This is a genomic window from Brevibacillus sp. WF146, assembly GCF_001673705.2.
Lineage (GTDB): Bacteria > Bacillota > Bacilli > Brevibacillales > Brevibacillaceae > Brevibacillus > Brevibacillus thermoruber.
This window is the reverse complement of the sequence record NZ_CP109943.1, coordinates 3,082,501-3,917,500: the sequence shown is the minus strand read 5'-3', so window position 1 is coordinate 3,917,500 and position 835,000 is coordinate 3,082,501. Positions and strand designations below refer to the sequence as shown.

Annotated in this window: 774 protein-coding genes, 16 tRNA genes, 1 other RNA gene, 12 pseudogenes, 6 riboswitches and 7 other annotated features (1 of these 816 cut by a window edge); of the genes and pseudogenes, 613 read left to right on the top strand and 190 right to left on the bottom strand. The window is 59.3% G+C overall.

The window, feature by feature from the left end:
- Positions 1–109 precede the first annotated feature (109 nt).
- From A6764_RS19380 to A6764_RS19315, 14 genes are all read left to right on the top strand, one after another.
- Positions 110–185 (top strand) — tRNA-Asn (locus A6764_RS19380).
- A 7-nt stretch (positions 186–192) separates the two neighbouring features.
- A tRNA-Ser gene (locus A6764_RS19375) sits at positions 193–285 on the top strand.
- A gap of 4 nt (positions 286–289) precedes the next feature.
- Positions 290–366 (top strand) — tRNA-Glu (locus A6764_RS19370).
- A 73-nt stretch (positions 367–439) separates the two neighbouring features.
- Positions 440–515 (top strand) — tRNA-Val (locus tag A6764_RS19365).
- A gap of 21 nt (positions 516–536) precedes the next feature.
- Positions 537–613, top strand: a tRNA-Met gene (locus A6764_RS19360).
- Between the two features lie 5 nt (positions 614–618).
- Positions 619–695, top strand: a tRNA-Asp gene (locus A6764_RS19355).
- 29 nt (positions 696–724) lie between these two features.
- Positions 725–800, top strand: a tRNA-Phe gene (locus tag A6764_RS19350).
- Between the two features lie 5 nt (positions 801–805).
- Positions 806–879 (top strand) — tRNA-Trp (locus A6764_RS19345).
- Between the two features lie 8 nt (positions 880–887).
- Positions 888–963, top strand: a tRNA-His gene (locus A6764_RS19340).
- A 14-nt stretch (positions 964–977) separates the two neighbouring features.
- Positions 978–1,052 (top strand) — tRNA-Gln (locus tag A6764_RS19335).
- A 5-nt stretch (positions 1,053–1,057) separates the two neighbouring features.
- Positions 1,058–1,133 (top strand) — tRNA-Gly (locus A6764_RS19330).
- Between the two features lie 63 nt (positions 1,134–1,196).
- Positions 1,197–1,271 (top strand) — tRNA-Cys (locus tag A6764_RS19325).
- 7 nt (positions 1,272–1,278) lie between these two features.
- Positions 1,279–1,361: transfer RNA gene (locus tag A6764_RS19320), tRNA-Leu, on the top strand.
- A gap of 257 nt (positions 1,362–1,618) precedes the next feature.
- The gene (locus A6764_RS19315) at positions 1,619–2,962 is read left to right on the top strand and encodes a purine/pyrimidine permease (RefSeq protein WP_065067810.1); all 1,344 of its coding nucleotides are present in this window, start codon (positions 1,619–1,621) and stop codon (positions 2,960–2,962) included.
- A 40-nt stretch (positions 2,963–3,002) separates the two neighbouring features.
- Here the strand turns inward: A6764_RS19315 and A6764_RS19310 are convergent, their stop codons facing one another.
- Positions 3,003–3,674, bottom strand: a complete 672-nt coding sequence (locus A6764_RS19310) for a B3/B4 domain-containing protein (RefSeq protein ID WP_065067811.1) — start codon at positions 3,672–3,674, stop codon at positions 3,003–3,005.
- Between the two features lie 214 nt (positions 3,675–3,888).
- Here A6764_RS19310 and rnhA point away from each other — a divergent pair, with 214 nt between their 5' ends.
- The 4 genes from rnhA (at position 3,889) to A6764_RS19290 (ending at position 7,369) form a co-directional block, all read left to right on the top strand.
- The gene (gene rnhA, locus A6764_RS19305; protein WP_029097943.1) at positions 3,889–4,323 is read left to right on the top strand and encodes a ribonuclease HI; all 435 of its coding nucleotides are present in this window, start codon (positions 3,889–3,891) and stop codon (positions 4,321–4,323) included.
- Positions 4,320–5,525: a tRNA epoxyqueuosine(34) reductase QueG gene (queG, locus tag A6764_RS19300; protein WP_065067812.1), complete on the top strand. Its 1,206-nt coding sequence runs from the start codon at positions 4,320–4,322 to the stop codon at positions 5,523–5,525. The genes rnhA and queG overlap by 4 nt, the downstream gene beginning before the upstream one ends.
- 39 nt (positions 5,526–5,564) lie before the next feature.
- Positions 5,565–6,116: a methylated-DNA--[protein]-cysteine S-methyltransferase gene (locus A6764_RS19295; protein WP_065067813.1), complete on the top strand. Its 552-nt coding sequence runs from the start codon at positions 5,565–5,567 to the stop codon at positions 6,114–6,116.
- Between the two features lie 284 nt (positions 6,117–6,400).
- On the top strand, positions 6,401–7,369 hold the full coding sequence (locus A6764_RS19290) for an amidase domain-containing protein (protein ID WP_065067814.1): 969 nt from the start codon (positions 6,401–6,403) through the stop codon (positions 7,367–7,369).
- A gap of 47 nt (positions 7,370–7,416) precedes the next feature.
- Here the strand turns inward: A6764_RS19290 and A6764_RS19285 are convergent, their stop codons facing one another.
- Positions 7,417–8,103, bottom strand: coding sequence for a ferric reductase-like transmembrane domain-containing protein (locus A6764_RS19285; protein ID WP_065067815.1), 687 nt, complete (start codon positions 8,101–8,103; stop codon positions 7,417–7,419).
- 210 nt (positions 8,104–8,313) lie between these two features.
- On the opposite strand from A6764_RS19285, the gene trmL reads away from it, so the two are divergent.
- The 5 genes and pseudogenes from trmL to ltrA (A6764_RS19260) all read left to right on the top strand — a co-directional run bounded on the left by trmL (position 8,314) and on the right by ltrA (A6764_RS19260) (position 15,193).
- Positions 8,314–8,784, top strand: coding sequence for a tRNA (uridine(34)/cytosine(34)/5-carboxymethylaminomethyluridine(34)-2'-O)-methyltransferase TrmL (trmL, locus tag A6764_RS19280; protein ID WP_029097939.1), 471 nt, complete (start codon positions 8,314–8,316; stop codon positions 8,782–8,784).
- A gap of 122 nt (positions 8,785–8,906) precedes the next feature.
- Positions 8,907–9,632 (top strand): HAD family hydrolase, encoded by a 726-nt coding sequence (locus A6764_RS19275; protein WP_065067816.1) that lies wholly within the window; start codon positions 8,907–8,909, stop codon positions 9,630–9,632.
- 594 nt (positions 9,633–10,226) lie between these two features.
- Positions 10,227–12,125: a PrkA family serine protein kinase gene (locus A6764_RS19270; RefSeq protein WP_065067817.1), complete on the top strand. Its 1,899-nt coding sequence runs from the start codon at positions 10,227–10,229 to the stop codon at positions 12,123–12,125.
- 80 nt (positions 12,126–12,205) lie between these two features.
- Positions 12,206–13,366, top strand: coding sequence for a sporulation protein YhbH (gene yhbH, locus A6764_RS19265; protein WP_029097936.1), 1,161 nt, complete (start codon positions 12,206–12,208; stop codon positions 13,364–13,366).
- Between the two features lie 595 nt (positions 13,367–13,961).
- Positions 13,962–15,193 (top strand): annotated as a pseudogene (gene ltrA / locus A6764_RS19260) (group II intron reverse transcriptase/maturase).
- Between the two features lie 1,421 nt (positions 15,194–16,614).
- On the opposite strand, the gene A6764_RS19255 reads toward ltrA (A6764_RS19260), so the two are convergent.
- Together A6764_RS19255 and A6764_RS19250 are read right to left on the bottom strand one after the other, a co-directional pair.
- Positions 16,615–17,352: a DUF3050 domain-containing protein gene (locus A6764_RS19255; RefSeq protein WP_065067818.1), complete on the bottom strand. Its 738-nt coding sequence runs from the start codon at positions 17,350–17,352 to the stop codon at positions 16,615–16,617.
- A 458-nt stretch (positions 17,353–17,810) separates the two neighbouring features.
- Complete coding sequence (locus tag A6764_RS19250) at positions 17,811–18,089, bottom strand: DUF2573 family protein (protein ID WP_065067819.1); 279 nt, start codon at positions 18,087–18,089, stop codon at positions 17,811–17,813.
- A gap of 767 nt (positions 18,090–18,856) precedes the next feature.
- Here A6764_RS19250 and A6764_RS19245 point away from each other — a divergent pair.
- The 3 genes from A6764_RS19245 (at position 18,857) to A6764_RS19235 (ending at position 21,829) form a co-directional block, all read left to right on the top strand.
- The gene (locus A6764_RS19245; RefSeq protein ID WP_141669749.1) at positions 18,857–19,675 is read left to right on the top strand and encodes a hypothetical protein; all 819 of its coding nucleotides are present in this window, start codon (positions 18,857–18,859) and stop codon (positions 19,673–19,675) included.
- Between the two features lie 479 nt (positions 19,676–20,154).
- Positions 20,155–21,381 (top strand): IS256 family transposase, encoded by a 1,227-nt coding sequence (locus A6764_RS19240; RefSeq protein WP_065068428.1) that lies wholly within the window; start codon positions 20,155–20,157, stop codon positions 21,379–21,381.
- The gene (locus tag A6764_RS19235) at positions 21,374–21,829 is read left to right on the top strand and encodes a hypothetical protein (RefSeq protein ID WP_264622338.1); all 456 of its coding nucleotides are present in this window, start codon (positions 21,374–21,376) and stop codon (positions 21,827–21,829) included. The genes A6764_RS19240 and A6764_RS19235 overlap by 8 nt, the downstream gene beginning before the upstream one ends.
- A gap of 22 nt (positions 21,830–21,851) precedes the next feature.
- Here A6764_RS19235 and A6764_RS19230 read toward each other — a convergent pair whose 3' ends face one another.
- Both A6764_RS19230 and A6764_RS19225 read right to left on the bottom strand, forming a co-directional pair.
- Positions 21,852–22,985 (bottom strand): hypothetical protein, encoded by a 1,134-nt coding sequence (locus tag A6764_RS19230; RefSeq protein WP_065067820.1) that lies wholly within the window; start codon positions 22,983–22,985, stop codon positions 21,852–21,854.
- Positions 22,986–23,001: 16 nt separating this feature from the next.
- Positions 23,002–23,625 carry a TetR/AcrR family transcriptional regulator gene (locus tag A6764_RS19225; RefSeq protein WP_065067821.1) on the bottom strand — a complete coding sequence of 208 codons (624 nt, stop codon included), beginning with the start codon at positions 23,623–23,625 and terminating at the stop codon, positions 23,002–23,004.
- A gap of 519 nt (positions 23,626–24,144) precedes the next feature.
- Between A6764_RS19225 and A6764_RS19220 the strand changes: the two genes are divergently transcribed.
- The 6 genes from A6764_RS19220 (at position 24,145) to A6764_RS19195 (ending at position 30,587) form a co-directional block, all read left to right on the top strand.
- Positions 24,145–25,188 (top strand): nucleotidyltransferase family protein, encoded by a 1,044-nt coding sequence (locus A6764_RS19220; protein WP_065067822.1) that lies wholly within the window; start codon positions 24,145–24,147, stop codon positions 25,186–25,188.
- On the top strand, positions 25,185–26,381 hold the full coding sequence (locus A6764_RS19215) for a glycosyltransferase family 4 protein (RefSeq protein WP_065067823.1): 1,197 nt from the start codon (positions 25,185–25,187) through the stop codon (positions 26,379–26,381). The genes A6764_RS19220 and A6764_RS19215 overlap by 4 nt, the downstream gene beginning before the upstream one ends.
- A gap of 19 nt (positions 26,382–26,400) precedes the next feature.
- Entirely contained in the window at positions 26,401–27,429 is a 1,029-nt protein-coding gene (locus A6764_RS19210) for a glycoside hydrolase family protein (protein WP_264622337.1), read from the top strand.
- Positions 27,430–27,434: 5 nt separating this feature from the next.
- The gene (locus A6764_RS19205; RefSeq protein ID WP_065067824.1) at positions 27,435–28,856 is read left to right on the top strand and encodes a phosphomannomutase/phosphoglucomutase; all 1,422 of its coding nucleotides are present in this window, start codon (positions 27,435–27,437) and stop codon (positions 28,854–28,856) included.
- A 99-nt stretch (positions 28,857–28,955) separates the two neighbouring features.
- Entirely contained in the window at positions 28,956–29,939 is a 984-nt protein-coding gene (gene manA / locus A6764_RS19200; protein WP_029097927.1) for a mannose-6-phosphate isomerase, class I, read from the top strand.
- Positions 29,940–30,104: 165 nt separating this feature from the next.
- Entirely contained in the window at positions 30,105–30,587 is a 483-nt protein-coding gene (locus tag A6764_RS19195; protein ID WP_051188088.1) for a hypothetical protein, read from the top strand.
- 99 nt (positions 30,588–30,686) lie between these two features.
- On the opposite strand, the gene A6764_RS19190 is transcribed toward A6764_RS19195, so the two are convergent.
- Complete coding sequence (locus A6764_RS19190; RefSeq protein WP_413541997.1) at positions 30,687–31,244, bottom strand: polyphosphate kinase; 558 nt, start codon at positions 31,242–31,244, stop codon at positions 30,687–30,689.
- A 344-nt stretch (positions 31,245–31,588) separates the two neighbouring features.
- Here A6764_RS19190 and A6764_RS19185 point away from each other — a divergent pair, with 344 nt between their 5' ends.
- Both A6764_RS19185 and A6764_RS19180 read left to right on the top strand, forming a co-directional pair.
- Complete coding sequence (locus A6764_RS19185; protein WP_231558803.1) at positions 31,589–32,707, top strand: response regulator; 1,119 nt, start codon at positions 31,589–31,591, stop codon at positions 32,705–32,707.
- A gap of 135 nt (positions 32,708–32,842) precedes the next feature.
- Positions 32,843–33,211: a response regulator gene (locus A6764_RS19180; RefSeq protein WP_065067826.1), complete on the top strand. Its 369-nt coding sequence runs from the start codon at positions 32,843–32,845 to the stop codon at positions 33,209–33,211.
- Positions 33,212–33,252: 41 nt separating this feature from the next.
- Here A6764_RS19180 and A6764_RS19175 read toward each other — a convergent pair whose 3' ends face one another.
- The gene (locus tag A6764_RS19175; RefSeq protein WP_065067827.1) at positions 33,253–34,287 is read right to left on the bottom strand and encodes a hypothetical protein; all 1,035 of its coding nucleotides are present in this window, start codon (positions 34,285–34,287) and stop codon (positions 33,253–33,255) included.
- A 202-nt stretch (positions 34,288–34,489) separates the two neighbouring features.
- Between A6764_RS19175 and A6764_RS19170 the strand changes: the two genes are divergently transcribed.
- The 10 genes from A6764_RS19170 to A6764_RS19125 all read left to right on the top strand — a co-directional run bounded on the left by A6764_RS19170 (position 34,490) and on the right by A6764_RS19125 (position 47,577).
- A complete protein-coding gene (locus A6764_RS19170) occupies positions 34,490–36,664 on the top strand; it encodes an NAD-dependent epimerase/dehydratase family protein (protein WP_065067828.1) in 2,175 nt (724 codons plus the stop codon).
- Entirely contained in the window at positions 36,657–37,547 is an 891-nt protein-coding gene (locus tag A6764_RS19165) for a hypothetical protein (RefSeq protein ID WP_264622336.1), read from the top strand. Before A6764_RS19170 ends, A6764_RS19165 begins: the two co-directional genes overlap by 8 nt.
- The gene (locus A6764_RS19160; protein WP_065067831.1) at positions 37,547–39,379 is read left to right on the top strand and encodes a DUF2194 domain-containing protein; all 1,833 of its coding nucleotides are present in this window, start codon (positions 37,547–37,549) and stop codon (positions 39,377–39,379) included. The genes A6764_RS19165 and A6764_RS19160 overlap by 1 nt, the downstream gene beginning before the upstream one ends.
- The gene (pelF, locus tag A6764_RS19155) at positions 39,376–40,827 is read left to right on the top strand and encodes a GT4 family glycosyltransferase PelF (RefSeq protein WP_264622335.1); all 1,452 of its coding nucleotides are present in this window, start codon (positions 39,376–39,378) and stop codon (positions 40,825–40,827) included. Before A6764_RS19160 ends, pelF begins: the two co-directional genes overlap by 4 nt.
- The gene (gene pelG, locus A6764_RS19150; protein ID WP_065067833.1) at positions 40,803–42,212 is read left to right on the top strand and encodes an exopolysaccharide Pel transporter PelG; all 1,410 of its coding nucleotides are present in this window, start codon (positions 40,803–40,805) and stop codon (positions 42,210–42,212) included. Before pelF ends, pelG begins: the two co-directional genes overlap by 25 nt.
- A gap of 21 nt (positions 42,213–42,233) precedes the next feature.
- Positions 42,234–43,958, top strand: coding sequence for a CotH kinase family protein (locus A6764_RS19145; RefSeq protein WP_264622334.1), 1,725 nt, complete (start codon positions 42,234–42,236; stop codon positions 43,956–43,958).
- Between the two features lie 19 nt (positions 43,959–43,977).
- Entirely contained in the window at positions 43,978–44,685 is a 708-nt protein-coding gene (locus tag A6764_RS19140; RefSeq protein ID WP_238550902.1) for a polyphosphate polymerase domain-containing protein, read from the top strand.
- Positions 44,686–44,735: 50 nt separating this feature from the next.
- On the top strand, positions 44,736–45,416 hold the full coding sequence (locus A6764_RS19135) for a DUF4956 domain-containing protein (RefSeq protein WP_029097918.1): 681 nt from the start codon (positions 44,736–44,738) through the stop codon (positions 45,414–45,416).
- A gap of 138 nt (positions 45,417–45,554) precedes the next feature.
- Positions 45,555–45,798, top strand: a binding site (T-box leader).
- A 103-nt stretch (positions 45,799–45,901) separates the two neighbouring features.
- Positions 45,902–46,402 (top strand): Lrp/AsnC family transcriptional regulator, encoded by a 501-nt coding sequence (locus A6764_RS19130; RefSeq protein WP_029097917.1) that lies wholly within the window; start codon positions 45,902–45,904, stop codon positions 46,400–46,402.
- Entirely contained in the window at positions 46,399–47,577 is a 1,179-nt protein-coding gene (locus tag A6764_RS19125) for an aminotransferase (protein WP_065067835.1), read from the top strand. Before A6764_RS19130 ends, A6764_RS19125 begins: the two co-directional genes overlap by 4 nt.
- 41 nt (positions 47,578–47,618) lie before the next feature.
- Here A6764_RS19125 and A6764_RS19120 read toward each other — a convergent pair whose 3' ends face one another.
- Positions 47,619–49,073, bottom strand: coding sequence for an amino acid permease (locus A6764_RS19120; RefSeq protein ID WP_035301030.1), 1,455 nt, complete (start codon positions 49,071–49,073; stop codon positions 47,619–47,621).
- Between the two features lie 106 nt (positions 49,074–49,179).
- Positions 49,180–49,368: riboswitch (Lysine riboswitch) on the bottom strand.
- A 368-nt stretch (positions 49,369–49,736) separates the two neighbouring features.
- Between A6764_RS19120 and A6764_RS19115 the strand changes: the two genes are divergently transcribed.
- The 10 genes and pseudogenes from A6764_RS19115 to A6764_RS19070 all read left to right on the top strand — a co-directional run.
- Positions 49,737–50,807 (top strand): extracellular solute-binding protein, encoded by a 1,071-nt coding sequence (locus tag A6764_RS19115; RefSeq protein WP_065067837.1) that lies wholly within the window; start codon positions 49,737–49,739, stop codon positions 50,805–50,807.
- 12 nt (positions 50,808–50,819) lie between these two features.
- Entirely contained in the window at positions 50,820–51,950 is a 1,131-nt protein-coding gene (locus A6764_RS19110; RefSeq protein ID WP_065067838.1) for an ABC transporter ATP-binding protein, read from the top strand.
- Positions 51,947–53,653 (top strand): ABC transporter permease, encoded by a 1,707-nt coding sequence (locus tag A6764_RS19105; protein ID WP_029097912.1) that lies wholly within the window; start codon positions 51,947–51,949, stop codon positions 53,651–53,653. Before A6764_RS19110 ends, A6764_RS19105 begins: the two co-directional genes overlap by 4 nt.
- A 12-nt stretch (positions 53,654–53,665) precedes the next feature.
- Positions 53,666–54,436 (top strand): HAD-IIA family hydrolase, encoded by a 771-nt coding sequence (locus A6764_RS19100; protein WP_065067839.1) that lies wholly within the window; start codon positions 53,666–53,668, stop codon positions 54,434–54,436.
- Between the two features lie 48 nt (positions 54,437–54,484).
- Positions 54,485–55,042: a glycerol-3-phosphate responsive antiterminator gene (locus A6764_RS19095; RefSeq protein ID WP_065067840.1), complete on the top strand. Its 558-nt coding sequence runs from the start codon at positions 54,485–54,487 to the stop codon at positions 55,040–55,042.
- A gap of 219 nt (positions 55,043–55,261) precedes the next feature.
- Positions 55,262–56,962 carry a glycerol-3-phosphate dehydrogenase/oxidase gene (locus tag A6764_RS19090; RefSeq protein ID WP_083989879.1) on the top strand — a complete coding sequence of 567 codons (1,701 nt, stop codon included), beginning with the start codon at positions 55,262–55,264 and terminating at the stop codon, positions 56,960–56,962.
- Between the two features lie 67 nt (positions 56,963–57,029).
- Positions 57,030–57,338 (top strand): annotated as a pseudogene (locus tag A6764_RS19085) (IS3 family transposase); the annotation flags it as partial.
- 424 nt (positions 57,339–57,762) lie between these two features.
- Positions 57,763–59,853, top strand: a complete 2,091-nt coding sequence (locus A6764_RS19080) for an esterase/lipase family protein (RefSeq protein WP_065067842.1) — start codon at positions 57,763–57,765, stop codon at positions 59,851–59,853.
- Positions 59,854–59,962: 109 nt separating this feature from the next.
- Positions 59,963–60,244 carry a hypothetical protein gene (locus A6764_RS19075; protein ID WP_029097907.1) on the top strand — a complete coding sequence of 94 codons (282 nt, stop codon included), beginning with the start codon at positions 59,963–59,965 and terminating at the stop codon, positions 60,242–60,244.
- A gap of 95 nt (positions 60,245–60,339) precedes the next feature.
- A pseudogene (locus A6764_RS19070) lies at positions 60,340–60,414 on the top strand (CGNR zinc finger domain-containing protein); the annotation flags it as partial.
- A 53-nt stretch (positions 60,415–60,467) separates the two neighbouring features.
- On the opposite strand, the gene gucD reads toward A6764_RS19070, so the two are convergent.
- The 3 genes from gucD to A6764_RS19055 are packed head-to-tail and all read right to left on the bottom strand — an operon-like array spanning position 60,468 to position 63,444.
- Complete coding sequence (gene gucD, locus A6764_RS19065; protein ID WP_044897912.1) at positions 60,468–61,934, bottom strand: alpha-ketoglutaric semialdehyde dehydrogenase GucD; 1,467 nt, start codon at positions 61,932–61,934, stop codon at positions 60,468–60,470.
- 45 nt (positions 61,935–61,979) lie between these two features.
- On the bottom strand, positions 61,980–63,149 hold the full coding sequence (locus A6764_RS19060) for a UxaA family hydrolase (RefSeq protein WP_065067843.1): 1,170 nt from the start codon (positions 63,147–63,149) through the stop codon (positions 61,980–61,982).
- The gene (locus tag A6764_RS19055; RefSeq protein WP_035300834.1) at positions 63,139–63,444 is read right to left on the bottom strand and encodes a UxaA family hydrolase; all 306 of its coding nucleotides are present in this window, start codon (positions 63,442–63,444) and stop codon (positions 63,139–63,141) included. Before A6764_RS19055 ends, A6764_RS19060 begins: the two co-directional genes overlap by 11 nt.
- A 331-nt stretch (positions 63,445–63,775) precedes the next feature.
- On the opposite strand from A6764_RS19055, the gene A6764_RS19050 reads away from it, so the two are divergent.
- From A6764_RS19050 to A6764_RS19040, 3 genes are read left to right on the top strand one after another with little or no spacing between them, the layout of a single operon-like run.
- Positions 63,776–64,546 carry an IclR family transcriptional regulator gene (locus A6764_RS19050; RefSeq protein WP_035301024.1) on the top strand — a complete coding sequence of 257 codons (771 nt, stop codon included), beginning with the start codon at positions 63,776–63,778 and terminating at the stop codon, positions 64,544–64,546.
- 25 nt (positions 64,547–64,571) lie between these two features.
- Positions 64,572–65,345 (top strand): SDR family NAD(P)-dependent oxidoreductase, encoded by a 774-nt coding sequence (locus A6764_RS19045; protein ID WP_065067844.1) that lies wholly within the window; start codon positions 64,572–64,574, stop codon positions 65,343–65,345.
- A 20-nt stretch (positions 65,346–65,365) separates the two neighbouring features.
- Entirely contained in the window at positions 65,366–66,265 is a 900-nt protein-coding gene (locus tag A6764_RS19040; RefSeq protein ID WP_065067845.1) for a fumarylacetoacetate hydrolase family protein, read from the top strand.
- A 68-nt stretch (positions 66,266–66,333) separates the two neighbouring features.
- On the opposite strand, the gene A6764_RS19035 is transcribed toward A6764_RS19040, so the two are convergent.
- From A6764_RS19035 to A6764_RS19000, 8 genes are all read right to left on the bottom strand, one after another.
- Positions 66,334–67,350 (bottom strand): copper amine oxidase N-terminal domain-containing protein, encoded by a 1,017-nt coding sequence (locus tag A6764_RS19035; RefSeq protein WP_065067846.1) that lies wholly within the window; start codon positions 67,348–67,350, stop codon positions 66,334–66,336.
- A gap of 452 nt (positions 67,351–67,802) precedes the next feature.
- On the bottom strand, positions 67,803–68,783 hold the full coding sequence (locus A6764_RS19030; protein WP_319800793.1) for a 2-hydroxyacid dehydrogenase: 981 nt from the start codon (positions 68,781–68,783) through the stop codon (positions 67,803–67,805).
- A 14-nt stretch (positions 68,784–68,797) separates the two neighbouring features.
- Positions 68,798–69,436, bottom strand: a complete 639-nt coding sequence (locus A6764_RS19025) for a bifunctional 4-hydroxy-2-oxoglutarate aldolase/2-dehydro-3-deoxy-phosphogluconate aldolase (protein ID WP_065067847.1) — start codon at positions 69,434–69,436, stop codon at positions 68,798–68,800.
- A 19-nt stretch (positions 69,437–69,455) separates the two neighbouring features.
- Complete coding sequence (locus tag A6764_RS19020) at positions 69,456–70,406, bottom strand: sugar kinase (RefSeq protein ID WP_065067848.1); 951 nt, start codon at positions 70,404–70,406, stop codon at positions 69,456–69,458.
- A 22-nt stretch (positions 70,407–70,428) separates the two neighbouring features.
- Positions 70,429–71,922: a tripartite tricarboxylate transporter permease gene (locus tag A6764_RS19015; RefSeq protein ID WP_264622333.1), complete on the bottom strand. Its 1,494-nt coding sequence runs from the start codon at positions 71,920–71,922 to the stop codon at positions 70,429–70,431.
- Between the two features lie 12 nt (positions 71,923–71,934).
- Positions 71,935–72,384 carry a tripartite tricarboxylate transporter TctB family protein gene (locus tag A6764_RS19010; RefSeq protein ID WP_029097888.1) on the bottom strand — a complete coding sequence of 150 codons (450 nt, stop codon included), beginning with the start codon at positions 72,382–72,384 and terminating at the stop codon, positions 71,935–71,937.
- Between the two features lie 89 nt (positions 72,385–72,473).
- Entirely contained in the window at positions 72,474–73,478 is a 1,005-nt protein-coding gene (locus tag A6764_RS19005) for a tripartite tricarboxylate transporter substrate binding protein (protein WP_264622332.1), read from the bottom strand.
- Between the two features lie 66 nt (positions 73,479–73,544).
- On the bottom strand, positions 73,545–74,324 hold the full coding sequence (locus A6764_RS19000; protein ID WP_065067854.1) for an IclR family transcriptional regulator: 780 nt from the start codon (positions 74,322–74,324) through the stop codon (positions 73,545–73,547).
- Between the two features lie 198 nt (positions 74,325–74,522).
- Here A6764_RS19000 and A6764_RS18995 point away from each other — a divergent pair, with 198 nt between their 5' ends.
- Positions 74,523–75,248, top strand: coding sequence for an alpha/beta fold hydrolase (locus A6764_RS18995; protein WP_065067855.1), 726 nt, complete (start codon positions 74,523–74,525; stop codon positions 75,246–75,248).
- Here the strand turns inward: A6764_RS18995 and A6764_RS18990 are convergent, their stop codons facing one another.
- The 3 genes from A6764_RS18990 to A6764_RS18980 form a co-directional block, all read right to left on the bottom strand.
- A complete protein-coding gene (locus A6764_RS18990) occupies positions 75,249–75,686 on the bottom strand; it encodes a hypothetical protein (RefSeq protein ID WP_065067856.1) in 438 nt (145 codons plus the stop codon).
- A 17-nt stretch (positions 75,687–75,703) separates the two neighbouring features.
- Entirely contained in the window at positions 75,704–76,225 is a 522-nt protein-coding gene (locus tag A6764_RS18985; protein ID WP_264622331.1) for an ImmA/IrrE family metallo-endopeptidase, read from the bottom strand.
- A 64-nt stretch (positions 76,226–76,289) separates the two neighbouring features.
- A complete protein-coding gene (locus tag A6764_RS18980; RefSeq protein WP_065067852.1) occupies positions 76,290–76,736 on the bottom strand; it encodes a helix-turn-helix domain-containing protein in 447 nt (148 codons plus the stop codon).
- Positions 76,737–76,968: 232 nt separating this feature from the next.
- Here A6764_RS18980 and A6764_RS18975 point away from each other — a divergent pair, with 232 nt between their 5' ends.
- Together A6764_RS18975 and A6764_RS18970 are read left to right on the top strand one after the other, a co-directional pair.
- Positions 76,969–77,307, top strand: coding sequence for a hypothetical protein (locus A6764_RS18975; protein ID WP_083989881.1), 339 nt, complete (start codon positions 76,969–76,971; stop codon positions 77,305–77,307).
- Positions 77,259–77,468, top strand: coding sequence for a helix-turn-helix domain-containing protein (locus A6764_RS18970; RefSeq protein WP_264622330.1), 210 nt, complete (start codon positions 77,259–77,261; stop codon positions 77,466–77,468). Before A6764_RS18975 ends, A6764_RS18970 begins: the two co-directional genes overlap by 49 nt.
- A gap of 188 nt (positions 77,469–77,656) precedes the next feature.
- Here the strand turns inward: A6764_RS18970 and A6764_RS18965 are convergent, their stop codons facing one another.
- A complete protein-coding gene (locus A6764_RS18965; RefSeq protein WP_264622263.1) occupies positions 77,657–78,538 on the bottom strand; it encodes an IS3 family transposase in 882 nt (293 codons plus the stop codon).
- Positions 78,535–78,843 (bottom strand): transposase, encoded by a 309-nt coding sequence (locus A6764_RS18960; protein WP_264622329.1) that lies wholly within the window; start codon positions 78,841–78,843, stop codon positions 78,535–78,537. Before A6764_RS18960 ends, A6764_RS18965 begins: the two co-directional genes overlap by 4 nt.
- A 243-nt stretch (positions 78,844–79,086) precedes the next feature.
- On the opposite strand from A6764_RS18960, the gene A6764_RS18955 reads away from it, so the two are divergent.
- Positions 79,087–79,743 (top strand): transglycosylase SLT domain-containing protein, encoded by a 657-nt coding sequence (locus tag A6764_RS18955; protein ID WP_029097881.1) that lies wholly within the window; start codon positions 79,087–79,089, stop codon positions 79,741–79,743.
- 152 nt (positions 79,744–79,895) lie between these two features.
- On the opposite strand, the gene A6764_RS18950 is transcribed toward A6764_RS18955, so the two are convergent.
- A complete protein-coding gene (locus A6764_RS18950) occupies positions 79,896–80,423 on the bottom strand; it encodes a hypothetical protein (RefSeq protein ID WP_141669752.1) in 528 nt (175 codons plus the stop codon).
- 173 nt (positions 80,424–80,596) lie between these two features.
- Between A6764_RS18950 and A6764_RS18945 the strand changes: the two genes are divergently transcribed.
- From A6764_RS18945 to A6764_RS18935, 3 genes are all read left to right on the top strand, one after another.
- A complete protein-coding gene (locus A6764_RS18945; protein WP_029097879.1) occupies positions 80,597–80,791 on the top strand; it encodes a BhlA/UviB family holin-like peptide in 195 nt (64 codons plus the stop codon).
- Position 80,792: 1 nt separating this feature from the next.
- On the top strand, positions 80,793–81,512 hold the full coding sequence (locus A6764_RS18940; RefSeq protein WP_065067858.1) for an N-acetylmuramoyl-L-alanine amidase: 720 nt from the start codon (positions 80,793–80,795) through the stop codon (positions 81,510–81,512).
- 96 nt (positions 81,513–81,608) lie between these two features.
- On the top strand, positions 81,609–82,070 hold the full coding sequence (locus A6764_RS18935) for a Rok-like winged helix domain-containing protein (RefSeq protein WP_029097878.1): 462 nt from the start codon (positions 81,609–81,611) through the stop codon (positions 82,068–82,070).
- Between the two features lie 104 nt (positions 82,071–82,174).
- On the opposite strand, the gene A6764_RS18930 is transcribed toward A6764_RS18935, so the two are convergent.
- Both A6764_RS18930 and A6764_RS18925 read right to left on the bottom strand, forming a co-directional pair.
- Entirely contained in the window at positions 82,175–82,612 is a 438-nt protein-coding gene (locus A6764_RS18930) for a Dps family protein (protein WP_065067859.1), read from the bottom strand.
- Between the two features lie 710 nt (positions 82,613–83,322).
- Entirely contained in the window at positions 83,323–85,023 is a 1,701-nt protein-coding gene (locus A6764_RS18925) for a methyl-accepting chemotaxis protein (RefSeq protein ID WP_083989883.1), read from the bottom strand.
- 128 nt (positions 85,024–85,151) lie between these two features.
- Between A6764_RS18925 and A6764_RS18920 the strand changes: the two genes are divergently transcribed.
- Positions 85,152–85,781 carry a molybdenum cofactor guanylyltransferase gene (locus A6764_RS18920; RefSeq protein WP_065067861.1) on the top strand — a complete coding sequence of 210 codons (630 nt, stop codon included), beginning with the start codon at positions 85,152–85,154 and terminating at the stop codon, positions 85,779–85,781.
- A gap of 33 nt (positions 85,782–85,814) precedes the next feature.
- On the opposite strand, the gene fdhD is transcribed toward A6764_RS18920, so the two are convergent.
- Entirely contained in the window at positions 85,815–86,618 is an 804-nt protein-coding gene (fdhD, locus tag A6764_RS18915) for a formate dehydrogenase accessory sulfurtransferase FdhD (RefSeq protein ID WP_065067862.1), read from the bottom strand.
- A gap of 388 nt (positions 86,619–87,006) precedes the next feature.
- On the opposite strand from fdhD, the gene A6764_RS18910 reads away from it, so the two are divergent.
- The 4 genes from A6764_RS18910 to mobB all read left to right on the top strand — a co-directional run bounded on the left by A6764_RS18910 (position 87,007) and on the right by mobB (position 90,808).
- Positions 87,007–88,278: an L-lactate MFS transporter gene (locus tag A6764_RS18910; RefSeq protein ID WP_044899721.1), complete on the top strand. Its 1,272-nt coding sequence runs from the start codon at positions 87,007–87,009 to the stop codon at positions 88,276–88,278.
- A 48-nt stretch (positions 88,279–88,326) separates the two neighbouring features.
- Positions 88,327–88,692 carry a Na-translocating system protein MpsC family protein gene (locus tag A6764_RS18905; protein WP_029097871.1) on the top strand — a complete coding sequence of 122 codons (366 nt, stop codon included), beginning with the start codon at positions 88,327–88,329 and terminating at the stop codon, positions 88,690–88,692.
- 343 nt (positions 88,693–89,035) lie between these two features.
- Positions 89,036–90,295 (top strand): molybdopterin molybdotransferase MoeA, encoded by a 1,260-nt coding sequence (gene glp / locus A6764_RS18900; protein ID WP_143862450.1) that lies wholly within the window; start codon positions 89,036–89,038, stop codon positions 90,293–90,295.
- Between the two features lie 3 nt (positions 90,296–90,298).
- Positions 90,299–90,808: a molybdopterin-guanine dinucleotide biosynthesis protein B gene (gene mobB / locus A6764_RS18895; RefSeq protein WP_264622328.1), complete on the top strand. Its 510-nt coding sequence runs from the start codon at positions 90,299–90,301 to the stop codon at positions 90,806–90,808.
- Between the two features lie 148 nt (positions 90,809–90,956).
- Here the strand turns inward: mobB and A6764_RS18890 are convergent, their stop codons facing one another.
- Entirely contained in the window at positions 90,957–91,130 is a 174-nt protein-coding gene (locus A6764_RS18890) for a hypothetical protein (protein WP_176703341.1), read from the bottom strand.
- A gap of 312 nt (positions 91,131–91,442) precedes the next feature.
- Between A6764_RS18890 and A6764_RS18885 the strand changes: the two genes are divergently transcribed.
- The 6 genes and pseudogenes from A6764_RS18885 (at position 91,443) to A6764_RS18860 (ending at position 97,850) form a co-directional block, all read left to right on the top strand.
- Positions 91,443–92,591, top strand: coding sequence for a hypothetical protein (locus A6764_RS18885; protein ID WP_141669754.1), 1,149 nt, complete (start codon positions 91,443–91,445; stop codon positions 92,589–92,591).
- A 141-nt stretch (positions 92,592–92,732) separates the two neighbouring features.
- Positions 92,733–93,356 carry a hypothetical protein gene (locus A6764_RS18880; protein WP_065067868.1) on the top strand — a complete coding sequence of 208 codons (624 nt, stop codon included), beginning with the start codon at positions 92,733–92,735 and terminating at the stop codon, positions 93,354–93,356.
- A 578-nt stretch (positions 93,357–93,934) separates the two neighbouring features.
- Entirely contained in the window at positions 93,935–95,719 is a 1,785-nt protein-coding gene (locus A6764_RS18875) for a M3 family oligoendopeptidase (protein ID WP_065067869.1), read from the top strand.
- A 303-nt stretch (positions 95,720–96,022) separates the two neighbouring features.
- A pseudogene (locus A6764_RS22470) lies at positions 96,023–96,154 on the top strand (MFS transporter); the annotation flags it as partial.
- A gap of 311 nt (positions 96,155–96,465) precedes the next feature.
- The gene (locus A6764_RS18865; protein ID WP_029097866.1) at positions 96,466–97,296 is read left to right on the top strand and encodes an undecaprenyl-diphosphate phosphatase; all 831 of its coding nucleotides are present in this window, start codon (positions 96,466–96,468) and stop codon (positions 97,294–97,296) included.
- A gap of 173 nt (positions 97,297–97,469) precedes the next feature.
- Positions 97,470–97,850: a DoxX family protein gene (locus tag A6764_RS18860; RefSeq protein WP_065067871.1), complete on the top strand. Its 381-nt coding sequence runs from the start codon at positions 97,470–97,472 to the stop codon at positions 97,848–97,850.
- Between the two features lie 45 nt (positions 97,851–97,895).
- Here A6764_RS18860 and A6764_RS18855 read toward each other — a convergent pair whose 3' ends face one another.
- From A6764_RS18855 to A6764_RS18845, 3 genes are all read right to left on the bottom strand, one after another.
- Positions 97,896–98,516 (bottom strand): DUF6143 family protein, encoded by a 621-nt coding sequence (locus A6764_RS18855; RefSeq protein ID WP_065067872.1) that lies wholly within the window; start codon positions 98,514–98,516, stop codon positions 97,896–97,898.
- Between the two features lie 63 nt (positions 98,517–98,579).
- Positions 98,580–99,425, bottom strand: a complete 846-nt coding sequence (locus A6764_RS18850) for an arylamine N-acetyltransferase (RefSeq protein ID WP_264622327.1) — start codon at positions 99,423–99,425, stop codon at positions 98,580–98,582.
- A gap of 11 nt (positions 99,426–99,436) precedes the next feature.
- On the bottom strand, positions 99,437–99,811 hold the full coding sequence (locus A6764_RS18845) for a DUF423 domain-containing protein (RefSeq protein ID WP_065067873.1): 375 nt from the start codon (positions 99,809–99,811) through the stop codon (positions 99,437–99,439).
- 191 nt (positions 99,812–100,002) lie between these two features.
- Between A6764_RS18845 and A6764_RS18840 the strand changes: the two genes are divergently transcribed.
- The 11 genes from A6764_RS18840 (at position 100,003) to A6764_RS18790 (ending at position 110,302) form a co-directional block, all read left to right on the top strand.
- Positions 100,003–100,185, top strand: coding sequence for a hypothetical protein (locus A6764_RS18840; protein ID WP_065067874.1), 183 nt, complete (start codon positions 100,003–100,005; stop codon positions 100,183–100,185).
- Between the two features lie 152 nt (positions 100,186–100,337).
- A complete protein-coding gene (locus A6764_RS18835; protein ID WP_065067879.1) occupies positions 100,338–101,762 on the top strand; it encodes a SpoVR family protein in 1,425 nt (474 codons plus the stop codon).
- A gap of 237 nt (positions 101,763–101,999) precedes the next feature.
- The gene (locus tag A6764_RS18830; RefSeq protein ID WP_231558799.1) at positions 102,000–102,212 is read left to right on the top strand and encodes a hypothetical protein; all 213 of its coding nucleotides are present in this window, start codon (positions 102,000–102,002) and stop codon (positions 102,210–102,212) included.
- Positions 102,213–102,641: 429 nt separating this feature from the next.
- Entirely contained in the window at positions 102,642–103,667 is a 1,026-nt protein-coding gene (gene coxB, locus A6764_RS18825) for a cytochrome c oxidase subunit II (RefSeq protein ID WP_083989885.1), read from the top strand.
- A gap of 31 nt (positions 103,668–103,698) precedes the next feature.
- Entirely contained in the window at positions 103,699–105,669 is a 1,971-nt protein-coding gene (locus A6764_RS18820) for a cbb3-type cytochrome c oxidase subunit I (protein WP_065067875.1), read from the top strand.
- The gene (gene cyoC, locus A6764_RS18815) at positions 105,669–106,271 is read left to right on the top strand and encodes a cytochrome o ubiquinol oxidase subunit III (RefSeq protein ID WP_029097857.1); all 603 of its coding nucleotides are present in this window, start codon (positions 105,669–105,671) and stop codon (positions 106,269–106,271) included. The genes A6764_RS18820 and cyoC overlap by 1 nt, the downstream gene beginning before the upstream one ends.
- Position 106,272: 1 nt before the next feature.
- Complete coding sequence (cyoD, locus tag A6764_RS18810; protein WP_029097856.1) at positions 106,273–106,596, top strand: cytochrome o ubiquinol oxidase subunit IV; 324 nt, start codon at positions 106,273–106,275, stop codon at positions 106,594–106,596.
- Between the two features lie 252 nt (positions 106,597–106,848).
- Entirely contained in the window at positions 106,849–107,415 is a 567-nt protein-coding gene (locus tag A6764_RS18805) for an FAD-dependent oxidoreductase (protein WP_029097855.1), read from the top strand.
- Between the two features lie 119 nt (positions 107,416–107,534).
- Positions 107,535–109,073: an MDR family MFS transporter gene (locus A6764_RS18800; protein WP_035301009.1), complete on the top strand. Its 1,539-nt coding sequence runs from the start codon at positions 107,535–107,537 to the stop codon at positions 109,071–109,073.
- 239 nt (positions 109,074–109,312) lie between these two features.
- A complete protein-coding gene (locus A6764_RS18795; protein WP_044898271.1) occupies positions 109,313–109,603 on the top strand; it encodes a DUF3817 domain-containing protein in 291 nt (96 codons plus the stop codon).
- 180 nt (positions 109,604–109,783) lie between these two features.
- Entirely contained in the window at positions 109,784–110,302 is a 519-nt protein-coding gene (locus A6764_RS18790) for a DUF2179 domain-containing protein (RefSeq protein ID WP_029097852.1), read from the top strand.
- Between the two features lie 140 nt (positions 110,303–110,442).
- Here A6764_RS18790 and A6764_RS18785 read toward each other — a convergent pair whose 3' ends face one another.
- A complete protein-coding gene (locus tag A6764_RS18785; protein WP_065067876.1) occupies positions 110,443–111,153 on the bottom strand; it encodes a M15 family metallopeptidase in 711 nt (236 codons plus the stop codon).
- Positions 111,154–111,519: 366 nt separating this feature from the next.
- Here A6764_RS18785 and A6764_RS18780 point away from each other — a divergent pair, with 366 nt between their 5' ends.
- The 44 genes from A6764_RS18780 to A6764_RS18565 all read left to right on the top strand — a co-directional run bounded on the left by A6764_RS18780 (position 111,520) and on the right by A6764_RS18565 (position 155,310).
- Positions 111,520–112,050, top strand: a complete 531-nt coding sequence (locus A6764_RS18780; RefSeq protein WP_044898273.1) for a M23 family metallopeptidase — start codon at positions 111,520–111,522, stop codon at positions 112,048–112,050.
- An 84-nt stretch (positions 112,051–112,134) separates the two neighbouring features.
- Positions 112,135–112,656, top strand: coding sequence for a hypothetical protein (locus A6764_RS18775; RefSeq protein WP_065067877.1), 522 nt, complete (start codon positions 112,135–112,137; stop codon positions 112,654–112,656).
- Positions 112,657–112,747: 91 nt separating this feature from the next.
- Positions 112,748–112,962, top strand: a riboswitch (cobalamin riboswitch).
- Between the two features lie 202 nt (positions 112,963–113,164).
- A complete protein-coding gene (gene cobO / locus A6764_RS18770) occupies positions 113,165–113,713 on the top strand; it encodes a cob(I)yrinic acid a,c-diamide adenosyltransferase (RefSeq protein WP_029097848.1) in 549 nt (182 codons plus the stop codon).
- Complete coding sequence (gene cobD / locus A6764_RS18765; protein WP_065067878.1) at positions 113,713–114,822, top strand: threonine-phosphate decarboxylase CobD; 1,110 nt, start codon at positions 113,713–113,715, stop codon at positions 114,820–114,822. Before cobO ends, cobD begins: the two co-directional genes overlap by 1 nt.
- Positions 114,795–115,358, top strand: a complete 564-nt coding sequence (gene cobU / locus A6764_RS18760) for a bifunctional adenosylcobinamide kinase/adenosylcobinamide-phosphate guanylyltransferase (RefSeq protein WP_255309749.1) — start codon at positions 114,795–114,797, stop codon at positions 115,356–115,358. The genes cobD and cobU overlap by 28 nt, the downstream gene beginning before the upstream one ends.
- On the top strand, positions 115,355–116,095 hold the full coding sequence (gene cobS / locus A6764_RS18755) for an adenosylcobinamide-GDP ribazoletransferase (protein WP_264622326.1): 741 nt from the start codon (positions 115,355–115,357) through the stop codon (positions 116,093–116,095). Before cobU ends, cobS begins: the two co-directional genes overlap by 4 nt.
- A gap of 5 nt (positions 116,096–116,100) precedes the next feature.
- Positions 116,101–116,733 (top strand): histidine phosphatase family protein, encoded by a 633-nt coding sequence (locus A6764_RS18750; protein WP_264622509.1) that lies wholly within the window; start codon positions 116,101–116,103, stop codon positions 116,731–116,733.
- 316 nt (positions 116,734–117,049) lie between these two features.
- Positions 117,050–118,018, top strand: a complete 969-nt coding sequence (gene cbiB / locus A6764_RS18745; protein ID WP_065067880.1) for an adenosylcobinamide-phosphate synthase CbiB — start codon at positions 117,050–117,052, stop codon at positions 118,016–118,018.
- Between the two features lie 27 nt (positions 118,019–118,045).
- Positions 118,046–119,737, top strand: a complete 1,692-nt coding sequence (cobJ, locus tag A6764_RS18740; protein WP_035300782.1) for a precorrin-3B C(17)-methyltransferase — start codon at positions 118,046–118,048, stop codon at positions 119,735–119,737.
- A gap of 51 nt (positions 119,738–119,788) precedes the next feature.
- The gene (locus tag A6764_RS18735) at positions 119,789–120,757 is read left to right on the top strand and encodes a sirohydrochlorin chelatase (RefSeq protein ID WP_065067882.1); all 969 of its coding nucleotides are present in this window, start codon (positions 119,789–119,791) and stop codon (positions 120,755–120,757) included.
- A gap of 12 nt (positions 120,758–120,769) precedes the next feature.
- Complete coding sequence (gene cobK, locus A6764_RS18730; RefSeq protein ID WP_065067883.1) at positions 120,770–121,549, top strand: precorrin-6A reductase; 780 nt, start codon at positions 120,770–120,772, stop codon at positions 121,547–121,549.
- Between the two features lie 82 nt (positions 121,550–121,631).
- Positions 121,632–122,282 carry a precorrin-8X methylmutase gene (locus A6764_RS18725; RefSeq protein ID WP_029097839.1) on the top strand — a complete coding sequence of 217 codons (651 nt, stop codon included), beginning with the start codon at positions 121,632–121,634 and terminating at the stop codon, positions 122,280–122,282.
- Positions 122,283–122,285: 3 nt separating this feature from the next.
- Positions 122,286–123,401: a cobalt-precorrin-5B (C(1))-methyltransferase gene (locus tag A6764_RS18720; RefSeq protein ID WP_065067884.1), complete on the top strand. Its 1,116-nt coding sequence runs from the start codon at positions 122,286–122,288 to the stop codon at positions 123,399–123,401.
- The gene (locus A6764_RS18715; protein WP_065067885.1) at positions 123,385–124,617 is read left to right on the top strand and encodes a bifunctional cobalt-precorrin-7 (C(5))-methyltransferase/cobalt-precorrin-6B (C(15))-methyltransferase; all 1,233 of its coding nucleotides are present in this window, start codon (positions 123,385–123,387) and stop codon (positions 124,615–124,617) included. The genes A6764_RS18720 and A6764_RS18715 overlap by 17 nt, the downstream gene beginning before the upstream one ends.
- Positions 124,614–125,330, top strand: coding sequence for a precorrin-2 C(20)-methyltransferase (gene cobI / locus A6764_RS18710; RefSeq protein ID WP_065067886.1), 717 nt, complete (start codon positions 124,614–124,616; stop codon positions 125,328–125,330). The genes A6764_RS18715 and cobI overlap by 4 nt, the downstream gene beginning before the upstream one ends.
- Positions 125,327–126,109, top strand: coding sequence for a precorrin-4 C(11)-methyltransferase (cobM, locus tag A6764_RS18705; RefSeq protein WP_035300771.1), 783 nt, complete (start codon positions 125,327–125,329; stop codon positions 126,107–126,109). The genes cobI and cobM overlap by 4 nt, the downstream gene beginning before the upstream one ends.
- Positions 126,106–127,248, top strand: coding sequence for a cobalt-precorrin 5A hydrolase (locus tag A6764_RS18700; RefSeq protein WP_264622325.1), 1,143 nt, complete (start codon positions 126,106–126,108; stop codon positions 127,246–127,248). Before cobM ends, A6764_RS18700 begins: the two co-directional genes overlap by 4 nt.
- Positions 127,245–128,633: a cobyrinic acid a,c-diamide synthase CobB gene (locus tag A6764_RS18695; protein WP_065067887.1), complete on the top strand. Its 1,389-nt coding sequence runs from the start codon at positions 127,245–127,247 to the stop codon at positions 128,631–128,633. The genes A6764_RS18700 and A6764_RS18695 overlap by 4 nt, the downstream gene beginning before the upstream one ends.
- On the top strand, positions 128,626–130,143 hold the full coding sequence (locus A6764_RS18690) for a cobyric acid synthase (RefSeq protein WP_065067888.1): 1,518 nt from the start codon (positions 128,626–128,628) through the stop codon (positions 130,141–130,143). The genes A6764_RS18695 and A6764_RS18690 overlap by 8 nt, the downstream gene beginning before the upstream one ends.
- Positions 130,140–131,192, top strand: a complete 1,053-nt coding sequence (gene cobT, locus A6764_RS18685; RefSeq protein ID WP_264622324.1) for a nicotinate-nucleotide--dimethylbenzimidazole phosphoribosyltransferase — start codon at positions 130,140–130,142, stop codon at positions 131,190–131,192. Before A6764_RS18690 ends, cobT begins: the two co-directional genes overlap by 4 nt.
- Complete coding sequence (gene cobA, locus A6764_RS18680; protein ID WP_065067889.1) at positions 131,189–131,947, top strand: uroporphyrinogen-III C-methyltransferase; 759 nt, start codon at positions 131,189–131,191, stop codon at positions 131,945–131,947. Before cobT ends, cobA begins: the two co-directional genes overlap by 4 nt.
- A gap of 6 nt (positions 131,948–131,953) precedes the next feature.
- Positions 131,954–132,592 (top strand): precorrin-2 dehydrogenase/sirohydrochlorin ferrochelatase family protein, encoded by a 639-nt coding sequence (locus A6764_RS18675; RefSeq protein ID WP_065067890.1) that lies wholly within the window; start codon positions 131,954–131,956, stop codon positions 132,590–132,592.
- A gap of 121 nt (positions 132,593–132,713) precedes the next feature.
- Complete coding sequence (locus tag A6764_RS18670) at positions 132,714–134,522, top strand: PrpR N-terminal domain-containing protein (protein ID WP_065067891.1); 1,809 nt, start codon at positions 132,714–132,716, stop codon at positions 134,520–134,522.
- Between the two features lie 112 nt (positions 134,523–134,634).
- The gene (locus tag A6764_RS18665; RefSeq protein WP_065067892.1) at positions 134,635–135,600 is read left to right on the top strand and encodes a 2-keto-3-deoxygluconate permease; all 966 of its coding nucleotides are present in this window, start codon (positions 134,635–134,637) and stop codon (positions 135,598–135,600) included.
- A gap of 182 nt (positions 135,601–135,782) precedes the next feature.
- Positions 135,783–137,093 (top strand): four-carbon acid sugar kinase family protein, encoded by a 1,311-nt coding sequence (locus tag A6764_RS18660; protein ID WP_255309751.1) that lies wholly within the window; start codon positions 135,783–135,785, stop codon positions 137,091–137,093.
- Complete coding sequence (gene pdxA, locus A6764_RS18655; RefSeq protein WP_029097825.1) at positions 137,086–138,081, top strand: 4-hydroxythreonine-4-phosphate dehydrogenase PdxA; 996 nt, start codon at positions 137,086–137,088, stop codon at positions 138,079–138,081. The genes A6764_RS18660 and pdxA overlap by 8 nt, the downstream gene beginning before the upstream one ends.
- Before the next feature lie 211 nt (positions 138,082–138,292).
- On the top strand, positions 138,293–139,762 hold the full coding sequence (locus tag A6764_RS18650) for an SLC13 family permease (RefSeq protein ID WP_065067894.1): 1,470 nt from the start codon (positions 138,293–138,295) through the stop codon (positions 139,760–139,762).
- A 115-nt stretch (positions 139,763–139,877) separates the two neighbouring features.
- Positions 139,878–140,405, top strand: coding sequence for a MaoC family dehydratase (locus tag A6764_RS18645; RefSeq protein WP_065067895.1), 528 nt, complete (start codon positions 139,878–139,880; stop codon positions 140,403–140,405).
- A 142-nt stretch (positions 140,406–140,547) separates the two neighbouring features.
- The gene (locus A6764_RS18640; protein ID WP_065067896.1) at positions 140,548–141,570 is read left to right on the top strand and encodes a TRAP transporter substrate-binding protein; all 1,023 of its coding nucleotides are present in this window, start codon (positions 140,548–140,550) and stop codon (positions 141,568–141,570) included.
- A 96-nt stretch (positions 141,571–141,666) separates the two neighbouring features.
- On the top strand, positions 141,667–142,158 hold the full coding sequence (locus tag A6764_RS18635; protein WP_065067897.1) for a TRAP transporter small permease: 492 nt from the start codon (positions 141,667–141,669) through the stop codon (positions 142,156–142,158).
- Positions 142,146–143,420: a TRAP transporter large permease gene (locus tag A6764_RS18630; protein ID WP_065067898.1), complete on the top strand. Its 1,275-nt coding sequence runs from the start codon at positions 142,146–142,148 to the stop codon at positions 143,418–143,420. Before A6764_RS18635 ends, A6764_RS18630 begins: the two co-directional genes overlap by 13 nt.
- Positions 143,421–143,516: 96 nt before the next feature.
- Positions 143,517–144,182 (top strand): GntR family transcriptional regulator, encoded by a 666-nt coding sequence (locus A6764_RS18625; protein ID WP_065067899.1) that lies wholly within the window; start codon positions 143,517–143,519, stop codon positions 144,180–144,182.
- Between the two features lie 106 nt (positions 144,183–144,288).
- Positions 144,289–145,509, top strand: a complete 1,221-nt coding sequence (locus tag A6764_RS18620; protein ID WP_065067900.1) for a succinate--CoA ligase subunit beta — start codon at positions 144,289–144,291, stop codon at positions 145,507–145,509.
- Between the two features lie 25 nt (positions 145,510–145,534).
- The gene (locus tag A6764_RS18615; protein ID WP_065067901.1) at positions 145,535–146,446 is read left to right on the top strand and encodes a succinate--CoA ligase subunit alpha; all 912 of its coding nucleotides are present in this window, start codon (positions 145,535–145,537) and stop codon (positions 146,444–146,446) included.
- Positions 146,447–147,799: an MmgE/PrpD family protein gene (locus A6764_RS18610; RefSeq protein WP_065067902.1), complete on the top strand. Its 1,353-nt coding sequence runs from the start codon at positions 146,447–146,449 to the stop codon at positions 147,797–147,799. It begins immediately after the preceding gene.
- A complete protein-coding gene (locus tag A6764_RS18605; protein WP_083989887.1) occupies positions 147,796–148,413 on the top strand; it encodes a succinate dehydrogenase cytochrome b558 subunit in 618 nt (205 codons plus the stop codon). Before A6764_RS18610 ends, A6764_RS18605 begins: the two co-directional genes overlap by 4 nt.
- Before the next feature lie 16 nt (positions 148,414–148,429).
- On the top strand, positions 148,430–150,226 hold the full coding sequence (sdhA, locus tag A6764_RS18600; protein WP_065067903.1) for a succinate dehydrogenase flavoprotein subunit: 1,797 nt from the start codon (positions 148,430–148,432) through the stop codon (positions 150,224–150,226).
- 16 nt (positions 150,227–150,242) lie between these two features.
- Positions 150,243–150,986 (top strand): succinate dehydrogenase iron-sulfur subunit, encoded by a 744-nt coding sequence (gene sdhB / locus A6764_RS18595; protein WP_065067904.1) that lies wholly within the window; start codon positions 150,243–150,245, stop codon positions 150,984–150,986.
- Positions 150,983–151,825: a fumarate hydratase gene (locus A6764_RS18590; protein WP_065067905.1), complete on the top strand. Its 843-nt coding sequence runs from the start codon at positions 150,983–150,985 to the stop codon at positions 151,823–151,825. Before sdhB (A6764_RS18595) ends, A6764_RS18590 begins: the two co-directional genes overlap by 4 nt.
- A gap of 45 nt (positions 151,826–151,870) precedes the next feature.
- Positions 151,871–152,449, top strand: coding sequence for a Fe-S-containing hydro-lyase (locus A6764_RS18585; RefSeq protein WP_065067906.1), 579 nt, complete (start codon positions 151,871–151,873; stop codon positions 152,447–152,449).
- A complete protein-coding gene (locus A6764_RS18580) occupies positions 152,446–153,321 on the top strand; it encodes an HpcH/HpaI aldolase/citrate lyase family protein (protein WP_065067907.1) in 876 nt (291 codons plus the stop codon). Before A6764_RS18585 ends, A6764_RS18580 begins: the two co-directional genes overlap by 4 nt.
- Before the next feature lie 41 nt (positions 153,322–153,362).
- Positions 153,363–153,462: riboswitch (guanidine-I (ykkC/yxkD leader) on the top strand.
- Between the two features lie 71 nt (positions 153,463–153,533).
- Positions 153,534–153,902: a DMT family transporter gene (locus tag A6764_RS18575; protein ID WP_065067908.1), complete on the top strand. Its 369-nt coding sequence runs from the start codon at positions 153,534–153,536 to the stop codon at positions 153,900–153,902.
- Positions 153,884–154,198 (top strand): DMT family transporter, encoded by a 315-nt coding sequence (locus A6764_RS18570; RefSeq protein WP_065067909.1) that lies wholly within the window; start codon positions 153,884–153,886, stop codon positions 154,196–154,198. Before A6764_RS18575 ends, A6764_RS18570 begins: the two co-directional genes overlap by 19 nt.
- A 125-nt stretch (positions 154,199–154,323) precedes the next feature.
- Complete coding sequence (locus A6764_RS18565) at positions 154,324–155,310, top strand: lipoate--protein ligase (protein ID WP_065067910.1); 987 nt, start codon at positions 154,324–154,326, stop codon at positions 155,308–155,310.
- Positions 155,311–155,439: 129 nt separating this feature from the next.
- Here the strand turns inward: A6764_RS18565 and A6764_RS18560 are convergent, their stop codons facing one another.
- The 3 genes from A6764_RS18560 to A6764_RS18550 form a co-directional block, all read right to left on the bottom strand.
- Positions 155,440–157,020 carry a PTS sugar transporter gene (locus A6764_RS18560; RefSeq protein WP_065067911.1) on the bottom strand — a complete coding sequence of 527 codons (1,581 nt, stop codon included), beginning with the start codon at positions 157,018–157,020 and terminating at the stop codon, positions 155,440–155,442.
- Positions 157,021–157,252: 232 nt separating this feature from the next.
- Positions 157,253–158,512: a dicarboxylate/amino acid:cation symporter gene (locus A6764_RS18555; RefSeq protein ID WP_035300725.1), complete on the bottom strand. Its 1,260-nt coding sequence runs from the start codon at positions 158,510–158,512 to the stop codon at positions 157,253–157,255.
- Between the two features lie 217 nt (positions 158,513–158,729).
- Entirely contained in the window at positions 158,730–159,827 is a 1,098-nt protein-coding gene (locus tag A6764_RS18550) for an anthranilate phosphoribosyltransferase (protein ID WP_264622323.1), read from the bottom strand.
- 429 nt (positions 159,828–160,256) lie between these two features.
- Between A6764_RS18550 and A6764_RS18545 the strand changes: the two genes are divergently transcribed.
- The 4 genes from A6764_RS18545 (at position 160,257) to A6764_RS18530 (ending at position 162,477) form a co-directional block, all read left to right on the top strand.
- Positions 160,257–160,904, top strand: coding sequence for a DUF4879 domain-containing protein (locus A6764_RS18545; protein ID WP_141669759.1), 648 nt, complete (start codon positions 160,257–160,259; stop codon positions 160,902–160,904).
- Positions 160,905–160,966: 62 nt separating this feature from the next.
- Complete coding sequence (locus A6764_RS18540) at positions 160,967–161,314, top strand: hypothetical protein (protein ID WP_065067915.1); 348 nt, start codon at positions 160,967–160,969, stop codon at positions 161,312–161,314.
- Between the two features lie 355 nt (positions 161,315–161,669).
- The gene (locus A6764_RS18535; protein ID WP_065067916.1) at positions 161,670–162,095 is read left to right on the top strand and encodes an SRPBCC family protein; all 426 of its coding nucleotides are present in this window, start codon (positions 161,670–161,672) and stop codon (positions 162,093–162,095) included.
- A gap of 1 nt (position 162,096) precedes the next feature.
- Positions 162,097–162,477 carry an ArsR/SmtB family transcription factor gene (locus A6764_RS18530; RefSeq protein ID WP_035288605.1) on the top strand — a complete coding sequence of 127 codons (381 nt, stop codon included), beginning with the start codon at positions 162,097–162,099 and terminating at the stop codon, positions 162,475–162,477.
- Positions 162,478–162,606: 129 nt separating this feature from the next.
- Here the strand turns inward: A6764_RS18530 and A6764_RS18525 are convergent, their stop codons facing one another.
- Complete coding sequence (locus A6764_RS18525) at positions 162,607–163,656, bottom strand: DctP family TRAP transporter solute-binding subunit (protein ID WP_044898302.1); 1,050 nt, start codon at positions 163,654–163,656, stop codon at positions 162,607–162,609.
- Positions 163,657–163,791: 135 nt separating this feature from the next.
- On the opposite strand from A6764_RS18525, the gene A6764_RS18520 reads away from it, so the two are divergent.
- From A6764_RS18520 to A6764_RS18500, 5 genes are all read left to right on the top strand, one after another.
- Positions 163,792–165,351 (top strand): ATP-binding protein, encoded by a 1,560-nt coding sequence (locus A6764_RS18520; RefSeq protein ID WP_044898303.1) that lies wholly within the window; start codon positions 163,792–163,794, stop codon positions 165,349–165,351.
- The gene (locus tag A6764_RS18515) at positions 165,352–166,038 is read left to right on the top strand and encodes a response regulator (RefSeq protein ID WP_035300717.1); all 687 of its coding nucleotides are present in this window, start codon (positions 165,352–165,354) and stop codon (positions 166,036–166,038) included.
- A gap of 292 nt (positions 166,039–166,330) precedes the next feature.
- On the top strand, positions 166,331–167,977 hold the full coding sequence (locus tag A6764_RS18510; protein WP_065067917.1) for a peptide ABC transporter substrate-binding protein: 1,647 nt from the start codon (positions 166,331–166,333) through the stop codon (positions 167,975–167,977).
- Between the two features lie 21 nt (positions 167,978–167,998).
- Positions 167,999–168,931, top strand: a complete 933-nt coding sequence (locus A6764_RS18505; protein ID WP_065067918.1) for a S66 peptidase family protein — start codon at positions 167,999–168,001, stop codon at positions 168,929–168,931.
- 230 nt (positions 168,932–169,161) lie between these two features.
- On the top strand, positions 169,162–169,647 hold the full coding sequence (locus tag A6764_RS18500; protein WP_231558797.1) for a Dps family protein: 486 nt from the start codon (positions 169,162–169,164) through the stop codon (positions 169,645–169,647).
- Between the two features lie 49 nt (positions 169,648–169,696).
- On the opposite strand, the gene A6764_RS18495 is transcribed toward A6764_RS18500, so the two are convergent.
- Entirely contained in the window at positions 169,697–172,249 is a 2,553-nt protein-coding gene (locus A6764_RS18495) for a CoA-disulfide reductase (protein WP_264622322.1), read from the bottom strand.
- A 227-nt stretch (positions 172,250–172,476) separates the two neighbouring features.
- Between A6764_RS18495 and coaA the strand changes: the two genes are divergently transcribed.
- Together coaA and A6764_RS18485 are read left to right on the top strand one after the other, a co-directional pair.
- The gene (coaA, locus tag A6764_RS18490; protein WP_029097805.1) at positions 172,477–173,412 is read left to right on the top strand and encodes a type I pantothenate kinase; all 936 of its coding nucleotides are present in this window, start codon (positions 172,477–172,479) and stop codon (positions 173,410–173,412) included.
- Positions 173,413–173,517: 105 nt separating this feature from the next.
- Positions 173,518–173,961, top strand: a complete 444-nt coding sequence (locus A6764_RS18485) for a 2-thiouracil desulfurase family protein (protein ID WP_044898310.1) — start codon at positions 173,518–173,520, stop codon at positions 173,959–173,961.
- Positions 173,962–174,131: 170 nt separating this feature from the next.
- On the opposite strand, the gene gnd is transcribed toward A6764_RS18485, so the two are convergent.
- On the bottom strand, positions 174,132–175,028 hold the full coding sequence (gnd, locus tag A6764_RS18480) for a phosphogluconate dehydrogenase (NAD(+)-dependent, decarboxylating) (RefSeq protein ID WP_065067921.1): 897 nt from the start codon (positions 175,026–175,028) through the stop codon (positions 174,132–174,134).
- Between the two features lie 197 nt (positions 175,029–175,225).
- On the opposite strand from gnd, the gene A6764_RS18475 reads away from it, so the two are divergent.
- The 4 genes from A6764_RS18475 (at position 175,226) to A6764_RS18460 (ending at position 179,410) form a co-directional block, all read left to right on the top strand.
- On the top strand, positions 175,226–176,095 hold the full coding sequence (locus tag A6764_RS18475; RefSeq protein ID WP_065067922.1) for a MurR/RpiR family transcriptional regulator: 870 nt from the start codon (positions 175,226–175,228) through the stop codon (positions 176,093–176,095).
- A 162-nt stretch (positions 176,096–176,257) separates the two neighbouring features.
- Positions 176,258–177,814, top strand: coding sequence for a gluconokinase (gntK, locus tag A6764_RS18470; RefSeq protein ID WP_065067923.1), 1,557 nt, complete (start codon positions 176,258–176,260; stop codon positions 177,812–177,814).
- A gap of 15 nt (positions 177,815–177,829) precedes the next feature.
- Entirely contained in the window at positions 177,830–179,158 is a 1,329-nt protein-coding gene (locus tag A6764_RS18465) for a GntP family permease (RefSeq protein ID WP_065067924.1), read from the top strand.
- A 24-nt stretch (positions 179,159–179,182) separates the two neighbouring features.
- Entirely contained in the window at positions 179,183–179,410 is a 228-nt protein-coding gene (locus A6764_RS18460) for a hypothetical protein (protein WP_141669762.1), read from the top strand.
- Between the two features lie 10 nt (positions 179,411–179,420).
- Here A6764_RS18460 and A6764_RS18455 read toward each other — a convergent pair whose 3' ends face one another.
- Complete coding sequence (locus A6764_RS18455) at positions 179,421–180,305, bottom strand: LysR family transcriptional regulator (protein ID WP_035300698.1); 885 nt, start codon at positions 180,303–180,305, stop codon at positions 179,421–179,423.
- A 138-nt stretch (positions 180,306–180,443) separates the two neighbouring features.
- On the opposite strand from A6764_RS18455, the gene A6764_RS18450 reads away from it, so the two are divergent.
- Positions 180,444–181,742, top strand: a complete 1,299-nt coding sequence (locus A6764_RS18450; protein ID WP_065067925.1) for an NCS2 family permease — start codon at positions 180,444–180,446, stop codon at positions 181,740–181,742.
- 197 nt (positions 181,743–181,939) lie between these two features.
- On the top strand, positions 181,940–183,364 hold the full coding sequence (locus tag A6764_RS18445; protein ID WP_065067926.1) for a competence protein CoiA: 1,425 nt from the start codon (positions 181,940–181,942) through the stop codon (positions 183,362–183,364).
- A 32-nt stretch (positions 183,365–183,396) separates the two neighbouring features.
- Here A6764_RS18445 and A6764_RS18440 read toward each other — a convergent pair whose 3' ends face one another.
- Entirely contained in the window at positions 183,397–183,615 is a 219-nt protein-coding gene (locus A6764_RS18440) for a hypothetical protein (protein WP_065067927.1), read from the bottom strand.
- 323 nt (positions 183,616–183,938) lie between these two features.
- On the opposite strand from A6764_RS18440, the gene A6764_RS18435 reads away from it, so the two are divergent.
- The 4 genes from A6764_RS18435 to A6764_RS18420 all read left to right on the top strand — a co-directional run bounded on the left by A6764_RS18435 (position 183,939) and on the right by A6764_RS18420 (position 189,425).
- Positions 183,939–184,427, top strand: coding sequence for a ferritin-like domain-containing protein (locus A6764_RS18435; protein ID WP_065067928.1), 489 nt, complete (start codon positions 183,939–183,941; stop codon positions 184,425–184,427).
- Positions 184,428–184,737: 310 nt separating this feature from the next.
- A complete protein-coding gene (locus A6764_RS18430; protein ID WP_051968097.1) occupies positions 184,738–185,556 on the top strand; it encodes a (2Fe-2S)-binding protein in 819 nt (272 codons plus the stop codon).
- 155 nt (positions 185,557–185,711) lie between these two features.
- Entirely contained in the window at positions 185,712–186,209 is a 498-nt protein-coding gene (locus tag A6764_RS18425; protein ID WP_029097795.1) for a Gmad2 immunoglobulin-like domain-containing protein, read from the top strand.
- Positions 186,210–186,428: 219 nt separating this feature from the next.
- A complete protein-coding gene (locus tag A6764_RS18420; RefSeq protein WP_264622321.1) occupies positions 186,429–189,425 on the top strand; it encodes a chitobiase/beta-hexosaminidase C-terminal domain-containing protein in 2,997 nt (998 codons plus the stop codon).
- 144 nt (positions 189,426–189,569) lie between these two features.
- Here A6764_RS18420 and A6764_RS18415 read toward each other — a convergent pair whose 3' ends face one another.
- From A6764_RS18415 to trpS, 4 genes are all read right to left on the bottom strand, one after another.
- Positions 189,570–190,451 carry an IS3 family transposase gene (locus A6764_RS18415; protein WP_264622264.1) on the bottom strand — a complete coding sequence of 294 codons (882 nt, stop codon included), beginning with the start codon at positions 190,449–190,451 and terminating at the stop codon, positions 189,570–189,572.
- Positions 190,448–190,756, bottom strand: coding sequence for a transposase (locus A6764_RS18410; RefSeq protein ID WP_065068439.1), 309 nt, complete (start codon positions 190,754–190,756; stop codon positions 190,448–190,450). The genes A6764_RS18415 and A6764_RS18410 overlap by 4 nt, the downstream gene beginning before the upstream one ends.
- A 107-nt stretch (positions 190,757–190,863) precedes the next feature.
- Positions 190,864–192,555 (bottom strand): hypothetical protein, encoded by a 1,692-nt coding sequence (locus tag A6764_RS18405; RefSeq protein ID WP_065067929.1) that lies wholly within the window; start codon positions 192,553–192,555, stop codon positions 190,864–190,866.
- Positions 192,556–192,779: 224 nt separating this feature from the next.
- Complete coding sequence (gene trpS / locus A6764_RS18400) at positions 192,780–193,766, bottom strand: tryptophan--tRNA ligase (protein ID WP_029097793.1); 987 nt, start codon at positions 193,764–193,766, stop codon at positions 192,780–192,782.
- 69 nt (positions 193,767–193,835) lie between these two features.
- Positions 193,836–194,095: a binding site (T-box leader), on the bottom strand.
- Between the two features lie 182 nt (positions 194,096–194,277).
- Between trpS and A6764_RS18395 the strand changes: the two genes are divergently transcribed.
- From A6764_RS18395 to A6764_RS18375, 5 genes are all read left to right on the top strand, one after another.
- Positions 194,278–195,576 carry a helix-turn-helix domain-containing protein gene (locus tag A6764_RS18395; protein WP_065067930.1) on the top strand — a complete coding sequence of 433 codons (1,299 nt, stop codon included), beginning with the start codon at positions 194,278–194,280 and terminating at the stop codon, positions 195,574–195,576.
- Positions 195,577–195,762: 186 nt separating this feature from the next.
- Complete coding sequence (locus tag A6764_RS18390; RefSeq protein ID WP_044898321.1) at positions 195,763–196,992, top strand: Zn-dependent hydrolase; 1,230 nt, start codon at positions 195,763–195,765, stop codon at positions 196,990–196,992.
- 89 nt (positions 196,993–197,081) lie between these two features.
- Positions 197,082–198,260: a M20 family metallopeptidase gene (locus A6764_RS18385; protein WP_065067931.1), complete on the top strand. Its 1,179-nt coding sequence runs from the start codon at positions 197,082–197,084 to the stop codon at positions 198,258–198,260.
- A 130-nt stretch (positions 198,261–198,390) separates the two neighbouring features.
- On the top strand, positions 198,391–198,591 hold the full coding sequence (locus A6764_RS18380; RefSeq protein ID WP_035300684.1) for a DUF3311 domain-containing protein: 201 nt from the start codon (positions 198,391–198,393) through the stop codon (positions 198,589–198,591).
- Positions 198,588–200,063, top strand: a complete 1,476-nt coding sequence (locus A6764_RS18375) for a sodium:solute symporter family protein (protein WP_065067932.1) — start codon at positions 198,588–198,590, stop codon at positions 200,061–200,063. Before A6764_RS18380 ends, A6764_RS18375 begins: the two co-directional genes overlap by 4 nt.
- A gap of 174 nt (positions 200,064–200,237) precedes the next feature.
- Here the strand turns inward: A6764_RS18375 and A6764_RS18370 are convergent, their stop codons facing one another.
- The gene (locus A6764_RS18370; RefSeq protein WP_065067933.1) at positions 200,238–200,816 is read right to left on the bottom strand and encodes a substrate-binding domain-containing protein; all 579 of its coding nucleotides are present in this window, start codon (positions 200,814–200,816) and stop codon (positions 200,238–200,240) included.
- A 147-nt stretch (positions 200,817–200,963) separates the two neighbouring features.
- On the opposite strand from A6764_RS18370, the pseudogene A6764_RS18365 reads away from it, so the two are divergent.
- The 4 genes and pseudogenes from A6764_RS18365 to A6764_RS18350 form a co-directional block, all read left to right on the top strand.
- Positions 200,964–201,260, top strand: a pseudogene (locus A6764_RS18365) (MFS transporter); the annotation flags it as partial.
- Between the two features lie 86 nt (positions 201,261–201,346).
- Positions 201,347–202,039, top strand: a complete 693-nt coding sequence (locus A6764_RS18360) for a metal-dependent hydrolase (protein WP_065067934.1) — start codon at positions 201,347–201,349, stop codon at positions 202,037–202,039.
- A 200-nt stretch (positions 202,040–202,239) separates the two neighbouring features.
- Entirely contained in the window at positions 202,240–203,082 is an 843-nt protein-coding gene (locus tag A6764_RS18355; RefSeq protein WP_029097785.1) for an SPFH domain-containing protein, read from the top strand.
- A 22-nt stretch (positions 203,083–203,104) separates the two neighbouring features.
- Positions 203,105–203,305, top strand: a complete 201-nt coding sequence (locus A6764_RS18350; protein ID WP_065067935.1) for a type II toxin-antitoxin system antitoxin — start codon at positions 203,105–203,107, stop codon at positions 203,303–203,305.
- 127 nt (positions 203,306–203,432) lie between these two features.
- Here the strand turns inward: A6764_RS18350 and A6764_RS18345 are convergent, their stop codons facing one another.
- From A6764_RS18345 to A6764_RS18330, 5 genes are all read right to left on the bottom strand, one after another.
- A complete protein-coding gene (locus tag A6764_RS18345; protein ID WP_065067936.1) occupies positions 203,433–204,725 on the bottom strand; it encodes an amidohydrolase in 1,293 nt (430 codons plus the stop codon).
- A 910-nt stretch (positions 204,726–205,635) separates the two neighbouring features.
- Complete coding sequence (locus A6764_RS18340; RefSeq protein WP_264622320.1) at positions 205,636–206,130, bottom strand: IS3 family transposase; 495 nt, start codon at positions 206,128–206,130, stop codon at positions 205,636–205,638.
- Positions 206,045–206,440, bottom strand: coding sequence for an IS3 family transposase (locus A6764_RS22465; protein WP_413541959.1), 396 nt, complete (start codon positions 206,438–206,440; stop codon positions 206,045–206,047). The genes A6764_RS18340 and A6764_RS22465 overlap by 86 nt, the downstream gene beginning before the upstream one ends.
- Positions 206,441–206,490: 50 nt before the next feature.
- Complete coding sequence (locus tag A6764_RS18335) at positions 206,491–206,781, bottom strand: transposase (RefSeq protein WP_264622319.1); 291 nt, start codon at positions 206,779–206,781, stop codon at positions 206,491–206,493.
- A 396-nt stretch (positions 206,782–207,177) separates the two neighbouring features.
- Complete coding sequence (locus tag A6764_RS18330; protein ID WP_065067941.1) at positions 207,178–207,558, bottom strand: DUF5412 family protein; 381 nt, start codon at positions 207,556–207,558, stop codon at positions 207,178–207,180.
- 235 nt (positions 207,559–207,793) lie between these two features.
- Between A6764_RS18330 and A6764_RS18325 the strand changes: the two genes are divergently transcribed.
- The 9 genes from A6764_RS18325 to A6764_RS18285 all read left to right on the top strand — a co-directional run bounded on the left by A6764_RS18325 (position 207,794) and on the right by A6764_RS18285 (position 216,951).
- Positions 207,794–208,645, top strand: a complete 852-nt coding sequence (locus A6764_RS18325) for a MurR/RpiR family transcriptional regulator (RefSeq protein WP_065067937.1) — start codon at positions 207,794–207,796, stop codon at positions 208,643–208,645.
- A gap of 14 nt (positions 208,646–208,659) precedes the next feature.
- Positions 208,660–209,703 carry a serine hydrolase domain-containing protein gene (locus A6764_RS18320; protein ID WP_065067938.1) on the top strand — a complete coding sequence of 348 codons (1,044 nt, stop codon included), beginning with the start codon at positions 208,660–208,662 and terminating at the stop codon, positions 209,701–209,703.
- A 42-nt stretch (positions 209,704–209,745) separates the two neighbouring features.
- Entirely contained in the window at positions 209,746–211,050 is a 1,305-nt protein-coding gene (locus A6764_RS18315) for an ABC transporter substrate-binding protein (RefSeq protein ID WP_065067939.1), read from the top strand.
- A gap of 76 nt (positions 211,051–211,126) precedes the next feature.
- Positions 211,127–212,068 (top strand): carbohydrate ABC transporter permease, encoded by a 942-nt coding sequence (locus A6764_RS18310; protein WP_029097774.1) that lies wholly within the window; start codon positions 211,127–211,129, stop codon positions 212,066–212,068.
- 24 nt (positions 212,069–212,092) lie between these two features.
- The gene (locus tag A6764_RS18305) at positions 212,093–212,917 is read left to right on the top strand and encodes a carbohydrate ABC transporter permease (protein ID WP_065067940.1); all 825 of its coding nucleotides are present in this window, start codon (positions 212,093–212,095) and stop codon (positions 212,915–212,917) included.
- Positions 212,904–213,893: an N-acetylglucosamine kinase gene (locus tag A6764_RS18300; RefSeq protein ID WP_029097772.1), complete on the top strand. Its 990-nt coding sequence runs from the start codon at positions 212,904–212,906 to the stop codon at positions 213,891–213,893. Before A6764_RS18305 ends, A6764_RS18300 begins: the two co-directional genes overlap by 14 nt.
- Entirely contained in the window at positions 213,874–214,782 is a 909-nt protein-coding gene (murQ, locus tag A6764_RS18295) for an N-acetylmuramic acid 6-phosphate etherase (protein ID WP_029097771.1), read from the top strand. The genes A6764_RS18300 and murQ (A6764_RS18295) overlap by 20 nt, the downstream gene beginning before the upstream one ends.
- A 565-nt stretch (positions 214,783–215,347) precedes the next feature.
- Positions 215,348–215,674 carry a DUF3870 domain-containing protein gene (locus A6764_RS18290; protein ID WP_029097770.1) on the top strand — a complete coding sequence of 109 codons (327 nt, stop codon included), beginning with the start codon at positions 215,348–215,350 and terminating at the stop codon, positions 215,672–215,674.
- A gap of 65 nt (positions 215,675–215,739) precedes the next feature.
- Positions 215,740–216,951 carry a sensor domain-containing diguanylate cyclase gene (locus A6764_RS18285; RefSeq protein WP_029097769.1) on the top strand — a complete coding sequence of 404 codons (1,212 nt, stop codon included), beginning with the start codon at positions 215,740–215,742 and terminating at the stop codon, positions 216,949–216,951.
- A 3-nt stretch (positions 216,952–216,954) separates the two neighbouring features.
- On the opposite strand, the gene nhaC is transcribed toward A6764_RS18285, so the two are convergent.
- Positions 216,955–218,301, bottom strand: a complete 1,347-nt coding sequence (gene nhaC / locus A6764_RS18280; protein ID WP_065067942.1) for a Na+/H+ antiporter NhaC — start codon at positions 218,299–218,301, stop codon at positions 216,955–216,957.
- Positions 218,302–218,610: 309 nt separating this feature from the next.
- Between nhaC and A6764_RS18275 the strand changes: the two genes are divergently transcribed.
- From A6764_RS18275 to A6764_RS18230, 10 genes are all read left to right on the top strand, one after another.
- Entirely contained in the window at positions 218,611–219,627 is a 1,017-nt protein-coding gene (locus A6764_RS18275) for an NAD-dependent epimerase/dehydratase family protein (protein WP_065067943.1), read from the top strand.
- Position 219,628: 1 nt separating this feature from the next.
- Positions 219,629–220,690, top strand: coding sequence for a dihydrodipicolinate synthase family protein (locus tag A6764_RS18270; protein ID WP_065067944.1), 1,062 nt, complete (start codon positions 219,629–219,631; stop codon positions 220,688–220,690).
- 32 nt (positions 220,691–220,722) lie between these two features.
- The gene (locus tag A6764_RS18265) at positions 220,723–222,072 is read left to right on the top strand and encodes a DUF3656 domain-containing protein (protein WP_264622318.1); all 1,350 of its coding nucleotides are present in this window, start codon (positions 220,723–220,725) and stop codon (positions 222,070–222,072) included.
- Positions 222,073–222,271: 199 nt separating this feature from the next.
- Positions 222,272–223,606, top strand: a complete 1,335-nt coding sequence (locus A6764_RS18260) for an ABC transporter substrate-binding protein (protein WP_065067946.1) — start codon at positions 222,272–222,274, stop codon at positions 223,604–223,606.
- A 12-nt stretch (positions 223,607–223,618) separates the two neighbouring features.
- The gene (locus A6764_RS18255; RefSeq protein WP_065067947.1) at positions 223,619–224,539 is read left to right on the top strand and encodes a carbohydrate ABC transporter permease; all 921 of its coding nucleotides are present in this window, start codon (positions 223,619–223,621) and stop codon (positions 224,537–224,539) included.
- Positions 224,540–224,571: 32 nt separating this feature from the next.
- Entirely contained in the window at positions 224,572–225,396 is an 825-nt protein-coding gene (locus tag A6764_RS18250) for a carbohydrate ABC transporter permease (protein ID WP_065067948.1), read from the top strand.
- Between the two features lie 56 nt (positions 225,397–225,452).
- Positions 225,453–226,445: a Gfo/Idh/MocA family protein gene (locus tag A6764_RS18245; RefSeq protein WP_264622317.1), complete on the top strand. Its 993-nt coding sequence runs from the start codon at positions 225,453–225,455 to the stop codon at positions 226,443–226,445.
- Complete coding sequence (locus A6764_RS18240; RefSeq protein ID WP_264622316.1) at positions 226,442–227,233, top strand: sugar phosphate isomerase/epimerase family protein; 792 nt, start codon at positions 226,442–226,444, stop codon at positions 227,231–227,233. Before A6764_RS18245 ends, A6764_RS18240 begins: the two co-directional genes overlap by 4 nt.
- Before the next feature lie 57 nt (positions 227,234–227,290).
- Complete coding sequence (locus A6764_RS18235; protein WP_065067950.1) at positions 227,291–229,339, top strand: alginate lyase family protein; 2,049 nt, start codon at positions 227,291–227,293, stop codon at positions 229,337–229,339.
- Between the two features lie 32 nt (positions 229,340–229,371).
- Complete coding sequence (locus tag A6764_RS18230) at positions 229,372–231,276, top strand: beta-N-acetylhexosaminidase (protein ID WP_264622315.1); 1,905 nt, start codon at positions 229,372–229,374, stop codon at positions 231,274–231,276.
- 62 nt (positions 231,277–231,338) lie between these two features.
- On the opposite strand, the gene A6764_RS18225 is transcribed toward A6764_RS18230, so the two are convergent.
- Together A6764_RS18225 and A6764_RS18220 are read right to left on the bottom strand one after the other, a co-directional pair.
- Positions 231,339–231,734, bottom strand: coding sequence for a hypothetical protein (locus A6764_RS18225; RefSeq protein ID WP_083989892.1), 396 nt, complete (start codon positions 231,732–231,734; stop codon positions 231,339–231,341).
- A 14-nt stretch (positions 231,735–231,748) separates the two neighbouring features.
- The gene (locus A6764_RS18220) at positions 231,749–231,937 is read right to left on the bottom strand and encodes a helix-turn-helix transcriptional regulator (protein ID WP_029097756.1); all 189 of its coding nucleotides are present in this window, start codon (positions 231,935–231,937) and stop codon (positions 231,749–231,751) included.
- A gap of 209 nt (positions 231,938–232,146) precedes the next feature.
- Here A6764_RS18220 and A6764_RS18215 point away from each other — a divergent pair, with 209 nt between their 5' ends.
- The 4 genes from A6764_RS18215 (at position 232,147) to A6764_RS18200 (ending at position 234,883) form a co-directional block, all read left to right on the top strand.
- On the top strand, positions 232,147–233,070 hold the full coding sequence (locus A6764_RS18215; protein WP_264622314.1) for an NAD(P)/FAD-dependent oxidoreductase: 924 nt from the start codon (positions 232,147–232,149) through the stop codon (positions 233,068–233,070).
- 30 nt (positions 233,071–233,100) lie between these two features.
- Entirely contained in the window at positions 233,101–233,349 is a 249-nt protein-coding gene (locus A6764_RS18210; RefSeq protein ID WP_029097754.1) for a glutaredoxin family protein, read from the top strand.
- A 35-nt stretch (positions 233,350–233,384) separates the two neighbouring features.
- Complete coding sequence (locus A6764_RS18205; protein ID WP_029097753.1) at positions 233,385–233,948, top strand: peroxiredoxin; 564 nt, start codon at positions 233,385–233,387, stop codon at positions 233,946–233,948.
- Between the two features lie 386 nt (positions 233,949–234,334).
- Positions 234,335–234,883 (top strand): hypothetical protein, encoded by a 549-nt coding sequence (locus tag A6764_RS18200; RefSeq protein WP_029097752.1) that lies wholly within the window; start codon positions 234,335–234,337, stop codon positions 234,881–234,883.
- 110 nt (positions 234,884–234,993) lie between these two features.
- On the opposite strand, the gene A6764_RS18195 is transcribed toward A6764_RS18200, so the two are convergent.
- From A6764_RS18195 to A6764_RS18170, 6 genes are all read right to left on the bottom strand, one after another.
- Complete coding sequence (locus tag A6764_RS18195; protein WP_264622313.1) at positions 234,994–235,749, bottom strand: hypothetical protein; 756 nt, start codon at positions 235,747–235,749, stop codon at positions 234,994–234,996.
- A gap of 193 nt (positions 235,750–235,942) precedes the next feature.
- The gene (locus tag A6764_RS18190) at positions 235,943–236,413 is read right to left on the bottom strand and encodes a GNAT family N-acetyltransferase (protein WP_065067956.1); all 471 of its coding nucleotides are present in this window, start codon (positions 236,411–236,413) and stop codon (positions 235,943–235,945) included.
- A gap of 5 nt (positions 236,414–236,418) precedes the next feature.
- Positions 236,419–237,729 carry a YheC/YheD family endospore coat-associated protein gene (locus tag A6764_RS18185; RefSeq protein WP_065067957.1) on the bottom strand — a complete coding sequence of 437 codons (1,311 nt, stop codon included), beginning with the start codon at positions 237,727–237,729 and terminating at the stop codon, positions 236,419–236,421.
- Between the two features lie 40 nt (positions 237,730–237,769).
- Complete coding sequence (locus A6764_RS18180; protein WP_065067958.1) at positions 237,770–239,146, bottom strand: YheC/YheD family endospore coat-associated protein; 1,377 nt, start codon at positions 239,144–239,146, stop codon at positions 237,770–237,772.
- A gap of 14 nt (positions 239,147–239,160) precedes the next feature.
- A complete protein-coding gene (locus A6764_RS18175) occupies positions 239,161–240,240 on the bottom strand; it encodes a YheC/YheD family endospore coat-associated protein (protein WP_035300644.1) in 1,080 nt (359 codons plus the stop codon).
- Between the two features lie 6 nt (positions 240,241–240,246).
- On the bottom strand, positions 240,247–241,656 hold the full coding sequence (locus A6764_RS18170; protein WP_065067959.1) for a YheC/YheD family endospore coat-associated protein: 1,410 nt from the start codon (positions 241,654–241,656) through the stop codon (positions 240,247–240,249).
- 95 nt (positions 241,657–241,751) lie between these two features.
- Here A6764_RS18170 and A6764_RS18165 point away from each other — a divergent pair, with 95 nt between their 5' ends.
- Both A6764_RS18165 and A6764_RS18160 read left to right on the top strand, forming a co-directional pair.
- Positions 241,752–242,909 (top strand): DUF445 domain-containing protein, encoded by a 1,158-nt coding sequence (locus A6764_RS18165; protein WP_065067960.1) that lies wholly within the window; start codon positions 241,752–241,754, stop codon positions 242,907–242,909.
- Positions 242,910–243,197: 288 nt separating this feature from the next.
- Positions 243,198–244,508, top strand: a complete 1,311-nt coding sequence (locus A6764_RS18160; RefSeq protein ID WP_029097744.1) for a DRTGG domain-containing protein — start codon at positions 243,198–243,200, stop codon at positions 244,506–244,508.
- 88 nt (positions 244,509–244,596) lie between these two features.
- On the opposite strand, the gene A6764_RS18155 is transcribed toward A6764_RS18160, so the two are convergent.
- Positions 244,597–245,280, bottom strand: a complete 684-nt coding sequence (locus A6764_RS18155; RefSeq protein ID WP_065067961.1) for a DUF1361 domain-containing protein — start codon at positions 245,278–245,280, stop codon at positions 244,597–244,599.
- 320 nt (positions 245,281–245,600) lie between these two features.
- Complete coding sequence (locus tag A6764_RS18150; protein ID WP_156110532.1) at positions 245,601–245,768, bottom strand: hypothetical protein; 168 nt, start codon at positions 245,766–245,768, stop codon at positions 245,601–245,603.
- 172 nt (positions 245,769–245,940) lie between these two features.
- Between A6764_RS18150 and A6764_RS18145 the strand changes: the two genes are divergently transcribed.
- The gene (locus A6764_RS18145; RefSeq protein ID WP_065067962.1) at positions 245,941–246,552 is read left to right on the top strand and encodes a DUF2087 domain-containing protein; all 612 of its coding nucleotides are present in this window, start codon (positions 245,941–245,943) and stop codon (positions 246,550–246,552) included.
- A 182-nt stretch (positions 246,553–246,734) separates the two neighbouring features.
- On the opposite strand, the gene A6764_RS18140 is transcribed toward A6764_RS18145, so the two are convergent.
- The gene (locus tag A6764_RS18140; RefSeq protein WP_029097742.1) at positions 246,735–247,046 is read right to left on the bottom strand and encodes a YtpI family protein; all 312 of its coding nucleotides are present in this window, start codon (positions 247,044–247,046) and stop codon (positions 246,735–246,737) included.
- 179 nt (positions 247,047–247,225) lie between these two features.
- On the opposite strand from A6764_RS18140, the gene A6764_RS18135 reads away from it, so the two are divergent.
- From A6764_RS18135 to A6764_RS18080, 12 genes are all read left to right on the top strand, one after another.
- Positions 247,226–247,306 carry a putative holin-like toxin gene (locus A6764_RS18135; protein ID WP_255309754.1) on the top strand — a complete coding sequence of 27 codons (81 nt, stop codon included), beginning with the start codon at positions 247,226–247,228 and terminating at the stop codon, positions 247,304–247,306.
- A gap of 275 nt (positions 247,307–247,581) precedes the next feature.
- Entirely contained in the window at positions 247,582–251,010 is a 3,429-nt protein-coding gene (locus A6764_RS18130; RefSeq protein WP_065067963.1) for a DNA polymerase III subunit alpha, read from the top strand.
- 164 nt (positions 251,011–251,174) lie between these two features.
- Positions 251,175–252,419 (top strand): NADP-dependent malic enzyme, encoded by a 1,245-nt coding sequence (locus tag A6764_RS18125; protein WP_065067964.1) that lies wholly within the window; start codon positions 251,175–251,177, stop codon positions 252,417–252,419.
- A gap of 96 nt (positions 252,420–252,515) precedes the next feature.
- On the top strand, positions 252,516–253,187 hold the full coding sequence (locus A6764_RS18120) for a FadR/GntR family transcriptional regulator (RefSeq protein WP_029097739.1): 672 nt from the start codon (positions 252,516–252,518) through the stop codon (positions 253,185–253,187).
- A 104-nt stretch (positions 253,188–253,291) separates the two neighbouring features.
- Positions 253,292–253,474: a hypothetical protein gene (locus A6764_RS18115; protein WP_029097738.1), complete on the top strand. Its 183-nt coding sequence runs from the start codon at positions 253,292–253,294 to the stop codon at positions 253,472–253,474.
- Between the two features lie 21 nt (positions 253,475–253,495).
- On the top strand, positions 253,496–254,404 hold the full coding sequence (gene accD / locus A6764_RS18110) for an acetyl-CoA carboxylase, carboxyltransferase subunit beta (protein ID WP_029097737.1): 909 nt from the start codon (positions 253,496–253,498) through the stop codon (positions 254,402–254,404).
- A gap of 2 nt (positions 254,405–254,406) precedes the next feature.
- Positions 254,407–255,363, top strand: a complete 957-nt coding sequence (accA, locus tag A6764_RS18105; RefSeq protein ID WP_044898727.1) for an acetyl-CoA carboxylase carboxyl transferase subunit alpha — start codon at positions 254,407–254,409, stop codon at positions 255,361–255,363.
- Positions 255,364–255,610: 247 nt separating this feature from the next.
- Positions 255,611–256,570, top strand: coding sequence for a 6-phosphofructokinase (pfkA, locus tag A6764_RS18100; RefSeq protein ID WP_029097735.1), 960 nt, complete (start codon positions 255,611–255,613; stop codon positions 256,568–256,570).
- A 41-nt stretch (positions 256,571–256,611) separates the two neighbouring features.
- Complete coding sequence (gene pyk / locus A6764_RS18095) at positions 256,612–258,366, top strand: pyruvate kinase (protein WP_065067965.1); 1,755 nt, start codon at positions 256,612–256,614, stop codon at positions 258,364–258,366.
- 371 nt (positions 258,367–258,737) lie between these two features.
- Positions 258,738–260,993, top strand: a complete 2,256-nt coding sequence (nrdJ, locus tag A6764_RS18090; protein ID WP_029097733.1) for a ribonucleoside-triphosphate reductase, adenosylcobalamin-dependent — start codon at positions 258,738–258,740, stop codon at positions 260,991–260,993.
- A gap of 200 nt (positions 260,994–261,193) precedes the next feature.
- Complete coding sequence (locus A6764_RS18085; RefSeq protein ID WP_029097732.1) at positions 261,194–261,625, top strand: acyl-CoA thioesterase; 432 nt, start codon at positions 261,194–261,196, stop codon at positions 261,623–261,625.
- A 2-nt stretch (positions 261,626–261,627) separates the two neighbouring features.
- The gene (locus A6764_RS18080) at positions 261,628–262,026 is read left to right on the top strand and encodes an FxsA family protein (RefSeq protein ID WP_065067966.1); all 399 of its coding nucleotides are present in this window, start codon (positions 261,628–261,630) and stop codon (positions 262,024–262,026) included.
- A 45-nt stretch (positions 262,027–262,071) separates the two neighbouring features.
- Here the strand turns inward: A6764_RS18080 and ytvI are convergent, their stop codons facing one another.
- Positions 262,072–263,196, bottom strand: coding sequence for a sporulation integral membrane protein YtvI (gene ytvI / locus A6764_RS18075; RefSeq protein WP_029097730.1), 1,125 nt, complete (start codon positions 263,194–263,196; stop codon positions 262,072–262,074).
- Positions 263,197–263,557: 361 nt separating this feature from the next.
- Between ytvI and citZ the strand changes: the two genes are divergently transcribed.
- The 3 genes from citZ (at position 263,558) to mdh (ending at position 267,105) form a co-directional block, all read left to right on the top strand.
- On the top strand, positions 263,558–264,670 hold the full coding sequence (citZ, locus tag A6764_RS18070) for a citrate synthase (protein WP_065067967.1): 1,113 nt from the start codon (positions 263,558–263,560) through the stop codon (positions 264,668–264,670).
- A 147-nt stretch (positions 264,671–264,817) separates the two neighbouring features.
- The gene (icd, locus tag A6764_RS18065; RefSeq protein WP_029097728.1) at positions 264,818–266,101 is read left to right on the top strand and encodes an NADP-dependent isocitrate dehydrogenase; all 1,284 of its coding nucleotides are present in this window, start codon (positions 264,818–264,820) and stop codon (positions 266,099–266,101) included.
- Positions 266,102–266,166: 65 nt separating this feature from the next.
- On the top strand, positions 266,167–267,105 hold the full coding sequence (gene mdh / locus A6764_RS18060) for a malate dehydrogenase (protein WP_029097727.1): 939 nt from the start codon (positions 266,167–266,169) through the stop codon (positions 267,103–267,105).
- A 101-nt stretch (positions 267,106–267,206) separates the two neighbouring features.
- Here the strand turns inward: mdh and A6764_RS18055 are convergent, their stop codons facing one another.
- Entirely contained in the window at positions 267,207–267,560 is a 354-nt protein-coding gene (locus A6764_RS18055; RefSeq protein WP_264622312.1) for a DUF4830 domain-containing protein, read from the bottom strand.
- A gap of 199 nt (positions 267,561–267,759) precedes the next feature.
- Here A6764_RS18055 and A6764_RS18050 point away from each other — a divergent pair, with 199 nt between their 5' ends.
- The 9 genes from A6764_RS18050 (at position 267,760) to A6764_RS18010 (ending at position 277,485) form a co-directional block, all read left to right on the top strand.
- Positions 267,760–268,455, top strand: coding sequence for a response regulator transcription factor (locus tag A6764_RS18050; RefSeq protein WP_035300619.1), 696 nt, complete (start codon positions 267,760–267,762; stop codon positions 268,453–268,455).
- Between the two features lie 15 nt (positions 268,456–268,470).
- Positions 268,471–270,246 carry a two-component system histidine kinase PnpS gene (pnpS, locus tag A6764_RS18045; RefSeq protein WP_065067969.1) on the top strand — a complete coding sequence of 592 codons (1,776 nt, stop codon included), beginning with the start codon at positions 268,471–268,473 and terminating at the stop codon, positions 270,244–270,246.
- 176 nt (positions 270,247–270,422) lie between these two features.
- Positions 270,423–271,079, top strand: a complete 657-nt coding sequence (gene phoU, locus A6764_RS18040) for a phosphate signaling complex protein PhoU (RefSeq protein ID WP_029097723.1) — start codon at positions 270,423–270,425, stop codon at positions 271,077–271,079.
- A gap of 229 nt (positions 271,080–271,308) precedes the next feature.
- Positions 271,309–272,400 (top strand): PRK06851 family protein, encoded by a 1,092-nt coding sequence (locus A6764_RS18035; RefSeq protein WP_065067970.1) that lies wholly within the window; start codon positions 271,309–271,311, stop codon positions 272,398–272,400.
- 72 nt (positions 272,401–272,472) lie between these two features.
- Entirely contained in the window at positions 272,473–273,396 is a 924-nt protein-coding gene (locus A6764_RS18030; protein WP_044898737.1) for a VanW family protein, read from the top strand.
- Between the two features lie 172 nt (positions 273,397–273,568).
- Positions 273,569–273,994, top strand: a complete 426-nt coding sequence (locus A6764_RS18025) for a MarR family winged helix-turn-helix transcriptional regulator (RefSeq protein WP_029097720.1) — start codon at positions 273,569–273,571, stop codon at positions 273,992–273,994.
- A gap of 9 nt (positions 273,995–274,003) precedes the next feature.
- Positions 274,004–274,663, top strand: coding sequence for an HlyD family secretion protein (locus A6764_RS18020; protein WP_029097719.1), 660 nt, complete (start codon positions 274,004–274,006; stop codon positions 274,661–274,663).
- Between the two features lie 3 nt (positions 274,664–274,666).
- Positions 274,667–275,893 carry an efflux RND transporter periplasmic adaptor subunit gene (locus A6764_RS18015; RefSeq protein WP_065067971.1) on the top strand — a complete coding sequence of 409 codons (1,227 nt, stop codon included), beginning with the start codon at positions 274,667–274,669 and terminating at the stop codon, positions 275,891–275,893.
- Positions 275,894–275,907: 14 nt separating this feature from the next.
- The gene (locus A6764_RS18010; RefSeq protein WP_065067972.1) at positions 275,908–277,485 is read left to right on the top strand and encodes a DHA2 family efflux MFS transporter permease subunit; all 1,578 of its coding nucleotides are present in this window, start codon (positions 275,908–275,910) and stop codon (positions 277,483–277,485) included.
- 31 nt (positions 277,486–277,516) lie between these two features.
- On the opposite strand, the gene A6764_RS18005 is transcribed toward A6764_RS18010, so the two are convergent.
- From A6764_RS18005 to A6764_RS17995, 3 genes are all read right to left on the bottom strand, one after another.
- Entirely contained in the window at positions 277,517–277,654 is a 138-nt protein-coding gene (locus tag A6764_RS18005; RefSeq protein ID WP_164553230.1) for a hypothetical protein, read from the bottom strand.
- On the bottom strand, positions 277,617–278,558 hold the full coding sequence (locus A6764_RS18000) for a DMT family transporter (protein WP_065067973.1): 942 nt from the start codon (positions 278,556–278,558) through the stop codon (positions 277,617–277,619). The genes A6764_RS18005 and A6764_RS18000 overlap by 38 nt, the downstream gene beginning before the upstream one ends.
- A gap of 256 nt (positions 278,559–278,814) precedes the next feature.
- Entirely contained in the window at positions 278,815–279,600 is a 786-nt protein-coding gene (locus tag A6764_RS17995) for a divergent polysaccharide deacetylase family protein (RefSeq protein ID WP_065067974.1), read from the bottom strand.
- Between the two features lie 151 nt (positions 279,601–279,751).
- Between A6764_RS17995 and polA the strand changes: the two genes are divergently transcribed.
- The 4 genes from polA to A6764_RS17975 are packed head-to-tail and all read left to right on the top strand — an operon-like array spanning position 279,752 to position 284,471.
- Complete coding sequence (gene polA / locus A6764_RS17990; RefSeq protein ID WP_035300985.1) at positions 279,752–282,403, top strand: DNA polymerase I; 2,652 nt, start codon at positions 279,752–279,754, stop codon at positions 282,401–282,403.
- 48 nt (positions 282,404–282,451) lie between these two features.
- The gene (gene mutM / locus A6764_RS17985) at positions 282,452–283,312 is read left to right on the top strand and encodes a DNA-formamidopyrimidine glycosylase (protein WP_065067975.1); all 861 of its coding nucleotides are present in this window, start codon (positions 282,452–282,454) and stop codon (positions 283,310–283,312) included.
- On the top strand, positions 283,309–283,911 hold the full coding sequence (gene coaE, locus A6764_RS17980; protein ID WP_065067976.1) for a dephospho-CoA kinase: 603 nt from the start codon (positions 283,309–283,311) through the stop codon (positions 283,909–283,911). The genes mutM and coaE overlap by 4 nt, the downstream gene beginning before the upstream one ends.
- On the top strand, positions 283,908–284,471 hold the full coding sequence (locus tag A6764_RS17975) for a lytic transglycosylase domain-containing protein (RefSeq protein WP_035300606.1): 564 nt from the start codon (positions 283,908–283,910) through the stop codon (positions 284,469–284,471). Before coaE ends, A6764_RS17975 begins: the two co-directional genes overlap by 4 nt.
- A gap of 31 nt (positions 284,472–284,502) precedes the next feature.
- Here A6764_RS17975 and A6764_RS17970 read toward each other — a convergent pair whose 3' ends face one another.
- Entirely contained in the window at positions 284,503–285,048 is a 546-nt protein-coding gene (locus tag A6764_RS17970; RefSeq protein ID WP_141669768.1) for a hypothetical protein, read from the bottom strand.
- 451 nt (positions 285,049–285,499) lie between these two features.
- Here A6764_RS17970 and A6764_RS17965 point away from each other — a divergent pair, with 451 nt between their 5' ends.
- From A6764_RS17965 to A6764_RS17950, 4 genes and pseudogenes are all read left to right on the top strand, one after another.
- On the top strand, positions 285,500–286,546 hold the full coding sequence (locus tag A6764_RS17965) for a glyceraldehyde-3-phosphate dehydrogenase (RefSeq protein WP_065067978.1): 1,047 nt from the start codon (positions 285,500–285,502) through the stop codon (positions 286,544–286,546).
- A 110-nt stretch (positions 286,547–286,656) separates the two neighbouring features.
- Positions 286,657–286,795 (top strand): annotated as a pseudogene (locus A6764_RS17960) (IS21 family transposase); the annotation flags it as partial.
- 339 nt (positions 286,796–287,134) lie between these two features.
- Positions 287,135–287,620: a hypothetical protein gene (locus A6764_RS17955; protein WP_141669769.1), complete on the top strand. Its 486-nt coding sequence runs from the start codon at positions 287,135–287,137 to the stop codon at positions 287,618–287,620.
- 30 nt (positions 287,621–287,650) lie between these two features.
- Positions 287,651–288,559 carry a sigma-E factor regulatory protein RseB domain-containing protein gene (locus A6764_RS17950; protein WP_065067979.1) on the top strand — a complete coding sequence of 303 codons (909 nt, stop codon included), beginning with the start codon at positions 287,651–287,653 and terminating at the stop codon, positions 288,557–288,559.
- Positions 288,560–288,711: 152 nt separating this feature from the next.
- Here A6764_RS17950 and A6764_RS17945 read toward each other — a convergent pair whose 3' ends face one another.
- Positions 288,712–289,842 carry an HD-GYP domain-containing protein gene (locus tag A6764_RS17945; protein WP_065067980.1) on the bottom strand — a complete coding sequence of 377 codons (1,131 nt, stop codon included), beginning with the start codon at positions 289,840–289,842 and terminating at the stop codon, positions 288,712–288,714.
- Between the two features lie 138 nt (positions 289,843–289,980).
- Here A6764_RS17945 and nrdR point away from each other — a divergent pair, with 138 nt between their 5' ends.
- The 3 genes from nrdR to dnaI all read left to right on the top strand — a co-directional run bounded on the left by nrdR (position 289,981) and on the right by dnaI (position 293,320).
- Entirely contained in the window at positions 289,981–290,457 is a 477-nt protein-coding gene (gene nrdR, locus A6764_RS17940; RefSeq protein WP_029097707.1) for a transcriptional regulator NrdR, read from the top strand.
- Between the two features lie 466 nt (positions 290,458–290,923).
- Entirely contained in the window at positions 290,924–292,375 is a 1,452-nt protein-coding gene (locus A6764_RS17935) for a replication initiation and membrane attachment family protein (protein ID WP_264622311.1), read from the top strand.
- A gap of 6 nt (positions 292,376–292,381) precedes the next feature.
- Complete coding sequence (gene dnaI, locus A6764_RS17930; RefSeq protein ID WP_029097705.1) at positions 292,382–293,320, top strand: primosomal protein DnaI; 939 nt, start codon at positions 292,382–292,384, stop codon at positions 293,318–293,320.
- On the opposite strand, the gene A6764_RS17925 is transcribed toward dnaI, so the two are convergent.
- Entirely contained in the window at positions 293,302–293,934 is a 633-nt protein-coding gene (locus A6764_RS17925) for a YdcF family protein (protein ID WP_065067981.1), read from the bottom strand. The two genes, dnaI and A6764_RS17925, sit on opposite strands and share 19 nt — an antisense overlap.
- A 436-nt stretch (positions 293,935–294,370) precedes the next feature.
- On the opposite strand from A6764_RS17925, the gene A6764_RS17920 reads away from it, so the two are divergent.
- A tRNA-Ala gene (locus A6764_RS17920) sits at positions 294,371–294,446 on the top strand.
- A gap of 347 nt (positions 294,447–294,793) precedes the next feature.
- On the opposite strand, the gene A6764_RS17915 is transcribed toward A6764_RS17920, so the two are convergent.
- From A6764_RS17915 to A6764_RS17905, 3 genes are read right to left on the bottom strand one after another with little or no spacing between them, the layout of a single operon-like run.
- Positions 294,794–295,615, bottom strand: a complete 822-nt coding sequence (locus A6764_RS17915; protein ID WP_264622310.1) for a hypothetical protein — start codon at positions 295,613–295,615, stop codon at positions 294,794–294,796.
- A gap of 47 nt (positions 295,616–295,662) precedes the next feature.
- Positions 295,663–296,049: a hypothetical protein gene (locus A6764_RS17910; protein WP_264622309.1), complete on the bottom strand. Its 387-nt coding sequence runs from the start codon at positions 296,047–296,049 to the stop codon at positions 295,663–295,665.
- An 18-nt stretch (positions 296,050–296,067) separates the two neighbouring features.
- Positions 296,068–297,465 carry a hypothetical protein gene (locus tag A6764_RS17905; protein WP_065067983.1) on the bottom strand — a complete coding sequence of 466 codons (1,398 nt, stop codon included), beginning with the start codon at positions 297,463–297,465 and terminating at the stop codon, positions 296,068–296,070.
- 500 nt (positions 297,466–297,965) lie between these two features.
- On the opposite strand from A6764_RS17905, the gene A6764_RS17900 reads away from it, so the two are divergent.
- Complete coding sequence (locus A6764_RS17900; RefSeq protein ID WP_065067984.1) at positions 297,966–298,406, top strand: hypothetical protein; 441 nt, start codon at positions 297,966–297,968, stop codon at positions 298,404–298,406.
- 241 nt (positions 298,407–298,647) lie between these two features.
- Here the strand turns inward: A6764_RS17900 and A6764_RS17895 are convergent, their stop codons facing one another.
- Positions 298,648–299,079, bottom strand: a complete 432-nt coding sequence (locus tag A6764_RS17895) for a hypothetical protein (protein ID WP_065067985.1) — start codon at positions 299,077–299,079, stop codon at positions 298,648–298,650.
- Positions 299,080–299,386: 307 nt separating this feature from the next.
- On the opposite strand from A6764_RS17895, the gene A6764_RS17890 reads away from it, so the two are divergent.
- Positions 299,387–300,040, top strand: coding sequence for a glycoside hydrolase domain-containing protein (locus A6764_RS17890; RefSeq protein ID WP_176703348.1), 654 nt, complete (start codon positions 299,387–299,389; stop codon positions 300,038–300,040).
- Here A6764_RS17890 and A6764_RS17885 read toward each other — a convergent pair.
- Positions 300,025–300,513: a hypothetical protein gene (locus tag A6764_RS17885; protein WP_065067986.1), complete on the bottom strand. Its 489-nt coding sequence runs from the start codon at positions 300,511–300,513 to the stop codon at positions 300,025–300,027. The two genes, A6764_RS17890 and A6764_RS17885, sit on opposite strands and share 16 nt — an antisense overlap.
- Before the next feature lie 672 nt (positions 300,514–301,185).
- Here A6764_RS17885 and helD point away from each other — a divergent pair.
- Positions 301,186–303,537: an RNA polymerase recycling motor HelD gene (gene helD / locus A6764_RS17880; protein WP_065067987.1), complete on the top strand. Its 2,352-nt coding sequence runs from the start codon at positions 301,186–301,188 to the stop codon at positions 303,535–303,537.
- A gap of 128 nt (positions 303,538–303,665) precedes the next feature.
- Positions 303,666–306,179, top strand: coding sequence for an ATP-dependent helicase HrpB (hrpB, locus tag A6764_RS17875; RefSeq protein WP_264622308.1), 2,514 nt, complete (start codon positions 303,666–303,668; stop codon positions 306,177–306,179).
- 183 nt (positions 306,180–306,362) lie between these two features.
- On the opposite strand, the gene bluB is transcribed toward hrpB, so the two are convergent.
- Positions 306,363–307,049, bottom strand: a complete 687-nt coding sequence (bluB, locus tag A6764_RS17870; protein ID WP_065067990.1) for a 5,6-dimethylbenzimidazole synthase — start codon at positions 307,047–307,049, stop codon at positions 306,363–306,365.
- A 407-nt stretch (positions 307,050–307,456) separates the two neighbouring features.
- Here bluB and A6764_RS17865 point away from each other — a divergent pair, with 407 nt between their 5' ends.
- On the top strand, positions 307,457–307,654 hold the full coding sequence (locus tag A6764_RS17865; RefSeq protein WP_065067991.1) for a hypothetical protein: 198 nt from the start codon (positions 307,457–307,459) through the stop codon (positions 307,652–307,654).
- A 262-nt stretch (positions 307,655–307,916) separates the two neighbouring features.
- Here the strand turns inward: A6764_RS17865 and A6764_RS17860 are convergent, their stop codons facing one another.
- On the bottom strand, positions 307,917–308,273 hold the full coding sequence (locus A6764_RS17860) for a hypothetical protein (protein WP_035288586.1): 357 nt from the start codon (positions 308,271–308,273) through the stop codon (positions 307,917–307,919).
- A 273-nt stretch (positions 308,274–308,546) separates the two neighbouring features.
- Between A6764_RS17860 and A6764_RS17855 the strand changes: the two genes are divergently transcribed.
- The 3 genes and pseudogenes from A6764_RS17855 (at position 308,547) to A6764_RS17845 (ending at position 311,161) form a co-directional block, all read left to right on the top strand.
- Positions 308,547–309,419, top strand: coding sequence for a nucleoside hydrolase (locus A6764_RS17855; RefSeq protein ID WP_264622307.1), 873 nt, complete (start codon positions 308,547–308,549; stop codon positions 309,417–309,419).
- Positions 309,416–310,360: a nucleoside hydrolase gene (locus A6764_RS17850; protein WP_029097698.1), complete on the top strand. Its 945-nt coding sequence runs from the start codon at positions 309,416–309,418 to the stop codon at positions 310,358–310,360. The genes A6764_RS17855 and A6764_RS17850 overlap by 4 nt, the downstream gene beginning before the upstream one ends.
- Before the next feature lie 125 nt (positions 310,361–310,485).
- A pseudogene (locus tag A6764_RS17845) lies at positions 310,486–311,161 on the top strand (alpha/beta hydrolase).
- A 65-nt stretch (positions 311,162–311,226) separates the two neighbouring features.
- On the opposite strand, the gene A6764_RS17840 reads toward A6764_RS17845, so the two are convergent.
- The gene (locus A6764_RS17840) at positions 311,227–312,231 is read right to left on the bottom strand and encodes an iron-hydroxamate ABC transporter substrate-binding protein (protein WP_255309756.1); all 1,005 of its coding nucleotides are present in this window, start codon (positions 312,229–312,231) and stop codon (positions 311,227–311,229) included.
- Between the two features lie 356 nt (positions 312,232–312,587).
- On the opposite strand from A6764_RS17840, the gene A6764_RS17835 reads away from it, so the two are divergent.
- From A6764_RS17835 to A6764_RS17780, 12 genes are all read left to right on the top strand, one after another.
- Positions 312,588–313,805, top strand: coding sequence for an anhydro-N-acetylmuramic acid kinase (locus A6764_RS17835; protein WP_264622306.1), 1,218 nt, complete (start codon positions 312,588–312,590; stop codon positions 313,803–313,805).
- A 22-nt stretch (positions 313,806–313,827) separates the two neighbouring features.
- Positions 313,828–315,375 (top strand): ABC transporter substrate-binding protein, encoded by a 1,548-nt coding sequence (locus A6764_RS17830; protein WP_065067995.1) that lies wholly within the window; start codon positions 313,828–313,830, stop codon positions 315,373–315,375.
- A gap of 70 nt (positions 315,376–315,445) precedes the next feature.
- Positions 315,446–316,387 carry an ABC transporter permease gene (locus A6764_RS17825; RefSeq protein ID WP_065067996.1) on the top strand — a complete coding sequence of 314 codons (942 nt, stop codon included), beginning with the start codon at positions 315,446–315,448 and terminating at the stop codon, positions 316,385–316,387.
- A 16-nt stretch (positions 316,388–316,403) separates the two neighbouring features.
- Positions 316,404–317,237 carry an ABC transporter permease gene (locus tag A6764_RS17820; RefSeq protein WP_035300571.1) on the top strand — a complete coding sequence of 278 codons (834 nt, stop codon included), beginning with the start codon at positions 316,404–316,406 and terminating at the stop codon, positions 317,235–317,237.
- Positions 317,238–317,250: 13 nt separating this feature from the next.
- A complete protein-coding gene (locus tag A6764_RS17815) occupies positions 317,251–318,468 on the top strand; it encodes a serine hydrolase domain-containing protein (RefSeq protein ID WP_029097689.1) in 1,218 nt (405 codons plus the stop codon).
- Between the two features lie 18 nt (positions 318,469–318,486).
- Entirely contained in the window at positions 318,487–319,461 is a 975-nt protein-coding gene (locus A6764_RS17810; RefSeq protein ID WP_264622305.1) for an ABC transporter ATP-binding protein, read from the top strand.
- Positions 319,458–320,420 carry an ABC transporter ATP-binding protein gene (locus tag A6764_RS17805; protein ID WP_065067998.1) on the top strand — a complete coding sequence of 321 codons (963 nt, stop codon included), beginning with the start codon at positions 319,458–319,460 and terminating at the stop codon, positions 320,418–320,420. Before A6764_RS17810 ends, A6764_RS17805 begins: the two co-directional genes overlap by 4 nt.
- Positions 320,421–320,464: 44 nt before the next feature.
- A complete protein-coding gene (murQ, locus tag A6764_RS17800; RefSeq protein ID WP_065067999.1) occupies positions 320,465–321,370 on the top strand; it encodes an N-acetylmuramic acid 6-phosphate etherase in 906 nt (301 codons plus the stop codon).
- A 60-nt stretch (positions 321,371–321,430) separates the two neighbouring features.
- Complete coding sequence (glcD, locus tag A6764_RS17795) at positions 321,431–322,852, top strand: glycolate oxidase subunit GlcD (RefSeq protein ID WP_065068000.1); 1,422 nt, start codon at positions 321,431–321,433, stop codon at positions 322,850–322,852.
- A complete protein-coding gene (locus A6764_RS17790) occupies positions 322,839–324,179 on the top strand; it encodes a (Fe-S)-binding protein (RefSeq protein ID WP_065068001.1) in 1,341 nt (446 codons plus the stop codon). Before glcD ends, A6764_RS17790 begins: the two co-directional genes overlap by 14 nt.
- A gap of 403 nt (positions 324,180–324,582) precedes the next feature.
- Positions 324,583–325,851 (top strand): cation:dicarboxylate symporter family transporter, encoded by a 1,269-nt coding sequence (locus tag A6764_RS17785; RefSeq protein ID WP_065068002.1) that lies wholly within the window; start codon positions 324,583–324,585, stop codon positions 325,849–325,851.
- A gap of 241 nt (positions 325,852–326,092) precedes the next feature.
- The gene (locus A6764_RS17780) at positions 326,093–327,049 is read left to right on the top strand and encodes a Gfo/Idh/MocA family protein (protein ID WP_065068003.1); all 957 of its coding nucleotides are present in this window, start codon (positions 326,093–326,095) and stop codon (positions 327,047–327,049) included.
- 92 nt (positions 327,050–327,141) lie between these two features.
- Here the strand turns inward: A6764_RS17780 and A6764_RS17775 are convergent, their stop codons facing one another.
- The gene (locus tag A6764_RS17775) at positions 327,142–327,588 is read right to left on the bottom strand and encodes a hypothetical protein (RefSeq protein WP_029097681.1); all 447 of its coding nucleotides are present in this window, start codon (positions 327,586–327,588) and stop codon (positions 327,142–327,144) included.
- 292 nt (positions 327,589–327,880) lie between these two features.
- Here A6764_RS17775 and A6764_RS17770 point away from each other — a divergent pair, with 292 nt between their 5' ends.
- From A6764_RS17770 to A6764_RS17755, 4 genes are all read left to right on the top strand, one after another.
- On the top strand, positions 327,881–328,522 hold the full coding sequence (locus tag A6764_RS17770; RefSeq protein WP_065068004.1) for a LysE family translocator: 642 nt from the start codon (positions 327,881–327,883) through the stop codon (positions 328,520–328,522).
- A 69-nt stretch (positions 328,523–328,591) separates the two neighbouring features.
- Complete coding sequence (locus A6764_RS22280) at positions 328,592–328,987, top strand: NUDIX hydrolase (protein WP_319800814.1); 396 nt, start codon at positions 328,592–328,594, stop codon at positions 328,985–328,987.
- Between the two features lie 121 nt (positions 328,988–329,108).
- Positions 329,109–329,279: a hypothetical protein gene (locus A6764_RS17760; protein ID WP_176703351.1), complete on the top strand. Its 171-nt coding sequence runs from the start codon at positions 329,109–329,111 to the stop codon at positions 329,277–329,279.
- 92 nt (positions 329,280–329,371) lie between these two features.
- Positions 329,372–329,836, top strand: a complete 465-nt coding sequence (locus A6764_RS17755) for a PilZ domain-containing protein (protein ID WP_029097678.1) — start codon at positions 329,372–329,374, stop codon at positions 329,834–329,836.
- A 56-nt stretch (positions 329,837–329,892) separates the two neighbouring features.
- Here the strand turns inward: A6764_RS17755 and gerQ are convergent, their stop codons facing one another.
- The 3 genes from gerQ to A6764_RS17740 all read right to left on the bottom strand — a co-directional run bounded on the left by gerQ (position 329,893) and on the right by A6764_RS17740 (position 331,488).
- Positions 329,893–330,321, bottom strand: a complete 429-nt coding sequence (gerQ, locus tag A6764_RS17750; protein WP_035300554.1) for a spore coat protein GerQ — start codon at positions 330,319–330,321, stop codon at positions 329,893–329,895.
- Positions 330,322–330,336: 15 nt separating this feature from the next.
- A complete protein-coding gene (locus A6764_RS17745; RefSeq protein WP_044898364.1) occupies positions 330,337–330,759 on the bottom strand; it encodes a cell wall hydrolase in 423 nt (140 codons plus the stop codon).
- Between the two features lie 165 nt (positions 330,760–330,924).
- Positions 330,925–331,488: a YqaA family protein gene (locus tag A6764_RS17740; protein ID WP_029097675.1), complete on the bottom strand. Its 564-nt coding sequence runs from the start codon at positions 331,486–331,488 to the stop codon at positions 330,925–330,927.
- 316 nt (positions 331,489–331,804) lie between these two features.
- Here A6764_RS17740 and A6764_RS17735 point away from each other — a divergent pair, with 316 nt between their 5' ends.
- From A6764_RS17735 to A6764_RS22455, 7 genes and pseudogenes are all read left to right on the top strand, one after another.
- Positions 331,805–332,761 carry a spore coat protein gene (locus A6764_RS17735; RefSeq protein ID WP_051188066.1) on the top strand — a complete coding sequence of 319 codons (957 nt, stop codon included), beginning with the start codon at positions 331,805–331,807 and terminating at the stop codon, positions 332,759–332,761.
- 76 nt (positions 332,762–332,837) lie between these two features.
- On the top strand, positions 332,838–333,056 hold the full coding sequence (locus tag A6764_RS17730; protein WP_029097674.1) for a hypothetical protein: 219 nt from the start codon (positions 332,838–332,840) through the stop codon (positions 333,054–333,056).
- 151 nt (positions 333,057–333,207) lie between these two features.
- Positions 333,208–333,333, top strand: a complete 126-nt coding sequence (locus A6764_RS17725; protein ID WP_255309762.1) for a hypothetical protein — start codon at positions 333,208–333,210, stop codon at positions 333,331–333,333.
- Positions 333,281–333,505 carry a helix-turn-helix domain-containing protein gene (locus A6764_RS17720; protein ID WP_255309757.1) on the top strand — a complete coding sequence of 75 codons (225 nt, stop codon included), beginning with the start codon at positions 333,281–333,283 and terminating at the stop codon, positions 333,503–333,505. The genes A6764_RS17725 and A6764_RS17720 overlap by 53 nt, the downstream gene beginning before the upstream one ends.
- 151 nt (positions 333,506–333,656) lie before the next feature.
- Positions 333,657–333,740, top strand: a pseudogene (locus A6764_RS22460) (IS3 family transposase); the annotation flags it as partial.
- An 18-nt stretch (positions 333,741–333,758) separates the two neighbouring features.
- Positions 333,759–333,935 (top strand): hypothetical protein, encoded by a 177-nt coding sequence (locus A6764_RS17715; protein ID WP_255309758.1) that lies wholly within the window; start codon positions 333,759–333,761, stop codon positions 333,933–333,935.
- A gap of 18 nt (positions 333,936–333,953) precedes the next feature.
- On the top strand, positions 333,954–334,334 hold the full coding sequence (locus A6764_RS22455) for a DDE-type integrase/transposase/recombinase (RefSeq protein ID WP_255309761.1): 381 nt from the start codon (positions 333,954–333,956) through the stop codon (positions 334,332–334,334).
- Between the two features lie 94 nt (positions 334,335–334,428).
- On the opposite strand, the gene A6764_RS17710 is transcribed toward A6764_RS22455, so the two are convergent.
- The 6 genes from A6764_RS17710 to A6764_RS17685 form a co-directional block, all read right to left on the bottom strand.
- The gene (locus A6764_RS17710) at positions 334,429–335,310 is read right to left on the bottom strand and encodes an agmatinase family protein (protein WP_255309759.1); all 882 of its coding nucleotides are present in this window, start codon (positions 335,308–335,310) and stop codon (positions 334,429–334,431) included.
- Between the two features lie 142 nt (positions 335,311–335,452).
- Complete coding sequence (locus A6764_RS17705; RefSeq protein WP_065068006.1) at positions 335,453–336,217, bottom strand: amino acid ABC transporter ATP-binding protein; 765 nt, start codon at positions 336,215–336,217, stop codon at positions 335,453–335,455.
- Positions 336,214–336,891 carry an amino acid ABC transporter permease gene (locus A6764_RS17700; RefSeq protein ID WP_065068007.1) on the bottom strand — a complete coding sequence of 226 codons (678 nt, stop codon included), beginning with the start codon at positions 336,889–336,891 and terminating at the stop codon, positions 336,214–336,216. The genes A6764_RS17705 and A6764_RS17700 overlap by 4 nt, the downstream gene beginning before the upstream one ends.
- Before the next feature lie 67 nt (positions 336,892–336,958).
- Complete coding sequence (locus A6764_RS17695; RefSeq protein ID WP_065068008.1) at positions 336,959–337,774, bottom strand: transporter substrate-binding domain-containing protein; 816 nt, start codon at positions 337,772–337,774, stop codon at positions 336,959–336,961.
- A 180-nt stretch (positions 337,775–337,954) separates the two neighbouring features.
- Positions 337,955–339,322: a sigma-54-dependent transcriptional regulator gene (locus A6764_RS17690; protein ID WP_255309760.1), complete on the bottom strand. Its 1,368-nt coding sequence runs from the start codon at positions 339,320–339,322 to the stop codon at positions 337,955–337,957.
- Positions 339,319–340,842, bottom strand: a complete 1,524-nt coding sequence (locus A6764_RS17685; RefSeq protein ID WP_065068009.1) for a transporter substrate-binding domain-containing protein — start codon at positions 340,840–340,842, stop codon at positions 339,319–339,321. The genes A6764_RS17690 and A6764_RS17685 overlap by 4 nt, the downstream gene beginning before the upstream one ends.
- Positions 340,843–341,157: 315 nt before the next feature.
- On the opposite strand from A6764_RS17685, the gene mqnC reads away from it, so the two are divergent.
- The 5 genes from mqnC to selB all read left to right on the top strand — a co-directional run bounded on the left by mqnC (position 341,158) and on the right by selB (position 349,623).
- Complete coding sequence (gene mqnC / locus A6764_RS17680) at positions 341,158–342,264, top strand: cyclic dehypoxanthinyl futalosine synthase (RefSeq protein WP_065068010.1); 1,107 nt, start codon at positions 341,158–341,160, stop codon at positions 342,262–342,264.
- A 602-nt stretch (positions 342,265–342,866) separates the two neighbouring features.
- The gene (ltrA, locus tag A6764_RS17675; protein ID WP_264622304.1) at positions 342,867–344,129 is read left to right on the top strand and encodes a group II intron reverse transcriptase/maturase; all 1,263 of its coding nucleotides are present in this window, start codon (positions 342,867–342,869) and stop codon (positions 344,127–344,129) included.
- 166 nt (positions 344,130–344,295) lie between these two features.
- Positions 344,296–345,216, top strand: a complete 921-nt coding sequence (gene ytxC, locus A6764_RS17670) for a putative sporulation protein YtxC (protein ID WP_065068012.1) — start codon at positions 344,296–344,298, stop codon at positions 345,214–345,216.
- A gap of 368 nt (positions 345,217–345,584) precedes the next feature.
- Complete coding sequence (gene thrS, locus A6764_RS17665; RefSeq protein ID WP_035300975.1) at positions 345,585–347,498, top strand: threonine--tRNA ligase; 1,914 nt, start codon at positions 345,585–345,587, stop codon at positions 347,496–347,498.
- A 187-nt stretch (positions 347,499–347,685) separates the two neighbouring features.
- The gene (selB, locus tag A6764_RS17660; protein WP_176703353.1) at positions 347,686–349,623 is read left to right on the top strand and encodes a selenocysteine-specific translation elongation factor; all 1,938 of its coding nucleotides are present in this window, start codon (positions 347,686–347,688) and stop codon (positions 349,621–349,623) included.
- 39 nt (positions 349,624–349,662) lie between these two features.
- Here the strand turns inward: selB and A6764_RS17655 are convergent, their stop codons facing one another.
- Positions 349,663–350,730, bottom strand: coding sequence for a permease (locus A6764_RS17655; RefSeq protein WP_065068013.1), 1,068 nt, complete (start codon positions 350,728–350,730; stop codon positions 349,663–349,665).
- Positions 350,731–350,932: 202 nt separating this feature from the next.
- On the opposite strand from A6764_RS17655, the gene A6764_RS17650 reads away from it, so the two are divergent.
- Positions 350,933–351,820 carry a selenium metabolism-associated LysR family transcriptional regulator gene (locus A6764_RS17650; RefSeq protein WP_065068014.1) on the top strand — a complete coding sequence of 296 codons (888 nt, stop codon included), beginning with the start codon at positions 350,933–350,935 and terminating at the stop codon, positions 351,818–351,820.
- Positions 351,820–353,205, top strand: a complete 1,386-nt coding sequence (gene selA, locus A6764_RS17645; protein WP_065068015.1) for an L-seryl-tRNA(Sec) selenium transferase — start codon at positions 351,820–351,822, stop codon at positions 353,203–353,205. Before A6764_RS17650 ends, selA begins: the two co-directional genes overlap by 1 nt.
- 130 nt (positions 353,206–353,335) lie before the next feature.
- On the opposite strand, the gene A6764_RS17640 is transcribed toward selA, so the two are convergent.
- The gene (locus tag A6764_RS17640; RefSeq protein WP_065068016.1) at positions 353,336–355,042 is read right to left on the bottom strand and encodes a high affinity choline transporter 1; all 1,707 of its coding nucleotides are present in this window, start codon (positions 355,040–355,042) and stop codon (positions 353,336–353,338) included.
- Between the two features lie 281 nt (positions 355,043–355,323).
- The gene (gene cudC / locus A6764_RS17635) at positions 355,324–355,926 is read right to left on the bottom strand and encodes a choline uptake/conversion transcriptional regulator CudC (RefSeq protein ID WP_065068017.1); all 603 of its coding nucleotides are present in this window, start codon (positions 355,924–355,926) and stop codon (positions 355,324–355,326) included.
- A 246-nt stretch (positions 355,927–356,172) separates the two neighbouring features.
- Between cudC and betB the strand changes: the two genes are divergently transcribed.
- Entirely contained in the window at positions 356,173–357,660 is a 1,488-nt protein-coding gene (gene betB / locus A6764_RS17630) for a betaine-aldehyde dehydrogenase (protein WP_413541996.1), read from the top strand.
- A 45-nt stretch (positions 357,661–357,705) separates the two neighbouring features.
- Positions 357,706–358,950 carry a choline dehydrogenase gene (locus tag A6764_RS17625; protein ID WP_065068018.1) on the top strand — a complete coding sequence of 415 codons (1,245 nt, stop codon included), beginning with the start codon at positions 357,706–357,708 and terminating at the stop codon, positions 358,948–358,950.
- 108 nt (positions 358,951–359,058) lie between these two features.
- On the opposite strand, the gene A6764_RS17620 is transcribed toward A6764_RS17625, so the two are convergent.
- Positions 359,059–359,155: transfer RNA gene (locus A6764_RS17620), tRNA-Sec, on the bottom strand.
- 83 nt (positions 359,156–359,238) lie between these two features.
- Here A6764_RS17620 and A6764_RS17615 point away from each other — a divergent pair.
- The 9 genes from A6764_RS17615 to selD all read left to right on the top strand — a co-directional run bounded on the left by A6764_RS17615 (position 359,239) and on the right by selD (position 368,102).
- Positions 359,239–359,739, top strand: coding sequence for a DUF2179 domain-containing protein (locus A6764_RS17615; protein ID WP_065068019.1), 501 nt, complete (start codon positions 359,239–359,241; stop codon positions 359,737–359,739).
- A gap of 201 nt (positions 359,740–359,940) precedes the next feature.
- Positions 359,941–361,248 (top strand): glycine/sarcosine/betaine reductase component B subunit, encoded by a 1,308-nt coding sequence (locus A6764_RS17610; RefSeq protein ID WP_065068020.1) that lies wholly within the window; start codon positions 359,941–359,943, stop codon positions 361,246–361,248.
- Between the two features lie 12 nt (positions 361,249–361,260).
- Entirely contained in the window at positions 361,261–362,577 is a 1,317-nt protein-coding gene (locus A6764_RS17605; protein ID WP_083989900.1) for a glycine/betaine/sarcosine/D-proline family reductase selenoprotein B, read from the top strand.
- A 29-nt stretch (positions 362,578–362,606) separates the two neighbouring features.
- Positions 362,607–363,068 (top strand): glycine/sarcosine/betaine reductase complex selenoprotein A, encoded by a 462-nt coding sequence (gene grdA / locus A6764_RS17600; RefSeq protein WP_083989901.1) that lies wholly within the window; start codon positions 362,607–362,609, stop codon positions 363,066–363,068.
- A gap of 49 nt (positions 363,069–363,117) precedes the next feature.
- Positions 363,118–364,083 carry a thioredoxin-disulfide reductase gene (gene trxB, locus A6764_RS17595; protein ID WP_065068024.1) on the top strand — a complete coding sequence of 322 codons (966 nt, stop codon included), beginning with the start codon at positions 363,118–363,120 and terminating at the stop codon, positions 364,081–364,083.
- Positions 364,080–365,516, top strand: coding sequence for a glycine/sarcosine/betaine reductase complex component C subunit beta (gene grdC / locus A6764_RS17590; RefSeq protein ID WP_065068025.1), 1,437 nt, complete (start codon positions 364,080–364,082; stop codon positions 365,514–365,516). The genes trxB and grdC overlap by 4 nt, the downstream gene beginning before the upstream one ends.
- 5 nt (positions 365,517–365,521) lie before the next feature.
- A complete protein-coding gene (locus tag A6764_RS17585; RefSeq protein WP_065068026.1) occupies positions 365,522–365,839 on the top strand; it encodes a thioredoxin family protein in 318 nt (105 codons plus the stop codon).
- A 23-nt stretch (positions 365,840–365,862) separates the two neighbouring features.
- Positions 365,863–367,053, top strand: a complete 1,191-nt coding sequence (locus A6764_RS17580; protein ID WP_065068027.1) for an NAD(P)/FAD-dependent oxidoreductase — start codon at positions 365,863–365,865, stop codon at positions 367,051–367,053.
- A gap of 5 nt (positions 367,054–367,058) precedes the next feature.
- Entirely contained in the window at positions 367,059–368,102 is a 1,044-nt protein-coding gene (gene selD / locus A6764_RS17575; protein ID WP_065068028.1) for a selenide, water dikinase SelD, read from the top strand.
- A gap of 151 nt (positions 368,103–368,253) precedes the next feature.
- Here selD and A6764_RS17570 read toward each other — a convergent pair whose 3' ends face one another.
- The 5 genes from A6764_RS17570 to A6764_RS17550 are packed head-to-tail and all read right to left on the bottom strand — an operon-like array spanning position 368,254 to position 372,577.
- Positions 368,254–369,288: a ThiF family adenylyltransferase gene (locus A6764_RS17570; RefSeq protein WP_065068029.1), complete on the bottom strand. Its 1,035-nt coding sequence runs from the start codon at positions 369,286–369,288 to the stop codon at positions 368,254–368,256.
- Positions 369,289–369,309: 21 nt separating this feature from the next.
- Entirely contained in the window at positions 369,310–370,050 is a 741-nt protein-coding gene (locus A6764_RS17565) for an ABC transporter ATP-binding protein (RefSeq protein WP_065068030.1), read from the bottom strand.
- Positions 370,051–370,054: 4 nt separating this feature from the next.
- Positions 370,055–370,717: an ABC transporter permease gene (locus tag A6764_RS17560; protein ID WP_065068031.1), complete on the bottom strand. Its 663-nt coding sequence runs from the start codon at positions 370,715–370,717 to the stop codon at positions 370,055–370,057.
- 11 nt (positions 370,718–370,728) lie between these two features.
- Positions 370,729–371,613, bottom strand: coding sequence for an ABC transporter substrate-binding protein (locus A6764_RS17555; RefSeq protein WP_065068032.1), 885 nt, complete (start codon positions 371,611–371,613; stop codon positions 370,729–370,731).
- 31 nt (positions 371,614–371,644) lie between these two features.
- The gene (locus A6764_RS17550) at positions 371,645–372,577 is read right to left on the bottom strand and encodes a substrate-binding domain-containing protein (protein ID WP_029097666.1); all 933 of its coding nucleotides are present in this window, start codon (positions 372,575–372,577) and stop codon (positions 371,645–371,647) included.
- Positions 372,578–372,808: 231 nt separating this feature from the next.
- Between A6764_RS17550 and A6764_RS17545 the strand changes: the two genes are divergently transcribed.
- The gene (locus A6764_RS17545) at positions 372,809–374,617 is read left to right on the top strand and encodes an aldehyde ferredoxin oxidoreductase family protein (RefSeq protein WP_029097665.1); all 1,809 of its coding nucleotides are present in this window, start codon (positions 372,809–372,811) and stop codon (positions 374,615–374,617) included.
- A 196-nt stretch (positions 374,618–374,813) separates the two neighbouring features.
- Here the strand turns inward: A6764_RS17545 and A6764_RS17540 are convergent, their stop codons facing one another.
- Both A6764_RS17540 and A6764_RS17535 read right to left on the bottom strand, forming a co-directional pair.
- On the bottom strand, positions 374,814–375,095 hold the full coding sequence (locus A6764_RS17540) for a MoaD-like domain-containing protein (RefSeq protein ID WP_065068033.1): 282 nt from the start codon (positions 375,093–375,095) through the stop codon (positions 374,814–374,816).
- A 1-nt stretch (position 375,096) separates the two neighbouring features.
- A complete protein-coding gene (locus tag A6764_RS17535) occupies positions 375,097–375,372 on the bottom strand; it encodes a ubiquitin-like small modifier protein 1 (protein WP_065068034.1) in 276 nt (91 codons plus the stop codon).
- An 84-nt stretch (positions 375,373–375,456) separates the two neighbouring features.
- On the opposite strand from A6764_RS17535, the gene glp (A6764_RS17530) reads away from it, so the two are divergent.
- From glp (A6764_RS17530) to moaA, 3 genes are read left to right on the top strand one after another with little or no spacing between them, the layout of a single operon-like run.
- Positions 375,457–376,689 carry a molybdopterin molybdotransferase MoeA gene (gene glp / locus A6764_RS17530; RefSeq protein WP_065068035.1) on the top strand — a complete coding sequence of 411 codons (1,233 nt, stop codon included), beginning with the start codon at positions 375,457–375,459 and terminating at the stop codon, positions 376,687–376,689.
- A 45-nt stretch (positions 376,690–376,734) separates the two neighbouring features.
- Complete coding sequence (locus A6764_RS17525; protein WP_065068036.1) at positions 376,735–378,657, top strand: molybdopterin biosynthesis protein; 1,923 nt, start codon at positions 376,735–376,737, stop codon at positions 378,655–378,657.
- Positions 378,658–378,705: 48 nt separating this feature from the next.
- Positions 378,706–379,725, top strand: a complete 1,020-nt coding sequence (gene moaA / locus A6764_RS17520; protein WP_035300535.1) for a GTP 3',8-cyclase MoaA — start codon at positions 378,706–378,708, stop codon at positions 379,723–379,725.
- A 77-nt stretch (positions 379,726–379,802) separates the two neighbouring features.
- Here the strand turns inward: moaA and A6764_RS17515 are convergent, their stop codons facing one another.
- Entirely contained in the window at positions 379,803–380,498 is a 696-nt protein-coding gene (locus A6764_RS17515; protein ID WP_065068037.1) for a molybdenum cofactor biosynthesis protein, read from the bottom strand.
- A gap of 162 nt (positions 380,499–380,660) precedes the next feature.
- Positions 380,661–380,811, top strand: a sequence feature (ribosomal protein L20 leader region).
- A gap of 17 nt (positions 380,812–380,828) precedes the next feature.
- Here A6764_RS17515 and infC point away from each other — a divergent pair.
- The 5 genes from infC (at position 380,829) to A6764_RS17490 (ending at position 383,330) form a co-directional block, all read left to right on the top strand.
- On the top strand, positions 380,829–381,356 hold the full coding sequence (gene infC, locus A6764_RS17510; protein ID WP_081656421.1) for a translation initiation factor IF-3: 528 nt from the start codon (positions 380,829–380,831) through the stop codon (positions 381,354–381,356).
- 29 nt (positions 381,357–381,385) lie between these two features.
- A complete protein-coding gene (gene rpmI, locus A6764_RS17505) occupies positions 381,386–381,583 on the top strand; it encodes a 50S ribosomal protein L35 (RefSeq protein ID WP_029097657.1) in 198 nt (65 codons plus the stop codon).
- A gap of 97 nt (positions 381,584–381,680) precedes the next feature.
- Entirely contained in the window at positions 381,681–382,040 is a 360-nt protein-coding gene (rplT, locus tag A6764_RS17500; RefSeq protein ID WP_029097656.1) for a 50S ribosomal protein L20, read from the top strand.
- A gap of 103 nt (positions 382,041–382,143) precedes the next feature.
- Entirely contained in the window at positions 382,144–382,452 is a 309-nt protein-coding gene (locus tag A6764_RS17495; protein ID WP_065068441.1) for a transposase, read from the top strand.
- Entirely contained in the window at positions 382,449–383,330 is an 882-nt protein-coding gene (locus A6764_RS17490) for an IS3 family transposase (protein WP_264622263.1), read from the top strand. The genes A6764_RS17495 and A6764_RS17490 overlap by 4 nt, the downstream gene beginning before the upstream one ends.
- A gap of 122 nt (positions 383,331–383,452) precedes the next feature.
- Here A6764_RS17490 and A6764_RS17485 read toward each other — a convergent pair whose 3' ends face one another.
- Positions 383,453–383,647 carry a putative holin-like toxin gene (locus tag A6764_RS17485; RefSeq protein ID WP_238550895.1) on the bottom strand — a complete coding sequence of 65 codons (195 nt, stop codon included), beginning with the start codon at positions 383,645–383,647 and terminating at the stop codon, positions 383,453–383,455.
- Positions 383,648–383,687: 40 nt separating this feature from the next.
- Here A6764_RS17485 and A6764_RS17480 point away from each other — a divergent pair, with 40 nt between their 5' ends.
- From A6764_RS17480 to A6764_RS17435, 10 genes are all read left to right on the top strand, one after another.
- The gene (locus A6764_RS17480) at positions 383,688–384,389 is read left to right on the top strand and encodes a phosphoadenylyl-sulfate reductase (protein WP_264622303.1); all 702 of its coding nucleotides are present in this window, start codon (positions 383,688–383,690) and stop codon (positions 384,387–384,389) included.
- Positions 384,390–384,409: 20 nt separating this feature from the next.
- Complete coding sequence (gene sat, locus A6764_RS17475; protein ID WP_065068047.1) at positions 384,410–385,576, top strand: sulfate adenylyltransferase; 1,167 nt, start codon at positions 384,410–384,412, stop codon at positions 385,574–385,576.
- Positions 385,577–386,287: 711 nt separating this feature from the next.
- The gene (gene ilvB, locus A6764_RS17470) at positions 386,288–388,024 is read left to right on the top strand and encodes a biosynthetic-type acetolactate synthase large subunit (RefSeq protein ID WP_065068041.1); all 1,737 of its coding nucleotides are present in this window, start codon (positions 386,288–386,290) and stop codon (positions 388,022–388,024) included.
- On the top strand, positions 388,025–388,525 hold the full coding sequence (gene ilvN, locus A6764_RS17465) for an acetolactate synthase small subunit (protein WP_029097650.1): 501 nt from the start codon (positions 388,025–388,027) through the stop codon (positions 388,523–388,525).
- A gap of 62 nt (positions 388,526–388,587) precedes the next feature.
- Positions 388,588–389,610, top strand: a complete 1,023-nt coding sequence (gene ilvC, locus A6764_RS17460; protein WP_065068042.1) for a ketol-acid reductoisomerase — start codon at positions 388,588–388,590, stop codon at positions 389,608–389,610.
- A 62-nt stretch (positions 389,611–389,672) separates the two neighbouring features.
- Entirely contained in the window at positions 389,673–391,205 is a 1,533-nt protein-coding gene (locus tag A6764_RS17455; RefSeq protein ID WP_065068043.1) for a 2-isopropylmalate synthase, read from the top strand.
- A 108-nt stretch (positions 391,206–391,313) separates the two neighbouring features.
- A complete protein-coding gene (leuB, locus tag A6764_RS17450; RefSeq protein ID WP_035300965.1) occupies positions 391,314–392,408 on the top strand; it encodes a 3-isopropylmalate dehydrogenase in 1,095 nt (364 codons plus the stop codon).
- Positions 392,409–392,609: 201 nt separating this feature from the next.
- Positions 392,610–394,004 (top strand): sodium:solute symporter family protein, encoded by a 1,395-nt coding sequence (locus A6764_RS17445; RefSeq protein ID WP_029097646.1) that lies wholly within the window; start codon positions 392,610–392,612, stop codon positions 394,002–394,004.
- A gap of 225 nt (positions 394,005–394,229) precedes the next feature.
- Positions 394,230–395,213: a peptidyl-prolyl cis-trans isomerase gene (locus A6764_RS17440; protein ID WP_065068044.1), complete on the top strand. Its 984-nt coding sequence runs from the start codon at positions 394,230–394,232 to the stop codon at positions 395,211–395,213.
- A 58-nt stretch (positions 395,214–395,271) separates the two neighbouring features.
- The gene (locus A6764_RS17435) at positions 395,272–396,003 is read left to right on the top strand and encodes an N-acetylmuramoyl-L-alanine amidase family protein (protein WP_065068045.1); all 732 of its coding nucleotides are present in this window, start codon (positions 395,272–395,274) and stop codon (positions 396,001–396,003) included.
- 56 nt (positions 396,004–396,059) lie between these two features.
- Here the strand turns inward: A6764_RS17435 and A6764_RS17430 are convergent, their stop codons facing one another.
- Both A6764_RS17430 and A6764_RS17425 read right to left on the bottom strand, forming a co-directional pair.
- The gene (locus tag A6764_RS17430; protein ID WP_065068046.1) at positions 396,060–397,406 is read right to left on the bottom strand and encodes a TrkH family potassium uptake protein; all 1,347 of its coding nucleotides are present in this window, start codon (positions 397,404–397,406) and stop codon (positions 396,060–396,062) included.
- A gap of 130 nt (positions 397,407–397,536) precedes the next feature.
- The gene (locus A6764_RS17425) at positions 397,537–398,979 is read right to left on the bottom strand and encodes an aminotransferase-like domain-containing protein (protein WP_264622302.1); all 1,443 of its coding nucleotides are present in this window, start codon (positions 398,977–398,979) and stop codon (positions 397,537–397,539) included.
- A gap of 223 nt (positions 398,980–399,202) precedes the next feature.
- Here A6764_RS17425 and A6764_RS17420 point away from each other — a divergent pair, with 223 nt between their 5' ends.
- The 4 genes from A6764_RS17420 (at position 399,203) to A6764_RS17405 (ending at position 402,830) form a co-directional block, all read left to right on the top strand.
- Positions 399,203–399,709, top strand: a complete 507-nt coding sequence (locus A6764_RS17420) for a MogA/MoaB family molybdenum cofactor biosynthesis protein (protein WP_044898419.1) — start codon at positions 399,203–399,205, stop codon at positions 399,707–399,709.
- Positions 399,710–399,815: 106 nt separating this feature from the next.
- Positions 399,816–401,600, top strand: a complete 1,785-nt coding sequence (locus tag A6764_RS17415) for a B12-binding domain-containing radical SAM protein (RefSeq protein ID WP_065068048.1) — start codon at positions 399,816–399,818, stop codon at positions 401,598–401,600.
- Between the two features lie 245 nt (positions 401,601–401,845).
- The gene (locus A6764_RS17410; RefSeq protein ID WP_029097639.1) at positions 401,846–402,463 is read left to right on the top strand and encodes a DedA family protein; all 618 of its coding nucleotides are present in this window, start codon (positions 401,846–401,848) and stop codon (positions 402,461–402,463) included.
- Positions 402,464–402,467: 4 nt separating this feature from the next.
- Positions 402,468–402,830, top strand: a complete 363-nt coding sequence (locus tag A6764_RS17405; RefSeq protein ID WP_065068049.1) for a DUF1294 domain-containing protein — start codon at positions 402,468–402,470, stop codon at positions 402,828–402,830.
- Positions 402,831–403,001: 171 nt separating this feature from the next.
- Here A6764_RS17405 and sspI read toward each other — a convergent pair whose 3' ends face one another.
- The gene (gene sspI / locus A6764_RS17400; protein ID WP_029097637.1) at positions 403,002–403,238 is read right to left on the bottom strand and encodes a small acid-soluble spore protein SspI; all 237 of its coding nucleotides are present in this window, start codon (positions 403,236–403,238) and stop codon (positions 403,002–403,004) included.
- Positions 403,239–403,440: 202 nt separating this feature from the next.
- Here sspI and A6764_RS17395 point away from each other — a divergent pair, with 202 nt between their 5' ends.
- Entirely contained in the window at positions 403,441–404,094 is a 654-nt protein-coding gene (locus A6764_RS17395; protein WP_029097636.1) for a potassium channel family protein, read from the top strand.
- 3 nt (positions 404,095–404,097) lie between these two features.
- Entirely contained in the window at positions 404,098–404,916 is an 819-nt protein-coding gene (locus tag A6764_RS17390) for a TrmH family RNA methyltransferase (protein ID WP_029097635.1), read from the top strand.
- Here A6764_RS17390 and A6764_RS17385 read toward each other — a convergent pair.
- On the bottom strand, positions 404,913–405,641 hold the full coding sequence (locus A6764_RS17385; protein WP_065068051.1) for a DUF2225 domain-containing protein: 729 nt from the start codon (positions 405,639–405,641) through the stop codon (positions 404,913–404,915). The two genes, A6764_RS17390 and A6764_RS17385, sit on opposite strands and share 4 nt — an antisense overlap.
- Before the next feature lie 477 nt (positions 405,642–406,118).
- Here A6764_RS17385 and pheS point away from each other — a divergent pair, with 477 nt between their 5' ends.
- The 5 genes from pheS to larB all read left to right on the top strand — a co-directional run bounded on the left by pheS (position 406,119) and on the right by larB (position 411,676).
- Positions 406,119–407,153 (top strand): phenylalanine--tRNA ligase subunit alpha, encoded by a 1,035-nt coding sequence (pheS, locus tag A6764_RS17380; protein WP_065068052.1) that lies wholly within the window; start codon positions 406,119–406,121, stop codon positions 407,151–407,153.
- 20 nt (positions 407,154–407,173) lie between these two features.
- A complete protein-coding gene (pheT, locus tag A6764_RS17375; RefSeq protein WP_264622301.1) occupies positions 407,174–409,597 on the top strand; it encodes a phenylalanine--tRNA ligase subunit beta in 2,424 nt (807 codons plus the stop codon).
- A 91-nt stretch (positions 409,598–409,688) separates the two neighbouring features.
- A complete protein-coding gene (gene zapA / locus A6764_RS17370) occupies positions 409,689–409,958 on the top strand; it encodes a cell division protein ZapA (RefSeq protein ID WP_035300478.1) in 270 nt (89 codons plus the stop codon).
- Between the two features lie 88 nt (positions 409,959–410,046).
- On the top strand, positions 410,047–410,922 hold the full coding sequence (larE, locus tag A6764_RS17365) for an ATP-dependent sacrificial sulfur transferase LarE (RefSeq protein ID WP_065068054.1): 876 nt from the start codon (positions 410,047–410,049) through the stop codon (positions 410,920–410,922).
- Entirely contained in the window at positions 410,915–411,676 is a 762-nt protein-coding gene (gene larB, locus A6764_RS17360; protein WP_264622300.1) for a nickel pincer cofactor biosynthesis protein LarB, read from the top strand. The genes larE and larB overlap by 8 nt, the downstream gene beginning before the upstream one ends.
- 51 nt (positions 411,677–411,727) lie before the next feature.
- Here larB and A6764_RS17355 read toward each other — a convergent pair whose 3' ends face one another.
- Positions 411,728–412,102, bottom strand: coding sequence for a phage holin family protein (locus A6764_RS17355; RefSeq protein WP_029097628.1), 375 nt, complete (start codon positions 412,100–412,102; stop codon positions 411,728–411,730).
- A 150-nt stretch (positions 412,103–412,252) separates the two neighbouring features.
- Between A6764_RS17355 and A6764_RS17350 the strand changes: the two genes are divergently transcribed.
- From A6764_RS17350 to A6764_RS17315, 8 genes and pseudogenes are all read left to right on the top strand, one after another.
- Complete coding sequence (locus A6764_RS17350; protein WP_264622299.1) at positions 412,253–414,610, top strand: endonuclease MutS2; 2,358 nt, start codon at positions 412,253–412,255, stop codon at positions 414,608–414,610.
- A gap of 18 nt (positions 414,611–414,628) precedes the next feature.
- Positions 414,629–415,039, top strand: a complete 411-nt coding sequence (locus tag A6764_RS17345; RefSeq protein ID WP_029097626.1) for a DUF350 domain-containing protein — start codon at positions 414,629–414,631, stop codon at positions 415,037–415,039.
- Between the two features lie 133 nt (positions 415,040–415,172).
- Positions 415,173–415,493, top strand: a complete 321-nt coding sequence (locus A6764_RS17340; protein WP_029097625.1) for a 2Fe-2S iron-sulfur cluster-binding protein — start codon at positions 415,173–415,175, stop codon at positions 415,491–415,493.
- A 225-nt stretch (positions 415,494–415,718) separates the two neighbouring features.
- On the top strand, positions 415,719–417,023 hold the full coding sequence (locus tag A6764_RS17335; protein ID WP_029097624.1) for a nucleotide sugar dehydrogenase: 1,305 nt from the start codon (positions 415,719–415,721) through the stop codon (positions 417,021–417,023).
- A 281-nt stretch (positions 417,024–417,304) separates the two neighbouring features.
- Positions 417,305–418,606 carry a CitMHS family transporter gene (locus A6764_RS17330; RefSeq protein ID WP_029097623.1) on the top strand — a complete coding sequence of 434 codons (1,302 nt, stop codon included), beginning with the start codon at positions 417,305–417,307 and terminating at the stop codon, positions 418,604–418,606.
- A 121-nt stretch (positions 418,607–418,727) separates the two neighbouring features.
- A complete protein-coding gene (locus A6764_RS17325; protein WP_065068056.1) occupies positions 418,728–420,350 on the top strand; it encodes an ATP-binding protein in 1,623 nt (540 codons plus the stop codon).
- Positions 420,351–420,357: 7 nt separating this feature from the next.
- A complete protein-coding gene (locus A6764_RS17320; RefSeq protein ID WP_065068057.1) occupies positions 420,358–421,068 on the top strand; it encodes a DUF977 family protein in 711 nt (236 codons plus the stop codon).
- Positions 421,065–422,093, top strand: a pseudogene (locus A6764_RS17315) (AbrB family transcriptional regulator); the annotation flags it as partial. The gene A6764_RS17320 and the pseudogene A6764_RS17315, both read left to right, overlap by 4 nt.
- A 99-nt stretch (positions 422,094–422,192) precedes the next feature.
- Here the strand turns inward: A6764_RS17315 and A6764_RS17310 are convergent.
- The 3 genes from A6764_RS17310 to A6764_RS17300 form a co-directional block, all read right to left on the bottom strand.
- The gene (locus tag A6764_RS17310; protein WP_083989902.1) at positions 422,193–423,020 is read right to left on the bottom strand and encodes a M55 family metallopeptidase; all 828 of its coding nucleotides are present in this window, start codon (positions 423,018–423,020) and stop codon (positions 422,193–422,195) included.
- A gap of 181 nt (positions 423,021–423,201) precedes the next feature.
- Positions 423,202–424,352, bottom strand: a protein-coding gene (locus A6764_RS17305; protein WP_085974924.1) for an IS3 family transposase whose coding sequence is annotated in 2 segments (ribosomal slippage) — positions 423,202–424,091 and positions 424,091–424,352 — 1,152 coding nt in all. Because the reading frame shifts where the segments join, the coding sequence is not laid out codon by codon here.
- A gap of 131 nt (positions 424,353–424,483) precedes the next feature.
- Positions 424,484–425,617, bottom strand: a complete 1,134-nt coding sequence (locus A6764_RS17300) for a glycosyltransferase (RefSeq protein ID WP_065068059.1) — start codon at positions 425,615–425,617, stop codon at positions 424,484–424,486.
- Positions 425,618–426,126: 509 nt separating this feature from the next.
- Between A6764_RS17300 and A6764_RS17295 the strand changes: the two genes are divergently transcribed.
- The 4 genes from A6764_RS17295 to A6764_RS17280 all read left to right on the top strand — a co-directional run bounded on the left by A6764_RS17295 (position 426,127) and on the right by A6764_RS17280 (position 430,182).
- Positions 426,127–427,473, top strand: coding sequence for a glycosyltransferase family 4 protein (locus tag A6764_RS17295; RefSeq protein WP_065068060.1), 1,347 nt, complete (start codon positions 426,127–426,129; stop codon positions 427,471–427,473).
- Positions 427,474–427,636: 163 nt separating this feature from the next.
- Complete coding sequence (locus A6764_RS17290) at positions 427,637–428,509, top strand: ankyrin repeat domain-containing protein (RefSeq protein ID WP_264622298.1); 873 nt, start codon at positions 427,637–427,639, stop codon at positions 428,507–428,509.
- Positions 428,510–428,531: 22 nt separating this feature from the next.
- A complete protein-coding gene (locus tag A6764_RS17285; protein ID WP_264622297.1) occupies positions 428,532–429,029 on the top strand; it encodes an ankyrin repeat domain-containing protein in 498 nt (165 codons plus the stop codon).
- The gene (locus A6764_RS17280; protein ID WP_255309766.1) at positions 428,983–430,182 is read left to right on the top strand and encodes an MFS transporter; all 1,200 of its coding nucleotides are present in this window, start codon (positions 428,983–428,985) and stop codon (positions 430,180–430,182) included. The genes A6764_RS17285 and A6764_RS17280 overlap by 47 nt, the downstream gene beginning before the upstream one ends.
- A gap of 100 nt (positions 430,183–430,282) precedes the next feature.
- On the opposite strand, the gene A6764_RS17275 is transcribed toward A6764_RS17280, so the two are convergent.
- The 3 genes from A6764_RS17275 to A6764_RS17265 are packed head-to-tail and all read right to left on the bottom strand — an operon-like array spanning position 430,283 to position 433,989.
- Complete coding sequence (locus A6764_RS17275) at positions 430,283–431,098, bottom strand: hypothetical protein (RefSeq protein ID WP_029097615.1); 816 nt, start codon at positions 431,096–431,098, stop codon at positions 430,283–430,285.
- Positions 431,091–432,722, bottom strand: coding sequence for a hypothetical protein (locus A6764_RS17270; protein ID WP_065068062.1), 1,632 nt, complete (start codon positions 432,720–432,722; stop codon positions 431,091–431,093). The genes A6764_RS17275 and A6764_RS17270 overlap by 8 nt, the downstream gene beginning before the upstream one ends.
- 4 nt (positions 432,723–432,726) lie before the next feature.
- Positions 432,727–433,989, bottom strand: a complete 1,263-nt coding sequence (locus A6764_RS17265; RefSeq protein ID WP_065068063.1) for an O-antigen ligase family protein — start codon at positions 433,987–433,989, stop codon at positions 432,727–432,729.
- Between the two features lie 172 nt (positions 433,990–434,161).
- Here A6764_RS17265 and murJ point away from each other — a divergent pair, with 172 nt between their 5' ends.
- A complete protein-coding gene (gene murJ, locus A6764_RS17260) occupies positions 434,162–435,685 on the top strand; it encodes a murein biosynthesis integral membrane protein MurJ (RefSeq protein WP_264622296.1) in 1,524 nt (507 codons plus the stop codon).
- Here murJ and A6764_RS17255 read toward each other — a convergent pair.
- Entirely contained in the window at positions 435,663–437,036 is a 1,374-nt protein-coding gene (locus A6764_RS17255) for a phenylacetate--CoA ligase family protein (protein WP_264622295.1), read from the bottom strand. The two genes, murJ and A6764_RS17255, sit on opposite strands and share 23 nt — an antisense overlap.
- Before the next feature lie 279 nt (positions 437,037–437,315).
- On the opposite strand from A6764_RS17255, the gene A6764_RS17250 reads away from it, so the two are divergent.
- On the top strand, positions 437,316–438,947 hold the full coding sequence (locus tag A6764_RS17250) for a putative polysaccharide biosynthesis protein (RefSeq protein WP_065068065.1): 1,632 nt from the start codon (positions 437,316–437,318) through the stop codon (positions 438,945–438,947).
- A 160-nt stretch (positions 438,948–439,107) separates the two neighbouring features.
- Here the strand turns inward: A6764_RS17250 and A6764_RS17245 are convergent, their stop codons facing one another.
- Positions 439,108–439,989, bottom strand: a complete 882-nt coding sequence (locus tag A6764_RS17245; protein WP_319800813.1) for a class I SAM-dependent methyltransferase — start codon at positions 439,987–439,989, stop codon at positions 439,108–439,110.
- A 39-nt stretch (positions 439,990–440,028) separates the two neighbouring features.
- Positions 440,029–441,132, bottom strand: a complete 1,104-nt coding sequence (gene csaB, locus A6764_RS17240; protein ID WP_029097608.1) for a polysaccharide pyruvyl transferase CsaB — start codon at positions 441,130–441,132, stop codon at positions 440,029–440,031.
- Positions 441,133–441,441: 309 nt separating this feature from the next.
- Between csaB and A6764_RS17235 the strand changes: the two genes are divergently transcribed.
- The 12 genes from A6764_RS17235 to A6764_RS17180 all read left to right on the top strand — a co-directional run bounded on the left by A6764_RS17235 (position 441,442) and on the right by A6764_RS17180 (position 455,140).
- The gene (locus A6764_RS17235; protein WP_065068069.1) at positions 441,442–442,368 is read left to right on the top strand and encodes a 50S ribosomal protein L11 methyltransferase; all 927 of its coding nucleotides are present in this window, start codon (positions 441,442–441,444) and stop codon (positions 442,366–442,368) included.
- Between the two features lie 77 nt (positions 442,369–442,445).
- Positions 442,446–443,621, top strand: coding sequence for a thiolase family protein (locus tag A6764_RS17230; RefSeq protein WP_065068071.1), 1,176 nt, complete (start codon positions 442,446–442,448; stop codon positions 443,619–443,621).
- A 108-nt stretch (positions 443,622–443,729) separates the two neighbouring features.
- Entirely contained in the window at positions 443,730–444,719 is a 990-nt protein-coding gene (locus tag A6764_RS17225; protein WP_065068070.1) for an LCP family protein, read from the top strand.
- A gap of 514 nt (positions 444,720–445,233) precedes the next feature.
- Positions 445,234–446,934: a long-chain-fatty-acid--CoA ligase gene (locus A6764_RS17220; RefSeq protein WP_044897489.1), complete on the top strand. Its 1,701-nt coding sequence runs from the start codon at positions 445,234–445,236 to the stop codon at positions 446,932–446,934.
- Positions 446,935–447,235: 301 nt separating this feature from the next.
- On the top strand, positions 447,236–447,823 hold the full coding sequence (locus A6764_RS17215) for a fatty acid metabolism transcriptional regulator FadR (RefSeq protein WP_065068072.1): 588 nt from the start codon (positions 447,236–447,238) through the stop codon (positions 447,821–447,823).
- A gap of 114 nt (positions 447,824–447,937) precedes the next feature.
- The gene (locus A6764_RS17210) at positions 447,938–448,711 is read left to right on the top strand and encodes an enoyl-CoA hydratase (protein WP_065068073.1); all 774 of its coding nucleotides are present in this window, start codon (positions 447,938–447,940) and stop codon (positions 448,709–448,711) included.
- Between the two features lie 39 nt (positions 448,712–448,750).
- Positions 448,751–449,518: an electron transfer flavoprotein subunit beta/FixA family protein gene (locus A6764_RS17205; protein ID WP_029097600.1), complete on the top strand. Its 768-nt coding sequence runs from the start codon at positions 448,751–448,753 to the stop codon at positions 449,516–449,518.
- Positions 449,519–449,538: 20 nt separating this feature from the next.
- A complete protein-coding gene (locus tag A6764_RS17200; protein WP_044897491.1) occupies positions 449,539–450,498 on the top strand; it encodes an electron transfer flavoprotein subunit alpha/FixB family protein in 960 nt (319 codons plus the stop codon).
- A 169-nt stretch (positions 450,499–450,667) separates the two neighbouring features.
- Positions 450,668–450,955 carry a hypothetical protein gene (locus A6764_RS17195; RefSeq protein WP_035300958.1) on the top strand — a complete coding sequence of 96 codons (288 nt, stop codon included), beginning with the start codon at positions 450,668–450,670 and terminating at the stop codon, positions 450,953–450,955.
- 137 nt (positions 450,956–451,092) lie between these two features.
- Positions 451,093–451,410, top strand: a complete 318-nt coding sequence (gene trxA, locus A6764_RS17190) for a thioredoxin (protein WP_029097597.1) — start codon at positions 451,093–451,095, stop codon at positions 451,408–451,410.
- A 204-nt stretch (positions 451,411–451,614) separates the two neighbouring features.
- Entirely contained in the window at positions 451,615–453,396 is a 1,782-nt protein-coding gene (uvrC, locus tag A6764_RS17185; RefSeq protein ID WP_065068074.1) for an excinuclease ABC subunit UvrC, read from the top strand.
- A gap of 81 nt (positions 453,397–453,477) precedes the next feature.
- Positions 453,478–453,664, top strand: a riboswitch (Lysine riboswitch).
- Between the two features lie 234 nt (positions 453,665–453,898).
- Positions 453,899–455,140: an aspartate kinase gene (locus A6764_RS17180; protein ID WP_065068075.1), complete on the top strand. Its 1,242-nt coding sequence runs from the start codon at positions 453,899–453,901 to the stop codon at positions 455,138–455,140.
- A gap of 175 nt (positions 455,141–455,315) precedes the next feature.
- On the opposite strand, the gene A6764_RS17175 is transcribed toward A6764_RS17180, so the two are convergent.
- Positions 455,316–455,762, bottom strand: a complete 447-nt coding sequence (locus A6764_RS17175) for a DUF2507 domain-containing protein (RefSeq protein ID WP_065068076.1) — start codon at positions 455,760–455,762, stop codon at positions 455,316–455,318.
- 410 nt (positions 455,763–456,172) lie between these two features.
- Between A6764_RS17175 and A6764_RS17170 the strand changes: the two genes are divergently transcribed.
- From A6764_RS17170 to sdhB (A6764_RS17160), 3 genes are read left to right on the top strand one after another with little or no spacing between them, the layout of a single operon-like run.
- Positions 456,173–456,784 carry a succinate dehydrogenase cytochrome b558 subunit gene (locus A6764_RS17170; RefSeq protein ID WP_065068077.1) on the top strand — a complete coding sequence of 204 codons (612 nt, stop codon included), beginning with the start codon at positions 456,173–456,175 and terminating at the stop codon, positions 456,782–456,784.
- 18 nt (positions 456,785–456,802) lie between these two features.
- Positions 456,803–458,563, top strand: a complete 1,761-nt coding sequence (gene sdhA, locus A6764_RS17165) for a succinate dehydrogenase flavoprotein subunit (RefSeq protein ID WP_029097592.1) — start codon at positions 456,803–456,805, stop codon at positions 458,561–458,563.
- A gap of 18 nt (positions 458,564–458,581) precedes the next feature.
- A complete protein-coding gene (gene sdhB, locus A6764_RS17160) occupies positions 458,582–459,331 on the top strand; it encodes a succinate dehydrogenase iron-sulfur subunit (RefSeq protein ID WP_044897495.1) in 750 nt (249 codons plus the stop codon).
- A 131-nt stretch (positions 459,332–459,462) separates the two neighbouring features.
- Here sdhB (A6764_RS17160) and A6764_RS17155 read toward each other — a convergent pair whose 3' ends face one another.
- Together A6764_RS17155 and A6764_RS17150 are read right to left on the bottom strand one after the other, a co-directional pair.
- Positions 459,463–461,046, bottom strand: a complete 1,584-nt coding sequence (locus tag A6764_RS17155; protein WP_065068078.1) for an MDR family MFS transporter — start codon at positions 461,044–461,046, stop codon at positions 459,463–459,465.
- Positions 461,047–461,052: 6 nt separating this feature from the next.
- Complete coding sequence (locus A6764_RS17150; protein ID WP_035300435.1) at positions 461,053–461,496, bottom strand: MarR family winged helix-turn-helix transcriptional regulator; 444 nt, start codon at positions 461,494–461,496, stop codon at positions 461,053–461,055.
- A 191-nt stretch (positions 461,497–461,687) separates the two neighbouring features.
- Here A6764_RS17150 and A6764_RS22275 point away from each other — a divergent pair, with 191 nt between their 5' ends.
- From A6764_RS22275 to A6764_RS17090, 11 genes are all read left to right on the top strand, one after another.
- Positions 461,688–465,446: a S8 family serine peptidase gene (locus tag A6764_RS22275; protein WP_065068089.1), complete on the top strand. Its 3,759-nt coding sequence runs from the start codon at positions 461,688–461,690 to the stop codon at positions 465,444–465,446.
- 109 nt (positions 465,447–465,555) lie between these two features.
- The gene (locus A6764_RS17135) at positions 465,556–465,936 is read left to right on the top strand and encodes a hypothetical protein (protein ID WP_029097587.1); all 381 of its coding nucleotides are present in this window, start codon (positions 465,556–465,558) and stop codon (positions 465,934–465,936) included.
- A gap of 100 nt (positions 465,937–466,036) precedes the next feature.
- On the top strand, positions 466,037–466,495 hold the full coding sequence (locus A6764_RS17130; RefSeq protein WP_029097586.1) for a chemotaxis protein CheX: 459 nt from the start codon (positions 466,037–466,039) through the stop codon (positions 466,493–466,495).
- A 158-nt stretch (positions 466,496–466,653) separates the two neighbouring features.
- A complete protein-coding gene (locus tag A6764_RS17125) occupies positions 466,654–467,517 on the top strand; it encodes an ABC transporter permease subunit (RefSeq protein ID WP_065068079.1) in 864 nt (287 codons plus the stop codon).
- A 31-nt stretch (positions 467,518–467,548) separates the two neighbouring features.
- Entirely contained in the window at positions 467,549–468,475 is a 927-nt protein-coding gene (locus A6764_RS17120) for an ABC transporter permease (RefSeq protein WP_065068080.1), read from the top strand.
- 383 nt (positions 468,476–468,858) lie between these two features.
- The gene (locus A6764_RS17115; RefSeq protein WP_141669781.1) at positions 468,859–469,179 is read left to right on the top strand and encodes a hypothetical protein; all 321 of its coding nucleotides are present in this window, start codon (positions 468,859–468,861) and stop codon (positions 469,177–469,179) included.
- A 71-nt stretch (positions 469,180–469,250) separates the two neighbouring features.
- The gene (locus tag A6764_RS17110; protein ID WP_141669782.1) at positions 469,251–470,138 is read left to right on the top strand and encodes a hypothetical protein; all 888 of its coding nucleotides are present in this window, start codon (positions 469,251–469,253) and stop codon (positions 470,136–470,138) included.
- Between the two features lie 289 nt (positions 470,139–470,427).
- Positions 470,428–470,649: a helix-turn-helix domain-containing protein gene (locus A6764_RS17105; RefSeq protein WP_003387736.1), complete on the top strand. Its 222-nt coding sequence runs from the start codon at positions 470,428–470,430 to the stop codon at positions 470,647–470,649.
- A 209-nt stretch (positions 470,650–470,858) separates the two neighbouring features.
- The gene (locus A6764_RS17100; protein WP_255309771.1) at positions 470,859–472,607 is read left to right on the top strand and encodes a sigma-54 interaction domain-containing protein; all 1,749 of its coding nucleotides are present in this window, start codon (positions 470,859–470,861) and stop codon (positions 472,605–472,607) included.
- Positions 472,608–472,838: 231 nt separating this feature from the next.
- Positions 472,839–474,188, top strand: a complete 1,350-nt coding sequence (gabT, locus tag A6764_RS17095; RefSeq protein ID WP_065068083.1) for a 4-aminobutyrate--2-oxoglutarate transaminase — start codon at positions 472,839–472,841, stop codon at positions 474,186–474,188.
- 25 nt (positions 474,189–474,213) lie between these two features.
- Positions 474,214–475,635 carry an aldehyde dehydrogenase family protein gene (locus A6764_RS17090; RefSeq protein ID WP_065068084.1) on the top strand — a complete coding sequence of 474 codons (1,422 nt, stop codon included), beginning with the start codon at positions 474,214–474,216 and terminating at the stop codon, positions 475,633–475,635.
- Between the two features lie 160 nt (positions 475,636–475,795).
- On the opposite strand, the gene A6764_RS17085 is transcribed toward A6764_RS17090, so the two are convergent.
- Positions 475,796–477,211 carry an amino acid permease gene (locus tag A6764_RS17085; protein WP_065068085.1) on the bottom strand — a complete coding sequence of 472 codons (1,416 nt, stop codon included), beginning with the start codon at positions 477,209–477,211 and terminating at the stop codon, positions 475,796–475,798.
- A gap of 345 nt (positions 477,212–477,556) precedes the next feature.
- On the opposite strand from A6764_RS17085, the gene cysK reads away from it, so the two are divergent.
- The 13 genes from cysK to A6764_RS17020 all read left to right on the top strand — a co-directional run bounded on the left by cysK (position 477,557) and on the right by A6764_RS17020 (position 487,738).
- The gene (cysK, locus tag A6764_RS17080; protein ID WP_065068086.1) at positions 477,557–478,474 is read left to right on the top strand and encodes a cysteine synthase A; all 918 of its coding nucleotides are present in this window, start codon (positions 477,557–477,559) and stop codon (positions 478,472–478,474) included.
- Between the two features lie 255 nt (positions 478,475–478,729).
- Positions 478,730–480,703, top strand: a complete 1,974-nt coding sequence (locus tag A6764_RS17075; RefSeq protein ID WP_255309769.1) for a BglG family transcription antiterminator — start codon at positions 478,730–478,732, stop codon at positions 480,701–480,703.
- A complete protein-coding gene (locus A6764_RS17070) occupies positions 480,663–481,799 on the top strand; it encodes an amidohydrolase/deacetylase family metallohydrolase (protein ID WP_065068088.1) in 1,137 nt (378 codons plus the stop codon). The genes A6764_RS17075 and A6764_RS17070 overlap by 41 nt, the downstream gene beginning before the upstream one ends.
- Positions 481,790–482,161, top strand: a complete 372-nt coding sequence (locus tag A6764_RS17065; RefSeq protein ID WP_029097574.1) for a hypothetical protein — start codon at positions 481,790–481,792, stop codon at positions 482,159–482,161. Before A6764_RS17070 ends, A6764_RS17065 begins: the two co-directional genes overlap by 10 nt.
- A 21-nt stretch (positions 482,162–482,182) precedes the next feature.
- Positions 482,183–482,545, top strand: coding sequence for a glycine-rich SFCGS family protein (locus A6764_RS17060; protein WP_029097573.1), 363 nt, complete (start codon positions 482,183–482,185; stop codon positions 482,543–482,545).
- Positions 482,546–482,548: 3 nt separating this feature from the next.
- Positions 482,549–482,887, top strand: a complete 339-nt coding sequence (locus tag A6764_RS17055; protein WP_029097572.1) for a DUF4312 family protein — start codon at positions 482,549–482,551, stop codon at positions 482,885–482,887.
- A gap of 21 nt (positions 482,888–482,908) precedes the next feature.
- Positions 482,909–483,697 (top strand): DUF4311 domain-containing protein, encoded by a 789-nt coding sequence (locus A6764_RS17050; RefSeq protein ID WP_029097571.1) that lies wholly within the window; start codon positions 482,909–482,911, stop codon positions 483,695–483,697.
- Entirely contained in the window at positions 483,697–484,347 is a 651-nt protein-coding gene (locus A6764_RS17045) for a DUF4310 family protein (RefSeq protein ID WP_029097570.1), read from the top strand. The genes A6764_RS17050 and A6764_RS17045 overlap by 1 nt, the downstream gene beginning before the upstream one ends.
- Positions 484,348–484,390: 43 nt before the next feature.
- Positions 484,391–485,497 (top strand): DgaE family pyridoxal phosphate-dependent ammonia lyase, encoded by a 1,107-nt coding sequence (locus tag A6764_RS17040; RefSeq protein ID WP_029097569.1) that lies wholly within the window; start codon positions 484,391–484,393, stop codon positions 485,495–485,497.
- A gap of 10 nt (positions 485,498–485,507) precedes the next feature.
- Positions 485,508–486,236: a KDGP aldolase gene (locus A6764_RS17035; RefSeq protein WP_044897514.1), complete on the top strand. Its 729-nt coding sequence runs from the start codon at positions 485,508–485,510 to the stop codon at positions 486,234–486,236.
- 33 nt (positions 486,237–486,269) lie between these two features.
- Positions 486,270–486,530, top strand: a complete 261-nt coding sequence (locus tag A6764_RS17030) for an HPr family phosphocarrier protein (RefSeq protein WP_035300376.1) — start codon at positions 486,270–486,272, stop codon at positions 486,528–486,530.
- A 177-nt stretch (positions 486,531–486,707) separates the two neighbouring features.
- Positions 486,708–487,274, top strand: coding sequence for a bifunctional transcriptional activator/DNA repair enzyme AdaA (locus A6764_RS17025; protein ID WP_065068091.1), 567 nt, complete (start codon positions 486,708–486,710; stop codon positions 487,272–487,274).
- Positions 487,265–487,738, top strand: coding sequence for a methylated-DNA--[protein]-cysteine S-methyltransferase (locus A6764_RS17020; RefSeq protein ID WP_065068092.1), 474 nt, complete (start codon positions 487,265–487,267; stop codon positions 487,736–487,738). The genes A6764_RS17025 and A6764_RS17020 overlap by 10 nt, the downstream gene beginning before the upstream one ends.
- A 31-nt stretch (positions 487,739–487,769) precedes the next feature.
- On the opposite strand, the gene A6764_RS17015 is transcribed toward A6764_RS17020, so the two are convergent.
- The gene (locus A6764_RS17015) at positions 487,770–489,134 is read right to left on the bottom strand and encodes an alanine/glycine:cation symporter family protein (protein ID WP_264622294.1); all 1,365 of its coding nucleotides are present in this window, start codon (positions 489,132–489,134) and stop codon (positions 487,770–487,772) included.
- A gap of 150 nt (positions 489,135–489,284) precedes the next feature.
- Positions 489,285–489,403: riboswitch (glycine riboswitch) on the bottom strand.
- A 321-nt stretch (positions 489,404–489,724) separates the two neighbouring features.
- Between A6764_RS17015 and A6764_RS17010 the strand changes: the two genes are divergently transcribed.
- From A6764_RS17010 to A6764_RS16990, 5 genes are read left to right on the top strand one after another with little or no spacing between them, the layout of a single operon-like run.
- Positions 489,725–490,555: an electron transfer flavoprotein subunit beta/FixA family protein gene (locus A6764_RS17010; protein WP_065068093.1), complete on the top strand. Its 831-nt coding sequence runs from the start codon at positions 489,725–489,727 to the stop codon at positions 490,553–490,555.
- Entirely contained in the window at positions 490,552–491,583 is a 1,032-nt protein-coding gene (locus A6764_RS17005; protein ID WP_065068094.1) for an electron transfer flavoprotein subunit alpha/FixB family protein, read from the top strand. The genes A6764_RS17010 and A6764_RS17005 overlap by 4 nt, the downstream gene beginning before the upstream one ends.
- A complete protein-coding gene (locus tag A6764_RS17000; protein ID WP_029097561.1) occupies positions 491,567–492,862 on the top strand; it encodes an FAD-dependent oxidoreductase in 1,296 nt (431 codons plus the stop codon). Before A6764_RS17005 ends, A6764_RS17000 begins: the two co-directional genes overlap by 17 nt.
- Positions 492,862–493,158: a ferredoxin family protein gene (locus A6764_RS16995; protein ID WP_029097560.1), complete on the top strand. Its 297-nt coding sequence runs from the start codon at positions 492,862–492,864 to the stop codon at positions 493,156–493,158. The genes A6764_RS17000 and A6764_RS16995 overlap by 1 nt, the downstream gene beginning before the upstream one ends.
- Positions 493,159–493,171: 13 nt before the next feature.
- Positions 493,172–493,327 carry a hypothetical protein gene (locus tag A6764_RS16990; RefSeq protein ID WP_162836711.1) on the top strand — a complete coding sequence of 52 codons (156 nt, stop codon included), beginning with the start codon at positions 493,172–493,174 and terminating at the stop codon, positions 493,325–493,327.
- Positions 493,328–493,432: 105 nt separating this feature from the next.
- Here the strand turns inward: A6764_RS16990 and A6764_RS16985 are convergent, their stop codons facing one another.
- From A6764_RS16985 to A6764_RS16970, 4 genes are all read right to left on the bottom strand, one after another.
- Positions 493,433–493,819, bottom strand: a complete 387-nt coding sequence (locus tag A6764_RS16985; protein ID WP_083989905.1) for a M67 family metallopeptidase — start codon at positions 493,817–493,819, stop codon at positions 493,433–493,435.
- A gap of 335 nt (positions 493,820–494,154) precedes the next feature.
- On the bottom strand, positions 494,155–495,771 hold the full coding sequence (locus A6764_RS16980; RefSeq protein ID WP_065068096.1) for a hypothetical protein: 1,617 nt from the start codon (positions 495,769–495,771) through the stop codon (positions 494,155–494,157).
- Positions 495,772–495,961: 190 nt separating this feature from the next.
- Positions 495,962–497,266: a BMQ_0737 family morphogenetic spore coat protein gene (locus tag A6764_RS16975; protein ID WP_238550893.1), complete on the bottom strand. Its 1,305-nt coding sequence runs from the start codon at positions 497,264–497,266 to the stop codon at positions 495,962–495,964.
- 104 nt (positions 497,267–497,370) lie between these two features.
- Positions 497,371–498,255, bottom strand: a complete 885-nt coding sequence (locus A6764_RS16970; RefSeq protein WP_029097557.1) for a glycosyltransferase — start codon at positions 498,253–498,255, stop codon at positions 497,371–497,373.
- A 151-nt stretch (positions 498,256–498,406) separates the two neighbouring features.
- Between A6764_RS16970 and A6764_RS16965 the strand changes: the two genes are divergently transcribed.
- On the top strand, positions 498,407–499,783 hold the full coding sequence (locus A6764_RS16965; RefSeq protein ID WP_065068097.1) for a hypothetical protein: 1,377 nt from the start codon (positions 498,407–498,409) through the stop codon (positions 499,781–499,783).
- 142 nt (positions 499,784–499,925) lie between these two features.
- Positions 499,926–500,273: a DUF1360 domain-containing protein gene (locus A6764_RS16960; RefSeq protein WP_065068098.1), complete on the top strand. Its 348-nt coding sequence runs from the start codon at positions 499,926–499,928 to the stop codon at positions 500,271–500,273.
- A 9-nt stretch (positions 500,274–500,282) separates the two neighbouring features.
- Here A6764_RS16960 and A6764_RS16955 read toward each other — a convergent pair whose 3' ends face one another.
- Both A6764_RS16955 and A6764_RS16950 read right to left on the bottom strand, forming a co-directional pair.
- Positions 500,283–501,497: a glycosyltransferase family 2 protein gene (locus tag A6764_RS16955; protein ID WP_065068117.1), complete on the bottom strand. Its 1,215-nt coding sequence runs from the start codon at positions 501,495–501,497 to the stop codon at positions 500,283–500,285.
- Between the two features lie 231 nt (positions 501,498–501,728).
- A complete protein-coding gene (locus A6764_RS16950; protein WP_065068099.1) occupies positions 501,729–502,520 on the bottom strand; it encodes an FkbM family methyltransferase in 792 nt (263 codons plus the stop codon).
- 244 nt (positions 502,521–502,764) lie between these two features.
- On the opposite strand from A6764_RS16950, the gene A6764_RS16945 reads away from it, so the two are divergent.
- Genes A6764_RS16945 through A6764_RS16935 form a run of 3 tightly spaced genes read left to right on the top strand, consistent with a single transcriptional unit; the run spans position 502,765 to position 506,271 of the window.
- Positions 502,765–504,162, top strand: a complete 1,398-nt coding sequence (locus tag A6764_RS16945) for a sugar phosphate nucleotidyltransferase (protein WP_065068100.1) — start codon at positions 502,765–502,767, stop codon at positions 504,160–504,162.
- A complete protein-coding gene (locus A6764_RS16940; RefSeq protein WP_065068101.1) occupies positions 504,159–505,106 on the top strand; it encodes a GDP-L-fucose synthase family protein in 948 nt (315 codons plus the stop codon). The genes A6764_RS16945 and A6764_RS16940 overlap by 4 nt, the downstream gene beginning before the upstream one ends.
- A 37-nt stretch (positions 505,107–505,143) precedes the next feature.
- Positions 505,144–506,271 (top strand): glycosyltransferase family 61 protein, encoded by a 1,128-nt coding sequence (locus A6764_RS16935; protein WP_065068102.1) that lies wholly within the window; start codon positions 505,144–505,146, stop codon positions 506,269–506,271.
- A gap of 122 nt (positions 506,272–506,393) precedes the next feature.
- Here the strand turns inward: A6764_RS16935 and A6764_RS16930 are convergent, their stop codons facing one another.
- Genes A6764_RS16930 through A6764_RS16920 form a run of 3 tightly spaced genes read right to left on the bottom strand, consistent with a single transcriptional unit; the run spans position 506,394 to position 509,205 of the window.
- Positions 506,394–507,635, bottom strand: a complete 1,242-nt coding sequence (locus A6764_RS16930; RefSeq protein WP_065068103.1) for a glycosyltransferase family 2 protein — start codon at positions 507,633–507,635, stop codon at positions 506,394–506,396.
- Positions 507,636–507,648: 13 nt separating this feature from the next.
- Positions 507,649–508,482 carry an FkbM family methyltransferase gene (locus tag A6764_RS16925; protein WP_065068104.1) on the bottom strand — a complete coding sequence of 278 codons (834 nt, stop codon included), beginning with the start codon at positions 508,480–508,482 and terminating at the stop codon, positions 507,649–507,651.
- 6 nt (positions 508,483–508,488) lie between these two features.
- The gene (locus A6764_RS16920) at positions 508,489–509,205 is read right to left on the bottom strand and encodes an FkbM family methyltransferase (RefSeq protein WP_065068105.1); all 717 of its coding nucleotides are present in this window, start codon (positions 509,203–509,205) and stop codon (positions 508,489–508,491) included.
- Positions 509,206–509,488: 283 nt separating this feature from the next.
- Between A6764_RS16920 and A6764_RS16915 the strand changes: the two genes are divergently transcribed.
- The 3 genes from A6764_RS16915 to A6764_RS16905 all read left to right on the top strand — a co-directional run bounded on the left by A6764_RS16915 (position 509,489) and on the right by A6764_RS16905 (position 512,274).
- On the top strand, positions 509,489–510,751 hold the full coding sequence (locus tag A6764_RS16915) for a glycosyltransferase family 2 protein (RefSeq protein ID WP_065068106.1): 1,263 nt from the start codon (positions 509,489–509,491) through the stop codon (positions 510,749–510,751).
- Between the two features lie 127 nt (positions 510,752–510,878).
- Positions 510,879–511,526 (top strand): class I SAM-dependent methyltransferase, encoded by a 648-nt coding sequence (locus A6764_RS16910; protein WP_065068107.1) that lies wholly within the window; start codon positions 510,879–510,881, stop codon positions 511,524–511,526.
- 34 nt (positions 511,527–511,560) lie between these two features.
- Positions 511,561–512,274 (top strand): class I SAM-dependent methyltransferase, encoded by a 714-nt coding sequence (locus A6764_RS16905; RefSeq protein WP_065068108.1) that lies wholly within the window; start codon positions 511,561–511,563, stop codon positions 512,272–512,274.
- Between the two features lie 92 nt (positions 512,275–512,366).
- On the opposite strand, the gene A6764_RS16900 is transcribed toward A6764_RS16905, so the two are convergent.
- The gene (locus A6764_RS16900) at positions 512,367–514,103 is read right to left on the bottom strand and encodes a phospho-sugar mutase (RefSeq protein WP_065068109.1); all 1,737 of its coding nucleotides are present in this window, start codon (positions 514,101–514,103) and stop codon (positions 512,367–512,369) included.
- Between the two features lie 158 nt (positions 514,104–514,261).
- Between A6764_RS16900 and A6764_RS16895 the strand changes: the two genes are divergently transcribed.
- The 11 genes from A6764_RS16895 (at position 514,262) to A6764_RS16845 (ending at position 527,823) form a co-directional block, all read left to right on the top strand.
- The gene (locus tag A6764_RS16895) at positions 514,262–515,365 is read left to right on the top strand and encodes a glycosyltransferase (RefSeq protein WP_264622293.1); all 1,104 of its coding nucleotides are present in this window, start codon (positions 514,262–514,264) and stop codon (positions 515,363–515,365) included.
- Between the two features lie 7 nt (positions 515,366–515,372).
- Entirely contained in the window at positions 515,373–516,344 is a 972-nt protein-coding gene (gmd, locus tag A6764_RS16890; protein ID WP_065068111.1) for a GDP-mannose 4,6-dehydratase, read from the top strand.
- Positions 516,345–516,467: 123 nt separating this feature from the next.
- Positions 516,468–517,283 carry a hypothetical protein gene (locus A6764_RS16885; protein WP_065068112.1) on the top strand — a complete coding sequence of 272 codons (816 nt, stop codon included), beginning with the start codon at positions 516,468–516,470 and terminating at the stop codon, positions 517,281–517,283.
- Between the two features lie 306 nt (positions 517,284–517,589).
- Positions 517,590–518,615 carry an asparaginase gene (locus A6764_RS16880; protein ID WP_029097539.1) on the top strand — a complete coding sequence of 342 codons (1,026 nt, stop codon included), beginning with the start codon at positions 517,590–517,592 and terminating at the stop codon, positions 518,613–518,615.
- A gap of 71 nt (positions 518,616–518,686) precedes the next feature.
- Positions 518,687–520,342 carry a peptide ABC transporter substrate-binding protein gene (locus tag A6764_RS16875; RefSeq protein ID WP_029097538.1) on the top strand — a complete coding sequence of 552 codons (1,656 nt, stop codon included), beginning with the start codon at positions 518,687–518,689 and terminating at the stop codon, positions 520,340–520,342.
- Between the two features lie 66 nt (positions 520,343–520,408).
- On the top strand, positions 520,409–522,478 hold the full coding sequence (locus A6764_RS16870) for a sigma-54 interaction domain-containing protein (protein ID WP_065068113.1): 2,070 nt from the start codon (positions 520,409–520,411) through the stop codon (positions 522,476–522,478).
- Positions 522,479–522,490: 12 nt separating this feature from the next.
- The gene (pepV, locus tag A6764_RS16865) at positions 522,491–523,933 is read left to right on the top strand and encodes a dipeptidase PepV (protein ID WP_065068114.1); all 1,443 of its coding nucleotides are present in this window, start codon (positions 522,491–522,493) and stop codon (positions 523,931–523,933) included.
- Between the two features lie 18 nt (positions 523,934–523,951).
- Positions 523,952–524,884, top strand: a complete 933-nt coding sequence (locus tag A6764_RS16860) for an ABC transporter permease (protein WP_029097535.1) — start codon at positions 523,952–523,954, stop codon at positions 524,882–524,884.
- A gap of 9 nt (positions 524,885–524,893) precedes the next feature.
- A complete protein-coding gene (locus tag A6764_RS16855) occupies positions 524,894–525,832 on the top strand; it encodes an ABC transporter permease (protein WP_238550906.1) in 939 nt (312 codons plus the stop codon).
- A 21-nt stretch (positions 525,833–525,853) separates the two neighbouring features.
- Positions 525,854–526,876: an ABC transporter ATP-binding protein gene (locus A6764_RS16850; RefSeq protein WP_029097533.1), complete on the top strand. Its 1,023-nt coding sequence runs from the start codon at positions 525,854–525,856 to the stop codon at positions 526,874–526,876.
- Positions 526,873–527,823 carry an ABC transporter ATP-binding protein gene (locus tag A6764_RS16845; RefSeq protein ID WP_065068115.1) on the top strand — a complete coding sequence of 317 codons (951 nt, stop codon included), beginning with the start codon at positions 526,873–526,875 and terminating at the stop codon, positions 527,821–527,823. Before A6764_RS16850 ends, A6764_RS16845 begins: the two co-directional genes overlap by 4 nt.
- Here the strand turns inward: A6764_RS16845 and A6764_RS16840 are convergent.
- The gene (locus A6764_RS16840) at positions 527,820–528,197 is read right to left on the bottom strand and encodes a DUF3899 domain-containing protein (protein ID WP_029097531.1); all 378 of its coding nucleotides are present in this window, start codon (positions 528,195–528,197) and stop codon (positions 527,820–527,822) included. The two genes, A6764_RS16845 and A6764_RS16840, sit on opposite strands and share 4 nt — an antisense overlap.
- A 195-nt stretch (positions 528,198–528,392) precedes the next feature.
- Positions 528,393–529,346: a superoxide dismutase gene (locus A6764_RS16835; RefSeq protein ID WP_065068116.1), complete on the bottom strand. Its 954-nt coding sequence runs from the start codon at positions 529,344–529,346 to the stop codon at positions 528,393–528,395.
- A gap of 166 nt (positions 529,347–529,512) precedes the next feature.
- Between A6764_RS16835 and racE the strand changes: the two genes are divergently transcribed.
- Both racE and A6764_RS16825 read left to right on the top strand, forming a co-directional pair.
- On the top strand, positions 529,513–530,325 hold the full coding sequence (gene racE / locus A6764_RS16830) for a glutamate racemase (RefSeq protein ID WP_029097529.1): 813 nt from the start codon (positions 529,513–529,515) through the stop codon (positions 530,323–530,325).
- 136 nt (positions 530,326–530,461) lie between these two features.
- Positions 530,462–531,526 (top strand): GerMN domain-containing protein, encoded by a 1,065-nt coding sequence (locus A6764_RS16825; RefSeq protein WP_029097528.1) that lies wholly within the window; start codon positions 530,462–530,464, stop codon positions 531,524–531,526.
- A 60-nt stretch (positions 531,527–531,586) separates the two neighbouring features.
- Here the strand turns inward: A6764_RS16825 and A6764_RS16820 are convergent, their stop codons facing one another.
- Positions 531,587–532,828, bottom strand: coding sequence for an MFS transporter (locus A6764_RS16820; protein WP_065068118.1), 1,242 nt, complete (start codon positions 532,826–532,828; stop codon positions 531,587–531,589).
- 244 nt (positions 532,829–533,072) lie between these two features.
- Between A6764_RS16820 and rph the strand changes: the two genes are divergently transcribed.
- The 10 genes from rph (at position 533,073) to A6764_RS16770 (ending at position 545,055) form a co-directional block, all read left to right on the top strand.
- The gene (gene rph, locus A6764_RS16815) at positions 533,073–533,855 is read left to right on the top strand and encodes a ribonuclease PH (protein ID WP_029097526.1); all 783 of its coding nucleotides are present in this window, start codon (positions 533,073–533,075) and stop codon (positions 533,853–533,855) included.
- A complete protein-coding gene (locus tag A6764_RS16810; RefSeq protein WP_029097525.1) occupies positions 533,848–534,450 on the top strand; it encodes an XTP/dITP diphosphatase in 603 nt (200 codons plus the stop codon). The genes rph and A6764_RS16810 overlap by 8 nt, the downstream gene beginning before the upstream one ends.
- 41 nt (positions 534,451–534,491) lie before the next feature.
- Entirely contained in the window at positions 534,492–535,016 is a 525-nt protein-coding gene (locus A6764_RS16805; RefSeq protein WP_065068119.1) for a metallophosphoesterase family protein, read from the top strand.
- A gap of 131 nt (positions 535,017–535,147) precedes the next feature.
- Positions 535,148–536,440, top strand: a complete 1,293-nt coding sequence (tig, locus tag A6764_RS16800; protein ID WP_029097523.1) for a trigger factor — start codon at positions 535,148–535,150, stop codon at positions 536,438–536,440.
- A gap of 172 nt (positions 536,441–536,612) precedes the next feature.
- On the top strand, positions 536,613–537,200 hold the full coding sequence (gene clpP / locus A6764_RS16795; protein WP_255309773.1) for an ATP-dependent Clp endopeptidase proteolytic subunit ClpP: 588 nt from the start codon (positions 536,613–536,615) through the stop codon (positions 537,198–537,200).
- Positions 537,201–537,220: 20 nt separating this feature from the next.
- A complete protein-coding gene (gene clpX / locus A6764_RS16790) occupies positions 537,221–538,486 on the top strand; it encodes an ATP-dependent protease ATP-binding subunit ClpX (protein WP_029097521.1) in 1,266 nt (421 codons plus the stop codon).
- Between the two features lie 338 nt (positions 538,487–538,824).
- On the top strand, positions 538,825–540,516 hold the full coding sequence (lonB, locus tag A6764_RS16785) for an ATP-dependent protease LonB (protein ID WP_029097520.1): 1,692 nt from the start codon (positions 538,825–538,827) through the stop codon (positions 540,514–540,516).
- Positions 540,517–540,672: 156 nt separating this feature from the next.
- Positions 540,673–543,012 (top strand): endopeptidase La, encoded by a 2,340-nt coding sequence (gene lon, locus A6764_RS16780; protein WP_029097519.1) that lies wholly within the window; start codon positions 540,673–540,675, stop codon positions 543,010–543,012.
- Positions 543,009–543,677 (top strand): ribosome biogenesis GTP-binding protein YihA/YsxC, encoded by a 669-nt coding sequence (gene yihA / locus A6764_RS16775; RefSeq protein ID WP_029097518.1) that lies wholly within the window; start codon positions 543,009–543,011, stop codon positions 543,675–543,677. The genes lon and yihA overlap by 4 nt, the downstream gene beginning before the upstream one ends.
- Positions 543,678–543,702: 25 nt before the next feature.
- Positions 543,703–545,055 carry a protein O-GlcNAcase gene (locus A6764_RS16770; RefSeq protein ID WP_035288696.1) on the top strand — a complete coding sequence of 451 codons (1,353 nt, stop codon included), beginning with the start codon at positions 543,703–543,705 and terminating at the stop codon, positions 545,053–545,055.
- A 157-nt stretch (positions 545,056–545,212) separates the two neighbouring features.
- Here the strand turns inward: A6764_RS16770 and A6764_RS16765 are convergent, their stop codons facing one another.
- Entirely contained in the window at positions 545,213–546,154 is a 942-nt protein-coding gene (locus A6764_RS16765) for a DMT family transporter (RefSeq protein WP_319800789.1), read from the bottom strand.
- A gap of 166 nt (positions 546,155–546,320) precedes the next feature.
- On the opposite strand from A6764_RS16765, the gene A6764_RS16760 reads away from it, so the two are divergent.
- The 7 genes from A6764_RS16760 to hemL all read left to right on the top strand — a co-directional run bounded on the left by A6764_RS16760 (position 546,321) and on the right by hemL (position 554,313).
- Positions 546,321–547,940, top strand: a complete 1,620-nt coding sequence (locus tag A6764_RS16760) for a methyl-accepting chemotaxis protein (RefSeq protein ID WP_264622292.1) — start codon at positions 546,321–546,323, stop codon at positions 547,938–547,940.
- Positions 547,941–548,066: 126 nt separating this feature from the next.
- Positions 548,067–549,428, top strand: coding sequence for a glutamyl-tRNA reductase (gene hemA / locus A6764_RS16755; RefSeq protein WP_029097514.1), 1,362 nt, complete (start codon positions 548,067–548,069; stop codon positions 549,426–549,428).
- Positions 549,429–549,458: 30 nt separating this feature from the next.
- The gene (locus A6764_RS16750; protein ID WP_029097513.1) at positions 549,459–550,277 is read left to right on the top strand and encodes a cytochrome C assembly family protein; all 819 of its coding nucleotides are present in this window, start codon (positions 549,459–549,461) and stop codon (positions 550,275–550,277) included.
- A gap of 21 nt (positions 550,278–550,298) precedes the next feature.
- Complete coding sequence (gene hemC / locus A6764_RS16745; protein WP_029097512.1) at positions 550,299–551,243, top strand: hydroxymethylbilane synthase; 945 nt, start codon at positions 550,299–550,301, stop codon at positions 551,241–551,243.
- Entirely contained in the window at positions 551,240–552,064 is an 825-nt protein-coding gene (locus A6764_RS16740; protein WP_264622291.1) for a uroporphyrinogen-III synthase, read from the top strand. The genes hemC and A6764_RS16740 overlap by 4 nt, the downstream gene beginning before the upstream one ends.
- Positions 552,048–553,022, top strand: coding sequence for a porphobilinogen synthase (gene hemB / locus A6764_RS16735; RefSeq protein WP_029097510.1), 975 nt, complete (start codon positions 552,048–552,050; stop codon positions 553,020–553,022). Before A6764_RS16740 ends, hemB begins: the two co-directional genes overlap by 17 nt.
- A gap of 7 nt (positions 553,023–553,029) precedes the next feature.
- Positions 553,030–554,313, top strand: a complete 1,284-nt coding sequence (hemL, locus tag A6764_RS16730) for a glutamate-1-semialdehyde 2,1-aminomutase (protein ID WP_029097509.1) — start codon at positions 553,030–553,032, stop codon at positions 554,311–554,313.
- Between the two features lie 103 nt (positions 554,314–554,416).
- On the opposite strand, the gene A6764_RS16725 is transcribed toward hemL, so the two are convergent.
- Complete coding sequence (locus A6764_RS16725) at positions 554,417–555,340, bottom strand: hypothetical protein (protein WP_051188059.1); 924 nt, start codon at positions 555,338–555,340, stop codon at positions 554,417–554,419.
- A 289-nt stretch (positions 555,341–555,629) separates the two neighbouring features.
- The gene (locus tag A6764_RS16720) at positions 555,630–556,319 is read right to left on the bottom strand and encodes a hypothetical protein (protein WP_029097508.1); all 690 of its coding nucleotides are present in this window, start codon (positions 556,317–556,319) and stop codon (positions 555,630–555,632) included.
- A 187-nt stretch (positions 556,320–556,506) separates the two neighbouring features.
- On the opposite strand from A6764_RS16720, the gene A6764_RS16715 reads away from it, so the two are divergent.
- Positions 556,507–557,298 carry an alpha/beta fold hydrolase gene (locus tag A6764_RS16715; RefSeq protein ID WP_264622290.1) on the top strand — a complete coding sequence of 264 codons (792 nt, stop codon included), beginning with the start codon at positions 556,507–556,509 and terminating at the stop codon, positions 557,296–557,298.
- Positions 557,299–557,386: 88 nt separating this feature from the next.
- Entirely contained in the window at positions 557,387–559,264 is a 1,878-nt protein-coding gene (locus tag A6764_RS16710; protein ID WP_044899581.1) for a bifunctional metallophosphatase/5'-nucleotidase, read from the top strand.
- 99 nt (positions 559,265–559,363) lie between these two features.
- Here A6764_RS16710 and A6764_RS16705 read toward each other — a convergent pair whose 3' ends face one another.
- The gene (locus A6764_RS16705) at positions 559,364–561,001 is read right to left on the bottom strand and encodes an esterase/lipase family protein (RefSeq protein WP_065068122.1); all 1,638 of its coding nucleotides are present in this window, start codon (positions 560,999–561,001) and stop codon (positions 559,364–559,366) included.
- A 737-nt stretch (positions 561,002–561,738) separates the two neighbouring features.
- Here A6764_RS16705 and A6764_RS16700 point away from each other — a divergent pair.
- The 9 genes from A6764_RS16700 (at position 561,739) to A6764_RS16660 (ending at position 571,486) form a co-directional block, all read left to right on the top strand.
- Positions 561,739–562,290, top strand: a complete 552-nt coding sequence (locus A6764_RS16700; protein WP_065068123.1) for an HAAS signaling domain-containing protein — start codon at positions 561,739–561,741, stop codon at positions 562,288–562,290.
- Position 562,291: 1 nt separating this feature from the next.
- Positions 562,292–563,131 (top strand): DUF4097 family beta strand repeat-containing protein, encoded by an 840-nt coding sequence (locus A6764_RS16695; RefSeq protein WP_029097503.1) that lies wholly within the window; start codon positions 562,292–562,294, stop codon positions 563,129–563,131.
- Positions 563,132–563,249: 118 nt separating this feature from the next.
- Positions 563,250–564,287 carry a uroporphyrinogen decarboxylase gene (hemE, locus tag A6764_RS16690; RefSeq protein WP_029097502.1) on the top strand — a complete coding sequence of 346 codons (1,038 nt, stop codon included), beginning with the start codon at positions 563,250–563,252 and terminating at the stop codon, positions 564,285–564,287.
- A gap of 16 nt (positions 564,288–564,303) precedes the next feature.
- Positions 564,304–565,245: a ferrochelatase gene (hemH, locus tag A6764_RS16685; RefSeq protein ID WP_029097501.1), complete on the top strand. Its 942-nt coding sequence runs from the start codon at positions 564,304–564,306 to the stop codon at positions 565,243–565,245.
- A gap of 3 nt (positions 565,246–565,248) precedes the next feature.
- A complete protein-coding gene (hemY, locus tag A6764_RS16680; protein WP_065068124.1) occupies positions 565,249–566,667 on the top strand; it encodes a protoporphyrinogen oxidase in 1,419 nt (472 codons plus the stop codon).
- Between the two features lie 132 nt (positions 566,668–566,799).
- Positions 566,800–567,567 carry a GNAT family N-acetyltransferase gene (locus A6764_RS16675; RefSeq protein WP_065068125.1) on the top strand — a complete coding sequence of 256 codons (768 nt, stop codon included), beginning with the start codon at positions 566,800–566,802 and terminating at the stop codon, positions 567,565–567,567.
- Positions 567,568–567,698: 131 nt separating this feature from the next.
- Positions 567,699–569,492, top strand: a complete 1,794-nt coding sequence (locus A6764_RS16670; RefSeq protein ID WP_065068126.1) for a LysM peptidoglycan-binding domain-containing protein — start codon at positions 567,699–567,701, stop codon at positions 569,490–569,492.
- Positions 569,493–569,505: 13 nt separating this feature from the next.
- Positions 569,506–570,504 carry an aminoglycoside phosphotransferase family protein gene (locus A6764_RS16665; RefSeq protein WP_065068127.1) on the top strand — a complete coding sequence of 333 codons (999 nt, stop codon included), beginning with the start codon at positions 569,506–569,508 and terminating at the stop codon, positions 570,502–570,504.
- Entirely contained in the window at positions 570,491–571,486 is a 996-nt protein-coding gene (locus tag A6764_RS16660; RefSeq protein ID WP_065068128.1) for a hypothetical protein, read from the top strand. The genes A6764_RS16665 and A6764_RS16660 overlap by 14 nt, the downstream gene beginning before the upstream one ends.
- A gap of 57 nt (positions 571,487–571,543) precedes the next feature.
- Here the strand turns inward: A6764_RS16660 and A6764_RS16655 are convergent, their stop codons facing one another.
- Entirely contained in the window at positions 571,544–571,726 is a 183-nt protein-coding gene (locus A6764_RS16655; protein WP_029097496.1) for a hypothetical protein, read from the bottom strand.
- A 156-nt stretch (positions 571,727–571,882) separates the two neighbouring features.
- Between A6764_RS16655 and A6764_RS16650 the strand changes: the two genes are divergently transcribed.
- The 7 genes from A6764_RS16650 (at position 571,883) to A6764_RS16620 (ending at position 582,599) form a co-directional block, all read left to right on the top strand.
- The gene (locus tag A6764_RS16650; RefSeq protein ID WP_255309775.1) at positions 571,883–573,988 is read left to right on the top strand and encodes a PP2C family protein-serine/threonine phosphatase; all 2,106 of its coding nucleotides are present in this window, start codon (positions 571,883–571,885) and stop codon (positions 573,986–573,988) included.
- The gene (locus A6764_RS16645; RefSeq protein ID WP_264622289.1) at positions 573,985–575,223 is read left to right on the top strand and encodes an ATP-binding protein; all 1,239 of its coding nucleotides are present in this window, start codon (positions 573,985–573,987) and stop codon (positions 575,221–575,223) included. Before A6764_RS16650 ends, A6764_RS16645 begins: the two co-directional genes overlap by 4 nt.
- Positions 575,224–575,316: 93 nt before the next feature.
- A complete protein-coding gene (locus tag A6764_RS16640) occupies positions 575,317–575,628 on the top strand; it encodes an STAS domain-containing protein (protein ID WP_029097493.1) in 312 nt (103 codons plus the stop codon).
- Between the two features lie 65 nt (positions 575,629–575,693).
- Positions 575,694–575,941, top strand: a binding site (T-box leader).
- Between the two features lie 38 nt (positions 575,942–575,979).
- Positions 575,980–578,652 carry a valine--tRNA ligase gene (locus tag A6764_RS16635; RefSeq protein ID WP_065068130.1) on the top strand — a complete coding sequence of 891 codons (2,673 nt, stop codon included), beginning with the start codon at positions 575,980–575,982 and terminating at the stop codon, positions 578,650–578,652.
- Between the two features lie 43 nt (positions 578,653–578,695).
- Positions 578,696–580,066 (top strand): bifunctional folylpolyglutamate synthase/dihydrofolate synthase, encoded by a 1,371-nt coding sequence (locus A6764_RS16630; protein ID WP_029097491.1) that lies wholly within the window; start codon positions 578,696–578,698, stop codon positions 580,064–580,066.
- A 1-nt stretch (position 580,067) separates the two neighbouring features.
- Complete coding sequence (murC, locus tag A6764_RS16625; RefSeq protein WP_029097490.1) at positions 580,068–581,450, top strand: UDP-N-acetylmuramate--L-alanine ligase; 1,383 nt, start codon at positions 580,068–580,070, stop codon at positions 581,448–581,450.
- A gap of 156 nt (positions 581,451–581,606) precedes the next feature.
- On the top strand, positions 581,607–582,599 hold the full coding sequence (locus A6764_RS16620; protein WP_029097489.1) for a ketoacyl-ACP synthase III: 993 nt from the start codon (positions 581,607–581,609) through the stop codon (positions 582,597–582,599).
- Between the two features lie 64 nt (positions 582,600–582,663).
- On the opposite strand, the gene A6764_RS16615 is transcribed toward A6764_RS16620, so the two are convergent.
- A complete protein-coding gene (locus A6764_RS16615; RefSeq protein WP_029097488.1) occupies positions 582,664–583,893 on the bottom strand; it encodes a cation:proton antiporter in 1,230 nt (409 codons plus the stop codon).
- Positions 583,894–583,895: 2 nt separating this feature from the next.
- Positions 583,896–584,393 (bottom strand): cation:proton antiporter regulatory subunit, encoded by a 498-nt coding sequence (locus tag A6764_RS16610; protein WP_035300265.1) that lies wholly within the window; start codon positions 584,391–584,393, stop codon positions 583,896–583,898.
- Positions 584,394–584,611: 218 nt separating this feature from the next.
- Here A6764_RS16610 and A6764_RS16605 point away from each other — a divergent pair, with 218 nt between their 5' ends.
- The 24 genes and pseudogenes from A6764_RS16605 (at position 584,612) to A6764_RS16490 (ending at position 606,582) form a co-directional block, all read left to right on the top strand.
- Entirely contained in the window at positions 584,612–584,866 is a 255-nt protein-coding gene (locus A6764_RS16605; protein WP_035300264.1) for a hypothetical protein, read from the top strand.
- A gap of 89 nt (positions 584,867–584,955) precedes the next feature.
- Positions 584,956–585,564: a prepilin peptidase gene (locus A6764_RS16600; RefSeq protein WP_255309776.1), complete on the top strand. Its 609-nt coding sequence runs from the start codon at positions 584,956–584,958 to the stop codon at positions 585,562–585,564.
- A 59-nt stretch (positions 585,565–585,623) separates the two neighbouring features.
- Positions 585,624–586,868 (top strand): hypothetical protein, encoded by a 1,245-nt coding sequence (locus tag A6764_RS16595; protein ID WP_264622288.1) that lies wholly within the window; start codon positions 585,624–585,626, stop codon positions 586,866–586,868.
- A 280-nt stretch (positions 586,869–587,148) separates the two neighbouring features.
- A complete protein-coding gene (locus tag A6764_RS16590) occupies positions 587,149–587,391 on the top strand; it encodes a DUF4321 domain-containing protein (protein ID WP_029097483.1) in 243 nt (80 codons plus the stop codon).
- Positions 587,392–587,403: 12 nt separating this feature from the next.
- Entirely contained in the window at positions 587,404–587,988 is a 585-nt protein-coding gene (locus tag A6764_RS16585; protein WP_029097482.1) for a Maf family protein, read from the top strand.
- Between the two features lie 105 nt (positions 587,989–588,093).
- Positions 588,094–588,792, top strand: a complete 699-nt coding sequence (gene radC, locus A6764_RS16580; RefSeq protein ID WP_029097481.1) for a RadC family protein — start codon at positions 588,094–588,096, stop codon at positions 588,790–588,792.
- A 110-nt stretch (positions 588,793–588,902) separates the two neighbouring features.
- Positions 588,903–589,946, top strand: a complete 1,044-nt coding sequence (locus A6764_RS16575) for a rod shape-determining protein (RefSeq protein ID WP_029097480.1) — start codon at positions 588,903–588,905, stop codon at positions 589,944–589,946.
- Positions 589,947–589,960: 14 nt separating this feature from the next.
- Positions 589,961–591,028, top strand: coding sequence for a rod shape-determining protein MreC (mreC, locus tag A6764_RS16570; RefSeq protein WP_065068133.1), 1,068 nt, complete (start codon positions 589,961–589,963; stop codon positions 591,026–591,028).
- Positions 591,028–591,552 (top strand): rod shape-determining protein MreD, encoded by a 525-nt coding sequence (gene mreD, locus A6764_RS16565; protein WP_035300256.1) that lies wholly within the window; start codon positions 591,028–591,030, stop codon positions 591,550–591,552. The genes mreC and mreD overlap by 1 nt, the downstream gene beginning before the upstream one ends.
- Positions 591,553–591,606: 54 nt before the next feature.
- A complete protein-coding gene (locus tag A6764_RS16560; RefSeq protein WP_065068134.1) occupies positions 591,607–594,060 on the top strand; it encodes a peptidoglycan D,D-transpeptidase FtsI family protein in 2,454 nt (817 codons plus the stop codon).
- 89 nt (positions 594,061–594,149) lie between these two features.
- A complete protein-coding gene (gene minC, locus A6764_RS16555) occupies positions 594,150–594,818 on the top strand; it encodes a septum site-determining protein MinC (RefSeq protein ID WP_029097477.1) in 669 nt (222 codons plus the stop codon).
- A gap of 28 nt (positions 594,819–594,846) precedes the next feature.
- Positions 594,847–595,641, top strand: coding sequence for a septum site-determining protein MinD (gene minD / locus A6764_RS16550; RefSeq protein WP_029097476.1), 795 nt, complete (start codon positions 594,847–594,849; stop codon positions 595,639–595,641).
- A gap of 130 nt (positions 595,642–595,771) precedes the next feature.
- Positions 595,772–596,908 carry a rod shape-determining protein RodA gene (rodA, locus tag A6764_RS16545; protein ID WP_029097475.1) on the top strand — a complete coding sequence of 379 codons (1,137 nt, stop codon included), beginning with the start codon at positions 595,772–595,774 and terminating at the stop codon, positions 596,906–596,908.
- Between the two features lie 233 nt (positions 596,909–597,141).
- Positions 597,142–597,342 carry a cold-shock protein gene (locus tag A6764_RS16540; protein ID WP_029097474.1) on the top strand — a complete coding sequence of 67 codons (201 nt, stop codon included), beginning with the start codon at positions 597,142–597,144 and terminating at the stop codon, positions 597,340–597,342.
- A 604-nt stretch (positions 597,343–597,946) separates the two neighbouring features.
- A pseudogene (gene ltrA / locus A6764_RS16535) lies at positions 597,947–599,209 on the top strand (group II intron reverse transcriptase/maturase).
- 204 nt (positions 599,210–599,413) lie between these two features.
- Positions 599,414–600,193, top strand: coding sequence for a M23 family metallopeptidase (locus tag A6764_RS16530; protein ID WP_065068136.1), 780 nt, complete (start codon positions 599,414–599,416; stop codon positions 600,191–600,193).
- Positions 600,186–601,022, top strand: coding sequence for a M50 family metallopeptidase (locus A6764_RS16525; protein ID WP_029097472.1), 837 nt, complete (start codon positions 600,186–600,188; stop codon positions 601,020–601,022). Before A6764_RS16530 ends, A6764_RS16525 begins: the two co-directional genes overlap by 8 nt.
- Before the next feature lie 213 nt (positions 601,023–601,235).
- Positions 601,236–602,783: a ribonuclease E/G gene (locus A6764_RS16520; RefSeq protein WP_264622287.1), complete on the top strand. Its 1,548-nt coding sequence runs from the start codon at positions 601,236–601,238 to the stop codon at positions 602,781–602,783.
- A gap of 52 nt (positions 602,784–602,835) precedes the next feature.
- Positions 602,836–602,914, top strand: a sequence feature (ribosomal protein L21 leader region).
- A gap of 10 nt (positions 602,915–602,924) precedes the next feature.
- Positions 602,925–603,236, top strand: a complete 312-nt coding sequence (rplU, locus tag A6764_RS16515) for a 50S ribosomal protein L21 (RefSeq protein ID WP_029097470.1) — start codon at positions 602,925–602,927, stop codon at positions 603,234–603,236.
- A gap of 18 nt (positions 603,237–603,254) precedes the next feature.
- A complete protein-coding gene (locus A6764_RS16510; RefSeq protein ID WP_029097469.1) occupies positions 603,255–603,608 on the top strand; it encodes a ribosomal-processing cysteine protease Prp in 354 nt (117 codons plus the stop codon).
- 1 nt (position 603,609) lies between these two features.
- Positions 603,610–603,909, top strand: a complete 300-nt coding sequence (gene rpmA / locus A6764_RS16505; protein WP_029097468.1) for a 50S ribosomal protein L27 — start codon at positions 603,610–603,612, stop codon at positions 603,907–603,909.
- Between the two features lie 133 nt (positions 603,910–604,042).
- Positions 604,043–604,627, top strand: coding sequence for a Spo0B C-terminal domain-containing protein (locus tag A6764_RS16500; RefSeq protein ID WP_029097467.1), 585 nt, complete (start codon positions 604,043–604,045; stop codon positions 604,625–604,627).
- Between the two features lie 13 nt (positions 604,628–604,640).
- Positions 604,641–605,918 (top strand): GTPase ObgE, encoded by a 1,278-nt coding sequence (gene obgE / locus A6764_RS16495; protein WP_029097466.1) that lies wholly within the window; start codon positions 604,641–604,643, stop codon positions 605,916–605,918.
- Positions 605,919–605,925: 7 nt separating this feature from the next.
- Positions 605,926–606,582, top strand: a complete 657-nt coding sequence (locus A6764_RS16490) for a hypothetical protein (RefSeq protein ID WP_065068138.1) — start codon at positions 605,926–605,928, stop codon at positions 606,580–606,582.
- A 278-nt stretch (positions 606,583–606,860) separates the two neighbouring features.
- On the opposite strand, the gene A6764_RS16485 is transcribed toward A6764_RS16490, so the two are convergent.
- Positions 606,861–607,013 carry a hypothetical protein gene (locus A6764_RS16485; RefSeq protein WP_162836745.1) on the bottom strand — a complete coding sequence of 51 codons (153 nt, stop codon included), beginning with the start codon at positions 607,011–607,013 and terminating at the stop codon, positions 606,861–606,863.
- A 178-nt stretch (positions 607,014–607,191) separates the two neighbouring features.
- Between A6764_RS16485 and A6764_RS16480 the strand changes: the two genes are divergently transcribed.
- The 8 genes from A6764_RS16480 to A6764_RS16445 all read left to right on the top strand — a co-directional run bounded on the left by A6764_RS16480 (position 607,192) and on the right by A6764_RS16445 (position 615,400).
- Positions 607,192–607,635: an ACT domain-containing protein gene (locus A6764_RS16480; RefSeq protein ID WP_029097464.1), complete on the top strand. Its 444-nt coding sequence runs from the start codon at positions 607,192–607,194 to the stop codon at positions 607,633–607,635.
- A 26-nt stretch (positions 607,636–607,661) separates the two neighbouring features.
- A complete protein-coding gene (locus A6764_RS16475) occupies positions 607,662–608,966 on the top strand; it encodes a homoserine dehydrogenase (protein ID WP_029097463.1) in 1,305 nt (434 codons plus the stop codon).
- The gene (thrC, locus tag A6764_RS16470) at positions 608,963–610,063 is read left to right on the top strand and encodes a threonine synthase (RefSeq protein ID WP_264622286.1); all 1,101 of its coding nucleotides are present in this window, start codon (positions 608,963–608,965) and stop codon (positions 610,061–610,063) included. Before A6764_RS16475 ends, thrC begins: the two co-directional genes overlap by 4 nt.
- The gene (gene thrB / locus A6764_RS16465; RefSeq protein WP_264622507.1) at positions 610,063–610,992 is read left to right on the top strand and encodes a homoserine kinase; all 930 of its coding nucleotides are present in this window, start codon (positions 610,063–610,065) and stop codon (positions 610,990–610,992) included. Before thrC ends, thrB begins: the two co-directional genes overlap by 1 nt.
- A 23-nt stretch (positions 610,993–611,015) precedes the next feature.
- Positions 611,016–611,876 (top strand): prephenate dehydratase, encoded by an 861-nt coding sequence (gene pheA / locus A6764_RS16460; protein ID WP_044899553.1) that lies wholly within the window; start codon positions 611,016–611,018, stop codon positions 611,874–611,876.
- A 143-nt stretch (positions 611,877–612,019) separates the two neighbouring features.
- Positions 612,020–612,328, top strand: coding sequence for a helix-turn-helix domain-containing protein (locus A6764_RS16455; protein WP_065068140.1), 309 nt, complete (start codon positions 612,020–612,022; stop codon positions 612,326–612,328).
- 305 nt (positions 612,329–612,633) lie between these two features.
- Positions 612,634–614,361: a SafA/ExsA family spore coat assembly protein gene (safA, locus tag A6764_RS16450; protein ID WP_264622285.1), complete on the top strand. Its 1,728-nt coding sequence runs from the start codon at positions 612,634–612,636 to the stop codon at positions 614,359–614,361.
- A 10-nt stretch (positions 614,362–614,371) separates the two neighbouring features.
- Complete coding sequence (locus tag A6764_RS16445; RefSeq protein ID WP_065068144.1) at positions 614,372–615,400, top strand: phosphotransferase; 1,029 nt, start codon at positions 614,372–614,374, stop codon at positions 615,398–615,400.
- Positions 615,401–615,444: 44 nt separating this feature from the next.
- Here A6764_RS16445 and A6764_RS16440 read toward each other — a convergent pair whose 3' ends face one another.
- Complete coding sequence (locus tag A6764_RS16440; protein WP_065068141.1) at positions 615,445–617,433, bottom strand: bifunctional 2',3'-cyclic-nucleotide 2'-phosphodiesterase/3'-nucleotidase; 1,989 nt, start codon at positions 617,431–617,433, stop codon at positions 615,445–615,447.
- A gap of 191 nt (positions 617,434–617,624) precedes the next feature.
- Between A6764_RS16440 and A6764_RS16435 the strand changes: the two genes are divergently transcribed.
- On the top strand, positions 617,625–618,203 hold the full coding sequence (locus tag A6764_RS16435; protein ID WP_035300238.1) for a BofC C-terminal domain-containing protein: 579 nt from the start codon (positions 617,625–617,627) through the stop codon (positions 618,201–618,203).
- 30 nt (positions 618,204–618,233) lie between these two features.
- Here A6764_RS16435 and A6764_RS16430 read toward each other — a convergent pair whose 3' ends face one another.
- A complete protein-coding gene (locus tag A6764_RS16430; protein ID WP_065068142.1) occupies positions 618,234–619,319 on the bottom strand; it encodes a hypothetical protein in 1,086 nt (361 codons plus the stop codon).
- A 134-nt stretch (positions 619,320–619,453) separates the two neighbouring features.
- On the opposite strand from A6764_RS16430, the gene A6764_RS16425 reads away from it, so the two are divergent.
- The 10 genes from A6764_RS16425 (at position 619,454) to yajC (ending at position 628,377) form a co-directional block, all read left to right on the top strand.
- Entirely contained in the window at positions 619,454–619,645 is a 192-nt protein-coding gene (locus A6764_RS16425; protein WP_029097454.1) for a hypothetical protein, read from the top strand.
- Between the two features lie 129 nt (positions 619,646–619,774).
- Entirely contained in the window at positions 619,775–620,275 is a 501-nt protein-coding gene (gene ruvC, locus A6764_RS16420; protein ID WP_029097453.1) for a crossover junction endodeoxyribonuclease RuvC, read from the top strand.
- Positions 620,272–620,889, top strand: coding sequence for a Holliday junction branch migration protein RuvA (gene ruvA, locus A6764_RS16415; RefSeq protein ID WP_029097452.1), 618 nt, complete (start codon positions 620,272–620,274; stop codon positions 620,887–620,889). The genes ruvC and ruvA overlap by 4 nt, the downstream gene beginning before the upstream one ends.
- A gap of 4 nt (positions 620,890–620,893) precedes the next feature.
- Positions 620,894–621,892 (top strand): Holliday junction branch migration DNA helicase RuvB, encoded by a 999-nt coding sequence (gene ruvB / locus A6764_RS16410; protein ID WP_029097451.1) that lies wholly within the window; start codon positions 620,894–620,896, stop codon positions 621,890–621,892.
- A complete protein-coding gene (locus A6764_RS16405) occupies positions 621,889–622,107 on the top strand; it encodes a DUF2905 domain-containing protein (protein WP_029097450.1) in 219 nt (72 codons plus the stop codon). The genes ruvB and A6764_RS16405 overlap by 4 nt, the downstream gene beginning before the upstream one ends.
- A gap of 162 nt (positions 622,108–622,269) precedes the next feature.
- A complete protein-coding gene (locus A6764_RS16400) occupies positions 622,270–623,496 on the top strand; it encodes a helix-turn-helix domain-containing protein (RefSeq protein WP_065068143.1) in 1,227 nt (408 codons plus the stop codon).
- Positions 623,497–623,681: 185 nt separating this feature from the next.
- Positions 623,682–625,763 (top strand): SpoIID/LytB domain-containing protein, encoded by a 2,082-nt coding sequence (locus A6764_RS16395; RefSeq protein WP_029097449.1) that lies wholly within the window; start codon positions 623,682–623,684, stop codon positions 625,761–625,763.
- A 43-nt stretch (positions 625,764–625,806) separates the two neighbouring features.
- The gene (queA, locus tag A6764_RS16390) at positions 625,807–626,835 is read left to right on the top strand and encodes a tRNA preQ1(34) S-adenosylmethionine ribosyltransferase-isomerase QueA (protein WP_029097448.1); all 1,029 of its coding nucleotides are present in this window, start codon (positions 625,807–625,809) and stop codon (positions 626,833–626,835) included.
- Between the two features lie 96 nt (positions 626,836–626,931).
- Positions 626,932–628,062 (top strand): tRNA guanosine(34) transglycosylase Tgt, encoded by a 1,131-nt coding sequence (gene tgt, locus A6764_RS16385; RefSeq protein ID WP_029097447.1) that lies wholly within the window; start codon positions 626,932–626,934, stop codon positions 628,060–628,062.
- An 18-nt stretch (positions 628,063–628,080) separates the two neighbouring features.
- Positions 628,081–628,377, top strand: a complete 297-nt coding sequence (yajC, locus tag A6764_RS16380) for a preprotein translocase subunit YajC (RefSeq protein ID WP_029097446.1) — start codon at positions 628,081–628,083, stop codon at positions 628,375–628,377.
- A 137-nt stretch (positions 628,378–628,514) separates the two neighbouring features.
- Here the strand turns inward: yajC and A6764_RS16375 are convergent, their stop codons facing one another.
- Positions 628,515–628,889, bottom strand: coding sequence for a TIGR04086 family membrane protein (locus A6764_RS16375; RefSeq protein WP_029097445.1), 375 nt, complete (start codon positions 628,887–628,889; stop codon positions 628,515–628,517).
- A 131-nt stretch (positions 628,890–629,020) separates the two neighbouring features.
- Here A6764_RS16375 and corA point away from each other — a divergent pair, with 131 nt between their 5' ends.
- Together corA and A6764_RS16365 are read left to right on the top strand one after the other, a co-directional pair.
- Entirely contained in the window at positions 629,021–629,998 is a 978-nt protein-coding gene (gene corA / locus A6764_RS16370) for a magnesium/cobalt transporter CorA (RefSeq protein WP_029097444.1), read from the top strand.
- Positions 629,999–630,093: 95 nt separating this feature from the next.
- A complete protein-coding gene (locus A6764_RS16365) occupies positions 630,094–630,807 on the top strand; it encodes a DUF421 domain-containing protein (protein ID WP_065068146.1) in 714 nt (237 codons plus the stop codon).
- A gap of 11 nt (positions 630,808–630,818) precedes the next feature.
- On the opposite strand, the gene spoVB is transcribed toward A6764_RS16365, so the two are convergent.
- Positions 630,819–632,399, bottom strand: a complete 1,581-nt coding sequence (gene spoVB / locus A6764_RS16360; protein WP_065068147.1) for a stage V sporulation protein B — start codon at positions 632,397–632,399, stop codon at positions 630,819–630,821.
- A 96-nt stretch (positions 632,400–632,495) separates the two neighbouring features.
- Between spoVB and A6764_RS16355 the strand changes: the two genes are divergently transcribed.
- The 9 genes from A6764_RS16355 to A6764_RS16315 all read left to right on the top strand — a co-directional run bounded on the left by A6764_RS16355 (position 632,496) and on the right by A6764_RS16315 (position 642,567).
- A complete protein-coding gene (locus A6764_RS16355; protein ID WP_029097441.1) occupies positions 632,496–632,735 on the top strand; it encodes a post-transcriptional regulator in 240 nt (79 codons plus the stop codon).
- 171 nt (positions 632,736–632,906) lie between these two features.
- Complete coding sequence (secD, locus tag A6764_RS16350; protein ID WP_035288555.1) at positions 632,907–634,145, top strand: protein translocase subunit SecD; 1,239 nt, start codon at positions 632,907–632,909, stop codon at positions 634,143–634,145.
- Positions 634,135–635,067 carry a protein translocase subunit SecF gene (gene secF / locus A6764_RS16345; protein WP_083989917.1) on the top strand — a complete coding sequence of 311 codons (933 nt, stop codon included), beginning with the start codon at positions 634,135–634,137 and terminating at the stop codon, positions 635,065–635,067. The genes secD and secF overlap by 11 nt, the downstream gene beginning before the upstream one ends.
- A gap of 69 nt (positions 635,068–635,136) precedes the next feature.
- Positions 635,137–636,081 carry a cation diffusion facilitator family transporter gene (locus A6764_RS16340; RefSeq protein ID WP_051188091.1) on the top strand — a complete coding sequence of 315 codons (945 nt, stop codon included), beginning with the start codon at positions 635,137–635,139 and terminating at the stop codon, positions 636,079–636,081.
- A 65-nt stretch (positions 636,082–636,146) separates the two neighbouring features.
- Complete coding sequence (gene recJ, locus A6764_RS16335) at positions 636,147–638,504, top strand: single-stranded-DNA-specific exonuclease RecJ (RefSeq protein ID WP_029097439.1); 2,358 nt, start codon at positions 636,147–636,149, stop codon at positions 638,502–638,504.
- Positions 638,505–638,517: 13 nt separating this feature from the next.
- Positions 638,518–639,030 (top strand): adenine phosphoribosyltransferase, encoded by a 513-nt coding sequence (locus A6764_RS16330; RefSeq protein ID WP_029097438.1) that lies wholly within the window; start codon positions 638,518–638,520, stop codon positions 639,028–639,030.
- A 265-nt stretch (positions 639,031–639,295) separates the two neighbouring features.
- Positions 639,296–641,467, top strand: a complete 2,172-nt coding sequence (locus tag A6764_RS16325; protein WP_029097437.1) for a RelA/SpoT family protein — start codon at positions 639,296–639,298, stop codon at positions 641,465–641,467.
- A 49-nt stretch (positions 641,468–641,516) separates the two neighbouring features.
- Positions 641,517–641,954 carry a D-aminoacyl-tRNA deacylase gene (dtd, locus tag A6764_RS16320; protein ID WP_029097436.1) on the top strand — a complete coding sequence of 146 codons (438 nt, stop codon included), beginning with the start codon at positions 641,517–641,519 and terminating at the stop codon, positions 641,952–641,954.
- Between the two features lie 58 nt (positions 641,955–642,012).
- The gene (locus tag A6764_RS16315) at positions 642,013–642,567 is read left to right on the top strand and encodes a short-chain dehydrogenase (RefSeq protein WP_264622284.1); all 555 of its coding nucleotides are present in this window, start codon (positions 642,013–642,015) and stop codon (positions 642,565–642,567) included.
- Between the two features lie 19 nt (positions 642,568–642,586).
- Here the strand turns inward: A6764_RS16315 and A6764_RS16310 are convergent, their stop codons facing one another.
- The 3 genes from A6764_RS16310 to A6764_RS16300 all read right to left on the bottom strand — a co-directional run bounded on the left by A6764_RS16310 (position 642,587) and on the right by A6764_RS16300 (position 646,508).
- The gene (locus A6764_RS16310) at positions 642,587–643,549 is read right to left on the bottom strand and encodes an alpha/beta fold hydrolase (RefSeq protein ID WP_176703366.1); all 963 of its coding nucleotides are present in this window, start codon (positions 643,547–643,549) and stop codon (positions 642,587–642,589) included.
- A gap of 95 nt (positions 643,550–643,644) precedes the next feature.
- Positions 643,645–644,445, bottom strand: a complete 801-nt coding sequence (locus tag A6764_RS16305; protein WP_065068150.1) for a TetR/AcrR family transcriptional regulator — start codon at positions 644,443–644,445, stop codon at positions 643,645–643,647.
- Positions 644,446–644,606: 161 nt separating this feature from the next.
- The gene (locus tag A6764_RS16300) at positions 644,607–646,508 is read right to left on the bottom strand and encodes an N-acetylmuramoyl-L-alanine amidase family protein (protein WP_238550888.1); all 1,902 of its coding nucleotides are present in this window, start codon (positions 646,506–646,508) and stop codon (positions 644,607–644,609) included.
- 216 nt (positions 646,509–646,724) lie between these two features.
- Between A6764_RS16300 and A6764_RS16295 the strand changes: the two genes are divergently transcribed.
- The 6 genes from A6764_RS16295 (at position 646,725) to A6764_RS16270 (ending at position 653,153) form a co-directional block, all read left to right on the top strand.
- On the top strand, positions 646,725–646,898 hold the full coding sequence (locus A6764_RS16295; RefSeq protein WP_176703368.1) for a hypothetical protein: 174 nt from the start codon (positions 646,725–646,727) through the stop codon (positions 646,896–646,898).
- A 90-nt stretch (positions 646,899–646,988) separates the two neighbouring features.
- The gene (locus tag A6764_RS16290) at positions 646,989–648,512 is read left to right on the top strand and encodes a coproporphyrinogen III oxidase (protein ID WP_065068153.1); all 1,524 of its coding nucleotides are present in this window, start codon (positions 646,989–646,991) and stop codon (positions 648,510–648,512) included.
- Positions 648,513–648,600: 88 nt separating this feature from the next.
- Positions 648,601–648,857, top strand: a binding site (T-box leader).
- 88 nt (positions 648,858–648,945) lie between these two features.
- The gene (hisS, locus tag A6764_RS16285; protein WP_143862893.1) at positions 648,946–650,226 is read left to right on the top strand and encodes a histidine--tRNA ligase; all 1,281 of its coding nucleotides are present in this window, start codon (positions 648,946–648,948) and stop codon (positions 650,224–650,226) included.
- Between the two features lie 51 nt (positions 650,227–650,277).
- Positions 650,278–652,065 carry an aspartate--tRNA ligase gene (gene aspS / locus A6764_RS16280; RefSeq protein ID WP_065068155.1) on the top strand — a complete coding sequence of 596 codons (1,788 nt, stop codon included), beginning with the start codon at positions 650,278–650,280 and terminating at the stop codon, positions 652,063–652,065.
- Positions 652,066–652,115: 50 nt separating this feature from the next.
- Positions 652,116–652,299, top strand: a non-coding RNA gene (gene ssrS, locus A6764_RS16275) — 6S RNA.
- Between the two features lie 101 nt (positions 652,300–652,400).
- Positions 652,401–653,153: a tRNA threonylcarbamoyladenosine dehydratase gene (locus A6764_RS16270; protein WP_065068156.1), complete on the top strand. Its 753-nt coding sequence runs from the start codon at positions 652,401–652,403 to the stop codon at positions 653,151–653,153.
- A gap of 102 nt (positions 653,154–653,255) precedes the next feature.
- Here the strand turns inward: A6764_RS16270 and A6764_RS16265 are convergent, their stop codons facing one another.
- Positions 653,256–653,822 (bottom strand): thioredoxin family protein, encoded by a 567-nt coding sequence (locus A6764_RS16265; protein WP_029097428.1) that lies wholly within the window; start codon positions 653,820–653,822, stop codon positions 653,256–653,258.
- Between the two features lie 176 nt (positions 653,823–653,998).
- Here A6764_RS16265 and A6764_RS16260 point away from each other — a divergent pair, with 176 nt between their 5' ends.
- From A6764_RS16260 to A6764_RS16250, 3 genes are all read left to right on the top strand, one after another.
- Positions 653,999–654,784, top strand: a complete 786-nt coding sequence (locus tag A6764_RS16260; protein ID WP_065068157.1) for a DeoR/GlpR family DNA-binding transcription regulator — start codon at positions 653,999–654,001, stop codon at positions 654,782–654,784.
- A complete protein-coding gene (locus tag A6764_RS16255; RefSeq protein WP_035288551.1) occupies positions 654,781–655,824 on the top strand; it encodes an oxidoreductase in 1,044 nt (347 codons plus the stop codon). Before A6764_RS16260 ends, A6764_RS16255 begins: the two co-directional genes overlap by 4 nt.
- Positions 655,825–655,979: 155 nt before the next feature.
- On the top strand, positions 655,980–657,308 hold the full coding sequence (locus A6764_RS16250) for an AAA family ATPase (protein ID WP_029097425.1): 1,329 nt from the start codon (positions 655,980–655,982) through the stop codon (positions 657,306–657,308).
- 31 nt (positions 657,309–657,339) lie between these two features.
- Here A6764_RS16250 and A6764_RS16245 read toward each other — a convergent pair whose 3' ends face one another.
- Positions 657,340–657,513 carry a hypothetical protein gene (locus A6764_RS16245; RefSeq protein WP_162836713.1) on the bottom strand — a complete coding sequence of 58 codons (174 nt, stop codon included), beginning with the start codon at positions 657,511–657,513 and terminating at the stop codon, positions 657,340–657,342.
- 110 nt (positions 657,514–657,623) lie between these two features.
- On the opposite strand from A6764_RS16245, the gene cymR reads away from it, so the two are divergent.
- From cymR to A6764_RS16215, 6 genes are all read left to right on the top strand, one after another.
- Positions 657,624–658,043, top strand: coding sequence for a cysteine metabolism transcriptional regulator CymR (gene cymR, locus A6764_RS16240; RefSeq protein WP_029097424.1), 420 nt, complete (start codon positions 657,624–657,626; stop codon positions 658,041–658,043).
- A gap of 33 nt (positions 658,044–658,076) precedes the next feature.
- Complete coding sequence (locus tag A6764_RS16235; protein WP_029097423.1) at positions 658,077–659,210, top strand: cysteine desulfurase family protein; 1,134 nt, start codon at positions 658,077–658,079, stop codon at positions 659,208–659,210.
- Positions 659,211–659,452: 242 nt separating this feature from the next.
- Positions 659,453–661,711, top strand: coding sequence for an SF1B family DNA helicase RecD2 (locus A6764_RS16230; protein ID WP_029097422.1), 2,259 nt, complete (start codon positions 659,453–659,455; stop codon positions 661,709–661,711).
- Positions 661,712–661,787: 76 nt separating this feature from the next.
- Entirely contained in the window at positions 661,788–662,285 is a 498-nt protein-coding gene (locus A6764_RS16225) for a PRC-barrel domain-containing protein (protein WP_029097421.1), read from the top strand.
- Positions 662,286–662,304: 19 nt separating this feature from the next.
- A complete protein-coding gene (locus A6764_RS16220; RefSeq protein WP_029097420.1) occupies positions 662,305–662,511 on the top strand; it encodes a hypothetical protein in 207 nt (68 codons plus the stop codon).
- 35 nt (positions 662,512–662,546) lie between these two features.
- Positions 662,547–662,735 carry a hypothetical protein gene (locus A6764_RS16215; RefSeq protein ID WP_029097419.1) on the top strand — a complete coding sequence of 63 codons (189 nt, stop codon included), beginning with the start codon at positions 662,547–662,549 and terminating at the stop codon, positions 662,733–662,735.
- Between the two features lie 78 nt (positions 662,736–662,813).
- On the opposite strand, the gene A6764_RS16210 is transcribed toward A6764_RS16215, so the two are convergent.
- Positions 662,814–663,500, bottom strand: a complete 687-nt coding sequence (locus tag A6764_RS16210; RefSeq protein WP_029097418.1) for a TerC family protein — start codon at positions 663,498–663,500, stop codon at positions 662,814–662,816.
- Positions 663,501–663,874: 374 nt separating this feature from the next.
- Between A6764_RS16210 and A6764_RS16205 the strand changes: the two genes are divergently transcribed.
- The 5 genes from A6764_RS16205 to A6764_RS16185 all read left to right on the top strand — a co-directional run bounded on the left by A6764_RS16205 (position 663,875) and on the right by A6764_RS16185 (position 669,092).
- Positions 663,875–664,939: an AI-2E family transporter gene (locus A6764_RS16205; RefSeq protein ID WP_065068158.1), complete on the top strand. Its 1,065-nt coding sequence runs from the start codon at positions 663,875–663,877 to the stop codon at positions 664,937–664,939.
- Positions 664,940–665,317: 378 nt separating this feature from the next.
- The gene (gene alaS / locus A6764_RS16200; protein WP_029097416.1) at positions 665,318–667,966 is read left to right on the top strand and encodes an alanine--tRNA ligase; all 2,649 of its coding nucleotides are present in this window, start codon (positions 665,318–665,320) and stop codon (positions 667,964–667,966) included.
- Between the two features lie 136 nt (positions 667,967–668,102).
- Positions 668,103–668,366: an IreB family regulatory phosphoprotein gene (locus tag A6764_RS16195; protein WP_083989921.1), complete on the top strand. Its 264-nt coding sequence runs from the start codon at positions 668,103–668,105 to the stop codon at positions 668,364–668,366.
- A gap of 13 nt (positions 668,367–668,379) precedes the next feature.
- Positions 668,380–668,796 carry a Holliday junction resolvase RuvX gene (gene ruvX / locus A6764_RS16190; protein WP_029097414.1) on the top strand — a complete coding sequence of 139 codons (417 nt, stop codon included), beginning with the start codon at positions 668,380–668,382 and terminating at the stop codon, positions 668,794–668,796.
- A gap of 5 nt (positions 668,797–668,801) precedes the next feature.
- Positions 668,802–669,092: a DUF1292 domain-containing protein gene (locus A6764_RS16185; RefSeq protein ID WP_029097413.1), complete on the top strand. Its 291-nt coding sequence runs from the start codon at positions 668,802–668,804 to the stop codon at positions 669,090–669,092.
- 159 nt (positions 669,093–669,251) lie between these two features.
- Here A6764_RS16185 and A6764_RS16180 read toward each other — a convergent pair whose 3' ends face one another.
- Positions 669,252–669,416, bottom strand: coding sequence for a hypothetical protein (locus tag A6764_RS16180; RefSeq protein WP_176703369.1), 165 nt, complete (start codon positions 669,414–669,416; stop codon positions 669,252–669,254).
- 209 nt (positions 669,417–669,625) lie between these two features.
- Between A6764_RS16180 and mltG the strand changes: the two genes are divergently transcribed.
- From mltG to A6764_RS16160, 4 genes are all read left to right on the top strand, one after another.
- A complete protein-coding gene (mltG, locus tag A6764_RS16175) occupies positions 669,626–670,720 on the top strand; it encodes an endolytic transglycosylase MltG (protein WP_065068160.1) in 1,095 nt (364 codons plus the stop codon).
- Between the two features lie 72 nt (positions 670,721–670,792).
- Positions 670,793–671,434 carry an O-methyltransferase gene (locus tag A6764_RS16170; RefSeq protein WP_044897562.1) on the top strand — a complete coding sequence of 214 codons (642 nt, stop codon included), beginning with the start codon at positions 670,793–670,795 and terminating at the stop codon, positions 671,432–671,434.
- 6 nt (positions 671,435–671,440) lie between these two features.
- Positions 671,441–672,142, top strand: coding sequence for a uridine kinase (gene udk, locus A6764_RS16165; RefSeq protein ID WP_255309783.1), 702 nt, complete (start codon positions 671,441–671,443; stop codon positions 672,140–672,142).
- A gap of 236 nt (positions 672,143–672,378) precedes the next feature.
- A complete protein-coding gene (locus A6764_RS16160) occupies positions 672,379–674,205 on the top strand; it encodes a peptidoglycan D,D-transpeptidase FtsI family protein (RefSeq protein WP_029097408.1) in 1,827 nt (608 codons plus the stop codon).
- On the opposite strand, the gene A6764_RS16155 is transcribed toward A6764_RS16160, so the two are convergent.
- Positions 674,117–674,608 (bottom strand): Mov34/MPN/PAD-1 family protein, encoded by a 492-nt coding sequence (locus A6764_RS16155; RefSeq protein ID WP_029097407.1) that lies wholly within the window; start codon positions 674,606–674,608, stop codon positions 674,117–674,119. The two genes, A6764_RS16160 and A6764_RS16155, sit on opposite strands and share 89 nt — an antisense overlap.
- Before the next feature lie 178 nt (positions 674,609–674,786).
- Between A6764_RS16155 and A6764_RS16150 the strand changes: the two genes are divergently transcribed.
- The 9 genes from A6764_RS16150 (at position 674,787) to A6764_RS16110 (ending at position 685,006) form a co-directional block, all read left to right on the top strand.
- Positions 674,787–675,851: an HD-GYP domain-containing protein gene (locus A6764_RS16150; protein WP_065068161.1), complete on the top strand. Its 1,065-nt coding sequence runs from the start codon at positions 674,787–674,789 to the stop codon at positions 675,849–675,851.
- Between the two features lie 167 nt (positions 675,852–676,018).
- Positions 676,019–676,585, top strand: a complete 567-nt coding sequence (locus A6764_RS16145; protein ID WP_065068162.1) for a GNAT family N-acetyltransferase — start codon at positions 676,019–676,021, stop codon at positions 676,583–676,585.
- 234 nt (positions 676,586–676,819) lie between these two features.
- Entirely contained in the window at positions 676,820–677,584 is a 765-nt protein-coding gene (locus A6764_RS16140; protein ID WP_029097404.1) for a DeoR/GlpR family DNA-binding transcription regulator, read from the top strand.
- 175 nt (positions 677,585–677,759) lie between these two features.
- The gene (locus A6764_RS16135) at positions 677,760–679,433 is read left to right on the top strand and encodes a ribulokinase (RefSeq protein ID WP_065068163.1); all 1,674 of its coding nucleotides are present in this window, start codon (positions 677,760–677,762) and stop codon (positions 679,431–679,433) included.
- 1 nt (position 679,434) lies between these two features.
- Positions 679,435–680,388 (top strand): ribokinase, encoded by a 954-nt coding sequence (gene rbsK / locus A6764_RS16130; RefSeq protein ID WP_044897566.1) that lies wholly within the window; start codon positions 679,435–679,437, stop codon positions 680,386–680,388.
- 14 nt (positions 680,389–680,402) lie between these two features.
- A complete protein-coding gene (locus A6764_RS16125) occupies positions 680,403–681,932 on the top strand; it encodes a sugar ABC transporter ATP-binding protein (protein ID WP_065068164.1) in 1,530 nt (509 codons plus the stop codon).
- Complete coding sequence (locus A6764_RS16120; protein WP_044897568.1) at positions 681,929–682,912, top strand: ABC transporter permease; 984 nt, start codon at positions 681,929–681,931, stop codon at positions 682,910–682,912. Before A6764_RS16125 ends, A6764_RS16120 begins: the two co-directional genes overlap by 4 nt.
- A 15-nt stretch (positions 682,913–682,927) precedes the next feature.
- Positions 682,928–683,869, top strand: coding sequence for an ABC transporter permease (locus tag A6764_RS16115; RefSeq protein WP_065068165.1), 942 nt, complete (start codon positions 682,928–682,930; stop codon positions 683,867–683,869).
- Between the two features lie 93 nt (positions 683,870–683,962).
- Positions 683,963–685,006, top strand: coding sequence for an autoinducer 2 ABC transporter substrate-binding protein (locus A6764_RS16110; protein WP_051188051.1), 1,044 nt, complete (start codon positions 683,963–683,965; stop codon positions 685,004–685,006).
- Between the two features lie 493 nt (positions 685,007–685,499).
- Here the strand turns inward: A6764_RS16110 and A6764_RS16105 are convergent, their stop codons facing one another.
- The 9 genes and pseudogenes from A6764_RS16105 to A6764_RS16065 form a co-directional block, all read right to left on the bottom strand.
- Complete coding sequence (locus A6764_RS16105) at positions 685,500–686,555, bottom strand: hypothetical protein (RefSeq protein WP_065068166.1); 1,056 nt, start codon at positions 686,553–686,555, stop codon at positions 685,500–685,502.
- Positions 686,556–687,397: 842 nt separating this feature from the next.
- Positions 687,398–687,772: pseudogene (locus A6764_RS16100) on the bottom strand (sigma-70 family RNA polymerase sigma factor); the annotation flags it as partial.
- Between the two features lie 137 nt (positions 687,773–687,909).
- The gene (locus A6764_RS16095; protein ID WP_141669798.1) at positions 687,910–688,098 is read right to left on the bottom strand and encodes a hypothetical protein; all 189 of its coding nucleotides are present in this window, start codon (positions 688,096–688,098) and stop codon (positions 687,910–687,912) included.
- 317 nt (positions 688,099–688,415) lie between these two features.
- Positions 688,416–689,393: a bile acid:sodium symporter family protein gene (locus tag A6764_RS16090; protein ID WP_029097391.1), complete on the bottom strand. Its 978-nt coding sequence runs from the start codon at positions 689,391–689,393 to the stop codon at positions 688,416–688,418.
- A 41-nt stretch (positions 689,394–689,434) separates the two neighbouring features.
- Positions 689,435–690,082: a pyroglutamyl-peptidase I gene (gene pcp / locus A6764_RS16085; protein ID WP_029097390.1), complete on the bottom strand. Its 648-nt coding sequence runs from the start codon at positions 690,080–690,082 to the stop codon at positions 689,435–689,437.
- 16 nt (positions 690,083–690,098) lie between these two features.
- Positions 690,099–690,872 (bottom strand): IclR family transcriptional regulator, encoded by a 774-nt coding sequence (locus A6764_RS16080; protein WP_176703371.1) that lies wholly within the window; start codon positions 690,870–690,872, stop codon positions 690,099–690,101.
- Between the two features lie 103 nt (positions 690,873–690,975).
- Positions 690,976–691,929, bottom strand: coding sequence for a DUF979 domain-containing protein (locus A6764_RS16075; protein WP_029097388.1), 954 nt, complete (start codon positions 691,927–691,929; stop codon positions 690,976–690,978).
- Between the two features lie 3 nt (positions 691,930–691,932).
- Positions 691,933–692,631 carry a DUF969 domain-containing protein gene (locus tag A6764_RS16070; RefSeq protein ID WP_029097387.1) on the bottom strand — a complete coding sequence of 233 codons (699 nt, stop codon included), beginning with the start codon at positions 692,629–692,631 and terminating at the stop codon, positions 691,933–691,935.
- Between the two features lie 19 nt (positions 692,632–692,650).
- Positions 692,651–695,992: a M14 family metallopeptidase gene (locus tag A6764_RS16065; RefSeq protein ID WP_255309786.1), complete on the bottom strand. Its 3,342-nt coding sequence runs from the start codon at positions 695,990–695,992 to the stop codon at positions 692,651–692,653.
- Positions 695,993–696,587: 595 nt separating this feature from the next.
- Between A6764_RS16065 and A6764_RS16060 the strand changes: the two genes are divergently transcribed.
- Entirely contained in the window at positions 696,588–698,087 is a 1,500-nt protein-coding gene (locus A6764_RS16060) for a recombinase family protein (protein WP_065068168.1), read from the top strand.
- Between the two features lie 8 nt (positions 698,088–698,095).
- On the opposite strand, the pseudogene A6764_RS16055 reads toward A6764_RS16060, so the two are convergent.
- The 3 genes and pseudogenes from A6764_RS16055 to A6764_RS16045 form a co-directional block, all read right to left on the bottom strand.
- Positions 698,096–698,449: pseudogene (locus A6764_RS16055) on the bottom strand (sigma-70 family RNA polymerase sigma factor); the annotation flags it as partial.
- Positions 698,450–698,642: 193 nt separating this feature from the next.
- Entirely contained in the window at positions 698,643–698,825 is a 183-nt protein-coding gene (locus A6764_RS16050) for a hypothetical protein (RefSeq protein ID WP_029097384.1), read from the bottom strand.
- A gap of 204 nt (positions 698,826–699,029) precedes the next feature.
- Positions 699,030–699,611 carry an LOG family protein gene (locus A6764_RS16045; protein ID WP_029097383.1) on the bottom strand — a complete coding sequence of 194 codons (582 nt, stop codon included), beginning with the start codon at positions 699,609–699,611 and terminating at the stop codon, positions 699,030–699,032.
- Between the two features lie 221 nt (positions 699,612–699,832).
- Here A6764_RS16045 and A6764_RS16040 point away from each other — a divergent pair, with 221 nt between their 5' ends.
- Entirely contained in the window at positions 699,833–700,465 is a 633-nt protein-coding gene (locus A6764_RS16040; RefSeq protein WP_029097382.1) for an NUDIX hydrolase, read from the top strand.
- A 95-nt stretch (positions 700,466–700,560) separates the two neighbouring features.
- Here the strand turns inward: A6764_RS16040 and A6764_RS16035 are convergent, their stop codons facing one another.
- The gene (locus A6764_RS16035; protein ID WP_029097381.1) at positions 700,561–702,051 is read right to left on the bottom strand and encodes a potassium/proton antiporter; all 1,491 of its coding nucleotides are present in this window, start codon (positions 702,049–702,051) and stop codon (positions 700,561–700,563) included.
- A 301-nt stretch (positions 702,052–702,352) separates the two neighbouring features.
- On the opposite strand from A6764_RS16035, the gene A6764_RS16030 reads away from it, so the two are divergent.
- The gene (locus A6764_RS16030; protein ID WP_264622281.1) at positions 702,353–703,975 is read left to right on the top strand and encodes an alkaline phosphatase family protein; all 1,623 of its coding nucleotides are present in this window, start codon (positions 702,353–702,355) and stop codon (positions 703,973–703,975) included.
- 115 nt (positions 703,976–704,090) lie between these two features.
- Here the strand turns inward: A6764_RS16030 and A6764_RS16025 are convergent, their stop codons facing one another.
- The 5 genes from A6764_RS16025 to A6764_RS16005 all read right to left on the bottom strand — a co-directional run bounded on the left by A6764_RS16025 (position 704,091) and on the right by A6764_RS16005 (position 707,494).
- A complete protein-coding gene (locus A6764_RS16025; protein WP_065068418.1) occupies positions 704,091–704,528 on the bottom strand; it encodes a GreA/GreB family elongation factor in 438 nt (145 codons plus the stop codon).
- A gap of 340 nt (positions 704,529–704,868) precedes the next feature.
- The gene (locus A6764_RS16020; RefSeq protein ID WP_231558780.1) at positions 704,869–705,504 is read right to left on the bottom strand and encodes a glycosyl hydrolase family 18 protein; all 636 of its coding nucleotides are present in this window, start codon (positions 705,502–705,504) and stop codon (positions 704,869–704,871) included.
- Positions 705,505–705,548: 44 nt separating this feature from the next.
- Positions 705,549–706,352, bottom strand: a complete 804-nt coding sequence (locus A6764_RS16015; RefSeq protein WP_264622279.1) for a FixH family protein — start codon at positions 706,350–706,352, stop codon at positions 705,549–705,551.
- Positions 706,353–706,594: 242 nt separating this feature from the next.
- Entirely contained in the window at positions 706,595–707,062 is a 468-nt protein-coding gene (locus tag A6764_RS16010; RefSeq protein ID WP_029097377.1) for a thioredoxin family protein, read from the bottom strand.
- A gap of 3 nt (positions 707,063–707,065) precedes the next feature.
- Complete coding sequence (locus tag A6764_RS16005) at positions 707,066–707,494, bottom strand: disulfide oxidoreductase (protein WP_029097376.1); 429 nt, start codon at positions 707,492–707,494, stop codon at positions 707,066–707,068.
- Between the two features lie 159 nt (positions 707,495–707,653).
- On the opposite strand from A6764_RS16005, the gene A6764_RS16000 reads away from it, so the two are divergent.
- A complete protein-coding gene (locus tag A6764_RS16000) occupies positions 707,654–708,838 on the top strand; it encodes a NupC/NupG family nucleoside CNT transporter (protein ID WP_029097375.1) in 1,185 nt (394 codons plus the stop codon).
- A 380-nt stretch (positions 708,839–709,218) separates the two neighbouring features.
- On the opposite strand, the gene A6764_RS15995 is transcribed toward A6764_RS16000, so the two are convergent.
- On the bottom strand, positions 709,219–710,007 hold the full coding sequence (locus A6764_RS15995) for a metallophosphoesterase family protein (protein WP_065068169.1): 789 nt from the start codon (positions 710,005–710,007) through the stop codon (positions 709,219–709,221).
- 86 nt (positions 710,008–710,093) lie between these two features.
- On the opposite strand from A6764_RS15995, the gene A6764_RS15990 reads away from it, so the two are divergent.
- On the top strand, positions 710,094–710,822 hold the full coding sequence (locus tag A6764_RS15990; protein WP_065068170.1) for an NAD-dependent deacylase: 729 nt from the start codon (positions 710,094–710,096) through the stop codon (positions 710,820–710,822).
- Positions 710,823–710,950: 128 nt separating this feature from the next.
- Positions 710,951–711,025: transfer RNA gene (locus tag A6764_RS15985), tRNA-Thr, on the top strand.
- Positions 711,026–711,107: 82 nt separating this feature from the next.
- On the opposite strand, the gene A6764_RS15980 is transcribed toward A6764_RS15985, so the two are convergent.
- The gene (locus A6764_RS15980) at positions 711,108–711,920 is read right to left on the bottom strand and encodes an alpha/beta fold hydrolase (RefSeq protein ID WP_029097372.1); all 813 of its coding nucleotides are present in this window, start codon (positions 711,918–711,920) and stop codon (positions 711,108–711,110) included.
- Positions 711,921–712,264: 344 nt separating this feature from the next.
- Between A6764_RS15980 and A6764_RS15975 the strand changes: the two genes are divergently transcribed.
- The 4 genes from A6764_RS15975 (at position 712,265) to A6764_RS15960 (ending at position 717,331) form a co-directional block, all read left to right on the top strand.
- Positions 712,265–713,017 (top strand): arginase family protein, encoded by a 753-nt coding sequence (locus A6764_RS15975; RefSeq protein ID WP_319800788.1) that lies wholly within the window; start codon positions 712,265–712,267, stop codon positions 713,015–713,017.
- 279 nt (positions 713,018–713,296) lie between these two features.
- The gene (locus tag A6764_RS15970; RefSeq protein ID WP_065068172.1) at positions 713,297–713,779 is read left to right on the top strand and encodes a Rok-like winged helix domain-containing protein; all 483 of its coding nucleotides are present in this window, start codon (positions 713,297–713,299) and stop codon (positions 713,777–713,779) included.
- A 306-nt stretch (positions 713,780–714,085) separates the two neighbouring features.
- Entirely contained in the window at positions 714,086–716,023 is a 1,938-nt protein-coding gene (locus A6764_RS15965) for an ABC-F family ATP-binding cassette domain-containing protein (protein ID WP_029097369.1), read from the top strand.
- A 237-nt stretch (positions 716,024–716,260) separates the two neighbouring features.
- A complete protein-coding gene (locus A6764_RS15960) occupies positions 716,261–717,331 on the top strand; it encodes a branched-chain amino acid aminotransferase (protein ID WP_065068173.1) in 1,071 nt (356 codons plus the stop codon).
- A gap of 158 nt (positions 717,332–717,489) precedes the next feature.
- On the opposite strand, the gene A6764_RS15955 is transcribed toward A6764_RS15960, so the two are convergent.
- The 3 genes from A6764_RS15955 to A6764_RS15945 form a co-directional block, all read right to left on the bottom strand.
- The gene (locus A6764_RS15955) at positions 717,490–718,476 is read right to left on the bottom strand and encodes a P1 family peptidase (protein ID WP_264622278.1); all 987 of its coding nucleotides are present in this window, start codon (positions 718,474–718,476) and stop codon (positions 717,490–717,492) included.
- A gap of 304 nt (positions 718,477–718,780) precedes the next feature.
- Positions 718,781–719,005: a hypothetical protein gene (locus A6764_RS15950; RefSeq protein ID WP_029097366.1), complete on the bottom strand. Its 225-nt coding sequence runs from the start codon at positions 719,003–719,005 to the stop codon at positions 718,781–718,783.
- A 135-nt stretch (positions 719,006–719,140) separates the two neighbouring features.
- Positions 719,141–719,842: a pirin family protein gene (locus A6764_RS15945; protein WP_065068175.1), complete on the bottom strand. Its 702-nt coding sequence runs from the start codon at positions 719,840–719,842 to the stop codon at positions 719,141–719,143.
- A gap of 168 nt (positions 719,843–720,010) precedes the next feature.
- Here A6764_RS15945 and A6764_RS15940 point away from each other — a divergent pair, with 168 nt between their 5' ends.
- From A6764_RS15940 to A6764_RS15920, 5 genes are all read left to right on the top strand, one after another.
- A complete protein-coding gene (locus tag A6764_RS15940) occupies positions 720,011–720,772 on the top strand; it encodes a DUF4931 domain-containing protein (RefSeq protein WP_029097364.1) in 762 nt (253 codons plus the stop codon).
- A gap of 63 nt (positions 720,773–720,835) precedes the next feature.
- Positions 720,836–720,970 carry an N-acetyltransferase gene (locus A6764_RS15935; protein ID WP_413541958.1) on the top strand — a complete coding sequence of 45 codons (135 nt, stop codon included), beginning with the start codon at positions 720,836–720,838 and terminating at the stop codon, positions 720,968–720,970.
- Between the two features lie 302 nt (positions 720,971–721,272).
- A complete protein-coding gene (locus tag A6764_RS15930; RefSeq protein ID WP_029097362.1) occupies positions 721,273–722,418 on the top strand; it encodes a virulence factor in 1,146 nt (381 codons plus the stop codon).
- A gap of 24 nt (positions 722,419–722,442) precedes the next feature.
- The gene (locus A6764_RS15925) at positions 722,443–722,823 is read left to right on the top strand and encodes a hypothetical protein (protein WP_141669800.1); all 381 of its coding nucleotides are present in this window, start codon (positions 722,443–722,445) and stop codon (positions 722,821–722,823) included.
- A 329-nt stretch (positions 722,824–723,152) separates the two neighbouring features.
- Positions 723,153–724,445, top strand: coding sequence for a phytoene desaturase family protein (locus A6764_RS15920; RefSeq protein ID WP_035300137.1), 1,293 nt, complete (start codon positions 723,153–723,155; stop codon positions 724,443–724,445).
- 175 nt (positions 724,446–724,620) lie between these two features.
- On the opposite strand, the gene A6764_RS15915 is transcribed toward A6764_RS15920, so the two are convergent.
- Positions 724,621–725,442, bottom strand: coding sequence for a serine hydrolase (locus tag A6764_RS15915; protein ID WP_264622277.1), 822 nt, complete (start codon positions 725,440–725,442; stop codon positions 724,621–724,623).
- A 103-nt stretch (positions 725,443–725,545) separates the two neighbouring features.
- On the opposite strand from A6764_RS15915, the gene A6764_RS15910 reads away from it, so the two are divergent.
- From A6764_RS15910 to leuS, 12 genes are all read left to right on the top strand, one after another.
- Positions 725,546–727,180: a peptide ABC transporter substrate-binding protein gene (locus tag A6764_RS15910; protein ID WP_029097358.1), complete on the top strand. Its 1,635-nt coding sequence runs from the start codon at positions 725,546–725,548 to the stop codon at positions 727,178–727,180.
- 16 nt (positions 727,181–727,196) lie between these two features.
- Positions 727,197–727,931, top strand: a complete 735-nt coding sequence (locus tag A6764_RS15905) for a gamma-glutamyl-gamma-aminobutyrate hydrolase family protein (RefSeq protein WP_029097357.1) — start codon at positions 727,197–727,199, stop codon at positions 727,929–727,931.
- 212 nt (positions 727,932–728,143) lie between these two features.
- Positions 728,144–729,238 carry a DNA polymerase IV gene (locus A6764_RS15900; protein ID WP_044897606.1) on the top strand — a complete coding sequence of 365 codons (1,095 nt, stop codon included), beginning with the start codon at positions 728,144–728,146 and terminating at the stop codon, positions 729,236–729,238.
- A 121-nt stretch (positions 729,239–729,359) separates the two neighbouring features.
- Positions 729,360–729,884, top strand: a complete 525-nt coding sequence (locus A6764_RS15895) for a YqeG family HAD IIIA-type phosphatase (protein ID WP_029097356.1) — start codon at positions 729,360–729,362, stop codon at positions 729,882–729,884.
- Positions 729,881–730,999: a ribosome biogenesis GTPase YqeH gene (yqeH, locus tag A6764_RS15890; protein ID WP_029097355.1), complete on the top strand. Its 1,119-nt coding sequence runs from the start codon at positions 729,881–729,883 to the stop codon at positions 730,997–730,999. The genes A6764_RS15895 and yqeH overlap by 4 nt, the downstream gene beginning before the upstream one ends.
- A 76-nt stretch (positions 731,000–731,075) precedes the next feature.
- The gene (locus A6764_RS15885; protein ID WP_029097354.1) at positions 731,076–731,930 is read left to right on the top strand and encodes a shikimate dehydrogenase; all 855 of its coding nucleotides are present in this window, start codon (positions 731,076–731,078) and stop codon (positions 731,928–731,930) included.
- 29 nt (positions 731,931–731,959) lie between these two features.
- Positions 731,960–732,250, top strand: a complete 291-nt coding sequence (yhbY, locus tag A6764_RS15880; RefSeq protein ID WP_029097353.1) for a ribosome assembly RNA-binding protein YhbY — start codon at positions 731,960–731,962, stop codon at positions 732,248–732,250.
- 3 nt (positions 732,251–732,253) lie between these two features.
- Positions 732,254–732,850 carry a nicotinate-nucleotide adenylyltransferase gene (locus tag A6764_RS15875; protein WP_065068178.1) on the top strand — a complete coding sequence of 199 codons (597 nt, stop codon included), beginning with the start codon at positions 732,254–732,256 and terminating at the stop codon, positions 732,848–732,850.
- Entirely contained in the window at positions 732,834–733,424 is a 591-nt protein-coding gene (gene yqeK / locus A6764_RS15870; protein ID WP_083989926.1) for a bis(5'-nucleosyl)-tetraphosphatase (symmetrical) YqeK, read from the top strand. Before A6764_RS15875 ends, yqeK begins: the two co-directional genes overlap by 17 nt.
- Positions 733,424–733,780 (top strand): ribosome silencing factor, encoded by a 357-nt coding sequence (gene rsfS / locus A6764_RS15865; RefSeq protein ID WP_029097350.1) that lies wholly within the window; start codon positions 733,424–733,426, stop codon positions 733,778–733,780. Before yqeK ends, rsfS begins: the two co-directional genes overlap by 1 nt.
- 5 nt (positions 733,781–733,785) lie before the next feature.
- On the top strand, positions 733,786–734,529 hold the full coding sequence (locus tag A6764_RS15860) for a class I SAM-dependent DNA methyltransferase (RefSeq protein WP_029097349.1): 744 nt from the start codon (positions 733,786–733,788) through the stop codon (positions 734,527–734,529).
- Between the two features lie 46 nt (positions 734,530–734,575).
- Positions 734,576–734,816: a binding site (T-box leader), on the top strand.
- A 66-nt stretch (positions 734,817–734,882) separates the two neighbouring features.
- Complete coding sequence (gene leuS / locus A6764_RS15855; protein ID WP_029097348.1) at positions 734,883–737,300, top strand: leucine--tRNA ligase; 2,418 nt, start codon at positions 734,883–734,885, stop codon at positions 737,298–737,300.
- A gap of 136 nt (positions 737,301–737,436) precedes the next feature.
- Here leuS and comER read toward each other — a convergent pair whose 3' ends face one another.
- From comER to A6764_RS15830, 5 genes are all read right to left on the bottom strand, one after another.
- Positions 737,437–738,270 (bottom strand): late competence protein ComER, encoded by an 834-nt coding sequence (gene comER, locus A6764_RS15850; protein WP_065068179.1) that lies wholly within the window; start codon positions 738,268–738,270, stop codon positions 737,437–737,439.
- Between the two features lie 65 nt (positions 738,271–738,335).
- A complete protein-coding gene (locus A6764_RS15845) occupies positions 738,336–739,133 on the bottom strand; it encodes a helix-hairpin-helix domain-containing protein (RefSeq protein WP_044897613.1) in 798 nt (265 codons plus the stop codon).
- A gap of 307 nt (positions 739,134–739,440) precedes the next feature.
- Positions 739,441–740,295, bottom strand: a complete 855-nt coding sequence (locus tag A6764_RS15840; protein WP_029097345.1) for an AraC family transcriptional regulator — start codon at positions 740,293–740,295, stop codon at positions 739,441–739,443.
- Between the two features lie 422 nt (positions 740,296–740,717).
- Positions 740,718–742,643, bottom strand: a complete 1,926-nt coding sequence (gene asnB, locus A6764_RS15835) for an asparagine synthase (glutamine-hydrolyzing) (RefSeq protein ID WP_065068182.1) — start codon at positions 742,641–742,643, stop codon at positions 740,718–740,720.
- Between the two features lie 207 nt (positions 742,644–742,850).
- Positions 742,851–743,282, bottom strand: coding sequence for a deoxycytidylate deaminase (locus A6764_RS15830; protein ID WP_029097343.1), 432 nt, complete (start codon positions 743,280–743,282; stop codon positions 742,851–742,853).
- 129 nt (positions 743,283–743,411) lie between these two features.
- Here A6764_RS15830 and A6764_RS15825 point away from each other — a divergent pair, with 129 nt between their 5' ends.
- The 4 genes from A6764_RS15825 (at position 743,412) to holA (ending at position 748,664) form a co-directional block, all read left to right on the top strand.
- On the top strand, positions 743,412–745,796 hold the full coding sequence (locus A6764_RS15825) for a DNA internalization-related competence protein ComEC/Rec2 (RefSeq protein ID WP_264622276.1): 2,385 nt from the start codon (positions 743,412–743,414) through the stop codon (positions 745,794–745,796).
- Between the two features lie 52 nt (positions 745,797–745,848).
- On the top strand, positions 745,849–746,394 hold the full coding sequence (locus tag A6764_RS15820) for an RNA polymerase sigma factor (protein ID WP_029097341.1): 546 nt from the start codon (positions 745,849–745,851) through the stop codon (positions 746,392–746,394).
- Positions 746,394–747,266: an anti-sigma factor family protein gene (locus A6764_RS15815; RefSeq protein ID WP_065068184.1), complete on the top strand. Its 873-nt coding sequence runs from the start codon at positions 746,394–746,396 to the stop codon at positions 747,264–747,266. Before A6764_RS15820 ends, A6764_RS15815 begins: the two co-directional genes overlap by 1 nt.
- A 351-nt stretch (positions 747,267–747,617) precedes the next feature.
- On the top strand, positions 747,618–748,664 hold the full coding sequence (gene holA / locus A6764_RS15810) for a DNA polymerase III subunit delta (RefSeq protein WP_029097339.1): 1,047 nt from the start codon (positions 747,618–747,620) through the stop codon (positions 748,662–748,664).
- Between the two features lie 42 nt (positions 748,665–748,706).
- On the opposite strand, the gene rpsT is transcribed toward holA, so the two are convergent.
- Complete coding sequence (gene rpsT, locus A6764_RS15805; RefSeq protein WP_029097338.1) at positions 748,707–748,982, bottom strand: 30S ribosomal protein S20; 276 nt, start codon at positions 748,980–748,982, stop codon at positions 748,707–748,709.
- A 157-nt stretch (positions 748,983–749,139) separates the two neighbouring features.
- Here rpsT and gpr point away from each other — a divergent pair, with 157 nt between their 5' ends.
- The 12 genes from gpr to A6764_RS15745 all read left to right on the top strand — a co-directional run bounded on the left by gpr (position 749,140) and on the right by A6764_RS15745 (position 761,038).
- The gene (gpr, locus tag A6764_RS15800; protein WP_035300119.1) at positions 749,140–750,246 is read left to right on the top strand and encodes a GPR endopeptidase; all 1,107 of its coding nucleotides are present in this window, start codon (positions 749,140–749,142) and stop codon (positions 750,244–750,246) included.
- A 188-nt stretch (positions 750,247–750,434) separates the two neighbouring features.
- The gene (spoIIP, locus tag A6764_RS15795; RefSeq protein ID WP_065068185.1) at positions 750,435–751,616 is read left to right on the top strand and encodes a stage II sporulation protein P; all 1,182 of its coding nucleotides are present in this window, start codon (positions 750,435–750,437) and stop codon (positions 751,614–751,616) included.
- A 6-nt stretch (positions 751,617–751,622) separates the two neighbouring features.
- Positions 751,623–751,931: a DUF3679 domain-containing protein gene (locus A6764_RS15790; protein ID WP_029097335.1), complete on the top strand. Its 309-nt coding sequence runs from the start codon at positions 751,623–751,625 to the stop codon at positions 751,929–751,931.
- Between the two features lie 227 nt (positions 751,932–752,158).
- Positions 752,159–753,127 carry an ABC transporter ATP-binding protein gene (locus A6764_RS15785; protein WP_065068186.1) on the top strand — a complete coding sequence of 323 codons (969 nt, stop codon included), beginning with the start codon at positions 752,159–752,161 and terminating at the stop codon, positions 753,125–753,127.
- 18 nt (positions 753,128–753,145) lie between these two features.
- Positions 753,146–754,117: an ABC transporter ATP-binding protein gene (locus A6764_RS15780; protein ID WP_065068187.1), complete on the top strand. Its 972-nt coding sequence runs from the start codon at positions 753,146–753,148 to the stop codon at positions 754,115–754,117.
- Between the two features lie 155 nt (positions 754,118–754,272).
- Positions 754,273–755,925, top strand: coding sequence for an ABC transporter substrate-binding protein (locus A6764_RS15775; RefSeq protein ID WP_035300109.1), 1,653 nt, complete (start codon positions 754,273–754,275; stop codon positions 755,923–755,925).
- Positions 755,926–756,004: 79 nt separating this feature from the next.
- Positions 756,005–757,015, top strand: coding sequence for an ABC transporter permease (locus tag A6764_RS15770; protein WP_035288531.1), 1,011 nt, complete (start codon positions 756,005–756,007; stop codon positions 757,013–757,015).
- Positions 757,016–757,027: 12 nt separating this feature from the next.
- Entirely contained in the window at positions 757,028–757,921 is an 894-nt protein-coding gene (nikC, locus tag A6764_RS15765; protein WP_029097330.1) for a nickel transporter permease, read from the top strand.
- 254 nt (positions 757,922–758,175) lie between these two features.
- Positions 758,176–758,643, top strand: a complete 468-nt coding sequence (locus A6764_RS15760) for a PTS sugar transporter subunit IIA (protein WP_065068188.1) — start codon at positions 758,176–758,178, stop codon at positions 758,641–758,643.
- Between the two features lie 25 nt (positions 758,644–758,668).
- Positions 758,669–758,950: a PTS sugar transporter subunit IIB gene (locus tag A6764_RS15755; RefSeq protein ID WP_065068189.1), complete on the top strand. Its 282-nt coding sequence runs from the start codon at positions 758,669–758,671 to the stop codon at positions 758,948–758,950.
- A 52-nt stretch (positions 758,951–759,002) separates the two neighbouring features.
- Positions 759,003–760,358, top strand: coding sequence for a PTS galactitol transporter subunit IIC (locus tag A6764_RS15750; RefSeq protein ID WP_083989929.1), 1,356 nt, complete (start codon positions 759,003–759,005; stop codon positions 760,356–760,358).
- A gap of 26 nt (positions 760,359–760,384) precedes the next feature.
- A complete protein-coding gene (locus tag A6764_RS15745) occupies positions 760,385–761,038 on the top strand; it encodes an L-ribulose-5-phosphate 4-epimerase (RefSeq protein WP_065068190.1) in 654 nt (217 codons plus the stop codon).
- Between the two features lie 6 nt (positions 761,039–761,044).
- On the opposite strand, the gene A6764_RS15740 is transcribed toward A6764_RS15745, so the two are convergent.
- Positions 761,045–761,872, bottom strand: a complete 828-nt coding sequence (locus A6764_RS15740) for a phosphoenolpyruvate-utilizing N-terminal domain-containing protein (RefSeq protein ID WP_065068191.1) — start codon at positions 761,870–761,872, stop codon at positions 761,045–761,047.
- A gap of 321 nt (positions 761,873–762,193) precedes the next feature.
- On the opposite strand from A6764_RS15740, the gene A6764_RS15735 reads away from it, so the two are divergent.
- From A6764_RS15735 to A6764_RS15670, 14 genes are all read left to right on the top strand, one after another.
- Positions 762,194–765,106: a sigma 54-interacting transcriptional regulator gene (locus tag A6764_RS15735; RefSeq protein WP_065068192.1), complete on the top strand. Its 2,913-nt coding sequence runs from the start codon at positions 762,194–762,196 to the stop codon at positions 765,104–765,106.
- A complete protein-coding gene (locus A6764_RS15730) occupies positions 765,091–765,354 on the top strand; it encodes an HPr family phosphocarrier protein (protein ID WP_065068193.1) in 264 nt (87 codons plus the stop codon). The genes A6764_RS15735 and A6764_RS15730 overlap by 16 nt, the downstream gene beginning before the upstream one ends.
- A gap of 93 nt (positions 765,355–765,447) precedes the next feature.
- Positions 765,448–765,612, top strand: a complete 165-nt coding sequence (locus tag A6764_RS15725; protein ID WP_176703378.1) for a hypothetical protein — start codon at positions 765,448–765,450, stop codon at positions 765,610–765,612.
- Between the two features lie 91 nt (positions 765,613–765,703).
- On the top strand, positions 765,704–766,690 hold the full coding sequence (locus A6764_RS15720; RefSeq protein WP_083989932.1) for a thiamine pyrophosphate-dependent dehydrogenase E1 component subunit alpha: 987 nt from the start codon (positions 765,704–765,706) through the stop codon (positions 766,688–766,690).
- A gap of 27 nt (positions 766,691–766,717) precedes the next feature.
- Complete coding sequence (locus A6764_RS15715; RefSeq protein WP_065068194.1) at positions 766,718–767,701, top strand: alpha-ketoacid dehydrogenase subunit beta; 984 nt, start codon at positions 766,718–766,720, stop codon at positions 767,699–767,701.
- Between the two features lie 17 nt (positions 767,702–767,718).
- Positions 767,719–769,083 (top strand): dihydrolipoamide acetyltransferase family protein, encoded by a 1,365-nt coding sequence (locus tag A6764_RS15710; protein WP_065068195.1) that lies wholly within the window; start codon positions 767,719–767,721, stop codon positions 769,081–769,083.
- Positions 769,084–769,103: 20 nt separating this feature from the next.
- Positions 769,104–770,486, top strand: a complete 1,383-nt coding sequence (lpdA, locus tag A6764_RS15705) for a dihydrolipoyl dehydrogenase (RefSeq protein WP_065068196.1) — start codon at positions 769,104–769,106, stop codon at positions 770,484–770,486.
- A 97-nt stretch (positions 770,487–770,583) separates the two neighbouring features.
- Positions 770,584–770,997, top strand: coding sequence for a transcriptional regulator GutM (locus tag A6764_RS15700; protein WP_255309789.1), 414 nt, complete (start codon positions 770,584–770,586; stop codon positions 770,995–770,997).
- Positions 770,998–771,066: 69 nt separating this feature from the next.
- Complete coding sequence (locus A6764_RS15695; protein WP_065068197.1) at positions 771,067–771,600, top strand: PTS glucitol/sorbitol transporter subunit IIC; 534 nt, start codon at positions 771,067–771,069, stop codon at positions 771,598–771,600.
- 22 nt (positions 771,601–771,622) lie between these two features.
- Positions 771,623–772,642: a PTS glucitol/sorbitol transporter subunit IIB gene (locus tag A6764_RS15690; protein ID WP_065068198.1), complete on the top strand. Its 1,020-nt coding sequence runs from the start codon at positions 771,623–771,625 to the stop codon at positions 772,640–772,642.
- A 37-nt stretch (positions 772,643–772,679) separates the two neighbouring features.
- Positions 772,680–773,066, top strand: a complete 387-nt coding sequence (locus A6764_RS15685) for a PTS glucitol/sorbitol transporter subunit IIA (protein ID WP_065068199.1) — start codon at positions 772,680–772,682, stop codon at positions 773,064–773,066.
- Between the two features lie 18 nt (positions 773,067–773,084).
- Entirely contained in the window at positions 773,085–774,392 is a 1,308-nt protein-coding gene (locus A6764_RS15680; protein WP_065068200.1) for an NAD(P)H-dependent oxidoreductase, read from the top strand.
- 109 nt (positions 774,393–774,501) lie between these two features.
- Positions 774,502–775,467 carry a sugar-binding transcriptional regulator gene (locus A6764_RS15675; protein ID WP_065068201.1) on the top strand — a complete coding sequence of 322 codons (966 nt, stop codon included), beginning with the start codon at positions 774,502–774,504 and terminating at the stop codon, positions 775,465–775,467.
- Complete coding sequence (locus tag A6764_RS15670; RefSeq protein ID WP_065068202.1) at positions 775,464–775,796, top strand: hypothetical protein; 333 nt, start codon at positions 775,464–775,466, stop codon at positions 775,794–775,796. Before A6764_RS15675 ends, A6764_RS15670 begins: the two co-directional genes overlap by 4 nt.
- Before the next feature lie 97 nt (positions 775,797–775,893).
- On the opposite strand, the gene A6764_RS15665 is transcribed toward A6764_RS15670, so the two are convergent.
- Entirely contained in the window at positions 775,894–776,085 is a 192-nt protein-coding gene (locus A6764_RS15665; protein ID WP_141669803.1) for an alpha/beta fold hydrolase, read from the bottom strand.
- 159 nt (positions 776,086–776,244) lie between these two features.
- Here A6764_RS15665 and A6764_RS15660 point away from each other — a divergent pair, with 159 nt between their 5' ends.
- From A6764_RS15660 to A6764_RS15570, 19 genes are all read left to right on the top strand, one after another.
- Positions 776,245–777,339, top strand: coding sequence for a M24 family metallopeptidase (locus A6764_RS15660; protein ID WP_255309793.1), 1,095 nt, complete (start codon positions 776,245–776,247; stop codon positions 777,337–777,339).
- A 16-nt stretch (positions 777,340–777,355) separates the two neighbouring features.
- A riboswitch (cobalamin riboswitch) is annotated at positions 777,356–777,560 on the top strand.
- A 237-nt stretch (positions 777,561–777,797) separates the two neighbouring features.
- Entirely contained in the window at positions 777,798–778,808 is a 1,011-nt protein-coding gene (locus A6764_RS15655; RefSeq protein WP_065068204.1) for an ABC transporter substrate-binding protein, read from the top strand.
- Between the two features lie 132 nt (positions 778,809–778,940).
- Positions 778,941–779,957, top strand: a complete 1,017-nt coding sequence (locus A6764_RS15650; RefSeq protein ID WP_035288645.1) for a FecCD family ABC transporter permease — start codon at positions 778,941–778,943, stop codon at positions 779,955–779,957.
- The gene (locus tag A6764_RS15645) at positions 779,954–780,754 is read left to right on the top strand and encodes a heme ABC transporter ATP-binding protein (protein WP_065068205.1); all 801 of its coding nucleotides are present in this window, start codon (positions 779,954–779,956) and stop codon (positions 780,752–780,754) included. Before A6764_RS15650 ends, A6764_RS15645 begins: the two co-directional genes overlap by 4 nt.
- 111 nt (positions 780,755–780,865) lie before the next feature.
- Complete coding sequence (locus A6764_RS15640; protein ID WP_065068206.1) at positions 780,866–781,414, top strand: sigma-70 family RNA polymerase sigma factor; 549 nt, start codon at positions 780,866–780,868, stop codon at positions 781,412–781,414.
- Positions 781,384–782,397, top strand: coding sequence for a hypothetical protein (locus A6764_RS15635; RefSeq protein WP_065068207.1), 1,014 nt, complete (start codon positions 781,384–781,386; stop codon positions 782,395–782,397). The genes A6764_RS15640 and A6764_RS15635 overlap by 31 nt, the downstream gene beginning before the upstream one ends.
- A 275-nt stretch (positions 782,398–782,672) precedes the next feature.
- Positions 782,673–784,490, top strand: coding sequence for a translation elongation factor 4 (gene lepA, locus A6764_RS15630; RefSeq protein WP_029097323.1), 1,818 nt, complete (start codon positions 782,673–782,675; stop codon positions 784,488–784,490).
- A gap of 58 nt (positions 784,491–784,548) precedes the next feature.
- A complete protein-coding gene (hemW, locus tag A6764_RS15625; protein ID WP_029097322.1) occupies positions 784,549–785,691 on the top strand; it encodes a radical SAM family heme chaperone HemW in 1,143 nt (380 codons plus the stop codon).
- 122 nt (positions 785,692–785,813) lie between these two features.
- Entirely contained in the window at positions 785,814–786,842 is a 1,029-nt protein-coding gene (gene hrcA, locus A6764_RS15620; RefSeq protein WP_029097321.1) for a heat-inducible transcriptional repressor HrcA, read from the top strand.
- A 61-nt stretch (positions 786,843–786,903) separates the two neighbouring features.
- Positions 786,904–787,482, top strand: coding sequence for a nucleotide exchange factor GrpE (grpE, locus tag A6764_RS15615; RefSeq protein WP_176703379.1), 579 nt, complete (start codon positions 786,904–786,906; stop codon positions 787,480–787,482).
- Between the two features lie 50 nt (positions 787,483–787,532).
- Positions 787,533–789,371, top strand: coding sequence for a molecular chaperone DnaK (gene dnaK / locus A6764_RS15610; protein WP_065068208.1), 1,839 nt, complete (start codon positions 787,533–787,535; stop codon positions 789,369–789,371).
- A 109-nt stretch (positions 789,372–789,480) separates the two neighbouring features.
- The gene (gene dnaJ, locus A6764_RS15605) at positions 789,481–790,611 is read left to right on the top strand and encodes a molecular chaperone DnaJ (RefSeq protein WP_065068209.1); all 1,131 of its coding nucleotides are present in this window, start codon (positions 789,481–789,483) and stop codon (positions 790,609–790,611) included.
- A gap of 64 nt (positions 790,612–790,675) precedes the next feature.
- The gene (prmA, locus tag A6764_RS15600) at positions 790,676–791,617 is read left to right on the top strand and encodes a 50S ribosomal protein L11 methyltransferase (RefSeq protein ID WP_029097317.1); all 942 of its coding nucleotides are present in this window, start codon (positions 790,676–790,678) and stop codon (positions 791,615–791,617) included.
- A gap of 18 nt (positions 791,618–791,635) precedes the next feature.
- Positions 791,636–792,379 carry a 16S rRNA (uracil(1498)-N(3))-methyltransferase gene (locus A6764_RS15595; protein ID WP_065068210.1) on the top strand — a complete coding sequence of 248 codons (744 nt, stop codon included), beginning with the start codon at positions 791,636–791,638 and terminating at the stop codon, positions 792,377–792,379.
- Positions 792,380–792,427: 48 nt separating this feature from the next.
- Complete coding sequence (gene mtaB, locus A6764_RS15590; protein ID WP_065068211.1) at positions 792,428–793,786, top strand: tRNA (N(6)-L-threonylcarbamoyladenosine(37)-C(2))-methylthiotransferase MtaB; 1,359 nt, start codon at positions 792,428–792,430, stop codon at positions 793,784–793,786.
- Complete coding sequence (locus A6764_RS15585; RefSeq protein ID WP_029097314.1) at positions 793,783–794,211, top strand: NUDIX hydrolase; 429 nt, start codon at positions 793,783–793,785, stop codon at positions 794,209–794,211. The genes mtaB and A6764_RS15585 overlap by 4 nt, the downstream gene beginning before the upstream one ends.
- A 5-nt stretch (positions 794,212–794,216) precedes the next feature.
- Positions 794,217–794,882 carry a deoxyribose-phosphate aldolase gene (deoC, locus tag A6764_RS15580; RefSeq protein WP_029097313.1) on the top strand — a complete coding sequence of 222 codons (666 nt, stop codon included), beginning with the start codon at positions 794,217–794,219 and terminating at the stop codon, positions 794,880–794,882.
- 176 nt (positions 794,883–795,058) lie between these two features.
- Positions 795,059–795,451, top strand: coding sequence for a CidA/LrgA family protein (locus A6764_RS15575; RefSeq protein ID WP_035300085.1), 393 nt, complete (start codon positions 795,059–795,061; stop codon positions 795,449–795,451).
- Complete coding sequence (locus A6764_RS15570) at positions 795,444–796,109, top strand: LrgB family protein (RefSeq protein ID WP_264622275.1); 666 nt, start codon at positions 795,444–795,446, stop codon at positions 796,107–796,109. The genes A6764_RS15575 and A6764_RS15570 overlap by 8 nt, the downstream gene beginning before the upstream one ends.
- Positions 796,110–796,115: 6 nt before the next feature.
- Here A6764_RS15570 and A6764_RS15565 read toward each other — a convergent pair whose 3' ends face one another.
- Positions 796,116–797,054 (bottom strand): Na/Pi cotransporter family protein, encoded by a 939-nt coding sequence (locus tag A6764_RS15565; RefSeq protein WP_083989934.1) that lies wholly within the window; start codon positions 797,052–797,054, stop codon positions 796,116–796,118.
- A 153-nt stretch (positions 797,055–797,207) separates the two neighbouring features.
- Between A6764_RS15565 and A6764_RS15560 the strand changes: the two genes are divergently transcribed.
- Both A6764_RS15560 and A6764_RS15555 read left to right on the top strand, forming a co-directional pair.
- Entirely contained in the window at positions 797,208–798,503 is a 1,296-nt protein-coding gene (locus tag A6764_RS15560; RefSeq protein ID WP_065068217.1) for a class I SAM-dependent rRNA methyltransferase, read from the top strand.
- A gap of 236 nt (positions 798,504–798,739) precedes the next feature.
- Positions 798,740–800,233, top strand: coding sequence for an alpha/beta hydrolase (locus A6764_RS15555; protein WP_413541995.1), 1,494 nt, complete (start codon positions 798,740–798,742; stop codon positions 800,231–800,233).
- Positions 800,234–800,318: 85 nt separating this feature from the next.
- On the opposite strand, the gene A6764_RS15550 is transcribed toward A6764_RS15555, so the two are convergent.
- A complete protein-coding gene (locus A6764_RS15550; RefSeq protein WP_029097307.1) occupies positions 800,319–800,810 on the bottom strand; it encodes a hypothetical protein in 492 nt (163 codons plus the stop codon).
- A gap of 231 nt (positions 800,811–801,041) precedes the next feature.
- Between A6764_RS15550 and A6764_RS15545 the strand changes: the two genes are divergently transcribed.
- The 3 genes from A6764_RS15545 to A6764_RS15535 all read left to right on the top strand — a co-directional run bounded on the left by A6764_RS15545 (position 801,042) and on the right by A6764_RS15535 (position 805,135).
- A complete protein-coding gene (locus A6764_RS15545; RefSeq protein ID WP_035300080.1) occupies positions 801,042–802,160 on the top strand; it encodes a D-alanine--D-alanine ligase in 1,119 nt (372 codons plus the stop codon).
- Positions 802,161–802,414: 254 nt separating this feature from the next.
- A complete protein-coding gene (locus A6764_RS15540) occupies positions 802,415–803,614 on the top strand; it encodes an NAD(P)/FAD-dependent oxidoreductase (RefSeq protein WP_065068218.1) in 1,200 nt (399 codons plus the stop codon).
- A gap of 99 nt (positions 803,615–803,713) precedes the next feature.
- Positions 803,714–805,135, top strand: coding sequence for an MBL fold metallo-hydrolase (locus A6764_RS15535; RefSeq protein ID WP_065068219.1), 1,422 nt, complete (start codon positions 803,714–803,716; stop codon positions 805,133–805,135).
- Positions 805,136–805,199: 64 nt separating this feature from the next.
- On the opposite strand, the gene A6764_RS15530 is transcribed toward A6764_RS15535, so the two are convergent.
- On the bottom strand, positions 805,200–806,579 hold the full coding sequence (locus A6764_RS15530; protein WP_065068220.1) for a UDP-N-acetylmuramoyl-tripeptide--D-alanyl-D-alanine ligase: 1,380 nt from the start codon (positions 806,577–806,579) through the stop codon (positions 805,200–805,202).
- Positions 806,580–806,821: 242 nt separating this feature from the next.
- Here A6764_RS15530 and A6764_RS15525 point away from each other — a divergent pair, with 242 nt between their 5' ends.
- The 30 genes from A6764_RS15525 to A6764_RS15380 form a co-directional block, all read left to right on the top strand.
- On the top strand, positions 806,822–807,145 hold the full coding sequence (locus A6764_RS15525; protein WP_029097303.1) for a histidine triad nucleotide-binding protein: 324 nt from the start codon (positions 806,822–806,824) through the stop codon (positions 807,143–807,145).
- Positions 807,146–807,250: 105 nt separating this feature from the next.
- The gene (rpsU, locus tag A6764_RS15520; RefSeq protein WP_029097302.1) at positions 807,251–807,424 is read left to right on the top strand and encodes a 30S ribosomal protein S21; all 174 of its coding nucleotides are present in this window, start codon (positions 807,251–807,253) and stop codon (positions 807,422–807,424) included.
- Between the two features lie 17 nt (positions 807,425–807,441).
- Positions 807,442–807,888: a GatB/YqeY domain-containing protein gene (locus tag A6764_RS15515; RefSeq protein WP_029097301.1), complete on the top strand. Its 447-nt coding sequence runs from the start codon at positions 807,442–807,444 to the stop codon at positions 807,886–807,888.
- A 163-nt stretch (positions 807,889–808,051) separates the two neighbouring features.
- Positions 808,052–809,395, top strand: a complete 1,344-nt coding sequence (locus A6764_RS15510) for an NfeD family protein (RefSeq protein ID WP_065068221.1) — start codon at positions 808,052–808,054, stop codon at positions 809,393–809,395.
- A 7-nt stretch (positions 809,396–809,402) separates the two neighbouring features.
- The gene (gene floA, locus A6764_RS15505; protein ID WP_029097299.1) at positions 809,403–810,410 is read left to right on the top strand and encodes a flotillin-like protein FloA; all 1,008 of its coding nucleotides are present in this window, start codon (positions 809,403–809,405) and stop codon (positions 810,408–810,410) included.
- A 13-nt stretch (positions 810,411–810,423) separates the two neighbouring features.
- On the top strand, positions 810,424–811,083 hold the full coding sequence (locus A6764_RS15500) for a hypothetical protein (RefSeq protein ID WP_065068222.1): 660 nt from the start codon (positions 810,424–810,426) through the stop codon (positions 811,081–811,083).
- A 56-nt stretch (positions 811,084–811,139) separates the two neighbouring features.
- Complete coding sequence (locus tag A6764_RS15495) at positions 811,140–811,337, top strand: sigma-70 RNA polymerase sigma factor region 4 domain-containing protein (protein WP_035288527.1); 198 nt, start codon at positions 811,140–811,142, stop codon at positions 811,335–811,337.
- Between the two features lie 166 nt (positions 811,338–811,503).
- Positions 811,504–811,791: a sporulation protein YqfC gene (gene yqfC, locus A6764_RS15490; protein ID WP_029097297.1), complete on the top strand. Its 288-nt coding sequence runs from the start codon at positions 811,504–811,506 to the stop codon at positions 811,789–811,791.
- A gap of 40 nt (positions 811,792–811,831) precedes the next feature.
- On the top strand, positions 811,832–813,046 hold the full coding sequence (gene yqfD / locus A6764_RS15485; protein WP_264622274.1) for a sporulation protein YqfD: 1,215 nt from the start codon (positions 811,832–811,834) through the stop codon (positions 813,044–813,046).
- Between the two features lie 38 nt (positions 813,047–813,084).
- Positions 813,085–814,059, top strand: coding sequence for a PhoH family protein (locus A6764_RS15480; RefSeq protein WP_029097295.1), 975 nt, complete (start codon positions 813,085–813,087; stop codon positions 814,057–814,059).
- A gap of 16 nt (positions 814,060–814,075) precedes the next feature.
- Positions 814,076–814,555, top strand: coding sequence for an rRNA maturation RNase YbeY (ybeY, locus tag A6764_RS15475; protein WP_035300066.1), 480 nt, complete (start codon positions 814,076–814,078; stop codon positions 814,553–814,555).
- Positions 814,556–814,565: 10 nt separating this feature from the next.
- Entirely contained in the window at positions 814,566–814,949 is a 384-nt protein-coding gene (locus A6764_RS15470) for a diacylglycerol kinase (RefSeq protein WP_029097293.1), read from the top strand.
- 116 nt (positions 814,950–815,065) lie between these two features.
- Positions 815,066–815,464, top strand: coding sequence for a cytidine deaminase (locus A6764_RS15465; RefSeq protein ID WP_029097292.1), 399 nt, complete (start codon positions 815,066–815,068; stop codon positions 815,462–815,464).
- Positions 815,457–816,371 carry a GTPase Era gene (gene era, locus A6764_RS15460; protein ID WP_065068226.1) on the top strand — a complete coding sequence of 305 codons (915 nt, stop codon included), beginning with the start codon at positions 815,457–815,459 and terminating at the stop codon, positions 816,369–816,371. Before A6764_RS15465 ends, era begins: the two co-directional genes overlap by 8 nt.
- 91 nt (positions 816,372–816,462) lie before the next feature.
- Positions 816,463–816,615: a YqzL family protein gene (locus tag A6764_RS15455; protein ID WP_081656408.1), complete on the top strand. Its 153-nt coding sequence runs from the start codon at positions 816,463–816,465 to the stop codon at positions 816,613–816,615.
- The gene (recO, locus tag A6764_RS15450) at positions 816,606–817,358 is read left to right on the top strand and encodes a DNA repair protein RecO (protein WP_029097290.1); all 753 of its coding nucleotides are present in this window, start codon (positions 816,606–816,608) and stop codon (positions 817,356–817,358) included. The genes A6764_RS15455 and recO overlap by 10 nt, the downstream gene beginning before the upstream one ends.
- A gap of 788 nt (positions 817,359–818,146) precedes the next feature.
- Positions 818,147–819,094: a glycine--tRNA ligase subunit alpha gene (gene glyQ, locus A6764_RS15445; RefSeq protein WP_065068227.1), complete on the top strand. Its 948-nt coding sequence runs from the start codon at positions 818,147–818,149 to the stop codon at positions 819,092–819,094.
- Complete coding sequence (gene glyS / locus A6764_RS15440) at positions 819,087–821,159, top strand: glycine--tRNA ligase subunit beta (RefSeq protein WP_065068228.1); 2,073 nt, start codon at positions 819,087–819,089, stop codon at positions 821,157–821,159. Before glyQ ends, glyS begins: the two co-directional genes overlap by 8 nt.
- Before the next feature lie 120 nt (positions 821,160–821,279).
- Positions 821,280–821,927, top strand: coding sequence for a transcriptional regulator CcpN (locus tag A6764_RS15435; protein ID WP_035300064.1), 648 nt, complete (start codon positions 821,280–821,282; stop codon positions 821,925–821,927).
- Between the two features lie 17 nt (positions 821,928–821,944).
- Positions 821,945–822,775, top strand: coding sequence for a pyruvate, water dikinase regulatory protein (locus A6764_RS15430; RefSeq protein WP_029097287.1), 831 nt, complete (start codon positions 821,945–821,947; stop codon positions 822,773–822,775).
- 194 nt (positions 822,776–822,969) lie between these two features.
- Positions 822,970–824,850, top strand: a complete 1,881-nt coding sequence (gene dnaG, locus A6764_RS15425) for a DNA primase (protein WP_035300062.1) — start codon at positions 822,970–822,972, stop codon at positions 824,848–824,850.
- Between the two features lie 34 nt (positions 824,851–824,884).
- A complete protein-coding gene (rpoD, locus tag A6764_RS15420) occupies positions 824,885–826,009 on the top strand; it encodes an RNA polymerase sigma factor RpoD (RefSeq protein ID WP_029097285.1) in 1,125 nt (374 codons plus the stop codon).
- 132 nt (positions 826,010–826,141) lie between these two features.
- Positions 826,142–827,047: a hypothetical protein gene (locus tag A6764_RS15415; protein WP_065068229.1), complete on the top strand. Its 906-nt coding sequence runs from the start codon at positions 826,142–826,144 to the stop codon at positions 827,045–827,047.
- Between the two features lie 67 nt (positions 827,048–827,114).
- Positions 827,115–827,279 (top strand): hypothetical protein, encoded by a 165-nt coding sequence (locus tag A6764_RS15410; RefSeq protein WP_162836746.1) that lies wholly within the window; start codon positions 827,115–827,117, stop codon positions 827,277–827,279.
- A 170-nt stretch (positions 827,280–827,449) separates the two neighbouring features.
- On the top strand, positions 827,450–828,589 hold the full coding sequence (locus A6764_RS15405) for an acyl-CoA dehydrogenase (RefSeq protein WP_029097283.1): 1,140 nt from the start codon (positions 827,450–827,452) through the stop codon (positions 828,587–828,589).
- Positions 828,590–828,705: 116 nt separating this feature from the next.
- Entirely contained in the window at positions 828,706–829,443 is a 738-nt protein-coding gene (locus A6764_RS15400; RefSeq protein WP_035300061.1) for a tRNA (adenine(22)-N(1))-methyltransferase, read from the top strand.
- Positions 829,419–830,534 (top strand): Nif3-like dinuclear metal center hexameric protein, encoded by a 1,116-nt coding sequence (locus A6764_RS15395; RefSeq protein WP_065068230.1) that lies wholly within the window; start codon positions 829,419–829,421, stop codon positions 830,532–830,534. The genes A6764_RS15400 and A6764_RS15395 overlap by 25 nt, the downstream gene beginning before the upstream one ends.
- A gap of 110 nt (positions 830,535–830,644) precedes the next feature.
- On the top strand, positions 830,645–832,645 hold the full coding sequence (locus tag A6764_RS15390; protein ID WP_065068231.1) for an S-layer homology domain-containing protein: 2,001 nt from the start codon (positions 830,645–830,647) through the stop codon (positions 832,643–832,645).
- Complete coding sequence (locus A6764_RS15385; protein ID WP_065068232.1) at positions 832,642–834,153, top strand: S41 family peptidase; 1,512 nt, start codon at positions 832,642–832,644, stop codon at positions 834,151–834,153. Before A6764_RS15390 ends, A6764_RS15385 begins: the two co-directional genes overlap by 4 nt.
- Positions 834,154–834,261: 108 nt before the next feature.
- Positions 834,262–835,000, top strand: the beginning of a protein-coding gene (locus A6764_RS15380) for an alkaline phosphatase family protein (RefSeq protein WP_065068233.1). The gene runs 743 nt beyond the window's last position; only the first 739 of its 1,482 coding nucleotides appear in the window; it begins with the start codon at positions 834,262–834,264; its stop codon lies off the right edge, out of view.

Below are 835,000 nucleotides of genomic sequence, written 5' to 3'. Positions count from 1 at the left end.
TCCTTTGCCAACCATGCGTATCCAGTTTTGAAGGCGCGAAGCACGGTGCGTGCAAGTGCCGGTGCTGCCTCAGAACGAGGCGGTTGTAGTCGACCGAAGTCTTCATCGTTCCTCGGTAGCTCAGTCGGTAGAGCAATCGGCTGTTAACCGATCGGTCGGGGGTTCGAGTCCCTCCCGAGGAGCCATTATTACGGATGGATGTCCGAGAGGCCGAAGGAGCACGATTGGAAATCGTGTAGGCGGGGATAACTCGTCTCGTGGGTTCAAATCCCACTCCATCCGCCATCATGGCCCGTTGGTGAAGCGGTTTAACACAGCAGCCTTTCACGCTGTCATTCAGGGGTTCGAATCCCCTACGGGTCACCATGTAAAGAGATGGGATCCCCACAACGTAATCGGAATTCGCTTCAAAGCAATCCGTCACTTTGTGGGGTGTTGTGGAGGCTTAGCTCAGCTGGGAGAGCATCTGCCTTACAAGCAGAGGGTCGGCGGTTCGATCCCGTCAGCCTCCACCATTACTGTAGAATTTCAATCGTCGCGGGATGGAGCAGTCTGGTAGCTCGTCGGGCTCATAACCCGAAGGTCGCAGGTTCAAATCCTGCTCCCGCAACCAAACCTGGAGCTGTGGTGAAGTTGGAGTTCACGCCGGTCTGTCACACCGGAGGTCGCGGGTTCGAGTCCCGTCAGCTCCGCCATTCTCGTTTCCCTTTGCTTCATCAGCGATGGCTCGGTAGCTCAGTCGGTAGAGCAGAGGACTGAAAATCCTCGTGTCGGCGGTTCGATTCCGTCCCGAGCCACCATATACAGGGGCATAGTTTAACGGTAGAACGAAGGTCTCCAAAACCTTTGGTGTGGGTTCGATTCCTACTGCCCCTGCCAATTGCGTGGCGGTCGTGGCGAAGTGGCTAACGCATCGGATTGTGGCTCCGACATTCGTGGGTTCGATTCCCATCGATCGCCCCATCTTAATCTCATATTGGGGCATAGCCAAGCGGTAAGGCAACGGACTTTGACTCCGTCATTCCTAGGTTCGAATCCTAGTGCCCCAGCCATTTATGCGGACGTAGCTCAATTGGTAGAGCGTCGCCTTGCCAAGGCGAAGGTCGCGGGTTCGAGACCCGTCGTCCGCTCCATTTGTGTCTCGGCAGGGTTTGGGCGGAACATGGTCAGCCCATGCCGAATATAATGTCAAACATGGAGGCATAGCCAAGTGGTAAGGCACGGGTCTGCAAAACCCTTATCCCCCGGTTCGAATCCGGGTGCCTCCTCCATAAACGTGCCGGTATGGCGGAATTGGCAGACGCGCGCGACTCAAAATCGTGAGGGAAACCGTGGGGGTTCAAGTCCCTCTACCGGCACCATACCTGAAGGTTTCAACGAGGAATCTGTTCGATTCCTCGTTTTTGCGTGTTCGTACAGAGCCGGTTTGGATTACCAAACGAACCGGTCTTATGGTAAGATGAAAAGGCCACAGGCAAGGCATGATCGACTGTATGTTCTCTCAATGTTATTCCTACGAGATCGGACTTTGCACGCTGGAATCGGCGTGCTTTCTGTTTTCCTGCACAGAATAGGCCAGTACGCCAGTGGCAGATTGACAGCGAACGGGGTGTTGGGGATGAGTTACGGATTGCATGAAAGGCCGCCTGCGGGCACAACCGTTTTGGCCGCCCTGCAATGGCTGATCGTTACGGTTTCCAGCAGTGTTGCCGTTCCGTTGGCGATCGGGGACGTGTACGGTTTGCGGCCTGACGAGATCAGTCACCTGATGCAGCAGACCATGTTCTTCATCGGCTTGGCCTCTTTCCTGCAGGCGTGGCTGGGACACCGCTATCCGATGATGGATGGGCCCGCAGGATTGTGGTGGGGCATCTTTATCATTTTGGCGCAGATTGGATCCAGCGTGGGAATGGGGCCGCGGCTGATCGGCCAATCGTTCCAGGTGGGGTTGATCCTGGCGGGCGGCTTGTTCCTGCTGTTTGGGATGCTGGGCTGGATCGGCAAAATCCAGCGCTGGTTTACGCCGCTTGTGTCCGGCATCTACATGGTGCTGTTGGCGGTCTCCTTGTGCAGCAGCATTGTGACCGGCATGCTGGGGATCGGCTACCGGCACGCAAAGGAAGTTCATCCGGGCATTGCCCTGGTGTCGGTCTTGATCGTCGCGCTGGTTCTCGTCTTTCTGCGCAGCAGGCGGTTGGCCAGCTACGCCGTGCTGTTGGGAATGTCGATCGGATGGGGACTGTACGCCGTTTTGGGCTGGACGGAACCGATCCGGCCCAGTGACGAGTGGATGGTGCTGCCCACCCTGTTTTTTTGGGGAGAGCCCAAGTGGGATGGGGGAGTCATCCTGACCAGTCTGCTGACCGGGTTTGTCCTGCTTACCAATTTGGTCACCAGTTTGTCCGTCGTGGGCAAGGCGACCCGGTCGGAGCCGACCGTCCAGCAATACAACCGGGGCGGCGTGTTTACCGGGGTGTCTCACATCCTGTCCGGGTTGGCCGGGGTTGTCGGCATGATTCCGCTGTCGTTGGCGGCGGCCGTGATCCAGACGACGGGGATGGCGGCCCGTTTGCCGTTCATGGCAGCGATGGCGGGGATGATGGTGATCGGCATGCTGCCGTCCGTATCCCAGTTCCTGGCCGCCCTGCCGACGCCGGTGGCGTACGCCGGGATGTTTATCGCCTATACGCAGCTGCTTGGATTTGGAATAAAAGACCTGGCGTCGATCCGGTTGGATGACCGGGCCATCACGATCGGCGGCAGTTCGCTCTTGGTGGGGATCGGGGTCATGTTTGTGCCGGCGACGGCGTGGCAGCACCTTCCCTCGCTGGCGAGCTTTCTGTTCGGCAACGGGCTGCTGCTCGGCGTCATGGTGTGCCTGCTGCTGGAACACGTGGTGTTTCCCCGGCCGACGGAATCGGAGCCGAAAACGGAGATGCAAAAAGACGGCCGCTCTGCGTGACGGACCGTCTTTTTGTTTGGCAATTGCCCCAGGGGAGCGGTTACGCGGTGACGAGATAGGAGAGCGTCACTTCGCCGCCGTTGATTTCCGTGAACATGCGGGCCGTCGCGCCGAGAATTTCGTCTCGCTGATTCGGAGACACGTGCTCGTGGAAAAAAATCACCTGCATCAGGTTGCGGCTGTTCTCCGTGACGGACGTCCGCACCGAGTCGACGATCGGGCTGCCGAACGCGCCCTGGTCATCGGCGAGAAGCAGTTTTCCCTCCATCTGCACTTCACGGCCGTTTAGTCCCTGGTAAGCGTCGGAGGCTTGTCCCAGCCGGCAGACCACAGGGCCGCGCAGTTGATCTTCGTCGTAAATGCCGTACGGCAGGGCATGCAGCACGGAGAAGAAGTTGTTGACGTCGACCGCGCCGTTGATCCAGAAAAACGGATGACCCTGCAGCAGCCGGCGAATCAGGGCCTCCGAGGAAGGACGGTAACGGGAGGGATCGATCCCCAGCCGCTTGAAGCAGGCGCGCCATTCACGCACGCCTTCGATCTCGGCCAGATTGGCGAGCTCCCGCTCCAAACGCAGCGATTCCACGAACAGATTGATGCGCCCCTGCAGCATTTTGGGAGACGGGCTTACGGTCACGCCGGCGTAGTGAATGACGCCCAGAGAAAAACGCGGCAGGCGTTCAACCACCGTGGAGTCCAAGCGTACCTTCATCTGTGTCACTCCTTGTCACTCAACCGTTTTTTGGTAGTATAACAAAAACGTCGATGGAAGTCATATCGAAGACGTTTCTTCGTCAGCGGAGGTTTGTTTTTCTGCCTGGCAGGCTGTGCCGCGACACATATCCTTTCAGAGACAGCAGCAAAAAATTTTGTGGAAGCGGCTGTCCTTCGATACAATAAAGATAAACAGGAGGGATTCCCCGACAATGCGTGAAGTGACCATTTATACCGACGGTGCCTGCTCCGGCAATCCGGGACCGGGCGGCTGGGGCGCCGTGCTGATGTACGGCGAGCACAAAAAGGAAATGTCCGGTGCAGAAGCCAATACCACCAACAACCGGATGGAGCTCAAGGCGGCGATCGAGGCGCTGTCCGCGCTGAAGGAGCCGTGCAAGGTCACCTTGTACAGCGACAGCGCCTACCTGGTGAACTGCTTTCAGCAGGGATGGTACAAAGGCTGGCAGCGCAACGGCTGGAAGAACAGCAAGAACCAGCCGGTGGAAAACCAGGACCTGTGGAAGGAACTGCTGCGCTTGATGGAAATACACCAGGTTCAGTACGTCAAGGTAAAAGGTCACGCGGACAACGTGTGGAACAACCGCTGCGACGAACTGGCCACGGGGGCGATCAAACAACTGTGAGCGACCGGCAGTACTGGGAACAGACGAAGCAGGCGATTATCGCGTATGCCAACGAGATTGGAATCGACAAGATCGGGTTTGCCAGTGCCGATCCGTTTCTGACGCTGAAAGAGCGTTTGGTGGAGCATCGGGAAAAAGGGTACGAATCCGGGTTTGAGGAGCCTGATCTGGACAAACGGACCGATCCCAGCCTCAGTCTGGAAGGGGCGCGGTCGCTGATTGCCATCGCGCTGGCATATCCCTCCAAGATGGAAAACCCGCCCAAATCCGAACCGGGCGCGTATCGCGGCATCCTCTGCCGCGCGGCGTGGGGGATGGACTATCATCACGTCCTGCGCGAGAAGTTGGACAAGCTGGCCCGGTTTATCTGCCGTCTGGAGCCCGGCGCCCGGGTGGAATCGATGGTGGATACGGGTGCCTTGTCCGACCGTGCCGTAGCGGAGCGGGCCGGCTTGGGATGGGTAGGCAAAAACTGCGCGCTGATTACGCCGGAGTTTGGCTCGTGGGTCTATCTGGGTGAGCTGATCACCAACCTGCCGCTGCCGCCGGACATGCCGGTGGAGGAAGGGTGCGGCGACTGCAATCTGTGTGTGGAAGCCTGTCCGACAGGGGCGCTGGTTCAGGGAGGGCAGCTCAACGCACAGAAGTGTGTGGCATTTTTAACACAGGTAAAAGATTTCATTCCCGACCAGTACAGGGCGAAGATCGGCAACCGGCTGTACGGCTGCGACACCTGTCAGACGGTCTGTCCCAAAAACCGCGGCAAGCACTTTGCCCATCACGCGGAATTCAGGCCCGATCCGGAAGTGGCCAAGCCGCTCTTGCGTCCGCTGCTTCACATGAGCAACAAGGAATTCAAGCAGACGTTCGGCACTTCCTCCGCTGCCTGGCGCGGGAAAAAGCCGATTCAGCGAAACGCCATACTGGCGCTGGCCCATTTCCGCGACCGCACCGCTGTTCCCGATTTGATCCGGCTGCTGGAAGAGGATCCCCGCCCCGTCATTCGGGGAACGGCCGCCTGGGCGTTGGGCAGGATCGGCGGCGCTGAGGCGGAAGCGGCGCTGCAGACGGCCCGGGAACGGGAGACGTCGCCGGACGTGCTGGCCGAAGTGGAGAAGGGAATCGCCCTTTTGCACCAGCCTGGTTCGTCCAGAGCAGCCCAAACGGACAACGAGAGGGGCAGCAAGGGGGCAAACGTGTAGATCCATTCACATGAAAAAACGGGTAGGGAGGAACGATGGATGCCACAAGTATTGGGGTACACCACCATGGACTCGCCGATTGGACCGCTGCTCATTGCTTCTACGGAAAACGGACTCTGCTTCATCGAGTTTGGCTCCGAGGAGCAGGCGCTGCCTAGTTTGCAGCGCTGGTGCCGCAAGACCTTCATGGGCGTCTCCATCAGCCGGGACGATCAGGGAAACCAGCCTGTCCGCGAGCAGTTGGACGAGTATTTTGCCGGTCGGCGGAAGACGTTTGACATCCCGCTGGAATTGTACGGCACGCCGTTTCAAAAAGCGGTCTGGACCGAACTGACCCGCATTCCCTATGGCGAGACGCGTTCCTACAAGGAGATTGCGATATCCATCGGTGCAGCAAAAGCGGTCCGGGCCATCGGCGGGGCGAACAACCGCAATCCCATCCCCATCGTCGTCCCCTGCCATCGCGTCATCGGTTCCAACGGAGCGCTCGTCGGATACGGCGGCGGGCTCTCAATCAAAGAACACCTGCTGGCATTGGAAGGCGCACACGCAGTGTCTGTCCAAGGCCGCTCGCCAAAAGCTGTCCGGTAAACCGGGCAGCTTTTTTGTTGTTCCCAGTCCTTCTGAACGGCCGCAAACTGTCATAAGCATCAGGGAGAGGCCAGCGCGAGCGCATGAACCCCGACGTGAGGGGAAAAAACGCAGCGGGACATACGGAAGCGGTGATGTGAAGCGGGAACCACCCAGACAGCGGGATGAAAGCGGAAATCACCGCTGCCGCGAACTGTGTGCGAAACACATCGAAGCAGCAGGACGAAAACGGAAAAAACCGAACAGGAAAACGGGCGCGGGCCAACGGGGAAAGGAGGAGGCGGATGGAAGATTGGCTGAACTTCCTGCAGGACTATTGTAACGCCGTACAACAAAGCTGGGTCGACGGCCGATGGGAGCGGCTGCAGCCGTTGGGAGCGGTCCCCGGTGCGGGGGCGGAGCAGCGGGAGCTGTGGCTGCGGGAACAGGAACAGTATCGGGACAGGGGAGCGGAGATTACCGCGGTGCAGGGTAACGTGGTGCCGCTGTATTGGCTGGAGTCCAACGGGCGCGTACAAGTGGAATTTGCCTGGCACGTCCGGCGAACGTACCGGCAGCACGGCGCTGAACTTGTGGAAGAAACACGCCGGCAGCAGCGGATGGCCGTAATCAGGCAGGGAACGGGATGGGCGCTGGATTGGATCGGGCCGTGCCCGGACGGGGAGACGGACGCGGCCGTGTTGAAAAAGCCGGAAGCATGGATGGAGATGGTCGGGACCGGGGAAGGGATGCAGCCGACATTAACCGTTCACGGGGCGAAGGGGTACCAAGCGGATCAGGCGGTCGCCTATGCGGAGCGGTACTGGAACTCCGCCAATCCGGCCTACCCCCATTTTACCGACGACTGCACCAATTTCATCTCGCAATGTCTCTACGCGGGCGGCATCCCGATGCTGTTTTCCGGGGAAAAAGGGCGCGGCTGGTGGATGCGGTCGGGCAAATCGGCCAGTTGGAGCTACAGTTGGGCGGTGGCGCACAGCTTGTACCTGCTGCTGAAATCGGGCGGGCCGCCGATGCGTGCCGTGCAGAAGAACTCGCCGGAACAGTTGATGCCGGGGGATGTGATCTGTTACGACTTTGACGGAGACGGACGGTTCCAGCACACCACCATCGTCGTGGCCAAGGACGCCAACCACCTGCCATTGGTCAACGCCCATACGACCAACAGCCGGATGCGCTACTGGAACTATCGGGACTCGACGGCCTACACTCCAAACATTCGCTACGCGTTTTTTCACATACAGGGCATGTGAGACAAAAGAGGCGGCCTCCTCGGGAGGAACCGCCTCTTTTTGTCGGGCTACGGCCGTCGTCTGAGCGCCGTGCGGACGAAGCTGATCGAGCGGAGCAGCCAGACGAGGGCGGCCCACCCGAGCAGGTCGCCAAGCGTGTGCGGCTCGCCTTTGATCGACTCCACATAGATGATGCCGTGAAACAGCACCAGCACGTACAGCAGCGGGGCGTTCAGATGCAGCCGTTTCCAGCCCGCTCCGCCCAGAAGCTGTTCCGCGCGCCGGGAGGAGGTGAGCCAGAGGGAGAGCAGCACGAAAAAGGCGGTCAGGCCCAGGTAGTTGGCTGCGCCGGTGACGGTCAGGTTGGGATAAAGCGTCCCGGCCCCGCTCCCGTCATGCAGGAAAAAGAGTCCCAGCCAGCCGTCTGCCTGGAGTTCACGCTGCGGAAACATCAATTCCGGCCCCCGTTCGAACAGGTACAGCACCAGCGCGATGTGCAGGAAACCGGCCGCGCCCGCAAGAATGCCCAGGTCGCGGCGCAGAAGCAGGCAATACGGAACGAAGCGGGGCGGCAGCCACAGTTTGATGGGCCCCACCAGGAGGGTAAGGCCGATCAGGACAAAGGCGAAGTACCCCAGCATCATGCTCCAGGCCTCCAGTGAAGGAAAAAAGTTGAAGTCCGGCCGCATCCATCCCGCCCAGAGCGCCAGCAGCGCCAGGCTGGCCGTGTAGGTTGCAGCGCGAAATAACCGCATGGGCGACAGCTCCTTTCTTCCCGTGTGCGGGGCTTTTTTTCTTTTGATGCGGCAGCCGGTCTGTTTGTTACAGCAGCCACGAGGATTGGGCGAGTCAAGCATGCGGCGGGAGAGCGGGGGATACCGGCAACTCGGAAGGTGGTCATCTCCATGGGAGATTCGGTATAATAGAGGATGTTTGAAAGTTCGGTTGACAAGGAGTTTGTTGACATGCCGCTGCACATTGTCCTGCACGAGCCGCTCATTCCCGCCAACACGGGCAATATCGCCCGCTCCTGCGCGGCGACGGGGGCTCATCTGCACCTGATTCATCCGCTGGGGTTTTCCACGGACGACCGCTACCTGAAACGGGCCGGCCTTGATTACTGGCATGCGGTAAAGGTTCATCACTACGACAGCTTTGAGCACTTTGCCCAGGCGCAGGGAGAGAACGCCGGCACGTTTTACTTCGTGGAAACGTGGGGAGAAAAGCTGTACACGGAGGTTTCGTTCCGCGACGGCGATTACATCATCCTCGGCAAAGAGACCACCGGCCTGCCTACCGAGCTGACCGACCGGTACCGGGAACAGACGATCCGCATCCCGATGAGCGGCGCCACCCGCTCCATCAATTTGTCCAACTGCGCCGCCATCGTCCTGTTTGAAGGGCTCAGGCAGTTGGGCTTCCCCGGGCTCTCGTAACGGACAGCCCCTATCACAACAATCTTGCTCGATGCGGTGACGAAAAGGGAGGCGGACCGGGCAGCAGGAAGCGCTTCATCGCGCCGCCCAGCCGTTCGACAAGGAAAAAGGAGAACGATACGATGACGGTGACCACCATTTTGTTTGACCTGGACGGCACGCTGTTGGAGATGCAGACGGAGCCGTTTGTCAAAGGCTATCTGAAGGAGCTGGGCCGCTACGTCGGCGACCGCTATGACGCCGAGAAAATGCTCGCCCTGATCTGGGACGCCACCAAGGCGATGATCGCCAACCAGGAGCCGGACAAGACCAACGAGCAGGTGTTTGTCGAGTACTTCAACAAACACGGCCTGTGGGACAAGGACGAGCTGTGGCCGGTGTTTGACGCGTTTTACCGGGATGTTTTTCCCCAGCTTTCCCACATGACCTACCCGTCGCCGTGGGCGAAACAGATCGTGGAGGAAGCCAAACGGCAAGGATTCCGCGTGGCCGTCGCCACCAATCCGGTCTTCCCCCGCGCCGCCATCCATCACCGGCTGGCCTGGATCGAGCTGGCGCCGCATGACTTTGAGCTGGTCACGGTGTACGAGGAATCCCACTTCACCAAGCCCAATCCCGCCTATTTCGCCGAGATTTGCCAAAAGCTGGGGGTGCAGCCGACGGAATGCGTAATGGTCGGCAACCACATGCAGGAGGACATGGTGGCCGGCAAGCTGGGGATGAAGACGTTTCTCGTCACCAACTGGCTGGAAGACCGCGGCGAACCGCAGTATCCGGTCGATCAGCGCGGCACCTTGGAAGAACTCTACGCCGCCATTTCTCAGCGGACGGGTGTGTTCGCCCGCTGAGAAGGGGGGACACGCGTTATCGGCCGACCGTCACCGTGATGCGGTGACGTCTTTTTTTTGTGCAGAAAACAAGCAGACATCCGCGAGTGATCCGCAAAAAAAAGCAGGTTGCCCAATTCAGGCAGCCTGCTTTTTTCCTGGGAGCGATGTCAAAAAGGAAAGCCGGCGATCCGGCTCGGCCTTACAGATTCCAGGTCTTGTCCTCGTTGTATCCCGCCGTGAGAATGAAGAACAGGAAAGCGGCAAAGACCAACCCTACGATAAACGTACCCATGTTGGACTGCTCCTTTCGTATTACCAAACTACTCCCATTATAGCGTAGCTTGCCCTGTTTGCAAGGGAGTTACGCTTTGCCGTTTCTGTCATTTTCATGAATGTTTCGCGGCTGACGGTGAACCGGAAGGCGCCAGATTTGTCGCGGGAGGGCTGAAACATGTGTTGTCATTGTGCATACACATATGAAAAGGATTGCGCATCCTGTTGCCGCTCCGATGGAACGGGTTCACGCGCATGCGTGGCCGCAGTCGGACATATACATGAAAGTACATTGTTGTTCGCGAAGAGAGAGGGGCTTATGAAGGAGGAGAGACGAGCATGGACATTTTAAAACGCATCGCCGAGTACAGGGCCCGTGAAGAAAAACTGATGTGGAAAGGCACATTTGCCGAATATTTGGAGATGGTACGCAAAAATCCGCGGATCGTCCAAACCGCACATTCGCGGGTCTACAACATGATCAAGGCTGCAGGCGTCGAAGAAAACGAAGACGGAAGCCGCTCGTACAAGTTTTTCAGCCGGGAGATCTTCGGACTGGATCGGGCGATCGAGCGGCTGGTGGAAGAGTATTTTCACTCCGCCGCCCGCCGCCTGGATGTACGCAAACGGATTCTGCTCCTGATGGGACCCGTCAGCGGGGGGAAATCGACAATCGTGACGATGCTGAAACGCGGATTGGAGGAGTACTCCCGCACCGATGAGGGGGCTGTGTACGCGCTGGACGGCTGCCCGATGCAAGAGGAGCCGCTTCACCTGATCCCCCGTGAACTGCGGCCGGAGATCGAGGAAGAACTGGGGATCAAAATCGAAGGGGACCTGACCCCGTACAACCGCATGCGGCTGGAGACGGAATACGGCGGGCGCATTGAAGATTTTCCCGTTCGCCGTATCCTCTTTTCCGAAGCCGACCGCGTCGGGATCGGCACGTTCAGCCCGTCCGACCCGAAATCCCAGGACATCGCCGACCTGACCGGGAGCATCGACTTTTCCACGATCACCAAATACGGCTCCGAGTCGGATCCGCGGGCATACCGCTTTGACGGGGAACTGAACAAGGCGAACCGCGGCTTGATGGAATTCCAGGAGATGCTGAAATGCGACGAAAAGTTTCTCTGGCACCTGCTCTCGCTCACCCAGGAGGGCAATTTCAAGGCCGGCCGCTTCGCGCTGATTTCCGCCGACGAATTGATTGTCGCCCACACCAACGAGGCGGAGTACAAGGCGTTTATCGCCAACAAGAAAAACGAGGCGCTGCAGTCGCGGATCATCGTCATGCCGATCCCGTACAACCTGCGCGTGAGCGACGAGGAAAAGATCTACGCCAAGCTGATCAAGCAGTCCGATCTCGGCCACGTCCATATCGCGCCGCACGCGCTTCGGGCAGCCGCCATCTTTTCCATCCTCACGCGGTTGAAGGAGTCGAAAAAGCAGGGGGCCGATCTGCTGAAAAAGATGCGCCTGTACGATGGGGAGTCGGTGGAAGGCTTCAAAGGCTCCGATCTGGACGAACTCCGGAACGAGCATGCGGATGAAGGGATGTCCGGCATCGACCCGCGCTACGTGATCAACCGGATCTCCAGCGCGCTGATCCGGCGGGACACCGAATGCATCAACGCGCTCGACATCCTGCGTGCGCTGAAGGAAGGGTTTGACCAGCACCCCTCCATCACCAAGGAGCAGCGGGAGCGGTATCTCAACTTCATTTCCATGGCCCGCAAGGAGTACGACGAACTGGCCAAGAAGGAAGTGCAGAAAGCGTTTGTCTACAGCTACGAAGAATCGGCGAAAACGCTCATGGACAACTACCTGGACAATGTGGAAGCGTATTGCAATATGAATAAGATAAGGGACCCCGTTACCGGCGAAGAGATGGATCCGGATGAGCGGCTGATGCGCTCCATCGAGGAGCAGATCGGCATCTCCGAAAACGCCAAGCGGGCGTTCCGCGAAGAAATCCTGATTCGCATTTCGGCGTACGCGCGCAAAGGGAAACGCTTTGACTACAGCACGCACGACCGTCTGCGGGAAGCGATTGAGAAGAAGCTGTTCGCCGATTTGAAAGACGTGGTGAAAATCACCACTTCCAACAAAACACCGGACGAACACCAGTTGAAAAAAATCAACGAGGTGACCAGACGGCTGATCGAGGAACACCGCTACTGCCCTGTGTGCGCCAATGAGCTTCTCCGGTATGTCGGCAGTCTGCTGAACAGATAAAGTACCCTAGGGGCACCCGGATCTGGCTTGCCAGGGAAGCCCATACGCCGAAGATGCGCCAGCAGGAGGGGGGAGTCTATATGGAAGATTCGTCACCGTTCGTCGTCTCCCGGGAAGACTGGTCCCTGCACCGCAAAGGGTACCAGGATCAGAACCGGCATCAGGAAAAAGTGAAAGAAGCGATCAAGAAAAACCTGCCCGATCTGGTCAGTGAGGAAAACATCGTCATGTCCAACGGGCGGGAAGTGATCAAAATCCCGATCCGTTCCCTGGATGAGTACCGGCTCCGCTTCAATTTTCAGAAGGGGCAGCACGGCGGTCAGGGAAAAGGAGACAGCAAAGTGGGCGACGTCATCGCCAAAGACGGGGACGCCGCCCAGGGCCCCGGCAAGGGACAGGGAGCGGGCGACCAGCCGGGTGTCGACTATTTCGAGGCGGAGATCACTGTCGAAGAGCTGGAGGAGATGCTGTTTGCCGAGCTGGAGCTGCCCAACCTCCAGCAAAAGGACGAGGACAGGATCATCGTGGAAGAGACGCGTTTCAACGACGTCCGCAAAAAAGGGCTGATGGGCAACATCGACAAAAGACGGACGCTGATCGCCGCCATCCGCCGCAACGCGCTGGCCGGCTACAACGACCTGGAGCTGGGCATCAGCGACGATGACCTGCGCTTCAAGACGTGGGAGGAGATCGTCAAGCCCCACTCCAACGCCGTCATCATCGCCATGATGGACACCTCCGGCTCGATGGGTGTGTTTGAGAAGTACATCGCCCGCAGCTTTTTCTTCTGGATGCTGCGCTTTCTTCGAACCAAGTACGAAAAGGTGGAAATCGTCTTTATCGCTCATCATACCGACGCCAAGGAAGTGCCGGAGGAGGTCTTTTTCTCCAAGGGCGAGAGCGGCGGCACGATCTGCTCCTCCGCCTACAAGAAGGCGCTGGAGATCATCGACAGCCGCTATCCTTCGTCCCAGTACAACATCTATCCGTTCCACTTCTCCGACGGCGACAACCTGACGTCCGACAACGAACGATGCGTCAAGCTGGTCAAGGAATTGATGGATCGCTGCAACATGTTTGGATACGGAGAGGTGAATCAGTACAACCGGCACTCCACCCTGATGTCCGCCTACCGGCACATCAAGGAGCCGAAGTTCATGCACTGCGTCATCCGGGAAAAGGGAGAAGTGTACAAGGCGTTGAAGACGTTTTTCGGGAAGAAGGAAGTCAGTTTGGGATGAGAGCAGAGGGAACCGGACGGTTATCGTCCGGTTTTTTTTGTGGTGCGCCCGGCATGGGCGGTAGCTATAGGGTGAAAGTCCCGAACGGGGGTTGGCTGTACCAACCGTTAGCCTAAGGCAAGGGTGTCCGCCGCGAGGCGGAATCTGAAGGAAGCCGGCGGCAAAGTCCCGACCTGAGGTACACGAACCCGATTTGAGGCTGTTGTACTTGGGCGAGCCTGCCGCACAAGGTGAAGCCCCATACAGCCAAAGAGTACAACAGTAAATTGGGCAGGTACATGGGACGAAGGCTACCGCTCTTACCCGGGGAGGTCTGCATGGTACGCCTACTATCGTTGGCAACCGCCTCCGTGAGGGGGCGTTGAACATGCAGAAGTCAGCAGAGGCCATAGTACCCCAATCGGGGACGCCTGAGGGGGAAGGGCCGAACATCAAGTCAGCATATGTCCCAACCTCTTTCGATACGGTGTGTCGAAGCAGAATTCAGAACTGGAACTTCCTCTGGAGAGTAGGGGTGAAGCCCCGAGGGTACAGAGAAGGGCTGAGCATCGTACGGCAAGCTTGGCGACATGTGCGCGGAGGAAGGAGTATCGTTATGGATCTGCTGGAGAAGGTTCTGTCTCGGGACAACCTCACGGCCGCCCTCAAACGAGTGGAAGCCAACAAAGGCGCTGCGGGAGTCGACGGTGTTTCAACTGAACAACTGCGCGACTACCTTCGCCTGCACTGGGCGACCATCCGGTCGCAAATCGAGACGGAAACCTACAAACCGACTCCTGTTCGCAGGGTCGAAATCCCGAAACCTGACGGGGGAATACGGTTGCTAGGCATCCCTACCGTGGTAGATCGCTTCATCCAGCAGGCCATCCTGCAGGTATTGACTCCCATCTTTGACCCAGAATTCTCCGATTCAAGCCTCGGATTCCGCCCGGGTCGCCGCGCTCACAATGCTGTGCAGAGAGCGCAACAGTACATCAAGGAAGGATTCCGGTATGTGGTCGACATCGACCTGGAGAAGTTCTTCGACCGGGTCAACCATGACATCCTGATGAGCCGGGTAGCCCGCAAGGTGAAGGACAAGCGTCTCCTTAAACTAATCCGCGCTTACCTGCAATCCGGAGTTATGGTCAACGGAGTGTGCGTCTCAACGGAAGAGGGTACACCGCAAGGTGGCCCCCTGAGTCCGTTGTTGGCCAACATTCTGCTGGACGACTTGGACAAGGAACTGGAAAGGAGGGGACACCGTTTCTGCCGCTATGCGGACGACTGCAACATCTATGTCCGCACCAAACGCGCGGGGGAACGGGTAAAGGCGAGCGTGGAGCGATACTTGACCAGGGTGCTCAAACTCAAGATAAACCAACAGAAAAGTGCGGCTTTAGCTTTGCTCCGGGAAAAGAGGCACGGATACGCCTGCATCCCAAATCGATCATCCGGTTAAAAGAACGAATTCGCCAACTGACCAACCCGCATTGGAGCATCCCTATACAGGAGCGAATTCAAAAACTCAACCAATACCTCATGGGATGGATCGGATATTTTGCGTTGGCTGAGGCGAAAACCCACCTCCTGCGGATTGAGGAATGGATTCGCCGAAGGCTCCGTCTCTGCCTGTGGACGCAATGGAAACGAATCCGTACGCGATACCGCGAACTTCGTTCCCTCGGTCTTCCCCACAGCAAAGCACTGGAGATTGCAAATACCCGCAAGGGTGCATGGCGAACAACCAAATCTCCGCACATTCACAAAGCCCTTGGTATTACCTACTGGCAACAACAAGGGCTCATGAGTTTGGTGCAGCGATATTTCGCACTTCGTCAAGCTTGATGAACCGCCGTATACCGGACGGTATGTACGGTGGTGTGAGAGGACGGGGGTTAGTCGCCCCCTCCTACTCGATTGGTGAGCGCGGCAGGGGCGTTGAAAAAGTGAAGGTCTCGCACGAAGCGAGCGATAGAACGGCTCAGGGCGAGCAAAACTTAAAGTGACTGGTAGTGGCACACAACATACATTTGATAACGTTAATGAAAATTTTTGGGTAATCTTTTGCGTTGAAATATTGTTGGCGGTAGCGTTGATGGTACTTTCTTTTTTTATCAAGAAAGAGCCTAAATAAACACCGATTTGGGGTGGCAGTTCATAAAGCCGTCTGCAGTCGGTGCAGTAATCGGTTCGCCCGAGAAGAATCGGGAGGATGGCAGAAAAAAGAACCACAAGACTCATATACAGTGAAAGGCACTTAATACGGAGTCCCTTTAATCAATGTTGTCGTTCACAAGGAAGAGCACGTTTATCGTGTGGATGCGAGGCACCTCTATCGTGTACGATGCCAACCCCTCGGAAATTCCTCGGAACGTCTTTTTGCTGGTCCGATCCAGCGTGTAGCGCGGCCTGGCGCTGCGGTTGATCTCCGCCAAGTCCGAATGTTGTGAGGGAACAGGTCGGGTTAGGCCGTTGCTTATGGAGGCAACGGCTTTTTCGCATAGAAGCAGCGGAACCCGTCTGGAACGCGTGATTGGGGAGTTACTGCACGATGTTGGGCAGAGCAGATGGGGCGTTAGTTGGGCTCGTCTTTTCCCACTACCCATTATCAAAATTGATTTTTTTCGTTCTGCAGCAGTTTACATTTTAGGGAAGACATATGATTTTGGGAATAAAACGTGTGGGGCCTCATCTGTTTGGGTATGGCTTTCAACTTGCTGAAATGGAAGCCAAACCGAACATAATGTATTGTATGACGAGTACAAGACCAACCGTAATGACATACTCCATTACCAGGTGAGTGATTTTCAGTGATTGATCCCGCTTGGTGAACCCGTATTTCATCACCATAAAAAGAGCGATCGCTACCATCATCGATACACTATCATTCACTGTACGCGTTCCTTTCAATGAAAAGGGATGCGGGGGTGTGTCCCTCAGAGTGCAGACAACGTGACGGCATGGGGAGTAGCACGTTGTCCGGCATCCGCTCCGTCTTTTCCCGCCGAACACAAGCAAACGCTCGGCAGGGAAGCACGGACTGCACGCTCCGCAGCGAGTTGCGGGGGATCGCCAAAACCGATCGTGACTCGTGGAGCGGCCCCATCAAAGGCGGCGCTCCTTGATCCTGCAAAACGCTGCGCGGCCCGGTCGGGTCCAATAGCGGCTCTGTCTGAAAACCATGCTTCTCCATCAATCCAATCGCCTGTCTTCAGTCTGACCGGACGGCCATCGTCCGGTTTTTTGCGTCTGTTCCTCTGTCGCGGCTACAGCACGGCCAGCACTCCGTTCCACAGATCGATGCGGGCACGAAGCGACTGCACGGCCGTTCGTTCTGCCTCCGCCTGTTTTTCCGGGGAGTCTTCACACAAGGCGGTCAGCAGCTTTTCCGCCAGCGGGCCGTGTTCGTCCCCGTCCAGTTCGATGTGCCGCTGCAGGTAGTAGTTCAGCCGTTTGGTCGATTGGCCATTTCGGTTCAGTTCGTCGACCAGCACCTGAAACATGTCCGGGATGATGTCCTCCCGTCCGAAGAAGAAGGCGGCGCATACTTCATGAGTCCCGCCGTTTTTCGCCAGTTCCAGGGTATGGCGGACAAAGCGAAAGACGGATTCCGGAACTTCCGCGGCCTGCAGCGCTGCAAGCGGGTCTTGTCCGGCCTGCAGTTCGGCCAGAAAGCGATTGATGGGACCCGTATCCGCTCCGCATTCGTTCATCGCTTCCACGTATAGTTCGAAATGGCTGGCATAGCCACCTTGACCGTCTTCATCGGTCTCCTCGCCCAGCACGATCTCGTTGATGAAACGGGCGTACTGGCTGTGTCGGGACGGAATCCAGGGCACCTCCGTGCAGGTCAGGTCCCACTGCAGCCGTTTCAACAGGCTCATAAAGTCCCATACGGCAAAAACGTGGTGCTGCATGAAGATACGGACACGCTCGGGCGTGTTGATCTCCCGGTACACGGGGTGCTGCAGCAGTTCTTCGCGAATCGTACGGATGTTGTTCATCAGGTTCAGTTCCTTTCCTTGAGGGATGGCCCCGCGAAGTGTCGTTTCTATTATGGCACAGACAGTCGAGCGGCGTCCATGACGGCGACCTGTACATGTTCGGGCGTCCCGGGGGCTGGAAAAAACCTGTCTGTCCGTCGTTTGTGGTTAGTCCGGAAAAATCTGTCTGTCCGTCCGGTCGTAGTCAATCTGGAAAAACCTAGCTTTCTGTCGGTAGAGGTCAGGCTGGTTGCTTTCCCGTACAGAACATTCAGGCATGAAAAAGAGCCGGCCTCCCATGAAATGGCGGGAGATCAGCTCGAGTGAAAATGGCCAGGCGTGACGTGAATCCGGCAAAGATTCCGCCCCGCCGGAATGCTGCGAGGGAACGGGGCGTAGCAGGCCGCTGCGCATGAAGGCAGCGGCTTGTTTGGCAGGGAAGCGCAGCGAAACCCGCTTGTAACACGTGAGCAGGGGCGTTACTGCACAATGTTGGGCGGCGTGTTTTTGGCGTTCTTTTCCTGGTTCCACTGCTTGATCTGTTCAAAAATCCGCTTGATTTCCGCCTTGGCTTGCTGGTGATCCGGTTCGCTGCCCCAGTGTTGGACGAGCGGCGGCATTACTTTTGCCATATGAGAATAGAGACACCAGATGGTTACCATCTGGACGCGTTCAGGTGTGGCTTCACCGGTAAGCAGTTCCGTGAACTTTTGTAGCAGTGCTTCAAATTCGGGGGAGAAGTTTTGATGGTCCGGCATCGAAATCTTCCTTTCTGACTCCATCGATCGATGAGTTTGGGATGGTTCCCCCTTAGTATACCGGATCAATTCGGAAATTTTCAGGGGTAGATGAAGGGGTCACACGTTTTGGATTGAAGGCCATTTTGTAATGCCGCGTTGTGCGTTGCGGTGTTGTTCTCTGCAGTGCTGTGCACTGGGCGGGGTAGACATGTGCACTATGAATACGCCATGCTGCTCTTCGCGAACCTGGAGGATGTTCAGCACATGCCACTTCGGCATCTTGACTTCCCAATTGAGTAGGACTATTTTTGTGTTATTTGGGATTGTTTTGCAACGTTTGTCCCCATATTGTTCCCATTATTCATGTTTAGACTTCAAAAACGTTGATAGCGAAGGAATTTTGGCAGTCATTGAATACTTAATGGTGAATTTCGTCTATCCCTATCTGCCACGTCCATCCGAAGAGCAATGGGTCGGGATTACCAGGAAGTCCTGGCGGGACTCAGACGCCACTTTCCACATTTTGTACTTTCAAAGCGTCAAGGGAGAGGAACGGAAAAAATATGTTTTGACTACTTGTGCCAACGGACTGTTTAAGCTTTCTGATTTACAGGAGTTGTCGCGAAATTTTGGAACAACGGAGCGAGGTTACAGCTTGTTGAAAAATATAGGATGAAAATCGAGCAAATCTCGCAAGATGGATGCACAACAGTGTCCCTTTTTCTCCTTGGGGTAAAGTCCTTTTTTTATGCTTTTCTGATGATTGATTCTAAAGGACACGAAAAATGGCAAAAGCTAAATTGAAAAATATCACTCCTGTTGTACTCACTCTGTCTTTGCTGTCTGCTCCAAGTTTAGTTTCTGCAGAAAAAACAAAAGCACTTACAAAACAAGAAAAACGCGAGATACTAAATAAAAAGTTAGATTTCTTGCGAGAGCAAGTAAGAAAATCAAAGGATTTTGAAAAAGCATTGAAAGCAACTACAGAAAAATACAAAAGCCTCAAAGTGGTAGATTCAGATCCAGAACCCCTAAAAAGCAAGAATGAAATATCAGCTCTGTCGTCTTACAACGAACCAGGTTGGCTTGATCTAACTGATCGGGTTGTATACGACGACGAGATTGAAGAATATGTTTTCGTTGGATATTGGGAGTGGGATGAAGACGAGGGGTTTGTTGGAGATCAGCCTTATGATCTTATTGGGGTATTTACAGACAGTACTAGCATAATGCCAATTGATCCTGACGGAGTAGTATTACAAGGATGGAATGGATTAGGAGATGAAGAAGCTTTTTTTGATACAGGTACTGATAAGAAGTCCGGAAAAGTTGCCTTGGCAAAACGAGCCAACAGTGGAGGTGCAGCATTTTGGATTAACGACAGGTACGTTACAAATGGTATGATTACAGCCATTTTAGATGGTGTTTCAACAAGTAGCAAATATAGAGCATACATTCAATACGATCATTCGTGGACAGACACTTCAATTACTGGAATTGGTGGAAGCGTATCAGGAGGTGCCGGTGGTTTTAATATCTCATGGCAATCGAAGGTAGAGTATTTCCCATCTCTTTATTCTAATGGTGATTATTTTAGAGATTAATACTGTTGTATAATAATGGTGTCCCATTTCAGGGGGCACCATTTGCACTTGTCTGATTATGTATGATTGTGTTAAAAACAATGTAATTTCTGAGTTATTTAGAAAGATGGGGAGGAAAAAATAATGTACAAATTTTTTTATGCAGTTATTATCCTTGCACTGTTAATAGGATGTAGTAAAGTAGAACCAATATTAACAGAAAAAGATATTCAGGGGATAACATATTCTTACTCAGAACACGTATTCATAAATGCAATGTTTATAACATATGTTATTAGTACATTGTCCGAGGACGCACATAAACCAACATCAGTCGAATCATTGCGAATGTATATTGAGGGATTTGAAAGAGCAAATAAGAGTTGAGTCCATATAATTGTGTAAAAACGGAGTCTCTTTAAAATAAGAGAGCCATTTCAAAAAACCCTCGGTTAGAATGAAGTTGTCCAGACAACATTCCAGGAGAGGGGATTTTGAAAATGGCTCATTACCAGATTACTGTAGATTCGCAGCTTTTGCAGCAACTATTTCTCGGAAATTCGCAGGATTCGGGGGTGGCCAAGCTGCTGGAATCGGTATTGAATCAGGTATTGCAGGCCCAGGCTACGGAACAGCTTTCTGCGGAACCGTACGAACGTACAGATGAACGTCAAGGTTATCGAAACGGTACATATCCTCATCAATTGACCACGCGTGTGGGAACGGTCACCCTTCGGGTGCCACGAATTCGAAACGGAAAGTTCTCGACAGAAATGTTTGCCCGCTATCAGCGAAGTGAACAAGCCTTGGTTTTAGCTCTCATGGAAATGGTGGTGAATGGGGTATCAACTCGAAAAGTTGCCCAAATCACGGAGGAACTGTGTGGAACCGAATTCTCTAAGTCTACTGTTTCCGACCTGTGTAAACGCCTGGATCCGATTGTAACGGCTTGGAACAACCGAAATCTACGAGAGAGCTTCTATCCATTTCTCATTGTAGATGCCCTCGTTTTAAAGGTGCGTGAAGAGGGGCGTGTACGCTCTCGTGGCGTGATGTTGGCCTACGGGGTGAATAAGGAAGGCTACCGAGAAGTCCTTGGACTGATGCTTGGAGATAGTGAATCAGAGGCCAGTTGGAGTGAGTTTTTTAGCTGGCTGAAAGATCGAGGCTTGCGAGGCGTAGAACTGATTGTGTCCGATCAACATGGTGGGCTCGTACGAGCCATTCGTACTCATTTTCAAGGGGTGACGTGGCAACGGTGTCAGACTCATTTTATGCGAAATATTCTTGACGCCACCCCCAAGCAGCTGCAGGAGGAGTTGTATCCCCGTGTTCGTGCGATTTTGGATGCCCCTGATCTTGAAACGGCACGGTTGTTGTTGCAACAAACGGTGGAAATATACGAGGCCAAAGCTACAAAGGCGATTTCGGTTTTGGAGAATGGTTTTGATGATGCCACAGCCATTCTTCTGCTGCCCGAAAAGTACCGTAAACGACTTCGGACAACAAATGGCATGGAGCGACTCAACGAAGAAATTCGACGACGAGAACGTGTCATTCGCATTTTTCCTAACCGTGAATCGGTTATTCGCCTAATCGGAGCTTTGCTTATGGAGATAGACGAAAAATGGGCAAGTGGCAAAAAGTATCTCGATATGGCAGAGTATTTGGAATGGCGAGAAACTCAGGCAACAAAAGCGGTGTCTAAAGTGACTCGCATTGGCTAATTTATTTCTCTACCGAGGGGAATTTACACACAAATACGGACTTGATCCAAATAAGAGAAGAGACATTTATAAGAGCGTTGAAAAAATAGTATATAATAGTTTATCGAATAAGTATAACGATCAAATAGTGAAAGAAATTGATGAAGCATACAAAAAATTAAACGTAATATCAAATTACCTTTCAGAATATATGATGAAGAATAATACATACAGTTCGGAATTTATGAAGAATATAACAAATTTGGGAGAGAATATTAAGAATCTACTGCCAAAAATTTATCCTCAAAATGATAATAAAGACATAACCCTATATAATTTGATAGCTCATCCAGAAGATGTAGTTGAAGAATATAGTAAGGAACAGATAGAACAATTTCTGACAACACTAAATTCTTCTATGGACCATCTTTTAAATATTCAAGAAAAATACAAAACAGAAAAAAAGTAACTATGATAGGCATGGAGTATTATTATGTCTGTATCCAACAATACAATGCTGATGAAATGTGATTGTATCCAGTTCCAAATCTAATTGGGTACCCCAAGAACGTTGTGGTGGGAAAGGGCGGCAGCGCTTTATACGTGGTGAAGGTCTTTTTCCTGGCAGGGATATGCTTGACGGCGGAATCATCTCCGGAGAGCAGATGGAGAACTTCATCGAGGTAGAGGAAAAACAGATCATCTCCTAATCCCGTAAGCTCTCCTGCCCGAAGCGCAAACGCGCGGTTGACCCTGTACACCCGTACAAACTCGGAGCGGGCGGCTTCCCTGAGATGGGCGTGTTCGGATGCTGTTGCGAGCTGCTTTTTCAGCCATGTTACCTTGGCAGGGAAGCGTTTCTGAAACCTCTGCCAGGCCTCTTCGTATTGGGCATGCTGCTTCTGGAGAAGCCCTTCCACGTCCGTATGTGACTTTTTGTACTCCTCGATCTGTCGATCCAGCCAGTGTGCATCCTCCTGGGGATGAGGGATGGACAACTCAAATTCATGGGGACCGCGATGTCTATACTGTCTCAAGTAGTCCTCCCGGCTGATTTCCCCCTTGATCACCCGGGATATGCCGACGACGAGTCCCAGACTGGCAAGCCCGGAGCTTCCTCGCAGGTTGGAGAACAGCGCATTCGCATCTTCAGTTCCGACAAGCTTCGTCAGCACCTTGTTTAAACGGAAAGCCGTATCGCCAAATTTGCGGCCACCGGCCAGCAGAGCCCACCAGGCCTTGGCGGTATAGGGCTGAAGCTCATCCTTCCACAACGCCAGCAGTTCTTCCTTGGTCTGCGCGTTTCTGATAAGTGCCGTCATCCGTCTGCACCAATCCGGTGTATGGGCCAGATGCTCCTGCATATGCCGGGAAGCTTCTGCAACCTTCTTTTTGAAACGGATGACGTTTGGCAGGGCTTCCTTGATGAGATGCAAACGGGAAAACGGGTAGACAGGAATGCTCATTCCCTCGGGGATCTGCCCCAGCGCCTCGCGCATTTTTTTCAAGGCAAACGTCATGGGTAGGCCAAACGCCGGAAATATGGACAACGCCACGCTGATATTGGTGTATGCTCTGCCGCAGATATTGCCGGACGTTTCGCCGCATGTCTCATCGCAATCCATTCCTTCCTCCACTGGGTCAGCGGTAAAAGCAGGTTGTAAACAGATCCAGATACTTTTCCGTTTCCGCCAACACCTCGTCGTAGTAATCGGGGCGTAACGAAAGCGACTTGACCTTTTGCTGTTCCTGCGCCGAGAAACCTTCCAGCGTCCAAATCATCATCTGGATGGCTCGTTGGATATCGATGCCTTCCTTGAAGCGGGAAGTGTCAATATCCTCGAAAAGTACAGCGTAACCTTTCGCGATGATGTCTTTGTTTTTTCGCTCCAGCTCGTGCTTCACCTCAGGTGCCTCCTCGCGTTGCGCGGCCAAAATGAACTGGAACATGTCCGGATGTTTTTTGATCAGGTCCATTTTGAGCTGTGCCCATTGGCGGAGTCTGTTGACCAGATCTTTTTCCGTGACATCCATTTTTTCCACCAATTCATTCATCAGCAGCTCCAAGACGTAGTCGTACAAGAATAAAAACAAGTCCTTCTTGTTGCGGAAGTAGTGAAAGAGCAGCCCCTTGGAAATATTGGCTTCCTTCACAATCTCGTTCGTAGACGCATGGGCAAACCCTTTTTCCGCGAATTCTTTCATGGCGGCGTTTAACATGCGTTCCCGCTTTTCCGTTTCCAGCGAGAGAAATTTTGAAATCATCGTGGATGTCTCCTTTGCATAGGAAATCGCTGCTCTGTTGACCACATCGGTCAATGCTATTGTAATGCTGTTGACCAATGTGGTCAATGGGAGATGATCCCTTGAAATGCAATGTGAGAACGAGATTTATGGAAAAACAAGGAGAAAATGAAGCGTCATGTGGAAAATGTCCTCATTTTTCGAGAAAACAGGGAAAAATCGACGATATCTGTGTTTGCCAGAAAAAAATCATAATTTTACCATATAAACTGTTAGCACTCGCATTTGATGAGTGCTAACAACGATGGTGCAAAAGAGCTTGAAGAACACAGGCTTCAGCCGGTTCGACGCCGCACGTTACCGTTGTCTTTCCATAACCCATACGGCACATCGCTGTTAGTCCTTGAGCGCTGTGTGACAAAAAAGAAGATTGTTCATAAATGGAAATTTTTTATTGCTCATTTTTTCAAATGAAGGTAAAAGATTTCGTTTATGTGCAAGCTTCTTTTTTATTTTCTCAAAAAGGGAGGATGATGACTCGTGAAGGCATTGCTGTTGGCGGGTGGTTTGGGCACCCGGCTGAGACCGCTGACGGAGAATCTGGCAAAACCGATGGCGTTGGTGGGAAACCGCCCGTGGCTGGAGCATCTCATCGTTCACCTCAAACAGCAGGGAATCGTTGATTTTGTGATTGCCGTCAAGCATTATCCGGAAATGATTCAACGGTACTTCGGCGACGGACAGGCGTGGGGCGTCAACATCGAATACGCAGTGGAAAAAAACCTGTTGGGCACGGCAGGGGCGATCAAAAACGCGGAAAAACTGCTGAGCGACCGTTTTCTGGCGGTCAATGCGGACATCGTTCACCAGGTCTCGCTGCTGCCGCTGCTGGACTTCCACGTGCAGCACAAGGGGGGCGTCACGATCGGGCTGACCGAGGTGGATGACCCGTCGCAGTACGGCGTGGTGGAACAGCGAGCCACAGGGGAAATTATCCGCTTCGTGGAAAAGCCGGACAAGGAGACGGCGCCGTCGAACCGGATCAACGCGGGCATCTACGTGATGGAAAAAGAGGTGCTGAAGTGGATTCCGCAGGGACGGGAAGTATCGATCGAACGGGAGACGTTCCCGCTTCTGATCGAACGGAACGTGGGGGTCTACGGCAAGCTGATCGACGGCTACTGGATGGATCTGGGGACGAAAAACCGTTACCGGCAGGTGCACTGGGACCTCTTGGATCGCAAGCTGTCCCTGCCGTTTCGAGAGAAAGAACACGGCACGGGCATCCTGATCGGGGAGGAGAGCGAGATCGCCCAAGGCGTGCTGATCGTGCCGCCGGTGCTGATCGGCCGGCGGGTAAAAATCGGCGAGCGGAGCGTGATCGGACCGTATGCGGTGATCGGCGACGGCTGCGAACTGGGCAAGGGCGTCCGCTGCTCGGAAACGATCATGTGGAACGGCTGCAAGGTGCGCGACGCGGCCCAGTTGAAGAACTGCATCTTTGGGTACGGATTGGAGCTGGAAGCCAGCCACATTTTGCATGAAGCGGTGATGAACCGGACGGCGGGAGGAGGACAAGGATGATCCAGGTGGCTTACATGAGCACGTACGTTCCGAAAAAGTGCGGACTGGCGACGTATACCCATCACCTGCGGCATCACGTGAAACAGGCGAAACTGTGGAACGCAGAGGACCCGGTGATCGTGATGGCCGACGAGAACGAACAGGGGTACGGGAACAATCAGGCGCTGTGGCCGCTTGCCAAACACGACAGGGAGGCGTATCGGGCGATGGCGCAGAGAGTGAACGAGAGCGGCGTGTCGGTCGTCTCCCTGCAGCATGAGTTCGGCATTTTTGGCGGGGAAGCAGGGGCGTATGTGCTGGACTTTGTACGCGAGCTGAAAAAACCGCTGGTCACGACCTTCCACACCGTGTTTGCCTCGCCCCAGGAACCGTACCGGTCGATTCAGCGGGAGATCGCCGAACGGAGCGATCGGATCGTCGTAATGAATCGCCGGGCAGTCGGCTATCTGCGGCAGTCGTTCGGGATTCCGGAAGAGAACATCGTGTTTATCCCGCACGGCACCCCCGTTCCCAACCCGCAGCAGCGGGAGGCCGTTCGGCAGCGGCTGAACTGGGCGGATAAAAAGGTCATGATGACGTTTGGCCTGCTCAGCCGCGGAAAGGGTTTGGAACTGATTTTGGAGGCGCTGCCGCAAGCGGTGAAGGAGGTCCCCAACCTGCTCTACGCGGTGGTCGGCCAAACCCATCCGGAAGTGAAGAAACGGGAAGGGGAAGCGTACCGGGAGGAGCTGATGGAGCTGATCCGGCGAAACCGCCTGGAACGCCATGTGGTGATGATCGACCGGTACGTGGACGAAGAGGAGCTGGTCCAATTCCTGACGGCGTGCGACCTGTACGTCACCCCTTACCCGGGAATGGAGCAGATCACCAGCGGCACGCTGGCCTATGCGGTCGGGCTGGGACGTCCGGTGTTGAGCACGCCGTACAGCTATGCCCAGGATTTGCTGGAGGGCTGCGACGAGCTGCTGATTCCGTATGGCGAACGCGAGCGGTGGGCGGAAAAAATCGCGGCGCTCTTGCGTGACGACAGCCTGAGGCGGGACTGGGAGGCAAAAATCGGCCGCATCGGCTCCGCCATGCACTGGCCGCAGATCGGCAAACGCTGCGCTTCCCTGTTTGTCAAGCTTTCCAAACAGTCCGGCAGCACGTTTGAGCAGACGGAGGGAACACCCGTTGCGGCCCTTTCCCGTTAGCTTTCGACACCTGGAGAGAATGACCGATGACACCGGACTGTTGGAGCACTGTCTCGGAAACATCCCGCGCCGCCGGGAGGGCTATACGACCGATGACAACGCCAGAGCGCTGTGGGCGTGTGCCGTTTGGCGGCAGCATGCGGACCAGGCGGGAGACCGCGATCTGCAGGCGACCCTTGACCGCCTGATCGACCGCTATCTCGGGTTTCTTCTGTGGGTTCAGCAGGAGGACGGCAGCTTCCACAACAACATCGGCTACGACCGCAGGCCGGAACCGGAGAAGCCGTCTGACGACTGTCTCGGCCGTGCGCTGTGGGCGTGCGCGGTCGCATCGGCGGTGCTTCCCGACAGCGGCCGGCGATTTGTCGCCTCCCAACTGTTTGCCAAAGGGCTGCCGCGGACGACGGCGATGAAGTTTCCGCGCGGGTGGGCCTTCGCGCTGGCAGCGTGCAGCTTGTTGGCCAGGAACGGCAGCGGCTCTGCCGATTCTGCCGCCTGCATGGAGCTGATCGAGCTGTTTGAAGAACGGCTGATCCGGCTGTACCGGGAGGCGTCCGCCGACGGTTGGCATTGGTTCGAGCCGGTGATGACCTACGGAAACGGCGTGCTGCCGTGGGCGCTGTTTTCCGCCTACCGCGTGACGAAGCGGGAGGAGACGCTGGCCATCGCCAAAGAGAGTCTCGATTTTCTGATCGCCAAGATGACCGGACAAAACGGCGTGATTCGCCCCATCGGCAACCGGGGCTGGTGCACGCCGCAGTCCCGCAGCGACTGGGATCAGCAGCCGTTGGAAGTAATGAAACTGGCGCTCGCTTCGGCGGAAGCCCATGCGGTGCTGGCTGATCCTGTGTACAGGCAAACGGTGGACAAATGCCGGGCGTGGTTTTACGGAGACAACGATGGAGCCGTGCCGATGGCAGACGCGGCGGAAGGTAGCTGCTGCGACGGACTGACTCCAAGCGGAGCCAATCTGAATCAGGGAGCGGAATCGACCCTGTCCTACTTGCTGACGGAAGCGATTTATCACAATGCGGTAACTGGAGGTTGATGCACATGCACGTTACGGCTGCACACGACATTCACATCCCGTCCCACGTTTTCCGGGAGTACGACATCAGGGGCAGAGCCGGGGAAGAGATTCATCCGGCGTTTGCCTGGCTCCTGGGGAGAGCGTTCGGCCAAAAGCTGAAGGCGGCCGGGCTGGACAAGGCGGTCGTGGGGCGGGATAACCGGAAGTCCTCGCCGGAGCTGCAAACCGCTCTGATGGCCGGGCTTCTCCGCTCGGACATCCGCGTCGTCGATATCGGTGAGGTGACGACGCCGATGTTTTACTACAGCCTGGAGCATCTGGACATTCCTTCCGGGCTGATCGTGACGGCAAGCCACAACCCCGGTGACGAGAACGGCTTCAAAATTGCCATGGACAAGACCACCATCTACGGCGAGGCGATCCAGGATCTGCACAACACCATGCGCGCGCTGCTCGCCGAGGAAGGCGTGCCGCACGAACGTTTTGCCCTTCCGGAAGGCGTGGAGCGGGTGGACATCGAACAGCCCTATCTCGCGATGCTGCGGGAAAAAATTGTCCTGGGACCGCGCAAAGTGAAGGTGGTGGCGGACTGCGGCAACGGCACCCCCTCGCCGTTCGTGCCGAAAGCGCTGGCCCAGTGGGGCTGCGAAGTGGTTCCGCTCTACTGTGAATCCGATCCGAATTTCCCCCATCATCACCCCGATCCGGTTGACCCGAAAAACCTGCAGGACTTGATCCGCAAGGTGCGCGAGGAGAAAGCCGACCTCGGGGTGGCCTTCGACGGCGATGGCGACCGCCTGGGCGTCGTCGACGAGCAGGGCAATATCCTGTGGGGCGATCAACTGATGATTCTGTTCTGGCGGGAGATCCTGCCGAAACATCCCGGATGCCAGGCGCTGGTGGAAGTAAAATGCTCGCGGGCACTGGTGGAAGAAATCGAGAAGCTGGGCGGAAAGCCCGTGTTCCACCGCACCGGCCATTCCCATATCAAAGCCTCGATGAAACGGCTGAACGTGCCGTTTACCGGTGAAATGTCCGGCCACATCTTCTTCAAGGACGAGTATTTCGGCTTTGACGACGCGCTCTACGCGGCGGGGCGGCTGCTTCGCATTTTGACCAACAGCGACAAGCCGCTGTCCGCGCTGTTTGCCGACATTCCCCGGTACCACGCCACGCCGGAGACGAGAGTCCCCTGCGAGGAAAGCAAAAAGCGGACCATCCTGGACAAGGTCAAACAGTATTTCCGGCCCGAGCGCGAGATTATCGACGTGGACGGCGCGAGGGTGATCTTCCCGAACGGCTGGGGACTGATCCGCGCCTCCAACACGCAGCCGATTTTGGTCCTTCGGGCGGAGGCGGATTCGGAGGAAGGGCTGGCCGAGATCAAACGGGAGATCGAGAAGGCCCTTGCGTTTGCCGATTCCGCGCTGACGGTGGGCTGGTAACCTTCGAAACAGCGGACTGACGTGTACCCGTACCATCCTGTCGTGATTCGATGGTAGTGCCTTCTTGCATACTGAGATCAACCGGGGTGAGTGAGGAAAATGAACGCGTATCCGTTACTGTTTTCACCGACGTATCATCAACGGATTTGGGGCGGCAATCGCCTGCGTACATTATTCGGCTATCCCATTCCCAGTGAGCAGACGGGTGAGGCGTGGGTCATATCCGATCACCCGAATGGCAGAACCACGATCAGAAACGGCGTCTATCGCGGAAAGACGATCAGCGAGCTGCTGGCGGAACAGCCCGATTGGTTTGCGCCGAAGCGTCTGGAACGCTTTCCGCTGTTGGTGAAACTGCTGGACGCCAACGACACGTTGTCCGTACAGGTACATCCGGACGACCGCTTTGCCGCTGTCCATGAGAACGGTGAACTGGGGAAGGCGGAGTGCTGGTACGTCGTGCACGCCGAACCCGGAGCGGAAATCGTGTACGGCCATACCGCCAGGACGCGGGAGGAGCTGGCGGAGATGATGAAGGCCAACCGCTGGGACGAACTGTTGGTGCGGGTCCCGGTACGGACCGGTGACTTCTTCTATATTCCGCACGGCACGCTCCACGCGCTGGGCAAAGGCATTGTCGTCCTCGAAATCCAGCAAAACTCCGACGCCACATACCGCGCCTACGACTACGACCGCGTCGACCAGTCCGGACGGAAGCGCGAACTGCACATCGACAAGGTGCTGCAGGTGACCAACGTGCCGAACAAGCCGGCCCAGATCCGGGCAAAGACAGCGGGCAGCCGCTTCCTGCAGGTGAACCACTACCTGGACAGCCCGTTTTTCACGGTAGAAAAATGGACGCTGCGCGGCTCGCGCGACGAAGAGTCCGGGGACCGGTTCTCCCTCGTGTCCGTTCTCGCCGGATCGGCCCGGCTGGAATGGAGCGGCGGTGATCTCACGGTGGAAAAAGGGGATCACCTGCTGATACCGAGAACGTTGGGCAGGTACAGACTGGCGGGCGACATGGAAGCAATTGTCTCCTTCCCGCCGGGACAGGCGGCCACGCTGCGAAAAGCGGGCTGAACGCGTCAGATGGTGCAAGCGATACAAAGACCCTGGCAAAGGGTCTTTTTCATTTTTATGGGAGCCCACGATCTTCTTTGCGCGTCTGGGCTCACCACCTCATGGGCGCAGCCATAAGCTGGGATATACACCTATACACCTATACACATTTGGAGGAGTTTTTCCATGCATGGATATCCGATAGCGTTTCCCCACTACTGGCCCAGGCTCGTGCGGGAGCCGGGATTGGGCGAACCGCGCGATCGGGGGCTGGCCGCCGATATCTTGCGAGCCATCCACCGGGAAGAGCGGGCCGCCAATTATTTCAGCACGCTGATGGAGCTGGCCCCGAACGACAACATCCGGACTGTTTTGGACATCGTCCGCGACGAGCGGATCAAGCATGCCCAGCGGTTCTCGGAAATCTACAGGCAGTTGACCGGACGGGAGCCGCAGATGAGGCGGGAAGAGGTGCCCGCGCCGGAATCGTTTGCCCGGGGACTGGAATTTGCCATCCGGGACGAACTGGCCGCCGCCGATCTGTACCGGGACATCGCCGATCGAGCGGTGACGCTCACGATCAGAAGGGGGTTCACCCGAGCAGCGGAAGACGAACTGCGCCAATCCAACGTGCTGATGAACATGCTGGCACAGCTGGGAGTATCGTAGATGGCTGGCGGGTGCCAAGCGAAAACGGGCGGCCTGTCCATTCGGGCCGCCCGCCGCTTTTGAAAAAAGGACAGCGGGCGCCGGGGGGTTACACGAGTGTCAGCGCTCCGGCGCCGTCGTGATCGGTTTCAGGCGCAGGGCGGCAGGGTCCGCTCCCCGGCTGCGCACGGCCTGAAACGCTTCTTCCCAAAAGTAGTGTTGGCTGTTGAGCGGATGCGGGCCTTGTGCCGCAACGGGCCGGTATTGGCCGTCCGGCTGCAGCACACGAGCTTTGGCGTCGTCCCGCAGCATGATGTCCAGGATGTGCAGGATCCGCTCCTTCAGGTCTTCCTGGAGGACGGGGAAGAGAATCTCCACGCGAGCGATCATGCTGCGCGTCATCCAGTCCGCGCTGGAGAGGAAGACGTCGGCCTCCCCGCCGTTGTGGAAGCAGTAGATGCGGCTGTGCTCGAGAAACCGGCCGACGATGCTGATGACGCGGATGTTTTCGCTGACCCCTTCGATGCCGGGCCGCAGGCAGCAGATGCCGCGCACGATCAGATCGATCTTGACGCCGGCGCAGGACGCCTTGTACAAGGCTTCGATAATCTCCTTGTCGGTCAGGGCGTTCATCTTGGCGATGATGCGGGCCGGTTTTCCCGCCTGACTGTGGGCGATTTCCCGCTCGATCAGGCCGAGGAACGAGCCCCTGATCGTCCCGCCTGTACACGACGAGTCTCGCCGTGTTGGAGCCCAGATCGATGACGCCGATCCCCACTTTATGGTGCTTCCTTGTTTTTACCATTATGCCACAGGTGCCGCCGTTCCATGGAAACGTCTTGGGGAAATGTCCGGCGGGTTCGTGATGGTATTTCGTGTGCCGCCGAATTGCGGAGGTATGCGACAATGAATCGGCGTGGAGCTTGTTCAGAAATTGTTGAGAACAAAAACCTATGATAGAAGGTGCGGCTTGTGTCGGATTCGGGGTTGAAAAAGCGAGGTGTGATACTCTGAAAGCCATATTGGTTGACGATGAACGTCTGGCTTTGCACTACCTGGAAAAACTGCTGCGGGAATGCGGAGGGCTGGAGATCGTCGGGCGATATCAAAATCCCCGCCGCGCTTTGGACGAACTGCCGCAGGTAAAGCCCGACGTCATCTTTCTCGATGTCGAGATGCCCGAGTTGAACGGCATCGAAACGGCGGAAGAGGTGCTCAGACTCTCGCCTGAAACGGATCTTGTCTTTGTGACGGCCTATGATGAGTACGCGGTCAAGGCGTTTGAACTCAACGCGCTGGACTACGTGCTGAAACCGGTTCAGCGCGACCGTCTGATCAAAACGGTGCAGCGGCTGATCGACAGGCGGCATGAGACGGCCGTCGTTCCGCTCGCCCGGCAAACCGGCATGATCCGCTGCTTTCAGTCTTTGCAGATCGAGGTTCCGCCGCGTGGACCGGAAACCATTCGCTGGCGGACGGCAAAAGCGCAGGAACTGTTTGCATACCTGGTTCATCGGCGGGGGCAGCCCGTTCGCAAAGACGCGCTGCTCGACTTGTTCTGGCCGGACACGGACCGGAAAAGGGGATTTGCCCGGCTTTACACAACCATCTACCAGATCAGAAAAACCTTGAAAGAGCTCGGCATCGGCATCCACATCGCCAACTGCGACGACGGCTATCTGCTGGACATGAACCACGTCAGGCTGGATGTGGACGAATGGGAACGCGGCGTGAGGGAATTGTCCCCCGTGACGGGGGAGACGCTGTCCGAGCACTTGAACCTGCTGGAATTGTACCGCGGCGATTACCTGGACGACTACGACTACCTGTGGGCGGAAAGCGAGCGGCAGCGGCTGCGGACGCACTGGTTTTACCACGCGACCCATGTGGCCGGCTATCTGGAGTCCGTTGGCGAATACGCCCGGGCGCTGGCGGTCTATCACCGCATCCAGCGCTTTCACCCGCATGTGGAAGAGACGTACGTGACTCTGATGAAGCTGTATGACAGGCTGGGCGACCGCGATGCCGTGGAGAGGGAGTACATGAAGCTGACCAGGATGCTGAGCGAGGAGTATGGCGTCGCGCCCCAGCAGACCGTTCGGGAATGGTATCTGCGTTGGAAGAAAAAACAAAGCCGGTAGCGTCTGTTCCGGTCCCGGAACGGAACGGCACGGTATGACACGCGCGTCATGTCATACTGTTTTTTGTGGAGAAATATGGTAGAGAAGGGGAACATACCCGATGCGGCAGCATGACAAAAGAAATGGGGAGTACCAGTGAGAACGACCATGATTGTCGACGATACGGCGTTTACCAGGCTGATGCTTCGCGGCATGCTCGAATCGCTCGGACTGGAGGTGGTGGTGGAGGCGAAGTCGGGAGAGGAGGCCGTCAAACAGTTTATGTTGTACCGTCCCGACCTGGTCACCCTGGATATTTCCACGCCCGGCATGGACGAATTGGCGGCGGTGAAAAAGATCAGGGAAATCGACGGAAAGGCCAAGATCATCGTCTGTTCGGCCGTGGTGCAGCGGGACGCCATCATGCGGGCGATTGCCGCGGGCGCGTCCGACTTTCTGGCCAAACCGCTTCAGAAAGACCGCGTGGAATGGTCCATCCAACACCTCAAGGCAGAAAATGGATGAAGATGGGAGGAAAGGATCAGAATAGCCGGCGGAAAAGCCGGCTAGTAGCGAACCGTTTCGGGGAACAGGTAGTAGTGATCGCCCGGCAACGAGTGGATGCGAAAGCCCCCGCGCGAAAAATCGCGGTTATGATACTTGGCAATATAGGTGATGTTCGTAGTATAATAGTCCCAATAATTGGTGATGTATGGAAAAAATCGCACCTCGTCCCGGCCGCGCTCGTCTGCCGAATAGTGAAGCGGGGCAATGCCGTACGCGTCCAGCGAAAAGACGCCGGCCGTCACTTCGTTCAGGCGGAAAAACTTGCGGAGCGCAAGGGGGGTGTACCGGGTGTAGTCGATGCTGCTGACCGACATCAGCTTGACGCCCAACTGCGTGCGATACCGCAGCGATGCGTCCATCTTTTCGCGAAACGACGGATGAAACGCGCTGGGGCTGTTGCCCGCATTGATGTCCGTCGGCAGCAGGAAATCTTCCAGGAGGTAGATGTCGCGGCGGTCGAGCGCTGTCGCCGCGCCGTTCGGATTGTAGAGGGGATGTACCGCACTGCCCATCACGTCGTCGGGGTCCCACGCGTTGACGAAGGCGGACAAGCCCAGTTCGTGTACGTAGCGGACCGTCTCGTTCAGACGGGCGCGGGAGACACCGTAGTCAAACCCCGCGTCATCGAGGAAGATCCCGTCTGCGCCCAGTGCCTTCCACTTTCGCACCTTGTCCTTCAACGCGGCCATGGAGTGATTGACGGTCGTCACCCCGAGATCGACGTAGCCGTAGACGCGGATGTGCGGCTTGATCCTGCGCGCGAAGCTGAGAACGTGTTGGGTCGAATGGTGATGGGGGTGGGTGGGTTCCTCCAGATTTTCGCCGAACACCAGCACGTCGTACTGGGCAAAAATCTCAGCCGCCCTGTTTTCATCCCATACGTGATTGACGGCTTTCGGGATGCCGTAGTAGATCAGCAGCCGGTAGCCGGGGGGCGCGTCGTCTGCGGCAGCGGTCGGGGACAGGCCGGTTGCGGCCGACGTGAACAGGCACGAGAAAACGAGCAGGAAAGCGGCGAATGGACCGGTTTTCATGGTCAACCTCCTGGGGCGGGTTCTCCCTGGAAACAGGGGCGGCATGATTCGACTTCGGGTGTCGATTTCATTATAGCATAGTGCGAATGGACCAAAAGTGCTGGTCGAAACCGCTGGTGCAGGGACTTATGTCTCAAAATGAATGGGAATTCCGAATAGAACGAACGTGCTTGTCGATTGGCAATGGATGGAGGTGTCCGGCATGAACGTTCTCGTAACGGGAGGATATGGCTTTATCGGGTCCTCGGTGGTTGAACGTTTTCACAAAGAGGGCCATCGGGTGTACATTATCGACAACCTGTCTACGGGCAGGCGGGAACGCGTGACCGTCCCCCACAAGGCGTATGCCTACAATGTGGAAGATCGGGCCTGCGAGGAAGTGTTCCGCAGCGTGGGATTTGACGTCGTGGTTCACCTGGCGGCACAGACGAGCGTCATGGACTCTCTGGAACGCCCCTGCCAGGATGCGGAGGCGAACGTCCTCGGGCTGGTCAACATGCTGAACTGCGCGCGGCTGCACGGCGTCAAAAAATTTATCTTCGCCTCATCCGCGGCCGTCTACGGCGATACCGACCAGCTTCCCGCCCGCGAAGAGACGGCCTGCCATCCGCTGTCGCCGTACGGGATGAACAAGCGGCTGGGGGAGATGTACTGCGAAAAATGGCAGGAGCTGTACAAGCTCGATACCTTGTGCCTGCGCTTTTCCAATGTCTACGGTCCCCGCCAGAGCAGCTCGGGGGAAGGGGGCGTCATTTCCGTCTTTCTGAATCAGGCGCGGGAAGGCAAACCGCTGTATGTCTTCGGAGACGGAACGCAGACACGCGATTTCGTCTACGTCGACGATGTGACCGATGCCATTTACCGTGGCGCCACGAGCGATGTGACGGGAATCTACAACGTGTCGATGGGCCGGGAAACCAGTGTGAACGAGCTGATCGAGACGATCCGAACGCTGGTCCCGGTGAAGGATGTCCAGTACCTCGACAGCAGGCCGGGCGAGATCGCCCGCTCCTGCCTGGACAACAGCCGGCTGAAGCGCGACCTGGACTGGGTGCCGCTCTATTCGCTGCAGGAGGGGATTGCTAAAACCTGGGAATGGATGCTGCGGCAGGAGGCTGCTGCGGCCCGGGAAGAGGCAGCCCCCGCGCGGGAGACGCCCGGATGGTGGCGGATCATCCGGCCGTTTGTGGAAAACGGGCTGGCCTTTGCCGCGGTTGCCCTGCTTTCCCGCGACCAGAGCGGCTTTTTGTACGAATACGGCTTTGATTTTCGGTTGGTGTACATTCTGCTGATCGGGCTCATGTACGGATCGCGCCAGTCGTTCCTCTCCGCTTCGGCGGTGATCAGCCTGTATGTCGCCGACAGCCTGGCCAACGGGCGCGACTGGGGCTCGCTGCTGTTTGACCCGGAAACGTTGTTTGTCGCCGCGGTCTACCTGTTTTTCGGCTTGTCGGTCGGGTTTGTGACGGACAAGTACAAAAAAGAGCTGGCGTTTGCCAAAAACGAGCTGGCGGTGGAAGCGCAGCGGTACAAGCTGCTGATGGACGTGTACAAGGACACGCGCAGCGTCAAGGAAGCCCTGCAGCGGCAGGTGCTGACCAACAGGGACAGCCTGGGCCGCATCCATGCGCTCGTGACCGAACTGGAGAGCCTGGAGCCGGAACAGGTGGTCGGCGCGGCGGTGAACGTGATGGAGGACCTGATGGAGTCCAGGAAAATCTCGATCTATGCCGTATCGGCAACCGGCTATTTGCGGCTGCTGCTTCAGTCCAACGACGCCGATCTGCGCGCCCCCCGTTCGCTGCACCTGAAAGACGTACCGGAGCTGTCCGAGGTCGTCACGTCGCAGCGCTTGTGGGTGAACAAAAAACTGGTGCCGGGGCTGCCGATGCTGGCTGCGCCGGTGGTTCACCAGGGGGAGACGATCGCGCTGGTCTGCGTGCACGAGCAGGGGTTTGAACGGTTTACCCTGTACCACGAAAACCTGTTTCGGATTGCCGTTGACATGATTTCCCGCTCGCTCTCCCGCGCCTTTACCTACGTGGCCGCCACGCGCAGCGAACGCTTCGTGGAGGAGACGCCGATTTTGCAGGAAGGAGCCTTTTTGGAAGTGCTGCGCAGCAAACAGGCGGCCAAGGAACGGTACCAGGCCGCGTACACCTTGCTGCACGTGGAGGCGTCCGAAAACGGCCTCAAGGAAGCGGCCGAGCGTCTTTCCCGCCTGCTGCGCGACACGGACTACATCGGGCTGTGGCGGGGCCGGCTGGTGCTGCTGTTGTCCAACTCCGGGCCGGAGGAAGCCAGGGCGGCGATGGAGCGGCTGCAAAAATACGGCGTGGCAACGCGCCTTGTGAGCGAGGATGCGGTCTATGCTTAGAGGCTCGATTGCGGTCTACTACGTGCTGACGGCGGTGTATCTGGTGCTCCTGTTCCGCCGCCGGGAACCGATGAGCGGCGGCAGGGCGGCGCTGGCCTGCCTGATTCCGTTTGCCGGGCTGCCGCTGGCGTTCATCGCCGGGAGAGCGGCGGCGAAAAGCGCGTCCGCCGATCCGGACCGGTTCGCCGACGTGGTGGGACTGAAGGCGGATCCGGCAGGCATCCTGGTCAAAGTGGACCTGGAGAAGGAGACGTCGATCGTCCCGATTGAAGAGGCGCTTGTGCTCAATGACCACGCCACCCGCCGCCGAATCGTGATGGACGCGCTGAAGGAGGAATCGCTGGACCTCGTGGGCTTTCTCGCCAAGGCTGCCCGCAACGAAGACAGCGAAACCGCCCACTACGCCGTCACCGCCATTCTGGAAATGAAGCGGGGGATGATGGCCGAACTGCAGCGGTGGTCGGTCGAACGGGAGCGCCACCCCGATGATCCGTCCGTTCTGGCCGGGTACGCCGAAGCGTTGAAGCGGTATCTCGGCAGCGGACTGATGGATGCCGAGATGGAGCGCACCTACCGCTTGCTGCAGGCGGACGTGCTGGAGCGCTTGATCCGGGAGAAGGACTGCGGGGAAGAGGCGTTCGCCGACAAGGTGGAGTGCGAACTCGTCCTGCGCCGCTACGACAGGGCGGAAGCGGCCAGCGAACGGTTTCTCCAGGCCTATCCGCAATCGGAGACGGCCTATTACACGGCGCTGAAACTGTATTACACGCTGCGGGCCGGGCGGAAGTTTCACGAGACGCTGAACAGGCTGAAACACTCGTCCGTCACCGTGTCGTATCCGACCCTGCAGATCATTCGGTACTGGAGCAGGGGTTCTCTATGATGATCAAGACAAAATCGCTCAGGCGCATGATCGTGCTGCTTGTCTTTGTCCTCCTGCTGACGCTGTTGATGCAGATGTCCCGTTCGGAGCTGGTGATGCGCTGGAACGGGGACAACGACGGGACCGGACCGCAGGCCGCCGCCCGCAACGCGCTGGCGCCTGCAGAGCTGGCCCGCATCCATCAGGAACGGCTGGTCGTTCTGGTTGACCCGGATGACGCGACGAGCCAAAAGGTGGCGTATCAGGCGGAACAAGTCCTGACCGGGATGAAAAAGCGGTTTGAGCGGGTACCCGTGGGAAGCGTCATGCCCGATCCCGCCCCCGACGGCGTGATTGTGACCGTGTCCGATTTGACGCGGCTCGCGGGAACGGAATGGCTGGACGGCTACGTGGCGCGGGGCGGCCGCGTGCTGCTGGCGATCGAGCCGGAGAACAACGAGGCGTTTTCCGCCATGTACCGCAGGCTGGACATCCTCGAGATCGGCACGTACGTGGAGACCAGCGACATTCGCCTCCATACCAACGTGCTGCTCGGGTTTGCCGGCGGCGAGTTTCGCGATCCCGGCCTGCACATTTCCGTGCTGCGCGTCAAGCTGGGACAGCACAGCCGCGTTCACGTCTCGGCGGGGGAACACGTGCCGCTGTTGTGGGAAGCGCCGTACGGAAAGGGAGCCTACATTGTGTTCAACGGCGCGCTGCTGCAGGAGAAGATCAACCGCGGGCTTTTCGCGGGCGCCATCGGCGTGCTGCTGCCCGACCTGATCTACCCGGTGCTCAACGCCAAACTGATGTACATCGACGACTTTCCCGCGCCGTTTCCCCAGGGAACCCATCCCCTCATCGACCGGGACTACCGGATGGATCTGCCGCATTTTTTCAAGAAAGTGTGGTGGCCGGACATGATCCGGCTGGCGCGCAAGCACGATCTGAAGTACACAGGGGCGCTGATCGTCACCTACGGCAACCGGGTCACCCCGCCGTTTGACTGGGAGAGCGACGCGGACGTCTCCAGCCTGGTGCTGTACGGGCGCGAGCTGTTGAAAGAAGGGGGCGAAATCGGCGTCCACGGCTACAACCATCAGACGCTGTCTACCGTTCCGCGGGTGTCGCGGGCGTTCGGCTACAACATGTGGCCGAGCCAGCGGGAGATGACGGACTCGCTTCGCTCCTTGCGGCAGTACGTCGAGTCCGTCTTTCCGCACTACCCGCTGCGCACCTACGTTCCGCCGTCCAACGCCCTGGACGAGGCGGGCCGGCAGGTGCTGAAACAGGCGCTGCCCGACCTCGTCAACATCTCGTCCCTGTACATCGAGGACATCCGAAACCTTTCCTATGTCCAGGAATACAGCGTGGCTCCCGACGGCGTGGTGGAAATGCCGCGCGTGACCTACGGGTACCGGATCGGGGAGTACGACCGCTGGATGATGGCCAACGCGGTCACCGCCTACGGCATCTTTTCCCACTTTGTTCACCCGGACGACGTGATTGACGAGGTGCGGGGCGGCAATGGTAGCTGGCGCGATCTGTACACGAGTCTGGAGGAGTACCTGGAACTGGTACAGGACCGCTACGGCTGGCTGCGCCCCATGACCGCCGCGGAGGCGAGCGGCGAGGCAAGGCAGTGGCTCGAGAGCCAGCCCGTCTTTGAGCGGCGTCCCGGCGGCTTAAACGGCTACATCAACGGCTTTACCGGCCCGCAGTACTTTCTGCTGCGGACCGACCGGAACATCGTGCGCACGAAGCGGTGCGAGGTGCGGCGCATCGAGCAGGGCGCCTATCTGGTGCGCGCGGATCATGAAATCTTTTCGATCGATTGGACGGAGAAACCATGAAGATTTGCATTGTCGCGGAAGGTTCCTATCCGTATGTGACCGGCGGCGTGTCCAGTTGGATTCATGACGTGATCAGCTCCATGCCCCGGCACGAGTTCGTCATTTTCGCGATCGGAGCGGAGGAGCGAAACAGGGCGAGATTCACCTACCGGCTGCCGGCCAATGTGAGCGAGGTGCGGGAGGTGTTTCTCGACGCTTTTTTGCAGGAAGAGGGCCGCTGGGGCCGACGATATAAGCTGAGCGGCGAGGAGCGGGACGCCCTGCAGGGGCTGATTGTCGGCGAGCGGGACACCGATTGGGAGGCGCTGTTTCGGCTGCTGCGCAGCGGGCGCTGGAACGCGTCCACGGAATTTTTAATGAGCCGGGATTACTTTGATCTGTTGAGCGATGTGGCCAGACAGCGGTACGAGCAGCTTCCGTTTCGGGAGCTGTTCTGGACCGTCCGTTCCATGCTGCTGCCGCTGATGCAGCTTCTCCGCCACCCGCTGCCCGAGGCGGACCTCTACCACGCGGTCTCGACCGGGTACGCCGGCGTCATCGCCAGTCTGGGCAAGCACCTCTACGGCAGGCCGATGCTTTTGACCGAGCACGGCATCTACTCCCGCGAGCGGGAGGAGGAGATCATCAAGGCGGACTGGGTCAAAGGCTACTTCAAAGACTTGTGGATTCGCTACTTTTACGGCCTGGCCCGCTGCGCCTACCAGTACGCCGACCAGGTGGTGACGCTGTTCAACCGCAACCGGGAGATCGAGATCGAGCTGGGATGTCCCGCGTCGAAAATCGCGATCATCCCCAACGGCATCAAGGCGGACGCGTACGCCGACCTGCCGCGGAAAACGGCGGACGATCCGGCCGTTCACATCGGCGCCATCGTGCGGGTGGTGCCGATCAAGGACATCAAGACGATGATCCAGAGCTTCGCCGCGGTCAAGCGGGAGGTGCCGGAAGCGACGTTTACCATCATGGGGCCGTACGACGAAGACCCGGACTACTACCGCGAATGCGTGGAGCTGGCGGAGACGCTGGACGTGCGGGACCTGACCTTCACGGGCAGCGTCGACGTCAAGGCCCGCATCGGCAAGCTGGACGTGGTCGTTCTCACCAGCATCAGCGAAGGGCAGCCGCTGGCCGTCCTGGAGGCGATGGCGGCGGCCAAGCCGGTCGTGGCGACCGACGTCGGAAGCTGCCGGGAACTGCTCTACGGCAGCGCGGCGGACGGGGTGGAAGGCCGCGCCGGGCTGGTCGTGCCGGTGCTGGACGACAAAGAGATCGCCCGCGCCATCATCACCCTGTGCAAAAGCGAGTCGCTGCGCCGGGAAATGGGAGAAAACGGCCGGCGCCGCGTCCTGTCGGCGTATACCCACGATCAGTTCATTTCCCGTTACGAATCGCTGTACGCCTCGCTCGGAAAGGGGGAGAAGACATGGCGGGAATCGGCTTTCAACTGAAACGGCTGTTTGACCGCGAAGGCTTGTTCGGCCGCGTGCAGGCCATCTCGTACGCCTCCCTGGTGACGGTGGGGCCGATCCTGAGCTGCATGGCGGCGGTCGCGGTCGTCCACTGGCTGCTCGTCGCCGAAATGGCGCCGTATCGGGCCCGCGAGCTGTTTCAGGCGGGAACGGCGTACGCCTTCGCCTTTTCGTTTATCGTCGCGGCTCCGTTCTCCATGCTGTTTACCCGGCTCGCGTCCGACCAGCTCTACGAACAGCGCTGCGACGAACTGCTGCCGACGTTTTACGGAAGCCTGCAGGTGGCGCTGGGCTGCGCGTCTGTACCCGCCGCGGCCTTTCTCCTGCTGGCGCCGCTGGAGCTGGCGGAGAAGCTGGCGCTGGTTGTGCTGTACATGGAGTTGACCGTCATCTGGATGGGCGTGGTGTACGTGTCGGCGATGAAGGCGTACCGGCGGATTGCCGGGGCGTTTTTCGCAGGCATGCTGCTCGCGATGGTAGCGGTCTGGCTGTACGTTCGTCTGGAAGGGGAGCGGTTGGCGGCGTTGTTTGCCGGATTTGCCGGCGGATTTTTTGTCACGGCGGCGGTGCTGCTGTGGGAGGTCGAGCGTTTTTTCCGCACGCCGCGGCCGGCGTCGCCGTACGGATTTGTTCGGGATATGCGCCGGTATCCCTCCCTGTTGGCGATCGGCCTGTTCACTGCCGTCTCGATGTATGCGCATCAGTTTGCCCAGTGGGCGTTTCACGGCGAATGGCTGGAGGGGACGTTTCGCCTGACTCCGGAATACGATGTGGCCGTCTACTATGCCGTCCTCTCCGTGCTGCCGACGCTGGTCTGGTTCGTGGTGTCGGTGGAGACGGCGTTTTACCCGAAGTATCGCCAGTATTACGACGCGATTCTCGGACAGGGGACCATTCTCGAGATCGACCGCGCCCGCCGCGAGATGGAACAGGTGCTGATCGGGGAGCTGGCCAAGCTGATGGGGATTCAGCTCGTCTTTTCGCTGGTGGCCGTCGCCTGCGGCATCCGATACCTGCCCTACATCGGTTTTACCGCCGAACAGGTGGATACGTTCAACATCCTGGTCATGGCCTTTTACGTGTACATCATGAACAGCGTCTCGCTATTGCTGCTGCTCTACTTTGACGATCGAAAGGGAGCGCTGGCGCTCTCGGCGATCTTTTTGGCGGCCAACGTGGCGGCCTCCTGGGCCCTGCGCGACGTCGAATACCAGGGGCTGTCCCTGTTTGCCGCCTCGTTTCCCGTCCTCGCCGCCACCCTGGGCAGGCTGATATACCGGCTGCGCCGGCTGCACTATGCGACGTTCAGCGCGCAGCCGCTGGTTTTGCGGGAGCATGCCCGGATGCGCGGCAGGGCAGGATGACAGCGGAGGAGGAGAAATGGGATGAAACAGACAAGGAGAAGCGGGTGGCTGGCCGTCTTGCTGGCGTTGAGCGTCGCGGCGGCGGGCGGCTGTACGCCGGACGCAGAGGTCAGCCAGCCGCAGGAGCAGGGTGCCCGGTCGGCCGTGCCGCCTGCCGGGGAGTACGCGCCCAAGCTGCAGGAAAACCGGCTGGTCTACGAAAAGGATCAGCCGGGAAGCGTCGTACATCTGTACATCACCGTGACGGAAGACAATCTCACCGCCGAGCGGCCGATGACCTGGGCGGAGCTGAACCGGATCGCCAACGAGGCCGACAGCACGGCCGAGCGGAAGCTGAACGTCATCGTGCAGGAAGGGACGGATCAGGGGCCGCAGAAAGGGATGTTCGGCTACGGAACCTCAGAGCCCAACGCCTCCATCACCCTCCGGGGCAAGTCGTCGATCCGGGCGCCGCAGAAGTCGTACAAGATCAAGCTCTTTGACAATGCCGGCTACTGGCGGGACCAGCGGACCATCAACCTGAACAAGCACGCTTCCGATTTCACCCGGCTGCGCAACAAACTGAGCTTTGACTACTTCAAGCAGCTTCCGGACATCACCAGCCTGCGCACGCAGTTCGTCCACCTGCACGTCAGGGATCTCACCAGCAGCCGTGCGCAGGCCCCGTTTGAGGATTACGGCCTGTACACCCAGATCGAACAGCCCAACAAGTCTTTTCTCCGGACGCACGGGCTGGATCCCTACGGCCATCTGTACAAGGCATCCAACTTTGAGTTTTTCCGCTATCCCGACAAGTTGAAAACGGCGGACGATCCCGCGTACGACAAACAGGCCTTCGAGTCCGTCCTGGAAATCAACGGCTCCAACGACCATGCCAAGCTGCTGCGCATGTTGGATGACGTGAACGACATGAGCCAGGATTTCGATGACGTCTTTGACCGCCATTTCGACCGCGACAACTTCCTGACCTGGATGGCGGCCAACATCCTGATGGACGACGTGGACACGTCCACACAAAACTTTTTCCTCTATTCGCCGCTGAACGCGGAGAAGTGGTATTTTCTGCCGTGGGATTACGACGGGGCGTTTGGCTACTACGGCGGTCCGGGCGGCGACCCCCGGGAGCGTTCCTTGTGGCAGCGGGGGATTCAGAACTACTGGGGCAGCGTGGTGGCCAACCGGTTTTTTAAAAATCCGCAAAACGTCGAGCAGCTCGTGGCCAAAGTGCGCGAACTGCGCGCCATCATCAATCCGGAAAACACGCGCCGCATGATCGAGACGTACAAACCGGTCGTTTCCGCTTACGTCAGACGGGAACCGGACATCCGCTACCTGCCGGGACGGGTAGACTTGTACGAGCAGGAGCTGGAGCGGATCATCCATCTGCCCGTGGAGAACGAGCAGGCATTCATCGCCAGCCTGCAGGCGCCGATGCCGTATTTTCTGGGGGATGTGGAGCAGGCGAACGGAGCGCTGACGTTTCGCTGGGGGATGTCGTACGACCTGCAGGGAGACGAGCTGACCTACCGCTTCCAACTGGCGAAAGAGCCGTCGTTTGCCCGCCCGCTGGTGGATCGCGACGGTTTGAAGGGAACTTCGCTCGTGCTGAACGGCATCGGCAAGGGCCATTACTTCTGGAGAGTCACGGTGAAGGACGCGAAGGGGCACATCATGACGGCGTTTGACAACTTCTTCGATGAGAACGGCAGCGTCTATCACGGCGTCCGCGACTTTTACGTGAACTGACGGGAGGGGGAGCCTGCGCGTGCATGGAAACGGGAACATGCTGCGTCACGAACTGAAGTACTACATTCATCCGCACGAATACGTCGGGCTGCGCAGCCGGATGCGGGCGCTCCTTCCCCTGGACCGCCATTCCGTGAGCGACGAGGGCTACCACATCCGCAGCCTGTATTTTGACGACGCCCGGGAGAGCGCGCTGTACGACAAGCTCAACGGCTACTTCCAGCGGAAGAAGTACCGCATCCGCATCTACAACGTCAGCGACCGGTTCATCCGGCTGGAGCGGAAAAGCAAGTGGAACGAGTACGTGCTCAAGGAATCGGCCGCCTTGACCCGCGGCCAGGTGTACCGGCTGCTGGAGGGTGACATCGACTGGCTGGCGGACGAGAGGCAGCGTCTGTTGGCGGATTTTTACCGCGATCTCAAAGAGGGGGCGATGAAGCCGTCCGTGATCGTCGATTACATCCGGGAGGCGTATGTGGACGAGCCGACCAACACCCGGATCACCTTTGACAAACAACTGGCGGCCGGGCTTCATTCGTTTGACCTGTTTGACCCCAACCTGGCGACCTGGGAGGCGATCCAGGGGCCGCGGATGATCATGGAGGTAAAATTCCACCGCTTTTTGCCCGGGACGATTCGCTCGCTGTCGCAGGTGTCGGCTCACCAGCGCTCGACGATCTCCAAGTACGTCCTGTGCAAGGAGAGGCAAAAAGTGTACGGCCGCTGAGGCGGATGCGCGGCGGGGATGCACTGTATGGATGGGAAAGGAAGTGCGTTATGGACGAGCTGATCACGTTTCGGGACATCATCAAAAAAAGCGTGCTCAACCTCGAGGCGTTTGCAAACGTATCGTGGGTGGACATGTGCTGGGGGCTCTTGGTCGCGTTCGCGGTCGGCATGTTCATCTACTACGTGTACCGCGCCTGCTACCGGGGAGTGGTCTACAGCCACAATTACAACGTCACGTTCGTGCTGATGACGATCATTACCGCGCTGATCATCATGACCATCAGCACCAACATCGTGCTCTCGCTCGGCATGGTCGGCGCGCTCAGCATCGTCCGGTTCCGGACGGCGGTCAAGGATCCGATGGACATCGTCTACATGTTTTGGGCCGTCTCGGCGGGCATCGCCGCGGGGGCGAAGATTTATCCGGTCGCCATCTTCGGTTCGCTGGTGGTGGGCGGGACGATCTGGTGGCTGTCGCGGCGCAAGGAGGCCACCTCCCCCTATCTCCTGATCCTGCACTACGAAGCGATCGCCGAAGAGGAGGTCAAGCGGCGGATCCGGAAAATGAACGCCGTGCTGAAATCAAAGACGGTGCGCAAGGAGCTGACCGAGCTGACGGTGGAACTGCGGATCCGCGACGACAACACCGCGTTTGTCAACGATTTCTCCGCGTTGGAAGGGGTCAAGGACGTGGTGCTGGTCAGCTACAACGGCGAGTACGCCCAGTGACGGCTCCTCCGCCCTTGTCCAGAACCGGCCGGGGGGAGGGAGGATGGGCGTATTGACAAACGCGGCCATCTGTTTTTATAATCTCTCATGCTTACCTCCTTCACCGTACCGGAGAAGGAGCGGACAGACGCATAGGAAACCACGGCCTTGAAGAGGAAGAGTAAGAGAGGGCGCTGACGTCCAGAGAGCCGGCCCGCAAGCTGAGAGGGCGGCCGTCATCTCTCTTTGAAGCCGCCTTGGAGCTCCTGCTTTTGAAACCGCGAGTAGAAAGCAGCGGATCAGCCCCCGTTATCGGGTGAAAGTCCGTACAGGACTTTCCGAGTCTGCTTTTCGCGAGGAGAGCAGAAAAGCTGAGTGGTACCGCGATTCCGTCGCCTCAGCAATCGAATCATCGGGACGATGCCCCGGGTTCGGTTGCGAGGCGATTTTTTGTTGGGGAACGCGGGTTGGCCACACGCATTTTTCACAGGAATGGAGTGAGGGAAATGGATCGTCAAAAGCAGCGTGAACTGCTGCGGCTGCTGGAACAGGACAGCCGCCTGACCCCGGAACAGATCGCCAGCCTGTTGGCGGAACCGGTGGAAACCGTGAGAGAGACGATTGCCCGGTTGGAAGCGGACAAAGTGATTGTCAAGTATCCCGCGCTTATCAACTGGGAGCTGGTGGAGGACCATCCGTACGTGACGGCCATGATCGACGTCAAGGTGACGCCGAAGCGGGACGTGGGCTTTGACGAGGTGGCGGAGCGGATCTGCCGTTTCCCGGAAGTGAAGGCCGTCTACCTGATGTCCGGCGCCAGCTACGATCTGTCCGTCGTGCTGGAAGGAAAAACGATGCGGGAAGTGGCGGCGTTTGTGTCGCAAAAGCTGGCCACGCTGGACTCCGTCGTCTCGACCGCGACCCACTTTATCCTGAAGCGGTACAAACACGACGGCATTCAGTTTGAAGACAGGGACGAAGACCACAGGATGGTGGTCACCCCATGAGTCAGCAAACCGGCGTTCGCAATCGCCTGTCCGCCACAGTCGCATCGCTCAAGCCGTCGGGCATCCGCCGTTTCTTTGACCTGGCCGCCTCGATGGAAGGGGTCATTTCGCTCGGGGTAGGGGAACCGGATTTCGTCACCCCGTGGCGCGTGCGGGAAGCCTGCATCGCCTCGCTGGAACGGGGCTACACGTCGTATACCTCCAACGCCGGTCTCATCGAGCTGCGCAGGGAGATTCACAAGTACCTGGAGGAGCGCTTCGCCGTCTCGTACCATCCGGAAACCGAGATGCTGATCACGGTCGGCGCCAGCGAAGCGATTGACATCGCGCTGCGGGCCATCGTCGATCCCGGCGACGAGGTATTGGTCGTCGAGCCCTGCTACGTCTCCTACGAACCGGTCATCCGTCTGGCCGGCGGGGTGCCGGTGTTTTTGCACACGCGCGCGGAGCAGTCGTTCAAGCTGACGCCGGAGGAGCTGGAGGCGCACATCACGCCGCGCACCAAGGCGATCATCTTCTGCTACCCGAACAATCCGACCGGCAGCACGATGTCGGCGGAGGAGTGGAAGCGGCTGCTGCCGATACTCGTAAAGCACGATCTGCTGGTCATCTCCGACGAGATTTACGCGGAGCTGAGCTATGGCCGCAGGCATGAGAGCATCGCCGCCCTGCCCGGGATGAAGGACCGGACGATCCTGATCTCCGGTTTTTCCAAAGCGTTCGCGATGACGGGCTGGCGCCTCGGCTACGTCTGCGCGCCGGCGGACCTGCTCGGCGGCATGCTGAAAATTCACCAGTACACCATGCTCTGCGCGCCGGTGATGGCGCAGATGGCCGCCCTGGAGGCGCTGCGGCATGGTCAGGCGGACATGGAGCAGATGGTGGAAAGCTACCGGCAGCGGCGCAATTTCGTCGTGCAGGGATTCCAGGAGATCGGCCTGGCCTGCCACGAGCCGGAAGGGGCGTTTTACGCGTTTCCCTCGCTGGCGTCCACCGGGCTGGACGCCAGCGAGTTTGCCGAGCGGCTGCTGATGGAGGAAAAGGTGGCCGTGGTGCCGGGCGACGTGTTTGGCGACAGCGGCAGAGGGCACATCCGCTGCTCCTACGCCACCTCCCTGGATCAGCTCCGAAAGGCGCTGGAGCGGATGGGGCGCTTTGTGCAGAGATTGTCGTGAAAAAGGAAAGGCCGGGGAATCCCCGGCCTTTGCCTCACGTATTAGTTGGATACAGTTGTCTCGTCAGTGGAGAAATCCACTTCCCGCAGCGGCACCACTTTCGTCTTTTTCACGGCCTTGTAGCCGAGCCAGACGATCAGAAACAGCGGCAGGCCGATGTACGACACGAGAATGCCGTTCCAGTCGATCGTCTCCCCGGTGAAGGCGGTGTAGTTTTGGCCGAGGATGACGAAGCAGCAGACGACAAATGCGAAGATCGGGCCGAACGGGAACCACTTCGCCCGGTATGGCAGTTGGTTCAGGTCGCGGCCTTGGGCTGCGTACGCCTTGCGGAAGCGGTAGTGGCTGATCGCGATGCCCAGCCAGGCGATAAACCCGGACATCCCGGAGGCGTTGAGCAGCCACATGTAGACGGCGCCGTCGCCAAACAGGGAGGCGAGAAACGCGAGCATCCCGATGCTGGCGGTCAGCAGCAGCGCATTGACCGGAACGCCCCGCTTGTTTACCTTGCTGAACAGCTTGGGCGCCTTGCCTTCTTTGGCCAGCATCCACAGCATGCGGGTGGAGGCGTACATGCCGGAGTTGCCCGCCGACAGGACGGAGGTCAGGATGACGGCGTTCATCACCGACGCGGCGAAGGCGAGACCGGCCTTTTGAAACACCAGCGTAAACGGGCTGATCGCGATGTTCTCGATGTCGCCGTTGACCAGGTTGGGGTTGTCGTACGGGATCAAGAGCCCGATCACGATGATCGCCAGAATGTAGAACAGCAGGATGCGCCAAAACACCTGCTTGATCGCTTTCGGCACGTTTTTGGCGGGATTTTCGCTTTCTCCCGCGGCAATCCCGACCAGTTCCGTCCCCTGGAAGGAGAAGCCGGCGATCATGAAGACGCCGAGCATCGCCATGAAGCCGCCGTTGAACGGCGCTTCGCCGACGGTAAAGTTGCGGAAGCCGACCGCTTCGCCGCCCATGATGCCGAGGATCATCAACAGGCCGATGATGATGAAGAGGATGACGGTCGCCACCTTGATCAGGGAAAACCAGTATTCCGATTCTCCGTATCCTTTTACGGACAAATAATTAAGACCAAACATGAGAGCGAGGAACAGGGCGCTCCACAGGATGGACGGCGTGTCGGGGAACCAGTACTTCATGATCAAGGCCCCGGCCGACAGCTCGACGGCGATGGTGATGGCCCAGTTGTACCAGTAGTTCCACCCCAGCGCAAAACCGAGGGACGGATCGACGAACTTCGTCGCGTACGTGGAAAACGAACCGGAGACGGGAAGAAAAGCCGCCATCTCGCCCAAGCTGGTCATCAGGAAGTAGACCATCAGGCTGATGGCCGCGTAGGCGGCCAGCGCGCCGCCCGGACCGGCGGAGTGGATGGAGCCGCCGCTCGCCAAAAACAGCCCCGTGCCGATGGAGCCGCCGATGGCGATCATGGTCAGGTGTCGGGCCTTGAGGCCCCGCTGCAGTTGATTGGATTCCATGCGTGCATGCACGACCTTTCTGATGAAATAGTCGGAAGGAAGGTCGGACATAAAAAATACCGCCACAACGAACAGGGCGGTATTGTTACATCCCCACCAAGCCTTCGTTGAAGATAGCACACCACGTTTGCCCGGCTCGCAAACGTGACAGTTCTGCCCCTTTCGGGTACAGCCCCAGCCCGTGTGCCCAGAGAATGCACAGCGGACTTCGGCGGCTTTTCCCTCCTCTGGAGTCATCGATCTTCTCTGGATCTCGTGCCAGAATCATATAAAAGCCGCGACCTCTATCCTCATCGTATTTGATGAGGATAATCTATGCAGTTATGTTATGGTTCAAGTATATAGAAAAACGGGGCAAAATCAAGGGCAAAATTTGTAAGATGCCCGTGCGTCTCGTGACCGTGACCGGAGACTCCAGCAGTCCGACTTGTCTGAAAAATTTGAGCGTTTTCATTGACAGAAAGAAATGGATCTGGTTATACTTGAAGAAACGTTGATCGGATAGCATATTTTCCCATACGGTTAGGCGGAGAAACGGAGAAAACCCTTACCCGTAAACACACTCCCAAGGGGATGTGTTTATCTACGTGAGGGTTTTTCTTTTTCTCCTGCCAAACTGTTTGACTATTCGATCAACAATAAATAGAAAGAGGGGTCTGACGCATGTTGAAAAAATGGATGAACGTCGCAGCCACGGCCGTTCTGCTCTCCACTGTCGCCCTGGCGGGGTGCTCCTCCGGCGAAGAGGCTTCGCCCGGCGGCACACCGGCAGGGAACGGATCGGCGGGAGCGAAGGAACTGGGACCAATCGCGCTCTATTCGCCGGAGACGCCGGATATGACCAAAGAGATCGGGCTCAATTTTGAAAAGGCTTACAAAGGGTCCTCCATCAACGTGCAGTACGCCGGGACCAACGTGCTGGTCAACCGCATGATCGCGGAAAAAGATAACCCGCAGGGCGACGTCTGGTACGGCGGCGGCGGATTCCTGCCGTTCGAGGCGGCCAAGGACAAGGACATCATCACATCGTATACGCCGGAAGCGATCAAGGATTGGCCGGAAGTGCGGGACGGCATCAAACTCCGCGACAAGGACTGGAAGTGGATCGGCGCGGAGGTGTTCGTGCTCGGGTTCGCCTACAACAGCGACCTGGTGAAGCCGGAAGAGGCGCCGAAAACCTGGGATGACCTGCTCGATCCCAAATGGAAAGGCAAAATCCAGATGCCCAACCCGGCCGCGTCCGGCACCGCGACCCTCACTGTGCTGAGCCAACTGATGGCCCGCGGCGAAGAGCAGGGCTGGGATTACTTCAAAAAGCTGGTGGAACAGATGAGCGCCATGCCCGACTCCGGCTCCGCTCCTTCCAAAGCGGTCGCCAAAGGGGAGGCACACATTGCGATCGCCTTTGACTTCATGGCGTACGAGATGAAGGCCAAGGGGGAGAAAATCGATTTCATCGTGCCGGACAAGACGCCGGTCATCGTCAACCCGGTGTCGCTGGTGAAGGACGGCCCGAACCCCGACGGCGGCAAGGCGCTGATTGACTACCTGCTGTCCAAGGAAGGGCAGCAGACGCTGGCCAACTGGTACCACATCCCGATCTCCAAAGAAGTGGAGTCGAAAACGCCGCTTACCCTGGAAAAAGTCATCCCGCACGCGCAGGAGCTGGACGTCGACTGGGTCGTGAACAACTACGACCGGGTGCGCAGCGAGTGGCGGCAAAAATTCCAGTAAGGAGGCTCTTGGATGGGGTCGGTTCGAATCGAACACTTGCATAAACAATTCAACGGAATCACTGCTTTGGAAGACGTCAATCTGGAGATTCGCGAGGGCGAATTCTTCGCCCTTCTGGGCCCTTCCGGCTGCGGAAAAACGACGACCATGCGCTGTGTGGCCGGTTTTGAAAGCCCCACCGCGGGAAAGATTTTCATCGGGGAGCGGGATGTGAGCCATGTGCCCGCCAACCAGCGGAACTGCGGCATGGTGTTTCAGAGCTACGCGCTGTTCCCCCATCTCAGCGTGTTTGAAAACGTCGCCTACAGCCTGCAGGTGCGCCGCTTTTACCAGGGCGGCCTGGGCACGAAGCTGTCCGTGCTGGCCCACATGCTCAACCGCAAGCTGGGGAAAGTGGACAAGGACACCGAAAAAAAGGTGCGCGACGCCCTTGATTTCGTCGAACTGGGCCACCTCGCCGACCGCCTGCCCGGACAGTTGTCCGGCGGCCAGCAGCAGCGCGTGGCGCTGGCCCGGGCGCTGATCATGGAGCCGGCCGTCCTGCTGATGGACGAGCCGCTGTCCAACCTGGACAAGAAGCTGCGCAACAGCATGCGCGTCACCATTCGGCGCATCCAGCAGAAAGTGGGGATCACGACGATCTTTGTGACCCACGACCAGGAAGAAGCGATGAGCATGGCCGACCGCGTGGCCGTGATGCAGGGCGGCAGGCTGGTGCAGGTGGACACGCCCACGGCCCTGTACAGCCAACCGGCCTCCACGTTTGTCGCCGATTTCGTCGGCGCGTCCAACATCTTCAAAGCGACGGTGAAGGAGTCCGGCGAGGCGGGCACCGTGCTGCAGCTCGTCGGCGACGGGGTGATTCGCTCCGCGTTTCCGACCAACCGCAGCGAAGTGGACGTGATCATCCGGCCGGAAAGCATCCGACTGTTTGCGGACGGGGCGCAGGTGGATACGGGAGACAACCTGCTGGAAGGCACGATCTCCATGTCCACCTATCTGGGTTCGACCATCCGCTACGACGTGCAGGTCGGCGAGCTGCAGGTGGAAGTGGACAAAACCTTCGAAGCGGGCAGCCCGCTGCTGCCGGCGGGGACGAACGTGAAGCTGGCAATCGATCCGAATGTCGTGGTGATCCTATGAAACAGCGGCACTCCTTTACCTTCAACGGCTTTACCGTGCTGAAATGGTTGATTTATCTCTTTTTCCTTGTGTTTTTGCTGGTCCCGCTGTTTTCCATCCTGCTCGTCAGCCTGACGGGAGAGCCGGTCAACCTGTTTGGCAGCCTGACCAGTCAGAAAATTTTGTCGTCCACGCTGAAGAAGCTCTCTCACCTGTCGCTGGACGCGTACTCGTCGCTGTTTGAAGGCACGGGGTACTTCGCCGCGCTGGTCAACAGCCTGAAGCTGAGCACGGGGGTGGCGCTGCTGGTGACGGTGTTGGTGCTGCCGATCGCCTACGCCTTCGCCCGCACCACCATGCCGTGGAAGCCGTTCTTCGCCGCGCTCTGCACCATCCCGCTGGTGGTGCCGACGTTCATCTCGTCCTACGCGTTTACCCTGATGTTCGGCAAGACCGGGTGGGTCAACCACATCTACCGGTCGCTGGGCGGCGAAGGCGTGCTGTTTGACGTGCAGTCGATGTTGGGAATCGTGCTGGTACAGGTCTTTTTCTTCTTTCCCTACGCGCTTTGGCCGATGGTGGCGGCGTTCAAGATCAGCGACCTGACGCTGGAGGAAGCGTCGCAAAACCTGGGGGCGCAAGGCTGGTACACCTTTTTGCGGGTGACGCTGCCGCTGGCCGTGCCGGGGATCGTCTCCAGCATGCTGCTGATTTTTACCGTCAGCTTTTCCGATTTCGGCACGCCGATCATTCTGGCGCCCAAAGACCTGAACCTGATCGTGGTCGAGGCGTACCGCGAGATCGCCGGCTTCTACAACTGGGCGGGCTCGGCCGTCCTGACCGTGATCATGCTGCTGGTGGCCGCCTTCTTTTTCTGGCTGCAGCGGTTGGTGGTCAAAGGGAAGGAGTACGGCACCATCTCGGGCAAGCCGACGCGGCAGAAGCTGAACGACCACAAAGGGGTCGTCGCCGTGCTCACTATCTACACCTTCCTGGTGATGCTGGTGCCGCTTTTGGCCGTTGGTTCCGTCTTTCTCTCGTCGCTGGCGACCACCTGGGGGCATCACGCCCTGCCCGACGGCTACACGCTGAAGCACTACCTGACCATCTTCAGCACGTCGCATAAAAATATCGTGAACAGCCTGGTGCTGGCGGCCGGAGCGCTGGTGCTGAGCGTCGTGATCGCCACGTTTGTCTCGTACTTCGTGGTGCGGCGCGGCTCCGGCGGGCTTGACTTCGTCTCGTCGATCCCGCTGATCGTGCCGGGGATTTCCCTGGGGATTGCGCTGATCCAGACGTTTAATACGGCGCCGCTGAAATTGACCGGCACCGCCCTCTTGCTGATCGTCGCCTACACGATTCGGCGGATGCCGTACATGATTCGCTCGACGATGAGTTCGATGATGGCGATCCGCAAAGACATCGAAGAAGCGGCCGTCAACCTGGGCGCCTCCAACCTGTTGGCGGCGGTTACGGTCATCGGCCCGCTGATGCTGCCGGGCATCGCGGCGGGCGCCATCCTGGTGTTCGTGACGGTGATCAAGGAGACCAGCATCTCGCTCCTGCTCGCTCCGACGGATTGGGCGCCGATGAGCCTGGCCGTGTTTCAGAACCTGCTGCGCGGCGAGTACTACACCGCTTCGGCGATGGCGATCCTGATCATCGCCATTGTCATCGCGCTGCAGTCCCTGGCGAAAAAACTGACCAAAGACCAACTGTACTAAGGAGAACGGACAATGAGAGGGTTTATCTTTGACCTCGACGGTACGGTCTATCTGGGGGACCGTTTGATTGAGGGGGCGGCGGAGGCGATCCGGACGCTGCGGGCGCGCGGCGACAAGGTGGTGTTCCTCTCCAACAAGCCGATCGCCACCCGCCAGTCCTACGCGGAGAAGCTGACGAAAATGGGCATCCCTACAACGGTGGACGACGTGCTCAACTCTTCGCTGATCACGGCCCGGTACCTGCAGCGGGTGATGCAGCCGGGCGAGCGGGTGCTGGTCATCGGGGAGCAGCCGATCCGTGACGAGCTGGCGGCGCACGGCATTGTCATGAGCGACGACCCGCACGATGTGCAGTACGTCGTCCTGTCGTGGGACCGGCAGTTCAGCTACGGGATGCTGAACGCTTTGTACCAGGCGGCGGTGCGGGGAGCCAAGGTGATCGCGTCCAACCCGGACCGGACGTGCCCGCTGGAAGACGGACAAATCCCGGACACCGGCGCGTTTATCGGGGCTTTGGAAGGGGCGACGGGCAGGCCGATCGACCTCGTGGTGGGCAAACCCTCCCCGATCGCGGCGGAAGCGGCCGTCCGCCATCTGGGGCTGGACTACGCTTCCTGCTACATGGTGGGCGACCGGCTGGAAACGGACATCAAGATGGGCAATGACACCGGGATGAATTCCGTCCTCGTGCTGACCGGCATCTCCACCAGGGAGATGGCTGAGCGGAGCGAATACCGTCCGCGCTATATTTTAAACAGTATTAAAGAAATTGTGAACATTTAGAAAGTAGTGGTATAATAGGAGCAACCAACCTGACCTGGAGGGTAACGGATGTATCCTATTGTCGATCTTGTCGAACACCAGACCATCGCCGCGGTTCAATCGGAAGCCGATGTGGACGACGCGATCAAAAGCGACGTGAATATCGTCTTTCTGTTGACCGGCTCGATTTTCAACATCAAGGAACTGGTGGACCGGATCAAGCAGGCCGGCAAATGCGTCTTTTTGCACATGGAGTTCATCGAGGGCATCGCCCCTGACAAAAGCGGCGTGGCGTACGTGGCCCAATACATCGCGCCGACCGGCATCATCTCCACCCGCAGCAACCTGATTCGGGTCGCCAAGGAGATGGGGCTGATGGCGATTCAGCGCATCTTTCTGATCGACCGCAACGCCGTGATCAAAGGCATCAAGGTCGTGGAGCAGAGCATGCCGGACGCGGTCGAAGTGATGCCCGGCGTGATGCCGAGGGTGATCCAGGAGATGACCGGCCTGACGCCGCTGCCCATCATCGCCGGCGGACTGGTCGGCACCAAGCAGGAAATTGACGACGCGCTTGCCGCAGGGGCGCTGGCCGTGTCGGTCGGCACCAAAGACCTGTGGTTTTAGTGGACGTAGTTTTCGTGTAAGTCTTCTTGTGAATAGGAAAAAGGGAAGAGAACAGGAGAACCCCCTTGAAAGGACGGCTTGTCTGATGACGGCAGGCCGCACTTTTCACGGGGGGTTTTTTTCGGCATGAAACATGGAGCGCGTGAGAAGAACCGGCGCGGGCGAAGCGGCTGCAACAGGGAGGCTTCGTCCTGCCGGAGAGGAGGCTTTTGTGTGAAAATGAATTTTTCAGCGAGCAGCCGGCTGGCTGTACTTCAGGAGATGGCGGGGGAGACGCTTGACCTGCTCGTGATCGGCGGCGGGATTACCGGTGCGGGCATCGCGCTGGACGCCAGCGTCCGCGGCATGAAGGTGGGCGTGGTGGAAAAGGCGGACTTCGGTTCGGGGACGAGCAGCCGCTCCACCAAACTGATTCACGGCGGGCTCCGGTATCTGAAGCAGGGGGAAGTGAAGCTGGTGCGGGAAGTAGGGAGAGAACGGGCCATCCTGTACAAAAACGCCCCCCATCTGGTCATTCCCGCCCCGATGCTGCTGCCGATCTACCAAGGGGGAACCTACGGCTACCTGGCCTCGTCGGTCGGCCTCTACCTGTACGACCTGCTGGCCGGCGTGGAGCGCACGGAACGGCGGAAAATGCTCAGCCGCGACGAGACGATCCGGCAGGAGCCGCTGCTCAAGCGGGACCGGCTCAAAGGAAGCGGACTCTACGTGGAATACCGCACGGACGACGCCCGCCTGACGCTCGACATCATGAAGACGGCTGTGGCACACGGGGCACGGGCGGTCAATTACGCGGAAGCGCGCCAGTTTCTCTACGACAACGGCCGGTTGACGGGGGTGCGCGTGGCGGATGGCGTGTCGGGCCGGACGTTTGATCTGTACGCCACATGCGTCGTCAACGCCGCCGGCCCCTGGGTGGACGAATTGCGCCGCTTGGACGGCTCGCTTGCCGGCAAGCGCCTCTATCTGACGAAAGGCGTCCATCTGGTGGTCGCCTACGACCGCCTGCCGGTGGCGCAATCGGCGTACTTTGACACCCCGGACGGGCGCATGGTGTTCGTCATTCCGCGCGGCACGATCACCTACATCGGCACGACCGACACGCCCTACCGACACGACATCGACCAGCCCCGCACCACCGTGGAAGACCGCGACTACCTGCTGCGCGCGGTCAACGCGATGTTCCCCGATGTCAGGCTGAAGCCGCGGGACGTGCTCTCCCATTGGGCCGGACTGCGCCCGCTGATTTACGAGGAGGGCAAAGGCCCGTCGGAACTGTCGCGGAAAGACGAGGTGTTTCATTCCCCTTCCGGACTGATCACCATCGCCGGAGGCAAGCTGACGGGCTTCCGCAAGATGGCGGAGAAGGTGGTCGATCTGGTGGCGCAGACGCTTCGGGAGCGGGAAGGACGATCCTTTCCCGGCTGCACGACCGACCGGATTGTGATCAGCGGCGGAGAGCGGAACGGGCGTGAGCGGTATGAAGACTGGAAGCGAGAAATGCTGCGGCTGGGGGTGGAGAAAGGCGTCGACCGGGAGACGGCGCAGGAGTGGCTCGACACGTACGGCACCAACACGCTGCGGATCTACGACCGGCTGCCGGAACCGCCGCTTACCCCCGAACAGCTTCTGCGGGCGCAGATTCAATACGCCGTGGAGGAGGAGATGACGGTGCACGCCGTCGACTTCCTGCGGCTGCGCACCGGCTGGACCTATTTTCAACTGCACAAGGCGGAAGAACAGGCGGAGCGCGTCGTCAGGCTGATGGCCGACGAACGGCAGTGGGACGACGCGGAGACGGCACGCCAGCGGGAGATGATCGCGCGCTTGATCGCGTCGATCCGCCAGCTTCCGGAAAGCGACGAGGCGCTGGAGGAAGGAACGCGTTGTCCGCTTGACAGGGAGTCTCGTTGCAATTGATTTTTGACAAGCCGTTGACAAAGAAGGTCAACGGCTATTTGACTTCAGTTATGTACCCGAAAGTGAAGACGAGCTGCTTATTCACTCAGATCAAGGCTGGCATTACCAAATGAGCAAGTACCAACATGCATTGAAAGAGAAGAACGTCACGCAGAGTATGTCGCGGAAAGGAAACTGTTATGACAATGCTGTCATGGAGAACTTCTTTGGTATCCTGAAATCGGAATTATTATATATGCAAGAGTTTGAAAGCATTGAGCATTTTAAACAAGAGTTGGCAAAATACATCGACTACTATAACAACAAACGTATCAAGGCAAAATTAAAAGGCTTGAGTCCAGTGCAATACCGAACTCAAACCTTACTTGCGGCTTAACTAAAATTACTGTCTAACTTTTTGGGATCACTTCAGTGCTGGTGGTTTATTTTTTTGCTTGCTTTGCTTTTGGGGTTACCGAAAGATTTATTGAAGGATATCACGCTGAGCAATGCTTGGCTATTGGGAAAGCTACTTAGATGAAATTAGGGCGTCTAGTAGAAAGGGAGGAATATGTATATGAACAAAGGGTGCATCAGGGACTCATAGAATTGCAGGCGACGTACCAGTTTGGGCTGCGCACCTTTTGGGACTGTAGAGATTCGTAAACAAGCCATATAAAAAACGAAAACTACGATAGAAAAATTTCAAGCACGATTAAAGATGAAACCCAAAATATGACATATAAAGTGTTGATATGTAAAAATTATAAGAATATAATACCAATGTAAAGGTAAAAAATTGAAAAATAGGAGGTTTAATAATGTTAATGAAGAAAATGCATATTCTAACGTTATCAGCATCACTTGTTACATTATTTTTCTTCCAAGGGGTGATGACACCTGAAGCTTATGCAAAATCGAAGCAAAAAACTATTGACAGTATAGAGTTTAAACAGGATAGCGATAATGATGGATTAACAGACTTTAATGAATTGTTCATTACCAGCACAATAAACAATGATACTAATGGTAATGGGATATTAGATGGTGATGAAGATTATGACGGTGACGGACTTACAAATCTTGAAGAACAGGAATTGGGAACAAAATTAGATGCTAAAGATAGTGATGGCGATGGTTTAGATGATAAAGTTGAAATAGTTAAATACCAAACAAAACCATCAGTTGCAGATACTGATGGAGACGGTCTTAAAGATGGTATTGAAATTTCGTATTTAGGATCGGATCCATTAAATTCTGATGAAAACAACAACAAAAAGTTGGATGGGGATGAGAAACATAAATACACATTTCCAAAAAATGAATTTGGCATAAAAGGCGAAATGATCGGAATTTCAAACGTTCCTCAGAAAGTAATTGTCCGTCAGACACCAGTTCTGTTAGCCCAAGAAATAAGGAGTGCGCTAACTTTCAATATTGTAAGTTTGGATCCAAATATAGAATTTAATCTGTCGATACCAGTTAATGAGAAAGAAAAAAATGAAGATTATGTTTTATATAAATACAATGAAAAGAAAGTTCAGTTAGAACCTATTAAGGAACAAAAGTATTCCAAAAGGACAAATTCAATAGAGGTTGAGTTTCTAGGAGGAGGGACTTTTGTTTTACTATCCAGCAAAGATTTTACAGAATATGTACCAACAAAAGAAGCTAAAAAAGGAAAATTCAAGAAGAAAAAGGGGAAAGTAAAACTTAACAATTTACCACTAGAAATCGACGCTGAGAGCATTAGTGATGATGGGACATTTAAAATTTCAAAGACTGTAAAATATGATGATGATATCAGTCTGGATGGCGAAGCGGATGATGTTGATAACACCCATTTATTGGAGTCTACTTATAAAATAGAAGATGTGTATGAACAGGGGGATGAGACAATAGCTACTGCTACTGCTGTCACCACCCAGTCTGGAAAGACACCCGTTATCTTAGTTCATGGCTTATTGGGAGGGGCTGACACTTGGGGATTCGAAGATAGATGGTATCATATTGGATACGATGAACCTTGGGCCTCTGAACCCATTCGTTCTTATGAAACGATAACTGGAGAAAGCTATAGCACTCATGAAGAAACTACATATTCAAATATTGATGTTCATTCAATAACTGGAATTGTTGATGATGAAGAGCTTGGTCCAAAGTTAATTATTGATTACGGGTATACCCCTAATGAAGATATTTTTACATTTATATATAACGCTGATGGTACTTCAGGTTGTGTTAGAACAGCAGCTAACCATCTAAATTCAGTTATTCGTGAGTTGAAGAATAGTGTATTCAGTAGTTCAACGCAGGATGTAAATCTGGTTGGGCATAGCATGGGAGGCTTGGTTTCTCGGTATTTAGTTGAGAATATCAGAAGCGCAGATGTTGAAAGGGTGGTTACCCTGGGGACTCCGCATTTTGGAAGCGATCAGGCACCTTTTGGAGATTTAGATAGAGATGATAGTGAATTGTGGAATGGTTCCAGGAAGTTTGAAAATGATTTCAGCAAACCACTTATTGGTTTTGCTGGATGGAACCCGAGCTATAATACACTGGTTGGGGATTTTGGCGATATAAGAAACATATATCAGACTGGACTAGGGGTTGGACCGACAAAAACTTATTCGAGTTGGAATGAATATGTAAATGAAAAGTATTATGATAAAACGGGAGATTATCCTTTGTACGGAGATATTGAAGATGGTCCAGTAAATATTGATTCAGCTCTTGGCTCGGATTATGACCCAGAGGAAGACTTCGGTGATTCTCCAGTAGAAATGAATACTAGATTCCTGATTTGGGATGATGAGTTTGGAGGACATAGTACGATGCGTAAACACCCAAGAACACCATTCTATGTAGAAAAAGCATTAACAGGAACATATGACGATCGCTCTAAAAATTAAATAAGCTTGGGAAATAAAAAAGAGGGAGGAAAATAGCTTGGCAGTTCATTTCCTCCCTTTACTTTAGTAAAAATGTGGATTTGTTGAAAACAATAACAAGGAGTAATACATGGACAAAATCATGTCAAAAATAATTGCAATATATGCAATCATATGGCTAACAGTTCTAGCTATTATTATAGCAACCCAAGAAGAAATAACATTATACTACGCATCAATAGGTACATTTGTTATCGGGTTGATCGTTTTGATCGGCTTGTTCGCTTTAAAAAAAATACTCCATATTCGCTCTGCCGATAATAAAAAACAAGAAGTTTTATGGGGCATTATTTTTGCCTTATTATTTGTTGCGTTAATTCTTTTTGTAGTCGTTATGACAGCACTGTTTTAGGCGAATGGATCGGATTAAAGGCTCGAAATCACTAAAATTTTGCTTGGCGATTCCAGTTTATTATCCCCTCGCTATTAAATCGCAATATATACCCCATGCATAGCCGCAACCGGGCCCGCCGCTGGTGTGGAGACAAGATCTGCGGCAACCTGATGAAGGTCCGCCAGTTGCGCAAACGGCAGAAAAAAAGGGAAGCTGAAAGAGGCTTCCCCTTGGCTTGTTTCTATCCTTTCACAAACACCGTCTTGATCGCGGTGAAAAACTCGATGGCGGCCTGCCCCTGCTCGCGGGAGTGGGAGCTGGACTGCTTCATGCCGCCAAACGGGGCCTGCAGCTCCACACCCGCGCTCTCGGCGTTGATGCGCACCATGCCGGCGTCCATGTCGCGGATAAAGGCCAGCATGTTCCCGATGTCCCGGGTGAAGATGGAGGCGCTGAGTCCGAAGCGGGAATCATTGGCCACCTGCAGCGCTTCCTGCAGGGTGTCCACTTTCATCAGCGCCAGCACCGGGCCGAAAATCTCCTCCCGGGCGATGGTCATGTCCGGCGTGACGTTTTCAAACACAGTCGGCTCCACGTAAAATCCGTGTTCGAGGCCGGGCGCGGTCACGCGTTTTCCGCCGCACAGCAGTACGGCTCCTTCTTCGAGCCCTTTTTGGATGTAGCCGAGCACAGTCTGCATCTGCCGTTCGCTGGCGCACGGTCCCATCCAGGTGTCGGGAGCGAGGCCGTCGCCCACTTTCAGCGCGGCCACCCGTTCCAGCAGCTTTTGCTTGAACGCGTCGTAAACGGCGCTCTGGACGATGACGCGGCTGGTGGCCGTGCACTTCTGGCCGGTGGAGCGAAGACCGCCGCTCACGGTCGCCTCCACGGCCAGATCGAGGTCGGCGTCGGCCGCGACGATGACCGGGTTTTTGCCGCCCATCTCCAGTTGGTACTTGGCTCCCCGGGCGAGCGCTCCCAGGCCCACCTGCTTGCCCACCTGATCGGAGCCGGTGAACGTAACGGCGGCGATGCCGGGATGATCGACGATTCCCTGGCCGATGACCGAGCCCGCGCCGGTCACCATGTTGACGACCCCCGGGGGCAGCCCCGCTTCGTCCACGCATTCCATCAGCTTGGCGGCGGTGACGGCGGTTTCCTGCGCCGGCTTGAAGACGACCGTGTTGCCGTAGACGATGGCCGGCGCGATTTTCCAGATGGGGATGGCGACGGGGAAGTTCCAGGGCGTGATCACGCCCACGACGCCCAGCGGCACACGGCTGGTGAACATCAGCCCTTCGCTGTCGGTGGAGGGGATGACGTCGCCGATTTTGCGCATGCCTTCCCCCGCGTAATAGCGCAGGATGGCCACGCCGCGGGCCGTTTCGCCTTTCGCTTCGGGCAGCGTTTTGCCCATCTCCCGCGTCATGGTCGCGGCGATGTCGTCAAGATGCCGCTCCAGCACGTCGGCCAGGCGGTACAGGTATTCGCCGCGGGCGGGACCGGAGAGCTTCCGCCAGGCGGTTTGCGCCGACCGGGCCGCTTCCACCGCGTGGTTCAGGTCCTCGGCGGACGATTTTTGCACGTATCCGACCACCTCGTGCCGGTTGGCCGGATTGATGCTCGCCTCCACCTGGTTGGACGCGGACGGGCGCCACTCGCCGCCGATGTAGTTCTGGTAGGTTTGCGCTTGTGTATGAACGCTCACGATGATTCCTCCTCTCAATAAATGGCTGAAAAAGGGAAACGGCCGCTAGAACGTGGGGCCGATCCGCCAGATGCCGAAGTCGTGCTGCTTCAGGATTTCCGCTTTGGTCAGCTTGCCGGAGCACACGCGGACCAACTCGTCAAAAATCCGCTGCCCTACGGATTGGAGCGTTTCCTTTCCTTCGATGATCGTGCCCGCGTTCAGGTCGATGTTGTCCCCCATTTTCTCGAAAATGGGCGTGTTGGTGGCGATTTTGATCACAGGGGCAATCGGCGAACCGGTAGGCGTGCCGCGTCCGGTCGTGAACAGCACCACCTGCGCTCCTCCGGCCACCATGCCGGTCAACTGCTCGATGTCGTGTCCGGGCGTATCCATCCAGACCAGGCCTTTCTTGGTCGGCCGCTGGGCGTAATCGATCAGCTCCTGCAGCGGCCGGGTGCCGGCCTTGTTGGCCGCGCCCAGGGACTTTTCCTCCAGCGAACTGAGGCCGCCCTTGATATTGCCGGGACTGGGGTTGCCGGTGCGGATGTCCACGCCCATCAGGATGGAGCGCTGTTCCATGGCGTGGATCACTTCGTAGACGCGCTTGGCCACCTTGTCGTCGACGGCGCGGTTGGCCAGCAGATGTTCCGCGCCGATCAGCTCCGTCGTCTCCGCCAGGATCGAGGTGCCGCCGAGGTCGACGATCATGTCGCTGACCACGCCTACGGCCGGGTTGGCGGACAGACCGGAACAGGCGTCCGAACCGCCGCATTCCGTTCCGACGATCAGTTCGCTGAAATCGCACGGCTCCCGCCGCAGGACGGACGCGTCCTGCACCATCTTGGCGGCTATTTTTGCACCCTGCGCGATCGCCATCAGCGTTCCGCCGTGATCCTGGATGGAGACCAGTTCCACCGGCTTGCCCGTCTTGGCGATTTCCCCGGCTACGCTCCGCGCCTGATGCGTTTCACAGCCGAGTCCGAGGACGACGACGCCGTAGACGTTTGGATTGGCTCCCATGCCGACGTAGGTGCGAAACGTCTGCTCGTAGTCGACGCCCACCTGGGCACAGCCGTGCTGGTGGATAAACGAGACGGTCCCCTGCACCAGTTCGGTGATCTGCCTGGCCGCCTGCGTGGCGCATGTGATCGTAGGCAGAATCAGGACGTGGTTGCGCACGCCGACGCGGCCGTCCGGACGGCGGTAGCCCCAAAAGGTCGTGTCATGCTTCATGGGCGATCTTGTCTCCTCTCCCGCGTTTTCCTTCCAAATTGTGCACATGGACGTGTTCGCCGGGGGCGATGTCACGGGTGGCGACCCCGATGACCTCCCCGTATTTCACGATGTCCTCTCCCTTTCCGATCGGGCGGACGGCAAACTTGTGCCCGAATTCAATCGCATGCGGCAGCGTCACCGTATGCTGCACGTCCAGACAGGCGACGGTGACGCGGCTGTCTGCCGGAATGGGTTCGAGGGCCGTAGCCACGTTGTCATGCGGCTGCATCATGATGGCGCGATAGGCGGACATGGACAAGCCTCCTTTCCGTATGCAAAGCGCAGGGGGATGGGGGATACCGGGATGTCGGGGCGCAAGAAGTCGACGGGATGGCATGTTCAGCAGAACGTCCCGTTTGTTTGATGATGTAAAACAACATCCGACAATATCGGATTGGAGTTGGCAATTTTTATGATAGGGCAAGAGGAAAAGGTATTGCAACCGTTTTCTGAATAAAAAAATTTTTCAAAAGAAGATGATTGTTTGGGGAGAAAATCGTGTGCTATGATGAGGGTAATCATTTTACAAAACCTGGTTTATTATACAAAACCGATGGGCACGACAGGAAAGGCGCTGGTTGTTCATGGACAAGAAGTACTGGGTACCCGCGCTGGAGAGGGCCAACGACATTCTGCACCTGCTGGCCGCGGAACCGTCGCGGCTGCGGCTGATGGATCTGGCCAACCGCTTGAAGATCAACAAAAGCTCGATGTTTTCCCTGCTGCACACGCTGGAGACGCTGGGGTGGGTGGTGAAGGAAAAGGGGGGGACCTACGCGCTGGGGCCGACGCTGGGGGCGCTGTCCGCCTCGTACTTTCGCCAGTTCCACATCCTGCAGGCGTTTTACGCCGAAGCGGGCGCATCCGTCCGGCGGGTAAACGAAACGGTGCAGCTCTCCGTGCTGAACGGCCGGGACATTATGTACCTGGCCAAGGAGGAGTGTTCCGGCCCGCTCCGGGTGGCGACGGATCCGGGCATGAAGCTGCCCGCCTACGCCACCGCCATGGGGAAGGTGCAGCTTTCCCGACTGGATTACGCCGAATTGAAAGCGCTCTATCCCGAGTACCGGCTGGAGCCGAGGACCCCGCACACGGTCCGCGACGTCGATCAGTTGTGGGCCCAGCTTGCGCAAATCAGGGCGTCGGGTTACGGCAGCGACGAGCAGGAAGCGATGACCGGCTTTTTCTGCGTGGCTGCCCCGGTGTTTAACCACGACGGACAGATCATCGCCGCCGTGAGTTTTACCATGCTGGAGAACAGTTGGATGGAAAAGGCGGACGCGGCCCGGGACGAAATCATCGATCTCGGCAGGCGGCTTTCCGTGCGCGCCGGTCATGTCTTTTCTCCAGGATAAAGGATTGCCGGAAAGGGGCGATTGCATGAGGCTGAAGGGAAAAGTGGCACTGATCACGGGCGGCGGCTCGGGGATCGGGAAGAGCACTGCGCTGTTGTTCGCGCAGGAAGGGGCGGCCGTGGCGGTCAACGACGTCTCCGCACAGAGCGGAGAGGAAACGGCCCGCGAGATTCGGCAAGCCGGCGGTGAAGCCGTGTTCCTGCAGGCGGACGTCACTGACGACGGGCAGGTGGCGGCGATGGTGGAACAGGCGCTCAAGGCGTTCGGTGCCATCGACGTGCTGTTCAACAACGCCGGGATCTCCGGAGTGGGTGCCGTCCACGAGACCAGCGAGGAGCTGTGGGACCGGGTGGTGGCCGTCAACCTGAAGGGCGTCTTTCTGCCCAGCAGGCACGTCCTGCCCCACATGATGGAGCGGCGGGCAGGCTCGATCATCAACATGTCCTCCTGCATCGCCGAAATCGGGCTGATGCGGCGGGCTGCCTACGCCGCCACCAAGGGCGCGGTCCTGGCCCTGACCAAATCGATGCAGGTGGATTACGCCCCGTACAACATCCGGGTAAATGCGCTGCTGCCCGGCACGATTCTCACTCCGTTCGTGGAACAGTACCTGCAGACGTCCTACGACAACCCCGACGAGGCGCTGGCTGTCATCAGGAAACGGCAGCTTACCGGCGAACTCGGTCGGCCCGAAGACGTAGCGAAGGCCGCCCTTTTTCTGGCGTCGGATGAGTCCCGCCTGATGATGGGATCGCCCTTGTACATCGACAGCGGGGTCGTGTTTGGAAAAATGGCATAAGACAGACGGAGGGAACCACGATGAAGCTTTTGACCTTTTATGCGGAGCGCGGCCTGGCGCTCGGCGTCAAGACGGACCGCGGCGTACTGGACGTAACCGCGTCGGTGGAGCGGCACGGAGGAGCGGAGGCTGTCCCGCAGACCATCCGCCGGTTTCTCGAGGGAGGGGAGGAGGCGTTTCAGGCGCTGGCGGCCCACGTCCGCCGCATGGAGTCGTCGGGGGAGCCGCAGTTGTTCCTGGACGAATCGTCCCTGCGCTTCGGGCCGTGCGTTCCGGAGCCGGGCAAGATCATCTGCGTCGGACTGAACTACCGGAAGCACGCGGAAGAGTCCAACATGGCCGTGCCCGAATATCCGGTGCTGTTCAACAAGTTCAGCAACACGCTGGCTGCCCACAACGACGAGATCACGCTGCCCGCGGAATCGCAGCAGGTGGATTACGAGGCGGAACTGGCCATCGTGATCGGCAGGCGGGCGAAGCGGGTGAAGCGGGAGGAGGCCCTCTCGTACGTGGCCGGGTACTGCAACGCAAACGACCTGTCCGCCCGCGACCTGCAGATGCGCACCAGCCAGTGGCTGCTGGGCAAGAGCTGTGACGGCTTCAGTCCGCTCGGCCCCTACCTGGTCACCTCCGATGAGGTGGGCAATCCGAACGATCTGGAGATCACGTCCATCGTCAACGGCGAAGTGCGGCAGCACTCCAACACCTCGGACATGATTTTCCCCTGCGACGAAATCGTCCACTACATCTCCCGGTACATGACCCTGGAGCCGGGCGACGTCATCCTGACCGGTACGCCGGAGGGCGTGATTCTCGGCTATCCCAAAGAGCGGCAGGTGTGGCTGAAGGACGGGGACGAGGTGACGATCGAGATCGAAAAGCTGGGCCGTCTCACCAACCGGATGAAGCAGGAGGCGTAATCCTGGGGAAAAGCCTGTGCAGCAGCGACAGAAAACCGGACCTGTCAGAGGTCCGGTTTTTACCTGCGCTAATTGGTATCCGCCGCATCGTCCGAATCATCCGAGCCCGAAGTACCGCTGCCCGTGGAATTGTCCGTACCCGACGTGCCCCCGCCCGTCTGGTTCGTTGCGTCCGGCGCGGTCGAGCCCGCAGTCTGCGATTCGTCCACCTGATTGTCGTCGATGATGATGATCTGTCCGTCTTTTTGCCAGTCGACCGTGGCCTCCAACTGCTCGCTGATGAACCGAATCGGCAGGTAGAGGCTGCCGTTTTTCACCACGGGAATGGCGTCGGTCGTGATCTTGTTCCCGTTCGTTTCGGCTTCGTTTTTGTTCACATACAGCGTGATCGTGCGGTCCCCGCGGGTTACGGTGACGGCGCCAGCGGCCTCATCCCAGCGCACATCCGCATCCAAAGCCTCGCGGATGACCCGCTCCGTCACGAGAGCTCGTCCGCCCACGATAAACGGCGCCTGATCCATCGTGAGTTCCTCGCCGTTGACGAACGTTTTGACATCCGTCACGTTCGCCTTGGCGTACAGTTGGCCCAACTTTTGAAACGGCTCGGTATCTCCGGGCTGGTAGGTTCGCTCCAGCAGTTCTTTTTGCACCTCGATCGCCTGCGGCAGATCGGCGATGTCGACGAGTGCGTTGACCAGCTCCTCGTACGTGGCTGCCACCTGCTCCGTCACCTCGGGCGCGTCTTTCAACTGCTGGCGGAGTTCGTTCAGTTTTTCCGCGGACTGCACCGCTTCCTGGACGCTCAGGGTGGTGGGGGACTGATCGGACGTGGTTGCGGGGGAGGTTGTTGTATCGCTTTCGGTTTGAGAGTGTGTGTCCGCTGTCGATTGGTCATCTGTGCTCGCCGATGTGTCAGAGCCGGCTTCATCCGCCGTCCCGGCTGCACCGCCGGCGGCATTCTCGCCCTGCACATCGCCATGGGCCGCCGTATTCCGGTCCGCAAGTCCTTCCGTTTGCGCCAGCGCTGCGGGTACGGCGCCCAACATCAAGGCAGCCGTGAGAGAGGCCGTTACGATCTTTTTCATCACTGATCCTCCTCCTTCTTGCAAATGATGTCGACGTATCGCGACAGTGTCATTCTACCAAATGCTGCTAGACGGAAAATGATCGAATAGACCAAAAATTTTATACAGCCATGGTCCTTCGCATGCCGGCTCAAACCGGGGCAGGCGCAGGCACATCTTCACCCGAACGCGTCGGTTCAGTCCCATGTTCGTGATCGGTTGGTACGATGCAAAGCTGCACGCGGTCGCCTAAAAATGGAAGGATGGCGCTGTTCGTTAGAGGTGGAGACGGCGGAGGAAGGGCGGAAAAAACGGTCGAAGGGTCCGCCCGTCGATGTTCCGACAAATCTAGGCCAAATCTCGTGCAGGCCCGGACCATTTTGAGGCGAAGCAACAAATTTGTTTCAAAAGCAGTCTTTTTCTGGGAAAAAAGCAACCGCACCGATGTCGACAATCGGTGCGGTTTGGCGTGTTTAGGAGAAAACGGACGGATTCAACAGATTCTCGGGCCGCTCCCCAAACAGGCCGGCCAGCATGTTGCGCGCCGCTTTCAGCGCCATGTTTTCGCGCGTTTCGCGGGTGGCGCTGCCGATGTGGGGCAGGGTCACCACATTGGGCATGCTCAGCAGCGGATTGTCTCTGGACACCGGCTCAACCGCGTACACATCCAGTCCGGCGCCGGCGATGCGCCGCTCGGAAAGGGCGTGGATCAGCGCCTGTTCGTCGACGACGCGTCCGCGGGAAGTGTTGATCAAAATCGCATCCGGCTTCATGAATGCCAGTTCCCGTTCGCCGATCAGCCCGGTTGTCTCCGGAGTCAGCGGGGTCATCACCACGACGTAGTCGGAGCGGCGAAGGAGATCGTCCAATCCGGCGTATTCCGCGCCCAGTGATCGTTCCGCCTCCTCTTTGCGGGTACGGTTGTGGTAGAGAATGCGCATGCCGAAGCCTTTTGCCCGACGCGCCACTGCTTCGCCGATCCTTCCCATGCCGACGATGCCGATGACCGCGCCGTGCACGTCCTTGCCCAGCATCAGGCTGGGGAGCCACTCGTTCCACCGTCCGTCCTTGACATACCGATCCGCTTCCGGGATGCGGCGGGCAGCCGCCATCATCAGCGCAAACGTCAGGTCGGCGGTCGTCTCGGTCAGCACGTCCGGCGTATTGGTCGCCATAATGCCGCGGGTGGTCAGTTCGTTCAGATCGAGGTTGTCGTACCCGACGGCTATATTGCTGACGATTCGCAGGCGGGGAGCGCGGTCCAGCACGTCCGCGCTGATTTTATGGCGAGAGTAGATCATCAGTCCATCCGCCAGTTCCAGACCGGCGAAAAACGCGGCGTCGTCCAGCTTCTCCTCGATGTCGCGGTAGTCCAGCGTACAGCGCTCGCCGAGCAGGGCTAACGCGCTCTCCGCAATCCGGTGGGGGATAAAGATGCGCGGTTTTGTCACCACATACCACTCGCTTCCTAGGATCTCGCCTGTTTGACGGCCTCTGTGAACTTACGGGCGGTTTCCGTCAGTTGGGACAGGTAGGCGTCGTTTACTTCTTCCTTGAAGCTGACCAGGGAACCGCCGACGCCGACAGCGACGGCTCCGGCGCGGATGTATTCGGCGACGTTGGACAGGTCGATGCCGCCTGTCGGCATCAGCGGAATGTGCGGCAGGGGCCCGTGAATGTCCTGCAGGTAGCGAGGGCCGACCACGTTGGCCGGAAATACTTTGACCACGTCGGCACCGTGCTCGTACGCCGTGAGGATTTCCGTCGGAGTGAGCGCCCCCGGAATGCTGATGACGCCATACCGCTTGGTCAGGCGGATCGTCTCGGGGTGGACGGTCGGTGAAAAGATGAAGGATGCGCCCGCCATGATCGCGGCGCGGGCCGTCTCCGGATCGAGCACGGTACCGGCGCCGACCACCACCTTGTCGCCGAATGCGTCCTTCACCTGCTCGATCAGCGTGAGCACTTTCGGCGTCTCCACGGTGATTTCCAGCGTGGTGACGCCCCCCTCGTAGAGCGCTTTGACGACCGGCATGATTTTTTCCGGGGTAGCCCCGCGAATTACGGAGACGATGCCGCTGTCGATGATTTTGTCCAAAAGCGTCATGGCTGTTCTCCTCCCATTATTAGCGTATCACTTCTTCATTCGGCTCCTCGGTGAACCGCTTCAGGTCGGCCCGTTCCGGCAGCCCTTCCACGTCGCCGTTCACCAGCGTGACGATCGCGCCGACGGCATTGGCCCGTCTGACCGCGTCGGCCAGCGGCAGGCCGTCCAGAAGACCGGAGACAAACCCGGCGGCAAAGCCGTCGCCCGCGCCCACGGGGTCGACGACGCGCTCCACGCGGTAGCCGGGGATGTATTCGTTCGTTTCCCGAGTAAAATAGTGGGCCCCTTTTTCCCCCAGCTTCAGCACCACCGTCTGCGCACCGTGGTCGAGAAAACGCCGTCCCAGCTTCAGCGGATCGCTTTCGCCGAACAAAAACTCCCCTTCCGACAGGCCGGGCAGGACGATGTCCGCTTGAGCCGCGAGCGCCAGCAGCGTCTCGCGGGCCTGTTCCTCCGGCCACAGCTTTTTGCGCAGGTTGGGGTCAAACACCACGGTCAATCCGTGCTTTTTCGCCAGCGTGATCGCTTCCTGTGTCATCTCCCGGCAGGTGTCACTGAGCGCGGGCGTAATGCCCGAGACGAACAGATACTTGGCCTGGGCCAGGTAGTCTTCGTCCAGATCGGCTGACGTCATGCGGCTGGCGGCCGATCCTTTGCGGTAGTAATAGACGTTGACGTCGTTGGCGCTGCGGATTTCCTTGAAGTAAATCCCGGTGGGGGCGTCCGGGTCCAGCCGGACGCGGCTCACGTCTACGCCTTCGCCGCGGATGAACGCAAGCAGCGCTTTGCCCAACTCGTCGTCGCCCACCCGGCTGATCCAGCCGACGCGGTGCCCCAGCCGGGCGAGCCCGATGGCAAAGTTGGTCTCCGAGCCGCCGAATTTGCGCGAGTACATGTGGGCATAGCGCATGAAACCCGTGGTTTCCGGGGTGAAAAGCACCATCGTTTCTCCAAAAGTTACTACGTCCATCTTGGTTTCCTCCAAAGCTGCGTTATTGATGAGCGCGTTTCCTCTGCTGCCATACGCCTTTCACGATCGGAGTGAGGAGAGTAATGGCAGAGAGCAGCAGGAGAACCAACGGGATCGGGCGCGTGTAAAATATGTCGTAGCTGCCGTTGGAAAGCGCCAGCGCCCGGCGGAACTGGCTTTCCGCCATCGGGCCGAGAATCAGTGCCAGCACGATCGGGGAAGCGGGGAAGTCGTACTTTTGCATGAAGTACCCGATCACACCGGCGACGGCCATGATGATGACATCGAAAAAGCTGTTGTTGATCGCGTACGAACCGACGATGCAGAGCACCAGAATGATCGGTGTCAAGATCTCCTTGGGGATTTCCACCACTCTGGCGAAATAGCGGGCGGCGAACAATCCCATCAGGAGCATGATGACATAGCAGATGATCATCCCGATGAACAGGGTGTAGACCAGGTCGCCGTTGTTCTTAAACAGCAGCGGACCGGGCTGCAGTCCTTGCACCATCAGCGCGCCCAGCATGACGGCGGTTACCGCGTCGCCGGGAATCCCCAGCGTAAGCAGCGGCACCAGCGCGCCGCCCGTGCAGGCGTTGGCGCCCGATTCGCACGCGGACACGCCTTCGATCTTCCCTTTGCCAAACCCGTCCTTGTCTTTGCTGAACCGCTTCGCTTCGTTGTACGAGACAAACGCGGCGATATCCGCTCCCGCGCCCGGGATAATCCCGATAAACGTGCCCAGGCCGGTGGAGCGGAGCATGGTCGGGATCAGGCGGCGAAACTCGGCCCAAGTCGGGAGAATCTTCCCGATTTTCACCTTCACTTTCTCTTTTACGTTCATCTCCGAAAGCGACTTGAACGCTTCTGATGCGGCGAACAAGCCGATCATGATCGGAATGAAGGGGACGCCGTTGATCATCTGCTCAATCCCGCCCGTGAAGCGGGGGAAGCCGAGAATCGGGTCAAGCCCTACCATGGCCAACAGCAGCCCGACCATCCCGGTGATCAAGCCTTTGACCAGAGATTTGCCGGAGATGCTGGCGATGATGCTGAGACCGAAAACAGCCAGCGCAAACGTTTCGGGCGCGCTGAATTCCAGCGCGATGTTGGCCAGGATGGGAGAGAGGAACATCAAAATGACGATGCTGAGCGTTCCTCCGGTAAACGAGGAGAGTGTGGCGACGCCAAGCGCCTTGCCGGCCATTCCCTTTTGCGCGAGGGCGTAACCGTCCAGAGCGGTGGCGGCTGCCGCCGGCGTACCCGGCGTCTTGAGCAGGATGGCCGTAATCGAACCGCCGTACACCCCGCCGAAGTAAACGCCCGACAGCAGCAGCAGTCCGGCCACCGGCTCCATGCCGAACGTGAGCGGCAGCACCAGCGCCACCCCCATCGTCGCCGTCAGCCCAGGAAGCGCTCCGACGATGATGCCGACCGCCACCCCGACAATGGACATCACCAGCGCGAAAGGGTCTGTGAAAATGTTGCTCATCCCGTTGAGAAACATGTCCAACATGCGGTTCCCTCCTTACTCGAAGAATAGGCCTGCAGGAAGGGGAACCTGCAGCACTTTTTCAAAGACGAGATAGATAAACAGCGTCACCAGTACGGCCACAGCGACGGTCGGCACCGGCTTGCGGTAGCCGAGCAGCCACATGAACCCCAAGAGAAACACGGGCGTGGAGAGAAAAAAGCCGCATAGGCAGATGAGTGCAAGAAACGCAAAGGTACAGACAAAACCGAGCAGCGTTTGCTTCCAGGACGTCTGTCCCGTTTCCTCGTCTCCACCGCCCCGACGGCGATATCCGGAAGCGATCAGGATGAGTGACAGTACGAGCAGGATGGAGGCGATCAGCCGGGGGAAGAAGCCCGCACCCACATCCGTGTCGCCGACAGACGGGAAATTTCCTGCGGTGATCCACGTGGCAACGGACAGGACGATCAGAAGCAAACCGACAAAGATATCAACCTTCTTCACGATTGACCCTCCTAGGCAAGGGCGGGTTATGGGAAACACCGCGCAATCTACGGGACACGGGCGTAGCGGTTACCCGTGTCCGAATTCTCTTACTTTTTCAAGCCAAGATCGGCAACAAGTTTGGTAAACAGTTCGCTGTCCCTTTGAATCGCCTCTTTGAAGGCAGCATCATCAGCGTAGGACACGCCCAGGTTCATGTTGTCGAGGACATCGGTAAAGGTCTTGTCTTCCGTCACTTTTTTGGCTGCCTCTTTCAGTACGGCCACCACGTTGTCCGGCGTATCTTTCGGCACGGCGAGGCCTCTCCAGGTGCCGATCGACAGATCCACGCCTTTTTCTTTCAAGGTCGGCACGTCCTTAAACTTCGGCAAGCGTTCGTCGGCCATCACTCCCAGCATTTTCAACTTGCCGGCCTGTACATGCGCCGCTACCTCCGCCGGGCTTACGGATACCGCTTCGATGTGACCGCCAAGCAGGGCGGTTACGGCCGGATTGGCGCCGTCAAACGGGATGTGGCTAAACTTGGCGCCGGTTTTTTGCTCCAGAGCCGAGGCAGCCAGATGCCAGATGGCACCCGTACCGGAGTTGCCGATGCGCACTTTGCCCGGATTTTGTTTCGCGTAGTCGAGGAATTCTTCGATGGTGTTCCACGGTGCGTCGGCGCGCACAGTGATGGCCGCCGGGTCGGCGTTCAGCCGGGCGACTGGTTTGAAATCGTCAGGGGTAAAGGCAGCCAGTCCCAGCGGCGGAAGCGTTGTCATTTCCACGGTAACCAAGGTGACCTTGTAGCCGTCCGGCTTTGCTTTGCTCCCTTCGCTCATGCCGACGGCCCCGCCGCCACCGGGCTTGTTCACGACCCCGATCGGCTGCGGCAGCACCTGTTTGGCTGAATCGGCAAATGCGCGGGCGACCGCATCCGTGCCGCCGCCGGCCGCATAGGGAACGATGAGTTCGATTGGCTTTTTCGGGTAGTCTCCCTCGCCTGGGGAGCCATTGCCGCCGGACGGCGATGCCGCGTTGTTGGAGCCGCAGCCGACGAGGGCGGCGATGAGGGCGGTAGCAGTCAAACCTGACAGTATGCGTTTCCATTTCATGGTGTCATCCTCCATTTCGTTTTGTTCCTCATTAAGGAACAACGTTCCGTATATATGGTGAAAAAATTACCCTCGGTATCCAAGGTGTTTGGAGATTTCCCGAGCGTAAAAAACAACACGGTCCTTGCAAAACGTTAGTTTCTCTTCGTTCATCCGCATCGTCGGGCCGGCGACGCTCACCCCTGCCACGGCTTCCCCGTTGTGATTGAGAATAGGGGCGGCAACACAGCAGATGCCCGGCTCATGCTCTTCTCTGTCGAGGGAGTAGCCGTTGGCCCTGATCACTTGCAGATGGAGGAGCAGGTCATCCAGGGACGTGATTGTATTCTCCGTGAACTTTTTCAATCCGCGTTGGACGACGATGCGCCGCACCTGCTCCTCCGGGAGGTAGGCGATGATCGCCTTGCCGACACCGGTGCAGTGAACCGGTGCCCGTTTGCCGATCAACGAGTACATGCGGATGGTGTAAGGGCTTTCAATTTTCTCAATATAGACGACTTCTCCGTCCTCCAGGATCACCAGATGGGAGGTTTCTCCCGTTTCCTGCACCAACTGATTCAAGATTGGCTTGGCAATCTTGCGGATTTCCAGGGATTGCGTCACGATCGAACCCAACTCGATCAGCTTCAATCCCAGCAGATATCGCTCCGTGAGCGGATCCTGCCTGACGTATCCCTGGTTTTTCAGAGAGGTCAGCAGGCGGTGAACCGTACTTTTCGCCACATCCATGCGGTTGGCCAGTTCCGTAATGCCCAAGCCGTCGTTATGCTCTTTCAACAATTCCAAGATGTACAGAGCCCTGTCAACGGACTGAACCGAAGAGGCATCGCGTACATTTTTTTTCATTTTACACCTCCTTGTCGGCGTTGTTCTTCATTGCGGAACATTGTTCCTTTTTTCTATTATCTGAATTCATCATAATTTTTTTCGGGTAAGTTGTCAATGAAAAAAAGGTGCTGCGATGCAGACGGACGCGGTGATTGCACATACTACCTGACAAGGAAAACTCATACAGCGAAACGAGGGACATGTGTGAACAGGAGGATGAAGCGTTGGGGATTGGTTCTCGCCGCGGCGGTTGTGCTGCCGGCAGCGGCAGCCGCGTGGTATTTTCAGCCGTACGAGGCGGACAGCGCCGCGATTCGCGCCATGCGGGACGGGGAAGGCGTGTCGGTTGCGAAGAAGCACGGTTTGATCGTGTTTGAAGGGAGCGAGGTGAGGCCGCCCGTCATCATCTTGTACCCCGGCGGGTTGATCGCGCCGGAAAGCTACGCGCCGCTGGCGAGGGCGTTGGCCGCGTCCGGACGGCGGACCGTCATCGTCAAGATGCCGTTTTATCTGGCCGGCGCCGGTGTCGACCGGGCGGATCGGGTGTTGGCCGCCTATCCCGGCGAAGCGTTTGTCATCGGCGGCCATTCGCTTGGCGGCACAATGGCTGCGCGTTATGCAGCCAGCCATCCCGGCCAGGTGAGCGGTCTCTTTCTGCTCGCGGCGTACCCCGACAAGCAGGGAAACGTGCGCCATGCCAATCTGCCCGTGCTGTCGCTCATCGGTTCGCGCGACGGCATCGTGGACAGGGAGAAATGGGAGCAGGCCGCTCCATTTCTGCCGGCCGACACGGCCTACATCACCATCGAGGGGGGAAACCACACCCAGTTTGGCAGCTACGGTCCGCAGAGAGGGGACTCCCCTGCCGCCATCCTGCCGCATGATCAGTGGCAGCAGACAGCCTCCATCCTGGATGGCTGGCTCAGAAGGCTGCCGCGTTGATCAAAACAGCGCCTCCCCCGCATCCCCGTCCCCATTCCGCCCTGTCTCGTACGGCGGAGAGATGATGCCGGAGACGACGCCGACGATGCGGATGTTTTCCGACGGCAGGACGAGCGGCGCGACTCCCTCCTTGGCGGCGGCAAACACGCACTCCACCGGATTGACGTCGGCGGCAATCCGGACGATGTACTGCCCCTCCTGCCTCACCAGGACAGGCCTGCCCCGCACCGGCTCCAGAGAAAAGTCGGCGATCAGCAGGGCGTCCCCCGCCCGGATCCCGATGTTTGCAAGCCCGCCGTCCCGCATGATCAAGGCGAAACGGGCCACGTGGTAGCTGGCCGCATGCAGATACGGCATCAGGGAAAGCTCCTCATCCTCCAGCGGCAGCTCAAAGAAACGGGTGCTGTAGGCATCGCCGGCGATAAACACACGCTTCATTCCACATCCTCCTCTCGTCACCACGCAGCGGGATACCCTTTGGCGTACAGTCTGTTGAGAAAACGGTCAAACCGCTTTTGGGCAAAGTCGAGCGGCACGCGGAACGTCCGGGCCAGGTAGAAGGGCGCTTCAAACCGGGTGCAATGCCCGATCAGCGCGGTGAACATGTAGTACGGCATCAGCAGGTGTTCGGCGAAGTGATTGGCCTGGGCCTCCTGCCAGTCAATCATGAGGTCGCTGCCCAGCGGCTGGACGCCCTCGTGCAGCAGCAGATGACCCAGCTCGTGGGCGATTTTGACCCGCCGCGCGGGCTCGTCCAGCCGCTCGTCGACGGCGATTACGAAGCGGCCGGCTTCCGCCGGATGCCGGTGAGCGCGGCTCCGCCCGCGGATGCTGCGCAGCTCGATGCCGTAGCTGGCGCACAGATCGGTCAGGTGGATCTGCTCGGGACGCTGGATTCCGTGGTGCCGCAGCAGCAGGTAGACACGTGATTCCAGCCACGTCTGCGGCTGGCAGATATCGGATACGAGGAAGTGCATGGGAACCTCCTTGATACGGAACGTATGTTCGTTTTTCAGGCGGAAAGAATGCCCCGTCACGGGGCTACTTTTCCTTTTTGATCTCCTCCGTGATGGCATACAGGGAAGGAGAACGGCTTTCTTTCACATGATGGGGCTTCATTTGCTTTTTCAAATCGTACCAGTATCGGCGAATCTCTTTTTTCTCTTCTTCGGACGCTTCCAAATACCCGTCGAGAAAATAGTAGTCGTCAGGATCGTCGATTTTTTCCTGAAGCAGCTCGTCCAGTGTCCGCTCGCGCCTCCGGTCGTCTGCGGCGGAAGGGGGAAGCGGCTCGTCCACTCGCCCGAGCAGCCAGTCCGTCGAAACGTTCAGAATGTCCGCCAACTGGGTCAGCATGTCATTGGGCGGCGAGCTGTGATTGTTTTCGTAGTTGCTGATCGTTCCCTTGGTCGTCCGGACCTTTTCCGCCAGTTCTTCCTGCGTCAGTCCTTTAGCCCTGCGGGCCGTTCGCAAGCGCTGGGACAGCATGGACCATCCATTCCTTCCTGTAAGGTAGGTACAAATATATTGTACACAACTGGAGATAAATAGGAAATATGATATAAAATTTTTGTACTTTTACGTTGACATACAAGATTCTTGTACTATATGATGTGAATATCTTCTAAATATAGGAACATATGTTCTATCTTGGTTGTTGCAGGTATCCATATTTTTTCCTACTTGAGTGAGAGGATGGCTGAAAAGGGGGAGGATTTCGTTGAAACAGTGGCCGTTGACGGAGGAAGAATGCCGCAAGGAGCTGCGACGAATCGCTTGGCGCATCCAATATCACGCCAAGAAGTACAGAAAGAGAGAATGCCTGGGCGCCGAACGCGTTGTGGCCTTGGCTTCCGTGGAACATGACGTGTCCGCGTTGTACGTCCGGGAGATGTTGGCCGCAATTTCGTCGGACAAAGGAAGGTGGGTCGTTCAGCGCGTGATCCTGCACGGGTATACCGAAAAGGAAACGGCTCGCGAGTTGGCCATGACGCAACAGGGGGTGCACAAATGCAAAACGAAAGCGCTGCACCAGCTTCGCACGCATTTGAGCGGATGATGGACGAGGCCCGGAAGGGAAACAACGAGGCGCTGCTCCAGCTGTTGGAATGGTTTGAACCGGAGATTCACGCGCTCGCCCGGTTTATCAAAATGCCGAAAGAAGACAGCATCCAGGAGATCAAGGCGCAGTTTATCGCGTTTATCCGCGAGGGAGACTGACCGTACGGATGCTCGGACAGCTCGGTTTTGATCTTCCGGTATACGTCATAAGTCTGACCGATCCGAGTATGGACGGCGGACAAGCCTATCGGAAAAAGGCTGCTTAAAAAGCCCATTTTCCAAGAAAGAACCGGCTGCAGGAGTGGTATTACCCCTGTCAAGTAGACAGACTTTAAACAAGCCCTAGTTCAAGATGCCTGAGCTCGGTATTGTACCGGGCTCAGGTTATGTAACCGGGATTGAAAACGTTTGTGATTGTAAAAACGAATATAGCGATCAACAGCGTGATGTACTTCTTCATCCGTCTTGAAGTTGTGCAAATACATGCATTCTGATTTCAGATGGCTGAAAAAACTCTCCATACAAGCGTTGTCCAGACAATTTCCCTTTCTGGACATACTTGCGGTAATGTTATATTGTTTGAGTAGGTTATGATATTGTCGGGATGTGTACTGGAATCCTTGGTCGCTATGCAACAGGACTCCACTCACATCTCCTTTTTTTATGGCTGCCTTTACCGTGTCCATGACAAGCCGTATGTCATTCCGTTTACTTATCCTGTAGGCGACGACTTCGTTGTTGAAAAGGTCGTAAATGACGGAGAGATAGAGTCGACGTCCATTGAAGATCAGATAGGTAATATCTGTAACCCATTTTTCGTTAGGACGGGAAGCGATAAAATCACGGTTCAGTTTGTTTTCGGAAATGACAACTTGCTCTTTGCGGCCAAAGAATTTCCGTTTCCTGCGAATACGTGCCTGGATCCCCATTTCCTTCATGAGTCGATACACACGCTTACGATTTACGTGTATACCATATCTTTGAGTTAGCCAAACCGTTACTCGCGGGTACCCGTAAATGCCGTTTACTTCTTGATGGCATTCCCTAATCATTTCTTTCAATTTCTCGTCTTCCACCATTTTTCGAGACGGATTCTGCTGCTGTTTTACCCACTTGTAAAAGCCACTCCGTGATACACCGGATACCGAGCACAGCAAGGAAACGGAGTATGTTCCCATCATTTCATGGATGATGGAGTAAGATTTTGATTGTTCTTTTTGCTTCTTCACCGCCTTTCGAGTCCGAGCCACTTTTTTAGATATTCATTCTCAGCTCGCAATCTCAAGTTTTCCTCATCTAGGGTGAAAAGACATTTTCTCGGCCTTCCTTTCCTCGGTCCAACCGCTTTCCCTCGTTTTTCTTCGAGTCCCTTCATCCCTTCATTCTCAAAATGCTTGACCCATCTCATCACAATGTTTTTATCTGAGATGCCAAGTTCCTTTGCGATGGTTTTATAACTTTTGTCGCCATCAAGGTATAAATGTACCGCTTTTCTCTTTATTTCAATTGGATACGTCTTGCGTATTTTCCCCATAGAAAATCCCCTCCGAGTTAACAGTAAGGGACTTGCTTTTTACTGTCTACTCAAAGGGGATAATACCAGAGAGTCGGTTCTTTCTTTTTTCGGTTGCATGGCGGTTGTTGGTTTGTACGTGTTTTTTCCTTCCAGAGTGAAGGGGAAAACAAAACAGGCAGAGAGGCTGGGGATAGGCCTCGTCTACCCTGTATCCCTTTTGTTTTCTCCTCCATCCATCTGAACTGAATGGGGGATCTGGAAATGGGAAGTTTGCAATCATGCGGACCGTTCGACTGCGCGAAATACGGTTCCCGCACCTTATACAACATCACGTCGTCCGCCATCCAAAAATGGCTGCCGCAGGCGAATGCGGCGGGGAAAGCTTACGGCATGAACCCGGCCACTCTTTTAGCGCTCGCCTCTGTCGAAACCAACGGTAACCCGACAGCCATTGATCCGACCGGTTCGACGTATGGCATTGTGCAAATCGGCAGCGATCACTTGAACGCGTATAATTGCGCCCACGGCACATCGTATACGTTGAACGACCTTATTGGCAAGGGGAACATCGTGAAGGATACGACCACCGCCGTACAGGTATCGTTCAACATTCTCGCCCAATACCTGAAAGCCATGACGACCAAAACGAGCAGTTTCAAACTGAGCGCGACGGGATGGAACGGGGCCATGTGCGGATACTCGGGCTCCATTGCACCGTACGGCAGCGGCTGCGGCAACTGGCCCGTTCCCACCAAGGCGTCCGGCTATGGTGAAGCGGCTTACAAGCTCGCTTCCGCCTACAGCCCGTGGTGGATCAATCCCAATACGGGTCAGGCCAGTTCGTTTTACTTCGGTGATTTGCAAGAAGCACCGAGCGGGGCTCTACCCGTGTACACGACGGTTTGTTTTGGGCCGTAAGGAAAACGCAAGGCCGGGAACTGATGTTTCCCGGCTTTTCTCCTCACGAAATGGAGGGGGGAAGATGAGAAGCCTGCGTTCAATGGTACGCCGTTGACCCGCAGGGTTTCCCTCTGCCGCTTTTCTGGCGGAATGTGTTTCATTGCACGCAGCTAGTCGGAGGCTGTTTGTTTTTGGATGACAACAGTCACTGTTTTGGTTGGCGCATGCGGATATGTCAATTCCAGCGTATAGTGATCCGGTTTGGCATTCGGAAAGGGGACCAACCTTCCCACGGGAAAATGGACGGTAAAGGTACCGTCAGGATTGACAGGATAGTCAAACGCGTACATCATATGCTGCTTGTAATTCTCCTGACCGCCATACAATCCGATTTGAAGCGATTTACCCGGTTGCACGTAACCGTCGATTTTACCCGCAACGGTGATTTGGTTTTCGGGAATCGGCAGTTTGAATACGCTCCGTTCTTGAGGGGACAGAATGACGATTTCGGAAGCGGCCTTTTCTTGGGAGGCAGCCGGTTCGTCCGCTCCTGTTTCCGGAGACTCGGGGGAATAGAGACCACTTACCACTACACATAGCGCAGCGACAATCTGTACGAGCACTTTGGTTTTCGCACCTCGATCCATATATGGTAGACGACGCTTGCAATCCTTTCCAAAAAAGAGACGTTCCTGCATCCGGTAATGTTTCTGCTTCGCGCAAAAAACATGCATCGAAAGAGCCCTCGAAAGGCTCTTTTCTGTTTGGAAGAAAAAGGGAAGTCCCCGGTTGTTATTGGGCCGTGATGTTTTCCTATAGAAGTGAAGCGCGAACGTGCAGGCGCAACCTGTCAAGGAAGGAGGAGAGCGCCATGGAACAAACCGTCTTTGACTCGCTGATCCAGCAGGGGCCGTTTGCGGCTCTTTTTGTTTGGCTGTTGTTCTACGTGATGAAAGCCAACCGCGAGCGGGAAACCCGGCTGCAGGACCTGCTGGACAAGTTCAGCGACAAGTACGATCTGATCATCTGCGAACTGCGGGAAATCAAGGACAAGGTGGGGGAGTGAGATGGAGATACGCGAGATGCTGCTCACCAACAAGCGGGCCGCCCCCGGCGTCAGGATCACGCCCAAAGGGCTGGTAATCCACTGGACGGCCAACGAGGGAAAGGGGGCGGACGCCACCGCCAACCGCCAATACTTCAACAGGCCCACCACCCAGGCCAGCGCTCATTACATCGTGGACGACACTCAAATCGTCCGCTGCATCCCCGAAGACGAGATGGCCTATCACGTCGCCAAGGCCGTGGCTGTGCTGGGATCCTCTCCCAACAACGCGACGCTCGGCATTGAGATGTGCGTCAACGCGGACGGCGATTTTCGCAAGACGTACCGCCGGACCGTGGAACTGGCCGCCGATGTCCTGAAACGACACGGCTGGGGAGTGGACAGGCTGTGGCGCCACTACGACATCACCGGGAAAAACTGCCCGGCTTTTTTTGTTTCCGACGAAAAGGCCAGGCAGTATCTCGGCATGTCGGCCGCGCAAGCCTGGGCGAAGTTCAAGGATGACGTTCAAAAAACAGTCGTCACCGAACATCCACACCTCGAACAAAAACCTGTGGACACGGTTTCCATTGAGATAAACGGAAAGCGCCTCAGCGTGCAGGGCTGCCTCCGCAGCGGCGTATCCTGGCTGCCGGTTCGGGCCGTGGCCGAGGCCGTCTGCGGCAAGGTGGAGTGGTGCGGGCAAACGAAAACGGTGAAGCTGAGTAAGGGAGGGGAATGACAAGAAAGGGAAATCTCCAATTTTCAAGTAGTCAAATTTCCATTATGATAATGAATAGAGAGACTAATATGAAAAAGGGGAACGGGGATGGCGTCTATTTTTGATGAACGCAAAGCCTTGCACATGACGCTGCAGGGGTTGTTGGAACAGCGTGCCGCACTGCGGCGACAGTACGTGGATCAGGACAAGCAATTGGGATTGGACATCAAGGAACTGTTGGCCCGGATCAGGGAGCTGGACGAGCGTGAAGGCGCCCGCCAGAACGCAGACGTGGAGGCGTCCGCGGCCGAGGAGATGCCGACGGAAGTGCTGGAGCATTTGCGGAGCAGAAAGACGCATACCCGTCACGATTACGCGGCCGTGGCCGAACAGGTGGAAGCCATCTTGCGGGAGGCGTCGGCGCCGCTGACGCTGATGGATCTGTGCAGCGAGCTGAAAAAGCGGCACGGCGTGGAGTTCGCCAGTCCGTATATCGGCATCCAAAAAGCGTTGAAGCACCTGCCGCAGGTGAAAGTGGACAAGGACGGACGCAAACTGATCTTTTCCCTGAACCGGTAAAAAAAAAGCCGCAAAAAGGGCGTCGTGCGGCAAGCACGGACGCCCTTTTGTGCATGGACGGTGTCGGGGAGCAGCGGTTCGGGAAGCGGCCGGATGGCTGGAGGTTAGCGCAGAAAGGCTTTCAGCATCCAGACGTGTTTTTCCAGACTGCTGCGGATGGAGAGCAGCATGTCGACGGTCGCTTCATCGTCCGCTTGTTCGGCCGTTTTGATGCCGTCCTTCAGTTCGTCGACCAGCGTCTGGAAATCGTCGATCAGGGTCTCGACCATCTGTTCGGTCGTTTCGATGCCGGATGCCTCCTCGACGCTGGCGTCCCGCAGACATTCACCCAGCGTGGCGATCGGTTGGCCGTTCAGCGACAGGACGCGTTCGGCCAGTTCGTCGATGCGGGCGGCCGCTTCGTTGTAGAGCTCGTCAAATTTGGCGTGCAGCGTGAAAAAATGGGGGCCTTTCACGTTCCAGTGGTAGTTGTGCAGTTTCATGTGCAGGACGGTCCAGTTGGCAATTTGTTTGTTCAACACGCTGTGAACCTGATTCGTCATGGTTTATCCGCTCCTTAATTAGAATTATTATTGTTTAATACTTATTATAAACAAGAGTCCTATTTTGTCAATGCCCACGCGAACCCATTTCTTCACTCGATGCTCCCCGCAGCGGGCGGGAGCGAAGCCAACTCCGGCAAACAAGCGACCAGGGGCGGTCAGCTTGCCATCAACGGCAGCTGGGGATGATTCTTCCCCAGGCTGCTCTTCCTGTTGGCAAATGCGGACCCAAAACGGAAGCCCGGGCTGTCCACCCGAGCTTCTTTTTTTGCGTGACACGATTGTGGCCAGCTTTTCACGTCCGACCGGACCCGGTCGTACAGCTTGATCGCGCGGCCGATGTCCGTGATGCCTGCCGTGTGCTTCGTCGTACGTGCCGGTACCGGCGATGACCGTCATCCTGTCGCCGACGATCTTCGTTTCGATCTGCAGCGCCGCCGCCGAGATGGCCTCTGCCACCTGCTGGGCGATGGCAGGGAACTTGCGCCAAACGCTTACGCCTCTCCCCTCCCGCGCGCGGCCCAACCGGCTGAAGCGACATTTCCGGACAGCTGTAACACCCGTTTGCATCCGAACAGTTCAACGTCTCCACGTGGAAAAATTGCGCAGCAGTGTACCTGTACCCATTCGGTTGAGCGGGGGACAACCCCTCTCCATTTTGGGAATATTCCAAAATAATCGCCGGACATTGGCCGGGGGCGAGAGGAGGGTCAGGTCCGAAAGCGGTCGGTCAGGCTTTGCAGCTCTTCGGCCATCTTCGCCAGTGTCTGGGCGGACCGGGCGATTTCCTGGATGGACGCGAGCTGTTCTTCCGACGAGGCGGAGACGTTTTGCGCCTTGGCCGCCGATTCCGACGCGATCGACGCGATGCCGGACACCGCCTGCGCCACCTGTTCCGAGGAAGACGACATCTGTTGAGCGGCTGCGGTTACCTGCTGGATGTCGGCCGTCAGGGTGCGGATTGACTGCTGGATCTGTTCAAACGAGACGCCTGCTTCGTGCATCACGCGGATGCCTTCCGAGACTTCCGCGCTGCCGACCGCCATCGCGTCCACGGCTGCTTCGGATTCCCGCCGGATGCTGTCGATAAGCGCGGCGATCTGCTGTGTGGCTTCCGCCGACTGTTCCGCCAGTTTTCGCACCTCGTCCGCCACCACGGCAAAGCCGCGTCCGTGTTCGCCCGCCCGCGCCGCTTCGATGGCGGCGTTCAAGGCGAGCAGATTGGTCTGCTCGGCCAGGGCGGTGATGACCTCGGTAATCTGGCCGATGGAGCGTGAGCGCTGCCCCAGTTCCTGGATCGCCAGCGCCAGGCGGTTCATCGTCTCGTAGATGCTGTTCATCTGGTCGACGGCCTGCCGGATCGCCCTGTCTCCCTCCCGTGTCTGCTCGGCGGTCGCGTCGGCCACACGCGAGACGTCCTGGACGTGGGAGGCGATGCTGCGGGCGTTGGCGGCGATTTCCTCCATCGTCTGCAGGCTGCTCTCCACCTGGTGAAGCTGGTGGTCCGCCCCGGCGGCTACCTCGGTGACATTTTCGGCAATGTGCTGGGTCGCCTGGGTGATCTGTTCCGCGCTGGAAGAGAGGTTGTCCGCGGCCGAAGAGACGTGGAGCGCGGTGCGGGAGAGCTGATCGGCCAGTTCTTTCAGGCTGCTGCACATCGCGTTGCAGGAGGCGGCGATGCGGCCCACCTCGTCAAGGGAGTCGTCGGAGACGGTCCGGGAAAAATCGCCGCGGCCGGCGTGTTCCAACGCGTCGCCGATCCGGACCAGCCGTTTTTTCAGATGGCGGACGAACAGGAAAACAGCGAGCAGCGCGACGGCAAATCCGGCCAGGAGCGTGCCGGAAAAGTAGGTCATAAAGCGGCTCTGGACGGCATCGATCAGCGATTGGGACGCCCCCACGTACCAGATGCCGATGATCTGGCCGCGGCCGTCCTTGATCGGCTGGTAAGCAGCCTGGTACTGCCGGCCGACCACGTTGGCTTCGCCGAGGAAAATCTGCCCCTGCTTCAAGACCGTCTGGGCCACCGCGTCCGACACTTTGGTGCCGATGGCGCGCTGGCCGTCTTTGATCACGTTGGTCGCCACCCGGGTGTCGCCGAGAAAAATGGTGACCGTGTCACCGCCGGTCAACCGGCCGATTTCATCCACAAGTGCGTCGTTTCCGTTGATTTTCGTCTCCCCTTTGTACAGCACGCCGTCGCGGACCGACCATTCTCCGGGGTGCTTCGCCTCCAGGTAGGCGTACCCCAGGGCCAGGTCGCCTTTGGCCTTTTCCAGGGCAGCCGACTTGATGCCCGATTCCAACTGCCGCTGTGCCACGACGAGGATCGTACAGGACAAGAGCAAAAGAACGGTGAGAAACAGCAGGTTTAATTTGCTTCCGAGCGAAAGTTTCCTGACGATGTTCACGGTGAACGATTTCCCCTCTCTTTTGCAAGGCTACTGGTATTATCGAACAAAAAAGTCAGAAATTTAGAGTTTTTTTTACTCGCGGTTCATATTAGAATATAACTTTTAAGGTGAGGGGAGTGGTGGATATGGGTGTGTTGACAATCGGCGGGGTGGTGCTGGCGGGAGGCCGCAGCAGCCGGATGGGGCGGCCCAAAGAACTGCTGGGCTGGAAAGGGGGCACGCTGATCGGACACGTGGTCAGCGAAGTGACGGCGCTGAACCTGCCCTGTCTGATCGTCTCCAACGCCCCCGACCGGCTGCCGGGGGAAGTGACCGGGCTTTCAGGGGTAAGCGTGACCGGTGACCTGGTGCCGTCCGCCGGTCCGATCAGCGGAATCGTGACGGCGTTTCGCGTGCGCCGGGAAGAAGCGCTGCTCGTCCTCTCCTGCGACCTGCCCTTTGCCGACCGGGAGCAGATCGGCCGCCTGCTCGCCCATGCGCAGCGAACGGAGGAGTGGGATGTCGTGGCGGTGCGAACGGACGGCCGTCTTCATCCGCTGTTTGCGCTGTATCACAGAAGGACGCAGCCGATGTGGGAAGAAGCGCTGCGGGCAGGCCGTCATCGGCTGATGGAGGTGCTGGAGCGGCTGCGGATCGCGGAGACGCCGGCCGGTCTGCTGGACGACTGGGCCACCTACAACGCCAATACGCCGGAAGAATACCGGAAGGCACTCGCGGAACAGCACGCGCGGGAAGTGGGGCGGAAGCCGACGTGACACGTGAAAACCCCGGCAAGGCCGGGGTTTTCTTCATTCATCGCCAGCAGCGATCCGCTCCGCATGCGTGTACACGTTCATCTTGTCGTGGCGGACAAATCCGACGGCGGTGATGTTCAGCTCCTCCGCCAACTGCAGCGCCAGGTCGGTGGGCGCCGATTTGGAGAGGATGATGCCGGCGCCGATCTTGGCCGCCTTGAGCAGCACCTCGGAGGAGATGCGGCCGCTGAACACGAGGATTTTGTCCTCCGTCGGCAGGTTTTCCCGCAGACAGTATCCGTAGATTTTGTCCAGCGCGTTGTGCCGGCCGATGTCGGAGTACCGGAGCAGCGTCCGCTCCGGCGTGCACAGCGCGGCGTTGTGCACGCCGCCCGTGCTGCGGTGGATGTCGGACGACGCCTGCAGCTCGTCCATCAAGCGGAACACCTGCTCCGGCGTGACGGTGACTTTGCCCGCCACCGGTTTCGCGGTTCGCGCATCGCTGAAAAAGTAGAACGACTGCCGGCTTTTCCCGCAGCAGGACGTGATCCGCCGCTTCGAGTAAAAGCTTTGCGACAGCCCGGTTTGCTGATGCAGATCCACGTAGGCGAAGCCGCGGCTTTCGTCAATGGACATCTGCTTGATGTCCGCGTATTGCCGGATCGCCCCCTCGGCGGCGAGAAAGCCGACGACCATTTCCTCCAGGTCGGCGGGGGTGCAGACGATCGTGGCAAACTCTTCGTCGTTGAGAAAAATCGTCAGCGGGTATTCCGTAACGATCTCGTCGTCTTCCCAGGCGAGCCGGTCCTGCCCGATCTTCAGCACCGGCCGTCTGATCGTGCGCATCAGGTTTGACATAGAAGCCTCCTTGCCGTTTCATACGGGGTGTAAAAAAATTTTGAAAGTAATGTATTGTCGAGTAAGCGCTCACATGATAGTATACTATGTGAGGTTTTAGTTGTCACAAAAAATTCACCTTTACTTGCAACAGTTCACAAATAGACACGGGATAGCGCACCTGTCGCCGGTTTATTTGTGACACTGCCGGAAGTGAATAGCAAACACTTGCTGTTGATGCTGAAGTAGCGACCCTGCTGATGATTAACTGCCGTGTTTCATCTGTTCCCTCCTCGGGGCCAAAGCGTGGACGACGAGGAGAACCGGATGGATGCGGCAGTTTTTCTTTATGCAAGAGCCTGTTCGCGTTTGCGGACGCTCTTTAAACCCTTCAAAGGAGATGAATCACATGCAGGAAAAAGTGAAGAACCGCTGGCTGATCGCTGCGGCTGCGGTGGGGATCCACCTCTCCATCGGTTCAGTGTACGCCTGGAGCGTATTCACCAAGCCGATCATCAACCAATTTGGCTGGGAGCTGTCCGAGGTGCAGTTCACGTTCAGCATCGCGATCCTGTTCCTGGGGCTGTCGGCAGCGTTCCTCGGCCACTACGTGGAAAAACACGGTCCCCGCAAATCGGGCACTCTTTCGTCCATCTTTTTCGGTCTGGGGATCGCCGGGTCCGGTCTGGCCATCCACTTGGAAAGCCTCCCGCTGCTGTACCTCTGCTACGGCGTGTTGGGCGGCATCGGTCTCGGGGTCGGCTACATCACTCCCGTTTCCACGCTGGTGAAATGGTTCCCGGACCGCCGCGGGCTGGCCACCGGTTTGGCCATCATGGGCTTTGGCTTCGCCTCGCTGATCGCAAGTCCGATCATGCAGGCGCTGATCGTGAGCGTAGGTCTCGCCAATACCTTCTTCATCCTGGGAGCCGTCTATTTTGTCGTCATGTTTGCGTCCGCTCAATACCTCTCCCCGCCGCCGCAGGGATGGGTGCCGGAGGGCTACTCGGCTGAAGAGGGAAGCGGCAAGAAAATCAAGAAGGACCTGTGCCAGTTGACGGCCAACGAAGCGGTGAAAACCCGCCGTTTCTACCTGCTGTGGCTGATGCTGTTCATCAACGTGACCTGCGGCATCGCGGTCATTTCCGTCGCGTCGCCGATGGCGCAGGAGATCGTGGGCATGTCCGCGGCGGCAGCCGCGACGATGGTCGGCCTGAACGGCCTGTTCAACGGAGCTGGCCGGATCGGCTGGGCGTCCCTGTCCGACTACATCGGCCGTCCGAACACCTATACGGCGTTTTTCCTGATTCAGCTCGTCCTGTTCTTCCTGCTGCCCAACCTGACAGTGCCGGCGCTGTTCATGGGCGCGATGTTCATCATCATGACCTGTTACGGCGGCGGATTCGCGTCCATTCCGGCCTATATCGCCGACCTGTTCGGCACCAAGCAGATGGGCGCGATTCACGGATACATCCTGACGGCATGGGCAGCGGCCGGTCTGGCCGGGCCGATCTTCGCCGCCTGGGTGCGCGACAGCACGGGCAGCTACACCGGCACGATGACCGTCTTCGCCGCCATGTTTGCCGTCGCCCTGGTCATCTCGCTGATCATCCGCCTGGATATCAAGAAATTGCGGGAGCAGGCGAAACAGAACGAAAACTCTGTTGAATTGGCAAGCTGATCAGTGGTAAAGTTTTAGTAAGAGAATTTTGTAAAGGTGACACCCTCGATGAATAAATACGAAGCTGAGTTCAGCAATTTGGTCAGAGCTTTCCGCAAGCGTCACATGGGCAAAGGCCCCAGCAAGATCGTGACCACGTTTTGCAAAAACTGGGCGATTTGCGAAATGGAGGGGAATCTTTCCCCGGTGGAAAAGTTCATTGCGACGGCTGATGAAGGCAAACAGATGCTCCGCGCGGCCCGTACGGAAATGGTAAAGGACATGTACCGCAAAAACCGGCCGGTCGAGATGGAGTCATTTCTGGGCGCGAACTTCGTCGATTTATTCGTCGATATTGACATTGAACGCGATTTTGGCATGTCCATTTTCGTCTTTGATCAAGACATCGAGAAAAAGTTTAAAAACGAGTCGTGAGTCTGCAGGAAGCAGCGACCCTGTTTGCCGGGCAGACAAGACGGCATTCGAAACACGCGCGTAGTTGGGACTTGGTAGCGACCCTGCCTGAGACAACCACCGTGGACATTCTCTGTCCGATGAGAAGGGACTGGTTCATGGGGGGTTGTCTTTTTTTCGTCCTGCGCTGCGCGCCGGAAAACGGGACGGAAACGGGGGATCAACGAGCCGTCAAGGGAAAAGGCGGGGGGCACGTGAAAAAGCGTGGACATGCGCGAAGAGACGCAGCAAGAATCGGGCGTAAACGCCGGCTGACCGGCGCGACATCAGGGAACGGGTTTCGAAGCAGAAGGAGGAACAGACGATGCACTTTCAGCGACAAACCATCAGCGTGGAGGAAGCGCTGCGCAGGCTGTTGGCGGGCCTTACGCCGCTTCAGGAAGAACAGGTAGGCATTGGCGAAGCGCACGGGCGGACGTTGGCCCGGGATCTCGCCGCCACGTGCGACATGCCGCCGTTTGACCGCTCGCCGCTGGACGGGTTTGCCGTGAGAGCGGCGGATACGGCCGGGGCCACACCGGACCGGCCGGTTCGCTTGCGGGTGCTGGAAACGGTCGGGGCCGGCCAGATCCCCCGGCAGACGGTAACGGCCGGAACAGCCGTCCGGATCATGACTGGCGCGATGATGCCGCCGGGAGCCGATGCCGTGATCATGTTCGAACAGACGGAGCAGCCCGGCGAGCTGCTGGAGTGGGTCGGGGTAAAACGGGCGCTTCACCCCGGGGAAAACATCTCCCGCCGGGGAGAAGAAATCGCCGCCGGCACGTGCGTGGCCCAAGCGGGAACGCGGATCAACGCGGGAACCCTGGCGGTGTTGGCGACGTTTGGCTACGCGCAGGTTCCGGTCGTCCGCAGACCGCGCGTCGGGTTGATTTCCACCGGCACGGAACTGCTGGACGTGGACCAGCCGCTCGAGCCGGGGAAAATTCGCAACAGCAACGCGGTGATGCTGTCCGCCTTGATCGCCGAGGCGGGCGGCATCCCTGTTTTGTACGGACGTTTGCCGGACGACCTGGACCTGGCCAAGCGGCACATGGCCCAATGTCTGGAGGAGGTTGACCTGCTGGTGACGAGCGGCGGGGTGTCAGTCGGCGATTTCGACGTGATGGCCGCGTTGGCGGACGATCCGGACGTCACCCTGCTGTTCAACCGGGTCGCGATGCGGCCGGGCGGACCGACAACCGCCCTCCTGTACCGCGACAAACTGGTCTGTGCGCTGTCGGGCAATCCGGGGGCCTGTTTTCTCGGCGCCGAGCTGTTCGTCCGTCCCGTGCTGCGTCGGCTGCAGGGAGACCGGGAGGCGGGCCTGCGCCGCATCCGGGCCACGCTGGCGGAGACCTACGACAAACCGTGTCCCTACCCGCGCTATTTGCGCGGCCGGTTGACGGAGCGGGAGGGAAAGCTGTACGTCGTCCCCGACCACAACGACAAGGCGGGCAACCTGGCGACGCTGGGCAAAAGCGAATGCTTCCTGATCATCCCGGCAGGCGGCAGGGGCAAACAGGCGGGAGAGACCGTCGACGTGATTCCCCACGCCGCGCCGGACTGGAGAGATGAGGCGTAGCGCATGGCGAACAAACCGATGGTGCTGCAGGTGGTAGGCTATTCCGATTCGGGCAAGACGACGCTGTTGACCCGACTGATTCCGCTGCTGGAGCAGACGGGCCTGCGCGTCGGCGTGATCAAGCACGACGGCGGTCACGATTTTGAGTGGGACCGGCCGGGCAAGGACACGTGGCGCTACCGGGAGGCGGGAGCGTCGCTGGTGGCGATCGCCTCGCGGACCAAGACGGCGATGCTGGAGCTGAACCCCGTGCCGCTGCCTGTCCTGGTGGAGCGGATGGCGGACGCCGGCGCCGATCTTGTGCTGGTCGAGGGATTCAAGCGGGAGGACTACGAGAAACTGGTCGTGCTCCGCGAACCGGCGCACCGCGAGCTGCTGGAGGCGGTCACCCGGCCTGTGGCTGTGGCCAGCTGGGAGCCGTTTGAGCACCCGGCGCTGCCGGTGTACGCCATTGACGACGCGGCGGGTGTGGCCAGGTTCATACTGAACAAATATATAATGAAAGAACGATAGAGGGAGCGGACAAATTGTGGCGGGAAACCAGCTTCTCCCCTCTATAGTCTTCATACCGAGGTCAGCCAATGGCTGGCCTTTTTCACACAGATAAGATCATGTGCAGTATGGGCAATTGGATATGAACAGGTTGGTGCTTTTTTGCCTCTCACATTTTATTCTGATTTTTTTTTAATTCCTCGATTTCATTTTTGAGTTTAGTTATTTCAGAATGCAGATCTGCTATGGGCTTTTTCATATTTCTTCCAAGTATTGAAAATGAACCAATAATGAAGATAAATATGCTTGCTACGAAAATCCCAAAAAACAGTAAAATTTCCATGATTTAAATCTCCTCATTCTCAACAGAATTACTTGATCTTCGTGACTGATCAACTGTAGAAGACGTATGATACTCCTGCATCCATGATGATGCTGTACTTCTACAGAAATAATTACATCAGTCGAACTGTCCGCGACTGCTTCCTCGATTCATTCAGACTTAGAACCCTCGGAAAATTCTGGGCCAGTCACCGACGGGGTATAATTTCTATAATATACCATATATTCATATCTTAAACAAGACTTGATGTGTAAATAAATAACATGTATTTTTTGGCATGTAAGTTAATTACAGTATTTGGAGGGGTATATCTTGAAAAGTTCAAAACTATTACCAAGTATTCTTGGGATGGCCTTGCTGGGAAGTTTGTTTATTTCTCCAGTTTACGCTGGAAGTACAAGTGATGGAGACAAAGATAAAAGGAGTAGAACTGTAGGCACTGCTACTGCTACATACATTAATGATACAGTTTACACGGCTTCCAAATGTGGTATGTCCGCAAAAGCGGTTTATTCTGCCTATGCAAATAAGACTATGGACGGAATTGGTATCAGTTATGAAGTTTATAGTCTTTTTGACGAAGAAGATGCGTTTGATAGTGATTCAGCAAGTGATTCAAATACCTCCAGGGTTAGCATGGTATCAAAAGAAACGCATGGTTATTATAAATCTGAAGCAGATTTTGATTTTGCAAGATCTGGATCTACATGGTCTCCATTTTCCAGAGTTTACAATTGTGCAGAGAATCCCTCTTCGAGGGCGTATCGATATGATTCTTTGAAACAGGATAGCGTTGATTACCTTATTCAAAAGATTGACCAATATGAATTAAATCAAGAGTCTATAACCAGATATAATCAACGATCTGTTTCTGACAAAAAAGAAGATATTTTATTGGAGATTGCCGAACTACTTTTTAAGGATCAAGAAACGAAACTTAAAAAATACGGTGTAGACCTTTCTGATCTAAAGATTGTGGAAACTCCATATGAGTTAAAGAACGTAGATAAATTTGTTGATGAGTTCACAGGAATTGAAATTGAGAATAATGAAGAATCAGAATTAATTAAAGTAGTTCATTTTAAGCCAATATTAACAAAAGAAGGAAATCAAAGCTATGTTGTATTGCCGTATGCTTTTGTAGACCAGACTAATAAACGAGTAGATACGGGTATCATTGCTGAAGAACTTGAAACTTCGAAACAAGTCAAAGCAGCGAGTAGTGATTTAAACTTATCTAAAATCCCATCAAAAATGAGGAACGGCGAGTATATCCGGTTCGATATGTTTGAGGATAGCCCAAAAAACGGCAAATACTATTACAGTAAAAATAATGATTGGTGGTACGAAAGAGATTATGGAGGTCATGGTGGAACATATTGGAAATTGAAGCATCGTGGCTCAAATGAATACTGGTCGTTAACTTCTGCTGGAAAAATAATCAGATATAAGAAACCCTAGAAAATCGGAAAGTCTCCTTACATAATAAGGAGACTTCACTTTTTACTTTCCAGAGTACCTGTATATTGGGCGGCAAACATTTCAGAGATATGTAATGTAAGCAAAACCCCTATAATTGTATGCATTCGGGAGGTTTCAATCATGGAATCAAAATTTTGTATTCCTACAAAACAGGAAGTTGATTTCTTGGAAAAGCATTTTCATTCCCTTGACGTTCTTGAGTTTTATTCGAAAGGGAAATATATATCGCTGATTGATAGATTTCCACGTAGTTTAACTGAAGATGAGATAGAACGTGAACCTCTATCTTATTCAAGAGATTGGGAGCCTTCTGCTAAAGAAAAGCAGAAGTACCTTTTGGACGAAAAGAAATTTTTGCGATTTTTTTCATCAATTTACCATTTTCACAAAAAAAATAATGTGTTTGTTTATTGTCGGGATTTTGCTGACATCAACATCAATGACTTTAGGTATTTAGAGGATACAAACACACAAAACATGGCGGTTGAGGGATTGTCTTATCTGAAAGAGTCTAGCCAAGGAGTACTTAAGACATCCGATCTTGCCACCCTAGAGGTTTTCGTAAAATTAACGTTGCGAGAAGCTATCTACTGTAACTTCTTTTTTATAGACTCCTTGTCTGTACTAATTGGGTATTACGAGATGAGTTTCTTACTCTACTGTAACGATCCTGAGACATTAAAGAAATACGAAGATTTTGCCATTGAATCAAACCTATTTTCCAGGAAACCGAATATAGGATGAGTTTACGACAGCATGGTCAGGCAATATTGATAATTTGGATTTTGTTTTGAGTGAATGAAAAACGAACTTACTGGGGATAATAACATTCTTAGCAACCTGACACTTTGCAGGTTGCTTTTTTCCTTAGAGAATGCTGTTCTATTTGTTATGCTAGTAAGATAGTGCCTTACCTTGTAAGTGAGGCTTGAGGTGAATGCAGTGAAATTTGATACCATTGCAACTGTAGCAACTCCGATGGGAGAGGCGAGCATTGCTGTGTAAGTGGGCCAGAAGCGATAGAAGGTGTGGATAAAATATACAGGGCCACTATTGTCGTCTAATATAGTTCCGTTTTTTAATTGCAAAGAACGGAATAGAGTGCTACAGGTAGTCTCGTTCTCCATGAGCGAGCCAGCATCCTAATGAACAAAGTCTCTCAGCGTCAGCATCCGGCATCTGCTTCGGTGAAAGTATCCGCTAAGAAGAACCTGCTTCATCGAACAGGATTAAATACAAATTTTCTTATTGGGAAAGAGGTTTTTGCTGAGTGCTGTGAAAGAGAGTAAACGTAGAGTTTACATGATTAGGGAGGGATATATATGAAAACACAATTGCCGCAGCGCTGGAATCTGGAGGTGCTGTTTTCCGGCGGAAGCGAGTCAGAGTCATTTCGCGCGTTTCTCAGCATGTTGGAAGGAGATATTGCCGCTCTGCAGGCGCAGGTGAGCGTGGACCGCGTGCGGATGGACGACAAGGACGCGTTTGTCTCCATGCTGGCCCAGGTGCAGAGCATTGCCGTCCGGCTGAAGGAGGCGGGGGCGTTCGTCTCCTGCCTGACCGCCCAAGATGTAAAGGACGAACAGGCCACACTCCTGGGCGGACGGGTGAAAACCGTTGCCGCCTCATTTGCCGCGGCGCTGGCCAAATGGGAGGAACACCTGCTCGCGATCGACGAACCGGTCTGGAACAAGCTGCTCGCCGCCCCGGAGGTGAAGCCGGTCGCGTTCAATCTCAATGAACGGCGCAGACGGGCGAAGGAAAAGCTGCCGCCCGAGCAGGAAGTACTGGCCAACGACCTGGCCGTGGACGGATACCACGCCTGGCAGGATCTCTACAATACCGTCGTCGGCCGCATGACAATCGAAGTGGAGGTGGATGGCGAAACGAAGCGTCTCTCCGTCGGCCAGGCCGCCAACCTGATGCACCACCCGGACCGCAGCGTCCGCGCCCGCGTGTTCGCCAAATGGCAGGAGGCCTGGGCGCAGGAAGCGGAACTGTGCGCACAGGCGCTCAATCACCTGGGCGGCTTTCGCCTGGCGCTGTACCGGCATCGGGGATGGGACTCCGTGCTGCGCGAGCCGCTGGACATCGGGCGGATGCAGGAAAAGACGCTGGACGCGATGTGGCAGGCGATCGACAACCGCAAGGACCGGCTCGTCGCGTACCTGGAGCGCAAGGCCAAGCTGCTGGGCGTGGACAAATTGAGCTGGTACGACGTGTCCGCTCCGGTCGGTCGCCAGCACAAGAAGATGTCCTATGAGGAAGGCGCTGCGTTTATCCTCGAACAGTTTGGCCGGTTCAGCCCGAAGCTGGCCGCCTTTGCCCAAAACGCCTTCGAGAACGGGTGGATCGAGGCGGAGGACCGGCCGGGCAAACGGCCGGGCGGCTTCTGCACCAGCTTTCCGGCGAGAGGCGAGTCCCGCGTGTTTATGACCTACGCGGGCAGCCTGCAAAACGTGTCCACCCTGGCTCATGAACTGGGGCACGCCTATCACCAGCACGTCATGAACGATCTGCCGCCGCTTACGCAAAACTACGCGATGAACGTGGCGGAGACGGCTTCCACGTTTGCGGAAATGATCGTGGCGGACGCGGCGGTGAAGAACGCGGCCAGTGCGGAGGAGCGGGTGGCTCTCCTGGAAGACAAAGTGCAGCAGACCGTCTCCTTTTTCATGAACATCCAGGCCCGCTTCCTGTTTGAGAAACGCTTTTACGAAAAGCGGAAATACGGGCTGGTCAGCGTAGAGGAGCTGAACCGGCTGATGCTGGAAGCCCAGCGAAAGGCGTACCGCGACGCGCTGGCCGAATACGAGCCGCTTTTCTGGGCGTCCAAGCTGCATTTTTACATCACGACCTATCCGTTCTACAACTTCCCGTACACCTTCGGCTATCTGTTCAGCCTGAGCGTGTACGCGCGCGCCCTGCAGGAAGGGCCGGCCTTTGCCGACAAGTACGACGCCCTTCTGCGCGATACGGGACGGATGACCGTGGAAGAGCTGGCGATGCGCCATCTGGGCGAGGACATCACCGACATCCGGTTTTGGCAGAAGGCGGTGGATCTGGCCGTAGCCGACATCGACGAGTTTCTCAGCCTGACGAAATAAAGCGGGGCATTTCAGCGCGAGCGGACGGCTTCCCGACGACCGAAAGGAAACCGGTCCGCGCCGCGTGCATCCGCCAGGCCGACTGCCGGCCGCGGACGGGGAACCCTCGCCGGCGCTGCGATCTGCAGCCCCGGCGGGGGTCTTTTGTTGAAAAACCGTAAAGGGAACCGGCGGAATCTTTGGCAATCCTTAACCTGCCGTTTAACCACGGACGATCGTTTTGTCGTACAGTCATGGTAGGGGGAAATGGCGTCACGAACAGAAGGAGGTCGGCGGATGGCAAACGCGGCGAACGGGATGGTGATTGCGGCAATGATCGTGTTTACACTGGGAGAAATCCTAATCATCCCGGCCGAATACGCCCAGATCGACCAGATTGCGCCGCCCCGGATGCGGGGAACGTACTACGGGGCGCAAAGCGTCAGCGAACTGGGCCGCCGCCTGTATGAAAAGAGGCGCGAGCGATCAACCGATCATCCGGTTTCGGCACATTCATCATGCGGTTGACGATATCCCATCCGGCTCATCCCATCCAGCGGTCGCCGGGTGGGTTTTTTGCAGGATGACGGCGGACACCCATGCCGCCGGCGTCTCGCTGGGACGAACGGAGCAGAAAAAATTTAGGCTTGGGGCGCACGAGAAAGTAAGTTAAAATGAAGGGCGTGGCGCAAGCGTTCATGCGAGACAAGAGAGGAGGAAAACGGCGGCATCGCCAAGCTGCCTCTTTTTCCAGAAAGGTGAGTACAATGGATCTGTGGTCAATGTTCGTAGCATTCGTATTAGGGCTTGTGGAAGGACTTACGGAATTCGCGCCCGTTTCCTCGACCGGGCACATGATTATCGTTGACGATATGTGGCTGAAATCCAAGGAGATGTTTTCGCCCGAGGTGGCCAACACCTTCAAGGTGGTGATTCAGCTCGGATCGATCCTGGCCGTGGTGATCGTCTTTAAAGAGCGCTTTTTCGATCTGCTCGGGCTGCGGAAGCGCACGGCAGGCGGACAAGCCCCCGGTCCCAAACTGAAACTGGCCCAGGTGATTGTCGGGCTGCTGCCGGCTGCCGTATTGGGGTTCCTGTTCGAGGACTACATCGACAAATACCTGTTTTCGGTGAACACCGTGCTGATCGGGTTGGTGGCGGGCGCTTTCCTGATGCTGGCCGCTGATTGGTTCCGCCCGGGCAGGCCGAAAGTGGAGACGGTTGACCAGCTTACGTACAAGCAGGCCTTCTTTATCGGCTTGTTTCAGTGCATCGCGCTGTGGCCGGGCTTCTCCCGTTCCGGTTCGACGATTTCGGGCGGGGTGCTGCTGGGATTGAGCCACCGCGCCGCGTCCGATTTTACCTTTATCATGGCCGTCCCTGTCATGCTGGGGGCAAGCTGCCTTTCGCTCATGAAGCACTGGCAGTCCATCACCCTCGATGTCCTGCCGTTTTTTGCGGTCGGCTTTATCAGCGCGTTCGTCTTTGCGCTGCTCTTCATCCGCTTCTTTTTGAAGCTGATCGACCGGATCAAACTGGTTCCGTTTGCCCTCTACCGCATCGTGCTGGCGGCGGTGCTTTACATGGCCCTGATGTAAGAAAAAACCGGCCCCGGAGGTTCGCGTCGAAACCGCCCGGGGCCGCCGCCGGACAAAAGCAAAAGCAGTCGGAAATGATGGGGCGTTCCGACTGCTTTTTTGTTGGCTGAGAAGGAAATCACGCGGCTGTTTGTCCGGGCGTCGGCATATGCTGGTGGTGAGGAGGGAGTCGGATGCGGGAGAAAACGGCTTTCGCCGTGCTGCGGATGGTGACGGGCATGATTTTTTTCGCCCACGGCCTGTACAAGCTGCAAAGAGGAATGGGAGCGGTGGCGGAGTGGTTCGGGAGCGTCGGCCTCCCGACGTGGTTGGCCTATCTGGTGATGCTGGCGGAAGTGCTGGGGGGGATGGCGCTGCTGATCGGGGTGGCGGTACGGCCTGCGTCGCTGCTCCTGGCCGTGATCATGGCAGGCGCCATCGTCACCGTCAAATGGCCAAACGGCCTGATAGGCGCGGGCGGCGCAAGCGGGTACGAGCTGGATCTGGTGCTGCTGGCGGTGACCCTGTATCTGGCCGTAAAGAGGGGAGAGGTTGGCGGCAGGAAGGTCCGCTAAGCTCCGACCAACCCAAAAAACCGCTGGGGCAGCGGTTTTTTTCGTTCATCCGTATACCGGCTGCTCCCACCAGCCGAAAGAGACGGTCAGTTCCGAGGACGGGACTTCGGCGGGGATGTGGAACAGCAGGGCCGTTCCGGGGCCGAGGATCCAGCGGCCGCTCTTTTCGGCGGCGGTGGTGCTGCTCGGCGGGAGGATCCGGGTGGAGGCGATGACCCCGTCCCGGGGCATCTCGGACGTGGCGGACGCGTACAAGATTTGCCCTTTCGGGGCGGGGCAGGGGGGCAGTTGGATGCTGCCCGGGGATACCTGCCGGGAAGCGGTCGCCCCGCCAAGCTGGTTGGCCTTGCCGAGCCAGATGTGCACTTCCACGGGATGGTCAGCCCGGTTAGTGAGAAACCAATCGTTTACGTACACCTGGACGCCTGAACGGTAGGGATTGACCAGTGCCCCCCAGGCCTGGACGCCGTCGCCCGCAGTCAGCTTTTCCGTTTGCCCCAGGTAGTATTTGCCCTGCATCGCCATCGCCGTCGCCAGAGGAATGTCGACGCGCATGTCCGTTTGCTCTCCGGCGGTCTGGCCGGAATACGGAAAGTATCCCATCTGCAGGAACATGTCGGGGATGCCGTAGTAGTACGACGGCTGCGTATACGGGGGCTTTTCCATACGTTCAGCTCCTTTGGGATGGAGTAGACGCTACAGCATATGGCAGCAGCCCGCGAGACGTGTTTACGTTTCCGGGGCAAACGGATCGATGCCCCGCGCCCGCAGCGCCTCCACCGCCTCCCTGACCGGCAAGAGGGGCAGGCGGAACTCGTCCGCTACCGCCTCTTCCAGCTCCCGGACGGAACCGAGCGTCACCTGGCGCTCGCTGCCGTCGGCGTGCGTGATCAGCAGGGTGTTGTTTTTCAGGGAGACGCTGCGTTCGTTGTCCCATTGATACACATGGATGCGCAGGCAGTTGAGAAAGGTGGCGCCGGGGAGGAACGAGCGGGCGATCGCGTCGGCGAAATCGTCCGGTTCCCGCCGCTCCTCCGGGTCAAAGTGCCAGTGATCGCTCACCAGCTTCTCCCGCCGGTAACGCAGGTATCGGTAACGACCCGGCCGCTCCGTATCCGGCGCGATCCGCACCGCCTCCGGGCCGAACCGGGTGCTGTTGTCGGGATCGCGGCGAAAACGGACCGGCTGATACAGGGGAGCGGCGGAGCCGAGATCGACGTAGACCGGCTCTCCGCCCCATTCCGGCAGCCGGACGATGACCGCCGTATGGGCGTCCCCCACCGGCACGAGATGGGCGGAAAAGTCCAGCGCGCGCAGCAGCGCGAGGAAATTGGCGTGGATGGAGTAGCAGGTGCCGCCGAACCCGCAGCGGGCGGCGTCGGCGACAAACTGTTCGGGCGAGGGGAGGCCGCTGTGCCCCGGACGCCGGGCCTGCAGCAGTTTGCCGACGTTTTCAAACGGAAACGCCTGCAGATGGGCGCGGCACAGCTCGCTGAGATAGGCGTAACCGGCCGGGCGCGGTTCCAGTCCCAGCCGGTGGAGATAGGCATATGCCCAAGCGGGTAACCGCGACATGGGAAACCTCCTCAGGAGACGGATTTCCAGGCGTGCACGGCGAGAAGCGCCCAGCCGGCCAGGAACAGGAGGCCGCCAAACGGGGTAATCGCCCCGAGCGCTTTGATGTTGGTGAAGCTGAGGGCGTACAGGCTGCCGGAAAAGAGCAGGGTGCCGACAGCGAAGCACCAGCCCGCCCAGGTCAGGGCAGACGAATCGGGGAACCATTTGCATAACAGGGCGACCAGCACCAGCGCCATCGCATGCGTCGTCTGGTAGGTAACCCCGGTGTGGAAGACGCCGAGCAGGTAGTCGTTCAGCCTGCCTTTCAGCACATGGGAACCAAACGCGCCCAGGGCGACGGAGAGAAAGCCGCTGATACTGCCGAGCAGAAGAAAGATACGCACGAAACATTCGCTCCTTTGTGTGACAATATGCATACACAGCGTTATTGTACCGCAACCGGTGCGTCCATGCCCAATTGCAAATTGTTGAACGCGCTTTCTGGCCTCCTGTCCAGACCGCGTGACAACCTCCGGCATAGTATACAGTACGTGGCGGCAGCGCTTGCATGCCGCCGCCGCAGGAGGTGAACAGCATGGGCAAATGGACGGCGCTTGTGGGCGGCCTCGTAGGCGGTTGGTCCTTTTTGAAAATCCCGCTGGAAGGCTCGTTCCTCTCCGCAATCGATCCTGTCGTCGATGGCATTGGCACCGTGGCGATGGTGGTATTCTCGGGCGCACTCATCTATTTTGGCGTACGCGACTGGCTCCAGAAGTAACAACCGAATCGGTGCCGACAGAGGCAAAGGCGTCCCTGCAGAAAGGGGCGTCTTTGTTTTGGTCCGGATTCACTTCGTCGTTTTGTCGGGTGCTCTCATGCCGGATGCCCCCATATACATAGAGGAGGGAGAAGAAAATGGGGGGAAGCGACATGACCAACGACGAACGCAAGGAACTGGAGCGCTCGATTGAAGAAATCACGGAAATCGCCAAAGGCTTCGGCCTTGACTTTTACCCGATGCGCTACGAGATTTGCCCGGCGGACATCATCTACACGTTTGGCGCGTACGGCATGCCGACGCGCTTCTCGCACTGGAGCTTTGGAAAGTCCTTTTACAGGATGAAACTGCAGTACGACCTCAATCTGAGCAAAATCTACGAGCTGGTGATCAACTCCAACCCGTGCTACGCCTTTCTGTTGGACGGCAACACGCTGATCCAGAACAAGCTGATCGTCGCCCACGTCTTGGCCCACTGCGACTTTTTCAAAAACAACGTGCGGTTCTCCAACACCAACCGCGACATGGTGGAGAGCATGGCGGCCAGCTCGGAGCGCATCCGGCAGTACGAGATCGAGCACGGCAAGGAGGCAGTGGAGTCGTTTTTGGACGCCTGCCTGGCCATTCAGGAGCACATCGATCCCAGCCTGCTGCGGCCGAAACTGCGCTGGAAGCGGGAGGTGGAGGAGACGACCGGCAAACCGGGCAAAACGGAGCGGTCCACGCCGTACGACGATCTGTGGCGGCTGGAACGCACAGAAGAAAAGCCAGCCGATCCGGGCAAGCCGATCCGCAAGTTCCCGCCCGAACCGGAGAAAGACCTGCTGTTGTTCATCATGGAGTACAGCACCATTCTGGAGGACTGGCAGCGGGACGTCATAACGATCATCCGCGACGAGATGCTCTACTTCTGGCCGCAGTTGGAGACGAAGATCATGAACGAAGGCTGGGCCACCTACTGGCACATGCGCATCCTGCGGGAACTGGACCTGACGGAAGCGGAGACGATCGACTTTGCCAAGCTGCACGCCTCGGTGATCCAGCCGTCGCCGACCAGCATCAACCCGTACCATCTCGGGCTGAAAATCTTTGAGGATATCGAGGCGCGCTGGGACAATCCGACCAAGGAAGAGCAGGAGCGTTTCGGGCGCACGCCGGGCCAGGGGCGGGCGAAGATTTTCGAGGTGCGCGAGATGGAGTCGGACATCAGCTTTCTGCGCAATTATTTGACCAAGGAACTGGTCGACAAGCTGGATTTGTACCTGTTCGGCAAGCAGGGCAGCGACTGGGTGGTGACGGAAAAATCCTGGGAGCAGGTGCGGGACGGCCTGGCCGCGACGCGCGTCAACGGCGGCTTCCCGTACGTCATGGTCCACGACGGCGACTACCTGCGGGCAGGCGAGCTGTACCTGAAGCACTACTACGAAGGACTGGAGCTGGACGTCAAGTACGTGGAAAAGACGCTCCCGTACGTGTACCAGCTCTGGGGCAAAAACGTCCACCTGGAGACGGTGATCGAGGAGCGGGCGGTGCAGTTTACCTACGACGGGAAAAAGGTGCATCGGAGGTTTTTGTAAGGGAAACGTGATGGGATGGCAGAAGCTGTTCCTTTGAAGAAGAGGAACAGCTTTTGTATTGCATGGATCCTGGCCTGAGAATAAACCCAGCGCGCCCGCGGAACTGGAAAGCGACCCCATCCTTCCGGAAAAAACGACAATTTTTTGAGAAAAAATTGAACAAAACGTGAACAAAATGTGAAAAATGTGTTACAATAGAGCCATGAACCAATCGATAACGGACAGGGGTTGGGTGCCATGAACCAAATGAACAATGGTATCAAAGCAGCGGCAACCTTGAAGTGGCTTGCGTGGGCGGCAACGATCATCGGTGCTGTTCTGCTGGTGATCAATGTAAGCGATTTCCGCGCGGAGAATTTTGGACTGATGGCGGCGATTGGATTTTTGATCGGAGGCATGAACATCTTTTTGCTGAGCACGGTGTTCCGGCTGCTTCACACCGAATCGTAGGACAGATGGCGACATTCCATGATCAGACACATAATAAGATGAAGAAACTGGGTGGATGACCTCTCAAGACGAGCGATCTTGAGAGGTCTTTTTTTTGTGCATGCGGCCTGACCGTGCCGTTTCGCGCGCGACGCGCCGGGGCTTCCCGCCGATGGCTGCCGGGAGAGAGGGCAGGCAGTCTGCTTGAAAAAACCACCTGTATTGGCTGCTAATTAGAAAAACAGGGGATCGGTAACAAAGTTTTGATCAAATCGTGAAGTATTAGTGAACACTTTGTCACGAAAAAAGGGCAAATTCTTGAACGGTGTGTAAACAAAGGTACAAAACAAATGCGCTTTTGATACGATATGAGAGCAAAAAACATGTTTACTAAGACTGAATGTGAACGGTTGTTTCCTTTCTGTTGGAACGGAGGAGGGGTAGGAAGAAATGGGAGCTAGAAAGTGGCTCGGACGGGTCCAGTTTTGGATCATGGCGGTATTGGCCAGCGTCCTGTTGAGCGGATGCGGGAGCGAATACATGGTCCTCAATCCGAAGGGGCCCGTTGCTGAAACGCAGTACAATCTGATCATTATCTCCGTGATTTTGGTCTCGATCGTGATCCTGCCGGTGTTGGCGATTACGTTCTACATCGTGTGGCGCTATCGGGACAAACCGGGGAACAAGGCGCCGTACCAACCGGAATGGGCGCACAACACCACCCTGGAGGTCATCTGGTGGGGGATTCCCGTCGTCATTATTGCCATTCTTGGCTATTTTACGGTGCGCGACACCTACGCGCTGGTCGAGCCTCCCAATAAAGAAGTGAAGCCGATCACGGTACAGGTGACGTCGCTCGATTGGAAATGGATGTTTACTTATCCTGAACAAAACATCGCAACAGTCAACTATGTGCATATTCCGGTGGGCGTTCCCGTTCAATTTGAGCTGACCGCCGAGGCGCCGATGAACTCGTTCTGGGTACCGCAGTTGGCCGGCCAGACCTATACGATGCCGGGCATGGCGATGGGATTGTGGCTGCAGGCGGATGAGCCGGGCGAGTACTTCGGTACAGGGGCCAACTTTACGGGGAAAGGCTTCGCCCACATGCAGTTCAAGGTGATTGCCGAACCGCAGGAGGAGTTTGACAAGTGGGTGCAGCAGGTGAAAAACACTGCGCCGGGCATGACCAGACAGGACTACGAAAACCTGGTGAAGCCGGGTCTGTCCGACCGCTTGACGTATTCGTCTTTCCCGCCGGGGCTGTTTGAGGAAATCGTGAAGAAATACGGCCATGCGCACGGCAATCATCCGGGCGGCATGAACCACTACAAGAACAATCTGAAAAACAACGACGACCAACACGACGAAGGACATCAAGGCGGTGGACAGCAGGATGCCGGACAGCACGGCAGCCACGGCGGAAATGACGCCCAAGCTTCCCACCAGCACGACATGTCCGGAACGAACCATTAACGCATAAACGGAAAGGGAGGAGGATCACCGTATGTGGGAGGACATCAAGTCTTTTGCATCCACGTTTTTTGTCACCGGTGACCCGTTGATTTACGGGGCGGATGTGGCTATTGTGCTGACCATGCTGGCCATCGTGTTTGTCCTGACCAAGTACAAAAAATGGGGCTGGCTGTGGCGCGAATGGCTGACGACCGTCGACCACAAGAAGATCGGGATCATGTACCTGATCTGCTCGCTCTTGATGCTGTTCCGCGGCGGCGTGGACGCGCTGCTGATGCGTCTGCAGCTGGCGCTGCCCAATGTGGAGTTTCTGCACTCCGAGCACTACAACGCGATCTTTACGACACACGGCACGATCATGATTTTGTTCATGGCGATGCCGATGATGTTCGCGCTGTTCAACATCGTCGTGCCGCTGCAGATCGGCGCGCGCGACGTCGCGTATCCGTTTTTGAACGCACTCAGCTTCTGGCTGTTCTTCTTCGGTGCGATGCTGTTCAACCTGTCCTTTGTGATCGGGGGTTCCGCGGAGTCCGGCTGGCTCGCGTATCCGCCGCTGTCGGAAAAAATGTTCAGTCCGGGCGTCGGACAGGACTTCTACATCTGGGGGATTCAGATCTCCGGTATCGGTAGTTTGGCCACCGGGATCAACTTCCTGGTGACCATCCTGAAAATGCGTGCACCGGGCATGTCGCTGATGAAGATGCCGCTGTTCTCCTGGTCGGTTCTGTCCAGCTGCATCACGATCATCTACGCGTTCCCGATCCTGACCGTGACGCTGGCGCTGCTCTTCATCGACCGTTACCTCGGCGCCCATATCTTTACGATGGACGGCGGCGGGAACCCGATGATGTACGTCAACCTGATCTGGATGTGGGGCCACCCGGAAGTGTATATCGTGGTGCTGCCGGCCTTCGGTATCTTCTCTGAGATCGTGGCTACGTTCTCCAAGAAACAGATTTTCGGTTACAAGTCGATGGTCTTTGCGATGATCATCATCAGTGTGCTGTCCTTCTTTACCTGGGCGCACCACTTCTTCACCATGGGCGCGGGGGCGGACGTCAACTCGTTCTTCGCGATCAGTACGATGGCCATCGCCATTCCGACCGGGGTGAAGGTGTTCAACTGGCTGTTCACGATGTTCCGCGGACGGATTCAGTTGAAACAGCCGATGCTTTGGACGATCGCGTTCATTCCGTGCTTCGTGATCGGGGGGGCGACCGGCGTGATGCTGGCTGTCGCTCCGGCGGACTACCAGTACCACAACAGCTACTTCCTGATCGCGCACTTCCACCAAGTGCTGATCGGCGGGGTCGTATTCGGATACCTCGCAGGGATTTACTACTGGTGGCCGAAAATGTTCGGCTTCAAGCTGGATGAGCGCCTGGGCAAATGGGGCTTCTGGCTCTGGAACATCGGCTTCTACGTCTGCTTCATGCCGCAGTACGCGCTCGGCTTCATGGGCATGACCCGACGCCTCTACACGTACGGATGGGACCTGGGCTGGGCACCGCTCAACCTGGTTTCCACTGTCGGCGCGTTCATGATGGGGCTCGGCTTCGTCTTCCAGGTATGGCAGATCGCCTACAGCATCAAACACGGCGAGCGCGACACCACGGGCGACCCGTGGAACGGACGCACGCTGGAGTGGTCGATTCCGTCTCCGGCTCCGGTGTACAACTTCGCCGTCATTCCGCAGGTAAAAGAGGCGGACGACTGGTGGGCGACCAAGCAGGCGAGGGCAAACGGCACGGCAAACGAAGCGCCGGCCAAGCTGGAGCCGATTCACATGCCGAAAAACTCGGGCATTCCGTTTATCATGTCTTTCTTCTGGTTCATTGCCGGATTTGGGTTCGTGTGGGGCTGGACCTGGTGGATCGTGATCGGTCTGGCAGGCGTCGGCATCTCGATGCTGGTGCGTTCGTTCCAGTATGACACGGACTACTACATCCCTGTGGACGAAGTGAGACGGACGGAGGCCTCTCTGGGGAGGGCTGTATAATGCAACAAACGATGGCACATCATGACCACGATCACGGACACGAGGACCACGAATCTCTCAAGGTCCTCGGGTTCTGGATCTTCCTGGTTACGGACTGCATTCTGTTCGGCACGCTGTTTGCCACCTATGCCGTATTGATGCACAGCTACGCGGGAGGGCCGACCGGTAAAGAGATGTTCCAACTGCCGGGCGTGATCGCCTCCACGTTCATCCTGCTGACCAGCAGCTTCACCAGCGGGTTGGCGATGCTGGCCATGCACAAGGGAAAAGTGAAACAGGTGATCGGCTGGCTGGCGATAACCGCCGTCCTGGGTCTGGCGTTTGTCGTGCTGGAAGTGACCGAGTTTTCCCATCTGGTCGCGGAAGGCGCCGCCATTTACACCAGCGCGTACTGGTCCGCGTTCTACGTGCTGGTGGGAACGCACGGTCTGCACGTGACGCTCGGCCTGTTCTGGATGGCCGCGCTGATGATCCAGTTGGGCAAACACGGCATCACGGCGGTCACCAAGCGCAAAATCACCAATCTGGGCCTGTACTGGCACTTCCTCGACGTCGTCTGGATCTTCCTCTTCACGGTCGTCTATCTCATGGGGGTGATGTAAGATGATGCAACACGACAGTCATGGTCACGGGGAGGGGCACGGCTCCCTCAAGTCGTACGTCATCGGGTTTGTCCTGTCGATCGTGCTGACCATCATCCCGCTGGTGCTGGTCATGAACAAGGTGCTGAGCGGCACTGCGCTGGTTGTCGCGATCATGGCGATGGCCGTTCTGCAGTTGTTCGTGCAGTTGTTCTTCTTCATGCACATCCGCGAAGGGGAGAAACCCCGCTACAATGTGCAGGCGCTGATCCTGGGCGCGGTGATCCTTTTGACGATCGTCGCCGGCTCCATTTGGGTCATGAGCTTCAACTCCATGGTGCAGTAAGGCGGACAGACAAAGCAAAGCAAGGCAAAAACCTCTTGGGCCAATCGGGCTCAAGAGGTTTTTTTGTACGGGCGGCCGGAACAGCGCCCCCTCACAGCCGGACAATACCGGCAGCGGAAGGCAGGCCGTGCATGGAAGCACGGGGAGTGTAGGGGGATGGTGCCGCCAATGTGCCCCGGTGGTTTTTCTTTTTTCAAAACTTAGTTTATAATTAAGTTGACAATCATAAAAACTGGAAAGGGGCTTGTCTGAATGTACGAGATCGCGATTATCGGTGCAGGACCGGCAGGGGCCAGCGCGGCGCTGTTTACGGCGAAGGCGGGCAAAAAAACGCTGCTGATCGACAATGACAAGAGCATCACCAAACGGGCCTGGGTGGAAAATCACTACGGCGTGATGGAGATCACCGGCCCTGACCTGGTGGAGACGGGGAAAAAGCAGGCGGAAAAATTTGGCGCCGAGCTGGTGGCTGGCCAGGTGACCAACATCGTCAAAACGGAGCAGGGCTTTACCGTGGAGACGGACGGCGCAGGCACGTTTGAAGCCAGACACGTGATCCTCGCTACCGGCGTCTTGGTCGATCTGGCGGAAAAGATCGGCGTGGCGACCAAGCCCGGCACCGAGCCGCGGATCAAGACGGTGATCGACGTCGACCGGGACGGCAAAACCAGTGTGGAGGGCATCTGGGCGGCCGGAACGTGCGCCGGTGTCAGCGTTCATACGATCATCACCGCCGGCGACGGGGCCAGGGTGGCGATCAACGTCATCAGCGAGCTGAACGGCGAGCGCTACGTCGACCACGACGTGCTGAAAAGCTGAAACAGGATGAAATTCTTGTGCCCTTCTCTCCGTATAGTTGGGAGGGAAGGGTTTTTTCTTTGCAGCCCGAATTGGCTATAATCATGTTCATAGTGAAAACGAACGAGGAGGAGATCGGCGTGATCGCCAAGGAAAGTAACGTGAATGTTGTGGTGGCCGGGCTCCTGCTCGGTCTCTTGATGGCGTCCATGGACAACACCATCGTCGCCACTGCGATGGGAACGATCGTCGGCCAGTTGGGCGGTCTGGACAAGTTTGTCTGGGTCACCTCGGCGTACATGGTGGCCACGATGGCGGGGATGCCGATCTTCGGCAAACTGTCCGACATGTACGGCCGCAAACGCTTTTACGTGTTCGGGCTGGTACTGTTTTTGCTCGGGTCCATCCTCTGCGGGACGGCCGGCAGCATCGTCGAGCTGAGCATCTATCGGGCCATCCAGGGGATTGGCGGCGGGGCGCTGATGCCGATTGCCTTCACGATCATTTTTGACGTCTTTCCGCCGGAGAAGCGGGGGAAAATGACCGGCCTGTTCGGGGCGGTGTTCGGCACGTCCAGCGTCGTCGGTCCCCTGCTCGGCGCCTACATCACCGAGTACTTCGGCTGGCACTGGGTCTTTTACATCAACGTGCCGATCGGTCTCCTGTCGCTCTGGTTCATCTCCGCGTACTACAAGGAGTCGCTGGAACACCGCAAGCAGAGCATTGACTGGTGGGGCGCGATCACGCTGGTAGGGGCCGTGGTCAGCCTGATGTTCGCACTGGAGCTGGGCGGCAATCAGTTCGCCTGGGACTCCGCGGTGATTCTCGGCCTGTTTGCTGCCTTTGCCGCGCTGTTCGCCGTGTTTTTGTACGTGGAAAAACGGGCGGCCGAGCCGATCATTTCGTTTTCCATGTTTAAGCAGCGGCTGTTTGCCGCGAGCAATGTGGTGTCCCTCCTGTACGGGGCGTCCTTCATCATCACGACCGTCTACATCCCGATTTTTATCCAGGGGGTGTTTGGCGGCTCGGCGTCCAACTCGGGTCTTCTGCTCACCCCGATGATGCTCGGGTCGGTTCTCGGCAGCCAAACGGGCGGGATGCTGACAACGAAGACCAGCTTCCGCAACATCATGCTGCTGTCCGCCGCCTTTTTCCTGCCCGGCATGTTTTTGTTGGGGACGCTGACGCCCGAGGTCTCGCGCGGTCTGGTGACCGTCTACATGGTCCTCACCGGTTTTGGCGTCGGCTTTTCCTTCTCGGTGCTGGGCATGGCTGCGATCCACAACTTCGACATGCGTCAGCGGGGCTCAGCCAGTTCGACCAACTCGTTTTTCCGCTCGCTGGGCATGACGCTGGGCGTGAGCGTGTTTGGGATCGTGCAGCGCAACCTGTTCCAGAGCGGCATGGAAGAGGTGTTCGCCGGGGAAGGCAGCGGCGTTCCGGCAGGGGCGCTGGTCGATCCGCGGGCGGTGCTGACTCCGGAAACCCGGGCGTCCATTCCGGCACCTGTCCTGGAGCAGATTACCGCGGTCCTCTCCTCGTCGATTGCCCAGACGTTCATGTGGGCGCTGATCCCGGCCTGTCTGGCGGTCGTGGGAATCCTCCTGATGGGCGGCGAACGGGTGAAAATTCCCGCTGCACAGGTGCGTCCAAAAACAGCGGAGCGGGAACGGGTGTAGCCGAAAGCGGCGGTCATACGCGTGGGGCTGATCATTCATCGGTCTGCTGACGGACGGGAAGAAGCCCCCTGACATGCGGCAGTTGATGCAGGAGCGGGGGCATCGGCTGCTGACGGGGCTTTCGTTCGCCTGCCGGGCAAGTATGAACGTATGTGGAACGAATCTGGATGTTCAACGTTTTCCAACGGTTTCGTTTATCATTCTGCTAGTGATTGGTTTTCAGCAATGGAGGTGGTCACGTGTTTCATACGCCTATCGGGCGCCTGCGCGCCGTCGGGTATGCGGAAGGCATCTCGTTTCTCGTGCTGCTCGGGATTGCCATGCCGCTGAAGTACTTCTTTCATTATCCGTTGGCCGTCACGATCGTGGGCGCGCTTCACGGCCTGTTTTTTGTGCTGTATCTGATCGCCGTTGTACACGCCGCGAGTGTGCACCGCTGGTCGTTCCTGCGGGTGCTGGGCGCGTTTGTCGCGTCGCTTTTGCCGTTCGGCCCGTTCGTGTTTGACGCGAGGCTGCGCCGGGAGCAGTAGGAGCCGGGCGGCAGGGTCGGGAACTGTACCGTGGAACCCGTTCAATCATCCCGAATAGTCGGGGGGTGGACGTGGTTCTTTTTATTGGGGCCGGCGAGGGCAATTTACACCCGGTCCCGGACGTATTATAATCGAAGCCGTTTAGAGAAGACGCCCGAAAACGGGCTGGAGGGCTAACCAGTGGGATACGAGATCATTCTCATCATTGTCGGCATCAACATCCTCTACGTGTCGTTTTTTACGCTGCGCATGATCCTGGTGATCAAAGGGTACCGGCTGTTGGCCTCCCTGCTGTCGATGGTGGAGGTATTCGTCTACTTGAAAGGGTTGGCGATCGTCCTGGACAATCTGGACAACCCGCTCAATCTGGCCGCGTACTGCATCGGATGGGGAATGGGGGTCTATCTGGGATGCCGGATCGAGGAGTACCTGGCACTGGGGTATGTCACCCTGCAGGTGGTCGTCGATTCGCCGGAGCTTGACCTGCCGGCAAAGATGAGAGAACACGGCTTTGGCGTCACCTCCTGGGTGGCGGATGGCAGAGACGGCAAACGGCTGGTCATGCAGGTGCTGACCAAGCGAAGCAACGAGCAAAAGCTGTGGATGCTGATCAACAACCTGGCGCCGAAAGCGTTTGTCATCTCGTTTGAGCCGAAGCACCTGAAAGGCGGTTTCTGGGTAAACCGGCTGAGAGGCTGAGGGAAGCGGCAGAGACGAACAGCGAATGCAAGCAAAAAACAGCCCGCGTGCACCGGATGGAACACCGGCGGCACAAAGGGCTGTTTTTTGCGTGTGGGAAGCATCTCGCCCGGCTCAAATTCGGCCAGGAGACATTCGCATCATTGAACTTTTCGTTGGAACAAGTCCACAAGTCCGCCGTAGATGGCTTGTCCGTTCGTCTGTCTCGCCCAGTTCAGGGTGCCGTACTCGTAGTGCCACCACTCCTGGGGATAGTTGACGAACCCTGCTTCCGTCATCAGATGGTACAAGAGGCGGCGGTTGTCGCGGATGCGCCGCTCGGTCTCGTCCGGGTCGCGCATGCGTTCAAAGTAGCGGGTCGCTGCCCGCTCGCTGAAGTCGTCAAACGCCGTGCCCATGTCCAACCAGCCGTCCGGCCCCGCAATCGTCAGGTCGACGGCTCCGCCGGACAGGTGAGGGGCGGGCTTGTGCACGTCGACGGTGGGAGAGGCGACGTACTTGTCCAATTCGCGGGCCAGCGCCTCCCCTTCCTGCCAGCCCTGGTCGATCAGCGACTGCTTGAACCGCTCGTACAGCGAAGCCTGCACCCGATGGGAACGCCATCCGTCCAGCACCACCAGCCGATAGCCGTCGGGAAGCCGCCCGGCCGCTTGGGCCAACCGCAGCGCCGCCCCTTCGCGCAGGTACGCTTCCGGGAGGGCACCCTGATAGCCTTGATGGTAGTAGGCGGGGTAGACGGAGATCCTGGGCGAGAGCGTCGAGAGGGGAACCAAGGGATCGCCGCATTCCCGCAGAGGCGGAAGCGGTGCGGAATCGCTGCGCGGCTCGTGCGGAATCGGGGGGTATGTCATACGGGTCACCTCCGTGCTGTGTGTTTGAATGGTTTTGCAGCTATCGTAACGAATCATAGAGATACAGTAAACGGATTCTTTCAGCAAGGATCAATGGGCACACATCCTGCTGCGGCACAAATCCTCACGATTTTTCTTCCCGGAATGATGGCAGCAGGGGTTGGGCTAGCTGCATCGTTATCATACTTGTCATTACCGAGTACTGTTCCAGCGCTTGTGAAAGTGTTTATCTTCTCACAATAAAACACTAGATAATTCCAATATTTTAAGATGGTAGTTAACAAATCTTAATATATATTATATAGTAAATATTGGTATTTGAACAAAGTTGTTATGGGGAGGGAAAACTGATGCTGAAAAAGATGTATGGATTGGTATGTTCAACCGATCAAACACAATGATATTGATCCGGATACCGGAAAAAACCTAATTACAAGATACTTGCATTTGGAGCCCGGAACGTTAAAGTTTACAACTAATAAAACAGTAAGCAAAGGTACAACAATTGCTACCTCTGGTAAAAGTGGAGCCACTGGTTACCATTTACACTTCGATGTAAATGCAAAAGGAATGACTTATCCGGGTGATTACGATACGTTTTCTCCCTGGGTTTTTTGGCCCGAAAAGAGACCTTCACTATTAAATATAGATCTTGGGGGAGATACACAAGGACAACACGAGGAAAAGTTCGACGATCCGGAATACTTCTTCGACTTTTTACTTATCGATTACGTTGGTAAGGACGAATTTTTTAGATGGATGGACTCTATTGAGGAGTCAGAGCGTACAATGACAAACTTTAAAAAATATTTCAAATTAACAGAAAAAGATATCAATAAGATTATGAAGACTTCATTGTCGCCTGAAAGAGAAAAGAAAATTTTGGGTAAATCCTAGATTAACTCCACTTAAAAACACTCTCATGACTTAAAGCGTGAGAGTGTTACATTTTCTATTCAATAACGAAGGAGGACAACCATTTTGCAAAGAAAAACGTACCTATACCTAACTCTTCCCGTAGCCATTGCCGCGATCTTGGTCACCTTTTATACCATTGATTCGTTTGACAGAATCTTCGTATCCTCACCAGAAAGGCAGACCGTTCGTGAAGAAGATGTGCTGCAAACCGTTGCCAGGATAAAAGACAACGTAAAAATCGGCTCATCCAAACAAGAAGTCGCCGCACTGTTCGGAGACCGTTACGTTCTCGTGGATGACCAGGGGGATCTCGAAAACGGCTGTGAAGAATTCTGGCTGTACCGCTTTTTCACAGAGGAGGATTACCAGCCTTCGGTGCCCGACCATGTCATTGATGAAGAAGGAATTCGCAGTGGAAAAGTAGGAGCCGCTTTCTTCATCGGCTGGAAAGATGAACGGGTGTACCTGTACACCATCGCTTACCTTCAAGGCCCGAATCACGATCTACATTTTTACTCCAATGTGAATGGAACCATCGAGGATGAAATCATGAATCCAGACGGCACGACGACTCGCAGCGAATAAGACAGCCCATTGAACCCCCGCTTTTTCCTTCCTATCCACGGCCACTTTTGTTATGATGGAGACAAGTGCCAGTCATGTGCGGCACAGACAGCTTCATACGGAGCAAACAGGTCTTCACCTGCGCGGACGCTTCCGGGTGGGTGAAGTTAAAAGGGAAGTTTGGTGAAAATCCAACGCGGTCCCGCCACTGTAAGAGGGGAGTTTTCCTTCACGGCGACAGCCATCCACTGCTCCAGCGGGAGTGGGAAGGAGAAGGAAAGCGGCGATCCTCAAGCCAGGAGACCTGCCTGTTTTGCGTGTGCACTGATTTCCTTCGGGTCAAAGGAAAAGGTGAGGATTGTCGTGGACGTCGTGTCGACGCTTTGCTTCCTTTGGTTTCCAGGGAAAGCAAGGCGTTTTTTGTTGTTTCTGGAAAGAAAATGTGAACGGTGTTTGCGATGGCCTACAGGGAGCGGACCGTTTGGCGTCGCGTCCCTGGTTGGCCGGCGAGAGGGGAGGAAACGGGCCGATGAACAAACCGGACAACAAGCGGGGACTGGTCCTGGTGTACACCGGGGACGGCAAAGGGAAGACGACGGCGGCACTCGGGCTGGCCGTACGGGCGACCGGGCGCGGCAAGCGCGTCTTGGTGGTTCAGTTTATCAAGTCGCCGGAGCGCACCTACGGGGAAAAGATCGTGTTTGACCGGCTGGGAATCGAGATGGTGCAGAAAGGCGTCGGCTTTACCTGGACCAAAACGCCCGAGGAGCACCGCGCCGCCCTGCGGGAAGCGTGGCGCTACGCCAAGGAGCAGGTAATGGGCGGCCAGTACGACGTGGTGATTCTCGACGAGCTGAACAACGCGCTGGCGATTGAGCGTTTTCCCGTGGCGGACGTGCTGCCGCTGGACGATGTGCTGGACACGATCAAGAACAGGCCGCGCCACGTGCATCTGGTGATTACGGGACGAGACGCGCGGCCGGAAATCACGGCGATCGCCGATCTGGTGACGGAGATGAAAGCGGTCAAGCACTACTATGACGAGGGCATCCCCGCCGTCCTGGGGGTGGAGTATTGATGACGGACGTGCTGGAGGTGTTCGGCCACGGCGGCGATCTGGTCACGGCGGCGGAGCGCTTCGGCGTGGAAGCCGGGCGATTTGTGGATTTCAGCGCCAACATCAACCCGCTGGGCCCCCCAGCCCGCGTGCTGGAAGGACTGCGGGAGGCGCTGCCCCAGGTGGTTCACTATCCCGATCCGGGGCACCGGTCGTTTCGCAGCGCCTTGGCGGCGAAGCTGAACCTGCCGGCGTCGTGGCTTCTGCCGACCAACGGGGCGGCCGAGGCGATGGCCTTGGTGATCTTCGCGCTGCAGCCAAAGACGGTCGGCATCGTCACGCCCTGCTTTTCCGAATATGCCCAACTTTCCAAGCAGTTCGGCGCCCGCGTGCTGGCGTGCCCGGGCCGGGAAGAACGCGGCTTCAAACCGGACGAGGCGGAACTGTACCGGCTGTTTGAACGGGCGGACCTCGTCTTTGTCGGTTCTCCCAACAACCCGACCGGCCTCTTGTATGAACCGGACGAACTGCTGCAGATGGCCGGCTGGACGGCCGAGACGGACACGCATCTGGTGGTCGACGAGGCGTTTCTCGACTTTGTCGCGGAAGAGCGGCAGTTTACGCTGGCCGACAGGCTTTCCCGGTTTCCGCGCGTGCTCGTGATGCGCTCGCTGACGAAGATGTTCGCCATCCCCGGGCTGCGCCTCGGCTACGCCGTCGCCGTTCCCGCGCTGATCGAACGGCTGCGGGGAAAGCAGGTGAGCTGGAGCGTCAACAGTCTGGCGCTTGCGGCCGGGGAGCTCTGTCTGGAGGAATCCGCCTACGCAGCGGATACCAGGCGGCTGATCGCCGAGGAGCGCTCCTATCTGTCCGGCGTCATCGGGAAGGAGTTGGGCTGGCGCGTCTGGCCGGGCGAGGCCAACTTTCTACTCGTGCGCTGTCCGGCTGGACTGACGGCGGCGGAACTGCAGGAGATGCTGGGCAGACGGGGCATCCTGATTCGCAGCTGCGCCATGTACCCCGGCTTGACGCCCGGCGATTTTCGCATCGCGGTCCGCACCCGGCAGGAAAACGACCGCCTGCTGGCGGCCTTGCGGGACGTGTGGAGCGAAAGGAGGGAGCGGCGCTGAGCCTGATCGTGGTGACCGGGGGCGTCCGCTCGGGAAAGAGCCGCTTCGCCGAAGAACTGGCCGCACAGACGGGAAGCCCCGTCTTGTACGTGGCCACCGGCCAGGTATGGGACGAGGAAATGAAGCAAAGGATTGAGCGGCACCGGGCGCGGCGACCCCGAGATTGGGGACTGGCCGAAACGAACGGCACCCTGTCCGCTGCCCTTCCCCAAATGGAGAGGTATCCGGTGGTGCTGCTGGACTGCCTGTCGACGTGGATCAGCACGCGGCTGATGAGCGTGCCGGAAGCGTCCTGGCGGGACGAAGCGATCTCGCGGGCGCTCATGGACGAGGCGGAGCAGTGGCTGGATGCCGCCTGCAGCGGCGGCCGGACCGTCATCGCCGTGACCAGCGAGGTGGGTCTGGGCGGCGTCGCGATGACCAAGCTGGGCCGTTGGTTTGCCGACGTGCTGGGCGACGTCAACCAGTTGGCCGCCAGACGGGCCGATACCGTCTACGCCGTCTTGGCCGGCATTCCCTGGAGGATTAAAGGATGAACGCGTTTTTTCATGCCCTGTCGTTTTTTACCCGCATCCCTGTTCCCTGGCTGCGCCCGTCAGAAGAAGCCTGGAAGAAGAGCGTCGCCTGGTACCCGGCTGTCGGGCTGGTGATCGGCTTCGTGCTGTGGGGGGCGCATCAGGCGGCCTTGTGGGCGTTTGCGCCGCTGACCGCTGCCGTATTGACGATGGCCTGCTGGGTCTACATCACCGGCGGGCTGCATCTGGACGGCTGGATGGATCTGGCGGACGGTCTGGGCAGCAGCCGGCCGCGGGAACAGATGCTGGCGATCATGAAAGACAGCCGGACCGGCGCGATGGGGGTGCTGGCGGCGATCGTGCTGCTTCTGGTCAAGACGGCGGCGCTGGCCGAGCTTGACCGGCCGGGTCTCAGCGCCTGTCTGTTCCTGGTGCCCGCCGCCGCCCGCACGCATGTGCTGCTGGCGATCCGCTGCTGGCCGTACGTCACCGGGGAAAAGGGCATCGGCAAAAGCGTCGGCGAGGCGCTCCGCCCCTGGCACATCGGTATCGGCTATCTGCTGGTGCTGGCGTTGGGCTGGTGGATCGCCGACGTCCGGGCGGTGACTGCCGTCGTGCTGTCGCTCGCGGCCAGCCTGCTGTTTGCCCGCTCCGTCGCCCGCAAGCTGGGCGGCTTGACCGGCGACTGCTACGGCGCCCTGATCGAGAGCGCCGAAGCCGTGATGCTGCTCATCCTGATTGGGAGCTGGTGGCCGTGAGATGGATGTGGGTGAGGCACGGACAGACGGAGGAGAACCGCGCCGGCCGCTACCTGGGACACAGCGATGTGCCGCTGAACGAGCACGGCTGCGCGCAGGCGGAGCAGGTGGCCCGGCTGCTCGCTTCGGAACGTCCGTCGGCGCTGTACACCAGCGATTTGCTCCGCTGCCGGCAAACGGCGGAACGGCTGGCAGCGGTCTGGGGACTGGAGCCCAGGGCCGTTCCCGCTCTGCGCGAGCTGTCGTTTGGCGCGTGGGAGCGGCTTACCTATGACGAGCTGATGGCCCGGGACGGCGAGCACGCCCGCCGCTGGTACGACAATCCGTTCGACTGCGCTCCGCCCGGCGGGGAGACCTTGGCCCAGTTGGGGGAGCGGGTGGATCGCTGGCTGATGCGGCTGACGAAGTCCGTCTCCATGGACGATACGGTCTGCCTGGTGACCCACGGCGGCGTCATCCGCTGGTTTCAGGCGGCCTGGGTGGAAAACGATCCCCGCCGCTACTGGCAGGTGGACGGCGTGGGCCACGGCGCCGTCCTCGTCGCCGAGTGGGACGGACGCCGCTGGACGGCGTCGCAGATTGAAGACAACCCTATTGAATCGAAGGAGAAGCATGTTTCCAGGCAGAGCGACTTGTGAGCCCTACCGAGCGGAGCAGCGATTTGCGGGAAAAAGGAGCGCCACCTTTGCATGGACTGCGCAGCGATACGGCTTTGGCGATCCCCCGCAAATCGATGCGGAGCGTGCAGCCAGTGCTTCCTTGCTGGGCGAGTACGGAGCGGATGCCGGAAACGTGCTTCTCCCCCCAGCAGTCACGTTGTCTACACTGGGACGCCGCTGGACGACGTCGGTGCGGCGCTAGGCAGGCGGGAGATGCGGGAGATTGGAGCTTGCCTGCCTCCCGTCCGGGAAAAAGAACGGAACTTCCGTGAGTGGAAACAAAGAGAGGGACGAGATGAACGAGGCATTGATATTGCTCGCGGCGTACTGGATAGACCGGGTGGTGGGCGATCCGCGCGGCCTGCCGCATCCGGTGGTCGGAATGGGCTGGTGCATCTTGCGGCTGGAGCGGCTGCTGCGCGCGCTGGTCAAGCGGGAAGAGCACCTGAAAGCGGCCGGCCTGCTGTTCCCGCTGTTGATCGCAGGCGGCAGCCTTGTTGTCACCTGGGCACTGCTGTACGCGGCGGGAAGGGTCCATCCCTGGCTGGCCGCCGCCCTGGAAGTCTGGCTGATTTCCGCCACGATTGCCACCAAAGGCTTGGCCGACGCCGGCATGGAAGTTTTTCATCACCTCCGGGCAGGTGATCGGGAGGCGGCGCGCCGGTCGCTCTCCATGGTCGTCGGCCGGGACACGGAGCGGCTGGACGAACCGGAGATTTGCCGGGGGGCGGTGGAGACGGTGGCGGAGAACATCGTCGACGCGATCATCTCTCCGCTGGTGTACGCAGCGCTGGGCGGCGCGCCGCTGGCGATGGCCTACCGGGCGGCCAATACCCTGGACTCGATGGTCGGCTACAAGAACGAGAAGTACCGCAATCTCGGCTGGGCGTCGGCGCGGTTTGACGACCTGCTCAACTTCCTGCCCGCCCGCCTGACCGCCCTGTTGCTCGTCGCCGCAAGCTGGCTGATGCGGCTGGACTGGCGCCAGTGCTGGGCGGTGATCCGGCGCGACGCCCGGCTGCACATGAGCCCCAACAGCGGACTGCCGGAAGCGGGCGTGGCGGGTGCGCTCGGCGTGCAGCTTGGCGGACTCAACTACTACCAGGGCGTGCCGTCCAACCGGGCCAAACTGGGCAATCCCCTCCGGCCGCTCCGCCCGGACGACATCGGCGCGGCGGTCCGGCTGATGAAGCTGGTGTCGGTCCTGGGGCTTGTCGTCTGCATGGCGGCGGCCTTCGGGATATCCGTGAGTACGGGCGAATAGGGACGCGTTATGGAAAGGAGGCTCCTCATGAGCGGAAAATTGTTTGTCATCGGCTTTGGGCCGGGCAGTTTCGACCACATCACCAAGCGGGCCCGGGAAGCGATCGAGGAAAGTGACGTGATCATCGGGTACACCACCTACGTGGACTTGATCCGCGGCCTCTTGACCGGTCAGGAGATCGTCAGCACCGGCATGACCGAAGAGGTGAGCCGGGCGCGGGAAGCCGTCCGGCAGGCGGAAGCGGGCAAAAAGGTGGCGGTGATCTCCAGCGGCGACGCGGGCGTGTACGGCATGGCCGGGCTGGTCTACGAAGTGCTGGTGGAACAGGGCTGGACGCGAGCGAACGGCGTGGAGGTGGAGGTGATCCCCGGCATCTCCGCGATCAACTCCTGCGGGGCCCTGCTGGGGGCGCCGATCATGCACGACGCCTGCACCATCAGCCTGAGTGACCACCTGACGCCGTGGGAACTGATCGCCAAGCGGATCGACGCGGCGGGGCAGGCCGATTTCGTCATCGCCCTGTACAACCCGCGCAGCGGACGGCGGACGCGTCAAATCGTGGAGGCGCAGCGTATCCTGCTCCAGTACCGCTCGCCCGACACCCCGGTCGGCATCGTCAAAAGCGCCTATCGGGAGCGGGAGCGGATCGAGCTGACCACGCTGGCCAACATGCTGGAGCACGACATCGGCATGCTGACGACGGTGATCATCGGCAACTCCTCCACCTTTGTCTACGACGGCCTGATGATTACACCGCGCGGCTATCAGCGCAAGTATACGCTGACGACAGACGAACAGGCGCTGAAGCCCCACCAGCGCCTGCGGGTGGAAAACGAGCCGTGGTCGCTGGAAGCGCAGGCGGGAAGCGGCGGCGTTCATGCAGCGCCATCCCCTGCCTCGGAGGAGTCCGCCGCGGCTGTCCTGGACGCGTCGACCGGACAGCGGGAGCAGCCTGACGCCGACAGGACGCCGTACGAGTGGGCGATGCAGGCGCTCGCCGCGCTTCATGCGGACAAAGGACCAGAGACGGCTGCTCTGCAGGCTGGCAGTCCCCCCAGCGGATTTGTGCCCGAATGGATTTTCGAGTGCGCGGTCAGCCCGGGAGTGGCAAACAAGAAGTTTACCCCCCAACAGATGCTCGCGCTGGCCGAGTTGGCGGGCGAAAAAGGGGAAATCGAATACACGCCGCATCACCAGATCATCTTGCGCGTCCCGACCGCCGATCCCGGCGCGGTGACCGAACGCCTGCGCCAACTGGGGTTGGTGCTGATGCCGACCGGTGACGTGGTGCAGGTGAAAGCGTGCGACTTCTGCGACGGGGAGAAAAAGGACGGGATCGCCTACGCGGAGGAGATTCACCAAAAGCTGGGCGGCCAGGAGATGCCCAAGGAGCTGAAGATCGGGTTCAACGGCTGCGGCATGGCCTGCTACGGCGCGGTCAAGGAAGACATCGGCATCGTCTTCCGCAAAGGAAAGTTTGACCTCTTCCTTGGAGCCAAAACGGTGGGGCGCAACGCCCATGCCGGCATACCGGTGGCGGAGGGCATCGCGCCGGAGGAAATCGTGCCGCTGATCGAGCGGATCGTGGCTCGTTACAAGCGGGACGCCTTCCCGAACGAACGGTTCCACAAGTTTTTCCAGCGCGTCGGCGAGATCGAGGGATTTGTCTGGCGGGAGCCGGCCGCGCCCAAGATTGAAAACGCCGTCTGCGGGGATTGAGCGCACCCGCCGGGCCGGAGCGGGCCCGCAAGCGAAAAAGGAGGACGAGACATGGACGCGGTGTTGTTTGTCGGCCACGGGAGCAAGGATCCCGAGGGCAACGAAGAGGTCAGGCAGTTTGTGGCCTCGCTGGCCCCGGAACTGGACGTTCCCATTATCGAGACGTGTTTTCTGGAGTTTGAACGGCCGGACGTGCTGCAGGGATTGGACGCCTGCGTGAAGCGAGGGGCGACCCGGGTGGCGGTCATCCCGATCATCCTGTTCTCCGCCGGCCACGCCAAGATTCACATTCCGGCGGCCATCGACGAGGCGAAGGAAAAGCATCCGCACGTGCAGTTTATCTACGGGCGGCCGATCGGCGTCCACGAACAGGTGCTGGACATTCTGGCGGCGCGCATGGCGGAAGCCGGCTTCGCCTCCGGTGCGGATGACGAAGACCTGGCCGTGCTGATCATCGGCCGGGGCAGCAGCGACCCGGACGCCAACAGCGACATCTACAAGATGTCCCGCCTGTTCTGGGAGCGGTGGAGGGCGAAATGGGTGGAGACGGCCTTCATGGGCGTCACCTTTCCCCTGTACGAAGAAGGGGTGGAGCGCTGTCTCAAGCTGGGGGCGCGCCATGTGGTGGTGCTGCCGTACTTTTTGTTTACCGGCGTGCTGATCAAACGGATGGCCGACCAACTGGAGCGGTTCCGCGCGCGTTACCCTGAAGCGCGCTTCACGCTGGCGGAATATTTCGGCTATCACCCGCTGCTGAAGGCCGTGCTGAAAGAGCGGGTGGAAGAGGCGCTGCACGGCGAAGTAAAGCTGAACTGCGACACCTGTCAGTACAGGCTGGCGGCGATGGAGCACATCGGCCATCACCACCATCATCACGACCACGATCATGGCCACGGGCATCATCACCACGGGCATCACCACGCACACGATCACAGCCACGATCACAGTCACGGCCACGATCACAGTCACGATCACAACCACGACCACCATCACGACCGCGTACGGCACGCGACGAAGTAGGAGGGACGAGCAATGATTCTCGTATTGGCCGGAACCAGCGACGCGCGGGAGTTGGCCCTGCGGATCAAGGCGGCGGGGTACGACCTTTTGACCACCGTCGTGACAGAGAACGCCGCCAAAAGCATGGAGGAAGCCGGTTTGCCGGTGCAGGTGGGCCGCCTGACCGCGGAGGACATCCGTCGATTGATCGAAGCCAAAGGCGTGCAGGCCGTGGTGGACGCAAGCCACCCCTACGCCGAGGAAGCGTCGAAAAACGCCATGGCCGGAGCCAGGGAAGCGGGCGTCCCCTACATCCGCTACGAGCGGGAAAGCATCGCTTCGCCCGGGCATGACAAGATCACCGTGGTGGAGGATTACGTCCAGGCGGCAGAAGTGGCGGCGCAAAAACGCGGGGTGATCATGCTGACGACCGGCAGCAAGACGCTGAAGATTTTCACCGACCGGCTGCTCGGCCTGCCGGACACGACGCTGGTCGCCCGGATGCTGCCGCGCGTGGACAACATGCAGAAGTGCGAGGAGCTGGGCATCGAGCAAAAAAACATCGTCGCCATGCAGGGGCCGTTTTCCAAGGAACTGAACAAGGCGCTCTACAGCCATTACGGCGTGACGCTGATGATTACCAAGGAGAGCGGCAGGGCGGGCGCGTTTGACGAAAAAGTGGAAGCGGCCCTGGAGATGGGCATCGAGACGATTGTGATCGCCCGGCCGCAGATCGAGTACGGCACCGCGTTTTCCGATTTTGACGGCGTCATCGGGCAGCTCCGGGAGTTGGCTGCCCCTGCCGTGGGGTGAACAGCCCCCGGGACCGCTCCCGCCGGGACGGACCCGCCGAGACGGGAACGAGAGCTGCCGCAAAGAAAGGGAGGAGCGCGACATGGACTTTCGCACGGAGTTTAAACCGCTGACGGTGCAGCCGCAGGAAATCGAGGACAAGAGCTTTCAGATCATCACGGAAGAACTGGGAGAGCATCCGTTTACCGAGGAGCAGTTCCCGGTGGTGCAGCGCGTGATTCACGCCTCGGCCGACTTTGAGCTGGGGCGCAGCCTGGTCTTTCACCCGGACGCCGTCCGCGCGGGCATCGAAGCCATCCGCAGCGGCAAAATCGTCGTGGCCGACGTGCAGATGGTGCAGGTGGGCATCAGCAAGAACCGGATCGAAAAGTTCGGCGGCGAGGTGAAAGTGTACATCTCCGACAAGGACGTCATGGAAGAGGCGAAGCGGCTCAACACGACGCGGGCGATCATCTCCATGCGCAAGGCGGTCAAGGAGGCGGAGGGCGGCATTTTCGCCATCGGCAACGCGCCGACCGCGCTGTTGGAGCTGATCCGCCTGGTGAAGGAAGGAGAGGCCAAACCGGGCTTGATCATCGGCATGCCGGTCGGTTTCGTCTCCGCCGCCGAGTCCAAGGAAGAGCTGGCCAAGCTGGACGTGCCGTTCATCACCAACATCGGGCGCAAGGGCGGCAGTCCGGTCACCGTGGCGGCCGTCAACGCACTCTCGCTGATGGCGGAACGGCTGGGATAGGTCATGGCGGCAAAAGCGGCAACGGACGAAAAGGAAGCGAAACCGCTCCGCCACGGCTACACCACGGGTGCGTGCGCCGCGGCGGCGACCAAGGCGGCCCTCACCGCCCTGATCACCCAGGAGCGGCAGACGCAGTCCACCATTCCCCTGCCGGCCGGCATGGACGTGACGTTTCAACTGGAGCGATGCGAGTGGACGGCCGACGAGGCGACGGCGGGCATCATCAAGGACGGCGGAGACGACCCCGATGCCACCCACGGCGCCTTGATCCTCAGCACGGTCACCTGGCGGGACGAGCCGGGCATGGAGCTGGACGGCGGTGTTGGCGTGGGCCGGGTGACCAAACCGGGCCTGCCGGTGCCGATCGGCGAGGCGGCGATCAACCCCGTCCCCCGGAAAATGATCCGGGAGGCGGTCCAGTCCGTGCTGGAGCAGTACGGCGTGGAACGGGGCGTGCGCGTGGTCATTTCCGTGCCCGACGGAGAGGAGATCGCGAAAAAGACGCTGAACGGGCGGCTCGGCATCATCGGCGGCATTTCCATTCTCGGCACGCGCGGCATCGTCGTCCCCTTTTCCACCGCCGCCTACAAGGCCAGCATCGCCCAGGCGATCAATGTGGCCCGCGAGGCGGGATGCGAGCACATCGTGCTGTCCACCGGCGGAAAAAGCGAGCAGTTCGGCATGCAGCTGTACCCCGAACTGCCGGAGGAAGCGTTCGTCGAGATGGGGGATTTCGTCGGGTTTTCCCTGCAGCAGTGCAAGCGAAAGCAGATGAAAAAGGTGACCCTGGTCGGGATGATGGGCAAGTTTTCCAAAGTGGCCCAAGGCGTGATGATGGTTCACTCCAAAAGCGCGCCGGTCGATTTCGGCTTTCTCGCCGGGCTCGCGGCCGAGGCGGGGGCGCCCGACGAGCTGGTGCAGCAGGCGAAGGAAGCCAACACCGCGGCCCAGGTGGGCGACATGATGGCGGACTACCCCGCCTTTTTTGCCAAGCTGTGCGAAAGCTGCTGCCGCGCCGGCCTGAAGGAAGCGGGCGGCGGCATGGAAATCGAGACCGTGCTGATTACGATGAAAGGGTCCCTGTTGGGAAGGGTGACAGTGAATGACACAGGCGATTAAGGTGATCGGAATCGGGGACGACGGGCAGCAGAGCCTGCTGCCGTTGTACCGCACATGGATCATGGAGAGCGAACTGCTGGTCGGCGGAGAGCGGCACCTCTCCTTTTTTCCCGAGTACGCGGGCGAAAAGCTGGTGCTGAAGGGAGGCCTTTCGGCGCTGGCGGACCGGCTGCGCGAGGAGAAGCGGAAAACGGTGATCCTCGCCTCGGGCGATCCGCTGTTTTACGGCGTCGGCAGCCTGCTGGCAAAAAAGCTGAACGTGGAAATATACCCGCACCTCAGCTCGATTCAGCTCGCCTTTGCCAAGACGGGCGAGTCGTGGCAGGACGCCTACTTCGCCAGCGTGCACGGGCGCAGCATGAAGGGGCTGGCGCAGCGGATCGACGGCCGGGAAAAAGTGGCCCTTTTGACCGATCGCGAGAACAATCCCGCCGCCATCGCCCGCTACCTGCTCGCGTTCGGCATGACCGAGTACGACGCGTTTGTGGGCGAAAACCTGGGCAGTCCGGAAGAGCGGACCGGCTGGTACACGCTGGAGGAGATGGCGGACGGCGCCTTTTCCGACCTGAACGTGGTGATCCTGCGCAAGCGGCGGGAGAGCCCCGTCTGGCCGCTCGGCATCGCCGACGAGGAGTTTTCCCAGCGCAAGCCGGACAAAGGGCTGATCACGAAAAAGGAAGTGCGCGTTCTCAGCCTGGCCCAGATGCAGCTTCACGCCAAAAGCGTCGTCTGGGACATCGGCACCTGCACCGGTTCGGTGGCGATTGAAGCGGCGCGCATCGCCCGGGAAGGCGAGGTGTACGCGGTGGAAAAGAACGCGGACGATCTGGAAAACTGCCGCCGGAACATGGCCAAGTTCCGCACCGACTTCACCGTCGTGCACGCCAGGGCGCCGGAGGGACTGGACCAGTTTCCCGACCCGGACGCGGTCTTTATCGGCGGCAGCGGCGGCGAACTGCGGGAGCTTTTGCACGTCTGCTGCAGCCGCTTGAAGCCAAACGGCCGGATCGTCGTCAACGCGGCCACGATCGAGACGCTGTACGCGGCGACGCAGGCGTTTGCGGAGGAACGCTTTGAGACCTCGGTGACGCTGGCGCAGCTGTCGCGCAGCAAGCCGATCCTGAACATGACCCGGTTTGAAGGGCTTAACCCCGTCTACATCATCACCGCCTGGGCCAAGCAGGAGGAGAAAGAGAGAGGAGGAGACAGCGCGTGAGCAGGATTGGAACCCTGTACGGCATCGGCGTCGGCCCCGGCGATCCGGAGCTGATCACGGTCAAGGCATTTCGCCTGCTGCAGCAGTCGCCGGTGGTCGCCTACCCGAAAAAGCGGATGGGCAGCAAAAGCTACGCCCACCAGATCGCCGAGCTGTACGTCAAGCCTTCGGAAGGCAAGGAGATGCTCGGACTGGTCTTTCCCATGACCAAGGACAAGGAAGTGCTGGAGCAGGAGTGGGCCAACACGGTGGAGCTCGTCTGGGAGCGTCTGCGCCAAGGCAAGGACGTCGCCTTTGTCACCGAGGGCGATCCGCTGTTTTACAGCACCTTTATTCACATGATGCGGGTGATGCAGGCGGCGCATCCCGAGGTGCCGATTGTCTCCGTGCCGGGCGTCTCTTCGTTTCTCGGCGCCGCCTCCCGCCTCGGCCTGCCGCTTGCGGACGGCGACGAGCAGATCGGCATCATTCCGGCCACGGACGACCGGGAGGCGATGAGACAGGCGCTGCTTTCGCACGACTGCGTCGTCTTTTTGAAGGTGGCCAAGGTGCTGCCGATGATCATCGGGCTATTGCGCGAGCTGGACCTCGTCGACAAGGCGGCCGTCGCCACGAAAGTAACCTCCGCCGAAGAGTTGGTGTGGACAGACGTCCGGGAGCTGGAGCGGGCGGAGCTCGGCTACCTCACGCTGATGGTGGTGAAAAAGAGATGAAACTGTACATCGTGGGAGCGGGTCCGGGCGACCCGGATCTGATTACGGTGAAAGGGCTGAAACTGCTGCAGCAGGCGGACGTCGTCCTCTACACCGACTCGCTCGTCAGCGACGAACTGGCGGCCAAGGCCAAGCCGGGCGCGGAAGTCCTGCAAAGTTCCGGCATGGCGCTGGAAGAGATGGTGGAGCTGATGGTCGACCGCGTCCGCCAGGGGAAGACAGTGGTCCGGCTGCACACCGGCGACCCGTCCGTCTACGGGGCGACGATGGAGCAGATCGCCCTCTTGAAACGAGCGGGCATAGACGTGGAGATCGTGCCGGGCGTCAGCTCCGTCTTTGCCGCGGCGGCGGCGCTGGGGGCGGAATTGACCATCCCCGAGCTGACGCAGACGCTGATCCTCACCCGGGCGGAGGGGCGCACCCCGGTGCCGGAGCGGGAAAAGCTGCGCGCGCTGGCGGAGCATCACTGCACGATCGCCCTCTTTTTGAGCGCCACCCTGACGAAAAAAGTGGTCCGCGAGCTGACGGAAGCGGGATGGAGCGAAGATACGCCGGTGGCGGTGGTGCAGCGGGCGAGCTGGCCGGATCAGGTGATCGTCCGCACCACGCTGAAACATCTGGACGAAGAGATGGGCAAGCACGGCATCCGCTCGCACGCGATGATTCTGGCCGGCTGGGCGCTTGACCCGGCCATTCACGAAAAGAGCGGGCAGCACCGCTCCAAGCTGTACGACAAAACCTTTACCCACGGGTACAGAAAAGGTGTGACAGAGGGATGATCATCGAACTGACGGAAGGGGAGATTCCCGTCATCGAGCAGCGGGGCGACTACGCGATCATCGCCATCACCAAGCACGGTGTGGAGATGGCGCGCCGGCTGCACGAGTCGTTTCCGGGGACCGATCTTTACTACATGAGCAAGTTTGCCAGGGGCGACGAGGGGGCAAAGGGCATCCAGCTCTTTTCCGGCAGCGTCCGCCTGCTGTTTCCCGCGCTCTGGCCGGCCTACAAGGGACTGATCGTGATCATCTCGCTCGGCGCCGTCGTGCGGATGATCGCGCCGCTGTTGGAGGACAAAAAGACCGATCCCGGCGTGGTGGTGATCGACGACAAGGGGGAACATGTGATCAGCGTGCTGTCCGGCCACCTCGGCGGCGCCAACGAACTGGCGCGGGAAGTGGCAGCGGTGATGGGGGCACGGCCGGTGATCACGACCGCCTCCGACGTGCAGAAGACGATTCCCGTCGACCTGTTTGGCCGCCGTTTCGGCTGGGAGTGGGAGTCGGCGGACAAACTGACCCCGGTCAGCGCCTCCGTGGTCAATGAGGAACGCGTCGCCGTGGTGCAGGAGTCGGGGGAGCGCCACTGGTGGATGCACGACACGCCGATACCCCCCAACATTCGGGTGTACGCGTCCATTCCGGCCGCTTTGGCCGACCGGCCGCAGGCGGCGCTGGTGGTGACGCACCGCCTGCTGACCCGCGAGGAAGAAGCGATTTTGGACAACGGGGTCCTGTACCGGCCCAAGGTGATCGTGCTCGGCATCGGCTGCAACCGCGGCACGTCGGCGGAAGAGATCGAAGCGGTGATCCAGGAAACGCTGGAGGAGCTGCAATTCTCTATCAAGAGCGTCAAGGCGGTGGCCACGATCGATTTGAAAAAGGATGAAGTCGGTCTGATCGCCGTGTGTGAAAAATACGGATGGCCGTTTGTCTGGTATGCCCCGGATGAGCTGAACCGCGTGCCAATGGAGGAGCCGTCGGACACGGTGTTCAAGTACACCGGCGCGTACGGGGTGAGCGAACCGGCGGCCAAGCTGTACGCGGGCGTCGACAAGCTGGTGCTGACCAAGAAAAAATCGGGCAACGTCACCATCTCCGTGGGACTGATGCCGTACGGCGGGGAGGGACGCCCATGAGCGCGAACGACCGCCGGATCGTGATCGCCGGAACGGGCAGCGGCGCCGGCAAGACGACCGTCACCATCGGCCTGATGGCGGCCCTGAAGCGAAAAGGGTACGCCGTCCAGGGGTTCAAGTGCGGCCCGGATTACATCGACCCGACCTACCACACGGCGGTGACGGGACGGGTGTCGCGCAACCTGGACAGTTGGATGCTGCCGCACGACACCGTCCGGGAGATCTTTGCCCGGGGCTCGGAGGGGGCGGACATCGCCGTGATCGAGGGCGTGATGGGCATGTACGACGGCAAGGAGCCGACCAGCGACCGGGGCAGCACGGCGGAGATCAGCCTGCTGACGGCTTCGCCCGTGCTGCTGGTGGTCAACTGCCAGAGCATGGCCCGCAGCGCGGCGGCCATCGTCAAGGGCTTTCAAATGCTCAACCCGCAGGTGAAGATCGTCGGAGTGGTCGCCAACAAAGCGGGCAGCGAGGGGCACTACCAAATCGTCAAGGCTGCCGTCGAGCAGGAGTGCGGAGTGCCGGTGGTGGGCTACCTCAAGCGGGAGGCCGACCTGGAAATTCCGGAGCGCCATCTCGGCCTGGTGCCGTCGGTGGAGCGGGGGGAACTGCAGCCGCTGTTTGACCGCCTGGCCGAACGGGTGGCGGAGACGGTGGATGTGGACCGGGTCTGGGAGCTGGCGCAGGCGGAGCCGTTTCATGTGGAGCGGAAGCTGTTTGCTCCCGTCTCCGCCGTCCCCGGGGAGAAACGGGTGAAGATCGCCGTCGCCAAGGACGCGGCGTTCCACTTCTACTATCCGGAAAACCTGGAGCTGTTGGAGGCAAACGGGGCGGAACTGCTCTTTTTCTCCCCGCTGGCCGGCGAGCCCGTTCCGCAGGAGGCGGACGGCCTTTACATCGGCGGCGGGTTTCCCGAGGAGTTCGCTGCCGAGCTGTCGCGCAACCGGACGGTGCTGGAGTCGTTCCGCCGGGCGGTGCGGGCCGGACTGCCGACGCTGGCGGAGTGCGGCGGATTCATGTACCTGACCGACGCGATCGTGACGACGGACGGACGCACCTACCCGATGGCCGGTATCATCCCCGGCACGGTGACGATGCAGAAGCGGCTGGCCGCGCTCGGCTACCGGGAGGTGCGGGGGACGGCGGAAAACTTCCTGATCGGCCCGGACGAACAGGCCCACGGGCACGAGTTTCACTACTCCACGTTTGCGGCTGACCTCAAGCTGCCGCACGCGTACGAGACAAAGGGGCTGCGCGGCACGAAACCGGAGGGGTACGCCCGCGACAATCTGGTAGCCGGCTACACCCATCTGCACTTCGCTTCCAACCCCGCCCTGCCCAAGCGCTGGGTGGAGCAGTGCCTGGAGGTGAAGGCGCGTGGCTAAGGCGCTGCCGCTGATGATTCAGGGAACCAGCTCCGACGCGGGCAAAAGCGTGCTGGCGACGGCCTTTTGCCGCATCTTTGCCCAGGACGGCTACAAGACGGCTCCCTTCAAATCGCAAAACATGGCGCTCAACTCCTACGTCACCCTGGACGGCAAGGAAATCGGACGGGCGCAGGGCGTGCAGGCGGAGGCGGCCGGCGTCATCGCCACCACCGACATGAACCCGATCCTGATCAAGCCGACGCGGGACGCGGAGTCGCAGATCGTGGTAAACGGCGAACCGTACGCCAACATGAAGGCGCTCGCCTACCGCAGCGATTTTTTCGAGGAGGGACTGCGCGTGATCCGGGAAGCGTACGGCCGGCTGGCCGCTGCGTACGAGCGGATCGTGATCGAAGGGGCGGGGAGTCCGGCCGAGGTCAACCTGAACGATCGGGAATTGGTCAACATGCGGGTGGCTCGCCTCGCCAACGCGCCGGTCATCCTGGTGGCCGACATCGAACGGGGCGGCGTCTTCGCCAGCCTGGTGGGCACGCTGCAATTGCTGGAGCCGCAGGACCGGGAGCGGGTGATCGGCGTGATCATCAACCGGTTCCGCGGCGATTTGTCCCTGCTCAAGCCGGGGCTGGACTGGTTTGAACAGTACACGGGCAAACCGGTGCTGGGCGTCGTTCCGTTCATTCCCGACCTGTGGATCGACGCGGAGGATTCGCTCATCCTGCACCGCTACCAGGGGCAAACGGAAACGGCACGGGAGATCGATGTCGCGGTGATCCGCTATCCGCGCATTTCCAACTTTACCGACGCCGATCCGTTTTTCGTCGAGCCGGACTGCACCGTTCGCTATGTCACCCGGCCGGAAGAGCTGGGGCAGCCCGATCTGATTCTGCTCCCCGGCAGCAAAAACACGCTGGAAGACCTCTTGTTCCTGCGGGAGACGGGGCTGGAACGGGAGATTCTCTCGCTGCACGCGGCGGGCCGCTCGTTTCTGGTCGGCCTGTGCGGCGGCTATCAGATGCTGGGGCGGACGGTCAGCGACCCGGACGGTGTGGAGTCGCCCCGCCAATCGGTGGCGGGCATGGGATTGATCCCGATGACGACCACGCTGGAGCGGCGCAAAACCACCGTCCTGTGCAGCGGCGAGGCGTCGTTCGCGGGCAGGCGGATTCGGCTGGAGGGGTACGAGATCCACATGGGCCGTTCCGTATTTGCCGACGGGGTCTCCCCGTTCATCCGGCTCGCCGATCGCGTGGACGGCTTCTGCGATCCCGAGCGGCGGGTGCTCGGCACGTATGTTCACGGGCTGTTTCACAACGATGAATTCCGCTGGCTGCTGCTCGACGAGCTGCGCGCACGGAAGGGGCTGGCGCCGCTTGGCGAACGGCCGTCGTTTGTCGCGCTGCGGGAGCGGGGATTTGACCTGCTGGCCGACTGCGTCAGGCGCCACGTGCGGCTGGATCTGATCGAGGAGCGGATGAGAGCGTTTCAGGAAAATGGGGTGGGAAGATGAAAACCGAATGGACACAACCGTATGTAAAGATTGAGCCGCTGAACGAAGCGGCGGCGGCTGAGGCCAGACGCCGCGTGGATCAGCTGACCAAGCCGCTGGGCAGCCTGGGCCGGCTGGAGGAGCTGGCTGTCCGGCTGGCGGCGATGACGGGCAGCGCGCTTCCTTCCGTAACGCCGCCCGGCGTGCTTGTCTTTGCCGCCGACCACGGCGTGACGGCCGAGGGGGTCTCCGCCTACCCGCAGGAAGTGACCGCCCAGATGGTGGCCAACTTCGCGGCCGGGGGCGCGGCGATCAACGTCTTTTCCCGCCAGATCGGAGCCCTGCTGCACGTGGTGGACGTGGGCGTGGCCGTCGAGGTGGAGGCGCCCGGCGTGTGGCGGAAAAAAATCAGGCCGGGCACCGGCAACCTGCTGCGGGAGGAGGCCATGACGCCGGAAGAGGCGGAGCGCGCCGTACAGGTCGGCCTGGAGTGCGCCGGGGCGATCGCCGACGAGGGCGCGAAGCTTTTGATCATCGGCGAGATGGGCATCGGCAACACGACGGCCAGCAGCGCCCTGCTGGCGGCGCTGACCGGGGCGGAGCCGGATGAGCTGGTCGGCCGCGGGACGGGCGTCGGCGACGCGGCGTGGGAGCGGAAAAAAGCGGTCGTCAAACAGGCGCTCGCCCGGCATCGTCCGGACCCGGCCCGGCCGTTGGAGGCGCTGGCCAAAGTGGGCGGCCTGGAAATCGGCGCGATGGCGGGAGCCGTGCTCGGTGCCGCGGCGCGGCGCATCCCCGTGCTGGTGGACGGCTTCATCTCCACGGTGGCGGCACTGCTGGCCGTCCGCCTCTGTCCGGGAGCGGCCGACTACCTGATCGCCGGCCACCGCTCCCAGGAGCCGGGCCATCTCCATGCGCTTCGGGCGCTGGGCAAAGAGCCGCTGATCGATCTCGGCCTCAGGCTCGGCGAAGGCAGCGGGGCGGCGGTGGCGTTTCCGATCGTGGAGGCGGCCACCCGGATGATTCGGGAGATGGCGACATTTGAGTCGGCAGGGGTGAGCAGCCGATGACGCAGCGCGGCAAGGTATACCTTGTCGGGGCGGGGCCGGGCGATCCCAAGCTGATCACCGTCAAAGGGCTGGAGTGCCTGCGCGAGGCGGACGTCGTCATCTACGACCGCCTGGCCAATCCGACGCTGCTGGAGCACGTCCGGGATGACGCGGAGCGCATCTACTGCGGCAAACTGCCGGACAACCACACGATGCGGCAGGAGGCGATCAACGCGCTTCTGGCGGAAAAAGCGCTGGAGGGCAAAACGGTCGTCCGGCTCAAGGGCGGAGACCCGTGCGTGTTTGGCCGGGCCGGTGAAGAAGCCGAGCATCTGGCCCAAAGAGGCGTCCCGTTTGAGATCGTTCCCGGCGTCACGGCCGGCATCGCCGCTCCTGCCTATGCCGGCATCCCCGTCACGCATCGGGAGCACGGCTCTTCCTTTGCCGTGGTGACCGGGCACTTGAGCGGCGGCAAATCGGGAGAGGACGCGGAAAAGTGGCGGGGGCTGGCACGCGGCGTGGACACGGTCGCCTTTTACATGGGGATCGCCAATCTGCCGCTGATTTGTGCCCGGCTCCTGGAACATGGCCGCCGGCCGGATACGCCCGTCGCCGTGATCGCCAGGGGAACGCTGCCGGAGCAGGCGACGGTGACCGGGACGCTGGCCACCATCGAGGAAACGGTCCAGCGCCACCCCGGCATCTCCAACCCCGCGATCATTCTGGTCGGCGACGTGGTACAATTGCGGGAGAAGATCAAGTGGTTCGAGGAGTGAGGCAGGGTGCGGCTCTACCCGATGATGGCCAATCTGCGGGACAAACGGTGTCTCGTCGTCGGCGGCGGACACGTGGCGGAACGGAAGATCGGCGGCCTGCTGAACACGGGAGCCGTCGTCACGGTCGTCAGTCCCGCCTGCACGCCGGCGGTCGATTCGTGGGCGGAAGCGGGACGCATTACGCTGCACCGCCGCCCGTTTGTCCCTGACGACGTGCGGGACGCGGTCGTGGTGATCGCAGCCACGGACGATCCCCGCGTCAATCTGGCTGTCCACCGGGCGTGCGGCCCGCACCAGTGGGTCAATGTCGTCGACCGCCCCGACCTGTGCACGTTTACCGTTCCGTCCGTGGTGGAGCGGGGCGATATGCAGATCGCCATTTCCACGGGCGGACACAACCCCGGTCTGGCGAAAAAACTGCGCCGGCAGTTGGAGGAGCGGTTCGGGCCGGAGTACGGAGATTACACGGCCTTTTTGGGAGCGATGCGGGACAGGGTGCTCGCGCTCGGACTGGACGAAACACAGCGCCGGGCCGTTCTGGCCGAACTGCTGGACGACCGCTTCCTGCAGTGGACCGCGGCGGGAGAAACAGAGCGGCGCGATCAGGAAGCGGAGCAGGTGATCCGAAACCTGGGGAAACCCTGAGCGAAATCTAGTGAACCGGCAGCCCGGACAACGGGTGTTCCGGTTCTTTTGCTTTTTCCGGCCAAAGTTGTATAATTTTAGCGATACCTGTTTCATTTCGCAACATATTGGAGGCAAGAACATGGCGAAGATCAAGGTAAAAGGCATCGCGCCGTACCCGGGCTTGCGGGATCTGCTGCTGGACATCGCAAAAGAAGACGACCGGATCGAGATGGATGTGGAAATCGCCGATCTGGAAGAGGCCCTGCCCATTGTGCTGCAGGCCGAGAAGCAAAAGTACGACGTGATTGTCAGCCGCGGCGGAACGGCCCTGCTCATCCGCAAGCACGTGTCCATTCCGGTCGTGGACATCCCCGTCTCCGGCTACGACATCCTGCGCGTTCTCACATTGATCAAGGATTCCAACAGCAAGCCGGCCATCATCGGCTTCCCGGGAATCTGTCAGGGGGCGGCGACCGTCTCCAGCCTGCTCAACCTGGAAATACCCGTTTACCCCGTTCACCATGAGTCGGAAGTAAGAGGCGCGCTGGAGCAGGCGACCAATCAGGGCGCGCAAATCGTACTGGGCGATGTCGTCACGGTGAGGACCGCACAGGAAATGGGCTATCACGGCATCCTCATCACATCCGGCCGCGAGTCCGTCCAGGAGATGTTGACGGAGCTGGTGTACGTCCACGATATCTACATGAAGGGGCAGGAAAAGGCGCGTTTTTACGAGGAACTCCTGCAGCACGACACGACAGGCGTGCTGGCGGTGCGTGCGAACGGCGACATCCTGTACGCGAATCCTGCGGCGCAGGCGTGGCTGGGCAATGCCGACGCGATTCCGCCCGCAGTTGCGTCCCTGCTTTCCGCCGACCAGCCGGACGGCACAACGGTCACAGCGGAACACGTGGCGATACAAGACCGTTTGTGCGATATCCGGATTGCCGCCCGCACAAAGGAGGAACCGGCCGCTTTCGTTCTCTACCTGCAGGAAAGCAAGGGCGTGCCGCCTCGGCCATTTCGGGAGATACAGACGCCGGAGCGCCTGGCCGCGTTTGCGCAGGTGATCGGGTCCAGCCGGGAGATCGCGAAAACGGTAAAGCGGGCCCAGACGTACGCGCAGACGAACAAAAGCGTCTGGCTCACCGGGGAGATGGGCAGCGGCCGCATGCATTTTGCCCAGGCGATCCACGTGGCGAGCAGACAAGGCCGGCACCGATTCTATTCCGTCTGCTGTTCAACCGCAGAGGAAGAGAGGCTGGCGGAAGAACTGTTCGGAACGGAAGGAAAACCAGGTTTGCTTACAACCGCATCTGGAGGAACCCTGTACCTGGAGGAAGCGGACAAGCTGTCTGTTCGCCTGCAGGATCAGTTGGCGGCCGAGCTGCAAAAAGGGGGACGGCTGCGGCTGATTGCCTCCTCCACCCTGTCGCCCGGACAGGTCGCGAAACGAGGCGGCTTTTCCTCTCTTCTGCTCCACCAGCTCGCCGAGTGCCAACTGCGCATTCCTCCGCTGCGGGAACGCGTAGAGGACATAGGGGAATTGGCGCGTGTGCTCATCGCCCATCACAATTCGGCGTACGGCAAGCACATCGTCGGCATCAGGGAAGAGGTAATCGAACGGCTCGCCGAATACGACTGGCCCGGCAACCTGAAAGAATTCGAAAACGTCGTGGAAGAAATGCTGCTGCTGACGGAGGGCCACTATGTGGGCCTGGAGGAATGGCAGGAAGCGTGGCAGCGGTACAGTGCGGAAACACGTGCCGGAAACGGGGGGCTGCCCCTGGCCGGATTGAATCTGGAGGGAAGTTGGGAAGAGATTGAACGGCAAATTTTGCTGCACGTGCTGAAAGAAGAAGGCATGAATCAATCACGTGCGGCCAAACGATTGGGCATCAATCGAACAACGCTGTGGCGAAAATTGGGAGGAGTGTTGAAAAAATAAACAGTTTGAATATTGAATCCCCCTTTGACCCGTCTTATAATGACTATTGAAAGCGATATCAAATAGCTATTGTTTCAATTTTAAACAATAGTACCAAAGGGGGCACTTGCGCATGAAAATTAAAGCATCCATTGAACGGATTCCGGGCGGCATGATGATCATTCCGCTGCTGCTCGGTGCGGTGATCAATACCGTGTTTCCCGGGGCGGCGAAGACGTTTGGTTCGTTTACAGGTGCGCTTTTGACCGGAGCACTCCCGATTCTGGCTGTCTTCTATGTGTGCATGGGCGCGACCATCGACTTCAAGGCGACGCCGTATATCGCGAAAAAGGGCGGTGCCCTGCTGGCTGCCAAGGTGGGGACGGCTGTCGTGCTTGGCTTTATCGCTGCGAAATTTCTCGGCGAAGGCATGGTTGAAAGCGGATTCTTTGCCGGATTGTCCGTATTGGCGATCGTTGCCGCGATGAACGATACGAACGGCGGCATGTACATGGCGTTGATGGGACAGTTCGGGAAGAAAGAAGACGTAGGGGCGTACTCGATCATGAGCCTGGAGTCGGGGCCGTTCCTGACGATGGTGACGCTGGGTGTGGCAGGTCTTTCCGCCTTTCCCTGGGAAACGCTGGTCGGCGCCATTTTGCCGCTCGTCGTCGGCATGATTCTCGGCAACCTCGACAAAGACATGCGCGACTATCTGGGCAAGGCCGTGCCGGTACTGGTGCCGTTCTTCGCCTTTGCGCTCGGCGCCGGTCTGAACCTTCAGAATGTGTGGAAAGCCGGACTGCTGGGGGTATTGTTGGGAGTGGCGGTGGTCGCCATTACCGGCATCGTGCTCTTTACTGCAGACAAATTGACTGGCGGCAACGGGATCGCCGGTTTGGCCGCAGCCACCACCGCGGGTAACGCCGTGGGTGTGCCGGCCGCTGTAGCTGCCGCCAATCCCGTGTACGAACCATTGGTGCCGTCGGCAACAGCGCTGATCGCTTCCTGCGTGATCGTGACCGCCATTCTGGCACCGATCGTAACGGCTTGGTGGGCGAAGCGGATCGGCGTCAACAGCAACACGGCTCAATCATGAGCCATCGAGAAGGAGGGAGTGTCCCGAGGCAGCGGCTCGGGACGCTTCGCTTCGATCGTCAGAGGAAAGAGGCTCCCGGCTGGCTGTTCTGCCTTCCCGCTGCGGCTCGGCGGATGATGTGCGGACGGTGGGGGTAGACAGCCGGGATGGGAGAAACATGGACAGAAGGCGAGGCAACAGTCATGAGAAAAATAGGCATCATCGCAGACGACCTGACAGGCGCCTCGGATTCAGGCGTTCAGTTTGCGCGGATGGGCTTGGAGACACGCGTTCTTTTTGATTGGAAAAACGCGGCCGCGGAGTGCGTCGACACGGACGTCGCGGTCATGGATACGGACAGCCGCTCCCTCCCGATGTCGGACGCGTACGCCAGGGTGAGGGAAGCGGCGCAGTATTTGCGTGAACTGGAGTTCCAACACGTGTATAAAAAACTGGATTCGACGCTGCGCGGCAATCTCGGGGCGGAAATCGACGCGGTGATGGACACGATTGCGTTTGATTTCGCCGTCGTCGCCCCGGCCTATCCCAAAATCGGCCGTGTGACGAGAGGCGGGAGACACTTTCTCAACGGGACGCCCATCGACCAGACGGAGATGGCCCGCGATCCCAAATGCCCGGTGAGCGAATCGGACATCCCCAAGCTGCTCGCCTCTCAATCCAAACGGAAAACGGGACTGGTCCCGCTGGCTGTGCTGCGGGAGGGGGAGGAAGCCGTTCGGGCACAGGTGGACAGACTGCGGCAGGACGGCGTGGAAGTGATGGTCTTCGACGCCGAGTCGGACGACGACATGCAGCGGATTGCGTCAATCATGACGGGGTACCGGGCACGGATCTTGTGGACCGGCTCCGCGGGACTGGCCGATGTTCTTCCCGAGACGCTGGGACTTGCGGGACGCCCCCGGCCGAGGGTGGCGATCGCCCCGGGCGGAAAACCGGTGCTGCTGGTTGCGGGAAGCATCTCGCAAACGACACAGGAGCAGGTGAGGCGCGTTTGCGAAGCGCCGCACGTGGCTCGCGTGGAGCTGAATCCCCTCGCCCTGCTGGCAGGGGAGGACGAGCAGCAGCGGGAACTGGAGCGGTGCGTCCGGGAACTGGAGGAAGCGGTCCAGAGCGGACGGGATGCGGCGTTCTATTCCCTCGCCACCTCCGCCCATGTAAAAGGGGCCAAGGAGTTGGGGGAGGCCCGGGGGATGACGGACACGGACATCTCCAACCGGATCGCGGATGCGCTGGGCACGGCCGCCGCGGCCATTGCCGCCCGGCATGACCTGCAGGGGATGATTCTCACCGGAGGAGACACGGCGAAAGCCGTATGCCGCCACTTGGGTGTCAGCGGCATTCAGCTCCTGGACGAAATTGAGCCGGGGATTCCGCTCAGCCGCCTCGTTGGCGCACACCCGCTGTTTGTCGTCACGAAGGCGGGAGCTTTTGGCACCAATCACACGCTGCTTCATGCGTTACACGTTTTGAAAGGGGATCGGGAACATGAGTAAACCGATTGTAGGCATTACGATGGGCGATGCCGCCGGGATCGGCCCGGAAATTATTGTAAAGGCGCTGGCAGATCCGGCTGTCTATCAGATGTGCCGGCCGCTTGTCATCGGCGACGCGAAAATGTTGGAGCGCGCCAACCGCATCACGGGAGCCGGATTGTCCGTGAGCCGGGTCAGTGATGCGGGCACGGCGAAGTACGAACACGGCGTGATCGACTGCCTCGACCTTGACCTGCTGCCGGAAGACCTGCCGTTTGGACAGGTATCCGCCCAGGCCGGGGACGCCGCGTTCCGCTTCCTGGAAAAGGCGATCGAACTGGCGAAATCCGGGGAGATCGACGCCATCTGCACGGCGCCGCTCAACAAGGAAGCGCTGCACAAGGGCGGGCACATCTACCCGGGTCATACGGAAATTCTGGCGGAACTGACCAATACCAAGGATGTTTCCATGATGCTGTCCGCTCCCAAACTGAGAGTGATCCATGTGACGACCCACGTGGGGCTCATCGATGCGGTGAAAATGATCACGCCGGAGCGGGTCTACAAAGTCATCGTCCTGGCTCATGAGACCTTGAAGAAGGCGGGGATTTCCTCCCCGAAGATAGCCGTTTGCGGAATCAACCCGCACGCGGGCGAAAACGGGCTGTTCGGATACGGCGAAGAAGAGGAAAAAGTGGTGCCCGCGGTTCGGCAGGCGCAGCAGGAGGGCATTGACGTGGTGGGACCGCTCCCGGCTGACACCCTCTTTTTCCGCGCGACGCGGGGAGACTTCGACATTGTCGTCGCGATGTATCACGATCAGGGACACGGTCCTGTCAAGGTGCTCGGCTTGGAAGCCGGTGTGAACATTACCGTGGGGCTTCCGATTATCCGCACCAGCGTCGATCACGGCACAGCGTTCGATATTGCCGGAAAAGGCGTGGCTGACGAGCTGAGCATGAAAGAGGCGATCCGTCAGGCGGTCGAACTGGCGCCGAAACGGGCGTAACGCGCGTTCGCGGTGTCGGCTTTACTGTAAAGCATGGTCTGGCCTGAACCGAGGCAACACTCGCAGACTGTCATAAGGCTACGGCACGGAGGGAAAAGTCCGGGAGATTTGATATCTCTCGGACTTTTTCAAAAATAATCAAAATCGATAGACAATTAAAAATGGATACAATATCCTTAGAGAAGAATCCTTTTCGTACGGGGGAAAACCTATGTCTACCAGCCAACCGCAAACAGGGAAGGAACGTGCCGCGGTTCAGCCGGAGCGAAAAGGGATGCGGCTCGCGCTGAAAAAGCCGCTTTGGTTCGCGCTCTCGGCACTGGCCTTCCTCCTCGTTTACTTCGGCCTGCAGGACTACATGGAGTACGCGCCGCGGGTGACGCTGGCGATTACGCTCGCGGTCATCGTCTTGTGGGTGCTGGAGCCGATTCCGTTTTCCATGACGGCCGTGATCGTCTTGTTTGCGCTGCCCATGTCGGGGGCGGTCTCGACCGATTTGATTCTGTCCGGCTTCGCGTCGCCGGCCATTTTTCTCATCGTGGCGGGCATGATGATCGCCAGCGCGGTGGAGCAGACCTCGCTGGGCAAGCGGTTGGCGTACCAACTGCTGTATTGGTTCGGGGAAAAGAAGGGCGGCGTCCTTGCCGGCATCCTCCTCATCCCGCAGGTGATGGCCTTCTTCATCCCGGCGGCTGCGGTCCGCACCGCCATGCTGCTGCCGATCGTGTTTTCCATCGCCTCCATCCTGGGCGTGCAGGCGGGCGATGCGAGGGGGAAAACATGGATGATGGGCGTGGTGGTCGGCTGCGGCATCAGCGGAACCGCCGTGCTGCCGGCGGCGATCGGCAACGTCATCACCGTCGATTTGATCAACACCTACCTGCAGCAGCGCGTCACCTACGCGGACTGGCTGCTGCTGGCGCTGCCGATGTGGCTGATCCTGGTTCCCGTCTCCTGGTGGGTGCTGTACCGCTGTTTTCCCGAGAAAGACGGAATCCCCACAGGGCTCACGGCAAAAATGAAGGCGATGATCGCGGAGCTCGGGCCGATGACTTCGCGGGAGAAACGGCTCCTGGCCATCCTCTGCGCCGTCTGCGTGATGTGGGCGCTGGAAGGCATCCACGGCTGGCCTCCTGTCATTCCGGCGCTGATCGGTGCCGTGCTGATGGCCTGGCCCGGCATCAAGGTGGCCGACTGGGACAAAATCCTCGACATCCAATTTGCCCCCCTGATCATGCTGGGCGTGACGCTGTCTCTGGGCAGGGCGCTCTACGAGACGGGGGTGACGGACTACCTGTCCAGATGGATGGAGAACGACCTCACGCTGTACCTCTTTTCCAATCCGGCATTGGCGGTCCTGACGGTGACGATTCTGACCCAACTGATTCACAAGGTGACGTCCAACGTGTCCACGGCCGTCATCGCCACGGTTCCGGTGGTGATGGCGCTGTCCGCCCACGCGCAGAATGCACCCGCTCTGCTGCTGGCGTTTGTCGCGGGATTGACGTGTCTGTTCGGCTTCATCCTGGTGGTGGAGACGATCCCGGGCGTGATGGTGCACGGGACCGGCTGGGTGACGCAGCAGGATTTCTTCAAGCCCGGTTTCTGGTTGACGCTGGCGACGACGGGTATCACCTATCTGATGGCCGTAACCTGGTGGTCCTGGCTTGGATACATGTAGCCGTTTTTCAAATGAAAGCGCTTTTATAAAAGGATTGACAAGGGTTTGATGAGAATACTATCATGATCATAAGAATTGGATCCAATATCCATAACGTCTGGAGAGAGGAGGAGCCATGAGCATACAGGAAGGATGGAAGGGACGGTTTTACGAGGATTTCGAGGTGGGGGACGTGTATCCCCATCCGCTCGGCCGGACCGTGACGCAGACGGACAACATCTGGTTCACCCTGCTGACGCAGAACACCAATCCCATCCACTTTGACGCCGAGTACGCGTCCAATACGGATTTTGGCCGGCCACTGGTGGACTCCACGTTTACGCTGGCGCTGGTCACTGGCCAATCGGTGGCGGACGTCTCGCAAAACGTGATGGCCAATCTCGGCTGGGACGACGTGCGGCTTCCCGCCCCCGTCTTTGAAGGTGACACCATCTACTCGTACAGCGAGGTGTTGGAGAAGCGGGAGTCCAAGTCCCGTCCCCACGTCGGCATCGTCAAGGTGAAAACGGTTGGCTACAATCAGCGCGACGAGGTGGTCATCCAGTTTACCCGCACCTTCATGGTGTACAAGCGCGGCCATGGCCCCGAAGCGGTCAGCGATCGGGTCCGGCGCGTGCGGAATCAGGCGTTGAAGCAGGAGTAGCCTTGGCGCAAATCGCAATGGATCGCAGGAGACAGCGGAAACATCGGGGAAAGGAGGTCGTCCGCGAAAATTTTTTGCAATTTTCAGTATTAATGAACGTCAGGTCGGGAAACGATCCATACCAGAAAAAGGGGGTCTTCGCATGAAAAAAGGTTGGAACGCATGGATGGCAGGCTGTCTCGCTGCACTGCTGCTGACGGCGGCGGGATGCGGCGGTTCCAAGCCGCAGGGCAGCGCCGCCTACACGAAAGAGAATCCGCTGATCGTCAAGTTCTCTCACGTCACTACGGCTGAGAGTCCAAAGGGCAAGGCCGCGACCAGGTTCGCCGAGCTGCTGGCGGAAAAGACCGGCGGCAAGGTGAAGGTGGAAGTGTATCCGTCTTCCCAGCTGTACGGCGACAAGGACGAACTGGAAGCGCTGCAGGCGGGGAACGTCCATGTCATCGCCCCTTCGGCGACGAAGCTGGTCGGCTTCAACCCGTCCTTCCAGATTGTCGACATGCCGTTCCTTTTTAAAAACCACGATGCGGTCATCAAATTCTGGGACGGGGAGCTGGGCAAAAAGCTGATGAATTCCCTGGAAAGCAAAAATTTGCTGGGGCTGGCCATGTGGGAAAACGGGTTTAAAGTGTTCACCTCCAGCAAGCCGATCGCCAAGCCGGAAGATTTCAACGGGCAAAAATTCCGCACGCAGGCGGGCAAGGTGCTGGAAGCGCAGTTCAAGGCGCTGGGGGCGGGGGCCGCAACCATTCCGTTCGGGGAAACCTACACCGCCCTGCAGCAGGGAACGGTGGACGGCCAGGAAAACACCTGGAACAACATCGACACGCAGAAGTACGAGGAAGTGCAGAAGCACCTGCTGGTGTCCAACCACGGACGGATCGACTACATCGTCCTGACCAACAAGAAGTGGTACAGCGCCCTGCCCGAAGACATCCGCAAGGCCTTCGACGAATCGATGGCGGAAGCGACCGCATACGAGCGGGAGCTGGCCGTTCAGTTGGACAAAGGCTCCGAAGAGAAGCTGCGCGGCTCCGGCAAGATGCAGGTGGTCGATCTCAGCGAAGCGGAACGGGAAAACTTCGTCAAAGCAATGGAAGCGGTCTACAGCGAGTTTGAAAAGACGATCGGCAAGGAGTTTATTGACGGCGCCCGTCAGTTGTAACGGCTGCGGGCGGCCTGAGAGAAACAGACGAGGCACCGTTTCCGCCGGGGACCGGTGCCTTGGGGCGAACCAACCAAACCGGGGAGGTTGAAAGCGATGTCCAAATGGCGGGAAAGGTATGCCGCTTTTGAAGATTTTCTCGCCGGCTCGCTGATCGTGATCGGCGTTGCCTTGATTTTTTACGGAGTGGTGTGCCGCTACGTCTTCAACAGCCCGAAAGCGTGGGTCGACGAAATTTCCACCTACTTCGTCGTCTGGGGAACGCTGATCGGCTCAGCGGTTGCCTTGAGGGAAGGGCATCACATCCAGGTGGACGTCCTGTACGATCGCCTGCCTGCCTCCCTCCAGAAGGTGTGCAACGTGTTTGCCAATGCGCTCGGCGTCCTGTTCTGTTTCTGTTTCATCTTTTTCGGCGGCAAACTGCTGGCGCTCTACATGGAGACGCAGCAGCAGTCCACCGATGTGGGGATTTTCCTCTGGATCGTCTATCTGGTGATCCCGCTCAGCGGACTGATGCTGGGCTACCGCTTCCTTGACAACCTGCTGGCCAGCCTGAAAAAAGAGGTGAAGATCGAGTGGAATGGATAGTGTTTCTCGTCTTTTTTCTGCTGCTGCTCCTGCGGGTTCCGGTGGCGGTCTCGCTGGTGGTGTCGGCCGCGCTCGCGCTCATGGACAGCGGGTTTAACCTGGACGTGCTGCCGCAAAAAATCTTTTCGTCGCTCAACGTCACCACGCTGATGGCCATCCCCGGCTTTATTCTCGCCGGCGTCCTGATGGCGCGCGGCGGCATCTCCAAAGCGCTGATCGACGCGCTCAGGGCGTGGGTGGGCCATTTTTCCGGCGGGCTGTCCGTCGTCACCGTCCTCGCCTGCGCGGTGTTTGCCGCCATCTCCGGTTCCAGCCCGGCGACCGCCGCCGCCATCGGAGCGATCATGATCCCGGGGATGGTGGAGGCCGGGTACAGCAAGCGATACGCGATGGGCCTCGTGGCCGCTTCCGGCACGCTGGGGATTCTCATCCCGCCGTCCATTCCGCTGATCGTGTACGGAACGGTGGCCGAGGAATCGATCGGCAAGCTGTTTATGGCCGGGTTTTTGCCGGGCCTGTTTTTGACCGCCGTCCTCGTGGTCGTGGCTATCGTGTACGCCCGCTGGAAAAACTTCGGCCGCCTGCCGAAAGCGAGCTGGCACGACCGCTTCGTCTTGAGCGTCAGGGCGCTGCCCGCCGCACTGCTGCCGCTCTTGATCCTCGGCTCCATCTACAAGGGGATCGCGACGCCGACGGAAGCCTCCGTGGTCGCCTGCGTCTACTCCCTGCTTGTCGCCGTGTTCGTCTACCGCCAGATCACGTGGAAGGACGCGCGGACGATCCTGCGGGAGACGGTCAACACCAGTTCGATGGTGTTCTTCATCATCGCCGGCGCCACCGTCTTCGGCCTGTACCTGACCAATGAGCAGGTTCCCCAAAACATTGCCGCCTGGATCATGGAAGGCGACATCAACAAATGGACGTTTTTGATCGCGTGCAACATCCTGTTCTTCGTCATGGGCATGTTTTTGGAGCCGACCTCCATCATCCTGATCACCCTGCCGATCTTCCTGCCGATTTTGAAGCTGCTGGGGATTGACGTCATTCACTTTGCGATCATCATGACCGTAAACATGGAATTGGGGATGGTGACGCCTCCTGTCGGTCTGAACCTGTTCGTGGTCAGCGGCATCGCCAGGGCCAAGCTGGAAGAGGTGGTCAGGGGAGTCATGCCGTTTATCGCCCTGATGATCCTCGTTCTGGTCGTCATCGTCGTCTGGCCGCAGCTCTCGCTCTGGCTGCCGGTGCAGATGGCCAACTGAGCGGGAATTGACTGGAAGCGGCCGATTCTGTAAAAATGGGAGATAGCTGCCAACAGGCGTACGGGAAATGCATACGATTGTCAGGAGGATACACCCATGAAGCGAAGCCACTTGCGATTACATGACCGTTCCACACTGCTTGAGCGGGTCGTCTCCCGTCTGCGGGAAGCGATTCTCAGGCGGGAGTTTCAGCCGGGGGAACGGCTCGTGCAGGAGGAGCTGGCCGAAGCCATGGGCGTCAGCCGGATGCCGATCCGGGAGGCGCTGCGCCAACTGGAAAAAGAAGGGCTGGTCACGCTGGAGCCGCACAAGGGAGCCATCGTGACGCCGGTGACATCCGATGACATCGAAGAGATTTACTATCTGCGCTCGGTGCTGGAAGCGATCGCGGCGGAACGCTCCCTGCCCCATCTGACCGATGACGACAAGCGGATGCTGGGGCAGTTGGCCGAAGAGATGGAAGAGGCCGTCCAACGGGGAGACGCGGAGCAGTTCATTGCGAAAAACGCTGAATTTCACCGCATGATCCGCAAGGGATGCCGCTGGCGCCGGGCGCACATGATCCTGGAGATGCTGTGGCACGGATTTCCGCCGCACACGCCCGGCATGCTGCCGGGGCAGATGGAGCGGTCGCAGGCCGAGCACAAGGAGATGCTGGAGCTGATCGAATCAGGTGATGCCAAGCGGCTGTCCGAAGTGATCCGCAAACACATCTTGCGGACGGGGGAAGCGTTTAAGGAACACCTGGCGCAGGGCGAGTAACCGAGCGATACATGTGTGGGGATTGTTTTTTTCAATCCTTCACAATTTTTCTTTGTATTGGATCCAATATCCGATATCCAAAGTGGGGCCAGAGGAGGAGCTTGTAATGGGAAAGGTTTTGGAACATCACAGCAAACGGTTGATTCGTCAGGTTGGCGTCCCGACGCCGGAACACTGGGTGGCGGACACCGCCGAGGAGGCGGAAGCGATCGCCAAACGATTCGGCAAGCCGGTGGTGCTGAAGGCGCTGGTCCCGGTCGGGAAGCGGGGCAAGGCGGGGGCCGTCACCTTTGCAAAGACGCCGGAAGAAGCGAGAGAGCGGGCCCGGGAACTCTTGGGCATGACGGTCAGCCACTTTCCGGTCGACAAGATCCTGGTCGAGGAAATGCTGGAGATTGCCAAGGAACTGTACGTCTCCATCACCATTGACAAGCAGAAACAACTGCCGGTGATCATCGCCTCGACCGAAGGGGGCGTGGAGGTGGAAGAGCTGGTGGCCGAGCATCCCGACAAGGTGGTGATCGAGCACGTCGATCCGCTGACGGGGCTGGCCGACTACAAGACGAAAGAGGTGTGGAGCCGCCTCGGCTTAAACGGCAGGGAACTGCTGCAGGCGAGCGACGTCCTCGCCAAGCTGTACGCCGCTTTTCTCCACTACGACTGCCAACTGCTGGAGATCAATCCGCTCGCCGTCACCGCACAGGGCTCGCTGGTGGCCGCCGCGTCGGTGATGGCCGTCGACGACGCCGCGATGTTTCGACAGAAGGGGCTGGAGGGGATGGTCGAAGTGGGCGGCGAACGGGCGTGGCGTCCGCTGACGGAGCTGGAAAAGCGGATGATCACCGTGAATGACGCCGATTACCGGGGTACCGCCCGCTACACAGAGATGGACGGCGGGGATATCGGCTTCATGTGCGGCGGCGGCGGGGGCAGCCTGCTCAGCTTTGACGCGCTGGTCGACCTGGGCGGCCGGCCGGCCAACTACTCGGAAACGGGTGGAAATCCCCCGGAAGAAAAAGTGTACGGCCTGACCAGAGGAATCCTCTCCAAGCCCGGCGTCAAAGGGCTGTTTGTCGCCCACAACATCACCAACAACACGCAGATCGACGTGATGGCCCGGGGGATCGTCCGGGCGCTGGCGGACACGGGCATCGATCCCCGGACGTTTCCCGTCGTCGTGCGGGAAGCGGGCGTCAACGACGAGGTGGGCAGACGGATATTTACCGAGGCGGGCGTGGAGTACTACGGCGAAGAGGTGACGATTTGCGAAGCGGCGGCGGCGATGATCGCGCGGATGCGGTCCGCCTATCCGGACTTGTATACGTAAAACGGGAAAACGAGGAGGAGAGAGCATGGCCATTTTGATTGACAAGCGCTCGCGCATCGTCATCCAGGGAATTACCGGACGGGAAGCGACGATGGTGACCCGTCACACGCTGGACTACGGTACCAACGTGGTGGCCGGGGTGACGCCGGGGAAAAAGGGGCAGCACGTACACGGGGTTCCCGTGTACAACACGGTGCGGGAAGCGGTTGACGCCCATCAGGCGGACACCAGCCTGGTCGTCGTGCCGCCCGCCTTTGCGCTGGATGCCGTGCGGGAAGCAATCGACAACGGCATCAAGGTGATCGTGGTGACGACGGAGAACATTCCCCAGATGGATACGGTCAAGATGCTTCACCTCGCCAGGCAGAACGGCGTCCGGATCATCGGCCCCAACACGGTGGGCATGATCAACCCGAAGGACCGGGTGAAGCTGGGCTCGATCGGCGGCGACAACCCCGACCGCTGCTTCGTGCCGGGGCATGTCGGCGTGATCTCCCGCAGCGGCGGGATGACGGCGGAAACGTCGTGGATGGTAAAGCGGGCCGGATTTGGCGTCAGCACCAGCGTGGGCATCGGCGGCGACGCGCTGATCGGCACGACGATCCGCGACCTGCTGGAATTGTTCGAACGAGACCCGGATACGCATGCGGTCGTGACGTTTTCCGAACCGGGCACGACGTTTGAAGAAGAGGCAGCCGCGTTTGTCAAAAGCGGCGGCTTTCGCAAACCGCTGATCTCCTTCATCGCCGGGCGGTTTACAGAGCGGATGCCGGAGGGAACGGTGTTCGGCCATGCCGGGGCGCTGATCCTGGGCAATGTGGGACGCCCGTCCGGCAAGGCGCAAAAGCTGCGGGAGGCGGGGGCCCACGTGGTGGAGCGGTACGATGATTTGATCGAGGTCCTGCAATCCGTATTGGCGGCAAAGGAGGCGAAGTAAATGTCACTGAGCAGACAACTGGCCGGTTTTATCGCCCGGACCCGCTATGAAGACCTGCCGGCGGAGACGGTGGCGTTCACCAAACTGTGCATCCTAGACTGGCTCGGCTCCGCGCTGGCCGGCGCGGCCAAACAGCCGGTGCGGATAATTCACGAGCTGGCGAGGGAGTTGGGGGGGAGCGGACAGGCGACGCTGGTCACCGGCGGCAGGTCGTCGGTCGCCAACGCGGCGCTGGTCAACGGAGCCGCCTCTCACGTCGTTGAACTGGACGACATCCACAAGCAGTCGATCATTCACGCCGCCACCGTCGTCATCCCGACGGCGCTGGCCGCTGCCGAGTGGCTGAACAGAAGCGGCAAAGAACTGATCGCGGCGGTCGCGGTCGGCTACGACGTCTGTTTCCGCGTCGGCGAGGCGGTCAGCCCGTCCCACTACCGCTTCTGGCACAACACCGCCACCTGCGGAACGTTTGGCGCAGCAGCGGCAGCGGCCTCCTTGCTTCGACTGGACGAGGAGCAAATTGTCCACGCGCTGGGCAATGCGGGGACGCAGGCGGCGGGACTGTGGGAGTTTATCGTCGACGGCGCGATGTCCAAACAGCTTCACACCGGCAAAGCGGCGATGAACGGGCTCTTGGCCGCCCTGCTGGCGCAAAAAGGGTTTACCGGCCCCTCCCGCATCCTCGAAGGGGAGCGCGGCTTTTTCCGGGCGATGGCGGAAACCGTTGACGAGTCGCGGATTACCGACCGGCTGGGGGAGCATTTCAAAATTGCGGAAAATTCATTCAAGATTCACGCTTCCTGCCGCCACACCCATCCCGCCGTCGATCTCGCCCTCAAGCTGCGCCAACAGTCCTGCATCCGTACGGAGGAGTTGCGCCGAATCCGGGTGGGCGGCTATCGGTCGGTGCTGGCGATCACCGACAATCCCGACCCGCAGACCGTGTACGCGGCCAAGTTCAGCCTGCAGTTCTGCGTCGCGCTCGCCCTCGTCAAGGGCAGGGCGGGACTGGCCGACTTCAGCGAGGAGACGCTGCACGATCCGGCAGTCCGCTCACTGATGGAGCGGGTGGAGCTGACGCTTGACCCCGACGTGGATGCCGCTTATCCGGAGCGGTGGGGATCCAGCATGGAAGCGGAGACAGTGGCGGGAGAAGTGCTGCGCCTCGTGGCCGATTACCCGAAAGGGGACCCGGAAAACCCGGTGACGGCAGCGGAATTGACGGAAAAGTTCCACGACCTGGCCGCCCATTTGCCCGAGGACACAAGGCGAAGCTACCTGGAGACGATCCTGCACCTGGAAACGATCGCGGACGTCGGCCGATTTTGGGACGAAAGGAGCCGCGTGTCGTGAACGAACTGTCCACCCGCCGCTTCCTTCTCGCCCGGCTGCACTCCTTGGCCGGACTGGTGCCGCTCGGCCTGTTTTTGCTGGAACACCTCTACTCCAACGCCATCGCCTTGATGGGACAGGAGGCGTACGACCGGCACGTCCAGACGTTGTCGGGCATCCCCTTTCTGCCGGTCGTCGAGGTGCTGTTCATCGCCCTGCCGCTCTTGTATCACGCGGTGTACGGCATCTACATCGGGATGATGGCGAAAGTCAATCCGTACCGCTATGCCTACCGGCAGAACTGGCTGTTCGTCGCGCAGCGGGTGAGCGGGGGGATCACGCTGGTGTTTGTGCTCTACCACATCTGGGCGTTTCGCCTCTCCAGCCTGTTGTTTGATGCGCCCGTCAATTACGAGGCGGTCCAGGCCCATCTGCAAAACCCGTTCATTTTTGCCTTTTACGTGCTGGGTGTGATCGCCACCACGTTTCACTTTTCCAACGGATTGTGGACCGGTTTGATTACCTGGGGAATCACCGTCGGCCCGCGGGGGCAGCGGATTTCCTCGGTTCTGCGGACGCTCTTGTTCGCCGCCCTGTGCGGCGTCGGGGTGGGGGCGCTGATCGCATTTTGGTAAGAAGGGAGGATGTGTCATGAACGAAAGCATCATCGTCGTCGGCGGCGGACTGGCCGGCCTTATGAGCGTGATCAAGATTGCGGAAGCGGGAGGAATGGTCAAGCTCTTTTCTGTCGTGCCGGTCCGCCGCTCCCACTCCGTCTGCGCGCAGGGGGGCATCAACGGCGCGGTGAATACGAAAGGGGAAGGCGACTCCGCCTGGGAACACTTTGACGACACGATTTACGGGGGAGACTTTTTGGCCCATCAGCCGCCGGTTAAAGCGATGTGCGAGGCGGCGCCGGAGATCATCTACCTCTTGGACCGGATGGGTGTGCCATTCAACCGCACGCCGGAAGGGCTGATCGACTTCCGCCGGCTCGGCGGGGCCAAGTATTCCCGCACCGCCTTTGCCGGCGCCACCACCGGCCAGCAGATTCTCTACGCCCTGGATGAGCAGGTGCGCCGCTTCGAGTCGGAAGGGCGGGTGGAAAAGTTTGAATATTGGGAAATGCTTTCCCTCATCCTCGATGACGAAGGGGTCTGTCGAGGCATCGTTGCTCAGGATCTCAAGTCGATGGAGATCAAGGAGTTCCCCGCCGATGCGGTGATCCTGGCGACCGGCGGCATCGGGATGATTTTCCGGAAGAGCACCAACTCGCTGATCAACACCGGCAGTGCCCACAGCATCGCCTACCAGCAGGGGGTGCATTACGCCAACGGCGAGTTCATCCAGATTCATCCGACCGCCATCCCCGGCGACGACAAGCTGCGGCTGATGTCGGAATCGGCGCGCGGGGAGGGAGGGCGCATCTGGGTCTACAAGGACGGCAAGCCGTGGTACTTTCTGGAGGAAAAGTACCCGGCATACGGCAACCTGGTGCCGCGGGACATCGCCACGCGGGAAATTTTCCACGTCTGCGTCGACCTGAAACTGGGCATCAACGGAGAGAACATGGTCTACCTCGACGTGTCCCACCTGCCGAAGCGGCAGTTGGAGCAGAAGCTGGGCGGCATTCTCAGCATCTACGAGAAGTTCGTCGGCGACGATCCGCGCAAGGTGCCGATGAAGATTTTCCCCGCGATGCACTACTCCATGGGCGGTCTGTGGGTGGATTACAACCAGATGACCAACATCCCCGGCCTGTTCGCCTGCGGCGAGTGCGAATTTCAATACCACGGCGCCAACCGGCTGGGGGCCAATTCGCTGGTGTCGGCCATCTACGGCGGGATGGTGGCGGGGCCGAAAGCGGTCGAGTACGTCCGCGGCCTGAAGAAGTCGGCCCAGGACCTGTCGCCCAACCTGTTCGCCGCCGAGCGCAGGCGGCAGGAAGCGTACATGGAACGCATCTGCCGGATGGACGGCTACGAGAACCCGTACCGGCTCCATGTGGAGATGAGCGACTGGATGGTGGACAACGTAACCGTGGTCCGCTACAACGACCGCCTGCAAAAGACGGACGAGAAGCTGCAGGAGCTGCTGGAGCGCTGGCAGAAGATCGGCGTGGACGACACCTCCGACTGGTACAACCGGACGGTGACGTTTGTCCGCCAGTTGTGGAACATGCTGCAGTTGGCCCGGGTGATCACGCTGGGGGCGCTCCACCGCAACGAGAGCAGGGGCGCTCACTACAAGCCGGAGTTTCCCGAGCGCGACGACGCCAACTGGCTGAAGACAACGCTCGCCATCTACACGCCGGAGGGGCCGCTTTTCCGCTACGAACCGGTCGATCTTGCCTACATCCAGCCGCGCCCCCGGCGCTATGACGTCGTGAAGGAAGCGGCGGACCGGGCATCCGACCGGGGCTCTGTGGCCGCCCGTCAACAGGCATAGAGAGGAGGGTGTCGGGATGAACACGGTGCAGATGAAGGTAAAGCGGCAGGACCAGCCGGACGGCGAGCCGTACTGGGAGGAGTTTGTCGTCCCGTACCGGCCGAACATGAACGTGATCGCCGCGCTGATGGAGATTCAAAAGAACCCGGTGAATGCGGCGGGCCGACAAGTGAGGGCCGTCGCCTGGGAGTCCAACTGTCTGGAAGAGGTGTGCGGGGCGTGCAGCATGGTGATCAACGGCAGGGTCAGGCAGGCGTGCTCCGCTTTGGTCGACAAGCTGGAACAGCCGATCTGCCTGGAGCCGATGGCCACGTTTCCCGTCGAAAAAGACCTGGCGGTGAACCGCAAGCGAATGTTTGACGCGCTGCAGAGCATCAAGGGCTGGATCGCCATCGACGGCACCTACGCCTTGGGGCCGGGACCGCGTGTCTCGCAGGAGCAGCAGCAGGAGCTGTACGCGTATGCCACCTGCATGACCTGCGGCTGCTGTCTGGAAGCTTGTCCGAACGTCAACGACCGCTCCCCCTATCTCGGGCCGCAGGCGATGGCGCAGATCCGCTATTTCAACGCCCATCCCACCGGGGCGATGATGAAGGAACAGCGCCTGGACGCGGCGATCAGCGACGGGGGGATCGCCAACTGCGGCCAATCGCAAAACTGCGTCCAGGTCTGCCCCAAAGGAATTCCGCTGACCACGGCCCTGGCTGAAGTAAATCGGGATGCCAACCGGCATGCCTGGAAGAGGTGGTTTTTCTCATGAGAGAAATCAAGTATGACGCCATTGTGGAGGCAGTGGCCGACATGTGCCAGCGGGCCAACTACGACCTCGGCGCGGATGTCGTCCAGGCGTTCCGGCAGGCGATTCGTTCGGAAGTGTCGGAGACAGGCCGGGACGTGCTGTCACAGTTGATGGAAAACGCACAGATCGCCGCCCGGGAACGGGTGCCGATGTGCCAGGATACCGGCGTTGCCGTCTTTCTCGTGGAAGTGGGGCAGGACTGCCGGATCGTCGGCGGCAGCCTGTACGACGCGATCAACGACGGGGTGCGCAAGGGATACAGCGAGGGGTATCTGCGCAGTTCCATCGTCGGTCACCCGCTGGAACGGGTCAATACAGGAGACAACGCTCCCGCCGTCACGCACGTGGAGCTGGTGCCGGGCGACAAACTGACCATCCACTTCTCCGCCAAGGGCGGCGGCAGCGAAAACATGAGTGCGCTCAACATGCTGAAGCCGTCCGACGGGGTGGAGGGGGTCAAAGCGTTTGTACTGGAGACGGCGCGGAACGCGGGTCCCAACGCCTGCCCGCCGATGGTCGTCGGCGTGGGCATCGGCGGAACATTTGAAAAGGCGGCCTACCTGGCGAAGAAGTCGCTGTTTCGGCCCATCGGCGAGCGCAGCCCCCGGCCGGAAATCGCCGTACTGGAGGAGGAACTGGTGGAGCTGTGCAACAAACTGGGAATCGGCCCGCAGGGAATGGGCGGCCGGACGACGGTTCTGGACGTCAAGATCGAGATTTACCCCTGTCACATCGCCTCCCTGCCCGTTGCCGTCAACATCAACTGCCACGCCAGCCGGCACAAGGAAGCCGTGTTGTGACACGGAGCCGGGTGAAGGAAGCCAAACGGAAGGAGGATGGACACGATGGCAGTCAAACACATTACCGCTCCGTTGACGGATGAGGCGGTGGCCAGCCTGCGGGCAGGCGACCGGGTGCTGATCAGCGGCGTGGTCTACGCGGCGCGGGACGCCGCCCACAAGCGCATGATCGAAGCGTTGGATCGCGGGGAGCCGCTCCCGTTTGACGTCAGCGGGCAGGTGATCTACTACGTCGGTCCGACTCCGGCCAAACCGGGGCAGGTGATCGGCTCGGCCGGCCCGACGACGAGCGGCCGCATGGACACATACGCGCCCCGGCTGCTCGCGCTGGGGTTAAAAGGGATGATCGGCAAAGGCTATCGCAATCAGGAAGTCAAAGAGGCGATGGCGAAACACAAGGCGGTCTACTTTGCGGCGGTGGGCGGCGCGGGCGCGCTGCTGGCGAAAACAATCAAGGTGCAGGAGCCGGTGGCCTACGAAGACCTCGGCCCGGAAGCGGTGCGCAAGCTGGTGATCGAGCAGTTTCCGGCCGTGGTGATCAACGACATGTACGGCAATGACCTGTACCGGCAGGGCGTGGAACAGTACCGGGAAGAGTGGGGAGGGGGCGGAGGCGGAAGATGACGCTGGTTCGTTCGTGGATGTTCGTGCCGGGCAACAACCGGCGGCGGCTGGAAAAGGTGAGGGAGCTGGCGGCTGACGTGATCATTTACGATTTGGAAGACGCCGTGCCGCTTCAGGAAAAAGCGAGCGCGCGGGACATGGTGCGCCAGGCGGTACAAGAAAACGGCAGCCGTCCCCAATACGTGCGGGTGAATGACCCGACCACGCCGTTTTACCTGGACGACCTCAACGGCACGATCGGGCGCGGACTGACGGGCATCGTTCTGCCAAAAGCGGCAAACCGTCAGCAGATTCTGGCTGCGGACGCCCACCTGACGCAGCTTGAGCATCACGGGAATCTGCCGTGCGGCTCGATGGAGATCGTCCCCCTGATTGAAACGGCGTCCGGTCTCTACCACGCCTATGACATCGCCTCGGCAAGCGCCAGGGTGAAGCGGCTGGCGTTCGGTTCGGTCGACTTTGCCCTCGATATCGGCGCCCGGCTGACGCGGGAAGGAACGGAACTTTTGTTTGCCCGCTCCCAGTTGGTGGTGATCTCTCGGGCAGCCGGCATCGAACCGCCGATTGACGCCGTTTTCGTGGACGTCAAAGATGCGGAGGGACTGCGAAATGATGCCCGCCTTGCGAGACAGCTCGGTTTTCAGGGCAAGCTGGTGATCCATCCCGACCAGATCCCGATTGTCCATGACGCGTTTTCCCCGACGGCGGAGGAAATCGCGGAGGCGAAAGCGGTCTCCGCCGCCTTTGACGAAGCGCTCGCTTCCGGCAGCGCCGCCATTTCTGTCAACGGAAAACTGGTCGACTACCCCGTGGCGGAGCGGGCCAAGCGGATCCTCCGGCAGGCGGAAGCGCTGCAGCACCTCCGCACTTGACCCCGCGGCCTCGATGTGATACAGTACGGCCAAATGGAAGAGCACTTGTTTTCTAGGGTTCCGCAGCGTTGGCTGGCCTGGTTCGAGAGAAAACACACAGCCGCATTGGCTGTGACACGGAGGGATAAAAGCCCGGGAGATATCGTTGTGCTGGCGATACCCCCGGGTTTTTTGCTGCGCTGGAAAAAACGAGAGGATAGGAGGAGAGAGACGTGAACAGAGAATGGGCAATGGTGTTCCTCGCGGCTGTGTTTGAAGTGCTGTGGGTGATCGGGTTGAAACACGCGTACGATCTTTGGACGTGGCTGGGAACAGCAGTGGCCATTGGCGTCAGCTTTTTCCTGATGATCAGGGCCGGCCGGACACTGCCGGTGGGCACCGTCTACGCCGTCTTTGTCGGCATGGGCACGGCCGGCACGGTGTTGGCCGACATCGTCTTTTTCGGCGAGCCGTTTCAGTGGTTGAAAGTGCTCCTGATCCTGCTGCTGCTGGGGGGCGTCGTCGGCTTGAAGCTGGTGACCCATGAGAAACCGGCAGAGAACAGGGAAGGAGGGGAGACGCAATGGCGTGGCTGTATCTGATCGCCGCCGGACTTTTCGAGATGACGGGTGTGGCGATGATCAACAAATGGCACCGCGATCGGACCTGGCTGACGCTGACCCTGCTGCTCGCCAGTTTCGGTGCCAGCTTTCTGTGCCTTTCCCTCGCGATGAAAACCCTGCCGATGGGGACGGCCTATGCGGTCTGGACCGGCATCGGCACGGCAGGCGGCGCCATTCTGGGCATGGTTCTGTACGACGAGTCAACCGATTGGCGCCGTGTGCTGTGTATCGGCGTCATCCTTGCCGCTGCGGTCGGATTGAAGCTGATCTCCTGACCGCCCCCGTCTGTCTGTTGACATTCAACATGGCGCCGGTGATCATGGCGTCCGACACACCGGACGCTTGCACACCGCTGCTCGGACAAGCTGACAGTCATCAGATCCGCAAAGGAGGAAAGCGCATGAAATTCATTGACAATCGAGGAATCACCGATCCCCGCATCAACCTGGCGATCGAGGAATACGCCTTAAAGCACCTGCCCGCCAACGAAGACTACCTGCTGTTTTACATCAACGAACCGTCCATCATCATTGGGAAAAACCAGAATACGATCGAAGAGATCAATGTCGACTACGTCAACGAACACCGGATTCACGTGGTGCGCCGGCTGTCGGGAGGCGGCGCCGTCTACCACGACCTTGGCAACCTCAACTTCAGTTTTATTACCAATGACGACGGGGAGTCCTTTCACAACTTCCGCAAGTTTACCGATCCGGTCGTTCGCGCCCTGCGCCAGATGGGCGTCGACGCGGAGCTGACGGGCCGCAACGACATCCAGGTGGGCGAGCGGAAAATTTCCGGCAACGCCCAGTACGCCGCCAAAGGACGCATGTTCAGCCACGGCACGCTGCTGTTTGACTCCGACCTGGAGCGCGTCGTCTCCGCGCTGAACGTGAATCCACAGAAAATCCAGTCGAAAGGGATCAAGTCGATTCGCAGCCGGGTCGCCAACATTTCGGAATTTCTGCCCCGCCCGATGACGATCGAGGAGTTCAAGCAGGCGCTGCTCGCCTTCATCTTCGACGGCAAACCGGTGGAGGAATATCCGCTCACCGACGAGGATTGGGCGAACATCCACGAGTTGTCCCGCTCCCGCTACCAAAGCTGGGAGTGGAATTACGGCAAATCGCCGAAAAGCAATTTTCGGCAGTCCCGCCGGTTTGACATCGGGACGGTGGAGGTGCGGTTGGAGATCGAGAAGGGGCGCATCAAGGAAGCCAAAATCTACGGGGACTTCTTCGGAATGAGGGACGTGTCCGAAATCGAGGCCATGCTTCGCGGTGTGCCGTACGACAAGCAGGCGGTGGCGGATGTGCTCGCTCGCATCGACATCGAGCCGTTTTTCGGAAAATGGTCGCGCGAGGAGTTGCTGTCCCTGTTTTTCTAGCAAAACCATACGAAAGGTTACAAAACAAAGAAACCCTCTCCTCCCTCGTGAAAAGGGGGACGAGAGGGTTTGTGCTGCGGCGGGTTTGGGGAAAGGCCGCGACACGGGAGGCCAGGGGGCCGGCGGGAATCACGCCGACGCCTGCTCGTTTGTTTTTCCCATCGATCGTTTCGCGATCTTGTTTGCCACCAGCGTAACCAGGAACGAACTGACGAGCCCGCCGGCCATGGCAATGGCAAACCCGGCGATGTTGTTGGACAGCAAAGGGGCCACGACGGAGGGGACATACGCCGTTCCCCTGACGCCGAACATGCCCGCCAGCATGCCGGCCAACCCGGCGGAGCCGATGGCCCCGGCAAAGACGATGCGGTTGGCAAACATGAACGGGTAGGCGGCCTCCACAAACGTGCCGAAGCCCATGTTGATCAAAAAGCCGGGGGCGGCCACCGCCGCTTCGCTCTTTTCCCTCGGCGAGACGATATTGGCCAGCGTGATTCCCGCGGACACCATGACCAGCCCGACCATGTCGACGGCGCCCAGGAAGCTGTTCCCCGTTTTCTCCATTTCCAAAAGGACGATCGGCAGGATGGCGGCATGGTAGACGCCGCCGAGGATCGCCGGCCAGATCAGGAGACCGGCAATCAGTCCGGCGAGAACGGGACTGTAGCCCACCGCGCTTTCGATCAGCACCTTGATCAGTTCCCCCGCCTGCAGGGCGACGGGGGCGAACAGGAAGTGGACGGCCAGGCCGGCCGCCAGCCCCGACACGCCGCCGGCGATAATGTTGACCGTCGTCGCCGGGAAGCGCCATTCGACGCACGTGCGAAACAGCAGTTGGACGAGAACCCCGGCGCCGATGCCGCCGATCATGCCGCCGATGATCCCGCCGTCCACGGACAGAACGCCCGCCAGGACACCGGCGACGACGGAGACTTCCTCCATCTCGGCCACCTGCTTGGCGGCCACCGCCGCGACGACGACGGGAAGCGCCTTGATCAGCAGGTCGAAGACACCCTGCAGCGCCTCCAGGCCGGGAACCTTGCCCAGCGCGAGAATGACCGCCATGGCGATAAAGCCGGGAAGCGACGCCATCATGATCCCTCTGACGTTGATCCGCTTCCACGGCTGTCCGTCCGGGACGGCGCCGCTCTTTCCGGCGGTTCCGATCACCGGGCGGTAGTTGATCCCCCAGTGGTTGCTCAAAGCGGCGACGAAGCTGACCGCCCTCGTCCGGTTGGTGGTTCCCGTCGTGCCGGAGGAGGCGATCACGTTGGCCCCTTTCGCGCTGACCAGGGCCATTGACGTGCCGCCTGTACCCGCGATCGGAACGCCCCGTTCAACGGCCGCCTCAATCGCCAGCCGGTTCGCCCCGTCCGGGTCCGCGCTCATCAGGATCAGGCCGTCAATCTCACCCCGCCGGATGTCAGCGGCGATCTGTTCATCCAGTTCCCGCACATGCCGGTTGCACGCCTCCAGCGTGCCGGCGAAAAGCACGGCGGGCGCCTCGCCGTCCCATCCGAATACTGAGGCGCCGGTGTCGCTGCCCGCCATGTCCATGGACCCTTGGGCGGCGATGAACTGCACCGCCCGAATGCGCAGGCCGGCCGCTGCCGCCTGTACGGCGATTTCTTCCAGCAGCTTCTCCGGCTCTTTTCCGCCCAGATTGTACAAGTTTCCCCCGCTGCTCCCGAGGATCGCGATCGTTTTCATCCCAAGATGTCCTCCCGTTTTTCCTTCGCTGCTGCTTTCCATTGGTAAAGTGATATAGGATTACTTTATAAAAGAATGCCGGAAGATTCAACCGATTTTCGCGCGTTTCATGCATGAAAAAGAACCTCCCGGTAAGGGGAGGTTCAGCGCCGGATGGAACTTCGCGGTTCACATCCGGGAAAACGCAATGATGCTGTCCAGACCCGTCAAAAGAGGTGTGGTGTGGCCGCCGTTACGCCGAGATGGCCGGCGATTTCCCGTCCGACGGGGCAGGCGGATGAAACTCGTTTTCGTGCTTGGCGATGACTACCGCAGCCACGCCGTTGCCGATCAGGTTGGTGATGGCGCGCGCTTCCGACATGAAGCGGTCGACGCCGAGCAGGAGCGCGATGCCCTCGACCGGGATCATCGGGAACGCGGCCAGCGTTGCCGCCAGGGTGATGAAGCCGGAGCCGGTGACGCCGGCCGCCCCTTTGGACGTGAGCATCAAGACGCCGAGCAGGGTCAACTGCTGCCAGATGGACAGGTCGACGCCGTACGCCTGCGCGATGAACAGGGCCGCCATGGAGAGATAAATGGACGTGCCGTCCAGGTTGAACGAGTAGCCGGTCGGCACGACCAGACCGACGACCGATTTGGAACAGCCGTATTTTTCCAGGCGCTCCATCATGCGGGGCAGCGCCGATTCGGACGACGAGGTGCCCAGCACCAGCAGGATTTCTTCGCGAATGTATTTGATGAACGAGAAGATGCTGAAGTTGTAGAAGCGGGCAATCAGCCCCAGCACCACGACGATGAACAGGAACATCGTGATGTAGACCGATCCCATCAGCAGGCCCAGTCTCTTCAGGGAGTCGATGCCGAAGGTGCCGATGGTGTAGGCCATCGCCCCGAATGCCGCGAGCGGGGAGACTTTCATGATCATGTTGACGACGCCGAAGAACCCGTGCGCCAGCTTGTCAAACAGGTTGATCACCGGCTGGGCGGCGGAGCCCATGGCCGCGAGAGACAGGCCGAACAGGACGGCGAAGAACAGGATGGGCAGCAGTTCGCCTTTGGCCATGGCGTTGACGACGTTGTCCGGAATGATTCCGACGAAGAAGTCGATAAAGCCGTGGCTGGTTTCCTCGGCCGCCTTTGTGTACTTGGAGATGTCGGCGCCGCTGAGGCCGGTCTTGTCGAAACCGACGCCCGGCTTGATGATGTTGACCACCAGGAGGCCGATGGCGAGCGCGATCGTGGTAACGATTTCAAAATAAATCAGCGCCTTGCCGCCGATTTTCCCCACCTTCTTCATGTCGCCCATGCCGGCGATGCCGTTGACGACGGTAAAGAAGACGATCGGCGGGATCACCATCTTGATCAACTTGACGAACACGTCGGCCAACACTTTCAGATCAGACCCGAACTTGGGCGCATAATGGCCGACGATAATCCCGAGGATAATGGCGATCACGACCTGCACGGTCAGGTTTTTAAAATTGATCCGCATAAGTCCCCTTCCTTTCCGTATGATGAAAGCGCTTTACATTCTCTGTATTTGCATTCTAAAGAATTGAGGGAATATTGGAAACGATACGGTCATATTGGTTGTTTTGGTCTTTTTGGTCACGGACAACACGGAGCGCGGATCGGGGGCCAGCAAAAGGCCCTTGGCCTGCCGGTCCGGCAAGCCAAGGGCTGTATGGGTTTCGGTGTCTGTCCGGTCGTCAGCGGCCGGCACTGCCCGCTGCCGCATCGCGTGCGGAAGAGGAGGGTGCCGCGGCTTCCTCCAGCCACTGTCTGTACCGGTTCCAAGCCTCTTGGGAATCAAGCGCCTGGCGGGCCGCCGTCACGCCGTCATCCAACGTCGGGACGCGTCCGGTGATCCACAGCCGCAGGGCGCTGTTTACGAGCACCGTGTTGCGGTAGGCAGGTTCGGCCGTTCCGTTCAGCACCGCTTCCGCCGTCTGCCATTGCAGCTCCGGCGTCCAGTCGGTTTCCGGCGCTTCCGCCTGCAAGCCGAGCGAGGACGGATCGACGACAAAGGGACGGCAGCTGCCGTTTTCCACTATCAAGGTGCGGGTCGGTTTGGCGGCGGACACGTCTTCGGAGCCTTCCATGCCCTGCACGACGATTCCCCGTTCCACTCCGAGGCGGAGCAGCAGTTCCGCCACCTTTTCAAATACCGTGCCGTGGAAGATGCCGATGGCCATGTACGGAGAGTCGGCTACCCTCAGCAGTTTTTCCACCGTGTTGAACAGGGTGCGGACGCCGAGTTCCAGCCGCAGGGGACGCAGATTGTGCAGGGCGGGACACCACGCTTCCGTGGGGACGAACAAGACGCCGCTGCGCTCGGCTGCCGAAAAAAGCGCCTGCCTGTCGGCGGCATCCGCGGACACGCCTGCGGCCTTCAGCACATCCGTCAGCGTGATGCCCCACTTGGGCGGCAGGGAAGGACTGCCGTGCAGGGTGACCCGCTGTCCGCAAGCGGCCAGCACAAAGGCGGCAGGGAACGTGGCCATGAACGATTTTCGCCGCCCGTCGTAGGGGCCGGCACAATCGAGACTGCCCGGAAACGAGACGGGCGAAACAGTCCGCCGAAACACCTCCACAAACGCCGCCAATTCGTCCAGCGACTCCATTTTGATCCGCTCGGCCATCAGAAACGCGCCCATCTGCGCGGGCGTCGCGCTGCCGTTGAGAAACATCTCCGCCGCTGCTGCAGCCTGCTCGTACGTCAAGTCTTTTGCGCCGCGTTTGCCGCGTCCCACTTCCTTTAACAGCTCAAACATCGTGTCCGTCACCTCTCCCGAATCAGTCGGCATCTGCGGACCACCATGGATCGTGCCGCATCCGCCCTTGTTTGCGTTCGTTCATCGAATGTCTGCGCAGCACATGCGCATAACTTCCGGCATGTTTTTTGGCGTGCGCAAGACAGAATGCCGCCACTCCCCGTTCCGTCCAAGGTCCGCGGCCGAGGCTGTCGTTTGTCCTGCATCCGCATCAGCGGGGGAAAGAGGAACGACAGACACGGTATCGCTGCGACAAGACGGGAATCGAGACGGCGAAGACGATGGCGTTATACATGATTAGTATACTGGAAAGCCCTTCCTTTTGAGAAGCCGCACGACGGACTGAACGGGTTGCCGCCACCAGTTTTTTTCGCTAACATCAGAATTGACAATAATATACAAAAATTGCTAAGATATTCATGCGGTCATCAAAAATACCGTTCTTAGGAAGGGGTTGGTCCTATGGTTTCAAAGAAACCTATTGCGGTAATGCTTCCTCTTGCTTTGGCTTTTTCAATTGTTGGTGTCGTTCATGCCACTGAAGAGCAAAAGGAAAAAAAGAAAGATGCAGTTGAATTATTAACTCATCTGACTCAAGAGAAGTTTCCTAATGCAAAGGTAGAAAAAATATCATTAAAAGAATACTTAGAAATTGAGAAAAAATTCGATGAGGCAGACAAAGGGGGGAGTGTTAAGCAAAGCGATTCAGTCCAACCATTTGCTGGTTCTGCTCCCCCATACTCGACGTGGGAAATTGCCATTGTAGATTCTGAAGCTGATGAGGGACCAGATGGTTACCAAGATGTTGTGGGACTTGATGAAGCTCCAATTCCCGTACGTGGTAATACTGCTGTATATACGTATACAATTGGACATGGATATAAATGGGCATGGTTGGATGGAGAAGCGGCAAATACGACAAATGGATATGTAACAAATTTGTATTCAATAGACACGAATAGAGATGGTGTAGTTGACGGATATTGGTATGAAGTAGCCTTTAATTCCGACGATAAAATTTCAAGTTGGGCCGAATTCAAATCAAGAGGAGTATCGTATAACTTTCCTAATAACACGATGGAAGATTCAATAACTATCTATCACGAATAGTTTTCATATTGCCCAAACTAAATGACACGATTTTATACTTTGTAAGAGTTGGAGGGTACTCAATGAATTCAATTGCAAGGATGAGCAGACTGGAACTGTTCAGTATGCGAAGCGCCTTGACGGTGTTTCATGGATACAGAGGCAAGGAGACGCTTGATGAATTTATCGAGATGATGGCAAACGCGAAAGAGCCGGTAAATCCTCAACATGCACGTACGATCAGCGCAAAAGACATTACGGACAGAATGGGGATAACCGACCCCAACATGATTCGGTTGCATCAAAGAGCTGCTGAACTTGGATTATTAACCGATTTGGACGCGCCAAGCACATTCGCGATTCAGCTTTCAAAAAAACATGGACTGCAAACGGTCGCTTCCTTATACGACAGTCAAGTATTGACAGGATGATGATAAAGTGACCTTTCCCAACAGTAGATGCGTGCTTGAGGGTCAGACATTCTCGGTACATGTGGACGTTCTGCTTCTTGCGGAACGTCCTTTTTCCCATTCAAAGCAGGAGGAGTTCTTTCTGATTCGTGGCGGATACGGTATCGAACAGGGAACTGTAAAAACGAGGGAACAAGCAAGACAAAAAACGAAGCGGGCGGAACAACCAACGGGAACCCCGGTCCCGCATTTGACATGAAACCAAAAGGTGTCATAAAATCAAAAAGGAAACCATTTGGGTTCCAATCGCGAACATGAACCTCGATCGGGTTCGCCCTCAGGAAAAAGAGAAGCACAACTACCAGGAGGTACGACAATGGAGAACAAGACCCCGCAAACCCTTCCGGACATTCGACACACCCAGGTGTTCCATGCTCCGATCCAGAAAGTGTGGGAAGCCGTTGCCACGGCGGAAGGTCTCGCCGCATGGTTCATGCCGAACGACTTTCAGCCTGTGGTCGGCCACGCGTTTCACTTGAATGCCGGTCCGTTCGGCATGTCCCCCTGCAAGGTGACGGAAGTGGATCCCCCCAACCGTCTTTCGTTTCGCTGGGGGAAAGACTGGATCATTACGTTTGAACTGAAAGACCTTGGCGGGAAAACGGAGTTTACGCTGATCCACTCCGGCTGGAATCCCGACACCGTTACGGAATTCGGCGAACCGCATACAATCGTGCGCGACCGCATGAATCAGGGCTGGACCGGGCTTATCCAAAAACTGGGCGCGCATGTCAAGGGCTGACATGGCTGCTTCGCCGTCCAGACATGACGTCTTTCAGGCCATCGCTGATCCTACGCGCCGCCAACTGCTGAGATTGCTGGGGGATCAGGAAATGTCTGTCACCGTCATCAGCGGACACTTTCCGATGAGCCGGACGGCCGTTTCCAAACATCTGCGCATTTTGGCCGAAGCCGGCCTGGTCAAAGGGAGGAAAGTCGGCCGGGAGACGCGCTACCGGCTTGATCCGGAACCGCTGCTCGAATTGAAGCAGTGGCTCGCGTATTACGAGCGGTTTTGGGAGAACAAGATGGCGATGCTCAAACACTACGTGGAGTCCGGCAAATTGGACGGCGCCGAGCCCGCAGCCTCGCTGAAAGCGGTCCAGCCGACGAAAAAGGAATAACCGCGCAGCCATTTGGCGCTGCGCCTGCCGCTGTGAAGACAGTCTAAGACGGTTCCTTCCCCGTTTTAGCCTGTCTTTTTTCGTTGGGAAAACGGCGCCTTTCCCTGGGGCCAAACGGGTGGGACGTGTTCATCGCTGCTCGTGCAGCTTGCTGATCTCGTCCATCAGCGCCGGACCGATCACCGGGGCGAACGTCTCGTACACCGGCTGCAGCGCCTGCCGCCAGACGGCCTGCTCCTGCGGCGTCAGCACGTGTATCTCCATGCTGCTCTCTTTGGTCAACTGCTTCCACTGCTGCTCGTTCATGGAGACGGCTATTTGGTAGCTGTAGGCCGTCGCCTCCTCCAACGCCTCGGCGATCACGCGCTGTACGTCGGCGGGAAGCTCCTCCCAGAACGATTTGTTGATGATCACGGCGTAGCCCAGATAGCCGTGGTTGCTGACGGTCATGTACTTCTGCACCTGGTAGAGACGCTTGCTGTAGATGTTGGAAATGGTGTTTTCCTGGCCGTCCACTTCGCCGTTCGCCAGCTTGCGGTAGACGTCGTTGAACGGAGCCCCCTGGGCTGTCGCCCCCAGCGCGCGAAACTGCGCTTCCAGCACGGGGCTTTGAATGATGCGGAAACGCTGGCCGGCGAAGTCCTGCGGCGTGCGGATCGGCTTGTGGCTGGTCATCTGCTTGAAGCCGTTGCTCCAAAAGGCCATCCCCTTCATGTTCAGCGGCTCCAGCGTCTCAAACAGCATCCGGCCGATCTTCCCGTGAAACGCCTGCTCCACGTCCTGCTGGTCGCGAAACACGTAGGGCAGATCCAGCACCGACCACGCCGGAATCCGGTTGGCCAGATTGGAAAAGGCGGGGGCGATCATCTGGATGTCGCCGCGCTGCAGCGCCTCCATCTCCGTCTTGTCGGAGTGGAGGATGCCGTTGGGAAACACCTGCACTTCCACCCGGCCGTTCGTCTTTTCCTTGACCAGTTGGGAAAAGCGTTCCACGGCCAGGCCCTTGGGCGTATTTTCCGCCACCACATGGCTGAACTTGATGATGATTCGCTCGTTCAGCCCTTCCTGCTCCTCGTCGTACCCCAGCGCCGCAAACGGCAGGTCGCTGCGAAAGCCGATGATCACGGCGCTGAGCAGGCCGAGCAGGACGAACACGACAATGCTTGCGAACGATCTCATGGGCCGACACCTGCTCTATGATCATATGATCAGTTGATTTGCTCCACGTACTGTACCAAAATATATGGTAGCAGGCAAACCCCCCGGAAAGGAAGAACACACCTGTTCAAACGTCTGAAAATTAAGTGGAAGATCATGCTGCTGTCGGTCGGCATCGTGCTCTTTTCCCTCTTGATCGGCGGCATCATCATCATGGGCAGCATCATTCGCCTGACCGAGGCGGAGTTGGGACAGCGGCTGATGACCACGGCGCGGACGGTGGCGGAAATCCCGCTGATCCAGAAAAGCATCCAGGAGCCGGACGGCTGGCGGATCATCGCTCCGACGGCGCGGCGGATCCGCATCGTCAATGACGTGACTTACGTGGTGGTCATGGACATGAACCGGGTCCGCTATTCCGATCCGCTGGACGAGCGCATCGGCACCGTCTTTCTCGGCAAAGACGCGGAGGAGGCGTTTGCCGAGCACACCTACATCCGCAAGGTGCGGGGAGAGCTGGGAACGGCGCTCAGGGCCTACGTGCCGATCATGAACGCCGAGCACCAGCAGGTGGGCGTGGTCATGGTGGGCCATCTGCTGCCGAGCATCCCGCAGATCCTCTACGACCAGCGGGAAAACATCGCGATCACGTTTTTTCTCTCCCTGCTGTTCGGCATCTGGGGGTCGTATCGGCTCGCCCGCCACATGAAACGGCAGATGCTCAACCTGGAGCCGGAGGAACTCGCCCGCATGCTGGTAGAGCGCACCGCCACGTTTCACGCCATGCGGGAGGGCGTCATCGCGATCGACACGCATGAGCGGATCACCATTTTCAACGACAAGGCCAAGCAGATTTTCAACATCGAAGGCGATGTGCTGGGGAGGCCGATCCGCGAGGTGATTCCCGACACCGCGCTGCCGGAAGTGCTGGAGAAGCAGCAAAACTTTTACGACCACGAACTGCACGTCGGAGGCGCGCTGATCTGGTCTAACCGCTTCCTGATCAAGACGGACGGGAAAGTGGTCGGGGCCCTCGCCATCTTCCAGGACCGGACCGAAGTGGCGCGGATGGCGGAAGAGCTGACCGGCGTCAAGGCGTTCGTCGACGCGCTTCGCGTGCAAAACCACGAGTACATGAACAAGCTGCACACGATCGCAGGACTCCTGCAGTTGAATCAGAAGGAAAAGGCGCTGCAGTACCTGTTTGAAATCAGTGAACAGCAGGAAGAACTGACTGCGTTTCTGTCGGCCAAGATCGCGGATGAAAGCGTTTCCGGCCTGCTCTTGGGTAAGGTGAGCCGAGGCAAGGAACTGGGCATCCGCGTCGTCATCGACCGGCGCAGCAACCTGGAGCGCTTTCCGCCGTACATGGACCACCACAACTTCGTGCTGATCCTCGGCAATCTGATCGAAAACGCGTTTGACGCCCTGGAGCAGGCGGACCGGGATGACAAGGAGGTCTACATCAGCATCGAGCAGGACGACGACATCTGCTCCATCCTGGTGGAAGACAACGGCATCGGCATGGATGACGAGACCCGGCGGCAAATGCTGGAGCGCGGCTTCTCCACCAAGGCGGGGAAGAACCGCGGCCTGGGCCTCTACCTGGTGCAGCAGTTGGTGGCGAAGGGGCGGGGCGAGCTGAGCTGCCAGTCGCAGCCCGGCGAAGGCACCAGCTTTTTGATTACCTTTCCGATGAAGGAGGCGGAAGCGTAGATGGCCAACCCATTTCGCGTGGTCGTCATCGAGGACGACCCGATGGTGCAGGAAGTCAACCGGCAGTTTATCGAGCGGGTGCCGTCCTTCCGCGTGGTCGGCGCGGCCTCCAACGGAGCGGAGGGGCTGGCTCTGGTGGAACAATTGAAGCCCGATCTGGTGATCATGGACATTTTCATGCCCGTGCTGGACGGCGTGCGCACCCTGCAGAAACTGCGCACCGCCAACCAGGCGGTGGACGTGATCGTGATCACGGCGGCGAAGGACAAGCCCACGATCCAGGCGATGCTCCGCAACGGCGCGATGGATTACATCATCAAGCCGTTCAAGTTCGAGCGCATCCAGCAGGCGTTGGAAAACTACCGGGCGTTTCGCCAGCAGTTGGAGCAGGAGGGCACCGTCTCCCAGGCGGAGGTGGATCAGCTCTTGTTCCGCAATGCGGCGAAAAGCGCCCGGGAGGAGGAGCCGCTGCCCAAAGGGCTGCACATGCATACGCTGGAGCAGATTGTCCGCCATCTGCGCGAGGAAAAGCAGCCGCTGTCGGCGGAAGAGGTGGCGGAGCGGGTCGGCATCGCCCGGGTGACGGCGCGCCGCTACCTCGAATACCTGGAAAAGAGCGGACGGGTAAAACGGGACGTGGCTTACGGCGGCGTCGGCCGGCCGACCAACCGGTACGTGCTGGTGTGACGGACCCGGGAAGCGCAGCGCGACAGCCGAAGGGGAGCGGCAGACGGATGATCGACGGAGCCCCCTGTTTCTGGATGGAATCGACGAGCTTCCCTTCCGCCTGCAGGTGAAGCTCCTGACCGTGCTCCCGGTCATGCAGGAAATGTTTGAGGAAGCGGAGAAACAGTTTCTGGAGGTTCCGCACCGAAAGGGGTTCGCCGGTGAATCGGGATGAGGATGAAACCCTCGCTTCCCCATCGGTGTAATTTTTGTAATATTCAAAATAAAATGATACTCAAGGGGAGTTCATACAATGAAACGACGATGTTCCATCCTCATCGCTGTCTCGTTCGTGCTGGGGAGCATGCTCAGCGGGTGTTTCGCGGGCGGAAGCGGCACTCCGGCCGGCACCGGGGCGGCACAAGAGCCCGGGAAAACAGGCACGGCGGGCACCACCGCTTCCGGCGAGCCGCAAGTGCTGCGCATGAACCTGGAGGAGCCGGCCACACTTGATCCGACCTTTGCCGAAGACACCGTTTCCGGTGCCGTCATCCGCGCCGTTTTTGACGGGTTGACCCGTCTGGACAAGGACGGCCAGCCAATTTACTCCATCGCTTCCGACATGAAGGTGTCCGAGGACAAGACGGTCTATACGTTTACCCTGCGTGACGCCAAGTGGAGCAACGGCGATCCGGTGACGGCCCACGACTTCGAATTTGCCTGGAAGCATGCGCTCGATCCCAAGACCGGTTCACAGGCCGCGTACCAGTTTTACAGCATCAAAAACGCGCAGGCGTTTGCCGCTGGCAGGGCCAAGCGGGATGACGTCGGCGTCCGGGCGCTGGACGACAAGACGCTGCAGGTGACGCTGGAACATCCCACGCCGTATTTCCCGACGCTTGCTGCCTTCCTCATGCCGATCAACAAAAAGGTGGCGGAAGCCAACGAGCATTGGGCGAAAGACCCGAAAACGCTGGTGGGGAACGGACCGTTCAAGCTGGAGAGGTGGGAGCACAAAAACAAACTCGTCCTGGTGAAAAACGACACCTACTGGGATCACGAGGCGGTAAAATTGGATCGCATCGAGTTCTCGATGATTTCCGACGCCAATACGGAGCTGGCGCTGTTCCAAAACGGCGATCTCGACTGGGCGGGTGGGCCGATCAGCAGCTTGCCGGTGGATGCCGTCAAGCCGTTGAAGGAGGAAGGCAAGTTGAAGACCAAGCCGAAAGCCACCTCCTACTACATCCGCTTCAACGCCGAGCGGGTGCCGTTTACCAATGCCAAAGTACGCAAGGCGTTCGCCTACGCGATCAACCGGAAGGAGATTGCCGACAACATCGGCCAGGCCGGGCAGACGCCGCTGATGGGCATCACGCCGATCACCGCCTCGCTAAAACCGGAAGGATTCTTTGCCGATAACCAACCTGAAGAAGCGCGCAGGCTGCTGGCGGAGGGCATGAAGGAACTGGGCATCACCAAGCTGCCGGAAATCAGCTACCTCTACAACACGTCGGACCGCAACAAGGCGATCGCCGAAGCGCTCCAGGCCACCTGGAAACAGGTGCTGGGCGTCGACGTCAAGCTGGTGAACAAGGAGACAAAGGTGTACCTGGACGACCAGGAGCAGGGCAAATTCGAGATCACCCGCTCCAGTTGGACGGCTGATTACAACGACCCGGTCAACTTCCTGGAGAAGTTTATCGAAAAGTACAGTTCCAGCAACATTACCCGCTGGCACAACCCGACATACACGGAGCTGATTCACAAGTCGTACGCGGAAACGGATGAGGCCAAGCGAAGGCAGCTTCTGCTGGAAGCCGAGACGCTTTTAATGGATGAGATGCCGCTGACGGGAATTTTCAGCGACGTCAACGCCTGGGTGCAAAACGACAAGGTCAAAGGTGTGCAGATCGATCCGCTCAGCAAAATCGATTTCAAATGGGCGTACAAGGAGTAAAAACAGCGAGGAGAATGCCGGATGAACAAGGGAAAAGCACTGAAACCAGGGGATACGATCGGGATCATCGCCCCGTCAAGTCCTCCGAAAGAAATCGACAGCGTATATCAGGCCAAGGAAGATCTGGAAGCGTTGGGATTCCGGGTGGTACTGGGAGAAACCTGCTATGAAAGCTGCGGCGGCTATCTGGCGGGAACACCCGAACACAGGGCGGCCGAGCTGAACGACATGTTTGCCGCCCCCGACATCGACGCCGTGATGGCTTTACGCGGGGGGTACGGCTCGCCGCAAATCCTGCATCTTCTCGACTACGACATGATCGCGCAAAACCCGAAACTGTTCATCGGGTACAGCGACATTACCGCACTGCACACGGCGCTCCGGCAGCAGGCGGGATTGGCAACCCTGCACGGTCCCAACGCATCTCCCGGACTGCTCAGCGGGACCAACGCGTATACGCGGGAATGCCTGCTGCGCGCCATGACCAGCCCCGAGCCGCTGGGCGAGATCGTCAACCCGCCGGGGGAGGAGATCGTCTGTCTGGTGGAAGGAGAGGCGTGCGGCGAGATCGTCGGCGGCAATCTCTCGCTGGTGGCGGCGCTGGCGGGCACGCCCTTCCAGGTGGAGGCGAAAGGCAAGCTGCTCTTCCTGGAGGATGTGGACGAGGAGCCGTACCGGGTGGACCGCATGCTGACCCAGTTGGCGCTGGCCGGCACGTTTGCGGAGTGTGCCGGGGTCATCCTCGGCACGTGGACCAACTGCAAGCCGAAAAAGCGGGAAGGCTTTACCGTCCTCGACGTCTTTTCCAACATCGTCGCGCCGTATCAAAAGCCGATGATCTGGAATCTGCAGGCAGGCCACGGCGACAACAACGCCGCCCTGCCGTTCGGCGTGCAGGCCTATCTTGACGCGACAGGCTGCCGGCTGATCGTCGAGGAGGCGGTCGTCCGGTGAAACCGGACAAGGAGGCGGTCTGGCGGCGGGCCGGATCGCCGTCAGGGACGGACAGATGATCGCGGGGTCCGCCCCCCTTTACATCTCCGCACGCGGGGAAAACGGCCACGGCGCTTTGGAGGAAAAAGCGCCGCGGTGAAAGGGAACGGCCGCAGCGTCTGCGAGGGAATAAACAGCGGCTCACAGCGAAATACTAACATCGTTCTGTTCCATCACCATGCGAGGAAAGGATGAAGCGACGACGGATGAGCCCTGCTGTGACAGAAGTGAAAAGCCGTTCCCTGACAGACGTGTTGAACAAGCAGATTGCCAACTGGAGCGTCCTGTACATAAAACTGCACCACTACCACTGGTATGTGACAGGACCCCACTTTTTCACGCTTCACGAAAAGTTTGAGGAGCTGTACAACGAGGCGGCCGGCTACGTGGACGAACTGGCGGAGCGGCTGCTGGCCATTGGCGGACAGCCGGCCTCGACGATGAAAGCCTGTCTGGAGCAGTCGACCCTGCGCGAAGCGGCGGGCGGGGAGACTGCGGAACAAATGGTCCAGGCGGTGGCCGCCGACTTCCAGCAGGTGATCCGCGAGCTGGAGGAGGGCATGTCCATCGCCGAACAGGCAAACGACCAGGCGACCAGCGACATGTTTCTGGAGATCAGCACCAGCCTGCAAAAGCACGTCTGGATGCTGCAGGCGTTTCTCGGCCGGCAGCCGTGAAAAAAAATCCCCCCTGGGCCCGAACGAAAAGGCCCCGGGGGGATTTTGTTTAGACAAACAGGTTGATGCCGGCGTCTTCGGCGTCGCCCAGGTAGCTGGCGACACCGGCGAATTCGACGCCGTCGATCAGCTCTTCCGGCTTGATGCCCATGATCTCCATGCTCATCGTGCAGGCCACCAGCTTGACGCCGGCCGCCTGCGCGTTGCGCATCAGTGTCTCCAGGGAGTCGACGTTTTTCTGTTCCATGACGTAGCGGATCATCTTCGCCCCGAGACCGCCCATGTTCATTTTGGACAAGGGCAGATCGTGCGGTCCTTTGGGCATCATCGCCCCCAGCATTTTCTCCAACGGCTGTTTGCCGGACGCGGACGCGCCCTGCTTCCGCAAGATGTTCAGGCCCCAGAAGGTAAAGAACATGGTCACGCGTTTCCCCATCGCTGCGGCCCCCGAGGCAATGATAAACGAAGCGATCGCCTTGTCCAGGTCGCCGCTGAACACGATCAGGGTGGCGCCGTTTTTGGACGGGACGGCCGAGACGGCAGCGGGAGACGCGTCTGACACGCCGGGGTTCGCCTCCTTCGCCGAAGCTGCCTGCAGAGCGGCCGCTTCTTTTGCGGCGCCGCCTTTGCGGATGTAGGCGGTGCAGACGTTTTTGTCCAGCTCGGAATGGAGCAGGACGTGGCCGGTCTTTTCGCACCAGGCGGCGATGTCTTTGCCAAAGCCCGGATCGGTGGCGGAGACGGCCAGCACTTCACCCGGATTCATCTGCTGTATCGCCTGAAACACCTGCATGATCGGCCCGGGGCACTGCAGTCCGCAGGTGTCGATGGTGACGTGGGCGGATGGGTGCGCTTCCGCGGAATGACCCCCTGCGGGACGATCCGCCGGCCGTGTGTCGGCCTGCCGGTCCCCGGCCGCCCCTGTGCCGTCAGGGTCGCGCGGCGGCCGCGATTTTTCCCGGGCGGCATACGAATAGGTCTTGTAGCCCCCGTCCAGGTTTTTCACCCGGTACCCGTGCTGGGCCAGGATCCGGGCGGCCAGGTAGCCTCTCAGCCCCACCTGGCAGGAGACGTACACCGGCCGATCGCGCGGGATGTCCGCCAGCCGATCCCGCAGTTGATCCAGCGGAATGTTGATCGAGCCCGGCACAAAGCCCGCCTCCCGCTCGATCGGTTCGCGCACGTCGATCAGCAGGCCGCCGTCCGCCACAATTTGGTCGATTTCGTGCCATTGAACGGTTTCGGCCAGCCCGTCGACGATGTTGGAGGCGACGTACCCGGCCAGGTTGACGGGATCTTTGGCCGACGAGTACGGCGGGGCGTAGCAGAGCTCCAGATCGGGCAGGTCCCGCACGGTAAGACCGGCCTTCATCGCCGTGGCGATTACGTCGATGCGCTTGTCGACGCCGTCCGCCCCGACCGCCTGGGCGCCGAGGATGCGGCCCGTGCTGCGGTCAAACAGCAGCTTGAGCGACAATTGGGCTGCGCCCGGGTAGTACCCGGCGTGGGAATTGGGGTGGATGTGGACCGTCTCGTAGGGGATGCCCCATTTTTTCAGCGTCTTTTCGTTGTTGCCGACGACGGCGGCCGTCAGGGAAAAGACTTTGACGATGGCCGTTCCCAGCGCGCCCCGGTAGGAGACGTCCATGCCGTTGATGCGGTCGGCCACCAGCCGCCCCTGCCGGTTGGCTCCCCAGGCGAGCGGCACCACCGTCGGCTGTCCGTTCACCAGGTCGTGCACCTCGATGGCGTCACCGATGGCGTAGATGCTGGGATCGCTCGTCTGCAGCGTGGGGGACACCTTGATCGCGCCGCGCACGCCCAGCTCCAGTCCCGCCTCTTTGGCCAGCTCGCTTTCCGGCTGCACGCCGATGGCCAGCACGATCATGTCGGCGGTCAGCTCGCGGCCGCTTTGCAGCAGGATGCGCCGCCCCTTGTCCGCCAGGGCTTGGACGGCATCTCCCAGGACGAGTTCCACGCCGTTCGCCCGCATGTGCTCCTGCACGATGGCAGCCATTTCGAAGTCAAGCGGCGCCAGCACCTGATTGCCCATCTCCACCAGCGTCACGGCGACACCGCGCTCCCGCAGGTTTTCCGCCATTTCCACGCCGATGAATCCGCCGCCGATCACGACCGCATGCTGCGGGCGGGCATTGTCCACGTATGCCTTGATTCTGTCTGTGTCGGGGATGTTCCGCAGCGTAAACAGGGCTTCCGCCTCCTGGATGCCGGGCCAGTCGGGGACGATCGGCTTGGCGCCGGGTGCCAGCACCAGGATGTCGTAGTCCTCCTCGTACGTCTCGCCCGTCTGCAGGTTGCGGATCGTCACCGTTTTGGCCGCCCGGTTGATCCGCGTCACTTCGCTCTGGGTGCGGATGTCGAGGGCAAACCGCCGGCTCATTCTCTCCGCCGTCTGGACAAACAGCTTGCCTCGCTCGCGGATCGCTCCGCCGATGTAGTATGGCAGGCCGCAGTTGGCGAACGAAATGTGTTCGCCGCGCTCCACCATCACAATCCGATCCGTTTCGTTCAGACGGCGCAGGCGGGCGGCTGCGGTCGCGCCGCCGGCCACGCCGCCGACAATCACGATTTTTCTCTCCATATGCAGTCCCTCCGGTTCGTTTTCGCACGGCAAACGCCGGGCGTTCGATCTGGATCAGGCAACGTTTCATTATACCTACGGGGGTATATACCTATGTGGGTATTATGAATCGTCTGCACCTTTCTTGTCAAGAGACGCACCTCACGTGTTCCCAAGAAGCGGCCGCAGGTGGTACACTATTGTGGAACATTTTACAGGACATGAACGAGAAAGGATGTACGGTTCCCATGGCATCTCCTTACATGACTTTCAGTCGCGAGCAGTGGAGAGGACTGCGGGCTTCCACGCCGCTTACCATATCAGACGAAGAGTTGGCCTGTCTGCAGGGGTTGAACGAAAAGCTCTCCCTGTCGGAAGTGGCGGACATCTACCTGCCGCTCTCCCGGCTGTTGAACCTGTATGTGGGGGCCACCCAGGAACTGTATCATGCCACGCATACATTCCTCGGCAAGCAGGACAAGAAGGTGCCGTTCATCATCGGCATCGCCGGCAGCGTAGCGGTCGGCAAGAGCACAACCGCCCGCATTTTGCAAACGCTTTTATCCCGCTGGCCCAACCATCCCAAAGTGGACCTGGTGACCACGGACGGCTTTCTCTACCCCAACCGCGTCCTCGAAGAGCGCGGCCTGATGAAGCGCAAAGGGTTTCCCGAAAGCTACAACACCAAACGGCTGGTGTCGTTTCTGTCCGACGTCAAGTCCGGCGTGCCGGAAGTGGCCGCCCCCGTCTACTCCCATCTGGTGTACGACATCGTGCCCGGCGAGTGGCAGGTGGTGCGCGAACCGGACATCTTGATCGTGGAGGGGCTGAACGTCCTGCAGACGCCGGTGGACGAAAAACAGCGCCGCGTGACGGAAGTCTTCGTCTCCGACTTTTTCGATTTCTCCATTTACGTCGACGCGCGCGAAGAGGACATCATGAAGTGGTACGTGGAGCGGTTCAAGCTGCTGCGCGAGACGGCCTTCTCCAACCCGGCCTCCTACTTCCGCCGCTACGCCAACCTCACTGACGAAGAGGCGACGGCGGTGGCCACGAGCATCTGGACGGAGATCAACGGCATCAACCTGCGGAAAAACATCCTGCCGACGCGGGGACGCGCCCAACTGATTTTGGAAAAGGGGCCGGATCACATGGTCCAGAGCGTAAAGCTCCGCAGGCTGTAACCCCGGTGAATCCCCGAACGCAAAGAGGACAGTCCGGCTGGCGGACGTTTGCGGTCGGTGCGGACAGCCCTGGTTCGAAATCCTCGAGGAAAGGATCTGGTAAGAGTGAAAATCGTCAGTGCCTGTCTGATCGGCTGCCAGTGCCGGTATGACCAGCGCGCCTGTCTGGACGCGGAAACCGAGGCGCTGCTCAAGGAAGGAAAGGCGATTCCCGTCTGTCCCGAGCAGTTGGGCGGTCTGCCGACGCCGCGCCCGCCGGCGGAGATCGTCGGCGGCGACGGCTTTGACGTCCTGGACGGCCGGGCCCGGGTGATCGACCGGACCGGCCGCGACGTGACGGCCGAGTTTCTCGCCGGGGCCCGGCAGGCGCTCAGGCTGGCGCAGGCGGTGGGGGCCACCTCCGCCGTGCTGAAGGAGAACAGTCCCTCCTGCGGCAGCTCGTTCGTCTACGACGGAACGTTCTCCGGCAACAAAACGGCCGGAGTGGGCGTGACCGCCGCGCTGCTGATCCGCAGCGGAATCGCGGTCCAATCGGAGCAGACGAAATAAAAGGAGATAGCGGCGGGCTCTCTCCCGCCATCCCTGAAACGCCGGCGGCTCTGGTCCTGCCGCCCGATGCGCGGACGGAGCCATTGAAAGGAGCGGGGGAAAGGGGGAGGCGGCGAACCCGCGAAGCCATGCAAACAGGCCCGAGGCATTGCCTCGGGCCTGGCGGTTTTCTATTTCGTTTCCACGGCGTGCCCGCCAAATTCATTTCGCAGGGCAGCCACCACTTTGCCGTGGAAGGTGTCTTCCTCCAGCGAGCGGTAGCGCATCAAGAGGGACATCGCGATCACCGGCGTCGCCACCTGCAGGTCCAGCGCCGTCTCCAGCGTCCATTTGCCTTCGCCGGAGGAGTGCATGACGCCGCGAATGCTGTCCAGCTTCGCGTCTTTGCGGAAGGCCCGTTCGGTCAAATCCATCAGCCACCCGCGGATGACGGAGCCGTTGGCCCAGACGCGCGCCACTTCGGCGAAGTCAAACGTGTAGCTGCTCTTCTCCAGCACTTCAAAGCCCTCGCCGATCGCCTGCATCATGCCGTACTCGATGCCGTTGTGCACCATTTTCAGGAAGTGTCCGCTGCCTGCTTCCCCCGCGTACAGGTAGCCGTTGTCAACGGTAATATCCTTTACCAGCGGTTCGATGTGGGCAAACGCCTCCTTGTCCCCGCCAATCATCATGCAGGCACCGTTCCGTGCCCCTTCCATTCCGCCGCTTGTGCCGACATCGAGGAAATGGATGCCCTTTTGCTTGAGCGTGTGATACCGCTCAACCGACTGCTTGTAGTGGGAATTTCCGCCGTCGATCACAATGTCGCCGGGGGACAGAAGGCCGGACAGCTGTTCAATCAGCTTGTCCACGATGTTCCCCGCCGGCACCATCAGCCACACGATACGCGGCGCAGACAGTTTCGCGACCGCCTCTTCGACCGAAGCGGCCGGAATCGCTCCGTGCCTGCCCAGTTCAGCGGCAGGGGCAGGGTTGACGTCATAGGCGACGACCTCGTGCCGGTGGGAGAGCAAGTTCAGGGTGAGATTGTATCCCATTTTGCCTAATCCAATCATCGCTAATCGCATTGCTATCGAAACACTCCTTAGTATCCAGGTTGTCAAACTCGCGGGATCTGACTTAGCTGTATTATATGACAAAAATATTCGTGTTTCATCACAAATGAAGAAAATTTTTTTCAAAATGACTTCGTCCCGGAAATTGCCTATAATGTGTACCAGAATAAATGTGAACCAGAAAGACATGATTGAGAGGTGCATGTCGTTTGCCCGAATCCACACCGCGTGTTTCCGAAAGCGTTCTCGCCAAACTGCGCGCCGTTTATTCGCAGCTCAGCAGCAAAGAGCAGCAGGTGGCCGGCTACATCCTGGAGCATGCGAGCGACATTGTCCATTTGTCCATTACCGAGCTGTCCGAGTTATGCGAATGCGCTGATGCGACCGTCTTTCGCCTCTGTCGGCGGTTGGGCTTTCGGGGGTATCAGGCGTTCAAGATTGCGCTGGCAAGCGAAGTGACGAACCCCAAGCAGGCGATTTACCAGGAAATCAACCTGGAGGATGACGACGTTCTTTCCATAGCCGGCAACATTTTCGCCGCAAACATGGAAACGCTGCGCGATACGCTGCATATTCTCAACCGCGACGAATTGTCCACCATCATCGATTGGCTGGCGGGCGCCAAACGCATTGAATTCTACGGGTCCGGCGGATCGGCCGCCATCGCCCAGGACGCCTATCACAAGTTCATGCGTACCGGGATCCCCTGTATTCATCACGCCGATGCCCACTATCAGGTGATGTCGGCCTCCCTCTTGCAGAAAGGGGACGTGGTTGTGGGGATTTCCCACTCCGGTTCGAACAAGGACATCCTGGAAGCGCTGCGCGTGGCGAAGGACGCCGGAGCGAAAACGATCGGCATCACCAGCTACGGCAAATCGCCGCTGGTAAAACTGGCGGACTGCTGCCTGTATACGACCTCGCGCGAGACGGTTTTCCGCACGGAAGCGCTCTCTTCCCGCCTGGCCCAGCTTTTCCTGATCGACCTCCTGTACGTGGCGGTTTCCCTCCGCCGGGAAGCGCAAACGGTCGAGAACATCCAGCATATCCGGGAAGCCATTTCCTTAAAACGCCTCTGACCACGGGCGTTTTTTTTTCTTGGAGATACGATTGGTGGCGGAAAGCGTGGAGATGCACTTTTTGAAACAAATTTTTTTCTCATGTATTAACAAAAGAAAAAAATTTCGATATAATCACCTTGACCATCTTGAAAGCGGATACACATGAAGGGTGAGACCATAATGAACGAAACGTATTTTATCGGACTGGACATCGGCACAACCAGCACAAAGGCGATTGTGTTCACGCGCTCCGGTTCGATCAAGGGAACGGGGAATGTCGATTATCCGCTGCTCGTTCCGCAGCCTTCGTGGGCGGAACAGGAGCCGGACGCGATTTTTGCCGCGGTCATACAAGCGCTCCGCCAGGCGATTGCCCAGGCCGGGGCGCAGCGGTCGGAAATCGCCGGCATCGGGTTCAGCACGGCCATGCACAGCCTGATCGCCGTGGACGCCAGCGGCAATCCGCTGACCAACGTCATCATCTGGGCGGACAACCGCAGCGTGGAGCAGACGGAGCGCTTGAAACGGGACGGCACCGGCCACCGGATCTACCTGGCCACCGGGACGCCGATCCATCCGATGTCTCCTCTGACCAAACTGATCTGGATGAGGGAGAAGGACCCCGACACGTTCCGCAGGGCGGCCAAGTTTCTCTCGATCAAGGAGTACGTGATTTATCGGCTCTTTGGTCAATTCGTGGTCGATTATTCCATCGCGTCGGCCACGGGGCTGTTCAATCTGAAGCGGCTTGATTGGGACGAGGAGGCGCTGCGCGTCGCCGGCATCTCCGCGCAGCAGTTGAGCGAGCCCGTCCCGACCACACACGTGCTGCGCGGCCTGGACAAGCGCTATGCGGACGAGATCGGCATCGAGCCCGATACGCCTTTTGTCGTGGGGGCAAGTGACGGGGTGCTGGCCAACCTGGGCGTCGGCGCCATCGAGCCGGGGCAGGTGGCGATCACCATCGGCACGAGCGGCGCTGTGCGGACCGTTGTACCGGAACCGATCACGGATCAGAAGGGACGAACGTTTTGTTACGTCTTGACCGACAAGCACTGGGTGATCGGCGGGCCGACCAACAACGGGGGATTGATGCTGCGCTGGTTCCGCGATGAGTTTAGCTGGCCCGAGGTGGAAAAGGCCAAGGAATTGGGCGTAGATCCGTACGACGTGATGATTCAGGCGGCCCAGGACGTGCCGGCCGGGGCGGAAGGCCTGCTGTTCCTGCCGTTTTTGTCCGGGGAGCGGGCCCCCTACTGGAACCCGCAGGCGCGCGGGTCGTTTTTCGGAATCGGCCTGCACCACAAGCGGCAGCACTTTATCCGCGCCGTGCTGGAAGGGATTTTGTTCAGCGTGTACAGCGTGGGGATCGCCCTTCGCGACTTGGCCGGAGGGGCCCGGGAGATTCGCGCGTCCGGCGGCTTTGCCCGCTCCAGGGAGTGGCGGCAAATCATGGCGGACATGTTTGGGTATGAGGTATTGATCCCGGAAACCCACGAAAGCTCCAGTCTGGGAGCGGCCGTGCTGGCGATGCATGCCGTCGGCGCCATCCGCGACCTGTCCGAGGTGAACGGCCTCCTGCGCATTGCTCACCGCCACGAGCCGGACCTGGAGCGTTCCGGCACCTATTTGGAGTTGTTTTACATCTACGAGCGGGTCTATCTCAACCTGCTTGAGGAGTACAAGCTCATCGCCGACTTTCAACAACGGTCGAGAACATCGCAGCACACGCGATAAAAAGGAGGGGTCACCATGCCGTTAGTCATCACCTTGCTGGCTATTATCATCCTGCTCATTCTGATCACCCGATTCAAGGTAAACCCGTTCATTACCCTGTTGATCGTTTCCGGTTTTGTCGGGATTGCCTCGGGGATGCCGCTCGACAAAATCGTCGATTCCATCAAGGAGGGGATGGGCGGTACGCTTGGATTCATCGCCATCGTGCTCGCGCTGGGCACCATGCTGGGGAAAATGATGGCGGAGTCCGGCGGCGCGGAGCGGATTGCCCGCACGCTGATCAACCTGTTCGGCGAAAAGAACGTCCACTGGGCGATGATGTTCGTGGCGTTTATCGTCGGGGTTCCCGTTTTCTTTCAGGTAGGCTTTGTGCTGCTGATTCCGCTGGTCTTCACCATCGCCCGTCAAACGGGAATGTCCCTGTTGAAGATTGGCATCCCGCTGATTGCGGGGCTGTCCATTGTGCACGGGATTGTTCCGCCCCATCCGGCGGCGATGGCGGCCGTCGATATTTTTCATGCGGACGTGGGCAAAACGATTTTTTACTCCATCCTGGTCTCCCTCCCGTCCGCCATCGTCGCCGGTCCCCTCTACGGAAGCTGGATCGGCAAACGGATCAAGACCAGCATCTCCTCGGAGCTGGCGGCGCAGTTGGCGGAACCGAAGCAGGACCGCGAACTGCCCGGTTTTGGCGTCACCGTGTTTACGATTTTGCTGCCGGTCATCCTGATGCTGGGGGCGACCATCGCGGACATCACGCTGCCGAAGGAACACGCGGTTCGCGTGTGGGCTGACTTCATCGGCAGCCCGATCACGTCCCTGCTGATTGCCACCGTGATCTCGTTCTGGACGCTGGGCTTTGCCCGCGGATTCACCAAGGACGACATTCTGAAGTTCACCAACGACTGCCTGGCGCCGACGGCCACCATTCTGCTGGTGATCGGGGCAGGCGGCGCGTTCAACAAGGTGCTGCTCAACAGCGGGGTGGGCGATTACATTGCCGATCTGGCCACAGCGTCGGCCATCTCCCCGATCTTCCTCGGTTGGCTCATCGCGGCGCTGATCCGCGTCGCCACCGGTTCGGCGACGGTATCGATGATGACCGCCGCGGGCATTGTCGCCCCGATTGCGCAGCAAATGCCCGGAACCAGTCCGGAGCTGTTGGTGCTGGCCACCGGCGCGGGATCGCTCATCCTGTCCCACGTAAACGATTCCGGTTTTTGGCTGATCAAGGAATATTTCAACATGAGCGTTCAGGATACGTTGAAGTCCTGGACGGTCATGGAAACCATCCTGTCCGTCACGGCCATTATCCTGATCATGGGCTTGTCCCTGTTCGTCTGAGAAAACAGGCGGCGCTTCCCCGAAGTGAGGAAGCACCGTGCGCCATCCCCTCACCGCGCGTGGGGGGATGTTTTTTTGTCATCGCTGTGCAGGGACCGTGTCTTCGCGTTTCACCGGAACACCAGCGACCAGGATTGCCGGTCGAACATCGAGCACCTGGAGGCCGGCGGCGAACAGGAGCGGCAGGTCGCGGAGGCGATGCGCATCGTCCGGGCCAACGGCGCCAACCGGGTCTACACCGCCGGCCGCTGACGGCCGCGCCCTACACGTCGGCCGAGGGCGCAAACATCCGGATGAACCGGCGGGCCGCCTTGGACAGATGGCGGCCGGTCTGCCAGACGACGGCGGCGGAGGAGGAGACGGAGGTGCCGGTTATCTCCAGGCAGCGGATCGTCTCGCCGGCCTGGGTCTCCCAGGCGGAGCGGGGGACGATTGACGCCGCCACGCCGGCCCCCACCATGCTGACGATCAGCGAGATGTCGGGACATTCACAGATGACGTGAGGGCTCACGCCCAGCCGGGAAAACTCCCGGACCAGCATCTCGTAGATGCCCAGCCCCGGCGCGCTGGGCATGATCAGCGGATGATCGGCGATGTCCCGCATGTGGATCCGGCTGGCGCCGGCCAGAGGGGAGGAGGCCGGAACGATCAGCACGAACGGCTCCTCTTCCAGCGGGATGGTGGTGCAGCCGGACAGCGAATGGGGCAGGCGGACGATGGCGACTTCGATCGTCCGCCGCTCCAGCCACTGGCTCAACAACTGCGTATCCCCTTTCCACACCTTGTAGCTGATCAGCGGATACTGCTGCTGAAACCGGCGGATTTGTTCCGGCAGCCCGTAGGAGGAGAGGGCGCTTACGCCGATTGACAGCGTGCCGCGGATGCCGGCTCCGGTTTCCTGCACTTCCGCGATCGCTTCCTCCATCTGGTGCACGATGTTGAGCGCCTGCCGGTAGAGCGTGACGCCCGCCTCCGTCAGCTCGATTCGTTTCCCCGCACGTTCCACCAGCGCCACGCCCAGTTCTTCTTCCATTTGCTTCAACTGCTGGCTGAGGGGCGGCTGGGCCATGCGCAGGCGCTTGGCGGCCCCGGTAATCTGCCCTTCTTCGGCAATGGCGATAAAATAGCGCAACTGACGGATGTCCACCGCACGATCCTCCCTTGCTTTCATATCGATTTCATATGAATCCTAGATGGAATCAATATTTTTCATATCATACAGGCTATGATAGCATATGTGTCGGTAACAAGCATGAGAAGCAAGCGAGAAAGAAGGGACAGATGCATGCGTACATGGTTGGATCACATCTTTCGTCTGCGTGCTTCCGACACGACCGTTCAACGGGAAATTACGGCCGGATGTATCGGCTTTGTCACGATCGTCTATATTGTCGCCGTCAACGCTTCGATTTTGCAGGACGCCGGGATTCCCCTGGAAGCGGGCATCCTGGCGACGGTGCTGACCGCGTTTGTCGGCTCGCTCCTGATGGCGTTCTGGGCCAACGCGCCGATTATACTGGTGCCGGGGATGGGCATCAACGCGCTGTTTACCTTTACCCTGTGCCAGACGATGGGGCTTCCCTGGCAGCAGGCGCTGGCCGCCGTCTTCCTCGCCGGGCTGCTGTTTTCCGCCATCGCCTTTACCCGGGCGGCGACGCTGCTGTCGGAGGCGATCCCCGTCTCCCTCAAAGAGGCGATCACGGTGGGAATCGGCTTGTTTCTCACCTTTATCGGGCTGCAGAAAGGGGGCTTGATCGTCACCAATCCCTCCACGTTTGTCGCCCTGGGCGATTTGGCCAGCCCGCAGGTGATCGTCACGCTGGCGACGCTTGTCCTGACGCTGATTTTGTTCATCCGCAGCGTGCCGGGAAACTTTCTGATCGGGATTGCCGCCGGGACGGTGATGGGGATGCTGGCGGGATTGGTACGGCCGGGAACGGGCAGCTTGGCCGCCTTGTCGCTGCACGAGTACGGCCGGGTGTTCGCCGGCTTGTCCTTCTCCGGGATGTGGACGCTGCCGTTCTGGGCCGCCGTGTTCTCGATGGCGATGGTGATCGTCTTTGAAAACATCGGCCTGCTGCACGGCCATACCGGCATGCTGGGCCAGCCGCAGAAGTTTCGCCGCTCCCTGCAGGCGACCGCCGTGTCCACCGCCCTGAGCGGCGTGCTGGGCACCAGCCCCACGGTGGCTTCGGTGGAATCGGCCGCGGGCATTGCCGCCGGAGGGAGAACCGGCCTGGCCTCGCTGGTCACCGGCGTGCTCTTCCTGCTGACGCTGGTGTTCCTGCCGCTGGTCAAGCTGATTCCCGACAGCGCGATCGCGCCGGTGTTGATCATCATCGGCGGGCTGATGCTGCAAAACGTGCAGAACATCAACCTGCGCGATTTCACCGAGGGCTTCCCCGCCTTCTTGATCATCGCCCTGATTCCGCTGTCCTACAGCATCGTGGACGGGATCGCCTTTGGCTTTGTCGCCTATCCGCTGCTGAAACTCGCCCTCGGCAAGCGCCGGGACGTGCCGGCGCTGCTCTACGTGATCGCCGGGCTGTTCCTGCTGAACATGGTGCTGCCCATCGTGGCGTAGGAAAGCTGCCAGCCGCGGCGAATGGGAGCCGTAGGCCGATCCGCACCTCGGCACGTCGACAGCTGTCTTATGCGCAAGTTGCGCACGGGACGGCTGTTTTTATTATGTTCGGCTTCTTTCGGGAGTGGACGACCTGCTTTCTCCGTTTTTTTGTCCGTCCGGCAGGAGGTACAAGGGGAAAGAGGGGGGATGATCATTTGGAGAAATGCCAGCACACCGACGGATTTTTCGTTGGGGCGAACGAGTATGACGAATCGTTGCTGCGGAGATGGTCGACGAAAAGTTTGCGCTGCTTGTTGTGTCACGGTCCGGTCAAATACCGGCACGGTCCAAAGATAAAGCCCCATTTTGCTCATGTAGCGAGGGCAGTTTGTGAGTACCGGGAGCCGGAGACCCATGAGCATGTCTGCGGCAAAGAGGTGATCAAGCAGTGGGTGAGCAGTCTGTTTCCCGCTAACAACACTACTGTGGAAGCGTGTGTATCAAACGGCAATCAGCGAGCGGACGTTCTCACCGTATTTCCGGACGGACAGCAATTGTGCATCGAGTTTCAATGTTCGCCCGTGCCTTTGGAAGTATTGCGAAAAAGAATGAAGGGTTACGAAGAAAACGGAATCGCTCAACTATGGATCATCGGGTATTCACGTTTCCGAGGAAAGCCGTTAAACCGGTTCCGGCTGCATGCTTGGGAGGATGTGATTCGCCAACGGCACAAGCAGATGCTCTGTGTACTGGACACCATGGACCAGACGATGTATGTGTTCGAAGGGGTTACCCCTCTGAAAGGTTACAAAACCTTGTTTACCAGTAAAAAAACATTCATGAAGAACCTACAAGAGGTTTCTGTTGCTCCCGATGGCACCGTCTCCGTCAAACAACCTTACGAAACGGCCAGTCCCATGCCAAAACACAAGCCGCAAAAGAAAAGGCCAATAACACAACTCTCTCAAATGGGGTCAACAAACCGGGGGGTGAAACAAACATTTGCGCAGCTTCAAACCATGCGGGAGAACGATTTTTTCACGAATCCTCTGCGCGCGTTTGCCATATCCGTGTTAGGGGATGAGAAGCATCTGAATCATCCCTTTTTCAATCAGCAGATCGCAGGTGATGACGTTTTTTGGATCGATCATCGTCTCTGGCAAAGTTATCTGTTTTTGACCGAAGTCCACAAGGTTTATCAGAGAAGGGCCAAGTATGCCACCGGATTTCATACCCCTGTGCTTTTTATCAAGCACCTGTTGGTTCATGATGGCCGGTTTCCCGAGCGTCCTTTCCAAACCGTGGTTCAACGATATGGTAATTTTCGATTGCTTCAGGCACGTCGTTCAGAGGACTGCGGGTATGCCGGGGTAAAAACGGTGCATGAACTGGTGTACGAATATTTTTGCCGATTGGAACAATTGGGCCTGCTGCGCAATGTGACGCCGAGACGGGAATCCCTTACAGCCGCAGGGCAATTATTTGGCAAATTTGAGGTGCTGTTTGATCGCTTTTGTCCCCGTCTCCACGGTGAAACGGAAGACGAGATCAAAGCGTTTTTTCGGCAGCATCGCCTGCGATATTGTAACGGCAGATGGCTGGAGGGCAGCGGAAAAACACTAAAACCGCTCCACATCTGAACGTGAAGCGGCGTTCTCAGATGGTGTCCGCACTAGCGTTTCACCAGAGCGAACGCGTGCCTCATTTGTTCCAGGGGCGGGCTCATGGTGTTGAACAGGTTACCTCCTGTTGTATCGATGGCAAACGGGTTGGACTGCGGTAGGGTAGCCACGTAGTCGGTGCGGGCCGCGACGATGGTCATGATTGCATCGCCAACCGGCAGTTTGTCCGGATTGTTCAACTTGTTCCACGCATCATGGTCGAACGCCATGATTTCCAGGACGGAGAAGTGGTTGGTCCACTTCCATGTGGACGTAAGAGATCCTTGTAATCATCTGTCTGCCGTTCCGTGCCTTTAGAATCAGTCCGTTGCTGTACAGATTGACCGGGTTTCAGTTCGACGAAGACGCCGCCGACGCTCCCGTCTTTGTCGTTGTCCAGACCCGGCATCCGCCCGGTGGGTTACAGAATCGTACCAGCTTGCTTGCATATCGGTGACAACCGGCTATTATGCCGTTCCCGCCGTTGCCATGCTCCTTTTGCCGGGCATGCGCATATCCTGTAGGTGAATCACGACAAAGGAGACAGGACGAGATGAGTGGATACTGGTACGGACCTTATCGGTACACATCTTACATGCCCTTGCGGCACGCCGCGCTGGAGGGGTACGATGACCGGATGAAGGTCGTCCTCCGGATGATACAGGAAGGCATCGCAGGAGAGCGGCAGGATGAGCTGTTTTACGACTACCTGATCGGGAAAGCGCCGACCGAGCAGGAAAAACAGGTGATTGCCGGCATTCGCGATGACGAGCGGAAACACCGCCGGCTGTTTCTCCAGCTCTACGGCCAGTTGACCGGACAGCGTCCTGTGACGCATGACGAGAACGAGGCGTTCCAGCCTCCGGAGAGCTATCTGGCCGGGATTGAACAGGCCCTGTTTGGCGAACTGAAAGCGTTCGAACGTTACCGCACCATCTATAAATACATTCCGCTGCAGTATCGGGATACCTTGTTTGAAATCATGACCGACGAGCTGAAGCACGCCAGCTATTACAACTGGCTGTACGCCAAGAACAGGTGACGCTCAAGCGACGGCCGCCGCTCCTGTGGGGGAGCGGTTGAAAATTGACCGATACCGGCAGGCAGACCGAAACCGCCCGAAATCGGAGCGGTTTTTTACCGCTCCCTGAAACGGCACGACGTACGCGCTGCGCAGCAAGACCGGCTTCCCCGAAAGGGCTTCGCCGAAGCGTGTCTGCCTGGCCCGAAGGCGCGCATCCGGCTGTTGTAGGGCCCATGACATTGTAGTACAATGATACAAACACACGTGAAAACAATAATCACTATCAATAAATGAGCCGCAAACATTGCCTGAACCGGAGATGATGACCATGCAGCAAGCAGACTTTGACAAACTGGAGCGGCACTTTTTTACCAGCAGGCGGGAGATGGCGAACGTCGTCTGGTCCGGCCCCGCGTCCGAGCTGTTGGAAACAGCGCAGATGTCCAGCCTGATCGGTGTGTACGCCCGACTGATCAAAGCGCCGGACCCGGCTCCGGCCGCCACCTATTTCAGCGGGTGGCTGTGCGGACCGGCCCTGGCTGTGCAGTACGCGATGTCCGTCTGGAACAAGGCGTTTGACCTGTCGCTGAACAACCTCACCGTGCAGTTGTACGCCCAGGACGGCTACCACCGGTTCTCGTTCATGCTCAACCGCTGGGCGGAGCAGGACGGGCCGGCCGACGAGGCGGCGAGAGCAGAGTGGCGCGGCAGGGTGCTTCAGGATGTGTACGGGAACACGGTCAGGCCGCTCTTGGAGGCCGTTTCGGCAGCGGCCGGGGTAAACGTCGGCCAGTTATGGGGACAGCTTCCGGCCCGCTTTCAATACGAACGGGACGGATGGCTCAAGGAGACGGAGCAGGAGCTGTTGCGCCGCCGGATCGCCGACGACTTCCGCTTTCTGACCGAGCAGCTTGACCCGCAGGTATTCGGCCGAACGAAAAATCCGTTGGGGGTGAAACTGCGGCTGATCGAAGACCCGTTCGATCCCGACCGGCAAGTCAGCATGAAAAGCGCCTGCTGTCTCTACTACCGCACGGAAGGAGGCCGTTACTGCTACACCTGTCCTCGCCTGAAGGAAGCGGAACGGGCGGACATGAGAGCCAGACTCAGAGCGGAGGCGGCTCTGGCGAAGGCCAAAAGCGAATGACATGCGGCCGCCATCCGCGGCAGGGCCGCCTCTGCATCGGTCGTCCCGCCTCCGCTGCTGCGGAAACGGGTTTTTTTTCCTGCAACAAAGCGCTGCGGACGCCGTCTTACTTAGTAAGAATAAAGAAACATCCCAACATGAATCGGGGGGATACCATGCGCAGGTTTCTTGTGCTCTGCCTGCTGGCCGGGCTGCTGCAGGGCTGCGCGGCGTCGGAAGAGAAGCCGAACGACCAGGCCCAACCCGGCACGGCGCCCGCTACGGCTCCATCGGATCAACCGCCCGCCACGGCTCCGTCAGAACCGCCGAACGATGCCGCTCCGGCACAGCCGGATGCCGGACAATCGCAACCCCGGTACGAGAACGACCGGTTTCAAGACGTGACCGTGAAAAAGACAAAAGAAGATACGTTTGAAGTAAAAGGGAAAGCCCGCGTATTTGAAGGCGTCGTTCACTACGTCGTCGAGGACGGTCATAATGAACTGGCAGCGGGGGTCACCCAGGCGTCCGCCGGGGGGCCCGAGTGGGGAGCGTTTCACTTTACGCTTTCCGTGAAAAAGGAGAATCCCAATACGTCGCTCACGCTGATCTTGTTTGAAGAAAGCGCAAAAGACGGCAGCAGAACGATGGAACTTCCCGTCCCGCTGCCCTGACGTCCGTCCGGACAGACGACCCGCGCACTCCGCTCGGGTCTTTTTTTGTGTTGTACGGATCTTGTCCCCGGGCCGGCAGGTGCGTAAATAGGGCGGCGGTCCGAGCCATCCCCCGCGTTTTTCATACCAAAGCTCCATTCAATCTTTGTGATTTATTTACATACAATTTAGACAACTTGTGTAGAATCAGGAATGAATTTCCATACAGGAAGGAAAGGGATGGGGACGATGGACAAGGAACGCAAGGTACAGGGGCGCTGGCGAAAACGATTGCTGGCGGCGGTGCTGGCCGGCTGCGTCATGCCCGCCGGACCGCTGCCCCAAGCGGGAGCGGAAACGGCCGGCCACGTGGTCATCAGCGAGGTGTTTGGCGGCGGCGGCAGCAGCGGCGCGGCGTATCGGCACGACTATGTCGAGCTGTACAATCCGACCGAAAAGGCCGTGACGCTGGACAACTGGTCGGTTCAGTACGCCTCCGCCACAGGCACAACGTGGCAGAAGACGGAGCTGTCCGGCAGCATTCCGCCGCACGGCTACTTCCTGATTCGGGAAGGGGGCGGCAGCGACGGGGCCAGCCTGCCCGCACCGGACGCCTCGGGCGGCATCGCCATGAAAGCGACGCAGGGGAAGGTGGCGCTGGTCAGCCACAGCCAACTGCTGTCGGGTGCCGATCCCGCCGGACAGCCGGGGGTCATCGACTTTGTCGGATACGGCAGCACAAACGCTGCCGAGGGAGGCAGCCCCGCCCCCGCACCGTCCGTCGTGACCAGTGTGTCCCGCAAAAGCAGCGCGTCCGCGGTGGTGCCGGGGGAGGGGAACGGCTGGGACACCGACCAAAACGGCAGCGATTTTGTCGCCGGCGAGCCGACGCCGAAACACAGCCGCAGTCCGGCGGAGCCGCCGCTCGACAATGGAAGCGATCCGGGCAAAGTGCCGGCCGTGACGGCCCAGCCGCCGGGTCCTGCCGTGTCCGCCGGAACGCTGGTGAAGCTGACGACCCCGCTGGAAGGGGCGGTCATACACTACACCCTGGACGGCACGGAACCGACCACGGCCAGTCCGGTTTATCAGCAGCCGATCGCGGTGGCCGAACCGCTGACGATCAAGGCGTTAGCCGTCAAGGACGGATGGACGGCGAGCGACGTCGCCGTCTACTCCTATACGATACAGGCCGACGTCGTCCGCATCCACGACATCCAGGGGGCGTCCCACGCGTCGCCCTACACAGGCGTGACGGTGGCAAACGTGGAAGGGATCGTCACGGCAGTCGCTGCGGGAGGGAGCGGCACGACCGGCTTTTACATGCAGGACCCTGAACCAGACAGCGATCCGCGCACGTCGGAAGGCCTCTACGTCTACGAGCCGAACGCCCGGGTAAAGGCGGGAGACCGCGTCCAGGTGAGCGGGATCGTCAAGGAGTACGTGAGCAAAAGCCGGCAGGAAACCGACCTGACGCTGACGGAGATCGACGCGACGTCCGTCCGGGTGCTGGCGAGCGATCAGCCGCTGCCCGCCCCGGTTGTGCTGGGAGAGGGGGCGTATTCCTTCCCGCACCGCGTGATCGACAATGACAGCTTTGCCCGCTTCGATCCCGAGGAGGACGGCATCGATTTCTGGGAGAGCGTGGAAGGGATGCTCGTCCAGGTGAATCATCCCCGTGTCGTGGGGGCGACGGAGACGTTTGCCAACCCGCCGAGCGCGGAGTTCGTCATCGTCGCCGACGGGGCCAATCCGGACGAGGTGCGCACCCCCGCGGGCGGCGTCGCGATCGCCGAGGACAGCTACAACCCGGAGCGGATCACGGTGGCCGACAAACTGGTCGCAGGGGCGCCCGCCGCAAAAGTGGGCGATACCTTTGCGGGGCCGATCGTCGGGGTGATCGACTACAGCTTTGCCAACTACAAACTGTACAACACCGAGCCGCTGCCGGCGCTGGCGAACAGCGGCCACGAACGGGAAGTCACGGCGCTCGAACCGCAGGCGGATCGCGTGACGATCGCCTCCTTCAACATCGAGAACTTCTCCGCCCGCGCGGATGCGGAAAAAGTGAGGCGCATTGCCGACTCGATTGTCGGCAATCTGAAGCGGCCGGACATCCTCGGCCTGATCGAGATGCAGGACAACAGCGGCCCGCAGGACGACGGCGTGACCGATGCCAGTCAGTCGGCGCAGGTGCTGATTGACGCCGTGGCGAAGCGGGGCGGCCCCGCCTACCGGTACGTGGACATCGCGCCCGAAGACAAGCGGGACGGCGGACAGCCGGGCGGCAACATCCGCGTCGGGTTCCTGTACAACCCCGAGCGCGTCCGGTTGGCCGAGCGGCCGGCGGGGGATGCCGTCACCGCCGTTCGCGTGGAAACGGAGCAGGGCATGGCCCGCTTGTCCCACAACCCGGGCCGTATCGACCCGGCCAACCCGGCGTTTGCCAACAGCCGCAAACCGCTTGCCGCCGAATTTTGGTTCGGCGACAAACCGCTGATCGTGATCGCCAACCACTTCAACTCCAAAGGAGGGGACACCCCCTTGTTCGGCGTCCGGCAGCCTCCCGTACTCGCGAGCGAAGCCCAGCGGGTGGAGATCGCCAAGGCGGTCAACGGGTTCGTCCGCGACATCCACGCCGCCGATCCGCAGGCCAACGTGGTCGTGCTCGGCGATCTGAACGACTTCCCGTTCTCCCGTCCACTGCGGACGCTGGAAGGGGACGTGCTCCGCAACATGGTGGAAACGCTGCCGGCCGGCGAGCGGTACACCTACGTGTACCAGGGCAACTCCCAGGCGCTCGACCACATCCTCGTCAGCCGCCACCTGGCGGAGCGCACAACCGTTGACATCGTCCACATCAACGCCGATTTCACCGGCGAACAGGGGCGGGCCAGCGACCACGACCCGGTGCTGGTGCAGATCGACCTGTCCGAGCGGAACGGGGGGCAGTCCCCTGACGTGCGGGCGCTCATCGTCCGGGAACGTCACGTCAAGCTGCGGCCCGGAAGCGAAGTGCGGCTTCAGGTGGCGGCCGTTTTGGGGAAAGGCGGGCGGCGGGACGTGACCACGGAATGCGTCTACACGTCCAGTGAGCCTGACCTCGTCGCCGTGAGCCCGGAAGGCGTCATTCGCGCGGCGGATCACGCCAAAAACAACGACCGGGCGGTCCTCACCGTCTCGTACGGCGGCCAAACGGCCAAGGTGCAGGTGACGGTCACCGGCGAAGCGGAGTGAAAACCGGCCCGGCATGTCCATTCGAAGGCCCGTTCGCAGCGGAATGGGCCTTCAGGGAAGGGCCTCTCCATCCGGAAATGGCAAACCCACCGGGATGTGGTCTTACCCCTGTCAAGTAGACAGACTTTAACAAGCCCTATAGTTTTAAACTGCCTGAGCTCGGTATTGTACCGGGCTCAGGTTGTTTAAACGGGACTGAAAACGTTTGTGATTGTAAAAACGAATGTAGCTACGAATGGCGTTTTGTACTTCTTCATCCGTTTGGAAGTTGTGCAAATACAGACACTCTGATTTCAGATGGCTGAAAAAACTCTCGATACAAGCGTTGTCCAGACAATTTCCTTTTCTGGACATACTCACTGTGATGTTATATTGTTGGAGTAGGTGATTATATTGTCGGGATGTGTATTGGAATCCTTGATCGCTATGCAACAGGACCCCACTCACATCTCCTTTTTTTATGGCTGCCTTTACTGTGTCTATCACTAGTTTCAGATCGTTCCTCTTACTCATTTTGTAGGCAACAACTTCGTTGTTGAATAAATCGTAAATCACGGATAGATACAGTCGGCGTCCATTGAAGATTACGTAAGTAATATCCGTTACCCATTTTTCGTTCGGACGTGAAGCAGTAAATTCACGGTTCAGTTTGTTTTCGGAAATCACGACCTTCTCTTTGCGGCCGAAATGTTTTCGCTTCTTCCGAATGCAAGCCTGGATGCCTAGTTCCCTCATGAGTCGATACACCCGCTTATGATTCACATGAATCCCATACTTTTGGCGAAGCCACACCTTTACTCGAAGATAACCGTATATTTTGTTTACCTCTTGATGACACTCCAAAATCTTTGCCTTCAAATCCTCATTCTCCACCATCTTGCGAGACAGATCCTGTTGCCGGGCTACCCACTTGTAATAACCACTTCGCGAAACACCTGCGAGGGAACACAGCAAAAGAATCGGATATCTTTCAGACAGTTCCTTTATGATGGCGTAGGCTTTGGTTTGTCCTCTTTGATTCTTCACCGCCTTTCGAGTCCAAGCCACTTTTTTAGATATTCATTCTCCGCTCGTAACCTCATATTTTCCTCTTCTAAGCTTAAGGGACGTTTCCTTGGTCTTCCTGTATACGGGCCTATGCTTTTACCGCGTTTTTCCTCAAGTCCGGAAAAACCCTCGTTTTGGTAATGCTTCACCCATCTCAGGACAATTTTGTGGCAAGTGAGCCCAAGTTCTTTTGCGATAGCTTTCGATCCCATTCCATCCTCTTCGTATAGTTGTATGGCTCTTAGTTTCACTTCCAGTGGGAATGTCTGCCTTACTTTCCCCATAAAGAAATCCCCTCCAAGTAAACTGTAAAGGGGCTTATCCTTTACTGTCTACTTAAAGGGGATAATATCAATGTTCCGGTGGGTTTGCCTGTGGTGCGCCCGGCCGCTTATTCCTTGGCCGTCTTCCAGTATTCGTATGCGTGGACGGCGTTCCCCTTGTACGACGGGTGCTCCGACAAAAGCCTGGGCAGCTTGGCGAGCTGCCGCATCATTTCCGCTTTCCCTTCCTCGAAAAAGGTAATGTGCTCTCCTTCTCCGCTTTCCTTCATTTCCACGGCGATGATCAGCTTCTTGTCCAACTCGTCGGCAAACATCATTTCGTCCTTGGCCACGGCGGCGATGCCTCCCGGTCCTTCGGCGTAGTCGCGAAAGGCCATCAGCGTCACGTGGTCCAGCCGGTCGATCACCCACTTGCTGAAAGAGGTTCCGGGTTCGTCCGGGACGTCAAACTGGTCCAGCCAGACGGCCAGGTCGCAGCTTGTCTCCAGGTTGCTCTCCCGTTTCGTCTCTTCCACGAACGCGTCGAGATTGCCCATCCACTGCCGCAGCACATCGTTCGTGTCCTGCCGCCAGACGGGCATGACGTAGGGCTCGATGTCCAGATGGATGCCGCGGAACTGCTGATTGGGGGCGACATTCCGATTGTAGTCTTTCACGTAGCGGACCAGCTTCAGCATCCGCTCCCGGTACTGCTCCAGGGCCCAGATCGGGTGTCCGCCCATCGCGTGTACTTCGATTCCGGCAGCCGTCGCCTTTTCCACAAAATCGGCGTACGCCTCGTAGGGCTGCTGCAGGTCCAGCCGCACGTACAGCAGATTGATCCCCTGCTCTTTGGCAAAGGCGAGAATCTCGTCCCCTTCGGTGATGGCGTGCTCGGCGTGCCACACGTACGTGCCGAGAACCGGCTTCGCCGTCGTGTCTGTAGGCTTCCGCAGGTTTTGCCAATGGCGGTAATCGTGAACCGCGACGCCGCCGAAAGACGAATGGCCACCCAGCCGCGACGTCACCTCGGCGAGCTGCGCGTCCATCGCTTCCGCTCCCTCCTCAAAAAACGAGGTGTGCGGATCGTGCGGCATCTCTTTTGTGTTGACCGCGATGATCACCTGTTTGCCGAGGGCGTCCGCCGCCTCCAGCTCGTCTTTGACCAACGCTTCGATGCCATTGGGGCCGTCCACCGTGTCGCGGTACGCCATCAGGGTGACGTGGTCAAACGTGTCGATCATCCATGTGCTGAACGGCGTACCGGCTTGTCCCGGCACAGGCGTATGATCAAACCAGACGGCCAGGTCGGTGCCCACTTCCAGACCGTCCTCCTCTCTGGCTGCGGCCACAAACGCCTCGATGTTGCCCATCCACTGTTTCAGCACGGCGGGCTGATCGTCGTACCACTCGTCAAGCAGGTACGGCTCGATGTCCAGGTGCACCCCCCGTATGCGTTCCTCCTGGTCCACCGAGCGGTTGTACCGTTTTACCCAGTCCACGAGGCCGAGCATTCGCTCCCGGTCGACGGCAAGGGCCCAGCGCGGATGGCCGCCCAAGGCGTGCACGTCGATGCCGGCCAATCGGGCCTCCCGGATGAACGGACGGTAGTAGTCAAAGGGCTTTTCCCTGTCGATGCGCAGATAGATCAGATTGATCCCTTGGCTTTTGGCAAAGTCGAGAATCTCGTGGCGTTGGGTGTCGATCAGCTCTGCCTGCCAGATCCAGGTTGCTTTTTTCCCCTTGTCGGGCGACGAAAAGCCGACCAGCAAACCGGCAGCCAGACAGAGCAGCAGGTAGAGAAAACGGGCTGGTTGCATGGCATGATCCTCCGTCGGGAAAGTTGGCGCGAACGGGCCGCTTGTCAAGCGGGAGAACCGCTTTCGCTCGGGGGGGCATTTACACTTTTCCCATCTTATTACAAGAGGAAAACCATCCACAAGTGAACATTAGCCTACTTTCGGGTATGAAAAAACGGACATAGAAAACGGGCTGCCCCGAAAGGCAGCCTTTTGGCAGGGAGCGTTCCCCGCGTCCGATTCGTTTACAGCCGGGCCATGCCCATGGCCTTTTCCACTTTGTACAGCATCTGGTTGGCGGCACGGTTCGCCTTCTCGGCGCCGGCGGTGAGAATGTCGTCCAGATCCGGCGAGTTGATCAACTGATGGTAGCGTTCCTGGATCGGTCTCAGCGTCTCGATGACCACTTCGGCCAGATCGGTTTTAAAGGCGCCGTAGCCTTTGCCTGCGTACATCTCTTCCAGCTCCTCCAGGGATTTGCCGGAGCAGAGGGAGTAGATGGTCAGCAGGTTGGAGATGGCCGGCTTGTTCTCCTTGTCGTAGCGGACGGCGTTGTCGGAGTCGGTCTGCGCCCGCTTGATTTTTTTCGCGATCGTGTCCGGGTCGTCCAGCATGGAGATGTAGGCGCCCTGGTTGGGATCGGACTTGCTCATTTTCTTGGTACCGTCCTGCAGCGACATGATCCGCGCGCCCACTTCCGCCACGCGGATTTCCGGGATGGTGAAAATCTCGCCGTAGCGGTTGTTGAAGCGGATGGCCAGGTCGCGGGTCAGCTCCAGGTGCTGTTTCTGGTCCTCGCCGACCGGGACGTAGTGCGTGCCGTACAGGAGAATGTCGGCCGCCATCAGCGGCGGATAGGCCAGGAGACCTCCCGGGATGGACTCGCCGCGCCCTTGGGATTTGTCCTTGTACTGGGTCATCCGCTCCAGTTCGCCCACGTAGGAGGTGCAGAGCATGATCCAGCCGAGCTTGGCGTGGGCCGGCACTTCCGACTGGATAAACAGGGTCACTTTCTCGGGATCCAGGCCGACAGCCAGATAGAGGGCGGCCAGGCGGCGGATGTTCTCGCGGAGCGCGGCCGGGTCCTGCGGAACGGTGATGGCATGCTGGTCGACGATACAGAAGTAGCAGTTGAATTCATCCTGCAGCGGGACGAAGTGCTTCATCGCGCCCAGGTAGTTGCCCAGGGTGAGGATGCCGCTGGGCTGAATGCCGGAAAAAATGGTTTTCATGGGTTGGTTCGCTCCTTTCCAAAATTGACGGTGAAGATGAAGATCAATAAAAAAGGTCCATCCGCCCACAACAGGGACGGATGAACCGCGGTGCCACCCTTCTTATTTCAATCCACGGCTGTGTGCCCGTGGTTGAAATCGCTTTGTTCCGTACGGTGATACGGTGTCCGTTGTAACGTGCGGACGCTCACGCCGAAGCCTACTGCCGCCGGGCGGGTTCGGTTCGGAGCTCGGAAGCCCATTCAACATCCAGTTGACGCTGATTCGCACCAGCCATCAGCTCTCTTGAGTCTCCTGTGATGCCTACTCTTCTTCCTCATCGCCATGTACATCCTCTTTGAGCAAACATTTTACCGATTGCCCGGCAAAAAATCAAGGGAGATTCCCACTGGATCGGCCAAAGGGCGGTTCGGTCGGCAGGGCAATGATCGCGGGCCGCGTTTCCTCGCCGGGCCAAATTTGCTAAGGTAAAAGAGTGGGCAAGACAGACTGCGCGAAAGAGGGACGTGTGTTGAAACTCAGACTCGGCGTATTGGGCGCGGACGATTCGCTGGAGATTATCCGATCCGTCGTCCAGGAATTTGGAGAGATTGAATGCCTGCCGATCGTGTACTGGTCGGAGGAGGAGATTTTTGACTTGCTGGAGCCTCACATCGGGGAGGCGGACATGTGGCTGTTTTCCGGCCAGGTGCCGTACGCGATGGTGAAGGAATGGGGCAGGATTCACGCGCCGATGGCCTACGTGCCGCATATCGGCGCCAGCCTGTACCGGACGCTGCTGTACCTCTCGCACGAGGCGGGGATGCGCGTCAACGAGCTCAGCTTTGACACGTTTTCACCCGAGGAGCTCGCCCGTTTCCTGGAGGAAGCGGGCATCGTCCACACGCATCTTTGGCTGAAGCACTACGACGGGGCGATTCATTTCCGCGAACTGGCCGACTACCACGAGCGGCTGTGGCGCGACGGCAGGACGAAGGGAGCCGTCACCTGTCTGCGGACGGCCCAACTGGAGCTGCGGCGGCGCGGTGTCCCCGTCTACCGGGTGCTGCCCACGCGGACGGGCGTCCACTCGGTGATCAGCATGCTTCTGCGCACCCGCGAAATGCTCCAGTTCAAAGACACCCAGATCACCGTGCAGATGATGGAGATCGATTCGTTCCAGGGACTTGCAAGCGGCGCGTTTTCCACCGACGAGCTGCACAATCTGGAGATCAAGACCACGGAGAAGCTGCTCCGCTACGCCAAACAACTGCAGGGATCGCTGAAGACGGCCGGTCCGGGCCGCTACGTCATCTTTACCACCCGCGGCATGCTGCGCGATGTCACGGCCAATTACACGTCCGTCCCCAATCTGGAGGAGCTGTTCGGCATTCGCGGCGAGCTGGTGACGTGCGGGATCGGCGTCGGCAAAACGGCCTACGAGGCGGAAATTCACGCCGGCACGGCGCTGCTGCACGCCAAAGAGCGCGGCCCCGGCACCTGGATGGTCTATTTTGACGACAAACGCATCGTCGGTCCGCTGGGACGGCAGGAGCAGATCACGTACAGCGCCGCCTCCGGCCAGCTCCAGGAAATCAGTCGGCAGACCTCGCTCAGTGTGCAGACGTTGAGCAAGCTGCACTCCATCCTGAAAAAGCGGGGATCGTCGGAGATCAGCGCCCATGAGCTGGCGATGTACCTGCAGATCATGCCGCGCAGCGCCCGCCGCATCCTGATGGAGCTGGAGGCGAAGGGCTTCGCCCAGGTGATCGGCGAAGAGAGTCCGCATCCGCGCGGCCGGCCGCGAAAAGTGTACCGGATTCACCTGTAAGACAGAGGGGGGGGGCGAAGCGGGCTGCAGCGGCCCGAACTCCCACGCAAAGACTCTTTGCCTGCAACAAGCAAAGAGTCTTTCGTTTGTTTGTTCTTTTCAAAATTACGCGACTATTATAGAATTATGGACATATCCGTAAATCAACCGTTAATCGTTGATTCCATATTGAGGAGGTAGCAGCGAATGATTCATGCGGAACGGCTGTGGGATCGGTTGATGCGGCTCAGCGCCGTCGGCAGGCAGGAATCCGGCGGGGTCACCCGGCTTTCCTTCACGCCGGAAGAGCGGGCCGCCAAGGATCTGGTTCGCGGCTTCATGGAGGAAGCGGGCCTCAGCGTGCGGGAGGATGAAGCGGGCAACCTGATCGGGCGGAAAGAAGGACGCAACCCGCAGGCGCCGGTGGTGCTGGTCGGTTCCCATCTCGACTCCGTCTTCAACGGCGGCAACTTCGACGGTCCGCTCGGCGTGCTGGCGGGCGTGGAAGTGCTGCAGACCATGAACGAACAGGGCGTTACGACGGAACATCCGATCGAGGTGATTGCGTTCACCGACGAGGAAGGGGCCCGTTTCAGCTACGGGATGATCGGCAGCCGCGCCATCGCCGGTCTGCTGAAACGAGAGGAGCTGGAGCACCGGGACAAGGACGGTATCTCCATCGCCGAGGCGATGCGCGCAAGCGGCCTCGACCCCGACGCCGTCGGCAGGGCCGCCCGCCCCAAAGGGAGCGTGAAGGCGTACGTGGAGCTGCACATCGAGCAGGGAAAGGTGCTGGAAAGCCGGGGCCTGTCCGTCGGCGTGGTCAGCGGGGTGGCCGGACCGCTCTGGCTGAAGTTCGTGCTGGAAGGTGAAGCGGGCCACGCCGGCGCCACGCCGATGGCGCTGCGCCGCGATCCGCTGGCAGCGGCGGCCGAGATCATGCTGGTGATCGAGCGCGAAGTACGCCAAACCGGCACCGCGGTTGGCACCGTGGGGCAGGTGACGGTGTCGCCCGGCGGCGTAAACATCATCCCCGGCCGGGTGGAGTTTTCGCTCGACCTGCGCGACGTGGACAAAGCGGTGCGCGACCGCGTGGAGCAGGAGATCGTCCGGCAGGCGGAAGCGATCTGCCGCGAACGGGGCGTGCGGCTCGGCGTGGAGCTGCTGCAGCGCATTCCGCCCGTCGTCTGTTCGGCGGAAATACAGGCGGCCGCCCTGGCAGCCTGCGAAGCGCTGGGGCTGGAGACCATCACCCTGCCGAGCGGCGCCGGACACGACTGCATGCAGTTGACGGAGCTGTGCCCGGTCGGGATGATTTTCGTCCGTTCCCGGGACGGCATCAGCCACAATCCGGCGGAATACACCAGCAAAGAGGACTGCGCGGACGGCGCCAACGTGCTGTACCGAACCGTACTGTCCCTGGCCGAATCGGCTTAATTGTTGAAAAATACAGAATGCGGGACCCCTGGACCGGCGCAAGCTCCGCCGTTTGCAGGGAGGCCGCACATCACAAGGAGGCATGAAAGATGACGACGACAGCGACGCTGAACGAAGCGGTGGAACAGATCAAGGAGCAGGTGATTGCGTGGAGGCGCCATCTGCACCAGCATCCGGAGCTGTCCTTCCACGAGGAACAGACTGCCCAGTTCGTCTACGATACACTCCTTTCGTTCGGCAGCCTGGAGGTGCACCGGCCGACCAAGACCAGCGTCATGGCCCGGCTGATCGGCTCCCAGCCGGGGCGTGTCCTGGCGATGCGGGCGGACATGGACGCCCTGCCGATTACCGAGGAGAACACGTTTGATTTTGCCTCGAAAAATCCAGGCGTGATGCACGCCTGCGGACACGACGGCCACACGGCGATGCTGCTCGGGACGGCCAAGATTCTCTCGGGGATGAAAGACCGGATCAAAGGCGAGGTGCGCTTCCTGTTCCAGCACGCGGAGGAACTGTACCCCGGCGGAGCGGAAGAGATGGTGCAGGCGGGCGTGATGGACGGCGTCGACGTGGTGATCGGCACGCACTTGTGGTCGCCGCTGGAGTACGGCAAGGTCGGCATTTGCTCCGGGCCGATGATGGCTGCTCCGGACACGTTCTGGATCACGGTCCTGGGCAAAGGCGGCCACGCCGCCCTGCCGCACCAGACCGTCGACAGCATCGCCATCGCCGCCCAGGTGGTGACCAACCTGCAGCACATCGTCTCCCGCAACACCGATCCGCTGGACAACCTGGTCGTTTCCGTCACCCAGTTTGTCGGCGGCACGACGCACAACGTGATTCCGGGATCGGTCAGCATCTGCGGCACGGTGCGCAGCTTTGACCAACAACTGCGCGAGAGGGTTCCGGCCCTGATGGAGCGGGTGGTCAAAGGGATTACGGAAGCGCACGGCGCCGCGTATGAGTTCAAGTACGAGTTCGGCTACCGGCCGGTCATCAACGACGCCGAAGTGACCAGGCTGATGGAGGAAGTGGTGGTGGAGACGCTGGGGCCCGAATGGGTGGACCACATCAAGCCGAACATGGGCGGCGAGGACTTCTCCGCCTTCCAGCAAAAAGCGCCGGGCTGCTTCTTCTACGTGGGCGCCGGCAACAAGGAGAAAGGCATCGTCTACCCGCACCACCATCCGCGCTTTACCGTGGACGAAGATGCGCTGCAGGTGGGCGTGAAGTTGTTCGTCAACGCCGCCCGCAAAATCGTGATGTGACCGTCCCCCGGCGATGTCTGCCCGCCGCCCCACGCAGGCGCGGCAGCATCTCTTGACGGGAACAAACCAATCGCGGTCGGACACAGACCGGATCGAACAGGTTCGTACAGAAAAAGAAGGGAGGGTTCCCATGAAGGCGATTCATCTCTTGGCGCTGCTGCCGTTCATCGGCATCCTCGCCTGCATCCCGCTGGTTAACAGCGTCACCCCATACGTGTTCGGCCTGCCGTTTCTCCTCTTTTGGATCGTCATGTGGGTCGTCCTCACATCGGTGATCATGGCAGTCGTGTACAAACTGGACCCGGCGAACAAGGAGGAGGATGCAAAATGAACGCCGCGTTGCTGATCATTTTCGGATTTCTGGCGCTCTCCCTCTACCTCGGCATCCGGGCGCGCAAAGGCAAGGACATGAATCTCGAGCAGTGGACGGTGGGGGGACGCGGCTTCGGCACCATTTTCGTCTTTCTCCTGATGGCGGGGGAAATCTACACCACGTTTACGTTCCTCGGCGGCAGCGGATGGGCCTACAGCAAGGGCGGCCCGACGTTCTACATCATCGCGTACGGCGCGCTGGCCTACGTTCTTTCGTACTGGCTGCTCCCCGCCATCTGGCGCTATGCCAAGGAGCACAAGCTGGTCTCCCAGTCTGACTTTTTCGTCAGCAAGTACAACAGCCCGTATCTGGGCATCCTGGTTTCACTCGTCGGCGTGGCGGCGCTGATTCCCTATCTGGTGCTGCAGCTCCAGGGCCTGGGGATCATCGTGTCGGAAGCGTCGTACGGCAGCATCTCCCGCCAGGCGGCCATCTGGATCGGGACCATCGCCGTCACCGTCTACGTCATGGTCTCGGGCATTCACGGCTCCGCCTGGACGGCGATGCTCAAGGACATCATGATTCTGTTTGTCGTCGTCTTTCTCGGCCTCTACCTGCCGTACCACTACTATGGCGGCATCCAGCCGATGTTTGAAGCGGTGGAAGCGGCGAAGCCCGGATTTCTCGCTCTGCCGGAGAGCGGCATGAGCCCCTCCTGGTTCATCTCCACGGTGCTCTTGACAGTGCTGGGCTTCTACATGTGGCCGCACACGTTCGGCTCCGCCTACTCGGCGGAAAACGAGCGGGTGTTCCGAAAAAACGCCATGATCATGCCGCTGTACTCGCTGGTGCTGCTGTTTGTGTTCTTTGTGGGCTTCGCCGCCATTCTGCAGGTGCCCGGCCTGAAGGGAGCGGACGGCGACCTGTCGCTCCTGCGCCTGTCCATCCAGACGTTTGACCCGTGGTTTGTCGGCGTGATCGGGGCGGCGGGCCTGCTGACCGCCATCGTGCCGGGGTCGATGATCCTGATGGCCGCCGCCACGCTGCTGGCGAAAAACGTGTACAAGGTGTTCGCCCCGCAGGCGAGCGACGCGCAGATTTCCAAACTGGCCAAATACCTGGTGCCGGTGGTGGCGCTCATCTCCCTTTACTTTACGTTTGCGGGCGGCAGTGCGATTGTCGCGCTGCTCTTGATGGGGTACAGCCTGGTGACGCAGTTGTTTCCGGCTCTCTTGTTCAGTCTGATGAAGCGCAATGTGGTGACCAAGCACGGAGCAGCGGCCGGCATTGTCGCCGGGGTGGCCACGGTGGCCTACATCACGCTGAGCAAGACCACGGTCGGCAGCCTGTTCCCCTTTTTGCCGCAGGCGATTCAGGATCTGAACGTCGGCATCGTCGCGCTGATCGTCAACGTCGTGGTGATGATGGCCGTCAGCCTGGTGATGCGGAACAGGACCGCGGTCCGCGACAAAAACGCGCACGCCGCGTGACAACATCAAACAGATTGGAAAGAGAAGGAAGATACAATGGGGCTGTTGAAGAGATGGTCAACAGCCCGTTTTTTCTGCAGGAAAAAAAGCCGGCGAGGCGCAGCGGAACCAGGCCGTTCCAACCGCATCCCGGCAGACCGACAACCGCACCGGGCACGCACGGCAAACGGCCCGTCAGGTGATGCGAAACAATTTGTGACAGATGGTGGTTTTGCGCTTCTCGTCCTGCATCCGGGCGATTTGCGCCTTCGTTTCCAGGATGTCGCGCATTGCCTTGGTCAGGCGGCGGTCCCGCTCCTTCAGGCTGCTGCGGATGTAGGCCTCCTGCTTCTCCAGCCGTTCCAGCAGGGCCATCTGCGCGTCCTCCTGCCGCTGCACGTGCCGGGCCAGCATGTGAATCTGCTCCTCCAGCCGTTCGAACGGGGCGGGAGAGCGGGGGACGAGCGGAGCGGCCGCTTCTGTTCGTGCCGGGACCGACGCGGGAGCGGGAGCGGTTCTCGTCACCACCTTGCGGGCCGCTTCCTCCAGCGGAACCAACTGCTCTTTGGTCATTTGGTAAAACGAACGCAGGGCCGCCACATCCGCCTGCCAGTATTCCCGGCGGTTTTGGCTGTCCCGCAAAAACCAGTATCCGTGCTGTTCCAACAGCATGCTCCACTTGCGCAGTGTACTGGCGCCAATCCCGAGCGTCGCGGCCACTTCCCGGCCGGAGTAGGTTTTTTCCCTGGCGACCAGTTCAATCACGTTTCCCATACCGATCCCTCCCGTCTTGTCCATGTGGCGGTGGCCCACCAGCCAGTTCGCCATGCCGGCTCTGGCTGAAGCGATTCCTTATTCTGTAAAAGCCTTTCTGTGTGGGCGGGAAAACTCCTGTTGCCAACCGTGCGACAAATTCCTGCACTGTTCGGCCTGGTGGATTTTGCGACGGTTGCTCCCACCCAGATGCTAATCACGCAGTACTTCCGCGGACACTCTGTCGGTCAGATCCTCGGCTGGCTGTTCTTCAGCCATCAGGTCGGATCGGCTCTGGGGGCGTATGTACCGGGCCTCTTGCATCATCACACGGGCGGATATGCCTTGTCGTTTGTCGCCTCCATCGTTTTGCTGGTCGCGGCATCCGCTGTCAATCTGATACTGCCCGAGCCGGATCGGGATGTGAAAGAAAACGTGTGCGCCGAAATCAAAGCCTCCGGATGACGGGAAAGCGATTTGACATGAATTTCATTCCCTTCTATGATCAGAGGGAAAGCACGATCATTGTAGAGGGAAGGAAGGGAGATCACATGTTGGAAGTCCGGTATCACGGCCATTCCTGCGTACAGTTGACGAGCGGGGAGCATTCGATCATCGTGGACCCGTTCATCTCCGGCAACCCGCTGGCGGCGACCAAGCTGTCCGACATCCGCGTGCAGTACATCCTGCTGACGCACGGCCACCAGGATCACATTCTCGACGCCGTGGAACTGGCCAAGCAGAACGATGCGACCATTATCGCCACGTTTGAACTGGCCAACTACCTGGCCTGGCAGGGAGCGAAGACGACAGCGCTCAACCTGGGCGGGTCGGCAGCGTTTCCGTTTGGCCGTGTGAAAATGACGCAGGCGTTCCACAGCTCCGGCATGGTGTACGACGAGGAGAAGCGGATCGTCTACCTGGGCATGCCCGGCGGGTTCATCGTGAACATGGGCGGCAAGACCGTGTATCACGCCGGAGATACCGGCCTGTTCGGCGACATGAAGCTGCTCGGGGAGCGCCACGACATCGATGTTGCCTTCCTGCCGATCGGGGATGTCTTCACGATGGGACCGGAAGACGCGGAAACGGCCGCCGAGTGGCTCAAGGCCAAGTTTGTCGTGCCGATTCACTACAACACGTTCCCGCCGATCCAACAGGACGGAGAGGCGTTCGCTGCCCGTCTGAAGGAGAAACGGATCGATGGACAAGCGCTGAAGCCGGGAGAAGTCATTCGTCTGTAAAAGGTTTGCGAAAAAACAAGAAGCGTGCAGTGCGAACTGTATGGGCAGTCAAACAGGCAGACACAGCCGTTCCTCCCTTTCAAACCGGGAGGGCGGCTTTTTGTTTGCCGGGGAGACGTTCCTTTACTCCGTACCTATCTGAATGATATAATGATGATATCACTTTAAAATGATTATAAAGAAGGAAGGGACGTGCGGAAATGACGGAAAAACAGACGTGGGCGCTGAATGGATTTTTCGGTTTGCTGCTGGTTGCGGTGCTTTTTGGATTGGGACTGTATTTCCTCAGCGAGGGCAGTTTGATCGGCATCCTCTTTCTGCTGCTTTTCGCTGCGGGAATCACGGGGTTCTTCATCGTTCATCCCAATGAAGCAAAGGTGCTGATCTTCTTCGGCCAATACCTGGGCAGCGTACGCAGGAGCGGCTTCTGGTGGGGAACGCCGTTTACGATCCGAAAAAAGGTGTCGCTGCGCGTTCGCAATTTCAACAGCGCAAAGCTGAAGGTCAACGATGTGGAAGGAAATCCGATTGAGATCGCGGCTGTCGTCGTGTTTCGCGTGGTCGATTCCGCCAAAGCCTTGTTTGACGTAGACAATTACGAGAAGTTTGTGGAAATTCAAAGCGAAACGGCACTCAGACACATTGCCAGCAAATATCCCTACGATACATTCGAAGACATGAATGCCAGCTCGCTGCGCGGCAATGCGGATGAAGTCGCTTCGGAGCTGGCCCGTGAACTGCAGCAGCGGCTGCTTGTTGCCGGCGTCGAGGTGTTGGAGGCGCGCCTGACACATCTGGCCTATGCGACGGAGATTGCGGGAGCGATGCTGCAGCGCCAGCAGGCGGCCGCGATCATTGCCGCCCGGAAGAAGATCGTGGAAGGAGCTGTCGGCATGGTTCAGATGGCCGTCAACAAGCTGAAAGAAGACGGCGTGATCGAGCTGGACGACGAGCGAAAGGCGGCCATGGTCAACAACCTGATGGTGGCCATTGTATCCGAACGGGAAGCTCATCCGGTTATCAATACGGGCTCGATCTATTAAGAGCAGATGCTGGTACAGGGATATGGCCAAAAAGAAGCAGTTTCCCTTGCGAATTGACATGAATTTGTACGAGGTGCTGGAACGGTGGGCGGCCGATGAATTCCGAAGCGTCAATGCCCACATTGAATTCCTGCTTCGGGAATCCGCCAGACGAGCCGGCCGCCTGCCGGCTGGCGGCAAGGAAAAGAAAAATCCGGATGAGAACGAACAGGAACATGACTGATGCCCCTGCGCACACAATCGCAGCGGGTTCGCCGGCACCGCTCCGGGGCCAAAAGGAGCGGAAGAAAGAACAAGCCGTGTTTCCCATGGGGAGCACGGCTTGTTTTTTTCCGCGACCGCGTGTTCCGTCACAACCCCTGAACCAGTCTCGCCGCCCGCTTTGCCGCCTCTCTCTTTACGTCTTCCCAGGAGAGGGTCAGCAGTTCACGCCGGCGCATCAGCATGCGGCCGTTGACGAACACGGTGTCGACGTCCCCTCCCTCGGCGCTGTAGGCGATCAGCGAGGCGATGTTGTGGACGGGCTGCAGGTGGGGCTTGTCGAGGTCGATCAGAATGAGGTCCGCCTTTTTGCCCGCTTCCAGCGTCCCCACCTCGTGGTCGATGCCCAGCAGTTTGGAGCTTTCGATCGTCGCCATGCGCAGCGCCTGCTCCGCCGGCAGTCGGGTCGGGTCGCCGTGATCCAGCTTCTGCAGCCAGGTGGCCGCCTTGATTTCCGCAAACATGTCCAGCGTGGTGGCGCTGCCGGCGCCGTCCGTGCCCAGGCCGACGGTGACGCCCTGCGCGAGCATCTCCGCCACCGGCGCGATGCCGCAGCCCAGCTTCAGGTTGCTGACGGGATTGTGGGCGACACCGCCGCGCATCCCGCGCAGGAAGCCGATGTCCCGGCGCGTCAGGTGAACGGCGTGGGCCAAGAGGACGTGATGGTGTTCGAACAGGCCGAGCTGGTACAGGTATTCGGTCGGGGTCTGTCCGTACTTGTCGCGGATTTTGACCGTCTCCTCGACGGTTTCGGCCAGGTGGATGTGGATGGGAACGCGCCGCTCCCGGGCCAGCGCGATCACCTCCCGCAGCGGCTCGGGCGGGCAGGTATAGGGGGCGTGCGGGCCAAACATCGTGGTGATGCGCCCGCCGCCCGCGCCTGACCACTTTTCCACCAGGTCGATCCCTTCCTGCATTCGCCTGCCGCCGTCATCCTGGAGAAAGACCAGCCCCCGGGTGAGCGAGGCCCGCATCCCGCTGTCCAGCACCGCCTGTCCCACCGCGTCCATGCAGACGTACATGTCGGCAAACGCGGTCGTGCCGGAGCGGATCATTTCCGCTGCGGCGAGCAGCGTGCCCCAGTAGATGTCCTCTTCGGTCATCCGCGCTTCGGCGGGGAGCATCTTTTTCTCCAGCCAGTCCATCAGCTTCAGGTCGTCGGAAAAGCCGCGCAGCAGGGACATGGCGGCGTGGTTGTGGGCGTTGATCAGGCCGGGCATCGCCGCCATCCCCCTGGCGTCGATCACCTCGTCCGCCTCCCGCTCAATGACGGGGGCGACGCCGGCGATCCGCTCGCCCTCGATCAGAATGTCCCCCGCAAACGGCTGATCGCCCTCCCGCATCGTCAGGATTGTGCACCCTTTGAGCAATGTCGTGTTCATCTGGATTCTCCTCCGCTATGATGGTGATGATGGTGTCGCTTCCAGCGTAAAGGCTGCCGCTGCGGAAAGGTCAAGAGGCGGGAAACCCCCTCGTCTGATATCCCTTTCGTTACTGTTCCGAAAATTTTCATGGAGGGTTGTCTATGTCTGATGCACCCTGCTCAAAATACGGATACACGGAATGATTTCCCAAGGTTTTGCAAACATGTTCGATGCGAATACGCGAGATAGGCATTCAGTGCTGGGGATGGTATAAAAGCATATGTGGTGAAGCGTTTGCTTGCAGCGGATATGCTCACACTGGAGGCAGGATTGGAAATGATGCAACGCATAGGGGACTTGAGGAACGGTAGATTCACGGAATCACGGGCCATATATACGTTTATCCTGAACATATTTTTTACACTATTAGCTCATTTGACGGATTTCAATTGTAACAGGTTGTCGAGAATTTCTCGACAACCATGATTTTTGTAACGAGTTTTAGTGATAGTTTCAATATTAGGTTTATTTTAATTTGAATGAAAGAATATAGATAATCATAAAAATAACGAGACTCACGATGGAAACTATTCTTCGTTTATTAAATTCCTTCTCATTTTTCTCTACAATCCATTTAATTGCTTCTAAAAAATTGTATATAGCAAGAATGAATAGGATAATCAGTATTCCTAAGTAATAAAATTCCACATTAATACCTCCCTTAGTGTTTTGAAAAATATAACACAAGCCAAAATCCCCCATCAAGGGATTTTGGCTTACCTTAATTAGTAACTAAAAGTTATGCCATAATCAATAAGGTCACTTACTGAATTTGGTTCTATAGATAAACCTGCTGGATAAATTCCAAAAGATACAGAACCAGATGGACTTTCCCTAATTTACTTGACACGAAGTTAAGACCAATCTGTTATGAATGTTGTTTTTCATATTCCACTGGGCTCATATAACCCAATGCGGAATGCATTCTTTTCGTATTATAAAACATTTCGATGTACTCAAAGACTGCATTTCGTGCTTCCTTTTCATTGGTGAACTTTCTTGTTTCCGGCATCAGTTCGCGTTTTAACGTTTTGTAAAAGCTCTCCATCACGGCATTGTCATATGGATCTCCCAAGCGGGACATGCTGAGGATGGCTCCATGTGCTGCCAAGGTGCTTTGGTAACGTCGGCTTGTATATTGCGAACCTCGATCCGTATGTACAATCAGTCCTGCTGACGGGCGTTCCCTTCCAACGGCTTGCAAAAAGGCGTCTATCACCAACTGTTCGGTCATTCGGGTGTTCATTGCCCAACCGACAACTTTCCTTGGAAATACATCAAGATAAGTGGCCAGATAGAGAAATCCGAAGGGGAAGGTAAGTGATATCTCCAACCCAGAGCGTGTTTTTCGTTTGGGCTTCAAACGCACGTTTCACTAAATTGTCCATGATTCCCGATCCTTTTGGTTTTCGTCCGATCCGACTTCGTTTTCGATAAGAAACGGCAGCCAGTCCCATCCGCTGCATAAGGCGAGCGACACGGTTCTTGCTGGTAAACAAGCCGCGTTTGCACAACGCTAAAGCGATCCGGGGACTGCCATATCGACCCTTGAATTCTTTGTACACTTGCAAAATGGCTTCCTCGAGAATTTCCTGGTCGATGGTTCGTTGACTTTTTCTGCGTTTCTTCCAGTCATAATACCCTTGGGGGCTGATTCCAAGCACTTTACACATGAGCCGGACGGGATAGATTTTTACGTGGCTTTGAATAAACCGATACTTGGCTACTCGGGCTCCTTCAAGAATGCCTGAAACTTTTTTAAAATCTCATTCTCCCTTTCGAGTTCTTCCAAGCGCTTTTGTAGCCGTCTGATTTCGAGATCCTTGTTGGCGATTGGCTTCCCGTTACCTGTAAATGCTTCATCACCGTGTGTTTGATATTCATACACCCATCGGCTCAGCATCGTAGGAAGAATGCCTAAAGCCTTCGCAACATGGGAGACCTTCTTTCCTTCATCCATGATCTGCATCACGGCAACTATCTTGAAGGCTTTGTCATACTTTTTACGCACCATAGAAAAACAACCCCTTTACACAAAGTTATCCTTAGTCTTAACTCCGTGTAAAGAGGATTGATGAAAGTCCAACCGTATTGGAATTTTACGTTTGTGGTACCACTTTCAGAACTAACTACATAAACATATTGAGCGATGTAGCCTTTATGAGCGTTGTTACTCGGCATTGCTACTAGGTCAATTTCATTACCTACACCTACACCTGGATCCCATTTTACAGGGGTGGTAGATTTCGAGCAAGACCAAGGCGCAGTAGGATTATTATCTGGTCTATAACAATATTGGGTTTCGTGTTGCTGTACTTTTCCGTTATTCATTGGTAGATACCATTTAGTTGTCACTGGGTAACCGATGCTAAGTCCATCTGTGAGTTCCCACGCAGGGCTTTTAGACCAATCATAACTCATCCGGTACATCGAGTTCCACATCGTTAATCACAACCGTATCATGATCAACCCAATGGATCTCCGCAGTATGCTGCTTATATTGAAAATAAATATGTTTTGTTTTATTATGCTCCTTGTTGAAAATCAATTCCCCTACAACGGAATCAGACGTCGTCGCCCCCATATCGGACAAGTATCCACGTATGGTATACGTGCCGTCAGGGGATACCTGTTCCGCAAGCACAGTTCCTTTCGGCAGGTGTTCCATGTCAAAGAAAGCCCAATGGATGCCGTATCCGATCAGGTTTAGTATAAACAAACCGATAACCGATAAGAAGATTCCTACCTTTCTTTTCACTTTTTTGATCTCATGTGCAGCATCATCATCCATGCCATGCAAAGGCTTTTCCTCCTCTCCAAACACAGTTTCATTATACCAAAATATACCAAGAAAGACCCAGCTTGATCAAAGATGTGTAATCCTGCCTAAACGGTGGTGTTTGGGACCAGAAAAGACGCCAGACATTTTTTTGCTGCCGCTGTAATATTGTTTAATAACTGGTGATTGACGTTAGAAATAAAATTTCATAAAATAAAGGGAAGATTTGGTAGAAAGTGGTGTCGGGATGCTGAGCGGAGGTCTTGTCAGTCTGCAAGCGATATTGGAAGAGTTGAAGCCGTCCGAGCGCAAGGTGGCCGATTTCATTCTGGCCCATCCGCAGGAAGTGGTCAAGCTGTCGGTCCAGAAGTTGGCGGAGTTGAGCGGCGTCTCGGAAGCGACGATTATCCGCCTGGCGCGGACGCTGAACATGAAGGGGTACCAGGAGTTGAAGCTGAGGATCGCCGGGGATCTGAACAAGCAGTCGGTGTCGGGCAGCTACCAGGAGATCATGATGGAGGGCAGTGTGGACTCGATCATGCAGGCGATCAGTTGGAACAACATCCAATCAATCAAGGACACGCTCTCCGTTCTCTCCAGCGAAGAGGTGGCACGGGCGGCCGAGGCGCTGTCCCGGGCCCGCAAGATCGACGTGTACGGCGTAGGCGCCTCCGCCGTGATCGCGGAGGACATCAAGCAAAAGTTTTCCCGCATCAACCTCTGGTGTGAAGCGTATTCCGACTTTCACGCCCAGCTCACGTCGGCCGTTAACCTGACGGAGCAGGACGTGGCGATTGGCATCTCCTACTCGGGGCAGACGGAAGACATCATCCAGTCGCTGACGGAGGCGAAACAGCAGGGGGCCGCCATCATCACCCTGACCAAGTTCGGGCCGTCTCCCGTTGCCGATCTGGCCGACATCCGGCTGTTTACCAGTTCGGTCGAAAAAAGCATCCGCAGCGGCGCGATGGCGTCCCGGATCGCCCAGTTGAACGTCATCGACATTTTGTTTATCGCCATGGTCTCCAGAAGGCAGCAGGAAGTGATCCCGCTGCTGGAAAAAACGCGCCTGGCCGTGAGCCGGACCAAGCGGTCGTAGAGGGGGAAGCGGAGATGGAGAGCGTCAAGCGTCTGCTTGCGGATTGGGTGGAGCAGGGGTTGATTCCGGGGGCGGCCTTGCGGGTCGTAAACAGGGACGGCCTCCTCTTCGCCTGTGACGCGGGCCGGACCAGCCTGCCGGACGGACAGCCGGTGACGCCGGATACGCTGTTCGACCTCGCTTCGCTGACAAAAGTGACCGCCACCCTGCCCGCCGTCCTGCTGCTGATGCAGGAGGGGCGGCTTGCCCTGGACGATTCCGTAGGCCGCTTCTTTCCCGACTGTCCGGCCGACAAGCGGAGCATCACCATCGAGCAGTTGCTCACGCATACGTCGGGATTGGCCGCCGACGCGGCGGAACGGCGCAGGGACGGGCGCATCCGGCTGCCGGAGCTTTTGTACGGGCGGCCGCTCCTGCATCCGCCCGGCGAGCGCGTGGTGTACAGCGACCTGGGAATGATCTGGCTGGGGCTGCTCGTGGAGAAGCTGACCGGCGAGCCGCTGGACCGCTATGTCAAGCGGCGCGTGTTTGACCCGCTGGGCATGCGGCACACCTGCTTCCGTCCGGATCGACTTATTTTTCGGAATATTGCGTCTACTGAATTTTGCCGTTTGACCAACCGCTTCCTCACCGGTGAGGTGCACGACGAAAAAGCGTACGCGATGGGAGGGGTCGCCGGCCATGCCGGCTTGTTCGCCACCGCCGACGACTTGTGCCGCTACGCCGCGATGTGGCTGGGCGGCGAACCGTCGCCGATCGCCCCCGAATGGAGAGAGCGGGCCGTACGCTGCCGCACGGAGGGAAGGGGAGGGGCGAGAGGCTTGGGCTGGGAGATGAACAGCGCCGGCGAGGGGCTGAGCTGCGGCGGCGGATTCAGCCGGAACAGCTTCGGCCACACCGGCTTTACCGGGACCAGCATGTGGATTGATCCGGAGCGAGGCTGGGCCGTCATTTTCCTCACCAATGCCGTCCATCTCGGTCGCGATCACGCGCTCAGGCGCTTGCGGCCGGTCCTGCACGACGCCGTCACGGCCCGGCTATTGCCGGACCTGACATAAATTGCAGTCCAAACAGGTGTACGAAAAGGGGGAAGTTGGACCATGAAGAGGTACTGTTTGCACACAGCCGCTTCGGTCGTGCTGGCCGCCGCGATGGCCCTGGCCGGATGCAGCGGCGGAGGAGAGACGGCCAAGCCGTCAGGCGAGCAGGGGGGCAGCCAGGGGGGACAGGGCGGCTCCGGGCAGGTGACGCTCACCATGAACAGTTGGCGCGTCGAGGACACGGAGGGGTACAAGAAGATCATCCAGGCGTTTGAAGCGGAGAACCCCGGCATCAAGATTGACTTCAAGCCGCTCAAGGCCACGGAGTACGACACGATCCTGAACACGGCCCTGCAGAGCGACAGCGGCCCCGACATCCTGCAGCTACGGCCCTACGCGCCCGGCGTTTCGCTGGCGGAGGCGGGTCATTTGGAGCCGCTTGACAATCTGCCCGGCATTCGCGAGTTTCCCCAGGACGTCCTGGCGGCTGCCACCGGCAAGGACGGCAAGGTGTACGGCGTCCCGCTCTCGCTCAACTCGACGCAGATTTACTACAACAAAAAGATCTTCGACCAGTACGGCCTGAAGGAGCCGAAGAGCTGGGACGAACTGATCGCCACAGCCAAAACGCTGAAGGAAAAAGGCGTGGTACCGTTCGCGTTTGGCGCCAAGGAAGGCTGGCTGCTCTCGCTCAGCCACGGCGTGATCGCGCCGGGAACCTACAACGGCAACGCGTTTGTCGACAAGCTGCTGAAAGGGGAGAGTACCTTCACCAGCCCTGAGTTCGTCAAATCGCTTCAGCGGATGCAGGAGCTGGCCCCTTATTTCCCGGAAAATTTCGTCGGCCTGGAGCTGAACGACATCCGCACGATGTTTTTCACGGAAAAGGCGGCCATGTTCATCAACGGCAGCTTTGAGCTGGAAGGGCTGAAAAAGATGAACCCGGACCTGCCGATCGATTTCTTCCCGATGCCGACGGATGACGGCAGCACCGTCCTGACCACCTGGGTGGACGGCTCGTACGCGGTCAACGCCAAGTCCAAGCACAAGCAGGAGGCGCTGAAGTTTCTGGCGTTCATGACGACGAAAACATTCGGCGAGCTGTTTGCGGGCGAGTTCAAACGGATCAGCGCCGTGCCCGGGGTGAGCACCGACGACCCGCTGGTCAACAAGATGGCGGAGATGTCGCAGAGCATCGCCACGCCGTATCTGATGGTGGTCCATTTTGCGGAAGGCAATCCGTCGACGAAGAAGACCCTGGAGAACGCCCTGCAGGGCATGTACCTCGGCAAATTGACGCCGGAACAGGTGGCGCAAGAGGTGCAGAAGTCGGCGGAAAAATGGTTCCCTGCTTTCAAGAAATAAACAATTCCGGCAAATGGCGGCGGGGTGAGAGTGTGCTTGTTTCCGCTCCGCCGTCCCCATCAGGGGGTGGGTGAACATGGGCATATCCAAGACACAGGCTGCCCGTCCAAAGGGAAAGGCGCGGTGGCTCGTCCACCTGTTTCCCCTTCCGGCTCTCGTGATCTACACGCTGTTTGTCGTCTATCCGATCGTTTCCGCCTTCACCTACAGCTTGTACGAGTGGGAGGGCATTGCCAGAGGCGCCTACGTCGGCCTGAAAAACTTCATCACGCTGTTTCGGGTGGAGCCGTTTCACGAAATGTTCTGGAACGCGTTTGGCCACAACGTCATCTACTTTGTGGTCGAGATGATCGTGCAAAACGGCATCGCCTTTGTGCTCGCCTTTCTCATCTACCGCAAGATCAGGGGAGCCGGCTTCCTCAAGGTGGCGTACTTCCTGCCCCGGCTCTTGTCCGTCATCGTGGTCGGCTTTTTGTGGAAGCTGATCCTCAACCCCAACTACGGGGCGCTCAACACCCTATTGCACAAGCTGGGGCTTTCGGAGTGGGCCAGGCCCTGGCTGGGAGACCCGGATACCGCCCTGTTGGCGATCATTCTCGTCAACTGCTGGTTTGGCATCGGGTTTGCGGTGCTGATTTTTCTCGCCGGGCTGCAGTCGATTCCCGAGGAGCTGATCGAGGCGGCCCGCCTGGACGGGGCGAGCGGCCCCCGGATGCTGGTGAGGATCATCCTGCCGCTCTGTATGCCGTCGATCACGATCATGACGATCTTTACCTTCATCCAGGCGTTCGAAGCGTTTGAACTGGTGTACGCCATGCAGGGGTCGATGGGCGAACCGTTTCATTCCACCGACACGCTGGCCGTCTACTTTTACCGGTTGGCGTTCAGCGGGGCGGGAGGCGCGGGTGACGTCTCCATCGGTCTGGGCTCGGCGCTTGCCGTTGTCATCTTTTTCATCGTCGCGTCCGTTTCGGCGCTTTCCCTCTACCTGATGCGGAAACGGGAAGTGCGGCACTGACGGAGCGGAAAGGAGGAGCAGCCCGTGAAAACTGGCGTGGGCGTCCGGTCGCTGCAGTATGTGTTCGCCTATCTGTTCGTGCTGGTGGCGACCTACCCGATTGTGCTGATGATCGTCTCGTCGTTTAAAACCAATGCGGAGATTTTTTCCGATCCGCTTTCCTTGCCCCGGTCGTTCAGCCTGGAGACGTACCGCAAGCTGTGGGAGGCGGTGCCGTTTGCCCACTTTTTCTGGAACAGCGTCATTGTCAGCGTCGCGTCGGTCGTGCTGATCGCCCTCTTTTCGGCGATGGCCGCGTTTTACCTGGCCCGGTTTTCGTTCCGCTGGACAGGGGTGCTGTACTTTTTCTTTCTGATCGGCTTGATGATCCCGATCAAGCTGGGGATTGTCCCGCTGTTCATGCTGATGAAGAAGCTGGGGCTGTTAAACTCCCTTTGGTCGCTGATTGTGATTTACACGGCGAGCGGCATCCCGATCTCCGTGTTTATCCTCACCGGCTTTTTCCGCACGCTGCCGGTGGAGCTGGAGGAGGCGGCCCGAATCGACGGCTGCAGCCACTTTCAAGTGCTGTGGCGGGTGCTGCTGCCGCTGATTCGGCCCGCGCTGGGGACCGTGGTGATCATCAATTTTATTGGCGCCTGGAACGACTTCTTTTTTCCGCTGATCTTCATCCAGGAGGAGACGCTGAAGACGATCCCCGTGGGGATGATGGTGCTGTTCGGCGAATACGAGACGGACTGGAGCCTGCTGTTTGCCGGCTTGACGCTCTCTGCCCTGCCGATGATCGGCGTGTTTCTCCTGGCGTCCAGGCAGTTCATGGAGGGGCTGACAGCCGGTGCGGTCAAGTGAAAAGCGGCGCTGGTTTCTCGGCATCGACGGCGGCGGGAGCAAGACCACGGCGGCCGTCTGCGGCGCGGACGGGCGGATCGTCGCCCTGGCTATGGGAGAGGGGAGCAATCCGCTGTCGCGCCCCTGGCCGGAGGTGGAGGAGACGCTGCGCGCGTTAATCCGCGACTGTCTCAGGCAGGCGGGAGCGGCGGCACACGAGGTGGAAGGGCTGTTTTTCGGATTGGCCGGAGCCGATCGGCCGCAGGTACAGACGATGATCGTCAACGCGTTTCAAGCGGAGTGGGGGGAGCGGCTGCAGATCGACAACGACGCCGTGGCCGCGCTCTACTCCGGCACCTGGGGCGGACCGGGCATCGTGCTGATTGCCGGTACCGGCTCCATCGCCTGCGCGCTGACGGCGGACGGCAGCCGGCATCGCGTCGGGGGCTGGGGGTATCTGGTCGGCGACGAGGGCAGCGGTTTTGACCTGGGCCGGCAGGCGGTTGCCGCCGCGCTCCGGGCGTTTGACGGCCGCGGCGAAGCGACGGCGCTGACCGGGATGCTGGTGTCGCACTACGGGGTGGACACTCCCGACCAACTGATCGCCCGGCTGTACGGATCGCCCAACCCGCGCAGGGAATTGGCCGGGGCGGCCATCCTGGTGGACCGGGCGGCGGCCGCGGGCGACGCTGTGGCCGGACGGCTGGTGCGGCAGGCGGCGGCTTCGCTGCTGGAGCTTGCGGAGACGTGTCTGGCCAAGGCGGGGGAGCGGCTGCCCGTGGTGCTGGCGGGCGGGCTGATGGCGGCCGATACGATGCTGCGCCGCGCCGTGCTGGAGCTGGCCCGGTTTGAGGCGGTCGTGCCGGCCGCGCCGCCGGTGACGGGCTGTCTGGCCGCGGCGCTGATGCGGGCGGGCCGGCCGCTCGATGCGGCAGTCAGGAAGAATCTGTGCCGATACCATCCAGAGGGGGAAGCCAATGGGGGAGAACTTGTTTGAGCTCACAACGGAGATGCGCAACCAGGCGAGCGAGTCGCTGGATCAGATGTCCAGCCTGGAAATCGTGACGCTGATGAACGAAGAGGACAAAAAGGTGGCGCACGCCGTACAGCGCGTCCTGCCCGAAGTGGCACGGGCCGTGGACATGATCGCTGCCGCCCTGGAAACAGGGGGGCGCCTCTTTTACTTCGGCGCCGGCACGAGCGGGCGGCTGGGGGTGCTGGATGCGGCGGAGTGTCCGCCCACCTTTGGCACCGATCCGCAGTTGGTGCAGGGGATCATCGCCGGAGGGGAAGCCGCTCTGAAGGAAGCGATTGAAGGGGCGGAAGACTCGCCGGAGCTGGGACAGGAGGACGTCCAGCGGTGCGGCGTGCGCGCCGGGGACGTGGTGGTGGGCATAGCCGCCAGCGGGCGGACGCCGTACGTGATCGGCGCGCTGGAGGAAGCCAAGGCGCGGGGGGCGGCCACCGTCTCCCTCTCCTGCAACCCCGATCCCGACATCAGCCAGGGCGTGGACGTCTCGATCAACATCGTCGTCGGCCCGGAAGTGGTGACCGGGTCGACGCGGCTGAAGGCGGGGAGCGCCACCAAGATGGTGCTGAACATGCTGACGACGGCCAGCATGGTCCACCTGGGCAAAGTGTACGGCAACCTGATGGTCAACGTGCAGGCGACCAACCACAAGCTGCGGGAGCGGGCCAAGCACATCGTCATGCAGGCAGCCGGCGTCGGCTACGCCGAGGCGGAGCAGTTGATCGCCGACGCGGCCGGAGACGCCCGCGTGGCGATTGTGATGAAGCTGGCCGGCCTGTCGGCGGCGGAAGCGGCGGAGCGGCTGCGCCGGGCCGGCGGCAAAGTGCGGAACGCCATCCATCAGGCGAAGGAATAGGCGGAAAAAGACAGCGGCGCAGGCGGGTCCGGCGAAACGGATCGCCTGCGCCTCGTGTCGTTTGCGGGAGGCGTCGGCACGCGGGAGAGTTGGCGAAAAAGACTGGATGATTTCGGCCGGTTTGCGTATGAGGGGCAGCGTGGTTGACATCCTGAAAGGCGCAAGGAAGTGGTGCTCGTTGCCTTCGCTGGTTTTGCCCGACCGGCGGCTGTCCGTCTTTTTCGACGTGCTGATCCGCGGGCTCTTTCTCCTCTGTCTGTTCTGCAGACGATTTCGAACGTTATGCCGCGAACAGGGGATGGAAACAACAGAGGGAATAGGGTAATATTGGTTGTACATAGCAGAAAAAAACGGTACAGGCTATTGCCGTGAAGGGGTAGCCGTTTTCTCGTCCGCCAAAAAAGGGAGCGGATCGGGCGAACTTTCTTTTCCATCGTGGATGGCCTGCATGGCCTCGGCGCTGGCCCGCACCGGACGGATCGTCAGCCCGCATCGGTGCCGGCCAAGCCGCGTGCGGCGGCCATTGCAAAACGGAAACGGACGGTGAGCGAGGAGGATGAATCGGATGGCGGACTGGGCGGACAAGCGGACCGTGCTGACGGCGGGCTTTGCCCAAATTCCCAAGGGGACGACCTTGTACGAATTGTCCACGATGGTGGGATGCGTGCTCATCATCGACGTGGAAGACGAAGTCATCTGCGACGCCAGCTTTACGTTTGTCATGGAGAAAACCAGCGACTTTCTCGCCTCGCTGTTGAGGGGCAAATCGGTCGCAAACGGGATGGCGGAGATTGTGCAGGAGGTACAGGAGCGTTTCCTGGCGCCCGGACAGGGAGCGGTGCTGCAGGCGATTCGCGCCGCCGTCGACCGTTATCACGAGAGAAAACGATAGGAAAAGCGCAGCCAGTTGCAGGATGCCAACGGAATCAACCGCCCGAAGGTGCTGGAGGGTTGTACATGCGAGAAGAAACATCGACAAGGGAAGAGTACACGCAACACCTGCTGAAACGGTACAGCCAGTGGCTGCACCGGATCGAACAGGTGGACCGCGGGGAAGTGGATGCGCTCTCCCGCGAACTGGCCGGGGTGCTGCCGGAGCGGGAACGCATCGGTCACAAACAACTGCTGGAGGAAATTGTCAAACTAAACGAAAAAGTGACACACCTGCTGTGGCTGTCAGAACATTTGAAAATTCTCCATGATCTCAGCCACATCTTCGCCAAGACCTTCGAGGAAGAAGAGATTCTGTGGAAGGCCTTTGAACTGGTCTCCCGGGTGATGCCGACCGACGCCTTCTTCATCGCCTTTTACGATGAAGGGGACAGCGAGATCCGCATTCCGATCAGCATCGACAACGGGGTCAACTACGGACCGATCACCCTCCCGTACGGAAAAGGGCTGATTTCCAAAGTGCTCGCCACCCGGCAAACCGTCCATCTGCAGACGTCGGGGGACGAGACGGAAGGCGCGTCCGTGCGGTGGGGCAACCCCGACAGCGACACCAACGCCTGCATTTTTGTGCCGCTGATGCTGGACAACCAGATCAAAGGGGTGATCTCCGCCCAGTCGTACCGCGAGTTCGCCTACAAAAAGGAGCACGAGGAACTGCTCGCCATCATCGGCTTTCAGGTGGCCAGCGCGATCGAGACCGCCAGGCTGTACGACCGGATGTACCAGATGTCGTTTCGGGACGAGCTGAGCGGCATTCTGAACTACCGCGCCTTTCACCGCGACCTGGAGCAGATCCTGCAGAGCGAGCCGCCCTCCGTCGCGCTGGTCATGCTCGACTCCGACCATCTGAAAGCGGTGAACGACCAGTACGGCCATCACCTGGGCGACGCGCTGATCCGGCGCATCGCCGAGGCTCTGAAGCAGAGCGCCTCTCCAGGAGATAGCGTCTACCGCTACGCCGGAGACGAGTTCATGCTGCTTTCCCCGCGAGCGACGCTGGACGAAGCGATGGCCAAAGTGCGGGCCATCCGGGAGTACCTGCGCCTGCACCCGCTGGTTTACGAAGGGCGGGTCATCCCGGTGACGGTCAGCGTGGGAATCGCTTGTTATCCCGAGCACGCCGCTACGGCGGACGGGTTGAAGCGGGCGGCGGACGAAGCGCTCTACCGCTCCAAGCACAACGGGAAAAACTGCGCCACGGTGTACGGCACGGCGTAGCGCTCAGCGGCGGAACCAGGCGTAGAGAAACGTAAACAGCGGCGACAGCCACAGGTACAGGGCGTACGGCAGGTAGTCAACCGTCGACACGTGCAGGGTGGTGGTGAAAAACGCGCCGCTCACCCCCCAGGGAATGAGCGGATTGACCAGCGTGCCGCAGTCCTCCAGGGTGCGGGAGAGACGCTTGAGCGCCATCCCCCTGCGGGAAAAGGCGTCCCGAAACATCTGGCCGGGCAGCAGGATAGAGAGGTACTGCTCGCCGGTCAAGGCGTTGACCAGAATGGAGGAGGTTCCGGCCAGCCCGACCAGGTCGCCGTCCCGCTTGATCCGCTGCATCAGCGCGCGGAACAGGCCGTCAAACACGCCGCCGTGCTGCAGCAGACCGCCCAGGGAGAGCGCGATCAGGATCAGGGAGAGCGACCAGGTCATCGACATCAGGCCGCCCCGGTTGACGATCGAGGCGACGGTGTCGTTGGCGAACTCGGCGTGAAAGCCGTTTTGCATCACGTTCAGCCATTCGGCCGGCGAGGTCGCCCCCTGCAGCAGCGCGGCGGTCGCGATCCCGCTGGCAATGCCCAGGATCAGCGTCGGCATGAGCGGCATGCGCATGGCGGAGCAGACGAGCACGGCCAGCGCCGGCAGCAGCGTCAGGGCCGAGAGCGTAAAGTGCTGCTCCAGTTCCTGCCGGATGGCGGAAATCCCCTGCAGGTCGACAGGGGATGTCTGTCCCTGCAGGCCAAAGAAGAGCACGGTAATCGCAAACGCGGGCACTGTAGTCCGCGTCATGAAGCGGATATGCGTCATCAACGGCACACCCGCCACCCCGGCGGCAATGTTGGTCGTGTCGGACAGCGGCGACATTTTGTCCCCAAAGCAAGCACCGCAGATGACGGCGCCCGCCGTCACGAGCGGGTCAAGCCCCAGGGCGGCGGAGACCCCCATCATCGCGACGCCGACCGTGCTGATCGTGGTGAACGAACTGGTGGTCACGGTCGAGACGACGATCGTCAGGAACAGGGCGCTCAGCGTAAAGTACTGCGGCTGGATGGTGGCGATCCCGTAGTACAGGATGGTCGGAATCGTCCCGCTTATCATCCACACCCCGATCAGGATGCCGATCAGCGCGAGGAGCAGCATCGGCCCGACGGCTGACTGCACCCCTTTCACCACCCCTTCCTCCATCTGCCTCCACGTGATTCCGTACAGGCGCAGCAGGATCGCAGCGGCCACGGTCGCGGCCAGGAGCGGCATGTGCGGCTCCGCTTTTCCCCAGAACAGGGCGGGAAACAGCACGGCGAAGACGGCGACCAGCACCGACGCGCTTTGTGCAAACGACAACGATTTGTTCATCAATAGTCATACTCCTTGTACAAAGTGGGATGCATGCACGTTCCCGCTTTTTGGCTTTACGGCTTTTGTGCTTTTGTGCGTTTAAGCGAGATAGAGGTACTGTAGCCCGATTTGCTTGATTCGTCAACGAATTTGACCGAATTCGGAATGGCAAAAAAATACCGAGTAGTAGGGGAATTTCCGGCCTCTGTCTGCCGATTTTCAGACGCGTTTTCGTCCTTGTCTGTTCAACGTCCCCCTTCATACAATAAACCTACAGCGTCGTGCTGCAGCATCTCGCGGGAAGAACACGTAAATCGGGAGGAACGCATGAAGACAGTGGAAGAGCTGGAACGAAAAATGACAGAACCTTCAGTCGATTTAATCCGAGCAGTATCCCAATTGGACGGGGACCTGATCATCCTCGGCGTCGGCGGCAAGATGGGACCCAGTTTGGCCATGCTGGCGAAAAACGCGATCAGGGCGGCGGGGGGAAACCAACGGGTGATCGGCGTTTCCCGTTTTTCCTCCGGGACGCTCCGATCCAGGCTGGAAGCGGCCGGGATTGAAACGATCGCCGCCGATTTGCTGGACGACCAACAGCTTCAGCGGCTGCCCAAGGCGAAAAATGTAATCTTCATGGCCGGCCAAAAGTTTGGCACGACCGGCAGAGAGCCGTATACCTGGGCGATGAATGCCTACCTGCCCGGGCGGGTGGCGGAAGCGTTTCGCCACGCGCGGATCGTCTCCTATTCGACGGGGAACGTCTATCCGCTGATGCCGCTGAACCGGGGAGGAGCCACCGAGGAGACGCCGGTGTCGCCGGTGGGCGAATACGCGCAGTCGTGCCTGGGCCGGGAGCGGATTTTTTCCTACTTTTCCGCTGCCTACAACATCCCCATGCTGCATTTTCGCTTGAATTACGCGATAGACATGAGGTACGGGGTCCTGCTCGAAGTGGCAAAAGCCGTCCGCGACCGGCAGCCGATCGATTTGGGCATGGGGCATGTCAACGTCATCTGGCAGGGGGACGCCAACGACATGGCCATCCGCTCCCTCGCCCTGTGCGAGACGCCTCCGCGCGTCCTGAACGTAACCGGTCCGGAAACCGTTTCCGTACGCTGGCTGGCCGAACAGTTCGCCAAGCGGTTTGCGGTCGATCCCGTCTTCGTGAATCAGGAGCAGGAGACCGCCCTCTTGAGCAATGCGGCCGAAGCCCATCGGCTGTTCGGGTACCCGCGGGTCTCGCTTCGGCAGATGATCGACTGGACGGCGGAGTGGATCGAAGCGGGCGGCGAGATATTGAATAAAGCGACGCGCTTCCAGGAGCGAAAGGGGGAATTTTGAGGTGGTTCAAGAGCTTCGTCCGGCCGTTGCCGCACACCTTCGCGACGGAGTGGTGATTCCCGCCCACCCGCTCGCTCTCGACGCCTCCCGCAAGCTGGACGAACGGCGGCAGCGCGGACTGACGCGATACTATCTGGCTGCCGGAGCCGGTGGAGTGGCCGTGGGGGTCCACACGACCCAGTTTGCGATCAGGGACCGGGAGATCAATCTGCTGGAACCGGTGCTGCGCCTCGCCGTCGAGGAGGTGGAGCGGGCGGGAAAAACCGACTCGTTCATCAAGGTGGCCGGCATTTGCGGCCCCACCCCACAGGCGCTGCACGAAGCGGAATTGGCGGCGCGTCTGGGCTACGATCTGGGGCTGGTCAGCATGGGGGGGCTACACAACTGGAGTGAGGCGGACCTGCTCCGGCGAACCGAGGAGATCGCCAAGGTGATCCCGGTGTTTGGCTTTTACCTGCAGCCCGCTGTCGGGGGACGGGAGCTGAGCGGCGCGTTTTGGCGGGAGTTTGCCGAGATACCTGGCGTCATGGCGGTGAAGCTGGCCCCGTTCAACCGGTACCAGACGCTCGATGTGGTGCGGGCGGTCTGCCGCTCCAGCCGCCGCGACGACATCGCCCTGTACACGGGCAACGACGACAACATCGTCGCCGATCTGCTGACGACCTATCGGGTTTGGGTGGATGGAAGACCGGTGGAAAAACGGATCGTCGGGGGGCTGCTCGGCCACTGGGCGGTCTGGACGCATGCGGCGGTGCGGCTGCTCGACGAGATCAAGCGGGTGAGGGCGAGCGGGGTGATCCCGGCGGAACTGCTGGCCCGCGGGATCGCCGTCACGGACGCCAATGCCGCCTTTTTCGACCCCGCTCATCAGTTTGCCGGGTGCATCCCCGGCATCCACGAAGTGCTGCGGCGGCAGGGGCTCCTCGCCGGGCGATTGTGCCTTCGGCCGGATGAAGAGCTGTCGGACGGCCAGCGGGAGGAAATCGACCGCGTGTACCGGGAGTACCCGGAGCTGAACGACGATTCGTTTGTCCGGAAACATCTGGACGAGTGGCTGTCGTAAGTCCCGACAGGCGCAGGGAGGAGGGCGTGGCGATGCAGGTCAAAATCAAGATCGGGGTCATCGGCCCTGTCGCGATCGTGGAAAGCATCCGGGAGGCGATCAAATCGTTTCCCAATTTCATCCCGGTATTTCGCGCTTCCGATCAGATCGCGGACGCGCCCGTCTTTGCCCGCGAGCTGATGGACGAAGTGGAGGTGCTTTTGTTCTCCGGCTACTATCCGTACAAAATCGCCAAGGAATCCGTGTCCTTTACCGTCCCGGTCCACTACGTGCCGCTGACGGGAACGGGACTGTACCGCGCGCTGTTTCGCCTGTATCCGTACAAGCGGCGGGGCTGCTTCTCGATTGACACGATTGCCCGGCAGGCGGTGGAAAAAGTGCTGAACGAACTGGGAGAGCCGTTTGCCGAGATGCACTACTACAGCGGGGGCTCCTATCAAGTGGAGGAGATGATCCGCTTCCACCGGGAAGCGTTTGAGCAGGGGATAAGCGACGGGGCGCTGACGGGCGTGAAGGCCGTGTCCGACGCGCTGACCAGTCTTGGCATTCCCAACGAGTGGGTGACGCCCACCATCCAGGACATCACCGTATCCCTGGAGCGGGCCCTGCTCTCCACGGAGAAGCGGCGCAACAAGGAGTCGCAGATCGTCTTCGGACTGATTCAGATCGACGGCTACACGCAGTGGGTGGAGCGAAGCTCGTCCGAGTACGACGTGCAAAAGCGGAAACTGGAGATTCACCGGATGTTTCTCGATTACGTGGGCTGCCTGGACGGCTATTTGACCAGCCTGGGCGGAGGCGAGTACCAGTTTGTCACCACCCGGGGGATTTTCGAACGGGAGACGAGAGGGTACAAATTCATTCCGCTCTTGACGGACGCGAAAACCGCCCTGGGCGTCTCGCTCAGCATCGGCGTCGGCTTTGGCAAGTCGGCCAACGAAGCGGGAACCCACGCCCGGCTGGCGCTCCGCCAGTCCAAAGAGTTCGGAGGGGATATCTGCTTCATCGTGCTGGAAGACAGAAGCGTCATCGGTCCGGTCGAGATGGCTCATCCGATGGTCTACGGGCTGTCCATCACCGACAAGGATCTGCTGCAAAAGGCGGAAAAGGCGGGCATGACCGCCGCCTACATGAGCAAGCTGATGGCACAGGTGACGCGCCTGGGGAAAACGGAGTACACCGCGCAGGAGCTGGCTTCGATCCTCGGGGTGACCGTCCGCAGCGCCCACCGTATCATGCTGCAGTGGCTCGACGCCGGGCTGGTGGAAATCGTCGGGGTGGAAAAAATCACGTCGCGGGGCAGGCCGCGGCAGGTGTACCGCCTCTCCTTTGCCGCCTCCCCGGTCTGCCGCGGCGAGCAGGAGCGGGCCTCGGCCGAGTGAGCGGGCGGGAATTCCAGACGGGTTTTCGACATTGACCCATTATCCGGGGATTGCGTACAGTTGAAGTACGGCTGTTTTTATCTGAATGTTTTTAACCTTTGAACAAATTAGGGCTTCGACGCGGATGAGCGGCCCACCGTCCTGACGGCAGTCCCGGCTCATCCGGTTTGAAACGGAGAAGAAAAACGGGGGGATTTGCATGCGAAAACACCGCATCGTCACGTGGCTGGCAGCCGTTGGCCTGAGCGGAGCGCTGCTCGTCTCCGGCTGTTCGGGCAGCCGGGACGCCGCCGGGAACACCGGCGAAAAAGTGTCATTGAAGCTCGGCTACTACTCGTCCGGCAGTTCGGACGCGAAAATGCAGGAGCTGGTGAAACGGTTCATGGATAAGCACCCCGGCATCGAAGTCACGACCGAATCGGCGCCGTACGGCAAGTTCTTTCAAAAGCTGGACACCCAGATAGCCGCCGGCAGCGCACCGGACGTCTGGCTCTCCGACGGCGTCTACGTGGCCAAGTTTGCCGAGCGGGGGGCTGCCAAGGACTTGACCGATTGGGTCAGCAAAGACTTGAACACGGACGACTACTACGGCCTGGAGTTCAACAAGGACGCCAACGGACGCTATTGGGGAGTGCCGCAGGGGGTTCAGATCGCGGTGCTGTTTTACAACAAGGAGATGTTTGACAAAGCAGGCCAGCCGTACCCGAACGAGAACTGGACCTGGGACGATCTGAAACAAGCGGCGGAAGTGCTTACGCTTGACAGCAGCGGACGCAATGCCCGCGACCCGGCCTTCGACGGCAAGGCCGTCAATCAATTCGGCCTGGCCTTTTTCAGCATCACCGAGGGCTGGATGAGCGTGCTCAAGTCCTACGGCGGCGGCGTGCTGGACGAGACGATGCAGAAGTCGGTCATCCAATCGCCGGAAAACAAGCGGGCGCTGGAGTGGATCGTGGACGGGATGAAGCGGAACCTGTTTACCGATCCCAGCGATCTGAAGAGCTTCAAGAGCCCGGTCGCCCCGTTCCCCAGCAGGCAGGCGGCGATGCGGATCGGCATTTACGCCAGGGTGCTGGCGGCCAACGAAGCAGGCCTGAACTACGACGTTACCCTGCTGCCCAAAGGGCCGGACGGCAAGCGGTTCGCCCCGATCATCGCCAATTCCTGGGTGATCAACAGCAAGACGAGCGACGCGAAGGCGCAGGCGGCCTGGGAGTGGATCAAGTACTGGGTGACGGACGACGAGGTGCAGAAGGAATGGGCCCGTCTGGGCGAAGCCGTGCCGGTGAAAAAATCGGTGGCAAACTCCCCGCTGTTCCTCGAGACCGGCACTCCGCCGCAAAACAGGCAGGCGTTTTTGGACAGCTTCGCCTTCGCCGGCCGGCTGGACGACAACGCGGTGTGGGAAGAGTGGCTGAGCAAGTTCAACGACAGCATCAACCGCGCCTTTCTGGGCGAGATGCCGGTGGAGGAAGCGCTGTCCAAGGCGGATCGGGACGTACAGCAGGTGCTGGACGCATTTTACCAAAAGTGAGGGCGCGTCGCGATGGAAACGGTGAAGAAACATGCCCAAAAGAAGAGCGAGGGGAGATGGGGGCTGTTGATGGTCTCCCCTTACATCGTCCACTTCGTCGTGTTTGTGGCGGTGACGTTTCTCGCCTCGCTCTACTTCAGCTTTTCGGACTACGACATCCTGAATCCGCCGCAGTGGGTGGGTCTGGCCAATTACGAGAAGCTGGTCCACGACCCGGTGTTTTGGAAGGCGCTGTGGAACACCGTCTATTTCGCCGTCTTGTTCGTGCCGGCCCAAACCTTTCTGGCGCTGGTCCTGGCGGTCGCGCTGAACCAGAAGCTGAGGGGGCTGAAGCTGATCCGGCTGGCTCACTTTCTGCCGGTCATCTCCTCCTGGACGGTGATCTACTACGTGGCCGACGCGATCTTCAACCCGCGCTTCGGCATGGCGAACTCCCTCCTCATGCGGCTGGGGCTGGAGCCGCAGAAATGGCTGCAGGACGAGTGGCTGGTCATCCCCATCCTGGTGCTGGTGGCCGTCTGGAAGGGCGTCGGCTACATCATGGTGATCTTTCTGGCGGGGCTGCAAAACGTTCCGCAGGAGCTGTACGAGGCGGCGGACATGGACGGCGCGGGAGTGGTCAGGAAGTTTTGCCACATCACCATGCCGATGATCTCCGGGACGACCTTTCTGGTCCTCATCCTGAGCACCATCTCCACGTTTCAGGCGTTTGAGCAAATCTACGTGATGACCGGCGGATCGGTGGACGCCACGGCGGCCGGCGGCCCCAACAACGCCAGCCTGCTGCTCATGGTGTACCTGTATCGCGAAGGCTTTTCCTTCCTCCATATGGGCTATGCCTCGGCGATCGCCTGGGTGCTGTTCATCATGTTGTTCGCGTTCACGCTGATCCAGGTGAAACTGCAGAAGCGCTGGGTGTATTACGAGAAATGAAGGGTAGGTCCCGGAGCGAAAGGAGACGTTCCATGAACTACTTCCGGTTGAAAAAAGCGGCCGGCTACGCCGTGATTCTGGTCAGTTCGCTCGTGATGCTGCTGCCCTTTGCCACCGCCGTGTTCAACTCGCTGAAGACGTATCAGCAGTACACGGCCGTGCCGTCCACGTGGCTGCCCGATCCCGCGCAGTGGAGCAACTACGCCGAAGTCTGGAACATGGCCGACTTTGGCACCTACACGCTAAACAGCCTGATCGTCGCGATCCTGTCGGTCGTCGGGGCCATCCTGTCCAACTCCATGATCGCCTACGCGTTTGCCCGTCTGGAGTTTCCCTTGAAAAACACGCTGTTCCTGATCGTGCTGGGAACGATGATGATCCCCGCCGTCGTGACGATGATTCCGCAGTTTATCATCTTCAAGGAGCTGAACATGCTGGATACCCTGATGCCGCTGTGGATCATCGAGTGGCTCGGGCAGCCGTTCGGGATCTTTCTTTTGCGGCAGGCGTTTTTAAGCGTCCCGACGGCGTATGAGGACGCGGCCAAGCTGGACGGCTGCAATCCGTTTCAAATCTACTGGCGGGTGTTTCTGCCCATGTGCAAGCCGGCTCTCGCCACGCTGGCTATCTTTACCTTCATGACCAAGTGGAACGAGATTCTGCTGCCGGTGCTGTACCTGACGTCCAAGGAAAAGTACACGCTGCCGATCGGCATTCTGGCGCTGCAGGGGCAGTGGACGGGGAACGAACAGTACCTGGTGGCGGCCGCGCTGATGAGTCTCCTGCCGATTCTCATTGTCTTTCTCCTGGGAGAAAAGTACTTTGTCCACGGAGCAGGCAGTTCCGGTTTGAAGTAAACGGCGCGCAGGGGGCGAACGGCTCCGTGCGGAAGCGGAAAGGGTGAGGGACTTACATGTACCGGGTCGTCGTCATCGGGGCGGGCGAAATCGCCAACAGCCATTTGGAAGCGATCGGCGCGAGCGGCGAGCTGCAGGCGGTCGCGGTCGCCGACATCGACGCCGATCGGGCGCGAGCGGCGGGCAGACGCTTCGGCATCACTCCCTACGCGTCCTACAGGGAGATGGTGGAGCGGGAACAGCCCGACATCGCGGTTGTGGCGCTGCCGCACCACCTGCACCGGGAGGCGGCCGTCTTCGCCGCGGAACACGGCTGCCACATCCTGCTGGAAAAGCCCATGGCGCGGAACGAAGCGGAGTGCGATGCGATCATCCGGGCGGCGCAGCAGCACGGCGTGACGCTGATGGTGGGTCATACCCAGCATTTCAAGCCAGAAAACCAAAGGGCCAAAGAACTGACGAAAACAGGGACATTGGGCCGGCTGGTGATGGTCAATGACACGCGCCACCTCCACTACTTCCGCGACGAGCGGCCCGCCTGGTTTTTGGAGAGGGCCAAGGCGGGCGGCGGCATCCTGATGAATCTGGGCGTCCATTCCGTCGACAAGCTGCAGTGGCTGACGGACAGCAGGGTAGTCCGGGTGAAGGCGTCCGTCAGTCATTTTGGCCCGAGGGGAGATGTCGAGGGAAGCGGGCTGGCCTACCTGGAGACGGACAGCGGCGTGGCGGCGACGATTTCGCAGTCGGGGTACAAGGGAGCGGCGAAAGACGAAACCGAGCTGATCTTTACCGGCGGGATGCTGAAGCTGGTCAGCGGGAAAGGGCTGTGGATGAGCGACGGCGGGGAATACCGGCGCGTCGCCGTGGAGGAGGAAGTCGATCCGTTCGCGCTGCAGTTTGCGGAGCTGCTGCAGGCGATCCGCTCCGGCTCCGAACCGGAGTGCTCCGGAGCGTATGGGAAAAGCGTCGTCTGCGTGGTGGAGGCCATGTACCGCTCCCATCGTCTCGGCGCGGAAGTCGAAGTCGCACAGGGGGGGACAGCGCGGTGAAATGGAGCATGTGCACGACGGGATGGAAGGAAAACACGCTGGAAGAGGCAGCCGCTGCTGCCGGCCGGTTGGGGTTGGACGGGATCGAAATCTGGACGGGACATCTGGATGGAGGGAACGGGCGTGACGGGACGCTGGCGCAGGCGCGCGAGCTGCTGCGCCGCTTGGGGATGTCCGTGCCCGTGATCAGCACGTACGCCCGTTTTTCCGCCGGCGGGGAAGCGGAGAGTCTGGCGGAGACGGAGGCGGCGATGCGGCAGGCGGTCGCGTTGGACTGTCCGGCCGTCCGCGTCTTTGCCGGCGGCAAGCCGTTTGCGCAGTCGACGGCGGAAGAGCGGGAGCGGATGGCGGCCGCCCTGGAGCAGGCGGCGAAACGAGGGGAGCGGTACGGCGTAACCGTCGCCGTGGAGCTGCACAACAACACCTTGGCCGACAGCGTCGAGGGGGTGGAAACGCTTCTGGCCGCGGCGAATCATCCGCGCCTTCGCCTGATTTTTGACGGCTTCAACCTGTACGTGGACGGACGGGACCAGTTGGACGCGCTGGATCGCTTGTACCGCTGGGTCGACCACGTCCATCTCAAAAACTACCGCTGGCAGCCGCAGCGGTGGGCCGACAGCGTTCCCGTGTCCGTCTTTGCGGGAGACGTGGACAACCGGAAGCTATTGGCCGAACTGGGCAGGCGCGGCTATCGGGGCTTCGTGTCGTTCGAATACTTCGGCGAGCAGGCGGAGTCGTGCGTCAGGCAATCGCTTGACGAGGTGAAGTCGATCGCGTCGACAGAATGAACGGAGCGGGGACGAGTCACGCGTAAAGGACTTCCCGCTTCCCGAGGAGGAGGAACCATGGCTGAACACAGGTCAACGCCTGCGTTTTTTTGGTCCGAACAGGACCGGGAGTATCTGGCTGCCGCCTGCCGGTCCCATTGGCCGCAGGAAGTCGCCGAGGTGCTGAAACGGGCGGACCTCGCCTGCGAAAACACCTTTGTCTTTACCCACCGCTGGGACATGGAACGCTGCGACACGCCGGTTTCCTTTCCCGGCCGCATCGATTGGACGTACCGGCTCAACGGGGATTTCGAGTGGACGGTCATGCTCAATCGGGCGCGGTACATGGCGGAACTGGGGCAGGCGTACTGGCTGACCGGCGACGAGAAGTACGCGGCCGGGTTTGTTCGGCTGATGACGGACTGGCTGGCGCAAAACCCGCTGACGGAAGAAGAGGTGCACGCCAGCCGGGAGCGTTTTTACAACGTAAAGGATACGTGGCGCAAGCTGGACAGCGGCATCCGGATCGTCAACTGGATCAAGGGCTATCACTGTGTCCGCACCTCTCCCGCCTGGGGAACGGACGAAGAGCGCCTGTTTTGGGATGCGCTCCGGCTGCACGGGATGTACCTGCACATCGCCTACGTGCCGCACGACCGGCAGAGTAACTGGGGATTTCTGGAAACCAACGGACTGTTTCAAATCGGGCTGCTGTTTCCCGCCCTGGCCGAGGCGCAGACCTGGCTGAGCGCGGCCGTCGAGCGGCTGGCCGCGATGGTCCGCCTGCAGGTGTTTGAAGACGGCATGCACAACGAGCAGTCCCCGATGTACCACCACGAAGTGCTGCAGTGTCTGTTCGAATGCGTCTGGCTGGCGGAGAAAAACGGACTGGCGTATCCCGACGAGTTGAAGCGGACGCTCTATAGCATGTACACGGCCTCCCTCGCGCTGTTGAAACCCAACGGTCACCAGCCGATGGCCAGCGACAGCGACGATACCGACATCCGCGACATTCTCTGCCAGGGCGCCGTGCTGTTTGGACGGGGAGACTTGAAATCGCAGGCCTATCCCGTGCTGGACTATCAGGGCATCTGGTACTTCGGCCGCGAGGGGGTGGACGCGTACGAGCGGCTCCCGGCCGAACCGCCTGTGTTTGCCTCGGTACATCTCGAACAGGCCGGGTATGTCGCGATGCGCAGCGGGTGGTCGCCGGACGCCCATTACCTGCTGTTTGACGCCGGACACATGGCCCTGACGGGAAAAGCGCACGGCCACGACGATCTGCTGCACATCGAGTTGTCGGCCCACGGCCGCGAGTTTCTCGTCGATGCCGGCCGCTATACCTACATGGAAAACGACGAGCGCAAATATTTTAAGGAAGCGTTTCAGCACAACGTCGTCACCGTGGACGGCCTGCCGGTGTCGGCCTACATCGACTCGTGGCAGTGGGGCAGGACGGCGCTGCCCCTTGACAGGTACTGCCGCATTCACGAGGCGTATGCGTACGCGCAGGCAGGGCACGACGGGTACCTGTCGCTCAGCCGGCCGGTGCAGGTCCTGCGGCGGATTTTGTACGTCCCGCCGGACTGCTGGATCGTGGTGGATACCTTCCGCTCCGACGGCGCGCACGGATACGCGCAGCACTTTCACTTTGCCGAGGACGTCCCGCTGCAGATCGATCGGGAGACAAATACGGCCCGTACCGCCTTTTCCGAGGGCGGCAACCTGACCCTGATGCAGCTCGGCCGGGGCCGGGGCGAGTGGACGATGCAGCCCTGCTGGATTTCCCGCCACTACAACCAGAAGCGGAAGGCGACGAAGCTGGTCTATCGGCAGGTGGCACACGGGTTTCACGCGTTCGTGACCATCCTCACCACCCATCTGGGGCGGGAGGAAGCCGGCCTTGCCGTGCGGGAGCTGGAGGTCAGGGATACGCGGGACAGCCTGCTGGATGCGGAACAGGTGACGGCGCTGGAGATCCGGCGGGAGGGGCGGTCGGCGGTGGCGCTCTTTTCCCATCAAGGGCCGGACAGCTATCAATTCGCGGGAACGCACATGAGCGGCGAGGTGATGCTGATTCGCCGGGAAGCGGGTCAGGGCGAACATGCGTATGTCGTGAAGGTGTGACCGCTTGTGCGAAGGAGGAGGGAGAGAAACCGATGGGCAAACGGCTTGGGATTCGCTTGGACGGAGAGCTGGCGGAGTTGGCGGCGGGCGTGGAGGCGCTGAGCGGGGAACTGGGCGTGTTTCATGCGCCGGACGGCATTCCCGTGCGCGCGATCCGCACGCCGGGCGACATGACGGTATCGTGGGAAAACGGACGGGGCGAGATTCGTTACGGCCAACCGATTCACTTCTTCCGCGGCCTGGGCCTGCTCGTGGAGGCCCTGCGGGAGGCGCCTGAGAGGCCGGTCCGGCTACGGGAGGAACCCCAGTTTGCGATGAACGGCGTGATGGTGGATGCGTCGCGCAATGCCGTGCCGACCGTGGACAGCGTGAAAAACCTGCTGCGGCACATGGCGGTCATGGGCCTGAATGTGCTGATGCTGTACACGGAAGACACGTACACCGTCGACAGCCAACCCTACTTCGGCTACATGCGCGGCAGGTACACGCCCCGGGAACTGCGGGAGATCGACGATTACGCCCATCAGTTCGGCATCGAGGTCATCCCGTGCATCCAGACGCTGGCCCACCTGGAGACGTTTTTGAAGTGGAGGGCGGCCGACGGTCTGCGGGACACGCCGGACGTGCTGCTGGCGGGGGACGAGCGGACCTATCGGTTTGTCGAAGAGATGATCACGGCCGCCGCCAGGCCGTTTCGCAGCAAAAACATTCACATCGGGATGGACGAAGCGCACGGGCTGGGGAGAGGGAGGTATCTCGATCTGCACGGGTACCGGTCCCGGTTTGAAATCATGACGCAGCACTTAAACAGCGTGCTGGCAATTACGCGCAGACTGGGGCTTACCCCGATGATCTGGAGCGACATGTACATCCGGATCGGGTCAAAGACGGGTGACTACTACGACGAGGCCGCCGTCATCCCTCCGGACGTGATCGCCGGCATGCCGCGGGACGTCCGGTTTGTCTACTGGGACTACTACCACACCGACCCGGCCTTTTACGAGAAGTACATTCGCCTGCACAAGCAGTTCGGCTCCCCGCCCGTCTTTGCCGGAGGAATCTGGACGTTCTCGGGGATCGGGACCCATTACGAGAAGACGTTCCTCGCCACCAACGCTGCGCTGGAGGCGTGCAAGCGGGAGGGGATCACGGACGTGTTTGCCGCGATCTGGATGGATGACGGAGGGGAGAATCACCTGTTTTCCAGCCTGCTCGGCCTGCAGTTGTTTGCCGAACACGGCTACGCCCGGCAGTTGGACGAGGGCAAGCTGAACAGGCGGTTTCGCTTTTGCGCAGGCGCCGATCCCGAAGCGTTCAGGCTGCTCGGCTCGATCGACACGCCGCCCGGTGCCGAGTGGCGGCAGACGCTGGAGCCGGACAATCCCGGCCGGTACCTGCTCTGGCAGGACGTCCTGCTCGGCCTGTTTGACCGGCACGTGGAGGGGCGGGACGTCGCCTCCCATTACCGGCGGCTGGCCGGTGCGCTGGCAGAGGCGGCGAGGCAGAACGAGGCGTGGCGGCACGTTTTCGAGGTGCCGGTCAGGCTGTGTGAAGTCTTGAGCGTGAAAAGCGAGATCGGCATCAGGCTGAAGCGCGGGTACGAGGAAAACAGGCGGGACGAACTGGAGCGGCTGTGCGCCCGCGATCTGCCCGAGCTGCACCGGCGCGTCGACGAACTGCGGCGGGCGCATCGCGACCAGTGGCATCGCATCTACAAGCCGTTCGGCTGGGAGGTGCTGGATATCCGCTACGGCGGACTGCTCGCCCGGATCGACACCGCGATCCGGCGCGTCACGGACTATCTGCAGGGAACGATCGGGAACATCGAGGAACTGGAGGCGGAGCGATTGTACTTTGACGGCCCGCAGAGAGCGCACAGGGAGGGGATGGGCCGCTGCAATCGCTACCGGCACATCTGCACAGCCAACGTGTTATAGGCGGGGAAAAACACAAGCCCGTGCAGACAGCTCGGGCTTGTGTTCGTTGGGGCGGCTCCCTTTCAGCGGTACTGCCTGGACACGATCCACTCCGTGAGCGGCAGAACGATCATCGAGAAGCAGGTGACCACGATCAGCGCCATGTTTTCCCGGCCGAACGCCCATTTTTCCACAACGAGGGCAGCGAGCAGCAGGCCGGTGAGGATAAAGTAGCTGATCTTGGCGCTTTTCATCGTGATATGCCGACCCAGTTCTTCATCTTGGGCCGGGCCGTCGCCCTCTTCACGCGATCCCCAGGTGATTGCGGAGAGAAACGAACCGAGCAGAATCGCCGTGGACGTCAATTCGCTGAAGCCGACGGACTGGCCCGTCAGCCACTTGTACACGGTAAACCCTGCGGCGATGGCAGTGCCCGCTCCGAACAAGGCAGCTCCCCATTTCCGTGTCGTCATCTTCATCTCACATCTCCTCCTTACGCGTGAAACAGTTCGTCGACCGTCACCCCAAGCGCGCGGGCAAGCTGAAACGCCAACTTGAGGCTGGGATCGTACTTGTTGTTTTCAATGGCGTTGATGGTCTGCCGGGAGACGCCGCACACCCTGGCCAGTTCTTCCTGGGAGATGCCTTTCAGCTTGCGCAGTTGCTTGATCTTGTTTTCCATTGGCGGTCTCTTCCTTGTGAAAATGTAAAAGATGTTTTACATATACAGCGTACCAATCTTCCGAAAAAATGTCAAAAGTGTTTTACATATACGTTTTAATTAAAATAATTATAAATAGATATTGACTTTTACTTTGGATCTAGTAAAATGATAACTGTTCCCAGTTGATAATCATTTTAATTTGATCATGGAAAGAGGGGGGAGCTGGCATGTACGATGTGATTGTGATCGGCAGCGGTCCGGCGGGCACATCCGCTGCCATCTACACGGCGAGGGGCAACCTGAAGACGCTGGTGATCGACAAAGCGCCCGGCTCCGGCGCGCTTGCCCTGACCCATAAAATCGCCAACTACCCCGGCGTGGAAGGCGAGCTGACGGGTAAAGAACTGCTGGACAGAATGAAGCGGCAGGCCCAGAGCTTTGGCGCCGAGTTCCTGCAGACGACGATTACGGCGGTGGATGTGGAGGACGAGGTGAAACGCATCTACACCGCGCACGGCACGTTTGAAGCCAAAGCGGTGATCGTCGCCACCGGATCCAAGGGACGCAACCGCATGCTGCCCGGCGAGGAACGCCTGCTGGGCAGAGGCGTCAGCACCTGCGCCACCTGCGACGGCGCGTTTTACCAAGGCGGGCACGTCGCGGTGATCGGCGACACGGAGGAGGCGCTGGAGGAAGCCATGGCGCTGACCAAGTTCGCCAGCAGGATCACCTTCATCATCCCGCGCGGCGACCTGCAGGGCGTAAACGAGATGCCGGAGCTGCCCAATACGGAGGTGCTGTTCCGCACGCGTCCGCTGGAGATCGTCGGCGAACAGAAGGTGGAAGGCGTCCGCATCCGGCGGCCGGACGGCGCAGAGGAACTGCTTCCCGTCGACGGCGTGTTCATCTTCCTGTCGGGCAGCAAACCGGGCACCGACTTTCTCGAGGATCAGGTCCCGCTGGATGAGGAAGGGTACATGATTCTCGACGAGTACATGCAGTCTGCCGTACCGGGCGTGTTCGGCGCCGGCGAAGTGCGGAGAACGCCGGTCAAGCAGGCGGTCGTCGCAGCCGCCGACGGCGCCATCGCGGCGATGGCCGTCGACAAGTACATCAACAAGCGGTCCAAAATCGTACCGCAGTACAAATAAGAATTCCGAGAGAAAAGGAGCGACCGTTTCATGGCACAAGCAATCGTTTATTCCAGCACCAATTGCGGCTTCTGCAAGCAGTTGAAAACCTATCTGGAGGAGCAAAACATCTCCTACGAAGAGCGCAACATCGACGAAAACGAGACGTATCGCGAGGAACTGGCACGATTGGGCGTGATGTCCGTGCCGCTGACGCTGATCGGCGACAAGCAGATTCTCGGCTTCAACCCGACCCGCATCAAGAAGGCGCTGGCCAGCCTGGAAGCGAGCAGCCAGTAACCCGACACCCATACCCGGAGAGGAGAGAAACCAACATGACAACGAACGCGACCGCACCGCGAGTGGAACTGAAAGTGGGCAAACCCGCCCCCGATTTTTCCATGCTGACGACGAAAAACCTGGAGACGCTGGAAGAGCGCGTCACCCTGGCCGACTACAAGGGGAAGTGGCTCGTCCTGTTCTTCTGGCCGTTTGACTTCACCTTCGTCTGCCCGACGGAAGTGACGGCGTTCAGCGACCACCTGGACGAATTCCACGACCTGGATTGCGAGGTCCTGGGCGTGTCGACGGACAGCGTCTATACGCACCGCGCCTGGATCCAAACCCCGCGCGAACAGAACGGCATCGGACCGGTGAAGTTCCCGCTGGCCAGCGACTTCAACAAGGAAACGGCCCGGGCATACGGCGTGCTTGACGAAGAAACCGGCGCGGCCCACCGCGGCCTGTTCATCATCGACCCGGAAGGCGTGCTGCGCTACCAGGTCGTGACCGACATGAACGTCGGCCGCAGCGTCGACGAAACGCTCCGCGTCCTGCAGGCGCTGCAGGCGGGCGGCCTCTGCCCGGCCAACTGGAAGCCCGGCATGAAAACGTTGTAATCAGGGGGATGGGACTGCTGTCCGATTCGCCCCCAATACGCAGCAAAGCAAAAAAGCTTGGCAAGAACGCCAGGCTTTTTTGCTATTCGTCGTGCCGATGGTTGGATGGACGGTAGGCAAGCAGCCAGCAATCCCGCCATTCCCCCTCATGCCTTTCGTGTCTGGGCAGAAACCTCGTATTTGCATGTTCACGGGCGTTCCGGCGGTGGCGGCGGCGAAACGCGTCCGCCCTCCGGCAGCGTTCGCTGTCAGCCGGACCATTCTCCAGGAGGAACCGCGGCGGCATGGACGGAGAGCGTGCAAAATCCAGCGGTTTTCGTGCGCGTTTTTGCCGGTTCTGCGGTACAATGAAAGAAAGAGAAACCACAGGAAGAGGCGACGTGACGATGCGGGATGTCAAACATCGCTATCGGGGGCTGCCGCCCCGCACGCCGGAGATGCTGTACAACATCGTGCGCAAGTTTTACCGGGGAGCGGTCAGCCACTACGACGTGATCCAGGAGAAAAAGGCGGACGTCAGGGAAGCATGGCTGCGGCGACGGGAGTGCGGCAGCGACCAGGAACTGCGGCAGGCGATGACCACGCTGTTTTTGGAGTTTCACTTGTACGTCACCTGCTGGCTGCAGATTGAGATGGCCCTCTATCGGCTGGCGCGGCAGGACGAGCGTCAGGCGGAGGTGATGGAGCGCTTCCGCGAGACGTTGGAAAAGCACGTGAAGGTGCGGGAGCTGCTGGATGAGACCGAGGCCTGCGTCCAGGCGCAGTGGCAGCATGACGGCCCCGGTCTGGCGTGCGTCGAGAGGGACGGATACCGGTTCGGAGACGTGACGTTTACCGTGGACGAGCAGAGCCTTCAAGACCTGCACGCCTTGTATGCGGCGATCATGGCCGCGAGAGAAGCCAATCCCCCCGCCGCGCCGACCGTCTCCGGCTGAGGCTGTCCGGCCCGGCGCCGGGGACGGGTATGCTCACGATCAACACGAAAAAAACGTGACCGCCAGTTTCGTGACGGTCACGTTTTTCGTTTGTGCCGGTTGTGCCGGAATCAGTAGCTGCCCGGGAAAATGGAGCCGATTTGCTGCGGAGCGTACTGGCCCGCGTTGAGGGCGCGGACTTCCTGCACGTTGGTGCCTGCAAAGCCGGGCTGAAACACGGCTTGCGCGCCGCCGCCAAACAACTGGCCGAACGACTGCTGGGGCTGAGCCTGCTGCGCGTACCCGCCGCCCAGGGATGCGGAATAGCCGCCCTGGTTCTGCTGGCGCACTTCCTGTACGTTGGTCCCGGCGAATCCGGGCTGGAACACGGCTTGGGCGCTGCCGAACGACTGGCCGAACGACTGCTGGGGCTGAGCCTGCTGCGCGTACCCGCCGCCCAGGGATGCGGAATAGCCGCCCTGGTTCAGTTGGCGCACTTCCTGCACGTTGGTGCCGGCAAATCCGGGTTGAAACACGGCCTGCGCGCCGCCCCCGAACGACTGCTGGGGCTGAGCCTGCTGCGCGTACCCGCCGCTCAGGGATGCGGAATAGCCGCCCTGGTTCTGCTGGCGCACTTCCTGTACGTTGGTCCCGGCGAATCCGGGCTGGAACACGGCTTGGGCGCTGCCGAACGACTGGCCGAACGACTGCTGGGGCTGAGCCTGCTGCACGTACCCGCCGCCCAGGGATGCGGAATAGCCGCCTTGGTTCAGTTGGCGCACTTCCTGCACGTTGGTCCCGGCAAAACCAGGTTGAAACACGACGTTTGCAGGGGCGCCGACAGATGGAAACTGCTGGTACTGCTGTCCTTGTGTGAAGTGAGTCATGTGTGTTTACACCTCCTGCCATTATCATTTCCAAGGATTAGAAGCTAATGCACGTGACTCCAATTCAAGAGAATTCTCATTTGGAAGAAAACGGGCGCTCCGGCCTGCGCCCGCAAGCGCACTGCCTCCTGATTCTGGCATCATGCCAAGCGAACCGGACAAGGATGGACGGCAAAAAAGCATGCCGGCCCCATCATCCGGCATGCTGTTCCAAATCCTCCGCGCTCCAGCCTCCGAACGCCAGCCACAAGGTGGGCTTTTCGGTAGGGGCGATTCTCGCCTTCACCGGTTGGAACCCGAGCCTGTGAAACAGGGCGAGACTGGGCTCGTTGTCGACGGCCACCCGTACGTACAGCTTGGGCAGCAGACGGCACATGCGCGCCGCGAGCGCCCGACCGATTCCCCGCCCGCGGTATCGCCTGTCGACGACGAGAAGGGAGTGGGTCAGCCCGCAGCGGGCGACGGCAAACACGCCCGCCAGCCGCTTGCCGTCCAAAGCGACCACCAGCGCCGTCTCCTCATCGGCCAGCGTCGCCGGGGTCAAATTGTCCAACCAGTTCACGTCCTGCTTGTCGATGCGCCGATCCCCCTGCTGACGCACGAACCGAACCAAGATTGGCTGAACCTGCTGCAGAGAGCGGGGAGACAGGACGACCAGGTTCATCCCCGCTACCCCGCCGCCATTCCCTGGCCGCCGGGAAGGCGGGAGACGTACTGTGCGTAATGGATCAGGTTGGACAGAGAGGAGCGGCGGATGGACGGTTCGTCAAACTTTTCCGGTTTGGCGTTGGCTTCGAAAAACCAGAGCTGTCCCTCCGCGGTCAGTCCCAGGTCCATCGACATTTCCGCCAAGGCTTTGATCTCTTCGTTCAGGGCGCGGGCGATGGTCAGCGAGGTCTCGTTGATCTTCGTTTCAACGGCCGGGGCTTCTTCATGGAACAGGGCGTTCAGCACGGTGGACAGCGGGTGAATCGAACCGCCGCGCGGCACGTGGGTGGTGATGTGCTGCGATCCGGCGCGGCGGATGCCGATCCCGGCGACACACCACTCACCCGTGCCGTTTTTCTGCACCAGGACGCGCACGTCGAACGGCTTTCCCTGAAACAGCGCCCGATTGATCCCCTGCTGCATGATGTATCCCTGTTTCCGCATGTGCCATCTGACGTGTTTCCAGACGGCGTACAGCGAGGAGAAGTGGCGGGTAACCGCTCGTTTTTCCTTCAGCCGCTGCAGGAGCCAGCCGTTCTTTTTCAGTTCCACCCGCATGATGCCCTGCCCGGCTCTGCCCCGTACGGGCTTCAGGTAGACAAACCGGTGCTGGTTGCAGAAGGTTCGGAAGCGGGTGAACGTATCCAGCTTCTTCGTCTCCGGCAAAAAGGGGGCTACCTCGGCGTGGCTGCTGAGCATGCGAAACAGCGCGTGCTTGTCAAAAAAGCAGCGGTTGAACAGCGTGACGTTCTGCAAGTCTTCGATCTGGTCCAGGGCTTTCTTCACGTCGGAGCGCCTTTCCGCCTGACGCGACGGGATGCGGTTGTAGACGACGTGCGGGAACGGCAGCACGGTTTCCAGCCACAGATTCTGCTGTTCGTCGTACAGATAGCCGCGGACGTTTTTCTTCTCCCAGTTGATCCCCTGAGGAGTGAACACGTAGACCAGCGCGCCCAACTTTTTGCCGGAGAGGGAGAGGTCCCTGAAATGATCACGATTGCCGAGAAAGGTCGGTCCGGCGCCGACAGTCAGGATGCCGATCAGCGGTCCGATCTTCAGGGAGTTGTTGACGGTCTTGTAGTTGATGCGGGTGCGGATGCGGCCCGGCTGCGGCTTTGGATTGCCCAGGTGAAGCCGTTTTTTGCAGTCAAACGGCCCAAGGCTGGCGATCAACTGCCGGTGACTGCTCGGCGTGAGCGCTTGTCGTGGGACGTGCAAAAACCATCGGCCGCTGGGGAGGATGGTCAGCCACCCGGAGCGCTGTTGGGGCATGGGTGTTTCCTCCTTCCTGTACGGTGGTTCGCCTCACCACTCAAAAGTTGGCCAGGTAGCAGCTGTAGTCGACAAGCAGGCGGCGGGATTCCTGGTCCGCCTGTTTCAGCCGGGCGTGTTTGAAGATGGACCGCCCCGGCTTGGAATTGGCTTCAAACATCCAGACGTGGCCGTGGGTGTCGATCCCCATGTCCAGTCCCAGTTCGCCCATGTCCGTCCCTCTCGCCTGTTCGAGCGCGGTGGCGATGAGGATGGCGGCCCGGGTGATGCGTTCCACCATCAAGTCTTTCTGTTTGCCGAACAGGTGGGTCAGCAGTTCGTCTCCCGGAATGACGGTTCCGCCGGTGCGGACGTGGGTGGTGACGCTGCCGGAGCCGGCTACTTTGGCCGCCATGCAGGAGACGACCCAGTTGTTCTGTTGGTTCTTGTGCAGGTGGACGCGGAAGTCAAACGGCCGGCCGTCAAACGTCAGGAGCGAGATGCCCTGTTGGGCCAGGTAGGAGCCGACGCGGCGGGTGCGGAAAACGTGCTGGTACAGCGAGGAGAGCTTGGCAAAGCGCCGCTTGACGTTTCTGCTGCCGGTGTGGTAGGAGACGTCATATCCGCGCCCCGGTTGGCGGACGATCTTGACGATGCCGTACCCCAGACTGCCGTTTTTCGGCTTCAGATAGACGATCGGGTACTTCCGCAAAAGCGTTCGGATCGTCTGCAGCGACGGCGAGGAATAGGTTTCCGGGATGTGCTCGTTCACTTCGGGATTGGGGTAGAGGATCTGATGCACGGTCCACTTGTTGAAAAACCCCTGGTTAAACATCGGCAGGTTGGCGGAGTGGGCCAGCTTGTATTTGAATTCCTGAACGGCTTCGTGGCGCTCCATCGTCCGGGAAGGAATGCGGTCGTAGACGACGTCGGGCAGGGCGGTGTTCATTTTCCGCCAGACGTACCCGCCCTGCTTGGTTGGGCGCAAGAACCAGGCGTCCACGCGGTGATGGTCCCAGTTTACATCGTGCGGGGAGAAGATAAAGTAAAAGACGCCTTTCCCCTCTTGAGCCTGCAGCAGGTTGTAAAAGAACGAGGTGCGCCCTCCGATCGGCTGGCGGGAATTGCTGCGCAGCCCGGTGGTGACGATGCCGATGGAGGGGCCGATGCGCAGGGTGTCATCTTCCCATTTGAGGTGGATCAGCCCGCCGTGCGGAATGCCCAGCTCGGCTTTCAACAGGCTCGTGATCTTGACCACATTGCTGTCCGGGTTTCGCCGGTCCTGAAAGACGGTGGCGACCACTTCCCGTTTCCCCAGCGAGATCTTGATCTTTTGACGGGGACGTAGCTGCAGCTTTTGGAAGAGGTGGGGCGGCAGGATAATGCCCGAGACATGCGGGTAGGACAGGAAGCGGAGCCGCACTCTGATCGATTCCATGCGTTGTTTACCTCCTACATGCTTTTCATGAGATAGCGGGCGTAGCGAACCGGATGCGTGATGGAGTGGAGCCGGGCCTTCGGATCGTCAATCATGCGGAACACGGTCCGTCCCGGCCTGCTGTTTACCTCGATGATCCAGACGCTGCCCGCTGTGTCGATGCCGACGTCGATCCCCAGCTCCACCAGCCGGCCGTGCACCCGCTCCAGAAAGGGAGGGAGCTCAGCCGCCAGGCGGTCGATCTGCTGTTTGATGCGGGCCTGCGTCTTCGGTTGGTAATGCCGGGCGAGAAAAGGACCCAGCGGCACAGCCTTGCCGCCTCCGTGGAGATTGGACGTGATGCTGCGCTTATCGCCCAGCCGTACGGCTTTTCCGGTTGTTTCCCACGTACCGAGGCCGTTCTTTTGCACCAAAACGCGCACGTCAAACGGCGTCCCGTCCGGCGTGTGCAGCGACAGATACGGCTGGACCAGAAACGTCCGCCCCGCGGTAAAGCCGGTGACGAAGGTCTTCAGCCCTTCTACCGTGCGGATCGTGCGGGAAAACGGCTCGTTTTTCCGGTCCCGCCCGGCAATCTCGTAGCCGTTGGGGGTGGGAACGATCCGCACCACGCCGGAACCGTGCGTGCCGGCGATCGGTTTGATCACGGCCGAGCCGTGCGTTTCCAGCATCTCCCGCAGCGCGGACATGGTCAGGATCTCGGTCGGAGGAAGCCACGCGGCCAACTCCGGCGACTTGCTCAGCATCTGGTGGACCTGCCACTTGCCGGAGAGACCGTGGCCCAGGAACGTGATCTGCGGATCGTTTTGCAACTTTTCCACGAATGGTTTATAGTGGCGGTATGACGGACCGACAAAACAGCGGTCGTAGATGACGGCCGGCAGCGGAAAGGTGCCGCTGCGCCAGGCGCCGTCACGATATTCAAACCCGGCGACGGTACGGGATGCAAAATCGACCTGGCGCGGAGAAAAGACAAAGACGTGGATGCCTGCCTTGCGTCCGATCAGCGTCAGTTTTTTGTAATACGCTTTTTCCTGAAAATGGGAGCCGTGGCATCGGGTCATAATGCCCAGGCTTTTTTGGTTTGACGTCATGGAGGGTCACCTTCGTCTGATTTTCTTGCCTTTACTTTTTTTGGCTGTCCGGGGAAACCCGCACAAATAGGCGGCGTAATCCAGCATTCGCAGGACGGATGGACGCACGCGCCGGGGAGGGGCTTCCTCCCTGGCCGCCAGCGGTACCGTGTTGGCTGATTTGGAGGGCTTGCTGTTTATTTCCAGGAGCCAGACACGGCCGCGGATATCGACGCCGAGATCCACGCCGAATTCCGCGTACCGGCCGGAGAGCGACTGCTCCAGCAGCCGGGAGAGCTTCAGCGCGACGCTGCGGAGCGTCGCGACGGTCGGACGCGTACCCGCTGCCCAGGGGCCGCAGATGCGCAGAGCCTGGGCGGGACCGATCATCGCTCCGCCGCGCGAGACGTTGGAGACGACGCTGTTTTGGCCCAATCGTGCGACCATCGACGTGACGACCCATTCGCCTCTGCGGTCTTTTTGCACCAGCACGCGAAAGTCGGTGGGGCGCTGCTGGATGCCGATCAACGGCAGCCCCTGCTGCAGCAGGTACGGCTTTCCGTTTGTCCGGCTCAGCAGGTATTGATGCAGGCCGGAAATGCTCGAAAATGCTCTGGCCGCGCCGCCGGGCCGGGTCGTCTGATACCCGCCGCCCGTGCGCCGCAGGCGGATGATGCCGCGTCCCATGCTGCCGTTTGTCGGCTTGGCGTAGACGGTCCTGTGTCTTTCCAGCATCTGTTTCAGATCCGTCAGACCGTAATAGCGGACCGTCCGGGGCAGATGTTCGGCGGCGGCCGGCTCGTTTTCCAGAGCCGTGTGGACGTGCCACTTATTGAGAAATTGTTCGTTGAAAAACGGGATGTTGAATTCCTTGCACCGCTGGATCCATTCGCCCATGGCCTCGCTTTGCTCCCGCTTCCGGGAGACGAGCCGGTTGTAGATGCATTGAGGCAGCGGCAGCACCGTTTGCCTCCATTCTCCGCTGCGGCGGATCATGCCGCGGACGATCTGCTGATCCCAGTTGACGTCCTGCATGCGAAACGCGCAGACGATCCCGCCGCGGCGGCTGCAGACGTCCGCCATTTCGTTGAAGAACGAGGTGAACGAACCAAACGGGGCGGCCGGGGACTGGGTGTCGTAGCGGGAGACCAGAACGCCCAGATAGGGGCCAAAAACAAGACGCTGCTGGCTCGCGTAAAAACGTGCCAGCAGGGGAACTCCCGTAGGCAAATGCAGCGTGTGGGCCAGTGAGGGGCGAATCAGGGTGAGGCCGCTTCGTTCCATGCCCTTTACGCGGGCGCAAGCCGTCTTGCAGCCAAACTGGACGGTGAGCGTCGACGGAGCGAGCTTCCACTTGCGCAGGCACGCTTGGGGCAGATACAAATCGATGTCCGTCTTGGGATCGTACGATTGCAGAACCGTCGGAACGTAAGACATGGCAATCCCCTTCCCATCAGACATGAAGTTAGTCTATTTTATGAGCAGGCATATACTTTGGTTCCATGGAGGAAAAAGAGAGGGCGTTTGCATAGATGAATGCGTGGATAGTGTTGCTGATGAACGTGGCGGTCGGTTCCGCCATTGGCGGCGTGACAAACGAGTTGGCGATCCGCATGCTGTTTCGCCCGCACAAGCCGTGGAAGATCGGCGGGTGGCGGGTACCGTTTACGCCCGGATTAATTCCCCGCCGGCGGGATGAGATCGCCGTCCATATGGGGCGGCTGGTGGAAGAGTACCTGCTGACCACCGAGGGCATCAAACGGGCGCTGGCCCGAAGCGGGATGGAGAACACCTTGAACACCTGGCTGACTGGCGTGGCCGACAGATGGTGCGCGGACGGCCGCACCCTGCGTGAGTTTCTGCACGCTGCCGCTCCCGGGCTGTTGGCCGAAGACGGCGGCGTAAGCGAAAGCGTGCGCCGTCCGCTTCACCTGCGGTGGCAGGCGTTTGTCGACGAGCTGATTCATCATTATGAACAGAAGCGGCTGCGCGAGCTGATCCCCGCGGAGGGGATGGCCCGGATCGACACGGCGCTGGAGGATGTCAGCCGCCTCCTGCTGGAGCGTTTCCGCGCCTATCTGCATTCACCCGACGGTCAGCAGACGGTACAGCAGATGCTGCGCGGACTGCTCGGCGGAGGGGGCATGTTTGGCGGATTGGTCGGCATGTTTCTGACGGACGAGAAAATCGCCGGCAAGCTGCTGCCCTACCTGGACGACCTGCTGGCCCATCCGGAACTGGCGGATCGCCTCAACCGCTTTTTGCGCCAGGAAGCGGACAAATGGCTGGACAAAAGCGTGCGGGAAGTGCTTGACTGGATCGGAGCGGAGCAGGTGGAAGCGTGGTCGTCTGCCCTTTTTGCCAAACTGGAGGAGCAAGGCGTCCGGCTTCTGGACAAGCCGCTGGGCCATCTGCTGTCCCCGCTGAGGGAGACGGTGGCGGGCCAGGTGATTCCCCGGCTGGCACGCTGGATGGTGGAGACGGTGGAGCACAACGTGGAGCGGCTGCTTCACAAACTCTCCATCCGCGACATCGTCACCAGGCAGGTGGAGGGCTTCCCGATCGAGCGGATTGAGGAGATGATCGTGGGGATTTCCGGACGGGAGTTTCGCATGATCACCATTCTCGGGTTTATCCTCGGAGGCGTCATCGGACTGGTGCAGGGGCTGTTGGCCGCCTTGTGGGGATAGCGATGCGTCCTGCTCTCCGGCCATGACCATCTGAAACGAAACTGTAAAGCCGCTGTAATCTTTCTGTAATATTCCCGGGGTAAGATAAAGACACGATGAAAACCCCCTTAATGATATACTTTCTGCCGGAGTAGCCGCAAAGCTACTCTTTTTTTTTACCCGGCCATCAGGTATAGTGAACCCAGGAGAGTACCTGAACATCCCGGGTTGGCCGGTCCCGGCGGCAGCGCGTGCCGGGGCCATCCGTACCGCCGTGGAAGCAAAGGATGGAGGGTGGGTACAAAACGAATGGCAACCAAACACGAGCAGATTCTTCAATATATCGACCGTCTTCCGATCGGTACGAAGATCTCCGTGCGCCAGATCGCCAAGGATCTGGACGTGAGCGAAGGCACCGCCTACCGGGCGATCAAGGAAGCGGAAACACAGGGCTACGTCAGCACCATCGAGCGCGTCGGAACGGTGCGGATCGAGAAAAAGCAAAAGGAGAACATTGAACGGCTGACGTTTGCCGAAGTGGTCAACATCGTCGACGGCCACGTCGTGGGCGGCCGCGAGGGGCTGCACAAAACGCTGAACAAGTTCGTCATCGGCGCCATGCAGTTGGAGGCGATGATGCGCTACATCGACGCGGGCAGCCTGCTGATCGTGGGGAACCGCTACCAGGCGCACAAAATCGCCCTGCAGCAGGGGGCGGCCGTCCTGATTACCGGCGGCTTCGACACCAGCGAAGAAGTAAAGCAGTTGGCCGACCGGCTGGCCCTGCCGATCATCTCGTCCAGCTATGACACGTTTACCGTCGCCTCGATGATCAACCGGGCCATTTACGATCGGCTGATCAAAAAAGAGATCGTCATGGTGGAAGACATCCTGAAACCGCTGGCGGAGACGCCCGTGCTGCTCCCGACGGACACGGTCGCCAAGTGGCACCAGTACACGGAGCTGTATCAGGACACCCGCTTTCCCGTCGTGGACGAGCAGATGCGGCTGATCGGGATCGTCACGTCGAAAGACATCATCGGCCACGAGGAGACAGCGACGATCGACAAGGTGATGACAAAAAATCCGATCACCACTTCGCCGCGCGTCTCCGTGGCCTCCTCCGCGCATCTGATGGTGTGGGAGGGCATCGAACTGCTGCCGGTCGTGGACAACTACCGCAAGCTGGTCGGCGTGCTCAGCCGCAACGACGTGCTGAAGGCCCTGCAGTACACGGCCAAGCAGCCGCAGATGAGCGAGACGTTTCCCAACCTGATCATGTCTCACTTCCGCGAGGAGCGGCAGGGAGAGCAGCTCGTCTACCAAGGGGAAGTGACGCCCCAGATGACCAACCACCTGGGGACGATCGCCAGCGGCATCATGACCACCGTCATGGTGGAAGCGGCGTGCAACCTGCTGCGCCTGCACCGGCGCGGGGACATGGTGCCGGAGAACATCACCGTCTACTTTTTGAAGCCGGTGCAGATGGAGAGCCAGATCGAGGTGCGGCCGCGCCTCATGGACATCAGCCGCCGCTTCGGCAAGGTGGAAGTCTCCGTGTACCACGGCGACCAGCAGGTGGGCCAGGCGATGGTGACGGCGCAGATCATCGATCGGTAATCAATCGGAATCACGAAAAAAAGGTCGTCCGGACGGCAGTGCCGCGGACGGCCTTTTTGGCTTGCAGGCGGAGGGTGTCCGAGGAAGGCTAACGGCTGGCCGGGTCCGGCCGGGACATGTGGAAACAGCAGGCAAACACCCAGTACGAACACGTCACAAACAGCATGAACACCCCGATGAAGTGGACGGCAACGGGCTCTGCCAGCGCCTGCAGGGAATCGCGGAGGATCGCTCCCGGATGGGACAAGAGGTCCCAACTGTTCCAGCGCAAGAAACGTCCCAGGTAGACGCCGATGCTGCTCAACAGCAGGACGACCAGCGAGAACAGCCAGCCGAGGACGGGGCGGGTCAAGGAGCGGACCACATCCTGCAGGAGAGACAGGGAAACGAAACCGGCGATCAGGGCGGTGAACGCGGCGAAAGCGTTGAGCAGCGGATCGAAGTAGAGCGGCATCCCCTCCTTGATCACCGCCAGATGCGCGAGATCGGTCACCATGTACGGCGCGTTCGGGAGGAACAGCAGCCACAGACAGCCAAGGGGCAGCATCGTCCAGGTCAGCCGCCGCCGAACCGTCCAGATCAGGCGGATGGCCGTCGCCGCCAGCAGCGGGACCCAGGCCAGGGCCAGGTTGGGTTTGATCAGCCACAGATAGCTGGTGCTCGACATCGTCTGCATGCGGTGCCACAGCAGCAGGGCGCAGGCCGCCGAAGCCGCGCCCAGCGCGAAAAGCAGGACAAACAGACGCTTGTTGTGATGGATGAGCGTACGCAACGGTTTTCGCCTCCTACTGTCCCGGACTGGTGTGTTCCTTACGCGGCCGCCTGTTTGGCCGCATTCACCCGTGGGCCGAACAGGCGGACAGTCGGCCGCATATACGTTTGTTCACCGGGACCTGTACAATGTCAATTGGTGAGGTTATCTGTACGAAGACAGAAAAAAGTTGAGCAGTCCGACTGCGACGAAAAAACCGAGCAGCCCAATCAGGAAATAACCTATATACAGAATGATTCGGTAGGGGGATTGATTGCGCATGGTTGTCCACCTTCCCTTGCGTATTGCGGCAGCCGCTTGGCTGTCACCGCCCGTTTTGCTTACGGGCACGGGCTGTGCCAATTTCCGTGGGTTGCTCCATACAGCATCGCTTCCTCCTGGTAGTGCTTCGCGGAACACTGATCCCGATCGGGCAGAATGCCGGAGCGGCGGAACTTCCAGGCACAGGCGATGAGGCCGAGCGCCAGGGAGCCGAGGACGTACATCATGATCCCGTCACCATCCTTTTTCCAGTTCTTACTGGTATATACGTGCAGACCGGCCCGGACGTTTCGCGGTCCGCATTGACAGCGGAGAAAAAGCGGCTTATGTTTAGGATTAGACAATCATCTAATGTAATGGACACGATATACACGATAGAAACGGAAGGAGGGGGTTCCCGTGCAGCTGGAAAAGCTGGTCACCTTTTACAAAGCGCTGGGAGACCCGACCCGGCTGCGCATCGTCGCGCTCCTGGCGAACGGTCCGCTGCACGGCCAAGCGCTGGCCGGCAAGCTGGGCGTCACCCCGCCCACCATCACGCACCACATGGCAAAGCTGCGCGAGGCCGGGATCGTCTACGAGCGGCGGGATAAAAACACGATTTACTTTACCCTGCACGAGACCAATCTGACGCGCAAATCGCAGGCGCTTCTGACCCTGCTGGACAAGGCGAAAGGAACGGAAGGAGCGGCAGAGATGGAGGAAACGGACGAGAAGCTGGCGGCGGAGAAAATGCAGGTGATCCGCCATTTCTTCACGGCGGACGGCAGGCTGAAGCACATCCCGACGCAGCGGAAGAAAAAGCTGATCGTCTTCGAACACATGGTGCGGGGACTGGAGCGGGGACGAAAGTACGAGGAGCGGGAAATCAACGAGTACATCCGCCGCTTCCACGACGATTACGCCACGATCCGGCGCGAATTTGTGATGAATCACTATATGTACCGGGAGAACGGCATCTACGAGTTGAATCCCCCGGAGATGTGGGCCAAGGCGGAAGACCTGCGCTGAAGAGCGGAGCGGCTGCGAAAGCGGCGCAAACAAAAAAGGACAACCGTCGGCACCTGGCACTCCGGTTGTCTGAAGCAAGAATGTCACACATGCTCATTATACGCAGGAACAACGATTTTGGCCAGAAAAAACGAATGGGAACGGAGGAAAAACGTTCCTATGGCAGGCTCGGCCGCAGACGGCTACGAGCCTTTTTTCAGTTCCGCCTGCCACGCGGCGCGGTAGTGGAGGAAGTTGCGCGTGCCGAGAAACAGGTTGACGCCGCCGACAAACAGGAGCAAGAGGGCGATCACGACGCGGATCGTGTCCAGCGGTTCAAACGTCAACTGGTTCAGTCCCAGCAGGGTGACCAGCACGCCGAGCGACATGTTCATCTTGCCCAGGGTCATGCGCGACGCCAGCGGGTGCATCCCGCGCTGACGAGCGGTAATGCTGTAGTACACGCTGGCCACCAGGGAAGCCAGCACTCCGGTTACATAGGTCGCAAACCACATGCATGGATTCATCCTCTCCTGCGATCTGGTACTATCCTACCAAAGTTTGCGAAAGCGGGCAAACTGGACAGGGGAATGTTTGTTCCCGTCCGGTTTTGTGGTATAATTTTCTTGTACAATAGTACACCGGTTCGCAAAGGGCGGCTCCCCCCCATCCCTGCGAGAAAGGGGGTGACGCGATGACGGTATACCAAGCGTTGAGTCTGATGCTGACGTTCGGTACCCTGGTTGTCTTGCTCCTGACGAACAAAAAGAAGTAGGCCGCGCGTGAGTCCGACAGCTCCGCAACCTACTCCTCTTCCAACGGGCCGTTCCCTTTGCGGAAACGTCTATTGTGCGATGACCGGAGCGCGGCAACGCTTCGGTCTCTTTCGTTTGATTCCCGTTCCACGACCCTTGCCGGCAAGGGAACCCCTTTCTTTCACTATACCCCTGCGGGAAGGGATTGTAAAGCCCGCGCCTGCCGCGACGGGGCCGGGATGGAGTATAATGAAAGAAAACGACAACGGGACGGAACAAGAGAGGAAGGAACGCGATGACCCCCTTTGTCCATCTGCACGTGCACACGGAATACAGCTTGCTTGACGGCGCGGCTCGCATCGAGGAACTGGTGCGCCGGGCGGCGGAGCTGGGCATGCCGGCCCTGGCGATGACCGACCACGCCAACCTGTACGGCGCCGTGCCGTTTTACAAGGCCTGCCGGGACGCCGGCATCAAGCCGATCATCGGCATGGAGGCGTACGTCATCGAAGGAAACCTGCAGGATCGCGTGCGCAATGCCCCCGCACCGTACCATCTCGTGCTGCTGGCGGAGAACGACCGCGGCTACCGCAACCTGCTCAAGCTGGCTACGCTGGCCAACACGGAGGGCCACTTCATCCTCCCCCGGCTGAACAAGGAGGCGCTGGCCCGCTACAGCGAAGGGCTGATTGCGCTGAGCGCCTGCCGGGAGGGGGAGGTGGCCCGGCTGCTGCTCGCAGGCGATATCGAGGGGGCCCGCCAGGCGGCGCTCTGGTATCGGCAGGTGTTCGGCGCCGACCGGTTTTACCTGGAGCTGCAGGACCACGGGCTGGAGATCGAGCGCAGGCTGAATCAGCGGCTGCTCCGTCTGGGGCAGGAGACGGGCATTCCGCTCGTCGCCACCAACAACGTGCACTACGTCTACCGGGAACAGCACCGGCAGCATGACATTTTGCTGGCGATCGGCGAGGGCAAGACGGTGGACGAGGAGAACCGGTTTCGCTACGAGACCGACGAGTACTACCTGAAAAGCGGTGACGAGATGGCCCGCCTGTTCGCCTACGCGCCGCAAGCGCTGGCCAACACGGCCGCCATCGCCGAGCGCTGCCAGTGGCACCTGTCGTTTGGCCAGCACATTTTGCCGAAATTTCCCCTGCCCGCCGGACAGGAACCGACGGCTTTCCTGCGGGATCTGTGCGAACGGGGCTGCCGCGAGCGCTACGGGGAAATCACGCCCGAGGTGCGCGAGCGGCTGGAACACGAGCTGGCGATCATCACGCGGACCGGTTTTACCGATTACTTTCTGATCGTCTGGGATTTCATGCGCCACGCCCATGAGCAGGGCATTCCGACCGGGCCGGGACGCGGTTCGGCGGCGGGCAGCCTGGTGGCCTATGCGCTGAAGATCACCAATGTCGATCCGCTCCGCTTCAGCCTGCTGTTTGAACGGTTTCTCAACCCGGAGCGGGTGACGATGCCGGACATCGACATCGATTTTTCCGTGGAGCGGCGGGACGAGGTGATCCGCTACGTGGCCGACAAGTACGGGCATGACCGGGTGGCCCAAATCATCACGTTCGGCACGATGGCGGCCCGGGCGGCCGTTCGCGACGCGGGGCGGGCGCTGGGTCTGTCGCTTGGCCTGGTGGACCGGGTGGCCAAAATGATCCCGCAGTCTCCCGGCATGACCATCGACAAGGCGTTTCAGCTCAATCCCGAGCTGGGCAAGCTGTGCGAGACGAACAGCCAGGCGAAGCAGTTGATCGAGGCGGCCAAGGGCGTCGAGGGGCTGCCCCGCCACGCTTCCACTCACGCGGCCGGCGTGGTGATCGCGCCGGAGCCGCTGACCGAGTACGTGCCGCTGCAGACCGGCAGCGAAGGATTGGCCTTGACCCAGTACCCGATGGAAGCGCTGGAAGAGATCGGGCTGTTGAAGATGGATTTTCTCGGCCTGCGCAACCTGACGATTATTCAGGAAACGCTGCGCCACCTGCGGGAACAGGGGATCGACCTCGACCTGGAGCGGATTCCCCCCGACGACGCCAAGACCTTCCGGATGCTCAGCCGCGGCGAGACGACGGGGATCTTTCAACTGGAATCGGCGGGGTTCCGCAGCGTGCTGCGCGAGCTGAAGCCGACCAGCCTGGCCGACATCGTCGCCGTGCTCGCCCTCTACCGGCCGGGGCCGATGGAGATTATCCCGCAGTACATCCAGGCCAAGCACGGCGAAACCCAGGTGCACTACGCCCACCCCGACCTGGAGCCGATCCTGAAAGAAACGCACGGCTTCATGATCTACCAGGAGCAGATCATGCAGATCTCCTCCAAGCTGGCCGGGTTCAGCCTGGGAGAAGCGGACATTTTGCGGCGGGCGGTGGGCAAAAAGAAACGGGAGCTGCTGGCCGAGCAGCGGGAGAAGTTCGTCGCCGGCTGCGTCAAGCAGGGCTACGGGGAGCGGCTCGGCAACGAAATCTACGACCTGATCGTACGCTTCGCCGACTACGGCTTCAACAAGGCGCATTCGGTCGCCTACGCGATCATCGCCTACCAGATGGCCTACCTGAAGGCCAACTATCCGCTCGCCTTCATGGCCGCGCTGCTGTCGCTGTCCATCGGCAGCCAGACGCGCATCGCCGAGTACACCGAAGAAGCGCGCCGACTGCGGCTGACCGTGCTGCCCCCGGACGTCAACGAGAGCCAGGCCTTCTTTACCGTGGAGCAGGAGGCCATCCGCTTCGGACTGGCCGCGGTCAAAAACGTCGGCTACGGCGCCATCGACTCGATCGTGCGGGAGCGGGCCAAACGGCCGTACCGCGACCTGTTTGACTTCTGCGCCCGGGTGGACGGCAGGCTGGTCAACCGGCGGGTGGTCGAATCGCTGATCCTCTGCGGCGCGCTGGATTCGCTGCCCGGCCACCGCAGCCAGCTCATGGTGCTGCTGGACGAGGCGATGGGCAAAGCGACGGGCAGGCGGCAGGAGCGGGACGCCGACCAGCTCAACCTGTTTGCCGGAGAGGACGGAACAGAGCCGGCGCGTCCGCCGTCCGAGTACCCCGACGTGCCCCCGTTCTCCCGCAGCCAGCGGTTGAAAGAGGAGCGGGAACTGCTCGGCGTCTACCTGTCCGGCCATCCGCTGGACCAGTTCGCCCACCTGGTCAACCGGCCGGAGGTGCACGCCGTCTCTTCGCTGGCCGAGTGCGCCCGGGACCAGACGGTAAAAGTGGTGGGCATGATCGTCGAAGAGCGGCGGATTCAGACCAAAAAAGGGGAACCGATGGCTTTCGTCACGCTGGAGGACAAAACCGCCCAGGTGGAGATGGTCGTCTTTCCGAAGGTGTACGCCAAATACGCCGGCCTGTTGGCGCGGGAGCGGATCGTCGTCGTGGAAGCGCGGGTGGATCATCAGGACGACGCGGTGAAGCTGCTGGCCTCCCGCATGTGGGATGCCGAAGCGCTGCCCAGGCCGTCGACGGAACCGGTGCTGTTTGTCAAAATTGCGCCGGAACAGGAGCGCGATTCGACGCTGCACCGGCTGCAGCGGCTGTTTGTCGAAAAAAAAGGAACGATTCCCGTCGTGCTGTACTACGAAGGAAAAAAGCAGACGATTCGCCTGCCGGACGCGATCCGCGTTGAGGTTGATGAGTCCTTTTTGGAGCAAGCGCGAGCAATTGTGGGAAGTGACAGCGTAATCCAGAAAGAATTGCCTGTAAACTGGGGAGGATGAACCAAGTCCTCCCTTTTTCGCCGTTTTCGGCAGCTTTACAGGAGAATGGGTTTTGTTATAATGGGGACATACGCAGAAAAGTGGTCTGACCACTTAGGTTCGATATAGATAAGTGAAACAGATAACCAAGCGATACCAGACATACATGAAATGGAGTGGTACTTGTGTCCAATTTGCGAGAGGATGCGCTGGAACTTCACCGGAAGCACAGGGGGAAACTGGAGGCGGTCACCAAGGTGCCCGTACGCAACGCCCGCGATCTGAGCCTGGCGTATTCGCCGGGGGTGGCAGAGCCGTGCAAGGAGATCTTTGACGACGTGTCCAAGGTGTACGACTACACGATGAAAGGCAACCTGGTGGCCGTGGTCAGCGACGGCACCGCCGTGCTCGGACTGGGCAACATCGGCCCGGAAGCGGCCATGCCGGTCATGGAAGGCAAGGCGGTCCTGTTCAAGTCGTTTGCCGGCGTCGACGCCTTCCCGATCTGCCTGAACACCACCGACGTGGACAAGATCGTGGAGACGGTGAAGCTGCTGGAGCCCACGTTTGGCGGCGTCAACCTGGAAGACATCGCCGCACCCGCCTGCTTTGAAATCGAGGAGCGCCTGAAAAAGGAAACCAACATCCCGATTTTCCACGACGACCAGCACGGCACGGCCATCGTAACCGCAGCCGGTCTGATCAACGCGCTGCGCGTGGTGAACAAAAAGCTGGAGGACATCCGCGTGGTGACCAACGGGGCCGGAGCGGCCGGCATCGCCATCATCAAGCTGCTCCTGTCCATGGGCGTCAAAGACGTGATCATGTGCGACACCAAGGGAATCGTGTACGAAGGACGTCCCTTCGGCATGAACCCGGTCAAGGAAGAAATGGCGAAAATCACCAACCGCAGCAAAAAGCAGGGTGATCTGGCCGAGGCGATGAAGGGCGCCGACGTATTCATCGGCGTATCCGTGGCCGGCGCCGTCACCCAGGAGATGGTCCGGTCGATGAACCGCGATCCGATCATCTTTGCGATGGCCAACCCGGTTCCGGAAATCATGCCGGAGGAAGCAAAAGCGGCGGGTGCTGCCGTCGTCGGCACGGGCCGTTCCGACTTCCCCAACCAGGTGAACAACGTCCTGGCGTTCCCGGGCATCTTCCGCGGCGCGCTGGATACCCGCGCCACCAACATCAACGAAGAGATGAAACGAGCGGCGGTTTACGCCATCGCCGATCTGATCTCGCCGGAAGAGCTGTCTGCCGACAAGGTGATTCCGGCGCCGTTTGACCCGCGCGTCGCTCCCCACGTGGCGGCCGCGGTGGCGAAGGCGGCGATGGAGAGCGGCGTGGCCCGCATTTCCGTCGATCCCGAAGAGATCAAGGAAAGAACGGCGAAACTGGCCGCCATCTCGCTGCAAGAGGCGTAATCCCGGCCGTACGGGAACAACGATGAACACCCTCCCAACCGTGTGAGCGGTCGGGAGGGTGCTTCGCCGTAGACAGTCAATAAGGAGGGTGGAAAGGTGCTCGATTCTGCGCAAGAGCGAAAAGTGTACGAGGGCATTCTGCTGCAGATCCATGAAATCGTTCGGGAAAAAAACTTGCGCCCCGGCGACAAGCTGCCGTCCGAACGGGAGCTGTCCGAACAGTTGGGAGCGGGCCGTTCCTCCGTTCGGGAGGCGCTTCGGGCCCTGGAACTGCTGGGACTGATTGAAACCCGCCGGGGAGAAGGCACCTTTTTGAAGCACTACCGTCACAACCGCCTGATTGACATTCTCGGCTACTTTATCCTGCGGGACTACAAGACGAAAAAAGACCTGATCGAGATGCGCCGGATTCTGGAGCTGGAAGCGGTGCGGCTGGCCTGCCGGCGCGCCACAGACAAGCACTTTGAAGAGATGGAGCGGATCCTGAAAGCGGCGGAGGAGCGCGTGGAGCGCGGCGAGGTTCCCACCGAGGAAGACTACCAGTTTCACCGCGTCATCTGCCGCTCCAGCCGCAACTCCATCCTGCATCGCATCTGGGCGCCGCTCGTCGAGTACAGCGACAGCGTCCGCAGCGAATCGCTGGGACGCGAAGGCCGGGCCCGCACCGCGCTGGCGGAGCACCGTCGGATCATGGAAGCCATCCGCGAGGGAGACGAAGCACTGGCGGTGGAGAGGATGAGGGAGCACCTGGAAAACAGCAAGCTCTAGGCGCGCGCCCCGCCTTGTCCGCGCCCTCCCCCGATTTGCGACGAGCGCTGGCGCTGTGATATGATGATGCAGACCTGTTTTGGACGATGAAGGAGGTTGCCAGCATGTGGACGGTCATCTACATCGCTCCTAGCGCAAAAATCGCGGAACGGATACAGCAACGTTTGACAGATGAAGGATTCCTGGTCAAGGTTCGCGAGGCGAAGGTTTCGAAGCAGTACGAGATTCTCGTGCCCGAAAGCGAAGTTCACGAAGTCCAGGAAGTACTCGGCACGATCCTTCACTGACCAGAAAGGTGAGGTGTAACTGTGCTTAAAGACCTGTTCGGGAAGAAGCGAAAGTTCGCGACTGTCCCCGCGGAGACGTTTGCGCGCGTTCCCGCCGGCGCTGACGGCGCCAAAGTGACGGGACCCAAGGAAAAGGAAGTTCCCGAGGGACTGATGAATAAATGCCCGCACTGCGGGACCATACACTACTCCAAGGACCTGGAGAAAAACCTGCGCGTCTGCAAAGGCTGCCAGTACCATTTCCCCATGTCCGCTCCCGAGCGCATCCAGTCGCTCCTGGATGACGGGAAGCTGACCGAGGAGTTCGACGCGGACCTGATCACCGCCAATCCGCTCGGCTTTCCCGGTTATCTGGAGAAGCTGGAACAAGACATGAAAAACACCAATCTCAACGAGGCGGTCATCACCGGCGAGGGCGTGCTCGGAGGCAACCGCATCATCATCGGCGTGATGGACTCCCGCTTTCGGATGGCCAGCATGGGATCGGTCGTCGGCGAGAAGATCACCCGGGCGATCGAGCGGGCCGTGGAGCGGCGTCTGCCGTTTCTCCTCTTCTCCGCGTCCGGCGGGGCGCGGATGCAGGAAGGCGTGCTCAGCCTGATGCAGATGGCCAAGACGAGCGCGGCGCTGGCCCGGCTGGACCGGGAGCGGCTCTTGTTCATCTCCGTGCTCACCAACCCGACATACGGCGGGGTGACCGCCAGCTTCGCCTCGCTCGGCGACTACAACATCGCCGAACCGGGCGCGATGATCGGGTTTGCCGGCCGCCGCGTGATTGAGCAGACGGTTCGCCAGGAGCTGCCAAAAGATTTTCAGACGGCGGAATTCCTGCTGAAGCACGGACAGCTCGACATGGTGGTGCATCGCAAGGACATGCGGACCACGCTGGCCAAACTCGTCGAGCTGCACACGATTCGGGAGGGAGTGTAGAGATGGCAGGCGAACTTCCCTTTGAAAAGCCGCTGGTGGAACTGCAGGAAAAGATCAAGGAACTGCGCAGGTTTACCGAGGAAAAAGGCATCGATTTTTCGGATGAGGTCGTTCGTTTGGAGAAAAAGGCCAAGGATCTGGCCGAGCAGATTTACGGCAATCTGACGCCCTGGCAGCGCGTGCAGATCGCCCGCCACCCCGAGCGGCCCACGACGCTGGACTACATTCATCATATCTTTACGGATTTTCTGGAAGTGCACGGCGACCGCTGTTTCGGCGATGATCTGGCGATTGTCGGCGGAATCGCCAAACTGGACGGCCGTCCGGTCACGGTGGTCGGCCACCAGAAAGGAAAAGACACCAAGGAAAACATCAGCCGCAACTTCGGCATGGCCCATCCGGAAGGCTACCGCAAGGCGCTGCGGATCATGCAGCAGGCGGACAAGTTCGGCCGCCCGATCATCTGCTTCATCAACACGTCGGGGGCGTATCCCGGCAAGGCGGCGGAGGAGCGCGGCCAGAGTGAAGCGATTGCCCGCAACCTGCGGGAGATGGCGGGCTTCCGCGTTCCGATCATCTGCGTGGTGATCGGCGAAGGCGGCAGCGGCGGCGCCTTGGCCATCGGCGTCGGCAACCGCGTCTACATGCTGGAGAACTCCACCTACTCGGTCATTTCGCCGGAGGGGGCGGCGGCCATTCTCTGGAAGGACGCCAGCCTGGCGATGCGCGCGGCGGAAACGATGAAGATCACCGCGCCCGATCTTTTGGAACTGGGCGTGATCGACGGGATTATCGAGGAGCCGTTCGGTGGTGCCCACCGCGATGTGGTCCAGCAGGCCGGCCATGTCAAGGCGAAGCTGCTGGAAGGATTGGAACAGCTCGACCGTTTGAGCCCGGAACAACTGATACAGGATCGTTACGAAAAGTTCAAACAGATCGGCGCCTACGCCTCCCTCTGATCCAGAGGAGGCGTTTTTGGCTTTTTTCTGCGCGGGAAATCTGCTACAATCGTATTCGGATGCGGGATTTGTCAGATCTTTCAAAAAGTATGGCACATATTCCGCAATGAGTGTAACAGATATAAATGCGGAACTGATACAGCATGTTTCAAACGCGTTTTGACACATACTGTTTCCGTTTCAAGACATGCTAATGACGATAAGAAGGGTCGTTGAGCCTTTGTTTACGACAGGAGAGGTGGTTTCCATGCAGAAAATCGCAGTTTTGACCAGCGGCGGGGATTCTCCGGGGATGAACGCGGCCGTTCGCGCCGCCGTGCGCCGCGCCGCCTATCACGGCGTGCAGATGTACGGGGTGTACCACGGATACGAAGGGCTGATGCGCGGCCATATCCAGGAGATGACGCTGGGATCCGTCGGGGACATCATCCATCGGGGCGGAACCATCCTCTATTCGGCCCGCAGTGAAGAGTTCAAGACGGAGGCAGGCCAGGAGAAGGCGGTTCGCCAACTGCACAACCACGGCATCGAAGGATTGATCGTGATCGGTGGCGACGGCTCCTTCCGCGGAGCGCAGAAGCTGACGGAAAAGGGCATCCCCACCATCGGCGTGCCCGGTACCATCGACAACGACATTCCGTGCACCGATTTCACCATCGGGTTTGACACCGCGCTCAATACGATTGTGGAAGCGATCGACAAAATCCGCGACACCGCCACTTCGCACGAGCGCACCTACATCATCGAGGTGATGGGGCGCGACGCCGGCGACCTGGCGCTGTGGGCCGGTCTGGCCGCAGGCGCGGAGTCGATCATCATTCCGGAAGCGGAACAGGACATGGACGACATCATCGAACGGCTGCACGCCGGACACCGCCGCGGCAAGAAGCACTCGATCATCATCGTGGCGGAAGGCGTCGGCAGCGCCGCCACCTACGCGGAGGAAATCAAGCAGCGGACCGGCTGGGAGACCCGCGTGACCGTGCTCGGCCACATCCAGCGGGGCGGTTCACCGACCGCGTTTGACCGCATGCTGGCCAGCCGCATGGGCGCGGCGGCCGTGGACCTGCTCCTGGAAGGAAAGCGGGACCGAATGGTCGGCATCCGCAACAACCAGATCGTCGACGTCGACTTCAAGGAAGCGTTGTCGCAAAAGCACCAGCTGGACTTGTCCGTCTATCAGTTGGCGCGTACGCTGTCCATTTAGAGCGGCGGGAATGACAGCTTGTTTCATAGGAGGGACGCACAGTGCTGCGTAAGGCGAAAATCGTATGTACCATCGGACCGGCGAGCGAGTCGGTCGAGACGCTGAAAAAACTGATTCACGCCGGCATGAACGTGGCCCGGCTCAACTTTTCCCACGGTTCGCACGAGGAGCATGCCGCCCGGATCGCCAACATCCGGCAGGCGGCCGAAGAGACGGGCAAACAGGTGGCCATCCTGCTGGATACCAAGGGACCGGAAATCCGCACCGGCATGTTGGCCGTGGATGCGGTGGAGCTGCAGGAGGGCGGAACGATCGTGCTGACCACGGAGGACGTGCCCGGAACGGCGGAACGCGTATCGATCACGTATGCCGATCTGCCGCGCGACGTGAAGAAGGGCGACACGATCCTGATCGACGACGGGCTCATCGGCCTGACCGTGGAAGCAGTGGAGGGGCATGAGATCGTCTGCCGCATCAAGAACGGCGGCACGCTGAAAAGCAAAAAGGGCGTCAACGTGCCGGGCGTCAAGATCAACCTGCCGGGGATTACGGAAAAGGACGCGCAGGACATCGAATTCGGCATCCGGCAGGGCGTCGACTTTATCGCCGCCTCGTTTGTGCGCAAGGCGTCCGACATCCTGGAGATTCGCGAAATCCTGGAACGCCACGGCGTCCGTATCGACATCATCGCCAAGATTGAAAACCAGGAAGGCGTGGACAACGTGGACGAGATCCTCGCCGTTTCCGACGGCCTGATGGTGGCCCGCGGCGACCTGGGCGTGGAAATTCCGGCGGAGGAAGTGCCGCTGGTGCAGAAAAAGCTGATCAAGAAGTGCAACGAGCTGGGCAAACCGGTCATCACCGCAACGCAGATGCTCGACTCGATGCAGCGCAATCCCCGTCCCACCCGGGCGGAGGCGAGCGACGTGGCCAACGCCATCTTTGACGGCACGGACGCGATCATGCTCTCCGGCGAAACGGCGGCCGGCAAGTATCCGGTGGAGTCGGTGGAGACGATGAACCGGATTGCGCTCAGAGCGGAGCAGGAGCTGAACTACCGGGAGATCCTGTACAACCAGGCGCTGCAAAAGCAGGTGACGATTACGGACGCGATCAGCCAGGCCGTGGCCAACGCCGCGCTCGACCTGGACGCCGCGGCCGTCATCACGGCGACGGAGAGCGGCCATACCGCGCGCATGGTCTCCAAATACCGGCCCAAAGCGCCGATCGTCGCCGTCACGCCGCACGCCGACGTGGTGCGCCGCCTCGCGCTCGTCAACGGGGTCTACCCCGTGCTCGGGCCGATGGCCAACACGACCGACGAAATGCTGGAGATGTCCGTGCAGCAGGCGCTGGAGGCGGGGTATGTCCGCCACGGAGACCTCGTGGTCATCACCGCAGGCGTGCCGGTGCGTGAAGTGGGCACCACCAACCTGATGAAGATTCACGTCATCGGCGATATTGTGGCGAAGGGACAAGGCATCGGCCGCAAAGTGGTGACCGGCCGGGTCGCGGTCGCCCGTTCGGCGGAGGAAGCGCTGGAGAAGATGCAGGAGGGCACCATCCTCGTGACGATTGGCACGGATTCGGACATGATCGGCGCATTTGAAAAGGCGGGGGCGGTCATTACCGAGGAGGGCGGACTCACCTCTCACGCCGCCATTGTCGGGCTCAACCTCAACGTCCCGGTGATCGTCGGCGTCGCGCGCGCCACGGAACTGTTGAAAGACGGCCAAATCGTCACCGTCGACTCCGAACGCGGCCACATTTACACCGGACATGCCCGAGTGCTGTAAAAAAGTGCCGGAAACACCCTGAATCTGGGAGGGGGTGATGGACAGCGTCACCCTCTCTTTCCCATACCGTTTTTTCGGAAAAAAGCCTCCTTCCTGCCCTGTCCGCACTGCTTTCGCGGACAGGGCCGTTTCCATTTCGGGCACCATAAGTGCAGGAGGGGGCTGAAAAACGACAGAAAATCTGCTACAATGAGGACTTCCCGAACGTGTTTTCTCCCGGCAGGCGAACAGCCTTGTCAAGTCCCTTTTTTCACAAAAACACTACATATTGTGTTGTCGAAAAATATTGCACACAACATATAGAAAAAACTATTGAGTTTTTGCTGGAAAAAGAGTTAACTAGAGATGATAGCATTGAAGGAGGAACCGACATGTTGGCAACAGAGACGAGAACCCGTTTTTTGCGGGATGAATTTCTTGACCGTTACCCCGATTTCCCGCCGCACATGAATGCGCTGGGGCAATTTGTCTACTATCGGACGTATTCCCGTTTTCTCCCGGAAAAAGGCAGGCGGGAGACCTGGAAAGAGACCTGCCGCCGCTCGGTGGATTACAATATCAAGCTGGCCTACCAGCATCTGCAAAAGATCGGGCTGACCCCCGACCTGCGGGAACTGGAGAAGGAAGCGGAGGGACTGTTTGACAACATGTTCAACCTCAGGCAGTTCCTGTCCGGCCGCACCCTCTGGGTGGGCGGAGCGGAAAACGGCGTGGCCGATCTGTACCCGCTGGCCAATTTCAACTGCTCCTTCCTGAACATCAAGTCGTGGGAGGACCTGTGCGACCTGTTCTACCTGCTGCTGGTGGGGACGGGCGTCGGCTTCAAGTGCACGAAGCAGATGGCGGAAGGACTCGCGCCGATCCGCACCAATGTCACCCTGCTCTCCTCGGAGTACAAGCCCCTGCCGAAACACCAGCGGCTGGAGCGCTCCGAACTGAAGGTGCTGGAAAACGGCTACGCCAAAATCTACGTCGGCGACAGCAAGGAAGGCTGGGTGGAGTCGCTGCGCCTCTACCTGGACATCCTGACGAAAAAGGAATACGAGCACATCCATACCGTGAAGATCTCCTACAACAGCGTCCGCCCCAAAGGGGAGCGGCTGAAGCGCTTCGGCGGCACGGCCAGCGGCCACGAGCCGCTCCGCGAGATGTTCGAGGGCATCGACAAGGTGCTGAAAAACCAGATCGATCCTCATCTGGCGCCGATTGAAAGCGACGAGAAGGGCTACGGCAAGGTTCGTCCGATCCACATTCTCGACATCGGCAACCTGATCGGGGCCAACGTCGTGGTGGGCGGCGTGCGCCGCACGGCGGAGATCTTCCTGTTTGACCACGACGACTACGAGTGCCTGTTTGCCAAATACGGCATCAACGGATTCTGGACGGAAGAGCAGCTCGACCATCACCGCAAAGTGGGCGAACTGTTGGGCGACCGGAAACCGTCCTGGTTTGACACGATTCAAAAGGTGGGAGACGGCCGCTTTGGACTGGATCACCGCCGCATGTCCAACAACTCCATCGCCTTCACGCAAAAGCCGAGTCGGGAGTTTTTGCACCTCGTCTTCACGATGATGCAGTTGGAAGGCGAACCGGGCTTCATCAACCTGGAAGAGGCGAACCGGCGCCGTCCCAACGCGGAGGGGCTCAACCCGTGTGCGGAAATCCTGCTCGACTCCTACGGCGTCTGCAACCTGACCACCGTCAACCTGGTGCAGTTCGTCAAGGAAAGCCCGGACGGCTCCAAATACCTGGACCTGGACGGCCTCCTGGACGCGCAGCGCAGATCGGCCCGCGCCGGACTGCGCATGACGCTGGTCACCCTGGAACTGCCCCACTGGGACAGGGTGCAGCAGCGTGACCGTCTGCTCGGCACGTCGCTGACCGGGGTAAAGGACGCCATCGCCTCGCTCGGATACACCGAGGAGCAGGAAGTGGAACTGCTACGCCTGCTCGGCAAAACCGCGCGCGAGGAAGCGAACCGCTACGCCTACGAGCTGCGCGTCAACGCGCCGCTCCTGGTGACCACGGTGAAACCGGAGGGCACGCTCTCCCAGGTGGCCGGCGGGGTGTCCAGCGGTCTGCACTGGTCCCATTCGCCGTACTACATCCGCCGTATCCGCATCAACGCCGAAGACCCGCTGGCGAAGGCGGTTCAGGCGTTGGGCTGGAGGGTCCATCCGGAAGTGGGCACGCCGGGCGAAACCCACGAGGAGCGCATGGCCAACGCCCGCACGCTGGTGATCGACTTCCCGGTGGCTTCCGGAGCCAAGGAAACGAAGGACCAGGTCAGCGCCAGACGGCAGTTTGAGACGTATTTCCGCTTCCAGAAGGAGTATACGGAGCACAACTCCTCCAACACGATTACCGTTCGGCCGGAAGAGTGGGGCGAGGTGGAAGAGATCGTCTACTCCAATTGGGACAATTTCGTCGGCGTGTCGTTCCTGCAGCTCGACGGCGGCACGTACCAACTGGCTCCGTACGAAGCCTGCACCAAAGAGGAGTACGAAGCGCTGAAAGCGTCGATGAAGCCGTTTGACCCGGCCATCCTGCAGCAGTTCGAGACCGGCGGCGATGCCGACCTGTCGACGGCGGAATCGTGCGAATCCGGCGCGTGCCCGATCCGCTAACACCGCCCGTTTTCACAGAACAAAACCGGAGAAGAAACGAACCCCTTCGTTCTTCCCCGGTTTTTTGTTTGTCCGCGAGGGGGAACGGCATGCGGACAGGCGGCGAAGCCGAGGAACGGACCGACAGACGGCCCATCCCGCCGGGAGAAGCGTTTTTCCGCCGGACTGTGGTACAATAACAGGAGAAAGGGGCGGTTGCATTGAGTGCGGTTGTTCATACTCACCGGATACAGGTGCGGTACGGCGAAACCGACCAGATGGGCGTGGTCTACCACGCCAACTACCTGACCTGGTTTGAAGTGGGGCGGACGGAGTTTCTTCGCCGATCGGGGCTGACCTATCGCGACCTGGAGGAAAAAGGCGTGCTGCTGCCCGTCACGGAGGCGACGCTTCGGTACAGGCTGCCGGCGCGGTACGACGACTGGGTGGAGATTCGCACGCGGATCGAGGAGCTGACGCCGGTGCGGCTGACGTTTGCCTACGAGCTGTACCGCATCCCGGACGAGGCGCTGCTGGTGACCGGCAAAACGCTGCACGCCTTCACGACACCGGCGATGAAACCGATCCGTCTCTCCCGCGCGGAACCGGACGTCTACGCCTGGCTTCAGGCCCAGTACGAAGGAGGAGAGTAAGCATGCTGGTTCGCATCCTCGTGGTCTTGTTTATCGTCGTGCCGGCGATTGAACTGTGGGGGCTGATCGCGGTAGGCAAGGTGATCGGCGGCTGGAACACGGTGGCGCTGGTGATCCTGACCGGGCTGGTCGGCGCCTGGCTGGCCAAGCAGCAGGGCATGCAGGTGCTTCGGCTGCTGCAGTTCCAGCTCTCGCGCGGCCAGATGCCGACGGAGGCGCTGATCGACGGCGCGCTCATCCTCGCGGGCGGAGTGCTGCTCTTGACGCCGGGCTTTTTCACCGATCTGTTCGGGCTCGTGTTTCTCATTCCCTACACGCGGATGATTGTGCGCCATCTCTTGAAGCGCTGGCTCTGGTCGCTCATCTCCAGCGGCCGCGTGCACATCCTTTTCCGCAGGTAAATCGGCATCGGGACATGAAAAAAAGGAGGGATGACGCCTCCTTTTTTACGTGCCCTTGATGTATCGCCAGATGTCGGAAAAGACGTCCGCCTTCACCAGCGCATTGATCAGCACGAGCGAGACGGGACCGATGATCAGGCCGAGAAAGCCGAACAGATTCAGCCCCACGAACAGGGCGACCAGCGTCAGCAGCGGGTCGAGACCGACGTTTTCCGCCACCACCTTGGGCTCGATGATCTGGCGGAAAATCAACACGATGGCGTACAGGATCGACAAGCCGATCACCAGGCTGTAGTTGCCTTTGAAAAAGAGATAGACAATCCACGGGATAAAGACCGTGCCTGTCCCCAGATACGGCAGCAGGTCCACCAGACCGGTAATCAGCCCGATCGTGATGGCGTATTCGACGCGCAGGATCAACAGGCCGACAATCACGATCGCGGCGGTGAGCGAAATCAGCGTCAACTGCGCCTTGGCAAAGCCGAACAGCGCGGCTTTCAGGTCTTTGAAAATCTGATCCAGCCGGTTGTTCACGCCGTTTGGCAAAAGGCGGCGGAAGCGCGCTTCCCAGAGGAAAAAGTCCTTGGCGATGAAGAAGGCGCCCAGGATCGAGATCACCAGCACGGTCGCCAGGTTCGGCAGCGAGACGAGCAGGTTTTTCAGCCCGTCCAGGAACTGCACGATCAGGATCTGACCGGCCTGGGTGATCGAGCTGATCCCCTTGCCTACGGTGTTGTCGATCTCTTCCTTGTAACTGGAATCAAGCTGCTCGTAGAACCACTGCACCTGGTTGTACAGCCCCATCAGGAAGTCTTGGGAGATCGTCCGCTGCAGGTACGTTCCCAGCTCGTTGGCAAACCCGGGCAGCCGCTTGGCCAGTTCCCCGATTTCGACGACCGTCTCGGTGACGACCAGGGTGACGACGCCGGCGGTGAGCACCATCAGCAGGAGCAGGGCGATGGTCACCGACAGCCAGCGGGGGATCCTGGCCTTTTTCGTCAGATAGGTGACCGGCCGGTGAATGATCAGCGCGATGACTAACGAGATGAGAAATGGGTAAAGTAAGGGTAATGCGAATTGGATCAGCTTGAAGCCCGCGTACACGAGCAGACAGACCCACAACAAGCGAATCAGTTGAAAGAGGCGTTCCACCCAGTTTTCCCGATTCAAATGCGTTCTCCTTTCTGACCCCAAGGGGACGGCGAACTCACTTGTACCTATTATGCCGCATGCTTTCCGCGGCTGACAAGTTTTGGCTGGGTTGTAGGCTTTTCCTGGCAAGTTGTACTTTTTTCATTCACAAAATCGCTATAATCTTTTATAATTGTGTCGAATTACGGTTGGATTCTTTTTATTGCCATGCAGTCGCAAGGCCATCCGGTCTCTCCTCCTCTTTTCGGCGCGTCGAGAAAGCGAATGATGATCCTCAGCACTTCTCAATCATTCACAGCGGAGGGGGGTAGTAAAAAGAACCGCCCCTACTTCTTCCTGACAATTTCATATAGCTTAGAGTGGAAAAGGAGAGAGTTACATGACAGTTACTCGCGGACTGGAAGGCGTTGTTGCCGCTCAATCTTCGATCTGTTCCATCGTCGACGGTGTGCTCAGCTACGGAGGCATCAACATTGACGAACTCGCTGAAAACGCTACCTTTGAAGAAGTTGTGTACCTGCTCTGGCATGGAGCCCTACCGAAGCGCGATCAGCTGGAGGCTTTGAAAAAGCAGTTGGGTGAAAATGCTGCGGTGCCGAAAGAGGTTATCGACAGCATCCGCACCTATCCGAAAGGCGTACACCCCATGGCGGCGTTGCGCACAGCTGTCTCTTCGCTAGCGCTCTACGACACAGAGGCGCAGGACATGTCTCCGGAAGCCAACTACCGCAAATCGATCCGCCTGGTGGCACAAACCCCTACCCTGGTGGCAGCGTTTGCCCGAATCCGCAAAGGGCTGGAGCCGGTTGCCCCCAATCCGTCCTACAGCGTTGCGAAAAACTTCCTGTACATGCTGACGGGGGAAGAACCGTCGGAAACGGCCGTGAAGGCGTTTGACATCGCGCTGATTCTGCACGCGGATCACGAGTTCAATGCGTCCACGTTCGCTGCGCGCGTCACTGTCGCGACTCTGACCGACATCTACTCCGGCATCGTCTCCGCCATCGGCACGCTGAAAGGTCCGCTCCACGGCGGCGCCAACGAAGCGGTGGCAGCCATGCTGGCGGAAATCGGTTCCATCGACAACGTGGAATCCTACATCCGCAAAAAACTGGACAACAAGGAAAAGATCATGGGCTTCGGACACCGCGTGTACAAGGACGGCGATCCGCGCGCCAAGTGGCTGAAACAGATGTCCAAGGAGCTGACTGCTCAGGTGGGCCGTCCCGAGCTCTACGAGATGTCCGTCAAAATCGAAGAAATGGTAACCGGCGAAAAAGGCCTGAAGCCGAACGTCGATTTCTACTCCGCGTCCGTTTACACCTCGCTCGGACTGGAAAGCGACCTGTTCACGCCGATCTTTGCCATCAGCCGCATGTCCGGTTGGACCGCGCACATCATGGAGCAGTATGAGAACAACCGCCTGATCCGTCCGCGCGCGGACTACACCGGCCCGGTCAACCAGCACTACGTGCCGATTGACCAGCGCTAAGACCTTTGCTTTTCCGAGCGTGGAGGAGGCGGCCGCCGCAGCGGCACGACACTCCTGAGCGCAAGCTTGAGAACTACCACGTCGCGTGGTAGTTCTCCTACGTCTGGAAATATTCTTTCAATACTTTTTCACACTGGAGGGATTCTTGTGTTTAAAACCCTGTCGCAGCCTGCTGCCGGTGAGAAAATCACGGTAGACAACGGAAAACTGGTGGTTCCCAACAACCCGATCATCCCGTTCATCGAAGGTGACGGTACCGGTCCCGACATCTGGAATGCGGCTGTCCGCGTGCTGGATGCGGCCGTGGAAAAGGCGTACAAGGGCGAGAAGAAAATCGCCTGGTTTGAAGTATATGCAGGAGAAAAGGCGTACAACAAGTTCGGCGAGTGGCTGCCGGAGGATACCCTGACCGCCGTTCGCGAATACCTGATCGCGATCAAGGGTCCGCTCACCACGCCGGTCGGCGGCGGCATCCGCTCCATCAACGTCGCGCTGCGCCAGGAACTGGACCTGTACGCGTGCGTGCGTCCGGTTCGCTACTTCGAGGGCGTTCCGTCTCCGGTGAAACATCCTGAATTGACTGATATGGTCATTTTCCGCGAAAACACCGAGGATATCTACGCCGGCGTCGAGTGGGCGGAAGGCACCCCGGAAGTGAAAAAGGTCATCGAGTTCCTGCAAAAGGAAATGGGTGTGAAAAAAATCCGCTTCCCGGAAACGTCCGGTATCGGCATCAAGCCGGTTTCCAAAGAGGGGACCGAGCGTCTGGTGCGCGCAGCGATCAACTACGCGCTTGCCAACAAGCGCAAATCCGTCACGCTGGTGCACAAAGGCAACATCATGAAGTTCACCGAAGGCGCGTTCAAGAACTGGGGCTACGCACTGGCTGAGCGCGAATTTGGCGACAAAGTGTTCACGTGGGCACAGTACGACCGCATCAAAGCGGAGGGCGGCGACGCTGACAAGGCGCAAAAAGAAGCGGAAGCAGCCGGCAAGATCATCGTGAAAGACGTCATCGCCGATGCGTTCCTGCAGCAAATTCTGACCCGTCCGGCCGAGTATGACGTCGTGGCTACCCTCAACCTGAACGGCGACTACATCTCCGACGCACTGGCTGCGCAGGTGGGCGGCATCGGCATCGCGCCTGGCGCCAACATCAACTACCTGACCGGCCATGCCGTATTCGAGGCGACGCACGGCACCGCTCCGAAATACGCGGGTCTGGACAAGGTAAACCCGTCTTCCGTCATCCTGTCCGGCGAAATGATGCTGCGTCACCTGGGCTGGAACGAAGCGGCTGACCTGATCATTTCCTCCATGGAAAAAACCATCTCCGCGAAGACCGTGACCTACGACTTCGCTCGTCTGATGGAAGGTGCAACCGAGCTGAAATGCTCCGAGTTTGCCGACGCCCTGATCAAAAACATGTAACATGTAAGACGTAAGCGAGACGATCACCGGCTTTTGCACTTCAAAACAATTGGAGGCGAACCAAAATGGCATTCCAACGCAAAAAAATCGCTGTCATCGGCAGCGGCTTCACCGGTGCTACCACGGCATTCATCCTGGCGCAAAAAGAACTGGGAGACATCGTGCTGGTTGACATTCCGCAATTGGAAAACCCGACCAAAGGGAAAGCGCTGGACATGATGGAATCCTCGCCGGTGCTGGGGTTTGACGCCAACATCACCGGTACGGCCGACTACGCCGACATCAAAGACGCCGACCTCGTAATCATCACCGCGGGCATCGCGCGCAAACCGGGCATGTCCCGCGACGACCTGGTGAACACCAACGCGGGCATCATGCGCTCCGTGGCCGAACAGGTGAAAACCTACGCGCCCAACTCCATCGTGATCGTGCTGTCCAACCCGGTGGACGCGATGACCTACACCTTCTTCAAAACGTCCGGTTTCCCGAAAGAGCGTGTCATCGGCCAATCCGGCGTGCTGGACACCGCCCGTTTCCGCACCTTCGTGGCGATGGAACTGAACGTCTCCGTGGAAGACGTAACCGGCTTCGTGCTGGGCGGTCACGGTGATGACATGGTGCCGCTGGTGCGCTACTCTTACGCAGGCGGCATTCCGTTGGAAAAACTGATCCCGAAAGATCGTCTGGATGCCATCGTGGAACGCACCCGCAAAGGCGGCGGCGAGATCGTCAACCTGCTGGGCAACGGCTCCGCTTACTATGCGCCGGCCGCTTCCCTGGTGCAAATGGCGGAAGCGATCCTGAAAGACAAGAAGCGCATTCTGCCGGCCATCGCCTACCTGGAAGGCGAATACGGATACAGCGACCTCTACCTGGGCGTACCGACCCTGTTGGGCGGAAACGGCCTGGAAAAAGTGATCGAGCTGGATCTGACGCCGGAAGAAAAAGCGGCACTCGACAAATCTGCCGAATCGGTTCGCAACGTGCTGAAAGTTCTCGCCTAATAGTAAAAAACGCTGCTCGTCGCACCTTTGAGGAAGGCGGCGCCGACTCTCGGCGAGCAGCAAAAAAACGTCCTGCACACGCGGGACGTTTTTTGTTGGGGTTACTCACGTTTTCGCAGCTTCACCAACCCGGGTGAATATCCTTCGTACGCCAAATGAGCCCCGATGATCTTCCCATCAACCTCATCGATGTGAAAGGAAATGCTTCCGTGTTCTTGCTGTTCCTGCCGTTCCTGCAGCAGGTAGATCGATTCCTGGATTTCTTTATCGGCATAAGGAGATACATCGATGTCCATGCTTTTCAGCATGTCGAGTTTCTCCCCGGTGTAGAAACCTTTCGGGTGCAGGATACGGGCGATCCCTTTCTCAACATGCCAGCCAAACGAAGTGATATAGTCCTCATGAGCTTTTGGTATCTCAAGATCGCCGCCTGAATGACACCCGACATGTGCCACCTCCTCAGTGGATCGTACCGTTATGGCCGCAACCACATATTACCACACGGCAGAAAACGGAAACAGATCCGGGCAGGGTATTCTTTACTGAAAATTAACTTGTAAAGCTGTCTGGGCATCTGGCAGACTAAAATTGAGTTTTTTGTTGTTTTGGTAAAGCTAGCGAAAAGGACTGCAAAAACCTGGGAGGTACTGGCTTGTGACCAAAATTTTGGTTGTGGACGACGAAGTGTCGATTGTGAAGCTGTTGCAATTCAATCTGGAAAAAGCGGGGTTTCAGGTGGTGACCGCGTTCGACGGCAAACAGGCGTTGGACGTGGTCCGGAGCGAACAGCCCGATTTTATCATACTGGACTTGATGCTGCCGAAAATGGACGGCATGGATGTGTGCAAGACGCTGAGACAGGAGCGGAACAACACGCCGATCCTGATGCTGACCGCCAAGGACGACGAACTGGACAAAATTCTCGGTCTGGAGCTGGGAGCGGACGATTACCTGACCAAGCCGTTCAGCCCGCGGGAAGTGATCGCCCGCGTCAAGGCGATTCTGCGCCGCGTCCAGACGGGCCCCGAATCGACGGCGGCGCCGGACGAAGTGGTGCTGCAGTTTGGCGAGATCCGCATCTATCCGGAAAAATACGAGGTCTACCGGCGGGACGACAAGGTGGAGCTGACGCCCAAGGAGTTTGAACTGCTCCACTACCTGGCCAGCCATCCCGGCCGGGTGCTGACCCGCGACCAACTGCTGAACGCGGTTTGGAACTACGATTTCATCGGGGACTCGCGCATCGTCGACGTCCACGTCAGCCATCTGCGCGAGAAGCTGGAGGACGACACGAAAAATCCCCGCTACATCAAAACGGTGCGCGGGTTGGGATACAAACTGGAAGGATAACGGGAGGACATTTCCTTGACGCGCTTTCGCATCAAACTGACCATGACCATCCTCGGCCTCATCTCGCTGGTCCTCCTGCTGATGGGAACGTATTTTGCGAAGGTGTTGGAGCGTTCTTACCTGCAGACGCTGCATGAGCTGCTCTCCCGGGAGTCCAAGCTGGTGTCGCAGGTGGTTCGCTTTCCCGAGGTCTTTTCCGACGAGAAGACGCTGGCCGACCGCGTGCGCCAGGTAGCCCCGGAAGAGGTGCGCCTCACGATCATTGACCGGACGGGGCAGGTGCTCTATGACAACAGCACCCACAAGGAGCGGATGGAGAACCACGCCGACCGGCCGGAATTTATCGCGGCGCTGCACGGGGATATCGGCATTTCCCGCCGCTACAGCGAAACGATGGGCTACGACATGATGTACGTGGCCGTGCCTGTCGAGCAGGGGAACAAGATCATCGGGGCCGTCCGCTCCTCCATGTCGATGAAAGACATCACCGACACCGTCCACAACATGTGGTACAGCCTGCTCACGGGACTCCTGGTGACGCTGGTGGTCGGGTCGATCGTCGTCTCTCGCATTTCCTACAGCATCATTCGCCCGATCGAGGAAATTACCCGGGTGGCCCGCAATATCACCCAGCGCCACTACGAAAGCCGGGTGCGGATCAAGGCCAAGGACGAGATCGGCCAACTGGCGGGAGCCATCAACTTCATGGCCTCCAGCCTGGAACAGCAGATGTACGAAATCTCCGAAAATCAGCAGCGCCTTACCGGCGTGCTTACCAACATGACCAGCGGGGTGATCTTTATCTCCGAACAGCGCCGGATCATGCTGGTCAACCCCGCCGTCGAAAAGCTGCTCGGCACGTCCGGACACGAACTCGTCGGCCGGCTGCACATCGAGGCGAGCAAAAACTTCGGGTTGAGCCAGTACATCGACCGCTGCCTCGACACGGGGGAAAAGTTCCGCCAGGAGGTGCACATCTATTATCCGCAGGAACGCATCCTGGACGTGAGCTTCGCGCCGTACATCAACTTCAAGGGAGAGGCGAAAGGGGTGGTGGTCGTCCTGCACGACATCACCGAGATCCGCCGCCTGGAGAAGATGCGCAGCGAATTTGTCGCCAACGTCTCCCACGAGCTCAGAACGCCGATCACCTCGATCAAGGGATTTACGGAGACGCTCCTGGACGGCGCGATGCAGGACGAGGAAACCTGCCGCAACTTCCTGCAAATCATCTACGACGAGAGCGAACGGCTGTACCGCATGATTCGCGATATTCTCGACCTCTCCAAGATCGAGCAGAAGCGCATCCACCTGCAGATGGCCCCGGTCCATGTGCAGGAGCTGATCGCCTCGACGGCCGCGATCGTGCAGGAGCAGGTGAACCGCAAGCAGTTGTCGCTCACCCTGCCGGACCCGGAGCCGGCGGTCTGGCTGACGACGGACAAGGACTGCCTGCAGCAGATCGTGCTCAACCTCCTGGCCAACGCCGTGGCCTATACCCCGGAGGGCGGCTCCATCGCGCTGCGGGTGAAACAGGATGGGGCGCAGGTGCAGATTCAGGTGGAGGACACCGGCATCGGCATCCCGGAGCAGGACATCCCGCGCATCTTCGAACGGTTTTACCGCGTGGACAAGGCGCGCAGCCGCGATTCCGGCGGCACCGGCCTGGGGCTTGCCATCGTCAAGCACCTGGTGGAAAATCTGCACGGCCAGATCGGCGTGGAAAGCGTGGAGGGAGAGGGAACCACGTTTACGGTGACGCTGTCGTCAGGGGAACACGTCACGTCGTGAAGCGAGAGCTAAAGGGCTCTCGCTTTTTTGTTCTGGCCGCATGCCCTCCCCTGTTTGGCCGCCATGCCGCTTGCCGGGAGGTTCACAACCTTTACACAACGCTAACATTCTCTTCACTCCCCGTATACAATCCCCCTGTAGCATTGGGGGTACAGACAAATGGAGGGGAAAAGGGTATGACGCGGCACGCATTCGAAGAACAACTGGATGTTCTGCACCGCAGCCTGATGTCCATGGGCACGCTGGTGGAGGAAGCCATCCACAAGGCCATCAAAAGTCTGGTCGAACGGGACGTGGAATTGGCCCAACAGGTCATTGAGCACGATACGATGATTAACGAACTGGAGCACGACATCGAAAGCGGCTGCTTCCGCCTGATCGCGCTGCAGCAGCCGGTGGGAAGCGACCTGCGCCGTTTGGGCACGATGCTGAAGCTGGTGACGGATCTGGAGCGGATGGGCGACCACGCCGTTGCCATCGCCAAGACGACGCGCCGGCTGATGGCGGAACCGTACGTCAAGCCGCTGATCGACATTCCGCTGATGGCGGACCATGTCAAGGCGATGGTGCGGGACTGCCTGAACGCCTACATCGCCCGCGACAAGGAAGCGGCCGAAGAGATCGCCCTGCGCGACGACGCCGTCGACAAGCTGTTCTCCACGATTTTCCGCGACCTGATCGACGTAATGAGCAGCAACAAGCAGTCCATCAACCAGGGCACCCACCTGCTCCTGGTGGCGCAGTACCTGGAGCGGATCGCCGACCACGTCACCAACATCTGCGAGTGGATCATTTACCTCAACACCGGCAAAATGACCGATCTGAACAAGTAACGCGCCCAACAAACCGGGCAGTCCGCGGGGCTGTCCGGTTTTTTTACGGCGGCTGATCGGGAGGCTGATCGGCCCCGGCGGGCGGCGCCGGCTTTCACGACGGGTGGGCCATGCAGCGGGGGCCAAGGCGGCAGCACATTTTCTTGCCGTGGGCAGAAGCCTATCGCTTCATGAACGCATAGGATAAAACCGATCCGGATTGACACACAACATCCAGGAGGGGTTGCCAATGAATGCAACGGTGCGCCACATTTACGCGGGTGGCAATACGGCCAGAGGATACCGCTGTTTTTTTGATTCCGTTTTGGCGGAGGTGGACCGCCTGTTCGTCCTGACCGGAGGAGTGGAGGGGCTGGCTACGACGCTGATTCAGCGGATCGGAGACGAGCTGGCCCCCCGCGCCGGCAGCGTGGAGTGGATTCACTCCCCCTTTGTCAGCGGCGCGTTTGACGGGGTGATCTTCCCCGAACTGCGGGCCGCCGTGGTGGACGGGAGCTATCCGCGTTCGCTGCAGCCGAGGGCACCGGGTCTGATCGAGACCTATGTCGACCTGCAGGCCGCGATTGACGTGGACCGTCTGTCTCCCCGCAGGAATCTGATTGCGACCTGGTACGAAGCGCTGTACCAGAAGACGCAGGAAGCGTACGAGGCGTTCGCCCAGGCGCTGGGCATCCACGACGAGTGGGAGGAAATCTACATCGCCCGCCTGAATCGGGAAGAAGCCAACCGCGTGGCGGAAGAAGTGACGGCGCTGTTCTTTGGAGAGGAAACCCTGCCAAAGAACGCCCGCATCCGGCACATGTATCTGGGCGCGGCCACACCGGCCGGACCGGTCGACCACATTCCCAATCTGACCGCCGGCATCGGCAAACGCTATTTCATCAAAGGGCGTCCCGGTTCCGGCAAGTCGACGATGCTGAAAAAACTGGTGGCGGAAGCGAAGCGGCGCGGCTTCGACGCGGACGTGTACCACTGCGGACTGGACCCGCACAGCCTGGACATGGTGATCCTGCCCGAAAAAAGCCTCGCCATCTTTGACAGCACGGCGCCGCACGAGTACTTCCCCGATCGGAGCAGTGACGAAGTGATCGACATGTACGCCCGGGCCATTGAGCCGGGCACCGACGAGGCGTTTGCCGACCGGCTGGCGGAGATCAGGGAGCGCTACGCCGCCGTGATGAAAAAGGGAACGGCCAGCCTGGCCGAAGCGCAGGCGTGCCGCCATCGCCTGGCCGACATCTACGGACAGGCGGCCGACCGCGAAAAAGTGGACGCCATTCACCAGGCCATTATCCGCGAGCTGACCGCCCGGCTGGCCTGACGTTCGGCTGCCGCCCATGCGCATGAAACCCGTTCGGCTGCTCATACTATGCGGAGGAGGTGAGCAGTCCGGATGGGTTTTCCTGTTGTGTTGGCCTTGCTGTTTCTGGCCAATCCCTTGGACGCGACCGATTTTTTGCGGATCGAATGGGGAGAAGAGACGATTGCCATACTCGACCGCGCCGATTACACCCTGCCGTTCTCCGGCGTTCCCCTGGTGGACGAAGCAAAGCTGGAGCAGGTCATCAAAAGCGTGGCGGAACAGGTGTACCAGGCACCGGTGAACGCCACGATCGACGGAGCGGGCAGGATCGTTCCCGAGAAGCGGGGGCGGGCGCTGCATGAAAAAGCGTTTGCCGAACAGGTCTACGACTACTTTTACGCAAGCGGTTCCGAAAGCATTACGCCCGCCATCCGCGAGGTGATGCCCAAGGTAGACCGCGAATTGCTGAACCAGGTGCGGCAGAAGTTCATCGGCGGCTACGCCACTTATTACAATCCCCGAAACAAAAACCGCTCTCATAACATCATGTTGGCTGCCAAGGCTATCAACAATTACGTCGTCCTGCCCGGCGAAATCTTTTCGTTCAACAAGGTGGTCGGCCAGCGCACCCGGCAAAAGGGCTATCTGGAAGCGCCGATCATCGTCAGGGGAGAACTGTCGGAGGGGATTGGCGGAGGCATCTGCCAGGTGTCGTCCACCCTGTACAACGCCGTCGACCGCGCCGGCATGCACATTTTGCAGCGGTATTCGCACAGCCGCCACGTCGCGTACGTTCCACCCGGACGGGACGCCACGGTGAGCTGGAACGGACCTGATTTCGTGTTTCAGAACAAGTACGCGTATCCCATCCTGATCCGCGCCTTCTCCGGAAACGGACAGATGTCTGTCACGATTCATTCGTTCCCGGAAATCGAACACGAACCCCGGCATGTGCCCAGCGTGCGCAACCACGTACCGGAAGAAACGCCGGCCGATCCGCGGCTGCCGGACTAGACAGCACCCGTTGCGAGGTGCTGTTTTTGTTTGGGCGGCTCCGTCAGGGGGGGTCCGTGCATGTGCTGGGCGAACGAAAAACATATTGCCAGGGATTTGAAAAAGGCGTAATATATATTTCGTGTTAAAAAATTTCGGGTACGAAATAATTGCGGAGGAAAGGAGGCGCATGATGAGCAAGCCGATCTTGGTGAGGGATCTGTTAAAGCGGCTGAACAAAACGATTACCACCATGGCGACCAGAGAATTGGGGAAATTCGGATTGACTGTGCCGCAATTGATGGTACTCAGGCAAATCAAATGCGAACCCAAGACGATTGGCCAGATCAGCAAGGCCGTCGACCTGTCCTACAGCACGGTCTCGGGCATCATCGACCGGCTGGAGCGGGAGCAACTGGTCGAACGCGTCCGCGACGAAAAGGACCGGCGGGTGGTCTGGATTCGCGGCACGGGCAAGGTGAAGGAAAAGGTCGAGCAGGTCCCGATCTTTTCCGAAGAGTTTTACAACAAGTTGTTCGCAGACATTTCCGACGCGGAGATGGATCAAATCGTCAACGCGCTGGAAACGCTGATCGAAAAACTAGAAAGAGAAAGTTGAGGAGAAACCATGAAGCGAAAACTTGTCTTGTACATCATCCTGCTCCTGATGGTGGCGGGAGGGGGCGGCATCGGGTACTACTACTGGTATCAGGGGAGCCACTACGTCACCACGGAGGACGCCCGCGTCGCCGGTGACATTTACCGCGTCATGCCGCGGATTGCCGGCAAGCTGACGATGCTGAAGATTCACGAGGGCGATGTCGTCGTGGCGGATCAGATCGTCGGACAGCAGGATACGACCAATCTGACGACCAGCCTGCTGGAAAACGCGGTGCTGCGCGCGCCCATCACCGGCACGGTGATCAAGACGCTGGCCAAGGAAGGAGAGGTTGTCTCTCCCGGCCAGGCGGTGGCCATGGTGGTGGACGAGAAAAACCTCTACATTTCCGCCAACGTGGAAGAGACGGAGCTTGGCCGCCTCAAGCTGGGGCAGAAGGTGGACATCGCGCTTGACGCCTACCCGGGCAAACTGCTGACCGGTCACCTGATCGAGATCGGCCAGGCCACCAACTCCACCTTTGCGCTGCTGCCGGCCGTCAACACCAGCGGCAACTTTACCAAAGTGACGCAGCGGATTCCGATCAAGGTGGCGATTGACAGCACCGCCGGAATCCATCTGACCCCTGGTCTGAACGCGGAAATCAAAGTGCACGTGAAGGGGATGTAAGCGATGAACAAGACAACGAAATGGAAACGATTGGGAACTGTCGTGGCGGCCCTTTCCCTGTTCGCCGCAGGCTGCAGCGAAACGACCGCCGGACCGGAAGAGAACCAGCCGGTCGTGAAAGTGTGGAAGCTGGAATCGACCCAGACCGGTTTGATCGCAAACGGGAAAATCGCACCGGCGGAAGAAATCCAGGTGGTCTCCAAACTGCCGGGGAAAGTGGAGCAGGTCCACGTGAAGGAAGGCTCGGTCGTGAAGAAGGGCGACGTGCTCGTCTCGCTGGAAGCGACCGATTACCTGGAGCAGATCAGACAGGCGGAAGCCGCCATCGACAGCGCCCAGGCGCGTCTGCGCGACACCCAGGCCGGCGTGCGCAGCCAGGAGCTGCAGCGTCTGGCGAGCGGCGTGGAGCAGGCAAAAGCCGCGCTGCAGGTGGCCGAGAGCAGCTACAATCGGATGAAGGCGCTGTATGATTCCGGCGCGATCTCCCAGGCCGATCTGGAAAAGGTGTCGCTGGAACTGGAAAAAGCGCGGACGGGATTCGATCAGGCCCAGGCCCAATACGACCTGGCCAAGGCGGGGCCGACAGCCAATTCCGTGGCCGCGCTGCAGGCGGAAGTGAAACGCCTGCAGGCCGGTTTGGACCTGGCCAGAAGCACCTATGAAAACACGAAGATTCTCGCGCCGATCTCCGGCATCGTGGCTCGACGCAGCATCGACCCCGGCGAGATGGCCCAGCCGGGCGTCCCGCTTCTGGTGCTGGTCCAAATGAATCAGGTCAAAGTGGAGGCGAGCGTGCCCCAGGAGCAGATCAACCAGGTGAAAGTCGGCGCGGCCGTCGACGTGAAAGTGGACAGCCTGGGCGGAAAGACGCTCAAGGGAACGGTGGAGTTCGTCAGCCCGATCTCCGACCCCAACAGCAGTTCCTTCCCGATCAAGGTGCGCGTGGACAACAAGGACGGCGCGCTGCGGGCTGGGATGCTGGCGGAGGTGTACCTGCCGAACCTGGCGTCCCAAAACGAATTGAAAGTCCCCGCCTCGGCCGTGGTGACCAAGGACAACAAGCACTTCGTGTACAAAGTGGATCACGACATCGTGCACCAGGTAGAGGTGACCGTCGGCGAAACCAAGGGCGATTGGATTGCTGTGACCAAAGGGGTAGCCGCTGGCGACCAGCTCGTGCTGAACCCTGGTGACGGGTTGGCCGAGGGCAGCAAAGTGATCGTCAACTGACGGGAGGGAGAACCATGGCGGAAGCAGCGGCACAGCGCCATGAGAGCAGCGGAGGCGAGATGTGGATTTCGCTTCTGGCCATCCTCATGGGTACCTTCGTCGCCATCTTGAACAACAGTTTGATCAACGTCGCCCTGCCTACCCTGGTAAACGTGTTCGGCTCCACGACGGACACGATCCAGTGGGTGTTGACCGGTTACATGCTGGCAAACGCCGTGATGATCCCGATGAGCGGCCTGCTGGGCGAAAAGTACGGGTACAAGCGGATCTTTTTGCTCTCGCTCTCCGCATTTACGGCTTCGTCCGTCCTCTGCGCGCTGGCTTGGAACGACAGCAGCCTGATCGCCTTCCGCGTCGTCCAGGGGCTGAGCGGCGGGATGATCATGCCGATCGGGATGTCGATGATCTACATGATTGTCCCGCGGGAAAAGATGGGGCTGGCTCTGGGGCTGTTTGGCATCGCCGCGATGGTGGCGCCGGCGGTCGGGCCGACGCTGGGCGGGTACATTGTCGAATACCTGAACTGGCAGTTCCTTTTCCTGCTGGGCGTTCCCATTGGCGTGTTTGCCGTGGTGATGAGCAGCGCCCTGTTGAAGGAAACGCCGAAAAAGCCGGAGTTGAAGTTTGACTACCCGGGAGCGATTCTTTCCGTCATCGGCTTCGGGACGCTGCTGCTCGCGCTCAGCAAGGGACAGACGGAAGGGTGGGACTCATTTTACATCGTCAGCCTGCTGTTTGTCTCATTGATCAGCCTGGCGCTGTTCGTTTGGGTGGAGACGGGCAAGGAACAGCCTCTGCTTGACTTCAGCCTGTTTAAAATTCCCGTGTTTACCCTCAGCGTCATCAGCTCCAGCTTTGTCATGATGGGGATGATGGGCGGGATTTTCATGATGCCGATCTTCCTGCAAAACATTCAGGGCATGTCGGCGATGGACTCCGGGCTTCTCTTGATGCCGCAGTCGATCGCCATGGCGCTGATGATGCCGATCAGCGGCAAGCTGTTTGACAAGTACGGGATCGGTCCCGTCGGATTGGCGGGCATGCTGGTCATGGGGGTGACCACCTACGAACTGCACAACCTGACCGCGGATACGCCGCACAGTTGGTTGAATACGGTGCTGACGATTCGCGGGCTCGGCATCGGGCTGTGCATGCAGACGCTGGCCACGGCGGGGATGAACGTCATCCCCCGCGCCAGCGTCGGGAGGGCATCTTCCCTCTCCAACGTGATCCGGCAGGTGATGAGTTCGTTTGGGATCGCCATCCTGACGACGATCATGAGCTCGCGCCAATCCTTTCACACCGCGGCGATTTCGGACAGCGTGTCCGTGACGTCCACCACGGCGATCGAGGCGCTCCAGGGTCTCGCCGGACTGTTTGCGCAGGCGGGCGTGGACGCCGCGACCGCCCAGGGAGGAGCCGGATCCGTTCTGGCCGGGATGATCGCCAAAGAGGCGGTCGTTCGGGGCATTGCCGATGCCATGCTCGTGTCGGCCATCCCGATCTTTTTGTCCATCCCCTTCATTTTCTTCATGCACAAAAAGCCGGCCAAGAAAGGGGCGGCACAAGAGCAGCAAAAAACAGCAGCCTAAGCGGCTGCTGTTTTGCTTGATGAGACGGATTTCAGATCAGTTTGCTGAGCCAGTAGATGATCCGGCCGACGATGTAGCCGAGCAGGACGGTCCAGCCGATTTTGGCCCAGATACTGAGACCGCTCACGAACTCACGCAAGCTTTTCCGGCGGTACGGCGGTTGCTTCACGAGACTCCACTCCTTTGGCTGTATTGCAGCGGATAAACAGGTAGATGCCGGCGAGAATGATCAGGCCGCCGACCCATTGCGGAAGCGTAATCACTTCGCCCAGGATGATGTACGCCAGAATCGCCGTTCCGACCGGTTCCCCCAGAATCCCCATGGAGATCGTCGTGGTGTTCAGCCATTTGATCACCCAGTTGAAAATCGAGTGGCCGAGCAGCGTCGGAAACAGGGCGAGGCAGAAAAACCAGCCCCAGTCCTCGGTCCGGTAACCGGCCAGCGGGTACCCCAGCGCCAGATCGTACGCCACCAGCAGCACGCTGGTGATCGTGTAGACGACGAGCGTGTAGGAAAACGAGGAAAGGTGCTGCCGCACGTACTGGCCGACCAGCCAGTAGCCGGTGACGGTGGCGGCGCCCATCAGCGCCAGAATGTCTCCCCACAGCGCCATGCCGCCGACGCGAAAGTCCCCCCAGCCGATGACGAAGCTGCCGGCGATGGCCAGCAGGCCTCCCGTCAGCGCCAGCGGGCGGATCCGCTCGCCAAAGAAGAAATACCCGCCGACAAAGGCAAACAGCGGCTGCAGCGTGACCAGCACGGTGGAGCTGGCGACGGACGTGAAGTTGAGCGATTCGAACCAGAGCAGGAAGTGGCTGGCCAAAAAGGCTCCCGACAGGAGACAGAGCAGCCACTGCCTGCCCGGCATCCGCATCATTTCGCCGATGGCCCCGCGGTTCCAGAACAGCAGCGGCAGCGTCAGCAGCACGGAAAAAACCAGCCGGTACGTGGCGATAATCGGCGCCGGCGCGCTGGACAGCTTGACGAAGATGGCCGAAGTGGAGACGGCCGCCACGCCGAGAAACAGGGCGAGATAAGGCGGTACCCAGGGCTTTTCGTTGGGATTGTTCATGCCTACACCTTCTTGCAATAGGGAAATCGCATGCTCTCTATTTTACAGGTCCATGGAAAAATTCACAATCGCCACACATTGGCAGCCGCACGGACAAAGGGGGCGGGACCTGCCGCCCGCCCTGCCGTTCCAAAAAAAAATCGCCCAGGCGATTACAAACGCCGTGAGCGATGAAGACCGGACGCTCACCGGCGAGATGCGGGGCGATGAGCGCACGCCTTCAGCCGGAACCGACGAGAACAGCCGGTTCAAACGGCTAGGGCGCGAAGCTGTTCAAAAGCGTGGAGACGGTGACAAGCGTCGCCTCCTTCTGTATGCGCGGGATGTACTGGCGCAGAACGGAGGCCGTTTTCTTGCCGGGCGGCCCCACGTGGCCGATGGCAATGCAGACGGGGTGGTCTTTCATTCGCCTGCACAGCGTTTCCATTTGGCGGGTAATGTGCGAGACGGTGTAGACGTCGTCCAGAAACAGTTCGTTTTCCAGAAACGGCACACCCAGCTCCCGGGCAATTCTGGACGCGGTGCTGCGGGGCGTCGTCCTGCTGTCCAGGTAGATCAGCCCCCGTTCCTTGCACACGCCCATCACGGCCCGCATCACGCGCTCGTCTGCGGTCGCCTTGGAGCCCATGTGGTTGTTCAAGCCGATCGCGTGCGGAACATCGTCGATCGCTTTGCGGACGCGGTCGCGGATCTCCTCGTCGCTCAGGTCAGTGGTGATGGCCCCGGGCCCCAGCCAGGAACGCTTTCCCTTTACCGGCTCCATCGGCAGGTGGACAAACACGTCGTGTCCCTTCCGATGGGCCTGCTCCGCGTCCCGTTTGGTGCTGGGCAAAAACGGCATCACCGCGACCGTCAGGGAAACGGGCAGGTTGAGAATGTCGTCCGTACCCGCCATGTTGTTCCCAAAGTCGTCGATGACAACCGCCACCTTCTTGCCGGCCGCTTTCGCCGGGGAAGCACCGGGAGCGATGGCGTGCGCCCCTGCCGTGAAGGAGAACAGACAGGCGGCGAGCAGGGCTGCCCCCCATGTTCGTTTGCGCATGTGATCGCCTTCTTTCCGTTTGTTTTTCCTAGTTTGTTCAAGCAGAGGGATGCTTACCCGCCGGATCCGCCGCAGAGAGACTTGTTTTGCCAGGGTTGTGGCCCTGTGGTAAACTGAAGGAATAGTGATGGAACGAGAGGAGTCGTACGAGTTGAGCCACTTTGTGTTGATTGACGGGAACAGCATCGCCAACCGGGCGTTTTACGCGCTCCCGCTGCTGTCCACGTCGGCGGGACTGCACACCAACGCGGTGCTTGGCTTCACAACCATGCTGCTCAAGGTTCTGGAAGAGATGAAGCCGACGCACATGCTGGTCGCGTTTGACGCGGGCAAAGTCGTGTTTCGCCACAGCGAGTTTGCCGAGTACAAGGGCGGCAGGGCCAAGACGCCGCCGGAGCTGTCGGAGCAGTTTCCGCTGATTCGCGAGCTGCTGGACGCGTTTTCCATCCAGCGCTTTGAACTGGAAGGATACGAAGCGGATGACATCATCGGGACGCTCACCCGGCGGGCGGACGAATCGGGCTGGAAGACGACGGTGATCACCGGGGACAAGGACATGCTCCAGTTGGTCTCCGACAACGTGTCCGTGGCGTTGACGCGCAAGGGCGTCAGCGAGATGGAGCTGTATTCGCCCAAGGAGATCGCGGACAAGTACGGGTTGAAGCCGCTCCAGATCATCGACCTGAAAGGGCTGATGGGCGACGCCTCGGACAACATCCCGGGCGTGCCCGGCGTGGGGGAAAAGACCGCGCTGAAGCTCCTGCACGAATACGGATCGGTGGAAGCGGTGCTGGAGAACATCGACCGGATCTCCGGCAAAAAGCTGCAGGAAAACCTGCGCGAAAACGTGGAGCAGGCCAGGATGAGCAAGGCGCTGGCGACCATCATGCGGGACGCCCCCGTCGATCTGGACGTGGAACAGACGGTGTATCCCGGCTACGACGCGGCGGCTGTCACCGAGTTTTTTAAAAAAATGGAATTCAAATCGCTCCTGCCCAAGGTGAAGGCTGCCGCGCCGGAGGAAGCGGGCGCGTCGGGACAAGAGCGCGCTCCGTTTTCCTTCGAGGTGGTGGAGAGCGGCAGGACGGACCGCTACACCGAAAAGCTGACGTCGCCCATGGCGCTGTACGTGGAGATGGACGGCGACAACTACCACCACGCGCCGATCCTCGGCTTCGGGCTGGCCGCAGAAGGCGTCTCGCTCTACGTGCCCTACGACGCGGCCGTGGAGTGGCAGGCGTTCCGCGACTGGCTGGCGGACGATACCCGGGAAAAATGGGTGTTTGACGGCAAACGGGATACGGTAGGACTGGCCTGGCACGGTCTGGAGACAGCCGGCATCGGCTTTGACGTCTACCTGGCCTCCTACCTGCTGAACGCGACGGAGAGCAATCCGACACTGGACGGCGTCGCCGCCCAGTACGCCGAGGTGGGCGTGCTGCCGGACGATGAGGTGTACGGCAAAGGAGCCAAGCGGCTGGTGCCGGAGACAGACGTCCTCAGCGAACACGTGGCCCGCAAAGCGGCTGCGATCTGGCAGAGCGTGCCGAAACTTCGGGACGAGCTGGCCCGGCACAAGCTGGACGAGCTGCTCACCGACCTGGAAGCGCCGCTCAGTCTGGTCCTGGCCGCAATGGAAAAGCAGGGCGTCAAAATCAACCGCGAGCGGCTGCTGGAGATGGGCGAAGAGCTGGACAGCCAGTTGGAGAAGCTGACGGCGAAGATTTACGAGCTGGCCGGCACGCCGTTCAACATCAATTCGCCGAAGCAGTTGGGGGAGATCCTGTACGACAAACTGGACCTGCCCGTTCTGAAGAAGACGAAGACCGGCCCGTCCACCAGCGCCGACGTGCTGGAAAAGCTGGCGCCGTACCATCCGATCATCGGTGAGATTCTGCACTTCCGCCAGTTGGGCAAGCTGCGCTCCACGTACATCGAGGGGCTGACCAAGGAGATTCACGCCAAGACGGGCAAGATTCACACGCGGTTCAATCAGGCCACCACGGCGACCGGCCGCCTGTCCAGCACCGAGCCCAACCTGCAAAACATCCCGATCCGCCTGGAGGAAGGCCGGAAAATCCGCGAGGCGTTCATTCCTTCCGAAGAGGGCTGGTACATGCTGGCCGCCGACTATTCGCAGATCGAACTTCGCGTCCTGGCCCACATCTCTGGGGACGAAAACCTGATTGACGCCTTCCGCAAGGGGATGGACATCCACACGCGAACGGCGATGGACGTGTTTGGAGTGAGCGAGGCGGAGGTCACTCCGCTGATGCGCCGCCAGGCCAAGGCGGTCAACTTCGGCATCGTCTACGGGATCAGCGACTACGGCTTGTCGCAAAACCTGAACATCACCCGCAAGGAGGCGGCCGACTTCATCGAACGCTACTTCGCCGTCTTTTCCGGCGTGAAGCGGTACATGGAAGAGATCGTCAAGCAGGCGAAGCAGGACGGCTACGTCACCACGCTCCTGCACCGACGCCGCTACCTGCCGGACATCAAGAGCAGCAACTTCAACCTGCGCTCGTTTGCGGAGCGTACGGCGATGAACACCCCGATCCAGGGAACGGCCGCCGACATCATCAAGCTGGCGATGATCCGGATGCAGGAGAGCATCAGGGAAAAAGGGCTCGAGAGCCGGATGCTCCTGCAGGTGCACGACGAACTGGTCTTCGAAGTGCCGGAAGCGGAACTGGCCGTCATGCAGAAGCTGGTGCCGGATGTGATGGAAAACGCGCTCAAGCTGGACGTGCCGCTGAAAGTGGACGTGCATTACGGACGCACCTGGTACGACGCGAAGTAACCGGGACGATCCCCACAGCATCGAGAGACAAACGAGAGGAGGAGACCCATGCCGGAACTGCCTGAGGTGGAAACGATCGTCCGCACCCTGCGCACCCTCGTGCTGGGCAAGACGATCGAACGCGTCAGTGTGACGCTGCCGCGGATTGTGCGCCGGCCGGACGACGTGGAAGCGTTCAAGGCGCAGCTGGCCGGCCAGACCATTCGTGAGATCAAGCGGCGGGCCAAGTTTATCCAGTTCATTCTGGACAAGGACGTGCTCGTCTCCCATCTGCGCATGGAGGGACGCTACGGCCTGTACCAGGCCGCGGACCCGGTGGAGAAGCACACGCACGTCATTTTCCACTTTGCCGACGGCACCGAACTGCGCTACCGGGACGTTCGCCAGTTCGGGACGATGGACCTGTTCCCGATCGGGTTGGAAACGAGCGAGGGGCCGCTGGCCAAACTGGGCGTCGAACCGCTGGAGGACAGCTTTACCCCGGACGTGCTGCGCCGTCTGCTCAAAGGGCGGACGACCAAGATCAAGCCGCTTCTGTTGAATCAGGAATGTATTGTCGGGTTGGGGAATATTTATGTGGACGAATCCCTCTTTCGGGCGGGCATTCACCCGGAACAGCCGGCAGGCAGCCTGACCGCCAAACAGGTGGCCAAGCTGCACGAAAGCATCGTCGCCACGCTGACAGAGGCGGTGACACAAGGCGGCAGTTCGATCAAGTCGTACGTCAACGGCCAGGGCGAGATGGGCATGTTTCAGCAGTCGCTGTTGGTATACGGTCGCAAAGGGGAGCCGTGTACCCGCTGCGGAACCGAGATCGTCCGGTTCGTGGTCGGCGGCAGGGGGACGCACATCTGTCCCGCCTGTCAAAAAGTTGGCAAGCCCATCAAACGAGGAGGAAAACGGGCATGATTCTAGGATTGACAGGAGGCATCGCCACGGGAAAAAGTACGGTGACGGCCATGCTGCGGGAGCGCGGCATTCCTGTCATTGACGCCGACCAGATCGCCCGCGAGGTTGTGGAGCCGGGCAAACCTGCCTACGAGGCGATCGTTCGTCACTTCGGCAGGGACATCCTGCTTGCCGACGGCCAGATCAACCGCAAGAAGCTGGGGGAAATCGTCTTTTCCAACGAGGCGGAGCGGCAGAAGCTGAACGCCATCGTCCACCCGGAAGTCCGCCGGGTGATGCGGGAAGAGGCGGAAACCGCGGAGCGGAACGGGGCCGCCATCGTGTTTATGGATATTCCCTTGTTGTTTGAGAGCAAGCTGCAGCATATGGTGGATAAAATCGTCGTGGTGTACGCGCCGGCCTCCGTCCAGTTGGCGCGGATGTTAGAGCGGGACGAGCTGGATGAGGAACAGGCGCACAAGCGGCTTAGGGCGCAGTGGCCGATTGAGCAGAAAAAACAGCTCGCCGATTTTCTGATTGACAACACCGGGACGCGTGAAGAGACGGAACGGCAGGTGGAGCGCCTGCTGGCAGAATTGAAAGCGGAGCTGTCGGGATGAAGCGAGGCAGGCGAGCGACAGTCGTCCTGATCGTGCTGATGGGCGTCTTTTTGCTGATCAACTCCCCCTTGGTCTGGAAGTGGATGTATCCGATCAAGTATCAGAGCGAGATCTTGGAGGCGTCCCGCCGCTATCAGGTAGACCCCTACCTGATTTTGGCCATCATCCGTTCGGAGAGCGGCTTCAAACCGGACAACGTCTCGAAGAAGGGAGCGATCGGGCTGATGCAGATCATGCCCGACACGGCAGAATGGATTGTGGAGCAGGCGGGCTTTCAGCCGAAGCAAAAGGACTACCTGTACGATCCGGAGATGAACATCAACATCGGGACCTGGTACCTGTCGTTCTTGCAGCAGAGGTTTCAGGGCGACGTGGTCAAAACCATTGCCGCCTACAACGCCGGCCCCGGCAAGGTGAACGGATGGCTGACGCGCGAGCAGTGGAACGGAGAGCGAGACACCCTCGAGGACATCCCGTTCGGCGAGACCCGCCTGTACGTCCAGCGGGTGCTCTACTACCACGACCGATACCGGAACATCTATTCCGAAGAACTGCAGTAATGCCGCTTTCTCCCCTGGGGGAAAGCGGCTTTTATAGTTCCTCTGGCTTTGATTTTGACTTTGACGTAACAGCCGCTTTCGCCCCTTTCTGTATGTGTTCCAGTATCTCTTCTGGAGCGTACGGCGTGGAGGGAGACACATTCAAAATCGTTGCCGCCCGTCTATCCAGCCACACACTTTCTTGTCCTTTTTGGTCAACAGCGACAAAAATAAACCCGCCCGCGTAAAAAACGTACGTGAGGTTAACGTCTTCGCCCAGCTCCGCCTTTATTTTCTCGTGCAGTTCAAACAATTCAGACCCTGATTCACCGGCCATGATTGGCCTCGTATCCGTTGCGAGCGTAAACCCTTTCACCTGATTGCCATCCAGGATAAATGAGAGCTTCTCATCCGAAGGCAGCAGCAGGTCTATCATGGTTGAACCTTCGTAGGAGAGGATTTCCTCCACATCCGGCAATTCGGCACCCTGAATGGAAAAGTCGGACAGGCGGTAATTGGCACTTTCATTGCGTAGCGATTTGTTATGGCGGCCTCGAGCTTCCTCCATCTGCTTGAATGCGTTAACCGCCTGTATCATACAAATTCTACCATGGGTAGTCGTCACTTGCAGCCAATCAACCTCTAATGTCAGCATCTTACTCCACAGACGCTGTTTTCCCGCTGCACTTGCTGCATATGTCGTCGTACGGCAGGGGCCCTTTTGTGCCCTGGGCTGATTGGTAGCTCTCAGGCATTCGTCCACAATTGTCCCTGATTCTTCGACGGGCCTCCTTCCCGAACAGAAGGGGGGCTTTTCATGCTTTACGCGTTCGCTCCCTGCCACCTCGATCGCCTGGTCGCAGTCTCATGCCCTTCCCGCTTGTCCTGTCCTTTGCCTGATCACCCCGCCCCTTCCGACCGAACGGAAAACAGGATGGCAAATCGTCCAAATATTTATTTTTTCAGTAAAACACATTGATAATTGTGTCATACTTATTATAATAAAAGTAAGGATTAGTGTAACTCAATGTAGGAAGGGGTTTCTAATTATGACAATCAAAATCGGTATTAATGGTTTCGGACGCATCGGACGTATGGTTTTTCGCCGCGCTGTTCAGGACCCCAACATCGAGATCGTTGCCATCAATGCCAGCTATCCCCCTGAAACACTCGCTCATCTGTTGAAATACGATACCATTCACGGGCGTTTTCCCCATAAAGTGGACGTGCAGGACAACCAGATCATCGTAAACGGCAGGCCGACTGTCGTGCTGTCCGACCGCGACCCGCTCAATCTGCCGTGGGGCGAACTGGGCGTGGAGATCGTCGTGGAGGCCACCGGCAAGTTCAAGGACCGCGAAGGCGCCGGCAAGCACCTGAAAAGCGGCGCGAAAAAGGTGGTCATCACCGCGCCGGCCAAGGAAGAAGACGTGACTATTGTCATGGGCGTAAACGAGGAGATTTACGACCACGAGAAGCATCACATCATCTCCAACGCCTCCTGCACCACCAACTGCCTGGCGCCGGTGGCCAAGGTTCTGCACGACGCGTTCGGCATCGAGCAGGGCCTGATGACGACGGTTCACTCCATCACCAACGATCAGGTGAACATCGACAACCCGCACAAGGACCTGCGCCGCGCACGCGCTGCCGGCGAATCGATCATTCCGACCACGACCGGCGCCGCTCGTGCCGTGGGCAAGGTGCTGCCGGAGCTGAACGGCAAGCTGAACGGCTTCGCCCTGCGCGTCCCGACGCCGAACGTCTCCGTCGTCGACCTGGTCGTCAACACCAAGAAGCCGGTGACCGTGGAAGAGGTGAACCGCGTGCTGCGCGAAGCGAGCGAAGGCAGCATGAAGGGCTACATCGAATTCTGCGACGAACCGCTGGTCTCCAGCGACTTCAACGGCAACGATCACTCCTCCATCATCGACGGACTCTCCACGATGGTGATGGGCTCCAACCAGGTGAAAGTGATCGCCTGGTACGACAACGAGTGGGGCTACTCCTGCCGCGTGGTCGATCTGGTGCGCCACGTGTCCGAGGATCGCAACCGCACCCGGACAAAAGAGGCGGCAGCCGTAGCCGCGAACTAACCTGCCCGTAAACAGACAGCGAACCCCCTGGGACCCTTGCGGAGTCCAGGGGGTTTTTGCGAACGTGCAAGACAAGGGGTAAATCATCTTGAATGATGATAGGGGGACTTCGTCTTCCGAAACAGGTTCCCGCTGTTCTTCGCTACGAGACGAAACTTGGTGAATACGCCCAGATTGACTGGGGGTTATCATGTAGCTCTGGATGGTTCAGTCCGAAAAGTGCCGGTATTTGTCATGGTTTTAGGATACCTCGTGCCACTCATATCCTCTAACCAACAAAAATTCGCAGGTTAGATGTAAACCGTCGATGGTGGACAAAGATCACGCATCAAGACGATTCGTTCAATCCTGTCAAAGAATAAAACAAGGGCCCGCTGAACAGATTCAAACTTCATTGACCACAAGGGATTTGCCTCGTTTTCATCGAAATCATGTACAAGGAAATCAATGTTCGAAATTCCTTGCGCTGGAACAGATATGGCTTTATCCATACGCCTCTGTGCTTGATAACCAATTACTAATCCTGTGTGTCACCCTAAATATTTGAAATTTTTGGTATTAATGCTATAATTGCTAGGTTAAAAAATTATGAGCGGTGTTACAATCTTAGCCATGCTTTCTGTATTGTTGGCACCGGGAGCCTCTGCGAAAACGTATACTTGCGACAATGATCCTGTTTCTGGTTCCGGTTGTAGCGATTACAATGGAAGTACTTTTGTTTACAAAAGTAATCAAAGCAGTAGTTATAACGACGATCATAGATTAAGTACGGCACAAGATGAAGATGATTATTATATCTGGTACTTCGATGAAGCTACAGCCGGGACTCCTGAAGTGTATGTTTATTTAAATAGCGCCTCTTTTACTAACAGAGAAGCTCATTATTACCTTGGAACTACAGATCCATACACGTCTGAATATGTGGGCGCTGTCAATCAATATACCGCGGATGAAGGGTGGAATTTTGTTGGGGATGACGTTACTGTTACCGGGGATGTTGAGTTGATGGTCATAGCGTATGATTATGATCGAAGCGGGGATACTGGAGCGGATGCTGCACGATTGGTTTATTAATGAATGTAAAACAAGTAAGGAGGGCATATAATGTCAAAAAAAATGATGATTGCCGGTTGCACAGGTATATGTTTACTACTCACTTCAGTCGCCTATGGCTCTAGTGGAGATACAGGAAATGCTCCGTCTCCCGCTTCAAATGAAACCACGGTTCAGCAAAAATCAGAAATACATTCCGCACGTCAAGATATTACCGCTGCAGAAATCCGGGAAAAAATGTTCAACGCCATTGATTATTATACCACCATTCAAGGAGCTTATCGAATCATTCAAAAGCCAATTGGCGTCGATGAGGTTGTGGAATTTGACGTATCCATAGGCGATACACCCGGGAGCTACGTAAAAGTGAAAAGCAACGTGACAGGGAAGCAGAGTGAGCACATATCAAATGGGGAGACCATGATCCATTTATACGAACAGGAAAAAGCATTTGTCAAACAGCAGAAAATAAAAAAGGTGACGAAGGAAAGCAAAATCCAGAAGGGCCCCCGCTACTATAAAGATGAAGAGGGAATCCCTGTATATAAATACAGAAAAGACCCATCGTATGCAGAAAGGGCTCACGATGTCATCTTTCCGCAGGCTTATGGTTTTTGGCTCTATCGGTACCCGCACGAAATTGTGGGAACGGAACAATATCTGGATCGAACGGCAGTCGTACTTGAAGGAACTCTATCCGGGACACTGGCAGAAAAACACCGGGCGAACACATTCAAGCTATGGGTTGATCAGGAAACGGGAGTGTTGTTAAAACTGGTTGAGACAGATGATGAGGGAACCGTAATGAATCAGATGGAAGTGCTTCGCCTGTCAATTGACAAAGGCGCTGACACTTCCAAGTTTCAGATTATAGAACCGAAGGGATGGAAGGATATAAGTCCTGTTTTGAACAAGGAAAGGGAGGTACGAGTGGGTCCAAACGGCAAGGAAGCTGAGTAGCGTTGAGAGACCTGCCTCCGAAGTCGGGGGCAGGTTAGTTTTCGATAGAGGCTTTTCTGTAAAACGAAGAAGTCATGGAAGAAAGTTGGGGGCCCCCGCCCGGCTCAGCGTTAGGTATAGCCGGGTGGGGTTTATTATGGGAAGGAGACGTTTCAATTTGCACTGTTTTGCGCAAGCCCTTCCAGCGAGAACAATTCTTCGTCTTCAAAGCCGACGATGAACAGGTTGATCTGCGACTTCAGATCCAGTTCGTACGGCACGCGCACGTCGTTGCCGCGGCCGTCCTTCAAGACACGGACGGTGGGGCGGTGGCAGTAGTCCGGGTCGACCCGGCAGACGACGCCCACCTCGCCGGTGTTCAGCACGACGCTGCTGCCGATCGGGAAGACGGCGATGTGTTTGCTGAAGGCTTTGATCAGATGGTGCTCAAACAGGTGTCCGCCCGCCCCGAACAGGTATTCCAGCGCGTCCTGCGGCATGTACCGCTTTCGCCAGGGGCGGGGAGACGTGAGCGAATCGTAGACGTCGCAGATGCCGACGATCTGCGCGTACTCGTGAATGTTCTTTCCTTTCAACCCCTGCGGGTAACCGCTGCCGTCCAGCCGCTCGTGGTGCTGCAGGCAGACGTGGGCGGACAACAGCGAGATGTCGTGCTGCTTGCGCAGGAGGTTGAAGCCCAGCATCGTGTGCTGCTTGGCGATCTCCTGCTCTTCCTCGTTCCAGCGCTCCTGCTTTTGCAACAGCTCCGGCGGAAGCTGCACCTTGCCGATGTCGTGCAGCATCGCCCCGATGCTCAACTCCATCAGTTGGCTGCGGCTGTAGCCGAGCGACATGCCGACCGCGGCCGCCAGTACCGCCACGTTGACCGAGTGATGGTAGAGCGAGGGCGAATGGGTGGAGATGCTGGTCAGATGGAGCAAGAGCTGCTGGTTGCCCATCATGTCGTCCAAGATGGAATTACAGGCCTGCTGAAAGAGAAGCCCCATTTCGTTGAGCGAAACCTTCCGGGCCAGCTTGTTCGAGTTGGTGATCTGCTTGACTGTTTTGACAATCGCTTCGACGGCTGTCTGGCGGGTTTCCGGCCGGATGACGTCCTCCACGACGATGTCTTCCGTACGCTCGTCTTCAATGTAGAGCGAGTCGATGCCGGAGCGGGTCAACCCCTGAATCAGCCGTTCGGTAAGGGTGACGCCTACCCCCAGTAACGTTTTCCCGTCTTCGGTAAAGATTGTACGGCCCACCTTCATCCCGGGGCGGGCATGTTTTATTGAAACTAACCGCATAGGAATCCCTCCAACCTGTACCCAAATTGTACTCCATTTGACTTAGACGTGAAATAGGTACAAGGATTGACTTGACTTCCGGCGGGAAATTGAGGGACACTGAATGAAAGTACCGTCATAATTGGAGTTGATTCCGCGATGCGCTGTCCGTTTTGCGATTACAATGGGACCAGGGTACTAGATTCCCGCCCCTTTAACAATAACAAGTCGATTCGCCGCCGGCGCGAATGTGAAAAATGCGAACGTCGCTTTACCACGTTTGAGGTGGTGGAGGAGACGCCGCTCTTGATCATTAAAAAAGACGGAACCCGCGAAGAATTCAGCCGGGAAAAGGTGCTCCGCGGCCTGGTGCGGGCCTGTGAAAAGCGGCCGGTGCCGCTGGAGGTGCTGGAGAACGTCGTCAACGAGATTGAGAAGGAACTGCGCAGCAGCGGTCAGTCGGAAATCCCCAGCAAGGACGTCGGGGAAAAAGTCATGGAGCGGCTGTACCACGTCGACGAAGTGGCCTATGTCCGGTTCGCTTCCGTCTACCGCCAGTTCAAGGACATCAACGTGTTCATGAAGGAACTGGAAGAACTGCTGGCCCAGGCGCGCGGCTCGGGTCAGGCGGAGTAAGGCAGCGGGGAAGGGAAGGACAAGCCTTTCCTGCAAATCGCTGCGTCGCTTGGTAGGGATTCGCCAGTCGCTCTGTCTGGAAACATGCTTCTCCTTCTATAACAATTGGGTTGTCATCAGGCCAAGACGCCCTTGCGATGTGCAAGAGCGTCTTTCCTGCTGTCTTCAAACCCCATTCGTTCGGGTTTCAGAGAGCCCCTTTCCCGATAGCCGCGAGCACGTCCTGCTTTCATCCGCGGTGGGCCGGACGGCGGAGGAGGCGATCTTTTTTGGCTCCGCGTTGGCGAGCCGGAGGTCGTCGTATCCGGCCAACGCGCTCCGTTCTTCTGGAGCGGGGACCCCCCTACGCGCGTCCCGCCGTTTCGGACACGGCGGCGGCGCGTGCTCTTCCAGCCACTGTCGTATCTATCGCCGACCGGACATGATATAATAGGGAAACCAGACTAGTCAGGAAGGAAAAGGATCAATGCCTCGTCTCGTGTGGAACGAATTACTGCCGAAAGATCGATATCTGGTGCGGCTGGCGCGTCCGCTCAGCTTTGCCGAAATGGGCTTCGTCACCCAGCTCTACCTGCCGATCATCGGTGTGGAGTCGTTTTCCCTCTACCAACTGCTGGTGCACGAGGTGCAGGAGGCGAACGGAGCGGCGGTGGAAAGCACGCACCGCAGCCTGATGCTGATGACCGATCTCTCGCTGGACCGCCTGCTGGCGGCGCGGGAGCGGCTGGAGGCACTGGGCCTTTTGGCCGTCCGCAGACGGGAGAATCGGCAGCGGGACTACTTTTACGAATACCTGGTAAAACCGCCGCTGACGCCAAACGAGTTTTTTGCCGACTACGTGCTGTCCGTGATGCTGCTGAACAAAATCGAAAACGTCCGCTATCAGCAGTTGCGGCAGCGGTACGCCGACCCGCTGGGGGCCGCTCTGGAACAGGAGTACCCGGTGTCGGAGACGGTGACCAAGGATTTTTACGAAGTGTTCCAATCGTTGAAACCGTCCGAGTTGGAAGTGCACAAAGGATCGGAGCGGGAACAGTTTCTCGCGCAGATGGAAACCCGCTATCCGGCGTCTCCGATGCAGTCGGGTTTTGAAGCGGCGGTCCATCACCCGCTCGGGGCTTCGTCCCTGCGCCACTACCTGCCGGACAACGCCTCCCCGGACAAGGTCTTCTCCGGGGAAAGCGTGGAGTTTTTGTACAAGCTGCACCACTTCTACCAACTGGACAGTTGGGGATTGGGGCAGGAGCTGCGCGACTGGACCCTGTACAAGCCGGACGGCAGCCTGGACATGGACGTCCTGCGCAAGCGGCTGGTGCAGCGCTACACGGACGACAAGCTGCACCGCACGCCGGCGGCCCCTGCCCCAGGCGACGACGAGTGGGGGCCGGGCCGCCTGCCGGAACCGGGCAGCGAAGCGTTTGCCCGCGCCTGCCGGCAGCTCTCGCCCCTCTCCCTGCTGGAGCGGGTGGTTGGCGGCCGGGTGAGCCGGGTCTTTTTGGAACGGGCGGAAAACCTGGTGTTTGGCGACGGCCTGACCGTCGAGGTGGCCAATGCGCTGCTGCTTCACACGCTGCAGAGCATGCAGATGGAACTGCCCAAAGCCTACATGGAGACGATCCGCGACAGTTGGAAGGCGAAGCGGATCACGACCGTGGACGAAGCCGTGCGGCAGATCCTGGAGCGCGCCGACCAGCGGGCGCAGCACGCGGAGAAGGCGAAGCGGCCGAAGCGGGAAACGGACACCGCCGTTCGCCGTGGCGGCCGCCCCATCCTGCAGGACAAGCTGCCTGCTTCGGTGGAATGGCAGCTTTCGCAGGAGCGCGAGCCCCAGGAGACGGTCAAAGGACAGTCCATCCAGGACGATCCCGAGTTGAAAACCATGTTGGAATCGCTGCGCAGACGGCAGAGAGGAGTGTGATGAGGGATGGAATCGATCAGCCAATTCATGCAGGAACTGGCCAAGCGGACGCCGCGCCACCTGCTGACGCCGGATCAGCAGTTGGACAAGATGTTTCGCTCCTCCGCCTATTTGCAGTCGTTTCAGCAGGAACACCCGGACCTGTCCCGCGACGACTACCTGCGGGCCCTGTCCAGCGTCTACACGGCGGTAAAGGAGCAGTACTGGTGTGAGCACTGTCCCGGGCTGGAGCAGTGTCCCAACCTGGTCAAGGGCCACCGCAGCCAGCTCAGCGTGAGAAACGGCGCCATCGTCAGCGCCATCTCTCCCTGCGACAAGCAGCAGGCGTACGAGGAAGACCTGCGCCGCCGCCGCTTGATGCGCAGCTACTACGTCTCCGAGGAGACGATGGCCGCCAGCTTTGACCGGCTGGAGCTGGACCAGGCGAATAGGGCGGCCGTGGCGGCGGCCATCCGGTTTTGCCAGACGGTCGGCAGCGGCGAGCGGGTAAAAGGACTGTACCTGCACGGGCCGTTTGGCGTGGGCAAAAGCTACATCATGGGGGCGATCGCCCGCGAGCTGTCGGAGCGCAATATCGCTTCGCTCATGGTGTACGTGCCCGATTTTGTCCGCGAGATGAAGGACTCGCTGTCCGACCAGTCGTACGCCGGCAAACTGGAGATGCTGAAGGAAGTGCCCGTTCTGATCCTGGACGACATCGGCGCGGAAAACCTCACGCCCTGGGTGCGCGACGAAGTGCTGGGCGTCATCCTCAACCAGCGCGTCAACAACCACCTGCCGACGCTGTTCACCTCCAACTACTCGCTGGAGGAGCTGGAGGAGCATCTCTCCATCTCCAACGGCAACCGGATCGAACGAACAAAGGCGGCCCGCATCATGGAGCGGATCCGCCATTACGTGGACGTGTATCTGATCATGCGCAAGAATCAGCGCATCGAAAGCTGACTTCCCAGATACGAGAGGCGCCATTTGGTGTACGCCAGCACCTCTCGCGCCAAGTGATACGGCCTGTACAGCACGTTGGACTTCACCCCGACGGGATGGGCGGATATGCCCAGCGCTTGCGCCATGTCCATCGCCCGGGCGAGGTGATAGTCGTGGCTGACAACAAGCGCGCTGTGCAGGCCGTTTTGCTGCATGACCTGCCGGCTGAATAGCAGGTTTTCGTACGTGTTGGTCGCCTCGGACTCCATCAGGATGCGGTCTGCCGGCACGCCCTGCTCCACCAGGTAGCTGCGCATGACCAGCGCCTCTGTCACGCCTTTTCCGTCGCCCAGTCCCCCTGTGACGATCAGGGTGGGCACGTATCCTTCCTTGTACAACCGCAGCGCCAAATCCAGCCGCTCCCGCAGCCCCGGACTGGGCTGGTCTCCCCACACGGCCGCCCCCAGCACGATGGCCGCGTCCGCTTTTTGCGGAGCGGCGTTGCGGCTCGTCTGATCGATCCGCCACAGAACGTACCCGGACCACAGTGCGGCCGCCGCCAGGCAGACGGCCGACCAGGTGAGCAGGCGTTTTTTCCAGGGGTGTACGGTTGGGATGGTTGATGTCGGTATCATGGGTTTCCTCCGGTTGTCAGGGGGTTTGAGCGTTTATTGATGTTGCTCGGTGTTCGCGATCCGCTTGCCCATCGTTTTTTCGGGCGGTGTGCTTATGCTCGTGCTGCAGTCCGCCGCGCTATGGATGGATGATGGCGAGTTGATTTCAGGGCAGCGGTGTTCCTATGTACATATACGGATAAGCGGGCCGGTCCGTTACGCTTGGTGGGCACATGCAGGGAGTTGGTGGATGGCGGGGGAGAGGTGACGGTCAGGTATTTATAGCAGCGAAGGAGGAGGCGTATCGGAAGGTCGTTCAACGGGTTTCGGGCAGAACATTTTCCGTTTCGTCAGGGTGAAAATTTTTTTTAAAATCCTATTGATCTTTGAAGAAGGCATGTGCTATAATCAATCTCGTGGTAAGGAACGAGATGTTCCGAAGAAGATAACGAGATACGGGGCATTAGCTCAGCTGGGAGAGCGCTACACTGGCAGTGTAGAGGTCAGCGGTTCGAACCCGCTATGCTCCACCAACATATTAAATCAAAACGGCAGAGATGCCGTTTTTTTGATGGCTTTTATTGAACAAGCTAGAAAGAACCTTCCAATCAGACCATTGCTTATGAATAGTAACATTATACGTGTAGGATTTATAAAAAGAAAAGTCCTGAAGAACGAATATGAAGGATTACTTTCCACTCCTTCCTTGGCAACACTAATCACCTTTAGCGTGACAGCGGTTCAATCCCAATAGGGTCCACTACATAACAAAACGAAACCATATCAGAGGACATGGTTTCTTGTTACTAGAAGATTGACAACCCCTAGTTAAGCGGTCTGTGTTATTTTCAAGGTGAAATTACCTTGTAGTGAAGTATAATTATAACTTAGCCAACATGCCGTCAATGATCGTCTGAGTTGCCTTATCTTTGAGGTAGATGTCAAAGCGTACAAGTTCATCTATTTTACAGGTCCATAAAACCTTGCTTTCCCGTATTAATCGACGTCTCAGTTTGGCTTTGCTACTTTTAGGTAGATTTTCACATATTTGTTCAAACGTTTTTTCATCTTGTTCTGTCCATTGATAAATTCCTTTTCTTTCTCTAATAAAATCGGTCATCACGTCTACTAAGGCATTATATAGTTCGTCCTTACGACACTGCTTTCGGGGAAATATTGATCTGACTTGTATGATTTGTAAACACTTCATTACTTCTTTTAGGGTACGCACTTTTTTGCTGTACCTGATCTCTTTTACAAATGATTCTTGTAGTTCTGGCTTTAATAACCAATGCGAAAAGAAGTGGGGCCATCGTAATTCGGATAGGATATAGTTAAATAGTAAACAAGTTTGAGTTTTTTCGTCCAATTGCAGCAATAAATCATTGATTCTATTTAGTTCCACTTCTATTTTCTTGAAAAGTTCATTCTGTATGCTAGACTCTTTCTTGCCAATTTTGTACTGCTCCAATCTAGCTAATTCCTCTATGTATCTCTTAAGTTTTTCTGTTAATAGGTAGAAACCGATGTTTTGATGAATTTCATATTGATGATTCCTCATCAAATCCAACAACCAACTGTCGGAGACTTCGACAGTTAAGTGGTGAGAACATAAATTTAATAACAACAATTTTGACTGGTCTTCCATTAACAATGCTCTAAATTTTTCTTTATCCTCATTATAGATTATTTTGGCAGCCATGAAGAATTCGATGAATTCCCAATAATAAAAGTCTCCAGCAAATCTCCTCAAAATTCATATTTATTTTGAAAAGAATTGTAAGACCAAGTGATGTTTAGAGCAAATTTTTGGCTGGTCCCTTTAGTTAATATGGACAACCCACCATACAATAAAGAAACAAGATTATATTTCTTGATATACTTTCGAACTTGCTCGCCTTCATCAAGATTGCGTTTCAATAGTGCCATAACAAATATTGCCGTATAGATTGGTTTATTCTTTTTTTCTTCCTCTGGCAAAGTGTCGAGAAAGGCGGCAAATTCCTTTGTCCAGTTTGAAATCGATTTTCTTCCTAGAGTTCGTTTTAGGCGGTCTTTAACTTCGTTATATCCTTTTATTTGATTCCAACTGTCCATCATAATGGAAGAGAGTTCATTTAATATTTTCCGCTCCAAATCAACCTCTCTCCTTTCTCATATACTAGCTTTTTCTTCTATGTTAGGAAACTCCACAAATTTCCTTAGCTCCTCGAAAATATTTTTCGCAGTTCTATTATGCAATTTTTGGATACAAAAATAATTGCTATCTAATGAATTTAAGGATGTTCCAATAGTTATTCCTGTTACGAACTGATCTTTATCTAGGATAAAGAGGAATCGATCATGTATATATTGTTTTATCTGAAAAAATTGAATTCCCAATTGTACATCTTTTCCTTTTTTAGTTCGAATAAAAGAGTCTTCTCTAGTTAAGTTGGAAAATTCTGTTGCGGTGATGGGATTGCGTTCCGATTTCATAGGATTGTTAAAAAATACAATGTTTTTTTCCTCAGCATGGCAAAATGCAAAAATTCTGATCCAATCTATCGCGTAATTAATGCCATTCCGGTCTGAGAAGTATGAGTCGAAAAGCCATACTTGTTTACTTTTCTTTTTTAGTTCCTCTTGGATAAAATCCATTGCTTTTTGTACTTCGTTTGGTTTGATAAATACTGAGGTATGATCAGATTCTTCATCTTTCAGCCTACGTCGAATATCACTATTGGAGCGTTCAAGTTTTTCTATAACTATAGGCTTTTTTTCACCAATAATGGTTGTCTTTGTAACACCCTCGGACTCTACTTTGAAATCTTTTCCTAATTTTTTCAAGGGAACACTTTGAACTCTTTGCGTAGCAGTCATATTCATAACAATACTTCTCATATAGGCTACGTCTCTATCATAGTAGATTAGTCTACCGTCAGAATACATTTCGATATCATGACAGTTCCAAGGTTCATCAGACACAATTTCGATATCTTGTCCGATATGAAATTGTGCAGTGTCAACGATCTTTGTAGAAACAACTAAATCATTCTGTTTAAAATGCACGATTATATGGTCAGTTTTAATGTTGCCGCTTACGATAATTCCATCATCTTTTAGCGCATGATATTCCCTTTTGGAGCAGCTAAAAATAAAGACGTTTCCAAAGCTCATTGGGTTCTCTGAAAAATCAATTCCTGTATATCTTTTAGCAAATCTGCATATATTTTGAAAGGTTGGCACATCAACTTTTAACGTATATTGGTTGCCATCAGAAAAAAGACTTTGGGGCTTATCGATACATACGAGTTGTTCAATAAAAGCGCATGCCCCTTCACCGTATGGATTCAGGGCAGCCCTTTTCCCCAACAGCCCTTTCAATCTCCAACCGTTGTATGAGATCTGTTCAATTTCTTCATCAGGAACGACATATTCTTCAAATTTGAGATTTAAACGTCCCAGTTTTTCTACAACACGTTTATTTCTTTTACCAACATCATCATCGAACCCTTTATGGTAAATGGTAACGATGGTTTCACCACCGTAGGTTAAAATATTTTTAAGCATTGTATTTCCTCCAAGTTCTACATTCTCAATAAGTATAGAAAATTTTAAAATAGTTTGTCTACCATGTCTATTTTGAAGTTTTATACATAGCTAGACCAAACGATGGAATAGTAGCGTAAGGTAATTTACACAGAAATAGATGCTACAAATATCTATAGGTGGAATATTTATCTTTGCTTTGCATAATCATTTTCTTTATTGGTAGTGAGTTCGACCACTACGGGAGAGCGCTACACTGGCAGTGTAGAGGTCAGCGGTTCGGATCAGCTATGTTCCACCATACAATGAACTTCAGAACCCTTGAGAAATCAAGGGTTTTTTCAAGAGGAGCGTTATTAGCTTGATAGGCATCGATATTTAACATGGCCTTCTATAATCTCACTTATCGGTACAAATTTTATTTGAACTTAGGTTGTTTTTTCTTGTGATACCCCTCCTTATATAGTGACAAGTTCTTTTCCGGAAAAAACTTGGAATAAAAAATATGAGGAGGATAAAACATGCGATCAAGAGAATATGCTGATACTATCATTGTAAATTTGGACCAGATTCGAAAAATTGAACGAGCACAACGAGAGATGTACGATTCTGGTTTGGTAAGACTTGACAGTAACCGTTTGATGAGTGTGTTAGGTACCGTCTCTTCAGTTTTGGGACTTGCTTTTGTTACAAGTACTCCAGCTGGCATTGTTGCGGGTATCACAGGTATTTTGGCTTCAATTACACCGAGTGCAAAAGATATTCTTGAGCAAATGGTTTATAAAGGTTACTGGGAACTTGGCTATATGGAAGATTTCCTTGTGGACAACCCGCAATACGATCGTATGGAAATTGAATTACCGTTTATTGAATTTGATGTAAATGGTAAAGTTATTCGATTTATTTCTGGTAAAGGTATCATTAAACGGGTTCACTCAAAAAGTGGATGGATCGTAGTATAAAAAAGCCCGGTTATCATCCGGGTTTAGTTGAAGACAAACTCCCTCGTTGCTATTGCAGTCGAGGGAGTTTTTTTCCTGTATACATTAATGAAGCGAAGATGAAAGGTATTATGGGCATCCGGCATCTCCTGAAGGGGCTGACAAACAACTCCTGTAAGGCTGTCACGGACAATAGGCACATGGGCTCTCTCAACCTTTCGGACTGTACGAATATTGAAGGGAAGGAGTTTAGATAAAATCTTTATTGAAACTCAAGCTTAGTTAATTCAAGTACTTTTGATAGATCGACATCGTTGACAATTTTGTAAACATTAATGCGCTTGTCATGACTGATCCGTATGTAGTTGTGATTATCAAGAAGTTCCATACCAAACCGATATGACCCGTTCACATATAACCTTATGGCATAAGCCCCAGAAGACCTGAAGTCGTTAGCATTTTGCAACCTCATGGTTGAGAGTTCTGCAAGTATGTTTCTGACCTTGTCTTGATCAACGATCTTTGTGGTTGTGTCGTCCGAATATCTCTCCATTCTGATTGTAACCTCGTCATTTGGCTGTATCTGATCCTTTACGATGTCTGTAAACGAAGTGTATGACATTCTCTCCACGATCAAATAAACGCCGCATACAACAAGAATGAACAGAAAGGATAGTAGAATCGGTTTTCGCAAGATTTCTCTCCCCCTTGCATGATGTTGGTTCAGTAAAGACCGCACTCCTATAGGCGGGAAAACCAGGCAGTCTGTTACATATATTGTAAACTGCTCGAGGGGAAAGTCAGTAATATTTTTTCAGTGTGCAGACAAAGTCAGTGGTGTCATGGGCTGCTCGCTCTGTTTAACGACCAGCAAAGAAGCGGATCGCGTCCGCTCAAAACGCGACGCGGGCAGGGGGCCTGCGGGATGATGACAGGGCTGGCGTTTCTCCTGCTGTCTCCATATACATGAAGGTAACAACGTGTGAGGGAGGACAGCACACATGCCGGAACCAATGCTGTGGGGAGTAGATTCAGCTTCCCGAGTGGGAAATGAGTTGTATCAATGTGTGGTGCGCAACTTCGGCAAACCTGCCTACTGGGGGAGGTATTTGGCAACCGTACCCAATGCAGCGGACGGACTTACGAGAGCGGAAGCGTCTTTTCTTCATCGCAACGGCGTGAAGATCCTGCCGATTTACAGTAAATTCACCCGAGCGGTCGGCTATGGCCAGGGGCGAATCGCTGCAAGAAACAGCATGTATTATGCTCAACTGCTCGGTATTCCCAAGGGAACCATGCTGTTTGCCAACATCGAGAAACGGTTTCAGGTCGATGAGGCGTGGATCCGCGGGTGGGTGGATGCCGTCGATCAGGGAGGATATCGTCCGGGGATTTACTGTGATCCGAGTCAACCCGCCTTTTCCAGAGCGTATTGTCTCGCACAGGAAAAGAGTGAAAGGGTGAGAACGCGAACCGTGCTGTGGAGCCAGGAGCCTACGCCGGGCCCATCGTCCCCGCGTCAAGCACCGGCGTATTCACCCGTACGTCCCCCCTGTCCGGCACAGGTGTGGGCATGGCAGTATGGCGAAAACGCGAGAGAATGTCCGGTCGACACCAATCTGATGGACCGCAGGCTGTTTCAATGGCTCTGGTAAGTGTCCTTTCGGGGCCATCCCAACATGAGTGTACAGGAGAGAGCAGCAGTTCCCGCGACGAGCAATGCAATGTCGAGACCAAGGGCAGCCATGAATACATCATCACCGGGATATCTGGGTTTTAATGTAAGTCTTCTGCAGAGAACATAACAAGATACCAGCCAGTAGAAACTGCTTCCGATCGCCGCCAATATGAAACGCTCTTTTTGTGTTCCTCGCCAGAGTCTGCCAATGAACAGCCAAACGGTGATGCTTAGAACCACTGCATAAGGAACAAATGTAAACAGAGTACGTGTCATGTTGAAATATATTAGTAGGACAGCACCAAAAAGTGCAGCATTGAACAGCAAAACCATGATGCCAACCAACCACGGGTTCGCTTTCCACCTCCAATGCACCTTCGCAAGCAATCCCCCTATGGCCAAAAAGGTCAGCAAACCTGCAAGTACACTTGTTTGCAGCACGGTACTCAACCGAATCCCCCTTCCCCGTTTACCTGCTTCGTGATGCTTTGAAGACCGCAAGTGATGGGAACTCTGCGCGGCTCCACAACCACAAGGGTGTATGCACGTCAATGGGTACCAACCCACTGCCGAGCGGGGCTGCTTCCCATGCGTCAGCCACCGCCTGCCGGTCGTCGGCAGTCCCCCGTAAAACCTCTGGCGAACAAAGTCCCAATGTGACGGTCGCTTTCAAGATGTGCGTATCAGGAGCAACTGTGATGCGTTCACGGGTTCGTCATGATCCTCCTCCATGATCGGCGTGGATTCGAATTTTTCTTGATCTTGCATGGAAATCTATGGTATTAGTATAGAAGATTTACAGCCGTTCCGAAAGAATTGCGGGAAAAAAGGCCGGAACGCCATCATTGGCAGCATCCACGAAAAAACGGAGACGAATCGCGCGTCTCCGTTTGGTCTATCTCTATTCCGTTCGTTATTCCGTTCGTTTTTCGCTGCGAGTGGAACCGGACGTGTTCTTCCGGCGCCGACCGCATTGTGTTTTGCACCCGTCTGTGTTAGAATGAGGAGTGGTCACTACCAATTACAAAAACTGAATAATATATCCCAATATAATCATACCACAAATGATCCGGATTGTCAAACACTGTGGTCCCAAAAAATTGGCTGAAGAGGAGCGATACGATGAGCGTAACGGAGAGAGAATGGCGGGAAGAAGAAGAGCGCGTTGAACGTGTCATCGGCGAGATTGACCGGAAAATCGGCAGTCTGCAGGAGCATGTCAGCGACGTGCGGGCGGACATCGTGGAGATCCGCAAAAACTTCTGGGACGACGTGACGGTCAACGTTGACGATGCGACGGAAGCGGTGGAGACGTACGCGAGCATCAAGCAGCAGGCAGAGGTGCTGTCGGAGCGGGAACGCAGCCACCGCCATGCGAGCAGGCAGCTTGACACGTTGAGGAAGCTGAGACAGTCACCCTATTTCGGGCGGATCGATTTTGTCGAAGACGGGGAGCGGGAAGCGGAGCGCATCTACCTGGGAATCGCCTCCCTGCTCGACGAACGGGACGAACAGTTTCTCGTCTACGATTGGCGGGCGCCGGTGTCCAGCCTGTACTACGACTACCCGCCCGGACCGGCGCAGTACGAGACCCCCGGCGGCACGATTGCCGGCACGATGGAGCTGAAGCGGCAGTACATCATCCGTGACGGCCGGATCCGCAGCATGTTTGACACGGGGGTCACCATCGGCGACGAACTGCTGCAGGAAGTGCTCGGCAGACAGGCGGACGGGCAGATGAAAAGCATCGTGGCCACGATTCAAAAAGAACAAAACCGCATCATCCGCAACGAGCGAAGCCGGCTGCTCGTCGTCCAGGGGGCGGCGGGAAGCGGCAAGACGTCGGCCGCCCTGCAGCGGGTGGCCTATCTCCTCTACCGGTACCGGGAAACGCTGCGGGCGGAGCAGATCGTGCTGTTTTCCCCCAATCCGCTGTTTAACAGCTACGTGTCGACCGTCCTTCCCGAACTGGGGGAGGAGAACATGCAGCAGACGACGTTTCAGGCGTATGTGGAGCACAGGCTGGGGGAGACGTTTCTCATCGAAGATCCGTTCGCGCAGATGGAATACGCCTACACCGCCATGGACGAACCGGGGTATGACGCCCGCATGGAGGGAATCCGCTTCAAGGCGTCCGCCGCGTTCATGCAGGTGATCGAGCGCTACGTGGAATCGCTCGGGCAGGCGGGGATGATCTTTGCGGATGTGACGTTCCGCGGCAGGACCCTGATTGACGCCGAGCGAATCCGGGAGCAGTTTTACTCGCTCGATCCCTCGCTGCGCCTTCCCAACCGGATGAGGCTGACGGCGGAGTGGCTGCTGGAGGAGCTGCGGAAGCGGGAGCGCCAGGAGCGAACCCAACCGTGGGTGGAAGACGAAATCGACCTGCTTGATCGGGAGGCGTATTACCGCGCCTATCAAAAGCTCCGGCAGCAAAAGCGCTTCACCGAAGAGACGTTTGACGACTTTGAGCGTGAACGGGAGCTGCTTGCCGCCACGGTCGTCAACGAGCACTTCGATCCGCTGCGCCGGTGGGTAAAGCAGTTGGGATTTGTCAACATGCCGGCCGTCTACCGGCAGTTGTTCGCCGATCCGCGGTACGCGTCTCGTTTTGCGAACGACGTCCCCTTGCCGCAGCAGTGGGAGGAGATCTGCGCCCGGACCGTGGAGATGCTGGACCGGTCCGAGCTGTTCTGGGAGGACGCCACGCCGTATTTGTACCTTAAAGAGCGGATTGAAGGGTTTCAGACCAACACGTCGGTCCGGCACGTGTTTATCGACGAGGCGCAGGACTACTCGCCGTTTCAGTTCGCCTTTATCCGGCGGCTGTTCCCGCACAGCAGAATGACCGTGCTCGGCGACTTGAACCAGGCGATATACGCCCATGTCGATGCCCAAACGGACTTTTCCCCGCTCGCTTCGCTGTACGAAGACGGGCAGACCGAGACGATCGTGCTGACGCGGAGCTACCGGTCCACGCGGCCGATCGTCGAGTTTACCCGAGGGCTGATCGCCGGGGGCGAAGTGATTCAGCCGTTTAACCGGGACGGGGTGAAGCCGACCTTGACGCAAGCCGCCGACACGACCGACCTGACCGTCAAGATCGCCGCCCGCATCCGCGCGCTTCAAGATGCGGGACACCGGACGATTGCGGTCATCTGTAAAACCGCCCGGGAAAGCCGGGACGCGCACGCGGCGCTCAGCGACAGGCTGCCGGTGCGCCTGATCGGCAAGGAGACGGTCTCCTTCGAACCGGGCGTGCTCGTCATCCCGTCCTATCTGGCCAAAGGCGTCGAATTCGACGCGGTGCTCATCTACGACGCGTCTCGGGCGAAGTATGGGCGGGAGACGGAACGCAGGCTGTTTTACACCGCTTGTACACGGGCGATGCATGAACTGCACCTGTATGCCGTCGGCGAGGTGAGCCCGTTTGTGACCGCGCTTTCCCCCGATACCTACGTCGTGGAGAGCTGACAGCTGCAGGCCGCCGGGCCCCCGCACCCGCCGTGTGCGTCAAAACGCGTGCCGGCCGCTTGCGAAGCGGCTATAATAGCAGAGGAAGAACAGGATGTTCGCGGCTGGAACAAACATGAGGTGATCGCATGAACACATTGCCCGTCGATTCGATCATCCCGGAGTTGAAAGAGGCGCTTCGCACCCGCAGCGGCGCGGTGCTGGTGGCTGCGCCCGGGGCGGGGAAGACGACCCGGGTGCCGCTTGCGCTTCTCGACGAGCCGTGGCTGGCCGGACGCCGCATTCTGATGCTGGAGCCGCGCCGTCTGGCTGCGCGGGCGGCGGCCCGCTACATGGCCGCCTCACTGGGGGAACAGGTGGGAGACACCGTGGGGTACCGAGTGCGCCTGGATTCCCGGGTCGGGACTGCCACGCGCATCGAAGTGATTACCGAGGGCGTGCTGACGCGGATGCTGCAGGCCGACCCGGCTCTGGAGGGCACGGGACTGGTCATTTTTGACGAATTTCACGAGCGCAGCCTTCACGCCGACCTGGGATTGGCCCTGTGCCTGGAGGCCCAGTCCGTGCTGCGCGACGATCTGCGCATCCTGGTCATGTCCGCCACGCTGGACGCCGAGCCGGTTGCCGCGCTGTTGGGCGATGCGCCGGTCCTGACGAGCGAGGGGCGGGCCTATCCGGTGGAGACGCGCTATCTGGAGCGCCGGGTGGAGGGACCGGTCGAACCGGTCGTCGTCCGGCAGATTCAGGAAGCGCTCGCGTCCGAATCGGGAGACATCCTCGTCTTTTTGCCGGGCGCGGGCGAGATCCGCAGGGTGGAAGAAAGGCTCGCCGAACTGGATTTGGGCGCCTCCGTCCGGGTGGCCCCCCTCTACGGGAATCTGCCGCAGGAGGCGCAGGACCGGGCGATCGCGCCGGGACGGCCGGGCGAGCGCAAAATTGTCCTCGCGACCTCCATCGCCGAGACCAGCCTGACGGTGGAAGGGGTCCGGGTGGTGATTGACAGCGGCCTGGCGCGGGTGCCGCGCTTTTCGCCGCGAACCGGCATGACGCGGCTGGAAACCGTCCGGGTGTCGCAGGCGTCGGCCGAGCAGCGGCGGGGCCGGGCAGGCCGTCTCGGCCCCGGCGTATGCCGCCGCCTGTGGACTGAACAGGAGCACCGGCACCTGGCTGTGCGAAACACGCCCGAGATTCTGGAATCGGACCTGGCTCCGCTGGCGCTCGAACTGGCTGCCTGGGGCGTCGTGGACCCGGCGGAGCTGCGCTGGCTCGATCCGCCGCCGGCCGCCGCGCTTGCGCAGGCGCGCGACCTGCTCGTCCAGCTCGGCGCGCTGGAGAAAAGCGGGACGATTACCCCGCACGGACGGCGGATGGCGGAGCTCGGTCTACATCCCCGCCTCGCGCACATGATCCTGCGGGCCATTCCGCTCGGTTTGGGCGGATTGGCGTGCGAACTGGCGGCAATTCTGAGTGAACGGGACGTTTTGCGCAGCGGTCATGCTCCGGCCGACGCCGATCTGCGCCTGCGGGTGGAGACGCTGCGACAGGCAGCGGCGGGAGGGCGGCCCGGCGATGCCGCACCGCCCGGTTACACGGTGGACGCGGCTGCGTGCCGGCGGATTCTTGCCGAGGCGAACCACTGGAAGCGGGAGGCGGGGATTGCCGACGACAGCGGCGGCGACGTGGACGCGTGCGGGCTTTTGCTCGCGTTCGCCTACCCCGACCGGATCGCGCGGAGGCGCGACAGCGGACGGTTTCTTCTGCGCAACGGCCGCGGGGCGGCGCTGGCGGGGCCGCAGCCGCTGGCCAAAGCTCCCTGGCTGGTGGCAGCCGAACTGGACGATCTGGGGGCGGAAGGACGCGTGCATCTCGCTGCTCCGGTGGACGTGTCCGATCTGGAGCGGCACTTCGCCGACCAGATCGAGGCGGAGACGACCGTCTACTGGGATCGCGAGGCGCAGGCCGTGCGGGCGAGACAACGGGAGCGGCTGGGGGCCCTGGTGCTGAAAGACGTCCCCCTGGCCGATCCCGATCCGGAAGAGACCGCGGCTGCGCTGCTTCGCGGGATCACCGAAGAAGGGCTGGAGATCCTGCCGTGGACCAAGCAGGCCCGCCAGTTTTGGCAGCGGCTGTTGTTCATGAGCCGGCACGAGGAGGGCTGGCCGGACGTGTCGGAGGAGGCGCTGGCGGCTTCGCTGCCTGACTGGCTCGGGCCGCACCTGTACGGATTGAAAAGCCGCGACGACCTGCAGCGTCTCTCCTTGACCGACATCCTCGCCGGGATGCTCTCCTGGGAGCGGCGGCGCAAGCTGGACGAGTACGCCCCGACGCATATCGTCGTGCCCAGCGGCTCGCGCATCCCGGTCGACTACAGCGATCCAGAAGCTCCGGTGCTGGCTGTGCGGCTGCAGGAGATGTTCGGGCTGAAGGAAACGCCCCGGATTGCCAGGGGGAGGGTGCCGCTGACGCTCCACCTGCTGTCGCCGGCACACCGCCCCGTGCAGGTGACGCGCGATCTGGCCAGCTTTTGGCGCAGCGCCTATTTTGAAGTGAAGAAGGATTTGAAAGGGCGTTACCCCAAACACTACTGGCCGGACAATCCGCTGGAGGCGCTCCCGACGAACCGGACCCGCCCCCGTTCGTGAAGCCAACGCATCACGTACCCAAAAAATGAGGACCTGACGATAACAGGGCTGTATCCGCCAGCGGCGAATGCCGCATGACGGGACAGCCCTGTTTTTTGTTTACGTGCGCCGCTCACGTGCTTGAAACGGCTTGTTCCCTGGAGGAGAAACTCCTTGCGTATGACTGGCCCGCCAGCGCGTCTTTTACGGACGGACGGGCTGGCCGGCTTTCACGGAGTCCGGAAGGCGGCCCCATTTTTCTTCGAAGATGAGCCGCTCCAGGTCAAGCCTGCGCTCCCATTGGAAGATTTCCAGCAGCGGCTGTTCCGGGTAGTGGTCCGTGTAGCCGATGGACAGCAGGGCAACCGGTTCCACATGCGGCGGGATGCCGAGAATGCGGCGCACATCCGGCTTTTTGTAGAAGCTGACCCAGCCCATGGCCAAGCCTTCCGCATAGGCGGCCAGCCACATGTTTTGGATGGCGCAGCTTACGGACATGATGTCCGTTTCCGGTATGGAGTTGCGCCCGAGCACGTGGTCCCCGCCTCTGGTGGGATCGCAGGTGACGCAGAGGGTTATCGGCGCTTCCTTGATCCCTTCGATTTTCAGATCCAAAAAGGCGAGTTCCCTGTCCGTCCCCTCGTAGTGAATGGCCAGCGCCCGCCGCTCCTTTTGCACGATCTCCGCCAACTGCTGTTTCGTCGCCGGGTCGCGGATGATGACAAAATTCCACGGCTGCATGAAGCCGACAGACGGAGCGTGGTGGCCGGCCTGCAGGATGGCGAGCAGCTTCTCGTCCGGAACGGGCTTGTCCAGAAACGTGCGGATGTCCCTGCGGTTTACGATGGCCTTGTACACGCCCCGTTTTTCTTCCTCCGACAAACGATTCACGAATGCCTTCCTCCTTGCGATTGTAGTGGACATGCTGCGCTGTGAACATTGTACCATTTGCGTAGGTCCGGACTCGCAAAAACGCGAATATCGGCAACCTTTTTGCCGTCCTGCCGTCTGTAAGGTACACGCTTCACGTATTACCCCTCCCTTTATGAGCTGCTTGTACGATACAGGTGGCTTTTTTTTATATTGCAGATGGCGGGTAGGGCAGCCTTCGCGAAAGAAACGGCGAAGCTCCCGATGTGGGGGCTTCCTGGCGTCTGTTCACAGCAGGGATGTATCGCGCCATCTCCGTCCATGGTATCTCTGCCATGCGACGGTTTTCACGATGAAGCCTTTGCTGGTTCCTCCGTTCGTAACTTTTCCTGAACTGGGGAATACTAGCTCCTGAGGTGTTGACCCGGATGGAGCAAAATATTTCCTTTACCGTATCGTGGAGCGACGCGACCCGCTTGGCCAAAATGCTGCAAGCCAGAAACCTGCGCTACGCCGTCAAACAACTGCCGGGAAAAACCACCCTGGCATTCGTCTTTCCCAAGCTGAGTCTCAGTCAGTACGTCTACCTGTACATCCTGTTCGGGGCAAAGCGGCAGGAAGGATGAAGGGAGGATGAACGGCGGCACCGAACGAACCGCCCCGGGACAGACGGGAGCACGCACCTGTAAATCGCGTCCCGCCATGGTGCAGATTTGACAAATTATGAAGAAAACAAAAGACGACACTTTTCGATAAGCGAAAAGCATAGTACAATTCCTAGTATGTACGAACTTGGGGAGTTCGTGACGGCGGTCCAAAACTGTGCAGGAGGGACCGCCTCTTTTTTATGTGTCCAAAAGGTTCCCTCCTGAAGCTGACAACAGGTGTCTAGCCGAAGGAGGGCGGTTTGTGTGCGGGAAAGGTTTCGACCGGCGCAAAGCTGCCGTTGATCAGCGCGTCGATCAACTGCTCGGCGGTCAGCGAGATGGTGATGCCGGGGTCGGGGATGTCGACCTGGAACTTGTCGTTATGATAGCGGTACAGAAGCGTTCCGAGCGGCTGGATCGGGTAGATGGGGATGTCTTGGGCAAGCCGCTGTCCGGTTTTGGCGATCTCCCGGAGCGCCCAGAACAGTTCACCCCAGACGGGCAGGTACGGTTTGCGCTTGTGCCGCCTGAGCACTTTCACGAGATGGACACGCAGGCTGTCCAGCAGCTCCCGGCTCTGGTCTTCCACGGTTTGCATGACGGGCTGCCACTCCTTTGTCGGTGCGCTTGGGGACAGGCTTGCGCGTCGTCCCCGGCGGGCAATGTCCTGCTGTCGGAATTGCCGGCCAATCACTTCTACGCATCAGTGTAAGCCACGCATGGAAGGGACGCAAGAGTGTGAACGCAGAGCCCGTCCCGCAGGTCTGCTGTCCGTCGGCTCATCGTCTCAGACAATTTGACCGATTCAGACCAATTGGGATAGCATAGGGGCAAACGGACTGCCTGAAGCAGAGAAAGAGGGGAAAGCCTGGTGGAGAAACGACAACTTCTCGTCGACATGGGCGCGCGGCGGGACGATGCGATCGCTCTCTGGTGCGCGCTGCGGTGGCCGGATGCGGAAGTGTGCGCCGTTACCTGCGTCGGCCCGGATCAGGAGGAGGCGGCGGCACGTGCGCTGGAGGTGGCGGCCCTCGCCGGGGCAAAGCAGATGCCGGTTGCCAGAGGGGCCGTCCAACCGCTCCTGCGCCGGGGAACGGCCGCGGGGACGGCTCGTCAGGAAAAACGTCTGCCGCTGCCGGACGCCGGCCGGATGCCCGCAGCCGCATCGGCGGCGGAACTGATCGTGCAGACGGCGGAGCAGGCGGAGGGCGGCTTGACGATCGTGACGCTGGGGCCGCTCACCAACCTGGCGCTGGCGGCGGCCCGGGACCCGGAGCTTGGCCGCAAGCTGAAGCGCGTGGTCGCGCTGGGCGGGGCGATTCGCGTGCCGGGCGATGTGACCCCCGTGGCCGAAGCCAATGTTTACGCGGACCCGGAAGCGGCCCGATTTGTCCTGGAAGCGGGGTTGCCGCTGACGCTGGTGCCGCTTGACGCCACCCGGTCCCTGTCCTTGCCTGCGGCTGCGGAAGCCTGGCCAACGCCGCTTGGGCCCGTGACGGACGGGGCAGCCCGCCTCGACGCCTTGGCGGCGATGCTGGTCGCACTGTGCCCGGAAGCGGCCCGGACGGAACGGATGAAACTGGCGGTGGAATGCCAAAGTGCGCTGTCCGCCGGAGCGGTGCTGGCCGATCTGCGGGCCGTTCCCCGCGTCGGAACGGACGTCGACGTCTGCGTCGCCGTGGACGCCGCGCAGGCGTATCCAAGCCTGCAGGCAATCGTTCAGGGAGAGGAGGGCAGCCGATGAGAGAAAAAGTGATCCTGGACGTGGACACCGGCATTGACGATGCGCTGGCGATCTCCTACGCCGTGCACGCGACCGAACTGGACGTGCTCGGCGTGACCACCACGTTCGGCAATATCGCGGTGGAAGAGGCGACGCGCAACACGCTGCAGCTGCTGGAGCTGCTGGATGCGGCGCACATTCCGGTCTTTCAGGGGGCGGCCAAGCCGCTGTTTCGGGAGCTGAAGGAAAAGGCCAAGCTGTTCCACGGCGAAAACGGCCTGGGGAACGTCCAACTGCCTCCCCCGAGGACGGCGGCCCGGCAGGCGAGTGCCGCCCACTTCCTCATCTCGGCGATCAAGGCCCACCCGCATGAGGTTACGGTGGTGACGGTGGGGAGCCTGACCAACCTGGCACTGGCGATCATGGCCGCGCCGGAGATCGTCCCGCTGGTCAAACGGGCGGTCGTGATGGGCGGAGCGGTTACCGTACCGGGCAACCGCACGCCGGTGGCGGAGGCCAACATCTGCGCCGACCCGGAGGCGGCCGCGTACGTCTTCCAATCGGGCCTGCCGATTACGCTGGTGGGGCTGGACGTGACGATGCAGACGCTGCTCACCCGCGACCACCTGCAGGAGTGGAGAAGGCGCGACACGCCGGTCAGCCGCTTTTTTGCCGACATCTGCAGCTTTTACATGGAGGCCTACGCCCGGGCGGGCCATGTGCGCGGCTGCGCGCTGCACGATCCGCTGGCGGTCGGGGCGGTTATCGACCCGACGTTTGTCACGAGCGTCCCGATGCATGTGCAGGTAGACACGTCGGGCGGCCTGTCCGACGGGCGGACGATTGGCGACAGGCGCCCGCAGCCGGCAGCCCCGCCCAACGTCGACGTCTGCCTGGAGGTCGACGCCGGCCGTTTTGTGGAACATTTTTTGCAAAACGTCATGTTCCGTTGTGATGGATGACGAATGGGGCGGGGAACGGTTTCCAAGCGATGCTTGGAAGGATGAAGGGTTGCATGCAAACGAAACGGTCAATCGGGGAGGGATTCGACACGGTGGCTCGCAAAATCATTGAACCATCTGTCACGATGGCCAACGGTCCGGTCAGCCGCGAGGTCACAATCCCGCTGACAACCCAGTGGGTGATGCAGTCGCGCGCTGCGAACCGGGACTATCGAATTGTTGTGGCAGCACCTGAGGAAGAGCCGCCTTCCGAAGGCTATCCGGTGATGTACTTGCTGGACGCCAATGCCGTGTTTGGCACGATGGTGGAGACGCTTTGAGCGCAGGCAGGACGACCCGAGAAGACGGGAGTTGTTCCGGCGGTTGTCGTCGGCATCGGTTATCCGACGGACGATCCGTTCCCACCCGCGCGCCATTGCGATTTTACGCTGCCGGTGCCTGTAACGGAGCTGCCCGTGAAACCCGACGGGACAGCATGGCCGGAACAGGGCGGGGCGGACGTATGTCGCAGGCAGCCCATCCATTCATTGGAACAAGCGCGTCATTCGCGAAGAGGAGCAGCAATTCGTGGCCCGCGTAAAACAAGAAAAGATCGACGTCCGCATCCTGCTCGCGGTGGGGGAATGGGAGAGCAGCCATCCAAGCCGCGTAAACGACAACACGATGGAACTGGCGGAACGCCTGCGGACCCTGGCAGGCCGCGGAGTGCACGTGGAGTTCAAGGAGTTTGAGGAGGAGGGCCATCTATCGCTGCTGCCGGCCTTGATCAGCCGTGCCGAACGGTTTGCATCAAGCGGCTGAAAGGCGGTGTCCCCAACGAAGAAAAGCCGGATACCCAAAGGCGGGTGTCCGGCTTTTTGCGGCCCTTATTTGTTTGCCAGGATTTTCGACACGTCTTCCATCACCTGTTGGCCTGCGAGCAGTCCGCTGTACAACCAACTGCTGTCGGAGCTCATTTCATACACGTGTCCTTTCTTGACGGCAGGGAGGTTCTTCCAGATCGGATTGTTGAAGATTTCCGATGTCTGCTCGGTGTCGCTCTTGACCAGGAAGATGTGATCGGCGTCCAGCTGCGCCAGCTTTTCCAGCGAAACCGGGCTCCATGTCGCTTGCGAGCTGCTGGGCAGATCGGACAGGTACTGCGGGACTTTGATTCCCAGGTCCCCGTACAGAACGGAGCCGCTGGAACGCGTTTTGTCCACCACGTAGAATTGTTTTTGCGTCAACCAGAGAATCGCGACGGATTGGTCGCCGATGGTTTGGTGCAGTTTCGCCTTCAATGCTTCCGCTTTTTGATCGTATTGATTCAGCAGTTGTTCGGCCTCGTTCTTCTTGTCAAGAAGTTCCCCCATCTTCAGAAGCGTTTTCCGCCAATCGCTGTTGATTTCGTCTCCCAGCACATAGGTCGGCGCAATTTTGGAATACGCTTCGTACAGACCGTTTTGTACGGACGAGGGCGAGCCGATGACAATCAGGTCCGGATTAAAACTCGCCACTTCTTCGGGGGGAAGATTGTAACTGATCGTCGGCACTCCCTTCAGTTCCGACTGCAGGTAACCCTGAACCGTTTTGCCGTCTGCCACCGACCATTGGGCGACTGGTTTGACGCCCAAGGCCACCAGCGGATCCTCCAGATACGAGGCAATGATCCGCTGCGGATTGTCCGGAATCGTTACATGATGGCCCATGGCGTCTTGGATGACTCGATCAGATGCCGACTGTTCGCCGGGCTGGCTTGAACCGGCAGAAGCGTTCGGCGAGTGATCGCCCGAATGACTTCCGGAACTTCCGCAAGCTGCAAGCAGTACGCTTACAACCATAATCGCGAGGAAAACCAAGCCCATTTTCATTTGTTTTCGTCCGAAGCGCACGACAAGTTCCTCCTATGTTGATAATGTATGGATGCACGGTGAGGTTTCTCACATCGAAAAAGATAATGATTATTATTATCATTGTCAATATAAAAATGACATCCATCGCAAAAACGTGCGTCTTCTCAAACGTCTCTGTCTTACAAGTGAGCGCGGATCATCGCGAAAAAGAGAGAACGCAGCTAGCTGCGGCGGACTTGCCTGGCAGGTCTGCCGCTTTTGTTTTCTTTCTTGAAATAAAATTTAGTTACTATTAATTGACTCAGGAAATTTTGTTACATATAATGATGATAGCGCTTTAAAGTCTGTATTTTTTCAACATTCTGTTTGTGAAATGCTCGCAAGGAGGTGGCCCAATGGACGGTCAAGCGCAGCGGTGCTACCGGGAGAAACGGGAGCATTTGGTCATCGGATTGATGTCGGGAACCTCGCTCGACGGAGTGGATGCCGCGCTGGTGGCGATCGAAACGGACCAGGCGGGTGCCATCGCCGCGGTCCGTCTCCGAAAATTTCACTACCTGCCGTACTCGGATGAGCTGCGGGAGTGGCTGGCCGAGCTGTGCAGTCCGCAGACGGCCCGAATCGACCGGCTGACCCTGGCCCATTTCGGACTGGCGGAGTGGTACGCCCACGCGGTCAGCGAACTGCTGGAAGCGGCCGATGTCGCTCCCGGCGAAGTGGATGCGATCTGCACGCACGGGCAGACTGTTTGGCACGTCGCCGGCCGGGCGCCGTTTCCCGGTCCGGCGGGCACGACGGACATCCGGGCCTCCCTGCAGATCGGCGAGCTGTCGACGCTGGCGGAGCGGACCGGGATTCCCGTCGTCGGCAATTTCCGGGCGCGCGACCTGGCGGCGGACGGCGAAGGGGCGCCGCTCGTTCCGTACGCCGATTACGTCCTGTTTCGGCACGGCGAAAAGGGGCGGCTGCTGCAAAACATCGGCGGGATTGCCAACGTGACCGTGCTGCCGGCGGGTGCTTCCATCGACGATCTGGTTGCCTTTGACACCGGACCGGGCAACATGGTGATCGACGAGATCGTGCTGATGGCGACAAACGGCCGGCAGCGCTTCGACGAGGGCGGCCGGATGGCAGCCGAAGGGACGGTCTGCGCCGAACTGCTGCAGGAGCTGCTGGCTGATCCGTACTACCGGCTGGAGCCGCCGAAAAGCACGGGGCGGGAGACGTACGGTCGGGCGTTTGCCGAGAAGCTGTGGGCCGAGAAAGACGCGCGCGGCCTCTCCGCCGCCGATCTGGTGGCCACGGCGACGGCGCTGACGGCGGCCACGATTGCAGCGGCGTACGAATCGTTTGTGCTGCCGGCCACGCCGGTGCACGAAGTGATCGTCTCCGGCGGCGGCGCCCGCAACGAGACGCTGCTCCGGATGCTCCGGGATCGCCTGCCGGCGGGCATCCGGCTGACGACGACGGACGCGTACGGCGTCCCGGACGACGCCAAAGAGGCGATGGCCTTTGCCATTTTGGGCCACGAAACGCTGATGGGCCGGCCGAGCAGCGTGCCGTCCGTCACCGGGGCCAAACGGGCGGTCGTCTTGGGAAACATTTGTTATTGAACCAAAACAGGGGGGAATCAACGTGAAAAAACGGGCATGGGCAGGTATTTTCCTGTCATTTTCCTTGCTGCTTTCCGCCTGCAGCGGCGGAGGCGGCTCTGCGAGCGATACGGCTAATCCGCAGGCGGGGCAGCAGGGCGGAAGCGGCAAGACCGAGCTGGTCGTCGCGGCGGATCAGGACCCTGTCGGCTTTGATCCGCACAAGGTGCCGGCCGCGTCCAGCGTCCGCGTCTACGCACTGGTTTACGACGGCTTGACCCGGCTGGACGAAAACCTGAACGTCACCCCCAGCCTGGCCGAGAAGTGGGAGATTTCCCCGGACGGCAAAACGGTTACCTTCACCCTGCGCAAGGGCGTGACGTTTCACAACGGGCGGGAGATGACGGCGGAAGACGTCAAGTACAGCTTTGAGCGGATTCTCAATCCCGAGACCGGCTCCATCGCCAAGTCGTACTTCGCCAGCGTGGACGCGATCGAAGCAAAAGATCCGGTCACGGTCGTGTTCAAGCTGAAACACCCGGACGCCGCCTTGCTGACCAACATGGCCAGCTCGTTTGCCGCGGTCGTGCCGAAAGAAGTGGCTGACCTCAACAAGGAAGCGGTGGGAACGGGACCGTTCATGCTGGAGAAAAACGAGCCGGGGCAGTACGTGCTGTTGAAGAAAAATCCCGACTATTTCCAAAAGGGTCTGCCGAAAGTGGACGCGATCAAGTTCCAGATCATGAAGGATGAAGCGGAGCGGCTGGCCGCGATCCGCTCCGGCAAGGTGGACATCACCAGCGTCTCCGCCGACTCGGCCACGCTCCTGGATGGCAAGCCGGGCGTGCAGGTGAAAAGCTACCAGTCGCTGGAGTACAGCTACCTCGGCATCAACGTGAAGAAAAAGCCGTTTGACGACCCGCGCGTGCGCCAGGCGATCAGCTATGCGGTGGACCGCAACCAGATCGTGCAGACGGTGTGGAAGGGACAGGCGTCGCTGACCGGGCCGATCTCTCCGGCTGCGGCTAACTGGGCGCTCGATCCCAATACCTACGACAGCTACAAGCAAAACCTGGACAAAGCGAAGCAGCTTCTGGCGGAGGCCGGCTACCCCAACGGCTTTGACACGGTGATCGAGACGGCTTCCACCTATCCGGACATGGTGGAGACGGCGCAGGTGCTGCAGCAGCAGTTGAAAGCCGTCGGCATCAACGCCAAGATCAACCAACTGGAGTGGGGCAACTACATCCAGACCTGGAAGTCCAAGGACATGTCGCTTCTGGTCGGCCGCAACACGTCCGGGACGGACTCCGACCGCTCGCTGCGCTTCTTTTTCCACACGGACGGCTCCGCCAACGTCTGGAACTACTCCAACCCGCGCTTTGACGAACTGGTCGTCAAAGCGCTGCAGACCGTCGACCAGACCGAGCGGAAGAAGCTGTACGACGAGGCGCAGAAGCTGCTGGTGGAGGACGCGCCCAACCTGTTCCTCGCTTCCCCGAAGAGCTTTTACGCGGTCCGCGACAACGTGTCGTTCCATCCGACGGCGGCGGGCGAATCCACCGCGCTGCTCCAGGCGTCCGTCAAATAGCGCAGGAAGCGCCAAGGAAGCCGGGGAGCCGCCGTCTCCCCGCTTCTTCTTTTCCGAGGAGGGGTAATACGTGGGAAGCTATGTCATCAAACGCATCGTCGGCCTTGTCCCCATCCTGTTCGGGATCTCCGTGCTCGTCTTTACCATCCTGCATCTCGTGCCGGGCGACCCCGCTTCCATCATGCTGGGGACCAACGCCACGCCGGAAGCGATCGCCGCCCTCCGCACACGCATGGGGCTGGATGAGCCGCTGATCACCCAGTACCTGTCCTGGCTGGGCGGTTTGGTGAAAGGGGACTTTGGCGTTTCCGTCCACACCGGCGAGGAGATTCTGCCGCAGATTCTGAAGCGTTTTTCGATCACGCTGCAGCTCACCCTGTTCGCCGTGCTGATCGGCTGGACGATCGCCATCCCGCTGGGCATCCTGTCAGCGATCCGCGTCCACTCGAAAACGGACATCGTCGTGCGCATCGCCACCCTGCTCGGCATCTCCGTTCCCAACTTCGCCGTCGGGACGCTTTTGTTGCTCGTGCTGTCGCTGTATTTCGGCTGGTTCCCGCCGATTGACGTGGTCAGCTTTTGGGAAGATCCGGGGGAGGCGCTGCAGGTGTTTCTGCTGCCGGCGGTCACGATGGGCATCGTCATTGCCGCCGGGGTGCTCAGGATGACGCGCTCGGCGTTTCTGGAGACGATGGAAAAGGACTTCATCCGCACCGCGTGGGCCAAGGGAAACAGCATGTGGACGGTCGTGTTCGGCCACGCCCTGCGCAACTCGTCCATTCCGATCGTGACCATCGCCGGCATGCAGATCGGGTACCTGCTGGGCGGCTCGGTGATCGTGGAGCAGTTGTTCTCCATACCCGGTCTGGGTCAGTACGTGCTGGAGGGCATCTACCAGCGCGACTACCCGGTGGTGCAGGGAGGCGTGCTGTTTGTGGCGCTGGTGTTCGTTCTGGTCAACCTGCTGATCGACATCATCTACACCTGGATTGACCCGCGCATCAAGTACTAGCGAGGAGAAATCGTTCATGAGCACATTTCGCCGACGCTTTCGGGAAAACAAAACCGCCGTCGTCTGTCTCGCCGTTCTCGCCGTTCTGGCTGCCGCTGCGGCGCTGGCGCCCGTCATCGCCCCGCACGATCCGACGCAGATGTTTCCGGACCACCGCATGGAGGGCAGCTCCGGCCAGTTTTGGCTGGGGACGGACCAGTTCGGCCGCGACCTGTTCAGCCGGATTATCTACGGCGCGCGGGTATCGCTGACCGTGGGCCTTTCGTCCGTGCTGCTCAGCGCCGCGTTCGGCACCTTGTTCGGGCTGATCGCGGGGTATTTCGGCCGCTGGATGGACAGTTTGATCATGCGGGTGATGGACGTGTTGTTCGCCTTTCCGGAAATCCTGCTGGCGCTTGCCATCGTGGCGGCGCTGGGACCGGGCACGAGCAATACGATTTTGGCGATCGGAATCGTCAACATTCCGGTGTTTACCCGGACGGTGCGCAGCGCCGTCCTGTCCGTGAAAAACCTGGAGTTTGTGGAAAGCGCCCGGGCAATCGGCGCGGGAACGCCGCGCATCCTGTTTCTGGAGATATTTCCAAACGTGACGGCGCCGCTCCTGGTGCAGGCGACCCTGGCCATTTCCGGCGCCATCCTGACAGAATCGGCTCTCAGCTTTCTCGGATTGGGCATTCAGCCGCCCGACCCGTCATGGGGCGGGATGATTTCCGAAGCGCGCCGCTACATGGAGCTGGCGCCGGGGATGATCGTTTGGCCGTGCGTCGCCATGACGGTCACGATTCTCGCCTTCAACATGTTCGGCGACGCGGTGCGCGACATTCTCGATCCGAAGCATCGGAAGAGATAAGGGGGGAGAGCGGATGGACAAGGAACGAATCCGGCGTCAGCTGGCGGAAAGTCTGGACGAAGGCATCGCCCGGGGGATTTTTCCCGGAGGCGTCGCCAGCCTGACCATCGGCGACGAGCCGCCGATGGTGGTCGTCCGCGGAAGCCTCGGGAGGGGAGAACAAACGGCTCTCCCGTCAGCGGAAACCGTCTACGATCTGGCTTCGCTGACCAAGGTGATCGTCACCCTGCCGCTCGTGCTGTTGAGCGTGCAGACGGGGAAGCTGTCGCTCAGCGATCCCCTGGAGATTCACCTGCCGGAGTGGGAACGGGCGGAGGACCCGCGCAAGCGGCGGATTACCCTCCTGCACCTGCTGACCCACACCTCCGGCCTGCCGGCATGGCGTCCGTACTATCTGCTGGCGCGCGGGAGGGACGACTACCTCTCCCTGATCGCCGCCGAACCGCTGGCGGGCGAGCCGGGCAAACAGGTGATCTACAGCGATCTGGGCTTCATGCTGCTCGGCTTTCTCCTGGAGCGCATTTGGGACGAACCGCTGGATCGGTTGGCCGAGCGGCTGATCTTTCAGCCGATGGGCATGACGGCGACCGGGTACCGTCCGCTGGCGCGCGGCGTCGACAGCCGGCTGATCGCCCCGACGGAGGACGGCAACGCGTACGAACAGGACCTGTCCCGCCAGCAGGCGGAGCAGATGACGGCGGTCGGACATCCGTACGCCGGGCGGCTGCGGGAGCGCCTGGACCGCTTCGCCTGGCGGGAGGGGATCATCCGCGGCACGGCGCATGACGGCAACTGCCATTACGGCCTGGACGGGGTGAGCGGCCACGCCGGCCTCTTTTCCACCGCGCAGGACGTGGAGCGCTACATGCGGATCTGGACGTCCGCCGACGCCCAGGTGCGCCTGGACCCGGTTCTGCTCTCGTTTGCGGCGGGCTGCCGGACCGGCCGGCTGGCTCCGGCGCGCGCGTTGGGCTGGGAGGCGTCCGCCCAGGCGGGACCGCTGGAGGCGGCGGCCGCCGGCTGCACGGGAGGGGATCTGCTGTCTCCCGGCGCCTTTGGTCACACCGGGTTTACCGGCACGTCGATCTGGTGCGATCCGGTCCGGGGGGCCACGCTGATCGCGCTCACCAACCGCGTCCATCCCGCTGTCAGCCCGCTGATGCCGCGCTGGCGAAAAGCGTTTCACAACCGGGTCTTGTCGCTCGTCAGCGGGTCAACCCGAACATCCTGAGGAGAAGGGGGAAACGCCATGGCACCCATGTTGGAAGTGGAGCACCTGAGCACCACGTTTGCCGAAGCCGGCCGAACGCTGACGGTCGTCGAGGATGTCAGCTTTTCCGTCGAAGCGGGGGAGACGCTGGGCGTCGTCGGCGAATCCGGCTGCGGCAAAAGCGTCACCAGTCTGTCCATCATGCGCCTGTTGGGCAGCAGCGCCAAGCTCGACGGCAGTATCCGGTTTGCCGGCACGGACGTGCTGCGGCTGTCGGAAAAGAAGATGCAGTCGATTCGCGGCAACCGGATCGCGATGATTTTTCAGGAGCCGATGACCGCGCTCAATCCGCTGCATCCGATCGGCAGGCAAATCGCCGAGCCGCTGCGCCGCCACCTCGGATTGTCGCGGCGGGAGGCGGCGGAGCGGGCCGTCCATCTGTTGAAGGAAGTGGGCATCCCGCGGGCGGAGGAGATCGCCGCGGAGTATCCGCACCAGCTCTCCGGCGGCATGCGGCAGCGGGTGATGATCGCGATGGCGATGGCCTGTCAGCCCCAACTGCTGATCGCCGACGAGCCGACCACGGCGCTGGACGTGACGATTCAGGCGCAGATTTTGGAGCTGATGAAAAAGGTGCGCCAAGAGCACGGCACCGCCATTTTGCTGATTACCCACGACCTGGGCGTGGTTGCGGAGATGTGCCACCGCGTCATCGTCATGTACGCCGGCCAGATCGTGGAGGAAGCGGACGTGCAGAGCCTGTTCGCCGACCCCAGGCACCCCTACACGGTCGGCCTGCTGCGCTCCATGCCGAGCATCAGCGGCGAACAGGAACGGCTGCAGGCGATACCGGGAGCGGTGCCGCTCCCGCACGAAATGCCCGCCGGCTGCCGGTTTGCGCCGCGCTGCTCCAAGGCGATGGCGATCTGCCGCGAGCAGATGCCGGAACTGTTCGTCGTCTCCGCGACGCAGAAGTGCCGCTGCTGGCTGTACCGGGAGGAGGGAGAAGCGTGAGTCAGCCGCTGCTGGAAGTTAGGGGCTTGAAAAAATATTTTCCGGTCAAAACGGGCTTCTGGGGCAGGGAAAAGGTGGTGCGTGCCGTGGACGGCGTTCACCTGACCGTCTATCCGGGAGAGACGCTCAGCATCGTCGGCGAGTCCGGCTGCGGCAAGTCGACGACCGGCCGCTGCATTCTGCGCCTGATTGAGCCGACGGAAGGGGAGATCCTGTTTCAGGGTCGGGACATCCGCGCGCTGAACGCCGCCGAGCTGCGCGCGGCTCGCCGTGACATGCAGCTCGTCTTTCAGGACCCGTTCGCCTCGCTCAATCCGCGCAAGACCGTTGGCCAAATCCTGCAGGACCCGTTGATCGTTCACGGCATCGGCACGCCGGCCGAGCGGCGGAAGCGGGCGGAGGAGATGATCGAGATCGTCGGACTGACCAGACAGCATCTGGACCGCTTTCCGCACGAGTTTTCCGGCGGACAGCGGCAGCGGATCGGCATCGCCCGGGCGCTGATTCTGCGGCCCAAGCTGGTCGTCGCCGACGAGCCCGTCTCCGCGCTGGACGTTTCCATCCAGGCGCAGATTCTCAATCTGCTGAAAGACCTGCAGCGGGAGTTTCAGTTGACCTATCTGTTCATCTCCCACGACTTGAGCGTGGTGCGCCACATCTCCGACCGGGTGGCGGTCATGTACCTGGGCAAAGTGGTGGAAGTGGCGGACAAGACGGCGCTGTACGAACGGCCGGCCCATCCTTACACGCAGGCGCTGCTCTCCGCCGTTCCCGTTCCCGATCCCACCCGGGAGGTGAACCGGATCATCCTGGAAGGGGATTTGCCCAGTCCGGCCAATCCCCCGTCGGGCTGCCAGTTTCATCCGCGCTGCCGTCACTGCATGGAGGTGTGCCGGACGACCGTGCCGCCGCTCAAGGAAGCCAAGCCCGGCCATCTGGTCGCCTGCCATCTGGCGTAAATATCCGCGGCGGAGGAAGCAGATTGAGGAGGTTGGGAGAGAAGATGATGGAAAAACTGGAGGAATTGACCACCGAATTGCCGAATGAAGAAACGCAGCAGTTGGATCGGCTCTCCGTGCGGGAAATCCTGCGCCTGATGAACGAGGAGGACAAAAAAGTGCCGTTCGCCGTGGAACGGGTGCTGGACCAGGTGGCGGACGCGGTGGAACGGATCGCGGCGTCGCTGGAAAACGGCGGGCGGCTGTTCTACTTCGGCGCCGGCACGAGCGGCCGGCTGGGTATCCTGGACGCGTCCGAATGCCCGCCGACGTTCGGCACTGACCCGGAGCTGGTGCAGGGCGTGATCGCCGGCGGCCCCGCCGCGATGGTCCGGGCGATCGAAGGAGCGGAAGACAGCCCTGAGCTGGGACGGCAGGACGTTCACACGTACGGGGTAAAGGCGGGAGACGTCGTGGTGGGCATCGCCGCCAGCGGCCGCACGCCGTACGTGATCGGCGCCCTCCGGGAAGCACGCAGACTGAATGCGGCGACGATCGCCCTCTCCTGCAACGAACACGCCGTGATCGATGCGTTTGCCGACGTGGCGATCAACGTGGTCGTCGGGCCGGAAGTGCTGACCGGTTCCACCCGGCTGAAGGCGGGGACGGCGCAAAAGCTGGTGCTGAACATGCTGACCACGGCAACGATGATCAAGCTGGGCAAGGTGTACGGCAACCTGATGGTAAGCGTGCAGGCGACCAACGTCAAATTGCGGGAGCGGGTGAAGCGGATCGTGATGGAAGTGACCGGAGCCAGCTATGCGGAGGCGGAGCGCCTGGCCGAGCTGGCGAACGGGGACGCCAAGACAGCGATCGTGATGAAGCTGACCGGACGGGGAGCGGAAGAAGCAAGACGGCTGCTGGACGAAGCCGGCGGCAGAATCAGGGACGTGCTGGATGGGCTGGGCTAACCACCCGGCGGATCGGCACAACGATTCCATGATGGTGAAAAAGCGGGAGGGAGGATGGCCATGCTGCCCCAACATGTGCGAGACCGGCTGCGGGCGATCGTCGGAGAGGCCCACTGCCTCGACAGACCGGAAGCGCTCGTCGCCTATTCCTATGACGCCACGCCGATGCACCAGGCGCTGCCGGACGCGGTCGTGATGCCCAAAGACACGGCGGAAGTACAGCAGGTGATCAAGACGGCGGCGGAAGCGCGCATCCCCGTCGTCACGCGGGGAGCCGGTTCCAATTTGTGCGCGGGAACGGTTCCGGTCGGCGGGGGAATCGTCCTCGTGCTCAACCGGATGAACCGCATTCTGGAGATTGACGAACAAAATCTGACGATTACCGTGCAGCCGGGCGTGCGCACGGCCGACATCCATCAGGCGGTGGAAGCACGCGGCCTGTTTTACCCTCCGGACCCGGGCAGCATGGTCGTCTCCACCATCGGGGGGAACATCGCGCTCAACTCCGGAGGCTTGCGAGGACTCAAGTACGGGACGACCAAGGATTACGTGCTCGGCCTGGAGGCGGTTCTGCCCAACGGCGAGGTGATCCGTACCGGCGGGAAGCTGATGAAAGACGTGGCCGGATACGACCTGACCAAGCTGCTGGTCGGCAGCGAAGGCACGCTGGCGGTGATCACCGAAGCGATTCTCAAGCTGATTCCCAAACCGGCCGTGCAGCGCGTCATGCTGGCGACGTTTGCCAACCTGACGGAGGCAGCCCGGACGGTCTCCGACATCATCGCCAGCCGGATCATTCCGGCGACGCTGGAGTTCATGGACCAGGGGACGCTCCGGGTGGTGGAGGATTTCAAGCGGATTGGCTTGCCGACGGACGCAGCCGCCATGCTGCTGATCGGACAGGACGGAGATCCGGAAACGGTGGACCGTGACGTGGAGCGGATCGCCGCCATCTGCCGGCAAAACCGGGCGGTCCAGGTAAAAGTGGCGACGAATGCCGAGGAGGCGGACGAGGTGATGACGGCGCGGCGCAGCGCGCTGGCCGCGCTCTCCCGGCTCAGGCCGACGACGATTCTCGAAGACGCCACCGTACCCCGCGCCGCGATCACGCCGATGGTGGAAGCGATTCAGCGGATCGCCGCCGCATACAACGTGCAGATCTGCACGTTTGGCCACGCCGGGGACGGCAACCTGCATCCCACCTGCATGACGGACGCCCGCAACCCCGACGAGATCGAACGGGTGGAACGGGCGTTTGAAGAGATATTCGCCGCCGCCATCGAACTGGGCGGCACCATCACCGGAGAGCACGGCGTGGGCATCGTCAAGGCTCCTTATCTGGAGTGGAAGCTGGGGGCCGCCGGCGTCGAGGTGATGAAGGCGATCAAACGGGCGTTTGATCCGAACAATCTGCTGAATCCGGGCAAAATGTTCGCCCGGGAGAGCCGGAACAGAGTGGTGGTCAACCATGCACAGCGCTGACTGGAAAGCGGCGCTCGATTATGAGGAACTGTCCAACTGCATGCGCTGCGGCTTCTGCCAGCCGGCCTGCCCCACCTTTCGGGAGACCGGCTACGAGGCGGCCTCGCCGCGCGGCCGCATCGCCTTGATGAAGGCGGTGGCCGACGGCATCCTGGAGCCGGATCAGGACGTCGTCGACCAGATGAGTCTCTGCCTGGGCTGCCGCGCCTGTGAGCCGGTCTGTCCGGCCGGGGTGAAGTACGGAAAGCTGATCGAGCAGGCGCGGGAAGCAATCGAACGGAAGCGCGTCCATCCGTGGCCGGTGCGGCTGCTGCGCTGGCTGGCGTTTCGCCAGCTCCTTCCGCGACAGGACCGCCTTTACCTCGCCGGCAGGCTGCTCCGCTTCTACCAGCGCTCCGGCCTGCAGCGGCTGGCTCGCAGGCTGGGCCTGCTTCGCCTCCTGCCCGCGCAGATGCGGACGATGGAAGCGGTTCTCCCCGAAGCGGCGGGAAAGGGATTGACAGAGGCGGTGGGAACCGTCGTACCCGCCAAAGGGGAGAAGAAGCTGCGGGTCGGCATGTTTCGCGGCTGCATCATGGACGTCCTGTTTCAGAAGACCAATGTGAACACGGTCACACTGCTGGCGGATGCCGGATGTGAAGTGGTGATTCCGCCTGGCCAGGCGTGCTGCGGAGCGCTCCACGCCCACAGCGGGGAGCGGGAGCAGGCGCGTCAGCTCGCCAGGCAAAACATCGCCGCCTTCAAACAGGCGGACGTGGAGCTGATCGTCTCCAACGCGGGCGGCTGCGGAGCCATGCTGCAGGAGTACCACCATTTGCTGGAGCACGATCCCGCATGGGAGGCAGACGCGGATTGGTTTGTCCGACACGTGCGGGACATCAGCGAAGTGCTGGCCGGGCTGACGGGGACGCCCCCTCTGCAGCCGCTGCCCAAGCGCATCACCTACCAGTCCTCCTGTCATTTGCGCAATGGCATGAAGGTGACCAAAGAGCCGGTGAAGTTGCTGCAATCCATACCGGAGGCGACGTTTGTCCCGCTGTTCGAAGCGGACCGCTGCTGCGGCTCGGCCGGCATCTACAACCTGGTGCAGCCGGACATGGCGGGACGGATTCTGGACGGAAAAATGGGCCACGTGGCTGCGACGCGTGCGGACATTCTGGTCACGTCCAACCCCGGCTGCCTCCTGCAGATGAAAGCGGGCATCGAGCAGGCGGGACTGGGAGACCGGATGGAGGCGGTGCACCTCGTCGATCTCCTGGCGCGTGTGCGGCGCGACGCGGAAACAGAAGGGGAGCGTCCTTCCATCGACGCCGTGACGCAAATCTGATTCACAGCCGGATGCGGCAGAAAACCTGAACAAAGCGGTCTGGATCGGCATGTTCCGATCAGACCGCTTTTGCATGTTCAGCAAGGCGGCGGGAAACGACAGAAACGGCCAGTCCATACGTTATCGTTCGACAATGTTCTGCCCGACATATGGAAATCAAAAATAGTAACAAAATATAAAAGAATACAAAATCGGTGACTTTGAAAAATTCATGTTACTATAAAATCCACGGCTTCATTTCGACTGCAGGCCTACGTAACCGCTTTAAAGAAGGAATCTTTTCACATTGAGCCGGTCGAGACGTGTCTGGTAAGATGGGTGTGGATAATCGACAAAATTCGACAATTATTTGTCGATTTTTTGTGCGATATAGATTATAAAGAAAGGATAGCGAGGTGTCAGGATGAAACGTTATGGACTGGCCATTCAAATTGTCATTGGTCTCTTACTCGGTATTCTTGTGGGCGCCCTGTTCTACGGGAATCCTGCAGTAGAAACCTACCTGCAGCCGATTGGCGATGTGTTTATCCGCCTGATCAAAATGATCGTCGTGCCAATCGTCATCGCCACCCTGATCGTGGGGGTAGCCGGCGTGGGCGACGTGAAGAAGCTGGGGAAAATCGGCGGGAAGACGATTCTGTATTTTGAAATCGTTACCACGATTGCCATTATTGTCGGTCTGCTGGCAGCCAACCTGTTCCAGCCGGGTGTCGGGGTGGACATGTCCCAATTGACCAAGACCGATATCCACAAGTACGTGGAAACGGCCGAAACCTCCCAGAGCCACGGCTTTATTGAGACTTTTGTCAACATCGTACCGAAAAACGTCTTCGAGGCAATCGTCAAAGGGGACATGCTGGCCATCATCTTCTTCTCCGTCCTGTTTGGGCTCGGGGTAGCGGCGGCCGGAGAGAGAGGAAAGCCGGTGCTGAATTTCTTCCAGGGCGTGGCCGACGCCATGTTCTGGGTGGTAAACGCGATCATGAAATTTGCGCCGTTCGGCGTATTCGCCCTGATCGGCGTAACCGTTTCCAAGTTTGGTCTCTCGTCGCTGGTCCCGCTGGGGAAACTGATGATTCTCGTGCACGCCACGATGCTCTTCTTCGTGGTTGCGGTGCTGGGTGTGATCGCCCGCATGAGCAGCATCTCCATCTTCACCCTGATCAAAATCCTGAAGGACGAACTGCTGCTGGCATACTCCACGGCCAGCTCCGAGACGGTTCTCCCGAAGATCATGGAAAAGATGGAACGCCTCGGCTGTCCGAAGGCGATCACCTCTTTCGTGATCCCGACGGGGTATTCGTTCAACCTGGACGGCTCCACGCTGTACCAGGCACTGGCGGCCCTGTTCATCGCCCAGATGTACGGGATCGACATGCCGCTCAGCACGCAGATTACCCTGGTGCTGGTCTTGATGGTCACCTCCAAAGGGATCGCCGGCGTTCCCGGTGTCTCCTTTGTGGTACTGCTCGCCACCCTTGGTTCGGTGGGCATCCCGCTTGAAGGACTGGCCTTTATCGCCGGGATTGACCGTCTGCTGGACATGGCCCGCACGGTGGTCAACGTCATCGGCAACTCGCTGGCTGCTGTCGTCATCTCCCGCTGGGAAGGGCAGTTTGACCAGAACAAAGCAAAAGAGTATATCCGTGAAACCACGTCACAAGTGGCGTAACGCGTTACACGCCCCCTGCAGAATGCCTTCTGCGGGGGGCTTTTTTGTTGTGTCGGCACCCCCGGGAAACCTGCCCGAAGGCGGAGAATGTTGCAGCGGATGCTCTTCGTTCGGGCCTGCCGCTCGGAAAACGTTTCGCGGCCGGCGATGCTCCAGCAGGAATGCAGCCGTCATCTGCCGAAGGGATAGGGACGAATGGGTTGGCAGTCTGCAGCAGACCCAGCATGCGAGGAGGAAGAACATGAAAACAGACAAGTACAGCGTCGGCGTGATCGGCGCCGGCGTCATGGGAGAGCGCATGATGAACGCCCTCTGTTCACACGAGCGGTTTTGCGTGACAGCCGTCGCGGACGTCTCCCTCGACCGGGCAAAAGAGGCGGCACGACACGCGGGAGGAGCCTCGTGGCACACCGATCACCGCGAACTGCTGGCCCGGGAAGGGCTGGATCTGGTGTATCTCGCCGTTCCCCCCAAGTTCCATCATCCGATCGCGCTGGACGTGCTGGCGTCGGGCCGGCATCTCCTGTGCGAAAAGCCGCTCGCCAACACGACAAAGGAGGCGGAGGAGATGCTGCGGGCGGCAAGGGCGGCCGGGGTGATCCACGCCATGCACTTTCCGCTCTACTACCGCCCCGTCTATGCCGAGCTGAAACGGCGGCTTGAGGCGCTGGGCACCATCAGGCGGATCGACATCGTCACCCATTTTCACCAGTGGCCCCGTCCGTGGCAGCAGACGGCGTGGCTCTCCGGCCGCGAACAGGGCGGATTCATCCGGGAAGTCCTGCCGCACTTTCTCCATCTCACGCAATCGCTGTTTGGGCGGCTGCGGGTCGTCCGTTCCGACGTGGAATACCCCGCCGACCCGCTGGCCTGCGAGGTGGGCGTGAGCGCCCTGCTGCAGGTGGAAGACGGGACGCCGGTGACGATCAACGGGTTGAGCGGGATTGCCCGCCAGGAGCATTTGTCGTACACCGTCTACGGGACGGAAGGCACCCTCTCCGTGGTCAACTGGGGCACGCTCCTGGCAGGCGGTCGAGGCGAGCCCCTTGCCGAAGTGCCGCTCCCTGATGAAAATCGGCTGCATCAACTGCTGGACGAGCTGGCCGCCGCCCTGGATGGCCGCGAAGCCAGACTAATCGGATTTGAGACGGGGGTGGAGGTGCAAAACGTGCTGGACGCCCTGCTGGATTTGTCATAAGACGCCGCACCCGAATGTCCGGGCGGGCCCCCGGCTGCAGGAAAAGAGCACTTCCGTTCCGGAAGTGCTCGCTTTATTTCGACGCGGAGGCGTCACGGCCGGGCCAAAGCGATGGTGATCGCCACCTCGTCCGTGTCCGGCCGCCGTTCCGTTTCGATGATTTGCCAATTGGGGGAGATCGTCGAGCGGAGCCACTCGACGTCCGCCTGTTTCAGCCTGATTCGCTCCAGATAATCTTCATGAACCGCGTAGTCGCGCTCTGCCTGCTGCTGAAACTTCAGGGAGAGCAGGGTTTTGATTCCGTTGAACGTGGAAAATTTGATCTGATAGCCGTCGCGGACAGCCCGCTCAAACAGGTCCCATTGGCTTTGGGACAGATCGAGAAGATGCGCGAAATCAAAGCGGCCGTCTTCGATTTGTTGGAACGGGCGGATATCTCCGCTTTTGAACCGGTCAATGATCTCCTGATCCTCAGTCCCGTGCGCGCGCAGTACCTCAAGCAAAATCGCTTCCCACTGTGACAGTTTGACGTGTGCCATGATAACAGCCTCCTTTTGTGCGGCGTGTCCGATGCCTCTCTTCTCCTTGTTCACCAATCGGCCCGATCATTCCTGCCTGATGACGAACGGATCGGCGGGGCGCAAAAAGAGCGGCGCGTCAAAGAGCGGAGCGGCGACTACCGCTTCCGGCCGGCGCGGCCCTTGGGCTGGATGCGGACCTGGACGCTGCCGGGGACGTTGTCGGGATGGCCGAACAGACTCGACACCCTTTTCATTTTATGTCAGAATATTGTCAGTTTAGCTGACTTGAAAGGGGGAGAGGGATCTTTCGATGAGTTGGTTTGTATCCGGGTTTTTCCTGTCGCTTTCCCTCTGCCTGGATCTGGGGATTGTCAACGTCGCAATTTTGCGGGCCGGTGTTCAGCGGGGAATGCTTCCGTCCTTTCTGATCGGAGCCGGTTCCAGCTTCGGCGATCTCTTCTACGCCCTGCTGTCCATGGCAGGCATGTCGCTGTTGATGAACAATCTCTATGTCCGCTGGGGGTTGTGGCTCGGCGGGACGGTTATCCTCCTCTCGATGGCCTGGAGCATGATCAGGGAGTTTCGCCGTCCGAAAATGATTGATCTGGACGAGCGGAGCGGACAAGAACCGGAACACCGCCAAGGCTGGAAGGATTTCACCTGGGGATTGGGGCTTGCGCTCGCTTCGCCCTCGGCCATTCTCTGGTTCGCCACGGTCGGCGGAAGCGTGATCGCGGCCTCCCAGGGCCATTCAGCCAGTTCGCTGTTGTTGTTCTTTTCCGGATTTTTCACGGCTTCCGTCCTCTGGTCGCTGTTTATGGCAGGGGTGTCCAGTCAGGGAGGAAAATGGCTGGGACCGCGCCTGGTTCGCGGGTTCTCCCTCTTGTCCGCGCTGCTCTTCCTGTTTTTTGCGGGCAAGGTGTTCCTGGACGGCTGCCGTACGCTGTTGTAAGGGCGAGACAAGTCTGAGCGAAAACGGGTGAGAAAACGTGAACGACGAAATGCTTGACATCTATGACGAATCGGGCCAGCACACCGGAGCGGCCCCGCGCGGCGAGGTCCACCGCTGCGGACACTGGCACAGGACGTTTCACTGCTGGATTTATCGCCGGGACGGCATCCGGCAAAGGACACCTCGCCCGACAAGCTGGACATTACTTCCGCCGGCCACCTGCTCGCCGGTGAAGAGCCGCGGGACGGGGTCCGTGAACTGGAAGAAGAACTGGGCCTGTCTGTGCCGTACGAGCGGCTAAATCCCATCGGCGCGGTCAGGGACGTATCCGTCGAGCCGGGAATTGTCGACAAGGAACTGTGCCACGTCTACGCGTACGAGTGCAATCAGCCGCTGGAGCGCTACCGGATTCAACAGGAGCCGGGGCCGGTTCGGCACCGGCTGGGAAGGCCCAACAAGGCTTGATTTTTCCCTGCGTATGACCTATAACGAATCATGTAGGAAATGGTGCCAAACAGGATCGCTTCCGGGCATCATCTGTGCTGCCCTCCCATATAGTGGTACTAAATGGGAGGAGGAATGCAGCGTGTGGGCTTCGTTATACGTCTTCTTCTTTTTCATGCTCATTGTGTGGGGCGTGGTGGAACTCCTCTTGCGGTTGATCCGTCGCGATTCGATCATACACGACAAGAGCCAGTTGTGGGAAAAGTTTCCGCTTACGCTGCAGGACATGCACTACCCGACAAAGAAAAAGTAAAGAAGCGCCGGCTCATCGGCGCTCTTTTCCTGTACGTCGGCAGAGGATGTCTGACATGATCGCTTTCATACCGCCAAGCAGGGGTGAACGTCGTGGATCGCTGCGTCACTATGCAACAACGGGAATATTTCCGTCTGAAACTGGACCCGCCTCTGTGCGCGGACATGACCATCGTCATGATCAAAGGAAAGACGCTGGAAGTCGGCAGCACCAAAGTGCTGATTGAAGACATCAGCGGCGGCGGGCTTCGCTTTCTGACCCACCTGAAGCTGCCCGTCCACGATCAGCTCGTCCTGCAGTTTGACACGGAAGTGTTTTCGCAGTGCCTGCAGATGTACGGACACATCGTGCGCAGCGCACAGTGGGACGTCGGGATCAACGAGTACGCGGTCAAATTGACGATGGAAGAAGCGGTGCACCGGGAAATCAACCGGGTGGTCAATCGCTTGGCCATCCGCCTGAGGCAGAAAGGGGCGCTGCCCGACGGTTCGTTTTTGCAGGGGGACAGAAGGGAGTACCTGACCGCGATCCGCTTGATGGAGGAGCAGTGGATGTGAACACGCCAAAACCTCATCCCAGGCGGATGAGGTTTTTGGTCGGACGGTCGACCTATTTACCGAGCGGTGGGCGGCAGCGCCGGCGGCACGTAGTTCAGCTCTTCGTCCGTTGTGATGTAGTCCGTGTTGACCATCAGCAGCAGATAGCGTCTGCCCGTTTGCGGATCGCTGAGGATGATGTGATCGCGTCCCGCGGCTTCCAGGCGGCCCCGGAAGATTTTGGCGTTCCATTGGGTGTTGTTCTCGAACGTTTGGTAGACGGTGATTACTTTGCCCAGATTCAAGCGGAGGATGTTCTCGATGTAGGACTCCTCTACGAACTGCCCCGGCGCCAACGGCGTTCCGGGGATGAAGGACCCGCTGGGCGGCATCGGCATCGGCATCACCTGCTGCTGCTGCTGTGCCGTCGGATACGGATAAGACGGCGACGCATACGGATCGACATACGGATTCGCATAAGGCGGGTAAGGAAATTGCTGGCTCATGATGACCTCTCTCCTTTAGTAAACTCGTGGACAATCTTGCGGGGTAGGTACAAAGAAGCAGTGCGCTTTGAAGCGTCCTGCATTTCGTTGATTATACCACTGGGGCGGACAGTTTCCGGCCGGCCGGAAGAACCACAGCGCGTTTGAGGCAGGGTGCTGCCGTTCGCCGTTGATGTTGCGTCTGGCCAATCGCCTTTCCTTGTCCCGGGCGCGCTGGTAAAAGTACGGCTTTTGCACCGCTTCGAAGCCGCCAGGCGATTGGAACACCATCTGGCTCATCGTGCGGATGCCGCGAAAGTCAAGGCAGTTGGCGAGGATGCGGTTGACGCCGACGTTGCCGACCATCAGCATGCCCAGGACCCCTTCGCCTTCTGCTTCGGCGCGCATCAGTCTTGCCAGCATGTCTACATCCCTGCTGTTCGCTTTAATTACGGCCATTGCTTCACCTCCTCCGAAAACTCACACTTACAATATACGGACGGCGCGCCGGTAGGTGAATGTCCCGCCATTTTTTTGTCGGCGCTGCCATGCCCCGTAGCAAAAAGACGCGCCTCGCAGCAGCTCTGCGAGGCGCGTCTTGCTTTTCACGCCGGGTAGCGGCGGTTACGCCGATTTTTTTCGCTTTTTCCAAATTAGCCAGACAATGGCCACCAGGGCGCCGATTCCGAGCACGGTCACCTCCAGGTAGTTGTCCAGCAGCACCTTGGCATGTTTGCCGTAGAGGTGGAACAACAACCCGATGAGGAAAAACTTGATGCCGCGTCCCAGGATGGCAAACAGCATCAGCTTCGTCAGCGAGTAGTTGAACACGCCGCTCAAAATGGTAAAGACTTTGAACGGAATGGGCGTAAACGAACCGATTAATACGGCGGCATCGCCATTCTTGGCAAATTGCTCCGTCGCCATCGCCGTCCACTTCTCGGGAAGCAGCTTTTGCAAGAGCGGTTTGCCCAGCCATTTGCCCAGCATGTAGCCCACCGGCGCCCCGAGGATGGAACCGGTAAACGCAACGGTGGCGTACCGCATGGCGGAAGCGGGATCGATCAGGCTCATCCCGATTTGCAGAAAAAAGGGCGGGACAGGCACGATAAACGAGTCCAGAAAGGCGAGGCCAAACAATCCCCATATGCCGTACTGCATAAAGATGTGCGTAATTTGTTCGAGCATGAGCGTCTCCTTCAGGAGGTTTTCCTCGTCTGTCGCTTTGAGAAGAACCAGCTTCTGCGAAAGGACTTCATCCGGCGTTTTTCTTCATTATACAGGAAACAGAAGGGTTTCTGTAGTTATATCCTATGACAGGCTCTCTCCAGACAGAATGATTTTTGGTGCGGTGCAGCCATGCTTTTCCGACAAGGTATTACGTGGCTGAAGCCGAAAGGTTACCCTCCATTTTCCAGATACCTTTGTGTTTTTCTCGTGCGCTTCTATCCGCTGGCCGTTTCGGACATACTGTTAGGGATTTGGAAAAAAGGAGGAAACCGTCATGATGCAACCTCATCCGTACGGAGCACATGAAGTGATGGAACTGCATGAGGCGCTCACCTGCGCGATCGACGCGCTGAACACGATGCAGTTGTACACTCCCTATATCCGCGACCCGGAACTGGCCCAGCTTGTCAGCTACCAGATGCAGTTCATGCAAAACGAATACAACAGCATGGTACATACGGTACACGGGCTGGGAGCGGGCGACAGCCTGCCGTACCGGCCCAGCACGCAGGCGTGGCGGACGCAGGCCCCGCCATCGTCCGCCGCGGCCCAACCGCCAGCGGCTCCACAGCAGGCCGCTTCTCACCAGCCCAATGCCCACCCGGATCAGATGGACGATCACGATGTGGCGTCAGCCGTGCTCGGCCTGCACAAGGCGGGGGCCAAAGCGAAAATGGCCGCGGCGCTGGAGGCGGCCCATCCGCACCTGCGCGGCATGCTCTTGCAAGGGGCGGTCAACTGCGCCCAGCAGGCCTACGACGTGTGGCGGTACATGCAGCGGAAGGGCTACTATCCGCTGGCGACGCTGCGGGAGGAGACGAGCGCCCAACTGCTGCGCGGCTATCAGCCGGCAGCCGTGGACGGACAGATGGCGATGTCCGAGCAGGTTCCGCCCTTCGCGTCCGTCCAGCCGCAGACACGGCCGGCCGTCGACAGCGTGCTGACGAATGCGGTCGATCCCGGAGTGGCCGCCGTGCAGCAGACGCCGCCGCCGTCGTCCCTGCATGCCGGCGGAGCGGCGGGCCAGCCGGTCAATGCCAGCCAGATATTTTCCTCCTCCGCCTATCGTCAGGAGCATGCCGGCGTACCGGCAGGCGAAACGGCGATGATCGCCGGACAGGACGCCGCGATGACGGCGGATCTGACGGGAGAAATGTCCCGTGAAACGGAGGAGCGGCAGGCAAAAAGGCGCAAAAAGGATACGCCTCCCGATTCGTCGGTTGGTCAATAAGTTCCAGATCGGACGTTGACGATGGGAAAGATTGTCTACTACTATAGAGGTACAGTCCATACAACGGGAGGTACCGATGAAAACGCTGGGATCGGGGAAAGTCATCTACTATGCACCGGATGGGACAACCCTGGAGCTGAAAGGGGAAATAGACGTCCGCGGGGACCGTGTGGCCGTCACGGAGATTATCTATTTTAATGGAAAGCCAAACGGCGCGCGGGAGATGAATCTGCCGCTCGCCCAGTCGGTCATTTACTGGGAACCGGAAGTGTACGAGGAAATCGGCTTCGAATAGAGTTGACGCAACCTTGCCAATAGGCAGGGTTGCTTTTCTCTGTTGCGCAATGAAAAAAACCACCAGAAAGCTTGTAGAGTGCACCCCTTAAAGTAGACATTGGAAAAACCCCCTGGGAAATCCGATGTAACATTAGGGAGGTGCATTTTTCATGGCAATCAAAGGACAAAAGTTCAAGTATTATCCATTGGCGGTGAAAAAAAGAGGCAATCCGATTACATATTGTGGAGAAGTGGACGTACCGACAGATCACAGAGCATTTGGGAATCCAGGATAAAGATCGAGTGAAAAAGTGGATGCGGAAATACAAGCAACTCGGGGAGTTTGAGCTTCTGGATCAGCGCGGGCGACGCGAGGAGTACATCGATCAAGATCGATATGTCCAGAAATTGAAACGGGAGAATGACATGCTAAAAAAGTGTTTGGAAATTTGGATGCGGGAGGCGTGAGAGGAAAGTATCGTGCGATTGAAGCAGCGGCAGCCTTATACCCGATTACCGAACTCTGAAAGCTTCTTGGGGTATCCAGAAGTGGCTACTATCGGTATCTGGCTCAGAAGGAGGTGAATCGAAGCAGTGAGATCAAACACAATTTCAGGCCATCTATACCGAGCGTAAAGGAACATATGGGTATCGAAGAATTCAGGCAGAACTCCTTCACCAATACGGCAATCTTGTGAACCATAAGAAGGTGTTACGGCTCATGCAATTGCTTGGACTGAAAGCCATCATTCGTCGCAAGCGAGCATACCGGAGTACGTATCAAGCGGCTGAATCAGAGGGGCGTGTTGCCGAAAATCTGTTGAAGCGTGACTTCACAGCCGAGAAACCAAACCAGAAGTGGGTGAACGATGTGACGCAGTTTCGTGTAGGAGATTGACGTATTTTTTTGTCGGCGATGAAAGACTTGTGTCATAACGAGATCGTGGCGTACCATGTGAGCTTACGCAATGACAATGCACTTGTCCTAGAGGCGTTCCGGAAAGCATTTGAAAAACATAAGGACGTGTCTGGACTGATCGTTCATAGCGACCAGGGGAGCCAGTACACGTCCCATGCTTACCAAGACATGCTGCTGAAGGTTGGAGCCCGAATCAGCATGTCCCGTCGAGGCAATTCTCGACAATGCCTCCATGGAGAGCTTCTTCTCGCATCTCAAAACGAAACGCTCTACCCTTATGATATACGAAGTCTCGACGAAGCACAAAGACGAATGGAAGAATATATTCAATTTTATAACGAAGAACGAATTCAGCTGAAGCTGAACAAGCTGCCCTAGGTCGAATACCGGAGGCAGCATGCAGCCTAGGGTGTTTTTCGATGTCTACAAAATGGGGTCTTGACCACTTGAATGATGACGGTGGTTTTGACATTCATTCACGACGAGCGGGTCTGTGCGATTCCCCCTGTTTTCGCTTGTACAGGCCGGCCATGAAATGAAGGAAAACGTGCAGGCTGACTCTGGATGTACGGTCGCGGGTGTCTTTGCTCGGGTCTACGCAGACCATGTCCATCGCAAGTGTTTTATCCCATTCACCGAGTCTCCTCGCGGCATCGAACAGATCGTACGGCGAAAGCCCGCCGGGACCGATTGCCGGAACGCCGGGGACATCGCTTTGATCCAGTACATCAATGTCAAACGTGACGTATACCGCATCTACTTTTGATCCGAGGTAGGAAATGGCTTGATGTAGGATATCGTCCATTCCTTGACGATGAACGTGGCGGGAGGTGTACAACGTAATGCCTTGACGTTCCGCGTATTTTCTGTACTCCCGCGAGTTGGCAAAACTCCTTAGGCCGATCGTCACAATGTCTTCTCCTCTGACAACCGCTTCCTCCACCAGGCTGCGAATCGGGGTGCCGTTGGAACGACCGCCGTATTGCGTGTCACGGACATCAAGGTGCGCATCGAACTGGATCACACCGATCCGCTTTCCGAGTGACCTGCTCAGTCCGGTCAACGCCGGAAAGGTGATGGAATGATCTCCTCCGACCAGACACGGGAAGACGGAAGGCAAACGGCGGGTTACTTCCGCGAAGGCCTGTTCGATATGGCGATGGCATTGCACAATATCGGTTACGTGCATGACCACATCGCCGAGATCTCGCACTCGAAGCGGCTGCAGGTCCAGATCTTCGTCCATATCGTATGTGGTAAAAGATGGGAACAACTGTCGGAATGATGACGGATGCAGATGGGCCCCTGAAAAACTGATGGAGCTTTTCGACAAAGGTGCCCCGATCAGGGCCACGTCAAATTCTTCTTCCCCGTCCCACTCGGTAATCCAGTCGCACAGTCGCGTGACGTACGGGTCTCCTTTTCCCGGTGAAAACAGTACGCTGGGACGCTGCAAGTGATGAAAGGTGTACATACAGATCGATCCTCCCGTTTGTTTATTCTGCTCGTTCCAGTACCTGATGCAAAAATATTTTCGTCCGTGGATGGGACGGCTCGCGAAATATTGTCTCCGGAGTCCCTTCCTCGATGATGACCCCTTTGTCCATGACGACGATGCGATCCGCCACATCGCGGGCAAAGCCCATTTCGTGGGTAACCACTACCATGGTCATCCCCTCTTTGGCCAATTGGCGCATTACCTGCAGCACTTCGCCGACTGTTTCCGGATCGAGTGCTGATGTCGGTTCATCGAACAGCATCACTTTGGGTTTCATCGCCAGCGCGCGGGCGATCGCCACACGCTGTTTTTGCCCGCCCGACAAGTTGGAAGGACGGGCGTACGCCTTTTCCGCCAGTCCCACTTTTTGCAGCAGGTCCATCGCCAGGTGATTGGCTTCCTCACGAGTCATCCCACGCAGCGTGATGGGGGCCATCGTGATATTTTCGATCACCGTCTTGTGCGGAAACAGGTTGAATGACTGAAACACCATTCCTACGTCCTGCCGCATGCGGTTCAGTTCCTTTTGCGGCATTTCCACACTCCTGCCGTTCACTGAAGTCCGCCCGATCGGCCTGCCCTCGATCCGGATTTCCCCCCGCTCAAACGTCTCCAAATAGTTGATGCAGCGAAGCAGCGTACTTTTGCCGGAGCCGGACGGCCCGAGAATGACCACGACTTCCCCTTGACGTACCTCTAGATTGATGCCCTGCAATACATGATTGTCACCAAACGATTTGTGTAATCCGTTGATTCTGATCATCGCAAGTCATCTCCCGTGTGAAAGCGTTTTTCCAGCATAAGGCCGAGATAGCCGATTACATTGTTCAACAGGTAATACAAAATGGCTACCGCGAACAGGAACTCCATGGTTTTGTAGGTGTCGGCAATCATGATGTTAGCTTGCCGGAACAGTTCCACGACCGTAATCGTTGACAAGAGAGACGAGTTTTTGGTCAGCGAAATAAATTCATTCGTCAACGGTGCCAGCATGCGAATAACGGCTTGTGGAACAATGATCTTGCGCATGGTTTGGGCGTAGGAGAAGCCCAGCGAACGCCCCGCTTCCATTTGTCCTTTGTCGATCGACTGAATGGCGCCGCGGATCACTTGCGAGGTGTATGAGCCGCTGTACATCCCCAATGCGATCACGCCGGAGATCCAGGCGACCGTGTCAACTTTGAAAATGATCGGGAGGCCGTAATAGAGTAAAAACAGCTGAACCAGAAGCGGTGTCCCGCGAAACCACGACAAATACGCAAGCGATATGAACCGGATCGCTTTCACCTTGGACATTTGACCGAACGCAATCAACAAACCGATGAAGAGGCTCAAAATAAATCCGGCACAAGTGTACAGCACCGTGTAAACCAGTGCTTGCAGTAACAGGCGTATGTTTTCCCATTCGGCCAGGACGGAAAAATCTAACGATTCCATGTGTGTCACCTCGAATGTTCTGATTTACGGAGAAAGGGTGTGAATAGACGTTCACACCCGTTTCGTTTTATTCAAACCACTTTTTCACGATTTGGTCATACACGCCGCTTTCTTTTACTTTTTTCAACGCCTCGTTGACCGCTTTTGTAAATGCGGAGTTCTCTTTACGGATACCGTATCCGTAAAACTCTTCCGTCAGTGTTTTATCCAGCACCTTAACGATTCCGTTTTCCTTGGCATACGCTTTTGCCGCCGGGAAACCGGTGACGACCGCATCTACTTTGCCGGTCTCCAGTTCCAGGAACATTTCCGTGTTTTTCTCCACTTTTACCAATTCAATATCTTTATAGTTTTCTTCCAGGTACTTCACCGACTTGGTGCCAATTTGAACGGACACTTTTTTCCCTTTCAGATCCTCGATTCCCTTGATCGAGTCGTTGTCTTTTTTCACCATAATGGCGAGGCCGCCGGGAAAATACGAATCGGAGAAATCAATCGTTTTTTTGCGTTCATCCGTGATGTACATAGCGGATACGATCATGTCGAACTTCTTGGCCTGAAGCCCGGGAATTAATCCTTTAAATTCGGTGTCGACAAACTCGACCTTGTCCGCACCCAATTCTTTGGCGACGGCCTGAATTAAATCGATGTCAAACCCCTCGTATTTATCGCCGGTTTTGTATTCAAACGGTTTAAACGTAGCGTCGGTTCCTACCGTAAGCGTTTTCGTTTGGGCGATTTTCTGCAGAACCTCGTCCTGGGCGGCACTTCCGTTAGCTTCGCCGCCTCCTGCTGTTTGCGTTGCGCTCCCACAAGCTGCCGTCATCACGGCGAGCGCACCGAGCGCCAGTGTCACCATCCACTGTTTGACTGCTTTCATCATACTTGATCCCCCCATGTTCTTATTTGGTGTTCGCTAAGTTGTAGATAGCAACAACCGTGCCAAGTCCTTTATGGAGAAAAACAAGGGGGAAAGCGACTCGCATGGCGGCGAATTCTGCCTATGCGGCGGAATCTGCCGATAGTTGTCGAAAAAAAGCACACGGGCTTACCCCCATGTGCTTTACTCTTTCCTGTACTTTTTCAGTTTGTCACGCAGGGTTCGTTCGCCGATGCCGAGCACATCGGCTGTCCTGCGGCGGTTCCCATCCATCGCCTGAAGCGTCGCCATAATCACTTTTCGTTCCACTTGTTCCATGGTTTCGCCGACGAACACCGGGATCAGTTTGTTGTCGTCAACCGCGTAAGACGTCTCCTCGCGCAAATCGCTGGGTAAATCCTTTACCGTTATGGTATCGGAGTCGGACAGGGCAATCGACCGTTCGATAATGTTCTGCAATTCCCGGACGTTTCCCGGATACGAATAACTCAGCAACAATTCCAATGCGTCCGGTGCGATTTCCTTGATTTGCTTGGACATTTTTTTGTTGAACTTTTGGATTAAGTGGCGGACGAGCAGCGGAATGTCTTCCCTTCGCTCCCGAAGAGGCGGCATCGTGATCTGGATGACGTTCAGCCTGTAGTACAAATCTTCGCGAAAGGATCCGTTTTGCACCTCTTTTTTCAGGTCTTTGTTGGTAGCGCAAATAATTCGTACATCCACAGACTTTTCCTGCTGTCCACCCACTGGAGTCACTTTTTTCTCCTGAATCACCCTCAGAAGCTTGCTTTGCAGCGCCAGGTCAAGTTCGCCAATCTCGTCCAAAAACAGCGTCCCCCCCTCAGCCAGTTCGATGATTCCCGGTTTACGCGAGGTGGCGCCGGTAAACGCCCCCTTTTCATAGCCGAACAATTCGGACTCCATCAAATGGGCGGGGATGGCGGCACAGTTGATGGCGTAAAAGCCTTTTTCCCGGCGCGTTCCGGAAAAATGGATCGCACGGGCAACCAGTTCTTTTCCTGTGCCGCTTTCTCCCGTAATTAACACATTGGAATCGATGTTTTTTACTTTCTCGATAAGGGAAAACACCTGCCGCATCGGCACGCTCTGCCCGATCAATCCGTGAACGTCGTATACCTTTTGAATTTCTTCGTTTAGCCACTCTACCCGGTGTTGCAGCTGGTACTGTTCCAGTGCTTTGGCTGCGAGCACTTTCAGCTCTTCCATGTCGATCGGTTTGCTGATGTAAGTAAACGCGCCGCTTCTCATCGCCTGTAAGGCTGACGGAATGCTGCCGTAAGCGGTCATGATCATCACGACGGTTTTCGGCGATAGTTGTTTCACTCTCTTCAAAACGTCGATCCCATCGTGAATCCCCAGCCGAAGATCGATCAGGGCGAAGGCAAATGTTACCCGCGTTACCAGTACATACGCCTCTTCCGGATCTGTGGCTGTGTACACCTGGTAGTCGTCTTCGAGAACAAATGACAGAGATTTGCAGATTGTGCTTTCATCGTCAAGGATCAGGACGTTCGGTTTGTTCGTCATCATGATGTGTTCTCACCCGCCGAAGGTATTTTGAGCAGAACAGAGGTGCCCTCACCTTTTTTGCTTTGTATATTGATGGATCCGGAGTTCTCCTCGATCAACTGATAACAAATCGACAGACCCAGCCCGACGCCGCCGGGTTTTCTGGAAAAAAACGGTTCAAACACCTTGCTCAAGTCATCCGAATTGATACCTTCGCCGGAATCTGCGATGGTAACCTCGACGAATTCTCCATTCCGCTTGGCGGAAATGGCAAGTGACCCTCCGCCGTTCATGGCGTCTATCGCGTTTTTGAATACATTGATCATGACTTGTTTGATCTGCTGTGGATCGGCCCACAGGTAGAGCGACGGCGGAACATCCAGATGAACCCGTATCGCTTTCTCTTTGATCAAAGGATGGAAATACAAATGAACCGCTTGCACCAGATCGAGCAGATTGAACGCGGTGCGCTCAGGCGGTCTTTGGCGAGCAAAATCCAACAAGTCGTTGATAAGCCGGTTAAGTCGCCGCACTTCTTCCGCAACGTGTTCAGAGAAGAACTCGCGATACTCGCGGTTATCATACTTTTGCGGAAGCATTTGTGAATAGGACAGGATGGTCGTAATGGGATTGCGGATTTCGTGGGCGATGCCGGCCACCAACTGACCCAGTGACTGCAGCCTGTCCTTTCGGGCCAACTCGTCCATCGTTTTTTGGTAATCGTCGATGCGCTTTCGCAATTCTCTCTTCAGTGCGAAGTTCCACCACAATATCATGAGCAAGATGCCAAACAGGATAACGGCCCCGGTGAGGATGTACGTCAGCATTTCCTCAAGCAGAAAATAGTGCGGATAAATGTATTCGCCAAACCACTTTCTCTCGATTTTTTTATAGGTGCCGTTGCGCTTGATCTGGCGAATTCCCTCGTTGATCGTCTCCAGCAGTTCTTTGTTTTTCTTCAGCACCGCCAAGCCGTAATCGGTCGGGTCAATGGGGTCGCCGACGATTTTGATCTCATCGTATCTGTCGCTGTGCTGCAAAACGTATTGACCGGTTATTTGATTGCCAACGAACGCGTCAACTTCACCATCCAGAAGCAGCCGTAACGCTTCTGCCTGGTTCTCCACCTTGATCATGTGTGCCTTGTTCACGTGTCGAAGCACTTCTCCACTTATGTCGCCGCGCTGCACGGATACCTTGTGGCCAGCCAAATCGCGCGGGGAGAAGATGGTGTAGTTCTGTTTGCGGACAAAAATCCCCTGGGCACTGGTGAAATACGGTTCGGAGAATTCATAGAGCTTTGCTCGTTCGCGGCTGTACTTCATCCCTTGAATCGCGTCCACCTGTCCGTTTTCCAAAGCTTTCAGTGCCTCTTCCCACGGCATGGGATGAAATTCGAAGGTAACTCCCGTTTCAATAGAGACACTGTTTAAAATGTCGACGTTAAACCCTTGATAAGTGCCGTTTTGCAAAAACTCGAAAGGGGGAAAGTTGTTGTCTCCCGCAACTTTTATGACCTTCGTGCCGTTTTTTTCCTCCACATTCCCAATCGCCTGGAACGGAGAAATGAAAACAGCGCACAAAAGAAGGAACGTGAGCACAGTTTTTTTTCGTATGGATGCCACCCCACTTTCCATACGGCATATGTGTAATACAATTATAATATAAAATTGACAATTCGCCATTTTGCCAATTGCCTGTAACGAGGCAGGGGTTGTTCCGCGTTCCATTTTTTCATGGGGCTACAATAACGGCCCACATTGACTTGATACTGACCGGCAACACCTTGCCAATAGGCAGGGTTGCTTTTTTGTGTTACCATGAATCGTGGACGCAGTGTAGAAGGAGTGATCCTTTTGATCGATAAGATTTTGGAGCGGGCGCTCGCCGGCGAACGCCTCGGCCTGGAAGACGGCCTCGCCCTGTTTGCGAGCGACGAGATTGAAAAAATGGGCCACTACGCCGACCTGGTCATGAAGAAGTGGCATCCGGAGCCGATCACCACGTTTGTCATCGGGCGCAATATCAACTACACCAACGTGTGCGACACCTACTGCCGGTTCTGTGCCTTTTACCGGCCGCCGGGTTCCAAGGAAGGGTACGTGCTGCCCAACGAAGTGATCTACCAAAAAATTCAGGAGACGGTGGACGTGGGCGGCACGGAAATCCTGATGCAGGGCGGCACCAACCCGGACCTGCCGTTTGAGTACTACCTGGATCTGCTGCGAAACATCAAAAAGCGCTTCCCGCAGATCACGATGCACTCGTTTTCCACCGCGGAAGTGCAAAAAATGGCGCAGGTGTCCGGCCTGCCTGTGGAAGAAGTGCTGAGGCAGTTGAAGGAAGCCGGCCTCGACTCGCTGCCGGGAGCGGGCGGCGAGATCCTGGACGACCGCACGCGGCGCAAGATTTCCCGCCTGAAGGGTTCCTGGAAAGAGTGGATCGAGACGCAAAAGGCGGCCCACCGTGTCGGCCTGCCGGGTACGGCGACGATGGTGATCGGCTTTGGCGAGGAGATGGAAGAACGCGTGCTCTCGCTGATGCGCATCCGCGAGGCGCAGGACGAAACCAAGGGCTTCACGGCCTTTATCGTCTGGACGTTCCAGCCGGAAAACACCAACATGAAGGCGGTCAACAACACCCCGGAGGAATACCTGAAGACGCTGGCGATCAGCCGCCTGATGCTGGACAACATCGCGAACTTCCAGTCGTCCTGGGTGACGATGGGACCGGAGATCGGCAAGCTGACGCTCTCTTACGGCTGCAACGACTTCGGCTCGACCATGATGGAGGAGAACGTCGTTTCCGCCGCCGCATGCACCTACAAGGTGAACACCAACCTGATCCTGCAGCTCATCCGCGAGGCGGGCAAGATCCCCGCGCAGCGCAATACGCGCTACGAAATCCTGCGCGTCTTCCGCGAAGGGGAGATGGCGGAGCGCGACTTTGTCATGCAGAATTGACCGATCGGACAAAAAACACGGAGCCGCAACGGCTTCGTGTTTTTTTGCGGTGCGCCCGGCATGGGCGGTAGCTATAGGGTGAAAGTCCCGAACGGGGGTTGGCTGTACCAACCGTTAGCCTAAGGCAAGGGTGTCCGCCGCGAGGCGGAATCTGAAGGAAGCCGGCGGCAAAGTCCCGACCTGAGGTACACGAACCCGATTTGAGGCTGTTGTACTTGGGCGAGCCTGCCGCACAAGGTGAAGCCCCATACAGCCAAAGGGTACAACAGTAAATTGGGCAGGTACATGGGACGAAGGCTACCGCTCTTACCCGGGGAGGTCTGCATGGTACGCCTACTATCGTTGGCAACCGCCTCCGTGAGGGGGCGTTGAACATGCAGAAGTCAGCAGAGGCCATAGTACCCCAATCGGGGACGCCTGAGGGGGAAGGGCCGAACATCAAGTCAGCATATGTCCCAACCTCTTTCGATACGGTGTGTCGAAGCAGAATTCAGAACTGGAACTTCCTCTGGAGAGTAGGGGTGAAGCCCCGAGGGTACAGAGAAGGGCTGAGCATCGTACGGCAAGCTTGGCGACATGTGCGCGGAGGAAGGAGTATCGTTATGGATCTGCTGGAGAAGGTTCTGTCTCGGGACAACCTCACGGCCGCCCTCAAACGAGTGGAAGCCAACAAAGGCGCTGCGGGAGTCGACGGTGTTTCAACTGAACAACTGCGCGACTACCTTCGCCTGCACTGGGCGACCATCCGGTCGCAAATCGAGACGGGAACCTACAAACCGACTCCTGTTCGCAGGGTCGAAATCCCGAAACCTGACGGGGGAATACGGTTGCTAGGCATCCCTACCGTGGTAGATCGCTTCATCCAGCAGGCCATCCTGCAGGTATTGACTCCCATCTTTGACCCAGAATTCTCCGATTCAAGCCTCGGATTCCGCCCGGGTCGCCGCGCTCACAATGCTGTGCAGAGAGCGCAACAGTACATCAAGGAAGGATTCCGGTATGTGGTCGACATCGACCTGGAGAAGTTCTTCGACCGGGTCAACCATGACATCCTGATGAGCCGGGTAGCCCGCAAGGTGAAGGACAAGCGTCTCCTTAAACTAATCCGCGCTTACCTGCAATCCGGAGTTATGGTCAACGGAGTGTGCGTCTCAACGGAAGAGGGTACACCGCAAGGTGGCCCCCTGAGTCCGTTGTTGGCCAACATTCTGCTGGACGACTTGGACAAGGAACTGGAAAGGAGGGGACACCGTTTCTGCCGCTATGCGGACGACTGCAACATCTATGTCCGCACCAAACGCGCGGGGGAACGGGTAAAGGCGAGCGTGGAGCGATACTTGACCAGGGTGCTCAAACTCAAGATAAACCAACAGAAAAGTGCGGTAGATCGGCCGTGCAATCGAAAGTTCCTCGGCTTTAGCTTTGCTCCGGGAAAAGAGGCACGGATACGCCTGCATCCCAAATCGATCATCCGGTTAAAAGAACGAATTCGCCAACTGACCAACCCGCATTGGAGCATCCCTATACAGGAGCGAATTCAAAAACTCAACCAATACCTCATGGGATGGATCGGATATTTTGCGTTGGCTGAGGCGAAAACCCACCTCCTGCGGATTGAGGAATGGATTCGCCGAAGGCTCCGTCTCTGCCTGTGGACGCAATGGAAACGAATCCGTACGCGATACCGCGAACTTCGTTCCCTCGGTCTTCCCCACAGCAAAGCACTGGAGATTGCAAATACCCGCAAGGGTGCATGGCGAACAACCAAATCTCCGCACATTCACAAAGCCCTTGGTATTACCTACTGGCAACAACAAGGGCTCATGAGTTTGGTGCAGCGATATTTCGCACTTCGTCAAGCTTGATGAACCGCCGTATACCGGACGGTATGTACGGTGGTGTGAGAGGACGGAGGTTAGTCGCCCCCTCCTACTCGATCAAGCGAGCCTTCCCCCTGTTTCCATCCGTTTAAAAGTATATCGCCCCAGGCGGGACATATACTGTAACTACACTGCGGATGGGGGGATGGATATGCAGAGTTTTGCCGTGTGGCTGGAAAATGTCCCTGCGCATTGTGACGCCTTTCGCTCCATCGTGACCGAGCTGAAGGAGCGGGTCAACACGGAGCCGGTGCGCATTACATACAGGGAACGGGAGCAGGGCGAGTACCGCTTGTTCCACTTTCGAAGCTGGTCCGCCGAGGAGTACAACGCGGAGACGATCGAGTGGGCCCGGGCGTTTGTTTCCCTGGCGGTGGCCGAATGGGTCCTCCGGGTCAAGGAGCCGGAAGTGCTGGAGGAGATCGCCGCCGACCTGCTGGAAGCGGAAGCGCTGGAAGAGGAGTGGCCATTCATCCTTCCCTATGTGCAGCGGATCTGTCAAGACCAGGAAGAAGGCGGCACGGATCTGCTCCAGGCTACTGCCCGCAAGGCGGCCGTCTACCGCAAAGTGTTCGCCTTTCTGGAAGAGGAGCGGGAGCTGAATGTGCTCGGCTTCGTCCGCTTCCGTCTGCAGGAGCATTGGAACGAACTGTTTGAAATGGTGGAAACTGGTCTGGACGATTATCTGGAAGACAAGCAGTACCAGGAATTTGTCGATCTGCTGCGGTACTTTATCGCCGCGCAGGAGACCAAACAGGAAGTGGTTCACGTCGTTCCTAGTGTGGACAAACCGTTCCTCCTCTATGACAAGCACGGCCAACGGCTGCGGCTGGAACAGCTCGATGCCGTCTTCAGCATCGGCGAGCAGAACAGCCGCGAAGAGGACTACCTGGTGAGCGCGCTGGTGACGCTCGCTCCGGAGCGCGTCGTGCTGCATCTGGTACAGGACAGGCCCGCCTTGATCCAGACGATCCACAGCATCTTTGACGGCAAGGTGATGACGTGCCATTCCTGTCCGCTTTGCCTGGCGGGCAGACGCGCACTTGACGGACACAAGCCAACTCCACTATAATGACAGACAACAACTACAGATGTGTTGAAATACGATGAGAAGGACATGGACGATATCCACGTCGCTCCAGAGAGGCGGGCCGCTGGCTGGAAGCCCGCTGCGGACGCGTATCGCTCCACCCCCTTCGAGTAGCGGCCGGGAACGAAGCCACGTGCTTCCAGTATCGGCTCGCCGGGCATACCGTTATGGCAAGGAAGGATTCGGCTTTCGTTCGCATGGAGGATGGGTCGGGAGGACGTCCCGACGGCAATTGCTCCGGCCGAATCAAATGAGGGTGGTACCACGGGTAAGAAACACTCGTCCCTTTGGGGATGGGTGTTTTTATTTTTTCCAATCCCATTATTTTATGCAGAAAGGACGTATGGATCGTGGCACAAGTCAACATTACGTTCCCGGATGGGGCCGTACGCCAATACGAATCCGGCATCACCATCGAGGACATCGCGGGCTCCATCAGCGCGAGCCTGAAGAAAAAGGCCGTCGCCGGCAAGCTGAACGGCAAGGTGGTGGATTTGTACACGCCGGTGCAGGAAGACGCAGCGATCGAGATCGTGACGCTGGACAGCCCGGAAGGCTTGGAAGTGTACCGCCACAGCACCGCCCACCTGCTGGCGCAGGCCGTCAAGCGCCTCTACGGGAAAGAGGTGAAGCTGGGGATCGGTCCCGTCATTGAAGACGGCTTTTATTACGACATGGACATCCCGGTAACGCTCACCCCCGACGATCTGGGCAAAATTGAAGCCGAGATGGAAAAGATCATCAAGGAAGACCTGCCGATTCGCCGCAAGGTGGTCAGCCGCGAAGAAGCGATTCACATCTTTCAGGGAATCAACGACCATCTGAAACTGGAACTGATTCGCGACCTGCCGGAAGACGCTGTGATCACCATCTACGAGCAGGGCGAGTTCTTTGACCTGTGCCGCGGGCCGCACCTGCCGTCCACCGGCTACATCAAGGCGTTCAAGCTGATGAGCGTGGCCGGCGCGTACTGGCGCGGCAAAGCGGAAAACCAGGTGCTGCAGCGCGTCTACGGCACCGCGTGGCCGAAAAAGGCGGAGCTGGACGAATACCTGCACTTCATCGAAGAGGCGAAAAAGCGCGATCACCGCAAGCTGGGCAAAGAGTTGGAGCTGTTCATGTTCTCCGAAGAGGCGCCGGGCATGCCGTTCTACCTGCCGAAGGGCTTTACCGTCCGCAACGAGCTGGAGCAGTTCTCCCGCCGCCTGCAGCAGTTGGCCCACTACACCGAGGTGCGTACGCCGTTCATCATGAACCAGCGCCTCTGGCTGCAATCCGGCCACTGGGACCACTACCACGAGAACATGTACTTCTCCGAGGTGGACAACACCACCTACGCGCTGAAGCCGATGAACTGTCCGGGCCACATGCTGATTTACAAAAACAAGATCCACTCCTACCGCGACCTGCCGATCCGCTACTCCGAGTTCGGCCAGGTGCACCGCCACGAGTTTTCCGGTGCGCTGAACGGGATGCTGCGGGTGCGGACGTTCTGCCAGGACGACGCGCACGTCTTCGTTCGTCCGGATCAGATCGAGAGCGAGATCAAAAGCATGATTCAGTTGATCGACCGCATCTACAAGGTGTTCGGCTTCGAGTACAGCGTGGCGCTCTCCACCCGTCCGGAGGATTCGATGGGCTCCGACGAACTGTGGGAGATCGCGGAAAGCTCGCTGAAAAAAGTGCTGGAGGAATCCGGCATGCCGTATGAGATCAAGGAAGGGGACGGCGCGTTCTACGGACCGAAGATCGACTTCCAGATCACGGACGCGCTGAAACGGCGCCATCAGTGCGGCACCATCCAGCTTGACTTCCAGATGCCGGAGAAGTTTGACCTGTCCTACATCGGCCAGGACAACGAGAAGCACCGTCCGGTCGTGCTGCACCGCGCCATGTACGGTTCCATGGAGCGCTTCATCGGCATCCTGATCGAGCACTACGCGGGCGCATTCCCGACCTGGCTGTCGCCGGTTCAGGTGCGTCTGATGACGATCAGCGACGCGCACGTGCCGTACGCCGAAGAGGTAAAAGCGAAAATGGAACAGGCCGGCATCCGTGTGGAACTGGACGCCCGCAACGAAAAAATCGGCTACAAAATCCGCGAGGCCCAGGTGCAAAAGATCCCGTACATGCTGGTCATCGGGGAAAAAGAAGTGGCGGAGGGCACCCTGTCCGTCCGCAAACGCGGCGTAGGCGACGAAGGTGCGCTTCCGGTGGATGCGTTCATTGCCAAAATCAAACAGGAAATCAGCGACATGAAATAAGCTTGTTAAAGCTCAAAGGGCCGATTCCATCCGGGATCGGCCCAAGCTTGTTGGACTGAGAAAAACCAAGAGTGTCCTTAATTATAAGGGAATTCCTTTCTATATTTAAAATATTCTATATATTTAGTAATATTGAAATGAAGTTATATAGTTGATGCAGCTCTGCGAAGGGAGGAGATGTTTCACCATGGATCGGAAGGAAGTCATGTATCCTTATACAATCGGTGTTGCCGGTCATATTGACCACGGGAAAACAACGCTGACAAAAAAACTGACCGGGGTGGATACAGACCGGTTGAAAGAAGAAAAAGAACGCGGAATCTCCATCGAACTGGGCTTTGCCCCCTTGGTTCTACCAAACGGAGCAGTAATCGGTGTGGTTGATGTTCCCGGCCATGAGCGTTTTATTCGGCAGATGATCGCTGGAAGCGTAGGAATTGACCTTGTTCTTTTGGTGATTGCCGCGGATGAGGGGATTATGCCGCAAACTAGGGAACACGTCGATATCCTTCGCTTTCTAGGCATTGGCAAAGGTGTCATAGCCCTAACCAAAATTGATACGGTGGATAAAGAGTGGCTTGAGATGGTACGGGAAGAGGTTGCAGAATGGGCACAAGATTCTTTTCTTGCTGAAGCACCGGTTGTTGCTGTAAGCGCCAGGACAGGGGAAGGAATCGAGCGGCTGCGGTCCACCATCGAACAGCAGCTCTCAGCCGTAGAGCCGCGCAAGTATGATGCTCCGGCTCGGCTGCCGATCGACCGCGTGTTCAAGATCAAAGGGGCCGGCACAGTCGTCACCGGTACTTTGTATGAAGGGACGATTTCGGAAGGAGACATTCTCGAGCTGCTTCCCGGCGGGGCCAAAACGCGCGTCCGGAGGCTGCATGTTCACGGCAAGCAGGTGGACAAAGCGTTCGCAGGGCAACGAGTCGCGGTAAACATTACAGGTGAGAATACCGATTACGTTTACAGGGGAATGGCATTGATCACACCGAAAGCGTTTCGGGAGAGCCAACGGATTGACATTCGACTGTCCATGTTGAAAAACGCTCCCGGTTCCATCAAACAGCGGTCCAGCGTTCGTTTGCACATAGGAACGTCCGAGGTGATCGGAAAGATCGTGTTTTTTGACCGCAATGTATTGGAACCGGGAGAGGAAGCTTTCTGTCAGCTCCAATTGGAGGAACCGATCATCGCCAAAAAAGGGGAGCCGTTTGTGCTGCGACGACTTTCTCCAATGACCACCATAGGTGGAGGACAGGTGATAGATTCTTATGCCGACCGTCACCGTTTTGGCATCGAGACGGTTCAGCGGCTTGCACGTAAGGCAGAAGGCAGCATGACGGAACAGCTGATGCAATTTTTGGATCAGGCGGAATTCGCCACGGCAAGCGAGATATTGCACCACTTCGCTATCAGCCATAAAGAACTGCGGACCCTCCTGCAAGATGCCATCAAGGAAGTAATGGCAATTGGGCGAGAGCTTCAAGCAGACAAGGAAAGCGGCTTCTTTTTGATCTTGCACTCCACGTTGGAAAAATGGATGCAGGTGATCATCAATCAACTTGCCGCCTATCATCAGCGTTATCCACTTCGGATCGGGATGGACAAGGCACTGTTGAAAAGTACCTATTTTAAACGGGTTCCGGACAGATTGTGGCGAGAGATCGTTGAGCAGGTAAAACAACGCGGACACTTGCAGGAGGAAAACAACTTCCTCTATCTTACGGGATTTTCCCCTTCTTTTCCGAATAACCAGGCAGAAACCATCAAGAAAGCTCTCTCGGAACTGCTGCTAAGCGGCTTCACGCCACCTTCCTGGAGCGCACTCATGAAGAAACATGCAATCTCCGAGGAGCTTTCCGGAGATATCAAAGCTTTCCTGTTGTACCGAGAGGAAATCGTTTACCTGGAGGAAGATCTCTACATCGACCGAAGAGAATGGTCCAAAGGAGTGGAAAAATTACGCGGTGAATGTGGACCAGGAGAAATTTTTACGCCCGCCCACGCCAAAGATATTCTGGGGCTTTCTCGAAAATACCTGATTCCGTTTTTGGAATCTCTGGATCGGCAAAACCTGACGAAACGAGTGGAGGAAGGACGGGTTTGGCAGTTGACCACGTAAAAAGAGGATGGAGTTCTTCCATCCTCCTACTTCTTTCGTTTACAGAAGTGTCCCGATCAATCCTGAAACAATGCCAAGAACGACGACACTTCCTACAAGGAACGCCAATACTTTCCGGGGAAAGGCTTTTCTGACGATCAGGATCGACGGTAGGCTGATCACCGGTAATGTAATCATCAAAGCGGCAGCCGGACCGTTCCCAAGTCCCATGGCGATCATCGCCTGCATGATGGGAATCTCCGCTGCCGTTGGGATAACAAACAGTGTGCCGGCAATCGCCATCCCTACGATCAACCAGAAGCTGTTTGCCATCTCCACTCCAACAGCAGGGAATAACCAGGCGCGGACCGCGCCCAGCAGCAATACGGTCACAATATACAATGGTGAAATGCTGAACAGCAGTTTGCCAAATGTGTGCAGCCATTTGGTAAAAAAACTCTGTCCTACCACGGGATTCGCCGATTGTGCCCCGGCAAAAAACTCCTCATCTACCGTGACTGTTTCATTGTGAGCCAAACGATTCGCCAAGTAACTCACACCGAACACCAGGACGAGAGCCAGAACGAAGCGCAGCAATGTAAACTCCCAGCCCAGCACGAAAAACATAAAGATAAGAACCGCCGGATTCAGGGCCGTATTGCCAAACCAAAAAGCAGCGGCAGCGCCGACGGAACTGGAGCACTTCCGCAAACCGACGACGATCGGGGCAGCACAGCAGGTACACATCATTCCAGGCAATGAGAGTAGACCACCTCTAAAAGTGCTGACGAATCCGGACTTCCCGAGCACGCGTTGAATCCAATCGCGGGGGATGAGCACCTGCACGAGAGAAGCCAAGACGGTGGCCACCAGCATGGCTTTCCAAATGGCGAGAAAGTAGGAGACGGAATACCCCCAGGCCGCTTGCCAAGAAGGAGCGGGGATAATGGCCGCTGAGCCGGTCAAAATGGATTTTCCGATGGAGTGACTTTCCGCGACAACAAACACTTTTTGAAAATATGGTTGCCATTTGGCCCAAAACAGACCAGCCGCCGTCACGATAAGAAAAAGGATAATACCTGTCCACTTGCGATTGATGGACGATGATTGCACAACACTTGGTTGCATAGAAATAGTCCCTCCTTAAATATTGGCTTGACTTAAATTATTATACAGAATCTTGCAAATAATCGGAATCGTTTCGTGAAAATAATTAAGAAAATTTTTAAAATTATTTACATTTAGAACAAACTTGCTTATAATAAAAATATAAGTTTTCATTATGACGTGTGGTAGGTTCTCTTATGTACGCCATAAAGGAGGCGGCTGAGTGAATTTAAACCATCTGCGGGCGTTTGTAAAAGTAGTACAAACGAGGAGCTACAAAGAAGCGGCTACACTGCTTAAGGTGTCCCAGCCGGCGATCACGCAGCGGATCCAAGCCCTTGAAGAGCACTTCAAGATGCGGTTGATCGTCAGAAGTGCGGATGGAGTGCAGGTTACCACGCAAGGGGAGAACGTGTACACGCAAGCCCAAGTAATCTTGCACGCATGGGATGAACTGGAACGGAGGATGCTGGGTCACAAACTGGAAGGAAAAATGATCGTGGGAGCAAGTACGATTCCCTCCCAATATCTTTTGCCAAAACTGATTCGAAGCTTCCGAATCGCATACCCCGATATTTTGATTGAAACGTGCATCTCTGGAAGCCATGAAGTGACGAGATGGCTGCAGGAGCGGAAAGTGGATCTATGCATCACGGGAGAACCAGAAAACCGATCTGATTTTGTCTCTTTTCCCGTTTTTGCGGATCAGCTCGTGGTTATTGTACCGGCCGATTACGATGGGAACGCAAGAATCACAACCTTTTCTGACCTGTTTCAGCTGGAGTGGGTAGTAAGAGAACCGCAATCCGATACGCGCAAAGCGTGGGAACGAGAAGTGAGCAAATGGGGATATGACGTCAGCCGGTTCAAGGTCGTCGGGCAAATGGGAAGTACGGATGCCGTGATTGCTGCGGTCGAAGCAGGAATGGGTGCCTCCGTGATTTCGTCGTTAGCCGTTGATCGTGCCCTCCAACAGAATCGGGTACAAGTGGTGCAGATTGACGGGCTCGTGATCCATCGCGTTTTTTACGTGTCATGTTTACGAGAGAATAGTCATTCACCGCTACATTCAGCGTTCATCTCTTATCTGAACGGAAGGGAGGATATATGATGAGTACGTTAGAACTACGGACTATTCCGGCTACCCACCGGTTGAGCAATCATCCTTCTTTGCTTCATTGGATTGCCAATGAAAACATTTCCCTGTCGGAACTGACCAAAGAAATCCAATCCTATTTGCACGAATTGCGTCAGCGCATAAGTGCAGGGGAGCGGATGGAGTACAACCTGGAGGAAATGGTGGAGGAAATCAAGGGGCGTCTTATCCGTCAGCAAAAACGAAATCTCAGGACAGTCATTAATGCCACAGGGATTATTTTACATACCAACCTGGGACGGGCGGTTTTGGCCAAAAGCGCGGTTGAGCACATCGTTACAGTCGCCTCCCGCTACTCGAACCTGGAGTACCACATTGAGAACGGTAGCCGTGGTTCCCGACACGATCACATCGAGCAGCTGATCAAGGAAATAACAGGTGCAGAGGCGGCTATGGTGGTCAATAACAATGCGGCTGCCGTATTTTTGATTCTGCGCGAATTGGCCATGGGAAAAGAAGTGGTGGTATCCCGCGGGCAGCTGGTGGAGATTGGCGGTTCTTTTCGCATTTCAGAGATAATGGAGGAAAGCGGTTGCATCTTGCGTGAAGTGGGAACGACCAATAAAACGCACCTGAAGGATTATGAAAAAGCAATCAATGAGCGGACAGGATTACTATTGAAAGTGCATACCAGCAACTTTCGCACGATCGGCTTTACCAAGTCTGTTACCCTGTCAGAACTGGTTGCGCTTGGGAAAAAGCACCGGATTCCCGTTTACGAAGATCTGGGCAGCGGTGTTCTGTACGATTTAAGGAGATACGGGATCGGCGACGAACCGCTGATTCAGGAAGTGATTGCTCAGGGAGCGGATCTGGTCTCTTTTAGCGGAGACAAACTCCTAGGCGGTCCTCAAGCGGGCATTATCGCTGGTAGGAAAGAGTGGGTTGAACGGCTAAAGAAAAACCAATTGGCCCGGATTCTGCGAGTCGATAAGCTGACGCTCTCAGCCCTGGAGTCAACGCTTCACCTGTATAAAAATGAAAAGCTATTGCTGACAGAATTGCCTACGATGAGAGACATTTGCTCCCCGCTCCATATAATCAAAGAAAGAGCCATTCAATTGCAAACCATGATAGACAGTCACAAGTGGAAGGTTACGGTCAGAGAAGATGTCACGGAAGTCGGGGGTGGAACACTGCCCGAAGTCAAACTTCCGACTTGGACGGTCGCGATTCAGTCTGACCACCTTCCCGCACACGTAGCCGAACGGAAGATGCGAATGGGTGACCCTGCCATTATAGCCCGCATCTCAAAAGACGAGTTGATTTTTGATCTGCGCACCATTCAGGAAGACGAACTTTCCTGTGTGGCGGAAGCAATAAACCGGCTGTTCACATAAAAAGAGAGGCGATTCTGTAGATCGCCTCTTCCGTTCGTCGATAGGAAATATATAAATTTTATCCTATTGACGTAATTGCAATTACGGCTTTGCCATCGCCATAGGCTCGGCGTAACCGAGTTTTCTAGTCTTACGCAACGGTGGTATGAACGCTTTCCGCTTGTTCTTTATGAAGATTTCGAAGCGCTTGGGGAGGGCAGATTTTTTGGGTTAGGTATGAGACAACGAAAATCGTGACAAAACCTGCTGCAGCAGCAAACGTACGGAACGGGAACAGTACGGTGTTATCCTGAATCATCGGGTAAGGGATGATTGGCGGCAACCCAAGAAGCGGTTCTCCTCCGCCGATTCGCAAGGCAAAAGCCACAATAAAACCGGCTAGGGATCCATACCAGTTTGCCTTTTTGAAGAACAGGGCGCACGTCAGCTGCGGGAACAATATGACGTAGACCAAATCACTGCACAAGTACCAGAGAGCGTAGACGCTTTTGGCGTTTAAGGCGATCAGGGTAGCTCCAACCCCGATGATTATGATACAGCGCTTGATAATCTCTTGAAGTTGGCGAGGAGTCGCTTGCGGTTTTACCAAGGGCCGATATACGTTCCAGGCAGCCATCCCAGAGGCGGACAGCATGGAAGCAGCGACGGCGGCCATGACTGCCGCTGCCAATCCGCCCAGTGCAAGGGCACCTACCAATTCGGGAGTCATGTACTTAAATACATATGTCAGAATCATCGAACTATTTTCCGGAGCAGTTGTTCCTAACGATGTCCAATCTGCACTGTACCCGGCGATACCAATCAGGGTGGGCGGGATGGCCGCTACGGCGCAGAGCAGTCCGGCAGTAACGGATAGCCACATCGCGACGTTTTCATTTTTCGCTGAAAGCACGCGCTGAAAATAACTTTGCCAGGGGATACCGCCAAATATCAGCAGTAGAGCGTAGTCCCACCAGTTCCAGTAATAATCGCCCCAAGCAGGGTCCGTCCAGCCCATCAGTGGCGGAAATAGGCCGATTGAGCCTTGCATCCCAGCCTGATACGTGGCAAAAGCAGTTTCAAAACCGCCTACATGGGAGAAAGCAAACGGCAGCACCAATATCAATCCGAAGAACATAATTGACAGCTGCAGGACGTCTGTGTGGGCGACAGCCCATAGCCCACCGACAACGGTGTAGGCGACAGCCACGAGAGCTGAGAAAATTATCGATACGGAAAAACTTAAGCCCAAAATTACACCAAATGTGGTGCCCAGTGCCGTTAAAATGGCAGCGCTCCAGAACAATTCACCTAGCAATGCCGGAATGTACAGGAGGCCCGCCATCTTTTTGCCGAAGCGCGCTTCCAAAGGGTCCAGCATGGTCATAAATTCCATTCTGCGCATTTTGGGGGCATAGAAAATACCGCCGATGATCAAGCTGACCGAGTAGCACCAGGGGGCTTGAGTCCAGACGAAACCGGATTTGTATACGCTTTCTGCCGTTCCGGTGATATAACCTCCGCCAACCCAGGTAGCGGTCATGGTGAACATGGAAATCCAAAGAGGCATGGCCCTTCCCGCCACAAGCATATCGTCAGTTTTCCCTTTTCGTTTGGTGATCGCTTTAGCGCCAATGTAGTAAAACACGCAATACAACAGAAGCATCATCAACAATCCGGGCCAGTAAATTTCGTTCTTTGCATAATAGGAGTACCCTATGGTGATCGCTGAAAACAAGATGAAGCCGGCTACGGACGTTTTTAGTGGTGTCCAAAAAGGCTTTTTTTCGTTGTTCTGACCACTCGTTTCTTCAACGGCCACATTTCGGGTTGATTCCGCAGTATTCACATCCCTCATCATCTTCACTTCCTTCTGAAAAAATAGCAGATGTTCGTGGCGCACTAATGAAAGCGCTTACAATAACGAAAAAGGTTGCCTTTTTTCAGATAGGTCCAAAGATTTCCAGTTTTAGGGATCCTGCCAGATGTATTATGCTACTGTGTTATGGTATAGTAGTGATAGATGCGTCTTTCAATTGGACCATCTAAGAGGGTGAACGCGATATGGAGGCCAACCATACGATCGCGTTCACCTGTTTTCTTTTCTTACGATCTCCTCCTTTCAAAATGCAGTAACCTTCAGGGTGTCTCTTGTTGCTCAGGTGCGTAGCTTTCCAGCAATGTGAAAATCTCCTTACTTTTGAAAGCGTGCACCAATTTCTTGAGCCACTGGTAATACTGTATGGACTCTTCAAGCTGCTGAAGGTTTTTACGGGCTTTTTGTTGGATGGGAACTGGCACGTCAGGAAAATTCAGTAACACTTGCAGTTTTTCCATCGATTTGTCAATAGCAGCCAGATTTACAGTGATTTCTCGCTCCCATTTCTTGCAGAAAAACGAGATAAAGGAAGAAAAGAAGTCTTTTTCTGCTTCATACAGATCTTTTCTTTCCCCTTTTTTCCATACCTTTTGGATCATGTAGATCTCCAGAAGCTGGTGAACTCCTGTACTCATCCTGGGCTTGCTCATTCCTAATTTCTTGCTCATCTCGTCCAATGTCATTGGCTCTTCGCTGAAATACATAACTCCGTAAAGCCGGCCTATCGAAGGCGTGACGCCATAAAGGTCCATCGTTTCCGCTATCGCATCAATGACGACTTGCTCCGCTTCTTCAAGCAGTTGTTCGTATGGTTTAAGCTGTGCAGCGTCTTCTTTACCGGATAAGTGGTCGATTTCCAGCATGTTTTTCGCTCCTTTGCAGTCAGGATAACCACGGTCAAACCGACCGGATGGAAAAGCCCAATGTTAAAAATGTTAAATATATAATTAATATATCAAACAAATCCAAAATGTCAATTGCAAAAATTCTGAAGATTAAGTCATTGACTGTTGATCACTTGTGATGTTATGATTTCGTTAGTTCTGAATGTTAATAATAAAATTAACAAAACGCAAATCATGGAGGTGGAATTCTTGGTCAAGAACAAAATGTACATCAATGGGCAATGGGTGGATGCCCGATTGGGGGAGACCAAAAACATTATCAATCCCTTTAACCAGGAAGTGATTTGCACCGTTCCTCGAGGGAACCGGGCGGATGCCAATGATGCGATTGTTGCTGCGAGAAAGGCTTTTGACCATGGAGAATGGAGGAACGTCAACGCAATCGAGCGAGGAGACTTGCTCTACCGAGTGGCACAAAAAATAAAAGAGCACAAACAAGAGTTGGCCGAGCTGGAAACGCTCAATACCGGCAAAACACTTTTGGAAAGCCTTGCAGACATGGATGGGATCGCAGGCGTGTTCCAATATTATGCCGGACTAGCTGACAAAGACGGAGGCATGATGATTGAATCACCCAATCCTAACTCCGTAAGCAGAGTCGTTCGTGAACCTGTGGGTGTGTGCAGTCTGATCGCTCCCTGGAACTACCCGCTGCTGCAAGCCTCGTGGAAGCTTGCCCCGGCGCTGGCAGCAGGGAATACGGTTGTCCTGAAACCGGCAGAAATTACGCCTTTAACCTCGATCAAAATATTCGAAATATTCGATGAAATAGGTTTTCCGCCTGGGGTTGTCAATCTCGTACTGGGACCTGGCTCCACTGTGGGGGCAGAGCTGGCTGAAAGTCTCCTCGTTGACCTGGTATCCTTTACCGGCGGGGGAGAAGCAGGAAGAAGCATCATGATCGGGGCTGCCAACAACTTTAAGAAAATCTCCATGGAATTGGGCGGAAAGAATCCGAACATTGTGTTTGCCGACGCTGACTTCACGACCGCTGTCGATTATGCTGTAAACGCTGTCTTTTTCCACGCCGGTCAGGTTTGTTCGGCAGGGGCACGCCTTCTCGTTGAATCGTCGATCCACGACCGATTTGTGGAAGCGGTGGTGGAAAAGGTAAAACACATAAAAATGGGGAACGGTTTTGATCCAGATACGCAAATGGGACCGGTTATTTCTGCCGAACATTTGGCGAACGTGGAACGATACATCAAACTTGGAGTGGAAGAAGGGGCGACGCTGGTACTCGGCGGGAAGAGGCCGACCGATCCGGCCCTGCAAAAAGGGTTCTTTATTGAACCAACGATCTTCATCAACTGCCATACCAGTATGCGAATCGTACAGGAAGAGTCTTTTGGTCCAGTGCTTACGGTAGAAACCTTTGATACGGAAGAAGAAGCCATCCACCTGGCCAACGACAGCGTGTACGGATTGGCGGGAGCGGTTTGGACAAGAGATATCAATCGCGCCGAACGTGTGGTAAAACAGCTTCGCATGGGAACAACATGGATCAACGACTACCATCCGTACTTCCCGCAAGCGCCGTGGGGCGGGTACAAACAATCCGGAATCGGACGCGAGCTAAGCCACGTCGGTTTAGAGGAATATACGGAGATTAAACACATTTACATGAATACCAAACCGGAGCCGATGAATTGGTTTGGGCAGGTGCAGCCCAAGGCAAACGAAGTCGTGTAACCGTGTTCCAAATTCTTTTAAAAATAGAAAAGGAGTTGAAATGTTATGTTCATGCGTTTTGAAAGAATGGGAAGATTGAAGAGTTTTGAAATGCCGACCGTAGTGAAACACGGGATTGGCGTAATCAAGGAGACCGGAGAAGAAGTGAAAAAGCTCGGTGTGAGGAAAGTTTTGTTGGTGACCGATCCAGGTGTAAGAAAAGCAGGTCTGGTGAATCCTGTCGTCGAGAGCCTGGAAGCTGCTAAAGTGGATTACGTCATTTTCGATAAAGTGGAGCCCAATCCGTCCATTTACGTTGTGGCTGCGGGAACAGACATTTACAAGTCGGAAAAATGCGACGGGCTGGTAGCCGTAGGTGGCGGAAGTTCCATGGATACGGCGAAAGCGATTGGAGTGGAAGTGGTTCATGGTGAACCCGTTCTCAATTACGAAGCGTGCGAAGGCAAAAAGCCGCTGGAAAAACGAATCCCTCCGCTCACCACGATTCCCACTACAGCCGGAACGGGAAGTGAGGTAACCCAGTGGGCCGTTATTACCGATCCGCATCGGAAATTTAAGTTTAACGTCGGTGGTCCGTTGATTGCTGCCCATCTAACGATCATCGATCCAGAACTCCATCTATCAATGCCTCCTCATATCACAGCGGCAACAGGTATCGATGCATTGTCCCACGCTATCGAGTGCTATACATGTCACTATGCGCAGCCGATGACCGATGCGGTGGCATTGCTTGCGATCGAGTATGTGGCAAAGTATTTGCGCCGAGCTTTTTCCAACGGTAAAGATATCGAAGCCCGTTACGGCATGGCAAAAGCGGCGATGCTTGCCGGATTATCGTACGGCAGTGAGTCGGCGGGAGCGGCGCATGCGATGGCTCAGACGCTTGGCGGGATCATTCCTGTTGCCCATGGACAATGTGTGGCTGCCATGCTTGGACCTGTCATGGAGTACAACTGGATGGGTGAACCGGAAAAATTTGCCCGTATCGCACAGGCGATGGGAGTGAACATTCACGGGCTGAGTGTGGAGGAAGCAGCAAAAGCAGCTGTGAAAGCGGTTTATCAACTGGTGAAGGACGTCGAGATCCCAACACTGGAAGAGCAAGGGGTACCTGCAGACATGATTCCTCTCTTGGCCAAAGAGGCGTTTAACGATCCGCAAACGATCGGTAATCCGCGTGATATTAACGTGAAGGGCTATGAATGGATCTACCGCCGCTGCTTTAATCTGGAGCCGTCCACCATTATTGATGAGCCTCGGCAGAATCCGGCTGCTGTTTCCGTAGGCTGAAAAATCCAACTGCCGTTACCTGATCCAAACGAAAAAGAGGAGTACGTTTGTCCACCGTTTAGAGGGATACATGTACTCCTCCTTTATTCTATTGTCGTTTTATGTAAGTGGCGGGAGAGAGTGGGAATCGAACCCACCAGACGCCTCACGGACGTCCCGCTCGGTTTTGAAGACCGGGAAGAGCACCAGCATCTCATCCTCCCCCTCGCTTGTAAGAATTATAATAATGACAATTTTCAGAAAAAGCAAGAGTCTTCTCCAGCCTGCACACGAAAGAGGGAAAACCGCATGGTGTACGTGACAATGGCATGCATCCAGATTCTGTACGTGGCGCTCAATTCTTTGCGGATGGTATTGATGATCAAAGGCAAAAAGTACGTGGCTTCTTTTTTAAGCATGATTGAAATTTTTGTTTATATTATGGGATTGGCTATCGTGTTAAATAATCTGGAGTCAATTCTCGGGGTCATTGTCTACAGCGCCTCCTATGGCATCGGGATTCTTATCGGGATGTATGTGGAGCAAAAAATTGCCTTGGGCTACATTGCCTTGCAAGTGATCTCGGATCACGACCAGGAGTTGTATAATCAGCTGAGGGAAAAAGGGTATGGAGTGACCACCTGGATGGGACAGGGAGTCGCCGGCTCAAGAACTGTGTCCATCATTTTAGCCAGACGGAAACAGTACGACGACTTAACCTCAACGATTCAAAGCATTGATCCTCGTGCTTTCATGATCTCCTACGAACCGTCTGCTTTCGTGGGAGGTTTTTGGAAAAAACGGCGGTAGCTTGTATGCAACCTGATAAGGATTTCTTATCGTTTCCTTTATATATGCTTTTCGATGCTTTTTGGAAACAGCCATTCGAGTCGTCAGGGCATCACTTTTGTTAAAAAAATTCTAAACGTTATTTACAAAACAAACGCGATTTTATATAATCGTGACATAAAGGTCTAAATTTTTAGAAAATTTAGGTAAGGAGGGGCGGGGTTGCGATTAGAAATCGGCAATTTTCATGTGAAAGACATCGTCTTCGGGGAAACCACTTCCTACCAGCATGGGGTTTTGACCATCAACAAGGAAGAAGCGTTGCAAGTCGTTTATGAAGATGACCACATTACCGAAGCGGATTTGGTGATTGCGAAGCCAGGCGATCCGATACGCATCACACCCGTAAAGGAGGCAATTGAACCTCGATGCAAAGTTTCCGGCGGCGTGATGTTCCCCGGCGTCACTAATAAACTGGTGGCGGCTGGAAACGGACGTACACACGCACTGAAAGGAAGTTGCGTGTTGGCCGTGGGGAAGCATTGGGGGGGGTTCCAGGACGGGCTGATTGACATGAGCGGTCCCGCAGCAAACCAGACGATGTTTTCGCAGCTCTTGCATATCTGTCTGGTTGCCGACACGGATGAGGAGTTCGAGCGTCATGAACAGCAGAAGAAAAACAAAGCCTTGCGGTGGGCGGGAATGAGGCTGGCTGAATACATCGGTGAATGCGTCCGCAGCCAGGAACCAGAGGAGCTGGAAGTTTACGAGCTGCCCCCTCTGAACAAGCGGGATTCGAAAGTGAATGCCCTCCCCAGGGTCGTCTACGTCATGCAGCTTCAATCCCAAATGCTTGAAAGCGGCTACAATGCACTTGTCTACGGTTGGGACGCCAATCACATGGTCCCTACCCTTATGCATCCCAACGAACTGCTGGACGGTGCCATTATCTCAGGAAGCTTCATGCCCTGTTCATCCAAGATTTCCACCTATCAGCACGTGAACAATGCTACCATCAAGCGGCTGATGAAAGAACATGGGAGGACGATCAATTTCCTGGGGGTGATCGTCTCCAATCTCAATGTGCAGCTGGAGCAAAAAGTTCGTTCGGCACTGTTTGTCAGGCAACTGGCAACCTCTTTGGGAGCGGAAGGAGCCATTGTATGTGAGGAAGGTTACGGCAACCCTGACGCTGACTTCATCCTGGTGATCAACGAATTGGTGGATGCAGGCATTAAAGTGGTGGGCATCACCAATGAGTGCACGGGACGGGACGGGCGTTCGCAATCATTGGTTGACCTTTCGGAAAAAGCGGATGCGATTGTTTCCACTGGTAACGTTTCACAGCTGCTTTCACTACCGCCGATGAAGATCGTCATCGGGGAACTGGCATCTCTGGCCCGTGACGGCAATTCCGGTGGGTGGGAAGGATGTGTGAAAGAGGACGGCTCGATCATCATGGAAAACAACGGCATGTTCTGCTCAGATGCAAACACAGGAGAGCACTACAAGACCGTCGTCGAGTACTAGGAGGTGAATCTGGTGAAAAAAGCGATCCATTACATCAACCAATTCTTTGGACAGGTCGGCGGCGAAGAACTGGCTGATCACGAGCCGGAGATTCGCGAAGGTTTTGTAGGTCCTGGAATGCTGGTTAACAAGCTGTTGGCTCCCGAAGCGGAAATCACGCATACCATCATTTGCGGCGACAATTTCTTCGGCTCCCGAAAAGAGGAAGCGATTGAACGGATCCTTGGTTTTTTAAAGGACAAGGAATTTGATGTATTCATTGCCGGGCCGGCGTTCATGGCGGGACGTTACGGATTTGCCTGCGGCCAGATATGCAAAGCTGTTCAGGAAGCATTCGGTGTACCTGCGGTGACCAGCATGTTTCGGGAAAATCCAGCCGTCGAGATGTTCCATAAGGACATCTACATCTTTTCAGGGGGAGACAGTGCAGGGGCGATGCGCAAAGATGTACCTGCCATGACAGCGTTTGTGAAAAAGCTGGTGACAGGTGCCGAACTTCTTCCTGCCAAAGAAGAAGGGTATTTCCCTCGCGGCATTCGTCTGGAGTCCTTTACAAATCCGCCTGTTTCCGGAGCGGATCGAGTTGTCGACATGCTCCTGAGGAAATTGCGTAATGAACCATATGAAACGGAAATGCCCATGCCCAAAATTAATCGCGTCCCCATCGCGCCTGCTGTCACCAATCTAGCGGAAGCCAAAATCGCCTTGGTCACATCAGGGGGAGTCGTTCCGATCGGAAACCCCGACCGAATTCAATCTGCCTCCGCCACCCAATGGGGAAAATACGACATCTCCAAATTGGAACGCTTACATGCCGGAGAGTACGTGACCATTCACGCCGGGTTTGACCCGACGGTGGGCAACGAAAATCCCAACGTGATTGTGCCGTTGGATGCCTTGCGCGAATACGAGAGGGAAGGAAAAATCGGGGGTATTCACGATTACATGTACTGCACGGTGGGGACAGGAACCACGCAGGCGGAGGCGAGCCGGATGGGAGCGGAAATCGCACAGCAGCTGCTCGATGCCCAGGTGTCGGCCGTCATTCTCACTTCCACCTGAGGGACTTGTACTCGTTGCGGTGCAACGATTACCAAAGAAATTGAACGGGTGGGAATTCCGATTGTGCAAATGGCCAATCTGGTCTCCATCGCCATGACGGTGGGAGCCAACCGGATTGTACCCACAGTAGCCATTCCCTATCCGTTGGGCAACCCCCATCTTTCTCCAGAAGATCAGTGGAAACTGCGGAAGCATCGTGTTGGGGTAGCCCTCGATGCTCTAGCCACTTCGGTCGATGAGCCTACAATTTTTGAAGTGAAATTCTAACATTACAACCGATAAAGGGGAGATTTCTTATGCTGAAAAACAAAAAAGTATTTGTCATTGGCGAACGTGACGGTGTTCCAGCGCCCGCCGTTGCGGAGTGTGTGAAAGCAGCCGGCGGCCACGTCATCTTCATGGATACCCAGTGCTTTGTTTGAACTGCCGCAGGCGCAATGGACCTGGAGGTCCAAGGAGCATTATTGAAAGCTGTGGACGAACACGGCAAAGAAAATGTCGTTGTCATTCTCGGCTCGCCTGACGTGGACAGCTGCGATATTTACGCGGAAACGGTAACAGTAGGTGACCCCACCTATGCCGGACCGTTGGCGGGTGTAGAGTTGAAACTGAACGTTTATCACATTTTGGAAGATGAAGTCAAAGAACTGATCCCTGAAGAGGTCTATCAAGAACAGGTCGGTATCATGGAGCTGTCGCTGGACAAAGAGGGGATAACGGAAGCCATGAAAAACGCCAGGAAGAACTATTTGGGGTAAGGTGTCCACAGTGCTTACAAGAAGAAGGACGAGTAAGGAGGCTGCAGGATTGAGTGGAGATAAAGTGTACGATGTCGTAATTGCAGGGGCAGGTCCTGCCGGATTAACTGCAGCCGTGTACACATCCAGGGCCAACATGGACACCTTGCTGATCGAAAAAGGAAGTCCCGGCGGCCAAATGGTGAACACGGAAGATATCGAAAATTACCCTGGATTTGCAAGTATTTTAGGACCTGATCTTTCCCAAAAAATGTTTGAACATGCGAAGAAGTTTGGTACCCAGTACATGCGGGGCCACATCAGCGAGATACAAGACGGGTTTCCCTATAAAACAGTGATCGTGGACGGTAAGGCAGTAAAAGCGAAATCGGTGATCATCTCAACCGGAGCGGAGCATCGGAAATTGGGTGTGCCAGGAGAAAGTGAATTGTCCGGCCGGGGAGTCTCCTACTGCGCAGTATGCGACGGAGCCTTTTTCGCAGACATGGAATTGGCCGTGATCGGCGGGGGCGACTCTGCCGTGGAAGAAGCCATCTTTTTAACTCGCTTTGCCACGAAAGTAACGATTATTCATCGGAGGGACGAACTTCGTGCACAGAAAATCATTCAACAACGAGCATTTGAAAATGAAAAAATTCAGTTTATCTGGAACCACACGGTCGAGAAAATTTGCGGGGACGACATGGTGACAGGGTTGGTACTTAGACATACGGTGACTGGTGAAATCAGCGAGTTTCCATGCGATGGCGTCTTTGTCTACGTGGGGATGGATCCTATTTCAGATTGTGCAAAGGACCTGGGGATTACCAACGAGAGCGGATACATTTTGACGGATGACCAGATGCGAACGAAAATCCCAGGAATCTGTGCCGCAGGTGATGTCAGGGAGAAACAATTGCGCCAAGTGGTAACCGCCACCGGTGATGGCAGTATTGCAGCGTTATCCGTGCAGCATTACGTTGAAAATCTGGAAGAACGGATAAAGGAAGCTCAGGGTAGGAGGATTCCGATATGATAACCCCGGTAGTAAAAGGCGCGTCGTTTGTACTCGTTCATACTCCCGATCTGGTTCCCCATGGATCAAAACCGGCGCGGGAAATCAAGAAAGATCCAAGCCTACTTGCCACCCTTTTGAAGCATCTCAGAAGCTATGAGGAAGCCATTGCCTATCCGCCGAACCAGGTATTTATCGGAAACATGCGGCCGGATCAACTTCGTGAATTCGAAGGCCCGTGGTACAAAACTCACTTGCCTGATGCCAAGCGGTTTAGTCCAAGCGGTGAAATCATGCCGCAGGACGAGTTTTACGGCTGGTTGAAGCTGTCGGATGAATACGGACTGGTGATGCTCGAGGAAAGCTTTTTGTCGGGAGTGAAGCAAAAACTGGAGCAGCATCCGTTAATCACCGAACATGACATCAGCAAGATCGGAAACGGCGTCATGCTGGAAGCGATTGAAGAGAAACTAGTCGCTCGAACGGCCATCCCCCTTCATCACAACAATCAGCTCATCGGCTGCGTGCTGACCGGGCACGAAGAAGATGATAATTTAACCGCTGAAATCATTTTGGAGAATTTGTGCAATAAAGCGTCAGGTGTTGTAGCGATGCGCCATGTACTCCACTCGTTTGATGTGACGCCTGAACGCATCGATTACGTAATCGGTTGCGATGAAGAGGCGGTCGGCGATCGATACCAGCGCGGAGGCGGCAATATGGCCAAATCCATCGCCGAGCTTGCCGGGTGTGTAAATGCCAGCGGTTCGGATATCAAATCCTTCTGCTGTGCACCAGCGCACGCCGTCGTTGTGGCATCCAGTCTGGTTCAATCAGGATTGTATGAGGAAGTGCTTGTCATTGGTGGAGGATGCCTCGCCAAACTGGGAATGAAGTACGCTGGACACTTGAAGAATCAAATGCCCATCCTCGAAGACGAGATGGGCGCAATCGCCATCCTCATCGGCAAAGATGACGGCGTGAGTCCCGTCGTACGCCTGGATGCGGTGGGCAAGCACAACATTTCCTCCGGCTCTTCAGCGCAAAACATCTATCAGTCGCTGGTTGTCGACCCGTTAAAGAGGATAGACAAGCGCATTTTGGACGTGAATAAATTTGCGGTCGAAATGCACAACCCGGAAGTTACCGAACCAAACGGAAACGGTAATGTGCCCAGAACCAACTACCGCACCATCGCCAGCATGGCTGTACTAAACGGAGAGATGGATAAATCAAAAATTGGCGAGTATGAAGTAACATACGGTATGCCAGGTTTCTCCCCGACGCAAGGTCACATTGCTGCCGCTATCCCATTTTTGGGGCATGCCAGGGAGATGATCATGAACGGTGAGATTGAAAATGCCATGTTTGTCGCCAAGGGAAGCCTGTTTTTGGGGAAAATGACAAAATTGTCTGATGGCATGTCTTTCTTGATCGAAAAAAACAGGGGGTGAGTAGAATGATCGACGTTAACAAAGAAAATTTTTCGCATGAAGTGCTGCAGTCCGACAAACCGGTGCTCGTCGATGTGTGGGGGCCGAACTGCCAACCCTGCCTCGCATTGATGCCAGAGGTGGAGAAGCTGTCCGAGCAGTACCAGGGGAAGGTAAAAGTGGTCAAGATGAACAGTGCGGAGAATCGAAGGCTTTGTATTGATTTAAAAGTGATCGGATTGCCTTCTTTCCTCCTCTACAAAGATGGTCAAGTAGTAGCCAGACTGAGCGGCAAGGATATCCATATCGAAGAGATCAAGAGTTTCGTAGACAATCACTTATAACTAAAGAGAGTGGTAGCGAAAACATGAACACAGCGAAAATTGTGATCCTGGGAGCCGGGTATGGCGGGCTGATGACAGCGGTTCGTCTGCAAAAACTCCTTGCCTGGGACGAAGCCGAGGTCACGCTGGTTAACAAACACTCCTATCACCACTTCACCACCTGGCTGCACGAACTAGCTGCAGGGGCTATTCCACCCCATAAATGCCGCATCTCCATAGATGAGGTCATTGACACATCCAGAATCAGGTTTGTTAAAGGAGTGGTTTGCGACATTCACAGGGGAGAACAACTCGTAGTTCTGGAATCCGGTCAAACGATCTCGTACGATTACCTGGTGTTGGCGCTCGGCAGTGAACCGGAAACGTTCGGAATACAGGGCTTGGCGGAGAATGCCCTCAATATCCGCAGCATTAACAGCGCAAGGCATATCCGCGAGCATATTGAATACCAATTCTCCCAATATCAGATCGACAAGCGGCCGGAACGGCTGACCGTTGTTGTCGGCGGAGCAGGTTTTACCGGTATTGAATTTGTCGGAGAATTGGTCAATCGGTTGCCGGAACTGTGCCAAAAGTTTGACGTGCACCCTGATGACGTAAAGATCTATAACATAGAGGCTGCGCCGTCCGTTTTGCCCGGATTTGATCCCGATCTGGTTCAGTATGCGACGGATCTGCTGGTGGAAAAGGGAGTTCGTTTAAAGATAAACACCCCGATCAAAGAGTGTACGGCAAATCGAGTGTTCCTTGCGAACGGGGAGGAAATCAAAACCAATACAGTCATTTGGACAGGAGGTGTGAGAGGAAACTCTCTGATCGAACGGGCCGGTTTCGAAACCGTACGCGGACGCGTGAAAGTGGATCCTTTCCTTCGGGCACCTCATCATGAAAACGTGTTTGTGGTAGGAGATTGTGCACTAGTGATAAACGAGGAAGCGAGACGTCCCTATCCTCCGACGGCACAAATTGCCCTGCAACAGGGGAAGCAGTTGGGGAATAACCTTGTCGCACTGATCCGAGGAGAACCGTTGCAGCCTTTTATCCCCAAGCTGAAAGGGACGGTTGCCTCTCTTGGGCCCAACCAAGCGATTGGCTTGATAGGCAGTAAAAAGGTGTACGGCAACTCTGCTGCACTGTTAAAAAAGATTATCGACAATCGATCTCTCTTTTTGCTCGGAGGTATGTCGCTTGTCGCCAAAAAAGCAAAGTGGTGATGTGAATGAAAACGGATGTCAAACTTACCTCACTTTCCAGCAAAGGGGGATGTGGCTGCAAGATTAGCCCGGGCTTCTTGTCTTCCATCATTCATGAACTGCCACGGGCGGATGATTCGCGTTTGTTGGTAGGGGTGGAAACGTCGGATGACGCAGGTGTTTATCAGCTGACGGATGATCTGGCGCTTGTTCAAACTGTCGATTTTTTCACTCCGATCGTTGATTCACCTTACGCGTTTGGGCAAATTGCAGCCGCCAATGCATTAAGCGACGTATATGCGATGGGGGGGACGCCACTCACGGCGCTGAACATCGTCGGGTTCCCTATCACGAAGCTGGAACCATCCATTCTAAGAGAGATCCTGCGAGGTGCCTACGACAAAATGCAAGAAGCTGGTGCCGTACTGGTAGGTGGTCATTCCATCGACGATCCTGAGCCAAAATTCGGCTTATCCGTCACCGGAACGGTCCATCCAAAGAAGATCTTGACCAACAAAGGCGCCAAACCGGGCGACGTCTTGGTTCTTACCAAACCGATCGGGATTGGAATTCAGACGACGGCAATCAAACGTGGGGCCCTGTCGCAGGAAAAAACGGAAATCGTGATACAAGTCATGTCCACACTTAACAAATATGCAGCTGAAGTCATGGCTTCTTTTCCCGTCCATGCCTGCACGGACGTAACAGGATTTGGCTTGTTGGGTCACGCGCTTGAAATGGCGGAAGGAAGCCATGTGGGCATTCGGATTCGCGCTAGCGAAGTACCTGTGTTACCGGGCACTCGGGAGCTGGCAGAGCAAGGAATCGTACCGGGGGGGACCAAAGCAAATGCCGAATGGGTCTCAAACCGTGTCAGTTATTCTCAGGCGATGGAATCGACAGACCGGCTTCTATTATGCGATGCCACAACGTCCGGCGGCCTGCTGATCAGTTTGCCTGCCGCGTACGCGGAACCTCTGCTGAAAGCGCTGCATGAGAGGGGAATCGCATGCGCGAGAATCATCGGAGAGGTCAGGGACGAGCATCACAAGAAGATTGAGGTTGTGTAAATCTGCTGGTAACAAAACGGAAAAGACCGTCTCGCTTGGTTCATGAGCGATGGACGGTCTTTTTATCGTGTAGGATTGTTTCATGTTTCTACGGCGACAATTCATCAGTCTATCAAACATGCGAAGACTGATTTTGTCTCCAAGTGCGATTCTAATGTCCCACATATTTGGCATACAACGTGCGGGCGGTCGTAATCTCCGAGGTCCCCTGTACGAGCACACGGCCGTCGCGGAAGAAGACGAGTGTGCAGCCGTCGACGTGGAAGCGCAGGAGAAACGGATTTTGTTCCACCCGGCCCAATGGCTGGAACCGCTTCGCGAGCAGCGCAAAATCAACGGGGCGGGGGTGCAGGGGGCTGATCTGTACCGCATCCCTGCCGCAGAGGGTGGTAAACGCTTCCGTTTCTCCGCCGATCTGCAGATAGTCGAAACGGTTCATGACGCAGGCGGGGCAGGCGGGATTCCTGCCGCCCGCCACGTTCATCTGCAGGTGTTCGTTCTGCCAGATATCCCACTGCTCCAGATGCGGGTTCAAGTCGTCCGTGGCGTCGAGCAGCAGTTTCAGCGCTTCCGCGGCCTGGTACGAGGCGACGATGTGCACGATCGGGCCGATCACGCCGACCGTGTCGCAGGTTTCGCCCCGGCCTTCCGGAGCGTGGGGAAAGAGACAGCGAAAACAGGGCGTGATCCCGGGACGAACGACCGCGAACATCCCGCGCGAACTGACCGCTCCGCCGTACACCCAGGGGATGCGGTGCTTCACCGCCACGTCGTTGATCAGATAGCGGACGTGAAAGTTGTCCGACCCGTCCAGAATCACGTCGGCGTCCGCGAGGTAGGTTTCCGCATTACCGGCGTGCAGGTCGGCCACGATTCCCTCGATCGCAACACCGGAGTTGATCCGCCGCAGCTTGTGTTCCGCCGCCACCGCTTTCGGCAGATGCTGCCGCGCATCCTCCTCGTCGTACAGCATCTGCCGCTGCAGATTGCTTTCCTCGACGAAATCCCGGTCAATCAGCCGCACGTGACCGACGCCTGCCCGCACCAGGTGGTTGGCCAGGACCGTCCCCAGCGCGCCCATCCCGACGATCGCCGCCTTTTTCTGCAGCAGCCGCTCCTGTCCCGTTTCGCCGATCGGCGCGAACAGCACTTGTCTGGAATAACGCTGTCGGTGCTCGTGTTTCATGGGAAGCTCCTTTCTCATCACTCAGCAGATCATCCGCCCGGAAATGAAGTCCTGCAGTTCCCGACACGCCGCTCCGGAAAATACGGCCGCCGTTTCGCCGCACTCGACGATCCGCCCCTGGTGGATGAACAGGCACGCGTGCGTCAGGCGCCTGGCCTGCGCCAGATTGTGGGTGACGATCAGGATCGTCGTTCGCCTGGTCTGGTGAATCGTTTGAATGACGCGTTCAAAAATGGCAATGTTGTGCGGATCGAGGCTGGCCGTCGGCTCGTCCAAAAGCAGCAGCGGCGGTTCGTACACCAGCGCTCGGGCGAGGGCAATCCGCTGCGCTTCCCCGCCGGAAAGCGTGTCAGCCCGCTGGCCGGCCGCGTGCTCCAGGTCTACCAGCTTCAGCGCTGCGAGGACACGCGGGCGGATCGCCGCCCGATCCACGCCGCGGTAGCGCAGCCCCATCGCCACGTTGTCGAACACGGATGCGTGGAACATGGCCGGTTTCTGCGCCACGAAGCCCATTTGCCGCTGAATCGGCAGCCCTTTGGCATGGGTGAGGGCGGCCAGGTCGACATCCGTGCCGAACACGTGCATGCTGCCCTGGGCTGGCCGCTCCAGCAGGTTGATCACCCTGAGCAGGGTGCTTTTCCCGGCCCCGCTCGGCCCGATAATCCCGTAGATATTCCCCTGCTCGAACCGGACGCTGTCCACGCGCAGAATCGTTTTTCCCTCATGGCGGACCACCAGATCCCGCAGTTCCAGTATGTTCATGCTCTCATCTCCGCTTGGCTTTCCATTGGTTCAGCGCTCCCACCATCAGGAAGCTGTTAAACAGGAAGCTGACCGCCAACAGGACCAGCCCCAACTGCAGCGCGGCCGGGAAGTTGCCCATCCGCGTCTCCAGTATGATCGCCGTGGTCATCACGCGGGTGTGGTGTTCAATGTTGCCGCCGACCAGCATCACCGCGCCCACTTCGGAAATCGCCCTGCCGTAGGCCGCCGCTGCGCCCGACCAGATGCCTGTGCGCGCTTCCCTGACGATCGTCGCGATCAACTGGATGGGACTGGCGCCCAGACTTTTGGCGGTTTCTCGGTAGGCACGCTCCTTTTCCTGTACGGCCGACATGGTCAGTCCGGCCAGAATCGGCGTTACCAGGGCCACCTGCGCGATAACCATCGCCTGCGGCGTGAACAGCAGGCTGAGCGATCCGAGAGGGCCGTACCGGGAGAGCAGCAGGTAGACGATCACGCCGACCAGCACCGGGGGAAGTCCCATGCAGGTGTAGACGAGCACGACGATCAGCCGTTTCCCCGGAAAGGAATAGAGCCCCAGGAAGGCGCCGAAGGGGATGCCGATCAGCATCCCGATGGCGATTGCCGTCGTCGTCACTTTCAGGGAGAGCCAGATGATCTCCCATACGTCCGGCGAGAACAGCATGGCATGTGCTCCTATCGCTTTTTCGCGGCCGGAACGAACAGACTCTTGCCGTACGTGTCCTTGCCGAACTGGCCGATCAGTTTCTGCCCGTCATCGCCGACGAAAAATTGGATGAGCTGCATGGCTGCATCCGGTTTGGCCGTCGCTTTTACCTGGATGATGCCGTACGGGTTCAGCAGGGATTTGTCCCCCTGCATCAAGACCTGCAGGTTCAGCTTGCGGGACAGAAATGTCGCCTCGTCCGTCAGAGTGTACGCCTGTTTTTCGTCGGCCATCTGCAGGGTGGCGCCCATCCCCTGTCCGGACGAGAGGTACCAGGCGCCGTCGGGGTTGATCCCGGCTTCCTTCCAGATGCTTTTCTCCTTCTTGTCGGTGCCGGAATCGTCGCCGCGCGAGATGAACAGCGCCTGTTTTTCGGCGATGCGGGCGAACGCGTCCGCTGCCGTTTTCGCTGACGTGACGCCGGCGGGATCGCCAGCCGGCCCGACGATGAGGAACTGGTTGTACATTACGTCGTAGGCGTTGACGCCGAATCCTTTGGAGACGAATTCGTCTTCCGCACTCCGCGAGTGGACCAGGAGCACGTCGGCGTTGCCGTCTTCCCCCAGTTTGATCGCCTGGCCGGTTCCCACCGCGACCACTTTTACCTTGATGCCCGATTTGGCCTCGAAAGCGGGGATGAGCACGTCAAGCAGGCCGGAATCCTGGGTGCTGGTCGTGGTCGCCAGGACGATCTCGTTGTCCGCCGGAGCGGACTGCGGCTGTTTCGCCGCCGTCTCTGTCGAAGACGTTTGCTGCGGCGCTGCGGCCGGCTGGACGGGAGCGGCAGAACAGGCGGCGAGGAAAAGGATGAGCATGGACATGAGCAGGGGGGTAATGATGCGAATGGGCTTCATGATTTCCAACTCCTTTGCGATCAGGGAATCGTCAGAACAATCGGTCAATGGTTTGGCCGGTCCGGGAAACATCGCAGCCGCCCTGGGCCGCCACCGCTTGTTTGAAGGGGGGGTCCCGCAGAACCTCCAGCAGGATTTGAAAGCGTTCCTGTCGGAGGAGCGGAGCGGGAATCACCAGATCGTACCGTTCCTCCTGCACGGGGAAGAAATCAAGCGGAAGACCCCGGACAACGCTCTCGATCCCCAAGGCGACGTCCGCCTCTCCGCGCAAAACGGCGGATGCGGCCGCACAGTGGGTCGTCACTTCATGATCGTATCCGGGAACGCTGGCGGGAGAGACGCCCAACTGCTGCAGGTGGAAGTCGAGCAGTACACGCGTTCCGGACCCGCGCTGCCGGTTGACGATCCGATGCCGGCCGGAGAAGAATTCCTCCCAGCAGGTGATCATCCGCGGGTTGTGTTTGGGCACGATGAATCCCTGCCAGCGTCCGGCCAGGTTGATCACCGCCACCCCTTCATGGGGCATGAGACAGCGGATGTACGACAGATTGTACGCTCCCGTCGACCTGTCCAAGAGGTGGCATCCGGCCATGTCGACGCGTCCTTTGTACAGTTCGATCAATCCGTCCAAACTCCCGGAAAACGCCGGCAAGAGGGTAATCCCCCGATTGGCCAGCATCCGGGTCAAGAGATCGATGGCGGGATCGTGGCTGCCGGCGAAGTAAATGTCATTCGTCCGCGGACTGTTCCGGCGATCGGCGGCGGGAGCGAACGGCGGCGCCGCCTGCGCATCCCGCGGGCTGTGCCCGTGCAGGAAAGCGTCCAGGTCGGGGCGCGAGATTCTCAGTGCCCGTCCGATTTTGTAGGCGGGCAAATCGCCGCGTTTGATCATTTCATAGACCGTATACCTGGAGAGCTTCAGTTCTTCTGCCACCTCTTCCGGGGTCAGATACGCGTGTCTCATACCATCCCCTCTTGCGTTTTGGTTTGGTTGGTTCCCGTTTGTTTTCGTTTGGTTGGTTTGGATTGGTATAAAATTACCATACTGCACGGATCGGTGCTTGGCAACAGGAAGTGTCGAAAAATTATCAATCTTGCAGTTTTTCAGAGGAGTGCGGGAGGGAAAATCGGCATACAGGTCGAACTAGGAGCATATTGTATGAGATCCTTGTGGAAGAAAAGGGGGAAGCAACCAATGGCCTTGGGTGGGTTCAAAAACCGGGAAATGCTGGTCGACCTTTCTTCGGGCACTGTCGATTATCGGGAAATCAATGAAGAGCTGGCGAAGAAGTACGTCGGCGGACGCGGGCTGGGGGTCAAGTACGTGTTCGACAACGGTCCGGACGTAGAACCGTTTTCGGAAGAGAACATCCTTTGCCTGATGACGGGCCCGGTCACCGGTTCCCGTTCGGCGATGAGCGGCCGCTTGTGCATGGTGACCAAGTCTCCGCTGACCGGGACCGTCACGGATTCGCACATGGGCGGCTGGTCGGCTGCGCGGCTGAAATGGGCCGGCATCGACAACGTGATCTTCAGGGGCAAAAGCGACAAACCGGTCTATCTGTACGTGGAAAACGGCCAGGGAGAACTGCGCGACGCCAGCGATCTGTGGGGCAAGGGCACCCGCGCGACGGTAAAAGCGATGCAGGAGCGCTACGGCAAGGAGAACCTGAGCGTCATCTGCATCGGGCAGGCGGGCGAAAATCTGGTGCGTTTCGCCGGGTTCATCAATGAGAACGACCGCGCGGCCGGACGCGGAGGCACGGGGGCGGTCGCCGGTTACAAAAAATTGAAGGCGATCGTCATCAAGGCTGCGCAAAAAGGGAACATGCCGCAACCGGCACGGGATGAGGAGTACAAAGAGGCCAACCAGAAGGCGCTGAAGGCGATCATGGAAGGCGGCTTGACGGCGCCGAAAAAAGGCGGCCTCTCCGTCTACGGAACCAACGTGCTGACGAGCATCATCAACGAGGTGGGCGCGCTGCCGACGATGAACTCCAAGTACACGCATTGGGACGGGGCGGAAGGGCACAGCGGCGAAACGGTCAACGCCACGCTGCTGGTCGCGGACAACACCTGTCACGCCTGTCCGGTCGCCTGCAAAAAGGAAGTGGAAGTAAAGGACGGAAAGTACAAGACCCGCGTGGAAAGCTTCGAGTATGAGTCGGGCTGGGCGCTTGGCGCGAACTGCGGGCTGAGCGACGCCGCTCCGATCTCCTATCTGATCAACCTCTGCAACGAATACGGCATGGACACCATCGAGCTGGGCAACACGCTTTCCTGTATGATGGAAGCGGCGGAGCGCGGCTTGATCGAAGAAAAGGCGGACTGGGGCGACGCCGACCGCATGATCGAACTGACCGAGATGCTCGTCTTCCGCAGAGGAATCGGCGATGTGCTGGCCGAGGGGACGGCCCGGGCCGCGAAACAATTCGGCGACGAAAATCTGGCGATGTGCGTCAAAGGCCAGGCGATTCCCGCGTACGACCCGCGCGGCATCCAGGGGATTGGCCTCGGCTACGCAACCAGCAACCGCGGCGCCTGCCACCTGCGCGGCTACACGGTGGCGAGTGAAATCGCCGGCATTCCGATGCCGACCGACCGTCTGAAACCGGAAGGAAAAGGGGAACTGCTGAAAGTGTTCCAGGACCTGCTCGCCTTCTCCGACTCGATGAACATCTGCAAATTCTCCTCCTTCTCGGAAAACGCCGAGCACTATGCGGAGCAGTATTCCGCGATGACCGGCATTCCGGTGACGGCGGACGACGTCATGAAGATCGGGGAGCGAATTTACAACCTGGAGCGCTATTACAACAACCTGGCCGGCTTCAACAAGCGCGAGGACGACTACCTGCCGAAGCGTTTCACCGAAGAGCCCGCCACCGGCAACAGCGCAGGCCATGTCAGCCGCATGGACGTGATGCTGGATGAGTATTACCGGGTGCGCGGCTGGGTGGACGGTGTTGTGCCGGAAAGCAAGCTGAAGGAACTGGAGATTGTGTGAATCCATGCGCAGGACAACATGATCCATGCCGATCCCCCCAAAAAAGGTGGAAGTTGTCTTCCATCTTCAAGGCTAGGGGCCCAGCCGATTCCGGTTAGGGCCCCGCTTGGCACTGCGTTCGCTATCGCCGATCAGGTGAGGCTTTCGCCCGTCGGCTGGGTTGTGTTACCCATCGCGCGGGGGATCGTTTTCCGGCCTACCCGCCTACCCGCATGACCTTGATGCGGAAGCGGTCCATCAGGCGGTTCAGCGTGTGATCGTCGTCGGCATGGAAGCGGATGAACACGGCGTTGACGTGAAAGCGGGAGGTGATCCGAACGGATTCCTCCCGCAGCACCTCCGCCTGCCAGCCTTGCCCCCGAACGGTGATCGGCAGCGTTTCATCCGGCGGCGGGTCGCCTCCGCATTCGACCAGATAGGCAACCAGATGGGACAGAGGGATGCCGCGCAGCTCGAGTTCGAGAACGTGTTCGGCCATCTCAGCCTCCTGCCACCGGCGGGAACAGCGCAAACTGGTCTTCTTCCCGCACGCGGGTCTCCAGTCCGTCCGCATGGATGATGTTGCACCCGTTGATGAAGACGTGGACAAACGGTTTGAGTGTTCGCTCCGGTGTGAACACTTCCTCTTCCAGCGCAGGATACATCCGAATCAGGCTTTCCAGAATATCGATCACCCGGCTGCCGTTGTCCGCAGGCACTTCCACCGTTTTGGCCTGGCAAATCTCGCGGAAATTGGCGAATACCTTTACTTTCATCCAGGACATTTCTCCCTTTTCGTTTTACCCTTTATTATAATGAATTTTTCGACGAATCCAAACAACCATCCTATGGAGGCGCTGATGAAGTTCTTCAACGTGAAAACCGTGACCGAGACATTGGCCGTGATTGCAGAAGAGTTCCGCCCTGTCCGGCTTCCGGTGGAGGTGCCGCTGGCTGAGGCGCTGGGGATGGTGCTGGCGGAAGACGTGATTTCCGGCGAACAGGTGCCCCACTTTGCCCGTTCGACGGTGGACGGATACGCCGTCAGGGCCAAGGATACGTTTGGCGCTTCCGATTCGCTTCCCGCGTTTCTTACGATTACCGGACAGATTGACATGGGCCGGGCCGCAGACCTGTACCTGCACGAAGGACAGGCCCAGGCCATCCCGACCGGCGGGATGCTTCCCGACGGGGCGGACAGCGTGGTCATGATGGAGCACGTGGAGGAAGTGGGGGATTTGCTCAACGTGTACCGGCAGGTGGCTCCGGGCGAAAATGTCGTTCGCGCCGGCGACGACGTGGAGATCGGGGAGACGGTCATGGCGGCGGGGCACCGCTTGCGCCCGCAGGATCTGGGCGTGCTAGCTGCCATCGGCAGAACCAGCGTCAGGGTGTACCCGCGTCCGATCGTCGGCATCCTATCCACCGGTGACGAGGTGGTTCCCGCCGACAAACGGGAACTCGCTCCCGGCGAGGTACGCGACATCAACAGCGTCACCGTCGGCGCGGCAGCCAGACAGCACGGAGCGGACGTGATCTTTGGTGGCATTGTCAAGGACGACTGCGACGCGTTCCTGGCAAAAGCCGAGAAATTGTACCGGCAGGTGGATTTCCTTATCCTGTCCGGCGGCAGTTCCGTCGGGACGCGCGACTTTACCGTGCAGGTGATGCAGTCGCTGGGAGAGCCGGGGGTGTTGGTGCACGGGGTCTCCATCAAGCCGGGGAAGCCGACGATTCTGGCCAGGGCCGGGGAGAAGCCGCTGCTCGGGCTGCCCGGCCACCCGGTGTCCGCGCTGATCATTTTCCATCTGTTCGCGGTGCCGATCCTTCACCGCCTGCAGGGGATGCGACCGTCAGCGTCTGACAAGCGGCTGCCCGCCCGCATCTCCCGCAACATCCCCTCTGCCGTGGGGCGTTCCGATTACGTCCGGGTCAAACTGGAAGAGCGCAGCGACGGGTTGTGGGCCGTGCCGGTGTTTGGCAAATCGGGCCTGATTTCCACGCTGGCAAAAAGCGACGGCATAGTGGAGATCGCGGCGAACAAAGAAGGGATCCTGGAAGGCGAAGTCGTCAGCGTTTACGTGTTTCCCTAACCGCGGGTCGATGGAAAACCCACGAGTGATGACAGGAGGAGAACCATGCGCAAGATCTACTTGGAAGATACGCCGCTCCAGGAAGCGCAAGAGCAGCTAGTGAAACGAGTCCGCTTTTCGCCGGAAGTGGAGGTCATCCCGACGCCGCAGGCGCTGGGCCGTGTCACCGCGCAGCCGATCTACGCGAACGTGTCGATGCCGAACTACCATGCCTCGGCCATGGACGGCATCGCGGTGAAGGCGGAAAAAACGTATGGCGCCGACGAGCAGCATCCCGTCAGATTGAAGCGGGGAGAGGATTATGTCGTGGTGGACACCGGCGATCCCATCCCGGACGGGTATGACGCCGTCATCATGATTGAGAATATCCACCAGATCGACGAAGAGACCGTCGAGATTCTGGAACCGGCCGCTCCTTGGCAGCACATCCGGCCGATCGGCGAAGATGTCGTCGTCGGGGAGGTGATTGTTCCCGACCGGTACAAGCTGCGCCCGGTTGACCTGGGAGCGCTCCTGGCCGGCGGCAACGTGACCGTACCCGTGCTGCGCAAACCGCGGGTGGCGATCATCCCGACCGGAACCGAGCTGATACCGCCCGCCGAGCATGTGACCGAAGGGGAAATCATCGAGTTCAACGGAACGGTTTTTGCCGCGTATCTGCAGGAATGGGGGGCGGAACCGGTGTATTGCGGCATTGTTCCGGACGACTACGGCTTGATCAAGGAAGCCGTGCAGGCGGCCGTGCGGGATGCAGACATCGTGCTGGTGAACGCCGGCTCCTCGGCCGGACGGGAGGACTTCACCGTCCATGTGCTGGAAGAACTGGGCGAAGTGCTGACGCATGGCGTGGCGACCCGCCCCGGAAAGCCGGTGGTGGTCGGCATCGTCGAGGGAAAACCGGTCATCGGGCTGCCCGGCTACCCGGTGTCCGCCTACTTGAATCTGGAATGGTTTGCCCGGCTGCTGGTCCATCATTACTATGGCCTGACCGAACCGCAGCGTCAGCGGATCAAGGCGACGGTTGGGCGGCGGATCGTCTCCGTCATGGGGGCGGAGGATTTCATTCGCGTGACGATCGGCTGCATCGACGGGCAGTACATCGCCAATCCGCTGACCCGCTCCGCAGGCGTCACCATGTCGATGGTGCGCGCCGACGGTCTTTTGCGCATCCCGCCCGGTCACCTCGGGTACGAGCAGGGCGAGATCGCGGAAGTGGAGCTGTACCGCCCGCTGGAGCAGATTCACAACACGATCGTGGCGACCGGCAGTCACGACCTGTCGATGGACGTACTCCATTCTCTCGTGCGCAAAGCCAATCCCCGCCGCTTCCTCGTCTCGTCCCATGTGGGCAGCATGGGCGGCATTCTCGCCATCCAGAAAGGGGAGGCGCACATCGCGGGGGTCCACCTGTTTGACGAAGCGACCGGCAGTTACAATCTGCCCTTTGTAGAAAAATTTTTGCGCGGCCGCGACATTGTCCTGGTACAATTGGTGTACCGCCAACAAGGATGGATCGTGAAACAGGGTAATCCGCTCGGGATCGGGACCGTACGCGATCTGGCCCGTCCTGGCATAACCTATATCAACCGCCAGCGGGGCGCCGGAACGCGGCTTTTGTTCGATTACCTGCTGAAACAGGAAGGGATCGACCGGGAGCAGATCTACGGCTACTCGCGGGAAGCGGTCTCCCATTTGAGCGTGGCCGCTGCCGTTGCCGGAGGGACGGCCGATGTCGGCCTCGGCATCTATTCGGCGGCGACGGCGATGGGCCTTGATTTTATTCCGGTGGCGGAGGAGCGCTACGACCTGTTGATGAGCGGGGCGTTTTACTGGAGCAGCGAAGGGCAGGAACTGCTGGAATGCATCCGGTCCCCGGAGTTTGCCCGCCAGGTGGAAGCGCTGGGCGGGTACAGCTGCCGCGATGCGGGAAGGATCGTGTATGCACCCCGTTCATCGTCCCGCGCTTGATCTTTGGCAGGCCGCAGGTCTAGTATGGAAGCAGGAGAGTGATCAGAAATGCCTGAACAAGTGTTGGATTCACGAAAACGTCCTCTCCGAGATTTGCGTATTTCCGTGACGGACAAGTGCAATTTTCGCTGTCGATACTGCATGCCTGCCGAAATTTTCGGCCCGGATTACCCGTTTTTGCCGCAGCACAAGCTGCTGACGTTCGAAGAGATCACGCGTCTGATCGGCATCTTCACGTCGCTCGGGGTGGAAAAAATCCGCATCACCGGCGGTGAGCCGCTGATGCGAAACAACCTGCCCGATCTGATCAGGATGATTCGCCAGGTGGAAGGCGTGCGCGACATCGCGATGACCACCAACGGTTCGCTCCTGGCCAAACACGCCAAGGCGCTGAAGGAGGCGGGATTGGACAGGGTGACCGTCAGCCTGGACAGCCTGGATGACGAGCGGTTCGGCTGGATCAACGGCAGAGGATATCGGGTGCAGGACATCCTGCGCGGCATCGATGCGGCGGCAGAAGCGGGTCTTCTGGTCAAAATCAACATGGTGGTGCAGCGCGGCGTCAACGACCAGGACATCCTTCCGATGGCCCGTTATTTCCGCGAAAAAGGGCACATCCTGCGCTTTATCGAGTTCATGGATGTGGGCAACAGCAACGGCTGGAAACTGGATCAGGTGGTACCCTCCAGCGAGATTGTGCGGATGATCCACGCGGAGATGCCGCTTGTGCCGATCGAGCCCAATTACTTCGGAGAGGTGGCTTCGCGCTACCGGTATGCGGGTACGAATCAAGAGATCGGCTTGATCTCCTCCGTAACGCAGGCCTTCTGTTCCACCTGTACGCGCGCCCGGCTGTCGGCGGAAGGGAAAATGTACAACTGTCTGTTCGCTTCGTCCGGGGAAGATTTGCGCGGCCCGCTGCGGGAGGGAAAAAGCGACGAGGAGATTCGGGACATCATCCAATCGATCTGGGCCCGCCGCGACGACCGCTACTCGGAGGAGCGGTTGAAGCACACGCCGGGCCTGCCCAAACGGCCCAAAGTGGAGATGTCGCACATCGGCGGGTAAGCATGACAAAACGAGCGGTCCCCACTTCCGCATGCGCGGAGGGCGACCGCTTTTGCATTCGTCAGCTTTTGCATTCGTCAGTCTTCGGGGCGGGAGAGCGGGTTCCACGGCCCCTGCTGGTGGCCTTTCCACTCGCTGCCGTCTTCCCAGATTTCCTTTTTCCAGATCGGCACGATTTGTTTCAGCCTCTCGATCGCATAGCGTCCCGCTTCGAACGATTCGCTGCGGTGCGGCGTGGCGACCGCGATGATCACGGCGATGTCCTCAATGGCGAGATCGCCGATGCGGTGGTGCATGGCCACTTCCGCCTGCGGCCAGCGCTGCTTGATTTCGTCGGCGATCTGCTTCATTTTTTGGATCGCCATCGGCACGTACGCTTCGTAGGTGAGCGAGACCGTTCGCTGGCCGTGTGTAAATTCTCGTACTGTTCCGACAAATGTGAGCACGGCGCCTGCCCGGGGGTTGGAGACCAGCCGGATGACGGCATCTGCTGACAAGGGCTGATCGGTGATGCGAAACCGTCCGTCTTCGCCGCCGCTGACCGGGGGCAGGATCGCGATTTCGTCGCCAGGGCCGATCGGCGTCTCGGCGTTCGCATACTCCTGGTTGACGGAAATGAAGCAGCGGGGAAGCAGGTCGGCCAACTCGGGATGAAGCCTGCCGACTTCCGCAAGCAGGGTTTGTACGGTGGCCGGTTCGGGGAGAGGGACGAGCGCTTCGTGCCGGTTGGCCCGTTCCGCAAGCGCGGCGAACAAGAGAACCTTTACATGCATCTGCATTCTCCTTTGCGTATGGGGGTATACCATGACAATATCACAAGAATGCTGTCCGGGACAGGGGGCGGCCTGTCAACTGCTGCGCTACCTGTCATGAAATCCTTGACAAGATCGAATCTGCACGGTATGATTGATCCAGTGTAAAAACTTCATTCTTCGAGAAACAAGCAGAAGCGCCCAGCTTCTCACCTGGTTCGACGTCTTCACGACTGTTGACAGGTCACTCTTACGCAAAAGCAAACTGTGGATCTGTTGAATTTGCTAGGTGAGATATGTGCGGGCGCGTCAGCGTTCGCACATTTTTGTTCCTTCTCGAAATTGACGGAGGTGGCAAGTATTAGCAAGGATCAACTGTTAGTCAACGAAGCGATTCGTGCCCGTGAAGTCCGCTTGATCGGACCGGACGGAAACCAGTTGGGTGTCGTGCCCCTCAGGGAAGCGCTGCGCATTGCGCAGGAAGCCGATTTGGATCTGGTGAACGTCGCTCCTACAGCCAAGCCGCCTGTTTGCCGTATCATGGACTACGGCAAGTTCAAGTACGAGCAGGCGAAAAAGGAAAAGGAAGCGCGCCGCAACCAGAAGATCATCGAGCTGAAGGAAGTGCGCTTTTCTTCCAACATTGAGGAACACGATTTTCAAACGAAGCTTCGCAACGTCCGCAAGTTTTTGGAGGATCATCACAAGGTGAAGTGCTCCATCCGTTTCCGCGGACGTGAAATCACCCACTCCGAAATCGGTCAACAGGTCCTGGAGCGTGTCGCATCCCTTTGCGAGGACATCGCCGTCGCAGAGCGTAAGCCGAAGATCGAAGGGCGCAGCATGATCATGATTCTGGCGCCGAAATCGGATAAGTAAACAGCGTTTAGGACAGGAGGATTTCTACCATGCCGAAAATGAAAACCCATAAAGGCGCAGCGAAGCGCTTCAAAAAAACCGGTAGCGGAAAGCTGAAGCGTGACCACGCCTACACCAGCCACTTGTTCGCCAACAAATCCACCAAGGCGAAACGCCATCTGCGCAAAGGCGCTCTGGTGTCCAAAGGCGACCAAAAACGTATCGAACAGCTCGTTACGTACCTGTAAGATTGTTTCGCACTACCACACACTATTACGCAGCATGCGCTCCCTAAGCGCCTCGTAAGCGGGGCCGCCATGCTGGAATGACCAGGAGGAATTACGTATGCCAAGAGTAAAAGGTGGCATTGTTACACGCCGTCGTCACAAGAAAATCCTGAAACTGGCGAAAGGATACTTCGGTTCCAAACACCGCCTGTTTAAATCCGCAAATGCGCAGGTAATGAAATCCCTGCTGTACGCATACCGTGACCGCCGTCAGAAAAAGCGCGACTTCCGCAAACTGTGGATCACCCGTATCAACGCGCAAGCTCGCCTGAACGGCCTGTCCTACAGCCGTCTCATGCACGGCCTGAAGGTAGCCGGCGTGGAAGTAAACCGCAAAATGCTGGCTGACCTGGCGGTAAACGACAAGGCTGCGTTCAACGATCTGGCAGCTCTGGCAAAAAGCAAACTGAACGCGTAAGCTTTCCGCTGCGCACAAAAAAGCATCCGAGCATTTGGTATTATCCCCTTTGAGTAGACAGTAAAAAGCAAGTCCCTTACTGTTAACTCGGAGGGGATTTTCTATGGGGAAAATACGCAAGACGTATCCAATTGAAATAAAGAGAAAAGCGGTACATTTATACCTTGATGGCGACAAAAGTTATAAAACCATCGCAAAGGAACTTGGCATCTCAGATAAAAACATTGTGATGAGATGGGTCAAGCATTTTGAGAATGAAGGGATGAAGGGACTCGAAGAAAAACGAGGGAAAGCGGTTGGACCGAGGAAAGGAAGGCCGAGAAAATGTCTTTTCACCCTAGAAGAGGAAAACTTGAGATTGCGAGCTGAGAATGAATATCTAAAAAAGTGGCTCGGACTCGAAAGGCGGTGAAGAAGCAAAAAGAACAATCAAAATCTTACTCCATCATCCATGAAATGATGGGAACATACTCCGTTTCCTTGCTGTGCTCGGTATCCGGTGTATCACGGAGTGGCTTTTACAAGTGGGTAAAACAGCAGCAGAATCCGTCTCGAAAAATGGTGGAAGACGAGAAATTGAAAGAAATGATTAGGGAATGCCATCAAGAAGTAAACGGCATTTACGGGTACCCGCGAGTAACGGTTTGGCTAACTCAAAGATATGGTATACACGTAAATCGTAAGCGTGTGTATCGACTCATGAAGGAAATGGGGATCCAGGCACGTATTCGCAGGAAACGGAAATTCTTTGGCCGCAAAGAGCAAGTTGTCATTTCCGAAAACAAACTGAACCGTGATTTTATCGCTTCCCGTCCTAACGAAAAATGGGTTACAGATATTACCTATCTGATCTTCAATGGACGTCGACTCTATCTCTCCGTCATTTACGACCTTTTCAACAACGAAGTCGTCGCCTACAGGATAAGTAAACGGAATGACATACGGCTTGTCATGGACACGGTAAAGGCAGCCATAAAAAAAGGAGATGTGAGTGGAGTCCTGTTGCATAGCGACCAAGGATTCCAGTACACATCCCGACAATATCATAACCTACTCAAACAATATAACATTACCGCAAGTATGTCCAGAAAGGGAAATTGTCTGGACAACGCTTGTATGGAGAGTTTTTTCAGCCATCTGAAATCAGAATGCATGTATTTGCACAACTTCAAGACGGATGAAGAAGTACATCACGCTGTTGATCGCTATATTCGTTTTTACAATCACAAACGTTTTCAATCCCGGTTACATAACCTGAGCCCGGTACAATACCGAGCTCAGGCATCTTGAACTAGGGCTTGTTTAAAGTCTGTCTACTTGACAGGGGTAATACCAATTCGGGTGCTTTTTTTTATGCCCTGCTCGCCGCTGATACGACCTGAGACCTGGAAAAGTGCTGGCCGTGATTGGGTCTATATTCCCAAAACCATACAAACGATTTTTTCAGCCTTTTTTTGCGTCAAAGCAACGACAATCGCCACGACGAGACTCAGCAGGCCGATGATGAAACCGCCGAACTGAATCACAAGTCCGGCAGCGTTTTCACCTCGCTCATGGGTTCGGCGCTTCTTGGCGTGGACGACTCTCCACTTGCCTCGGCGGCTCATATGATGATGGGGTAACGCCTAGCAAGAAGGGAGAATCAGCATGAATCATCGCCGCAGGATTACGGATGATGAGTTGAACCTGACGGCCAGCCGATTGGAGAACGGGCGGCCCGAGGACGCTCTCGCATGGGCGGTCGAACAGTTTGGCGGCCGCGTGGCGCTGGCTTCCAGCTTCGGCGCGGAGGACGTGGTGCTGATCGACATGCTGCACAAGCTGGCGCCCGCCACCCCCGTGTTTTATCTCGATACCGGCCTTCACTTTCCGGAAACCTACGCCGTCCGCGACCGTCTCCGGGAGCGGTACGGGATCGAGTTTATCCGCGTGCTGCCGAAGCTGACGCTGGCCCAACAGGCGGAACAATACGGCGACAATCTGTGGGAGAGGGAGCCCAACCTCTGCTGCGGACTGCGCAAGGTGGAGCCGCTGGGCGGGTTTCTCGCCGGGTATGACGCCTGGATCACCGGGATTCGCCGGGAACAGGCGCCGACACGGGCCCGCGCGAAAAAGGCGGAATGGGACGAAAAGTTTCAGTTGGTCAAGGTCAATCCCCTCGCCGATTGGAGCCGCGAGCAGGTCTGGCAGTACATCCGCGAGCACGGCGTGCCGTACAACCCGCTGCACGACCGGGGTTATCCCAGCATCGGCTGCCGCGTCTGCACGCGGCCCGTCCGCCCGGGAGAGGACCCGCGTGCCGGCCGCTGGTCGGGTTTTGACAAGACGGAGTGCGGTTTGCACAAATGAATGCCAAGGGAGGAAAGACCATGACCCATACGATCCTGCCGCACGGGGGCACGCTGGTCAACCGGCTTGCGGAGAATGCCGGTCCGGCAGGCGGCGGCGAGCGGCTGCGAAGCGTCACGGTGGATCGCTGGACCTTGTCCGATCTCGATTGTTTGGCGATCGGTGCGTTTTCTCCGCTCACCGGTTTTCTCGGGGAGCGCGATTACGACGCCGTCGTGGAGACCATGCGGCTGGCCGACGGGACGGTTTGGCCGCTGCCGGTCACGCTTGCCGTGGACGAGACGGAATATGCGGATGTCCGGGAGGGAGAGCGCCTGCTCTTGCGCGGAGAAGACGGGAAGGCGTATGCCGTACTCACCGTGGAAAGCCGGTACCGGCCGGACAAACGGCGGGAGGCGGTGCGCGTCTTTGGCACCGAAGACCCGTCCCATCCCGGCGTGAACAAGCTCTTTGCAAAGCCCGCCCTCTATCTGGGCGGCCCGATCGAGCTCCTGCAGCGGCCGATCCCCCAGCGGTTTGCCGCCTATTACTGCACGCCGGCCGAGACGAGGGCCGCGTTCAAGGAAAAGGGCTGGAAGACGGTCGTCGGTTTCCAGACGCGCAACCCGGTGCACCGGGCGCATGAGTACATTCAGAAAACGGCGCTGGAAATCGTGGACGGGTTGTTCCTCCACCCGCTGATGGGGGAAACGAAGGCGGACGACGTGCCGGCCGCCGTGCGCATGGAGAGCTATCTGGTGCTGCTCCGCCATTACTATCCCCGGGAGCGCGTCTTCCTCGCCGCCTTTCCCGCCGCGATGCGCTACGCCGGTCCGCGGGAAGCGGTGTTCCACGCGCTCGTGCGCAAAAATTACGGCTGCACCCATTTCATCGTCGGCCGCGATCACGCCGGCGTGGGCAGCTTTTACGGAACTTACGACGCCCAGCACATTTTCTCCGCGTTTTCGCCGGGCGAGCTGGGCATCCAGCCGCTCTTTTTCGAGCACAGCTTTTACTGCACGGCCTGCCAGGGGATGGCCACGGCCAAGACCTGTCCGCACGGGGCGGAACGGCACGTGGCGCTGTCCGGGACCAACGTGCGGCAGATGCTGAAAAGCGGGCAGACGCCGCCGCCCGAGATTACCCGGCCCGAGGTGGCCCAAGTGCTGATCACCGGGCTGGCCGAATCGGGCCGCACCGAATCGTAAGGGCGCGGGGGCAGCCCAATCATCGAGGAAGCGGGTCCGGGGATTCCCCCCGGGCTTTTTTTGCTGATCCCGCAATCGCTCCCGTACAGCCGGGCCGCGTAAAAAGGAAACCGCACCGTGCTCATATCGGGGCTGCGTCAGAGGCAGGGTCCAGGTCGGCAAAGCGGAGACAAGGAACGGGTCCCCATGTATCCGCTTACACGAAAAAACCGCGCCGCTGCGCTGTTTTTGACTGAACATTCGTTCGGACAAAAGTCTGGCAAAATGTTTTTTATTTCGTTGACACCCCTTGGGCACGTGGCTATAATCAGACGTAACACTTTATTTTCTGATAACTTCAAAATTAGCAATATTGGCATAAACACAGGCTGTGACGAGGAAGGTGCCCGCCTCTTCTTTTACAGAGAGCCCAGGGAGCTGAGAATGGGTAAAGAAAGCGACCGCACTGCTCGCCTCCGAGCCGTCTTGCTGAACGTCGCTCCTCCGCGAGGATCAGTAGGCAGGGCCGTTTGACACCCGTTAGCGTGTTGCAGTCGATGAATGTGACTGGCTGAGATCGGCCGACCGTGAGGCGCCGATGAAGTTGGGTGGTACCGCGAACCCTTTCGCCCCAAGCAGACATGGAACCAAAACCGTGTCGGGGCGAAAGGGTTTTTCTATTAGCCAATAGGTTTTTTCAATATGGGCAGAGACATGGGAGGAGGAGAGAAAATGAGTGTTCAAATCGCCGAATTGCAGGGGAAAAGCGGCATGCCGCCGGTCCGGTTCGGTGAGGAGGTGACGGGGGCGGAGACGCTTCTGCGCTGTCTCATCCTGGAGCAGGTGGAGTACATCTTTGGCTATCCGGGCGGTGCGGTGCTGCCGATTTACGACTCCCTGTACGGCAGCTACTTCAAGCACATCCTGACCCGTCACGAGCAGGGCGCGATTCACGCGGCCGACGGGTATGCGCGGGCGACCGGAAAGCCGGGCGTCGTCATCGCCACCTCGGGCCCGGGCGCGACCAACCTGGTGACCGGCATCGCCACCGCCCAGATGGATTCCGTGCCGCTGGTCTGTATCACCGGCAACGTGCCCCAGCACCTGATCGGCACCGATGCCTTCCAGGAGGCCAACATCACGGGGATCACGATTCCGATCACCAAGCACAGCTACTTCGTTCGCGACGTCCGCGACCTGCCGCGCATCGTCAAGGAGGCGTTCTACATTGCCACGACGGGGCGGCCGGGACCGGTCCTGATCGACATCCCCAAGGATGTGAGCAACGCCAGGGCGCCGTTCACCTATCCGGAAACGGTGGAGATTCGCGGCTACCGCGCGTCCCTGGTGCCGAGCGATGAAGACGTGCACGCGTTCGTCGCGGCGATTCGGGAAGCGAAGCGCCCGGTCATTCTGGCCGGCGGCGGGATCATCTCGGCGGGAGCCGACCGGGAACTGCTCGCCTTCGCGGAAAAGACGCGGATCCCGGTGATCAACACCTTCATGGGACTGGGCGGCTTCCCGGGCGTCCACGAATTGGCGCTCGGCATGCCGGGCATGCACGGCAGCTACACCGCCAACCAGGCGCTGCTCAACGCCGACTGTGTGATCGGCCTCGGCGCACGCTTCGACGACCGGATCACGATGGGGCGCACCAAGGAGTTTGCCCCCAAGGCACGGATCGTCCACGTCGACATCGACCCGGCGGAATTGGGCAAAAACGTGGCCACGGCGGTCATGGTGGCAGGCGACGTGAAGAGCACGCTGCAAAAGGCGCTGCCGCTCGTCACCGCGTGCGACTCGGAAGCGTGGATCGCCCAGTTGAAACAGTGGCAGGAGCAGCATCCGTACCGCTACAAACACGACGATCAGGTGCTGAAGCCGCAGGCGGTCATCGAACTCTTGTACCGCTCCACCAACGGGGAAGCGATCGTCACCACCGACGTCGGCCAGCACCAGATGTGGGTGGCGCAGTACTACAAGTTCAAGCACGCCCGCTCGCTCATCTCCTCCGGCGGCCTCGGCACGATGGGCTTCGGCTTCCCGGCGGCGATCGGGGCGCAAATCGCCCATCCGGACCGCACCGTCATCGCGGTGGTGGGGGACGGCGGGTTCCAGATGACCAACCAGGAGCTGGCGATTCTCGCCCAGTACAACACGCCGGTCAAGGTGGCGATCATCAACAACCAGTGCCTCGGCATGGTGCGCCAATGGCAGGAACTGTTCTACGACAACCGCTACAGCCAGATCGACCTGACCTGCAGCCCCGACTTCGTCAAGCTGGCGGAAGCGTACGGCGTCAAAGGGCTGCGAGCTTCCACGCCGCAAGAGGCGGAAGCCGTCTGGGCGGAAGCGCTCCGGCATGACGGTCCGGTGGTCGTGGACTTCCGGGTGGCCCAGGAGGAAAACGTCTACCCGATGGTGGCGGCGGGCAGCACATTAGATCAAATGGTATTGGGGGACGAATAGATGCAGCGACATACGATTGCGGTACTCGTCAACGACTACCCCGGCGTGTTGACGCGCGTCGCCAATCTGTTTGGTCAGCGCGGCTTCAACATCGACAGCATCACGGTGGGCGCCAGCGAAGAGCCGGGCCTCTCCCGGATGATCATCACCACCGGGGGAGACGAACAGAAGATCGACCAGTTGATGAAGCAGTTGTCCAAACTGATCGACGTGATCTCCGTGACCAACCTGAGCGAGAATCCGTTCGTGTCGCGGGAGCTGGCGCTGATCAAGGTGAGCGCCACGCCGAGCCAGCTTGCGGAACTGAACGGCATCGTCGAACCGTTCCGGGCGGCGATCGTCGACGTCGGCCCCACCTCGCTGATCGTGCAGGTGACCGGCGATACGGAGAAAATCGATGCCCTGCTGGTGCTCCTGCAGAGCTACGGCGTCCTCGAACTGACGCGAACCGGCACGCTCGCGATGGCGCGCAGCGTGGTACCGTCGCCGGTGACCGTGTAAGCGGCAACGGTCAAATTCAGAATAGTGATTCCATCTAAACAATTTTTAAGGAGGCTATACACATGGTGAACATGTACTACGAAGCAGACGTAAACAAAGAGGCACTGCGAGGCAAGACCATCGCCATCATCGGCTACGGCAGCCAAGGGCACGCGCAGGCGCAGAACCTGCGCGACAGCGGCCATCAGGTGATCGTCGGCCTGCGTCCGGGCAAATCCTGGGACCAGGCGGTAAAGGACGGCTTCCAGGTGGTAACCGTGGCCGAAGCGGCCAGCCGCGCCGACGTGGTGCAAATCCTCATGCCGGATGAACGCCAGGCCCAGGTGTACCGCGACGAGATCGCACCCAACCTGAAAGCGGGGGCTACGCTCTGTTTCTCCCACGGCTTCAACATCCACTTCGGCCAGATCGTGCCGCCGGCCGACGTCGACGTGATCATGGTGGCGCCGAAGAGCCCGGGTCACCTCGTGCGCCGCGTCTTCCAGGAAGGCTTTGGCGTGCCGGGCCTGATCGCAGTCCACCAGGATGCGTCGGGCAAGGCGAAAGAGACGGCGCTGGCCTACGCGAGCGGCATCGGCTGCACCAAGGCGGGCGTGATCGAAACGACCTTCCGCGAAGAGACGGAAACCGACCTGTTCGGGGAACAGGCAGTACTCTGCGGCGGTGTCAGTGAACTGGTGAAAGCGGGCTTCGACACCCTGGTGGAAGCGGGCTACAAGCCGGAGATCGCCTACTTCGAATGTCTGCACGAGCTGAAGCTGATCGTCGACCTGATGTACGAAGGCGGCCTCGCCCGCATGCGCTACTCCATCAGCGACACCGCGGAATACGGCGACTACAGCACCGGACGCCGCATCATCACGGAAGAGACGCGAAAGGAAATGAAAAAAGTGCTCGCCGAAATCCAGGACGGCACCTTTGCCCGCAACTGGATCCTGGAGAACCAGGCAAACCGTCCGGCCTTCAACGCACGCCGCCGCCTGGAAGCGGAACACGGCATCGAACAGGTGGGCGCGAAGCTGCGCAGCATGATGTCCTGGCTGAACAACGAGACAAAAAAAGAAGAAGCGAAGGTCGGTCAGTAACAGCCTGTTGATCCGGCCGACAAATGCCCGACAACGGGGAAACCAGTGGAGGTGGAGAGTTCATGCGGACCATTGAGATTTTTGATACGACATTGCGCGACGGGGAGCAGTCTCCGGGCGTCAACATCAGCACGAACGAAAAGGTGGAGATCGCGCTTCAACTGGAGAAGCTGGGCGTAACGAGAATCGAGGCGGGCTTTGCCGCTGCCTCCCCGGGCGATCAAAAGTCCGTGGCCGAAGTGGCAAAGCGGGTGAAGCATTCCACCATCGTCAGCCTCGCCCGTGCCGTCAAGGACGACATGGATAAGGCGTACGAGGCGCTGCGCCACGCGCAGGACGCCTGCCTCCACGTCTTTATCGCGACCTCGCCGATCCATCGCCAGTACAAACTGCGGATGAGCAAGGAGCAGGTGCTGGCGCGGGCGGTGGAGGCGGTCACCTACGCGAAGAAGTACTTTGCGCAGGTCCAGTTCTCCGCGGAGGACGCGGCCCGCACGGAGATCGACTTTTTGGCGGAAGTGGTGGAAGCGGTCATCAAGGCGGGCGCCACCACCGTCAACATCCCCGACACGGTCGGCTACATGACGCCGTACGAGTACGGCAACATCTTCCGCGAACTGCGCCAGCGCGTCCCCGGCATTGACCGGATCCGCCTGAGCTGTCACTGTCATGACGATCTCGGCATGGCCGTAGCCAACAGCCTGGCGGCGATTGAAGCGGGGGCGACCCAGGTGGAAGGCACGATCAACGGCATCGGCGAGCGGGCGGGCAACGCCGCACTGGAAGAAGTGGCGCTGGCGTTGGAGACCCGCAAGGACTTTTACCAGGCCACGACCAAGCTCAACCTGAAAGAGATTGCCCGCACCAGCCAACTGGTCAGCCGTCTGACCGGGATGATCGTACCGGGCAACAAGGCGGTGGTAGGGGCCAACGCGTTTGCCCACGAGTCCGGCATTCACCAGGACGGCGTCCTGAAAGAGGCGTCCACCTACGAAATCATCCGTCCGGAGACGGTCGGCTTCAAGTCGAACAAACTGGTGCTGGGCAAACACTCCGGCCGCCACGCCTTCAAGGAGAAGCTGGTGGAACTGGGCTACCATCTGGAACAGGACGAAATCGACGCCGCGTTTGCCGCCTTCAAGGAATTGTGCGACAAGAAAAAAGAGGTCAGCGACGACGACATCCTCGCGCTGGTTGACGCCAAGATGGTTCGCGGAACGGAGATGTACCGGCTGGAGTCGGTGCAGCTCTCCTACGGCAACATCTCCCTGCCGACGGCCAGCGTCAGACTGGTGCGGGCCGACGGTACGGTGTGCGAGGAAGCGGCGTGCGGCAACGGCTCCGTCGACTCGATCTACAAGGCGATCGACCGGGCGACAGGCGAAGAGGTCACCCTGACGGACTACAAGATCCTCTCCGTCACGCACGGCAAGGACGCGCTCGGGGAAGTATTCGTCCGCCTGCAGCAGGGCGACCTAACCGTCACCGGCCGCGGTGTCAGCACCGACGTGCTGGAGGCGAGCGCCATCGCGTATGTGCGGGCCGTCAACAAGATCCTGGAGCGCAAAGAGATGCTGACGGTGGCCGCCAACTGACGGGGGCGGCAGGATAGGATGGAAGAGAAACCAAACAGGTTCGGAAAAAAGGATGTACAGAAGCACTATATAATAGAAACAACTATACACGGAAAAGCGGGATGAACGATGAAGAAAACCTATCGCATCGCCGTTCTGCCCGGGGATGGAATCGGACCGGAGATCATGGAAGAAGCGGTCAAGGTCCTCTCCCTGGTAGCGGAACGGGAAGGAGTTACGTTTGAATTCAAGCACGGCCGGATCGGCGGAATCGCCATCGACACGGACGGCACGCCGCTGCCGGAAGAGACATTGACGATCGCCAAGGAGGCGGACGCGGTGATGCTCGGCGCCGTGGGCGGTCCCAAGTGGGATCAGAATCCCGGCCATCTCCGTCCGGAGGCGGGGCTGCTCGGCATCCGCAAGGCGTTGGGGCTGTTCGCCAACATCCGGCCGGCGACGATGCATCCTTCGCTGGTGGAGGCCTCCTCGCTGAAACCGGAAGTGGTCTCCGGTGTCGATCTGATCGTCGTCCGGGAGCTGACCGGCGGCATTTACTTCGGCGAGAAAAAGCGCTATGACGGGCCGAACGGCGAAGTGGCGGAAGACCAGTGCATCTACCACGAAGCGGAGATCGAGCGCATCGTGCGTGTGGCCTTTGACATTGCCCGCAAGCGGCAGAAGCGCCTCGTCTCGGTCGACAAGGCCAACGTCCTGGAAAGCTCCCGCCTGTGGCGCAAGGTGACCGAACGCGTGGCGGCCGACTACCCCGATGTGGAGCTGTCCCACATGCTGGTGGACGCGTGCGCGATGCAGCTCGTTCGCGCGCCCAAGCAGTTTGACGTGATCGTCACGGAAAACATGTTCGGTGACATCCTGAGCGACCAGGCCGCGATGCTGACCGGCTCGATCGGCATGCTGGCGTCGGCCAGCCTGGCGGAAGGCAGCTTCGGGCTGTACGAACCGGTTCACGGTTCGGCGCCGGACATCGCCGGCCAGGGCATAGCCAATCCGCTGGCGACGATTCTCTCCGCGGCGATGATGCTGCGCCTCTCGTTCGGGATGGACGCGGCGGCGGACGCGGTGGAGCGGGCGGTCTGGTCGGTGCTGGAGGCGGGACATCGCACCGGCGACATCGCCGCCGACCGCAGCCGGGCGATCGGCACGGCAGAGATGGGCCGCCTGGTCCGCGAAGCGCTCCAAAGCCAAGCCATTTCCCGATAAGAACACAGAACCCAAAAAAGACCCTGTTTCTCCGTCCGACGGATTGGACGGAGGGCAGGGTCTTTCCTTACCACGATTGGCGGTTTGTTCTGTCCTCAGGCCGGACGGTTTCCGCTTGTCACTGTACCCGTTCTCGTCATATACTACAATCATTCATAGAATGAGTCGCAATTTCGTGACTTGTGCAAAAGAGGTGGCATCGTGTCTTCGCTTGGCTTTCTTCTCAGTTTTGTCGCCATTCTGGCGTGTACGATCGCTGCCGGCCTGATCGCCAAACGATCCGTTCGCCGCAGCAGCGACTTCAGCAACGCCGGCGGTTCCCTGTCGGCGGGGATGGTGGCCGGGGCGCTCGTCGGCGGATTTGTCGGCGGCACGTCGATTGTCGGCACGGGCGAGCTTGCTTTCCGGCACGGACTGGCCGCCGTGTGGTTTACGCTGGGGGGCGGGGTGGCGGTCATCCTGCTCGGATTGTGTGCCGGCCGCTTTCTCCGGCTGCAGGTGGAAACGCTGCCCGAACTGATCGGCACCCAGTATGGCGGACGGGCCCAGCTTGGGGCCAGCCTGTTTCTCTCGCTGGGGATGTTTATCCAGGTGATCGCGCAGTTGTTGGCCGCCCTGCCGTTTGTCTCCGTCTTCTGGAAGGCTCCGCTGCCGCTGCTGGCGCTGATTCCCGCCGCGCTGATCTTCGCCTACGTGCTGGCCGGGGGATTTATGGGGGCGAGTATCGTCGGCACGCTGAAAACGGTTATGCTGATCCTCCTCCTGCTGGGAACGGGTGCCTGGCTGTGGGGGCAGTTGGGCGGAGAGACGATCGTCCGCTGGTGGCAGCAGGGGCGCCTTTCCCTGGTGGTTCCCGAGGCCGGGCTGGGATGGGTGCAGGGAGCGTCGATGATCGTGGGGATTTTTTCCACGCAGGCCTATCTGCAGCCCATCTTTGCGAGCCGCAGTGAACGAGAGGCGCGCAGCGGTTCTGTCGCGGCCGGTCTGGTCATCATCCTCATCGGCCTGGTCAGCGCCTGGATCGGCCTGTACATGCACGACACCCACCCCGAGCTGGCGCCGCGCGAGGCCGTTCCGATGTTTTTCCTGACCCATGCGCCGTCCTGGCTGGCGGGTGCCGCTTATGCTGTTATTCTCCTGTCCGTCGTGATGACCGGGGCGGCGCTTGCGCTGAGCATCGCCACGATCCTCAACCGGGACGTGATCCAGCGCTACACCGCCCGGTTCCGTTCGGAGGAGAGCAGGCTGCGCCTGTCCCGGGCGCTGATCCTGGGCGTCATCGCGGTCGCCTACGCGCTGGTCTGCCTGGACGAAAACGCGCTGATCTTGCACTGGGCGTTTTTGGCCATGACGCTCCGAGGCGTGACGATCTTCTTTCCGGTGCTGTTCTACCTCTTTCACATTTCGCCGGTGGAGCGGCGTTGGGCGGTCCTGGCGGTCTGGGGAGCGCCGCTGCTCGCGCTCGCCTGGGCGTGGTGGCTGTTGCCCGCCACCGGCATCGATCCGCTGTACGTGAGCGGTCTGTGGAGCGCGGCCGCGCTGCTGGCCGGCCGCATGACTGCGCGAAAAACCCCGTCTCTTCGGCCGATGGGCTGAGGAGGAGGGCCACACCCGTTACAGGAACATGCAGCCTCTTCACGAGAAGAAGGCTGCATGTTCTGCTTTCGGAGGTGCGTCACCCTTTTCCACCCCAAAAAGAGAAAGAAAATAAACAATATTCTAAAATATGTATTCCTAAAATTGGAAGCTTCTGTTACTATGGAATTAGGTATATTTTTACTGATTGCTTAATTTTATCCATGTCAGGGTGCAGGTGATCGGATGAAACCGCGCAAGAAATGGCTTCCTCTGTACGCGGCATTCCTGTCGCTGACAGCGATGCTGATCTACGCGATGGCGGTGTACCAGCCTCTTCTCTTCATTGCCGGCGATCAAATCTTCCGCAAAGACGATTGGGAAAGGATCAAACCCCTCTATTTTCAAGGGAGGCCGCACACGCCGGAAGAGGAGGAAAGGCTGCTGGAACAGCGCAGTTTGGAAGAATTGGTTCTCTACAAGGGGAGACAAATGGGCGTCCAGATTGACCAGCGTTTCATCGACGAACACATGAAGCAGTTGGGGAGCACGAAAGAGGAGCGCGAACAAGCACTGCGGCAGATGAACATGACGGAAGCGGACAGCGTCACGAACATTCGGCGGGCTCTGATCGGGTTTGAAGTGAAGCGGAGGGTAACCGGGGAGATCACGGTGACCGAGGAAGAAGTGAACAGCTACTACCGGGACCACCTCGAGTCGTTTCACATTCCCGAACTGCGCACCATCTATTACGTCCGGGCTGGACAAGATGACAAGCCGTGGATAGACAAGCTGAAAACCATCACCACAGAACGTTTTCCCTCCCTATTAAAAGATTCCGGCAGCGACCTGGAGGGACGGGCCGGATTCTATGAATGGGTTTCGCAATCCGAGCTGTCCGCGAATGTCGGTGAAGCTGCTGCTGATGCCGTGTTTCGCTCGCCCGTGAAGCAGGTCGTCGGTCCGGTCGTCTACGAACAGTGGACGTATTGGTTTTTGCCGGTTGAGACGATGCCGGCCAAGACGCAAAGCCTTGCGGAAGTGAGGGGGAAGATCTACCGGGCCCTCTATCTGGAGAAAGAATCGGCGGTGTACGGGAAATGGCTGGAGGAGCAGAAAAGGGCAAATCCGTACCGGTTATTTCCGGAAAATTTGAAAAAGAATCGGTTTTGGGCGTTCTGGAGCGATCTGCCTGTACGGCTGCAGCTGTTTTTCCAACCGCATGCGTAGTCTATCCGAGACGAAAAGTCGTTTCGTATAGAAAAAACCAGTAAAGGAGAGATTGGGTATGAAATGGTCAAAACTGCTGGTCTCCACACTCGTTGTGAGCAGTTTGGCGGCTGCCGCTCCCGTGTTTGCCGAAAGGGAAATCGCCGACGAACCCGCGTGGGACAGCGAGCCCGCCCCGCACAACTACGACCCGCAAAAGCGGGAGGAAGCGGACAAGCGCGTCTTTGACAAGGAATCATTCCAACTGGCCGCCAATCCTGTCATCGTCATCGACCCCGGGCATGGCGGGGACGACCCGGGCGCGGTGGGCAACGGGTTGAAAGAGAAGGACTTGACGCTGGACATCGGTCTTCGGGCCAAGAACTACATTGTGGCCAATTATCCGGCCACGGTGTACATGACGAGAAGCTCCGACACAACCGTTTCCCTGTCCAGCCGGACGTCATTTGCCAACGCCCAGAATGCCGACTTCTTCGTCTCCATGCACATCAATGCCGCGACAGACGCTTCGGCCAACGGAGTCGAAACGTACGCGTACCCCGGATCGGTAAACGGCAAGCGATTGGCTACGGAAACGTACAACCAATTGAAAAGTTCCTTTGCCAATCCCAGAGGGGTGAAAGAATATGCGTACTACGTGCTGACCTATACCAACATGCCGGCGACACTGGGCGAGACCGGTTTCATCTCCAACGCATCCGACGCGTCCAAACTGGCGCAGAGCTCGTTCCGCCAAACGCTTGCCACCCAATACGCCAGCGGGATGCACCGTTACTGGTGGGGCTTCTAGAAAAAAGCAGGGCACCGTACCACTTCGCTGGTTGGACGGTGCCTTTCTTGCTGCGTTTACCCGATCATGATCTTGCCTTTCGGATAGCGGTAGTATTCCTTTTGTTTCCGCTGGGCCAGGGCAAAGGCGATGGTCAGCGGCCCCACCCGTCCGGCAAACATGGTCAGCACGATCAGGATTTTGCCGATGGGTGACAGCATCGGCGTCAATCCCATCGACAGTCCCGTGGTGGCAAAAGCGGACGTCACCTCAAAGAGAATCATCTGAAACTCCGCCCCCGCTTCGGTGATGGAGAGGGCCATGGTTACGGCCATCACGACGAACAGCCCGCTGATGGTGACCGTCAGCGATTTGTAAATCATGTGCGGCAAAATGCGCTGGCGGTAGAAGATGACATCCTCTTTCCCCCTGATCTGCGCGATTACGGCCCCGATCAGGGTGGCAAACGTGGTCGTCTTGATCCCGCCGCCCGTCGACCCGGGAGATGCCCCGATGAACATCAGCACGATGATGAGAAACAGCGACGACTGCCGCATGTCGCCGATGTTCAGCGTATTGGAGCCGGCCGTGCGAGGCGTGATCGACTGGTACAGCGAGGCCAGCACCTTGCCCAGCGGGGAGAGCGGCTGCAGGGTTTTCGGGTTGGTGTACTCCAGCAGGAAAATCAGCACGGCCCCGACCACAATCAGCGCGGCGGTCGTGGACAGCACCACTTTCGTGTGCAGCGACAGCCGATGGGTGCGGCGGTACTCGTACACTTCGCTGACGACGATAAATCCGATCCCCCCCAATACGATCAGCGAACAGACGACCAGGTTTACGACCGGATCTTCCACGTAGCGGGTGAGGCTGGAGAAGTCGCCCATCAGGTCAAAACCCGCGTTGTTGAAGTTGGAGATGGCGTGAAAGATTCCGAAATAAAAGGCTTTGCCGAGCGGCATGTCAAACGAGAACCGGAGGCCCAGGATCAGACCGCCGATGGCTTCGGTCAAGGCGGAAAAGATGATGATCATTTTGGCCAGCCGGACGATGCCTTCAATCGAGACCAGATTGAGCGACTCCTGCAGCAGCAGACGTTCGCGCAGCGAAATCCGCTTGCGAATCAGCAGGGCAAAAAAGGTGGCAACCGTCATGAAGCCGAGCCCGCCGACCTGGATCAGGGCGAGGATGACGAGCTGGCCGAACAGCGTAAAGGTCGTGCCGGTGTCCACCACCACCAGCCCGGTTACGCAGGTGGCCGACGTGGCTGTGAACAGCGCGTCCAGCCAGGGAAGCCCCTGTCCGTTGACGGTGGCGGCGGGCAGCGTCAGCAGCGTGGTGCCCAGGAGAATGATCAGGGCAAAGCCAAGCACCAGCGTCTTGGGAGGGTCAAGGTGCAGTTTTTCCATGAAGTTCTGAATCATGCGCAATCATTCCTCAATTTTGTCCGATTTTGGCGGGCCGCACAGGAGATTCTTTCCGTACTAGTATGGCGTCAGATGCTGCAAGTATAATGGAGACCGCTGGAAAAGAAAACAGGAATTTTCGCACCGATCAGCGGAGCATCGCTGCTCCCAGCCGGTGCAGCCAGTGTTTCAGTTCCCGCTCATCCAGCGGAGAAAGCGGAAACCGAACGGCGGGGCGGCGGACGATGCCGACCGGTTCGTCCGGCAGGCGAAAGGCTTGGCCCGGCATCAGCTCCAGTCCTTCCTCGCGCAGCAGGGAGACGATTCGCGCCTCCTGGCTGGCGGCGAGCGGACTGGCCGTCCCCCATTCGATCCAGGTGTTCAGCCCGCCGCTGATCGGCAGGATGCGGGCATGCTTGGGCAGCGCCTGCCGCTGTTCCTGCAGGAGACACTGCCAGCGGGATGAAAACAAGGCCCGCCGTTCCGGCAGATACACCTCGGCAAACCACGGATCGGCCAGCAGCCGGGCGGCCGCCTCCAGCACCACCAGGGGAGGCTCGGCGCCCATGAGGGTAACGAACTGGCGAAGCCGCTCCCGCTCTTCGCCGGCCGTGACCCAGGGAAGAGCGAGCACGCCCAACTGCACGTCGGGAGCCAGGGTCTTGGAAAAGGAATGGAGGTAGTAGACCGGAACCGGACTGCCCGCCTCCGCCGCCATCCGGTACAGCGTCCGGCCGGGGCGGCGAAACCAGAGGTCGCCGTGATGATCGTTTTCCAGCAGGCGGACGCCGTGCCGTTCCGCCCATTCCAGCAAATACCGCTTCCGTCGCGGCGAGTAGCTGATGCCGGTCGGAAAGTGGTGGTGCGGGTTGACCATCAGCCAGTCGGCCGGCCGTTCCCGCTGCGCCGCTTCCAGCGCCTCGGGACAGATTCCTTCGTCGTCCAGCCGGATCGCCCGGACCTCGATGCCGCTGTGCCGCAGCATGGCCATAAACACGGGATAGCTGTACGATTCGACGTACACGACGTCTGTCCGTTTCATCACCTGCTGGACCAGAAAAGAAAAGCCGCTGACGCTGCGGTTGAACAGCAGCAGCCGTTCCGGTACGTGCGGGATGCCGCGCCGGGCCAAATGGCCGGCGAACACCTCCGCCGCTTGCGAGCGGCGCGCTTTTTTTTCGTCGGGCCGATCCAGCAGCACGCCCACGCTCTCGTAGAACGCGACGCGCAGCCGCCGCATCAGCTCCGCTCCCGGCTGGGGCGTCGAGTCGATCAGCGAAGCGAGCGGAATGTCGGTCAGCGGCAGTCGTGTGCAGTCCCGCGCCTGTCTCGCCTTCGCCGTCAAGAAGTACCCTTTGCCGTGCACCGCCTCCAGCCATCCGTCCGCCACGAGGTGATCGTACGCTTTTTTGACCGTTTCCAGCGAACAGCCGCTGACCGCTTTCATTTCCCGAAGCGAGATCAACTGCTCCCCGCCGACGAGAAAAGCGCCCCGCAGGAGAGCCGTCCGCAGTTGTTCGGCCAACTGGACGTAGAGCGGTGTGTTCGACCGCTTGTGAAAGTGAAACGCAAAAAAAGGACGATTCGCCATCGTTCTCGTGCTCCCTTGTCCGTTTCGTCCGTCTCTCGATTTCCTCATTATAGCGGATGCGGCCGGGGAACGGGTATAGGGTCTCCCGCTCCTGACTGGATAGGCTTCCCGGTACATGGTATCATGGCTTCAGACGAGACCGGGCCGTTCCGGTCAAGCGGCGACCGTTCTGTTCCCAACCGGGAGAACAACAGCCTGCCAAGACAGGAGAGGGAGAGTGGCGATGAGCACACAGGAACATAAAGCGGAAGCCCCCAAACGGGTGGGCTGCATGGTGATCACCGTTTCCGACACGCGCACCGAGGAGACGGACAAAAGCGGAAAGCTGATGAAGGAGCTCTTGGAGGAGGCCGGCCATGCCGCGATCTTGTACCGGATCGTCAAGGACGAGCCGGCGGAGGTGGAGGCGGCGATCGAAGCCGGGATCGCCCATCCGGAGGTGCAGGTGATCCTCTTGAACGGCGGCACCGGCATCTCTCCGCGCGACAACACGTTTGAGGCCGTCTCCAGGCTGCTGGAAAAGGAAATGCCCGGGTTTGGCGAACTGTTTCGCATGCTCAGCTTCACCGAGGACATCGGTTCGGCGGCGATATTGAGCCGGGCCATTGCCGGCACCCGAAAGGGAAAGGCGATTTTTTCCACGCCCGGCTCCACCGGCGCGGTGCGGCTGGCGATGACCCGGCTGATCGTGCCCGAGCTGGGGCACGTCGTCCGGGAACTGAACAAGTAGGCGGGAGGGGCCGCCGGGGCCCAGGATCTTCATTTGCCGCTGCCGGCGGCTTGTGTTACGGTTACGGATAGAAGAAGCACGTATTTCAAGGAGAGTCGACAGACACATGAAGATTTTACTGTCTACGCTGAACGCCAAGTACATTCACTCCTCCCTGGCGCTGCGTTACTTGCGAAGCTACGCCCAGCCGTCGTTTCCCGACATCGAGCTGGTCGAATACACCATCAACGACGTGACGCTCAACATCGTCGCCGACATCTACAAGCGGCAGCCCGACGTTGCCGCCTTTTCCTGTTACATCTGGAACATCCGCGAGACGATCGACGTGATCCGCAACCTGAAAAAGGTGCGGCCCGACCTGCCGGTGGTGCTGGGCGGGCCGGAGGTGACCTACGACGCCGACGAGTGGTTGAAAAAGCATCCGGAGTTTGACGTGATCGTCATCGGTGAGGGAGAACAGACGTTTTTGGAACTGCTGCAGGTCTACGCCGAATCCCGCCGGACCGGGGAGCCGCCCCGCCTGCGGGACGTGGCCGGGATTGCCTACCGCGAAGGGGAGCACGTGCGCTTTACCGCCCCCCGGGCGCAGATCGAAAACCTGGACTCGATCCCGTCGCCGTACGCGGACAACCTGGACGAACTGAACAACCGCGTCGTCTACTTTGAAGCGTCCCGCGGCTGTCCGTTCAAATGCCAGTACTGCCTGTCGTCGATTGAAGACGGCGTGCGCTATTTCGGTCTGGAGCGGGTGAAGGCTGACCTGCTGCGGCTGATCCGGCACGGCGTCAAGACGATCAAGTTCGTCGACCGCACGTTTAACATCAACAAAAAGTACGCGCTGGAAATCTTTCAGTTTTTGATCGACAATCACAACGGCACGATCTTTCAGTTTGAAATCACCGCCGACATCCTGCGCGCCGACGTGCTCGACTTTTTGACCGAAAACGCGCCGCCGGGCATTTTCCGCTTTGAAATCGGCGTCCAGTCCACCAACGACGAGACCAACCGGCTGGTCCAGCGGATTCAGCGCTTCGACCGTCTGGCCCACACCGTCACCCGGATCAAGCAGTCGGGCAAAATCGCCCAGCACCTGGATCTGATCGCCGGTCTGCCGGAGGAGGATTACCAGTCGTTCCGCAAGACCTTCAACGATGTCTTTGCGCTGCGCCCCGAGGAACTGCAGCTCGGCTTTTTGAAAATGCTGCGCGGCACCGGCGTCCGCGCGCGGGCGGCCAACCACGGCTACATTTTCATGGACGAGGCGCCGTACGAGATTCTCGGCAACAACGTCCTGTCGTTTGCCGACATCCAGCGGATCAAGCGGGTGGAGGACGTGCTGGAAAAATACTGGAACGCCCACCGCATGGATACCACGCTGGAATGGCTGGTGACCCGCTGCTTTGAGACGCCGTTTGATTTCTTCCAGGCGTTTGGCGATTTTTGGGAAGAGCAGGGCTGGAGCCGGATCGGCCACCAGTTGGAAGACCTGTTTGTGCGGCTGCGCCGCTTCCTGGAGACGCGGGAGGTGGAGCGGCTCGACCACGTGATCAGCCTGATGAAGTTTGACTACCTGCGCAAGCAGAAGCACCGTCCGCGCAAGCTGTGGTGGGACGACGTGCTGGACAAACGGGAGATGCAGGCAGCCTTTGAGGCGGTGCACGAGCGGCTGGAGGATCTCCGCCCAGACTTTTCCCGGCGTGCGGCGCAGCAAAAGGACTTCTTCAAGCACACGCTGTCGGCCGGCGTCAGCTTTGACATTGAGACGTGGATCAAGTCGGGTGAACTGGTGGAAGGCGACTTCGTGCTGGTGGTGTATTTTCCGTACGAAGACGGACGGGAGAACGACTTTGTCGTGGTCAGACGGGCGGCCGCTGTGAGCGGATTGGCGTAAGCGGGCAAAAACGGGGCAGAATACAAAAAGTTGGCGAAAAAACAACAGGATTGCGGTAGTGCTTCAGCATATAAACTGCTAGAATAAGGAAAGCTCATCCGCGGCAGCCTGCGGACGGGATGGCGGTGCGCGCGTAACTTTTTTCGCGCCAATCCGTATTCAAAAAAGGTTGCGTGAATGGAAACGTTGCCGGCAATGGCCAGACAAGAAAGCCGCCGAGTGGCGAGGATAGGGGATTTTGCGTCATGGAAATCAACATGCTGATGTCGATCATCGAGCAATACGGATATGCGGCCATCTTCTTTTTGCTCTGGCTGGGCATTGTCGGTTTGCCGATCCCCGACGAGCTGGTCGTGGCTACCGGCGGGTTTCTGGCGTCCATGGCGCTGCTGGACCCTGTCTATGGGTTTCTTGCCGGCTACCTGGGCGTGGCGTCCGGATTGACGATTGGGTTCCTGCTGGGGAAGTTTTTCGGCCGGCCGATCCTGCAGTGGCTGTCAAAGAGCGAGAAGATGAGGCATACGGTGGAGCGCTCCACCGCTCTCGTGGAAAAGTACGGGACGTTTGCCCTCTGCTTCAGCTATCTGTTTCCCGTCGTTCGCCACGTGGTTCCCTACATCGTCGCCATGGGCGGGATGACCTATCGCCGCTATGCGTTCCTGTCCTATCCGATCGGGCTGTTGTGGACGACCGTTTTTTATCTGATTGGCTACGTGTTCGGGAAAAACGTGGATGTTGTCGTGGCGATGATCCGCTCCTACGGGTTCTGCGCCCTGTTCGTCGTGATCGCGCTGCTCGTCGCGGGGTGGGCCGTTCGCCGCTTTTTTCTAGCTGGCCGCTCCTTTCGGGCAAAAGGGGAATAAACGCATGCATCATCAATGGTTGAAAGCGCACAGGCAGCGCCGCAACGGGGTATGGGCGGCGGGCTGGCTGCTCGTTCTGTGCGGCTGGTGGCTGACGCGTCTGCCGCTTGCCGCAGCGGGGCTGCTGGTGCTGAACGTGTACGCCGCGGGCCTGATGGCCGCGGACAAGCGCTCCGCGCGGCGGGGCGGACCGCGCGTCCCGGAAGCGAGCCTGCTGCTGACCGCGTTGTTGGGCGGCGGAGCGGGCGCGCTGTTGGGCATGCTGGCGTGGCGCCACAAGACCCGGCATGCCTTGTTCATGACGGTGGTGCCGCTCTGCTGCGCATTTCAGATCGTTCTGATTGTTTTCTGGCTGTTCAACCGATAGGCAACAGGGTTGTCGAAGCCGCTCCTGCCAAACAGGGGCGGCTTTTTTGCATGCCAACACGTGGACTGCAGCATCAAGCTGCGCCGACTCGGCATAGACATGCAGGAGATCGCAAACAGAGGGAGAGACGGCAGCGTCTCTCCCTCTGGCCCGGCACCGGTCCAGACGGCCCTACACCGGCGGGTTTGCCTGTTTCGGCAGATGGTCGGCGATTGTTTGCACCATGCTCTGCCGGGCCGCTTGATCGCTGTTTTGCCACAGCACTTCAAACAGCACGCCCAGACCGGGCAGGGTTTTTTCCTGGCCGCTTGCGATCGCGTCGGTGATCGTTTCCTGCACGTCGTTGGCATCGGAGCCCTGCATTTTGTACATGATCGCTTGGCGCAGATTGAGTGCGGCAATGTTCATGGCGGACATACACCCCTCTTGTCGTGATGGCTGCGCCTATAGTATTCGTCCCGCATCGGCCGCTCATACCCGTTTTGTAGCCGATGGAAGCGTTGTGGTATAATGCTTGGTATTGAAAACGACGCTGCGGGTGCCCCGGATGGGGGCTGCCCGGACAGGACGTTTGCGGTCGAGTGGCCACAACATAAGGAGTGGAAGAAGCATGTCAAAGCAGTTTGCCGTCATCGGGATGGGCCGGTTTGGTTCCAGCGTGGCCCGGACCCTGTATGAGATGGATTATGAAGTGATGGGAATCGACGAAAACGAGGAGCGCATCAACGAGAACATCCAGTACGTCACCCACGCCGTCGCCGCCGATTCGACCGACGAGCGGGCGCTGAAGGAAATCGGCATCCGCAACTTCGACGTGGTCGTCGTCGCCATCGGGGCCGATATTCAGGCCAGCATTTTGACCGTGCTGATCCTCAAGGAACTGGGCGTGAAAAAGATTGTCGCCAAAGCGCAGAACGAGCGGCACGGGCAGGTGCTGTACAAAGTGGGAGCGGACCGGGTGGTGTTCCCCGAACGGGACATGGGAGTGCGCGTCGCACACAATCTGATTTCCGCCAACGTGCTTGACTTTATCGAGCTGGCGGAGGATTACAGCGTGGCCGAAGTGGTGGTCTCGTCCAGGATGGTGGGCAAGACGCTGCGCCAACTGGACATCCGCGCCCGCTACGAAGTGAACGTCATCGCCATCAAGAGCGGCGAGAAGTTCAACATCGCCCCCAGTCCGGACGAGGTGATCCAGTACGGAGACGTGCTTGTCGTCATCGGCAACAACAAACATCTGAAAGCGTTCGAGGAGCAGGCGTAAACGATGCGGCACGACGTGATTCAATCGGTGCACAACCCCCTGGTAAAGCGGCTGTACCACCTGCTGGAGCGAAAAGGGCGGGACGAGCAGGGGCGCTTTCTCGTCGAAGGGGCCCATCTGGTGGAGGAGGCCCTGAACAGCGGCGCGGAGGTGATCACCGTCCTGTACGACAGCAGCCGGGAGATGGACCCGGCCTGCCGGCGGGCGATTAACAAGCGCGCAGGGGAGGTCCAGGTGATTCCCGCTTCCGCGGCCGTATTGGCCAAGCTGTCGGAGACGAAGACGCCGCAGGGAATCGTCGCCGAGGTGAAAAAGACGGGGCACGACTGGCATGCATGGCTGCAGGCGGCGGCAAACCGCGATTACCTGCTGCTGATGCTGGACGAGATTCAGGACCCGGGCAACCTCGGCACCATGCTGCGCACGGCGGAAGCGGCCGGCGTCGACGCGGTGATTCTCGGCAAAGGCAGCGTCGATCTGTACAACGGCAAAGTGGTGCGGGCCACGATGGGGGCGCTGTACCGTCTGCCCGTCTTTTCCCGGCTGCTGCCGGAGGCCGCCGCCGAATTGAAGCGGCAGGGCGCGCAGGTTCTCGTCTCCTCCCTGCAAGAAAACAGCCTCGCGTACGACGAGGCTGACTACGCCGGCAAAACGGCAATCGTGATCGGCAACGAGGGGCGGGGCGTCTCCCGCGCCATGAGCGAAGCGGCCGACCGGTTTGTGCACATTCCGCTGTACGGCCGGGCGGAATCGCTCAATGCGGCGGTCGCCGCCGGCATCCTCGTCTACGAGGCGCAGCGCAGACGGCGCAGGCAGAGTTAGTCGACCGCCGTCGGCTGCTCGCGCTTCTGCTGCTGCCGCTTGTGTTCGTCGCGGGCCTGGGCCCATTGATCCTGGGCCATCTGCAGCATCCCGGTTTCGATGGTCCGGCCGCGAAATCCCAGGACTTTGGAAAAATAGTGGATCGCCTTGTCGTACTTCCCGACGCGGCGCATCAGCTCGCCGATCAGGTAGAGCAGGCGCACTTCCGACATGTCCTTGTCGCCCAGGGCGTAGTCGGAGTGGATGTACGACTGCTCGTATTCGTCCACGGCTTGCTGCAAGCAGCGCTGCTCCTCCGCATCGCCCTCAAAGCGGTACAGCCAGGCCAGCCGCAGATACAGCCCGGCCTTGACGGAATGCGCCTGGCCGGTCAGCTCGGCGGCGTAAATGGCCAGCTTGTAGGCGGCGATCGCTTCGGCGGGGCTGCGCTCGGCGCCAAGGTCTTTGCGGGTCCACTTGGCGGCGATCCGTTCCGCCACCAGCTTCTTGTGGGCGGGGGAGAGACGGGGAGCGAACTGGTCGGTAAAGGCGAAGCCGCACTGCGGGCAGACCGCGACCGTGTAGCGAATCGGGTTGAGCGACTGTTCCTTGTAGTAGGTGCAAAAATCGCTGTCCCGCTTGAGCATGGCCAGCGCGCCGCTGCGCACCCGCTTGGTGGTAAAGGCGGTGCCGCAGTGAAGGCAGGAGCATTTCTTGTCGTACAGGGCGGATGCGTGGTCCATCATCGACATATCCCCTTGTAAAACCTGGCAGAAACGCATGCAGGATTTGCATCATTGAAAGTTCGCCAGGGTTGCGCTATAATTTTCCTACATGTGTGTATTATAACGGAAAGCGATGACAGAGAGTAGTACGCAGGCCCCATGCGTTTGCAGGGAGGAGATGCCGCAGACTGAAAGCATCCCAACGCCATGTCTGCCGAATTCACTCTGGAGCCGCACTCTGAACCGCTCGATCCGAGCCCAGTAGGAGCAGCCGGGACATTCCCGTTATCATGGCCAAAGTGAGGCGGAAGTCTGGTTTCCCCAGGCATCGTTTGGGAAAGTAGCCTTCTGCTTAACAAGGGTGGTACCGCGAGTAACAGCTCGTCCCTTTTCGGGGCGGGTTTTTCTTTTTTCGGGGCCCTCCCGGCTTAAGCGGCAGCCGCAGCCGGACGGGGCCGCAGGAAGGTTGCAAATCTTGAGCAAAAGGAGCGATACAACGTGCAAACGCGGTTACAGGAGATGAAACAGGCGGCGCTGGCCCAGATCGGCCAGGCCGCGGACGCGGGCCAACTGCAGGACCTGCGCGTCAAATATCTGGGGAAAAAAGGAGAGCTGACCGAGCTTCTGCGCGGAATGGGCAGCCTTTCTCCGGAAGAGAGGCCTGTCGTCGGCCAGCTCGTCAACGAGGTGCGCGCGGCGCTGGAAGCGGCGTTTGCCGACAAGCAGGCCGCACTGGAACAAGCAGCGCTGGCGGCCAAACTGGCGTCGCAAACGCTGGACGTGACGCTGCCCGGCCGTCCGGTTCCGACCGGGACGATGCACCCGCTTTCCCGCATTATCGAAGAGATCGAGGACATTTTCATCGGACTGGGCTTTGAAATTGCCGAAGGGCCCGAGGTGGAGACGGATCACTTCAACTTCGAGATGCTCAACCTGCCCAAGGATCATCCCGCGCGCGACATGCAGGATTCGTTCTATCTGACGGAGGACATTTTGCTGCGCACCCAGACTTCTCCGGTACAGGCGCGCACCATGCTGAAAAAAGCCGGCAAGACGCCGGTGAAAATCATTTCCCCGGGCAAGGTGTACCGGCGCGACGACGACGACGCCACCCACTCCCACCAGTTTACGCAGATCGAAGGGCTGGTCGTCGACAAAGGCATCGGCATGAGCGACTTGAAAGGGATTCTGCTCACCTTTGCCCGCCAGATGTTCGGGGCCAACCAGCAGATCCGCCTGCGCCCCAGCTTCTTCCCGTTCACCGAGCCGAGCGCGGAGGTGGACCTGCAGTGCTTCAGCTGCGGCGGAGACGGCTGCCGCGTCTGCAAGCAGACGGGCTGGATCGAAATCCTTGGCTCCGGCATGGTGCACCCGCGCGTCCTGGAGATGGCCGGCTACGATCCGCAGGAAGTGAGCGGCTTTGCCTTCGGGATGGGCGTGGAGCGCATCGCCATGCTGAAGTACGGGGTAGAGGACATTCGCCACTTTTACACCAATGACGTGCGCTTCCTGCGGCAGTTCAACCGAGGCTAGAAAGGAGAGTCGTATCAGAGATGAAGGTATCGTACAAATGGTTGTCGGAATACGTGGATTTAAGCGATATCACCCCGTACGAGCTGGCGGAAAAGCTGACCAGAAGCGGGATTGAAGTGGAAACCGTGGAGCCGCGCAACGCCGGCGTCTCCAACGTGGTGGTCGGGTACGTCAAGGAGCGCAGCAAGCACCCGGACGCCGACCGCCTGAGCGTCTGCATCGTGGATGCGGGGCAGGGCGAGGACCTGCAGATCGTCTGCGGCGCGCCCAACGTGGCGCAGGGTCAGAAAGTGCCGGTGGCCCTGATCGGGGCGAAGCTGCCGGGCGGCCTGCACATCAAGAAGTCCAAGCTGCGCGGCGTGGAGTCGCAGGGCATGATCTGCTCGGCCAAGGAGCTGGGCCTCAATGACAAGCTGCTGGCCAAAGACCAGCAGGAAGGGATTCTGGTCCTGCCCGAGGACGCCGAAGTGGGCATGGATGCCGTCTCCTACCTGGGGCTGGACGACTACGTACTGGAGCTGGGCCTGACCCCCAACCGTTCCGACTGCCTCAGCATGATCGGCGTCGCTTACGAAGTGGCGGCGATCCTCGGCCGGGACGTGATGCTGCCGGAGATCGCCGTCACGGAAAACGGAGGCGACAACCCGGTGAGCGTGCGCATCGAAGCGGAGGATCACTGCTACCGCTACGTGGGACGCCACTTTACCGGTGCGAAAATCACCAGTTCACCGCAGTGGATGAAAAACCGCCTGATGGCGGCGGGGATTCGGCCGATCAACAACGTCGTGGACGTGACCAACTACGTGATGCTGGAATACGGCCAACCGCTGCATGCGTTTGACGCGACCAAGGTCAAAGACCGCTCCATCGTCGTACGCCTGGCGCAGGACGGGGAAAAGCTGGTCACGCTGGACGATCAGGAGCGCACGCTGGACAGCCAGACCCTGTTGATCGCCGACGAGGAAAAAGGGCTGGCCATCGCCGGCGTGATGGGCGGCGCCAACTCGGAGATCACCGACGAGACGACGGAAATCATTTTGGAAGCGGCCTGGTTCACGCCGCAGACGGTTCGCCGCACGGCTCGGACCCTGGGCATGCGCACGGAAGGATGCGTCCGCTGGGAAAAAGGTGTCGACCAGGCGCGCGTCCAGGAAGCGGGCGAGCGGGCGGCGGCGCTGATCCAGCAGTTGTCCGGCGCGGCCGTGTCCAAGGGGGTGGCTTCGGCCGTCGTCCGCGAAGCGAAGCCGGCCGTCGTGACGATTACGCTGGAAAAAATCAACCAGCATCTGGGCACGTCGCTGACCGCGGCGGACGTCTCCGCGATTTTCGACCGCCTGCGCTTTTCGTATGAGCAGAACGGCAGCACCTGGACGGTCACCGTGCCGACCCGCCGCGGCGACATTACCCTGCCGGAGGATCTGGTGGAGGAAGTGGCCCGACTGTACGGCTACGACAACATTCCGACCAGCCTGCCGAGCGGCCAGACCACGCAGGGGCAGCTTACCCGCGACCAGCGGCTGCGCCGGACGATCCGCCACCATCTGATCGGCGCGGGACTGCACGAGGCGATTACCTACTCCCTGGTTCACGCGGAGCGGGTAGGGGACGTAGCCGGTCTGCACCGCATCGACGCCAAGCCGATTTCGCTGGCCATGCCGATGAGCGAGGAGCACAGCGTGCTGCGCACCAGCCTGATCCCCGGTCTCCTGCAGACGATCGCCTACAACAAAAACCGGCAAAACCACGATGTGGCGGTGTTCGAATTGGGCAGCGTCTTTCTGACCACGGAGGAAAAGCTGACGCAGCTCCCCGAGGAACGCCTCTACGTGGCGGCGGCCTTGACCGGGCAGTGGCTGCCGCAGAATTGGATGGGCGCAAACCAGCCGGTCGACTTTTACCTCGTCAAGGGACTGGCCGACTCGCTCCTGACCCGGTTGGGAATTGTCGGCGCGACCTACAAGCCGGTTTCCGACCTGGCCGGCATGCACCCCGGCCGCACGGCGGAGGTATGGGTCGGCGAACGGCGTCTCGGCTATCTCGGACAGATTCACCCGGCGATGGAAAGAGCCTACGACGTGTCGGAAACGTACGTGTTCCAGTTCGACCTGGCGGAGCTGGCGGAAGCGGCGGAGGATGCGGGCTACTACAAGCCGCTGCCGAAGTTCCCGGCGGTGACCCGCGACCTCGCGCTGGTGGTGGACCGGGACGTGCCGGCGGCCGCTCTCGAAGCGGCGATTCGCCAGGCGGCAGGGGAGCTCTTGGAATCGCTCACGCTGTTTGACGTCTACACCGGGGAGCGCATCGCCGCCGACAAGAAGAGCGTCGCCTTCTCGCTCGTCTTCCGCCATCCGGAGCGGACGCTGCAGGACGACGAGATCCAGCAGGTGACCGCCGCCGTCGTGGACGCGCTGAAAGCGCAGACCGGCGCGGAACTGCGCATGTAAGGAGACCTTGACGGATTCTGTCATTTTCAGTAACCTAAAAAAGATACAGGAGTACAAAAGTCGCAGAGTAGTGTTGAAGGAGGAAGCCTTCGTGCAAGGTGATGGGAAAAATCGGTTGACGGTTGATATATTTGGCCAGCAATACCGGCTGAGCGGCAAGGCAAGCGTAAACCACATCCGCATGGTGGCCGGTTTCGTCGATGACAAGATGAATGAAATCGCCAAGGGCAACCATCGCCTGGACACGGCCAAAATCGCCGTGCTGACCGCGGTCAACATTGCGGACGAGTACTTCCGCCTGCGACAGGAGTACGAGGCACTGTTGAAGATCCTGCATGACGACGCAAACGACAAAGCATAGACGAATCACATAAAAAGAGGGGCAGCATATGCCTCTCTTTTCCCATTGTCGGTAAAAAGCTTGTCAAAAAGAGGGGCGTGGGCAAAAGATGGGTCAGGAGATGGACAAGGAAGCGCTGCGGGAGGCGGCCCGCCGGCTGTCTCTCGCGGAAAAAGAGGAAAAACTGCGCAGGCTGCTGCGTGACATGGGGCGCGTGCTGATCGCGTTTTCCGGCGGCGTCGACAGCACCTTTTTGCTGGCGTGCGCCGTCCAGGAACTGGGCGATGAGGCGATCGCCGTGACCGCGGCGTCAGAGACGTTCCCGACGCGGGAGTTTGAAGCAGCCAAGCAGTTGGCCAAACGTCTGGGCGCCCGGTTTGTGACCACCGAGATCCGCGAAATGGAAAACCCGCAGTTCGTCGCCAATCCGGTCAACCGCTGTTTTTACTGCAAGGACGGATTGTATGAACATCTCGGCCGGATGGCGGAAGAAAATCAATGGAATGCCGTCATCTGCGACGGGGCCAACATGGATGACCTGGGCGACTATCGTCCCGGACGGGTGGCCGCCGTCCAGCGCGGTGTCCGCAGTCCGCTGCAGGAAGCCGGCTTTTTCAAGGCTGAGATTCGCGAGCTGTCCCGGGCCATGGGACTGCCCACCTGGAACAAGCCGTCGTTTGCCTGCCTGTCGTCGCGCATCCCGTACGGCTCGCCGATCACCCTAGAAAAAATCGACCAGATTGACAGAGCGGAGGGGTATCTGATGAGCCTCGGCTTCCATCAGGTGCGCGTGCGCCATCACGATGCGATCGCCCGCATCGAGGTAGACCCGGCCGACTTTCCGCGCCTGCTGGAACTCCGCGACGACGTCTCCCGCACGCTGCGCGAGATCGGCTTTCAGTACGTCACCTTGGATTTGTCCGGCTATCAGACGGGCAGCATGAACGCCGTTCTGGGCACGGATGTGAAAGCGGCGCATGGTTGAGGTAACCGCGATTTTGCGTGAGGTGCAGGCAGGGAGAATGAGCGTGGAGGAGGCGGAAGAGCTGCTGCGGGGCACGAGCCGTCTGGAGTACGCCACGCTCGATCTGGACCGGATGCGGCGAACCGGTTTTCCCGAAGTGGTGTACGCGGCCGGCAAAACAGCGGAACAGGTGGTCGGGATTTTCGGCAGGCTGCGGGAGCATCAGGAGATCGTGCTCGCCACGCGGGTGACGGCAGAGCAGGCGGAGGCCGTGCTGGCCCGCTGGCCCGACGTGCAGTACGTGAGAGAAGCGGGACTGTTGATCGGCACCAGCCGCCCGCTCACGCCCGTGCGGGACGGATACGTGGCGGTGGTAGCCGCCGGCACGTCCGACTGGCCGGTCGCCCAGGAGGCAGCCTGGACGGTGCGCTGTTTCGGCAGCGAAGCGAGAGTGATCGCCGATGTGGGCGTGGCCGGCATTCACCGGCTGTTCCAGCGCTTGGAGGAGATCAGGGAGGCGGCGGTGATCATCTGCATCGCCGGCATGGAAGGGGCGCTTGCCAGCGTTCTCGCCGGACTGGTTGACAAGCCGGTCATCGCCGTTCCCACCAGCGTCGGGTACGGTGCCCACTTCAACGGCCTGGCCTCGCTGCTGTCGATGCTCAACTCCTGTGCCAACGGCGTGGCCGTGGTCAACATCGACAACGGATTCGGCGCCGGCTACCTGGCCGGCATGATTCACCGGCAGATCGCCGCTGCCCGGCAGCAGCCGTAACAAAAAGAGCCAACCCCCTGTCGGGTTGGCTCTTCGCTCACGGGCCTGGATTCAGGTTTCCTGTTTGTTGCCGGCGTCGCCGTTGCGCAGGTCCATGTGCGTCTTGACCGGGATGAACAGGTCGATGATCCCGATGACCAGCGCGGCGAGCAGCGCACCCAGAATGGTGACCCGGAATCCGGAGACGATAAACTGGGTCAGCCAGATCACCACGGCGCTCACCAGAAAACCGACGATGCCGCGATTGTACGGGGAAATCCGGTCGCCGAACATCAATTCGACAAGCCAACCGATAACGGCAATGACCACTGCGGCCATAAGTGCGGGCCAAAAACCGTTTACAGAGAAGCCGGGAACGAGAAACCCGACGAACATCAGCACGACTGCAGCGACCACGAAACGGATGACATGGCGCAAGATCGTCATGAAGAACCCTCCTTTGGAGTTTGTCTCACTACTCATTCTGGCTGTTTTTCCGACAAATTATGCCGCACCGGATGTGTAAATTTATGCTTGCGGCGGACTGCATGTTATAATGGGGAATGTTAGCGTTGACCACGTTAAGGAGGCACCATTTTGGAACAACGGGTGTTGAAAACCTTGGAATACGACAAGATCGTCGCCCTCCTGATGGAGAAAGCGACATCCGCATACGGCAAAGAAAAAGCATCCGCCTTGACGCCCTTTGTCCGCTTGGACGAAGTGCGGGTGGCCCAGCAGGGAACGGCTGAAGCGGCAACCGTGCTGCGGCTGAAGGGAAGCGTGCCGCTGGGCGGCATCCGCGACATCCGCGCCGCCGTGCAGCGTGCCCGGCTGAACGCGATGCTGGCGCCGATGGAGCTGCTGGACATCGCCGACACGGTAGCGGCGGGGCGCCGGCTGCGCAACTTTTTGCTCGACCTGTGCGAGGAGCAGGACCTGCCGCTTCTGCGCTTTCAGGCGGAGCGGATCGAGGGCCTGCGCGAACTGGAGGCGGACATTCGCCGCTGCGTGGACGAGAACGGCGACATCCTGGACAGCGCCAGCGCGGAACTGCGGCAGGTGCGGCAGGAGATTCGCCAACTGGAGGCGCGCATCCGGGAAAAGCTGGATCAGATGACGCGGTCTTCCTCGTACCAGAAAATGCTGATGGACAACATCGTGACGATTCGCGGCGATCGTTTCGTCATTCCCGTCAAGCAGGAGTACCGCCACGTCTTCGGCGGGATCGTTCACGACCAGTCGGCGTCGGGGGCGACGCTGTTCATCGAGCCGGAAGTGGTCGTGTCGATGAACAACAAGCTGCGTGAACTGCGCCTGCGCGAAGAGCGGGAAGTGGAGCGGATTCTCTACGTCCTGACGGAACAGGTATCCGGCGCGGTGGAGGCGCTGAAGGAAAACGTCGACGCGCTGGCGGAGCTCGATTTCATGTTCGCCAAGGCACAGTTGGCCGCCAGCATGAAGGCGGTCTGTCCGCGGCTGAACGACCGGGGCTACCTGCGTCTGAAAAAGGCGCGGCATCCGCTGATTCCGCATGATAAGGTCGTGCCGGTGGACGTGGAACTGGGGGGCAGCTACCGGGCGATCGTGGTGACGGGCCCCAACACCGGGGGAAAAACCGTCTCGCTGAAGACGATCGGTCTGCTTTCGCTGATGGCGATGGCCGGTCTGCACATCCCGGCGGAGGAAGAGAGCGAAGCAGCCGTCTTCTCGTCGGTGTTTGCCGACATCGGCGACGAACAGTCCATCGAGCAGAACCTGTCCACCTTCTCCAGCCACCTCACCAATATCATTCACATCCTCGGCGCGATGGATGAGAAGAGCCTCGTGCTGTTTGACGAATTGGGAGCAGGAACCGACCCCACGGAAGGGGCGGCGCTGGCGATGGCGATCATCGACGACGTGATCAGGCGCGGGGCCCGGCTGGTTGCCACGACCCACTACAGCGAGCTGAAGGCCTACGCCTACGACCGACCGGAGGTAATCAATGCCAGCGTGGAGTTTGACGTGGAAACGCTCCGCCCGACGTACCGCCTGCTGATTGGCGTGCCCGGCCGCTCCAATGCGTTCGCCATCGCCAAGCGGCTGGGACTGCCCGAGGAGATTATCGAAAAGGCGCGCGCTTCCATCAGCGAGGAAGACAATCAGGTGGAGAGCATGATCGCCTCGCTGGAGCGAAACCGCAGGACGGCGGAAGAGGAGCGGCAGACGGCCGAAGCGCTGCGGCGCGAAGCGGAAGCGCTGCGTGCGCAGCTTGAAGAAGAGCGGGCCCGCTTCGCCGAAGAGAAAAACAAACTGCTGGAACGGGCGGAAGAAGAAGCGCGGATCGCCGTGCAGCTTGCCAAGGAAGAGGCGGATGCGGTCATTCGCGAGCTCAGGCGCATGATGGCGGAAGGCGTGGAAATCAAGGAACACCGGCTGATCGAGGCCAAGAAGCGCCTGGGCGATGCCGTGCTGGAGCTGGAGAAGGAAAAGGTGAAAAAACCGGCCAAGGCCGTGCGCGCCACCCAGGTCAAGCCGGGTGACGAAGTGATGGTGACCAGCTTCGGCCAAAAGGGAACCGTCCTGGAAAAAGTGAGCAGCGACGAATTCCTGGTCCAGATCGGCATCATGAAGATGAAGGTAAAGCGGGACGACATGCACGTGGTGAAGCCTTCCAAGCAGGAACAGACCGCCGCCGCGTACACGTCGGTCAAACGCGCCCGGAACACGGTCAAAATGGAACTGGACCTGCGCGGCTACAACGTGGAGGACGGCATCCGGGAGATCGACCGGTACCTGGACGAGGCGCTGTTGGCCGGCCTGCATTCCGTCTCGATCATCCATGGCCACGGCACCGGCGTGCTGCGCAAAGGCGTTCACGAGTACCTGCGCCAGCACCGGAACGTCAAGTCGTTTCGGCTCGGCGGCCAGGGCGAAGGCGGCGTGGGCGCCACCATCGTCGAGCTCAAGTAGGAGATCGGGAGGTGCCGCATGGAACACTTGCTTCACAACAAATACTTCGCCGCCGTTGCTTACTTCACCGTCACCGGGCTGGCGATGATCGTGTTTTTGTCCGTGTTTGAACTGGTCACGCGCTACCGCGTGTGGCAGGAGCTGAAGCGGGGAAACGTCTCCGTCGCGATGGCGACGGGCGGAAAAATCTTTGGCATCGCCAACATTTTCCGCTACTCCATCCAGCATCACGACTCGATCGGACAGGCGTTGATCTGGGGGACGCTGGGCTTTTTCCTGCTGCTGACCAGCTACTTCATTTTTGAGTTCATGACGCCCAGCTACAAGATTGATGAGGAAATCGCCAAGGACAACCGGGCGATCGGCTTTACCGCCATGGTGCTGTCGATCGGGTTTTCCTACGTGATCGGGGCCAGCCTGACCAGGTGACCAGAGCAGGGCCCATGCCGGACGCAGCCGGCGGGCAGCGAAGGGCGGCACGCTCATCCTCGCCTGGGGGCATGTGCATGGGACCGGTGGTGCGCCAGCGTTCGTGAAGCGAAGAGGAAACGGGGGATGCAAGATGAGCCGGACGGATGATGTCGTCGTGACGGTGCTGCACGATGGGGAACGAAAGCCACTTTCCCTGAAGCGGGGAGAGAACCTGCTGATGGCGCTGGTTCAGGCCGGACTGCCGATTGACTTTTTCTGCACGACGGGAAAATGCACCACCTGCCGCCTCCGCATGGACATTCCGGCTGGTTCGGCTGCTCTCCCGTCGCCCACGGAGCGGTACCGCCTGGGAGAGGCGGCGGTGGCGGCGGGTATGCGGTTGAGCTGTCAGGTGTACGTGACCGGTCCGTTGACCGTTCATCTGGACGCGTCCGCTCCTGCCCGGCCGTGAACCTTCCGTTGAACCATTTTCGATTGGGGAGTATAATTAGGCTTTGGCAGACGGTGCCGAGCCGTCTGCATGAGGAGGCGTCACCTTGGAAACCTTGTACAAGGTCCTCATCGTCTTATGTGTGTTGTTTCTTGCGGCAGGGGTATGGTACCTGTCGGATTGATGTGAAAAGGCCACGCTGACCGCGCGGACCTTTACCAGATAATGGGAAAGAGGAGATCTGCAATGACTCAGCCTGTACGCGTAGCTGTTGTCGGATTAGGATTCGTCGGATTGCCGCTGGCGCTCACGTACGCCATGAAAGGAGCCCGCGTGGTCGGCGTGGACGTCATGCCGAACGTCGTCGAAGAAATCAACGCCGGCAAATCCCACCATCTCGAATCCTATCAAGGCAAGACGCTGCCGGAAATCCTCCGCGAGCAAATCGCCGCCGGCCGCTTCCGGGCGACGACGTCCTACGAAGAAGCGGCAGCGGAAGTGAACAACTACATCGTGACGGTCGGTCTGCCCGTGCACAACGGGGACCCGGACCTGGGACCGCTGAAAAGCTGTGCCCAAACCTTGGGGCGCGTGCTGAAAAAGGGAGACATGGTGATGATTCGCAGCACCGTGGTTCCCGGCACGACGGAAGAAGTGATTCTGCCGATTCTGGAAGAAGCCAGCGGGTTGAAGGCGGGCAGCGACTTTTACCTGACCTACTGCTCCGAGCGGATTGCCGAGGGGCGGGCGTTTGAAGAGTTCATCCACATGCCGCTCGTGCTCGGCGGAATCAACGCGGAGAGCGCCGCGAAAGGCAAGGAGCTGCTTTCCTTCATCAGCGAAACGGAGATCACCATCTCTGACATTCGCGTGATCGAGACCGCGAAAGTGATCGAAAACATCCAGCGCGACGTGAACATCGCGATGGTGCAGGAATTTGCCCGCTTCGCCGAGGCGTTCGGGATCGATACCTTTGAGCTGATCAAGGTGGCCAACACCCACAAGCGCGTCAACCTGTTGACCCCGGGGCCGGGCGTAGGCGGCTTCTGCCTGCCCAACGCGCTGTACTACCTGCAGCCCAAGGCCAAAGAGCTGGGCGTCTCCCTGCCCCTGCTGCAGTTGGCCCGCACCACCAATGACGGCGTGCCGGCCGTCCTGGTCGGGATGCTGGAACAGGCCCTGCGGCAAAAAGGCAGGACGCTGGCGGGCAGCCGCGTCGCTGTGCTGGGTCTGGCGATGAAGGACTTCTCCAACGACGACCGGGTGAGCCCGGTGCACGACCTGATCGCGCTGCTGCAGGCCAAAGGCGTGGAGGTACGCTCCTACGACCCGGCGGTGCCCAGCCGCTACGAGCACAAGACGGACAGCCTGGAAGAGGCGCTGCGCGGCGCCGACGCGCTGTTCCTGACCGCCGTACAGAAGGAGTTTGCCGAATTGGATTGGCAGCGCGCCGCCGAGCTGATGGCGCCGTCGCCGATCCTGTTTGACACGAAAAACCGTATTCCGCGCACGCTGGACACCGACAGCCGGATGACCGTGGTGCGCATCTGACGAAAGACAAACGGCAAAAGTCAAAAGTCCCCAGGCCGGGGACTTTTGGTTTTGGGGTGGCGATCCCTATCGAAGAAGGCTCCCGTGACGTGTTCGGTCCGGGAGCCTTTTTGCCGTTGTGAACCGCATGATCACGCGTTTTTCGCATCGGTTACTTTAATGAACAAAATGGGAGTTATGCGGTTTATATCGTTTATTTTCGTTTTCTATTCTCGTCAAAATATTGTTGTTATAATGAAAACACTTTCTTGAAAGCGTATTCTTTCTGGGGGGAAACGAACATGCTGTCTTTGCTCGGCTTCCTGATGATGGCCGTCTTTCTGTACCTGATCATGACAAAGCGGTTGTCCGCGCTCGTTGCCCTGATCGTCGTGCCCATTTTCTTTGCCCTGATCGGAGGGTTCGGGGCGGAGATGGGATCGATGATGCTGGAGGGAATCACCAAGATCGCTCCCACGGGGATCATGCTGCTGTTTGCCATTTTGTACTTCGGGATCATGATGGATGCGGGCCTGTTTGATCCGCTGATCGCGAAAATTCTGAAACTGGCCAAAGGAGACCCGCTGAAGATTGTGGTGGGGACCGCCGTCCTGTCGATGTTGGTGGCACTGGACGGAGACGGGACCACGACCTACATGATTACGGTATCCGCGATGCTGCCGCTGTACAAACGGTTGGGCATGAACCCGCTGATTCTGGCGGTCACGCCGATGCTCTCGATGGGGGTCATGAACATGACGCCGTGGGGCGGACCGACGGCACGGGCGATGAGCGTGCTGCACCTGGATGCGTCGGAAATGTTTACGCCGCTCATTCCCACGATGGTCGGCGGGCTGATCTGGGTGATCGCGGTGGCCTGTATACTGGGCATGCGGGAACGGAAGCGGCTGGGCGTGGCGGAGATTCAATACGCCGCTGACGAACGGATGGCGATGGCCGAACAGGCGGCGGCCGCCGACCAGCTCAAGCGTCCGAAACGGCTGTGGATCAACCTGCTGCTGACCTGTGCCCTGATGACCGGCCTGGTGATGAATTGGCTGCCTCTTCCGGTCCTGTTCATGATCGCGTGCGCAGCCGCTCTTGTGATCAACTACCCCAACCTGCAGGAGCAGAAGGAACGGATCACCGCTCACGCCGGAAATGCGCTGACCGTCGTTTCCATGGTCTTTGCCGCCGGGATTTTTACCGGCATCCTGACCGGCACCAAGATGGTGGATGCGATGTCCAACACGCTGGTTTCCCTGATTCCCGAGTCGCTGGGAACGCACATGCCGATTTTGGTGGCAATTACCAGCCTGCCCTTTACCTATTTCATGTCAAACGATGCCTACTACTTCGGCGTGGTGCCGATCCTGGCCGAAGCGGCAGCCAGCTATGGCATCGATCCGGCGGAGATCGGCAGGGCCTCCATCCTGGGCCAGCCGCTGCACGTCTTGAGCCCGCTCTATGCGGCCCAGTATCTGCTCCTCGGAATGGTGGGGGTCGATTACGGGGAAAATCACCGGTTTATCCTGAAGTGGGCCTGCGGCACATCGCTGGTGATGATGGTGCTCGCCATTCTCACGGGAGTGATGTCGTTCTAGCTCATCCCTGAGGAAAACAGAATCGCACGAGCAGATAGAGGCCCCCTTCGGCCTCTATTTTCACTGTTTTTGCGGCTGAGATTGCGCCGGAATCTGCTACACTGAGGGGAGAGGTGGTTTCGTGCGGTTTCAAAGCAAACTGATCCTGGTGATCTGCACGCTGCTGTTGTGCGTGATCGCCATCCTGGGATGTTCCTTTGAGTACATGCTGGCGAACGCGCTGAAAAAGGAGATCGGCACACGCGCCCTCCATGTCGCGGAAACCGTCGCAGCGATGCCGGAAATCAAACGGGCTTTTTCCGACTCCGATCCGTCCAGGACGATCGCCCCGTTGGCGGAGAAAATTCGCCGGGAAACCCATGCGGATTTTGTGACAGTGGGAAACCGGGAAGGAATCCGCTACTCTCACCCCATCCCGGAGCGGATCGGAAAGAAAATGCAGGGCGGCGACAATCAGCCCGTCTTTGCAGGCCAGTCGATCGTCTCGGAGACGACCGGTTCCCTGGGGCCCGCTCTGCGAGGCAAGGCGCCCATTTTCAACGAGGCGGGACAGGTCATCGGGGTGGTGTCCGTCGGGTTTTTGCTGGAAGATGTCCAAAAAACCATCCATTCCTATCGGGATAAGATCTTCGCGATCGGGTTGATCGCCCTCGCGTTGGGCGTGATCGGCACCTTGTGGATCGCCCGCAGCGTGAAACAGGCGATTTTCGGCCTGGAGCCGTCCCAGATCGGTCAGCTCTACCAGGAGAAGCAGGCCATCCTGGAATCCATCCGGGAAGGGATCGTGGCTGTCAACGCAAGCGGGACGATTACCATGGCGAACCAGACGGCGCTGCAGCTGTTGGGATTGGACAGCTCGAAGGAAATCACGGGCAAACCCGCGGACGAGATTCTGGACAGCTTCCGGCTGCTGGAGGTCCTGAAGGCGGGCAGGGCGATCGTCGACCAGGAGACCTGGATGGCCGGTCATGTGCTGGTCGTCAACTGCGTGCCCATTCTGGACGCGCACAACCAGATTGTCGGCGCCGTGGCCAGCTTCCGCGACAAATCGGAGCTGTACCGGGTCATCGAAGAGCTGTCCCGCGTCAAGGAATACGCGGAAGCGCTCCGTGCGCAAACCCATGAGTATTCCAACAAGCTGTACCTGATTTCCGGCCTGATCCAGTTGGAGTCGTACCGGGAAGCGATCGAGTTTATTACCCGGGAAACGGATGTCCATGTGAATCACACCCGGTTTATCATGCGGGAGATCCCGGATCCGATCATCGGCGGACTGCTGCTCGGCAAGCTGAATCGGGCCAGCGAACTGAAGGTGAAGCTGGAAATCGACCGGGAAAGCAGCTTCCGCGACATTCCGGCGTGGATTGACCGCCACCATCTGATTACCATCATGGGAAACCTTGTCGATAACGCCCTGGAGGCGGTTTTGGCGCCGGGGGCTTTCGCCAGGGAAGTGAACGTCTTTCTGACCGACATCGGGGAAGTGCTGCTGTTCGAGGTGGAAGACCGGGGGCCGGGCATTCCCGACGAACACGCGGACCGCTTGTTCGAATTGGGGTTTTCCACGAAAGCGCAGAAAAATCACGGCTTTGGCCTCGCCCTGGTCAAACAGGCTGTCGAGCAGTTGAACGGACACGTCAGTCACACGCCCAATCCGGACGGGGGAACGATTTTTACCGTCGTCATTCCAAAAGAAGCCGATGCAGCAAGGAGGGGAAGGGAACGCCATGAAAGCGAGGAGTGATGAGCCCATGATACAGGTGTTGATCATCGAGGACGACGTGCGGATCGCCGAAGTGAACCGGCGCTTCGTGGAAAAGGTGAGCGGGTATCAGGTCATTGGCATCGCCACGAACCAGCAGGAGGCCGTGGACCAACTGGACATTCTCCAGCCCGATCTGGTGCTGTTGGACATTTACTTTCCCGACATGAACGGTTTGGACTTTTTGTCGGTCATCAAGGAGCGGCGTTCGGAGACGGATGTGATCATGCTGACCGCCTCCAAGGAAGTGGATACGGTGGTGGAGGCGATCCGCTGCGGCGTGTTTGATTTCATCACCAAGCCGCTGATCTTCGAGCGCTTGCAGCAAACGCTTGCCAACTACCGGGAGTTCCGGCAGAGGGTGCGCGCCTTGCAAACAGAGCGGGGGCACATCAATCAGGAAGAAATTGACGAGCTCATACGCGCGGCGGGACCCAACGGCGGAAGGGATAGCGGTCTGGTCAAGGGAATCGACAGGATCACGCTGGAGAAAGTGGCTGCCTGTCTCAGCGAGGCGGGGGAAGTCACCACCGAACAGGTGCGAAGGGCAACGGGGACGAGCCGTTCGACGGCACGCCGCTACCTGGAATACCTGGTTGTCACAGGAGAGGCGGTCGCGGACCTCTCCTACGGGGCGGTGGGACGGCCGGAGAGGGTCTACAAAAGCGTGAAAAAGGCGAAAGGAACGGCGGAACGATGATGGCGCTGCGGCCGTTTTTCACCATCCTGATCGCGGCGGCAGGGGGCGCCGTTTTCTCCCTGCTTCGTCTGCCGCTGCCCTGGCTGCTGGGACCGCTGGCAGCAATCGTCGGTTCGGTCATGCTGGGGTGTGACAGACTGTGGCTGCCTTCCTGGTTTCGCCGGATCGGCCTCGTGATCGTCGGCGTCGCGCTGGGCATGCGGATTACCCGGGACATTTGGGGGGCCATGGCGGATCACATCGGGATGATGCTGGCAGCCACGATCGTGACCATCCTGTTCGGCCTGATGCAGGCCTGGGCGATCCACAAGCTGTACCAGGTGGACGTGATCACGTCCATTTTCAGCAACATCCCCGGCGGACTCTCGGAGATGGCCACGATCGGCAGGGAGCAGGGCGGGAATCTGCAGATTATTTCCCTGTTTCACTCCATTCGCATCGTGACGGTTGTGTTCGTGACGCCGTTCGTCGTGATGACGCTGTCCCACAAGGCCAACCTGCTGCCGGTACAACCCGCGAGTCAGACGGTCGGCTGGATGCAGGCGGCGGTGTATTTGGCCGCCGGGGCGCTGGGAGCGGTGGCAGCCGCCCGTTTGAAGATCCCGGCGCCGTATTTCCTGGGGCCGCTTTTGACGGCGTCTCTGGTGTCCTTTGCGCTTTCGTTGACAGGCGGCACTGCCGGTACGGGCACGCCGGCCCTGTCCGGCCTCGTCGTGAAAGGCGCTCAGCTTTTGATCGGGGCGGGGATCGGCATTGAATTCAGGCGGGAGGAGATTCGCACCTACCGCAGGCTGCTGGTGCCTTCGCTGGCCGCGTCTCTGCTGCTGACCACCCTGACGTTCGCGCTTGCCCTCCTGCTGTCGTATGCCACGGGCATCGACCTGCTTACCGGCATGCTGGCGACGGCGGCCGGCGGCGCCGCAGAAATGAGCCTGACTGCCCTGGCGATCGGTGCCGACCCGCTTCTGGTGACCGCCTTTCAGCTCTTTCGCGTGATGTTCATCGTCACCGTCTTCTCGTTTTCCGTCCGCTGGCTTCTCAAGCGGCGCGGATTGAACGGCAAACAGGCAGGCGCGCTGAGGAAGCGTGCCTGCCTTGCTGTTGGGGGAAATGGGGCAGCGGCCTTAGAAAAATTCGACCGTTCCCGCCAGGTTGATCATCGCCCGCATCGTTTTGTACAGGTCGTGCTGATCGGCGGCGGTGTAGTGTACCGTGCAGCTTTCCCTCTCGTACCGGGTGCCGGGAACGATGGCGGCCATCTCCGCCTGACCGGCATGGGAGAACTCGATGGCCAGTTCCAGCGGGGTCGTGGCCCGCAGCGGCGCCATCTGTGCGGCCCGGGACAGCGCCAGCTTGGTCTGCCGCTTCAGTTCGGCGGTCGCCTCCTCGCGGGACAGACAAAGGGCGGCTGTGCGGGATACCGCCTGTTTGACCACGGCGGTACAAATGTCAGGGATGAGTGCTTTCGCCTCTTCCGCGATCAGGTTGTCCCCCGACACGAGGCAGACGGGCACGCCGTACAAACCGGCGTAGACGGCATTGAAGCCGAATTCCCCCACCACCTGGCCGTTGATGTACATGTTGCGGACACAGCCTGACATCGTGTGGCTGAGGACGCCGGGCACCCCCTGCCGCGTGTGGTAGCCGATGAAGAGGGCGGCGTCAAAGCTTTCGTCCAACCCCTGCATCATCGAGAAGTCGCGGGGGGAGCCGGCCACCAGTTTCGCCTGGGGATGCAGCGACTCCCACAGGATGTTGTTCATGGTATTGTGGCTGTCCGCCACCACGATTTCCGTTGCGCCCCACTCCAGGGCGGCTTCGATGACGGCGTTGGCGTCGTCCGTCATGAACTGGCGGCCGCGCTGGTAGTTACCCCCGGCGTTCGGATTGATGTAGCTGGTGTCGACAATGCCGGAGATTCCTTCCATGTCGACGGAGAGAAACAGTTTCATCGGGCCCATCCTTTCTCGTACGATTCTGAATCATTCCTCTTCTATGAAAGCAGATTGTCCGGCCGGAGGCAACACCCTGTACGCCGGCGGACCGCTTCACAGAGGCAGAAAAAAACACGGCTGCCGGGAAGGCGGCATGGTCATAGCCCCGTCAAGTAGACAGTAAAAAAAGAGGAATCACCTAAGCGGCGATCGCTTCTCGATATTCAACCGGGGAGAGGTCGCCGAGTTTTTTCTGGAAGCGTTCATTGTTATAGTAGTCGATATATTCAGCAACACATTTACGTGCCGCAGCTTCACTATCTGGCTTCGCCAGGTAAAGCTTTTCCGTTTTCAGATGGGAAAAGAACGACTCGATACATGCGTTGTCAAAGCAATTCCCGCGTCTTGAATGGCTTCCCATAAGTTCTTTCTCCTCGAGTAGATCCCTGTACGATTTGGTTGTGTATTGAAATCCTTGGTCGGAATGGAGAATAGCGTTTTTGGCGTTCAGTTGCTTTACGGTGTCCAATACGAGCTGGAGATCGTTACGCGCGGATAGCTCCCATGCTACGACTTCCTTGTTACAAAGGTCTAAAATAACCGACAAATAGACAAAATCATGACCAATTCGAATATAGGTAATGTCAGTCACAAATTTCTTCAAAATGGTTTCTGCTGTAAATTCACGGTTGAGGACATTCGGAAAGACTACGGATGGTTTGCGACCTGCAAATGGCCGTTTCTTGCGGATAACTGAACGAATTCCCAGCTCACGCATCAGCCTACGCACCTTTTTGTGGTTAACCAAAACCCCTTCTTTGTGTAAAGCCGTACGCATACGTTTGTAGCCGAAATAAGGTCGCAGTCGATGAATAGCAAGGATGTGCTCTTTTACATTCGTATCCTGCTCGATACGGGTTTTACGAGATTCCCGGGCAGCTTTCCATTTGTAATAACCCGACCGCGATACTTCGGCAATCTTGCACAGCATGATGATGGGATACTTGTGATTCATTTTTTCGATGGTCCTAAACCGGGCTTGCTGATCCAACTTCCCTCCCCATGCAGATTCGGATTGAGCTTTTTTAGGTATTCGACCTGCGCTTTCAAATAGGCGTTTTCCTCTTCAAGGCTACTGAAGTGTTTCTTATTCCAACGCCCACGATAATCCTCAAACGATTCTCCGCTCTGGTGCTTACGTACCCAACTGATGATCTGTGCATCACTTTTAATTCCCAGCTTTTCTCTTATCTCCTGATAGCTCCACTGCTCTTCCAAACGCAAGCGAACAGCCTCTTTCTTCGTATCCTCGCTATAACGAGTAAAGACCTGTCCCTTCTTTGGTGGCATGAAAAATCCCCTCCGGTCAACAGTAATGAGTCCATGATATCATGAACTCTTTTTTTACTGTCTACCTTGAGGGGATAATACCAGCAGGCCGTGTGTTCTTTGATCTTTTCATCTCGGGACAAACGGGCAGCTTACAACAGACGGCGGTACAGCGCCAGGGTGCGTTCCGCCATGCGCTCGATGGTGAAGGTGTCTTCCACCGTCCGCAGGGCGTTGCGGACGAGTGTTTCGCGCAGGTCGGGCGATTGGCGCAGCTCCTGCATGGCCCGCGTCAGCCGCTCGACGTCGCCCGGTTCCACCGTCAGGCCGGTTTCCCTGTCCTTGACGAACTCCTTGACGCCCCCGACGTTGCTGGCGATGACCGGCACTTCCGAGGCCATCGCTTCGAGCAGCGTGTAACCCAGTCCCTCGTAGAGGGAGGAGTGGACAAACGCGTCACAGGCATGCAGGCAGGCGGGGATGTCCTGGCGGAAACCGGCGAACCGGACCCTGTCCTCCAGGCGGTGTTCGCGCACCTTCGTTTCCAGCAGCGCGCGCTCGGGACCGTCTCCCACCATGACGAGGCGGACGTCCTCTGCGCCGTGGTCCCGCGCCAGGCGGGCAAACGCGTCGACCAGGAGCGGCAGCCCTTTCACCGGGACGAACCGGGCGACCGTGGAGAACAAAAACGCCTCGTCGGGAATGTTCCACTCCGCCCGCAGCCGCTTCCGGTCCTCGTCACGCCGATGCGTCTGCCGGTAGGGGGCCAGGTCCATGCCGTTGTAGATGACGCTGATGCGGTCGTCGGGCACACCCTCCTGCCGCAAAATGTCCGCAAGTGCGCCGCTGATCGCCACAAAGTGACGGTTCCATCGGCGGGTGGACCGTTCCATCAGCGTGACGGCGGCGTACGCCAGCGGATGGACGTAGTCGTAGCGGAGGTGGCTGTGCACGGTGGTGACCAGTACGGGGCCGGTTCCCTGTACGGCCAACCGGGAAAAAAAGTTCGCTTTTACGCCGTGGGTATGTACAATGTCCGGTTGAAAGCGGCGAAACGTCTCGCGCAGCGCCTTCAGCAGGCGCACGTCAAAGCGGCCGAACCTGTCCAGCGGGATGACGGAGACGTCGGCCTTGCGCAGCTCGTCGGCGAACAGGGAGTTGTAAAAGCAGACGACCGCCACGTCCACCGCTTCCTGCGGGAGGGAGGTGACCAGGTTGAGAATATGCTGTTCCGCTCCGCCAAATTCCCCCCCGCCGATGACGTGGAGGACTCGTAATTTGCTCATGACAATCCACCCAAACCTTTATGACAAACCCTCTATCGAAGTCATTTCACATCAGCCCGTTCTTCGGTAGAGGTAGTTTTCTGCCGGGATCAAAAAGCAGGACCGGGAAGCGCATCCATTCTGATCCTGTCCGGAAACCCTCTGATTGAAGCCATTTCGCAGACGCTGGTTCTTCGTTAGAGGTGGTTTTTCCCGCAGGATCAGGAAGTAGGACCGGGAAGCGCAACCATTCTGATCCTGTAAGAAAACCCACCCGGCCATAGCATACGCTCAACCCACTCGGCGATGGCTGACGCTGTGCCGAGCGGGGTCCCTTGCTTCGCCGGGCGGGGCCCCTCAACCAATCTTGCAAACTGCCGTCGCGATGAGACACATCATCTCTTCCTGATTCGAAAAACAAAGCCATTCTCACTATAGCAGATGACCGGTGGATTCGCAATAACGCTGGACATGTGGTATCTTGGTGAAGGAGCATTACGAGAATGGACAAAAACGAGGAAGGTATCCCGATGAAGACCCGCAGTGTGTTGATCATCTGTTACATATTCCCGCCGATCGGCGGAGGAGGCGTGCCGCGGCCGTTAAAGATGGCCAAATACCTGGGAGAGTTTGGGTGGAACGTGCACGTGCTGACCGTTGACCCTGTCTACCACGCCACATTGGACCCGTCCCTGCTGGCGCAGGTGCCGGCGGACGTCACGATACACCGCGCCAAGGAGTGGCCCTTGCTGCCGCGACGGGGCGGGGCTGTTGCCCCGGCTGCTGCGGCGGAGGCGGCTCCGGCCCGACGTTCGCTGGCAGCGTCGCTCAAGCAGCAGGCGGTCGGTTTGTTGAAAAAAGTGAAACCGTACCTGTTGATTCCCGACGACCAGATCCTTTGGCTGCCCAACGCGCTGAAGCTGGGGCGGGAGATCATGCGCCGGGAAAAGATCGACGCGATCTTTTCCACCTCCGGCCCGGTGACCAATCACCTCGTCGCCCGCCGTCTCGCTCGCGAGTTCGGGGTGAAATGGGTGGCCGATTTCCGCGATCCGTGGACGCAGAACATGCACTCGTCGGGGATCGCCTGGCGGGAGCGGCTGGAGGAGCGCATGGAAGCCGGCGTGATGGCGGAGGCTGACGCCGTTACCACGGTGACGGCCACGTTTGCCGAGAACTTCCGCAAAAAACACGGCAGCCGCATTCGCCGTCTGGAGCTGATCTACAACGGCTTTGACCAGGCGGATTTCGTCGGCCTCACGCCGGAGCATGCCGCGCCCGGCAAGTTTCACGCCGTCTACGCCGGCATTTTGTACCAGAAGCGCAACCCGCGCCTGCTGCTTCGGGCGATCCGCGAGCTGATCGACGCGGGAGACGTGGAGCGCGAGGACCTGCTGCTCAGTTTTGCCGGCGTGTTTGACTATCCGGGTTATTCGGAAAACCGGGACTGCGTGGAGGCGTTGGGATTGGGCGACGTCGTCCGCGTGCTCGGCAACCTGCCGCACAAACAGGCGCTCGGCCTGATGAAAGGAGCGGACGCGCTCCTCCTGATCGGGGACGTTTCGCCGGACGCCGGAGCGTACATCCCCGGCAAGCTGTACGAGTACATGGGCATCGGCAAGCCGATCCTCGCCCTGAACAAGCCAGGGGAGGCGACGCAGATCATCCAGACGTTCCGCCTGGGCCAAGTGGCCGACCCGGAAGACAAGGAAGCCATCAAGCAGGCGTTCCTGAAGCTGTACCGGGAGTGGAAGGCGCAGGGAGCGGCCGGCGCGGCGGAACGTGACGACGACTTTGCCGAACGGGTCAAGCCGTACGAACGGCGCGAGCAGGCCCGCCAACTGGCGGAATTGATGAACGAATTGGTCGGACCATGACCGAAAGCAGACTCCGCACCCAGTGGGTGCGGAGTTTTTTCTTGCGAAGAGACGCTGTTCGGCGAAATTATTTTCTGGATTGACAATATCAGGAAATGGATTGTAATGTAATCATGTAATTGCAGTTACATTGTGGTCCCAACGCGGCAAGGGAGGATGGAGCGTGAGCAGACACTCTGCCAAACGGGCAAGGAGCCATGTGATCTCTGTCCGCCTGGATGACGAGATGCTGCAGGCGGTCGACCTCCTGGTCCGGGCCGGGCTGTTCCAAAGCCGCTCGGAAGCGGCCAGCCAGCTGATCAAGGCGGGCGTGCAGGCGTCGGGCGAGTGGCTCCGCCAGGCGCAGGAGATAGCGGACAGCGTGCAAAAGATGAAGCAGGCGTTCATGGAGGCGGTCAAGCAGAAAGACGTGCAGACGGTCTCGCGGCTGCTGGAACAGGACGGGCGTCTGGCGGAGGAGCACGCAAAACAGCCGGGGGATACGCCGCTGCTGCTGGCGGTTTATTACGGCGCGGAGGAAGTGAAGGAACTGCTGCTCGACAGAGGCGTCCGGCTCAACCTGTTTGAAGCGGCGGCGGTCGGCGACGTCAAGGCGCTGGAGAAGCTGCTTGCGGATGCGCCTCGGCAGGTGAACGCCTACAGCCACGACGGATGGACGCCGCTGCATCTCGCGTCGTTTTTCGGCAGGGAAGACGCGGCCCGGCTGCTGCTCGACCGCGGGGCGGACGTGCGCGCCGTCTCCCGCAACCGGATGGAAAACACGCCGCTGCACGCCGCCTTGGCCGGCGGACACGGCGGGATCGCGCTGATGCTCCTGGACAGCGGAGCGGATGCCGAGGCGGCCGATTCGGCGGGCTGGACGCCCTGGCATCACGCGGCGGCCCACGGCCTGCCACACGTGGCGGAGCGGCTGCTGAAGAGCGGAGCGGACGTAAACAGCCGCAACCGCCAGGGAGTCACGCCGCTTGGGCTCGCCCTGCAGAAGAGGCAGACGGAAATGGCTGCGCTGCTGCGGGCGCACGGCGGAACGGAATAACGAAAAAACGGGGGGAACGTGGATGAGCAAACGGGAGGACATCATGCAGGCGGCAATGAACGGCGACGCGAAAAGCGTGCAGGCCTGTCTGGCTGCGGACGGAAGTCTGGCTGGGGCGTACAGCGAGGACGGCTGGACAGCGCTCCACCTGGCCGCTTACTTTGGCCATCTGGAGGCAGCGCTGGTCCTGCTGGATCACGGCGCCGATCCGGAGGTGCGCTCCCGCAACCGGATGGAAAACACGCCGCTGCACGCGGCCGTCGCCAATCGGCAGGTGGCTGCGGCGAGACTGCTGCTGGAGCGGGGGGCCGATGTAAACGCCGTCCAGAGCGGCGGCTGGACGGCCCTGCACGAAGCGGCCATGCTGGGCGATGCGGGGATGGTCACCCTGCTGCTGGAACGGGGAGCCGATCGTGCGGCGCAAAAAGAAGACGGCCTGACGCCGCTTGATCTGGCGCGGGAAAACGGACACGATGCGGTCATCGCGCTCCTCGCCGGACAAGCGGACGGAAACGGGTGAGGGACGAACGATGCTGGCGGTTCAGTTTCTGCGGGCGTACAACTTTTTCTACTTTTCGCTGCTTGCCGTCTTTATCTCGTTTTTACCCGTGTACCTGACGTTTCGCGGCGTGTCGCCGGCACAGATCGGGGTCCTGATCGGAATGGGCTCGTTTGTCGGCATCCTGTCCCAACCCTTGTGGGGCATGGTGAGCGACCGGTACAAGACGATCAAGAAGATCGTGCTGCTTACGCTCGGTATTTCCGTAGCAGTCGGTTTCGCCCTGTTTCAGTCGGTCCATCCGGCGGCGTTCTTTCTCCTGGTGGGGGCGATGTACCTGTTCATGCTGCCGACCGATCCGCTGACGGAGAGCCTCAACTACCGCGTCGCCGAGCAGCACGGACTCTCGTTCGGGGCGATCCGGACGTTCGGCGCGATCGGGTACGCGTCCGCATCGCTGATCGTCGGGTTTGCCGTAGACCGGCTGGGGATGGAGCGGCTCTCCTGGGTGTATGGAGTGTACGGCCTGCTCGCGTTCGCCTTCTGTCTGGCCGTGCCCGACGCGCCGGCGAGCGGCAAGCGGCTTTCCTTTGCTGACTTGCGCCGGTTTTTTGCGTACCCGGCGACGCTGCGCTTTTTCCTGCTCGTCCTGGTGGCGGCGATTCCGCACCGCACCAATGACAGCTTTTTGGGCGTCTTCGTGCAAAGTCTGGGCGGAACCTCGGGAATGGTCGGCCAGGCCTGGTTCGTCGCCGCCATCAGCGAGGTGGCGTTTTTCGCGCTCAGCGCCTGGCTGCTGCGAACCGGCAGCGAAATCAAGTGGATCACCCTGACGGCCGGCCTGTACGCCGTCCGCTACGCGCTGTGCGCGGTGGCGGCTGATCCAATCTGGGTGGTGTTTCTGCAGGTGATGCAGGGGATCACCTTTGCTATGTTTTATACGGCCACGATTCAGTATCTGTACCGGATCATTCCCGAGGAGTGGAAGGCGACGGGGCAGACCGTGCTGGCCATTCTGTTCTTCGGCGTCTCGGGGATTGTCGGGTCGATAGCCGGGGGATGGCTGTTTCAGCACCTGGGAGGCTCCGCGCTCTACCTGGGGATGGCGGGGGTCTCCCTGGCCGGCTGCTTGTACAGTCTGACGCTGTGGCCGCGGGGAACCGCGTCAACGTGACGGGACGGCGCGGAATCCAATGAGGCATAAAAAAAAAAGAGGCGATGGGTGTCGCCTCTTTTTTGTTCGCCGGAAACACCGGCGGCTGCTTTGCGATTGTTCAATACAGCAGATACTTTTCCACTTCCTCCGGGTCCTTGATCTCGATCCCCGGGTCGTTGTACTTGTAAAACTGGAAGAACACCTGCTGGTCCATCGTGCCCCCCTCCGGCATCGGCAGGATGATCCAGGTCTCGTATTGATGGATCAGCCGGTCGTCCTTGCCGAACCAGAAGGTGGTCTTGATCGTGGAATCCCGCAACACGGCCGCCATGTCCGGGCGGTCGGCCAACTGCTTGCGCAGCGGCTCAAACAGCGGGCTCTTGCTGGCCGCCAGCCAGTCTGCGCCGGTCATTTTCACTTCGAACGGGACGCAGACCGTGCCGTACACCTTCTCTTCGTTTAACTGCACCGCCTGATCCATAAACGGCAGCCAGTCGTCAAAACCGGCCAGCACGTCAAACGGCAGCGGGGTTTCCCGAGCGGTCATCCAGGCATCGCCGACCCGGATGTACCGCTTGTCTCCGATTCGGTAATACTGATAGTCCTGGCGGGCGATCCGCGCATCCACATTGTACCCGTTCGGCTGCACGACGGCGCCGTTAAACATGCTGGTCGTGGTGCGGCTCATGATGGAATTTTTGACATAGCCCTTGTACCAGAACTTCTGTGCATCCTTGTCCGTTTTCGCTTTTTCCAGCGCCGTCTTCAGCCACTCGCTCGCCGACTCCGTCTGCTGCGGGGCCGTCTTTTCCGACGGCGTGCCGTAATTGGTGGTGGCGAAAGACTTGGGCCCCGACTCATAGGTGCAGCCGGTCAAAAGCAGGGCGGAAGCGAGAGCGGACAGGGCGAGCAGTCCCACGGTTCGTTTACGCATGGCGAACCCTCCTTGCGATCCCGTAGCCGATCAATCCGACAAACACGAGGATGACGAGCGGCACGACGGGCACGTTGTGTTGCTTGAACACGATGAGGCGGTGCTTGTCGTAGATGGTGGCGACGATTTCGTTCTCCTTGTCGCCGTCGATGTCGCCCACCTGCACGTTCAAGAGCGGCAGGTAGATGCGCCAGGTCTGCTCCAGTCCTTCCGGCGTGTAGCGGTACCCGGCCAGGTAGCGGGTGTCGGTGGTGCTCACCCAGCTTTTCGCCATGGCGACGATCTCCGGTTCTCCGCTCGATCCGACCGGGGCGTAGTTGGTGAAGCGGAAGCTGCGGTCGCCTTCCTCGCTCGCCCAGAGGATCTCCCAGGTGCCGTTCGGCTTCGCCTTCAGAATGTAGGACGGACTGTTGGCCACCAGCAGTTCGTCGGCCCCGTCCTTGTCCAGGTCGGCCGGGATGAATTCTGCGGTCGCCAGCGGCATCTCCTTGCGCGTCAGGGAGTACGCCTCCACGGCGGTGCCGTCCGGTTCCACGGCCATGACGCTGAGGTGTTCGCCCATGGTGATGAGCCCCTCCCGACCGTCCGGCAGCTTCATCGTGCCGACCAGCTTGGTCGCCTTGGTGGTGGCGGCGAACGGCTTTCCTTCATACGTTCCGCTCAGAAGCCCTTCTTTGATGGAGACGTCGCGGTACTTCTCGCCCATCGCGCTGCGGGTGTCCATGCTGCCGCCGTTTTCCGCCAGCCTGTCCCCGATGTTCTGCATGTCCAAAAGCAGGGCGCGGTACGGCGCAGTTCCCACCTGCAGCATCGCTTCCGCGTAGGATTGGCGCTGCACGTTCGGCACCAGTTGGCCGTCCTTCATCGTGTAGTACGGGAAGCCCGGGTAGTCCGACGGCATTTGTTCCTTGATTTTTGCCATCGTCTCCGGCGCGATCTGGTCATTGGGCATGCGCACCAGCTTTCCGTCCTTCCAGGTGAGCACGTACAGGGAGACGGGCTCGGCCTGCAGGTGCAGGAGCTTGTCGGCCAGCGCCTTCCGCTCTGCTTCCGTCTCCGGCTTCTTCGGCTTCTCTTCCGGCAGGGGCATCTCCTCGGCGTTGCCGTACGTGATGATCTCCTGCTTGCCGTCCCCGTCCACGTCGTAGAGGGTGACGGGGAAGTAGTCCACCCAGGCTCCGTTGTAGAGGCGTTCCGATTCATATTTCAGCGTGAAGTGACTGAGCGCGGCCAGGTTGTCCCGGTGGAAGCTGACATTGGCCAGCACGGCGACCAGCACCAGCGCGCCGACGGCCGACCAGTTCAGGCGGCCGTACCATTTGGCAATCAGGGCCACGACTCCGATCGCCACCGCTCCGCCGATCACCACGGCGACGAGCGATTTGACGTCCACGTGAGCGAGGGCGCGGTCCAACAGCAAAAAGCCGAGCGTAAAGACGACCACCTGCCGCCGCTCGTCCGGATGCACCAGGACATAGCAGAATCCGAGCAGCGGCAAAAAGACGATCAGGGCGATCCAGGAGAGGTCCAGGAACGCCGGTTTGACCAGGATGTGATAGATGAGGAACAGGGCGATCGCGTACAGTGCCCAGTTCACGGCAGACAATACACCATTGCGGCGCATGGACTCACCACCTTTTCTCTTTCGCTTGGTCGGCGTACAGTGCACACAGGAAGCCGCCAAACAGCCAGAAGTAGAGGGACATGAACGGCACCTCGAAAATGTTTTCCACCAGGTTGTGCATGGCGACGGCAAACAGGCCGCCAAACAGCCCCAGCAGCAGGAAGAACGGCGGCTTTCCGGCCTGTGCCCGGATGAGCCGGACCGCGTAGCGGAACGTCGTGGCAATCAGCGCGATGAGCATGATGACGCCGATGATGCCCAGCTCCGCGATGCTTTTAAACAGGTAGCTGTCGGTGTAAATCGTGCCGAAGTGGCGGGAACCGACGGCGCCGCCGTGATGGCCGAGCCCCACCCCGAACAGCGGTTCCAGCCGCATCTTGTCGTACGCCTCTCCCCAGCGGTCCAGACGTCCGGCCTGCATGCTGGATTCGAGGTACTCGGGGGTAAACAGGGTGAAGATGCGATTGGAAATCTTCCCGATCAGGGGAGTCGACTCCGGCACGAAGTACAGGCCGATCAGGCCGACGATGCCGGCGAGCATGAGATAGCCGGCCAGCCGCTTGTTCCACAGATAGCAGCAGACAAACAGCGCCACAGCCAGCGCGATCCAGGCCCCGCGCGAACTGGTCAGCAGCAGGGCGAGCAGCGTCGTCAGCGCGACGATCCACCAGATGATGCGCTCTCTCCGGTTCGCTGTCGTGACGGCCAACCCGACCGCGACGGGAGCGATCAGGGCCATGTAGCTGCCCAGCACGTTGGGGCTGGTGACGAACGAAAACGCCCGCGTCGTGACGGCTTCCCCTTCCTGCACCCACGACTGCGGCGTCTGTACGCCCAGCACCACCTGCATGACACCGACGACAGCGGCGAGAAAGCCGACCGCCGCGAGCACTTTCAGGAACGTGACCAGTTGCTCCGTGTCGCGCAGCAGGTAAAAGCCGATGAAAAAGGCGATCATGTACTGGTAGACGGCGCGGAAGCCCTCCACGCTGGCGTCCCAGTTGGCCATGTCGGCCACCGTCAGGGCCAGTCCGTAGACGATGAACGCCGCAAACGTATGCTTGATGGCGGGCATGTCCCGCGTACCTTTCCAATAGGCGAGAAAGGTAAACAGCAGGAGGACGAGCAGCAGGCCGTCATCCCACAGCGACGAAACGACTGGAATCGGCAAAATCTTTCGCAAGACGTAATCGATAACGGGATAGGCCAGCAGGATATAGAGCCAGGTGCCTGACTGCCTTCCCCACTTCCATACGATCTCTCTCATCTCGTTATTTATCCTCCTACACAGGGATTAACCCCACTATTATAATGAATGGGCGAATGCTGTCGCAAGGCGGAGGGGAAAGTGGTTGGTAGGAAAACGAGAAATACGCTATGATAACAGGTGTGCTTTTTAAGAGGATGGGCGCGTCTTGCAAAGATGGGAGATTCGAACGATGAGCATAATCAAGACTGCCTCGATGATCGTCGTACTGACTTTGATCGGGAGGCTTCTCGGCTTTTTCCGCAACGTCTATGTTAACAGCCTGTACGGCACAAGCGAAGCTTCGGACGCCTTTTACACTGCGGTGACGATTCCGCAGACGCTGTTTCTGGTCGTGCCGGGAGCGATCAACGCCGTGTTGATTCCCACCATGCGCGGGCTGATGGAAAAAGAGGAGCGGACCGGAGCGCTGTACAACAAGATGCTGACCATCGTGTTCGCTGCGTTTCTGGCGATGGCGGTGCTGGGCGTCGTCTTTGCCCGGGAGATCGCCTGGTTGATGGGAGCGCAGGAAAACACGCTGGAGATGACGGCCGACATGCTTCGGTGGATGTGGCCGTCCGCCGTGTTCATCGGACTCGCCGGCCTGTGGTCCAGCGTCTGCAACGCCCACCAGCACTTCTTTACCCCGACGCTGGGAACGGTGACCAACGGCGCTCTGGTGATCGCCAGCATGTACCTGCTGGTGCCGCTCTACGGGCCCGACGGACTGGCCATGGCGACCACCCTCGGCTACCTGGCGGCGATGCTGCCGATGCTGCCGACGCTGCGCCGATTTGGCTACCGCCAGCACTTGTCGTTTGCATGGAAAGAGGATGAAGCGCTGCGCAGCATGGGGGAGCGGGTGGTGCCCATCCTGATCGGCGCTGTGGTGTCCCAGGCGACCACGTTTTTGGAGCGAGGCTTTGCCAACGGTTTGGGACCAGGCAACGTATCCGCGCTGGCCAACGCCAACCAGATCGTGCAGATGCCGATGGCAATATTCGTCGGGGCGTTTACCCTGCCGCTGTTTCCGCTGCTGGCCAGCCACGTGAAGCGGGGCGAGATGGACCAGATGAAGCAGATTCTGCAAAAAGGGCTGGCGTATCTGCTGATCCTGCTATTGCCGGTGACGGCGGGTCTGATTCTCTACGCCGATCCGATCGTGCGGCTCGCGTTCCAGCGCGGCGAATTCGGCGAGCTGTCCGTCGCGCTGACCGCCTGGGCGCTGCCCTTTTACGGCCTGGGGCTGTACGGGATGGCCGCCCGCGATCTGATCACCCGGGCGTTTTACGCGCTGGACAACACGCGAACGCCGGTCGTGATCGGGGTGATCGGGATCGCCGTGTACGCTGGCGCCAACTGGCTCCTGATCCCCTGGCTGGGACACGGGGGGATCGCCCTGGGGACGGCGGTTTCCGCCCTTTTCCAGGCGGTGCTGCTGTTTGGCCTGCTCTGGCGCAAAGTGGGAGCGCCCGTCAGCCGGAGCTTCGTGTGGACCGCGCTGCGGACGCTGGCCGCCTGCGGCGTCATGAGCGGCGGGATCCTGCTGGCCGATGCCTGGCTGTCCGCACTGCCGCTGTGGCTCTACCTGCCGCTTGGCGTGACGGGCGGCGCGCTGCTTTACTTTGCGGCGCTGTCCGCGCTGCGCGAGCCGCTGGTCGTCGAGCTTGTGCAAAAGCTGCGCAGACGGTCTACTCCCGCACAAAACCGGTAAGCGGACATTCCCGAATGGCGTAGCGGGTCTTGCCGGAAGCCGTCGGCGGAATCCGGTCGACATGGCATACCTCGATGCTGACTTCCCCCAGTTTGTCCCGAATGGCCCCCAACAGCCGGGCTTCGTCGGCCGGATCGTACCGATCCGGCTCTTTTACCAGTTTGAGCGTGAACATGTCCGGCCTGTGCTGGACGATTTGAAAGGTGCGGAAGCTGTCCAGATTGCGCATGATGTGGTTGAAGTAGTGGCCGTGCACGTACGTCCCGTGAGGCGTGACAAACATGTCGTCTTCCCGACCGTCGATGGCGGCGAGCAGCGGATAGCCGATGCCGCAGGTGCAGCCGTCCGACGAGAGGGCGATGACGTCGCCCAACTGGTAGCGCAGCCGGGGCATGACCGTGTTGTGCAGGTCGGTGACCAGAAGCGCGCCCCTCTCCCCGGGGGGAAGGGGGCGGCCGCTGGCGGGATCGACCACTTCCAGCACGCAGTTTTCGCTGAAGGCGTGCATGCGTCCGGCCGGACACTGGTAGGCGATGATGCCGCCGTCGCGGGCGCCGTATTCGTTGACGACGGGCGCCCGGAACGCTTTGGCGATCGCTTGCCGCTGGTAGTCGTGGAGCGTCTCCGCCGTGGATACCACCGCTTTCAGCTTCACGCCCGGACTGACGCCGCGGGCCAGCATCATCTCGGCCAGCAGGTGGAGGGCGGACGCGTACCCGTACAGGTAGACGGGACGGAACCGGCGGATCAGCCGCAGGTGTTCGTCCAGCCGCCGCTCGTCCAGGTCGTAGGCGGGAATCATCAGCCGGTTTTTCAACCAGCGCTCTTTCAAGCGAAACCGGCGGGCCTGCTGCTGGTTGAGCTCCAGCGGCGAGCCCCAGATCATGACAGACGGGTCGCCGATGCGAATGCCGTGCCAGGAGAGCCCCAGCCAGCGGGCCGCTTCGTAGCGTTCCACGGCCGGCCGGTTCAGGTAGAAACGGGTCGGTTCTCCCGTGGAGCCGCCGGTCCGGTTGGCGATCAGCCGGGAGGGGTCCGCGCCGTCGGTCAGGTACTGGTCCGACGACGCGCGGAAACGGGCTTTGCTGAGCGCGGGAAGGCGCTCCAGGAAGCGGAACGGGTCGTCGTTTGCCGCCTCCCAGTCGGATGCGTATGCAGTGTAGGCGGGGACGCGGCGGACAGCGTGGGCCAGCAGGCGTCTCAGCTTGTCGGCCTGCCGTTCCCTGAGCGCCTGCGGCGACAACTGCTGCGCCTCTCGCAGTTCGTGCAGATACTGCCGCGTGCGGTTCTGTTTCAGCCGTTCCATCAACGGCCAGTGCACGCGGCGGATGATTGTGCCTGTCAGCGGCATGGGGGTCGCTCCTTTCGCGGCGGCGGATTCCAAACAATGTTTGGAATCTTTTCCCATTAGTATGACTGCCGGATCGGGACCCTATACCTGTTTGCCGGATGGGAGGTTTCCTAGTAGGATAGAGAGAGGATTCACAGCGGGTTTATTCGCGAGGGACGGCAGGGTTTGCCGGACGCGGTCCGTTTTGTCGTTTGTGCGAAGCAAACGGCCGCCGTCCTCCGAAGAAAACCGGCTGTGCGGTACACGATTCGATTTGACACTGTTGCAAAGGAGTTTCCCATGGCCAAAAAAAGTCATTTCCTCGCCGGGGCGTTAATCCTCGCCGTGGCCGGGATTTTGTCCAAGGTAATCGGGATGTTTTACCGCATCCCCCTGCAGGAAATCGTGGGGGACAACGGGCTCGGTCTCTATCAGGAGGTATACCCGCTCTACCTCACTTTCTTGATTCTGGCGACAGCCGGCGTCCCCGTGGCCCTCTCCCGGGTGATCGCCGAAGCGCTGGCGGAAGGAAAGCAGGCCGCGATCAGCCAGATTCTCGCCCGCAGCATGGTGCTGATGGGCGGGATCGGGATCGTCCTGTTTGCCCTGCTCTACCTGAGTTCTCCCCTGATCGCCCGGATGATGGGCAACCCGCATCTGATCGAACCGATTCGGGCCATTTCGCTGTCGCTGCTGTTCGTTCCCTTGATCGCGGTGATCCGGGGCTTCTTCTACGGGCATCAGAAAATGCTCTACGTCGGCCTCTCCCAGATCGTGGAGCAGACGCTGAGGGTGGCCTTTATCCTGATCGCCTCGCTCTATCTCGTCTCGCTGGGCGAGGATACGGATCAGGTGATCACGGGCGTCAACTTCGGGACGATGATCAGCACGTTTTTGAGCCTCGGCTTTCTCGCCTTCCTGCTGTGGCGGCACAACCGCAAGCAGCCGTTCGCGACCGCGGGCGGGTGGAAGCGGCTGGACTGGTGGTACGACCGCGCCTTTTTCCTGTCGATGTGGCGCATCGCCTGGCCGATCTGCATCAGCGCGCTGGTCATTCCGATCTTCAGTCTCGTCGACTCGTTTTTGGCGATCAACATCTTCCGCTACGTCTGGCATGTGGACGGGCTGACCGCCGACACCTGGTTCGGCATCTACAGCCGTGGGGGCCCGCTCCTGCAGTTGGCCAGCCTGTTCGGCTCGTCCATCGCCCTGTCGATCGTTCCCGCCATCGCCGAAGCGCGGCAGCAGCGCGACGAGGAGCGGGTCACCACGCTGACTAAGCTCTCCCTGCGCTTTGCCTGGCTGATCGGCCTGCCGGCGGGTCTGGGATTGACCGCCGTGGCCGAAGGGGCCAACCTGGCGCTGTACGGCGACGTGGAGGGGACCCGGGCGATGGCGATTTTGGGCGTCAGCGCCATTCCGCTTTCCCTGCTGTTGGCCACCAACGGCATTCTGCAGGGGCTGGGCCGGGAAAAAGTGCCGGCGCTGCACCTCTTGTGGGGCGTGCTGGCCAAGATCGGGACGACGATCCTGTTCACCTCCCTGATGGGCATGGACGGGCTGTCCGTATCCTGGCTGTGCGCCACCGCCCTGGTTTGCGCCTTGAACATGCGGGTGATCAACCGGCTGGTGAAGGTGGAGTTCCAGTGGCGCTTTGACACGCTGTATCCGCTGCTCGTCGCCAACCTGATGCTGGTATTGGCCTGGGGCGCGACGGAGGCGGTCGGCTTCCTGCTGCATGGGAAAGCCCGTCTGGTGGGCGCGGCGGAAACGGTGATCGGGGTCGGGACGGGGATGCTCGTCTACCTGGGCATGCTGCTCGCCATTCCGCTGATCGACGAAAAAGAGCTGGAGTGGCTGCCCGGAGGCAACCGGCTGCGCGGCCTGATGAACCTGCTGCGCCGGAAAGAGTCGCCGACCGATTTCCGCTGACCTCGGCCTGTCGGCATCAAACAAGGGCTGTACCGTAAACGGAACACCTCCGATTACGGCACAGCCCTTTTCGTCTGTTCGACGGATCGGACCGGCGCGGCCCTGTCCCCGGCAAAAAAGCCGCCCCGTAATCCGGGACGGCTTCACGCTTGGCGGTCAGCTATGCTTGCTTTTGATAGACACAGACTACCATCTTGACGAAAAACTCGCGCAGGAACGGCAGCTTGGCCAGTCCGGAGACGACCGGGCGCAGCGGCACTTCCCGCTGGTAGACAACCGGATGGGGGACGCCCTCCTGGATGCGGCGAAAGCGCTTGATCGTCATCCGGTTGATGTAGGAAATGGTCTCTTTGCCGTCCGGCCCCTGACCGAAGCGGAAGGAGACCCGTTCCTCGCCGTCGGGCAGGTGGCGAACCAACTGCTTGTAGGCGTCGATCAGCGCCTGCTCGGAGAAAAACGCGTGCACCCAGGGAATCCCGATGGCGTCGGAGAGATGGGCGCCGTACGGGTGGTAGTAGGGCGGAAAGTTGATGTACAAGTGGCCGCCCGGCTTCAGCACGCGGAAGCATTCGTCCAGCGTCTGCTCCGGCCGGTCGACGTGCTCCATCGCGTCGTTCATGATGATCGTGTCGAACGTGTTGTCGTCAAACGGCAGTTCGGCCGAGTCCGCGGTCATGAACGCGACCCGGTCCGCCAGCCCTTTTTCGCGGGCGAAGGCGTTTCCCTCCTCGGCGTAATGGGGCACGATGTCAATGCCGATCATCTGCTTGGGACCGAATGTGGCGTAGTAGCAGGTTTTGCCTCCGCCGCCGCAGCCGATGTCCAGGACCGTCTTGTCGCGGAACATCTGCTCCTGCGAATGGTAGGGGAGGAAAAACTGGATCGTCTGGTCCCCTTTTTGGAACTGCCACTCGGTGTAGCTCATCGTCCCGTCGTTCGCCAGGTTGAACGGGTGAACGGGGAGCGGAAACAGCTTGTTCAAACGTATCAGAAGCTGGGAAGAAACGGACATCTGCACGTCCTCCTTTCGTCCGCGTTGCAGGGAGCCCTCCCCCTGCGGGCGCTCCGTTCGGCCGTCCGCTTACGTTTTGCGGCGCAGCGCCTGAAGCACCAGTTCGCTGCTTTTGGCGGCTTCCTGGGCGAGCAGCCGCGAGCGTTCGGCAATCACGCGCTTTTCCCGCTCCAGGTTGGCCAGCCGCTCGTTCAAGAGGGCAAGGAGCGCCGATTCGTCCAGACGGGTGATATGGCCGGCGCTGGGCATGCCGGCCCGCTCGACAAACCGGTCGATTTTCGGGTCGTAGGAGATGCCGGTAAACGGCGTCTGCAGCATGCAGGCGAGAATCAGGGAGTGCAGCCGCATGCCCAGCACGTACTCGCACTGTTTCAGCACGGACATGATGTCGTGAAAGGTGACCGGCTCGTCCAGGAGCTGCGCCCCCGGCTGCCGCATCATCCCGATGATGTCGCGGGAGGGAGCCAGGTCGCTGGGGTAATGCATCGGCAGAAACAGCACGTTCCATCCCCGCTCGGCAAACAGGTCGGCCGCCCGGGCGATGGCCTGCTTGAACCGCTGCTCCTGTTTCCAGTCGCGGACCGAGATGGCGACCAGCGGCTTGGACAGGTCGGCAAACTTGTCCGCCAAAAGCTGGCGCCCCCGCTCGTCGGACACGTCGTCCGGCGAAATGGTCAGCGCCGGATCGGCCGTCACGTAGACCGGCGCCTTGCTCACTCCGCACGCCTTGAAATCTTCGCCTGATTCAAAGTCGCGCACGGTGATCACGTCTACCCGGTTCACCACCCGCTTGATCAACAGGCGGCTGATCGGCTTCTGGACGGGACCAAACCCCTGGGCGTAAAACACGACCGGTTTGCCCAGCAGCTTGGCGATCGAGACGATCCCCAGGTAGTAAAGCACGCTGCGCGGACTGGTCACGTCCTGCATCAGTGTTCCGCCGCCCATCACCAGCATGTCGCTTCGCATCAACTCGCGCACGATGGTCGGCAGGCTCCAGCGGTTGTACGCCGGAATGCCAAACAGGGCCGTCGTTCGCTCCGGCTGGTTGGACAGCACGGCCAGGGACATATTCGGTTGTTCCCGACGCAGCGCGCTGATGATGCCATACAGGACCACATCGTCTCCGGCATTGTTAAAGCCGTAGTACCCGGAGATGAGAATACGCGACATGGAGTGAACCTTCTTTCTATATCAAACGTACAGGAAAAACACATTCTCAAGTATAATCGAGTAAATGCGGGGAAGTAAAGCAACCCTAGAACAAATAGAGGAAGCCCAGGGCGAACAGACCGGCCCCCATGAGCATCAGGGCGATCATCAGGACCAGCATCCCCTTGTTCTTGCGACGCCGGTAAAAAAATTCGTCAAACATGGCAAGCCTCCAAAACGGGTTTTCATCCATTCTACTATCATACCATGCAAGCGCACATCCTCGCCATCCATTCAGAGGATCAAATGGGAGAAAGGGGCAGGCAGACGATGGAACAAACATGGCTGAAGTACATCCTGCTGGTAGAGCGGGATGCGGAAGACGCGTTTGTCAGCGAGGTGCTGGCGAGCGCCTACACGCTCGGCTGGGTGGAGCCGCAGATCGAGGTGCTGACGACGGAAAACGGCTACGATTACGCGGAAAAGACGGACGGCCCGGTGATCGCCTACCTGTTTGAGCCGCTCAGGGGCAGCGAAGCCGAGCATGCGGAGCGGCTGCGGGACTATCTCAGCCGCTGGGGGGAGAAGGTCCGCCTGCAGGAGGTGGAGACGGTGGCGGAGGAGAACGAATCGTGGAAGGAGACATTCCGCGAGGTGCAGGTGGGCGACTGGTGGATTGCGCCCACGTGGACCCCGCCGGAAGCGCTGGCCCAAGCCAGGCACGTGCTCTGGATCGATCCCGGCGCGGCGTTTGGCACCGGCTACCACGGCACCACCCAGGACATCCTGCTGATGCTGCAGGAGCGGCCTCCCGCCGGCAAACGAGTGCTGGACATCGGCGCCGGTTCCGGCATCCTGTCGCTGTTCTGCGTCAAAAACGGGGCCCGGCAGCCGGTCTGGGCGGTGGATCTCAATCCGCAAAGCGAATACCAGATCCGGGTAAACCTGGCCAACAACGACCTGTCGGAGGAAGCGGTGGAAATCGTGATGGGCGACGCGCTGGATCCGGACGTACAGGAGCGGCTGCCCCGGGAGGCGGATCTCATCCTCGTCAATATCGGCGGAGATGAAGACGTGGCGATGCTGCCGCTGGTGCGGGAGCGGATCGCTCCGGGGGGAACGGTGATCCTTTCCGGGATCGTGCAGTGGAATCGCGGCAAGGTGCTGACCGCTTACGAACAGGCCGGATTCGCCCCGGTGGCGGAGCGGCACAGTGACGAGTGGGTGACGGTCATGATGAGGGACGTCCGGGAGTAGAGATGGTACGGGAACGATTTACGCCGGATCGGACCTGTGTCACAATGGGAGAAACGAACACGGAGGAGGAAACCGGCATGGAACAAGTCGTCATTGCCGCAGCCGGACGCACGCCGATCGGCACGTTCGGCGGCGTTCTGAAAGATGTAAGCGCTCGCAAACTGGCGGAAACGGTGATCCGCGGCGTCATCGCCAAATCGGGAGTGGATCCGTCGCTGATTGATGAAGTGATCCTCGGCAACTGCATCCAGCGGACCGACGAAGCCAACATTGCCCGCGTGGCAGCCCTTGACGCCGGGCTCGGCAACCGGGTGACCGGTTTTACCGTGCAGCGCCAGTGCGCCTCCGGCATGCAGGCGATCGCCAGCGGGGCCGCGCAGCTTCTGCTGGAGGAGAGCGAGGTGGTGATCGCCGGCGGCGTGGAGAGCATGAGCAACGCGCCGTACGTGCTGAAAAACGCCCGCTGGGGCAAACGCCTCACCCACGGGGAGATGACCGACGCGATGTGGGAACTCCTGACCGATCCCCATCACGGCATCCTGATGGGGGAAACGGCGGAACGGCTGGCGGAGCGCTACAGCATCAGCCGCGCCGAACAGGATGAAATCGCCCTGCGCAGCCAGCAAAACGCGGTGTGGGCCATCGACAGCGGCCTGTTTCGCGAGGAAATCATTCCCGTTCCGGTAACAAAGCGGGGAGAGACGGTAATGGTGGAGACGGACGAACATCCCCGCCGCGACGTCACGCTGGAGGGCCTGGCCAGGCTGAAGCCCGGCTTCCGCGAAAACGGGACCGTGACGGCGGGCAACTCCTCCGGGTTGAACGACGGGGCGTCGGCGGTCGTGCTGATGAAGGAAAGCCGGGCGCGGGAGCTGGGCATCGCTCCGCTGGGCAGGATCGTCTCGTACGCCTGGGCCGGGGTGGAGCCCGATCTGATGGGATACGGACCGGTGCCGGCGGTGAAAAAGGCGCTGGCCAAAGCGGGCCTGACGCTGGCCGACATCGATCTGATCGAAGTAAACGAAGCGTTCGCCGCCCAGTATCTGGCGGTGGAAAAGCTGCTGGAGCTGCCGCGCGACATCACCAACGTCAACGGCAGCGGCATCTCGCTCGGCCATCCGGTCGGCTCCACGGGCTGCCGCATCGTCGTCACGCTTCTGCATGAAATGAAGCGCCGCCAGGTCAAGCGCGGGCTGGCCACGCTCTGCGTCGGAGGCGGAATGGGCATGGCGATGGTCGTGGAAAGGGACTGAAGCGGCCGAACAGGTTTAAACGAGGCCTCCCCGGTCAACAATGGAAGCAGGACCCCATCGATGCTGCAGCAGAGATGGGGTCCTGTTCGTCAAAGGGAGGTCTCGTTCATGAACATGTTGTCTTTTTTGCGCAGATACGGAAAGCGGATCGCCCGGTACGGGGCGGCCCTCGTGGCGATCGGCTTATTGGTGGCGGTCTCCTTTGCCGCCTACCACTACAAGCGGATGACCCGGGAATGGTACGCCCCGCTCGAGGCGGAAACGGGAGCGCCTTTGGAGCAGACGGGGGAACGGCTGCCCGGCGCGCTTTTGGCCCAGGCCAAAACGCTCAAACCGTTTCTCCTGCTCGTCATCGGGACGGACAGCCGGGACGGGGAGCAGGCCCGCTCGGACACGATGATGCTGGCGGCCGTGCATCCCGCCAAGCAGCGGGTGCATCTCGTCTCCATCCCCAGGGACAGCTACATGGAACTGCCCGGAACAGGCTACGACAAGCTGAACCACGCCATGGCCTACGGCGGCCCCAAGCTGGTCAAACAGTCGCTGGAGCGCTTTTTCAACCTCAAGATCGACCGCTACGTGACGATCGACTTCGAAGGATTCCGGCAGGTGGTGGACGAGCTGGGCGGGGTGCAGATCGAGGTGAAAAAACGGATGAAGTACACCGATCCGAGCGACGACACCCACATCGACCTGAAGCCGGGACTGCAGACGCTGAGCGGCGAACAGGCGCTCGATTACGCCCGCTACCGCAAAAGCGATCTGGGGCGGGAAGACAGCGACTACCAACGGATCGCCCGGCAGCAGGAGATCGTCCGGGCCCTGGCCGACAAGGGCACGTCGGCGCAGACGCTGGTCAAGGCGTTTTCGCTGATGGACATTCTCGGCAGCCACGTCAAGACCGATCTGACCGACCAGGAGATCGCCTCCCTCCTGCTGGCGTACGGCGACCCCGAGCCCAATACGGTGCAGACGGACACGCTCACGGGGACGGACGAGCGGATCTGGCACAACGGCGTCCTCGGCTGGTACCATCTGGTGCCAAAAGAGGAGCGGTCCCGCGTCCGCCAACTGCTGATGGAGGCGCTGGCCCCTTGACCACGGCGCTGGCCTCCTGACCACAGAGCTTGCCCCTTGACCACGGGCGCTGGCCCCCTGATCACGGAAATTGCCCCTTGACCACGGGCGCTGGCCCCCTGATCACGGAAATTGCCCCTTGACCACGGGCACTGGCCCCCTGCACGGCGCTGGTTGGAGCCGGAGATTCCGCGGCCGCTTTTCCGGAGCGGCAGGCCTCTTGGCGGGAAGCCGGTCCGCCATGCCCGCCCGTCAACCATGCCCGCCCGCCAGGCGTAGACGCGAGGAGATCAACGGCCGGACAAGCCCGCGACGCCCCCGGACGGCCGCCGCAAAAAGCCCGTCGCCAGCAAGAACGGCACCCCCATCCCGCCCCGGACAGGCGGCTGCCATTTCCTGCAAAAAAATGGTCCGGTTTGTGTATTTTTCGTTGGAAAATTAATTATCTTTCGACTAGAATGGAAGCAGGAAGAGGTTATGAATGTGGATCGTACGGGAGAGGTAAGGCCAATAAGGGATTGGAGGGAATTTGCCCATGTCAAACGCCAAGCCTTGGATTGCCAGTTACCCGCCCGAGACCGCACCGTCACTGGAATACCCCCGTGTTCCGCTGACGCATTTTCTGGAACAGGCGGCCGCCGAGTTTCCCGATCATCCTGCGCTGTACTTCATGGGCAGGCGGATCACCTACCGGGAGCTCTTGGCGATGTCGTATCAGTTCGCCAACGCGCTGATCAAGCGCGGCGTGAAAAAAGGGGACCGCGTCGCCGTCATGCTGCCCAACTCCCCCCAGGCAGTCATCGGCTACTACGGCTCGCTGATGGCCGGAGCGACGGTGGTCATGACGAACCCGCTTTACACGGAACGGGAACTGATTCACCAGTTGAACGACTCGGGAGCCGAGACGATCATCACATTGGACCTGTTGTACAGCCGCGTTGCGGCCGTGAAGGCCTCCACCCCGCTGAAACGCCTGATGATTACGAGTGTGGGGGATTTTCTTCCCTTTTTCAAAAAGATGCTGTATCCGCTGGTGCAGAAGAAGCAGGGCCACCATCCGCAGATAACCTACGGCGGTGATGTTGAGCCTTTTCTTTCCGTGCTGAAAGAAAGCGCTATCAATCCCGTCACGCCTGAGGTTGACCCGGAAAAGGACATCGCGCTTCTGCAGTATACCGGCGGCACCACCGGCCTGGCCAAGGGCGTCATGCTGACGCACCGCAACCTCGTCGCCAACGCGCTGCAGTGTCAGGCTGTCATGTACAAGTTCGTCAGAGGGCGGGAACGGATCCTCGCCGCCCTGCCGCTGTTCCACGTCTACGGAATGACCACGGTGATGAACAAGGGCATTTCCATCGCGGCGGAAATCATTCTCGTCCCCAAATTCAACGTCAAGCAAATCCTCAAATTGATCGACAAGACCAAACCCACCCTGTTTCCCGGCGCACCCACGATGTACATCGGACTGATCAACCATCCTGACTTGCCCAAATACGACTTGTCCTCCATTGCCGCCTGCGTCAGCGGCTCCGCACCGCTGCCCGTGGAGGTCCAGCGCAGGTTTGAAGAACTGACCGGCGGCAGGCTGGTGGAAGGGTACGGCCTGACGGAAGCGTCTCCCGTCACCCACTCCAATCCGATCTGGGGGAAGCGGATCAGCGGCAGCATCGGCCTGCCCTGGCCGGACACCGACTGCCGCATCGTTGACCCGTCGACCGGGGAAGAGCTGCCCCAGGGAGAGATCGGGGAGCTGGCGGTCAAAGGGCCGCAGGTGATGCTCGGATACTGGAACCGGCCGGAAGAAACGGCGGCCGTCCTGAGGGACGGGTGGCTGCTGACCGGAGATATGGGCTACATGGACGCAGACGGATACTTTTACGTCGTCGACCGCAAGAAGGACATGATCATCGCCGGCGGATACAACATCTACCCGCGTGAGGTGGAAGAAGTGCTGTTTGAGCATCCCGCCGTCCAGGAAGCGGCCGTTATCGGCGTGCCGGACCCCTACCGGGGCGAGACGGTCAAGGCGTTTATCGTGCTGAAAGAAGGAGCGCAGGTGAGCGAGGAAGAGCTGGAGCGTCACTGCCGCCAGCGCCTGGCCGCCTACAAGATTCCGCGGATATACGAGTTCCGTAAAGAACTGCCCAAGACGATGGTGGGCAAGGTGCTGCGCCGCCAACTGCTGGAGGAGGAAAAGAAACGGAGCGCCGCCGAAGACCAGGTGAAGACCAGCTGAAGGCCATCCGGAAACGCGAGGAAAACAGGCGGCAACCGCCGCGTCGGGACCATCCCGTCGACCGTGAATGCTGTCCCGAACCGCCCTCCTGATTGGGAGCGGCCTTTTTCTTGTCGGACGGGCGTACGGCTTCGATCGGACCGGCTTTTTCGTGAGGGACTTCTCCGGGCAGACCACCTGCCGTTCGCTTTTGGCCCGGGCGGACGAGGGATTGACAGAGGCTGGAACCTGTATTACACTTTACACATGAATGAACGATCATTCATTTCAACATCTAGTCGAAGCAAACGTGGAGGTACGTATGGCGAAAAAAACGGGGGAGAAATATCAAGCCATCATTGATGCGGCTGTTCGCGTCATCGCTCGTCAGGGCTATCACAGCGCCCAGGTTTCCAAAATTGCGAAAGAGGCGAAGGTAGCGGACGGCACCATCTACCTCTACTTTGAGAACAAGGATGACATTCTCATTTCCCTGTTCAACGAAAAGATGGGAACCTTTATCGAAACCTGCCGGGGACGCATCGCCGAAGCGGAGTCGGTCGAGCAAAAACTGTACGCCCTGGTCCACACCCATTTGAGCCAGTTGGCCCAAGACCCGGAACTGGCAAAAGTGACGCAGATCGAGCTGCGCCAGTCCAATCCGGAAATCAGCGAGGGCATCGGCGCCGTGATGAAGCAGTACTTCAACCTGATTGACGACGTGATCCGCGAAGGCATGGAGAAAGGCGTGTTCCGCCCGGACATCGATGTCCGCGTGGCGCGGAAAATGATTTTTGGCACGCTGGACGAAGTGACGACGTCCTGGGTCATGAAACAATGCAAGTACGATCTTGTCTCCCATGTTGACCCCATTCATAACCTCTTCCTGTACGGTATGAAGGGAAAATGACAAAAGAAAACGCTTTTTTTGCAAGATTCCGTTTGTTACAATAAAAACGTAAAGACTGAGCGTTCGTTCAGATGACGGATGCTTCATGACTCGACGTAAGCAGGGGGGAGAGGGATGTATTCGTATTGGCATGTGCAAAAGGAAGACCGCGTCGCCGTCGTCACCATCAACCGTCCGCCGGCCAACGCGCTGAGCCAGGCGGCGCTGACGGAGCTGGCAGCGCTTCTGGACGATCTGGAACGGGACGGCCAGGTAAAGGCGATCGTCTTGACCGGCGAAGGCCGTTTTTTCATCGCCGGGGCGGATATCAAGGAGTTTACCCAACTGATGTCCGCGGATGCGGAAGCGCTGGCGAAAGCCGGACAGCAATTGTTTGAGCGTCTGGAAACCTTCCCGAAACCGATCATTGCGGCGATCAACGGGGCGTGCCTGGGCGGCGGTCTGGAACTGGCGATGGCCTGCCACATTCGGCTGGCGGCGCCCGAAGCCAAGCTGGGATTGCCCGAGCTCAACCTGGGCATCATCCCCGGATACGGGGGCACACAGCGGCTGCCGCGCCTGGTGGGCCGGGGCAAGGCGACGCAGATGATCCTCACCTCCGAAATGATCGGCGGCGAAGAGGCGCTGCGCATCGGGCTGGTGGAAGCGGTCCATCCGCTGGACCAGCTCCTGGACGAAGCGAAAAGGCTGGCCGGTGCCATCGCCCAAAAAAGCGCCGTCGCCCTGCGGCTGGCACTGGAGGCGGTGCACGCCGGAACGGTGCTCGGCAAGGCGGAAGGCATGCAGCGCGAAGCCGAACTGTTCGGCGAAGCGTTCGCTTCGGAGGACGTCAAGGAAGGCGTCGCCGCGTTTCTGGAAAAGCGCAGGCCGCAGTTTGCCGACCGCTAGCCGGTATCGGAATCGCGCCACCTAGAAGGAGGGAATCCCATGAACATTTTGGTTGTCATGAAGCAGACGTTTGACACGGAAGAAAAAATCGTCATCCAGGATGGCAAAATCTCGGAAGACGGCGTGGAATTCATCATCAACCCGTACGACGAGTACGCGGTGGAAGAGGCGATCAAGCTGAAGGAGGAGCACGGCGGCGAAGTGACCGTCGTCTCCATCGGTCCGGACCGGGCGGAAAACGCGCTCCGCACCGCGCTGGCGATGGGAGCGGACAAGGCGGTTCTGGTGAACGACGAATCCCTGTTCGGAGACGAGTACACGACGGCCAAAGTGCTGGCTGCCGTCGCCCGCAAAGTGGGATACGACATCATCCTCGGCGGACAGATGGCCGTCGACTCCGGCGCTGGACAAGGCGGTCCCCGTCTGGCCGAAGAGCTGGGCATCAACCACGTCTCCACCGCCGTCAAACTGGAGATCAACGGTACCCAGGTGCGCGTGGAACGCGACGTCGAAGGGGACCTGGAAGTGGTGGAAACCAGCCTGCCGGTGCTGATCACCGCCCAGCAGGGGCTGAACGAACCGCGTTACCCGTCCCTCCCGGGGATCATGAAAGCCAAGAAAAAACCGTTGGATCGCCTCTCCGCGGACGATCTCGGCCTGTCCGCCCAGGACGTGCAGGCGAAGACCGTCATCGTCGACCAGTCCCTGCCTCCGAAGAAGCAGGCAGGCCGCATTCTCTCCGGCGACTTGGCGGCGCAAGTGTCCGAATTGGTCCAATTGTTGCGTAACGAAGCAAAAGTGATCTAAGCGAGAGGGAGAGGATCCTGATGAAAAAGGTACTGGTATTGGCAGAAACGCGCGACGGTCAACTGCGCAACGTGTCCCTGGAAGCGCTGGCCGCCGCGCACGTGTTGGCGGAAGGCGGCGAAGTGGTGGCCGCCCTGTTCGGACCGGACAGCGGCGCGCATGCGGCGGTCCTGGGACATCACGGCGCCGGTACGGTCTACGTGGCGGATCATGCCGCGCTGGCGCAGTATACGCCGGACGCGTACGCCCAAGCGCTGAAACAGTTGATCGACTTCGTCTCTCCCGACGCGGTGGTGCTGGGTCACACGGCGATCGGCCGCGACGTGGCGCCGCGAGTGGCCGCCCGTCTCGGGTACGGCCTGATCTCCGACGTGACGGGTCTGGAGGCCGGTCCGGTCTTTACCCGGCCGATCTACGCGGGCAAGGCGTTCCAAAAACGGACGTTTACCGACGGCGCGATCATGATCACGATCCGGCCCAACAACATCCCCGCCGCAGCGCCTGACACCGGCAAAACGGCCACGGTGGTGCCGTTTGACGTGGAGATCAAGGATCTGCGCTCCATCGTCAAGGAAGTGGTCCGCAAAACGAGCGGCAAAGTGGATCTCTCCGAGGCCAAGATCATCGTCTCCGGCGGACGCGGCGTCAAGAGCGCGGACGGCTTCAAACCGCTCTACGAACTGGCGGAGGTACTCGGTGCGGCTGTGGGCGCGTCCCGCGGCGCGTGCGATGCCGACTACTGCGACTACTCCATGCAGATCGGCCAGACAGGGAAGGTGGTCACACCCGACCTGTACATCGCGTGCGGCATCTCCGGGGCGATCCAGCACCTGGCAGGCATGTCCAACTCCAAAGTGATCGTCGCCATCAACAAGGACCCGGAAGCTCCCATCTTCCAGGTGGCGGACTACGGCATTGTCGGCGATTTGTTTGAAGTGGTTCCGCTGCTTACGGCCGAATTCAAAAAAGTGCTCGTGTAATCGAGCGGCACGGCTGCGGCGCCCTGTACGGGGCGCCGTTTTTGCTGTCCCGGGAGCGGTGCGCCAAGCGGCGGTCGCGGTATGGCTGCGCACCGTTTTTTTGTCCGCCCCCGCTGTCGTACGCTTGTCCTGTCCGCTATAATAACAAGGAAAAGGGAGAGTGGTCGGAATGAGTGAGGAACTGCTGCGGCAGTTGATCCATATGGTGGCGGAAAACAACCGCATCGTCAAGGAATCGGTCGAGGAGCTGCGCGAGTTCAAACGTGAAATGTACGCGTTTCGCGAGGAGATGTATGTGTTTCGCGACGACATGTACGCGTTTCGCGACGAAACCAACCGCCGCTTTGACCGCCTGGAACGGCATCATCAACTGCTGGAATCCGATTTTGACCTGATGCACCGCAAAGTGTGCGACCACGAACGGGAGATCAACCGGCTGAAGCACATGGGGCAATAGAGTGCGGCGATTCCGGACAGACTAACGTGGAAAGCGCGGCAAAGTGTCGTCCGCCGTAGTCATTTCCGGTGGAGAATGATATACTGTAGGGCGTATGGAACCTTTTGGCGTACCGAATAGAAGGAGGTAACGATACCATGGCAATTGTACATGCAACCGATCAAACCTTTTCCCAGGAAGTGGAGCAAGGCGGCACTGTCCTGGTTGACTTCTGGGCTCCGTGGTGCGGCCCCTGCAAAATGATCTCGCCGGTGCTGGAGCAGATCGACAGCGAAGTGGGGACCAAGCTGAAAATCGTTAAAGTAAACGTGGACGAGAATCCGGAATCCGCCGGCCGCTTCGGCGTGATGTCCATCCCGACGCTGATCGTGTTTAAAGACGGTCAGCCGGTCGACAAGGTAATCGGCTTCCAACCGAAGGAAGCGCTGATGGGCACGCTGGGCAAACACCTGTAAGGAAAACGGATCAACACCTGCCTGGCCGCTTAAGCCGGGCAGGGTTCGTCATCAGCATTCGCACTGCGCGGATGCTGATTTTTTTGTGCCAGCGAGAAACAGTCGTGTTTCGCCGAAAAACGTGGTAACATGGGGACGGAACGTACATTCCCGCCCGTGCGGGAAGGGCCGATGGGCCGGACATGAAGAAAGGAGGGGGCAGCCGTGAACAGCTCCTTGAAAGACAAGCTGGCCGTCCTGCCGGAGAAGCCGGGCTGCTACCTGATGAAAAACAAGGACGGAGACATCATCTACGTGGGCAAGGCCAAGGTGCTGAAGAACCGCGTCCGTTCCTACTTTACGGGCAGTCACGACGGCAAGACGCAGTTATTGGTCAGCGAAATTGCCGACTTTGAATACATCGTTGTCTCCTCGGCGATCGAAGCGCTGATTTTGGAGTGCAACCTGATCAAGCAGCACAATCCGCGCTACAACGTGATGCTGAAGGACGACAAAACCTATCCGTACATCAAGATCACCAACGAAAAACATCCGCGCCTGGAAATCACCCGCAAGGTGGTCAAGGACAAGGCGCGTTATTTTGGTCCCTACGCCAACGCGGGGGCGGCATCCGAGGTAAAGAAGCTGCTGGACCGCCTCTACCCGCTGCGCAAGTGCAAAACGCTGCCGAAGCAGGTCTGTCTGTACTACCATCTGGGGCAGTGCCTGGCTCCCTGCGTCCATGAGGTACCCGCGGAAGAGAACCAGCGGCTGGTGGAAGAGATCTGCCGCTTTCTCGACGGCGGTCACGAGGAGGTGAAGCGGGAGCTGACGGAAAAGATGCTGCAGGCGGCGGAAAACATGGAGTTTGAGCGGGCCAAGGAGCTTCGCGACCAGATCCGCAGCATCGAAGCCGTGATGGAGAAGCAGAAGGTAACCTTTACCGACACGGTGGACCGTGACATCATCGGCTTTGCCGTCGACAAGGGCTGGATGTGCGTCCAGATTTTCTACATGCGGCAGGGAAAGATGATCGAGCGGGAGACGACGTCGTTTCCGTACTACGGCGACGAGGCGGAGGACTTTATGTCCTACGTCACCCAGTTTTACTACGACAAGCAGAACGCACTGCCCAAGGAAATTTTGCTGCCAGAGCAGAGCGAGCCGGAGCTGTTGGCGGAGTGGCTGGGCGTCAAGGTGTACGTGCCCAAGCGGGGCAAAAAGCGGGAACTGGTGCAGATGGCCTCCGAAAACGCGCGGATAGCCCTGCAGGAAAAGTTTGCGCTGATGTCCAAGGACGATGCGCGGACGATCCAGGCGGTGCACAATCTGGGGCACGTGCTCGGAATTGGCACGCCGCACCGCATCGAGGCGTTTGACAACTCCAACATTCAGGGCACGGAACCGGTGTCCGCGATGGTCGTCTTTACCGACGGCCGGCCGGACAAGAAAGAGTACCGCAAATTCAAGATCAAAAGCGTCGAGGGGCCGGACGACTACGGGGCGATGCGGGAAGTGATCCGCCGCCGCTACACCCGCCTACTGAAGGAAAACCAGCCGCTGCCCGACCTGATCGTCATCGACGGCGGCAAAGGGCAGATCAGCGCGGCGATGGACGTGCTGGAAAACGAGCTGGGGCTCTACATCCCCGTCTGCGGCCTGGCCAAGGACGAAAAGCACCGGACGGCCCAACTGCTCTACGGCGATCCGCCGGAACCGGTGGAGCTTCGCCGGGACAGCTACGAGTTTTACCTGCTGCAGCGGATCCAGGACGAGGTGCACCGCTTTGCCATCACGTTTCACCGGCAGGCGCGCAGCAGGACGATGCTCTCGTCCCGGCTGGACGAGATTCCCGGTGTCGGCGAAAAGCGGCGCAAGCTGTTGTTCCAGCATTTTGGCTCGCTGAAAAAGATGCGAGAAGCGACGGTGGAGGACTTCCGGCAGATCGGTATCGGCGACAAGCTGGCCCGCGAGATTATCCGCCATCTTCGGCAGATGGAAACGTAACGCCAAAAAGGTCGTTGAACCCGAGGCGGCTTCATGGTATAATCCCATACAAACAGCATAACAAGCCTCACTTCCCGTTTGGAGTGAGGTAGAGGCGCGAAAACCATGAGTACCTCCCTGAGATCGGGCATCTGTGACGGGTACGGGAAAGGGGAATTCGCCGAAGTACGGAGAAAGGCCCGCTTCCTCCGTGCTGGGCCTGCGTTGAACAAGCGCAGGACTGTCATCCGCGCAATCACCCGTTGCCGGATGGAGAGCTATCTCACGATGTCGGTTGAGGATGGAACAGGGTGTGTTCCGTCATGCTCAACTGTTCACGTGGTCAAGGGAAGGAGGAACCGGTATGTCGAACTGGCAGGCAGTGACAGGTGTATCCTCGTCGCTGCCTTTTTTGCAAGAGTGAGAAAAACGGCATGTTCCAACAGAAAATGGAACGAAGATGGCCTGACAGAGAAGAATCAAACGAGAAATCATGTTGAATAGGAAAAGGGAGAGAAGCCGCATGGGGTTGATCGTGCATAAATACGGAGGCACCTCCGTAGGTACCATCGAACGGATTATGAAAGTAGCGGACCGGATTATACAATATAAGGAAGCGGGACACGACATGGTCGTCGTCGTGTCGGCGATGGGCAAGTCCACGGACGTGCTGGTGGACATGGCCAAACAGATTTCCCCCTACCCGTCGGAGCGGGAGATGGACATGCTGCTGGCGACAGGCGAGCAGGTGTCGATTGCGCTTTTGGCGATGGCGCTGCACCAAAAAGGGTATGACGCCATTTCCCTGACGGGCTGGCAGGCGGGAGTGACGACCGAATCGATCCACGGCAAGGCGCGGATCACCCATATCGAGACGGAACGGATTCGGAAGGAGCTGGCGCGCGGCCGGGTCGTCATCGTGGCTGGATTCCAGGGAGTCAGCGAAGCGGGCGAGATCACCACGCTGGGCCGCGGCGGTTCGGACACGTCCGCGGTGGCACTGGCAGCCAGCCTCAACGCGGACAAATGCGAAATTTTCACAGACGTGGCCGGCGTATACACCGCCGACCCGCGTGTGGTTCCGACGGCGAGCAAGCTGGACAGCATTTCCTATGACGAAATGCTGGAACTGGCCAACCTGGGGGCGGGCGTGCTGCATCCGCGCTCGGTGGAGGCGGCCAAGACCCACAAGGTCCGGCTGGTCGTCCGCTCCAGCTTTACGACAGAAGAAGGCACGTACGTAGAGGAGGTTGCGCATATGGAAACAGGAAGAGTAGTAAGCGGCGTCGCCCACGACGAAGACGTCGCAAAGGTGACGGTTGTGGGAATGGCCGCGCGCGTGGGCACGCTGTCCCGTCTGTTCAACACGCTGGCGGATCACCAGGTGAACGTGGACATCATCATCCAAAGCTCGTACGACGCGGCCGTGACCAACATTTCCTTCACGGTGGCGGGGAGCGACCTGAAAAAGACGCTCGACACGCTGAACGCCCACCGGGATCAGCTCGGCTTTGAAAAAGTGGAGTACGAAGAGGGCCTGTCCAAGGTCTCGATTGTCGGAGCCGGCATGGTACACAATCCGGGCGTGGCCGCCGAGATGTTCCGCGTGCTGGCCGAGCAGGAGATCACGATCAAAATGGTCTCCACGTCCGACATCAAGGTCTCCTGCGTCATCCCGGCGGAACACACCGAGCGGGCCGTGCGCAGCCTGCACACCGCATACGGCCTCGACGTGGCGGAAACAGCGGTCGTGCACGGGGTGTAACCCGACTGACAAACCAATAGCGACGCCACATGCTGCCTCCCCCTTTTTTCGCCGCGGAAAAAGGGGGGGATTTTTTACGGGAGGATTTTTTACGGGGAAATCTTTTTGCGGCGGCGATACGTTGCCTCACCGTCCGAATCCTGTCCGTCCGGCCCGTACCCGTCCCGGCAAGACCTTACCAGCGGACCGTGATCAGGACACTGCTCGTCTCCTCCGCCTCCATCCGGGCTTCCGTCTCCTGCTCCTTCCAGCGGCCGACAGCGCCGGCGATGATGCCGCACTCCAGGGAGAGGGAACGGTTGATCCGGTCGGGCGACATGTAGCGATAGATGGTATGGGTCAGGCGATAACGAAGCTGCCGCTCCCCGTCTTCCAGCAGGTCCAGTTTGCCCAGCCCCAGGCGGATAAAGGGAAACACCAGGCCGTTGGCGGAGCGGATGGGAATCTGCCGCCCCATTTCCTTTCCCAGCCAGTGGAGAATGGGCGGTTCGCTTTCGCCCAGCAGCGTGCGGGTGAGGTGCTCCCGCAGCAAGTGATAGCCAAGATAGGGCATGTGGATGCGCTCGATATCGGCGATGACGCGGGAAGGCAGCAGGGCTCCCAGTTGATCCGGTTCTTTCATTTCGCGATCCTCCTTCCCGGCTGCAGGCCGCGCGATAGCTTGTCCGCTGTCGGACCCTCCTGCGGACGCCGGTCTTTTGCAGCCGATTGGTCAACCTGTTTGGTACCAGACTATGAGAGAGCGGCCGTGTCTATGACAGATTCATAGAAAAATCGGACCATTGATACGTGTAATCCAACAATGGAATTAGTCTATTCACTGTCTTGACGCTCCTAGAAGACAGGAGTACAATTGGTTGTGGTTCAACGTTTTGCCCAACTTTTTTCCGTTTTCCGACACAATTTGCCAAGCCGTGCGGCAGGGACGGCAGGCTGCTGCGGTTTATGTCTAACCGGCGGGGCAATGGGTTAGGATAGTGGGGAAAAGATTTACCAAAGAACGCTACTTACAATTGAAAGGGGGACCATTGTATGGCAAAAGGCCATAGCTTTCTGAACCACAAGCTGCATTCTCTTCTCGGTTTGTTCCCAATCGGGCTGTTCCTCTTGTTCCACTTGACAGCGAACTATCAGGCAACCCGGGGACCGGAAGCTTTCAACCAGGTAGTAGGAATGATCGAACACGTTCCATTCCTGCTCGCCGTGGAATTCATCTTCATCTACATTCCCATCCTGTTCCATGCCGTGTACGGGATCTACATTGCCTTCCAGGCGAAACACAATGTGGGCAACTTCGGACATTTCCGCAACCACATGTTCCTCTGGCAGCGCCTTACGGGAATCATCACACTCATCTTTATCGCTTGGCACGTGTACGAAACGCGCATTCAAAAAGCGCTGGGTGCCGAAGTGAACTTTGACATGATGACCAACATTCTCAGCGATCCGCTGATGGTCGTTTTCTACACCATCGGGATTCTCAGCACCGTGTTTCACTTTTCCAACGGGCTCTGGTCGTTCCTCGTACACTGGGGCATCACCGTCGGTCCACGTTCCCAGCGTTTCGCCACTTATCTGACCATGGGCATTTTTGTAATCGTTTCGCTCATCGGCTTGCGGGCGATGTCTGCATTCATTCTGTAGGGATAGGGGGACTCATTCATGGCAAAAGGTAAACTGATCATTGTCGGTGGCGGCCTTGCCGGATTAATGGCTACCATCAAAGCAGCAGAAAAGGGCGTTCCCGTACAGTTGTTCTCCCTGGTTCCGGTTAAGCGTTCCCACTCCGTCTGTGCACAGGGCGGCATCAACGGCGCGGTGAACACCAAAGGGGAAGGCGACTCCACCTGGGAGCACTTCGACGATACCATTTACGGCGGCGACTTCCTGGCGAACCAACCGCCTGTTAAAGCGATGTGCGACGCGGCTCCGGGCATCATCTACATGCTGGACCGGATGGGCGTCATGTTCAACCGTACGCCGGAGGGTCTCTTGGACTTCCGCCGTTTCGGGGGGACCAAGCATCACCGTACCGCGTTTGCCGGCGCAACGACCGGGCAGCAGCTCCTCTACGCGCTGGACGAGCAAGTGCGCCGCTTTGAAACGGAAGGTCTCGTGACCAAGTACGAATACTGGGACTTCCTTGGAGTTGTTTTGGACGACGCCGGCACCTGTCGGGGGATCACGGCGCAGAACCTGCGCAACGGCGAGATCCAATCCTTCCGCGCCGACGCCGTCATCCTGGCGACCGGGGGACCCGGCATCATCTTCGGCAAATCGACCAACTCGATCATCAACACCGGTACCGCGGCATCTGCGGCATACCAGCAGGGCGTCATTTACGCCAACGGCGAAATGATCCAGATTCACCCGACCGCCATCCCGGGCGACGACAAGCTGCGCCTGATGTCCGAGTCGGCTCGCGGTGAAGGCGGACGCGTCTGGACCTACAAGGACGGCAAACCGTGGTACTTCCTCGAAGAAAAGTACCCGGCCTACGGCAACCTGGTGCCGCGCGACATTGCCACCCGCGAAATCTTCCACGTCTGCGTGGATCTGAAGCTGGGCATCAACGGCGAAAACATGGTGTATCTCGACCTGTCCCACAAAGACCCGAAAGAGCTGGACGTCAAACTGGGCGGCATTATCGAGATCTACGAGAAGTTCGTGGGCGAGGACCCGCGCAAGGTACCGATGAAAATCTTCCCGGCCGTGCACTACTCGATGGGCGGCATGTGGGTAGACTACAACCAGATGACCAACATCCCGGGTCTGTTCGCTGCGGGTGAGTGCGACTACTCCCAGCACGGTGCGAACCGCCTCGGCGCCAACTCCCTGCTTTCCGCGATCTACGGCGGCATGGTGGCAGGTCCGAAGGCAATCGAGTACATGAACGGCCTGGAGCAGTCCTGCGACGTTCTGCCCTCCACGCTGTACGACAGCTACACGAAGAAAGAACAGGAGAAATACGACAACATTCTCAAGATGGACGGCACCGAGAACGCGTACCTCCTGCACAAGGAACTGGGCGAGTGGATGACCGACAACGTGACCGTCGTGCGCTACAACGACCGCCTGAAGAAGACGGACGAAAAGATCCAGGAACTGATGGAGCGCTACAAGCGGATCAACATCAACGACACGAGCAAGTGGAGCAACTCCGGCGCAGCCTTCACCCGTCACCTGTGGAACATGCTGGTGCTTGCCCGCGTAATCACGATCAGTGCGCTGATGCGCGACGAAAGCCGCGGCGCTCACTACAAACCGGAGTTCCCGGAGCGCAACGACGAGAAGTTCCTGAAAACGACGATGGCCAAATACAATCCGGAGACCACCGCGCCGGAGATCTACTACGAAGACGTGGATGTATCGCTGATTCCGCCGCGTAAGCGGGACTACACGTCCGACAAGAAGAAGAAGTAAGAGGGGAGGGAACTGATCATGGCCGAAAAGTTTGTCCACCTGATTATCACCCGTCAAGACAGCCCTGACAGCACTCCGTACAAGGAAGAATTCAAGGTTCCGTACCGCCCGAACATGAACGTGATCTCGGCGTTGATGGAAATCCAGCGCAATCCGGTGAACGCGCAAGGCCAAAAAACGACGCCGGTCAACTGGGAATCCAACTGCCTGGAGGAAGTGTGCGGCGCGTGCTCCATGGTGATTAACGGCAGACCGCGCCAGGCGTGTTCCGCTCTGATCGACAAGCTGGAGCAGCCGATCCGTCTGGAACCGATGAGCACCTTCCCGGTTCAGCGCGACCTGTCCGTTGACCGCAGCCGCATGTTTGACGCACTGAAACGCGTCAAGGCATGGATTCCGATCGACGGTACCCACGACCTGGGTCCGGGTCCGCGGATGCCGGAAGTGGAACGCCAATGGGCGTACGAACTGTCCAAGTGCATGACCTGCGGCGTCTGCCTGGAAGCGTGTCCGAACGTCAACGAAAAATCGGCGTTCATCGGTCCGTTCGCCATCTCCCAGGTGCGTCTGTTCAACCAGCACCCGACAGGTGCGATGAACAAGCACGAGCGTCTGGAAGCGCTGCTGGAAGACGGCGGCATCGCCGACTGCGGAAACTCGCAAAACTGCGTGCAAGCCTGTCCAAAAGGCATTCCGCTGACCACTTCCATCGCTCACATGAACAAAGAGACGACCAAATACGCTCTGAAGAAATTCTTCTTCTCCTGATTTCTCGTGCAGGGGATAACAGACGACAACAGGCGTGCAAACCACGGTAACGGTTTGCACGCCTGTCTGCATGTTTGGCGTCTGCCTGGATCGATGATCGTGCCTTTTTCCGGACGAGCGCCGCGCGATGTTTACGCGGCTTTTTGAGCGGACGCCTTTTGCTCCGGAGGGGACAGCTTGATTTTGCCGAGCATCATGGCGAGCACGGCCCCCGCCAGGATAAAGACGAGCCCGACGAGATACACCTCATGGAGCGAGGCGACCATGTCCGTCTTGAGAATCGGCAGCAGGATCTGCCGGATGCCGGCCGGAATGGAGGCCAGCGCTTCCGGGCTCAGCAGCATGGAGTACAGGCCCTGCGGGTTTGTCTGAATCATCGCGGAAAACTGCTCCGCCATGCCGTGAGCCTGCTGCGGCAGTTTTTCCAAACGGGGCATGAGGTCATGCGTCAGCAGGGCGGTCGAGCGATGGTTCATGACCGCTCCCAGAACGGTCATGCCAAACGTTCCGCCGATTTGACGGAAGAACTGGCTCGAGGATGTGACGACTCCCCGTTCCGATTTGGGGAAGGATTCCTGCAGCGCGATGGTAATCAGCGGCATCACCAGCCCGATCCCCAGTCCCAGCACGATCATGTACGACATCGCTTCCCATTTGGAGGTGGTTACGACCATCGTGGACAGCAGCCAGAAGCCGGCCGCCATCGTGATCATCCCGATCAGCATCTGTGTGCGGACGCCGATTTTCTTTACGATCCGGCCTCCCGCGATGCTGGTCAGCATCATGGCCAGCATCATCGGCACCATGATGGTCCCGGACTCGGACGGGCTGATGCCGACAATGCCCTGCATGAACAGCGGTACGAACATGATGGCGCCAAACATCCCGACCGACATGAGAAACCCGATACCGTTCAGCAGCGTGAAGGTTTTGTTCCGAAACAGATGCAGCGGCAGAATCGGCTCGGCCGTTCTCGACTCCACGATCACGAAAGCGGTCAGAAACGCGGCCGACAGACCGAACAGCGAGAGGATCTGCCACGACGTCCAGGGGAAGTCCTTTCCGCCAAACGTCAGGGCGAGAAGCAGGCTGACGACGCCGCCGGTCATGGTGAACATGCCCCAGATGTCGATGTTGACCGGTCCGCTGATCCGCTGCGATTTGAGTGCCAGCGCAATCAGGATGACGGCGAGAATGCCGACCGGCAGATTGATGTAAAAGACCCATCGCCAGTTCAGCGTGTCGACGATCCAGCCGCCAACCTGCGGCCCCAGAATGGAGGAGAGTCCGAAGACGGCGCCAAAGACCCCCTGCCATTTGGCCCGCTGCTCGCCGGTAAACAGATCGCCGACGATAATCATCGCCATCGGCATCATGATGCCGCCGCCGATGCCCTGGATCGCGCGGAAGACGATGAGCTGGTTCATCGTCTGGGCGGCCCCGCAGAGAACGGAACCGGCCATGAAAAGAATCAAGCCGGTCACATAGACCACTTTGCGGCCGATCAAGTCGGCCAATTTGCCGGTGATCGGCACGACGGCCGTGGAGGTCAGCATGTAGGCCGTGGTCAGCCAGGTCATGACCCCCAAGCCGCCCAGTTCGCCGACGATGCGCGGCATGGCGGTTCCCACAATCGTATTGTCCAGAGACGCAAACAACATTGCCACTAACAGTCCGACAATGAGAAGTCCTCGTTTTTCTTGTTGTTCCTGCATAAGATGTCACTCCTTCTCATGTGTTGCGATGCGGGCCAGCTTTTCGAAAAGGCGGACGAGCGCGTCCAGCTCATCCGGGGTCAGATGGCGCAGATAGCGTTGGACAACCTCTTTTCGCTTCCGTTGGGCCTGCTGCAGAATGGCCGCCCCCTGTTCGGTCAACCGGATGGTCACGACGCGGCGGTCGTGCTCGTCCCGGTCGCGCTGGACGAATCCGTGCTTCAGCAGCCGGTCCACCATCGCCGTGATCGCGCTCGGTTTGACGCACATGTTGTCCGCCAGTTCGGTCACCGAACGCGGTCCCTTTTTGGAGAGAAGACTCAGGATGTAAAACTGCGGGCCGGTCAGATCCGCGGACGATTCCGCCAGTTCCGGTCCCAGTTTTCTCATCGTCGTGGAAAAGGCGATCTGAAGCCGCTCGATCGCTTGATCCAAGTCCTTCTGATCCATGATGCACACCTTCCATCATCGCCGGCTCTTCATTTCCTGCCGTTAAAATTTATCGGGATTAATATTTAACGTATTTAAATATAAAGTGCGTGAATCCATTTGTCAATCTGCGCGGCCATCCGATTTATGGGAATACGAATCTCCCTTCAAAGGAAAACTGAAGGAAATGGATGTTTTTTGGGGGGCAGACGATGAAAAAACGGATCTTGTGCATCGGGATGGCGCTATCCCTGCTTCCGGCGCAGACGGTGGAGATGTGGAAGGCAGAGGCCAACCAACGCGGGCAGGATGCCGCTTTTGCCAAACAGGTGCGTCAGGATCTTCGCGATGCCCATTGGCAGGCGAAGGCGGCTCTGCCTCAACCGGAGCGCGGCGGGATTCATGCTGCCGGTGCAGACGAGTGGAACGCGGCGGAGCATGTGCTGCAGGGTGAACAGGTGGCACAGCCCCCTGCCTCCGGGCTGGAGATGATCGAGGCGCCGAAAGCGTGGCAGGAAGCCGGCGTCAAAGGGGAAGGCATGCTGGTGGCGGTGATTGACACCGGCATCAACGGCAGGCACCCCGATCTGCCTGCGCCGCGTGACAAGCGGCTTGCCCAGCAAAAGTCCGGTTCGACGCAAAAGGTCATCTCCGGCTACAACTGGGCAGACCGCAACCAGACGACCGAGGACGTGGGCGAATCGCAGCACGGCGTGCACGTCGCCGGGATCGTGGCCGCCAACGGGAAGCTGAAGGGCGTGGCGCCCGAAGCCCAACTGCTGAGCCAGAAAGTGTTCAGCAATTACCAGGGGGAAGTGCCGGGATTGAGCGAATCGATCCTGTTTGCGATCAACGATTCGATCGCGAAAAAAGCGGATGTGATCAACCTGAGCCTCGGCTCATCCGCCGGGTACGTGGACGAGACCAACACGGAGCAATTTGCCGTCAAGCGGGCGGTGGACAGCGGCGTGATCGTGGTGGCGGCGGCGGGCAACGACGCCTACTTTGGCAGCGACAAGGTAAAGGCGCAAAATCCCGATGTCTCCATGATCGGCTCTCCCGGTCTGGCGCCGGACGCCTTCTCCGTCGCGTCGGTCAATGCGACGGCCCTGGCCGGCTACAGCTTTTCCGTACAGGGGGTTCCCGGGCTGGAGCGGGTGGTCTACCTGCACGGCCACGCCGCCGGGGGCAGCGTGATCAACCCCGTCCAGGCCTTGATCAAACCGTACGAGCTGATCTACATGGGCAAGGGGAAAAAGGAAGATTACAATGTCTCCGTCAAGGGAAAAGTGGTGCTCCTGGAGCGGGGCGACATCCCTTTTGACGAGAAGCTGCGGCTGGCCCGGGAAGCGGGAGCGGCCGGCGTGATCATCTACAACAACCAGTCGGGGCCGCTGATCATCAGCGCGGAGAACGCCAAACAGATTCCCGCGGTATCCATTTTGAAGCAGACGGGCGAGCGGCTGGCCCAGGCGCTGAAAAAAGGCAAAAAGGTTACGATCAGCTTCGACGGCCAGTACGCGCAAAATCCGATGCCGTATCCGGACGGGGGCACCATCTCCGCCTTTTCCTCCTGGGGACCGACGCCCGATTTGCAGTTCAAGCCGGAGATTGCCGCACCGGGCGGAGGGATCTTGTCGACGGTGCGGGAGTCGGACTACGCGGTCAAAAGCGGCACGTCAATGGCGACCCCGCACGTCGCGGGAGGGATGGCGCTCATCAAGCAGGCGTATCTGAAGCAGGGGCGCAGCCTGCAAGGGCGGGCGCTGGTGGAGACGCTGAAGGCCGCCGCGATGAATACGGCCGCTCCCGTCCTCGACCCGCGCGAAATCGCTGCCGTTTCCGACGGCAGCCGTCCGGGAAAGCTGCCGTACAGCCCGCGCGTCCAGGGAGCAGGGCTGCTGCAGATCGCCAAGGCGATCAAGACGCCGGCGATTGTCACCGATGCCAAAGGAAAGGCGGGCGTTTCGCTCGGGGAGATCGGCGCCCGGACGACGTTTTCGCTCTTCGTGGACAACAAGTTCGGGAAAAAGCCGCTCACCTACCGGATCAAGGACGAGTTCGGCGTGCTGACCGACCTGCGTCAGAACGGGCTCAACCTGCTGACGGAAACCCCGCTGAAAGGGGCGCGGCTGCAATTTTCCAGCCAGCAGGTGACCGTCCGGCCGGGCGAGCGGGCGGAGGTCAAGGTGACGCTGCACATTCCCCCGGAGACGGCGCGCAACCTCTTTGCCGAAGGGTTTATCGCCTTTGAGCCGGTGAATGGCGACGAGCCCGTCCTGCGCGTACCGTACTACGGCTTTTACGGCGATTGGGACGAGCCGCGGGTGATGGACTCCCCCATGTGGGAGGAAGCCAGCCAGGAAAAGCGAACCGGCGTGAAGACAGCCTGGTATCACGACAAGGAAAACGACAAGTGGAAATACCGCGATTACCTGGGAGTCGTCGGGGTGAGCGAAGACGGGACGGTCCAGGTGGACCCGGCGAAGATCGCGTTCTCTCCCAACGGCGACGGCCACTACGACACGGCCGCCCCGTCGATCACCTTTTTGCGCAACGCCCGGCAGGTCATGGTGGACGTGACGGACAGCACGGGCAAACCGATCCGCTCGCTGGTCCGCGACGAAAAGGTGAGCAAGTACGACCAGTCCAAGCTGGGCATTCCCTATTACTACACGGAACGGGAGGAGTGGAGCTGGGACGGCAGGGCGTACTCCCCGGAAAAAGGCACGTACGAGCCGGTGCCGGACGGCGCCTACCAGTTCGTCGTCCGGGCCAAAATCGACGGGCGCAACGCCAACTGGCAGACGCTGACCCTGCCCGTCCGGGTGGATACCAAAGCGCCCGCCGTGACCGCTTCCCTGTCGGGCAACCGCGTCCAGTGGAGCACGAGGGACAAGGATGTGCAGGGCTACCTCTTGTACGTGGGCGGGAAAAAGACGGGAGGACCATACTCGGCCAACGTCACCGGCACGGTGGTCAGCCAGCCGGACAAAAAGGTCACGCTGGTCGCCTACGATTACGCCGGCAACTTCAGTATCGTCCACCTCAACGGGAAGAGCGACGTCGTCCCGCCGTATGTTCAGTTCCCCAACGACCTGTTCCGCTACGTGCTGATTTCCCGCCAGCCGGAAGTGGCGATCAGCGGACGGATCAGTGGGGAAGACATGCTGGACCGCGTGCGGCTCGTCATCAACAAAACCCCGGTGGAGGTGGAGGCGGACGGAGCGTTTCACACCGTCCTGCGCCTGCCGGAGGGACTGAACTACGTCTCGTACAGCGCGAGCGACATGTACGGCAACACCCGGCAGTTTACGCAGCGGGTCATCGTGGACACGGCTCCGCCACTCCTGCAGTTGGCAAACGACGGCTCCGAAGACATTCTGTACGATGTAGGCACCAAGCGCATGCTCGTCCCGATCCGCTTCCACTACCGCGACCTGACGTACAAGGGGCAGGCCAGCGTCAACGGGCAGATCGTCGCAAGCTGGGAAGAAGACCAGTTGGAAAAGCCGGTCTGGAAGCAGTTCACGCACACGCTGCCCCTGAAGCACGGGGAAAACCGCATCCTGCTGGAAGGCAAGGACGGGGCCGGCAACCAATCCTCGCTGGTGATCTATGCGTACGTCGACGCCCATGCCGGTTCGCTGGTGCTGCATCACGGGGAGCAGCGGCTCACCTACACGGCGCGAGCGCTGCCTGCTCCGACGCTGAAACTGGAACATAACAGCCTGGAAGCCCGCGTCGGGGCATCCGTTCCCGTCTCCGGAAAAGTGACGGCTGCGGGCGTCGTCCGGCTGCAGATCGTCTACGGCGATCGCCGGGTCCCGGCGGACGTGAACGACCGGGGCGAGTTTCGCGTGCTGCTGGACGGCGTCCGGGAAGGCAAGCAGAAACTGACGGTGGTGGCCACCGACGCACTGGGACGGGAGGCCCACGGCGAGATCACCGTCGTCGGGAAAGGCGGATAAAGGATGTCTTTGTGACATCCTTTTTTCGCTGCAAGGGAACCGCTTCCGCGCCCATGCCGGCATAGCGGGGATTGCCGCGGGAGCGTTTCTGGGTTAGGAGGAGATTTCCATGTTTTTTCACGGCATCAAGTGGGAATATGTACGGGAGGCGTATCCGCTGCTCTCGCCGCGCCGCAGCGTTTCGCGCAAACGGGGCGACCAGTTGGCCGACCGGCTTCATCTGCTGCAGCAGTTCGGCCTCGAACCCGTCCACCTGCTGGAGGCGGGACCGGACTATCCGCCGGAGCGGTGCGTCCGGGAGTGTCTCTCCTTTGGCGATACGGTGTTTGCCTTTGAACGGCTGGAGGGGCCGCTGTGGCAGCTCAGCCGTCACGAGGTGGGGGTGGAGGTGCTGGATGTGCGTGCGTGCGTGCGGATCTACACGGAGCGGACGGATACCGCCGCCGAGATCAGGGACCTCTTTCCTGGTGTTCTCGTTATCCGGGACTAAAGCATTACAATTTTTTTGCAAATCTCTTGTAACTGTCAAATTTCGACATTATAATGGGCACAAACAGGAAGATTTTGCCCGGGAAAGGAATGGAACGATCATGAACGTCCAATACCTCAATCCGTTTCTGGAGTCGGCCTCCGCGGTCATTCAACAGTTTTGCAACGTGACCGTCACGCGGGGAGAACTGGCCGTGACTGAGTGGGACTACCGGGACGACCATACCTGGATTCGCATCGGCATGACCGGCCATCTGGAAGGCCACGTCTTCTTCGGCCTGCACAACGACCTCGCGCTGCGAATCGTCTCGGCCATGATGGGCGGTTTTCCCGTCAGTGAACTGGACGAGCTGGGAAAAAGCGCGATTTCCGAACTGGGCAACATGATCTCCGGCAACGCCAGCACGATTCTGTACAGCCAGGGCGTCGAAATTGACATCACGCCGCCGCAGTTGATTCAGCACCGTGACATGCTGGCGGTGAGCGGCCCGGCGCTGTCGGCCCCGCTGGATCTGAGCGACATGGGGCGGATGGAGATACAGGTCATCGTGGTGAAATAGGGGGGGAAGGCGTGCGTCAGGAGGCGGCACGCCTTTTTCACGCCGCGGCCCGGCGGGCGTTCTCCAGGGACAACCGGAATTTTGAGAAAACTCGCGATTGTCTGGCTGATTTCTTCCAGATCGTGTATTGTTGGAAATAGGAAGGAGGACTGATCCGCTTGTCCTACGTCAGGCAGTTGATCGGGATGTTTCTGCTCGTGGTCGCCGTCTGCGGCGCGCCGTTCATGCTCTACACCGACAAGGACGAGGTGCACGTTTCCCCGGAAAACGTGATCGTCCGCACGGTGTATTTGCTGGAGCAGATCGCCGACGGTTCGCTCGGCACGTACTGGGTGGGGAATACGGAGCGCAGCATCGCCCAGGACATCGGGCCGTTTGCGCTGAGCACGTTTGAACTGCTGTTTTTCAGCGTCCTGATCGCGGTCGCCGCCAGTCTTTTGTTCGGGCTGTTCCTGCAGCGGTTCGGGGCTGTTCGCCAACTGCAGCGGGCGCTGGACGTCATCGCCACCGTGCCCGACTTCGTCCTCATCATGCTGGCCATCCTGGCCGCCATCCAGTTTTACAAGTGGACCGGCATCCGCATTATCACGCTCTCGCCCTTCAGCGACGCGGACAACAACTGGTTTCCCCTGACCATCCTGGCCATCGGGCCCACCATCTTCCTGATGAAGGGAGTCAGCCTGAAGTACGCCCAGATCGGGGGAGAGGACTACATCCGCACGGCGCTGGCCAAAGGAATGGGCATCTGGCACATTCTCGTCCACCACGTCTACAAGAACGTCAAACCGTTCCTGGTGGCCGACCTGAAAAAGACGATCGCGATCACGGTGGCCAACCTGTTTGTCGTCGAATACCTGCTGAACGTCGTCGGCTTGACCCGGTTCATTTTCAGCAAGGACGGCGGCTTTGAGTTCAACGCGGCCGTGATGGGGCTGATGAGCATCGTTTTGCTCTCCATCCTCGTCTATGTGCTGATCCGGGCCATCCTGTACCTGTTTGAGCGGGCGTTCGTCTACAAATGAGCGTTTAGATGCACACGAGTGAGGTTTTGTCATGCAGATACGTCGAACCAATTGGCCATTGCGGATCGGGGCGGTCCTGGTGTCGTTTCTCGTGGTGCTGGGCATCGTCGGGCCGCACATCGCTCCGTACGAGCTGGATTTTCAGGAAAAGCTGCACAGCGAGACGGTGAACGGCAAAACGGTGATCGTCATGCCGCCGCTTGCGCCGTCCGCGGAGCACTGGCTGGGAACGGACAAGTGGGGCTACGACCTGCTGACGCTGCTGCTTCACGGGGCGCCGTACACGATTTTCGTCACGTTGGCCGTCGCCCTGCTCCGGGTGCTGCTCGGCACGCTGGTCGGCCTGTACATCGGCATCCAGGACAAGCCGCAGCGCTGGTGGCTGTCGGTGGAAAACGCCTGGAGCTACCTGCCGCTGTTCATCCCGGTCTATTTTTTGCTGCGAGGGGTCAGCATCAATCCGGAGCTGCCCACCTCCACCCTGGTCGCGCTGTTTATCGGCGCAGCGGCGGTGCTGGGAGTGCCCAGCGTCGCTTCGTCCATCCGGCAGAAGACGGAGCAAATCAAAGAGACGCAGTTTGTGCTGGCCGCCGTTTCCATGGGAGCGGGACGGGAGCAAATCTTGTTTCGCCACGTCCTGCCGCACATCAAAGAACAGGTGATCGTCATCCTGGTGACGGAGACGGTGGCCGTGATGACACTGATGGGGCTGTTGGGCATGTTTGACCTGTTCATCGGCGGCACGAAGATGACCTACGACCCGGTTCTCTTCCACTCCATGACGCATGAGTGGGCCGGCCTGCTCGGCTCCTACCGCGGCTTTGTCTACAGCAACACCCCCTGGGTTTTCGCCATTCCGCTGGCCGCCTTCATGTTTGCCGTCGGGTCGTTTTCCCTGCTCGCCAAGGGCCTGCGCGATCACTTCCGCGAGACGTACCAGCGCACGCCGTATATCTGAGCGGAGAGGGCGAGACAGATGTGATCCGTTTTTGAGACAGGAACGATACACCTTTTTCGTTTCGCGATGGTACGATGATAGTGTCAAGCAAACAGGAAAGCCGCTCGATACCGGTCGGGCGGCTTTTTGCTTGGCGGAGAGGAATACTGGGGATCTTAACCAAACGGATTACAACCGCCGTGGAATTTTTTATGCTGGCTGTCACATGTTCCGCTTCATCCTTCGTTATTTACAGTGAAAGGGATGGAAAAAAGATCAAGTCCATATTTGTGTGTAAATTCCTCTCGACTAGATAATTAAATTACCAAATCGAGTCACTTTAGACACTACTTCTGGAGTGTACGCACAAACCGGACAATCTGAACAATCTGCCGCCCTTGAGGTTGCAAAGAAAAAACGGGGAGTATAACCGAATCGTTCGAAGGAAGCACCTGGCGCTGGCCTTCGATATTGCGGTGCAAAACGGCGGAATCAAAAATTCAGCGGCAAAAGAAATCGAACGGCAAATCAGAGGTAAAAAGCTGAGCGACATTGAAAAAATGCGTATAATCGCCAAGGAAGTTGCCGATGCGTCCAATCCGCGCTGGCGTGATGACGTACTCAGCCGCAAAATGACTATTATCAATGGGGGAGGCACCGTCCACGGGAAGAAGTATGATCTGGCGAAACAATATGGCCTGTCGGACCGCAAAATCAAGCGATAATCTTTTTTCACCATTGAAGGTATTCTATAATGATATCTGCTGGGAAAAATTGGGAACTAGGCGGGTTCATCATGGCAGCTCCTAAACAATTCTGGCTTGTCGCCTTTATTCTGGCAGGTCTCTTGGCGGGATGCGCTCAAAAACAAGCTTCCCAACCGGTGCATGATAACTCGGTTACCAAAGTTGCGGCTGCGAAACCAGAGCCGACTGCCCAGACGATAACACCAGTGCCTAAACCTGTCGAGGAACCGGGCAAGGAACCTTCTCAAGGGCACACTCAGCAGCTTGAACAAGCGCTGCGTGAGTTGAAGGGAATGTTGAGTACGATTGGCGACACAAATCGCTCCACTGACGAACGCTCGCAAGCGCTCGAATCGTTTCTGAAAGGGGTGGAATCGTTTCTTCAATCCGAAGGAAGCATGGCATACTTAGACGAGGATCTTACACAAAAACTTGATCAGCAAATCGTGGTCAAGACAAAAGTGGAAAATGGAACCTGCTTTCGGATCGTTCACTATGCCGGCCTACCCGAGCTGTTGGGGACATTAGAGCGAAACTGGACCTTTGTCCAATGGAAAGACGCAAACGGTAAGGTGCATGCGCAACCCCTGATCGAACAAGGAGCGGAAACCACCAACGATTTTGTCGTGACCAAAGCGAAAGATGGGCTATTCATTGGTCTAACCGGCTACCTGACCGTAGAGAAACCACACCCTATTTTTCTCGCCACGTGGACATTGCGTGAAGAGCAATGGCAACCCCGGGCGATACCGAACCTCGCTCAACCTGAGGGATGGTCAGTTGAGGTGACTGACAATGAAGCGTCTTTTCAAGCAGATGGTGAAATGTTCGTGGAAGTAAGTGATGCGGACAAGATCATTCACATCTCTCAGGATGAGGCTGGCAAGAGAATTACCCTTTCGTTTCAATCGGGTGAGGTTATGCTTCAGAAACCGTGATCGAAGTGGACTGCCTATTGGCGGGAAACTGGTTACAACGCCTGATCGGAAACGCCTTCTGCCCAGCACAAGACTTCCAAGCCGAGGGCGTATTTTAATTTGTTGGAGGCCTTTTCCGCTCCCCAGTCACTCCCCCGGAACCCATCGCCCATTTTCTGAATAAGATGTAAGGCAAAAGCCTAAAATCCCTGTAATTCCGGCACCACCACCCACCCCCCTACATAGGATAAGGTGACTCTGTAATCCCTCAACCTTGTTCCTGTAGAGCCCACAAGGAGGGGTGGCACGATTGAAGGGTAGCGACCAAACCAAGCCGTTGTTGACAAATCGAGAAAGAGAAGTGTTTGAACTCTTGGTCCAGGATAAGACGACGAAAGAGATTGCCGGACAACTCTTCATCAGCGAAAAGACCGTACGCAATCACATCAGCAATGTCATGCAGAAATTAGGTGTCAAAGGTCGATCTCAAGCAGTAGTCGAACTCGTTCGACTTGGTGAGTTAGAGATTTGAACCCAGTCCACCCGGCCTCCCTTTTCTTCCCTTGCGAATGGAAGGGAGGATTTTTTTTGTGGAAAGGAACGCTTTGGCCTTTTGAACGCTTTGTGGTAGACTTCATCTACAAGGTGCTCCTTTCTGCCGCACGTAATCGGGACACCATCGGACGGCGGACGAAACGAGCACGTTCATTTTGGATCACAAGGAAGATGACTGTGGAGCGTATGGCAGCGATATACGACGATTTTGTGATCGTGGAACATCCCGTTACCGTCGAGGAAGCCCTGAAACAGGTCCACAGCAGCGGGGCTCGCCTGTTGGTCGTGCGCAGCCGCGGGGAAATCGTGGGCGTGTGCGACGCGCACGGACTCCTCCTGCAGCTCGGGAAGGGAACTACAGAGCTGGCCTGCAGCGAATCCTTTGCCGTGGTGGACGAAGAAGCGCTGTTTCAGCAGCGGCCCGACCAGGCGTCCTTCTGGCTCATCCAGAACGAGCGGGGGGAGATCATTGGCTGGCTGGACGCGGTGACGATGGAAAACGTCCTGATGAAACGAAAGCTGTCACAGGATGTGACGGAATTGACAAAAGACCTGGAAGCGATCGTGGATTCCATCTACGATGAAATCCTGGTCGTAGACGCGACAGGGACGATCCTGCGCGTGTCCAATCGCAGCGCGAACAATTTATGGGGGGTTCACCTGTCCACGGTGGTGGGCAAGAACATCCTCGACCTGGAGGAAAAAGGCTGGTTCAAGCCGTCCGTCACGCGCAAGGTGCTGGAGGAAAAGCGCAAGATTTCCATCGTGCAGCAAAATCGCTTCGGACGCAAAATCCTGGCGGTCGGCAACCCGATCTTCAACAAGAAACGGCAGTTGGAGAGAATTGTCATCGCGTCGCGGGATATTACCGAAGTGACCGAGTTGAAAAACGAGCTGCAGCGAGCCAAGAGCCTGACCCAAAAATACAAGGAAGAAATCGATGAGCTGAGAAATCACCAGTTCGTTGCCGTAAACGAGGTGATTTACCGGTCGGAGGCCATGGCCCGGGTGATGGAGCAGGTGAAGAGGATCGCGCTTGTGGAATCGACCGTGATTCTGTACGGCGAATCGGGCGTGGGAAAAGAGCTGATCGCCAATGCCATTCACAACAGCAGCGCAAGACGGGAGAAGCCGTTCGTCAAAATCAACTGCGGGGCCATTCCGGAAAACCTCCTGGAGAGCGAATTGTTCGGGTATGAAAAGGGAGCCTTTTCCGGTGCCAGCCTGCAGGGGAAAAAGGGCTTGTTTGAGCTGGCGCACGAAGGAACCCTGTTCCTGGACGAGATTGCCGAGATGCCGCTCAACCTGCAGGTGAAGCTGCTTCGGGCCCTGCAGGAAAGGGAAATCCTGAAGGTGGGAGGAACCCGTCCGATTCCCGTCGATGTGAGGATCATCGCCGCCACCAACAAAAATCTGGAGGAGATGGTGCAGCGCGGGCAGTTCCGGGAAGACCTGTACTACCGCCTGCACGTGATTCCCCTGTACATCCCGGCGCTGCGGGAGCGGATCGAGGATGTGGAGCCGCTCGTCTACGCGTTTCTGGAGAAATTCAACAAAAAGTTTTCGACCCGCAAGTATTTTTCCGAGGACGCCATCGACATGTTGAACGCGTACCACTGGCCGGGAAACGTGAGACAACTGCAAAACGTGATCGAACGGGCGATGGTGATCTCCCCCGGAAACCTGATTACCGCGAATGAACTGACCAGCATTCTGAGCCATCGGGCGGAGAAGGATCAGCCTCCCGTCCAGGTCAACCGGATTATCCCGCTGAAGGAAGCGGTGGAGCTGACGGAATCGCAGCTCATCCAGTTGGCCCTGGCCAAGTACAAGACGATTACGAAGGTGGCCGAGGTGCTGGAAGTAAGCCAGCCCACACTCAGCAGGCGGTTTCAGAAAATCAGCCGAAACAGGAAGCAGGAGACGAAACCTTAGTCCGGTATCAGCCGGCTAAGGTTTTTTTGACGGCACATCAGAATACGCTTCCGGCGCAGGTTTTACGAACGGCACCGGGGACACCGGCAGCATTGAATAACGGTCATTCATTTTTGAATAACCGGCAGGATGGCACGGTGTCGACAGCCGTTCGCCCCCATGCTTTCGGGTTGGCACGATCCTTGCTAAGGTAAAATCGTGACAGAAACGAACTTCCGAGGAGGGTTTACCATGAAGACCACCACCCGAACCTTTGTCAAAGTGAACACGGCCATCCCCGGTCCGAAAGCCAGGGAAATCCTGGAAAAACGGGACAAGAACGTGACGCGCGGCCTTTCCCATACGGTGTATTCGTTCGCGGATCGGGCGGAAGGTGCGCTGATTACGGATGTCGACGGCAATACCTTTATCGATTTTGCAGGGGCGATCGGAACGCTGAACGCCGGGCACTGTCCCCCCACCGTTGTGGCTGCGCTCAAGGAGCAGTTGGACCGGTTCATTCACACCGGCTTCAATGTGTTCATGTACGAATCGTATGTACAGTTGGCCGAGAAGCTGAACCAGATCACCCCGGGTTCGCATGAAAAGAAAACCATGTTTCTGAACAGCGGGGCGGAAGCGGTGGAAAACGCGGTGAAGATCGCCCGGAAGTACACCGGCCGCAAAGCGATCATCTCCTTTGAACGGGGCTTCCACGGCCGCACGCTGCTCGGCATGTCGCTCACCAGCAAGGTAAAGCCGTACAAGTACGGTTTCGGGCCGTTTGCCCCCGACACCTACAAGATGAGCTACCCGTACTACTACCGCGCCGACGGGTTGACCCCCGACGAACTGGACCGGCAGCTTCTGCAGCGGCTGGAGACCTTTTTCCTGACTGAAGTGCCGGCTGAAGACGTGGCTGCGATTATCATGGAGCCGGTGCAGGGGGAAGGCGGGTTTGTGGTTCCCTCCAAAACCTTCGTCCAAGGGGTAAAACGCATCTGCGAAGCGCACGGGATTTTGTTCATCGCCGATGAGGTGCAAACCGGCTTCGGCCGTACCGGAAAGATGTTTGCCATGGAGCATTTTGACGTCGTGCCGGATCTCATGACGATGTCGAAGTCCATCGCGGCCGGCATTCCGATCAGCGCCGTGACCGGGCGGGCGGAAATCATGGACGCGCCCAACCCCGGCGAAGTGGGAGGCACCTATGCCGGCAGCCCGCTCGGATGCGTGGCGGCCTTGAAAGTGATTGAGATGTTTGAACGGGAAAACATTCCGGACCGGGCAAACGCGATCGGGGAACGCATCATGTCGCGCTTCCGCAGCCTGCAGCAGACGTATCCGGTAATCGGCGACGTGCGCGGTCTGGGAGCCATGTGTGCGGTTGAGCTGGTCAAGGATCCGGTCACCAAGGAGCCGGACAAGGACCTGACTGCCCGGATCGTGCAGGAGTGCATTCAGCGCGGGCTGGTTCTGTTAAGTGCGGGGCTGTACGGCAATGTTCTGCGTTTTCTCTCGCCGCTGGTGATTACGGATGCGCAGTTGGACGAAGGCCTTGACATTATCGAAGAAGTCCTGGGGGAACTCGTCACGCCGTAAATTCGCATGAGGGAGTGGAGCACAGATGACGAAGCAGAAATTGTTTATCAACGGAGCATGGGTGGAAGCCGCGGCTTACACCCCCCTTTTTTCTCCGTATTCCGGAGAGACGATTGCCGAGATTCCGATGGCGACAGCAGCCGAGGTGGAACGGGCGATTGAGGCGGCGTACCAGGCCCGAAAAACCATGGCGAAGATGCCGGCGCACCAGCGTGCCGCCATTTTGGAGAAGCTGGTGACCCTGCTGGAGAACCGAAAGGAAGAAGCGGCGGTCATCATCGCGCGGGAAGCGGCCAAACCGATCACGACGGCCAGAGCAGAGATACAGCGCACCATCACGACGTACAAGTTTGCCGCGGAGGAAGCCAAGCGCATCCACGGGGAGACGATTCCCCTGGACGCGGCGCCGGGCGGGGAAGGGCGCGTAGCGTATACCACCCGGGAGCCGCTGGGCGTGATAGGAGCGATCACCCCCTTTAACTTTCCGATGAACCTGGTCGCCCACAAGGTGGGGCCCGCGATTGCGGCGGGCAATACCGTGGTGTTGAAACCGGCCCCGCAGACGCCGCTGTCGGCGTTCTTCCTGGCCGAGCTGCTGCAGGAAGCGGGGCTGCCGGACGGCGCGCTGAACATCGTGACGGGCAGCGGGGAAGTGGGCAAACAGATCGTAACCGACGAGCGCGTGAGCATGATCAGCTTCACCGGCAGCGCCGCGGTCGGCAAGGCGATTCGCAACCAGGCCGGGTTGAAACGCGTCGTCTTGGAACTGGGCTCCAACGCGGCCGTGATCGTCGACAAGGGCGTAACCATCGACAAGATTATCAACCGCTGCGTGACCAGCGCGTTTTCCTACCAGGGGCAGGTGTGCATTTCGCTGCAGCGCATCTATGTCCACGAGGAGGCGTATGAGGAGTTTGTCGAAAAATTCGTCGCGGCCGCCCGGAAGCTGAAAGTGGGTGACCCGCTTCTGCCCGAGACGGACATCTCCGCCTTGATCGCCCCGCGCGAAGTACAGCGGGTCCTGGCCTGGATTGACGAAGCGGTGCAGCACGGCGCCAGGGTGGCGACCGGCGGTACGGCAGAGGGCAACTGCCTCCTGCCCACGGTGATTCTGGACGCGGCGCCGACGCTGAAAGTGTCCTGCCAGGAAGTGTTTGCGCCCGTGGTGTTGATCAACAAGGTCGCATCCGTCGAGGAAGCCATCGAACTGGTCAACGATTCGCGGTACGGGCTGCAGGCGGGCATCTACACGGAGAATGTGCACACGGCGTTCGAGGCTGCCGAAAAGCTCCAGGTCGGCGGTGTCATCATCAACGATACGCCTACCTTCCGCGTCGACCACATGCCGTACGGCGGTGTCAAGGAAAGCGGGTTGGGCCGTGAAGGCGTCAGGTACGCGGTGGAAGAGATGACGGAAAGCAAACTGGTGATTTTCAATCGCCTGTAGCAATCGACCAGCCAATTTCATACCCACAGCGAGGACGAGCCGATGCCTGCATGCAGGTGTCGGCTGTTTTGTTCTGTGGGGGCCGGGTGTGTGCGCATGCCGCGGCCTGGCGTGAAAAAATCCGTTAACGCTCGGGGCGCTAACGGATTTTTGCTGGGTATTACGAGGCGCTCTGGTTTTCGTGTCCCGCTTCCTGCTCGCTGGCTTCCAGAGTAATATCGGCGGGTTTTCGCTTGAACAGGAAGTAGGAGGCGACGACGAGAACGGTGATCAGCATCGTCAGGTAGAGCTGGGATCGCATGGATTCCAGGAAGAGCATCGACACCAGAATGAGAACCATCGCGGCCATCGTCAGGTAGGTGAGATAGGGAAACGCCCACATTTTCAGGGTGAGGGCCTGTGGATTTTCCCTCTCCAGTTTTCTTCTGATCCGCACGTGCGACACGGCGATGACCAGGTACACCAGAATGGCGATGGCGCCGGACGCGTTGACCAGAAAGAGAAAGATCTTGTCCGGAGACACAAAGTGAAAAATCGCACAGAGATAGGAGAAAAAGGTGCTCGCCAGGACGGCGCGAACGGGAACCCCGTTTTTGTTCACCCGCAGGAGGGAGCGCGGTGCGTTCCCTTTGCGCGCCAGGGAATACAACATCCGCGAGTTGGTGTACAGCGCAGAATTCAAGCAGGACAGAACGGAGACGAGCACGACCACGTTCATGATTTGCGCGGCAGCCGGGATGCCGAGCATGTCCAGCATCGTGACGTACGGGCTCTTCAACAGGTCGGCGGCATTCCAGGGCAGAAGCATCACCAGAATGGCGACAGAGCCGATGTAGAAGAGCAGAATGCGCCAGACAACGCTTTTGATGGCGACGACGACGGATTTTTCCGGGTTGGGTGTTTCACCTGCCGCGATGGCCGCTATTTCCGCTCCGAAAAAGGAGAAGACACAGACGACGATCCCGACGAATACGGACGAAGCGCCATTGGGCAAAAATCCGCCCAGTCCCAAGAGGTTGGTCAATCCCGGTGAGGGGATGGCGGGGACCAGATTGAGCAGAATGGCAGCCCCTATGCACATGAACAGGCTGATCGCCACCACCTTGATCATGGCGAACCAGTATTCAAATTCGCCGAAGGACTTCACGGACAGCACGTTGGTAATGGTTAACAACACGGTAAGAATGAGACTCAACAACCAGACCGGCACGGATGGAATCCAGCCGTGAACGATGGCGCCGCCTGCCGTCGCCTCGATGGCAATCACGATGGCCCAGTAAAACCAGTACAGCCAGCCGATCGTATAGCTTGCCCAAGGCCCCAGCGCCTGATGGGCGTAGGTGGAGAAGGAGCCGCTGTCCGGATTGACGACGGCCATTTCTCCCAGCATGCGCATGACCATTACCACGAGCAGCCCGGCCAAGGCATACGAGAGAATGGCACCCGGACCTGTGGAATTGATTACGGAACCGCTGCCGACGAATAATCCCGCACCGATTACTCCGCCAATCGAGATCATCGTCAAATGGCGCGGTTTCAGCTTTTTTTGCAAGGTGTTGCTATGCTGTTGGGCCATATGGATACCCCCTCTGTTGGTATGTGTCAAACACCTCGAAACCTGATTCAATCATGCTGCATCGACGTTTCCTCCTTTGCTGTTGTGCCGCGCTTGATCTAGGTATGCAAATATTATACCAATTTGTATTTTTGGAAAAATAGAATCGAACGGCCTGGTTCTATTCACTTTTGAATCATCGCCTTTCATTTTTGAATGACGGCTGGAGATGGGGGGAGAGGGTAGAGATGACGAACTGAACCTACTCGGAAATCAAAAAATATAGTATTCTTACTGTATTACTTAGTTTTTCACAACGCGGATCGATTCATTGTGAGTGCGACAACGAGGGAGCGGGAGGTCTGTATGAGCGTCTATCAATCGATTACCGAACTGATCGGAAACACGCCGATGGTCCGCCTCAACCGCATCGTGCCGGACGGCGCGGCCGAGGTGTACGTCAAACTGGAGAAGTTCAACCCGTCCGGCAGCGTCAAGGACCGCGCGGCGTACAACATGATCGCCGCCGCGGAAGCGGAAGGCCTGATTCGGCCAGGGGACACGATCATCGAGCCGACGAGCGGCAACACGGGGATCGGCCTGGCGATGAACGCCGCCGCCAAAGGGTACCGGGCGATTCTGGTCATGCCGGACAACATGTCCAAGGAGCGGATCAACCTGCTGAAGGCGTACGGCGCCGAGGTGGTGCTGACGCCGAGCGAGCTGCGCATGCCGGGGGCGATCGCCAAGGCGCTGGAGTTGCAAAAGGAGATTCCGGGCAGTTTCATTCCGCAGCAGTTCGAAAACAAGGCGAATCCGGACATCCATCGGACGACGACGGCCGTGGAAATCCTCGAACAGATGGACGGGCGCCTGGATGCCTTTGTCGCCACCGCGGGAACGGGCGGGACGATTACGGGGACGGGGGAAACCTTGCGGCAGAAGCTCCCTGATCTCTACATCGCCGTGGTGGAGCCCAAAGGGTCGCCCGTCCTGTCCGGCGGCAAGCCGGGACCGCACAAGCTGGTCGGGACCAGTCCGGGGTTCATCCCGCCCATCCTGAATACGAGCATCTACGACGAGATCGTGCAGATCGCCGATGAAGAGGCGCTGGAGACGATGAGAAAGCTGGCCTCCAAAGAGGGGATCCTGGTGGGGCCGTCCGCCGGAGCCGCCGTCTTTGCCGCGATTGCCGTTGCCAAACGGCTCGGTTCCGGCAAGCGGGTGGCCTGCATCGCGCCGGATACGGGCGAACGGTATCTGAGCATGAACATTTTTGAATAAGGCGAAGGGACACGTGTGAGGAGGCCGTCCTGTATGGGACGGCCTCGTTGTGACCCGCCGCCTGCTCGGCTGAGCGCCAGGCGGCGGGCAGGCCCCCTTGACGGGTTCAAGGGGGTTTTTCGCGTTTATTCGACGGAATCTTGCAAAAATTGCACGATCTGATGGGGAAAAGAATCGTGCTTTACCCCAAGAAAACGGTTTCTTATAATGAACTCAACCAACGCTGACAAGATTCGACGGGAAGGGGGAGGAAAGGTGCAGTTGACCTCGCGTTCCCGCGCGTTGCTGAAAGTGCTGCTGGACAGCTCGCGGCCGATGAAAATCCGGGAAGCGGCCCGCGATTTTCGCGTCAGCGAGCGGACGATCAAGTACGATCTGGAAGCAATCCGCACGTGGCTGAAGGAGCGCCACGTCACCCTGCATTCCCAGCCGAACAAGGGCATCTGGATCAGCGAAAACGAGGAAAAGCGGGCCGACCTGCGCCGCCACCTGGAGGGATGGGGGCGGAGCGACCTGATCCTGCATCAGAAGGAACGGGCCAAACACCTGGCGCTCATGCTGCTGCTCGCTGACGGGTACGTGCGGCTGAACGATCTGGCGGACCGGATGGCGGTCAGCCGCAATACGGTGGTATCCGACCTCAGGGAAGCGGAGAGCTTTCTCGCAGGGTGGGGGCTGGAGCTGATCAGCAGGCCGCGCTACGGAGTCAGAATTTTCGGAGAAGAGCGGTCGGTGCGCTTTGCCCTGGAGTGTCTCCTGCACGCTCTCTCGGAAGGTGACGAGATGTTCCGGCTGGTGCGGCGGGTACAGGGCGGCGCGACGGACCCCGCTGCTGCCGATGAAGCCGGCCCCCTCGTGGAACAGCGGCTGCTCGGCGAAGAGGAGATCCGCCTGATCGATCAGGCGGTGCGAGAGCTGATGGCGCAGCTGTCGTTTGCCGTGACGGACCGGACGCTGATCAGCCTGCACATCCGGCTGTGCATTCTCGTGCACCGGGTGCGCAAGGGGAGAGTCCTGCCTGCCGATGAAACAACCGTCCAAACCGCGCAAGGGTGGAGCGGCTACCCCTTGTTCGCGCAGACGGCCAACCGGCTGTTTGCTGCCTTGGGACTGGCGGTCACTCCCGACGAGCTGGCGTACGGCTGCCTTCCCCTGCTGGGGGCGGATTACCCCCTGACGGCTGTGGGCGGCGGCAGACCGGCCCCCGACATCTACGACGTCACCATCCGGCTGACGGAAGCGGTCAGCCAGGCGATGCAGGTGCCGTTTGCCGACGATCCCGAGCTGCGCGAGCACCTGTTTGCCCACCTGAACGACAGGATCATGCGCTACCTGCAGGGGGTGCTGTACCCCAATCCCTTGACCGGCGAGATCAGCCGCTCGTACCCGCGGATGTTCGCCGCGGTCAAGCGGGCCTGCCAGGACGTGTTGTGGCCGAGCGGCATCTGTCTTCTCGACGCGGACATCGCCTATATCGTGCTGCACTTTCAGGCCGCCTGGGACCGCTGGATGGAGCAGAAAAAGGTGAACGCGCTGGTCGTTTGCGGTACCGGACGGGGCACGTCCCGCTTCCTGAAAACCCAGTTGGAGGCGGAACTGAAAGGGCTGCGCGTCGTCGGCCTGTGCGGCAGCCTGGAGGTGGAGAAGTACCTGGCCAGCCGCAAAGTGGACCTGATCGTCAGCGTTCTGCCGGTCAAGGCGGACGTGCCGGTCGTCGTCGTCAACGCCCTGCCCACCCGGCACGATCTCGAAAAGATTCAAAGCTGTCTGCAAACGATCACCGCACACCCGCCGGTCGACTCGGCCGCGTCCCGAGGAGGCGGAGGGCAGTGGCGAAGCGATCTCTGCGCCGACCTCCACGAGCGTGACCTGCCGGTGGTGGAGCGGCTGTCGCAGGACGTGATTTGCAAGGGATTCGAGCTGAGCCAAACGATTATGGCGGCGTTTCGCGAACACTTGACCGAACAGGCGGCAGGCGGTCTGATGCTCCACATCCTGCTGATGGTCAACCGCTTGACGTTCGGCTCCTCCTACGTGGAGTGGCAGGCGGAAGCGGAGCCGGAGGGCGAAGACTACGCCGCATGGCGCAAAACGCTGAAGGCCCTCGTGGAAAAAGCCGGGCTTGCGGTGCCGGAGAGCGAGATTACGGCGATCATGCGATATTTTTCGGGGAAAGGAGTGACAGAGAGTGACAACGGATTTGCTCATACAGGGCGGGTGGGTGATTGATCCCTCCCAGTCCATCAACGGACGGTACGACATTGCGATCAGCGGCGGGAGGATCGCGGCGCTGGCGGAGCCGGGACGGCTGCCGGCGGAAATCGGCGGAGCCAGGCAGACGCTGGATGCCTCGGGAACCATCGTGACCCCGGGACTGATCGACCTGCATGCCCACGTGTTTCCGGAGAGGACGCCGCTCGGCATCGAGGCGGACCGCGTAGGGGTCGAACAGGGCGTGACCACGCTGGTGGACGCGGGCAGCGCCGGTGCCCGCACGTTCGCAACCTTCCTGGACGAAGCCGTCAAACCGGCCGAGACCCGCGTGCTCGCGTTTCTCAACATCGCCGGGGAGGGATTGTGCGGCGGCCTGTCCGAGCTGGCGGACATGGACCGGCTCACGCCTCGGGAAGCGGTAGCGCTCATCCGGGAGCAGCCGCTGATCCGCGGCATCAAAGCGAGAATGAGCGCGTCGGTCGTCAGGGAAAACGGCATCAAGCCGCTGCTCGTCGCCAAGGAAGCGGCCCGGGAAGCGGGCTGTCCGCTGATGGTGCACATCGGCAACGCGCCGCCGGCCCTGCCGGAGATTTTGCGCGAACTGGATGCCGGTGACGTGGTGACCCACGCGTTTCACGGAAAAACGGGCGGCATCCTGGACGACCGGGGTCGGCTGATTCCGGAAGCGGAAAAGGCGCTGGCGCGCGGCGTGCTGTTTGACGTGGGGCACGGCACGTCCAGCTTCAGCTTCCGCACCATGCGGCAGGCACGGGCGCTCGGCCTGGCGCCGCATACGATTAGCACCGACATTTACCGGCAGAACGCGGCGGGGCCGGTGCACAGCCTGACGACCACGATGACGAAGTTTCTGGCGCTCGGCTTTTCGCTGGAGGAGGTGATCGCCGCCTGTACGGCAGCGCCTGCCGCCGTTTTGCGGATGACGGATGAAATCGGGACATTGCGACCGGGTGCGGTGGCCGATCTGAGCCTGCTGGAGCTGACGAACGTCCCCGTCGTCCTGACAGACTCGGAACGAGAGCAGCTCACGGCGGAGGAGTCGGTCACAGCCAAGCTGACGATTAAAGCAGGAAAGGTACTGACATGCAGATGATCAACGCGATTGTGCAAGAAGTGGCCAAACAGTTGGATGCGAATTTATCTGAAGTTTCTGAATTGAACAACCTGATGACGGCAGCCCTTGCCGAGACGACCCGTTTGGGATTAACGGTCCCCCGGGACAGGTGGCTGGCGATGGGCGTGCACATGCTGGGATTTCTGCGGCGGATGCGGAGCGGAGAAACGCTGCCGCCCGTGGAGAAGGAGCTGTATGCGGAGATCCCTCCCGAGATGCTGCATCTCGCCGGACGCGTGCTCGCCGCCGCCGGATCGGAACGGGAGGCCGGGGATGCGGAAGTGTTTTTGATGGCCGTCCATTTTGAAGCGGCACGGGCGCTGCAGCAGGAACAACCGTAGAACATGGAGGAGGGTATGCGAATGGCAAAGGTAAAAGTGGTGATTGGCGACCGGCTGGGCAAGGGACACAACGTGGCCAAAGGCGTGGAAGCGGCGGGAGGCTTGGCGATCCTGATTCCCGGCGTCGGCGCGGACATGAAAGTGGGGGACGTGATGTACCGGGAAAACGCCGATTTCGGCCTGTCGTTTTGCGGCAGCGGCGGCGCAGGGGCGCTGACCGCGAAGACGAAGTACGGCTACCCGGTCGAATACGGGCTCAGGTCCGTGGAAGCGGGCATTACCGCGCTTCGAAACGGCAGCAAGGTGATCGGATTCGGGTTTATGGACACGGAAGAGCTGGGCAGACGGATGACCGAAGAATTCATCAAACTGGCGGGGAGGTAGCGCATGTACACGGAAGTGACTCGCACGCTGAGACTGACGGGGAGCGCGGAGACCAAGGAAGGGGCGTTCAACAAGATTTTCGCCCAGATCAAGCACGCGATCGCGCGGGAGACGTCCGATCTGGTGGTGCGGATCGAGCCGCTCGCCGTCGAGGTGGTGTCCGCGACGGAGACGTCGTACCGGGAGCGGCTGTTCGGCCTCTTTTTCCCGCGCACCCGCACGCGATACGAGATTACCGCAGACGTAAGCGTCCGGCTGGGACTGGTTCGGCTGCAGGAGATCCCGTTCCGGCAGCAAAGCGAGCAGCCGACCGGCGTGAAGCAGCTGCTCGGCCAGCGATAGAAAGAAACAGGGGGAACGTTCATGGTGACATGGATGATTGCGTTGAAATCGATGGTGATCGGCGCGCTGGTTGGCTTCGGCGTGGGGGCGGGGGCGGCCCGGATGTTTCACGCGCCGAACGTGCAGGGAATGGGGGCCTTTCGCACCTTTGGCGAACTGAACGCCTGCGCCGGCGACCCGATCTCCCACTTTTCGTTCGGATTGGGCTTCTTCTTCAACGCCTGGGCGTCCGTGGTCGGGGCCGGCGCGCTGACCCAGGATGTGGACCACCGGATTTTGCCCAACTGGGCGGCCGCCCTTTTGCTGTGGAAAAACAAAAACGTGGAAGAGACGCTGCACGACCCGAAAAAAATGGCGATCGTCGGGGCGGCCGTCGGCGCGGTCGTCGTGACGCTGCTCAACTCCACGGCGACGGCCATTCCCCAGTCGATGCAGCTCGTGGCGACGAAAGTCCTGGTTCCGGCCGCCAACTGGCTGATCAATCCGATCATGCCGATCGTCTTCTGGATGGCCGCGATGGACGCGGGCAAGCGAACCGGCGTCTGGGGCACCGTCCTCGGCGGGTTTTCCCACCTGGTCATGGGCAACGCCGTACCGGGCATTGTGCTCGGCATCCTGATCGGCAAAGGGTTGGACGACAGCGGATGGAACCGGATTACCAAAACCCTGGTGACGGCCGTGGTGCTGCTGTTTATCCTGAGCGGGTTCTTCCGCGCGTTTGACGTGGCGCTGTTGAAGAGCATCCAGGTGGAGGTTCCGCAGTGGTTGATTGATCTGCATGAGATGTTTGGATCGGTGGTGAAAAAGTGATGAACGAACGTCAGGCAAAAGGCTTCTGGTATTCGGAATGGGCGTTTCCGCTCTTTGTCGCGTGCCTGTCTTCCGGGATTTTTGCCGGGACTCATCTGTATTATGTGTATCACGTGGGAGCTTTCAACGACATCGCCATCGTCGCCATGCTGGAAGCGGGGATAAAAGGCGGCGGGTACGGAGCGGCTGCTGCGTTTGGCGCCAGCTTCCTGTTCGCCCGCGTCCTGGAAGGGCCGCTGGTCGGCATCCTGGACATCGGCGGATCGCTGCAGACGGGCATCGGCATCGGCGTTCCGGCGCTGATGCTCAGTGCGGGCATGACGGCTCCGCTGCTCTCGTTCCCGCTGGCATTGGCGACGGGAGCGCTGCTGGGACTGATCATCGGCGCGGTGATCATCCTGATCCGCACGTTTACGATCAACGCGGCCCAGTCCACGTTTGGCGCCGACGTGATGATGGGGGCGGGCAACGCGGCCGGACGCTATCTCGGTCCGCTGATCGTCATCTCCGCCATCATGGCGTCTATTCCGGTTGGCATCGGTGCCACCATCGGGGCAGCCGTCTTCTACTACTTCAAAAAACCGATTGCCGGCGGGGCGATCATCGGCGCGATGATTCTGGGAGCCATGTTCCCCATCCCGCCGCAGTGACGCCTGCGGCACAACACACCGGGAAGGAGGGTGCCACAACCAAATGGGCATCTACCAATCATACGGACTTAAACAGGTGATCAACGCCAGCGGCAAAATGACGGCGCTCGGAGCCAGCGCCGTCCATCCCTCCGTCGCCCAGGCGATGGGCGAGGCGGCCATGGACTACGTGGAAATCGCCGAGCTGATGAAAGCGGCCGGCCGAAAAATCGCCGACGCGACGGGAGCGGAGGACGGGTGTCCGACATCCGGCGCGGCCGCGGGCATCGCCATTGCCGTCGCCGCCGTCATCGCCGGCCGCAGCCTGCGCCTGATCGAACAGCTGCCGGACTCGGAGGGGCTGCGCAACCAGATCGTGATCCAAAAAGGGCATGCCGTGCACTTCGGGGCATCCGTCCGGCAGATGATCGCCCTCGGCGGCGGGAAGGTGGTGGAAGCGGGCCATGCCAACCATGTGGAAGAAGCGCACCTGCGCGAAGCGATCGGCGACCGCACGGCGGCGCTCCTGTACGTGAAGTCTCACCACGCCGTGCAGAAAGGGATGCAGCCGCTGGAGACGATGATCGCCCTGGGCAGGGAGTACGGACTGCCCGTCATCGTGGACGCCGCCGCTGAAGAAGACCTCCGGGTGTACATCGCCAAGGGAGCGGATGCGGTCATTTACAGCGGCGGGAAGGCGATCGGCGGTCCCACCTCCGGGTTTGTCTGCGGCAAAGCCGAGCTGATGGAAGCCTGCCGCGCCCAGTACAAAGGCATCGGCCGGGCGATGAAGGTGGGCAAGGAGGCGATCGTCGGCCTGCTGGCTGCACTGGAGCGGTACGAATCGGCCAGCGGCGACGCCGGGGAGCAGCTTCGGCTGGTCGAACGGCTCGTCGCGGCGATCAACGAACTGCCCGGGCTTCATGCCGCCGTGGTGCAGGACGAAGCGGGGCGCGCCATCTACCGCGCCCAGGTAAAGGTGGACGAGCGGACGGCTGGGATGACGGCCCAGGAGCTGATTCGCCTCCTGGAAGCGGGCGACCCGGCCATTTTCACCCGCAACCACTACGCCAACACCGGCGTGATCGCCTTTGACCCGAGACCGCTGCGCCCCGGGCAGGAGGCGATCATCGCCGCCCGTCTCCGGGAGATTTGGACCAACAGGAAGTGAGGGAGCAACCGTGTCAACGAACAAGCCAACCATCCGACTCAACGTCCTCGCCAAACACGTGGAAAACGCCAGGGAGATCGTCGAAGCAGCCGACGGCCGGGTGCTGATCGGCGTGATGGTAAAAGCGTATCCTGACGCGGACGCCGCCGCTGCCGCCGTGGAATCGTTCCAGCGCGCCGACGTGCCCGTCTCCGTGGGATTGGGGGCCGGCGATCCGACCCAGTGGAAAAAGGTGGCCGAGGTGGCCGCCCGAACAAAACCGGCCCACGTCAACCAGGTGTTTCCCGCCGCCGGCTACACGCTGGGCCGCCTGCAGCAGGCGGGGAGCGGCCACACACTCGTCAACGCGCTGATCGCCCCCAGCGGCACACCCGGGCGGGTCATCGTCTCGACCGGCCCCGTGAGCGGAACCTGGCAGGAGACCGTCTCCTGCGAGGCGGCTGCGGCGATGCTGGCGGAGATCGGCGTGCATTCGGTCAAATTTTACCCGGTGAACGGATGCGAACGCCTCGACGAACTGAGGGCGATGGCCCGCGCGGCGGTCCGCTGCGGACTGTCCGTGTTCGAACCGACCGGAGGCATCGACGCATCCTCCATCCGGCGTGTGGTGGAAACCTGCCTGGAGGAGGGGGTCCAACAAGTGATTCCGCACATCTATACCTCCATCGTCGACAAGGCGACCGGGCTGACCAGGACGGACCAGGTGAAAGAGCTGATCGCCGCCCTGCCGCACGTGTAACGCCTGCAAAGAGAGATAGGAGTGGATTCATCGATGATGGAAAAACAAGTGATCGTCAACCTTCCCCAGGGACTGCATGCCCGTCCCGCGTCCGCATTCGTCCGGACGGCTTCCGTTTTTGCCAGTGACATCGGCTTGCGCAAAGACGGAAAGACGGCAAACGGAAAAAGCATCATCAGCATCATGTCGCTAACCGTTGCCCAGGGTGAGCAGGTGACCCTGACCGCTGACGGACCCGACGAGCAGCAGGCGCTGGAGGCGCTGGAAAAGCTGCTGACGACGGCAGCCGAGTAGGGTCCCCCGTACCGTATTCAACCGGAACCCGAAAACGGCCTGACCTGTGCGAAAAGCCTTCCCGTGTGAAACGGGGAGGCTTTTTTCGCAATCTTGCGCTCTCATTTCCCGCACCTACCGTGCCGCGCCGGACGAGGTTATACTGTCGGTAGATGCGCGGAGAAGGAGGTAGGCGCGATGAACGATGAACAATGGCGGGCCATCGTCGAGTGCGATCCGTCCTGTGACGGCCGCTTTTTCTACGGCGTGCTGACCACGGGCATCTTTTGCAAGCCCTCGTGCAGGTCGCGGACGCCCAAACGGGAGCACGTCCGCATCTTCGCCAGCGCGGACGAAGCGATGAGCGCCGGCCTGCGCCCCTGCAAGCGCTGCCAGCCGCACAGGGCGGATTGGCGCTCTCCCGACGAGGAGCTCGCACTGCGCGTCAAGCAGTTGATCGCCGACTGTTTTCCCGAGCCGCTGACGCTGGGGGAAATCGCCTCGCGCCTGCACGTCAGCCCGTATTACCTGCAGCGGTGCTTCACCCGTCTCATGAACTGCTCCCCGGCGCAGTATCTCGTCCACACGCGTATCGAGGCGGCCAAAAGGCTGTTGGCGGAGACGCGGCTGAGCATCGCCGAGGTGGCCATGCAGGTGGGATTTCGGACCGGGGCTTACTTTGCCCACGTGTTTCACAAACAGACAAAGCAAACCCCGACGCAATATCGCACGTGTGCGGAAAGGAATGAACAGGAATGGCCGTAGGGTACTTCGCTTCCCCCATCGGACTGCTGGAGGTGAGGGGGGATCGCGACGAGGTGACCTCCATCCGCTTCGTCGCGCGCGCCGAGGAGGCGGCAGATACGGCAGCCGACGCCGTTCACATTTGTCTATGCCAGTTGGAGGAGTATTTCCAGGGAAAGCGAACGGCGTTTCAGGTGCCGCTGAAACGAACCGGCACGCCGTTCCAGCGGCAGGTGTGGAGCCGGGTCGAGACGGTTCCGTTTGGAAGGACGGCTGTCTACCGGGACATTGCCGCCAGCCTGGGCCGGGCCGGAGCGGTCAGGGCGGTGGGCAGCGCCAATGGGCAAAATCGCTTTGCCATCGTCATCCCCTGCCACCGCATCATCGGCAGCGACGGCAGCCTCCGCGGCTACGCCTGGGAGCTGTGGCGCAAGGAATGGCTGCTCGACCACGAGCGGCGGGTAACCGGCTCGTTTCTTTCGTGAACGAGGTCCATGACGCAACAGGCGGAGCGAGTCAGCCAGCCAGCTTTCGTTCTGCGGTGCCGGACGCTTCCTGTTCCAAAAAGCGCCGGGTTTCCGCCACGACGACGCCGGAGAGGCCGATCAGGCCGATCAGGTTGGGGACGGCCATCAACCCGTTCATGATGTCGGACAGCGTCCAGACGAGGTCCAGCTTCAGCGTCGCGCCGACACCCACCATCGCCACAAAGACGAGGCGGTAGTAACGGCCGGAATTCTTGCCCCCCAGGTATTCGAAGCACTTTTCGCCGTAGTAGGCCCAGCCGAGAATGGTGGAGTAGGCGAACAGGATCACGGCGACGGCCAGCACGTAGCTGCCGGCCGGACCAAATACGGTCTGGAACGCGTAGGTCGTCGCCTCCACTCCCGATTTGCCCGTTTCCCACGCGCCGGTCGTCACCAGGGCCAGACCGGTAATCGTACAGACGACGATGGTGTCGAGAAAGGTGCCGGTCATCGAGACCAGCGCCTGCTTGGCCGGCATGTCGGTCTTGGCGGCAGCGGCCGCGATCGGGGCGCTGCCCAGCCCCGCCTCATTGGAGAAGACGCCGCGGGCCACCCCTTTTTGAATCGCCATCGCCACCGTGGCTCCCAAAAAGCCGCCCGTGGCCGCCGTTCCGTTGAAGGCCCCGTCGAGAACGATGGATACGGCCTGCGGCACCCGGTCCAGGTGGAACAGGACGACGCAAAGGCCGGCGGCGATGTAAAACAGGGCCATGAACGGCACGAGCACACTGGTCACCTGGCCGATCTTTTGCACGCCGCCCAGCACCACGAACGCGGTGAACAGCGCCAGCGCCGCGCCGGTCAAGAGCGGGGGAACGGCGAAGTTCAACTGCAGCGCTTCCGCCACCGAGTGGGCCTGCACCATGTTTCCGATCCCGAACGAAGCCAGCGTGCCAAACAAGGCAAAGAGCACGGCCAGCCATTTTCGCTTCAACCCTCGTTCGAGGTAGTACATCGGGCCGCCGGAATACCGGCCGTCCGCTTCGCGAATCCGGTAGGTGACCGCCAAGATGGCTTCGGCATACTTGGTGGCCATGCCGAACAGGGCGGTGACCCACATCCAGAAGAGGGCGCCGGGGCCCCCTGTGGCGATGGCGGTGGCGACGCCGGCGATGTTGCCCATCCCGATGGTGGCGGCCAGCGCCGTCATCAGCGCCTGAAAGTGGTTGATGTCCCCGGCGGAGCCGCTCTCCTGCCGGCCAAAGGCCAGCCTCAAGGCATACCACAGCTTGCGGAACTGCAGCCCCTTCAGCCTCACCGTCAGCATCACGCCCGTACCCACCAATAGCACCAGTGTGGGCAGTCCCCATACGTAGCCGTTGATCACATCCAGCCACTGCATCAGCTTGTCCATGTTGGTTCCTCCTTGTTTGTGCATACAAAAGAAAAAAACATTTCATCGCGGATGAAATGTTTCTGGAGCGGGCATGGACGCAAAACGGCCCGTTCATGGGGGGCCTTTGGATCCACACGGCCAAACCGCCATTCCGGTCGTCTTGTGAGTGTCGTCCGCTCTGTCCTTTTACCTGAGAGATTCATTCGCGTACGCCGCGCGAATTTGCTCCTTCGGTGCCCGTGCCCCTCGCCGATGCTTAAAAGGGGGGTCTCTCCAGAGGTTCGTCCCCATTCAGTTTCACTTGTTGCCAAGACCTGAGAGTTTCGGGATGAGCTCCCTTGCCCCGTCGGTAGATCGTTTCCAATCTTTTCCTGAATGGTTCATCCGATCACATATGCTGTTTGACAGAAAAAATATATAGCTGAATTGAACTTCTGTCAATCCGGTGAAAATGTTTCGTCCGTGTCCCCCATTCCCAGGTCTAAGTGACGGCTCCCCGCAATACGTTATAACCATGAACAACACGCTGCCCGAGAAGCGCCAAAAAAGAGACAACCCGTGCGGGACTCCGATGTCGACCGCGCCTGGCAGCGAGGGGGGATTTGTGCATGCTGCATATCGTCGCCTGTATCAAGCAGGTGCCGGACACGAAGATCATCAAGATGAACCCGAAGACCAACACGATGGACCGCTCCAGCGCTCCGGCGATTCTCAACCCGTATGACGCCCACGCCGTGGAAGAGGCGGTCCGGCTGAAGCAGCGCTACGGCGGCACCGTTTCCGTGCTGACGATGGGACCGCCGCCGGCCGTCAAGGCGATCCGCAAGTGCATCGAGATCGGGGCGGACGAGGGCTACATGATTACCGACCGGGCGTTCGCCGGGGCGGACACGCTGGCCACCAGCTATGCGCTGACCAAGGCGCTGGAGAAAATCGCCAGGGAGAAGCCGATCGATCTGATCATCTGCGGCAAGATGACGATCGACGGCGACACCGGGCAGGTGGGGCCGGGCATCGCCAGACGGCTCGACATGCCGCCGCTGACCAGCGTGAAAAAGGTGGTGGAGATCAACAAGGAGCAGGGATACGCTATCGTTCACCGCAAGCTGGAGGACGGGTACGAAGTGATCCAGTCCACGCTGCCCTGTCTGTTTTCCGTGGAAAAGGAGATCAACGAGGTGCCGTACTCTCCGCTGCCCAACATGCTGCGCGCCGCCCGCTACCAGCCCGTCATCTGGTCCGTCAACGACCTGGAGGACGTGGATCGGAGCCTGCTGGGGCTGAAAGGCTCGCCCACGATCGTCGCCAAGGTGTGGCCGCCGGAGAAGCCCAAGGGAGGCGAAAAGCTGCAGGGGAGCGCGCGCGAGCAGGTGAACCGGCTGATGGAAATCCTGGCGGAGAAGAAGGAACTGTTTCGGGTGAAGGAGGGACGGGCATGAACCTGGCGGAATACCGCGGCGTCTGGGTGTTTTTGGAACAGCAGGACGGCCGGATCGCACCGGTGTCGCTGGAGCTTTTGGGCGCGGGGCGGAAGCTGGCCGACAAGCGGGGCGTGCCCCTTTCCGGCGTGCTGATCGGCGACCAGGTGCGCGAACTGGCGGCGGACGCTTTCCAGTACGGGGCGGACGTCGTCTATCTCTACGACGACCCGATCTTTCGCAACTACCGGACCGAGTCCTACATGCGTGCCGTGATCGCATGCGTGCAGAAGCACAAGCCGGAAATCCTGCTCTACGGGGCCACATCGACCGGCAAGGATTTGGCCAGCGCCGTGGCAACCGATCTGGAGACGGGGCTGACCGCCGATACCACCCTGCTAGACGTGGATCAGGAGACGGGTCTGCTGGAAGCCAGCCGTCCGGCGTTCGGCGGCAACATCATGGCGACCATCCTGTGCAAAAAGCACCGGCCGCAGATGGCCACCGTCCGGCCCAAGGTGATGAAGGCCCTGCCGCCCGATCCCAACCGCGCAGGCCAGATCGTGGAGGAGCGGATTCCCCTGCGGGAGGAAGACATCCGCACCAAAGTGCTGAAAATCGTCCGCGAGACCAGCAGGAGAGTGCGGCTGGACGAGGCGGACATCATCGTCGCCGGGGGCAAGGGGATGGGCAGCAAGGAGGGCTTCCAACTGATCCACCGCTTCGCCGAGGCGATCGGCGCGACGGTCGGGGCCAGCCGGGACGCCGTCGAGGCGGGATGGATCGACCACCAGCATCAGGTGGGGCAGACCGGGGTGACGGTGACGCCCAAACTCTACTTTGCCATCGGCATTTCCGGCGCGATCCAGCACCTGGTCGGGATGCAGAACTCCGGGCTGATCATCGCAATCAACAAGGACCCGGACGCGCCGATCTTTCAGGCGTGCCACTACGGCCTCGTCGGCGACGCGTTTGAAATCGTTCCGCTCTTGATCGAGGCGCTCCAGGCGGAATCGGACAAGGAGGTGCAGTATGGCGGAAAAGTTTGACGCAATCGTGGTCGGTGCCGGACCGGCGGGCACGGCGTGCGCCTACACGCTGGCGAAGGCCGGCGTCAGCGTCCTGCTCCTGGAGCGGGGCGAATATCCCGGCTCCAAGAACGTCATGGGCGGGGTGCTCTACCGCAAAATGATGGAGGACATCATCCCCGGCTTTTACAAGGAAGCGCCGGTGGAGCGGCCGATCGTGGAGCAGCGGTTCATGATGCTGGACGAACAATCGGCGCTGACGTTCAGCTACAAGGGGCTGGAGTGGGCCGAGGAGCCGTACAACAACTTTACCGTGCTGCGCGCCAAGTTTGACCAGTGGTTTGCCGACAAGGCGGTGCAGCAGGGAGCCCTGCTGGTAAACGAGACGGTCGTGCTGGAGTGCATCGTGGAAAACGGCAAGGTGGTGGGGGTCCGCACCGACCGGCCGGACGGGGAGGTGTTCGCCGACGTGGTGGTGCTGGCCGACGGCGTGAATTCGCTGTTGGCCAAGTCGCTTGGCTTCCACAAGGAGTTCCGGCCCGACGAAGTGGCCCTCGCCGTCATGGAAGTGCTCAAGCTGGACCGCAGGATCATCGAGGACCGCTTTAACCTGGAAGGGGATCAGGGCTGTACCATCGAAATCTTCGGCGACTCGACCAAAGGCATTCTCGGCACCGCCTGGCTGTACACCAACAAGGACAGCCTCAACATCGGCGTGGGAGCGATGCTGTCCGGGCTGATCAAGCATAAGCTCAAGCCCCACGCGCTCTTGGACTACGTCAAAAACCACCCAATGATCCGCCCCTACATCCAGGGCAGCGAGCAGCAGGAGTACCTGGCCCATCTCATCCCGGAGGGCGGCTACCGCTCCATGCCCAAGATCGTCGGAAACGGCGTGCTGGTGGTGGGAGACGCGGCCCAACTGGTCAATGCGATCCACCGCGAGGGCTCCAACATGGCGATGACCTCGGGTGTGCTGGCGGCGGAAGCGATCCTGGAGGCGAAAGAGGCGGGAGACTATTCGGAGAAGACGCTGGATACGTACCGCAAAAAGCTGTTGGACAGCTTCGTCGGCCAGGACCTGAAAAAGTACCAGGACGCCACGCATCACTTCGAACGCTCTCCGCAGTATTTCGAACGGTACATCTCCATGATGAACCGGGCGGCCAGCCAGATGTTTACCGTGGACGGCAGTTCCAAGTGGGAGAAGCAGAAGAAAATCTGGCGCGACCTGGGCACGGCCAGGGAGAAATGGAAGATGGCCCGCGATCTGATGCAGGCATGGAGGGTGATGAAGTGATGAAAGAGCTGCCCAAAGGCCAATCGATCGAGGAAAAGCAGTACCTCGTCCGCTTCAAGGCGGACACCAAGTCGCACCTGCACGTGCTGGATGCGGACGTCTGTGCCACCAAGTGTCCCGACAAGCTGTGCACGATTTTTTGCCCGGCCGAAGTGTACAAGTGGGAAGAGGTGCGCATGCATGTGGGATACGAGGGATGTCACGAGTGCGGAAGCTGCCGGATCGGCTGTCCGTACGAAAACATCAGATGGGAATACCCGAAGGGCGGTCACGGTATTATTTTCAGACTGGGGTAATGGACGGTGGAGCATGTTTAAGCCGGGGGAACGCGTTGTCTACGCCCGCGACGGGGCCAGAGGGATCGTCATCGCGGTGAACGGGGAATGGTACCAGGTGATCTGGGAGGACACCTTCGTCAGTTGGGAAAAAGCGGACGTGCTCACGAAAGCGGAACCGTTTTCGTAACGACAAAAAAGCGGGAGTCAGCGCTCCCGCTTCTTTCTCATTCCATGTACCGATTTGCGACTGTAAAGAGATGGGACATACCCGGTCGATCAGGACCAACGTCACTCAATAGAGGATGCACCTGAGCGGCGTCACTTGCCTGCCATGGATGCGAAAACAGCCCAGAACCGGCTGTTGTCCGGCAAGGGACAGGACCAGATAGGCAGTCTCGGGATAACAGGCGTGCTCGATATCGTGAGGCGATGGATAAGCGGGAGCGGCCGGATGAGAGTGGTAGATGGCGACAAGGCGTTCCCCTCTCTGTTCCATTTGACCAAAGACCTTGCGTATCTGCTCCTCCTTCATGGAAAACGAAAAGGGGCTTCTATCGGCGTTCTCCATCTTCCAGATGGTTTCCGCCCGTCCGCATCTCCCCGACAGCAGTCCACATGCTTCATAGGGCTGTTCGGCTGCGCAGTGGCCGACCATCTCGCGCCACACATGTCCGGCCATCGGCAGTACGATCTCTGCAGGATTACGGCTTGAAACGCCTCCCGCAGCATCCGCCTGATTTTCCCTGCGGCAATGATTTGACGATGTGCGATTTGCTCCACCCGGGATGTCCTGGATGGGAAACGTTCGGCTGACCGTAGCTGGGTAGATGGGGGTGCGTTTGAACCGGCCTCGTTTGCCGTTGTCTGTAGAGTGCGCGGATCTGATCCGGTGTCATGGAAATCCCTTCCTTTCTTTCGGCGTATACTATGTTTTATTCGTCGTCGGAAATGGAGGGAACGGCGGTTGCACATCGGGGTGCAGTCGGGGGGAAGACGGGCGGTCTGGCAGCGTGGTTACGCGTTTTTAAAGGGATTAAAGGCGGTAAATCCGGGCGTGTTGTGCGGTTTGAGAAAAGAGGCGTGGGCGCTGCTGGACGGCAGTCTCAACACCGGCATGCCGCTTGTGGCCCGTGGCTGTTGCTGGGTATTGGCGGGGGATTCCATCCCCTTTTTGCTTCGCGATTCGCGTGACTGGTAATCGTGGATGGCCTGCCGGTATTTTTCTTCTTTTTCCTGCAATTCTTTGACGGTCTGCTTCAACTCCCGGAGTTCCTGCTGCCATTCCGCTTCCTGCGCCTGCAAGCGGGAGATGGCTTCTTCCTTCTCCATGAGCTGCTGCTGGTATTTTTCATCCCGCTCCAATTGATTCGATACGTGTATCAATTTTTGCTGCAATTCATCGATCTGCTGCTGCCATTCTGATTCATCGGCCTGATGGCGGGCGATGATTTCGTCGCGCTGGTGAAGCAAGTGCGTCAGCGCTTCCTCGTTTCGCCGGGAAGATTCAAGCTGCTGCCGCAGTTCTTCAAGCACGGCATGCCATTCTGCTTCTTTTTGCTTGTAGGCCTCAAGCTGTTGGGATAGGGCTTCGGAGAGTTCGTTTGCACTCCGGGAAGCTTCCAATTGCTGGTTCACCTGCAGCAGCGTCTCATTCCATTCGGCTTCTCGGGCTTGATGGCTGGCGATGGTCTCTTCCTGCTGCCTGAGAAGCTGTGTCTGCTCGGCTTCTTTTTGTTGATACGCCTTCATCTGCTGGTTCAGCTTTTCCAGGGTGTCGCTCCATTCCGCCTCTTGGGTTTGATAGCGGGCGATGGCTTCGTCGCGCTGGTGAAGCAAGTGCGTCAGCGCTTCCTCGTTTTGCCGGCAGGATTCAAGCTGCTGCCGCAGTTCCTCAAGCACGGCATGCCATTCTGCTTCTTTCAGCCTGTAGGCCTCAAGCTGTTGGGATAGGGCCTCGGAGAGTTCGTCTGAATTCCGGTGGGATTCTAATTGCTCGTTCACCTGCAGGAGCGTCTCATTCCATTCGGCTTCTCTGGCTTGATAGCGGGCGATGGTTTCTTCCTGCTGCTGGAGAAGCTGGGCATAGTCGGCTGCTTTTTGTTGATACGCTTTGACCTGCTGGTTCAGCTTTTCCCATTTTTCGCTCCACTCCGCCTCTTGGGCCTGATAGCGGGCGATGATGTCGTCTTTTTGCTTCAGAAGCTGCGCAGCGTCCTCATCAAGCAGCGACTCCTGGGCTTCCCTTGCTTTTTCTTTCCATTCTTCCATGGTTTTCTGCCATTGGGCTTCCTTTTCCTTGTAATAGGAGATGGTTTGGTCTCGTTGTTCAAGCAGGGCAAGCTGATTTGCCTCGTGTTGTTCAAGCTCGTGCACCCGGTCGTTCAGTTGGGCCACAACGCGGTTCAATTCGTCAGCCCTGCGCTGTTGATCTGTCAGTGATCGTTTCAACTGTTCCAGGTGATGGTTCTGCCATTCTTCCCGGTCCCGCTGCTCCTTCAGTTTTTCGCTGGCATGCTGGAGTTCCTCGTAGTACTGGTTCGCTTTCGCTTCGAAAAACTGCGCTTGCCGCTTCAGCAGGAGAAGCTTTTCCTTCTCCGGCTTTGCTTTGCTGGAGGTCTTTTTTTTCAACACCGTACGTTCCTCCTTTGCAGTGTGTGTTCCCCTATAGACATATGTAGGGGAGCGGGAAGTGTGAAAAAGAAGGGAAGAGATAGGCTCTCCGGCAGCCGGATTGGGGTGAATGACGCCTGCCTTTTGATTGATCCAAAAAAGAACGGGAGAAGATCAACTCTTCTCCCGTTTTGTATAAGAATCTGGCGAATTACGGAATGGACGGCGTCGGGATCACATCCGGGAACGTCACGCAGTCTTGGACCAACAGCTGTTCGTCGGGGACAACCGTAAGTGCGGCGGAGAAGACGGGAACACCGGCGCCGTTGGTCAGAACCAGCAGCACGACATCCGGCAGACCCAGACCGGTCTCGGCCAGGACGAGCGTGTAGTTCACCGTTTCCTGCGTGCCTGTAGCTGTGAACGTTCTTACGCCGGTACCGGTAACGGTCAGACCGAGGGCAATGGTCGGCAGGACAATTCCCAGACCGAGGTCCGGCAGAACCGTGATGCACGTCGGCGAACTGATCGTCGTCGGCGTGAGGCTGAAGCTTTGGTCGCCGGGGAAGACGTCAGGCAGCGGTGTCGGGCCAGGCGTGTCGAAGAAGTTGAAGGTGAACGTGCTGGCCGACGGGTTGCAGCTCGGGCAGATGTCGGCGATCAGCTGCACGGTGCCGACTTCCACCGGTGCCAGCGGCGGCAGGCCGAGGCTTACCGCTACGCCGGTGATGAGCGTATTGGCCGTAGCCTGGCAGTCGCAGTTCGCGCGCGGGAAGATCGTCGGGCACTGCGGCGGGAAGACGATCGGCGGGCAGCGGAAACCAGGGCCGGGCGACGGAGTCGGTACCGGAATGTCGTTCGGACGCGGTGCGCAAAACTTCGCCAGAACCTCCAGCTTCACTTCCGCTTCCACCTGGATTTCCTTGCAGATCGTGATCTCCAGTTCTACCATGCCGCCGAGGAGCACGCTGCCGATGGGCATGCACTCGATCGCGGTGATCCGGCAGAGAATATTGCTTTCGTCCAGAGGCTCCGGCAGGCAGAGCACCACTTCGTCATCAAACTGGATGGTAGCCGGGAATTCGCACAGGAACGTACCGTCGGCAAAAATGCGGAGCAACACGGTAGCGCCGAACAGGAACCGGACAACGCCTACGCGGACGACAGCCCCGCCAACCGTGATCGTCTCACGGCGAATGCCGATGACACGGCAGGAAAATTCGGGTGAAATGGTGGGCTGCGGTTTCGGGATCAGCGGGAACGGCGGCGGAACGATCGGTTCCACGCACTGGATGGTAATATCCTGCCCCGCCCGGATGGCTGCGTCTACCAACGGCCGGCAGTCGTCGGGAATGGGAACCTTGTTGCGGTCCCTGTTGGCGAATACAACCCAGTCGTACACCTTTTGGACGCGAATGCACTCTTCCTGCAGATTGTTGGGAATCGGCGGGGGTGCTGTTGGCGTCGGTGTAGGTGTCGGCAGCTGGTAACCCTTGATGGGCTTCACTTTATGCACCAGTACAACCCTTCCTTTCTATAGGGTATTTGATTTTGCATTACATACTATGGAGGCGGCGGGAGATTTGCTTGTCAACGAATGCCCATTTTTTGGCTGCTGCCTTAGAAAGGAATGGCGAACTGGCGCATGAACCAGTCGTCGTCGTATTTGCGTCGCGCGAAATACCGCAGGCGCTGGGCCGCGGCCCCGCCTTGCAGCACCTCGCGCTCGATCCGGTCGGGATCGGCGTGGATGATCAGTTTCTTGCAGGCCGCGATCCGCGGTTCGCTAAAGTGGCTGTACGCCATCCGCAGCATGTTGTAGTACACATGGTCAAACTCCACTTTATAGGGATGGGCTTTCCGGAACAGATGGAGGATCTTGACGGAGGGCTGCACATGGCAGCGGTAGCCAAACAGCCATAATTTTATGGAAATTTCGATGTCTTCAAAGCCCCATACGCGAAACCCTCTGTCAAAGCCGCCGATGTCCAGAAAGACTTTTTGCGGCACGGCCAGACAGCCGCCGGGGAGGATGGCGGACGGTTCCGGACGGTTCACGTGGCGGGTCCAGACTACGCCCAATCGTTGGTCCAGCGTCTGGCCGTAGCCGATCTTGTGGGGCTCGTGCATCGATGCGATGGCGGGAGATACGGCGTCGGTGCGCCCGGACTTGATCAGATCGACGAGACCGTCGATCCAGTAATGAGGAAACGTGAGATGGGCGTCACAGAAAATCAGATAGGTGCCTTTGGCGTGTTCCGCTCCCAGATTTCTCGCTGCTGCCGCGCCGATTCCGGGCGTGGTGATCAGCTTGACCCGGCCATTCTCTTCTTCTGTTTGCAAAAAGGCGCAGCAGTTGTCCGTTGAACCGTCATCCACCACGATGATCTCATACGGATAGCGCGATTTCGCGGCGCGAAGCGATTCAAGCGTGGTGCGCACGTTGTTTCCTTCATTTTTGGCCGGAAAAATGACGGAAACCAACGGCAGGTGTTCGTCCGACATGGGATCACTCCTTTCTCCTGACATGGTATGGCGGAACAAAGAAGGGGGTACCCGTCTTCCTGAAAATGACCGCGTCACGCCTCACGCATGGTGCCGGCTGTTCATACACTAGACAGCGGATGGGGAAGTACCCATTGAAGGAGTGAATCACATGGACGTCGAGGTATATTACGCGGGACAGCGCAGCGGGACCATGCCGTACACGTCGGTTCCCGCCTTTCGCCTGTTCTGCAAACAGAACGGCTTTCAGATCAGATGGGATGCCGAACAGAAGCGGATCGATCTCGATTCCGGACTACGGGGGAAGGTGTGTGTCCTGGCGGCGGGGGGAGCCGGAAAAGACGCCTCCTACGAATGGGAGATCGTGAACAGGGTGCAGGCGTTTCTTTCCGATTACGGGGCGGAGATCGTGATGGGAGAACCGGCGAAGATCCTCAAAAAGGATGTGGCGATCCGCTTCAGCGTCAAAGAGATCCGCGCATCCGTCCCCCCCAAGTTGATCGTGTTTCGCAGCGAAAACGAGTCACGCAGGACGCTGATTGACTGCCTCCACCATGAATTGAAGCAAACAGGAATGACCTGCGTGGTGAAACTGCAGCGGGAAGCCCGCTCTGCTTCCTCCGGTATCGCGATTCAGTTTCAACTCCCCCAGGGAACGGATGCGGAGCAGCGAAAGGCGTACGGAGAAAGCATCGCCTTTTACCTCTCTTCCGGGATTCTTCACTACTTTCTGACCGGGCTGCGTATCTCGCCGCTGTCGTACCTGTCGCTCCACCTGCTGAAAGCCTTTGGGGGCGGAGCCGCTGCGGATGATGCGGATTCGGCGGATGTAGCGGATTCAGCGGCGGCGGAAACGGCCGCATACAGCGGCGGGACGAGCGAACAGCAGGAAGCGGCACCGACGGAACCTGCGGAGACAGAGGCGGCTTTGAGCGCACAGACAACCGAAGCGCAGCCCGATCACGACACTGCTGCAGCCAGGACGGACGAGGCGGAGCCGGAAGCCTCTTTGCAGGGGGCAGGCCCCTTGCCCGAAACGTTCCGGCAGGCGGAAGCAAGCCGTCTGGAAGCAGAGGTGTTTTTCGACTACACCGTGCTGCGGTCTGATGTGGAAAACCGGCCGTTTTTGCTCATCGGCAATATTTGCGTAAAAAATACGGGGACAGAAGCGCTGTACAATCCGGTCGTCTGTCTTCGCGCCGACCCCGCCGACAGCATCAAGATGGGGGGGCAGATCCTGCCGCCCAATCTGGTGGAAACGCTTGGCGTGCAAAGTACTGCCGGGATCAAAGGGTGGAGGTATCTGGAGGATGACTGGTTTACGCAGGCGAAAGAACGGGGGGAGTACTGGATGGGTCCGATTCACCCGGTGAGGATCGAGCCGAAAGCAACCGAGACGTTTCAGAATTTCCAGTTCTCCGTCGTCAAACCGGAAACCGGAAACACCGTGACGGTCGAGGGCTATGTGTTCTTCCAGGAACAGGGGCTGCAGTTCGCGGCCAATAACCGGATTGCCCTTTCCTTGTAAGCGAAAAAGCCGCCACTTTCCGGGGAACGTGATGGCTTTGTTTGAGCGTGTTCCCTGGTGACTGGCTCTGAATGTGCCGTCCCGATGGTACGCGAAGTAAGATGGAGAGAACAAGAAAGGATCAGGAAAAGGAGTGGGAATAATGGGAGGCGTTTCGTGGCTGGATTTGGCGATTCTGGTGCTGGCCAGTTTTCGCCTGACCCACTTGATCGTGTTTGACGAAATCACCTCGTTTCTGAGAGCGCCTTTTTTTACGGAGAAGTATGAAACCGACGCAGCCGGCCAACTGATCCGGCACATCCATTTTCGGGGGGAAGGCTTCCGCCGCTGGCTGGGCATGCTGCTTAGCTGCCATTGGTGCGTGGGCATTTGGGCGGCGGCGGCAGTCGTCGCTCTTTACGTCTATGTACCGGCCTCCTTTCCCTTGCTGCTCATTCTCGCCGTTGCAGGCGCGGCGGCCGTGATCGAGACCAAAATGTACATGGGCTGAAGGGGACGGCTACGACGTGCGGGACGCATGCTGAACCGTTTGATAGAGCCGTGCTTCATCGAGAGAAAGGGGAAGCACATCCTCCGCGACGAAGCTGACCTGCCTCTTCATCGGGTACACCTGATTCGCAAGCGAGACAAACCGCGAAGAAAAAATCGCCACCTCGTTTTTCAGCCGGCTCCTGTCAAGCGGCACCTCCAGCGAGAACGACGGCGTCGTGATCTGGTGAACAGCTGCCAGCCGTCCGTTGACCACGACCGAACACTGGAAATTGACCCCCTGCTCGTTCGGGGTAGGGATGTGCTGGGACGATCTTCCCCTGACAAGCAGCAGGTGCGCCGGGCTGCTCAGATCTGCTTCCACGGCAACCGTGAACATGGGCGGGACCCACAAATCCTTGTACCGGTTCATGTGCGTGACCTTGGGAGTATGTTTGCAGGAGGCGTTGGCCTTGATTTGGCGCAGCAGGGAGAAGGCGCCCATGCGCAGGTAGGGGGCCGCGTACCTCATCCACGTATTCGAGATTGTTCCGAAGTGCTTGACGACGGTTTGCAGCACTTCCGGAATCCCGACCGAGTGCCATTGGGTAGCGGTTTTGGAGCTCTCGTGAACTCGGGTATTTGCCAGATGCTCGGGGATGTACCCGATGGTGTAGTGTTTGGCAATCCGAATCCATAAGTCGTAATCCATGCAAAAATGAAGGGATTCGTCCACACCCCCCACCTGTTGAAACACATGCTTGCGGAAAAACGCGGCGGGCTGGCAGACGCAGCAGCTCTCATACAGCCGTTGGAGCGTGGCGGGGCTGACGGTGAGCGAGGAAGATGAGCGGCTGTTCTTGTTGATGACAAAGCAGTTGCCGTGCACCATGGCCCATTCCGGATGCTGCCGCAATGCCTGTACGGCTTTCCGGACCGCTCCCGCCACATACGTATCGTCGGAGTTCAGCCAACCGATAATCTCCCCCTTTGCCATGGCCACCCCTTTGTTGACCGCGTGGGACTGGCCCCGGTCAGGCTCCGACACGAAGCGGAACCGCTCCCCCCGATCGCTGTACTGCTGCAGGAGGGCGGCCGTGCCGTCCGTCGATCCTCCGTCCACCACGATGTGCTCGATGTTCGGGTAGTCCTGGTTCAAAACGCTTTGGATGGTTTCCGCGATAAAGCCGGCCTGATTGTAGGAGGGGGTGATGATACTGACGAGAGGAAGATCCTGTTGGGACATACGTCTCACTCCCTTGCCAAATGGAATGCGGGTGGAAAAGGGGGTACCGGGTCTTGCATCCGGCGGGCCGTTAAACAGCATGAACGACTCGTCGCTGTTGAGGATCGCGGCCGTTTCCAGCAGCATATCCGCCCGTTTTGATGACGCTTCTCGCCTGAGACAATGTCATCGCTGATGGCCTCGCGGATGTCGTCTTCGGTCCACGTTCCTCCCATGGAAGAAAGCCTCCTTTCATTTTCTCAGACAGATGTCGTAGAAGCCTTTGTACTGGGCGTAGTAATCGTCGTAGATCGCCAAAAGCTGTTGGACGGAAACAGGTTGCTCACGGCTGAGCTCGATCCGCGAAAAATGCTGCAGCACCCGCGCGGCGTCTTCCCTGGTGGTGCCGTACCGGTACAGGTGATAAGGGGAGTACTCCGCAATGATCGTCGTGTCCTGGCTCACCAGCGGCATGCATGCTTCGATGATGGCGAAGTCGGCACCCTGCGTGTCAATCACGATCAGATCCATCAGCGGGGGAAAGCTGACGCCGTAACACTGCTTGAAAATCTCCACGGGATTGACCATCTGGATCTTGTACGGCAGGCTGCGGAAGATCGACACTTCCATGTCGCTGCTTTTCGGCATGGCACATCGGTGATCGGACGAGTCCCAGGCGCTCTTGAAAAACGAGATGTACTGCCCGCTTTTTCCCAGTGCGTAGGGAAACGCATGAATGTTCTGAACCTGGTTGAGATGAAGGTTCACCGTCAACAGGGCGAAATTGAGCGGATCAGGCTCAAAGCAGTAGATGGTCGCTGACGGCTCAGCCTTTGCCAGATAGATGGCCGCGGAGCCAAGATGGCCCCCGGCATAGAGAACACGGCATTTCGGCTTTAACAGGCTGCGCGCATGTTCCAGCGAATCGCTCCAGAGGCGGTTTCCGCTGCGAAAACCGGCTCCCGCCACTTTGTCATCGAGATGGGTGATCAACTGAATGGTGAGATTGTTCAACGTCACGTGTGCGATCGAAAAAGGATACAAACCCGTTCCTCTCCTTTCATGACCCCGGCAGGTCATGCAGAGTTTGGTGGAAGCAACTCGTGTCACTGTGCCATTGAATATGATATGTGCGAAACCGTCGTTTTGAAACGGGACAGCTTCATTATGCGGCCGTTCATCCCGGCTGAAGAGAGAATACCTATTTTTGTCCGTTTCGATATCACCCCTCTTTCCTTGTTCATAAAATAGTGCAGGCCAAGACAACAATCGGACAGAGGTGCAGTGGATGAAACTCATATTGCTATCAGGAGGGTCCGGAAAGCGGCTGTGGCCGTTATCGAACGATGTGCGGTCCAAACAGTTTCTGAAAATGCTGCGCAATCCGAACGGCGAGTTGGAATCCATGGTGCAACGGCTGTGGAGGCAGTTGGATGCCAACGGCTTGCTTGATTCTCTGTACGTTTCCACCAGCAAAACGCAGGCGGACCTGATTCAGAACCAGTTGGGGACGACGGTGCCGCTCATCCTTGAACCCAAGCAGCGTGATACGTTTCCCGCGATCGCGCTGGCCGCGAGCTTTTTGTACTCCAAAGAGGGCGTTGATCTTCAGGAAACCGTCACGGTCATGCCTGTCGATTCATACGTCGGGGATGATTTTTTCGCGATGATCAAGCGGCTGGAGGAAGTGCTCGATCAATCGGGAGCTGATCTCTCGCTGATCGGGGTTACGCCCACGTATCCATCGACAAAATACGGCTACATCGTCCCCGCTGAGGAGAAAGCCGACCGAATACAACCGCAGCCGTACCGCGTCCGTTCGTTTACGGAAAAGCCGTCAGAAGAACAGGCAAAGCGGCTGTTGAAGCGGCGTGCGCTCTGGAACTGCGGCGTGTTTGCATTCCGCCTGGGGTATATCATCAACGAATTGGAAAAAAGAGGATATTCCGTCATGTACGACACGCTGGTTCAGCAGTACGAACAACTGCCCGCCATCAGCTTTGACTACGAGGTGGTGGAGAAAGCGGAGCGGGTCGTCGTCATTCCGTACGATGGGTATTGGAAGGATTTGGGGACCTGGAACACCATCACGGAGGAAATGACTGTCAATCTCGTCGGGAAAGGGCACCTGGACAACGGGTGTACCAATACCCACGTGATCAATGAATTGGACCTGCCCGTTGTCGTGATTGGAACCTCCGACGTGGTGGTGGCGGCCAGTCCCGACGGCATCCTGGTATCGGATAAAGCCAAAAGCCATCTCGTCAAAGAGATTGCAAAAGAGTGGAACCACCGTCCGATGTTTGAAGAGCGCCGCTGGGGGTGGTATCAAGCGATCGGCTACCAAACCATGGACAGCGGGGCCGAGGTATTGACAAAGCGGCTTCACATCGATGCGCAGCGGAACCTGAGCTACCAGTATCATCGACATCGCAGCGAAGTGTGGGTAATCGTCGCCGGCGAGGGTGAATTTGTGTTGAACGATCGTCTGCGGCATGTCCGGGCCGGGGACGTGCTGGAAATCCCGGTCGGGGCCAAGCACGCGATCAAGGCCGCTGCCAACCTGGATATCATCGAAGTGCAGATGGGAAGCAGCCTGGTGGAAGACGACATCGTCCGCCTGTGTCTCTCGTGGGAAGAGATCATGCGGCGGGTAAACCGTGACGAGCAGGAGGGAGGAGCATGAAACGCTGGATTGACAAGACCATCATGGTGACCGGAGGCTCGGGCTTTCTCGGTTCCCACGTGGTGGAACGGCTGAGGGCGGCAGGCTGCGGCCGTATCATCGTCCCGCGAAGCCGGGATTACGATTTGCGCAAGCAGCAGACGGCCATGTCGCTCATCGAGCAGACAAAGCCTGATTTGGTCATTCACCTGGCGGCTTCGGTTGGCGGAATTGAAGCAAACCGCAAAAATCCGGGGGCTTTTTTTTACGACAACTTGTCCATGGGCATCCATCTGATGGAAGCGGCCAGGATCGGCGGCGTGGAAAAATTCGTGGCCTGCGGAACGATCTGTTCCTATCCCAAGCACGCTGCTGTTCCGTTCCGGGAAGAAGCATTGTGGGACGGCTATCCGGAAGAAACAAACGCTCCCTACGGGTTGGCCAAGAAGATGCTCCTGGTGCAAAGTCAGGCCTACCGGCAGCAATACGGGTTCAACTCGATTTTTTTGCTCCCCGTCAACCTGTACGGGCCGCGCGACAACTTTGATCTGGAGACGTCCCATGTGATTCCGGCGTTGATCCGCAAGTGTGTGGAGGCCAAGGAGCGTAACGACGATCACATCGTCGTCTGGGGGACGGGACAGGTCACGCGCGAATTTCTCTATGTCGAGGACGCCGCGGAAGCCATCGTGCTGGCGGCGGAGCATTACGACGGCGATCAGCCGGTCAACATCGGCACGGGAGAGGAAATCTCCATCAAAGACCTGGCGGAGCTGATCGCCAGGGAAACGGGCTTTACGGGCGAGATTCGCTGGGATTCCGGGAAGCCGGACGGACAGCCGCGCAGATGCCTCGATGTCCGGAAGGCCAAGGAGTACTTCGGGTTTCAGGCCCGGGTGTCGCTGCGTGAGGGATTGCGCAGGACGATTGCGTGGTACGTCGCGCAGCGGGCGCAAAGAGGCTAGCAGCCCTGCACGTTTACGACTGATCGGAGGGGAACATATGGAACGATGGGATGATGGTGTCGCTCCTCCCCGTGATTTTTACAACTCCACGGCGGATTGGGCGGCAGCAGCGTATCCGGATCAGAAAAGTGCGGCGGGCGTGTATCGGAAATGTCCGGTAGAACCGTTTCACTATGATCCCGGCCGTTTCCAGCAGCCGATCGACCCTTTGATGTGGACGATGTACGGCGAACCGCTGCCCTACTACATTGCCTTCATGCCGGACGGAAGAGTGTGGGGGGAGAACGGCGCGGTGATCAGTCCGGACAACAAACTGGTATGGGATGTCTCCCATGAGATGTACCGGCTGCCGCAGGAGCATTCCGTCTTTGAGCAGAAGCGGCTGCCGCCCGTCACACGTCTGCCCGGGACCGCAGCGCTGTTGACATATGTGGGAAGTTCCAATTATTTTTTTTGGATGTTCGACGTATTGGCGCGGATGGAACTTCTGCAGCGAGAGGGGATCACCGTCGACAAATACCTGATCAATCAAAAGCGCCAGCTGTTTCAAGATGAGACGCTTGCCGCACTCGGAGTAACACCTGATCGGCTGATCGAATGCAGAAGCGATACCCACATCTGCGCGTCCAACCTGGTCATTACCCCGCCGGTGGAATATTCGGGCCACGTGCAAAAATGGGTGTGCGACTTTCTGCGCGAACGGTTCGCCGGGTGGCGGACAGCCGTGTCCGGCAGGAAGGGGGAACACCGCCTCTATATCAGCCGCTCTGGGGCACGTTACCGACACGTGCGCAATGAAGAGGAAGTGGTTGCTTTCCTGGAACGGCACGGATTTACCCGCATCCATTGTGAAGAGTATTCGGTCGCCGAACAGGTGCGCATGTTTGCATCGGCACAGGTGATTGTCGCACCGCACGGGGCGGGCCTTGCCAATATTGTCTTCTGCCGGCCGGGAACGAAAGTGGTGGAGTTTTTCTCTCCGCACTGGGTTCGCCAAACGTACTGGATGATCAGTTGTCACTGCGATCTGGATTACTACTACCTGCTCGGCGAGAAGCGGGAATTGGTCTACGATGTGTGGTCCATCCGGCACCACATCCAAGACGATATCGTCGTCGATCTGGGGCGCCTGGCCGAGCTGCTGAAACTGGCTGGATGCACATAGCGGCAGGGGGCGGCGAAGGAAAAAACGGGGTGCTTGCCATTGGGCCAAGCACCCCGTATCCGTTTGGATGAGGCGGTATGCGATGATGGGGGGCGTGCCGACCGCATGCGGCGGACTGCAGGTTACAGCCGGGGAACAGGAGTGCGATGATCCCGGACCCACTGTGCGATTCCGGCGGGATTTGCCAGATACGCCCGGTAAAACTGCAGCTCCTGATACGTGAGAGGAAGCACCTGATCGGCCAAAAAACTGATGACGCGCGGATTTGCCGGGGACCCAATCTTCACGTTCCACGATGCGAAAATGTCCACCTCATGGTTCGTCCTGTCCGGCGGGAGCGGAAGTTCCACCGTGAATGTCGTTCCGCTCACGGCAATCCTTCCCGTCAGGCTGCCGTTTATCACGTAATGCAGGAAAGCAGGATGGGAAGACGGCGGACTGCCCAGTCTGCTGCCCCTGATCAGCAGCGTGTGCGCGGGAGCCTGCGGATCGGATTGAATCGAGACGTGAAATCTGGGCGGGACCCACATGTCCGGGTAGCGGTTCATCGCTGTGATCCGCGGCGCCCCGCCAAAAACCGCGTGCGCCCGAAAAAAGGTCAGCAGCGGAAAAACGCCCTTGTTGTGGTGAAAGTACAGGTATTCCAGCACCCAGTCGTTTGACACGGTGCCGTAATGCTTGGCGCTCGTCCTGAACACTTCCTGGAGCCCTACCGTCGGCCACTGGTTGACCGATTTGGATGCGGCGTGATACCTGGCTTTTGCCCAGTAATCGGGCACATAGCCGATGGGGTGGTGCTTCGCGATGCGAATCCACAAGTCGTAGTCCATGCAGAAGCTGAGCGATTCATCCAGGCCCCCCACCTCGTACAAGACCTGTTTTCGGATGAAGGCGGCAGGCTGCAGGATGTTGCACCGTTCAAACAGTTTTTGCCGATCTTGCGGCTTGACGGGAAACGGCCTGATCGGCAGGTTTCGCTCGTTCGCACAGTAGCCGTTTCCGTGCACCATCCCCCAGTGGGGGTTTGCCATCAGGGCTTGAACCGCTTTGCGGATGGCGCCAGGCAGATACGTGTCGTCCGAATTCAGCCATCCGATAATCTCTCCCTGCGCGACAGACAAGCCTTTGTTGATCGCGTGGGACTGGCCGCGGTCCGGTTCGGACACGAAGCGGAATTTCTCGCTCTGCCGGTTGTATTGGGAGAGAATCGCAAACGTGTTGTCCGTAGATCCGCCGTCGATCACGATGTGTTCCACATGCGGATAATCCTGCTGCAGCACACTCTCGATGGTTTCCCTGATATACGTCCCTTGGTTATAGGAGGGGGTGATGACGCTCACAAGCGGAAGCGATTGGGTGTCCATGGGTCTCACTCTCCTATTTGCGAGATGGGCCTGGGTGTGAAGTCAACCAGATGTCCACATAGCCGCTGTACTGTTTGCAATGGTCATCATAGAACGAAAGCAGACTGTCAACGGTAACGGGGGCGGGCTTGACATCCTCGACCAGCGAGTTCACGATTTCCGCCCGGGAAAACAGGCGAAGCAGGCGTTCGACCTGCTGCTTGGAGGTGCCGTGGCGGTACAGGTGGTAGGGCGAATATTCCGCGATCACGCTGGTATGCGGGCCAATCATCGGCAAACAGGCCTCCAAAATGTCAAAGTCCGCCCCCTGGGTGTCGGTCACGATCAAGTCAAACGAGTCTGGAGCTTGGTTGCGATAACTCTCTTTGAGAAATTCCGGGGGCTGCACCATCGGGATGTGGTAGGGGATGCCGTGAAAAATGGAGACGTCCGCATCGTCCAGTCGGGGCATGGCGCAGCGGTGGTCGGATGAATCCCAATCGCTTTTGTAAAAAGGGATAAACCCCTGTTTTTTTCCCGCTGCGAACGGAAACGCGTGGACGTTGCGCACCTGGTTGATCACCAGGTTCATCGTCAACAGCGAGTAATTGACCGGGTCAGGTTCAAAACAATAGATCATGGCGGTTGGCTCCACCTTGGCCAGGAAAATCGCCGCCGAGCCGATATGGCCGCCGGCGTAGAGAATCCGGTCCTTGCGTTTGAGAACCTTTCGCGCGTGATCCAGCGCGTCCGACCACAGCTTCTTCCCGCTCCGAAATTCGGCGCCGGTGATGTTATCTTCCAGGTTTGTCACAAGCGTCATGGTGACATCGTTCAACGACACTTCCGTATGAGTAAAAGGGTGCATGACCGTCTACCTCCGCACAAAGATGCCGTTTACCTGAAGCACTTCCCCTGTGGTGTAGTCTGCAAAATCCCTTTCCAGATAGAGCAGATCAAAACCCAAGCGATCCACGTAGTCAATCATGGCCGGGTACAGCAATTGGTGCTGGTACAAGGGGACAAGCGACAGTTCCATTTCCAAGATGTCCACTTGGGGCAGCGTCCGTGCGGCCCCCTTGAGTACCTCCAGTTCGTATCCCTGGACGTCCAGCTTGAGATAGACGCGTTCGTGCGCGTGCATCAGCGACGGCTGCAGCGAATCCAAACGCGTAATGGCGATGGTTTCCCTGCCGACGTAGCGCGAATCGGGAGCGCCGATCACGTGCCGGTCCAGCATCGGCAAAAGGGAACTGCTGTAGGAGTTGCCGGCGATATTGATGATGGTATAGCCCTCCGTGCTGCCGAGCGCCACCTGCTTGCAGTCCCAGTGGGGATCGCTGGAAGCCCGTTGGCGCAATTGGGCAAATTCTTTGGACAGCGGTTCAAAGGAGACGATTCTGCCGCGATACCCTTGCTGTCTCAGCTTGGTGGCGTACTGTCCGGTATTGGCGCCAACATCCAGCACGAGAGCGATCTGTTTATCGGCAATCAATTGTGGTCTGCTGGGAAACTGGCGGAAGACCCAGTCAAATTTGCGAGAATCCAAGGCAGTGCGGACCGCATGCTTCAAGATTTGACGATTGTCCATTACAGGTTCTCCCCTCCGTGTAAATGGCAGGCATCCGGATGATCATTCATTGCCTTATAGAGTAGGATATGATTTCTTCACCCGGATGGTTTGGACAGCAGTGTCATCGTTTTTCGGTTTTTCCGAAAAGCTGTGCGTTCTCCTGTGTTCGATCAGCCGAAAATGAATGCCGCACCACGTCCGGCTGCCGGGAAAATCGCCCGGTCTCGCCGCGGAACCGCTTCGCATAGGTTATCGTATCGCGCCGGGAAACATAACTTCTTACAACGAAGGAGGGATATGTGTGGCTTCGGAAGATCTTCCCTTGGTGAGCATCATTACGCCGTCGTTCAATCAGGGGCAATTTATCCGCCAAACGATTGAGAGCGTGCTGCAGCAGGACTATCCCTATCTGGAGCACATCGTGATCGACGGCGGATCTACGGACGACACGCTGGCTGTTTTGGAGCATTTCAGCCAGGTGGACACGCGCTTTCGCTTCGTTGCCGAGCCTGACCGGGGACAGTCCCACGCGATCAACAAGGGACTGGCGTTGGCCAGGGGAGAGATCATCGGCTGGCTGAATTCGGACGATACGTACGAGGCGGGGGCGGTCATGAAAGCGGTGAAGGCGCTTCAAGAGCACCCCGATTGGGGCATGGTTCACGGAAACGCCTATGTCACCAACGAACACAATCAAAAGGTTGCCGTCTTCCCGTTTCCCCCAAAACTTCCGGTCGATGCCCGGGAACTGTTTGAATGCTGCCACATCTGCCAGCCGTCCGCTTTCATCCGGAAAGAGGTGATGGAAGAGGTTGGCGGAGTGGATGAGAAGCTGAACTTCTGCATGGATTACGACCTGTGGATTCGGATTGCCAAAACGCATCGCATCGGCACCATTGAAGACTACCTGGCCAACGCCAGATACCACGGCTCCAGCAAATCGGGAACCCAGTGGGCATCGGTCGGAATACCGGAGGTGCTTGAGACCAGCCTGAAACACTTCGGGGCCATTTCCAACACGTGGTTCGCGGATCACTACGTCCCCCAATACCGGAAATACGGCATCTACCGGATACTGCGCGACGTGAAAACATACAAGGTGTTCGGCAATACCCCGAAGCTGGCGGAAATGAACCGATACCCGGACCGGATGGTTCCGATCCAGCTCGTCCTGTCCATCAAGGTCGATCCCGAGCATCCACTCGACACGCTGCTGCTCAAGGGACAAATTCCCCTGAATGTTCCCGCCCAGCCGCAGAACATTCAGCAGTTGACCGTGATGCTCAACGGCCAGCTTGCCGGAAACGTTCGCATTCCCGCGAACCTGTTTGAGCTGGAAATCCCGCTCCGCTCTGATCAAGCGGAGAACCGGGTTGAAATCTATTCCTCGTGGCATGTCATTGTCCCTGACAGTCAACTGAACAAACGGGTGTGCAGTTTTCTTGCCCACGAAATCATTCCCCTGTCCCGCGAAGAAGCGGCGTTTTTCCGTGTGTTTACGAAAGAGCAGCATCGGCTGAGAGAGTGGATCCGCGAAACCAGGCGACCCGTTCCCCGAATCTGACCCCACTCACCTAATTTTAACGCCCGTCCGCCAACGAACCACGCAGCATCGAACATGCATGCATATCATAGGATCGTCGGAAAAATGGCAGCGACGTGCCAAAACTTACGTGAGGGGGTGGCGGGCAATGAGCGGGCACTTTTTCCTGCAGTCGCCCACACTGCACACCCGGTTGCTGGAAATTCAAGCGAAAGTGGCACCCATCCAGGGATGGGTGAGCGATCAAGCGGGCATGGTGTTATACCAGCTCACACGGTTTTATGCGCCCACCGGCACGGTTGTGGAATTGGGATCGTGGAAAGGACGGTCTACCGTCTGGCTGGCCCACGCCGTCAAGGACCGGGGAGCGGGCCGGGTATTCGCGGTTGACACCTGGAAGGGTACGCAAAACGGGGGGCCTGATGAACAAACCTGCCAGGCCTATTTGAAAGGATACCAAGAAAACCAGCTTTTCGAAGAGTTTCTGCAAAATCTCGCCAACGCCGGCGTGGCGGAATGCGTGCAGCCGCTGAAAGGAGATACGTCGGCCGCTTCCTGGCACTTTCCCAGGAAACATCCGATCGGTCTGTTGTTTATCGATGCGGACCACAATTACGAGGCGGTGAAGCGCGACTTTTCGTCATGGAGTCCGATGGTCCCGGCGGGAGGCTATGTCGTGTTTGACGACGTTCCGTCCTGGCCGGGTCCCACCCGTCTCGCCTCGGAACTGCCCGCCTCGTACAGGCGGATCTACATGGGATGGAACATATGCGTCTTTCAGAAGCTTCAGGGCTGAACCTGTCACAAGGGAAGGAGGGGAAGAAATCCGCATGAACCATGCCGATTTTTTGGCCGGAATCTCGTTTCGCAGGATTCAGCCGATCGACCAACTGCCGGGGAACATGTTTTTTGCCGACGATTTCGCCCTGCAGTCAACCAATACGGTGCTGCCGGCAGACGGGCTGCGGTTGACGGAAAACATCCGCAGTGTGTGGGACATTCCGAAAATGTCCACCTTCGCGATCGGGGCCATCCTGAACCGCTTCGTTTCGCAGCTTGCGCCCGGCCACGCCTACGTGAATGTCGGCGTGTGGCACGGATTCACGTTTCTGGCGGGACTGGCCAACCATCCCGATAAAACCTGCATCGGGGTCGACAACTTTTCGGCATTCGGCGGACCGCGTGACCGTTTCCAGTATTATTTTCAGCGGCATAAAAGCGGGAACCACGCATTTCACGAGATGGATTACGTCGAGTATTTCAAACGCGTGCACAAGGAACTGATCGGCTGTTACCTGTTTGACGGGCCGCACGACTACCACAATCAACTGCTGGCGCTGCAGATCGCCGAACCCTATTTCGCCAACGGCTGTGTCATTCTCGTTGACGATACCAATTGGGCCGATCCGCGCCGAGCCACCCTCGATTTCATCGCGTCCAGGCCCGGTCGTTACCGGATCCTGCTGGATGTCCGGACGGCCGGCAACGGTCATCCGACATACTGGAACGGCTTGATCGTGTTTCAAAAATGGCAGGAATCCTAGTTCGCGCCCAATTGCACAGGCGGATGAAACAAAGCCTCTGAAGATGTTGTACCGCTTCAGAGGCTTTGTCGTTCCCATCCGGACAGGACAGGCTACGGGGTCTTTAACAGGTGCCCGACCGCTTGTTTGAGCGCCGCCAGTTTTTTTTCCGCCTCTTCCAGAGAGGTACCCTTGACGCCGACATACAGCTTGATTTTCGGTTCCGTGCCGGACGGCCGGACGCAGAACCAGGACGCGTCGTCCAGCACGTATTTGAGCGCGTCGGTTTTGGGAAAGGTCAGCAGAGCGGTTGTGCCCAGGGCGACATCCCTGCGTTCGCCCGCCAGATAATCTTCCACGACAGTCACCTTTTTTCCGGCTATCTCCGTCAGCGGCCGGCTGCGCAGGCGAGAGAGGATGGACGCCATCGCGGCCATGCCGTCCCGGCCCCTGCAGGTGATCGCATGCAGGTCTTCCATGTAGTACCCGTACGTGGCGAACAACTGGAGCAATGCATCGTACAGGCTTCGTCCCTCCGCCTTGTGGAAGGCGCAGGCGTCGGCCATGAACAAGGCAGCCTGCACGGCGTCCTTGTCGCGGACGAAATCAGCGATCAGGAAGCCGCAGCTCTCTTCATAGCCAAACTGGAAGGCGTACGCGCCCGTTTTTTCAAACTCGCCCATTTTCTCGCCAATGTATTTGAATCCCGTCAGCGTGTCGACGGTGGCCAGCCCGAAATCAGACGCAATCGCCCTTCCCATCTCTGACGTGACGATCGTTTTCAACACGACGCCGTTTGCCGGAAGAGCGCCGCTTCGCCGTTTTTGGGACAGCAGGTAATGCAGCAAGAGCGCTCCGGTCTGGTTGCCGGTCAGAACGACGTAGTCTCCCTGAGGATGTTTCACGGCCACCCCGAGGCGGTCTCCGTCCGGATCGGTTGCCAGAATCAGGTCAGCGCCGTCCTTCTTCGCGTACTGAATGGCCAGGCGAAACGCTTGATGCTCCTCCGGATTAGGGGAGGAGACGGTGAAAAAAGAGGGGTCCGGATCGGCCTGCTCCCTTACGACCGTGACGTGGCGGTAGCCAAACGCGTCGAGTCCTTTCGTGATCGCTTCGTACGTGGTGCCGTGAAGCGGCGTGAACACGATGCGGACGGGATCGCCGGCCGATTGGACGGCTGGCGGGATGCGGCAGCTTTCCAACCGTTCCAGATACGCCTGCAGCAGCTCGCCGCTGATCGTACGCAATAAGCCGCTTGCCCGGAGCGCCTGTTCGTCCGCTGCCGCAATCCGCAGCTCGTCGCCCGCCTCCTCCATGTGCGTCAGCAGCGCTTCGGCGGTCGTCGGCGTGATCTGCCCGCCGTCTGCGCCGTATACCTTGAACCCGTTGTATTCCGGCGGATTGTGGCTCGCCGTGATGACAATGCCGGCAAACGCCCCCACATGGCGGACGGCAAACGAGAGCAGGGGCGTAGGGCACAAGCGGTCAAACAGATGGACGCGAATGCCGTGCCATCCCAGCACGCTGGCCGCTTCCACGGCAAACGTCCGGGATTTGTGCCGACTGTCGTAGGCGATCGCCACGCCCGCGTCCATCGCCGCTTTCCCGTGTGCGGTCACATAGCGGGCCAGACCCGCCGACGCTTTGCGCACGGTGTACAGATTGATCCGGTTGATCCCGGGACCGAGCTCCCCGCGCATGCCGCCGGTTCCGAATGCGATCGGTCTGGCAAAACAGTCTTCCAGGGTGTGGGGGTCGTCCCGCAAGCTGTACAACTGGGCGCGAAGTTCCGGATCGAGGTTGGCGAACGTCGTCCAGCGTTGATAGTGGTCCTGCCAATGTTCGGTCATCGCTAGCTTCACTCCCGCTTGATAGTACCAGTTGTTGTTAGGGTATTACCGGCGGTCGGTACTGGTGAACGATGCGGTCACAGGAAAACCGGAACCCGCCTTGCACATGCGCCATATATTGGGGGAGAATGGCATTTTCCGATTCCGGGGGTGAGCCGTTGAACGAGCGGATCAGGGTCAACTGGGTCGGGCCGCAATTTGCCGGCCACAGCATCGCTGTTGTCAACCGGAATCTCTGCAGGGAGCTGGAACGAGATCATCGCCTTTTCCTGAGAATGGGAGTGCCGCCGGACGAAATGATGCGGGTGCCGTCCTCCCGCGCGGCTTCGTTTGCGCCGTTTTCCGAAGCGGACGCTGCTGTTGTTCACGAGTGGACGCCCGGATGGGGCAAACCGGCCGGGAAGCGCCGGATCTGCATGCAGGCCTGGGAGTATGGAGCCATTCCGCGCGAATGGTTCATCCCGTTGAAGGAGGACGTCGACGAAATCTGGGTGTACAGCTCCTACAACAAGGAATGCTACGTGCGCTGCGGCATTCCGGCAGAAAAGGTCCAGGTGATTCCGCTGGGTGTCGACGAATCGGTCTTCCGCCCGGAGGCCAAGCCGATGCGCGTGGGGACGGCAGGGTTTCGCTTCCTGTTCGTCGGCGGAACCATCGTCCGCAAGGGGATCGATCTCTTGCTGCAGGCCTATGTGGACGAATTCACGGCGGATGACGATGTTTGTCTGGTGATCAAGGACAACGGGGCAGGCAGCTTTTATAAAGGATGGACGTTTCAAACGGCGATCCGGAAAGCCGCTTCCCGGCCGCGCAGCCCGCGCATTGTCTATCTGGACCGGCACTTGTCCGAAACGGAGATGGCGGGCTTGTATGCGGGTTGTGACTGCCTGGTTCACCCGTACCGGGGGGAGGGATTTGGACTGCCAATTGCGGAGGCGATGGCATGCGGACTTCCCGTCATCGTGCCGGACAAGGGACCCAGCCGCGATCTCTGTGACGGGCGGACGGCTTTTTTGCTTCCGGCCGAGGTGGTTGGACTCCCCGAGCAGGGAACGGGTCTCCCAGAGACGGTGGGGCCGCCCTGGTGGCTGTCCGTTGACAAGCACGACCTGCAAAAAACCATGCGCGTTGCCAGCGAGAACCGCGCCCTCGTCCAGGCAATGGGGCGCGCGGCAAGCGAGCGGATGCGATCCGCCTTTACGTGGAAACACAGCGCGGAGGCCGTCCTCCGCAGGCTGCAATCACTTGCTGAAAAGGAGTAGCGAGACCGTGACGAAAACAGCCTTCATCACAGGCATCACCGGCCAGGATGGGGCTTATCTGGCCAAGTTTCTGCTGGAAAAAGGATATCGGGTGGCTGGATTGCTCCCGCGGCGAAGCACCCGCAACCTCTGGAGACTGGAATACCTGAACATCGCCGACGAGGTGGAATACAGGGACGGAGACGTGCTGGACCTTTCGTCGCTGATCCGGGCTGTCAAGGCGGTTAAACCGGATGAGGTGTACCATCTGGCGGCACAGAGCTTTGTCGGCTCCTCCTGGGAGCAGCCCATCTTGACCGCCGAGGTGACCGGCATGGGCGTGCTGCACGTGCTGGAAGCGATTCGCGAGGTGGACCCGGGCATCAAAATGTATCAGGCGTCGTCCAGCGAACTGTACGGGCTGATCCAGGAGCCGATGCAGTCGGAGCAAACCCCGTTCTACCCGCGCAGCCCGTATGCGGTTTCGAAGCTGTTCGGTTACTGGATGACGAAAAACTACAGGGAGAGCTTCGGCATGTTTGCCAGCAACGGCATCCTGTTCAACCACGAGTCGCCGCTGAGAGGGCTTGAATTCGTGACGCGGAAGGTGACCCACACCGTCGCTCAAATCGCGGCAGGCCGGAAAAAGGAACTCCGGCTGGGAAACATTCACGCCAAGCGGGATTGGGGCTTTGCCGGCGATTACGTGGAAGCGATGTGGCTGATGCTGCAGCAGCAAAAGCCGGACGATTTTGTGATCGCGACGGGAACCACCACGACGGTCGAGGAGATGTGCAGGATCGCCTTTGACTACGTGGGGTTGGACTTTCAGGATTACCTCGTGATCGATCCGCAGTTGTTCCGTCCGGCGGAGGTGGACGTTCTGCTGGGGAATCCCGCCAAAGCGAAGCGGGAATTGGGCTGGGAACCCAAAACGGGATTGCAGGAGCTGATCCACATGATGGTGGAGGCCGATCTGCAGAGAGTCAAACAGGCCTAGCGGAATGACGGGGAAAAGGGGCGTACCGGCGCGTACGTCTTTCTTTTTTTGCGGCGCCCTCTATCCTGTGATACCCTGGGTTCAGGCTGTGATAGAATGGGAGAAAAGGGGAGGTGCGGATGCGTGCAGGAGCTCCTGAATGAATTCATGAACCACATGCGTGAATTTCGAAACGAGATGAACGTGCGGCTGGATCACCTCGGGCGCGGACTGGACGAGACGAATCAGCGCCTGGACCGGGTCGAGCAGGGGCTGGAGAAAACGACCAAACGCCTGGATCAGCTTGAAAAGGGGCAGGAGCAGATGGCCGTGCGCCTGGAGCGGCTGGAGAGCCGCTTGGAGCGGGTCGAAGAGGGCCAGGAACAGATGACCGTGCGCCTGGAGCAGCTTGAAAATGGCCAGAAGCAAATGGCCGAACGACTGGAGGGAGTTGAAAACGGCCAGAAGCAAATGGCCGAACGACTGGAGGGAGTTGAAAACGGCCAGAAGCAAATGGCCGAACGACTGGAGGGAGTTGAAAACGGTCAGAAGCAAATGGCCGAACGCCTAGAGCGGGTCGAAAAGGGCCAGGAACAGATGACCGTACGCCTGAAGCAGCTTGAAAATGGCCAGAAGCAAATGGCCGAACGACTGGAGGGAGTTGAAAACGGTCAGAAGCAAATGGCCGAACGCCTGGAGCAGGTCGAAAAGGGCCAGGAACAGATGACCGTACGCCTGAAGCAGCTGGAAAAGGGGCAGGAGCAGCTAAAAACAGGCCAGGAGGAACTAAAAGAGTCAATCAAGCACTACGCCATCTTGATGACGGAAAATTTCACCTCCATACGAACAGACTTGCGGAAGAACCATATGGACGTCCAAGCTGATGTGAACCTGCTGTTTAAAGAAGTGGAGGGCATCAAGCGGCATGCGCATAAAATCGAACAGCGCATCGGCATGTGACGGGAAACAGTCTTGCGAAAGGCTGTTTTTTTCGTACCGTTTTTGAACAACAATGGGGTGTCCGACTCAGGGGTGTTCGGCTGATTGACGCTCGACCATGACCTGTTAAAACTTTAGGGCAACCTGTTTGGGATAATAGGTTATCCTAAAAAAGAGCGATCAAACAATGGGTTCAGAAAAATACCGCAAGAATATCAGGAATTTTCACGATCTTCCGTCTGTGTCAGCTGGGTTGGCACGAAAGTTGCTATTTTCTCGGAGACGAAGAATCGAATTCTTTCACTTCAACACAAAAGGAGACAAGTCATGAACGTGGTAGCCAACGTATACCGAGGGGAAGCGGTGGAAAGCTCCCACCTCGGCCATGTAGCTGTCGTCGACGCAAACGGAACCCTGCTTTACTGGTACGGCGATCCTTATCGCCTCACGTACGCCCGTTCCAGCATGAAGCCGATTCAGGCGATCCCGGTGGTGGAGACGGGAGCGGCGGATCGCTTCGGGCTGGAGCCGGCCGATCTGTCGCTGTGCTGTGCCTCGCACAGCGGGGAGCCCCGCCACCGCGAGCGGGCGCTGGCGATGCTGGTCCGATGCGGACAAGCGGAAACGGCACTCAAGTGCGGAACACACGTGCCGCGGGACGAGGAGAGTTACAAGCAGCTGCTTCGGGAGGGCAAGCCGCTGACGCCGGTTTACAGCAACTGCTCGGGTAAACACGCCGGGATGATTGCCACCGCCGTCCATATGGGAGAAGATGTGGCCACCTACCATCACCCGGACCATCCGGTCCAGCAGCGCATCCTCGATGCGGTCAGCGACCTGACCAGCTATCCGCGGGAGAAGATTACGCTGGCCACGGACGGCTGCGGCGTGCCGGTCCACCGTCTGCCGCTGGCCCATTATGCCTGGGCGTACGCGAAGCTGGCCAAGCCGGACGTGATTGCCAACCCGTCGCGGCAGCAGGCAGTCCGCCGCATCACCGACGCGATGACGGCCCATCCGGAGATGGTTGGCGGCAATAACCGCTACTGCACCGATCTGATGCGCGCGTTCCGCGGCCGCGTGATCGGCAAGGCGGGGGCGGAAGCGGTCTACTGTCTGGGGGACCGGCAGACCGGGCTGGGCATTGCGGTCAAGATCGAGGACGGAGGAGCCCGTGCCATATACGCCGTCGTCAACGAAGTGCTGCGGCAGCTAGGGATCGGGACGGACGGACCGCTGAAGGAACTGGCGGCGTACACGGAGCTGGTCGTGACCAACATGAGCGGAACCGTTGTCGGGCGCATCGAAACCAGATTTGCGCTCAATCGGGACAACACGGTCTTGCGTGCGTAAAACGGACGACTGCCCAACGCGGCCGCCGTTTGACGAATACAATTAACCACAAAAAAGGGGGATTTTTTTCAATGAATCTGCGCAAAGGATGGAAAGTGTTGAGCACGTCCGCCCTGCTGCTTGCGCTGATGGTGTCCGGCTGCATCCAATCGGCCGCGCCGAGCCAGCCGGACAGCGGGCAGACAGCACAACCGGGCGGAGAAGCAGACACCACGGCCAAGCTCCGCCTCAATCTGAGAACGGAGCCGCCGTCGCTCGATCCGCCGAAAGGCTACGACAGCGTCTCCAATGAAGTGCTGAACGCGATCATGGAAGGGCTCGTCCGGCTGGACAAGGATCACAAGCCGCAGCCGGCCATGGCGGAGAAGTGGACGATCAGCGACGACGGAAAAACGTACACGTTTACGCTGCGCGACAGCAAGTGGTCCAACGGGGACCCCGTGACGGCGCACGACTTCGAGTACGCATGGAAACGCATCGTCGATCCAAAGAACGCCTTCCCGTCTGCTTTCCTCGCCTATTTTATCGAGGGGGCGGAGAAGTTCAACAAGGGTGAGGGAAGCGCAGACGACGTCAAAGTGAAAGCGCTCGACGACAAGACGTTGGAAGTAAAGCTGAAAGCGCCGACCGGCTTTTTCCTCAACATCATCACGCAGCCGACGTTCTTCCCGGTTCACAAAAAGTCGGTGGAAAGCAACCCGAACTTCGCAGCGGAAGCGTCCACGCTCATTACCAACGGACCGTTCAAAATGACGGAGTGGGTGCATGACCAGACGGTGAAAGTGGAAAAGAACGAAGGCTACTGGGACAAGGATTCGGTCAAGATCGCCGGCCTCGACTGGGTGATGGTAAACGACGAAAACACCCAGTACCAAATGTACAAAACCGGACAGCTCGACGCGGTCCAATCCGTTCCCAACGACCTGAAAAAGCAGCTGATCGATTCAGGGGAAGCCAAAGTGATGCCGGAAGCGTCCGTCTACTACTACCGGATGAACACGGCCATGCCGCCGTTTACGAACAAGAACATCCGCAAGGCGTTTGCCCTGGCGATCGACCGGAAGGCCTTAATCGAAAACGTCACGCAAGGCAACGAAATCCCGGCTTTGGCTCACGTGCCGACCGGCTTGCTGGAACCGGACGGACGCGACTTCCGCGAAGTGGGCGGGGACTACTTTAAGGACAATGACGTTGAACAGGCAAAAGCTCTGCTGAAAAAAGGCATGGAAGAGGAAGGCTGGACCACCCTGCCACCCGTTACCATGACCTACAACACCAGTGACGCGCACAAGGCGATTGCCCAAGTGCTGCAGGAGATGTACAAGAAAAACCTCGGCGTTGACGTGAAGCTGGAAAACAAGGAATGGAACGTGTTCCTGGCGGAGCAGCGCGCACGCAAGCTCCAGTTCTCCCGTTCCACCATTCCGGCTGACTATGCGGATCCCTACAACTTCCTGGAACTCTATACCACGGACCATCCGGGCAACCGCGTAAACTACAGCAATAAGGAGTACGACGCGCTCGTGCAGAAGATCCGCGGCACGGCTGACGAAACCGAGCGCTTCAAGCTGATGCACGAAGCGGAGAAGATCTTCATGGAGGACATGCCGATTGTTCCGATCTATTTCAGAACGGTGGCCTACATGGAGCAGCCGAACGTGAAGGGGATCGTGCGCCATGCCGTTGGGACGATCGATTACAAGTGGGCGGAGATTTTGAAGAAATAATACAATGAAGACAAGGGCTGAAACTGCGTGCCCTTGTCTTCACTTTACAGCATGGAGCGGGTTCCGATGAAGAAAAAAACGGTAACGTTTGTCGCCAAAATGGACGAATTCTTGCAGTCTGTGGTCAGCCAATGCCGCGAGCTGGGCATCTCCGAGGATTTTCACATCGAAGGCAGGCGCGTGGATCAACTGCCGTACCGGCCGATTGTGGACGGTTCGCTCGTTGTCCTGTCCTCCAAAAGCATCTATCCGCAGGTGGCGGCGTATCTGCCGCCGGGGGCGAAGGTGATCGTGGCCAAGCGGATGCTGCCGTACCACAATTTGCGGGAGATGCTGGAAATACCCAAAGGCGTAAAGGTGCTGCTTGTGAGCGACACGGCGGAGACGGCGGAGGAGACGGTCAGGCTGCTGATCGACTCCGGCATGGACTTTGAACTCTACCCGTACTATCCGGGGGCCGACTATCCGCGCGACATCGAGATTGCCGTCACGCCGGGTGAGGCGGAGCACGTGCCGGACACCATCCGCAAAGTGGTGGACATCGGCTTCCGCGTCATCGACCTGTCCACCTGGCTGGAGATCTACGCCCATTTTGACAGCGGCAATTTTCAGCGGGTGACCGCCCGCGCCATGCAGTCGCTGATTGACATCACGAAACAGCTGAACAATGAAATCCATCACGCCCACCTGCTGCACAAATACCTGGAGGCGATCGTCAACCGGATCGAGGATGCCGTGATCGCCATGGACGAAAAGGAAACCATCCGGTTTATCAACCAGAAGGCGGTGGACACGCTTCACCTGCAGGGCGTGCCGGTTCAGGGCGAAAAAGCGGTCCATTGTCTGCCGCCAGACTTCTGCGAAACGATCCGGCAGTGCGACGAAAACGACGACGTGCTGGTGGACTGGGCTGGCCGGACGTATTTTTTCCGCAAGATGCACATCGTCATGGAGGGGCGCTTTCTCGGCAGCCTGCTCTTGTTCCGCAAGGCGGCGGAAATCGAACAGATGGAACACGACTACCGGATGCGCCTGTACAGCAAGGGACTGGTGGCCAAGTACCACTTTGACGACATCTGCGGAAAAAGCCTCTCCTTTCAAAAGGCGCTGCGGATCGCCCGCAAGATTGCCCGGAGCAGCTCGACGGTGCTCTTGCTCGGCGAAACGGGGACGGGCAAGGAACTGTTCGCCCAGGCCATCCACAACGCCTCTCCCCGCAGGCGGGAGCCGTTCGTCGGTGTGAACTTTGCCGCCATTTCCGAATCGCTGTTGGAGAGCGAGCTGTTCGGCTACGAGGAGGGGGCGTTCACCGGGGCGCGCAAGGGAGGACACATCGGCTGGTTTGAGCTGGCCCACAAGGGAACGATTTTTCTCGACGAGATCGGCGACGCCAGCGGTGCGATTCAAAACCGGCTGCTGCGGGTGCTGCAGGAGCGGCAAATCATGCGGGTGGGAGGAAACAAGGTCATCCCGATCGACATCCGCGTCATCGCCGCGACCAACCAGGATTTGCAGCACATGGTGCGGGAAGGCCGCTTTCGCGCCGACCTGTACTACCGGTTAAACATCCTGCCGATCCATCTGCCGCCCCTCAGACAGCGGTCGGAAGACATCCCCTTGCTGGCGGAGGAGTTTATCCGCAAATACTGCCTGGAGATGCGCCGCCCGCCGTTTACTCTCACGCAGGAAGCGCTGAAGGCGATGCAGGAATACGATTGGCCCGGCAACATCCGGGAACTGGAAAACGTGATGGAATACCTGGCCCACGTGGTGGAGGAGGAAGTGTATGCCAGCCACCTGCCGTTTTTGCAGGCGTCTTCCGCCGTTCCGGCCGCAGACGACGTGCTCGCGGACGAATGCCGGACGCTGTGCGAGGCATATGAACAGCGCGGCTTTTTGGACGATGTCGTCGCGATCCTGCATGCATTGAAACAGCAGGGAGGCGGTAGGTACGCGTTGGGCGAGCAGCTCAGCCGGCAGGGGATCGAGCTGAGCGGCCAACAACTGCGATACCGCTTGAAGCTGCTGCAGCAGGACGGGCTGATACACGTCGGCAAAGGACGGCAGGGCAGCCGCTTGTCCATCAAAGGGGCAGCGTTTCTCGCCTGCTGCGGGAAACGGCCGAAGATAAACTGAGGAGGGAGAAAGATGAGTGATCATTCCAATTACTGGAAGCAGCAGGCCTTGGCGCAGCGCGATGCCTATCTGGAAACGCTGCGGCCGTTTCTGGCGATCAACAGCATCGAGGACATGTCGACCGCCGGTCCGGGCAAACCGTTCGGCGACGGAGTGGCGCAGGCGCTGGACTTCATGCTGGCATTGGGCCGCTCCGACGGCTTTGCGGTGAAAAACCTGGAGGGTTACGCCGGATACGTGGAATACGGAGAGGGCGAAGAAGAAGTGGGGGTGCTCGTCCACGTCGACGTGGTCACCGTTGGCGAAGGATGGACGACGCCGCCGTTTGAGCCGCACATCCGCGACGGCAAAATCTACGCCCGCGGCGCCATCGACGACAAGGGACCGGCGCTGGCCGCCTATTTCGCGCTGAGGCTGCTCAAGCAGTCGGGCCTGCCGCTCACAAAACGCGTCCGCCTGATCATCGGCACCGACGAGGAGAGCGGATGGCTGTGCATGAAGCACTACGCCGAACGGGAAGCGCTACCGGAAATCGGCTTTTCGCCGGACGCGTCGTTTCCGATGATCCACGCGGAAAAGGGGCAGATCAATCCGACGCTGACGCTGGCCGCACAGCCGCAGTCCGCGGCGGATGCCGGTTGGCGGCTGCTGTCGTTCGTCTCCGGCGATCAGGGTAACAGCGTGCCGGACAAAGCGACCGCCTCGGTGGCGGTGCCGGCGGGAGCGGAGGCGGAAACAGCCGTGGCGGCGGTGACGGAGCGCTGGGACGCGTTTCTCCTTGCCAGCCGTGTGACGGGACGGCTGGAGCGGAGAGAGCCTGGCGTTTTGTCGTTTCAACTCGACGGCAAACCGGCTCACGGCATGGAGCCGTTCAACGGCGTCAACGCCGGCACGCTGCTGGCCCGTTTTCTGTACGACACCCCGTTTGCCGGTTCCGATCGCATGTTTCTCCGCTTCCTCGCCGAGGTTCTGCACGAAGACCACTACGGCGAGCGGCTGAACGTCGCGTGTCAAGACGAGGTGAGCGGAGCGCTGACCGTCAACGCGGGTATCCTGCGCTACGACAGGAGCGAGGGCGGGTCTGTCCGGCTGAACATCCGCTACCCCGCCACCCTGTCGCCGGAGCCGTACGTGGAGCGGCTGAAGGCACGCACCCAGGAACTGGGCTGGACGGTGTCAAGCCTGCGCACTTCCAAGTCCCACTACGTGCCTGCGGACCATCCCGTCATCCGGACGCTCTCCCGCGTGTATGAGCAGCATACCGGAGAGCCTGCCCGCCTGCTCGCTTCCGGCGGCGCCACGTACGCCAAGACGCTGAAAGCGGGCGTGGCATTCGGCCCCGTGTTCCCCGGAAAAGCGTCGACCGCCCATCTCGCGGACGAATACGCGGAGATTGACGATCTGCTTCAGGCGATGGCGATCTACGCCCAGGCGATGTACGAATTGGCCAAATAACCAGAAGGAGGAGCACCCATGTCCCATTACCTGGCAAAGCGCTTCCTGATGATGCTCTTGACGTTGTGGATCATCGTGACGCTGACCTTTTCGCTGATGCATGCGATTCCCGGCGATCCGTTCGCTTCCGATTCGGATCAACTGCCGGAGCAGATCCGCGCCAATCTGCGAGCCAAATACCATCTGGACGAGCCGCTGCCGATTCAATATCTGCTTTATCTGAAAAATCTGATCATGCTGGATTTGGGCCCTTCCATCAAATCGGATACGCGCGGTGTCAACGACATGATCGCGGACGGATTTGGCGCATCGGCCTTGCTGGGCGCGCAGGCGGTCGCGATTGCGCTGGTGTTCGGGATTTTCTTTGGCATTGTCGCCGCGCTCAACCGCGGCCGTTGGCTCGATTACGCGGCGATGGCCCTGGCCGTCCTCGGGGTGGCGATCCCCAGCTTCATCATGGCCCCGCTGCTGATCAACTTTTTAGCGATCAAGTGGCCGATCTTTCCCGTCGCCACCTGGGGGACCTGGATGCATACGGTGCTGCCGTCGCTGGCGCTGGCGTTCGGCCCGTTGGCGATCATCACCCGCTACATGCGCGCCAGCATGATTGAAGTGATGAACCAAAACTACATCCGCACCGCCGAGGCGAAAGGGATTCCCACCTTGGCCATCGTGGTCAGACACGGCATCCGCAACGCGATCCTGCCAGTGGTCACGTTCCTGGGGCCGCTGATTGCCTCGCTGATCACCGGCACGTTTGTCGTGGAAAAAATCTTTGCCATTCCCGGGATCGGCAAGTACTTTGTTGACGGCATCTTCAACCGCGATTATCCGGTCATCCTGGGAACGACTGTTTTTTACAGCTCCATTCTGATTATTACCATCTTTCTGATCGACCTGGCGTACACCCTGATCGACCCGCGGATCAAGTTGACCAACAAGGAGGGATAGGAAGTGGCGATGGAACAGAAAATCGATCCCCTGTTTCGCCCGCTGGCCAAACAGGAGCAGGCCGACGCAGTTTCTGCCCGCCCGAGCCTGAGCAACGCCCAGCTGGCGATCCGCAAGCTGGTGAAAAACAAGCTGGCGATGCTGGGCCTCGTGATCATCGTCGCGCTGGTCGCGATGGCGATCATCGGGCCGCATCTGGTCCCGTACAGCTATTCCGACCAAAGTCTGATGATGAAAAACAAACCGGTTTCCGCCGAGCACTGGTTCGGGACGGACGATTTGGGCCGGGACATGTTTGCCCGCACCTGGTACGGCGCCCGGATCTCGCTGACGATCGGGGTGGTGGCGGCGCTGATCGACTTGATCATCGGCGTGACGGTCGGCGGCGTCGCCGGGTACATGGCCGGCAGGGGCAAGCGGGGTGAGCGGATCGACACCGTCATCATGCGGTTGATCGAAGTGCTGTACGGACTGCCGTACCTCTTGGTCGTCATCCTGCTGATGGTCGTGATGGAGCCGGGCATGCTGACGATCATCATCGCGCTGTCCGCGACCGGCTGGGTGGGAATGGCCCGTCTGGTACGGGGGCAAATCCTGCAGTTGAAAAACCAGGAGTTCATCCTCGCCGCTCAGGTGCTCGGGGCCAAGTTTCCCCGCATTTTGTTCAAACATCTGATCCCAAACACGTTTGGCGTGATAATCGTCAACCTGACGTTTACCATCCCGTCGGCGATCTTTGCCGAGTCGTTCCTCAGCTTTCTCGGCCTGGGCGTACAGGCGCCGGTAGCCAGTTGGGGGACGATGACCAACGACGCGCTGGGGGTCATCCTCACCGGCGACTGGTGGCGCCTCTTTTTCCCGGCGCTGATGATCTCGCTGACGATGTTTGCCTTCAACGTGTTTGGCGACGGCCTGCAGGACGCGCTCGATCCGCGTCTGCGCGAGTAAGAGAAAGGGGGAAAAACGGCGATGGCCGAACAACATTTGCTGACCATCGACAATCTGAAAGTAAACTTCAAGACGTACGGCGGGGAAGTACAGGCCGTACGCGGCGTCTCCTTCCATGTGGACAAGGGAGAGACGGTGGCGGTCGTCGGTGAGAGCGGCTGCGGAAAAAGCGTCACGGCCCAGGCGATCATGGGCCTGATCCCCGCCCCGCCCGGCCGGATCGTCGAGGGCCGGATCGTCTTTGAAGGAAAAGAGATTACTGCGATGAGCAAAAAAGAGCTGCTGGAGATTCGCGGCTCGCAGATCGGCATGGTCTTTCAGGACCCGATGACGGCGCTCAATCCGACGATGAAGGTGGGAAGACAGATCGTGGAGGGGTTTGTCCGCCATCATCAGGTCTCGCGGGAAGAGGCGCAAAAGCGGGCGATTGAGCTGCTGCGCATGGTGGGCATCCCCGACCCGGAAAAGCGGGCCGACCAGTACCCGCACCAATTCAGCGGCGGGATGCGGCAGCGGGTGGTCATCGCCATCGCTCTGGCCTGCCAGCCGAAGCTGGTGATCGCCGACGAGCCGACCACCGCGCTGGACGTGACGATTCAGGCACAGATTCTCGATCTGTTGAAGCGGCTGCAGGAGGAGCAGGGGCTGTCCGTGCTGATCATCACCCACGACCTGGGTGTGGTAGCGGAAATCGCCCACCGGATGGTGGTCATGTACGCCGGCGTGGTCGTGGAGACCGGCAGCGTGAAGGACGTCTTCTCCCATCCCCGCCATCCCTATACCTGGGGACTAATGCGTTCCCTGCCCCGGCTGGACGGGGAAAAGCAGCGGCTGGTGCCGATCGAGGGGACGCCGCCCGATCTGTTCCATCCGCCCAAAGGCTGCCCGTTTGCGGCCCGCTGCGAATTCGCCATGGAAATCTGCGACCGGCAGATACCGGAGCCTACCGCGTTCGGAGGGGGGCATCAGGCCGCCTGCTGGCTGCATGACCCGCGCGCCCCGCGCATCGAGGAACTGGTCGCGGCAGGGAGGCAGACAGAATGACAGAGGTGCTGGTGGAAGTAAAGGAACTGAAAAAGTACTTTTCCTTCGGTCACGGACTGGAGGTAAAGGCCGTGGACGGCGTCTCCTTTTCCATCCGCAAGGGGGAGACGCTGGGACTGGTGGGAGAGAGCGGCTGCGGCAAATCGACGCTCGGGCGGACGATCGTCCGACTGTATGAACACACGGCCGGAGAAGTGCTGTTCAAGGGGAAGAACGTGCATGAGCTGAGAGGCAAGGAAGTGGCACAGTTCAACCGGGACGTGCAGATGATTTTCCAGGATCCGCAGGCCAGCCTCAATCCGCGCATGACCGTGGAGGACATCATCGCCGAAGGGCTTGACATCCACGGCCTCGCCAGGGGAAGCAGACGGGAGCGGGTGGCCGAACTGCTGCAGTTGGTCGGCCTCCGAAAGGAACATGCGCAGCGCTACCCGCATGAGTTCAGCGGGGGACAGCGGCAGCGGATCGGCATTGCCCGCGCCTTGGCGGTGGAGCCGGAATTCATCGTCGCTGACGAACCGATCTCCGCGCTGGACGTCTCCATCCAGGCCCAGGTTGTCAACCTGCTGGAAGACCTTCAAGCACATAGAGGGCTGACCTATCTCTTCATCGCCCATGATCTGTCGATGGTGAAGCACATCTCCACCCGCATCGGCGTGATGTACCTGGGCAAGCTGGTGGAACTGGCGGAGAGCGGGGAACTGTATGCGGAGCCGCTGCACCCGTATACGCAGGCGCTGCTCTCTTCCGTGCCGGTGCCGGATCCGACGGTGAAGCGGGAACGCATCATCCTGAAGGGAGATCTGCCCAGTCCGGCCAACAAGCCGAGCGGGTGCTGCTTTCGCACGCGCTGTCCGCACGCGACGGAGCGCTGCGCCATCGAGGAGCCGGTGTGGCGGGAAGTGCGGACAGGCCATTGGGCGGCCTGCCATCTGTACGCGGACTAGCGGTAGTACCAAACGGTCAGCGCGACGGAAAAGACGATCAGGGCTGCTCCGCTCCAGAGCAGAAGAGACGTTCCGATTCGGATGAACGTCTCTTTTTTTCGGGCGAAAACCGGGTCGTCAAGGTTGTACCAGTCGCTCTCCATCACGCGAGGACGGCGGAAGAAGAGTGCTTGCAGCCGTTTGAAGCCGGCGCCAAACACGGTAAAAAACCCGGAGCGGACGACCAGGGCGATACAGCCGAGGACGAGCAGGAAGAGTCCGGCCAGGAAACTCCGGTTGATGATCGTAAGCAGCGCTTCGGCGGGTACGGTCAGACCGGCTGCCAGAGCGGCCGCCGACACGATGATCAGGAAAAGGATGACAAGTGCAGGCATGATCACGTTCACGTCCTTTGGCTGGAAGTTGCGTAACCGGCTCGCTTCGTCCATTCGACGTGGAGAGCCGGAGAATGTTTTCCGGAAGCCGGCAATTTGACTGTACCGCAAATGCAGAAGGATGCCAATGAGCTGAATCGATGATAAAATGCATCGCCCCTTCCGGCAGATGGGGGACGGAAGGGGCTGCGCGTTTCAGAACGGCTGCCAGCGAAGCCGCCTCGCCTGCTGAAAGCGCTCCTCGACGGCCGACCAGTTGACGACGTTCCACCAGTTGCTGACGTACGTGTCCCGCTGGTTCTGGTATTGCAGGAAGTAGCTGTGCTCCCAGACGTCCAGCACCAGCAGGGGCACGACGTCCCACTGGGAGAGGTTCTGGTGCTTTTCCGCCTGGAGGATCTCCAGGTGCTGCGCCCGCGGCGACCAGACGAGGATCGCCCAGCCCGGTCCTTCCACTTGTACGGCGGCTTGCGTGAACTGAGCTTTGAAGGCGTCAAACGAGCCGAAGTAGCGCCGGATGTATTCCGCCAGATCGCCGTGCGGTTCGCCGCCGCCTTCCGGGTGCATCACCTGCCAGAAAATCGTGTGCAGGTAATGGCCGGCTCCGTTAAAGGCCAGTTCCCGCTCCCAGTGGCGGATCAGGGCGAAGTCGTTTCTCGCCCGCGCCTCCGCCAGCTTCAGCTCGGCCTTGTTCAGGTCCTCCACGTATCTGCGGTGCAGTTTGTCATGGTGGATGCGCATGGTCGTTTCGTCGATGTACGGCTCCAGGGCGTCGTAGGCGTACGGCAGAGGGGGCAGCGTATGGCGTCCGACCGGTACGGGACGGGCGACGGGCACCGGCTGGCGGGACGAGGAAAAGGCGGCCTTCAAGGTCTCCGGCTGTTCCTGCTCGTTGTGCTGGATCAGGCGGAGGAATTGGTGAAACTGCTTTTGCACCACTTCCGCCTTGGCGATCAGCGCGGGAACGGCCTCGTGATGAGGGGCTTTCTTTATCTGTGCCGCTTTGCGGCCGATAAGCGTAAACGCTTCGTCAAACTTGTGCAGGTGGCGCTCCAGCTCCCGGCCGAGCTGCTTGGACTTGCGCAGATGCTCAATCCACTGGCTGCCCCACTGGCTCCAGTTGACGAGGTGCTTGATCTGTTCTTCCAACGCGATTCCTCCTTTTCTCGCTATTCTATTCCAGCGTATGAAAAGCGCCCAGCGATGGTGCGGCATATGCGGAGTACGTGGCACAGGCGGACCGCATATGGTTATACCACAAACGCAAAAAAGTGGTATGCTGGGAGATGGACATCACAACAGGGGAGACACACCTATGAGCGACCAACGAGCAATTGCCATTATTGACTCAGGAGTGGGAGGACTGACGGTAGCGAAAGAAGTGATGCGGCAGCTTCCCGACGAACGGATTCTGTACTTCGGCGACAACGCCCGATGCCCGTACGGCTCCAAGTCGCCGGAAGAGATACGCGCCTACAGTTTTCAAATGATTGAGTTTGTTACCCACTATCCCGTGAAGGCCCTGGTAGTGGCCTGCAACACCGCAACGGCGGTCGTCCTGGAGGAAGCGCAGCAGCATCTGCCGCTGCCGGTCATCGGCGTGATCGAGCCGGGAGCGCGGGCGGCGGCGCGGGCCACGCGGAGCGGCCGGATCGGCGTGATCGGGACGGAGACGACGATTCGCACCCGCGCGTACGAGCAAGCCCTGCTGCGGCTGCGGCCGGAGACGTATGTGGCGGGCCTGGCCTGTCCGGCGTTTGTTCCGCTGGTGGAACACCATCAGCAGCATACGGCGGAGGCGCGCCGGGTGGTGGCCCGGACGCTGGAGCCCTTGATCCGGGAGGAATTGGACACGCTGATTTTGGGCTGCACCCATTACCCGCTGCTGGCCCCCGTCATCCAGGAAGTGATGGGGCCATCCGTCACCTTGATCAGCTCGGCGGAGGAAACCGCGCGGGAACTGACCCGGCATGCCTCGATTGCGAGGGCGGGCGAAACGTCTTCGGCTCCCGGCCATCTGTTCTTCACCAGCGGCGACGCCGACAATTTCCGCTCCATCGCGGAGGAGTGGCTGGGCTGCGGGGTGAAGGTGGAGCGCCGGTCGCTGGAGCAGTCGTATCAACCCTAAGCTAAAAGCGGCGCCAACCATGGCGCCGCTGTTTTTCTTCTGCCAGCTCTCACTCTTTTCGGACATTTCAACGCATAAACCCAAGCCCTGCTCGTATACATGATAGTACAAAGTGTCTGGAGGAGGCTGGGTAATGATGAAGATACATCGCATCGGCACAATCACGGCCGTGCTTGGGGTCAGCGCACTTCTGCTTTCGGGGTGCGGTCTCTTCGGGCCGGAAAAGGAAGCCACCAGCATCGATGCACCCCCGCCGCAGTCGGAAGCCGCCCAGAATACACCGAACGGTCTGCCGCCGACGGATGGCACAGCCGGTGGGGCGGAGGCCGCGGTCACAGAGTCGGTCGATCGTACCGTCTACTTGCTGGACGCCAACGGATTCGTGGTGCCGTTCACGCTGACCCTGCCCAAAACGGAAGGGGTGGCGAAACAGGTGCTGACCTACATGGTCAAAGGCGGACCGGTGGAAAGCCTGCTCCCCAACGGCTTTTCCGCGGTACTCCCTGAAGGGACGGAGGTAAAAGGGCTGGTCATCAAGGACGGATTGGCGACGGTTGACTTTTCCAAGGAGTTCAAAACGTACGACAGCAAGAACGAAAAGCAGATTCTGGACGCGGTGACCCGGGCGCTGACCGAGTTTGCCAACGTCAAAAGGGTGCAGATCTGGGTAAACGGCACGCCGCTTACCGAAATGCCGGTGGGCAGCACCCCGATCTCGTCCGCTCTGGACCGCAGCCTCGGGATCAACCTGGAGCTGGCGGAAGGGGCCGTTCCCGGCCGCACCACGTCGGTCACGGTCTATTTTCAGGGACAACTGGATGACAAGCGCTCCTATTTCGTGCCGGTCACCCGCCTGGTGCCGGAGACGGAGAACGTGGCCAAAGCGGCGGTGGAGGAGCTGATCAAAGGGCCGAAAGACGATTCGCCGCTGTTCAGCTCGCTCCTGCGCACCACCCGGGTGCTGAATGTGAAGCAGGAGAATGACCTGGTCACTGTCGATCTGAGCAGCGACATCCTCAGGTACGACGACGGCAGGGAAGCCAATCCGGAAGCGCTGGAGTCGCTGGTTCTCTCGCTGACCGAAAGCACAGGGGCCAAACAGGTTCAACTGCTGGTGGAAGGCAAGCCGCTCACCAGCGGAACGTACGATTTCACCAAGCCGGTCGCCCGCCCCGTCCACATCAACACGATGCAGTTTTGACAGCGCGCGAGAATCCACGCCCGAATCGGCAGGCGTGGTTTTTTGTTTGCGGCGGACCTGTCAGTCCGGTTGAGCCGGGGCGGCGCTATCGGCTGTCCGGGAGGCCTGCCAGATCAAGACGCCGAGGATCAGCGAGCAGAGGGTGATCAGCAGCCCGGCGGCAAAACCGAGCAGCCGCGGTTCAAAGACGGTGAGCAGCCATCCGCCGACGAGCATCGAGAGGCCGATGAGCACGCTGGAGATGGTCGATTCGAGAGCGAACACACGGCCGTGGTACGCGTTGTTGAGATGCCGCATCAGGAGCGTGCGCAGACTGGCGTTGCCCATCCCCCCGGCGACGGTGGAGAGCGCGTAGCAGGCGGCCGCCAGGTAAATGGTGGGAGCGAAGCTGGTCAGCACGTGAGCGAAGCCTTCGACGGCGAGACTGTAGGAAGCCATGTGGTAAGGCCGCCGTTTCAGCAGATCGGCCGCCACGCCGCCGACGATGAACCCGAGTCCGATCGCGCCGTAGAGGAGACCGACTCCGCTTTTGCCGGCCGCAAACACCTGGTAGGCGTAGACGCTGATCAGCACGTTGAGAATACCTCCCCCGATCGGCCACAAGGTCGTCATCAGCAGGGTGTACAGGACCAGGGGAGTTTGGCGGATCAGCGAAAACAGGTCACGGTAGGACGGTTCGTTCGCTTTGCGCTCCTCCTTGTCCGCTTCACGTCGGACACCGCTTGATCGCGGGGGGAGGGAAATCCGCAGAATCAGCGCCGCGGACAGCACAAAGGAAAGCGAGTTGCAGACGAACGCGGCATCCGTCCCCCAATAGGCGGCAAAGACGCCGCCGACCAGCGATCCGGCCGCCATCACGATCCCGAACACGCTTTCCTCCAGCGCATTGGCCGAGAGGAGCTGATCGCGTTCGACGACGTCCGGGATCAGGGAGATCCTCGCCGGGTTGTACAGCGCGGAAAAGGCGACGAGGGCAAACGTTCCGGCGTAGACGATCCAGACGTCGTCAGCGGAGGAGACGAACAGGAAGCAGAGGGCGATCACCGCCCGCACCAGGTCGCAGGTGACCATGACGGCTTTGCGGTTGAAGCGGTCGGCCAACATCCCGCCGAGCGGCCCGAACACCAGGTAGGGCAAGGTGCGGAGCGCCAGCGTAATGCCTACGGCCATGGCCGTGCCGGTGATCTCCAACAGCAGGCTCAGGACGGCGACGCTGTTGAACCAATCCCCGACTCCGCTGAAAAAGTTGGCAAGCAGCAGCCTGCGAAAATTGGCTTGACGCAAAAGCAGGGAGGACGTCATAAGAATCACCCCTTAATTAGTTAATTGTCTAATTAGATATTAGTCAAATTTGTGTGTGTGCGCAAGACCCCTCTTTGCCGGAGTTTCGTTCCCGCCGAACGGATGGATTTTTCTCCGGGCTTTCGGCAGCGGATTTTTCCACAGCTTCGGAAATGCGTTCCAGGGCTTTGCGGAGTGGCAGAGGGTTTCCTGCGTCTGGTATAATGAGCGGAGTTGACGATAGCAAGCTAGGAGGAAACATGGAATGAGACTTGATGGCCGTGACCGTGACCAATTGCGCCCAGTCAAGATTACGCGCAATTACATCAAACACGCGGAAGGTTCTTGTCTAATCGAAGTAGGAGACACCAAGGTAATCTGTACGGCGACACTGGAGGATCGCGTGCCGCCGTTCATGCGCGGAGGCGGAAAAGGGTGGATTACAGCCGAATACTCCATGCTTCCTCGGGCCACGGAGTCACGCAACCCACGGGAATCGTCCAAAGGCAAAGTGGGCGGACGAACCATGGAAATTCAGCGGCTGATCGGCCGTGCGCTGCGCTCGGTCGTTCAGTTGGAAGCGATGGGAGAGCGCACCATCTGGCTGGATTGCGACGTGATCCAGGCCGACGGCGGTACGCGGACGGCGGCGATCACCGGCGCATTTGTGGCGATGGTGGACGCGATGCAAAAGCTGGTGGAGGCCGGCACCATAAAGCAGATGCCGCTGCGCGATTTTCTGGCAGCGACCTCGGTCGGCATCATCGACGGCCACCCGATGCTGGACCTCAATTATAAAGAAGATTCGACGGCCACGGTGGACATGAACGTCGTCATGACCGGACGGGGCAAATTTGTCGAACTGCAGGGCACGGGCGAAGAAGCGCCGTTTACCGGCGAGCAGCTTCAGGAACTGCTTTCCCTGGCGAAAAAAGGCATCGACGGACTGATTGCCGCGCAAAAGGAAGCGCTGGCCGACGTACCGCTGACGTTTGCGGACGACAACGAAAACGATCAGGAAACGGTGGCGGAGGAGAGTCATGTCTGAGCGAAAACGAGTGGTGCTGGCGACGCGGAACAAAGGAAAGGTAAAGGAATTCAACAGCCTGTTCGCCGAACTGGGCTGGGAAGGCGTCAGCCTGGAAGCGTTTGAAGGCGTGCCGGAAGTGGTGGAGGACGGCGACACGTTTGAAGCCAACGCCTTGAAAAAAGCGATGACCGTTGCTACATACCTGAACATGCCGGCCGTGGGCGACGACTCCGGCCTGGAGGTGGACGCGCTGGAGGGACGCCCCGGCGTCTATTCCGCCCGCTATGCCGGCGAACACGCCAGCGATGAGCAAAACTGGCGAAAGCTGCTGGACGAACTGCGCGGAGTGCCGGCACAGCAGCGGACGGCACGTTTCCGCTGCGTGCTCGTCCTAGCGGAACCGGGCAGCGAGCCCGTCGTGGCCCAAGGCACCTGTGAGGGCGTCATCGCCGAAGCTCCGCAGGGCACCAACGGCTTCGGGTACGACCCGGTCTTTTACCTGCCGGACAAGGGGCTGACCATGGCGCAGCTGTCGCCGGAAGAGAAAAACCGCATCAGCCACCGGGCGATGGCGATGCGCAATCTGCTGGCGGCGATCAAGCGGCAGGGATAGCGGTTCATCGGCAGAATACAGGCAGAAGGGAGTGCGGTACAGTGGGCATTCTGATCCTGAGCGACACGCACGGCTTGGTTCGCGAAGTGAAAGAGACGGTGGAACGCCACGCGGCGGACAAGGTCTTTCACTGCGGCGATTTTTGCGTCGACTGGCAGCGGGAACCCTTTGCCGGCATGGTTCTGGTCAAGGGCAACTGCGATGCGGCCGGGGACGTTCCCGACGAACAGCTGACCGAGTGGAAGGACCTGAAAATCCTGCAGACGCACGGCCACCTGTTCGGGGTGAAAAGCTCGCTCATGCGGCTGCACTACCGGGCGGAGGAAACGGGGGCCAACGTCGTGCTGTTCGGCCATTCCCACGTTCCGGTCTGCGGCGTCGAGCGGGGCATCCTGTTTCTCAACCCGGGCAGCCTGCAGCTCCCCCGCGGTTTTGACGTTCCCACCTACGCGTACCTGGAACAGCTTGAGAAGAAAAAGCGGGAAGTGCGCGTCAAGGTCACCTATTACGACCACCGCGGCAACCCGTTGGACCGGCTGGGGGGGAGTTTTTCCCTGCGGCGCTGACTTCTTGAAAAATGGTGAATATGTGCTATACTTAAATGGTTATAATGGCTAGAATTGCATCGCCCGTGCCGACTGCAAACCGGTCACTGCGGGCGGTGTTCTGTGGATTCAATCTAGGAGGGGAAGTTTACGTGGCAGCAAAATGGGAAAAGTTAGAGAATAACCAGGGGGTCCTGACGGTTGAAGTAGATGCTTCGCAAGTGGATGCGGCATTGGATCAGGCGTTCAAAAAGGTCGTGAAGAACGTGCACGTTCCGGGCTTCCGCAAAGGAAAAGTGCCGCGCAAGCTGTTCGAAGCGCGTTTTGGCGTGGAAGCGCTCTACCAGGATGCTCTGGACATCCTGCTTCCGGCCGCTTACGGACAAGCTGTGCGGGAAACCGGCATCGAACCGGTTGACCGTCCCGAGGTGGACGTTGAGCAGATGGAAAAGGGCAAACCTCTCATCTTCAAGGCGACCGTAACGGTGAAGCCGGAAGTGAAGCTGGGCGACTACAAAAACCTGACCATCGAATCGAAAGAGTTCAACGTCACCGACGCGGACGTGGAAGCCGAACTGAAGCGCATGCAGGAGCGCCACGCCGAGCTGGTGGCCGTGGAAGAAGGCCCGGCGCAAAACGGCGATCTGGCCGTGATCGACTTCGAAGGCTTCCAGGACGGCGTTGCCTTTGAGGGTGGAAAAGCAGAAAATTACACCCTCGAACTGGGCTCCGGCACGTTCATCGCCGGCTTTGAAGAGCAGGTGGTGGGCATGAACGTAGGCGAGGAGAAGGAGATCAACGTCACCTTCCCGGAACAGTACCACTCTCCGAGCCTGGCCGGCAAAGACGCGGTCTTCAAGGTGAAGCTGAACGGCCTCAAGCGCAAAAACCTGCCGGCGCTGGACGACGAGTTTGCCAAAGACGTGAGCGAGTTCGACACGCTGGAAGAGTTGAAGGCTGACACCAAGAAAAAGCTGGAAGAAAAAGCGGCTCAGGAGAAGGAGCAGTACATCCGCGAGCAGCTCGTGCTGAAAGCGGCGGAAAACGCCGAAATCGACATTCCGGACGTAATGATCGAGCACGAACTGGACCAAATGGTGAACGAATTTGGTCAGCGCCTGCAGTTCCAAGGCCTGAACCTGGACCTGTACTACCAGTTCTCCGGCACCGATGAAAGCCAGCTTCGCGAACAGCTTCGCCCTGACGCGACCACCCGCGTGCGCACCGCGCTGACCCTGGAGGCAATCGCCAAGGCGGAGAACATCACCGCGACCGAAGAAGATGTGAACGAAGAGCTGAACAAGCTGGCGGGCGTATACGGTCGTCCTGCCGACGAACTGCGCAAAATCTTCACCGCTCAAGACGGTATGGCTGCCCTGTACCGCGACGTGCAGACGCGGAAGACGGTCGATTTCCTGGTTGCAGAAAACAAAGTCAGTGCATAATCTTAGGAAGAACGCATGAACGACCGGCAGGCAGGTTCCCGCTTGACCCGACTGCCAAACGATATACAAGGCACGATAATGTTCGTGCCTTGTTTTTCACCATCTTGCGTTTTTTCGGCCGCAGCCCTCGTATCGGCGGCTGCACACTACCTCTTTGACAGCAGAGGAGGAGATACATATGCTAATCCCCATGGTCATTGAACAGACGAACCGCGGCGAGCGCGCGTACGACATTTACTCGCGCCTGCTGAAGGACCGGATTGTCTTTCTCGGCAGCGAGATCGACGATGAAGTGGCCAACCTGGTGGTCGCCCAACTGCTGTTCCTGCAGGCGGAAGACCCGGATAAGGACATTCAACTCTACATAAACTCTCCGGGCGGTTCCGTGACGGCGGGCATGGCCATCTACGACACGATGCAGCACATCAAGCCGGACGTGTCCACCATCTGCATCGGCATGGCGGCCAGCATGGCAGCCGTCCTGCTGGCGGCGGGGGCAAAAGGGAAGCGGTTTGCCCTGCCGAACAGCGAAGTGATGATTCACCAGCCGCTCGGCGGCGTACGCGGCCAGGCGGAGGACATCCGCATCCACGCGGACTGGATTTTGAAAACGAAGCGCCAGCTCAACCAAATCCTGGCGGAACGGACGGGTCAGCCATACGAACGTGTGGAAAAGGACACCGATCGTGACCACTTCATGAGCGCAGAGGAAGCCAAAGCGTACGGATTGATTGACGCCATTATTGAACGGAAAAACTGACCCGTTGTGAGGTGAAGCGCATGTTTAAGTTTAACGACGACAAAGGCCAGCTGAAATGCTCCTTCTGCGGCAAATCGCAGGAGCAGGTGCGCAAGCTGGTGGCCGGGCCCGGCGTGTACATCTGCGACGAGTGCATCGAGCTGTGCAACGAAATCGTCCAGGAAGAGCTGGGCACGGAAGAAGAAATCGACATGAAGGAAATCCCCAAGCCGATGGAGATCCGCAAAATCCTGGACGACTACGTGATCGGCCAGGATCTGGCGAAAAAATCCCTCTCGGTGGCGGTGTACAACCACTATAAACGGATTAACTCCGGCGCCAAGATCGAGGATGTGGAGCTGCAAAAGTCGAACATCCTGCTGATCGGCCCGACCGGAAGCGGGAAGACGCTCTTGGCCCAGACGCTGGCGCGGATTCTCAACGTGCCGTTTGCCATCGCCGACGCCACTTCCCTCACGGAAGCGGGGTACGTGGGCGAAGACGTGGAAAACATCCTGCTCAAGCTGATCCAGGCAGCCGATTACGACGTGGAGAAGGCGGAAAAGGGCATCATCTACATCGACGAGATCGACAAGGTGGCCCGCAAGTCGGAAAATCCGTCGATCACCCGCGACGTATCCGGCGAAGGCGTGCAGCAGGCGCTGCTGAAAATTCTCGAGGGGACGGTTGCCAGCGTGCCGCCGCAGGGCGGTCGGAAGCATCCGCACCAGGAGTTCATCCAGATCGACACGTCCAACATCCTGTTCATCTGCGGCGGGGCGTTTGACGGCATCGAGCAGATTATCAAGCGCCGTCTGGGCAAAAAGGTGATCGGATTCGGCACCGACTTCAGCGACGGCGTCAAAGGCGACCTGAAGCCGGGCGAGTACCTGAAGTACGTGCTGCCGGAAGACCTGCTCAAGTTCGGGCTGATTCCGGAATTTGTCGGCCGTCTCCCCGTGCTGGCCACGCTGGAACCGCTGGACGAGGAAACGCTGGTCCGCATCCTGACCGAACCGAAAAACTCGCTGGTGAAGCAGTACCAAAAACTGCTGAGTCTGGACGGCGTAGAGCTGGAGTTCGAACCGGGAGCGCTGACGCAGATCGCCAAGGAGGCGATCAAGCGGAACACCGGCGCCCGCGGACTGCGCGCCATCATCGAGCAGATCATGCTCGACATGATGTACGAACTGCCGTCCCGCGAAGACATCAGCAAGTGCGTGATCACCGAAGAAACCGTGCGCGACAAGGTGAAGCCGCAGTTGATGACCAAGGAAGGCCGCGAACTGAAAAACGAAAGCGCGTAACCGGCACCGCTGGAAACGCCAGCCATACCACCCCGATCGTCGGGGTGGTTTTTCATTTGCGCTCCCGTTTGTTCGCCCGGCCGGCTGTGCCCGCCCAAGCGGCGGGGAATGCCGGATCGGCTTGTTTACGCCCGCGATTGCGAGGCAATACTACTCAATATAGTTCACGAGACGCTTTTTGATTGGATCACTGTATCAGGAAGGAACTTCTCGCGATCGCGGCCTGATACGGCAAACACAAGCATCCTCGAGGGAAGAACCGGCTTTTGCCGTGTTGACTGCAGCAGAAGCGTTTCTTCCGGAAGCGGTGCGAACAGTGAGCGTGGGAGGGTTAACGGATGGACTATACCACATTGGTGATTGCCTGCATCGAAGTAGTCGTCGGGATCATCATAGGAACCTATTTCTGGAATTTGCTCCGCGCCCAGCGGACGACCAAAACATCGAGTGACCGGGAGTCGCGCAAGGACCTGGACCAACTGCGGCGGATGCGGATGATCGCCTTGACGGAACCGCTCTCGGAGAAGACCAGGCCGTCCAAGCTGGAAGAGATCGTCGGACAGGAGGATGGGCTGCGCGCCCTGCGTGCCGCCTTGTGCGGGCCTAATCCGCAGCATGTCATCATCTACGGTCCGCCGGGCGTCGGCAAGACGGCAGCCGCCCGCGTCGTGCTGGAAGAAGCGAAGCGGAATCCGCTGTCGCCGTTTTCCAGCGACGCCAAGTTTGTGGAAATTGACGCGACCATTGCCCGCTTTGACGAACGGGGCATCGCCGATCCGCTGATCGGCTCCGTGCACGATCCGATTTACCAGGGGGCAGGTGCCTTGGGGCAGGCAGGGGTTCCCCAGCCGAAGCCGGGGGCGGTGACCAAGGCGCACGGCGGCATGCTGTTTCTGGATGAAATCGGCGAGCTGCATCCGGTGCAGATGAACAAGCTCCTGAAAGTGCTGGAAGACCGCAAAGTGATGCTGGAGAGCGCCTACTACAGCGAAGAGAACACGCAGATACCGTCCCACATCCACGAGATTTTCAAGTACGGACTGCCGGCCGATTTCCGCCTCGTGGGAGCGACCACGAGGATGCCGGAAGAGCTGCCGGCGGCGCTCCGCTCCCGGTGTCTGGAGATCTTTTTCCGACCGCTCAAGCCGGCGGAGATCGGGAGCATCGTCCGCACCGCCGTCTCCAAGATGGACATGACGATGGAGGACGAGGCCGTCGGCGTCATCGAACGGTACGCCACCAACGGCCGGGAAGCGATCAATACCCTGCAGATCGCCGCGGGGATCGCGCTGACCGAGGGGCGTTCGACGATCCGCGCCGTCGACGTGGAATGGGTCGTGCACAGCAGCCAAAAGTCGCCGCGCCAGGAAAAGCGGGTGCATGACTCGCCGCAGGTGGGACTGGTCAACGGCCTGGCCGTGTACGGCCCCAACATGGGCAGCGTGATGGAGCTGGAGGTGACCGCCAGCCGGGCGGCGGCACCCGGGGCCGGCCGCGTCACCATGACCGGCCTGGTCGAAGAAGAGGAAATGGGCAGCCGCAGCCGGACGATCCGGCGCAAGTCGATGGCCAAAGGCTCGATCGAAAACGTGCTGACCGTGCTGAACCGGCTGGGCGTCCAGCCGTACGATTACGACCTGCACATCAACTTTCCCGGCGGCGTGCCGGTGGACGGTCCCTCGGCGGGCATCACGATTGCCGCCGCCATTTATTCGGCGATCAAGGAGAGGCCGGTGGACAACCTGGTTGCCATGACGGGGGAAGTGAGCATCCACGGCAAGGTCAAACCGGTCGGCGGCGTGGTTGCCAAGGTGGAAGCGGCCCGACAGGCGGGGGCGAAACGCGTGCTGATTCCCGAGGAGAACTGGCAGTCGCTGTTTGCCGATATGAAGGGCATCGAGGTGATTCCCGTCTCCACCGTCCAGCAGGCGATCGAGCTGGCTCTCCTGGCGGAACCGGAGACGGAGAGCGCCGGTTTCACCCTGCAGCTTCCGGCGGAAGATCTCGCCTCTTCGCCCCTGTCGTTGTAACGGCGGTGCGCCCGGAGATTAGACATCGGATTCCGTTTGCGCTACAATGATAAAAAGCTTCACTGCGAAGCTTCCGCGATGTTCAAAAACGGCTGTCGGAGCCGTTTTTGCATGTTAAGCAGGCAATTCGTACAGATCAAGGAGAGGTGCATAAGCTTGGGCGAACGTTCCGGTAAACGAGAGATACCGCTTCTCCCGTTGCGCGGGCTGCTTGTGTATCCATCCATGGTTCTCCATCTGGATGTGGGACGGGAAAAATCAGTCCGCGCCCTGGAGCAGGCCATGGTGGATGACAATCAGATCCTGTTGGCGACGCAGGAAGAAGTCCACATAGAAGAACCCAGCGCCGAGCAGATCTACAGCGTCGGCACCGTTGCGCGGGTCAAACAGATGCTGAAGCTGCCGAACGGCACGATCCGCGTCCTCGTGGAAGGCCTGCAGCGGGCCCGAATCGAGGAATACCTGCGGCAGGATGACTTCTTCCAGGTCTCGATCACGTACCTGGAAGAGGAAAAGGCCGACGAAAACGAAGTGGAAGCGCTGATGCGCGCCGTGCTGAGCCATTTTGAACAGTACATCAAGCTGTCCAAAAAGATTTCGCCGGAGGCGCTTACCTCGGTAAGCGACATCGAGGAACCGGGACGGCTGGCCGACGTGATCGCCTCCCATCTGCCGCTGAAAATGAAGGACAAACAGGAGATTTTGGAGACGACCAACATCAAGGAGCGGCTCAACATTCTCCTCGACATCCTCAACAACGAGCGCGAGGTGCTGGAACTGGAGCGCAAGATCAGCAACCGCGTCAAGAAGCAGATGGAGCGGACGCAGAAGGAATACTACCTGCGCGAGCAGATGAAAGCGATCCAAAAGGAGCTAGGTGAAAAGGACGGGCGGCAGGGTGAAGTGGATGAACTGCGCGCCCAACTGGAGAAATCCGACGCCCCCGAACGGATCAAGAACAAGATCGAGAAAGAACTGGAGCGCCTGGAGAAGATGCCGACCACGTCCGCCGAAGGAGCGGTGATCCGGACCTACATCGACACGCTGCTGTCCCTGCCGTGGACGCGCAGGACCGTCGACAATCTGGACATCCGTCACGCGGAACAGGTGCTGAACGAAGACCACTACGGGCTGGAAAAGCCGAAGGAGCGGGTGCTGGAGTACCTGGCGGTGCAAAAGCTGGTCAATTCCATGCGCGGTCCCATCCTCTGTCTGGTCGGTCCTCCCGGCGTGGGGAAAACCTCGCTCGCCCGCTCCATCGCGCGTGCCCTGGAGCGGGAGTTTGTCCGCATCTCGCTCGGCGGAGTGCGTGACGAAGCGGAAATCCGCGGCCACCGCCGCACCTATGTGGGAGCGCTGCCGGGCCGCATCATCCAGGGGATGAAACAGGCCGGCACGATCAACCCCGTCTTTCTCCTGGACGAAATCGACAAGCTGGCCTCCGATTTCCGCGGCGATCCGGCTTCCGCGCTGCTGGAAGTACTGGACCCCAACCAGAACGACAAGTTCAGCGACCATTACATCGAAGAGACGTATGATTTGACCAACGTGATGTTTATCACGACGGCCAACAGCACGCATACGATTCCCCGTCCGCTGCTGGACCGGATGGAGGTCATCTCCATCGCCGGCTACACCGAGCTGGAAAAGCTGCACATCATGCGCGACTACCTGCTGCCCAAACAGATGGAGGAGCACGGGCTGGGCAGGGATAAACTGCAGATGAACGAGGACGCGATGCTGAAGGTGATCCGTCAGTACACCCGGGAAGCGGGCGTGCGCAATCTGAACCGGGAGGCGGCCAGCATCTGCCGGAAAGCGGCCAAGCTGATCGTCAGCGGCGAGAAAAAGCGGGTCGTGGTGACGCCCAAAACGGTGGAGAGCCTGCTTGGCAAACCGCGCTATCGCTACGGCTTGGCCGAGCGGGAGGATCAGGTGGGGTCTGTAACCGGCCTGGCCTGGACACAGGCGGGCGGCGACACGCTGAACGTAGAGGTGAGCATTCTGCCCGGCAAGGGGAAACTGACGCTGACCGGTCAGCTCGGCGACGTCATGAAGGAGTCGGCCCAGGCGGCGTTCAGCTACATCCGTTCCCGCGCCGCCGAGTGGAACATCGACCCCGAGTTCCACGAGAAAAACGACATCCACATTCACGTGCCGGAAGGAGCGATCCCCAAAGACGGTCCATCCGCCGGCATCACCATCGCCACGGCGCTCGTCTCCGCCCTGACCGGCATCCCGGTGCGCAAAGAGGTGGGCATGACCGGTGAGATCACCCTGCGCGGCCGCGTGCTGCCGATCGGCGGACTGAAAGAGAAGGCGCTGTCCGCTCACCGGGCCGGACTGACGACGGTGATCCTGCCCAAGGAAAACGAGAAGGACATCGAAGACATCCCGGAAAGCGTGCGAAAGGACTTGAAGCTGATCACGGTGGAACACATGGACGAGGTCCTGCGCCACGCGCTTACCCGGCAAGCGGTTGGTGAAACGCGATGAAGATCACATCGGCCGAATTTGTCGTCAGCGCCGTCGGACCCAAACAGTACCCGACAGATGGCCTGCCAGAGATCGCTCTGGTGGGTCGCTCCAACGTGGGCAAGTCCTCGCTGCTGAACAAAATGATGAATCGCAAGGGGCTGGCCCGCACCAGCTCCAAGCCGGGGAAAACGCAGACGCTGAACTACTTTCGCGTCAACAACATGCTCTACTTCGTCGACTTCCCCGGCTACGGCTACGCCAAAGTGGCCAAGTCGCTGAAACAGCAGTGGGGCAAAATGATTGAAAATTATCTGAAACAGCGCCAGGAGCTGCGGTTTGTGATTCAGTTGGTGGACATCCGCCACGCGCCCAGCAAGGATGATGTGGCGATGTACGACTGGTGCAAGGAAATCGGCATTCCCACCGTGGTCGTGGCCACCAAGGGGGACAAAATCGCCCGCGGCCGCTGGCTGCAGCATACGAAAGTGATCCGCGAACAGCTCCAGCTGCGCGGCGACGATGCACTCATCATCTTCTCCTCGGAAACGGGACAGGGACGGGACGAACTATGGGGCGAAATCATCCGCCGCTTGCGGCAGGAAGACGAAACGGCCCCCGAAGCTGAGCAGGATCTCTCCGGCGCGGCGCCGGAAACGGCGGAAACGGGCAGCTCCCCGTCGTAACATCAGCGGGAAGAGAGGGGTGTCCGTGCACAACCGTGAGTTTTTTCCCGTTCGCGGGGTAATTGAAGGCTATTACGGCACTCCGTGGACAAACGCGGAGAGGCTGGACATGATCCGCTTTTTGGGGCGTCACGGGTTTAACGCGTACTACTACTCGCCCAAGGACGATCCCTATCTGCGGGAACGCTGGCAGGAGCCGCATCCGCCCGAGGCCCTGGAGCAGATGGAGGGCTGGATGGCGTGCGCCCGGGAGGCAGGGGTGCGATTTGTCTACTGCCTGAGTCCCGGCCTGAGCATGGAGTACGCCAACGACGGCCATTTTTCCCGCCTGTTGGCAAAGTACCGGTCCATGTACGAACGGGGCGTGCGCCACTTCGCCCTGCTGTTTGACGACATCCCGCTGGCCTTGATGCATCCGGCGGACGTGAGCCGCTACCGCACGCTGGCGGAAGCGCATGCGGATGTGGCGCTGAGGCTGCGCGAGGCGATGGACGGCTGGGAGGAGCGGGTGGAGCTGACCGTTTGTCCCGCCCAGTATCACGGCATGGGCGACGAACCGTACATCACGGAGCTGGGACGTCGCCTGCCGGCGGCGATCGACCTGTTCTGGACCGGCCGCTTTGTCTGTTCGCCGTATCTGCCCGAGGCGGACGCCCGCTTTTTTGCGGAACGGACGGGGCACAAGCCGCTGATTTGGGACAACTATCCGGTAAACGACCTGGCGATGGCCGATGAACTGCACATCGGCCCGCTGCGCAACCGCGATCCCGGCTTGTGGCGGCACGCTGCCGGGTATGTGGCCAACCCGATGGCACGGGCGGAGAGTTCGAAAATTCCGCTGCTTACGACAGCGGCGTACCTGCGCGATCCGGAAGGGTACGATCCAGCCTCGGCGTGGTCCCAGGCCGTGGAAGAGGTGGCCGGACCGGAAGACGCCGCCGCCGTTCTCCGCTTCGCCGACAACGTGCAGGGCTCGTTTCTCAACGAGACGGAATCGCCGGCACTGCTGGAGGCGTTTCTGCAGTTTCGCTTTCAGTTTTTGTACGGGGACCGGCAGGCGGGACTGCGCATGCTTGGGCGTGTGTTTGCCGATATGGAGGAGACCGCCCTGCACCTGCTGGAGCGGATGCGCAACCGCAAACTGGCCGCCGAGATCGGCGGCTGGGTGGAGAAGTACCGGCATTGGGCCAAGGTCGGGCAGGCGGTTACCGCCATGATCGAGGCGGGCACAAGCGGCCGGACGCTCCGGGCGGCGTATCACCTGCTCCGGCTGAAGCACTGGATGAAGCGGACCGAACGGCTGCCGCAAAAGGTGTGCGGCAGCGTGATGAAGCTGTTTGTGGAAGCGGTGCTTCTGGAATTGAAACAGACGAGGTAGCAAACCGGGCTCCACGGTCAGAGTGGGGCCTGGATTGTGTTTTATGGGGGACGGTCGTCGAGAATGACGAGTGGGGGCAAACCAAACCGGACCGGGCGCCGTGAAAAAACGGGACTGGCACGCAAGCCAGCCCCGTTTTTTCATCCGTCACTGCCCATCACGCCGACTCCCGGCGGCCGGCTTCCTGATTTCTCCGGATGCGCCGGCTTTTCCACCACTCCAGGATCGGCAGCTCCGCCAGGATCATCCCGGAAAAGATCAGGAAGCAGCCCGCCAACTGCCGCGCCGTCAGCACTTCGTGAATCCACAGGTACGAAGTGAGGGCGGCAAACACCGGCTCTAGGGAGAAGATCAGCGCCACGCGGGTGGAGCTGGTCTCCTTCTGCAGCGCCGTCTGGGCCAAAAAGGCGAGCGCGGTGGCGAAGATGGAGGTCACGATCAGGCCGCGGACCACTTCCGGCGCAAACAGGACCGCCGGGTCGAAGGCGAGGCGCCAGTCTTCGAACAACAACGCGTACCCCCAGCTCAGCGCGGCCACCGTCCCCAACTGGACGATCGCCAGCGGGAGGGCAGGAAAACGCGGAGCGTATTTGCCGGTGGCGACGATCTGCAGCGCAAAGCAGATGGCGCAGCCGAAGACCAGCACGTCGCCGAGGTTGAACGCAAGCGTCGAGGTTTGCGTCAGCAGGTAGAGCCCGCAGGCGGCGATCAGGGTGCCGGTGATGGCGGTCGGTTTGATCCTCTCGCGCAGAATCAGAAAGGAAAACAGCGGGACCAGCACCACCGACAGTCCGGTAATAAAGCCCGCTTTGGACGGGGTGGTGTACACCAAGCCAACCGTCTGCAGGCCGTAGCCCAGACAGAGCCAAAACCCGATCAGACATCCGGCCTTGATCAGCGGGAAGCTCCACGTCCGCAGCTGCTCGCGAAAGAACAGGCAGTGGATGGCGAGCAGAAAGAGAGCGGCGATGGTAAAGCGCACCGCGTTGAAGGCGTTGGGCGGCAGAGCGGCGATGGCCTGCTGGACGACGAGGAACGTGGCCCCCCACACAAACGCGATCACAAGCAGGGTCACATCAGCCATCCATTGTTTTTTCAATGGTGTTTCTCTCCTTCCGAATGATTCAGACGATTTCAAACGTTCCGGTTCCATGCCTGCATGATAAGGCAAACCGGCGGGGAAAGCAAGCACAAGCGGAAAACCGCTTGGCAACCGGGAGCAAATATCGGAAAATAAAGAAAAATAAAATAGAGGGGGGATTCACATGAACCAGTCCGTACTTCGGTCGCGGCGGGCCCGCCGGGCGGAAGCCAAAGTCACCCGCACCGCTCAGCGGTTGGCCGAGCTGCTGGCGGGCAGCAGCGGGTTGGAGGAGAAACGGGAAGCCGTCCGGCAGATCCTGGACGAGCAGTTGGGGAATCGGGAATACTTCGTCATCGTCGATGAGACGGGGTACGGTCACATCCATACCAACCGGCTGCGGGAGGGCATCGTGTTTGATGACGAGGTGGGGCGGCGGGCGGCCGCCACGCGCGAGGTCTTGTCCCAGCTTTACCTGCGCAACACGGGGGAGCGGCTGATCGACACCGCCGCTCCGATCGGCACGTTTGGCGGCAGGCGGTACGTCCTCCGGATGGGGACGATTCTGCACCGCCCGTTTTTGGGACCGGCGCTGGTCGGTCTCGGCTGTATCCCGCCGCTGTGCGGATGGGCGGCCATGCTTGGGAAGGGCCTGCCGCTTGCGGATGCGTCGGTGTGGGCAGCCGTTTCGCTCGGCGTGGGGCTGATCGGAGGCTTTTGGTTGTACCGGACCATGCGCGCCAGCCTGCAGGAATGGCGCGAGCTGACCCGGGCCGTCTCGTCCGGCGATCTGACCCGGAAAATCGTCACCCGCTCGCGCAATGAATTTCACCAGACGGGGCTGGAATTAAACAAGATGGCGATCGGCATCCAGAACATCGTAAGCGAGATCGCGGGCGCGGCGGACATCACGGGGGAGATCAGCCGGAACCAGGCGCAGCAGGCACGGGAACTGCGGGACACCTTCGACGAGCTGAGCGGCATGATGCAGCAGTTTCAGTCGGGGACCGAGGAGCAGGCCCACGCGGCCGCCGAAGCGGTCGAGCGCCTGCAGGAAATGACGGCCATGCTGACGGAGATGCAGGCGGCGCTGAACAAGACGAGAGAGATGAGCGGGAGCGCCGCGATGACCACGGAGCGGGGCAACCATGCGGTGGAGACGGCTTCCCGCCAGGTGGGACAAGCGGAGTCCGGCATGGCCGAAACGGCGGAAGCGATCCGCCATCTGGCACAGGCTGCGGAACAGATCCGGCAGCAGGTGGCGGCGATCACCAAGATTGCCCGGCAGACCAACATGCTGGCGCTCAACGCATCCATCGAGGCGGCCCGCGCCGGGGAACACGGCCGGGGCTTTGCCGTGGTGGCGGCGGAGATTCGCGAGCTGGCGGAGGAGACCGCGCAGTTTGCGGACAACATCCTGTCCACCGCAGCCGCCATTCATGCGGACGTGACCGAGACTGCGGAAGGAGTGGAGCGCCAGTTGGGCGACCTGCGACTCTCCAGCCGTCACGTGCGGGAAGCGGGCGAGGCGATCCGCAGCCTGCAGGTGGTGGTGGACGCCAACCAGGCGCTGTCGGCCCAGAACGCCGAGAGGGCCGAGCGGCTCGTCCAGCACTGCGGGGCGATCGGCCAGACGCTGACCCAGGTGAAGACGATCGCCGGCCAGATTGCGGAGAGCGTCTCGGCGGCGGCCAGCGCAGTCGAGCAGCAGGCAGGCGGCGTGCATCTGCTGGCTGAGGAAGCGGGGACGCTGGCCGAGAAGACGATGGCGCTGCAGCGAATCACGAAGCGGTTTCGCGTGTAGCATAGAGACCCAGGTGCACCCGTTAATAAACTTTTCACAATTACAACTGGTCGTTTGGGGACATAATGTTATAATAATAGTGCATTTTACACAGAGCCGGCTGGCATGTAATACTGGGAGGACGTTATGGATATCCTTTTGCTGGGTCTCAATTACAAAACAGCACCAGTCGAAATTCGGGAAAAATTCACGTTCAGCGATGACGGGACGGCACGCGCTCTTCATCTCCTCTCCCAGACGAAGAGCATCGCGGAATGCGTCATTCTCGGAACGTGCAACCGCACGGAAATCTACGTGGTCTGCGACCAGTTGAACGTGGGGCGGGACTACGTGCTGAGATTTCTGGCGGAGTGGTTTGGGGTCGACAAAGAGTCGTTCAAGCAGCATCTTTATATAAAAGGAAACGAAGAAGCGATTGAACACCTGTTCCGCGTCGTCTGCGGCCTTGACTCCATGGTGGTGGGCGAGACGCAAATCCTCGGACAGGTGCGGGACGCCTTCCTGCTCGCCCAGCAGCTCGAGACGACCGGCACGGTGTTCAACATGCTGTTCAAGCAGGCGGTCACGTTTGCCAAGCGGGCCCACACGGAAACGGGGATCGGCCAAAACGCCGTCTCCGTCAGCTACGCCGCGGTGGAACTGGGGAAAAAGATTTTCGGCTCCTTCGCGGGCAAGGAAGTGCTGATCGTCGGCGCGGGCAAAATGAGCGAGCTGACCGCCAAACACCTGCACGCCAACGGTTCGCAGCACGTGCGGGTCGCCAACCGGACCTTGGAGCGTGCCCGGCTTTTGGCGGAGAAATTCAAAGGGGACGCCTGTACGATGGAGCAGCTCCCTGAGGCGCTGCTCACCGCCGACATCGTCATCAGCTCCACGGGAGCTGCAGGCTATGTGATCACCAAGGACCAGCTCATGCCGATCATGCAGCGGCGCAAACACCGTCCGCTGTTCATGATCGACATCGCCGTGCCGCGGGATCTGGACCCCAGCCTGCACGACCTGGACAACGTGTACCTCTACGATATTGACGATCTGGAGGGCATTGTCGCCAGCAACCTGGCGGAACGTTCCCGCGAGGCGGAGCGGCTGGAAGGGATGATTGCCGATGAAATCGTCGCCTTCACCACCTGGTACCAGACGCTGGGCGTATCACCGCTGATCGCCGCGCTGCGTGAAAAGGCGGAGGCCATCCACAGCGAGGGGATGCGCAAAATGGAGAACAAGCTGTCCAACCTGACCGAGCGCGAGCTGCACATCATCCGCAAGACGACCAAGGGCATGATCAATCAATTATTGCACGATCCGGTCGTCCGTTTGAAGGAGTTGGCAGCCAAGTCGAACGGGGAAGACGTGTTGGACATGTTCTCCGCCATCTTTGCGCTGGAAGAGATCCTGGAGCGGTTCGAGCGGGAAGCCAACTGGGAAAAAGAGAAAAAAAAACACTTGTCCACTCGTGAGCAGGTCTTTGCGTCCCGCGTCCGCGAGTAGATACCGAAATGGAAAGAGAGGAGAGCGTACATGGCCGACGCGAGATGGATCTACGACTTGACGATCTTTCTCTACGCTGCAAGTGTTCTCTTCTATTTCAACGACTTCTTGCAAAGCAACCGGAAAGTCAACCGTCTGGCTTTCGGGTTGCTTGCTGTCGTTTGGGCCTTGCAATCCGCTTTTTTCGTCTCACAGATGGCGGAGAAATCCTACTTTCCCGTCATCACGCTGTTTGAGACGCTCTTTTTTTATTCCTGGGTGCTGGTCACCCTGTCGCTCGTGATCAACTATTTTTTTCGCATCGATTTGCTGGTTTTTTTTACCAACGTGATCGGCTTTGTCGTGCTGGTGCTCTCCATGTTTTTGCCGGAGACGCCGCTGACGGCCGTATCGGAGACGCTCACGTCGGAACTGCTCTTGATCCACATCACGCTGGCGATGTTCAGCTACGGGGCGTTTTCCCTGTCGATGATCTTTTCGGCCATGTATCTCCTGCAGCATAAAATGCTGAAAGAAAAGCGCTGGACGCCGCTTTTACGGCGGCTGCCCAGCCTTGACATGCTGGAAGTGTACGCGTACCGGATGAACGTGGTCGGGGTGCCGATGCTGCTCTTGGCGATCATTCTCGGGATCATCTGGGGCAAGCTGGTCCTGCCGGAAAAGTTCTGGCTCGATGCCAAGGTGCTGCTGTCGATCCTGGTGCTGGGGGCGTATTCGTACTGGCTGTACAAGCGCTTCAGCGACACCTGGCAGATGAGGCGGCTGGCCCAGTTTAACCTGACGGCGTTTCTGCTGCTGCTGGTCAACTTTCTGGCCACCGACATCTCCAAATTCCACAGTTGGCTGTAACCGCCATGCAAGGAGGCTACCATGAGAAACTGGAAGGTGGGAACGCGCCGCAGCATGCTGGCGCTCACCCAGACCAATTGGGTCGTGGACCAATTGAAACGGCTCGCGCCCGAAGCGGCATTTGAACTGCATGAAATCGTCACCAAAGGAGACCGCATCCTGGACGTCACGCTGTCCAAAGTGGGCGGCAAGGGGCTGTTCGTCAAGGAAATTGAGCAGTCGCTGCTGGACAAGGAGACGGACCTGGCCGTGCACAGCCTGAAGGACATGCCGGCGGAACTGCCGGAAGGGCTGGTGATCGGCGCGATTCCGAAACGGGTGGACCCCCGCGACGTGCTCTTGTCCAAGGACGGCAAGACGCTGGATGAGCTGCCGCACGGGGCGCTGGTGGGCACGAGCAGCCTGCGCCGCTCCGCGCAGCTTTTGGCCTATCGGCCGGACATCCAGATCGAATCGCTGCGCGGCAATATCGACACCCGCATCCGCAAACTGAACGAAGGCAATTTCGACGCCATCATCCTGGCAGCGGCCGGACTGGAGCGGGTCAAGTGGGACGGAACGATCAGCCAGTACCTGCCGGTGGAGATCAGCGTGCCGGCTGTCGGGCAGGGGGCATTGGCCATCGAGTGCCGGGCCGACGACGAGGAGACGCTCGCGCTTCTGCGCCGCCTGGACGACCCGCCGACCCGCCTGGCGGTGACGGCGGAGCGCAGCTTCCTGCACCGCCTGCAGGGCGGCTGCCAGGTGCCGATCGGGGCCTATGCCACCGTGGCGGAAGCGTCGGGCGATGCCGTGCCGACGGTGACGCTGACCGGACTGGTCGCGTCGCCCGACGGCAAACGGGTGTTCAAGCGGACGGCCACCGGCACCGATCCGGCCGCACTCGGCCGTGAGCTGGCTGAAACCCTGCTGGCGGAAGGAGCCGGCGAGGTGCTGGCAGAGGTGCAGAAGGAGAATCAGGGATGAACCGGCCGGCGCCGCTTGGAGAGGATCGCCTGCCGCTTTCCGGCGTCCGGGTGATGGTGACGCGGGCCCGCAGCCAGGCCCGCGAGCTGGTGGAAAAGATTGAGGCGCTGGGCGGCGAGGCATACGTGTTTCCGCTGCTGAAAATGGTGCCGCCGGCCGACACCGGACCGCTCGACGACGCGATCGCCCGCCTGGATGCGTTTGACTGGGTGATGTTCACCAGTGTCAACGGCGTCCGCTTCTTTCTGGAGAGAATGCGGCAGTTGGGCGTGAGCCCGGACCGGATGACCGCCCGCGTGGCGGCGGTGGGGCCCAGGACGGCGGCCGAACTGGACAAACACGGCTGGACGGCGGACGTCATTCCGTCCGACTACGTGGCCGAGGGCATGCTCGCCGCGCTCCGGGGGCGTCTGGCACCGGGCCAGCGGGTGCTGCTGCCGCGGGCCGACATCGCCCGCAAGACGCTGCCGGACGAACTGCGCCGCATGGGGCTGCAGGTGACCGAGGTGGACGCCTACGAGACGGTCATCGACGGCGAGGGCGCCCCGGAAGCGGCGGAGCGGCTGCGGCGGGGGGAAATCGACGCGATCGCGTTTACCAGTTCATCCACGGTGCAGCACTTCATGCAGGTGATGGCCCCGTACGGGTTGGACGGCTTGCTGGTCTCCGTGCGGATCGTCTGCATCGGGCCGGTTACGGCCGAGACAGCCAAACGCCTCGGCCTGCCGGTTCACGCCGTGGCCAGGGAGTACACGGTGGACGGCTTGTTGCAAGCGTTGACAGCAAATCTGGGAGGGGATGTACATGGCACTCACATTTGACCGTCATCGCCGGCTGCGTTCCAGCGCGGCGATGCGCAGTTTGGTACGCGAAAACCACGTTCGTGTGGAGGATCTGATCTACCCGATCTTCGTGGTGGAAGGATCGAACGTCAAGGAGGAAATTCCCTCCATGCCGGGCGTCTATCACTTCTCGCTGGACCGCCTGAACGAGGAGATCGATGAGGTGGCGGCGTTGGGCATCCAGTCCGTGCTGGTCTTCGGCGTGCCGGAGCACAAGGATGCCTGCGGATCGGAAGCCTACAACGACGACGCCGTGACGCAGCGGGCCATCCGTCAGATCAAGGAGAGACATCCGGAGCTGGTCGTCATCGCCGACACGTGTCTCTGCCAGTACACCGACCACGGTCACTGCGGCGTGCTGCACGACGGCGACGTGGTCAATGACGAATCACTGAAGCTGCTGGCGGCGACGGCTGTCTCGCAGGCGAAAGCGGGAGCGGACATCATCGCGCCGTCCAACATGATGGACGGCTTCGTGGCGGCGATCCGCGCGGCGCTGGACGAAGCCGGCTTTACCCACGTGCCGATCATGTCCTACGCGGTCAAATACGCCTCGTCGTTCTACGGTCCGTTCCGAGACGCGGCTCACTCCGCGCCCAAGTCCGGCGACCGCAAGACGTACCAGATGGATCCGGCCAACGCCCGCGAAGGGCTGCGCGAAGCGGCTTCGGACGTGGCGGAGGGGGCTGACTTCCTGATGGTCAAACCGGGGCTGGCGTTCATGGACATGGTGCTGCGCCTGCGGGAGTCCTTCCATCTGCCGATCGTCGTCTACAACGTGAGCGCCGAGTATTCGATGGTCAAAGCGGCGGCGGCCAACGGCTGGATCGACGAAGAGCGGATCGTGATGGAAACGATGGTCGGCTTCAAGCGCGCCGGTGCCGACCTGATCATTACCTATCATGCCAAAGACGTGGCAAAATGGCTGGCGAGGTGAGCGGACGATGAACATGGAGAAATCGGTCCGGCTGTTTGCGGAAGCGCAGCAGTACATACCGGGTGGAGTAAACAGCCCGGTGCGGGCGTTTAAAAGCGTGGGCGGCAATCCCGTCTACATCGCCAAAGGGGAGGGGGCCCGCGTCGTCGACGTGGACGGCAACACCTACATCGACTACATCGGCTCCTGGGGGCCGCTGATCCTGGGACACGCCCACCCGAAAGTGCTGGCGGCGATCCAGGAAGCGGCCGCGCTCGGCACCAGCTTTGGCGCTCCGACCGAACGGGAGACGGAGATGGCCAAACTGGTCTGCGAGATCGTCCCGTCGGTCGAAGTGGTGCGGATGGTCAACTCCGGCACGGAGGCGACGATGAGCGCGCTCAGGCTGGCGCGCGGCTACACCAAGCGGAACAAGATCATGAAGTTCGAGGGCTGTTACCACGGCCATGCCGACAGCCTGCTGATCAAGGCGGGGTCCGGCGTGGCCACGCTCGGACTGCCCGACAGCCCCGGCGTGCCGGAAGCGACGGCCATCAATACGATCACCGTACCGTACAACGATCTGGAGAGCGTCAAGATGGCGTTCGAAGCGTTCGGCGACGATCTGGCCGCGGTGATCGTGGAACCGGTTGCCGGCAACATGGGCGTCGTGCCGCCGCAGCCGGGCTTTCTGCAGGGCTTGCGGGAGATTACGCAGCGCTACGGAACGCTGCTGATCTTTGACGAGGTGATGACCGGCTTCCGCGTCGCCCGCGGCGGCGCCCAGGAGCTGTACGGCATCACGCCGGACCTGACGACGATGGGCAAGGTGATCGGCGGCGGCCTGCCGGTCGGCGCATACGGCGGCAGGCGGGACATCATGCTGCAGATAGCCCCTGCGGGACCGATCTACCAGGCGGGTACCCTGTCCGGCAATCCGCTGGCGATGGCCGCCGGATTGACCACGCTGCGGGAGCTGGGGCAGGAAGGGGTCTACGAGCGGTTGGAAGCACTCTCCGCCCGGTTGGCCGAAGGACTGGCGGACAACGCCCGCAAGCTGGGCATCCCGCACACGGTGAACCGCGTCGGCTCCATGGTCTGCCTGTTCTTTACGGAGACGCCGGTCGTCAACTACGAGACGGCCAAGACGTCCGATCTGGAGCGCTTCTCCAAGTATTTCCGCCACCTGCTGGAAGAAGGCGTAATGATTCCGCCGTCCCAGTTCGAGGGCATGTTCGTCTCGCTGGCCCACACGGAAGCGGACATCGAGCGCACCATCGAAGCCAGCTACAACGCGATGAAAAAGCTGTAAGCCGGCACACGGCGAAGAAAAGCTGCAGGCGCCCGCACTGCCGGGAGCGTTGAGATAACAAAAGTCCCTGTCCGGTTGCGGCAGGGACTTTTGTTTTGGAGGATTATCTCCCCAGTTCTTTCCAGTATTCAAAGGAGTGGATCGCCACTCCCGCAAAGGAAGGGTGCTCCGCCATGAGTGCGGGCAGCTTGTCCAGTTCGCTGTCCATGTACGCGCTGCCTTCCTCGAAAAAGGTGATGAAATTGCCCTCGCTGCTCTGCTTCGTTTCGACGGCGACAAGCACCTTCTTGTCGTACCGGTCGGCCATCTCCAGTTCCTGCGTCACGATCGAGGAGATGCTGTTCGGTCCGGCCGCCCGGTCGCGGTAAGCCATCACGGTCACGTGATCGTGCTTGGCGATCATCCATTCGGCCAGCGAGGTGTCAGGGCTGCCGGGGATAGGGGTATTGTCCAGCCAAAACGGCAGGTCACAGCCAATCTGCAGCGAGGGATTCTGCCTGATTTTGCCGACGTACGCCTCCACGTTGCCCATCCACTGCCGGATGACCGCTTCCCGGTCCGTTTTCCACGCGGGCAGGACGTACGGTTCGATGTCCAGGTGAATGCCGGTGATTTTTTCATGGTCGCCGGCCGCAAGATTGTACTGGTTGACCCAATCGACCAGGGCGAGGATGTCCTGCCGGTTTTGTTCCAGCCCCCAATCGGCTTTCCCGCCCAAGGCGTGCACGTCGATCCCGGCGGCGCGGGCTTTGCCGATGAACGGCCGGTAATACGCGGGGGTGAGCGAGGTGTCGATTTTCAGATACAGCAGGGTCACGCCTTGCTCCGCGGCAAACGAGAGGATCTGATCCGGCTCCGAGGCGGTCAGGTACGTTTGCCAGAGCCATGTGGCTTTCAGCGCCTTCTCTTCGGCAGGATTTACTTGGGCAGTTTTCACTTCGGCAGTGTTCTCTTCGGTGGAGAGTCCTGTCATAAATACGCTCAGCACGATAAGCAGGATAAGTGCCGGACGAGATGCATGTGTCATGACGCTTCCTCCAGGTGTGATCAGAGTCGTGAACGCGAGGTCCCTTACTCATATCGGCACGAGGGGCTTTCGTCGTGAGCGTTTTTGCAGCGCAAAACGAGAAATGGGTCGAAAGTCTGGGGAGTGGGAACGCAATTCGGATTGTTTTCGGTGCCAAAGATCTGGGGGAGCGAAAAACGTGGGACAGGGAAAAGCAAGCGGCACGCCGTCGGAAGAGGGAAGGGGGACGGGCTGCGGCGAACCGCCGGCGGTGCCGGGAACAGACAGGGCGGCCTCCGCAGCCCGTATCCTATCGCGCCGGTATCGGGAGGCGGTCGGAGAGGAACAGGGCCATGTCCCGCATGAGGCTGCGCAGCACGTCGAGCGACGCCTCCGCGTCCAGACCGATTTCCAGCGCGTGGTTGGCCTGAGAGACGATGTGCAGTGTCACGTTTGGCCGGGTCTTGGCGAGCAGCCGGATCACCGGTTCGCTGTAATAGGGATCGCCGGTGCCGGTGGCCAGAAAGACCGCCTGCGGGCAGGAGAGCAGATGGTCGGCAACCGTTTGAAGCGTCAGCAGGGGCGTAAGCAGGATGACGGCCGCCTGCGCATGCCGGGGAGAGCGGCAGACGCCGTTCACGATGGGCAGCGTGCCGATCGACTTGCCCAAAAACAATACCTGCCCGTAGTCAGAATGGTGCAGCACCCGCTCCGTGACGGCGCGGACATCCTCCTGCATCACCCGACTGCGCTCGTCTTCCGGCAGGTTCCAAAAGACGGTGTTGTCCTTGCTGTACGCGTAGCGGACGTGCACCACGTCTGCCCCGAACCGGAGCAGCGTCATGGTGGAGAAGTGCAGGAGCGGCTTGTCAAACAGGTAGCTCGCTCCCGGGCAGACAAAGCAAACGGCGCGGCCCTGACCGCCATCCGGCCGAATCAGGGTATAGGGCACCTCCCGCTCGCCGCTGACCGGTGCACTTCCTGTGATCGCTTGTACCATGGGAACCACCTCAGTTCATTACCGTGTTTTTCCAATCATACAGGGGCAGGACAAGCCCTGGCAAGGGGACTTGTTCCGCTCCGGATCATCGGGGTTTCGACGTGATCCGGTTTCCTCCCGGCAGGTTTATCGATCCGTCTGGCCGGGCAACACTTTGAAAAATAGGACAGAAAGAAGGGGATTCACGATGATGAAACAGGCTTCCTTGCCAAACGGCGTTCGCCTCGCCTACACCGATGTGGGCAGCGGCGAACCAATACTCCTGATGCATGGTTTTTGCGGCAGTTCCGCCTACTGGCGGAAAGTGATTCCCGCTCTGGCCGAGCGGTTCCGCGTGATTGCGCCGGACCTGCGCGGACACGGCGGCAGTTCCGCGCCGGACGAGCCGTACACGATGGAACGGATGGCAGAGGACCTGGTCCACCTGCTGGATGCGCTGGAGGTGGAACGGGCGGCGCTGCTGGGCCACTCGCTGGGCGGTTACGTGACGCTGGCGTTTGCCGAGCGCCACGCGGACAGGCTGACCGGCTTCGGGCTCATCCACTCCACCGCGTATCCCGACGACGAACAGGGCAGGGCCAACCGCGACAAGGGCATGGAGAGCATCAGGCAGAACGGGATGGAGCCGTTCGTCAAGGCGCTCGTGCCCAAGCTGTTTGCCCCGGACAGCGCCGCGGCCCGTCCTGACGACGTGCGGCTGGCCAGGGAGATCGGCCTTGGGACCGATCCAAAGGGCGCGATCCACACGCTGCAGGGGATGAGAGACCGGCCGGACCGTCGGCGCGTCCTGCAGGAAACGGGCCTGCCCGTGCTGCTCGTCGCCGGCGAACAGGACCAGATCGTGTCCCCGGCCAAGACCTTTACGGCAGACGGTCCGCACGTCCGCCAGGTGCTGCTCTCGAAAGCGGGCCACATGGGCATGCTGGAAGTGCCGGAAGACCTGACGGAGGCGATTGGCCAATTTATGAGAAGTTTCTGACAGAACATGGACAAATCGCAAGAAAATTTTGCTATAATCAGTAGTGCTGTCCTATCCTATCATTTTTGTTTTGGGGGGAGAAACAATCATGAAGAAAGCACGTCGCATCAGTCTGGCCGTTTTGGCCGCAGCGATCTGTTCGTCGCTGATGGCCGGGTCGGCGTTTGCCGCGCCGCTCCATCCGGTGCAGCACGTGGACTGGATGGTGAAAAAGTCCATCCTCTCGCCGGGCCAAAACGGTGATCTGGCGCTGAACCGCAGCGTGACGCTGGCCGAAGCCGCCGTGGTCTTTGCCAAGCTGAAGGGAGCCAACACGGCCGCCCCGACCGGCAAAGGCACCCACTGGTCCGCCCCGTACCTGACTTGGCTGAAAAACCAGGGGGCGATTACCGAGAACGACGTCAAAAACCCGACGCAGCTTCTGTCCGCCGCCAAGCTGACGGATTTGGCGAAAAAGCTGGGCTACACGCTCAAGCTGGAAAACAAGGCGCAGGTGACCCGCGGCGAATTCTTCCAGGCGCTGGGGGACGCGGCCACCACGCACATCACCATCGCCCACACCAATGACACGCACGGACACATCCAGGAGGACAAAAACCTCAAGGAATTCGGCTTTGCCAAGATTGCCACGCTGCTGAAAGAGTGGCGCCAGGAAAACGAGAACTTCCTGCTGCTCGACGCCGGCGACACCTTCCAGGGCACCGTCTTCGTCAACCAGTTCAAGGGAGAGTCCGTCGTGCCGATTCTCAACCACCTCGGCTACAACGTGATGGCGGCGGGCAACCACGAGTTTGACTTCGGCTACGAACAGCTCCTGAAGCTGCGCGACATGCTGAAACACCCGATCATTTCCGCCAACGTGTTCAAGGCGGACGGCACGGAGCTCCTCGTGCCCACGTACAAGGCGGAGATCGGCGGCAAGAAGTTCGCGTTCGTCGGCTTTGTGGCGGAGGACACGCCGATTCTCACCCACCCGGACAACGTGAAAGGGCTGACTTTCAAGAATCCGGTGGAAGTGGCGAAGGTGGTCGTGCCGCAGTTGAAAAAGGAAGTGGATCACGTGATCGTGGTCTCCCACGTGGGGATCGACGTGGACCGCGAAATCGCGAAGAACGTGCCGGGCATCGACCTGATCGTCGGCGGCCACTCCCACACGCCGCTGAAGACGCCGGAAGTGGTGAACGGCACCTACATCGTGCAGGACTGGGAATACGGCAAGTCCCTGGGCCGTGCCGACCTGTACTACCTGGGCAAGGAGCTGGTCGCGTTCAGCGGCGGGCTGAAAGAGTACGACGAGAGCGTACAGGCTGACCCGGACGTGGAGAAACTGGTGCAGGAGATCGTCAGCAAGATCGACGAAGTCATGGGCGTCGTGATCGCCAAGGCGGAAGTGGATCTGGACGGCGACCGCAGCCTCGTGCGCAAAAAGGAAACCAACGTCGGCAACCTGATCGCCGACATCATGCTGGAGCGCACGAAATCGATCAAAGGACACGAAGCGGACGTGGCCCTGATCAACGGGGGCGGCATCCGCACCCAACTGAAAGCGGGCGACATTACGAAGAAGGACCTGTACACGCTGCTGCCGTTCCCGAACACCCTGACCGTGATCGAAGTGACCGGCGAAGAGCTGAAAAAGGCGCTGGAAAACGGCGTCAGCCAAGTGGAGGAAGGCGCGGGACGCTTCCCGCAAATCAGCGGCATGTCCTTCACCTACAACCCGAGCAAGCCGGCCGGCGAACGGGTCGTGGAAGTGAAAGTGGGCGGCCAGCCGCTTGACCTGAAGAAAACCTACAAGGTAGCCACCAACGACTTCCTCGCGGCGGGCGGAGACGGCTACGAAACGTTCAACAAACCGGGGTTCAACACCGGCCTCACGCTCTATACCATTGTCGAAGAAGCGCTGACGAACAAAAAGACGGTAAACCCGAAGGTAGAAGGACGCATCGTGGAAGTCAACGAGTAATACGAGAAATTCGCAGCCAAAAACGCTGAAACCAAGCAGCGAGCAACAGCGAAAGCCCTCCGTCCGGACAAGCTGCCGGGTGGAGGGCTTTCCGTCGTCTTATTCGGGACGGGGGATCTCGCCGTCTTCATCCGTGACGGCAAAATTGTAGTTGACCGATCGCGTAAACGCTTCTCCCGATTCGTCCACGCCCGACACCTCAAACGACAGGTTGTAAACCCCCGGTTCGGACGGCACCTGGAACCGGACGTTCATCTCGCTGTCGCTGGCCGCATGGACGCGGAGCTGTTGCAGCGCCGTTCCCTTTCCGGAGCCGGATCGACGCAGTGCGGCCTGCTGAAGCGAGGTCTGTTTCGCTTTTCCGCTGCGGGTCGCAAGCTGCAGCGAAGCGGTGTCGTTTTTCTTGAACACCTGCTTGTCCGCCCGCCATTTGAGGTCCACGCCTCCTTGGACGGCCGCCAGCAGGAAGTACGCGTCCCGCTCGCCGCTGATTTTCGCGGTCCACTCTCCTTTTTCCGGCTTGTCGAGCGAAAAGACGCGATGCACGGCTTTGCCGAAAATGCCGAGTTCGTCCGGCACCGCTTCCCCTTCCTCCGGCTTGTACACCTCACCCGACGGACTGATGAGTTCCACCGCCGTCGCTTTGTCGGCCACCATGATGTCGATCAGCACGTTTTCGATGCCGCCTTCCAGGGGAATGCGCTCCGTCTGCACGCCGTCCACTTCGCCGCCGCGGTAAATTGCGCCGGCAGCCTCGTCCCCGCTGCGCGCGGGTACCCGGACGGCCTGATCCGCTTCTTCGGCCAATCCAGCGTCGGCCCATTCAGCTTCGGCCGCTCCGGCTTTGCTTAATCCGGCGAAAGCCAGTTTCAGCTTGGGCCGGACCTGCTCCCAGGTCTTGGAGGCATGCCGCAGCATGGAGTGGGAGAGCTTCTCCGAGCCGTTGTCCGTAAACGCCCGGATGCCGTACGGCAGACCGAACGCCGAATCGAGGGAGACGGCCCCGTCATCCGAGCCGGGGAGGACGGCATGGGCGAACCAGGTGGCGGAAAACCAGCCGTCGTCGCCGGTTGCCGCTCCCATGTACGTGGCGGCCTTGCGGGCTTCCGGCCGGCTGTCCGTCTGCTCGCGGAACTGGGCCATGTAGGAGGTTTGCAGCGAGTAGACGGCATCGTCGCGCATGCCCAGAATCTCCGCCAGCCACCACGTCCAATCGCTGTAGGCCAGGTCGGCCAGCTCCGACCCCTTGTTGGGCGTGCCCAATTGATGCACGACGTTGACGTAGGGATGCGCTCCGTAATGCACCAGCGCCGCCTGCGTGTCAATGCCGCCTTTCGAATGGGCGATCACGTTGATCTGCGGGACATGGTAGTAGTTGGCCGCTTTCTTGATGACGTCCGCCAGCACGCTGCCGTTGGTCCACATGCTGCCGCCGGCGCCGTCCGCATCCGGCAGCTGGACAAAGGCGGTCCGGTATCCGGCGTTGTAGGCGGCGGTGTAATAGTCGTCATCGGCCGTCCACGTGGTGTAGTCGGAGTGAAGCCCCTGCACGAACAACAAGACCGGTTTGTCATCCGAAGCGTTGGGCGGAATCGCTCCGGTGTACCAGTCCCCCGATTTTCCGTTCGGATTGTCGTCGTGCAGCGTGAGACTGGGGGCTGCTGCGGCAGCGGTCGGCCAGGCAAGCGCAAGGGTGAGGGAAGGGGCGAGCAGGGCGGGCAGAAAACGGCGGCTCATCACGGGTTCCTCCTTTAAAAGAAAGAATTTTTGGAATAATTACCTGAATTTTACAACAATACCGACAGCTTGTCTACTGAATCCATCGAACCGGCCCAATGAAAAATGATGCAAATGGCTTGACGGAATGACGACTGCGCTTCTGAAGCTGCAGAGAGACGCAGTGATGCTGAAGCACATTGTCACGATGCGCGAAACCCATTTCGCATCATGATTCAAATTTCGGGTAAACGGGGGTCCAGGCCGTTTTCTAAACAAACGTCCAAACGCGAGGCTGCGTTGACGCACTTTCCCTCCATGCTGTCTTCTTTTTTCGCATCAGCGTGAGAAAATGGACAAGGAAACTGATTCCCGCCAACATGTTCGCTGTAAAAGTGAGGAACATTAGCAAGCCAATGGTTCTTGTGGGAACAATCTTGAGAAGAAAATCATCAGACAGGAGCAAATGAGCCCAAGTGCATATCGTTTTTTCATCGAAGCCCTCCCGATGTCTTCACGTTTGAAGAGGATAAGCGCCTGTTGTTTTACTGGTATACGTATGGTAAAATACAACAGTTTCATCTACTATGTTTGTTTGGAAATGTACGGATACGCCTGTTTTCCTGTGATTGGGAATCCCGCATGTCAAAAGACCGTCAGATCAGCGTTTTCAACCACGTGAAATCTGGCGTCTTTCATTTTTGGAGCGGCGCTTGTTGGCCTACGGGGTCAACCGGATTATCCAGGAGGGATCGGATATGACGAGACGTGAGTTTATGAATGAGCTGGACAGCTTGCTGCGCGAGCTTCCGGACAAGGAGCGGCTGGACATCCTGGCCGACTACACGCAGCACTTTTTGAACGGCGTGAAGAACGGAAAAAGCGAGCAGGAAATCGCCGAAGCGCTGGGCAGTCCCAGGCTGCTCGCACGGGAGATTCTGGCCGGCTACCGGATTCACCAGGCGCAGTCCGACGCGTCCATCGGCAACATGACGCGGGCGGTGATCGCGACCGTCAGCCTCGGCTTCTTCAACCTCGTCTTTGTCCTCGGGCCGTTTCTCGCGATCATCGGCGTGTTGATCGGCCTCTACGCCGCTTCCCTGGTACTCTTGATCGCACCGGTCGGCCTGCTGTTTCCATTCCTCATCCCCGAAACGTCCGATCAGCGCTCCATCATGGTGTTTGCCGGCATCGCGTCGTTTGGGCTGGGCGGCATGATGGCGATCGGGCTGTTCCGGCTGACCGGCTGGCTGTACCGGCAATTTTTGCGCTACCTGCATTTCAATCTGCGCATGATTAGGGGGAAGTGAGATGAATCGCGTCACCAACCGACTGTTCGGCTTTTTCTTTCTCGCCTTTCTTGTGGGAGTGGGAGGGCTGGTCTGGCAGTTTCAGCAGGGGGAGCACTTCCATTTTGACATGCAGACGATCGACGAGCAGCGTACGATCGCGCAGCAGGTGAAAGGCATCGACCTGAAGACGGAGACGGCGGATGTCGTCCTCGCCGCCGCCCGGGAGACATCGATCAGTGTCCGGCTGGTCGGGGAGGCGCCCGCAGAGCGCAAGCCGACGCTGCAGACGGAGGTAACCCCTGACGGCATCCTGCGGGTCACTGTGGGGGAGCCGGATCGGATCAGCTTTTTCTTCACGCCCCGTACCCGAATGGAACTGCAGGTGACCATTCCCGCCGCCGCCTATCAGGACATGCAGGTCACCACCGCGACGGGAGACATCCGCGCCGGCGGTCTAAAGGCCAAGCGCGTGACGATCCAATCCAGCACCGGTGACGTGGAGCTGAACGGATTGGAGGGAGACCGGCTGGCGGTCAGCACCGACACGGGTGACATGGACCTGGCCGGCATCCGCGGCGAAGTCAGCATCGAAAGCGACACCGGCAACGTGGAAGATCTGGTGCTGACGGAACTGGGCGGCAATGTCGACATCACGACCGATACGGGCGACGTGGAGATCAACGTGGAGAAGAAGGCGGCAGTCCGGCTCGACCTGAAATCCGACACGGGTGACGTGGAAGCCGACTGGCCCGGGCTTTCCTACAGTGAGCAGACGGATCACAGGCTGGACGGATCGAGCGGCGCCGGCGGTCCGCGCATCCTCGTTCGCACCGCGACCGGGGACATTCGCATCCGATAGGAACTTTTTGGAAACACTATGAAACGATAACGATTTTGACACAAAAGAGGCGGGATTTGTCGAATGGTGGATGGTATCATGAGAGAGGATCATTCTTTGTACAAAGAGAGGTTTGTTCATGAGCGCAAAACCGTTTAACGATACGTTTTTGAAAGCCTGTCGCAAAGAGCCGACGGAGCACGTTCCGGTCTGGTACATGCGGCAGGCGGGGCGCTATCAGCCGGAGTACCGGGCGATTCGCGCCAAGTACAGCTTCTTCGAGATGAATTACATACCGGAAGTGTGTGCGGAAGTCACGCGTCTGCCCGTTGAGCAGTTGGGCGTCGATGCCGCCATTTTGTTCGCCGATATCATGACGCCGCTGAAGCCGATCGGGGTGGACGTCAACATCGAGTCGGGCGTCGGACCGGTCATCGCCAATCCGGTCGAAACGCTTGCCGACGTGCAGCGCCTGGGCGAACTGGACCCGGAATCGCACGTGCCGTATATTATGGAAGCGATCAAAATCCTGCGCCAGCAGCTCTCCGTACCGCTGATCGGCTTCGGCGGCGCGCCCTTCACCCTGGCCAGCTACATCATCGAGGGCGGCCCGTCGAAGCACTACCACAAGACGAAAGCGTTCATGTACACGCAGCCGGAGGCATGGCAGGCGCTGATGGACAAACTGGGAGAGATGACCATCCGCTACCTGAAGGCGCAGATTGGCGCCGGTGCGCAGGCCGTGCAGGTGTTTGACTCCTGGGTGGGCGCGCTCAATGACGAGGACTACCGCGCCTATATTGCGCCGGTGATGCACCGCATCTTCAGCGCGCTGAAAGAAACGGGCGTACCGACGATCTACTTCGGCGTAGGCGCCGGCCACCTGCTGAAGGAGTGGGACCGCCTGCCGGTGGACGTGGTCGGTCTCGACTGGCGCACCTCCATCCGTACGGCGCGGGAGCTGGGGGTCACCAAGGCGCTGCAGGGCAACCTCGACCCGACGCTCCTGCTGGCGCCGTGGGAGATGCTGGAGGCCAAGGCGAAGGAGATTCTGGACGAAGGGACCAGGCAGCCCGGCTACATCTTCAATCTGGGACACGGCGTCTTCCCGGACGCGAAGGTGGAAACGCTGCAGAAACTGACCCGATTCATCCACAGTTACCGCCGGGACACGTAACGGGAGGTGCTCACAGATGGCGAAACGTAAACTGGGTCTCCTGCTGATGGCGTACGGAACGCCGCGCAGCCAGGACGAAATCGAACCGTACTACACCCATATCCGCCGCGGCCGCAAACCGCCGGAAGACCTGCTGAACGACCTGAAGGCGCGTTACGAAGCGGTCGGCGGGATCAACCGTTTTGCCGAAATTACGGACGAGCAGGTGCGGGCGCTGGAAGCGGAAATGAACCGCCGTCACCCCGATGTGGAATTTGTCGGCTACCTCGGCTTGAAGCACATCGCGCCGTTTATCGAGGACGCGGTGGACGCGATGCACCGCGACGGCATCGCCGAGGCGATCAGCCTGGTGCTTGCCCCCCACTACTCCAGCTACAGCGTCAAAGAGTACAACGGCCGGGCGAAAGCCCATGCACAGAGCATCGGCGGCCCGGTGATCCACAGCATCGACAGCTGGTATGAGGAGCCGGGCTTTATCGATTACTGGGCAAATGCGATTCGCGACACGTTTGCCGCCATGCCGGAAGCGGAGCGGGAGAAGGCGGTAGTCATCTTCTCGGCCCACAGCCTGCCGGAGAAGATCCTGCAGATGGGCGACCCGTACCCGCAGCAGTTGGAGGATACGGCCAAACGGATTGCCGAGGCGGCCGGCGTCACCCACTACGCGGTGGGGTGGCAAAGCGCCGGCAGCACGCCGGAACCGTGGCTGGGGCCGGACGTGCAGGACTTGACCAGAGAGCTGCACGCGGCACATGGCTACACGTCGTTTGTTTACTGTCCGGTCGGTTTCGTCGCCGAACATTTGGAAGTCCTCTACGACAACGACATCGAGTGCAAAGCGGTGACGGAAGAACTGGGCGCCAACTACTACCGCCCGCCGATGCCCAACGCCAGACCGGCGTTTATCGCCTGTTTGGCGGATGTCGTCGGGAAGAAGCTGGCGGACTTGGGGAAATAGCGTATGAGCGACAAACACCTGCATGTGACGATCGTGGGCGGCGGCATTACGGGACTGAGCGCCGCCTACTACCTGCAAAAATGGAGCCGCGAAGAGGGCGTTCCGGTCCGCTTTGCCCTGCTGGAAGAAAGCGGCCGGTTGGGCGGCAAAATCCAGACGTGGCGGCACCAGGGATTTACCATCGAGCTGGGGGCGGACTCCTTTTTGGAGCGCAAAACCAGCGCCTCCCAACTGATTACAGACGTCGGGCTGGGCGATCAGCTTGTGCACAACCACGCCGGCCAGGCGTACATCGTCCATAAGGACCGCCTCGTTTCCATACCGGAAGGGGCGGTAATGGGCATTCCCACCAAACTGCTGCCGTTTGTCTGGACGCCGCTGGTATCGCCGCTGGGCAAACTGCGGGCCGCCGCCGATCTGGTGCTGCCGGGCGGAAAGCCGGGCGAGGACCAGTCGGTGGGTCACTTTTTCCGCCGCCGCCTCGGCGACGAGGTGATCGAAAACGTCATCGAGCCGCTCATCTCCGGCGTGTACGGCGGCGACATCGACAAGCTGAGCCTGCTCTCCACGTTTCCGCAGTATGCGCAAATGGAACAGAAGTACCGCAGCCTGATCCTGGCGATGAAAAACGCGCGGCCGCCGGCAAAGCCGGAACAGTCGAAAAAGCCGACGGGCATGTTCATGACGCTGAAGGGCGGGCTGCAGTCGCTGGCGGAGCGGATCGAGCAGCTGCTGCCGGAAGGGGCGGTGCAAAAGAATACCGGAGTGCGGCACCTGGAAAAGCGGCCGGAGGGGTATGTGCTGCAGTTGAGCGACGGTCGGACGCTGCGGACGGATGCGGTGCTGCTGGCCGTGCCTCATCCGGTGGCACAAGAACTGCTGCGTCCGTACGTCGACATCCCGCCGCTCAGCGGCGCAAAGCCGACGATCATGGCCACGGTGGCGCTGGCTTACCCGGCGGAGGCGGTACCCCTGGATGTGGAGGGGACGGGCTTCGTCGTGCCGCGCAAGGCCAACTACACCATCACCGCCTGCACCTGGACGCATCGCAAGTGGCCCCATACGACGCCCGAGGGAAAAGCGCTCGTCCGCTGCTACGTCGGCAAGCCGGGCCACGAGGAGATCGTCGACCGCTCCGACGAAGAGATCGTCGACGTGGTCATTCGCGATTTGCGGCGGGTCATGAAGGTCGGCGACACGCCGGAATTTTACCGGGTCACCCGCTGGAACAGGGGACTTCCGTACATGGTCGGCCATCAGCAGTGGCTGCGCGACGTGACCGCCAAAGTGGGCGCGGCGCTTCCCGCGGTTCGGCTGGCCGGCGCCTCGTACGGCGGAGTCGGAGTGCCCGACTGCATTGACCAGGGGAAACGGGCGATTCGCGAACTGCTGGACCACTTGACTCAAAAACCGGGGAACTGACACCCCGGTTTTTTTCTGTACCCGAGACGTCATATATATGTCAAAAAACCTGACATAATGCTTGTGTTTTTGTCGCGCCCATTCGATAATGGATGTATTGGAAATCACAGACATCGAGGAGGAAGGGGTTTCATGGAAAGCGACGTGCGGTTGACAGCGCTGCTGGAAGAACTGGCGGCCAATGCCTGGCCTGCCCATGAGCAGCAGACGCTGGGAAAGTGGCGGCTTCGCGCAACCTTCGGGACGACGAAACGGGCCAACAGCGTGTTTGCGGTGGGGCCGTTTCCGCCATGCGACGATTGGATGACGGTCGTTGAAGACTTTTATCAGCGCCGTTCGCTTCCCGCCTGCTTTTGTGTAAGCGACGCCTCCCCGGCGGAACTGGACGGCATGCTGGCGGCGAGGGGATACGAAAAAGTGGATGAATGCTATGTGATGACCGCGAAGATGTCCGACTGCATCGAGCGCGTGGATTTTGACAGTCGCTTTACCTGCCGGTTTGCCGGTGAAGCGGATGACGAATGGATCCGGGACTTCATCCGTTTCGAGCATTTTGCGCCCGAACGTCATCGTGCGTACACGCACATCTTTTCGGCAATCAGGCCGGAAAAGGCGTTCGCCAGGATCTGTGAAAACGGGGAAACCGTAGGGCTCGGCACCGTCGTGGTGGAGCGGGGGTGGGCGTGTCTCTGCAACATTGTGGTTGTGCCCGCTCACCGGCGAAGGGGCATCGGCGTCCAGCTCGTCGGATCGCTTGCCGGGTGGGCTCGCGACCATGGCGCCAGCGGCTTGTACCTCCACGTCGTCAAAGAGAACGCGGCGGCCGTCAGCATCTACAAGAAACTCGGCTTCGTGCCTGTTTCCGGCCATCATTACCGCATCAGGCCGACGACCTGCTAGGCGGCGCACGGCCTGTCCCTCCGCCGCACGGCTATCGCTTCTTTTGTGTTCCTCCCATTTTGCAGTGCTAAACGGCTCGTCCTGTCCATATAGTATAGGGAAATGTCCTGCACTTGAAAGGAGGAGCACGAATGGCGATACAGGATGGGCTGCTTTCGTTCGCCATCAAGGAAACCATTTTCCTCTCCGCGGATCGCGCCGGGATTGGCGAATTGAAAGAGCTGGAATTGGTCCCTGATATTGAGGTGCTGGAAAACCAGTCCTTCATCTCCATAACAGGCTGTCTGCAGTTGTACGGAACATACGAGCCGGCCAGGGGCGCCTCGGAGCCCACCGAAGGCGGAGCGGAAACCCTGGTGGAAGCGGTGACGTTCGCTCCGTTTCCGCAGGCGGGAAACAGCGGTGGGCTGTTCGGTTGGGAAGCGGAAGTGAATCACCGCATTCCCCTCAACATCACGATCCCCGTCAGCCGCATTGCCGAACTGGGGGACATTTACGCTGTCGTAGACGGCTTTGATTACCAGGTGGAAACACCGCACCAACTGCTGATCGAAGCGGAACTGAAAATCGCCGGCATCCAGTTGGTCGAGCAGGCTCAACGATCCGCCCTGCAGCCCGACTCGGCAGCGGAATCGGCAAATGACGCCGCCCTGGAGACAGATCCGGACTGGGCATCCACCCCGCAGGTCGAACCGGCGATGCGGCCGGAGCGCGACACGGCGGAAGCGGACTTGTCCGTGCGTGCGGACGTGCAGATGGAGACGGATTCGGACATGCATCCGGACGTGGTTCCGGAGAGCCGCGCGGCGGAAGAGTGGTGGTCCGACTCGATCAGCTCGGACCAGTGGGATCGCGTGGCGCATCCAGCTTCGCTGGAAGAGCTCGAACAGAGGCTGTCCGAACTGGAGAGGGAGATGGAGCGGGAGCCTCATGCGGAGGCAGGGGAGCCGCCTGAGTTCGCGGCGATGTTTGACCGACCCGCGTCGCCCCTGCCCTCTTCCCGGACGGATTTTGGCGATGTGACCGACCACACGGTGTACGGTGATGTGACCGCCCCATCGGTGTACGGTGACGTGACCGACGCGTGGGATCAGCCGGCTTTGGAGGCTGACGAATACCGCTCGACGTCGTTTGAGCAGATTCCCCCCTGGGACGAGATGACCCGCGCGTCCGCACGGGAGGAGTCAAGCAGGCGGGAGAGCGCCCCCGATTCCGCTGCCTCCGGATTCGCATCCTCGAAAGAGGCGGAGGTGAAAGAAACGGGCGGCGTTGAGGCCCAAGCAGAGGTGAAAGAAACGGGAATCGCCAAGGCCGAAGTGGACGAATCGGGAATCGTCGAGGCCGGAGCGAAGGCGGAAGAAATGGGAGTGGTCGAGGCCGGAGCGAAGGCGGAAGAAATGGGAGTGGTCGAGGCCGGAGCAAAGGCGGAAGAAACGGGAATGGTCGAGGCCAAGGCGGAGGCGGAAGAGCCGGACATCGTCGAAGCGCAGGCGGAGCCGGACGTTCTGGAAGCGCAGGCTGCTCCCCAGGAGGAAGAGGAGCGAGAGGTGCGTGTGGCCATCTCCGGCAAGCCGACCAAGGAAGAAGGGGAGAAACTGAACCTGACGTCCATCTTTTCCCAGGCGAGCCGCGCCCAGCAGGAAGCGCAGGCGGCCGAAAGCGCCGAGTCGTCCTCCAGTTCTTCCCGCAGGGCGGCCGCGTTCGAGCCGGACAGTACGACGCTGGAAGCGATGCACAACCTCACCTCGTTCATCCGCAGCAAACAGGAGCGGTACAGCCAGATGAAACTGTGCATCATTCAGCGCAACGATACGCTGGAGTCCATTTCCCAGCGGTACTCCCTGCCCATCTCCCGGATCCTGGAAGTGAACAAGTTGAACGCGGACCAGGTTGTGGAGGGGCAAATTTTGTACATTCCAGTGTGAGGAGCGGGGAACCGTGGAGAAAATCGACCTTTCCGAGATTTGTCGGCGCTATCGGGCGAGGGTAATCCACATGACGCCGCTGGAGGACTGCTATCTGCTGGAGACGAACCGGGGCACCAAGGAACTGCGCATTTGGCCGCGTGTGGACGTGATGCGCTGGTCGTTTGCTTGGCGGGAGAGGATGGCCCGGCAGGGGTTTCGCGAACTGGAACGGTTCATCCGCACGCGGGATGCCAAACCGTATCTGGTGACGGCCAGCCGCGGCATTACCCTGACGGACCATCTGCGCCACATCGAACCGGTGCCGACGGATCACGAGACCGTCCGCCAATGCGGCCGGATCGTCGGCATGATGCACGCGGCCCAGCGGGAGAGCGGCCTGTTTCCCGCCGTCGACTTCTGGCGCCAGGAACAGCTTCAGGCAGTGGCCGAGTCGAGGCGGGCACGGGAATTGTGGGAAGCGGTGCGTGCCAAGTACAAGCGGGCGGAGGGGGAACGGCGGCGGGTGGCCGAATTGTTTCCCCTTGTACTCCAGCGTTTGCAGCGCAGCGCCGACCTTTTGGCCAGCACGCGGATCGAGCCGGCCGCGCTGTCCGTCTCGCACGGCGAGCTGCACCGGGACAACTGGGGCATGATCAACGGCAAGCTTTACCTGCGCGGCTTTTTCCAGCCGACGCTGTCCGTTCAGCAGCGGGATGTGGCCGTCTTTTTGCGGGATCTGTACCTGACGCACGAAGACGAAGATCAAGTAGATGCCTTTCTCGACGGATACGAGGAGGCAAAACCGCTCAGTTACGGCGACTACACGCTGATGCTGGCGTTTCTGGCGTCGCCTCTGGAATTGTGGAAACAAATGGAAATCTACGTGGGGGATGATGGTCAGCCGGAAGGGGCCTCGGCTGCGGAGATCGAGCAGGCCCTTGTCCGACAACAAGCCGTCGACGGTTTGCTGCGGCGCGTGGCTGAGCGGGCCGAGGGAGCAAGGGGTGAGTCGGCGCATGAGCCGCTTTGACGATATTTTTCCGCTGTTTCGTGAATACGACATGTACGCCCAGACCGTCGATGTGCTGAAACCCCCCAACGTGTACAAGGCGTTGACCCCTTACGGATCGTTTGTCTGCAAGCGGACGCGGATCTCTTCGCAGAAGCTGCTGCTCGTCAGCGGCGTATTGCGCCATCTGCAGCAGCGGGGATGGGACGGAGCCGTGCCGTATTTTTACACGAAATACGACGAGCCTTACGTCCGGCAGGGAGAGACCACGTATTACCTGACCGCCTGGCTGCCCGGAGGCGAACAGTGGGCGGATCAGCCGCTGGCCTGGGCCATGCCGACCGTGGAGCGATTGGCCGAGCTGCACCATTTGACGCAAAACTTCCGGTTTGACGATCCCCGGAAGGTGGAGCCGCTGATCGACTCTCTCCTGAACCGCTGGCAGCATCTGCTGGCACATGCGGAGAAGGCGGCCGATCTGGCCCGTGAGCGCCTGTATCCGTCGCCGTTTGACGTGGTCTTTCTGGCCAATCAGGCGTACCTGTCCGAGCTGGCAAAGACGGCGATCGCCCGTCTCCGGGAGTGGCGGGAACGGCACCAGACGCACGCCCATTTCCGCTTGTCCCTCATCCACGGCTTCCCCCATCCGGCCCACATCATGCCCGACCGTTCGGGAAAGGGGAAGCTGCTGAACTTTGACCGCGCCCTCTTTGACACGCCCACCCGTGACCTGACCCTGTTCTACCGTGCCTATTTTCACCAGGCGGGCGACGAGGCGGGAGCGAGCCAACTGTTTCATCACTACGCCAACATCTTTCCGCTCCGGCCGGAAGAAATCGACTTGCTCGCCGTCTTCCTCACCTACCCGGAGAGGGTGATGCGGGATGTCGAGATTTACTATGGCGACACGCGGGATTGGAGCGAGCTGTACGCCGTCAAGCGGCTGGAAAAAGACATGGACCGGCTGATGCGGCTCAACCGCTGGATCCAGCAGGCCTTTTAACAAGCAGCGTCTCACCGTGTGGGGCGTTGTTTTTTTGCCCGGCTGTCTTCCAGCCGCCTACAGCCAGCCGAGGGAAATGGCCACGTACAAGAGCGCCAGGATGGCCAGCAGGACGACGTCAAACGATGTGGGAACGATCACCGTGCGGATGAACTGAAAGACGATCAGCGGCAGCAGAATCTGCTTGCAGCCGTACTTGATCCGCAGATAGGCGGGGTGGTATTTCCAGCGGCTGTTCATCGGGATCACCTCGTTTCAGCATATGCGGAAAGCATACGGCCAGTGCCTTGCGCCAAACGCGCCGCCTGCCGGGCGAAAAACAGGTTTGGACGCGGGAGAGAGCGGGAAGGTAAAATGAAAAAAGTCTGATAGGTTTGCGAAAAAAGGGGATCCGCGATGATCTGGGAAGCTCTGCTTTACACGCTGGGCACGGGCGCGGGCGCATATATGGTGTGCTTGTCCCGCCGGCCGGCTGGCGTAAAGCGTTGGGATGACGCTGCGTTTTTGCAGGGATGGGGACTGATCGCCTGGGGAGCCGGCCACCTGCTGGCTTTCATCCCGGCCGCGTGGGTCCGGATGATCAGCCTGTCCTTGTGCTTGTGCTTTTCGCTCCTTTTTCTGCTGGCGCTGCACGCCTTGTTTGCCCCGTTCCTCTGCCACGAGCGGTGGAAGACGGTGCTGGACGCGATGACGCTGTGCGCCATGTTGGGCACTTCTGCCGTCTGCCTGCTGCTCATGCCGGACATGGCCCGCCACTTGGCCGCCCAGATGGCGCTGCAAAGCGGGTTCCTGCTGCTGCTCCCGACCGTCTCCCTGGCTCTCGCCAATCGGCGGATGGCGGATGCGGCCCGAGAGGAACGGCAGCGCCTGCTTGCGGCCACCCTGCTGTTCACGGCTTTGGCGGCGGCGGTGCCCTTTTTGCCTCCGGCTCTGCTGTTCGGAGCGGGGGCGGCTTCGCTCGGATTTCTCTGCCGGTCGCACCAGCGGCGTGAGCGCGGCCGTGAACGGTCGCTGGCGAGCGACGACTGCACCCATTCGTACGAAAGGCTGACATTTTCTCTCCATGATACCGCCATGGTGGCGGTGCTGCTGGCGGGAACCGTGGTCGCAGCCGTAACTGTCGCCGGCATTCCGCGCCTCAGTCTGATCGGCATGGGCCTGGGGGCTCTGGTCGCGCTGGCGAGGCTGGCGCTGACGATCCGGGCCAACCGGATCTTGATGGGACGTGCCTTTTGGCATGTGGGCAGCCTGGAGCGGAAGTTTGCGGAGCAGCTGGAGCAGATTCGGCGGAAAAACGCCCAGATGGCGCAGCTTCTGCAGTTGAAGCAGCGCTACGAACAGCTCCTGATTGTCAGCAACGAGCAAAGCATGAGGGAAGTGAGCTACGAAAACCTGCAGCAGGTGATCGAGGAACTGGTGGACGCCTGGTACGTCAAAATGGGCACGCTTTTGTACCTGCGGCTGTCGCTGGAGTCGGCGGATGGCGTCGTCTATTACGAGAGCGTCCGGGGCAATCCGGACCATCCGCACATTCGGCATACGGTGGCGGAGCAGATCGTCGTCGACGAACAGCGGGATTCGCCGCTTGCGCCCCGCTACGTGGTGGTGCTGGCCAAGACTGCGGCCGAAGAGGCGGACGAGAGGGAGATGGAGCACCCCTTTTTCCAACTGCTCGCGGTCAACGTGCGGGGGCTGGTCCTGCGCTGTCTGCACGAAAACCAGTCGCTTGAACTGCGCCTGATGGAGCAGGAGATGGAGCTGGCGCGGAGAATTCAACTGCTGCTGATCCCCGAGGAACGGATGGTGCTGCCGCGCCTGCAGGCAAAAGCGGTCTATCTGCCGGTTGCCTACGTGGGCGGGGATTACGTGGATTACGTCCGGATTGACCAGCGCTACACCTGCTTTGTCGTGGCGGACGCATCGGGACACGGCCTGCCGGCCAGCCTGATGGCCAACGGCATTCGCAGCGCGCTGCGGGCCGTGATCCAGACGTGCTGGGAGCCCGATCTGATTCTCGACAGGCTGAACAACCTGCTGTATGCGGATTTGAGCAAAACGCGCTCGTTCATCACGATGCTGATCGCGGTGTACGACGCGGTTGCCCACAAGCTCTTTCTCAGCCGGGCGGGCCATCCCCAGCCGGTTTACCTGTCGGCGAGCAGGGTCGGCCTGCTCCCCTGCGCCGGGGGCTTGGGCCTGGGGCTGTCGCCCGACAGCCGCTACGTCCGGGAGGAAATGCCGATTGCCGAAGACGGCATGCTGCTCGTCTACACCGACGGCCTGCCGGACCTGAAGCAGCACGATTCGAGCCGCTATCCCGACAAGTGGCGCCGGGAATTGTCCGCGCTGTGGGACGAATGCCGGACATCGCCCGAAGACCGCATCGCCCTGGTGGAAAAGCGCGTCTGGGAACTGACCCGGGCCGGGCAGCAGACGGATGACATATCCTTGTTGATCCTTCAGTTTCAATCGGCTGCGAAGAAAGAGGGGGAAGGAGCATGATACTGTGTGAGCGGTGTCCCGACGATCCCGCCTGCCGCAACTGCCTGAACGAACTGCGGGCGGGTCGCTCGGCGCAAAAGGTGCTGCCGCCCCGGCAGGTTCGTCTGACGCTTTTGGCGGACGGCGTGGAGGCCGTCGCGGAGCTGCGCGCGGTCAGCCGGACGGCAGTGGGGCTGTACTGTCCCGAGCAGCCGCTGCAGGGCCGGATCGAGGTGGAACTGGCCGCCGACTTCCGGATTATCGGCAGCGTGGTCCAGGGGATCCGCAACGTGCCGTATTACGTGCTGGATATTGAAAAGGTGCTGCGCCGGGACGAGGTGCTGGAGCGGCTGCTCCTGGAGGAGTTTCACAGTTGGCATCTGAGCGGGGAGCTGGACCCGGCCGCGCTGTTGAAAAGCATGCGGGAGCGGGACGACGAGCGGAGCCGGATGATCAAGCAGGAACTGCAGAAGCTCTCCATCCTGCGCCAGTTGGAGGCGATCTACCTCTACCTGGTGGAAGACGGCCACCTGCGGCCGCTCGGGACGGCTCGGGTGGACGAGCCGCTGGAGCGGGAGATGCGCCGCCTGGCGGCACGGGCGGCGGACGGCGGAGCCGCGCTCAGGGAACAGGTGGTGGCGCCGGACGGGAGCCGTGTCTACGAGCTGTACGCGTCTCCCCTGCCGGACCGGACGTGCGGCCTCGCCCTGATCGACATCACGGCGGCCATCGCCGAGGAGCGGCGGCGGCAGAAAAAAGAGTGGGACTTGTACAAGCAGGTGCTGGCGGCGGTGACCGGCGACAAGCTGGTCCTGTTGACCGACGAGGAACTGTTTGCGCTGATCAGGGAGGGGCAGATGCTGGCCGCCATTGACGTGCGGGCTCCGGAGGATTTGGGCAGGCTGCGGCGCGAGTGCAGACGGGTTCTGGAGCCGCTCGGAATGGCGGACAAGCGGCTCATGCAGTACATCGTGGCGCTGAACGAAGCGGCCAGCAATACGCTGAAGCACGGCAGCGGCGGAACGGTCACCCTCTACCGGGCGAATGGGGATGTGTGCCGCGCCGTCGTCCATGACCAGGGGGGCGGCATCGACCTCGAAGAACTGCCGCGGGCGACGCTGATCCAGGGCTATTCCACCCGCGAATCGCTGGGAGTCGGGTTTCACGTCATGCTGCGGTGCTGCGACCGGCTCTTGATCGGCAGCTCGCCGGCGGGGACGAAACTGGTCTTGGAGTGCCGCGTCCACCCTGTGTGAATGTTTGGGAAATGGACAGAAGGGTAACAATGTAAGCAGAGGAGCCGTCAGTACCGTTGACGTGATGAGAAAATCAAGGAGAGGAGTTTGCGCATGGAATACCGGGCAATGGAAGCGGACGGACAGGCCGCGCTGTTTTTCGCCGGAGAACTGGACATGGCCGTAGGGGACAAAGTGGGGCGGCTGCTGCGCGAATACGGGGAGCGGAATCAACAGGTGACGGTTGATTTTCGTGACGTGACGTTTGTCGATTCATCGGGGATCTGCAGCCTGTTTTTCACCACCAAGGACCTGCTTGCGGCGGGCAAACAAGTGGAAATTGTCAACGTGCGGGAAGAGATATTGGACATCCTGGAACTGCTGGGGTTTGCGGAGGCGCTCGGCATTGGCGTCAAAAAAGCGTAGGAGGCCGGGTTTGACGGGCCGTGCGCAGTTTGTATATAATAACGTAGGATCAACAACGCCACAGTGAACAAGCGATGAACGGGAAGAGTAGGCCAGGACGCCTTGGCAGAGAGGGAGAATCATCTGCTGCGAGATTCTCTAAGGCAGGGAATGGCCGAAGGTCGCCCGGGAGTTGTTTCGGTGAAGCGGTGCCGCTTAGCCGAAACCGGTCAACAGCCGTTATGTGTCAGAGGGAACGCACGTCCCCGCCTGTTTTCCGGGAGGTCGTGCGTTAACAAAGGTGGTACCGCGAAACAATCCTTTCGTCCTTTGGATGAAAGGCTTTTTTTATTTTCCGAAGGAGGCTGTGCTATGTCGACACAACCGACGCAAGACATCGACCATCTGCTGCCGAAGAACTACGATCCGAAGGCGGCGGAAAGCAAATGGTATCCGTACTGGATCGAAAAGCAGTTTTTCAAGGCGGAGCGTGATCCGGACAAACGTCCGTTCACGATCGTCATCCCGCCGCCGAACGTGACGGGCAAGCTGCACCTGGGGCACGCCCTGGACACGACCCTGCAGGACATCATCACCCGCGCCAAACGGATGCAGGGCTACAGCACGCTGTTCCTGCCGGGGATGGACCACGCCGGGATCGCCACCCAGGCCCGCGTGGAGGCCAACCTGCGCGAACAGGGCATATCCCGCCACGATCTGGGACGGGAGAAGTTTCTGGAAAAAGTCTGGGAGTGGAAGCACATCTACGCCCAACACATCCGCGACCAGTGGGAAAAGCTGGGGCTGGCGCTGGACTATTCGCGCGAGCGCTTCACCATGGACGAAGGGCTCTCCCGGGCGGTTCGCGAGGTGTTCGTCCGCCTCTACGAAAAAGGCCTGATCTACCGCGGCAACCGCATCATCAACTGGGACCCGGTCGCCCGCACGGCCCTCTCCGACATCGAGGTGATCTACAAAGAGGTGAAGGGCGCGCTGCACCACATGCGCTACCCGCTGGCTGACGGCAGCGGCTACATCGAAGTGGCGACCACCCGCCCGGAGACGATGCTGGGCGATACCGCCGTCGCCGTTCACCCGGATGACGAACGATACAAGCACCTGATCGGCAAAACGGTGATCCTGCCGATCGTCGGCCGGGAAATTCCGATCGTGGCCGACGACTACGTCGACCCCGCATTTGGTTCCGGCGCCGTGAAAATCACGCCGGCCCACGATCCGAACGACTTTGAGATCGGCCTGCGGCACAACCTGCCGCAGATCGTGGTCATGGACGAAACCGGCACGATGAACGAAAACGCCGGCCGCTATCAGGGCCTCGACCGCTTCGAGTGCCGCAAGCAGATCATCAAGGACCTGACCGAGCAGGGCGTCATGTTCAAGATCGAGGAGCACATCCACCAGGTGGGCCACAGCGAGCGGAGCGACGCCGTCGTCGAGCCGTACCTGTCGACGCAGTGGTTCGTCAAGATGCAGCCCCTGGCCGACGCCGCCATCGCCAATGCGTACAGCGAGAACAGCGTCAAATTCGTGCCGGAACGCTTCAAGAACAACTACCTGCGCTGGATCGAAAACATCCGCGACTGGTGCATTTCCCGCCAGCTCTGGTGGGGACACCGGATTCCGGCCTGGTACTGCCAGGACTGCGGCGAGACGATTGTGTCCCGCGACGACGTGACCGAGTGTCCGCACTGCCACAGCCACAAGCTGGAGCAGGATCCGGACGTGCTCGACACCTGGTTCTCGTCCGCGCTCTGGCCGTTCTCCACGCTGGGCTGGCCGGAAGAGACCGAGGACATGAAGTACTTCTATCCGACCAACGTGCTGGTCACCGGCTATGACATCATCTTCTTCTGGGTCGCCCGGATGATTTTCAGCGGCCTGGAGTTTACCGGGCAAAATCCGTTTGAGACCGTGCTGATCCACGGCATCATCCGCGACTCCGAAGGGCGCAAGATGTCCAAGTCGCTGGGCAACGGCGTCGACCCGATGGAAGTCATCGAAAAATACGGGGCCGACGCGCTCCGCTTCACGCTGGCGACGGGCAACTCGCCGGGCAACGACCAGCGCTTCTACTGGGAAAAGGTGGAGGCGAACCGCAACTTCGCCAACAAGATCTGGAACGCCTCCCGCTTTGCCCTGATGAACATGGCCGGCTTCCGCTACGAGGACATTGACCTGTCGGGCGAGCTGTCCACGCCGGACAAGTGGATCCTCTCCCGTCTGCAGGCCACCATCGCCGACGTGACCCGTCTGATGGACGCGTTTGAGTTTGGCGAAGCGGGCCGGGTGCTGTACAACTTCATCTGGGACGATCTCTGCGACTGGTACATCGAGATGGCCAAACTGCCGCTCTACGGCAGCGACGAGGCGGCGAAGAAGACGACCCAGTCCGTGCTCGTCACCGTGCTGGATCAGACGCTGCGCCTCCTGCATCCGTACATGCCGTTCATCACCGAGGAAATCTGGCAGGCGCTGCCGCACCAGGGCGAGAGCATCACGGTGGCGGCGTGGCCGACCGTCAACGAACAGTGGATCTTCCCGGACGCCGAGGCGGAGATGAACCTGCTCATGGAAGTGATCCGCAGCGTGCGCAACATCCGCGCCGAGGTCAACGTGCCGATGTCCAAAAAGATCGAGCTCTTGATCAAACCGGGCGACGCCGTTGCGCTGGAACGCCTGAAGCGGGGCGAAGAGTACATCGTACGCTTCTGCAATCCCGAACGCCTGGAGATCAGCGAGCAGTTGGCGACGCCGGACAAGGCGATGTCCGCCGTGGTGACGGGCGCCGAGCTGTTCCTGCCGCTGGCCGGCCTGATCGATCTCGACCAGGAGATCAAGCGTCTGGAAAAAGAGCTGGCGACGCTGCACAAGGAAGTGGAGCGGATCGAGAACAAGCTGAACAACCCGGGCTTCATGGCCAAAGCCCCGGCAAAAGTGATCGACGAAGAAAAGGCCAAACTGGCCGATTACATGGAGAAGCGGGACAAAGTGATTGCCCGCCTGGCGGAACTGAAAGGCGAATGAACCGCCGTCCTTTCGCATATTTTTGAGAATGGAGCAATGCGGTATGAACGAAAACCGTTTGGAAGGATACAGAGAAACGCTTGACTGGCTGCACGGGCTGCTGAGATTCGGGCAGAAGCCGGGCCTGGAGAGGATGCGGTGGATGCTGGAGGAACTGGATCATCCCGAGCGCAGGCTGGCGTTTGTCCACGTCGCCGGCACGAACGGGAAAGGCTCCACCTGCGCCTATTTGACGCAGATGCTGCTGGAAGCCGGTTACAGCGTGGGCACGTTCACCTCTCCGTATCTGCTCGATTTTCGCGAGCGGATTCGGTTCAACGGCGTCATGATTCCGGAGGATGACCTGGTGGCGGTGGCCAACGAAGTGAAGCCGCTCGTGGAGCGCTGCGCGGCGGAAACGGAGTACGGTTCGCCCACGGAGTTTGAGGTGATCACCCTGATCGCCATCCTCTACTTCGCCAAGATTGCCAGACCCGCCGTTGTCGTGTGGGAAGCGGGATTGGGGGGACGGCTCGACTCCACCAACGTCGTCTATCCGCTCGTTTCCGTCATTACCAACATCGGCATGGATCACACGGATGTCCTCGGAGACACCCTGGAGGAGATTGCCCGGGAAAAAGCGGGGATCATCAAACCGGGTGTGCCCGTGGTTACCGGCGAACGGCGGCCGGAGGTGCTCGCCGTTTTCCGGGAACACGCCGAGAAAACACGCAGCACGCTGTACACAATCGGTCATCACTTTGACGTTGAGCAGCAGGAGGAGCGGATGGGCGAGCAGCTCATCCGCTACCGCAGCCTGCACCGCCGGCACGAGGCCGATTACCGGCTGGCCATGAACGGCCCCCATCAGGCGGAAAACGCCGCCGTTGCCCTGATGACGATCGACGTGCTGCGCAACTTCTTTTCCTTTTTGCTGGAAGACGAAGAAATTGCCCGCGGTCTGCAACAAACGCGCTGGCCAGGACGTCTAGAAGTCGTCTCGTCAAGACCGATGGTCGTGTTGGACGGGGCACACAACCGGGAGGGAATAGAAGCGCTCGTGAGCAGTCTGGAGCGGTTGGTGACGGCCGACACCCGGCTGCACCTGCTGTTTGCCGGACTGGCGGATAAGCCGCTCGCTCGGATGGCGGAGGCGCTCAAACCGCTGCAAGGGCGTGTGAAGACCATTCACCTTGCGACGTTTGACTTTCCTCGCGCCGCCGGGAGCCGGCAGTTGTACGATGCGTTTTGCTCGGGAGGATGGCAGGCGGAAAGCCTCGAGTCCGTTTCCGACTGGCAAGCGTTTCTTTCTTCTTGGGTGAAGGACAGCCGGAGGGCAAACGGCGACGATTGGTTGGTTGTCTGCGGTTCGCTCTACTTCATCGCCCAAGTTCGCGCTTTCTTTCCCACTACAGTAGAAGAGGCAGGTGAATAGGGTGGATCAGGCCCAACGCGTCCACTTTGTGGGCATTGGCGGATATGGCATGAGTGCCATCGCCCGCGTCTTGATCGACCTTGGCTACAAGGTAACCGGCTCAGATGTCGCAATGAACGACCTGGCCAAAAAACTGGTGGAACGGGGAGCCGTTGTGCATATCGGCCACGACGCCAAACATGTCGAAGGCAGCGATCTGGTCGTATATTCCACCAGTATTCCAAAGGATAACCCGGAAGTCGTCGCGGCGCAGGCGAGCGGCATTCCCGTGCTGCACCGCTCTCAGATGCTGGCCCGCATACTCAACGAGCGGACGGGCGTGGCCGTTGCGGGCGCGCACGGCAAGACGACGACGACTTCGATGATCGCCCACGTTCTGGAAGAGTGCGGGGTGGACCCGACGTTTATCATCGGCGGAGAACTGCTGAACGCGGGAACCAACGCGAAAGCGGGCAAAAGCGATTTCGTCGTCGCGGAAGCCGACGAGAGCGACGGTTCCTTTCTGGAGTACCGGCCCGTGTACGAAATCGTCACCAACATCGAGCCGGATCACCTGGAACATTTTGGCGGCGATTTCAATAATCTGAAGCGGGCGTACGCGCAGTTCCTCAGTCACTTGAAAACGGGCGGAAAAGCGATCCTGTGCCTGGACGATCCGCATGTCCGGGAGATGATGACAGCCGTATCCGAGACCGTCATCACGTACGCCATCCACCCGTCGTTTGCGGATCAGGCGGAGTTCAGCGCACGGTCGATCGTCTGCGGCGACCGCCGCACCCACTGCGAGGTGTACCGCCGCGGGACGCTGCTCGGCGAGCTGACGCTTCACGTACCGGGCAAGCACAACGTCGCCAACGCGCTGGCGGCCATCATCGTCTGCCTGGAAGCCGGACTGAACTTCGCCGAGATTGCGGAGGCACTGGCCTCGTTCAGAGGGGCGAAACGGCGGTTCCAGATTATCGGAGAGGCGCGTGACATTCTCGTGGTGGACGACTACGCCCACCATCCGACGGAGATCATCGCCACGCTGAACGGCGCCCGGGCGTCGGGCAGGCGCGTGATCGCCGTCTTTCAGCCGCAGCGATACACCCGCACGTATTTTCTCATGGATGAGTTCAGCCGGGCGTTCAAAGAAGCGGACGAGGTGATCGTCACCGACATCTACTCCCCGGCAGGCGAGGCCAAAATCGAAGGAGTGACCGCCGAAGCGCTGGTGGAAAAGATCCGCACCAACAGCCACCCGCGCGCGCAGTACATCCCGACGAAAGAGCAGGTGCAGGAGCATCTGGTCAACGCGCTGCGGCCCGGCGACATGGTCCTGACCATGGGTGCTGGCGACATTTGGAAATCCGCCTACTGGCTGGTGGAAAAGCTGGTCAAGTAGCGGCATGCACATGCGGAAAACGGCGAAAAACGCCCGGACGACGACGGTCCGGGCGTTTTTTTGCGGGGGCCCCTGCAGGAGAAGTGCATAACTTAGTACCAGGTACTAATACTTAGTGTTATAATAGGGAGTACAATACGAGCGAGGTGAGGAAACATGAGTATGGAAACGGCATCGAAAGCACGCATCACGGCCATTGGCACCTACGTGCCGGCGCGTGTGCTGACCAACTTTGACCTGGAAAAGATGGTGGACACGTCGGATGAGTGGATCGTGCAGCGCACCGGCATACGGGAGCGGCGGATTGCTGACGAAGACCAGTTCACCAGCGATTTGGCGATCGCCGCTGTTGAGGACATGATCAGGACGTATGGGAAAACGGTGGCGGATGTCGACCTCATTCTCGTCTCCACGACCACGCCGGACTACCCCTTTCCCAGCGTCGCCAGCCGGATTCAAGCCCGCTTTGGAATCGGTCAGGCGGGAGCGCTGGATGTGAATGCCACCTGCGCCGGGTTTGCCTATGCCCTGCACATGGCCAACGGCATGATCAGCGCGGGTCTGCATCGAAAAGTGCTGGTCGTGGCGGCGGAAACCTTGTCCAAGGTAACCGACTACACGGACCGGACCACCTGCATCCTGTTCGGCGACGGTGCCGGGGCGGTGCTGGTGGAGCGGGATGAGCAAAACCCGGGATTCCTCGCCGCCCATCTGGGGACAAAAGGCGAAGGAGGCATTCATCTCTACCGCACGGGGTTGTCGCGGCGAATGGGCGAGGCGGAACTGGCAGGAAACGGCTGTATCGTGCAAAACGGCCGGGAAGTGTACAAATGGGCGGTCACCACGGTTCCCAAAGGCATGGCGGAGGTGGTGGAGCGGGCAGGACTCACGCTGCGGGACGTGGATTGGTTCATTCCCCACAGCGCCAATTTGCGGATGATCGAGTCCATCTGCGAAAAAAGCGGATTTCCGCTGGAGAAGACGCTGTACAGCATGGAGTACTACGGGAATACTTCGGCGGCCACCATTCCGCTGGCGCTTTCGATGGGCATCCGCGACGGAAAGGTGAAGCCCGGGGATACCCTGCTCCTCTACGGCTTTGGCGGCGGGCTGGTGCACGCCGGTCTGCTGGTCAAATGGATGCCGTAATCGGTCGCAAGAGGCCGCCCGGAACACATCCGGGCGGCCTCCTTCTATTCGCCTTCACCTGCTGTCAATGCTGGCCGGAACTTTCCGCGGGCTTCTTCTGCCGCGTCCGCTCCAGAGGGAGCACCCGGTTCAGCAGGTTGTAAATCCGCTTCGATTCCTTCGTCAGCAATGGTCCCAGAATCGCCAGAATTAACACGTAAAGGGCGGCAAACGGCTGGAGGATGTCGAGAAGGCCGCCGGCTTTGCCCAGATTCGCCATGATGATGGAGAATTCACCGCGTGACACAATGGTGAGTCCGATGTTGGAGGAAGCCTTGGGAGACAGGCCGGCGCTCCGTCCGGCGAGCAGACCGGCCGTAAAGTTGCCGATCAGCGTGATCACGACGGCGGCGATAGACAGCCACACGGCCCCGCTCAGCGCCAAGGGATCGATCGTCAAGCCGAAACTGAAGAAGAACATGGCGCCAAAAAAGTCGCGGAAGGGCAGAATCATGTGCTCGATTCTTTTCATATGCTCCGTTTCCGCCAGCACCAGGCCGACGAGCAGCGCTCCGATCGCCTCTGCGACGTGGATCGTCTCGGAGAAGCCGGCGACCAGAAAGAGGCCGGAAAACACGACGAGCATGAACACTTCATTGGATTTGATCTGCAGCGCGCGATTCAGGAAGGGGACAGCCTTTCGTCCCACGATGATGAACAGCAGCATGTAGCCGAGCGCGATCAATGCGGAAGAAATCACGCCCGCAATCGATGAGGCCCCGCTCAGCACCAGTCCGGACAGGATGGAGATGTAGAGGGCCAGGAAGATATCCTCAAACATGATGATGCCGAGGATCATCTCCGTTTCCGGATTGGCCGTCCGTTTCAAGTCGACCAGCACTTTTGCCACGATGGCGCTGGACGAGATGGTGGTAATGCCGGCAATCACCAGCACTTCTTTTGCGGGAAAACCGGCGGCCCACCCGAACAGAAGCCCAAGCGTGAAGTTGATGGCAATGTAGATGGTGCCGCCTACGGCGATCGAGCGCCCTGCTTTGATCAGGCGGCCGACGGAGAATTCAAGCCCCAGGTAGAACAGCAGGAACAGCACGCCTACCCGGCCCATAAATTCGATGAGCGGAGCACTCTCAATGAAGCGAAGGTCAAACAGGCCGATATCAGGGGCGTGGGGCCCCACCGCCATGCCGACCAGAATGTAGAAGGGAACAATGGAAAAGCGGAGTCTGATGGAAATAAAGCCGGCGATTGCAATCAACGCGATGGCCAGGCCAACCTCAAACACGATGTGCTCCAATATCATTCACCTCCCGTGCTAAGCGTGGTTTTTAACGCCTTCACCTGCTTTCTTTCCCCGGCAACCACCAGGGTTGAGCCGGCGGAGAGAACCTGCTCCGGCCCGGGACTGATGATCTGTTTGTGATCCTTTTCAATGACGGCAATGACGATCGCCCCTGTATTTTGGCGGATGTCCAGTTCGCCGATCGTTTTTCCGACGCAGATCGAACCGGGTTCGATCTTGTACCATTCGATGACCAGTTCATCCAGGGCAATTTCAATGGAATCGAGGGCTTTCGGCTTATAGGTCATCCCGCCGATAATGCCGGCTACCTGGCGCGCCTCGTCGTCATCCAGCGTGACCATGGAGATGTTTTCATCCTGGTCGTCCTTGTCAAAGTGGTACAGCTCTCTTCGACCGTCGTCGTGAATGACGACCACCAGCTTGTCTCCTCCCCTGGTATCGATTTGATACTTTCGCCCGATACCAGGCAAGTCACACTCCCGAATATTGAACACAACAATCGCCTCCTGTCAGATGAGCTAACGTCAACCATGTCTTCAACGAGGGGGAGGGAATTCTTTCATGGTAGTATGGCGTGCATTCCTCTCTTTTATTGAATACGGCGTTGACATAAGTATATTCGAATACGATTATATAAAGTACGACGTCAAATCGTCTACATTTTGAAACAAGATGATTCAAAATTGACACATTTGGCAAAGGTGATACGTCCGTGGCAAACAAACAATATCGGTTGACGGAGGCGGAATGGCAGTTTATTCAGAGAATCCGGCAGATGAACATGGACACCTTTCTGGATATCATCATCGCCCTGCGAAACGAAATCAAGGCGCTGGAAAAGAAGGCGGAAATCGTGAAGGAAACGCAGAAGCAGGGATGGCAAGAGGATTTCCGATACGTCAACGAGCGCATAGACCACCTGCACCAGTTTGAGCATGGCCTGCGAAAAACGAGATCGCTGGATTGACGCGTGCGGCCGCGCTCTGTTTTTGTCCCATTGCAAGGAAATAGAATCGTTGCAGGGAAGAAAAACGGGGAGGGAGCATCGCTGTGGACATGTGGGGAGCGCTCTTCGCGGGCGGCCTCGGTACTGCCGCCGGCTGGTACGTCTGGAGACAGGCCTGTCGTTTTGGCCCGTCCGCTCCCTGCCGCTCTCCGCTTTTCCACCGGGCGGCTGTGTCGCTTCTCTGCGGCATCCTGTTTGCCATCGTCCGGATGCAGGACGGGAGAGGCATCACAGAGCAGCTTCCCACCCTCCTACTCATTGTATTCTGTCTGCTGGTTTCCCTGACGGATGTTCTGTTCAGGCGCATCCCCAACGCCGTCCTGCTGGCGGCGCTGCCCGTCCTGTCGGGCCTGCGTTGGCTGGAGCATTCGGACGTCTGGCTTTCCTCGCTGTTGGCAGGGGGCTTCGGACTGCTGCTGTTCGGGACCATCTCCGCGCTTCGGCCTGACGCGGTGGGGATGGGGGACGCCAAACTGGCGGGCGTGCTGGCGGCGGCGGTCGGCTGGCGGACGTTTGTCGGTGGACTTACCGTCGGCTGCGCGCTGGCGCTGGCGGCAGGCGTCCTGATGCTGTTCGGCGGACGGGCGGGACGGGGGGCGTCGCTGCCGTTTGCCCCGTTTCTATGTGCGGGCGTCCTCGCCGTCTACGTGCTGTCATAACCTGTCCCTGTCCGACGTACACTGGTACAAACAGAGCCGGTTTGGAGGAGGGCGTTGTCGTGAGCGGGCAGAGAAAAACGCAGGTGACGGTAAAATTGAACGGCGAGCGGTGGGAAGGAAGCCGGACGGAGAAGAAAACGGGGCAGGCGGACGGAGGACAGCCCCCGATCGAGTGGCGGAAGGCGGCGGGGATTCCTCCCGTTCCGACCGTCAAAACGTCGCGGGAAGAGGATGCGTGGTCGCTCTTGAGAGAGCTTCGCGGAAAGAACCCGCAGGTGCCGGGAGAGCGGGATAGCGGCGGCGAGCCGCAGCGGGAGGTGGAGTTCTCCCCGGATGAGGAGGGGAGCGGCCGTCTCGGACGCGGCCGGTTTGTCCTGCCGGGATGGATGCGTGAAGGCACGGTAGCAAAAAACCTGTTTGCCACCGGCGGCGCCGTGGCGATCGGGCTGGTGTTCGGACTGCTGGTGCTCAGCGTGTTTGGCGAAGAGCAGCTTTCCCGGTCGTATCAAAGCGTGTTGAGCGATACCGTGACGACGTTTTCGGCCGGGGGGACGGGAGGAAAGACGGACGGGATGAAAGCAGCCGGACCGACCCCTCCCGAAGCTGCGGGGACAAACGCGGCCGGCACGGAGCAGGCGGTGGAGCTGCGGCTGCCGGAGGAGCGTTTGCACGTGGCCCAGACCGGAGTGTTTCAACCGGAGGCGTCCGCCGCAGAGGCGATCAAGCCGTTGGACAAAGCGGGCATCCCGCACTTTCTGTACAAGGGGGAGGACAAACAGTATCTGTTTGCCGCCGCGGCACCCACCCGTGACGCCGTGCTCGGATTTGCCAGCAGCCTGAAGGCAAGGGGAATGGACGTCTACGTCAAGGAATTGGTCCTGCCGGGCTTCTCCGGGAGCGTCTCTGTAAAAGGAGCGGCGGGGACAGCCCAACCGGCGGATTTGAACGCGTTTTTCCAAACCGGTCTGGAGATGGCCAGCACCCTGGCCGGCCACTCCGGTCACGTGATCAGCTCGGCCCAGCCGGCGCTGTCCGCGGAGGAGGCGTCCGCGCTCAAGGAACAGCACCGCCGATTTCTGGAGCAGAGCCGGGCCGTTTCCGCGCCGGAGTCGTGGCAGTCCCTGTTCGCCGGAATGGTCAACGGCATGAACCAGGCGGTGCAGGCCCGCGACAAAATGGCGGAGGCGATTGCCGGCAGCAAGACGGCCAGCGCGGAATCGTACGCCTGGCAGGTGCAGGCAGGCGTGCTGACGTTCTGGGAGAACTACGCCAACTGGGTCCGGCAGGTGAAGGCGGAGGAATAACGGCACAAAACCAAGACTTCCATGCAGGTTTTCTTGCAGGAAGTTTTTTCTTTTCATACAGTAGTCATCAGGGATTGTTTCGCCCTGTCCCATTTGCTACACTTATGGTTGGCAAAAAAGAAATCCCTTGAGAGAAAAAGATGTTCGAACAGCTTCGTTCCGGTGCTGCCGGGCTGCCGCACGGCACCGGTCGGGCAGCCGTCGTCGGCTGCGCCGCACCCATGCGGGACGGATGCGGGGAAGGTGGTTCGGACGCAGAGACAAGAGGGAGATGAGGGATTTGAAGGGGAAAGAAACACTTACGCTTCTGCTTCTTTTGATTTCCGGGATGTTATGCGGCAGTATCCTGGGAGAGATTTTGGGACCGTGGATCCCGTTTCTCGCAAAGAGCAAAGAGATATCATGGACCCCAGCGGCAGATTTGGAAATCCTGAAGTACGACCTTACCGTTCAGGTAAAACTAAATCTGGCCAGTATGGGAGGGCTTGCTCTCGCCTTTTGGATATATCGCAGAATGAAGTAGGTTGAACATGACATGAAAACAGAAACATCACTCATTTTGGCTTCCTCGTCGCCGAGGAGGCGGGAACTGCTGCAGACGTTGGGTCTGCCGTTTACTGTCATGACCAGTGACGTGGACGAGACGACGCAGCCGGGAATGTCCCCGGAAGCGGTGGTGGAAGAATTGGCCCTTCGCAAGGCACGGGCCGTTGCTTCCCGCCTCGACGCCGGCGTCGTGCTTGGCTCCGATACCGTCGTGGTCCTGGACGGACGTATTTTGGGCAAGCCGGCTGACGAGCCGGACGCTTTTCGCATGCTCTCCGCGCTCCAGGGGCGGGAGCATACCGTGTACAGCGGCGTCGCCCTGATCGATGCCGCGACCGGCCGCTTCGAGGTGGCTCACAGCAAGACCGCGGTGCGGATTCGCCCGCTGACCGAGCGGGAAATTCGCTCCTACATCGCGACCAAGGAACCGATGGACAAGGCCGGATCCTACGCCATTCAAGGCATTGGCTCCACTCTTGTGGAAAGCATCGAAGGCGACTACTTTACGGTGGTCGGACTGCCGCTGTGCTTGACGGCCGGCATGCTTTCCCGCTTTGGGATCACCCTGCTGTAACGCTGCAGTGCTGCTCACACCGCGGCAACGGCCTCTCCCCGCTCAGGACGCTTCTCTGCCAGCCGTTTCCGCAAACCGATCACGTTTTGCTGGAGGCGGTAAAAAATGTCGGCAACCACCTGTAACGAAACGCGCAAGAAAAACGTCCCTTACTATGACCGTCCAAGGGAAAGACTGCTTCGCGAAGGAGCGGGCCATCTGTCCGATGCCGAGCTTCTCGCGATCCTATTGCGCACGGGCAGTGAGCAGCAGACGGCGTTTGAACTTGCCCAGCGCTTGCTGGCTACGTTTGGCGACTTGCGCGGCCTGGCCCAAGCCTCTCACACCGAACTCACCCGCTTGAAGGGAATCGGACAGGTGAAAGCGATCGAGCTGCATGCTGCGTTCGAGTTGGGGCGCAGACTGCTGGGGGGTTCGGGGCAGCGCCGTGCGTCCATCCGTCTGCCGCGCGACGTGGCGGAACTGATGCTTCCGGAGCTTGGCCATCTGACGCAGGAGCATTTTGTCTGTCTGTTCCTCAACACCAAAAATCACGTCATCGGCAAGAAGACGATTTTTGTCGGGAGCCTGGACACCTCCATCGTGCATCCGCGGGAAGTATTCAAAGAAGCGATTCGCTGCAGCAGCGCGTCGGTCATTTGTTTACATAACCATCCCAGCGGCGACCCAACGCCCAGCAGGGAAGACCTCGCCATTACCCACACCCTGCGGGAAGCCGGCGAACTGCTCGGCATTACCCTGCTGGACCACATCATCATCGGTGACGCCAGGTACGTCAGCTTGAAAGAGCAGGGCTACCTGTAACGGGCGGGCACCGGCTCCGCAAGAAGGACCGGCTTCACCGAGCATGCTTTACCAGAGCTTTTTTTCTCATCATAGGTTTGTAACCGGACAAAAGCGGAAGGAGTTTTTTTATGTTTGGTGGATTTTCTCGTGACATGGGGATTGACCTCGGCACTGCCAATACACTGGTCTATGTAAAAGGAAAGGGAATTGTCGTTCGCGAACCGTCCGTCGTGGCGATCCGCACCGACACCAACACCATCGAAGCGGTCGGGAACGCGGCCAAGAGCATGATTGGCCGTACACCCGGCAACATCGTCGCCGTTCGCCCGATGAAGGACGGCGTCATTGCCGATTTTGACACGACGGCAACGATGATGCGCTACTTCATCAACCAGGCGCAGAAGAACCAGGGGCTGTTCAGCCGCCGCCCCAACGTGATGGTTTGCGTTCCGTCCGGCATTACCGCGGTGGAAAAACGGGCCGTGGAAGACGCCACCAAACAGGCCGGCGCGAAGGAAGCGTACACCATCGAAGAACCGTTTGCTGCAGCGATCGGCGCGGACCTGCCGGTGTGGGAACCGACCGGCAGCATGGTCGTGGACATCGGCGGGGGTACGACGGAAGTGGCGATCATCTCCCTCGGCGGCATCGTGACGTCCCGGTCCATCCGCGTCGCGGGTGACGAAATGGACGAGGCCATCATTCAATACATCAAACGCAAGTACAACCTGATGATCGGCGAGCGCACCGCGGAAACGCTGAAGCTGGAAATCGGTTCCGCCGTCGCTCCCGACGAGCTGGAGACCGTCGAGATTCGCGGGCGCGATCTGGTGACCGGGCTGCCGAAAACACTTTCCGTCAGCAGCGCGGAGATTGCCGAAGCGCTGGCGGAAACGGTGGCGGCCATCGTCGAAGCCGTGAAAGTAACGCTGGAGAAAAGTCCGCCGGAGCTGGCCGCCGACATCATGGACCGCGGCATCGTGCTCACCGGCGGCGGAGCGCTGCTGCGCAATCTGGATCGCCTGCTGAGCAAGGAAACCGGCATGCCGGTGCACGTGGCGGAAAACGCCCTGGACTGTGTCGCGATCGGAACCGGCCGCGCGCTGGAAAACCTCCATCTGTTCAAATCGAAACACGGAATTACCTCTTCCCGCCAAAAGCGCGGTAAATAATCGGAGGTTGCGGCATGTCGTTTTTCGGGAACAAGCGGCTGATTATTGTGCTTGTGGGCCTGGTCCTGTTGATCTCCATCGTGGGCTTTACGTCCCGGGAACGGGCTCGCCTGACCTGGCCGGAGATGTTTTTCAAGGATGTGTTCAGCGTGGTGCAGGGGATCTTTTACCGCCCTGCCCATGCTGTTTCCACCTTTTTTCAAGAAGTTGGCGACGCGTACAACGTGTACGAAGAAAACCGGGCGCTGAAGGCAAGCCTGGACCAGTACGCCCGGATGACGGCGGAGCTGCACGCGCTCCAAGCGGAAAACGAACGCCTGCGCAAGCTTTTGCAAGCGGAGGAGTCGTTGAAAAACTCCTATCAGCTTCGCTATGCCGAAGTGGTGGCGAGAAATCCGGACACCTGGAACAACGTCATCACGATCGACAAGGGTCTGAAACACGGCATCAAGAAAGACATGGCGGTCATGACCGCCAAGGGATTGATCGGTCGGGTGCAGAGCGTGGCCAACTTTTCCGCCACCGTGGAGCTTTTGACCAGCTACGAGCGGCGTGATAACATCTCGGCCACGATTCAAACCGTGCAGACGGTCAACGGCACCGTTACCCACCATCCCGTCAGCGGTGTCATTGAAGAATACGATTCGCAGGAACGCCTGCTTGTCATGCGCAAAATTCCCTGGGGAGAGAAAATCGAGCCAAAGCAGCAGGTGATTACCTCCGGATTTGGCGGAGTGATTCCGCCCAATCTGCCGGTTGGATACGTCGTGCGGGTCCAGCCTGACGATTACGGACTGACGCAGACCGCCTATATCCAGCCGAGCGCCGACTTTTCCCAACTGAACGAAGTGATGGTGGTAGAGCGCAACTTCTCCTTCTCGCCCACCGGCGAGCTGATCCCCAATCAGCCGCAGGGACAGCAGACGGCTCTGCACCAGCAGCAGGTGTCTCAACAAGTAGGTTCAGCCGCGCGGCAGCAGGCAGCCCAGCAGTCGCAGCCGTCCGCAGCATCGGGCCGCGGCGCTGCCCCGTCCAGCGGGCAGGGAAGCGCGGCTGCGGCTGACAGCGGAGGTGGACAGTAATGCCGCGGTTTCTCCTCGCTGTGACGCTGCTTTTGCTGTTTGTTCTGGAAGGAACGCTGGTTCAGGTCTTTTTGCCTGACAAATGGGGTCTGTCTTTGATGACAGTACCCCGCTTTGCGCTTGTCGGCACCATTCTCGTTTCGATGTTTTTGGGACGGCGGGAAGGACTCTACTACGGACTGGCGCTCGGGTTTTTGCAGGATGTGCTGTACGGACAGGTGATCGGCCTGTACATGATGACGATGATGGTGGCCAGCTACTTTGCGGGATTGATCGTCTTGTTGTTTCAGCGGGGCTTCGGGATGGTGTTTGTCACGTGCAGCCTGATCCTGTTCGCCCACGAGTGGCTGCTGTACAGCCTCCATCTGCTGTTCACCACGGCACCGGTTGACGTGCAGTGGATGCTCAACCGGCAGATCCTGCCGACCGTCGCGCTGAATGTGCTGTTTGCCCTGGTGATCTACACACCGATCAAGCGTCTGTGCGAATCCGTGCAGTCCAAGCGCGACCTCCCGTTGGAGTAGCGGCGCAAGCGGCCGGGTCATCCCGGCGGGGAACTGGAAAGGAGGAGAGGGGTCGTGGACGAAAAGAAAGAACAGCAGTCGGACATTCCCGTTCGATTAAATGTTCTGTTTTTGCTTGTGTTCCTGTTTTTTGCCGCCATCATCCTGCGTCTCGCCTACGTCCAACTGGTGGAAGGGGAGCAGTACCGACACGAACTGGAGAAATTCAGCATCCGCGAGCTGCCGATTTCCGCCCCCCGCGGCCGCATCCTGGACCGAAACGGCGAGGTGCTGGTCTCCAACAAGCCGGTGTACACGGTCACCTACGTGGAGGAGCAGGGGCAGGAGATCGACGAGGAAAAGGTGGCCGATCGGCTGGCCCGCATCCTGACGATGGACGGCCTGAAAATGGGGACGGACAAGGAACTGCTGAAAAAGACGGTCGAACTGGGCTCCACGCTGCCGGTTGCGTTTGGCCCCGAGGACACGAACAAGCTGATCGCGCAGATCGTGCCCAAGCTGCAGCAGGTGCCGAAGGTAAGCCAGATCGACGGCATGTCCGACTTTCAACTGGTCAAGACGGCGCTGTACGTCGGGTTGCATGTGCGCTCTCCGTTTGACGACACGTCGCGGAAAAATGCGCTGAGTCTGCTCAAAGCAAAGCTGAACGACCCGGGACAGCGCTCGGCGCTGGACGAAATGTCCGATACGGAGCTTTTGAAATACGCCATCGCCAGCAACGTGGAACTGAAGCTGACGCTGGACAAAGAGTACCGGGACGACCTGAGCAAGCAGGTGAAATACCAGATCAACATTCTGCCCAACCCCGAGGATTTGAAGCAGAAATCGGATACGGAACTGCTGCGCTACGCGGCCATTTTTGACCTGGACGTAAAGCTGCCGCTCAACGACCAGCAGCGCCAGTTCCAGTGGCACAAGCTTTCCCTGCTGCAGGAAATGCGCTCTCCGCATATGCCGAGCTACATCCCGCGCCGGGTAAAGGTGAACATCTCGGATCAGGAGCGGTATCAAATCGAGGAGCGTCTGTCCGAGCTGCCCGGCATTTCCGTTGTGCTGGAACCGGTGCGGAAAATTATCGAGGACGTGGACGGAACGCCGTTTGGCACCAACTTCCTCGGCTATATCAACGCCATCAAGCCGGAGCAGTTGAAGGAGTACCAGGCGCAGGGATACAATCCGTTCGACCGCGTCGGCGTGACCGGTTTGGAGGCGTATTACGAGCGCTATCTGCGCGGCAAGGACGGCGTGATGCAAGTGCACGTCAACAAGAACTCGGAGACGGTCGAGAAGCAGATGAGCCGGGAGCCGGAACCGGGCAACGATCTGGTGCTGGCGATGGACTGGCGCTTCCAGAGCAAGGTGGAAGCCATTTTGAGAGAGGAGTTCCTCAAGTTCAAAAGCAAACCGTCCACGCCGAAGGAATTCAAGGAGGCCCACGTCCTGGTGATGAACCCGAACACGGGGGAAATCCTGGCGATGGCCAGCTATCCGGATTACGATGTGAACTGGTACTACGACCGCAAGAAGTTTAACGAGGTGTATTCGTCGGTCATCCTGCCCAACGAGGCAAACCGCTTCATTTACACGCCGTTTCCTCCGGCGTCCACCTACAAGCCCATGTCGGTGATGATCGCCTTGAACGAGGGGCTTACCACCCCGAACGAGACCATCATCGACCGCGGGGGTCTCAAGGTGGGAAACACGTTCAAACGGAACTGGAAACCGGGCGGACATGGGGCGGTCAACGCCCGCCGCGCGCTGGCGGTGTCCAACAACACCTACATGTACGAGATGGCGATCCGCCTGGCGGGACGGGCGAAAAACCACTGGTCCGAACAGTTCTCCGTGCTGGACTACTACAACGCGCAGTTCGGACTGGGCGTCAAGACGGGCATCGATCTTCCCGGCGAGAAAACGGGATGGGAAAACCCCTACACGCACTACGGCAACCTGGCCGACGCCTTCATCGGCCAATACGACCTGTTCACGCCGATTCAGATTGCCCAGTACGTCTCCACGATCGCCAACGGCGGATACCGGGTGCGGCCGCATCTGGTCAATGAAATTCGCCGCGGCACGACGGACCCGAAACAGCCCGGGCAGACATTGACCGTGGTCGAACCGCAAGTGCTGAACCGGGTCAACGTCGATCCGAAGTACATCCAGGTGGTCAAGGAAGGGATGCTGGCAGTGACGAAGCCCGGCGGTACGGCGGCGCGCACGTTCCAGGGCCTTCCGTTCAACGTCGGGGCCAAGACGGGGACGGCGCAGACCGGGCGCAAGGCGGAAAACGCCCTGCTGGTCGGATTCGCTCCGTACGAGAACCCGCAATTGGTGTTTGTCGTGCTCGCTCCCGACAGCTTGCGCAACGGCACGTCCAGTTCGGACGCCACCGGTCCGATTGCCCGCAGGCTGCTGGAGGCGTACAACGAAATGTATCCGGGCGTGCTCGCTCCCGCCTCTCACGCCGCTTCGCAGCAGCAGCCGGCTGCGGCCGATCAGCGCTGATGCCGCAGCCGACTGCGTTCGGCAATTTTTTTAACCGGAGCAGGAATCTTTTGTAATAGTGGCGAATGGTATCGGTCGAGGTGAAACAGGTGACGACTGTGAAAAACAAGGTCACGATCAAGGGAACAAAAGATGGTCTCGTCTTTTTCATGGATGACGCCTGTTCCTTCGACGAACTTCTGGCCGATTTGCGTGAAAAGATAGAGCACAGCCATCAACAGATCTTGTCGGGTCCGTTGATTCGCGTTTCGATTAAATTGGGAAAAAGGTACTGCTCCCCTGAACAGCAGGAGCAGTTGACGCAAATTATCCGGCAAAAAGGCAATCTGGTGATCCACACGATCGAAGCCGACGTGATCACCAAGGAAGAAGCGTTTGCCGAACGTCTCAAATCGACTTTTTCCGTCCAGGTACACACGGTTCGTGCCGGGCAGGTGCTGGAGTTCGACGGCGATCTGCTGCTTCTGGGAGACGTCAACCCGGGAGGCATCGTGCGGACGACGGGCAGCATTTACGTGCTGGGCCATTTGCGCGGGTACGCCCACGCCGGGATCAACGGGGATACGCAGGTGATCATCGCCGCCGCGGTCATGAATCCCACCCAACTGCGCATCGCGGAAGTGATCAGCAGACCGGGAGAAGAGTGGGCGAAAAACGGCGGCACGGAGTTCGCCTATCTGGAGGACGGTACCATGCTGGTAGCCAAAATGAACTATCTGCCCCGGATTCGCCCCGAATTGGGCGCGAAAAAAGTGTGAGGCGTTGAGGGTAAGAGGAGGAACGGACGTGGGTATTGGAATTGTCGTAACATCAGGAAAAGGCGGCGTGGGCAAGACGACCACTTCCGCCAATTTGGGAACGGCGCTCGCTCTCTTGGGCCAGAAAGTCTGCATGGTCGATACCGATATCGGACTGCGCAATCTGGATGTGGTCATGGGACTGGAGAACCGCATCATCTACGACCTGGTGGATGTGGCGGAAGGGACCTGCCGCCTGCCGCAGGCGCTGATCAAGGACAAGCGGTTCGAAAACCTGTCCCTGCTGCCGGCCGCCCAGACCAAGGACAAGTCGGCGGTTTCCCCCGAACAGATGGAGGAAATCATCACGCAGTTGAAACGGGAGTTTGACTACGTCCTGATCGACTGCCCGGCCGGGATCGAGCAGGGATTCCGCAACGCGGTGGCGGGCGCGGACCAGGCGATTGTGGTCACGACGCCGGAGAAAGCCGCCGTCCGTGACGCGGACCGGATCATCGGGCTTTTGGAACGGGAACAGGTCGGCATGCCCAAGCTGGTGATCAACCGCGTGCGGCCGCACCTGGTGAAAAACGGCGACATGCTCGATGTGGAAGATATCCTGGATTTGTTGGCCATTGACTTGATCGGCGTCGTGCCGGATGATGATTATGTCATCAAATCGGCCAACCAGGGAGAGCCGGCGGTGATGAACCACGAGTCCCGTGCGTCCATCGCCTACCGCAACATCGCCCGCCGCCTGTTGGGCGAAGCCGTGCCGCTTCAGCCGCTGCAGGAAAAGACGGGCGTGCTCCAAAAGGTGCGCAGGTTTTTCGGATTGAAATAAAGCGTTTTTGTCATACCAAAAGAACAGGAGTTTTCCTGTTCTTTCATTCTTATCGGCGCGGATGCGCAGCGGATTCCAGGAAGCCGTGTCCCTCATGAGAAGGGGAGCCAGGGAGGACGAAGGAAGGACTATGTTTGACCTTGAAAAACGACATCTCAAATCGATCGACTGGCCGATTGTCATGATCCTGTTTGGCTTGGCCGTCTACAGCTACATCGGCATCGCCGGCTCAGCCGCGGGTGTTGACAAAGCCAACCAGCAGATGCTCTGGTACGCAATCGGTTTCATGCTGCTTATCGCTACGCTGCTGTTCGACTATCGGCTTTATTACTCCATGTCGTACGTCTTGTACGCCATCGGCATCATCCTCTTGATCGGCGTATACCAGACGGAGCCCATCAACAACGCGACGAGCTGGTACCGCCTGCCGGGGGGCGTTTTGTTTCAGCCGTCCGAGCCGATGAAGCTGTTTACCATCTTGACGGTGGCCCGCTACCTGTCCAACAAGGCTGACGATCCCGACCGGTTCCGGTATTTCTATCAGCTCATTCCCGTCGGGCTCATCGTGGCCGTGCCCATGTTGATGATTTTGGTGCAGCCCGATTTGGGAAGCGCACTGGTGTACTGCAGCATTCTGGCCACCATGCTGATCGTGGGGGGCATCCGGCTCAAACACGTGCTCTACCTGGGCACGCTCGTCGGCAGCTTTTTCGGCGTCATGACGCTTCTGTACTTTTACAAGCAGTCGATTTTCTTCAAGATCATCAAGCCGTATCAGTGGGATCGGATCAAGTTCTGGTTGAACCCCGACCTGGAAGCGATGGGGCGCGGTTTTCAATTGAAGCAATCGCTGATCGCGATCGGCTCCGGCCAACTGTTCGGCAAAGGCATTGACACGCCGACCCAGGCCAGTTTCGGCTGGGTCCCCGTCGGCGAAAGCGACTTCATCTTCACCGTCATCGCGGAAAAGCTCGGCTTCGTCGGGGCGGGGGTGCTGATGATCCTGTTCTTCTTCCTGATTTACCGGATGATTCGCATCGCGATGGAGGCAAAAGATCCGTTTGGCTCCTACGTGGTGGCGGGGGTGGTCGGCATGCTGACATTCCAGGTTTTCGAAAACATCGGCATGACCATCCAGTTGATGCCCATCACCGGGCTCCCGCTGCCCTTTATCAGCTACGGCGGCAGCTCGCTTTTGACCAACTTTCTGATCATCGGCGTCGTCCTGAACATCGGGATGCGCAAGGACACACTGCGTTTTGACTAAATGCGTGACAAACCGATCCGGATGTGATACACTCAATCTAAGTTAACCAGTTTTACTAGCTGTAGTGATTTGATATGGGTTGTGGAGTCGTACCTTGTTGAGAGACGCCACCATGTGGTCAAATCTCGGCTCGGTACGACTTTTTCCATACCGGCAAAAACTCCTCTGTAAAAACAGGTTAACGGAACACTTTTTCGCCCCGATTCGGGCGCATGTTTAGGAGGTTTTGTTTCATGCAACAAGGTATTGTAAAATGGTTCAACGCGGAGAAAGGATACGGCTTCATCCAGGTAGAAGGCGGAGATGACGTATTCGTACACTACAGCGCAATCCAGGCAGAGGGTTTCAAAACTCTGGAAGAAGGTCAAAAGGTTGAGTTCGAAATCGTCCAAGGCAGCCGCGGACCGCAAGCTGCCAACGTTGTGAAACTGTAAACGCCGGCAAATCAGAAAGCAGTCTCTCGATGGAGAGACTGCTTTTTTGCGGTGCGCCCGGCATGGGCGGTAGCTATAGGGTGAAAGTCCCGAACGGGGGTTGGCTGTACCAACCGTTAGCCTAAGGCAAGGGTGTCCGCCGCGAGGCGGAATCTGAAGGAAGCCGGCGGCAAAGTCCCGACCTGAGGTACACGAACCCGATTTGAGGCTGTTGTACTTGGGCGAGCCTGCCGCACAAGGTGAAGCCCCATACAGCCAAAGGGTACAACAGTAAATTGGGCAGGTACATGGGACGAAGGCTACCGCTCTTACCCGGGGAGGTCTGCATGGTACGCCTACTATCGTTGGCAACCGCCTCCGTGAGGGGGCGTTGAACATGCAGAAGTCAGCAGAGGCCATAGTACCCCAATCGGGGACGCCTGAGGGGGAAGGGCCGAACATCAAGTCAGCATATGTCCCAACCTCTTTCGATACGGTGTGTCGAAGCAGAATTCAGAACTGGAACTTCCTCTGGAGAGTAGGGGTGAAGCCCCGAGGGTACAGAGAAGGGCTGAGCATCGTACGGCAAGCTTGGCGACATGTGCGCGGAGGAAGGAGTATCGTTATGGATCTGCTGGAGAAGGTTCTGTCTCGGGACAACCTCACGGCCGCCCTCAAACGAGTGGAAGCCAACAAAGGCGCTGCGGGAGTCGACGGTGTTTCAACTGAACAACTGCGCGACTACCTTCGCCTGCACTGGGCGACCATCCGGTCGCAAATCGAGACGGAAACCTACAAACCGACTCCTGTTCGCAGGGTCGAAATCCCGAAACCTGACGGGGGAATACGGTTGCTAGGCATCCCTACCGTGGTAGATCGCTTCATCCAGCAGGCCATCCTGCAGGTATTGACTCCCATCTTTGACCCAGAATTCTCCGATTCAAGCCTCGGATTCCGCCCGGGTCGCCGCGCTCACAATGCTGTGCAGAGAGCGCAACAGTACATCAAGGAAGGATTCCGGTATGTGGTCGACATCGACCTGGAGAAGTTCTTCGACCGGGTCAACCATGACATCCTGATGAGCCGGGTAGCCCGCAAGGTGAAGGACAAGCGTCTCCTTAAACTAATCCGCGCTTACCTGCAATCCGGAGTTATGGTCAACGGAGTGTGCGTCTCAACGGAAGAGGGTACACCGCAAGGTGGCCCCCTGAGTCCGTTGTTGGCCAACATTCTGCTGGACGACTTGGACAAGGAACTGGAAAGGAGGGGACACCGTTTCTGCCGCTATGCGGACGACTGCAACATCTATGTCCGCACCAAACGCGCGGGGGAACGGGTATAGGCGAGCGTGGAGCGATACTTGACCAGGGTGCTCAAACTCAAGATAAACCAACAGAAAAGTGCGGTAGATCGGCCGTGCAATCGAAAGTTCCTCGGCTTTAGCTTTGCTCCGGGAAAAGAGGCACGGATACGCCTGCATCCCAAATCGATCATCCGGTTAAAAGAACGAATTCGCCAACTGACCAACCCGCATTGGAGCATCCCTATACAGGAGCGAATTCAAAAACTCAACCAATACCTCATGGGATGGATCGGATATTTTGCGTTGGCTGAGGCGAAAACCCACCTCCTGCGGATTGAGGAATGGATTCGCCGAAGGCTCCGTCTCTGCCTGTGGACGCAATGGAAACGAATCCGTACGCGATACCGCGAACTTCGTTCCCTCGGTCTTCCCCACAGCAAAGCACTGGAGATTGCAAATACCCGCAAGGGTGCATGGCGAACAACCAAATCTCCGCACATTCACAAAGCCCTTGGTATTACCTACTGGCAACAACAAGGGCTCATGAGTTTGGTGCAGCGATATTTCGCACTTCGTCAAGCTTGATGAACCGCCGTATACCGGACGGTATGTACGGTGGTGTGAGAGGACGGGGGTTAGTCGCCCCCTCCTACTCGATTGTCGGGGCTGGCTAGAGCGGCCCCCGCGATCCGCCGGCATCCGTCCCTCTCGCAGCCTGCCGCGCCGGTTATAATGCGGGCAGACAAGTCATAAGATGGTACAAATGCTTGGCCATCGGAGGGATGGGACATGTTCGACGAAGTGGATCGTGTCAAAGAGAGGAGGCGGGAGCGGATGGAGCGGATTCGCACGCAGTCGCGCGACAGTCTGGCTCCGTTTGTCGACGAATGGAAAGATCCGATCGACCCCGACGCCGACCCGTTCCCGTACGCTTCCCGCCGGAACAGCGGCACCATGCCCCAACTGCCTCCCCGGGAAAAATGGGGCATCCAGATCTTCGCGTCCGCGCTGCTGGTGGGCATGGCCTATCTGGTTTTCCAATCGTCCGTCGTTCCGTTGGACTGGAAAAAATCGGCGCGCGAAGTGATGACGCGCGATTTCAATTTTGCCGGCGTGGCCGACTGGTACGAAGCGCGCTTCGGGGTACTGCCGGCGCTGCTGCCGTCCCTGTCGGTCAAGAAGGCGGTTCCGGTGAGCGGGTCCAGCACGCAGAAAGCCTGGAAATGGCCGGCTTCGTGGAAAGTGGTGAAGCCCTTTGAATCCGCCAGCGCCAAGGTTGTGCTGAGCACGGGGACAGGCGGCGCGGTCACGATGGGAGAGGCCGGGTGGGTGACGTTCGTGGGGGAAAAGCCCGGTTTTGGCACGACGGTCGTGGTCCGTCTGGCCCGGGGACGTGAGATGTGGTTCGGCAATTTGGAGAAGATTCAGGTCGCGGTGAACGACTTTCTCCAGCCGGGACAGGTGGTGGGCGTCCCGCGTGCGGTTAATGAGACGGCCCGGTATCTGTACCTGGGGGCACGGGCGCAGGAGCAGGCGATCGACCCGCTGGAAGTGATCTCCTTTGAATGAGTGGCGCCCGTTCGGCATCCGCCTGCGCATTCACCTGCTGTTTTGGATCGTGATCGGCATGTCGCTCCTGCTGGGAAAGTTTTGGGAGGTCATCACCCTGTTCGTGATCGTGCTGATTCACGAGATCGGTCATGTCGCTGTCGCCAGGGAGCTGGGCTGGACCGTCACCGAAGTGGAACTGCTGCCGTTTGGCGGCGTTGCCACGATGGAGGAAGCCTACGCGGCCGACCCGCTTGACGAGATTGTGGTGGCCTTGGCCGGCCCGTTTCTCAACGTGGTCATGATTGCGGTCTCCCTGGCATGCTGGCATGTTGGCATCTGGACGGACGAGTGGGCCCGGTTTTTCCTGGCCGGCAACGTGGCGGTCGCCGGCTTTAACCTGCTGCCGATCTGGCCGCTGGACGGGGGGCGGATCGTTCAGGCGATCCTCTGCTGGTACATGCCGTACCGCCGGGCAGCCATCGCGTCGCTGGCACTGAGCGCCATGCTGGCCGCGCTGATGCTGGGTCTGTCGGTCCTTGCCCTGCAGACGAATGTCGCCGTGGTGGCCGTGTACCTGCTGGCCGTAAACATCCAGGCCTTTTTGCGTTTTCCCTACCAATTCATCCGCTTTCTGATGGAAAAGTACGCGCGCCAGCCGGAAGAGTACGGCGTGCGGGCCTTGACCGTCCCGCCCGAGTCGACGGCGATGGAAGTGTCTCATCTGCTGCGGCGCGGCTGTTCCCACCTGGTCTACGTGCAGGGGAGCGGCCTCTTGGCCGAGGAGCGGCTGCTGCATGCGCTGCTGTTTGAAAAAAAGCACGACACCGCCGTCGGGCAGTTGGTGTGAGCGGGCGGTCCCGCCGCTTTTCTTTCCGCCTCCGCTGTGGTAGAGTACGTGTTGCAAGCGCCGTTTCCCTCTGGGAGCGGCGCGTTTGATGCAAGCGATGATGTGAACCCCGCCAAAGCCATGGCGGGCATGGCGTGGACGTACGCGGACAGGACCGGCCGTAGTCCAGCCGGCCCGTCCGTCTTAACGCGAGGGAAAAAGGAGAGGAACGGCGTGAAACAGGTGGCTATCAGCGGGGCCGGCGGCTGGCTGCGGGCGGCGCTGCTTGAACAGGGGCGGCTGGTCGAATGGCGCAGCGAACAGGCGGAGACGGAACCGCTGGCGGGCTGTGTCTACCGGGGCAGGGTGACGGATGTGCTGCCGGGGATACAGGCCGCCTTTGTCGACATCGGCCAGGGGAAAAACGCCTTCCTGTACGTGGACGATGCCCTGCCGCCGTTTCACGGAACGGAAAAGCGCTCGATCAACGAGCTGGTGAGAGTGGGTGAAACGCTGCTGGTGCAGGTGAGCAAGGAAGCCGCGGAAGGGAAGGCGCCAAAAGTGACGACGCGCGTCAGCATCCCTGGCCGTCTGCTGGTCTACCTGCCTCCGGAGGGACGAGCCGCCGGGATGCCGGCGAGCGGCCTTCCGGGCGCAGGCGTACCGGTCGAGCCGGGTGCCCGCGTCTCGGTCTCGCGAAAGATTGCGGACGAGGCGAAGCGGCGGAAGCTGCGTGAGCTGGCCGCCGGACTGCTGGCGGACGGCGAAGGGGTGATCGTGCGGACGGAAGCCGAGAATGCCGGCGATGAAGAGGTGGCCCGCGAGCTTGCCTATCTGCGAAAGCGCTGGCGGGAAGCGCTCGCGTCGGCCGCCGGGCGGAAAACCCCGTGCCTGATTTGCCGCGATGCCGACCTGATCGAGGCCGCGCTGCGCGACTTTGGGGCGGAGGACGTGGAGGAAATCGTCGTCGAAGAGGCGGCCGCCTTTCAGCGCGTCAGGGAACTGGCGGAGGCGCTGTTCCCCGGCGCGGCGGACAAGCTTCGCCGCTATCAGGGGAGGGAACCGCTGTTTGAGCGGCTCGGCGTGGCGGCCCAACTGGACCGGGCGCTGCAGCGGCGCATCCCCCTGCCGAGCGGCGGCCATCTCGTGTTTGACCGCACGGAAGCGATGACCGTGATCGACGTCAACACGGGGGCCTTTAGCGGAAAAGGGGGACAGCAGCGAGAACAGGCCGTGACCGCCGCAAACCTGGAGGCGGCGCGGGAGATTGCCCGTCAACTGCGGCTGCGCGACATCGGGGGAATCGTCCTGATCGATTTTGTGAACATGCAGGAAGCGGCCAATCGGGAGCGGGTGCTGACTGCTCTGCGCGCCGAAGCGGCCAAGGATACGGCGCCAGTGGCGGTGTTGGGAATGACCGCGCTCGGCCTGGTCGAGCTGACCCGCAAACGAGTGCGGGCCAGCCTGGCCGAACGCATGACGGAGCCGTGCCCCTGCTGTGGCGGAACGGGACGGGTCCTCTCCGTCGACGAGCTGGAGCGCCGTCTGTTCGACGAGCTGAGCGGGCTTGTCCGCAGCCAGGAGGCGGAAGCGGCGCTGGTCGAGGTGCCGGCCCGGCTGTACGAACGCTTGGCGGCCGGCGGGCACGAGGAGCGGGAGCGGCTGCTGCATCTGTACGTGCTGCGCTCCGACCGGCTGCCGCCCGAGCGATACCGCATCCTGTACGCCGGCCGCAGCGAAGAAGCGGAACGGCTGTATCGGGAAAAATCGGAAATGCCTTGACTGTGCGGCGGCAAGTATGGTAACCTAATGTCTGTCATGCAGCTATGCCTCGCGCATACTGTAACCGCTCGAATCAGGTTGGACAAGACGCCGTTCACGGCGCACCTGCACAGGCGAGTCTGAGTATAGGAGGTGCACAACATGTACGCAATTATCGAAACCGGCGGCAAGCAATACAAAGTGGAAGAGGGCTCGGTTCTCTTCATCGAGAAACTGGCTGCAGGCGAAGGTGACGTTGTTACTTTCGACAAAGTTCTCTTTGTAAGCAAAGACGGCAAAGTTACGGCAGGTACGCCTACCGTAGCAGGCGCTACGGTAACCGGCAAAGTAGAAAAACACGGTAAAGGCAAAAAAATTATCGTGTACAAATACAAAGCCAAGAAAAACTACCGTCGCAAACAAGGTCACCGTCAACCGTTCACCAAAGTTGTGATCGAAAAGATCAACGCGTAATTTTGGTGACGCACCGAGATGATTACCGTAACCGTTCAGCGCAATGCGCACAGCGAGATTGAAGAGATTGCGATTTCGGGACATGCCAACGCCGGCAGGCACGGATCGGACATCGTCTGTGCAGCCGTGTCCGCGGTCAGTCTCGGGATCGTCAATTCGATTCAGCCACTGCTCGGATTTGTTCCGGACGTTCAGCACGCAGCAGAGGAGGGCGGGTTTCTCCGCTGGAGAGTGGGCCGTCTCGACGACGCCCGCCTTCATGAGAAACAGCAGCTCTTGGCTGAGAGCATGGTTGTTGCCCTGTTTGTTGTAGCCGAAACGAACGGAAAATACGTGGCGATTCACGATTCAAAATGGCAAGGAGGTGCCTGATATGAAATTCCTGTTCCCTGTTGACCTGCAGTTCTTCGCCTCCAAAAAAGGGGTAGGTTCCACCAAGAACGGCCGCGACTCCATCTCCAAACGTCTGGGCGTGAAGCGCGGCGACGGTCAATTCGTGAAAGCTGGCAACATCCTCGTACGCCAACGCGGTACGAAGATCTACCCGGGTGCTAACGTCATGAGAGGCGGCGACGACACGCTGTTTGCAACGGCCGACGGCATCGTTCGCTTCAAGCGTCTGGGCCGCGATCGCAAACAAGTGGTGATCGAGCCGGTCGCTTCTCAAGCGTAAATAGTTCGGAGACGAAAACCCAGCCTTGTCGCTGGGTTTTCTTTTTGTCCGGCACTGAGGATTTCTTTCAGTCGCTACGCCCGTGTGGTACAATGGTACAAGAAAGAAATTCTTATCGGTTTGGGTGGGGAAGATGAGGGACGAGCGTACGCTGTTCACGCAGCAAACAGATCAACTGCTGGCCGTATTGAACCGGCAGCGTCACGACTGGCTGAACCATGTCCAGGTTTTGCTCGGCTACCTGCGTCTGGGCCGCCTGGAGGAAGGAGAAAAGTACCTGAAACGCGTGGCGGAGCTGGCCATGCAGGAAAGCATGGTGGCCAGGCTGAACAGCTCGCTGCTGTCCGTCTTCTTTTTGACGTTTAACGCGCTGAACAATGACCTGCTGCTGGAGGTGGACGTCTGCAGCGAAGTCGATCTGCGGAAGGCAGCGGCAGACGAGCACGACCTGTTTCAGTTGGTGGCGGGCATTGTGTTCACGGTCCGCGAGCACCTGGACCGGAATGAATTTGAACCGGCCAGCATGCAAATCACCTTGTACCGAGGTGAGCAGGGCATCCATTTTCGCTTTGACCTGGCCGGGAAGCTGCGTGCATCCGGGCAGGGCGAACTGGAAAAACTGGTACGTGACAAGAGTCGGATTCCGGTGAAGGTCACCGCGTGCATACATACGGACGAGGAATGGGTACTGGAAACGGTAGTTCCAGTGGCGGAATGAGAGAGGTGACAGCATGTTTGTCGATCAGGTAAGGATTTACGTGAAGGGCGGAGACGGCGGAAACGGGGCCGTCTCTTTCCGGCGGGAAAAATACGTGCCGCTGGGCGGGCCGGCCGGCGGTGACGGCGGGCGCGGCGGAGATGTGGTCTTCGTCGTGGATGAAGGGCTGCGCACGCTGGTGGATTTTCGCTACCAGAAGCATTTCAAGGCCCCGCGCGGCGAAAACGGACGCAATAAAGGGCAGCACGGAGCCGGGGCGGAAGACCTCGTCGTGCGGGTTCCTCCGGGGACGACCGTGATTGATGACGATACCGGGGAAATCATCGCCGACCTGGTGGAGCACGGACAGCGGGCCGTCATCGCCAAAGGCGGCCGCGGCGGACGGGGCAACATCCGCTTTGCCACACCGGCCAACCCGGCGCCGCACATCTCGGAGAACGGCGAACCGGGACAAGAGCGCTATGTGAGACTGGAGCTGAAGCTGATTGCCGATGTCGGACTGGTCGGGTATCCCAGCGTCGGCAAATCGACGCTCTTGGCCAGCGTGACGGCGGCCAAGCCGAAGATCGCCGCCTACCACTTTACCACGCTGACACCCAACCTGGGCGTGGTCGATCTGGGCGAACGCAGTTTTGTCATGGCCGACCTGCCGGGGCTGATCGAAGGGGCGCACGAGGGTGTGGGACTGGGTCACCAGTTTTTGCGCCACGTGGAGCGGACCCGTCTGATCGTCCACGTGATCGACATGGCGGCCGTGGACGGGCGCGACCCTGTGGAGGATTTCCATCAGATCAACCGCGAGCTGAAGCTCTACAACCTGAAGCTGGAAGAGCGGCCGCAGATCGTCGCCGCCAACAAGATGGACCTGCCCGAGGCGAAGGAGAATCTGCGCCGCTTTCAGGAACAGGTGCCCGGTGTGACCGTGTACGAAATATCGGCGGCTACCCGTCAGGGGGTACAGGAGCTGATGCACGCCGTGGCCGATCTGTTGGAGACGCTGCCGGACAAGCCGACCGTCGAAGAAGTGGCGGAGGTGGAAGAGCGCGTCGTCTTCCGCGCGGAGAAAGAGCCGGAGCCGTTTGAGATTTCCCGCGACAACGAGGTCTACGTCGTCAGCGGGGAAAAAATTGAAAAGCTGGTCCGCATGACCAACCTGAACAGCTACGATTCCGTTCAGCGCTTCGCCCGCATGATGCGCAGCATGGGCGTGGACGAAGCCCTGCGCAGGCGCGGGGCCAAGGATGGCGATACCGTCCGCATCGGTGATTTCGAGTTTGAATTTGTGGAGTGATGACAGTATGGCAGACGTACCCTCCCTGACCCCGTTTATTGCGGACAAGCGGCTGCAGCGGGGCGGAGCGGTTGAACTGGTGGCGCCCGCAGCGGCGAAACAGCCGCTCGATGCCATCGTCGAACATGTCCATTCGGGTTATCTGATCCTCTCGTACGTGCAGGGCGACGCGGCCGTCTCCCTGTTGGGAACGGTCGTCCGTCTGCGCTTGGAAACGGATGAAGCGATTACCTGGCTGAGTCTGCAGGTGGTGCAGGAACAGGCGGTGTGGCCCGTGAAGCTGGCGCGCCTGGTGCCGGTGGGCATCGAGCAGGAAGCCAAGGGCGAGCGGCCGCTCCTGCAGCCGGATTTTGTCATCAACGTCCCGTACAAGATCATGGGAGCCCGACCCATGGAAGAAAACGGGGAAGGCGTCCTGCTTCGTTTTTCCCCGACGCATCTGATTGTGGGCACGGACGGTTTCGTCTCCGTCGGCGATTTTTTGCACTTGTCCTTTCTGCTTCGGCATTACAAGCAGGAGCCGGTGGCGATGACCAAAGTGGTGGAGAAGACGTTTCAGGACGGCTCGACGGTGCTGAAGCTGGTCATCACCGATATGGAGGAAAAACATCGCCACGTGCTGCAGAGCTATTACGAAAAACTGGCGCAATCCGCTTCCCGATAGGGGGCGGATTTTTTTGTGCGCTGCGCGTTTCCGCAGCCGGCCGGAACGCTGCTTGATCGAAACGGTTTGCTCCGCCGACAGCATGGCCGATGGGACGGGGCTGTGCAGCGCGCATTCCGGACGCAGCGAATGACTCGCGCGGTTCCCACCGCGGCGAGGACGAATGCGTGAACGTCTCAGGGAAAAGCGATCATCGCGCACCTGACAGGAAATAAATGGGGGAATACAGGGCCAAAAAAGTATGCCTGGGGTCAGGCATACTTTTTCGCTGTGCCTGTTTACTTGTTGCCGCTCGGATCCTCCACAACGTGGGGAGACTGGGCGATTTTTTTGCCCCGCGTGTTGTCGCCGAACTGGTCCAAATCGCTCGGCCTGGCGGCGGGGTGATTGTTCCGGCGCTCCGATTTGTCCGTTTTGCCGCGTCCTGCCATCGGTCACTCACCTCGCTTTGCTCAGGATCCGTTATAGTCTGTACCAAGGGAAATCCGCTCATGTAAGGGAAGGCGAGCAGCGAAAGAAAAAACGCCGATAAGGATTGTCAGGGGGAAAAGGATCGGCTATAATGTCCTCTAGGTGAAAACAACTGTTTTTCTCAGGAGGACACAACACGTGAAGCGGGAAGAAAAGTTTTACTTGATCCGCTCCGACATCCTGCCGGAGTCGATCGCCAAGACCATCGAGGCGAAAAAGCTGCTGGAGGCCGGAGAAGTGGATACGGTAAACGAGGCGGTGGAACGGGTAGGCTTGAGCCGCAGCGCCTTTTACAAGTACAAGGACGGCATTTTCCCGTTCAACGCGATGATGAGTGAGAAGATCATGACCATCACCTTTTCGCTGGAACACCGCTCCGGCTACCTGTCCAAGGTGCTGCAGTACGTGGCGGAGCAGGGGGGCAACGTGCTGACGATCAACCAGACGATTCCGCTCCAGGGCATTGCCAACATTTCCATGTCGGTGGACATGGCCCATCTGAAGGTGTCCAGCACGGAGTTTCTGGAAGGACTGCAGGAGATAAACGGCGTGCGCAAAGCGATGATTGTCGGTCGCGGGTAGCGGCTGCCGGATAGGAGGAGAGAGACATGGACAAGCAAACGGTAAAACTGGGGTTGATGGGGTTCGGCACGGTGGGTACCGGCGTCGTTCGCATCATCCAGGCCCATCAGGAGGATCTGCAAAAACAGACGGGGCTGGGCATCGAGATCAAGCGGATTCTGGTGCAGGACGCGGAAAAGTCCCGCAGTATCCCGTCGATGAACAGCGTGATTACCACCGATGCGTCCGAACTGCTGGACGACCCGGAGATCGACGTGATCGTGGAAGTGATCGGCGGCATCTCGCCGGCCAGGGAGTACATCCTGGGGGCGCTTGAGCGGGGCAAGCACGTCGTCACCGCCAACAAGGACCTGATGGCCCTGCACGGCGGCGAAATCCTGCAGAAGGCGCAGGAAAAAGGTTGTGACGTCTTTTACGAGGCCAGCGTCGCCGGCGGCATTCCGATTCTGAGAGCCTTGGTGGAAGGCTTCTCGTCCGACCGCATCACCAAGATGATGGGGATTGTCAACGGCACGACCAACTACATCCTCACCAAAATGAGCCAGGACGGCGCCGATTACGGCGACGTGCTGAAGGAAGCGCAGGCGCTCGGTTACGCCGAAGCGGATCCCACCTCCGACGTCGAAGGCTATGACGCCGCCCGCAAGATGGCGATTCTGGCGACGCTGGGCTTCCGCGTGCCGATGAAGCTGGAGGACGTGGACGTCAAAGGAATCAGCGGGGTGTCCAAGGAAGACATCGCCTACGGCAAAAAGCTGGGCTACGAGGTGAAGCTCCTGGGTCTGGCCCGCCGGGACGGCGAAGCGATCGAAGTGAGCGTGCAGCCGACGATGGTCCCCAAATCCCACCCGCTGGCATCGGTCAACGGCGTGTTCAACGCGGTCTACGTGCACGGGGAAGCGGTGGGCGAGACGATGTTTTACGGCCCGGGCGCCGGCGAACTGCCGACGGCGACGGCCGTCGTGTCCGACCTGGTGACGGTCGTGAAAAACATGAAGCTGGGCGTAAACGGACGCGGCATGGTCGCTCCGTACAAAGAAAAGATTCTCAAGGATGACAAGCAGAAATTGTCGAAATATTTCCTCCGCATCGTCGTGGCCGACAAGCGCGGCGTACTGGCGCAGATTACGCAGCTGTTGGCCGACAAGAACATCTCGCTGGAGCAGGTGCTGCAGCAGCCGTACAACAACGGAGAGCAGGCGGAAATCATCATGGTGACGCACCTGGCGTCCAAAGGGGACATGGACGAGGTGCTGCAGTGCATGGAGGAGATGGAGATCGTGAGCGAAGTGAAAAGCTGCTACCGCGTGGAAGGAGGCGAGCAGTCATGAGCCAACGGCAGCCGTCTGTTCAGGCCGACCGCCAGTCCGGCATCATCGCCCGTTACCGACAGTTTCTGCCGGTGACGGAAAAGACGCCGCTCGTCAGCCTTCACGAGGGAAACACGCCGCTGATTCACGCCCCGTCTCTCTCCCGGCAGTTGGGTGTGGAGCTGTACTTCAAGTATGAAGGGCTGAATCCGACCGGTTCGTTTAAAGACCGCGGCATGGTGATGGCGGTCGCCAAAGCGCTGGAAGAAGGCAGCACCACCATCATGTGCGCGTCCACCGGCAACACCTCCGCCGCCGCGGCTGCCTACGCCGCCCGCGCCGGGCTGCGCTGCATCGTGCTGATTCCGAGCGGCAACATCGCGCTGGGCAAGCTGGCGCAGGCGATCGCCTACGGGGCGGAGGTCATCGCCATCGACGGAAACTTTGACGAGGCGCTGCGCATCGTCCGCGACATCACTGCCAACGAGCCGATCACGCTGGTCAACTCGGTCAACCCGTACCGGATCGAGGGGCAAAAAACCGCCTCTTTTGAAATCTGCGACGCGCTCGGCAAGGCCCCGGACATTCTCGCCATCCCGGTGGGCAACGCCGGCAACATCACGGCCTACTGGAAAGGCTTCAAGGAATATCACGCCGCCGGCAAAACAGCCCAACTGCCGCGCATGTTCGGGTTTCAGGCGGCGGGGGCGGCGCCGCTGGTCCTCGGCCATCCCGTGCCCAATCCGGAGACGATTGCCACGGCGATCCGCATCGGCAACCCGGCGAGCAAGGAAGGAGCTCTGGCGGCTATCGCCGAATCGGACGGCCTGGTGGACAGCGTGACCGACGAGGAAATCCTGCGCGCCTACCAACTGCTCGCGAGAAGCGAAGGCATCTTCTGCGAACCGGCATCGGCCGCTTCCCTGGCCGGCGTGATCAAGCTGCGCGAGGCGGGCAGACTGGAGCAGGGCTTGACGATCGCCTGCGTGCTGACGGGCAACGGACTGAAAGATCCCAATGTCGCCCTCAAGCTGGTGGGCGAGGAACCGCGCTCCGTGCCGGCGACGCGTGACGCGGTGATGGCGTTGATCCGCGAAAAGGCGGGGGACGTTTCGTGATGAACCGTCCTCTCGTGCGGGTCACCGTCCCCGCCAGCACCGCCAATCTGGGACCGGGCTTCGACGCTGTGGGAATGGCCTTCCGGCTGTACTCCACGGTGGAGATGGCGCTCAGCGAAACGACGGAAATCGTGCTGATCGGTGAGGAACTGGAGGGGCTGCCCAAGGACAAGGGCAACCTGCTCTACCAGGTAGCCGCCGGGTTGTTTGAGGAAGCGGGGCTGCCCGTCCCCGAACTGTATATCCGCGCGGAGACGGAAGCGCCGCTGACGCGGGGGCTGGGCAGCAGCGCGGCGGCGATCGTCGGCGCGCTCGTCGCCGCCAACAGCCTGGCCGGGGAGCCGTTTGACCGGGAGCGGCTGTTTGCCATCGCCACCCGGCTGGAAGGCCACCCGGACAACGTGGGGGCTTCGCTGTTCGGCGGCATTGTGGTGGCGACGATGCCGGAGCGGGACGGAGAGCCGATCCCCTACGTCCGCCTTGCGCCTCCGGAGGGGCTGCACACGCTCGTGATCATTCCCGACTATCCGCTGTCGACGGAAAAGGCGCGCAATGTCCTGCCCGCTGTGTACAGCAAACAGGATGTCATATATAATGTTGGTCATAGCAGTTTGCTGGTGGCCGCTTTGGCCCAAGGCAGATTGGACCTGTTGGGTCAGGCGATGGGGGATCGGCTGCATCAGCCGTACCGGGCCGCGCTTGTCCCCGGCCTGCGTGAGATCCTGGACGGGGCGACCCGCAACGGCGCGCTCGGCGCGGCGCTGAGCGGCGCGGGGCCGACGATTCTCTGCTACTACTCGACGGACGCGGAGCGGGAGAAGCTGCAGGCGTTTGTGGACAGCGTGATGCGAAAGCACGGCGTTTGCTACCGGACGATGCGGTTGAGACCCGATGAGCGTGGCGCACAGGTGACAATCTCGACCAGATAGAGAATGCGGATAGGAGTATTGTCATGGAGAAACAATTGGCTTTTCTCGGACCGCGCGGAACGTTTTCGGAAGAAGCGGCCCGCGCCTTGACCGCGCGTCGGCCGTTTCGTTACCTGGCGTGTCCGAGCATCATCGACGTTCTGAACGCCGCTGCCACAGGAGAGGCCGACTACGGCGTGGTGCCGGTGGAAAACACGATTGAAGGCACCGTCAACGCGGCCATGGACTGGTTGATTCACGAGGTGGACCTGCCCATTTTGGCCGAACTGGCGCTGCCGATTTCGCAGCATTTACTGGTGGCCAAGCGGGACGACGCCCTGCCGCTTGCGGCCATTACCCGGATTTTGTCGCACCCGCACGCCATTGCCCAGTGTCACAACTTTATCCGCGAGCACCTGCCCCACGCCGAGATTGAGTACACCAACAGCACGGCGCAGGCGGCACAGATCGTGAGCGAGCATCCGGAGGAACCGTGGGCGGCGATCGGGACCCGGCTCAATCCGGAAATCTACCCGCTGTCGTTTGCGCAGCAGGAGATTCAAGACTATTCCAACAACTACACCCGCTTTGTCCTCGTCGGCCGGGAACCGCTGGATATGCCGCCGTCCGACAGGGAAAAGACGACCATCCTGGTCACGCTTCCGGAAGATTTTCCGGGCGCCCTCTACCAGGTGCTGGCCGCGTTCGCCTGGCGCAAGATCAACCTGTCCCGTATCGAATCCCGCCCGACCAAGAAAGGGCTGGGCAGCTACCTGTTCGTGATAGACATCGAACAAAAAATGGACGACGTGCTGCTCCCCGGCGCGTTTGCCGAGATCGAGGCGCTCGGCTGCCAGGTCCGCCAGCTCGGCACGTATCCGTTTTATCTGAAGGCCATCTCCTAGGAGATGGCCATGTGTGCGGACACAGGAGCTGCTAGGGGGAGAAGCACGTTTTCGGCTTTTCCGCGGAGCTGAACGGACGGCGCGCCGTCCAGCACGCCAAGGAACAGCAGGGGCGGGGCATTGTCATCGTGCAGGAAAACGGGATGATCATCGAATCGGCGGGAGCGGAAGACGAATTGACCTATCACAATCGCTCCGACGATCAAGACCTGCTGAACAAGCTGAAACGGGCAGGGGTCAGCGTGAAGACGTACAAAAAGCTGGAAGCCTTGATCCGCCGCATGAATTGGGACGCGTTTACCACGACCGATCTGTCCGCCCACTTTGCCATGACGAACCGCAACGCGATACGGATCATTGCCAGCCTGTGCGACTACGGCCTGGCGGAGTGTACCGGGGAAACGTCCCACGCCACGAGAGGGCGGCCGAGCAAAATGTACCGGCTCACGTGAGGAAAGGGGAACCCCCAATTCGGGCGCGGGCGGGCTGATCGCCGACCTTCTGAACCATTCGAACGGGCAAGGGCGTCGCGTTGGAGGAAAAAGGGCGGGTGAAGCGTTGCAAGTGCGTGACGGAGGGCGGCGGTTTCACTGCTCTGCCGCGGAACGCTCCCATCGGAACGGTTGTTTGACGACACGTCAGGCAGCCGTTTTTTCTTGCGCTCCGCAAGATGGGCGAAAGCCCTTTTTTGCCGGGGTGAGCAAAACGCCCATGGGTGCATACCATGGAAGGGAGTTTCCGAGAGGGAGGAGAAACAGTGAGAATCCACGTAGTCCAACGAGGCGACACCATGTGGAAAATCGCCAAAAAATACGGCGTCGATTTTAAGGAACTGCTGCGCCTGAACAGCCAGATAAAAAACCCCGACCTGATTTATCCCGGCATGCGGGTAAAAGTCCCGGCCAGGCGCGTGCCGGTTCGGCCGCAGCAAAACAGGACGTCCCCGTCCCATGAATCTCCCCGGGTAAAAGAAAAGCCGATCAAGGAAGAACAAGTGGAGCCGGAAGTGCCGCAGCAGATCGAGAAGCGGCCGATGGAGGCACCGGAAGAAGACAGGGAATTGGAGCTGGAACCGGAAACGGAACCGGAGACGGACACAGACATTGGGCAAGACCGCGAGCTGGAAATCGAGGCGGAACCGGAAACGCCGCAGGCCCTGCCTCCCAAGCCGCCCGCGAACGTGAGCCCGTACATGCCGCCCGTGCCGCCTGCACCGCCCGGCCAAGTGGGACCGTTTGGGCCGAATGTGCCGCCTGCACCGCCCGGCTACGTGCGTCCGTTTGGGCCGAATGTGCCGCCTGCGCCGCCCGGTTACGTGCGTCCGTTTGGGCCGAATGTGCCGCCTGCGCCGCCCGGCTATGTGCGTCCGTTTGTGCCGTACGTTGCGCCTGCGCCGCCCAGCAGGGTATCGCCGCAGGTTGTGCCTCCCCCCCAGCGTCCGGTCGCCCCGCAGCCGCCGATTCAGCCGATCCGGCCGCCCGTGCCGCCTCTACTGAGGCCAGTTCCGCCGACGGCTCCTCCAGCCAAGATGAGTCCGCCGCAGCCGCCGTCCTACGTCAGTCCGGCCCAGCCGCAGCCGCCGTACAGTCCGTACCCCGTCCGTCCGTATCCGACGCAGCCGATATGCCCGCCTTGCGGAAGGCCGCCGATGAGGCCGCAGGTGCTGCCGGAGACGCAGCCGCCGAACGCAAGGCCGCCGTGGGTAAGCCCGGAGACGCAGCCGCCGAACGCAAGACCGCCGTGGGTAAGCCCGGAGACGCAGCCGCCGAACGCAAGGCCGCCGTGGATAAGCCCGGAAACGCAGCCTCCGAACGCAAGGACGCCGTGGGTGAGTCCGGAAACGCAGCCGCCGAACGCAAGGACGCCGTCGGTGAGTCCGGAGACGCTGCCGCCAAACGTGATGCCGCCGTGGGTAGGCCCGGAGCTGCTGCCGCCGAACGTGCCGTGGGTAAGTCCGGAGATGCTGTCGCCAAACGTGCCGTGGGCGGGTCCGGAGATGCTGCCGCCGAACATGCCGTGGGCAGGTCCGGAGATGATTTCGCCGAACATGATGCCGCCGTGGGTGGGTCCGGAGATGCTGCCACCAAATATGCCGTGGGTAGGTCCGGAGATGATTTCGCCGAACATGATGCCGCCGTGGGTAGGACCGGAGCTGCTGCCGCCAGACGTGATGCCGCCGGAATACCTGTTTGAAGAAAGTCCGTACAGCCCGCCGAGGTGGCGGCGTCCGCCCGCCCGTACCCGCCGCAAGAAGAAGCGGCATCATCGGGAGTGGTGCGATTCGACGTCCAGCTCTTTCTCGTCCCGGGATAGCCGTCACGATGGTCCATATGACTTGCCCTATCAAGATTGTCGGTTTGACAGCGGCACACAGGAGAACGCTACACCGTTGACGTACCCTGCTTCCCATTCCATGCCGGCCCTGCCCGCTCAGGAAGTGTGGCCCAATTGGGAACAAGGGCACGATGAATCTTCCTCTTCCTGATCGTCAGGATATGAGCAGATCCTTTGTTCTTTCTCTTGAAAAAGCGTTCCGCTGCCGCATCTATGGGGTAAAGCCCCGGCGCAATGTTCATCTTCTCAAGACGGATCGGGGCCATTGGATCATCAAGGGCTACAAAGAACGGGAGAAGGCAGAGTGGGTGACCCGACTCTCCGATACCCTGCAAGAGAAAGGATTTTACCAAACGGTTCAGTACGTCTCCGATGAGCGCGGAGAGAAAATCTTTCCGTTTCAGAACCGTTACTACACCGTGATGAAAATGATCGATGGCCGGGAAGCCGACAACACCTCGATATCCGACGTAAAAAAATCGGCCGCGACGCTGGCCAGATTTCACCTGGCGGCCCGCGGCTTCCCCGCCCCTCATCCCTATGCCTTTGAAGGAAAGCCGGCCATGCTGGACAAATGGGAAAGCCGATTGGAACATTTCGAGCGGATCATCTGGCACGTGGAACAGAACGGCCCGCAAAACCGGCTGGAACAGATCATCCTGGAGATGGCGGATGAAGTCATCCGTGACGGCCGCGAGATTTTGCAGGCGGCGTACAAACTGCCGCTGGCGTCGGAGCTGTTTGCCGTGGTCGAACAGGGCACGCTCGCTCACCGGGACGTGGCCAGCCACAATTTTCTGATCACGTCGCGGGGCAGCTGCTACTTGATCGACCTGGACACCGTGGGCCACGACATGCAGCTCAGCGATCTGGTCCAGCTCATGGGGCGCATGCTGCTGATGCAGGGGTACCGCGTCGACTCGTTTGTGGAAGCGATTGAGGCGTACAGCAGCGTGAATGTGCTCAGCGATGCCCAAGTCTGGATGATCCACCAGCTTCTGCGCTACCCGGACAACTTTCTGCGCGAAGTGACGGGCGTGTACGCCAACAGACCGGGCTACACCATGCGCGGCGTTCTGCAGCTCGTGCAGATGGAAGCCCGCCTGCGCCGGTCGCGCCGGACGTTTCTGGAAACGGGCCACGCCATTTTCCAGCGCTCTCCCTGGGGCTCCTATCATTTTGTCGGGTGAACGAAAAAAGCTGACGGCACGGATGCCATCAGCTTTTTTTCGCGTTACTTGGAGGCCGCCTTGGACAGGTCGATGGAGTATTTGGCAAAGCCGTTTTCCAGCGTGGTCAGGTACTTGAGATGCGGCATTTTATCGGCAAACGGTTTGGCGTCCGGGGACGTGGTGAAGGTCACGTTTACCTTCCCGTTTACCGGAGCGAACGACCAGTTGTTGTCGGCGGCCGGGTTGATCGTCTTTTGGCTGAGGATGTAATCGATCACGATCTGGCGGTTTTCGTCCGGCGAGTCGATGACGATGTTGCTGCCGTCCAGACCCGGGAAGTTGCCGCCACCACTGGCCCGGTAGTTGTTGGTCACGACGATGAACTTGTCCTCCGCCTTGACCGGTTTGCCGTTGTACGACAGGTTCTTGATCCGGCTCGCGTTCGGATTGACCATCTTGCCGTCTTTGTCGTACCTGGACGGCTGGGTGACGTCGATCTGATAGGTGACGCCGTCGATCACGTCAAAGTTGTAGGTCGGGAAGGCATCGTTGATCAGCGGCTGCTCCTCCGTCTTGTTCACGTCGATCTGGTTGAATTGGCCGGCGGAGCGTTCCAGCCACTCTTTCAACTGCGCGCCGTTCACCAGCACCGCTTTCAACGTGTTGGGGTAGATGTACAGATCGGACACGTTCTTGATCGCGATGGTGCCGGCCGGGATGTTGGTGTAGTAGCTTGCCCCGTTGCGGCCGCCCGCCTTGAACGGAGCGCCTGCGGACAGCACCGGAATGCCGTCATACTCCGTGCCCTTGATGTTTTTCTCCACGTACCACTTTTGGGCGTTGGTGACGATCTGGATGGACGGATCGTCTTGGACCAGCGCAAAGTAGCTGAAGATCGGAGAAGTCGTCGTTCCCACCGCGGAGCGCACCCACTCGACGGTGTGGTCGTGGTCGTCCTTCACGGCGTTGACGATGGACGTGTCCACGTCGGCCAGCGCTTTTTTGTTCGTTTTGTCGTAGATCGGGATCGCCCGGGACGCGGAATCGACCACTTTCCATTTGCCGTTTTCCTGTTTCAGCGTCAGGTCGATCACGCCCAGATGGTTGCCCCAGTAGCCCGGCATGACGGCCGGCTTGCCGTTGATCAGCCCTTTTTCTCCGTCGACGCCCGGAATGTTTTCAAAGCCCGGGCCCGGGAAGACGGAGTGGGAGTGGCCGAACAGGATGGCGTCGATGCCGTCCACTTTGCTCAGTTGATAGCTGGCGTTCTCCAGATTGGCGCCCGCTTCGACGGGGCCGAGGCCGGAGTGGGGAATGGCGACGATGATGTCGGCTCCCTTTTTCTTCATTTCCGGCACGTATTTTTTCGCCGTCTCCACGATGTCCTTGGCGATCACCTTGCCTTCCAGGTTGGACTTGTCCCACAGCATGATCTGCGGCGGAACGAAGCCGATCACGCCCACTTTCAGCTTGACGTCCTTGCCGCTCTCGTCCTTGAACGTGCGCTCCAGGATCAGGTAAGGCGTGAACTTGTGCTGGTCGTTGTCCGGATTGTTGTCCTTGTCGTCCACGTACACGTTGGCGTTGACGTAGGGGAATTTGGCCCCCTTCAGGCTGCGCTCCAGATGCTCCAGGCCGAAGTTGAACTCGTGGTTGCCGATGTTGCCGGCATCGTAGTTCAACAGGTTCATCGCTTTGTAAACGGGATGGGTCTCGCCGTCCTTCAGCGGTTTTACCTTTGCCACGTAATCGCCCAGCGGATTGCCCTGAATCAGGTCGCCGTTGTCGAACAGCATCGAGTTTTTCGCTTCTTCGCGGGCTTTTTTGATCAGCGAAGCAGTCTTGGCCAGGCCGAACTCGTCCGTCTCCTTGTCCTGATAGTAATCGTAGTTGACGATGTGCGTATGGATGTCAGTCGTCTCCAAGAGGCGCAGCTTCAGCGTGGAGTCCCCGTTGGCGCTTGCCGGAACAAGCGGGAACGAAAGCGCTGCCACAACCAGGGAAGCGGGCAGGAGAAAGCCCGCCAGCTTGTGTGTGCGTGCCTTTTTCATAGGATTGCATTCCTCCCATGGAAAAAATAATAGATCGAAAGCAACCATAGTGTATCACGTCTGCTGCGAGTTGGGTAGATTTTCCACGAAAAGTTGTCGCAAAGATAAGAATTTTGGCGATTCCCTGGTATTTTCTTTCATTAAATTGGCAATACTGGTTGGAAACGGGTGTAAAAGGAGTACTGGGAATCATGAGGCGGCATTGGTTGTTTTACATGTCGTGGACGGCCGTGTTTGCCGTCGGTTTGGCCGGCGGCATTGCGGTAGGAGAAATGATCCGGGGCCAAAACGGGAGCGGATTCTCTTGGCTGGCCGCGGAGGCAGGCGGATCACTGGACGCCCTGGAGAAGCCGTACCAACTGGTGCTGGCACGCACCTACCTGTGCGGCGTCAAGGACGAGGAAATCAAACAGGTTCCGCACGATCAACTGGCGCAAGCCCTGGTGACGTACAGCGGGTGGGAGATTATCGCGTCCGATCCGGCCAAGCTGATCCTGTTTAAGCGGGAGAACGATCTCGCTCCGTCGTGCAAGGCAAACGGATACTTCGGCTTGTCGCCCGACGGCGTGCTGACCCTGTTCAACGGCCTGCCGGCGGAGCAGCAGGTGGTGCAGACGTTTTACCGGATCGACACGGCCAAAATGGAAACGAGACTGTCCAAGGATGAGCTGGAATCGCTGAAACGGGGCATCCGTGTCCGCGATCTGGCGGAGTACAACAGCGTGCTGTCCACGTACAGCGAGTTTCAGGCAGACGAAGCAGACAGTTGAACAGGGGGGCTGCCCGGGTGTGGGCAGCCTTTACTCGTCAGCAAAAACACCGGTGATTTTCCACCGGGCCCAGGGGGCGGTTCGGTACAAGTGAAAGACCCAGCGATCCTGCTTTGTCGCGCCATCGCTGTTTACGTAGTCGACCCGCACCGGGATCTCCACGGCGAGGGCGTCGGCGGTATCGCCTGGCTGTATCTCCTCTATCCGTTTGACGGAGTCAATCCCTTGAAGGAACGAGGGCAGTGCAAAACCGTCCGTGGTCATGCGCAGCGCCTGCAGATCGTGTTCGTTCAGGGAAGTGAGGAAGTAATCCACGAGCTGTTCCGGCGAGGCGGCCATCACCGTTTCCGGCAGTTTTCCCGACGCCTTCAAAATCATCAGGCTGTGGCTGGGGTCCGGCTCCTTCCGCCGGTGGGTGGAACTGCCCATAAAGTGGATGCAGAAATGGCCGGGGAACTGGTTGCCGCGGATCGTGCCCGCCCCGTGCGGCATGCCGTGCATCGAGGCGGCGAAGTACGTGCCGTTCACCTCCACCAGGATTGCCCGGCGCTTCCAGCTCCACCTGCCCTGGTAGATCTGTTTCATAATCCGGGTGTCCTCCTTGGTGAGCGGCTGCACGTCGGCGTGACGGCTGCCCGCCCGCCGCTGCACGCGGAACCGTTCCCCTGTCTCCAGGTCGATGACGGTGGCGTAGCCCATCCGTTTGAACACGCGGCGCACTTCGCTCCAATCAAGCGGTTTGCCGAAGTGGACCTGTTCCAGACGATGCACGTACCCGTCCAGCTCTTTGGCGGCATCGGCGGTCAGGTGCACGGCAGACTGCCGGTTTTGGTCGTACAGGCGGCCGTCATACCCGTACAAAAAGGAGCGGGAGCCGATGGTGACCGTCGCCCTGACGGGTTCGGGCGGGGAGCCGGCGGGGCCGGTGGGGCTGCGCAGGATGACCTGTGCCAGCCCGTCCGGTTGGCGAATCGACAGCGTGGACAAAAAGTCGGCATTCGGCCCGACGCTGACGGCGATCAGCAGATCGGGCGGGGGTGCGGCCGCTGTGGTCTGCAGGGGCTGCCCCAACAGCGTAGAGTAGAGGAAGAATGTGACGATCAGGACATAACGCAAGTCAGGACACCTCCCGCGTGATAGTGTGCCCTGCCGGGTTCATCCCGCTTGCGGAACAAATCTTGCCATCATAACTAGGAGACGCTCACGCCATACTGTTTTCATACGGCGCTCCAAGGAGGAGTCTTTCCAGCATGTCTTCGATGCCTCGAGGAAGCTACAAAGACCAGTATCACCAGCGTTTGTACGTTCAATTGAACCAGGGGCACAACAAGCTCGACTATCGCCGGATCAACCAGATCCGCGAGCAGATGCGGGATGGCGTGGACGAATACGCGCACATGCAGCACGACGAAGCGGATGCACTTGGATTGAACAAACACTAGGTGACGCCGTATGCAGCCCGACCCTGTGAAAGGGTTGGGCTTTTTATTTTGGGAATGGAAATGCACGTTCGCTTTTTCTCCGCTTTGTGGTACAGTAGGAACAGAAACTTGTACGCGGAGAGTGGGCCCATGCGCATCATCGGTATCGACCCCGGCATTGCCATCGTCGGGTTTGGCATCTTGGACAAACAGGGGAGTCAACTGCGCCCTGTGCAGTACGGCAGCATTCAGACGGAGGCGGGCCTGCCGGTTCCGCTGCGGCTGAAACAGGTCTTTGAAGCGATGCAGAGCCTGCTTGATACATACCGGCCGGAAGAGATGGCCGTCGAGAAGCTGTTTTTCAACAAAAACGTCACGACCGCGTTTACGGTCGGGCAAGCGAGGGGGGTCATCCTGCTGGCCGCCGAAATGGCCGGCATTCCCGTCTACGAATACACGCCCATGCAGGTGAAGCAGGCGGTTACCGGCTATGGCGGAGCGGAAAAAAGGCAGATTCAGGAGATGACGCGAATGCTGCTCCGGTTGAAGGAGACGCCCAAACCGGACGACGTCGCCGACGCCTTGGGCATCGCCATCACCCACGCGCAGTTCCGCGCGTTTATCTCCCTTTCGGAAGGAGCGCAACGATGATCGATTTTGTGGAAGGCACGCTGGCATACCTGGATGCCGAATACATCGTCATTGAGGCCGGCGGCATCGGCTATCGCCTCTTTTGTCCCAACCCGTACCAGTTCGTCCGGTACGAAGGGACGAAAACCAGGCTGTACACCCATCACCACGTCAGGGAAGACGCCATCCTGCTCTACGGGTTCGCCACGCGGGACGAACGCGACTTGTACCGCAAGCTGCTGGACGTCAACGGCATCGGCCCCAAAGGAGCGCTGGCCATCCTGGCCGCCGCGACGCCGGAACAGATCGTCATGGCCGTTCAACAGGAGAACGTCTCCTATCTGACGAAGTTCCCCGGAATCGGGAAAAAGACCGCGCAGCGGATGATCCTTGACTTGAAAGACAAGCTGACCGGCTACACGCCGTCGGCGGTCATGGCCGTCGCCGCAACGGAACTGGCGGCAGGCGAAAAGGCGGCTTCCGCGCTTCAGGAGGCGCTGGAGGCGCTGACGGCGCTGGGCTATTCCGACGCCGAACTGCAAACGATCCGCGGCGCCCTGTCCGAAGCGGCCAAGGGTGGCGCGGCGGTGGAACAGTTGATCAAGCAGGGGCTTGCGCTGTTAATGAGGGGGTGAGGAGTTGGATCATCGCATCATTACGACGCAGATGCATGCGGAAGAGGATGCGGCGGAGCTGAGCCTGCGTCCCCGCTATCTGAACGAATACATCGGACAGCAGCAGGTAAAGGATAATCTGAAGGTGTTCATCGAGGCGGCCAAAATGCGCAAGGAGGCGCTGGACCACGTCCTGCTGTACGGTCCGCCCGGCCTCGGCAAAACCACCTTGTCGCAAATCATCGCCAACGAACTGGGGGTAAACATCCGCACCACCTCCGGCCCGGCGATCGAACGTCCCGGCGATCTGGCCGCGCTGCTCACCAATCTGCAGGAGGGCGACGTGCTCTTCATCGACGAGATCCATCGGCTCAACCGCAGTGTGGAAGAAGTGCTGTACCCGGCGATGGAGGACTTTGCCCTGGACATTGTCATCGGCAAAGGGCCAAGCGCCCGCAGCGTCCGGCTGGACCTGCCGCCGTTCACGCTGGTCGGGGCCACCACCCGGGCGGGGATGCTCTCGTCGCCGCTGCGGGACCGCTTCGGCGTGGTCAACCGGCTGGAGTTCTACACCGTTCCCGAACTGACGTTCATCGTCACCCGGGCCGCCGACATTCTGCAGATCGGCATCACCGAGGGCGGTGCCGAAGAGATTGCCAAACGCTCGCGAGGAACGCCCCGGGTGGCCAACCGGCTGTTGAAACGGGTGCGTGATTTCGCCCAGGTGCAGGGAGAGGGCGTGATTACCGCGGAGATTGCCCGCGAAGCGCTGGAACGACTGCAGGTGGATGCCTGCGGACTGGACCACATCGACCACAAACTGCTGCTGGCAATCATCGACCGGTTTGACGGGGGACCGGTCGGGTTGGACACGATTGCTGCCACGATCGGAGAGGAAGGGCAGACGATTGAGGACGTCTGCGAGCCGTACCTGCTGCAAATCGGCTTCATGCAGCGGACCCCCCGCGGCCGCGTGGTGACGCCGCTGGCTTATCAACACTTTGGTCGGGAGATGAAAGCGTGAATCCGGTAGCCAAACTGCTGATTATTGGAGGAGCCGTGCTGATCGCAATCGGTCTCTTGTGGCAGCTGGGCGGCCGCTTCCTGCCGCTCGGGCGCCTGCCCGGAGACATCGTGGTGGAAAAGGAAAACGTAAAGTTCTACTTTCCCATCGTCACCTGCATTGTGATCAGCATTCTGCTGTCATTGGCCGGCTATTTGTTCCGCCTGTTCAAATAGCCATGAAAGACGGGAGCCTGCGCTTCGTTTGAAGAGCGGGCTCCTTTTTTGATATAGCATCAAAAATCGACGTAATTAACAAAATATTTACAAAAATTATTTTTATGGTACTCTGGTAACAGTATTTACAGATAATGGTGAAATACTGTTGGGGGCGTACCAATGTCGTTTGCAGAGATGGTAAAGGCGCATCGATATAAAAAGAAGATGACATTAAGCGAATTAGCTGAGAAAACCGGCATTAACAGAAGCGTGCTGTCACGCATTGAAACTGGAGAGACAAAGCGTCCGGGATTTTCAAAGTGTCAGAAAATAGCTACAGTGTTACATATTCCGCATGAGCGTATTATCTCTTTTTACCTGGACATCTCAGAGCGAGCTGACATGATAAAGCGGTTGTTGAAGGAAGCCATCGCCTGCTCGGACAGGTACATCGTCCGCGAAGCGGCGAACAAGTTACTGGAAACGCCAAAAATGAACACATTCCTCGCGCTCGATCATTTGTTTCAGGTGGCGAAAGCGTCAGACGCAGAGGAAATCAAACTTACGCTTTACGACGTGATGATTGCCTATACAAAAAAGCGTGGCATCCCGTTTTATTTGGCAAAGGCTCTTTTTGAACGCTACCTGATTGAACGATACGACTTTTTCAGGATGGAGGAATCGTATCGCAGAGGGAAGGACCTTTTGGTTTATATGGAATACTTGCAGCCCGCGGAACGTATTGAAGCTTACTATCGATTGGGCTTACAGGCTTACGCGCTAAAATACTTTGACGAGTGTATCAGCCTGTGCAAGGAAGCGGTTGAGAAAGACAGTTCGGAAAACGAATTACAATCATCAGCGCTTTTGGCCATTACAAACGCGTACATAAATGTGGGCGATTGTATTCTCGCCGAGCTTTACCTGAAGAAGTACGAGAAACATCCCTATTCGCAAGCCAATCGCGCAAGATATCTGCGTGCCCAGCTTTACGTCAAAAATTCGGAATTCGACAAGGCAATCGTAGAACTGAAAGCGTGCCTCGCTGACTCTGCTCACGATGGTCGTATTGCTATTGCGGTAGACCTTTTGGAAGTTTATTTGCAGACCGGGGACAGTGACGGGGTAAACGAACTGGTGAAACAGGAAGGCGAATTCATGCCGAAGGTTCTAAACACGCCAAAAAAACTGGAGCATGTGGCGCTGTATTATAAGCTGAAAGGCATGCACGAATTGGCTTGTAAACAGATCGACGAGGGCTTGGAAAGTCTAACGAAAAGCATCTCGTTTTACCGGCAATTAGGCGCTCATGCGGAAATCTATGAGTGTAGCGGGATTGTGCAGGGGTTTCTTTTAGGTTCACTCTCATTTCATGAAAAGTTGTTTCTGCTTAAAAATAGCTACTAGAGATCATAAAGCGCCGACGTCCTTTATCCGACGTCGGCTTACTTCTTGTTTCCCGTAAAAATCCCCTCTTCCGGTCCCAAATTCGCAAACGGGGCAGGAAAAATCGCGATTTTGTCGAAAAAACATGGGAGTTGATGCCATTTTTCGACGCGCAACAAATCATCGGAGAGGAAGGACGAGACGGCATGTGCAAGCGTTGGATGGGGAAAGTCCTTACGGCCGGCCTGCTGTCGGCGGCGCTTCTGGCGGGACAGGTTCCCGTGGAGGCGGCCGACCCCAGCATAAGGGTCGCGCTGTTCATCGATATCGGACAAGGGTACCGCGGCGTGGTGCCGACAGTGACGCTGACCAGCGGCACGGGATTGGAGGTGACGCTGCGCGGCAGCGAGGGGACGGCAAAACTGCCTGCCCTGGGGCAGGATGCGGCGCGTTTTCGCGTCGACGAATATCACCTGCTGGTGACGGAAACGGGCGACCTCAACCGGGCCCAGCAGGTGGCGCAGCAGCTCAGCCAGCGCAAGTGGGACGCCTCCATCCAGGTGGTGCAGCGGGGCGGACAGACACTGTACCAGGTGGTCAGCGGCACGTACGACACGTATCAGGCGGCGGCAGCCCAGGCCCAGACAATCGCCCAGGCGATCGGGCAGCAGCCGGCGGTCAAAGGGCCGATGAGGCTGGAAGCGGGCCGCTTCGGCAGTTGGCAGCAGGCGTTGGATGCGCAGACGGCGCTGGCTGCCGCAGGACTCCCGGCGTACCCGGTGCTGCTGGCGGACGGCGGCAAGCTGGAGTACGCTGTGTGGATCGGAGACGAGGTAAGCCAGGACGCTCTCCAGCGCCTGGCGCAAAAAGCGGCGGCGGCCAAGCCCGGCTATTCCTACCGGGCAGCGGCGGGGCGTTCGTACGCGGTGCTGAAAAAGGACGTGTACGGCTCCGAGACCATTTGGAAATACGCGTTTTCGCCGCAAGCCAAGCTGATCGTGGAGCCGAAGAAGGGAGGCGCCCTGCCGCTGATCGGCGTGGAGGAGCGGGACCAGCGCAAGTACCGGGGGAAAATCGAGCTGTCCGAGTACAACGGGCATCTGACGGTCGTCAATGAACTGCCGCTGGAGCAGTATCTGTACGGCGTGGTCGGCTCGGAAATGGCTCCGGGCTGGCCGCTGGAAGCGCTCAAGTCGCAGGCCGTGCTGGCCCGCACGCGGGCGCTCGGCCAAGGGAACAAGTACGGCGTCGCCAACGTATCCGACACCGTGTACGAGCAGGCGTACTACGGGTACGGGCGGGAGTCGGCCGATATCCGCCAGGCCGTCGACCAGACGGAAGGCGAAGTGATCAAGTACAGGGGGAAACTGGCTGAAGCCTTGTTCTATTCCAACGCCGGCGGCATGTCCGCCGACGGTACGGAAGTGTGGGGCAATCCCGTTCCTTACCTCCGTCCCGTGCCGAGCGAGGACCGCGGACCGCTGGAAACGGCCAACCGCTGGTACTACGTGTCGCTGCCGGACGGCACCCTGGGGTATGTGCGCAGCGACCTCGTCCGGTTGAACGGGGGCGTCAATCCCGTGGGATTGAAGCAGGCCGTGATCGCGACGGAGGGGACCAACTTGCGTTCCGGCCCCAGCACCACCTACCACCGCGTACTCTCCACGCTTCCGGCAGGGACGCAGGTGACGATCATCCGGGAGGAACCGGAAGAGAACGCCTACGCCTGGACCCGGGGACCGTATACGCCGGAAGAAGTGGCGGCGATGGTCAACGCCAGCCAGGATCGCAACAAGGCACCGCGGGTCGGCGGATCGGTGGAGTCGCTTGTCGTCACCAAACGGGGGCCGTCGGGACGTGTGCTGGAAATGGAGGCGAACGGCGTGACGCTCAAGGTGTCGTCGCCGGACGCGCACCGCTCGATCTTCACCCAGGGCGGAAGCGGTTTGCGCAGCACCAAGTTTGACGTGGAAGAAATGGGGACGTTTACGGTGCTGGGCGCGGACGGCAAACGGCGCGAGTACACGCGGGGCGGCAGCGTGGCGGCGATCGGGGCCGACGGATGGGAGCCGGCTTCGGCCAACGGCTACAGCGACCAGTTCCTGATTTACAGCGGCACCGGCGACTGGCGCACGCTCAGCAAGCGGCAGATGTTCCTGTTCCGCGGCAACGGCTTTGGCCACGGCCTCGGCGTCTCTCAATACGGCGCGAAGGCGATGGCGGAGAACGGGTATGACTACAAGCAAATCTTGCAACACTACTACCAGGATGTGACAATCGAGCCGTGATTGCGGTCGCGGCTCGTTGAACTGCAGATGAGGAGTCGGAATTGTGGACGTACAACTCTTTGATTTTGAACTGCCGGAACGGCTGATAGCGCAGCATCCCCTGAAGGATCGGACGGCGTCCCGACTGCTTGTCCTCGACAAGCGGACAGGGGAGATGGCGCACCGCCGCTTTACGGATTTGGTGGAATACCTGCGGCCGGGCGATGTGCTGGTGCTCAACGACAGCCGCGTGCTGCCCGCCCGCCTGATCGGGGAAAAGGCGGGGACGGGAGCCAAAATCGAAGTGCTCCTGCTCAAGTCGCTCGGCGGCGACCGCTGGGAGACGCTGGTCAAGCCGGGCAAGCGGGTGAAACCGGGGACGGAAGTGGTTTTTGGCGGCGGACTGCTGCGCTGCGTCTGCGAAGAAGTGACGGAGACGGGCGGGCGCATTGTCCGTTTTCAATACGAAGGGATATTTTACGAGATTCTGGACCAGCTCGGCACCATGCCGCTGCCGCCGTATATCCACGAACAGTTGGAAGACCAGGAGCGCTATCAGACGGTGTACGCTCGTGAACGGGGATCGGCGGCCGCTCCGACGGCAGGCCTTCACTTTACCGAGGAGTACCTGCGGCGGATTGCGGAAAAGGGCGTCGAGATCGCCTATGTCACGCTGCACGTCGGATTGGGCACGTTCCGCCCGGTCACCGCTGATGTCGTCGAAGAGCACGTGATGCACGCCGAGTATTACGACATTCCGCCGGAGACGGCCGAGACGGTCAACCGGGCCAAGGCGGAAGGCAGGCGCGTCATCGCGGTCGGCACCACCTCCTGCCGGACGCTGGAGACGGTGGGCGGGCTGCACGACGGCAGGCTGGCGGCCGGATCGGGCTGGACGGACATTTTCATCTATCCGGGCTACCAGTTCCGGATTATCGACGGCCTGTTGACCAACTTCCACCTGCCCAAGTCGACGCTGGTCATGCTGGTCAGCGCGCTGGCCGGCCGGGAAAACGTGCTGCGGGCTTACCGGACCGCGGTTGCCGAGGAATACCGCTTTTTCAGTTTCGGAGATGCCATGCTGATTTTGTAAAACCGGGGGCTCACCCCCGGTTTTTCCTTGTGAAAAGCTGCCAGTTTCTATATAATAGGTGAGAATTACATCCAGAGGTTGAGGAGTGCACACAGATTGGCTGTACGCTACGAATTGATCAAAACCTGCAAGCAGACGGGGGCGCGGCTTGGCAAGCTGCATACGCCGCACGGGACCATTGACACCCCCGTGTTCATGCCGGTGGGAACGCAGGCGACCGTCAAGGCGATGAGTCCGGAGGAACTGAAGGAGATCGGTGCCGGCATCATCCTGAGCAACACCTATCACCTGTTTCTTCGGCCCGGTCACGAAATTGTCCGGGAGGCGGGCGGGTTGCACGGCTTCATGAACTGGGACCGGGCGATTTTGACCGACTCCGGCGGATTTCAGGTGTTCAGCCTGAGCAATTTGCGCAAGATCACGGAAGAAGGCGTCTTCTTTCGCTCCCACCTGAACGGGGAGAAGCTGTTTATCGGACCGGAAGAAGCGACTCAGATACAAAATGCGCTCGGCGCCGACATCTTCATGGCGTTTGACGAGTGCGCGCCGTACCCGGCCGAATACGATTACGTGAAGCAGTCGATGGAGCGGACCACGCGCTGGGCGGAGCGCTGCCTGAAAGCCCACACCCGGCCAGAGGACCAGGCGCTGTTCGGCATCGTGCAGGGAGGCATGTACAAGGATTTGCGCGAGCAGAGCGCCCGCGACCTCGTCTCGCTCGATTTTCCCGGGTACGCGATCGGAGGATTGAGCGTCGGCGAACCGTTTTCGTTGATGTACGAGGTGCTGGAGCATACGGTGCCGCTGCTGCCGTCCGGCAAGCCGCGCTACCTGATGGGCGTGGGTTCCCCGGACGCGCTGATCGAGGGAGCAATCCGCGGCATCGACATGTTTGACTGCGTGCTGCCCACCCGCATTGCCCGCAACGGGACATGCATGACAAGCCAGGGCCGGCTGGTGATCCGCAACGCGAAGTACGCCCGCGACTTCACCCCGCTGGACCCGAACTGCGACTGCTACACCTGCAAAAACTACACCCGCGCCTACATCCGCCATCTGATCAAGGCGGACGAAATCTTTGGCGTCCGGCTCACCACATATCACAACCTGTATTTTCTGGTAAAGCTGATGGAACAGGTGCGTCAGGCGATTGCCGAAGACCGGCTGCGCGATTTCCGCGACCAGTTTTTCGCTCAATACGGATTGAGTGAAGATAGATCTTTCTAAGCAAAAAGGAGGACAATCATGCAACAACTGCAAAGCTTTCTGCCCATCATCATCATGTTTGCGATCTTCTATTTCCTCTTGATCCGCCCGCAGCAGAAGCGGCAGAAACAGCGCAACGCCATGCTGGCGGCGCTGAAAAAAGGAGATAAAGTCGTAACCATCGGCGGCATGCACGGCACGATTCAGGATCTGTCGGACGATACCGTCACGCTGCGGATCGCCCACAACGTCCACGTCACGTTTGACCGCGGCGCCGTCAACAACGTGGTGTCCGCAAGCGAACCGGCTGCGGAATCGAAGGAAGAGTCGAAGTAAGCCGCCGTCCACGCGAAAACATCCGGCCTCACGCAAAGGTGCCGGATGTTTTTCTTGTTTGCCCTCGGGCCCGGACGCGGGGCGAGACCGGATGCCGCCTGCGGACGTGGTCCCGCGACCCCCTTCCGTGAACCGGTTCAATACCGCTTGGAAGCGGAGTTGACGCCGAATATGCCGCCGACGGCCGCCGTCACAAACGCTCCCAGCAGGTACACCAGGGTGTTCCACTGCATGGTCGCGTCGAAGCCCAAAAACCCGATCAAAAGCACGAGCAGGAAGTAGGACAGACCGGTCAGACCGCCGTAATACCAGCCTTTTCCTCCGCAGCGGCGCCCTGTGACGTAGCCGCCCAACAGCAGGCCCAGCGCGTTGATCGCGTAGGTGAAGTACGGCAGGGAGCTTTCGCGCAGGTTGGTAAAGGACAGCAGCAGGGCGGCCAGGAGAGCGCCCGTCAGCACCAGACCGAGCGTGTACAACAGACCCGTAAACACCGAGGTGGAAGCACTCCGCACGGATAACCCTCCTCACTGGTCAGTTTGTACCATCTATATGACAGGCTTGGGCGGCGTATTCATCTTCGCGTTGAACATCGGAAGGAATTTTCGTATGATGGATGAGGAACCAGACGGGGGGTGAGGAATACGTGATCAAGACTTACTTTTACAACCACTCGGAACAGAAGATGTACCACGATGTCGACCTGAGCAAAAAGGACGAATGGCTGAAGTCACCGGAAGATTTGCTTTGGATTGATCTGTACGATGTGGGGAACAATGAACTGCAGTACATTGCCAAAATCTTTGACTTCCACCCGCTGGCGATTGAAGACTGCCTGCACGTCAGCCCGCGTGCCAAGGTAGACAAGTACGACGACTACTACTTTTTCGTGTTTCATGCCCTGCGCTACAACGAAGAGAGCGACGACGAAATCACCACGGTGGAACTGAACGTTTTTCTCGGTCCCAATTACATCGTCACGATTCACAAGTCGCCGATGAACACGATCGGCCGAATCGCGGCCATGTGCCACCGGAACATCTCCTATCTGAACCGCGGTCCCGACTACCTGCTGTACGCGATTGTGGACGGCATCACCGACGAGTACTTCCCGATCATGGACAGGATCAGCGTGCGGATCGACGAGCTGGAAGACGAGATCTTCGAGCACAAGATGGAGGAGATCACGGAAGAATTCCTGGCGCTGAAGCGAACGATTATTTTGATTCGTCGCGTGATTTTACCGCAGAAGCGCATTTTCGCCAATGTCAACGGACGCTATTCGTTTGACATATCCGAGGAAAACGTTCCGTTCTACAGCGACCTGACGGATCACCTGGAGCGGATTGCCGACTCCACGGAAACGTTCCGCGACCTGGTCAACGGCGCGCTGGACACCTACTACACGATCATCAGCGCCAAGACCACCGAGACGATGCGCGTGCTGACGATCATCTCCACGATCATTCTGCCGCTGACGTTCATCACCGGATTGTTCGGAATGAACACGTTCAGCTGGCTGGGCCCGGAGGCGGAACCGTACATGCTGATCACCGCCCTCGTCGTCATGATCGGCATGACCTTTGCCATGCTGCACATCTTCCGCAAGCGAAAGTGGCTGTAGCGCAGTCGGGCGGGGATTAGGCAAAATTGGCGCTTATACTCGCACGGCCTCCCGCGGAGACTAACGTCAAACTCTGCGTGGGGAGGCCGACGGAAATGGAAGATCTGACAACTGCGCTGATGCGCACCCTGTTTTCCTATTTCTTTCTCCTGGTCCTGCTGCGCCTGATGGGCAAGCGGGAATTGGGCAAACTGTCCGTCTTTGACGTCGTCATCTCCATTATGTTGGCAGAGATGGCAGTACTGGCGATTGAAGAGATCGACAAACAGGCGTTCCTGTTCTACGTCCCGATGCTGTTGATCGGACTGCTGGAAGTCGGCATGGCGTATTTGTCGATGAAAAACAAGAAGATTCGCGACGTGGTTGGCGGTTCGGCCGACTTGATCATTGAAAACGGCCAGATTCGCGAAGACGCGATGCGGCGCAACCGGCTCACCTTTGACGACCTGATGGTTCACCTGCGGCAGAAGAACATCAAGAACCTGGCGGACGTGGAATTTGCCGTTCTGGAGCCGACCGGGCAGATGAGCGTCTTTCCCAAACAGTCGAAGCACCCGCTGACCCGGGAAGACCTGAAGCTGCCGAATCCGAAACCGCAGGGCGGGGTGACGTTTACGGGGCTGCCGATCCCGCTGATCCTGGACGGCCAGGTGCGGGAAGAGGCGCTGAGAAAAATCGGCCAGAACAAGCTGTGGCTGAAACGGGAAATCCGCAAGTACGGGATCAAGGACATCCGCGATGTCTCGTTCTGCAGCATCGACGAGCGGGGGATCATCTACCTCGACACCAAGGACAAACCGCTGCATTGACGAAAAAGGCGTCAGCGCCGGGGGAAAAAGATGGCCAACTGTTCGCCGATCCAGGGGATGCGGCGGACGTCCTGTTTGCCCAGAATCCGCATCGCCACGAGCAGCACCAGGTACAAAAGCGTGCTGGCGGCGGAGCAGAGGAGGAGCAGCCGGATGACCGGCGCGTCGGCAAACCAGTGGGCGGCCATGTACGAACCGGCGTATCCCATGGCCACCATCGCCGCGCCGATCTTGCACAGCTCCAGCACGTTCACGGTGAAGCCGATCACCTTGACCAGGCTGGCGAGGTGCAGGAGCGTGACCAGCGTGATGTTGATGTTGAGCGCGATCACCGCTCCGTGAATGCCGAACTGGGGCTGGACGGTGAAGATAAACATCGCGGCTGTCTTGACAACGGCGCCGATCAGCGTGTTGCGGAAGACCACCTGCGCGTAATCAAGACCCTGCAGCGCAGCCGCCAGCGGCGCCTGGAAAAAGAGGAAGACGGAAAACGGCGCCATCTCCTTCACAAGCAGCCCCACGTCCGGGTTGTTGTAAAGCAGCCCGCTGAGCGGCTCGGCAAAAATGTACAGCAGGACGGTACACGGTGCTCCGATGACGAGTGTGATCCGCATCGCCTGGTAGATGCGCCGATGCACGAGAGGAGCATTTTTTTGATAGGACGCTTCCGCCACGGCAGGAACGAGCGAAACGGACAAGGAATAGGTTAAAAACGTAGGAAACAAGAGCAGAGGGACGGCCATCCCGGCGAATTGACCGTACAGGCTGGTCGCGACCGTCGTCGACACTCCGGACATCACCAGGGCGAACGGCACGATCATCGGCTCCAGCACATAGGCGATCGAGCCGACGATCCTGCTCAGGGTGACGGGAAGCGATACGCTGAACAACTGGCGCAGGCTCTTCCGGCTCTGTGAAAATACAGCCAGCAGCGGCTGTTCCCAGACGCGCGCCGCCGTGTTCCGGCTGGACCGCCGGTACTGCCAGAGAATGTACAGAAGGCCGGCCGCTTCGCCGAAAATGATGCTGCCGACGGCGCCTGCGGTGGCGTATTGGATGCCGAGCGGCAGAAAGGCGAGCGTCATCACGACCACCAGCACCATGCGGACCACCTGCTCCACCAACTGCGAGACGGCGGTCGGCGTCATGTTGTGTTTGCCTTGAAAATAGCCGCGCAGCACCATCGAAATGCTGGCGATCGGGATCACCGGCACCGCGGCCAAGAGGACGATGTCCGCCCGCGCATCGGCAAACAGCAGCTGCGAGATGCGCCCGGACAGCGCGAGCAAAAGCGAGCACAGGATCAGGCTGATTCCCCCGGTGACCGCCAGCGCGAGCAGCAGGAACCGGCGGCTCTGCCGGCTGTCCTGCGCCGCCTCCGTTTCCGCCACCTGCTTGGCGATGGCGACGGGCAGACCAAACGTGGTGACCGTGATGAGAAAATACAGCAGGGGAACCACCATCTGGTACAAGCCCATCCCTTCCGCGCCGATCAAGCGCGACAGGACGATGCGGTTGGCAAAGCCGAGCACCTTGGTCACGCCGCCCGCGATGATGAGGATGACCGTTCCGTAAAAGAAAGACTGTCTCATGGCAGGCTCCTTTACCGCCCAAATTTCGTGAACAGTTCGTACTATAAGAATATGGACGTGCCGCTCACGGCATGACTACTTTGAGGGGGAGAGCAGATGGACGAGCAGCGCAAACGGGAATGGTACGCACAGGTGGCCGGCCTGTGCGAAAGCAAGGCAGAGGAATTCGCCCTGCTCGGCTACGAAAACGTCACGGCGGAGGACGTCTGGGAGTGCGTCACCGCCGCATACAAGGAAATTCCGCCCCTGCACCGCCTGGTCAACGACATCCTGTCGCTGAAACCGACCAAGTACATGAACTGGCTGATGCTGCAAATGTACAAGCAATCCCAGTGAAACTTTTCGCCTCAACATTCGTAAAAGTAGGCTGATGCGTACGACAAGGGGTTGGTTGCCATGGTTTTGCTTTCCAGCAAAAATTGACACGTTTTTTTCCACTTCGCTATAATGGGCATATTGGTTTGCGTCTTCTGACGGAACCCTGGAAGGAAAGAGGGGTATTACTACATGATCAAATGGGGAAGATTCCTCCTGTTCCTGGTCGTCGTGGGCATGCTGGCCACGCTCATCACCACAACGACCCAGCAGGTGGCAGGCAAGATCCGGCTTGGTTTGGACCTGCAGGGCGGCTTTGAAATTCTCTACGTCGTAGAGCCGCTGGAGCCAAACCAAAAAGTGGATATCGAATTGTTGAAAGCGACCGCGAGCATGGTCGAAAAGCGGGTCAACATCGGGGGCGTGGCGGAACCCGTGATTGAGACGGAGCTGCCCAACCGCATCCGCGTCAAGATCGCGTCCGAGAAGGCCAATCAGGACGAGCTGCGCGAGTTGATCGGCAAACCGGCGGTGCTGGAGTTCCGCGACGAAAAGGGCAACGTGCTCCTGCGCGGAAGCGACCTTGCCCCGGGCGGTGCGGGCGTCGGATACGACGACCTGAAACGTCCGGTCGTGACATTGAAAATTTCCGACCCGAAAAAGCTGGAAGACATCACCCGGGCCAATCTGGGCAAACATATGGCCATTTACCTGGACGACAACCTGCTGACCAATCCGGTCATCCAAAACGTGATTACCGGCGGAAGCGCCCAAATCACCGGCAACTACACGCAGGAGTCGGCGCAGGAACTGGCTGACATCCTCAATTCGGGCGCCCTGCCGGCGAAACTGATCGAGAAGCAGGTGACCTCGGTCGGCGCGTCGCTCGGTACGCTGGCGCTGCAAAAAACGATCTACGCCGGCTACGTGGGCGCCGCGCTGATCATCGTGTTCATGCTGCTGGTGTACCGTCTGCCCGGTCTGATCGCCAACATCACGCTTGTCGCGTTTACCTACTTCTGTCTCGTCGTGCTTGACTGGATGGACGCGACGCTCACCCTGCCGGGGATCGCCGGTTTCATTCTCTCCGTCGGGATGGCGGTGGACGCCAACATTATTACCTACGAACGCATTCAGGAAGAGATTCGCGCCGGAAAGACGATTCTGTCTGCGTTCCGTGCGGGGGAACGCCGTTCGTTGATCACGATCATCGACGCGCACGTGACCACGCTGATCGCGACAGCGGTGCTGTTCTACTTCGGGACAAGCTCCATCCAAGGGTTCGCGATCGTGCTGGCCATGACGCTGATCGTCAGCGTCATCACCAACGTGTTTGGTTCCCGCTTCCTGTTGTGGCTGCTCGTCCGCTCCAACATGATCAAGAAGCCGTTCTGGTTCGGGGTAAAGGAGAGTGAGATCGGTGAGCTCTAAACGACACGAAGATATTGTCAAATTTGACATCGTCAAAAACCGGCGGAAGTTCTTTCTCTTTTCCGGTGCCATTCTCGTCCTGGGCCTGCTTGTCACGCTGTTTATGGGATTGAACCTGGGGGTCGACTTCAAGGCGGGGACCCGCCTCGACATCTACATCGGCAAAGAGTTTAATCCGGCCGACGTGGAACAGTTGATCAAGCAGCACGTGCCGAATACCGTCTTCACCCATGTAACGCCCTATGGCGACCATCAGGCACAGACCCGTTTTGACCAGACGGTGGACGCTGAAAAGCTGAAAGCGCTGGAAAAGGCACTGAAGGACAAGTACGGGCCGCAGGTAACCAAGCAGGAAGCGACGGTTGATCCGAGCATCGCCCGCGAACTGGTGCAAAAAGCGGCAATTGCCGTAGCGATTGCCGGCGTCGGAATCATCGTGTACATCGCGATTCGCTTCCAACTGCTGTTTGGCATCGCCTGCATCGTCGGTCTGATCCACGACGTTCTGGTTCCGATCGCGCTGTTCTCCGTGTTCCGGCTGGAAGTGGATTTGACGTTCATCGCGGCGATTTTGACGATTGTCGGTTATTCGATCAACGACACGATCGTAATTTTTGACCGGATTCGGGAAAACCTAAGAACGATGAAGTCCAAAACCGTGGAAGATCTGGAACACCTGGTCAACGTCTCGCTGTGGCAGACGATGCGCCGCTCCATCTTCACGGTGGCGACGGTGTTCTTCACCGCCCTGGCGATTGCCGTACTGGGCAGTGAAAGCATCCGCAACTTCTCCCTGGCCCTGATTTTCGGTCTGGTGAGCGGGACGTACTCGTCCATCTTCATTGCCGCTCAGGTATGGGTGGCCCTGAAAGAACGGGAAATGAAAAAGAAACGTTTTTCTCCGGCTCCAAATGAGGGCTGAGTGACGAAACCGCGGGGGAGCTTCCCCGCGGTTTTTCTTCTCTCCACCATACTTCCCGCGAAAGGGGCGATGGCTGTGGATAACCGTTTGGCCAAGGCGCAGTTTGGCGCCTGGGTGGGAATCGTCGGCAACCTGGCGCTGGCCGCAGCCAAGCTGCTGATCGGCTGGCTGGCCAAATCGCAGGCGCTGATTGCCGATGCGGTCCATTCCGCCTCCGATGTGGTCGGGTCGGTGGCCGTCCTGATCGGACTGCGGGCGGCGGATCGTCCGCCCGACGAGGATCACCCGTACGGACACGGAAAGGCGGAATCCGTGGCGGCGATTATCGTCTCCGTTTTGTTGGCGCTGGTCGGCGTGGAAATCGGGTCGGCGTCGGTCAAATCGCTGTTCGCCCCGTTGGAGCCGCCGGGCATGGCGGCCGTCTGGGCGGCTGTCGGCTCGATGATTGTCAAGGAGTGGATGTTCCGCTACAAGTACAACCTGGGCAAAAAGCTGAACAGCCCGTCGCTGATTGCCAACGCCTGGGAGCACCGCTCCGACGTCTTTTCCTCGTTTGCGGCGTTGATCGGGATTGGCGGGGCGATCCTCGGCGGCCGCTTGGACATCCCCTGGCTTTTGTACCTGGACCCGATCGCGGGCATTTTCGTCTCCGCCCTGGTGTTGAAGATGGCCTACCACATCATGATGGAATCGATTCACAACACGCTCGATCACGTGCTTCACGAAGAGGAGACGGTTGAGCTGCGCCGCTCCATCGAGGCGGTGCCCGGCGTGAAGCGGATCGATTCGTTCCGTGCACGCGAACACGGCCACTACCAGATCGTCGACGTGAAGATCGGCGTCGATCCCCACATCACCGTGGAAGCGGGCCACCGGATCGCGAAACAGGTCAAGCGGGAACTGATGGCCCAATTCTCCGCCGTCCGCGACGTGTTTGTCCACGTCAACCCGTACGATCCCCGCCCGGAGGAAAAACCGGCGGACGTCCAGGCTCCTCCGGACGGACAGGCGTAAATGTTCGCCAGTTGTCAGTCTCCCGTCCTTTCCTCTATAATGAATGAGGATTGGAGGAAAGGCCTATGCTCAAAGCGAAAACACGCTGGCAACTGGCCGCGTATGACGAGAAGCTGGCGGACGAGATTGCCCGGGAATGTGGATTGTCTCCGCTGATCGCCAAGCTCCTGGTCATCCGCGGCATCGATTCGCCGCAGCGGGCGCGTGCCTTTCTGGAGGCAGGACCGGAGTTGTTTCACGACCCGTATCTACTGGACGGGATGGAAGAGAGCGTGCACCGGATTCGCCGGGCGATTGAGCGGAACGAACCGATTTGCATTTACGGCGACTACGATGCGGACGGTGTCAGTTCCACGTCGTTGATGGTTCATGTCATGCGCCAATTGGGCGCTGTGTTTGACTGCTACATCCCCAACCGCTTTACGGAAGGATACGGTTTACATAAAGATGCACTGGCCCACCTGCAGGAAAGCGGTTACAAGCTGATCGTCACCGTCGACACCGGCATCAGCGCGGTGGAGCAGGTGGCATTTGCCAATCAACTGGGGCTGGACGTCATCGTGACGGACCACCACGAACCTCCGGCAGTTTTACCGGAGGCCTTTGCCGTGATCAACCCGAAAAAGCCGGGCTGTTCGTATCCGTTTGACATGCTGGCTGGCGTCGGGGTGGCGTTCAAGCTGGCCCATGCGCTGCTGGGAGAGCCGCCGCTCTATCTGGCCGATCTCGCCGCGCTGGGCACGATCGCCGACCTCGTCCCGCTGGTGGATGAGAATCGGGTTCTCGCCCGTCTCGGGCTGCAGCGGCTCAATCAGACCCGCAACATCGGACTGCAGGCGTTGATCCGCGTCTGCGGTCTGGCGGACAGCGAATTGACTGCGGGCCACGTCGGCTTTGCCCTCGGGCCTCGTCTCAACGCAGGCGGCCGGCTGGAGACGGCGGAAGCAGCAGTGAAACTGCTGACGACGCAGGATCCTGAGGAAGCGGACCAATGCGCCCGCATCCTGGATAACCTCAACCGGGAGCGGCAGGAGCTGGTGCAGGCCATCACCGACGAGGCCGTGCAGATGGTGCGCGAGCAGTTTCCCCTGGACGAAAACCGCGTGCTCGTCCTCGCCAAGGAAGGCTGGAACGTCGGGGTGGTCGGCATCGTCGCTTCCCGGCTGGTGGAGATGTTTTACCGGCCGACGATCGTGCTCGGCATTGATCGGGAAAAAGGAACGGCCAAAGGATCCGCCCGCAGCATTGCTGGTTTTGACATGTATGAAGCGCTGACGGCGTGCAGGGAATGGCTGCCCCACTACGGCGGGCACACGATGGCGGCGGGGATGACGCTGCCGATCGAGAATCTCGAGCCGCTCCGCGACCGGCTCAACCGGCTGGCCGCCGAGTGGTTGACGGAAGAAGACTTCGTGCCGCTGACCAAGGTGGATGTCGCCCTGGACCTCGCGGAGATCAGCCTCGACACGGCAGAGCAGTTGGAACAACTGGCGCCGTTCGGGATGGGCAACCCCACGCCGCTGGTGCTGGTGCGGGATGTGGAGGCAGCCGGCATGCGCACGATCGGCCGGGACGACAGCCATCTGAAATGCTCGCTCTGCAAGGAGGGCGGCAGCGTGGACGCGATCGGTTTCAACTGGGCCCATGTCGTGAGCGAAGTGACGCCGAAAGCGCGGTTTGAGGTGCTGGCGGAGCTGTCCGTCAACGAGTGGAACGGCCATCGCAAACCGCAGCTTACGATTCGCGATCTCGCCGTGCCGCACAGACAGGTCTTTGACTGGCGGGGGTGCCGGGACAAACAGGAAAGGTGGCGGCAGTTGGCCGCCCGGCACGAGATGCTGACCGTCCTGTTCCGGCGGGAAAGCTACGAGGCGCTGGCCGCCGGCTTGGCCGCGGCGGAGCAGCCGGGAAGGCTCCTGGTCGTTGCGGATGACGCGTGGGACGGTCATGTGCCGGCCCTGCCGACCGTCGTCCTCTACGATCTGCCCAAGCGGCGGAGCGACCTGAACAGGGTGCTGGCCCGCCTCGAACAGGCGGAGCGGATCTACTGCCTGTTCGGCGATCCCGATCTGGGGGCGGAGCGGCTGTCGTGTCCGGGGCGGGAGCAGTTCAAGGCGCTGTACCAGTTTTTGCTGCAGGTCCCCTGCGTCCAGCGGATTCATTTGGACGCGTTGGCCCGTCGGTTGAAGCTGAAGCGGGATGTGTTGGACGGCATGCTGGCCGTGTTTGCGGAACTGGAGTTTGTCCGCTCGGACACGGAGAGCTTCCGCCTGCAGCCGGAAGCGCCGAAACGGCCGCTGGAAAGCTCCCGCTACTATGCGGAGTGGAAGGAAGAGGCGGAACTGGCGACGGAACTCCTGCTTTCCTCGTACGACGCCCTGATTCACCATTTTCAACAACAGGTGGAGACTGTCACCTGGTAGGAGGAATTGTTTCATGGACTTTAAATCATACATTCGCGTGATTCCTGATTTCCCTCAGCCGGGCATTCGCTTCAAGGATATTACCACCCTGCTGAAAGACGGGGCTGCCTACAAAGCGGCGATTGACGAACTGGCCCAGTTTGCCCGCGAGATGCAGGCTGACGTGATTGCCGGACCGGAAGCGCGCGGTTTTGTTGTAGGCGCTCCGCTCGCCTATACGTTGGGCCTGGGCTTCGTGCCGATCCGCAAATCCGGCAAGCTGCCGTACGAGTCGATCAAGGCGGACTACAGCCTGGAGTACGGCAAGGACGCGCTGGCTGTACACGTTGATGCCATTCAGCCCGGGCAGCGCGTGCTGATCGCGGACGATCTGCTGGCGACCGGCGGCACGATCACCACCACGATCAACCTGGTCGAGCAGTTGGGCGGCAAGGTGGTCGGCGCTGCCTTCTTCATCGAGCTCACCTATCTGGACGGACGCCAAAAACTGGGCGACATTCCGGTCAAGTCGCTGGTTCAATACTAGCAGCGTTGCTCTCTGTCCCTCGCAGCGGACGGAGAGCTTTTTTTCCTTGGCCGTAAGGGCGTCAGGCAGCCGCCGCTGCCCGATTGTGGTCCTATTCACGGTTCCTTCATACTTTGCGGGGAGAATCACCTTTACAAGGCAAACGACTTACAAGATAATAGTATGAAATAGACGTGTTGTATCGATTCCACCCTTACGACGAGATGGAACGGTTGAACCGGCTTCGTAGGAAGTTTTCTGTATGAGAGGATAAGGGAAGGGAACTATGAGCACCGGCGTTGAAGAAGTACTGAATAAAGCAAGCAGCTATTTGTCCCAAACCGATCTGGACCTGATTACGCGCGCCTACCGCCTGGCGGAGCAAGCGCATGAAGGTCAGGTGCGCAAATCGGGTGTTCCGTACATCATGCATCCGATTGCCGTCGCGGGGATCCTCGCCAACCTGCACATGGACGCGGTGACGATCGCCGCCGGCTTTTTGCATGACGTCGTGGAAGATACCGACATTACGCTGGATCGCATTCGCGAAGAGTTCGGTTCGGAAGTGGCTCTCCTGGTCGACGGCGTGACCAAGCTGGAGAAAATCAAATACAAGTCCAAGGAGGAGCAGTTGGCGGAAAATCACCGCAAGATGCTGGTGGCGATGGCCCAGGACATCCGCGTCATCATGATCAAGCTGGCCGACCGCCTGCACAACATGCGGACGCTGCGCCACATGTCCGAGGAAAAACAGCGGGAGATTTCCGACGAAACGCTGGAAATCTTCGCGCCGCTGGCTCACCGGCTGGGGATCGCTTCCGTCAAGTGGGAGCTGGAGGACACGGCTCTGCGCTACCTGAATCCGCAGCAGTACTACCGCATCGTCAACCTGATGCAGAAAAAGCGGGCCGAGCGGGAGGCGTACATCAACGAGGCGGCCGACACGATCAAGGAGAAGCTGAAAGAGCTGAACATCGAGGCGGAGATTTCCGGCCGGCCGAAGCACATTTACAGCATCTACAAGAAGATGACCAAGCAAAACAAGCAGTTCAACGAGATTTACGACCTGCTGGCGCTGCGCGTCATCGTCAACGACATCCGCGACTGTTACGCGGTGCTGGGCATCGTCCACACGCTGTGGAAGCCGATGCCGGGCCGCTTCAAGGACTATATCGCGATGCCCAAGGCCAACATGTACCAGTCCCTGCACACCACCGTGATCGGGCCGAAAGGGGAGCCGCTGGAAGTGCAGATCCGCACCTGGGAGATGCACCGAACGGCGGAGATCGGGATCGCCGCCCACTGGGCCTACAAGGAAGGCAAGAGCGTCGTGCAGGGCTCGTTTGCCGAAAAGCTGGGCAACCTGCGCGAGATCATCCAGGGCGGTTCCGAGGAGGCGCCCAACGCCCAGGAATTCATGGAGTCGCTGAAGCAGGACTTGTTCTCCGACACGGTGTTCGTCTTTACCCCAAAAGGAGACGTGGTGGAACTGCCCAAAGGCTCCGTGCCGCTGGACTTTGCCTACCGGATTCACTCGGCGGTCGGCAATCGCACCATCGGCGCCAAGGTCAACGGCAAGATCGTCCCCCTGGACTACGCGCTGAAAACGGGCGACATCGTCGAGATTCTCACCTCCAAGCATTCGTACGGCCCCAGCCAGGATTGGCTGAAGATCGCCAAGTCGGCCCACGCCCGCAACAAGATCAAGCAGTGGTTTAAAAAGGAGAAGCGGGAAGAGAACGTCGCCAAGGGGCAGCAGATGGTGGAGGCGGAGATCAAGGCCCGCGGCTACGACGTCAAGGAGGCGATGACCGAAGCCAACCTGAAAGAGGCGGCGGCCCGCTTCAACTTCCAGGGGCACGAGGACATGTTCGCCGCAGTCGGCTACGGCGGCATTACCGCCGCGCAGATCGTGACGCGGCTGATCGACAAGCTGCGGCGGGAGCGGGAGGAGCAGAACCCGCCCGCACCGGAGTACAAACCGAGCTCGTCCCCGCAGGTCGTACGCAGCGAATCGGGCGTAAAAGTGCGCGGCGTGGACAACCTGCTGGTGCGGATATCACGATGTTGCACGCCGATCCCGGGCGATCAGATCATCGGCTTCGTCACCCGCGGCCGGGGCGTATCGGTTCACCGGCGCGACTGTCCCAACGTGCTGACGGAAGAGTGCGTGGAGCGGCTGATCGACGTGGAGTGGGATGCCGACGCCAAGCACAACTACAACGTGGACATCGAAATCACCGGCCAGGACCGCAGCGGCCTGCTCAACGACGTGCTGCAGGTCGTGGCGGAGACCAAGACCAACATTGCCGCAGTCAGCGGCAAGGCGGACAAAAACCGCCTCGCCACGATCCACATGACCATTACGATCAGCAATGTGGCTCACCTGCAAAAAGTGGTGGAACGCATCAAAAGCATCAAAGACATTTATTCCGTTCGGCGGATTTTAAGCACCTGATCGCGAGAGATTGGGTGCTCTTCATTTGGGAGAGAAGGGAGAATCATGCATGCGCGTAGTGGTACAGCGCTCCAGGGAAGCAAGCGTTACCGTAGGGGGAGAGATCGTCGGACAGATTGAGCACGGGCTGGTGCTCCTGGTCGGCATTACCCATGAGGACACCGAAAAGGACGTGGAGTTTGTCGCCGACAAAATCGCCCACCTGCGCATTTTTGAAGACAGCGAGGGAAAAATGAACCACTCCGTGCTGGAGCGGGAGGGACAGATTTTGTCCGTCTCCCAGTTTACCCTGTACGGGGATTGCCGCAAGGGAAGGAGGCCCAACTTCATGGCGGCGGCCCGCCCCGAACAGGCGGAACCGCTGTACGAGCTGTTCAACGCCAAGCTGCGGGAAAAAGGGCTGCGTGTGGAGACGGGCCGGTTCGGCGCGATGATGGAAGTGCGGTTGGTCAACGACGGCCCCGTCACGCTGATCGTGGAGTCGTGACACTTCCACGGCGGGAGGTCCGGGTTAATCGCGAAGCGTACGGGAATCGGAGAGGGGGATGGCGGTGGGACGGGAAGCGTTGGTGATCGGCGGGAGCGGCATGCTGGCCGGGGTCTCGCTGTGGCTGGAGGAAGCGGGATACCATGTGGCCGTAATCGGGCGAGACCGGAAGAAGCTGCAGGCCCTGGCGGAGCGATCCGGCAGGCCGGAGGGGTTCTCCCTGCTGCCGGTCGATTATCACCAGACGGACCGGTTTCGGGAAGCGGTCGCGTCACTGGTTCGCGAGCGGGGCGGAATCGATCTGGTGGTCGCCTGGATTCACTCGACCGCTCCCCACGCGCTCCCGGCGGTTCAGCAGGAACTGTCGGCGCAACGAAGGACATGGCGGCTGTTTCACGTCTGCGGCAGCTGCGCCTACAAGGAACCGCCCCGCGTCGCCGACGTGCCCAACTGTTTGTACCGGCGGATTCTGCTCGGGTTTCGGCTGCAGGGAGACGACTCCCGCTGGCTGACCCACGCGGAGATCGCCGCCGGCGTCCGTGCGGCGATCCAGGGCGACCGGCCGTTCTCGGTCGTCGGCCAGGTGGAGCCGTGGGACAGGCGGCCCGTGTAAAGAGGAAACGAAGCCGAGCCTAGCTCGGCTGTTTGTGTTTCAACACCATGTGCACAGCCTCCACCACCGCTTCCGGCCGCACATCCGGGATCATGTGGGCGGTGCCGGGCAGCACCACCAACCGGGAGTGGCCGATCTCCCGATGCAGGCGGCCGGCTTGCAGCGCGGGGTGGAACGGATCGGCATCGCCGACGACGATCACGACCGGCGTGCGGATGTCGGCGTATCGCGGCTCCCACTGCGGGACCGTCCGGACGTAGGCCAAAATGTCTTCGCGATTGGCCCTCAACTGACCCGGCCTCGACCACAAGGCTCGGGCCCGTTCCAGGTAGCCCGGCGGCACCGGGTCAGGGGAAAATGCGGACGTGACCATCGGTTTGGCGAGCAGCCGCGCCAACGGCGGAAGCAGGGTGTTGGCCAGCAGGCCGCCCAGCCAGGGAACGCGCAGCAGGCGGCCGATCAAGAGGTCCGCCGTCCCAGCCGGGTAGGCGTCACCCGCGTAGGCCCCCGGTGCCAAAAGCACAAGGCCGGCGATCTCGTCGGGGTAGGCCAAGGCGTAGGCGAGCGCGAGCGATCCGCTCCACGAATGGGCCACCAGGACGGGCCGTTCGGCCTTGAGGACGGACAGCGCCTCCCGCAGCAGGCGGGCCTGAACCGCAGGCGTCGCCATGTCCCGCCGGGGCCGCTCGCTGTAGCCGTAGCCCGGCCGGTCAAACGCGATGGCCCGGAAGCCCGCTTCTGCGGCCAGCTCCAATACCCCGGCGTAATCGCAGGAGGAGAGAATCCCGCCGTGCAGCAGCACGACCGGCTGTCCCGCCCCCTGACAGACGTAGTGCAGGCGCAGTCCTTCCGCCGTGACGAATGATCCACGCGGCGGAAAAGCGTTTTCGGTGCGGCGAACCTCCCGTTGATTGTGCGCATGAAGCGCCAGCATGACCGCCGCCACCCCCGTGATCGCACACATCCCCATCATCCCCATCATCCCCACCATCCCTTTCTATTCGTTTTACATACGTAAACGTATGAGAATAACGTACCAATCGGTATGTGATTGCTGAAAAAAAACCCGTTTGCCTTTCAAACGGGTGCAGCGGCGTCGTCCGCCGAGGGCTGCAGGCCTTCCCAGAGGACTCTGGACAGCTCGGGCACCACCTGCTCAAAGCGGATGCGGTCCGGATCAATCAGCCAGCCCAACAGCAGGCCGTTGATCAGCGCCTGGAACAGAACGGCCAAGGCGCCCGGGTCGCAATCGCGTTTAACGGCGCCGCTTTCCTGCAGCTGCGCGATGACGCCGCTGACGCCGTCGATGATCTTTCTGTACGCGGCCCGCAGCGCTTCGCCGACCGCCGGATCACGGCTGGCGGTGACAAATTCGAAAAACAGCATCGGATTGTCCTGTCCCTCCTCCACGCAGGCAAACTGCGACTGCAGCAAGCGGGCGAGCCCCTGTGCCGGAGCAGCCGAATCGAGGGCGGACCCCGCCTGCCGCGAAAGCACCTGGAGCTGCTGCGTGAGGTTCTTCTCGCACAGGGCGGCGAACAGATCGCTCTTGCTTGAAAAGTGCCAGTAGACGGCTCCCTTTGTCATTCCGGCGTCGGCGGCCACCTGCTCCAGCGACGCTCCGGCATACCCTAGCCGGGCGAATACGCGGGCGGCCGCATCCAAAATGCGCGTCCGCGTATCGGCCAGCGACGGCGCGCTGTCCGCCTGCTGTTGGGCCAGCCAGGCTCTCATCTCCTGCTTGCTGCCGAAGTGGCGTCTCACCGCTGTCCAGTGGACGCCGGCCGCTTTCGCCACATCGGCGAAACTGATTTTGTCAAAAGGGTGGCGGGCGGCCAACCGGCGGGCCGCTTCCATGATTCGTTCGCGTGTCGTCATCGTATCTCTCCGACCATGTATTCATTCCATACTGATGAGTATGTCTTCAGCATAACGGTTGCATGAAATGGATGTCAAGGAAATGGTTTCCTTGCATCGCGGACGAACGAAAAACCCCCTTGCCGCTTTCCGGATTGAAAACGGCCAAGGGGGTTCTCAGGTTATCCTCCCTGAACGTTCTGGGAGGCGAAGTACTGAAGGATGCCTTTGTACAGCCCTTCGGCAGCCAAATCCTGCTGTTTTTCGGAACGAAGCCGGATTTCTTCGTTGTAGTTGGAGAGGAAGCCGATCTCCGCCAGGATGGACGGAACCGGATTCTCCCGCAGGACGTAGTAGTTGCCGAACCTGGACTGCAGGTCCTTGTAGCTGGTCGCCTTGACGATTTCGCTTTGCACCAGCGAGGCGAGCTTGCTCGAATTGCCCTTGTTGTAATAAAAGACAATCGTGCCGTTGGTCAGCGTGTTGGGATGGGTGTTGTGGTGGATGCTGACGAAAATGTCCGCGTTGTTTTGCACGGCAATGTCCACGCGCTGCTGCAGCGTCAGCTTGCGGTCGTCGCTGCGGGTCATGATCACCTTGGCGCCGGCCGCTTCCAGCTTGTTTTTCAGCAGCAGCCCCACCTGCAGGTTGACCGTCTTTTCCAGCGTGGAAAAGCTGGAGCCGGTCGCTCCGGTGTCGTTGCCGCCGTGGCCGGGGTCGACCACGATCACCTTGCCGACCAGTTCGTTGCCCTTGATGACGGGGGGCATGCCCACCGGAGCCACCAGCCATCCGGCGACGTAGCCCGTCGAACCGTCGCGCAAGGTGATCTGGAACCAGTCGCCTTCTTTTTTGACAATCGCGTATTTTTCTCCGGTCTGTACCCGTCTGACGATGCCGTACTGGGTGCCGGGACCGGAGCGGATGTTGGTGTCCGGGTTCAAAATGGTGACGTGCGGACCGGACATCGCCGGCTCCTGCACGCTGATGAGCCAGCCGGCCACCCAGCCGGTTTTGCCGTCCGGTGTCTGGACGCGGTACCAATCTCCCTGCTGCTCCAGAATGGTCAGCGTGGTCCCCAGCTTCAATGTCCCCAGGACGGGGCTGGTTGTGCTGGCCTGGCCGCGCAGGTTGAGACCGTCCGTCTGGACCGTGGCCGTCTGCTTGGCGGGAGCTTGCGGCTGTCCGGAGCCGCTGTCAGGCGCGGGCGCACCGGTGTCCGGAACATTCTGCGGCGGATTCGGATTCGGCTGGCCGCTGCCGGCGGCGGGAAGCGGTGTCTGGACCGTTCCCTGCTTGGGAATCCAGGCGTTGACGCCGCCGTAGGGAAACTGGATCCACCCGTTCTGTTCCGCCAAAACGGTGATGATTTCGCCGTCGTGAAGCTGTCCGATGGCTGGCTGCGCGGCGTCGGGAGCGGGGTAGACGTACGGCGCGTAGTCCAGGATCAGCTCGCGTCCCTGCTGATTCGGCTGTCCGCCAGGGGGCGTCACCGGTGCACTGCCGGTTGCCTGTCCGCCGGGGGGCGTCTCCGGCGCGCTGCCGTTAGCTTGTCCGCCGCTTACGCCGCCGGGCGCCGCCGTTCCTTGACTGGCGGCGGGGTGCTCGGTGACCAGCCAGCCGGCCACCCACCCTTTTTTCTGGGAGGGAAGCTGAATCTGCAGCCACTGCCCGCTGCGCTGCACGATCGGATACCGGGTACCCGGATTGATGGTCTGAATGACGGGAAACGTCTGGCCGGGGCCGGAACGCACGTTGAGGTTGGTCGTTTGGCTTTCCGCCTGCGGTCCCGCGCTCTGCTGGGCCACCGGTTTGACCAGCCAGTTGGCCACCCAGCCGGTGCGGCCGTCGGGAAGCCGGACGTTCAGCCACTCCCCCTGCTCGGCGAGGACGGGCAGGACGCTTTTGGCGGGCAGCGTGGTAAGCACCTGATCCTGCAGGCTGGGCCCGGACCGAACGTTCAGATTGTCCACGGTGACCTGGACGGAGCCGTCCGCCCACGCGGCGGATACGGGAAACAATACGGCGCAGACCGCAGCCAGGATGGTCCGCAGAAGCTTTTGTCGCTGAAACACAGTAGACATCCTTTCCATTGTTTTGAAAGTCGATCAATGCATGATTTGCCAGCTAATACCTTCTGCCTTTCCCCTTCTTTTTCCTGCATCATCCGACAAACTTCTTTGGCAATTGCAAATCGTTGCGCGCAAAGCGGCACACCTCGCTCCGCCTCGCTTATGCTTTTTCCCGGACGCGGCCATACTAGGGATTGGAGCATGCAACGAGAAAGCGAGGAGGACACAGTGAGACAATCCAACAAGGAAGCATTTGCCCAGGAAGCCAATCGGCGCCTGTTTTCTGTCGATTTCCACGATTTTCTGGAGAAAGAATCCGCGCTCACCGACGTGGAATTGTCGAGGGAATTCGACATCAGTGTGCGGGACGTTCGGACATTGAGGCGAAAGCTGCACCAATGACGCGGCGCCTTCCGCCGGTCGCGTCCGGTTGACCCGGCTTTTCAGGTCGGATAAGATGAAGGGTGGCATACTGAAAAGCAGGTGGAACCGATGATACAAGTCAAATGTGAAGGACACGCATTCGAGCGGGAAATCGCCTTGATTCTCGCTTTGTTTTACGAAGACCCCGACATCGCCTACGTGGACGAATGGAGCAGCGGCGAGGGGATCCGCATCCGGCTGGCTCTCGCGGACAGGGGCGGCAGCGTCTCGGCGGAAGGCGAGCTGATCGCCGGAGAACGCCGGTTCGTCCACAGCGCGGAGAGGCCGACCGCCGGCCTGGATGAGGTGGGCAAGCGGAAGGTCGCCAAGCAGGCGGTCAGCTACGTCCTGCTGGTCATGCTGGAGGAGTTTACCGGCATGGAGCAGGGCTGGGGCATCCTGACCGGCATCCGTCCCACCAAGCTGCTGCATCATCTGCTCTCCTCCGGCGCCAGTCAGGAAGAAGCGCACCGCCGGCTGCGGCAGGACTTCATGGTCCGGCCGTACAAGCTGCGCCTGCTGCAGGAGATCGTCGACCGGCAGTTGCAGGTGGTGCCCGATTTGTACCGGATCGACCGGGAGCTGTCCGTCTACATCGGCATCCCGTTTTGTCCCACCAAGTGCGCCTACTGCACCTTTCCCGCCTACGCCATCCGCAGCCACACCGCCTCCGTCAATCCGTTTCTGGAGGGGCTGCACTACGAGATGGAGCGGCTGGGCGAGTGGCTGAGACGGCATGACATGCGGATTACCTCCGTGTACTTCGGAGGCGGCACGCCGACCAGCATTACAGCCGAGGATCTGGATCAACTGTTCGACAAGATGCACCGCTCGTTTCCGCACATGGCGGATGTGCGCGAGCTGACCGTGGAAGCGGGACGTCCCGATACGATCACGCGGGAAAAGCTGGCGGTGATGAAGCGCTGGAACGTGGACCGGATCAGCATCAACCCACAGTCCTTTACCCAGGAGACGCTGCACGCCATCGGCCGCCACCACACGGTCGAGGAGACGATCGAAAAGTACCATCTCGCCATGGAGATGGGGCTGACCAACATCAACATGGACCTGATCATCGGCCTGCCCAACGAAGGACTGGCCGAGCTGGAACACAGCCTGCGGGAAGTGGAAAAACTGATGCCCGCCTCGCTGACGGTGCACACCCTCTCGTTCAAGCGGGCGTCCGAGATGACGCAGAACAAAGAGCGCTACAAGGTAGCCAGCCGGGAAGAGATCAGCCGGATGATGGCGCTGGCGTCGGAGTGGACGAAAGCCCACGGCTATCATCCGTACTACCTCTACCGTCAGAAAAACATCCTCGGCAACCTGGAAAATGTCGGCTACGCCCTTGACGGCCGGGAGAGCATCTACAACATTATGATCATGGAAGAAGTGCAGACCATCCTGGGGCTGGGATGCGGCGCCGTGTCCAAGCTGATGGCGCCTGGCAGCGGCAAGTTGACGCGCTGGCCCAACCCGAAAGATCCGAAGACGTACAACGAAACCTACCGGACGCTGACGGAAGAAAAGCTCCGCGATCTGGACCAGGTCTACTTCGGGACGGCAGCCGCATCGGCAGGACAGGCGGAGTAACCGGTGGAAAAAGTTTTACCGAGCGCCTGTTGACGACCGATTGGCGGTTTGCTATGATTTTCAATAAGCTTTCATGCTAGATCGATTGTCTGATCTGATGACGGGAACAAGTACCCAGGAGACGGATAGCCAGAGAGGAAGCGCCGCGGCTGAGAGCGCTTCTCTATAACGGCCTGGCGAATGACATCCCCGAGGACCGTCGGTGAACGGAAAACGGCCGCGCGCGTTTCGGCCGCCATCCCAGTAACCGGCAGGCGTACGCCGGCGTTAACGGCCAACAAGCGGGACTCCCTGTTGGAGTCCAATCAGGGTGGCACCACGGGAATACCATCTCTCGTCCCTGACATGTCCGGACGGCATGTCGGGCGGCGGGAGATTTTTTATTTTGCTTACCAACGTTCCTGCGGGAACAGACAATGGAGGTTCAGGCAAGATGACAAGGATTCAAATTCCCCGCGGTACGCAGGACATCATGCCCGGTACCGTGGAGCTGTGGCACTACGTCGAGGCCAGGGCCCGCGATCTCTGCCGCCGCTACAATTATCAGGAAATCCGCACGCCGCTGTTTGAGAGCACGGAGCTGTTTCAACGGGGCGTGGGTGAAACCACGGACATCGTGGAAAAGGAGATGTACAGCGTCTCCAATCCGCGCAGCGACGACGCGCTGACGCTCAGGCCGGAAGGGACCGCCGGCGTGGTGCGCGCCTACGTCGAGCACAAGCTGTACGGGCAGCCCAACCAGCCGGTGAAGGTGTACTACCTGGGCCCGATGTTTCGCCATGAACGTCCCCAGGCAGGACGCTACCGCCAGTTCGTCCAGTTTGGGGTGGAGGCGATCGGCTCCAGCGATCCGGCAATTGACGCCGAAGTGATCGCGCTGGCGATGCGCTTCTACCAGGAGCTGGGACTGACGGGCTTGAGCGTGGAGCTGAACAGCGTCGGCACCCTTGAGGACCGCGCCCGCCACCGCGAGCACCTGCTCGCCCACCTGAACGGCGTCCGCAGCGAGCTGTGCGCGGACTGTCAATCCCGCATCGACCGCAACCCGCTGCGCGTGCTGGACTGCAAAAACGAGAAGTGCCGGACGCTGACCAAGGACGCGCCGTCCATTCTCGACTACCTGAGCGACGAGTCCGCCGCCCACTTCGAGGCGGTCAAGCGCTATCTGACCGCGCTCAACATCCCGTACACGGTCAATCCGCGGCTGGTGCGGGGACTGGATTACTACACGCTGACGGCTTTCGAGATCAAGATGGCGGAAATCGGCGCCGTCGAAACGCTCTGCGGCGGCGGCCGCTACAACGGGCTGGTCGCCGAGCTGGGGGGCGAGGACATGCCGGGCATCGGCTTTGCGCTCAGCATTGAGCGGCTGCTGCTCGCGCTGGAAAAGCAGGGCGTCGAGCTGCCCGTGAGCGGGGGGATTGACTGCTTCGTGGCGATCCAGACCCCTGAAGCGAAGCAGGACGCGTTCGTCCTCGTCGACGAGCTGCGCCGCGCCGGGGTGTCCGCCGATCTGGACTACCTGGACCGCAAAATGAAGGCGCAGGTCAAACAGGCGGACCGGCTGGGCGCCGCGTTTACGGCGATTATCGGCGAAGCGGAGCTGGCAAACGGCACGGTCGTCCTCAAGGAGATGGCGACCGGCGAACAGCAGGAAGTGAAGCGCGACCAGGTCGCCGCCGTGCTGGCCGAACGCCTGGCGGCACGCGCGTAAAGAAATGTTTCGCGTTATTTCATAGACAAGAAGAGTGGAGGATTACCGAAGATGACGTGGCAATACCGTACCGTGCATTGTGGAGAAGTGGGCAAGGAACACATCGGACAGGAGGTCGTCCTGAACGGCTGGGTGCAGAAGCGGCGCGACCTGGGCGGGGTGATTTTCATCGACTTCCGCGACCGGACGGGCATCGTGCAGATCGTGTTCAACCCGGAGTTTAACAAAACGGCGTGGGAAATCGCCGACAAGGTCCGCAGCGAATACGTGCTGGCCGTAAAGGGAACCGTCGTCAAGCGCGATCCGGAAGCGGTCAACCCGAAGCTGAAAACCGGCGAAGTGGAAGTGCACGTCGCCGAAATCGAGATTCTCAACGACGCGAAAACGCCGCCGTTCCCGGTCGAAGATGAGATCGACGTGGATGAGCAGGTCCGCCTCAAGTACCGCTATCTGGACCTGCGCCGTCCGGAGATGCAGCGCTCCCTGATGCTGCGCAGCAAGGCGTCCAAGGCGTTCCGCGACTTCCTGGACAGCCGCGGCTTCGTCGAAGTGGAGACGCCGATCCTGACCAAGAGCACGCCGGAAGGGGCGCGCGACTACCTGGTGCCGTCCCGCGTGCATCCGGGCGAATTTTACGCGCTGCCGCAATCGCCGCAGTTGTTCAAGCAGCTGCTGATGGTCTCCGGTCTGGAGCGCTACTACCAGATCGCCCGCTGCTTCCGCGACGAGGACCTGCGCGCCGACCGTCAGCCCGAGTTTACCCAGGTGGACATCGAGACGTCGTTCTTGTCCATGGAAGAGCTGCTGCCGATGATGGAGCAGATGGTCGCCCACGTCTTCAAGGAAACGATCGGCGTGGACGTCCCGACACCGTTCCCGCGCCTCACCTACGCGGAAGCGATGGCCCGCTACGGTTCCGACAAGCCGGACATCCGCTTCGGCATGGAGCTGACCGACGTGTCCGACCTGGTGGCCAACAGCGATTTCAAAGTGTTCGCCAGTGCCGTCGCCGGCGGCGGTCAGGTGAAAGCGATCAACGCCAAGGGATGCGGCCACTACTCCCGCAAGGAAGCGGATGATCTGGGCAAATTGGCGGCCCGCTACGGGGCGAAAGGGCTGGCCTGGATGGGCTTCAAGGACGGCGAGGTGAAAGGACCGATCGCCAAGTTCTTCTCCGCGGAGGAGATCGACGCGCTGAAACAGCGTCTGGCGGCGGAAGAAGGCGACCTGCTCCTGTTCGTGGCCGACAAGCCGAAAGTGGTGGCGGACGCGCTGGGCGCTCTGCGTTCCAAACTGGGTGCGGAGCTCGGCCTGATCGACCACAGCAAATTTGCTTTCCTGTGGGTGGTGGACTTCCCGCTGCTGGAATGGGACGAAGAGGCGCAGCGCTACGTCGCCCTGCACCATCCGTTCACGCGTCCGAAAGACGAAGACCTGCACCTGTTTGAAACCGACCCGGGACAGATCAGGGCACAGGCGTACGACATGGTGCTCAACGGCTACGAGCTGGGCGGCGGTTCGATGCGGATTTACAAGCGCGACGTGCAGGAGAAAATGTTCAAGGCGCTCGGCTTTTCGCAGGAGGAAGCGCGCGAGAAGTTCGGCTTCCTGCTGGATGCCTTCGAATACGGCACGCCTCCGCACGGCGGCATCGCGCTCGGTCTGGACCGTCTGGTCATGCTGCTGGCCGGCCGCAGCAACCTGCGTGAAGTGATCGCCTTCCCGAAAACGGCAAGCGCCAGCGACCTGATGATGGACGCGCCGGGAGCGGTGGAGCCGGTGCAGCTCGCCGAACTGAACATCACCACCACGGTCAAAGAGGAAGACGAGAAAGCGTAAGCGTACTTGCACAGGCGCATCCGCCTCTGATACATTGGTAATACTGAAGAATAGCCCTGCGATGTACGTGACTTCCGAATAGTTTTGAGCCACAAACTCTTTTCAGGGAGTTTGCCGTCCCAAACCGCGAGGACATGCCTCCGTCGAGTGGACGTCCGGGACGGTTGGGCGAGACACCCACCTGCGCAGCGCAGGTTCAAAACTTCAGGAGCAGCACGGCATAATGGGGCTCCTTTTTTGCCCGGGATTCCTACTTTTCCGATGGATCATTTCAGCGGGCAGCAGGGAGGAGCCGGGTCGTTCAGATCGTTTGAGAGGAAGAGGTTGACGGAAACATGCTTCATCAATTCTCCCGTTGTGAGTTGGCCTTCGGTCCCGAGGGCTTGGAAAAAATGAAAAACAGCACTGTCGCCGTGCTGGGAATCGGCGGCGTCGGCTCGTTTACGGTGGAGGCATTGGCCCGCACCGGCGTCGGCAAGCTGGTGCTGGTGGACAAGGACGTGGTGGACATCACCAACATCAACCGGCAGATTCACGCCACCCTGCACACCATCGGCCGGCCAAAGGCGGAGCTGATGAAGGAGCGCATCGCCGCGATCAATCCGGAGTGTGAAGTGGTCACGCTGAACATGTTCTACAGCGAAGAGACGGCCGATCAGTTGTTCGCCCACAAGCTGGATTACATCGTCGACGCGATGGACATCATGACGGCCAAGCTTCACGTGATCCAAGAGGCGAAGCGGCGCGGCATTCCGATCATCTCCAGCATGGGGGCGGCCAACAAGATGGACCCGACCCGCTTCGAAGTGGCCGACATTTCCCAGACCAGCTACGACCCGATCGCCAAGGTGATCCGGCGCGAACTGCGGAAAAAAGGCATTCACAAAGGCGTCAAAGTGGTGTATTCGAAAGAAATTCCGGTAACGATCCGCGAAGACGTGCGAAACCAGATTGCCGATCCCCATTCTCCGATCAGCAAGGCGCGCCGCCCCCCGGCGAGCAACGCGTTTGTGCCTTCCGTCGCGGGGCTGATTCTGGCCAGCGTCGTCGTCCGCGACATCCTGGGCTGGCAGCCGGCAAAAGGATAACCCAAGGAAAAGCTGCTGCGAAAAGGACGCAGCAGCTTCTTTGACTGCAGACAATGTAATCACAAAACCCACTACCAGCTTTCGGTAGTGGGTTTTGTTCATTCATCGATCAGGCTGCTTCCACTTGATATTGCAGCCGAGGCTCGGTTTTTGCGGGACCGTCACGGGTTCGCCGTTCAGCAGTTGATCCAGGGCGGCGCGGATGGACGCGCCGGTGACGGGAATGTCGTTGCCGGGACGGGAGTCGTCCAATTGACCGCGATAGGCGCACGCCAGATTCCCGTCGAACACGTAAAAGTCGGGTGTGCACGCTGCCTGATAGGCGCGGGCGACCTCCTGCGTTTCGTCGTACAGGTACGGGAAGGGATACTTCCATTCTTCCGCCACCTGCTTCATCCGCTCGGGCGAATCGTCCGGATAAGCGTCAGCGTCATTGGAACTGATCGCGATGAAGGAGACGCCCTTGGGAAGGTAATCGTTCGCCAGGCGTACCAGTTCCGCTTGAACGTGTTTGACAAACGGGCAGTGGTTGCAGATGAACATGATCACCGTCGCCTGTTTGGAGGCAAGCTCGGAAAGCGACATGACCTTGCCGGTTACCGTGTCCGGCAGTGCGAAGTCAGGTGCCTTTTGACCGAGCGGAAACATCGTAGATTCTGTCCGGGCCATGTTGATTCGCTCCTCTCCTTGGATATCGTTTCCGTCTACTATAGCGCATCTCCCTTCCCCGATCAACGGATTTGCGCGTTTTGCTTACATACCACTCGCATTCCACGAATATTTTTGACGACCGTAAGCAAAATGCTTATGATAAAGATAACTTTTCCGTAAACGAGGGAGTTACCATGCAGCAAGAAGAACGTCTAGCCGCTGTCCTGCGCCATTTGCAGCGACACCAGCGGATCACCGTGGAGCAGATGTGCGACTGGTTTGGCATTTCCCGCGACTCGGCCCGACGCGATCTGGTCAAATTGGAGGAGCGGGGGGAAATCATTCGCGTTCGCGGCGGAGCAGTGCTGCCCACCTTGACCAAGTATGTGCAAAGCTACGAAGAGCGATTGAACAACCCGGCCGGCAAACGGGAAATAGGCAGGGCGGCTGCGTCGTTGATCCGCAGCGGCGACTATCTGTTGCTGGATACGGCCACGACGGTGCAGTTCGCAGCGGAATGGATGTCAGCCGAACCGCACGTCGTCGTCACCAATTCCATTGACGTGGCCGACATTTTCAGCCGGAAGCGGTCGGCGGAAATCCATCTGCTCGGTGGTCAGCTAAACGTCTGGCATCGCGGCTTGTTCGGACCCAAGACCATCGCCGCGCTGCGCGACATGCGCGTGGACAAACTGCTGCTCGGCGCTTGCGGCATCACGCCGGAAGGACTGACCGCCCACACGGTGGACGAAGCCTACGTGAAAATGGCGATGCTGGAGTGCGCCGATCAGGTCATCGTTCTCGCCGATTCCAGCAAGTTCGGCAAGCGGCTGTTTCACAAGGTGTGCGGCCTGGATGAAATCGACATCGTCGTCACCGACGCGGAGCCGGCCGAAGAGGTTCGCGCCGCATTGGAGCAGGCGGGCGTGGAGCTGCTGGTCGCTTCCCGATCGACGGAGCAAGGGAGAGGAGAATCGTGAAACAGGTAAACGTCGGGTTGATTGGGTATGGATTATCGGGCCAGGTCTTTCATGCGCCGGTGATCCGGTCGGTGCCGGGATTAAAACTGACGAAGGTCGTTTCATCCCGTCCGGAAAAGGTGCGTGCCGACCTGCCCGAGGCAGAGGTGGTCGCCAGCGTGGACGAACTCCTGTCTGACGATCAGATTGAGCTGGTGGTCGTTGCCGCGCCAAACACCTCGCACTTCCCGTACGCCAAGCAGGCGCTTTTGGCAGGCAAACATGTCGTGGTGGAAAAGCCGTTTGTGATCCGCTCTTCGGAAGCGGAAGAACTGATCCGGCTGGCCGAGTCGCGCGGACGCGTGCTCAGCGTCTACCACAACCGCAGATGGGACAACGATTTTTTAACGATAAAACACCTGCTTCAAACCGGCGCATTGGGCGAGGTATTCCTGTATGAAGCGCACTACGACCGTTACCGTCCCGAGGTGACCGACCGCTGGCGGGAGCGGGATTTGCCCGGTTCCGGCATTCTGTACGACCTGGGTTCCCATTTGATTGATCAGGCGCTTCATCTTTTCGGTCTGCCGCAGACGGTGATGGCCGACGTCGGCGCACAGCGCCCCGGAGCCAGGACGACGGACTACTTCCACATCGTGCTCGGGTACGGATCGCTGCGGGTGATTCTGCACGCCGGTTCGCTGGTCAGACAGCCCGGTCCCCGTTTCCAGATCCACGGCGACAAGGGCAGTTTCGTGAAGTACGGATTGGATCCGCAGGAAGACGCGCTGCGGGCGGGCCTGATACCGGGAGGACCGGAGTGGGGCAGGGATCGCGAAGAGACGTACGGACAGCTCACGCTGAGCGTGGGAGAACTGAACGTGAGCGGCAGCGTGGAAACCATTCCGGGCGCGTATCAGACGTACTATCAGCAGATGTACGAAGCGATTGTGTCCGCAACACCCGCGCCCGTTTCGCCTGCGGACGCGATGAACGTGATCCGGGTGATCGAGTGGGCGGAACAGAGCAGCCGGGAACAGCGCGTGATCACGGTGCGGTAGCGGGGAAACGGCGGTATGGAGAAAATGCTTTCGCCGCTGCGGACGGCTGACCGGCCGACTCGTCGGAGGGGCGATTGGTTGCTTGCCAATGCACGTTTGTTTCCAGTATGCTATGATATTGAGACAACCCCATTAAAATGGAAGGGTATGTAGCAATGGATCTCTTTTCGTTCGCATACGAACAGCACGATTCGGGCAAACTGCAGCCACTGGCGGCGCGGATGAGGCCGCGCACCGTGGATGAGGTGCTCGGACAATCACATATTTTGGCGCCGGGCAAGCTGCTCAGGCGGGCGATCGAGGCCGACCAGGTCTCGTCGCTCATCTTTTACGGTCCGCCAGGGGCGGGAAAGACGACATTGGCGAAAATCATCGCCAACACGACCAAATCCTACTTCGCCGAGCTGAACGCGGTGACGGCAGGGGTCGCCGACATCCGCCGCATCGTGGAGGAGGCGAAAGACCGTCTGGTGATGAACGGTCAGCGCACTACGCTGTTTATCGACGAGATTCACCGCTTCAACAAGGCGCAGCAGGACGCCCTGCTCCCCTGTGTGGAGGACGGGACGATTATCCTGATCGGGGCGACCACGGAAAATCCGTTTTTTGAAGTGAACGCCGCCCTGCTCTCCCGTTCGCAGATTTTTCCGCTGCATCCGCTGAACGAAGAGGAACTGCGGCAGGTGCTGGAGCGGGCGATTACCGACCGCGAACGGGGACTGGGAGAATTGAACGTCACGGTCACCCCCGACGCCGCCGATCACCTGATCCGGTACGCCGAAGGAGATGCGCGGAGATTGCTGAACGCGCTGGAACTGGCCGTGAAAACGACGCCTCCGGATGAACGCGGCCGGATTTGCGTCACGCTGGAAGTGGCGGTGGAGTCCATCCAGCGGCGCGCTGTTCGCTACGACAAAAGCGGCGACAACCACTACGACACCATTTCCGCGTTTATCAAGTCGATTCGCGGCTCCGATCCGGACGCCGCGCTGTACTGGCTGGCGCGGATGATCGACGCGGGCGAGGATCCCCGGTTTATCGCCCGCCGGTTGGTGATTTCCGCCTCGGAGGACATCGGCAACGCTGATCCGCAGGCGATCACCATCGCCGTTTCCTGCTTCCAGGCGGTGGAGCTGGTCGGCATGCCGGAGGGGCGGATTCCCCTTGCCCAGGCGACCACGTACCTGGCGACGGCGCCCAAAAGCAACGCCGCCTACAACGGGATCAACCAGGCGCTGGCCGCGATCAGGAAGGACGGGCACAAACCGGTGCCGCTCCACCTGCGCGACGCCGCCTACAAGGGAGCGTCCCGGCTCGGTCACGGCGAAGGGTACCTCTATCCGCACGACTATCCCGGCGGATACGTCCCGCAGCGGTATTTGCCGGACGGGACCGACTACTCGTTTTATCAGCCGAAGCCGATCGGCTACGAGCAGGAGATTCGCCGTCGGCAGGCGGAGCGCCAGCAGACGCCCGGACCGTAAACGTTCCCCCGGGTGGCGGGGGAACGAGCGTTCAGGTGCGGACGGTTCCTCCCGGTTTGTTGGGAAGATCGCCGTTTTCGTTCGGCTGTTTGCTCTGCTCGCTGGCTCCGTAGCGCGCCTTGTGGGCGATCGTGCCGGCCGGCTGGTCGTACAGCGTCGCAGAGGGATGGTTTTTGCCGTCTACCGCTTTTTGATTGGTGGCCATGTGCATTCACCCCCTGCAACGTAGTGTGTCCCCAACCGCCCGTCTCATGTAGGTCAACCGTCATGGAGGAGGTGGGCAGGGAGCGAGAGGAAAAAAGGAGAGTTGGTACAGTGAAAATTTCTACGAAAGGACGTTACGGCCTGACCATCATGATGGAACTGGCCAACCGCTTCGGCGAAGGCCCGATTTCGCTGCGGAGCATTGCCCAGCGGCACGATTTGTCCGAGCATTACCTGGAGCAGTTGATCGCGCCGCTCCGCAATGCCGGACTGGTGAAAAGCATCCGCGGCGCGTACGGCGGGTATGTATTGGCGAAAAAGCCGGATGAAATCTCCGCCGGCGACATCATCCGCGTGCTGGAAGGGCCGATCAGCCCGGTGGAGTTTACCGAGGAGGAAGACCCGGCCAAGCGCTACCTGTGGCTGCGCATCCGCGACAGCATATCCGCCGTCCTCGATTCCACGTCGCTGCAGGATTTGATCAGCTACAAGGACGAAGGACAGACGGACGGTTACATGTTTTACATTTGACGCAACAGCGTACGAAGCAAAGGAGAGCGCGAGATGATCTATCTGGACCACGCCGCCACGACCCCTGTCCATCCGCGCGTGGCGGAAGCGATGCACCCCTATCTGACGAACGTATACGGCAATCCCTCCAGTCTGCACGGCTTTGGCCGGGAGGCGCGCATGGCCCTGGAGCAGGCGCGCGACCGGATCGCTCACATTCTCGGCGCCGAACCGCAGACGCTCGTCTTTACCAGCGGCGGGACGGAGGCGGACAACATGGCGATCATCGGGGGAGCGATGGCCCAGCGGGAGCGGGGGCGGCACGTCATCACGTCCAGCGTCGAGCACCACGCCGTCCTGCATGCCTGCGCACATCTGGAGCAGATGGGTTTTGAGGTGACGTACCTGCCGGTGGACGAGACGGGCATGGTCAGCCTGGAGGAGCTGAAACAGGCGGTCCGGCCGGATACCGTGCTGGTCTCGATCATGTACGGCAACAATGAAGTGGGCACGATCCAGCCGATTGAAGAGATCGGCCGGTTCCTCCGCGAACGGAACATCGTGTTTCACACCGACGCGGTGCAGGCATTCGGCGTGATGCCCCTCAGCGTCAGCGAACTGCCGGTGGACATGCTCTCCGTCTCCGCCCACAAGATCAACGGCCCGAAAGGCGTAGGGGCCCTGTACCTGGGGCGGAAGGTGCCGTTTCTGCCGCATCTGCACGGCGGTAACCAGGAGCGGAAGCGGCGGGCCGGCACGGAAAACCTGGCCGGCGTCGTCGGCTTTGCAGAGGCGGCGGAGATCGCTGCCAGGGAGATGGAGGAGCGCGTCGCCAAGTACCGGCAGATGCGCGAAGCCATGCTTGCCGTCTGGCGGGAGTCGGGCATCGCGTTTCACGTAAACGGCCACCCCGAACGGCATCTGCCGCACATCCTCAACGTCAGCTTTCCCGGCGTCCATACCGAGACCATGCTGATGAACCTGGATCTGGCCGGAATCGCCGCCGCCAGCGGCTCCGCCTGCACCTCGGGTTCGCTGGAGCTGTCCCACGTCCTGCAGGCGATGTGTCTGGACGATCCGGTGATGCGTTCGGCTGTTCGCTTCAGCTTCGGCATCACCAACACGGTGGAAGAGGTGAAGCAGGCGGCGCAGACGGCGGCGGACATCGTCAAACGGGTGGCGCGGTAGCCCCGCAGACGGCCGCAGGAGACCGCGGCCGAGACGACGGGCGTGCGCCGTTCCATTGTCGGAAACGCAACCAAAAACCAGCAAGCGCAAGAGAACGCTGCTGGTTTTTTTCATGCCAACACGGCGTGCAGGACGACCCGTTCGCTGTCGGCGCGGTTGTCAGATCCGGCAAAACGATTTTATAATCGAACAAGAGTTTCGGGGGAATCCCGCGGGATTCTCCCATCCGGGAGGCGTGTGCGGTGTCGCAGCAGACACTTTCCTTGTTTGCCGAACCTTACATACGCGGCTATGTCGCGCAAGAAATTTTTTACAATGAAGAAACATGGTACGGTGTCATCCGTCTAACAGTGGAGGAGACTACAGAACCGGTGAAGGATGCGGAGGTCGTGGTCGTCGGCAACTTCCCCCGGCCGCATCCGGAGGAGCTGTACACGTTTTACGGCGAGTGGAAGACGCATCCGAAGTTTGGGCAGCAGTACGCGGTCAAAAGGTATGAACGGGAGACGCCCAAGACCCGGGCAGGGGTGGAGCGCTATCTGGCCAGCGGGCTGTTTCAAGGCATCGGCAAAACCATGGCCAAACGCATCGTGGAACATCTGGGCACAGAAGCGCTCACGGTCATCGCCGAGCAGCCGGAGCGGCTCGTGGAGGTTCCGGGCATCTCGGAAACGCGCGCGAGGCAGATCTACGAGTCGGTGATGGAACACCGCTCCCTGGAGCGGGCGATGGTGTTTCTCTACGAGTTCGGCATCGGCGTCCAGTTGGCGCTGCGGATTTATCAGACGTACAAGCTGGAGACCATGACCGTGCTGACGGAACAGCCGTATCGGCTGATCGAGGATGTCCAGGGCATCGGGTTCAAACGGGCGGACGACATCGCCCGGGCCACGGGAATTGCCGCTTCCTCGGAGGAGAGGGTCAAGGCGGCAGCCCTGTACGTGCTGCAGGAAGCCTGCTACTCCGAGGGACACGTGTTTCTGCCGGCGGACGAACTGTGCGCCAAAACGCTCCGCCTGCTGGACGAGTGCGGGGGACACCGCTTTCAGCCGGAGGAGATCACGCTCGCCGTGGAATCGCTCTTTGTCGAGAGCAAAGTGGTTTGGGACGAAGACCGGGTCTATCTGCCCTCGCTGTTTTTCGCCGAAATCGGGCTGGCCAAGCGGCTGCGCTACTTTGCCGAGCGGGACGAGTTTGGCGCCTTTCCCGCTTCGGAGTTTTACCGGGCGCTGGGCGTGGTGGAAGAAGAGCTGGGCATCACGTACGCCCAGACGCAGCGGGATGCGATCGAGCAGGCGATCAAATCCGGCTTGATGCTCTTGACCGGCGGGCCCGGCACGGGGAAAACGACGGTGATTCGCGGGATCTGCCGCGTGTTTGCCCAACTGCACGGCATTTCGCTCGACCTGAAAACCTACGACGAAGAAAATCCCTTCCCCATCCTGCTGGTCGCCCCCACCGGCCGGGCGGCCAAACGCATGTCGGAGACGACCGGTCTGCCGGCGATGACCATTCACCGCCTCCTGGGCTGGAAAGGGGAGAGCTTTGAGCACGACGCGGAGCATCCGATCCGGGGCCGGCTGTTGATCGTCGACGAGATGTCGATGGTGGACGTCTGGCTGGCCAATCAACTGTTCCGCGCCGTGCCGGACGAGATGCAGGTGATTCTGGTCGGCGACCCGGATCAGCTTCCGTCGGTCGGTCCCGGCAACGTGCTGCAGGACATGATCCGCTCCGGTCTATTGCCGCGCGTGCAGCTCAGCGAGATTTACCGGCAGGCGCAGGAGTCCTCGATCATCCGGCTGGCTCACGACGTCCGCAAGGGAATGGTTCCGTCCGACCTGTTGGCCACGACCCCCGACCGGCGATTTTTCACAAGTTCGCCACAAGATGTGGCGGAAGCGGTGAAACAAATTTGCGCCGGAGCCGTAAAGAAAGGGTATACGGCCAAAGATGTACAAGTCCTCGCTCCCATGTACAAGGGGAATGCCGGGGTGAACCGGCTGAACGAAGAACTGCAGGAACTGTTCAACCCCAAGACCGAGCAGAAGCGGGAGGTGACGTTCGGCGACACCGTCTTCCGCACCGGGGACAAGGTGCTGCAGTTGGTCAACAACGCCGAGGAACAGGTGTTCAACGGCGACATGGGAGAGATCGTCGCCATTTTTTACCCGAATGAAAACGCAGAGAACACCGAGATGATGGTCGTTTCCTTTGACGGCCGGGAAGTGGTGTACAGGCGTTCGGAGTATCACCAGCTCACACTGGCCTACTGCTGCTCCGTGCACAAGTCGCAGGGCAGCGAGTTTCCCATCGTGGTCATGCCGTTTGTCCGAAGCTACCACCGCATGCTGCGGCGCAAGCTGGTGTATACGGGAATCACCCGCAGCAAGTCGTTTTTGATCATGTGCGGGGAGCCGGATGCGTTTCGCCTCGCGGTGGAAACCGACGAGGAAGGCGTGCGCTACAGCTACCTGGAAGAGCGATTGAAGCAAGGGTGAGCCTTGGAACAAGTTGTTCCGCATGGATCGTCCCGCTCCGCTTGATACTAAAGAAGCGGAAGGGGGATGTCCCGACATGCGCAAGGCATTGGATGTAATCGGCTTGCCGATCGTCTGCCTGGAAACGGGTGAGGAGCTCGGCACGGTCCGTGACATTCTCTGCGACTCCGCCTGGCGTGTAAGGGGAGTCTTGCTGAGCGAACAGGGCTGGTTCCACCCTGGCACCTGCATTCCTTCCGAACGCATCCACGCGGTAGGCGAATCCTGCCTTACCGTGACGGGCAAAGACGCCATCACCTCCCTTGACCGTCTCGCCGACCTGCCGCTTACCGGCATCCTGACGGGAAGGACAAAGCTGAAGGGGAAAACGGTCATCACCGCTTCCGGGGAACTCCTGGGCAGGCTGGAAGATGTTTACTTCTCTGCGGATTGGGAGAAACTTGTAGGGTACGAATTATCGAACGGTTGGCTTGCGGACATCACCGAAGGGCGCAAACGCCTGTCCGCGCCACCTTCCGTCATCGTCGGGGAAGAAAACCTGATCGTGCCGGACTGGGTTCGCAGCCAGGCGTGAAAGGGAGGAAAAGCGTGTGATGCGTGTCATATGCCCGAACTGCGGTTCCAAAGATATCGGCAAGATTGGAACCACGCAGTATTACTGCTGGAACTGCTTCATCGAGATGAGCGTCGACGGCGACCAGATCGCTTCCGTCTACCAGGTGGAAGAGGATGGCTCGCTGCATTCGCTCAACGACCTGTTTATCGAAGACCAGAATGTTTCCGCCCCGTTGAACATGTGAACAGACGGCCCATTACCCGAGGAGGTGTCATCGGCATGTCCGGACGCAATCTGATTGGCGTAATTGCCGCCAGCGGTCTGATCGCGGCGATCGGGTTTATGGTCGCGCCGCGGCGGCGCAGGCGGCGGTTTGGGTTTCGTTTCAACCGTTTGCCCGTTTCGCTGCGCAACGTGATGAACGTGATTAACATGAGCCGCACGCTGCTTCGTGCCGTCGCCCGTTAGCCGGTGTCACATGGCAAGCGGAAAGGTCCATGAAAACAGCCCGAACGGTCCACTGCCGTCCGGGCTCTTTTTTTGCGGCTACGATTGTTCGGCCATACGTTTTTGCTGTTGATTCTTCATGCGGCCGATCAGCAGGACGCCGACGACCACCGCCGTGATGATGATCCATTTCAGGATCGGGTACGCGGCGAAGAAACCGGCCAGCAGTTTCTCGCCCGTGATCATGCTGCCCGCGGTGTAGGCCAATACGGCGGCCCCGATGTAGATGACGGCGGGGAAACGATCCATCAGCTTCAACACCAGGGTGCTGCCCCACACCATGACCGGCACGCTGATCAACAGGCCGACCACGACGAGCAGGAAGCTGCCGTGCGCGGCCCCTGCGACCGCGATCACGTTGTCCAGTCCCATCACGGCGTCCGCGACGATGATCGTCCAGATCGCCGAGGCCAGGCTCGATCCCGCTTTCACCGTCTCATGCCCCTCGTCCTGCACCAACAGCTTCAGGGCGATCCAGATCAGCATTAATCCGCCGACGAGCAGCAGGCCCGGGATTTTCAGCAGCCAGACAACCGCCAGCGTAGCGGCGGCCCGAATCACGATCGCCCCGATCGTTCCCCAGACGATCGCCTTCTTCTGCTGATGGGCCGGCAGGTTGCGCGCGGCCATCCCGATTACGATTGCGTTGTCGCCCGCCAGCACCAGATCAATCACGATGATCGCCAACAGTCCAGACCAAAACGCGGGGGTAAACAACACGTCCATTTGTCTCTCCAACCTCCTTTATTGCGGACATTTCTCGTAAAGGCCGGCGTCCTCCTTCAGACAGACATTCGTTATGTAGTCTGCGTCAAGGGGAGGAAAACAAAACGACCTTTACCTCAACGGGTAAAGGTCATGTGAACAGAAAAAGACCCTTACCCATACACGGCAAAGGTCTTGCTTACAACATTACGTTGCCAACAAAGCCGGGGATTTCTCCCGTAATGACGACTTTGCTGTAACAAGCTACTCCCCTTTGGAGAATATCCGTTTGTACTCCCATCGTACACCGGTGCGGCACGCATGTCAATACCGTACATGTTTTTCCGCGTCTTGCACACGCTAAATCATACGAATCAGAGGGAGGAGGGGGCAGGGTGGAGGAACTTCGCCGCAGCCGCCTGTTTGCCGCGGCCGTCTGGGCGATTGTGCTGCTGGCCATCGGCAATCTGCTCTGGCTGCTGCGCCCTGTAGTCGCCAAAACGTTTCACTTGCTGTCGGAGATCGTGATGCCCTTTCTCGTCGGCCTGCTGATCGCCTACGTGCTGCATCCGATCGTGCAGGCGCTGGAAAACAGACGGGTGCCGCGCATGGTGGCCGTGCTGCTGATCTACGCGGCGTTCATGCTGATCATCTCCATCGGGATCGTCAATGCCATCCCGATCTTCGCCAGCCAGCTCGCGGAGCTGTCCGACGATCTGCCGCGCCTGACGGAGTGGTACCACACGTGGATGCGGGAGTGGGAAGCGCACAAGTACTTTTTGCCGGACAGCATCTCGCTGGGGGTGGACCGGGTGATTGTCCAGTCCCAGGAACGGATGTCCCATTCAATTACGCTTTTGGTCGACAACGCGCGCAACACGCTGGGCAAGCTGCTCGCCTACGCGGTGGTCCCGTTCATCGCCTTTTACCTGCTCAAGGACATGAAAGACCTGCACCGTACAGGCATGTCCATCGTCCCGGCGAAGTACCGCAAGCAGGTGCTGGCCGTCCTGCGCGACGTCAACGAGTCGCTCGGCAATTACATACACGGCCAGATGATCGTGGCGCTGATTGTGGGCGCCTGCGCGTACGTCGGCTACTGGCTGATCGGCATGCCGTATCCGTTCGTGCTGGCCACGTTTGTCAGCCTGACCAACGTCATCCCCTACATCGGACCGATCATCGGCGCCGCTCCCGCCCTGATCGTAGCCCTGACGATTTCCATGAAAATGACGCTCATGGTGCTGGCCGTCAACGCTGTCATCCAGGTACTGGAGGGAAACATTCTCTCGCCCAACATCGTCGGCCGCTCGCTTCATCTGCACCCGCTCCTGATCATCATGGCCCTGCTGGCCGGAGAGGCGGCGGGGGGCATCATCGGCCTGATCGTCGCCGTTCCGGTGCTGGCCGTCTGCAAAGTGGTGATCAGCCGGATCGCCCTGATGCTGCACGAAAGTTGACAGGCTTCGGCAAACAATTTTATAATACGGATAATGGAAAAGAGCATGGATCGATGAAGGAACGAGTACGCTGCAGCCCTTCTCCAGAGAGGACGCTCCAAAGGCTGGGAGAGCGGCCAGAAGAAGTGCAGCGGAAGGCTACTCCCAAGACCGGGCAAAAACCGGCGGCTTGACACCGTTACCCGTCCGCAAGCGAGCGACAGGCAGACGCATGTGATCAGGCTGCCTGTAAGCAGGGTGGTACCGCGAGACAAGTTCTCGTCCCTGAGGGGATGGGGACTTTTTTTTCGCGCAGGCCCGCCGCTCCGGCCGGAGGGAGCAGCCCTTTTTCGGATCATGTACGCGTTGTTTCACACTCATCTACGGGAGGATTTTTCCATGAAGAAACTGACTGGCAGCCAAATCCGCCAAATGTACCTCGATTTCTTCAAAAGCAAGGGACACCATGTGGAGCCGAGCGCGCCGCTGATTCCGCACGACGACCCGTCGCTGTTGTGGATCAACTGCGGGATGGCGCCGCTGAAAAAGTACTTTGACGGCCGCGTCGTGCCGGACAACCCGCGGATCACCAACTCGCAGAAATCGATTCGCACCAACGACATCGAAAACGTGGGACGCACGGCCCGTCACCACACCTTCTTCGAAATGCTGGGGAACTTCTCCATCGGCGACTACTTCAAGGAAGAGTCGATCACCTGGGCGTGGGAATTCCTCACCAGCCCGGAGTGGATCGGATTTGACCCGGAGCGCCTGTGGGTCACGATTCATCCCGAAGACGACGAGGCGTTCGAGATCTGGCACAAAAAAGTGGGCATTCCCGAAGAGCGGATCGTCCGTCTGGAAGCCAACTTCTGGGACATCGGCGAAGGCCCCTGCGGCCCCAACTCCGAGATTTTCTACGATCGCGGCGAGCGATTCGGCAACGACCCGAACGATCCGGAACTGTACCCGGGCGGCGAAAACGAGCGCTTCCTGGAAGTGTGGAACCTGGTCTTCTCGCAGTTTAACCACAACCCGGACGGCAGCTACACGCCGCTGCCGAAAAAGAACATCGACACCGGCATGGGGCTGGAGCGGATGGCGTCCATTATCCAGGAAGTGGACAACAACTTCGAAACGGACCTGCTGTTCCCGCTGATCGAGGCGACCAGCGCCATCTCCGGCGTCGCCTACAAGCAGGACCCGGACTTGGACGTGGCGCTGAAGGTGATCGCCGACCACGCCCGCACCGTCGTCTTCGCCATCAGCGACGGCGCGCTGCCGTCCAATGAAGGGCGCGGCTACGTGATTCGCCGCCTGCTGCGCCGCGCGGTGCGGATGGGCAAAAAGCTGGGCGTGGAGCAGCCGTTCCTCTACCGCCTGACGGAAACGGTCGGCAAGATGATGGGCGATTTCTACCCGGAAGTGGTGGAGAAGCGCGCCTTCATTGAAAAAGTGATCCGCGCCGAAGAGGAGCGCTTCCACGAAACGCTCAACGACGGCCTCGCCATTCTGGCCGAGATGGTGAAAGCGGCCAAGGCGGAAGGCAAGAGCCAACTGTCCGGCCAGGACGTCTTCAAAATGTACGACACCTACGGGTTCCCGGTGGACCTGACCGAAGACTTTGCCGGCGAACAAGGGCTGACGGTGGACCGCGAAGGGTTCGAGCGGGCGATGGAGGAACAGCGCGAGCGCGCCCGTGCCGCCCGTCAAGACGTGGACAGCATGCAGACGCAGGGCGGCCCGCTTGCCGATTTGACGGTTACGAGCGAATTTGTTGGGTATACTGAATTGGTAGCGAATGGAAAAGTGGAGGCGATTATCGCCGACAACCGGCTGGCTGACGAGGCGGAAGAAGGCCAGACCGTCCAGGTGGTCTTGAGCCGCACCCCGTTCTACGCGGAAAGCGGCGGTCAAATCAACGACGAGGGCCTGCTCGTCTCCGACTCCGTCAAGGCGCGCGTCACCGACGTGCAAAAAGGGCCGATGGGCCAACACGTCCACACCGTCGTCGTGGAAGCGGGAACGCTGCGCGTCGGCGACGAGGTCCGCGCCGAAGTAAACCGGAACGCCCGTCTCGACATCACCAAAAACCACACGGCCACACACCTGCTGCACCAGGCGCTCAAAGACGTGCTGGGCACGCACGTCAACCAGGCCGGTTCGCTGGTGGCGCCGGATCGCCTGCGGTTTGACTTTACCCATATCAGTGCCGTCACCCCGGAAGAGCTGGAGCGGATCGAAGCGATCGTCAACGAAAAAGTGTGGGCCAACCTGAACGTGGACATCTTCCACAAGTCCCTCGACGAAGCGAAGGCGATGGGAGCAATGGCGCTGTTCGGTGAAAAGTACGGCGAGATCGTCCGCGTGGTCAAAGTGGGTGACTACAGCCTGGAGCTGTGCGGCGGCTGCCACGTGTCCAATACGGCGGAAATCGGCCTGTTCAAGATCGTCAGCGAGAGCGGCATCGGGGCGGGCACGCGCCGGATCGAAGCAGTGACGGGACGCGGCGCCTACCAGTACCTCAACCAGCAGTTGAGCACGCTGAAAGAGGTGGCCCACGCGCTGAAGGCCCCGGTCCTGGCGGAAGCGCCGGCCCGTGTCGAAGCGCTCCAGCAGCAGTTGAAAGACGTGCAGCGCGAGAACGAATCGCTGCGCGCCAAACTGGGCAACATCGAAGCGGCTTCGCTGACCGACAAGCTGAAAGAGGTGGAGGGCGTCAAGGTGCTGGCTGCCCGCGTCTCCGCGACCGACATGGATAACCTGCGCGGCATGGTGGACGAGCTGAAAAACAAGCTGGGGTCGGCTGTCATCGTTCTCGGCGCAGTGGACGGCGAGAAGGTCAACCTGGTGGCCGGCGTGACCAAGGACCTGATGGACCAGGGCTTCCACGCGGGCAAACTGATCAAGGAAGTGGCGACCCGCTGCGGCGGAGGCGGCGGAGGCCGTCCCGACATGGCCCAGGCGGGCGGCAAGGACCCGGCCAAGCTGCAGGAAGCGCTGGAGCTGGTCTACGATCTGGTGAAAGGACAGGCGGTGGCGAAGTAACGCCGCCGTCTTTCCTCGCCATGTTTCGCCATCCAAGAAAAGTGCCCGATCGACAAGGAATCGGGCTGCTTGAGGCGAATACACTTGATAGGAAGAGCAAATGCGGAAGAGTCTCAGAGGAATCGAGGTGTTGATCGTGAGTTCGATGGATAATACCATGAAGTTCACGGTGCCCAAGGAAACAAATACGGTGGAAGTGCGGGAAACGCTGACAGAGGTCTACAAGGCCCTGCAGGAAAAAGGGTACAACCCGATCACGCAGATCGTCGGCTACCTGCTTTCCGGTGATCCGGCGTTCATTCCCCGCCACAACAATGCGCGCAGCCTGATCGGCAAAATTGAGCGGGACAGAATCATCGAAGAGCTGGTAACCGTCTACTTGTCGGAAGAACGCAGGTAGGTGCGTGCAGGCGATGGCACGGATTCTGGGATTGGATGTGGGCGAGAAGACCATCGGCGTGGCCGTCAGCGATGAGCTGGGCTGGACCGCCCAAGGGGTGGAGACGATCAGGCGCCAGTCAAAGGAAAAGGATCTCGCCCGCTTGGAAGAATGGATTGCGCATTACCAGGTCGGCGAAATTGTCGTGGGCCTGCCCAAAAATATGAACGGAACCATCGGACCGCGCGGGGAAAGCTGCCAGGCGTTTGCCCGTTTGCTCGAAGACCGGACGGGACTGCCCGTCCGTCTCTGGGACGAACGGCTGACCACCATGGCCGCCGAGCGGATGCTGATCGCAGCCGATGTCAGCCGGCAAAAACGCAAGAACGTGATTGACAAAATGGCGGCCACGTTAATCCTGCAGGGTTACTTGGACGCAAAATCGAGGTGACCGAGATGAGCGAGGAATTGTTTGAGGAGTTTGAAGTCGGGGATGTGATCGCGCTGACGGAAGAAGGCGACGAGAACCCGCGTGATTTCCGCATCATGTACATTTTTGACATCGAAGACCGCACGTATCTGGTGCTGGTTCCCGTCGATCAGGAAGAAGAAGAGGAGTACGAGGTTCACTTCCTGCGCTACGACGGCACCGACATGCTCCAGCCGATCGAGGACGACGCGGAGTGGGAACAGGTGGAGGCGACGTTCGAGACCCTGATTGCCGACCTGGAAAAAGAAGAGCTGTAAGACCAACGAGAGGGCGATGCGGCCCTCTCGTTTTTCTTGGCGTGGATTCACTCTCCGCCTGCGTGCCGCCTGATTACCGGGGGTAGCAGGCGGGAAACAAAAACGCCAGCGAAACGGCGATAATCAGCCAGCGGATGAGCCGGTTTCGATGTTCGCGCATCACGGCGTCCCTCCCTTTGCGAGCGGCACCGTAAACGAGAACGACTCGCCATAGCGTTCCTGGTGAATGCGGATGGCTTTGATGTCAGCCGATCGCGGCTCAAAGCGGTATTCCCCCACTCCGTGACGAGCAGCATTCGCTTCATGTCGACCCTCCCTGCACACACTTCCTATCCCCTATCATTTTCCATTTTATGACACGAATTCCTCCCGAAGTGCCCAAAAACTGCATGGGGCGCGCGCTGGTGACAGCGGGACAGGCCTTGGGTATAATGGAAAAGATGCAGGGACGAGCCCTCTTTGGGGTCCCGGGTGCCGCGTGTCGAAATCAATGGGTCGGCAGAGAGGCACCGCGAAAAAAGGAGGACTCTGTCGTGAATCTACTGTCACTGAAACAAGATCGCAGCGCCGAATGGCCGCCGCCGCAGCGGCGCAGGCGGGGCCGCTTTTTTCGGTTGGGGGTCGCGCTGTTCTGTCTGCTGATCGCGGCGGGAGGAGCGGCATGTTACGTCTATCAAGGGCTGCAGCCGCCGAATGGCGAGCACACCGTCAAAAAGGTAAGCATTCCGTCCGGTTCGTCGGTGCGGGAGATCGGCCGTCTGCTGGAAGAGCAGGGGCTGATTCGCAGCGCCGACCTGTTTGCCTACTATGCCATGTACCAGGGGATCGGCTCCCGCCTGCAGGCCGGGACCTACCAGTTCCAGACGGGCGCCACCGTCGATGAGATCCTGCAAACCATGGCGGAGGGCAAGACCGTGGTGGACACCGTGCGCTTCACCGTGCCGGAGGGCTGGAACGTGGAGCAGATCGCCGATCATTTGGCGCAAAAAGGGCTGGCCGACAAAGCGGCATTTTTGCGGGAAGTCAATCAGGGGAGCTTTCCGGGGTTTCCGTTTGTCGCGGCCATTCCGAAAACGGAAGGGCGCAAATACCGCTTGGAGGGCTACCTGTTTCCCGAGACGTACGAAGTGAAAAAGGGGGCCAGCGCGCACGAGATCATCGCGAAGATGCTCGCCCAGTTCCAAAAGGAATGGCAGCCGGAGTGGACGGAAACGCTGAAACAGCGGGGCATGACGATGGACGAGGCGGTCCGCCTGGCGTCCATTGTGGAGCGGGAGGTCGTGGTGGACAAGGAGCGGCCGATCGTGGCCGGCGTCTACTACAACCGCCTGCGCGAAGGGTGGCTCCTGCAGGCGGATGCCACCGTCCAGTTTGTCCTCGGCAAGCAGCGCGACCGGCTGACGTACGACGATCTGAAGGTAAACAGTCCGTACAACACGTACATGCATCCGGGACTGCCGCCCGGGCCGATCGCCAACCCCGGCAGGGCGTCGCTGGCCGCTGCCGTCCATCCGGCCCAACACGATTATTTCTTTTACGTGACCAAAAAGGACGGTTCGTCCGAGCACTACTTCTCCCGCACGCTGGCGGAGCACGAGGCCAACGATGCGAAAAGCAGAGGGAACTGACGCGGTTTCCTCTGTTTTTTGCCCGCGGGTATGCTATAATGATGCGGTTGCTAGGTAAGGGGGCGTGATGTGATGATAACCAATCCGGCGATTGATGCTTATGTGACGGGGCTAATCCCGCCGCGTTCCCCGCTGCTGGCGCGATTGGAGCGGGAAGCGGCGGAAGAGGGCATTCCCATCGTCCAACTGCCGACAGCTCAGGTGATGCGGACGCTGCTCCAGCTTCACCGGCCGAAGTCGATTCTGGAAGTGGGGACCGCCATCGGCTATTCGACCATCTGGATGGCGGAGGCGGCACCGGAAGCCCGCATCGTCACGATGGACATCGACGAGCAGCGTCTGGAGCGGGCGCGTGCCAACATCGCGGAAGCCGGGTTGTCGGCGCGGATCGAGATCCTCGCCAGAGACGCCACGCTCGGTCTGCCGGACACGTACCGGTTCGACTGTCTGTTTATCGACGCCGCCAAAGGACAGTACCGCACGTTTCTCGATCTCTACCTGCCGCTGCTGCGCGAAGGGGGACTGGTGCTGTCCGACAACGTCCTGTTTCGCGGGCTGGTGGCGGCGCCGGAAGAAGCGGGGAAACGGCAGCGGCCGCTGGTGGACAAGCTGCGGCAGTTCAACGCCTACCTGGCGCAGCATCCCCAACTGGAAACCACGTTTGTTCCGGTGGGCGACGGCCTGGCCGTCAGCCTGAAGCGGACAGCCGATTGAGTGCACATCAGAGAACGGGCCCCGGCTGTAAGGCCAGGGAGCTGCAAGAGGAAGGAGACATGGAGCATGGGTCACCCCGTATTGATTGGGGTCGCCGGGGGCAGCGGCTCCGGCAAAACTACCGTGGCGCGCGAACTGTTTCGCCAGTTTCAAAACGACAGCGTCGCCATGATTGAGCAGGATTCGTACTACAAGGACCAGAGCCACCTCAGTCTGGAAGAGCGCTCGATGACCAACTACGACCACCCGTTTGCGTTTGACAATGATCTGCTGCTGTTTCACCTGCAGGAGCTGATGCAGCGCCGGCCGATCCAGAAGCCGATTTACGACTTCAAGGTGCACAACCGGAAGCGGGAAACGGTGCTGGTGGAGCCGAAAGACGTGATCATTCTGGAAGGCATGCTGATCCTGGAAGATCCCCGCATTCGCGACATGATGGACATCAAGGTGTTTGTGGACACCGACGCCGACGTGCGGATCGTCCGGCGGATCATGCGCGACATCGAAGAGCGCGGCCGTTCGCTCGAATCGGTGGTCAACCAGTACCTCAACGTCGTAAGGCCGATGCACCTGCAGTTTATCGAGCCGACCAAGCGGTACGCCGACGTGATCATCCCGGAAGGCGGCTACAACCGGGTGGCGCTCGATCTTCTGTCGACCAAGATCCGCAACATCCTGCTGGAGAAACAGCAGCTTTCCAACGCGTAGGGACGTCAGCCGAGCCCGGGACAAGAGGGCCGCTGTCTTGTAGGGCCGATTCCATGCCCCGGGCAGCGCGACCGGCTCGGGGACATCCCCATACAGGTGAATATCCGAAACCACACGCGAGTGCGCCGTCCGAAAGCGGCGCGCTTTTTTTCATGCCTGTGCGCATGTTGGGCCAGATCGGTTTTCCCGCCGCCCGTTCCGGCAATACTGGAAAAAAAAGGCGGGAGGTATGAGGCATGGACCTGGAACGCCGGGTGAAACGGCGCCACTTTCTCGTGCTGTTGTTCATGACGCTGGTGTGGGCCGGGCTGTTGGTCCGCCTCTGGTGGATTCAACTGTGGGCATCGCACCGCTTCTCCAGGCACGGTGTCGATTTGGTGAAAAATGCGGTTAAGCAGCGGCAGCAGAGCATCGTGCTGCACAGCGGCCGGGGCGACATCCTCGACCGAAACGGCTACCCCTTTACGGGGGAGGAACAGCTCGCCCTGCTCCTGTTCCCCCTGGCGCGGGGCAGCCTGCAGGAAAATGGCGGATGGAGACGGCTGGCGGAGATCGTGCGCGTGCCGGAAACGATGCTCGAAGACGTGATGACCAAAGCGAAAGCCCCGCTCATGCTGAGACAGACGGACGGCAGGCTGGTCCCCCTGAGCGAGCGGCAGGCGGATCAGGTAAACGCGCTGGGGATCCCCGGCGTCGTCGCCCTGAAAGTGACGGAGCGCTACCGCGCGGACGAGGTGGCCAAGCACGTGATCGGCTACATCCACCGCAATCCCGAACTGGTCCGCACGCTGTATCCGGACGAGTGGGCGGAAGGGAAGATGAACGCGGACAGCACGGTAGGGGCGTCCGGCTTGGAGCGCAGCTTCGACCGGTTTTTGCAGGGAGTGGAGCCGTCCGTGCTCTCCTACTACGTGGATGGCGAGGGAAAGCCGCTCAAGGGGCTGGACATCCGCTACACGCGGCAGGAGAACCAGTACTACCCGCTGTCTCTCGTCACCACGCTGGACGCCGACCTGCAGCGGCGCCTGGAGCGGGTGGCGGACAGCGCCGGCCTGCGGGAAGGGGCGATCGTCGTGCTGGACGCGACCCATGCAGACGTCCTGGCGATGGTCAGCCGCCCGCAGTACGACCAGACGAAAGTGGACGTGCAGCAGGGGGCGTGGCGAAACCGCGCCGTCAAGCAAATCACCCCCGGTTCCGTCTTCAAGACGGTCGTGGCCGCGGCCGCCCTGGCGGAGGGGCTGGTTTCCCCCACCGAGCGGTTCGTCTGCCGCGGCGATTACGGCAAATACGGCTTTTCCTGCTGGAAGCGGGACGGTCACGGCGCGCTGACGATGGAGGAGGCGTTTGCCCAGTCCTGCAACATCACCTTTGCCGAAATCGCCAAACGGATCGGCGGGGACAAGCTGGAGGCGTATGCCCGCCGTCTGGGCTTGTCCTCTCCGGTGGGATACGTCACGCCGCACCTGTTCAAATTGGACGGCTTCCGGCAGGTGGACGGCGAGGAGCAGGGACGGGTGTTCGCCGAGCAGGTTTCCCGCCAGGATGAAGGCGTCTTGATCCAGACGGCGATCGGCCAGCGGGACGTTCGCGTCACGCCAATGCAGGCCGCCAATCTGATGGTGACCATCCTGCGCGGGGGGCAGCCCGGCCAGGTGCGGTTGGTGAGCGAGATCGCGTATCGAAACGGCCAGACGTTTTTCCGTTTTCCGGAACACCGGCTGCCGGAGTCGGGGATCGACTATGTGACGGCCAAAAAAATGAGGCGCCTGCTGCGCCTCGTCGTAACCGAAGGAACCGGCCGGATGCTGCTGCAGGCGCCGTGGCCGGTCGCGGGCAAAAGCGGCACCGCGCAGACGGGGGCCGGCGACGGCAGCAACCACCTCTGGTTTGTCGGCTACACGCCGGTCGACACCCCCCGGTACGCCATTGCCGTCGTGGCGGCACACCAGCCGGCCGGGGAGACAACCCGGGCTATGGAGATTTTCCGCCGCGCTGTCGAAGCGATTGCCGAGTGGCCAGGTCAATCTTCCCCACTTCGCGCAGGGAGTTCTCCAGAATAAAGGCGCGAGCCTGCACCTTGTCTTGTCTGTTGAGACCGACAATCAGCATGATCGGCGAAGAGGACATGTAGAGGGACTGACTCGCCTTCGCCCAAATCGTGCGGCGGTCTCCCTTGCTGGGCGACAGCCTTTTGATCGTGTGGCTGTGCCAATCCCCGATGTACTGCCAGCGCTGCCGTCGGCTCAATTTGCGCACCAGCCTGCGCAGGTGGTCGTCGTCAAACAGGATGGCGTTGGGATGGCGAACGGCATTGGGACCGGGGCCGCTGGCGTAGGTAACCAGCCACTCTTCATCATTCAACGAGTATCCCATCAATACCCCTCCCGTCTCCAGGGAGGGGTTTTTTCTGACGGATTGTTCGATCTGCTTCCACGCCTTGGGCGTGATATACAACGAGGTCATGGCCTTGTCTACCTCCTTGACTCAACCTCCACAGGGCTGCCTTTTATCCTATGCAGCGGCGCGCCAAAGTGATCCGTGACGTTTGTCGTGCGACAATTGTCGAAAAAAGGTTGTCAGCAAAAGTATTTCTTTTCTATAATTTTAGAAAAAATATGAATAGAAGGAAAGGTTTGATGCTATGCCAATGGCTTTTGTAAATCCCGCGCTGGTCGGCAAGGTGCTGGCCGAGGATCTCTACTCGGAAGCCGGTGTGCTGCTTCTGCCCCGGCGCACCGTGCTGACAGCCGCCCACGTCAACGCGCTGCGCAACCAGCGCATCACGCGCGTCAGCATCGCAGACGACCTGTCGGAGGGGAATGGCGAAAAGATTTCCGCCCAACTGCTGGACAAGGGAGGGGACCGGGAGAGCGCGTTCTGCTACCTGGATGCGATGGAACAGACGAGGCGGCTGTTTGAGCGCGTGGACCTTGGACAGGTGCCGAGCCTGCACGAGTTCTGCCAAGCGTTTCACGCGCTGGCGGAGCGGACGGAGGAGCGGCTCGGGCTGTTCCGGTCCCTGTACGTGCTGGAAGGGGCGGACAGCTACACGTATCGCCACTCGCTCAACGTGGGGATTCTCTGCACGCTAATCGCCCGCTTGCTGAAATGGGACGAGGAGCGCGTATGGTTGATGGGAGCGGCCGGATTTCTGCATGATATCGGCAAAACGCGCGTGCCCCGGGAGATCCTGCTCAAACCCGATAGGCTGACGGACGAGGAGTTTGCGGAAATGAAGCGGCACACCGTGTACGGGTACGAGATTCTGCAGCAGATGGAGGGCGGCCATGAGACGCTCGCCATTTGTGCCCTGCTGCACCACGAGCGGCTGGACGGCTCCGGCTATCCGGAAGGGCGGAAGGATGAGCAGATTCCGCTGGAGTGTCAGGTGGTGGCGGTTGCCGACATGTTTGACGCGATCTGCTCCGATCGCGTCTACAAGCAGCGGACGTCGCCGTTTGAAGCGGCCCGCGTGCTGTGGAAGGCGGCGTGCGACGGGCTGCTCAACATCGAAATCGTCTCTCTGTTCGTCCATTACATCGCCCAGCTTTACGTGGGAGCCAAGGCGCGTCTCAACAGCGGCGAGGAGGTGGAAGTGATCCTGATTCACCGGGATGAGCCGATGCGTCCGCTGGTTCGCCGGCAGGGCCAGTTCGTCGACCTTCGCTGCCACCGCCAGTTGAGCATCGAAAAAATGCTCGGATAGCCGCCGCTCGCCGCACGGGACCTTTCTCCCGGCAAGCGGACGTTCCCATGCGGATGCCACATGTCACGGTTTTGTGGCAAAAGGCCGGAGAACCTCGACACCCCCGTCCCGCTGTGCCAAAATAGAACAGATCGCACTAGGGACGGGGAGGGAACAGGCGAACCAGCATGATACGAAAAGCGACACCGGCAGACGCGGCATGCGTCGCGCCGCTGATTTACGAAGCGATTGGCAGCATTGCCCACACGCTGACCGGCGCTGTGGAAGCGGACGAGGCCATTCGCGTCATCGAGGCGTTTTTTCGGATGGAGAGAAACCGGCTCAGCTACGAGAATGCGGTCGTGGCCGAAGTGGGGGGAGAACCCGTCGGACTGGCGCTGTTCTACCACGGCAGCCGGACCGAAGAGCTGGACCGTCCGTTTGTTCAGCGGTTGGCCCGCTTGACGGGCATCGCTCCGGTCATTGTAAAGGAAGCCCGGTCCGATGAGTTTTACCTGGACACGCTGGCGGTCCGCGCCGACCAGCGCGGCAAAGGCATCGGCAGACGGCTGCTGGCCCGTTTTGAAGCAGAGGCTCGCGCGCGCGGACACGAGCGGATTGCGCTGCTCGTGGACCAGGAAAACCCCCAGGCGCGCAAGCTGTACGAATCGATCGGCTATCGGCCGGACGGCACGCTTCTGGTAAGCGGCCACCTGTACGACCATATGGTCAAGCAATTATCCGTGCTGATCTGACGACACCTCCCGTATGCCCGCGGCATCCGTTGCCATGCCCCGGCCAGGCGGGAGGTGTTTGTTCTCGTAAAAAACAAAAGCATTCGTGTCCGTTGTGACAAGCGGAAGAAACGAATGGATGTTGATATGTCAAAATAGTGGGAGTAAAATAACAAAGGAAAGCAATAAAAATCGATTGATTTTTGTTGCAAATCAAAGGGTTGACAAGTGAAACAAAAGGAGGAACTGCGTGTCATGTTGGCTTCAAAAAGGCAGCAGGAGATTCTCGAACTGCTGGAACAGAAGGGACACGTCTACGTCTCCAACTTGAGCAGGCAGTTTCAGGTGACGAAAGAGACGATACGCCGCGATCTGGAGGCGATGGAAAAACAGGGATTGATTCACCGCACGCACGGCGGCGCGGTGTTGAACCGGAAGGAAAAAGAAGCGTCGCCGCTCATCCAGCGCGAAGTCGCCCATCTGGAAGCGAAGCGGGAGATCGCCAAGGAAGCGGCCAAAGGCATCCAGGACGGGGACATCATTGCCCTCGACTCCAGCGACGTCTCCTTTCAGTTGGCCCGGCTCCTGGGCGAGCGGGAGATCACCGTGATCACCAATTCCATCGCCGTCACCCTGGAGTTTCTCCGTCAGGACAAGGTAAAGGTCATCACCGTCGGCGGCTATCTGAACAAGGACTGCACCTCGTTTTTCGGCACGATGACGGAAAAGTCCATCGAAGGCTACCACGTGGACAAGTTCTTCTTCTCCTGCCACGGGGTTCATCTGGAACACGGCATTTACGAGAACAACGAGATGGAAGCACAGGTCAAACAGAAGTTCATCTCCATCTCCGACCGCTTGATCCTGCTGGCCGACCACACGAAGTTCGGGCAGAAGTCGCTGACCAACCTGCTCTCCCTGGACAAGGTGGACCAGATCATCACGGATCACGGGCTGCCGCTCAACCAGTTGTCCGCTTTCAAAGCAGAGGGTTTGAATATACAACTCGCCCAGTCGTAACAGGTGGGTTCTTTTCTGTTTTCCAACCAAACATTTTCAACTGGAAAAGAGAAACAATCCCGCAAAAACATGTGGAATTGTTTCTCTTTTGTTGGTTTCGGAATATTGAAAAAGCAGAAAAATGCGGATAATATGTGGGACAAACAAAGCATCAATCGATTCAGGAGGAGCCGAGATGCACGACAAGCTGGTGTTTGGAGTTGATTTTGGAACGGAATCGGCTCGCGCCGTTCTAGTGGATGCAGCAAACGGAGAAGTGAAAGCGATTGCAACCAAACCGTACGCCCACGGCGTGATCGTGGAGACGCTGCCGGGTACGTCGGTTCGGCTGAACAGCGAATGGGCGCTGCAGGATCCTCAGGATTACCTGGATGCGCTGGTGGATACGATCCGCGCCTGCATGAACGAGGCCGGGGCCAGACCGGATCAGGTGATCGGCATCGGGGTGGACTTTACCGCCTGCACGATTCTGCCGATCCGCGCCGACGGCGAACCGCTCTGCGCCGATCCCGCCTTTCGCGGCAACCCGCACAGTTGGGTGAAGCTGTGGAAGCACCACGCCGCGGAACCGGAAGCGAACGAGATCACCGAGCTGGCGCGGGCGCGAGGAGAAGCGTTTCTCCGCTATTACGGCGGCTCCCTCTCGTCCGAGTGGCTTCTGCCCAAAGTGCTGCAGATCCTGCGCGAAGCCCCCGAGGTCTACCATGCGGCTGACCGCTTCGTGGAGGCGGGCGACTGGATCGTCCTGCAGTTGACGGGCGAATTGAAGCGCAACTCCTGCGCGGCGGGGTATAAGGAAACCTGGAACAAACGGAACGGCTACCCGTCGTCCGATTTTTTGAAAGCCCTTCATCCGGACATGGAGCATTTTGTCCGCGACAAGATCGCCACCCCGATCTACCCGGTCGGCACGTACGCCGGCCGTCTGACGGAAGAGATGGCCCGCCGGCTGGGCCTGACGGAACAGGTGGCTGTCGCCGTCGCCACGATCGACGCCCATGCGAGCGTGCCCGGGGCGGGGATCGTCGAACCCGGCCAGATGCTGATGGTGATGGGCACGTCCATCTGCCACATGGTGATGGCGGAAGAGGAGCTGTTTATCCCGGGAGTAAACGGCGTGGTGGAAGACGGGATTCTCCCCGGACTGTACGGATACGAAGCGGGGCAGGCGGCCGGGGGCGATACGCTGGCCTGGTTCGTCCGCAGCGGCGTGCCGGCCGCTTATCACCAGGAAGCGGAACAGCGGGGCATGTCCCTGTACGCCCTGCTGGAAGAGAAAGCGAGGGCGATCAAGCCGGGAGAGAGCGGTCTCATCGCGCTGGATTGGCTGAACGGCAACCGCTCCGTGCTCAACGACGCCTCCCTGTCCGGCCTGATCGTCGGCATCCGGCTGGAGACGAAGCCGGAAGAGATCTACCTCGCCCTGATGGAAAGCCTGGCGTTTGGCACGCGCACCATCATCGAAGCGTTTGAAGACGGCGGCCTCCCCATCCGCAAGCTGTACGCCTGCGGCGGCTTGTCCGTCAACAACCGCCTGCTGATGCAGATTTTCGCCAACGTGACGGGCAAACAGGTGGAAGCGGTTTCGAGTCCCAATGCTTCCGCGCTGGGCGCCGCCATGTTCGGCGCGGTTGCCGCGGGGGCGAAAGCCGGCGGATACGATTCGATCATGGAAGCGGCCAGCCGGATGAAAGACGGCCACTCTGTCGTCTACCGGCCGGATGAACAGGCGCGTCAGACGTACGACCGGCTCTACCGGCTGTACAAGGAGCTTCACGACACCTTCGGACGGGGCTCCCTGATGAAGGAATTGAAAGCGGTAAAAAAATGGACGGAAAAGAGCGTATGACATGAAAATTTGCGTGGTTGGCAGTTTGAACACGGATATGGTGATCAGGACCAAGACGTATCCCCGCCGGGGAGAGACGCTGTTTGGCGAAACGATGGACATCCTCCCGGGCGGCAAGGGAGGCAACGCCGCGACCGCGATCGCCCGGCTGGGCAAAGAGGTGCTGCTGGTCGGATCGGTCGGGCAGGACCCGTTCGGGGATCGGCTGCTGGCAGAGCTCAGGGCCAACGGCGTCGACGTGTCGGGGGTGAAGCGGAGCGCGGCCGCCAAGACCGGAACGGCGATGATCACGATTGACGCCTACGCGGAAAATACCATGCTGGTGGTGCGCGGGGCCAATGCGGACCTGGCTCCGGAGGACGTCGACAAGGTGCTGCCCGAGCTCCAGTCCTGCCGCATCCTGCTGACGCAGATGGAAACGGGCGAGCGGGCGGTCGTCTACGCGATGCAGAAGGCCAAGGAGAACGGCAGTCTGGTGATTCTGGACCCGGCGCCGGCGGAAGGCATCACGATGCGGGCGCTGCAGTACGCCGACATCGTCATTCCGAACGAGCAGGAGACGAAGTACATGACCGGCATCGAGATCGAGGGCCCCGACGACGCCCGGCAAGCGGCCCTCTACTTCCAGTCGCTCGGCGTCTCCCAGTCGATCATCAAGATGGGGCAGCGGGGCTGCCTGGTCTTCACCCCGGAACGCTCGGAGTTTATCGAAGCGATTCCGGTTCAGGCGGTGGATACGGTCGTGGGTGACACGTTTTCCGGCGCGCTGGCCTGTGCGCTGGCCGACGGGAAAAACCTGTTTCAGGCGGCCCGGTTTGCAAGCGTTGTCAGCGCGCTGAAGGCAACCCGTTTCGGCGCCCAGGTGGGCATCCCCACACTGGCGGAGGTGCGGTCCTTCATCGCCGAACGCGGGCTGCGCGATTATCTGGACGGGACAGCCGCGGCACATGAATGACGGAGGTGTGGACGATGCAGCCGTATTTGTTGGAAATGAAACACATCAGCAAGACGTTTCCGGGGGTGAAGGCGCTCGACGACGTGCAGTTGGCGGTGCGTGCGGGCGAAGTGCACGCCTTGATCGGAGAGAACGGGGCGGGCAAATCGACGCTGATCAAAATCCTGGCGGGCGTGTATCACCCCGACCCCGGAAGCCGCTTCTTCTTTGACGGCAAAGAGGTGGAGATCAAAAAGCCGCTGGACGCGACCCTGCAGGGCATCTCCATCATTTATCAGGATTTGAGCCTCTTTCCCAACCTGAGCGTGGCGGAAAACATCTGCATGGGCCGCGATGCCGGAAAAGGACCGTTTCGCCTGGTCAAGCGGAAAGAAAAGAGGGAGCTGGCCGCCCGCATCCTGAACGAATGGGGGTTCGGCATCGATCCCGACGCCCGCCTGGACACGCTTAGCATCGCCAAGCAGCAGCTTGTCGCCATTGCCAGAGCGATCGCCTTCGAAGCCAAGCTGATCATCATGGACGAGCCTACCTCGTCGCTCTCGTCCGGCGAAGTGAAGCTGCTGTACAAGGTGATCGACGACTTGAAGCGAAAGGGAATCGCCATCCTGTTCGTCAGCCACAAGATGGAGGAGCTGTTCAAGGTGTCGGACCGGTTCACCGTGCTGCGGGACGGGAAGTACGTCGGCACGTACGACAGGGATGAGCTGAACGAAGAAAAGCTGATCGCACTGATGGTCGGACGAAAAGTGGAGGCGGTGTCGAGGCAGGAGACGCAGCCGGGCGAGCCGGTCTTGGAAGTCGTCTCGCTGTCCAAGCGGGGCCATTTCAAGGACGTCTCGTTTACCCTGCGAAAAGGGGAAGTGGTCGGCATCACCGGGCTGGTCGGCTCGGGCAGGACGGAGCTGGCGCACGCGCTGTTCGGCCTGCAAAAGCCGGACGCGGGCGAGATTAGGCTGAACGGAAAAGCGGTGAGCATTTCGTCCACGCAGGAGGCCGTGAAATACGGCATCGCCTACGTGCCGGAGAGCAGGCAGCGGGAAGGACTGATCCTGCAGCAGTCGATCGTCCGCAACGTCTCCCTGCCGATCCTCAAGCAGTTGAAGAACCGCCTGGGGTGGATCGACGGAAAACAGGAGGCGAAACTGGCCGAGGGATACATCCGGTCGCTGGACATCCGCCCCGCCATCCCGGAGATGGCCACCGGCAACATGTCCGGCGGGAACCAGCAAAAAGTGGTCATTGCCAAATGGCTGTCGACAAACCCGCGCATCCTGATCGTCGATGAACCGACCAACGGGATCGACATCGGGGCGAAGACGGAAATTCACAGGCTGATCCGCTCCCTGGCCGCCGACGGGCTGGCGGTGATTGTCATCTCGTCCGATTTGCCGGAAGTGCTGGCCGTCAGCGACCGCGTGCTGGTCATGCGAAAAGGGACGATCAGCGGGGAACTGTCCATCAAGGAAGCGACCCAGGAGAAAATCATGAACCTGGCATTGATCGGATCACCAAAGGCGAAAGGAAATGAGGCGGTCGGGTTATGAGCAAAATCCTGAAATCAAGCGAGCTTGGAATCGGAGTCATCCTGCTGCTGCTGTCCGCGGCGCTGGCCGTCACCAGTCCCGTCTTTTTGACGGGGGACAACATCCTCGACATCTTGAAGGGCAACGCCGTGCTGGGCATCCTCGCGATCGGGATGACACTGGTGATCATCACCGGCGGGATTGACGTCTCCGTCGCCGCGGTGACGGCCGCCATCACCGTCATCATCGGAAAACTGGCCGTCTCGCTGCACGACAGCGGATGGAGCCTGGTCGCCATTTTTCTCGCCGCGCCCCTCGTGGGAGCGCTGCTCGGCCTGATCAACGGGCTGCTCGTCGCCAAAACAAAGATACCGCCGATCGTGGCCACGCTGGGCACCAAAAGCATCTTGGCCGGGGCCACGCTGTACGTCACAAACGGGGCGTACATGAACAGCAGCGATCTGCCGGAAGCGTTTCTTCGCTTCGCCCAATGGAAACCCCTCGGGGTATCGGTTCTCATCCTCATCTTTTTTGCGGTCGCGCTGTTTACCTGGTTTCTGCTGAACCACACCGTCATCGGCCGCTCGGTCGTGGCGATGGGCGGGAATCCGGTTTCCGCGATGCGGGCGGGGATTCACCTGCAGTCCGTGCAGTTGTTTGTATACGCATACATGGGCTGCCTCGCGGGCATTGCCGCAATCGTGCAGACCGCGTACACCAAAGGGGTGGACCCGAACGGGTTCAACGGCTTCGAGCTGACCGTAATCGCCGCCGTCGTCCTGGGCGGGGCCAACATCATGGGCGGCTACGGTTCCATCCCGGGGACGATCCTGGGTGTGCTGCTGCTCGGCGTGATGCAGAACGGCCTGATCCTCGCCCATGTCGATACCTTCTGGCAGGATATCGTGACCGGCGCGATTATTTTGATCGCCGTCACCTATGACGTGATCAAGCGGAAGCGCGAGGAAGCCAACCGGGCGAAAATCGAGATCGAGGCGTAGGAGCGGGGTGAGGACATGAATTTTCTCTCGAAAGAATGGATTCTCGGCTACGTGTTTGCGGGACTGTTTCTCTTGATGACGCTGTTTGTCCCGGGGTTTTTTGAAGCGTACAACCTGATCAACATGCTGTTTCAGCTCCCCGAACTGGGAATTTTGTCGCTGGGGATGATGGTCGTGCTGCTAACGGCCGGGATCGATTTGTCGATCACCTTCCTGGCGGCGCTGGCCGGCGTGATCGTGGCCACGCTGCTGACCAACGGGTATTCCGTGCCGGTGTCGATCCTGGCGGGCGTCGCCACCGCGCTGACCGGCGGTCTTCTCAACGGGTTTTTCATCGCCGTCGTCGGCGTTTCCCCCATCCTGGTCACGCTGGGCACGATGACCCTGTTTGAGGGGATTGTCCTGCTGCTGACAAAGGGCAACAGCATTTCCGGCTTTCCGGAGAGCTATTCGCTGATCGGCAACGGCCTCTTGGGAGCCGTTCCGATTCCGATCCTGATCTTTGCGGCGATTGCCGTGATCCTGTCCATCCTGCTGAACAAGACGGCGTGGGGCCGCAGCGTCTACATGTTCGGCAACAACCCGACGGCGACGCTGTTTTCCGGGATCAACACGACCCGGGTCGTCCTGTGGGTCTACCTGTTTGCCGCGTTGATGGCGGCGGTGGCGGCCATCATCATGACCAGCCGCTACAATTCGGCCAAGGTGGACATCGGCAGCTCGTACCTGCTGCAAAGCATCGCCGTCGCCGTCCTGGGCGGCACCAGCATCTCCGGCGGGTACGGCAAAGTGATCGGAGTCGTGCTGGCCGTGGGGATTTTCCAGATCATCTCCAACGGGCTGAATCTGCTGGGCGTCTCCAGCATGGTCATCGACATGCTGATGGGCACCATCCTGATTGGCGTCCTGCTGATCAACTATGTCTCGGCGAAGCGCAAGCAAAGCCAGACCGCGTGAAGGGAGGGATGCTGGCGAACCGACGATGTCACCCGCTTCTTTCCGCTTTTGTCCAAGACCAATGTCTGATCAACTGACACAGGGGGAGTTTCGATGAAAAAGATGAACAAAATGCTGTCTGTTTCCGTCTCCGTTTTGCTGGCACTGGGCCTGATGACGGGCTGTGCCGTACAGAAAAACACGGCCGCCCCGGCTGATGGTGCGGCAGGGGGCAAAAGCGACGGCAAGCTGACGATCGCCGTCGTTCCCAAACTGGTCGGCATCCCGTACTTCAACGCGTCCGAAAAAGGGGCGAAGCAGGCTGCCGACAAACTGGGCGTCGAGCTGATCTACACCGGCCCGACCCAACCGGACGCCGCGCAGCAGGTGAAGGTGATCGAGGACCTGATCTCCAAAAAGGTGGACGTAATCGCCGTCGCGCCGAACGATGCGGCCGCGCTGACGCCGGTGCTGAAAAAGGCGAAGGATCAAGGCATCAAGGTGATGGACTGGGACACGCCGGCCGACCCCTCGGTGGTTGAGCTGTCCGTCCACCAAATCGACGACGAAGTGTACGGACGTCACATGGTTGACCTGCTCGTCCAGGCGATGGGCACCGACAGCGGAAAAGTGGCCATCGTGACGGGCGGCCTGTCGGCGCAAAACCTGAACACCTGGATCGACTGGTCGAAGAAGCAGATTGCCGAGAAGTACCCCAACCTGCAGATCATCGGAGACAAGATCGGCACGGACGAGAAACAGCAGGTGGCCTACCAGAAGACGCTGGACCTGCTGAAGGCCAACCCCGACCTGAACGGCATCCTGGCCTACTCCACGGTGGCGCCGCTCGGTGCGGCCCAGGCGATCCAGGAAAAAGGCCTGCAGGACAAGGTGTCGCTCGTGGGCGTGGCGCTGCCGAAGGACTCCAAGCCGTTCCTGGAAGACGGATCGCTCGATACGGCGACGCTGTGGGACCCGGTGAAGCTGGGTTACTTGACCGTCACCCTGGCCAAAGACCTGGCGGAAGGCAAGAAGCCGACCGACGGCCAAGAGGTGGAGAACGTCGGCAAGATCGAAGTGAAGGCAGACGGCAAAACCGTCATCATGGGACCGCCGAGCGACTTCACCAAGGAAAACGCCGGCAACTACGATTTTTAATCAAAGCTGTACGGACGCTGTCTGCAAATAGAGGCTGCCTGTGTTCAGGCAGCCTTTCGTTTGCTCCGATGGAACTGTTCTTCCAACCGGAGCCAATGGCTTTCCGGCAGCCGCCGGAGTTATATCTCCAAATTAGGTTTTCTTGGAGATCGTTACCCGAGAGAGGTTCAAAGGTAAGCTGCTCTCCAAACTCTATGTTGAACTTCTTCAAGCCATGGCTGGTAATTTGTTATCTATAGTCATACATGCATTATTGAGAATGTTTTGTAATAATATAAAAACAAACTAAAGAACCAAGAGCCCCTCCGGCAAGTAAGACTAGTACGGGAAGAGGAACATCCAAAAAAAACATTCCGATCACTTGCGAGATAAACAAGATTAAGATAGTGATTTGTAAAACAACTTTCTTATCCATTTTCGCACCTCGATCCATAGTCGTTGAAGGTTTAAAAAAGCCATTGTCCATACAGACTAATGGCTTTTTTCTTATTATTTAATATCCACTCACTAAAGTAAACTTCGTATTCGTCCAATTTTTGTAATTCATCACTTTCTGGGCCGACGCAAGGTTAGCAGCAACTTCTGCACTCGCTTGCAGACGAGCGTTAGTTGCATACGCAGCTCCAGTGATAGCCGCTAGCGTACTCGTAGTCGCAGCCCCTGCATAAACCGCTTGCGCCCATCCTGCGGCGCCAACCGGGAAACCTGCTACAAGAGCTATAGCGCTTGCGATAGCAACCACCCAAGCGGTAACTTCTGGTATATATTTTGAAGCCTTCATGTCGTTCATTATGCCTTCCTCGTAATCATCGATATACCCTTGAAATTTACTTAGACTTCTAGCATTGTTTCCGTCTTTAACGTTTCCTTTTCCTTTAACATATTTGTGAGCCTGTTCGCTTAAAACTTGTACAGTGAAAGTACCATCAGATAAATCTTCATTATAGTAATTATCAAACGCACCAGCAGCTAATACCGAATTAGCTAATGCTGACTTAAAACCTTTTCTATCAATTTTTTCTTTGAGCTTTTCTGCAGTATCACGTATTTCTTCCACCTGCTCGTAGGTAATACCCTTAGACTCTTTGAAATCTTCCGATAATATATCGACTTTACTCTCAACTATGTCCACGATGCTCGAAGCATCCCTTTTCGAACGTATGGTACTGTTAGAATTCTTTCCTTCGGTTTCTTCTTCTACAATTCTTTTAACTTTTGCTTCTCCTGTCTCCAAATCATTAATTGAGTCCTCATAGATGTATTTTGTAGCCAAATAATTTCCATCTATATCGAAAATATCTTCCTTCGAATGCACGATTGCTTCAATTACGGACCCCTCTTTAATCACTTTGGTATTCGATGTAATTTCCTTATATCCAGTTACTACGAATTCTCCATCACTGTCTATCTCAAATGTTTTCACTTTCACTTGTTCTGGTGTCTCGTAAATTTGTTTAGCACTTTCAGCTTTTACAGGCGGTACAGCCATTCCAACAATAAAAGTTGTGTAACACAAGAGCGAACATAGGGTAGTTTTTAATAACCTCATTTTTTCATACCTCCTTTTATTGGAAACAATGCAATTATATTATATATTACCGAATTTTGTAAATAAATTTTTGTGTGTTTTTTGAATTCCTGCCTTATTAACCCATTAACAATCCTTTCGTTTTAGGTTTTATGTATGGCGGATTGTAATATTAAAGTGCGACACTCAAACGTAGGCAAAAAATGGCCCTCCAGCGGCTTTTTCACCGCCAGAAGGCTGCTTGCTTTACAAGTATCTTGTAATCCTCTCTCGAATAAATGGATGACTTACATTGATCGCTTCACCGCCGAACATTTTCCTTAACGCTCCCACGTGTGACGTTTACCGACGTACGCTGTGCCACAATCCCGATAATATCCCCGTACTCGTTCACAACGGCTCCTCTGGCACGCTACAATCAAACTCCCAAGGCTGGCCTGTAACTTATGTCTGGAATAGCTCCCCCTTTATCAACTTCATTCTTTTTCTAGTCGTTCAATTCTTCGTTCTAGTTCCCTAATTTTTGTCTTATCCTGGAGCGAACTACGAAAAAAATAGTTAGTCCTGCTGGAATTCCGACCAAAATAAGAAATGTGAGTAACTGAAATATCACCGTTCTCCATTCGATAACAACCATTCCGAAATCAAATATGAACATATCTCCTGACACAGTCGTAAAACTTCATACTATCTGATGAGAAAAAAGTTGCAAATAACAGAAGTGCAATCGCGATAAACGCCCTCGATTGGGTAATTTCAGACGCTATCCTTGTGCCACCAGATATTCAGCATCAGGCACCGGAAACAAAGCTTGCGCAGAAAAAGGATGTGATTGATTTTCTGTCAATCACATCCTTTTTCTCCTACCTGCCCTGCGTCTGCTTAGTCCGATAAAACTCATTAAACAACTTCATCAACGCCCGCTTCTCGATGCGGGAGACGTACGAACGGGAAATGCCCAGCTCGCGGGCGATTTCCCGCTGTGTCTTCTCTTTGTCCTGGTCCAGTCCGAACCGGCCGATGATCACTTCTTTTTCCCGCTCGTCGAGGATGTGAATGTGCTGGTAGATCTTGTTGGACTCCAGCTTGAGCTGCACCGTGTCCACCACTTCGTCAATCTCCGTGCCCAGCACGTCGATCAGGGTGATTTCGTTCCCTTCCTTGTCGGTTCCGATGGGGTCGTGCAGCGACACGTCCTTTTTTGTTTTTTTCAAGCTGCGCAGATGCATCAGAATTTCGATTCTACAGTCAAAGGTATGGCGTGATGCCTGGCACGAGCAAAGGAGCGTTTGTCACGCTCCTTTTTCTGATCCCTGATGGTTTGGGGGAAACCAGGCGAACGCAGCGCCAGATGCCGCTCCGTTCGGATCCCGCCTTAATGAGAGGCGGGTTTTGTTTGTCGGTTTTGGACGCGTACCCGTCGCTGCGCGATCGCTTTCGCAACCACACCGTGACGCGGTGAGAAGAGAAAGGCCAGCAGGAACAATACGCCGGATACGGCGGTCATGGCCCCGGCAATCGAACTGTCCAGCCAGGACGCGAGCCATTGTTTGCCCCCACTCATTTTTCTCTCTTTAGTCACAATTGTTTCCTTGAGGCAAATTCTACACAAAAAATGACAATGAGCAACACTATGATACGATAGAAAAAAGTTTCCTTAGGGAAAAATATTGGATGCTTCTGATGGGGGAGGCAGCACGGCTGAATGATCACGTAGAGGATAAGTGATCGTACGAGGCCTGTCAGCCGTTTCACAATGAAAGGAATCCAGATCGTGCAATGAGTGGGAGGAGGGGGGGCGTCGTCCCCAGTGCCGAACGGGCTGGCGTTCGGCGGCAGCGGGGACGGCGCACTCGTCTGTGCCGGTGGCGGGTGCGGCAGTTACGGATTGGGGATACCTGCCTGCTGAGCGGCCCCCGACGTTCGTTCGTTCTTGTCTCTCATGCGGCTGAAAATCGTGGCGAGAATCGAGCCTGATATATTGTGCCACACGCTGAAAATCGCACTGGGTACAGCGGCCAATGGCGAGAAATTCGCCGTTGCGATCGCCACGCCCAATCCGGAATTCTGCATCCCGACTTCCATGGCCACCGCCTTTTGTTTTGCCAAATCCATTCCGAACAGACGGGCGAGGTAAAAGCCCAGCAAAAAGCCCAGCACATTATGCAGGATCACAACAGCAAAAATCAGCGGGCCGGTGGAGGCCAGCTTGGCCTGGCTGCCTGCCACGACACCTGCTACGATCATGACGATCGCGATGGTGGAGACGAGCGGCAGCGCCTTTGCACTCGCTTCCGCCTGTTTGCCAAAGAACTTCTTGATGACAAACCCGAGAGCCAGCGGAATGATCACCACTTGAATAATGGACGCAAACAATGACCACATGTTGATGTCAACCCACTTGCTGGCAAGCAGCAGGATAAGCAGAGGAGTCACAATGGGTGCGAGAATCGTTGAAACCGATGCGATCGCCACAGCGAGGGCAACATCCCCTCTTGCCAGAAACACCATGACATTCGATGCCGTTCCACTCGGACAGCATCCCACCAGGATGACGCCAACAGCCACTTCCGGCGGCAGGTCCAATCCCCATGCCAAGAGGAAGGCCAATCCCGGCATGATGACGTAGTGACACACCACGCCGATCGCCACATCCTTTGGCCGACGAAATACTTCTGCAAAATCGGCTGCGGACAATGTAAGTCCCATCCCGAACATGACGATTCCCAACAAGGGAACGACATAGCCTCCAATCCACTTGAAATGGCCGGGGAACAGATAGGCAATCACCGAAACGAGAATGACCCATACGGTAAACGTTTTTCCTGCAAACGAACTGATTTTTTCGATAAGCATCATCGGCTTTGAAACAGTGCCAGACATCGACATGGAAATCCTCCTTAACTGATTTGTCCGCCCATTGTCACGATATCTTCTTCGAGTGCGACTGCGACATCAATTGCGATCCTCAGCCCTTTCACAATGGTTTCCAACGCCATGCTGGGCTGCCCCGGCTGGCGGGCAGCCTGTTCCGGAAGATAGGGGATATGAATGAATCCGCCCCGAATGGCGGCTTTTGATTCGGCGATGTAATGCATCAATCCGTAGAAAACATGATTGCACACGAACGTTCCGGCTGTATGGGATACGGCGGCCGGTACTCCCTGCCGATTCAGTTCTTGTACGATTGCCTTGATCGGAAGGGTAGACCAGTATCCAACAGGCCCGCCGGGTACAACCGGCGTATCAATCGGTTGGTTTCCTTCGTTATCGGGGATGCGCGCATCATTCACATTGATCGCCACCCGTTCGACGGTCATTTGGGGTCGTCCGCCTGCCTGCCCGACGCAAATGACAAGATCGGGCTTGACCTGTTCGATCGCAGCGTACAAGCAGTCAAGCGCCTTGCCGAATACGGTAGGCATTTCCCTGACCTCGACTGCATACGTTTCGGTTTTCAGATGGGCCAGGCATTTGACCGCTTCCAACGCCGGATTGACGGATTCTCCGCCAAACGGATCAAATCCCGTTACGAGAACGTTCTTCATCGTATCTCCTCCGTTCTTATCTCCACTGAGTCCCATTCTCTCGCCAGCCGAGCTCGAATGAAATCCGTTTGACAGCCTCCTGCAGCACATGGATTAACTCTGGTAACCGCTCGTCGCCGAATCGAACATCCGGACCGGCAATGCTTAATCCGGCGCAGATGCGGCCGTGATGATCAAAGATTGGCGCAGCCACCGAAGCGGTGTTTTCCTCCAGTTCCGAATAGCTGACGGTATAGCCGTTTTTCCGCGCTTCGGCGAGGACTTCCCTTAGCCGCTGCTTGTCCGTGATGGTTCCGGATGCATATGGAACCAGCGTGATCGCGTTTATATACTGTTCGCGTTCCTGTTCGTCCAGATAGGCGAGGATGATTCGGGAACAGGCTCCCGCGTAGAGGGGGGATCTCCTGCCAATTTTCGTGTAAAGCCGGACCGGATGCAGCGTGTCCAATTTTTCAATATACATCGCCTGGTCCCCGTCTCGAATGATCAGATTGACGGCCTCGTCCACCTGATCCCGCAAGGTTTTCATCACCGGTAACGCGATTTGGCGGATATCCAATCGCTCGGCCACCAACTGGCCGAACTGCAGGAATGTCAGGCCCAGTGAATAGCTGCCGTCTGCGTTTTTCTGCAGGAGCCCCATCTCTTCCAGTGACCCTGCCATGCGATGAATGGACGTTTTGGGCATGCCCGACAGCTCTACCATGTCGTTGAGGCTTAGTTTTGCGTGCTGGAGAAAAAGATTCAGCACTTCCATCGATTTGACAATCGTCTTGTTCTTGTTTTGTATCATGAGCCCCCTTGATCCTCCCCAGCCAATCAAAATGGATGAAGCACAACGGGCTGCCGCCGGCTTTGTACATCGGCGGCAGTCCTCGTCTGCATGCGTCCGCTCACAGGGAGAGGACATACATCAGGACGATGTTAAACGCTAGGATAATCAACGCAGTGGGAACCTGCACACGAATGACGTGGTTTTTATCTTTCAAGTCAAGCAGGGCGGCAGGCACAATGTTGAAGTTGGCTGCCATCGGAGTCATCAGGGTGCCGCAGTAACCGGCAAACATCCCGATGGCCGCCAGATGGTTGGCATCCACACCAAATTGCTTGATCAACAGCGGGACAGCGATTCCCGCCGTCATCACCGGGAAAGCGGCAAACGCATTTCCCATCACCATCGTAAACAAAGCCATACCGATACAGTAAGCAAAGACGACCCAGAACAGGGAATGGGTAGGAATGATTTTTCCCACCAAATCAGAAACAACAGTGCCAACCCCGGCGCTGGTAAAGATCGTCCCCAACGTTGCCAGCATCTGCGGCAGGAGGGAGGCCCAGCCGATGGCTTCCAACAACCTTCGCGATTCCTTTACAGCGACAACAGGTGCAGATTTGGTCATCCACAGACCTGCAAGCAGTGCGATCAGCGTTGCCACGCCAAGTGACACGAGGGTGATGTTCTTTTGGTCAAAGATAAACAGGTCACCGATTTTTACGCCTTTGAACCCTGTCGTGCCAATCACGGTGATGACCGGGATCAATAAAGCAGGAATGAACAGAAGATTCTTCAACCGGTTGCGATTTTGCATTTTCTCTTCCGGAGTTGCTTCCCCGTAGCTGCCGGGTTTCAAACCGCCTGCTCCCACGATGGCAACCATCACCAGCACGAGCAGGCCCATGTAAAACGGCGGAATCACACTGCCGAGCAGCAGGGAAATCCCGTAGAGGAAATAAAACAGTCCGGATGTGAGACGCCGCGGATTTTTCCGGTCAGCGAAGGTAAACAAACTGCCCAACACGACGATTATCCCCAAAAAGATATAGACGGCTTCGATGGACAGCAGCATCGATTATTCCTCCTTTCCGATCGCCGCATGGCTGCTTGCGGAACCAAGACGCTTCTGAAGAGAACGATCCAGCAGATACAGACGAATACAGTGGACGATCAAGGCGGCAACAGCGGTCGGAATCGCCCACAACGCCATGTGCAGCGGATCGGAAGGAATGTTGTTTTGATCAAAGAAGCCTTTCATCAACAAGATTGCCCCGATGGCGATAAAAACGTCTTCACCGAAAAATACCCCGATGTTGTCAGCAGCGGCGGCATGGGCACGGATTTCATCGCGAACGTTGTCCGGCAATTTGCCGTATTTTGCTTCTGCAGCCCCTTCTGCCATGGGAGCGACAAGCGGACGAACCATCTGCGCGTGTCCGCCGATGGAGGTTAATCCGACGGCTGCGGCTACTTCCCGAATGACAAAATAAGCGGTAAGAATCCGGCCGGTCGTTGCCGCCTTGATTTTGGCCACAACGCTTTCCGCCTGTTCGCGCAGCCCATGACGTTCCAACAGGCCGATGACCGGCAGCGTGGCGATGAAAACGGCCATATACCGATTGGTCGTGAACGCTTTCCCGAATTGTTCGATAATTTCATACAGCGATTGATGGGCAAGCAGTCCGGTCACCAGCCCCGCGCTGGTGACAACCAAGAGCGGATTTACGCGAATGATAAAACCGACGATGACGATAACAAGTCCAAGCAAGACCATTCCCTGTTTCTCCCCTCAATCATTTTGTTGTGGAAAGCGGTCGTTTCCGCTCCAGTCCGATGCGAACAGTGCCATTCGTGAAAGGTTGGCGCACAAGCTCAACGTGGATCTGTCTTTGCGCCAGCCAGTCAAGGATGGCTTGATGAACAACATGGTGGGCGTGTTGGCAAGCAGCCAGCTCCTTGCCGTACACCGTTTCGTCGTTTACCTCTGTCATCAAATCTGCGGTCACCCATTGCGGAAACCGCTCGATCAAATCGTGCGACTGTTTGTCCCGTTTTGCATGACGGATATAGGCGATGCTTCCATGGGACAATTCCACCGGAAAGTGCTTCTCATCAAACTGAGTCCCCCAGCGGATATACGTACGGAGCCACTCCCGATTGTCGTTTGCCACCGCTTCGTCTTCATCCAGTCTTTTTGTCAGGAACGAGCGCAGGGAATGATACGCTTCCCGCTGTTCCGCCGTTGAATCCGTGAGCTCTCGCCAAATGGTATACATCCGGGCGCTGGGAATCCAGTAGGAAACCGGGAAGCGGGGCGGGCTGTGATAGCCGCTGAACGGTTGAATCCATTCATGCGAAGGGACCCCGTGGTCGTCAAGGACAATATCCGGCTTCCATCGGTTCCACACTTTGGGATACACCCGACTTTCGCCAAAGGGCACATCCGGTTGAAACCGATATTTGGCAAACTCCAAGCCGCATGCGTTGTAACGGGCCGCATGGTGTTTCCAGCAAGGGTGTTCGGCTGTCATCTGGGCGTGCAGCGCTGCGCCGTCCACGTTTTCCAACGGAACAATCACAACATTCAGATGATCCAGAACGGATGGGTCGGCCGTCACCTGCTCAATCAGGTGCAGCGCAGCATTTGTGCTGGACACCTCGTTGGCATGGTGCCGTTCATTGATGAACAGCGTCGGCTTGTACAGTGTTTGCTTGAGAGAACTGCAAATGCTCGCCTTATCGTTCGATGACGCATACAATTCCACCAGCCAGATCCACTGGCCAAGAAAGGAAAAATCGATCGGTGTCACCCGACCGGGGATCTTCTCCTTCCGCTTTTCCAGCCAATCCTGAACATCTTCGTTGACGAAAACATCGTCCGTCACCGATTTTTCAGCAGCATGGGTTGCGGGAGGAGCCAACCCGTTCTCCCCGGCAGAATGTGCTGCCGCGGAAAGCCATGTGCCGCAGGATTCTGCCAGTGCGGGATCGGCCAGGCCGTCAAATGCAAACGTCGTTTGTCCGTTGTGCTGCGTAAGAGAGACAATTCTCGCCTGCCGCCATTGGTCGGCCGGACTTGGCTTCAATACGGTCTCTTCCCCGTGTTGGAACACAATCCGTACATGATGGTCGTTAGGCAGGGCGTATAAAGCGATGCGCGCATGCGGCTTTCCGCCGGGTTCGTGGTGCATGAACGGCACGATACCTCCAGGTGCGTCCCAGCCCGGATCACCCGTTTGCTTCCCATGCTCATGCAGGGCATGCAGGGTGTAGAAATACAAATCTTCATGCAGCGCCTCCAAGGCGGAACTTACCTCTTCCAAGTGCGGCACCTTGTTGTCTGCGGCATCCATCCAGACGTGACACTCAAGCCGCAAGAATTTGGGCACCCCCTGCACGGGTCCGACATGTGCGACCACTGCGGGAAGGACGGATTGCTGATACCATTTCCAAAAGCGATACGGATTCGTTTCAAAGGATTGGCTGGCCAATGCCTGGGCTTGTCCGCTCGGATAAATGCGGCAGCCGGCAAACGGGATCATGACATGGCCTCGCTCTGGTTGATCAGGCATGTACGGCAGACTTTTTCCCCAGCCTTCCCAGGACCAATCCGCCAGGACTTTGCCCTGCTTGTTTTTGGCCGCTATACGGAACATGGGGGCCGACTGCTCTTCCAGCAGTTCCAGCGTGATCCGTTCCGGCGGCACATCCAGTGCTTTCGCCAAAATCGCGTCGAAGGGGTACAGCTCTTGTAAATAGCGGTGCACCAGATCAAGATGTTTGACATCGGGCCGAAACGCGCGCGCCTGCAGGACGATGGAATCGAGATCGGCAACCTGCCTGATTTGCGGCAGGACTTCCTGCATCGCCCAGTGTAGACCGGATTTGTTGGCGTCACGGTAGACAAATGAGGCGGAGATCCCCCATTGTTTCTGGATCGCGGTTGTCAGTTGTTCCGCCCAACGGAGAAAGCTTGGCTCACTGGTTGTCGTCGTCACTTCGATCGCGATTTCGTCGGCCAACTGTCCAGCTTCCTGCAGCCGTGCCAGTGTGGTGAAAAGATACGCTTCCATGTCTTGCAATTCACCACGGTCTTCCCAATCGGCGGTCCAAACGGGCGCGGCGTGCTCAACCAGAATGGAACGGCTGCTCATGTTTGGACCAAGATAATGTCTCCACAACTCAACCGGATTCGCCAGGTGTTCGGGGAGGACAAGCTGTGCGATCTCCCCCCGTCTCTGTTCCATAAACGCTTTCATGCCCAACTGTGCACGCAGTTGAATATCCGGACTGGCACTTTGCAGGGAAGCAAAGCGGTGCCTCCAGGTATCCTCTGTCGGCAGATCGAGCGGAGCAAACCATTCTGTTAACAAGTCGCGAACAAATGCAATGATTCTTCGCTTGCTGCAGTGAATCGCCAGGCCGCCACTTTCCACAGGAGAAAGTTCCACGAAAGCCTCGCGATCATCTGAATCATCAGCCGTTAGGGAAATCTCAAACCGATTGGCAGGTTTGCTTTCGCCAAGACAAGCGGTCACCGGGAAGCAGACATACCCTGCCGACAATGCAAGTCTCGCAGCCAATTCAACCGCGGCTGCCGTTGGTTCGAGGTCAGGATCGCGTACATGAAAATAAAGATCAAGGGTTGGATGCAGCTCATCTTCGTTTTGCCGATAAAGCCCTTCGACGGAAAAAAGGTTGTGCAGGGAATACCGTTGTGGTGCATCCCGACCATCCACGGACGTGCCGGAAAAGGAAATCTCTCGAGGGACCAGAATCATCGGTTCATGTTCAGGGAATCCGTTTGCGAAACAGTCAGATGCAAGAGCTCGTGCCGCATGCAGTGTCATCTCGGGAGAACTGCCCGTAACGACAAGAACCGGGCCCGGTTCCCGCTGTATTAGATAAAGCAGCCCCGATTCCTGTGTCAGTTCCTTCCGTGCAGCGTGTATGGGCAGCGCGTGCTCGCCCAAAACGCGAAACAACCACGCTTCGTCATATCCCATCACCAGATGGAAGGGGGCGGCACCGTTATCCGATCTCGTTTCCAATTGATCAAAAATAAAGAGATGATCAAAGATCGGAACGGGCAGCTCAGCCATATGAAGGCCAATTCGCGCGGCCAGCTCAACCATTGCGGCAGATTCCCAGCACGTCCGCCGCGACGGTACTGTAATCCGCGAACGCAGGCCCGCCGGGGCGCTCCTTCCCTCATGCGAGTAGAAAAGTCCATCGGTTGTCCAGAAATGTTGCGCAGTCATCAGGATCTCCTCGCAATACGTCGTTCCGTATTTCGGAACATTCATTTCGAAATTGTTACTCTTATGATAGTATTCAGTAAAAGAGGAAATCAATAGTTATTTTTTGAAAATTTGTCCTTTTTTATAAATCATTCAACTGTTCCACTTTCAACACTTCCCTCGCTGCAGCGGGGGATTAGGCGTACTTCCGTGGGGTGGTAACGGAACAAAGATCCCAATCCCAAGCAATTCAGCCATTTTTTGTATTTCGCTTTGTTGGTCACTTTCGCTACTTGAGCGTCAAATTGCTCACCTGATCCATGTTCCGATCCATCCGAGAATCCGCTACTTTTGACAAGCCGTAGACGCATACCTTCTGACAGGGAGGGATGCGCGGTGCATGTAAAGCTCATACCTGGAGATTCTGCTCACAGTATCCGTTCCGCCTGTTATCAGTACTTGTTAGGAAAATACAGGAGGGAGAAGCTGAATGGTCGGGATATACGCCAGGGTGAGTACGGAAGAACAAGCGAGAAGCGGATTCAGCCTCGACGACCAAATCAGGGAGTGCCGGAAGAAGGCGGGGACCCGTGAGGTGGTCGAATACGTCGATGACGTATCCGGTGAGTTTCTGGATCGGCCTGCCCTCACCAAGCTGCGGCAAGACGTAAAAGAGGGCCTCATTACAAAAGTCATCTGTCTGGACCCGGATCGTCTTTCACGCAAGCTGATGAACCAGTTGATCATCACGGACGAGTTTGACAAACGCGGGGTAGAGCTGGTGTTCGTGAATGGGGAGTACGCCAAAACACCGGAAGGGCAGCTGTTTTACAGCATGCGCGGCGCCATCGCGGAGTTCGAAAAAGCCAAGATCAATGAGCGGATGAGCCGGGGGCGGAAGGAAAAGGCACGACAAGGACGAGTGCTGCGGGATTTTAAAATATACGGGTATGGTTATGACCCCACCACCGAGCAAATGGTGGTGAAAGAGGACGAGGCCGTGGTGATCCGGCTCATCTTCGATCTTTTCACACAGCCCAATGACCTGGTGCAGGGCATCAATGGAATTGCCAAGTATTTGACGGACAAGAGGGTGCCAACGAAACGCGGAGCGGATGTGTGGCACCGGCAAGTGGTTCGTCAGATCCTGATGAATGAAGCGTACATCGGGAAGTTTTATCAGAATCGCTGGAATACAGAGGGGATGCTTGGAAACAGGTTTCGTTCGCCCGAGGAGAGGGTCCGCATGAGACAGCGGCCAAAAGAAGAGTGGATTTTACTTCCGTGCCCCGCGATCGTCGATGAATCCACATTTGTGCATGCGCAAAAATTGTTGAAGGAATCCCGGAGAAGATGGGCCGGCAGACGCCTTCATCCCTATTTGTTAAGCGGGTTGGTTCGCTGCGGGGACTGCGGAAACACGATGACCGGTCGAAAGACAAAGCATTGGGGGAGGGATGTCTACGAGTACACAGACATCAAAAACACGGCAGGAGCCAAACACCACGGATGCGGGCGGCGAGTGAAGTGCGAGGACCTGGACAGGGAAATTTGGGAGACGGTCCGATCCTGGCTGGATCATCCGGAGGAAATGGCTGCAGCCGTTGAGGAGAGCGACGAAACCTCTTTCGAGCAAGCTGAAATCAACCGGCTGACAAAAGAGTTGGAAAAAACCAGAGTCGGCCGCAAGCGATTGCTGAAGCTGTTTGCTTCAGGCGAAGAGGACCTGGGGGAAGAGGAGATTCGCCAGGAACTGCGTGAATTGAAGGACAAAGAGGACCGATTGGTGCAGCAGCTCGCGGAATGGCAGGATCGGGTCAAACGCATGGAAGAGGGTGGGGACAACCGGAATGTCCTGCGGGAAGCGGCCTACTACTACTTGTCCAAGGCGCCTGATGAGCTTACGTTCGAGGATAAACGGGAACTGATTCGCCATGTCGTTCGCGAGGTCAAGGTCTTTCAGGATCACATCGACGTCTACACGTTCTGATGCATCCCGATTGACAGTAGAAGTTCGTTTTCAATGCAGCGGGCGGCATACGTCGCCAGTTTGGTCCCTTTCTCCACCTGGTAGCTCTCGATGGCTTTGATCAGACCGATCGTGCCGATGGAAATCAGGTCTTCGCTGTCTTCGCCAGTGTTTTCAAACTTTTTGACAATGTGGGCCACGAGCCGCAGGTTGTGCTCGATCAGCTTGTTGCGCGCGTACGGGTCCCCTTCTGCCATCAGCCTCAGGTATTTTTCCTCTTCCGTATCGGGCAGCGGCTGGGGAAACGCGTTGTTCTTGACGTAGGCCACAAACAGCATGAGTTCCTTGAACAACAGGGAAAGCGCCGCAAAGATGCTGGACACGCCTGCCACCTCCACGTCTGGAATGCTTACACCTATCCATATGTGGGCGGCTGCCCATGCGTGCCTGTACGGGAAAAAGGACGGCGCAGATGGAACCGTCGGAAAACCGTGAACCACCGGGGATGTGATCGCAAGCAAGCAGGACAAAACGGCGCCCCGGGACACGACGCCGGGGCTGGATTTGTGTACGCGATCACTCGGCGTCGGTAATGCGCAGATAGGAAATGTTTCGCACGTTGATCACGATGTCATCGTATTGAAGCCATCCATCGCTGAGGTTGGCAACCATCTGGACGATCTCTTCCGGTTCCGTCGTCCGGATGGACACCGAATCGCCTCCGGAAAAATGAAACGTGATGTTCTTTACTGCCGTCATCGGTACCATCTCCTTTTCACATCTTGCCACAGAGGCAGGGTGTTCCTCGACGGAGAGGGACTTCGGTTCAGGAGCCGTGAGTCCCCTTCCCTACACCCCATGTATCGGCAAAATCAGTGTTTTCTGAAAGAGCATGTTGGAGAGGATTCGGCTTTCTATGTTCCCGTCGCGTTCGGCAGGATGGTGGAGACGGTTGGCCGGTTGCTATCCGTCCTTTTGCCCCCACTTGTTCGCCAGCTCCGGCCGTTGATAGGCGGTCAGTTTGTCCAGCAGGCGGGCGGGGTCGCTGTCGCTGACGAGCAGGTCGGCGTGGGAGGCGGGCATGAACCCGGCGCTCACGGCTTTCTCAATCATCTGCAGGAGCGGTGTGTAATACCCGTTGACGTTGAGAATGCCCACCGGTTTTTGGTGGATGCCCAACTGGCACCAACTGACGGCTTCAAACAGTTCTTCCCACGTGCCGTAGCCGCCGGGGAGGGCGATAAAGGCGTCCGACAGCTCCGCCATTTTCGCTTTCCGCTCGTGCATGTCGGCCACTTCGTAGAATTGGCTCAATCCCGTGTGGGCCATTTCGCCGCGAAATAATCCGCGCGGCATCACCCCGATCGCTTTGCCTCCCGATTCCAGCACGGCGTTGGCGGTGCAGCCCATCAGCCCCATGTTGGAGCCGCCGTAGACCAACCCCAGTCCCCGGCGGGCAATCTCATGGCCCAATTTTCGGGCCGCCTCGGCGTACACCGCATCGACGCCCGGATTGGAGCCGGCGTAGACACATACATTGTTCATGGTTTCTCCCTCCTGACGCTGTGGTTGACTTTCTATTATATACTGGTGATTATGGAAAAAGAAAGGGAGAGTGCCAGGACCATTGATTGAGGTTCAGCAGCGGGGTTCCCGGTTTTACGGCAGGCGCGGCTGGACGGGGTACGGACCGAGGCACTCCACGAAGGAGACGTTACAAAAGGAACGGATGGCTTGTTTCGAAAATCAAAAAGGGACAGGTTCGTATGGGCGATATATTCCGTTACGTACCCAACCACGCGGAGATTGGAGTTGGGCTTGCGCTAAAGGATGAACAGGGCGACTATGTATTCGTGTTGGCTGGAACGCGACACAAGTTCACTTCCAATGAACTCTTTTACGCTGGCATTGGGGGACATCTGGAACAAGGGGAAGATTTGCCATCTTGCGGAAAAAGAGAAGCGATGGAAGAAATCGGAGCGGAGGTACACATACAATGTTCACCTGCAAATCCAGTGTACATATCCAGGGACAAGGAAATTCGGACCATTACCATGGCAGACGAATGCAAACCACTGGCTATTTATGAAATGATTCATCCGAGCGGCAGTCCCCGGGAAGGGGAAATCTATTACATTGTCATCTATCTGGCAAAATTGATATCTTCACCCGGAGACCTGAAAACAGATGAAGTTTCCGGGGTGATTACCATGAAGAAAGAGCAGGTAAAGAAAGGAATTTTCAGAAGAGCAACCCTGCAAACGCTGATGGACGAAGGGGCTCGCCTGATTGCACGCAGTCCTCACATTCAGCCTGATGTCATTGTATATCCGATCGGGACTGCTGAGGCATTGTCTTACTACCTGAACCACATCGAAAAGCATCACCCTTACTCGTAGCAGAAGCCGGTGCTGCCAGCGGATTGAAGGGGCGCTTTTGACGTGGTCGAGGCAAGACAGCGGTGGCGGTATCGCTGAAAACCAAAGCAGTCCCCTTACGCCGAGGGGGGACTGCTTTTTCGCGGGACGGACGGCTGCTTCCGGCTTTTCAGCAAGGCCGCCTTTACCTGTTCCCGCTTCGGTTTTTCGCACAAGACGTACAGGATGTCTCCCGCCTGCAGCCTCGTCGAGCCGTGCGGCGTGATCAGCCTGTCATCGCGGATGACCGCGGTGATCAGCGTGTTGTCGGGGAGCGACAGCGACTGGATCTCCCGTCCCGCCGCCGCCGTATCCGCCTTGAGTTCGATTTCCATCATCTCCGAATTGGTTTTGCCGATGGAGACCAGCTCCAGGCTGTGGGGAACCACCGTCTTTTGACCGGTGGAAAGCCCCCAGCGGTTTGCCAGCGGGGAAATGGTGCCGCCTTGAATCAAGGCGGACGTCAGGACGACGAAAAACACCACGTTGAAAAAGAGCTGCCCCTTGTCCAGTCCGGCCAGCAGCGGGTAGGTGGCCAGGACGATGGGAACGGCCCCCCGCAGTCCGGCCCAGGCAATGAACATCTTTTCCCGGAAGCTGAAGCGGGTGAACCAGGTGCTGACAAAGACGCCGACCGGCCGGGCGACGAACATGAGCAGCGCGGACAGCACCAGCCCCTGCCACGTCACGTCCAGCAGTTGATCGGGGAAGACCAGGAGCCCCAGCAGGATGAACATCAGGATCTGCATCATCCAGGCAAAGCCTTCGTTGAAGCGGAAGATGGAGTGGCGGTAGGTCAGGTCGGAGTTGCCGACCACCAGCGCCATCACGTACACCGCCAAAAGGCCGCTTCCGTGCAGGAGCGCTGTGCTGCCGTAGGTGAAGATGGCCAGCGCGAGGGAGAGCACCGGGTACAGGCCCGAGGAGTCCAGATTGATCTGGTTGATGACCCAGACGGACGCTTTCCCCAGCAGCATCCCCATCACCAGGCCGAAGCCCATCTCCCACAGCAGGGAAAAGACCAGTGAGAAGAAGCTGGCGTCATCGGGCATCGCAATGAGCTGGATCAGCGAGACGGTCAGAAACATGGCCATCGGGTCATTGGTCCCCGACTCCGCCTCCAGGAGGGAAGAGATCCGCTCTTTGATGTTTTTGCTGCCGAGCACGGCGAAAACGGCTGCCGCGTCGGTGGAGCCGACGATCGCTCCGAACAGCATGCCCTCCAGCCAGGAAACCTGCAGGATGAGCGCGGCGAAAGCGCCGATCACCAGTGTGGTGAGAAAGACGCCGATCGTAGCCAGGGAGAGGGAGGGAACGATGACGGGCCGCACTTTGCTCCATTTTGTCTGCATGCCGCCCTCGAACAAGATGACAATCAGGGCCAGGATACCGAACAATTGGGTGAGGGCGGCGTTGTCAAAATAAATGAACCGGTTGAGGAACATGCCGACGGCGATAAAGAACACCAGGGCGGGCAGGCCGATCCGGGAAGAAAACTTGGTGGTAAGGACACCGACGACCAACAGGATGGCGATCAACAGGCTAAAGTGGTCGGTGGAAATGGACATGCACTCACCTACTTTCACATGAATCGGCAGGACCGATGCCAGCCATTCGTTTTATCTCCGTGCTGCCGAACGTTTCACAGGGCAATATGTAATTATATCGCAATTTTTTGTCAATTGAAAATGTCGGTGTGTCCGCAATGGGCGCTTGAGATGGCCGCCGGGGGATTGGCCGGCGTGCACGGCGTGGGACGATGTTTCATGCGCGGTCGGATGGCGGGCCTCGAGAGGATAAACCTTTGGGTGTGCGGGAAATGTAACCATATCGACAAGACTACTTCTCGTACGGTACGGAGGATCGATTGTGTTGCGAAAAACATGTGCCGCGCTGATTGTCTCTGCCCTGCTGTCTCTCGCCATCGTCTCCTGCGGCGGTCCGAATGCGGATGAGACGCCCCCGTCCGGGACAGCCCGTCTCCAAACGACTGCCGACAGGCCAAAGGTCATCGTCCTGCTGGTCGATTCCCTGCTGTCCCCGTCGATCGACCGGCTGCTCGCCGCCAACAAGCTGCCGGCGCTCCGGTTTCTCATCGAGAACGGCGTGTACAAGCGGGATGTCATCAGCTCCTTTCCCACCATGTCGGTCACCATCGACAGCTCGCTGTTGACCGGAACCTATGCCGACGGGCACGGAATTCCCGGGCTGCTCTGGTATCACGCCGCGGAGAAACGGATCGTCAACTACGGCGACGGCTCGCGTGCCGTTTGGCAGAACGGCCCCCGGCAGCTTTTGACGGACAGCTTGTACAACCTGAATCAGCAGCATCTTTCCAAGCGGGTCGAGACGCTGCATGAAGCGCTGGATCAGGCGGGATTCACCTCCGCCTCCATCAACGGTCTGATCTACCGGGGCAGCGTCCCGCACGAACTGGTCCTGCCGGCCAATCTGGCCAACCTCGTCCTGAAGACGCAGAAGGTTTCCGTCATGGGGCCGCATCTGCTCGGCTTCGGGACGCTGTCCAGCGTGACGAATCAGCCGCTGCCGGAGGGACCGCTGCAGTCGTTCGGCTTCAACGACGCCTACACCGCTCAGAGCCTCGTCAGCCTGGCGGGAGGGGGACGGCTTCCGGATGTGACGGTTGCCTATTTTCCCGACATGGACGGACGGCTGCACAAAAACGGCCCCGGCGATACGTCCGGCGTGGAAAACATGGACCGGCAGCTGCAGATCATCCTCAACGCGTTCGGCGATTGGCGGCGGGCGCTGGAGCACCATGTGTTTGTCGTCATGGGCGACAGCGGAGTGGCATCGACGGCGGCGGACAGGACGGCTGCGGTCATCGAGCTGGACAAGATGATGGCCGCTGCCGGGTACCGCGTCCTGCCGATGGGAAGGCAGGCGGGCGCCGACGACGATGTCGCGATCGCCGTCAACGGCCGGATGTGTTACGTGTACGCCTTGTCGCCGCGGGCGCCGCTGTCCGGACTGGCCGGAGCGCTGGGCAACGAGCCGCGGATCGATCTGATCGCCTGGAAAGAAGGGGAGTGGGTTCAGGTCCAGAGAGGAGGCAGCGGCAGCCGTCTTCGCTTCCGACTCGGCGGGACGTACCGGGACCCGTACGGGCGCACATGGGACGTGGAGGGGGACTGGGCGGTGCTGGGCCTGGCCCGCGATGCCGTCACCGGGCGCATCCATTCACGGGAATATCCCGATGGACTGACCCGGCTGCATGGCGCGCTGCATTCGCATCCCGGCGATTACCTGGTGGTGACGGCCGTTCCCGGCGCCGAATTTCACGCCAACGGGTCGCCCAACCATCCGGGCGGGGGCAACCACGGGGGACTGCACCGCGTGGATTCCCTGTTCCCCTTCATCGCGGCGGGGAAAGGGAGACTGCCCGCGCCGCCCGCCCGCATCGTGGACGTGAAAGCATACCTTCTGTCGCTCGTGCAGGCGAGCCGCGTGCGGATCGGAGCAGGCAGATGACGCGGGCGATGTGCACGGGGGGATGAGGAGCGGCCATCCTTTGCAGATGGCCGCTGTCCGGGAGGTGTATGTGCAAAGCAATCCGCGGCAGGCGGGATTGCCGTTGTTTTCCACGTTACCAGTCGACGAAGCGGATGGCGCGGACGATCACCTCTGCCGTGCCCATGGGCATTTCCAGGCGCAGCGTGTCGTCTACGGCATGCATCAACAACTGTCGACCGAGGGGCGAAAGGAACGAGATGCGTCCCGCATCCGGATCGGTCTGTTCCGGGAAGCAGATCGTCAACTGCTCCTCGTACCCATCCTCAACATAGTGCAGCGTTACTTGCGATCCGATCACCACCCTGGGCAGATCGGAAGTCGTGTTCCCGGCTGTCTCATGAAGCAGGGATTCCACTGTGGATACGTACTGATCCAGCCACTGACTGGCTTTTTGGCGCTCGGCCTGTTTTCCGGCAAAATGCAAATCCAGGAACGGAATGCGCTGTTCGTCAAAATAGACAAGCTGCTCCACCAGTCGGCGGCGCAGGGGCGTAAGGGTACTACGGTTCACCGTAATCATCTCCTATTCGTATTGGTATGGACCACCGGTCAGCAAAGGTGGTGAGTCGCCAGGGCGTTCGCCTCATTTTCATATACAATCTCCTCCGAATAAAAGAATGTGGCCCCCTGCTCCAAACGCATGGGACCTTGCTTCCATTTTACCTGAATCCTGGAAAATTACAACATGGTTTCCAGCGGGAGTGCAGCGTCCGCCTGTTTGCTGCAAGCGGCCGCAGACGAAAAACAGCCCTTCGGTGCGTTGTTCCTGCACCATAGGGCTGTTTTTGGGGAAGGCATAAACACCGGTCAGGAAGTTTTCGGCATGGTCCGCTGCGGATACACGTAAATGGCTACTGCGTGACGGGCTGCCCCTGCTTCCATTCGATCGTCCGTTCGATCTGTGCCCGCTCCGGCTCGGTGAGAAGGCCCAGCCGCCAGAGGGCAATGCCTTTCAGGCCGTAGCGTTTGGCCAGCCCGATCTTGCCGTTGACCGTCTGCTCGTTTTCGCTGGCGAGCGAGATACCGAGCAGCAGTTTTTCCTTGGGCACCTGGGCCATCGCCAGCTTGACCGCCTCGTCCACCTTGGCGATCGGCTCGGGCTGCTTTTCGTCCCCATAAGCGTACGCCATCAGGATCAGCTCGTGGGCCAACTGCCCCAACGCGGCGAAATCGTACCCTTTATACGCCCCGTTCGGCGGATGCAGTACCAGCGAGAGCGACAGGCCCGACTCGTGCAGATGGTGGGCGAGCAGCCGGACAAAATCGGTGTACTGCTGCCGGGCGGCTGCGATGTCGCCATCCAGGCCAAGGCCTTCAAAATCAAGCGCGACGCCGGCAAATCCCCGCTCGTTGGCGAGCGAGACGATTTGCTGTACCGCCTGCTGCCGCAGAGCCGGATCGGATAGCAGCCGGGTCAGTTCGCCCGTTCCGTCTGTGGCGAAGACCATCAGATAGGGGGCGGTGCCCTGCTGTTTGGCGTCCTCCACGATCACCTCCGGGGTGATGGCACATGCAAGGGTTTTCGCCGCGATTATCGGACGTGGAGGGTATACTCCTTGTGGTCGTGGATCGTTTCGTCTTTTTCCACGTGGACGTTGACGGTGTAGTCACCGAAAGCGGGCAGGGTGACGGATGCGCCGTATACGCCCGGCTGCGTTTCCGCCGCGTCGACAAACTGGTGGCGTTCTTCGCCGGCGCGCCAGTATTCAAAACGCACCGCGGCCTTGGCAAGCGGCTGGTTGTCTTTCGTCAGGCGGACGGTCAGAGCGGCCGCTTCGTTGGCTGTGAGCGTGTCGGCCGGCTGGAAGTGATAGTCGACGCCGCTGGTGTGCCGGTGATTCGCGCCGTGTTCGCCGCCGTGCTCGTGATCGGCGGCCTGCCCGCTGTCGCGGCCGTCGGGGGCACCTGCGGCTTGTTCGGCCGGTTGGGACGCGGGTTCGCCGCCGCCGGCTGCCCTGACCGTAAACGGATGCTTCTGCATGTTGTGGAAGTCGCGCGCGGTCACGTGGTACATCACGTAATAGGAGCCGGGTTCGGCAAATGTTTTTTGCGCCGTGTAGACGCCGTCTTTCTCCAGCGCCGCGGGAATCATTTCGTGCTGTTCCTGCCCGTCTTTCCACAGTTCAAACTCCACGCTTCTGGCGTCGTTGACGGGAGCGCCGTCCTGTGTCACCGTGACGGCAAAGGTGATCGCTTCTCCGGCGACCGGTTCCTTCGGCGCGAGGGCCAGCGCCACTTCCACCGGACTGGCGGACGGCGCGGCTTCTTCCTGGCTGCCGCAGCCGGCGGCCATCAGGGCCAGCGCCACGGCCAATGCTGCTATGTATTGCTTCATGCTGAATGTCCCCTCTTTCTTTCCTGTTCCCGACGCGCAGGCAGTCGCCGTCGGGATGATCGCCTCTCCCCAAAGGCGGGCTCGATTGCGGACGTCCCGCCTCCTTCACCATTATAGGCAAAAGCAGGGAAAAGCCTTATGGCTCGAACGGGCTATTTCCGGACGGATGGACGGAGTGTTCACACAACCGCCACCTTTATGGCCAACGGCACAGGAAAACCTCCCGCAGGGGGAGGCTCATGTCATTTCGTTTGCTCCAGGAACCAGGCTTTCAACTGCTCGGCGGTTTGTTCGCCGACGAGGCGGGAGACTTCCTTGCCGTCCTTGTAGTGGACCAGGGTCGGGGTAAACTCGATGCCGTACGCGTCCCAACTGGCGCTGAACTCCAGCAAGTTGTGCTTTTTCACGTCCACCTTCAGCTCTTTCGCCACCGGCACCAGGATGGGAGTGGTAGCCCGGCAGTGCTCGCAGGTGGGGCTGTAAAAGTAGACGAACAGTTCCTCTTTCCCGTCCAGCTTTGCTTTCAGTTGATCAGGGAGAATCTGGTTGTCGTAGAGCGGATCATTCAGTTGTTCGATCGTGGCCGGATGCAGGTTGGCCTTGCCAAAGGGATTGCCTTCCGCCGCTTTTTGGTTCGCGATGTCGGAGTAGACGATCGCGGCGATCAACAGGGCGGCCACAATGACCGAAAGGACGATGACCTTTTTCATGACTTAGCTCTCCTTTTCGTATCTGCGGATGAAGACTTGCAGCACAGCAATCATGATGAAGGCGACCAGGGCGAGAAAAGGTATGGTGATGAAGCCCAGCCAGTTGATATAATCCGTGTTGCAGGGAATGATGCCGCAAGCGGTACCCAGATCGTTCAGCGCGGGTACTTTCTGAATCAGGTAGTGGTACAGGGAGATGCATCCGCCGATGACAGACAGAATCAAGGCGTATGACGACATGCGGTAATCTTTTTTGGCGGCGGCGACTCCCAACAGAATGACCAGCGGGTACATGAAAATCCGCTGGAACCAGCACAGTTCGCAGGGAATGTATTTCATCACCTCCGAAAAAAACAGGCTTCCAGCCGTGGCGATGAGCGATACCACCCATGAACCGAACAGCGCGTATTCCTTGATTTGTTCTCGTCGCATATCAACACCTCGTCCTCATCTTACCACACATTACGAATGGGAAGTAACTTATTCAAAGTAATATTTGTGAAAGTCATTGGATTCCGTCGAGTAATGGTTTGGAAAGACAATGACGCATACTACGGAAAACCGGACGAATTGATAAGGTTGGAGGTTTACATGTCGATTGCTTTTTTTGTCAGTGGTCTCGTTCTCGTCTTTCTCTTGGGCACGCTTGCCAGCTACAACCGCAGGGGCATCCGGCTTAGGCCGATCGCCATCATGCTGGCGGTGCAGCTTGTGCTGGCGTTTGTGCTGTTGAATACAGAGGTGGGAGTGGCGCTGATCGGCGCCGTGTCCCGCGCGTTTGGCAAGCTGATGGAGCTGGGGGTCACCGGGGTCGATTTCGTCTTTGGCGGACTGGAAAACCAGGGGGTCTCCAACTTCTTTCTCGATGTGCTTCTGCCGATCATCTTTATTTCCGTGCTGATCGGCATGCTCAACTACTTCCGCCTGCTGCCCGTCATCATCCGCGGCGTCGGACTGGCCCTGAGCGCGGTAAACGGGATGGGCAAGCTGGAAAACTACATCGCCGTTTCGTCGGCCATCCTCGGTCAATCGGAAGTGTTTCTGACGACGAAAAAACAGTTGGGCGCGGTCTCCAAACAGCGGCTGTACACGCTCTGCACCTCGGCCATGAGCGCCGTCAGCATCGCCATCGTCGGAGCGTACATGACCATGCTGGAGCCCAGGTACGTGGTGACGGCGATCGTGCTGAACATGTTTTCCGCCCTGATCGTCGCCAATCTGATCAATCCCTATACGGTCAGCAGGGAAGAGGACCTGCTGGAGGTGGAGGAGATTGGCCGGAAGCTGACCTTTTTCCAGATGATCAGCGAGAGCATTCTGGACGGACTGAAGGTGGCGATCCTCGTCGCCGCGATGCTGATCGGGTTTATCTCGCTGATGAATCTGATCGACTATCTGTTTTCGTACGTGTTCGGGCTGTCGTTTCAGTCCGTGCTCGGCTACCTGTTCGCCCCCGTCGCCTTTTTGATGGGCATTCCCTGGGCGGAGGCAGTGCAGGCCGGCGGGATCATGGCGACAAAGCTCGTGACCAACGAATTCGTGGCGATGCTGTCGTTCAAGGAACAGGCGGCGCAGTTCTCTCCCAAAACCGCGGGCATCGTCTCCGTCTTTCTCGTCAGCTTCGCCAATTTTGGATCGATCGGCATCATCACCGGCGCAGTCAAGGCGCTGCACGAAAAGCGGGGCGACGAGGTGGCCTCGTTTGGCTTGAAGCTGCTGTACGGCTCCACGCTGGCGTCCATCCTGTCGGCGACGGTGGTCGGTCTGTTTTTGTAGAAAAAAAAGCGCCTGCCTACAGTTGCCGGAGGCGGGCGCGGATGGCTCCTCACAGTTGTTTCCCTGTGTGGTGGACGAGCCGGATGAGGATGAGGGTGAGCAAGGGTTGTAAAGCGTGGCGATTACGGTTTGTCAGGCTGATGTGATCCGTTCACACCGCCTTCGCTCTCTGTTGAAAAGAAAGCCCGGCCGAACATGCGCAGCATGGCGGACGAGGCTCTATGCTTGTCGCAGAAAGTCCGCTGCCGCGGGCGAATCGTCATTTCACAACTGCAGCATACCATAGACACGCACGGAAAGCCGCCGACTTTGTTTCGGCGGCTTTCTCTGCTGCAGGAAGCAGGGACCGCTCTGTCCGTGCCACCGCCGCTGATCCTGCGCTACCGAAGATGAATGCGCGGCGTGGGATATATCTCTCGCACCGGTACGTACACGTAGCGAAGCGACGGCCACTCCACCAGCAAAAGACCGCCCTGCCAGGAGGCCGCGCCGCCGTCGATGCCGATCAGGCTGCCGCGCTGCCATACCCCGCTCCCGGTATAGCCGGGGAGGATGGAGACAGGCGTGTGGCCAAACACGACCACCGTCTCTCCCCTGTAGGACTCGTAAAACGGCTGGCGGATCCAGAGGAGGTCTTCGGGCCGCTGCTGGGCGAGCGGGACTCCGGGACGGATGCCGGCGTGGACGAAGAGGGCGGCCGGGGTTCCGGATGCCGGATCGGCAGGCATTTCCGCGTACAGCGGCAGGGAGGCGAGCGACGGCAGCAGGTAGGGATAGCGGGAGAGAATGTAGCTGCGTGCCTTTTCCTGAACGGCCGGAGCAGGAAGGCCGCCCATGAAGGCGCGCCGCAGGGACTGGTGGCCGAGATAGGAGCGGACGGTGGCGTCACCGCCGTTGAACCGCAGGTAGAGGTTGGCGTCTCCCTTCCCCTCCAGCCAATCCTGCAGCATCTGCTCGTGGTTGCCCTTCAAGAGAACGATCCGGTCCGGATAGGTTTGTCTCAGTTTCAGCAGGTACCGGAGCGCTTCCCTCGACTGCGGTCCGCGGTCCACCACGTCCCCCAGGACGTACAGGCGGTCGCCGCGCTGCGGAGAAAAGGCGGCGCGATTCAACGCTGCCCGCAGCACCCGATAGTGACCGTGAATATCCGACACCAAATATATGGCCATGCCGACGCCCCCTCGTATACAAACGCAACTCTCTTCCTATACAATATGTGTAGGGGACGTTTGCGTGAAAACGGGAGGGATCGCGGATGAACAAGCTGGCGGAATGGCTGCGGGAGGCCAGACATGCAGTCGTGTTTACGGGAGCGGGCATGTCGACGGAAAGCGGGCTGCCCGACTTTCGTTCCGCGCTGACGGGAATCTGGCGGGGAAAGGACCCGACCCAACTGGCCAGCACCCACGCGCTGCGGCACAATCGGGAGGGGTTTGCCGCCTTTTACCGGATGCGCATCGAAGGGCTCCTGGCCTGCCGTCCGCACGCGGGGCACGCCATTCTGGCCGAATGGGAACGGCGCGGGCGGATTCGCGGAATCATCACCCAAAACGTGGACGGCTTCCATCAGCAGGCGGGCAGCCGGAACGTGGTCGAACTGCACGGCACCCTGGGCACGCTGCGCTGTCTGGCGTGCGAGCGGACGTACCCGGCGGCGCGTTACCTGCAGCCGGACGGGACGGTTTGCGATTGCGGCGGTTTTCTTCGTCCGGCGGTCGTGCTGTTCGGAGAGGCGCTGCCGGAAGCGGCGCTGGCGAAGGCTTCGGAGTGGACGGAACAGGCCGACCTGTTTCTCGTGCTGGGATCGTCGCTCGTGGTCAGCCCCGCCAACTGGTTTCCGCAGCAGGCAAAAGCGGCCGGGGCCAGGCTGGTGATCGTCAACAGAGAGCCGACACCTTTGGACGATCTGGCCGACCTGGTGATCGACGACGCATCGATCGGCACCGTGTTGAAAATGGTGGAAGAGAAGCTGTCGGGACACTGACAGAAAAAAATGGAGGATTTTTTTCATTTTCCTCTTGATTTTTTGTAGAATGTTTACTAGAATAAAACATGTGAGCGCGATCGACAAATAAACCGGTCGGTCGAGCGTGAATCACAAAAGAAAACAATGCTGGTGTAGCACAGTGGTAGTGCAGCTGATTCGTAATCAGCAGGTCGGGGGTTCGAGTCCCTTCACCAGCACCATACACAGGCAGGGGAGGATTCCCCTGCTTTTTTCCTGTCTGCCGAAAGGTCAACCGTCCCGAGAGAACGTCCCGCTCCCCGCTTATTCCTCGATAAATCGCGCCAATTCCTTGTTGAACTTGTCACGCTCTTCCCAAACCAATCCGTGGCCGCTGTTTTCAAACGGCACAAGCCTGGCGTGTCGGATCCCCTCTTTTTGGGCGACAGCCAATGGAAACGGGCAGACCTTGTCATGAATCCCGTGAAGAATCAACGTGGGAACGCGTATCTTGCCGAGATCGGCAAACAGGCTTTCGTCCCTGAGGGAGGCGGCAACCGCCGCGGTGGACCAACCTGCTGCCTGCAGCCCCAACTGGAAGAACCAATCCGAAAAGGGCCCCGTCACATGCTGGAAGAAAAACATGTCGCCAAATCCCCGAAGCATGTTCGGCCGGTCACGATACGTGTCCTGTATGAGTTTCGTCACATCTTCCCTGGGTAATCCATAGGGAAAATCGGGCCGTCTCGTGAAGCTGGGAGCAGCGGCGGCGAACAAAGCCAGTTTGGCTGCCCCGTATCCGTTGTGGCGAGCCATGTAGCGAATGGCGATCGCTCCCCCCACGGAGTGACCCCCGAGGGTAAACTGCTGCAATTGCAGTGCGTCCACCACGCCTCGGACGTCGTCTGCCAGCCGATCGTAGCTGTAGCCTCTCCACGGCTTGTCGGAAAGGCCGAATCCCCTGAGGTCCATCCCGATGCAGCGATACCCGCTTTGGGGAAGGTGATCAAACTGATATTCAAACAGCTTATGGTTTGCGGGCCAACCGTGTATGAACAAGATGGCCTTCCTGCCCGCCGGGTTGACATCTTCCACATAGATCTTCACGTCCGGCTCTACTCTCACGTAGTATCCCACGCCGAATCCTCCCTGTCGAAAAAGTCTTTTTCGAAAACAAGGTACGCACCCGGTCCGGCATGGGTGAATGACCCATTCGCATGCAGATGAAAAAAAGAGATTCTTTCCTGTCTTTCCATCAACCACCTAAGGACATCTGTATCAATCGTGCATATAATGAACGTATTCACGTACTACTCCTCCGATCACTTTCATGGTGGTCGGAGCTTTTTTTTTACATGCACCCCCCGCTTTTACCTCCCCGGCGTCCGTGTTGTATAATAAAACCATCAACAAAGTTCATATCCGACACCTCATGAAAGGAACACCTGAGCACGATCTCGTTTTCGCAAGGAAAGGATTTGATGATCATGGGACTCCTTCATCATGACGTGACGTTGCTGAACTTTGACAACGCATATCCCTGGCAGCACAAGCTGTCCGACGCTGCCGACGAATGGATCGACCTGGCGGACATTGCGGAAGCCAACCTGTTTTGCGCAGAGAGGGCGCTGACAGAAATCGGCCGCAGGCTGTCCGCCCGGACTGGTCGCGGCATCACGTTTATCGGAAACGGAAATTATCACTATGTCACCTATCTTCTGCTCAGCGAAATCAACCGGCCGTTCAGCCTCGTCCTGTTCGACAACCACACCGATGCGAAGCTCTCGGACGGCATGTCCGGGCTGTTGTCGTGCGGATCGTGGGTGGCCGAGGCGGCAGCCCGCCTTCCGCATCTGCAGCACGTGCTGATCGTCGGCGTTTCTGCGGAGCGAAATCTCTGTCTGCCGGATGCGCAGGGAAAAATCGTCCTGCGGCCAAACGCAGGCGAACCGCAGGAGCTGCTTTCCCTGATCCCGACCGAAGACGTGTACATCAGTATCGACAAGGACGTGCTGAATCGCGCCTTCGCCGTAACCAACTGGGATCATGGAAACATGCATCTGCGGGAACTGCTCGCGGCACTGCAGGCGCTCGTCCGGCATAAAAACGTCCTCGGCATCGACGTCTGCGGCGAACTGCCGGTGCCGCCAGCCGACCTCTGGCGTCACGCCGATCAGCTCCGGCTCAACGAACAGGCCAACCTGGCCATCCTGCAATCAGTAATGTGCGCGTAGTCCGTTAGGCCGAGAAACGGCGGGCGGGGGGCAGCCGGAGTTCCGCTCCGCAGCCCCGGACGATTCCGCGCAGCCGCTTTTCCTCCGCACCTTTCCGCATGTGTCTGCGTCCCGATTCCCATAGGGCTTTTGTCTTGCCGGGCCCTGCGCAGACACGCGTTCAACCGCCTGGAATCCTACTCGCTTTTCAATCCGCGCCGCTCTTTCAGGACTGCAGGTACTCCTCGCCATCCAGGAAATGGTTTATGATGGTTACAAACGAAAACAGAGGAGGAGAATATGTCTGCAGCGTTTCATGAACGGAAGGCGTTACAGATGACCCTGCAGTCATTGCTGGAACTGCGGGTATCCTTGAGACGCGAGTACGTTGATCGTGACAAAGAATTGGGGCACGAGATCAAGCAGCTTTTGCACCGAATCCGTGAGCTGGACGAGCAGTATGGCGTTCCTGTCGATACCGCAGGGCGGGAAGAGGACCCTGTGAGCTGGCAGGCGCTTCCAAAAGATGTGTTGGACAAGCAGGTGGGGAAGCCCAGAAAGGCGTATCAGCACCACGATTATCCGGGCATCGCCAGGGAGGTTGAAGCGATTCTGGAGGAAGCGGCGGCGCCGCTGACGCTGGCAGAGCTGTACGACGAACTGCAACAGAAGAAGGGCGTCGATTGGCCAAGTCCATACATAATTATTCAAAAGGCATTGAAGCATACTGATCGCGTTCAGGTTTCGAAGGAAGGCAGAAAACTGCTGTTTTCCCTGCAGTAATCCCCGGAACGCTCAGGGACGGCGGTCTGTTCCGCGGTAAATGGCCTTCGCTTGGCGCAACCGTCTGCGCGGGATCGGCCGCCCCCTTTGACGAAAGAAGCCGTGTTTTGCTACGATGAAACGGCGAGGATTTCCCCTTTCGTGACATGTTGTAGAGCCAATGAGCTGTCAGCAATCGATCGCAGTACGGATCCTGTCACAAGCCCCATCGGGAAAAAACGGGTGCCAGGGGAGAAGTCCCCTGGTTTTTTGCTATCTTCATGAAAACGGGTTGAACCATATTTCCAACAAGTTTGGGTGACGACAATGCACATCTTATCGGTCGAACATCTCTCCAAGAGCTACGGGGAGAAAGTCCTGTTTGACGACATCTCCTTTCATATCGCCGAACAGCAGCGGATCGGGCTGATCGGCGTCAACGGTACGGGCAAATCCACGCTGTTGAAAATCCTGGCCGGACAGGAGACGGCAGACAGCGGCAGCATCGTTCACGCCAACCGCTTTCGCGTGGAGTATTTGCCGCAGCATCCGGTTTTCGCGGAAAACTCCACCGTTCTGGAACAGGTGTTTTACGGCGACTCGCCGCTCATCCAACTGCTGCGCGAGTACGAGCAGGCCGTGGCTGACCTGCAGACCGACCCGCATGACGAGAGGAAACAGGCGCGGATGTTTTCGCTGCAGAGCAGGATGGACGCGGCCGATGCCTGGGAGGCCAATACCCAGGCCAAAACGATCTTGACGCAGTTGGGCATCCACGATTTTTCCCAACAGGTGCACGAGCTGTCCGGCGGGCAGCGCAAACGGGTGGCACTGGCCCGCGCCCTGATTCAACCGGCAGACCTGCTCATCCTGGATGAGCCGACCAACCACCTGGACAACGAAACGGTGGAGTGGCTGGAAGAGTACCTCTCCCGCTACAAAGGGGCGCTCTTGTTCGTCACGCACGACCGCTATTTTCTCGACCGCGTCACCACCCGCATTTTCGAGCTGGACCGCGGCAAGCTGTACAGCTATGAGGGCAGCTACGCCGTCTTTTTGGAAAAGAAGGCGGAACGGGAAGAGCGCGAAGCGGCCGCGGAAAGCAAACGGCAGAACCTGCTGAGGCGGGAGCTGGCCTGGCTGCGCCGGGGCGCAAAAGCGCGGACGACCAAACAGAAGGCCCGCGTCCAACGGGTGGAGGAACTGCGCGACCGAAAAGTGGACGGACCGGCGGAAACGATCGAGATGTCGCTGCGGGCCAGCCGATTGGGCAAAACCGTCATGGAGATCCAGCACATCAGCAAAGGGTACGGGGATCGCAAGCTGATTGACGATTTCAGCTACATCGTCCTGCCCGGGGACCGCGTCGGCATCATCGGCCCCAACGGCAGCGGCAAATCGACCCTGCTGAACATGCTCGCGGGCCGAATCCAGCCGGACACGGGAACCATCGAGGTGGGGCAGACGGTCAAACTTGCCTACTACACGCAGGAGAGCGTGGAGATGGAAGAAAGCCTGCGGGTGATCGAATACGTCAAGGAAGCGGCCGAAGTGATTCACACCAGCGACGGCCAGACGATCACCGCGTCCCAGATGCTGGAGCGATTTTTGTTTCCGCCTCACCTGCAGTGGACGCCCATCTCCCGGCTGTCGGGCGGGGAAAAACGGCGTCTCTACCTGCTGCGCACGCTGATGGGCGAACCCAACGTCCTTTTCCTGGACGAGCCGACGAACGATCTGGACATTCAGACGCTGAGCATCCTGGAAGACTATTTGGAACACTTCCCCGGCACGGTGATTACGGTGTCCCACGACCGTTACTTCCTGGATCGGACTGTTGACCACCTGTTTGCCTTTGAAGGGGACGGGAAGATTCGCCACTTCATGGGCAATTACTCGGAGTACCTGGACACAAGACGCCAGGAACAGGAAGCGGAAGCCCTGTCCAAGCGGCACGCGGACAAGGCGCAGTCCGTACCGGCGTCCGACTCCCGCGACCGAAGCGGAGCGGCTAGGGGAACCAACCGTCCTCGCAGGCTTTCCTACAAGGAGCAGAAAGAGTGGGAGGAGATCGAGTCCCGGATCGCGGCGCTGGAGGAGCGGAGCGCGGCGTTGAAACAAGCGATTGCCGAGGCGGGCAGCGATTACGCCAAGGTGGAAAAGCTGTTTGCGGAAGAACAGCAGGTGTCAGCGGAGCTGGAGGCAGCGATTGATCGCTGGGCGGAGCTGTCCGCGCTGATCGAGGAGATTGAGCGCAGCAAGTAGTCTGCCGCTCAGGCGCAGGTTTCGTTCTTTTTGCAGGAGACCTCCCGGCTTCTTTGGCTCAAGGGAGGTCTCCTTTTTTGCGAAAACGACAGTACGGCTGCGATTCGCGTATCGAACGCAGCCGCATCTGCATGACCGCCATATTAATGTTCTGAATAGTTTTTCATTTTTAGGGCGGTTGTGCTATAGTTACGAGTAATAACGATTCGTATCGAAGAAAAGGGAGATGCATGGAAGATGTCGTACCCGATCACCGTCACGCAAACCGACCGCAAAAAAGAGAAGCCCGACAGCGGCAGTCTGGGGTTTGGCCGGTATTTTACCGACCATATGTTTGTCATGGACTACTCCGCGGAAAAAGGATGGCACGATCCGAGAATCGTTCCGTACGCGCCGCTCGCGCTCGACCCGGCGGCCATGGTGCTTCACTACGGGCAGGCCGTATTCGAAGGCTTGAAAGCGTATCGAACCAGGGACAATCGAATCCTGCTGTTCCGGCCCGAAAAAAACGCGCAGCGGATGAACCTTTCCGGTGCCAGACTCAGCATGCCGCCCATTGACGAAGAGGTGTTCCTGGAGGCTTTGCGAACCCTGATCAGCCTGGAAAAAGACTGGGTGCCGCAGGAACGGGGAACGTCGCTCTACATACGTCCGCTCATGTTCGCCACAGAGCCCTGTTTGGGGGTCCGGGCATCCGAGTCGTACAAACTGGTGATCGTCCTTTCCCCCGTCGGCGCCTACTATGCAGGGGGGATGAAGCCGGTCAAGATCCATGTGGAGAGCCGCTACGTCCGCGCCGTCAGGGGAGGGACCGGCTTTGCCAAGGTATCCGGCAATTACGCGGCCAGCCTGAAGGCACAGGAAGAAGCGAATGCAAAAGGGTATGAACAGGTGCTGTGGCTGGATGCCATCGAGAACAAATACATTGAGGAAGTAGGCAGCATGAACGTGTTTTTCAAAATCAAAGGGGAAGTGTGGACGCCTGCCCTGAACGGGAGCATCCTGGGTGGAATTACGAGGGACTCCGTCATCCACCTTCTGCGCGATTGGGGCATTCCCGTTCGCGAAGAGAAGCTGTCGATGGAGGAGCTGTACGACGCGTACACCAAGGGCGAACTGGAGGAAGCGTTCGGCACGGGGACGGCGGCGGTCGTTTCCCCGATCGGAGAGCTGCGCTGGAATGATCACAGCCTGGTCATCAATCAGGAACGGATCGGAGAACTGACCGCGAAGCTCTATGACACCTTGACCGGCATCCAGTACGGAGAGATTGCCGACCCGTACGGCTGGACGGTGGAAGTCGAGTGAGTACGGGAACCCGCTCGTGAACGGAAACCTGCAGGAACGGCGGAAGCCCCCTGTTCGGGACCCGTAAAGAAGCCCTCCGGCGGCGGTTCGTCCAGCCGGAGGGCGTTGGCCGTACGGCCCGACAGGGTTGCCAAGCAGCAGCGCGGGCTGCACCGGCGTCAGGCCTGGGGGCGCAGATCGCGATAGGCCGGGATTCCCCCGGCGGTCTCGGCGGCGAGGATCGCGTTGACGACCGCTTCGGCGAGCACTTCCGCCGACAGCGTGCCCACCAGATCGACGGAGGCGTCCACTCCGCCGGTGGCGGCCGCGAAGATGGTGTCGCCGTCGTGCATCGTGTGGATGGGGAAAATCGTCCGGGCCAGGCCGTCGTGAGCCATCTGCGCCACCTTGTTGGCCTGGGCCTTTGTGAAATTGGCGTTGCTCGCCACGACGGCAATCGTCGTGTTCGTTCCGGGCCGGACGGGTGAAGAGCCCTGTTCGATCATCAGGGAGAGGATGTCGCGAATCTGTCCGTGCTCGTCCCGCACTCCGGCCAATACCCTGCCGGTCGCCGGATCACGCACTTCGCCGACGGCGTTGACGGCGACGATCGCCCCTACGACCAATCCGTTCGGCAGGCGGCGGGAGGCGGAGCCGAGGCCGCCTTTCATCGCGTGGCGCATGCCGGCCAGCTTCCCGACCGTCGCGCCGGTTCCCGCCCCGACGTTGCCCTGCTTCACCGGATGGGTGCTCGCCTGCCGGGCCGCTCTGTACCCCATCTGCTGATCGGGCCGCACCTTGGCGCTGCCGACGGACAGGTCAAACAGCACGGCGGCGGGCACGATGGGAACGACGCCCACGCCGACGTCAAACCCGATGCCCCGCTCTTCCAGCCAGCGCATCACGCCGCTTGCCGCATCCAATCCGTACGCGCTGCCCCCCGACAGGCAGATGGCGTGCACCTGTTCGACGAGGTGGGTCGGGTGGAGCAGATCGGTTTCTCGCGTGCCGGGGGCAGAGCCGCGCACATCGACGCCGCAGACGGCCCCGTTTTCCATGACCAACACCGTACAGCCCGTCAGCGCCGCCTCGTCCTGCGCCTGTCCCACCTTGACGCCCGGTACGTCCACGATGCTTCCGTATTCCTCGTTCCGTTTCTGCGTCACGTTCTCACCGTCTTTCCACTTGGTTTTCGCTGACCGAACCGGCGGCTCTCCGGCGTCAGCAGGTAACCGGGAACCGCGCCGCCCATTCCGGCTGGGCCGTCCTGTGCGGGAATGCGCGGCGGGACACGTTTTGTCCGTTCTGTTCGCATTTGTCTTCCCAGACCTATCATTCCCGCTTGTTTCCGTTGGCTTGTAAGGATGTCTCCGCCATACTGCCTGAAAATTCCGTCTGATGTGATTCCATCATATACGATTGCCATCTCCCGATCAATGGCTTGGCGGGGGCGCAAGACGGGCGCAGGATTTACGGAAAATCGGGATACCGCAGCCCGTCCCGGACAAACTGCGTTCGTACCCAGGCGTAGAGGCGGAGCGGGATGGAAGGAAAGACGATGGCCAGTTCGCCGTCTTCCAGCACAGGCAGGTCCACGGGTGACTGGATCCGGTAGGGGATCCCCTTGGCATTCAGCAGCGTCTTGTACCGCTGGGCGTCGCGCCAGCTTACCGGGTAGTAAAACGATTTTTCCATCTGACATCCACACACCTTTCCGGGGATTGCTGGTAACCATACTATGCCGAAGCCGTGAGATAAAAAAAGGCCGCCGTCCGAGGAGCGGAGGCGGCGGTGTGAGAAAAGGCGGTTGACGGATCGAAGCGGCCGTGCTTACGGCAGGTCGATCAGCATGAAGAACGCGCCCGACGGACTGGTCAGCGACAGCTTCGGCGTGTCGGTGATGCGGGCTGCGTCCCGCTTGGCCAATGCTGTCTCGCCGTTGACGGCCAGATCGCCTTCGATCACAAACAGGTAGATGCGGCGGCCGGCTTCCTGTTCAAACGTGAGGGCGGCCCCCGGCTCGAGACGGGACAGGTACAGCGTCAGGTCCTGATGGATGCGGGCAATCTGCTCCCCGCCCTCCCGGGAGACCACCGGCAGCAGCCGATTGACCATCTGGTCCGGATCGTACGCCGTTTGCTCGTAGGAGGGAGCCAAGCCGTATTTGGCCGGTTCAAACCAGAGCTGCAAAAAGTTCACTTCTTGCGTCGCCGACGGGTTCATTTCCGAGTGAATGATGCCCGTGCCGGCGCTCATCCGCTGCACGTCGCCGGGCCGGATCACCTCCTGGCGTCCCGTGCTGTCCTTGTGCTCCAGCTCGCCTTTCAGGACGATGGAGACGATTTCCATTTCGCGGTGCGGATGTGGGCCAAATCCGGTCAGCGGCTGCACGACGTCATCGTTGAACACGCGCAGCGGGCCGAATCCCAGGTTGGCCGGGTCGTAGTATTCGGCAAAGGAGAAGCTGAAGCTGCTCTTTAGCCATCCGTGGTCGGTCGTATAGCGGGACTGCGCCTTGTAGACGGATATCATCAACATACCTCCTGTCGCGGAATGCGGTCTCGTCTCGGATGCCGCGAAAGATTGAGCGTTCCCCCCGGTCGGTTGGGGGAGAATGGCTACCAAACATACTACCCCTTACACTTACAATTGTAAAGTTGGTGTAGTTACGTTCGCAGCTTGTGGAGGGAGGAAATGCGGATGCCGCACACGCACTTGCAATTTGACATACACATCGGCCGGCAAAAGCCGGAGAACGTCACCAACCGGGAAGCGGCCTGTCCGTTCTGCAGCCCGGACGAACTGGAGGGCGTGCTGGAGCGGCGCGGGCCGATGATCTGGCTGCGCAACAAATACCCCGTGCTGAAGGACGCCTTCCAGACCGTGCTGATCGAGACCGACGACTGCGACGCCGAACTGTCCGTCTATCCCCGGGAGCATCTGCATGCCCTGTTTTCGTTTGGGGTGGAAAAATGGCGGGAGATGGAACGGAGCGGCTCGTTTCGCTCCGTCCTGTTTTTCAAAAATCACGGCCCGTACTCGGGAGGAAGCATGCGCCATCCGCACATGCAGATTGTCGGGTTGGAGACCTACGATTACCTGCAGCATGTAAAACCGAGCGATTTTGAAGGCATCGTCATCGATCGGGAGGCGGGGGTGGAGTGCAATCTGTCCACGCTGCCAAGGGCCGGTTTCTTCGAGTGCAACGTGGTCCTCTCCGACATGGACCGTCTGCCGCGCATGGCCGATTACGTGCAGATTCTGGCGCACTGGATCCTGAACCGCTTCAATCGCCGCTGCCAGAGCTACAACCTGTTTTTCTACCGCTGGGAAGAGCGCATCGTCGTCAAGGTGGTGCCCCGTTTTGTCACCTCGCCGCTCTATGTCGGCTATGCCATCCCCCAGGTGCCCAACAATCTGGAAGAGGTGGTGCGTGAGATTCAGCGCATCTATTTTTTGTGAGAGTGCGTCTTTATCATGAGGGCGTCCCTGGCGCAAAAGAGACGCAGCAAAGGAGGAGACGGAGTGGCACCCACTACGATAAAAGCCAAGGCGGCGCTGGAAGTGGCCTGCGAGAACGCCCGGGCCCTCATCCTGTACGAATCGTGCGGCTTTGCGGTCAAGTCGGCCAACGACTACTATCAGCTTCCGATCACCTAGAGAATGGGCTGCATACGACGGGCAATGAATGATGGAGAACATCCGGACGGATCGTTCTCCTTTTGTTTGGGCCGCCAAGCGAATGGAATGACGCAAAGTTGCGTACGATACGGGAAGATTTCTGCGTAGATGCGAGGGGACAGGGGAAAAGGCCGCCCGGGCTGTCGGCAGTCCCGCAGAGGGCGCGTGGAGCGGCACGCCGCGGCAGGCCGAGTGCAGTTGCGCGGGCCGCTGACATGGAAAGCCCGGGACAGACGTGCTACGATAAAAGGGAGTGATTGTGGCTGGAGGAGTGATTCCCTATGAAACTGTTGTCCATCGAGCCGACGCCCAGTCCCAACGTGATGAAGCTGAACGTGGACGAGCGTTTGCCGGACGGTGTGCAGCGCGTCTATACAAAAGAAACGACGGCGTCCCTCCCGGACCTGATCCGCAAACTGCTGGCGATCGAGGGTGTGACGTCCATTTTCCACACGGCCGATTTTTTCGCCTTGGAGCGAAAGTCGAACGCCGACTGGCAGCGGATTCTGACGCAGGCCAGGGAAGCGTTTGGCTCAGGCGGAGAGGCCGCGCTGCCGGCCCTGACGGAAGAGGCGAGCGAAGCCGGCTGGGGGGAAGCGCAGGTGTACATTCAGATGTTCCGCGGCATTCCCATGCAGGTGAAGGTGACGATGGGGACGGAGCAGATTCGCGCCGCGTTGCCGGAGCGGTTCGGCAAGGCAGCCGTCCAGGCGGGGTCCGCTTCGCCCAACCTGATCATGGAGCGCAAGTGGGTGGAACACGGCGTCCGCTACGGCGATCTGCGCGAGATCGGCGAGGTGGTGGCGCAGGAGATCGACGCCGCGTATCCGCAGGAGCGGGTGGACGAGCTGGTGAAGCTGGCGATGCAGCAGGAGCCGGGCGAGGCGCCGCCGCAGCCGGAACAGCGGGAGAAGAAAGTCGTCACCCTGGAGATGCTGGACGATCCCGACTGGCAAAAGCGGTATGCCGCCCTGGATCGGCTGGAGCCGACCGAAGCGGATTTGCCGGTGCTGGTGAAGGCGCTGCGCGATCCCAAAGCCTCCATCCGCCGGCTGGCGGTGGTCTATCTGGGCATGGTCGGCGGGGACGCGGTGCTGCCCTATCTGTTTGAAGCGCTGCGGGACGAATCCGTCTCCGTCCGGCGCACAGCGGGGGACACCCTGTCCGACCTGGGGGACCCGCGTGCCATCGGACCGATGGCGGAAGCGCTGAAAGACCCCAACAAGCTGGTTCGCTGGCGGGCGGCCCGCTTCCTCTACGAAGTGGGCGACGAGTCCGCGCTGGAGGCGCTGCGTGCGGCCCAGGACGAACCGGAATTCGAGGTGCGCCTGCAAATCAAAATGGCGCTGGAGCGGATCGAAAGCGGAGAAGCGGCCAGCGGCACCGTCTGGCAGCAGATGACGCGGCGAAACGAGCAGGGCTCCTAATCGGCAGCCCTTCGACGAAGCAGGGTGCGGACACGCAGGAGAAGCTGCTGCTTTTTCCGCTTCCGGCACATGTTCGGTCAGACGGGCAGCCGCGACGGGCAGATCCCAGGCAGTGACCTGCTCGACAGTCCCGTCCGCGAGGCGCAGGTACTCGTGCAGGTAGAGGCGGCAAAAGCGGCGGCGGACGATCTGCAGCAGGGATCGCAGCGGACGGGGCAGCTCCCCGGGCAGCGAACCCGTGCGCAGCATCAGCACCGTGCGGGCCACGTCGGCCAGCGGGTCGCTTCTGATCTGATGCTCCAGCACCGCTTTTTGCGGGGGAGACCGGTTCCGCCGTGTGTGCGCGGCCTGGTGCAGGACGGCAAGCTGCCTGGCGTACCGCCACGGAGAGCAGAATGTAGGTGAACAGGGAGATGCCGGTGACGTAATCGTAGACAATCGCCGGCCGTCCCTGCCACTCTTCCCTGGCGCGGGCGGCCCCGGCCCCGATGTTCACGTGCGTTCTTCCTGTTCAAACGAATCTCTTCAATTATATCACCCGTATATCACCCGTATATCACCCGGCGGCGGAAGAAATGGCGGGTTTTGTAAAAAACTAGTGAGAAAAGGAAATAATTGGTATATCGAGTATAACAATAGACACAGTTCATTGATAGTTGACTTCCACCTTGTCTATCCCTTATTCTATGGAGGATTAGGAATCAACTTCGAGAGTGCGTAAGGGAGATTGTTGTATGACCACCAATCACTATGACGTCGTCATTGTCGGCGGCGGACTGGCCGGTTTGTCCGCTGCTGCCTATCTTTCGTCCAAGGGCAAGAAAGTGGCGCTCTTGGAACGGGGTTCCTTGGGCGGACGAGCTGTCACGCTGAAGCTCAAGGGCTTCAATTTCAACTTCGGCGCCCACGCCATTTACGGCCGCGACACGTCCATTTTGAAAACGTTTGAAAAAGAGTTGGGCCTCCACATCGACTGGCAGGACTTCAACCCCAACAAAGCCAAATACGACCTGGGAGACGACCTGACCGCCGTTCCGGCCAACGTGCAGGGGCTTTTCCGCACCAAGCTGTTGAAAGGGCTGGACAAGGTCCTCTTTACCTTTGAAATCCTGAAAACGATGCTGAAGATGGAGACGGGCCATCCGCACCTGTCGATCCAAAAGTGGATGGAGAAGAAAAACGTCAGCGAGGACGTGCGGGAAATGATGCTGACGCTGGCGTCTTCCAACTTCTTTACCCGGGAGCCGGAAAAAATCCCGTCCGACGTGTTCTTTACCTACTATCGCCGCCTGTTTACGACCAACAAACCGGTGGCCTACATCGGCGGCGGCTGGCAGGCGCTGATCAACGAGTTTGTCCGCGTGATCGAGGCCAACAACGGCACGATTCTCACCAAGACCAGAGTGGAGGCGTTCCGCTGGGAAAACGACCGCGTGATCGCCGCCGTCACCCCGGATGCGGAGTATACGGCCGACGAGTTCGTCTGCTGCATTCCGCCCAAGGAAATGGTCAAGGTGTTCAAGGATACCAAGCTGGAGCACGCCATCGAACAGTACGCGTCGTACGAGCCGACGGTCGTGGTGGTGTACGACGTCGGCTTGAAACAGCGGATCGACGTGCCCTACACCTATGTGTACGACAAGCAGAACAACATTTTCATCACCGACATCTCGTACTACGACACCACCTGCGTGCCGGAGGGAGGCCAACTGCTGCAGGCGACAGCCTACCTGCGCCAATCGGAAGTGGGCAGCAAGGAAGCGGTCGAACAGCGCAAGCAGGAGATTGAACAGCTGTACGACAAGCACTTCCCGGGCTGGCGCGAAGAGCTGGTCGTCCCGCGCGTTTCGACGCGCGCCGTGGTGCAGGAGATCAAGTGGACGATGAACCAGAAGCCGATGCCGATCTTCCTGCCGGACTACCGCAACCTCTTCTTTGCCGGCGACTGGTGCGAAGGGCAGGGACAGCTTTCCGAGCTCTCCTTCTCCAGCGCGTACGAGGCAAGCAAGCTGATTCTCGAAAAGTAAACACGCCACGCAAAATCAGGGCGTCCTTCCCGGTTGGGGGAGGACGCCCGTTTTTGTCTGCGCGGCACCTGCCTGTGCGGTTGGGTGGCTCGAGTATCCTGAGAGCAAACACAAGTCAAAGGCACGTCCGCAAGAGAGCAATTCGTGCCGGGCTGCCGCTGACCACGGGTTTTGGTCAGGAGCGGCCTGCGTACAGGTCGTACACCATCCGTCCAATTTGTCCCATCATCTCGCCGGCAGCCTTGGCATCCACGTTCTTCGACAGGGCGCAGATGATCACGGCGTGGCCGCCCACGTACAAAATGCCGGCGTCGTGCGTGATGTTGGTCACCGTTCCGGTCTTGTTCGCCAGCTCCCACTTGGGCAGCATGCCGATGACATCGCCTTCCGGATCGGGCAGGCGGCACGGGATCCGGTCGCGGTGCTGCTGCCGCTTGAGAATGTTGATCATGTGCAGGCAGCTGTTGTACGAGATCGCTTTTCCCGTCGCCAGACAGCGGAAATGGCTGCCCATGTCGGCGGCGGTCACTTCGTTGTAGCCCTCCGGCTCCGCCGGGACAATCATCAGCTTGTTGTAAAACGAACTGTTGACCATCTCCGTACGGCTCATGGCGGCGCGGATGGCGTCCGTGCCGACCAAGTCGATCAGCATGTTGGTCGCCGTGTTGTCGCTCTGAATGATCATCAGCGTCACGGCGTCGTAGACGGTCAGTTCGGTGCCCGGCGTCAAGTGCTGCAGCACGCCGTCTCCGCCCACCTGATCCTCCCGCCGCAGCCGGAGCTTGTCTGACAGGGCCAGTCTGCCGGCGTACGCTTCGGCAAACACCGCCGTCATGATCGGCACCTTGATCAGGCTGGCGGCGTAGAAGCGCTGATGTTCGGCAAAGCCGAGCCGTTCCCCCGTCCGCACATCCTCCAGGTAAATGCCCCATTGGCCGCCGGTTTCTTCCATTAATTTTCCAATTGAAGGTCCGAGGGCAGACAGCACCGCAGCCATCTCCTTTCGCGTTTTACATTGGTATAGACAAAATTTTCATAAGATAATATTATTTAATCATGCTTGGAACAATCAAGAAAAAAAGTTACACGAGGGGGATTTTATGAAAGCACTTCAGAGACTGTCTCTTTGCGCTGTTCTTCTGTCCAGCCTCGCTTTTGCCGGCTGTGGAGGGAATGGCCCGCAAGACGCGGCCAAACCCGCGGATACGCCAGCCGCGCAGGGGCAGCAGGCAGCCGCGCAGGAACTGCGCGTCAACCTGAATACGGGTGACCCCAGCACGATTGACCCGGGACTGGCGGAAGACATTCCGTCCATGTCAGTGGCCCGCGCGGCGTTTGACGGTCTGCTGCGCCTCGACGCAAACGGCCAGCTCAAGGAAGCAGTCGCCGAGAAGTACGAAGTGTCTCCGGACGGACTGACCTACACGTTCCATCTGCGCGACAGCAAGTGGTCCAACGGCGATCCGGTCACGGCTCACGACTTTGAATACGCCTGGAAACGGGTGCTCAACCCGGAGACGGCATCGGGCTACGCATACCAGCTCTACTATCTGAAAAACGGGCAGGCGTACAATGCGGGCAAGGCCAAGGCGGAAGACGTGGGGGTAAAGGCAACGGACGACAAGACGCTGGTCGTCACGCTGGAAAACCCGGCGCCGTTCTTCCCGCAGTTGGTCGCCTCCGTCACCTACTTCCCCGTCAACAAGAAAGTGGTGGAAGCCAACAAAAACTGGGCGGGCAGCCCCGACACGTACGTGGGGAACGGTCCGTTCGTACTGAAAAAGTGGGAGCACAAGTCGGTCATCGAACTGGAGAAAAACGAGTCCTACTGGGACAAGGATGCCGTCAAGCTGTCCAAGCTGACGATCAACATGATCGAAGACGCCAACACCGAGCTGTCCATGTTCGAGAAAGGCGATCTGGATTGGGCGGGCTCGCCGCTGGGCGACTTGCCGCTTGACGCGCTGGATGCGCTGAAGGACTCGGGCAAAATGCAAACCCAGGCGACCGCCGGTACGTACTGGTACGTTTTCAATACGACCCAGCCTCCGTTCTCCAACAAGAAGATCCGCCAAGCCTTCGCGTACGCGGTTAACCGCAAGGAAATCTCCGAGAATGTCGTGCCGTACAAGAGCACGCCGGCGCTCGGCATCCTGCCGCCGACGATGGCGTTCAATCCGGACGGCTACTTCAAGGACGGCGACGTGGAGACCGCGAAAAAGCTGCTCGCGGAAGGGATGAAGGAACTGGGCATCTCCAAACTGCCGGAGATCACGCTGTCGTACAACACGACGGAAGTGAACCAGCGCATCGCGACCGTCATTCAAGACCAGTGGAGAAAGGCGTTCGGCATCGAAGTCAAACTGGTCAACAAGGAAAACAAGGTTCACCGCGAGCAGATGAAGGCAGGCAACTTCCAAATCGGCCGGGCAAGCTGGATCGGCGACTTCAACGACCCGATCAACTTCTTCGAGGTCTTCAAGGGCGGGCTGAACACGTCCAAGTGGGAAAACAAGGAATTCCTCGCCCTGCTGGACCAGTCGGCAAAAGAAGCAGACCCGGCGAAGCGCAACGAAATCCTGAAAAAGGCGGACGCCATCGTCATGGACGAAATGCCGGCGATGCCGATTTACTACTTCACCTACGCGTGGGTGAAGCAGGACACGGTAAAAGACGTCGTGGTCGACCCGCTCGGCTTCATCGACTTCAAATACGCATCCAACGAAAAGAAATAACAAGGAGTGACCGCTCGTGCGTCCGATCATTGGCGTAGCGTGTACCAAAATGTACTTTCCCAACAACAACCTCGACCAGTTCTTCTACGTGGGTTCCGGCTATGTGGACGGGGTGGCCCGCACAGGCGGGATTCCGTTCATCCTGCCGCTGATGACGGTTCCGGACGCGCCGTTCCGCGCGATGGTGGAATCGCTGGACGGCCTGATCCTCACCGGCGGAGACGATCCCGCCCCCCATCTGTACGGCGAAGAGCCGCTGCAGGGGCTGGGGGAAGTGGAGTACGAACGGGACCTGGCGGAGCTGGCGGTGATCAAACTGGCTCTGGAGCTGAAGAAGCCGATTCTCGGCATCTGCCGCGGCATGCAGATCCTGAACGTGGCGTGCGGCGGCACATTGATCCAGGACATCCCGAGCCAGGTGCCGGGTGCCTTTCAACACGCGCAAAAAGGTTCGCGCCAATACGGAGCGCACAAGGTCACGCTTCAGCCGGGGTTTGTGGCGGAAGCATTGGGCAAGACGGAAATCCTCGTCAATACGTCGCATCATCAGGCGGTGAAAGACGTGGCCCCCGGGTTCAAGGTGACAGGGGTGGCCGCTGACGGGGTGATTGAGGCGATTGAAAGCCTCGACGGGCTGCACGTGGGCGTGCAGTGGCATCCGGAGCGCATGTGGGCGCACGACGACACGATGCTGAAGCTGGCGGAAGCGTTCGTCAACAAGGCGCGTCAGGTGAAGGCGCTGGCCCGGTAAGGCGTCAGCCGCTGCAGGCATTGCGGAAGATAGAAAAACAAAAACGCAAACCGCTCTTCTCTCGGGAAGGGCGGTTTTTTCGTCAAAGCGGCGGCGGAAAAGGCGGCTCGCACAGCGTCGGCATCCGTCCGCGGCAGGCGGCTGTATCTTGCATCCGGCTGGAAAAAGGACGATAATAGCGGTATGAGAATGTATGTTTGGTGGTATCTCCCGTGAAGAAGATCCTGCACCTGGACATTGACGCGTTTTTTGCCAGTGTGGAACAGTTGGACCACCCGGAACTGCGCGGCCGGCCGGTGATCGTCGGCGGCACGGGAAACCGCGGCGTGGTGTCCACCTGCAGCTACGAAGCGCGAAAATACGGGGTGCGGTCCGCGATGCCGATGGCGCTGGCCCGCAAAAAATGTCCGCACGGCGTGTTTCTGCCGGTTCGCTACGAGCGCTACGCGGAAAAATCGGCGGAGATCCGCGAGGTGTTTGCCGCCTATACGGATCGCTATCAAACCGTGGGACTGGATGAGGCGTACCTGGACGTCTCCGGCTACGACAACGCCGTTCCCGTCGCCCGGGAGATCAAGCGGCGGATTCAGAGTGAAACCGGGTTGACCTGCAGCGTCGGCCTCTCCTACAACATGTCCCTCGCCAAGATCGCCAGCGATTTGAAAAAGCCGGACGCCTTTGTCGTCATCCGGCCGGATCAGGCGCTGGAGGTGCTGCGGCCGCTGCCCGTCGGGACGCTGCACGGAGTGGGCAAAAAATCGCAGGAGCTGCTGGCGAGAAAGGGCATTCACACCGTGGAAGACTTTTGGCGGCTTTCCCTGGACGAAGTGGTGCAGTTGTTCGGCAAGTTCGGGCAGGCGCTGTACTACCGGGCCCGGGGCGTGGACGACCGGGAGATCGTGACGGAGCGGGCTCCCAAATCGCTGAGCCGCGAGACAACGCTGCCGTTTGACCTGCACGACCGCGAGGCGGTCGCTCCCGTGGCCGCTGCTCTGCTGGCGGAGGCGGAGCAGGATGTGAGGCGGGAGGGAGTCGTCCCGCAAACCCTGACGCTGAAAATCAAATACGCCGACTTCACCCTCAGGACCAAACAGCGCAAGGCCGCCCCCGGCGCAAACTGGGCCGAACTGCTGGAAGAGCTGCTGGACGCGTTCGACTACTCCCCGGGGGTGCGCCTCGTCGGCGTCGGCTTCTCCAACTTTGCGCCGCCGGCGGAACAGCGGTACGAGCAGTTGACGCTGTTTTCATGGAAGAGCATGGAGGAAGCGGTAGAAGCGGAATCGGGAATTCACCGTCTCGGGCGGTGACGCCGCGCTGCCTCGCAGATTGTTTTCGGACGCGGATTGAAACTTTTGCAAGCCGGTGGCGGAGTGTGGTATAGTAGGTGCCGAAATCGCGGTTCTCGTCAGGCCGTGTTGGAGGTGCCCCGTGTTTCTGGAGAAGCTGATGCCGGACCAGTTTGTGGAGTCCATCCATCATATTGACATAGATCAACTGCGGAAAAGACACATACGCGCGGTCATTACCGACCTGGACAACACCCTGGTGGAGTGGGACAGGCCGCACGCCACCCCCGAGGTGGAAGCCTGGCTGAAACGGCTGAATGAGGCAGGCATCCAGGTGACGGTCGTGTCCAACAACAATCAGGACAGGGTGGACCGCTTCTGCGCCCCGTTGGGGGTCCGGTTCATCTGCGCGGCGCGCAAGCCGTCCCGCCGCGCCTTTTTGCAGGCGGTCCGGGACATGAACGTGACGATCGCGGAGACGGTTGTGATCGGCGACCAGTTGTTTACCGACGTGCTGGGAGGCAACCGGCTCGGTTTTCATACCATCCTAGTCGTCCCCGTTGCCGAGACGGACGGGTTTTGGACGCGGATCAACCGCCGGATGGAACGGGTGGCGTTATACTGGATGCGCAGGAAAGGAATGATTACGTGGAAGACAAAATCGTGAACGAACAAACGCCGGGGACGTGCGCAGGCTGCGGCGTGGCCATTCAGACGGAGGACCCGAAACGGCCGGGGTACGCGCCGGCGTCGGCCCTCGCCCGGGAAACCGTCATCTGCCAGCGCTGTTTCCGGATCAAGCACTACAATGAAGTGGCGCCGGTCAGCATGGAGGACGACGACTTCTTGCGGATTCTGCACGGCATCGGCGCGACCGACAGCCTCGTGGTGATGGTGGTCGACATCTTCGACTTCCAGGGGTCGTGGCTGAGGGGCTTGCCCCGTTTTGTCGGCAAGAACCCCATTTTGCTGGTCGGCAACAAGGTGGATCTGCTGCCCAAAAACATCAACCTGAACCGCGTCCGCAACTGGATGCAGCACGAGGCGAAAGAGCGCGGACTGCGCCCGGCGGACGTCATCCTGGTCAGCGCGCAAAAAGGCGTCAACATCGACGAGCTCCTGGCGCGGATCGGCGAGTTGCGGCGCGGGCGGGACGTCTACATCGTTGGGGTCACCAACGTCGGCAAGTCGACCTTGATCAACCGCATTCTGCACGACTACGGTTCGGCCGACTTGGAAATCACCACGTCACCGTTCCCCGGCACGACGCTGGACAAGATCGAAATTCCGCTGGAAGACGGACGCTCCATCTACGACACGCCCGGGATCATCAACCGCGACCAGATCGGCCACATGGTGTCGCCGCAGGACCTGCGCAGGATTACGCCCACGGCGCGGATCAACCCCAAGGTCTACCAGTTGAACGACAGACAGACGCTGTTTTTGGGAGGACTGGCCCGCATCGATTTTGTCCGCGGCCAGCACCAGCCGTTCGTCGTCTACGTGGCCAACAACCTGTACATTCACCGCACCAAGCTGGAGAATGCCGACGAGGTCATGGCCAAGCACCACGGGGAACTGCTTGCTCCGCCCACAGGAGCGGAGGCGGCCCAGGCGCTGCCCCCCTTTGTCAAGCATACGTTCAAGATCCCGCCTGCGGGCGCGACGGACATCGTCATTTCCGGATTGGGCTGGGTCAGCCTGCGGGGCAAGCACGAGGCGCACGTCGTCGTGCACGCGCCCAAGGGCGTCAGCGTCGGGATGAGAAAAGGCCTGATTTGAAGCGGCGGTGGTTTTTCGCCTGCCGCCTGCCCTGTCATATGCTACAGAAAGAGCAGCAGAGGGGAAGGAGATCCGCATGATCACGAGCAAAACACAGTTGGTTGGCCTGTTGGGCCATCCGGTTTCGCATTCGCAATCGCCGCTGATGCACAACGCCGCCTTTTCCGAAAAAGGGCTGAATTTTGCCTACGCCGCTTTTGATGTGGAACCGGAGCGCTTGGAGGAAGCGGTGGCCGGCATTCGCGCGCTGGGGATCAAAGGGGTCAACGTGACCATTCCCCACAAGGTGGCGATCATGCCGATGCTGGACGAGATCGATCCCCTGGCCCAGCGGATCGGCGCGGTGAACACCGTCGTCAACCGGGACGGCCGCCTGATCGGCTACAACACCGACGGCACGGGCTACGTCCGTTCCCTGGTGGAGGAGACGGGGATTGACTTGCGCGAGCAGGTTGTCACCATGATGGGGGCCGGGGGAGCGGCCCGCGCCGTCGCCTTCACCCTGGCCGAACAGGGCGTTCGCGAGATCCGGATCATCAACCGCTCGCGGGAACGAGCGGCGCTCCTGGCGGAACACGTGGGAACGATCGTGCCCACCTCGGTGATCGATCCGGCGGACGGAAAAGCGGCGATTGCCGACGCCACGCTGCTGATCAACACCACGTCGATCGGCATGCACCCGCAGGTGGACGAGATGCCGGTGCAGGCGGAATGGCTGCACCCCGGTCTGATCGTCAGCGATCTGATTTACAACCCGCTGGAGACCCGTCTGCTGAAAGAGGCGCGCGCGTGCGGTGCACGCGTCCATTCCGGCGTGGGCATGTTCGTTAACCAGGGAGCGCTCGCGTTTGAACTGTGGACGGGGCAGGCGGCGCCCGCCGAGACGATGCGGGACATTGTTTTGCAGCAGCTTACGAAGACTAGTTCATGACGATAGACGTCAGAGAAGGAGGCAAGCCGATGCTCACCGGCAAGCAGAAGCGTTTTTTGCGGGCGCAGGCCCATCATCTCACCCCGATTTTTCAGGTGGGAAAAGGCGGCGTCAACGACAACATGATTACGCAGATCAAAGAGGCGCTGGAAGCGCGGGAACTGATCAAGGTGTCCATCCTGCAGAACAATCTGGATGACAAACACGAGGTGGCGGAAGCCCTGGCGGCGGGAGCGGAGGCCGAACTGGTGCAGCTCATCGGCCATACCGTCGTGCTTTACAAGGAGTCCCGGGAAAACAAGACGATCGAGCTGCCGTAAGCCATGGAACAGCGGGAAAAGCAGATCGGCATCATGGGCGGCACGTTTGACCCGATTCACTGCGGCCATCTCCTCGCCGCGGAGCAGGCCCGGGAACAGATGGGGCTGGACGAAGTCTGGTTCATGCCGGCCCGGATCCCGCCGCACAAGACGAGATCGGGCATCACGCCGGCGGAACACCGGCTGCGCATGGTGGAACTGGCTGTCGCGGACCATCCGGCGTTTCGCGTGACCGACGTGGAACTGCGGCGGGAGGGGCCGTCCTACACCTACGACACGATGCGCCACTTGGTGTCCGCGTATCCGGACTGCCGCTTTTCGTTTATCGTCGGGGCCGACATGGTGGAGCTCCTGCCCAAGTGGTACCGTTTTGCCGAGCTGATCCGGCTGGTCCGGTTTATCGGGCTGGCGCGGCCGGGGACACGGCTGGACTGTCGGGCGCACGAAGCGTACGTCAGCTTCGTGGAGATGCCGGCCTGGGACATCTCGTCCTCGCTGATCCGGCAAAAAGCGGCCGCGGGCAGGAGCATCCGCTACCTGGTCCCGCCGGCCGTAGAGCGTTATATAAAGGAGCACGGGTTATATGAACGGAGCGATTGATCGGGAGGCGCTGCTCGCGAAGGTGCGCGCCCAAATGCATGACAAGCGGTACCGCCACATCCTGGGAGTGGCGGAGTCGGCGAGACGGCTGGCGGAGCGCTTCGGCGCCGATCCGGACAAGGCGGAGCTGGCCGGCTACCTGCACGACTACTGCAAGTGCTGGCCGGTGGAGCAAATGCGCGACATCCTCGTCCGCCACGACATGCCGCGCGAGCTTCTGGAGGGGGAAAAAGAGCTGTGGCACGCGTTTGCCGGTGCCATCGTCATCCAGACGGAGCTCGGCGTGACCGATCCGGAGATTCTGCAGGCCGTCCGCTACCACACGACCGGCCGTCCGGGGATGAGCCTGTTAGAAAAGGTGGTCTGTGTGGCAGACTATATAGAACCGAACCGGGATTTCCCCGGGGTGGAGATGATTCGCGCCCTGGCCGAGCAGGATCTGGACGAAGCGCTGGCGTGCGCGCTCGGGGGCACGATCCAGCATTTGATCGACAGGCGGAAAACGGTGTATCCGTTGACGCTCTTGGCATACAACGATCTCGTATCCCGCAGGGATGCACAAGGAGGAGTTTGATGGTTAAAACGGTGGAAGACCTGGCACGCCTGGTGGTAAAAGCTGCGGAAGAGAAAAAGGCGGAAAACCTGATCGTTCTGGACATCAGCAAACAGTCCGTGATCGCCGACTATTTCGTGATCTGCCACGGCAACAACGAGCGCCAGGTTCAGGCGATTGTCAACGAGATTCGCGATCAGGCGCACAAACACGGCTACAACGTCCGCGGCATCGAGGGGGCGGACGAGGGACGCTGGGTACTGGTTGACCTGGAAGACGTGGTCATTCACGTGTTCCACCGCGAAGAACGGGAGTTTTACAATCTGGAGCGGCTCTGGGGAGACGCGCCGGCGGTCTCCTTTGGAGAGCAGGGCTGACGGCGATGGCGTACGCGCATTTGGCGGCCGTCTACGATAGGCTGATGGCCGATTCTCCCTACGATCAATGGCTGGATTGGCTGGAGCGGGTCTGGGAAAAACGGGGAAAACCCCGGCAGGTGATCGACCTTGGCTGTGGAACGGGCAGCATAGCCATTCCGCTCGCCAAGCGCGGTTACCGGGTGACGGGGGTGGACCTCTCGGCGGAAATGCTGGCGGTGGCCTACGATAAAATGAAGCGGGAGCAGGTTCAGGTCACCTGGGTGGAGCAGGACATGCGGGAGCTGGATCTGCCCGCGGCCGACGCCGTCATTTCCCTGTGCGACTCGCTCAGCTATCTGACGGAAGAGGAAGACGTCAAGCGGACGTTTGCCCGTGTCTATCAGCATCTGAATCCCGGCGGCACGTTCTTGTTCGACGTTCACAGCCCCTACAAGATGCTCCACGTGTTTGGCAATCAGACGTTTACGCTGGTCGAAGACGAAGTTTCGTACATTTGGCAATGTTTCTGCGACCCGATTCGGCTGGAGGTGGAGCACCAGCTCACCTTTTTCCTGCGCCAGCCGGACGGGCTGTACCAGCGGGTGGAGGAGGAGCACTGGCAGCGGGCGTACCAGCCGGTTCAGATGATGCGCTGGCTGGCGGACGCGGGGTTTGACGAGGTGGAGATCACGGCCGATTTCACCGGCCTTCCGCCGCACGAAACCAGCGAACGGCTGTTTTTCGCCGCCCGTCGACCCGAGCGTTGACACGGTTGGTACGGATTGTCTATAATCGGAATACAACCGCAAACGTGAGAATGCGTTGAAGAGGAGTAGTACGAAAGGCAACCACGGCATCAGAGAGTTGACGGCAGGTGCGAGTCAACCCGTGACTTTCCGAACTCGCCTCGAAGCACTCCGCCCGAAGGCCGGCTGGTTCCGCCGGCTGCGTAAGGAGGAGCGTCTCGTCCGCGATAGGGACATCAAGCGGGTGAACGATTCGTTCGCCAATCAGGGTGGTACCGCGGGAGCGTCTGAATCCTCTCGTCCCTTTCGGCCGTGCGCCGGGGGCGGGAGGTTTTCTTATTATCGTTATCTTTTCACGATGGGAGTGCGTCACAATGGTTTACAATCATCACGAGATCGAAAAAAAGTGGCAGGAATACTGGGAGAAGAACAAAACGTTTAAAACCCTGGAAGACAAGAGCAAGAAGAAGTTTTACGCGCTCGACATGTTTCCGTATCCGTCCGGCGCGGGGCTGCACGTCGGCCATCCGGAGGGCTATACGGCTACCGACATCCTGGCCCGGATGAAGCGGATGCAGGGCTACAACGTGCTCCATCCGATGGGGTGGGACGCCTTTGGCCTGCCGGCCGAACAGTACGCGCTCGACACCGGAAACGATCCGGCGGAGTTTACGCAGCGCAACATCGACAACTTCCGCCGGCAGATCAAATCCCTGGGCTTTTCCTACGACTGGGATCGCGAGGTAAACACGACCGACCCCAACTATTACAAATGGACCCAGTGGATCTTTACGAAGCTCTACGAACACGGGCTGGCCTACATCGATGAAGTGCCGGTAAACTGGTGCCCCGCGTTGGGAACCGTGCTGGCCAACGAGGAAGTCATCGACGGGAAGAGCGAGCGCGGCGGCCACCCGGTGGAGCGCCGCCCGATGAAGCAGTGGGTGCTGAAAATCACGGCCTACGCCGACCGCCTGCTGGAAGACCTGGAAGAACTGGATTGGCCGGAGAGCATCAAGGAGATGCAGCGCAACTGGATCGGCCGCTCGGAAGGGGCGGAGGTCGTCTTCGGGATCGAGGGTCACGACGCGACCGTCACCGTCTTTACCACCCGCCCGGATACGCTGTTCGGCGCCACCTATGTGGTGCTCGCGCCGGAGCACAAGCTGGTGAAAACTATCACGACGCCGGAACAGCAGCAGGCGGTGGAGGCGTACCTGGAGCAGACCAAACGGAAGAGCGATCTGGAGCGCACCGACCTGGCCAAGGAAAAAACCGGGGTGTTTACCGGCGCGTACGCGATCAATCCGGTAAACGGGGAGCGGCTGCCGATCTGGATCGCCGACTACGTGCTGATCAGCTACGGCACGGGCTCCATCATGGCGGTGCCGGCGCACGATGAGCGCGACTACGAATTTGCCCAAAAGTACGGCCTGCCGATCAAGGAAGTGATCGTCGGCGGAGACGTGACCAAAGCGGCCTACACCGGCGACGGCGAGCACGTCAATTCCGGCTTCCTGAACGGGCTGAACAAGGAGCAGGCGATCAACAAGATGATCGAATGGCTGGAGGAAAACGGCAAGGGAGCGCGCAAAGTGTCCTACCGCCTGCGCGATTGGCTGTTCAGCCGTCAGCGCTACTGGGGTGAGCCGATTCCGATCATCCACCTGGAAGACGGAACGATGAAAGTGGTGCCGGAAGAGGAGCTCCCGGTCGTCCTACCGAAGACGAAGGAAATCAAGCCGTCCGGCACGGGCGAATCGCCGCTCGCCAACATCACGGAATGGGTCAACGTCGTCGACAAGGAAACGGGGCTGAAGGGACGCCGCGAGACCAACACGATGCCGCAATGGGCGGGAAGCTGCTGGTACTACCTGCGCTATATCGATCCGCACAACGACCAGCAGTTGGCCGACCCGGAAAAACTGAAGGAATGGCTGCCCGTTGACATCTACATCGGCGGGGCGGAACACGCCGTGCTCCACCTGCTCTACGCCCGCTTCTGGCACAAGTTCCTGTACGACATCGGCGTCGTGCCGACGAAAGAACCGTTCCAGAAGCTGTTCAACCAGGGCATGATCCTCGGCGAGAACAACGAAAAGATGAGCAAGTCCAAAGGAAACGTGGTCAATCCGGACGAGATCGTGCAGAGCCACGGCGCCGACACGCTCCGCCTGTACGAAATGTTCATGGGGCCGCTGGACGCCTCCATCGCCTGGTCCACCAAAGGGCTTGACGGGGCGCGACGTTTCCTCGACCGCGTATGGCGCCTGTTCGTCGACGACAACGGCCGCTTGAACGAAAAAATCAAGGAGAACTGCGAATCGGCCGCACTGGAGCGCGTGTACCATCAAACCGTGAAAAAGGTGACCGAAGACTACGAGGCGCTCCGCTTCAACACGGGCATTTCGCAGTTGATGATCTTCGTCAACGAAGCCTACCGGGCGGAAGTGCTGCCGAAGAAATACATGGAAGGCTTCGTCAAGCTGCTGTCGCCCATCTGCCCGCACATCGGTGAAGAGCTGTGGGAAAAACTGGGCCACACCGATACGATTGCGTACGAGCCGTGGCCGGAGTACGATGAATCCAAGCTGGTGGAAGACGAAGTGGAAATCGTGCTGCAGATCAACGGCAAAAACAGGGAAAAGCTGCGCATCCCGGCCGACGCGACCAAAGAGCAGATGGAAGAACTGGCCGTCAGCAACGAGACGATCAAGGAACTGACCAGCGGCAAAACGATCGTGAAAGTGATCGCCGTCCCCGGCAAACTGGTCAACATCGTGGTCAAGTAACAGGTACGCATCCATTCCTGCATGCTTCACAGCGGAAGCACGGAAGACAATAGGCAGCACGGAAGATACAGGAGGCAAACGCATCTACCAGAAGAGGCGCGTTCCGGCAGGGAACGCGCCTTTTTGGTTTGGTGCGTCAGTCAGGCGGCACCTCAAGATGGCGGGCCATGTACTCGCGATCTTCGGCAAATTTGGCGTGCGTCCGTTCAAACACCTGCTGGAACAGGCCGGGAACGGCTTCGCGCAGGGGGATCAGCCCTTCGCCAGTGATGCCGCCCGGCACGCACACCCGCTCCTGCAGGGCAGACAGCGTAAACATCTCCTGTTTCAGCAGGTCTGCCATTCCGATGAGCATCTGGGACGTCAGATAAGAGGCGGCTTCGGCGGAGATGCCGGTTTTCTCGACGGCGGCCTCGATCATCTGGCTCAGGATATAGCTGAGAAAGGCCGGGCCGCAGCTGCTGATGTCGGACGCGATGCGCAAAAACGGCTCCGCCACTTCCACCGGATGGCTGATCTGGGAGAAGAGGGTCAGAATTCGTTCCCGCGTGTCACTGTCGATTCTCGACCCGAATTCGAAGAGGCTGACGCCGCTGCCGGCGGCATTCGTAATGCTGGGCACCACTCTGGCTACGGCGCAGGGGACGAGCGTTTCCAACTGCTTCAGACTGACGGGGCTGGTGATCGTAAGCAGGGTGTGTTCCGGTGTGAGCGCCGGAAGCGTCTGTGCCAAGGCTTGCCTGTATTCGAACGGTTTGACGCACAGCAGCAGCATTCGGGCATCGCGGGCCACGTCGGCGTTGCTGGCCGCCACGGTCAGACCGGGGTGACGTTCGGCCAACCATTCCGCTTTGGCGGGGGTGCGATTGCTCGCGATGATCTGGCCGGGAGACAGGGCTTTGGCCGCGAGCAGGGCTTCGATCAGGATGCTGCCCATGCTGCCCGTGCCGATAAACCCGATCCTGTCCATGTCCATTCCTCCCTCGCTGGTTCTCTCCCCATTGTATGTGCACAGGAGACGGAACATGACCATCACTAGCGGACACGGACGAGGTCTTTTAGCCGTTGGTACAGCTTGTCGCCGATGCCGCTGATCCGTTTCAGCTCCTCCGGCGAACGGAACGCCCCGTTTTCCGTCCGGTAGGCCAGGATCGCCTTGGCCCGCGCTTCGCCGATTCCGGGCAGCGTCATCAATTCCTCCAGACCGGCGGTGTTCAGATTGACGGGTTGTGCGCCGCCGGCCTTCCCGCTGCCGGAAACGCCGGTGGAGCTTCCCGCAGCCAGGCTGCCGCCCGGACTGCCCGCTCCCACGCTTCCGGCGCCTGCCCCCGCGATTGCGGAAAGAGCCGCCGTCTGGCCGCAGGGAGAGGCAGGGCTGCCTTTGGCCGGCACCACGACGGCGCTGCCGTCCGTTAGCGGCTCGGCCAGATTGATCCGCTCCACGTCCGCATCCGGCGCGGCTCCCCCCGCCCGGGCAATGGCGTCGGCTACTCGCGCTCCGGCCTCAAACCGGTACAGGCCGGGCTGCTTTACCTTTCCTTTGACGTCCACGAACAGGGGCGGAGCTCCGGTATCGGGCGGCCGCCCAAGCTCTACCGCATCCTGCTGAAGGGAACGTTCGTCCCCAGCCGCGTCTGGTTCGCCGGAAGGACGCGTTTCCCCGGCAGAGGGAGACGGCTTGTCCTCCGCTGCGGCGGCCACTTCTCGCAGCGGCAGTTCCGCTGTGCTCCCGGCCTGCTGTTCTCCGTACAGCCAAACACTAATTCCCGCAAACAGGATCACTGCAGCGGCGATTGCGATGCGTCGGTATCGTTCCCACCATTCGTACAACATGAAAAAACCCCCCTTGCGTCTCGTCCGGCCATGCCGCGAGGGCTTCAACGGCTCTCTACCCGGATGCTACAAAAAGACAGCGGGGATGTGCAAATGATTCGGAAAGGGTGGAGCAATCATAAGTTGTAGCCTGCGCTTCCATCAATAAAAAACATGGCAGGGAGAACAAAAATAACGTTCTAGACTGCCACGTTTTATTGAACGATCGCTACCCGATAGCGGAATGATCTGACCTCTCATTCATGGGACGGTTCTCCGCTCCATCTGTAGCGGCAAGGGCCTCACGCACCACGGCTTTTCATAAGGTTCATACTTTTCTGACGACTGGAACCCATAACTCATTTTTATTCTCTTCGATAGGCAAATAGCATTCAATTGCGGGCAAGTCAGCAAGATCATAGGTTGATACGGGAAGCCACTCCGTATATAGACGTTTCCAGATGTCTTGAATACCATCCGGGGATCCAGGTGCTTCAAATACCGCCCAAGCAGCTTCCGGAACGTTCATTCTTATCATACCTTCCGGAGGAACTTGATCAGACACGATAGCTAATAGGTAGTCGAATTCTTCATTTTTTCCCCATTCTCCATTCGCACAAACCCCTAAAATACCTCGTAACTTGTGGGTAGCATTACGAATCTCCCACAGTTTCTCGAAGACGCCCTTCTCTCTTGCACCAGTCCATATTCCAGGCACTAGGCGAAAAGCATTTTCTGTGTTGACACGTTCCTTTACACCAACAATTGTAAATCCACTGAGTTCTTCAATCCTGTAGTTCATTTCCGCAACTCCTTTGATTGAGAATTGAAAGGTCATTCGTGGATAGGCTTTCAGTTTGGTTCCTACGTTACGTGCAGCAGTCGGCGTAGTGCCGTGTAGATTTTGAAACGCACGGGCAAAAGCCTCGGGTGAATCGTAGCCATACTTGAGCGCAACATCAATTACTTTTATATTGCTGCTTTGAAGTTCAAAAGCCGCTAACGTGAGACGCCGTCGTCGAATATATTCAGACAAAGAAACATCAGTCATAAAAGAGAACATGCGTTGAAAATGGTAGGCGGAGCAACACGCGACTTTGGCTACTTCAGCGTAAGCAATATCTTCGGTAAGATGATCTTCGATATAGCGAATTGCCTCATTCATTCTGGAGACCCAATCCATCCTCATAACCATCCTTTCGCCATTCAATATAAAGCAATCGAAATAACAAGGTCTTGCATTTCGTGCACAATATTGCAAGATAACAACGAATAGACGTACTTGTGCCATGTTCTTTCCAGCAGTTATAAAACCGAATCAAATGGAAAACGAAGACATATATCATATTCGTAACACAGTACCAAGCCTCCTTTTACGAGGGTTTTTCATACGTCTGGCTTGTGTTAGCAATGGAAGTTCATGATGATTTGTTTTCAGCAGCTGCTCCAAGATACTTTTTGAAAAATAAAAAACTTGCATCTAGGCAAGTTCATCAAATAAAGATATAGCCGTCTTCACGTTGCAAACAGGGGGAAAACGGGCTCATTGAAAAAGGCCCCGCCCGGAGTCGTTCCGGGCGAAGCCGTTGGGTTCGGGTACCGCTATTATCCGATGTGCTCCAGCGATTCCTTTTTGCGGCGGATTTCCACGCTGGGGCTGACATACGGCCCGAAGCTGTATTTCTGCTCGATAAAGATCTGATGCCACAGCATGAAGATCAAAATCGTCCAGATCTTGCGGCTGTAGTCGGCGTTGCCTTCGCGATGCTCATCCAGCATGTACAGGACGTACGCCTTGTTGATCAGATCGTCCACCTTGGATTCGAAGATGATCTCCTTTGCCCACTTGTAAAAGTGGTTTTTCAGCCAGTGGCGCGTCGGCACGGGGAAGCCCAGCTTTTTGCGCGTCTTGATTTCCGGCGGGAGAAAATCTTTCATCGCTTCCCGCAGCACGTGCTTGGTGGTGCCGTTGGCGATCTTGTACTTGGTCGGGATGGTGGCGGCAAATTCAAACACCTTGACGTCGATGAACGGAACGCGCAGTTCCAGCGAGTTGGCCATCGTCATCTTGTCCGCTTTCATCAGGATGTTGCCGCGCAGCCAGGTGTGAATGTCCAGGTACTGCATTTTGGTGACGTCGTCGTACTCGCTGGCCCGCTTGTAGATGTCTTCCGTAATCGTCCACGGGGAGCGGTACTCCTCGGAGCGGCGAATGTCTGCCATGACGACCCGTTCCTTCATCTCTTCGCTGAAGATCAGGGCGTTGCCGAAGAAGCGTTCTTCCACCGTCTTCGAACCGCGGATCAGGAAGTTTTTGCCCTTGACCTGATCCGGCAGCTTTTCCGCCAGGTAGCGGATGGAATGGCGCATCCAGCCGGGCATCCGGGAGAACATCCGCAGCGAGTGCGGTTCGCGGTAGATGTTGTAGCCGCCGAAAAATTCGTCGGCCCCTTCCCCGGAGAGCACCACGGTGACGTGTTCGCTGGCCATCTGCGCGACGAAATAGAGCAGGATGGCGGACGGGTCGGCCACCGGTTCGTCCTGGTGCCAGACGAGTCGGGGCAGTTCGTCCATGTAGCGCTGCGCGTTGACGACCAGCTCGTGGTGTTCGGTGCCGAGGTATTCGGCGGTACGGCGGGCGTAGTCCAGCTCGCTGTAGCCAGGGATGTCGGAGCCGACGGAAAACGTCTTCACCGGCTCAAACGTGCGCAGCATGGCGACGATGCTGCTGGAGTCGACGCCGCTGGACAGAAACGCGCCGCGCGGCACCTCGCTGACCCGGTGCTTGTCGACGGATTCGAGCAGGATGCTGCGCGTGCCTTCCACAAAGTAGGAAAACGGCTTGCTTTCGTCTGGTTTGAACTCGACGTCCCAGTAGCGCTGCAGCCGAATCCGGTCGTTCTCGATAACGAAGGAGTGGGCGGGCGGGATGCGGTAGATGCCCCGGTACATCGTCTCCGGATCGGGGACGTATTGGAACGTCAGGTAATGATAAAACGCGGTGTGGTTGACTTCCCGGCTGACTCCGGGCAGTTCCAGCAGGCTCTTGATCTCGCTGCCCACGGCGATCGCGTCGTCCGTCTCCACGTAGTAGAGCGGCTTGATGCCGAAGTGGTCGCGGGCGCCAAAGAGCCGCTTCTTGCGGGAATCCCAGATGGTGAAGCCAAACATGCCGCGCAGGTGTTTCGGTGCGTCCATTCCCACCTCTTCGTACAGGTGCAGAATGGTTTCGATATCGGAATCGGTATGGAAAACGTGTCCGCACCCCTTCAACCAGTGCTGCAGTTCCTTGTAGTTGTAGATTTCGCCGTTGCCGATAATCCAGATGTCACGCGTCTCGTTGAACAGCGGCTGGTGGCCGCCTTCCACGTCAATGATGCTCAAACGACGAAAGCCCAGGGCGATGTTGTCTTCCAGGTGAAAGCCGTCATCGTCTGGACCGCGGTGCAGGATGACACGCGTCATGGCGCCGATCGTCTCTTGGTCGACGGGCGCTTGCCGCTTGTTGTAGACTGATACGATTCCACACATATGAAATGACTCTTCCTCTCACTGATTGCTCTAGCTAACTCTATCACGGATTGACGGTCAACGCAATCGCTCCGAATGCCCAAGCTGTCTCCGCAGCAAAGAGAGGTCCCCTCGGGCACCTCATCGAAAACGGGCGTGTCGTGCACGCCGCCGGGTCTTTCGGACGGGGGGAGCAGAGCGGAAAGTGCCCCGCTTCGCTCACAGGAGTCAGTCCCGCCGCGACGGTTCCGGCGGCATGTGAACGACTTCCAGATCCTTGAGAAAGTACTGGTTCCATTTGTTCGGATAGGCGTTGCGGTAGACGATCCGCCTGATGCCCACCTGGGCGAGAATTTTGGAGCAGTTTTCGCACGGTTCATGCGTCACGTAGGCGGTGGCTCCCTTGAGGCTGTCCCGATCCGCGTGCAGGCAGGCGTTTGTCTCGGCGTGGATCGTCCGGTGGCAGCGGTTGTCGTCCCCCAGAAGACAGCCTGCGTCTTCGCAGTGATCGTGTCCGTGGATGGAGCCGTTGTAGCCAGTGGCGACAATGTGCTTGTCCTTCACGATGACACAGCCGACGTGCAGCCTGTTGCACGTAGAACGGGCAGACACCTGCTCGGCGATGTCCAGGAAGTATTCATCCCAACTTTTCCTCGTCATGACTGCCCTCCCTCTGATTGGACCATGCGGGTCTGGTTTCCGCTGGCACGCATTTTTTGCACCGTTTTTTTGTCCCTTCCCCCTTGTGTACACTCGATGTCTCAGGCACATGACACGGGGGTGACGTTCGTGACCGTTTTTACCGCGAGCCTCGCGGCAGTCTGCGGGCTGCTGGCGGGGGCCTACCTGCAGGCCGCCTGGCTGGCCCTTTTGGCCGCCGCCGGGTCGGCAGTGTGCCCGCTCCTGCCCCGCCCACACCGCAAACGGATTCTTTGCCATGCGCTCATCTGTATTCTAGCAGGTCTTTACTTTCAAGGGTACGACTATCTCCACCGTTCGACGCTGCTGCCGATGGCGGAGGACGGCGAGACGATCGTAGTCGCCGGCGTCATTGACTCGCCGGTGAAGCGCGACGGCGATACGGCCCGGCTTTTTCTGTCCGTCGAAACGTGGGGAAAAAACGGGCGGCAGATGTCCGGGATGGCGGCAGCGGAGCGGATCGCCCTGCGGGTCCGTTTGTCCCGTGAGCCGGAAGCGCGTGAGGCGGAGCGGTGGATGCAGGGCAGCCGCCTGTCGGCCACGGTCCGGCTGTCGCTGCCGTCTCCGGCCCGCAACCCCCATGCGTTCGACTACGCCCGCTATCTGCGGTGGCAGGGCGTGCGGGTCACGGCGGAAGCGGAGTACGGCGACATCCGGGTGGAGCCTGCCGAGTCCGGCGTGATGATGCTGTTTCGCCGGTGGCAGACGGAAGCCGCCGACCGCATCGCCCTGCTGTTTCCCGACCAGGAAGCGGCCGGTTACATGCAATCGCTGCTGCTGGGCATCACGGACGGAGTGTCGCCGGAAACGGAAGCGATGTACGACAACCTCGGCTTGAGTCACGTGCTGGCCATTTCCGGGCTGCACGTGACGCTGGTCAGCGGGATGTTCGTGTGGAGCGTAGAGAGGGCGGGGATGCCGCGCCGGCCGGCCCTGGCGCTGACGATGGTGCTGCTTGTCGGCTATGTCCTGATCGTGGGGGCCAGCGCCTCCGCGGTGCGCGCCGGAATCATGGGGGCGATCGGCCTGCTCTGCCAGGCGGGAGCCCGGCAGGCGGAGGGGAGGGACGTGTGGGGCTGGGCGCTGCTGTTGATGCTGGGGTACAATCCGTACTACCTGTGGCACCTGGGGTTCCAGCTCTCGTTCGGCGTGACGCTGGGGCTGATCGTCCTCGTGCCCGTCGGCCGCCGGTTTTTCACGCGCGGTCCCGAGTGGCTGCGCACGTCGCTGGCCGTCACCTTTGCCGCGCAGGCCGTCTCGTTCCCGTTTCTCATCTACCATTTTCACCAGTTTTCGCCGCTCTCCTGGCTGGTCAACCTGCTGGCAGTGCCGCTGCTCTCGATGGTGGTGCTGCCCGCAGGCTACCTCGCGCTATTGCTCGGTCTGATTCACCCGGCGCTGGCCGTACTGCCCGTCCGGCTTGCTTCCGCCCTGCTGCGCTGGCTGCACGGGCCGCTGTTTTGGCTGGAGGAGCTGGCGGTACCGTTTTCCCATTGGCCGCATCCCCAGTGGTGGTGGATCGCGGTGTACGCGCTTTTTCTCGCGGCGCTGCCCGTTCTGTGGCGGCGGGGCTACCATCGTCCGAGAGACCGCTGGCTGTACGCCGCCCTTTTTCTGTTTCTGCTCGCGGCCGCCAGACAGCCGTTCGCCGGCGGGGACGAAGTGCGGATCACGTTTCTTGACGTCGGTCAAGGAGATTCTATCGTTGTCGAAGTTAGTAAAAAGAAGGTATACTTAATAGATGCGGGTGGAACACCCCGGTACCCTGCCAGGGAATCCTGGCGGGAGCGACGCGATCCGTTTGAAGTGGGGAAAGACGTCGTGCTGCCTTTTTTGCGAGCGCGCGGGATTGAACGGATCGACCATGTGGTGATGACGCACGGGGATCACGACCACATCGGAGGGATGGCAGCGCTGGTGCCGCGCTTTGCCTTTGGCTCGGTGCTCGTCAACGGCACACCTCCCCGTGAAGAGGAAGCAGCGATTCTCGAACGTTTCCGCGCAAGACGCGTACCTGTCCTGACCGGCAGGCCGGGACAGACATGGACGGATGTCCCCGGCGTGGAGTGGACCTGGCTTCACCCGGACGGAGATTCGGCACATACGGGTAACGACGCTTCTGTCGTGCTGCGTCTCACCGCTTACGGCACGACTGTTTTGTTTACCGGCGATATTGAACGGGCAGGGGAAGAGCAGCTGCTTTCCCGCAGCCTGCCGTCACCCGTCGACGTGCTGAAAGTGGCGCATCACGGCAGCAGCACATCCAGCTCTCCCGCTTTGCTGGCTGCAGCAAAACCACAGGCCGCCGTCATTTCGGCCGGCCGCAACAACCGCTACGGGCATCCCTCGCCCGTCGTGGTCAAGCGTTTGATGGACACGGGGGCAGATGTTTACCGAACAGATCTGCAAGGGGCCGTCACCCTGGTCATCCGCAAGGGATCGGTGCACTGGCAGACGCAAATCACCGATATATAAAAGCTTGCAACCTTTTTCAGCAGCGCCCCGTCTGTAGGAGGGAGAGGAGATTATGCGAGAAGCAGAGCTGATCAGGATGGCGCAAGCCGGGGATCACGACGCGCTTGTCGAGCTGCTCCGATCGATTGAGGCCTCTGTTTACCGCAGCGCCTATTATATCCTAGGAAATGAACAGGACGCTCTCGATGCTTCCCAGGAAGCGTTGATCCGGATTTATCGAAAGCTGGACACGTACCAGGAAAAGGCAAAGTTTGCCACATGGGTGCAGCGGATCGTCAGCAACGTTTGCATGGATAAATTTCGCGCCAAGAAGGAAACGGTCTCGATTGACGAGCATGAGCTCATCATCCCTGATCGAAACAACGTAGAAGACGAAATCCTTCTCACCAGTTTGTCGAGCGATATTCAGCAGGCGATCGGAAAACTGCCCAAACAGTACCGCATGGTGGTGGTGCTCCGCTATCTCGAGGATTTGTCCTACCAGGAGATCGCCGAGACATTGGATCTGCCGCTGAATACGGTCAAGTCGTATTTGTTTCGGGCCAGACAACAACTGCAGGAGTTGTTGCACGACTATCAGAAAGGGGGGATCGGTTGATGATGGACGAAGAAATCTGGGAGTGGATGCAGCGGGATATGGACGGGGATCTCTCACCGGAAGAGCGGGAGAAGCTACTCGCCATGCTCCGGAACGATCCCGACCTGCAGCTCAAGTACGACCGCTTGAAAAGGGTGTCTGAGCAGTTGGAACAACTTCCCCCTGTCACACCACCCTACAGCCTTGTGGACGCGATCCTGCCGCAGTTGGAGTCAGGCTCGGTCCGGCCGGTAGCTGAATCAGGCCCGAAGCGGGAACCGCTGCCCAAGCTGGAGGTGAAGCAGGCGGCTTCTGCTGCCGAGAAACCGGCGAAGTGGCGGCGGGCGTACGTCTGGATGGCCCGTATCGGCAGCGGCGCAGTTGCCGCCTGTCTGCTCGTTTTTCTGCTCTTCATGGGCAGCGGCGACAAGCAGCCGGAAGCGGACGGTTACCAGCAAGGTTCGCCTGGTGAAGAAGCGCCTGCGGTGGCCCCTGCTGTGGTCGGCCCGCCAGTGCCCCCACCGAGCACTCATTCATCATCCGTAACACCGGGGGAACAGCCGGAGAAACCGGCGCAGACGGTGAAACCGAAGGCTACAGAGAAAAAAGATCAAAAGCCCAAGGCGGAACCGAAATCGCAACCAGCAAAGCCAGCCGCCCAACCGAAAAAGACGGTGGAACCCAAACCGCCCGTAAGGCCGGTCATCGAGCCTCCGGAAGAAAAGCCGGTTTTTCCGATTGGCCTGGAAGAAAAGCAGGACGATAAGGAAAAAAAGTCCGACAGGAAGGAAAAAAAAGAGCATGACGGCGGCGACGACCGCGATGATCGGAACAGTTGGGATGACGACGATCATTCCGGCAGCGACAGAGGGAAATCGCGCGACAGGGACTGACGCCCCCTCTGTGCGTGCAGCGTTCGTGTCCGCTCGTGACAAACGTGTCTTTTACCAATGGACCGGCACCGGCAGGGAGGGTGTTGCGTATATTGCAGTATCCAGCACCCCCTGCTTACCGTTTCAGGAGGAGGCATCCCGGGACTTCTCCCAAAACGTTTACATAGAGGTGCCCATACGAAAAACCGCAGCCTGTACGGCTGCGGTTTTTCGTTTCGCCCTACAGGAGAACACCCCCGCCGGGAAGGAGCGGACCGGCTCGCCGCGTCTGTGACGGAGACGTCCCCGGGTGCCCGTTGCGCGCGCAACTGTGCTATAATAGCCCAGGAATACGAAGGAGGAGGAGAAGCCATGCCGCTGCTTTCGGCCATCCGGGAGATCAGACAGAAGCAGTTTGCGCCGGTTTACGTCCTGTACGGCCCGGAGTCTTTTCTCGCCGAAGAGTTTCTTGCGGCGGCCCGCCGGGCGATGATCGATCCGGCCTTCGCCGATTTGAACCTGAGCGTGTACGACTGCACGGAAACACCGCTCGCCGAAATCGTCCAGGATGCGGAGACGCTGCCGTTTTTGGGGGACCATCGCCTGGTGATCGCCCGGCAGGCGTACTTTCTGACTGGCAGCAAGCCGGCGACGAAGGTGGAGAGCGATCCCGACGTGCTGCTTGCCTATCTGGAGCAGCCGCCGACCTACACCTCGCTGGTGCTGCATACGGAGGCGGACAAGCTGGACGAGCGGAAAAAACTGGTCAAGGTCCTGCAGCAGAAGGCCAAGGTGATTCCGTTTCAGCCGCTGCGGGACGCCGATCTGTACGCCTGGGTGGAGCGTCAGGCGGAAAAGTACCAGGCCGTCATTCAGCGGCCGCAGGCGGTGAAGCTGGTGGAGCGCGCAGGCGGCGACCTGCGCCTGCTGGACAAGGAGCTGGAAAAGATGGCGCTGTTCGTGGGGGGAAGCGGAGCGGTCATCACGGACGAGGTGATCGAAACGCTGGCCTCGCGCACGCTGGAACAGGACGTGTTCGCCCTGATCGAGCATGCGGCCGCAGGCAGGCTGGACAAAGGCTTGCGGATGCTGTACGACTGCCTGAAGACGGGCGAAGAACCGATTCGCCTCGTGGCGCTGCTGGCAAGGCAGTTCCGGCTGCTTTTGCACGTGCGGCAGTGGGCGCCGCGCGGGTATTCGCAGCAGCAGTTGGCCGGCATGCTGAAAGTGCACCCGTACGCGGTGAAAAAAGCGATGGAACAGGCGCGCCACTTTTCCGAAGCAGCGCTGAGAAGGCTCCTGGCCATATTGGCCGAGGAAGACTACCGGATGAAGTCCGGACAGGTGGACAAGCGGCTGGCCCTGGAGCTGTTCATGACGCGCGTCTACGAGGAACGGACCAAAGCAAAAAACCCGTGAACCAGGTGTTCGCGGGTTTTTTCTCTGATGTACCGTTTACTCTTACGCCACAGGAGCGTTCAGAGCGTTGAACTTTTTCATCAAGCGGGACTTTTGACGGTTTGCTGCGTTTTTATGAATGAGACCTTTCGTAGCGGCCTTGTCCAGCTTTTTCACAGCCACCAGAAGAGTGGATTTCGCCAGTTCGACATCGGAAGCAGCGACCGCTTTCTCAAAGTTCTTCATCGCAGTACGCAGGTCGGACTTTTGAGAAGCGCGTTGTGCGCGGCGCTTTTCGATTTGTTTGGTGCGCTTGATCGCGGATTTAATGTTTGGCATGTGTGTCACCTCCTTAGACGACCATAGGCATGCAGGAAATACAACAAAACTTATTCTAGCACGCAGACCTGCCATTTGCAAGAAAGGATTCGGAATAAAAAACGGGGTTTCAAGCAACCTAACAGCAGGAACAAATTGGAGAAGGGAGCATGTACAGATGGAGCACAACATCGATTTGTCCGGGTATGCCATCCGGACCGACCTGGCCCTCGAAGCGCATGAACTGGCCCAGCAGCGGCAGCCGCAGGGCGGCCCGATTCCCGGCGTCCGGATCGAGACGGACGATTCGGAAGCGGGGATCAAGGTAACGCGCCTGGCCGTGGAGAGCGAGGAAGCGGGCCGGCAGATCGGCAAGCTGCCCGGCCACTACATCACCATCGAGGTGCCGAAGCTGCGCGACAACGACACGGCCGTCGAAGAACGGGTAGCCCAGCGGTTCGCCCGGGAGTTTGCCCGGTTTCTCCGCGAACTGGGCATCACGGAAGAGAAGAAGGCGCTCGTCGTCGGCCTCGGCAACTGGAATGTGACGCCGGACGCGCTGGGACCGATGGTGGTGGAAAACCTGCTCGTCACCCGCCATCTGTTTACGCTGGCTCCCGAGTCGGTGGAAGACGGGTACCGCGAAGTGAGCGCCCTCTCGCCGGGGGTGCTGGGGATCACGGGCATCGAGACGAGCGAGATCATCTACGGCGTGGTGGAAAAGAGCAGGCCCGACTTTGTCATCTGCATCGACGCGCTGGCCTCCCGCGCGCTGCACCGCGTCAACACCACGATCCAGATCTCCGACACGGGGATTCACCCCGGCTCCGGCGTCGGCAACAAGCGGAAGGCGATCGACGAGAAGACGCTGGGCATCCCGGTGATCGCGATCGGCGTACCGACGGTCGTGTTTGCCTCCACGATTGTCAACGACGCCATCACCTATCTGCTCGGCCACTTTGGACAGTCGATGCAGGAAAGCAACCGGCCTGCCAGCAAGCTGGCGATGAGCAGCCTGCCGGAGCGGAAAGAACCGTATACGGAAGAAGATCTGCCCGACATGGAGGCGCGCAAGACGTTTCTGGGCCTGGTGGGCTCGCTGCCCGAGGAGGAAAAGCGGCAGCTCATTCACGAGGTGCTGCGGCCGCTGGGACAAGACCTGGTGGTGACGCCCAAGGAAGTGGACGACTTCATCGAAGGGGTGGCCAACGTGCTCGCCACCGGGTTGAACCAGTCGCTGCACCGTGCCGTCAACGGGCAGAACAGCGCTGCCTACACACACTGACGGACCGCCGTCTTGGCCGTCTTTTGGAGAGCGCTCCCCTGTGACGGCGCGGACGGAAAAACTAGCGGTGAGAGAAAAGGTAGAAAAGGGTTCTATCGTCTCTATGACGCTCATAGGCTAAAGCATAGACAAGCGTTCGGCGATTGTACAGTCCGCTGTCAATGCAAACAGCATGAGGAGGGAGACAGATGGCAACCCTGATTCAGCGCCAATTTGTCGCGCTTTCCATTATTACGGCCTTCCTGTTCATCGTCACCGGAGTGATGGCGATGCACGGCAACCGCGTCATGATCGCCTCGTCCGCCGTGCAGCAGGCGGCGGCCCGCGTGTCCAGCCTGGCCATGCTCAAGTGGATGGGACAGGAGATTCCCGCCCTGACCGAGACGGTGCAGGCGTCGACAGAACGGGGCGCCAACAGCGTATCCGGCTTTTTGTTCCAGGTAGCCACCGGCATCCAGCCGGGTGACCTGCGCAGCCTGCTGGGAAGGGAACTGCCCGGCATGCTGACGGCGGACGACGCTCGCTTTGTCGTCGCCGGCAAAGACTCCACGCTGGCCGACCTGTACGTGGAATATCCCGCCTATCCGCATCAGGTGATCGATGCAGCGCCGTCCGGCGACAGCGGCGAGACGGCAGCGGACGATGCGCAGCCGAAGCCGGAGGAGAACAAGGCGGCACCGCTGCCCAACCCGACCACCGGCGGAAAGAAAATCGTCTACGTCTACAACACCCACAACCGCGAGTCCTGGTACAGCGAAACCAAGCCCGTGGGGACATCGGTCGACCACCCCCAGCGCAACATCTCGCTGGTCGGCAAGCGGCTGGCGGAAGCGCTGAACGAGAAAGGCATCGGCACGGAGTTCAATGCGGAAGACATCTACCAGAAGCTGCTGGACAAAAAATTGGACTACGCCCTCTCCTACGCCGAATCGCTGCGGGCGGTCAAGGCGGCGACGGAGCGGAACCGGGAGCTGCACTACTTCTTTGACCTGCACCGCGACACCGCGCCGCGCAGCAAAACCACCGCCACCATCAACGGCAAGACCTACGCCCGCGTCCTGCTGGTCATCGGCAAGCGAAACAAAAACTACGAGAAAAACGAGCAGTTTGCCACCGAACTGCACCACCTGATGGAAAAGATGTATCCGGGCCTGTCCCGTGGCGTCATGGAAAAAGGGGCGAAAACCGACCACGGCGAGTATAACCAGTCCATCTCACCGGGAAGCCTTTTAATGGAAATCGGCGGAACGAGCAACACGCTGCAGGAGTCGCTGAACACGGCGGAAGCGCTGGCGGACGTGTTCGCCGAGTACTACTGGCAGGCGGAAAAGGTGGGCAAACCGCTCACCAGCGAGCCCGCCAAGAGGTGAGGACGCATGAACGTGACGGTGAAGCTGGCGGGGATGGTGGTCATCCTGCTCGTCGGCGTGGCGCTGGGGCTGCAGACGGCCGAGCGCGGCATCCACAAGGTGAGCGGAACGCCGGAGCAGCAGCCGCAGACCTTTTACATCAAAAAACTGGACAAGGGCCAGATGGAGATCGCAGTGATGGGCACACAGGTGCAGGCGGCCGCGCCGCACGAGATGGTCAACTATGTCAGCAGCGCGGGCCAATCGCTGGGGCGGCTGGTGAAAGACGGGGCGAAGTCGGCCGTCGAGTGGATGGCCGGGATGTTTGCCCCATAAGCGGTCGTTTACGGACAAATAAATGAAGGCGAACAGTCAGGTTTCAAACAGGCCCGCTGCACATGCGGGTCTTTCTTGTTGGTTCAAACGGATAAAAGATTTTGTTTGTTTAGTCAAGTTGTAATTATATGAATTTAATACGTTGCCAAAAAATTGGATTAATGGCATAATTGATCACAGCTAGTCGTCTTGTCCTATGGAATATATCGGTAAGAGAGGTGCACGGCGTGTCACAGCCTTTGCTTGAGATCGAAAACCTGCAGACGCACTTTTTCACGGACCGCGGACAAATCCCCGCCGTCGACGGCGTTTCCATCAGGGTGAACAAAGGGGAAGTGGTCGGCATCGTCGGCGAATCCGGGTGCGGGAAAAGTGTGACCTCGCTTTCCGTGATGAGACTGGTGCCAAACCCTCCCGGCAAGATAGTCGGCGGCTCCATCCGGTTCAAGGGGGAAGAGCTGGTCGCGGCCAGCGAAAAGCGCATGAGGGAGCTGCGCGGCAACGAGATCGCGATGATCTTTCAGGAGCCGATGACATCGCTCAATCCCGTCTACACGATCGGCGACCAGATTGGCGAAGTGATCCGTTTACATACCGGCGCGACGAAAAAAGAGGCCAGGCAACGCTCGATCGACATGCTGAAAAAAGTGGGCATTCCGCGTGCGGAAGCGATCGTTGACGAATATCCGCACCAACTGTCCGGCGGCATGCGGCAACGGGTCATGATCGCCATGGCGATGGCCTGCAATCCCGAGCTGTTGATTGCGGACGAACCGACGACAGCGCTGGACGTGACGATTCAGGCGCAGATCCTCGATCTGATGCGGCAGCTCAACCGCGAGTCGGAAACGGCGATCATGTTGATCACGCACGACCTCGGGGTGGTTGCGGAGATGTGCCACCGCGTCGTCGTGATGTACGCGGGCAACGTGGTGGAGGAAGGCGACGTCCGCTCCATCCTGAAAGAGCCGAAACATCCGTACACGATCGGTTTGCTCCATTCCCTGCCCAAGCTGGAGGGGGCGCGGAAGCGGCTGTACTCCATTCCGGGCAACGTGCCGATCCCCGGATCGCTCACCGTGGGCTGCCGATTTGCCCCGCGCTGCGAGCACGCGACCGACAGGTGCAGGACGGAGATGCCGGAGCTGAGAGAGGCGGGACCCAATCGACGCACCCGCTGCTGGCTGTACGATTAACCCGAAAGGAGCATGCAGGTGGCTGAAGATCTGCTGATTGTCAAGAACCTGAAAAAATACTACCCCATCACAGGCGGCGTTTTCGGGAAAGAGATTGGCGTAGTCAAAGCGGTGGACGACGTGTCGTTCACGGTCAAGCGGGGGGAGACGCTCGGCTTGGTGGGCGAAAGCGGCTGCGGCAAGTCGACGACCGGACGTTCCCTGCTGCGGCTGATCGAACCGACCGCCGGCGAAGTGACGTTCGACGGCGTCAACATCACCGCGCTCACAGCGGACGAGATGCGCAGGATGCGCCGCCACATGCAGATTGTCTTTCAGGATCCGTTCGCCTCGCTCAATCCGCGGCACAATATTGAGAAGATTTTGGAAGAACCGCTCGTGGTGCACGGCATCGGCACGCCCGCCGAACGGAAAAAGCGGGTGAGGGAGATGCTGGAAGTGGTCGGCTTGAGCAGCTACCACGCGCAGCGCTATCCGCACCAGTTCAGCGGCGGCCAGCGGCAGCGGATCGGCATCGCCCGGGCCCTGATGCTCAACCCCAAGCTGATCGTGGCGGACGAACCGGTGTCCGCGCTGGACGTGTCCATCCAGTCGCAGGTGCTCAACCTGATGCAGGACCTGCAGCGGGAACTGGGGCTCACCTACTTGTTCATCGCCCACGATCTGAGCGTCGTCCGCCACATCAGCGACCGCGTCGGCGTGATGTACCTGGGGCGTCTGGTGGAACTGGCGGACAGCGAAACGCTGTACGCCCATCCGCTTCACCCGTACACCCGCGCGCTGCTGTCGGCGGTGCCGTCGCCCGATCCGGATGCCGCGCGGGAACGGATCATCCTGCAGGGGGACGTGCCCAGCCCGGCCAATCCGCCCGGCGGATGCACGTTCCACACCCGCTGTCCCCATGTGACCGAGGAATGCCGCAGCGTGCGTCCCGCGTTTCAGGACGTTGGCGGCGGTCATTTCATCTCCTGCCATCTGTACAAGGCCTGAGTCACGGAGGGGACCGGGCAGGAGCGGAAGACCGCCACACGGGCGGGGGAAACGCCGCCTGTTCCCAGGCAAAGGGGGGATGCGGAAAACGGTGACGTCCAAATCAACCAATCGACGGCATGTCAAAAAAACGGAGGAAAAGGGGGCATTCATCCATGAAGAAGAACGTGCTTACCGCTGCGATGGCCAGCCTGTTGGCGCTCTCCATGGCGCTGGCAGGATGCAGCGGCTCGCAAACGGCCCAGCAGCCGGCTGACCAGTCGGGACAAAACCAGCCGGGGCAGACGGCGACGGAACCGGCCAACAGCGGTCCCAAGCAGTTGATCATCGGCCGCGGCGCCGACACGAAAAGCCTCGATCCCATCCGGGAGACCGACGGCGAAACCTTCAAGGTGACGGAAAACATTTACGAAACGCTGGTCAACTATGAAGATACCAGCACCAAGGTCATTCCGGGATTGGCGGAGAGCTGGGAAATCTCGCCGGACGGCTTGACCTACACCTTCAAGCTCCGCCAGGGCGTGAAGTTCCACGACGGCACCGATTTCAACGCCGAGGCGGTCAAGTTCAACTTTGACCGCTGGATGGACAAGAACAACAAGTACCACGACAGCGAGGGCTATCCGTACTACAACGACATGTTCGGCGGCTACAAGGGCGACAAGGACCACGTGATCAAGGAGGTCAAGGTGGTCGATCCGTACACCGTGCAGTTTGTGCTGAACCGGACGCTGGCGCCGTTCCTGGCCAACCTGGGCATGTCGCCGTTTGCGATCGCGTCTCCGAAAGCGATCGAAGGCGGAAAGCTGGGCGAGCAGCCGGTTGGTACGGGGCCGTTCAAGTTCGTGGAGTGGAAGCGGAACGACACCATCACGCTGGAGAAAAACCCCGACTACTGGAACAAGGGACTGCCCAAACTGGACAAGGTCGTCTTCAAAGTCATTCCGGAAAACACGGCGCGCCTGACCGCGCTTACCTCCGGCGAAATCGACCTGATGGACGGCCTCAATCCGGACGATGCGGAGAGCGTGAAGGAGAACCAGGACCTGCAGTTGATCCTGCGCCCGTCGATGAACGTCGGCTACCTCGCGTTCAACACGGAGAAGAAGCCGTTTGACAATCCGAAGGTGCGTCAAGCCATCGGCCACGCCATCAACAAGCCGGAACTGGTCAAAGCGTTCTACAGCGGCCTGGGTGAACCGGCCACCAACCCGATGCCGCCGAGCCTCTGGGGCTACAACGACCAGATCAAGGACCGCGACTACAACCTGGACAAGGCCAAGCAACTGCTGGCGGAGGCGGGCTATCCCAACGGCTTCAAGGTTCAGTTCTGGGCGATGCCGGTGCCGCGTCCGTACATTCCGGACGGCAAGAAGATGGCCGAGGCGATTCAGCAGGACCTGAAAAAGATCGGCATCGAGACGGAAATCGTCACGATGGAGTGGGCAACCTATCTGGAAAAAACGAGGAAAGGCGAATACGACATGTGCCTGCTCGGGTGGACCGGCGACAACGGCGATCCGGACAACTTCCTGTACACGCTGCTTGACAAAAACACGATCAACGGCAACAACATTCCCCGCTACGTTAACGAGGAAGTCCACCAACTGCTGCTGAAAGCGCAGTCCTCGCCCGATCAGGCGGAGCGGGAAAAACTGTACAAGCAGGCACAGGAGATCATCTTCAACGACGCGCCGCTGATTCCGATCGCGCACTCCACTCCGCCGCTCGCCGCGAAAAAGAGCGTCACGGGCTATCAGCCTCATCCCAAAGGCAGCGAAAGCGTAGAAAAGGTAGACATCCAATAAGGCAGACGGCAACAAAGGGTAAGAGGAACCCTTCTTCTTACCCTTCTCTCATGTGCAAAACGCCAAGGAAAGCGAGGAGATGGCCTTGCTGTCATACACCATTCGACGATTGTTGATGCTGATTCCCGTGCTGTTTGGCATGTCGCTGATTGTATTTGCCATTATTCACGCCATCCCCGGCGATCCGGCGCTGACCATTTTGGGGGAAAAGGCAAGTCCCAAAGCTCTGGAGGAGCTGCGGCAGCAGCTCGGGCTGAACAACCCCTGGTACGTGCAGTACTTCCACTACCTGTGGGACATTCTCAGAGGAGACCTGGGCGACTCGCTGCACACCAAGGCCCCCATCGCCAAGGAAATGGGGCCGTACCTGGCCGCCACGGTCGAATTGACGCTGGTCAGCATGATATTTGCCGTCTTCATCGGCGTAAATGCCGGAATCATTTCGGCCTGGAAGCAAAACTCGTGGTTTGACTACATCTGCATGCTGATCGCGTTGATCGGCGTATCCATGCCCGTATTCTGGCTGGGATTGATGGAGCAGTGGGTGTTTGCCCAGGAGTTGAAGTGGCTGCCTTCCATTGGACGCGACAATCCGCGTGATCCCGTAACGGCGATTACGCATTTCTATATCATCGACGCGATGCTGGCCGGACGTTGGGATCATCTCCGCGACGTCATCCAGCACCTGATTCTGCCAAGCATCGCGTTGGGGACCATCCCGATGGCGATCATCGCCCGCATCACCCGTTCCAGCATGCTGGAAGTCATGCGCGCCGACTACATCCGGACGGCGCGTGCCAAGGGGCTGGGGCAGTTTTTCGTGGTGTACAAGCACGCCTTGAAAAATGCGATGATTCCCGTCCTGACCATCGTCGGGCTGCAGACGGGGCTGTTGATCGGAGGGGCCGTCCTGACCGAGACGATTTTCGGCTGGCCCGGCGTAGGCCGCTACATTTTTACGGCGATTGGAAACCGCGATTATCCCGTCATTCAATCGAGCATTCTCGTGATCGCCACCATTTTTGTCCTGATCAACCTGTTGGTCGACCTCCTCTACGCCTACGTCGATCCGCGCATCAAATACCGCTAAGGAGGACGTCTTATGGCAGAAACCCATGTGGAAACGGTACGCGTGCAGCAACCCGACGAGCCGGTCTCGTCTCCTTGGCGCGACGCTTGGCGGACGCTCCGCAAAAACAGGATGGCCATCGCCGGCTTCGTCATCATTTTCGTGTTTGTGCTGCTGGCCCTGCTGGCTCCGTACATTACCCCCTACGCATACGACAAGGGAGAACTGATCGACAAGAACAAGCCGCCGTCGGCCGAGCACTGGTTTGGGACCGACTACAACGGGCGGGACGTGTTTACCCGGGTGATCTACGGGGCGCAAATCTCCCTGCGCGTCGGGCTGTTCTCCGTTATCGGGTCGGTGATCGCCGGCACATTTCTCGGCCTGCTCGCCGGCTATTACGGCCGGTGGGTGGACATGATCATCTCCCGGCTGTTTGACATCATGCTGGCCTTCCCCAGCATTCTGCTCGCCATCGCGATTGTGGCGATGCTCGGCCCGTCGCTGGAAAACGCCCTTTTGGCGATCGCCATCGTCAACATTCCCACCTACGGGAGGCTGGTCCGTTCGCGGGTGTTAAGCCTGAAAGAGGAAGAGTTCGTCATGGCGGCGAAAGCGATCGGATCGAAAAACTCGCGGATTATTCTGCAGCACATCCTTCCCAACAGCCTGGCGCCGATCATCGTCACCGGCACGCTGGGCATCGCCACGGCGATTCTCGAAGCGGCGGCCCTGGGGTTCCTCGGACTGGGTGCGCAGCCGCCGCAGCCGGAGTGGGGACTGATGCTGTCCGACTCCCGCCAGTACATTCAAAAAGCGCCGTGGACCGTCATTTTCCCCGGTTTGTCCATCATGCTGACGGTGCTCGGCTTCAACCTGATCGGCGATGGTCTGCGCGACGCGCTGGACCCGCGGATGAAACACTGAAAAAGCCAACCCGTCCGGCTGTCGAGGTGCTCGGCAGCCTTTTTGCATGGGCGGCGGCCGTGAGCCGTTTCCCCGGTACAAAAACGGCCACACTTTCTCTGCAACCATTCATGCAAGCCGATTGAATGGATTGTGGAAAGAAAAATCAAAAAACTTAGACTTTTTCATCCCTGTACATTTTCTGTTCCGCCAATGGCATGGGGATTGCTTATGGAAAAAGGTATCCGCCGGAAAAAAGGAGTGATCGTACGACGATGAGTTTTTTTCAGTTCCTCAGTTCGGAACATATCATCGTGACAGAGGAGGTGGTAGGGCGCGAACAAATCCTCACCCAACTGGGCGGACGGCTGGTCCAGTCCGGAGCCGTGGCTGACGAGTACGTCCCGACGATCTTGGAGCGGGAACAACAGTTTCCGACCGGAATCGAATTGGAGTCGATCCACATCGCCATCCCGCACGCTGATGCTGCCTATGTCCGTAAGCCAGCCGTAGCGATGGCCGTCGTCAAGAAGGGGGTATCATTCCGCAGCATGGCAGATCCGGAGAAGGACCTGCCGGTGAAGATCGTCATCATGCTGGCGTTGGAAAAAAGCGAAACGCAGTTGCGCGTCCTGGAGCAGATCATGAGCTTTATTCAGCATGCTGACCGATTGCAGGAACTGGTGGAAATGGAAAGCGGGGAAGCGGTTTTCCGCGCTCTCAAGCAATCCGCAACAAAATAACGGGCGAACGAAAGGGTGGAGTCTCATGACAAAAAAAGTCGTCGTCATTTGTGGTACCGGCGTGTGTACCTCTACGGTGGCCATGCAAAAATTGAAAGCGTTTTTACAGGAGAAGGGGATCAACGTCTCGTTAACGCAGTCCAAGGTGTCGGACATTCTGACGCGATCGGCCGACTACGATCTGATCGTCTCGACCACAGCGGTCCCACCCAGCATCCAGGCCAAGGTGATCAATGCGCTGCCGCTCTTGACCGGCGTCGGCAAAGACAAGTTTTTTGCTGAGGTGGAAGCGGCGCTCGCGGATTGAGACCGGGGGCGTACGGAACATTGGCGCATCATTAGCGAAGGGGGCATGTGCTGTGGGAGTGCTTCAGTATCTGATCGATTTGGGCCCGTCCGTCATGTTGCCGATCATTATCTTTGTGTTTGGCCTCATCTTGAAGTCCAAGCCCAGTTCTGCCTTTCGCGCAGGCTTGACGGTGGGCATCGGGTTTATCGGGATCAACCTGGTGATCGGGCTCTTGATGGACAGCTTGGGGCCGGCGGCCAAGGACATGGTTCAGCGGTTGGGCATCCATTTGAGCGTGATCGACGTTGGCTGGCCGGCGACGGCGGCGGTTTCCTTCGGTTCGACCGTCGGTTCGCTGGCGATTCCGATCGGCCTGGCCGTGAACCTGGTGTTCCTGATTTTCGGGTTGACCAAAACGCTGAACGTGGATTTGTGGAACCTGTGGCACGTGGCGTTTACCGGAGCGTTGGTCAGCATCATGACCAACAGCTTTTCGCTCGGCGTGCTCACCTCGATTGTCCATACGATCGTCATTCTCGTGCTGTCTGATTTGACCGCGAAGCACGTGGAAAAGTATTACGGCTATCCTAATGTGGCTTTTCCGCACGGGACGTCCACACCGTACTACCTGTTCGCGCTGCCTCTGGAAAAGCTGTTTAACGTCATGCCGGGCATCAAGAACTGGAAAGCGGACCCGGAAGCGATTCAGAAGCGTTTGGGCATTTTTGGCGAGTCTATCGTGCTCGGACTGATTCTCGGCGTTATCATTGGTATCTTGGCCGGTTGGAGCGCAAAAGACATCATGCAGCTCGGCGTCAAGACGGCAGCGGTCATGCTGCTTCTGCCCAGGGTCGTCGCCGTTCTGATGGAAGGACTGATGCCGATTTCGGAGGCGGCCGGCGAGTTTGTCAAAAAGCGATTCCCGGACCGGGAGCTGTACATCGGGATGGACTCCGCGCTGGCGGTCGGCCATCCAGCGGTGATCGCCTCCTCGCTCATCCTGATTCCGGTGGCGCTGGGGTTGGCTGTCTTGATTCCCGGCAACAAGGTGCTTCCGTTCGGCGACCTGGCCACCATTCCGTTCATGATTTGTCTGATGGTTCCGATTTTCAAGGGCAACGTCGTCAGAACCGTCATCGCCGGGGCGATCTCCCTTGCCTTCGGGCTGCTGATCGCCACCTACGTCTCGCCGTACTTCACGCAGGCGGCCAAAAATGTCGGGTTCCCATTCCCCGAAGGAGCGAACGCGATCTCCTCGCTGGTGGACGGAGCCGTGCCGACGACCGCCATCTTTATTTTCGCCGCCAAACTGGGCTATGTCGGCATTATCGCCATCGGCGTGATCAGCGTCCTGGTCGCCATCTATCAGCGTAAAAAAGACAAACAAAACGCGCAGGCCCACCTGGATGAGAACATCTCGGCGTAGAACCGTTTATGGATTGGGAGGAGAACATGCTAGAAACGTTGAAAGAAACCGTCTGCACGCTGAATCTGCAGCTGCCGAAAAACGGCCTGGTCACGATGACGAGCGGCAATGTCAGCGCCAGGGACCGAGAGACCGGTTACGTCGTGATCAAGCCCAGCGGCATCCCTTACGAACAGTTGACACCCCGCCACATGGTGGTGGTTGATACGGAGGGACATGTCGTGGAAGGAGAGTACATGCCCTCTGTCGATACGGAAACGCACCTCTACATCTACAAACATCGAGGGGATGTCAACGGTGTGGTCCACACGCACTCTCCCTACGCGACCAGCTTTGCCGCCTTGGGCAGAGGCATCCCCCCGGTGCTGACCTCGATAGCGGATATGTTCGGCGGGGAGATTCCCGTTGGCCCGTATGCGTCCGTTGGCGGGGAGGAGATCGGTCGGGCGGTCGTCGGCCACATTGGCCATTCTCCGGCGATTTTGCTGAAGAATCACGGCGTCTTTACCATTGGCCCGACTCCGCAGGCCGCGCTGAAAGCGGCCGTCGTACTGGAGGACGTGGCGAAAATCGTCCATCTGGCCATGCTGAAGGGAACACCGGCTGAAATCCCAGAGAGCGAGGTGACGCGCGCCCACCACTACTACCAGACGATGTACGGCCAAAAGGTATCCTCATGACGCCCTTCAGGCCCCGTCGCGGCCGGCTAGCGATGAGGGCAGCGCCCCATAACGACGAGAGAGGCAGCACACCGCCGCCTCTCTTTCGTTTGCCGCCCTTATCGGACCGCTTTCTGTTCGTTCACGATTCCCGCTTCCGTTTTCATCTCTTTGACCGCCGCCGGTACAGCCGTCCAGCGCCAGCCAATCCTCTTCCGTCAGCTCTCCCAGCAGCGGTCCGCAGCCGACCACCGCAGGAATCCCCAACGATCTGGCGAGAATTGCGGAGTGGCTGGTCGTGCCGCCGATCTCCGTCACGATGCCTTTGATGTAGGCCGGATTCAGGCGCGCTGTCTGGGAAGGGGTCAGATCGCGGGCTACGACGATGACCGGGCGGTCGATTGCATCCAGCTGCACGGACTTCATCCCCAGCAGCTCGCGGACCAGCCTGTCGCCCAGATCGCGAAAATCGGCGGCCCGCTCCTGAAAGTAAGCGTCGTCTAGCCCGGAAAAGTAGGCGGCATGTCGGGAGAATACGTCGTGGACCGCCCAGGCGGCTTTTTTCCTCTGTCCGGCGATCTCGGCTTCCACTTCTTGCACGACGACGGGGTCCTCCAGCATCAGCAGGTGGGAATCAAAGATGGCGCATTCGTGCTCGCCCAGCCGCTCTTTTACGTCGTCCCGCGTCTGTACGATGTCCGCTTTCGCCCGCTCCAAAGCACGGCGGAACCGTTGACATTCCGCTTCCGTCCGGGGAGCGGCGATGACGTCCCGAGGGAGATCCGGCTCTCCCTCCCGCAGCAGCAATACCTGGCCCGCCGCGTATCCGGGCGAGGCGGCAATCCCTTTGTGCATGAACATCCTCCTTTTTGGCGTGAATGGGTCGCTCAGCGCGTGTGGCAACACAAAAGGGTCAGGGAATCTCCCTGACCCGTGATCCACAGGATGCTGTGCGTGCCCTCTTGGTTTTGCTTGCCTTCATAATAATATTGTCTGAACATTTCCGTCAATAAGCAGGGTATAATTTGTGGGGGGAAGTTCTCAAAACCTTCCGCAAAATCTGACGGATGAGTTTGTGCGGCAGATTTGGTGACGGAAATGCCCGGGCCGCACGCTTTTTCCAGTGAGGACAAAACTGGCACGTATCTTGCAAATGCAACAAAGCGGGGGAATGGTATGAAGGAACGGATCAAAGAGATCATCGCCAAAGAGAACAAGAAAATCCCGTTAACCGATGAACAGATTGCCAAAAAATTGGGGATTCGCCGCGATGAAGTCACCCTGCTCCGGCATGAATTGCAGATCCCGGACTCGCGCAAACGCCGACATCCGCTGCTAGAGCAGGAAATCGCCCAGATCCTTCAGAAATCCCCGGACATCTCCAACCGCAGCCTGACCATGCTGCTGCAGGAACGGGGGTTTGACGTCTCGCGCTTCATCGTCCATCAGCTTCGCGGCAAAATGCAAGCGCTCTCACCGGATGCGGCCGGGTTGAGCGCCCGCCCGCGCCCGCCGGCAAAAAAGACGGAATCGTCTGTCAGCTTTCACAGTCTGATCGGCGCAAAGGGGACGCTGAAAGCGGCGATTCAACAGGCGCAGGCGGCCGTTCTCTACCCGCCCCACGGCCTGCACACGCTCTTTTTCGGTGCGACCGGCGTCGGCAAGAGCAGAATGGCGGAGGCGATGTACCACTTTGCGGTGGAGCAGAACGTGATGAAGAAAAACGCGCCGTTTGTCGTCTTTAACTGCGCCGACTATGCCAAAAACCCGCAACTGCTGCTGTCTCAATTGTTCGGCTACGTGAAAGGGGCGTTTACCGGAGCGGTTTCGGACAGAGAGGGACTGGTGGATCAGGCGAACGGCGGCATTCTGTTTCTCGATGAAATCCACCGCCTGCCGCCGGAAGGGCAGGAAAATCTCTTTTACCTGATCGACAAGGGCGTGTACCGCCGGCTGGGGGAGGTGGCCTTTCACCGGAAAGCGACCATTCTGATCGTCGGGGCGACCACGGAAAGCCCCGAGTCCAGCCTTCTTTTGACGCTCCGCCGGCGGATTCCAATGACGATCGAACTGCCATCCCTGGCCGATTGGACGGAGCGGGAGCGCTTGTCGCTGATCTTTCATTTTTTCAACGAAGAGACGGAGCGGATCGGCAAGGAAGTGATCGTGCAAAAGGACGTGATCGCCGCGCTGCTCTCCTATGAATGTCCGGGCAATACGGGACAGCTTCACAGCGACATCCGCGTCCTCATGGCCAAGGCGTTTTTGAAAAACATCAACCAGGACGAGCAGGGGGCGGTGCTGATCGACCGCCAGGACCTGCCCGTCCACGTCGCCAGCTTGCGGGGAGGCGGCACGACGCAAGGGTGGACGATGCTGAAGAAAGAGCAGTACCGGTTTATCCCTGGCCAACGCTCCGTGCTGCTGGAGGTGGAGGAAGCGGAGCCGTCCGGCGACCACCTTTACGAATGGGTGATGGAACGCTACCAAAACCTGAAAAACCAGGGGCAGAGCAAGGAACTGATCCAGTTGATTGTCAACAAGGAACTGGAGTCCCGGCTGGAGCCGTTCGGCGGCGACCAGGAGGAAAAGGTGCACGCCCGCCTGCGGCAGTTGGTCAAGCTGGCGGGGGAGCAGGTGGTGCAGACGGTGGAACAGATGCTGTGGATCGCCGAGCGGCATCTGGCGCTCGATTACCAGCGAATCTCCTTTGTCCTGGCGATTCACTTGCGAGGGCTGCTCGATCGCTGGCCGGACAGTCTGGCGGCGGAGAGCGAGGCGGTGATCGACGACGATTCCATCGAGTTCAAGGTGGCGGAAGAGATGGCCAAAGTGGTGCAGACCAGATGGGGCGTGCCCCTGCCCCGCCAAGAAGTGGCTCTGTTGGCCACCTATCTGAACCAGTGTTCCGTGCTGATGGAATCCAAACCGCTGATCGGCGTGGTGGCGGCGTCGTACGGGCAGATTGCCCGCAGTATGGTGGATGTGGCATCGCGGCTGTTTGAAAAACGGCACGCCCATGCCGTGGAGCTGTACTGGAACGACGAAATTCCGCAGGCGATCGAACGGATCGGCTCGGCGATCCGGCAGGCCGACCAGGGCGAGGGCGTCATCCTCTTGGCGGACATGGGCTGCCAGTTTTTAACCGATGCGGAGTGGGAGGAAAAGACAGGCCGCCGGGTCAGGGTGCTGTCTCCGGTGACGACCACGCTGCTGGTCGAGGTGCTGCGCAAGTGCCTGTATTCCAGCGAAACCCTGGACCAACTAGTGGGCAACCTGCACATGCTCCCGGCCGCCCGGGTCAGCGGCGTGCCCGCGTTCCACGCCAAGCCGATCGCCATCGTCACCATCTGCCTGACCGGGGACGGAGCGGCAAGACGGCTGAATCAACTGCTGAAGGAAAAGCTGGGCGCGGGAGAAGTGCAGCCGGTCATCATAAGCGCCAGCTCCCTTTCCATCCGCAAGCAGTACAAGGACTGGCTGGATCGGTATCACATCTGCGCAGTGGTGGGGACGGTCGATCCAATGCTGGAGGGGGTTCCCTTCGTCTCCGTTCAGGAGATCGCCGACGAGAGCGGGATCAGCTTTCTCAAACGGCTGCTGCTGCTGGCCTCGGGTTCGGCGGCAGGCCGGGCGGAGAACCAATCCTATCGGCTGCGGGATCTCATCTACCCGCAGTTGATTGCCGCATCGTTTGCCGTCGGGAACAAGGCGGACGTGATCGAGCACCTGGCCGGGCTCTTGGGCGACAACGGCTTTGTCGCGTCCGACTTTTTACAACACGTATGGGAACGGGAACGGATGGGGCACACCTTTCTGATGGGAGCGGCGATCCCCCACGCCGACACGCGGGCGACGATAAAACCGGCGATCGCCATCGCCGAACTGGCGGAACCGGTCGAATGGGAACCGGGCGCATGGGTGCGGCACGTGTTCATGCTGGCGATCACGGAGCACTGCCAGCCTGCGGTGGAGGAACTGTATCACGCTCTGCAGCAGCAGGAGACGGCGGGCGAACCGTTGGATCTCCAGCAGTTTCTGCAACGAATTCCAAATCTGGAGGAGCGATCACCATGGAAAAACAAGTAACCGTGTTGAACAAAACCGGACTGCACGCGAGACCGGCGTCCATGTTTGTCAAGCTGGCTGCCCGGTATCGATCGGACATTTATCTGATTCACGGCGAAAAGCAGGCCAACGCCAAAAGCATCATCAGCGTGATGACGCTGGCGGCGGGAAAAGGAACCGTGCTGACGCTGAGGGCGGAAGGGCCGGACGAAGCGGAAGCCGTCGATGCCCTGGCGGCCTTGATCGAAAGCAAATTCGGCGAAGAGTAAGGCTGACGATCTTGACTTTATTGTCAGAACATTTATAATAAAGTTACAAACGTAACTGCACGGAACGTTTGTAACGATCCGGAGGTGCAGGTCATGAAACCGGTTGAACGCGTAACTCCCGGAACAAAGGTGTACAAACTGTTTGAGCATGAGCAGTGCGTCTGCGAAGGAAAAGACGAGGTGTTTCTCATCTCGGTGAAACGGTTGTCCCGTGAAGAATACGAACGAAGCCAGCGGCAGAAAACGGCTTCCCGCTAGCAGTCAGATGTTTCCCGGCGCTTGGACCGCGGGTCAGGTGGGGTGTACGCCTCCATCTGGCCCGCTTTCATTTTGGAAGGAGGAGAAATCATTGATCACCAATCTGAAGGTACCGCCCATGATCACGGAGGGAAAGCTGGTGGATCTGTTTCACCAGATGTGGCTGATCCGCTTTTTTGACGAAAAGGTGGATGAGTTTTTCGCCAAGGGGCTGATCCACGGCACGACCCATCTGTGCGTCGGCCAGGAAGCGTCGGCTGCGGGGGCTTGTGCCGTCCTTGAGCAGCGCGACAAAATCACCAGCACGCACCGCGGACACGGCCACTGCATCGCCAAGGGGGCGGACGTGAACCGGATGATGGCGGAGTTGTTCGGACGCGAAACCGGCTACTGCCGTGGCAAGGGCGGCTCCATGCACATCGCCGACGTGGAGCGTGGCAACCTGGGGGCCAACGGCATCGTCGGTGGCGGAATTCCGATCGCCGTCGGTTCCGCGCTCACCTCGCAGATGAAAAAACTTGGGTATGTGACGCTGTGCTTTTTCGGCGACGGCGCCTCCAACGAAGGAAGCTTCCACGAGGCGATCAACCTGGCCGCCATCTGGAACCTGCCGGTTGTCTTTGTTTGCGAAAACAACCAATACGGGATGTCCGGTTCTGTGAAAGAGATGATCAAGATCGAACACATCGCCGATCGGGCCGCCGCCTACGGCATCCCCGGCAGAGTGGTGGACGGCAACGACATTTTCGCGATGATGAACGCCACCCACGAAGCGGTGGAGCGCGCCCGCCGCGGCGAAGGGCCCACCCTGATCGAAGCGAAAACGTACCGCTGGAAAGGCCACTCCAAGAGCGACGCCAAGAAATACCGCACCCGCGAGGAGGAAATGGACTGGCGCACCAACCGCGATCCGATCGAGCGGATGAAGCGAATGCTGATCGCCGAGGGCATTTTCAGCGAGCGGGAAGCGGCCGAACTGGAGGCCAAGGCGCGGCAGCAGATTGAGGAGGCGGTCGCTTTTGCGGAGCAAAGTCCGATGCCTCCTCTGGAGATTCTTGAGGAAGATGTGTACGCCTAGGCGAAAGACGGAAAGGAGAGGGCGCAAGTGAGGGAAATCACCTATTTGGAAGCGGTGCGGGAAGCGATGAGCAAGGAGATGCGGATCAATCCCGACGTGTTCATCATGGGAGAGGACATCGGCGTGTACGGCGGGGCATTTGGCGTCACCCGCGGGATGATCGAGGAATTCGGGCCGGAGCGGGTCCGCAACACGCCGATTTCCGAGGCGGCGATCGCCGGAGCGGCGGTTGGGGCGGCCATGACCGGGATGCGGCCGATCGTGGAAATCCAGTTCTCCGACTTCATCACGATCGCGACCGACCAAATCGTCAACCAGGCGGCGAAAACCCGCTACATGTTCGGCGGCAAAGGCAAGGTCCCGCTGGTGCTGCGCACGCCGGCCGGCTCCGGCACGGGTGCGGCCGCCCAGCATTCGCAAAGCCTGGAAGCGTGGATGGCACATATCCCGGGGCTGAAGGTGATTCAGCCGTCCACCGCCTATGACGCAAAGGGGCTGCTGAAGGCGGCGATGGACGACGACAACCCGGTCATTTTTTACGAACACAAGCTGCTGTACCGGACGAAAGGGCACGTGCCGGAAGAACCGTACGCGCTGCCGATCGGCAAGGCGGACGTCAAGCGGGAGGGGACGGACGTGACGATCGTCGCCACTGCCATCATGGTGCACAAGGCACTGCAGGCGGCCGTGGAACTGGAAAAGGAGGGGATCAGCGTGGAGGTGGTCGACCCCCGCACGCTGGTGCCGTTGGACGAGGAGACCATCGTCCGGTCGGTAAAAAAGACGGGGCGCGTGGTGATCGTGCATGAAGCGGTAAAGCGCGGCGGGTTCGGCGGCGAGATTGCCGGCATAATCGCCGAGAGCGAAGCGTTCGATTACCTGGACGCGCCGATCAAGCGGCTGGGCGGCAAGGAGGTCCCGATCCCGTACAACCCCATTCTGGAAAAAGCGGCAATCCCGCAGGAGCAGGACATTATTCAAGCGGTCAAAGAGACGGTTTTCCGTCGCTAGAAAGGGGGCAGGATACGATGGCTACCGGCGTATTTATGCCGAAATTAAGCATGACAATGGAAACGGGCACGATCATTCAGTGGTTCAAGGAACCGGGCGACGACGTGAAGGAGGGGGACGTCCTGCTCGAGGTGATGACGGACAAGATCAACATCGAAGTGGAGTCGTACGCCACCGGCAAGCTGCTCGCCGTCTACTACGGCCCGGACGAGGTGGTTCCCGTCAATCAGGTGATCGGCTACATCGGTGAAGCGGGCGAACAGGTTCCCGATGCGCCGCCTCCATTGGGGGGACAAGCGGAGGAGGACAGGCTGAACCGTGGGGGGACATGGGCCGGATCGGGGCAGGGTAAGGGGCGTCAAGCGGTGGACGCAGGTGAAGGCGGGGCGGCCGACCATGTAGCCGACGCAGCGGATGACAAGTCGGACGGCCCGGAAAAAGTGAGGGCCACTCCCGTTGCCCGCCGGATGGCCCGAGAACACGACATCGTCCTAGGCGAGATCGCCGGTTCCGGACCGCGCGGGCGCGTACAGAAGGCGGACGTGGAGGCTTCTTTGACTGCTCGTGCCGCCGAGCCGGTCATCCGTTCGTCCGTGGACACGGCCGATTCTGCATCCGGCGCACCTGCCAAGCGGTCACTGTCTGACGGCACTCCCGCCTCGCCCGATCCTTCCGATCGACGGGAGCTTCGCGGGACAACCCGCGTGAAACTGGACGGCATGCGCAAGGTGATCGCCCGGCGCATGGTGGCAAGCGCCTTTTCCGCTCCCCATGTCACCTTGACGACGGAAGCGGACATGAGCGAAGCCGTCGGGCTGCGCGCCTCCCTGCTGCCGCTGGTGGAAAAGCGGACAGGGCTGCGGCTCTCGTATACGGAGATTATCGTAAAGGCGGTCGCCGCGGCGCTCGCGCTTCACCCCCAAGTGAACGCCTCTTTGGTCGACGATCACATCCTGTGTCACGAGGAGATCAACGTGGGGCTGGCCGTCGCCGTGTCGAACGGGCTGCTGGTGCCGGTGGTCAAACAGGCCAACCGGCGCAGTTTGGCGGAGCTGACCCTGGAATGCAAGCGCCTGTCCGCCCTCGCCCGCGAAGGGAATCTCTTGCCCGACGACCTGCGCGGCGGGACGTTTACGGTGAGCAATCTGGGGATGTATGCGGTCGACGCGTTTACCCCGATTATCAACCAACCGGAAAGCGCCATCCTCGGGGTGGGACGGATTGTGGAAAAGCCGGTTGGCGTTGCCGGCAGGATCGATCTGAGGCCGATGATGTCGCTCAGCTTGTCGTTTGACCACCGGGTCATGGACGGAGCTCCGGCGGCGGCCTTTTTGCAGGAAGTGAAGGAACTGCTCGAGTCGCCCGCCCTCATGCTGGTATAACGCAAACGAGGAGGAACGTCATGCAAACGTACGAGATCGCCGTCCTGGGAGGAGGACCGGCCGGCTACGTGGCCGCCATCCGGGCCGCCAAGGAAGGAAAGCGGACGGCTTTGATTGAAGCCGGCGAACTGGGCGGAACCTGCCTGAACCGGGGCTGCATTCCATCGAAAACGCTGCTGCATCACGCCTGGGTGATCGAACAGATCGGGAAAGCGAGGAAATGGGGGATCGAAACGGGCGAACTGACCCTCTCCCTGGAGAAAATGATGGCCCGCAAAGACCAGGTGGTCAAACGCCTGCAGACCGGCATCGCATCGCTTTTGAAAGCAGGCAGGATCGAGCTGTTCGCCGGCAGGGGGCAGGTGCGGCCGGACAAGACAATCGACATCAGTTCCGAGTCAGGTTCAACAACCATCCGGGCGGATGCGATCGTGCTCGCTACCGGCTCCGCTCCAGCCGTACCGCCGATACCCGGGCTGGCCGCCACTTCTTATTACACCAGCGACACGATTTTTTCGCTCCAGAAGATTCCCGAAACGCTGGCAATTATCGGCGGAGGGATCATCGGTGTGGAGTTCGCCTCCATGTTTGCCGCGTTTGGCGCCCGGGTGACCGTGATTGAGATGGCGGACCGGCTCGTGCCCCAGGAAGATGCAGATGCCGCTGAGGCGCTGGCGAAAGCGTTCCGCAAAAAAGGGGTCAGGATCGCCACCGGAACCAAGGTGGCCTCGGTGGCGCAGCAGCAGGGGAAAACGCTGATCCGAACGGCGGACGCCGACGGACAGCCGGCAGAGTTCCGCTGCGACGCCCTGTTGGTGGCGGCGGGACGAACCCCCAACCTGACCGGAGTGGAAGAACTGCGGTTGGAGATGGACGGCCCCTTTATCAAGGTGGACGCCTTTCTGGAAACCAGCGTCCCGGGCATCTATGCGGCCGGGGACGTGATCGGCGGCTGGCAGTTGGCTCACGCGGCCAGCGCGGAAGGGCAGATCGCCGCCCTCAACGCGTGCGGCGGCCGGGAGGCGATTAATTACCGGACGGTGCCGCGCTGTGTTTACACCCATCCGGAGATCGCCAGCGTCGGGTTGAGCGAGCGGGAGGCGGCAGAACAGGGCTACCGGGTCAAAACCGCCGTCTATCCGCACGCCGGAAACGGCAAGGCACTGGCGGAGGACGATTACACGGGCTTTACCAAGCTGATCGCCGAAGAGACGTATGGAGAAGTGCTGGGGGTCGTCATGGTCGGGCCGCACGTCACCGAGATGATCGCGGCAGGTTCCGCCTTCATCCATACGGAGTCGACGGTGGAAGAGATGGCTGGCATGATCTATGCCCATCCCACCATATCGGAAAGCCTGATGGAAGTGGCGGCCAAATGGCGGGGGAAGGGAATTCATTCGTGATGGTACCGTCATATCGAAAGAAAATTCTGATTGAAGCGACAACTCCCGTCTTTTACAATTGTAACTATAAGGAACGTTTGTAAAGAGAGGTGGTCGCTTGGCTTCCTGGGGCTTTTTCATCCTGCTGTTTGTCTGCATGTGGGTGCTGCAGATTTTGCTTGCTGCCGCTCAGGCGCGTCACTATCGGGAGCAATTGCGCGAACTGCAGCGGCACGAGCGCGGCTTTCTGGGGGTAGGGGTGAGCAGGCGGCGGTTCGGCGCCGGTGCGGTCGTCATCGTGGTCACAGATGAGCGCGGCGTCGTCACCCACTGCAGGAAAATGGCCGGCATCAGCGTGTTTTCCCGCTTTCGCACGTTTTTGGAGCCCGTCGGCAGGCCGATCGGGGAGGTGCTCGCCCACGCTTCCCGCGAGCCGGGGGATTCCGTCCAGGCGGCGCTCGCCCTGGCGGTTGAACAGATCAGGGCGGAGCAAGAGAAGCAGCGTCAGAAGCAGCAGGAACACATTGGATAACACGGGGCCGCGGGCCAGATGGATCAAACGTCGTCTGGTCTCTTCATTTTATTGGAGGAGGTATGAGACATGGACTTTTTCGTTCATCTTGCGGAAGGGTTTATCGGCATGTTTCAAAAGGGCGGGGAGACCTTTGTCGGACTGGTGACCGGCATCATCCCGACGCTCATTTGTCTGATCACGGCTGTAAACGCTTTCGTAAAGTTTGTAGGTGAGGAACGGATTGAACGGTTTGCCGCCAGGTGCACGGGGAACATGCTGCTAAGGTACTCGGTTTTTCCCCTCTTGTCGATGTTCTTTTTGACCAATCCGATGGCGTACACCTTCGGCAAGTTTCTTCCCGAGCACCAGAAACCGGCGTTCTACGATTCCGCCGTGTCGTTCTGCCATCCCATCACCGGTCTGTTCCCGCACGCCAACCCCGCGGAGTTGTTCGTCTACATGGGCATCGCGACTGGGATCACCCAGTTGGGGCTGTCGCTGGGGCCGCTCGCCATCCGCTTTTTCCTGGTCGGAATCATCGTCATCCTGATCCGCGGCATCGTGACCGAGTACATTACCCGGATGATGCTGAAGCGCAGGGAAGCGCAGGCGTCGGCCTGACACCGAGAGGAGGGACAAGAGCATGAGCAGCTATCGCGCTGTTGTCATCACAAAAGGACAGGGCGGGTGGGGTGGCCCCCTGCGCATTCTGCCTACGGACGAGAAGAAATACATCGCCTCTATCACGGGCGGAGGGATTCATCCCGTGGCGGAACGGATCGCTCAGCTTACGGGCGGAGAGGCGGTCGACGCCTTTACGACCAAGGTGGAGCCGGACCAGATGGCCTGCGTCGTCATCGACTGCGGCGGCACTGCCCGCTGCGGCGTCTACCCCAAGTTGGGCGTGCTGACCGTCGACGTGACCCCGGCATCTCCGTCCGGGCCGCTAATGAACTTCATCAAGGAATCCAACTTCGTCTCCGGGGTGAAGACGGCCAACGTGGAACTGCAAACCGAAGCGGCCGTCGCCCAGGAGGCAGGCGAGCCGGAAAAGCCGAAATCGGCGCAGGAGCTGAAGACGGAGGCTCGGGTCAAAGTGGCCCGGATGCAGAGCCAGCAGCCGCAGCGCAAGCCCAATGTCATCGAGAAGGTAGGGCGGCTGATGGGCGGCGTCGTCGGCACCTTTTATCAGGCGGGGCGCGACACCGTTGAGCAGGTGCTGAAAAACATTCTGCCGTTCATGGCGTTTGTCAGCACCTTGATCGGGATCATTTTGTACACCGGGATCGGCGATGTGCTGGCCCACGTCATTTCCCCGCTGGCCGGCAGCTTTATCGGCCTCTTGATCATCTCCATTGTCTGCGCCCTGCCGTTTTTGTCGCCGCTGTTGGGGCCGGGGGCGGTGATCGCCCAGGTGGTGGGCGTGCTGGTCGGCGTGGAAATCGGCCGCGGCAACATCCCACCGCAGTTGGCCCTGCCCGCCCTGTTTGCGATCAATCCGCAGGTCGGCTGCGACTTCGTGCCGGTAGGACTGACATTGGGTGAGGCCAAACCGGAAACGATCGAGGTGGGCGTTTCGGCTGTGCTGCTGTCCCGCCAGATCACCGGCCCGCTGGCGGTGGTCATCGCCTATTTCATGAGTGTTGGCCTGTACAGCGAGTGAGCGGATAAAAAACACATGCACCGGGAGGTACGCGATCATGAAACCTTTGTTCCACTCCACCATTGTTGACATCGGCGAGCTGGTCCCCGCCTTTTTGCAGGAGAACACGCTGATTCTGTTCAACCACGACGTCCCCGAAGAACTGCGCGACATGGCGGTTCTGCACACCAGATCGGAACAGGCGGAGGAGGTCCTGCCAGGCGATTTTCTGATGATCGGCGATTGCTTGTACCGGGTCACCAGCGTGGGGGAAAAGGCAAACGAAACGCTGAAGACGCTCGGCCACTGCACGATCAAGGCGGACGGCAGGCCCACCCCGCAGCTGCCGGGCACGATCCATGTGGAGGAGCGGGCGATTCCGTCGCTGGAGTCGGGGACGGTCGTGGCGTTTGTCCGCGAGAAGGGTTCCGGCGGTAATCTGTAGAGAAAGAGGGAGAGGACCATGTTGGGTGTGAAAAAACGGTTGGATGCGCTGCACAAGGACGGCGGCTGCATTAGGGTCGGGCTTATCGGGGCCGGACAGATGGGGAGAGGGCTGATTGCGCAGATCGCAGGCATGCGCGGCATGCGCGTGGTGGCGGCGGCCGATCTGTTTCCCGAGAACGCCAGGCAGGCGTTTCGCCGGGCCGACGTGCCGGAAGCGGCGATGAAGGAAACGAATGATCCAGACAAAGCGGACAATTGGATTGCGGGCGGCCGCGCCGTCGTCACGACCGATGCGGTCATGGTGCCGCGCCTCGACAACGTTGACGTAATCGTGGACGCCACCGGGATTCCCGACATCGGGGCGCAGATGGCCTGCGAGGCGATTCAACACGGCAAGCACATCGTCATGCTGAACGTGGAGGCGGATGTCACCGTCGGCCCGCTGCTCAAGCGGCTGGCCGACGAGGCGGGCGTCGTCTACACCGGTTCCGCCGGAGACGAGCCGGGCGCGATCATGGAACTGTACGAGTTTGCTGACACGCTGGGCTTTGACGTCATCGCGCTGGGCAAGGGAAAAAACAACCCGCTGAACCTGCAGGCTAACCCGGATACCGCCCGGGCGGAAGCCCTGCAGAAAGGCTCCAGCCCGAAAATGCTGGCCTCGTTTCAAGACGGAACCAAGACGATGGTCGAGATGACGGCTGTCGCCAACGCGACCGGCTTCGTCCCGGACGTGCCGGGGATGCACGGGCGAAAAGCGCGACTGGAGGAACTGCCGCGGTTGTTTTCGCTGCAGGAACAGGGAGGGATACTTCAGCGCACCAAAGTGGTGGATTACATCGACGGCGTCGCGCCGGGGGTGTTTGTCGTCATCACCTCCACGATGCAGGAAGTGCACGACACGATGAAGTACCTGAAAATGGGCAGCGGTCCCCATTACCTGCTGTACCGCCCCTATCACCTGACCAGTCTGGAGACGCCGCTCTCGGTCGCCCGTGCCTACCTCATGAAAGAAGCGACGATCGCGCCCGAGTACGGGATGGTGGCGGAAACAGTGGCCGTGGCCAAAAAGGCGCTGGCCGCTGGCGAAGCGCTGGACGGGATCGGCGGCTTTACCGCCTACGGCCGGATTGTGACCGCCGCCGACAAACAGGCGATGAACGCGCTGCCGATCGGTTTGATCGGTCCGCACATCCGGCTGAAGCGGCCGGTGGCGTTGGGCGAGGTGATTACCTACGACGACGTCGAGTTTACCGAATCGACGCTGATCGGCCGCCTCCGCGAGCAGATGGACAGGGAGGCCGCCCGTCTCGCTGTCCGATGAAGCCGCCTGCCGGCGTTCCCGAGGTGTGTTTCGCCCCTGATGGATTGCGACCAACTGTGCTATAATGAAAATTGGAAACAGATAGCAACGGTTTTGATGAGGGGTCGCTATGTACAATTGGACAGAGAAGCGGGAACTGGTACGAGTTGCCAAAATGTATTACATGATGGAGCTGACGCAGGCGGAAATCGCTAAGAAGATGGGCGTCTCGCGGCCAGTCATCTCCAAGCTGCTGCAGCGGGCGAAGGATACGGGCATCGTGGAAATTTTCATTCGTGACGAGACCGTCAGCATGGTGGAGTTGGAGCAGCAGTTGGAGGCGGCCTACGGCATCGATGAAGTGATCGTGGTTCCCGCTCACGGCAGCGACAACGAGGAGATTGTGAAACAGCAGGTGGCCAAGGCGGCCGCCCAGCATCTGACCCGCTGGATTCGCAATAAAAAGCGGGTCGGCATTTCTTGGGGGACGACGCTGTACCACCTGGTTAACGAATATCCCTATGAAAAGCACCATAAAATGAAGGTATACCCTTTGGTCGGCGGCATCGGGCGGCATCGCATCGAGATTCACTCCAACCAATTGGCGTACGAGTGGTCGAAAAAGCTGGGCGGAACCTGCCAGTTCTTATATGCGCCGGCCATCGTGGAGTCAGTGGAACTGAAGCGGCAGCTGCTGGAGTCCTCGGATATCGGAGCGCTGCTTGAAGAAGCGAAAAAGGTGGAACTGGCTGTGGTCGGCGTGGGCAATCCGTTCGAATCGACGATGGAGCAGATGGGCTACCTGAAAGCGGAAGACATCGAGCATCTGCGGGCCGCCCAGGCGATCGGCGACATCAGCTCCCGCTTTTACAACCGGGACGGCGAAGAAATCGGCAACTCCCTCAACGATCGGGTGATCGGACTGGAGCTGGCCGATTTCCGGAGGATTCCCACCGTCGTTGGCGTCGCTTCCGGCACCAAAAAGCTGGAAGCGGTCTGGGGCGTGCTGCAGGGCGGCTATTTTGACAAACTGGTAATCGACGAAGCGCTGGCGGAGGCACTGCTGGCGAAGGCGCAAAGGGGGGAGAGCAGATGAGGAAGAAAAAGATGGAAGCAGCCCTGTACTGTCTGTCGTGCATGAACGAAACGGTACACGAAGTGACGTACATCGACGACATCCTGTACGAGGTGAGGTGCGAGACGTGCGGCAAGACGGATGCACGGACCTCGGGCATCGAAAAGGAGCTGTACCTGAATTACCTGCACCGCATCATGAGCAAGCCGAAGCGGGTGAAGGAGGAAGTCGAGGGCAGCATCCCCCATTTTCTCAAATCGCTCCCTTACCGCGTACTCAGCAAGCCGTTCCGCACATACTCGGAGTTTAAGGATTTGTGGAACTTTTGCCGGAAAAAATCTGACGGATAGGCCGGAGCCTCTGGGGCACCGGCTTTTTTACGTTTTCATCCGCCCGGTCCAAGAGCTGACCCAACTGGACGGATGCCTCTGCGCTCACCTTACATCGTCAGTCTCGCCTCCAACCGATTAAGACAAACTCCCGGCACCATTCGTTAAACGGCCCGGCGCCCCGGGTGACGACCTGATGCTTGACGCCGGGAATCAGGGCCAGCCGGGCGTGGGGCAGGTGCTCGGCCAGCATCCGGCCGTATGCGTACATCCGCTTGTCCTGCTGGCCGTAGACGAGCAGAACCGGCACGCGGATTTCCTGCAGCCGTTCGGTGCAGCGGTAGCGATGGCCCGCCGCGTACAGCCGGCACAGGGTGCGGGCGTCGGTTTTTTTTGCCCGTCCGCTTCTTTTTTTCCCGGGGACATGGTATCCTCGCAGTAGAAACCAAGAGAAAGCAGGGTGAGCGAGTTGTACCAGGAGCGCATGCAGCAGTTGCGCGCGTATATGGAAAAGGAAGAGCTGGACGCGGTGTTGATCACCTCGCCCAAACACGTTTACTATCTGACCGGCTTTTTTACGGAACCCCACGAACGGTTCATGGGCCTCATCATCCCGGCGCAGGGCGAACCGTCGCTGATCGTCCCGGCGCTGGATCGCGAAGCGGCGGCCGAGGCGGCGTCCGGCGTCAAGCAGATTCTGACGCATACCGATACGGACAATCCGTACGACGTGTTGAAACAGGCGCTGCCCGCCGGGTTGACGCGGCTGGGCATCGAAAAGAGCCACATGACCGTGGAGCGCTTCGAAGCGATGAGCGCGGTCGTGGCGGCAGCGCGGTACGCCGATGTGGAAGAGCCGCTCCGCGAAATGCGGCTGATCAAGTCGGCGGAGGAAGTGGCCCGCATCAAGCACGCCGTGCGGCTGGTGGAAGAGGCGCTGCGCGAGAGCCTGAAAAAAGTGAAACCGGGCGTCACCGAGATGGAGATCGTCGCCGAACTGGAGTACCAGATGAAGCGGCTGGGGGCGGACGGGCCGTCGTTTGACACGATGGTGCTGGCCGGGGAAAAATCGGCGCTGCCGCACGGAACTCCGGGCAGCCGGCAGGTGCGCGAGGGAGAACTGCTGCTGTTTGACCTGGGCGTGGCGGCTGACGGCTACGTGTCCGACATCACCCGCACCTTTGCGGTCGGCGAGATCAGCCCGCAGCTCCGGGAGATCTACGAGACGGTGCTCGCGGCCAACGAAGCGGCCATCGCCGAGGTGCGCCCCGGCGTCACGCTGGCTCACCTCGACCAGACGGCTCGCCGCGTGATCGAGGAGAAAGGGTACGGCCCGTATTTCATGCACCGTCTGGGCCACGGGTTGGGCATGGACGTCCACGAGTATCCGTCGGTTCACGGGCAAAACCAGGCAGTGCTTCGTCCCGGCATGGTCTTCACGATCGAACCGGGGATTTACCTCCCCGGCGTGGGCGGCGTGCGGATCGAGGACGACGTGCTGGTGACGGAAAACGGCAGCGAGGTATTGACGCAGTTCCCGAAACAGCTGACCGTCATCGGGTAAGGCTCAGACGAAAAAACGGAATAGCGCGTTTCACGGTGCCGTCCGGGTGCAGGTGCGCCCGGGCGCTTAAAAGGGAAGTTCGGTGAAAGTCCGACGCGGTCCCGCCACTGTGACGGGGAGCGCCCTGCGACAGCCACTGTCTCGCTTGATTCGGGGAGATGGGAAGGTGCAGGGGGCGATGAACCCAAGCCAGGAGACCTGCCGTGAAGCGATCACGCTCAACCCACGAGGATGGGGATGTGTGGAAAGCAGGGAACGGAAAGAAAAGGCGCCCCGCGTCTGTTCTTTTGTCGTGTCCGCATGCAGACTGGCATCTCTCGTCCAACACGGGGGATGCTTTTTTGTTGCTGCGGAACACGTGGGAAAAAGGTTTACAACGAGCGGGCGAGACCGTATCATGGAGGTTTTGTATAAAACGTAATGATTGCGATTATCAAATATGCAGAGGAGGACGTGTCATGAAAAAATTTCGTTTCAATTCCCGCTTTTGGCTGGTCAAAACAGTGCTGCTTGCCCTTCTCCTGTCGGCGTGCGGCAGTTCCCACCCGGACGACCGTCAACAGCAACCGGCCGCAGAGCCTGCAGCAGCGGAAGCGGCGCAGCCGGTTACCGTTCAAAACGGCGATCGCGTGCTGACCTTTGAACAGCCGCCCAAACGGGCCGTCACGCTGAATCAGCACACGACGGAAATCATGCTGGCCTTGGGTCTGGCAGACAGGATGGCGGGAACGGCCTATCTGGACGACCGCATTTTGCCGGAATACCGGGAAGCGTATGAAAAAATCCCCGTGCTGTCCAAGACATACCCGTCCAAGGAGGTGCTGTTGGCGGCGGAACCGGATTTCGTCTACGCCGGATGGAAAAGCGCCTTCACCGACAAAGCGGTGGGCACGGTGGAAGAGCTGGAGAAGCTGGGGATCAAGGCGTATCTGCATCAGTCCTCCAACATGACGTCGCCCACACTGGAAGACGTGTACACGGACATCCGCAACATCGGCCGCATTTTCCGCGTGGAAGCAAAGGCGGACGAGCTGATCGCCCGGATGAACGAACGGATGGAGCAGATCGCCAAGCGGATCGGACAGCCGGAAAAACCGCTGCGCGTGTTTGTCTACGACAGCGGGGAGGATCAGCTGTTGACGGCCGCCAACAACTACATGACCCGCTTGATCTCGATGGCGGGCGGCAAAAACATCTTCGACGACATCCCCAAGGGCTGGGCCACCGTCAACTGGGAAGAGGTTGTCAACCGGCAGCCGGACGTGATCGTCATCGTCGACTACGGCGACAAGACCGTCGAGCAAAAACGGGAGCTGCTGCTGTCGAAAAAAGAGCTGGCCGACCTGCCGGCCATTCGAAACCAGAAGCTGATCGTCCTCCCTCTCTCCGCAGCGGCAGAGGGGGTCCGGGCGCCAATGGCCCTGGAGACGCTCGCCAAAGGATTCTATCCGGAGAAGTTTCAAGACTAAGGCCGTGCGGGCGGGACGGAGCCGTCCTCTCCCGCCGCCTCACCACATTCGACAGGAGGGATTGGTTTGCGGAAAGCAGCGTTTTTCATCGGGGAGAGAGGCCGGGGTTGGTTCTGCGCGGTTCTCGTCGGTCTGACGGCTCTCCTGCTGGCGTCCGTCACGTTTGCCGTTACGCTGGGCTCGGTTGACATTCATCCCCGTACGGTCTGGGGAATTGCCCTGTCCAGGCTGCCGTTTTTCGGCGAATGGGTGCAGCCCGACTGGTCAAAGGCGGCGGAGACGATCATTTGGGAGATTCGGCTCCCCCGCGTCCTGCTTGGCGCCCTCGTCGGGGCCGGCCTCTCCGTAGTCGGGGCGGCCATCCAGGCGCTCGTCCGCAATTCCCTTGCCGATCCCTACATCCTGGGCGTCTCCTCGGGGGCGTCTGTCGGGGCCGCGTCGGTCATGCTGTTTGGCGCGTTCGGGCTGTATGGCCAGTACGCCCTGTCCGTCGGCGCGTTTACCGGATCGCTTGGCGCCCTCCTGCTGGTCTTTTTCCTCTCCCGGCTCGGCGGGCAAAACGCCACCGTTCGCCTGCTGATGGCGGGCATCGCCGTGTCTGCCGTCTTGTCCGCCGCGACCAGCCTGCTCGTCTTTTCCTCTCCCCAAGAACACGGCATTCAGGCCGTGCTGTTCTGGATGACGGGCAGCCTGGCCGGCGCCAAATGGGAGTTTCTCGCCCTCCCGGCTGCTGCCGTGACCGCCGGGCTTGCGTTTCTTCTGACCCGCTACCGGTCGTTGAACGCCATGCTGATGGGCGAGGAGACCGCCCGCACGCTCGGGGTGCATGTGGAACGGTTCCGCAAGGGGCTGCTCGTGATTACCGCGCTTTTGACCGGCGTGATGGTGGCCATCAGCGGCGCAATCGGATTCGTCGGGCTGATGATGCCTCACATCGTGCGGATCGTCGTCGGCTCCGACCATCGGCGGGTGCTGCCCGTCTGCGCCCTGCTGGGAGCGGTATTTCTCGTCTGGGCCGACGTGATCGCCAGACTGGCGTTCGCGCCGCAGGAACTTCCCATCGGGATCGTCACGGCCCTGTGCGGCGGACCGTTCTTTCTCTGGCTGATGCGCCGCAGTTCCTATTCGTTTGGAGGTGATGGACGGTGAACGTGACGGCCCAAGACCTTTCCGTGACGCTCGACAAAAAAGCAGTGCTCCACGATGTCGGCCTGCAGGTCCGGACAGGGGAGCTCGTCGGCCTGATCGGCCCGAACGGGAGCGGGAAGTCGACGCTGTTGAAGAGCATCTACCGCGTGCTGAAGCCGGACGCCGGGCTGATCTCGCTGGACGGCGATGATCTCTACCGGCTGTCGCCGCAGCAGGCGGCCCGGCGGATGGCCGTGGTGCGCCAGGAGTCTTCGATGGAAGTCGACTTCACCGTGGCCGAAATCGTCATGATGGGACGATTTCCGCACAAGCGGTTTTGGGAGGCGGATACCTCCGAGGATCAACAAATCTGTGAGGAGGCGCTGTCCCGGGTGGGGATGCAGGCGTTTGCGCAGAGAAGCTACCTGTCGCTGTCCGGCGGGGAAAAACAGCGGGTGCTGATCGCCAGGGCACTGGCGCAGCAGGCGAAGCTGCTCGTCCTGGACGAACCGACGAACCATCTGGACATTCGATGTCAACTGCACATGCTGGATTTGTTGAAAATGCTGCGGGTCACCGTCCTCGCCGCGCTGCACGACCTGAACCTGGCCGCGATGTACTGCGACCGTCTTTACGTGATCCGGGAGGGACGGATCGTCACCTCCGGCACGCCGGAGAAGGTCTTCACGCCGGAGCTGATCCGCGACGTCTTCGGCGTGGAAGCGGACGTGATGATCCACCCCCGGACGGGGAAGCCGCACATTTTCTTCATGCCGGAGCGGACGGGCGGCAGTCAGGCAGCCGTCTGGCATAGGTGACGTAAGACGTACTTCCGCGCACCTGGACCCGTTTTTCGCCATAAACGTTGTAACATTCCGTCGGCCGGCCGCATCTAAACAGGTGAATGCACACGAAGGGAGGCGCGCCGCGTGGAGAAACTGCAGCCGACGGCGGAAGCGGTGCTGGAACAGATCATGCGGGAATACGGGACGCGCGTGCTTCGCCTGGTCACCTTGATGGTGAAAGACCGCAGCCTGGCGGAAGACATCACGCAGGACATCTTTTTGAAAGCGTACCGTCACCTGCCCCGTTTTCGCGGCGAGAGCAGCATCCGCACCTGGCTCTACCGGATCGCCGTGAACGAGTGCAAAGGGTGCCTGCGCTCCTGGGCGTTTCGCAACCTGCTGCCTCGTTCCTGGATCAGCCGGGAGAGCGACGTGTCCGCGGAGCGGCAGGTCATGGAGCGGGCGCAACGGGACGAGCTGGTTCGCCTGGTGCTGGAGCTGCCGCCGCTGTACCGCCAGGTGATCGCGCTGCACTACTACGCCGATCTGTCCATCGCGGAAACGGCCGAGGTGCTTGGCGTGACGGAGGGAACGGTCCGGACACGGCTGCACCGCGCCCGGCAGCAGTTGAGACAGCGGATGGCGTCAAGGGAGGAATGGGAATGGAACGGGACCAATGGCTGCGAGAGCTGAAGGAGCGGGCCGACGAAACGGTGTGCAAGGACGTGACGTTTACCCCCGGAATGGAAGAAGCCGTGCGAAAGCGCATCAGACAGCGGTCGCAGCGGCAGAGGCGCGGACCGCTTCTGGCGTCGGCGTCCGCCGCGGTGACGCTGCTGGCCCTGTGGATGTGGTGGCCCGATGCGCTGCAGCCCAAGCAGCCGACCGCCCCCGGCCCCGCGCCGGAGACAACCGTACCCCCGCTGTTCGGCCTCGTCTCCTCTCCTCCCGTGCTGTGGAACCCGTCGCCGCAGACGGAGACGGTCCATGACGGCAAACCGTTCCGCTACGTCGGCGAGAAGCCGGTGCGCATCATCACGGATGAGCTGTACGAAGGACAGATGCAAAACGTGTTCTGGCTGCTGAATGGCCCGTTTGCCCCGGAAGTGAATCTGGTCGGGTGGAGCACCGAGGGGGAGCGCGTGGAGCTGGGCAGCTACCGGGTGGCGGGACCGCAGTATGACGCGGACGGCCATTTTCCTTCCGGGATCGTACTGCCGCATGCGGGCATCTGGAAGCTGCAGGTCGTCTCCGGCGGCAAGCATTTCGGACAGGTGTTCGTCGAGGTGAAGGAGGGCGTGTCGCCGGCCAACCGGGAACTGGTCACGCCGCTGATTACCCGCTACCTGCAGAGCGTCCGGGGCGATCTGGACTGGCTCGGCGGTGAGCGGGACGTCAAACTGGACGTGATCGGCGTGGAAGCCCCCAATGCGGAGAGCCGGCGCGTGTACGCATGGGTGCAGATCACCGGCAGGGGCGGGGACCATCAGCAGCCCGCGCTCAGCGCCCCGATGGTCTTTGACATCGCGTACAGGGTCTCTCGCGGCGGCAGCGCCGGGTACCAGGTCACAAGCCACCGCATGCCGGAGGACGGCAGCCGTTACCAGAGCAGCCTCGAGTCGATGTTTCCGCCGCAGATCGTGCAGAAACTGAAAAGGTACGGCTCTGCACACTGACAGGGCCGTACCCGGCTGCTGCTCCCCTAATTCTCCCGCCGCCCTCTCCTCCAGAAGGGGTGCGCCCAATCATGCCCCTTCCATCTCCCATCTTCCCTCTCCTTCCGCTCCGCCGCGCTGCAGAAGGCCGAGCCGCGCGCGGCATTTCGTCATGTCCGCTCCGTTCCTGCTTATTGCTCCGCTATCCCGCCTTTGTTATAATTGACGTTAGTGTATTTTTTCGGAACGCGATCTGAAAGCGACTTTTGGATGGCGTGGGAGGGAACAAACAACAGATGGATCGCCGTGAAAGACAGAAACGAATTCGCAACTTTTCCATTATCGCCCATATCGACCACGGAAAGTCAACCCTGGCGGACCGCATTCTGGAGCTGACCGGGGCGCTTTCGGCCCGTGAAATGGAAGACCAGTTTCTGGACACGATGGAGCTGGAAAAGGAGCGCGGCATCACGATCAAGCTGAACGCCGTGCGGTTGAATTATAAAGCGGATGACGGAGAGGAGTACATCCTGCATCTGATCGACACCCCCGGGCACGTCGACTTCACGTACGAAGTGTCCCGCAGCCTCGCCGCCTGTGAAGGGGCGCTCCTGGTGGTGGACGCCGCCCAGGGTATCGAGGCGCAGACGCTGGCCAACGTCTACCTGGCGCTGGACAACAATCTGGAGATCATCCCGGTCATCAACAAGATCGACCTGCCCAGCGCGGAGCCGGAGCGCGTCAAGCAGGAGGTGGAGGACGTCATCGGGCTGGACGCCAGCGACGCCTGCCTCACCTCGGCCAAAGCGGGCATCGGCATCAAGGACGTGCTGGAGGCGGTGGTGAAAAAGGTGCCGGCGCCAGAGGGCGACCCGGACGCGCCGCTGCAGGCGCTGATCTTCGACTCCTACTTTGACCCGTACCGGGGCGTGATCGCGTCCGTGCGGATTGTCAACGGTACGCTGAAAAAAGGCATGAAAATCAAGATGATGGCCACCGGCAAAACGTTTGAAGTGACGGAAGTGGGCACCTCCACGCCCCGCCAAACGCCGGTTGACGAACTGTCCGTCGGTGACGTGGGCTACGTCGCCGCCTCGATCAAGACGGTGGGCGACACCCGCGTCGGGGATACGATCACCGATGCCAACCGGCCGGCCGCCGAGCCGCTGCCGGGTTACCGCAAGATCAATCCGATGGTGTTTTGCGGTCTTTACCCGATCGACACCAGCGAGTACAACGACCTGCGCGAGGCGCTGGAAAAGCTGCAGTTGAACGACGCGTCGCTGCAGTTCGAACCGGAGACCTCGCAGGCGCTCGGCTTCGGCTTCCGCTGCGGCTTCCTCGGGCTTTTGCACATGGAGATCATCCAGGAGCGGATCGAGCGCGAGTTTAACATCAACCTGATTACCACCGCGCCGAGCGTCGTCTACCGCATCACCAAGACGAACGGCGAAGTGATCGAGATCGACAACCCGTCGAAAATGCCGGAGGCGCAAAAAATCGAGCAGATCGAGGAGCCGTACGTCACCGCGACGATCATGGTGCCCAAGGATTACGTCGGCGACGTGATGCAGCTCTGCCAGGGCAAGCGCGGCGACTTCCTCGACATGCAGTACATGGGGGAAAACCGCGTCCAGCTCAAGTACGACATGCCGCTCTCCGAGATCGTCTACGACTTCTTCGACCTGTTGAAGTCGGGCACCAAGGGATACGCTTCCTTTGACTATGAACTGGCCGGCTACAAGCCGTCCAAGCTGGTGAAAATGGACATCCTGCTCAACGGCGAAGTGGTCGACGCGCTGTCGTTCATCGTCCACCGCGACAGCGCCTACCAGCGCGGACGCGTCATCTGCGAAAAGCTGAAAGAACTGATTCCGCGCCAGCAGTTTGAAGTGCCGATTCAGGCCGCCATCGGCCACAAGGTGATCGCGCGCGAGACGATCAGCGCGCTCAGGAAAAACGTGTTGGCCAAGTGTTACGGCGGCGACATCTCCCGAAAGCGCAAGCTCCTGGAAAAACAAAAAGAAGGGAAAAAGCGCATGAAAGCCGTCGGCTCCGTCGAGGTGCCGCAAGAAGCGTTTATGGCTGTGCTGCGCATGGACGACAAGAAGTAGGCCTGACCGCGCGTCAGGTCTTTTCCATTCCACTACCGCAAAAAGGAGGGGAGCGGATATGCCGCAGTCGGTGTACATCCACATTCCCTTTTGCACCAACAAATGCTACTACTGTGACTTCAATTCGTTCGTCACCAACAACCCGCAGGTGATCTGGGACTACCTGGAGGCGCTGGACAAGGAGATGGAGCGGACGTTTGCCCAGTGGCCGCCGGAGAAGGTCAAAACCATTTTCGTCGGCGGGGGGACGCCGACGTTTCTCGACCGCGACCAGATGAAGGTCTTTCTGGAAGCCGTGCGGAAGCATACGGAACGCTTCTGGACCGACGATCTGGAATTTACGATGGAGGCCAATCCCGGCACCACCGACGTGGAAAAGCTCAGGCTGATGCGCGGGCTGGGCGTCAACCGGCTCAGCTTCGGCGTGCAGTCGTTCGACAACGCGCTCTTGAAGCGGCTGGGCCGGATTCACGACGTGGACGACGTCTACCGCAGCATCGACAACGCGGTGGCCGTCGGCTTTTCCAACCTGACCATCGACCTGATGTTCGGGCTGCCGGACCAGACGGAAGAGATCTTCCGCCGCACACTGGAAAAGGCGTTCGAACTGCCGACCACGCACTTTTCCGCCTACAGCCTGAAGGTGGAAGAAAACACGCTGTTCCACACGCTGTACCAGAAAGACCAGCTCCCGCTGCCCTCGGAGGAGGACGAGCTGGCGATGTACCTGATGCTGATCGAGGAAATGGAGGGGCACGGCTACCGCCAGTACGAGATCAGCAACTTTGCCAAACCCGGCTATGAAAGCCGGCACAACTGCACCTACTGGCTCAATGATGAATATTATGGGTTGGGCGCGGGGGCGCACGGCTATGTAAACGGCGAACGGCACGTCAACGCCGGGCCGCTGGCCGTCTACATGCGCATGTGCCAGGAAGGGCTGCCCCGGGTGGAGCAGTTTGCCGTCTCCCGCGAGGACGCCATGGAGGAACAGATGATACTGGGGCTGCGGCTGCGCGACGGGGTGAACCTCGCCCGGTTTGCGGAGCGCTTTGGCGTCACGGCGGAGCAGGTGTTCGGACCGGTGATCGACGAAGAGGTGGCAAAAGGGATGCTGGAACGGGCGGACGGCCACGTGCGGCTGACCAAACGGGCCCTTCCGTTGGGAAACGAAGTGTTCGCCCGCTTCCTGCGCGACTAGCGGCAGGCTTGAGGGGACAGGGTGCTGGGAAAACATTGACAAAACCTTCGCATATTGATACCTTAGTAGATAGATTTAGCACTCGATGCGGTTGAGTGCTAACAACAGGGGGCGAAGACAGCATGTTATCGGAACGCCAACGACTGATTCTCAATGCGATTGTCGATAATTACATTCATTCCGCCGAACCCGTTGGCTCACGCACCATCTCCAAACGGGAGGACATCGGCTTCAGCTCCGCGACCATCCGCAACGAGATGGCCGATTTGGAAGAGCTGGGGTACCTGGAACAGCCGCATACATCGGCAGGGCGCGTGCCCTCCACGAAAGGGTACCGCTTCTACGTCGACAACCTGATAAAACCGCACATGTTGAGCGATCTGGAGTTGAGCAAACTGAAACAGCTGTTTGCCGAACGGATTCATCACTTTGAGCAGGTGATCGATTACACCGCTCAAATTCTCTCGCACGTGACCAACTACACGGCCATCGTGCTGGGTCCGGAGATTTTCGAACAACGGCTGAAACACATTCAGATCGTTCCCCTGAATGAAACACAGGCGGTGGCCATCGTGGTCACGAACACCGGCCGCGTGGAAAACAAGCTGATTGACCTGCCGCAGGGCGTTCGCCCGCAGGAGATCGAGAAGCTGGTCAACCTGCTGAACAGCAAGCTGACCGACGTGCCGCTGTGGCAGCTTCGCCAGCGCCTGTATCAGGAAGTGGCGGGCGAGATGCGGCGCCATGTGGAGCAGTACGAAGAGATGCTGCAGATTCTGGAAGAGTCCCTCCAGCGGCAGGAAGGCGAACGCGTCTACCTCCGCGGTGCGACCAAGATCATGGATCAGCCGGAGTTCCGCGACGTGGACAAAGTGAAGGACATCCTGGAACTGCTGGAACAAAACGATCAACTGGTCCACTTGTTCGGACCTCCGACCGAGGGCATCACCGTGCGCATCGGACAGGAAAACCAGCTTGACGCGATGAAGGAATGCAGCATCATCACCACCTCGTATTACATCGGCGGCAAGCCGGTCGGGACGGTGGGGATTCTGGGGCCGACGCGGATGGAGTACAGCCGGGTGATCACCGTGCTCAACTATCTGGCGGAAGGTCTGTCGCGTATGCTGACATCGCAGTTTGAGAAATAGTAATGGAGTGAAAGGCTGACCCGGTGCAGCGGCAGCGGACAGTCTGGGGAGGTATCGAACGTTGAACGATGACAAACTGACGCAAGACCAGGCACAGGAAAAGGAAGCGGAAGCTGCAGCAGCCGAGCAGCAGGAGCAGCAGGAAACCGCCGGCCAGGAGCAGCAGGAGCCGGCGGCGGAGATCGACTGGCAGCAGGAAGCGGAACGCTGGAAGGCGCAGGCGGAAGAAAACCAGAACCGCATGCTGCGCGCCTTGGCCGACATGGAAAACCTCAGACGGCGGACGCGCAAGGAGCAGGAGGATCTGGCCAAGTACGCCTCGCTCAAGATCATCGCGGAGCTTCTGCCCGTGCTCGACAATTTCGAACGGGCGCTGGCTGCCGACAAGGATTCGATGACCGTCGAATCCCTGCTCGAAGGCGTCAACATGGTGTACCGCCAGATGGTGCAGATCTTTGAACGGGAAGGCTTGACGCCGATCCAGGCGGCCGGCCAACCCTTTGATCCCAACGTGCACCAGGCGGTGATGCAGGCCGAAGACCCCGCGTACGAATCGGGCGTGGTCGTGGAAGAGCTGCAAAAGGGCTACCTCTTCAAGGATCGCGTCATCCGGCCTGCGATGGTCAAGGTAAACGCCTGACCGTTCTTATATGATTCCAGTTCGACAGAAGTGTAAGGAGGATATCCAGTATGAGTCGCGTTATCGGTATTGACTTGGGAACCACAAACTCTTGCGTAGCCGTAATGGAAGGCGGCGAACCGGTCGTCATCACCAACGCGGAGGGCAACCGCACCACTCCGTCTGTCGTCGCGTTCAAAAACGGCGAGCGCATCGTCGGGGAAGCGGCCAAACGCCAAGCCATCACCAACCCGGACAACACTGTGATTTCCATTAAACGCCACATGGGTACCAACTACAAAGTAACCCTGGAAGGCAAGGAGTACACGCCTCAGGAAATTTCCGCGATGATTCTGCAAAAGCTGAAAGCCGACGCGGAAGCGTACCTGGGCGAACCGGTCACCAAAGCGGTGATTACCGTTCCGGCTTACTTTAACGACAGCCAGCGTCAAGCGACCAAGGACGCCGGCAAAATCGCCGGCCTGGAAGTGCTCCGCATCGTCAACGAGCCGACGGCGGCGGCGCTGGCGTACGGCATCGAAAAAACGGAAGACCAAACCGTGCTCGTCTACGACCTGGGCGGCGGTACCTTCGACGTCTCCATTCTGGAGCTGTCCGACGGTTTCTTTGAAGTAAAAGCCACTTCCGGCGACAACCGCCTGGGTGGTGACGACTTTGACCAGGTGATCATCGACTACCTGGTGAGCGAGTTCAAAAAGGAACACGGCATCGACCTGTCCCAGGACCGCATGGCGCTGCAGCGTTTGAAAGACGCCGCGGAAAAGGCGAAAAAAGATCTCTCCGGCGTGCTGACCACGACCATCTCGCTGCCGTTCATCACCGCGGACGCGACCGGTCCGAAGCACCTGGAGGTAAACCTGACTCGCGCCAAGTTTGAAGAGCTGTCCGCGCACCTGGTTGAGCGCACCATGGGGCCTACCCGCCAAGCGCTTGAAGATGCGGGACTGACGCCGAACGACATCGACCGCGTCATCCTGGTCGGAGGTTCCACGCGGATTCCGGCCGTACAGGAAGCGATCAAGAAATTTATCGGCAAAGAGCCGCACAAAGGGGTTAACCCGGACGAAGTGGTGGCGCTGGGCGCAGCCGTTCAGGCGGGCGTGCTGACCGGCGACGTGAAAGACGTCGTGCTGCTCGACGTAACCCCGCTGTCTCTGGGTATCGAAACGCTGGGCGGCGTGTTCACCAAGCTGATCGAGCGCAACACGACGATTCCGACCAGCAAGTCGCAGATCTTCTCCACGGCGGCCGACAACCAAACCTCCGTGGAAATCCACGTGCTGCAGGGCGAACGTCCGATGGCGGCCGACAACAAGACGCTGGGCCGCTTCACGCTGTCCGACATCCCGCCGGCACCGCGCGGCGTTCCGCAAATCGAGGTAACGTTTGACATCGACGCCAACGGGATCGTGAACGTCCGCGCCAAAGACCTCGGCACCGGCAAGGAGCAGCGCATCACCATCACCTCCAACTCCGGCCTGACGGACGAAGAGATCGAGCGCATGGTGAAAGAGGCGGAACTGAACGCCGAGGCGGACAGAAAGCGCAAGGAAGAAGTGGAGCTCCGCAACGAAGCGGATCAGCTCGTCTTCACGACCGAAAAGACCTTGAAAGAGGTGGAAGGCAAGGTCGACAAGGCGGAGATCGACAAGGCCAACGAAGCCAAGGACAAACTGAAAAAGGCGCTGGAAGGCGGCAAGATCGACGAGATCAAGACTGCCAAGGACGAACTGTCCCAGGTAATCCAACAAATCTCCGTGAAACTGTACGAACAGGCCGCACAAGCCGCTCAGGCGGCACAAAACGCGGCTGGCCAAGGCGCATCCGGCGAGGCGAAAAAGGACAACGTCGTCGATGCTGACTACGAGGTTGTCGACGACAAGAAGTAATCGAGCGTGAACGAAAAAAAGTCAAAGTCACGGAATGCTGACTTTGACTTTTTTTCAAGTCAGTCACATGCTATGATAACAGTTGACTGTCATGGGAGTGATCGAGCAGATGAAACGGGATTACTACGAGGTGCTGGGTGTCTCCAGGGGAGCGGACGCCGACGAGATCAAGAAGGCGTACCGCAAGCTGGCGCGCCAGTACCACCCCGATGTCAACAAGGCGCCGGATGCGGAGGAGAAGTTCAAGGAAGTAAAAGAAGCGTACGACGTCCTCTCCGACCCGCAAAAGCGCGCCCAGTACGACCGCTTCGGCCATCAAGACCCCAACCAGGGCTTTGGCGGCGGGTTCGGCGGGTTTGACACGTCCAACATGGGCGGCTTCGGGGACATTTTTGACATGTTCTTTGGCGGCGGCAGACGGGCCAACCCGAATGCGCCGAGAAAAGGGGCGGATCTGCAGTTCGGGCTGTCCATTGAATTTACGGAAGCCGTCTTTGGCAAGGAGACCGACGTGGAGATTCCCAAGGAGGCGGAGTGCGACACCTGCCACGGCACGGGAGCGAAGCCGGGCTCCGGCGTGGAGACGTGCAAGACGTGCGGTGGCACCGGCCAGCAGGAAGTGGTGGCCAACACCCCGTTTGGCCGCATCGTGAACCGTCGCGTCTGCCCGACGTGCGAAGGCAAGGGCAAGGTGGTCAAGGAGAAGTGTACGTCCTGCCGCGGTACCGGCCGGATGAAGGTGCGCCGCAAAATTCACCTCAACATTCCGGCGGGCGTGGACGACGGTGCGCAGCTTCGCGTCGCGGGCGAAGGCGAACCGGGCGTAAACGGCGGCCCTCCCGGCGACCTGTACGTCGTGCTGCGGGTGAAGCCGCACGAGTTTTTTGAAAGGGAAGGCAATGACATCTACTGTGAAGTCCCGCTCACCTTTGCCCAGGCGGCGCTCGGGGACGAAATCGAAGTGCCGACGGTCGACGGTCGGGTCAAATTGAAGATTCCTGCCGGTACGCAGACGGAGACGTTCTTCCGGCTGCGCGGCAAAGGGGTGCCGTACCTGCGCGGAAGCGGCCGCGGCGACCAGCATGTGAAGGTGCGCGTCGTCACGCCGACCAAGCTGAACGAGCGGCAAAGGGAACTGCTTCGCGAATTCGCCTCCCTGTCCGGTGAGTCGGTAGGCGGGTACGGCGTGGAAGACGAGGGCTTTTTTGAAAAAATGAAGCGGGCGTTCCGCGGCGAATAGCCGGGAATCGCGCCTGTCAGCGAGACTTTGGCAGGAAATGAGCAGATTGGGGAGTTGGTAGTTCATGAAATGGTCGGAAATCAGTATCCACACGACAGCGGAGGCCGTGGAAGCGGTGTCCAACCTGCTATACGAGATGGGGGCCAACGGTGTCGTCATTGAAGACCCCGAGGTGCTGCATCGCGATTGGGATACGCCGTTTGGTGAAATCTACCAGCTCTCCCCGGATGATTTTCCGGCCGAGGGCGTATTCGTCAAGGCGTATCTGCCGATGGATTCGAGCCAGCTCGTCGACGTGCTGGATGAGCTGAAGGAGCAGCTCAGCCACCTGACCGACTACGGTCTCGACATCGGCAAAGGCACGATCGCCGTCAACGACGTGCACGAAGACGAGTGGGCCCACGCCTGGAAAAAGTATTACAAACCGGTCAGCGTGTCGGAGCGGATGACCATCAAACCGGTCTGGGAAGAATACGAGCCGAAGCGGCCGGACGAGATCATCATCGAGATGGACCCGGGCATGGCCTTTGGCACCGGCACCCATCCGACGACGATCCTCTGCCTGCGCGCGTTGGAAAAGTACCTGCAGCCGGGCGACCGCGTCTACGACGTGGGGACGGGAACGGCCATCCTCAGCATCGCCGCCGTCAAGCTGGGCGCCGCGCACGTGCTGGCGATGGATCTGGACGAGGTGGCGGTCCGCTCCGCGCAGGCCAATACCGAACTGAACGGCGTCCACGAGCGGATCACCGTCCGGCAGAACAACCTGCTGGACGGAGTGGACGAGCAGGTCGACGTGGTGGTGGCCAACATTCTCGCGGAAGTGATCGTCCGCTTTACGGACGACGTGTACCGCGTGCTGAAACCGGGCGGGGTGTTCATCGCGTCCGGGATCATCGCCGCACGGGAAGCGGATGTGAAAGCGGCGATGGAGAAGTCGGGCCTTGCACTTGTGGAAACCATTTTCATCGATGACTGGGTAGCAATTGTGGCAAAAAAACGGTAGAATAGTGAGGTTGGCGAGATGCAAAGATACTTCGTCGAGCCACACCTCTTTTCCGAACAAGAGGTAACGATTGTCGGCGACGACGTTCATCATATCGTAAACGTGATGCGGGCCAAACCCGGCGAGGAAATCGTCGTGTGCGACGGGGCGGGCCGTTCGGCTGTCGCCCGGCTCGTCTCCCTGTCCGCGAAGGAAGTGACGGCCAAGATCGTCCGATTCCTGGACGAGCAGACGGAACTGCCGATCCGCATTACCATCGGCCAGGGACTGCCGAAGGGCGAGAAAATGGAGTGGATCCTGCAAAAGGGGACGGAAATGGGGGCGCATGCCTTTTTTCCGTTTACCTCCGAACGCACCATCGTCAAGCTGGACGCCAAAAAAGAGGCAAAGAAGCTGGAGCGCTGGCGCAAGATCGTCAAAGAGGCGGCGGAACAATCCCACCGAGCGGTGCTGCCGGAGATTCTGCCGCCTGCGTCATTTCGTCAAGCGATCGCGTCAGCCGCCGGTTACGCGCAGCGTGTGATCGCCTACGAAAAGGAAGGCGGCTCCACGCTTCATCAGGTGTTTGCCGCCATGAAGCCGGGAGAGTCGCTCTTCGTCCTGATCGGGCCGGAAGGGGGCTTTTCTCCGGACGAGGTGGCCCAGGCAGAGTCGATGGGCTTTCAGTCCGTTTCGCTCGGTCCGCGCATTCTGCGCACGGAGACGGCCAGCCAGTACGTGCTGGCCGCCGCATCCTACCAGTTTGAACGCCTGGACCCGTAGAGCGTTTCGATGCGCCATACGGTCTACTTACAGAAAGGAGGAAGCGCCATGTCTACGGTTGCTTTCCATACATTGGGCTGCAAAGTGAACAGTTATGAGACGGAAGCGATCTGGCAGCTGTTCAAGGCCAACGGCTACGAGCGGGTGGACTTCGAACAGGACGGCGCCGACGTCTACGTCATCAATACGTGCACGGTGACCAACACCGGAGACAAGAAGAGCCGTCAGGTCATTCGCCGGGCCATTCGCCGCAATCCTGACGCGATTGTCGCCGTGACCGGTTGCTACGCGCAAACCTCCCCCGGAGAAATCGCGCAAATCCCGGGCGTGGATATCATCGTCGGTACCCAGGGCCGCGAGAAGCTGATCGAATACGTGGAGCAAATCCGCCGGGAGCGCCAACCGATCAACGCGGTCACCAACATCATGAAGGCGCGCGAGTTTGAAGAACTGGAGGTACCGTCGTTTACGGACCGCACGCGTGCGTCCCTGAAGATCCAGGAAGGCTGCAACAACTTCTGCACCTTCTGCATCATCCCGTGGGCACGCGGCCTGATGCGCTCCCGCAAACCGGAGAGCGTTCTCGAGCAGGCACGGAAGCTGGTCGATGCCGGGTATCTGGAGATCGTGCTGACCGGTATCCACACCGGCGGCTACGGCGAGGATCTGGAGAATTACAACCTGGCCAAGCTGCTCGTGGACCTGCATCAGGTGGAGGGACTGAAGCGGATTCGCATCAGCTCCATCGAAGCCAGCCAGATTACCGACGAAGTGATCGACGTGATCAACAACTCGGACCGCGTCTGCCGCCATCTGCACGTGCCGCTGCAGGCGGGCGACGACGAGGTGCTGAAGCGGATGCGCCGCAAGTACACCACGGCGGAATTCTACGAGAAGATGGTGAAAGTGCGGGAAGCTCTGCCAGGCGTGGCCCTGACCACCGACGTGATCGTCGGCTTCCCGGGCGAAACGGAAGAGCAGTTCCAAAACACCTACGATTTCATCAAAAAAGTGGGGTTTGCCGAACTGCACGTCTTCCCGTACTCCATGCGCACCGGTACGCCGGCCGCCCGCATGCCGGATCAGATTCCGGAAGACGTGAAGCATGCGCGGGTCGCCCGGCTGCTGGAGCTGAACCAGCAGTTGACCCTGGCGTACGCCCAGCAGTTCGTCGGCGACGTGCTGGAAGTGATTCCCGAACGTCCGTACAAGGAAGACCCGTCCAGCGGCATGCTGATGGGGTATTCCGACAACTACCTGAACGTGGTTTTCCCAGGGGATGAGTCGATGATCGGCAAAATCTGCAAGGTCCGGCTGGACGAACCCGGCTCCGAATACTGCAAAGGCACGTTTGTCCGCGTGCTGGACAATGTGCGTCCTGTGCTGCTTGAGGAACGGGCGATATGAAAGAGGTATCGGCGGGAGGCGTCGTCTACCGCTTTCACGACCAGGATTTGCTGATTTTGCTGATTGAAGACCGCTACGGCAAGGTGACGCTGGCCAAGGGAAAACAGGAACGGGGCGAGACCATCGAGGAAACGGCACTCCGGGAAGTGCTGGAAGAGACGGGAATCCGCGGGGTGTTGGGAGAAAAGCTGGACACCATTTATTACGACTACCATCACCCGGTAACCGGAGAAGTGGTCAACAAGGAAGTCCACTATTTTCTGGTGGAGGCATACACCACGGAAATTACCGTGCAGGTGGAGGAGATCAACGACGTCCACTGGCACACGCCGCTGGAAGCGTGGGCTCTCCAGCAGGAACGGGGTTACCGCAACAACGACAACGTCCTGCGCAAGGCGTTGCAACATTTCGGGATCGAGGTGTAAAAAGGATGAACCTGAACAAGTACATTGACCATACCCTGCTGAAGCCGGAAACGACGGCGGCGATGATCGACAAGCTGTGCGCGGAAGCAAAAGAACACAACTTTGCCTCCGTCTGCGTCAACCCGTTCTGGGTGAAGCGCTGCGCCGAGCTGCTGAAAGGCACCGACGTAAAGGTGTGCACCGTCATCGGGTTCCCGCTGGGAGCCAGCACCCCGGCGGTAAAAGCGGCGGAAACCCGCGACGCGATTGCCAACGGCGCAACGGAAGTGGACATGGTGCTCAACATCGGCGCGCTGAAATCCGGCGATCTGGACCTGGTGAAAGCGGATGTGAAAGCCGTCAAAGAAGCGGCCGGCAGCGTTCTGGTCAAAGTGATTCTGGAAACGGGCCTGTTGACGGACGAAGAAAAAGTGACCGCCTGCAAGCTGTGCGTGGAAGCAGGCGCCGATTACGTCAAAACCTCCACCGGCTTCGGACATGGCGGTGCCACCGTGGAAGATGTCGCCCTGATGCGCAAAACGGTGGGGCCGAACGTTGGCGTAAAAGCCTCCGGCGGTGTGCGCGACCGCGCCGCGGCGCTGGCCATGATCGAAGCGGGAGCGAGCCGCATCGGCACCAGCTCCGGCGTCGCGATCGTGACGGGCGCAAACGAGGGCGGAAGCGGTTACTGACACGTAGGAAAGCCTGACCGTATGAGTGGTCGGGCTTTTTTCTGCAGGTGGGTCAGACCGCTGCCCTGCAGCGTTTGACGAGGCTGCCAGAAGAGCGCACCAGGGGCAGGAAAGACCCGCCTGGCTGATCCGGGCGTGACCATACGGAGAAAGACCGGGAGAGAGGAGCGCATCGCATGAAAACCATCAAGGGCATGTTGATTCTGCTTGCCTTTTTTGGAGCGGGTACGCTGGCCAACAAATGGCTTCACGTCCCGCTGCCGGGCAACTTGCTGGGCATGCTGCTGCTGACGCTGGGGCTGTGCACGGGAATGGTCAAGATGGATTGGGTCGAGTCGGCCAGCAATCTGCTGCTCCGGCACATGATGCTGTTTTTTGTACCGATTCTGGTAGGGGTGGCGTCGTATCTCAAGTGGATCGCCGGCGACCCGTGGCCGATCGTCTTGTCGCTCGTGCTGGGACCGCTCGTGGTGATGCTGGTGTCGGGCCGGGTCGTCCAGTGGTATCTGAACCGGCACAAGCAAAAAGCGGAGCATCGTCCGCTGGAAGGGAGGGCGCTCGATGCTTGACCAACTGCTCGCTGTCGCGGTGACGCTGGTGGGATACAAGGCGGCGGTACTGGTGGTAGACCGCTTTCCCCGCCTGCAGCCGCTGGTCGTGGCGACGATCTGTGTCTGGCTCGTCTGGTGGCTGATCGGTGGCGACTGGGAAGCGTACCGCGCCGGCGGGGAATGGATCTCGTTCTGGCTGGGACCGGCCACTGTCGCGCTGGCCGTTCCCCTCGCCAAGCAGGTGAAGGAATTTGTCCATATCTGGCGCGGCGTCCTGCTGGGCGTGGCGGCGGGCTGCGCCGTCGCGATCCTGACGGTCCGGCTGGTGGGATGGCTGCTGGGCACGGATCAGACGCTGGTGCACAGCATGATGGCCAAATCGGTGACCACGCCGATCGCCGTGGAACTGACCCGCAGCATCGGCGGCATTCCGGCGCTGGGGGCCTTGTTTACCGTCTTGACGGGAATCGTCGGCATGACGATCGCCCGTCCGCTCCTTCCCTGGGCAGGGATCAGGGACGATTGGGCGATCGGGATCGCCGTCGGCACCAGCTCCCATGCGGTCGGCACGGCCAACCTGAACCGCGTGTCGCCGGTGCAGACGGCGGCGTCCAGCGTGGCGATGATTCTGGCCGGTGTGGTGACGTCGCTGTATCTGATTCCGTTTTCGCTGTAGACGGGGTTACCGGCGCCGCGTTCGGTCCGGCACCAGCCACTGGACGGCGGCGGCGATCTGCCGGGTAAACGGCAGGGCGGCCAGGGAACACCCCACATTGAAAAGGGTCTGGGCGTGGGCGATCTGCATCGACGGGCTGTCCGTTAAAAAGCTGCTGACCAGGGCAAGCTGTGGAAGAAACGGCAGAAATGCAAGAGCGCCGGCCAGGTTGAACAGCGTGTGGCACCAGGCGACCTGGCGGGAGGCCGCATTGGTTCCGATGCTTGCGATGATGGCGGTAAAGCAGGTGCCGATGTTGGCCCCGAGCACGATCGCCAGCGCGGTCTCCATCGAGAGCACCTGGTGGCTCATCAGTCCCATGGTGATGGCGGTCGTAGCCGAACTGCTGTGGATGAGCGCGGTAAACACCAATCCGGTGATCAGGCCGATCCAGACGGAATGGCGGCTTTCCAGAAACAGCGAACGAAACGCGTCCGACTGTTCCAGCGGTTTGGCCATCACCTGCAGGGTGTCGATCCCGAGAAAGATCAGGCCGAACCCGGCCACCACCAGCCCGATGCAGCGGGTCAGACGGCGCGGCATCAGCCACAAGGCGACGCCGACCAGGAGCATGGGCACGGCGAACGACTCCAGCCGAAGCGCCATCAGTTCTGTCGTGACCGTCGTCCCCACGTTGGTGCCGAGAATGATCCCCACCGTCCGGGAAAAGCTGATCATGCCCGCATGTGTGAGCCCGATGGTGAGCACGGTGACGGCGCTGGAGCTCTGCAGCACAAAGGTGGTCAAAAGTCCCACCCAAAAGCTGTGGACCGGCGTGCGCGTGAAGCGTCCCAGCCAGTTCGCCATTTTCTTTCCGGCGAGGTTTTGAAAACCGGTGCGCATGGCATACATACCCAACAGAAAAAAACTGAGTCCACACGTAAAGGGAGCGAGGATGGCAAACACGGAGCGATCCTCCTTACCAACAATGAGAACGCCCCCGCGCGGCCTTCGCGAGCGCCGCCCGAGCGGGTAAACGCCGCCGGCAGCCGGGAGGGTTCGAATTACTATACGCTATGCCTGTACCAAGACGAGCATGACAAGGAGGAACCGACAACATTGGCACGAGTGATTCTGCACAAGCACCGAAAAAAGCGGCTGGAAGCGGGCCATCCGTGGATTTATCAGTCGGAAGTAAAAGAGATTCAGGGAGAGTTCGAGCCGGGCGACATCGTCGAGGTGACCAACCACCAGGGACACTTCCTCGCCAAAGGCTACATCAATCCCGCTTCGCAAATCATCGTGCGGGTCCTGACCTACAACCCGGACGAAGCGATCGACTACGCCTTTTTCCTCCGCCGCATCCGCGAAGCCGCCGCGTTTCGCACCCGGTTCGTCGACAATCCGCGGGCCTGCCGCGTCGTGTACGGAGAGGCGGACTTCCTGCCCGGACTGATCGTGGACCGGTACGAAGACGTGCTGGTTGCGCAAATTCTCTCGCTCGGGATGGACGTGCGGCGCGACTGGATTCGGGACGCGCTGGTGGAAGTGTTTCAGCCCCAGGGCATCTACCTGCGCAACGACGTCCCCGTGCGCGAGCTGGAGGGGCTGGAGCAGGGCAAGGAAGTGCTGTACGGCGAATGTCCGCGGGAAGTGACGATTGAGGAAAACGGCCTGAAATACATCGTGGATATCGTCGAAGGGCAAAAAACCGGCTTCTTCTACGACCAGCGGGAAAACCGGGCGGCCATCGCTCCGCTGATGAAAGGCTGGGGAGAAAAGCACGGCATCACCCTGAAGGCGGTGGACGTGGACGGCGAGCAGAAGATCGTCCCCGTAGACCAGCGCGGCAAGGTGATCAAAAATCCGTTCTGGGACGGGGCGGAGGTGCTGGAATGCTTCACCCATACTGGGTCGTTTACGCTGAACGCCTGCAAGCACGGCGCGAAAAAGGTGACGGCGCTTGACATCTCCGAGCACGCCATCGAGACGGCCAAGCGAAACATCACGCTGAACGGCTTTTTGCACCGCGTCGAATTCGTCGTCGCCAATGCGTTTGACTACCTGCGCGAGTGCGTCGACGCCGGCCGCCTGTGGGACGTGGTCATCCTCGATCCGCCGGCGTTTGCCAAATCGCGCGCGGCGGTGAAGAGCGCCTGCCGCGGCTACAAGGACATCAACCTGAACGGGATGAAGCTGGTGCGGTCCGGCGGGTATCTGGTGACGGCCTCCTGCTCCTACCACATGTCTCCCGAGCTTTTCCTGGAGACGATCCAGGACGCGGCGATGGATGCCCGCAAGATCCTGCGGCTGATCGAGTGGCGAGGAGCAGGCAAGGACCACCCGCAGATCAGCGGGGCGGACGAGTCCCATTACCTCAAGTTTGCCATTTTTGAAGTAAGGGATCGGCGGTAAACATCCGCTGCCAGGCGCGGCGGACAAAAAACGAGCGGCATGTCGCAGCAGCGCGGCATGCCGCCTTTTTGCGCTGATCTCCCGTCGGGCAGCAGGGGAATCATGCTTCTCTGGCCGCTGCGAAACGAGCATCCGCATACAGAAATGGCGGTTGCTGGAATGATTCGGCACTGGTAAAATGAAAGCGCTTCCCAGAAAGAAAGGGAAGGAAGAAGAGGAGGGATCGAGAGATGAGCATGTCATGGTCGCGTCTTGTGCTTGCGGCGGCGCTGATGGTTCCGCTGGTCCCGGCCGGCCTGTCATCCGCCGGAGCGGCCTCGGAACCTGTCGTACCGGGCGCGCATGGCGTGACGGTCACCCGCTTTGACGGCCAGGCGGGCAACTGGCTGACCACGCGCAACCCGCAGCAGTACGCGGCGGCCGTCCAATTCGGCAATCTGGGGCTGGTCCCGGCCTCGTGGGGCGGTTGGGAGACGATGTACGATCCGGCCGAAGTGACGGGCACACAGGTAAACGGCGCGTTTGACGACGCCCAATTCGTCATTCGCGTGCCGGATGAGTGGAACGGCAAGCTGGTCGTGTCCGGCATCCCGGCCACTCGCAACGAGACGGCCACCGATCTGTTGTTCAGCGATTACGTGCTGGAAAAAGGCTACGCCTTTGCGGCCATTGACAAAGGGACGCAGGGAGAAAGCGATCCCGCCGACCCGCTGGCCAAAGCAAAAAACGCCCTGGCGTCGGAGGAAGACTCGGTGGCCGAGTGGCATGTCCGCTTCCGGCAGATGACCAAGGCGGCGCAAGCATACCTGGCGGCCCATCATCGAGACCGGCTGATCGATCCCTCCGACAGTACACCCGCCGCCCGACTGGTCTCGAAACAGCATCCAATCCCCACGTACGCCATCGGCATTTCCAACGGCGGGTACGTGGTCCGGTACGCCTTGGAACACGATGACCCGAAACTGACCAAAGAGCCGCGGCTGTACGACGGCGGCGTCGATTGGGAAGGGGTGCTGTGGCGCGCCGACAGGCCCAACCTGATTACCACGCTGACCGACGTCGTCAACCACGCGGAAGCGGCCATCTACGGCCAGGGTAAAGAGCGGGAGCGCGCCCGCGCGGCCCTGTACCGGGCCGGTGTGCCCAAAGGCTCGGAGAAGCTGTGGGCCTATTACGACCAGATCTACTGGTTCCTTTCCCTCAACATCTACCGGGACGAGTTTGACCCGCACGCGCCGAAGCACTTGCAGTGGCCGGACTACCTGCGGTTCAACGCCGACGGCACCCGCGACCGTTCGCTGGACGGCATCTTCCGCACCTACGATTTCACCAAGCGGCCGAAAAAGGTGAAAGAAGCGGTGGAGGCGATCGAGAATACGGGCAGGATTGACGTGCCGCTGATCTCCGTGTTCGGCACCTGGGACGCCCTTATCTTCCCCGAGGTACATGGGAACGCCTACCGGCGGTTGGTCAAAGCGGCGGGACGGGAAAACCTGCACCGGCTCTACCTGGTGGAAAAGGGCAATCATGTCGACGGCCTGGTCTGGAGCGCATCGGACCCGGACAAGGAACTTCAGCCGCTGTTACCGTACGTCCATCAATGTTTTGACCTGCTTGTCCGCTGGGTGGAAGAGGGCAGGCAGCCGCCCGACAGCGGGACGATTTCTGCACCGCGCGATCCCCTGCGGGTGAAGGACATCCGGACGGGGGAAGAGATCGACCCGTACTGACACGCTGAGCGGACATATGCGTCCGCTTCTTTTTTTGTATCGACAAAAAAACGGCCCGCTGCCCGGCGGGTCGAAAACGCTGCGTTCAGGCAAACTGTTTGTCGGACAGGACGCGGCGTACCAGTTCCAGGGCTCGTTTGATGCCCAACTCTTTGCCCAGCAGCACCTGCCCTTCAGCCGAACTGGCCGCCCTGACCTGGCCCAATGCGTCCAGTTCGTGCGACAGCAGGTGTTCGAGGATGTAGAGGCGCACCTGACCGATCTCCCGCTCGCTCTGCCGGTCCCGTTCCTGATACTTGACCAGCGCCAGACTTTCTTCCACGTACTTGTCGATGTCGTTTTCCAAAAAGTGGGAAGCTGTGCAGATGATGTCGCGGTACTCGTCCGTTTGGGAGGGGATGGCGCGCAGTGCGTGTCCGAGGTGGGCGAGCAGAAACTTGTGGAGCACGACGCTGTTGTGCGTGTAGGCGTTGTGCAACAGGGAGTACTCGCCCAGAAACGTCCCGGTCTCCTTGTCGTAGCGGTGCAGGAGCGTGTAGGACGAACAGTACGTACAGAAGAGCAGATAGTCTCTCATGGACATTCCCCCTGCGTCGAAAAAAATCTTCTGTGACGTTTTTCATAGGATATGTGGGTCGGCGGCTGCTTGTGATTCTCCTGTCCCCTTGTATTTGCGAAAGGGATTGTGTATGCTGAATGGGGTATTGCGCCCGGCGGCACACGAAAGGCGGGCGTTTGCATACCATGGGAGAGCAGGAGACGCGGGATCGCGCTTTTGCGCAGGCAAGGCGAAAGGAGCTTGGAGTTCATGGGGAACAAAATACGGCTGGGGATCATTTACGGAGGAAAGTCCTCGGAACATGAGGTTTCGCTGCGCACCGCCCTGTCGATCATGAAGGCGGTCGATTTCGATAAATACGACATTACGCCCATCTACGTGAAGCTGGATGGTAGCTGGGTGAAAGGGGAGAGCCTCAGGGGCCGTCTGCCGGAGGGCATCAACGAGCTCCGCCTGACAGACGGGACGGCACCCGCCGGCGGAGAGACGAGAACGGAACTGGTCGCCGCCAGCCGGACCTCGCCGGTCTTTGGCATCGCCCAGGAAGTGGACGTGATTTTTCCGGTCGTGCACGGCCCCAACGGCGAGGACGGCACGATTCAGGGCCTGCTGGAACTGGCCAACCTGCCTTACGTCGGAGCCGGCGTCATGGCATCGGCGGTGGGCATGGACAAATGGATGATGAAAAACGTGTTCGCCCAGGCGGGACTGCCGCAGGTGAACTACGTGGGCGTGCTCCGTTCGCAGTGGGAACGCGACCAGGAGGGAATCATCGCGCGCATCGAGCGGGAGCTGGGCTACCCGTGCTTCGTCAAGCCGGCCAACATGGGGTCCAGTGTCGGGGTCAGCAAGGCAAAAGACCGGCAGCAGTTGATCGACGCGATGACGCTGGCCGCCAAATTTGACCGCCGGCTGATCGTGGAGCAGTTCGTCAAGGCGCGCGAGCTGGAAATCGGCCTGCTGGGCAACGAGGAACCGATCACGTCGGTCGTGGGCGAGATCGTGGCCGCCAAGGAGTTTTACGATTACGAGGCCAAGTACAAAGGCGCCGGCACGGAACTGCAGATCCCGGCCCGGATTCCGGCCCACGTGGCGGAGCAGATGGCCGAAATGGCCAAAATCGCGTACCGCGCCCTGGACGCGTCGGGCCTGTCGCGGGCGGACTTTTTCTGGGACGAGGAAAACGACCGTCTGTACATCAACGAAGTGAACACGATGCCCGGCTTTACGCCGTACAGCATGTACCCGCTGCTGTTCCAGGAAGCGGGCATCAGCTACAGCGAGCTGATTGACCGGCTGGTCCAGCTTGCCCTGGAGCGCCACGCGGATAAACAGCGGAACGTGGTGGACGCGGAAGAATTGGAATAAGGGTTCGTCTGGAGGGAGTGCCCCGGGGCACTCCCGTTTTCATTTCTGGGCAAGGAGCCTCCGCTTTAGCGGGGGCTCTTTTTGGCAGGGAAGCCTTCGCAAACGCTGCCGGCCGGATGCTGCCACAGCCACAGCTCGGCCGATTTTGCCCTTCCTTTCACAAAAATGGAATAAAAAGGGGGTTAGCCGCGATAACAGTGGGAGTGAGGGGCAGAAGCAGGTGACGTTCCCTGTCACGCGGGAGGAGGATGACCATGTCCGGCACAGGACGTTATCGCGTCGTCATCGTCGGAGCCGGTTCGGCGGGCATTACCGTCGCGGCGAGGCTGCTTCGGGCCGAGAAGTCCCTGCGCGGCAGCCTGGCCGTGCTCGACCCGGCCGACAAGCACTATTATCAGCCGCTGTGGACGCTCGTGGGCGGAGGGGTGGCAAAAAAAGAAGCCACCGAACGGGAGATGCGCACCCTCATTCCCCGGGGAGCGGTGTGGATCAAGGACGCTGCCGCCGCTGTTCAACCCGGGAAGAAGGAACTGACCACCCGGGAAGGCAGGCGCATTTGCTACGAGTACCTCGTCGTGGCGGCCGGATTGGAGATCCGATGGGACGGCATTTTGGGCCTGCGGGAGGCCTTGCGGACAGACGGAGTGTGCAGCAACTATTCCTATGACTTCGTCGGGAAGACCTGGGAATGCATCCGCAGCTTCCGAGGCGGGACCGCCATTTTTACCCATCCCAACACCCCCGTCAAATGCGGCGGCGCTCCGCAGAAGATCATGTATCTCGCCGACGACTGCTTTCGCCGATCCGGGGTGCGGGACCAGGCGGAGATCGTCTTTGCTTCCGCCAATGCCGCCATTTTTCAGGTGAAAAAGTACGCGGACACCCTGGAAACCGTAATCGCCCGCAAACAAATCACAACCGCCTACCGGCGAAACCTGATCGAAATCCGGCCGCTGACCAGGGAAGCGGTCTTCGAGCATCTGGATACGGGCGAACGGGAAGTGATGCGCTACGACATGCTGCACGTCACCCCGCCGATGGGGCCGCCGGCGTTTCTCAGGGAAAGTCCGCTGGCCGACGCAGACGGATGGGCGGACGTCGACAAGCACACCCTGCAGCACAAGCGGTATCCCAACGTGTTTGCCCTGGGCGACTGCAGCAACCTCCCCACTTCCAAGACCGGGGCGGCGATCCGCAAGCAGGCGCCGGTCGCGGTGCAAAATCTGCTCGCCCTGATGCGGGGCGCAACGCTTGCCGCCCGGTACGACGGGTACACGTCCTGCCCCTTGGTCACCGGCTACAACAAGCTGGTGCTCGCCGAGTTCGACTACACCCTGTCTCCGAGGGAAACGTTTCCGTTTGACCAGGCCAAGGAGAGATGGAGCATGTACGTGTTGAAAAAAGACCTGCTGCCCGTCATGTACTGGAACGGCATGCTGAAGGGGAGGATGTGACTCGCGGACGTGGACACGAGCCGGGTTTGATGCCGGCAAAGAGAAGCGAGACAAGGGTGAAGGAACGAATTCGCCCTGCTGCGGGAAGGAGTGGTTCGCATGCTGCTTCGCTACTTGTACGACGAGAAGCTGGCCCACGCCTCATACCTGGTGGGCTGCCAAAAAACGGGGGAAGCGATCGTGATCGATCCGGAGCGCGACGTCACGCCATGCCTTCGGGCGGCCCGAGCGGAAGGACTGCGGGTGGTGGCCGCGGCCGAAACGCACATTCACGCCGACTACGTGTCCGGTGCGAGGGAATGGGGTGTCCGCCACGGTGTCAAGCTGTACCTCTCCGGCGAGGGAGACGAGTACGGGAAGTACCACTACGTTCATCAGGTCGACCATCAACTGCTTGCGGACGGCGACCGTTTTTCGGTGGGCCATCTGCTGTTTACCGTCATGCACACGCCCGGACACACCCCGGAGAGCATCTCGTTCCTGCTGACGGACAGGGGGGGGAAGGCAGACAAACCGATGGGCATGTTTACGGGAGATTTTGTCTTTGTCGGGGATGTGGGCCGGCCCGACCTGTTGGAAAAGGCGGTGGGACTGAGCGGAACGGCGGAACAGGGAGCGCGGGCGATGTATCGCTCCCTGCAGCGCTTCAAGGCGCTGCCCGACTATCTGCAGGTGTGGCCCTCCCACGGCGCCGGGAGCGCATGCGGAAAAGCGCTGGGCGCCGTGCCGTCGTCCACGGTCGGCTATGAGAAGCTGTACAACTGGGCGCTTCAATGCGACGACGAGGAGGCGTTTGTCCGGGCGCTGTTGGACGGCCAGCCGGAGCCGCCTCCCTACTTTGCCGTCATGAAACTGGTAAACAGGGAAGGGCCCGCCCTGCTGGACCAACTGCCCGTACCGCGCGCGGTAGCGGCGGAAGAACTGCCCGTTTTGCTCGCCGGCGGAGCCCGCGTGCTGGACACAAGGCCGTCCCCATCGTTTGCCGGCGGACACATCCGGGGAACGCTCAACATCCCGTACAACAAGTCATTTACCACCTGGGCGGGATGGCTGGTGGACGATACGCGTCCGCTCTACCTGATCGCCGCTCCGGAGGATCTGTCCGGCATCCTGAGCGCCCTGCGCTCCATCGGCATCGACAACGTGGCCGGCTGGACCGATGTTCGCCAGGTGCGGGAGCGGGCCGAGCTGGACCGGTATCCGGAAGCGGCCCCTGCTGCGATCGCCGACGAGGTGATGAGGCGGGAGGTGCTGGTGCTGGACGTGCGCAATCAGGACGAATGGGACGACGGTCACATTCCCGGGGCCCTGCACATCATGCTGGGAACCCTGCCGCGCCGCCTCGCCGAGATTTCCGCGGAGAAGCCGATTCTCGTGCAGTGCCGCTCCGGCGCCCGCTCGGCGATCGCCGCCAGCATCCTCAAGGCCCACGGCTTTTCGCACGTCATCAACCTGAGCGGCGGTTATCTGCAGTGGAAAAAAGAGGGAAGGCCGCTCGTCCGGCCCAATCCGGGGAACTAGAAAAAAGGAGCCTCCTGAAGCGAGGCTCCCTTGCTGTTTTTCGAGATTCGTTTCCCAATCGCGGTCACGCGTGATCTTCCAGCGCCTGAAGCAGCGTCCACAGCTCCATGCCTTGCGACGCCTTGAACAGAAAGGCGTGACCGGCGTCGCGAAGCGGGAGGAGCGTTTCGACCGCTTCCGCCTTGGTCGGGAAGTAGCGCTTTTCCCCCTCGTACGCGTCGTACAGGTGGCGCGCCTGGTCGCCGACGGCCACGAGCAGTTCGATGCGGTCGCGGTAGCGGTTGGCAAACGCCCCCACCCGGGCGTGCATGGCCGGGCTGTTCTCACCGAGCTCAAACATGTCGCCCAGGACCAGCACCTTTTTCCGCTCGGGGAACAGCTCCGCAAACGTGGAGATGGCCGCTTCCATCGACGAAGGGCTGGCGTTGTAGGCGTCGTTGATGTAGAGCGCGCCGTGGGCGGACGCGATCCGCTCGAAGCGCATGGCCGACAGGCGCACCGTCGCCAGTGCGCGGACGATCTCCTCCGTTGTCATGCCGAACCGGCGGGCGATCGCCACTGCAGGAAGCGCGTTCAGCACGTTGTGCGTGCCGAAGAGCGGCAGGAACGCCTCGAAGCGCTCCCCGTCCCGGAAGCGGACCTCAAAGCGCGTCCCGTCGTCTTCGGACCGGATGTTCTCCGCCCAGATGTCGGCCGGTGCGCTGACGGAGTAGTACATGATGCGGCCCGGATAAAGAGGCGCCACCTTGCGCAGGTATTCGCTGTCCCCGTTCAGCAGCACAAGCCCGTCCGGATCGGTGTGGGGCAGCAGTTCCGCCTTGGCGAGCGCGATTTTCTCCCGCGAGCCGAAAAACTCCATGTGGGCTTCGCCGATGTAGGTAATCACGCTGATCTGCGGCTTGACCAGCGAGGCGAGCAGGTCGATTTCGCCGGCGTGGTTCATGCCCAGCTCCAGCACGGCCGCCTGGTGGTGCTCCTCCACCTGCAGCAGGGAGTAGGGAACGCCCAGGTGGTTGTTGAGGTTTTTGTAGGTTTTGTAGATGGCAAACCGGCTTTCCAGCAGGTGGGCGACGATGTCCTTCGTGGTCGTTTTGCCGTTGCTGCCGGTGATGGCCACAAAGGGTATGGAAAAGGGCTTGCGGTACGCCGCCGCCAGCTTCTGAAACGCGCGCAGCGTGTCGTTCACCAGAATCAGCCCAAATCCGGCCGGCAGGCTGTCCGGCACCTTTTGTTCGTTGGAGATGATCGCCGCCCGGGCGCCTTTTTCCGCCGCCTGCAGGAGAAAGTCGTGCCCGTCCCGCGCTCCGGCGATCGCCACGAACAAGGCGCCTGGCGAAAGCTGCCGCGTGTCGAAGTGAACGGATGTCACGGGCAGGCCCGGATCGCCCGCCAGCAGCAGTCCTTCCGCCATGACGGCCGCTCGTCCCAGTGGAATCTCTCTCATATGCCCAGTCCCCTTTTCATCGATTCGTTTTCGATCGTGGAAACCACGAAGTCATGCTATCACTCCTGTCCGGCCGCGGCAAGGAAAAAATGGCCGTTCGCCATTGCAAACAGCCAAAGCGGTCGGCTATCATGGAACTATCATGCGGACAGGCTGCGGCTGCCGCCAGCCGGGCGGCCAGGGCCGCGTCACTTATACATACAGGATGAACGCCTGCAATATGTTGAAAACGGAGGATAGCGATGGAAAAAAGCATTTTTACCAAGATCATGGACAAAGAGATTCCGGCCCGCTTCGAATACGAGGACGAGCACGTCATCGTCATCCACGACATCGCCCCGAAAGCGCCGATTCACCTGCTGATCATCCCGCGCAAGCCGATTCCCACGCTGATGGACGTGCAGGAAGAGGATCTGCCGCTGATCGGCCACATTCACCGCGTGGCGCAAAAGCTGGCCGAAAAGCTGAATGTGAAGGGCTTCCGGCTGATCAACAACTGCGGCAAGGAAGGCGGCCAAGAGGTATTCCACATCCACTACCACTTCCTGGCCGGCTTCCAAGAATAAGTTGGAAAGAAAGGTTGACCTGCCTTGCTTTTCTGTCCTATAATGAAGTGTGACAGTCTGTTGGTAACAGGCGTCCCACGGTTTTAGCGGAGGGAGGGAAGACAGATGGCAGAAGTTCGAGTCAAGAAAAACGAGTCTTTGGAACAGGCACTTCGTCGCTTCAAGCGTGAGAGCGCCAAAGCAGGGGTTATGGCGGAACTGAGAAAACGCCGCCACTTCGAAAAACCCAGCGTTCGCCGCAAGAAAAAATCCGAAGCAGCTCGCAAGCGCAAGTACTAATTGACGGAGGGCTCATCATGAGTGTAATGGAGCGACTCGATCAAGATATGAAGCAAGCGATGAAGGACAAAGCTGCGCTGAAACTCTCTGTTATTCGCATGGTGAAAGCTGCGTTAAAGAACGAAGAGATTAGTAAAGGTAGACTGTTGTCTGAAGACGAAGAGCTGACCATCTTGACTCGCGAGTTAAAACAGCGCCGTGAATCCCTCCAAGAATTTGAAAAGGCGGGTCGTGACGACCTCGCCGCCAAAACACGAGAGGAAATCGACGTGCTCTCCGCGTATCTGCCCGCTCAATTGAGCGAGGACGAACTGCGCGGCATTGTACGGGACGCGATCGCCGCCACCGGAGCCTCCTCCAAAAAGGAGATGGGCAAGGTGATGGGGGCGATCATGCCGAAAGTAAAAGGAAGAGCCGACGGTGCCCTCGTGCAAAAGATTGTATCTGAGGAATTGCCATCGTAATGAGGAACAACCTCATATAGATACGAACCGAAAGACTCAGTCCCACGCGGCTGGGTTTTTCTTTTTGGCGCGAAACATGAAAAATCATGAAACGGCCGCGAACCTGACCCGTATACCTTAGTAGCCATTCGCTGAGGCTGTATAAGGAAAGGAGGTGGACGCGATGAGTGTGTCACGGATCGCTTCCCGTCCCTTGCGCCTGCTGCTGGCGTTCCTCTGCGTGGCCGCAGGGCTCGCCGGTCTGCTGGCGGGAAGTTCGGCTGCTGCCAAGCCGTATCACAAAGCGGTCTGGATTCCCGTGGAGCACGAGATCGAGCGGGGGCTGGAAAGCTTTCTGCAGCGGGCCTTCGCCGAAGCAGAGAGCAGGGGCGCGGACCTGATCGTGCTGCACATCAACACCCCCGGCGGAGAAATCAATGCGGCCGACTCCATCGGCCAACTGGTCAGACAGTCTCCGATCCACGTGGTGGCCTACATCGACAACCAGGCGTTTTCGGCCGGCACCTACATCGCCCTGAACGCAAACGAAATCGTCATGACCCCGGGCAGCAGCATCGGTGCGGCGACGCCGATTGACTTGGCGGGCAACGCCGCCGACGTGAAAATCGTCTCCGGATGGGCAAACAAGATGGAGTCGGCGGCCAAGCTGAACAACCGCAATTCCGACGTGGCCCGGGCCATGGTGGAAATCGACCGGGAGTTTCCGGGGCTGAAGCCGAAAGGCACCGTTCTTTCCCTGGACGCCGAGCGGGCCAAGCAGTTGGGTTACGCCGACCAGGTGGTGGCCAACAAGGAACAGCTTCTCGCGTATCTGGGCGTCAAGGCGGATGAGCTGGAAACGATTGAACCGACAGTCGGCGAGCGGGTGGCCCGTTTCGTCACCAGTCCGGTCGTGATGAGTCTTCTGTTGATCATCGGCCTGGTGGGCATCGTCGTCGAGCTGTTCGCGCCCGGGTTTGGCGTGGCCGGCACGATTTCGTTGTGCGCCTTTGGCCTGTACTTCTTCGGCCATTACGTGGCGGGCTTCGCCAATTGGCTGCACATCGGCCTGTTTGTCTTGGGCATCCTGCTGATGATTTTGGAGATCTTCGTTCCCGGCGCGATCGTCGGCGCGCTCGGTTTCGTCAGCATCGTCACCGGCCTGGTCATGGCTGCCTACGACACGCAGCAGGGGCTTGCGTCGCTGGGGATCGCCGTCCTGGTCACTGTCATCGTCGCCTTCGTGCTGATCAAAAAATTCGGCATCAAAGGGCTGGTCAGCCGGTTTGTGCTGGGCGACGTGCAGCGCAATGAAGCGGGCTACGTGGCGCCCAAGGACCAGCGGGACCTGCTGGGTAAGGCGGGCATCGCCCTGACGCCGCTTCGCCCGGCCGGCGTGGTCAAGATCGAGGGGCGGCGCATCGATGCCGTCAGCGGGGGCGGATTTATTGCCGCCGGCACCTCCATCGCCGTGGTGCAGGTGGAAGGTACCCGCGTCGTCGTGCAGGAACAAGAACAAAAGGAGTAGATGATTCATGCTGGAAAGCGGATTGATTCCCCTTATTTTTATGGTGGCAGTGGCGATCGTCGCCCTGTCGATCTTTTTCTCGTTCGTCCCGGTGATGCTCTGGATTTCCGCGCTGGCCTCCGGTGTGCGCATCGGCATCATCACGCTGGTGGCCATGCGGCTGCGCCGCGTGATTCCCTCGCGCATCGTCAACCCGCTGATCAAGGCGAGAAAAGCGGGGCTGGAGCTTGACACGAACCAGTTGGAAAGCCACTACCTGGCAGGCGGCAACGTAGACCGCGTCGTCGATGCGCTGGTGGCCGCGCAGCGGGCTGACATTCCGCTGGGCTTCGAGCGGGCCGCCGCGATTGACCTGGCGGGCCGCGACGTGCTGGAAGCGGTGCAGATGAGCGTAAACCCGAAAGTGATTGAAACCCCGGTCGTCGCCGCCATGGCCAAGGACGGGATCGAGGTGAAGGCGAAGGCGAAGGTGACGGTTCGCGCCAACATCGACCGACTGGTGGGGGGCGCCGGGGAGGAAACGATCATCGCCCGTGTCGGCGAAGGGATCGTGACGACGATCGGTTCGTCCGACTCCCACAAAGACGTGCTGGAAAATCCGGACCGCATCTCGCAAACCGTGCTGAACAAAGGGCTGGACGCCGGTACGGCGTTTGAAATCCTCTCCATTGACATCGCCGATGTGGACGTGGGCAAAAACATCGGGGCGCAGCTCCAAACCGACCAGGCGGAAGCGGACAAACGCATCGCCCAGGCGAAAGCGGAGGAGCGCCGCGCGATGGCGGTCGCCCAGGAACAGGAAATGAAGGCGCGCGTCGTGGAGATGAAGGCCAAGGTCGTGGAAGCCGAGGCGCAGGTGCCGCTTGCGCTGGCCGAAGCCCTGAGAAGCGGCAAAATGGGCGTAATGGATTACTACAACCTGCAAAACATCTCCGCCGATACGCAAATGCGCCAGGCATTCGGCGCCACCGGCGACAAGCAAAAGTCCGACCTGCCTGACCAAGACCACGAGTAAGAGGCGATAGCCGATGGACGATCTTTTTGACGTGTTGGTTGAGCTGTTGGGATGGGTTCTGCCTCTCCTCGGCAAGTTCTGGGTTCTGATCCTGGGGTACCTGGGCTACCTGCTGTTTGGCAAACAAGCCAGACGAGGGCGAAAAATGACCCAGGGAAAACAGCAGCTCCCACCGCTCACCCCGGTGGACGGCGGCGGCACCGTGCGTCCCATGGAAACGCGGCCGGAACGGCGCATGGTGGTGCGGCAGGAACCCCAGCCTGCGCCAATGGAAGAACGCACCGCAGAACCGGAATGGCTGGAAGAGGAGAGGCGCGCGCCGCTGGCGAAAGCGGAGGCGGCACCAGCCGCCCAAGCCGTTGGGTCCAGCGCGGCGGGCCATCCGTCCCGGGCGGAAGGAGCACCGGAAACGTCGACTGCTCTCGATCCCCGGGAAGGAATGAAGTGGGCGATCATTTTCGGTCCGGGCCAAAAGCCGTCCCCTTCCCTTCCGTCGCAGCCTTTGACGCTTGCGCGAAACAGACAGGCGAACATTCCCGTTCGCCTGTTTTTTTTTGCAAAGACGAAGCCCGCTTCCCCCTTGCTCTGCACATTGGGGAGCCATCCCTGGCTTGTCAACGCTTTTTGTCGAAAGAAATCGAACATCTGGTCTTGTGCCCCAAGTCCCGGTTGACTATTCTTGATCTAGAGACAAACTCTGGACATGAATGGTGAGGGGTAGAGCGGCGAATGGACCGACAGGCACTGGAGAGGATGAGCAAGTTTCGCCAAAAGGTGATCCGGCTTGTCATCTATGAAAGAAAATCGATCTATGAAACGGCGATCGCCTGCGGATGTACGGCAGAAAAAGTAAAGCGCGTGATCAAGAAGTGGAAGGCCCTTCAACGGTACGGAACGCCTTCTCCCACCGACGAACAGAAGACCTGACGGGACGAGCCCCGACGCTTGCGGAAGCGAGTGTCGGGGCGATTTTCTCTGCATGATTTTCTCCCCCCGCCGCATACGGTTATAGAAGAAGGGCGCACCGGGCACCCGGACTGGCTTGGAGGGGATGCATTCCGGCGCAGCAGCGCCAGTAAAGGGGGGCTTGCTCATGAAGCGATGGGGCCGCCGTCTGCGCCATCTGGCCGTGGGAGTGCTGGATCTGCCGCAAGATGTGGTGTTGGAAGTCCCGCGCATCACGATGATCGGCCATCTGCAAATGTATATCGAAAACCACCGCGGAGTTCTCCACTTTAGTGAAAAAGAGCTCCGCTTGCTGTTGACCAACGGGCAGCTGCTCATCACCGGGGAACAACTGGTGATCCGGGCGATCCTGCCGGAGGAAGTCCTGTTGGAGGGGCGCATCGGCGGCGTCAGGTTTCTGGAGAAACCGCAGTAGACGTTCCGGCGACAATACCTGGGAAAGTGGGGACGGGCACATGCGCAATGGATTGCAGGAATGGATGGACGGCTATATCACGATCACCGTCCGGGGAAAGCGCTTTGAGCGAATGCTGAACATGGCGGTACGGGAAGGCATCCGGATCTGGAACATCCGCAGAGTGGGGCAGGAGGTGGGCCGCTGCGACATCCTGATCCGCGATTATTTCCGCCTGCGGCCGTTTTTAAAAGAGACAGGCTGTCGCCCCCACGTGGAACGGCGGGGCGGGCTGCCTTTCTGGCTGGTCCGGCTGCGCCGGCGGGCCGGTCTCGTCATCGGCGCGTCTTTGTTTTTGGTCGGATTGTACATGCTCTCCTCGTTCGTCTGGGAGGTGGAGGTGCGGGGAGTCAAGCAGATGCGCCCGGAGGCGGTGAGCATGGCGGCGGCACAGCTCGGGATTAAAGAAGGGGTGTGGAAGGCCAAACTAAAAGAATCGCACGTGTTGCAGCGGGAACTGCTGAACTTGCTGCCGGAGGCGTCCAGGGTCATCGTCGACATTCAGGGCACCAAGGCGATCATCCAGGTGGTAGAGAAAGAAGAGCCGGAAAAGCCGGTCCCGCCCAGTCCGCGCCACCTGGTCGCCAAGAAGCGGGCGGTTGTGCACACGATTTTGCCGGAAGCGGGCAGAAGCATGGTGAAAATCAACCAGTTTGTGGAAAAAGGGCAGCTGCTGATCTCCGGCATTATCGGCAACGAGGCCCGGCAAAAGGCGGTCGCCGCCCGCGGCACGGTAAAGGGGGAGGTGTGGTACGTCAGCAACATTTCGATTCCGCTCACCCAGGTGCACTACCGCTTGACCGGCGAACGGCAGCAGAAGCAGTACCTGCTCGTCGGCCCCTACGCCGTGCAGGTGTGGCCGTTCAAGGAGCAGCCGTTTGCGCAGGCCGAGTCGGCCGAGGAGCGCTTCCAGCCGTCGTATGCGGGCTTTACGAGTCCGATCGGCTGGAAGACGGTCACGCAGGCGGAGGTGCAGCCGGTCCGGCGGGAATTGAGCATGGACGAAGCGCTGGCGGCCGCCAAGCAGGCGGCCCGGGAGGACGTGCTGCGGCAGGCGGGCAAGGATGCCGTGATTCAGGACGAAAAAGTTTTGCACGCGAAGAGAGAGAATGGTAAAGTTTATTTGAGTATTCATTTTTCCGTACTTGAGGACATTGCCGTCGAGCAGCCGATTCTGGGCCTGCCCCCGGCTCCCAATGCAAACGGCAATCCGTAACGCATTGCTGACAACCGCTGCAAGGAGATGGAAGCCTGTTGCACGTACAAGAAGAGGTAAAAATTCCGTTTGCTGACGCATCGGAAGCGTTGATGCTGTTCGGCCCCCACGATGCGTACCTCAAATTGATCGAGGAAACGACCGCGGCAAAAATCATGACGCGCAGCGGTGAGCTGGTCATCAGCGGCGAAAAGGCCGAGGTGGATAAGCTCTCCCGCTTGTTTGCCGTCCTGCTCCAGTTGATCCGGCGGGACATCGCCCTGTCCGAGCGCGACGTCTCGTACGCGCTGCAGTTGGTGGAACGGGGAGAAGCGGAACAACTGCTGGACGTCTACGACGAGGAAGTGGCCCGCACCCAAAAGGGCAAGCTGATTCGCGCCAAGACGCTGGGACAGCGCCACTACCTGTCCGCCATCAAGCGGCACGACATCGTGTTTGGCATCGGGCCGGCCGGTACCGGCAAAACCTACCTGGCCGTGGTCATGGCGGTCAACGCGCTGAAAAATGGACGGGTCAAGCGCATCGTGCTGACGCGCCCGGCCGTGGAGGCAGGGGAGAGCCTCGGCTTTTTGCCCGGCGACCTGCAGGAAAAAGTGGACCCCTATCTGCGTCCGCTCTACGATGCCTTGTACGACATGCTGGGCACGGAACAGGTGGCGAAAATGATGGAGCGCGGGCTGATTGAAGTGGCCCCGCTGGCATACATGCGCGGGCGAACTCTGGAAGACTGCTTCGTCATCCTGGACGAAGCGCAGAACACCACGCCCGAACAAATGAAGATGTTCCTCACCCGTCTGGGCTTCGGCTCCAAGATGGTGATTACCGGCGACGTGACCCAGATCGACCTGCCCAAAGGGAAAAAATCGGGCTTGCGGGAAGCGGAGCGCATTCTGGCCCCGATCCCCGAAGTGGCGTTTATCCGCTTCCAGGAAGCGGACGTGGTGCGCCACAGCCTGGTGCAGAAGATCATCGAAGCGTACGCCAAAGACGAAATCGACCACAGCTACCGGTAAAGGAGATTGGGTACCCGTGCTATCCGTAGAAATTCTTCACGACGAAATCGAACCGATCGACGAATCCCTGCAGGACCTGATCGTCCGCTGCCTGGAAGCGGCTGCCGAGCGGGAAGGCGTGGACGGCGAAGTGGTGGTGACGCTGGTGGACAACGAGCGCATCCACGAGCTGAACCGCCAGTACCGCGGCGTCGACCGTCCCACCGACGTGCTGTCGTTTGCGATGAACGAGTCGGGAGAGGGAGAGTTGGACATTTATATAGACGAGGAAGAGTTGGACGCGTTCCCCAACATGCTGGGGGACATTGTCATCTCCGTTCCCAAGGCGAAGGAACAGGCGGCGGAGTACGGACACTCGCTCGAACGGGAACTGGGTTTTCTCGCTGTTCACGGTTTTCTCCATCTGCTCGGGTACGACCACGGCACGGAGGAAGAGGAGAAAGAGATGTTTTCCCGTCAAGAAGCGGTACTGCAGCAGATTGGCTTGACGAGGTAGGCGATTGCGTTTGAAAGAGTGGCGCCGTTTGGTCAGCAGCTTTTCCTATGCCCTGCAAGGCATAGCCCATACCGTGAAGACACAGCGAAACATGCAAATCCACGTCGCCTTCGCCGTGCTGGCGCTGGCGGCGGCGTGGTGGCTGCGCATTCCCCGCGGCGATGTTTTGCTGGTCTTTTTTTCTATCGGTCTGGTGTTGGCGCTCGAGCTGGTCAATACCGCCCTGGAGGCGGCGGTCGATCTGGCCTCCCCCGACTGGCACGCGAAAGCGAAAACGGCCAAGGACGCCTGTGCCGGCGCCGTCCTGGTGGCGGCTGTCCTGTCCGTCGTGATCGGCGTCGCTGTTTTCGGCCCCCCGCTCTGGGGAAAACTCTCCGTGTGGCTTACGGCGTAACAGGAGGGGCGGCCTGATGAGGATCGACGGCACCGCCCGCACGCCGGCGGGCGCCGTGCGTTTGCTTCACCCACCACACATGCTGAGATCTGCGAGGGAAACGAGTGATGATGAACATGGATAAGCAAGCCCTGCTGGAGCAGGCGAAAGAAGCGAGAAAGCTGGCGTATGTGCCGTATTCCCACTTTCCCGTGGGGGCGGCTCTCTTGACGGACAGCGGCAAGGTGTATCTCGGCTGCAATATCGAGAACGCGTCCTACCCGCTGTGCAACTGCGCGGAGCGGACCGCGCTGTTTAAGGCGTATTCCGAAGGGGATACCACCTACAAGGCGATCGCCGTGGTGGCTGACACGCCGCATCCGGTTTCTCCCTGCGGCGCGTGCCGGCAGGTGATGGCGGAGCTGTGCCCGCCCGACATGCCGGTCATTCTCGCCAACATGAACGGCGACGTGACGGAAACAACAGTATCCGCCCTGCTTCCAGGGGCGTTCACCAAGGAGGATCTACGTGGATAATCGCACGAAAAAAGGCTTCAAATCCGGGTTTGTCTCCATCGTGGGCAGGCCCAACGTGGGGAAATCCACGCTGTTAAACCACATCGTCGGCCAGAAGATCGCGATCATGTCCAACAAACCGCAGACGACGCGCAACAAGATTACCGCCGTCTACACGACGGAGCAGGGACAGGTCATCTTCCTCGACACGCCGGGGATTCACAAGCCCAAGTCCAAGCTGGGCGACTACATGGTCGCCGTCGCGGAAAACACGCTCAACGAAGTGGACCTGGTGCTGTTTGTCATCGACGCAACGGAAAAGCGGGGGCCGGGCGACGAGTACATCATCGAGCGGCTCAAGCAGGTGAAAACACCTGTCTTTCTGGTGATCAACAAAATTGACAAGGTGCACCCGGAGGAACTGCTGCCGATCATCGACGACTACCGGAAGCTGTACGAGTTCAAAGAGATTATCCCGATCTCCGCTCTGGAGGGGAACAACACCGGTCCGCTGATCCAGGCAATCTTTGACGAGATGGAAGAAGGGCCGATGTACTACCCGCCCGACCAGGTGACCGACCACCCCGAGCGCTTTATCGTGGCCGAACTGATCCGGGAAAAGGTGCTGCATCTGACCCGCGAAGAGGTGCCCCATTCGATCGCCGTGACCGTCGAAGAGATGAAGCGGGGCGAAAACGGCAAGACCCTGTACATCTACGCGGCCATTTACGTCGAGCGGGATTCGCAGAAAGGCATCCTGATCGGCGAGAGAGGGCAGATGCTCAAGGAAATCGGCCGCCGTGCCCGGCTGGACATCGAGCGTCTGATGGGGGACAAGGTGTATCTGGAACTGTGGGTCAAGGTGAAAAAAGACTGGCGCAATCAGGAACGAATGCTGCGCAATTTTGGTTTTTACGACGAAGACTAGCGGTGTCAATTTTTCCATGGCATAGAAAAACGGGCGCAGGTGAATCTAAGAAGGAAGTGGATACAGCCGAAACAAGAAAGGATGATGCTTCATGCTTCGTGACTTTTCTTGGAGTTATTTCGCTTCGACCGGTGACATCCATGCTTACCTTCTCTACAGAGAACACCTTCAAACGACTGCCGACGAGGAGGCCGCGTTTGAGTTCGCCCAAAAGGAACCGGGTGAAACGCACGCATGCTTGTAAAGTGGGAAGGGATTGTCATCCGCAGCGTGGACTATGGCGAGTCCAGCAAAGTGGTGACGTTGTTTACGCGGGAGCACGGCAAGGTGGGCATCATGGCCCGCGGCGCGAAAAAGCCGAAAAGCCGCTTGGGGGCCGTCTCCCAACTGTTTACCCATGGATACTATCTGTGCAAGGCAGGACCTGGAAGCGGAATGCCCGACCTGTCCCAGGGAGAGATCGTGGAGTCGTTCCGGGACTTGCGGCAAAACCTGGCGGCCACGGCTTATGCCGCGTACATAGCGGAGCTTTTGGACCGGTTGACGGATGAACGGGAAGCCAATCCTTTTTTGTTTCACATGCTGCTGCTGTTGTTTCGCTATCTGGACGAAGGCAGGGACGCGGAGATTCTCTGCCGGATTTTCGAGACGAAAATGCTGCGGGTGGCGGGCATTGCCCCGCATCTGTCGGGATGCGCCAACTGCGGGGCGGAGCGGGAGCCTTATGCGATCAGCGTGTCGCAGGGGGGACTGCTCTGTCCCGTCTGCCTGCCGCAGGATCCGTATGCGATTGCTGTCTCCCCGTCGGTCTGGAAGCTCCTCCGCCTGTTTCAGGTGTTTGACCTGGAGCGGCTGGGCGAGATCGAGGTGAAGCCATCGACGCGCAGCCAGCTCAAACACGTGCTGCGCAGCTTTTTGGACCAGCATCTCGATCTGCGGCTGAAAAGTCGGGCGTTTCTGGATCAGATCGAGAATATCGGTTTGTAGAGAGCACAACACAAGAAGCGTTCCGGATCACGATGAGCAGAGTTGCAACGCGAACTCTGCTTCTATTTTTGGGCATTCGTTTACGCAACATGCGAGGGGAAATCGTGGCGAACTAAACGCGCAAGGGGAAAATCACCATGTCAATAAATACCTGGTGTTCCTTGGGTTATCCCTGTCGCTGTTCATCATCTGTGCAGCTTGCGGTACCCATGTAAACGGCGGCGGAGAGGATACGGTTACGGGCAGGGTTGAATTTGTCGTGAGCGGGACGTCTGACGGCAGCAGTGCAATCGCGTTGCCAAACGCAAAGGTACCCAACGATCCGCATTGACATCCGTTTTGCTTTTCGCTATGATAAGTACCAAATGTGATACCGACCGTTGCTGTGAAGGAAAGGAGTAGTCGGCCGCTGGCTGAAAGAGAAGGCGTCGCGCCTTCTCGTGTAGCGAACCGGGGAGGGTGGAAGCCCGGTAGTCATGTCGATGAACGGCGTTCCGGAGCAAGGTGAACAGCAAAAGTGGACGAAGCGGCTGGCATGCCGATTCGTCAAGTAGGGTGGAACCGCGGGAAATCCTCTCGTCCCTACACTGTGGAAGACACGGTGTAGGCGGCGGGAGGTTTTTTTGCTGAATCAGCGAGGAGTGGCTTTTCGGAGCCGCTTCCTGATTCGGCAGGACCAGCGTCCTTTCCAACAGGACTAGATATGGCGCATGGGCGTTCGCAAACACCCAACCGCGCTGCGCAGGCTTCGCTTGGAGCTTTGTTACCTTCAGGAGGTGGAACGAACCATGAAAAAGACCTTTCAAGACATCATCTTGACGCTGCAGAACTTTTGGGCAAAACAAAACTGCCTGATTGTGCAGCCGTACGACGTGGAAAAAGGGGCCGGCACGCTCAACCCGATGACGTTTCTCCGCGCGATTGGGCCGGAGCCGTGGAATGTGGCCTACGTGGAGCCGTCCCGCCGTCCCGCCGACGGCCGTTACGGGGAGAATCCCAACCGCTTGTACCAGCACCATCAGTTCCAGGTGATCATGAAACCGTCGCCGGACAACTTCCAGGAAATCTACCTGGACAGCCTGCGCGAACTGGGCATTGATCCGCTGGAACACGACATCCGCTTTGTCGAGGACAACTGGGAGCACCCGGGACTCGGCGCCTGGGGCCTGGGCTGGGAAGTGTGGCTGGACGGCATGGAAATCACCCAGTTCACCTACTTCCAACAGGTGGGCGGACTGGAATGCAAACCGGTGGCGGTGGAGATCACCTACGGCCTGGAGCGCCTCGCTTCCTACATCCAGGAGAAGGAAAACGTCTTCGAACTGGAGTGGGTCAACGGCTACACCTACGGCGACGTTTTCCTGCAGCCGGAATACGAGCATTCCAAATACACGTTTGAGCTGTCCGACGTGGACATGCTGTTCAACCTGTACAACACCTACGAGGCGGAAGCAAAGCGCCTGATGAAAGAGCGCCTGGTGTTTCCGGCCTACGACTACGTGCTGAAGTGCTCCCACACGTTCAATCTGCTGGATGCGCGGGGGGCGATCAGCGTGACGGAGAGGACCGGCTACATCGCCCGCGTCCGCAACCTGTCCCGCGAAGTGGCCCAAACCTATCTGGCGGAGCGCGAACGGCTCGGCTTCCCCTTGCTGAAAAAAGGCCAATCGAGCGAGGAGCCGGCCGCGCACAAAAGCGCGTCCAGCCGTGAGGAAGGAGTGAACGCAGATGAGTAAGCGCGACTTGTTGCTGGAGATCGGTACGGAAGAAATGCCGGCCCGCTTCGTCGCCGGAGCGGCCGCGCAGTTGAAGGAAAAGGTGGAAAAATGGCTGGCGGCGGAACGGATTCCCTACGACGCGGTCGTTTCGTACGAGACCCCGCGCCGCTTTGCCGTTCATGTGAGCGGACTGGCGGAAAAACAGCCGGACCGCAACGACGAAGCGAAAGGGCCCGCCCGCAAAATCGCCCAGGACGAGTCCGGCAACTGGACCAAGGCGGCGCAGGGCTTTGCCCGCAGCAACGGCGTCGACGTCGACCAGCTCTACTTCAAGGACGTGAACGGCGTCGAGTACGTGTTTGCCCGCAAGTCGGAAGCCGGGAAAGAGACCAGGGAACTGCTGCCCGCGCTGGCCGATGTGATCGCCGGCATGACGTTCCCGAAAAACATGCGCTGGGGCGCGTATGAGCTGAAGTACGTGCGCCCGATCCGCTGGCTGGTGGCGCTCTTCGGCGAAGACGTGATCGAGATGGAGATCGCCGGCGTAAAGGCGGGACGCGTGACGCGCGGCCACCGCTTCCTCGGCAGTCAGGAGGTGACGCTGACCCAGCCGGGCGAGTACGCGGCCAAGCTGGCGGAACAGTACGTCATCGTCGACCCGGACGAGCGGCGCCGTTCCATCGTCGAGCAGATTCGCCGCATGGAGCGGGAAAACGGCTGGCGCATCCCGATGGACGAGGGCCTGCTGGACGAAGTGGTCCATCTGGTCGAGTATCCGACCGCGCTGTACGGCACGTTTGACGAAGCGTTCCTGTCCATTCCGCGCGAGGTGCTGGTCACCTCCATGCGCGAGCACCAGCGCTACTTCCCGGTGGAGGATGAGAACGGCCACCTGCTCAACCACTTCGTCACCGTCCGCAACGGCGACAGCCGCGCGCTGGACAACGTGGCCAAAGGAAACGAAAAAGTGCTGCGCGCCCGCCTGTCCGACGCCCGTTTCTTCTACGAGGAGGATCAAAAGCTGTCGATTGAAAGCTGCCTGAAGCGGCTGGAGACGATCGTCTTCCACGAAGAACTGGGGACGATCGGGGACAAGGTGCGCCGGGTTCGCGACCTCGCAGGCCGCATCGCCGGACGGCTGGAGCTGGGCGAAGCGGAAGCTGCCCGCGTGGACCGCATCGCCGAGATTGCCAAGTTTGACCTGGTGACCAACATGGTGGGCGAATTCCCCGAACTGCAGGGCATCATGGGCGAGGATTACGCCCGCAAGGCCGGCGAGAGCGAAGCGGTGGCCCGGGGTGTCTTCGAACACTACCTGCCCCGTTTTGCCGGCGACCAACTGCCGCAGTCTGCCGAAGGAGCGGCTGTCAGCATCGCGGACAAGCTGGACACGATTGTCGGCTGCTTCTCCATCGGCATCGTCCCCACCGGCTCGCAGGACCCGTACGGACTGCGCCGGATGGCGGCGGGGATCGTGGCGATCCTGCTCGACCGCGGCTGGAAGCTGCCGCTGGACCGCTTGTGGGACGCCGCGCTGGACATCTATGCCGCTCAGGGCGTAACCAAGCGCGACAGGGATGAGGTGAAGAAAGACCTGGCCGATTTCTTCGCGCTTCGTCTGAAAAATGCGCTGCAGGAAGAACAGATCCGTTACGATGTGATCGACGCCGTGCTGTCGGCTGACATCGCGCTGGTGCCGGACGTGCTGGCCAAAGCGAAAGCGCTGATGGCGGCGGTGCAGGCGGACGACTTCAAGCTGACCGTGGAACAGTTCAACCGGGCCGGCAACCTGGCGCAGAAAGCGGAGGACGACGCGATCGACGAAGCCGTCTTTACCGAGGACGCGGAGCGCGCCTTGTACAAGGCGTATCTGTCCGTGCGGGAGCAGGTGGAGGGCCTCGACGATCAGGCTGCGGTGCTGTCGACGCTGTCCCAGTTGCGCGAGCCCATCCAATCGTTTTTCGACGCCGTCATGGTCATGGCGGACGATCAGGCCGTCCGCCGCAACCGGCTGGCGCTCTTGCTCGGCATCTCCCGCCTGATCGGCGCATATGCTGATTTTTCCAAACTGGTTTTCGCCTGATGACTGGCTCCACACGCCTCCGCCTGCCCGGCGGGGGCGAGCTTTTTTCCCGCGGAAAGAAGGAAAATCCACGCGAATAGAGTAATACTAGGGATAGGTACCAGACATGAACCGGGGTGATTGGTCATCGAGCTTACCAAACGACAAGAGCAGATCTTACAGATCGTAAAGGATGAAGGACCGATTACCGGCGAGCAGATCGCGGAGCGGCTCAACCTGACCCGGGCTACGCTGCGCCCCGACCTGTCGATCCTTACGATGTCAGGTTATTTAGAAGCCAGACCTCGTGTCGGTTATTTTTATGCAGGCAGACCTGCCGGCTCGGTCATAAGTGAACGGCTTCACAAGCTTCTCGTCAACGACTACAAGGCGATGCCCATCGTTGTTTCCGAATCGGCTTCCGCCTACGACGCGATCGTGACACTGTTTCTGGAAGACGTAGGCACATTGTTCGTCGTCAACCAGAAAGGCTATCTGGCCGGCGTTCTCTCCCGCAAGGACCTGCTGCGCGCCTCGCTCGGCAACAAATCGCTGGAAGACGTGCCGGTCGGGATCATCATGACCCGCATGCCGAACATTGTGACCTGTCAACCGGAGGACACCCTGTATACGGCCGCCAAAAAGCTGATCGATTTTCAGATCGACTCGCTGCCCGTTGTCCGTCCCGCCGAGGGAGAGGACAGCCGAAATTACGAGCTGGTGGGCAGGGTGACGAAGACGACGATCGCCAAGGCGTTTGTGGAATTGGGCAGCGAATCGAAAGTCTAGGAGGAGAAGCGATACACATGGCTCAACAAGCACAGCTCATCTATGTCGTCTCTGATTCCATCGGCGAAACCGCCGAGCTGGTCGTCCGCGCAGTGGCCAGCCAATTTGACCGTTTCGCGATCGACGTGCACAAGTACCCCTATATAGAAGACAAGGAATCCATCGACGAAATCATCGCTTCGGCCAAGGAATCGAAAGCGATGATCGTTTTTACGTTGGTGGTGCCCGAACTGAAGTCGTACATCGTGGAGCAGGCCGCCCGACACGCCATTCCTGTCGTCGACGTGATGGGGCCGCTGATGAACACCCTGCAGGAGATGCTCCACGAACCGCCGATTGGCAAACCGGGTCTGGTTCGTCGCCTGGACGAGGAGTATTTCCGCAAGGTGGACGCCATCGAGTTTGCCGTCAAGTACGACGACGGCCGCGACCCGCGCGGGCTCCTGCGCGCTGACGTGGTGCTGATCGGCGTCTCCCGCACGTCGAAAACGCCGCTCTCTATGTACCTGGCCAACAAACGGCTGAAGGTGGCCAACGTGCCGCTCGTGCCGGAAGTGGAACCGCCGGAGGAACTGTTCCAACTCCCGCCGGAGCGCTGTATCGGGCTGACCATCAACCCCGAGCAGTTGAACAGCATCCGCACCGAGCGCCTGAAGGCCCTGGGCCTGACTGCGCAGGCTAACTACGCCAATCTGGAACGGATCAACGAAGAACTGGCCTATTCGCAGCGGATCATGAAGCGGATCGGCTGCCCGGTGATTGACGTCTCCAACAAGGCTGTGGAAGAGACGGCCAACATCATCTTGGAAATGATTCGCAAAAACAAGCTGCGCGGCGAAAAGAAGTAGAGCAAAAAAAGGGTTTTGGCGTTTCTTGTAGAAGAAGAGATAGCCGTCCTTCCTCTCGGGATGCGGCGGCGCGGCGTTTATAGTCTGCGGAAATGTGGAAAAGTAGAAAAGGAGTGCATTTCCAAGAAGGAAAATGACGAATTTTGACGAACTAAATATCCTCATTGCGCGATTCTCTAAAAAGGTGGAAAGACATGGCTGGTCCCTATTCAGCTGATTTTGTGAACCGAGTCCGTGCCGCTGTGGACATCGTGGACGTGGTGGGAGAATACGTTCAGCTCCGGAAAAGCGGGCGGGCGTTCCTCGGTCTTTGTCCGTTCCACTCGGAAAAGACACCCTCCTTCAACGTCAACGCGGAACGACAGTTTTTTCATTGCTTTGGCTGTGGGGCAGGCGGAGATGTCTTTTCCTTTTTAATGAAGATGGAGCAGTTGACCTTCCCCGAAGCGCTGCACAAGCTGGCGGAACGCGCGGGGATTGAGCTGCCTCCGACGCACGGCAAGGAGGATGACGATCCGCCGGAGAATCGGGCCAAGCAGGCGATGCTGAAGGCCCACCAGTTGGTCGGCAAACTGTACCACTACGTCCTGACGGAAACGCCCTACGGGAAGGAAGCGATGACGTATCTGTCGAAGCGCGGCCTTTCGCCGCAGACCATTGCGGAATTTCAGATCGGGTTCGCGCCGGATTCGTGGGATTTCGTCACACAGTTTCTGCAAAAGCGCGGCTTTTCCCTGGACCTGATGGTGGAAGCGGGACTCTTGGCCAAAAGTGAAGCGGGCAACATCTTTGACCGCTTTCGCGGACGGATCATGTTCCCCATCCACGATTCGCAGGGCAACATCATCGGCTTTGGCGGCCGGCTGCTGGATACCGCTTCCGCGTCCAGGCAGCAGGCCAAACAGCCCAAGTACCTGAACAGCCCGGAAAGTCCGCTGTTCAACAAGAGCGCCACCTTGTTCAATCTGCACCGGGCCCGTCCTTTCATGCGAAAGCGGAAGCAGGCGCTGCTGTTCGAGGGCTACGTCGATGTCGTCTCGGCATGGCAGGCCGGTTTTCCCCAGGGCATCGCCACACTGGGAACCGCGCTTACCGAGCAGCAGGCGCGGATCATCCGCCGCAACGTGGAACAGGTCGTCCTCTGCTATGACGGAGACGCTGCCGGCCAGGAGGCGACGGCCAAGGCGATTCACGTGCTGCAGGAGGCCGGACTGATCGTGCGGGTGGCTCCGCTGCCGCAGGGAACGGACCCCGACGATTACATCCGCCAGCACGGCCCGGAGGCGTTTTCGCAGCAGGTGCTGCTGCAGGCGATGCCGGTTACCGCGTTTCGCCTGAAACATTTGCGCGCCAGCCACGTAATACAGGATGAGACGGATCAGGCGCAGTTCATCGAGAAGGCGCTTGCGATCGTCAACGAACTGAACAGCCCGGTAGAGCGGGACTTGTATTTGCGGCAGTTGGCGGAAGAATACGCGATTTCGCTTGACACGCTCAAGTGGGAGGCCCGGCGGCTGTACAAACAGCAAAAAAGTAACAGCCACAGGGATAAAGTATCGCCAGCATGGAATAATAGTATAAATAATGGCAAAGTTACGCTCGCAAAAACACTGCCGCCCGCTTACCACACGGCCGAGCGTATGCTGCTGTACTACATGATGCGAAACCGGCACATCGCCGAACGCGTCCAGACGGAGTGCAGCGCCTCTTTTCAGGTGGATGAACATGACGCGCTGGCCGCCTACCTGTACGCCTATTTCGCGGAAGGACATCCGGAAGACCCTGGACAGTTTATCCATTACCTGCAAGATGAATCGTTAAAGCAATTAGCCTCGGGATTGGCGATGATGGAGTGTAGAGAAGACGTATCTGATCAAGAGATCGGGGACTACATCAAGCAAGTGAATCACTACCCGAAGCGCGCCGAGCTGGAGCGTCTGCGCGAGGAACAGCGCAGCCTGCATCTCCAAGCCTCCTCCGCGGACAGCGAGGAAGCGCGCAGAGAACTGGAAATTCAAGCAGCCGTCATAGGGATGAAGATTCTTGAATTGGAAAATGCTTTAAAGGAAGGGTAGCATCCGATCATTCCCGGGGAAGGAGGGATAGTAGATGAACAAACAAAACATCACGTCAGACATGGAAGCAGCGTCCATTGAACAAGTGAAGGAACAGTTGGTCGAGTTGGGTAAAAAGCGCGGCGTGCTGTCGTACAAGGAAATCATGGAACGCCTCTCCGGATTTGAACAAGACTCGGACCAAATGGATGAGTTCTTTGAATATCTGAGCGATCAGGGCATCGAGCTGAACAACGACAGCGATGACGACGACGATGTGGACGATTTGATCATGAAGGATGAGGACACCGAAGAGTTCGACTTCGACGATCTCTCCGTACCGCCCGGAATTAAGATCAACGACCCTGTACGAATGTACCTGAAGGAAATCGGCCGTGTTCCTCTGCTTTCCGCCGAAGAGGAGATCAAACTGGCGCAGCGGATCGAGCAGGGGGATGAGGAGGCAAAGCGGCGTCTGGCGGAAGCCAACCTGCGCCTGGTGGTGTCCATCGCCAAGCGTTACGTCGGCCGCGGCATGCTGTTCCTCGACTTGATTCAGGAAGGAAACATGGGCTTGATCAAAGCCGTTGAGAAATTCGACTACCGCAAGGGATACAAGTTCAGCACCTACGCGACCTGGTGGATCCGCCAGGCCATCACCCGCGCCATCGCCGACCAGGCGCGCACGATCCGCATCCCGGTTCACATGGTGGAAACCATCAACAAGCTGATCCGCGTATCCCGCCAACTGCTGCAGGAACTGGGACGAGAGCCGCTGCCGGAAGAGATCGCGGAAAAAATGGATCTGACGCCGGAAAAAGTGCGGGAGATCATGAAGATCGCACAGGAGCCGGTGTCGCTGGAAACGCCGATCGGGGAAGAAGACGACTCCCATCTGGGCGACTTTATCGAAGACCAGGATGCGCTGGAGCCGTCTGACGCAGCCGCTTACGAACTCTTGAAAGAGCAGTTGGAAGACGTGCTGGACACGCTGACCGATCGCGAAGAAAACGTGCTTCGCCTGCGTTTTGGCTTGGATGACGGGCGGACCCGCACGCTGGAAGAAGTGGGGAAAGTGTTTGGCGTGACCCGCGAGCGGATTCGCCAGATCGAAGCGAAAGCCCTGCGCAAACTTCGCCATCCGAGCCGCAGCAAACGCTTAAAAGATTTCCTCGAATAACCGATATAGGTAGTAAGTGGCCTACGTGAAGCCGGCGTAGGCTTTTCTTTTTCCATCGGGCAAACGATACGCTTCCGGCGGCTGCCGCTGTTTGCCCTCCACCTTAGTACCTGTCGTGAGGAGGGGCTCGCGTTGGACGACCAGCGCAAACGCATCATCATCGCCGAGATCGAAAACTGGCGGCGCAACAACCTGCTGCCTGAACATTACTGCATCTTTTTGTTGAACCTGTACACCGAAGGAGATCGTCCGCCAACTCCCGCTGCGGTGGGCAAAGGAGGAGAGAAGGGAACAGGATCCGGTTCGGCGGCTGCGGGGGGGACGAAAACAACGCGGCCGTACGTGTCTGGGAGCGGCCATCCCGTATCGGGGAAGATGATCCTGGCCTGGCTGTTGGGCGCCTGCCTGATTGCAGGAACGATCTTACTTGCTTTCCATTTTAACCGTTTTACCCCCTTAATGCAAATTGCCATCTTTGCCTGTTTTGCGCTCGCCTTCTATATCCTGGCAGTCGTTTTCCGGCGGTCTGCCACACCTTTGCCCCATCTTTTGCTGGGGTTGTCGTCCCTGGTGCTGATTTTCGGCGGGGTCTACATCCTCAACCAATGGGAGGGGCCGCTCCCGCTCTTGCTCGCGTACCTGGCCGTTGTCTGCCTGCTGTGGTGCGCCAGCGCGTTTCTGTTCGGCTATGAGTATCTGCTGTACTGCGGCCTGATCGGCCTCAGCCTGGTGTACGGAGTGGCGACGCTGGAGCGAGTGGGGACCGAGTATGCCTGGTGGCGGGCGGAGCTGTACTGGGTGCCGATTGCCGGCCTGATGACCGGGCTCGGGTTTTTGCTGCACGGCCGTCAGCCGAAATGGGCAGGCGTGCTGGCCGTCTGCGGCATGATCATCTGGTTTGGCGCGGAGATTCAGTCCCTCTACATTCCCCAGGCGCGGCAGGACGTCATCCAGCTTCTGCTGTTCGTCAAGGTCTTCGCGAGTTCCGTGCTGTTTTTTATGACCCGTTCCTACTGGTTTCAATGGCTCAGGCTGTAGAGCCTGTTTGGCCTGTGGATGAGAAAGGTGTACGATTGGTCTACATGCGACGTGCGAGGTGAAACATGTGGAAAGCAAATGGCGGGTATTGATCTTCATCGTGTTGACCGCCGTGTTCTTCGGCGTCGAGACGTTTGCCAAAGTGGTCAACGTTCCGACCTACAATCTCGGGTACATTCTGGGCATTCTCTCGTTCATGGCGGGGATTGTCATCGGGGCGCGCAGGCGGTAAGCGCGCCTTTTTTCTTTCAGCCAAGATCGGCGAAAAACTTTTCTGAAAAAACATACACATCCGACAGTTTGCTGGTGTATAATGGTGATACGATCTGAACAAACGCTCAGTCAGAACGGAAGACACGTTGATGATCTTGTAAAAAAGCGCTTGCAAGGAGGCGGACAACCATGCATTTTGACTTGACGGAAGAACAGCGGATGCTGAAAAGCATGATCCGTTCGTTCGCCGATGAAGTAGTGGCGCCGGGAGCGGATGAGCGGGATCGCACCAAGGCGTTTCCCGTGGATATTTTTAGGCAGTTGGCCGAGCTGAATCTGCTCGGGCTGCCGTTTCCCGAGGAGTACGGCGGTGCGGGGGCGGATACGGTCAGCTTTGCCATCGTCGTCGAAGAGCTGAGCCGTGCGTGCGGTTCGACCGGGATCACCTATTCGGCCCACATCTCGCTGGGCGGGGCGCCGCTCGCCCTGTTTGGTACGGAAGCGCAAAAGGCGAAGTACCTGACGAAAATCTGCTCCGGCGAGAGCCTGGGCGCCTTTGGCCTGACGGAGCCGAACGCCGGGTCGGACGCGGGCGGCACGAAAACGACCGCCGTGCGGGACGGCGGCGAGTGGCTGATCAATGGGTCGAAGTGCTTCATCACCAATGCCTCGTACGCCCAATTTCTCGCGTTGACGGCCGTTACGGAGAAAGAAAAAGGTTCGCGGGGCATCACCGCGTTCATCGTACCGACAGATGCGCCCGGCTTTACGGTGCTGGCCAACTACGAAAAGCTGGGCCTGCACAGCTCCAACACGACGGAGCTGATTTTGGAAAACGTCCGCGTGCCGGACGAGAACATCCTCGGAAAGCCGGGCGAGGGCTTCAAACAATTTCTGATCACGCTGGACGGCGGGCGCATCGGCATCGGCGCGATGGCTGTGGGCATCGCCCAGGCAGCTTACGACAAGGCGCTGCAGTACGCCCGGCAGCGGACGGCGTTCGGTCAGTCCATTTCCAAGTTTCAAGCCATCCAGCACAAGCTGGCGGACATGGCGATGCAGATCGAATTGGCCCGCAACATGGTGTACAAGGCGGCCTGGCTGAAAGACAACGGCCGCCCGTTCACCAAGGAAGCGGCGATGGCGAAGCTGTACGCGTCGGAAGTGGCGATGGCCGTCACCCATCAGGCGATCCAGATCCACGGCGGCTACGGGTACATGCGCGAATACCAGGTGGAGCGCTTCTTCCGCGACGCCCGTCTGCTGGAAATCGGCGAAGGCACTTCGGAAATCCTGCGAAACGTGATCGCCCGCGAAATCGGCTGTTAGCGGTTGGCGTGCGTATTCCCCGCCTTGACGAAAGGCGGGGTTTTTTGCGCTTTTTTGCATTGGGCAATCTTGGACAAATAGGGTAGAATAAAGGACATGGAAGGTGAAGAGTAGGTATGACATCATCATTGATCATTTCCAAGCGGCTTGAGACGATTGCCCGCTATTGTCCGCAGGGAGCCCGCGTCGCCGACATCGGTTCGGACCACGCGTTACTGGCTTCTTATTTGCTTGTGCGGGGCATCGCGTCGTTTGTGATCGCCGGAGAGCTGAACGAAGGTCCGTACCAGGCGGCTCTCCGACAAATCCAGACGCTGGCGCTGCGCGACCGCGCGTCGGTGCGCAAGGGGGACGGGCTGTCGGTCCTCCGTCCGGGCGAAGTGGACGCGGTCTGCATCGCCGGCATGGGCGGTCAACTGATTGTCTCGATTCTCGCCGCCGGGGCTGACAAGCTGGAGGGAGTCCGGCGCTTGATCCTGCAGCCCAATGTGGGAGAAGAACTGGTCCGCCGCTGGCTGCTGGAAAACGGTTGGCAGTTGGTGGCGGAATCCATTTTGGAAGAAGACGGCATCATCTACGAAATCCTCGTGGCGGAGCGGGGAGAGCCGGCCAAGCCGTACGAAGGGAAGGAGCGCAGCCTGGAGGAACTGCTGCGCATCGGTCCGTTCCTGTGGGAGGAAAAGTCGCCGATCCTCCTGAAAAAGTGGCGGCAGGAGCGGGACAAGTGGCAGCGGGTGCTGTCCCAACTGCAGCAGTCCCGCAAGCCGGAAGCGGCGGAGCGGACCCGGCAGATCGAAGCGGAACTGGAATGGTTAGACGAGGTGATCGCATGTTTGCACACGGACAAACGGTAATCCAATACGTGGAGCGGCTGGCGCCCAAAGCGCTGGCGCTGGAAGGGGACAAGATCGGTCTGCACGTCGGGACGCTGCAGAAGCAGGTAAAAAAAGTGATGGTGGCCCTTGACGTGCTGGAAGAGGTCGTCGACGAAGCCATCGCCGAAAAAGTGGACCTGATCGTCGCCCACCACGCGGTGATTTACCGGCCGCTCAAGCACTTGCGCACGGATCTGGCGGCCGGGCGGGTCTATGAGAAACTTTTGAAGCACGACATCGCCGTCTACACGGCGCACACCAACCTCGATGCCGCCGCCGGCGGACTGAACGACTGGCTGGCCGAAGCGATCGGTCTGGGCGATGTGGAGGTGCTTGACGTTAGCTATCAGGAGGCGTTGAAAAAACTGGTCGTCTACGTCCCGCTTTCCCATCGGGACGCAGTGTTTCAGGCCGTTTCCGAGGCAGGAGCCGGTTGGGTCGGCAACTACAGCCACTGTTCGTTCCAGGTGGAGGGAACGGGGACGTTTTTGCCGCGGGAGGGAACCAATCCTCACATCGGTCAGCAGGGAACGCTGGAGCGGGTGGAAGAAGTCCGGCTGGAGACGGTGATGCCCGCTTCCCGTCAGGCGGCCGTGATCAAGGCGATGCTGGCCGCCCATCCGTACGAGGAGGTCGCCTACGACGTGATTCCGCTGGAGGCGTCCGGCGCCGGGCTGGGAATCGGCCGAATCGGCAAGCTGCCGCAGCCCGTGACGCTGCGTGAGCTGGCGGAGCGGATCAAGGAGCGTTTCTCGCTTTCGGGCGTTCGCGTCGTCGGCGACCTGGACGCCACCGTGCGCAAAGTGGCGGTGGTTGGCGGGGACGGCAGCTCGTTTGTGTCCAAAGCCGTTTTTCGCGGAGCCGACGTGTTCGTGACGGGCGATATCGGCTATCATACCGCTCACGACGCGCAGGCGGAGGGACTCTTCATCATCGACGCCGGCCACAACATTGAAAAAATCATGAAAGAGAAGCTGGCTTCCTATCTGGCGGAACAGTTGAAAGCAAACGGCTACCAGACGGAAGTGTTCGCATCCTCCGTACACACGGATCCGTTCCAATTTGTGTAAGCAGGCCGCGCGCGCGCCGACGTCAGGCGGAAGGCCCGCGTTTGACCGCAGGCGGAGCGCCGGGGCGGTTTGCGGAAGGTGCGTGTGAGCAAAACGTTAGGGGGATTTTTGTGCGAAAGACAATCCAAATCATGGCGTGCGGGCTGCTCGTCTCTGGGCTCTTCGCCCCCGTTACCGCCCGCGCCAGCGAAGGGGTCGTCCCGTATGGGGACATCGGCAAACACTGGGCCAAAGCGGCGATCATCCGCGGGGTGAAGGCCGGATTGTTTACGGCGGGCGCCGGCATCGACCGCTTTTATCCGGAACGGGAGATGACCCGGGCCGAGTTTCTCGTCCTGGTGGATCGGCTGTACGAGCAGGGGCAGCTTCATCTGTACCCGCTCACCTTTTTGTCCGAACACGAGGAGTACGGCCAGGGAGAAGGGTTTGACGAGCCGTATCTGCCATACGCGGACGTGGACCGGCTGACCTGGATGTACGATCCGATCCTGCGCGTCTCCGTTTTGCTGGAGCGCCTGTACGGTCCCGGGGCGATTCAGCAGGTGTTTCCCGGAAAGGAACTGCATCCCGACCAGCCCATCACCCGCGAGGAAGCGGCCAAACTGCTGCAGATGTACGCAATGTGCGCGGACGGGGAGCAGGCCTGGCAGAACATCACCGCAGCGGGGTGGATGGACGGCCGGCCGGAGGAGAAGCTGAAGCGGGGGGAAGCGGCCGTCGTGGCCGACCGACTGCTCGCATCCATGCAGGGGGACCTGCTGCTGCCGCTGCTCGATTACAACGGCCAAAAGTTTCCGACGGTTCCGGAGATTCGGGAACTGTTCCCGCTGTTCGCGACGTACACGAATCAGATGACCAAGGACGAAGAGACGTTTGTCCATGCGGTGGAAGCGATCCGCAGCCACGAAGACAGCGAGCAGACGTTCGCCGACCTGAAGCGGCTGGCCGCGTCCACGTTTGACAACCGGATCGGGGTGCACTACTACCTGAGCTGGGACCCGGGGACCCCGCTTTCGGAAAATCTGGACCAGGCGTTTTCCGCCATCGACGCGTATTTCGCTGACAAGATCATCCTGCCCGACACGCTTCGCCTGCTCTGTGCCAACGTCTATGACATCGCGCTGCAGATGGGAGCGGAAGACCCTGCCGTGTACGGGCGTGTCCTGGAGCGTTTGGGCAGCTACGAACCAAAAGTGCGGCAAGGTTCCGAAGAATGGCAATCGCTGGCCGTTTACCTGGCCGCGCTGGAAGCGAAAAGCGGAAAAACGGAAGAGGCGCTGGTCCGTTACCGCTCGTTTGCCGACAAAAAGCCGGAAGCGCTGCTCAACGCGGTGTACTATCTGGTGGAAGCCAACCACTTGGATGAAGCGGAGACGTGGCTGGCCAGTCCGGACATCTCCGAGGCGACAGAAGCGGTCCAGCAGTTGGCCCGGCTGCTGTCCCAGGAGCTTGCCGTGCTGAAGCAGCAGCCTTCGCTGGTCACGGACCTGGCGCATACGCTCAAACGGATGGACAACAAGGACGGCTACATCGTCCACGGGGAGTCGGTGCTGCGCGGCTTTTTGCTGAAGTACACGCAGGAAGTGGACCAACGCGATCAGATCGGCCACACGTTCGGCATCTTCCAGTCCCCGCAGCAGCTTGTGCTGGACAAGTGGGAGAGCTACACCGACGGCCGCAAGAACGTGCAGTACGAACGCGATTTTGAACGCGGGACCTGGGAAAAAAGCAGCGTCAAAGAGCCGGAGTTCCTCCACGAATGGGTGGACGATATCAGCATCGCGGAACGGGCGCGGACACTGCACGCCCGGTATTACAAGCAGTCGCTCGGCCGTTACGAGGTCATCACCGAGTGGATTCCCGGTCCCGCTTTGGCGGAGCGGGTGAAGCACCGCTCGTTTGGCGCCGGTACGGTAAAGCAGATCCCCGTGTACATGACCAAGTACTACATCGACCGCGACACGGATTTGCTGGTGCAGCGGGTCTGGCGCTACGAGGAGATTTACGACACCCAGGAGTACGTGGCCTATGCGGGCAAGGAAACGTATGCATTCCCCTATGAGGTGCACGTGCGAATTCCGGACGAAGCGGTGAAGGGGGCGACACGATGAAGCGCATGATCACAGGGCTGCTCGCCGCTGTTCTGACGGCCGTTTCCGTCCCCGTGCAGGCGGAGGAGCAGCCGTTTGCGGAGACGGCGGAAGTGTTTCAGTATGTACTGGACAACCATTTGAGCAAGCCCACCGCCAAGCAGTTGGTACAGGGAGCACTCAGCCATGTCAGCGAAGAGGCGGGCAGACAAGCACACCTGACGCTGAAGCCTTCGGCGGACGACGACACGCTGCCGGAGATGGAGCAGCGGTTGGCGGAATGGCAGCGTGCCGCACGACTGGATGAAACGGCGCTGAACCGCTGGGCGATTGACGGGATGCTTGCCACACTGGACGACCCGCACACGATGTTTTTCACCCGGGACGACCTGCAGATGTTTGAGGCGGGCGTCGAAAACCAGTTTGTCGGTTTTGGTTTCCGGCTGCGGATGCAGGACGGGCTGCTGGTGATCCGCGACATCGTGCCGCAGTCGCCGGCCGCCGCTTCCGAGCTGAGGAAAGGAGATCAACTGCTGGCGGTAGACGGCAAGTCCCTCAAGGGCAAAAGCTTTGAGGAAGCATTCGCCATGCTGCGAGGGGAAGAAAACAGCGAAGCGGTTCTGACCATCTACCGGCCTTCGGAAAAACGGGAAAAACAGGTCCGCCTGAAGCGTGCCGCCGTGACGATGCCCGAAGTGGAAGGAGACCTGTTTGAAGGCGGCGCGATTGGGTACGTCAGTCTGGCCACCTTCGGATCGGAAGCGGCCGTACAGCTTCGTGACAAGCTGGACCAGCTTTCCCGCATCCGGCCCTTGAAAGGGCTGATCCTGGATTTGCGCGACAACAGCGGCGGCTACCTGTCCACCGCCCGTGACGTGGCCAGCCTGTTTATGGAAGAAGGCCTGCTGATGTACACGACCAACCGCAACGGCGTGGAGGTGGAGACCTGGGTACGAAACGGCCGGGACGTCGGGTATCCCGTCCGCATTCTCGTCAACGAAGGGACCGCCTCCGCGTCCGAACTGGTGGCCGGGGCCCTGCGCGACCACGGCATTGCCGTGCTGGTGGGAACCAAAACCTACGGAAAAGGCAGCGCGCAGCAGATCATTCCGCTGTCCAACGGGGATGCCCTGAAGCTGACGCTGCACGAATACTTCACTCCCAAGCGCACCGTGGTCAATCACGTCGGACTGGAACCGGACCTCGCGGTGGAGGACTACGCGGCGCAGGTCGTGGAAGCTCTTCGATCCCTCGACATACAGGCGTATCGCCTGACGGAAGAGAACGGCGACACGGTGATCAACGGCATCGCGTTTCCCACTGTCGATCCCCTGTTCAAACGGGAAAACGGCCAGTGGCTGGTGCGGGCGGCCGTACTCTCCCGGCTGCTCGGCGACTCCGCCGTCGGGGAGCAGGATTACGTGCCGATCGCTCCGTATCTGCAGCGGTACAAAACGCTCGTGTTGCAGCAAAACAACGACCAGCCGGTGCTCGTCTACACGGCGGCAAAACCGGCCGCGTCCCGCTGAATCGAGGCCCCTGCCGAAGAAGGCAGGGGCTTTTCCTCTGCATAGAGCACCTGAAAAGACAAACACTAACATGTGCGACAAACACTAACGGACAAGGAAGGCAGACGGATGAAAAAAGTACTCCTCTTCCTCATCGACTCCATGATGTCGGATGTGCTGGAGCGATGCATAGCGATGGGTAAAGCGCCCGGTTTGAAGTTTTTCATGGAGCGGGGACAGTACATTCCGGACTGCGTGACCGTGTTTCCGACCATGACCGCCTCGATCGATTGTTCGCTTGTCACGGGCGTATACCCCGATCAGCACAAGGTACCGGGTCTGATCTGGTACGATCCGGAGACGAACCGGATGATCAACTATATAAACGGAACCGCTTCGGTTGGGAAACTCGGCCTCGAACACTGTGCGGAAAACGTGCTGTTCGACTTGAACGAACGCCACCTCAGCCGGGACGTAAAAACGATACACGAGGTGCTGGAGGAAAACGGGCTGGTCTCGGGCTCGATCAACGTGATCGCCCACCGCGGGCACAAGCGCCACAAGGTCCACATGCCGCCCGTGCTGGATGCCGTCACCCGCTTCAGCATGCGCGAAAAAGCGAGCGGCCCCACGATCATGAGCCTGGGCACGCTGGTCCGGCCCGCCCTCTTTCGCCCGATTGTGTGGAATTGGGCGCAGTCTGCCGCCAAGGGGTACGGCATCAACGACACGTACGCCATCGACGTCCTGATCGAAGTGGTCAACAGCGGCAAGCAGCCGGATTTTACCCTGATCTATCTCCCGGAGAACGACCACAAGCTGCACGTCTCGCCGCACAAGGCGGTTCAGCATCTGGCCGAAGTGGATG

Excerpts from the sequence above, each read along its gene's own strand:
- A6764_RS17435 (WP_065068045.1), top strand. The coding sequence starts at position 395,272 with ATGAAATGGTCAAAACTGCTGGTCTCCACACTCGTTGTGAGCAGTTTG.
- phoU (WP_029097723.1), top strand. The coding sequence starts at position 270,423 with ATGACGCGGCACGCATTCGAAGAACAACTGGATGTTCTGCACCGCAGC.
- A6764_RS16955 (WP_065068117.1), bottom strand. The coding sequence starts at position 501,497 with ATGTCCCAACAGGATCTTCCTCTCGTCAGTATCATCACCCCCTCCTAC.
- A6764_RS18380 (WP_035300684.1), top strand. The coding sequence starts at position 198,391 with ATGAAGGCGATTCATCTCTTGGCGCTGCTGCCGTTCATCGGCATCCTC.
- A6764_RS18175 (WP_035300644.1), bottom strand. The coding sequence starts at position 240,240 with ATGACGTCAAACCAAAAAAGCCTGGGCATTATGACCCGATGCCACGGC.
- A6764_RS19045 (WP_065067844.1), top strand. The coding sequence starts at position 64,572 with ATGAGGCTGAAGGGAAAAGTGGCACTGATCACGGGCGGCGGCTCGGGG.
- A6764_RS16330 (WP_029097438.1), top strand. The coding sequence starts at position 638,518 with ATGGACTTTAAATCATACATTCGCGTGATTCCTGATTTCCCTCAGCCG.
- A6764_RS18130 (WP_065067963.1), top strand. The coding sequence starts at position 247,582 with ATGACCCCCTTTGTCCATCTGCACGTGCACACGGAATACAGCTTGCTT.
- A6764_RS15920 (WP_035300137.1), top strand. The coding sequence starts at position 723,153 with ATGACCACCAATCACTATGACGTCGTCATTGTCGGCGGCGGACTGGCC.
- coaA (WP_029097805.1), top strand. The coding sequence starts at position 172,477 with ATGGCATCTCCTTACATGACTTTCAGTCGCGAGCAGTGGAGAGGACTG.
- A6764_RS17295 (WP_065068060.1), top strand. The coding sequence starts at position 426,127 with ATGAAGACCCGCAGTGTGTTGATCATCTGTTACATATTCCCGCCGATC.
- nhaC (WP_065067942.1), bottom strand. The coding sequence starts at position 218,301 with ATGAACAAATCGTTGTCGTTTGCACAAAGCGCGTCGGTGCTGGTCGCC.
- A6764_RS18275 (WP_065067943.1), top strand. The coding sequence starts at position 218,611 with ATGAAGACAGTGGAAGAGCTGGAACGAAAAATGACAGAACCTTCAGTC.
- A6764_RS19115 (WP_065067837.1), top strand. The coding sequence starts at position 49,737 with ATGTTGAAAAAATGGATGAACGTCGCAGCCACGGCCGTTCTGCTCTCC.
- A6764_RS16075 (WP_029097388.1), bottom strand. The coding sequence starts at position 691,929 with ATGCTGCTGTCCATCGAAGCCGTCTATATCTTTTTGGGGATAATCGTC.
- A6764_RS15500 (WP_065068222.1), top strand. The coding sequence starts at position 810,424 with ATGGACGATCTTTTTGACGTGTTGGTTGAGCTGTTGGGATGGGTTCTG.
- A6764_RS19210 (WP_264622337.1), top strand. The coding sequence starts at position 26,401 with ATGACCGATGACACCGGACTGTTGGAGCACTGTCTCGGAAACATCCCG.
- A6764_RS16300 (WP_238550888.1), bottom strand. The coding sequence starts at position 646,508 with ATGTCTACTGTGTTTCAGCGACAAAAGCTTCTGCGGACCATCCTGGCT.
- rsfS (WP_029097350.1), top strand. The coding sequence starts at position 733,424 with ATGGTTAAAACGGTGGAAGACCTGGCACGCCTGGTGGTAAAAGCTGCG.
- A6764_RS18205 (WP_029097753.1), top strand. The coding sequence starts at position 233,385 with ATGACAACGAACGCGACCGCACCGCGAGTGGAACTGAAAGTGGGCAAA.
- A6764_RS18215 (WP_264622314.1), top strand. The coding sequence starts at position 232,147 with ATGTACGATGTGATTGTGATCGGCAGCGGTCCGGCGGGCACATCCGCT.
- A6764_RS16110 (WP_051188051.1), top strand. The coding sequence starts at position 683,963 with ATGAAAAAGATGAACAAAATGCTGTCTGTTTCCGTCTCCGTTTTGCTG.
- A6764_RS16860 (WP_029097535.1), top strand. The coding sequence starts at position 523,952 with ATGTCCCATTACCTGGCAAAGCGCTTCCTGATGATGCTCTTGACGTTG.
- A6764_RS18465 (WP_065067924.1), top strand. The coding sequence starts at position 177,830 with ATGCCGTTAGTCATCACCTTGCTGGCTATTATCATCCTGCTCATTCTG.
- selA (WP_065068015.1), top strand. The coding sequence starts at position 351,820 with ATGAGTACGTTAGAACTACGGACTATTCCGGCTACCCACCGGTTGAGC.
- A6764_RS18835 (WP_065067879.1), top strand. The coding sequence starts at position 100,338 with ATGACCAACGACGAACGCAAGGAACTGGAGCGCTCGATTGAAGAAATC.
- asnB (WP_065068182.1), bottom strand. The coding sequence starts at position 742,643 with ATGTGTGGAATCGTATCAGTCTACAACAAGCGGCAAGCGCCCGTCGAC.
- rplU (WP_029097470.1), top strand. The coding sequence starts at position 602,925 with ATGTACGCAATTATCGAAACCGGCGGCAAGCAATACAAAGTGGAAGAG.
- A6764_RS16400 (WP_065068143.1), top strand. The coding sequence starts at position 622,270 with ATGTCGTTTGCAGAGATGGTAAAGGCGCATCGATATAAAAAGAAGATG.
- dnaG (WP_035300062.1), top strand. The coding sequence starts at position 822,970 with ATGGCTGGTCCCTATTCAGCTGATTTTGTGAACCGAGTCCGTGCCGCT.
- A6764_RS18410 (WP_065068439.1), bottom strand. The coding sequence starts at position 190,756 with ATGGGGAAAGTAAGGCAGACATTCCCACTGGAAGTGAAACTAAGAGCC.
- A6764_RS17580 (WP_065068027.1), top strand. The coding sequence starts at position 365,863 with ATGAACACAGCGAAAATTGTGATCCTGGGAGCCGGGTATGGCGGGCTG.
- A6764_RS18715 (WP_065067885.1), top strand. The coding sequence starts at position 123,385 with ATGACACAGGCGATTAAGGTGATCGGAATCGGGGACGACGGGCAGCAG.
- A6764_RS16870 (WP_065068113.1), top strand. The coding sequence starts at position 520,409 with ATGAAGAAAAAAACGGTAACGTTTGTCGCCAAAATGGACGAATTCTTG.
- A6764_RS17715 (WP_255309758.1), top strand. The coding sequence starts at position 333,759 with ATGCAATTGCTTGGACTGAAAGCCATCATTCGTCGCAAGCGAGCATAC.
- A6764_RS16245 (WP_162836713.1), bottom strand. The coding sequence starts at position 657,513 with ATGGCCACCAATCAAAAAGCGGTAGACGGCAAAAACCATCCCTCTGCG.
- A6764_RS16000 (WP_029097375.1), top strand. The coding sequence starts at position 707,654 with ATGTCGATTGCTTTTTTTGTCAGTGGTCTCGTTCTCGTCTTTCTCTTG.
- A6764_RS18880 (WP_065067868.1), top strand. The coding sequence starts at position 92,733 with ATGGAATCAAAATTTTGTATTCCTACAAAACAGGAAGTTGATTTCTTG.
- A6764_RS17900 (WP_065067984.1), top strand. The coding sequence starts at position 297,966 with ATGCGATCAAGAGAATATGCTGATACTATCATTGTAAATTTGGACCAG.
- A6764_RS16530 (WP_065068136.1), top strand. The coding sequence starts at position 599,414 with ATGTTCGACGAAGTGGATCGTGTCAAAGAGAGGAGGCGGGAGCGGATG.
- A6764_RS16820 (WP_065068118.1), bottom strand. The coding sequence starts at position 532,828 with ATGACGTCCTCCCTGCTTTTGCGTCAAGCCAATTTTCGCAGGCTGCTG.
- A6764_RS17540 (WP_065068033.1), bottom strand. The coding sequence starts at position 375,095 with ATGGCCGAACACGTTCTCGAACTCGAGCTGCGCGGCATCCCTCTGTCC.
- A6764_RS18985 (WP_264622331.1), bottom strand. The coding sequence starts at position 76,225 with ATGCACTTCCTCGTATCCGATATCTGCCAGCCGCAGACGTGGCTGGAA.
- A6764_RS18335 (WP_264622319.1), bottom strand. The coding sequence starts at position 206,781 with ATGGTGCGTAAAAAGTATGACAAAGCCTTCAAGATAGTTGCCGTGATG.
- hrcA (WP_029097321.1), top strand. The coding sequence starts at position 785,814 with ATGTTATCGGAACGCCAACGACTGATTCTCAATGCGATTGTCGATAAT.
- A6764_RS16135 (WP_065068163.1), top strand. The coding sequence starts at position 677,760 with ATGCACGACAAGCTGGTGTTTGGAGTTGATTTTGGAACGGAATCGGCT.
- A6764_RS17050 (WP_029097571.1), top strand. The coding sequence starts at position 482,909 with ATGGTGACATGGATGATTGCGTTGAAATCGATGGTGATCGGCGCGCTG.
- betB (WP_413541996.1), top strand. The coding sequence starts at position 356,173 with ATGTACATCAATGGGCAATGGGTGGATGCCCGATTGGGGGAGACCAAA.
- A6764_RS17615 (WP_065068019.1), top strand. The coding sequence starts at position 359,239 with ATGGTGTACGTGACAATGGCATGCATCCAGATTCTGTACGTGGCGCTC.
- trmL (WP_029097939.1), top strand. The coding sequence starts at position 8,314 with ATGCCGCTGCACATTGTCCTGCACGAGCCGCTCATTCCCGCCAACACG.
- dnaK (WP_065068208.1), top strand. The coding sequence starts at position 787,533 with ATGAGTCGCGTTATCGGTATTGACTTGGGAACCACAAACTCTTGCGTA.
- A6764_RS18720 (WP_065067884.1), top strand. The coding sequence starts at position 122,286 with ATGGCGGCAAAAGCGGCAACGGACGAAAAGGAAGCGAAACCGCTCCGC.
- A6764_RS18350 (WP_065067935.1), top strand. The coding sequence starts at position 203,105 with ATGGCCAAAAAGAAGCAGTTTCCCTTGCGAATTGACATGAATTTGTAC.
- A6764_RS16700 (WP_065068123.1), top strand. The coding sequence starts at position 561,739 with ATGACGAGACGTGAGTTTATGAATGAGCTGGACAGCTTGCTGCGCGAG.
- A6764_RS17000 (WP_029097561.1), top strand. The coding sequence starts at position 491,567 with ATGGCGGAAAAGTTTGACGCAATCGTGGTCGGTGCCGGACCGGCGGGC.
- A6764_RS18820 (WP_065067875.1), top strand. The coding sequence starts at position 103,699 with ATGTGGGAGGACATCAAGTCTTTTGCATCCACGTTTTTTGTCACCGGT.
- A6764_RS17730 (WP_029097674.1), top strand. The coding sequence starts at position 332,838 with ATGAAAACGCTGGGATCGGGGAAAGTCATCTACTATGCACCGGATGGG.
- A6764_RS22275 (WP_065068089.1), top strand. The coding sequence starts at position 461,688 with ATGAAAAAACGGATCTTGTGCATCGGGATGGCGCTATCCCTGCTTCCG.
- cobJ (WP_035300782.1), top strand. The coding sequence starts at position 118,046 with ATGAGCGGAAAATTGTTTGTCATCGGCTTTGGGCCGGGCAGTTTCGAC.
- A6764_RS19275 (WP_065067816.1), top strand. The coding sequence starts at position 8,907 with ATGACGGTGACCACCATTTTGTTTGACCTGGACGGCACGCTGTTGGAG.
- A6764_RS17735 (WP_051188066.1), top strand. The coding sequence starts at position 331,805 with ATGATGCAACCTCATCCGTACGGAGCACATGAAGTGATGGAACTGCAT.
- A6764_RS19195 (WP_051188088.1), top strand. The coding sequence starts at position 30,105 with ATGCATGGATATCCGATAGCGTTTCCCCACTACTGGCCCAGGCTCGTG.
- A6764_RS18430 (WP_051968097.1), top strand. The coding sequence starts at position 184,738 with ATGCAGCAAGCAGACTTTGACAAACTGGAGCGGCACTTTTTTACCAGC.
- A6764_RS18195 (WP_264622313.1), bottom strand. The coding sequence starts at position 235,749 with ATGACTCACTTCACACAAGGACAGCAGTACCAGCAGTTTCCATCTGTC.
- A6764_RS16090 (WP_029097391.1), bottom strand. The coding sequence starts at position 689,393 with ATGATGCTTATCGAAAAAATCAGTTCGTTTGCAGGAAAAACGTTTACC.
- A6764_RS17545 (WP_029097665.1), top strand. The coding sequence starts at position 372,809 with ATGGCCTTGGGTGGGTTCAAAAACCGGGAAATGCTGGTCGACCTTTCT.
- A6764_RS17155 (WP_065068078.1), bottom strand. The coding sequence starts at position 461,046 with ATGCAGGAACAACAAGAAAAACGAGGACTTCTCATTGTCGGACTGTTA.
- selB (WP_176703353.1), top strand. The coding sequence starts at position 347,686 with ATGGATCGGAAGGAAGTCATGTATCCTTATACAATCGGTGTTGCCGGT.
- A6764_RS17440 (WP_065068044.1), top strand. The coding sequence starts at position 394,230 with ATGAAACCGCGCAAGAAATGGCTTCCTCTGTACGCGGCATTCCTGTCG.
- A6764_RS16490 (WP_065068138.1), top strand. The coding sequence starts at position 605,926 with ATGGCAGACGTACCCTCCCTGACCCCGTTTATTGCGGACAAGCGGCTG.
- A6764_RS17355 (WP_029097628.1), bottom strand. The coding sequence starts at position 412,102 with ATGACGATCTTGCGCCATGTCATCCGTTTCGTGGTCGCTGCAGTCGTG.
- A6764_RS18325 (WP_065067937.1), top strand. The coding sequence starts at position 207,794 with ATGCTGAGCGGAGGTCTTGTCAGTCTGCAAGCGATATTGGAAGAGTTG.
- A6764_RS15995 (WP_065068169.1), bottom strand. The coding sequence starts at position 710,007 with ATGGCCATATATTTGGTGTCGGATATTCACGGTCACTATCGGGTGCTG.
- A6764_RS18345 (WP_065067936.1), bottom strand. The coding sequence starts at position 204,725 with ATGAACACGACATTGCTCAAAGGGTGCACAATCCTGACGATGCGGGAG.
- cobK (WP_065067883.1), top strand. The coding sequence starts at position 120,770 with ATGATTCTCGTATTGGCCGGAACCAGCGACGCGCGGGAGTTGGCCCTG.
- A6764_RS17120 (WP_065068080.1), top strand. The coding sequence starts at position 467,549 with ATGCAGATACGTCGAACCAATTGGCCATTGCGGATCGGGGCGGTCCTG.
- A6764_RS17150 (WP_035300435.1), bottom strand. The coding sequence starts at position 461,496 with ATGGATCAGAAGGACTTGGATCAAGCGATCGAGCGGCTTCAGATCGCC.
- A6764_RS15430 (WP_029097287.1), top strand. The coding sequence starts at position 821,945 with ATGGCTCAACAAGCACAGCTCATCTATGTCGTCTCTGATTCCATCGGC.
- A6764_RS19080 (WP_065067842.1), top strand. The coding sequence starts at position 57,763 with ATGTTAATGAAGAAAATGCATATTCTAACGTTATCAGCATCACTTGTT.
- A6764_RS15845 (WP_044897613.1), bottom strand. The coding sequence starts at position 739,133 with ATGTTGTACGAATGGTGGGAACGATACCGACGCATCGCAATCGCCGCT.
- A6764_RS18210 (WP_029097754.1), top strand. The coding sequence starts at position 233,101 with ATGGCACAAGCAATCGTTTATTCCAGCACCAATTGCGGCTTCTGCAAG.
- A6764_RS17535 (WP_065068034.1), bottom strand. The coding sequence starts at position 375,372 with ATGAAAGTAAAGGTATTCGCCAATTTCCGCGAGATTTGCCAGGCCAAA.
- A6764_RS19215 (WP_065067823.1), top strand. The coding sequence starts at position 25,185 with ATGATCCAGGTGGCTTACATGAGCACGTACGTTCCGAAAAAGTGCGGA.
- A6764_RS18285 (WP_029097769.1), top strand. The coding sequence starts at position 215,740 with ATGCGAGAAGAAACATCGACAAGGGAAGAGTACACGCAACACCTGCTG.
- A6764_RS19290 (WP_065067814.1), top strand. The coding sequence starts at position 6,401 with ATGGAAGATTGGCTGAACTTCCTGCAGGACTATTGTAACGCCGTACAA.
- A6764_RS16940 (WP_065068101.1), top strand. The coding sequence starts at position 504,159 with ATGAAACGCTGGATTGACAAGACCATCATGGTGACCGGAGGCTCGGGC.
- cobS (WP_264622326.1), top strand. The coding sequence starts at position 115,355 with ATGAACGCGTTTTTTCATGCCCTGTCGTTTTTTACCCGCATCCCTGTT.
- A6764_RS18200 (WP_029097752.1), top strand. The coding sequence starts at position 234,335 with ATGCGGGATGTCAAACATCGCTATCGGGGGCTGCCGCCCCGCACGCCG.
- hemW (WP_029097322.1), top strand. The coding sequence starts at position 784,549 with ATGCCGCAGTCGGTGTACATCCACATTCCCTTTTGCACCAACAAATGC.
- A6764_RS16960 (WP_065068098.1), top strand. The coding sequence starts at position 499,926 with ATGGGAGGCGTTTCGTGGCTGGATTTGGCGATTCTGGTGCTGGCCAGT.
- mreC (WP_065068133.1), top strand. The coding sequence starts at position 589,961 with ATGTCGTTTTTCGGGAACAAGCGGCTGATTATTGTGCTTGTGGGCCTG.
- cyoD (WP_029097856.1), top strand. The coding sequence starts at position 106,273 with ATGATGCAACACGACAGTCATGGTCACGGGGAGGGGCACGGCTCCCTC.
- A6764_RS17525 (WP_065068036.1), top strand. The coding sequence starts at position 376,735 with ATGCGCAAGATCTACTTGGAAGATACGCCGCTCCAGGAAGCGCAAGAG.
- A6764_RS17925 (WP_065067981.1), bottom strand. The coding sequence starts at position 293,934 with ATGATACCGACATCAACCATCCCAACCGTACACCCCTGGAAAAAACGC.
- A6764_RS16065 (WP_255309786.1), bottom strand. The coding sequence starts at position 695,992 with ATGGTTGAGCTGGCCGCGCGAATTGGCCTTCATATGGCTGAGCTGCCC.
- A6764_RS17030 (WP_035300376.1), top strand. The coding sequence starts at position 486,270 with ATGATGGAAAAACAAGTGATCGTCAACCTTCCCCAGGGACTGCATGCC.
- A6764_RS18970 (WP_264622330.1), top strand. The coding sequence starts at position 77,259 with ATGCAAAACGAAAGCGCTGCACCAGCTTCGCACGCATTTGAGCGGATG.
- A6764_RS16365 (WP_065068146.1), top strand. The coding sequence starts at position 630,094 with ATGGAAGATCTGACAACTGCGCTGATGCGCACCCTGTTTTCCTATTTC.
- A6764_RS15670 (WP_065068202.1), top strand. The coding sequence starts at position 775,464 with ATGAGGAAGAAAAAGATGGAAGCAGCCCTGTACTGTCTGTCGTGCATG.
- A6764_RS17430 (WP_065068046.1), bottom strand. The coding sequence starts at position 397,406 with ATGATTCAGAACTTCATGGAAAAACTGCACCTTGACCCTCCCAAGACG.
- A6764_RS17625 (WP_065068018.1), top strand. The coding sequence starts at position 357,706 with ATGTTCATGCGTTTTGAAAGAATGGGAAGATTGAAGAGTTTTGAAATG.
- A6764_RS16010 (WP_029097377.1), bottom strand. The coding sequence starts at position 707,062 with ATGAAAAAGGTCATCGTCCTTTCGGTCATTGTGGCCGCCCTGTTGATC.
- A6764_RS16750 (WP_029097513.1), top strand. The coding sequence starts at position 549,459 with ATGGCCGACGCGAGATGGATCTACGACTTGACGATCTTTCTCTACGCT.
- A6764_RS18850 (WP_264622327.1), bottom strand. The coding sequence starts at position 99,425 with ATGTCGCGGTTACCCGCTTGGGCATATGCCTATCTCCACCGGCTGGGA.
- A6764_RS17785 (WP_065068002.1), top strand. The coding sequence starts at position 324,583 with ATGAAACGTTATGGACTGGCCATTCAAATTGTCATTGGTCTCTTACTC.
- pelG (WP_065067833.1), top strand. The coding sequence starts at position 40,803 with ATGGCGGGAATCGGCTTTCAACTGAAACGGCTGTTTGACCGCGAAGGC.
- hemA (WP_029097514.1), top strand. The coding sequence starts at position 548,067 with ATGGATATCCTTTTGCTGGGTCTCAATTACAAAACAGCACCAGTCGAA.
- lepA (WP_029097323.1), top strand. The coding sequence starts at position 782,673 with ATGGATCGCCGTGAAAGACAGAAACGAATTCGCAACTTTTCCATTATC.
- rbsK (WP_044897566.1), top strand. The coding sequence starts at position 679,435 with ATGAAAATTTGCGTGGTTGGCAGTTTGAACACGGATATGGTGATCAGG.
- A6764_RS18540 (WP_065067915.1), top strand. The coding sequence starts at position 160,967 with ATGAATTCAATTGCAAGGATGAGCAGACTGGAACTGTTCAGTATGCGA.
- A6764_RS16575 (WP_029097480.1), top strand. The coding sequence starts at position 588,903 with ATGTTTGGTGGATTTTCTCGTGACATGGGGATTGACCTCGGCACTGCC.
- ilvB (WP_065068041.1), top strand. The coding sequence starts at position 386,288 with ATGAGTGTTCAAATCGCCGAATTGCAGGGGAAAAGCGGCATGCCGCCG.
- A6764_RS18725 (WP_029097839.1), top strand. The coding sequence starts at position 121,632 with ATGGACTTTCGCACGGAGTTTAAACCGCTGACGGTGCAGCCGCAGGAA.
- A6764_RS17045 (WP_029097570.1), top strand. The coding sequence starts at position 483,697 with ATGAACGAACGTCAGGCAAAAGGCTTCTGGTATTCGGAATGGGCGTTT.
- A6764_RS15875 (WP_065068178.1), top strand. The coding sequence starts at position 732,254 with ATGGAACAGCGGGAAAAGCAGATCGGCATCATGGGCGGCACGTTTGAC.
- A6764_RS18805 (WP_029097855.1), top strand. The coding sequence starts at position 106,849 with ATGTACGAGATCGCGATTATCGGTGCAGGACCGGCAGGGGCCAGCGCG.
- A6764_RS16655 (WP_029097496.1), bottom strand. The coding sequence starts at position 571,726 with ATGAACAGCCGCTGGAAATACCACCCCGCCTATCTGCGGATCAAGTAC.
- A6764_RS18625 (WP_065067899.1), top strand. The coding sequence starts at position 143,517 with ATGAAGCGAAGCCACTTGCGATTACATGACCGTTCCACACTGCTTGAG.
- A6764_RS17640 (WP_065068016.1), bottom strand. The coding sequence starts at position 355,042 with ATGAGGGATGTGAATACTGCGGAATCAACCCGAAATGTGGCCGTTGAA.
- A6764_RS17275 (WP_029097615.1), bottom strand. The coding sequence starts at position 431,098 with ATGCGTAAACGAACCGTGGGACTGCTCGCCCTGTCCGCTCTCGCTTCC.
- sdhA (WP_029097592.1), top strand. The coding sequence starts at position 456,803 with ATGGCAAAAGGTAAACTGATCATTGTCGGTGGCGGCCTTGCCGGATTA.
- nikC (WP_029097330.1), top strand. The coding sequence starts at position 757,028 with ATGGCAGAAACCCATGTGGAAACGGTACGCGTGCAGCAACCCGACGAG.
- moaA (WP_035300535.1), top strand. The coding sequence starts at position 378,706 with ATGCCTGAACAAGTGTTGGATTCACGAAAACGTCCTCTCCGAGATTTG.
- A6764_RS16675 (WP_065068125.1), top strand. The coding sequence starts at position 566,800 with ATGGAAAGCGACGTGCGGTTGACAGCGCTGCTGGAAGAACTGGCGGCC.
- pheA (WP_044899553.1), top strand. The coding sequence starts at position 611,016 with ATGGAGAAACAATTGGCTTTTCTCGGACCGCGCGGAACGTTTTCGGAA.
- A6764_RS17320 (WP_065068057.1), top strand. The coding sequence starts at position 420,358 with ATGATACAGGTGTTGATCATCGAGGACGACGTGCGGATCGCCGAAGTG.
- A6764_RS16290 (WP_065068153.1), top strand. The coding sequence starts at position 646,989 with ATGATACAAGTCAAATGTGAAGGACACGCATTCGAGCGGGAAATCGCC.
- A6764_RS17815 (WP_029097689.1), top strand. The coding sequence starts at position 317,251 with ATGGACAAGGAACGAATCCGGCGTCAGCTGGCGGAAAGTCTGGACGAA.
- A6764_RS15735 (WP_065068192.1), top strand. The coding sequence starts at position 762,194 with ATGAAGGAACGGATCAAAGAGATCATCGCCAAAGAGAACAAGAAAATC.
- A6764_RS16475 (WP_029097463.1), top strand. The coding sequence starts at position 607,662 with ATGGACAAGCAAACGGTAAAACTGGGGTTGATGGGGTTCGGCACGGTG.
- A6764_RS17850 (WP_029097698.1), top strand. The coding sequence starts at position 309,416 with ATGAGAGAAAAAGTGATCCTGGACGTGGACACCGGCATTGACGATGCG.
- A6764_RS17820 (WP_035300571.1), top strand. The coding sequence starts at position 316,404 with ATGAGCACATTTCGCCGACGCTTTCGGGAAAACAAAACCGCCGTCGTC.
- A6764_RS16070 (WP_029097387.1), bottom strand. The coding sequence starts at position 692,631 with ATGGTCTTGCTTGGACTTGTTATCGTCATCGTCGGTTTTATCATTCGC.
- A6764_RS16005 (WP_029097376.1), bottom strand. The coding sequence starts at position 707,494 with ATGCGACGAGAACAAATCAAGGAATACGCGCTGTTCGGTTCATGGGTG.
- dtd (WP_029097436.1), top strand. The coding sequence starts at position 641,517 with ATGCGCGTAGTGGTACAGCGCTCCAGGGAAGCAAGCGTTACCGTAGGG.
- A6764_RS16035 (WP_029097381.1), bottom strand. The coding sequence starts at position 702,051 with ATGTCCATTTCCACCGACCACTTTAGCCTGTTGATCGCCATCCTGTTG.
- citZ (WP_065067967.1), top strand. The coding sequence starts at position 263,558 with ATGACAGTTACTCGCGGACTGGAAGGCGTTGTTGCCGCTCAATCTTCG.
- A6764_RS18140 (WP_029097742.1), bottom strand. The coding sequence starts at position 247,046 with ATGTGGTTTGCGACCTATGTAACCGGAGTGCTGGCTTCCCTGGTGGCC.
- A6764_RS16215 (WP_029097419.1), top strand. The coding sequence starts at position 662,547 with ATGTCCGGACGCAATCTGATTGGCGTAATTGCCGCCAGCGGTCTGATC.
- A6764_RS18865 (WP_029097866.1), top strand. The coding sequence starts at position 96,466 with ATGGATCTGTGGTCAATGTTCGTAGCATTCGTATTAGGGCTTGTGGAA.
- A6764_RS16715 (WP_264622290.1), top strand. The coding sequence starts at position 556,507 with ATGATGAAACAGGCTTCCTTGCCAAACGGCGTTCGCCTCGCCTACACC.
- A6764_RS15975 (WP_319800788.1), top strand. The coding sequence starts at position 712,265 with ATGATCATGGGACTCCTTCATCATGACGTGACGTTGCTGAACTTTGAC.
- A6764_RS19135 (WP_029097918.1), top strand. The coding sequence starts at position 44,736 with ATGGACGAGCTGATCACGTTTCGGGACATCATCAAAAAAAGCGTGCTC.
- A6764_RS16965 (WP_065068097.1), top strand. The coding sequence starts at position 498,407 with ATGGACGTCGAGGTATATTACGCGGGACAGCGCAGCGGGACCATGCCG.
- A6764_RS16740 (WP_264622291.1), top strand. The coding sequence starts at position 551,240 with ATGAACCGGCCGGCGCCGCTTGGAGAGGATCGCCTGCCGCTTTCCGGC.
- A6764_RS17220 (WP_044897489.1), top strand. The coding sequence starts at position 445,234 with ATGTCAAACGCCAAGCCTTGGATTGCCAGTTACCCGCCCGAGACCGCA.
- yhbH (WP_029097936.1), top strand. The coding sequence starts at position 12,206 with ATGGAAGATTCGTCACCGTTCGTCGTCTCCCGGGAAGACTGGTCCCTG.
- A6764_RS17515 (WP_065068037.1), bottom strand. The coding sequence starts at position 380,498 with ATGCATGTAAAGGTTCTCTTGTTCGCCGCGCTTGCGGAACGGGCCAAC.
- A6764_RS18700 (WP_264622325.1), top strand. The coding sequence starts at position 126,106 with ATGATCATCGAACTGACGGAAGGGGAGATTCCCGTCATCGAGCAGCGG.
- A6764_RS15385 (WP_065068232.1), top strand. The coding sequence starts at position 832,642 with ATGAAGCGCATGATCACAGGGCTGCTCGCCGCTGTTCTGACGGCCGTT.
- A6764_RS16710 (WP_044899581.1), top strand. The coding sequence starts at position 557,387 with ATGAAGAAAGCACGTCGCATCAGTCTGGCCGTTTTGGCCGCAGCGATC.
- A6764_RS16040 (WP_029097382.1), top strand. The coding sequence starts at position 699,833 with ATGGGCGATATATTCCGTTACGTACCCAACCACGCGGAGATTGGAGTT.
- A6764_RS16695 (WP_029097503.1), top strand. The coding sequence starts at position 562,292 with ATGAATCGCGTCACCAACCGACTGTTCGGCTTTTTCTTTCTCGCCTTT.
- A6764_RS17745 (WP_044898364.1), bottom strand. The coding sequence starts at position 330,759 with ATGGCCGTAATTAAAGCGAACAGCAGGGATGTAGACATGCTGGCAAGA.
- A6764_RS18505 (WP_065067918.1), top strand. The coding sequence starts at position 167,999 with ATGAACAAGGGAAAAGCACTGAAACCAGGGGATACGATCGGGATCATC.
- glcD (WP_065068000.1), top strand. The coding sequence starts at position 321,431 with ATGCTGCCCCAACATGTGCGAGACCGGCTGCGGGCGATCGTCGGAGAG.
- spoIIP (WP_065068185.1), top strand. The coding sequence starts at position 750,435 with ATGGCAACCCTGATTCAGCGCCAATTTGTCGCGCTTTCCATTATTACG.
- A6764_RS17890 (WP_176703348.1), top strand. The coding sequence starts at position 299,387 with ATGCCGGAACCAATGCTGTGGGGAGTAGATTCAGCTTCCCGAGTGGGA.
- A6764_RS16210 (WP_029097418.1), bottom strand. The coding sequence starts at position 663,500 with ATGGACGTGTTGTTTACCCCCGCGTTTTGGTCTGGACTGTTGGCGATC.
- A6764_RS16120 (WP_044897568.1), top strand. The coding sequence starts at position 681,929 with ATGAGCAAAATCCTGAAATCAAGCGAGCTTGGAATCGGAGTCATCCTG.
- A6764_RS17935 (WP_264622311.1), top strand. The coding sequence starts at position 290,924 with ATGCCTCGTCTCGTGTGGAACGAATTACTGCCGAAAGATCGATATCTG.
- A6764_RS15685 (WP_065068199.1), top strand. The coding sequence starts at position 772,680 with ATGAAACCTTTGTTCCACTCCACCATTGTTGACATCGGCGAGCTGGTC.
- A6764_RS18735 (WP_065067882.1), top strand. The coding sequence starts at position 119,789 with ATGGACGCGGTGTTGTTTGTCGGCCACGGGAGCAAGGATCCCGAGGGC.
- A6764_RS17060 (WP_029097573.1), top strand. The coding sequence starts at position 482,183 with ATGGCAAAGGTAAAAGTGGTGATTGGCGACCGGCTGGGCAAGGGACAC.
- A6764_RS17340 (WP_029097625.1), top strand. The coding sequence starts at position 415,173 with ATGAGCCGGACGGATGATGTCGTCGTGACGGTGCTGCACGATGGGGAA.
- A6764_RS18840 (WP_065067874.1), top strand. The coding sequence starts at position 100,003 with ATGGGCAAATGGACGGCGCTTGTGGGCGGCCTCGTAGGCGGTTGGTCC.
- A6764_RS18550 (WP_264622323.1), bottom strand. The coding sequence starts at position 159,827 with ATGCCGACTGATTCGGGAGAGGTGACGGACACGATGTTTGAGCTGTTA.
- A6764_RS18750 (WP_264622509.1), top strand. The coding sequence starts at position 116,101 with ATGTGGGTGAGGCACGGACAGACGGAGGAGAACCGCGCCGGCCGCTAC.
- A6764_RS15405 (WP_029097283.1), top strand. The coding sequence starts at position 827,450 with ATGCATTTTGACTTGACGGAAGAACAGCGGATGCTGAAAAGCATGATC.
- A6764_RS16970 (WP_029097557.1), bottom strand. The coding sequence starts at position 498,255 with ATGTCGGACGAACACCTGCCGTTGGTTTCCGTCATTTTTCCGGCCAAA.
- A6764_RS18290 (WP_029097770.1), top strand. The coding sequence starts at position 215,348 with ATGGCGGACTGGGCGGACAAGCGGACCGTGCTGACGGCGGGCTTTGCC.
- A6764_RS16140 (WP_029097404.1), top strand. The coding sequence starts at position 676,820 with ATGTTGGCTTCAAAAAGGCAGCAGGAGATTCTCGAACTGCTGGAACAG.
- rodA (WP_029097475.1), top strand. The coding sequence starts at position 595,772 with ATGTTTGACCTTGAAAAACGACATCTCAAATCGATCGACTGGCCGATT.
- A6764_RS17415 (WP_065068048.1), top strand. The coding sequence starts at position 399,816 with ATGAAGATTTTACTGTCTACGCTGAACGCCAAGTACATTCACTCCTCC.
- A6764_RS15465 (WP_029097292.1), top strand. The coding sequence starts at position 815,066 with ATGGATAAGCAAGCCCTGCTGGAGCAGGCGAAAGAAGCGAGAAAGCTG.
- A6764_RS17110 (WP_141669782.1), top strand. The coding sequence starts at position 469,251 with ATGGCAGCTCCTAAACAATTCTGGCTTGTCGCCTTTATTCTGGCAGGT.
- murJ (WP_264622296.1), top strand. The coding sequence starts at position 434,162 with ATGAGCATAATCAAGACTGCCTCGATGATCGTCGTACTGACTTTGATC.
- A6764_RS17480 (WP_264622303.1), top strand. The coding sequence starts at position 383,688 with ATGAATCATCGCCGCAGGATTACGGATGATGAGTTGAACCTGACGGCC.
- pepV (WP_065068114.1), top strand. The coding sequence starts at position 522,491 with ATGAGTGATCATTCCAATTACTGGAAGCAGCAGGCCTTGGCGCAGCGC.
- A6764_RS18245 (WP_264622317.1), top strand. The coding sequence starts at position 225,453 with ATGTACCGGGTCGTCGTCATCGGGGCGGGCGAAATCGCCAACAGCCAT.
- A6764_RS18435 (WP_065067928.1), top strand. The coding sequence starts at position 183,939 with ATGAGTGGATACTGGTACGGACCTTATCGGTACACATCTTACATGCCC.
- A6764_RS17975 (WP_035300606.1), top strand. The coding sequence starts at position 283,908 with ATGAAGCGAGGCAGGCGAGCGACAGTCGTCCTGATCGTGCTGATGGGC.
- A6764_RS18315 (WP_065067939.1), top strand. The coding sequence starts at position 209,746 with ATGAAGAGGTACTGTTTGCACACAGCCGCTTCGGTCGTGCTGGCCGCC.
- A6764_RS17015 (WP_264622294.1), bottom strand. The coding sequence starts at position 489,134 with ATGGACAAGCTGATGCAGTGGCTGGATGTGATCAACGGCTACGTATGG.
- A6764_RS16155 (WP_029097407.1), bottom strand. The coding sequence starts at position 674,608 with ATGACCTCGTTGTATATCACGCCCAAGGCGTGGAAGCAGATCGAACAA.
- A6764_RS16015 (WP_264622279.1), bottom strand. The coding sequence starts at position 706,352 with ATGAAGCAATACATAGCAGCATTGGCCGTGGCGCTGGCCCTGATGGCC.
- A6764_RS15755 (WP_065068189.1), top strand. The coding sequence starts at position 758,669 with ATGACAAAAAAAGTCGTCGTCATTTGTGGTACCGGCGTGTGTACCTCT.
- A6764_RS17210 (WP_065068073.1), top strand. The coding sequence starts at position 447,938 with ATGTATTCGTATTGGCATGTGCAAAAGGAAGACCGCGTCGCCGTCGTC.
- A6764_RS16670 (WP_065068126.1), top strand. The coding sequence starts at position 567,699 with ATGGCGATACAGGATGGGCTGCTTTCGTTCGCCATCAAGGAAACCATT.
- A6764_RS18560 (WP_065067911.1), bottom strand. The coding sequence starts at position 157,020 with ATGAAAACGATCGCGATCCTCGGGAGCAGCGGGGGAAACTTGTACAAT.
- A6764_RS15815 (WP_065068184.1), top strand. The coding sequence starts at position 746,394 with ATGATGGACGAAGAAATCTGGGAGTGGATGCAGCGGGATATGGACGGG.
- sat (WP_065068047.1), top strand. The coding sequence starts at position 384,410 with ATGACCCATACGATCCTGCCGCACGGGGGCACGCTGGTCAACCGGCTT.
- A6764_RS17215 (WP_065068072.1), top strand. The coding sequence starts at position 447,236 with ATGGCGAAAAAAACGGGGGAGAAATATCAAGCCATCATTGATGCGGCT.
- A6764_RS18170 (WP_065067959.1), bottom strand. The coding sequence starts at position 241,656 with ATGTCTTACGTTCCGACGGTTCTGCAATCGTACGATCCCAAGACGGAC.
- A6764_RS18530 (WP_035288605.1), top strand. The coding sequence starts at position 162,097 with ATGGCTGCTTCGCCGTCCAGACATGACGTCTTTCAGGCCATCGCTGAT.
- A6764_RS19060 (WP_065067843.1), bottom strand. The coding sequence starts at position 63,149 with ATGAAGCATGACACGACCTTTTGGGGCTACCGCCGTCCGGACGGCCGC.
- mobB (WP_264622328.1), top strand. The coding sequence starts at position 90,299 with ATGGCGAACAAACCGATGGTGCTGCAGGTGGTAGGCTATTCCGATTCG.
- A6764_RS18355 (WP_029097785.1), top strand. The coding sequence starts at position 202,240 with ATGACGGAAAAACAGACGTGGGCGCTGAATGGATTTTTCGGTTTGCTG.
- A6764_RS19035 (WP_065067846.1), bottom strand. The coding sequence starts at position 67,350 with ATGAAAAAGATCGTAACGGCCTCTCTCACGGCTGCCTTGATGTTGGGC.
- A6764_RS18910 (WP_044899721.1), top strand. The coding sequence starts at position 87,007 with ATGCAGGAAAAAGTGAAGAACCGCTGGCTGATCGCTGCGGCTGCGGTG.
- A6764_RS17345 (WP_029097626.1), top strand. The coding sequence starts at position 414,629 with ATGGAACACTTGCTTCACAACAAATACTTCGCCGCCGTTGCTTACTTC.
- A6764_RS15695 (WP_065068197.1), top strand. The coding sequence starts at position 771,067 with ATGGACTTTTTCGTTCATCTTGCGGAAGGGTTTATCGGCATGTTTCAA.
- A6764_RS17970 (WP_141669768.1), bottom strand. The coding sequence starts at position 285,048 with ATGATACAGGCGGTTAACGCATTCAAGCAGATGGAGGAAGCTCGAGGC.
- larB (WP_264622300.1), top strand. The coding sequence starts at position 410,915 with ATGGTTGAGGTAACCGCGATTTTGCGTGAGGTGCAGGCAGGGAGAATG.
- A6764_RS17955 (WP_141669769.1), top strand. The coding sequence starts at position 287,135 with ATGAGCGGTGTTACAATCTTAGCCATGCTTTCTGTATTGTTGGCACCG.
- A6764_RS16630 (WP_029097491.1), top strand. The coding sequence starts at position 578,696 with ATGAACGAAAACCGTTTGGAAGGATACAGAGAAACGCTTGACTGGCTG.
- A6764_RS16640 (WP_029097493.1), top strand. The coding sequence starts at position 575,317 with ATGGAATACCGGGCAATGGAAGCGGACGGACAGGCCGCGCTGTTTTTC.
- A6764_RS17790 (WP_065068001.1), top strand. The coding sequence starts at position 322,839 with ATGCACAGCGCTGACTGGAAAGCGGCGCTCGATTATGAGGAACTGTCC.
- A6764_RS18585 (WP_065067906.1), top strand. The coding sequence starts at position 151,871 with ATGGCAGTCAAACACATTACCGCTCCGTTGACGGATGAGGCGGTGGCC.
- A6764_RS18440 (WP_065067927.1), bottom strand. The coding sequence starts at position 183,615 with ATGGCGTTCGACCATGATGCGTGGAACAAGTTGAACAATCCGGACAAA.
- comER (WP_065068179.1), bottom strand. The coding sequence starts at position 738,270 with ATGGACAGGATCGGGTTTATCGGCACGGGCAGCATGGGCAGCATCCTG.
- A6764_RS16635 (WP_065068130.1), top strand. The coding sequence starts at position 575,980 with ATGTCGACACAACCGACGCAAGACATCGACCATCTGCTGCCGAAGAAC.
- A6764_RS15970 (WP_065068172.1), top strand. The coding sequence starts at position 713,297 with ATGTCTGCAGCGTTTCATGAACGGAAGGCGTTACAGATGACCCTGCAG.
- A6764_RS16600 (WP_255309776.1), top strand. The coding sequence starts at position 584,956 with ATGTGGGGAGCGCTCTTCGCGGGCGGCCTCGGTACTGCCGCCGGCTGG.
- aspS (WP_065068155.1), top strand. The coding sequence starts at position 650,278 with ATGACGTGGCAATACCGTACCGTGCATTGTGGAGAAGTGGGCAAGGAA.
- A6764_RS19125 (WP_065067835.1), top strand. The coding sequence starts at position 46,399 with ATGAGTCAGCAAACCGGCGTTCGCAATCGCCTGTCCGCCACAGTCGCA.
- A6764_RS18260 (WP_065067946.1), top strand. The coding sequence starts at position 222,272 with ATGCGAAAACACCGCATCGTCACGTGGCTGGCAGCCGTTGGCCTGAGC.
- A6764_RS16105 (WP_065068166.1), bottom strand. The coding sequence starts at position 686,555 with ATGAGGTTATTAAAAACTACCCTATGTTCGCTCTTGTGTTACACAACT.
- mreD (WP_035300256.1), top strand. The coding sequence starts at position 591,028 with ATGCCGCGGTTTCTCCTCGCTGTGACGCTGCTTTTGCTGTTTGTTCTG.
- A6764_RS19225 (WP_065067821.1), bottom strand. The coding sequence starts at position 23,625 with ATGATTTCAAAATTTCTCTCGCTGGAAACGGAAAAGCGGGAACGCATG.
- spoVB (WP_065068147.1), bottom strand. The coding sequence starts at position 632,399 with ATGAGACAGTCTTTCTTTTACGGAACGGTCATCCTCATCATCGCGGGC.
- A6764_RS16900 (WP_065068109.1), bottom strand. The coding sequence starts at position 514,103 with ATGACCGAACATTGGCAGGACCACTATCAACGCTGGACGACGTTCGCC.
- dnaJ (WP_065068209.1), top strand. The coding sequence starts at position 789,481 with ATGAAACGGGATTACTACGAGGTGCTGGGTGTCTCCAGGGGAGCGGAC.
- A6764_RS16585 (WP_029097482.1), top strand. The coding sequence starts at position 587,404 with ATGAAAACAGAAACATCACTCATTTTGGCTTCCTCGTCGCCGAGGAGG.
- csaB (WP_029097608.1), bottom strand. The coding sequence starts at position 441,132 with ATGTCGCGTATTCTCATCTCCGGGTACTACGGCTTTAACAATGCCGGA.
- A6764_RS16310 (WP_176703366.1), bottom strand. The coding sequence starts at position 643,549 with ATGATGGGGATGATGGGGATGTGTGCGATCACGGGGGTGGCGGCGGTC.
- A6764_RS18620 (WP_065067900.1), top strand. The coding sequence starts at position 144,289 with ATGGGAAAGGTTTTGGAACATCACAGCAAACGGTTGATTCGTCAGGTT.
- glyS (WP_065068228.1), top strand. The coding sequence starts at position 819,087 with ATGAGTAAGCGCGACTTGTTGCTGGAGATCGGTACGGAAGAAATGCCG.
- alaS (WP_029097416.1), top strand. The coding sequence starts at position 665,318 with ATGAAGAAACTGACTGGCAGCCAAATCCGCCAAATGTACCTCGATTTC.
- A6764_RS17495 (WP_065068441.1), top strand. The coding sequence starts at position 382,144 with ATGGGGAAAATACGCAAGACGTATCCAATTGAAATAAAGAGAAAAGCG.
- A6764_RS16500 (WP_029097467.1), top strand. The coding sequence starts at position 604,043 with ATGAGGGACGAGCGTACGCTGTTCACGCAGCAAACAGATCAACTGCTG.
- A6764_RS18080 (WP_065067966.1), top strand. The coding sequence starts at position 261,628 with ATGCTGGTTCGCATCCTCGTGGTCTTGTTTATCGTCGTGCCGGCGATT.
- A6764_RS18255 (WP_065067947.1), top strand. The coding sequence starts at position 223,619 with ATGGAAACGGTGAAGAAACATGCCCAAAAGAAGAGCGAGGGGAGATGG.
- A6764_RS18890 (WP_176703341.1), bottom strand. The coding sequence starts at position 91,130 with ATGGAAATTTTACTGTTTTTTGGGATTTTCGTAGCAAGCATATTTATC.
- A6764_RS18590 (WP_065067905.1), top strand. The coding sequence starts at position 150,983 with ATGAGAGAAATCAAGTATGACGCCATTGTGGAGGCAGTGGCCGACATG.
- pelF (WP_264622335.1), top strand. The coding sequence starts at position 39,376 with ATGAAGATTTGCATTGTCGCGGAAGGTTCCTATCCGTATGTGACCGGC.
- A6764_RS15675 (WP_065068201.1), top strand. The coding sequence starts at position 774,502 with ATGTACAATTGGACAGAGAAGCGGGAACTGGTACGAGTTGCCAAAATG.
- lpdA (WP_065068196.1), top strand. The coding sequence starts at position 769,104 with ATGCAAACGTACGAGATCGCCGTCCTGGGAGGAGGACCGGCCGGCTAC.
- A6764_RS18555 (WP_035300725.1), bottom strand. The coding sequence starts at position 158,512 with ATGCGGATCAATTTTAAAAACCTGACCGTGCAGGTCGTGATCGCCATT.
- A6764_RS16355 (WP_029097441.1), top strand. The coding sequence starts at position 632,496 with ATGGACGAGCAGCGCAAACGGGAATGGTACGCACAGGTGGCCGGCCTG.
- A6764_RS17225 (WP_065068070.1), top strand. The coding sequence starts at position 443,730 with ATGAACATGTTGTCTTTTTTGCGCAGATACGGAAAGCGGATCGCCCGG.
- cysK (WP_065068086.1), top strand. The coding sequence starts at position 477,557 with ATGAGCGTCTATCAATCGATTACCGAACTGATCGGAAACACGCCGATG.
- A6764_RS17040 (WP_029097569.1), top strand. The coding sequence starts at position 484,391 with ATGGGCATCTACCAATCATACGGACTTAAACAGGTGATCAACGCCAGC.
- pcp (WP_029097390.1), bottom strand. The coding sequence starts at position 690,082 with ATGAAGAACGTTCTCGTAACGGGATTTGATCCGTTTGGCGGAGAATCC.
- A6764_RS18670 (WP_065067891.1), top strand. The coding sequence starts at position 132,714 with ATGGCGAAGATCAAGGTAAAAGGCATCGCGCCGTACCCGGGCTTGCGG.
- A6764_RS16840 (WP_029097531.1), bottom strand. The coding sequence starts at position 528,197 with ATGCCTGCACTTGTCATCCTTTTCCTGATCATCGTGTCGGCGGCCGCT.
- A6764_RS17135 (WP_029097587.1), top strand. The coding sequence starts at position 465,556 with ATGTTTTTTCACGGCATCAAGTGGGAATATGTACGGGAGGCGTATCCG.
- A6764_RS18570 (WP_065067909.1), top strand. The coding sequence starts at position 153,884 with ATGGCGTGGCTGTATCTGATCGCCGCCGGACTTTTCGAGATGACGGGT.
- A6764_RS19105 (WP_029097912.1), top strand. The coding sequence starts at position 51,947 with ATGAAACAGCGGCACTCCTTTACCTTCAACGGCTTTACCGTGCTGAAA.
- A6764_RS15455 (WP_081656408.1), top strand. The coding sequence starts at position 816,463 with ATGCTTCGTGACTTTTCTTGGAGTTATTTCGCTTCGACCGGTGACATC.
- A6764_RS18640 (WP_065067896.1), top strand. The coding sequence starts at position 140,548 with ATGAAAAAAGGTTGGAACGCATGGATGGCAGGCTGTCTCGCTGCACTG.
- rpmI (WP_029097657.1), top strand. The coding sequence starts at position 381,386 with ATGCCGAAAATGAAAACCCATAAAGGCGCAGCGAAGCGCTTCAAAAAA.
- A6764_RS18905 (WP_029097871.1), top strand. The coding sequence starts at position 88,327 with ATGAATAAATACGAAGCTGAGTTCAGCAATTTGGTCAGAGCTTTCCGC.
- A6764_RS16920 (WP_065068105.1), bottom strand. The coding sequence starts at position 509,205 with ATGGACAATCGTCAAATCTTGAAGCATGCGGTCCGCACTGCCTTGGAT.
- pdxA (WP_029097825.1), top strand. The coding sequence starts at position 137,086 with ATGAGTAAACCGATTGTAGGCATTACGATGGGCGATGCCGCCGGGATC.
- A6764_RS15585 (WP_029097314.1), top strand. The coding sequence starts at position 793,783 with ATGAAAGAGGTATCGGCGGGAGGCGTCGTCTACCGCTTTCACGACCAG.
- A6764_RS18035 (WP_065067970.1), top strand. The coding sequence starts at position 271,309 with ATGAATGCAACGGTGCGCCACATTTACGCGGGTGGCAATACGGCCAGA.
- A6764_RS18180 (WP_065067958.1), bottom strand. The coding sequence starts at position 239,146 with ATGGAATCGATCAGAGTGCGGCTCCGCTTCCTGTCCTACCCGCATGTC.
- A6764_RS15515 (WP_029097301.1), top strand. The coding sequence starts at position 807,442 with ATGAGTGTAATGGAGCGACTCGATCAAGATATGAAGCAAGCGATGAAG.
- A6764_RS17770 (WP_065068004.1), top strand. The coding sequence starts at position 327,881 with ATGAGTTGGTTTGTATCCGGGTTTTTCCTGTCGCTTTCCCTCTGCCTG.
- A6764_RS18520 (WP_044898303.1), top strand. The coding sequence starts at position 163,792 with ATGCTGCTGTCGGTCGGCATCGTGCTCTTTTCCCTCTTGATCGGCGGC.
- A6764_RS16220 (WP_029097420.1), top strand. The coding sequence starts at position 662,305 with ATGCGTGTCATATGCCCGAACTGCGGTTCCAAAGATATCGGCAAGATT.
- A6764_RS16935 (WP_065068102.1), top strand. The coding sequence starts at position 505,144 with ATGGAACGATGGGATGATGGTGTCGCTCCTCCCCGTGATTTTTACAAC.
- A6764_RS17250 (WP_065068065.1), top strand. The coding sequence starts at position 437,316 with ATGGCCAAAAAAAGTCATTTCCTCGCCGGGGCGTTAATCCTCGCCGTG.
- A6764_RS16620 (WP_029097489.1), top strand. The coding sequence starts at position 581,607 with ATGAGTATGGAAACGGCATCGAAAGCACGCATCACGGCCATTGGCACC.
- A6764_RS17230 (WP_065068071.1), top strand. The coding sequence starts at position 442,446 with ATGGAACAAGTCGTCATTGCCGCAGCCGGACGCACGCCGATCGGCACG.
- A6764_RS15495 (WP_035288527.1), top strand. The coding sequence starts at position 811,140 with ATGGACCGACAGGCACTGGAGAGGATGAGCAAGTTTCGCCAAAAGGTG.
- A6764_RS16270 (WP_065068156.1), top strand. The coding sequence starts at position 652,401 with ATGCTTCATCAATTCTCCCGTTGTGAGTTGGCCTTCGGTCCCGAGGGC.
- A6764_RS15655 (WP_065068204.1), top strand. The coding sequence starts at position 777,798 with ATGAAAAAATTTCGTTTCAATTCCCGCTTTTGGCTGGTCAAAACAGTG.
- rpmA (WP_029097468.1), top strand. The coding sequence starts at position 603,610 with ATGAAATTCCTGTTCCCTGTTGACCTGCAGTTCTTCGCCTCCAAAAAA.
- A6764_RS16050 (WP_029097384.1), bottom strand. The coding sequence starts at position 698,825 with ATGACGGCAGTAAAGAACATCACGTTTCATTTTTCCGGAGGCGATTCG.
- A6764_RS17065 (WP_029097574.1), top strand. The coding sequence starts at position 481,790 with ATGCAGATGATCAACGCGATTGTGCAAGAAGTGGCCAAACAGTTGGAT.
- A6764_RS15710 (WP_065068195.1), top strand. The coding sequence starts at position 767,719 with ATGGCTACCGGCGTATTTATGCCGAAATTAAGCATGACAATGGAAACG.
- floA (WP_029097299.1), top strand. The coding sequence starts at position 809,403 with ATGCTGGAAAGCGGATTGATTCCCCTTATTTTTATGGTGGCAGTGGCG.
- hrpB (WP_264622308.1), top strand. The coding sequence starts at position 303,666 with ATGAACACATTGCCCGTCGATTCGATCATCCCGGAGTTGAAAGAGGCG.
- A6764_RS19230 (WP_065067820.1), bottom strand. The coding sequence starts at position 22,985 with ATGGATTGCGATGAGACATGCGGCGAAACGTCCGGCAATATCTGCGGC.
- ilvC (WP_065068042.1), top strand. The coding sequence starts at position 388,588 with ATGGTGAACATGTACTACGAAGCAGACGTAAACAAAGAGGCACTGCGA.
- A6764_RS17455 (WP_065068043.1), top strand. The coding sequence starts at position 389,673 with ATGCGGACCATTGAGATTTTTGATACGACATTGCGCGACGGGGAGCAG.
- A6764_RS18515 (WP_035300717.1), top strand. The coding sequence starts at position 165,352 with ATGGCCAACCCATTTCGCGTGGTCGTCATCGAGGACGACCCGATGGTG.
- glyQ (WP_065068227.1), top strand. The coding sequence starts at position 818,147 with ATGAAAAAGACCTTTCAAGACATCATCTTGACGCTGCAGAACTTTTGG.
- manA (WP_029097927.1), top strand. The coding sequence starts at position 28,956 with ATGAACGCGTATCCGTTACTGTTTTCACCGACGTATCATCAACGGATT.
- A6764_RS18955 (WP_029097881.1), top strand. The coding sequence starts at position 79,087 with ATGGGAAGTTTGCAATCATGCGGACCGTTCGACTGCGCGAAATACGGT.
- A6764_RS17335 (WP_029097624.1), top strand. The coding sequence starts at position 415,719 with ATGACTCAGCCTGTACGCGTAGCTGTTGTCGGATTAGGATTCGTCGGA.
- A6764_RS18185 (WP_065067957.1), bottom strand. The coding sequence starts at position 237,729 with ATGCCCCAACAGCGCTCCGGGTGGCTGACCATCCTCCCCAGCGGCCGA.
- A6764_RS16880 (WP_029097539.1), top strand. The coding sequence starts at position 517,590 with ATGAACGTGGTAGCCAACGTATACCGAGGGGAAGCGGTGGAAAGCTCC.
- A6764_RS16485 (WP_162836745.1), bottom strand. The coding sequence starts at position 607,013 with ATGGCAGGACGCGGCAAAACGGACAAATCGGAGCGCCGGAACAATCAC.
- A6764_RS15575 (WP_035300085.1), top strand. The coding sequence starts at position 795,059 with ATGAAAACCATCAAGGGCATGTTGATTCTGCTTGCCTTTTTTGGAGCG.
- A6764_RS15830 (WP_029097343.1), bottom strand. The coding sequence starts at position 743,282 with ATGACGAGGAAAAGTTGGGATGAATACTTCCTGGACATCGCCGAGCAG.
- A6764_RS16930 (WP_065068103.1), bottom strand. The coding sequence starts at position 507,635 with ATGGACACCCAATCGCTTCCGCTTGTGAGCGTCATCACCCCCTCCTAT.
- A6764_RS15960 (WP_065068173.1), top strand. The coding sequence starts at position 716,261 with ATGTCGTACCCGATCACCGTCACGCAAACCGACCGCAAAAAAGAGAAG.
- pheT (WP_264622301.1), top strand. The coding sequence starts at position 407,174 with ATGAAGGTATCGTACAAATGGTTGTCGGAATACGTGGATTTAAGCGAT.
- A6764_RS17780 (WP_065068003.1), top strand. The coding sequence starts at position 326,093 with ATGAAAACAGACAAGTACAGCGTCGGCGTGATCGGCGCCGGCGTCATG.
- A6764_RS18940 (WP_065067858.1), top strand. The coding sequence starts at position 80,793 with ATGGAGATACGCGAGATGCTGCTCACCAACAAGCGGGCCGCCCCCGGC.
- A6764_RS17655 (WP_065068013.1), bottom strand. The coding sequence starts at position 350,730 with ATGCAACCAAGTGTTGTGCAATCATCGTCCATCAATCGCAAGTGGACA.
- A6764_RS18545 (WP_141669759.1), top strand. The coding sequence starts at position 160,257 with ATGGTTTCAAAGAAACCTATTGCGGTAATGCTTCCTCTTGCTTTGGCT.
- mtaB (WP_065068211.1), top strand. The coding sequence starts at position 792,428 with ATGTCTACGGTTGCTTTCCATACATTGGGCTGCAAAGTGAACAGTTAT.
- A6764_RS15915 (WP_264622277.1), bottom strand. The coding sequence starts at position 725,442 with ATGGCTGCGGTGCTGTCTGCCCTCGGACCTTCAATTGGAAAATTAATG.
- rnhA (WP_029097943.1), top strand. The coding sequence starts at position 3,889 with ATGCGTGAAGTGACCATTTATACCGACGGTGCCTGCTCCGGCAATCCG.
- glp (WP_143862450.1), top strand. The coding sequence starts at position 89,036 with ATGCACTTTCAGCGACAAACCATCAGCGTGGAGGAAGCGCTGCGCAGG.
- A6764_RS17195 (WP_035300958.1), top strand. The coding sequence starts at position 450,668 with ATGAGTGAGGAACTGCTGCGGCAGTTGATCCATATGGTGGCGGAAAAC.
- A6764_RS18370 (WP_065067933.1), bottom strand. The coding sequence starts at position 200,816 with ATGGGAAACGTGATTGAACTGGTCGCCAGGGAAAAAACCTACTCCGGC.
- A6764_RS16160 (WP_029097408.1), top strand. The coding sequence starts at position 672,379 with ATGGACCTGGAACGCCGGGTGAAACGGCGCCACTTTCTCGTGCTGTTG.
- gerQ (WP_035300554.1), bottom strand. The coding sequence starts at position 330,321 with ATGAGCCAGCAATTTCCTTACCCGCCTTATGCGAATCCGTATGTCGAT.
- A6764_RS16445 (WP_065068144.1), top strand. The coding sequence starts at position 614,372 with ATGAGCAGATCCTTTGTTCTTTCTCTTGAAAAAGCGTTCCGCTGCCGC.
- A6764_RS18000 (WP_065067973.1), bottom strand. The coding sequence starts at position 278,558 with ATGAACAATCCCAACGAAAAGCCCTGGGTACCGCCTTATCTCGCCCTG.
- hemH (WP_029097501.1), top strand. The coding sequence starts at position 564,304 with ATGGCGAAACGTAAACTGGGTCTCCTGCTGATGGCGTACGGAACGCCG.
- A6764_RS17425 (WP_264622302.1), bottom strand. The coding sequence starts at position 398,979 with ATGGCGAATCGTCCTTTTTTTGCGTTTCACTTTCACAAGCGGTCGAAC.
- gpr (WP_035300119.1), top strand. The coding sequence starts at position 749,140 with ATGGAGCACAACATCGATTTGTCCGGGTATGCCATCCGGACCGACCTG.
- A6764_RS18565 (WP_065067910.1), top strand. The coding sequence starts at position 154,324 with ATGAAATTCATTGACAATCGAGGAATCACCGATCCCCGCATCAACCTG.
- racE (WP_029097529.1), top strand. The coding sequence starts at position 529,513 with ATGAGCGACCAACGAGCAATTGCCATTATTGACTCAGGAGTGGGAGGA.
- A6764_RS16265 (WP_029097428.1), bottom strand. The coding sequence starts at position 653,822 with ATGGCCCGGACAGAATCTACGATGTTTCCGCTCGGTCAAAAGGCACCT.
- A6764_RS19020 (WP_065067848.1), bottom strand. The coding sequence starts at position 70,406 with ATGGACGTAGTAACTTTTGGAGAAACGATGGTGCTTTTCACCCCGGAA.
- gnd (WP_065067921.1), bottom strand. The coding sequence starts at position 175,028 with ATGCGATTAGCGATGATTGGATTAGGCAAAATGGGATACAATCTCACC.
- yqeK (WP_083989926.1), top strand. The coding sequence starts at position 732,834 with ATGAACGGAGCGATTGATCGGGAGGCGCTGCTCGCGAAGGTGCGCGCC.
- A6764_RS19240 (WP_065068428.1), top strand. The coding sequence starts at position 20,155 with ATGGCTCATTACCAGATTACTGTAGATTCGCAGCTTTTGCAGCAACTA.
- A6764_RS16185 (WP_029097413.1), top strand. The coding sequence starts at position 668,802 with ATGAGCGAGGAATTGTTTGAGGAGTTTGAAGTCGGGGATGTGATCGCG.
- A6764_RS17810 (WP_264622305.1), top strand. The coding sequence starts at position 318,487 with ATGGCACCCATGTTGGAAGTGGAGCACCTGAGCACCACGTTTGCCGAA.
- A6764_RS18425 (WP_029097795.1), top strand. The coding sequence starts at position 185,712 with ATGCGCAGGTTTCTTGTGCTCTGCCTGCTGGCCGGGCTGCTGCAGGGC.
- A6764_RS17690 (WP_255309760.1), bottom strand. The coding sequence starts at position 339,322 with ATGATGACGAACAAACCGAACGTCCTGATCCTTGACGATGAAAGCACA.
- A6764_RS15555 (WP_413541995.1), top strand. The coding sequence starts at position 798,740 with ATGTCATGGTCGCGTCTTGTGCTTGCGGCGGCGCTGATGGTTCCGCTG.
- A6764_RS17090 (WP_065068084.1), top strand. The coding sequence starts at position 474,214 with ATGACGAAGCAGAAATTGTTTATCAACGGAGCATGGGTGGAAGCCGCG.
- A6764_RS17950 (WP_065067979.1), top strand. The coding sequence starts at position 287,651 with ATGTCAAAAAAAATGATGATTGCCGGTTGCACAGGTATATGTTTACTA.
- A6764_RS15745 (WP_065068190.1), top strand. The coding sequence starts at position 760,385 with ATGCTAGAAACGTTGAAAGAAACCGTCTGCACGCTGAATCTGCAGCTG.
- A6764_RS15690 (WP_065068198.1), top strand. The coding sequence starts at position 771,623 with ATGAGCAGCTATCGCGCTGTTGTCATCACAAAAGGACAGGGCGGGTGG.
- A6764_RS16250 (WP_029097425.1), top strand. The coding sequence starts at position 655,980 with ATGGATCTCTTTTCGTTCGCATACGAACAGCACGATTCGGGCAAACTG.
- A6764_RS18780 (WP_044898273.1), top strand. The coding sequence starts at position 111,520 with ATGGATTGGTATGTTCAACCGATCAAACACAATGATATTGATCCGGAT.
- A6764_RS17235 (WP_065068069.1), top strand. The coding sequence starts at position 441,442 with ATGGAACAAACATGGCTGAAGTACATCCTGCTGGTAGAGCGGGATGCG.
- A6764_RS17945 (WP_065067980.1), bottom strand. The coding sequence starts at position 289,842 with ATGCGGTTAGTTTCAATAAAACATGCCCGCCCCGGGATGAAGGTGGGC.
- A6764_RS17005 (WP_065068094.1), top strand. The coding sequence starts at position 490,552 with ATGAACCTGGCGGAATACCGCGGCGTCTGGGTGTTTTTGGAACAGCAG.
- A6764_RS19005 (WP_264622332.1), bottom strand. The coding sequence starts at position 73,478 with ATGAAATGGAAACGCATACTGTCAGGTTTGACTGCTACCGCCCTCATC.
- A6764_RS17130 (WP_029097586.1), top strand. The coding sequence starts at position 466,037 with ATGAACGTCCAATACCTCAATCCGTTTCTGGAGTCGGCCTCCGCGGTC.
- A6764_RS16845 (WP_065068115.1), top strand. The coding sequence starts at position 526,873 with ATGACAGAGGTGCTGGTGGAAGTAAAGGAACTGAAAAAGTACTTTTCC.
- A6764_RS16115 (WP_065068165.1), top strand. The coding sequence starts at position 682,928 with ATGAATTTTCTCTCGAAAGAATGGATTCTCGGCTACGTGTTTGCGGGA.
- cobA (WP_065067889.1), top strand. The coding sequence starts at position 131,189 with ATGACGCAGCGCGGCAAGGTATACCTTGTCGGGGCGGGGCCGGGCGAT.
- A6764_RS16235 (WP_029097423.1), top strand. The coding sequence starts at position 658,077 with ATGATCTATCTGGACCACGCCGCCACGACCCCTGTCCATCCGCGCGTG.
- A6764_RS16855 (WP_238550906.1), top strand. The coding sequence starts at position 524,894 with ATGGAACAGAAAATCGATCCCCTGTTTCGCCCGCTGGCCAAACAGGAG.
- A6764_RS18990 (WP_065067856.1), bottom strand. The coding sequence starts at position 75,686 with ATGAAGCGTGTGTTTATCGCCGGCGATGCCTACAGCACCCGTTTCTTT.
- radC (WP_029097481.1), top strand. The coding sequence starts at position 588,094 with ATGTCGGCAACCACCTGTAACGAAACGCGCAAGAAAAACGTCCCTTAC.
- A6764_RS18420 (WP_264622321.1), top strand. The coding sequence starts at position 186,429 with ATGGGGACGATGGACAAGGAACGCAAGGTACAGGGGCGCTGGCGAAAA.
- rplT (WP_029097656.1), top strand. The coding sequence starts at position 381,681 with ATGCCAAGAGTAAAAGGTGGCATTGTTACACGCCGTCGTCACAAGAAA.
- sdhB (WP_044897495.1), top strand. The coding sequence starts at position 458,582 with ATGGCCGAAAAGTTTGTCCACCTGATTATCACCCGTCAAGACAGCCCT.
- A6764_RS18375 (WP_065067932.1), top strand. The coding sequence starts at position 198,588 with ATGAACGCCGCGTTGCTGATCATTTTCGGATTTCTGGCGCTCTCCCTC.
- A6764_RS19270 (WP_065067817.1), top strand. The coding sequence starts at position 10,227 with ATGGACATTTTAAAACGCATCGCCGAGTACAGGGCCCGTGAAGAAAAA.
- hisS (WP_143862893.1), top strand. The coding sequence starts at position 648,946 with ATGACAAGGATTCAAATTCCCCGCGGTACGCAGGACATCATGCCCGGT.
- trpS (WP_029097793.1), bottom strand. The coding sequence starts at position 193,766 with ATGAAAACCATTTTTTCCGGCATTCAGCCCAGCGGCATCCTCACCCTG.
- A6764_RS18135 (WP_255309754.1), top strand. The coding sequence starts at position 247,226 with ATGACGGTATACCAAGCGTTGAGTCTGATGCTGACGTTCGGTACCCTG.
- holA (WP_029097339.1), top strand. The coding sequence starts at position 747,618 with ATGCCGCTGCTTTCGGCCATCCGGGAGATCAGACAGAAGCAGTTTGCG.
- A6764_RS19120 (WP_035301030.1), bottom strand. The coding sequence starts at position 49,073 with ATGGAATCCAATCAACTGCAGCGGGGCCTCAAGGCCCGACACCTGACC.
- A6764_RS19160 (WP_065067831.1), top strand. The coding sequence starts at position 37,547 with ATGATCAAGACAAAATCGCTCAGGCGCATGATCGTGCTGCTTGTCTTT.
- sspI (WP_029097637.1), bottom strand. The coding sequence starts at position 403,238 with ATGAACATTGCCGCACTCAATCTGCGCCAAGCGATCATGTACAAAATG.
- A6764_RS17570 (WP_065068029.1), bottom strand. The coding sequence starts at position 369,288 with ATGAAACACGAGCACCGACAGCGTTATTCCAGACAAGTGCTGTTCGCG.
- A6764_RS16905 (WP_065068108.1), top strand. The coding sequence starts at position 511,561 with ATGAACCATGCCGATTTTTTGGCCGGAATCTCGTTTCGCAGGATTCAG.
- A6764_RS17905 (WP_065067983.1), bottom strand. The coding sequence starts at position 297,465 with ATGCTTAAAAATATTTTAACCTACGGTGGTGAAACCATCGTTACCATT.
- A6764_RS16850 (WP_029097533.1), top strand. The coding sequence starts at position 525,854 with ATGGCCGAACAACATTTGCTGACCATCGACAATCTGAAAGTAAACTTC.
- A6764_RS17170 (WP_065068077.1), top strand. The coding sequence starts at position 456,173 with ATGGCAAAAGGCCATAGCTTTCTGAACCACAAGCTGCATTCTCTTCTC.
- A6764_RS16705 (WP_065068122.1), bottom strand. The coding sequence starts at position 561,001 with ATGAGCCGCCGTTTTCTGCCCGCCCTGCTCGCCCCTTCCCTCACCCTT.
- A6764_RS15965 (WP_029097369.1), top strand. The coding sequence starts at position 714,086 with ATGCACATCTTATCGGTCGAACATCTCTCCAAGAGCTACGGGGAGAAA.
- dnaI (WP_029097705.1), top strand. The coding sequence starts at position 292,382 with ATGGAATCGATCAGCCAATTCATGCAGGAACTGGCCAAGCGGACGCCG.
- A6764_RS16875 (WP_029097538.1), top strand. The coding sequence starts at position 518,687 with ATGAATCTGCGCAAAGGATGGAAAGTGTTGAGCACGTCCGCCCTGCTG.
- A6764_RS17410 (WP_029097639.1), top strand. The coding sequence starts at position 401,846 with ATGGAAATCAACATGCTGATGTCGATCATCGAGCAATACGGATATGCG.
- A6764_RS15990 (WP_065068170.1), top strand. The coding sequence starts at position 710,094 with ATGAACAAGCTGGCGGAATGGCTGCGGGAGGCCAGACATGCAGTCGTG.
- A6764_RS15530 (WP_065068220.1), bottom strand. The coding sequence starts at position 806,579 with ATGAGAGAGATTCCACTGGGACGAGCGGCCGTCATGGCGGAAGGACTG.
- A6764_RS15395 (WP_065068230.1), top strand. The coding sequence starts at position 829,419 with ATGTTTGCACACGGACAAACGGTAATCCAATACGTGGAGCGGCTGGCG.
- A6764_RS18190 (WP_065067956.1), bottom strand. The coding sequence starts at position 236,413 with ATGAACCTGGTCGTCCTGTCTCCCCGCTCTCTGCAGCAGGTTCAGCCA.
- secD (WP_035288555.1), top strand. The coding sequence starts at position 632,907 with ATGATCAAATGGGGAAGATTCCTCCTGTTCCTGGTCGTCGTGGGCATG.
- A6764_RS18390 (WP_044898321.1), top strand. The coding sequence starts at position 195,763 with ATGATTCATGCGGAACGGCTGTGGGATCGGTTGATGCGGCTCAGCGCC.
- thrB (WP_264622507.1), top strand. The coding sequence starts at position 610,063 with ATGAACCGTCCTCTCGTGCGGGTCACCGTCCCCGCCAGCACCGCCAAT.
- A6764_RS18115 (WP_029097738.1), top strand. The coding sequence starts at position 253,292 with ATGTGGACGGTCATCTACATCGCTCCTAGCGCAAAAATCGCGGAACGG.
- A6764_RS18495 (WP_264622322.1), bottom strand. The coding sequence starts at position 172,249 with ATGGAGAGAAAAATCGTGATTGTCGGCGGCGTGGCCGGCGGCGCGACC.
- A6764_RS17310 (WP_083989902.1), bottom strand. The coding sequence starts at position 423,020 with ATGAAACTGTTTCTCTCCGTCGACATGGAAGGAATCTCCGGCATTGTC.
- A6764_RS16045 (WP_029097383.1), bottom strand. The coding sequence starts at position 699,611 with ATGAACAATGTATGTGTCTACGCCGGCTCCAATCCGGGCGTCGATGCG.
- deoC (WP_029097313.1), top strand. The coding sequence starts at position 794,217 with ATGAACCTGAACAAGTACATTGACCATACCCTGCTGAAGCCGGAAACG.
- A6764_RS17395 (WP_029097636.1), top strand. The coding sequence starts at position 403,441 with ATGTCAAAGCAGTTTGCCGTCATCGGGATGGGCCGGTTTGGTTCCAGC.
- A6764_RS18500 (WP_231558797.1), top strand. The coding sequence starts at position 169,162 with ATGAAGCGACGACGGATGAGCCCTGCTGTGACAGAAGTGAAAAGCCGT.
- A6764_RS15775 (WP_035300109.1), top strand. The coding sequence starts at position 754,273 with ATGAAGAAGAACGTGCTTACCGCTGCGATGGCCAGCCTGTTGGCGCTC.
- A6764_RS17405 (WP_065068049.1), top strand. The coding sequence starts at position 402,468 with ATGCATCATCAATGGTTGAAAGCGCACAGGCAGCGCCGCAACGGGGTA.
- A6764_RS15595 (WP_065068210.1), top strand. The coding sequence starts at position 791,636 with ATGCAAAGATACTTCGTCGAGCCACACCTCTTTTCCGAACAAGAGGTA.
- A6764_RS19110 (WP_065067838.1), top strand. The coding sequence starts at position 50,820 with ATGGGGTCGGTTCGAATCGAACACTTGCATAAACAATTCAACGGAATC.
- A6764_RS16995 (WP_029097560.1), top strand. The coding sequence starts at position 492,862 with ATGAAAGAGCTGCCCAAAGGCCAATCGATCGAGGAAAAGCAGTACCTC.
- A6764_RS16510 (WP_029097469.1), top strand. The coding sequence starts at position 603,255 with ATGATTACCGTAACCGTTCAGCGCAATGCGCACAGCGAGATTGAAGAG.
- hemC (WP_029097512.1), top strand. The coding sequence starts at position 550,299 with ATGAGAAACTGGAAGGTGGGAACGCGCCGCAGCATGCTGGCGCTCACC.
- A6764_RS18020 (WP_029097719.1), top strand. The coding sequence starts at position 274,004 with ATGAAGCGAAAACTTGTCTTGTACATCATCCTGCTCCTGATGGTGGCG.
- leuS (WP_029097348.1), top strand. The coding sequence starts at position 734,883 with ATGGTTTACAATCATCACGAGATCGAAAAAAAGTGGCAGGAATACTGG.
- A6764_RS18945 (WP_029097879.1), top strand. The coding sequence starts at position 80,597 with ATGGAACAAACCGTCTTTGACTCGCTGATCCAGCAGGGGCCGTTTGCG.
- A6764_RS18385 (WP_065067931.1), top strand. The coding sequence starts at position 197,082 with ATGACGACGACAGCGACGCTGAACGAAGCGGTGGAACAGATCAAGGAG.
- A6764_RS19205 (WP_065067824.1), top strand. The coding sequence starts at position 27,435 with ATGCACGTTACGGCTGCACACGACATTCACATCCCGTCCCACGTTTTC.
- A6764_RS15860 (WP_029097349.1), top strand. The coding sequence starts at position 733,786 with ATGGCGTACGCGCATTTGGCGGCCGTCTACGATAGGCTGATGGCCGAT.
- A6764_RS17020 (WP_065068092.1), top strand. The coding sequence starts at position 487,265 with ATGGCCGTAGGGTACTTCGCTTCCCCCATCGGACTGCTGGAGGTGAGG.
- A6764_RS18695 (WP_065067887.1), top strand. The coding sequence starts at position 127,245 with ATGAGCGCGAACGACCGCCGGATCGTGATCGCCGGAACGGGCAGCGGC.
- hemB (WP_029097510.1), top strand. The coding sequence starts at position 552,048 with ATGGCACTCACATTTGACCGTCATCGCCGGCTGCGTTCCAGCGCGGCG.
- A6764_RS18980 (WP_065067852.1), bottom strand. The coding sequence starts at position 76,736 with ATGCTGTCCCAGCGCTTGCGAACGGCCCGCAGGGCTAAAGGACTGACG.
- A6764_RS16095 (WP_141669798.1), bottom strand. The coding sequence starts at position 688,098 with ATGAGTGGGGGCAAACAATGGCTCGCGTCCTGGCTGGACAGTTCGATT.
- A6764_RS18330 (WP_065067941.1), bottom strand. The coding sequence starts at position 207,558 with ATGGATGATGATGCTGCACATGAGATCAAAAAAGTGAAAAGAAAGGTA.
- A6764_RS18930 (WP_065067859.1), bottom strand. The coding sequence starts at position 82,612 with ATGACGAATCAGGTTCACAGCGTGTTGAACAAACAAATTGCCAACTGG.
- trxA (WP_029097597.1), top strand. The coding sequence starts at position 451,093 with ATGGCAATTGTACATGCAACCGATCAAACCTTTTCCCAGGAAGTGGAG.
- A6764_RS18650 (WP_065067894.1), top strand. The coding sequence starts at position 138,293 with ATGTCTACCAGCCAACCGCAAACAGGGAAGGAACGTGCCGCGGTTCAG.
- mutM (WP_065067975.1), top strand. The coding sequence starts at position 282,452 with ATGCCGGAACTGCCTGAGGTGGAAACGATCGTCCGCACCCTGCGCACC.
- A6764_RS18160 (WP_029097744.1), top strand. The coding sequence starts at position 243,198 with ATGGCAACCAAACACGAGCAGATTCTTCAATATATCGACCGTCTTCCG.
- A6764_RS18875 (WP_065067869.1), top strand. The coding sequence starts at position 93,935 with ATGAAAACACAATTGCCGCAGCGCTGGAATCTGGAGGTGCTGTTTTCC.
- A6764_RS18230 (WP_264622315.1), top strand. The coding sequence starts at position 229,372 with ATGGGCAAACGGCTTGGGATTCGCTTGGACGGAGAGCTGGCGGAGTTG.
- sdhA (WP_065067903.1), top strand. The coding sequence starts at position 148,430 with ATGAACGAAAGCATCATCGTCGTCGGCGGCGGACTGGCCGGCCTTATG.
- A6764_RS15840 (WP_029097345.1), bottom strand. The coding sequence starts at position 740,295 with ATGGATTGGGTCTCCAGAATGAATGAGGCAATTCGCTATATCGAAGAT.
- hemY (WP_065068124.1), top strand. The coding sequence starts at position 565,249 with ATGAGCGACAAACACCTGCATGTGACGATCGTGGGCGGCGGCATTACG.
- ltrA (WP_264622304.1), top strand. The coding sequence starts at position 342,867 with ATGGATCTGCTGGAGAAGGTTCTGTCTCGGGACAACCTCACGGCCGCC.
- grdC (WP_065068025.1), top strand. The coding sequence starts at position 364,080 with ATGATAACCCCGGTAGTAAAAGGCGCGTCGTTTGTACTCGTTCATACT.
- A6764_RS17175 (WP_065068076.1), bottom strand. The coding sequence starts at position 455,762 with ATGAAAGAACCGGATCAACTGGGAGCCCTGCTGCCTTCCCGCGTCATC.
- clpX (WP_029097521.1), top strand. The coding sequence starts at position 537,221 with ATGTTTAAGTTTAACGACGACAAAGGCCAGCTGAAATGCTCCTTCTGC.
- A6764_RS17180 (WP_065068075.1), top strand. The coding sequence starts at position 453,899 with ATGGGGTTGATCGTGCATAAATACGGAGGCACCTCCGTAGGTACCATC.
- A6764_RS16660 (WP_065068128.1), top strand. The coding sequence starts at position 570,491 with ATGAGCCGCTTTGACGATATTTTTCCGCTGTTTCGTGAATACGACATG.
- A6764_RS18360 (WP_065067934.1), top strand. The coding sequence starts at position 201,347 with ATGTTGGAAGTCCGGTATCACGGCCATTCCTGCGTACAGTTGACGAGC.
- A6764_RS19315 (WP_065067810.1), top strand. The coding sequence starts at position 1,619 with ATGAGTTACGGATTGCATGAAAGGCCGCCTGCGGGCACAACCGTTTTG.
- A6764_RS17330 (WP_029097623.1), top strand. The coding sequence starts at position 417,305 with ATGCTGTCTTTGCTCGGCTTCCTGATGATGGCCGTCTTTCTGTACCTG.
- A6764_RS18025 (WP_029097720.1), top strand. The coding sequence starts at position 273,569 with ATGAGCAAGCCGATCTTGGTGAGGGATCTGTTAAAGCGGCTGAACAAA.
- A6764_RS18320 (WP_065067938.1), top strand. The coding sequence starts at position 208,660 with ATGGAGAGCGTCAAGCGTCTGCTTGCGGATTGGGTGGAGCAGGGGTTG.
- A6764_RS15940 (WP_029097364.1), top strand. The coding sequence starts at position 720,011 with ATGCCGCACACGCACTTGCAATTTGACATACACATCGGCCGGCAAAAG.
- ruvA (WP_029097452.1), top strand. The coding sequence starts at position 620,272 with ATGATCGATTTTGTGGAAGGCACGCTGGCATACCTGGATGCCGAATAC.
- A6764_RS16440 (WP_065068141.1), bottom strand. The coding sequence starts at position 617,433 with ATGAAAAAGGCACGCACACACAAGCTGGCGGGCTTTCTCCTGCCCGCT.
- A6764_RS18150 (WP_156110532.1), bottom strand. The coding sequence starts at position 245,768 with ATGATGTACGTCCTCGGCTCCCTGGCGCTCGGCCTCATCGCCTGTGCC.
- pfkA (WP_029097735.1), top strand. The coding sequence starts at position 255,611 with ATGCAGAAAATCGCAGTTTTGACCAGCGGCGGGGATTCTCCGGGGATG.
- A6764_RS17085 (WP_065068085.1), bottom strand. The coding sequence starts at position 477,211 with ATGGCCCAACAGCATAGCAACACCTTGCAAAAAAAGCTGAAACCGCGC.
- A6764_RS18310 (WP_029097774.1), top strand. The coding sequence starts at position 211,127 with ATGGGCATATCCAAGACACAGGCTGCCCGTCCAAAGGGAAAGGCGCGG.
- helD (WP_065067987.1), top strand. The coding sequence starts at position 301,186 with ATGAGCGTAACGGAGAGAGAATGGCGGGAAGAAGAAGAGCGCGTTGAA.
- yqfD (WP_264622274.1), top strand. The coding sequence starts at position 811,832 with ATGCGCAATGGATTGCAGGAATGGATGGACGGCTATATCACGATCACC.
- A6764_RS15950 (WP_029097366.1), bottom strand. The coding sequence starts at position 719,005 with ATGGAAAAATCGTTTTACTACCCGGTAAGCTGGCGCGACGCCCAGCGG.
- A6764_RS17390 (WP_029097635.1), top strand. The coding sequence starts at position 404,098 with ATGCGGCACGACGTGATTCAATCGGTGCACAACCCCCTGGTAAAGCGG.
- A6764_RS18525 (WP_044898302.1), bottom strand. The coding sequence starts at position 163,656 with ATGAGATCGTTCGCAAGCATTGTCGTGTTCGTCCTGCTCGGCCTGCTC.
- A6764_RS17205 (WP_029097600.1), top strand. The coding sequence starts at position 448,751 with ATGAACATTTTGGTTGTCATGAAGCAGACGTTTGACACGGAAGAAAAA.
- A6764_RS19050 (WP_035301024.1), top strand. The coding sequence starts at position 63,776 with ATGGACAAGAAGTACTGGGTACCCGCGCTGGAGAGGGCCAACGACATT.
- A6764_RS15945 (WP_065068175.1), bottom strand. The coding sequence starts at position 719,842 with ATGATATCCGTCTACAAGGCGCAGTCCCGCTATACGACCGACCACGGA.
- cobD (WP_065067878.1), top strand. The coding sequence starts at position 113,713 with ATGACGGACGTGCTGGAGGTGTTCGGCCACGGCGGCGATCTGGTCACG.
- A6764_RS16260 (WP_065068157.1), top strand. The coding sequence starts at position 653,999 with ATGCAGCAAGAAGAACGTCTAGCCGCTGTCCTGCGCCATTTGCAGCGA.
- A6764_RS18860 (WP_065067871.1), top strand. The coding sequence starts at position 97,470 with ATGCGGGAGAAAACGGCTTTCGCCGTGCTGCGGATGGTGACGGGCATG.
- rpsT (WP_029097338.1), bottom strand. The coding sequence starts at position 748,982 with ATGCCAAACATTAAATCCGCGATCAAGCGCACCAAACAAATCGAAAAG.
- A6764_RS19000 (WP_065067854.1), bottom strand. The coding sequence starts at position 74,324 with ATGAAAAAAAATGTACGCGATGCCTCTTCGGTTCAGTCCGTTGACAGG.
- A6764_RS18950 (WP_141669752.1), bottom strand. The coding sequence starts at position 80,423 with ATGCAGGAACGTCTCTTTTTTGGAAAGGATTGCAAGCGTCGTCTACCA.
- yihA (WP_029097518.1), top strand. The coding sequence starts at position 543,009 with ATGAAGATCACATCGGCCGAATTTGTCGTCAGCGCCGTCGGACCCAAA.
- A6764_RS16435 (WP_035300238.1), top strand. The coding sequence starts at position 617,625 with ATGAGGCGGCATTGGTTGTTTTACATGTCGTGGACGGCCGTGTTTGCC.
- A6764_RS18665 (WP_065067892.1), top strand. The coding sequence starts at position 134,635 with ATGAAAATTAAAGCATCCATTGAACGGATTCCGGGCGGCATGATGATC.
- A6764_RS18265 (WP_264622318.1), top strand. The coding sequence starts at position 220,723 with ATGCAGGTCAAAATCAAGATCGGGGTCATCGGCCCTGTCGCGATCGTG.
- A6764_RS15790 (WP_029097335.1), top strand. The coding sequence starts at position 751,623 with ATGAACGTGACGGTGAAGCTGGCGGGGATGGTGGTCATCCTGCTCGTC.
- A6764_RS18535 (WP_065067916.1), top strand. The coding sequence starts at position 161,670 with ATGGAGAACAAGACCCCGCAAACCCTTCCGGACATTCGACACACCCAG.
- obgE (WP_029097466.1), top strand. The coding sequence starts at position 604,641 with ATGTTTGTCGATCAGGTAAGGATTTACGTGAAGGGCGGAGACGGCGGA.
- A6764_RS18615 (WP_065067901.1), top strand. The coding sequence starts at position 145,535 with ATGGCCATTTTGATTGACAAGCGCTCGCGCATCGTCATCCAGGGAATT.
- A6764_RS18855 (WP_065067872.1), bottom strand. The coding sequence starts at position 98,516 with ATGGAAAAGCCCCCGTATACGCAGCCGTCGTACTACTACGGCATCCCC.
- A6764_RS19170 (WP_065067828.1), top strand. The coding sequence starts at position 34,490 with ATGAACGTTCTCGTAACGGGAGGATATGGCTTTATCGGGTCCTCGGTG.
- cobM (WP_035300771.1), top strand. The coding sequence starts at position 125,327 with ATGAAACTGTACATCGTGGGAGCGGGTCCGGGCGACCCGGATCTGATT.
- prmA (WP_029097317.1), top strand. The coding sequence starts at position 790,676 with ATGAAATGGTCGGAAATCAGTATCCACACGACAGCGGAGGCCGTGGAA.
- A6764_RS15680 (WP_065068200.1), top strand. The coding sequence starts at position 773,085 with ATGTTGGGTGTGAAAAAACGGTTGGATGCGCTGCACAAGGACGGCGGC.
- A6764_RS17280 (WP_255309766.1), top strand. The coding sequence starts at position 428,983 with ATGCGGTCATCGCGCTCCTCGCCGGACAAGCGGACGGAAACGGGTGAG.
- A6764_RS19100 (WP_065067839.1), top strand. The coding sequence starts at position 53,666 with ATGAGAGGGTTTATCTTTGACCTCGACGGTACGGTCTATCTGGGGGAC.
- A6764_RS17385 (WP_065068051.1), bottom strand. The coding sequence starts at position 405,641 with ATGATGGACCACGCATCCGCCCTGTACGACAAGAAATGCTCCTGCCTT.
- A6764_RS17300 (WP_065068059.1), bottom strand. The coding sequence starts at position 425,617 with ATGAGCAAATTACGAGTCCTCCACGTCATCGGCGGGGGGGAATTTGGC.
- A6764_RS17100 (WP_255309771.1), top strand. The coding sequence starts at position 470,859 with ATGGCAGCGATATACGACGATTTTGTGATCGTGGAACATCCCGTTACC.
- A6764_RS19165 (WP_264622336.1), top strand. The coding sequence starts at position 36,657 with ATGCTTAGAGGCTCGATTGCGGTCTACTACGTGCTGACGGCGGTGTAT.
- rpsU (WP_029097302.1), top strand. The coding sequence starts at position 807,251 with ATGGCAGAAGTTCGAGTCAAGAAAAACGAGTCTTTGGAACAGGCACTT.
- yqfC (WP_029097297.1), top strand. The coding sequence starts at position 811,504 with ATGAAGCGATGGGGCCGCCGTCTGCGCCATCTGGCCGTGGGAGTGCTG.
- A6764_RS18785 (WP_065067876.1), bottom strand. The coding sequence starts at position 111,153 with ATGACATACCCCCCGATTCCGCACGAGCCGCGCAGCGATTCCGCACCG.
- A6764_RS16720 (WP_029097508.1), bottom strand. The coding sequence starts at position 556,319 with ATGGTACAAGCGATCACAGGAAGTGCACCGGTCAGCGGCGAGCGGGAG.
- A6764_RS17550 (WP_029097666.1), bottom strand. The coding sequence starts at position 372,577 with ATGAGACACGCGTATCTGACCCCGGAAGAGGTGGCAGAAGAACTGAAG.
- A6764_RS15550 (WP_029097307.1), bottom strand. The coding sequence starts at position 800,810 with ATGAGAGACTATCTGCTCTTCTGTACGTACTGTTCGTCCTACACGCTC.
- A6764_RS15540 (WP_065068218.1), top strand. The coding sequence starts at position 802,415 with ATGTCCGGCACAGGACGTTATCGCGTCGTCATCGTCGGAGCCGGTTCG.
- A6764_RS15525 (WP_029097303.1), top strand. The coding sequence starts at position 806,822 with ATGGAAAAAAGCATTTTTACCAAGATCATGGACAAAGAGATTCCGGCC.
- A6764_RS15885 (WP_029097354.1), top strand. The coding sequence starts at position 731,076 with ATGATCACGAGCAAAACACAGTTGGTTGGCCTGTTGGGCCATCCGGTT.
- murQ (WP_029097771.1), top strand. The coding sequence starts at position 213,874 with ATGGGGGAGAACTTGTTTGAGCTCACAACGGAGATGCGCAACCAGGCG.
- coxB (WP_083989885.1), top strand. The coding sequence starts at position 102,642 with ATGGGAGCTAGAAAGTGGCTCGGACGGGTCCAGTTTTGGATCATGGCG.
- leuB (WP_035300965.1), top strand. The coding sequence starts at position 391,314 with ATGAAGAAAACCTATCGCATCGCCGTTCTGCCCGGGGATGGAATCGGA.
- A6764_RS19255 (WP_065067818.1), bottom strand. The coding sequence starts at position 17,352 with ATGAACAACATCCGTACGATTCGCGAAGAACTGCTGCAGCACCCCGTG.
- A6764_RS22465 (WP_413541959.1), bottom strand. The coding sequence starts at position 206,440 with ATGTGTAAAGTGCTTGGAATCAGCCCCCAAGGGTATTATGACTGGAAG.
- A6764_RS15760 (WP_065068188.1), top strand. The coding sequence starts at position 758,176 with ATGAGTTTTTTTCAGTTCCTCAGTTCGGAACATATCATCGTGACAGAG.
- A6764_RS17700 (WP_065068007.1), bottom strand. The coding sequence starts at position 336,891 with ATGGAATCGTTAGATTTTTCCGTCCTGGCCGAATGGGAAAACATACGC.
- A6764_RS17865 (WP_065067991.1), top strand. The coding sequence starts at position 307,457 with ATGGAGCAAAATATTTCCTTTACCGTATCGTGGAGCGACGCGACCCGC.
- A6764_RS18960 (WP_264622329.1), bottom strand. The coding sequence starts at position 78,843 with ATGGGGAAAATACGCAAGACGTATCCAATTGAAATAAAGAGAAAAGCG.
- A6764_RS17560 (WP_065068031.1), bottom strand. The coding sequence starts at position 370,717 with ATGCTGTTCTCGCCGGACGTATGGGAGATCATCTGGCTCTCCCTGAAA.
- A6764_RS16925 (WP_065068104.1), bottom strand. The coding sequence starts at position 508,482 with ATGCACCCTTTTACTCATACGGAAGTGTCGTTGAACGATGTCACCATG.
- A6764_RS17775 (WP_029097681.1), bottom strand. The coding sequence starts at position 327,588 with ATGGCACACGTCAAACTGTCACAGTGGGAAGCGATTTTGCTTGAGGTA.
- A6764_RS17055 (WP_029097572.1), top strand. The coding sequence starts at position 482,549 with ATGTACACGGAAGTGACTCGCACGCTGAGACTGACGGGGAGCGCGGAG.
- A6764_RS19130 (WP_029097917.1), top strand. The coding sequence starts at position 45,902 with ATGGATCGTCAAAAGCAGCGTGAACTGCTGCGGCTGCTGGAACAGGAC.
- A6764_RS18580 (WP_065067907.1), top strand. The coding sequence starts at position 152,446 with ATGACGCTGGTTCGTTCGTGGATGTTCGTGCCGGGCAACAACCGGCGG.
- A6764_RS17585 (WP_065068026.1), top strand. The coding sequence starts at position 365,522 with ATGATCGACGTTAACAAAGAAAATTTTTCGCATGAAGTGCTGCAGTCC.
- A6764_RS18010 (WP_065067972.1), top strand. The coding sequence starts at position 275,908 with ATGGCGGAAGCAGCGGCACAGCGCCATGAGAGCAGCGGAGGCGAGATG.
- A6764_RS19310 (WP_065067811.1), bottom strand. The coding sequence starts at position 3,674 with ATGAAGGTACGCTTGGACTCCACGGTGGTTGAACGCCTGCCGCGTTTT.
- A6764_RS15725 (WP_176703378.1), top strand. The coding sequence starts at position 765,448 with ATGAAACCGGTTGAACGCGTAACTCCCGGAACAAAGGTGTACAAACTG.
- A6764_RS16725 (WP_051188059.1), bottom strand. The coding sequence starts at position 555,340 with ATGACACATGCATCTCGTCCGGCACTTATCCTGCTTATCGTGCTGAGC.
- A6764_RS18015 (WP_065067971.1), top strand. The coding sequence starts at position 274,667 with ATGAACAAGACAACGAAATGGAAACGATTGGGAACTGTCGTGGCGGCC.
- cudC (WP_065068017.1), bottom strand. The coding sequence starts at position 355,926 with ATGCTGGAAATCGACCACTTATCCGGTAAAGAAGACGCTGCACAGCTT.
- A6764_RS16170 (WP_044897562.1), top strand. The coding sequence starts at position 670,793 with ATGATAACCAATCCGGCGATTGATGCTTATGTGACGGGGCTAATCCCG.
- A6764_RS15570 (WP_264622275.1), top strand. The coding sequence starts at position 795,444 with ATGCTTGACCAACTGCTCGCTGTCGCGGTGACGCTGGTGGGATACAAG.
- A6764_RS19095 (WP_065067840.1), top strand. The coding sequence starts at position 54,485 with ATGTATCCTATTGTCGATCTTGTCGAACACCAGACCATCGCCGCGGTT.
- A6764_RS19250 (WP_065067819.1), bottom strand. The coding sequence starts at position 18,089 with ATGCCGGACCATCAAAACTTCTCCCCCGAATTTGAAGCACTGCTACAA.
- A6764_RS17420 (WP_044898419.1), top strand. The coding sequence starts at position 399,203 with ATGAGCACACAGGAACATAAAGCGGAAGCCCCCAAACGGGTGGGCTGC.
- ytxC (WP_065068012.1), top strand. The coding sequence starts at position 344,296 with ATGCAGAGTTTTGCCGTGTGGCTGGAAAATGTCCCTGCGCATTGTGAC.
- A6764_RS19245 (WP_141669749.1), top strand. The coding sequence starts at position 18,857 with ATGGCAAAAGCTAAATTGAAAAATATCACTCCTGTTGTACTCACTCTG.
- A6764_RS18660 (WP_255309751.1), top strand. The coding sequence starts at position 135,783 with ATGAGAAAAATAGGCATCATCGCAGACGACCTGACAGGCGCCTCGGAT.
- recO (WP_029097290.1), top strand. The coding sequence starts at position 816,606 with ATGCTTGTAAAGTGGGAAGGGATTGTCATCCGCAGCGTGGACTATGGC.
- A6764_RS18250 (WP_065067948.1), top strand. The coding sequence starts at position 224,572 with ATGAACTACTTCCGGTTGAAAAAAGCGGCCGGCTACGCCGTGATTCTG.
- A6764_RS16760 (WP_264622292.1), top strand. The coding sequence starts at position 546,321 with ATGAACCAGTCCGTACTTCGGTCGCGGCGGGCCCGCCGGGCGGAAGCC.
- A6764_RS19145 (WP_264622334.1), top strand. The coding sequence starts at position 42,234 with ATGAAACAGACAAGGAGAAGCGGGTGGCTGGCCGTCTTGCTGGCGTTG.
- A6764_RS15820 (WP_029097341.1), top strand. The coding sequence starts at position 745,849 with ATGCGAGAAGCAGAGCTGATCAGGATGGCGCAAGCCGGGGATCACGAC.
- A6764_RS16540 (WP_029097474.1), top strand. The coding sequence starts at position 597,142 with ATGCAACAAGGTATTGTAAAATGGTTCAACGCGGAGAAAGGATACGGC.
- A6764_RS15635 (WP_065068207.1), top strand. The coding sequence starts at position 781,384 with ATGGAACGGGACCAATGGCTGCGAGAGCTGAAGGAGCGGGCCGACGAA.
- accA (WP_044898727.1), top strand. The coding sequence starts at position 254,407 with ATGGCAGGCGAACTTCCCTTTGAAAAGCCGCTGGTGGAACTGCAGGAA.
- A6764_RS15770 (WP_035288531.1), top strand. The coding sequence starts at position 756,005 with ATGGCCTTGCTGTCATACACCATTCGACGATTGTTGATGCTGATTCCC.
- A6764_RS16945 (WP_065068100.1), top strand. The coding sequence starts at position 502,765 with ATGAAACTCATATTGCTATCAGGAGGGTCCGGAAAGCGGCTGTGGCCG.
- A6764_RS16340 (WP_051188091.1), top strand. The coding sequence starts at position 635,137 with ATGGCTGTGGATAACCGTTTGGCCAAGGCGCAGTTTGGCGCCTGGGTG.
- A6764_RS16650 (WP_255309775.1), top strand. The coding sequence starts at position 571,883 with ATGATCTGGGAAGCTCTGCTTTACACGCTGGGCACGGGCGCGGGCGCA.
- A6764_RS19090 (WP_083989879.1), top strand. The coding sequence starts at position 55,262 with ATGAATTTTTCAGCGAGCAGCCGGCTGGCTGTACTTCAGGAGATGGCG.
- A6764_RS19285 (WP_065067815.1), bottom strand. The coding sequence starts at position 8,103 with ATGCGGTTATTTCGCGCTGCAACCTACACGGCCAGCCTGGCGCTGCTG.
- A6764_RS18645 (WP_065067895.1), top strand. The coding sequence starts at position 139,878 with ATGAGCATACAGGAAGGATGGAAGGGACGGTTTTACGAGGATTTCGAG.
- A6764_RS17025 (WP_065068091.1), top strand. The coding sequence starts at position 486,708 with ATGAACGATGAACAATGGCGGGCCATCGTCGAGTGCGATCCGTCCTGT.
- A6764_RS16145 (WP_065068162.1), top strand. The coding sequence starts at position 676,019 with ATGATACGAAAAGCGACACCGGCAGACGCGGCATGCGTCGCGCCGCTG.
- A6764_RS16425 (WP_029097454.1), top strand. The coding sequence starts at position 619,454 with ATGTCTTCGATGCCTCGAGGAAGCTACAAAGACCAGTATCACCAGCGT.
- A6764_RS18225 (WP_083989892.1), bottom strand. The coding sequence starts at position 231,734 with ATGAAGATGACGACACGGAAATGGGGAGCTGCCTTGTTCGGAGCGGGC.
- A6764_RS15740 (WP_065068191.1), bottom strand. The coding sequence starts at position 761,872 with ATGCACAAAGGGATTGCCGCCTCGCCCGGATACGCGGCGGGCCAGGTA.
- A6764_RS17255 (WP_264622295.1), bottom strand. The coding sequence starts at position 437,036 with ATGCCGCTGACAGGCACAATCATCCGCCGCGTGCACTGGCCGTTGATG.
- yhbY (WP_029097353.1), top strand. The coding sequence starts at position 731,960 with ATGCTCACCGGCAAGCAGAAGCGTTTTTTGCGGGCGCAGGCCCATCAT.
- A6764_RS16150 (WP_065068161.1), top strand. The coding sequence starts at position 674,787 with ATGCCAATGGCTTTTGTAAATCCCGCGCTGGTCGGCAAGGTGCTGGCC.
- murQ (WP_065067999.1), top strand. The coding sequence starts at position 320,465 with ATGATGGAAAAACTGGAGGAATTGACCACCGAATTGCCGAATGAAGAA.
- A6764_RS16910 (WP_065068107.1), top strand. The coding sequence starts at position 510,879 with ATGAGCGGGCACTTTTTCCTGCAGTCGCCCACACTGCACACCCGGTTG.
- A6764_RS16645 (WP_264622289.1), top strand. The coding sequence starts at position 573,985 with ATGATACTGTGTGAGCGGTGTCCCGACGATCCCGCCTGCCGCAACTGC.
- ilvN (WP_029097650.1), top strand. The coding sequence starts at position 388,025 with ATGCAGCGACATACGATTGCGGTACTCGTCAACGACTACCCCGGCGTG.
- lonB (WP_029097520.1), top strand. The coding sequence starts at position 538,825 with ATGGACTATACCACATTGGTGATTGCCTGCATCGAAGTAGTCGTCGGG.
- A6764_RS17705 (WP_065068006.1), bottom strand. The coding sequence starts at position 336,217 with ATGATCAGAATCAACGGATTACACAAATCGTTTGGTGACAATCATGTA.
- A6764_RS17695 (WP_065068008.1), bottom strand. The coding sequence starts at position 337,774 with ATGATGAAAGCAGTCAAACAGTGGATGGTGACACTGGCGCTCGGTGCG.
- A6764_RS16990 (WP_162836711.1), top strand. The coding sequence starts at position 493,172 with ATGTTTAAGCCGGGGGAACGCGTTGTCTACGCCCGCGACGGGGCCAGA.
- glp (WP_065068035.1), top strand. The coding sequence starts at position 375,457 with ATGAAGTTCTTCAACGTGAAAACCGTGACCGAGACATTGGCCGTGATT.
- A6764_RS18610 (WP_065067902.1), top strand. The coding sequence starts at position 146,447 with ATGTCACTGAGCAGACAACTGGCCGGTTTTATCGCCCGGACCCGCTAT.
- A6764_RS17835 (WP_264622306.1), top strand. The coding sequence starts at position 312,588 with ATGGACGGTCAAGCGCAGCGGTGCTACCGGGAGAAACGGGAGCATTTG.
- rpoD (WP_029097285.1), top strand. The coding sequence starts at position 824,885 with ATGAACAAACAAAACATCACGTCAGACATGGAAGCAGCGTCCATTGAA.
- A6764_RS17200 (WP_044897491.1), top strand. The coding sequence starts at position 449,539 with ATGAAAAAGGTACTGGTATTGGCAGAAACGCGCGACGGTCAACTGCGC.
- A6764_RS16395 (WP_029097449.1), top strand. The coding sequence starts at position 623,682 with ATGTGCAAGCGTTGGATGGGGAAAGTCCTTACGGCCGGCCTGCTGTCG.
- A6764_RS17965 (WP_065067978.1), top strand. The coding sequence starts at position 285,500 with ATGACAATCAAAATCGGTATTAATGGTTTCGGACGCATCGGACGTATG.
- rph (WP_029097526.1), top strand. The coding sequence starts at position 533,073 with ATGAGACTTGATGGCCGTGACCGTGACCAATTGCGCCCAGTCAAGATT.
- ruvX (WP_029097414.1), top strand. The coding sequence starts at position 668,380 with ATGGCACGGATTCTGGGATTGGATGTGGGCGAGAAGACCATCGGCGTG.
- A6764_RS19075 (WP_029097907.1), top strand. The coding sequence starts at position 59,963 with ATGGACAAAATCATGTCAAAAATAATTGCAATATATGCAATCATATGG.
- nrdJ (WP_029097733.1), top strand. The coding sequence starts at position 258,738 with ATGTTGGCAACAGAGACGAGAACCCGTTTTTTGCGGGATGAATTTCTT.
- A6764_RS17010 (WP_065068093.1), top strand. The coding sequence starts at position 489,725 with ATGCTGCATATCGTCGCCTGTATCAAGCAGGTGCCGGACACGAAGATC.
- cobO (WP_029097848.1), top strand. The coding sequence starts at position 113,165 with ATGAACAAACCGGACAACAAGCGGGGACTGGTCCTGGTGTACACCGGG.
- A6764_RS18450 (WP_065067925.1), top strand. The coding sequence starts at position 180,444 with ATGCGTACATGGTTGGATCACATCTTTCGTCTGCGTGCTTCCGACACG.
- A6764_RS16825 (WP_029097528.1), top strand. The coding sequence starts at position 530,462 with ATGAAGATACATCGCATCGGCACAATCACGGCCGTGCTTGGGGTCAGC.
- A6764_RS17565 (WP_065068030.1), bottom strand. The coding sequence starts at position 370,050 with ATGAACATACTGGAACTGCGGGATCTGGTGGTCCGCCATGAGGGAAAA.
- A6764_RS18995 (WP_065067855.1), top strand. The coding sequence starts at position 74,523 with ATGAAGCGTTGGGGATTGGTTCTCGCCGCGGCGGTTGTGCTGCCGGCA.
- A6764_RS19040 (WP_065067845.1), top strand. The coding sequence starts at position 65,366 with ATGAAGCTTTTGACCTTTTATGCGGAGCGCGGCCTGGCGCTCGGCGTC.
- A6764_RS15930 (WP_029097362.1), top strand. The coding sequence starts at position 721,273 with ATGAAACTGTTGTCCATCGAGCCGACGCCCAGTCCCAACGTGATGAAG.
- larE (WP_065068054.1), top strand. The coding sequence starts at position 410,047 with ATGGGTCAGGAGATGGACAAGGAAGCGCTGCGGGAGGCGGCCCGCCGG.
- A6764_RS19025 (WP_065067847.1), bottom strand. The coding sequence starts at position 69,436 with ATGACGCTTTTGGACAAAATCATCGACAGCGGCATCGTCTCCGTAATT.
- hemE (WP_029097502.1), top strand. The coding sequence starts at position 563,250 with ATGAGCGCAAAACCGTTTAACGATACGTTTTTGAAAGCCTGTCGCAAA.
- A6764_RS19295 (WP_065067813.1), top strand. The coding sequence starts at position 5,565 with ATGCCACAAGTATTGGGGTACACCACCATGGACTCGCCGATTGGACCG.
- nrdR (WP_029097707.1), top strand. The coding sequence starts at position 289,981 with ATGCGCTGTCCGTTTTGCGATTACAATGGGACCAGGGTACTAGATTCC.
- A6764_RS15535 (WP_065068219.1), top strand. The coding sequence starts at position 803,714 with ATGCTGCTTCGCTACTTGTACGACGAGAAGCTGGCCCACGCCTCATAC.
- A6764_RS17995 (WP_065067974.1), bottom strand. The coding sequence starts at position 279,600 with ATGCGCAAACGAACATGGGGGGCAGCCCTGCTCGCCGCCTGTCTGTTC.
- A6764_RS18635 (WP_065067897.1), top strand. The coding sequence starts at position 141,667 with ATGTCCAAATGGCGGGAAAGGTATGCCGCTTTTGAAGATTTTCTCGCC.
- cyoC (WP_029097857.1), top strand. The coding sequence starts at position 105,669 with ATGCAACAAACGATGGCACATCATGACCACGATCACGGACACGAGGAC.
- A6764_RS19015 (WP_264622333.1), bottom strand. The coding sequence starts at position 71,922 with ATGTTGGACATGTTTCTCAACGGGATGAGCAACATTTTCACAGACCCT.
- A6764_RS16325 (WP_029097437.1), top strand. The coding sequence starts at position 639,296 with ATGAGCACCGGCGTTGAAGAAGTACTGAATAAAGCAAGCAGCTATTTG.
- A6764_RS15510 (WP_065068221.1), top strand. The coding sequence starts at position 808,052 with ATGAGTGTGTCACGGATCGCTTCCCGTCCCTTGCGCCTGCTGCTGGCG.
- yajC (WP_029097446.1), top strand. The coding sequence starts at position 628,081 with ATGCAACAACTGCAAAGCTTTCTGCCCATCATCATCATGTTTGCGATC.
- selD (WP_065068028.1), top strand. The coding sequence starts at position 367,059 with ATGAAAACGGATGTCAAACTTACCTCACTTTCCAGCAAAGGGGGATGT.
- A6764_RS16810 (WP_029097525.1), top strand. The coding sequence starts at position 533,848 with ATGTCTGAGCGAAAACGAGTGGTGCTGGCGACGCGGAACAAAGGAAAG.
- A6764_RS17485 (WP_238550895.1), bottom strand. The coding sequence starts at position 383,647 with ATGAGCCGCCGAGGCAAGTGGAGAGTCGTCCACGCCAAGAAGCGCCGA.
- A6764_RS16125 (WP_065068164.1), top strand. The coding sequence starts at position 680,403 with ATGCAGCCGTATTTGTTGGAAATGAAACACATCAGCAAGACGTTTCCG.
- A6764_RS17270 (WP_065068062.1), bottom strand. The coding sequence starts at position 432,722 with ATGCGCCGCAATGGTGTATTGTCTGCCGTGAACTGGGCACTGTACGCG.
- A6764_RS19055 (WP_035300834.1), bottom strand. The coding sequence starts at position 63,444 with ATGTCCGCCTATCGCGCCATCATGATGCAGCCGCATGACAACGTGGCT.
- ruvC (WP_029097453.1), top strand. The coding sequence starts at position 619,775 with ATGCGCATCATCGGTATCGACCCCGGCATTGCCATCGTCGGGTTTGGC.
- gabT (WP_065068083.1), top strand. The coding sequence starts at position 472,839 with ATGAAGACCACCACCCGAACCTTTGTCAAAGTGAACACGGCCATCCCC.
- A6764_RS17860 (WP_035288586.1), bottom strand. The coding sequence starts at position 308,273 with ATGCAAACCGTGGAAGACCAGAGCCGGGAGCTGCTGGACAGCCTGCGT.
- A6764_RS16985 (WP_083989905.1), bottom strand. The coding sequence starts at position 493,819 with ATGGCCGGACATGTGTGGCGCGAGATGGTCGGCCACTGCGCAGCCGAA.
- gntK (WP_065067923.1), top strand. The coding sequence starts at position 176,258 with ATGAACGAAACGTATTTTATCGGACTGGACATCGGCACAACCAGCACA.
- A6764_RS15730 (WP_065068193.1), top strand. The coding sequence starts at position 765,091 with ATGGAAAAACAAGTAACCGTGTTGAACAAAACCGGACTGCACGCGAGA.
- fdhD (WP_065067862.1), bottom strand. The coding sequence starts at position 86,618 with ATGTCAAACCTGATGCGCACGATCAGACGGCCGGTGCTGAAGATCGGG.
- A6764_RS18920 (WP_065067861.1), top strand. The coding sequence starts at position 85,152 with ATGGGTGTGTTGACAATCGGCGGGGTGGTGCTGGCGGGAGGCCGCAGC.
- recJ (WP_029097439.1), top strand. The coding sequence starts at position 636,147 with ATGCTCAAAGCGAAAACACGCTGGCAACTGGCCGCGTATGACGAGAAG.
- A6764_RS17265 (WP_065068063.1), bottom strand. The coding sequence starts at position 433,989 with ATGAGAGAGATCGTATGGAAGTGGGGAAGGCAGTCAGGCACCTGGCTC.
- coaE (WP_065067976.1), top strand. The coding sequence starts at position 283,309 with ATGATTCTAGGATTGACAGGAGGCATCGCCACGGGAAAAAGTACGGTG.
- mdh (WP_029097727.1), top strand. The coding sequence starts at position 266,167 with ATGGCATTCCAACGCAAAAAAATCGCTGTCATCGGCAGCGGCTTCACC.
- A6764_RS18405 (WP_065067929.1), bottom strand. The coding sequence starts at position 192,555 with ATGCAACCAGCCCGTTTTCTCTACCTGCTGCTCTGTCTGGCTGCCGGT.
- A6764_RS15910 (WP_029097358.1), top strand. The coding sequence starts at position 725,546 with ATGAAAGCACTTCAGAGACTGTCTCTTTGCGCTGTTCTTCTGTCCAGC.
- thrC (WP_264622286.1), top strand. The coding sequence starts at position 608,963 with ATGAGCCAACGGCAGCCGTCTGTTCAGGCCGACCGCCAGTCCGGCATC.
- A6764_RS18165 (WP_065067960.1), top strand. The coding sequence starts at position 241,752 with ATGAATGCGTGGATAGTGTTGCTGATGAACGTGGCGGTCGGTTCCGCC.
- A6764_RS17285 (WP_264622297.1), top strand. The coding sequence starts at position 428,532 with ATGAGCAAACGGGAGGACATCATGCAGGCGGCAATGAACGGCGACGCG.
- cobT (WP_264622324.1), top strand. The coding sequence starts at position 130,140 with ATGAAAACCGAATGGACACAACCGTATGTAAAGATTGAGCCGCTGAAC.
- hemL (WP_029097509.1), top strand. The coding sequence starts at position 553,030 with ATGAACATGGAGAAATCGGTCCGGCTGTTTGCGGAAGCGCAGCAGTAC.
- A6764_RS18510 (WP_065067917.1), top strand. The coding sequence starts at position 166,331 with ATGAAACGACGATGTTCCATCCTCATCGCTGTCTCGTTCGTGCTGGGG.
- A6764_RS18030 (WP_044898737.1), top strand. The coding sequence starts at position 272,473 with ATGGGTTTTCCTGTTGTGTTGGCCTTGCTGTTTCTGGCCAATCCCTTG.
- A6764_RS18220 (WP_029097756.1), bottom strand. The coding sequence starts at position 231,937 with ATGGAAAACAAGATCAAGCAACTGCGCAAGCTGAAAGGCATCTCCCAG.
- A6764_RS18830 (WP_231558799.1), top strand. The coding sequence starts at position 102,000 with ATGAACCAAATGAACAATGGTATCAAAGCAGCGGCAACCTTGAAGTGG.
- A6764_RS22455 (WP_255309761.1), top strand. The coding sequence starts at position 333,954 with ATGAAAGACTTGTGTCATAACGAGATCGTGGCGTACCATGTGAGCTTA.
- A6764_RS16225 (WP_029097421.1), top strand. The coding sequence starts at position 661,788 with ATGCGCAAGGCATTGGATGTAATCGGCTTGCCGATCGTCTGCCTGGAA.
- A6764_RS18235 (WP_065067950.1), top strand. The coding sequence starts at position 227,291 with ATGGCTGAACACAGGTCAACGCCTGCGTTTTTTTGGTCCGAACAGGAC.
- A6764_RS16455 (WP_065068140.1), top strand. The coding sequence starts at position 612,020 with ATGATCATCGAATCGGCGGGAGCGGAAGACGAATTGACCTATCACAAT.
- A6764_RS15400 (WP_035300061.1), top strand. The coding sequence starts at position 828,706 with ATGACATCATCATTGATCATTTCCAAGCGGCTTGAGACGATTGCCCGC.
- A6764_RS17555 (WP_065068032.1), bottom strand. The coding sequence starts at position 371,613 with ATGAAGCCCATTCGCATCATTACCCCCCTGCTCATGTCCATGCTCATC.
- A6764_RS16315 (WP_264622284.1), top strand. The coding sequence starts at position 642,013 with ATGGCGGTGGGACGGGAAGCGTTGGTGATCGGCGGGAGCGGCATGCTG.
- sdhB (WP_065067904.1), top strand. The coding sequence starts at position 150,243 with ATGAACACGGTGCAGATGAAGGTAAAGCGGCAGGACCAGCCGGACGGC.
- A6764_RS16305 (WP_065068150.1), bottom strand. The coding sequence starts at position 644,445 with ATGACGACACGCGAACGAATCATGGAAGCGGCCCGCCGGTTGGCCGCC.
- A6764_RS16060 (WP_065068168.1), top strand. The coding sequence starts at position 696,588 with ATGGTCGGGATATACGCCAGGGTGAGTACGGAAGAACAAGCGAGAAGC.
- A6764_RS19175 (WP_065067827.1), bottom strand. The coding sequence starts at position 34,287 with ATGAAAACCGGTCCATTCGCCGCTTTCCTGCTCGTTTTCTCGTGCCTG.
- cbiB (WP_065067880.1), top strand. The coding sequence starts at position 117,050 with ATGAACGAGGCATTGATATTGCTCGCGGCGTACTGGATAGACCGGGTG.
- A6764_RS17725 (WP_255309762.1), top strand. The coding sequence starts at position 333,208 with ATGGCAATCAAAGGACAAAAGTTCAAGTATTATCCATTGGCGGTGAAA.
- A6764_RS17740 (WP_029097675.1), bottom strand. The coding sequence starts at position 331,488 with ATGCTCGAACAAATTACGCACATCTTTATGCAGTACGGCATATGGGGA.
- A6764_RS17915 (WP_264622310.1), bottom strand. The coding sequence starts at position 295,615 with ATGGCTGCCAAAATAATCTATAATGAGGATAAAGAAAAATTTAGAGCA.
- A6764_RS15545 (WP_035300080.1), top strand. The coding sequence starts at position 801,042 with ATGGGGAACAAAATACGGCTGGGGATCATTTACGGAGGAAAGTCCTCG.